This is a genomic window from Streptomyces sp. NBC_01591, from assembly GCF_035918155.1.
Lineage (GTDB): Bacteria > Actinomycetota > Actinomycetes > Streptomycetales > Streptomycetaceae > Streptomyces.
The window spans coordinates 1,727,787-2,643,266 of sequence record NZ_CP109327.1 but is presented as its reverse complement, the minus strand read 5'-3'; the positions used below and the strand labels follow the sequence as shown (position 1 = coordinate 2,643,266).

Here is a 915,480-nt window from a genome sequence, read left to right as displayed (position 1 = left end):
GCTCGGTGTACCGCGTGTACGCGTCCACTCCGAGCCGCCCGCCCAGCAGGTCGCCCATGAAGGTCGAGGTCTCCGCCTCGGTGTGCTGCTCGTGCGACGCGGTGCGGATGAGCATCGAGAAGGGCGTGGTGGCGGCGGTTGCGTCCAAGGCGGGCCTCCGGGGACCGAGGGGACGGGAAATCCAGGAAGGGACGGAAAGATCGGCAGCGACCGCGTGTTGCGGCGGTGGCTGTCGACAACTCCGATCTTCTTACTTAGGCTTACCTAAGTCAATAACTTCCCGACGCTCTGTCGGTAAAAACGATACGCCTGGTTCCGCATCTGCGCGGGGTACGCGAAAGCGGCCGGGTAAGCGGCCGGGTACGCGGAAGCGGCCGCCCGGGGGCGGCCGCTTCCGATGAGGAACTGTGCGGGAGGTTACGGGAGCGTCAGGATCTCGGCGCCCGTCTCCGTCACCACCAGCGTGTGCTCGAACTGCGCGGTGCGCTTGCGGTCCTTCGTCACCACGGTCCAGCCGTCGTCCCACGTGTCGTAGTCGTGGCTGCCCAGCGTCAGCATCGGCTCGATGGTGAAGGTCATTCCGGGCTTCATCACGGTGGTCGCGTGCGGGCTGTCGTAGTGCGGGATGATCAGGCCGGAGTGGAACGAGGAATTGATCCCGTGCCCGGTGAAGTCCCGCACCACCCCGTAGCCGAAGCGCTTGGCGTACGACTCGATGACCCGCCCGATCACATTGACCTGTCGGCCCGGCCGGACCGCCTTGATCGCCCGGTTCAGCGACTCCTCGGTGCGCTCCACCAGCAGCCGGGACTCCTCGTCCACGTCGCCGCAGAGATACGTGGCGTTGTTGTCGCCGTGCACCCCGTTGAGGTACGCCGTGACGTCGAGGTTCACGATGTCGCCGTCGCGCAGCACCGTGGAGTCCGGGATGCCGTGGCAGATCACCTCGTTGAGCGAGGTGCAGAGCGACTTGGGGAATCCGCGGTAGCCGAGCGTCGACGGGTAGGCGCCGTGGTCGCACATGAACTCATGGGCGACCCGGTCGAGTTCGTCCGTCGTGACGCCCGGGGTGATGTGCTTCGCCGCCTCCGCCATCGCCTGCGCGGCGATCCGGCCGGCGATGCGCATGCGCTCGATGGTGTCGGTGTCCTGGATCTCCGGACCGGTGTACGGGGTGGGGGCCGGCTTGCCCACGTATTCGGGGCGCCGGATGTTTCCGGGTACGGAGCGGATGGGAGTGATCTCCCCGGGTACGAGCAGCGACTGGCCAGACATGTCAGCGAGTCTAACCAGCGCGCTTGGGGCAGCATGGCTCCGAGGGAAGGAGCCGATGATGGCCCTGTTCAAGAAGCGCACGGTCGGCAAGCCGGGCGAGTGGTACTACTGCCTGGAGCATCAGAAGGTCGAGGAGGGCCCCGAGTGCCCGGCCAAGGACCGTTTCGGGCCGTACACCTCCCGTGAGGAGGCCCATCACGCCATGGACACCGCCCGGGAGCGGAACCTGGAGTGGGAGAACGACCCCAAGTGGCACGACGGGGGCACGCCGCCCGATCCGGAGGCATGACCGGGGGCGCCGCGCCGGGGCCCCCGCCCAGGGGGCCCGTTCCTCAGGCCGCGGACGGGCTGGATTCCCTGGCGTCCCGCCTGCGCAGCGCGTCCTCGTCCGTCTCGGAGTCGTAGGTGAGCAGCTTCGGGAGCGCTGCCGTGAGCAGCGCGACCGAGGCCACGCACGCCACACCGCCGCTCCAGATCGCCGACCGGGTCCCCGTCCAGCCCGCCATCGCACCGGCCCGCACCTGACCCAGCTGCGGGCCGACGCTGTACGAGAGCACCTCGATGCCCGCCAGCCGGCCCCGCAGCTCCTCCGGGATGGTCTGGTTCCAGATCGTGGAGCGGCCCAGACCGCTGAGCATGTCGCCCGCGCCCGCCACCGCCAGGCAGACCAGCACCAGCCACACATTGCCGAACCAGCCGGCCGCCGCGATCGCCAGCCCCCAGACCGCGGCGCCGAACACCACGAACAGCCCGTGCCGCCGCACCCGCGACGTCCAGCCGCTGGTCAGCCCCAGCACCAGCGATCCGACCGAGCCAGCGGCGTACATCAGGCCCAGCGACCAGTCGGCGTCCAGCTCGTCCGCGAGGAACGGGAAGATCGTGTTCGGGTAGGCGAAGAACATCGCCGCCAGGTCGACCGCGTACGTCCCCAGCAGTACCGGCCGGCTCCAGGCGTACCGCGCCCCCTCGGCGATCCCGCGCAGCGAGGGCTTCTGGCTGTCCCGGGCGGGCGGTGCAGGCGTCAGGCGCAGACACAGGAGCACGGAGACGGCGAACGTGGCCACTGTGACGGCGTACGCCGTGGCGTGCCCGGCGTACGCCACCACCAGGCCCGCCACCGCGGGACCGGTGATCGCGCCGAACTGCCAGCGCAACGAGTTCAGCGCGGCGGCCGCGGTCAACTGCTCGTGCGGCACGATCCGGGCCATCAGGGAGTCCAGCGCGGGCCGCTGGAGCCCGGCGAGCGCGGAGACCCCGGCCGCGACCAGGTAGAGCGGCCAGAGCATCGGGCCGGGCAGCGCCGCGTTCACCAGGAGCACGAGAGCGAGCAGCCCCAGCCCCGCCTCCGTGGCCAGGATCACCTTGCGGCGGTCCGCGGCGTCCGCGAGCGCCCCGCCGTACAGGCCGAAGACGACCAGCGGCACCAGTTCGACCGCGCCCATCACGCCGACGGCCAGCGGCGAACCCGTCAGCTCCTTGATCTGGAGCGGCAGCGCGATCATCGCCATGAAGCTGCCGAAGTACGTCACCAGACCCTGGATCCACAGCAGCCGGAAGTCGGCCGAGGAGCGCAGGGGCATGAGATCGGGCAGCAGGGCGGCCAGCCGGGCGGCCGGGGACGGGGCAGAGGTCACAGGAGGCCATGCTCCGGCGCCGCGGGTACCGCCGCAACGGAATTTCCGCCGACGGCCGGGGTGCCGGGCCCGGCACCCCGGCCGTCACCAGCGGGCCGGAGGCGGCGCCGTCAGCTGGTCGGCGAGCCGGGACAGCCGGTCCCGGAAACCGCGTCGGCCGCGCGGCGCGGGGGCGCTGTTCTCCCCGGCCGCCGCGCTCACCAGATGCTGCACGGTGTCCAGGTCGACATCGTCGGCGCCGGTCACCGCGAGCGTCTCGTGGGCGAGCCCGCGCACCTCCGGGTCGCCGTCGTTCAGCGAGAGCACCGTGGCCCCGGCGCGGCGCGCGTCGTGCACCCGCTCCAGCAGCCCCGCGCCGGGCCGCTCCGGGGCCACCAGGAGCAGCGTCTCGCCCCGCCCGGCCGCCTCGATCCGGCCCAGGCCGACGGCCAGATGCGCGGGGCTGCCCGGCTCCACCCGATGGCGTACCAGCGTGGGGGCCAGCTCCGGCAGCCCGGACCAGGTGGACTCGTCGACCAGATGGGCCGCCAGATGCCACGGCTCGTACGCCGCCGTCCCCACCAGCAGCAGACCGCCGCCGTGCGGCACGACGGACGACCTCAGCGCTCCGGCGAACCGCCGGGTCGCGGCGGGCCACTCGGTCCCGGCGAGCACTTCACGGAGCAGGGCGACGCGTACGGCATCCATGGCCCGGCATCATGCCCCAGGCCCTGTGCCCGGCACCGGAGAACGGCCGCGGACCAGCCGAACGGGGCGCTACGGCCGACACCGGGTCGCGCTCCGTGGCGGGCAGTAATGTCGGAGCCATGACTACGAATGACAGTGACAGCGCGGCCAAGCCCCCCGCCAAGGACCCCTGGGACCTTCCCGACGTCTCCGGGCTGACCGTCGGCGTGCTCGGTGGCACCGGACCCCAGGGGCGCGGCCTCGCCTACCGGTTCGCCCGCGCCGGGCAGAAGGTGATCATCGGCTCCCGGGCCGCCGACCGCGCGAAGAGCGCCGCCGACGAGCTGGGCCACGGCGTCGAGGGCGCGGACAACGCGGAGTGCGCGCGCCGCAGCGACGTCGTGATCGTCGCCGTGCCGTGGGACGGGCACGCCAAGACCCTGGAGTCGCTGCGGGACGAGCTCGCGGGCAAGCTCGTCATCGACTGCGTCAACCCGCTCGGCTTCGACAAGAAGGGCGCCTACGCGCTGAAGCCCGAGGAGGGCAGCGCCGCCGAGCAGGCCGCCGCCCTGCTGCCGGAGTCCCGGGTCACCGCCGCCTTCCACCATCTCTCGGCGGTCCTGTTGCAGGACGAGGCCATCGAGGAGATCGACACCGACGTGCTGGTGCTGGGCGAGGCCCGCGCCGACACCGACCTCGTACAGGCGCTGGCGGGCCGGATCCCCGGCATGCGCGGCATCTTCGCCGGGCGGCTGCGCAACGCGCACCAGGTCGAGTCGCTGGTCGCCAACCTGATCTCGGTCAACCGCCGCTACAAGGCGCACGCGGGGCTCCGTACCACCGACGTCTGAGCCGGGCCGGCCACCGCCGACGTCCGAGCCGGAGCCGCTCCCGGCCCCACCCTGCGGCGAGCGGAAAGGGGCATGGGGGACACTGGACGGGACCGTGCACCACCCCCGACAGGAGCCGCCCCCATGCCCCGACTCGCTCTCTACGCCATCACCGTCTGTGTCCTGGCTGTCGTCGCGGCCGTGATCTCGTTCGCCCAGGGCAACCTGCTCGGGATCGTCTGGGTGCTGCTGGCCGGGCTCTCGTCCAACATGGCGTGGTTCTACGTGCGCCGGCAGCGCGCCCAGAGCGCCGGCTGAGGGCCGGTTCCCCGGTCACGGGCCGACGGCGCAGACCGGATACTCCTCGTTCCAGTTCTCCCAGAACTGGTAGGCGGCACGGCCGCACTCCGTCCCCAGGCCGCTCACGCCCAGTGAATCCAGCACACCGTGGACCAGGTCGAAAAAGACGTGGTTGACCTCCGGGATCCACAGCACGCCGAACACCGCGAGCAGTCCGAACTGCGCGAACGGCTCCACCTTGCGCCGGATCCGGTACGACAGCCAGGGCTCGATCACCCCGTACCCGTCCAGCCCGGGGACCGGCAGGAAGTTCAGGATCGCCGCGGTGACCTGGAGCAGGGCCAGGAACGCCAGCGCGTACCGGAACTCCCTCGGGACGCCGTCCAGCGCGTGCAGCCAGAACGGCGCCGTGCACACCAGCGCGAACAGGACATTCGTCAGCGGGCCCGCCGCCGAGATCAGGCTGTGCTTCCAGCGCCCGTGGATCCGCCCCCGCTCGATGAAGACGGCGCCGCCGGGCAGACCGATGCCGCCCATGATCACGAACAGCACCGGCAGCACGATGCTGAGCAGAGCGTGCGTGTAGGCGAGCGGATTCAGGCTGAGATACCCCTTCGCGCCGACCGAGAGGTCCCCGCTGTGCAGCGCGGTGCGGGCGTGCGCGTACTCGTGCAGGCAGAGCGAGACCACCCACGCCGCCGTGACGAAGACGAAGACGGCGAGCCCGTACGGATATCCGGTGCCCGTCCACACCGCCCAGCCCGACACCGCCCCCACGGCGACGATCCCGAGGAAGACCGGGCTGATCCGCCGGTCGCTGCGGGCTGCTGCGGTGGTCATCGGCGAACTCCTGACGGGTGGCCGGAAGGGGAACGGTGCGGTGGGCGGCGAGCCCGACCGTACAGGCGACACGTCACGAACGTCTCGCGCCGGGGCGGTGGTTGTGGAAAGGGTGGGGGCATGACGAGCGATCCCGGAACACGGCGCACAGGGGCACGGCCGGACATGTGTGCCCATCCCGATCCCGGTCACGGAGAATAGGCCGGTGCGTTACTGCATCCTCGGCACGACCCGGGCACTCCGCGACGACGGCACGGCCGTCACCATCGGCGGGGCGCGGCTGCGCGCCCTGCTCACCGTCCTCGCGCTGCGTCCCGGCCGTGCCGTCCCGGCCGCCGTGCTCGTCGACGAGGTGTGGGACGGCGAGCCGCCCGCCGACGCGGTGGGGGCCCTGCAGGCGCTCGTCGGCCGGCTCCGGCGGGCCGTAGGCCACGACGAGATCGTCTCCGTGGAGAGCGGCTACCGGCTGGCCGCAGAGCCGGACGCCATCGACCTCCACCGCTTCGAACGGCTCGCGGGGGAGGGCACGCGGGCGCTGGAAGAGGGCGACGCGGCGAAGGCCGGGACCGTGCTCGACGACGCGCTCGGCCTGTGGAGCGGGCCGGCCCTGGCCGATCTGCCCGACCGCGACGCCGTCGCGGCCCGCTGGGAGGCCCGGCGCCTGGACGCCCGCCGCAACCGGCTCCGCGCGGCCCTCGCGCTCGGCCGCGCGGACGAGGCCCTGCCCGAACTGGTCGCCCTGTGCGCCGAGCACCCGATCGACGAACCCCTCCAGGCCCTGCGGCTGCGGGCCCTGCGCGACGCCGGGCGCACGGCCCAGGCACTGGCCGCCTACGACGAGGTACGTACCGAACTCGCCGACCGCCTCGGCACCGACCCCGGACCCGAACTGCGCTCGCTCCACGCCGAACTGCTCCGCCAGGACCCGGCGCGCCCGGCCGCCCCGCCCCCGCCCGCCCGCACCGGGGCCCCCGCCGCACCGCAGGGCAACCTCCGGGCCCGGCTCACCAGTTTCGTCGGGCGCGAGGGCGATATCGACGCCCTGCGCGAGGACCTCTCGCACGCCCGTCTCGTCACCCTCCTGGGCCCCGGCGGCGCGGGCAAGACCCGGCTCTCCCAGGAGGCCGCCGAATCCGTCGCAGCCACCTGGCCGGACGGTGTCTGGCTGGCCGAACTCGCCCCCGTCGACGACCCCGAGGCAGTGCCGGAGGCCATACTGACCGCGCTCGGCGCCCGCCAGACCGTGCTGCGCGGCGCCGGCGCCGAGGAGCTCAGGGCCGCCGAAGGCAACGCGAGCGACCCCCTCGCACGCCTCACCGAGCACTGCTCCCGGCGCCGCATGCTGCTGCTCCTGGACAACTGCGAACACCTCGTCGGGGCCGCCGCCGACCTCGCCGACCACCTGCTCGCCCACTGCCCGCACCTCACCGTGCTCGCGACCAGCCGTGAACCCCTCGGCGTGCCGGGCGAGTTCCTCCGCCCCGTCGAACCGCTGCCCGACCCGATGGCGCTGCGCCTGTTCGCCGAACGCGGCGCCGCCGCCCGGCCGGGCTTCCGGACCGACGCGGACGAGGAGACCGCGGCCGCCTCGGCGGAGATCTGCCGCCGCCTCGACGGACTGCCGCTCGCCATCGAACTCGCCGCCGCCCGGCTGCGGATGCTCACCCCGCGCCAGATCGCCGACCGGCTCGACGACCGGTTCCGCCTGCTCACCAGCGGAGCCCGCACCGTACTGCCCCGGCAGCAGACCCTGCGCGCCGTCGTCGACTGGTCCTGGGACCTCCTCGACGAACCCGAACGCGCCGTGCTGCGCCGGCTCTCCGTCTTCGCGGGCGGCTGCACCCTGACCGCGGCCGAGGCGGTCTGCGCGGACGGGCCCCGGGAGGCGCGCGAGGTCGCCGGGCTGCTCGGCTCCCTCGTCGACAAGTCGCTCGTCGTCGCCGCGCCCGCCGAGGACGGCGAGATGCGCTACCGGCTGCTGGAGACCGTCGGCGAGTACGCCGCCGCACGGCTCGACGAGGCGGCGGAACGCGGCCCCGTGGTCCGGCGCCACCTGGTGTTCTTCCGGGAGCTGGTCCGCACCACGGACCCCGAACTCCGCGGCGCCGGACAGCGGTCCGCCGTCGAACTCCTCCAGCGCGAGTACGAGAACATCCGCACCGCCCTGCGCAACGCCGTCGCCGCCCGCGACGAGCAGGAGGCGCTCTGCATGGTGCTCTCGCTGTGCTGGTACTGGCAGATGCGCGATCTGAGCAGCGACGCGCTGCACTGGGCCGACGCCGCCGCCGCACTGGGCCCCGACCCCTTCGCCCCGCCCGCCGAGCCCGCGCCCTCCATCCACGAACGCTGCACCGACGCGCCGCCGCCCATGGGGCCCGAGATGCTCCAGGAGGCACGCCGCCAGGCGGGCCTGATCCGGCTGGTCAGCATGGACCACGCCGCGGAGAGGTGGACCGACGAGGCGAGCATGTCCCGACTGCGGGTCATCGCGGACACCTACCGGGCCGGCCAGCCGCAGACCTGCCGGGTCCCGGCATCGCTCTGGTTCTTCGCGGTCATGCTCGTCGGGGAGACCGACAGCCTGCGCGAGCTGCTGGACGAGACGGTCCGCGCCTGCCGGGAGTTTGGCTACGAATGGGAGCTCGCCGCGGCCCTTCAGATGCGGGCCAACGTGCTGGCCAACCGGCCCGAGTGGGCGGGCGACGCGCGCACGGACGCCGACGAGAGCCTGGAGTTCTTCAACCGGCTCGGTGACGACTGGGGCGTCGCCGAATCGCTCTCGGCACGGGGCGAGGCCAACGAGCGCCGGGGCGAGTACGCGCGCGCGGCCGAGGACTTCGAGGTCGCCATCGGCTACGCGAAGAAGCTGGGCGCACCCTCCCAGGTGGCGGTCCTGCGTACCAGATACGCGGCCGTGCTCACCGAGATGGGCCGCGGCACCGAGGGCGAGGCGATCCTGCGCGAGGTGATCGCCGAGCGGCACGACGCGAGGTCCATCGCCCGGCTCCATCTGGCCATGTGGCTGGGGCGCAGTGACCGCACCGGCGAGGCACGCGAGCAACTGGCCGTGCTGCGCGAGGAGTTCCACTCCGAGACCATGGCGATCTTCGAAGGGGTCGTGCTGGGCGCGCTGTCCTGGCTGGACAACCAGGACGGGCTGTACGCGGAAGCCCTGCCCCGGGGCCTGGTGGCGCTGGAGCGGTCCCACGACCGGCTGTCGCAGTTGGTGGCCCCGCAGATGTCCGTCATCCAGCTCGTCTCCCTCGCCCGCTCGTTGGCCGGCATCGGCGGCGAGCGACGGGCCACGACCGCGGCCCGGCTGCTGGGGGCCGGCCAGGAGCTGCTGCCCCGGGGCCATGTGCGGACGTCGATGGAGCGCAACGAATGGGCCCGGGCGGAGGAACTGGCCGTCGCCGTGCTCGGCCGGGCCGCCTACGAGAGTGCGTACGCCGAGGGCGGCGGCCTCTCCCTGGAGGAGGCCACCGCCCTCGTGGACGCGTACCGGGAGTGACCCCGTCCGTCAGGACTTCTTGCGGAACTTGGCGACCGCGAGCGGGGCCATCACCGCGGTGATGACCACGGTCCAGCCGAGCGTCACCAGGACCGAGTGGGCGAGCGGGCCGCCCATCATCAGGGCGCGCGCGGCGTCCGCCAGGTTGGACAGCGGGTTGTAGTCGGTGAACGTCTGGAGCCAGCCGGGCATCGTCTTCGTCGGGGCGAAGATCGAGGAGCCGAACTGGAGCGGCATCAGCACGAGCATCCCCATTCCCTGAACCGCCTGGGCCGTCTTCATGGTCAGTCCGAGCAGGATGAAGATCCACATGATGGCGGCGCCGAACGCGGCCGACAGCGCGATCGCCCCGATCAGCCCGAGCACCGACTCCTGGAGCTCCATGCCGAGCGCGAAGCCCATGGCCAGCAGGATGAGGGTGGCGACCATCATCCGGCCTAGCTCGACCACGATCTTCGCGATGAGCACCGAGGAACGGGCGATCGGCATCGTCCGGAACCGGTCCATGACGCCCTTGCGGAAGTCGTCGTTGACACCGGAGCCGACCGCCATGGCGATGTTCATGCCCATCATCGCCATCAGCCCGGGGATCAGGTAGTTCAGATACTCCTGCCGGCCGCCGCCCATGCTGCCGCCGACCGATCCGCCGAAGACGTACACGAACAGCAGCGTGAAGATGACGGGCATCAGGAGCGCGTCGAACATCGACTCCGGATCCTTCTTGATCTGGAGCATGTTGCGCCGCACCAGCGCCCCGATGTGGCGCAGGTTGTTCCGCAGACCTATCCGGCCCTCGTCGTGGACCGTCTTCACCCGGGCGGACTCGGTGGGCGTGGGCGTGGGTGTCAGAGTCGCTGTGCTCATGCCGCGACCTCCTCGGGGATCGTGTCGGTGACGGAAGCGGACTTCTCGCCGGTGATGGCCAGGAACACCTCGTCCAGGCTGGGCAGCGCCGTGGCGACGTGCGCCAGCGAGAAGCCGCGGGCGCCGAGCAGGCCGATGACGGCGGTCAGCTGCTCGTCGCTGAGGATCGGTACGTACAGCAGTCCCTCGTCCGGGACGGCCTGCGTGCCCGAGACCCCGTCGAGGCCCGCCTCCCGGATCGCCTGCGCCATCGCGGGCAGCTGCGCCGGGTCCGAGGGCCGGATCTGCAGGGTGCGGCCGCCGACCTTCGCCTTCAGCTCGTCGACACCGCCGCGGGCGATGATCTTCCCCTTGTCGATGACGGTCAGCTCGTTGGCGAGCTGCTCGGCCTCTTCCATGTACTGGGTGGTGAGCAGCACGGTCGCCCCCTCCGCGACCATCCGCTGCACCTCGTCCCAGACCTCGTTACGGGTACGGGGGTCCAGCCCCGTCGTCGGCTCGTCCAGATACAGGACGGCCGGGTTGCCGATCATCGAGGCGGCCAGGTCGAGCCGGCGCCGCATGCCGCCGGAGTAGTCCATCGCGGCCTTCTTGGCGGCGTCGGTGAGCGAGAACCGCTCCAGCAGCTCGTCGGCCCGTGAACGGGCGGCCTTGCGGGGCAGATCGAGCAGCCGCCCGATCATGTAGAGGTTCTCCCAGCCGGAGAGCTTCTCGTCGACCGAGGCGTACTGCCCGGTCAGACCGATGGTGCGGCGCAGCTGCCGCGGCTGCTTCACCACGTCGTAGCCCGCCACGGTGGCGTGTCCGGCGTCGGGGAGGATCAGGGTGGAAAGGCAGCGTACGAGCGTGGTCTTGCCCGCGCCGTTGGGGCCGAGGACACCGAGCACGGTGCCTTCGCGGACATCGAGGTCCACGCCGTCCAGCGCCTTGGTCGAGCCGTAGTGCTTGACCAGCCCCCGGACCTCGACGGCGTTCGCGCCGCTCCTGGGGTTCTTGTCGATTCGCGTCATGTCCACCATGGGACCAGCCGTCACCGACAGCCCACCGACAGCAGGCCGACAGCCCGCCGATGGGGGATGTCGGCGGGCTGTCGGTGGTGCGGGCAGTGGTCCGGTGGGGACCAGTGGATCTTAATAGCGGAGCTATTCGGACGTTTCGGCAACGCCGCGAGGTGCCGTGCCAGACGCCGCGACCCCGGCCATGATCCGCCGGACAGGCCCTAGTGGAAGGTGTGCTCGGCGGCCGGGAAGGCGCCGCCCACGACCTCTTCCGCGAACTCCTTCGCCGCGTCACCCAGTACCTTGCGCAGGTTTGCGTACTGCTTGGTGAAGCGCGGCACCTTGCCGCCGGTCAGCCCGACCATGTCGGTGTAGACCAGCACCTGGGCGTCCGTGTCGGGACCGGCGCCGATGCCGACGGTCGGGATGTGCAGGGTGCGGGTGACCTCGGCGGCCAGCTCGGCCGGTACGAGCTCCAGGACGACGGCGAACGCGCCCGCGTCCTGCACGGCCTTGGCGTCGCGCAGCATCTGCTGGGCGGCCTCCTCGCCGCGGCCCTGCACCCGGTAGCCCATCGCGTTGACGGACTGCGGGGTCAGGCCGATGTGGGCCATGACCGGGATGCCCGCGTCGACGAGCAGCTTGATCTGTTCGTGGCTGCGCTCGCCGCCCTCCAGCTTGACCGCGCCGACGCCGGACTCCTTGATCAGCCGGGTGGCGTTGCGCAGGGCCTGGACGGGGCTCTCCTGGTACGCCCCGAAGGGCAGGTCCGCGACGATCAGGGCACGCTTGGTGCCCCGTACGACCGCCGCGGAGAGGATCGCGATCTCGTCCATCGTGACGGGCACGGTGGTCTCGTAACCGAGGTGACAGTTGCCCATGGAGTCGCCGACGAGCATGACCGGGATCCCGGCCTCGTCGAAGACGGACGCGGTCATCGCGTCGTAGGCGGTGAGCATGGGCCACTTCTCGCCGCGCTCGGTGGCGGCGGCGATGTCGTGGATGGAGATACGGCGGGTGCTCTTGCCTCCGTACAGCGCCTTGCTGCTGTCGGTGCGGGTACCCGCGGGGGGTGTTGCGGACTGATTCTGCGCAGCCTGAAGCGACATTGCCAACGGCTCCTTCGTCATCTCGAGGCGCCCTGACGGCGTCCCCGGACCGGTTCCATGGTGGCATCCCGCGGCGGTCCACGGGAAGTGGGCCCGCACACGCCGTCAAAGGGTTTCCCAAACACCTTTCCAATACGAGACGGTCTCGTATCGAAATCGGATAAGCTCCATGTCATGTCGATACCGTCCGGTGCTCGCGCTGCCGCGCCCCAGATTCCGGAGGCGGTCCACCGTCGCCGCTGGGCGACCCTCGTCGTCCTGATGTTCAGCCTGCTCATCGTCGTGCTGGACAACTCGATCCTGAACGTCGCGGTCAAGACCATCGCCAGCCCCGCACCCACCGGCCTGGGCGCCACCCAGAGCCAGCTGGAGTGGGCGATCAACGCCTACACGCTCGTCTTCGCCGGATTCCTCTTCACCGCCGGCCTGCTCGGCGACCGCATCGGCCGCAAGAAGGTGCTGCTCTTCGGCATCCTGCTCTTCGGTGTCGGCTCCGCGCTGGCCGCCATGTCCGGCTCGCCCGCCGAGCTGATCACTTGGCGTGCCCTGATGGGGTTCGGCGCCGCGTTCGTCATGCCGGCCACCCTCGCCGTCCTGATGAACGTCTTCGAGCGCGACGAACAGCCCAGGGCCATCGGCATCTGGGCCGGCAGCGTCGGCGTGGCCATCGCGATCGGCCCGATCACCGGCGGGCTGCTGCTCGAACACTTCTGGTGGGGTTCGATCTTCCTGGTCAATGTGCCCGTGGTGATCGTGGCGCTGATCGCGATGATGCTGCTGGTGCCGGACTCCAAGGACCCCGACCCGGGCCGGACCGACCCGCTCGGCGTGGTGCTCTCCATCGTCGGCCTGGTGCTGCTGGTGTACGGCATCATCCGCGGCGGCCAGATCGCCGACTTCACCGACCCCGTCGTGCTCCTGTCGAGCTTCGGCGGTCTGCTCGTCCTGGTCGGGTTCGTCTGGCACGAGAAGCGCAGCACCCACCCGGCCCTCGACATCTCGTACTTCAGGGAGCCGTCGTTCTCCGCGGCCGTCGCCGCCATAGCGCTGGTCTTCTTCGCGCTGTTGGGGGTGACCTTCTTCTCCGCCTTCTACATGCAGAGCGTGCGCGGCTGGACCGCGCTGCAGGCGGGCCTGATGCTCCTGCCGCTGGCCGCCACCCAGATGATCTTCGCGCCCCGGGCCCGGCTGCTCGTCGACCGCTTCGGCGCCCGCGCCACCTGCACCGCCGGCATGCTGCTGGTCGCGGTCGGACTGGCGGCGTTCGCGCTGTTCGACGACACCACGCCGGTCTGGGTGCTGTGCCTGCTCTTCTTCGTCCAGGGCACGGGCATGGCGCATGTGATGACGCCGGTCACCGTCTCCGTGATGCAGGCGCTGCCCCGGGAGAAAGCCGGTTCCGGATCGGCCGTCAATAACACCTTCCGGCAGGTCGGCGGGGCGCTCGGGGTCGCCGTGCTCGGCTCGGTGCTCTCCACCGTCTACCGGGGCAGCATCGAGGGGCACCTCGGCGCGGTCCCGGCCGGCGCCAGACAGGCGGCGGGGGAGTCGATCGAGGCGACGCTCGGCATCGCGGACAAGCTGGGCCCGGCGGGCGCCCCGCTGATTGCCTCGGCGAACGACGCGTTCCTGAGGGCCATGCATGTCACCGCCATCGGTTCGGCGACCATCGCCCTGGTGGGCGCCCTCGTGGTCGCGCTGTTCCTGCCGGGGAAGCCGCCCGCCGGAGAGGGGCCCGGCGGATCCGGCAGGGGCGACCGGTCGGTGCGTGCGGCGGGGGCGGGCCGATGAGACCGGCGGCCCGGAAGAGCTGACAGAGACGCCCCGGGACCCGGGCGACCCCCCGGTCCCGGGGGCGGCTCACGGAGCCACCGCCACCGTCGGCGAGAATCGTGACGGCGGTCGGACGGTGTGGCGAAAGGCGGACTGACGTGCGGGCACAGGCACAGGACCGGGAGCATCCGTTCCGGGCGGATCCGGAACCGCGACGGGGCCGGCCGCGCAGCGCGGCGGCCGAGCGGGCGATCCTGGACGCCGTCGTCGAGCTGCTGGAGGCCGGCGAGCCGCTGGCGGCCCTGTCCATCGAGCGGATAGCCCGGACCGCCGGGGTCGGCAAGGCGACGATCTACCGGCGGTGGAGCGGCAAGGAAGAACTCTTCGTCGACGTCCTGCGGGACATGGAGCCGCCGGAACCCGCGGTCTCCGGCACCGCCGGTCTCGACGATCTGCGGCTGCTGCTGGATTCGCTGCGCAGGCGCGGCCTGGCCCAGCGCTCCTCGGTGCTGCTGCACAACGTCTTCGCGCAGATGAAGAGCCACCCCAAGCTGTGGGCGGAGTACCAGAGCAACGTCATCGCGCCCCGCCGTGTCGCCATGCTGGCCGCCGTGCAGCGCGCGGTCGACGCCGGTGAACTCCGCGCGGACCTGGACGTGGGGCTGATGGACGACCTGTTCCTGGGGCCCATGCTCGTACGCACCATCCACCGGCCCGACGCGCCGCTGCCCGAGGATCTCGCCGACCGCATCGTCCAGGTCCTGGTCGAGGGCCTGGCGCCCCGCCCGGCCCCCGATGCCTGACACTCCCGGACGCCTGGCACTCCCGGAACCGGTTCCGGAACCGGACCCGCCCGAGTGTGATCGTTCTGTCACAAGCCCCGGCATACCCCGCCCGCCCGGAACCCGCCGGACCTCGCCCTTCGTCCTCGTGGCAGTACGGCCGTCGTCGACGGCAGGAAACACGCCGCCCATCGCCTAGGGTCGTGGGCGCGGCAACATGCACGGCAAGGCAGTGAGGACAGCGCGATGGTGCAGGCGTACGGAGCGGACACCGGGAACGACCGTGCGGAACCGGAACCGGAGCCGGAGCGCGTCGGGCCGGGATCCCGTTTCCGGGACCTGCGCGACAGGCTGACCCGCGACCGGGGCATCTGGCGGCGCGGCATCGTCCTCGCCCTCTGCTCGGTCCTCCTCACCCTCGTGATGGCCTTCCACGCCCAGATCCCGAACGCCATCGGCAACCTGGGCAGCCTCTCCGAGACGTTCCTGCCGTGGATCGGGGTGTTCGTCCCGCTGCTGCTGGTCCTGGGCCTGGTGCGCCGCTCGGCGACCGCGCTGATCGCCCTGCTGCTGCCGGTCGTGGTCTGGTTCGACATCTTCGGCGGCCTGCTCACCGACAAGTCCGGCAGCGGCGGCGACCTCACCGTGGCCACCCACAACGTCAACGCCGACAACCCCGACCCCAGGGGCACCGCCCGGAAGGTCGCGGCCTCCGGCGCCGACGTCATCGCCCTGGAGGAGCTGCCGAGCGGCAAGGTCGCGACGTACGAGGAGGCACTCGCCGGCCGCTACCCGTACCACTCGGTGCAGGGGACCGTCGGCCTGTGGAGCAAGTACCCCATGAGCGGCACCAGGCCGGTCGACATCAAGATGGGCTGGACCCGGGCGATGCGCTCCACGGTGACGACCCCGAAGGGCGAGGTCGCCGTCTACGTGGCCCATCTGCCGTCCGTACGGGTCAAGCTGCACGCCGGATTCACCGCCAACCAGCGCGACGACAGCGCGGACGCCCTGGGCGAGGCCATCGCCGACGAACGGCTCGACAAGGTGATCCTGCTCGGCGACCTCAACGGCACGATGAACGACCGCTCGCTGAACGCGGTCACCGCCCAGATGCGCTCCACCCAGGGCGCGGCCGGCGACGGCTTCGGCTTCAGCTGGCCGGCCTCGTTCCCGATGGCGCGGATCGATCAGATCCTGGTGAAGGGCGTCGAACCGATGTCCTCATGGACGCTCGCGGCGACGGACAGCGACCACCTGCCGATCGTGGCGCGCGTGGAACTGTGACGCGGTGAGCCGTTCCGCCACCGAGGGCGAACGCTGACGAAACGGTCCGTTCACCCGCGGGAACAAACCGTCTGAGAGAATTTGTTCCGTTCGGGAACCAAGGGCATCCGGCGATGGTGCCGGCCCGGCCGCGCGCCGGCCCGCCCGGTTCCCTCCTGTGCCTCCCGCCCACCGGTCAGCCATGCCCGGCGGGCGGGCCCGGCTTCCCTGCGGAAAGGTCTCTCCTCATGCCCCTGGCCCTGCTCGCACTCGCGGTGAGCGCCTTCGGCATCGGTACCACGGAGTTCGTGATGATGGGCCTGCTGCCCAATGTCGCGGACGACCTGGGCACGTCCGTACCCACCGCCGGATACCTCGTCTCGGCGTACGCGATCGGCGTCGTGGTGGGAGCCCCGCTGCTCACCGCCGTCGGCTCCCGGATCCCGCGCAAGCGGATGCTCCTGCTGCTGATGGTCCTCTTCACCGTCGGCAACCTCGCCTCCGCGTTCGCCCCCGGCTTCGGCTGGCTGCTCGGCGGCCGGTTCCTGGCCGGGCTGCCGCACGGGGCGTTCTTCGGCGTCGGCGCGGTCGTCGCGGCCCGGCTGGTGCCCGAGGGGCGCCGGGCGCGGGCCGTGGCCACCATGTTCCTCGGCCTCACCGTCGCCAATATCGTCGGTGTCCCGGCGGCCACCCTGCTCGGCCAGCACCTCGGCTGGCGGGCCACCTTCCTGGTCGTCGCTGCGATCGGGCTCTGCGCACTGGCTGCGCTCGCCCGGCTCGTACCGCAGGTGCCCGTCGACGCCCACCAGGGCCTCGGCCGGGAGCTGCGCGCCCTCGGCAACCGTCAGGTGCTGCTCGGACTGCTCACCGCCGTGTTCGGCTTCGCCGGAGTCTTCGCCGTGTACTCCTACCTCTCGGCCATGACGACCGAAGTGATGGGCTTCGGCGAGTCCGCGGTGACGCCGGTGCTCGCGCTCTTCGGCATCGGCATGACCCTCGGCGCACTCGCGGCGGGACCGCTCACCGACCGGGCGCTCCGGCCGACGCTGTACGGATCGCTCGGCGCGCTCGCCGTCATCCTCGCCGTCTTCCCGTTCGCCGTCCATGTGCGGTGGGCCGCGCTGGTGATGGTGGTGCTGCTCGGCGCAGTCGGCTTCATGACGACCACGCCGCTCCAGATGCTGGTCATGAACAAGGCCAAGGACGCCCCGACCCTGGCGTCCGCCTCCAACCACTCCGCGTTCAACCTCGCCAACGCGGGCGGCGCGTGGCTGGGCGGCGTTGCGATCGCGGCGGGCTGGGGGTGGACCTCCCCGGCCCTGGTCGGCGCGGCCCTCGCGGTCGCCGGCCTGGCCGTGGCGGTCAGGGCGGGCCTGCTGGACCGGGAGCGCACACCGGGGGCGTCGAGGGTGGTGGCCCGTGCGGACGCGCGGCCCGCGCGGGAGGGGACCCGCGTGGACGCGCGCTGAAACGCGAGGGCGCGGTGACCGGGCGGACCCGGTCACCGCGCCGCGCCCCGCTCAGCCCGACTCGCGCCACCGGTTGGTGATCGGCAGCCGCCGGTCCTTGCCGAAGCCCTTCGGGGAGATCTTCGTGCCCGGCGGGTACTGCCGCCGCTTGTACTCCGCCGTGTCCACCATCCGCAGCGTCTTCGCCACCAGCGCCTTGTCGAAGCCGGCCGCGACGATCTCGTCCAGACCCTGGTCCCGGTCGACGTACAGCTCCAGGATCCGGTCCAGTACGTCGTAGTCGGGCAGCGAGTCCGTGTCGACCTGTCCCGGGCGCAGCTCGGCGCTGGGCGGCTTGATGATGGACGCCTCCGGGATCGGCGGGATCTGCCCGCGCTCCTCGGCGGCCCGGTTGCGCCACTTCGCCAGGCGGAAGATCGACGTCTTGTAGACGTCCTTGATCGGGCCGTACGCCCCGACCGAGTCGCCGTACAGCGTCGAGTAGCCGACCGCCAGCTCGGACTTGTTGCCCGGTGCGAGGACGATCTGGCCCTCCTGGTTGGAGACGGCCATCAGCATCGTGCCGCGCAGCCGGGACTGCAGGTTCTCCTCGGCGAGACCGGAGAGTCCGAGCGAGCCCATGTACGCGTCGAACATCGGCTCGATCGGTACGGTGCGGAAGTTCAGCCCGGTACGGCGGGCCAGCTCGGCCGCGTCGCCCTTGGAGTGGTCCGAGGAGTACTTCGACGGCATCGAGATGCCGTACACGTTCTGCGCGCCCAGCGCGTCGCAGGCGATCGCCGCGACCAGCGCCGAGTCGATCCCGCCGGAGAGCCCGATCAGCACACTGCTGAAGCCGTTCTTGGCGGCGTACGCCCGCAGGCCCACGACCAGTGCCGAGTACAGCTCCTCGTCGTCGTCCAGCCGCTCGGCGTATCCGCCCGCCAGCTCCGCCGGGTACGCCGGGAGGGGCTCCTCCGAGAGCACCACGTGGTCGATCCGCAGCCCGTCGTTGACGACACCGGACGGCGGCTCGGCGGCGGCGGCCGGCAGCTCCAGGTCGAGTACGACGCTGCCCTCGGCGAACTGCGGGGCACGGGCGATCACTTCGCCGTCCCGGTCGACGACGATCGAGTCGCCGTCGAAGACCAGCTCGTCCTGGCCGCCGATCATCGCCAGGTACGCGGTGGTGCAGCCGGCCTCCTGGGCCCGCTTGCGGACCAGTTCCAGCCGGGTGTCGTCCTTGTCCCGCTCGTACGGCGAGGCGTTGATCGACAGCAGCAGCCCGGCACCGGCGGCCCGCGCGGCCGGCACCCGGCCGCCGTCCTGCCAGAGGTCCTCGCAGATCGCGAGCGCCACATCGACGCCGTGGACCCGCACGACCGGCATCGAGTCGCCCGGCACGAAGTACCGGAACTCGTCGAAGACGCCGTAGTTGGGGAGGTGGTGCTTGGCGAAGGTCAGCGCCACCTGCCCCCGGTGCAGCACCGCGGCGGCGTTCCGCGGGGAGCCCGCGGGCTGGCCGTAGCGGGGCTGGGCCGTCTCGGAGCGGTCGAGGTAACCGACGACGACCGGGAGCTCCCCGAAGCCCTCCGCGTCGAGCCGGGCGGCGAGCGCGCGCAGCGCCTGCCGCGAGGCCTCGACGAAGGACGGGCGCAGGGCCAGGTCCTCGACGGGGTAGCCGGTCAGCACCATCTCCGGGAACGCCACCAGGTGGGCGCCCTGTTCGGCGGAGTGCCGGGTCCAGTGGACGATCGCCTCGGAGTTGCCGGAGAGATCACCGACGGTCGAGTCGATCTGGTTCAGTGCGAGACGTAGTTGAGGCACGCGCACCAGTGTAATCGTCTGACTGACGCAATGTCCTGGCGGGCCGCGGAATCACGGCCGCGGCCCGCCGGAACCCGGCCGGGAAGAAGTCAGCGGCGGTAGCCGAGGACCGTCATCATGCCCACGTCCGAGTGGTAGATGTTGTGGCAGTGGAGCATCCACAGCCCCGGGTTGTCCGCCTCGAACTCGACGGCCAGGGAGCTGTTCGGCCGGATGATCGCGGTGTCCTTCCGCGCCCAGGCGGCCGGGCCCCGCCGGGTGGCCCGATGGCTCGGCCCCGCCGGTCCCACGAGGCCGAACGAGTGCCCGTGCAGATGGATGGGGTGCCACATCTCCGTGACGTTGAAGAACTCCAGCCTGACCTGCTCGCCCGCCTTCACCGGATGGCGCTGACTGGGCTCGTACGGCCGGTGGTCGAAGGCCCAGTCGTACGCCTTCATGCTGCCGGTCATCCTGAACCGGATGGTCCGGTCGGGTTTGTGCGAGGACAGCACCACGGACTCGTCCGGCATCAGTTCGTCCGCCTCCACCAGCCTTCCGTACAGCTCCTTGGGCCGCACGGACGCGGTGGGCGCCGCCCCCTTCCCGGTACGGAGCAGGGCCAGCGCCGAGGCCTTCTTGCCCTCCGCGAGCGCGGTCAGCGGGAACACCCCGTCCCCGGCGATGACCAGCACGTCGTACCGCTCGCCCATGCCCAGCAGCAGGGCGTCGGTCGTCGTGTGCCGGACCGGGTAGCCGTCGGTGTGGGTGATCGTCATCCGGTGGCCGCCGAGCGCCACCCGGAAGGCGGTGTCGCCGCCCGCGTTGATGATGCGCAGCCGGATCCGGTCGCCGGGCTTGGCGGCGAAGGACGTGGGGGACTTCGGGATGCGGCCGTTGATCAGGTAGTACGGGTAGGCGACATCGCCCCCGTGGCTGTCGAGCAGTTCGCTGAAGGAGTCCTTCGTCAGCCGCGAGGGACCGGTGCGGCCCTTGGTGGGCTTGACGGGCTTTCCGGGTTTCCCGGGGGCTCCGTGTGCGCCGACGCCGTGGTTCATGCCGCCCTTGCCCCGGCTGAGCTCGTACAGCACCGAGTCCGGCGTCGAACCGTCCACCCCGTCCACCCAGTCGTCCAGGACGACGACCCACTCCTTGTCGTACTTGAGGGGCTCCTTCGGGTCATCGACGATCAGCGGCGCGTACAGTCCGCGGTCCTGCTGGACGCCCGTGTGCGGGTGGAACCAGTACGTCCCCGCGTGCGGCACCGTGAACCGGTAGGAGTATTGCGCCCCGGGCTTGATGGGCGGCTGGGTCAGGTCGGGCACGCCGTCCATGTCGTTGCGCACATTGAGGCCGTGCCAGTGCAGAGACGTTTCCTCGGGAAGGTGATTGGCGAGGGTGAGCGCCAGGGTGTCACCCATCGTGACCCGGAGCTCCTTGCCGGGCAGCCGGGCCTCGTACGCCCAGGAGCCGACGGTGAGCCCGTCGCCCAGATCGAGCCGGGACGGAGTGGCGACGAGGTTGACCTTCCGCAGGGGGCCCAAGCCCCTTTTGGCCTCGGCCGCCGCGACCTCCTCCCCGTCGGGGGAGACGTACTCGCCCTTGGTCTTCCCGGGGGAGGCCCCGTGGTTCACGTTGCCGTGGCGGGTGCCACCGGCGTTCGCGCTACTGGTCTTCTTGCCGCCGCGGCCCGGGTCGGTTTCGTCGGAGCACGCGGCCAGTACCGCCGAACCGGCAGTGGCGACAGCGGCGCCGAGCACGGCGCGTCGGGTGGGTGGAGTGCGCATGACGGGGTGCACCTCGGGGTGTTGTCGGTATTTCGGTCTGCTGGGGGAGGGGGAGGCGCCCCTCCTATATGCGCAGTACCGACAACGGGACCGATCGGGTCACGCCCGGCAGGGGATCCGGCCCCGGCGGCGGCGCGTCCCGTGCCGCGACGCCCCTGAGAAGGCGGAGGATCCCGATGAGCAGCGAGACGAACAGCAACAACTGTCCGTATGTCGCACATCCACTCAGGGTCATGTCGAGCACCCTACCCCCGCCGGGTATACATCGCGCGCGGAAACGTATTGCCGCGGTGGCAGGGGCCCGGCGGGAGGGCGGCAGGGGCGGGCAGCACAATGGCCCGGTACCCCTCGGGCGAGGAACACCGGGCCATCGGCACCGGCCCGTCGGGCCGGGACCGCGCGGCCGGTCAGCCGCGCGCGTAGACCTTCTCCGCCCAGCCGGCGATCTGCTCCTCGGTGAGGTGCTGCGCCAGGTCGGCCTCGCTGATCATGCCGATCAGCATCTTGTTCTCGACCACCGGAAGCCGGCGGATCCGATGGGTCTGCATCTCCTCCAGAACCATCTCCACACCCGCCTCCGCGTCGATCCAGCGAGGGGTGCCCTGGGCGAGGTCGCCCGCCGTCATCTTCGACGGATCGTGGCCCATCGCCACACAGCCGACCACGATGTCGCGGTCCGTGAGGATGCCGATCATCCGGTCCCGCTCGCCTTTGGCCGAGATGGGCAACGCGCCGACCTTGTGGTCGCGCATCAGCTGCGCGGCCCGGTCGAGCGTCTCGTGGGCGGGGATCCATGTGGCCCCGGTGTGCATGATGTCCTTGGCGGTGGTCATGAGGGATTCCTCCTGCGTGCCGATGGGCATGCCGTACGACCCCGAGCGAACCCATCGTCATGGGCCCGTTCGGGGGGCGCGACCGCTATCACCCGTTCGGGTGCACCTGCGGCCCGGAGGGAATCTTTCAGGACCGGGGCCCGGCCCCTCGCGCCGCCAGCATCCGGGCCATCTCGTCCAGCTCCGACTGCTGGGCCTGGACCATCCCGCCGGCGAGCCGCTGCTCCGCCTTCACCGTGCACAGCCGGGCGCAGCCCCGGGCCATGTCGATGCCGCCTTTGTGGTGTTCGGTCATCAACCGGAGGTACCGGACCTCGGCCGCCCTGCCGCTCGCCGTACGGAGCCGGTTCAGCTCGGTCCTGGTGGCCATGCCGGGCATGAGGGAGCCGTCATGGGCCCGGTAGCCGGTCCCCATGCCCTCCATCCCGTCCATGTCCTCCATCGAGTGCCCCTCGTGCCCGGCCGCCATCCACCCCATCGGCTCCTGCCCGGCGGCCGCCTTCGGCAGCTCCCACAGGTCCAGCCAGCCGAGCAGCATGCCGCGCTGATTGGCCTGCGTATTGGCGATGTCGTACGCGAGACGGCGTACCTCCTCGTCCTGCGTACGGTCACGCACGATGAAGGACATCTCCACGGCCTGCTGGTGGTGGACCGCCATGTCGCGGGCGAAACCGGCGTCCGCCGAGTCGACCGCGGGCGTGCGCGGCGCGGCGGCGGCGCGGTCCGCCCCGTCCCCGTCGTCGCGCGCGGAGGCGACCGTCGCCACCCCCGCGAACAGCAGCGCGAGCACCACGGCGGAACCCGCCACCCACTCGACGCGCCGGACACGTTTCACAGCGGTCACTGCGCCCCCAGCCCGCCCGTGCACGTCGCACCGGGCTCGGGCGTCTGCGGCCCCTGCACGAACTTCGAGAAGAACTGGTCGACCCGCGGGTCATCGGCGCCGTCCACCGTCACCTGGTTGCCCCAGGCGCTCAGCATGATCGTCCCGGACTGGCCCTCGTACGGGCTCATCAGCGAGTACGGCGTCCGGCCGACCCGATCGGCGAGCTTCGCCACATCGGCGTCCGGGGCCTTGTCCGTGTACGTCACCCACACCGATCCGTGCTCCAGCGAGTGCACGGCGTTCACATCGGGGAGGGCCTTCTCGTACACCTCGCCGTCGCAGTTCATCCATACGGGGTTGTGATCACCGCCGACCGGTGGCTTCATCGGGTACGTGACGGTCCCGGCGACGTGGTTGCGGGTCAGCTTCGTCGCGTCCCACGTACGCAGCCCCTCGATCGACCCGTCGGCGGGCTTCTTCCGCTCCGCCGAGGGCGCCTTGGCGTCATCGGCCGGGGCCGCCTGCTTCTGCTCGGACGCCTCGGACTTCTCCAGCACCATGTACGAACCGAAACCGACCAGGCCCACGACGACGAGCACGCTCAGGCTTATGGCCAGGGCACGGTCGCGGCGCTGCCGCGCGCGGTGGGCGTCGTGCTGCTGGGCCATGGGGGTCCTGGGATCGAAACTCATGTCGTCAGGTCCTTCTGGGAAGGGGCGGGAACGGGTGGCCGGAGGCCAGGAGAACCGGCGCGCGCGGGGCCGTCGCGAAGCCGCTCCACCCCCTGCGCGCCATGGGCGCCGATCGTAGTGGGTGGCCGGGTGCTCCATCTCACTTCGTGTGCGTAATCTGGGTGAAATCCCGGGTCGTGATACTGGAGCTTCTCCCCTACCCCGGGCGGTGGTGCACGGACCGTCTGAACTGCAAGGATGTGGCTATGGACAAGCAGCAGGAATTCGTCCTCAGGACGCTTGAGGAGCGTGACATCCGCTTCGTACGGCTGTGGTTCACCGACGTCCTCGGCTACCTCAAATCCGTCGCCGTGGCCCCCGCCGAGCTGGAACAGGCGTTTGACGAGGGCATCGGCTTCGACGGCTCGGCCATCGAGGGCTTCGCCCGGGTGTACGAATCGGACATGATCGCCAAGCCGGACCCGGGCACGTTCCAGATCCTGCCGTGGCGGGCGGAGGCCCCCGGCACGGCCCGGATGTTCTGCGACATCCTGATGCCCGACGGCTCGCCGTCCTTCGCCGACCCGCGCTATGTCCTCAAGCGCATCCTCGCCAAGACCTCCGACCTGGGCTTCACCTTCTACACCCACCCGGAGATCGAGTTCTTCCTGCTGAAGGACAAGCCGGTCGACGGCAGCCGGCCCACCCCCGCCGACAGCTCCGGCTACTTCGACCACACCCCGCAGAACGTCGGCATGGACTTCCGCCGTCAGGCGATCACCATGCTCGAATCCATGGGCATCTCGGTCGAGTTCAGCCACCACGAGGGCGCCCCCGGCCAGCAGGAGATCGACCTGCGGTACGCGGACGCGCTCTCCACCGCCGACAACATCATGACCTTCCGCCTGGTGATGAAGCAGGTCGCGCTGGAACAGGGCGTGCAGGCGACGTTCATGCCGAAGCCGTTCTCCGAGTACCCCGGCTCGGGCATGCACACCCACCTCTCCCTCTTCGAGGGCGACCGCAACGCCTTCTACGAGTCGGGCGCCGAGTACCAGCTCTCCAAGGTCGGCCGCTCCTTCATCGCCGGCCTGCTCACCCACGCGGCGGAGATCTCCGCCGTCACGAACCAGTGGGTCAACTCCTACAAGCGCATCTGGGGCGGATCCTCCCGCGCCGCGGGCGCCGGCGGCGAGGCCCCCTCGTACATCTGCTGGGGCCACAACAACCGCTCCGCGCTCATCCGCGTCCCGATGTACAAGCCCGGCAAGACCGGCTCCGCCCGCGTGGAGGTCCGCTCCATCGACTCCGGCGCCAACCCCTACCTGACCTACGCGGTGCTCCTCGCCGCAGGCCTCAAGGGCGTAGAAGAGGGCTACGAACTCCCGGCCGGCGCCGACGACGACGTCTGGGCACTGTCCGACGCGGAGCGCCGCGCGATGGGCATCGAGCCGCTGCCGCAGAACCTGGGCGAGGCGATCTCGCTGATGGAGAAGAGCGAACTGGTCGCCGAGACGCTCGGCGAGCACGTCTTCGATTTCTTCCTCCGCAACAAGAAGCAGGAGTGGGAGGAGTACCGCAGCGAGGTCACCGCCTTCGAGCTGAAGAACCTGCTGCCGGTGCTGTAGTCACTTCGCGGCAACGCGACAACATCCGGGCCGGAGGCGGTACGCCTCCGGCCCGGATTCCGTTCAGCCGCTGCAGGGCGCCGAACGGGGCGCGGAACGAAGCGAGTTGGGGGACTGGTAGGAAAGTTTACTGTTCGCTAGCATTCCGGGCGGTGGCCTGGCGCGGTGCCCCGCTCCGCGGGCATGACGCGCTCAGTGAGAGCTCTGGCCCGGCCACCACGATCCCGCCTCCTGCCCGCAACTCGGGCCGGGTGCGGGGCCGCACGCACCGATGCCCAGCTCTCGCCACCCCCACAAGGCCAGGAGTCCAGGGATGCACCCGAACGGCTCAGCTTTGCTCCTCACGCCCACGCGGCGCCGTACGGTGGGCGTGGTCATTGCCGCCGTACTCGTCCTCGTCGGCGGCCTGTTGCTCGCCTACCCCGAACGGGCCGGCGCCGCCGCCGACCCCCTCATCTCGCGCGGCAGGACCGCCACCGCCTCCTCCGACGAAAGTTCCGAGTTCGGACCGCAGAACGCCTTCGACGGCGACCCGGCCACCCGCTGGGCGAGCGTCGAGGGCAAGGACCCGCAGTGGCTGGGCGTCGACCTCGGCGACGGTGCCGACGTCACGCGGGTGAAGCTCAGTTGGGAGGACGCGTACGCCAAGGCGTACCGGATCGAGATCTCAGCCGACGGCACCACCTGGACCCGGCTCGCCGACGAGACGGCCGGGGACGGCGGCACCGACGACTGGGCCTCCCTCTCCGGAAAGGGCCGCTACCTGCGCGTGTACGGCACCGCGCGCGGCACCGCCTACGGCTACTCGCTGTACGAGATGGAGGTGTACGGCACGCTCGGCAGCGAGCCCCCGCAGACCGGCGCCTTCACCGTGGTCGCCGCCGGTGACATCGCCGCCCAGTGCACCGCGTCCGACAGCGACTGCGCCCACCCCAAGACCGCGGCACTGGCCCAGAAGATCGACCCGAAGTTCTATCTGACGATGGGCGACAGCCAGTACGACGACGCCCGGATCGCCGACTTCCGCGCCTACTACGACAAGACCTGGGGCGCCTTCAAGGCCAAGACGCGCCCGGTGCCCGGCAACCACGAGACGTACGACCCCGCCGGGGCGCTGGCCGGCTACAAGGCGTACTTCGGGGCCATCGCGTACCCCCAGGGCAAGACCTACTACAGCTTCGACGAGGGCAACTGGCACTTCATCGCCCTCGACTCCAACTCCTTCGACAACAGCGCCCAGATCGACTGGCTCAAGGCCGACATCGCCAAGAACAGCAAGGCATGCATCGCCGCCTACTGGCACCACCCGCTCTACTCCTCGGGCGGACACGGCAACGACCCGGTCAGCAGGCCGGTCTGGAAGATCCTGTACGGGGCCAAGGCCGACCTCGTGCTCAACGGGCACGACCACCACTACGAGCGGTTCGCCCCGCAGAACCCCGACGGGAAGGCCGTCGCCGACGGGATCACCGAGATCGTCGGCGGCATGGGCGGCGCCGATCCCTACCCCATCGAGGAGGTCCAGCCCAACAGCCAGAAGCGGATCAGCGGTGAATACGGCGTCCTGAAGATGGACTTCACCGACTCCGGCTACAGCTGGAACTACGTCGGCACCGACGGCAAGACCAAGGACACCAGCCCGAAGTACACCTGCCACTGATGTACCTGGCGACCACAGGCCGCCGGGACGCGCCGGCCCCGCCCCGCACGGGCGGGGCGGGCCGGCACGTCCCCGGCACCGTCCTGGCACTCGGCACGGTCAGCCTCGTCACCGACATCTCCTCCGAGATGGTCACCGCGGTGCTGCCGCTCTACCTGGTCCTCGGACTCGGTCTCTCACCCCTCCAATTCGGCTTTCTGGACGGCCTGTTCAACGGCGCCGCCGCCGTCGTGCGACTGCTCGGCGGGTACGCCGCCGACCGCGGCCGCGGGCACAAACGGGTCGCCGGGCTCGGCTACGCCCTCTCCGCCCTCTCCCGGCTCGGCCTGCTGCTCGCGGGCGGCGCCACCGCCGGGATCGCGGCCGCCCTTGCCACCGACCGGGTCGGCAAGGGCATCCGTACGGCACCCCGCGACGCCCTGATCACCCTGAGCAGTCCGCCCGAGGCGCTCGGCCGGTCCTTCGGCGTGCACCGGGCGATGGACACCACGGGCGCGCTGCTCGGCCCGCTCGCCGCGTTCGCCCTGCTCTGGGCGACCGCCGACGCCTACGACGCGGTGTTCGTCGTCAGCTTCTGCGTCGGCCTGCTCGGGGTGCTGCTCCTCGTCCTGTACGTCCCCGGGCACCAGCCGGCACCGCTGCCCGTGATCCCGGCTCCCCGCAGGCGCAAGGCATTCGGGGCGCTCCGCGACCCCGCCTTCCGGCGGATTCTCGCAGCGGCCTCCCTGCTCGGCGCCGCCACCGTCGGCGACGCCTTCGTCTACCTCCTGCTCCAGCGCCGACTCGACCTCCCCGTCAGCTGGTTCCCGCTGCTGCCGCTCGGCGCCGCGGCCTGCTACCTGCTGCTGGCGATCCCGGCGGGCCGGATCGCGGACCGGGTCGGCCGACGGCTGCCGTTCCTGTACGGGCACCTCGCGCTGCTCGGCGTGTACGCCACGCTCCTCGCCCCGCTCGGCGGCCCGGCCCTGCTTCTCCTCGTACCTGTCCTCGTCCTGCTCGGCGTCTTCTACGCCACCACCGACGGGGTGCTGATGGCCCTCGCCGGACCCGTGCTGCCCGCCGACGGCAGGGCGGGCGGACTCGCCGTGCTCCAGACCGGCCAGGCGCTGGCCCGGATGCTCGCCGCGGCGGGCTTCGGCGCCGCCTGGACCCTGTGGGGACCGGGTCCCGCGCTGTGGGCGGCGATCACGGCCCTGCTCGTCGCCCTCGTGGGCGGCTGGACGCTGCTGCCGCGCAATCCCTCCGGCACCCCGGCCCCGGGAGCCCAGACCCCCGAAAGGCGGACCGCATGAGTGCCAGGTTCCCGAGTTCCGCGACCTCGCTCGGCCCCCGGGCCCGGATCGCCGTGGTGGTGGCCGCGGTGCTGCTCCTCGCGGGCGGCTCCGTCGGGTACGTGATGCACGCGCAGCAGCGGACGAAGGGCGAACGGACCGAGGCCGACGCCTCGTTCACTCTCGGCGGGCCCGCGCTCTACTTCCGGGACACGGCCACCGGGCGCGTCGCGCACCAGCCGCTCGCCGGCGCCCCCGGAGTCCGTACCGCGGGCGCCCGTACCTCCGGCGGCCCCGCCTGCGACCGGTTCTACGCCTCCGACGACGGCGCGCTCTGTCTGCGCGCCAAGCCCGGGGTGCTGCCGAAGACGTACGCGATCGTCCTCGACCGGCGGCTGCGCGAGAAGCGCCGGATCACCGTGCCGGGTGTTCCCACCCGCGCCCGGGTCTCCGTCTCCGGGCGGATGCTGTCCTGGACGGTGTTCGCGACCGGTGACTCGTACGCCACCACCTCCTTCTCCACCCGCACCGCCATCCTCGATCTGCGCACCGGCTACCTCATCAAGTCCATCGAGAACATTCCCCTCACCATCGACGGCGCCCGCTACCACGCCCCCGACGTCAACTACTGGGGCGTGACCTTCGCCCGCGACGACAACCGCTTCTACGCGACCGTCTCCACCAAGGGCCGCACCTACCTCGTCGAGGGGAACATGCGGGACTGGTCGGCGAAGGCGCTGCGGCAGAACGTCGAGTGCCCCTCCCTGTCGCCCGACAACACCCGGCTCGCCTTCAAGAAGAAGGTCTCCGACGACGCGGCCGCGCCCTGGCGGCTCTACGTCCTCGACCTGCGGACCATGCGCGAGACGCCGCTCGCGGAGGAGCACAGCGTCGACGACCAGGCGGCCTGGCTGGACGACGGCACGCTCGCCTACGCACTCCCGGGCGCGGGCGGCCGGGGAAGCGACATCTGGACCGTTCCGGCGGACGGGACGGGGGCGCCCCGCGTGGCCGTGAAGGGCGGGTCGTCACCGGTGGCGGTGGCGGCGGGCTGAGTGGGCCCCCGGGGCGAGGGCGAGGGGCGGCCGGTGTAGTGTGACGCATCCCCACCCGGGGACCGACCAAGGAGGTGAGACCCATTACCGCTGTATCAGGCTGGGTGCTCATCCCTCGCGAACGCGTGGTCGACCCGACATAGTCGACCGCGGAGCGCCCATCGGCTTTCCCGAAAGGCTCCGCACATGTCGGTTTCCGTCACACCGCTCGCCCTCTCCACCATCGTCACCGCTCTCCGCGCCGCCGGCTGCGTATTCGCCGAGGACGAGGCGGAGTTGATCGTCTCCACGGCCACCGGCCCCGCCGCGATCGCGGCCATGGTCGAACGGCGGGTCGCCGGACTTCCCCTGGAACATGTCCTCGGCTGGGCCGAGTTCAGCGGTCTGCGGATCGCCGTGGATCCCGGCGTCTTCGTACCCCGCCGCCGCACCGAGTTCCTGGTCCGGCAGGCCGCCGCCCTCGCCGGCCCCGGAGCGGTCGTCGTCGACCTGTGCTGCGGCTCGGGAGCCCTCGGCGCCGCGCTCGCCGCGACGCTGGGCCGGGCCGAACTCCACGCCGCGGACGTCGAACCCGCCGCCGTGCGATGCGCCCGCCGCAACATCGGCGACGCGGGCGAGGTGTACGAGGGCGACCTCTTCGAGCCGCTGCCCGGATCGCTGCGTGGCCGGGTGGAGATCCTGCTCGCCAATGTGCCGTACGTACCCACGGACGACGTCGAACTGCTCCCCCCGGAGGCCCGCATCCACGAACCGCGCGTGGCACTCGACGGGGGCATGGACGGCCTCGACGTCCTGCGCCGGGTCACCGCCGAGGCCCCGAGATGGCTGGCACCGGGCGGTCATCTGCTGGTCGAGACGAGCGAGCGGCAGGCGGCACGGGCCGAGGAGACCGTCGCCCGCAGCGGTCTGATCCCGCGTGTGGTCAGCTCCGACGAGCTGTACGCGACCGTCGTCATCGCGACCAGGCCCGGCCCGACGGATCCTTCGGACGGCTGAGACCCGGCGGCTGCCGGGCGCCGGGGCGCCGGGCCCGTGACGCGGTGGCGGTTCAGCTGAACCGCCACCGCGTCTGACTGAAACGGGCGCCCTTGCCGAAGCCGAAGGCCTTGCGGGGGCGCACCTGGAACACCAGCGCCGCATGTCCCGCGTTCACGAAGGTGCCGTCCCGGACGTCGAAGTGCCACTCCGGGCCGTACTTCGTCTCCCAGGCGGCGGCCAGCCGGTTCAGCCGGTCCGCGTCCGTCACCCGTACCGCCCGGCCCTCGACCACCACGTCGAGCCCCTCCGACATGGTGTTGCTGCCGGTCGTCAGCACCACCTCGGGGTTGGCGGCCAGATTCCGGGCCTTGCGCTCCTCGGCGCCGGTGGCGAAATGCAGCGCGGTGTCCGCCCACACCCCGATCAGCGGAGTGACGTGCGGGCGGCCGTCCGGGCGGACCGTGGACAGCCAGTACAGTTCCGCCCCGGTCAGCAGGTCCCTCGCGACCGACCAGGGGCAGGCCGTCGCGTTCTTGTCGCTGTAGTGGGCATCCAGCTCGGCGTATGGTTCGAATCCGGACATGAGGGCCTCCCGGTCTGGTCCTGGAAATGATCGTGCCCGCGAAGTGCGGACCGCGCACCCGCTCCGAATTCATCGGAGCGGGGCTAGGCTCGGAACGCTGGATGGTGTGTGAGCGGCGAGCGGGAGAGCACGGAATGACGACGGTGCCGGGGCGCAGGAGCAGCACGTTCACCCGACTGCTGCGGCACGGTTTCACCGACCCCTCAGCCGCCGAGCGCCTCCTCGACCTGCCCGAACTGTCGTCGGTGCGCTCCGACCCGGTGCTCCTCGAAGCCCTCGGCGCCACCGCCGACCCCGATCTGGCCCTGCGCGGGCTCGTCCGGCTGGTGGAGGCCGAGGAGGCGGACGAGCGGCAGATGCTGCTGGACACGCTCGTCACCGCGAAACCGCTGCGGGACCGGCTGCTCGGGGTGCTCGGCGCGTCCGAGGCGCTCGGTGACCACCTCGCCCGTCACCCCCGCGACTGGCAGGCCCTCGTCACCTACGAGGCCACCGATCTGCACCCCGGCGTGGCCGAATTCGAGCAGGGTCTCGCCGGGGCCGACGACCCCGACTCGCTGCGCGTCTCCTACCGCCGGTGCCTGCTGTCGATAGCGGCCCGTGACGTGTGCGGCACGACCGACGTCGCGGAGGCCGCCGCCGAACTGGCCGATCTGGCCACCGCGACCCTGCGGGCGGCGCTCGCCATCGCCCGTACGGCCGCACCCGCCGATGCCGCCCGGTGCCGGCTCGCCGTCATCGCGATGGGCAAGTGCGGCGGGCACGAGCTGAACTACGTCTCCGACGTCGACGTCATCTTCGTCGCCGAACCGGTCGACGGCTTCGAGGAGAGCGCGGCCGTGCAGGCCGCCGCCCGACTGGCCGCGCACATGATGCGGATCTGTTCCGACACGACCGTCGAGGGCACCATCTGGCCCGTCGACGCCAACCTCCGCCCCGAGGGCCGCAACGGCCCCCTGGTGCGGACGCTGTCCTCGCATCTCGCGTACTACCAGCGCTGGGCCAAGACCTGGGAGTTCCAGGCACTGCTCAAGGCCCGGCCGGTGGCCGGCGACCCCGAGCTCGGCGCGGAGTACGTCGACGCCGTCTCGCCGCTCGTATGGCAGGCCGCGGACCGCGAGAACTTCGTCCCCGACGTGCAGAAGATGCGCCGCCGCGTCGTCGACAACATCCCCGCCGACCGCGTCGACCGCGAGATCAAGCTCGGCCCCGGCGGGCTGCGGGACGTCGAGTTCGCCGTACAGCTGCTCCAGCTGGTGCACGGCCGCAGCGACGCCACCCTGCGCAGCGGCACCACGCTGGAGGCCCTGCGCGCGCTCGCCGAGGGCGGCTACGTGGGACGCGTGGACGCCGTGCAACTGGACGACGCCTACCGCTTCCTGCGCGCCATGGAACACCGCATCCAGCTCTACCGGCTGCGCCGCACCCATCTGGTCCCGGAGGACGCACCGGATCTGCGGCGGCTCGGCCGTTCCCTCGGGATGCGCACGGACCCGATCGCCGAGCTCAACCAGGCGTGGAAGCGGCACGCGTCCGTGGTACGGCGGCTGCACGAGAAGCTGTTCTACCGGCCGCTGCTCGACGCCGTCGCCCAGCTCGCGCCGGGTGAGTCCCGGCTCAGTGCGAAGGCGGCCGGGCACCGGCTCGAAGCGCTCGGCTACGCCGATCCGGCCGCCGCGCTCCGGCACCTGGAGGCGCTGTCCTCCGGGGTGTCCCGCAAGGCCGCCATCCAGCGCACCCTGCTGCCGGTGCTGCTCGGCTGGTTCGCGGACTCCGCGGACCCGGACGCCGGGCTGCTCGGCTTCCGCAAGGTGTCCGACGCACTCGGCAAGACCCCCTGGTACCTGCGGCTGCTGCGCGACGAGGGCGCCGCCGCGGAGAACCTCGCCCGGGTGCTGTCGGCCGGCCGGCTCGCCCCCGACCTGCTGCTGCGTGCCCCGGAGGCGGTGGCGATCCTCGGTGACCCGCAGGGGCTGCGGCCGCGCACCCGGGAGCACCTGGAGCAGGAGGTGCTGGCCGCGGTGGGGCGCTCGGAGGGCGCCGAGTCCGCCGTCGCGGTGGTGCGCGGAGTGCGCCGGCGCGAACTGTTCCGGACCACGGCCGCGGACCTCATCGGCTCGTACGGTACGGAGGAGAGCCCCGCAGAGGAGGACCCGGGGGCCCTGGTCGACCGGGTGGGCAACGCCGTCACCGACCTGAACGCCGTCACGATCGCGGGCGCCCTGCGCGCCGCCGTGCGCGAACAGTGGGGGGACATCCTCCCCACCCGGTTCGCGGTCATCGGCGTGGGCCGTTTCGGCGGCCACGAGCTCGGCTACGGCTCCGACGCCGATGTGCTGTTCGTCCACTCGCCGCGCGAGGGAGTCGACGAGCAGGAGGCGGGCCGGGCCGCGAACGCGGTGGTCGCCGAGATGCGCCGACTGCTGCAACTGCCCACCGCCGACCCGCCGTTGATCATCGACGCGGATCTCAGGCCGGAGGGCAAGAGCGGACCGCTGGTGCGTACGCTGGCGTCGTACAAGGCCTACTACCGGCGCTGGTCGCTGGTCTGGGAGAGCCAGGCGCTGCTGCGCGCCGAGCCGGTCGCGGGCGAGGCGGAACTCGGCCGTGAGTTCATCGAGTTGATCGATCCGCTGCGCTATCCCATGGAGGGCCTGGGGGAGGACGCGGTCCGCGAGATCCGGCGCCTGAAGGCCCGGATGGAGTCCGAGCGGCTGCCGCGCGGCGCGGATCCGACACTCCACACCAAGCTGGGGCGCGGCGGGCTGAGCGATGTCGAGTGGACGGTCCAGCTGATGCAGATGCAGCACGGCTGGGTGGAGCCGGGGTTGCGGACGACGCGCACCCGCGAGGCGCTGGCCGCGGCCTGCGCGGCGGAGCTGATCTCCGGCGAGGACGCGCAGACGCTGGACGAGGCGTGGGTACTGGCGACGCGGGTCCGCAACGCGGTGATGCTGGTACGCGGCCGGCCGGGCGACACGTTCCCATCGGGGCCGCGTGAACTCACCGCCGTCGGGCGGTACTTGGGGTATGAGCCGGGGCATGTCGGGGACATGCTGGACGACTACCGGCGGATCACCCGGCGGGCGCGGGCGGTGGTGGAGGAGCGGTTCTACGGGGCGTGATGCGGGCCGCGCACCGGCGTCACCGCGCTGCACAGACGCGCACCGGCGTCACCGCGCCGCGCACCAGGGCTGCCGGACAGGCCCTACGCCTCCGTCGCCTCCAACAGCGTGCGGCAGTGCCCGATGAACGCGCCCAGCGCCGGCTCGAACGCCGCGTCCGCCCGGCCCGTGCCCACCGCGGCCAGCGCCTCGGCGAGGCGCGGTGTCGTGTTGTCGTCCGGGAGCTCCCACATCGTCTCCGGGGCCGCCAGGTCCAGCGCCGAACCCAGGAGCAGGTTCTCCAGCGCGGTGATCACCGTCATCACCTCGGCCATCGCGAAGCCGACGCCCAGCAGCAGCCGGACCGCGTGCTCGTACTGCTCCAGGACCTTCGACGCGCACAGCCACCCCGTCCGGGGCCTGGAGATGGCCACCGGCACGGACCTCACCACCGTCCGCGACCTCGACCAGCTGCGCGCCGCCCTGGCAGCGGCCGAACGGACCGAGGGGTGGATCGTCGCCTGGGGCCTGGACCACAACGCCTTCGGCGGCCGGCCCGTCGACCGGGCCCTCATCGAGGACGCCATCGGCGGCGCCCCCGCCTTCATCCGGCTCTACGACGGGCACTCCGCCCTGGCCGGCGGCGCGGCCCTGGAACGCGCCGGGGTCACGGGCCCTCGCGGTCGAGGGCGGCACCGCGTGGCTGGAGCACGCCGACTGCCACGGGGAGGGCACCGAGGCGTTCTGGCCGGACCCCCAGGCGTACACCGCCGCCGTCCACCATCTGCACCACGCCGGGGTGCGCACCGCCACGCACGCCATCGGGGACGCCGCCGTGCGGCATGTGCTGGACACAGTGGAGGCGCTGGGGGAGAGAGGCCGGCTCCGCCACCGCATCGAGCACATCGAGACCGTGCCGAACGGCCTGGCCGCCCGGTTCGCCGCGCTCGGGGTGATCGCCTCGATGCAGCCCACGCACACCGCGTGCACCCGCGCCGACCACAGCGACGAGCGGGCCGGGCGGGCCTGGCGCTGCCGGGACCTGCGCGACGCCGGGGCGTACCTGGCGCTGGGCTCGGACCGGCCGATCGCCCACTACGACGTGCGGCAGGTGCTGGCCACGGCCCGGCTGCGGCGGCTGTCGCGGGCGGACGGGCGGAGGCGTCCTCAGCGGCGGCCGGCCGCCGCTGAGGACGCCTCCGGGCGCCGGGTCCGGATCGGCGCACCCGCGGACAGGCCCGCCAGCCGTGCCCTCCCGCGCGACAGCGGCACCCGCTTGGTGAGGTGGTGCGGCAGCGAGCCGTACCAGGCGTACGAGACGGCGTAACCGAAGGTCAGGCACGTCATGCCGCCCAGCGCGTCCAGCCAGAAGTGGTTGGCGGTCGACACGATGACGACCAGGGTGACCGTCGGGTAGAGCAGGCCCAGGATGCGCGCCCAGGGCGCGGAGGCCAGCGCGAAGACGGTCAGGCCGCACCAGAGCGACCAGCCGATGTGTATCGACGGCATCGCCGCGTACTGGTTCGACATGTTCTTGAAGTTGCCCGAGGCCATCGAACCCCAGGTCTGATGGACCAGTACGGTGTCGATGAAGTGGCCGCCGTTCATCAGACGGGGCGGCGCCAGCGGATACAGGTAGTAACCGAGCAGCGCCACGCCCGTGGTCGCGAACAGGGCCAGCCGGGCCGCCGCGTAACGGCCGGGGTGAAAGCGGAACAGCCACACCAGCACACAGACGGTGACGACGAAGTGCAGTGTCGCGTAGTAGTAGTTCATCGAGACGATCAGCCATGTCATGGAATTCACCGCGTGGTTGACCGCCTGCTCCACGGCGATGCCCAGGTACTTCTCCGCCGACCAGATCCAGTCGGCGTTGCGCAGGGCCTCGGTCCGCTGTTCCGGGACGGCGTTGCGCACCAGTGAGTACACCCAGTAACTGGCCGCGACGAGCAGGATTTCGAACCAGATGCGTGGCCGGCGGGGGGAGCGCAGGGAACGCAGTCTCGCCGGGCTGCTGTTGCGCCGTCCGGTGTTCCGCTTCGGGTTCGCCGCAGGGGCCGCCTCGTCCACGATGGGTGACGGGGTGGCCTCCGACCGGCCTTCCTTCGATGTCACGCTCAATTCACCCATAGGCACAGAGTCTGCCAGAAATTGCCCCTCCGCCCGATCATCCTCCGGTCGGGTCCGGGTTGCACATCAGTGCGTGGTGGAACTGCGCGTCAGGAGCGGTCGTGGGATCCTGGGTCGGTCAGGCGGTGGCGGCCCGAGCGGGCCCGGGGCCCGCGGCCGTTGAACCGCGAACGACCAGTTCGGGCATGAAGACGAACTCGCTGTGCGGGGCGGGTGTGCCGCCGATCTCCTCCAGGAGCGTGCGCACGGCGGCCTGGCCCATCGCCGTCACCGGCTGACGGATCGTGGTCAGCGGCGGATCGGTGAACGCTATGAGCGGCGAATCGTCGTAACCGACCACCGACAGATCGCGCGGCACCTGCATCGACAGCCGCCGTGCGGCCCGGATCGCGCCGAGCGCCATCATGTCGCTCGCGCACACCACCGCCGTACAGCCCCGCTCTATCAGCGCGGACGCCGCGGCCTGTCCACCCTCCAGGGTGAACAGCGAATGCTGGATCAGTTCCTCCACCGCGTCCGGCGCGAGGCCCAACTGGTCCTGCATCGTGGTGTGGAAGCCCTCGATCTTGCGCAGGACCGGCACGAACCGCTTCGGGCCGACCGCCAGGCCGATCCGCTGATGCCCCAGCGACACCAGGTGCGTCACCGCGAGCCGCATCGCCGCCCGGTCGTCCGGAGAGATGAACGGCGCCTGGACCTTGGGCGAGAAGCCGTTGACCAGGACGAACGGGACACCCTTGGCGCGCAGTTGCTCATAGCGCTGCATATCGGCCGAGGTGTCGGCGTGCAGCCCGGAGACGAAGATGATGCCCGAGACGCCGCGGTCGACCAGCATCTCGGTCAGCTCGTCCTCGGTGGAGCCGCCGGGGGTCTGGGTCGCCAGCACCGGCGTGTAGCCCTGCCGCGTCAGCGCCTGGCCGATGACCTGGGCCAGGGCGGGGAAGATGGGGTTCTCCAGCTCGGGCGTGATCAGGCCGACCAGTCCCGCGCTGCGCCTGCGCAGCCGTACGGGCCGTTCGTAGCCGAGAACGTCGAGCGCGGCGAGAACGGATTCGCGGGTGGCCGCTGCAACACCGGGCTTGCCGTTCAGTACACGGCTGACCGTCGCTTCGCTGACCCCCGCCTGAGTTGCGATATCGGCAAGCCGTGCGGTCATGGAAGTGGACTGTACCGGGCGTGTGTCGGATTGCCCACCATGCGCATGAATCGGCCGACCGCGCCCGTGCGGCGGCCCGGGATGGATTCCCGGCAAAATCTTGCAAGGTCTTGCGAACCGGTTCTGCGGACGGCGGTCGGATCGTCGCACCGCACGGGCCGAGGGCTGTGGCCTGCCGTTGCCAGCGTGCGACGTAGGCCGTCAAGAGGCTTGACGGCAACCGTGAGGACACGCGAATGTAACGATCGCCGGGACTTGCAGAAATCTTCCGCAAACTCTTTCGGCGTTCTTTCATCCTTGTTACGTTCACGTCGACCCGGCGCCGCGACGGAGCGGTACGGCAGTTGAAGGAGTTCAGATGCGACGTGGCATAACGGCCACCGCCCTGGTCGCGGCCCTGGCGCTCGCGGCGACCGCCTGCGGCAGCGACAGCGAGTCCGACGGCACGAGCAAGAGCTCGGGCGAGCTCTCCGGCACCGTGACGTGGTGGGACACCTCCACCGCGGGCAGCGAGGACAAGGTCTTCAAGAAGATCGCCGAGGACTTCACCAAGAAGCACCCGAAGGTCCAGGTCAAGTACGTCAACGTGCCCTTCGGTGACGCGCAGAACAAGTTCAAGAACGCGGCCCAGTCCGGCTCCGACGCCCCCGATGTCATCCGCTCCGAGGTCGCCTGGACCCCCGAGTTCGCCGACCTCGGCTACCTGGCCCCGCTCGACGGCACCGCCGCGCTGAAGAACTCGGACGACTTCCTCAAGCAGGCCGCCGCGTCCACCAAGTACAAGGACAAGACGTACGCGGTGCCGCAGGTCATCGACTCCATGGGCATCTTCTACAACAAGAAGATCTTCAAGGAGGCCGGTGTCGAGGTCCCCGAGACCGTCGACGAGCTGAAGACCGTCTCCAAGAAGATCAAGGACAAGACCGGCAAGACCGGTATGTACCTGCGCGGCGACGACGCGTACTGGTTCCTCTCCTTCCTGTACGGCGAGGGCGGCGACATGGTCGACGCCTCCACCAAGTCCGTCACCATCGACAACCCCGAGGGCGTCAAGGCGATGAAGGTCGTCAAGGACCTCGTCGACTCGGGCGCCGCCAAGACCGATGCCACGGACGGCTGGGAGAACATGCAGGCGTCCTTCAAGGACGGCAAGGTCGCCATGATGATCAACGGCCCGTGGGCCGTCGCCGACACCTACGCCGGCAAGGAGTTCAAGGACAAGGCCAACCTGGGCATCGCCCCGGTCCCGGCCGGCTCCGCCGCGCAGGGCGCCCCGCAGGGCGGTCACAACCTGGCCGTCTACGCCGGCTCCAAGAACCTCGACGCCTCCTACGCGTTCGTCGACTACATGACCTCCGCGGAGACCCAGGCCAAGGTCACCAAGGAGCTGAGCCTCCTGCCGACCCGCACCTCCGCCTACGCCAGGCAGGACGTCGTCGACAACGAGATCGTCGGCTTCTTCAAGCCCGTCGTCGAGACCGCCGTCGAGCGCCCCTGGATCCCGGAGACCGGCAGCCTCTTCGCCCCGCTCGTCACCGAGTACACCAAGGTCCTCACCGGCCAGACCACGCCGGAGAAGGCCACGAAGACGACCGGCGACTCCTACCGCAAGCTCCTTAAGGGCTGGAAGTAACAGGAAGGCAGGCCGGCTGATGGCTGTCCACACCAGCCAGTCGGTGGCGAAGGCCGCGGGCGACGTCGTCGCCCGCGGCCGGAGCCGCGGTACTGGAAACCCCCCGCCGCCGAGCAGGCTCCGACGGGCCCTGTCGACCCACTGGTACGCCTGGACCATGGTCGCCCCGGTCGTCGTCGTGATCGGCGTGATCATCGGCTATCCGCTGGTCCGCGGCATCTACCTGTCGCTGACCGACGCCAACGAGCGCAACGTCGAACGGTCCATCGGTGTCAACCACATTCCCGCCACGTACGAGTTCGTGGGTCTGGACAACTACACCGACGCCCTCACGGGCGATCAGTTCCTCGGCACGCTCGGCTGGACCCTGGTGTGGACGGTCTCCTGCGTGACCATCACCTTCTGCCTCGGGATGGCCCTCGCCAACATCCTCAACCGCCGCATCGCCGGCCGCTCCGCGTACCGGATGGCGCTCATCCTGCCCTGGGCCATCCCCGGCTTCGTCTCCGTCTTCGCCTGGCGCTTCCTCTACAACGAGGACCGCGGGCTGCTCAACAAGATCCTCTCCGGCGGCGGGATCGACGGCATACCGTGGCTGAACGACCCCACCTGGGCGAAGTTCTCCGTCATCGCCGTCAACGTCTGGCTCGGCGTGCCGTTCATGATGGTCGCCCTGCTCGGCGGACTGCAGTCGATCCCCAGCGAGCACTACGAGGCCGCCGAGATGGACGGCGCCACCGCCTGGCAGCGGTTCCGCCACATCACGCTGCCCGGACTGCGGCCGGTCTCCACCACGGTGATCCTGCTCTCCACCATCTGGACCTTCAACATGTTCCCGGTGATCTTCCTGCTGACCCGCGGCGGACCCGGTGAGGCCACCCAGATCCTGGTCACCCAGGCGTACAAGTTCTCCTTCGAGATCAGCCCGCGCGACTTCGCGCAGTCCTCCACCTGGGGCGTACTGATCCTCGTACTCCTGCTGATCTTCGCCGCCGTCTACCGGCGAGTCCTGCGCACCCAGGGAGACGACTGGTGACCACCGCCCCCGCAACCACCGCCCCGGCCACCGTCGCCGGGCCCGCCGCGCGCAAGGTCCGGCTGCGCGGCGAGCGTTCGCCGATCGCTTCCGTCGGGCTGCACCTGACGCTCATCGTGGCGTCCGTGATCGCCGTCTTCCCCGTGCTGTGGGTCCTGCTCACCTCGCTGAAGCCCGCCGCGTACGCGACCACCACGGACTTCTTCAAAGAGACGACGTTCGAGAACTACACGAACCTGATCCAGAACACGAAGTTCCTCACCTGGTTCGGCAACTCCCTGCTCGTCGCGGGGCTCACCACGCTTCTCGGCGTCATCATCTCCGCCTCCACCGGCTACGCCGTCAGCCGCTTCCGGTTCCCCGGCAAGCGTGGGCTGATGTGGACACTCCTGGTCACCCAGATGTTCCCGGTCGCCGTCCTCATCGTGCCGATCTACAACATCATGGCGGGCATGGGGCTGCTGAATCAGCCGGCCGGCCTCGTCATCACCTACCTCACCATCTCGGTGCCGTTCTGTGCCTGGATGATGAAGGGCTTCTTCGACACCATCCCGCGCGAGATCGACGAGTCGGGCCAGGTCGACGGCCTCACCCCGTTCGGCACGTTCTGGCGGCTCATCCTGCCGCTCGCCAAGCCCGGCCTCGCCGTCACCGCGTTCTACTCCTTCATCACCGCGTGGGGCGAAGTGGCGTACGCCTCCGCCTTCATGGTCGGCGAGGACAACCTCACCCTCGCGGGCGGACTGCAGCTCTTCGTCAACCAGTACGGGGCCCAGTGGGGGCCGATGACCGCCGCGTCCGTGCTGATCGCGATACCCGCGGCCCTGGTCTTCCTCTTCGCCCAGCGTCACCTGGTCACCGGCATGTCCGCCGGAGCCGTCAAGGGCTGAGGTCCACGACAGCAGCACGACCCGCACGCACCAAGTCACGGCGGCCGCCGGTGTTCCGACCCGGTCCCGGCGCCGCTTCCCACCCAGACACCTCAGGGATGACATGACCCAGCACCTCGCTGCCCCCTCCACCGGCACGTCCGGCGACGCTCCGGCCCACCAGACCGGCTGGTGGCAGGACGCGGTGATCTACCAGGTCTATCCACGGAGCTTCGCCGACGGCAACGGCGACGGCATGGGCGATCTCGCAGGCGTACGCGGCAGACTCCCGTACCTCAAGAACCTCGGTGTGGACGCGGTCTGGCTCAGCCCGTTCTACTCGTCCCCGCAGGCCGACGCGGGCTACGACGTCGCCGACTACCGTGCCATCGACCCGATGTTCGGCACCCTGCTGGACGCCGACGCGCTGATCCGGGACGCCCATGACCTGGGCCTGCGGATCATCGTGGACCTGGTGCCCAACCACTCCTCGGACCAGCACGAGTGGTTCAAGCGCGCCCTCGCCGAGGGTCCCGGCTCCGCGCTGCGCGAGCGTTACCACTTCCGCCCCGGCAAGGGTGCGGAAGGCGAACTGCCGCCCAACGACTGGGAGTCCATCTTCGGCGGCCCCGCCTGGACCCGGACCACCGACCCGGACGGCACCCCGGGCGACTGGTACCTCCACCTCTTCGCGCCCGAGCAGCCCGACTTCAACTGGGAACACCCGGCCGTCGCCGACGAGTTCCGCTCGATCCTGCGCTTCTGGCTCGACATGGGCGTCGACGGCTTCCGGGTCGACGTCGCCCACGGCCTCGTCAAGGCCGCCGGCCTGCCCGACCTCGGCAGCCACGACCAGCTCAAGCTGCTCGGCAACGACGTCATGCCGTTCTTCGACCAGGACGGGGTGCACGAGATCTACCGCTCGTGGCGCACCATCCTCGACGAGTACCCCGGCGACCGGATCGCCGTCGCCGAGGCATGGACCCCCACCGTCGAGCGCACCGCCAACTACGTCCGCCACGACGAGATGCACCAGGCGTTCAACTTCCAGTACCTCTCCACGGCCTGGGACGCGGCCGAGCTCCGCAAGGTCATCGACACCTCGCTCGACGCGATGCGTCCGGTCGGCGCCCCCACCACCTGGGTGCTCTCCAACCACGACGTGACCCGGCACACCACCCGGTTCGCCAACCCGCCCGGCCTCGGCACCCAGATCCGTGAGGCCGGCGACCGCGAGCTGGGCCTGCGCCGGGCCCGCGCCGCCACCGTGCTGATGCTGGCACTGCCCGGCTCCGCGTACGTCTACCAGGGCGAGGAGCTCGGCCTGCCCGACGTCACCGACCTGCCCGACGAGGCCCGTCAGGACCCGTCGTTCTTCCGCGCCGAGGGCCAGGACGGCTTCCGTGACGGCTGCCGGGTGCCGATCCCGTGGACCCGCGACGGCAGCTCGTACGGCTTCGGCGACGGCGGCAGCTGGCTGCCGCAGCCCACGGGCTGGGGCGAGCTCTCCGTGGAGGCGCAGACCGGCGTGGAGGGCTCGACCCTGGAGCTGTACCGGTCCGCGATCGCCGCCCGCCGGGCACACCCGGGGCTCGGCGCCGGAACCTCGGTGGAGTGGCTCCAGGCCCCCGAGGGGCTGCTGATCTTCGCCCGCCCCGGCTTCGTCTGCACCGTCAACACGACGGGCCGCCCGGTGCGCATCCCGGTACGCGGCACCGTCCTGCTGTCCAGCAGCCCGGTCGTCACCGACGGCGCCGAGATCGAGCTGCCCGCGGACACCACGGTGTGGTGGACGGTGTGACCGTCCCCCTGCCCAGGGCCGGCGCGCCGAGACTCTCGGACATCGCCGGCCAGGCAGCGGTCAGCGAGGCGACCGTCAGCCGGGTGCTCAACGGGAAACAGGGCGTCGCGGACCCCACGCGTCAGCGGGTGCTCGCCGCGCTGGACATCCTCGGCTACGAACGCCCCGTGCGGCTGCGCAGGCGCAGCGCCGGGCTGATCGGGCTGGTGACGCCCGAGCTCACCAACCCGATCTTCCCGGCGTTCGCGCAGTCCGTCGAGCAGGTGCTGGCCGGGCACGGCTACACCCCGGTGCTCTGCACCCAGCTGCCCGGCGGCGCCACCGAGGACGAACTCGTCGAGCAGCTCGTCGAGCGCGGCGTCGGCGGGATCGTCTTCATCTCCGGGCTGCACGCCGACATGTCGACCGACCCGGCCCGGTACGCCGCACTCACCGAACGCGGTGTGCCGTTCGTCCTGATCAACGGCTACAACGAACGGATCAGCGCCCCGTTCGTCTCGCCCGACGACTCCGCCGCCGTGCGGATGGCCGTCGGGCACCTCGCCGACCTCGGCCACAGCAGGGTCGGCCTGGCGATCGGGCCGCAGCGCTACGTGCCGTCCCGGCGGAAGCGCGAGGGGTTCCTCGACGCCGCCGTGAACCTGCTGGGCCTGGACCGCGCCGAGGCCGAACTCCTCGTCTGCCCCACGCTGTTCAGCGTCGAGGGCGGCCAGGTCGCGGCAGGTGCGCTGCTCGACCAGGGGTGCACGGGCATCGTCTGCGGCAGCGACCTGATGGCGCTGGGCGTGGTGCGTGCGGCCCGGGAGCGCGGGCTCGGCGTGCCGCGCGACGTGTCGGTGGTGGGCTTCGACGACTCGCAGCTGATCGCGTTCACCGATCCGCCGCTGACGACGGTGCGTCAGCCCGTACAGGCGATGGCGGCGGCAGCGGTGAGCGCCCTGCTGGAGGAGATCGCCGGCAGCCCGGTGCAGCGTACGGAGTACGTGTTCCAGCCGGAGCTGGTGGTACGGGGATCGACCGCGGCAGTCAGGCCCTGAGGCCCGCTGGGCTGTCCGGGCGTACAGGAGAGGCACCGGGAGCCGGCCCTGAATGGGCCTGCGGGGAGTGAGCGACTCCGGGTGCCTCTCTTGTCCGTGACCGGCCCGGCCGGCCGGGCGCGTGGGGTCCGGGGTCACCGGAACCCCCGGCCGACCGGACCGGAGTCTGGAGCAATTTAACAGTGCTGCAATGTCTTGCGTAAGTCCTTGCAGGAAGAAAACCGCCGTATTTCCTGGATGTGAGCGGGCGGTGTCCAAAGGGTTGACCGGAACCTGACGGGCTCGTACGGTCTCCACCACACCAAGGTTTGCATTCTTGCAGCAAGAACCTTCAGGAGCCTTGAAGGCAGGGCGCGTTGCCACGTGAGGCTGCACCGTCACCCGCATTTCCCCCCACCGCAGGAGGAAACATGGCACGCAGACCACTGTCCGCGGCGCTCGCCCTGGCAGCAGGCGCCGCCGCCCTCGTGGCCCCCACCACGACCGCCCAGGCAGCCACCCCCGGAGACAAGGACGTCACCGCCGTCCTCTTCGAGTGGAAGTTCGACTCCGTGGCCAGGGCCTGTACGGACTCCCTCGGCCCGGCCGGCTACGGCTACGTACAGGTCTCGCCGCCCCAGGAGCACATCCAGGGCAGCCAGTGGTGGACCTCGTACCAGCCCGTCAGCTACAAGATCGCCGGACGGCTCGGCGACCGCGCCTCCTTCGCCGCCATGGTCAGTACCTGCCACGCCGCCGGCGTCAAGGTCGTCGCGGACTCCGTCATCAACCACATGTCGGCCGGATCGGGCACCGGCACCGGCGGCTCCTCGTACACCAAGTACGACTACCCCGGGGTGTACTCCGCGGCCGACATGGACGACTGCACCGCGCAGATCAGCAACTACCAGGACCGTGCCAACGTCCAGAACTGCGAACTCGTCGGCCTCGCCGACCTGGACACCGGCGAGGACTACGTACGCGGCCGGATCGCCGCCTACCTCGACGACCTGCGCTCCCTGGGCGTGGACGGCTTCCGCATCGACGCCGCCAAGCACATGCCCGCCGCCGACCTGGCGAACATCAAGTCACGGCTGAGCGACCCGGGCGTCTACTGGAAGCAGGAGGCGATCCACGGCGCGGGCGAGGCCGTCTCGCCCGACGAGTACACCGGCACCGGGGACGTCCAGGAATTCCGCTACGGCCGCGGCCTCAAGCAGGTCTTCAACAACGAGAACCTCGCCTATCTGAAGAACTACGGCGAGGGCTGGGGCTTCATGCCGTCGTCGAAGGCCGCGGTCTTCGTCGACAACCACGACACCGAGCGCGGCGGCGACACACTGAACTACAAGGACGGCGCGAACTACACGCTCGCCAATGTCTTCATGCTGGCCTGGCCGTACGGCTCGCCCGACGTCCACTCCGGCTACGAGTGGTCCGACAAGGACGCCGGCCCGCCCAACGGCGGCACGGTGAACGCCTGTTACAGCGACGGCTGGAAGTGCCAGCACTCCTGGCGCGAGATCTCCTCCATGGTCGGCTTCCGCAACACCGCACGCGGCGAGGCCGTCACCGACTGGTGGGACGACGGCGGCGACCGGATCGCGTTCGGGCGCGGCTCCAAGGCGTACGTGGCGATCAACCACGAGGGCTCCTCGCTGACCCGTACGTTCCAGACCTCGCTGCCCGCCGGTGACTACTGCGACATCCAGTCCGGCAACGGCGTCACGGTGAACGGCTCGGGCCAGTTCACCGCGACCCTGGGCGCGAACACGGCGGTGGCGCTCCAGGTGAACGCCCGTAGCTGCGCGGCCACCGGCTGACCTCGGCGCCCGTCCCGCGCCCGTGCGGCGACCGGGGGCGGGGGCGTACCAGGGCGATCCCCGCAGGACGACGCAGTAATAGGACGGCTCACTCGCGGTGCCGGACGAGTCTGCGCCGTCCGAGGAGACGCCCAGATGGGCCCCCGCCCCCACCCCGCCACCCGACAGGCCCGCCCACCCCCGAGAACCCCCGCCCGCACACAAGGAGACCCAGCCCGTGTCCCGTTCCACCCTCAGACGTGGAGCCGTCGCCGCACTCTGCGCGGCGCTCCTCCCCGTCGTCCCGGCGGCATCCGCGTCGGCCGCGCCGAGACCCCCGGGCTCGCCCTCGGATGCCCGGCTGGCCGCCGAACCCGCACGTCACGACCTGACGCGCGAACAGTTCTACTTCGTCTTGCCGGACCGGTTCGCCAACGGCGACACCGCCAACGACCGTGGCGGACTGACCGGTTCGCGCTCGGAGACCGGCTTCGACCCCACGGACAAGGGCTTCTACCAGGGCGGCGACCTCAAGGGCCTGACCGACCGGCTCGACTACATCAAAGGCCTCGGCACCACCGCCATCTGGCTCGCCCCGATCTTCAAGAACCGCCCCGTCCAGGGCACCGGCAAGGACGCCTCGGCCGGCTACCACGGCTACTGGATCACCGACTTCACCCGGGTCGACCCGCACTTCGGGACCAACGCCGACCTGTCGAAGCTGATCGACAAGGCCCACGCCAAGGGCATGAAGGTCTTCTTCGACGTCATCACCAACCACACCGCGGACACCGTCGACTACGCCGAGAAGGCCTACGGCTACCGGCCGAAGGGCGCCTACCCGTACCTGGACAAGGACGGCCGCCCCTTCGACGACGGCAAGGGCCTGGCGAAGGTGGACGCGGACTCGTTCCCGTACACACCGAAGAACACCGGGAACAAGGTCCCGTCCTGGCTCAACGACCCGACGATGTACCACAACCGCGGCGACTCGACCTTCGCCGGTGAGTCCGCCGAGTACGGCGACTTCTCCGGGCTGGACGATCTGTGGACCGAACGGCCCGAGGTCGTCTCCGGCATGGCGAAGATCTACGAGAAGTGGGTCCGCGACTTCGACATCGACGGCTTTCGGATCGACACCGTCAAACACGTCGACCTGGACTTCTGGACCCAGTGGGCGACGGCCCTGGACACCTACGCGGCCAAGCGCGGCCGCAAGGACTTCTTCATGTTCGGCGAGGTCTACTCCGCCGACACCGCGATCACCTCGCCCTACGTCACCCGGGGCCGGCTCGACGCGACGCTCGACTTCCCGTTCCAGGAAGCGGCCAGGCAGTACGCCTCGCAGGGCGCCCCGGCCCCGAAGCTCGCCGCCGTCTTCGGCGACGACTACCGGTACACCACCGACAAGGCCAACGCCTACGAACAGGTGACCTTCCTCGGCAACCACGACATGGGCCGCATCGGCGCGTTCCTGAGGCAAGACAACCCGAAGGCCGACGACGCGGAACTCGTCAGGCGCGCGGAGCTCGCCAACGAGCTGATGTTCCTCGGCCGCGGCAACCCCGTCGTCTACTACGGCGACGAGCAGGGCTTCACCGGCGCGGGCGGCGACCGGGACGCCCGGCAGACCATGTTCGCCTCGAAGACCGCCGACTACCTCGACGACGACGAACTCGGCACCGACCGCACCCACGCCGCAGACGCGTACGACACGAAGCACCCCCTGTACCGGAACATCGCCGAGCTCTCCGAACTCACCGGGAAGAACCCGGCGCTGCGCGACGGCGTCCAGACCGAACGCTACGCGGAAGGCTCCGTCTACGCCTTCTCCCGCACGGACCCCGAGAAGCCCTACGAGTACCTCGTAGCCACCAACAACGGCACCGCCCCGAAGACCGTCGAGCTGCCCACCGCATCCGCCGACATGAACTTCCGTACCCTGTACGGAAGTTCTTCGACCCTCCGCAGCGGCGCCGACAAGAAGGTCATCGTCACCGTGCCGGCCCTCTCCAGCCTCGTGCTGCGCGCCGAGAAGCCGATGGGCGCCCCGGCCACCAAGCCGGCCATCACCCTGAAGGCCCCCGCCGCCGGGGCCACCGGCACCGTCGAGGTCTCCGCCGACGTCGACGGCGGACAGCTGAACCGCGTCGTGTTCGCCGCGCAGACCGGCAACGGGAAGTGGGTCACGCTCGGTTCCGCCGACCACGCCCCGTACAAGGTCACCCAGCACCTGGACGACAAGGTGGCCGCCGGAACACCGCTGCGCTACAAGGCGGTCGTCGTCGACCGCGCCGGACGCACCGCGAGCGCCCTCGCCTCGACGACCGCCGGACAGGCCCCCGCCGACGCGAAGCCCGTGGCCGTCCAGCGCGACTACGCCGTCGTCCACTACAAGCGCGCGGACGGCGACTACGAGGGCTGGACGCTCAAGTCCGGTGACCGTACGGCGCAGTTCACCGGCCGCGACGCCTACGGAGCCTTCGCCTGGCTGAAGCTCGACGAGGGCGCGTCCACCGTCCCGTACACCGTCGAGAAGGACGGCACCACCGACGGGCCGCAGCGCACCGTCGAACTCGCGAAGACCGGGCAGGTCTGGATCGAGCAGGGCAAGGACGGCCAGGCCGACACGGCCCCCGACGGCGCCTACCCGCCGCAGGACACCACGAAGGCCGTACTGCACTACTACCGGCCCGACGGCGACTACGAAGGCTGGGGGCTGCACACCTGGACCGGCGCCAAGGACCCCACCGACTGGGCCAAGCCACTCCAGCCGGTGAAGAAGGACGCCTCCGGCGTCACCTTCGAGGTGCCGCTCACCGACGGCGCCACCTCGCTCAGCTACATCCTGCACAAGGGCGACGAGAAGGACCTCCCCAGCGACCAGTCGCTCGACCTCGCCACCTACGGGCACGAGGTCTGGATGCTCGGCGGTACGCCGGGCTACCTGCTGCCCCAGGCCGGCGGCGTGCCCAAGCCCGACCTCAGCAAGGCCGAGGCGCAGTGGATCGACGCCGACACCGTCGTATGGAAGGTGAAGGCCACCGGCGCCACCAGCCAGCAGCTCGTCCACGCGAAGGACGGCCCCGTCTCCGTGGTCGACGGGGCGCTCTCCGACGAGGGCCAGTGGCTGCGGCTCACCCCGTCCGCGCTGACCGACGCGCAGAAGGCGAAGCACCCGAACCTCAAGGACTACCCGGCGTTCACCGTCGACGTCCGGGACCGGGACAGGGTCCGTGACGCGCTGCGCGGCCAGCTGATCGCCACCCAGCGCGCCGCCAACGGAGCCCTGCTCGCCGCCACCGGCGTACAGAGCGCGGGCGTGCTCGACGACCTGTACGGGAAGAACGCGGCCACCGCCTCGCTCGGCCCGGTCTTCGACCACCGCGGCCGCCCGACCCTGTCCGTGTGGGCGCCCACCGCCCGTACCGTGGCCCTGGAGCTCGAGGGCAGGAGCGTCCCGATGCGGCGCGACGACCGCACCGGCGTCTGGTCCGTCACGGGCACCAAGAACTGGACGGGCAAGCCCTACCGCTACACGGTGGACGTCTGGGCGCCCACCGTCCAGAAGTTCGTCACCAACAAGGTCACCGACCCGTACTCCACCGCCCTGACCACCGACTCCGCGCGCAGCCTCGTCGTCGACCTCGACGCCCCGGGCCTCGCGCCGAAGGGCTGGTCCGGGCTGACGAAGCCCGCCGCCGTCCCGCTGCGCGACGCCCAGATCCAGGAGCTGCACATCCGCGACTTCTCGATCGCGGACCGCACCTCGAAGCACCCCGGCGAGTACCTCGCCTTCACCGACACCGGCTCCGACGGGATGAAGCACCTCAAGCGGCTCGCGGACTCCGGCACGAGCTACGTCCATCTGCTGCCCGCCTTCGACATCGGCACCATCCCCGAGAAGAAGTCCGCACAGCAGAAGCCGGCCTGCGACCTGTCCGTGTACGCCCCCGACTCCGAGGAGCAGCAGGCCTGCGTGGCGAAGGCCGCCGCGAAGGACGGGTTCAACTGGGGCTACGACCCGCTGCACTACACCGTTCCCGAGGGCAGCTACGCCTCCGACCCGGACGGCACCCGGCGCACCGTCGAGTTCCGGCAGATGGTGCAGGGGCTGAACGGTGCGGGGCTGCGGACCGTCATGGACGTCGTCTACAACCACACCGTCGCCTCCGGCCAGGACGACAAGTCCGTGCTCGACCGGATCGTGCCCGGCTACTACCAGCGGCTGCTGGACGACGGCACCGTCGCCACCTCCACCTGCTGCGCCAACACCGCCCCCGAGAACACCATGATGGGCAAGCTGGTCGTCGACTCGGTCGTCACCTGGGCCAAGGAGTACAAGGTCGACGGCTTCCGCTTCGACCTGATGGGCCACCACCCCAGGGCCAACATCCTCGCCGTCCGCGAGGCGTTGGACGCGCTGACCGTGGCGAAGGACGGTGTCGACGGGAAGAAGATCATCCTGTACGGGGAGGGCTGGAACTTCGGCGAGATCGCCGACGACGCCCGCTTCGTCCAGGCCACGCAGAAGAACATGGCCGGCACCGGCATCGCGACCTTCTCCGACCGGTCCCGCGACGCCGTCCGCGGCGGCAGCCCCTTCGACGAGGACCCGGGCGTACAGGGCTTCGCCACCGGTCTCTACACCGACCCCAACACCTCTGCCGCCAACGGGACGGAGGCCGAACAGAAGGCCCGGCTGCTCCACTACCAGGACCTGATCAAGGTCGGCCTCACCGGCAACCTCGCCGACTTCACCTTCACCGACTCCGCCGGAAACACGGTCAAGGGGTCCGGCGTCGACTACAACGGCGCCCCCGCCGGATACGCCGCGGCCCCCGGCGACGCCCTCGCCTACGCGGACGCCCACGACAACGAGTCGCTGTACGACGCGCTCGCCTTCAAGCTCCCGGCGGGCACCTCGGCGGCCGACCGGGCCCGCATGCAGGTCCTGGCCATGGCGACGGCCACCCTCTCGCAGGGGCCCTCGCTCTCCCAGGCGGGCACCGACCTGCTGCGCTCCAAGTCCCTGGACCGCAACTCGTACGACAGCGGCGACTGGTTCAACGCCCTGCACTGGGACTGCCGCGACGGCAACGGCTTCGGCCGCGGACTGCCGCCGGCCGCCGACAATGAGTCCAAGTGGTCCTACGCGAAGCCGTTGCTGGCCGACGCCGCGCTCCGCCCCGGCTGCGCGCAGATCGACGCCGCGTCCGCCGCGTACCGGGACCTGCTCACCATCCGCTCCACGGAGCAGGACTTCGGGCTCGCCACCACCGAGCAGGTGCAGTCCGCCCTGTCCTTCCCGCTCTCCGGGAAGGACGAGACACCGGGCGTGATCACCATGCGGCTCGGGAAGCTGGTGGTCGTCCTCAACGCGGCCCCCGGCACCGAGACCCAGACGGTTCCCGGGCTGGCGGGGAAGGGGTACGCACTGCACCCGGTCCAGGCAGCGGGCGCGGATTCTACTGTCAAGAAGTCCACGTATGAGGGGAGTTCGGGAAGATTCACCGTCCCGGGACGTACGGTGGCGGTGTTCTCCCTGAGTTGAGCCAGGACAGGGCTAGGTTGGGAGGCAGCAGCCGTCGGGGAATGCCGCAGCACCGCACCCCCGGCGCGCCCTCCCACCCCCGGCCGGTCCCGGCCCCTTTCTCCGGCACGCCAGGCGTCCCCGCATGCCTGTGCCGCACCGGAACCAGGGTCCGGGACCGGCCGGTCCACCTGTTTCAGCGACGGTGACCATGGCGAGCAACATCCCCGAGGAGACAACGAGCTTTGTCGGACGGAAAGCGGAACTTGCCCGGCTCGAACACACCCTCGCCACGCACCGGCTGACCACGCTCACCGGCAGTGGCGGTGTCGGCAAGACCAGGCTCGCCGTCCGTGCCGCCCGGCAGGCGGCGGCCGGACACCGTGACGGTGCGTGGTGGGCCGACCTGTCACCGCTCCATGACGACGGACTGCTCATCGCGACCGTCTCCGACGCGGTCGGGCTCTCCGACCACACCCTGCGCATGCCCATCGACGCACTGTGCGAATGGCTCGTCGACAAGGAACTGCTGCTGGTTCTCGACTCGTGCGAGCACCTGCGCTCCGCATGCGCGCACCTGCTCGGCGAGATCCTCACGACATCCCCCGGCCTCACCGTGCTCGCCACCAGCCGCCAGCCCCTGGACATCAGGGGCGAGCAGGTCGTCGAGGTGGACCCGCTGCCCGTCGAGGGCGCGGCCGACGCGCTGACGCTCTTCCGGGACCGGGCGGCCGTGGCGGCCCCGGGGCCCGCCCTCGACGAGCCGGGGAACGCGGAGGCCGCCGCCGAGATCTGCCGCCGCCTCGAAGGGATTCCGCTCGCCATCGAACTCGCGGCGGGAGCCCTCGGAAGGGACACCGTCGAGCAGGTCGCCGCGCGGATCAGGTCCCGCTTCGACGTACCGGCCGACACGTCGCTCTGGCCGCTGCGCCACCGCACCCTGCGCACCGCCATCGGCTGGAGCCATGAGCTGTGCACCCCGCTGGAACGGCTGCTCTGGGCCCGGCTGACCGTCCTGCGCGGCGACTTCGACGAGGCCGCGGCCCGCGAGGTCTGCGCCGGGGGACCGCTCACCGCGGACGGCGTGACCCGGGCGCTGAACGGCCTGGTCGCCAAGTCCGTCGTCGGCCGGGACGGCGTACGGCACCGCATGCTCGACACCATCCGCGAGTACGGACGGATGTGGCTCGCCGAACTCGGTGAGGAACGGGCCGCCGCCGACCGGCACGCCGCCTGCTTCCTCGGCCTGGCCCGCAAGGCCCACGCCGGCTGGACCGGCGACGACCAGATCAGCTGGTACCACCGCATCGCCGAGGCGCACGCCGACCTCTGCGCCGCCCTCGACCACCTGCTGGCCCATGACACCGCGGCCGCCCAGGAGATGGCGGGACGGATCGGCTTCTTCTGGTGCTGCTGCGGCCATCTCCCGCAGACCCGCGAATACGCCCGGCGCGCCCTGGCCGCCGGACCGGCCGAAGGACCCCACCGCACCCGCGCCCTGTGGGTGCTGGGCATCACGGTCATGCTCCAGGGCGACTACCCGGCCGCCCGCCGCCTGGGCCGGGAGTGCACCAGGGAAGCGGCGCGCGACGGCACCGACGAGGGCATCCTCGCCGCCGCCTATCTGTGCGGGCTGACCCATCTGATGACCGGCCGCCCAGAGGCGGGCCTCCGCGAGGTCGACCGGGTCCTGCGCTCGACCGGCACCGCCACCCCGCTGGAGAAGGCCTACCGGCTGCGGTGCCGGCTCATCACGGTCTTCGCCCTGACCGGGCTCGGCCGGCTGGACGAGGCGGCGGAGGCGGCCGCGGTGCTGCGTGCGGTCTGCGAGGCCCAGGACGAGTGCTGGACCCGTAGCTACGTCGACTACCAGCTCGCCCTGATCGCCCTGCTCCAGGGCGACGCCGAGTCCTCCGCCGCCCACGCCCGCTCGATGCTCGCGGGCAAGCACCGCATGCGCGACAGCTTCGGCATCGCGCTCGGCCTGGACATCCTGGCCGCGGCGATCGCCGCCCAGGGCGCGGGCGCCCGCGCCGCCCGGGTCTACGGCACGGGCCAGGTGTACTGGCGCATGGTCGGCCAACCGCAACGCGGCACCCCGGAACTGGCCCCGCTGCGCGAGGCATGCGAACGCCAGGCCCGCGAGGCCGTCGGCGACGCCGCCTACCAGCGCGCCTTCGAACGGGGCCGGGCGGACAACGCGGAGGTGGGCCTGGCCGCCGCACTCCACGGCGAACTGCTCATGTAGGGCACTTCTGCCCCGTACCGCCGGACAGGCCCTACGGCAGCCGCTGCGGGGGAACGGCCGGTACGGCCGGCGCCAGGGCGGAGAGCCGGTTCAGCAGCTCGCCGAACGGCCCGTCCGCCGGTTCCTGGCCGAGCACCCGCAGCACGATGCCCGCCATCTCCGTGTTGTACGCGGCGCTCACCGAGGCCAGCGCGGCGAAGTCGTGCACCAGCTGCAACTCCAGCTCCTCGCGCGGAATCCGTCGCCCGTCCAGCCAGATCAGAGCCGTCGACTCGGCCAGCGACACCCATGACCGCACGACCAGCTCCAGCCGTGCCGGGGGATTCTCGACCCCCAGATGGGCCAGGATCTGCTCACAGGCGGCCTGCCGCACCCCGTCGATCATCGCGTTCGCGGTCGAGGACCCCACCGCGGGCCCGCCCCGCATCAGCGCCGAGAACCCGGGCCCGTGCTCGTCGACGAAGTCGAAGAACCGTCCCATCACCTTCAGCAGCCGCGTCCCGAGCGGGCCTTCGCGAGGTTCCACGAACCGGGCCGCCAACTCGTCGGCCGCCCGCCGCAGCGCGGCCTCGTACAGGCTCTGCTTCCCCGGGAAGTAGTGGTAGACCAACGGCCGCGAGATCCCCGCGGCGGCCGCGATCTCGTCGATCGACACCTCGTCCGGGGCGCGGTGACTGAACAACTCCAGCGCGACACCGATCAGTTGCTGTCTGCGCTCCTCGACGCCCATCCTGCGCCGCACCCCGGTCGTCATGGTGGACAGCGTACCGAGTGGGGTGGCGGGGGAGCGGCGGCGGGCGGCCCCGGTATCGCCGCTCCAGCTCCCTAAAGGTCCAGCACCAGGCGCTCGCCCCGGCACCGGGACACGCAGATCAGCATCGAGTCGTCCCGTTCGGAGTCCGTCAGGAGCTCGTCCCGGTGGTCGATCTCGCCCTCCAGGACACGTTGTTGGCACGTTCCGCAGAAGCCCTGCTCGCAGGAGTACGAGACGTGCGGCAGCTCGTCGCGCACCGCGGCCAGTACCGACCGGTCCGCCGGCACCTGGACCGTGCGGCCGGAGCGGCGCAGTTCGACCTCGAAGGGGCCGGAGCCGGCCGACGACCCGGTCGCCGCCGTGAAGCGCTCCAGATGGAGGGTGCGGCCGGGCGGGAGGGCGACGGTGACCGCGTCCATCAGGGGTTCGGGGCCGCAGCAGTAGACCGCCGTGCCCTCCGCCGTGTCCGCCAGGGCCGCGGCGGCGTCCGGGTGGCCCGCCTCGTCCGCGGGGACGACCGTCACCCGGCCGCCCTCCGCGCCCAGCTTCTCGATCTCGTCCAGGAACGGCATCGAGGCGCGGGTCCGTCCGCCGTACAGCAGCCGCCAGTCGGCGCCCGAGGCGGCGACGGACCGCAGCATCGGCAGGATCGGGGTGATGCCGATGCCGCCCGCGACGAACAGGTACGCGGGGGCCTCGGCGAGCGGGAAGCGGTTGCGCGGGTCGCGGATCTCCACCTCCTCGCCCTCGCGGAGCCGCTCGTGGACCTCGCGGGAGCCGCCGCGGCCGTCCTCGACCAGCCGCGTCGCGATGGTGTACGTGCCGGGGTCGGCCGGGTCCCCGCACAGGGAGTACTGGCGGACCAGGCCGGAGGGCAGCAGGAGGTCGAGGTGCGCGCCGGGCTGCCAGGCGGCCAGGCCGGAGCCCTTCAGCCGGAGCTGTACGACGCCCTCGGCCGGGGTGGTCCGCTCGGTGATCAGCAGCCGGCGGGTGGCCGTGGTGCGTCGCTCGGAGTGGCCCGAGATCGGTTCCTCCAGCGCAGGCAGCGGCCACAGCGGGGAGTTCTGGATCCGGCGGTGCAGGGCGCGCTTGGCCAGCAGTGCGGCGCCCGCGACCAGGACCACGGTGCGCAGGCGGGGCAGGGGGAGCGGCATGGTCAGCTGGTTCCCGTCATACGGGCCTCGGCGGCCGTGGCCGCGGGCGAGTGGGCGAGATAGTCGATGGCCTGGGCCGTACTGCCCTCCTGCGAGGGGTGGTAGCCGCGGCTCAGATAGCGGGGGACCGAACGCAGCAGATCACCGGTGGCGGGCAGGGTGCCGCGCTTGCCGCTGAGGTAGAAGTCCTTGAACGACCCCTTGCCGTCCAGCAGGCTCGGGTCGTTCTCCATGAAGAAGCGGATGCCGCGCTGCCAGAGGAAGACCAGCGCGCTGAACGCCGTCGCCCAGGTGCGCGCCCGCCGCCGGTAGCCGCCGTCGACATGCATGAACACTTCGAACGCGACCGAGCGGTGCTCGACCTCCTCCGCGCCGTGCCAGCGCAGCAGATCCAGCATCATCGGGTCGGCACCGCGCCGGTCCAGCTCGTCGGCGTTCAGCACCCAGTCGCCGAGGAAGGCGGTGTAGTGCTCGATCGCCGCGATCAGCGCCACCCGCTCCATCAACCACCACTTGCGCGCCCGGCCCGGCGGCAGCGTCCGGTCGTCGAGCAGCTTCTCGAAGAACCAGTCGACCTGCGCGGTGTACGGCGTCGGGTCGAGACCGAGCTCCTTCAGGCGGGGCAGGACGTCGTCGTGCGCCTGGGAGTGCACGGCCTCCTGGCCGATGAAGCCGATGACGTCCTGGCGCAGCTGCTCGTCGTGGATGTACGGCAGCACCTGCCGGTACACGTGGATGAACCACCGTTCCCCGGCGGGCAGCAGGAGGTGGAGCACATTGATGGTGTGCGTGGTGAACGGGTCACCCGGCACCCAGTGCAGAGGAGTCTTCTCCCAGGCGAAGGAGACCTTGCGGGCCTTGAGCGGTGTCCGCTCCGACGCGACCGGCGCTGGCTGCGTATTAGACATGCTGTCAATGTACTGAGAGGTAGGTCGAGGGAACAGAGGCGTGCGGCGAATTTCTGACGCCCGCGGGGGCGGGCCGTCAGCGCAGCGCGCCCGCCCGACTGCCGTCCGCCAGCGTCCCGTTCAGCCGCGCCCGGTCACCCGCCCTGGCCGGCACGGCGAGCAGACGGCTGTCGGAGCGCGCCTCCACCCCGCCCGACGCGGTCAGCGAGGCGAACTGCTCACTGCCCGCCGCCAGTACGTACCAGCGGCCGCCCTGCGACTTCCAGAGCACCCCGGCCAGCACCTGGGGATCGCGCACCCCGCAGGCCGGGGAGTCCTCGGCCCTGGCCGCGACCGCCCCGGGCGGGCCGCCCGTCGCGACGGCCGGCGCCGACGGGGCCTGGAACTGGGCGAGGACCCGGCTCCCGGTGCCCCGCCAGGTCTCCGCCCTGGTGCACAGCCAGCGCGCGGAACCGCCCCCCTCGGGCAGCAACTGCTCGGCGTACTGCCAGGAGTTCACCGACCGCACCCCGCGCGAACGCACCGCGGGCAGCAGGCAGGCGGTCCGCGCCCAGCTGTCCCGCTCCGCCCGCCCCGCGACATCGTGCGGTGCGGACGGACGGCCCGAGGTCAGCCGGGCCGGGGTCAGCTCGCCGAGGTCCGCCATCAGCCGGGTAGTCGAGCCGTCGCGGATCTCGATCGTCTCCCAGGCACGGCAGTTGCGGGCCGTCGCCGGGCTGGTCAGCGCGGCGGTCACCCCGTCGGGGCCGCGGCGCAGCGGCCGTGGGGTGCCGCCCGGCGCCAGCAGGTCCCGCACCGAAACCGCGGTCACCCAGGGCGCGGTGAGGTAGCGGATCCGGTCGCCGGTACGGGCCACGATCAGGGCGGCGGCCGACGCCATGTCCGCGCCGTCGACCCGGGCGAAGTCGAGCGTGACGCCCTCGTCCCGGCCGGCGTCACCGGGTTCCGCGTACCGCACGACACGCAGCCCGTCGTAGAGCAGCACCACCGTCACCCGGTCCACCTCGCCCGCGTACAGCAGCTGCGGCGCACCCATCGGAGGGCCGATGGGGGTCTCCGGGGTCGCCGAGATACGCACCTCTCCGCCCGGGTGCGCCCAGACGGTGAGCGCCCGGCGCAGCAGCCGGGTGTCCTCGGCGCGGTTGCCGCGGGTGGGCCAGGCGGTGAAGTCGGTACGCGGTGAGCGCCGCCAGAACGTCGCGGCCACCCGGCTCAATCTGCCCGGATCCAGGGCCTGTTCCACGGCGGCGTCATGGGTGTACGAGGACGCGGGCGGAGCGCCGCGCCCCCAGCCGTCGCCCGGCAGCCCCAGCAGCGCCCCGCACACCAGCAGCGCCGCGACGGCCGCCAGCGCCGCCTTCGCGTGCTGCCGGCGGCGCAGCAGATCCGGTGGCCGGGCCTGGAGCGAACAGGGGTCGAACTCCGGGGAGCCGAGGAGCGCGTACGGTGCCGGAACGTCCTCCGCCTCCGTGAGCGCCGCATGCGGGTCCGCGACTCCGGCATCCGCGAGCACCCGCCGCACCTCCGCGTCGGCCAGCCCCTCCAGGCCGCGCAGGGCATGGGCGGCGCGGCCCGGACCGGAGAGCGCCGACAGGGCGTTCTCCAGGGCGAGCCCGTCCGATCCGCCCGAGTGCGGGAACAGCCGCAGCCCCCACACGAGCGGGAGGAGCGACGGCAGCCGGGCACGGGCGAACCCGCGGCGCGGCCGCCCCGCCGCCAGGGCCGCACGCAGCACCCGCCGACGGGCACACGCATACGACGGATCGACCGCCGCCGCACCGCCGGGCCCGCGCGGCACCGGTACACCGGCCCCGCCCCCGTCCCCCGACCGGCGTCCGGACAGCAGGCACCGCTGGGCAAGCGCGTGCGCCCTCAGCACCCGGCGGTGGCTGCCGAGGGACGGCGGCAGCACGAGATAGCCGAGCCGGACCAGCCGCGGATAGTGCTCGACGAGCGCCGCCCCGGCCTGCTCCCCGTCGGCCGGGGCGGCTGCGGAAGGTACTTCTGGCAGTGGACGCACGTTCAGCAGAACGAGCGAATCGTGCGATGGTCACTCCGGACCGCTCGTGCGCGGCACAACGGGACGTCACCTCACCGCAGTTGCCACCTGCTGAACTCGACCGTGCCGCGCAGTCCGCTCCCGCCGTTCGTCGCGCTCATGAAGATCCCCACGTCCTGCGACGCCGCCGTTCCCGGCACGGCGACCGTGGCCACCGTCCGCCGGTTCGACCCGTGCGCCATACCCGCGGCAGTGCGGTCGGAGGGCACCAGTCTTTGGCCCCGATTAGGACAATTCGACATCTCTTGGCAGGTAGAGCAGCATGGCTTTGCGGGAGGTGTACAGATCGTTGGCCCCCAGCAATGGTGGCGGCCAGGCGACGGGCGCCGGGTAGACCGACCCCATACGCGATCACAAAGCCATGAGCTCATATGATCTCGCTTTCTTTCCGCCGCCCACCAGGTCCAGGCCGTCCGTGAGTATCTCTCTTCTCGGCGGTTTCGACATCGTAGTCGGCGACGAACCAGTGACCGTCCCGGTCGGCTCGAAGCGACTTCTGGCGTTTATCGCGCTACACTACCGGGCCGCTGTTCCTCGAACTCTGGTTGCCGGGAGCCTTTGGCCCGAAGCATCCGAGCAAGGTGCGAACACGAACCTGCGGTCGGCATTGTCACGCCTCCAGGGCCTCGGGAAGCAAGCACTGAACATCTGCCCCGCCGAGTTGCGCCTCGCGCGGGAGGCCGACGTCGACCTGTTCCGAGCTCGGTCGTTGGCCCAGCGAATACTTGATTCCCATGTCCCGGCCGAGGAGCTCGACCTCAACGCGGCGGCTGTCGACCAGCTGTCCGCCGATTTGCTGCCCGGCTGGTACGACGAGTGGATGTTGCCGGAGGCGGAGCAATGGCGGCAGCTTCGACTCCATGCCCTTGAGGCACTGACGGGAGCTTTCATCGACACGAAGGAGTTCGCGTGGGCTGTGACGGCTGCCCATGCGGCCGTCCAAGCGGATCCGCTGCGGGAGACCAGCCAGGCTTCTCTGATTCGCGCCCACTTGGCGGAGGACAATCGGTCCGAGGCGCTGAACGACTTCGACCGCTACGAGCAGCACCTCCGCGACGAGCTGGGACTCCGCCCCACACCGCGGCTGCGCCGGCTGGTGTCCGAACTGCAGCAGTCGCGCCCCGGTAACGGATCCCGGTAGCTATCGTCACGGCCGTGTCGGGTGTCGTGCTGCGACTACGCCGTGAGCGACCAGGACGCGAGCGAGTTCCCGGAGTTTGCAAACCCGCCACTGGGCAGTGGCGGGTTCGCGCTACCGAGTTTGGTCGGTAGGTTCGGCGTGGTCAGCACGCGACAGAGGTCACGTCTGGGCGCCTTGCTGGAGGACGTTGCCGCTGGCGGGTCCGGTCTGTGCGCCTTGCTGGAGGACGTTGCCGCTGGCGGGTCCGGTCTGTGCGCCTTGCTGGAGGACGTTGCCGGTGCCGCCGGTCTGTGCGCCCTGTTGCAGGACGTTGCCGCTGGCGGGTCCGGTCTGGGCGCCCTGTTGCAGGACGTTGCCGCGGCCCTGTCCGGTCTGTGCGCCTTGCTGGAGGACGTTGCCGCTGGCGGGTCCGGTCTGGGCGCCCTGTTGCAGGACGTTGCCGCGGCCCTGTCCGGTCTGTGCGCCTTGCTGGAGGACGTTGCCGCTGGCGGGTCCGGTCTGGGCGCCCTGCTGGAGGACGTTGCCGCGGCCCTGTCCGGTCTGTGCGCCTTGCTGGAGGACGTTGCCGCTGGCGGGTCCGGTCTGGGCGCCCTGTTGCAGGACGTTGCCGCGGCCCTGTCCGGTCTGTGCGCCTTGCTGGAGGACGTTGCCGCTGGCGGGTCCGGTCTGGGCGCCCTGTTGCAGGACGTTGCCGCGGCCCTGTCCGGTCTGTGCGCCTTGCTGGAGGACGTTGCCGCTGGCGGGTCCGGTCTGGGCGCCCTGCTGGAGGACGTTGCCGCGGCCCTGTCCGGTCTGTGCGCCTTGCTGGAGGACGTTGCCGCTGGCGGGTCCGGTCTGGGCGCCCTGTTGCAGGACGTTGCCGCGGCCCTGTCCGGTCTGTGCGCCTTGCTGGAGGACGTTGCCGCTGGCGGGTCCGGTCTGGGCGCCCTGTTGCAGGACGTTGCCGCGGCCCTGTCCGGTCTGTGCGCCTTGCTGGAGGACGTTGCCGCTGGCGGGTCCGGTCTGGGCGCCCTGCTGGAGGACGTTGCCGGTGGCGGTGTCGAAGCAGAACGGGGGGTTGGACTGAGTGCAGAGGATTTCGGACGGGGCCTGGGGTGCTGCCACGGCACTTGTCGCGCCAACCCCCCCAGCGAGCGCCGCGACCAAGCTCGACACGCCGATCAGGCGGGGAATTCCTTGGCGAATGCTTCTCATCATGGTGGATTCCTTGCGTGTGGAAGCGGGTTTGCGCTTGCCTGCACCAGCCATCGTCATGTGCCGGGCATCACCGCGGCGTGACGTCGGCGTGACCGGGCTCAGCTGACGGCAGCCGGTGGATGCTCTCCGAAGGCGGCTACTTGCGCCCCAGCCATGGCCAAGGGCTTCCTCGCGGACGGCTACGTTTCCCGGGACCTGAACCGATACCGGTCGGCGAAACCGGCCGCTGTGAAGAACCGCAGGAAGATCCAGGAGGCCCTGGAGGCATGCGACCTCGCCGAGGGTTGTCGAACGGCGGCCGAACTGGCTGCGGCCACCACGCGATGGCCCGATAAGCGCAGCTGAGGGCAAGAGTCCGACCGAGCTGTGTGCTCGGCCGGCTGCGTACGGTAACAGGCCTCAGGAAGGTGTACTGGTAGCCGACGCGTCGTGCCGTCGGGGTGCGCCCGGACAGCACGCGCGTTCAGCGGAACGGACGAATCGTGCGGGGGTCACCCCGGCCCGCTCGTGCGCGGCACAACGGCCCGCCACCTCACCGCAGTTGCCACCCGCTGAACTCGACCGTGCCGCGCAGTCCGCTCCCGCCGTTCGTCGCGCTCATGAAGATCCCCACGTCCTGCGTCCCTGCCGTTCTCGGCACGGCGACCGTCGCCACCGTCCGCCAGGTCATCCCGCCGTCGGTGGAACAGGAACCCGTGCACCCGCCCCCGGCCCGGGTCAGCCGGAGCAGCACCGGGGCCTTGATCCCGGTGATCCGCCGGTACGCGTCCAGGGTGCCGTCGCCATTCGTGTCGTACGAGAGCACCACACCGTTGGACGGCGTCACCGCCAGATTCAGGAACCCCGCGGAGCCCGGCGCCGCGAGGCTGTTGCGCACCACGAGCCCCGAACGCGCCCAGCCCCCGGTGTTCTCCTGCGCGTCGACCCGCACGGTCACCTCCGCCCCGTCGGACCACGCCCCCTCCCGGTACGCGGTGCCGAACTGGCTGGTGCCCTTCCACAGGTCCTGGCCCGCCCCGTTGATCGCGAACCGCCCGCCCAACTGTCCAAAGACCGCCGCGTTCGCCGTGTACGTACGCCAGCCCGGCTCCAGCGGTGCCGCCATGTACACCGCGCCGCGCCGCAGGTCGGTCACCCGGTCCTCGCCGCGCGGCCCGTACGCGGTGCTCAGTTCGTACGGCATCGGCCGCAGCGGAGCGGTCAGCGGCTCGGACGGGGCGGTGACCCGCCAGTCCACCGAACCGGACCCGCCGGCCGCGACCTCCTCCAGGGAGGTGCCGCCCGTCGCGGTGGCGTCGAGGCCGGTGAGCGCGAGGTCGATCCGGCCGGTGGACCGCAGGCCGTTCAGATTGCGGAAGGCGGCCGTCACCGTGCCGGTGCTGCCCGGGGTGAACGCCACCGGATCGGCCGAGACCGTGACGGTGCCCTGGTACGGGGCGGTGGACAGGGTCTCGAAGACCCGCTGCGCCGTGCGGTGGGCATCGCCCGTCGCCCGTACCGGATGGACGTCGGTCCGCCGGGTCCACTCCTCCTCGCCCGGGTACCAGTCGAACGGCTTCGCCGCCCGGCCCTCCGCGAGCGCGTCGGCCAGCTCGTCCAAGTACGCCTGCCACTGCGGGAGATGGACCTCGCCCATCAGCCCGTGCCAGTCGCGGTTGGCGTAGTTGCTGAGGTCGCCGGCGGCCGTCCGGTCCGCCCAGGTGGTGATCAGGGTGCGGGCCGTCCACTCCAGCCGCACCGCCTCCGCCGGGCTCGTCGCCAGCCGTTTGGCGTCCTCCAGCCACGGCCCCAGCAGGAAGGCCCGGTGGCAGCCCGACACCGCGTCCGTCAGCCGCATCAGCTTCAGCCAGAGCGCGGCGAGCGCGCGGAACCGGACCACGTCCTTGTCGGCCTGGGCGGCCCTCAGTTGCGGCAGCAGGATCCGGGAGCGGTCGGCGAGCGCCTGCCGGGCCAGATCGGTGAGGTCGTAGCGGTAGGTGTCCGAGTCGCGCAGGGACGGGCGTACGTCGAGGAGCGCCGCGAACGCCCGGTCGAAACCGGCCGGGTCGAAGGCGAAGCCGACCGAGGAAGTGATGCTGGGCCTGCGGGAGAAGAGCGAGTCGACGGGGCGGCCGTCCGTACTCGTCAGCCGGTACGCCGTGGCGGCCAGCGCGGCGAAGGCCGCCTCCGCCGAGCGGTCGCGGCCGCCGTAACGGGCTCTCGGGTACGCCCGGAACCACGCCTCCCGGTCCACCTTCCCGGTCCGCCAAGCCAGCTCACTGAACAGCTCGAACGCCGCCGGATCGCGCTCCGCCGCCTCCGGCATGTACGCCGTGCCGACCAGGGCGCTGCCCGGCTTGTCGCGCCAGGCCGTGAACTTCTCCGTCCAGCGGTCGGTGTTGGCCCCGATCGTCGTACGGCCGCCGAAGTTCGGGATGGTGCCGAAGGCGTACGGTGCTCCGCCCCAGTCCTTCTCCCGGTCGGTGACCGTGTCCAGGTCGGAGAGGCCGTCGACGATCAGTATCCGGTCGGTGTCGATCGCCTCCAGCAGGGCCGGCCGGGGGTTGGCCTGCCAGCCGAGGATCACCCAGGTCGCGCCGGGGTGCGCGGCATGCAGGGTGGATTCGACGGCACGGGCGGCGTCCGGCACCGGGACGTCACCGGCGTTGCCGCCCTCGTGCAGCAGATCCATCTTGAAATGGTCCGCCGGGCCGAACAGCTCCTCCTGGTGCCGGTAGAAGGCGGCGGCCACCTCGGCGAAGACGGGTGTGCGGGGGTCGAGCCAGTCGGGGCGGCGCAGCCCGTTCCAGGTGCCCTGCGGGACGACCCGGGCCCCCGGATTGCGGTCCACGAAGCCGTCCGGGACCGTTCCGAAGTAGCCGGGGAACACCGGCGCCATGCCCAGCTCCCGCATCCGGTCGGCGATGCGGCGCCCCAGGGCGGCACGCCGGCCGATCAGTTCGGGGCCGAGCGGACCGCCGTATCCGCTCATGTTCTGGAGCAGCCACCACGGCTGGTGGGAGGGCGCGGGCAGCCAGGCGCGGGCCTCGGCGTCGCTGTAGCCGAAGTCCTGGAGCAGCCGGTGGTAGACGGCCTCCTGCCCGGCGGTGACCAGGACCTCGTTGCAGCCGTGCAGGGCCAGGATGTCGAGCATCCGCTCCCAGCGCGGCCAGTCGGCGTACGGGGCGGTGTAGCCGTCGTGGGTGTCGTTCAGGGCGAACCGGTGGGCGACGGTCGCGGAGCGCTCGACGGGGGTACGGGGGGCGGGCAGCCGGCGGGGCAGCCCGGGACGGCTGCCGGTCCACGAAATGGCGGCGTCGCAGGTGTACTTGAGGTACCAGTGCGCCCCCGTCAGGGCGGCGGCCGGGGTGGTGGCGGCGATCTCGATCCGCCCGGTGGTGCCGGTGACGCGGAAGCGGTCGGGGGCCTGCGCGTCGTCGCTCCGGGGGAGGGGGCGGAGACGGAACTGGTCCGCGTGGTCCGGCAGCAGACGACGGAGCGCCTCGTGCGCGGGCGCGAGGTCCCGGGCCGGAGCGGCCGGAGCGGCGGTGGCGTGCGCGGGGGCGGCGGCACCGAGCGCGGCGGCGGCGCCGACGGCTCCGGCGGTGCCCAGCAGCGTACGTCTCGTCAGTCGGGAGGAGCTGAAGGGCAGGGAAGGTTCCGTCATGGTCCGCACTCCTCGGTGTTGTTCATGGTTCTGCATGTGACAACAGGTGTGTGCGGTGCGCACGTTAATGACGGGTGAGGGGGCGGGCAATGGTGCGGACGGCGGTTTGTGCCGAACCAACTGTTCGGCCGCATGCCTGGGTGGCCGGACGGCGGGGGTCAGGCGAAGGCGGCGAGCTGGGGATCGACCGGCGCCCCGGTCATCCGGTTGGCCAGCGTCGACATCGTGTACGCGCCGATGCCGAGGACGACCTCCAGCGCGTTGCGGGCGGTGTACCCGTGCGCCAGGAACGCCTGGAGCGTCGCGTCGTCCACGGCGCCGGACGTCGCGATCACGGCCCGGGTGAACTCCCGTACCGCCTCCAGCCGTTCGTCCGCGAGTGCCCGCCGCTCGCGCAGCGCCGTGATCAGCTCGGGGTCCGCGCCGAGTGCGGTGAGCTTCGCGGTGTGCATCGCCACGCAGACGTGGCAGTCGTTGCGGGTCGCCATCGTCATGATCAGGACCTCGCGGGACAGCGGGTCCAGGGTGGTGGATTCGAAGACGGCGCTCGCCTTCAGGAAGCCGTCGAGCAGCTCCGGTGATGTGGAGATCCGGGCGACGGCGGCGGGCAGATGGCCCTGCTTCCTCGTCACCGCCTCCATGGTGCGACGGGCGGCGGCGGGGGCGGATTCGAGGGTGTGGTCGGGGAACGCGGACGCGGGCATGGCTGACCTCTCCTGGTGGCTGCTCACGCTAAAATCGACAACGTGATTGACGAAAAGGTAAACCAGGTTGTCGAGTTTCGCAATGGCTGAGCGACGGGTGGAGGCGTCCGGGCGGGACGCGGCGGGCTTCGAGCTGCCCATGCTGCTGTTCGCCGGATTCCGGTCGATCATCGACGAGTTGCACTGCGAGCTGGCCGAGCACGGCCATGTCGATGTCCGCCCCGCGTACGGCTATGCGCTCCAGGCGGTCGGCCGCGACGGGGCGACGGCCAGCGAGATCGGCCGACGGCTCGGGGTCTCCAAGCAGGCCGCCGGCAAGACCGTGGAGAGGCTCGAAGTGCTCGGGTACGTGGAGCGCGTCGACGACCCCCGCGACGGCCGGCGCAAGCTGGTCCGGCTGACCGCGCGGGGCGTCGACGTCCTGGTCAGGTCGGCCGAGGGGTTCGAGCGGCTGCGTGCCCGGTGGGTCGAGGTGCTCGGCGTCGACCGGGTGCGCGCGATGGAGGCCGATCTGCGCACGATGGTGCCCGCGAGCGCGCTCCGGCTCGATGTGCCGGGCTGGTTCAACGACTGAGGCGGCCGTGGGGACGAGCTTGGACTTTGTGAACAAGAGATAGGACGTATCTCGTGCGCGCCCTTCCCGTGGTCCCACGTGTGCGGCAGCATGCCCACGTTGGCACCCAAGAGATCCGACCATTATTGGTCGGGAGTGGGAGGGAGCCATGGCACGACGCACCCGTGTGCTCAGTGCGCTCGCACTGGCGGCGGCCGCCGCGCTCGTCCCCGTACAGGCGATCGCGCAGCAGCCCGCGCACCAGCGGCCGACGCCACCGGGCACCCCGTGCAGCGCGCCGGTGAAGCCCGCCTCGCAGATGACGGTCGAGCCCTGCGACAGCCCGGACCGGATCATCGAGAAGGCCGCGAACAACAAGCCACTCAGCCTGCCCGAGCTGCGGCCCTCCGTCATTCAGCCCCGGTCGAGATAGGCGAGCACCGCGAGGACACGGCGGTTGTCGTCGTCGGACGGCGGCAGGGAGAGCTTCCCGAAGATGTTCGAGGTGTGCTTGGCCACCGCCCGCTCCGTGATCACCATCTGCGAGGCGATCGCCGCGTTCGAACGGCCCTGCGCCATCAGCTCCATGACCTCCAGCTCGCGCGGGGTGAGCATGCCCATCGGCTTGTCCTGCGACCGCCGCGACAGCAACTGCGAGATCACCTGTGGGTCCATCGCGGTGCCGCCCGCCGCGACCCTGCGCACCGCGTCGACGAACTGGTCGGCGTCGAAGACCCGGTCCTTGAGCAGATAACCGATCCCGCCGTTGCCGTCCGCCAGCAACTCGCGCGCGTACAGCTGCTCCACGTGCTGGGAGAGCACGAGCACCGGCAGCCCCGGCTTGGCCCGCCTGGCCGCCAGCGCACACTGCAGGCCCTCGTCCGTGTGGGACGGCGGAAGCCGGACGTCGACGACCGCGACGTCCGGCTCCGACTCGGCGAAGGCACGGGTCAGTTCGGGACCGCTCTCGACGGCTGCCGCGATCTCGAAGCCGTACGCCTCCAACAGGCGGACCAGGCCGTCGCGCAGCAGGAAGAGATCTTCGGCTAGGACAACTCGCAAGGGATCTCCATGGTCACCATGGTGGGACCGCCCGCGGGGCTGCTGACGGCCATGATGCCGTCGAATGTACCGAGTCGGCGTTCGATTCCGCTCAGTCCGGAGCCGCCGCCGACCGTCGCACCGCCCCGGCCGTTGTCGGTGACGGAGACCCGCAGCGTGGCGTTCTCGTGATGGATGTCCACCCAGACGCGGTCCGCCCCCGAGTGCTTGGCGGCGTTCGTCAGCGTCTCGCTCACCGCGAAGTACGCCGCCGACTCGACCGCGGCGTCCATGCGGCCGCCCAGCTCCGCGTCGACCGCCGACTCGAAGGGCAGCCGCAGCGCCAACGCCCGTACCGCGTCCCCGAGTCCGCGCTCGGCGAGGACCGGCGGGTGGATGCCCCGGACCAGGTCGCGCAGCTCGGTGAGCGCCTCGGCGGACGACTCCCGGGCCATGGCCAGGAGCTTCTTGGCCTGCGCCGGGTCCTTCTCGATCAGCGCCTCCACGGTCCCCAGACTCATGCCCATCGCGACCAGCCGGGCCTGCGCGCCGTCATGCAGATCCCGCTCGATGCGCCGCAGTTCGGAGGCTGCGGTGTCCACCGCCTCGTGCCGGGTCTCGGTCAGCCGGTCGATGCGCCGGGCCAGCTCCTCCTCCTGGGTGGGGGCCAGCATCGCGCGGGCGATCACGAAGTGCAGCCGCAGCAGCCGCTCGCTGACCAGCACGCCGGTCGCGAACAACGCCGCACCCAGCGCGGCGGCGGCGAGGCCCGTCTCCTGGCTGGAGACCCGGACGAAGCCGTACCAGTAGCCGTCGTCGGTGAAGACCCGCCACAGCCCGGCCGCCAGCACGAAACCCTCCACCGGGTAGATGAGCAGCGCGGCGGACAGCGTCGCCACCACATAGCCGGCCGTCATGTCGACCAGCAGCCACCGGATGTCGCGCCAGGTCGCCGGGTCCTTCAGCATCAGCGTGGTCCGCTCCACCTGTCCGGTGAACCCGGTACGCAGATCCTTCGGGAAGGGGCGGTACGGGACCGGTATGCGGATGTCGGACCAGGTGGCCGCGAGCAGCCGGCGCCGGTTGGCGTGCTTGCGGACCAGCTCCAGTACGTAGGGGGTGGTGAGCAGGCCGACGCCCAGCGGGATGAAGGCGATCGAGAGCACGGCCCATACGAAGAGCGTGATCGAAGCGACCAGGCTCGCGACCGACACCACGACTCCGCGTCCGGCGGCCAGCATCGCGGCCCTTATCCGTCCCTGCTTCGCGTTCATCCCGGTCCGTCTCCCCTCGTCGGGCTTGCCGGGCCCTCGTGTCAGCCCCGGTCCGCACACAGTCTGACCCGTCGGGCACAAGGGGCGTCAGCCGTTCAGCCACCCGGTGGAGGTGGTGCTGGGTACACCGGGGGCGAAGCGCCATGAGGCGCAACCTCGCGGCACGCATCGGTGTGTGGAGCACACCACCGCAGAACCGCCATTCGCGGCTGGCTGCTCTTCGTCGTGCTCACCACGGGCATCGGCGGCGCATCCGGCGGCCGAGGGCTTCGCTGATCGGCTCGGAGGGTGTCGTGCGATCGAGGCATGGATGCCGCCCCCGCACTGGTCGTCCTGTTCGGACTCTCCATGGACTACCGCGTGTTCGTGGTCGCCCGGGTCCGCGAGGCCCACGACCGGGGACTGCCTACCCGGGCCGCGATCGACGAGGTTGCACGGATGGTCCTGCTGCCCTCCGTGATGGCCCTGCTGGGCGAGCGGAACTGGCGCACCCCCCGCGCCCTGACCCGCCTGCCGAGCCCGGAGCACGAGGAGCCGGAGCGGGGGCCGGGCGACGCGGCTGACCGGCGCGGCCTGCCCTGCACATGGAGCGGCCCCGGTCCGGTACGTACCGGACCGGGGCCGCTCCACATGCCTTCCGGTGCGTCAGGGCGTGTACTTGTACCCGACGCGCCGCACCGTCTGGATCGAACGGCGGTGTTCGGCGCCCAGCTTGCGGCGCAGCCGGGCGATGTGGACATCCACGGTGCGCCCGTCGCCCACATGCCCGTAGCCCCAGACCGTGGTCACCAACTGGTCGCGGGTGTGCACCCGGTGCGGGTGCGCGACCAGATGGGCGAGCAGCTCGAACTCCAGGTAGGTGAGGTCGAGGGTGTTCCCGTCCACCGCGGCGGTGCGCTGTACGGGGTCGATGCGCACCGGACCCGCGGCCGGTTCGTCCACCGGTGTCGGCACCACGTACTGGGCGGCCGCGGCGGTGGCCGCGGTGACGGCGGGCTGCTGGTCGGCCGGTACGAGCACCAGGTAGCCGATCATCGGCGGCCGGCCCGGCAGCGCCGGAACGGTGTGCTGGGGTGCGGGCAGCCAGGTGGCACCCGGCGGCAGGAACTCGGCCACATCGGCCAGCTGGACGACCTCGTCGGGGTCGACGGCGCGCAGCCGGTGGCGGTTGGGCGAGAGGGAGCGGGCGGAGGTGGTGGCCGCAGCGGTCGCCGAAGGCGCTGAGGTGGCAGCGGCCGAGGCGGAGACGGTACGAGTGTTCGCCATGAGGGTCAGCTCTTTCGCGCGAAGGAGTCGTCGGTGGACGGACTTGCTTGCGCGCGGGCCGAAGGCCGGGGTGAGTCGGCTTTAGAGGGCCTGCGCGTTCAACGCGCGACAACACACCCGGTCGAAGTCATGGTGCTGACGGGAAGGCCAGAACGGTTCGAGGTCGCTGCGACCTGTCGAGGTGTGCTGGATGCTGGCCATGTCCCCATTGAACCAGAGAACCGGACGGCGGAGCAGACCTCTCTCGCCCGTCGATACGGACCCTTTGCGTTACCTCCCTCACCTCGGGTTTCTGTTCGGCCGCCGCAACCGATGGGCCGGTAACAGCATCGGCCCACGGCGCGGTGCCCCTCTCAACCCACCAGCCGCTTGCGCCAGTCCAGGCCGGTCAGCTCGATCGCCTTGTCCGGCGAACCGTCCCACTCCACCGTCAGCCCCGCCTCGCCGAGCGCCTGGACCACCTCCCGGCCCACGGCGGCGGTCGCGTCCTCCGCCCGGCCGAACCCGCCGTAGTACAGCGCGAGACCGTGCCCGGACGCCGCACGCTCGGTGCCCTGCGTATGGAAGAAGACGAAGCCGCGCGCATCCTCACGCCCGGCGCCCCGGATCTCGGCGAGACCGCACGACCGGCAACAGGTGAAATGCTCCATCGCCGTGATCCCGCCCCAGTCCAGCCGGGCGAAAGCCTGCGTCAGCCGGTCCGCGTCGGTCACGTCCGGCCACTGGCGCTGCTCCTCGACCCGCTCCAGCCACAGCCGCTCCACCAGCTGCCGCGCCTGCGCGTGGGTCACCGGATGCACGCCGTCCTTCACGAGGTAGTCCTCGGCCGTACGGGAGAGATCCTGGACCGTCCCGTATCCGCAGCGGAGCAGCTCCCGTATCCGCTTCTCCAGCTGCTCCCGGATCTCCGCCGGGAGCTCCGGCACCGGCTCATCCTCCGGCACGTCGGCGCGCTCCCACTCCACACCCGCGTCCCAACCGGGCTCCTGGCGCGCCCAGCGGGTCATCAGCTCGGCGACCCGCTCCGGCGCATCGACCATCGTCCGGTAATGCGTGGCGGCACTACCGGAGCGGCGCTCCAGCTGGTAGCCCTCACCGTGGTCGAACCAGACCTGCACGAAGGTCCCGGGGAGGTCGGGTATGCGCTGCACGACCAGGAAACGGTCACCCTTCATGCCGATCCGGTGCACCAGGTCGCTCAGCGTCCGGTCCGAAATCCTGGTGTGCGTCTCGGAGTTCTCGGTCTCCACCTTGATGTCGAGCATGCGCCAACCCTGACACAGGCCACTGACAACGGACCGGGCGCGGGGAGCGGGATCCGGATCAGACCTGGTCGGCCTTCTCCAGCGCGGTGCAGCAGGTGTCGACGATCAGCCGCGTGACGACGTACGGGTCGACGTTGGCGTTCGGGCGGCGGTCCTCGATGTAGCCCTTCTGGTCCTGCTCGACCTGCCACGGGATACGGACCGAGGCGCCGCGGTCGGAGACGCCGTAGCTGTACTCGTTCCACGGGGCGGTCTCGTGCAGACCGGTCAGCCGGTCGTCGATGCCCGCGCCGTAGTTCTTGACGTGGTCCATCGGCTTCGAGCCCTCGCCCAGCGACTCGCACGCCGTGATGATCGCGTCGTACCCCTCGCGCATCGCCTTGGTGGAGAAGTTGGTGTGCGCGCCCGCGCCGTTCCAGTCGCCCTTGACCGGCTTCGGGTCGAGGGTCGCGGAGACGTTGAAGTCCTCGGCGGTGCGGTACAGCAGCCAGCGGGCGACCCACAGCTGGTCGGAGACCTCCAGCGGGGACAGCGGGCCGACCTGGAACTCCCACTGGCCGGGCATGACCTCGGCGTTGATGCCGGAGATGCCGAGACCCGCCCGGAGACAGTTGTCGAGGTGCTTCTCGACGATCTCGCGGCCGAAGATCTCGTCGGCGCCGACCCCGCAGTAGTAGCCGCCCTGCGCGGCCGGGAAGCCGCCCTCGGGGAAGCCGAGCGGCCGGTGGCCGTCGAAGAAGGTGTACTCCTGCTCGATGCCGAAGATCGGCTCCTGCCCCGCGAACTGCTCGGCCACCGGGCGCAGCGCGGCACGGGTGTTGGACGCGTGCGGCGTCATGTCGATGTCGAAGACCTCGCACAGCACGAGGATGTCGTCGCCGCCGCGGATCGGGTCGGGGCAGGTGAAGGCCGGCTTCAGCACCCGGTCGGAGGCGTGGCCCTCGGCCTGGCTGGTGCTCGAACCGTCGAAGCCCCAGATCGGCAGCTCCGTCACGTCCTGCGAGGGGCTCCCGGTCATGATCTTCGTCTTGGAGCGGAGCTTGGCGGTCGGCTCGGTGCCGTCGATCCAGATGTACTCAGCCTTGAACGTCACGGAAGCCATCCTTTGCGGGTGCTGCGGTGCTGCGGTCCGGTCTACGCAGCGCAGCTTCGCAAGACGCGATTTCCCGTCCGTTGCCCGAATGTGAACCCCGTGTTACCGAGGTTTCCTGCGTTACGCGCGGGCCCTGAGCAGAGACTCGAAGCCGGCCGCGCGGATCCGGCGCACCACTTCCTCCTCGGTGGTGCCCAGCGCCTCGGCCGCCCCAGCGAGCCGCCAGTCCGCGTCGGCGAGCCGGTGCAGCAGATGGCCGCGCCTGATCTGGGCCTCGGACAGCCGGAACGTCTTCAGGTACGCGACCTGCCCCTTGTGATCGGTGATCGTCTCACCGATGTGCTGCCCCGCCCCGCCCGGCAGGAACGGCGGCAGGAACCGCCACAGCGTGAACGAACCCATCCGGTACACCCGGTCGAAGGCGTACGAGCTGTCCAGCAGCTCACCCGCGAACAGGGTGTCGTGCGCCTCGGCCCACTCCTGCTCCTGGGCCCGCGCCGCCGCCCGCAGACCGGCGAGCGTCCGCAGCTGCGGACCGTCGGGTATCCGCGCCGCGAACTCCGGCACCGGAGCGCCGTACATCGCGTACTGGTGGATCAGCTCACCGTACAGATCCTCGACGAGCGACGCGTGCAGCAGCCGGTAGTCGTCCGGGTGCGGCACCACGAACGCGGCGGCGAGCGCGTCGGCCGCGTACACCATCACTCCGCACTGGCCGGGATGGATCTCGAAGACCTGCAGCGCGTCGCCGAGCCCCCGCACCGTCCACCCCATGTACGCGTCCTCGGCACGCGGCGAGAGCCCGTCGCGCAGTGCCTGCCGCGACCACTCCTCCCAGGCGATGGCGGGGCCGCCGAAGTGCAGGGAGAGGTAGCCCTCCAACGCGAGGTGCAGCGGCAGGAAACGCAGCCGGTCGCCCGGCCGGCGCTTCGCCATCCGGTGGTGGCGGTGGCGCTGGAGCCGCGCCGTCCGGGGCGCCGGCCGGCTCCCGGTCGCGGAGCCCGCCGGGGCGCCGAGCTGCGTTCCGTACGCGGCGGACTGCTCGCCCTCGCCGGACCAGTCGGCGACGAAGCCGTGCGGGATGACCGAGGCGTAGTGTGCGCGCGGCCCGACGTCCACGACGCCGTACCCGTAATCCGTGTAGAGCTCCTCGTGCAGCCGAAGCCCCTCGACGGGCTGCTCGCGCACCAGCGGCACCAGCCGGATGCCGCCCCACACCTGGGCGGGGCGGGTGGCGAGCCCGGTCAGTTCGAGCCTGTTCACGATGCCGCTCCCGCCCCGTCGTCACTCACGAACCGCGCCACCTGCCGGTCCAGGTAGGCGTACAGCGCCGCCGCCCCCGTACGTCCCTCGGCGAAGCCCGCGATCTCCACCAGCGCCGGCAGGTCCTCCGCGTCCCGGACACCCGCCGTGGGCACGCCCGGCGAGAGGCGCCGCACATCGAAACCGTCCGCGTCGTATACGGGGTTCACATGGACCACCGCGGTGCGCCGGTCCGGGTCGAGCCGGGTCCGCCACACCCGCAGCACCTCGCCCGCGAGTCCGGGCGGCGCGTTGTCCCAGCCGTCCGAGACGATGACCAGCCGGTCGGGGCCGTGCTCCAGGGCGTCCAGTACGCGGATGCCGAGCGGGGTCGGCCCCCAGGGCCTGACCAGCAGCGGATCGGTACGGCCCGAAGTCCACAGCGGGGTGTACGCGCCCGGCGCGGCCAGCGCCTCCAGCAGGAAGTGGCAGGCCAGCGCCACGGCGAGCGGGCGGCGCCGCTTCTCGCCCGACCCGGACGAGGAGTAGCTGTCGTCCAGTACGGCGGCGACCCGGCCCCAGCTACCGGCATGCGGGCCCGCTGCGCGACGGGCCGCCGTACGCAGCGCGCGGGTCAGCTCCTCGCGGTGCAGCCGCCGCGCCTCGAAGCCGAGCGACAGGACGTACAGGGCGAGCCGGGTCAACGGCATCACGGTCAGGTCCACGCCCGCGGGCAGAGGCGCATCGTTTCCGCTGCTGCGCTGCCCCAGGGTCCGCAGCCGCTCCAGCCGGGTCATCCGCGGCACCATCCGCTCCAGGAACACCTCGCGCTTCACCCCGCGCCGGGCGGCGAAGCCCTCGGCGACCGTGAACGGCAGCTCCTCCACGGCCCCCTGCTCGTAGTGGGCGCGCCGCCAGGCGTCGAGCAGTTGGTGCCGGTAGCGCGGCCGGTGTCCCGGCCGGAACAGGAAGTCCCCGGTCTCGACGGACCCGCCCGGCTCCCCGGCCCCGCCGAACCGGAGGTGGACATGGCGGGCCGCGGTCTTCAGGCCGGAGCGGTACTTCACCGCGTCGTGCGCCGGGTCGGGCCGGGCGGCCAGCCAGTCCCGCATGATCGCGCGAGTGCGCCGGTTGTTCACCTTGGCCGCGCGCAGCTCCCGGAACAGCCGGTAGACGCGCTGCGGCGGCACCTTCGCCAGCCGGGCGGCGATCAGCCGGCCCTCGGTGCGCTTCTCCTCGGCGTCCGCGTCGGCGGCGTGCTCCAGCAGACCCCGGACGATGCGCACGGCGTTGTGGTCGTTGATGTCGAGGGCGAGCGCGGCGGCGTACACCCGGCGGTAGTTGACGCGTACGTACTCATGGAGGAAGTCCAGCGAGAGCTGCTGCTGATGCGCGGTCGAGCGGAACTCGCGCTGCCCGGTCGCGGTGATCGCCGCGTTGACGAAGAGCAGCACGTCCTCGGCCGCGACGAGACCGGCGTCGGTCCCGGTGCTTGTGGTCATGGTTTCCCCCGTGGTGTCACGCGCCGCCGTACGAGGAGGCGGGGCGCCGGCCGGGGAATGGGGGCGCGAACAGCGAAATCACTGCTTTAGAGGCAAGTCCCGGAAGTCGCAGCCGGAGTCCCGCGGCCGGCCCCGCAAACGTAGCCATCGGCAGCGCCTCGCGCCAACTCAATACGGGGCGGGCCCGGCCGACCCGGCAGACTTGCCCCATGACGACACTTCCCGCGACCCCCCTGCGCATCGGCCTCGTCGGTACGGGCCCCTGGGCCCGGAACACCCAGGCCCCCGCCCTCGCCGCCCACCCCGGCGTCGTACTGAGCGGTGTCTGGGGCCGCCGCCCCGAGGCCGCGCAGGAGCTGGCCGCCGCGCACGGCACCACGGCGTACAGCGGCGAGGCGGGCATCGACGAGCTCTTCGCCGCCAGCGACGCCGTCGCGTTCGCCGTGCCGCCGGACGTCCAGGCCCCGCTCGCCGCCCGCGCCGCGGCCACCGGCCGTCATCTGCTGCTGGACAAGCCGGTCGCGACCACCGTCGTGGGAGCCCGCGAGGTCGTCCGGGCCGCCGAGCAGACCGGGGTCGCCTCCGTTGTCTTCTGCACCCTGCGGTTCGCCGCCGAGACGTCCGCCTGGATCGCTGAACAGGCCGTCGCGGACGGCTGGTTCACCGCCCGCGGCGAGTGGATCGGAGCGCTGTTCGCCCCGGGCGCGACGCATGAGTACGCGGCCTCGCCGTGGCGCCGCGACAAGGGCGGCCTGTGGGACGTCGGCCCGCACGTCCTGTCGGTCCTGATCCCGGTGCTGGGCGATGTGACCGGGCTGACCGCGGCCCGCGGCCCGTCCGACACCACGCATCTCATCCTCCGCCACACCTCCGGCGCGTCCAGCACGGTGACGCTCGCCCTGGGGGCACCCGTGGGCGCGGTCGCCGCGGAGATCGAGCTCAGGGGCGAACAGGGAACGGCCACCCTGCCGAGGTGGGGCGAGGCGGTCGGCGCGTTCCGGGCGGCGGTCGACGCCCTGATCCATTCGGTGCGTACGGGGGAGCCGCACCCGTGCGACGTACGGTTCGGGCTGCGCCTGACGGAGCTGCTGGCGGAGGCGGAGAAGCAGACGGGCGCGTAGGGCGGCGACAGCTCCGCCGCCGCGCTCGCTGCGTCAGCGTCCGGCGGAGCCCCGGCCGGGCCCCGACCTCGGGGCCAAGTCATCGGGCCGGGGCGCCAGGTGTCCTCCCGTCGCGCCGGTGGTCAGGGAATCGAGGTGACCGCCTGATGCGCGGCGTACAGGAAGCGCCGGACGGCAGCCGTCTCGTTCTCGTCGAAGTCGCGCAGCACCGACACCGTGTTCTCGATCAGGGGCCCGAAGAACGCCCACCCCAGCTCCACCGCCCGCTCGTCCACCGCCAGCAGCACCCGCCGCCGGTCGCGCGGGTCGCGGGTGCGGGTGAGATGGCCGAGCCGTTCCAGGCGGTCGATGACGGCGGTGGTGCCCGCGGAGTTGAGCCCGAGCTGCGCGCCGAGCCACCCGGCGGTGGCGTCCGTCCCCGCCCGCTCGGCGTCCAGCAGGCAGATCAGGGCGCGGACATCGGTGCTGTGCATGTGATGGAGAGCCGCGAACTCGGCTTGGCGCAGCCCGAATTCGACGGTCACCTTGCGCAGCAGATGGACGATCTCCAGTTCGGGACCCTGCTCGCTCATCGACGCTCCTTCCGCCCCACCGAGTCTATTATCTCGCCGAGCGAGATAATATCCGGGAGCGGTTCCAGGAGTGGTTCACGGCAGGAGCAGTACGACCAGGGAGGCACCCATGACATCCACGTCGGCACCCATGTCGTTCCACGAGGCGTACGACGAGGTCCTGGCGGTCAACTGGCCCGCCGGAACGACCCACTCCCAGGTCACCACCCCGTACGGCACCACCCGTGTCAACAGCTGCGGCCCCGGCGGCGCCCCGCCCCTGGTGCTGCTGGCCGGCGGCGGCGCCACCTCCACCGTCTGGTACGCCCAGGCGGCCCACCTGGGCCGCGCCCACCGCGTCCACGCCGTCGACCTGATCGGCGACCCGGGCCGCAGCGTCGCGGGGGAGCGCCCGATCCGTACGGTGGCGGACCTCACGGCATGGCTCGACGGGGTACTGGACGGACTGGGCGCCGGCCGCGCCGCGCTGGGCGGGCATTCCTACGGGGCCTGGATCGCTCTCCACTACGCCCTGCACGCGCCCCACCGCGTCCGGAAGCTGGTCCTGGTGGACCCGACACAGTGCTTCGCCGGCTTCCGGCCCGGCTATCTGCTGCACGCGCTGCCGATGCTGATCCGGCCCGGCGCGAAGCGGACGCGGGCCTTCCTGGAATGGGAGACGGGCGGTGCCGCGCTCGACCCGGCCTGGCTGCGGCTGCGCGACACGGCCGCCCGATTCCCGTCCGCCCGCCCGGTCACCGGGCCCCGCCCCGCGCCCGAGGCCCTGGGCCGACTGGATGTACCGACCCTGATCCTGCTCGCCGGACGCGGCCGGGCCCATGACCCGGCCCGCGTCGCCGCCGCCGCTGCCCGGCTGCTCCCGCGGGCAACGACGGCGACGATTCCCGGCGCGACGCACCACACACTGCCGCTGCACGGGCCGACGGCCGGCGAACTGAACCGCAGGATCGAGGACTTCATCGGCTGACGGGCCGTCGCACGGGAGCCCGCACGGGCCACCCGAGGGCGCTCAGCGTTCCAACGCGTCGCGTACCGCCTCGTCGGTGCGCGCCACGACGGCGGTCCCGTCGTCCGCGGTGATGATCGGCCGCTGGATGAGCTTCGGGTGCTCGGCGAGGGCAGAGATCCACCGCTCACGCGAACCGGCCTCGCGCGGCCACTCCTTGAGCCCGAGCTCTTTCGCATCGGCTTCCTGAGTCCGAGTGATGTCCCACGGCTCCAGCCCGAGCCGGTCGAGCACGGCCCGGATCTCGTCCGGCGACGGCACATCCTCCAGGTATCGGCGGACGGTGTATTCGGCACCCTCCGCATCGAGCAGCTGTACCGCGCTGCGGCACTTCGAACAGGCGGGATTGATCCAGATCTCCATGGGGCCAAAGGTACGCGAGGGACACCCCGAAAGCCCTTCTGGCCAGCGGCGATTGTCAGTGCCGGGCAGTAAAATGAAGGCAGTTCGTGAGGGTTCCACGATCGTGCCAGGAGGTTGCCCATGGCCGTTGCCGCAGTCACGACCAAGCCGCTCCACAAGCCCCTGATGAAGAAGCCGCTCCCCGCGGGACGGCCCCGCGAGTGGTACATCACCCACAACCGCCGCCTGAAGGCCATGCGCCTGTCGATCGCCCTGCTCGACACAGGCGTCTACTACCCGTCGACCGCGACCAACGACAAGATACGGGCGACTGCCGAGCGCATCGGCATCCACCCGCCGTCCGACACGACCTGCCGCATGGTCCGTGCCCTGATCCGCTACGGCCGCTGACGGCCGGAGCACCCGATGGCCGTGTCCCCGAGCCCTCCGCGGCCCGGGGACACGGCCACGTACGGCACGGCCACGTACGGGCAGCGGGAGACCCGGCTCAGAACCCGCCGCAGGTCGCCGTGGCGAAGGCTCCGGAGGCCGTGGCCGTCCGGACGGTCCCGTTGTCCACCGTCACCGCGCAGGCGACCTCGCCGCCCGACGCCCCGAGGGTGACGGCGAAGGAGCCGCCGCTCATGAAGCCCCTGGTCCGCGTCTCCCCGGCCCACGGCAGCGTCCGCAGAGTCAGCCGCGCGGTCGAGAGGTCGCCGTTGCGCCAGGTGGGATAGGTGACGGTGACGTCCTTGGCGGTGCCGGTGACCTCGTACGTGATCCGAAGCGGCTTCGTCTCCTCCCGCGACAGCGCACCGGCGACCACCCCGACGGCGACGGCACCACCACTGGCCAGCGCGAGCACGACCACGAGCAGCACCCAGGGCCACCGCCGCCGACGCCGCACCGCCATCGGGGCACCGCCCGGCTTCTGGTCGCTCATGCCCCCAGCCTCGTCCGCCCCGTGCCGCACCGCGAATCGCCGCCACCCCTGCGCTCACCCGTCCGGCATACACCGCATGCGGCCCGCGCCGCCGCCCCTTTGACTGAAGCGATGGGCGAAGGAGGGGGGAGTGGCGAGTGCTGGGAGGCACGATGACGAGGAAAGCCGCGCGAGGTCTGTGGGCCGTACTGCTGACGGCGGCCGTGATGTCGACGGCCGCCGCCTGCTCCGACGACGGCGGCAGCGCCTCCAGTACGGCGTCCAAGGCCGCGTCCGCCGCAGCGTCGGCGGCGTCCCGGGGCGCCGATGTGGTGGCCTCGGCGACGGCCGCCGCGGGCGAGAAGCTGAAAAATTTCAAGAACGGCGTGAACGCCAAGGGCGACGTCGAGCTGGGCAAGCCGAGCACCGACGGCGACGGCCGTGTCACGGTGAAGGTCACCGTGAAGAACAGCTCCGACTCGGCGAAGTCGTACGCGGTGCAGGTCAACTTCGATGACGCGAGCGGCAATCTGCTCGACACGGTCGTGGTGACGGTCGACGGCGTCGGCCCCAAGGCGTCCAAGGACGCCATGGCCCGCAGCAACCGCAAGCTGTCCGGAGACGTCAAGGCGGACGTGGCAAACGCCCTGCGGCACTGATCGCTCCACGACGGCGCTCCTCGGCCCGCCATGGGCGCACGCCAAGGCGGTCTCGGTCTCAGCCAGTTGCGACTGGAGCGACTGTCGCGTGCCAGCGACTATCGCGTGCTGGTGAAGGGAACCCCTGGAGGCAGATCCGGCGGCAGAACATTCACGACGTCCGGAGCCGGGGGATTCGAAGGCGTGGGCACCTGGATAAGGAAGGGGAAGAACACGATCTGGCTACCCGTATTCAGAGCCCGCTGCGAAAGCTGATAGCAAACGATCTCGCTCGGATCGTCAATGAGTGTGTAGCACTTGAGCACCGACGGCGCGACCTGGGAATTCTGCTGCGAGGCAACGGAGGAACTCGCTGATGCGCCCAGGACGCCGGCCGTCAAGAAGGAAGCCGCTGCTGCGACACGGATGTTCCGCAAGGTTGTCTTCTTCATATTCATCAGCCCAAAGGCTCGAGGTGAACTGGAGTGCCCCATCTGCGTGCTGGGGTTTCAGCGGCCCCAGCGCCATGGCTCAACGGGGGGCGATTCTCGTAGAACCAGTACTGGGCGTTGACAACCATCGTATCGTTCGGCCCGGTCTGCTGCTGGCCCGTCTCGTTCGGCTGGGTCACGTTCCCCGAATTGCGTCTCGTACGGCACCTGCCTCAACTCCCCAGTCATGACTGGTTGAATCCGGAAAATCTTTCGGTGCGACATCCTCAAAGAGAACGCGCAAGCTAGATGAGGAGCGATTCCGGGATTCCACCCGGAGTTGCTGCTGTCAGTCCCGTCGTCACGTCAGCGTCACGCCGGAGTCACGCCGTGGCTGTGGCCCGTTGCTCACGATGGCACGTGACTGGAACAGCAAGAAAGCACAGTTCCGGAAAGGGGAAAACCGTGAGGGCAAAAATCGTCCTGAGTTCCGCCGCGACAGTGGCGCTTGTCGGGGGGCTGGCTGCGACCGCTGCCGTGCCTGCTTCCGCTGCCCCGACCCAGGCGTGTCGGGTAGTGGCAAACACCTTGACGGGGGAGAACTTCGACCCCAACGCGATCTTCACAGTCTCCCCCGGGGGGAAGACGCTGCGCCCTGGTGCTGACGGTCGTATAGGACCGTTCGCTGTAACGGGCACAGGCAGCTTCGCCGTAGGCTCTGTGGCCTGCGCAGGAGGGGAATCAGCGACATCGGCCGGAGGTACAGCCGCTGCTGCGGCTGCCGGAGCGAACGCGGCACAAGCGGCGATAAGCAGGGGTGCCTCCCCGCAACAGGCGGCGGCGCAGAGCGCGGCGGCGGTGCAAGCTACGGGGAGAAGTCTCGGTCTGTCGCAGACGGTGATAAACCAAGTCAGCAATCAGACAATCAACAACCTGAACCAAATCATTGGTTCCACCATCGGTGGCTCCGTCATCGCGGGGAGTGGTAACACAGTCGGCGGTGGCAACACGGTCGGTGGCGGGACGACCGACACGGGGACCGGCGGGACGACCGGCACGGGGACCGGCGGGACGACCGGCACGGGGACCGGCGGGACGACCGGCACGGGGACCGGCGGGACGACCGGCACGGGGACCGGCGGGACGACCGGCACGGGGACCGGTGGCACGACCGGCACGGGGACCGGCGGGACGACCGGCACGGGGACCGGCGGGACGACCGGCACGGGGACCGGTGGCACGACCGGCACGGGGACCGGTGGCACGACCGGCACGGGGACCGGTGGCACGACCGGCACGGGGACCGGCGGGACGACCGGCACGGGGACCGGCGGGACGACCGGCACGGGGACCGGCGGGACGACCGGCACAGGGACCGGTGGCGGCACGACTGCCCCCGGCACCACGACGGGGACCATGCAATCCGGTACCGGAACCGGCCAGCAACCAGTGATGGCGCCAGCCCAGTGATTCCCTCTCCCTGCAGGCGGCGAGCCCAGGCCGACGCAGGCGCGAGCCCCCCGCTGGTGTCCCGCGCCCGATAGCTGATCGTCAGCCTCGATCGTCCATGAGCCCTCATCGGTTTCTCGATGAGGGCTCATGAACCTGTGTGGTGCGTCCGATCCGGAGCGCGCCAGGTCGACAACCTGGCTATCGTGCCGGGTTCTGCATCCTCTGATGCCAGTCCCGGATCACCCGACCCCGCTCTTCAGAGGCTTAGAGGTCGAAGTACAGCTCGAACTCGTGCGGGTGCGGGCGCAGCTGGATCGGGGCGATCTCGTTGGTGCGCTTGTAGTCGATCCAGGTCTCGATCAGGTCCGACGTGAAGACGCCACCGGCCTGGAGGTACTCGTTGTCCGCCTCCAGCGCGTCCAGGACGGCCGGGAGGGAGGTCGGGACCTGCTGGACGTTCGCGTGCTCCTCGGGAGCCAGCTCGTAGAGGTCCTTGTCGATCGGCTCGGCGGGCTCGATCTTGTTCTTGATGCCGTCGAGGCCCGCCATCAGCAGAGCGGAGAAGGCCAGGTACGGGTTGGACGACGGGTCCGGGGCGCGGAACTCGACGCGCTTGGCCTTCGGGTTGGAGCCCGTGATCGGGATGCGCATCGCGGCCGAGCGGTTGCGCTGCGAGTACACCATGTTGACCGGGGCCTCGAAGCCGGGGACCAGACGGTGGTAGGAGTTCACCGTCGGGTTGGTGAACGCCAGCAGCGACGGGGCGTGCTTGAGGATGCCGCCGATGTAGTAGCGGGCCATGTCCGAGAGGCCCGCGTAGCCCTGCTCGTCGTAGAACAGCGGGTCGCCGCCGGCCCACAGGGACTGGTGGACGTGCATGCCCGAGCCGTTGTCGCCGAAGATCGGCTTCGGCATGAAGGTCGCGGTCTTGCCGTTGCGCCAGGCGACGTTCTTCACGATGTACTTGAAGAGCATCAGGTCGTCGGCCGCGGCGAGCAGCGTGTTGAACTTGTAGTTGATCTCGGCCTGGCCGGCGGTGCCGACCTCGTGGTGCTGGCGTTCGATCTGGAGACCGCTGTTCTCCAGCTCCAGGGACATCTCGGCACGCAGGTCGGCGAAGTGGTCGACCGGCGGGACCGGGAAGTAACCGCCCTTGTAGCGGACCTTGTAGCCGCGGTTGTTCTCGACCGCACCGGTGTTCCAGGCGCCGGCCTCGGAGTCGATGTGGTAGAAGCTCTCGTTCGCCGACGTCTGGAAACGGACGTTGTCGAAGACGTAGAACTCGGCCTCGGGACCGAAGTACGCGGTGTCGGCGATGCCGGTGGAGGCGAGGTACGCCTCGGCCTTCTTGGCCACGTTCCGCGGGTCACGGCTGTACTGCTCGCCGGTGATCGGGTCGTGGATGAAGAAGTTGATGTTGATGGTCTTGTCGCGGCGGAAGGGGTCGACACGGGCGGTCGACAGGTCCGCGCGCAGCGCCATGTCGGACTCGTGGATGGCCTGGAATCCGCGGATCGACGAGCCGTCGAAGGCAAGCTCGTCGGCCGGGTCGAAGGTCGCCGCCGGGACGGTGACGTGCTGCATCACACCGGGCAGGTCACAGAACCGGACATCGATGAACTTGACGTCATTGTCGGCGATGTACTTCTTCGCGTCGTCGGCGTTCTGGAACATCCAACTCCTCCTACTCCCGGCCCGGGAGGGACGGGGTTGTAGCTCGTGGTGCGGCCAGTGCGGTGGCACACGCTGGACCCGACCATAGGCAGACCGGATTTCTCAAGCATGACCCATTTGTTTCGCAGAAGTTAACCGAGCCGGGTGTGACCGGCACCTCGTGGCCGGTCAGGGGCCCGTCTCCCGGCCGTTCCGAGGGCCTGTAGCGGCACCCGCCCGGCAGGCTGCGCGGGCGGGCGCAGTACCGTGTTCGGGTGGACAACAGGCAAGCAATCGGATCGTGGCTCTCCGGGCCGCGCGCGGCCGCCGAGGAGATGGGGGCCGACTTCGGCTACCGGGGCAAGCGACTCGGCCTGCCCGAGCAGGGGCCGGGTTCCGTGGCGCCGCTCGGGCGGCGTTTCGGCGCGATCTTCATCGACTGGGCCCTGTGCCTGCTGATCGCATACGGGCTGTTCGCTCAGGGTGACCAGCAGGCGGCCGGAAACTGGGCACTGGGCATCTTCCTCGTGCTGAGCATGCTCACCGTCGGGACCATCGGCTGCACGCCGGGCAAGCGCATCATGGGCCTCAGGGTCGTCGCCGAGAGCGGTGGCCGGCTGCCGATCGGGTGGGTGATCGTCCGGAGCGTGCTGCTGTGTCTGGTGATCCCGGCCCTCGTCTGGGACCGCGACGGCCGCGGCCTGCACGACCGGCTGGCCCGCGCCGTCCAGGTCCGTATCTGAGGCGAAGCGGAACGTACGAAGAGCAAGACGTACGAAGAGGCAAGGCATACGAAGAGGCGGGGCCCGAACCGGATCGGTTCGGGCCCCGCCTCTTCGTACATCCGGCGTCAGCGCATCTTTCCGCCGCGCGGCATCCGCATGCCCTTCGGCATGGGGCCCTTGGGCAGCGGCATGTTGCTCATCAGGTCACCCATCGCGCGCAGCCGGTCGTTGGCGGCCGTCACCTGCGGGCCGGTGAGGACGCGCGGCAGCTTCAGCATCTTGGTGCGCACCTTCTTGAGCGGCACCTGGCCCTCGTCGTTGCCGACGATGATGTCGTGCACCGGTACGTCGACCAGGATGCGCGCCATCTTCTTCTTCTCGGCCGCGAGCAGCAGCTTCACCCGGTTCGCGTTGCCCTCGCCGACCAGCACGATGCCCGCCTTGCCCACGGCGCGGTGGACGACGTCCTGGCTGCGGTTCATCGCGACCGCGGGCGTCGTCGTCCAGCCGCGGCCCACACGGTCCAGCACCGCCGCCGCGGCGCCCGGCTGCCCCTCCATCTGCCCGAAGGCGGCACGCTCGGCACGCCGTCCGAAGACGATGGCCATCGCGAGGAGGGCCAGCACGAAGCCCAGGATGCCCAGATAGACCGGGTGGTCGATCAGGAAGCCGACCCCGAGGAGGACACCGAAGGTGACAATTCCCACGCCCGCGACGACAAGACCGACCTTCGGGTCGGACCGCCTGGCCATCTTGTAGGTCAGGGCGATCTGCTTGAGTCGCCCCGCGTTCTCGGCGCTGTCCGCGCCTTCAGTGTTTGACTTCCTCGCCATGTACAGAAGTTTACGTGGCCTAGGAATGGTGAACGGCCGCGGCCTCCAGTACGTACTCGGCCTCGACCCTGTCCTTGGCCCGGCGCCGGTCCTCCAGGACGGCGGTCCAGGCGTTGCGACGGGCGGTGCGCTGGCCGCTGCCCAGGAACAGCGACTCGACGGCACGGAGGGCGTCGGTGACGGAAGGAATGGCTGTGGCACGTACCGGCACGGCCTGCATCGTGGAAATCTCCTCGGAGCGGATGTGCGGACTGAGTTGCGTGGACTCAGCTGCCCGGGCCGAACTGCCCGGGACTGCGTTGCGCAAAGTGGGCGGCGGGCGCTGGGATGCGGGGCGCGGGGGCGGCAGCGGCCCGGACGGCTGCTGCCGGCCACCACGTCGTGTGCACCCAGCGTCACTGCTCGGTGTTACCAGCGCATGACCGGTCGGTCAAACACCAATGAAACCTTGATATGGGCGCCGCGCACGTCGAAGCGGCCCGTACGCGCCCCCGACCTGCGGGGAGCGTACGGGCCGCTTCGAAATCATCTATTACCGATCGGTAGCTTCTTGTGCTCGGATTCACACGGTGGGCGCCGCGGCGACCGCGCCGCGACGCTCGATCGCCTGCTGGAAAAGACGGCCCGCGCGGTACGAGGAACGGACCAGCGGCCCGGACATGACGCCGGAGTAGCCGATCTCGTCGGCCTCGTCCTTCAGCTCCACGAACTCCTGCGGCTTCACCCAGCGCTCGACCGGGTGGTGGCGCACGGACGGCCGCAGGTACTGCGTGATCGTGATGAGTTCGCAACCCGCGTCGTACAGGTCCTGGAGTGCCTCGCTGACTTCCTCACGGGTCTCGCCCATGCCGAGGATCAGGTTGGACTTGGTCACCAGACCGGCCTCGCGGGCCCGCGTGATGACCTCCAGGGAGCGCTCGTAACGGAAGCCGGGGCGGATCCGCTTGAAGATCCGCGGCACCGTCTCGACGTTGTGCGCCAGCACCTCGGGGCGCGAGGAGAAGACCTCGGCGAGCTGCTCGGGCTCCGCGTTGAAGTCGGGGATCAGCAGCTCGACCTTGGTGCGGCCGGCCTCCCGCTCCGCGGTCAGCGCGTGGATCTGGCGCACGGTCTCCGCGTACAGCCAGGCACCGCCGTCCTCCAGGTCGTCGCGTGCGACGCCGGTGATGGTGGCGTAGTTCAGGTCCATCGTGACGACGGACTCACCGACACGGCGGGGCTCGTCCAGGTCCAGCGCCTGCGGCTTGCCGGTGTCGATCTGGCAGAAGTCACAGCGCCGGGTGCATTGGTCACCACCGATGAGGAAGGTGGCCTCGCGGTCCTCCCAGCACTCGAAGATGTTGGGGCAGCCGGCCTCCTGGCACACCGTGTGCAGACCCTCGCTCTTCACGAGTTTCTGCAGCCGGTTGTACTCGGGGCCCATCTTCGCCCGGGTCTTGATCCACTCGGGCTTGCGCTCGATGGGGGTCTGGCTGTTCCGGACCTCAAGGCGCAGCATCTTGCGCCCGTCGGGTGCGACAGCGGACACTCCGGCACTCCCCTTTGCTTTCACTGCATTGGATTCTTCGGCGAACACCAGGGTACGCCCGTGGTTCAAACGGCTTTACGTGTGGCCAACCTGTGGCCGGCAGGGCCTATTCCCGGAGGGGTGCTCCGAGCGTCATGCCGTGGCCACGGCATCGTCCGTGCGCTCGATGGTGCGCGGGGCGAGCTCGGCGTTCTCCAGGACGTCCCTGAGGTGCTCCTCGATGACCGGGAGCACGTCCGCGATGGTGATGTCGCGGCCGAGCTCGTACGCCAGTGAGGTGACGCCCGCGTCCCGGATGCCGCACGGCACGATCCGGTCGAACCAGGTGTTGTCCGGGTTCACGTTGAAGGAGAAGCCGTGCATGGTCACGCCCTTGGCCACCCGGATGCCGATCGCCGCCAGCTTGCGGTCCTCGCGGCGCTGGCCGGCGTTGGACGGGGCGTACTCGGGGCCGTTCAGCCGGGCGTCGAACTCCTCGTCCTGCAGCCGCGGGTCGAAGTCCAGGGAGAGTCCGCCGATCGCCGGGCGGTCCTCGACCGGGTCACCCAGCACCCAGACGCCGCTGCGGCCCTCGACCCGGGAGGTCTCCACGCCGAACTCGGTGGCGGTACGGATCAGCGCGTCCTCCAGCCGGCGGACGTGCGCGACGACGTCCACCGGGCGGGGCAGCTTCTGGATCGGGTAGCCGACCAGCTGACCGGGACCGTGCCAGGTGATCTTGCCGCCGCGGTCCACGTCGATGACGGGAGTGCCGTCCAGTGGGCGCTCGCTGTCGGTCGTGCGCCGCCCGGCCGTGTAGACGGGCGGGTGTTCCAGCAGCAGACAGGTGTCCGGGACGGTGTCCTCGAATCTGGCCGCGTGCACCTCGCGCTGCTTCTGCCAGGCCTCCTGGTAGTCGACGGCTTCCCCGCCGAATCCCAGCCGGACGAACCGAAGCTCAGCCACGACAGATGCCTTCCTACTCGCGGTGCCGGGAGCCGGGGGTGCCCGGAGCCACGTCACCATGCACTGAAATCACGCCCCGGGCCACTGTACGACCGGCCCTCGGACGGTGGCCCGGCAGGTCTTCCCGTCAGCGCCAACCTCAATCCTCACACGATCGGATGAAAGCGAAGCGAACGTGGCTGTGACCGCTGCGGAGGCCGCTAAATTCACGCCGTTCCATAAGGGCTGCCCGCCCGGCCACGAAGGCAGGAGACCGTACAGCTGATGTCGGAACGACCTCCGCAGCGCACCCCCAACCGCCGACTCGCCTCTCTCATCACCGAGGCCGGCTTCTCCAACGCCGGCCTCGCCCGCAGAGTGGACCAACTCGGTCTGGAGCACGGCCTCGACCTGCGGTACGACAAGACGTCCGTGACCCGCTGGCTGCGCGGTCAGCAGCCCCGCGGGACCACCCCCGCGCTGATCGCCGAGGTCTTCACCCGGCGTCTCGGGCGCCGCCTCTCCGCGCAGGACCTGGGCCTCGACGCATGCGCCCCGGTCTACGCGGGCCTGGAGTTCGCGGCCACACCCGCGGAGGCGGTCGACATCGTCAGCGGGCTGTGGCGGAAGGACTCGGGCAGCCATGCGGAGCTGCGCAAGATCGCCTTCACTCCGGCCGGGCTCGTCGTCCCCAGCAGGGACTGGCTGATCGGACGGGCCGACGAGTGGGTGGGGCGGGGGAGCGAGCCCTCGCCCCAGGGGGCGCACGGCGTGACCGGAGGGGCCCACGCGGGCGGTGGGGCCGGCAGGTTAGCCGGGGCGACGGGAGTCGCCGAGGCCGGTGGTCCCGTGCGGCCCGGTGGCCCCGGCGGGGCGCGCGGAGTACCGGGAGCGCACGGCTCGTACGGGGCGCACAGCGGGGCGGGGGCAAACGGCACCGGCGGCCGCGGCGGCGCCCGTGGCCCCATGCCCTCCCGGCCCTCCGGCCCGTCCGTGCCACCAGGCTCTCTGGCCACCCCGGCCCCCGTGGGAACAGGGCTGCCGGGCGCCCCCGGCGTACCCCGGCAGCGGCAGTCCGACCGCAGCCCCGGCCAGCGGGTCAGCGGCGGCGATGTCGCCGCCCTGCGCTCGGTCGGCGAGCTCTTCCGCACCCTCGACAACGCCTACGGCGGCGGCCACGCCCGCCAGGCCCTCGTCCGGTACCTGGAGCACGAGACGGAACCCATGCTCCGCGGGACGTACGGGGAGGCCACCGGGCGCCGGCTCTTCTCCGCCGCCGCCGACCTGACCCGGCTGGCGGGCTGGACCTCGTACGACATCGCGGCCCACGGCCTGGCCCAGCGGTACTTCGTCCAGGCACTGCGGCTCGCCCAGGCAGCCGGGGACCGCGCGTACGGCAGCTACGTCCTGATCACCATGAGCCGGCAGGCGGTCTACCTCGGCCACGGCAGGGAAGCCGTACAGCTGGCCCGGGTGGCCCAGCAGGGCATCGGCCCGTCGGCGCCGCCCGTCGTCCAGGCCCTGCTGCATGCCGTCGAGGCACGCGGCCACGGGGTGCTCGGCGAGGCCAGGCCCTGCACCACCTCGCTGGCGCGGGCGGAACGCGCGCTGGAGATCGCCCGGCCCGGGGACGAGGTGCCGCACTGGGCGCGGTACTTCGACGAGGCCCAGCTCGCCGACGAGTTCGGGCACTGCCACCGGGACCTGCAGCAGTACCGGGCCGCGGCGCAGTACGCGGAGCGCTCCCTCCAGCTGCGCTCCCCGGCGTACGCCCGCAGCCGGCTGTTCTGCCGGGTGGTGCTGGCCTGCGCCCGGCTCGGGCTCGGCGAGCTCGACCAGGCGTGCGCGCTCGGCGCCGAGGCCGCCCAGCAGGCCGCGGAGATGCGATCGGTGCGGGCGACGGAGTACGTGCGCGACTTCGAGCGGCGCCTGGAGCCGTACCGGGACGCCGCCGCGGCACGGGGCTACCGCGACCGGGTCGCCGCGCTGGGCTGAGTCCGGGGCGGCCGACGGCGCGCCCCGGGCGTCGCGCCGCGACGGACATCGCAGCGGACAGCTCCTACGCCGCCTCGGGCAGCGCCGTCCCGTTTCCGCTCCCCGGCCGTACACCCAGGTCGGTGAGGATCGCCTCGGCCGCACGGCGGCCCGAGAACAGGGCGCCCTGGACCGTGCTGGTGTCGCGGTGGTCGCCGCACACGTACAGGCCGGCCAGCAGCCGCACCGGGCGGCACGGATCGTGCGGGGCCGGCATCGCGGGGACCGCCTCGGGGTCGTGGTGGGCGGCCAGCAGCTCCCAGTCGTCGGTGGAGGTGCCGTACAGCGCGGCCAGATGGGTGCGGACCGCGCGGTCCAGATCGGGCGGCGGGGTGCCGAGCACAGTCGAGCTGATCAGCGTACGGCCGTGCGGGGCGCGCGAGGGGTCGACCGCGCTCATCACCGCGGTGTGCGAGACCGGGCCCGAGCGGTCGGCGTCCAGCAGCAGCGCGGCGCCGGCCGGCGGGGGAGCGGGGGCGGTGTGGTGAAGGACCGTCACGGGGTGGAAGGACGGCACCCGCAGACCGGGCAGCAGTTCGGCGGCGGCACCTGCGCCGGTCGCCAACAGCAGGGAACGGCAGCCCAGTTCGCCGTGCTCCTTGGTGCGGACCGAGGTGATGTCGGCAGCCGTGACATGCACCCCCGTGCGCACGGTGCCGGGCGGCAGTGCGGCCGCGAGCAGTTCGGGCAGCGTCGCCGCGCCGCCCGCGGGCACGCACAGCCTGCCGCGCGCATAGCCGCGCAGGGCGAGGTCGGCGCATCGGCTGGACGTGCTGAGCCCGGGGTCGCTGAGCAGCGCGGAGAGCAGCGGGCGGAGGAAGCCGTTGACCGTACGGGAGGGCAGGCCGCGGTGGGACAGGGCGGCGAGCGCGGTCTGTTCGGGCCGGGCCAGGATGCGGGCGGACGGGGTGGCGGCGAGCCGGGACAGGGCGGCGGCCAGCCGGGCCTGGTCGATAGGCCCGCCCATCGGTGGCCGGGGGGCGCTTGCGAGGGCGCGCGCCGCCTTGAATGCGCCCCGCGCGCCCCGTACATCGCCGGTCCGGTACTGACGGCCCTCACTGTGGACGAGGACCCCCGGGGCGAAGTTGCGCAGCACCAGCCCTTCGAGACCCGGCGTCGTGCGCAGAGCCGGGTAGGAGGTGCTGAGGAGCGGGCCGAGGTGGTCGAGCCGGAAGCCGTCCAGGTCGGCGGTGGTCATCCGGCCGCCGACCCGGGGGCCGGCCTCCAGGACGCTGACACTTACCCCTGCGCTGGTCAATCGCTGGGCTGCTGACAGGCCGGCGATCCCGGCCCCGATGATGACGACGTCCGCGTGGTGTGCCGTGCTGAGCACGTGCCCCTCCCCGAGTCGGCGCAACTGCTGGGAGGGTTTTGCCCCCAACAGGCCCCCGGAATGCCCGAGTTCGCAAGGAGGCTAGGAGGGCGGCCGACGAAGACGCAGTCGCGCGCACCCGGGGCACCGTTGCACGGGGTCGCATGTCCGTCCGATTCCGCGGAGGGGGCGCCTTGCAGGCAGGGCGCCCCGGCCGGTGCAGGGCTCAGCGCAGTGCCGCGCGGATCGCCGCGTCGATTCCCGGGAAGGCGAACACGAAGCCCGAGTCCAGCAACTGACCCGGCAGCACCCGCTGGCTGGCCAGCACGTCCTCCGCGAAGTCCCCCAGGACGATCCGCAGGGCCGGTGCCGGAGCCGTGAAGAGCGTGGGGCGGTGCAGCACCCGCCCCATCGCGGCCGTCACCTCGCTGTTGGTGACGGGGTCGGGTCCGGTCAGGTTCACCGGGCCCGACAGCGACTCCGTGTCCAGGACGTGGCGCAGCGCCGCGACCTCGTCGTGCAGCGCGATGAAGCTCCAGTACTGGCGCCCGTTGCCCAGCCGGCCGCCCAGCCCCGCCCGGAACAGCGGGAAGAGCCGGCCCCAGGCGCCGCCCTCGCGGCCGACGACCAGACCGGTGCGCGCGTGCACCGTCCGTACGCCCGCCTCCTGGGCGGCGGCCGTGGCCGCCTCCCACTCCACGCAGACGGACGGCAGGAAGCCCTCACCGGCCGGGGCGCTCTCGTCGACGGCGCGGTCCCCGGTGTCGCCGTAGTAGCCGATCGCCGACCCGGACAGCAGCACCTTCGGCGGTACGTCCAGCGAGGCGATCGCCTCCGCGACTGCCGCGGTACCGAGCACCCGGCTGTCCCGGATCTCCTGCTTGTACGCGGCTGTCCAGCGGTGGTCGCCGACCCCGGCCCCGGCGAGATGGACGACGGCGTCGCAGCCCACCAGGCCCGCCACGTCGACGTACCCGCGCCTGGGGTCCCACTCCACCTCGTCGCCGGCCCGCGCCGGGTGCCGCACGAGGCGTACCACCTCGTGCCCGTCGGCCCGCAGCGAGCGCACCAGCGCCGCTCCGATGAGTCCGGATGCTCCGGTGACAGCGATACGGGAGTGCAGCATGGGGTCCATCCTGCCCCAGCGGCCCCGACGGGCCCACCTGCCGGGCCCGTTGGAGTTATCGGTGTGTGTGCCGGGTGGCGAAACGGGGCTGACCGGAGAAGGGGCGCCGTGGCACAGTGACGCGCATGCCCGAGATCCACGCGCACTCCATCCGCCCCGCCACCCCCTCCGACGAAGCCGCTCTCGGTGAACTCGACCGCGCCACCTGGTCGACGCTGCACGCCGTGATGCCCAGGCCGCAGCCGCCGTACGCGCCGTTCTTCGACGAACACCACCGGCCCGAGGACTTCCTGGTGGCCGAGGAGCGGGACGACACGGGCGAGCTGCGCCTGGCCGGGTACACCAGGCTGGTCCCGCCGACCCCGCTGGCCTGCAACACGCATGTCCGGCAGATACAGGGCCTCGCCGTGGCCGACTGGGCGCGCGGCCGCGGTGTCGCCAGGGCCCTGCTGCGGGCCGCCTTCGCGGCGGCGCGCGGCGACGGGGCGAACCGGATGACCCTGCGGGTGCTCGGGCCCAACGCGCCCGCGCGCGCCCTGTACGAGTCGGAGGGGTTCGTCGTCGAGGGAGTGCTGCCCGGTGAGTTCTTCCTGAACGGGCGTTACGTCGACGACGTGATGATGGGCCGCTCGCTCGCCCCGTGACCCCTGGGGCCTGCCCGGCGGATCAGGGGCGGACAGGTCCTCGTCCGTCGCTCAGTCCTTGAGCAGCCGCATGCCGCCCATGAGTTCGTGCAGGCAGCGCACCGCCAGATCGGCGGGTGAGCCGGGCCCGGCCGTCGGCGCGTCCGTCTCCGCCCAGGCCTCCAGCGCGACACGGACCGCGTCCGTGGCGGCGGCCGCGGCGAGCCGGACCTCCAGCGGGTCGGCCCCGTCGCCCGCCAGTCGGGTCAGCACCGGGAGCAGCCGCTCCTCCGAATCCTGATTGACCCGGTACCAGACGGCGCGCAGCGCCGGGTCGTCCGCCGCGGCCCGCAGCAGCCCGCGCGTCCAGCCGAGCTGCTCGGCGCCGTCCGCGCCCGGCACCCGGAGCGCCTCGGTGACCGCCTGCTCCAGGGCCCCGGCGAGCGGGGCCCCGGGCTCGGCCGCTTCCAGCAGCGCCCGCCAGCGCTCGGCGCCGCCGGAGAGCAGCGGGCCCACCGCGTCCTGCTTGGAGCGGAAGTAGCGGTAGAAGGTGCGCAGCGCCACGCCTGCCCGGCCGGCGATGTCCTCCGCCGTGGTGCCGTCGGGCCCCCGCTCGGCGAAGAGCGAGGCCGCGGCGCGCGCGATGTCCAGCTGAGTCGCGGCCTTGCGGCGCTCGGTGAGGGACGGCTGGGTCGGCTCGGTGCTCATTCCCGGGAGATTACCTCGGCAGGGGAGAGGTGTGCGCGAAATGCCTTCATGGCAAAACGTGCCATCCAGGCGTACGGTGGACATTGATCGGGACGTCATCGGGGCGCCGCCGAGACGCTTCGGGACAGCAGTCACCGGGCAGTCACCGGGATCGGGAGAGATACAGGCATGAACCGCTACGAAGGCCGCCGCGCACTTATCACCGGGGCCGGCTCCGGCATCGGACAGGCCACCGTCCACCGCCTCCTCGCCGAGGGCGGCCGCGTCGTCGCGGCCGACGTCAACGAGGCCGGGCTGAAGGCCACCCACGACACGGCCGTGGCGAACGGCACCGCCGGGCGCCTCACCACCCTCGTCCTGGACATCTCGGACGAGGCCGCGGTCCGGGCGGGCGTCGCCTCCGCCGTGGAGACCCTCGGCGGGCTCGACGTCCTGGTCAACGCGGCCGGAATCCTGCGCTCCGAGCACACCCACAAGACGACGCTGGAGTTCTTCAACAAGATCATCGCGGTCAACCTCACGGGTACGTTCCTGATGATCCGCGAGGCGATACCGGCCCTGCTGGCGGGCGACGAGCCGGTCGTGGTGAACTTCTCCTCCACCTCGGCGAGCTTCGCGCACCCCTACATGTCGGCGTACGCGGCGAGCAAGGGCGGCATCCAGTCGATGACGCACGCGCTGGCGAGCGAGTACAGCAAGCAGGGGCTGCGGGTCGTCGCCGTCGCGCCCGGCTCGATCTCCTCCGACATGACCAGCGGCAACGGTCCGGGGCTGCCCGCCGATGCCGACATGTCGCTCTTCATGAAGCTGGCCCCGGCGCTCGGGGCGGGCTTCGCCAGCCCGGACACCGTCGCCGGCGTCGTCGCGATGCTCGGCTCCCGGGACGGGGCCTTCATCACCGGTACGGAGATCCGGATCGACGGCGGAACCCACTTCTGAGGCGACGGCCCGGCAGCGCCCGTCAGCCGGGCCCGAACCGTGCCCAGAGCGAGGGGAAGCGCTCCGCCAGGGCCGCGTCGTCCTCGAAGCTCACGGGGGTGCCCTCGGGCTCGGCGGCCTGGGGCGGCAGGCCGAGGTCCGGGGCGACCACGCCGGTGAGCTGTTCGTACGCCTCGTCGGCGGCGTAGCCGAGATCCTCGGCGTCCCCGTCGATCTCCTCGTCGAAGTCGTCGAGGAGATCGGCGAGGCTGTCCGGGTCGTGCAGAGCACCCTCGAAGATCTCCCGGCCCTGGCCGATCAGCCAGCAGCGGAAGAAGTCGAAGGCGTCGTCGCTCGCCCCGCCGAGCAGCACGGCGGCGGCGCCCCACAGATCCCAGCGGTAGGCGCGGTTGAAACGGGCCTCGAAGTGCCTGGCGAAGTCCAGCACCGCGTCGGGATCGAGCCGCACCAGCCGTTCGACGAGCAGGTCGGCCTGGTCCTCGGGGTCGCCCTCGGCGGCCGCGCGGGTGCTGTCGACGATCTCCCAGAACTCCGTCTCGTCCATCACGGGTCAAGCATCGGCCCTGGCGCCGGGCCACGCACGCGGACGCGGGGAGAAGCAACCCTCAGTGATAGAGCTCGCGCAGGCGTTCGGCGGCCGCGGCGAAACGGTCCCGCAGGGCGGCCGGTTCCAGCACCTCCGACTCCGGCCCCAGGGCCAGCAGTTGGCTGTACGCGACCTCGTCGGACTCGACCCGCAGGGTGACCGTGAGCCACCCCTCGGCATCGGGCGGGCCGGCCGCTTCGAGGGCGTCGTGGACCGCCGAACGGTCCATGGTGTACGGCAGTCGGCGTACGCCCTCCGGCGACACCCGTACCGTCACCTCGGTCCGCAGGAGCGACCGGGCGAACTGGGCGGCCCGCTCGTCCCAGAAGCCCGGCAGATCGAACTCCTCGTCGCGCTCGAACCGCTCGTCGGACACCGCCACGGCCGAGAACCGGTCGATCCGGTACACCCGGAAATCGTCTCCCACCCGGGCGCAGACGTACCAGACCCCGGCCTTCAGGACGAGCCCGTACGGTGCCATCTCCCGCTCCACCTCGCCGTCCGGGCCGCCCCGGCGATAGCGGGCACGGACGATCCGGTCGTCCCACACGGCCTCGGCGACGGCCGGCAGCAGTTCGGGCGTGACCGGTTCCTGGTACCAGCCGGGAGCATCCAGGTGGAAGCGCCGGCCGGCACTGTCGGAGGCGTCCCGCAGCGAGGGCAGCAGGGCCGCCGACACCTTGAGCCGGGCGGCGGACGCGGCGTCCTCCAGGCCCATCTCGCGCAGGGCGGACGGCAGTCCGGAGAGGAAGAGCGCCTCGGCCTCGTCACGGGCGAGACCGGTGAGGCGGGTGCGGTAACCGCCGACCAGCCGGTAGCCCCCGGCCCGGCCCCGGTCCGCGTACACCGGGACGCCCGCTTCCGAGAGCGCCTGGGCGTCCCGGGTCACGGTCCGCTCGGACACCTCCAGCTCACGGGCGAGCTCGGCGGCGGTCATGGCGGGGCGGGACTGCAGGAGCAGCACCATTCTGATGAGACGGGCAGCACGCATGCGGCCATTGTGGCCGCATGCCACGCGGGGCGGCCGGGCGTACCCGGCCGCCCTCACGGTCAGAGCCCGTACCGCTCCCGGGCCTCCTTGACCGCGGACGCGGTCACCTCGCCGCGGCGGGCCAGCTGGGCCAGGGCCGCGACCGCGACCGACTGCGCGTCGACGCCGAAGTGGCGGCGGGCCGCGTCGCGGGTGTCGGAGAGGCCGAAGCCGTCCGTGCCGAGCGAGGACCAGTCCTGCTCCACCCACTGGCTGATCTGGTCCGGGACCTGACGCATCCAGTCGCTGACCGCGACGACCGGACCCGGTGCGCCCTCCAGCGCCTGGGTCACGTACGGCACCCGCTGCTCACCGCGGAGCAGCGCCTCGTCGCACTCCAGCGCCTCGCGGCGCAGCTCGCCCCAGGAGGTGGCGGACCAGACGTCGGCCGTGACACCCCAGTCCGCGGCCAGCAGCTCCTGCGCCCGAAGGGCCCAGTGGATGGCCGTACCGGAGGCCAGCAGCTGGACCCGCGGGGCGTCCGCCGAGGCAGGCGTGCCCTCCTTGAAGCGGTACAGGCCCTTGACGATGCCCTCCTCGACGCCTTCCGGCATCGCGGGCTGCGGCTTCGGCTCGTTGTAGACCGTCAGGTAGTAGAAGACGTTCTCGGCCTCGGGGCCGTACATCCGGCGCAGACCGTCCTTGACGATCACCGCGATCTCGTACGCGAACGCCGGGTCGTAGTTGAGCGACGCGGGGTTCGTGGCGGCGATCAGCTGCGAGTGGCCGTCCGCGTGCTGGAGGCCCTCACCGGTCAGCGTCGTACGGCCCGCGGTGGCGCCGACGATGAAGCCCTTGCCGAGCTGGTCGGCGAGCTGCCACATCTGGTCGCCGGTCCGCTGCCAGCCGAACATCGAGTAGAAGATGTAGAAGGGGATCATCGTCTCGCCGTGCGTCGCGTACGACGTCGAGGCGGCGATGAAGTCGGCCATGGCCCCGGCCTCGGTGATCCCCTCGTTGAGGATCTGGCCGTCCTTGGCCTCCTTGTAGTACATCAGCTGGTCGCGGTCGACCGGCTCGTACGTCTGGCCCAGCGGCGAGTAGATACCGGCCGACGGGAACAGCGACTCCATACCGAAGGTACGGGCCTCGTCCGGGACGATCGGAACCCAGCGCCTGCCGGTCTCCTTGTCCCGCATCAGGTCCTTGACCAGGCGCACGAAGGCCATGGTCGTGGCCATCTCCTGCTTGCCGGACCCCTTCTTGAGGGCGGCGAACGCGCGCTCCTCCGGCTGGGGCAGCGCCACGGCGTGCACCCGGCGGGCCGGAGCGGGACCGCCGAGGGCGGCGCGGCGCTCCTGGAGGTAACGGACCTCGGGGGAGTCGGCGCCCGGGTGGCCGTAGGGCACCAGGCCGTCGGCGAAGGCGCTGTCCGGGATCGGGAGTCCGAGCAGCTCGCGCATGTCCTTGAACTCGTCGACGGACAGCTTCTTCATCTGGTGGTTGGCGTTCTTGGACTCGAAGCCCTTGCCGAGCGTGAAGCCCTTCACCGTCTGGGCGAGGATCACGGTCGGCGCGCCCTTGTGCGCCAGGGCCGCCCGGTACGCCGCGTACACCTTGCGGGCCTCGTGGCCGCCGCGCGAGGTGTAGAAACACTCGGCGATCTTCGCGTCGGTGAGCAGCTTCGCCAGCTCGGCGAGGGCGGGCTCGGCGCCGAAGAAGTGCTCGCGGATGTACGCGACATCGCGGGTGGCGTACGTCTGGAACTGCGCGTCCGGGACCTCCCGGAGCCGGCGGACCAGCGCGCCCGTGGTGTCCAGCTGGAACAGCTCGTCCCAGGCGCTGCCCCAGAGCGTCTTGACGACGTTCCAGCCGGCGCCGCGGAACGCGCCCTCCAGCTCCTGGACCACGCGGAAGTTGGCGCGGACCGGGCCGTCGAGGCGCTGCAGGTTGCAGTTGATGACGAAGGTCAGGTTGTCGAGCCGCTCACGGGCCGCGAGGGCGAGGGCGGCGGTCGACTCGGGCTCGTCCATCTCGCCGTCGCCGAGGAAGGCCCATACGTGCGAGTTCGACGTGTCCTTGATGTTGCGGTTGGCGAGGTAGCGGTTGAAGCGCGCCTGGTAGATCGCCGAGAGCGGGCCGAGGCCCATCGACACGGTGGGGAACTCCCACAGCCAGGGCAGCCGCCGCGGATGCGGGTAGGAGGGCAGGCCGTCGCCGCCCGCCTCCTGGCGGAAGTTGTCGAGCTGCTGCTCGCTCAGCCGGCCGTCGAGGAAGGCGCGGGCGTAGATGCCGGGGGAGGCGTGGCCCTGGATGTAGAGCTGGTCGCCGGAGCCGTCCCCCTCCTTGCCGCGGAAGAAGTGGTTGAAGCCGGTCTCGTACAGCCAGGCCGCCGAGGCGAAGGTGGCGATGTGGCCGCCGACGCCGAAGCGCGCGCCACGGGTGACCATCGCGGCCGCGTTCCAGCGGTTCCAGGCGGTGATCCGGGACTCCATCTCCAGGTCGCCGTCGAAGGCGGGCTCCGCGGAGGTGGGGATGGTGTTGACGTAATCGGTCTCCAGCAGCTTGGGCAGCGCGATGCCGGCGCCCTCCGCGTGCTGGAGCGAGCGCCGCATCAGGTACGCGGCGCGGTGCGGGCCCGCGGCCGTGGTGACGGCGTCCAGGGAGGCCGCCCATTCGGCGGTCTCCTCGGGGTCACGGTCCGGGAGCTGGTCGAGCTCGCTCGGAAGCTTTCCTACGGGGTCGGTCATGATCGCCGCCTTCCGGAGTGGAGGGGGGTGGAGAAGGCCCTGACTGGCAGGACAGGGCGATGGGGCCGGTGGGCCCGCGAATGAACTGTAAGTCGCCGATCGATGATCGATCAAAGGCTGAAGCGCAAAACTTCTCGATATGAAGAAAGTGGCATGCGGTGCCTCGGAATGGGGCACGGAGTGACGGGATTTAACGCACAAAAGGGGCGTCCGCCTGCACAGGCGAGCACCCCTTGCGACGGATGTGTACGGTCCTCAGGCGCGCGGCGCGCAGCCGAGTACGTGCGCCTTGACCAGTACCCCGATGTCCGGGTCCTTGCGCAGGAACGCCTCGATGAGCGCCTCGTGCTCCTCCGCGTACGACTTCTGCACCGTGCCCAGCCACCGGATCGACAGGGCGGTGAACACCTCGATGCCCAGCCCCTCCCAGGTGTGCAGCAGCACCGCGTTCCCGGCGGCCCGCACCATCTCGCGGTGGAAGCCCACGGTGTGCCGTACCTGCGCCTCGCCGTCGGCCAGCCGGTCCGCCTCGTAGAGCGCCGTCACATGCGGGGTGAGGCGCGAGCAGTCCTCGCCGAGGACCGGGGCCGCCAGCTCCGCCGCGATCTGCTCCAGGCCGGCCCGTACCGGGTAGCTCTCCTCCAGGTCGGCGGCGGTGAGATTGCGGACCCGTACGCCCTTGTTGGGGGCCGACTCGATCAGCCGGAGCGTCTCCAGCTCCCGCAGCGCCTCGCGTACCGGCGTCTGGCTGACCTCCAGCTCGGTGGCGATCCGGCGCTCCACGATCCGCTCACCGGGCTTCCAGCGCCCGCTGACGATCCCGTCCACGATGTGCTCGCGGATCTGTTCGCGCAGCGAGTGGACGACGGGCGGGGTCATGAGGGGCTCCTTCGGGGCAAACCGGTGCTTCCGCACCATCACGATTGCCGGGGCGACCGATGGTGTCTAGGGCCTGTCCGGCGGATCAGGGTCGGACAGACCCTAGACAATACGGCGGCGCCCCCGTCCGGAAGTGTTCCGGACGGGGGCGCCGCTGGTGAGGCTGGTTACAGCCGTGGTGCTCAGAGGCCGAGCTCGACCTCGAACTCACCGGCCTCCAGGATCGCCTTGACCGAGGTCAGGTAACGGGCGGCGTCCGCGCCGTCCACCAGACGGTGGTCGTAGGAGAGCGAGAGGTACGTCATGTCGCGCACCGCGATCGTCTCGCCGAGGTCCGGGTGGTCGATGACCACCGGGCGGCGGACCGTGGCACCGATGCCCAGGATGGCTGCCTGGTTCGGGGGCACGATGACGGTGTCGAACAGCGCACCGCGCGAGCCGGTGTTGCTGATGGTGAAGGTGGCACCGGACATGTCGTCCGGCGTCAGGCCGCCACCGCGGGCCTTGCCGGCCAGCTCGGCGGTCTTCTTCGAGATACCGGCGATGTTCAGGTCGCCCGCACCCTTGATGACCGGGGTCATCAGACCCTTCTCGGCGTCCACGGCGATGCCGATGTTCTCCGAGTCGAAGTACGTGATGGTGCCCTCGTCCTCGTTGATCCGGGCGTTGATGACCGGGTGGGCCTTCAGCGCCTGGGCCGCCGCCTTCACGAAGAACGGCATCGGGGACAGCTTGACGCCCTCACGGGCGGCGAACGCGGCCTTCGCCTGGTTGCGCAGCTTCATCAGCTTGGTGATGTCGACCTCGACGACCGAGGTCAGCTGGGCCTGCGAGTGCAGCGCCTTCATCATGTTGTCGCCGATGACCTTGCGCATGCGGGTCATCTTGACCGTCTGACCGCGCAGCGGGGAGGCCTCCAGCTTCGGCGCCTTCGAGGCGGCCGGAGCAACGGCGGCCGGAGCCGGGGCAGCTGCGGCGGCCTTGGCGGCCTCCGCGGCGGCGACGACGTCCTGCTTGCGGATGCGGCCACCGACGCCGGTGCCCTTGACCGCGCCCAGGTCGACGCCGCTCTCGGCGGCGAGCTTGCGGACCAGCGGCGTGACGTACGCGCCGTCGTCACCGGAGGTCGCGGCGGGGGCGGCCGGGGTGACCGGAGCCGGAGCGGCGACGGGCGCCGGAGCGGCCGGGGCCACCGGAGCCGGAGCCGCGACCGGGGCGGCGGGCGCCACCGGGGCCGGAGCCGGCGCGGGAGCGGCCGGAGCGACCGGTGCCGGGGCGGCGACCGGGGCGGCCGGAGCCGGGGCGGCGACGGGTGCCGGAGCGGCCGGGGCCGGGGCAGCAGCCGGAGCGGCACCGGCGGCACCGATGACGGCGAGCTTGGCGCCGACCTCGGCGGTCTCGTCCTCGGCGACGACGATCTCCAGCAGCACACCGGAAACCGGGGCCGGGATCTCGGTGTCGACCTTGTCCGTGGAGACCTCCAGGAGGGGCTCGTCCTCCGTGACCTCCTCGCCGACCTCCTTCAGCCAGCGGGTGACGGTGCCCTCGGTGACGCTCTCGCCGAGCGCCGGAAGGGTGACGTCGGTACCGGCGGTGCCACCGGCCGGTGCGGCGGCGGCCGGGGCCTCGGCTGCGGGGGCCGGGGCTGCGGCGGGGGCCTCGGCGACCGGCGCCGGGGCCGGGGCGGCCGCGGGCTCGGCGGCCGGAGCCGCGGCGGCCACGGGTGCACCCGTGCCGTCGTCGATGATGGCCAGCTCGACGCCGACCTCGACGGTCTCGTCCTCGGCGACCTTGATGGCGGCCAGGATGCCGGCCGCGGGGGCCGGGATCTCGGTGTCGACCTTGTCGGTCGAAACCTCGAGCAACGGCTCGTCGGCCTCGACGCGCTCGCCCTCGGCCTTCAGCCAGCGGGTGACAGTTCCCTCGGTGACGCTCTCGCCGAGCGCCGGAAGGGTTACGGAAACCGACATGGTTTCAGTTGCTCCTTACGAAAGTGCGGAAGTGGGTCGGTCGTCGCGCCCGGTCGACTGGATCAGTCGTGGGAGTGCAGGGGCTTGCCGGCGAGGGCCAGGTGCGCCTCGCCCATCGCCTCGTTCTGCGTCGGGTGGGCGTGGATGAGCTGCGCGACCTCGGCGGGCAGCGCCTCCCAGTTGTAGATCAGCTGGGCTTCGCCGACCTGCTCGCCCATACGGTCACCGACCATGTGGACGCCGACCACGGCACCGTCCTTGACCTGGACGAGCTTGATCTCGCCCGCGGTCTTGAGGATCTTGCTCTTGCCGTTGCCCGCGAGGTTGTACTTCAGAGCGACGACCTTGTCCGCGCCGTAGAGCTCCTTGGCCTTGGCCTCGGTGATGCCCACGGAGGCGACCTCGGGGTGGCAGTACGTCACCCGCGGCACACCGTCGTAGTCGATCGGAACGGTCTTCAGACCGGCCAGCCGCTCCGCCACCAGGATGCCCTCGGCGAAGCCGACGTGCGCGAGCTGGAGCGTCGGGGCCAGGTCACCCACGGCCGAGATGGTCGGCACGTTGGTCTGCATGTACTCGTCGACGAGGACGTAACCGCGGTCCATCGCGACGCCGGCCTCCTCGTAGCCCAGGCCCTGCGAGACCGGGCCGCGGCCGATGGCGACCAGCAGCACCTCTGCCTCGAAGGTCTTGCCGTCGGCGAGGGTCACGCGGACGCCGTCCTGCGTGTACTCGGCGCTCTGGAAGAACGTACCGAGGTTGAACTTGATGCCGCGCTTGCGGAAGGCGCGCTCAAGAAGCTTCGAGCTGTTCTCGTCCTCGACCGGGACGAGGTGCTTCAGGCCCTCGATGATCGTCACGTCGGTGCCGAAGGACGTCCACGCCGAGGCGAACTCGACGCCGATGACGCCGCCGCCCAGCACGATCGCGGACTTCGGGACGCGGTCCAGCTTCAGCGCGTGGTCCGACGAGATGATGCGGTTGCCGTCGATCTCCAGGCCCGGCAGCGACTTCGGCACGGAGCCGGTCGCGAGCAGCACGTGGCGGCCCTGGACGCGCTGGCCGTTCACATCCACCGAGGTGGGGGAGGAGAGCCGTCCCTCACCCTCGATGTAGGTGACCTTGCGCGAGGCGATGAGACCCTGCAGACCCTTGTACAGGCCCGAGATCACGTCGTCCTTGTACTTGTGGACGGCGTCGATGTCGATGCCCTCGAAGGTGGCCTTGACACCGAACTGCTCGGACTCGCGCGCCTGGTCGGCGATCTCACCGGCGTGCAGCAGGGCCTTCGTGGGGATACAGCCGTTGTGCAGGCAGGTGCCGCCGACCTTGCCCTTCTCGATCAGAGCGACGTCCAGGCCCAGCTGCGCTCCGCGCAGGGCCGCGGCGTAACCGCCGCTACCACCGCCGAGGATCACTAGGTCGAAAACGGTGCTGGCGTCGTTCGCCACGTCACGTCCTCCATGCATGTGCGCCGTACGCCGGGCCCCGTCGCTGGGGTGTGACCGGCCGGTCGGCTGGTGTTCGGCCGCTTTTGTCATTCGGCCCTGTGGTGGGGGCCCTGTCCTGCCGAGAACCCATCTTCGCACTTGTTGACGGTGGGCGGGACGCGGGGCCCGGGTCTGAGACGGATGATCATCCGTCTCAGGGGGTTACCGCTGCGTAGACCCCTACTGATTTCGTCGAGAGCGAAACCTGCCGGATCCGTGCGGCGATGCCATGGGAGCAACACGTACGGCCCCGGACCTATGCCCGGGGCCGTACGTCACAGCTGCGGCCTCAGCCGAGGTCTCCGGCGGCGGTGCGCTCGGCCAGCTTGACGAGCGTACGGACCGCGGAGCCGGTGCCGCCCTTCGGCGTGTAGCCGTACGGTGCACCCTCGTGGAAGGCCGGACCGGCGATGTCCAGGTGCGCCCAGGCGATGCCCTCGCCCACGAACTCCTGCAGGAACAGACCGGCCACCAGGCCGCCGCCCATCCGCTCGCCCATGTTGGCGATGTCGGCGGTCGGGGAGTCCATGCCCTTGCGCAGGTCGGCGGGGAGCGGCATCGGCCAGGAGGCCTCGCCGACCTCCTCGGCGATCTCGTGGATGGAGGTACGGAAGGCGTCGTCGTTCGCCATGATGCCGAAGGTGCGGTTGCCCAGCGCCAGCACCATCGCGCCGGTCAGGGTCGCCACGTCGACGATCGCGTCCGGGTTCTCCTCGGAGGCGCGGGTCAGCGCGTCGGCGAGGACGAGCCGGCCCTCGGCGTCCGTGTTGAGCACCTCGACGGTCTTGCCGCTGTACATGCGGAGCACGTCACCGGGGCGGGTGGCGTTGCCCGACGGCATGTTCTCGGCGAGCGCCAGCCAGCCGGTGACGTTGACCCGGAGGCCGAGGCGGGCGGCCGCGACGACGGTCGCGAACACGGCGGCGGCGCCGCTCATGTCGCACTTCATCGTCTCGTTGTGGCCGGCCGGCTTCAGCGAGATGCCGCCCGAGTCGTAGGTGATGCCCTTGCCGACCAGGGCCAGGGTCTTCTCCGCCTTCGGGTGCGTGTAGGCGAGCTTCACCAGACGCGGGCCGTGGGACGAGCCCTGGCCGACGCCCAGCAGACCGCCGAAGCCGCCCTTGACGAGCGCCTTCTCGTCGAGGACCTGCACCTTGATGCCGTGCTCCTTGCCCGCGGCGGTGGCCACGGCGGCGAAGGACTCGGGGTACAGGTCGTTCGGCGGGGTGTTGATCAGGTCGCGGGCGCGGTTGATCTCCTCGGCCAGCGCGACGGCGCGCTCGGCGGCCGCCTTGAACGCCTTGTCGCGCGGCTTGGTGCCGAGCAGGGCGACCTCACCGAGCGGCAGCTTCGCGCCGTTGCCGTTCTTCTTGCCCTTGGGGGCGAGCTTGTTCTCGCCGCCCTGGTACGCGGTGAAGGCGTACGCGCCCAGGAGCGCGCCCTCGGCGATCGCCTCGGCGTCCTCGGTGGACGCGACGGGCAGCGCGAAGCCGGCCTTCTTCGAGCCGGTCAGGGCACGGGCGGCCGAGCCCGCGGCCTTGCGCAGCGCCTCGGCGTCGTACGCCTCGTCCTTCTCCGGGACGGCGCCGAGCCCGACCGCGATGACGACCGGGACCTTGAGGCCGTCGGGTGCGGGGAGCTTGGTCACCTCGCCCTCGGCACCTGCGGCGCCCAGGGCCTCCAGGACGGTGGCGAGCTTTCCGTCGAACGCCTTGTCCACGGCCTCGGCGCCCGGTGCGAGAACCGGCCCCTTGGCGCCCTTGGCGACGCCGACGACGAGTGCGTCGGCGCGCAGCGTCGCCGCACCGGCAGTGCTGAGAGTGAGAGCAGTCACGGTGGTGAAATCTCGCTTCCGTTGAGTTCGTTGTCGGTCGAGGGGTGGGCCGACCGTGCCCGGCGCATCGTAGACGCCGCCGCAATGTGCCGGTAATGAGCCTACGCGCGCCGTTGCCGCAGGATCACGGCGGCGGGCCGTCGGTGGCCTGTAGTGGAGGCACGGCTCCGGTCCCGGGTGTCCCGGCCGGGGTCCGTGCAGCCGGAACCGATCGTGGCCGTAGGGTCGTTGGCGGTGCCGGACCGACAAGGGGAGAACCATGCGCGCCCGTGGGGCTGCACGCGTGACGGGAGGGGACCGGGCGCTGCCCGTCGCCGTACTGATTCTGCTGGCCCTGCTGGCCGGCTGCACGTCGGCGCCAGAACCCTCCGGGAAGGGCCGCTGGCGGCCGGAGCCGGGCATCGGCTGGCAGTGGCAGCTCTCCGGCCGGCTGGACCCGACGGTGGACGTCCCGGTGTACGACATCGACGGCTTCGACCACAAGGCATCGGCGGTCGACGATCTGCACCGCCGGGGCCGCAAGGTGATCTGCTACCTCTCCACCGGCGCCTGGGAGGACTTCCGTCCGGACGCCGGGAAGTTCCCCGAGTCGGTACGGGGGAAGGGCAACGGCTGGGAGGGCGAGTACTGGCTCGACATCCGCCGTACGGACATCCTGGAGCCGCTGATGGAGCGGCGGATCGAGATGTGCGCCGAGAAGGGGTTCGACGCGGTGGAGCCCGACAACATGGACGGCTACCGCAACCGCACCGGCTTCCCGCTGACCGCCGCCGACCAGTTGCGCTACAACCGGCTCATCGCCCGGATCGCCCACCGCCACGGGCTCGCCGTCGGCCTGAAGAACGACCTGGGGCAGATCCCGGAGCTGGAGCCGGACTTCGACTTCGCGGTCAACGAGCAGTGCGCGCAGTACGAGGAGTGCGAGAAGCTCACCCCGTTCGTGAAGGCGGGCAAGGCCGTCTTCCACGTCGAGTACGAGCTGCCCGTCGCCCGGTTCTGCGCCGATTCGCGGCGGCTGGGGCTCAGCTCGCTGCTGAAGAAGTACGAACTGGGCGTGTGGCGCCAGGAGTGCCCGAAGGCCCGCGCCTGAGCCAGACGAGAGGCCCTAACCGAGCGTCAGGGCCACCAGGGCCGCCGTCGCCGCAGTCTCCGCCAGCGCGCCGAAGACATCGCCGGTCACCCCGCCGAAGCGCCGCACGCAGTGCCGCAGCAGGAGCTGGGCGACACCGAGCGCGGCCAGCGCGGCCAGCGCGTGGTGCAGCGCCCCGTACCCGCCGAGCAGCGCACCGGCACCCGCGCAGCCCGCGACCACCACCGCACCGACCGCCACCGCGCCCCGCCCCGTGACCGTGCCCGCCACCGCCGCACCCAGCCCCTCCGGACGGGCCGGCGGCACGCCCCGGCGGGAGGCCAGGGTGAGGGCGAGCCGGGCGGTGACCGCGGCGACGGCCGCCGCCACCGCACCGTGCGCCCAGCTCCGCCCGTACAGCTCGTGGAGCGCCGCGACCTGGGCCAGCAGCACGAACAGCAGGGTGATCACACCGAACGGCCCAATGTCGGACTGCTTCATGATCCGCAGGGCGTCGTCGGCGGGCTTGCCGCTGCCCAGGCCGTCGGCGGTGTCCGCGAGACCGTCCAGATGCAGACCCCGGGTCAGTACGGCGGGAACGGCGGCCGAGGCGACCGCGGCGAGCAGCGGCCCCGAGCCGAGCAGCAGCAACAGGCCGCCGGGCACCGCCGCGAGCAGCCCCACGACGAGGCCGGCGAGCGGCGCGCACAGCATCCCGGCGCGGGCGGCCTCGCGGTCCCAGCGGGTGACGCGGACGGGGAGCACGGTCAGGGTGCCGAAGGCGAAGCGGATGCCATGGCTGTTCAGGGAGGTCACGGCGCGCAGGCTAATCGGTGCGCCCGGCCGATAGATTGCCCATAACGCGACAGAAAATGACAGAAGCGGCTTATCGGGAGTGGGTGGCATGGGTCACTGGTTCGATCAGAACATCGTCGAGCCGGGAAAGCTGCCGCTGCTCCTCGCCCTGGCCGCCTTCGTGCTCACCTTCGCGATCACCCGGGTCATCACCCGGATGATCCGGGCGGAGAAGGGCCCGTTCCGCAACTTCACACCTGGCGGCATGCACATCCACCACGTGGTCCCCGGAGTGGTGCTGAGCGTCGTCGGCGGCTTCGGCGCGGTCGCCAGCGGGCGGCAGGGCGTCACCGCGGGGATCTGCGCCGTGGTCTTCGGTGTGGGCGCGGGGCTGGTACTGGACGAATTCGCCCTGATCCTCCATCTCGACGACGTGTACTGGACCGAGGAGGGCCGCCAGAGCGTGGAGGTGGTGGTCCTCACCGCGGCGCTGGTGCTGCTCGTCCTGGCCGGATTCTCACCGCTCGGCGTGAACGAGCTGAGCAGCGACGAGCAACAGAGCAGGCTCGGCGTCATCCTGACCCTGGTCGTCAACTTCTGCTTCGTGCTGATCGCCCTCTTCAAGGGCAAGGCGCGGCTCGCGGTCGTCGGCACGCTCGTCCCGTTCGTCGCGCTGATCGGGGCGATCCGGCTGGCCCGGCCGACGTCGAAGTGGGCGAAGCGCTTCTACCGCAACCGTCACCGGGCCCGCGCCCGGTCGGTGCTGCGCGCCTACCACCACGATGTGCGCTGGGTGGGCCCGCGACGCAGATTCGAGGATCTGATCGGCGGCGCACCGGACCGGGTGCCGCTCCCCGGACGCAAGTCCTGATCCCGGCGCCGGTCCCGGCGGGCCGTGCGGGCGCACAGTGCGAGGACCGCGGCGATCGCCACCAGGTGCTCCTTGCCCGCCAGATTGTTCTTCAGGACCACCTCGACCACCATCGCCGCGATCACCAGCGCCCCGGTGAAGCGGGCCCGGTAGACGTAACAGACATGGACGGCCAGGCCGACCACCGCCGCGGACGGCCCGGTGTCGACGACCCGGGCGTCCGAGGCCGGCAGTCCGAACAGCCCGTCGGGGCCGAGCGCGACACCGATCCGCGCGTACAGCGTCCCGGTCAGCGTCGCCAGGTACGCGATCAGAAGGGTGCGCCACCGGCCCAGACAGATCTCGGCGGTCCCGAACACCATCAGGATCTGCACCAGCGCCCCCCAGACCGGCAGATCCAGCGCCGGCACGAACAGCGACAACGGCGTACGCAGCAGGGACGCCCACAACGGATCCTCGGCCCGCACCGTCCCGAGGTCCTGCACCGCTCCGAAGCCCCACGACTGGTTCTGCACCACATGGAGCAGCGCCGTCAGGCAGACCGCGGCGATCGTCATCGGGATCGCCCGCAGCCGGTCGGCGGCGAGTGATCCGCGTACGGTCGTCAGCAGCGGACCCCACTCATGGCGAGCTGTCCCGCGCAGCGCGCGCACGGGTCTCATCCATCGGCCCCGAGGTGCGAGCGGTGCAGCCACTTGGGCAGCCCGGGCGCCTCCAGGAACCCTTCGGCGCGGCCCGCGGCGACGCCGATGCGCAGCAGGTCCGAGCTCTTCTCGAACAACATGAAGCGTGGCTCCCAGATCGGCCGGTACTTGGCGTTGGCGCGGTACAGCGACTCGATCTGCCACCAGCGCGAGAAGAAACTGAGCATCGAGCGCCACAGCCTCAGCACCGGTCCGGCGCCGAGCCGCGAACCCCGCTCGAAGACGGACCTGAACATCGCGAAGTTCAGCGAGACCTGGGTGATCCCGATCTCCTCGGCGCGCTGGAGGAGTTTGATGACCATGAACTCCATCAGCCCGTTCTCGGCGTCCCGGTCACGGCGCATCAGGTCCAGCGAGAGGCCGTTCGGCCCCCATGGCACGAAGCTCAGCACGGCGCGCAACTCGCCCGGCCCGCCGCCCTCCTCGGCGGGGGCGTCGCGGCATTCGAGCATCACGCACTGCCCGTCGGCCGGATCGCCGAGCCGGCCGAGCGCCATCGAGAAGCCGCGCTCGGTCGCCCCGTCGCGCCAGTCGTCGGCGCGCCGCACCAGTTCGGCCATCTCCTGTTCGGGGATGTCCGCGTGGCGGCGGACGGTCACGTCGTACCCGGCGCGCTCGACCCGGTTGTACGCCTGGCGGACGGTCCGCATCGCCCGCCCTTCGAGGGTGAACTCGGCGGTCTCCACGATCGCTTCGTCGCCCAGCTCCAGGGCGTCGAGGCCGTGCCGTGCGTAGATGGTGCCACCCTCCTCGCTCACCCCCATCACCGCCGGGATCCAGCCGTGCTCGCGCGCCTCGGCCAGCCACGGCTCGATCGCCCCCGGCCAGGCCTCCGGGTCGCCGATGGGGTCACCGGAGGCGAGCGATACCCCGCCCACCACCCGGTAGGTGACGGCGGCCTTCCCGGTCGGTGACCAGATGACGCTCTTCTCCCGGCGCAGCGAGAAGTAGCCGAGCGAATCGCGGTCGCCGTGCTTCTCGAGCAGCGCCCGGAGCCGGGCCTCGTCCTCGGGGGTGATCGGGTCGACGGCCCGGCGGGCCCGGAACGCCGCGTACACGACGGCGATCAGCAGCAGCGTGGAGAGCACGTTGATGGTGACATCGACCCAGCCGGGGGTGGTGATCCCGGGGAAGGCGGCGTCGTTGTCGGCGACCGAGACCAGCCGCAGCGCCCCGTAGCGCCAGCGGTCCAGGAAGGTCGCGCGGTAGTCGTCGGACGCGGTATTGGTGAGGGTGACCAGGCCTGCGGCGATCAGCGAGGTGACCAGCAGCCCGCCGACCGCGACGACGGCCGCGAGCTTCGGGTTGGACCGGTCGCCCTTCGCGTAGAACTCGCGCCGCCCGAGGATCAGCGCAAGGACGAAGGCGGCGGTCAGGCCCAGCGAGATCCAGTTCTGCGGATGCTGCCGCACCTCCGGGAACGCGATCACCAGGGCGAGGAGGAGCAGCAGCAAGCCGCTCACCACCATGTTCACGATCCAGGCGGCCCGCTTGCGGCGGCGCATGGTGACCGCCAGGAAGAGGGCGACGACCCCGGAGGAGAAGCCCGCGGTGAGCAGGTACGGGGTGAAGAAGTTCTCGGTGTTGTGGCGGCGCAGATCGTTGCCGAGAGTGACCCAGACGGCGCTCAGGAAATTGATGAACGACACGACGCGCAGGTACCAGATGGCGAATGCCGCGCTGCGCCGTGACCGGACGGTGCTCGGTGACCGGACGCTGTCCTGTCCGGATTCCTTGGTGGCCAATCGGACCTTACCCATGAAAAGCGATCATATGGTGCATCGCGCTGCATGAGGGACTGGCTGCGGCCGGTGTTCAACGGCCGCAGCACCGCCGGTCCGTGAGCCTCAGGTCGCGTCGCCGTACGCGTGGCCTGCCTCGGCTCCCTCGTCGGCACTGTCCTTCTCCTCGGCGACCAGGTCGCGTTCGGGCAGCTCCGCCGCCAGTGCGGCCGCCGCCCGGACAAGCGGGAGTGCGAGCAATGCCCCGCTTCCTTCCCCCACGATGACGCCGTGGTCCAGCAAGGGGTTGAGCGCCATCCGGTCCAGCGCCTTGGCCTGCGCCGGCTCACCGCTCGCCTGACCCGCCAGCCACCAGTCCGGCGCCCGGAAGGCCGCCCGCTGACCCACCAGCGCACAGGCCGCGGAGACCACACCGTCAAGGATCACCGGCAGCCTGCGCACCGCGCACTGCAGCAGGAACCCGGTCATCGCCGCCAGATCCGCACCGCCCACCGTGGCCAGCAGCTCCAGCTGATCACCGAGGACCGGCCGGGCCCGCCGCAGCGCGTCCCGGATCGCCGCACACTTGCGCATCCACGCCAGATCGTCGATACCCGCACCGCCGCGCCCGGTGACCACCGAGGCGTCCGTACCGCACAGCGCCGCGATCAGCGTGGCCGCGGCTGCCGTCCCGCCCACGCTCAGATCGCCGAGCACCACCAGATCGGTGCCCGAGTCGGCCTCCTCGTCGGCGATCGCCATGCCGAGCCGTACCGCCTGCTCGGCCTCCTCGGCCGTCAGCGCGTCCTCGATGTCGATCCGGCCGCTGCCGCGCCGCACCCGGTGGCGCACCACCGACTCGGGCAACAGCTCCGGATCGCAGTCCAGGCCGGCATCGACGATCCGTACAGGTACGGAGAACTGGCGGGCCAGCACCGCGAGCGGCGTCGCGCCGTCCAGCGTGGCCCGTACCAGCTCGTGCGCACTCCCGGCCGCGCGCCCGGAGACACCCAGCTCGGCCACCCCGTGATCACCGGCGAAGAGCACCACGCGCGGCTGCTCGATCGTCTTGACCGGTACGGACTGCTGCGCGGCCGAGAGCCATTCGCCCAGCTCGTCCAGGCGGCCGAGGGAGCCGACGGGAACGATCATGCGCTCCCGGCGTTCCTCGGCGTCACGCCGTACGCCGCCGTCGGGGCGTTCGATCAGGTCGGAGAAGTCGTCCAGATTCACGGGGGTCTGCCTCGCGGGTCGATGCGTCGAGTGGGCCGGTGAGCCCGGCGGCGGGCTCACTGCGGAACAGTACCCGTCACCTTTCTGACGCCCGGTCAGTGCGAGGTTCTTCCCCCGAACCACAGCTGCGTCATCGCGGGCGTCAGGGTCCGCAGCCCCGGGAGCAGCGACTGGAGCCGGATCAGCTCGCCCATCGCGCCCCGCCCCCGCGGCAGCCGCAGCGCGCGTACCCCGATGATCGCCGGATGCGCACCGCGCAGCTTGTGCCGCTCGCCGGGGTTCATGGCCCAGCGCATTGGCGGAACGGTCATCGTGCCGACCTTCGACGTGCCGGCCACGGTGCCCCTGGCGAGCCAGCGCGCCATCGTGTCCAGGACCAGGACGCCGCCGGGCAGCCGTTCGGCGCAGGCCGCCAGGATCTCCCGGACCTCCGCGGGGCGCAGATACATCAGCACCCCCTGTGCCGTGACGACGACGCCGCGGCCCTGCGGGTCCTCGATCTCGTCCAGCCACGAGAGGTCGGTCGCCGACCGCGACAGCGTGCGCAGCCGGTCCGAGGCGGGCAGCAGCGTCCTCCGCAGCTCGGCGACCTCCGGCAGATCCACGCTCAGCCAGTTCAGCAGGCCGTTGTCGACCCGCCAGAAGCCGGTCTCCAGACCGTCGCCGAGCGCGACCACGGTGGCCCGCGGCCGGTCGGCGAGATACTCCTGCACGGCCAGGTCGAAGCAGCGCGAGCGCAGCCCCTGGGCCTGCGAGTGGAACGGGTTCGGCCGCCCGAACCGCTCCTCGAAGGGGTAGTCCAGATCCTCCAGCAGCCGCAGCGCCATCGGGTCGTCCAGCACCGGGTAGCGCTGTCCCGCCTCGTAGGCCCGGTTGTAGAGCGTCCACAGCAGGGTCTCGGGAACCCCATTCAGCATCGGCCGTACACGCGCCATGTCCGCTCCTCCGTTTCCTGCCGTTTCCTGCCGTGTCTTTTTGTCCGTCCCGTGCTTCCGGTCAGCCGCGCAGGGTCAGTGCCTGCCCGGCCACCACCAGCAGCACCTGTTCGCACTCGTCGGCGAACGCGGCGTTCAGCCGGCCCAGCTCGTCCCGGAAGCGCCGCCCGGCAGCCGTCGCGGGCACCACGCCCGAGCCGGTCTCGTTGGTGACGGTGACGACCGTACGGCGCGTTCCGCGGACCGCCGCGACCAGCTCGGCGGTCCGCTCCCGCAGGGCACCCTCGCCGCCCTCCGTCCACGCCGCGTCGTCCCAGGCGTCCACCCGGTCCATCGCGTCGGTCAGCCACAGCGACAGGCAGTCGATCAGCAGCGGAGGCCCGTCCGACTCCAGCAGCTCCACCAGCTCACAGGTCTCCTCGGTGCGCCAGGCGGCCGGCCTGCGCTCCCGGTGCAGGCCGATCCGGGCCGCCCACTCGGCGTCCCCCTCCCTGCCGCCACCGGTCGCCACGTACACCACCTCGGGGAACGTCTCCAGACGCCGCTCGGCCTCCACCGACTTCCCCGACCTGGCTCCGCCCGTCACCAGCGTGCGCCGCGGCACCTCCGGAACCGCGTGGTACTCGCCCACCACCAGCGTCGTCCCGTCCGGGACGGCCCGCGCGCCGGCCGCCGCCAGCCGCCGGTCCAGCTCGGCGCCGGGCGGTGCGTCATGGTCCAGATGGACGGCCACGACCTCGGTGGCCGGGCCGATCGCCTCCACGGCCCGCAGCCGCGCCACCGCGTCCGGCCGCCCCACCACATCGCCGACCACCATGTCGTAAGGCTCCGCGACCCGGTCCGTGAGACCGGCGGGCGCGGCTCCCGGCGGCATGTACAGCAGCCGGGGGCCCGCCGGTCCCGTGACCTCGTAACCGGTCCCCGGCGCGTCCATCGGTACCGCCCGCACCCGGTGCCCGCTGATCAGCGTCAGCACCCGTCCGTCCGGGACCCGTCCCGCCGGGGGCAGCCCCGCGGGCAGCTCCACGGCGGGTCCGTCGTGCGGATGGGTGAGCAGCACCTGCCGTACTCCGGTGAGCGAGTGCCCCGCACGGGCCGCGGCGAACACGGCCCCCGGGGTGAGATCGAGCAGCAGCGCGTCGTCGACCAGCAGCGCGGTCGCGGCCCGCGAGCGCGCCCCGCGGGCGACGGCGCAGGCGGCGCAAGGACATTCGGGCTGCGGCAGCCCGTCGGGGGCTCCGGTGCCGAGCAGAGTCAGTTCCACGCTTCCGATCCTCCCGCGTCCGTGCAACCGGTGCGCGACTTGGGGGCGTCAGGACGGGTGCGGAGCCGGTCCCCGCACCGGGCTCAGGCACTAGGCTGCGGGACAGCAAAGTGACCCAGGAGGCGGACATGGCGTGGACGTGGCGGTTCGAGAAGTCCGACGGTACGGAGACGGAGCCGGCCCTGCAGCCGGAGGAATTCACCACCCAGGGCGACGCGGAGTCCTGGATCGGTGAGTACTGGAAGGAACTCCTCGACGGAGGGGCGGACCAGGTGACGCTCTTCGACGACTCGGCGAAGATCTACGGCCCCATGAGCCTCCAGGCGGACCAGGGCTGATCCGCTCCCTCGCGCGACCGGGGCCTGTCCGGCGGATCGGATCATGGCCGGACAGGCCCCAGGGGCTCCCGAGGGGCGTCCCTAGATCTCGCCCAGGGCGACCTGCGCCGTCTTCTGCGCCCCGTTGCGCAGATACGTCACCGTGACTTTCTGGCCCGGCTTGTCCGAGGCCAGTGCCTCCGACAGCGACGTGATCGTCGTGACCGGCAGATCGTCGATCTTCGTGATGATGTCGCCGGCCCGCAGCCCAGCCTCCTCCGCGGCGCCGCCCTTGGTCACGCTGACCAGTGCCACCCCGGCCGGCTGGTAGTTGTCGTCGACGACCGTGCGTCCGGTGATGTTCAGGGCCGCCCGGCCCGAATCGGTGACCTTGCCGCTCTGGATGATCTGATCGGCGACCGTCTTCACCATCGACACGGGGATCGCGAACCCGATCCCCGGCGCCGCGCTGCCGCCCAGCTCCGGGTCGGTCGCCGCCAGGGTCGGGATGCCGATCACCTCGCTGTCCAGGTTGACCAGTGCGCCCCCGCTGTTGCCCGGGTTGATCGCGGCCGAGGTCTGCACCATGTTCGCGATCGTCGCGCCGGTGCCGCCGCCCGCGCGGCTCTCGCTGACGGTCCGGCCGAGCGCCGAGACGATGCCCTGGGTGACGCTGGAGGACAGTCCGAGCGGCGAGCCCATCGCCAGCACTATCTGCCCCACCTCGACCTTCTCCGAGTCGCCGAACTTCGCGGGCTTCAGCCCGTCCGGCACGCTGTCGAGCTTGATGACGGCCAGATCCTGCTCCGGATAGGTGGCCACCAGCGAGGCGCTCTGCGCCTTCTCGCCGGTGGCGACGGCGACCTTGAACGTCTTCTCGTCGCCGACCACATGGGCGTTGGTGACGATATGGCCCTTGGTGTCGTAGACGACGCCGGAGCCCAGGACCTCGGAGGCGTCGATCTGCACGACCGACGGCAGCACGTTCTTGATCACGGCCTGGTAGTCGCTCTGCAGATCACCGGCGGTCCCGGAGGCGGAGGCGGATTTGCTGGGGTCGGTCTTCGGTGAATCGGAGTCAGCGTCCGAGCAGCCGCTCATCAGGGCGATCGCACAGACACCTGCGGTCAGAGGCAGCAGCAGCCGACGAGCACGGCGGCGAAAGTGAGATGCATCCATGTTCGAATCATTGCTTTTAACCCTATTGGCGGCCTCTCGGGTTCGGCCGAATGGGGGACGTCGCCGGGCAGCCCCGGCGACCCGCTCCCGCGTCCTCTCAGCCCCGGACCCCGCACAGATGCAGCAGCGCGGCCACCCTGCGGTACGGATCCGTCCGCCCGGCCCGGTCCTCGGCGGCGAGCACCTGCTCCAGCTCGGCCGCGGCCGGCAGCTCCACGTCGTTGCTCACGTTGTCCGTGAAGACCCGCACCCCGTACCAGGCGTGCAGGGGCGCCGCGATCCCGGCGAGCGTGGACGTCAGGGCGTCCAGCCGGTCGGCCCGGACCGTGAGGCCCAGCCGGTTGGTGTACGTGTCCGTGTCGAAGGCGGCCAGCGCCGCACTCCAGTCCCCGGCGGTCCCGGGGCGCATCGCCAGCGCGTCGGCGTTCCGTACGAGCAGCGACAGCAGCCCGCCCGGGGCCAGCATCCGGGCCAGGCCCGCCAGCATCGCGTCCGGCTCCCGGACATACATCAGCACGCCGTGGCAGAGCACCACGTCGAAACTGCCGGGCAGGAAGTGCACCCCGGTGTCCAGGCCGTTGCCCTCGATCAGCCGGACCCGCTCGCGGATGCCCGCGGGTTCGCTGCCGAGCGCCTCCCTGGCCACCAGCAGCATCTCGGCATCGGACTCCAGGCCGGTCACGGTGTGACCGGCCCTCGCCAGGCGCAGCGCCTGGGTGCCCTGGCCCATGCCCACGTCGAGCACGCGCAGCCGCTGTCCGACAGGGAAGCGCGCCGCTATCTGCTCGTCGAGCTGCCGGGCCACGAGTTCCTGGCGGACGGTATTGCGCAGTCCCCCGAGCCCCTTGAGCCACACCGAGGAGGCTCCGGAGAACCCGGTGACGGGGACGACATCGTCCTGCCGACCGGCGGACGGACCGCCGGTCGATCCGGAGATGTGCGTACTCAGGGCCGCTCTCCCCGCTTGACCTGCGGCTTCGGCAGCCGGAGGCGACGCATCTGAAGCGTGCGCATCAGGCCGTAGGCGACCGCGCCGCGCTTGGGCGTATCGGGGAAGCGCTGGTTGAGCTGCTTCTTGAGGCGGATCGAGAGACCGATCGAGTCGACGACGATCAGCACGATCACGACGAGCCAGAGCAGCAGCGAGATGTTCTGGATGTTCTGCACCTGGATCACGCTGAGAATCAGAATGATCACAGCGAGCGGCAGGAAGAACTCCGCGATGCAGAAACGCGAGTCCACGTAGTCGCGGACGAAGCGCCGCACCGGGCCCTTGTCGCGAGCCGGCAGATAGCGCTCGTCGCCACTGGCGAGCGCCTCGCGCTGCTTGGCCATGTCCACACGGCGAGCTTCGCGCTGCCGCTTCATGGCCTCCTTGCGGTCGAGCGGCGCGCCACTGGAGGCGCGACGGCGCTGCGACTGGGCATCGCTGCGCTTGGGGGTGGGGCGACCTTTGGGGGCCTGCGGGTCGCGGGGCTGCTTGGAGAGGTCCGCCGTCACCTTGCCGGTGGGCGCCTTCTCTTCCTTCGAACGGCTACGGAACACAAGGCCCAAGGGTACGGGTTGGATCGCCACGACCCCAGGCCGGTCGGGAACGATCCGGCAACGGCGTGCGTCCTCGCAGGTGTACCGACGTGTTCGGTACGGGTGACGGCACCGGGTCTCCCTGACCTCCGCCTACTCCTTGGGCCGGAGTGGTGACCTCGTGCAGTCGTCCTTGGGTAGGAGCACATCCTTGCTCGAACAGTGCGGTAATAGAGGCAGGGCCCGTACTGTGGGTTCTGTTGGAGTGCTGGAGCTCAGTCCGTCAGAAGGGGGCGCGCGAAGCCCATGAGCGGTGTCATGAAGCGTATGGGGATGATCTTCCGCGCGAAGGCAAACAAGGCCCTTGACCGGGCCGAGGATCCGCGCGAGACCCTCGATTACTCGTACCAGAAGCAGCTCGAACTGCTTCAGAAGGTACGTCGCGGTGTCGCCGACGTGGCGACCTCGCGCAAGCGGCTGGAGTTGCAGCTGAACCAGCTGCAGGGCCAGTCGTCCAAGCTGGAGGACCAGGGCCGCAAGGCGCTCGCGCTCGGCCGCGAGGACCTGGCCCGTGAGGCGCTGTCCCGGCGCGCCGCCCTCCAGCAGCAGGTCACCGACCTGGAGACGCAGCACACCACGCTGCAGGGCGAGGAGGAGAAGCTCACTCTCGCGGCGCAGCGGCTGCAGGCCAAGGTCGATGCCTTCCGTACCAAGAAGGAGACCATCAAGGCCACCTACACCGCCGCCCAGGCGCAGACCCGCATCGGCGAGGCCTTCTCCGGGATCTCCGAGGAGATGGGCGACGTCGGCCTGGCGATCCAGCGGGCCGAGGACAAGACCCAGCAGATGCAGGCCCGGGCCGGCGCGATCGACGAGCTGCTCGCATCCGGCGCCCTGGACGACCCGACCGGGACGGCGAAGGACGACATCGCCGCCGAGCTCGACCGGATCTCCGGTGGTACGGATGTGGAGCTGGAGCTGCAGCGCATGAAGGCCGAGCTGGCCGGCGGCTCCACCCAGCAGCAGGCGATCGAGGGCGGCCCGCAGGATGCCGCTCAGCAGCAGTCGTCGCAGTCCCCGCACAGGTTCGACAAGAGTTGAGGCGGCGTCATGATCGTACGGATCATGGGGGAGGGCCAGGTCGCACTGGCCGACAGTCATCTCGCCGAGCTCGACGGGCTCGACGACGAACTGCTCGCCGAAGTGGAGCGCGGTGACGGACCGGGCTTCCGCACCACCCTCCACGCGCTCCTGGCAAGGGTGCGCGAGCTCGGCACTGCGTTGCCGGACGACTCCCTGGAGCCGTCCGAGCTGATCCTGCCGTCGTCCGACGCGACCCTCGAAGAGGTGCGCGCCATGCTCCGCGACGACGGTCTGATTCCCGGCTGACGCCGTCCGCCCCTCTCCAGCACACGCATGAACCCGTGCCCCGGGTCCGGTCCGCCGGACCCGGGGCACGGTTGTGTCCGGGCCTTTCGCGCGGGACCGGTCCGGTTCCCGCGCGACACGCCGTAACGTAGCTTGACGTGACCACCCTCGGAACCGGGGTTCTGCGCGTCCGGCACTGGCTGCGCGACCATCCCCTCGCGCTGGACGCCGCGCTGGCCCTGGCCGTGCTGGTGGCGATGATCGTCGGGTCGTTCGTCCACCCGCGCCCGGGGGAGGGGCCCTCCCTCGGAACCCGCCCGCCCGCGGCGAGCGGCGTGCTGCTGATGGTGGCCGGTGCCGTGGCGCTCATCTGGCGGCGGCGCAATCCCATGGTGGTGCTCGCGGTCACCGCCGGGCTGACCGTCGTCGAGCTGGTGAAGTCCGACCCGCCCGCACCCGTGGTCATGAGCACCGTCATCGCGCTGTACACCGTCGCCGCCCGCACCGACCGGCCCACCACCTGGCGGGTCGGTCTGCTGACGGTGGCCGTGCTGACGGCCGCGGCGATGCTCTTCGGCGCGGCGCCCTGGTACAGCCAGCAGAACTTCGGCGTCCTCGCCTGGACCGGCATGGCCTGTGCGGCGGGGGACGCCGTGCGCTCCAGGCGCGCCTTCGTCGGCGCGATCAGGGAACGCGCCGAACGGGCCGAACGCACCCGCGACGAGGAGGCCCGGCGGCGGGTCGCCGAGGAACGGCTGCGGATCGCCCGCGATCTCCACGATGTCGTCGCCCACCACATCGCCCTGGTCAACGTCCAGGCCGGGGTGGCCGCCCACGTCATGGACAAGCGCCCCGACCAGGCCAAGGAGGCGCTGGCCCACGTCCGGGAGGCCAGCCGCTCCGCGCTCAACGAACTGCGGGCCACCGTCGGGCTGTTGCGTCAGTCCGGCGACCCGGAGGCGCCGACCGAACCCGCACCGGGGCTCGCCGTCCTCGACGAACTGGTCGACACCGTCCGCCGGGCCGGGCTCCCCGTCGAGGTGGCCTGCACCGACCGGCGGCCCCCGCTGCCCGCGGCCGTCGACCTGGCCGCGTACCGGGTCATCCAGGAGGCGCTGACCAACGTCCGCAAACATGCGGGCCCCGGGGCCAAGGCCGAGGTGAGCGTCGTACGGGTCGGGGCCACGGCCGAGATCACGGTGATCGACAACGGCTTCGGCGGGGGCGGCTGTGTCGGCGACGGCGACGGCGACGGCGGCGGTCACGGTCTGCTCGGCATGCGCGAACGCGTCACCGCGCTCGGCGGCACCCTCACCGCCGGGCCCCGCTACGGCGGCGGATTCCGGGTCCATGCGATCCTGCCCGTCGAGGCCCGCACGGCGGAGTCCGGGGAGCCGGGCGCGGCGGGCCGGACGGGGGAAGACGTATGACACCGCCCATCAAGGTGCTGCTCGTCGACGACCAGGCGCTGCTGCGCAGCGCGTTCCGGGTGCTGGTCGACTCGGAGGCCGACATGGAGGTGGTCGGCGAGGCGGCGGACGGCGCGCAGGCCGTGGAGCTCGCCCGCTCGACCCGCGCCGACGTGGTGCTGATGGACATCCGGATGCCCGGTACGGACGGACTCACCGCGACCCGGATGATCAGTGCCGATCCGGAACTGGCCGGGGTACGGGTCGTCATGCTCACCACCTTCGAGGTGGACGAGTACGTGGTGCAGTCGCTGCGGGCCGGGGCGTCCGGCTTCCTGGGCAAAGGGGCGGAACCGGAAGAACTGCTCAATGCCATCCGTATCGCCGCGGGAGGCGAGGCGCTGCTCTCACCCGCCGCGACCAAGGGCCTGATCGCCACCTTCCTCGCGCAGGGCGGCAGTTCGGAGGGGGACGGGCCGAGCGCCGCGGAGTACTCCGAGCGGCTGGCCGCGCTCACCGGCCGCGAGCGCGAGGTGCTCGTTCTGGTCGCGGGCGGCCACTCCAACGACGAGATCGCCGAGCGGCTCGTCGTCAGCCCGCTCACCGTCAAGACCCATGTGAACAGGGCGATGGCGAAACTGGGGGCCAGGGACCGGGCGCAATTGGTGGTAATTGCCTACGAATCCGGCCTGGTGCGCCCCAGGGTGGAGTGACAGGTGGAGATACGGCGTACTCCACCTGCGGTATGCGCGGCATAAGAAAGCAACCCGAGGGCCGACGCTTTCCTCCCTGCCGGTAGGCGATCGTGTAGCTGGGCCGGGTCTGTTCCCGAGTCACCCGCCCACCTGCCGCGTAAGCCACAGAAGAGGTACCCACCCATGTCCTGGCTGTCCAGATTCAGCCTCGCGCAACGGGCCCTGATCGGACTGATCTCGATCGTCGCGCTCGTATTCGGAGCGATCGCGATCCCGCAGCTCAAGCAGCAGCTGCTGCCCACCATCGAACTCCCGATGGTGTCGGTAATCGCCCCCTACCAGGGTGCGTCCCCCGATGTGGTCGAGAAGCAGGTCGTCGAGCCGCTCGAGAATTCCGTCAAGGCCGTCGACGGCGTCACCGGTATCACCTCGACCGCCAGCGAGGGCAGCGCCGTCATCATGGCGTCCTTCGACTTCGGCAGCGAGGGCACCAAGCAGCTCGTCGCCGACATCCAGCAGGCGGTGAACCGCGCCCGCGCCCAGCTGCCCGACGACGTCGACCCGCAGGTCATCGCCGGCTCGACGGACGACATCCCGGCCGTCGTCCTCGCCGTCACCTCCGACAAGGACCAGCAGGCGCTCGCCGACCAGCTGGACCGCACGGTCGTCCCCGCCCTGGAAGACATCAGCGGCGTCGGCCAGGTCTCCATCGACGGTGTGCAGGACCTCCAGGTCTCCATCACCCCCGACGACGAGAAGCTCGCCGCCGCCGGTCTGAACGCCATGACGCTCTCCCAGGCGCTCCAGGCGGGCGGCGCGACCGTCCCCGCCGGTTCCTTCTCCGAGTCGGGCAAGAGCCGCACCGTCCAGGTCGGTGGGGCCTTCACCTCCCTGAAGCAGATCGAGGACCTGCGGGTCACCGGTCAGGACCCGGCCACGGGCAAGCCCGGCGAGCCGGTCCGCGTCGGTGACGTCGCCAAGGTGAAGCAGGAGCCGTCCACCGCGGTCTCCATCACCCGCACCAACGGCAAGCCGAGCCTCGCCGTCATGGCCACGATGGACAAGGACGGCAGTGCCGTCGCCATCTCGGACGCGGTCAAGGACAAGCTCCCCGACCTCCGCAAGGACCTCGGCGCCGGTGCCGAACTGACCGTCGTCTCCGACCAGGGCCCCGCCGTCTCCAAGGCGATCTCCGGTCTGACCACCGAGGGCGCGCTCGGTCTGCTCTTCGCCGTCATCGTGATCCTGGTCTTCCTCGCGTCGCTGCGCTCGACCCTGGTCACCGCGGTCTCCATCCCGCTCTCCGTGGTCCTCGCGCTGATCGTGCTCTGGACCCGTGACCTCTCGCTCAACATGCTCACGCTGGGCGCGCTGACCATCGCGATCGGCCGCGTCGTCGACGACTCGATCGTGGTCCTGGAGAACATCAAGCGTCACCTCGGCTACGGCGAGGAGCGCCAGTCGGCTATCACCACCGCGGTGAAGGAAGTGGCCGGCGCGGTCACCTCCTCGACCCTCACCACGGTCGCCGTATTCCTGCCGATCGGTCTCGTCGGCGGCATGGTCGGCGAGCTCTTCGGCTCCTTCTCGCTGACCGTCACCGCGGCCCTGCTGGCATCCCTGCTGGTCTCGCTGACCGTCGTCCCCGTCCTGTCGTACTGGTTCCTGCGCGCCCCGAAGGGCGCCACGGAGAACCCGGACGAGGCCCGTCGCAAGGCCGAGGAGAAGGAGGCCCGCAGCCGGCTCCAGCGGCTGTACGTCCCGGTGCTGCGCTTCGCGACCCGGCGCCGTATCACCAGCATCGTCATCGCCGTCGCCGTGCTCTTCGGCACCTTCGGCATGGCCCCGCTGCTGAAGACCAACTTCTTCGACCAGGGCGAGCAGGAAGTCCTCTCCATCAAGCAGGAGCTGACCCCCGGCACCAGCCTGGCGGCCGCCGACAAGGCGGCCAAGAAGGTCGAGAAGGTCCTCGCCGCCGACAAGGGCGTCAAGGACTACCAGGTCACCGTCGGCTCGTCCGGCTTCATGGCGGCCTTCGGCGGCGGCACGGGCGCCAACCAGGCCTCGTACCAGGTCACCCTGAAGGACTCGGGCGACTTCGACGCCACGCAGAAGCGCATCGACACGGCGCTCGGCAAGCTCGACGGCATCGGTGACACCACCATCGCCGCGGGCGACGGCTTCGGCAGCCAGGACCTCAGCGTCGTGGTCAAGGCCGCCGACGCGGACGTGCTGAAGAAGGCGTCCGAAGAGGTACGGGCCGAGGTGGCCGAGCTCAAGGACGTCACCGACGTCCAGAGCGACCTCGCGCAGAGCGTCCCGCGGATCTCGGTCAAGGGCAACGCCAAGGCCGCGGAGGCCGGTTTCAACCAGACCACGCTCGGCGCGGCCGTCGCCGGAGCGGTGCGCGGCACCCCGTCCGGCAAGGCGATCATGGACGACACCGAGCGCGACGTCGTCATCAAGTCCGCCCACCCGGCCACCACGATGGCCGAGCTGAAGAACCTTCCCCTCGGCCCGGTGAAGCTCGGACAGATCGCCGACGTCGAGCTGGTCCCCGGCCCGGTCTCCATGACCCGGATCGACGGCCAGCGCGCCGCGACCATCACCGCCAAGCCCACCGGTGACGACACCGGCGCGGTCAGCTCCGCGCTTCAGAAGAAGATCGACGCCCTGAAGCTCCCGGACGGCGCCACCGCCACCATCGGCGGTGTCTCCGAGGACCAGAGCGACTCGTTCAAGAAGCTCGGCCTGGCCATGCTGGCGGCGATCGCGATCGTCTTCATGCTGCTGGTGGCGACCTTCCGGTCCCTCATCCAGCCGCTGATCCTGCTGGTCTCCGTCCCGTTCGCGGCAACCGGAGCGATCGGCCTGCTGGTCATCACCGGCACCCCGATGGGCATCCCCGCGATGATCGGCATGCTGATGCTGATCGGCATCGTGGTGACCAACGCGATCGTGCTGATCGACCTGATCAACCAGTACCGGGCCCAGGGCATGGGCGTCGTCGAAGCAGTCGTCGAGGGCGGCCGTCACCGGCTCCGCCCGATCCTGATGACCGCACTCGCGACGATCTTCGCCCTGCTCCCGATGGCGCTCGGCGTCACCGGCGAGGGCGGCTTCATCTCGCAGCCGCTCGCGGTGGTCGTGATCGGCGGCCTGGTCACCTCGACGCTGCTCACGCTGCTCCTGGTGCCGACCCTCTACTCGATGGTGGAGCTCCGCAAGGAGCGCCGCGCGAAGAAGAAGGCGCTGAAGCGGGCGAAGAAGGCGGGCGTTCCGGCCCCGTCCGAGTCCGCCGAGTCGGACGAGACGCGCACGGCGGAGCCGTCGGGCGTGTAGTCGGTCCGGCAAACCGGTAGAAGCCAGAACGGCCTGTCCCACGCGGGAGCGTGGGACAGGCCGTTCTGCTGTTTCCGCGCGCTACTTGAGGGAGGCGATGAAGTCGCTCCAGGCCGGGGCGGGGATGAGGAGTGCGGGGCCGGTGGGGTTCTTGCTGTCGCGCACGGGGATGATGCCGGGGAAGTCGTCGGCGATCTCGACGCACTCGCCCCCGTTGGTGTTGCTGTAGCTGCTCTTGCGCCAGCGGGCGGTGCTCAGCTCGGGGGTGTGTCGCATGGTGTGTAGCCCTCCATAACCGTCCGGATCATGTGCGCCGACTCGGGCAGCGAGAGTGCGTTGGCCCGCAGTACCTCGTACTGCCGCCGCCACTTTTTCACCACGTCCGGATCCTCGTAGAGGTGACCGGCCTGGATGCCTTCTTCGTACGCGACCGCGGTGCCGCCGGTGAGCGTCAGCAGAGTCAGCGCGCCGCCCATGAGCGGGTGCGGCCCCGCGCTGAACGGCATCACTTGAACTTTACTGCTCGGAGTATTCACCAGGCCTAACAGCGTGGCCAGTTGTTCGTACATGCATGCGCGATTGCCGATCTTCCGTCGCAGTACGGACTCGTCGATGATTGCCCACCGGAAGGGAGGCGAGTCCGGACTCTGCCTCGTCTGCCGCGACATGCGGGCCATGACGCGCTCCTCGACCTGGGCTTCGCTCAGGTCCTCCTGACAGCGCAGCAATTCGCGCGCGTACGCCTCGGTCTGGAAAAGACCGGGCAGGGCCTGCGCGCCGTACTGCTCTATGACTTCGGCTTTGGACTCGAAGTCCATGTACCGGCGGTACTGATCCGGATGGATTTCCTTCTTGGCCAGCTCGTACAGCCCGTGGAAGTGCTTGTCCGTGCCGAACGCCGCATCGAGCCGCCCTGGGATGTCCGGCGGCGGCATCAGCTCAGCCGTCTCGATCCGGGCGAGCGTGCTCTTGCTGGAGTTCAGGATGTTCGCCAGTTGTACGAGGGAAAGATCCGCGCGCTCGCGGTGGCGGCGCTGCTCGGAGCCGAAGTAGTGGCGGGCGGAGAGGTACGGGGTGAGGGGCTGAGGCTTGAACGTCATGGTGCGCGCCTTCCGTGCGTCCCGCTCTCAACGCCGGGACAGGACAACCCTGTTGCTGCCAACCGCCACAACGCGACGATTGCCTCACACACGGTAACCAGCGTGTACGGCCGGGAGCCATAGCGCCCCTCGAACGGAGGCAGTGACGACATGATGTTCGATGAGAAGGGACGGCTCATGCGGATGCTCCCCTGGGTCAACCAGAGCGGGGCGCCGTGCTACCTGAGCACCGACGACCCGTACAGCCGGATGTCGCGGTTGGCCGACGAGGTGGAAGCTGACCTGCTCGACTCGGCCGAGTACGTACTGACCGAGGCGCGGACGTTGCTGGCTGAAGCCACGGCGGGGGAGAGGGAGTTGCGTTTCGCCGGGGTAAGGCTCGCGGAGTCGCTGCGGGACACCTTGCGGATCGCCACGAGCCGGGGAGAGCGGCTGGAGGCCGGGCTCACGCTTGCGGAGGACGAGGAAACCGTGGCTTACGCAACCGAGCACTGCTCTTGTACCAGCGAGGCGTGAGCGGCCCAGACGCTGTGGGTACAGCAGCGTAGTTACGGGACGGACGCACGGATGCCGGTCGGGCGAAATCCGGCCCGACCGGCATCCGTCACGGGTAACGCGCTCATCCGTTGCGCCAGCGCCACCCCTACAGCAGCGCCACCGCTACGGCAGCGCCAGCATCCGCTCCAGCGCGCGCTTGGCGTACTTCTCCGTCTCCGGGGCGACCTCGATCCGGTTGACCAGGTTGCCCTCGGCCAGCGACTCCAGCGCCCACACCAGGTGCGGCAGGTCGATGCGGTTCATCGTCGAGCAGAAGCACACCGTCTTGTCGAGGAAGACGATCTCCTTGTCCTCGGCCGCGAAGCGGTTCGCCAGCCGGCGCACCAGGTTCAGCTCGGTGCCGATCGCCCACTTCGAGCCGGCCGGGGCCGCCTCCAGGGCCTTGATGATGTACTCCGTCGAGCCGACGTAGTCCGCCGCCGCCACGACCTCGTGCTTGCACTCGGGGTGCACCAGGACGTTGACGCCCGGTATCCGCTCGCGGACGTCATTGACGGACTCGACCGAGAAGCGGCCGTGCACCGAGCAGTGCCCGCGCCAAAGGATCATCTTCGCGTCGCGCAGCTCCTCGGCGGTCAGACCGCCGTTGGGCTTGTGCGGGTTGTAGAGGACGCAGTCCTCCAGCGACATCCCCATGTCCCGGACCGCGGTGTTCCGGCCCAGGTGCTGGTCGGGCAGGAAAAGGACCTTCTCGCCCTGCTCGAAGGCCCACTCCAGCGCCCGCTTCGCGTTGGACGAGGTACAGATCGTGCCGCCGTGCCGGCCGGTGAAGGCCTTGATGTCGGCGGAGGAGTTCATGTACGAGACGGGCACGACCTGCTCGGCGACGCCGGCCTCGGTCAGCACGTCCCAGCACTCGGCGACCTGCTCGGCGGTGGCCATGTCGGCCATGGAGCAGCCCGCCGCCAGGTCCGGCAGCACGACCTTCTGGTCGTCGGTGGTCAGGATGTCCGCGGACTCGGCCATGAAGTGCACGCCGCAGAAGACGATGTACTCGGCCTCCGGCCGCGCGGCCGCGTCCCGGGCGAGCTTGAACGAGTCGCCGGTGACGTCGGCGAACTGGATGACCTCGTCGCGCTGGTAGTGGTGGCCGAGGACGAACACTTTGTCCCCGAGCTTCTCCTTGGCCGCGCGGGCACGCTCCACCAGGTCCGGGTCGGACGGGGATGGCAGGTCGCCGGGGCACTCCACGCCGCGCTCGCTCCGCGGGTCGGCCTCACGGCCGAGCAGGAGCAGGGCGAGGGGCGTCGGCTGGACGTCGAGATCCTGGACGGGGTGGGCCGTGGTCACGTCACGCACCCTTTCTTCTCTGCTGAAAGCTTCTGCGAAAAGCTTCCGCGAAGCCTTTTCGTCTAATTGACGCTATCTATGATATCCGGTTCACGTCACTTTGACGACGGCCATAGTGTCGATGTGACGCATCCCCCCGGCGGACCGGTGTGCGAGCATGAATGGAACAGGCAAGCGCTCGGCCCGGAATGAATCCGCGGTCCCGACGGTTGCAACGTCGGCAAGCAGTCTCCGTACAACCCGGGAGAGAAGCAGATGTCCGTATCGGACGAGACCACCACCGTGAGCGACGGCATCCTCCTGTCCGACGCCGCCGCAGCCAAGGTCAAGGGCCTGCTGGAGCAGGAAGGCCGTGACGACCTGGCGCTGCGCGTCGCCGTCCAGCCCGGCGGCTGCTCGGGCCTGCGCTACCAGCTCTTCTTCGACGAGCGTTCGCTCGACGGCGATGTCGTGAAGGACTTCGACGGCGTCAAGGTCGTCACCGACCGGATGAGTGCTCCGTACCTGGGTGGCGCCTCCATCGACTTCGTCGACACCATCGAGAAGCAGGGCTTCACGATCGACAACCCCAACGCCACGGGCTCCTGCGCCTGCGGCGACTCCTTCAGCTAAGCCTGAAGGCAGCTGAGCCCTGAAGGCGGCGCGTACGCCTGAGTGCGACGCGGAACGGCACAACGGCGGCGGCCCCGGAATCCGGGACCGCCGCCGTCGTCGTACCCGAGGGATCGGTGCTCAGGCGCGGGGCACGGCGCCGCCCGACACCGCGTCGACCACCGTCCGGTCGCCGAGCGGCGCGTCCAGCGTCACCGTCCGGGTCAGCTCCTTGGCGATCAGGATGCAGACCTTCTTCCCGGCCTGCTTCGCCTCCGTGATCTTCACGGTCACCTTGTCCTGGCTCTCGGTCGCGCTCGCGGTGTACGTACTGCACACGCCGCCCCAGAACGTCACCGACAGGGTCCGCCCGTCGGCGCTGTACGAGATCAGCTGCCGCTGGGACTTGTCCGCGTTCCCCGGGGGAGGCGTCGGGGCCGGTGTGGGTACGGTCGTCGCCGGTGCGTTCTTCGCCAGGTACGAGGGGGCCACGGCGACCTGCGACACCGTGGTGCCCAGACCGCCGACGGCCTGGCGCACCGAGAAGAGCCAGGACGGTACGAGCGTCTGCTTGCCCGCCACGTACTGCGCCGCCAGGCCGAACACCGCCTTGTCGACCGTCACGGTCGTCGTCGGCCGCTCCGCCCCCGTCCGCGTCCCGCAGTGGGCCTTCGGCGATTTCTGGCCCTCGTCCAGCGGTACGGGGGTGGCGCAGCCGCCGATGTCCGCACGCGCATGCGCACCGGGCATCGAACCGTTCAGCTGCTTCAGCGCCTCGGCCGCGCCGATCACCGGATAGCTGTCGCCCTTCTCCAGGCCCTTCAACTGCCCGCTGCCGCCGACCACTTCACCGTCCGGCCCCACCTGGATCCCGGTCGACCAGCCGTACGTGGGGAGGCCGTCCACCTTCGGGTTCGCGTTCACCACCCGTACGGAGCCCATGAGTTGGCGGGAATCCAGCGCGGCATCGTCCTGCCCCGCCGCCTTCAGTACCGGCACCGCGGCGGCCCTGGCCACGCTCTCGCTCACCGGGGAGCCGCTGCCGCCCGGAGCCGGGTTCTCTCCCGAACAGACCGCCTTCTTCTGGCAGTTGTCCGTACCGCCGGAGCCGTACCGGGTGAAGCTCCAGGTGCCCGGAGCCTGCTTGTTCACCCGCAGGACCGGACCCGAGCCGTCCCCGTCGGACCCCACCTTCCAGTATGTGCCCTCGGCCTGCGGCGTGCCCGCCAGGTTCAGCGCCTTCGCCAGCCGGGTCACCTCGGCCGCGGAGACCGTGCCCTCCGCGCGCTGCACCGCGGCCGTGCCCGGCCCCTCGGGCAGCTTGCCGGACGCGCGGTAGACCACCCGGCCGCCGTTCGGGTCGGGCTCGCCCGGTGCGATGCCCCGCGAGGGCCCCTCGGGCGCCGTAGGGGTGCCCGCCTGCCCGCCCAGGGCCAGCGGGGGAGGGGTGCGCTGCCCGCCGTCGTCCGCGCTGCCGCCGGACCTGCCGCCGCCGTCGGCCGCGGTCGCGGCCCAGTACGCACCGCCGCCACCGGCCAGCAGTACGGCTGCCGCCACCGAGGCCACGGCGAGCGGCGAACGCCGCCGGGGGCCGGTCACGTCGTTGTCGGGTCGCTCGGTGCTCACCGGATCGCTCCTTCGCCTGCATTGCCGTCACATGCCGTCGCCCGGCCTGTCGTCCGCCCCCGAACGGGGACAACGGTGGGACGGGGCAGCGGCGCGCACGGTTCCCTCGCGGGGATGCGGGGGATCAGATGCGATCGGTTCCGGTCTCGCCGCCCCTCAGTCGCCGTAGTCGGACATGGCGTCGATCAGCCGGGCGGAGGCGGCGGGCACCGTGACCCCGTGAATCCGGGACGGCGCGACCGGAACGGGGGCAGACTTCGGGTGGGCCGCCCAGTGCGGAGCCATCCGCGCGCAGTCACCGCGCAGCTCGGCCAGGCTCATCTCGGACTCGCGCGTGGCGATGTGGTTCGACATAACCGCACCGTAGGCACCACACGCCTCAGGAAGAAAGCCCTACTATCGGGTAGTTTTCCCCCCTTCAGGCGGGTCCGGGGAACCGGTAGCGTGAACTGTCACGCCGCCCCGGGAACACGGTCACCCGTTCCCCCCGATCTCCGCAGGAGCAGTCTCCCCGTGCGAATCGCAGTCACCGGCTCCATCGCCACCGATCACCTCATGACCTTCCCCGGCCGTTTCGCCGACCAGCTGGTCGCGGATCAGCTGCACACGGTCTCGCTCTCCTTCCTGGTCGACAACCTCGACGTGCGCCGGGGCGGTGTCGCCGCCAACATCTGCTTCGGTATGGGTCTGCTGGGTACGAAGCCGATCCTGGTCGGTGCCGCCGGCTCCGACTTCGACGAGTACCGCGCCTGGCTCGACCGCCACGGTGTCGACACCGGTTCGGTCCGGATCTCCGAGGTCCTGCACACCGCCCGCTTCGTCTGCACGACGGATGCCGACCACAACCAGATCGGCTCCTTCTACACCGGAGCGATGAGCGAGGCCCGGCTCATCGAGCTGAAGGCCGTAGCGGACCGTGTCGGCGGCCTCGACCTGGTCTCGATCGGCGCCGACGACCCCGAGGGGATGCTCCGCCACACCGAGGAGTGCCGCTCCCGCGGCATCCCGTTCGCCGCGGACTTCTCGCAGCAGATCGCGCGGATGGACGGCGACGAGATCCGGATCCTCCTCGACGGCGCCACGTACCTCTTCTCCAACGAGTACGAGAAGGGGCTCATCGAGTCCAAGACCGGCTGGACCGACGAGGAGATCCTGGCCAAGGTCGGCCACCGGGTCACCACCCTCGGCGCCCGCGGCGTCCGCATCGACCGCGCCGGCCAGGAGCCGATCGAGGTCGGCTGCCCGGAGGAGGAGACCAAGGCCGACCCGACCGGCGTCGGCGACGCCTTCCGGGCCGGTTTCCTCTCCGGTCTCGCCTGGGGCGTCGGCCTGGAGCGTGCCGCCCAGGTCGGCTGCATGCTAGCCACCCTGGTCATCGAGACGGTCGGCACCCAGGAGTACACCCTGCGCCGCACCCACTTCATGGACCGCTTCACCAAGGCGTACGGCCACGACGCCGCCGCCGAGGTCCGCGTCCACCTGGGCTGATCCGGCAGACGGGCTCAGACGAGCCGGCGGACCACATAGGCCGAGCCACGGTCCGCCGGCTCCTCGCCCACGTACTCCTGCTCGCGCATCGCGCACCAGGCCGGGATGTCCAGGCGCGCCGCCTCGTCGTCGGAGAGCACGGTCACCGTCCCGCCCCGCGGCACCTTCCCGATCACCTTCGCGAGCTCGATCACCGGGATCGGGCAGCGCTTCCCGAGGGCGTCGACCACCAGGGACGCGGCCGGGGCGGCCTCCCGGGGCTCCGGTACCGGCGCGCCCAGCCTCTCCCGTACCTCCGCCACCACCCGGGGCAGCACGTCCAGGAAACGGTCGACGTCCTCCTCGGCGGTGCCGTTCGGCAGGGACACCCGTACGTTCCCCTCCGAGAGCACCCCCATGGCCCTGAGCACATGGCTCGGCGTCAGCGTGCTGCTGGTGCAGGACGAACCGGACGATACGGAGAACCCCACCCGGTCCAGCTCGTGCAGCAGTGTCTCCCCGTCGACATAGAGACAGGAGAAGGTCACCAGATGCGGCAGCCGCCGCACCGGATCGCCGACCACCTCCACATCGGGCACCAGTTCCGGCACGGTGGCCCTGATGCGGTCCACCAGGGCCCGCAGCCGCACGGACTCGGCCGCGGCCTCGGCCCGCACCGCACGCAGCGACGCCGCCGCGGCGACGATCGCCGGAATGTTCTCGAACCCCGCCGCCCGCCCGGACTCCCGCTCGTCGGCCGGTCCTTGAGCGGCGAACCGCACCCCCTTGCGCACCGCCAGCAGCCCGACGCCGGAGGGCCCGCCCCACTTGTGGGCGCTGCCCACCAGCAGCGACCAGCCGTCCGGCACCGGCTCCCGGCCCAGCGACTGCGCGGCGTCCACCAGCAGGGGCACCCCCGCCGCCCGGCAGACCTCCGCGACACCGGCCACCGGCTGCTCGGTGCCGACCTCGTGATTGGCGGACTGCAGACAGGCCAGCGCGGTGTCCTCGCGCAGTACCTCCGCGTACGCCGCCGCGCTCACCGCCCCCGACCGGTCCACCGGGACCTCGGAGACCGCCCCGCCCTGCGCCTCATGGATGGCCGCCGAATGGAGCACCGACGAGTGTTCGACCGAGGAGACGACCAGATGGCGGCCGACACGCCGACGCCCCGCGAGAGCCCCGGAAATTCCCGAGTGAACCGCCAGGGTCCCCGAAGGAGTGAATGTGAGCTCGTCCGGGCGGCATCCGACGGCCTCGGCGGCGGCCTCCCGGGCGGCGTCCAGTAGTAGCCGGGCCCGCCGTCCCTCGCGGTGGAGCCTGGCCGGGTCGGCCCAGCCCTCGTCCAGCGCGGCAAGCAGCGCCTGGCGTGCGACGGGGTGCAGGGGGGCGGAGGATGCGGTGTCGAAGTAGGGCACGCGGCCACGCTAGCCCGAGCCGGGCCCGGGCCCGGGGAGGGGCCACCCGCAGGGCCGGGAGAGGGGCCGTCAGATGGCGGCCGGAGGCCCGTATTCCACCCCTTCGGGGAGTCGGACGGCGCGTTGGGCACCCTCCCCGCGCGACCCCAAATAGCGTCCAGTAGGGTTTGGTCCGCATAAACATCCAAACCCCTGCCCGCGTCAGGGCGGCGACCGACCAGAAAGACGGCCGCGCCGACCGCGCGGGCGAGACTCTCGGGAAGGCGCTACGTGAGTCCCAACGGCTCCGACCGCTCGTCGCGGCGCCCGATGCGGCGGAAGCTGCCGCAGGTGCTGACTGCGGGCCTGATCCTGGCGACCGCAACCGGTTGCACATACAAGGACTTCCCCCGCCTTGGTATGCCCACGCCGGTAACAGAAGAGGCACCACGGATCCTTTCCCTCTGGCAGGGCTCGTGGGCGGCAGCGCTCGCCACGGGCGTGCTGGTCTGGGGCCTGATCCTGTGGAGCGTCATCTTCCACCGGCGCAGCCGCACCAAGGTCGAGGTTCCTCCGCAGACCAGGTACAACATGCCCATCGAGGCGCTGTACACAGTGGTCCCTCTGATCATCGTCTCGGTGTTGTTCTACTTCACCGCGCGCGATGAATCGAAGCTCCTCTCGCTCTCCCCGAAGCCTGCCCACACCATCAACGTGGTCGGCTACCAGTGGAGCTGGGGCTTCAACTACATCGAGAACGTGGACGGCTCGCCCGCCACGGGCAATGAGATCCCCAAGGAGCTCGACGCCATCCCCGACCGGTTCCGGAAGGACTTCCCCAAGGGTGCAGAAGGCGTCTACGACTTCGGCGTCCCGGGAACGCGGAACCCGCAGAACGGCAACCCGGGTCCGACCCTGTGGCTGCCGAAGGGCGAGAAGGTCCGTTTCGTTCTGACTTCGCGTGACGTCATCCACTCCTTCTGGGTGGTGCCGTTCCTCATGAAGCAGGACGTCATTCCGGGCCACACCAACGCCTTCGAGGTGACTCCCAACCAGGAGGGCACCTTCATGGGCAAGTGCGCCGAGCTCTGCGGCGCCGACCACTCCCGGATGCTCTTCAACGTCAAGGTCGTCTCCCCGGAGCGCTACCAGGCGCACCTCGAGGAGCTGGCGAAGAAGGGCCAGACGGGCTACGTGCCGGCCGGCATCGAGCAGACTGACCCGGCCAGGAATGCGGAGACGAACAAACTGTGAGCATCCTCAACGAACCTCAGGGTGCCGCGGCAGCAGACGACTCGTACGAGGACGAGCTGCCGGTCCGGCGCAAGCAGCCGGGAAACGTCGTCATCAAGTGGCTGACCACCACTGACCACAAGACGATCGGCACGATGTACCTGGTCACATCGTTCGCGTTCTTCTGCATCGGCGGTCTGATGGCGCTCTTCATGCGCGCCGAACTGGCCCGTCCCGGCACGCAGATCATGTCGAACGAGCAGTTCAACCAGGCGTTCACGATGCACGGCACGATCATGCTGCTGATGTTCGCGACGCCGCTGTTCGCCGGATTCGCGAACTGGATCATGCCGCTGCAGATCGGCGCGCCCGACGTGGCGTTCCCGCGGCTGAACATGTTCGCGTACTGGCTGTACCTCTTCGGTTCCCTCATCGCGGTGGCCGGCTTCCTCACCCCGCAGGGTGCGGCGGACTTCGGCTGGTTCGCCTACTCCCCGCTCTCGGACGCCGTCCGGTCGCCGGGTATCGGCGCCGACATGTGGATCATGGGTCTGGCCTTCTCCGGCTTCGGCACGATCCTCGGTTCGGTCAACTTCATCACCACGATCATCTGCATGCGCGCGCCCGGCATGACGATGTTCCGCATGCCGATCTTCGTCTGGAACGTCCTGCTGACCGGTGTGCTGGTCCTGCTGGCCTTCCCGGTCCTCGCCGCGGCGCTCTTCGCGCTGGAGGCGGACCGTAAATTCGGTGCGCATATCTTCGACGCGGCCAATGGCGGCGCATTGCTTTGGCAACACCTCTTCTGGTTCTTCGGCCATCCAGAGGTGTACATCATTGCCCTGCCATTCTTCGGAATCATTTCCGAAGTGATTCCGGTGTTCAGCCGGAAGCCGATGTTCGGCTACATCGGCCTGATCAGCGCGACGATCGCCATCGCCGGTCTCTCCGTGACCGTGTGGGCGCACCACATGTACGTCACGGGCGGTGTGCTGTTGCCGTTCTTCTCGTTCATGACATTCCTCATCGCGGTACCGACCGGTGTGAAGTTCTTCAACTGGATCGGCACGATGTGGAAGGGATCGTTGTCCTTCGAGACACCGATGCTCTGGGCCGTCGGCTTCCTGATCACCTTCACCTTCGGTGGTCTGACCGGCGTGATCCTGGCATCGCCTCCGATGGACTTCCACGTCTCGGACTCGTACTTCGTCGTCGCGCACTTCCACTACGTCATCTTCGGCACCGTGGTCTTCGCGATGTTCTCCGGATTCCACTTCTGGTGGCCGAAGTTCACCGGCAAGATGCTGGACGAGCGGCTCGGCAAGATCACGTTCTGGACGCTGTTCGTGGGCTTCCACGGCACGTTCCTGGTGCAGCACTGGCTCGGTGCCGAGGGCATGCCGCGTCGTTACGCGGACTACCTCGCCGCGGACGGCTTCACCGCGCTGAACACGATCTCGACGATCTCCTCGTTCCTGCTCGGCCTGTCGATGCTGCCGTTCTTCTACAACGTGTGGAAGACCGCCAAGTACGGCAAGAAGATCGAGGTCGACGACCCGTGGGGCTACGGCCGTTCGCTGGAGTGGGCGACCTCCTGCCCGCCGCCGCGGCACAACTTCCTCACCCTGCCGCGGATCCGTTCCGAATCCCCGGCCTTCGACCTGCATCACCCGGAGATCTCGGCGCTCGAGCAGTTGGAGCACCACTCCGAGGATGACAAGGCCCTCGCTGGTGGCAAGGAGGCCGGCAAGTGAAGATCCAGGGCAAGATGTTCATCTGGCTGAGCGTCTTCATGCTCGCCATGGCCGTCACGTACGGCGTGTGGTCGAAGGAGCCGGCCGGTACCACCGCGCTCGTCCTGGGCTTCGGTCTGAGCATGATGATCGGCTTCTACCTGGCCTTCACGGCCCGGCGGGTCGACGCCATGGCGCAGGACAACAAGGAAGCCGATGTCGCGGACGAGGCCGGCGAGGTGGGGTTCTTCTCCCCGCACAGCTGGCAGCCGCTCTCGCTGGCGGTCGGCGGTGCCCTCGCCTTCATGGGAGTCATCTTCGGCTGGTGGCTGCTCTACTTCTCGGCCCCGGTCATCCTGATCGGTCTGTTCGGCTGGGTCTTCGAGTACTACCGCGGCGAGAACCGCACCCAGTGACATAGCGTCACCGCTCCACCTGATGGGGGGCCCGCACTTCTCCACCTGGAGAAGCGCGGGTCCCCCGTTCGCAGTCACCCCGCGCGCTGAAACGGATGAATCTTCTTAGCGTGGGTGCATGAACCACACGCCGCGCATCCGCCCCGTAGTGAGCTCCACTCTGCTGGTCGTGACCCTGGTCGCAGGTGTGACCGCCTGTGGCGGGTCCGAGGGCCATCCGCTGGCGGAGAAGCCGTACGACGCCGCGGACGAGATCACCGCCAACGCATCCGACGGCGACGAGAAGGTCGACCCCGGCAAGCCGCTGGAGGTCACCGTCGACGGCGACGAAGGCCGGATCACGGACGTGTCGGCCGTCGACACGACCGGCCGCCATCTGGCGGGTGAGCTCGACGCCGACGGGAAGCGGTGGCACTCCACCGTCCCGCTCGCCGCCGGCACCCGGTACACCGTCCGGGTCGGCGTGGAGGACGACGACGGGGCTCCGGGCAGCCGTACGCTCTCCTTCGGGACCACCTCGGCCAAGAAGTTCCTTAAGGTCGCCTTCGGCCCTCAGGCGGGCACCTACGGCGTCGGACAGCCCATCACGGCGGAACTCAGCGCTCCGGTCAAGGACAAGGCGTCCAGGGCCAACGTCGAGCGCGCCCTGCGGGTCCGCTCGACACCCGCCGTGTCCGGTTCCTGGTACTGGGTCGACGACAAGACCCTGCACTACCGCCCCAGGGACTACTGGCCCGCCAGGGCCACCATCGACGTCACCAGCGGCCTGGCGGGCATCAAGGTCACCGACACCCTCTACGGCGCCCCCACGAAGGCGTTGCGGCTCACCACGGGCGACCGCATCGAGGCCATCACGAACGCCGCGGCGCACTCGATGACGGTCAAGCGCGACGGGAAAGTGATCAAGACCATTCCGGTGACCACCGGCAAGCCCGGCTTCTCCACCCGAAACGGCGTCAAGGTCGTGCTGGGCAAGGAATACCGCGTACGTATGCGCGGGGAGACGATCGGCATCGCGGAGGGCTCCTCCGACTCGTACGACCTGCAGGTCTACTACGCGACGCGCGTCACCTGGAGCGGCGAGTACGTGCACGCGGCCCCCTGGTCCACCGGCTCGCAGGGGTACGCGAACGTCAGTCACGGCTGTACGGGCATGAGCACCGGCCAGGCCCAGTGGTTCTTCAACACCGTGCGTCAGGGCGACATCGTCACGGTCGTGGGCAGCCAGGGCGAGACGATGACGCCGTTCGACAACGGCTTCGGCGACTGGAACCTGTCCTGGGCCAAATGGCTGAAGGGCAGCGCCCTGCAGAAGAACACCACCCCGGACCGTACGGACACGATCCAGGCGGCGCGACTGCGCCCCGAGGTCTGACCGGCCCGGGGAGTGCGCTGCCCCTCGAAGGGACCGCGGACGAATCCGCGGCGGGCCTCAGGCGCTCACGCAGTCCCTGCTGCGCAGCAGGGCGGCCAGGGCGTCCGCGAACTCGACCGGTTCGACCGGCAGGGTCACCGCGGCGTCCGCGCGGCTCCAGGTGGCCAGCCAGGCGTCCTGCGGGCGCCCGATCAGCAGCAGCACCGGCGGGCACCGGAAGACCTCGTCCTTGATCTGCCGGCAGACGCCCATGCCGCCCGCGGGCGCCGTCTCGCCGTCCAGCACGCAGACATCGACGCCGCCGCGGTCCAGCGCCTCCAGGACGGCGGGCAGGGTGGCGCATTCCAGGAATTCCACCGGTGGCACATCGGCCGCGGGCCTGCGCCCGGCTGCCAGCCTCACCTGCTCACGGGTGTTGGCGTCGTCGCTGTAGACCAGGACCGTGGCGGTCGGCTGCATTGTTCCTCCGTGACATCTGTGTCTTCGGGGCTTTCCGGGCATGAACCGATGCGCGGATCGTACTCCGCCCGACAGCCTGTCAGTACTGCTTGGGGCCGTCGTTCCATGGGCCGTTCGGGGAGGACACACCCGGCTGACACACCGAACGGCACCCCCCGGGGTGAGGGCGGGATAAGCGACCGACATAATGTCGGTCGTGGCGACAGCAACGACAGTAGAAACCGGGCACGCGCACCCGTCGGTCAATCGACCGAACCTCACCAGCGTCGGAACCATCATTTGGCTGAGTTCCGAGCTGATGTTCTTCGCGGCCCTCTTCGCGATGTACTTCACCCTGCGATCGGTGACGGGACCGGATCACTGGAAGGAGATGGCCGAGCACCTGAACTTCCCGTTCTCGGCGACGAACACCACGATCCTGGTGCTCTCCTCACTCACCTGCCAGCTCGGCGTCTTCGCCGCGGAGCGGGGTGATGTGAAGAAGCTCCGCACCTGGTTCATTATCACTTTCGTGATGGGCTCGATCTTCATCGGAGGCCAGGTCCTCGAGTACACCGAGCTGGTCAAGGAAGCGGGTCTCTCGCTGTCCTCCGACCCGTACGGCTCGGTGTTCTACCTGACCACCGGCTTCCACGGTCTGCACGTGACAGGCGGTCTCATCGCCTTCCTGCTCGTTCTGGGCAGGACGTACGCAGCCAAGAGGTTCACCCACGAACAGGCGACCGCCGCCATCGTCGTGTCCTATTACTGGCACTTCGTCGATGTCGTGTGGATCGGCCTCTTCGCCACGATCTACATGATCAAGTAACCGGGTTCGAACCCGAACCACATCCAGCATCGACGCAGAAGATCCTGACACCGGGGTAATCCGTGAAAAAGCTCTCCGCACGACGACGCCATCCGTTGGCGGCGGTCGTCGTACTACTCCTCGCGCTGGCGGCCACTGGGGGGCTGTACGCCGCGTTTGCGCCCGCGAGTAAGGCGCAGGCCGACGAAACCGCCCAGTCCCTCGCCATCGAAGAGGGCAAGAAGCTGTACTCCGTCGGTTGCGCCAGCTGCCACGGAACCGGCGGTCAGGGCACCACCGACGGGCCGAGCCTGGTCGGCGTGGGCTCCGCCGCCGTTGACTTCCAGGTCGGTACGGGCCGTATGCCGGCGCAGCAGCCGGGCGCCCAGGTACCGAAGAAGAAGGTCATCTACAACCAGGCGCAGATCGACCAGCTCGCGGCGTACGTCGCGTCGCTCGGCGCCGGTCCGGTCATTCCGACCAAGAAGCAGGTCGACCCCGCGGGTGCGGACATCGCCAGGGGTGGCGACCTGTTCCGTAACAACTGCGCGCAGTGCCACAACTTCACCGGTGAGGGCGGCGCGCTGTCGAACGGCAAGTACGCGCCCAGCCTTGAAGGCGTGGACCCGAAGCACGTCTACGAGGCCATGCAGACCGGCCCGCAGAGCATGCCGTCCTTCCCGGACACGACGATGCCCGAGCAGCAGAAGCGGGACATCATCGCGTACGTCCAGACCGTGAACAGCGCCCAGGCGGAGAACCCGGGTGGTCTGAAGCTGGGTGGCCTGGGGCCGGTCAGCGAGGGTCTGTTCGCCTGGATCTTCGGGCTCGGCGCACTGATCGCAGTTGCCATTTGGGTCGCGGCCCACACCGCTAAGGCCAAGAAGTCATGAGTAGCCAAGAGATTCCAGACGAGAACCTGCCCGCTGAGCAGGAACCCGCGCACGGCGCGGTAAAGGTCGCGGACGACCCGTTCGCCGACCCGGGGCTGCCGGCCCACAAGCCGCGCATCCAGGACATCGACGAACGGGCCGCGAAGCGCTCCGAGCGCGCCGTCGCGTTCATGTTCACGCTGTCCATGCTGGCGACGATCGGCTTCATCGCCTCGTACGTCATCTTCCCGGTCGACAAGATCGTGTACATCTGGCCCTTCGGCCACGTGAGCGCGCTCAACTTCTCCCTGGGTCTGACCCTGGGCGTGGCCCTCTTCACGATCGGCGCCGGCGCCGTCCACTGGGCGCGCACGCTGATGTCCGACGTGGAGGTCGCCGACGACCGGCACGCCATCGAGGCCGAGCCCGAGGTCAAGGCGAAGGTCATGGCGGACTTCGCGGCGGGTGCCGAGGAGTCCGCGTTCGGACGGCGCAAGCTGATCCGCAACACCATGTTCGGCGCGCTGGCCCTGGTGCCGCTCTCCGGCGTGGTGCTGCTGCGCGACCTCGGTCCGCTGCCGGAGAAGAAGCTCCGTACCACCCTGTGGGCCAGGGGCAAGCAGCTCATCAACATGAACACCATGGAGCCGCTGCGTCCCGAGGACGTCGCCGTCGGTTCGCTGACCTTCGCCATGCCCGAGGGCCTGGAGGAGGACGCTCACGACTTCCAGAACCAGATCGCCAAGGCCGCACTGATGATCATCCGCATCGAGCCGGACGACATCAAGGACAAGCGCGAGCGCGAGTGGGCCCACGAGGGAATCGTGGCCTTCTCCAAGATCTGCACCCACGTCGGCTGCCCGATCAGCCTGTACGAGCAGCAGACGCACCACGTGCTCTGCCCGTGCCACCAGTCCACCTTCGACCTCTCCGACGGCGCCCGCGTCATCTTCGGTCCGGCCGGTCACGCCCTTCCGCAGCTGCGGATCGGTGTGAACGCCGAGGGCAACCTCGAAGCGCTCGGTGACTTCGAAGAGCCCGTCGGTCCTGCATTCTGGGAGCGCGGATGAGTACTGCGACCACGAACACATCTGGTGCTGCCGCACCGGGCAATCGCAAGGCGCCCGCCGGTGAGCGGGTGGCCGACTGGGCGGACGGCCGGCTCGGGATCTACTCCCTGGCCAAGGCCAACATGCGCAAGATCTTCCCGGACCACTGGTCCTTCATGCTCGGGGAGATCGCGCTCTACAGCTTCATCATCATCATCCTCACGGGTGTGTATCTGACGCTGTTCTTCGAACCGAGCATGGGCGAGGTCGTGTACCACGGCTCGTACGAGCCGATGCAGGGCATCCGGATGTCGCAGGCCTACGCCTCGACGCTGGACATCAGCTTCGACGTCCGCGGTGGTCTGCTGGTTCGCCAGATCCACCACTGGGCCGCGCTGATCTTCCTGGCCGGCATGTTCGTGCACATGATGCGCGTCTTCTTCACGGGGGCGTTCCGCAAGCCGCGTGAGATCAACTGGCTGTTCGGCTTCCTGCTGTTCGTGCTGGGTATGTTCACCGGCTTCACCGGCTACTCGCTCCCGGACGACCTGCTGTCCGGTACGGGTGTCCGCTTCACCCAGGGCGCGATCCTGTCGACGCCGATCGTCGGCACGTACCTCTCGATGTTCCTGTTCGGCGGAGAGTTCCCCGGTCACGACTTCGTCGCCCGGTTCTACTCGATCCACATCCTGCTGCTGCCGGGCATCATGCTCGGTCTGCTGGTGGCGCACCTGATCCTGGTCTTCTACCACAAGCACACGCAGTTCGCGGGTCCCGGCCGCACCAACAAGAACGTCGTCGGCATGCCGCTGCTGCCGGTGTACATGGCGAAGGCCGGTGGCTTCTTCTTCCTGGTCTTCGGCATCATCGCCATCATCGCGGCGATCGCCACGATCAACCCGATCTGGAACATCGGCCCGTACCGCCCGGACCAGGTGTCCACCGGCGCCCAGCCCGACTGGTACATGGGCTTCGCCGAGGGTCTGATCCGAGTGATGCCCGGCTGGGAGATCAACCTCTGGGGTCACACGCTCGTCCTGGGTGTGTTCATCCCGCTGATGGCCTTCGGACTGGTGCTCGGGATCATCGCCGTCTACCCGTTCGTCGAGTCCTGGATCACCGGGGACAAGCGCGAGCACCACATCCTGGACCGCCCGCGCAACGCCCCGACCCGGACGGCCTTCGGCGTCGCCTGGATCACCGAGTACGTCGTCGTCTTCATCGGCGGTGCCAACGACCTGTGGGCCACGCACTTCCACCTGTCGCTGAACGCCATCTCCTGGTTCGTCCGGATCTTCATCTTCGTCGGCCCGGTCATCGCGTTCGTCGCCACCCGGCGGATCTGCCTCGGCCTCCAGCGCCGCGACAAGGAGAAGGTGCTGCACGGGCGCGAGTCCGGCATCATCAAGCGCCTGCCGCACGGTGAGTTCGTCGAGATCCACGAGCCGCTCGGCCCCGAGCAGCTGCACACGCTCACCGCGCACGAGCAGTACAAGCCGGTCGAGATCGGCCCGACGGTCGACGAGAACGGTGTCGAGCGCAAGGTGTCTCTCCTGCAGAAGCTGCGGGCCCGGCTCAGCAAGGGCTACTTCGGCGAGAACAACCAGATCGCCAAGCCCACCGTCGAGGAGTACAAGGAGATCACCAGCGGCCACGGTCACCACTGATCGCCTGAACTGATCGCCACAGCAGGAGCCCCGTCCATTCGATGGACGGGGCTCTTTGCTGCCCCTGGCGCTCGATAGGGTGGAGGTGATCCCTTTTACCGGCTGTGGACCCAGGAGCGGACCATGAACGTTGTGACCCCGATCGGCGGCGACAGCGTGGCGGACCGTTCCTGGCCCGGTGTGCTGAACCCCCTGATGCGCGGCGAGAACCTCACCGCCGACGACACCGCGTGGGCGATGGACCGCATCATGAGCGGTGACGCGTCCGATGTGCAGATCGCCGGATTCGCGGTGGCCCTGCGTGCCAAGGGCGAGACGATCGACGAGGTGTCCGGCCTGGTACGGGCGATGTACGAGCACGCCAACACCATCCACGTGCCCGGTCGTACGGTCGACATCGTCGGCACCGGCGGCGACCTCGCCAAGACGGTCAACATCTCCACCATGTCGGCGGTCGTCATCGCCGGCACCGGCGCCAAGGTCGTCAAGCACGGCAACCGCGCCTCCTCGTCGGCGAGCGGTTCCTCCGACGTGCTGGAGAAGCTCGGCGTCAACCTGGACCTCAGCGCGCAGCGGGTCGTCGAGGTCGCCGAGGAGGCGGGCATCACCTTCTGCTTCGCGGTGAAGTTCCACCCCGCACTGCGTTACGTCGCCAGGGCCCGCAAGGAGCTCGGCACGCCGACGACGTTCAACATTCTGGGGCCGCTCACCAACCCGGCCAGGGTGCGTTCCCAGGCCGTCGGTGTCGCCGACCTGAAGATGGCGCCGATCGTCGCCGGTGTCCTTGCCGAGCGCGGCAATTCGGCGCTGGTCTTCCGCGGCGACGACGGCCTGGACGAGCTGACGACGACCGCGACCTCGCGGGTCTGGGTGGTCCGGGACGGAACGGTGCGCGAGGAGGCGTTCGACCCGCGCGACGTCGGCCTGGAGCTGGTGCCCGTGCAGGCCCTGCGCGGTGCGGACGCCTCGTACAACGCCGACGTGGCCCGGCGCGTGCTGGCCGGTGAGCGGGGGCCCGCCCGGGAAGCCGTGCTGCTCAACTCGGCGGCGGCCCTGGCGGCTCTCGACCCGACGGACGACACGCTGAACGAGCAGCTCGCGGCCGGGATCGCGAAGGCCGCCGAGTCCATCGACTCGGGGGCGGCGGCACGCGCGCTGGAGCGCTGGGTGGCGGTCAGCAACGCCTGAACGGGCGGAAATGTGGCGCAGGGGCGCAGTCCGGATCCTGGACTGCGCCTTGCGCGTTTTCGTACGTATGGCAAGATGCTGGGCAGGTCATGAGTGACAGCGACTACGGCCCCGGCCCGCTGTCCGGCAACCCTCCGTCCGTGGCGGGGTGCCCCGGGTGAAGACCAGGCCGTAGGCAGCGAGGTCTGCGGCAAGCGCGGGCCCCTCGGCATCTGTGAATGCCAACCCCCGGGGTCCTGGTCCCTAGGGAGTCTCTTGTGAGCACGCGAATGCGATAGGGCCTTCGGCCCTCTTCCGCACACCCTCTTTCTCTTTCCGCTGCGCTGCCGCGTATCCGCCGGCGCATGCGTTTCGCCTGCCTCTTACGGGAGTTCGCCATGTCTGTCTTCACCGCTGCCGCCGACCAGTCGCTTTGTGCCCCTCTGTCGGTTCTGGGCAGGGATGTGACGGTTCCGCTGGTCACGGGTGGTGAGGTCACCTACGCCGCTCTCGACTACGCCGCCAGCGCCCCCGCGCTGCAGCGTGTCTGGGACGACGTCGCCGCGTACGCCCCGTACTACGGCAGCGTCCACCGCGGGGCCGGCTACCTCTCGCAGCTCTCCACGGACCTCTTCGAGAACAGCCGCGCGACCGTCGCGGAGTTCCTCGGCTGCCGCGCCGACGACCAGGTGATCTTCACCCGCTCGACCACCGACTCGCTGAACCTGCTGGCCGCGGTCGTCCCGGCCGACTGCCAGGTTTTCGTCTACGAGACCGAGCACCACGCCTCGCTGCTGCCGTGGCGCGACGCCCGGGTGACCTACCTGAACGCCCCGCGCACCCCCGCCCAGGCCGTCGAGACGCTGGAGCGGGCGCTCGCCGACCGCGAGCCCTACGGCCCCGCGCTGGTCTGCGTCACCGGCGCCTCCAACGTCACCGGCGAACTGTGGCCGGTGAAGGAGCTGGCCGCCGCCGCGCACGCGCACGGTGCCCGGATCGTGCTGGACGCCGCGCAGCTCGCCCCGCACCACCCCGTCGACATCGCCGAGCTGGACGTCGACTGGGTCGCCTTCTCCGGACACAAGCTGTACGCGCCCTTCGGCTCGGGCGTCCTCGCCGGCCGGGCCGACTGGCTGCAGCGGGCCGAGCCCTACCTCGCGGGCGGCGGCGCCTCGCGCAAGGTCGCCCGCCGCACCGACGGCGGCGTGGACGTCGAGTGGCACTCCACCGCTGCCCGCCACGAGGCCGGCTCCCCCAACGTCATCGGCGTGTACTCCATCGCCTCCGCCTGCAAGGCGCTCACCGAGGCGGGCTTCGACAACCTGGTCGCCCGGGAGCAGCACCTCGTGGGCGCGGTCCGGGCGGGCCTCGCCGAGGTTCCCGAGGTCAAGGTGCTCTCGCTGTTCGGCGACGACGCCCCGCGGGTCGGCGTCATCTCCTTCGTGGTGGAGGGCTGGAACAGCTCGCACTTCGCCGCCGCGCTCTCCGCCGAGTACGGCATCGGGGTCCGCGACGGACTCTTCTGCGCCCACCCGCTGGTCCGCACCCTGCTGGGCAGCGACCCGCAGGAGGTCGGCGAGTGCGGCGCGCCCGAGGCCGAGCCGGGCGAGTTCCCCCAGTCTCGAACAGGCTCGACCGGGGGGACCCCCCTGCTCAACGCGATCCGGGTGAGCTTCGGCGCCGGTACGCCGGACGAGCACATCGAGCGTTTCGTCCGTGCGGTCAAGGAGCTCGTGAGCAAGGGCGCCCAGTGGAAGTACCGCACCGAGGACGGCCGCTGCGTCCCGGACCGGGGTGCGGCGCAGCTCTGACGGCACACAGCACTTCGGCGGGGGACGGGCAGCCTGTGGGCCCGTCCCCCGCCGAAGTGCTGCGCGGTGGTGAAGTGCGTACTCAAGCGTCGAGGCCGATGGCGAAGGCGGCCTCCAGGTCGTGCTGCGAGTAGGTACGGAACGCCACATGCGTGTCGGTGGCCTCGACGCCCGGGATCTTGCTGATCCGGCCGGGGATGACATCGGCGAGATCGTCGTGCCTGGGCACCCGGACCATGGCGATCAGGTCGTACGTACCGGTGACCGAGAAGACCTCGCTGACACTGTCCAGCGCGGCGATGGCCTCGGCGATCTCGGGAATCCGGTCCACGCTGGTTTTGATGAGCACGATCGCGGTGATCAAGGCTGGCTTTCTCCCTCGGTGGCCGTGGCTGGTGCCTTCACTCTATCCGTACGCCGGTAACGCCCCCAGGCGTAGAGGAAGCCGAGGGCGAAGCCCACCACATGGGCCAGATAGGCGACGCCCGGCCCCCCGCTGCCCGCGCCCTGGACCGCCAGCCACTGCAGGACGAACCAGAAGACCAGCACGATCCAGGCGGGGAAGCGCAGCGGCAGGAAGAAGAGGAACGGGAACAGGCTGGTGACCCGGGCCCTGGGGAACAGGTACAGGAACGCCCCGAGCACCGCCGAGATCGCCCCGGACGCGCCCACCAGCGTCTGGTCGGACGTGGCGTGCGCGGCCGCGTAGGCGACCAGGGCGAGGTAGCCGGAGATCACGTAGAAGAAGGTGAACCCGACCCGGCCCATGCGCTCCTCGGTCATCGCCCCGAACACGTACAGGAAGAGCACGTTGCCGAGCAGATGCAGCCAGCTGCCGTGCACGAAGAGGGCGGTGAGCGGGGTGAGCAGGGCGTGTGCGGAGCCGTCCCACAGCTCACTCGGGATCACGCCCCAGCGCTCGAAGTACCCGGCCTGGGCGGCGAGCAGGGCGTCGGCGGTTCCGGGGACCGGGTTGAAGCCGGACAGCGGGCTGATCACGAAGACCAGGGAGCAGGCCGTGATCAGGGCGTGGGTCACCAGTGGCCCACCCGAGGTGACCGTCCGTAGCAGTCCGCCGGTCAGCCTGCCGGTCACAGCTCGCCGATCGATCATGAACAGAGCATGACGCAAGCGGAGGGAACGGGACAGACCGCCTCGCCGTGTCGGGCGGACGCGGTGAGGCCGTAGGGTTACGGAAGGACATCCGCAGTTCGACGGCGCACCGCGAGATCCTTGAAGCAAGGCAGCACGAGGCTCGACGAAAGAGGACGCAACGATGACGACGGTTCCCCAGCCGACCGACGGGACTCGCTGGCGCTGCACGCTCTGCGGAAATCTCACGCGCTTCGACGTGACGCGCTCCTCGAAGGTCGTCGAGTATGTCCATCTCGACCTGGCCGGTGAGTCCAGCGTCGAGGAACGCGAGGTGGTCAGTGAGACCATCGAGTCGGTGCGCTGCCGTTGGTGCAACGCGGTGGACCAGATCGAACTGGTGGACAGGCCGGGTGCCGACTCCTGACGGAGCCGCGCCCACAGACATTTGGGGTGACGGATGGTGGAGCAGCCCGATAGCGGCGCCGAGTCGGCCGAGGCGGCCGACGACGCCGTCGAGGCGCTCGACCGCCCCCTGCCCGAAGGCGTACGGCGGCGGGTCGTCGCGCTGGTGTCGGACGCCTTCGGCGGCCTGACGGTCACCGAACTCCCGGCCCAGCTGCGCCAGTACGCCCGTTTCACCCCGACCCGGCGTGCCAAGTTCGCCGGGAACGCGATGGCCGCCGCCCTGGAGGGCGACGCGCTGTTCCGGCAGCGCATCGGCGAGCGGCTCAAGGAGGGCCAGCCGGAGCTGGCCGACGCCCTGGAGGCCGGTGCGCCGCCTGCCGCCGCCGACCCCGTCGACGTGGCCGCGGCGGCCTATGTGCTGCGCCCGCCGGGCTGGGTGAAGCTGGTCGCCGCCGCCGGTGAGGAGGCCCAGCGCGCGGACGCCGAGCGCGCCGACGAGGAGAGCCGTCGCGAACTGGAGCGGCTGCGCGAGGAACTCGTCCGGGCCCGCTCGCAGACGAAGAGCGAGACGGAGCGGCTGCGCGGCGAGCTGGACGCGGCCCGCAAGGAAGCCGAATCCCTTCAGCGCAAGCTGCGCAGCGCCGTCAACGAGGTCAAGCGCGGCGAGGCGGCGTTGCGCCGCAGCCGGGCCGAGGCCGACGTCGCGCGGTCCGAGGCCGCCGCCCAGGTCTCCGCGGCCGAGAGCGAGAGCCGCCGGCTCAAGGCACGGCTCGGCGAGGCCGAGGCGTCCGTCGAGGCGGGCCGCCGGGCCGCCAGGGAGGGCCGCTCGGTCGAGGACATGCGGCTGCGGCTGCTGCTGGACACGGTGCTCGACGCGGCGAGCGGGCTCCGTCGCGAACTGGCCCTGCCGCCCTCCTCGATCCGCCCCGCGGACAGTGTCGACGCGGTCGAGCCGGGCCGGATGTCGCCCAAGGACATTGCCGCCAGGGCCCTTTCGGAGACCGACCCGGCCCTGCTCGACCAGTTGCTCGCGCTGCCGCAGGCCCATCTGATCGTCGACGGCTACAACGTCACCAAGACCGGCTATCCGCAACTGCCGCTGGAGAAGCAGCGGCTGCGGCTGCTGGGCGGGCTCTCGGTGCTCGCCGCGCAGACCGGTGCCGAGATGACCTGCGTCTTCGACGGGGCCGAACTGGCCGCCCCGGTGCTGCTCGCGCCACCGCGCGGGGTCCGGGTGCTGTTCAGCAAGCCCGGTGTGACCGCCGACGAGCTCATCCGTCAGCTGGCGCGCGCCGAACCTCCGGGCAGGCCCGTCGTGGTGGTCTCCACCGACCGTGAAGTCGCCGACGGAGTGGCGAAGGCGGGCGCCAGGCCCGTTGCGTCCGTCTTGCTCCTGAAGCGCCTTTCGCGCGTCTAGTGGTACTTGCCGGGTCTCGGTGGAAATCAGGGAACGGACTGTCAAGTCGCCGCTACACCCCGTGTGTCGTGGGTAAAGAAGTGCAGCCTGTGATGAGATTTTTCTGGTGAGGATTTGAACTGATCACAAGTTGGTCACTAGGGTCGGGCCTCGAACCTTCGCACGGTTGATCACCCATCCGGGGTGGCTGTGAAGGCACCGCCGAGTCCGTGACATGCACGGAGCCGGGGATTCGAATCCCCCACAGCCCGGTAGGCGGCTCGAGGAAGAAGGAGCTCGCCTCCGTGGCGTCCCACCGTCGTCCCAAGCAGCCGAGCCGCGCCCGTGTGACCGTGCTCACCGCGACCGCCGCCGCGGCCGTGGCCCTGACCTCCCAGGCGGCCCACGCCGACCCGAAGCCCTCCAAGGGCGAAGTCAAGTCCGAGGTCGAGAAGCTCAGTCACGAGGCCGGCGAGGCCAACGAGAAGTACTACGGCGCCAAGGAGAAGCAGCAGAAGCTGGAGAAGGAAGTCGGCGCGCTGCAGGACAAGGTGGCCCGCGGCCAGCAGGAGATCAACACGCTCCGCAACGGCCTCGGTTCGCTCGCCGCCGCTCAGTACCGCTCCGGTGGCATCGACCCGTCGGTGCAGCTCTTCCTCTCGTCCAACCCGGACACCTTCCTCGACGAGGCCTCGGCCCTCGACCAGTTGACGGCCAAGCAGACCGAGACCCTGGGGAAGATCCAGGAGAAGCAGCGGGTCCTCGCGCAGCAGCGCAAGGAGGCCCAGGACAAGCTCGGTGACCTCGCGGATGTACGCAAGACGCTCGGCGAGAAGAAGAAGGACCTCCAGGCCAAGCTGGGCAAGGCGCAGCGCCTGCTCAACTCGATGACCGAAGCCGAGCGCGCGAAGATGCGCGAGGACCAGCAGCGCGCCAGCCGCTCCGCGGGCGACCGGGTCGACCTGGGCAACGAGCTCCCCGCCTCCGCCTGGGGTGCCGCCGCCCTCAACGCCGCCAAGACCCAGGTGGGCAAGCCGTACGGCCGCGGCGGCACCGGCCCCGGATCCTTCGACTGCTCCGGGCTGACCCAGTGGGCCTACGCCCAGGCCAACGTCCAGATCTCCCGGGTCACGTACACCCAGATCAACGACGGTGTCCACATCGGGCGCAGCGCGCTGAAGCCGGGCGACCTGGTCTTCTTCAACAACACCTCGCACGTGGGGCTCTATGCGGGCAACAACACCCTCCTGCACGCCCCGTACCCGGGCACGTTCGTCCGCTTCGAGTCGATGGACACCATCGGCAGCTTCCAGTTCGGCGTGCGCGTCGGCTGACGGCGCCCGAACGGGCGAATTCCCACGCCCGCACGGACAGTCCGCCCCGCCGGAGACCACAGGTCACCGGCGGGGTGTCGTCGTTTCCGCCACCCTTCCGTCCGGCGCGGCCGCTGGTCGCTCCGTAACCGTCCGACTACTGTCTGCCTGCTGTGCAGCTCTCGGTCGTCGGTCCGCCCGCCCCGGGCGGCAGGGGCTGCGCGCGTCTGCGTACAGCGGAAGGGAGTGCGGCGTCCTGTGGTGTCCCATCGCCGTTCCACACAGTCCGGCCTCAACCTCGGCGTCCGGGCCACCGTTCTGTCGGCCGCCGCGGCGACCGCGGCCGCCACCCTCGGGGCGGCCACCGCGAACGCCGACCCGCAGGACGCGCCCCGGACCGCCAAGGCCCGCATCGACCGGTTGTACACCGAGGCCGAGCGGGCCACCGAGCAGTACAACAAGGCCGGGGAGAACGCCGGTCGGCTGCGCGGCGAGGTCGACCGGGCCCAGGACCGGGCGGCCCGCGGCCAGGAACGGGTCAACCGGATGCGTACGGAGCTCGGTTCGGCGGCGAGCGCGCAGTACCGCTCCGGCGGCATCGACCCCGCGCTCGCCCTGCTGCTCTCCTCCGACCCGGACAACTATCTCGACCGGGCGGCCGTACTGGAGCGCCTGACCGGCCTTCAGGCCACCGAGCTGCGGGAACTCCAGCAGGTCCAGCGCGGGCTCGTGCAGACCCGTGCGGAGGCGGCCCGCGCGCTGGCCGAACTGGAGCGCAACCGGGCGTCCGCCACCCGTCACAAACGGACCGTCGAGCGCAAGCTCGCCGAGGCCAGGAAGCTACTGGACGCGCTGCCCGGCGCCGACCGGGCGGAGTTCGAGCGGGCCTCGCGCTCCGGCCGCGACGGCGCGTACCCGGCCCTGGCCGATCTGCCGGCCGGCTCCGCACGCGCGGCGGCCGCCGTCATGGCGGTCCACCAGGCACTGGGCCGCCCGTACATCTGGGGGGCCAACGGGCCGGCCGGATTCGACTGCTCCGGGCTGATGCAGTGGGCGTACGCCCAGGCCGGGGTCAGCCTGCCGCGGACCTCGCAGGCCCAGCGGTACGCGGGACACATGGTGCCGCTCTCCGAGGCCCGCCCCGGCGACCTGGTCGCCTACCGCGCGGACGCCGGCCACATCGCGATGTACGTCGGTAACGGCCAGGTGATCCACGCCCCGTACCCCGGGGCTCCGGTGCGCTACGACCCCGTCGGCATGATGCCCGTCTCGTCGGTCACCCGCGTCTGACCGTACCCTCGATCGGGTGACCGACAGGCGGGGACGGAACGGAGGGCGGCGCGCGGCGGGAGCGCTGCTCGCCGGGCTGCTGCTCGCCTCCGGCTGCGCGGCCCCCGACGACGGTGCCGCCCCGGACGCGACCGCCCGCGCCGTCCGCGCCACGCTGGACCGCCGGGCCGCCGCCGTGCTGGACCACGACACGGACGCCTATCTGGCCACGACCGACCCCGGGGCCACCGGGCTGCGCACGGCCCAGCGCCGGGAACTCGCCAACCTCGCGGACATACCGCTGAGTTCATGGACGTACCGGCTGCACGAGGTGATCGCGCGGGGCTCCGACCGGGCCACCGCTGACGTCGAGCTGCGCTACCGGATCAAGGGCTACGACGCCGCCCCGGTCACCGCGGACCGGGTGCTCGACCTGAGACGGGACCGGACGGACGGCCGCTGGTACGTCGTCGGGGACCGGGCGGACGACGGGGACGCCGCCCGGCAGCTCTGGCAGCAGGGCGACGTGCGGGTGATGCACGGGAAGCACAGTCTCGTGCTCGGCGTCGGCCGCACGGACCAGGAGCTGCGCGCGATCGCCCGGACCGCCGACCGCGCGGTGCCCGCCGTGTCCGACGCCTGGCCGGAACGCTGGGCGGGGCGCGTGGTGGTGCTCGTGCCGCGGACGGTGCGGGACATGGCGGAGCTGCTGGGGTCCACGGCGGACTACCGGGGCATCGCCGCAGTCACCACAGGGCAGACGGGCGGCGCGGGCCGGACCCCCGCGGACCGGGTGATCGTCAACCCGCAGGCGTACGGCACGCTCGGCACCTTCGGGCAGCGGATCGTCCTCACCCACGAGACCACCCATGTCGCCACCCGTACCCGCACCTCCGCCGCGACCCCGACCTGGCTCTCCGAGGGCTTCGCGGACTGGGCGGCCTACCGCTCCGAGGACCGCACCCCCGCACGGATCGCGCCCGAACTCGCGGACGCCGTCCGGCGCGGCGACCTGCCGGCCGGTCTCCCCACGGACGAGGACTTCGGCTTCGCGGGCGACCCCGCACGCCTGGCAAGGGCGTACGAGGGCGGCTGGGCGGCCTGCGAGCTGATCGCCGACCACTGGGGCGAGAAGAAGCTGCTCGCCTTCTACCGGGCCGTCGGAGGGCACTCGGGACGCGACGGAGCGGTGGAGCAGGCCATGCACGAGGTGCTCGACACGACTCCGCAGGACTTCACCGTGCTCTGGCGGGAGCATCTGCGTTCCGTACTCGGCTGAGCACGCGCACGGCTCAGGAGCCGACCGGCTCCGCCTCCCGGCCGACACCGGACCGGGCGGAGATCCCGCCGGCGTCGCGCGCCGCCCCGGAGACCGTCTGCCGCCACAGTCGGCGGCAGGCGATCAGCGTCGCCGCGACCAGCAGGCCGTTGCGCAGGAACATCAGCGTCACGCCCGTCGCGTCGCTCGTCACCACATGCGTGAACCCGAACGGGAACTCCCACTGGGTGACGCCCGTCGCCAGCAGCACCAGACCGGCCGGCAGCACCATCCGGCTGTCGCGGAACACCAGGCAGACCGCCGCCAGGCCGACCAGCCACAGCATGTACTGGGGGCTGATCACCCGGCTCGTCGTCGTGAACAGCAGCACCGCAGCGAACGCCGCGTCCGCCGGGGTGCTCGCGCCGAACTCGCGGGCCCGCAGCCGCCACACCAGCAGCCAGCCGAACGCGAGGACGGACAGGCCGAGGGCGAGCGTGCTCACCAGCGGCACGTGCGGACCCAGGAACTCCATCGAGCCGTAGTGCAGCTCCACCCGGCCCTGCCAGCCGAACTGCCGCGCTACGTGGAAGACCAGCGCACCCAGCGACTCGACCTCGGTGCCCCGGTCGCGCTGGGAGCCGAGGAAGGCCAGCGCACCGGGCATCGCCACGGTGCACACCACCAGCAGCCCGGCCGCCGTCACCGCCGCGGCCGTCCACGCCAGCCGCGTCCGCCGGCCGCGCGCCGTACCGGCCAGGATCAGCGCCGGCCACACCTTCAGCAGCGCACCGACGGCGGCCAGCACCCCGAGCACCCGCGGATGCCGCAGCCCCGCCAGGAGCGCCGCCACCGCCACCGCCGTGACCATCACGTCGTAACGGGCGTACGCGGTCGTGCCGAGCAGCGGCACCCCCGCCACCCACACCCAGGCGCCCGCCACCGACCGGCCGCCGCCCCGGCCCGCGTACAGCAGCAGCCCCAGCACCAGCAGGTCGCACACGAACGCGAGGACGAAGAACGCCGAGGCGTAGTCCAGGAACGGCAGCAGCGCGGGGGAGAGGATGGCGAGCGCGGCCAGCGGCGGGTACTGCCAGGTGACGTCGGACTCCGGATACGTACCGGTCTTCAGGACCTCGGACCAGCCGTGGTAGATCACCGAGACATCACTGGTCACGTCCGGTCCGGACAGCGTGATCACCTTGGTGACGCAGAGCAGCAGCGCGACCCTGGTCAGGGCCCACACCGCGACCGCGAGCCGCGTGCCGGCAGATCCCGTCATGACCGCCTCATCCGTTTTCAGCAGGGGGTACCCGGTGGGTACTCGATGGGTACGAGGAGCCATGATGCCCGCACGGCCGGCGCGAGAGCCATCGGGCCGGGCTGCCGGTACTGTCGGCCGGGATGGACAAGACCCTGATCGTGACCAACGACTTCCCGCCCCGCCCCGGCGGCATCCAGGCGTTTCTGCACAACATGGCGCTGCGCCTGGACCCCGGACAGATCGTCGTGTACGCCTCCACCTGGAAGCGAACCTCCGAAGGCGTCGAGGCCACCGCCGCCTTCGACGCCGAACAGCCGTTCACCGTCGTGCGCGACCCCACGACGATGCTGCTGCCGACCCCGCGGGTCACCCGGCGCGCGGTGCGGCTGCTGCGCGAACACGGCTGCACCTCCGTCTGGTTCGGCGCCGCCGCCCCGCTCGGGCTGATGGCACCGGCACTGCGCAGGGCCGGCGCCCGCCGCCTGGTCGCCACCACCCACGGGCACGAGGCGGGCTGGGCCCAGCTGCCCGCGGCCCGGCAGTTGCTGCGACGGATCGGCGAGGGCACGGACACGATCACGTACCTGGGGGAGTACACCCGCTCCCGGATCGCCCCCGCGCTCACTCCCGAGGCCGCGGCGCGCATGGCCCAACTGCCGCCCGGCGTCGACGAGAAGACCTTCCACCCGGAGTCGGGCGGGGACCGGATCAGGGCCGGGCTCGGGCTCTCGGACCGGCCCGTCGTCGTCTGCGTGTCACGGCTCGTGCCGCGCAAGGGCCAGGACACGCTGATCCTGGCGATGCCCGCGATCCTGGCGCAGGTGCCGGACGCGGTGCTCCTGATCGTCGGCGGCGGACCGTACGACAAGGAGCTCAAGCGGCTCGTCGCGGAGACCGGGGTCGGCGATTCCGTGCGGTTCACCGGACCGGTGCCGTGGGAGGAGCTGCCCGCCCACTACGGCGCGGGCGACGTCTTCGCCATGCCCTGCCGCACCCGCCGCGGCGGCCTCGACGTGGAGGGCCTCGGCATCGTCTTCCTGGAGGCGTCCGCGACCGGGCTCCCGGTGGTGGCCGGCGACTCGGGCGGCGCGCCCGACGCGGTGCTCGACGGCGAGACCGGATGGGTGGTGCGCGGGGGCAGCGTGGAGGAGTCGGCCGACCGGATCGTCACCCTGCTCCGCGACCCGGAGCTGCGGCAGCGGATGGGGGAGCGGGGGCGGGCCTGGGTCGAGGAGAAGTGGCGCTGGGACCTGCTCGCCGAGCGGCTGCGGGTGCTGCTCTGAACCCACGTACGCGAGAGGGGGCCCGCACTTGCCGTGCGGGCCCCCTCTCGCGTGTGCGTCCCGGTCGTCAGCCCCGGTAGATCGACTCGATCTGGTCCGCGAAGTCTTTCGCCACCACGTTCCGCTTCAGCTTCAGCGACGGCGTGATGTGGCCCGCCTCCTCGGTGAACTGCGAGTCCAGGATGCGGAACTTGCGTACCGACTCCGCCTTGGACACGGCCGCGTTCCCGTCGTCCACCGCCCGCTGCACCTCGGCCAGCAGCTCCGGGTCCTCGCGCAGCGACACGGCCGTCGAGCCGGCCGGCTTGCCGTGCTCCTGGGCCCAGCGGCCCAGGAACTCCTCGTCCAGGGTGACCAGCGCGCCCACGAACGGCCGTCCGTCGCCGACCACCATGCACTCGGCGACCAGGGCGTGCCCGCGGATCCGGTCCTCGATCACCGCGGGAGCGACGTTCTTGCCGCCCGCCGTGACGATGATCTCCTTCTTGCGGCCGGTGATCGCGAGATAGCCGTCCTCGTCGAGCGTGCCGATGTCGCCCGTGTGGAACCAGCCGTCGGCCAGCGCGTCGACCGTCGCCGCCTCGTTGTTCCAGTAGCCGGTGAACAGGTGCTCGCCGTGCAGCAGCACCTCGCCGTCGTCGGCGATCCGTACGACCGAACCGGGCAGCGGCTGGCCGACCGTACCGATCTTCTGCCGGTCCCACGGGTTGAACGCGGTGGCCGCGCAGGTCTCGGTCAGGCCGTAGCCCTCCAGGACGGTGAAGCCGATCCCGCGGTAGAAGTGGCCGAGCCGCTCGCCCAGCGGCGCGCCGCCGGAGATCGCGTACTCGCCGCGCCCGCCGAGCACCGCCCGCAGCTTGCCGTAGACCAGCCGGTCGAAGAGCTTGTGCTTCAACTTCAGGCCCATGGACGGGCCCTGAGGGGTACCGAGCGCGCGGCTGTAGGCGATCGCCGTGTTCGCGGCCTTGTCGAAGATCTTTCCCTTGCCGTCGGCCTGCGCCCTGGCGCGCGCCGCGTTGTACACCTTCTCGAAGACCCGCGGCACACCGAGGATCAACGTCGGCCGGAACGAGGCCAGTTCATCGGTGAGGTGCTTGATGTCCGGTACGCAGCCGAGCTTGATCGGGGCCATCACCGAGGCCACCTCGACCAGCCGTCCGAAGACATGCGCGGCGGGCAGGAAGAGCAGCACCGAGCAGTCGCCGGTGCGGAAGAGCGGCTTCAGCCGCTCCACCACATTGCCGCACTCGGCGAAGAAGCTGCGATGCGTGAGCACACAGCCCTTGGGGCGGCCGGTGGTGCCCGAGGTGTAGACGATGGTGGCCGGGTCGTCCGCCTTGGCGCTCACCATCCGCAGGTCGAGCGTCTCGTCCGAGACGTCCTCCCCGATCGCCGTCAACCGGCGGATCGCGTCGTCCTCGATCCGCCAGATGCCCTTCAGGTCCGGCAGGTCCGCCTGGACGGAGACCACGGAGGCCTGGTGCTCCTCGGACTCCACGAGGCACAGCGCGGTGCCGGAGTCACCTAGGATCCACTGGATCTGCTCGGGCGAGCTGGTCTCGTACACCGGGACGGTGACCGCGCCCGCGCTCCAGATCGCGAAGTCGAGCAGTACCCACTCGTAGCGGGTGCGCGAGAGCAGGGCCACCCGGTCACCGGCTTCGACGCCCGCGGCGATCAGACCCTTGGCGACGCCTCTGACCTCGGCCAGGAACTGGGTGGCGTCGACGTCGGTCCACACGCCCCCCACCTTGCGGCTCATCACCGCGACATCGGGATGCTGAGCGGCATTGCGGCGGATGAGATCCGTCAGGTTGCCGTCCGAGGGGACCTCGTACAGGGCCGGAAGGCTGAACTCGCGCAAGACTGCTGCTCCTCATCGGGCTCCGGTGCCACGGCTCTGTGTGACGCACCGGCTGCGGTCCAAGATTGGCAGGTGCTCAGTGGGGTGAGCACGACTGGACTGCCCGGACGTTACCCACGAGTACTCGGTTCCCGATAGGGGGTCCCCGCCAGATGTCTTACGCGTCACACATCACGTTGATCCTTGGCCGCACAGTAGTCCACCCGTGTGACCGAGCGACGGTATTCGCAGGTCCGGCGGCCTCTACCCAGGTGACCGGCAACGTTTTAGGGTGATCGTCATGCGAGCCGGACCGGACAGCCCAGGCACATCGACCCGACAGCGCACACGCATCCACGTGGTCAGTGACGTGCATGGCAACACCGAGGCGCTGGCTCGCGCCGGGGACGGCGCCGACGCGCTGGTCTGCCTCGGTGACCTGGTGCTCTTCCTCGACTACGCCGACCACTCGCGCGGCATCTTCCCCGATCTGTTCGGCGTGGAGAACGCCGACCGGATCGTCGAGCTGCGCACCGCGCGCCGCTTCGAGGAGGCCCGCGAGTTCGGCCGGGGCCTGTGGGCGGGCAAGGACCGCAACGCCGCGATCGTCGCGGCGGTGCGCAAGCAGTACGCCGCGCTCTTCGCGGCCTTCCCCACACCGACGTACGCCACCTACGGCAACGTCGACATCCCCGGCCTGTGGTCCGAGTACGCACACCCCGGCACCACCGTCCTCGACGGCGAACGGGCCGAGATCGGCGGCCGCGTGTTCGGCTTCGTCGGCGGCGGCCTGAAGACCCCGATGAACACCCCGTACGAGATCGGCGACGAGGAGTACGCGGCGAAGATCGAGGCGATCGGCCCGGTCGACGTGCTCTGCACCCACATCCCGCCCGATGTGCCGGAGCTGACGTACGACACGGTGGCGCGCCGCTTCGAGCGCGGCAGCCGGGCCCTGCTGGACGCCATCCGCCGGACCCGCCCCCGGTACGCCCTGTTCGGCCATGTCCACCAGCCTCTGGTCGGCCGGATGCGGATCGGCGCCACCGAGTGCGTGAACGTCGGCCACTTCGCGTCCACCGGCAGGCCCTGGGCCCTGGAGTGGTGACAACACCGGCACCGGACCCTGGAACGAGGCGCCGCGCACACGCGATAGCCTTCTGACGGCAGGCCTCTGCCGACGCACCGGTTACACCGCACTGGAGGAGCCACGGCGATGGCTGAACACACCAGCTCGAGCATCACGATCGAGGCGGCACCGGCCGACGTCATGGGAGTGATCGCCGACTTCGCCCGCTATCCGGAGTGGACCGGCGAGGTCAAGGAGGCCGAGGTCCTCTCCGAGGACGACCACGGCCGCGCCGAGAAGGTCCGTCTCGTCCTCGACGCCGGAGCGATCAAGGACGACCACACACTCGCCTACACCTGGATCGGCGACTACGAGGTCAGCTGGACCCTCGTCAAGTCCCAGATGCTGCGCGCCATCGACGGCTCCTACGCACTGGCCCCGCTCGGCGACGGCGACCGCACCGAGGTCACCTACCGGCTGACCGTCGACGTCAAGATCCCGATGCTCGGCATGATCAAGCGCAAGGCGGAGAAGGTCATCATCGACCGGGCCCTGGCCGGCCTGAAGAAGCGCGTCGAGTCCGTCCCGAAGGTCTGACCCGATGCGTACGGTCCTCGTCACCGGCCCCGGCGGCGCCGGCCGTACCACCGTCGCGGCGGCGACCGCGCTGGCCGCCGCCCGCCGCGGCCGGCGCACCCTGCTGCTGACGGCCGACGGCATACCCGGATTTCCCGAAGACACCGAACCCACCGAGGTCACCGACGGGCTGTGGTCCGCCCGCATCGACTCCGGCGAGCACTTCCGCGGCGAACTCCTCGCCCTCCAGGACCAGGCCTCCGCCGTACTCGACCTGCTCGGCGGGAACCGGCTGGACGGCGAGGAGCTGACCGAACTCCCCGGCAGCGCCGAACTCGCCCTCCTGCACACCCTGCGCCGCGCCGCCGAGGGCGACTGGTCGCGCCGCGGCCACGACCTCCTCGTCGTCGACCTGCCACCGCTGCGCGAAGCACTCGCCCTGCTCGCCCTCCCTGAGCAGCTGCGCCGCTATCTGCGTCGGCTGCTTCCCCCGGAACGCCAGGCCGCCCGCGCCCTGCGCCCGATGCTCGCCCAGCTCGCCGGCGTGCCCATGCCCGCCCAGTGGCTGTACGAGGCAGCCGCCCGCAGGGATGCCGAGCTGGCCGCCGTCCAGGCCCTGATCGAGGACCGCAACACCACGCTCCGGCTGGTCGCGGAGCCCGGCCCCGCCGCCGAGGACGCCCTGCGCACCGCCCGCACCGGCCTCGCCCTGCACGGACTGCGGGTCGACACCCTCGCGGTGAACCGGGTCCTGCCCAGGCACTCCGCCGACCCCTGGTTCGCGGAGCTCGCCGCGCAGCAGGAGAAGACCGTCGACCGCTGGTACGAGGAGTGGGTGCCCGAGGCCGCGCTGTGCGAGGTGCCCCACCTCGGCCGCGATCCACGGGGCCTCGACGACCTCGCCCGCCTCGACACCACGGCCGCCTGCACCGTCTTCGAGACGGCCGGTACCGGCGGCGGCCTCTTCGAGGGCGACGGACTGGCCTCGGAACTGGACGAGCGGAGCCCCGGCCGGGCCGACGACCCCTGGTGGATCGAGAGCCCCGACGCCCCGGACGGCCTCGACGGGCTGCTGCCCGGCGGCCGGATCGTGACCGCCCCGCCGTCCGGCGACGGCGACCCGGTACTCGTCTGGTGCCTGCCGCTGCCCGGCGCCGTCAAGAAGGACCTCCAGCTGGTCCGCCGCGGCGACGAACTGCTGCTCACCGTGGGCCCGTTCCACCGGATCGTCCCGCTGGAGTCCGGACTGCGCCGCTGCACGGTCTCCGGCGCGGCCCTCACCGACGGGGTGCTCCGGGTCCGGTTCACGCCGGACCCCGGCCTGTGGCCGCGGACGGGCTGAACGGCGCGTCACGCTTCGGGTAACGTCGTTAGTACGTGCCCCGTATGCCGGGCCGCCGGCCCACCACGTCGCAGGAGTCCGCCATGAGCGATGCCACCGATCGTCCCGTCGACGACGACGCGTGGGCGAAGGCCTGCGCCGAGGACCTCGAAGCGGAGAAGGCCCGCCGCCGGGCCCAGTACGGCCCGCCGCCCGGCTCCGCCGCCGAGGAGCTGCGCAAGCTGGTCGACGCCGTGGCCGACAAGATCTCGTCCCTCCAGTCGCCGCTGCTCGGTTCGGCGGCCCAGGGCACCGTGCAGCAGATCATCAAGCAGGCGAAGTCCGCGGTCGAGCCCGTCATCGAGCGCAACCCGGACGTCTTCGACCACATCGCCGCGGCCGGCAGCGAACTCCTCGCCGCCTACCGCTCCGCCGTCGAGGGCCAGGAACGCCGCTGGACCCAGGGCGCCGGGGACCCCGCGGGCACCGAGAAGAAGGCCGACGACCCCTCCGACCCCCGTGACGAGGGCCCCGCGGCGGGCGAACACATCGACCTGGACTGACCGGCACCGATGGGCCGGGCCCACGGCTCGGGTACGGTTGGCCACAGCGGGGCTCGACCGGAACTGAGGGATTCATGGGACTCACCATCGGCGTCGATATCGGCGGCACGAAGATCGCGGCTGGAGTGGTCGACGAAGAGGGCCGGATCCTCTCGACGCACAAGGTGCCGACCCCGCCGACGGCCGAAGGCATCGTGGACGCGATCGCGACCGCCGTGTCCGGCGCGAGCGAGGGCCACCAGATCGAGGCCGTCGGCATCGGTGCCGCCGGATACGTCGACGACAAGCGCGCCACCGTGCTGTTCGCGCCGAACATCAATTGGCGGCACGAGCCGCTGAAGGACAAGGTCGAACAGCGCGTCGGCCTCCCCGTCGTCGTCGAGAACGACGCCAACGCCGCCGCCTGGGGCGAATACCGCTTCGGCGCCGGACAAGGCCACGACGACGTCATCTGCATCACGCTCGGCACCGGCCTCGGCGGCGGCATCATCATCGGCAACAAGCTGCGCCGCGGACGCTTCGGTGTGGCCGCCGAGTTCGGCCACATCCGGGTCGTCCCGGACGGTCTGCTCTGTGGCTGCGGCAGCCAGGGCTGCTGGGAGCAGTACGCGTCCGGGCGCGCACTCGTCCGGTACGCCAAGCAGCGCGCCAACGCCACCCCCGAGAACGCCACGATCCTGCTGTCGCTCGGCGACGGCACCGTGGACGGGATCGAGGGCAAGCACATCAGCCAGGCCGCCCGGCAGGGCGACCCGGTGGCGATCGACTCGTTCCGCGAGCTGGCCCGCTGGGCCGGCGCCGGACTCGCCGACCTCGCCTCGCTCTTCGACCCGTCCGCGTTCATCGTCGGCGGCGGCGTGTCGGACGAGGGCGAGCTGGTGCTCGACCCGATCCGCAAGTCGTTCCGGCGCTGGCTGATCGGCGGCGAATGGCGCCCGCACGCCCAGGTGCTCGCGGCCCAACTGGGCGGCAAGGCCGGGCTGGTGGGAGCGGCGGACCTCGCCCGCCAGGGCTGATCCGACCGGAACCGGACCGAGCCGGACGCCCGTCGCGCCCTTGTGGCAGCGGCGGGCGTCCGTCGTATCGTGAGACGCATGGTCCTGACGCCACTGCCCGACTCCCGTACCGAGCCGGATGGTTCGGCCGTCATCAGAGTGCTCAGCTACAACGTCCGGTCGATGCGCGACGACTGCGAGGCACTGGCCCGCGTCATCACCGCCTGCGCCCCCGACCTCGTCCTCGTCCAGGAAGCCCCGCGCTTCTTCCGCTGGCGCAAGCGCGCGGCCTGGCTCGCGGCCCGCACCGACCTGGTCGTCCTCAGTGGCGGCGCCACGGCGGCCGGCCCGCTGCTGCTCTGCTCGCTGCGGGCCACCGTGGAGCGGACACAGGACGTGCTGCTGCCGCTCACCCCGGGGCTCCACCGCAGGGGCTTCGCCACGTCGGTGGTACGGATCGCGGGCACCCGGATCGGTCTGCTGAGCTTCCATCTGAGCCTGCAGCGGGACGAACGCCTGGCCCAGGCCGAGATGCTGCTGGAACGGCTGGACGCGATGGGCGTCGAGCACGCGATCGCGGCCGGCGACCTCAACGACGTACCGACCGGGAGCGCCTTCCAGCGGCTGGCCGGGCGGCTCCAGGACTGCTGGGCGGTCCGGCCGTGGGGCGAGGAGAACACCTACGCCCCGGATCACCCGCGACGGCGCATCGACGCGGTCTTCGCGTCGGACGGGATCGAGGTGCTCGGCTGCGGCGTCCCCGCCGGGCTGCCCGGTGTCACCGACGCGGACCTGCGGGCGGCCACCGACCATCTGCCGGTGCTGGCGGCGCTACGGGTGCCCGCGATCAAGCCCTGAGCCTCTCCCGGAACGCCGCCCCGACAGGCTCTCAGACGACCGCCCCGCGCCCGGGGTCGTCGCCGTCCTCGTCGTCGTCGTTCATCCGCGCCACCAGCGTGACGAAACCGCCCAGGAAACCGCCGACGCAGACCGTCGTGAGCCACCAGGTCATGTCCCACCGCATCAGCACCGCGACCAGCATCAGCACCGGACCGCCGACAACCGCGAGCCAGGCGAACTTCGCCGTGACATCGGCCTCCGGCAGGGGCGGCGGCTCCGGGGGGACGAAATGCCCCTCGTCGCTGTCGTCGAGGTCGTCCTCCTTCGGCTCCTCGACCTCGTAGTCGCGCGGGCCCGCCACTCCGGGGGCGAACACGACCGAGCTGCCGAGCGGCTTCTCCGGCGGCTTCACGGACTTCTTCCCGAGTCCCTTGTCCGGATCCAGGACATCGGGCTGGTCGTCCTCCAGCAGCGCGAGATCCTCGATCGACCTGAACGGCTTGGCGCCCGGCGGGTCCGGCGGCTCCTCGCCGTACCCCGCGACGATCGCCTGCCACACGGCGTCCTCGTCGGCCGGCGGTTCGGACCGGCTGCCGTCGGCGCCCGGCGACGCCTCCCGGGCAGCGGCGTCCTGCGGGCCCGTGCTGTCGTCGGGCACGGACGCTCCCTCCGCGGGAAGGGGCTCGCGCTCCTCCTCGCTGCCCGCGCGCTCCGCGTCGTGCTCAGCCACCTGACGTGCTCCCCTTCTTTCCGACGCTTGGGGCGAGGCGGCCGATGAACCGGTAGCTCTCGTCGAAGATCCGCTCCGCATCGTGGTCCAACGTCGCCACGTGGTAGCTCTGTTCCAGCAGGATCTCCTCGACATCCGTCGACGACACCCGGCTGAGGATGCGGGCCGAGTCGGCGGGCGGCACCACATGGTCCTGCGGGCTGTGCAGCAGCACGATCGGCTGGGTGACCTGGGGCAGCTCGGCGTCGACCAGGCGGAAGAACTTCCGCAGCGAATGCGCCGCGTGCAACGGCACCCGGTCGTACCCCACCTCGTCGGAGCCCGCCAGGGCGATGTCGCTCGCCAGACCCTTCGTCGTCCGCACCAGATGGCGGGCGACCGGCAGCGCGTACGCCGACAGGCCGTGCACCTTGTTCGCCGGATTGACGAGCACCAGACCGCTGATCGCGTCCCCGTGCTTCGCCGCCAGCCGCAGCGTCAGCGCGCCCCCCATGGAGAGCCCGAAGACGAAGACCTGGCTGCACCGCTCCAGCAGGGCGCGCAGCTCCCGGTCCACCTCCGCGTACCAGTCCTGCCAGCCGGTGAGCTGCATGTCCTCCCAGCGGGTGCCGTGCCCCGGCAGCAGCGGCAGCGAGACGGTGAGCCCGCGCTCCGCCAGATGGTCGGCCCAGGGGCGCAGCGACTGCGGGGAACCGGTAAATCCGTGACAGAGGAGGACGCCGACCTCTCCGCCCTCGTGGCGGAACGGCTCGGCTCCAGGAAGGACCGGCACCGGGGTCTCCTGTTCGTGAGGCTCGCAGGGGAGCGAAAAGGGGGAGTGCAGAAGGATTACTTCACCGTACGCGACCGGACTGACACCGACCAGGGTCGTCACCGGCTCCGGCCGCCGCAGCGGCTCCGTGCCGGGCGGGAGCGCGGGCTGCCCACGGGTTAAGGTCTGTCGGACAGCACACAGGAGGCACCCGAGTTGATCTACGGCGCAATGAAGTTCTCCATCGGCGGCTCACTGAAGCTCGCCTTCCGGCCATGGGTGGAGGGCCTGGAGAACATTCCCGCGCAGGGACCGGCGATCCTCGCGAGCAACCATCTGTCGTTCTCCGACTCCTTCTTCCTGCCGGCCGTCCTGGACCGCAAGGTCACCTTCATCGCCAAGTCCGAGTACTTCACCGCGCCCGGTGTGAAGGGCAAGCTGACCGCGGCCTTCTTCAAGGGCGTCGGCCAGCTCCCGGTGGACCGCTCGGGCGCCCGCGGCGCCGGTGAGGCGGCCATCAAGGCGGGCATCGAGGTCATCGAGAGCGGCGGCCTCTTCGGCATCTACCCGGAGGGCACCCGCTCGCCCGACGGCCGTCTCTACCGCGGCAAGCCCGGCGGGCTCGCCAGGGTGGCGCTGGCCACCGGGGCGCCCGTCATCCCCGTCGCGATGATCGACACGGAGAAGATCCAGCCGCCCGGCCAGGTGGTGCCCAAGCTGATGCGCCCGGGGATCAGGATCGGCAAGCCGCTCGACTTCAGCCGCTACCACGGCATGGACGGGGACCGCTTCATCCTGCGCTCGGTCACCGACGAGGTGATGTACGAGATCATGAAGCTCTCCGGCCAGGAGTACGTCGACATCTACGCGACGGCGGCCAAGCGGCAGATCGCGGACGAGGCGAAGCGCCGTGCCGAGGCGGAGAAGCACAAGGGCACCGAGTCCGGAACGCAAGGCTGAGGGAACGGTTCGGCGCGTGAGCGCGCCGGTTCCGTCCGGGGGGTGGGGGAAGTGGCCAGGCGTGAGCGGGTCGTACGGATGTCGGTCGAGCAGCCGCTGTGGAGTGCGCTGAGGGCGTACCGCATTCTGACGATGCTGTACGCGGTCCTGCTCTCCGTCTTCGGCCGGGAGAAGTACGACCGGCCGTGGGTGGCCATCGCTTTCCTGGTGGTGATGGTCCTCTGGACGTTCGCCACCCTGCCGAAGGTCGCGGGCGCCGCCGCCTGCACCAAGCGATTCCTCGGCGCCGATCTGACCGTCGCCCTGGCCGGGATACTCCTCACCCCGCTCGCCGACTTCGAGGCCCAGCAGGTCGACGGCCCGACGCTGCCGTCCATCTGGACCGCGGGTTCCGTGCTGGCCTTCGCGATCAAGGGCGGCTGGCGCTGGGCGGCCTTCGCCTCCACCTTCGTCGCCGTCGCCAACATCGTCGAGCGCGGCCATCCCAGCCGGGACACCTTCCACAACGTGCTGCTGGTCTGGGTCGCCTCCATCGCCATCGGGTACGTCGTCGAGGTCGCCAGGGCCAGTGAGCGCACCCTCGCCCGCGCCCTGGAGATCGAGGCCGCCACCCGCGAGCGGGAACGGCTGGCCCGGGACATCCACGACAGCGTGCTCCAGGTCCTCGCGATGGTGCAGCGCCGCGGCACCGCGCTCGGCGGGGAGGCGGCCGAACTGGGCCGGATGGCCGGGGAACAGGAGGTCGCCCTGCGCACCCTGGTCTCCAGCGGTCTGGTGCCCACCACCCGGGTCTCCGAGGACGCAGCCGAGGGCGCCGTGGTCCGCAGCGTCGAGGTCGACGACGAACCGTCCGACCGGGCCGACTGCGATCTGCGCTCCCTGCTCGCCCCGCACGCCGGATCCCGGGTCAGCTTCGCGGAGCCGGGCGCTCCGGTGCTGCTGGCCCCAGCGGCCGCGATGGAGCTGGCGGCCGCTGTCAGTGCCGCCCTGGACAATGTCAGGGTCCACGCGGGGGAGAATGCCCAGGCATGGATCCTCGTCGAGGACTGGCCGGACGAGGTGATCGTGACGGTCCGGGACGACGGCCCCGGAATCCCGGACGGGCGGCTCGCCCAGGCCGAGGGGGAGGGGCGGATGGGGGTGGCCCTGTCGATCCGGGGGAGGCTGCGTGACCTGGGCGGCACGGCCGAGTTGATTTCGGTGCCCGGCCAGGGCACCGAGGTCGAGTTGAAAGTTCCGAAGGTTTCACGGGGGAAGGCGGGATCAGCGAGATGAGCACGGAGAACACCCAGGTTGCGGAGGAGCGGGCCATCAGGGTGATGGTGGTGGACGACCACCCGATGTGGCGCGACGCCGTCGCCCGCGACCTTTCCGAGTCGGGCTTCGACGTGGTGGCGACCGCCGGTGACGGGCCGCAGGCCGTCCGCCGGGCGAAGGCCGCCACCCCCGACGTCCTCGTGCTCGACCTCAACCTGCCCGGTATGCCCGGCGTCCAGGTCTGCAAGGAGCTCGTCGGCTCCCACCCGGGGCTGCGGGTGCTGGTGCTCTCCGCGAGCGGTGAGCACGCCGACGTGCTGGAAGCGGTGAAGTCCGGTGCCACCGGCTATCTGCTCAAGTCGGCCAGCACCCAGGAACTGACCGAGGCCGTGCGGTCCACCGCCGTCGGCGACCCTGTCTTCACACCGGGCCTGGCCGGACTGGTCCTCGGTGAGTACCGCAGGCTCGCCTCCGACCCCACGCCCGTCGCCTCCGACGAACCCAAGGCACCGCAGCTCACCGAGCGCGAGACCGAGGTGCTGCGGCTGGTCGCCAAGGGGCTCTCGTACAAGCAGATCGCCGAGCGGCTGGTCATCTCGCACCGCACCGTGCAGAACCACGTGCAGAACACCCTGGGCAAGCTCCAGTTGCACAACCGGGTGGAGCTCGTGCGGTACGCGATCGAGCGCGGTCTCGACGACGCCTGAGTACGCCGTCCCAGGCCGGGCGGCGCGCCACGGACATGGGCCGTATATTCGCGATGACCGGCCCATGCCCCCTGATCTGCTGATCCGCGCGATGAACGGGAGAAGTCGTGGAAATCCTGGCATTCGGTGTGCAGTCCGACGAGAAGCCGCTGATCGAGAAGGCCTTCGCCGGACAGCACGAGGTCCGCTGCCTGGACGTCTTCCTGAACAAGGACACCGCCCCCATCGCGGCGGGCTACGAGATCATCTCCACCAGCGTCAACGCCGACCTGGGCGCCGGCGTCCTGCAGACCCTGGCGGCGGGCGGCACGCAGATGATCGCCCAGCGCTCCACCGGCTTCAACAACATCGACCTCGACGTCGCCGAGCGCCTTGCCCTGCGGGTCGCCCGGGTCTCCTACTACTCGCCGTACTCGGTCGCCGAATTCGCCTGGACCCTCGCGATGGCCGTCAACCGTCGGATCATCCGGGCAGCGAGCCGCACCCGCGACTTCGACTTCCGGCTCGACGGACTCCTCGGCCGTGACATGCGCGGCCGCACCGTGGGCGTGATCGGCACCGGCAAGATCGGCGAGGCCTTCACCCGTATCGCCCACGGCTTCGGCATGGAACTGCTCGGCTGGGACGTCGCCGAGAACCCCGCCTGCGCCGCGCTCGGCATGAAGTACGTGGAGAAGGAGCAGCTGCTCGCCGAGTCCGACCTGATCAGCCTGCACGTCCCGCTGCTGCCCTCGACCCACCACATCATCGGCGCGGACGCCCTGGCCCGGATGAAGGACGACGCGATCCTGATCAACTCCAGCCGCGGCGGACTCATCGACACCACGGCGCTGGTCACCGAACTGCGCGCGGGCCGCTTCCTGGGCGTCGGACTCGATGTGTACGAGGCGGAGGCCGGACTCTTCTTCCTCGACAAGTCGCTGGAGGGCGTCGACGACGACACCCTGGCCCGGCTCGTCACCTTCCCGAACGTCATCGTCACCTCGCACCAGGCGTACTACACCGAGGACGCCGTGGGGCAGATCATCGACGCCACCGTGCAGAACGTCGCCGACTACCTGGCCCGCCGCCGCAGCGACAACGTCCTCGTCCCGGCGCTCCCGGCGAGCTGAGACCCCGGACCGCCCCCGGGGTCCCCGTCCGCCCCCTTCAGCCGGCCACCGGCAGCCCCGCCAGTAGCTCCGCCACGATCGCCGCGCCGCGCAGCGTCAGCACCGACTCCGGGTGGAACTGCACCGAGGCGAAGCCCGGCCCGCGCAGCGCGTGCAGCTCCCCGGTCGCCGCGTCCACGCTCGCCCCGATCCCGTGCGCCGCGAGCTCGGTCACCACCGCTTCCTCGCAGCGCGCGGTGAAACTGTTGTAGAAGCCGACCGTCTCCGGCCGCCCGAACAGCTCGATCCGGGTCTGCGCGCCCTGGTACGGCACGGTCTTGCGGACGATCTCCAGCCCCAGCTCCGCCGCGATCAGCTCATGGCCGAGGCAGACCCCCAGCAGGCCGTGCCGGTGATCACGGACCAGCTCCGCGGCGAACCCGCGCAGCAGCCGCATCTTCGGATCGGTGGTGTCGCCCGGATTCCCCGGCCCGGGACCCAGCACGACCGGACCCTCGTGCGCCCGCACCCGTTCGCGCAGCCCCGGCTCGTCGTAGCGGTGCACCGACACATCGAGGCCCGAGGAGCGCAGCAGATGCGCCAGCATCGCGGTGAAGGTGTCCTCCCCGTCGACCACCAGCGCCCGGCCGGACAGCTCGTGGGTACGCTCCTGCATCCGCAGCCAGAACGGCGCGAGACCGTCCCGCCGGGCATCCAGCGCCACCTGCACGCGCGGGTCGCCCGCCAGCCGAGGCCGGGCCGCCTCGTCCCGCGGCCGGCCGGGCCGAACCCCGAGCGCGGTGAGTACCCCGGCCGCCTTCGCATGGGTCTCGGCGACCTCGCCGTCCGGATCGGAGTGACGTACGAGCGTCGCCCCGACCGGCACCCGCAGCTGCCCGCCGGCCGAGATGTCGGCGGTACGGATCAGGATCGGCGAGTCCAGGGTCTGCGCCCCGCCCGGCTCCTGCCGCAGCAGCGCCAGGGCCCCCGCGTAGTAGCCGCGCCCGCCGGGCTCGTACCGCTCGATGACCCGGCAGGCGTTCTGCACCGGGGAGCCGGTGACCGTCGCCGCGAACATGGTCTCCTTCAGCACCTCCCGCACATCCAGCGAGGAACGCCCGCGCAGCTCGTACTCCGTATGGGCGAGATGGGCCATCTCCTTGAGCCGCGGACCGACCACCACGCCGCCCATGTCGCCGACGGTGCACATCATCTTGAGCTCCTCGTCGACCACCATGGAGAGCTCCTCGGTCTCCTTGCGGTCGGCGAGGAAGGCCAGCAGACTCTCCGCGGTCGGGCCCTCGGCGGGGTAGCGGTACGTTCCGCTGATCGGGTTCATCACGACCGTCCCGCCGGACATCCGCACATGGACCTCGGGACTGGCACCGACCAGCGTCCTGGCCCCGGTGTGCACGACGAAGGTCCAGTACGCGCCACGCTCACCGGCCAGCAACCGCCGGAAGAGGGCCAGCGCGTCGGCCCGGCCGAAGCCGGGGATCTCCCCTTGGAAGGTCCGCCGGATGACGAAGTTCGCGCCCTCGCCCTGCCCGATCTCGTCCTCGATGACCCGCCGGACGATCCCGGCGTACTCCTCGTCCCCGACGTCGAAGGCGCCGCCCTCGACCCGTACGTCCCGGACCGGCAGGCGGTCCAGCACCTCGGCGAGCGGCAGCTCGTACGTCTCGTCCGCGACCAGCACGGACAGCGGTGTCCCGTCGTCGCGCACGTCGAAACCGCGCTCGGCGATCTGCCGGAACGGCACCAGGGCGAGCGAGGGCAGCTCACCGACCGGGAGATCGGCGAGCCGGTCCGCTTCCCGCACCCGGCCGATCAGCACCTCGACGGTGTCCTGGTCGCGGCCGGGGGTGCGCCTGCGCAGCAGCGCGAACGGCGGGCAGTCGTCACTCAGGAGTCTGCCGATGACGACATCGGTGCGGTGAGCCATGGGGTGGTTCCTTCCGGATGGAGGAACGGCTCCCCAAAACGCGGAGAAGGCCGCCCCTCGGGCGGCCTTCGCGTGGTCTGTTGCGCGCGATTGTCAGTGGGCCGCCGGATGAGCGGTCCACCACCAGTTCTGGTTTGTCTGCGCGAACATGTTCCGAACCCTAGCGGACGCCGGTCTCGTCCGAGCGCGCGTCTCAACTATTGAGCTTGCGGATGGACCGATCGCCGGACCCCGTAATGTTGGGCTTGTGACCGTGAACGCCAATACCTCCGTCGCCGGTGGCAACACCTGGCGAGACCTTCCCGCGGCGCAGCAGCCCGAGTACCCCGATGCCGAGGCTCTGCGCGATGTACTCGCGGACCTCGCGTCGTATCCGCCCCTCGTGTTCGCGGGCGAGTGCGACCAGCTGCGCGCCCGCATGGGAGCCGTCGCCAAGGGCGAGGCGTTCCTGCTGCAGGGCGGTGACTGCGCCGAGGCCTTCGACGCCGTGTCGGCCGACCACATCCGGGCCAAGCTGAAGACGCTGCTCCAGATGAGCGCCGTCCTGACGTACGCGGCCTCCGTGCCCGTCGTCAAGGTGGGCCGGATCGCCGGGCAGTACTCCAAGCCGCGCTCCAAGCCCACCGAGACCCGCGACGGCGTCACCCTGCCGACCTACCGCGGCGACTCCGTCAACGGCTTCGCCTTCACCGAGAAGGAGCGCGTCCCGGACCCGGACCGGCTGAAGCAGATGTACCACGCATCCGCTTCCACGCTGAACCTGGTCCGCGCCTTCACCACCGGCGGTTACGCCGACCTGCGCCAGGTGCACGCCTGGAACCAGGACTTCGTGAAGTCGTCCCCGTCCGGCCAGCGCTACGAGGCGCTCGCCCGCGAGATCGACAACGCGCTGAACTTCATGAAGGCGTGCGGCACGGATCCGGCCGAGTTCAAGGCGGTCGAGTTCTACTCCTCGCACGAGGGCCTGCTGCTGGACTACGAGTCGGCGCTGACCCGTACCGACTCGCGCACCGGCGAGCTGTACGACACCTCCGGCCACATGGTCTGGATCGGTGAGCGCACCCGCCAGATGGACGGCGCGCACATCGAGTTCGCCTCGAGGATCCGTAACCCCATCGGCATCAAGCTCGGCCCGACGACCACGGTCGACGAGGCGCTCGGCTACGTCGAGCGTCTGGACCCCGAGCGCGAGCCCGGCCGGCTGACCTTCATCGTCCGCATGGGCGCCGACAAGGTCCGCGACAAGCTCCCGGCCCTGGTCGAGAAGGTCACCGCGTCCGGCGCCACCGTGGCGTGGGTGACCGACCCGATGCACGGCAACACCTTCGAGGCCGCCTCCGGCCACAAGACCCGTCGCTTCGACGACGTCCTGGACGAGGTCAAGGGCTTCTTCGAGGTGCACAAGGGCCTTGGTACGCACCCGGGCGGCATCCACGTCGAGCTCACCGGTGACGACGTCACCGAGTGCGTCGGTGGCGGACACGAGATCTTCGTGGACGATCTGCACCAGCGCTACGAGACGGCCTGCGACCCGCGGCTCAACCGCAGCCAGTCCCTCGACCTGGCGTTCCTGGTAGCCGAGATGTACCGGGACCAGTAGGCATCACCGCAGGCAGCGCGCGTACGACTGTGGGGCACGGATCGATGTGATCCGTGCCCCACAGGGCGTTCACAGGCTTTTAACGCCTTTCGGTGCCGGGTAAGGTTAGGTAAGCCTCACCGATCAACGGGGTGGCAGTGAACAACCAATCCCGCCGGGAGGTGAACCGCGTGTACGTCTGCTCTTGCTTCGGTATCACGGAGAAGCAGGTCAAGGAACATGCGGACGCCGGGGCCTGCACGCCCAGGCAGATAGCCTCCGCCTGCAAGGCGGGCACGGACTGCGGCGGCTGCGTCCGGGCGATCCAGGCCATGCTCGGCCGCGGCGCCTGCCCGCGCCGCGAACTGCTCGACCGTAAGCGGATGCCCGGCGCCGCCGACGACGACACCACCACGGGTGCCGGATCCGGGACCGACCCGGGCGTGGCGCCCGGTACCGCCCCGGGTATGGCTCCGGGGATTGCGCTCCCCGACGCGGCCTGACCGTTCCGGCCAGTGCCGGTCTAGCTGTCCGGCTGCTCGATCAGCTGGGCGATGTAGAGCGGCTCGCCGAGCTTCTCGACCAGTTCCAGCTGCGTGTCGAGGTAGTCGATGTGGTGCTCCTCGTCCGCCAGGATGGACTCGAAGATATTCGCGGACGTGATGTCGCCCTTGCCGCGCATCAGCTCGATCCCGCGCTTGAGGCGGTCGATCGCCTCCACCTCGACCTGGCGGTCGGCCTGGAACATCTCGGTGACGGTCTGGCCCACCCGCACATGGAACAGCCGCTGGTAGTTGGGCAGTCCGTCGAGGAAGAGGATGCGGTCCGTGAGGATCTCGGCGTGCTTCATCTCGTCGAACGACTCGGAGCGGGTGTACTTCGCGAGCTTCGTCCAGCCGAAGTTGTCCTGCATCTTCGCATGCAGGAAGTACTGATTGATGGCAGTCAATTCTGCGGTCAGCTGCTCGTTCAGGAACTCAAGGACCTCGGGGTCGCCCTGCATCGCAGAGGCTCCTTCCAACCGGTGAACTGGGCAAGTTGGCCGCATCCTTGCATCGCACCCGATGACCGTCCAGTAAGTGCAGGCTTACTATGAGTTGTCCGAATCGCCCATGCCCTGGTCAGGACCACCCCTGCCTGTCTGTCACCATGGAGTCATGGGTCAGCCGGAAAGCCGGGAACAACGCGCGTCAGAGCAGTCCGAGCTTCCGCCGGGACAGCGACTCCAGCGTGGTTGGCCGGTTACCCACTACGGGCCCGTACCCAAGTTCAAGCCCGACCGCTGGGAGTTCCGGGTCTTCGGGGCCACCGCGGACGGCGAGAAGCACTGCTGGAACCACCAGGAGTTCTCGGCGCTGCCGTTCACCTCGGTCGTCGCCGACCTGCATTGCGTCACGAAATTCAGCATGCTCGGCGCCGAATGGGGCGGGGTCCTGGCCCGTACGGTCCTGGAACTCGCGCCGCCCGCGCCGAACGTCACGCATGTGATGGTCTGGGCCGAGTACGGATTCAGCTCCAACCTGAGGCTCTCCGACTTCGCCTCGGACCGAACACTTTTCGCCACTCACAAGGGTGGGGAACTGCTCACCGCCGAGCACGGTTTTCCGCTCCGCCTCGTCGTGCCGCATCTCTACGCCTGGAAGGGCCCCAAATGGGTCCGGGGCGTCGAGTACATGACGGCCGACCGCCGCGGCTTCTGGGAGGAGCGCGGCTATCACAACATCGGTGACCCGTGGAGTGAGCAGCGGTACTCCTACCAGGAAGAGCCCGGGGACGGCCCCGAGCTCTGACCTGGCGGCTCCCGGGCCGGTCCGGCCCGGTCCTCAGTGGTGGTACTGGTGCACCACCGCGTGCCCCTTGCCCCGGCCGATCATCCACTTGTTGACCGGTGTGGTGGCGACGAAGGCGACGGCGAGCGAGAACGTGAGCGCGCCCCAGAACAGCGCGTCGGAGAGAGTGGCGTCCATGGCACCCGGCCACAGCGCGATCACGCCATTGTCGATCAGTTCCATCACGGCGATGGAAAGGGTGTCGGCGGCGAGGGCGACCCGCAGGGCCGTACGGAAGTCGACACCGGCCTTCAGGATGGAGCGCAGGGTCAGCGTGTAGCCGAAGAAGAAAGCCAGGACGATGGCGAGCACCATCGTCTCCATGTTGCCCCAGCCGAGCGCCGTACCGATCACCATGCCGAGGACCTCGCCGATGGCGCATCCGGTGAGGCAGTGCAGCGTAGCCCGGGCGGCCATGGCCCAGCCGGCCTTGCCGGGGCGATGGGCGGCGTGTCCGGTGTGGTCGGGGCGATGGTCCGCGTGGCCGCCGTGGCCCGAGTGGTCCGCATGACTCGTGTGGTCCGCGTGGTGGCTGTGCTGTGCGTGGTGTGTGTCGTGCTGCATGGCGATCCCCCAATGCCGAGTAGCGGTTCCTGCCGACAGCAAGAACCGTATACCCCCGTGGGGTATTCCTCAATGGGGAATCAGTTGTCGCGCAGCCCCTTCAGCCGGGCCACGTCCGCCGCGTGGCCTTCCTTGCCGCCCGGCGTCTCGATGATCAGCGGCACGCCGGCGGTCGCCGGATGCGCGAAGAGCTCACGGAACGGTTCCTCGCCGATGTGTCCGGCGCCGATGTTCTCGTGCCGGTCCTTGTGGGCTCCCACCACATCCTTGGAGTCATTGGCGTGGATCAGTTTCAGCCGGCCCACGCCGACCGTCTCCACCAGCAGGTCCAGGGTCTGCCGCATGCCCGCCGGGCCGGTCAGGTCGTGGCCCGCCGCGTAGATGTGGCAGGTGTCGAGGCAGATGCCGAGCTTGGGGTGGGCGTCGAGCGCGTCGAAGTACGGGCCGAAGTCCCAGGTCCGCGAGCAGAGCGAGAACCCCTGCCCGGCGGTCGACTCCAGCAGCAGGTACGGGTCGTCGTCGTGCGTCAGCTCGTCCAGGAGCGGCCGCATGTGCGTGCGTACCTGCGCGAGGGCCTGCTCGCGCGGCCGGCCGCCGGTCGCCGATCCGGTGTGCACCACGACGCCCAGGGCGCCGATCTCGCGGGCCCTGCGCAGCGAGTGGCGCAGCGACTCGACGGACTTCTCCACGGTCGCCTCGGTGTGCGAGCCGAAGTTGATCAGGTACGGGGCGTGGACGTACGCCGGTATGGACTGGGCGGCGCACTCGGCGCGGAACTGCTCGTCCTGGGCCGGGCTGCCGACGGGGGTCGCCCAGCCGCGCGGGTTGGCGACGAAGACCTGGACGGCCTCCGCCCCCATCTTGCGGGCGTAGGGGAGGCCGACCTTGGCGAGGCCGCCGGCCACCGGAACATGGCCGCCGACTGGGTTGCGCATATGGATCTAGAGCCCCTTGGTCTTGATGGTGATGGTGCCCCCCTCGGGGGCCTTCTCGCCGCCGTCGACGGACTGGCTCGCGATGGTGTCGCTGAAGGACAGGAACGGGCGGTCGACCTTGACCTCGAAGCCCGCGTTCTCCAGCTCGCTCGTGGCTTCGTCGACGTCCTTGCCGGTGACGTCGGGGACATCGATCATCCGCGGCCCGTCGGAGACCGTGAGCTCGATGGTGTCGCCCTCGGCGGCCTCGGTGCCCTCGCCCGGCGACTGCCGGGCGATGTCGCCCGCGTCCTCGGGGGAATTGACCCGGTCGGGCAGGGCCTCGGCCTTCAGTCCCTCCTCCTCCAGGGCGGCGGTGGCGTCCTCGACGGACAGCCCGGTGACGTCGGGGACGTCCACCGGAGCGCCCTTGCTGACGAAGAGGGCGATCGCCGAGTCCGGGTGGCGCTCGGTGCCCGCCACGGGGTCCGTACGGATCACCTCGCCCCGTGCCGTCTCCTCGCTGAACTCCTTGGTGACCATGCCCGGCACCAGGCCGGCCTTCTTCAGCTCGCGCCTGGCGTCGCCGAGCGAGAGGTCCTGGACGTCGGGCACCTTCACGATCTCGGGACCGCGCGAGACGACGAGCGTCACCGCGTCGTTGCCCCTGATGCGCTCGCCGGACCCCGGATCGCTGCTGATGACCTTGCCGCGCTCCACCGTGTCGCTGTAGGCCCGCTTGACACCCTTGAGCTCCAAGCCGACGTCCGAGAGCCGCTTCTCGGCGTTCTTCTCGGTCTGGCCGAGCAGCGAGGGGACCCGGGTGAACTGCCCGGAGTTGATGTACCAGACACCGGTGCCGATCCCCAGCGCCAGCAGCACGGCGACGACCACGGCGATCACGGAGCGCCGCGGCCCGCGGCCGCGCCGGTCCTGCGGCGCGGCCTGCGGCGGTACCGGCGGGGGCATTTCCAGCCGGCTGGTGTGGTGCGAGACGCCCTGGTCGGCCGGGAGCAGCCGCGGGATCACGCTGGTGCGGTCCTCGGCGGCGTCGTGCACCTCGGCGGTGGCCTGCGGCGGTACGGCGTCCAGCTGGGCGTCGGTGAGGCCGGAGCGGGCCTCGCGGGTCTCGGCGAGCAGTGCCACCGCGTCGAACGGGCGGACCTCGGGGTCACGGGCGGTGGCGCTCGCCACCAGGTCGTCGAGCTCGGCCGGCAACCCCGGGACGGTGGCCGACGGCGGTGGGACGGCCTCGTTGAGGTGCTGGTAGATGACCTGGGCGGGGGTGTCGCCGCCGTGCGGCTTGGACCCGGTCAGCATCTCGTACAGGACGACACCGCAGGCGTACACATCGGTGCGGGTGTCCGCGGTGCCGTGCTCTATCTGCTCGGGGGCGAGGTAGGAGACCGTGCCCAGGACGGAGCCGGTGGTGTTGGTGACGGTGCCCACCGCCCGTACGAGCCCGAAGTCGGCGACCTTGACCCGGCCGTCGTCCCCTATCAGGACGTTCTCCGGCTTCATGTCGCGGTGCACGAAGCCCGCCCGGTGCGCCGCGCCGAGGGCGGCCAGGACCGGCTCCAGGATGTCCAGGGCGGCTCTCGGCTGGAGGGCGCCGCGATCGCGCAGTACGTCGCGCAGGGTGCAGCCCGCGACGTACTCCATCGCCAGGTAGACGTACTGCCCCTGGGCGCCCTGATCGAAGACCGCGACCACGTTGGGGTGCGCGAGCCGGGCCACGGACTTGGCCTCGCGGATGAAGCGCTCGACGAACGAGGCGTCGGTCGCCAGCGCCGGGTGCATCACCTTGAGGGCGAGCACCCGGTCGAGCCGGGTGTCCACGGCCCGGTAGACCGTGGCCATGCCGCCCACGGCGATGCGGGCATCGACGCGGTAGCGGCCGTCGAGCAGCTGCCCGACAAGAGGGTCCTGGAGGGTCGTATCCACGCAGGCGAGTCTACGAGCCGCCACGGACACGGCCCACGGGCCGGGGCACTCCCGGGGCCGTACTGCAGCCGAGCCGTGACAGGGACATGCGCCCCAGGCCGTACCGGCGGCTCAGAAGGCCGGGCGCTCCGGGTCCAGCACCGCGCGCCCCTCCACCGGCGACGACGCCTCGGCGAAGTGCCGGCGCGGAATCCGGCCGGCCCGGTACGCCAGCCGCCCGCCCTCCACCGCATGGCGCATCGCCGCGGCCATCAGTTCGGGCTCCTGGGCCCGGGTCACCGCGGACGCCAGCATCACCGCCGCGCATCCCAGCTCCATCGCGAGCGCCGCGTCGGAGGCCGTCCCGGCGCCCGCGTCGAGGATCACCGGCACCCGGGCCTGCTCGACGATCAGCCGGAAGTTGTGCGGATTGCGGATGCCGAGCCCGGAGCCGATGGGGGAGCCGAGCGGCATGACCGCGGCACACCCCACGTCCTGGAGCCTGCGCGCCAGCACCGGGTCGTCATTGGTGTACGGCAGCACGGTGAAGCCGTCGTCCACCAGGATCTCCGCGGCGTCCAGCAGCTCGATCGGGTCGGGCAGCAGGGTCCGCTCGTCGGCCACCACCTCCAGCTTGATCCAGTCGGTGCCGAGCGCCTCGCGGGCCAGCCGGGCGGTCAGCACGGCCTCGCCCGCGGTGAAGCAGCCCGCCGTGTTCGGCAGCACGCGGATGGAGAGCCGCTGGAGGACGGAGAGCACCGAGCCCTGCACGGTCGGATCGAGGCGGCGCATCGCGACGGTGGTCAGCTCGGTGCCGGAGGCGGTCAGGGAGCGCTCCAGCACGTCGAGGCTGGGAGCCCCGCCCGTACCCATGATCAGCCGGGAGCCGAACGTGGCGTCGCCGAGGGTGAAGAGGTCGTCCGCCATGGTCAGCCTCCCTGGACCGCGGTCAGGACCTCGACGCGGTCACCGTCGCGGAGTGCGGCGGCGGACCACTGGCCGCGCGGTACGACGCTCTCGTTGACGGCGGCCGCGACGCCGGAGTGCGCGGTGGTCAGGGTGGCGACCAGGGCGTCCAGGGTGGTGCCCGCGGCGAGGAGCCGGACCTCGCCGTTCACGGACACGGAGAGGGGCTCGGGGCGGGACAGGGGTTCGGAGGGGGACACGGGCTCGGTCATGCGGGCTGCTCCTGACGTACGGAGACGGCGGCGGAAGGGAAACGGTGCGGGGTGAAGGAGCGGGCGAGCTCGGGCAGCTCGCCGTCGGTGAGGAGCTCCGCCATGACGTCACCGGTGACGGGAGTGAGCAGCACCCCGTTGCGGTGGTGGCCGGTGGCGAGGTGGAGGCCGGGCAGGGCGGTGGGGCCGAGCAGCGGGGCGTTGTCGGGGGAGGAGGGGCGCAGGCCGGCCAGGGTCTCGGTGAGCGGCAGCTCGGTGATGCCGGGGACCAGCTCGTGGGCGTCCCGCAGCAGCTCGTAGACGCCGCCCGCGGTGACGGTGGTGTCCCAGCCCATTTCCTCGCTGGTGGCGCCGACGACCAGCTCGCCGTTCTCGCGCGGTACGAGATAGACATGGCTGCCCCGGACCACGGCCCGTACCGTCCGGCTCAGGAACGGCGCGTACCCGGCGGGCACGGTCAGCCGCACCACCTGGCCCTTCACCGGCCGGACCGGCGGCACGACCTCGTCCGGCAGCCCCGGCAGCCGGCCACTGAGGCTGCCCGCGGCGAGCACGACCTGGTCGGCCGCGAGCTCCGTACCCCCGGCGAGCACCGCTCCGGCGGCCCGGTCGCCCACCACGCTCAGGCGCTCCACCCAGCCGCGGTGGAAGACCACCCCGGCCCGCTCGCAGGCGGTCAGCAGGGCGGCGGCCAGCCGACGGGGATCGATCTGGTGGTCGCCGTCGACCCGCAGACCACCGCGGACGCCCGGCGCGAGCATCGGCTCCAGGCGTCGGCACTCACGGCCGGTGAGCCACTCAGACTCCAGGCCCGAACGCTGCTGCAGGGCGTGCAGCTCCCGCAGATGGGCGCGGTCGTCGGAGTCCAGCGCGACGGCCAGCGTGCCGCAGGCGCGGAAGCCGGTCTCCTGCCCGCTCGCCGCCTCCAGCTCGGCCGCGAAGGCCGGATAGCGGGCGGCAGAGGCGACATTGAGCCCCAGCAGCATCTGTTCGCCGTAGTGGAGTTCGGTGACGGCGGCCAGCATGCCGGCCGCCACCCGGGCGGCACCGCCACCCGGTTCGGGGTCGGCGACCGCCGTGCGCAGTCCGCGCTGCGCGGCCCGCCAGGCGATCACCAGGCCGATGATCCCGCCCCCGATGATCAGGACATCGGATCCGTTTCCGTTCCGAGAAGAACGCATGGGCATCCAACCCCTCCCTTCGCCGGCATGACCCGGATCAGGTTCGTACGGTCGGAGGCCGCCCAGCCTCCCTCTCAGCCCGGTGCGTCCGGGCTCCCGCGAGTGTTTTACGTTGGCCACCCTAAACCCCGTCCCACCGGACCAGTAAGGGAGCAGCCACCGTGGCCCGTTCGCTCGACGGACTCGTCCTGTCCCCGCTCGCCGACCAGGCACCCGGCCAGGTCGGTACCCGTACCCGCTTCACGTACCACGAGGGCGACGGCCGGATCTGGGCCGAGTACGCGGGCGGCGACGTGGTGCGCGGCCACCTCGTCGGCACCCGGGCCGGTGACACCCTCGACTTCCGGTACGTCCAGCTGAAGCAGGACGGAACCACCTCTTCCGGCCACTGCGTCTCCACCGTCGTCGACCTCGCGGACGGCCGGGTCCGGCTGGACGAGCGGTGGGAGTGGGAGTCGCAGGAGGGCAGCGGGACGAGCACGGTCGAAGAACTCGCCCTTTCCTGACGATCTGTCAGGCGCTTAGGGTGTACGGGTGAGCGAGCAGCAGCAGTCAGAGCGGCCGGACCGGCGGGCAGGACGCCGCGTCGTCATCGTCGGTGCGGGCATGGCCGGGGTGCAGACCGCGGTGGCCCTGCGGGAACAGGGCTTCACCGGCCCCGTCACCCTGATCGGCGCCGAACCGCACCAGCCCTACGACCGGCCCCCACTGTCCAAGGCGGTGCTGCTCGGCAAGGCCGAGGACTCCGCCTTCGACATCGACTTCGAGGCGCTGGAGATCGATCTGCGACTGGGCCGCGATGTCACCGGCGTGCGGCCCGCGGCGCATGAGCTGGACACCCCGTCGGGCCCCGTTCCCTACGACGTCCTGGTGATCGCGACCGGTGCCGAACCCGTCGTCCTGCCCGGGGCCGAGGGCGTTCCCGGCGTCCATCTGCTGCGCACCCTCGACGACGCGGCACGACTGCGGCCGGTCCTCGACGAGCGGCACGGCGTCGTGGTCGTCGGCGCGGGCTGGATCGGCGCCGAGTTCGCCACCGCGGCCCGCGCCGCGGGCTGCGCGGTCACCGTCATCGAGGCCGCCGACCGGCCCCTGGCGGGCGCGATGCCCGCGGAGGTCGCCGCTCCGATGGCCGCCTGGTACGCGGAGAGCGGTGCCGAACTCCTCACCGGGGCCAGGGTCGCCCGCGTCGAGCCGGGCCGGGTGGTCCTCGCGGACGGCCGTACGGTCCCGGCCGGAGCGGTCGTCGTCGGAATCGGCGCCCGGCCCGCCACCGGCTGGCTGGCCGGCTCCGGCATCGCGCTCGGTCCCGACGGATCGGTGACCGCCGACGGGGCGCTGCGCACCTCGCTGCCCGATGTGTACGCGGTCGGCGACTGCGCCTCGTTCCCCTCCGCCCGGTACGGCGAACGCCTGCTCGTCCACCACTGGGACAACGCGCTCCAGGGCCCGCGCACCGCCGCCGCCAACATCATCGGGGCAGCCGCCGGTGACGGCCCGGCGCCGACGACCTACGACCCCGTGCCGTACTTCTGGTCCGAGCAGTTCGACCGGTTCGTGCAGTACGCGGGCCACCACGGGAGCGCCGACACCCTGCTGTGGCGCGGCGATCCGGCCGAACCCGCCTGGTCGGTGTGCTGGCTGCGCGACGGCGTCCTGGTCGCGGTTCTAGCCGTCGGCCGGCCGCGCGATCTGGCGCAGGGGCGCAAGCTCATCGAGGCGGGGGCGCGGCTCGATCCGGTACGGGCCGCCGACCCCTCCGTACCGCTGAAATCGGCGATCCGTCAGTAGAGCGCCCTCCGGGACGTGCCAGGGCACCGCCGACACCGGGGCCTGCTGCTCGCGCTCCCTGGCGGCCGCGCACGGCTGGGGCACCGGCGGCGGGACCGGCAGAGCCGCTCCCGGGTCGCCGACGTGGCCCACGAGGCCCTGAAGGGCCGAGTCCGGGTATCGGCTGTCAGTGCGGGATGGCAGGCTTGTCCCTGTGACCGAGATTGACGCAAAGATCGATGCTCTCGTCCCCGACTGGCTCCACCTGCCCGACATCGCAGAAATGCTCGATGTCGAGGTGACGCGCGTGCGGCAGCTGGTCAAGGAGGGCCAGCTGATCGCCGTACGGCGTGGTGAGAACCGGACGCTCCAGGTGCCTGCTGCCTTCATCGACGGCAACAAGGTGGTCAAGGGCCTCTCCGGCACCCTGACGCTCCTGAGGGACGACGGCTACAACGACGAAGAGATGCTGGAGTGGCTCTTCACCCCCGACCCGAGCCTGCCGGGCACCCCCGCCCAGGCACTGAGTGAGAATCGTGGCACGGAGGTGAAGCGCCGCGCCCAGGCGCTCGCCGTCTGACCGCCGGCCGTAGGTGAGGGACGGGCCGCGCGACACCGCGCGGCCCGCGCCGCCGCGCCGTCCGGCGACAACCGCTCCACGACGCTCTCCCAGGGGGAACCGCACCATGTCCACGCCTCGCGCGCTGCTGTCCGACGCCCGGCTCTATCTGTGCACGGACGCCCGCAGGCGCCAGGGCGACCTCCCCGCGTTCCTCGACGCCGTCCTCGCCTCCGGGGTGGACATCGTCCAGCTTCGCGACAAGGGCATGGAGGCGGGCGAGGAGCTCGACCACCTGGCCGTCTTCGCCGAGGCGTGCCGACGCCACGGCAAGCTGCTCGCGGTGAACGACCGGGCCGACGTCGCCCATGCCATCGGCTCCGATGTGCTGCACCTCGGCCAGGGGGACCTGCCGGTGCCCGCCGCCCGCGCCATCATCGGCGAGGACGTGGTGATCGGCCGCTCCACACACGCCGTGTCCGAGGTCGACGCGGCCGTCGCCGAGCCCGGCGTGGACTACTTCTGCACCGGCCCCTGCTGGCCCACCCCGACCAAGCCCGGACGGCACGCCCCGGGCCTGGACCTGGTGCGGTACGCCGCCTCGCTCGACCAGCCGCGCCCCTGGTTCGCCATCGGCGGGATCGACGCGGGCAATCTCGACGAGGTGCTGGACGCCGGAGCCCGCCGGGTGGTCGTCGTCCGGGCGATCACCGAGGCCGCCGACCCGGCCGCCGCCACCGCCGACCTGGCCAGGAGGATCCGGGCGCGCGCCGCGGCATGATCCGGTCGACCGCCCGGGGACGTGATCCGGCCGACTGTCCGAAGGATGGACAAACAACCAGTCAATTCGGGCAAATCGCGCTGGTCCGGTCCTTCGATCATCGCGCTCTGGTTAACCTGCCCGTATGGCCCTTGGCACACCATCCACCAGGACAGATCACGCACGCACGGTGCGTGAGTTCCTCGCGACCGGCAAGACCTCGTACTCGTTCGAGTTCTGGGCGCCCAAGACCGAGAAGGGCGAGCGCAACCTCTGGAACGCGCTGCGCCGGGTCGAGGCGGTGCGGCCGAGCTTCGTCTCCGTGACCTACGGGGCCGGAGGATCCACCCGGGCCGGGACGGTGAAGGCCACCGAGCAGATCGCGGCCGATTCCACGCTCACCCCGGTCGCTCACCTCACGGCGGTCAACCATTCCGTCGCCGAGCTGCGCAACATGATCGGGCAGTACGCGGACGCCGGAATCCGGAACATCCTCGCCGTGCGAGGAGATCCGCCGGGCGACCCGATGGGTGAGTGGATCGAGCACCCGCAGGGCGTGCGGTACGCGGCCGATCTCGTCCGGCTCATCAAGGAATCCGGCGATTTCTGTGTCGGCGTCGCGGCATTTCCCGAGATGCACCCGCGATCGACCGACTGGGACACCGACATCCGGCATTTCGTGGACAAGTGCCGCGCCGGTGCCGACTATGCGATCACCCAGATGTTCTTCAATCCGGAGGACTATTTGCGTATGCGTGACCGCGTGGTCGCTGCGGGTTGCGAAACCCCGATCATTCCCGAGGTCATGCCGCTGACCAGCGTCAAACAGCTGGACAGATTTGCCCAGCTCAGCAACGCGTCTTTCCCCTCTTCTCTGAAAGAACGCATCCTCGGCGCCAAGGACGATCCCGCCGCTGTACGCTCCATTGGCATCGACTTCGCAACGCAGTTCTGCGCGAAGCTGCGATCCGAGGGTGTGCCCGGACTGCACTTCATCACGCTCAACAACTCGACCGCGACGCTCGAAATCTACGAGAATCTCGGACTGCACAAGCAGTCGTGACCGGCCGTACCCGCCGCGACCCGGGGCGGTGGCCGTAGGAGGGGGCGGGCATGGGCTGGACGGTTCTCTACATCGCGTTCGGAATCGTCGCGCTGTGGCTGCTCGGCGAGGTGCTCCTGCAGTACAAGGCGCGCCTTCGCTGGCGTCTGCTCGCCTTCGCGGGCTTCGGCTGTGTGGTCGTCGGCGTGCTGATGCCGTCGGTGCTCGTCATAGTCCTCGGCACGATCGCCTTCGCGACCGGCCAGACGTACGTCACGCTCTCCTTCCGGCGCGGCTTCTCCACGGGCTGGGCCATAGGGGGCAACCCCGGCGCGAGCCGTCGTCGCCGGGGCGGCGGCGACCGGGAGGGCCGCGGGCCCGCGCTCCAGGTGTCGGACCTGGAGATGGCGTACGACGCGCAGGCCCCGCAGCGCCCGGACACCGACGTTCCGGCGGCCGCGGTCTACGAACCCGAGCCGATGCCGGACGACACCGGCCAGTACGGCGTGTACTCCGACCAGCACCGGTCGCAGCAGGGCCCGAGCCACGAGGGGCAGCCCCAGCAGCAGCCGCAGTACGCCGCGTACGACCCGCACGCCGCCCCCTCCGCGTACGGGGCGCCGGGCCAGGACACGTACGCCGGTCAGGACCCGCTCGCCGGACAGTACGACTACGGCACCGAACGGCAGCAGTACGCCGCCTACTCCGACCCGTACATCGGGACCAACACCACCGGCGGCTCCGCGCAGTACGACGCGTACGACAGCTACGGCAACGGCTACGACAGCTTCGGCGGACGGCAGGAGTACACCGCCGACCCGTACGCCCAGCAGCACGCTCCCGAGACCCCGCCGGGCGGTGTCTGGGTGCCTCAGCAGCGCGAGGGCGAGCAGTACCCGGTCATGCCCCCGGAACCGCCCGCACAGCCTGCCCCGTACCCCAACGGCTACAACAACGGCAACGGCTACGACGAGCAGCAGTACCGCTACTGACGACGGGCGGGCGGCCGACGGGTCCGGCAGGCGGCCCGCCGGATCACTGCGAGCCCCGGAAGCCGTCCCCCTCCACGATCAGCCCGGCGACCAGCGCTCCCGACATGCCCGCGTGGGCGAGCCCGCCGCCCGGGTGCGACCAGCCGCCCGCGGCGTAGAGCCCCGGCAGCCGGGTGCGATTGCCCGGATGCAGATACGCGCCGCCCGCCCCGGCCAGTGCGGGCGCGGGCACCGAACCGCCCTCGGCGCCGGTCTCGGCAGCCGTCTCGGCCGGCGTCCGCACCTCGGCGCGGAGCAGCCGCTCCCGTATCCCCGGCACGGCCGCGGACGCCGCCTCGATCAGCGAATCGGCACACCGATCGCGCAGCGCCGGGTCCGTCCAGTCCACCGCCCCGTGCGGGGCGACCGTCGCCATCAGCGTCACCGCCTCGTGCGCGTCGTCCGGGCGGGTCGACGGGTCGTCCGGGCGCAGCACCGTCACCGTGGGACGCTCGGCGAGCCGTCCGCCGAACACCGCCTCGCGCTCCGCCGCGCCGTCCTGCGGATGCACCAGCGTCCGGTGCACGGCGTCCGCGGGCCGGGCGCCGCGCAACGAGAGCAGAACCAGGAAGCGCCCCGGCACCACACCTTGTCCGGGCCGGGGCTGCACCGCCACGTCCCCGTCCTGCCACAGCTCCTGACCGGGCACCAGCCCCGGCCACGGCCGGGCCCCGAGCACCACATGGCCGGCCTCGGCGACCGTCCCGTCCACGAGCTCGACGCCCGCCGCCCGGCCGTCCTTCTCGACGACCCGGGCCACCTCGCCGCCGAAGACGAACTCCACCTTCCGGGCCAGGCACCGCTCGTACACCGCCTGTGCCAGGGCCCGCATCCCACCGGAGACGTACCAGCTGCCGAACGTCTCCTCCATGTACGGCAGCAGGGCGGCCGCCGCCGGGGCGCGCAGGGGGTCGAGCCCGTACGACAGGGCGTACCCGTCGAGGAGAGCGGCCAGCCGGGGGTCCGCGAGCTCCCACGCGCCGACCCCCGCGACCGTGCCCGCCTGCCGGGCGGAGCGCAGCAGGCGGCGCTGCCGGAGCGCCGGATACGGATCGCGGCCGAGCACCTGCCAGTCGGAGCGCAACGGCTCCTCCAGGAGCGGACGCCGGGACCGGTCCCAGGCATCGCGCGCCCGGTCCAGGAACCCGCCCCAGGCCGCGCCCGCACCGCCCCCGAGCGCGCCGTCCAGCGCGGCGACGACCCCGGCCCGTGAGGCATTCGGCAGCGAGACCGCCGTGCCGTCGGCGAACAGATGGCGGCTCGCCGGATCGACCTGCGTCATGGTGACGCACCGCTCCAGCGGCTCCTTGCCGGTCTTCACGAACAAGTCGCGGTAGACGGCGGGCAGATGCAGCAGCGCCGGACCGGTGTCGAAGGCGAAGCCCTCATGGGCATACCGGCCGACCGAACCGCCGAAGGTCTCCGACCGCTCGTACACCGTCACCCGGTGGCCTGCCACGGCGAGCCGGGCGGCCGCCGCCATCGCGCCCATCCCGGCGCCGATCACCGCAATACGTGCCATGTCAGTGACCTTAACGGCCACCACCGACAGTCAGTCCGGTGGCCAGCGCGAACCCGTCCCGGCCAGCCGTTTCTCCTCCCGCCGCTGAGCCCTGCGGCGCAGATACCGGCGGATTCTGGAGGCCAGGAAGGCGACTGTCACGATGCCCAGCACCAACAGCGTCCCCGCGATGGCCGCGGCCGCCACCGGATGGAATATCGCGAAGGTGACGATCCCGGCGACGCCCAGGTCCTCGGCGATGCTCACGGCGATATTGCTGAACGGCTCGGGGGAGGAGTTGACCGCCATCCTGGTGCCCGCCTTCACCAGATGGCTCATCAGCGCGGTGGAACCGCCGACCGCAGCGGCCGCGAGCTCCGGCAGCGAACCGCTCTCGCCGGCCATCAACGCGGCCACGACGGCACCGGCGACCGGCCTGATGACGGTGTGCGCCGTGTCCCAGACCGAGTCCACGTACGGGATCTTGTCCGCCACCACCTCGCACAGGAAGAGAACGCCGGCCACCACGAGGACATCGGTGCGCTGCAGCGACGCGGGCACCTCGTCGGCCAGACCGGTCGCGCCGAAGACACCGAGCAGCAGGACCACCGCGTAGGCGTTGATTCCGCTTGCCCAGCCGCTTGTGAACACCAGAGGAAGTACGGACACGGACGCGATCGTAACCAGATGGCGCAACGCCCGGGGTGGGGTTCGGTGCGCAGCTCTGAGTATCCGTACCTAGGTGAGGAGATGAGTAGGTGTGCGGATGGGCTCCCACCTGCGCGGACGGGAGAGTGGAACGCACGGAAGGGGCGTGGCTCCGGCACCGCCGACACGGGGCGGCGGAACGGTCGCGGCGCTCCCTCCGGAACGGGGGAGTACGACGGAGAGCCCGGGGACCACGGGGGAACGAAGGTCACGGGGGAAGGCTCTCCGGCAGCACGGAAGACGCCGGTCCGGCGCAGGCTCGGGGGGATCGAGCCTCACCGGACCGGCGTCTTTCGTTGCTGTCACGTACCCGGCAGGGCGGATCAGCGCCCGCTGACCCGCCCGTGCAGGAGCAGCGACAGCGCCGAGTGCACATCGTCGATCGAACGTTCCGGCTGGAACGCCTGCCAGTCCAGGGCGGCCACCAGCACCATGCCGACCAGCGCGGCGGCCGTCAGCGGGATGTCGATCTCCCCGCTCAGCTCACCGTTGCCCACACCCTCGCGCAGCACCCCCTCGACCACCGCGACGGCCTCCTGACGTACCACCAGGAGGGTTCCCTGCCAGGCTCGGTTGGTGCGCCACAGCTCCGCGACGTACAGCTGGGTGAAGGCCGGATACCGGTCGATGAAGACCAGGCCGGCCCGGATCATCGAGTCCAGGGCCTCGACCCGGGTGCCGCCGCGCTCCTCGGTCTCCTCGGCCGCGGAGCGCAGCGAAGCCGTGAGCAGCCCGACGCCGTGGCGCAGCAGCTCCTCGAAGAGTTCGGTCTTGCTCTTGAAGTTGTAGTAGACCGTGCCCTTGGCGACCCCGGCGCGCTCGGCGATCTCGTCCACCGTGGTCGCCGAGAAGCCCTTCTCGGCGATGAGAGTCACGGCCGCCTCGTAGAGCTTCTGCCGGGTGGCCCGGCGACGCGTGGTGCTACTGCTTTCCATGCCCCCGATTCTCACAGGTTCCGGCGCGCTCACAGGCTCAGCTCCGGGTGGAGCCGGTCCAGGGTCCACACCTGCTTGCGGCGGGCGGCGACCGCGGTCAGGGCGAGCGCCCCCGCCGTGAAGGCCAGCAGTACCGCACTGCCCTGCCAGACCGGCCCCAGACCGCCGCCCGTGATCAGCCGTCGCAGCCCCTCGACGATGTAACTCATCGGCAGGTAGGGGTGGATCGCGTTGAAGAATCCGGGGCTGGTCTGGACGGGATACGTTCCCCCGGCCGAGGTCAGCTGGAGCATCAGCACCGCCAGCACGAGAATCCGTCCGGCGGCTCCGAACCGGGCGTTCAGCCACTGCACGATCGCCGCGAAGCAGCAGGTCACCAGTGCCAGGAAGCCGACCGTCCCGGCGGCGCGGGCCATCTGCAGACCGAGCCCCCAGTGCAGTACCGACATCAGGGCGGCCACCTGCAGCAGACCGATCGCGGCCACCGGCAGCCAGCCCGCGAAGGCGATCCGCCAGGCGGAGGCCCCGGCGGCGAGCGCGCGCCGGTTGAGCGGCTGGATCAGCATGTAGGCCACCATCGCGCCGACCCAGAGGGAGAGCGGGATGAAGTACGGCGCGAAGCCGGTGCCGTAGTTGGGGGCCGCGTGCAGCGACTGGGAGGCCAGCTGCACCGGGTCGGCCATCACTCCCGTACGGGCGTCGCGGTCCTTCTTGTCGTAGTCGGGGATCTCGCCGACGCCGTCGTTGAGCCCCTCGGCGAGGGTGGTCGAGCCGTCGCCGAGCCGGATCAGCCCGCCGTCCAGGTTCGTCGCGCCCTTCTTGAGGTCGCTCACGCCGGAGTCCAGGTCGGCGGAGCCGGTCCTGGCCGTGGCCAGGCCGGTGTGCAGGTCGTCGGCGCCCTTCGCGACCTTGTGGGCGCCGGTGTTGAGCGCGTTGACCTTCTTGACGGCGGACTTCAGGTCCTCGTCCAGATGCGGCGCGCGCTCGGCCAGGTCGTCGGCCTGGCGCTGGAGCGTGGCGAGCTGGGTGCGCAGCTTCTTCAGGTCCCCGTTCTGGTTCGTGACCAGCACGTTCACGTCGTCGGCGACATCGGCGACGTCGGCCGCCGCGGTCTTGGCGCGCTTCAGCGGCGGGCAGACGGTGGAGTCGGGGACCGGCTCGTCCGTGCAACTGGTGCGGTAGATCTCGGCCAGGTTGTCGGAGGCGGTGTGGGCGGCGGTGGCCGCGGTGGGCGCCGCCTTCACCAGCAGGTCGAGGTTGTCCCGCACGGTCTTCGAGGAATCGGAGACCAGCCGGGCGGTGTCGCCGATCGACTTGCCGTTGTCCTTCAGGAACGGGCGGACGTCGGCCGCCACCCCGTTCACCTTGTCGGCGAGCTGCTGAGTGCCCTCGGCCACCTGCCGGGAGCCGGTTTCGAGGTCGCCCGCACCCTTGTTCAGCTTGACGATCCCGCCGGCCAGCCTGCCGCTGCCGGCCTTGGCGTCCTTCAGGCCGTCCGCGAGATCCTGCGATCCCTTCTTGGCCTTGCCGATACCGCCCTTGAGATCGTCGGCACCCTTGGCGGCCTTCGCCGTCGCGTCGTGGAGGTCGGAGAAGTTGATGAAGATCCGGTCGTAGAAGCCGCGCGAGGCGTTGGTCGACGCGGCGGTGCGCACCTCGGAGAACACCGTCCGGGAGATCTGCCCGACGATGTAGTTGTTGGCGTCGTTGGTCCGCACCTGGAGGGCGCCGGTCTCGGGGGAGTCACCCGAACTGGACGCGATCCGCTTGCTGAAGTCCGACGGCATGGTGAGCGAGAGGTAGTACGTGCCGTCCTCGACGCCCTTGTCGGCCTCGGCGGAACTCACCTCGTGCCAGTCGAAGACCTTGGAGTCGAGGAGCTTGCCGGTGATCTCGTCACCGGCCGCGACGCGCTCGCCGGCCGCGGTGGCGCCCTTGTCGTTGTTGACCAGCGCGACGGGGATCTTGTCGAGGCGGCCGTACGGATCCCAGAAGGACCACAGGTACAGGGCGCCGTAGAGCAGCGGCAGGAGCAGCAGCGCGACCAGTGCGGCGCGCGGCAGCTTTCCCCTGCCGAACCGCTTGAGCTCAAGCGCGGCCAGTCTCGGCGAACGCATCGGCCGTTCCTTCCTCGGTCGTGGTCTCCCCGGTCGTGCCGTCCGCGCTGCTCACGCCGGCTCCGTCGGTGCTGTCGGTGCGGAGCGTGATCGCGTCCTCGGGCGCCTGGCTGCAGACGGCGAGCACGGTCGTGCCGTTGTCCGCGACGGACCGCAGCAGATCCCAGGCCTCGGCGCGTTCGGCGTCGGAGAGCTTGAGATCGGTGTCGTCCACCGCGAGCAGCCGGGGGTTGCCGATCAGCGCGAGGGCGATGGAGAGCCGCAGCGCCTCCAGCCGCTCCAGATCCCGTACGGAGGTCCGCTCGGCCTTGGGCAGGGTGGCCGGGTCGAGTCCGGCGGCGTCCAGCGCCGCGTCGATCCGTCCCTGGGCGGTGGCGATCCGCTCGGCACGCGGGCGCAGCAGGGCGCGCAGCGAACTGTCGAAGCGGCGCTGCAGCAGGGCCCGCTCGCGCAGGTGCTCGGCGACGGTGAAGGCCGGGTCGAGCTCGTTGACCCCGGGAACCGGGCCCAGTGCGGCGATGCGGCGTACGGCGGCCATCTTGCGCGGCAGTCGCAGCCCGCCGACCTTCGCGTGGCCCTCGGTGGGGCGCATCCGGCCGGTGAGAGCGAGCAGCAGGCAGGTGCGGCCCGAGCCGGAGGGGCCCTCGATCGCCACCAGCGAGCCGGGCCCGGCATCGATCCCCATGCCTCGAAAGGCCCAGCCGCGCGGCCCCTTGAGGCCGAAATCCTCGGCGGTGACGGATGCCCCGTGCGGGCTGTCCACAGGCCCTCCCCCCTCGTTTTGAACTGACCGGTCAGTGCAAAAAGGTAGCCCGAACTTGCGAGCGAAGCAAAAGTGCAGGTCAGGGAGGGTCTGAGGTCGATTGTCAGTGGCGCCCCTCACGATGGATACATACGGCCACGGAGCCGTTACACGAGACAGGAGGTTTCGTCATGGCCCACTCGTCCGCAGCAGCCGCACCCCGGCGCCGCACAGACGGCCCTGCCCCCTCACTGACCGGCCCGGCAAGCGATGTCCACCCCGTTCTGCGCCGCACCACGGCGCCGCCCGCCGCCCTCGATCTGCTCGCCCAGGCCCGCGCCGGCCTTGACGAGGCCGCCGTTCTCGATGTGCCGAACGAGCGGTATGCCACCGCCCACCTCGCCGCGCTGCGCACCGCGGCCGCAGTGCTCGCCGCGCGGGGCCGCCCGGAGACGTCCAAGCGGCGCCGGGAGCGCATCCGCAGCGCCTGGGAGGTCCTGCCCGAAATAGCGCCCGAGCTGACCGAATGGAGTGCGCTGTTCGCCTCCGGTGCCCGCCGCAGGGCCCGCGCCGAAGCCGGGATACCGGATGCGGCCAGTCGGCGGGACGCCGACGACCTGCTGCGTGACGCGGCGATGTTCCTGCGTCTGGTCGAGCGGCTGCTGGTGCTCCAGCCGGTGCTTCCGCAGGCCAGGAGGGAGCGGCCGGACGCGGGATGACTGCAGCGGCGGCGCGAGGCAATAGGGTGGGCATCGCTTGTACCACCTGCACTGTTCACGCTCCGCCGTCAGAGGCGGCACCGTGCCGAGGAGTCATCTGCCGTGTCGGACCAGCTGCGCCCCCGCGCCTCCCTCCGTACCGCCGTGGTCTGGGAGGTCCTCAAGGACGCCCTCGACCGCCGGGTGAAGGCGACCGGCAGGGACGCCCTGGATGTCCTGGACACCGGCGGCGGCACCGGCAACTTCGCGGTGCCGGTCGCCCGTCTCGGCCACCGCGTCACCGTCGTCGACCCCAGCCCCAACGCGCTCTTCGCGCTGGAGCGCCGCGCGGCCGAGGCCGGGGTCGCCGACCGGGTCCGCGGTGTCCAGGGCGATATCCACGGCCTGTTCGAGGTGGTCGAGCGCGGGGGGTACGACGCGGTGCTGTGCCACGGCGTCCTGGAGTACGTGGACGACCCTGCCGAAGGCGTACGCAATGCCGTGGAGGCGCTCCGGCCGTCCGGTGCGCTCAGCCTGCTCGCCGCCGGGCTCGGCGGTGCCGTCCTGGCCCGCGCGCTCGCCGGTCACTTCACCGAGGCCCGGCAGGCGCTCAGCGACCCGGCGGGTCGCTGGGGCGAAGGGGACCCGGTGCCCCGGCGCTACACCGCGGAGCAGCTCACCGAACTGGTCTCGGGCGCCGACATCGAGGTCGGCGCGGTCCATGGCGTACGGGTCTTCTCGGATCTCGTGCCGGGTGTCCTGGTGGACACGGAGCCCGGTGCCATGGAGGCCCTGCTCAAGCTGGAGTCGGCCGCGGCCGAACTGCCCGCCTTCCACTCGGTCGCGACGCAGCTGCACGTTCTGGGCACGAAGCGCGCCTGAGCGCGGTCCGGTCCGGTGGTGGCTCGGCCGCAGCGCGGCTGATCAGCGACGCAGCGGCAGACGGAGTACGCACCAGGCCCCCCGATCGGGGGCTTCGCCCCGTATGATCGGGGGACACCATCCGGCATGACGGATCGGAGGTTGGGGAATCAACGCCTCAGCAGCTGAGCCGTTGTGGCGGCCCGGACTGGCTGATGGGCAAGAAGGCGGGTTTCACGGGGGCGATTCCCTGCCTATCCTGGAAGGGCCGCATACCGGCCGCCCCCCGCGGCCGACGACGAGGAGGACTCCGTGCCGCTCTCGGAGCACGAGCAGCGAATGCTCGAGCAAATGGAGCGAGCGCTGTACGCCGAAGATCCCAAGTTCGCGACAGCGCTCGAGGGAAGCGGGCTGCGTACGTACACCCGGCGACGGGTCTACCAGGCGGTCGCAGGCTTCCTGGTGGGTATCGCGCTCCTCATGGCCGGAATGGTCGCCCAGCAGATCTGGATCAGTGTGGTGGGATTCCTCGTCATGCTGGGCTGCGCGGTCCTTGCGGTCACTGGTTGGCGCAAGGCGCCCAAGCCGGGCGAGCGTCCGGCAGCCGGAGGCGGTGGCGAGCGCGGCCGGCCCAGGCAACGCCGGAGCGTGATGAACCGCATCGAGCAACGGTGGCAGCGCCGCCGCGACGAGCAGGGTCAGTAGGCCCTCGGACACACTTGGGTGAGGGGCGGCCGCGTCTTCGCGGCCGCCCCTCATGTATGACCGGGACCGGCCGCCGCGGGCGGCCGTCGGCCTGACTTCTCTGCGGGCGGGCCTTCACGCGGGCAGACGCCCCCGGAGCCGTCCGGCTCACCGGTGCGAGCCCTGCCGCTGCCGCTGCCGCAGCGACAGCAGCAGCCCAGGCGACCGGGACCGGTGGCGGGCCGCAGACCACGGCCCCGGCCGCCCCGGCCGCCCCGGGGCACCCCGGACGGTGCTTGGTCATCCCGGACGGTCCCCGGTCACCCCGACCAGCCCCCGGTCACCCCTGCTGGCGCGACGGCCGCCGCAGCCATCCCGCCCACCGGTCCCGGTCCCACAGCGCCGTCCACCTGCCGGTGAACGCCGTCCAGCGGTCCGAGGCCGCCCAGACCACCCGAACGGCCGAGCGCGGTGCCACGACTGCCCGGATCCGGGCGAGCCGGCCGGCCGACGCCCGCAGACCGGCTCGTACCGTCTCCACGTCCTCGGCGAGACCGGTGCTCACCCGGGGCTCCGGGGCGTAGAGGACCTGCTCCACCGCCCCGGCCACCCGGTGCACCGCGGCGGCCGCATCGGGTTCCAGCTGCCCCAGCCGCACCACCCGGGCCGCCGCCTTGCGCGGGGTACGGGAGTCGTCCGGTTCGATGCCGTGGTCCCAGGCGGTGTCGGTGATCTCCTGCCAGGCCGCGAGCGTTCCGGCCGTCGCGTACACCGGCCGGTCCGGTTCGATGCCGTGGTCCCGGTCGGTTCCGGTGGTGCCCTGCCCCGCCGGCGGTGCTGCGGCCTGCCCCCGGACCGGCGTACGCCCGGCGGAGAGACTCAGCCTGCGCCTGCGTGCCCGGAGCCGCCAGAGCAGCGGCAGCAGGGGCAGCGCGAGGATCACCGCAGCGAGCAGGACCGCCCCGACGACGGTGCTCGTCGGTGTCCCGGAATCCGTCGGAGGTGTCACGGCCGGTGCCGCCGAGCTGCCGCACTCGCCCTGCTTGCGCATCTGCGCCGGGCAGCTGTCCGGGACGGACGGTGCGATCGAGGGAGCCGCCGAGGAGCCCTTCTCGGGCTGGGCCGGGGCCTCCGTGTCGCCCGCGGGGACATCCTGCTGGGTGTACGGCGGCGTGCTGCCCCGCGTCGGAGTCGGCTCGAAGCGGGTCCACCCGACGCCCTCGAAGAACAGCTCGGGCCAGGCATGCGCATCGCGCAGCCCCACCGAGACCGAACCGTCCGACTGCTCGGTCCCGGGGGTGAAGCCCACCGCGACCCGGGCCGGAATACCCAGCGTCCGTGCCATCGCGGCCATCGTGAAGGAGAAGTGGACGCAGAAGCCCTGCTTGTCCTTCAGGAACCGGCTGATCGCCGCGCTTCCGGTGCCCGAGTTCACCGAGGTGTCGTAGCTGAAGCCGCCGTCCGAGGCGAAGTAGTTCTGCAGCTTCACCGCCCGCTCGTAATCGTTGGCGGCGCCCTTGGTCACCCTGTTCGCGGTCTCTTCGACCACCTTCGGCAGGGAGCCGGGAACGCGGGTGTACTCGCGCCGCAGCGCGGCCGGCGCGGGGCCCGCCGTGGCGAGCTGCTCGGCGGTCGGCTGGACCATCAGACTGGAGACCTGGTACTGCGCACCGCGGGTCGTCTCCCCGCGGTCACCCACGAGCGTCCGCCCATCCGGTTCGTACCGCCAGCGCCCGTCGATCCTGACCTCGGTCGCCGGGTAGGGGAGCGGCAGATAGGTCTGCCGGTAGGAGCCGGACGCGGAGATGTTCGACCTGACCTCCGTGACCTCCACGTCCGGGCCGAGGCCTTCCGGAGCAGGGAGCCGATCGGGCACATCTCTCAGACGGCGTGTGGAGGGTCGCCACTCGCTGCCGTTGAACTGGTCCAGGGACAGAATCCGCAGATAGAAGTCCTGCGGGGCGCCGGAATTGGTGCGGTAGGACATCACCTGCCGGTTCTCCGGCTGGTTCAGGTTGTCCTGCAGCGAGACCAGGGGGTTCACCGCGGAGATGGTGCCGCCGCCCCCCTTGCCGCTCCCGCTGCCGCCCGCACCGAACAGCATTCCGCCTTCGAGCGCCGGCAGCGCCGCCGGGACGACCAGCGAGACACCCAGCGCCAGCGCACCGATGCGGCGCCCGGTACGGACCGGGGCCGTGGGCCGGCCGCTCGAAATCGACGCACCGACCGCCGGACCGCCCATGGACCTGGCGGCCGCGCCGCTGAAGACCCGCCCCCACTGGGAGAGCCGGTCCCGGCCCTCGGCCAGCAGGAGCAGCAGATAGCCACCGGCCGCCAGCAGGAACCAGAGCCAGTCCGCTCCGCCCTCGGACAGCCCCGCGGCCACCGAGTAGAGCGCGAGGAGCGGCAGGCCGGCCGGGGCCGCGCTGCGGAACGTCACGGCGAGGGCGTCCACGGCCAGGCCGACCAGCAGCACACCGCCGATCAGCATCAGCCGGATGCCGTCCGTCACGGGAGCCGGAGGCGCGTACCTCCCGACGTCCTCGGCGCCCGACGACAGCAGGTGTGCGAGCCGCTGGACGGCCTCAGGGCCGGGCAGCACACCGGCCAGCGCCTGCTCCCTGGCGAACACCACCGTCAGCAGGACCAGCGTGACCAGCACCTGCGCCGCGACGACCAGCATGCGGGGCACGGGCGCCCGGCGGACGAGCGCCCCCATCCCGCTCTGGACCGCCAGCACGAACGCCGCCTGCAGGATCCACCCGGCCGGCTCGACCAGCGGCAGCATCGAGGCCGCCGCCATCAGCGTCGCCGCAAAGGCGCACAGCGCCAGCCGACCACGACCGCTCATGACCATCCCCCGGAGAATCCCGTCGTGCCGCCCGTGGCGGCGGACTGCGCCGCCACGCCCTGGTGCCCCGCCTGCTGCCAATACGGGGCGAGACCGGTCCCGGGCGCCACCGCCACCGCCGTCCAGCCCGATTCCCGCAGCAGCCGCAGCCGCCGCTCGGACGCCTCTTCCGCCCCCGCGGGCGGGACATCGCCCGGCACCCAGGCCGCGCTGTCCAGTACGAACGCGACGGCGCCGCCGCTGCGCTGCCGCATCCGCGCCGCCACCGCCGCCTGCTCCTTGTCCAGATTGCCGAAGAACGCGATCAGCAGCCCTTCGTTGCCGCCGCGCATCACGTCGTACGCGCGCGACAGACCGCTGCCGTCGGAGTGGTCGACCACCGCCAGGGTGTCCATCATCAGCCCCGCCGAGTCGGCGGACTCCTGCGTCGATCCGGCGAAACCGCCCGCGCCCTCGCCCGGCACCGCGTTCCCGCCGTCGGTCAGCAGCCGGACGGCGAAGCCACGCTCCAGCATGTGCATCAGCGCGGACGCGGCCCCGGACACCGCCCACTCGAAGGCGGAGTCGGGCCCCGTCCCCTGGTAGGCGATCCGCCGGGTGTCCAGCAGCACCGTGCACCTGGCCCGCTGGGGCTGCTCCTCGCGGCGCACCATCAGCTCGCCGTAGCGCGCGGTCGAGCGCCAGTGGACCCGGCGCAGATCGTCGCCGTGCCGGTAGCCGCGCGGGATCACGTCGTCGTCACCGGCCAGCGCCAGCGAACGCTGCCTTCCCTCGCCGTACCCCGGGGCCTCGCCGGCCAGCCGCACCGGCGGCAGCGGCTCGGTCCGCGGAATGACGACGAGGGTGTCGTACGCGCTGAACGAACGGGTCAGCTCGCACATCCCGAACGGATCGCTCAGCCGCAGCTGCAACGGCCCGAGCGGGTAGCGCCCGCGCAGATCCGACCGCACCCGGTAGGACACCTCGCGACGGCCGCCCGCCTCCACCCGGTCCAGCACGAACCGGGGCCGCGGGCCGAGCACATAGGGCACCCGGTCCTGCAGCATCAGCAGTCCGGTGGGCATCCGCGACACGTTCTCCATCCGCAGATGGACCCGCGCCTCCGTCCCCGCCGGGACCCGGGACGGCGCGAGCCGCCGGGTGCCCGCGACCCGGTAGCGGGTACGGACCAGCACCACGACACAGACCAGCGGCAGCGCGGCGAGCAGCAGCCCGACCCGCAGCAGATCCGCCTGCCCGAGCACATAGGCGCAGATCCCCGCGGCGATACCGGCCGCCAGAAAGGACCGCCCACGCGTGGTCAGCCCGCTCAGAGCGGCCCGCAGACCGCCCTTCCCGTCGCCGTCCTCCATCGCGGCCGGCCCCCCGGCGGCCATCACACCCGCCGTGCGCCGGGCTGCTGCCGGCCGTACGCCGGACGGCCCGGCTGATGCTGCGGCTGCACCTGGGCGGCGCCGCCACCGGCGGTCGGAACCGGTGTCTGCTGGAGGATCTCCTGCACGACCTGCTCGGCGGTACGACGGTTCAGCTGGGCCTGTGCCGTCGGCAGCAGCCGGTGCGCGAGCACCGCGACCGCCAGCGCCTGCACATCGTCCGGCAGGCAGTAGTCCCGGCCGCTCAGCGCCGCAGAGGCCTTCGCGGCGCGCAGCAGATGCAGGGTGGCCCGCGGCGAGGCGCCGAGCCGGAGATCGGGATGGCTGCGGGTGGCCCCGACGAGCTCCACCGCGTACCGCCGCACGGCGTCGGCCACATGGACCGTCCGTACCGCGTCGATCAGCTTCACGATGTCGTGTGCGTGCGCCACCGGCTGGAGGTCGTCGAGCGGCGAGAGGCCGCCGTGCACATCGAGCATCTGCAGCTCGGCCTCCGCGCTCGGATAGCCGATCGACACCCGCGCCATGAACCGGTCGCGCTGGGCCTCGGGCAGCGGATAGGTGCCTTCCATCTCCACCGGGTTCTGGGTGGCCACCACCATGAACGGATCGGGCAGCTCGTAGCTGTGCCCGTCGATGGTGACCTGGCGCTCCTCCATGGACTCCAGCAGCGCCGACTGGGTCTTCGGCGAGGCACGGTTGATCTCGTCGCCGATCACGATCTGGGCGAAGATCGCGCCCGGTTTGAATTCGAAGTCGCGCCGCTGCTGGTCGAAGATGGACACACCGGTGATGTCCGAAGGCAGCAGGTCCGGTGTGAACTGAATGCGCCGCACCGAGCAGTCGATGGACCGCGCCAGCGCCTTGGCCAGCATCGTCTTGCCGACCCCGGGGACATCCTCGATGAGGAGGTGCCCCTCAGCCAGCAGCACGGTCAGCGAAAGCCGTACGACCTCAGGCTTGCCCTCGATCACACTCTCCACCGACCTGCGCACCCGCTCCGCGGTCGTGGTCAGATCTGTGAGGCTCGCTCGATCGTCATAGGTCGTCACCCGGCCCTCCTCGGCCCTGCCCCACGCTCACCAGGAGCAGGGGATACCCCAATCACGGGCCGACGCGCATGCGCGGTACGGCCCGCCCCGAAACACGGACACCCCTTCGGAAACGTCCGCGGGATGTCACACGCGCATTCTTGTTGCCGTTACCGCTTCGTGTCACTCGCCTGTGGACAACTGGGGGCGATATGCCGGTTTCGGTGGGGTTTTCGCTTCCCGGTGGGTGGCGTCCGGGAGGTCAGGAGGTGGGGAGGATCTCCCGCAGCAGGCCGCTGGTCACATCGAAGACGAAGCCGCGGACGTCGTCGGTGTGCAGCAGGAACGGCGAGGTGCGCACGCGCTGCATCGACTGCCGTACGTCCTGGTCGGCGTCCTTGTACGCCTCGACCGCCCAGACCGGACGCTGGCCGACCTCCACCTCCAGCTCCTGGCGGAATTCCTCGGTGATCGATTCCAGGCCGCAGTTGGTGTGGTGGATCAGTATGACGCTGCGCGTGCCGAGGGCCCGCTGGCTGATGGTCAGCGAACGGATCACGTCGTCGGTGACCACGCCGCCCGCGTTGCGGATGGTGTGGCAGTCGCCGAGCGCCAGGCCGAGCGCGTCGTGCAGGTCGAGCCGGGCGTCCATGCAGGCGACCACGGCGACGCGCAGCACCGGCTTGGCGTCCATGCCCGGGTCTTCGAATTCGGCGGCGTACCGGACGTTCGCCTCGACCAGGCGATCGGTGACCGTGCACCCGGTGCGGGCCTGGTCGGCGGCGGTCGCGGAGGACCGGACGGGGGAGTGCGCGGAAGTCGACATGGCTATGACGTTAGCTCCCGCACCTGCCCCCGTCGTGCTGTGAGAAGGGACAAAGAACGTCAACGAGCCTTGTTGTGAGGTAACCCACAAGCTTCACATCCGTTCGTTCGGGCGGGTGAACAGGGGGCCGGGCGACGCGCTGCCGGGTTGATTGATCGGGAATCGATCGAATGGCAGGGTGGACTAAAGTGACGGGAAGTTACCGACACCCTGCACATTCCGTAGATTTCCCCTGTGTGTGCGGCGTACGTACGGGCCCGGCCCTCTCCCGCTCGCCGGTCGGCTGACGCCCCTTCCCCGGCGCCGGTCGACCTCCCCTTCTGAGCGGGCGGGGACCAGGCCGTACGTGCGGCCACACGGGACCTGAGCCTGAGAGGGCGCATGAGCCAGACCCGACACGTCCCGGTGATGCTCCAGCGGTGCCTGGACCTGTTGGCCCCGGCTCTGGAGGCGCCGGGCCCGCAGGCGCCCGTGGTCGTCGACTGCACCCTCGGCCTCGGCGGGCACAGTGAGGCGCTGCTCTCCGCCTTCCCGTCCGTACGGCTGATCGGACTGGACCGGGACAAGGAGGCGCTGCGGCTCTCCGGCGAGCGGCTCGCCCCGTACGGCGACCGGGCCACTCTGGTGCACGCGGTCTACGACGAACTGCCCGAGGTGCTCGACAGGCTCGGCATCCCGAAGGTCCAGGGCGTCCTCTTCGACCTCGGCGTCTCCTCCATGCAGCTGGACGAGGCCGACCGCGGATTCGCGTACGCCCAGGACGCCCCGCTCGACATGCGCATGGACCAGACGACCGGCATCGGCGCGGCCGAGGTGCTCAACACCTATCCGCCGGGTGAACTGGTCCGGATCCTGCGGGCGTACGGCGAGGAGAAGCAGGCCAAGCGGATCGTCTCCGCGATCGTGCGGGAGCGCGAGAAGGAGCCGTTCAGCAACAGCGCCCGTCTCGTCGAGCTGATCCGCGACTCGCTGCCCCAGGCCGCCAAGCGCACCGGTGGCAACCCCGCCAAGCGGACCTTCCAGGCGCTGCGCATCGAGGTCAACGGCGAGCTCACCGTACTGGAGCGGGCCATTCCGGCCGCCGTGCAGAGCCTCGCGGTCGGCGGCCGGATCGCCGTCCTCTCGTACCACTCGCTGGAGGACCGGCTGGTCAAGCAGGTGTTCGCGGCGGGCGCCGCCACCACGGCGCCGCCCGGACTGCCGGTCGTCCCGGAGCGCTACCAGCCCCGGCTGAAGCTGCTGACCCGCGGCGCGGAACTGCCCACGGAGGAGGAGGTCGCCGAGAACCGGCGCGCCGCCCCCGCCCGGCTGCGCGGCGCCCAGCGGATCCGCGAGGAGGAACGATGAGCGTCCGGCGTCCGGGAACCCGGAAACCGGTGACGCACGGGGCGGCGCGGTGAGCAAACCGGCCGGGCAGTTGAAAGGGCGCGCCGCGCGGCTCGCCCGGCTGATGCCGTCCGGGCCCAGCAACGCGGCCCGTACCCCCTTCGTCCTGCTGGTCGTGGTGCTGCTCGGCGGCGGCCTGATCACGCTCCTGGTGCTCAACTCGGCCCTCAACGAAGGATCGTTCAGGCTGAGCGAGCTGAAGAAACGGACCACCGAGCTCACCGACGAGCAGCAGGCCCTCCAGCACGACGTCGACAGCTACTCCAAGCCGGACGCCCTGGAACGGCGCGCCCGCGAGCTGGGCATGGTGCCCGGCGGCAGCCCCGCCTTCCTGAACCCGGACGGCACGGTCCGCGGCGTACCCGCCGAGACCACCGCCGAGCCCGTCCCCGCCCCGCCTCCGCCGAAGAGAAGTACGCCGGCGGCGCCCCCCGCGACCGCGCTCCCCACCACCGCCCCGGCCTCGCCCTCCCCGTCGGCACCGGCCGGCTCCCCGGGCACCGCCGCGCAGCCCAGCACCTTCGCGCGCCCGCCCGCCGGGCCGCGTACCCCGGCAGACCAGTCCTCGACGAGCCCCGGCAGGTGACGCAGTGCCGCCCAAGGAACCACCGCGCCGCCGGGTCCCCGGCCCCGCGCGCCCGCGCAGCGCCGCAGGCGGTCAGGGGCGCCCCCGGCCCGCCGCCCGCCGCCCGTCCTCCCCGGCACGACGCCCCCACCCGCCACGCGGCCGGACCGCGCGCCCGCTGCGGCTCGGCAACCCGCGCCCCCGGCTCCGTCTGGTCAGCCTCGCCCTGACGCTCGTCATGCTGGCGTTCGTCGTCCGGCTGCTCCAGGTCCAGGCCGTCGACGCCGCCGCGTACTCGGCCAAGGCCAAGGAGAACCGCTACCTCAGCTACACGATCTCCGCCGAGCGCGGCGAGATCACCGACCGCAGCGGGATCGCCCTGGCCACCAGCGTCGACGCGTACAACATCACCGCCGACCCCTCGATGTTCACGCCCGAGTTCAGCAAGGCCCCCGACGCGCCCCAGCAGGCGGCGGCGCTCCTCGCCCCGATCCTCGGCACCGACGCCACCGAGCTGACCCGGAAGCTGTCCCAGAAGGGCCGCTACGTCGTCCTGGCCCGCCGCCAGACCCCGCAGGTCTGGAACCAGATCAAGGACCTCAAGTCCGTCTTCGCCGAGAAGGCGGGCAAGGACCGGGCGAGCGGCGGCCCGGGAGCCAATGTGCTCGCCGGGGTCTTCCAGGAGGCGACCACCAAACGGGTCTACCCCAACGGGGGTCTCGCCGCCGGGATACTGGGTTACGTCAACGCCGACGGCAAGGGCGCGGGCGGCCTCGAATCGCAGCTGGACAAGGAGCTCGCGGGCGAGGACGGCAAGATCAGGTACGCCCAGGCCGGCGGCCGGCGGGTGCCCACCGCCGGCACCAAGGAGGTCCCGGCCGTCCCCGGCTCCGACATCGAGCTGACCATCGACCGCGACATTCAGTGGGCCGCGCAGCAGGCCATCAGCGACCAGGTGAAGAAGTCCAAGGCCGACCGCGGCTACGTGGTCGTCCAGAACACCAGGACCGGCGAGGTCCTCGCCATGGCCAACGCACCCGGCTTTGACCCCAACGACCTCTCGCAGGCCGACGCGGCGTCGCTGGGCAACGCGGCCCTCCAGGACGTCTACGAGCCCGGCTCCACCAGCAAGGTCATGTCCATGGCCGCAGTGCTGGAGGAGGGGGCCGCCACCCCGGGCACCCATGTCACCGTCCCCAACCGGCTGCACCGCGGCGACCGGCTCTTCAAGGACGACATCGACCACCCCACCTGGTACCTGACGCTCAACGGCGTACTCGCCAAGTCCAGCAACATCGGCACCATCCTGGCCACCGGCGAACTGGGCAAGACGCAGGCCGAGGCCAACAAGGTCCTCTACTCCTACCTGCGCAAGTTCGGGATCGGTTCGCCGACCGGTCTCGGCTACCCGGGCGAGACCCCCGGCATCCTCGCCAAGCCCCAGGACTGGTCGACCTCGCAGCAGTACACGATCCCGTTCGGCCAGGGCCTCTCGCTCAACGCCATGCAGGCCGCCTCCATCTATTCGACGATCGCCAACGACGGGGTCCGCGTCGCGCCCACGCTGGTACGCGGCACCAAGGGCGCCGACGGCCGGTTCACGGCCGCCGCCCCTCCCGAGCGGACCAGGGTGGTCAGCGCGAAGACCGCCAAGTCGCTCGCCACCATGCTGGAGTCGGTGGTCGGCGACGAGGAGGGCACCGGCACGAAGGCCAAGATCCCGGGCTACCGGGTGGCGGGCAAGACCGGTACGGCCAACCGGGTCGACCCGGTACGCGGCGGCTACCACGGCTACACCGCCTCCTTCGCGGGCTTCGCACCCGCCGACAACCCGCAGATCACCGTCTACTGCGCGATCCAGAACCCGACCAAGGGCAGCTACTTCGGCGGCCAGATCTGCGGACCGATCTACAAGCAGGTCATGGAGTTCGCACTCAAGACCCTCCAGACCCCACCGTCCGGCAGCGGGCCCGCCCGGCTGCCGGTGTCCTTCAAGCCCGGCGAGTGAACTCGGGGAAACCATCCAGTGACAACCATCACGCCCGATCCCGGGAACCGGAACGAGAACCACCGGAACCCCGGCCCCTCACTTCGCGAGAGGCCGGGTGCGCCCGGTACGCTCACCGCCGTGCCCCACGCTGATCAGTCCCAAACCACCCAGAAGGCCGCCCCTGTGAACTACTCGGGAGCGCCCCGCCCGGACCGGATCGGGCCGACCTCGCTCGGCGAACTGGCAGCCCGGCTGGGAGTCGAGCCGCCGGGAACCGGCGAAGTCACCGGCATCACCCACGACTCGCGGGCGGTACGCCCCGGCGACGTCTACGCGGCCTTGCCGGGCGCCCGCCTCCACGGCGCCGACTTCGTGGCCCAGGCGGCCGGTCTCGGCGCGGCGGCGATCCTCACCGACCCGGCGGGCGCCGAGCGCGCCGCCGCCACCGGACTCCCGGTGCTGGTCACCGAGGACCCGCGCGGCCGGATGGGCGAGCTCGCCGCCGAGATCTACGGACGGCCCGGCGCCGACCTCCTCCAGATCGGCATCACCGGAACATCCGGCAAGACCACCACCGCCTACCTGATCGAGGGCGGCTTCCGCGGCGCCGGGCGCGCCACCGGGCTCATCGGCACCGTGGAGATGCGGATCGGCGACGAACGCATCAAGTCCGAGCGCACCACCCCCGAAGCCACCGATCTGCAGGCCCTGTTCGCCGTCATGCGCGAGCGCGGCGTCGACTCGGTGACCATGGAGGTCTCCAGCCACGCCCTGGTGCTCGGCCGGGTCGACGGCTGCGTCTTCGATGTCGCGGTCTTCAACAACCTCAGCCCGGAACACATGGAGTTCCACTCCGGGATGGAGGACTACTTCCAGGCCAAGGCACAGCTCTTCACCCCCGGACGCAGCCGGCAGGGCGTCGTCAACTTCGACGACGAATACGGCCGCAGGCTGATCACCGAGGCGTCCGTCCCGATCGTCACCTTTTCCGCCGAGGGCCACCCGGACGCCGACTGGCGCGCCGAGGACGTCGAGAGCGGGCCGCTCGGCTCCACCTTCACCGTCGTCGGCCCCAAGGACGAGCGGATCGCCGCCAAGGCCCCGCTGCCCGGCCCGTTCAACGTCGCCAACACCCTCGCCGCGATCGTCACCCTCGCCGTCGCGGGCATCGACCCGCAGGCCGGGGCCGACGGCGTCGCGGCTGTCCCGGGCGTCCCCGGCCGGCTGGAGCGGGTCGACGCCGGACAGCCGTATCTCGCGGTCGTCGACTACGCGCACAAGACCGACGCCGTCGAGTCCGTGCTGCGCTCCCTGCGGAAGGTCACCGAGGGCAGGCTGCACATCGTCCTCGGCTGCGGCGGCGACCGCGACACGACCAAACGCGGCCCGATGGGTGCCGCCGCGGCCCGCCTCGCCGACACCGCCGTACTGACATCCGACAACCCCCGTTCCGAGGACCCCCTCAAGATCCTTGCCGCAATGCTCGCGGGCGCCGCCGAGGTGCCCGTCCACGAGCGGGGCGACGTCCTGGTCGACGCCGACCGGGCCGCCGCCATCGCCGCCGCGGTCGCCCGCGCCGAGCCCGGTGACACGGTGCTGATCGCCGGCAAGGGCCACGAGCAGGGCCAGGACATCCATGGCGTGGTACGCCCCTTCGACGACCGCGTGGTCCTGCGCGCGGCCATCGAACGGTCCCTGGGGCACGAGCGCACCGAGAGCGCCGGCCACCGCGCCCACACCCACGAGAACAACAGTCAGGGATGACCAAGTGATCCCCCTTTCCCTCGCCGAGATCGCCGAAATCGTCGGCGGGCAGTCGCACGACATACCCGATCCGGCAGCAACCGTCAGCGGGCCCGTTGTCATCGACTCCCGAGAGGTGAAGCAAGGCAGCCTGTTCGTCGCCTTCGCCGGTGAGCGGGTCGACGGCCACGACTATGCGCAGCGCGCCGTCGAGGCGGGCGCGGCAGCCGTGCTGGCCGCCCGCCCCGTCGGTGTTCCGGCGATCGTCGTCGACGACGTCGTGGCCGCACTCGGCGCGCTCGCCCGCGCCGTGGTGGGCCGCCTCGGCACCACGGTCGTCGCCCTCACCGGTTCCGCGGGCAAGACCTCCACCAAGGACCTCATCGCCCAGCTCCTCGAACGCAAGGGGCCCACCGTCTACCCGGCGGGCAACCTCAACAACGAGATCGGCCTGCCGCTCACCGCGCTGCGCGCCACCGAGGACACCCGCCACCTCGTCCTCGAAATGGGTGCACGCTACATCGGCGACATCCGCTACCTCACCGGCCTCGTCCCGCCCCGCGTCGGCCTCGTCCTCAACGTGGGCACCGCCCACATCGGCGAGTTCGGCGGCCGCGAGCAGATCGCACAGGCCAAGGGCGAGATGGTCGAGTCGCTGCCCGAGGACGGCCTCGCCGTACTCAACGCCGACGACCCGCTCGTACGCGCCATGTCCTCCCGTACGAAGGCCCGGGTGCTGCTCTTCGGCGAAGCCGCGGAAGCGGACGTACGGGGTGAGAACGTCCGTCTCACCGACGACGGACGCCCCGCATTCCGGCTCCACACACCCACCGGGTGCAGCGACGTGACCATGCGCCTGTACGGTGAGCACCACGTGTCGAACGCGCTCGCCGCGGCCGCCGTCGCCCATGAGTTGGGCCTGTCCGCAGACGAGATCGCCGAAGGGCTCTCAGAGGCGGGCACCCTCTCCCGCTGGCGCATGGAGGTCACCGAGCGTCCGGACGGCGTGACGTTCGTCAATGACGCCTACAACGCGAACCCCGAATCCATGAAAGCCGCGCTGCGCGCGCTGGCCGCCATGGGGAAGGGCCGGCGTACGTGGGCGGTGCTCGGCCAGATGGCCGAGCTCGGCGACGCCTCGCTCGCCGAGCACGACGCGGTCGGGCGGCTCGCCGTCCGGCTCAACGTCAGCAAGCTCGTCGCGGTCGGGGGCAGAGAGGCCTCCTGGCTGCAACTGGGCGCATACAACGAGGGTTCGTGGGGTGAGGAGTCGGTGCACGTGTCCGACGCACAGGCCGCGGTCGACCTGCTGCGCAGTGAACTGCGCCCGGGAGACGTCGTGCTGGTGAAGGCGTCCCGGTCGGTCGGCCTGGAGCAGGTCGCCATGGCACTGCTGGAGAACGCGTCCGAGGGCGAGGTCGCCGGCCGATGAGGCAGATCCTCTTCGCGGGGGCCATCGGGCTCTTCCTGACCCTGGTCGGGACTCCGCTGCTGATCAAGCTGCTGGCCCGCAAGGGATACGGGCAGTTCATCCGGGACGACGGCCCGCGTACCCACGGGTCCAAGAAGGGCACGCCCACCATGGGCGGCATTGCCTTCATCCTGGCGACGATCATCGCGTACATCGCGGCGAAGCTGATCACCGGCGAGGAGATGCGATTCTCCGGCGTGCTGGTGCTCTTCCTGATGGCCGGCATGGGCCTCGTCGGCTTCCTCGACGACTACATCAAGATCGTCAAGCAGCGTTCGCTGGGCCTGCGGGCCAAGGCGAAGATGGCGGGCCAGCTGATCGTGGGCATCGCCTTCGCGGTGCTCTCGCTCCAGTTCGCCGACGCCCGCGGCAACACCCCGGCCTCCGACCGGCTGTCGTTCGTCGCGGACTTCGGCTGGTCGATCGGCCCGGTGCTGTTCGTCGTCTGGGCGCTGTTCATGATCCTGGCCATGTCCAACGGTGTGAACCTGACGGACGGCCTGGACGGCCTGGCCACCGGTGCCTCGGTGATGGTCTTCGGCGCGTACACCTTCATCGGGCTGTGGCAGTTCCAGGAGTCCTGCGCCAACGCGGACACCCTGACCAACCCCAACGCCTGTTTCGAGGTACGCGATCCGCTCGACCTCGCGGTCGTCGCCTCCGCGCTGATGGGCGCCTGCTTCGGCTTCCTGTGGTGGAACACCTCGCCCGCCAAGATCTTCATGGGCGACACCGGCTCGCTCGCCCTCGGCGGCGCCCTCGCCGGTCTGGCGATCTGCTCCCGCACCGAGTTCCTGATGGCCGTCCTCGGCGGCCTCTTCGTGATGATCACCATGTCCGTGGTCATCCAGGTCGGTTCCTTCAAGATGACCGGTAAGCGAGTCTTCCGGATGGCGCCGCTCCAGCACCACTTCGAACTCAAGGGGTGGTCCGAAGTCCTTGTCGTGGTCCGCTTCTGGATCATCCAGGGCATGTGCGTGATCGTCGGACTCGGACTCTTCTACGCGGGATGGGCAGCCGATAAGTGAGCAACCAGGACTGGCAGGGCAAGCGCGTCACCGTCGCGGGACTCGGGGTCTCCGGAATCCCGGCGGCCAAGGTGCTGCACGGCCTCGGGGCCGTCGTCACGGTGGTCAACGACGGGGACGACGAGCGTTCCCGTACGCAGGCCGCGGAGCTGGAGGCGCAGGGCATCACCGTGCGCCTCGGTGACGGGGCCACCCTGCCCGAGTCCACCGAGCTCATCGTCACCACCCCGGGCTGGAAGCCCGACAAGCCGCTCTTCACCGCAGCCGCCGAGGCGGGCGTCCCCGTCTGGGGCGACGTCGAACTCGCCTGGCGGCTGCGGGGCCCCGGAGCGGCCCCCTGGCTCGCGGTCACCGGCACCAACGGCAAGACCACGACCGTGCGGATGCTCGCCTCGATCCTGGAGGCGGCCGGGCTGCGCACCGCCGCCGTCGGCAACATCGGCGTCTCCCTGCTGGACGCCGTCCTCGGCGACGAGGAGTACGACGTACTCGCCGTCGAGCTGTCCAGCTACCAGCTGCACTGGGCGCCCTCGGTGCGCGCCCACTCCGCCGCCGTCCTCAACCTGGCCCCGGACCACCTCGACTGGCACGGCTCCATGGCGGCGTACGTCGCGGACAAGGGCCGTATCTACGAGGGCAACCGCGTCGCCTGCGTCTACAACGCGGCCGACCCGGCGACCGAGGACCTGGTCCGCGGGGCCGACGTCGAGGAGGGCTGCCGGGCCATCGGCTTCACCCTGAACACACCGGGCCCGTCCCAACTGGGCGTCGTCGACGGCATTCTCGTCGACCGCGCCTTCGTGGCGAACCGGCAGAAGCAGGCCCAGGAGCTCGCCGAGGTCAAGGACATCGACCCGCCCGCCCCGCACAACATCGCCAACGCCCTCGCGGCCGCGGCACTGGCCCGCGCCTTCGGCGTCGAGCCCGCGGCCGTACGCGACGGGCTGCGGGCCTTCCGCCCCGACCCGCACCGCATCGAGCACGTCGCGGACATCGACCGGGTCGCGTACGTCGACGACTCCAAGGCCACCAACACCCATGCCGCCGAGGCCTCCCTGGCGGCCTACGACCCGATCGTCTGGATCGCCGGCGGCCTCGCGAAGGGGGCCACCTTCGACGAGCTGGTGACCGGGGCGGCCGGGCGGCTGCGGGGCGTCGTACTGATCGGCCGGGACCGGGAACTGATCCGCGAAGCCCTCACGCGACACGCCCCCGAGGTCCCGGTGGTCGACCTCGACCGGACCGACACTGGGGCGATGTCCGAGGCGGTCCGCGAGGCGGCACGGCTCGCCCGGCCGGGAGACACCGTACTGATGGCTCCGGCCTGCGCCTCGATGGACATGTTCGTCAATTACAACAAGCGGGGCGAGGCGTTCGCGGACGCGGTCCGCGCACTCGCTGCCGAGAGCGCCTGACCGGCCCGGCCTCCGCGCACGAGCAGTGGAGGGGACAGCGACAATGCCGGCCGAAGAGAGCTCCGTCGGGCCCCGTGGGCACCGCTCACGGGGCACCGCGGCGATCAGCCGGGCAATCGCCCCACCACTGCTCGCGGGAGCGGGTGCGGGCGCCACGGGGCCGTTCGGCCCCGTCCTCAGGGTCCGGTCGGCCGTCGGCGCCCGGCGCCCCTCGGTGCCCCGCTCCAAGGGACGCTCCGCCGGCAGTCCCCGTGCGCCCCGTTCCCCCCGCGGGGGCGTGCGGGGGATGTACGAGCGGGTGCGCCGGGCCTGGGACCGCCCGCTGACCGCGTACTACCTGATCCTGGGCGCAGGCCTGCTGATCACCGTGCTCGGCCTGGTGATGGTCTACTCCGCCTCGATGATCAAGGCCCTGGAACTGGACAAGCCGGGCACCTACTTCTTCCGCAAACAGTTCCTGGCCGCCGTCATCGGCGCCGGACTGATGGCACTCGCCGCCCGGATGCCCGCCCGACTGCACCGGGCGTTCGCCTACCCGCTGCTCATGGGAACCGTCTTCCTGATGGTGCTGGTCCAGGTGCCGGGGATAGGGATGTCGGTCAACGGCAACCAGAACTGGCTCTACCTGGGCGGCCCCTTCCAGCTCCAGCCCAGCGAGTTCGGCAAGCTCGCCCTGGTGCTGTGGGGCGCGGACCTGCTCGCCCGTAAACAGGACAAGCGGCTGCTGACCCAGTGGAAGCACCTGCTCGTCCCGCTCGTCCCGGTCGCTTTCATGCTCCTCGGGCTGATCATGCTCGGCGGCGACATGGGAACTGCGATCATTCTCACCGCGATCCTGTTCGGACTGCTCTGGCTGGCCGGGGCACCCACCCGGCTCTTCGGTGGGGTGCTCGGCTTCGCCGCACTGATCGCCTTCGTGCTGATCAAGACCAGCCCGAACCGGATGTCCAGGCTCGCCTGCATCGGCGCCAGCGAGCCCGGACCGGGGGACTCCTGCTGGCAGGCGGTGCACGGCATCTATGCTCTGGCGTCCGGCGGATGGTTCGGTTCCGGGCTCGGCGCGAGTGTGGAAAAATGGGGTCAACTACCTGAACCGCACACCGACTTCATCTTCGCCATCACCGGGGAGGAACTGGGGTTGGCGGGGACGCTGTCGGTACTCGCCCTCTTCGCGGCTCTAGGCTATGCGGGTATCCGCGTGGCCGGACGCACGGAGGACCCCTTCGTGAGGTACGCCGCGGGAGGCGTGACCACCTGGATCACGGTGCAGGCCGTGATCAACATCGGTGCGGTGCTCGGCCTGCTGCCGATCGCCGGTGTCCCGCTCCCGCTGTTCTCCTACGGAGGATCGGCCCTGCTGCCGACCATGTTCGCCGTCGGGCTGCTGATCGCGTTCGCGCGAGAGGATCCCGCAGCGAAGGCTGCCCTGGCCATGCGGAGGCCCGGGGTGAGATGGAAGACGATGAGACGGCGCGTCAAGAAGCGTCCGTCCGGAGAGCGGTGAATTTCGGTGCATGTCGTACTCGCCGGTGGGGGGACCGCCGGCCACATCGAGCCCGCGCTTGCCCTCGCGGACGCCCTGCGCAGGCAGGACCCGACCGTGGGAATCACTGCCCTCGGCACGGAGCGCGGACTCGAGACCAGGCTCGTACCCGAGCGGGGGTACGAACTCGCCCTGATCCCGGCCGTCCCGCTGCCGCGCAAGCCCACCCCGGAACTGATCACCGTCCCGGGACGGCTGCGCGGCACCATCAAGGCCGCCGAGCAGGTCCTGGAACGCACCAAGGCGGACTGCGTCGTCGGCTTCGGCGGCTACGTCGCCCTGCCCGGCTACCTCGCCGCCAAGCGGGCCGGGGTGCCGATCGTCGTCCATGAGGCCAACGCCCGTCCCGGCCTGGCCAACAAGATCGGTTCGCGGTACGCCCACGGCGTCGCCGTCTCCACCCCCGACAGCAAGCTGCGCGGTGCCCGCTACATCGGCATCCCGCTGCGCCGCACCATCGCCACCCTGGACCGGGCCCGGGTCCGCCCCGAGGCGCGTGCCGCGTTCGGCCTCGACCCCAACCTGCCGACGCTGCTGGTCTCCGGCGGCTCGCAGGGCGCCCGCCACCTCAACGAGGTGGTCCAGCGGGTCGCTCCGCTGCTGCAGCGCTCCGGCATCCAGATCCTGCACGTGGTCGGCCCGAAGAACGAATTGCCGCGCGTCGACAACATGCCCGGGATGCCGCCCTACATCCCGGTACCGTACGTGGACCGGATGGATCTCGCGTACGCCGCGGCCGACATGATGCTCTGCCGCGCCGGCGCGATGACCGTCGCCGAACTCTCCGCCGTCGGGCTCCCCGCCGCCTACGTCCCGTTGCCCATCGGCAACGGCGAACAGCGGCTCAACGCCCAGCCGGTGGTCAACGCCGGCGGCGGTCTGCTGGTGGACGACGCGGCGCTCACCCCCGAGTGGGTGCAGGGCAACGTCCTCCCGGTGCTCGCGGATCCGCACCGGCTGTACGAGATGTCCCGCGCCGCCGCCGAGTTCGGCCGGCGGGACGCCGACGACCTGCTCGTCGGCATGGTGTACGAGGCGATTGCCGCACGCCGAGGGGCGTGAGACGGACGGGTCCGGGGGCGGTGCTCCCGGACCCGGCATAAGGAGCGAGCGTGGCCGGACCGACGACCGCCCAGCGCGGAGCAGGGCAGCAGGAGGACTCCCCGGCCCGCCCGCCGCGCCCGCGCCCCGAAGGGCGCAGACTGCCCAGCCGCGCGGCGCTGATCGTGATCGGCGTGCTGGTGCTGCTGCTCGCCTCAGGCGTCGTCTGGGCGCTCTACGGCTCCTCCTGGCTCCGGGCCGAACAGGTCAGGACCACCGGTGTCGACGTACTGACACCGGCCGAGGTGGAGGCCGCCGCGGCGGTACCGATCGGAGCCCCGCTGATCTCCGTCGACACCGATGCCATCGCCGATCGGTTGCGCCAGAAGTTGCCTCGTATCGACTCCGTGGATGTCGTACGGTCATGGCCGCACGGAATCGGACTTAAGGTGACCGAACGACAGCCGGTCCTGTTGGTGAAAAAGGGCGCAAAATTCATTGAAGTGGACGCGAAAGGCGTGCGTTTCGCAACGGTGGACAAATCGCCCGGGCGCGTACCTCTGCTGGAACTGAAACCTGATCAGTCCGCGAGTCTGCGCCGTTTCGGCAGTGCCCGGCTGGTGCGGGAAGCGGTCCGGGTCGCGGGCGAACTCCCGGGCGGCGTCGCCAAGGACACCGAGGTCGTACGGGTCACCTCGTACGACTCGATCTCCCTGGAGCTCACCCGGGGGCGCACGGTGATCTGGGGCAGCGGCGAAGGGGGTCCGGTGAAGGCGAGAGTTCTCACCGCTCTCATGAAAGCCACGCCCAAAGCGGGACACTTCGACGTGAGTGCACCCACCGCCCCTTCCGTGTCGGGTAGTTGACGCACATTTGGCCTGGCCAGCACCCTGGTTGGTCAGCGCTACGGGTGATCACATAGGGTGAAAAGAAAAACGGGAGGTTCGGCGTGTTCGTTGAACGTGCGCCACTTGTCGACTTAGTGTCCTGTTCGGAAGAGTCCATGAAGCAGACACACTGGTAACCCTAAACTTCAACGTTAGGGTTTGGGTCGGCGTTTCGGACCGTCCCAATCGGCATCCGTCGTCGCGGCGGGACTACCGCGAAGCGACGACACGTAACTCGAGGCGAGAGGCCTTCGACGTGGCAGCACCGCAGAACTACCTCGCAGTCATCAAGGTCATCGGTGTCGGCGGCGGTGGTGTCAATGCCATCAACCGAATGATCGAGGTCGGTCTCAAGGGCGTCGAGTTCATCGCGATCAACACTGATGCGCAAGCCCTGTTGATGAGCGACGCCGACGTCAAGCTCGACGTCGGCCGCGAACTCACCCGCGGCCTTGGCGCCGGCGCCAACCCGGCAGTCGGTCGCAAGGCGGCAGAGGACCACCGTGAGGAGATCGAGGAGGTCCTCAAGGGGGCCGACATGGTCTTCGTAACCGCCGGAGAAGGCGGCGGCACCGGCACCGGCGGCGCACCCGTCGTCGCCAACATTGCGCGCTCGCTCGGCGCCCTGACGATCGGCGTGGTCACCCGCCCGTTCACCTTCGAGGGCCGGCGACGCGCGAACCAGGCGGAGGACGGCATCGCCGAACTCCGCGAAGAGGTCGACACCCTCATCGTCATTCCCAACGACCGGCTGCTGTCCATCTCGGACCGCCAGGTCAGCGTGCTCGACGCGTTCAAGTCGGCCGACCAGGTGCTGCTCTCGGGTGTCCAGGGCATCACCGACCTCATCACCACCCCGGGTCTGATCAACCTCGACTTCGCCGACGTCAAGTCGGTCATGTCCGAGGCCGGATCGGCACTCATGGGCATCGGATCGGCCCGTGGCGACGACCGCGCGGTGGCCGCCGCGGAGATGGCGATCTCCTCGCCGCTCCTGGAGGCGTCCATCGACGGCGCCCGCGGTGTCCTGCTCTCCATCTCCGGCGGCAGCGACCTCGGTCTCTTCGAGATCAACGAGGCCGCCCAGCTGGTGAGCGAGGCGGCGCACCCCGAGGCGAACATCATCTTCGGTGCGGTCATCGATGACGCGCTGGGCGACGAGGTACGCGTCACCGTGATCGCCGCGGGCTTCGACGGCGGACAGCCGCCGGCCCGCCGCGAGAACGTCCTGGGCGCGAACTCCGCCAAGCGCGACGAGCCCGTCGCGCCGGTCCGGACCCCCGAGCCGGTGCGTCAGACCGGTGGACTGGGCTCCGTGCCCACCCGTGAGGAGCCGCCGGTCCAGGCGGAGCCCGTATCGGTGGCGAGCGAGACTCACCTGCCGCCGGTCACTCCGCACGTCCCGCCGGCCCGTCCCTACCAGGACTCCCAGGCCGAAGAGCTGGATGTCCCGGACTTCTTGAAGTGATAGCTCGGCACCACGCACGGTCCTCGGCGGGCGGCGCCCACTTCGCCTTCACCGACAGGTGGGGCGGAGTGAGCGCCGCTCCGTACGAGGAGCTCAACCTCGGCGGCGCGGTCGGAGACGACCCCGCCGCCGTTCTGGCCAATCGCGACCGCGCCGCCCGGGATCTCGGTCTTGACCCGGTGCAGGTCGTCTGGATGAACCAGGTGCACGGGCGGGACGTCGCGGTCGTCGACGGGCCGTGGGGAGACGCTTCGGAAATCCCCGCGGTGGACGCGGTGGTGACCGCGCGGCGCGGGCTCCCGCTCGCCGTGCTCACCGCCGACTGCACCCCCGTACTGCTCGCCGACCCGGTCGCCGGGATCGCGGCGGCGGCGCACGCGGGCCGTCCCGGCCTGGTCGCCGGGGTCGTCCCCGCCGTGGTCGAGGCCATGGTCGGGCTCGGCGCCGACACTTCCCGGATCATCGCCCGCACCGGGCCGGCGGTCTGCGGACGGTGCTACGAGGTCCCGGCCGACATGCGCGCCGACGTCGCGCGGAGCGTTCCGGCCGCCTGGTCCGAGACCAGCTGGGGCACTCCGGCCGTGGATGTCACCGCCGGGGTCCATGCCCAGCTCGAAGCGCTCGGGGTCGAGGACCGGCAGGCATCGTCGGTCTGCACCCTCGAATCGAGTGACCACTTCTCGTACCGCCGCGACCGCACCACCGGGCGGCTCGCCGGATATGTCTGGTTGGACTGATAGGGCATGACGGACCGTAAGGCTCAACTCGCCGAAAATCTGGCGCGGGTGGAGGAACGCATTGTTTCCGCCTGTGTCGCCGCCGGTCGCAAGCGGGAAGAAGTGACCCTCATCGTGGTCACCAAGACCTATCCCGCGAGCGATGTGCGGATTCTGCACGAACTGGGTGTGCGTCATGTCGCGGAGAATCGTGACCAGGACGCCGCCCCCAAAGCAGCCGAATGTGCGGATCTGTCGCTCACATGGCACTTCGTCGGTCAATTGCAGACGAATAAGGTTCGTTCTGTGGCGAGTTATGCCGATGTCGTGCAGTCGGTGGACCGGGCCAGACTGGTCACGGCCCTCTCGGCGGCCGCCGAGCGCGAAGGGCGCGAACTCGGCTGTCTCATCCAGGTGGCGCTCGACGCGGAGAGCGGCGAGCGGGGCGACCGGGGCGGCGTCGCGCCGGACGGGATCGAGGAGTTGGCCGCCGCGGTCGATTCCGCGCCGGGGCTGCGGCTCGGCGGTCTGATGACCGTCGCACCGCTCGCCGGACCGTACGCGGGACGGCAACGGGCCGCCTTCGACCGGCTGATGGAATTCTCATCCCGCCTGCGCGGGAACCATCCGGCTGCGAACATGGTCTCTGCAGGGATGAGCGCGGACCTCGAGGACGCGGTCGCGGCCGGAGCGACACATGTGCGCGTCGGTACGGCGGTACTCGGAGTCCGACCCGGGCTCGGGTAACGTCGCCAAGCAGGTCGGACCACAGCAGAAAATATGGTCATTCCCGCCCATGGCGGGCAGGCCTCAGTGGATCGCGGGGCACTTGGTGACAGATGCCGATCCACCACAGAGCGGAGGACTCAGAGCATGGCCGGCGCGATGCGCAAGATGGCGGTCTACCTCGGCCTCGTGGAGGACGATGGGTACGACGGTCCGGGGTTCGACCCCGACGACGAATTCGAACCCGAGCCGGAGCCCGAGCGCGACCGGCGGCGGCACCAGCCCGCGCATCAGGTGGAGCGGGACCGGGAACGGGACGAACCGGTACGAGTGGTGCAGCCTCCCGCGCAACGGGAGCCGGTTCAGATCCCGGCGGAAAGAGAGCGACCCGCCCGGATCGCCCCCGTGGCATCCATCACACCTGAACGCCCGAACATGGAGAAGAACGCACCGGTGATCATGCCCAAGGTCGTGTCCGAGCGGGAGCCCTACCGCATCACCACGCTGCACCCCAGGACCTACAACGAGGCCCGTACCATCGGGGAACACTTCCGTGAGGGCACTCCGGTGATCATGAACCTCACGGAGATGGACGATACGGATGCAAAGCGACTTGTCGACTTTGCTGCAGGACTCGTCTTCGGTCTCCATGGCAGCATTGAGCGCGTGACGCAGAAGGTGTTCCTGTTGTCGCCTGCTAACGTCGATGTCACGGCGGAGGACAAGGCCCGTATCGCTGAGGGCGGATTCTTCAACCAGAGCTGAGAACACGACACCGGGAACAACCCGGCCGCGAGGCCGGAGCTACGAGAGCCAGGGGAGAGGGAAGCGCGAAATGGGCGTCGCACTGCAAGTTGTCTATGTCGCGCTGATGTGTTTCCTCATCGTGCTGATCTTCCGGCTGGTCATGGACTACGTCTTCCAGTTCGCGCGTTCATGGCAGCCCGGCAAGCCGATGGTGGTCATACTTGAGGCCACCTACACTGTCACCGATCCACCGCTCAAGCTTCTGCGGCGGTTCATCCCGCCGCTGCGTCTCGGGGGCGTGGCACTCGACCTGTCCTTCTTCGTTCTGATGATCATCGTCTCCATCCTGATCAGGATCGTGATCAGCCTGTGAGCGATACGGTCTTGCCGACTGCCGACGACTACGTAGAGGTGAAGAAGAGATGCCGCTGACTCCTGAGGACGTGCGGAACAAGCAGTTCACGACCGTCCGCCTCCGAGAAGGCTATGACGAGGACGAGGTCGATGCCTTCCTCGACGAGGTCGAGTCCGAGCTGACCCGCCTGCTCCGTGAGAACGAGGATCTGCGCGCGAAGCTGGCCGCTGCCACGCGTGCCGCCGCGCAGAACCAGCAGCAGGGCATGCGCAAGCCGGAGCCGCAGGACCGGCCCGGGGCACCTGTGCCCGCCGCCATATCGGGTCCGCCGGTCCAGCAGCAGCCCCCGCAGATGGGTCCGCCCCAGCTGCCCGGTGGTGCTCCGCAGCTGCCCGCCGGTCCCAGCGGTCACGGCCCCGGTCCCCAGGGCCAGCACGGCCCCGGTCCGCAGGGCCCGCACGGCCCCGGTCCGATGCAGGGCGGTCCCATGGGTGGCCCGATGGGCGGCCCCATGGGCGGTCACGCCCCGCAGCAGCAGATGCAGCAGATGCAGCAGCCGCAGATGCAGCAGCCCGTTCAGGGACCCGGTGGCGACAGCGCCGCCCGTGTCCTCTCGCTCGCGCAGCAGACCGCCGACCAGGCGATCGCGGAGGCCCGTTCCGAGGCCAACAAGATCGTCGGCGAGGCGCGCAGCCGTGCCGAGGGCCTGGAGCGGGACGCCCGTGCCAAGGCGGATGCCCTGGAGCGGGACGCGCAGGAGAAGCACCGCGTGGCGATGGGCTCGCTGGAGTCGGCCCGCGCGACGCTGGAGCGCAAGGTCGAGGACCTGCGCGGCTTCGAGCGTGAGTACCGGACCCGCCTGAAGTCCTACCTGGAGAGCCAGCTGCGTCAGCTGGAGACCCAGGCGGACGACTCGCTGGCCCCGCCGCGGACCCCGGCGACCGCTTCGCTGCCGCCGTCGCCTTCGCTGGCTCCGGCCGGTGCGGGTGCCATGGGCCACACCATGGGCGGCAACCACGGCAACCAGCAGATGGGCGGCAACCCGTCCATGGGCGGTGCGCCCTCGTACGGTGGCCAGCAGCAGATGTCGCCGGCGATGACCCAGCCGATGGCGCCGGTGCGGCCGCAGGCGCCGCAGCCGATGCAGCAGGCTCCTTCGCCGATGCGTGGATTCCTGATCGACGAGGACGACAACTGAGCCGGGTACGCGCGGTGAGCGCGTAGCCGTCGGCAGGCTGAGGGCCGGGCCCCGGGGTTTCCCCGGGGCCCGGCCCTTTTGTCGTGCGCGGTGCGGGCCGTTGTGTGGGTGTGGTGCTGTGGGTGGGGGTGCGGGGCCGCTGCGCGGGGCCTGTCCCCTCCCCGCCCCTTCCCGAAACCGGGGCTCTGCCCCGGACCCCGCTCCTCAATCGCCGGAGGGGCTGAGATTGCGGCGCAGGGGCTGGAGAGCAAAAGAAGGGGCCCGGCCGGACAACAGCTGTCCGGCCGGGCCCCTCTTCTTGTCGCGGGTTACTGCTCCGTCTTGCGGAGGCGGAACGTCAGCGACAGGCCCTCGTCCTCGAAGGGCTCGCCGTACGACGTGTCCGCCTCGCCCTGGGCGTAGTCCAGGGCCAGGACCTCGTCCGCGATCAGGGTGGCGTGTTCGGTCAGGGCTTCCACCGTGGCGGGGGAGGCCGACGTCCAGCGGACGGCGATGCGGTCGGCGACGTCCAGGCCGCTGTTCTTGCGGGCCTCCTGGATGAGGCGGATCGCGTCACGGGCGAGGCCCGCGCGCCGCAGCTCCGGGGTGATCTCCAGGTCCAGGGCGACCGTCGCGCCCGAGTCGGACGCGACCGACCAGCCCTCGCGCGGGGTCTCGGTGATGATCACCTCGTCGGGGGAGAGGGTGACGGTCTCGCCGTCCACCTCGACCGATGCCGTGCCCTCGCGCAGGGCCAGCGAGAGGGCCGCCGCATCGGCGTTCGCGACCGCCTTGGCCACCGCCTGGACGCCCTTGCCGAACCGCTTGCCGAGCGCCCGGAAGTTGGCCTTCGCGGTCGTGTCGACCAGTGAGCCGCCGACCTCCGAGAGCGAGGCCAGCGAGGAGACGTTCAGCTCCTCGGTGATCTGGGCGTGCAGCTCGGGGGAGAGCGCCTCGAAGCCGGCCGCCGCGACCAGGGCCCGGGACAGCGGCTGACGGGTCTTCACACCGGACTCGGCGCGGGTGGCCCGGCCCAGCTCGACCAGGCGGCGGACCAGCGCCATCTGCGTGGAGAGGGTGGGGTCGATCGCCGCCAGGTCCGCCTTCGGCCAGGTGGAGAGGTGGACAGACTCGGGGGCGTCCGGCGTGACCGGGACGACCAGGTCCTGCCAGACCCGCTCGGTGATGAACGGGGTGAGCGGGGCCATCAGCCGGGTCACCGTCTCGACGACCTCGTGCAGGGTGCGCAGCGCCGCCTTGTCGCCCTGCCAGAAGCGGCGGCGCGAGCGGCGTACGTACCAGTTGGACAGGTCGTCCACGAAGGCGGACAGCAGCTTGCCGGCGCGCTGGGTGTCGTAGCCCTCCAGGGCCTGCGTGACCTGGTCCACCAGCGCGTTCAGCTCGCTCAGCAGCCAGCGGTCCAGGACCGTGCGGTCCGCCGGGGCCGGGTCGGCCGCGGAGGGGGCCCAGTCCGACGTACGGGCGTACAGGGCCTGGAAGGCGACCGTGTTCCAGTACGTCAGGAGGGTCTTGCGGACGACCTCCTGGATCGTGTTGTGGCCGACGCGGCGCGCCGCCCACGGGGAGCCGCCCGCCGCCATGAACCAGCGCACCGCGTCCGCGCCGTGCTGGTCCATGAGGGGGATGGGTTGAAGGATGTTGCCGAGGTGCTTGGACATCTTGCGGCCGTCCTCGGCGAGGATGTGGCCCAGGCAGACCACGTTCTCGTAGGACGACTTGTCGAAGACCAGGGTGCCGACCGCCATCAGCGTGTAGAACCAGCCGCGGGTCTGGTCGATGGCCTCCGAGATGAACTGCGCCGGGTAACGGCTCTCGAAGAGTTCCTTGTTCTTGTACGGGTAGCCCCACTGCGCGAACGGCATCGAACCCGAGTCGTACCAGGCGTCGATGACCTCGGGGACGCGGTACGCCTCCAGCTGGCAGTTCTCGTGCGAGCAGGTGAACGTGATCTCGTCGATGAACGGGCGATGCGGGTCGAGGCCCGAGAGGTCGGTGCCGGTGAGCTCGCCGAGCTCGGCGCGGGAGCCCACGCAGGTGGGGTGGCCGTCCTCGCAGCGCCAGATCGGCAGCGGGGTGCCCCAGTAGCGGTTGCGGGAGAGCGCCCAGTCGACGTTGTTGTTCAGCCAGTCGCCGAAGCGGCCGTTCTTGACGGAGTCCGGGAACCAGTTGGTCTTCTCGTTCTCCTGGAGCAGCCGGTCCTTGATGGCGGTCGTACGGATGTACCAGGACGGCTGCGCGTAGTAGAGCAGCGCGGTGTGGCAGCGCCAGCAGTGCGGGTAGCTGTGCTCGTACGGGACGTGCCGGAAGAGCTTGCCGCGGGCGGCCAGGTCCTCGGTGAGCGCCTCGTCGGCCTTCTTGAAGAAGACACCGCCGACCAGCGGCAGGTCCTCCTCGAAGGTGCCGTCGGGGCGGACCGGGTTGACGACCGGGAGGCCGTAGGAGCGGCAGACGACGAGGTCGTCGGCGCCGAAGGCGGGGGACTGGTGGACCAGACCCGTACCGTCCTCGGTCGTCACGTACTCGGCGTTGACCACGTAGTGCGCCTCGGCCGGGAAGTCCACCAGGGTGAAGGGGCGCTCGTAGGTCCAGCGCTCCATCTCGCGGCCGGTGAAGGTCTCACCGGTGGTCTCCCAGCCCTCGCCCAGCGCCTTCTCGACGAGCGGCTGCGCGACGACGAGCTTCTCCTCGCCATCGGTCGCGACGACGTACGTGACGTCGGGGTGCGCGGCGACGGCGGTGTTGGAGACCAGGGTCCAGGGGGTGGTCGTCCAGACGAGGAGCGAGGCTTCGCCGGCCAGCGGGCCGGAGGTGAGGGGGAAGCGGACGAAGACCGAGGGGTCGACGACCGTCTCGTAACCCTGTGCCAGCTCGTGGTCGGAGAGACCGGTGCCGCAGCGGGGGCACCAGGGGGCGACGCGGTGGTCCTGGACCAGGAGGCCCTTGTTGAAGATCTCCTTCAGCGACCACCACACCGACTCGACGTACTCGGGGTCCATCGTGCGGTACGCGTCGTCGAGGTCGACCCAGTAGCCCATGCGGGTCGTGAGCTCGGTGAACGCGTCCGTGTGGCGGGTCACGGACTCGCGGCACTTGGCGTTGAACTCGGCGATGCCGTACGCCTCGATGTCCTTCTTGCCGTTGAAGCCCAGCTCCTTCTCGACCGCGAGCTCGACCGGCAGTCCGTGGCAGTCCCAGCCGGCCTTGCGGCCGACGTGGTAGCCCTGCATGGTCCGGAAGCGGGGGAAGACGTCCTTGAAGACGCGGGCCTCGATGTGGTGGGCGCCGGGCATACCGTTGGCGGTGGGCGGGCCCTCGTAGAAGACCCACTCGGGGCGGCCCTCGGACTGTTCGAGGCTCTTGGCGAAGACCTTGCTGTCGCGCCAGAAATCGAGCACGGCGTGCTCCAGCGCGGGCAGGTCGACCTGGGCGGGTACCTGGCGGTACTGCGGCGATGTCATGGGCGGACTTCCTCCGGCGGACGTTTTCCACTTCCGTCAGAGGGACGAGGGCCTCATCGGCTCCCGCGGTACCACCCTCCTTGGCCCCGGGTGTGCGCCCGTGGCCCCCTCATTGGGGTCGCGATGCCGGTTCTACTTGCCTTGCGGCGTTCTTCCGACGGCTCCGGGTGATCTTCACGACGCGCTCGCCCCCGGGCTTCCACCGTCCCCGGGTCGCTCCTGGCTGCGTACGACGCTACTCGTCCCATCCACGCCTCTCGCTGAGCCCAGTGTACGGGCCCGTACGGGGGGCGGCCGACCGGTTTTACCCGGGGGCGGGGCGTGACCCGAATGGGCAGACGGAGGGGTACGGAGTCCGGGCGGGGGACCGGGAGACGGATTACCCGGCGGTGAGCTGGGCACAACGGATGCAAGCAGGTCGGTGTCCGGACGCGGGGAGGAGCGATTCGGCGGCGTGCCCCGTTGCCGCGGCGCTGGGGTCGACTTATCGTCCCAGCACGATTCGCGTGCGAGATCACAATATGTGAAGGGGCCGCGGCCATGGTGGCGAAGAAGACCGCCGCAAAGAAGACGGCGTCGGCCGGATCCACGGGCGCGGCGGCCGTGGATCCGGGCGGCGACGCCGGCGTGGAGACCGTCCCGGAGGCCGGTGCGACGAAGGCCGCCGTGAAGGAGACTGTCGTGAAGAAGGCCGTGGCGAAGAAGACCGCGGCCAGGAAGACCGCGGCCGATATGAAGGCGGCGCCCGCCGAGCATGCGGATGCCGGGCACGAGGCGCCGCTCAAGAAGGCACCTGCGAAGAAGAGTGCGGCCAAGAAGGCCTCGAAGAAGGCCGCCGACGCGGCCAAGGGGGCGGCCGAGGCCGCCAGGAAGACGGGAGCCCACACGGTGGTAGCCAAGAAGAGCGCGGCCCGGACCCGCACGGCCGGCACGGGCGCGACGTCCGCGTCTCCCGCCGGTGGGGTCACCACGACAGCCCCCGGCGAACTGGCGGTCCGGCCGGGCGAGGACCCCTGGACCCCGGAGGAGGTCGCCGAGGCGCGGGCCGAGCTGAGCAGCGAGACCATGCGGCTGCGCAGTGAGCTGGAGGCCGCGAGTGCCGCGCTCGCCGGACTGATGCGCGACTCCGGCGACGGTGCGGGTGACGACGACGCGGACACCGGCACCAAGAACATCACCCGCGAGCACGAGATGTCGCTCGCCGCCAACGCCCAGGAGATGCTGGACCAGACCGAGCGGGCCCTGGCCCGGCTCGACGCCGGGACGTACGGACTGTGCGAGATCTGCGGCAATCCGATCGGCAAGGCGCGGATGCAGGCGTTCCCGCGTGCCACGCTCTGCGTCGAGGACAAACAGAAGCAGGAGCGACGCGGCTGATCCCCGGCGGTGTGTCGTACCCTCGTCCTCAGTCAGGAACCTAGGTTGAGGGATTCACGTGGCAGAGGCGGAGCGCATCATCGGTACGCCGGACATCCCCGATGCTGAGGGGACCGAAGGGGACGAAGCCGCGGACCGGGCCGAGGACCGGGGCGAGGAGACCGCCCCGGGCAGGGGCAAGCGGAAGATCATGGTGCTCTTCGCCGTGGCCGTGTTCGCCTACCTCATCGACCTGATCAGCAAGATGATCGTGGTCGCGAAGCTGGAGCACCACGAGCCGATCGAGATCATCGGCGACTGGCTGCAGCTCAGCGTGATCCGCAACGCCGGTGCCGCGTTCGGTTTCGGTGAGGCGTTCACCATCATCTTCACGTTCATCGCGGCGACCGTCATCGTCGTGATCGCCCGACTCGCGCGCAAGCTCTACAGCCTGCCGTGGGCCATCGCGCTCGGGCTGCTGCTCGGCGGTGCGCTCGGCAACCTCACCGACCGCATCTTCCGTGCCCCCGGCGTCTTCGAGGGCGCGGTGGTGGACTTCATCGCCCCCGCGCACTTCGCCGTTTTCAACCTCGCCGACTCCGCGATCGTCTGCGGTGGCTTCCTGATCGTGATCCTTTCCTTCAAGGGCCTGGACCCCGACGGCACCGTGCACAAGGACTGACGGGCGCAAGGCATACTCGACAGGTGAGTACGTATCCCGAGGTCCGCACCCTGCCCGTACCCGACGGTCTGGAGGGCGAGCGTGTCGACGCCGCCATTTCCCGGATGTTCGGTTTCTCCCGCACCAAGGCCGCCGAGCTGGCTGCCGCCGGGAAGGTGCAGGTGGACGGCTCGGTGGTCGGGAAGTCCGAGCGGGTCCGGGGCGGTGCCTGGCTGGAAGTGGAGATGCCGCAGGCTCCCGCCCCGGTGCAGATCGTCGCCGAGCCCGTCGAGGGCATGGAGATCGTGCACGACGACGACGACATCGTCGTGATCGCGAAGCCGGTCGGGGTCGCCGCCCACCCGAGCCCCGGCTGGACCGGCACGACCGTCATCGGGGGTCTCGCCGCCGCCGGGTACCGGATCTCGACGTCCGGTGCCGCCGAGCGACAGGGCATCGTCCACCGCCTCGACGTCGGCACCTCCGGCCTGATGGTCGTCGCCAAGTCCGAGCGGGCCTACACCTTGCTGAAGGCGCAGTTCCACGACCGGGTCGTCGAGAAGAAGTACAACGCGCTGGTGCAGGGCCATCCGGACCCGATGAGCGGCACCATCGACGCCCCCATCGGGCGCCACCCCAACCACGACTACAAGTGGGCCGTCACGGCCGAGGGCAAGCCCTCCGTGACGCACTACGACCTCATCGAGGCATACCGCTCCGCCAGCCTCCTGGATATCAAGCTGGAGACGGGCCGCACGCACCAGATCCGGGTGCACATGTCCGCCCACCGCCACCCCTGCGTCGGTGACCTCACCTACGGCGCCGACCCGACGATGGCCAAGCGCCTCGGCCTGACCCGGCAGTGGCTGCACGCCGTCCGGCTCGGCTTCGAGCACCCGTCCGACGGCAGCTGGGTGGAGTTCACCAGCAGCTACCCGGACGACCTCCAGCAGGCCCTGGACAGGATCGCGGCGGAGAGCGAATGACCGGCACGCCCGCCCCGTACACCACGCGTACCGCCGTCGACGAGCAGGACCTCGCGGCCTGCTTCCTGGTCCGCAAGGACGTCTTCGTCGGTGAGCAGGAGGTGCCCGAGGAGATCGAGTACGACGACTACGACGCGGTCGCCCTGCACGTCATCGCCGTCGCGGCGGACGGCTCGGCGCTGGGCACCGGGCGGCTGCTGCACGGCCCGGCCGCCGTCGCGAAGACCGGCGGCGACCCGGCCGTCGGTTCGCTCGGCAGGCTCGCGGTGACCAGGGCGGCACGCGGCCTCGGGGTCGGCGCGGCGCTGGTCCGGGCCATCGAGGACGCGGCCCGTGAGCTCGGTCTGGCCGCCGTCGATCTGCACGCCCAGACCCATGCGCTCGGCTTCTACGAACGCCTCGGCTATGTGGCGTACGGCCCCGAGTTCCCGGACGCGGGCATCCCCCACCGGGCGATGCGCCGCACCCTGCGGGACTGAGGCCGGAACAGCCCTACTCCGGCAGACCCCAGCGGGTCCATGTGCCGTTCGACGGCACATCGCGCGGAGCCGTCCGCGGGCGGCGTGAACCCTGCGGCCGGGACGGAGGCGGGGAGGTTGTGCTCGAAGCGGCGGAAGGCGCCCGTCACCGAGTCGAGTTCGGGGTGGTTGGAGCCGTGGATGGGTGCCATGCCGATCTGGACGTTGAGGTTCCACCAGACCGCGGTCCAGTTGTTGCCGACCTCGGGGAACCACGGGCCCCATTCGGAGATCAGTCGGTGGGGAGTGTGCCCCAGGCCATGGCGGCGTCGCGGACGGTCTTCTCGTGGATGTCCATGCCTGAGTACTCCGTCGGTACGGGGCCGGCCGCCGCCCACGCGGTACGGGAGCCGGCCAGCCAGAGCGCGGATGTTCCGGCAGCGGCCGTGCCGACGAAATGCCTTCGGGAGAACGCGGTCACGTGGTCTCTCCTGCCAGTCATGTATGTGGTGGGAGTTCTTGTCCTTGAATCGCGCACGCCGCATACTGCCCGCCCCGGAGGGGCAGCGGAAGAGGGCCGACGGTATAGACATCGGAGGAATGCCGGTCGGGGAGGCTGGAATGAGGGGGTGTTGTCTGGATTGCAGGCCTTGCGTGGCAGGCTTTGATCCCAGATCCGCCGATTACGGAGATCGGTGACCCGCGCTCCGGAAGGCACCTCGTGGACCAAATGGCACTGCTCCTCCTGCTGTTGCTCGGGGCTGTGGTCACGGTGCCACTGGGGGAGCGTCTCGGGCTGCCCGCGCCGGTGCTGATGACGCTCGCCGGGGCCGGCATGGCCTTCCTCAGCTTCGTACCGAATGTGGACATCCCACCCGAGATCATCCTTCCGGCGCTGCTGCCGCCACTGCTCTACGCCTCCGTGCAGCGAACCTCCTGGCGGCAGTTCGCCGCCAATAAACGACCGATCTTTCTGCTGGCCGTGGCGCTGGTCTTCGTCACGACGGCTGCCGTCGCCGCGGTCGCCAACGCGGTCGTCCCCGGGCTGCCCATCGCCGCGGCCGTGGCGCTCGGCGCGCTCGTCGCCCCGCCCGACCCGGTCGCGGCGACGGCCGTCGCCGGTTCGGTCGGGCTGCCGCGCCGGCTCGTCTCCATCCTGGAGGGCGAGGGGCTGTTCAACGACGTGACCGCGATCGTGCTGTACCACGTGGCGATCGCCGCCGCGGTGAGCGGGAGCTTCTCGCTGCCGGAGGCCTTCGGGCTGCTGATCCTCTCTGCGGTGGTGGCCGTGGCCGTGGGGCTGGTGCTCGGCTGGCTCACCATCAAGCTCATGGGTCTGCTCGGCGACGCCACGCTCCAGGTCGGCCTCACCCTGCTGGTGCCGTTCGTGAGTTACGTGCTCGCGGAGGAGCTGATGGGGTCGGGCGTCCTCGCCGTCCTCACCACCGCGCTCTTCCTCGCCGAGCACACCGCCGACGCCGACGACGTCCTCGGGCGGCTCACCGGCCGTACCTTCTGGGAGATCGTCGACACGCTCGTCACGGGGGTCGCCTTCGGGCTGATCGGCCTCGAACTGCACAACGTCTTCGGGACGGCCGACGGGCGCGGACTCCAGATGCTGGGCTGGGGACTTGCCGTGGTCGTGGTCGTCGTCGGCGTGCGGCTGCTGTATCTGCTGCCCGCCACCTGGCTCGCCAAGCGGCTGCACACCCGGCGCGACGTCAGCGAGGAGATCCCCACCAGCTGGCGGGAGACCGTCGTCATGTGGTGGGCCGGGATGCGCGGAGTGGCCTCGGTCGCGCTGGCACTCGCGATTCCGCTGGAGACCGACGACGGGAAGCCTTTCCCGGGCCGCGACGAGATCGTCTTCATCGCCTTCGCCGTGATCATGGCCACGCTCGTCGTCCAGGGGCTCACCCTGCCGTGGCTGGTACGCAAGCTCCACGTCAAGGCGGACACGGACGCCGAGGAGGCGCTGGAGAAGGACCTCGCGATCCGTGCCGCGAAGGCCGCGAAGCAGCGCCTCAAGGAGATCCAGGAGGTCGAGGAGTTCCCGGACGAGGTCACCGAGCGGCTGCAGCGGCTGGCGTACGACGTGGGGGCGCGGATCAGTCCCGACATGGTCGACGACGAACGCCGCGAGGCGTACGCGAAGCGGGCCGAGCGCTTCAAGGCGGTCAGCCGCGTCCAGCGCGAGATGATGTCGGCCGCCCGCCACGCGGTGCTTTCGGCCCGCAACGAGGCGGGGGCGGACCCGGAGATCGTCGACCGGGTGCTGCGCCAGCTGGACGTCCGCAGCCTGCGCTGAGGCGGGAGGGCGGTCAGGGCCCGGCCTGCGGGCGCAGTACGTCCGCCATCCCGTCGTTCTCCGTGCTCCCGACCGCAGCTGGCACCATGGGACTCATGAACATCATGCTTTTCCACTCGACGTACGGTCTGCGCCCCGCGGTGCACGCGGCGGCCGACCGGCTCCGCGCAGCCGGGCACGAGGTTCAGGTGCCCGATCTCTTCGAGGGGCGCACGTTCGACACCGTCGAGGAAGGCATGGCCTTCAAGGAGGAGGTGGGCAAGGACGAACTGCTCAGGCGGGCCGTGCTGGCCGCCGCCCCCTACTCCGACCGGGGCCTGGTGTACGCGGGTTTCTCGTTCGGTGCCTCCACCGCGCAGACCCTGGCGCTCGGCGACGAGAAGGCCCGCGGTCTGCTGATGTTCCACGGCACCTCGGACATCGCCGAGAACGCGTCCGTGGACGAGCTGCCCGTACAGCTGCACGTCGCCGACCCGGACCCGTTCGAGACGCACGACTGGCTGAACTCCTGGTATCTGCAGATGCAGCGGACCGGCGCCGATGTCGAGGTCTACCGCTACCCGGGCGCGGGCCATCTCTTCACGGACGCCGAACTGCCCGACTTCGACCAGGCGTCGGCCGAGCTGGCCTGGAAGGTCGCGCTCGGCTTCCTCGCCACGCTGTGACCGCGCGGAGGGCCCCGCGCCGCGCGGGGCCCTCCGTACGGACGGGGCGGATCAGCCCCGGTAGGCGATCCAGCTGTCGCTCATCCGCTGCACCTGGCCCGCGGTGAACTGGGTCATGCACGCGTCGTACGTGTAGTCCATGAAGTTGTGGATCGGGTCGACCCCGGTCTTGTTGGTGCAGGTGTCACGCCCGGTCGGGCACTCGTACGCGGGGCTCTTCTCGGCCGGGGTGTCGGCGACGTAGTCACCGTTGCCGTTGCAGCCGCCCTGGAAGGTGTGGTAAAGCCCCATCCAGTGGCCGACCTCGTGGGTGGCGGTGTCGCCCTCGTCGTAGTTGGTGGCGGAGCCGCCGGGCAGCGAGGCGTCGAGCATGACCACGCCGTCGTCCGAGGGGTTGGACTTGTACGAGCTGGGGAAGGTGGCCCAGCCCAGCAGACCGCCGCCGAGGTCGGCGGTGTAGATGTTGAGGGCGTTCGCGCCGCCCTTGCGCAGCGAGGACTTCATGGCCTTCTCGGCGGCGGAGCCCGGGGAGATGCCGTTGTACCAGGAGCTGTTGTCGGTGTAGTCCGTGCCGGCCAGCGTGAACTGGAAGCCGGAGTCCGTGTTGCCCGAGCCCTGTCCGCTGTAGGCGGCGTTCAGGACGCTCATCTGGCTGCTGATCGCGGACGCGCTGAGCTTGCCGGTCGTCCCGGAGTGCACGACGTGGAAGTACACCGGGATCGTCGCGCCCGCGGCGAGCGAGGAGCCGCTGAGCCGGCGGTCCGCGAGTCTCTGCTTCAACTGCGCGTCCATGGCCTTGGCCTGGGTCGCGGTCAGCTCATTGGGGTCGTCGGCGTGGGCGGCGCCCGAGGGGCGGGCCTCCCGTGCCGTTGCGCTGATGCCCGCGTCGTCCCCGCACTTCTGGGCGGACGAGGCGGAGACCCTGGAGGCGGCCGAAGCGGCGGAGCCGGAGGGAGCGGAGAGCGGTGCCAGGGCCAGGGTTCCGGCCAGAACGGCAGTGCCGATCGCACGGTTACGCATACGCGGCGATATACGGGCAAGAGTGCGCACGGGGACTCCTTGCGGATGTGTGGGAGAGGCATTTCCTCACCCGCCGCCGGGAGATTACGTGCGCATGTCAGCCTCCGAGGAGGAATGATCAGGCCCAATCAGGTATTCGCCAAAGGGGGGAAACCGGAAGAAATCTTTCTTCGTGTTCCAGAGTTTGAGACGGCGACGTAACCGTAGGCGTTACCCCGGCGGGTGGTGTGTCCCCATTCGAGCCATGGGATACGCCACCCGCCGTAGCGATGTAATGCACCGTCAACATATGAGGGAGTGGCTGAAAATGATCCCTCAGCGCACCGGCCGGTCCACCCGCTCGACCTTCTGCGTCCCGCTGAGCGTCCGGTACGAACGCGTCCAGGCGGAGGTCGCGTCCCGCTTCGTCCGGTCGGAGACCGCGTAGTAGTCCATCTGCGAGCGCTCGGCGGTCACATCGAGGACGCCGTAGCCGTGCGAGTCCATGTCCACCCACTTCACATGGCGGTTGGCGGCCTTCACCGCGGCCGCCGCGACCACCGAGACCGTCTGCGGTGCCACGTGCAGGATGTCGTCGATGTTGTCCGAGGTCACCGACGTCACCACGAACTCGGTGGCGGCCGAGCCGGAGAGCGGATACGTCGCCGCCTTCACCGGTACGTCATTGGCCCAGGCCATGTGGATGTCGCCGGTCAGGAAGACCGTGTTGGTGATCGACCGGTCCCGCAGGTGCGAGATCAGCTCCTTGCGGTCGTCCGTGTAGCCGTCCCACTGGTCGACGTTGACGGCGAGGCCCTCCTTGGGCAGCCCCAGCAACTCGGCCAGCGGTTCCAGCAGATGGGCGGGCACGGAGCCGAACGCGACCGGCGAGATCATCACCGATGTGCCGACCAGCTTCCAGGCGGCGTCCGAGCCGGCCAGTCCCGCCTTCAGCCAGTCCAGCTGCGCCCGGCCGGTGATGGTGCGCTCCGGGTCGTCGACCGCGCCGTTGCCGATCGACGCCTGCTGGGAGCGGAAGCTGCGCAGATCGAGGAGGTGGAGATCGGCCAGGTTGCCGAAGCGCAGCCGCCGGTAGACGGTGCCCTCGGTGGAGGCGCGGACCGGCATCCACTCGAAGTACGCCTGCTTGGCGCCCGCGACCCGGTCCGCCCAGGCGCCCTCCGTGCCCGGTGTGTGGTTCTCGGCCCCGCCCGACCAGGCGTCGTTGGCGAACTCGTGGTCGTCCCAGATCGCGATCAACGGGTGGGTGGCGTGCAGGGTCTGGAGGTCGGTGTCCGTCTTGTACGTGCCGTGCCGGGTGCGGTAGTCGGCGAGGGTGAGGATCTCGTGCTTCGGCTCGTGCGGGCGTACGACGTACTTCGCGTCCGGGTAACTGCCCGAGGCGTACTCGTAGATGTAGTCGCCGAGGTGGAGCACCGCGTCGAGGTCGGCGCGGGCGGCGAGGTGGCGGTACGGGGAGAAGTACCCGGCCTCCCAGTTGGCGCACGACACCACCCCGAACCGCACACCGGGCGTGGCCGCCCCCGCCGCGGGCGCCGTCCGGGTGCGGCCGGCCGGTGAGACGGTCTGTGTGCCGTCGCCCGCCGAGAAGCGGAACCAGTACGCGGTGGCGGGGGCCAGGCCCCGCACATCGGCCTTGACGGTGTGGTCGGACGCGGCCTTCGCGACGGTCGTGCCCCGGGCGACGACCCGGGCGAAGTCCTTGTCCTCGGCGACCTCCCAGCGCACCGCCGTATCGGCGCCGCGGCCCGAACCGGGCACCGCGTCGGGGGTCGGGGTGACGCGGGTCCAGAGAAGGATGCCGTCGGGGAGGGGGTCGCCGGAGGCGACGCCGTGCAGGAAGGCGGGCCCGTCCGCGGCGCGTGCGGTGGCGGCGGAGGCCAGCACGGGAGCGGCGACGGCGGTGGCGGCAGCGGCCTTGACGACCGTGCGGCGGCTGGGGGCGGCGAGCGGCGAGGAGAGATGTCGACTGGTCACGGAGCAGCACCCTACTGACCGGTAAGCCGAACGGGCAGGCGAACAAAGGAAGTTCGCCTGCCCGTCGGGGAGCCGCTGCCGGAATGTCGCCGGCCGGTCAGCCCTTCAGCGCGGCCGTGATCGCGGTGTTGAAGGCATCCACCGTCATCGGAGCGTTCTCGCTCTGGCCGTCGGTGAGCGCCTTGCCGTCCATCTTCAGCGTCGGGGTGCCCTTCACGCCGCTGTCCTCGAACGCCGCCGACATCTTCATCGCCCAGCTGTCGAACGTGCCGTCCTTGACGTTCTTCTGGAAGGCGGCGTTGCCCTTCAGCGCGTCCACCGAGTCGGCGATCTTGATCAGGTAGGAGTCGTCCTTGAACTTGTCGTCGGTCTCCTCCGGGTGGTACTTCGCGGAGTAGAGCGCGGCCTTGTAGTCGAGGAATGCCTCCGGGCTGACATCGAGCGCGGCGCCGAGCGCGCTCAGCGCGTTCTTCGAGCCCTCGCCGCCGGCCATGTCGTCGATGAACGTGGCACCGATGTACTTGATCTTGTACTTCCCGGCGTCGACGTCCTTGTGCACCGTCTCGCCGATGGACTGCTCGAACGTTCCGCAGATCGGGCAGCGCGAGTCCTCGTACAGCTCCAGGGTCTTCTTGGCGGTCGACTTGCCGATGACGACGTTGGTGCCGTTCTCGCCCGAGGTGTTCTTGGGCGCGGTCACCTTCGCGTCCTTGGCCGCCTCCCAGCCGGACGGCTTGTTCAGCTGCATGAAGCCCCAGGTGCCGAGGCCCACGACCGCCAGGACGCCGACGATCGAGACGCCGACGATGATCTGCCGGCGGGCCTTGTCCTTCTTGGCCTGGCGCTCGCGCTCGGCGCGCAGCCGCTCGCGGGCCGCCGACTTGTTGGCCTGGCTGTTGCGCTTGCTCATGTCTGTATCTCCATGGTGTGAGGGGTACGTCGTCGGGGATGTGCGTGCTCAGGCGATGGCGCAGGCCGAGCGCGGCGGTCCCCTCCGTCCCACGGAGTGCACGAGCAGACGGGCGTGTGCCAGCAGGTGCGGGCCGTGCCCGGCGGGCCGCACCCGGCGGCGTACCGAGCGGCGGGCCGTACCGACCACGGCGACCGCGATCAGCAGCGGCCGGAACGCCAGGGCGGCGGCCGCACCCAGCAGGGCGACCAGCGCGGTTTCGCCCCGCCGGAGCCAGGCCGCGGCGAGCAGGCCGACCGTCACATGGGCGGCGAGCAGCAGCCACGGCACCGCGGGGCCGGGCGAGGCCAGCAGCGCGACCGTGGTGTGTCCGGCGTCGGCCACCGAGGCGAGCGGGGTGACATCGGCACCGGCCCGCGCCGCACCGGTGCCGAACGCGCCGCCGCACAACACATCGACGCCGACCGAACGCAGCGGCCCCGCGATCGGGCCGCCGGCCGCGCCGTAACAGACGTGCTGACCGGTGGTGAAGACGGTGTCGGCGGCCAGCTCCAGCGGGACCAGCAGTCCGGCGATCGCCCCGAAGCCGCGCTCCCGGCCGGCCAGCGCGTACGCCACGGCGAAGACCGCGGCGGCCAGCAGGGCGACGGCGGTCAGCGGCAGCGGGACCTGGGAGAGCAGCACATGGGACGCAGCGGAGAGCGTCACGACCAGCGCTGTGAAAAGCGCCGCGCGAACGACTCTGAGCTGCGTCCCGGATATGTCCATCGCCGAGGAGTGTCGCATGCCAACCTGTAAGTGACCCCTAAAGGGCTGGGGCGCAGGGGCTAGAGCCCCGGAATGCGGCCGTTGCGGAAGAGATCCACGAAGATCTGGTGGTCGGCGCGGGCCCGGGCGCCGTAGCTGTGGGCGAAGTCCACCAGCAGATCGGCGAAGCCCTCCTCGTCGGCCGCGATCGCCGCGTCGATCGCCCGCTCGGTGGAGAACGGCACCAGCGAGTGGCCGCTCTCGTCGTCCGCCGCGGAGTGCATCGTCGCCGTCGCCCGGCCCAGATCGGCGACGACCGCCGCGATCTCCTCCGGCTCGTCGATGTCGGACCAGTCCAGATCGACGGCGTACGGAGAAACCTCGGCGACCAGCTGCCCCGCCCCGTCCAGCTCGGTCCAGCCGAGCCACGGGTCGGCGTGCGCCTGCAGGGCGCGCTGCGAGATCACGGTGCGGTGGCCCTCGTGCTGGAAGTAGTCGCGCACGGCCGCGTCGGTGATGTGCCGGGAGACCGCGGGCGTCTGCGCCTGCTTGAGATAGATCACCACATCGTTCTCCAGGGCGTCGCTGTTGCCCTCCAGAAGGATGTTGTACGAGGGCAGCCCGGCCGAACCGATGCCGATGCCGCGACGGCCGACGACATCCTTCACCCGGTACGAGTCGGGGCGGGTCAGGCTCGACTCCGGCAGCGTCTCCAGATAGCCGTCGAAGGCGGCCAGCACCTTGTAGCGCGTCGCCGCGTCCAGATCGATCGAGCCGCCGCCCGGCGCGAACCGGCGCTCGAAGTCCCGGATCTCCGTCATCGAGTCCAGCAGCGAGAACCGGGTCAGCGACCGGGCGTCGCGCAGCGCGTCCAGCAGCGGGCCCTGCGCCGTGTCCAGCGTGAACGGCGGCACCTCGTCGTTCTTCGCGCCCGTCGCCAGGGCGTGGATCCGCTCGCGGTAGGCCGCCGCGTAGACCCGGACCAGCTCGGTGATCTGGTCGTCGCTCAGCGCCTTCGCGTACCCGATCAGGGCGACGGAGGCGGCGAACCGCTTGAGGTCCCAGGTGAAGGGGGCTACGAAGGCCTCATCGAAGTCGTTCACATTGAAGACGAGGCGGCCGTTGGCATCCATGTAGGTGCCGAAGTTCTCGGCATGCAGATCGCCGTGCACCCATACCCTGCTGGTCCGCTCATCCAGATAGGGGTCCGGGGTCCTCATCGAGCTGAGGTCGCTGTAGTACAGGCAGGCCGTGCCCCGGTAGAAGGCGAACGCCGAGCCGGCCATCTTGCGGAACTTGACCCGGAAGGCTGCCGGATCGGCGGCCATCAGCTCCCCGAACGCGGTGTCGAAGACCTCAAGAATCTGCTCCCCGCGCTGCGCTGCGCCGGTCTGCGCTTCCGACATCTCTGGGTGCCTCCTGGTACCTGGCGTGCATGACAAACGTGCATGACAAATGGGACGGGCCGCTCAGCCCTTCAACGCGCGACCGTACCCGGGAGTGCCCGTCGTCCGTCACCTCGAAGACGTAGACTTCCACGCTGTCCCCCCAGCCCGTCATCGCCCGCCCGTCGCCCGACCGCCGCCCCTCACGGAGGCGCTCCGCGCCGCGCCAGCACACCGGAGGCACAGCGCCGTGACCAAGCCGCCCTTCACGCACCTTCACGTCCACACCCAGTACTCCCTGTTGGACGGTGCCGCGCGGCTCAAGGACATGTTCGCTGCCTGTAATGAAATGGGCATGTCGCACATCGCGATGACGGACCACGGCAACCTGCACGGGGCCTACGACTTCTTCCACTCGGCGCAGAAGGCGGGCGTCACGCCGATCATCGGCATCGAGGCGTACGTCGCCCCGGAGTCGCGCAAGCACAAGCGGAAGATCCAGTGGGGCCAGCCGCACCAGAAGCGCGACGACGTGTCGGGTTCGGGTGGTTACACCCACAAGACGATCTGGGCGTCGAACGCGAAGGGCCTGCACAACCTCTTCAAGCTGTCCTCGGACGCGTACGCCGAGGGCTGGCTGCAGAAGTGGCCGCGCATGGACAAGGAGACCATCGCCCAGTGGTCCGAGGGCCTGATCGCGTCCACCGGCTGCCCCTCGGGCGAGGTGCAGACCCGGCTGCGGCTCGGCCAGTTCGACGAGGCGGTCCAGGCCGCCTCCGACTACAAGGACATCTTCGGCGAGGGCAAGTACTTCCTGGAGCTGATGGACCACGGCATCGAGATCGAGCGCCGGGTCCGTGACGGGCTCCTCGAAATCGGCAAGAAGCTGAACATCCCGCCGCTGGTGACCAACGACTCGCACTACACCTACGCGCACGAGGCCACCGCGCACGACGCCCTGCTCTGCATCCAGACCGGGAAGAACCTCTCCGACCCGGACCGCTTCCGCTTCGACGGCACCGGCTACTACCTCAAGACGACCGACGAGATGTACGCCGTCGACTCCTCCGACGCCTGGCAGGAGGGCTGCGCCAACACCCTGCTGGTCGCGCAGCAGATCGACACCACCGGCATGTTCGAGAAGCGCGACCTGATGCCGAAGTTCGACATCCCGGACGGCTACACGGAGATCACCTGGTTCCAGGAAGAGGTCCGCGTCGGCATGGACCGGCGATTCCCGGGCGGCGTCCCCGAGGACCGGCAGAAGCAGGTCGAGTACGAGATGGACATCATCATCCAGATGGGGTTCCCGGGGTACTTCCTGGTCGTCGCCGACTTCATCATGTGGGCGAAGAACAATGGCATCGCGGTCGGCCCCGGCCGAGGCTCCGCCGCCGGTTCGATCGTGGCGTACGCGATGGGCATCACCGACCTCGACCCGATCGAGCACGGACTGATCTTCGAGCGGTTCCTCAACCCCGAGCGCGTCTCCATGCCCGATGTCGACATCGACTTCGACGAGCGCCGGCGCGTCGAAGTGATCAGGTACGTGACGGAGAAGTACGGCGCCGACAAGGTCGCCATGATCGGCACGTACGGAAAGATCAAGGCGAAGAACGCCATCAAGGACTCCGCCCGGGTCCTCGGCTACCCGTACGCGATGGGCGACCGGCTGACCAAGGCCATGCCCGCCGACGTCCTCGGCAAGGGCATCGACCTCAACGGCATCACCGACCCCAAGCACCCGCGCTACAGCGAGGCGGGCGAGATCCGGGGGATGTACGAGAACGAGCCGGACGTCAAGAAGGTCATCGACACCGCGAAGGGCGTCGAGGGCCTGGTCCGGCAGATGGGCGTGCACGCCGCCGGCGTCATCATGTCCAGCGAGCCGATCGTCGACCACGCCCCGATCTGGGTGCGGCACACCGACGGCGTCACCATCACGCAGTGGGACTACCCGCAGTGCGAGTCGCTCGGCCTGCTGAAGATGGACTTCCTGGGCCTTCGCAACCTCACCATCATGGACGACGCCGTGAAGATGGTGGAGTCCAACAAGGGCGTCAAGCTGGACCTGCTCGGCCTCCCGCTGAACGACCCCAAGACGTACGAGATGCTCTGCCGCGGTGACACGCTCGGCGTGTTCCAGTTCGACGGCGGGCCGATGCGCTCCCTGCTGCGCCAGATGCAGCCCGACAACTTCGAGGACATTTCCGCTGTCTCGGCCCTGTACCGGCCGGGCCCGATGGGCATGAACTCGCACACGAACTACGCCGAGCGCAAGAACGGCCGCCAGGAGATCACCCCGATCCACCCGGAGCTGGAGGAGCCCCTCAAGGAGGTCCTCGGCCTCACCTACGGCCTGATCGTGTACCAGGAGCAGGTGCAGAAGGCCGCCCAGATCGTCGCCGGCTACTCGCTCGGCGAGGCCGACATCCTGCGCCGCGTGATGGGCAAGAAGAAGCCCGAGGAGCTGGCGAAGAACTTCGTCCTCTTCGAGGCGGGGGCCAAGGAGAAGGGCTTCTCCGACGCCGCGATCAAGGCCCTGTGGGACGTGCTGGTCCCGTTCGCCGGCTACGCGTTCAACAAGGCGCACTCCTCCGCGTACGGCCTGGTCACCTACTGGACCGCGTACCTCAAGGCGAACTACCCCGCCGAGTACATGGCGGCGCTGCTGACCTCGGTCAAGGACGACAAGGACAAGTCGGCCGTCTACCTCAACGAGTGCCGTCGCATGGGCATCAAGGTGCTGCCGCCCAATGTGAACGAGTCCCTGTCGAACTTCGCCGCCCAGGGCGACGACGTGATCCTCTTCGGCCTCACCGCCGTGCGCAACGTCGGCCAGAACGTCGTCGACTCGATCATCCGGTGCCGCAAGGCGAAGGGGAAGTACAGCACCTTCCCCGACTTCCTGGACAAGGTCGAAGCGGTCGTCTGCAACAAGCGCACCGTCGAATCGCTGATCAAGGCCGGCGCCTTCGACGAGATGGGCCACACCCGCAAGGGCCTGGTCGCCCACCACGAACCGATGATCGACAACGTGGTGCAGGTCAAGCGCAAGGAGGCCGAAGGGCAGTTCGACCTCTTCGGAGGCATGGGCGAGGAGGAGAGCGACGAGCCGGGCTTCGGGCTCGACGTGGAGTTCTCCGACATCGAGTGGGAGAAGTCCTACCTGCTGGCCCAGGAGCGCGAGATGCTCGGGCTGTACGTCTCCGACCACCCGCTCTTCGGTCTGGAACACGTGCTGTCCGACAAGGCGGACTCCTCGATCTCCCAGCTGACCGGCGGCGAGCACGCCGACGGAGCCATCGTCACCGTCGGAGGCATCATCTCCGGCCTCCAGCGCAAGATGACCAAGCAGGGCAACGCCTGGGCCATCGCCACCGTCGAGGACCTGGCCGGTTCGATCGAGTGCATGTTCTTCCCGGCCACCTACCAGCTGGTCTCCACCCAGCTCGTCGAGGACACCGTCGTCTTCGTCAAGGGACGCCTCGACAAGCGGGAGGACGTGCCCCGGCTGGTCGCCATGGAGATGCAGGTACCCGACATCTCGTCGGCCGGCACCAACGCCCCCGTGGTCCTGACCATCCCCACCGTCAAGATCACCCCGCCGATGGTCAGCCGCCTCGGCGAGGTCCTCAGCAGCCACCGGGGCGACACCGAGGTACGGATCAGACTCCAGGGTCCCCGCAAGACCACGGTGCTCCGGCTCGACCGGCACCGGGTCAAGCCCGACCCGGCGCTCTTCGGTGACCTGAAGGTGCTGCTCGGCCCGTCCTGCCTGGCCGGCTGAGCAGGCTCTGCCACGCAGACGTACGAGAGGGGCGCCCCGCGAAAGCGGGAGCGCCCCTCTCGGTCATCAGGCCGGAGGCCGGACCGGAGAAGTCTCCGGTCAGTTGTGGCCGAAGCGCCGCTGGTGCTTACGGGCAACATCAGCAGGGCTGCCCTGGGCCTGCGACTGAGGCTGTATCTGCGACTCGTACGCGGTCGTCTTGGCCTCTTCCGCGCCGCGCTCCGGACCGGACGCGCGGTTCTGCTGGCTGCCCTGCTTGCGGTTCTTGTTCTTGGCCATGGTGTTCCTCCTATGGGGACTCTCGGGGCCAGGACCGCGTTCAGATTCACATAGCGGGGTAAACCGTGCATGTTGGATCATTACCGTGCGTAGTGAGGGGGCGGGATGCGTCGTTTTCCCGATCCGCCACGCCGATGATCGAGTTCCGGACGTCAACCCCCGCGCGGTCGGGCAGACTCGAAGGAAACCCTTGGCAAAGACCGCACCCGAACTTCCGGAAGAGGGTGGATCGCGTGGACCGTTGCGTCGTTCTGGTGGACGCCGGGTACTTGCTGGGCGCAGCCGCGAGTCTGCTGGCCGGGGAGCCCGCCCGTTCCCGCATCACGGTCGACCACGCGGCCCTCATCCGGGGCCTGCGCGAGCGGGCCGAGGCCGATACGCAGCAGCCACTGCTGCGGATCTACTGGTTCGACGGCGCCCCCGACCGCGTGCCGCAGCCCGAGCACCGCAGACTGCGCGTGATGCCCCGGGTGACCGTCCGGCTCGGCGCCCTCACCCGCAGCGACGGGCGCTGGGCGCAGAAGGGCGTCGACGCCGCGATGCACGCCGAGCTCACCGAACTGGCCAGGAACCGGGCCTGCTCCGACGTGGTGCTGGTGACCGGCGACGGCGATCTGCTGCCCGGCCTGATGTCCGCCAAGGAGCACGGCGTCGCCGTCCATCTGTGGGCCGTCCAGGCCGCCGACGGCGACTACAACCAGTCCGAGGACCTGGTGGCCGAGGCCGACGAACGAAGGGTGCTCGACCGGGCCTGGATCACCCAGGCCGTACGGCCCAAGGAGACCGGCGGCGTCTGCGCCCCGCCGCCCGCGCCCCGCCCGGAGATCGCCGCGATCCTCTCCGCGCCGCTGCCCGAGGCCGCCCTCGCCGCCTCCGTCGAGCGGGCCTCCGAAGCCCAGGCGGCAGCCGCCGCCAACGGCGCCGCGGCACCGCCCGAGGCGAGTGCCGCCACCGACCGGCCCGTGCACGGCGCCAGGGGCGTCCCCACCCCCAAGGACCTGGCGGGCAGCCTGCGCGGCCCCGGCGCCCAGCCCGACCGGCACCTCCCTCAGCCGTCGCCCGCCGGCGCGACCCTGCGCTGGTCCTCCGACAAGAGCTGGGCGGAGCGCGGCGGACCGCTGGGCGAGCCCGCAGAAACCGCCTCGCTGCCGACGCTGGCCCAGCTCACCAGCGCCGAGCAGCGCTGGGCGGACCGCGAGGAGGACATCACCACCGTCGGCGGTGACCCCTTCGAGGTGGGCCAGGTCTTCGCCCGTCGCTGGATGGAGCGACTGCCGGAGACCGTCCATCTGCAGAAGCTGTCGACCATGTATCCGCGCATCCCGCACCGCATCGACGGCGAGCTGCTGCGTTACGCGGCACGGTTCGGCCTGCTCGCCCACAAGGACGACCAGATCGACGAGCACGACCGCTACGCGATCCGGGCGGGATTCTGGCGGGAGATCGATGTACGGGCCGCGGCCGAGCACACCCCCGCGGCGGAGCGGACGACCCCGTCCGCGGGCTGACGGCACAGCGGGGCCGCGGGCGGGCGACCCGGTCGCCGAACGCCGCGTCGAGGCCCGGCCGGTGTGGCCCCGGGCGCAATCCGGGGCATCCGACCCCGTACCCTCATACCTCGTGAGTACGGGCACAGCACAGGCGCATCCGGCGACCGGGACCGTGTGCGCGGTGCGTGATCTGGTCAAGACCTATCCCGCAGCCCGCGGCCGCCGCGGTACACCCGCCACACCCGAGGTGCGCGCCACCGACGGGGTCAGCCTGGATGTGCGGCGCGGCGAGATCTTCGGCCTCCTCGGCCCCAACGGCGCCGGGAAGTCCACCCTGGTACGGCAGCTCACCGGGCTGATGCGCCCCGACGCAGGCAGCGTCACCGTGCTGGGCCACGATCTCGTACGGCATCCGGAGCGCGCCTCCCGGCTGATCGGCTACCTCGGGCAGGAGTCCACCGCCCTCGATGAGCTGACCGTGTCGCTCGCCGCCGAGACCACCGGACGACTGCGCGGCCTCGCGGCGGCGGACGCCCGCGCCGAGCGGGACGCCGTGCTCGACGAACTGGGCCTCGCCGAGATCGCGGGGCGCCCCCTGAAGAAGCTCTCCGGCGGACAGCGGCGGCTCGCCTGCTTCGCCGCCGTGCTGGTCGGCGAGCGGCCGGTGCTGGTGCTGGACGAGCCGACGACCGGCATGGACCCGGTCGCGCGGCGCGCCGTCTGGGCCGCCGTGGACCGGCGCCGGGCCGAGCGCGGCACGACGGTGCTGCTCGTCACCCACAACGTCATCGAGGCCGAGACGGTCCTCGACCGGGTCGCCGTGATCGAACGCGGCAAGGTCATCGCCTGTGACACGCCGACCGGGCTCAAGGAACGTGTCGCGGGCGAGGTCCGGGTCGAGCTGGTGTGGCGCGAACGGGCGCCCCTGGACGTACCCGAAGTGGCCGCGCTGCGCGGCTCGGCCCAGGAGTCCGGGCGGCGCTGGGTGCTGCGGCTCGGTCCCGACGAGGCGCGGGCGGCGGTCGCCGCGGTGACCGGCGGCGCGGCCTTCGCCGCACTCGACGACTTCACGCTGGCGACGCCCAGCCTGGAGGACGTCTATCTCGCGCTCGGCGGGGACGCGACCAAGGGACTGGTGAAGGCATGACCGGGCTGAGCGGGACGACCGGGTGCGGGTGCGCGGCCGGGCAGGGAACGAACAGGAGCAGCGCCAGGTGACGAGCATCGTTCCCGCGCAAGCGGTGACCGGACCCGTCCGGGCCGCGGAGGACGGCCGTGCCCTCGGCGAGGGCTCCGGCGATGAGGAGGCGGCGCTCGCGCCGCTCGCGCCGCGGGCCCGGTTGTTCCCCTCGCTCGCGGCCGTCTACCGGGCCCAGCTGTCCAGGGCCCGGGTCGCCCGTATCCCACTGCTCTTCGTCGCGACGTTCCAGTCCGTCGGAATCATGGTGCTGATGCGCGGGGTCGTCGACGGCGGATCCGAGGCGCGGGCCGTCGTCGCCGGCTCCAGCGTTCTCGTCGTGGCCTTCGTGGCACTCAATCTCCTCGCCCAGTACTTCGGGCAGCTGCGGGCCGGCGGCGGGCTCGACCACTACGCCACCCTGCCGGTGCCGCCCGCCGCGGTGGTGCTCGGCGCGGCCGGGGCGTACGCCTCCTTCACCGTGCCCGGCACGATCGTCACGGCCGTGACCGGCAGCGTGCTGTTCGGTCTGCCGCTGACGCACCTGTGGGTGCTCGTCGCCGTCATCCCGCTCTCCGGGGCAGCGCTCGCCGGGCTGGGCGCGGCGCTGGGGCTGCTGGCGCCCCGGCAGGAGCTGGCCACGCTGCTCGGGCAGCTGGGCATGTCGGCGGCGCTGCTGCTCGGTGTGCTCCCGGCCGACCGGCTGCCCGCGCCGGTGGGCTGGGCGCGCGATCTGCTGCCGTCGACCTATGGTGTCGAGGCGCTCTCGCGGTCCTTCGACGCACACCCGGACTGGGCGGTCGTCGCGCTGGACCTCGCCGTCTGCGCCGTTGTCGGGGTCCTCTCGCTGGCCGTGGCGACCTGGGCGTACCGCAGGGCAGCGGTCCGGTGAGGCGCGGTGCGGGGGCGCCTGGCACCATGGCACGGTGACCGCACCTCTGACGCCGCCTCACCAGCCCTCGTCCAACGATCCCTGGCAGACCCCGCCGAACTGGGGTGGTCCGGGGGGATCCGGCGGGCCTGGCGGGCCTGGCCGGCCCGGTGGGTCTGGTGGGCTCTGGGGGTCCGGTGGGGCCGGTGGGGCCGGTGGGTACTACCCGGGGACCCTGCTGGAGTCGCAGGGGGAGAAGGACCTCCGGTCGGATCTGCGGCGGGCCGTGATCGTCACCGTTCTCGTGACCCTCTCGGGCATCGTGCTCGGGCTCCTCTGGCTGTGGTTGGCGCCGAAGGTTCCGCTGATCTCCGACAGCACCGCGGTCTTCCTGAGCGACAGCGAGGGCGAGGAGGCGATCGGCGCCGACGGTACGTTCGTGCTGCTGGCCCTGGCCTTCGGGGCGCTCTCCGCGGCGCTGCTCTTCTGGTTCCAGCGGCGTGGCGGGATCGCCCTGGTGGTAGGGCTCGCGCTGGGTGGGCTGCTCGGTTCGCTGCTGGCCTGGCGGCTGGGGGTGTGGCTCGGGCCGACCCAGGACGTGGTCGCGCACGCGAGGGCGGTCGGCAAGGGCGTGGTCTTCGACGCGCCGCTCCAGCTGCGGGCGAAGGGGGCGCTGCTGGCTTGGCCGCTGGGGGCGATGGCGGTCCATCTCGGGCTGACCGCGCTGTTCGGGCCGCGGGATCCGGAGCCGGAGTGGGGGGCCTTTCCGGGTGCGCCGGGGGCGCCCGGGTCTGGTGCGCCGGGTGCGCCGGAGGCGCCGGTGCAGTCGTAGTTGTGCGGGTGCGGGTGGGTGGGCCGCTGCGCGGGGCTTGTCCCCTACCCGCCCCTTCCCGGAACCGGTCTCTGCCCCGGACCCCGGTCCTCAATCGCCGGACGGGCTGAAACGTGCCCGGGCAGGCTGAAACGTGCCCGGACGGATCTGAAACGTGCCAGGGCAGGTCGAGAGGTGCCGGACGGGCTGAGAGGTGCCGGAGGCCCCGTCTACCCCCGGCCGATCTCCGCGAACACCGCCCCCGTCAACGACGCCAGATCCGCCGGGGCGAGTTCGACCTCCAGGCCGCGGCGGCCCGCCGAGACGCAGATCGTCTCGTGGGAGCGCGCCGAGGCGTCCAGCACCGTACGCAGCCGCTTCCGCTGGCCCAGCGGGGAGATGCCGCCCCTCACGTAACCGGTGGTGCGTTCCGCGGCTGCCGGGTCGGCCATCGTGGCCCGCTTGCCGCTCACCGCGGAGGCCAGGGCCTTGAGGTCCAGCGTGCCCGCCACCGGGACGACCGCCACGGTCAGGGTGCCGTCGACGTCCGCGACCAGGGTCTTGAAGACCCGGTCGGGGGAGACGCCCAGCGCCTGGGCCGCCTCCTCGCCGTAGGAGGCCGACGCCGGGTTGTGGTCGTAGGAGTGGACGGTGAACGCCGTGCCGGACGCGGTCAGGGCGACCGTTGCCGGAGTGCCGCCGGACTGTTGCTGCTTCTTGGGCTTCTTCGCCACGGGGAGCGGTCCTCGGTCGGTCGGTCGGATCAGTTGGGGTGGGTCGGGGCGCGGGTCAGATCCACTGCGGGCAGGGACGGCAGATGGCGGATGACGGCGGTCTCGGAGCGCAGCAGCGTCAGTTCCTCGCGCAGCCGGGTCGCGGTGTCGGGGGCCTGGAGCAGCCGCTGCTTGGCCGGTACGTCGAGTACGGCCGCCGCCGCGACCAGGTAGGAGACGACGGAGGGGTCGTCGGGCAGGTCCGCACCGGTCGTGAGGGAGCGTTCGCTCGCCCCGGCCAGTCGCTTCTGGTAGCTGCGGAAGGCCCGCAGTACGCCCTCGGCGAGCGCCCCCGCCTCCTCGCCGATCTCCTCGTCCAGCTCTTCGAGTTCGGCCGTCAGGAAGGGGCCGCTCGCCTCGACGGAGAGCAGCTTGACCCGGGTGGTGCCGGTCGCCAGGACCTCGAAGCTGCCGTCCGGCCGTTCCCGGATCTTCGCCGCGTCGGCGATGCAGCCGACCCGGTGGAAGGTCTGGACCGGATCGGGGCCGAAGCCGTCCGCAGGACCGCGTTCGGCGGGGACGTTCACCGCGTCGGGCATTCCGGAGCCCGTCGGGGCGGTCTCGCGGCCGTCGCGGATCGCCACCACGGCGAAGCGGCGGGGTTCGTCCTCGTCGGTCTTCAGGAGCTCGCGCATCATGGCGCGATATCGCTCCTCGAAGACGTTCAGTGGCAGCACAAGGCCGGGGAACAGCACCGCGTTCAGCGGGAACAGAGGCAGGCGAGCGGTGGTCACAACGGTCAAGCGTAATGGCCGCCGGGCCGGCCCCGGTCGGCCCGTCCCGGGATCGGCGTCGCGCAGGCCACCCGGAGCCGCGTGTCGTCCCGCGCCTCCAGGAACCGGCCGAGCGGATCGTCGGAGACTGACGACCACGGGAACGACGCCGCATGGGGTCCGATCTGCCGGAACTGTTCCAGCGCCTCGTCCCAGCGGCCCCGGGTGACCAGCACGAACGCCAGCAGATTGCGAATCTCGGCGGGCCAGGGATCGCCCGGCCCGAACGAGGCGGACAGCGCGATGGCCAGATCCGCCGCCGCGTCGATCCGTTCCTCCTGCACCGAGGTGGTCCGCGCGCCGGGTCCCTCGATCAGCAGGGCGAAGGCGGCCCGCAGCGGCAGCGCCTGCACCAGCGAGCTGGGCAGCGAGTCCTCGGCGGCCCGCTCGGCGAAGTCGAAGCACTCGCGGTGCGAGCCGTACCAGGCCGCGGAGAGGTACCGCAGCGCCGCGACATGGCAGCCGTAGTGGTGCGAGGAGCGCTGGATCGCCTGCTCCCACAGTGCCTCGAACGTGGTGTGCGTGGCATGGGTGCCGCGTGCGTGGTCGAGCGCGAGGCGCCAGGGCACCGGGTCGCGCGGATCGCTCTCGGCCGCCGCCGTGATCAGCGGCCCCACCTCGCGCAGCTGCTCGGCGCGGGCGGGCGACTCCCAGGCCCGGCGGACCGCCAGCTCGGCCTTGACGAGCAGCGCGTCCGGGTCGTGCGGAGCGGCGGCGAGCCAGTCGGTCAGCCAGCCGTCGCGACTGCGGGCGAAGGTGACGAGCCGGCCGAGGTAGCGGTCGCGGTTCTCCCACTCGGCGCCGTCCCGGGTGGTGGCGAGGAGTTTCGCGGCCGGTTCGTACTCCCCGAGGGCGGCGGCGACGAGTGCCGGGGAGAGCCGCTCGTCGGGGGCGTCGAGCAGCACCTCGTTGTCCGCGGGCAGTCCGGCGAGTCCCTGCACGGGGCGCCGGATCGTGCACGCGGCACGGAGCAGAGCACGAAGGATTGGCATGGTGCAGACCATTGAAAAGCGCTGGTCGGGGCGGCGCCAGAGGCTCGCTGTGAAGCTTTGGTGCCGAGTGAATGGGTTGTGCTGGACCGGGTCAAGAAAAAGTAAAGGAAAATGCGGAATCTGGCTTGTTCCTGCTGTTCCGGCCGATGGTGTACGACACTTCGGCCGCAGCTCGGGCGGTCGTTCGACCACGGCCTACGGACTCCGCGCCGACCGCTCGGCGGAATGGGTTCCGAACGTTCGGACGGCCCGTTGTCCAGTCGGCCGTGGCCGGATTCGATTCCGGTCAGCCCCGGCGCAGCAACCGTGAGGCGCCCGCCGCGACGGTCGTGGCGAGTATCCAGCCCAGCAGGACCAGTACCGCCGCCGCCCACTGCCAGCCGCCCTCCATCCGCCAGTAACCGTCCTGGCCCAGATTGATCACCGGGATCAGCAGATCCAGTGCGTACAGCGCCGGGTTCCACTGCGGATGCTCATCCTGTTTGATCGCCGCCGGGACGTGCTGGGAGAAGGCCATCGCCCCCGCCGCCCACAGCAACGCCATCCACACCGCGGCCCGCCCCGGCCGGTAGCCGTACGCCACCGTCCAGTCCTGGAGGAAGCCCCAGAGCTTCCCGGCGAGCGGCAGCGTCTCGCGCCGCCGCCGCTGCTTGGCCAGCAGCACCTCCCGGGCGTCCGCGTCCTCCCCGCAGTTGCGCAGCACCGTCGCGAGGCGTTCGTACGGCTCCGGTACGTACTCCGGGGTCGCCGCCGCCACCCACTCCAGGCGCCGGGAGAGCGGGAAGTGCCCGTACGGGACGAGGTTCTCGTACACGAAACCGCCCATCGCCAGCCCGCCGGGCTCCGGCCAGCTGGTTGACACGTCGATCAGCGTGACGACCTTCGCGCCGTTCAGCACGACCCGGCCCTCCTCCGGCCGTTCCGCGTTGAACCGCAGCTCCGGGGTGACGATCCGGCGCAGCGACAGCTCCTCGTGCCGGGCCAGTACGAACCGTGCCTTGTGCAGATCGACCGCGTCGCCGAACCGCCCGTCGTCCAGGCGCACCCCGCCGCGGCACTCGAAGACCTGCGAACGCGTGCCGCTCGCCGGGGTCGACGCCATGACGATGCCGAACGGGGGAGTGGTGCCCTGGATCCCGGTGTCGACGCTCACCCACGCCTCGCTCATGTACAGCGTCCGCTCCACGGTCAGCTGAGGGGCGTTCAGCGCGCGCCGCCCCTCCCTGCCCCGCAGCCGGCTGCCGCGCAGGCTCAGCGAACCGCCGACCTTCGCCCCGCGCAGACTCAGCTCGCCGCGCGCCTCGATCAGCTCCGCCTGCAGATCCTGGGCGACCGCCAGCCCGTCACCGGCCAGTGCGCGCCCGCCCCGGTCCGGGCCGATCTCGATCTGGTTGATCAGCAGATCGGTGCCGATCTGGGCGTCGGTGAGCCGGATCCCGCGCGGGATCCGGCAGCGCGGCAGATGCAGATCGCCCTCGGTGCGCAGCCGGGCCGCCTCCAGCCGCGGCATCGCACAGCCGACGATCCGTAACGTCGTGAAGTGGCATTCCGGCAGCACCACCTCGTTCTCGAAGCGGCAGCCGGTCATCTCGACGTACGGCGCGACGCGCCCGCCCGCGAGATCGAGAGTTCCGGTGATCCGCACGCCCCGGAGCTTCAGCGCGGCCACCCGTCCCGGCCGCGGCGGCGGCCCGGACAGCAGCAGCCGGGCGACGACGCGCCCGTCCACACTGCGCTCCGGTCCCCAGACACGCGGCGCGAACGGATCGTCCCGCGCGGGGTCGCGGGCGCGCAGGTCGTAGGTGCTGCCGTTCCGGAAGGCCTGCCACATGCCCAGCTCGGCTGCGCTCAGGCCGTCCGGAAAATCGCCGTCGTGCGGCTCGGTCACGGGTGCCCCTTCCGCTCGGAGCTGTTCTTCCCTCTGGGTGACGCCGTGAACGCTATTGGTCAGCAGTGACGTCCGGGACATGTATCAGCCAGTGATACGGGCGACCGGACGCCTGAGGCGGTCTGCGAGAATTGCGGTGTGATCTCTCGAATCGATCTGCGCGGCAATGCCCTCCCCGAGGGTGGAGCCCTGCGCGACCTGCTGCCCCGTGCCGAGTTCGACGTGGAAGCCGCCCTGGAGACGGTGCGGCCCATCTGCGAGGACGTACGCCATCGTGGCTCCGCGGCAGTGATCGAGTGGGGGGAGAAATTCGACGGCGTACGGCTCGACTCGATCCGGGTCCCGGCCGCGGCGATCGCCGCGGCCGTCGAGCAGCTCGATCCGGCCGTGCGGGCCGCCCTGGAGGAGTCGATCCGCCGCGCCCGCCTCGTCCACCGCGAGCAGCGCCGCACCACGCACACCACCCAGGTCGTCCCCGGCGGCACCGTCACCGAGAAGTGGGTGCCGGTCGAGCGCGTCGGGCTGTATGTACCGGGCGGGCGCTCCGTCTACCCGTCGTCCGTGGTCATGAACGTCGTACCGGCCCAGGAGGCGGGCGTCGAGGGCATCGCCGTCGCCTCCCCGCCGCAGAAGGACTTCGGCGGTCTGCCGCACCCCACGATCCTCGCCGCCTGCGCCCTGCTCGGCGTCGACGAGGTGTACGCGGCCGGCGGCGCCCAGGCCATCGCGATGTTCGCGTACGGAACGGCCGAATGCCTTCCGGTGGACCTCGTCACCGGCCCCGGCAACATCTACGTCGCCGCCGCCAAGCGCCTCCTCAAGGGCCGCATCGGCATCGACGCGGAGGCGGGCCCCACCGAGATCGCGATCCTCGCCGACTCCACCGCCGACCCGGTGCACGTCGCCGCCGACCTGATCAGCCAGGCCGAGCACGACCCGATGGCCGCCGCGGTCCTGGTCACCGACTCCGAGGAACTGGCCGCGGCCACCGAGGCCGAGCTGAAGCCGCAGATCGCCGCGACCAAGCACGTCACCGACCGGATCGAGCCCGCGCTGGCCGGCCGCCAGTCCGCGATCGTCCTGGTCAACGACCTGGCGGACGGACTCAAGGTCGTCGACGCGTACGCCGCCGAGCACCTGGAGATCCAGACCGCCGACGCCGCCGCCGTCGCCGACCGGGTCCGCAACGCCGGCGCGATCTTCGTCGGCCCCTGGGCCCCGGTCTCGCTCGGCGACTACTGCGCCGGCTCCAACCACGTCCTGCCCACCGGCGGCTGCGCCTGCCACTCCTCGGGCCTCTCCGTGCAGTCCTTCCTGCGCGGCATCCACATCGTCGACTACACGCGCGACGCGCTCGCCGAGGTCACCCACCACGTCGTGACCCTCGCCGAGGCGGAGGACCTCCCGGCCCACGGCGCCGCGCTCAAGGCCAGGTTCGGCTGGAAGGTCCCGCAGCAGTGACGAACAGCGACACCCCTCGCAAGACCACCCGCATCGACGACCTCCCGATCCGGGACGAACTGCGCGGCAAGTCCCCCTACGGGGCGCCGCAGCTCGACGTACCCGTGCGGCTGAACACCAACGAGAACCCGTACCCGCTGCCCGAGGCGCTCGTCGACCGGATCGCCGAGCGCGTCCGCGAGGCTGCCCGCGACCTCAACCGCTACCCCGACCGGGACGCCGTCGAGCTCCGCACCGAACTGGCCCGTTACCTCACCCGCACCGCCGGGCACGAGGTCGCCCTCGCCAACGTCTGGGCGGCCAACGGCTCCAACGAGGTGCTCCAGCAGCTGCTCCAGACCTTCGGCGGCCCCGGCCGCACCGCGATCGGCTTCGAGCCCTCGTACTCCATGCACGCCCTCATCGCCCGAGGCACCGGCACCGGCTGGATCTCCGGACCGCGCAACGAGGACTTCACCATCGACGTCGAGGCCGCCGAGAAGGCCATCGCCGAACACCGGCCCGACGTCGTCTTCATCACCTCCCCCAACAACCCCACCGGCACCGCCGTCGAAGCCGAGACCGTGCTCGCGCTCTACGACGCCGCCCAGGCGGCCAGGCCGTCGATGGTCGTGGTCGACGAGGCGTACGGCGAGTTCAGCCACCACGCCTCGCTGCTCCCGCTGATCGAGGGCCGGCCGAACATGGTCCTCTCGCGCACCATGTCGAAGGCGTTCGGCGCCGCCGGACTGCGCCTGGGCTACCTCGCTGCCGACCCGGCCGTCGTGGACGCGGTCCAGCTGGTGCGGCTGCCGTACCACCTGTCCTCCGTCACCCAGGCCACCGCGCTCGCCGCCCTGGAGCACACCGATACGCTGCTCGGATACGTCGCGCAGCTCAAGAACGAGCGCGACCGGATCGTCACCGAGCTGCGCGCTCTCGGCTACGACGTCACCGACTCGGACGCCAACTTCGTCCAGTTCGGCCGCTTCGCCGACAGCCACACCGCCTGGCAGCGGATCCTCGACAGGGGCGTCCTGGTCCGGGACAACGGCGTACCGGGATGGCTGCGGGTGTCCGCGGGCACCCCGGCAGAGAACGACGCGTTCCTCGATGCGGTACGCGAACTGAAGAAGGAGCACGACGCATGAGCCCCCGCGTAGGCCGCGTGGAACGCACCACGAAGGAAACCTCGGTACTGGTCGAGATAAACCTCGACGGCACCGGCAAGGTCGATGTGTCGACAGGGGTCGGCTTCTACGACCACATGCTCGACCAGCTCGGCCGGCACGGGCTCTTCGACCTCACGGTCAAGACCGACGGCGATCTGCACATCGACTCGCACCACACCATCGAGGACACCGCCCTCGCCCTCGGCGCCGCGTTCAAGCAGGCCCTCGGCGACAAGGTCGGCATCTACCGCTTCGGCAACTGCACCGTCCCGCTGGACGAGTCGCTCGCCCAGGTCACCGTCGACCTGTCCGGCCGCCCCTACCTGGTGCACACCGAGCCGGAGAACATGGCGCCGATGATCGGCGCGTACGACACGACGATGACCCGGCACATCCTGGAGTCCTTCGTCGCGCAGGCGCAGATCGCCCTGCACGTCCACGTGCCGTACGGGCGCAACGCCCACCACATCGTCGAGTGCCAGTTCAAGGCGCTCGCCCGCGCCCTGCGCTACGCCAGCGAGCACGACCCGCGCGCCGCCGGGATCCTTCCCTCCACGAAGGGCGCGCTGTGACCGGCCTCAACACCATCCTGATCGTCGTCGGCCTCTTCCTGGCCGGCGGCGTCTATTCCTTCGCGAAGCAGGGGATGCCCAAGGGCGTCATCGTCCTGCTCTCGCTCGCCTCCGTGATGTGCCTGGTGGCAGGCATTCTGCGGATCCAGGGACTCTGGGACTGAGGAACGAGCTGTGAGCGACAACAAGAAGGTCGTCGTCTTCGACTACGGATTCGGTAACGTCCGTTCCGCCGAGCGGGCCCTCGCCCACGTCGGCGCGGACGTGGAGATCACCCGCGACTTCGAGAAGGCGATGAACGCCGACGGGCTGCTGGTGCCCGGTGTCGGCGCGTTCTCCGCCTGCATGGAGGGGCTGAAGAAGGCCCGCGGCGAATGGATCATCGGACGCAGGCTCTCCGGCGGCCGCCCCGTCATGGGCATCTGCGTCGGTATGCAGATCCTCTTCGAGCGCGGCATCGAGCACGGCGTGGAGACGGAGGGCCTGGACGAATGGCCCGGCACCGTCGCCCCGCTGAAGGCCCCGGTCGTCCCGCACATGGGCTGGAACACCGTGCGGGCCCCCGAGGACTCCCAGCTCTTCGCCGGTCTCGACCCCGAGGCCCGGTTCTACTTCGTGCACTCCTACGCGGTGCACGACTGGAGCCTGGAAGTCACCAATCCCAAGATCCGCGCCCCCCGGGTCACCTGGGCCACCCACGGCGAGCCGTTCGTCGCCGCCGTGGAGAACGGCGCCCTGTGGGCCACCCAGTTCCACCCCGAGAAGTCCGGCGATGCCGGCGCCCAGCTGCTGACCAACTGGATCGAGACACTCTGATGCCGAAGCTTGAACTGCTCCCCGCCGTCGACGTCCGCGACGGCCAGGCCGTCCGCCTCGTCCATGGCGAGTCCGGCTCCGAGACCTCCTACGGTTCCCCGCTGGAGGCCGCCCTCGCCTGGCAGCGTGCCGGGGCCGAGTGGCTGCACCTCGTCGACCTGGACGCCGCCTTCGGTACCGGGGACAACCGGGCGCTGATCGCCGAGGTGGCCGGCGCCATGGACATCAAGGTCGAGCTCTCCGGCGGCATCCGCGACGACGCCTCCCTCGCTGCGGCCCTCGCCACCGGCTGCCGCCGGGTCAACCTCGGCACCGCCGCCCTGGAGACCCCGGAGTGGGTCGCCAAGGTCATCGCCGAGCACGGCGACCAGATCGCCGTCGGCCTCGACGTCCGCGGCACGACGCTGCGCGGCCGCGGGTGGACCCGCGACGGCGGCGACCTCTACGAGACGCTCGCCCGCCTCGACTCCGAGGGCTGCGCCCGCTACGTCGTCACCGACATCGCCAAGGACGGCACGCTCCAGGGCCCCAACCTGGAGCTCCTGAAGAACGTCTGCGCCGCCACCGACAGGCCCGTCGTCGCCTCCGGCGGCGTCTCCTCGCTGGACGACCTGCGGGCCATCGCCTCGCTCGTCCCGGACGGCGTCGAGGGCGCGATCGTCGGCAAGGCGCTGTACGCGAAGGCGTTCACCCTCGAAGAAGCGCTGCAGGTGGTCTCCGGATGAGCGACTCCGTCAACCGTGTCTCCTCCGGCGGCCCGTGGGAGGAGAAGTTCGGCTACTCCCGCGCGGTGCAGCTGCCGAACGGGCTCGTCCTGGTGGCCGGCTGCACCTCGGTGGAGAACGGCCAGATCTCCGCGGGAGGCCCGTACGAGCAGGCCGTCACCTCCTTCAGGTTCGCCTTCGACGCGCTGAAGCAGTTCGGCCTGGGCCGCGAGGACGTCGTCCGTACCCGGATGTACATCACGCACGCCCGGGACGTGGACGAGGTCGGCCGCGCCCACAAGGAGCTCTTCGACGACGTACGCCCCGCCGCCTCGATGCTCATCGTGTCCGGTTTCGTGGACCCGAGCCTGGTCGTCGAGGTCGAGGTCGAGGCCTACCGGGCAGGTGCGCGATGAGCCTCGCGGTACGCGTCATCCCCTGCCTGGACGTCGACAACGGCCGGGTCGTCAAGGGCGTCAACTTCCAGAACCTGCGCGACGCGGGCGACCCCGTCGAGATGGCGAAGCTGTACGACGCCGAGGGCGCCGACGAGCTGACCTTCCTGGACATCACCGCGTCCAGCGGTGACCGGGAGACCACCTACGACGTGGTGCGCCGCACCGCCGAGCAGGTGTTCATCCCGCTCACGGTCGGCGGCGGCGTCCGCACCGCCGACGACGTCGACAAGCTGCTGCGGGCCGGCGCGGACAAGGTCGGCGTCAACACCGCCGCCATCGCCCGCCCCGACCTCATCCGGGAGATCGCCGAGCGCTTCGGCCGCCAGGTTCTGGTGCTCTCCGTGGACGCCCGGCGCACCCCCGCGGGCACCTTCGAGGTCACCACGCACGGCGGCCGCAAGGGCACCGGCATCGACGCCGTCGAATGGGCGCACCGGGCCGCCGAGCTGGGCGCGGGCGAGATCCTGCTCAACTCGATGGACGCGGACGGCACCAAGGACGGCTACGACACCGAGATGATCACGGCGGTACGCAAGCACGTGACCGTCCCCGTCATCGCCTCCGGCGGCGCCGGCCGGCTCGCGGACTTCGCGCCCGCCATCGAGGCGGGCGCCGACGCGGTGCTCGCCGCGTCCGTCTTCCACTTCGGCGATCTGCGGATCTCCGAGGTCAAGAACGCGCTCAGGGAGGCCGGACACCCGGTCCGCTGACCCGCAGCACTCACCGAGCCCGTCGCCGGGCGGAGCCGATCCATCGGCTCCGCCCGGCGACGGGCTTTTCCGCTGTCTATTCCGCTGTCCGGGTGTCTTTCCCACCGTCAGGGATCCCGCAGCTTTTATTGCGCAATAAAGATTGCGCAAGTTTTCTTTTCCATCTATGGTCTGGGACATGGCAAGCAAGGAATCACGCCGGGTCTCGGACCTGGAGACCCTGAAGGCGTTCGGACACCCCCTGCGGATGAAGCTCTACCGGGCGCTCTACATCGCCCGTAAGGCCACCGCGTCCCAACTGGCCGAGCAGGTCGACGAGGCGGTCTCGCTGGTCAGCTACCACCTGCGCAAGCTCGCCGACCACGGCCTGATCGAGGAGGCCGAGCAGCAGGGGACGGACGGCCGTGAACGCTGGTGGCAGCCCGCCTCGAAGGGATTGAGTTTCCGCGAAGAGGACTTCACCGACGCGCCCGAGACGGCCGCCACACACGCCGCCGTCGGCCGGCTCTCCTTCGACCAGCACATCGAGCTGTACCGCCGCTACCTCGACTCGGCCCCGAGCTGGCCGCTGGAGTGGCGCAGCGCCGCCTCCAGCTCCGAGTACCTGGCCCGGCTCACCGCCGAGGAGCTCTCCGCGCTCAGCCGCGAGATGCACGAGGCGGTCGACCGGTACGAGGAACTCGGCCGCGCCCGCGAAGAGGCCGGGGACACGGAAGGCCGCGAGAACGTCGCCGTGCACCTGTACACATTCCCGTTCCGCACCTGACCCGCCGTCCCGGGAGGCCGACCCCATGACCGTCACCGACACCGGAACGCCCGCCCCGGCCGCCGAACGCCCCGCCCACCGCGACGGCAACGTCCTGCGCTGGCTCGGCGCCCACACCGCCTCGATGATCGGCGACAGCGTCTACTACATGGCGCTCGCCTGGGCCGCCGCCCGCACCGGCAGCGACGCCCAGACCGGGATCGTCCTCGCCGTCGGCTCCATACCCCGGGCCGTGCTGATGCTCGGCGGGGGAGTGCTTGCCGACCGGATCGGACCGCGTCGCGTCGTCATCGGCAGCGACGCCGCCCGCTGCCTGGTCGTCCTCGGCCTGGCCGGCGCCCTGCTGCTCACCTCGCTCGCCCTGTGGATGCTGATCGCCGTCGCGCTCGTCTTCGGTGTGGTCGACGCCCTCTTCCTGCCCGCCGTCGGCGCCCTGCCGCCCCGGATCACCACCGACGGACAGCTGGCCCGCGTCCAGGGCCTGCGCGGGCTCTCCGTCCGTACCGCCAACGTCGTCGGCGCCCCGCTCGGCGGCGTCGCGGTGGCCCTCGGCGGACCCACACTCGCGTTCGCCGCGGCCGGAGTGCTCTTCGCCGTGTCGCTGCCGCTGCTCCTGTCGCTGCGGATCAGCCCGCTGCCCGCCCAGGAAGCCGCCGAACGGTCCGGCACCGCCTGGCACGACCTGGCCGACGGCCTGCGCCACATCCGCCGCCACCCGTTGCTCGGCCCAATGGTGCTCGTCGTCGCCGTCAGCGAGCTGGGCTTCGTCGGGCCGCTCAACCTCGGACTGATCCTGCTCGCCCGGCAGCGCGACTGGGGCGCCCCGGGCATGGGCTGGGTCGTCGCCGCGTTCGGGATCGGCGCCGGTGCGTCGGCTCTGCTGCTCGCCGTACGCGGCCGGGTGCCGCGCGCGGGGCTGGTGATGTGTCTGACGGTGCTGGCCGGCGCGGTCGCCATCGGCGCCCTGGCCTACGTTCCCTCGGTGGCCCTCGCCGCCGCCGTGGCGGTCTGTGTCGGGCTCTTCGCCGGCCTCGGCGGCTCCCTGTGCGGCGCCCTGATCCAGACCGTCACCGAGCCCGCCTACCTCGGCCGGGTCACCTCGGTCACGACGCTCTTCACCCACGCGATCGCCCCGCTCAGCTACCCGGTCACGGGAGCCGCCGTCGCCGCCTGGGGGACCGGCCCGGTCTTCGTCACCAGCGCCGCGGTGTGCGCGCTCGGGGCGGCGACGGGCCTGGCCTTCACCCGGCTGCGCCGCGCGGAACTCCCGCGCTGATTCCGCCCCGTACGCCCTACATCCCCAGCTCCGCCGTGTGCAGCCGGTCCACCGCCTCCTTGTCGCCCTCCAGGCCCACCGTCGCCGCGTCCTGCCGTCCGAACGCGAAGAGCAGCAGCTCGCCCGGCTCGCCGGTGACCGTCACCACCGGGGTGCCCTTGTGCGCCACCGCCGTCTGGCCGTCCGGACGGCGCAGCACCAGACCCACCGGGGACCTGCGGCCCAGCAGCCGGGCCGTCTTCTCGGCGCGCGACCACAGCAGATCGGCGAACACCGGGTCCAGCTCGCGCCGCGACCAGTCCGGCTGGGCCCGGCGGACATCCTCCGCGTGGATGTAGAACTCGACGGTGTTGGCGGCCTCGTCCACCTGCTTCACGGCGTACGGGGAGAACCTCGGCGGCCCGGTACGGATCAGCTGGATCAGCTCCTCGTAGGGCTTCGCGGCGAATTCGGCCTGCACCCGTTCGAGCCGGTTCTTCAGCGCGCCCAGCAGAATCCCGCCCGCCGCGTCGGGCCGGCGCTCCCGGACCACCACATGGGCGGCCAGGTCCCGGGTCGTCCAGCCGTGGCACAGGGTAGGGGCCTCCGGTCCCGCCGCCTCCAACAGGTCGGCGAGCAGAAGACGTTCACGCTTCGCATGGGTCGACATGGTCGCCAGCGTACGACCGCCGAACGCGGTCCGCCCAGTGGACGCCGCACGGAAACGCCCCCGCGACCACGGCACAATGGGCGCATGACCAGCGCGCCCACGCCCAGCACTCCGCCGCCGTCCGGCAACCTCGACCCGGCCATCGCGGCCCGACTCAAGCGAGGTGCCGACGGACTCGTCCCGGCCATCGCCCAGCAGTACGACACCGGCGAGGTGCTGATGCTCGGCTGGATGGACGACGAGGCCCTGCACCGCACCCTCATTACCGGCCGCTGCACCTACTGGTCCCGCAGCCGCCAGGAGTACTGGGTCAAGGGCGACACCTCGGGCCACATCCAGCAGGTCAAGTCCGTCGCCCTCGACTGTGACGCCGACACCGTCCTCGTCAGGGTCGACCAGACGGGTGCCGCCTGCCACACCGGCGACCGCACCTGCTTCGACGCCGACGTCCTCCCGCTCGCGCAGTAAAGGGCCAGCCGCCATGGATCTCGATACCTTCCGCAAACTTGCCGTCGACCGGCGCGTCATCCCCGTCAGCCGCAGGCTCCTCGCGGACGGCGACACCCCCGTCGGGCTCTACCGCAAACTCGCGGGCGAGCGCAGCGGCACCTTCCTCCTGGAATCCGCGGAGAACGGCCGCACCTGGTCGCGCTACTCCTTCATCGGGGTACGCAGCGCCGCCACCCTCACCGCACGCGACGGACAGGCCCACTGGCTGGGCGTCCCGCCCGTCGGCGTCCCCGTCGACGGCGACCCGCTGGACGCCCTGCGCGCCACCATCGAGACCCTGCACACCCCGCACGACCTGGTCGTCGACGACGGACTGCCCCCGTTCACCGGCGGCATGGTCGGCTACCTCGGCTACGACATCGTGCGCCGCCTGGAGAAGATCGGCGACAGCGCCGAGGACGACCTGCACGTCCCCGAGCTGACGATGCTGCTCACCTCGGACCTGGCCGTGCTCGACCACTGGGACGGCAGCGTCCTCCTGATCGCCAACGCGATCAACCACAACGACCTGACGACCGGCGTCGACGAGGCGTACGCGGACGCCGTCGCGCGTCTCGACGCCATGGAACGGGACCTCTCCCGCCCCGTCGAGAACGCCCCCGTCGCCCTCCCGCCGTCCGAGCTGCCCCCGTACACCGCGCTGTGGGGCGGCGAGGCGTACCAGGACGCCGTCGAGGACGTGAAGGAACGCATCAGGGCCGGCGAGGCCTTCCAGGTCGTCCCCTCCCAGCGCTTCGAAACCCCGTGCACGGCAAGCGCGTTGGACGTCTACCGGGTACTGCGCGCCACCAACCCGTCGCCGTACATGTACCTCTTCCGGTTCGACGGCTTCGACGTCGCCGGATCCAGCCCGGAGGCCCTCGTCAAGGTCGAGGACGGACGCGCCATGGTCCACCCGATCGCCGGCACCAGGCACCGCGGCGCCACCCCGCAGGAGGACCAGGCGCTCGCCGACGAACTCCTCGCCGACCCGAAGGAACGCGCCGAGCACCTGATGCTGGTCGACCTCGGCCGCAACGACCTGGGACGGGTCTGCGCACCCGGGACCGTCGAGGTCGTCGACTTCATGTCGATCGAGCGGTACTCGCACGTGATGCACATCGTCTCCACCGTCACCGGCCGCGTCGCCGAGGGCCGCACCGCCTTCGACGTCCTCACCGCGTGCTTCCCCGCGGGCACCCTCTCCGGCGCCCCCAAGCCCCGCGCGATGCAGATCATCGAGGAGCTCGAACCGACCCGCCGCGGACTGTACGGAGGCTGCGTCGGCTATCTCGACTTCGCCGGGGACTCCGACACCGCCATCGCCATCCGCACCGCCCTGCTCCGCGACGGCACGGCGTACGTCCAGGCCGGAGCGGGCGTCGTCGCCGACTCCGACCCGGTCGCCGAGGACACCGAATGCCGCAACAAGGCCGCGGCGGTGCTCCGCGCGGTGCATACGGCCAACCGGCTCCGCGGCGACTGAGACCGACCGGCAATCGGGGGGTGGGAGAGGGAGCGGGGCTGGGTGCGTGCAGCTGCAAGGCGGAGGATCGAGGCAACGCGGAGCGTTGTTGATTGACGACAACGCCGCAGATGCACGCACCCAGCCCCGTGACGCCGCCCCCCGATTGCCGGCCGGTCTGAGGCCGTAGGGGATAGTGGAGTACGTGAGTGCTGTCCCCGTACCCCAGCCCCGTGCCCGAGCCGCCGCCCCGTCCGACACCCCGGGAAGCCGCCGCAGCCTGGCCTCCGGACTGCTCCTCGGCGCGGCGGGTGCCACCGTCGTCCTGCTCGCCTCCACCCAGACCTGGGCCGAGGGCCGGGCGTCCGTCGGCGGCGGCTCGCTGCCGCTGACCGCCGACGGCCAGGACGTCACCGGCCTCCCGGCGGCCCTCGCCATAGTCGGCCTGGCCGCACTCGTCGCCGTCTTCGCGGTCCGCGGGGCCTCCCGGCTGATCGTCGCCGGGCTCCTCGCCCTCAGTGGCCTCGGCGCCGGACTGAGCGCCTGCCTCGGCGCCTCCGACAGCGCGGCGCTCGACGAGATGGCGGCCCGGTCGACCGGTGACACCTCGGCGACCATCGACGCGCTCGCCCACACCGCGTGGCCCTACGTCACCGCGGCCGGCGGCCTGCTGATCCTGCTCGCCGGGCTGCTCGCCCTGCGCTACGGAAAGCTCTGGCCCACCATGTCGGGACGGTACGAACGGGACGGCACCCCCCGCCCCCGCAAGGCCGCCCGCACCGCCCCCGACCCGGACCGGCCCGAGGACCTCTGGAAGGCCCTGGACCGCGGCGAGGACCCGACGCGCTAGGAGACCCCCAGGTCACGTCCGGCCGCGCACGTACGGGACAATGAAACCGAGCTTTCAGCACAGCGGCACCAACAGCGCCACCAGCTTTGCGTACAGCGATACCAACAGCGCATCACCAACAAGGAGCAACTCATGGCGGGCAGCAGCCACGGACACACCCCGGCCGCCTGGACCGGTGTCATCATCTCCTTCATCGGCTTCTGCGTCGCAGGCGTCTTCATGGTCGCGGCCAACGTCGTCGGCTTCTGGGCCGGAATCGCCATTGTCCTCCTCGGCGGCGTCGTCGGCCTCGGGATGAAGGCCGCGGGCCTCGGCATGCCGAAGGAGTCGGCGGAGATGGCTGCGGCCCGGGCCCGCGCCGCAGAGGCCCAGGTCTCCTGACGCCACGCGGCACCCGTACGAATGCGAGGCGCAGCCCGGCCCGGGCTGCGCCTTTCCGCGTCAGCGGGGACAATCACCGGGTGGACGCATCGCCTACCCCCGCCGCCGCAGTGCCGGCCCCGGCCTCCGGGCCCGGTCCCGGCCGCCCGTCCCCGCCGGTCTTCCCCCCGGCCCCCGTACCCCCCGTACCCGCCTCGCGCGTCCGGCGGCTGGCCACACCGGTGGGCGTCATGGCCGTCGTCGTCGGGACGTTCGGCTACGTCGGTGCCGTCGACCCCAACCAGCCCGGCCACTACCCGCTCTGCCCGCTGCTCCGGTTCACCGGGCTCTACTGCCCGGGCTGCGGCGGACTGCGCAGCGCCCACGCCGTCGCGCACGGCGACATCGCCGCCGCCCTCGGTTCCAACGCGCTCGCCGTCGTCGGCTACGCGGTCTTCGCCGTCCTCTGGACGGTCTGGACGGTCCGCGCCGCCCGGGGCAGGCCCATGAGCATCGCGGCGAAACCCGCCGTCTGGTGGGGGATCGGGGCCGTGCTGCTGATCTTCTCGGTGGTTCGGAATCTACCGATCGGTTCGGTTCTGGCGCCTTGAATGCCCAGGTAGTGGGACATTCATCAGCCGGATTCGAGCCAGTCGCCCTCCTGCGGATAGCATTGATATGGCTGAATGTCCGATCCTGTTGCCTCATCATCACCGTCCCGAAAGGGGGCCGCTCGCGTGAGTGTGCTCGACGAGATCATCGACGGCGTACGCGCCGACCTCGCAGAGCGGCAGGCGCGTGTCAGCCTCGACGAGCTGAAGGAACGCGCCGCGCGCGCTCCGGGGGCCAAGGACGGGGTCGCCGCCCTGCGCGGCGAGGGCGTCACCGTCATCTGCGAGGTCAAGCGTTCCAGCCCGTCCAAGGGTGCCCTGGCCGCGATCGCCGACCCGGCCGCGCTCGCCGCGGACTACGAGGCGGGCGGCGCGTCCGTCATCTCGGTCCTCACCGAGGAGCGCCGCTTCGGCGGTTCGCTCGCCGACCTGGAGGCCGTCCGCGCCAAGGTCGACATCCCGGTCCTGCGCAAGGACTTCATCGTCACCTCGTACCAGCTCTGGGAGGCCCGCGCCTACGGCGCCGACCTCGCCCTGCTGATCGTCGCCGCCCTCGACCAGGAGGCCCTGGTCTCCCTGATCGAGCGCGCCGAGTCCATCGGCCTGACGCCGCTGGTCGAGGTGCACGACGAGGAGGAGGCGGAGCGTGCCGTGGACGCCGGGGCGAAGGTCATCGGTGTCAACGCGCGCAACCTGAAGGACCTCAAGGTCGACCGCACCACCTTCGAGCGCGTCGCCCCCGAGATCCCCAACCACATCGTCAAGGTCGCCGAGTCCGGTGTCCGCGGCCCGCACGACCTGATCGCGTACGCCAACGCGGGCGCCGACGCGGTGCTCGTGGGCGAGTCCCTGGTCACCGGCCGCGACCCGCGGGTCGCCGTCGCCGACCTGGTCGCCGCCGGCGCCCACCCGGCCCTCCGGCACGGACGGAGCTGACCCGACCGGTGTCCGCCGAACGTCCCGCGTCCCGTCGCCGGCGAGGCCTGCGCCTCACCGGAATGACGGTCCGGGTCCCGCACGCCCCGCTGGCACGCGGCTGCCGCCCCCGCGGCTGCCGCGCCCCTGCGCGCCGTGTGCACGGCCGACGGGTGCGGTACGTGATCGGCGACGAGCCCGGCCAGGTCAACGGCATGCGATGGCGCACGGGGTCCGCGCTGTAGCGAGCCCCGGCCGACGTACCGCACCACTCCTGTCGTACGTACGACCGCACCGTCCGACCACCCCGGTCGGGCGGCGCTCCGCTCATGGCGCATACGGCGAACCCACCCATTGCGATGTCGAGGAGCACGTCGGATGTCATCTGACTTCTTCATTCCGGACCCGGAGGGTCTGATTCCCAGCGCCGAGGGGTACTTCGGTGCGTTCGGCGGCAAGTTCATCCCGGAGGCGCTCGTCGCCGCCGTGGACGAGGTCGCCGTCGAGTACGACAAGGCGAAGGCCGACCCGGCCTTCGCCGCCGAGCTCAACGAGCTCATGGTCAACTACACCGGCCGGCCCAGCGCCCTGACCGAGGTCCCGCGCTTCGCGGAGCACGCGGGCGGCGCCCGGATCTTCCTCAAGCGCGAGGACCTCAACCACACCGGCTCGCACAAGATCAACAACGTGCTGGGCCAGGCGCTGCTCACCAAGCGTATGGGCAAGACCCGGGTCATCGCCGAGACCGGCGCCGGCCAGCACGGCGTCGCCACCGCGACCGCCTGCGCGCTCTTCGGCCTCGAATGCACCATCTACATGGGCGAGATCGACACCGAGCGGCAGGCGCTGAACGTGGCGCGGATGCGGATGCTCGGCGCCGAGGTCATCGCCGTGAAGTCCGGCTCCAGGACCCTGAAGGACGCCATCAACGAGGCGTTCCGCGACTGGGTCGCCAATGTGGACCGCACGCACTACCTCTTCGGCACCGTCGCCGGACCGCACCCCTTCCCGGCCATGGTCCGCGACTTCCACCGGGTCATCGGTGTGGAGGCCCGCCGCCAGATCCTGGAGCGGACCGGCCGGCTGCCGGACGCCGCCATCGCCTGCGTCGGCGGCGGCTCCAACGCCATCGGGCTCTTCCACGCCTTCATCCCGGACGCGCGCGTCCGGCTGATCGGCTGCGAGCCCGCCGGACACGGTGTGGAGACCGGCGAGCACGCGGCGACCCTGACCGCGGGCGAGCCCGGCATCCTGCACGGCTCGCGCAGTTACGTCCTCCAGGACGACGAGGGCCAGATCACCGAGCCGTACTCCATCTCGGCCGGTCTCGACTACCCGGGCATCGGCCCGGAGCACTCGTACCTCAAGGACATCGGCCGCGGCGAGTACCGCGCGGTCACCGACGACGCCGCCATGCAGTCGCTGCGCCTCCTCTCCCGTACCGAAGGGATCATCCCGGCCATCGAGAGCGCCCATGCGCTGGCCGGAGCCCTGGAGGTCGGCAAGGAGCTCGGCAAGGACGGGCTGCTCGTGGTCAACCTGTCCGGCCGCGGCGACAAGGACATGGACACGGCAGCCCGCTACTTCGGGCTGTACGGCGCGACCGACGGGGTCGTCGAGGCCGACGTGGCCGACGGGGAAGAGGAGGTCACCAAGTGAGCGGCAATGTGGAGTTGTTGAGTTCCTCCCTCGCGAAGGCGAAGGCGGAGGACAGGGCCGCGCTCATCGCGTACCTCCCGGCCGGGTTCCCGACCGTCGACGGCGCGATCGAGGCCGTGAAGGCGGTCGTGGCGGGCGGTGCGGACGTCGTCGAGGTGGGGCTGCCGCACAGCGACCCGGTGCTCGACGGACCGGTCATCCAGACCGCCGACGACATCGCCCTGCGCGGCGGTGTGAAGATCGCCGACGTGATGCGCACGGTCCGTGAGGCGTACAAGGCGACCGGTGTCCCGATCCTCGTCATGACGTACTGGAACCCGATCGACCGGTACGGCGTCGAGCGCTTCACCGCCGAGCTCGCCGAGGCGGGCGGCGCCGGGTGCATCCTGCCGGACCTGCCGGTCCAGGAGTCCGCGCTGTGGCGCGAGCACGCCGACAAGCACGGTCTCGCGACCGTCTTCGTCGTCGCGCCGAGCAGCAAGGACGAGCGCCTCGCCACCATCACCGCGGTCGGCTCCGGCTTCGTCTACGCGGCCTCGCTGATGGGTGTCACCGGCACCCGTGAGTCGGTCGGCGAGCAGGCCCAGGACCTGGTCCGGCGCACCCGCGCCACGACCGACCTGCCGGTCTGCGTCGGCCTGGGCGTCTCCAACGCCCGGCAGGCCGCCGAGGTCGCCGGCTTCGCCGACGGGGTGATCGTCGGCTCAGCCTTCGTCAAGGCGATGCTGGACGCCCCCGACGAGGCGGCCGGCCTGGCCGCCGTCCGCTCCCTGGCGGGCGGACTCGCCGAAGGCGTTCGAAAGCGTTGAATCGGGTGTAACCCAAACGGGTGGACCTGGACCGGGGAGGCACGCACGTGCCTCCCCGGTTCGTTGCTGCGGGTGTGAGCGAGAAGAACGAACAGGGAAAAAGGGCCGCGCGAGACCGGCTCGTACAGCAGCGCGAGCGCCAGAGGGCGAGCGAGCGCCGCAGGCGCACGCTGATCGTCGCCAGTGCGGTGGTGGGTGTGCTGGCGCTGGCCGCCGTCGTCGGCCTGATCGCCGCGAATTCGGGCGGCAAGGGTGACAAGAGCGAGGCGGGGGGCCCAGTCGCCGCCCCGTCCGGCGCGACCGGGAAGGACAGCCTGGCCATCCAGGTCGGCGCGGACGACGCCCCGTCCACGCTCACCATCTGGGAGGACTTCCGCTGCCCGGTCTGCGCCCAGTTCGAGAACGCGTTTCGCGACGCGATCCACCAGTTGGAGAAGACCGGGCAGATCAAGGCCGAGTACCACCTCGCCACGATCATCGACGGCAATCTCGGCGGCAGCGGCTCGCTGCGGGCGGCCAACGCGGCGGCCTGCGCACAGGACGTCGGCAAGTTCCCCGCCTACCACGACGTGCTCTACCGCAACCAGCCGCAGGAGGCCGACGACGCCTTCGGTGACAACGCCAAGCTGATCGAGCTCTCGGGGAAGGTCCCGGGGCTCGACACCCCCGATTTCCGCAGCTGTGTGAACGACGGCAAGCACGACGCCTGGGTCCAGAAGTCCAATACGGCGTTCCAGAACGGCGGATTCCAGGGCACACCGACCGCCCTGCTCAACGGGGAATCGATCTTCCCGAAGAAGGGGAACGAGCCGATCACCGTGGCGAACCTCAAGAAGTGGGTGGCCGAGGCCAACAAGGGCAAGAAGCCGGGCATGGTCACCCCGGCCCCGTCGGGTTCCTGACCGGTCCCCGGGCGGAGTCCGGCAGGGGAATCGATGACCTGCCCGTTACCCAGACGTTGTCGGGTGGGTTGCCGTACGCCCCACCCGGCAAGGTAGCGTCGACCCTGCCATGGACCTTGCCTTCATTCCCAGCCCGTCGACCGGCGTGATCGATCTCGGCCCGATCCCGCTCCGCGGCTACGCGTTCTGCATCATCATCGGTGTCTTCGTCGCCGTCTGGTTCGGCAACAAGCGCTGGGTCGCCCGCGGAGGCAGATCCGGCACCGTTGCCGACATCGCCGTCTGGGCCGTGCCCTTCGGTCTCGTCGGTGGCCGGCTCTACCACGTCATCACCGACTACCAGCTGTACTTCAGCGAGGGTGAGAACTGGGTCGACGCCTTCAAGATCTGGGAGGGCGGCCTCGGCATCTGGGGCGCGATCGCGCTCGGTGCCGTCGGCGCCTGGATCGGCTGCCGCCGCCGCGGGATCCCGCTGCCCGCCTGGGCCGACGCGCTCGCCCCCGGCATCGCCCTGGCCCAGGCCTGCGGCCGCTGGGGAAACTGGTTCAACCAGGAGCTGTACGGCAAGCAGACCGATCTGCCGTGGGCGCTGGAGATCAGCGAGGGCCCCAACCGGGTCGCCGGCACCTACCACCCGACGTTCCTCTACGAGTCGCTGTGGTGCATCGGTGTAGCCGTGCTGGTGATCTGGGCGGACCGCCGCTTCAAGCTCGGACACGGCCGGGCGTTCGCCCTGTACGTCGCCGCGTACTGCGCAGGGCGGGGCTGGATCGAGTACATGCGGGTCGACGAGGCCCACCACATCCTGGGCCTGCGCCTGAACGTGTGGACCGCGCTGATCGTGTTCGTGCTGGCGGTGGCGTACATCGTGATCTCGGCGAAGGTACGGCCGGGGCGCGAGGAGATCGTGGAGCCGGGCGCCGCGGAGGAAGCGGCGGACGGCAAGGGCGCGAGCGACGCCGAGGGTGTCGAGGACGCCAAGGACGCCAAGGACGCCAAGGACGCCAAGGGCGGCGCGGACAAGGGTCCGAAGGCCGACGGTGACGCCGAGCGCGCCGACGACTCCGACGACAGCGCCACCCGGACACCGGAGAAGAACGGCACCACGGGAGTGGCGAAGAACGGCTGAGCCGTGTGAATCCGTGCGTGGGGCCCCGGACCGCTGGTCCGGGGCCCCACGTGTGCTCTCAGCCGCCCGCCAGGGCCAGCGTCCTGCGGGCCGAGGCCACCACCGCCGCGTCGACGAACCGGCCGTCCGGCAGGGCCAGCGCGCCCTCGTCCGCCACGGCCGCCGCAACGATCTCCGCCGCCGCCTCGATCTCCTGTGGCGTCGGGCGGAACGCCCGCTCGATGACCGGGAGCTGGCGGGGATGGATCGCCGCCCGGCCCAGAAAGCCCAGCGCACGGCCGTGTGCGCAGGACGCCCACAGGCCGTCCAGGTCCCGGACGTCCGGGAACACCGACTGGGTGGGCGGGGCGAGTCCGGCCGCGCGGGCGGCGACCACCACCCGGCTGCGCGACCAGTCGAGCCCGATGTCGTCCCGTACCCCCAGATCGGCCCGGAGGTCCGCCTCGCCCAGGGCGATGGAGCGCACCTGGGGATGGGAGGCGGCGACCGAGTACGCGTGCTCGATGCCGAGCGCCGACTCCAGCAGCGGACAGAGGGCGACGCCCGGAGCCACGGCCGCGATGTGGTGGACGGACGCCGCATGCGTGATCTTGGGCAGCCGGAGCTCGGCGAGCCCCGGCAGCCCGGCCAGGGCGAGGACGTCCGCCTCGGTGTGGACCCGGACATGGATCGGCACGGCCGCCTCCCCGGCCGCTTCGGACAGCAGCTCGGCGGTGGCGGAGCGCGCGTACTCCTTGCGGTCCGGCGCGACCGCGTCCTCCAGATCCACGATCACCACGTCCGCGCCCGAATCCCGCGCCTTGCGCACCACCTCCGGCCGGTCCCCGGGGACGTACAGCCAGGTGAGCGGGACCGCCGCCGTCACAGCACGTGCTCCGCCCGCAGTGCCGCGATCTCGGAGCCCGACAGACCCAGTCCGGTGAGGATCTCCTCGGTGTCCGCGCCGTGCGGCCGGCCCGCCCAGCGGATCGCGCCCGGTGTCGCCGAGAGACGGAACAGCACGTTCTGCATCCGTAGCGGCCCCAGCTCCGGGTCGTCGACCTCGGTGACGGAGTCCAGGGCCCGGTACTGCGGGTCCTCCATCACGTCCCGGACGTCGTGGATCGGCGCGATGGCCGCCTCCGCCTTCTCGAAGGCCGAGACCGCCTCCTCACGGGTGTGCCGGGCGATCCAGTTGCCGACCGCCTCGTCGAGCTCGTCGGCGTGCTCGGCGCGGGTGGTGCCGACGGCGAACCAGGGTTCGTCGATCAGCTCCGCCCGGCCGACCAGGCGCATCACCCGTTCGGCGATCGACTGCGCGGAGGTGGAGACCGCGACCCAGTGCCCGTCCGAGGTGCGGTAGGTGTTGCGCGGGGCGTTGTTCCGGGAGCGGTTGCCGGTGCGCGGCTGTACGTAGCCGAGCTGGTCGTACCAGATGGGCTGCGGTCCGAGCACGGTCAGGATCGGCTCGATGATCGCCATGTCGACGATCTGCCCCTGACCGGTGCGCTCGCGTCCGGCGAGCGCGGCCATCACGGCGTACGCGGTGGCCAGCGCCGCGATCGAGTCGGCGAGCCCGAACGGCGGCAGTGTGGGCGGCCCGTCCGGCTCCCCGGTGATCGCGGCGAACCCGCTCATCGCCTCGGCCAGGGTGCCGAAGCCGGGGCGGTGCGCGTACGGGCCGAACTGCCCGAATCCGGTGACCCTGACCAGGACCAGCCGGGGGTTGGCCGCGTGCAGCTCCGTCCAGCCGAGCCCCCAGCGCTCCAGCGTCCCGGGCCGGAAGTTCTCGATGATTACATCGGTTTCGGCGGCCAGCCGGAGCAGGAGGCCGCGGCCGCCGGGAGTGGACAGATCGAGGGTCAGATTGCGCTTGTTGCGGCCGAGCAGCTTCCACCACAGGCCGACACCGTCCTTCGTGGGGCCGTGCCCGCGCGAGGGGTCGGGCCTGCTCGGATGCTCGACCTTGATCACCTCGGCGCCGAAGTCGCCGAGCATGGTGGCGGAGAGCGGACCGGCGAAGAGCGTGGCGAGGTCGATGACCCGCAGCCCGGTCAGGGGGGCCTGCGCGGGCGCCTTCACGCTGCGTCGATCTCGGTGCGGTACGGCATGGAGGTCGAGGCGCCCGGCCGCTGTACGCAGAGCGCGGCGGCCGAGGACGCCCAGGCCAGCGACTCCGGTACGGGCCGTCGTTCGCCGAGCGCGACGGCGAGCGTGCCGACGAAGGTGTCACCCGCCCCCGTGGTGTCGACGGCGGTGACCTCGGGGGCGGGGAAGAGGACGGGGTCGCCGCCCCTGGCCGCGTACAGGCAGCCCTTCGAGCCGAGCGTGATGACGACCGCGGGGACCTGGCTGAGCAGGTACTGCGCCGCCGCATGGGGGTCGGTGAAGCCGGAGAGCGCGGCCGCCTCGTGTTCGTTGGGGATCAACAGGTCGACGCAGTCGAGGAGTTCGGCCGGCAGGGGCTGCACGGGGGACGGGGTGAGGATGGTCCGGACACCCTGGGCGTGGGCCACCCGTGCGCCCTCGATCACCGCGGACAGCGGCAGCTCCAGCTGCAGGAGCAGCAGATCGGCTCCGGCGATGGCGGCCATCTCGCCGGGGCCGAGGGCGGTGACGGTGCCGTTGGCGCCGGGGACCACCACGATGGAGTTGGCCCCCGTGTCGTCGACGACGACGTGCGCGGTACCGCTGGGGCCCTCGGCGGTGTGCAGCAGATCGGTGTCGACGCCCGCGTGCTCCAGGCCGGTCCGGAGCCGGGCGCCGTACTCGTCGTCGCCCACCGCGCCGATCATCATCACATCGCCGCCCGCGCGGGCGGCGGCGACTGCCTGGTTGGCGCCCTTGCCACCCGGGACGGTGCGGAACTCCCGCCCGGTGACGGTCTCTCCGCGCTCCGGGGCCCGTGCGACGTATGCGACGAGGTCCATATTGGTGCTGCCGAGCACCGCGATGCCGGTCATGGGCACAGTGCCTCCTTCTGGGTGAGCCGGTGGGTCTGTTCGGCGAGTTCGTCGAAGCCGATGGAGTCGAAACCGGGGACGGACGAGGCGAGGCGGTTCTTCAGCGGGGTGGTCCAGCGGTCGGGCAGCAGCGAAGGGGCCCCGGCCAGCAGCCCGGCGAGCGAACCGGCGGTCGCACCGTTGGAGTCGGTGTCCCAGCCGCCCGACACCGCACGGCAGATGGAGTGCGAGAAGTCGCCGTCGGCATGGGTGAGGGCGGCGGCGAGCAGAGCGGCGTTGGGCAGCACATGGACCCAGTGGTAATCGCCGTACTCGGCGTGCAGCCGGTCGGCCACCGCGTCGAAACCGGCGCCGCCGCGGGCCGCCGCGACACCGAAGAGCACCGCGTGCGCGAACCGTGAACGCGGCGGGACGACGCGCAGCCCGGCGGCCAGACACCCGTGCACATCGCTCCCGCCCCCGGCCGCCTCGGCGAGCGCCGCGGCGGTGAACATCGCCCCGTACACCCCGTTGGCGGTGTGGCTGAGGACGGCGTCCCGATGTGCCTGTTCCGCCGCGGCCGCCGGGTCGCCCGGATGGGTCCAGCCATGCACATCGGCCCGGATCTGCGCGCCGATCCACTCCCGGAACGGGTTGCGGTACCTGGCGGTGTGCGGGGGCTCGATGCCGTCCAGCAGATTGCGGTACGCGACCCGCTCGGCGGTGAACGTCCGGCCTGCCGGGAGCTCGTCGAGCCAGAGCCCGGCGAGATCGCCGGTGGTGAACGACGGACCGTACCGCTGGAGCAACACCACAGTGAGCAAGGGGTAGTTGAGGTCGTCGTCCTCGGGCATGCCGTCGATGTTCTCGGCCAGCGAATTGGGCGCGGAGCGACGGTTCCAGGGGTAGGTGGCGGCCAGTGGGGCGGGCAGGTTCTCGGCGGTGAACCACGTGTTGAGCGGCCAGTTGCCGGTGGCGCGGGCCAGGGCGCGGATGCCGTCCAGCGGCAGCTTCTCGACGGGCTTGCCGAGCAGGCAGCCGGCCGCCCGGCCCAGCCAGGCGGCGTGCAGCCGGTCCCGGCTCACCGACGGCGAACCGGTGCGGGGCGCCGGCCAGTCCGGGCACGCGGCCCGGATCGCGGCCAGCTCCGTCGGCTCGTCCACCTCCAACGGCGAGTCCTGCAGGGCGAGTTCATCGAGCAGCCGCTCGGCGAGCGCGCGCAGCTCCGGGGCCGGCGGGCTGGACGCGCCCGCGCGCTCCGGGGCGGGGGCGCCGCCCGCCTCGTACCACCGGCGTGCGATGGCACGTGCGTCCCGCCCGTCCTCGGCCGCCTGGCGCAGCTCGTGCCCGACGAGGTCCTCGGGCTGCACCCATGTCACCCGTACGGTCATGGCGTGCCCGCCAGTGCGGCGAACGCCGACTCGTGCGCGCGGCGCCGGGCCGTGTCCCGTACGAACACCTCGCGGGCGATGTCCGCCAGGGTCCGTGCGGGTGCGTGCAGATCGAGGCGGCTGGCCTCGGCGACCGTTTTCACCCAGGCGGCGGGGATCGCCTGTTCGCCGTGGAGCGCCCCCGCGACGGCGCCGCTCATCGTGGCGATCGAGTCGCAGTCCCGGCCGTAGTTGACCGAGCCGAGGACCGCGTGCCGGTAGTCGCCGTCCGCGACGAGCAGCATCCCGAGCGCGATCGGGAGCTCCTCGATGGCATGCAGCCGGGACGGCCTGCGCGCGCCGAGGGACGGGGCGCGGTAGTCGGGGCCGACCGTGTCGAAGGGGGCGACGGCGGTACGCAGCGGGGTCAGCGCCGACTCGAAGTCGCTGTACCGGGCGGCCACTTCGCAGACCGCCTCGATCGCCGACCGGGTGCCGTCCCTGGCGAGCGACAGACAGGTGTCGACGACGCCGGAGGGTGTCGCGCCCGGAGCGCAGGCGGCGGCGACGGCCGCCGCGAAGACCCCGGCCGCCTCCCTTCCGTAACTCGACTGGTGGGCACCGGCGACATCCAGCGCCTCGGCGTACGCGGCCTCCGGGTGGGCGGCGTTGACCAGGCCGACCGGGGCCATGTACATCGCCGCACCGCAGTTGACGATGTTCCCGGTGCCCGCCTCGCGCGGATCGACATGGCCGTAGTGCAGCCGGGCGACGATCCACTTCTCGGCGAGGAAGATCCGCTGGAGCGGCAGTGCCTCGGCCTCCAGCTCCGGGATCCAGCGGGGGGTGGCGATCAGCTCGGGCACGAGATGACCGGCGACCGCGTAGGCGTCGAGATGGTCGCGCACGGCGCCGTACACCCGCACCAGCGCATGGGTCATCAAGGTGTCGTCGGTGATGTGCCCGTCGCCCTTGTGATACGGGGCGATGGGGCGCGCGGTGCGCCAGTTCTGGCCGTCCCACGGGCCCACGATGCCGTCGATCCGCCCGCCGTGGCGGGCCACGATCTGCTCGGGGGACCGGCCCTCCACCGGACCGCCGAGGGCGTCGCCGACCGCGGCGCCGACGAGTGCGCCCGTGATCCGTTCATCGAGTGTGAGTGTCGTGGGTCCGGCCCCGGACAGCGTGGGCGTCATGGATGTCATGTCCGGATTGTCCACCCATGGGCTTCGGTTCCGTGTCTGCCAGCAGCCCGGCGAGTTCGATGAGATCGGTCCCCGCGAGGCGGGGCAGCGCACAGCCCGCGAGGGTGCGGCAGGCCTCGCGCCAGCCGTCCGGGACGGCGCCGATACCGCCGAGCGCACCGGTCAGCGCGCCGGCCAGGGCGGGCGCCGAGTCGGCCACCCGCGACAGGCACGCCGCCGCGGGTACGGCCTGGGCGATCTGCCCGCGGGCGGCGGTGGCCAGGGCGAGGGCGACCGGGACGGTCTCGGCGGCGGCGATCCCGTAGCTGTAGACATGGTCGACGATCTGATGCTCCAGCACCGGTACGAGGGCGAAGGCGCCCGCCGCCTCTCCGACGAAGTCACGGGCGATCCGGACGGCGTGGGCGGCGTTGCGGGCGATCTCCGTGCCGTCGGGGAGCTGTGCGAGCGCGGCGTTGACCGCGGTGTCCACGTCCGCGCCGCCCAGCGCCTCGGCGATCGCCGCCGCCATCGCGCGGGCACCGTGCACCCCGTCGCCGTCCTGCGTGTAGCGGGCGTCGAACTCGGCGAGGTCGGCGGCGGCGGCCGGGTCCGCGGGGTGTGCGACGGCGAGCACGGCGGCCCGTACGCAGGCCGCGTCGTCGAAGTAGTGCGGGTTGTCGTGGCCGGTGGCGGGCGGGCGCAGCCCGGCGGCGAGATTGCCGAGCCCGGCCCGTACCGAGATCCGGGCACGCAGCGGGAGCACCGCGGACTCGACCTCGGGGGCACGGGCGGCAGCCGCGGCGACCTCGGCGGCCAGGGCGTTCCAGGCGACGTCGACGGCGGCCCGCATCCGGCGTTCGGAGGAGAGCCCGTGCAGCGGACCGGCCGCCGATGTGAGTACGGTCCCGGCGGCGAAGGCCGCCCATTCGGCGTCGTCGGAGGGCCCCAGCCGCAACGGTTCGGGCGGCTGGTTGAGCGCGATGGGGACGGGCAGCGTGGTGGTGGCGTTCTGCTCGGCGAAGGTGTCGAGCTCCCGGGTGAGACGCCGGGTCCACTCGGGCATCCGGGCCGCCCGGTGCCGTGCGGCGGGCCATCCGGCGGCGTCCCCGGAGGCGAGTCCGAGCAACAGCCCCTCGATCCGGGCCCGGTGCCCGACGGCGGGACGGGTACGGAGACGGGCGGCGGGGGAGGCGGGGGTGCGGGGGGTGTCGCGCGGGGGCGTGTCGGCCTCCGTACGGGGATCGTTCCGGGTCTCGCCCGCGTCCGCGGGCGGTGCGTGTCGTGCGCCCGCGTCCGTAGGCGAAGGGCGCTGGGCCGCCGCGTCCGCGGGCGGCGTGTGCCGCGCGTCCGCATCTGTGTGCGAACGGTGCCGGGCCGGGCCCTCGTCGTCGCCGTCGCGCGTTGTGACGTCCGCGTGCGGCGTGTGCACCTTGCCCGCCCGGCCCGCGTCGTCCGTCTCGTCCGGAGTGAGCAACTCCGCGATGTCCAGGACGTGGTGTCCCCGCATCGTCGGCAGGCAGCTGCCCCGGACCGGGCCGATGGCGTCCCCCCAGCGCCGCGGAATCGCGGACGCCCCGTGCAGGGCGCCGGCCAGGGCCCCGGCCACCGCCGCCGTGGTGTCCGCGTCGCGGCCCATGTTGACCGCCGTCAGCACCGCCGTACGGAAGTCGCCGCGCGCCGCCGCGAACGCGCCGAAGGCCAGGCCCACCGCCTCGGGTGCCAGGTCCGTCCACGGGTAGCCGCCGACCACCACCGCGGAGCGCACCGCGCGCTCCATGGTGAGCCGGTCGGGGTAGCCGCGCTGCGCGGCCGCCACCGCGCGCCGCAGCGAACGCGCCGTCCAGGAGTCCATCGGGACGACCGACAGCGCGGCGGCGATCACCGACGCGACCCCGGCTCCTACCATCGCGGCGGCCACCCCGGCCGCCACCGCCTGGCCGCCGTAGATGCCTTCCCCGTCATGGCTGACCCGCCCGTCCACCGCGACCAGCCGCGCCGCCTCGTCCGGCCGGCCGGCCGCGAAGACACCGAACGGCGCCGCCCGCATCGCCAGGCCGTCGCTCCAGGCGTGCCGGTGCTGGGCGGAGATCGGGGCGGCGAGCCCCCGGCGCAGATTCTCCAGCGTTCCCCGCTCGCTGAACCCGGCACCGCGGAACGGCCCCTCGTCGAGATCGGCGATCCACAGATGCCAGGCCCGCTCCACATGGGTGACGGTCAGCGCGGAACCGTGCCGGGCGAGCAGCAGCCCGGAGAAGATCGCGTACTCGGTGTCGTCGGTGCCCGCGGGGTCGTCGCTCACGAAGCCCTCGATCCGGCCCCAGCGGCGCCGGATCTCGGACGGCCGCAGATTCTCCGCCGGTGCCCCCAGCGCGTCCCCGACGGCGAGACCGAGCAGGGAGCCGCGGGCCCGGTCGACCAGGCTTCCCCAGGGCACCTCGCCCCGGCCCGCGCCGCCAGGCACCCCGGTTTCCGCGCCGCCGGTCCGCGGCTCTGCCGGATTTCCTGCGATCAACTCCATCGCGCCGACCCTTCGCTCGCACCGAGCCAGTTCTCGTACTCCTCGATCTGTCCCACGCGGAGCCCCGACAAAGGCCGACAGTCGCAACAAAAGGGCCAGTCGGATGACGGGTCAGAAGCAGGAAGGCAGGCCGTACTTACTTCCTCACGGAGGGTGGTAAGTACGGCCTGCCTTGCTGGCGGGGACCGTTTTTCGTGCGTACTTTCGATGGTGTCGAGCGGGGGCGGAGCGAGTGGATTCCGCTGCCGGAGAAGGGGAGAGCTGTGTCCATCATCGAGACCGACGCCGTACTGCACGAGGCACACCGCGACAACCACACCCACCGTGATGTGAACGGCGGCTGGCTGCGTCCGGCGGTGTTCGGTGCCATGGACGGGCTGGTCTCCAACCTCGCGCTGATGACCGGTGTCGCGGGCGGTTCGGTCTCCCAGCAGACGATCGTGATCACCGGTCTGGCGGGTCTGGCCGCCGGTGCGTTCTCCATGGCGGCCGGCGAATACACCTCCGTGGCCTCGCAGCGGGAGCTCGTCGAGGCCGAACTCGACGTGGAGCGGCGGGAGTTGCGCAAGCACCCCAAGGACGAGGAGCGGGAGCTCGCCGAACTCTACGAGTCCCGCGGCGTCGAGCCCGGGCTCGCCCGTGAGGTGGCGCGGCAGCTCTCGCGCGACCCGGAGCAGGCCCTGGAGATACACGCCCGCGAGGAGCTGGGCATCGACCCGGGCGATCTGCCCTCGCCGCTCGTCGCCGCGGTCTCGTCGTTCGGCGCGTTCGCGCTGGGTGCCCTGCTGCCCGTGCTGCCGTATCTGCTCGGCGCGAGCGCGCTGTGGCCGGCCGTGCTGCTCGCGCTGGCCGGGCTGTTCGCCTGCGGTGCGGTGGTGGCCAGGGTGACGGCCCGCAGCTGGCTGTACAGCGGGCTGCGTCAGCTGGTGCTGGGCGGGGCCGCGGCGGCCATCACCTACGGTCTGGGCACGCTGTTCGGCGTGGCCGTCGGGAGCTGACCCCATTCGAGGGTCCGCAGGTTCGAAGGTCCGGGCAGGTGCACCCGCGGGCGGGGGCGCCTGCCCGTAACGTGTCCGCCATCCGTGTGACGTACGTCTTGGTGGCTGCCACTGGGCGGAACGGTTCCCGCGGGCGTAAAATGAGTCCCTATGCAGGGCTACACATAAGTAGCCGTTACCCGGCGGTTTCATTTCCTTTGCCACCGGGCAAGCCGTAGACACCGCAGGCAACGACGCCTGCTCTCTGCGGTCCCCCTCGGGCGCCGATCTCCGACTGCGACCCACCCCACCGCCTCGGGCGGTGTCCGTATGTTGGAACGAACTATCCGCTTCTTGAGAAGCGCCCCATCATGTAACCTGCACGAAATTTCGCAGAGGGCCAACGTCGTCCCTCGGCACTGCATATGCCACGACGACGACGGGAGAGCCAATGCGTTCCGACGCCTGGTCGCCCATGGACGGTCGCCCCGCCCAGCAGGGGATGTACGACCCCCGTAACGAGCACGACGCCTGCGGTGTCGGGTTCGTGGCCACTCTGACCGGTGTGGCCAGCCATGAGCTGGTCGAGCAGGCGCTGACCGTACTGCGCAATCTCGAACACCGCGGTGCCACCGGATCCGAGCCGGACTCCGGCGACGGCGCCGGGATCCTCCTCCAGGTTCCGGACGCCTTCCTGCGCGAAGAGGCCGCCTTCGACCTCCCCGAGGCCGGCGCCTACGCCGTCGGAATCGCCTTCCTGCCCGCCGACGACTCCACCGAGGCCGTCCGCAAGCTGGAGAAGATCTCCACGGAGGAGGGCCTCAAGGTCCTCGGCTGGCGCCAGGTCCCCGTCACCCCCGGCATCCTCGGCAACGGCGCCCGCACCACCATGCCCGAGTTCCGCCAGCTCTTCGTCGCGGACGGCGAGAACACCGGCATCGCCCTCGACCGCAAGGCCTTCGTGCTGCGCAAGCGCGCCGAGCGGGAGGCCGGGGTGTACTTCCCCTCGCTCTCCGCCCGCACGATCGTCTACAAGGGCATGCTCACCACCGGGCAGCTGGAGCCGTTCTTCCCGGACCTCTCCGACCGCCGCTGCGCCACCGCGGTCGCCCTGGTCCACTCGCGGTTCTCCACCAACACCTTCCCGAGCTGGCCGCTCGCCCACCCGTACCGCTTCGTCGCGCACAACGGCGAGATCAACACGGTCAAGGGCAACCGCAACTGGATGAAGGCCCGCGAGTCCCAGCTCGCGTCCACCCTCTTCGGTACGGAGCAGCTCGACCGGATCTTCCCCGTCTGCACCCCCGACGCCTCCGACTCCGCCTCCTTCGACGAGGTCCTGGAGCTACTCCACCTCGGCGGCCGCTCGCTGCCGCACTCGGTGCTGATGATGGTTCCCGAGGCGTGGGAGAACCACGACTCGATGGACCCGACCCGGCGCGCCTTCTACCAGTACCACTCCACGATGATGGAGCCCTGGGACGGCCCGGCCTGCGTCACCTTCACCGACGGCACCCAGGTCGGCGCGGTCCTGGACCGCAACGGTCTGCGCCCCGGCCGCTACTGGGTCACCGACGACGGTCTCGTCGTGCTCTCCTCCGAGGTGGGTGTCCTGGACATCGACCCCGCGAAGGTCGTCCGCAAGGGCCGCCTCCAGCCCGGCAAGATGTTCCTCGTCGACACCGCCGAGCACCGCATCATCGAGGACGACGAGATCAAGGCGTCCCTCGCCGCCGAGAACCCGTACCAGGAATGGCTGGAGACCGGCGAGATCGAGCTGGAGGACCTCCCAGAGCGGGAGCACATCGTGCACACGCACGCCTCCGTCACCCGCCGCCAGCAGACCTTCGGCTACACCGAGGAAGAGCTCCGCGTCATCCTCGCGCCGATGGCCCGCACCGCGGGCGAGCCGCTCGGCTCCATGGGTACGGACTCGCCGATCGCCGCACTGTCCGAGCGCCCCCGGCTGCTCTTCGACTACTTCACCCAGCTGTTCGCGCAGGTCACCAACCCGCCGCTGGACGCCATCCGCGAGGAGCTCGTCACCTCGCTGCGCTCCACGCTCGGCCCGCAGGGCAACCTGCTGGAGCCGACCGCCGCGTCGTGCCGCAGCGTCACGCTGCCGTTCCCGGTGATCGACAACGACGAGCTCGCCAAGCTGATACACATCAACGCCGACGGCGACATGCCGGGCATGAAGGCCGCCACGCTCTCCGGTCTCTACCGGGTCGGCGGCGGCGGCGAAGCCCTCGCCGCGCGGATCGAGCAGATCTGCGCCGAGGTCGACGCCGCCATAGAGGACGGCGCCCGTCTGGTCGTCCTGTCCGACCGGCACTCCGACGCCGAGCACGCGCCGATCCCGTCGCTGCTGCTCACCTCGGCCGTCCACCACCACCTCATCCGGACCAAGCAGCGCACCCAGGTGGGTCTGCTGGTCGAGGCCGGGGACGTCCGCGAGGTCCACCACGTCGCGCTGCTCATCGGCTACGGAGCCGCCGCGGTCAACCCGTACCTCGCGATGGAGTCCGTCGAGGACCTGGTCCGCGCCGGTACGTTCATCGAGGGCATCGAGCCCGAGAAGGCCATCCGGAACCTGATCTACGCGCTCGGCAAGGGCGTCCTGAAGGTCATGTCCAAGATGGGCATCTCGACGGTCGCCTCCTACCGGGGCGCCCAGGTCTTCGAGGCCGTCGGCCTGGACGAGGAATTCGTCGCCAAGTACTTCAACGGCACCGCCACCAAGATCGGCGGCGCCGGCCTCGAGGTCATCGCCAAGGAGGTCGCCGCCCGGCACGCCAAGGGCTACCCCGCCTCCGGCATCTCCGCCTCGCACCGCGCGCTGGAGATCGGCGGCGAGTACCAGTGGCGCCGCGAGGGCGAGCCGCACCTGTTCGACCCGGAGACGGTCTTCCGCCTCCAGCACGCCACACGCAACAAGCGCTACGACATCTTCAAGAAGTACACGGACCGGGTGAACGAGCAGTCCGAGCGGCTGATGACGCTCCGCGGCCTGTTCGGCTTCACGTCGGACCGCGAGCCGATCTCCATCGACGAGGTCGAGTCCGTCTCCGACATCGTCAAGCGCTTCTCCACCGGCGCCATGTCGTACGGCTCGATCTCCCGCGAGGCGCACGAGACCCTCGCCATCGCCATGAACCAGCTGGGCGGCAAGTCCAACACCGGTGAGGGCGGCGAGGACGCCGACCGGCTCTACGACCCGGCGCGCCGCTCGTCCATCAAGCAGGTCGCCTCCGGCCGCTTCGGTGTGACCAGCGAGTACCTGGTCAACGCGGACGACATCCAGATCAAGATGGCGCAGGGCGCCAAGCCCGGCGAGGGCGGCCAGCTGCCCGGCCACAAGGTCTACCCGTGGGTCGCGAAGACGCGGCACTCCACCCCGGGCGTCGGCCTGATCTCCCCGCCGCCGCACCACGACATCTACTCCATCGAGGACCTGGCTCAGCTGATCCACGACCTCAAGAACGCCAACCCGGCGGCCCGCATCCACGTGAAGCTGGTCTCCGAGGTCGGCGTCGGCACGGTCGCCGCCGGTGTCTCCAAGGCGCACGCGGACGTCGTCCTGATCTCCGGCCACGACGGCGGAACGGGCGCCTCCCCGCTCACCTCCCTGAAGCACGCGGGCGGCCCCTGGGAGCTCGGCCTCGCCGAGACCCAGCAGACCCTGCTGCTCAACGGCCTGCGCGACCGCATCGTCGTGCAGACCGACGGTCAGCTGAAGACCGGCCGCGACGTGATCATCGCCGCGCTGCTGGGCGCCGAGGAGTTCGGTTTCGCGACCGCGCCGCTCGTCGTCTCCGGCTGCGTCATGATGCGCGTCTGTCACCTGGACACCTGCCCGGTCGGCATCGCCACCCAGAACCCGGTCCTGCGCGACCGGTTCTCCGGCAAGGCCGAGTACGTCGTCAACTTCTTCGAGTTCATCGCCCAGGAAGTCCGCGAGATCCTCGCCGAACTCGGCTTCCGTACGATCGAAGAGGCCGTCGGCCACGCCGAGCTGCTCGACACCGACCGTGCGATCAAGCACTGGAAGGCACAGGGCCTCGACCTGAAGCCGCTGTTCCACGTCCCCGAGCTGCCCGAGGGCGCGGTCCGCCACCAGCGGACCGAGCAGGACCACGGTCTCGCCAAGGCCCTCGACAACGAGCTGATCAGGCTCGCCGCCGACGCCCTGAACGCGGACAGCGCCGAGACCGCCCAGCCGGTCCGGGCCCAGGTCGCGATCCGCAATATCAACCGGACCGTCGGCACCATGCTCGGCCACGAGGTGACGAAGAAGTTCGGCGGCACCGGTCTGCCGCAGGACACCATCGACATCACCTTCACCGGCTCCGCGGGCCAGTCCTTCGGCGCGTTCGTACCGAGCGGTGTGACGCTGCGCCTGGAGGGCGACGCCAACGACTACGTCGGCAAGGGCCTCTCCGGCGGCCGGGTCGTCGTCCGCCCGGACCGCGGCGCCGACCACCTCGCCGAGTACTCCACCATCGCGGGCAACACCATCGCCTACGGCGCCACCGGCGGCGAGCTGTTCCTGCGCGGCCGCACCGGTGAGCGGTTCTGCGTCCGCAACTCCGGCGCGACGGTCGTCTCGGAAGGCGTGGGCGACCACGGCTGCGAGTACATGACCGGCGGCCACGCCGTCGTCCTCGGCGAGACCGGACGCAACTTCGCCGCGGGCATGTCGGGCGGTGTCGCCTACGTCATCGACCTGAACCGCGACAACGTCAACGTCGGCAACCTCGGTGCCATCGAGGCCCCCTCCGACACCGACAAGCAGTGGCTGCACGACGTGGTGCGCCGCCACCAGGAGGAGACCGGATCCACGGTCGCCGAGAAGCTGCTTGCCGAGTGGGACACCGCGGTGGCCCGCTTCAGCAAGATCATCCCGTCCACCTACAAGGCAGTGCTCGCCGCCAAGGACGCCGCTGAGCTCGCCGGTCTCTCCGAGCAGGAGACCACCGAGAAGATGATGGAGGCGGCGACCAATGGCTGACCCCAAGGGCTTCCTGACCACCGGGCGCGAGGTCGCCGAGACCCGCCCCGTCGGCGAGCGCGTCAAGGACTGGAACGAGGTCTACGTTCCGGGCTCGCTGCTCCCGATCATCAGCAAGCAGGCCGGCCGCTGCATGGACTGCGGCATCCCGTTCTGCCACAACGGCTGTCCGCTCGGAAACCTCATCCCCGAGTGGAACGACTACGCCTACCGCGAGGACTGGTCGGCCGCGTCCGAGCGCCTGCACGCCACGAACAACTTCCCGGAGTTCACCGGGCGGCTCTGCCCGGCCCCGTGCGAGTCGGCGTGCGTGCTCGGCATCAACCAGCCGGCCGTCACCATCAAGAACGTCGAGGTCTCCATCATCGACAAGGCGTGGGGCAACGGTGACGTCACCCCGCAGCCGCCCGAGCGGCTCTCCGGCAAGACCGTCGCCGTGATCGGCTCGGGTCCGGCCGGTCTCGCCGCCGCCCAGCAGCTGACCCGGGCCGGCCACACCGTCGCCGTCTACGAGCGCGCCGACCGCATCGGAGGCCTTCTCCGGTACGGCATCCCCGAGTTCAAGATGGAGAAGTCGCACATCAACCGCCGCATCGAGCAGATGCGCGCGGAAGGCACCAAGTTCCGCACCGAGACGGAGATCGGCAAGGACATCGACGCCGCCAAGCTCCGCCGCCGGTACGACGCGGTCGTCATCGCCGCGGGTGCCACCGTCTCGCGCGATCTGCCCGTCCCGGGCCGTGAGCTGAACGGCGTGCACTTCGCCATGGAGTACCTGCCGCTGGCCAACAAGGTGCAGGAGGGCGACCTGACGGTCTCCCCGATCACCGCCGAGGGCAAGCACGTCGTCGTGATCGGCGGCGGCGACACCGGCGCCGACTGCGTCGGCACCGCCCACCGCCAGGGCGCGCTCTCCGTCACCCAGCTGGAGATCATGCCCAGGCCGGGCGAGGACCGGAACGCCAACCAGCCCTGGCCGACGTTCCCCATGCTCTACAAGGTCACCTCTGCGCACGAGGAGACCACGTACCTGGCTCAGAAGAGGAAGGGCGCCGATCCGGACGAGGGACCCTCCTGCCCGAAGGCGGGCGAGGAGGGACGGGTCTACTCCGTCTCCACCACCCACTTCGAAGGCGACGAGGACGGCAACGTCCAGGCACTGCACCTGGTCGAGGTGGAGTTCAAGGACGGCAAGCCGGCGCAGAAGCCCGGCACCGAGCGGAGGATCCCCGCACAGCTGGTCACCCTCGCCATGGGCTTCACCGGCACCGACCAGGCCAACGGTCTGGTCCAGCAGTTCGCCCTGGAGCTCGACGAGCGCGGCAACGTCGCGCGCGACGCGGAGTACGCCACCAACGTCGACGGAGTCTTCGTCGCCGGTGACGCCGGCCGCGGCCAGTCCCTCATCGTGTGGGCCATCGCCGAGGGCCGCTCCGCGGCACGCGGGGTGGACCGCTACCTGACCGGAGCCAGCGCCCTGCCGGCCCCGATCCGCCCGACGGACCGTTCACTGATGGTCTGATCACGGCACACAGATGTCCCGCACAACGGCGTGCGGAACTGAACGCGGCGCCTGCCCGTCCCCGACCGGACGATTCGGCAGGCGCCGCGGCGCGTCCGGGACCGGCCGGACCGGCCCCGGCTCAGCCCGTCAGCGCGGACGTCTTGAGCACCACCAGCAGCACCAGCACGGCGAACAGCACCACACCCGCGGCGGCCTGGACCGTCGTACGGCGCTTCGCCGGGGCGTAGGCGTACGCGACGGTGACGAGACCGCCCGTCAGGAGCCCGCCCAAGTGGCCCTGCCACGAGGCGAATCCGGCCGAGATCAGCATCCAGATCAGGAAACCGGCCATGAACCGGTTCACCGCCCGCATGTCGCGGCCCAGACGCCGGTTGATGACGTAGAACGCCGCCCCGAGACCGAAGATCGCACCCGAGGCGCCCACCGTGCCGTCGAACGGCGCGATCAGATAGACCAGCACCGAACTGCCCAGCGCGGACAGCAGATACAGCGCGAGATAACGGGCCCGGCCCAGCTGCTCCTCCACCACCCGGCCCAGGTTCCACAGTGCGTACATGTTGAAGAGGATGTGCAGCACCCCGAACGGCAGCGAACCGAAGGACGATCCGCCCGGCGGGAGATGCAGGAAGGCCCCGGTCAGCAGCCGGTACCACTCACCGCCCACCACACCGATCACATCGAAGCCGGGGAAGCCCCCGGCCTCGTAGACGTAATGGCCTCCGTCCGGGCCGTTCAGCCCCGCACCGAGCATCGCGAACCGGTCGACGATCCCCGGACGGACCAACTCGCCCAGATACGCCGCGATGTTGAGACCCATCAGCACATACGTGACGATCGGCACCGCGCTCCGCGGGACCGCACCGCCGAACACCGTGCGCGCCTGCCGGATCGAGCGCTGCCCCTCCTTCACGCACTCCACGCAGTGGTGGCCGACGGCGGCCTCGCGCATGCATTCGGGGCAGATGAAGCGTTCGCAGCGGGTGCAGCTCACATACGTCTCGTAGGACGGATGGCGATAACAGGTGGTGACCGCGGCCTCCACGGCAGGCTCCTTCACGGGTGAGCGGACACGAGCGGCCGGTGGGGACGGCGGCAGATCAACATAGCGAACACCGCCCGGCCGGGGCATGCCCGGGTGGCTTACGCTCAGGGTTCTGGCACGTCTGACACGCCGAGGATCGGAGAAACAGCATGGCCGGCTCGCCCGCCGCCGCACCAGGTCCGGCCATCAGCCTCCGCAAGATCGAGGAGAGCGCGCCCGCGCTGGTCAGCCTCTACAAGAGCGCCTCGGTCTCGTTGACGAAGCACCGTATGAGCGGCGAGCGTGCCGCGGTCTATCTGGTGCTCGACTACTCCGGCTCCATGCGGGAGTACTACAAGGACGGCAGCGTCCAGGCCCTGGCGGACCGGGTGCTGGGGCTCTCGGCCCATCTGGACGACGATGGCCGCATCCCCCTCGTCCTGTTCTCCACGGAGGTCGACGCCGTCACCGACATCGCCCTGGACGACCACCGCGGCCGGGTCGACGCGATCGTGGCCGGCCTCGGGCACATGGGGAAGACCAGCTACCACCTGGCCATGGACGCCGTCATCGACCACTACCTCGACAGCGGCTCCACCGCGCCCGCGCTGGTCGTCTTCCAGACCGACGGCGGCCCGATCAGCAAGCACGCGGCGGAACGCTATCTCTGCAAGGCGGCGAAACTGCCCCTGTTCTGGCAGTTCATCGGCTTCGGCAACAAGCGGAGCAGCCAGTTCGACTTCCTGCGCAAGCTCGACGAACTGGCCGTACCCGCCAAGCGGGCAGTCGACAACGCGGGCTTCTTCCACGCCGGACTCGACCCGCGCAAGGTCCCGGACGCCGAGCTGTACGACCGGCTCATCGCCGAATTCCCGCAGTGGCTGGCCGCGGCCAGGGCCCAGGGGATCGTCAAGTGACGGCCCGGGTGCTGCGGGCGGCGGACCGTACGGCCACGCCCTGGAAGAACGGTGGGGGAGTCACCCGGGAGATCGCGGCGTACCCCGAGGGCGCGCCGCTGGGCGCCTTCGACTGGCGGGTCAGCCTCGCCGAGGTGTCCGAGGACGGGCCGTTCTCCACGTTCCCCGGCGTCGACCGCACCCTGACCGTGGTCGAGGGCGCCGGCATGGACCTCATGGTGGGCGGTGAGCACCACATCGTCGACGAGCCGTACTGGCCGCACGACTTCCCCGGTGACCTGGAGACCGACGGCACACTGCTCGGCGGCCCGGTCGTGAACCTCAATGTGATGTGCCGCAGGGGGCGGACGAGCGCGGCGGTCGCGGTGGTGCGCGGCACCGTCAGGCTGTCGGCGCCCCCGGGCGGGGCGGTGCTGGCCATCGCGCTGGAGGACGGCGCGGTGCTCGACGGCTCGGACCTCGAACTCGACCGCTACGACGCGCTGTTGAAGCGGGGCGACTCGCCGGAAGTGCTCCGGACCCACGGATGGGCGCTGCTGGTCACCCTGTCGGAGGGATGAGGCGGACGGGCCGGATGAACCGAAGGGTGGACGAGTCGGCGCGGGCCGGGAAATCACGACAGAAGATGTCGGGTTTCCAGGGTTCCATGGACGCATGACATCGAGCTCCTGGGAAGATTTCCGGTCGGCGGAGCCGGCCTTCGCCGACACCGTCCGGACCCGCTTCCAGCTGTACAAGCACCACGTCCTGGCGACCCTGCGCAAGGACGGATCGCCTCGCGTGACCGGGCTGGAGGTGGACTTCCGCTTCGGTGAGATGTGGCTCGGCATGATGCCGAACTCGCGCAAGGCGCTGGACCTGATGCGCGATCCGCGGTTCGCGGTGCAGGCCAACCCCGGACCGGACGCCGAGATGGCCGACGGCGACGTCCGGATCTCCGGCCGCGCGGTGGAGGTGACCGACCCCGCCGTGCTGGCCCGCTTCATCGAGGAGGTGAAGCCGCCGGAACCCTTCCACCTCTTCCGGGCGGAGCTGACCGAGGTGGTACGCACCGGGCTCGAAGGCGGCGACACCATGGTCATCCAGGCATGGCGCCCCGGTCACCCGCTGCGCAGCTTCCGGAGGGGCAACGACGACAGCTCACTGAGCGAAACCACCTGACCCGGGGTGCCGGGCGGCGGGTGCGGCCGGCCCGTCGGCGAGCACCCGCGCCCGGCACGCCCCCGGCGTCCCCCACGCGTCCCGCAGCGGCCGTGCCTTCCGCAGCCACAGCGCCAGGTCCAGCTCCTGCGTGTACCCCACCGCACCGTGCAACTGCAACGCCGCCCCGGCCGCCGCGTACCCCGCCCCGCCCGCCGTCACCTTGGCCGCCGCCACCTGCGCACCGGCGTCCGGCGCGTCCCCGGCGAGCGCGAGCGCCGCTCCGTACAGCAGCGGACGGGCGAACTCCAGCCCGATCAGGGTGTCCGCCAGCCGGTGCTTCACCGCCTGGAAGGAGCCGATGGCCGTACCGAACTGGGTGCGCTGCTTCACGTATTCGACCGTGGTCCGCAGCAGCGCCTCGCCCGTGCCGAGAGCCTGTGCGGCCGTCGCGAACGCCGCCCACCGAGCGGCCCGTACCGCCGCCTCCGGCACCCGGGCCCCCGATGCGAGCAGTTCCCCGCCCGGCCCGGGGCGCCACAGCCGCCGGGCCGGGTCGGACGACACGCTGAGCGCGCCGGGCCCGGGCGCGAGCCGCAGCTCGTCACCGGTCACCGTGAACACCGCGTCCACGGCGTCCGCGTCCAGCGCGTACGGCCCGTACCCGTCCATCCGGAGCGTCGCCGACGCCGCGCCCGACGCCAGCCCGGGCAGCCACTCCTTGGCCACCGGGCCGCCCACGTCCGCCAGCAGCACCGCGGCCGCGACCGTCTCCACCACCGGCCCCGGCACCGCATGGCGCCCCAACTCGGTGAAGGCGACCGCGAGTTCGACCGGCAGCGGGCCGACACCCTCGTACACCTCCGGTACCGCGAGGGCGAAGACGCCCGCTCCCGCCAGCCGCGCCCACAGGTCCATGCCGGGTCCGTGGTCCCCGGCGGCCCAGGCCCGTACCACCGACGGCGTGTCCGAGGCGGTCAGCATCGCATCCAGCGAGCGGGCGAACTCCCGCTGCTCGTCGTCGAGGAGGAAACGCATCAGCGCCGTCCCTTCGGCAGGCCGAGCAGCCGCTCGGCGATGATGTCGCGCTGGATCTCGTTCGTGCCGGCGTAGATGGGGCCCGCGAGGGAGAAGACATACCCCTCGGCCCACTCGGATTCGGCGAGTTCCGCGTCCGGGCCCAGCAGATCGAGTGCGCTCTCGTGCAGCGCGATGTCGTACTCGGACCAGAACACCTTGTTCAGACTGGACTCCGCGCCGATGGTCGCCCCGGCGGCGAAGCGGGACGCGTTGGCGGCGGTGAAGAGCTGATACGCGCGCGCTCCGATCACCGCGTCCGCCACCCGGTCCCGCATCGCCGTGTCCGACGGGTCGCCGTGGGTCCGCCACAGCACGGCCAGCCGGTCGGCGGCGGCCAGGAAACGGCCGGGGGAGCGGAGCGTCAGCCCCCGCTCGTTGCCCGTTGTCGACATGGCGATACGCCAGCCCTGGCCGGGCTCCCCGATGACGTCCTCGTCCGGTACGAACACCTCGTCCAGGAACAGCTCGGCGAAGGCCGGCTTGCCGTCGAGCCGCCCGATGGGCCGGACCGAGACCCCCGGCGCCGACAGGTCGAACATCAGATACGTCAGCCCGTGGTGCGGCTTCGCCGCCCCGGGATCCGTGCGGAAGATGCCGAACGCCCGGTCCGCGAAGGCGGCCCGGGACGACCAGGTCTTCTGCCCCGAGAGCAGCCAGCCGCCGTCCGTGCGCACCGCCCGCGAACGCAGCGAGGCCAGGTCCGAACCCGACTCCGGCTCGGACCACGCCTGCGCCCAGATCACCTCACCGCTCGCCATCGACGGCAGGACCCGGGCCCGCTGCTCGTCCGTGGCGTGGTCGAAGAGCGTCGGGGCGAGGAGGTTGATGCCGTTCTGCGAGACCCGGCCGGGGCCGCCCGCCGCGTAGTACTCCTCCTCGAAGATCAGCCACCGGAAGATGTCGACGCCCCGGCCGCCGTACTCGGCCGGCCAGGAGACGACCGACCAGCGGTCCGCGTACAGCCTCGCCTCCCACTCCCGGTGCGCGGCGAAGCCCGCGGCGGTCTCCAGCGACGGCAGCGGAGCGGCGGGTACGTTGGCCCGCAGCCACCTGCGCGCCTCGGCCCGGAACGCCGCCTCCTGTTCCGTGCACGACAGATCCATCAGCCGTCCGCCTTCTTCTTCATCGCGGCGATGTCCATGCCGCCGAGCGGGTCCGCCGCCGTCTCGGCGTTGTGCGCATGGGCGAGGTGGTGCAGCCCGAAGACGGAGTCCATCCCGGTGTGCATCCCCTGGAGGTCCTCGGCCTGATTGACCGCGCGCTTGGTGAGGGCCAGCCCGAGCCGCGGCATCGCGGCGATCCGCAGCGCCAACTCATGTGTGGAATCGGCGAGTTCGCCGCGTTCCACCACCTTGTTCACCATGCCGACCTCGTACGCCCGGCGGGCGCTCATCCGGTCGCCGGTGTACAGGAACTCCTTCGCGATCCGGGGCGGCATCACCCACGGGTGGGCGAAGTACTCGACACCGGGGATGCCCATCCGCACCACCGGATCGGCGAAGAAGGCGTCCTCGCTCGCCACGATCAGGTCGCAGATCCAGGCGAGCATCAGCCCGCCGGCCACGCACGCGCCCTGGACGGAGGCGATGACCGGCTTCGGCAGCTCGCGCCACCGCCGGCACATGCCCAGATAGACCTCCGACTCGCGGGCGAAGCGGCTCTCCGCGCCGGTCTTGTCGGAGTGGTCCCACCACAGGCCCGCCCTGCGCTCGAAGGGCAGATGCGCGTCGCGCTCGGGCGTGCCGATGTCATGGCCCGCCGAGAAGTGCTCCCCGGCGCCCGCCAGCACGGCCACCTTGACTTCGGAGTCCTCGGCGGCCCGGTAGAACGCGTCGTCCAGGGCGTAGGTCATGGCCGAGTTCTGGGCGTTGCGGTAGCGCGGGCGGTTCAGGGTGATGTACGCGACCGGGCCGCGGCGCTCGTACAGCACCGGGCCGTCCCGGTGGCCGGCGGCGGAGGGGTCATGGGCAGAGGGCATCGGCTCATCCTTCCCTAACAAGTGTTTGGTAGGTTAACGTACGGGCACGAGCACCGTCGAGGATCCGAAGGGCCGGGACCGAGGAGGTACGGGCGTGAGCGCACCGCAGTACGTATCCGGGCACGGGCTGCTGGCCGGCCGCACCGCCGTCGTCACCGCGGCCGCGGGCGCCGGCATCGGCGGCGCCACCGCCCGCCGATTCCTGGAGGAGGGCGCCCGCATCGTCATCGGCGACGCGCACGCCCGCCGGCTGAAGGAGACCGAGCAGGCCTTCGCCGAGGAGTTCGGCGCGGACCGCGTCGCCGCACTGCCCTGCGACGTCACCGACGAGACCCAGGTCCGGGCCCTCTTCGAACTCGCCGAACGGACCCACGGCGGCCTCGACATCGTCGTCAACAACGCCGGACTCGGCGGCACCGCCGAACTCACCGAGATGACCGACGAACAGTGGACCAAGGTCCTCGACGTCACCCTGAACGGCACCTTCCGCTGCACCCGGGCCGCCCTGCGCTCCCTCAAGGCGGCGGGCCGCGGCGGCATCGTCGTCAACAACGCCTCCGTCGTCGGCTGGCGCGCCCAGAGCGGCCAGGCGCACTACGCCGCCGCGAAGGCGGGCGTCATGGCGCTCACCCGGTGCGCCGCGATAGAGGCCGCCGAGTACGGCGTACGCGTCAACGCCGTCGCGCCCAGCCTCGCCATGCACCCGCACCTGGTGAAGGTCACCTCCGCCGAACTGCTCGACGAACTGACCGCGAAGGAGGCCTTCGGCCGGTACGCCGAGCCGTGGGAGGTCGCCAACGTCATCGTCTTCCTCGCCAGCGACTACTCCTCGTACCTGACCGGCGAGGTCGTCTCCGTAAGCAGTCAGCGTGCCTGACCGTGCGACGGCCGGGGCATCCGCGACGGCGGCCGCCGGGCGGAGAATGGTCGGGTGCCTACCAAGAAGAAGCCCCAGGTGACCCCCTCGCCCGAGCGGCGCCGTGAACTGCTCGCCACCGCGGCCGAGGTCTTCGCCGCCCAGGGATACAACGCCACCACCGTCCGCAGGATCGCGGACGAGGCCGGGATGCTCGCGGGCAGCCTCTACTACCACTTCGATTCCAAGGAATCGATGATCGACGAGATCCTCTCGACCTTCCTCACCGAACTCTGGGCGGGGTACGACACGGTGCTCGCCGCCGGGCTGCCCCCCAGGCAGACCATCGAGGCGCTCGTCACCGAGTCCTTCCGGGAGATCGACCGGCACCGTGCCGCGGTCGCCATCTACCAGAAGGAGTCCAGGCATCTGGCCGCGCAGCCGCGCTTCCAGTACCTCGCCGACTCCCAGCAGAAGTTCGAGAAGGCCTGGCTCGGCACGCTGGAACGCGGCGTCGCCGACCACAGCTTCCGCGCCGACCTCGACATCCGCCTCACCTACCGCTTCGTCCGCGACACCGTCTGGGTCGCCGCGTCCTGGTACCGGCCGGGCGGACTGCACAGCCCCGAGGAGATCGCCCGCCAGTACCTCTCGATGGTCCTGGACGGCATCGCCCTCGACACCTGACCCCACCCGCGCTCACCAAGGAGCAGCAGTCATGGCCGAGGCATACATAGTCGAAGCGGTACGCACCCCGGTCGGCCGACGCGGGGGCGGCCTCGGCGCCGTCCACCCCGCCGACCTCGGCGCCCATGTCCTCAAGGCCCTCGTCGAACGGACCGGGATCGATCCGGCCGCCGTGGAGGACGTGGTCTTCGGCTGCCTCGACACCGTCGGACCGCAGGCCGGTGACATCGCCCGCACCTGCTGGCTGGCGGCCGGACTGCCCGAGGAGGTCCCCGGCGTGACCATCGACCGGCAGTGCGGCTCCTCCCAGCAGGCCCTGCACTTCGCCGCCCAGGGCGTCCTCTCCGGCACCCAGGACCTGGTCGTCGCGGGCGGCACCCAGTCCATGACGCAGATCCCCATCGCCTTCGCCTCCCGCCAGGCCGCCGAACCCCTCGGGCTGACGCAGGGCCCGTACGCGGGCAGCGAAGGCTGGCACGCCCGGTACGGCGACGCACCGGTCAACCAGTTCCACGGCGCCCAACTGATCGCCGAGAAGTGGGGCATCGGCCGCCTGGACATGGAGGAGTTCGCGCTCCGCTCCCACCGGCGCGCGATCCGCGCCATCGACGAGGGCCGCTTCGCCCGCGAGACCGTCGCCCTCGGCGACGTCACCACCGACGAGGGGCCGCGCCGCGACACCACCCTGGAGAAGATGGCGGCGCTGAAGCCGGTCCTGGACGGCGGCACGATCACCGCCGCGTGCTCCTCGCAGATCTCCGACGGCGCCGCCGCCGTGCTCATCGCCTCCGAGCGCGCCGTGGCCGAGCACGGCCTCACCCCGCGCGCCCGCGTCCACCACCTCTCGGTACGCGGCGAGGACCCGATCCGCATGCTGTCGGCACCCATCCCGGCCACCGTGTACGCGCTCGAGAAAGCCGGAATGACCATTGACGACATCGACCTGGTCGAGATCAACGAGGCATTCGCCCCCGTCGTCCTGGCCTGGCTGAAGGAGACCGGGGCCGACCCCGACCGGGTCAACGTCAACGGCGGCGGGATCGCCCTCGGTCACCCGCTCGGCGCAACCGGAGCGAAATTGATGACGACACTCCTGCACGAACTGGAACGCACCGGCGGCCGCTACGGGCTGCAGACCATGTGCGAGGGCGGCGGCCAGGCGAACGTGACGATCATCGAACGGCTCTGAGCGCCGATCCGTCCCGAACCACGGCCGCCGGGCCGCTCCGACACCCGTCGCGACAAGGATTCCGGCGGCCTTTCGAACCCCTCCCGGCCAGTTACCGCAAGGGCCCGGGCCAAAGACCGCCGACCGGCCGCGCGGCGTGTTCCCACCGCGGACCGACGGAACGTGCTACGGTTGCCGAGTTGCAGTTTTGGTACCCATGAACTTTATGTGCGCCTGACGGGAATGCTTCCTCAGGCGCATTATTGTTTTCCGGCTTTCTCCGGATGGGGCTCAATGCGGCGACTTGAAATTCGTAAAGTGCGGATTTCCGGCACTGCACCTCTTTTAGGAGAATGACATGGCTACTGGAACCGTGAAGTGGTTCAACTCGGAAAAGGGCTTCGGCTTCATCGAGCAGGACGGCGGCGGCGCCGACGTCTTCGCCCACTACTCCAACATCGCCACCTCGGGCTTCCGTGAGCTCCAGGAGGGCCAGAAGGTCTCCTTCGACGTCACGCAGGGCCAGAAGGGCCCGCAGGCGGAGAACATCGTCCCGGCCTAATTGCCGGACGCGTACCTCGCAGCCGGGGCCCGCACCGTGAAGGTGCGGGTCCCGGTTTGTGCTGTCCCCGGGACATGCCGGAACAAGCGCGCCCGCCCACGGCGCCCCGGCAGCCCACCGCAGTTCCCCGCAGTCCCACGCAGTTCTCAGGAATCCCCAGGACTCCTCAGGAATCCCCCAGGAGGGCAATTCCGTATGACCCGCTCCGAACGCCAGGACCGACCCGCCCGCAACCGCCCGTCGAGGGGGCGCGGCACGGCCCCGGCAAAGGCAACCGCTAAGGGTTCCGGCAAGGGATCCGGCAAGGCGTCGCCCCGTCGCAGGGCCACGCCGCCGCAGGGCGAATTCGCCCTGCCGGAAACCATGACCCCCGCACTGCCCGCCGTAGAGGCGTTCGCCGAGCTGGACATGCCCGCAGCCCTGCTGAAGACCCTTGCCGCGCAGGGCGTCACCGATCCGTTCCCGATCCAGGGCGCCACCCTGCCGAACTCGCTCGCCGGCCGGGACATCCTCGGCCGCGGCCGCACCGGCTCCGGCAAGACCCTCGCCTTCGGCCTCGCCCTGCTGGCCCGCACCGCCGGACGGCGCGCCGAGCCGAAGGCGCCGCTGGCGCTCGTCCTCGTCCCGACCCGCGAGCTCGCCCAGCAGGTCACCGACGCGCTGACGCCGTACGCGACGTCCGTGAACCTGCGCCTGGCCACCGTCGTCGGCGGCATGTCGATCACCAAGCAGTCCGGCACGCTCCGCCGCGGCGCCGAGGTGCTCGTCGCCACGCCCGGACGGCTGAAGGACCTCATCGAGCGCGGCGACTGCCGCCTCGACCAGGTCGCCATCACCGTCCTCGACGAGGCCGACCAGATGGCCGACATGGGCTTCATGCCGCAGGTCGTCGCCCTGCTCAAGCAGGTCGAGCCGGACGGCCAGCGGATGCTGTTCTCCGCGACGCTCGACAAGAACATCGACCGGCTGGTCAAGATGTTCCTGACCGACCCCGTCGTGCACTCGGTCGATCCGTCCGCCGGCGCCGTCACCACCATGGAGCACCACGTGCTCCATGTGATCGACGAGACCGACAAGAAGGCCGTCGCCACGAAGATCGCCGCCCGCGACGGCCGGGTGATCATGTTCGTCGACACCAAGCGTGCCGCCGACCGGTTCGCCAAGCGGCTGCTCGCCAGCGGCGTACGGGCCGCCGCCCTGCACGGCGGGCGCTCGCAGCCGCAGCGCAACCGGACCCTGGACCAGTTCAAGAACGGCCAGGTCACCGCGCTCGTGGCGACGAACGTGGCGGCTCGCGGCATCCACGTCGACGACCTCGACCTGGTCGTGAACGTGGACCCGCCGACCGACCACAAGGACTACCTCCACCGCGGCGGGCGCACCGCGCGCGCCGGGGAGTCCGGCAGCGTCGTCACCCTGGTGCTGCCCGAGGAGAAGCGGGACATGACCCGGCTGATGGCCGACGCGGGCATCGCCCCGAAGACCACCCGGATCAAGTCCAGCGACGAGGAGCTCACCCGGATCACCGGGGCCCGTGAGCCGTCCGGTGTCGCGATCGTCGTCGAGGTCCCGCAGCCGACCCCGCCGAAGCAGCGCACGCGGTCGGGCGGGGCCGCGGCGGGCGGCACCGGCTTCCGCTCGGGCAGCCGCGGCCGGGGCCGTCGCGGTGGTGCCGGACAGGGCGGCGGCGAGGCCCGCGGCACGGGCGGCGCCTCCCGCACCGCGGGTACGGGCGGCGCTGCCCGCAGCGCGGGCTCGGGCGGCGGCCGTGGCAACGGCGAGTCGCGCGGAGCCGGTGCCGGGCGCTCCGGAGCCGGACGCGGCGGCGCGGCGGTGGGACGCGGCCGCAGGGCCGCGTAGCCGTACGCACCGACACGCGGCGAGGGTCTTTCGTTTGGATCAGGCCTGATCCAAACGAGAGGCCCCGGGGGCGCCCGGAGAGATCAGGGCGCCCCTCGCCTGTCCGCACCCGCAGCTACACCTCCGCGCCCATGGCGCGCGTCACCGCGCCCAGCGCCTCATGGGCCTCGGCCATCACCCGTTCCACCAGCTCCGCGCAGCTGGGCAGATCCTCGATCAGGCCCGCCACCTGGCCCGATGCCATCACCCCCAGATCCGTCCGGCCGTCGACCATGGACGCCTTCAGGAGCATCGGTGTGTTGGCCGCCAGCAGGACCTGGCTCCACGACAGGTCCTTGCCGTGCTTCATCGCGAGACCGTCACGCACCATCCGGGACCAGCCCGTCCCGGAGATCCGCCGGAAGCCCGCCGCCCGGCGCACCGCCCGGGTCAACGCCCGGACCCGGCCCGCGTTCTCCAGCGCGGCGACCATCTCCGTACGCAGCATCCGGTGCGGGAGCCCGTCCACCGCCCTGGTGACCGTGATGTCCTTGACGCCCGCCGCCAGATACCGGGCCTTCACCGCGTCCGGCACGGTCGAGTCCGACGTCAGCAGGAACCGGGTACCCATCGCGATGCCCGCCGCCCCGTACGCCAGCGCCGCGACCAGGCCCCGGCCGTCGTGGAAGCCGCCCGCCGCGACCACCGGGATGTCCACGGCGTCGACCACCTGGGGCAGCAGCACGCTGGTCGCCACCTCGCCGGTGTGCCCGCCGCCTTCGCCGCCCTGCACGATCACCGCGTCCGCGCCCCATGCCGCGACCTTCTCGGCGTGACGCCTGGCGCCGACCGACGGGATCACGACCACACCCGCGTCCTTCAGCTCGGCGATGAGCTCCTTCGAGGGGGCCAGCGCGAAGGACGCGACCTTCACCCCCTCGTCGACGATGATCCGTACCCGCTCGCGCGCGTCGCCCGCGTCGGCGCGCAGATTGACGCCGAACGGCTCGTCCGTACGGGACCTGACCTCCCGCACCGCTGCCCGCAGCTGCTGGGTGGTCATCGTCGCGGAGGCCAGGATGCCGAGTGCGCCCGCCCGGGCCGTGGCGGAGACCAGACGGGGGCCCGCGACCCAGCCCATGCCGGTCTGGACGATGGGGTGGCGGATGCCGACGAGGTCCGTGAGCGCCGTCCGCATCAGACCCTGACCTCGCGGTTCAGGGTGCCCCGCGGGTCGATGACCTCGCGGATCAGGGACAGTTCCTCGGCGGTCGGCTCCCGGGTGCACGGGACGTCGTCCGCGACCGTGAGCGCGAAACCGGTGGCCTCGCGGACCTGGTCGACGGTGACGCCGGGGTGCAGCGAGGCCAGGCGCATCGAACGGTCCGGGGTCGCGAAGTCGAGGACGCAGAGATCGGTCACGACGCGCGGGATGCGGTGGTAGCGGGTCGCCGACGGACCGGCCGCCGCGGCACTGTCGTAACCGACCCCGCAGATCATGTCGACGCGCTCGACGAAGACCCGGGGGGAGTGCCTGGGAACCCAGTAACTGACCGGGTTGTTCAGGGTGTTGACCGGGGCGCCGCGCACGCCGAGCAGCTGGCGGGACGGCTGTTCCCAGTCACCGATGCAGGAGATGTTCTGGTTGCCGAACCGGTCGATCTGGCTCGCGCCCATCATCACGTGACGCCTGCCGCCGGTGACCATGGTGAGGTGATGACGGTAGGGCAGCCAGCCCTCCGTCGTACCGTCCGGGCCGACGAGCAGCGCCTCGCCGTCGGTGAGCAGCAGATCGGGCGAGAAGGTGCGCCTGGCGAGCCGGGCGCCGACGGACGGGACGATGCCCATGGGGCTGGCGAGCACCTCGCCGTTGTCGCGCCAGGCCTCGGCGCAGGCGATCACGCAGTACTCGGCCCGGGTGGCCGCGGTCGTGTTCACGGTCGGGTTCTCCGTGGTCATTTCTGCTCCTCGTGCCAGGTCCGGACGGCCGACTGGTAGCTCTTCTCGTCGCCCCCGGCGGGCAGGAAGCGCTCGCTGAAGGCGGCCCAGGCGTCGGGGTCGGCGGCGGCGGTCGCGTACGCCTTCTGGAACGCCTCGTCGCGCGGGTGGTCGGGCACGCAGGAGGTGAAGTGCGCGCCGTTCGGGGTCTCGACGACACCGGTGACGGAGTGCCGTTTGACGAGGAGGGTCTGCGGGGCGGCGTTCCCGGTCAGCTCGGCCGTCTCCACGAGGCGTTCGCAGGACACGTACGCGGTGTCCGCGGCCTCGCAGAAGAGGTCGTCGAAGTACGGGTCGGGGCCGAGGTACTGGCCGTTGCCGAACCGGTCGGCGCGGTTCATGTGGACCAGCGCGGCGTCCATCCGCAGTGCGGGCATCGCGACGAACTCCTCGCCGTCCGCGTACGGCGAAACGACCGTGCGCAGGCCCGGGTTGACCCGCATCACGTCGGAGCCGATCCCGGCGCGCACGGGGAGGAACGGCAGCCGGTTCGCGGCGGCGTGCAGCCCCCACATGAACATGGCCTCGTCGATCTCCATCAGTTCGAACGCGCCGCGCTGGCGGGCCGCCCTGAAGTGGGGTTCGAGCGGGATCGAGTCGAGGGTGGCGAACGCCGCGACCAGTTTCCGGATCCTGCCGGCTGCGGCGAGCAGACCCACGTCGGGGCCGCCGTACGAGACCACGGTGAGATCGGTGATCCCGGAGCGGAGCAGTGCCCGCACCAGCGCCATGGGTTTGCGGCGTGAGCCCCAGCCGCCGATGCCGATCGTCATCCCGCTGCTGAGCCGGGAGACGACGTCGTCGGCCGTCATGGTCTTGTCGGTCATGGTCATGCCTCAGGCCTCCTTGCCGAACGTTTCGCGGACGCGGCCGGCGACGCCGCTGAGGTTGGCCTCGAAGGTGAAGCCCTGCTCGAAGCGGTAGCTGCGGCGTACGTCCACCGGGTCGATGCCGTTGATGGCGGCCTTGGCCAGCCGGATCAGATACCCGTCCTTGCGGGCTATCTCGCCCGCCAGCTCCAGTGCCGCACCGAGGAGTTCATCGCGCGGTACGACCTTCCAGACCGAGCCGTGGGCGTGCAGTTCGGCGGCGGTGGCGGTGCGCGAGGTGTAGTAGAGCGCGCGCATCAGATGCTGGGGCACCAGCCGGGCCAGATGGGTCGCCGCGCCGAGCGCGCCCCGGTCCAGTTCGGGCAGGCCGAACGTGGCGTCGTCGCTCGCCACGATCGCGTCCGCGTTGCCGACGAGGCCGATGCCGCCGCCGAGGCAGAAGCCGTTCACCGCGGCGACGACCGGGACCTCGCACTCGTACACGGCGGCGAACGCCTCGTAGCAGCCGCGGTTGGCGCCGATCAGGGTGTCGTGCCCGGTGTCGCGCTGCATCTCCTTGATGTCGACGCCCGCGTTGAATCCGCGTCCGGCGGCGGCCAGCACCACACAGCGGACCTCGGGATCGCGGCCCGCCGCGCGGAGTGCGTCGGCGAGGTCGTACCAGCCCTGCACGGGCAGAGCGTTGACGGGTGGCTGGTCGACCGTGACGAGTCGGATGCCCTTGCCGGGACTTGCGGTGGAGACACCCATGAGCGAATCAGCTACCTTCCCACCAAACATTTGTTAGGTGTGGAAGGTAGCAGCCTGCCCCCGCATCGCCAACAAGGAGGCGAGTGATGACTGGTCTGTGCGACGGCCGCGTGGTGATCGTGACGGGTGCGGGGCGCGGGCTCGGCCGGGCCCATGCGCTCGCCTTCGCCGCCGAGGGTGCGAAGGTGGTCGTCAACGATCTGGGGGTCGGCCCCGGCGGCGACGGCGGCTCGTCCGGACCGGCCCGGCAGGTGGTCGACGAGATCGTGGCGGCGGGTGGCGAGGCGGTCGCCCACGGGGGCGACATCGCCACGACCGAAGGGGCGGTTTCACTGGTCGCGGCCGCGCTGGAGACCTTCGGACGGCTGGACACGCTGGTCAACAACGCGGGATTCCTGCGCGACCGGATGCTGGTGAATCTGGACGAGGACGACTGGGACGCCGTGATGCGGGTCCATCTCAAGGGCCACTTCCTGCCGTTGAAGCATGCGTCCGCGTACTGGCGGGCCGAGGTGAAGGCGGGCCGCGCTCCGGCGGCCCGGGTGATCAACACCGGTTCCGGCGCGGGGCTGCTCGGCAGCGTCGGCCAGGGCAACTACTCCGCCGCGAAGGCCGGGATCGTCGGCCTCACGCTGGTCGCCGCCGCGGAAATGGGCCGGTACGGGGTCCAGGTCAACGCGATCGCCCCGGCGGCCCGGACCCGGATGACCGAGCAGACGTTCGCGCAGGCGATGGCGGCACCGGGGGAGGGGGAGTTCGACGCGATGGCCCCCGAGAACGTGTCCCCGCTGGTGGTGTGGCTCGGCTCGGCCGCGAGCGACGGGGTGACCGGGCGGGTCTTCGAGGTGGAGGCCGGCCGGATCACGGTCATGGAGGGCTGGCGCCCGGGTCCTTCCGTGGACCGCAGGGCCCGGTGGGCGCCGGCGGAGGCGGGGGAGGCGGCACGGAAGCTGCTGTCGGAGGCGGAGCCGGCGCAGCCGGTGTACGGGGCGGAGTAGGGCCTGTCCGGCCCTGATCCGCCGGACGGGCCCCGGCGGTACGCCGAGTGGGGGCGGCTTCGCGGACTTCGGCCCGGCCGGTGTCACTCCGCCCGCGGGCCCGGGAGATGGCGCCGCACCTTGTTGCTGGGGTCGGCCCCCAGCCGGTCGGCTCTCCGGCCCACTTCCCGCGGGTCCAGAATGCTCAGGGCCCGCCAGGCCTCGGCGCGTACGCGGGCCTTGGGGTGGGCCGTGAAGTCCAGGATCCGAGGCACGTCGCACGCGCTGCCCAGGTCGGCCAGCCCGCCGAGCGCGCCGATGGCGGTCGCGGCCGGGACGGAAGCCGGTGCCAGGGCGTCGCGATACACCTGCGGCGCGAGATCCGTGTGCCCGCGGGCGTACAGCGTGGCGCGGGCGTGGTAGCGGATCCGGGCGTCCGGGTCGAGCACGGCCCGCCGCACCTGTGCCTCGCCCTGCGGGCTGCGGGCCCTGGCCCGCAGGGCCCGCAGGCGTATGCGGGGGCTGCTGCTGCCTTCGAGGAGCGGAAGCAGTGCGTCCTGCTCGGCCGGTGTCAGCCGCGAGGACGTGGCGGTGCGGGCTGCCCACTGCCACAGGGCGGGGTCCCGGGTCGTGAAGGCGGTCCCGACGGCCGTGACCGGATCGGTCCGGGCGAGCCACCGCAGACAACTCCCGCGCATCAGGGGGTCGTCCGACCGGGCACCCCGCCACAGCGCGTCCGTCCCGGCGCGGTGGAGAAGGTCCTCCACCGCGGTCAGTACCCGGCCGGGCCTGCGGCGTCCGCGCAGACCGTCGATGAGGGGGAGAAGCTGGACGAGGAGCTCCACGTGTTCGGGACCCAGCCGTGCGGCCACCGCGCCCTGCGCGAGAACCCGCACCTCCTCGACCGGATCGTTCAGCCGCAGCAGGAGGAAGGGCACCGCGAAGGGGTCCGCGGTGCCGGCGAGGCGTGCGACGCCCGCCTCCCGCAGATATCCCGACCGGTCGAACGACATCAGGGCCGCCACGGCCGTGCCGTGCCGCTCGGCCGTCGCGTCGTCGGGCGCCTGATCACCGGGCAGGGCACCGTGATCGACTGCGCCGAGACTGTAGTGCCGGCTTCGGTAGCCCGATTCGAGCCGGATCAGTTCGTGCGGAGTCACCCTTCGGAGCACATCGTCGAGACGACGCGCCGCCAGGGCGGGCTCCTCGTCCCACGAGAGGATCACGCGGACGACGTCGTCCAGAAGCCACGCCCAACCGACCCCGGAGACTGTCATCCCGTCCTCCCCCGCACGCCCGTGGCTGTTCCCGGTCCGCCCCGAAGGTTACGCGGCCGTCGGCACCGCCGGACGGGCCGTACGGCGGAGGAACCCGGGCCACGGGGCTGCCGCGGCGGCGCGGTTCAGGTGCTGCAGTCCAGGACGGTCCGGCACAGCCCGCACCGGGCCCGCACCCGGCCGCGTACCGGAACACGGATGCGCTGGTGGCAGGCCGGGCACGCGAAGGAGACCCGCAGTCCGTCCGGGCCGCCCTCGAAGGTGTACGGAACACCGGGGGCCGCGGGGGCGTCCGGATGGTCCTGGGCGTGCCGCCGGTCCTTCGCGTAACGGCGGCGGCCCGCCCAGCCCGCCGCCGTGAGCGGCGGCTGCCGGGTGTCCTGGAGGGCCTGTGCCCGTCCCTTCGTGTAGGCCGTGTAGGCCTGCGGGCTGGTGAACCACGGTGACGGGTCCTCGTCGAAGGCCAGCGCCCGCTTGGCGAGGACGTACCCGAACTCCTCCGGGGTGAGATAGCCGAGCTTCTGGCTGGAGACCCGGTCCTCGCGGAAGGCGTCGAGCAGCAGCCACCCCGCGCCCAGGTACGTGGTCACGGTGTCGGTGAGGATCTCGTTGTCGCGCGTACCGGGGAACTCCAGGCCGAGGCGGTGCAGCAGCACATGTGTGACCTCGTGCGAGAGCGCGGCGCCGATGTCCCTGCGGTGGGTGCGGAAACGGTCGTTGAGTTCGACGAAGTACTCGGGGCCCGCGGCCAGTTCGACACCGGCGGCGTGCTCCATCGGCCGGAAGCCGACGATCATGCGGGCGTCCGGCAGATGCAGGTGCTGGACCACCGCCCGCGCCACCCGCTGGGTGCCGAGATACAGGTCGTCCTGGTCGTCGAAGGCGGCGTCGACGGGGGCGAGGCTCGTGGCGTAGCCGCGGACACCGTCGTACGACAGCCGCCGGTACAGCGCCGTGATCGCGGACCGGACCGTTTCGAGGTGCGGGAATCCATGAACCACCGGACTGCCGGTGCTCCGGCCGTCGTCCGCCACGTCCCACCCCCATCCGCGAGGCCCGACCGGATTTCACTGTAGCCGGAACGCCGTGGGTGATCTTGGCCGGAAAGTGAACCTTGTGGGCGCCGTGATCATTTCCCGATAATCCGAACCACGCCTTTGTCGGGAGCATGACTATCGGTGCGGTGCTGTGCCGCACACGGTCGGCACCCGGCCCGGGCGCAGGCACTCCCCACAAGTACCCCCCACAAGCACCCCCCACGAAAGAAGGCAGTCTCTTGAAGCAGCTTCTGCGTGCCGTGAAGAGATGTTCCGTCATAGCCGCCGTCGTCCTCGCGGCTGTCAGCCTCCAGCCCGCCGGGGCCTCCGCGGCCCCCCAGCCGGTCGTCGGCGGAACCCGCGCCGCCCAGGGCGAATTCCCGTTCATGGTCCGGCTCTCGATGGGCTGCGGCGGCGCTCTCTACGCCAAGGACATCGTTCTCACCGCCGCGCACTGCGTGGACGGCTCGGGCAACAACACCTCCATCACCGCCACCGCGGGCGTCGTCGACCTGCAGTCCTCCAGCGCGATCAAGGTCAAGTCCACCGAGGTCCTCCAGGCCCCCGGCTACGACGGCGCGGGCAAGGACTGGGCGCTCATCAAGCTCGCCAAGCCCATCGACCTGCCGACCCTGAAGATCGCCACCAACACCTCGTACAACAACGGCGACTTCACCATCGCAGGCTGGGGCGCCGCCAGCGAGGGCGGCGCCCAGCAGCGCTACCTGCTCAAGGCCTCCGTGCCCTTCGTCTCCGACGCCGACTGCCAGGCCGCGTACGGCAGCAGCCTCATCCCCGGTGAGGAGATCTGCGCCGGACTGCTCGACACCGGCGGCGTCGACACCTGCCAGGGCGACTCCGGCGGCCCCATGTTCCGCAAGGACAACGCCGGAGCCTGGATCCAGGTGGGCATCGTCAGCTGGGGCCAGGGCTGCGCCGAGCCCGGCTACCCCGGCGTGTACAGCGAGGTCTCGACGTTCGCCACCGACATCGCGTCCGCGGCAGCCACGCTCTGACCCCGGCCCCGGCCGGTTCCTGAATCACACCTGAACATCCCCGGGGGTGCCCGTCCGGACAGGCACCCCCGGGCCCAGCTCCGCGTACGGCGCGCCCGCGCCCTCCAGCTCCAGCACCCACACCTCGTTGACACCCTCCCGCAGCACCGGCCCCGGCACGTACAGAGTCCGCTGCGCGCCCAACGACCAGTAGCGCCCCAGGCAGAAGCCGTTCACCCAGACGAACCCACGCGTCCAGCCCGGCAGTTCGAGCCCCGCATGCCCGGTGCCGGCCGCCCCGGAGACCTCGAACGTCCCCCGGAACAGCCCGGTGGGCCCGGCCCCCTCGGCACTGCCGAACGCCACCCCGGCCAGCGCGTCCGGCTCCTCGAACGCCTCCAGCCGCAGCGCCCGCGCCCGCACCCCGTGCAGGAACTGCCGCTCGTGCCGCACCCCGCCCGTGATCCCCTTGGGCTCACCGAGCCGCGGCCCGTAATTGACCCGGCCCAGCGACTCCACCCACAGCTCGACCTCCGCAGGCCCGGCCACCGGCTCGTCCAGGGTGCAGTTCTCCTCGGTCAGCACACCCTCCCGGACCCCGTCCACATACACCACGGCCCGGTCCCGGAGCCCCGCCACACTCAGCTCGTAGGGCCGGCGCGGACCGGGCACAGCCACCTGGTAGCGCACCAGACCCCGGTCGACACCCAGCTCCTCGAAGGTCGGCGGAACACCGGACGGCGCCGCCTCCTCGTCACCCAGCGCGTCCAGCACGGCATTCAGCGGCGCCCAGTCCGTCAGCTCGGCCCGCACCGGAACCGCAAGCCCGACCGGCTCGGGCGGCAACTCCGGAAGCGGCCCGTCCGCGTACTCGGCGAGCACCTCGCGGAACAGCCGGAACTTCTCCGTGGGACGGCCGTACTCGTCGATCGGCGCGTCGTAGTCGTACGACGTCACCGTCGGCAGGAAGTCCTGGTCCTGGATCGGACCGGACCGGTTCGCCCCCGCCCACCCGGCGAAGTTCGTCCCCCCGTGCGCCATGTAGATGTTCACCGACGCCCCGCACTCCAGGATCTCCCGCAGCGCCTCGGTGGCCTGCGCCGGCTTCCGCACGATCGGCTCGGCACCCCAGTGCTCGAACCACCCGCACCAGAACTCCATGCACATCAGCGGCCCCTTCGGCTGATGGCGGCGCAGCACCTCGAACGCCTCCCGCGCACCCGACCCGAAGTTCGCCGTGGCCAGCAGCCCCGGCACGGAACCGCCCGTGAGCATGTGGTCCTCCGGCCCGTCGGACGTGAACAGCGGCACGGTCACCCCGCGCTCACGCAGCATCCCGGCCACCCGCTGGAGGTAGACCTGATCGGAGCCGTAGCTCCCGTACTCGTTCTCCGCCTGGACCATGATCACCGGCCCGCCGCGCCCGATCTGCCGCTGCACCACCTGCGGCAGCAACGCCGTGAACCACCGCTCCACGGCACCCAGGTACTCCGCGTCACGGGACCGCACCCGCCGACCGAACCGCCCCGTCACCCAGACCGGCAGACCACCGTTCTCCCACTCGGCACAGATGTACGGCCCCGGCCGGACGATCGCCCACAGCCCGGCCCGCTGCGCCGCGTCCAGGAACCGGCCGAGCGCCGCCACATCCCGGAACCGGCCGGGCTGCGGCTCATGCAGATTCCACGGCACATACGTCTCGACACAATTGAGACCCATGGCGCGCAGCATCGACAGCCGGTGATCCCACTGCGCCTCATGAACCCGGAAGTAATGCAGGGCCCCCGACAGCAGCCGTACGGGCTTTCCGTCGAGCCGGAAGTGGTCGTCCCCCACGGTGAAGTCAGCCATCGTGCTCGTACTCTCCTGTGCGTGCGGTCCCCCGGAACCGCACGGCCCGGGCCCGTACGACAGCACGCACCACGGAGCGGGCGAACCCGGGAGGAATGTTGCCACCCACCTTCGCCCCCTGGCGCCCGGCCGGTCCATGGACAAAGATCACTGCTGTTTGGACACAATTGTTCGGACCAGCGAAAAGAAATCGGACCAGCGCAACGAAAGGGGAGGAAGGAAGGCCGATGTACCACACCTGGATGCGTTTCTTCACTCCCAGCCCGCTCCACCACCGGCTGGGCCTCGTCTGCCTGGGCGTGGGACTCCAGCACGGCGCACTGCCGACCGTCGGCCCCCGCACCCTGGACCACCACGTGGCCGTCGTCATCAACTCCGGCAGCGGCTGGTTCACCAACCCCGACGGCCGCCGGGTACGCGTCACCGCACCCAGCCTGATCTGGCTCACACCCGGCACCCCGCACCACTACGGCGCCGACCCGGGCACCGGCTGGGACGAGAGCTTCGTCGACTTCACCGGCCCCGCCACCGCCACCTACACCGAACTCGGCTACATCGAGCCCGACCGCCCGCTCGTCCCGCTCGCCGACACGGCGGGCCCACGCTCCGCGATCGGACGCATCGTACGCGCGGCACGGCGCGGCAACCCGCTGCTGGAGGTCGAGACCGGCGCCGCCGTCCATGAACTCCTCGTCGCCCTGCGCCGGGCCCGCGCCGATGTCAGCCCCGACGGCGACCCCGTACTCCAGGCCCTCGCCCGCGACGCCTTCCAGCCACTGTCCGTCGCCGAGCACGCGGCACGGCACAGCATGACCCCCGCCGAACTGCGCACGGCGGTACGCCGGGGCGCCGGGTGCAGCCCCAAGGACTACCTCCTCGGCATCCGGCTCGGCCGCGCCAAGGAGCTCCTCGCCGCCACTGACCTGCCGGTCGCCGCTGTCGCCCGACGCGTCGGCTACGACGACCCGGCGTACTTCTCCCGCCTCTTCGCCCGCCGGGTCGGCGCCGCCCCGGTCCGCTTCCGCGAACAGCAGGGCCGCAACGTGCCCGGCGGCTGGAGCGACCAGGTTCCGGACCCGGAGCACCCACCGACGATCACCCCGCTGGGCCCGGCCGTCTAAGCTCGCTGACCATGACCACCAGGGACATCGACGAGTCCGTGAGCGCGGAACTGAACCGGCTGCGCGAGAGCATCGACAACATTGACGCCGCTGTTGTCCATATGCTCGCCGAGCGCTTCAAGTGCACCCAGCAGGTCGGCCACCTCAAGGCCGCCCACCAGCTCCCCCCGGCCGACCCGGCCCGCGAGAGCAGGCAGATCGAACGGCTGAGGCAGCTCGCGGAGAGCGCGCACCTGGACCCGGCCTTCGCCGAGAAGCTGCTGAACTTCATCGTGGCGGAGGTCATCCGTCACCACGAACGGATCGCGGAGGAATCGGCGACGAACGCGAAGGCTACTGGCCGGGAGGTGTGAGCGCCGGAGGCCGAGGCCCCGCCGACCGACGCGGCCTGCGCCTCGACCACACCACCCACGCACTCACCAGCAGCCCGAGCCCCGTGGCCAGCACGACGAGCCCGGCCCCCGCCGACTCATTGACGTGATCACCATTGCCCACGGGTTCGGGCACCCCGGCAGCCGCCCGGTCGGGGAGGAACAGCAGACCCACCCCCACCAGGGCCGGCACCACCCAGCCGAACCGCTCACGGCGCGAGCACCGGACCGACACCAGAGCACCCACGGCCAGCAGCACCGCACAACCGAACGCCGGCAGCACCGTGAACGTCAGCCACTCGGACAGCAACGGCCGCCAGTACCACTCCGATTCCGGCCTCGGCCCGTCGAAGTAGTACAGGGTCCGCGGCTGCGGCTCACCCAAGAAATCCCGCACGGTCCCCGGAACCAGACCACCCACCAGCCCCCCGGCGAACACGAGCCCCGCGAACCGCCCCGCCGCCACCCCGACGCCCTCCCTCCACCAGGCCACCGGGACGACCCGAAGCACCACCACGGCACACCAACCCGCCAGCAAACCCAGGAACACCCCCTTGACCGCCCCGTAACCGATCGGCGTCCAGACGTTCCAGGGATAGTTCGCCATGTGAGCGGCCCGCCAACTCCCCGCGAGACACCAGGCGACCGCACCGGCGGCCACACCCCACGGCGCGACCCCCACAACCCACCGCCGCTCACCGCACGAGCCCCCGCCACCCCGACCGGCGACCCCCTGCACCCCGTGCGCCCCCTGCACCGCTTCGGACACTGCCCGCCCCATCCGCCATCGCTCCGACGCTCCCGCCCGGCACCGGGCTCAGCGCCCGTCGCAACGCGGGACGCGACAGCAACCCGTACGGTTGCACAGCCCTGCTACGGCTCGTCCACAGTCCCGGCCACCGGCACACCCGGCGGGCCGGGCACGACGGGGACGAGCACCACCGTCACGTTGTCGTGCCCGCCCGCCTCCAGGGCATACCCCACCAGCGACCGCGCCTCCTCCGGAACGCCACCACCGGCCGGACTGCGGTCGAGCACAGCCCGCAGCGCGGCGGCACCGGGCAGATAACGCCACAGCCCATCGGTACACAGCAGCAGTCGGCCGGGCACCGAGGGCCGGTAGCTCCGGACACGCGGTGCCGGATCACCGGCATCGGCCCCCAGCCACGCGGAGAGCGCCTCGTGCTCGCCCGTGTCGTCCTCGGTCAGTGCCATCCCCGGCCCCTCGTCGGGCAGCCAGTAGGCACGGCTGTCACCGATCCAGACACTCCAGACGCCCTCCGGACCTGCGATGCCCGCGACGAACGTACAGGCCGGCGCCGCATCCACCGACGCCGCCAGCCCGACGACGGCGCGCCCCGCACGCACGGCCGCATCGCCGAGCGCACTCTCCGGCAGCACACCCTCCCGCAACCGCGCCACCAGTACGTTCAGCCCGACCTCGGCCGCGACCCGGGCCGCCCGTTCCGACCGCGGCGACATGGACACCCCGTCGCACACGACAGCGGCCGTCCAGCCGCCGACCATGGTCAGCGCCATCGCGTCCGCGTTGACACCCCGGTGCCTGCCCCGGTCGCCGACCCCCGCCGCACCACTGCCCGTCGTGATCTCCACCCGCGAACGGAACGACGGCTGGGCGGCACCGCAGTCCCAGCAGTAGCCATCAGGAGCGACTGTTCCGCCGCACAAAACACAGTCCGTGGTCTCGCTCATCAGCCGCGCATTCTGCCAGAACCGTTGTCGGTGGCCTCTCGTACCGTTCAGCCATGCCGGACGACGTTCCCGACGAGGAGTACTTCGTCCATGGCGACGAGCAGCAGAGCTGGGCCATCCGGACCAAGTACCTGAGCGACATGCTCAAGATCAGCCACCCCGTTACCTTTTCTGTGGCCCCGAAATGGGGCGCCTGGCCCCCGGGTCCGGTATGGCTGTGTGCCCCCTGTCGAAGTCGATGACCTGGGGGGTGTTGCCGCCGGGCTTCGGGGCACCGCTTGACCGCTGATGAGGGGCCTGACGACTGCCTGGTCCGGTGCAACGCCGGACCTCTTCACGGGCGGGATGTCTGCGTAACGTGGTTGCCGGCGTGTGGTGCCGCAGGGACGGCCGGGACGGATGCGAAAGGCACGACCGAAGAGGGGCATCGCGCATGGCCGACACCGTCATCGATATCTCCGGCATAGGTCTGTTCCTCGGCCTGGACCTGGGCAAGGAGTTCCACCACGCCCGCGGCCTGACCGGGCAGGGCAAGACCGTCCACGACAAGAAGCTGCCCAACACCGAGGCCCGCCTGCGGGAGTTGTTCGACAAGCTCAGGGCCAAGTTCGGCACCGTCCTGGTGATCGTGGACCAGGTCGCCAACATCGGCGCGCTGCCACTGACCGTGGCCCGCGCGACCGGCTGCCGGGTCGCTTACCTGCCGGGACTCTCGATGCGCCGGGCCGCCGACCTCTACCCGGGCGAAGCCAAGACCGACGCCCGCGACGCCTTCGTCATCGCCGACACCGCCCGGACCATGCCGCACACCCTGCGCGCGGTGGACCGCGACGACGAGAAGCTGGCCGAGCTGACCATGCTCACCGGCTACGACAACGACCTGGCCGGCGAGGTCAACCGCACCTCCAACCGGCTGCGCGGCCTGCTCTCCCAGATCCATCCCACCCTGGAGCGGGTGGTCGGCCCCCGGCTGGGCTACCCCTACATCCTGGCCCTCCTTGAACGGCACGGCTCCCCGGCCAGGCTGAAGAAACTGGGCCACGCCCGCTGCGAGGCCCTGCTCAAGGCGCACGGCTCGCGCAAGGCCCACCACCTCACCGCGGAGATCTTCGACGCGCTTGCCGAGCAGACCGTCATCGTGCCCGGCACCGAGGCCAGCGCGCTGATCGTGCCCGGACTTGCCGCCCAGCTCGCCGCCGCCCACACCCAGCGCCGCCAGGCCGAGCAGGAGATCGCCGCCCTGCTGGAGGCCCTCCCTCTTTTCCACCTCCTGACCTCCATGCCCGGCATGGGCGTCAGGACCACCGCCGCCGTGATCGTCGCCATCGGCGACGGCACCACCTTCCCCACCGCAGGACACCTCGCCTCCTACGCCGGACTCGCCCCCGCCACCAAGTCCTCGGGCACCTCCATCCGTGGCGAGCACGCACCCCACCGCGGCAACCGACTCCTCAAACGCGCCCTCTTCCAGGCCGCGTTCGCCGCGATCGGCTGCAAATCCGACCGCTCCTCCCGCACCTACTACGACCGTCAACGCGCACGCGGCAAGACCCACACCCAAGCGATCCTCCGCCTGGCCCGCCAACGTGTGAACGTCATCCACGCAATGATCCGCACCGGGGCCCTCTACGAACCACGAACCCCCGGCGACATCGGCCTCGCGGCCTGACAGCACCACCGCCCCTCCCTTCCTGACCCCATCACGCGCGCACCGGCACGGCCACCCCCGCCGTGCCGGCCACCGGGCTGCCCATCAGGCACCCGATCCGCCGGGAACGTCCCGCTTCGCGGGACGTTCCCAAAAACCAGCACCAACTCCCACGAACCGACCCTGACAGGGTTGACGAAACAGATAGGGGCACCCCCCGGAGCAGGCGACGTCCACCTGCTCAACCCACGGGTCATCACACCCGACGGCGAATGGGAGGCCTGGTACCTCGCCCACTGGCTCCCCGGAGCCGTCCGGTACCGGACCTCCTGGGACCTCATGAAAGACGAATACCGAACCTTCCGCGGCGACCACGAGTGACAGCCCCCGCCCGCGGAGAACCCCGAACCCTCCCGCCCCACAACCGCTCAGCCGTGGGAGAACCCGCCTGCGGCCCGCCCACCGCGTACGGCAGCATGGACACATGTCCGTACTGACGCGCGACGAAGCGCAGACCCGAGCCCAGTTCCTCGACGTACACCGGTACACGATCGACCTCGATCTGACCGCGGGGGAGGATACCTTCGACTCCCGCACCGTCATCCAGTTCACCGCAACCGCGGCCGGAGACACCTTCGTCGAACTCAAGCCGGCCACCCTGCGCTCGATCAGCCTCGACGGACAACCCCTCGACCCCGCCGACCTCGTCGAGAACCGCTTCCCCCTCACCGCACTCACCGCCGGCAACCACGAACTGCGCATCGACGCCGCCATGCGCTACTCCCGCACCGGCGAAGGCATGCACCGCTTCACCGACCCCACCGACGGCGAGACATACGTCTACACCCAGCTCTTCATGGAAGACGTCCAGCGCGTCTTCGCCGCATTCGACCAGCCCGACCTCAAGTCCGTCTTCGAACTCACCGTCACCGCCCCCGAAGGCTGGACCGTCCTCGGCAACGCCGTCGCCGAACACCGCGGTGACGGCCACTGGGCCCTGGCCGCCACCCCGCTCATCTCCACCTACCTCGTCGCCGTCGCCGCCGGCCCCTGGCACTCCGTGACCACCGAACACGCCGGACTGCCCTTCGGCATCCACTGCCGCCGCTCCCTGGCCCCCTACCTCGACGCGGACGCCGACGAGATCCTCGACATCACCCGGTCCTGCTTCGACCGCTTCCACGAGAAGTTCGACGAGCCCTACCCCTTCGACTCCTACGACCAGGCATTCGTCCCCGAGTTCAACGCCGGCGCCATGGAGAACCCCGGACTCGTCACCTTCCGCGACGAATTCGTCTACCGCTCCGCCGTCACCGACACCGAACGCCAGACCCGCGGCATGGTCATCGCCCACGAAATGGCCCACATGTGGTTCGGTGACCTCGTCACCCTCGCCTGGTGGGACGACATCTGGCTCAACGAGTCCTTCGCCGAATACATGGGCTACCAGACCCTCGCCGAAGCCACCCGCTTCACCGACACCTGGGTCGACTTCGGCGTCGCCCGCAAGGGCTGGGGCTACGACGCCGACCAGCGCCCCTCCACCCACCCCGTCGCACCCGACCCGGCCGCCGTCCCCGACACCGCGTCCGCCATGCTCAACTTCGACGGCATCTCCTACGCCAAGGGCGCCTCCGCCCTGCGCCAACTCGTCGCCTGGCTCGGCGAGAAGGACTTCCTGGCCGGCATCAACACCCACTTCGCCCGCCACAAATTCGGCAACGCCACCCTCGCCGACTTCATCGACAACCTCGCATCGGCCACCGACCGCGACGTCCACGCCTGGGCCGACGCCTGGCTGCGCACCACCGGAGTCGACACCCTCACCACCCGCGTCGAGGAAACCGACAACACCTGGTCACTCACCGTCGACCACGACGGCAGCCGCCCCCACCGCATCGCCGTCGGCGCCTACGACCACGCCCCGGACACCCACACCGGCACCGACCGGCTCGTCCTGCGCGACCGGTTCGAGATCGACGTCCCCCACAACGGCACACCCGAAGCACGCCCCGGCAACCGCCCCGCACTCCTCGTCCTCAACGACGGCGACCTCAGCTACGCCAAGATCCGCCTCGACACCCAATCCTGGGAAACCGTCGCCGCCGGCCTCTCCGGCATCCCCGACGCACTGACCCGCGCCGTCATCTGGAACACCGCCCGCGACATGGTCCGCGACGGCGAACTCGCCCCCGCCACCTACCTCGAAGCGGCCCGCACCCACCTGCCGCACGAGACCGACCTGGCCCTGGCCCAAGGGGTACTCGCCTTCGCCGGCACCCACGTCGCCGATCGTTACGTGGGCCCCGAGAAGCGCCCCGCCGCCCTCGCCATCCTCACCGCCCTCTGCCGCGACCTCATCCGCCGCACCGAGGACGGCCACAACCCGGGCCTCCGCCTCATCGCCGTACGCCACCTCATCGACGCCGCCACCCAGCCCGACACCATCCACGACTGGCTCAGCAACGGCACCGTCCCCGGCGGACCCGAAATCGACCCCGAACTGCGCTGGCGCATCCTCACCCGCCTCGCCGTCCTCGGCGCCACCGACGAAACCACCATCGCCGCCGAACTCGAACAGGACCCCAGCGCCACCGGACAAGAAGGCGCCGCCCGCTGCCGCGCCGCCCTCCCCACCCCCGAGGCCAAAGCCACCGCCTGGCACGCCCTGTTCAACGACGACAGCCTCTCCAACTACCTCTTCACCGCCATAGCCCAGGGCTTCTGGCAACCAGAACAGGCCGACCTCGTACGCGAATACGTGCCCCGCTACTACCCCGAAGCGACCGCGCTCGCCGCCCGCCGGGGCCCCGCCATCGCGGACGCCGCAGGACGCTACGCCTTCCCGGCGTACGCCGTCGACGCCGAGAACCTCCACCTCGGCGAACAGGCCCTCGACGACCAGACCCTCATCCCCGCCCTGCACCGCAAACTCACCGACCAGATCGACGACCTGCGCCGCGCCCTCAACGTACGCAACACCCACTGACCCACTGACGGACAACCCCACACCCGCACCACCCGTGCCCGGCGCCCCCACCCCAGGGGGACGCCGGGCACACCCACATCCGGCGCCACACCCATACCACCGGAACCCCCAACAACACCCCACACCCCACCACCCATCCCCCTTTCGAGTTCACATCACCCGGCTCCACGGCCGCGCCCCCGGAAACCCGGACAAGCTGGCATGTCCACCCATGCCCCGCCACACGCGCATCCGAAGGACCCCACCACCATGCCCACCCCACCCCCACCCCTCGCCGGAACCACCACCGGCCCCGCCGCCCTGCGCCCCCTCATCGACACCGTCCTCACCGCACTCCACGACGGAGCCCACCGACGCGACGGCCCCCTCCCCGCAGGCGGCCCCGACGCCGTCACCCCACGGATGCGCACCGCCACCCACCCCGTCATCCCCGACCACGGCACCGGCCCCCACAACGCCCTGCGCACCCTCGTCACCGCCCTCACCGAAGGCGCCGCAGACCCCGCAGACCCCCTCTGCACAGCCCACCTCCACACCCCACCCCTCGCCCTCGCCACCGCAGCGGACCTCGCCGCCTCCGCCCTCAACCCCTCCATGGACTCCTGGGACCAGGCCCCCGCCGCCTCCGCCCTCGAAGCCGACACCACCGCAGCCCTCGCCGCCGAGATCTACCCCCACCAACCCACCCCCGACGCACTCATCACCACCGGCGGCACCGAATCCAACCAGCTCGCCCTCCTCCTCGCCCGCGAACGCAACGGCCCCGTACAGACCATCTGCGGAGCCAACGCCCACCACAGCATCACCCGCGCCGCCTGGCTTCTCGGACTCCCCCAACCCGTCGTCATCCCCGCCCCCACCGGCGTCATGGACCTCACCGCACTCGAAGAGGCCCTCACCCGGCACGACCGTCCCCTCCTCGTCACCGCCACCGCCGGCACCACCGACACCGGCCGGATCGACCCACTCACCGCCATCGCCGACCTCTGCACCACCCACGGCGCCGAACTCCACATCGACGCCGCCTACGGCGGACCCCTCCTCTTCAGCCCCACCCACCGAAACAAGATCCACGGCCTCGACCGCGCCCACAGCGTCACCCTCGACCTCCACAAACTCGGCTGGCAACCCGCACCCGCAGGCATCCTCGCCGTCCCCCACCGCCACCACCTCGACCCACTCCACCACCAAGCCCCCTACCTCAACGCCGACGACGACACCGAAGCCGGCCTCCCCGACCTCCTCGGCCGCTCACTACGCACCACCCGCCGCCCCGACGCCCTCAAAATCGCCGTCACCCTCCAAGCACTCGGCCGCACCGGACTCGCCGACCTCATCGACCGCACCCTCACCACCGCCCACCACCTCGCCGACCTCATCACCCAAACCCCCACCCTCGACCTCTACGACAGCCCCACCATCAGCACCGTCCTCTTCCGCCCCACCGACGCCGACGACAACACCGTCGCCACCATCCGCCGCACCCTCCTCACCCGAGGCCAAGCCGTACTCGGCCGCGCCCACACCGACAACCGCCTCTGGCTCAAAGCCACCCTCCTCAACCCCCACACCACCCCCCAACACCTCCGCACACTCCTCGACCTCGTCAACCAACTCACCAACGACCTCGCGGAAGGCAACACCTCCCGATGACCGACCTCCCCACCCCCCACACCGACCAGCCACACGACCTCATCGGCATCGGCATCGGCCCCTTCAACCTCTCCCTCGCCGCCCTCGCCCACGGCATCCCCGCCAACCCCCACCCCCTCAACGCCGCCTTCTACGAACAGCGCCCCGCCTTCCACTGGCACCCCGGCCTCCTCATCGACGGAGCCAGCCTCCAAGTCCCCTTCCTCGCCGACCTCGTCACCCTCGCCGACCCCGCCAGCCCCTGGACCTTCCTCAACTACCTACGCAGCCGCGACCGGCTCTTCCCCTTCTACTTCGCCGAACGCTTCCACATCCAACGCGCCGAATACGACGCCTACTGCCGCTGGGTCACCGACCAACTCCCCGGCCTCCACTTCAGCCACCAGGTCGACGCCGTCCGCTGGAACAACCAACGCAAGCTCTTCGAAATCGACTTCACCCAACTCGACAGCGAAGGCGAAGCCGAAGCACTCGGCCGCGCCCACACCCGCCACATCGCCCTCGGCATCGGCACCGAGCCCCACATCCCCGAGTTCTTCAAACCCCTCACCGAAGCCGAGAACGTCCCCGTCATCCACTCCGCCGACTACCTCCACCACCGGCAGGAACTCCTCGACGCCCCCCACATCACCGTCATCGGCTCCGGACAATCCGGCGCCGAGATCTTCCTCGACCTCCTCCGCGCCCGCCCCCAAGGCCACGAAAACCTCCACTGGCTCGCCCGCACCCAAGCCTTCGCACCCATGGAGTACTCAAAACTCGGCCTCGAACACTTCACCCCCGACTACAGCCGCTACTTCCACGCCCTCCCCGAAGCCGTACGCGACGAACTCGTCCCCCACCAATGGCAACTCCACAAAGGCATCGACGCCGACACCATCGCCGCCATCCACGACGAGCTCTACCGCCGCACCCTCCACGGCGGCTGGCCCGACACAACCCTCACCCCCGGCGTCTCCGTACGCACCGCAGGACGCGTCGCCAACACCCGCATCGAACTCCACCTCGAACACACCCAACAGAACACCCGCTCCCGCCTCACCACCGACGCCGTCGTCCTCGCCACCGGCTACCGCGAACGCTCCCTCGACCGCATCCTCACCGGCCTCGACCCCTACATGCGCCGCGACGCCTCCGAACGCCCCCACATCGACGACCGATTCCGCCTCGTCCTCGACCCCACCGTCACCGGCAACGTCTACGTACAGAACGCCGAACGCCACACCCACGGCGTCGGCGCCCCCGACCTCGGACTCGCAGCCTGGCGCAGCGCCACCATCCTCAACGACCTCACCGGCACCAACCCCTACCCCCTCCCCGAACGCACCGCCTTCACCACCTTCGGCCTCACCCCCCACAACCCCCGCGTCCCCACCCAGGGCCCCGACCTCATCCCCCTCGCCCGGAACCACTGACACCCACCACACACAGAAGGCGGCCGCCCCCTCCCGAAGGAGAAGACGGCCGCCCACCAGAACAACCGGCTAGAACACCGGCGCACCCTCACGCGTCAGACGCCAGTCCACCGAAGCGAACTGCGCACCGTCCACCGAACCCTTCGCCTGCACCCAGGAAATGATCGTGTTACGGATCTCCTCCGAATTCGCCCACAACTGCTTGGCACCCGCCACATGCGGGAAGTTCCCACCACCACTGGCCCGGTAATTATTCACCGCCAGCACGAACTCCGCCGCCGGATCGATCGGCTTCCCCTCGAACGAAAGATTCACGATCCGCGAACCATTCGGCTTCGCGATATCGATCTCATACGTCAGACCCGAAACCGCGTCATAATTGTAATCCGGAGTATTGTCCGCGTTCGTCAACTTCGCCGTATCCACCGGCGCACCCGCCGCCGTCTGTACGTAATACCGCGCCGAGAACTCCAAGTAATCCTTCAGCTGCGCACCGGTCAGCAACCGCGCCTCAAGCGTGTTCTCGAACGGATACAGACCCGCCGCATCCTTGATCGTCACATTCCCGGCCGGAATCTGCGCCGTACGCGAGAAACACGACGCCTGAGACAGCACCGGAAGCGCCGCATACGCGCCACCCGCCAGCGCCGCCTTCACCGTCTCCGCCTGGACCACATTGATCAGATCAATGATCGGCTCGTCCTTCCAAGCCGCCTCCGCCGTCGTCATCGCCGCCGTCGACGTACCGATGACCTGATTGACGTACGCCACAACCTTCTTGTGCTCGTCCGCCAACAGCCTCGTGATCTTCGGGTCCTCCGCCACGGTGTTGGAGTTCAGCACCTGCGAACCCGCCTTCTCCACCACCCAGCGACCCTTCTCCCACACCAGATCGAAGTCGAACAGCGTCAGCCGCTGCCCCCACTTCAACGGCTCCGAGAGCACCACCTTCTTGCCGGTCTGCTTGTTCTCCACGAAATACTCGGGGATCTCCTGGTGCGCGTGCCCGACCAGAATCGCGTCGATCCCCGGCACCTGCTCGGCCACCAGACCCGCCGCATTCTCGACGTACGGAATCTGATCACCGTACGACGACGTACCACTGCTGCCCGAGTGCGCCGAAACGATCACCACATCCGCACCCATCGAACGAAGCCGCGGCACGAACTTCGCCGCCTGCTCCTCCAGCCCCGGGAACACCATCTTCCCACCGACATTCGCCTTGTCCCAGATCGCGATACCCGGATTGGTCAGCCCCAGAATCGCGACTTTCACATCCCGACCGTGCGGCGTACGCAGCCGCTTGATCACATACGGGGCGAACGCCGGCCGCAACGTCTTCGCATCCAGCGCGTTCGCACCCAGCAGCGGGAAATCACACTGCTCCTCGAACTTCCGCAGCACCGGAATGCCGTAGTTGAACTCATGGTTGCCCAACGCCGCCGCGTCGTACCCGATCGCATTCATCGCCTGAGCCATCGGATGCACCGGACCACGCTTCGCCGTGATCGGATCGATCTTGGCGTAGTAGTACGACAACTGGGTGCCCTGGATCGTGTCGCCCGCATCGATCATCAACGTGTTACGACGACCCTTCTCCCGGCGCACCTGATCCACCAACGTGGAGATCTTCGCCAAGCCGACATCGTTGTGCGCCTTGTCGTCGAACTCCTTGTCGGTGAAGTAGTCCCAGTTGAAGACATTCCCATGCAGATCGGTGGTGCCCATCACCGTGAACGAGTACCGCTTCGGCGGACGCCCATGACCGTGCCCATGGCCATGACCATGAGCCGCGGCAGGCACCGCGGAACCCCCCGCGATCGCCACACCCGCACCGGCGGCCGCCGATGTGCCCAGGAACGTCCTACGGTTCAGCGGCATTTCGTCTCCCACATCTCAGTTCTCACGCAGCTCGGTTCTCGCACGGCCGGGGCCTCGAACAAACCGGACACCCACCGCACACAACGCGCGTAGATAATGACCCAGGAGCCACACCCGGCAACACCCCCTGCGGGTTTCGATCTGATGATCACCCGCTGTCAGACCCGGATGCGACAGTGGACCCATGACCAACACCCCACCGTCCTACGGCACCCCCGAATATCCCCGCGTCGCCGTCCGAGGCGAAGCCCGCCTCGAAGTCGACCCCGAGATCGCCCGCATCGGCATCACCGTCACCACCCGCGGCAAGGACCGCCGCAACGCCCTCGAAGACCTCACCCGCCGCAACAACCAAGTCCTCGAACTCGCACGCTCCTACGGACAAGCCATAGAAAAACTCGAAACCGGCGCATTCTCCATCACGCCCGAACTCACCCAGAAAGGCCGCAACGAACAAATCCACGCCTACCACGGCCGCGTCCACATCACCGCAGTCCTCAACGACTTCACCGCACTGGGCGAACTGACCACCCGAATCGCCGACCTCGAAATGACCCGCGTCAACGGCCCCTGGTGGGGCCTGCGCCCCGACTCACCCGCCCACGGAACCGCCCGCCGCCAAGCCGTCCACGAAGCCGTCCAACGCGCCCGCGAATACGCCGACGCCCTCGGCGCCCAGCTCACCGCCCTCGTCGAACTCGCCGACCTCGGCGCGGAGAACGCCGCCCCGGCCGCCCTCCCCGCACCCGGCGCCATGCGCGGCCGCGCCGCCTTCGGCGGAGCAGCACCCGAACCCGCCCCCGCCCTCGACCTCGAACCACAACGCCAGACCGTCTACGCCCAGGTCAACGCCCGCTTCATCATGTCGCCGCCAAAACTGTGAAAAGGAATGCTCATCCGAGCACCCCGCCGCACAATTCAACACTTGTCAAAAACCCTTCACCCAAAGGTCGTTGAGCAGTCACAGCAGGCCAAATAACTACCCGTAGGTAAGGTTTAGGGTCGAACCATGCGCCGAGCAAAAATCGTTTGTACCCTGGGCCCCGCCGTCGACACATACGACCAGATCACGGCATTGGTCGGGGCGGGAATGGACATCGCCCGCCTCAACCTCAGCCACGGCACCTACGCCGAACACGAAGAGCGATACCACCGCGTACGCAAGGCCTCCGACGAGAACGGACGCAGCGTCGGCATCCTCGCCGACCTTCAAGGCCCGAAGATCCGCCTCGGACGCTTCCACGAAGGCCCTGTACTCCTTGAACGCGGCGACACCTTCACCATCACCGTCGAAACCGTCGAAGGCGACCGCCACACCTGCGGCACCACCTACGACGGCCTCGCCGGCGACGTAACCCCCGGCGAACGCATCCTCGTCGACGACGGCCGCGTCACCCTCGAAGTCACCGAAGTCGACGGCCCCCGCGTCCACACCACCGTCATCGAAGGCGGCATGGTCTCCGACCACAAGGGCCTCAACCTCCCCGGCGTCGCCGTCTCCGTTCCCGCACTCTCCGAGAAGGACATCGAAGACCTCCGCTGGGCCCTGCGCACCGGCGCCGACATCATCGCCCTCTCCTTCGTACGCAGCGGACGCGACATCGAGGACGTCCACCGCATCATGGACGAGGAAGGCCGCCGCCTCCCCGTCATCGCCAAGGTGGAGAAGCCCCAGGCCGTCGAGAACATCGACGGAATCGTCGCCGCCTTCGACGGCATCATGGTCGCCCGCGGCGACCTCGGCGTCGAAATGCCGCTGGAGCAGGTCCCGATCGTCCAGAAGCGCGCGATCAAACTCGCCAAGCGCAACGCCAAGCCGGTCATCGTCGCCACGCAGATGCTCGACTCGATGATCGACAACTCCCGCCCCACGCGTGCCGAGGCCTCCGACGTCGCCAACGCCGTCATCGACGGCACGGACGCGGTGATGCTCTCCGGCGAGACCAGCGTGGGCAAGTACCCCGTCGAGACGGTCCGCACGATGTCCCGCATCGTCGAGGCCGCCGAGGAGGACATCCTCACCAAGGGCCTCCCGCCCCTGACCGACCGCAACAAGCCCCGCACCCAGGGCGGCGCGGTGGCCCGCGCGGCGGCCGAGATGGGCGATTTCCTCGGCGCGAAGTTCCTGGTCGCCTTCACCCAGAGCGGCGACACGGTCAGGCGCCTCTCCCGCTACCGCTCACCCATCCCGCTCCTCGCCTTCACCCCGGACCCGGCCACTCGCTCCCAACTGAACCTGACCTGGGGCGTCGAGACCTTCCTCGGCCCGCACGTGGACTCGACGGACGCGATGGTCGCCCAGGTCGACGAGGAGCTGCTGAAGATCGGCCGCTGCGAGAAGGGTGACGTCGTGGTTATCACGGCCGGCTCCCCGCCGGGCGTCCCGGGCTCGACGAACCTGGTGCGGGTGCACCACATCGGCGAGGACGACAGCCCGAAGTAGGCCGGTCGTCAGTACTTCGGCCCGACGTGGGCGTCCATCAGCGCGACGGACGCCCGTCGGGCGACGGAGATGTTGAACGGGTCGCTGCCGCGCGCGAGGGTCGTCCACTCGACTCCGACCTTGTCGAGGGTGTCGGAGAGGAGCTTGCGGATGTCGTCGGACTTGTTGGCGAAGAAATAGCGTGGGTACTCGTAGCGCTTTCGCTCCCCGCGGACGAGGCGAGTAGTCCAGTTGGTGATGCGACATCCGTCGGAGTGGATCAGACCACGGATGAACTCCCCGGGGTGTGCGTCCACGATCTCCCGTTGCCAGGCTGCGAGGATGATCCGGCGCTCGTGCTTCCTGCCGGGTCCGTGCTGGGGGAAAAGGCACCAGAGGTGCTTCGAGTACATCTTCACTTCGTGGCACCCTTTCCTGCGGACTCTGCATACGGAGTTCTCAGGGAAGACGGCGCGCATGGCGCTCTCGCACAGTTCCATCAGGCCGGGCCAGGAATCTGCACAGGCGATCGACAGGCTGGGCGTGTGCATGGCTTGGTTCTGGACGACGTGCCCGTCTCCGAGATAGAGGCCCAGGAGGTAGGCGTACGCCGACCGGTCCAGCTCCCCTTCGCATCGGGGGCAGAAGGAACGATGGGCTCCCGGGCACTCACCGCGTTTGGCGCGGTCCATGTGCTTCCAGTAGCTGATCGTGCCCGCGGGAACGTTCAGCTTCCGTGCCACGTCCGCGTTCTTTGCACCGCCGCGAAGGAGGGCGAGTGCCTTCTGTCGTAACTCGGGGCCGTGAAAGTTCATGTGAACACCATGAGTGACCATGCGCTACTGCGTGCAGCAAAAGCGGATGTTCACGAGAACGTGAACATCCGCTTTGTGAAATGGTGCCGGGTATGGGATTCGAACCCACATGTCCTTTCGGACAGAGGTGTTTGAGACCTCCGCGTCAACCAGTTGCGCCAACCCGGCTTGGTAGCCGGTCAGAAGTGTACCTGGTGACAGAAGTGTGCGGCAGGTAGGTAGGCTGCTTCGCAGCAGTACCTGCCCTGGAACGAGGAGTCCCCGTGACCGCCCCCGAGTCGCACCAGCCCGCCGACGACGACAAGTCGCACGTTCCGCCGCTGACGACCCGCGTCGTCATCGCCGAGGACGAGGCGCTCATCCGTCTCGACCTCAAAGAGATGCTGGAGGAAGAGGGCTACGCGGTCGTCGGCGAGGCCGGGGACGGGCAGCGGGCCGTCGAGCTGGCTCGGGAGCACCGGCCGGACCTGGTCATCCTCGATGTGAAGATGCCGGTCCTGGACGGGATCTCCGCCGCGGAGAAGATCGCCGAGGAGTCCATCGCGCCCGTCCTGATGCTCACTGCGTTCTCGCAGCGCGATCTCGTCGAGCGGGCCAGGGACGCCGGGGCGATGGCGTATCTGGTGAAGCCGTTCAGCAAGAGCGACGTGGTGCCGGCCATCGAGATGGCGGTGTCGCGGTTCGCGGAGCTGAAGGCGCTGGAGACCGAGGTCGCGGATCTCGCGCAGCGGCTGGAGACGCGGAAGCTGGTGGACCGGGCGAAGAGCATTCTGCAGACGGATTACGGGCTCTCCGAGCCTGCCGCGTTCCGGTGGATCCAGAAGACGTCGATGGATCGTCGGCTGTCGATGCAGCAGCTTGCCGAGGCGTTGATCGAGGATGCCGAGGAGAAGAAGAAGGCGGCCGAGTAGGCCGTACGCGAGTACGGAGAAGGCCCGCGTCCCGGATGTCCGGGGCGCGGGCCTTTCTCGTGTGTGTCAGTCCTCGCCGAGGTAGGCCTTGCGGACGGACTCGTCGTGGAGGAGGTCCGCACCGGTGCCGGAGAGGACGATCTTGCCGACCTCCATGACGTGGCCCTGGTCCGCGAGGGAGAGCGCGGCCTGGGCGTTCTGCTCGACGAGCAGGATGGTGGTGCCCTGGGCCTTGAGCTCGACGATGGTCTCCATGATCTTCTGCATCATGATCGGGGAGAGGCCCATGGAGGGTTCGTCGAGCATCAGGAGTTTGGGCTGGCACATGAGGGCCCTGCCCATGGCGAGCATCTGCTGTTCGCCGCCCGAGAGGGTTCCGGCGGCCTGCTTCCGGCGTTCCCCGAGGATGGGGAAGAGGTCGTAGGCGCGCTGGATGTCCTTCTCGATGCCTGCCTTGTCATTGCGGAGGTAGGCGCCGAGCTGGAGGTTCTCGGTGATGGTGAGCCGGGGGAAGATGTGGCGTCCCTCGGGGGAGTGGGCGAGGCCCAGGGCGACGACCTTGTGGGCGGGGACGTCGGTGAGTGGTTTGCCGTCGAAGACGATGCGGCCGCCGACCGGCTTGAGCAGGCCGGAGAGGGTGCGCAGGGTGGTGGTCTTGCCGGCGCCGTTGGTGCCGATGAGGGTGACGACCTGGCCGGCTTCGACGGTGAAGGAGATGCCCTTGACGGCTTCGATCTTGCCGTAGGCGACGCGGAGGTCCTCGACCTCTAGCAGTGCGGTCATCGGGTGTCCTCCTCCTCGGTGCTGGTGGTGGTGCTGGTGTCGGTGGTGGCCGCGGTCTTGGCGGTGCTCGCTCCGGCTCCGGCGGCTCCGGCTTCCGCGGCTTCGACCTCGGCGGCTTCTTCGGCGCCGGGGGCGCCTTCGAAGGGGGTGCCGAGGTAGGCGGCGACGACGCGTTCGTCGCTCTGGACGACGTCGGAGGTCCCTTCGACGAGCTTTTCGCCCTGGACGAGGACGGCGACGCGGTCGCAGAGGTTGAAGATGAACCGCATGTCGTGCTCGATGACGAGGACGGCGATGCCCTGGTCACGGATGGCGAAGATGAGTTCTTCGGTGACGCGGGTCTCTTGCGGGTTCATGCCGGCGGTGGGCTCGTCGAGGAGGAGGAGTCCGGGGTCGCTGGCGAGGGCGCGGGCGATTTCCAGCTTGCGCTGGTCTCCGTAGGGGAGGTTGCGCGCGAGGTGTTCGGCCTTGTCCGCCAGGCCGATGAACTCCAGGAGTTCCATGGCGCGTTCGCGGCTGGCGTTCTCGGCCTTGGTGAAGCCGGGGAGGCGCAGGAGGGCGGACCAGAGGCCTTCTTTGGTCCTGGTGTGGCGTCCGACGAGGACGTTTTCCAGGACGGTCATGTTGGCGAAGAGCCGGATGTTCTGGAAGGTGCGGGCGATGCCTGCCTGGGTGACGAGGTGGGGCTTGGGCGGCAGGACGGTGCCTTTGTAGCTGACCTTGCCCTCGGTGGGGACGTACAGGCCGGTGAGGCAGTTGAAGAAGGTGGTCTTGCCGGCGCCGTTGGGTCCGATGAGGCCGACGATCTCGCCTGTGTTGACGGTGAGGTCGACGTTGCGTACGGCGGTGAGGCCGCCGAAGCGCATGGTGACGCCGTTGGCGTCGAGGACGGTGGTGGCGGTTTTCGTGGTGGTCATGGTGGTCACGCCCCCGCCTTGGCGATGCCGGCGCCGGTTTCTTCGGACTGTCGAGGTTCCGGTACGTCGGGCTGGTCGTTCTCGTGGAATTCGAGCTGCTTCCTGCGGTCGGCGACCAGTCCTTCGGGGCGCAGGCGCATCAGGAGGATGAGTGCGATGCCGAAGAGGAAGAGCTGGTAGTCCTGCATGAATTGCAGTTTGGCCGGGATGAGGTAGAGCAGTGCGGCGCCGACGAGGGGTCCGCTGAGGGTTCCCATGCCGCCGAGGATGACGGCGGCGAGGAGGAAGGCGGAGTTGGGGGGTACGGAGCCGGCGAACTGGTACTGCTCGGGTGTCACGGTGTAGTTGACGTGTGCCTGGACGGTTCCGGCGAGTCCGGCGAGGGTGGCGCCGAGGGCGAAGGCGAGCAGTTTGAGCCGGAAGGCGTTGATGCCCATGGCGGTGGCTGCGGTTTCGTCTTCGCGGATGGCGACCCAGGCGCGGCCGATGCGGGATTCTCCGGAGCGGCGGAAGACGAGGACGACGACGGCGGTGAAGACGAGCATCAGCAGGTAGTAGTTGGCGGACCTGCCGAGGTCGAAGCCGAGGATGTTGTGCTTGAGTCCGAAGTCGAATCCGAAGAAGTTGAGGTCGGGGATGCTGGGGATGCCCTGGGAGCCGTTGGTGAGGTCGGGTCCGCTGTTGCCGTTGAGGTTGTTCACGGTGAGGCGGAAGATTTCACCGAAGCCGAGGGTGACGATGGCTAGGTAGTCGCCGCGTAGTCGCAGGGTGGGTGCGCCGATGAGTACGCCGAAGACGAGTGATGCTCCGGCGCCGGTGAGGACGGCGGCCCAGAAGGGGAATTCGACGCCGATGGCCGACATGGTGGAGCCGGAGACCAGGGCGGCGGCGTAGGCGCCGACGCCGAGGAAGGCGACGTATCCGAGGTCGAGCAGGCCGGCGAGGCCGACGACGACGTTGAGGCCGAGTGCGACGGTGCCGAAGATGAGGATGTTGGCGCCGATGAGCGCGTATTCCTCTTTCTGCTGGGTGAAGGGGAAGCAGACGGCTGCGACGAGGGCGGCGGCGAGGGTGATGTTGCGGTGCTTCGTGGTCAGCGCGGTGAGGCGGGAGACGAGTCCGGCCCGGTGGAGTGCGGTGAAGGCGAAGCCGACGGTGATGAGGAAGCCGATGAAGAGTTCGGTGTAGTCGGTGTCGATGCCGTAGGCGAAGACGTAGAGGCCGATGCCGAACGCGGCGACGATGATGAGGATTTCGGCCCAGGAGGAGAGGGCTTTGGGGCGGGGGGCCTGGGGGGCGCCGAGGCTGTTGCGGAAGCGCTGCCAGGCGGTGGTCCCGGTGTCGGCGAGTGGTTGGTCGCCGGGGAGTCCGAGTGCGGTGACGGCGGCGAGGAGCGCGCCGATACCGCTGACCCAGGCGCCGGGTTCCAGGTTGACGACGCCGCCGAGGTCGTAGGCGATGGCGCCGAGGGTGTAGCCGGTGGTGCCGAGGGTGCCGAGGGCGAGGAGACGGACGGGGCTGTTGGTGCCGCCGGGGGTGAGCCAGCGCAGGCCTCGGATGCCGTACCCGGACAGCGCGAGGAGCAGGGTGAGTGCGGCGCTGATGAGGGTGAGGACCTGGAGGCCGCCGGGGTAGCCGGTGACGGTGAGGTCGCCGGGGAATTGGTCGGTCCAGGTCCAGGCGAGGAAGGTGCCGGCGAGGGCGACGGTGGCGCCGGCGACGGTGCCGATGCGGGCCGCGGCCGCGGGGATCGGCAGGAATGCGGGGCCGGGTGCGGTGGTGTGGTTGGTGGTCATCCGTATCACGCCCGATCCGCGACGCGTTCGCCGAGCAGGCCCTGGGGGCGGAGCAGCAGGACGATGATGAGGAGGACGAAGGCCCATACGTCCTTCCAGGCGCCGCCGCCGAAGAGGTCCATGCCGGGGACGTTGCTCATGTAGCCGGTGGCGAGGGATTCGGCGATGCCGAGTACGACGCCGCCGAGCATGGCGCCGTAGATGTTGCCGATGCCGCCGAGTACGGCTGCGGTGAAGGCTTTGAGGCCCATGATGAAGCCCATTTTGAAGCCGATCTGGCCGTTCTTGAGCCCGTAGGCGACGGCGGCGACGGCGGCGAACGCGGCACCGATGGCGAAGGCCATGACGATGATGCGGTCGGTGTTGATGCCCATGAGCTTGGCGGTGTCGGGGTCCTGGCTGGTGGCTTGCATGCCGCGGCCGGATCGGGTCTTGGAGACGAAGAGTCCGAGGGCGAGCATGCAGATGGGGGCCGTGATGAGGACGAAGAGGTCACCGCGTTGGATGTGGGCGCCGAAGATGTCGATCGCTTCGCCCTTGAACTGGGGGAAGGAGCGGTCCTTCTTGGCGTCGGGGTACCACTTCCAGATGGCCTGCTGGAGTGCGAGGGAGAGTCCGATCGCGGTGATGAGTGGGGCCAGTCGTGGGGCGGTGCGCAGGGGCCGGTAGGCGAAGCGTTCGGCGGCTGCGCTGACGGCGACGGAGCATATGACGCCGCCGATGATCATGAGGGGGATGATCGCGAGGAGGGAGACACCGGCCGGCATCCAGAGGTACACGGTGAGAGCTCCGAAGCCTCCGATCATGAAGATCTCGCCGTGGGCGAAGTTGATGAGCTGGATGATTCCGTAGACCATCGTGTAGCCGATCGCGATGAGTCCGTACATCGCGCCGAGGATGAGTCCATTGGCCAGCTGTTGCGGCAGTTCGTTCACCGCAGGGCCTCCGTGGAGTGGTTCGGATATGGCACCGCGCGGGGGCGCTGGTAGCGCTCCCGCGCGGTCTGGTGTGGGTCAGGCGTGGCCTGGGGAGCTTGTTACGGCTTGTAGGCCTCGCTGAGCTTGGAGGTCCACTTGCCGCCGTCGACCTGGTAGGCGGTCATCATGGTGTTGGTGGTGTCGCCGTATTCGTCGAAGGAGACGGGGCCGGTGACGCCGTCGAACTTGACCTCGGCCATGGCTGCGAGGACCTTGGCGCGGGCGTCGTCGCCGCTGGGGAGCTTGCCGCCGTTGTCGGCGACGGCGATCTTGACGGCTTCGATGATCGACCAGGTGGCGTCGTAGGTGCCGCCGCCGTAGGCCTCGTAGGCGTCCTTGTATCCGGCGGTCTTGTAGTCCGCGATGAACTTCTTGGCGGAGTCGAGTTCCTCGACGGGCTTGCCGACGGAGGTGGCGATGTCGCCCTGGGCCTTCTTGTTGAGCTTGATGAAGTCGGCGCTGTACATGCCGTCGCCGCCCATGAGGGGGATCTGGACGCTGTCCTTGAGCTGCTGGCTCAGGGGTGCGCCGGCGGGGTATTCGCCGCCGTAGTAGACGGCCTTGGCGCCGGACTTCTTGACCTGGGTGACGACGGCGTTGAAGTCGCGGTCGTCGGGGTTGACGTGGTCGGAGCCGACGATCTTGCCGCCGAGGGTGGTGAAGGTGTTCTTGAAGGATGCTGCGAGACCGGCGCCGTACGGCTTCTGGTCGTCGATGAGGTAGACCTGCTTGATCTTCGCGTTGTTGTAGAGGTACTTCGCGGCGAAGGCGCCCTGGATCTGGTCCGTGGTGGCGGTGCGGAAGTAGGTCTTGAAGGGGCGCTTCTTGTCGCCGGTCTTCCAGTTTTCGCCCTGGGTGAGCTCGGTGCCGGTGTTGGCGGGGGAGACCTGGGTGAGGCCGGCGTCGTTGAGCGGCTTCTGCATCGACTGGGAGACGCCGGAGTTCAGGGGGCCGACGACGCCGAGGACGGTTTCGTCGTCGATGAACTTCTGGGCGTTCTGCTGGCCGACGGAGGGCTGTGCCTGGTCGTCGAGCGGCTTGACCTCGAATTTGATGCCGGGGACGGTCTTTTCCTTGTTGGCCGTCTGGGCGGCGAGGTCGGCGGAGTTCTTGATGCCGAGGCCGAGGGCGGACAGGTCGCCGGTGATGGGCGCGTCGACGCCGATGACGACGGTCTGGGTGCCGCCGTCGTCGCTGCTCTTCTTGCTGTCGTCGCGCGACCCGCAGGCGGTGAGGGTCAGTGCTCCGGTCGTGAGCACGGTGGTGAGTATGAGCAAAGAACGGTGTCGCACGAAAGGTCCTTTCCCTGGCGCGGCCTCCTCTGCTTGAGGTGCCGTGACGTTCGCCGGGCCGTACTGGGTGGTACAGGGCCGTGCTGCAGACGCGCCCGGCGGCGCGGTGACTGGCGGTGACTCTAGGCGCAGGTGTGGGGGTCGGGGATGGGTCCGCCGCAGGATGTGACTGTCTTGTTATGCCGTTGAGGAAGGCTTGAGGTGGCTGTGCGGACATGTACGGCTTTTTACCGGACGGTGAAGTGACCGCATTCTGAGAACGCGCAGCTCTGCTAAGGGGCTTGAGTCGATCATGCTGCTGTCGCGCGAGGTGGGAGGGGTGGGCGTGCGCGGGCATGGCGAGGTGCCCGGCGGCTGCGGGGCCTGGCTCGGGAGGCTGCGTGGGGGCGTCTGCGGATCGGGCCCTGGTTACGCAGTGTCACATCGGCGGTGATGTGGTCGACGCGGTGTTGTGTGCGTGGGGTGCCGAGTGGGCCACACAACGGGGTTCCGGGTCAAGGGAGTTGGCGTGTTCGGTTGCCAATTGTGGGCGGTGCGTGGGTGGTTGTGGGTGGGTATGGCGCTGCCCGGCCGGATTGTGTTCCGGCCGGGCAGTGGTGTCGTGGTGTGTTGTGCGGTGTGTTCCGGCCCGTCAGGCGGCGTCGGGGCGGGGGGCGTCGCGGAGCATGCAGGTGAGGCGTGCGGTGCAGACCCGCTTGTCCTGTTCGTCGGTGATCGCGATCTCGTACGTGGCGGTGGAGCGGCCGCGGTGTACGGGGGTGGCGACGCCGGTGACGAGGCCGCTTCGTACCCCTCGGTGATGGGTGCAGTTCAGGTCGACGCCGACGGCGAGTTTGGTGACGCCGCCGTGGAGCATGGAGCCGACGGAGCCGAGGGTTTCGGCGAGGACGGCGGAGGCACCGCCGTGGAGCAGTCCGTAGGGCTGGGTGTTGCCCTCGACGGGCATGGTGCCCACGACGCGGTCCGCGGAGGCTTCGACGATGGTGACGCCCATGCGCTCGCCGAGGTGGCCGGCGGAGAAGAGTGCGGGCAGGTCGACGCCGAGTGCGGCGTACTCGTCGATGATCTCCTGGGGGAACTTGGGTGCGGTGTGCTCGCCCATGGGGCCGGCTCCGATCGTCTGCGATGGTTCACTGCTTCATTGCTGTGTGCATCGTTCTTATCAGACGGCTGAGCGGACGCTTAGGGCTAGGGCCTCCCGGTTGTGGTGTTCTCGAAGCGGACGACGACGGACTTGCTGGCCGGGGTGTTGCTGGTGTCGGCGGTGGAGTCGAGGGGGACCAGCACATTGGTCTCCGGGTAGTAGGCGGCGGCGCAGCCCCGGGCGGTCGGGTAGTGCACGACGCGGAAGCCGGGGGCGCGGCGCTCCGCGCCGTCCTTCCATTCGCTGACGAGGTCGGTGTACGCGCCGTCGGCCAGGCCGAGGGTGCGGGCGTCGTCGGGGTTGACCAGGACGACGCGGCGGCCGCCCTTGATGCCGCGGTAGCGGTCGTCGAGGCCGTAGATGGTGGTGTTGTACTGGTCGTGGGAGCGCAGGGTCTGCAACAGCAGTCTGCCTTCGGGGAGTTGGGGGTATTCGACGGGTGCGGCGGTGAAGTTGGCCTTGCCGGTCGTGGTGGGGAAGCGGCGTTCGTCGCGCGGGGCGTGCGGGAGGGTGAAGCCGCCGGGGTGTGCGACGCGGGCGTTGAAGTTCTCGAAGCCGGGGACGACACGGGAGATGCGGTCGCGGATCGTCGCGTAGTCCTTCTCGAACTCTTCCCAGGGGGTGTTCGATCCGGGGCCGAGGACGGCGCGGGCGAGGCGGGCGACGATGGCGGGCTCGGAGAGCAGGTGGGGGCTTGCGGGGGTGAGGTTGCCGCGTGAGGAGTGGACCATGCTCATGGAGTCCTCGACGGTGACGAACTGTTTGCCGCTCGCCTGGATGTCCTTGTCGGTGCGCCCCAGTGTCGGCAGGATCAGTGCGCGGGTGCCGGTCACGGCGTGCGAGCGGTTGAGTTTGGTGGAGACGTGGACGGTGAGGCGGGCGCGGCGCATCGCGGCCTCGGTGACGTCCGTGTCGGGGGTGGCCGCGACGAAGTTGCCGCCCATGGCGAAGAAGACCTTGGCGTCGCCGTCGCGCAGGGCCTGGATGGAGCGGACGACGTCGTAGCCGTGGTGGCGCGGTGAGGTGATTCCGAATTCTTTGTCGAGGGCGTCGAGGAAGGCGGGGGCGGGGCGCTCGAAGATGCCCATGGTGCGGTCGCCCTGCACGTTGGAGTGGCCTCGGACGGGGCAGACTCCGGCGCCGGGGCGGCCGATGTTGCCGCGCAGCAGCAGGAAGTTGACGACTTCGCGGATGGTCGGCACGGAGTGCTTGTGCTGGGTGAGGCCCATGGCCCAGCAGACGATGGTGCGTTTCGAGGCGAGGACCATGGCCAGGGCCTCTTCGATGGTCTCGCGGTCGAGGCCGGTGGCGGCGAGGGTCTCTTCCCAGTCGGCCTCGCGGGCGGCGGCGGCGAACGCCTCGTAGCCGTGGGTGTGTTCCCGTACGAAGGTTTCGTCGACGGCGCCCTCGGTCTGCAGGATCATTTTGTTGAGGAGCCGGAAGAGGGCCTGGTCGCCGCCGATCCGGATCTGCAGGAAGAGGTCGTTGAGTGCGGCGCCCTTGATCATGCCGAGCGGGGTCTGCGGGTTCTTGAACCGTTCCAGGCCGGCCTCGGGGAGCGGATTCACCGAAATGATCTTCGCGCCTGCCGACTTGGCCTTCTCCAGGGCGGAGAGCATCCGGGGATGGTTCGTGCCAGGGTTCTGTCCGGCGACGATGATCAGGTCCGCCCGGTGGAGGTCCTCCAGGGAGACGCTGCCCTTGCCGATGCCGATGGTCTCCGTCAGCGCGGAGCCGGAGGACTCGTGGCACATGTTGGAGCAGTCGGGGAGGTTGTTGGTGCCGAATTCGCGGGCGAACAGCTGGAGCAGGAACGCGGCCTCGTTGCTGGTGCGGCCCGAGGTGTAGAAGAGGGCCTCGTCGGGGGAGGCGAGCGCGCCCAGCTCCTCGGCGATGACGGCGAAGGCGCGCTCCCAGGTCACCGCCTCGTACCGGTCGGCGCCCTCGGGGAGGTACATCGGCTGGGTGATCCGGCCCTGCTGGCCCAGCCAGTACCCGCTGCGGGTGGCGAGGTCGGCGACCGGGTGCGCGGCGAAGAAGTCGGGGGTGACCCGGCGCAGCGTCGCTTCTTCGGCGACGGCCTTGGCGCCGTTCTCGCAGAACTCCGCCGTGTGCCGCTTGTCGCCTTCGGGCCAGGCGCAGCCGGGGCAGTCGAAGCCGTTCTTCTGGTTGACCTTGAGGAGGGTCTGGGCGGTGCGCCGCACGCCCATCTGCTGCTGGGCGATGAGCAGGCTGTGGGCGACGGCCGACAGCCCGGCGGCGGCGTGCTGCGCCGGCTCGACCCGCGGTGCGTCCTGGACCGGGTCTCCTGTGGGTGGCTTGGTGGCCATTTCGCGCTCCCCTTTGAGCCGACTGCGGACCTGCGCGGTGCGCCATGCGCATCTGTGCTGTCCGTGTTCCTCTTCCGATCCTGTCACGCGGCGGCGACAGGGAGGGCGGCGAGCCGGGTCGGTCGGGAATGTCAGTGGTCCGTGGCAGGATCGGGGGCGTGGCTGAGACGGCATCGAAGAAGACGGCAGACAACCGACCGCGCCTGCTCCTGATGGACGGGCACTCCCTGGCGTACCGGGCGTTCTTTGCGCTGCCTGCGGAGAATTTCACGACAGGGTCGGGGCAGCCGACGAACGCGGTGTACGGCTTCGCGTCGATGCTCGCGAACACGCTGCGTGACGAGGCGCCGACGCATTTCGCGGTGGCGTTCGATGTCTCCCGCAAGACCTGGCGCTCGCAGGAGTTCCCGGAGTACAAGGCGAACCGCTCGAAGACCCCGGACGAGTTCAAGGGGCAGGTCGAGCTGATCGGTGAGCTGCTGGACGCGATGCACGCGGATCGTTTCGCGGTCGACGGCTTCGAGGCGGACGACGTCATCGCCACGCTGGCCACGCAGGCCGAGGCGGCCGGTTTCGAGGTGCTGATCGTCACCGGTGACCGGGATTCGTTCCAGCTGATCACGGACAACGTCACCGTGCTGTACCCGACCAAGGGCGTTTCGGAGCTGACGCGCTTCACCCCGGCGAAGGTCGAGGAGAAGTACGGGCTCACCCCGCAGCAGTACCCGGATTTCGCGGCGCTGCGCGGTGACCCGTCGGACAACCTCCCGGGTATCCCGGGTGTGGGTGAGAAGACCGCCGCGAAGTGGATCAATCAGTTCGGTTCGTTCGACGAGCTGGTCGAGCGGGCGGAGGAGGTCAAGGGCAAGGCCGGCCAGAATTTCCGGGATCATCTGGACGCGGTGCGGCTGAACCGCAGGCTGACCGAGATGGTCCGTGATGTGGAGCTGCCGAAGACCCCGCAGGACTTGGAGCGCGCCCCGTACGACCGGACGGCGGTGACGGGTGTGCTGGATGTCCTGGAGATCCGTAACCCGAGCCTGCGTGAGCGGTTGCTGGCCGTCGACCCGGGTGCGGCCGAGGACGAGGCCCCGGCGCCCGCCGCGGGCGTCGAGCTGGACGGTGCGGTGCTGGGCGCGGGCGAGCTCGCGCCGTGGCTCGCCGAGCACGGCGGGCAGCCGCTCGGCGTGGCCACGGTCGACACCTGGGCGGTGGGCAGCGGTGCGGTCACCGAGATCGCGCTGGCCGCGGCGGACGGCGCGGCGGCCTGGTTCGACCCGGCCACGCTCGACGAGGGCGACGAGCAGGCGTTCGCCGCGTGGATCGCCGATGCGGCCCGGCCCAAGGTCATGCACAACGCGAAGAGCGCCATGCGGGTCTTCCCCGAGCACGGCTGGCAGGTCGACGGCGTCACGATGGACACCGCGCTGGCCGCCTATCTGGTCAAGCCCGGCCGTCGTTCCTTCGCGCTGGACGCGCTGGCGGTGGAGTATCTGGGCCGTGAGCTGGCCCCTGCCGCGGCGTCCGACGGGCAGCTGGCCTTCGGTGCGGACGACCAGGCCGAGGCCGAGTCCCTGATGGCGCAGGCCCGTGCGGTCCTGGACCTGGGCGACGCGTTCACCTCGCGGCTGGCGGAGGTCGGTGCGGCCGAGCTGCTGCACGACATGGAGCTGCCGACGTCCGTGCTGCTGGCCCGTCTGGAGCGGCACGGCATCGCCGCCGACCGGGCCCATCTGGAAGGCATGGAGCAGCAGTTCGCCGGTGCGGTGCAGCAGGCGGTGAAGGAGGCGCACGCCGCGGTCGGCCGTGAGTTCAACCTCGGTTCGCCCAAGCAGCTCCAGGAGGTCCTCTTCGGTGAGCTGGGCCTGCCCAAGACGAAGAAGACGAAGACCGGGTACACGACGGACGCCGACGCGCTGGCCTGGCTCGCCGCGCAGACCGAGCACGAGCTGCCGGTGATCATGCTGCGCCACCGTGAGCAGGCCAAGCTGCGGGTCACGGTCGAGGGCCTGATCAAGACGATCGCGGCGGACGGCCGTATCCACACCACGTTCAACCAGACGGTGGCGGCGACGGGCCGGCTCTCCTCCACCGACCCCAACCTGCAGAACATCCCGGTCCGTACGGACGAGGGCCGGGCCATCCGCCGTGGCTTCGTCGTCGGCGAGGGCTTCGAAACGCTGATGACGGCCGACTACAGCCAGATCGAGCTGCGGGTGATGGCGCACCTCTCCGAGGACGCGGGCCTGATCGAGGCGTTCACCTCCGGCGAGGACCTGCACACCACGGTCGCCTCGCAGGTGTTCGGCGTCGACAAGTCGGCCGTCGACCCGGAGATGCGCCGCAAGATCAAGGCCATGAGCTACGGGCTCGCGTACGGGCTCTCCGCGTTCGGTCTCTCCCAGCAGCTGAACATCGAGGCGGGTGAGGCCCGGGGACTGATGGACACCTACTTCGAGCGGTTCGGCGGAGTGCGTGACTATCTGCACCGGGTGGTGGAGGAGGCCAGGGCCACGGGATACACGGAGACGGTCTTCGGCCGCCGCCGTTACCTCCCCGACCTCAACAGCGACAACCGCCAGCGCCGCGAGATGGCCGAGCGGATGGCGCTCAACGCACCGATCCAGGGCACGGCCGCGGACATCGTCAAGGTCGCCATGCTCCAGGTCGACCGGGCGCTGACCGAGGCGAAGCTGAAGTCCCGGATGCTGCTCCAGGTCCATGACGAAATCGTGCTGGAGATCGCCGAGGGCGAGCGGGCGCAGGTGGAGGAGATCCTCCGCCACGAGATGTCCACGGCCGTGCAGTTGCGTGCCCCGCTGGATGTCTCGGTGGGTGTCGGTACGGACTGGGAGTCCGCGGCGCACTGACCCGGCCGACGGCGCCGGACGGGCCGGGGTGCGGTATCCCCGTGCCCTATGCCCGTCCGGCGACCGCGGGTGCGGCTGCGCGCGGTCGCCGCAGCCGCATCCATGCCCCGTACAGCACCAGGCCCACCGCCAGCCCCGCCCCGGCGCCGAAGCAAGCGGTCGGGATGATGTCCAGCGGGGTGTCGATGTGCCCGAAGTACGCGTACCAGCGCGCGCACCGGTGAACGACGCCGAGCAGTACGCAGACGCTCAGCAGCACCCCCGCCGCCCACCGGCCCCGACGGTTCAGCACCGGCACGGACGGTGGGACCGGGCGCGCCCCGGTCCGCCGCAGCCCCGATGCCGTGAACCAGGCGAGCACGGCCAGGGCCACCGCCGAACTGCCGTACTGCACCAGCTGGAACACCGGGAGTCCGCCGACGCTCCCGTCGAGCACCGGCAGCAGGCGCACACCCCACCGGTCGTGATGGGTGAAGGCGTCCCAGACGACATGGGTGGCGGCCCCGACGACCGCCGACAGCACGAACCCCCCGGCCTCCCGGACACCCTTCGCGGCGCGCCGTCCCCGTACGAAGGCGTGCACCCGCCCCTGCCAGGCCCCCGGCAGCAGCGCCACCAGCGGTTCGCGCAGCAGCAGCCACAACGCCACCACGGCCGCGGTGATCAGCACATCGACGGTGAACACACCCCACACCGAGTGGGTGACCTGCCCGAACTCCATGGCGCCGGGGATCGCGGTGTCCGCGTAGTACGTCATGTCGGGGGCGAACGAACCCGCGACGAGGGCCGAGGCGAACAGGGGCCCACGCGCCGTCCCGTCCCGCCGCATCCCCGGCAGCACGGCGGCGGCATGACTGAGTGTGAACGGCATGGCGGCAAGTATGCGCGAGCCGCCCTGGCCCGCCCGGCCACCGCCGTACAACTTGCTGTCGGGAACGTGAGAAACAGGTAAGAACCGGCCAGTGCACGGTGTCCCGGCGGCACAAGTTGCCGTAGGGTCGCCTGAGTCCTGGCGCTGGGGAGCGCGGACGTCGTCGAAGGGGAGGGGCCAGAGGTTATGGCAGCGCAATTCGGTCGCCGACTTCGCAAGGGGGCGACCACCACCGCTGTGGCCGCCGTTGCCGTGGCGGCGCTCTCCGCCTCGGGGGCCCCTGGCGCATCGCTGGTCACCGAGAGCGGCGACCAGCAGGCCACCGGGACGACACCCCCGCCCGACGACAGCGCGGCCACCGGCAACTCGCCGTACTACACGGACCTGCCCCCGCTGAACACCCCCAACAAGCCGGGTACGTCCACGAATCTGCCTGTCACCGGCAGTACGGAATCCGGCATCCCGGCTTCGATCCTGGCCGCGTACAAGAAGGCCGAGGGGACCGTCGCCGGCAGTGACGCCGCCTGCCGGCTGCCCTGGCAGCTGCTCGCCGCGATCGGCAAGGTCGAATCCGGCCAGGCCCGCGGCGGCCGGGTCGACGCGAACGGCACCACGTTCTCGCCGATCCTCGGCCCTGTCCTCGACGGCCGGGGCTTCGCCATGATCAAGGACACCGACAACGGGGCGTACGACGGGGACTCGACCCACGACCGTGCCGTCGGCCCGATGCAGTTCATCCCGTCCACCTGGGCGACCTGGGGCCAGGACGGCAACGGCGACGGACGCAAGGACCCCAACAACATCTACGACGCGGCGCTCGCCGCCGGACGCTATCTCTGCGCCGGATCCCGCGATCTGTCCCTCGCCACGGACCTCGACCGGGCGGTCCTGAGCTACAACCACTCGGACGCCTACCTGCGTACTGTCCGCTCGTGGTTCGACTACTACAAGCGCGGCACCCACGAGATCCCCGACGGAACCGGCGCCGTCCCGCCCGGCCTCGGCGGAGGTGCGGACCGCGACTCCGGCAGCCCGAGCCCGTCGCCCTCGCCGTCCGCACCCGACAAGCCGAAGCCCTCGAAGCCGGGCGGCGGCGGCTCGACCAGCCCGACTCCGCCGACGACCCCGCCGACGACCCCGCCGTCCCGGACCCTCGCGGGCGTGGAGAACGCCGGTACCGGCACGCTGACCGCCACCGCGGGCGACGCCTTCGCCGAGCGGATCAAGGTGCGGGCCAAGAACAGCCTCGGCGGCCCGCTCGCCAAGGTGTCCGTGACCTTCACCATCGCCGGTGACACCGACGCCGCGTTCGACGGCGGGAAGAACGCGGTCACCCTCCTCACCGGAGCCGACGGCACGGTCACCGCCCCGGTGCTGAAGGCGGGCGAGAAGGCCGGGAAGTTCACGGTGCGGGCCGTCGCCACCGGACGCTCGCTGCCCCCCGTCACCTACACCGCGACCGTCACCGCCCGCCAGGCCGACGCGATCGCCAGGACCGAGGACAAGGCGCTGACCGCGGCGCCCGGAGCCGAGTTCGCCGACACCGTCGAGGTCAAGGCCACCTACAAGGGCAAGATCGCGGCCGGGGTCGCCGTCACCGCCACCATGATCACCGACGCCGAGAAGCCGGCCGAGAACGACAAGGGCCCCTACTTCAAGGACGCCGACGGCAAGACGGTCCGTACCCTCACGGAGCTGAAGACCGGCGCCGACGGCACCCTGAAGCTCCCCAAGATCTACGCCGACGACACCGCGGGCACCTACAAGCTGCGCCTCACCACCGAGGGCGGCGCCACGGTCGTCATCGAGCTGAAGATCGAGGCACCCGAGACCCCCGGGACCCCCGAAGCCTCCGAGACCCCCGGGACCCCCGAAGCCTCCGAGACCCCCGCGGCCTCCGAGACGCCCGCCGCCTGACCCCGCTCCACCGCACGTCAGAACAGCCCCTCCGCCACCATCCGGCAGAGGGGCTGTTCTACGTGTTCTCATCTCGCGCCCGCATTGCTACGGTGCCCCAACCCTGACGACCCATCAGATCCGTGCTCTCCGGGAGGACCGGCATGCGTGCTCTCGTCGCCGCCGCCATCGGGCTGGCCGCAGCCCTCGCGCTCGTCTTCACCATCACGGCGATCGGCGCCCCGCCCGGAGAGACCTCGCCCAAACCCCTGCTGACCACCGTCCCGGGCCCCAAGAACTAGTGCCCCTCTCCGGCACTGACCACCGGAAGCAACCGAAGCCGAGGGAGGGCACCCACATGCGCCGCCGAGCCAGTCTCGTACTCCTGGCATTCGCCGTCTTCTTCGCCGCCATGTCGCCACTGATGCGCTGGTACGCCTTCCCCAGGCTGGCGAAGATTCCGCCCAGTCAGTACCAGGAGACGGTGCTGGAGGCGAAGCCCGCCACCCTCCTCGACTACAACGACAACATGAAGGTGAAGCAGGTCCCCAAGGTCACCATCGTGCAGACCCTCAAGGGCAACGTCGAGGAGTCCGAGAAGATCGAGCGCAGCGCCGGCCGCGATGTCGTCGTCTGGGACGCCCTCAGCTTCGTGGCCGGCCCGGACGGCAAGATGGTCTCCCAGATCCCCGAGCGCTACATCTTCGACGCCCACACCCAGGCCCCCGTCCACGCCACCGGGGAATCCGTCGACGGCGACCCGGTCAGGCGCGAGGGCATCGAGTTCAAGTGGCCCTTCCTCACCCAGAGGCGCGACTACGAGTACTTCGACGCCCAGGCCCGCACCAGCTCGCCCATCCACTACAAGGGCACCCGCACCTTCCACGGCATGGACGTCTACTACTTCGAGCAGACCATTCCGTGGACCAAGGTCCCGATGCCGAAGAAGATGCCGATCAAGGGCGTCACCCCGGAACAGATCGCGAAGACGGGCATGACCCGCTGGTACACCACCAAGCGGATGTTCTGGGTGGACCCGGTCACCGGAGCGCCGGTCAACGGTGAGGAGATCCACAAGGAGGAGCTGCGCAACGCCAGGAAGATGGGAATGCCGCAGGACACCATGACCGTGTTCGCCGGGCACGTGAAGATGCGCCCGGACTACGTCGAATCGATCGTCGACCTGGTCAAGTCCCAGCGCCTGCTGGTCCTGCTCCTCACCTCGTACCTGCCCTGGGGCTTCCTGGTCCTCGGCACCGGACTGCTCGCCCTCGCCCTGTGGCTGGAGGCCCGCTCCCGCCGCCCCGGTGGGCCGGACCCCGGACCTACTCCCGCGCTGCCTACCGCCGGGCCCTCTTCGTGAACCGGGTCGCCTCCACCGTCGTCGGGTCCTCCGGCCACGGATGCTTCGGATAGCGGCCGCGCAGCTCCGCCCGCACGGCCCGGTAGCCGTCCCGCCAGAACGACGCCAGATCCGCGGTGACGGCCGCCGGCCGGCCGGCCGGGGAGAGGAGATGGACCAGGACCGGCACCCCGGCCACCCTCGGGGTCTCCTGCAGCCCGAACAACTCCTGGAGCTTCACCGCGAGTACGGGCTGCGCCCCGCCGTACTCCACCCGGATACGGGAACCGCTCGGCACCTCGATCCGCTCCGGTGCCAGCTCGTCGAGCCGCACCGCCTCGCCCGTCGCCCACGGCAGCAGCCGCCGCAACGCCTGCCCCGCGTCGATCCGTGCCAGATCGGAGCGCCGCCGGGCCCGTGACAGCTCGGGCTCCAGCCACTGCTCGGTACGCTCCAGCAGCGCACCCTCCGACACATCCGGCCAGGGTTCGCCCAGCTCACGGTGCAAAAACGCCAGCCGTTCCCGCAACTGCTCGCTCTCCCGCGTCCAGCGCAACAGCCCGAGCCCCTCGCGCCGCAGCCCCTCCACCAGCGCCCCACGCACCAGTTCGGGGGCAGGCTGCTTCAGCGGGCGCACCGACAGCTCGACGGCGCCCAGCCGCTCCACCCGGCGGGCCACCACGTCGCCGCCGGCCCAGTGGACCTCCTCGCCGCTGCGGAGCAGATGCCCGGCGGCCGCCCGTGCCGTGTCCTCGTCGACGGCGGCGGCCAGCCGCACCCGTGCGGACGCCGCGTGCGCGGGCCGGTCGGCGACCGCGACGGCCAGCCAGGGCGCACTGCGCAGGCCCGAGCCGTCGCGCACCTCCGCGCCCGTCCCCGATGCCATCAGGAATGCCCCCTCGCCCCGCGCCCGTGCCACCCGCTCCGGGAACGCCAGCGCGGCCACCAGACCGACGGCCCCGTCGTCCGGACCGGAACCTCCGCCCGCACCCCCGACGGAGGAGGACAGCCGCCGGACCTCCTGCCGCCAGCGCGCCGCATAGCCGTCCCCGCCCCGCCGTGCGGTACGCAGCGCGGCCGCCAGATCGTCCCCGTACTCCCGCGGCGGCTCCTCGCTCAGCAGCGCCACCACCTCGGCCGCCCGCCGCCCGCCCACCTCGGCGGCGCCGTCCAGCAGCGCCCGCGCCAGCCGCGGATGCAGGCCCAGCCGCGACATCCGCACGCCCCGGTCGGTCACCCGCCCGTCCGCGTCCACCGCACCGACCGCCGTCAGCACCTCGCGCGCCGCACTCATCGCACCCGCCGGCGGCGGGTCGAGCAGCGCCAGCCCCGACGCGTCCGGATCGCCCCAGCACGCCGCCTGCAACGCGAACGCCGCCAGATCCGCGACCTTGATCTCCGGGGACGGGAACCGGGCGAGCCGCCCGTCCTCCGCCTGCGCCCAGCACCGGTACACCGCCCCGGGCGCCTGACGCCCGGCCCGACCCGCCCGCTGCCTCCCCGCCGCCTGCGAGGCCCGCACCGTCGTCAGCGCGCTCAGCCCCCGCGCGTGATCGGTACGCGGCTCCCTGGCCAGCCCCGAGTCGACCACGACCCGCACCCCGGGCACCGTGAGGGACGACTCCGCCACCGAGGTCGCCAGCACCACCCGCCGCCCCTCGGAGGACCCGGCCAGCACCGCGTCCTGCACCGCCGCCGGAGCCCGCCCGTGCACCTGGAGCACCTCGGCGGCCACCCCGGCCAGCTGCCCCGCCACCCGGCCGATCTCGCCGACACCCGGCAGGAAACACAGCACGTCGCCGTCCCGCTCGGCGAGCGCCCGGCGCACCGTCGCGGCCACATGCGTCAGCAGCGCCGGATCGACGCGCATCCCGTGCGGCGGGCGCACCGGAGCGGCGGGCGGCGCCCAGACCACCTCCACCGGATGCGAGACACCCTGCGCCTCGACCACCGGGGCATCGCCCAGCAGCCGCGCCCAGCCCTGCGCGTCCGTCGTCGCGGACGCGGCGACCAGCCGCAGATCGGGCCGGATCGCCTCCCGTACATCGAGCAGGAACGCGGCGACCGTGTCCGCGTCCAGATGCCGCTCATGGCACTCGTCGATGATCACCGCATCGACCCCGGCCAGCTCCTGGTCACGCTGGAGCCGCTGGAGCAGCACACCGGTGGTCACCACCTCCACCAGCGTGTCGCGCCCCACCACCCGCTCCCCGCGGACCGTGAACCCCACCCGGCCCCCGGCCTGCTCCCCGATGAGCCATGCCATCCGCCGCGCCGCCGCCCGCGCGGCGATCCGCCGCGGCTCGGCGACCACCACCCTGCGCACCGGACCGCCCCCGGCCAGACCGGCCAGGACCAGCGGTACGAGAGTCGTCTTGCCGGTGCCGGGCGGCGCGCACAGCACCGCGACGCCGCGGTCGTCGAGCGCCCTCTCCAGGGCGGGCACAGCGGTGCGTACGGGCAACTGGTCCAGGGCGTCGGTACGGATCACGCCCCCAGTCTCGTACGGCGCGCCCCCGCTCCCGTACCCCGGTATCGGTACCGGATCAGTCCCGTTCGCAGACGAAGATCGCCGTGCCGGGGATCAGATTCCCGCGCAGCGGGGACCAGCCGCCCCACTCCTGGTCGTTCCAGGCGGGCCACTCCGGTTCGACGAGGTCGACCAGCCGGAAACCGCCGGCCACCACGTCCCGCACCCGGTCGCCCACCGTCCGGTGATGCTCGACGTACACGGCGTCGCCCCGCTCGTCCTGCTCGACATAGGGAGTGCGGTCGAAGTAGGAGGCCGCGACCGAGAGGCCCTCCGGCCCCGGCTCGTCCGGGAACGCCCAGCGGACCGGATGCGTCACCGAGAAGATCCAGCGGCCCCCGGGGCGCAGCACCCGGCGCACCTCGCGGAAGACCTGCACGGGGTCGGCGACGAACGGCACCGCGCCGTAGGCGGAACACGCCAGGTCGAAGGAGCCGTCCCGGAACGGCAGCACCCCGGCGTCCGCCTCCACCAGCGGCACCTCGTCGCCGATCCGCAGCGCGTGCTGCAACTGCCGGTGCGAGAGGTCCAGGGCCACCGGACGGGCGCCCTGCGCGGCGAGCCAGCGGGAGCACTGCGCGGCGCCCGCGCCGATCTCCAGGACGTCCAGGCCGCGCAGCGACCCGGCGGGGCCCAGCAGGCGGGCCTCCGCCTCGTCGAGCCCCTCCGGACCCCAGACGAACCGGTCGTCGCCGAGGAAGGCGCCGTGGTCGCTCTGGTACTCGTCGGCGTTCCGGTCCCACCAGCCGCGACTGGCCCGGCTGCTCTCGGCCTCCGACGCGTCGCGGCGCGTCGCCTCGGGTTCGGCCGGGTAGATCTCTTGGCTCATCGTGTCCGTCGTTGTAGTTTGCCTTCACCCCGCCGCACGCGGTACGTACCGGGGGCACCTGTGAGTACGGCTCCCGTGCCCATGGATTGTGTCCTGGGGCCGATGTGGCCTCGGGGAACACGAGTTGCGCCGGATATGAGCCGTTGCGCCCCCGGTGTGCGCCTTCGCGCATTGACCGTGCCCGGCTGCCCCCGTATGCTACAAGTTGCGCTGCGAGCCTGCGCGCCTCAGACCTAGCAGGCCGCGCTCGCATCTGTTGTATGTCCCCTCGGTTCACGAGGCGCCTCCCGGTCCAGCGGGTTCGGTGTTTCCCGAGCTGTCCGGCTTCTGCAGAGGTGATACGGGCTCCCGGCGTAGCAGTACCTACGACTCACTGTCCGTACCGGAGCCCTTTCCCACATGACGAGCAGCACCGAGACCACCGCCACCACTCCGCAGGTTGCGGTCAACGACATCGGCGACGCGGACGCGTTCCTCGCGGCGATCGACGAGACGATCAAGTACTTCAACGACGGCGATATCGTTGACGGTGTCATCGTCAAGGTTGACCGGGACGAGGTTCTCCTCGACATCGGTTACAAGACCGAAGGCGTCATCCCTTCCCGCGAGCTTTCGATCAAGCACGACGTCGACCCGAACGAGGTCGTCAAGGTCGGCGACGAGATCGAGGCCCTGGTTCTCCAGAAGGAGGACAAGGAAGGCCGCCTGATCCTCTCGAAGAAGCGCGCTCAGTACGAGCGTGCCTGGGGCACCATCGAGAAGATCAAGGAAGAGGACGGCATCGTCACCGGTACCGTCATCGAGGTCGTCAAGGGTGGTCTCATCCTCGACATCGGCCTCCGTGGCTTCCTGCCGGCGTCGCTCGTCGAGATGCGTCGTGTCCGCGACCTCCAGCCCTACGTGGGCAAGGAGCTCGAGGCCAAGATCATCGAGCTGGACAAGAACCGCAACAACGTGGTCCTGTCCCGCCGTGCCTGGCTGGAGCAGACCCAGAGCGAGGTCCGTCAGACCTTCCTCACGACCCTGCAGAAGGGCCAGGTCCGCTCCGGCGTCGTCTCCTCGATCGTCAACTTCGGTGCGTTCGTGGACCTCGGCGGCGTCGACGGTCTCGTGCACGTCTCCGAGCTGTCCTGGAAGCACATCGACCACCCCTCCGAGGTTGTCGAGGTCGGCCAGGAAGTCACCGTCGAGGTCCTCGACGTCGACATGGACCGCGAGCGCGTCTCGCTGTCGCTCAAGGCGACGCAGGAAGACCCGTGGCAGCAGTTCGCCCGTACGCACCAGATCGGGCAGGTCGTTCCCGGTAAGGTCACCAAGCTCGTTCCGTTCGGTGCGTTCGTGCGCGTCGACGAGGGCATCGAGGGTCTGGTCCACATCTCCGAGCTGGCCGAGCGCCACGTGGAGATCCCGGAGCAGGTCGTCCAGGTCAACGACGAGATCTTCGTCAAGGTCATCGACATCGACCTTGAGCGCCGTCGCATCAGCCTCTCGCTGAAGCAGGCCAACGAGGCCTTCGGTGCCGACCCGGCTTCGGTCGAGTTCGACCCGACCCTGTACGGCATGGCCGCGTCCTACGACGACCAGGGCAACTACATCTACCCCGAGGGCTTCGACCCCGAGACCAACGACTGGCTCGAGGGCTTCGAGGCTCAGCGCGAGGTGTGGGAGACGCAGTACGCCGAGGCGCAGGCGCGCTTCGAGCAGCACCAGGCCCAGGTCATCAAGTCCCGCGAGGCCGACGAGGCCGCTGCTGCCGAGGGCGCTGCCGCCCCGGCCGGTGGCGCCCCGGCTGCCTCGGGCGGCAGCGGTGGCGGCTCGTACTCCTCGGAGTCCGCGGACAACTCCGGCGCCCTGGCGTCGGACGAGGCCCTGGCTGCCCTGCGCGAGAAGCTGGCGGGCGGCCAGAGCTGACGCTCTGCACCCCCTCCGGTCGATGATCGACCGCAGTAGCTGAAAGTGAGGCCCGCTCCCCTCGGGGAGCGGGCCTCACTCGTTTTCGCGGTGCGGTTACGGCGTGACGGTGATGTTGGTCAGGCCCTTGCCGCCGGTCACCGTGTTGCTGCTGTGGACGGTGGTCGGGCAGCTCGCGCTGTAGTTGGTGACGTTGATCGCGAGTTGCTTGTCGCCCCTGGAGCCGGTCAGGTCAGAGGTGTTGTCGCGGAAGACGGTGCCGCAGCCCCAGCCGCTCTGCTGGGTGTGGGTCTCGTAGCCGTTGTTGGTCGTACGGGAGCCCTTGTTCCCCTCGACCAGGACGTCGTTGCCCTTCACGTCGACCCAGGAGTCGTCGTAGTTGGCACCGGTCAGCCCGCTGCCGTCGAAGGTGTTGCCGATGATCTTCGCCCCGGTGGTGCCCTCCTTGATGTCGACGTTCTCGCCGCCGACCCCCGGGCCGATCGTGTTGTGCAGGATCTGGACCCGGTCGCTCCGGTCGGAGAGATCGCCGGCCGTGCCGACGTAGACGCCCTCGCCCATGCCGCGGCCGTCGTGTCCGGTGTCGTAGATCCGTGAGTTCTTGACGACGCCGTCCTTGCTGGACTTGCGGAAGTGGACGCCCTCCATGTCCAGGTCGTGCACGGTCACCGAATCGATGACGACGCCGGTGGCGGTGTCGGCCATGATGCCCTTCTGGCCGCCGGTGACGGTGATGCCCTTGACGGTCCAGTACGAGGCGCCGTTGAGGTGCAGCCCGTAGCCCCCGCCGGCCGTGAGGATCGCCTTGGCCGAGCCCGTGAGCGTGATCCGGGCGGAAGCGGTTCCGGGGACGGTCGCCTTGAAGTTGCCGGTGTAGGTGCCGTCGGCGAGCCGGATCGTGTCGCCGGGGGCCGCGGCGGTGAGAGCGGACTTGAGCTGGGCGGCGGTACTCACGTCGATGACCGGTGCCGCACCCGCCGCGGTGGCGGAGGCGAGGGCGAGGCCGCCGGTGGCGAGCGCGGTGGCCAGCAGGGCCGGGAGCAGAGTGCGGGTGCGCATGGGGGTGCCTTCCCGTCGAAGGAGTTCGAGGTTCTCGTACATGAATGTGGGGCGAGTCTCTGAACTTGCTGCCCAGTGACGGTAGGGATGCGGTGCGGCCGTGTCAATGTCTGGACCATTGCTCCGCGGGGTGGGAGCGGCGGGCGGGGTGAACGGGGGAACACCTGTGGGATGCGCGGGAAGCTGACGGCCCGTGACGCGCCACAGTGCGGATCCCGGTGGCCCGGGGGTGTCCGTGAACTCGGCGCTTCCGCCGAGGTGTTCACCGACATGAACACCAACGCCTGTGTCTTCAAAGGGAAGGCGGGCGCCCGCCAACGTCGACGCGCCTCGGGTTCTCGCACGGGTTCCGGCATGAACCGGCGGGTGAAAGGGCACAGTCCGGGAATGCATGTGCCCTGCCGGGCGTTCTTCTCGACGAACACGAGGAGGAGCGGTAACCGTGCCTGATCCGCAGAGTTTGTACGAATGGGAGCCGAAGGGCCTGGCCGTCGTCGACATGGCGCTCGCGCAGGAGTCGGCCGGCCTGGTCATGCTCTACCACTTCGAGGGATACATCGACGCGGGCGAGACCGGCGAGCAGATCGTGGACGGCCTGCTCGAAACGCTGCCGCACCAGGTCGTGGCCAGCTTCGACCACGACCGTCTCGTCGACTACCGGGCACGGCGTCCGCTGCTGACCTTCCGGCGCGACCGCTGGGCCGCCTACGAGACCCCGACGCTCGACGTCAGGGTCGTGCAGGACGCCACCGGAGCGCCCTTCCTGCTGCTGTCCGGGCCCGAGCCCGATGTGGAGTGGGAGCGCTTCGCCGCCGCCGTCGAGCAGATCGTCGAGCGCCTCGGTGTCCGCCTCGCGGTGAATTTCCACGGGATCCCGATGGGTGTCCCGCACACCCGCCCCGTAGGCATCACCCCGCACGGCAACCGCACGGACCTCATGCCCGGCCACCGCAGCCCCTTCGACGAGGCCCAGGTGCCCGGCTCCGCGGAGGCCCTGGTGGAGTACCGGCTGATGGAGGCCGGACACGACGTCCTCGGTGTCGCCGCCCATGTGCCGCACTACGTCGCCCGCTCCGCGTACCCGGACGCGGCGCTCACCGCGCTGGAGTCGATCACGGCCGCGACCGGCCTGGTCCTGCCGACCGTCGCCCATGCGCTGCGCACGGAGGCGCATCGCACCCAGACCGAGATCGACCGGCAGATCGACCAGGGAGACGAGGAGCTCGTCTCGCTCGTCAAGGGCCTTGAGCACCAGTACGACGCGGTCGCCGGATCCGAGACCCGCGGCAACCTGGTCGCCGAGCCGGTGGACCTGCCGTCCGCCGACGAGATCGGCCTCGAATTCGAGCGGTTCCTCGCGGAGCGCGAGGGGGACGCCTGACCGCTCCCCGCCGCTCACCCCTCGTACTAGGCTGCCGGTCATGCTGAAAGTGGGCCTGACCGGTGGGATCGGCGCCGGCAAGAGTGAAGTGTCACGGCTGTTCGTCGGATACGGAGCCGTGCTGATCGACGCGGACCGGATCGCCCGTGAGGTCGTCGAGCCGGGTACGCCCGGGCTCGCGGCCGTCGTCGACGCGTTCGGCACCGGCATCCTCACCGCCGACGGCACCCTGGACCGGCCGAAGCTCGGCTCGATCGTCTTCTCCGACGCCGACCGGCTCGCCGCCCTCAACGCGATCGTCCACCCACTGGTCGGCGCCCGCTCCGCCGAGCTGGAGCGGGCCGCGGGCCCCGACTCGGTCGTCGTCCACGATGTCCCCCTCCTCACCGAGAACGGCCTGGCGCCGCTCTACGACCTGGTCGTCGTCGTGGACGCGAGCCCCGAGACCCAGCTCGACCGGCTCGTACGGCTGCGTGGCATGACCGAGTCCGAGGCCCGCGCCCGGATGGCCGCCCAGGCCACCCGGGAGCAGCGGCGGGCCGTGGCCGACCTGATCATCGACAACGACGGGCCGCTGGAGGACCTGGAGCCGCAGGTCCGCAAGGTCTGGTCGGAGCTGACCGAGCGGGCCGAGGCCGGCTGACCCCGGCACCGGGGAAGTCCGGAATACCGGACCCCGGCCGGACGTTGAGTCCCCGGTGAGGAAGGGAAGGATGAGACCGTGCCCGAGAGAACCCCGGAGACCGATGTCATCGACTTCCGCGCGGCCGAACACCTGCTGGCGGCGCGCGACCCCCGTGGCGCGGTGAAACTGCTGGATTCGGTGATCGCGGCCCATCCGGAGAACACCGCGGCCCGGCTGCTGCGTGCCCGCGCGTTCTTCGCCGCCGCCCAGCTGCGCCCCGCCGAGCTGGAATTCGAGCTCGTCCTGGAACGCGAGCCGGACAACGCCTTCGCGCACTTCGCGCTGGCCCGCACCTTCGAGCGTTCCGGCCGCACGGACCGGGCCGCCCGCCACTTCCGGCTGGCAGCCGCGCTCGACCCGAACCCGGAGTATCTGAGGGCGGCCCGCTTCCCGGCCCAGGACTGACGTCCGGCGCCGGGCGGGCGCGCCCCCGGCCCGCTTCAGTGCCCGTACCTGCCGCGCCCGCCGTGGTCGGGTTCGTACGGCGGGATATTGCGGCCGGGCTGGTAGTGCGGGCCCTGGTGGATGTGGTGGACGATCACAGCCAGGTCCACGAGGACCAGCAGGAGCAGCAGGCCGCAGGCGGCGGCCCAGCCCGGCCGGTCGGTCAGCGTGAAGGCGGCCAGGCCGAAGACGGCCCAGGCCAGCCCCCATAGACTCAGCCAGAGCCGCAGCCGCAATGGACTGCGGGCAGTCGTCGGTTCATTACCGGTACGCATGGCGATCGCCTCTCCTACCAGGATGGACCCGCGACGGCGTTTTGGGGCATCTCGACATCGGACTGAGGAGATCGTGCGTGAACGGCGCATCGTGGGAGGACCGCACAGGCCGCAGGGCGAGGGTCCGGGGCTGTCTGCTGGGCGGGGCGATCGGGGACGCGCTGGGAAATCCGGTGGAGTTCCTGTCCCTGGCCGGCATCCGCCGCGCGCACGGTGAGTACGGCGTACAGGGACTTCTCCCGGACGAGGAGGGGGTTGTCGGACGGGTCACGGACGATACGCAGATGACCCTGTTCACGGCCGAAGGGCTGATCAGGGCCCATGTCCGGGCGGCAGCGGAGGGCAGCGGCGGCACCGGGGACGGCGGCGGCGCCGAGACCGGGATCGTGCGGAACGCCTATCTGCGCTGGCTGGACACCCAGAACCACCCCGCTCCGCCGGCCCGTGGCGGCGACAACCCGGTGCGTACCGGCCGGCTCAGGCAGCAGCCCTGGCTCTACGCGCGCCGGGCCCCCGGCAACGCCTGCCTGACCGGGCTCGCCACCGGCCACGTTCCCGAACCGACGGCCCGGCTCGGCGAGCCGGGCCCCGTCAACACCGGCTCCAAGGGGTGCGGCACGGTGATGCGGTCCGCCCCCTTCGGGCTGGTGGGGGCGGACGCCGAGGCGAGCTTCCGGCTCGCCTACTGGTGCGCGCAGATCACCCACGGCCACCCGACCGGTGCGTACGCGGCCGGGGCCTTCGCCGCGATCGTCGCGCACCTCCTGGAGGGCGACTCGACGGCGGGCGCCGTACTGAGGGCCATGGAGCTGCTGCGCCGCCACCCGGGGCACGAGGAGACGACGGCGGCGCTGCGAGCCGCCGTAGACCTGGCCGCGGAGGGTGCCCCGACCGGGGAGAAGGTGGAGACGCTGGGCGCGGGCTGGGTCGCCGAGGAGGCCCTTGCCATCGCCGTGTACTGCGCGCTCGTGCTGCCCGGCGCCGATCAGGTGGCCCGGTCGCTGCTGCTCTCGGTCAACCACTCGGGCGACAGCGACTCCACGGGAGCGATCTGCGGCAACCTGCTCGGCGCACGCCACGGGGACGTACACCTTCCGCCGTCCTGGCTGGTGGCGACCGAGGGCCGAGCGGTGATCACCGAGGTGGCCGACGATCTGTGCGTGGAGTTCGAGCACGCGGTCGCCTGGCCGGACGGACGGTACCCGGCGTACTGACGGGCGGCCGCCCGCCGTTGAACGGCGGGGTCACCACTCGTCGGTACACCGGGTGTTGGCGGTGCGTCAGTCCGTCAGCAGCTTGTTGCGCAGCGCGGCCACCGTCGCGTCGTCGAGCTTCAGGCCCTCGCGTACGTAGGTGTCGAAGTCGCCGTACAAATGGTCCACCTCGTCGAACGCCGCGCGCAGCCAGCTCAGTTCGACGGCCTTCGGGTTGCCCAGGTAGTCGTTGCTGGCGAGGAAGTCCGCCTCGACGGTCTCGCGCGGGACACCGAGCAGGGTGAGCAGGACGGCCGTGCTCCAGCCGGTGCGGTCCTTGCCCGAGCTGCAGTGGAAGACCGTCGCGCCGGAGTCGTTCGTCGCGACGGCCGTGAGCAGGTCGCGGAAGGCGTAGTCGGCGCCCACGAAGTTGACCATGAACGGGTAGCCGATGGACTGGCCGAGGTCGGACGAGCCGGAGAACAGCCCGGCCGCGATGGCCTCGGCCAGTGTCATCAGGGCCGAGTCGTGGAAGCGGATGCCGTGGCTGAGCGACACCACGTCGGCGACCTGGTACTTCACCCCGGCGGGCAGCCGGTCCGGATCGTCGTGCCGCTCCACCGCGTTGCGCAGGTCCACGTCGAGGGTGAGGCGCTGGGAGAGCAGGCGCTGCTGCTCGGCGTCGGTGAGGCTGTTGATCTTGTTGGAGCGGTAGACCAGACCGGGGCGCACCCAGCGCCCGTCGGTGGTGCGGTAGCCGCCGATGTCCCGGAAGTTGCGGGCGGACTCGATCCCGAGCGAGCGTTCGGCGACGACGAGCGGGGAACCGCTGTCCGGCACCAGCCGGAAGTACCAGCGTCCCGCGTCGGCGAGGGCTCCGGCGGGGACGGTCAGCGAACCGGTGCCGGGGGCGGTGCCCACCGGGGTGCCGGTGGTGGCGTCGGGGGAGGTGACGGCGGTGACGGTCACCGATCCGGCGCCGGAGGACCAGGAGAGCGTGTAGCCGCCGTCGGCGGCGCGCTGGGCGGTGGCCGCGGTGAACGGCACGGCGGCGGCCCGCGCGGTGGCCCCGGCGCTCGCCGCGGGTGCGGCGGCGGGAGTGGCGGCGAGGGCGGGCGGGACGAGGACCGTTCCGGCGAGCAGGACGGCGGCGACGGCTGCCTGGGTGATGCGGTGCGTGCGCATGGTGCTCCTTGTCTGCATCCCTGTCGGGGAGTGGGGGGTGTCAGGAGGTGGGGGCGGCGGTGCACGGCGCGGTGCCGCAGACATTGATGACACGGCCGGTGGCCAGGAAGGTGGCCTTCTGCTGACGGGCGGCCGACGAGTTGCGGGGGTCCGAGTGCGGGTCGTGGCCGTACTGCGGCCCGGCGGGCGGGGTGTTGGTGAGCGGCGGGGTGGGCGTGCCGCTGTCCCACACCGTCATCGCGGAGCCCCGGTAAGGCAGTCGGTCGGGTGCGACGGTCCTGATGCCCCAGTACGGGACGGTGTCCGGGCTGCGGCCCGGTGCGAGCGCGGGGGAGATCAGCCGGGCGCCGATGGTGCGCGCCTCCACGTCGGCGGCCGCGTTCGCGACCTGGTGGTCCCCGTACGCGATGTGCATCAGCACCTGATGGCGATCGGTGAGGTGGTTCGCGTACGCGTCGGTCTCGCCGCGGTCCCACACCATCTGGAACAGCTGGAGGACGATCTGCTGACGCAGTTTGTCCGGGTAGGAGAGGTCCAGGACCTGCTGGAACGGGGCGAAGTCGACGCTGCGGTTGAGGAGCAGGCCGTAGTTCATGCCGGTGACGCCGAGGACCCCGCGCCGGATGTCGGGCGAGGCGGCCACCAGGGCACCGCCGAGGATTCCGCCCTGGCTGTTCCCGTCGTACCCGATGCCGTGCCGGATGTCGACGAGCGGGCGGCCGTTCGCGTCGCGGAAGGCCGCGTCGGTGGTGAGTCCGTGGGCGTGGATCAGGGCGCGGGCGAGGAAGAGGGCGTTCAGCATGCCCTGTTCGCTGCGCTCGGGAACGGCGGGGAAGAGGTTCGGGTCGGCGAGTGCGCCGAGCACCACGGGTATGTCCTCCTCGGCCATCCCGATCCAGTCCGTCGCGCAGAACGTGAAGTTGTGCTCCGCCGCCATCGCCTTGACGTTGCCCGCGCCGACCTCGGAGCGGCGGCCGAGGAGGCCGTGCCCGTAGAGGGCGGGGTGCGAGGGGCCACGGAAGGCGGAGCGCGGTATCTCGCAGCGGAACATGGCGAGTTGGGTGTTCAGCGGGAGCCGTCGGGGCAGGCCGTCCGGACCGCGGTGCAGTACGGAGCCGGGCGGGCCGCCGGGCAGGTTCAGATAGCTGGGCACCTCGATCCGGCCGGTCACTTCACGGGCGATCCGGGGGTCCTGCTCGGCCGTGAAGTCGGTGACACCGGTGACGGTGAACGCGGGCGAACGGCCGCCGAGACGGCGGAACGCATCGTCGCGGACGGTGAAGAGGTCGCCGGTGAGGCTGCGGGTGCTCGCGACGGTGAAGTCCCAGGCGAGGTACAGCTCCTCGGAGCGCACTCCGGCCCTGTGCAACGCCTTCAGGGCCGGGCGCAGCCGGTGCTGCCGGGTGCGCAGCGGGTGCCCGGCGGGCAACGCCTTCCCGGCGACGGTGGCGAACGGCGCGGCGGCCGGGATGGTGCGCCCCGCGCCGTCCTTGAGGTGCCTGAGCGCGACGGCGTAGTGGTGGCCGTCGCGGAAGTTGCGCGCGGGATGGATCAGCAGGGCCCGGCGTGCGGGGTCGGTGGCGTTGGAGTCCGGTTCGGCCCAGTACGGCCACCGCTCCCCGGTCCGGGTGTCCAGCAGCACGACGGGGGCGTCCGGGGCCAGGGAGCGGCCGATGTCGGTGATCGGGGCGGTGCCGGTCGCCGCCGGGTCGAGGCCGGGGACGTGCGCGATCAGCGTCGAGCCGGGGGAGAAGCCGTCGGACCGGTTCCAGGCCGTCGGGTCGACGGGCCGGCCAGCCGTGGCGCGCGGCAGCGTGGTGGCGCCGAAGGACACCCGGCGGCCGGTGTCGGTGGTCGGGTCGGGCCGGGTGTACCAGTCGTTCGGGAACGGCAGCAGGCACTCGACGGGCGCCAGCGGGTCGCAACCGGGCCCGGACGCCCCGGCGGCCCGTGCCGCGGGGGCGTCCGGGACGAGCAGGGCGGCGGCGCCGAGCGCCGCCGCCAGCAGCCCGCGCAGCAGGCGGCGTTGCAACGGGGTCAGCTCCCCTGGAGGTGCGCGCCGATGATGGCGGCGTAGTTCGCCTCACCGTTCCGGTTGGGGTGCAGCGGGGCGGCGGCCGCGGTCGGCACGTAGCCCTCGACCCACTTGTCCGACGGGGCCTGGCAGGAGTCGTGGCCCTTGCTGGGCGTGGCGAGATCGATGTACTCGGCGCCGTGCGCCGCGCTCTGCTCGGCGATCACCGCGTTCATCCGGTCGACGCTGCCCTGGAGGAAGTCGGCGTCCACCGGGAGGACCGGCTGCAGCGGCCAGCAGCCGCCGGGCTTGATGTACAGGCCGTACCCCGTGACGATCACCCGGGCCTGTGGCGAACGCTGGTGGATCGAATCCAGTACGACACCCAGCTTCGGCGCGAACTCCGCGATGCGCTGCCCCACCTGGTCCACGCCGCCCTCGTTGTACTTCTCCTTGCACGGGGTGGCGTTCGGGTCGAGGGTGGTGCACTTCTGCGCGATGCCGACGAGGCCGGCGTCGTTGCCGCCGATGGTCAGCGTCACCAGGTCGGTGTCCGGGCGCAGCGCGTCGAACTGGGGCGGCGCCGAGCCCATCGGGATGTCGAGCAGCGACAGCGACTGCTTCTCGGTCATGTGCTTGGAGGCGGCGCCGCTGCACGTGACGTCGCGCAGCGACGCACCGAGTCGATCGGCGAGTTCGTGGGGGTAGTTGTGCGTCGAACGGCCGCAGGCCACCGGCCCCGTGATGTCCGGGATGAGCGGTCCCGAGGCCATGGAGTCGCCGAGTGCGACGTAGGACATGGTGTCGTCCTCACCGGTGGCGGACGCCGGGACAGCGCCGGTCCCCACGGTCAGACCGGCCAGGGCGAGCACGCCCACGATTGTCCTGACGGAACGACAGAAACCCTTGTTCTGCGGCATGTTCACGGAATCCTCCGACGGTGGGGGGCGGAACGTGGCATGGCGTGTGACGCCGGTCATCATGCAGACTCAAGTGCCGTCGTTTAACTGGTGGGTAACGCAGACTTCTGCGGGGGAACTTGTGACGCGTGACAATCGGCCGCTCGTCATCACGGGGGAGCGCGGAGCCCCGGGAGGGCCGGAGAGCCGGCCGCTGTCCATCGCCGGACGCCCGGTGGCCGCACATCTGCGCGCCCGCGTCCCGGCCCTGACCGGTCGTGTCGTCGCCCGGCTCCTGGCCGATCTGCCGGTCTACGCCGATCTGCCGCACGAGGAGATCTCCGGCGACATCGCCGACATCGTCCAGCACAATCTGCGGCTCTTCGCCGACGTCGTCGAGCACCGCCGCCCCGCCACGGACGCCGAACTCGCCCAGCAGCGGGACTCCGCCGCCCAGCGCGCCGAGGAGGGCGTGCCGCTGGACGCGATCCTCACCGCGTACCAGGTCGGCACGGCGATGTGCTGGCAGGAGACGGCCAAGGGCGCGCTCCCCGGTGATCTCGCCACCGTCCTGGAGATCATGGACCGGATCATGGTCCTTCAGCAGCAGCTGACCTCCGCCGTCAGCAGCGCGTACCTGGAGGCCCGGCAGATCCTCGACAGCCAGGACCACGGCGGCCGGCACGCCCTGATGGCCGCCCTGCTGACCGGCGAACCCCTGGACCGCTTCACCCACCGCACCGGACTGCGCCCGGCCCCCCGCTACCTCGCGATGACGCTCGCGCTCGGCCCGCACCCCGACGAGCTGAACCAGTCACCGGGGCCGGGCGCGGGCGTCGCGGCCCGGCGCAAGATCCGCCGCGTCCGCACGGCCCTCGACCACTTCGCCGGTACGCCGGCGCTCACCGCCCTCGACACCTCCGGCGGCACGGTGTTGCTGCCCGCCGCCGAACCGCCGCCGTGGCACGGACCTGGCGGTCTGTGCGAGCTGATCGAGGAGGCGACCCGCGCGGCCGGTGTGCCCATCACCGCCGCCGCGGAGACTGCCGAACCGGAGGCGGTGCCGGCCGCCGTGGCCCGTAACACCGAGATCGCCGATCTGATCGCCCGTACGGGGCGGCCTCCCGGCCTGTACCGGCTGGCCGACGTCCTGCTCGAATACCAGCTCAGCCGGCCCAGCGAGGCCCTGCACGGGCTCGCGCAGCTGCTGAGGCCCCTGGAGGCGAAGCCGGAGCTGCTGCGCACCCTGGAGACGTATCTCGAACTGGGCCTGGACCGGCGGGCCACCGCGGCAGCCCTGCACATCCACCCCAACACCGTCGACTACCGCATCCGCCGCATCGACCGGCTGACCGGCCTCTCCCCGGCCCGCCCGGCCGACCTCCAGCACATCAGCGCGGCACTGGTCGCCCGCCGGTCGGTGTGAGCGGGAAGGGATCCGCGGCCGGAACCACCGTCAACGGCCGTACGTTCGTCCATACATGAGCGGACGACTGGTGCGTGAGGGTTATTCAGGGACGGGTCCCGGCGCGATCACCCCGGACGGGTGCGCGGTCGAGCTGTACAGACGCCTGTCCGTCGGCGACGAACCGGACGTGATCGCGGCGGCCGTGCCCGCCGGGGCGAGCATTCTGGAACTGGGCTGTGGCGCGGGCCGGGTGACCCATCCGCTGATCGGGCGCGGCTTCGAGGTCACCGCCGTGGACGAGTCGGCGCAGATGCTGGAGTACATCCGGGGCGCCCGCACGGTGCGGAGCCCCATCGAGTCGCTGGACCTCGGTGAGGAGAGGTTCGACGTGGTGATGCTGGCGTCGTTCCTGGTGCACACGAGCGAGCACCGGGTGCGTGACGGGATGCTGCGGACCTGCCGCAAGCACGTCAAGGACGGCGGCGTCGTGCTCATCCAGCGCGAGGGCGCCGACTACCACAGCAACCTGCCGCGGGAGAGAGTCGATCCTGGCGGATACACCGTACGGATCGTCTCGGCGGAGCCCGTGGGGGACGGGGTGGACTCGGTGCATGCCGAGTACGTATTCGACGACGCGCGATGGACCCAGACGTTCCGGTCGCGGGAGCTGTCGAAGGAACAGTTCGAGGGACATCTGGAGGCGGCGGGTCTGACCGTCGACCGGTATCTCACGGATGACGGGATCTGGGTGCGCGCCGTGCCCAAGTAGCTTCGGAGCAAAGGAGATCCGCGGTCCGGGCAGCGATGAGTTCCGGACCGCGGACGGGTCTACCTCTTCGCAGGCAACACGCTGCTCCACGAGCGACACGCTGCGAAGACTTTCCCGAGGAGATCCGGATGTCCGAGTCCACGCTTGCCAGGAACACTCCCGCTGCCGCCCGTTCGGGCACTCGGTCCGAGGGGCCCGGGCGCGGTGCCCTCGCGCTCACCGTCGCACGGGTCGTGCTCGCCCTGTTCCTGGGGTTCAGCGCGTTCGCGAAGCTGATCGCCCATGAATCGGCGGTCGAGAGCTTCGACCGGATGGGCTGGAACCGGTTCGCGATGTACACCATCGGAGGGCTGGAGATGGCGGGGGCGATCGCCCTGCTGATCCCGGTCCTGGCCGGAGTCGCGGCGATCGCGCTCTGCGGGCTGATGGCAGGTGCCTCCATCGTCCAGCTGACACTGCTGGACAGGGCGAACGCGATCATGCCGGCGCTGCTCATCGTGCTGTTCGTCCTGATCGCCCGGGAGCGACGGGACCGGACGGCCACCCTGGTCGCGCTCGTACGCAGACGCGCGTAGCGGGCAGTGGGGTGTGCCGCCCGGTGCCGTCGCCGCTCAGGTGGACGGTGCCGGCCGCGGCCTGTCAGTGGACCGTGCTGTAGCTGCGCCACGGCAGGGCGGAGGCCCCGTTGACATCGCTCGACAACGTCGCGAGGTACGTCGTGCCCGGGCCGGTGCAGTTGCGCGTGCGGTACAGAATGATGTCGACCAGGGTGCCGTTGTTCACCGCCTTGGCGCCCGAGAGGGCGAGCCGGTGGCAGCCCTTCACGGGCGGGCTGTTCACCGTGATCACGACGTCCCGCTTCGTCGTGTAGGTGACCGGTCCGACCGCGGTCCGGCCGAGGCCGGAACAGCCTGCGACGGTGAGGGTCAGGAGCGCGGTCCCGGCTGCGATGCCGAGGCGGCGGCGTCGGTGAGCGATCACGGGCATGGGCGGGTCCTCGTCTGTCTCGTCCGGCTCGTCGCACCGGCACCGGCGCTGCGGATGCCACCGAGTGCGTACGGATGCCACGGAGTACGTACGGATGCCACGGAGTACGTACGGAGTACGTGCTGACGCTGGTCACCCTGCCCCCTGGCCGGCGCCCCGGCATCCGGTGCGCGGCCGGGCGGGGTACGGCCGTGACGACGAGGGCCCGTTCCATGTTCATATTGATTGATATTGGGCATACCGTGGTAATAGCGACTGATTCATCTGATTCGGTCGGTTTTCTTCAGTTCCGGCTTTCAGGGGGCCGTCATGGTCCAGGAGCTCGTGATCGCGATAGTGGCGGCGGCCTCGGCGGGTGGGCTGTACATGGCTGCGGCGGCCAAGGTCGTCAAGCAGTACGAGCGGGGCGTCGTGCTGAGGCTCGGAAGGCTCCGTAAAGACATACGAGGACCCGGTTTCACCATGGTGATCCCCGGCATCGAGCGGCTGCGCAAGGTCAATATGCAGATCGTCACGATGCCGGTGCCGGCGCAGGACGGGATCACCCGGGACAACGTGACGGTGCGGGTGGACGCGGTCATCTACTTCAAGGTCGTCGACGCGGCGAGTGCCGTGATCCAGGTCGAGGACTACCGGTTCGCGGTGTCACAGATGGCACAGACCTCACTGCGGTCGATCATCGGCAAGAGCGATCTGGACGATCTGCTGTCCAACCGCGAAAAGCTGAATCAGGGCCTTGAGCTGATGATCGACAGTCCCGCGGTCGGATGGGGTGTGCAGATCGACCGGGTGGAGATCAAGGACGTTTCGCTTCCGGAGACGATGAAGCGCTCCATGGCCCGCCAGGCCGAGGCCGACCGTGAGCGGCGTGCCCGGGTCATCAACGCGGACGCCGAGCTGCAGGCGTCGAAGAAGCTCGCCGAGGCGGCGGGGGAGATGTCCGCCCAGCCGGCCGCGCTCCAACTGCGCCTGTTGCAGACGGTGGTGGCGGTCGCGGCGGAGAAGAACTCCACGCTGGTGCTGCCGTTCCCGGTGGAGCTCCTCCGCTTCCTGGAGCGGGCGCAGCAGCCCGCGCAGCAGCAGGAGTTGGCGCCACCGCAGACCGTTCAGCCGCCGCAGCAGCAGCCGGCGCAGCCGCAGCGCCATGCGCAGGCACCTCGTCCCGCGCAGGCACCGCGCCCCACTCAGGCACCTCGTCCCGCGCAGCCGCAGCGCCCCGCTCAGGCCCAGCGTCCCGCGCAGGCCCAGCCCCGGCCGCAGCCGCCGTCCTCCGCGGCGCCCGCGTCCGCACCTGCGCCCACACCCCCGGCCGCTGTTCCGGCGCGGTCCTCCCGTTCGAAGCCGTTGGCCAGGCACTGAGCCGGTCCGTCCGTCCCTCGTTCCCCGCCCCGGTCCCACCGGCTTGGACGGGGGCGGGGCAGATCGTGTCCTATATCGCGGCTGACCTGCTGGAACGCAGGTGAGCGACCGGTTGTCAGACCCCCCGCCTAGACTCGCAGGAGTCATGAGGATCAAGGCGATCAAGAGGATCAGGGCGGGAGGGGAGGGGACCGATGACCACGGCACAGCACCAGCAGGACGCCTCCGCTGTCCGTCTCCTGCGCTGCGCCGCCGTGTTCCTGCCCGCGCCGCTGCCGAGGGACGGACGCATCGCCTTCTGGGACCCTGACGGCGGTCCTCTCCCGCAGCCGGGCGACGTCTGCGTACACCCCGCGGACCCGGGGAGTCCGGCACCCGGTGCGAGCACGGCCGAGATCACCGTTGTCCGCCGGCACGGGCAGGGGGACGGCGTCCGTCGGCGTACGGTGCCCGCGGTCCTGCTGCCCGTCGCCGACGCGCTGCCGCTGCTGGCCCGGGCCCGGCACCAGGAGTCCGCCCACCCCGCCACGCGATGCTGGGGCGCGGCCGCGCTCCAGGCGCTCAACCTGGCGGCGCGCGGCAGGCTGCTCCCGGGTCTGACGGGCGACGACCGCGACGCCTGGCGGGCCGGGCCGCGCGACGCCGAGGACATCGCCCATCTCCGGGCGATCGCCGCCGCCATGCCCGCCGAGGGCTACGCGGTCCCGCTGCCGGATCCCGCACCGATCCGGGTCCCGGACCCCCAGTGGCTGCTCGGTTCGTTCCTCGACGCGGTCGCCGACACCCTGCCCCGTACGCCCGCCGCGGCGTACGCGATGGGCGCACCCTTCGCGTCCCGCGAGGCCCAGCACCTGCCGGGGGCCCGTGACTGGGCGGTCGAGGTCGCGGCCGGGCTCGATGCGGGTGTACGGGTATCGCTGCGCCTCGACCTGTCGGCGTACGAACTCTTCGACACGACCGATACGTACGACACCCCCGACAACACCTCCGACGCCATCGGTTCCGACGAGGCCGATGTCACCGGGCCCGGCGACCCCGAGGGCCACGGCACCTCCGGTTCCGCCGCGAGCGGCCGTTCCGGCACCGCGCGGCACGCCGCCGCGGCCATCACCCAGGTGCACAGCCTCGCCGACCCGACCTACGTCACCGACGCCGCAGCACTGTGGAACGGCGGGGCGGGCGAGCCGTTCGGCCCGCGGGCCAGGATCGACGCCGTGCTCGCCCTGCGCCGCGCCGCCCGCGTCTGGGCGCCGCTGGAGCGGCTGCTGGACCAGCCGGTGCCCGATGTGCTCGCCCTGGCGGAGGACGAGCTGTACGAGCTGTTCAGCGACGCGGGAGCCCGGCTGGCGGCGGCCGGGGTGAGCGTTCACTGGCCCAGGGAGCTCGTCCGTTCGCTCACCGCCTCCGCCGTCGTGCGGCCCGCGCCCGGCTCGGCCACCGACGGCACCTCGTTCTTCGACGCCGAGCAGCTCTTCGCCTTCGACTGGCAGTTGTCGCTGGGCGACGAGCAGCTCACCGAGGCGGAGATGGACATCCTCGCGGAGGCCCACCGGCCGGTGGTGCGCCTGCGGGACCAGTGGGTCGTCGTCGACCCCGCGCTCGTACGCAAGGCACGCAAGCGGGAGCTCGGCCTGCTCGATCCGGTCGACGCCCTCGCCGCCGCCCTGACCGGCAGCGCCGAGGTCGACGGCGAACAGGTCGAAGCGGTGCCCGTCGGCGCGCTGGCCGCACTCCGTGAGCGCATCACCGCCGACCACGCCACCATCGCCCCGCCGCCCGGTCTCGACGCCACCCTCCGCGACTACCAGCTGCGCGGCCTGGCCTGGCTGGACCGGATGACCTCGCTCGGCCTCGGCGGCTGCCTCGCCGACGACATGGGCCTGGGCAAGACGATCACCCTGATCGCCCTCCATCTGCACCGCGCCCGTCCCGCGCCCACCCTGGTGATCTGCCCCGCCTCCCTCCTGGGCAACTGGCACCGGGAGATCAACCGCTTCGCTCCCGGTGTCCCCGTGCGCCGCTTCCACGGCACCGACCGCTCACTCGCCGGGTCCGGCGGCGGCTTCGTCCTCACCACGTACGGCACGATGCGTTCCAGCGCCGCGCAACTGGCCGGCCACGGCTGGGGACTGATCGTCGCCGACGAGGCCCAGCACGTGAAGAACCCGCAGTCCTCCACGGCGAAGGCGCTGCGCACCATCCCGGCCCCGGCCAGAGTCGCCCTCACCGGCACCCCGGTGGAGAACAACCTCTCCGAGCTGTGGGCCCTGCTCGACTGGACCACTCCCGGACTGCTCGGCCCCCTCAAGGCGTTCCGGGCCCGGCACGCCCGTACCGTCGAGAACACCGGTACGGCCGCCGGGCTCGCCAACGACGAAGCGGTCGAACGGCTCTCCCGCCTGGTCCGGCCCTTTCTCCTGCGCCGCAAGAAGTCCGACCCGGGCATCGCCCCCGAACTGCCGCCCAAGACGGAGACCGACCACCCCGTCTTCCTCACCCGCGAGCAGGTCACGCTCTACGAGGCGGCGGTCCGCGAGACGATGGCGTTCATCGAGGCGTCGGAGGGCATCGCCCGGCGCGGCCTGATCATGAAGCTGCTGGCCTCGCTCAAGCAGATCTGCAACCACCCTGCGCAGTATCTGAAGGAGGAGCCGACCCGCCTCGTCGGCCGTTCCGGAAAGCTCGCCCTGCTCGACGAACTCCTCGACACGATCCTCGCCGAGGACGGCTCCGTCCTCATCTTCACCCAGTACGTGACCATGGCCAGGCTCCTCTCCGCCCACCTCGCCTCGCGCGCCATACCCTCCCAGCTCCTGCACGGCGGCACGCCGGTCGCAGAACGGGAACGGATGGTGGACCGCTTCCAGTCCGGCGAGGTCCCGGTCTTCCTGCTCTCCCTCAAGGCGGCGGGCACCGGACTCAATCTCACCAGGGCCGCCCATGTCATCCACTACGACCGCTGGTGGAACCCGGCCGTCGAGGAACAGGCCACCGACCGGGCGTACCGCATCGGCCAGACACAGCCCGTGCAGGTTCACCGGCTGATCGCCGAAGGCACTGTCGAGGACCGGATCGGCGAGCTGCTGGAGGCGAAGCGGGCCCTGGCCGACACGGTCCTCGGAACCGGCGAGGCCGCGCTGACCGAGCTCAGCGACCGCGACCTGGCCGATCTCGTCTCGCTCCGGAGGCCGGCATGAGCCCCCGCCCGCACACCGGCCACGACCCCCGTCCCGTCGCCCGCCCACGCCCCGGCCCCGACGACCTGCGGCGCACCTTCGAGGCCGTACCGCCCCGCACCGGTGACGGCGACGAACCCTTCGCGGACAGCTGGTGGGGCCGTGCCTGGGTGGCCGCCCTGGAATCCCTCTCGATGGACGAGGGCCGGCTCTCCCGCGGCCGTACGTACGCCGACAGCGGCAAGGTCGCCGCGATCACCGTCACCCCCGGCCGGGTCGTCGCCTACGTCCACGGCAGCCGCCCCCGCCCCTACCGCTGCGAACTGCGGCTGCGGACCCTCGCCGACCCCGACTGGGACGCCTTTCTCGATGCGGTCGCGGCCCGGCCCGGCCACTTTGCCGCGCTGCTCACCAAGGAGATGCCGCACTCGCTGGCCGACACGGCGACCGAGGCCGGCATCGGGCTGCTGCTCGCCGCGGGGGACCTCGACCCCGGCTGCTCCTGCCCGGACCACGGCTGGCCCTGCAAGCACGTGGCCGCGCTCTGCTACCAGATGGCGCGGCTCCTGGACACCGACCCGTTCGTCCTGCTGCTGCTGCGCGGCCGGGGGGAACGGGAGCTACTCGAAGAGCTGGGCCGACGCAACGCCGCCCACTCCGCCCGGGAACGCCCCACAGCCCCCGCCACCCCCTCCGTACCGGCCCGCGAAGCCCTCGCCGACCGCTATCTCCCACCGCTCCCCGCCCCGTTGCCGGTGCTGTCGCACCCCGCACAGCCGCCCTCGTACCCGAGCCTGCCCGGTGCACGCGACCCGCTCGCCCTCGACCACCTCGCCACGGACGCGGCGGCCCGCGCGCACGCGCTCCTCACCACCGGCCTCGACCCGCTCGCCGGGCTCACCCCCTGGCAGGACGCGGTACGGCTGGCAGCGTCCCGGCCCACCGCCGGGCTCACCGCCACCACCCGCGCCCTCTACCGCGAGCTGGCGTACGCCACCGGCCGCACCACCACCGACCTGGCCCGGGCGGTCGCGGCCTGGCGCCAGGGTGGCGCCGGAGGGCTGGCCGTCCTCGAAACCCCCTGGGACCCTCCGGCCGGCCCCTTCGACCGGGCCCGCCCGGCACTCTCGGCCGCCGGCTTCCCCCGCTTCCAGCCCTGGCGCAACCACCTCACACACCCCGGCGGTACACTCCAGCTCCGCTTCGGTCACGACGGCCGCTGGTACGGCTACGAATCCGAGCCGGGCGAGGACGACTGGTGGCCCCGCGCCACTCCGGACACCGACCCGGTGAGCGCGCTCATGGAGCTCAGCGGGGGCTGAAACCGGCCGGGCCGGTCCGGGCCTCAGTAGCTCTGCAGATAGACGAAGAGACCGATCAGGAACACGGCGACGATCGGCAGCACGATCAGCCGGGCTTTGCGGAACCCCTCGTTCTCCTGGTCGGACCGGCCCTGGTCGGCGCCGTGCACCGACGCCAGATGATCCCAGGCCATGTCGGTGATCTTCTTCATCGTCAGCAGCGAAGGCGACCAGTCGCAGTGCGCACAGACCACGAAGTCGCGGTAAGGGTCGTACCGGAAGTCACGCTCGATATTGACCGTGAACACCTGACCGTCCGGCGTCGTCGCTGCGAAGTGGCGTACTGGCGTGCCCATGTGGATCGTTCCCCGTTCCGTGCGTGTGCCCGGTCCCGTGCCCGGCCGCGGCACAGTACCCGACCGGACCGTTCCCGCCCCCGCCGCGGTCAGCGAGGCAGCACGGCATCGACGACATCCCGGGCGAAGCCGGGCGGCACCGGTTCGCGGCGGAGCAGCACCCGCATCCAGACCGCCCCCGCGATCAGGTCCAGCAGCAGCATCGGGTCGGCGTCCGCGGGGAGTTCGCCGCGGGCGGCGGCGCGGGCGAAGACCGGCTGTTCACGGGAGAAGCGATCGGCGAAGAAGTCGCGGGTGAGGGCGGCGAGTTCGTCGTCGGGCAGGCCGGTGCCCGAGGTCATGGCTCGGGCGACGGGTTCGGTGCGCCCGTCGGTGAGCAGTCGGGTGATCTGTTCGGTGAGGGCGATCAGATCACCGCGGAGGCTGCCCGTGTCGGGGATGTCGATGTCGAGGACCCGGGCGTGGATCAGGGCCGCCCGCAGGAGCACCGGTTTTGAGGGCCACCAGCGGTAGATCGTCGTCTTGTTGACCCCGGATTCCTGGGCGACGGCCTCGATGGTGAGCCGGGCGTAGCCGCGTTCCGCGAGGTGGCGCAGCGTGGTCTCGAAGATCGCCTCCGCGGCGCGGGGGCCCCGGCCCGGGCGGCGGTTCACGGTCGGGTCGGGCATGGGCACTCCAGAGAAGAGCAACGCAACGTTGCGTTGCAGTATAGGGTGCTGTCTTCGTACTTCGTACTGCGACACAGGGGGCCCGGCATGGCGGAGGCAGTGGTTTCCAAGGCGGTGACCTGGGGGCTGTTCGCCGCCTGGGTGGCCAACGATCTGGAGGAGCTGGCCACCATGGCCGGCTGGGCGCGGGCCGCCCGGCCCGCGTTCCAGGAGCGGTTCCCGCGCGTGCCCGAAGCGGTCTGGAAGCGGATGCAGCTCTCGCAGCGGGACGTCAACGTCGCGATCGGCCTCATGGGCGGGGTCATGGCGGCGGCGTCGGCGGACGGGGCGCGTACCGGTGGCCGCAGCCCGTTCTTCCGGACCGTGCTGGTCGGCTTCGGCGTGCACGGTGTCGCGCACCTGGCGCAGTCGCTGGCGTACCGGGGCTACACGCCGGGGGTGGTCACGGCGCCGACGGTCGTCATTCCGTACTCGGTCTGGGCCGTTCGGCGGCTGAAGGCGGCCGGTATCAAGAGCGGCGGCACCGGCGCGGCGGCGGCGACGCTGGCGCTCCTCCCGGTGACCGTGGCGGGAGCTCACGCGCTGGCGCACCGGATCAACCGGCCGCACGGGCGCAGGGCCCGCGCGGCGGAGTGACCGGGTGACGGTGTGGCCGGGCGACGTTGCGGCCGGGTGACGGCCGGGGGTCAGAAGTCGGCGGTCGTGCGCTCTTCGAGCCGCGCCACCGAGTCCTGGGCGTAGGCCTTCTCGTAGGCGTCGCGGATCCGCTCGATCTGGGCGCCGCGCACGCGGGCCTCGGACACGGGGTAGAGCAGGGTCAGTTCGTAGCTGCGCTCCCGTTCGATCACCCCGTTGGAGTCCCGCCACTGCCCCCGGCCGTCCTGGATGGTCAGTCCGTTCGGGAAGCGCGGTGTGACCTCCTCGTCGATGAACGCCAGGAACTGGCGGTCGGTCACATCGGGCCCGCCGTCGGGGCGTTCGGTGCCGAAGAAGAGCCGGGTCTCGATGTAGGCCTCCCCGCGCGTGGTGAGGGCCGACGCCGTGGACCGCGAGGCCGCGGGGGCTTCGTCGCCGAGTGTGGCGTACGCGACGGGAGTTCCCGCGGCCAGTACGGCCAGGGCGGCGGCCGCCGCGGTGAGCGCGGTGTGCTTCTTCGGGCCGGTGAGACCCTGCGGAACGGTGATGCGGGGGAGACGAGGCAAGGCGGGGCCCTTCGTTCGGCGCCTGGGGAGGCGGTGACGGGTGGTGTCCGTATACGGGGGGTGCCCGTATGCGGATGGGGGAGAGCCCGCGAGGACGGGGCCCGTGCGCGAGCGGGGGAGCCTGCGGGTCGGGTGGTGCGGACGCGCGGGCCTCACTGTGACAAGCGGCCCCCGTCGCACAGCGGTAAGGACATGGGCATCCGGTGGAAACCACCCGTACGGGTCGGTCCGGGGCGCCCGCCGAAATCCCGCTGCGCCCCGAGGCCCCGGCCCGTCAGAATCGCCCTCATGACCGCCGAGATCAGCCGGATCAATCCGGAGCAGCTGCACCCCACGCCCGGCTATCACCACATCACCGTCGTGGAGGCGGGCCGGACCGCCCATCTGGCCGGGCAGTGCCCGCTCGACCGCTCCGGCACGCTGGTGGGTCCGGGCGATCTCGACGCCCAGATCGACCAGGTCGCGGCCAACTCCCTTGTCGCGCTCACGGCTGTTGGGGTCGGACCGGCACAGGTCGTCCGGTCGGTGATCTACGTGGTCAGCGACGACGTCACGGTCCTCGGGGCCGCCTGGCGCCGGCTCGCCGGCTCGGTCATCGGGCCTGCGTTCACCACCGCGAGCACGCTCCTCGGCGTCGCGCGGCTCGGCTTTTCCGGGCAGCTGATCGAGGTCGACCTCACCGCGGCACTGCCCGCGTGAATCAATCCGAAGAACGGGTCATGCGAAAAGCGTTTGGCCGGCCGACTCGGCGCTGCTAACTTCCCCGATGTGGCGAAACTCAATCAGATCATCGCAGTGGAGAAGGGCGTCAAGTCCAAGGCTCACCAGGACCTGACGGCGGCGCATCACGGCCTCCAGAAGACCGGTCTGCTGGCCGGGATCTCCCGGACGTACCAGCCGAAGGACGAGGAGGGCGAGCAGCTGCCGCCCGAGTCGACGCTGGTGCAGATCAAGGCCGAGGACGTGCTGCGGGAGACCGCGGCGACCCTGACCCGGCTCTTCGATGTGACCGCCACGAAGGACTGGGCGAACTGCTCGGCCCGCGCCGATGTGAAGGTCGACGGTCGGGTGCTCGTGAGCGACGTGCCGGTCTCGTATCTGCTCTTCCTGGAGAAGCAGCTGACGGACCTGAACACCTTTGTCCGCAAGCTGCCGGTGCTCGACGCCGCGGAGGCCTGGACCCAGGACCCGTCGACGGACTCCTGGAAGACCGAGCCGGTACGGACCCTCCGCACGAAGAAGGTGCCCCGCAACCACGTGAAGGCGGAGGCCACCGAGAAGCACCCGGCACAGGTCGAGGTGTACTACGAGGACGTCCCGATCGGGTACTGGACGACGGTGAAGTTCTCCGGCGCCCTTCCCGCACGTCGCGTCAACGAGTTGCTGGACCGGGTGGAGAAGCTCCAGCAGGCCGTGAAGTACGCTCGCGAGGAAGCCAACGGCGCGGATGTCACCGACCAGCGGGTGGGTGATGCGGTATTCGGTTACCTCTTCGGGTGACCGACCATTGATTCCCCGGCCGACTCATTTCGGCCGGGGTGCGCGAGGAGCGCAAGCTGAAACTGAAGCTTGTCGTGACGACGTGGTTCCAGTGGAGGTTCGAGTCCTCCCCCCGGCATTCTGTGCGTCCCGCGCCTGAGCGGGCCGGGGTGGCCCAAATGGTAGAGGCAGACCGCGATCAATCTCAGACTCTTGCTCCAGACTCAGCATTCGCCACCGATCGCCGAATCAAACGGGCCCGTGCCCACGGGCGTCGAGATGCCGGTTCGACTCCGGCCCGCGGAGCTTCGATCTGCGGTCGTCTAAAGGCAGGACGCGGCGACATAAACCTGACACGGGTCCTTAAAAGTGTCGGCGTGCCGAACGGGTGGCACATCAGGGCTCGGGGGCCGGCTACGCCCCCGGGCCCGCTCCCGTTTACGGCGACGCGCCGCTCGAATCCCGTGCCGCGCCGCTCACACGCTCGCGGGCAGCGACACCCCGCGCCCCGCGAAGAAGCGCTCGAAGTCGGACAGCGCGAGCTCCGCGGCCCGCGTCCGCGCCGTCGTGCCCGACGGGTTGTGGAAGTGGACGCCCGTGCCGTCGGCCGTACGGGACGTCAGCAGCACCAGATGCCCGCCCCGCCCGGGAGCCGGCCGCCCGGGGTGCCGGATTCCGTAGTGCACCGAGGCCATGACCGTGCGGCCGCCGTCCAGCAGACCGAGGATCTCCTCCGGCGCGAGATGACGGTGCACCGTGGCGTCCACGCCGTGCACCTCGCGTGCGTACTCGGCGAAGGGGGCGTAGATCAGCCCCCGGATCTCCCCCTGCGCGTCCTCGGTGTACGCGCCGTACCGCAGCGCCCCGTCGCGCAGCGCGAACAGGGACGGGGCCCCGGCGCCGAGCGCCATGCGCAGGCAGGTCATACCGCACAGATGACCCGACCAGCGCGCGTACTCCGCCGGTGACGCCGCGCCCGACTCCGCCCAGGCCGGATCGGTGGCCGGATCGAGTCCCTCCTCCACGATCGGGCCGACGAGCCCGAACGAGGCGAACTGGGTATGGACGGGAAAGCGGCAGGTGGAGCAGGTCACCGGGGGCATCCGATCACTGGCGGTATCCGGTCAGGAAGCGGCCGATGCGGCTGATCGCCGCGTCGAGATCGTCAGCGTACGGGAGCGTGAGGATCCGGAAGTGGTCGGGCCGCGGCCAGTTGAAGCCGGTGCCCTGCACGACCTGGATCTTCTCCCGCAGCAGCAGGTCCAGTACGAACTTCTCGTCGTCGACGATGCGATGAACCTTCGGGTCGAGGCGCGGGAACGCGTACAGTGCGCCCTTCGGCTTCACGCACGACACCCCCGGGATCTCGTTCAGCTTCTCCCAGGCCCGGTTGCGCTGCTCGTACAGCCTGCCGCCCGGTGCGACCAGCTCCCCGATCGACTGCCGGCCGCCGAGCGCGGCCTGAATGGCGTACTGCGCGGGCGCGTTGGGGCACAGCCGCATGGAGGCGAGCATGGTCAGCCCCTCCAGATAGTTGCGGGCGTGCTGCTGCGGGCCGGAGACCACCATCCAGCCGGAGCGGAAACCCGCCACGCGGTACGTCTTCGACAGGCCGCTGAAGGTGAGGCAGACCAGGTCGGGGGCGAGGACCGCCACACTGTGGTGCTCGGCGTCGTCGTACAGGATCTGGTCGTAGATCTCGTCGGCGAACACCATCAGGCCGTGCCTGCGCGCCAGGTCGAGGATGCCTTCGAGGATCTCGCGCGGGTAGACGGCGCCGGTCGGATTGTTCGGGTTGATGATCACGACGGCCTTGGTGCGGTCGGTGATCTTCGAGGCCATGTCGGCGAGGTCGGGGTTCCAGTCCGACGCCTCGTCACAGGTGTAGTGCACGGACTTGCCGCCCGCCAGGGTCACCACTGCGGTCCACAGCGGGTAGTCGGGGGACGGGACGAGCACCTCGTCGCCGTCCTCCAGCAGCGCCTGGACGGCCATCGAGATCAGCTCGGAGACGCCGTTGCCGAGGAAGACGTCGTCGACCCCGACGTCCGCCAGCCCCATCGCCTGGTAGCGCTGCGCCACCGCCCGGCGGGCGGACAGGATGCCGCGCGAATCCGTGTAGCCATGGGCCTGCGGAAGCATCCGGATCATGTCCTGGACGACCTCCTCCGGCGCCTCGAAACCGAAGAGCGCGGGGTTGCCCGTGTTGAGCCGGAGCACGCTGTGGCCCGCCTCCTCCAGGGCGTTGGCGTGCTCGATGACCGGGCCCCGGATCTCGTAACAGACCTCGTTGAGCTTGCTGGACTGCCGGAATTCCATGCGGTGGCCTCCCCGACCTGATTGCGATACTTGGTTTTACCAAGCTCGGGCTTGGAAAGTCCAACAACATGTCTAGACTGCGTCGCATGCCACGTCAGCAACAGCCCGCAACGCGCCCGGTCCGCCGCCGGAGTTACGACCAGTTCTGCGCCACCGCACGCGCCCTCGACTCCGTGGGCGACCGGTGGACCCTGCTGATCGTCCGTGAACTGCTGGCGGGCCCCCGCCGCTACACCGACCTCCACGCCGACCTGCCGGGCGTCAGCACGGACGTGCTCGCCTCCCGGCTCAGGGACATGGAGCAGAGCGGCCTCGCCACCCGCCGCCGGCTTCCGCCGCCCGCCGCCGCCTCGGTCTACGAACTGACCGGGCGCGGCCACGGCCTGATGCCGGTGCTCGCCGCGCTCGCCGAGTGGGGTGCGCCCGCGCTCGCCGAACGACGGCCCACCGATGCGGTGCGGGCCCACTGGTTCGCCCTTCCGCTGCTGCGTGCGCTGGACGGGCTGACCCATGCGGGGATCGTCGAAGTGCACCTGGAGGAGGGCGAGTTCCATGTGCGTGCCGGTGGCGCGGAGGACGGAGCGGCTGTCTACGGGGACGGTCCCGCCGCCCGCGCCGATGCCCGCATCGCACTCGACGTCGAGGTCTTCCTGGCGCTCGCACAGGGCGGGCTGACCCTTGCCGAGGCCGTCAAGGACGGACGCGCCGAGGTGTCGGGGTACGGGCCGCTCGCCGCCGAGCTGCGCGGCGAGTGACCGCCCGGTCCGAGGGGCCACCGGCAGCGGTGCCGGTGGTCAGTTGGCGAGCGTCTCCCCGTACGCCCCGAAGCCGGAGATCACCAGGTCGTCGCGGAAGGTCAGTACCTCACTGACCCGGCCGCCGATCTGGTTGCGGTAGTCGATCACCAGGGCGTGGACGCTCACCCGGACGTCCACCAGATCGAACCGCAGCTCGGGGATGCGCCGGTGGCTCTCGCCGGGCGCGGCCGGGGACGCCCCGATCTCCAGGTCCACGCGCCAGAAGAGCGGCAGCCCGCGGAAGGCGGCGAAGAGCAGCCGCCGACAGCTGGTTCGACACGGGTGCGCTGTGGCGCGAGGTCTTCGGGCCGCTGGAGGCCGGCGGGAGCGGTCGGGTGCTTCCCGACCTCTGGGATCCGGTGACCGACCGGGCCACGCGCAGCCCGTACCGGCCGCTGCCCGGGGGCGGAGTGCTGGTGGTGCACGGCCCGTTGCTGCTGGGGCACTGGTTCCCGTTCGACCTGAGTGTCCATCTGCGGCTGTCGCCGGGCGCGCTGCGGCGACGTACCGAGGAGACGGAGCGCTGGACGCTGCCCGCTTTCGTACGGTACGAGGACGAGGCGGCGCCCGGCGACCGTGCGGACGCGGTCGTACGGGCCGACGATCCGCTGCACCCGGCGTGGACGGGATGGGGCGGGGCGGCTGCCTGAGGCGTGGCCCTGATGGCGTGGTCATGGGGTCGGGCCGGGGCGGCCGCCCACGGTGGTGACCGCCTCCGCCCCCGCCCGGCATCCCGCCGCCGCGGCCGAGGCGTCGTCCTCCCCCGCCAGGTACGCCGCGAGGAAGCCTCCGGTGAACGCGTCGCCCGCCCCGGTCGAGTCCACCGCTCCGCGCACCTGGACGGCCGGGATGCGCCGGGTCACCGCGCCCGCGGCGGCGAGCAGGGCTCCGTCCTCGCCGAGCGTGACGACCACCCGGCCCACCTGGAGGCTCAGCTTGGCCGCGGCGTCGGCCGGTTCGGGCACCCCGGTGAGCAGCCGGGCCTCGTCCGCGTTGGGCAGCAGCAGATCGGCGCCCTCCACAGCGGTCAGGAACCGGTCGGCGCCCAGCTCGGTGAGGAAGCCGGCCGAGGCCGGATCGACGCTCACCGGGATCCGTCGCCGCCGCGCCTCCCGGAGGGCCAGCAGGGCCGTCGCGCGGCTCGTCGCGGCGAAGAGAAGGTAGCCGGAGAGATGGAGATGGGCGATGCCGTCCAGCATCGACGGTGACCAGTCGTCCGGGGAGAGTCGGAGCACGGCGCCGCTGTCGGTGAGGAAGGTGCGCTCGGCGGCGGAGTCGACGAGCGCGACGACGGTGGCGGTCGGCACGTCGTTGTCCACGGCCAGCAGACAGCGCACCCCCGCCCGCCGCAGTGCGTCCCGGTGCCAGTCCGCGCTGTCGGCGCCGACCCTGGCCAGCAGTCGTACGTCGGCACATCCAGAACGGGCCGCCCAGCAGGCGACGTTGGCTCCCGCGCCGCCGGGGAGGGTGCGGATCCGGGCCGGGGTGTCCGTGCCGTGGGCCAGTGCCGTTCCGTGCCGGGCCACCACATCCGTGACCACGTCCCCGATGACGAGCAGGCCGCCGTCGGTCATCGTCCGGCCGACGGGTTCCGCTGTGACGCCGGGTCCTGGGACGTGGCGGCCCACGCGCCGGAGATCCGCGCGGCAAGCGATACGTTGCCGCGTACGGCCGACAGATTGGCCTCCAGCGAAGCGCCCCCGGTTCCCCGCACCAGCCGGTCCAGCAGGAACGGTGTGACGGCCTGGCCCACGAGGCCGCGCTCCCGGCTCTCCGCCAGGGCCTCGGCCAGCACGCGGTCGTGGAGCGCGGGATCCAACTGGTCCGCCACGGACACCGGGTTGGCGACGATCAGCGCGGAACCGGGACCGCCGAGCAGGTCCTGGGTCCGCATCACCTCCGCGACCTCCTCGGGCGTCCGCACCGTCCAGTCGACCGGCTCGCCCGAACTGGTCAGATAGAAGCCGGGGAAGCGGTCGGTGCCGTAACCGAGCACCGTGACGCCCAGCGTCTCCAGGCGCTGCAGCGTGGCCGGGACGTCGAGGATCGACTTCACCCCCGCGCACACCACGGTGATGCCGGTCCGCGCGAGGAGCCGGAGATCGGCGGACTCGTCCTGGGTCCGGGTCCATTCCCGGTGTACGCCCCCGAGGCCGCCGGTCGCGAAGACGCGCAGGCCGGCGCGGGCGGCCAGGAACGCCGTCGCGGACACCGTCGTCGCGCCGCTCACGCCCGTCGCCAGGGCCGGCGCGAGGTCCCGGTGCCCCAGCTTCCGCATCGCGGGGTCCGTGGCGACCCGCTCCAACTGGGCTTCGTCCAGGCCGATGCGGGCCTTTCCGTCGAGTACGGCGATCGTTGCGGGCACCGCGCCCGCGGACCGTACGAGCCCCTCGAGCTCCTCGGCGACCCGCAGATTGCGGGGGCGCGGCAGACCGTGGGCGATGATCGTCGACTCCAGGGCCACGACGGGGTGGTGCGTGGCGAGGGCCGCCCGTACCTCGGCGGAGAGGGCGGGGGCGCAGGGATGTGCGCTGTGCGACGCGTTGGATGACATGTCCACATCCCTGTCGCGGGCGTACCCGCCTCAAACGTGCGGCCGGGGCGGCGGCCCCATGCGGGACGCTCGGGCGGACCGGGATTCGGTCGACCGGTACTGACGCAACCTGCTACCGAGTCGTCTTCCGGCACTCGCTAAGGTGACCGGCCATGACCACATTTGATCAAGCTCCTGCCTCGTTCGTCGTACACATTCCGGACGCCGAACTCGAACCGGAACCGCTCGACCCCGCGCAGATCGTCTCGGGCGAGCCCGTGGTGACCGGCAAGGTGCTCTGGGAGTCGCCCGACGGCAAGCAAGTGCGCGGGATCTGGCAGATCACGCCCGGCGTGGTCACCGACACCGAGGCCGACGAACTCTTCGTGGTCGTCAGCGGGCGCGCGACCGTGGTGGTCGAGGGCGGTGCGACGCTGGAGCTCGGGCCGGGGGACGCCTGCGTGCTGCGCGAGGGCGACCGTACGACGTGGACCGTGCACGAGACGCTGCGCAAGGCGTACCACATCAGCCTCTGAGGCCTCAGGAACCCTCCGAAGCCTCATGGGCCCTCCGGAGTCTCAAGAGCCTTCCGGAATCTCAGGCGTCGCGTGGAGGCGTCGGTGCCGCGGGCCGGGCGAGTGCCCGGCGCAGTGCCAGCGCCGCCATCGGCAGCAGCAGACACGCTCCGACCACGTTCAGCCAGCCGTAGCTCGCCCGGGCGACGATGATCCCGGCGACGACTCCGCCGATGCCCGCCGCCGTGTTCATGGTCAGATCCGACAGACCCTGCACGGCGGCCCGGGCGGGCTGCGGCACGGAGTCGGTGAGCAGCGCCGAACCGGCGACCAGCCCTGCCGACCAGCCGAGACCGAGCACGAAGAGACCGGCCGCCGTCTGCCCGTGGCTGGGGCCCGCGGTTCCGGCCAGCAGCGCGGCGCAGGAGAGCAGCCCGACCGCCAGACCGATCACGGCGAGCCGGCCGAAGCGGTCCGACAGCCAGCCCATCACCGGGGAGAACGCGTACATCCCCGCGATGTGGCCGCTGATGACCAGGCCGATCAGCTGGAGCCCGGCGCCGTGATGGCCCAGATCGACCGGGGTCATCACCATGATCGAGACCATCGCGGTGTGCGAGACGGCCACCGTCACCAGCGCCAGCCGTGCCATCGGCGAGGCCCGGACCGCCGCGATCCCGGCACGCAGCGAACGGCCGGCCCGCGACTCGTCGCCCTGCGGCGCCAGCGCCCGGGCCGTGAGCAGGGGGTCCGGCCGCAGCAGCGCCCCGACCACCACGGCGGCCAGCAGGAAGATGCCGGCCGCGAAGACGAACGGGCCCGCCTTCTCGGATATCGCGGTGCCGCGGAAGAGACGGCCCACCGGAGCGGCGATGTTCGGCCCGAGAACGGAACCGATCGTGGTGGCCCAGATGACGGTGGAGATCGCCCGGCCGCGCCGGTCGGGCTCGGCCAGGTCCGCGGCGGCGAACCGGGCCTGCAGATTGGCCGAGGAACCCGCACCGAACCCGGCCATGCCGAGCAGCAGCAACGGGAAGCTGTCCACGAGGGTGGACAGGACCACGAGCCCCGCGCCGAGTGCACCGATCAGATACGCCAGTACGAGACCGGGGCGCCGGCCGCGCGAGGTCATCAGCGCGGCCAGCGGCAGCGAGAGCAGCGCGGTCCCGGTCACCGAAGCGGTCGGGGCCAGACCCGACAGCGCCTCGGAGCCGCTCACCTCCGTGGCCAGCACGGGGGCCAGGGCGATACCGATGGGCACGCCGAGGCCGCCGAGTATCTGGCTGCCTATGAGCACCGCGGACGTTCTGCGTCGCAGCGCGGGCAGTTCGGCCGCCGAGACCGGGGCGGCGGGGTGGCCGGGCCCGGTGGGGGTGTCAGGTGCATCAAGGGTGTTGGTCACTGGCGCAGTGTGCCAGTCCGTACACGGGTACGGAACCGGATTCGGGCCGTGCGTGGACAGCACACCCCGGCGCGTGGGGCCCGGGGCCGGGCGAGGGCTCGCGGCTCCGGTGACCGGCTCAGAACAGCGGCTCGGGCAGCACGCCCTCCAGAGCCAGCAGCTTCCGCTTGGTTTCGAGACCACCGCCGAACCCGCCGAGTCCGCCGTCGCTCTCCACCACCCGATGGCACGGCACCACCACCGGCAGCGGGTTGGACCCCATGGCCGCCCCGACCGCCTGCGCGGCACCCGGCTGTCCCACCCGCCCGGCGAGGTCCCCGTATCCGACGACCGTCCCGTACGGCACACCCGTCGCCAGCTCGCGGAGCACCTGGCGGTTGAAGCCGGACGTCAGCGACCAGTCCAGGGCGAGCGAGAACTTCCGCGACGTGCCCGCGAAATACGCCGCGAGCTGGCGTATCGGCTCGGCGAGCCGGGCGGAGCCGGGATTCTCCACCGGCTCCGCGCCGAGTCGCGTCCGCAGCTGCCCGACCGCCTTCTCCCGCACCTCGGGACGGGCGTGGAAGACCACGCTCACCAGCCCCGTGCCGGTCGCGGCGAGCAGCAGCGGGCCGATGTCGCTCCCGACGACGGCCCACTCGACGACCCCGTTGCTGTTCATGGGAACCACCGTACGACCGGCCACTGACAACGGGGCCGGGGAGACGGGTCCGGCCCGGCGGTCAGCCCGTGGCTTCGCGCACCACATCGGGGTTGTTGGTGATGATCCCGTCCACGCCGAAGCCCGCCACCTTCGTGGCGGTCGCCGCGTCGTTGACCGTCCAGGTGTTGACCCGGAGCTTCTTGCCGTGCGCGCCCTTCAGCGCGTGCACTGCGTTCACGTAGTCGGCCGAAACCGAGGTGTGGGAGGGGTTGATCTGGTCGGTGAAGGCCGCGTACGACGGCAGATCGGTCACGGCGGGAGTGCCGAGGAAGCCCGTCGTGACGTCCGGGCGCAGCTGGTGCACCTTCTTCACGCTGTCCGCGCCGAAGCTCTGGATGACGAGCCTGTTCTTCACGTGAGCGCGGTCGAGCCACCCCTTCTGGCGCAGCACCCGCAGGGTCTCCTTCTCGATGCCCGGGTAGGTCTCGGGGCTCTTGATCTCGAGGAGCAGCTTCTGCCGGTTGCGCTCGACCCGGTCCAGGTACTGCTTGAGCGTGGGCACCCGGGATCCGGCGAACTGCGGACCGAACCAGCTGCCCGCGTCCAGCCGGGCGATCTCCGCGGCCGTGAAGTCCTTGACCGCCCACGACGTCCGGTCCGGGAAGACCTCCTCGACATCGGTGGTCCGCTTCAGATCGGTGTCGTGCACGACCACCAGCACACCGTCCTTGGTGAACTGGACGTCGTTCTCCACCCAGTCGAAGCCGAGGGCGTCGGCCTTGTCGACGGCGGCCAGGGTGTTCTCCGGCGCGTAGGCCGAGGCGCCCCGGTGGGCGAAGACGAGGGGGGCCTTCCGCTTCGCGTCCGTGGTCCGGGCGCTCACGGTGCTGACGTCGGTGACCGCGGTCACGTGCCCGGCGCCGACCGTGGCCGTGCCCGCGCCCGTGGTCCGCGTATCGGTGGTCGACGTCAGAAAAGCGCCGGTGCCCATCACGGCGGCGGCAGCAAGAGCGGCGGTTGCGGTGCGTGCGTACACGTGTACTCCTTGCGTCATAAGTTGCGGACGGGCCGAGAGTGGCAGCCGCGTCCCAACGGGGGACAGGCGAAGGATGGCCACAACGTGAACGCGGCCGACGATGCCGTGTAACGGGCCGGATTCCCTCTCGATAAAATGCAGCTCTTCTGTTTGTTTGCCGGGACTCGCGCCTTAGGGTCACCCCGAACCCGGGCTTCCGCGAAGGGCGTACGAGCATGCAGGGCACGATCGACGGTTTCAGCTACGGAGCGGTGACGCCCGTCGCAGCCTTCCTCATGGCCTGCCTCGGCGCGGCCCTCGGCCTGCGCTGCACGAACCGTTCGCTGCGCACCGAGCGTTCCTTCAAGGCCGGCTGGCTGGCCCTCGGTGCGACGTCCATCGGCTCCGGCATCTGGACGATGCACTTCATCGCGATGATGGGCTTCTCCGTCGAAGGGGCGACCATCAGCTACGACAAGCCGATCACCTTCGCCAGTCTCGCGGTCGCCGTCGGCATGGTCGGCGTCGGCATCTTCATCGTCGGCTACCGCGGCGCCACGAGAATGGCCCTGATGACGGGCGGCACGATCACCGGGCTCGGCGTCGCCACCATGCACTACCTCGGCATGGCCGGAATGCATCTCGAAGGACGGTTCGAGTACGACACGGTCACCGTGGCCCTGTCCGTCGTCATCGCCGTGGTGGCCGCGACGACCGCACTCTGGGCGGCCGTCTCCATCAACGGATTCCTGCCCAGTCTCGGGGCCAGCGTCGTCATGGGCGTCGCGGTGAGCGGCATGCACTACACGGGCATGGCCGCGCTCAGCGTCCATCTGCACCCCGGCGCCCTCCCCGACGTCGCGGCGGCCGACGCGGCGACCGCACCGCTCGTGCCGCTGTTGATCGGCCCCGCCTGCTTCCTGATCCTCGCCGCCGTGGTCGTGATGTTCGATCCGCTGATGGTGATGGGCACCCCGGACTGGAACGACCCCGGGACCGCGAACGGGGCCGGCCGGCCGCCCGGAATCCCGGCCCAGCGACAGGTGCCGCGCTTCGGGACGCACGCCGACCCGGCGTCGTTCCACTCCCGGCCGCGCGACCCCGCGCCGCCGGGAGAGTGGTGACCCCGCCCTGGTACCTCGGCTGACCCGGCCCGGTTGTCAGTGGTGGGTCGTACGGTGGTTCCATGCGGCCCGTTTCGAAGATCGAACGTTCGGTGGCGCCTTTCGAGGTCGTCAGTCCCTACCAGCCCAGCGGCGACCAGCCGGCGGCCATCGCCGAGCTGGAGCGGCGCATCCGCGCCGACGAGAAGGACGTCGTCCTGCTCGGCGCGACCGGCACCGGTAAATCGGCGACCACCGCGTGGATGATCGAGAAGCTGCAGCGCCCCACGCTCGTGATGGCACCGAACAAGACGCTCGCCGCACAGCTGGCGAACGAGTTCCGTGAGCTGCTGCCCAACAACGCCGTCGAGTACTTCGTCTCGTACTACGACTACTACCAGCCCGAGGCGTACGTACCGCAGTCGGACACCTACATCGAGAAGGACTCCTCGATCAACGAGGAGGTCGAGCGGCTGCGCCATTCGGCGACGAATTCGCTGCTCACCCGGCGCGATGTCGTCGTCGTCGCCTCCGTCTCCTGCATCTACGGCCTCGGTACGCCCCAGGAGTACGTGGACCGGATGGTCCAGCTCAAGGTCGGCGACGAGATCGACCGGGACCAGTTGCTGCGCCGCTTCGTCGAGATCCAGTACAGCCGCAACGACCTCGCCTTCACCCGGGGCACCTTCCGGGTCCGCGGCGACACCATCGAGATCTTCCCGGTCTACGAGGAGCTCGCCGTCCGCATCGAGATGTTCGGCGACGAGATCGAGGCGCTCTCCACCCTCCACCCGCTCACCGGCGAAGTGATCAGCGAGGACCAGTCCCTCCACGTCTTCCCCGCCAGCCACTACGTCGCGGGCCCCGAGCGCATGGAGAAGGCGGTCAACGGCATCGAGCAGGAGCTGGAGCAGCGCCTCGCCGAGCTGGAGAAGCAGGGCAAGATGCTGGAGGCCCAGCGGCTGCGGATGCGCACCACGTACGACATCGAGATGCTCCGGCAGATCGGCACCTGCTCCGGCGTCGAGAACTACTCGATGCACTTCGACGGCCGCTCGCCCGGCACCGCCCCCAACACCCTCCTCGACTACTTTCCCGAGGACTTCCTCCTCGTCCTCGACGAGTCCCATGTCACCGTGCCGCAGATCGGCGCGATGTACGAGGGCGACGCCTCCCGCAAGCGCACTCTCGTCGACCACGGCTTCCGGCTCCCCTCCGCGCTCGACAACCGCCCGCTGAAGTGGGAGGAGTTCCTGAGCCGGATCGACCAGACCGTCTACCTCTCCGCCACCCCCGGGAAGTACGAGCTGTCCCGGGGCGACGGCTTCGTGGAACAGATCATCCGACCCACCGGCCTCGTCGACCCGGAGGTGGTCGTCAAGCCCACCGAGGGCCAGATCGACGACCTGGTGCACGAGATCCGCACCCGCGCCGAGAAGGACGAGCGGGTCCTGGTCACCACCCTCACCAAGAAGATGGCCGAGGACCTCACCGACTACTTCCTGGAGCTCGGCATCCAGGTCCGCTATCTGCACAGCGACGTCGACACGCTGCGCCGCATCGAGCTGCTGCGCGAGCTGCGCTCCGGCGAGTACGACGTACTGGTCGGCATCAACCTCCTGCGCGAGGGTCTCGACCTGCCCGAGGTGTCGCTCGTCGCCATCCTCGACGCGGACAAGCAGGGCTTCCTGCGCTCGGGGACGTCCCTGATCCAGACCATCGGGCGCGCCGCCCGAAACGTCTCGGGACAGGTCCATATGTACGCGGACAAGATCACCCCGGCGATGGCGCAGGCCATCGACGAGACCAATCGCCGCCGCGAGAAGCAGATCGCCTACAACACCGAGCGCGGCCTCGATCCGCAGCCGCTGCGGAAGAAGATCAACGACATCGTCGCGACGATCGCCCGCGAGGAGGTCGACACCGAACAGCTGCTCGGCACCGGCTACCGCCAGGCGAAGGGCGCCAAGGCCCCTGTTCCCGCGCTGGGCCTCAAGCCGACCGGATCCAAGAAGGCCAAGGGCGGCGAAGCGGTCACCGACCGGCCCGCCACCGAACTCGCCGGAATCATCGAGGAGATGACCGACCGGATGCGGGCGGCCGCCGCGGACCTCCAGTTCGAGGTGGCGGCGCGACTGCGCGACGAGATCGGGGAGTTGAAGAAGGAGTTGCGCCAGATGCGGGAAGCGGGTCTTGCCTGAGCCCGCAGCACCTGGTGTGTTGCAGGACCGACACAAAACGGCCCCGAGCGGCCGCGCCACCGGCGCGACTGCGTAGGGTGCTGGAAAACCGCGCACGGACGGTTGCGGGGAAAGCGGAGAGGGGACAGCGCGTGACGGTCAATATGACCAAGGGTCAGGCCATTAGCCTGCAGAAGAGCGACGGGGGGACCCTGACCGCGGTGCGGATGGGGCTCGGCTGGCAGGCGGCGCCGCGCCGGGGTCTGTTCGGTTCACGTACACGGGAAATCGACCTCGACGCATCGGCGGTGCTCTTCGCCGACAAGCAGCCGGTCGACGTGGTCTTCTTCCGCCACCTCGTCAGTGACGACGGCTCGGTCAAGCACACCGGGGACAACTTGGTCGGCGGCGCCGGTTCCGGCGGCGACGACGAGGCGATCCTCGTCGACCTGCAGCGGGTGCCGGTCCACATCGACCAGATCGTCTTCACGGTGAACTCCTTCACCGGTCAGACGTTCCAGGAGGTGCAGAACGCCTTCTGCCGCATCGTCGACGAGACCAACGGCCAGGAGCTCGCCCGCTACACGCTGGACGGCGGCGGACAGTACACCGCCCAGATCATGGCGAAGGTGCACCGCGCGGGGAACGGGTGGCAGATGACCGCCCTCGGCAACCCGGCCAACGGCCGCACCTTCCAGGACCTGATGCCGTCGATCCTGCCGCACCTGTAGGCAGGGACCGGCCCAGGAGGGCACTCCTGGCCGGTACGCATCGGTACCCGCAGCTCCCGGAGGCATCGGCCGCCGGGAGCTGCACCACATCGCGCCGCACCGCACGCGGCACACCGCACAGCAGTGAATCGTCGAGGGGACAGGGCAATGACGGCCGAGCTGGTCCGGGGGCAGAACCACACCTTGCCCCAGACCCGTCTGGAGATCCGGGTTTCGGCCGGCACGCCCGTGGTGGCCGGTGCCACGCTCGGTGACGAGAACGGCACGGTGCACGGCACCGAATGGATCGCCCACCCGGGATCACCCCAGCTCCCCGGGCTCGAAGTGTCCAGACAGGCTGCCGCCGACCACCGGCTCGCGGTGGACCTCGACGCCCTGCCCGCCTCGGTGCACCGGGTCACCGTGCTGCTGGCCCTGCCGACGGGAGTCGGCGGCCCGGTCCGGTTCGGCGCGGTCGCCTCCCCGTTCGTCGCCGTGACCGGGCTCGACGGCACCGAGATCGCCACCTTCACGCTCACCGGCCTGGACAGCGAATCCGCGGTCGCCGCCCTGGAGCTCTACCGCCGCCAGGCCGTCTGGAAGGTACGCGCCGTCGGTCAGGGCTACGCGGGCGGCCTCGACGCCATGCTCGCCGACCAGGGCCTGCCCCGGGCCGCCGAGCTGGCCCACTCGATCCAGGACGCGGTCACCCGGGCGATGGCCCGCTCGGTCACCCCGCCCCCGCCGCGCACCCCGGACGCCGGCCGGGTCGGAACGGGCACCGGCCCCGTGCCGCCCCAAGACGGCCACCGGCCCGCCGCCCAGCCGCCCGAACCGCTCACCGAGCCCACCACCCCGCCGCCCGCCACGACGGGCGGGCCCATCAACTACGCCCACCCGCGCCGCCAGGCCGCCGCACCCCCGCCGCCCCCTCCCACCGCGCCGCCCGTCGAGCCGGGCCGCCCCGCACAGCCCGTCGCCGGGGACGCGACCGGCTGGTCCATGGACGAGCGCCTCTACAACCAGATCTGGGGCATGTTCGAGGACCTGGCCCGCACCACCGCCGCCTATCGCAGCGCCGTCGACTTCGCCGAGTCCCGCATGGACCAGGAGCTCGAGCGCACCCTGTCCGACCCTCGCAGCCGGATCGGCGGCGCGGGGGACCGGGTCCGCGAGGAGGCCCGGGCCAAGCGCGACGAGCTGACCGGCCGGGCCCGCGAGGCCCTCGACCGCGACCTCGCCCAGCTGGTCGCCGAGGCCGCCGTGGTGGAACCCGCGCTGCCCGCCGCGTTCGCGGGCTGGGACAACCCCGTCTGGCACGCCTACCGCGTCCCGATGGAAATCCCCATGGCGCTGCGCATCGGTGACCTGCACCTGCCCGAGAAGCCCGGCCTGCACATCCCGCTGCTGGTCCGGCTGCCGCTGGAGCGCGGGATCTGGGTCGACTGCGGCCGCACGGCGTCCGATGCCGCGGCCCTGATCGACGGTGCCCGGCTGCGCACTCTCGCCATGGAGTGCGCGGTCGCGCACGCGGCCCGGCTGCTGGCCGTCTACCCGGCCGACGAGTTCTCGGTCCATGTCATCGACCCCGCGGGCTCGGCGGCCGGAGCGCTCGCCCCCCTGGTCCGGTCCGGGGTGCTCGCCGGGCCGCCCGCCTCCGGAGCCGGGGGAGTGGCCTCGGTCCTCGCTCATCTCACCCGGCGCGTAGACCTGGTGCAGATGGCGATCCGGGCCGGTGCCGCCGACTCGCTCCCGCCGGACCTGGACACGGGCGAGCAGCTGCTGATCGTCAACGACTTCCCGCACGGCTTCGACGACCGCGCTGTCACCCAGCTGCGCTACCTCGCCGACGAGGGGCCCTCGGTCGGCGTCCATCTGCTGATGGTCGCGGACCGGGAGGACGCCAGTGCGTACGGGCCGGTGCTCGACCCGCTGTGGCGCTCGCTGCTGCGGATCACCCCGGTCGCCGACGACCACCTGGCCGATCCCTGGGTGGGGCACGCCTGGACGTACGAGCCGCCGCGGACGCCGCCCGGCAGCCGGGTCCTGGAGCAGGTGCTCGCCAAGGTGGCGGCGGCCCGTCGCCCCCGGCGCCCCTGACGGGCCGGGCGCACCGGCCCGTACGTGAGCCGGGCGTACCGGCCGCACTGGGTGCCGGGCGTACCGGCCGCGCCGGGTTCCGGGCGTACCAGGCACCCACCTCACACCACTCCGACCAGCTCTTTTGAATGATCTTTACCCTCGCCTTTACCTTCCCTTGGTGTTCCCTGTACTGTTCTTTGGGCGGAGGGGAGTACTCCCATACGCGGCGTACCCGTCAATACGGACCGTGACCGGTCCCGGGGCGCCGGCCCGTGGTGCGCAGCCCGTGCGCCCGGGTGGAAGAGACCTCCGGCAGCGACGACGCTGATCAGTAGCCGTAGCGAACTGCCGGAGGCGCAGTGGACGTTTCATGGACCCTCTGGGTGCTGACCATTCTTGGTCTGTCAGCCCTTATCGCCGTCGATTTCTTCATCGGGCGCAAGCCTCATGACGTGACGACCAAGGAAGCCGGAATCTGGACGATCGTCTGGATCGCGCTGGCTGCCCTCTTCGGGCTCGGCCTGCTGGTCTTCGGCGAGAGCCAGGCCTCGGGCGAGTTCTTCGCCGGCTTCATCACCGAGAAGTCGCTCAGTGTCGACAACCTCTTCGTCTTCGTCCTGATCATGGCGAAGTTCTCGGTTCCCTCGCACCTCCAGCAGCGGGTGCTGCTGGTCGGTGTGCTGATCGCGCTGGTGCTGCGGGCGATCTTCATCGCCGCCGGTGCCGCCGTGATCGCCAACTTCTCGTGGGTCTTCTACATCTTCGGCGCGTTCCTGATCTACACCGCCTGGAAGCTCATCCAGGAGGCGCGGGCCGACGAGGAAGAGGAGGAGTTCGAGGAGAATCGCCTCCTCAAGACGATCGAGCGCCGCTTCGGGGTGGCCGACCGCTACCACGGCACCAAGCTCTTCATCCGGAACAACGGCAAGCGCGTCCTGACACCGCTGATGGTCGTCATGCTCGCCATCGGCACCACCGATGTGCTGTTCGCCCTGGACTCCATCCCCGCGATCTTCGGTCTGACCCAGGACCCGTACATCGTCTTCACCGCCAACGCCTTCGCCCTGATGGGGCTGCGGCAGCTGTACTTCCTGATCGGCGGGCTGCTGAAGAAGCTGGTCCACCTCAGCTACGGGCTCTCGGCCATCCTCGGCTTCATCGGGGTGAAGCTGGTGCTGCACGCACTGCACGAGTCCGGAGTGCACGTCCCCGAGATCTCCATCCCGGTGTCGCTCGGCGTCATCTGCGGCGTGCTGGTGATCACCACGATCACCAGCCTCATGGCCAACAAGAAGCAGACCCGGGCGGAGTCGGCCGAGAAGGCGGACGAGGTCGCCGACAAGGGCGCCGGTATCGACGCCTGACCGGGGCGGACGGCCCGGCCGTCCGGAAGGACAGGAACCGGCATCGGCCGGGGCGCGCAACGGTTCGTTGCCCGCCCCGGCCGACGCGTTTCCGGACGGTGGCTCCCCGGTCCGGGGGAAGCGTCGGCCGACCTGTCCGCGCTCACCTCACGCGCACGGGCCCGGTACGGCCGGAGTCACCAGCCGCGGGCGCGCCACTGCGGCAGCTGCGGACGCTCGTCGCCGAGCGTGGTGTCGTGGCCGTGGCCCGGATAGACCCATGTCTCGTCGGGCAGCCGGTCGAAGAGCTTGGTCTCCACGTCGTGGAGCAGGCTCGCGAAGGCCTCGGGGTCCTTGTGCGTATTGCCGACCCCGCCCGGGAAGAGGCAGTCCCCGGTGAACAGGTGCGGGGCGCCGTGCGGGTCGTCGTAGACCAGCGCGATGGAGCCCGGGGTGTGACCGACGAGGTGGCGGGCGGTCAGAGTGACCCTGCCCACCCGGACCGTGCCGTTGTCGTCGACGAGGACATCGGTCGGGACCGGGATGCCCTCGGCGTCGTACCGCCCGGCGTAGGTGCGCGCTCCGGTGGCCGCCACCACCTCGCCCAGCGCCTGCCAGTGGTCGCCGTGCCGATGGGTGGTGACGACGGACGCGATGCCGTCGTCACCGATCAGCTGCAGCAGCGTCCCGGCCTCGGCGGCCGCGTCGATCAGCAGCTGCTCGCCGGTGGCCCGGCAGCGCAGCAGATAGGCGTTGTTGTTCATCGGGCCGACGGCGACCTTGGAGATCATCAGATCCGTCAACTCGTGTACGTCTGCACGCCCGCCGACCCTGACCGCTCCGCTGTACGTCATACGTCTCAGCCTATAGCGGGGGCAGTACGGGAAGGGGGCCGCCTTCGACGGTCAGCGCCGCCCCGTCGCGGCGCCCGCAGAGCCAGCCGAGCAGATCCGGGGCCGTGCCGCGGACCGTGACGGGGCCGCCCTCCACGCCGCCGCCGGTCGTCCGGACCGGTCCCTTGCCGTCGGTCATCCTCGTGGGCACGACATCGGGGTGCCCGTCGAACCGCTCGGCGAGGAAGTCGATCTCCCGGGAGACGAACTCCTCCGGCAGGTCCTCCAGCTCGTAGCCGATCCCCAGGTCGACGTGGTGCAGCTCGACCTCGACGCGGCGGCGGAACGGGACCCGGGAGGCGGAGTCCGTCACGCCGTTGCGCAGGGTGACCGTGCGGGACCAGTCGGCCGGGGCGGAGGCGGCGGCTTCGAAGCGGGCCGCGCTCCCGGCCAGGTCGGCCAGCTGCTCGGCCTGCGGTCGCGGCGCGTCGCGCTCGATGTCGCGGTCGCGGGTTTCGCTGTCTGCGTACATGGGCCGGCCCTGGAGAACATTTACGAGCGCGTCGGCGTTACGAGAGAGGTGCGCAACGACATGGCCCCGGCTCCAGCCCGGCAGTCGCGACGGCTGAGCGAGTGCGGCACCGTCCAATTTTTCGGTGGCGCTGAGCAGTCGATCGGTTGCTTCACGTACGGCGTCCAGGTCGCGCGCATGATCAATCATGAGGCTGAGCCTAGCCTCGCCACTCATTCGGGTGAAGGAGTCCACAGCCGTCCGTAAATCGAATGTGCGTGCTATACGCTCGGAGTCGAAAGCTTCGTACATCGCTGTGGCGCCCCCCATACCCTGGGACAGGGGCTCAGTTCCCCCACTTCTCTCCAGAAAGGTGCGGACCGGCGTGGCCGACCGTCTCATCGTCCGTGGCGCTCGCGAGCACAACCTCAAGAACGTCTCGCTCGACCTCCCCCGCGACTCCCTCATCGTCTTCACCGGGCTTTCCGGGTCGGGCAAGTCGTCCCTCGCGTTCGACACGATTTTCGCCGAGGGCCAGCGACGCTACGTGGAGTCCCTCTCCTCGTACGCCCGCCAGTTCCTCGGCCAGATGGACAAGCCGGACGTCGACTTCATCGAGGGACTCTCGCCCGCTGTCTCCATCGACCAGAAGTCGACCTCGCGCAACCCGCGCTCGACGGTCGGCACCATCACCGAGGTCTACGACTACCTCAGGCTGCTCTTCGCCCGGATCGGCAAGCCGCACTGCCCGGAGTGCGGCCGGCCCATCTCGCGCCAGTCGCCGCAGGCGATCGTCGACAAGGTGCTCGGCCTGCCCGAGGGCAGCCGCTTCCAGGTGCTCTCGCCGCTGGTGCGCGAGCGCAAGGGCGAGTTCGTCGACCTCTTCGCCGATCTGCAGACCAAGGGCTACAGCAGGGCCCGGGTCGACGGCGAGACCATCCAGCTCTCCGAGCCGCCCAAGCTGAAGAAGCAGGAGAAGCACACCATCGAGGTGGTCATCGACCGTCTCACGGTGAAGGACAGCGCCAAGCGCCGGCTGACCGACTCGGTCGAGACCGCGCTCGGGCTCTCCGGAGGCATGGTCGTGCTCGACTTCGTCGACCTCCCCGAGGACGACCCCGAGCGCGAGCGGATGTACTCCGAGCACCTCTACTGCCCGTACGACGACCTCTCCTTCGAGGAGCTCGAACCGCGTTCCTTCTCCTTCAACTCGCCCTTCGGCGCCTGCCCCGACTGCACGGGTATCGGTACGCGGATGGAGGTCGACCCGGAGCTGATCGTCCCCGACGAGGAGAGGTCGCTCGACGAGGGCGCGATCCACCCCTGGTCGCACGGCCACACCAAGGAGTACTTCGGCCGGCAGATCAACGCGCTCGCCGACGCCCTCGGATTCCGTACGGACATCCCCTGGGCCGGGCTGCCGCAGCGGGCCAAGAAGGCCCTGCTCTTCGGCCACAAGATCCAGACCGAGGTCCGCTACCGCAACCGCTACGGACGGGAGCGCGCGTACACCACCCCCGCCTTCGAGGGCGCGGTGCAGTTCGTCAAGCGGCGGCACTCCGACGCCGAGAGCGACTCCAGCCGCGAGCGCTTCGAGGGCTACATGCGCGAGGTGCCCTGCCCGACCTGTGAGGGCACCAGGCTCAAGCCGATCGTCCTCGCGGTGACGGTGATGGAGAAGTCCATCGCCCAGGTCGCCGCGATGTCGATCAGCGAATGCGCCGAATTCCTCGGCCGGATGAAGCTCAACGCCCGCGACAAGAAGATCGCCGAACGGGTACTGAAGGAGGTCAACGAGCGGCTGAGGTTCCTCGTCGACGTCGGCCTCGACTACCTCTCGCTCAACCGCGCGGCCGGCACCCTGTCCGGCGGCGAGGCTCAGCGCATCCGGCTCGCCACCCAGATCGGCTCCGGCCTGGTAGGCGTGCTGTACGTGCTGGACGAACCGTCCATCGGCCTGCACCAGCGGGACAACCACCGGCTGATCGAGACCCTGGTCCGGCTCCGCGACATGGGCAACACGCTCATCGTCGTCGAGCACGACGAGGACACCATCAAGGTCGCCGACTGGGTCGTCGACATCGGCCCCGGCGCCGGTGAGCACGGCGGCAAGGTGGTCCACTCCGGATCGCTCAAGGAGCTGCTGGCCAACGGCGAGTCGATCACCGGCCAGTATCTGACCGGCGAGAAGTCGATCCCGATGCCCGACGTCCGGCGCCCCGTCGACCCGCAGCGCAGGCTCACGGTGCACGGCGCCCGGGAGAACAACCTCCAGGACATCGACGTCTCCTTCCCGCTCGGCCGGCTCACGGCCGTCACGGGCGTCTCGGGTTCCGGGAAGTCGACGCTGGTCAACGACATCCTCTACACCCACCTGGCGCGCGAGTTGAACGGCGCCAAGTCGGTCCCCGGCCGGCACACCCGGGTCGACGGCGACGACCTGGTCGACAAGGTGGTGCACGTCGACCAGTCGCCCATCGGCCGGACCCCCCGGTCCAACCCGGCGACGTACACCGGCGTCTTCGACCATGTCCGCAAGCTGTTCGCGGAGACGATGGAGGCAAAGGTGCGCGGCTATCTGCCGGGCCGCTTCTCCTTCAACGTCAAGGGTGGCCGCTGCGAGAACTGCTCCGGCGACGGCACCATCAAGATCGAGATGAACTTCCTGCCGGATGTGTACGTCCCGTGCGAGGTCTGCCACGGAGCGCGCTACAACCGGGAGACCCTGGAGGTCCACTACAAGGGCAAGTCCATCGCCGAGGTGCTGGACATGCCGATCGAGGAGGGCCTGGAGTTCTTCGAGGCCGTCCCGACGATCGCCCGCCACCTGCGCACGCTCAACGAGGTGGGCCTCGGATACGTGCGGCTCGGCCAGTCCGCGCCGACGCTCTCCGGCGGTGAGGCGCAGCGGGTGAAGCTCGCCAGCGAGCTGCAGAAGCGTTCCACCGGCCGTACGGTCTACGTTCTGGACGAGCCGACCACGGGTCTGCACTTCGAGGACATCAGCAAACTCATCAAGGTGCTCTCCGGTCTGGTCGACAAGGGCAACTCGGTGATCGTCATCGAGCACAACCTCGATGTGATCAAGACCGCGGACTGGGTCATCGACATGGGCCCCGAAGGCGGCAGCGGCGGCGGTCTGGTCATCGCCGAGGGGACTCCGGAGGAGGTGGCCTGCGTTCCGGCCAGCCACACCGGCAAGTTCCTCCAGGGCATCCTGGATCCGGACCGGGTGAACGAGGCCGCGGTGCCCGCGGCCCGCAAGCCGGTGCGGAAGGTGGCCGCGAAGAAGACGGTCGCCGCGAAGTCGGCCCCGGCGAGGAAGACGGCCACGGCCAGGACGAGCGCGGGCCAGACCGCGAAGTCCGCCACGGCCAAGACCGCCAAGACGGCTGCGGCGAAGAAGCCCGCGGCGAAGAAGGCGACCCGCGCGCGCAAGGCCTGACGCCTCCGCGTCGGGGCGGCGGCTCCCGGACCCCCGGGGGCCGCCGCCTCCCTCTGCCTGCGCTGAGCTACTGAAGCCGCTGACCAGGAACAACCGGTCTCGGGTGGCCCGGCCGCAGGGCCGTCGGTCTCCGCCGGTATCGTCGGTTGTGTCACCGATGGCACCGATGGCTCTGCGGACTCCGATGCCCGCGGTACTCCTGGTACCCGCGGCGCTTCGGTCGCGCCCGGTGCCCATCCACCCCTCCGACCAGTGGAGACCGCATGTCCGGCCAGCCCGCCGCCCGCCGTACCGTGCTGAAGGGTGCCGCTCTCGCCGGCGCCGCCGGGCTGGGAGTGGCCGCCTGCTCGACCGAATCGAAGCTCGGCCACGCCGAGACGCCGACGCCGACCGCTCCCGTCGAGCTCGGCGCGCCGGACGAGGTCCCGGTCGGCGGATCCAAGCTCTACCGCAATGAGCGGGTCATCGTGAACTGCCCGGCCAAGGGCCAGTACAAGGCGTTCAGCGCCCAGTGCACCCACGCGGGCTGCCTGCTGGACAAGGTCGAGGACAACGTGGGGCGGTGCCCCTGCCACGGCAGCCACTTCGACACGACGACCGGCAAGGCGATGCACGGTCCGGCGACCGCGCCGCTGCCCTCGGTCCCGGTCAGGGTCGAGGGTGGAAAGCTGGTCGCGGGCCCCGACGCCTGACACCGGCCGGGGACGGATTCACTCCCAGTCCCAGTCGATGCCGACCAGGCCGGGCCGTACCCCCTGCTCCACCAGGTGAACGGTCCGGTGCCTGCCGGCCAGCGTGAGGTCCGTGCGGGCGCCGCGCGGCGCCCCCGCCGAGACCTGGGCGAAGCGCCGGCACCGTACCGGCAGTGCGGCCTCGTCGAAGGCCACCTGCAGCACGTACTGCCCACCGCCGAAGCTGAACCCCCGCACGTACTTCCCGCTCGGACCTCCCGTGCCGTCGTCGAAGCCGTAGCCGAAGAGGTACGTGTCGCCCGCACTCAACCGGGTGTCGAAGAGCAGCTCGGCGACGAGCACCCCCGTGCCGCGGTCCCAGCGGACCCGCCCCGTCCGGCAGTTCTCCCGGGCCGTCACCGTCACCCGCGCCGGATCGCAGCCCGGATCGCCCCGGTGGACGGCGAGGTAGCGGTCGATGTCGTCGCGGTGGGCACGCACCACATGCTGCGACTCGCGCTGCCGCAACTCCCGGCCGGGACCGATCCGTACCCGCTCGTGATGGCCCACCGTGTGCAACCCGCCGTCCACCGGTGACCCCATCGCGGCGAGCAGCCGCTCCACCGCGCCGGACGCCTCCATCAGCGAACGGTACGAACGCGCGGCCGGACGGTCGGCGTCCGGGCGGCCGCTCCCCGTCCCCAGCAGCCGGAGCAGCGAGTTCCCGGGCAGCTCCAGCACCTCCTCCAGCGCCTTCACGGCCCGCAGGGACTCGGCGCGCTGCGGGCGCCTGGCCCCCTGCTGCCAGTAACTCAGGCTGGTCACCCCGACCTTGACCCCGCGGTGCGCGAGATGGTGCTGCACCCGTTGGAGCGGCAGCCCCCGCACCGAGAGCGCGGTGCGCAGCGCCAGATGGAACGGGCCGGTGTGCAGCACCTGCGCCAGTTCGGCCTCGGTGTGCTGCATGGGTCCTCCAGGTGAACGTCACGACACGGAGCGGGAAGACCGCGTCGGGTGGGGGCGGTGCCGCAGGTGGCCGGGGGAGGGCCGTTCACGTATCCGCCACGCCGTTCACACCGCGATGTTCCCCCGCATTGAAGCGTGTTGACCCGTCCCCGACAACGGTTGATGCTCCTCGAACAGCGTCCGGACGCGCTCCTCCGATCACACACCCCCTGCATTGGGAGGAACGCAATACGCAAGCCAGGAATCCGACCGGGACGACTCCCGGTCATGGCGGCTCTCGCCGCCGTACTCCTCGCCGTTCCTACGGCGACCGCCTCGGCAGCTCAGACCCCCACCACCGCTTCGGCGGCCCAGACCACGACCACGGCCGCCGCGCCGGGACAGAACCCCTCCGCCGTCGGTGGCATCGCCGCCACCCAGCGGCTGAACATCACCATGCAGGCCCAGCAGAAGACCAACTGGTGCTGGGCGGCATCCGGCAACACCATCGCCACCTGGTTCGGCCGCAACTCCTCGCAGAATCAGTTCTGCAACGCCGCCTTCGGCCGTGCCCAGGGCTACGAGTGCCCCAACTCGCAAGCCACGCTCGGCAATGTCCAGGACGGCCTGTCCTGGGCCGGCGTCAACCCCGGTTCGTATGTGAACGGCCGGCTGCGCTATCCCACCGTCCAGGCCGAGATCGCCGCGGGCCGCCCCGTCGAGACTCGCATCCAGTGGTCGTCGGGCGGTGGCCACATGCATGTCCTGTACGGATACGACGACTCGAACAGCTGGGTCTACTGGGGCGATCCCTGGCCCTCCAGCAACCGCTACAACTGGGCCTCGCACGCCTGGTACGTGAACAACGACGAGTTCTCCTGGACCCACTCGCTCTACCGGATCGGAGCGTGACGAAATGATCTCCAGGACTGCACGCACCGCACGGTCCGCGGCCGCCGCCCTGGCCGCCACCGGGGTTCTGGCCGGCGCCGCCCTGCTCTCCGCGGCTCCCGGGGCAGCGGCGGCCACCGGCCCCGCGGCCGGTCCGTCCGCGCCGGCCGCCGCCCGCCAGGCGGCCGGTGACCCCGCGACCCTGCACACGCTGTCCCGTTTCTTCGCCCGTGACGGGGCGATCGCCCGGTCGGCGGCCGCCCCGCGCATCGAGGGCGCCACCGTCCCCTTACACAGCCTCGATCCCGGCTTCGTCGCGGGGAAGCCCGGCGCGCCCGTCTCCAGGCTGGACTACTTCGCCACCACGGCCGTCTCCTCGGACGGACAGAAGGCGTCCCTGTGGACCCTTCCGAAGGAAGGGAAGGACGGCGGCCGGCAGGTGGTGAACATCGCCACCGGCGACGACGAGACCCGGTACGCCGCCGCGGGCGCCCGCAAGCTGCCCGGCGGCACGGTCTTCCGCGAGCCGCAGGTGGACGCCTGGTACGTCCAGAAGGGGACGAAGGTGCTTCCGCTGGACCAGGACGCGGTCCGCGCAGTCGGCGCCCGCGGCACCACGCTGGCCGCCTACCGGGCCCGGGTGCGGGCGGCCTACGGCGACAAGCTCCCCGGCTCCGCCTACGCCCGCTCCGGCAAGGCGGGCGGCTACGCACCGGCTGACGGGCCCCCCGGGTCCGGCAGCGGCAAACCCCGTACGGCCGCCGCGAGCACCGCCTCCGGCACGGCCCTGACCGCCACCTCGGCAGTCGCCGGAGCCGGCGCCCTCGCGGTGCTCGGCCTCGGCGGGCTCACCGCGGTGCGCAGCCGTCGCCGTCGGAACCCGGTGACCGGCGGCGGCACCCACTGACCCGTGCTCCGGGGCGTGCTCCCACGATCCGCGCCCCGGAGCACGGCAGCACTTCCGGTCCGGCGGTACTGTCACTGCCCGCAAGTAGGGTGGGACACATGGCAGACCCCTCCAGCTACCGCCCCAAGCCGGGACAGATCCCCGACTCCCCGGGGGTCTACAAATTCCGCGACGAACACCGCCGGGTGATCTACGTCGGAAAGGCCAAGAACCTGCGCCAGCGCCTGGCCAATTACTTCCAGGACCTGGCCGCGCTCCACCCGCGCACGCGCACGATGGTCACCACGGCCGCCTCGGTGGAATGGACGGTCGTCTCCACGGAGGTCGAGGCCCTCCAGCTGGAGTACTCCTGGATCAAGGAGTTCGACCCGCGGTTCAACGTCAAGTACCGCGACGACAAGAGCTATCCGTATCTCGCGGTCACGCTCAACGAGGAGTTCCCGCGCGTCCAGGTCATGCGCGGAGCCAAGAAGAAGGGCGTGCGCTACTTCGGTCCGTACGGGCACGCCTGGGCGATCCGCGAGACGGTCGACCTGATGCTCCGGGTCTTCCCGGTGCGTACGTGCTCCGCCGGAGTCTTCAAGAACGCCACCAGGACCGGCCGCCCGTGCCTCCTCGGCTACATCGGCAAGTGCTCGGCCCCCTGCGTCGGCCGCGTCACCCCCGAGGAACACCGCGAACTGGCCGACGACTTCTGCGACTTCATGGCCGGCCGGACCGGTACGTACATCCGCCGCCTGGAGAAGGACATGATGGCGGCGGCCGAGGAGATGGAGTACGAGCGGGCGGCCCGGCTCCGCGACGACGTGGAGGCCCTCAAGCGGGCCATGGAGAAGAGCGCCGTCGTCCTGGCCGACGCCACCGACGCCGACCTGATCGCGGTCGCCGAGGACGAGCTCGAAGCCGCCGTCCAGATCTTCCACGTACGCGGCGGCCGGGTGCGCGGCCAGCGCGGCTGGGTCACCGACAAGGTCGAGAACGTGGACACCTCGGGCCTGGTCGAGCACGCCCTGCAGCAGCTGTACGGCGAGGAGACGGGCGACTCCGTCCCCAAGGAGGTCCTCGTCCCGGCCCTGCCCGAGGACCCGGACGCGGTCTCCCAGTGGCTCGCCGGCCGCCGGGGCTCCCAGGTCAGCCTGCGCATCCCGCAGCGCGGCGACAAGAAGGACCTGATGACGACGGTCCAGCGCAACGCCCAGCAGGCCCTGGGGCTGCACAAGACCAAGCGCGCCTCCGACCTGACCACCCGCTCCCGCGCCCTGGAGGAGATCGCGGAGGCGCTCGGCCTCGACACCGCCCCGCTGCGCGTCGAGTGCTTCGACATCTCGCATCTCCAGGGCGACGACGTGGTCGCCTCCATGGTCGTCTTCGAGGACGGCCTCGCCCGCAAGAGCGAGTACCGCCGCTTCCAGATCAAGGGCTTCGAGGGCCAGGACGACGTCCGGTCGATGCACGAGGTGATCGGCCGCCGCTTCAAGCGGTATCTGCAGGACAAGGAGCGGACGGGGGAGTGGGAGGAGACCCCCGCGCCGACCGGACCGGTCCCGGACACCACCTCCGAGCCGGGCACCGTCCCCGATCCGGACGCCGAGCCCCGTGAGGACGACGGGCGTCCCAAGCGGTTCGCCTATCCGCCGCAGCTCGTCGTGGTCGACGGCGGCCAGCCGCAGGTCGCGGCGGCCAAGCGGGCCCTCGACGAACTGGGGATCGACGACATCGCCGTCTGCGGCCTCGCCAAGCGCCTCGAAGAGGTCTGGCTGCCCGATGACGACGACCCCGTCGTCCTGCCCCGCTCCAGCGAGGGCCTCTACCTCCTCCAGCGCGTCCGTGACGAGGCCCACCGCTTCGCGATCACGTATCAGCGCGCCAAGCGGGCCAAACGCATCCGTTCCAGCCCCCTGGATGCCGTCGCCGGTCTTGGTGAAACCCGGAAACAGGCGTTGATCAAGCATTTCGGCTCCGTGAAGAAGCTGAAGCAGGCGACAATCGACGAGATCTGCGAGGTTCCGGGGATAGGCCGCAGGACGGCGGAATCAGTGGCTGTCGCCCTCGCCTCGGCCGCCCCGGCCACGCCCGCCGTGAACACGGCGACAGGAGAGATCATTGAAGAGAACGACGGGGGCAGCACGACATGACCGAGCGTGAAAACGAACACGAAGTCGAGCGCGAGCAAGAAGTCGAGCACGACGGCACCGACCGAGCAGACGGAGCAGGACAAGTGAGTACGGGCACCACGAACGAGACGGGCGACGGGAGTGCGACCATCCCCGAGCTGGTGATCATCTCGGGGATGTCGGGCGCCGGGCGCAGCACAGCGGCCAAGTGTCTGGAGGACCTCGGCTGGTTCGTCGTCGACAACCTGCCGCCCGCCCTGATCCCCACCATGGTCGAGCTCGGCGCCCGCTCGCAGGGCAACGTGGCACGGATCGCCGTCGTCGTCGACGTCCGGGGGCGCCGCTTCTTCGACAACCTCCGCGAGTCCCTCGCCGACCTGGAGGCCAAGCACGTCACCCGGCGGATCGTCTTCCTGGAGTCCTCCGACGACGCCCTCGTCCGCCGCTTCGAATCGGTCCGCCGCCCGCACCCCCTCCAGGGCGACGGCCGGATCGTCGACGGCATCGCCGCCGAGCGCGACCTGCTGCGCGAGCTGCGCGGCGACGCCGACCTGGTGATCGACACGTCCAGCCTCAACGTGCACGAACTGCGCGCCAAGATGGACGCCCAGTTCGCCGGCGACGAGGAGCCGGAGCTGCGCGCCACGGTGATGTCGTTCGGCTTCAAGTACGGCCTGCCGGTCGACGCCGACCTGGTGGTCGACTGCCGCTTCCTGCCCAACCCGCACTGGGTCCCCGAGCTGCGCCCGTTCACCGGCCTCAACGAGGAGGTCTCCGCGTACGTCTTCGACCAGCCCGGCGCCAAGGAATTCCTCAACCAGTACACGGAGCTGCTCCAGCTCATCGCCGCCGGGTACCGCCGTGAGGGCAAGCGCTACGTGACGATCGCCGTCGGCTGCACGGGCGGCAAGCACCGTTCGGTCGCCATGTCCGAGAAGCTGGCGGCCCGGCTCGCGACCGAAGGCATCGAGACCGTCCTCGTCCACCGGGACATGGGGCGCGAGTGACCAGCCGCAATCTGCGCCTGCGGCGGCTGCGCAGAGCCACCTCTGCGCTGCCCGGCCGCAAGCGCGGCGCACAGCCCAAGGTCGTCGCCCTCGGCGGCGGCATGGGGCTGTCCGCGTCGCTCGCCTCGCTCCGCCGGATCACCGGCGATCTCACCGCCGTGGTCACCGTCGCCGACGACGGCGGCTCCAGCGGCCGGCTCCGCGAGGAGCTCGGCGTGCTGCCGCCCGGCGATCTGCGCAAGGCACTCGCCGCCCTGTGCGGTGACGACGACTGGGGCCAGACCTGGGCCCGGGTGATCCAGCACCGCTTCCAGTCCAAGGGCGATCTGCACGAGCACGCGGTCGGCAATCTGCTGATCGTCGCCCTCTGGGAGCAGCTCGGCGACCATGTCCAGGCTCTCGACCTGGTCGGCAAGCTCCTCGGGGCGCACGGCCGGGTGCTCCCCATGTCCGCCGTGCCGCTGGAGCTCCAGGCGCTCGTCCGGGGACACGACCCGGCCCGCCCGGACGACGTGGACACCGTGCGTGGACAGGCCACCGTGGCGCTCACCCCCGGCGAGGTGCAGTCCGTCCACCTTGTTCCGCACGACCCGCCGGCCGTCCCCGAGGCCGTCGCCGCGGTCCTCGACGCCGACTGGGTGGTGCTCGGCCCGGGGTCCTGGTTCTCCTCCGTGATCCCGCACCTGCTCGTCCCCGAACTGCTCGACGCACTCGTCGAAACCAAGGCCCGCAAGGTCCTCTCGCTCAACCTCGCACCGCAACCCGGTGAAACTGATGGCTTCTCCCCGCAGCGTCATTTGGAGGTTTTGGGACGACACGCCCCTAAACTCGCCCTGGACGTGGTGCTGGCCGACGAAGCCGCTGTGCCCGATCGTGAGTCCCTCGCCGATGCCGCCAAGCGGCTCGGCGCCGCGGTCGAGCTGGCGCCGGTGGCCTCACCCGACGGCGTTCCGATCCATGATCCGGAGCTGTTGGCCGCCGCGTACGACCGTATTTTTCGGATGCATGGAAGGATCGGCCCATGGCGATGACGCCGGCGGTGAAGGATGAAGTCTCTCGGCTTCCCGTGACCCGGACCTGCTGCAGGAAAGCAGAGGTCTCGGCGATTCTTCGGTTCGCGGGTGGGCTGCACCTGGTGAGCGGTCGGATTGTGATCGAGGCGGAGCTGGACACCGCGATGGCGGCGCGCCGGCTGAAGCGGGACATCCTCGAAATCTTCGGGCACAGCTCGGAGCTGATCGTGATGGCTCCCGGAGGCCTGCGGCGCGGCTCCCGCTACGTCGTACGGGTGGTGGCGGGCGGCGATCAGCTGGCCCGTCAGACCGGCCTGGTGGACGGCCGCGGCCGTCCCATCCGCGGGCTGCCCCCGCAGGTGGTCTCGGGGGCCACCTGCGATGCCGAGGCGGCCTGGCGCGGGGCCTTCCTGGCCCATGGCTCGCTCACCGAGCCCGGCCGCTCCTCCTCGCTGGAGGTGACCTGCCCGGGTCCGGAGGCGGCGCTCGCACTGGTCGGCGCGGCCCGCAGGCTCTCCATCGCGGCCAAGGCCCGCGAGGTGCGTGGGGTGGACCGGGTCGTCGTCCGCGACGGCGACGCGATCGGCGCGCTGCTCACCCGGCTCGGCGCCCATGAGTCGGTGCTGGCCTGGGAGGAGCGGCGGATGCGCCGCGAGGTCCGCGCCACGGCCAACCGGCTCGCCAACTTCGACGACGCCAACCTGCGCCGTTCCGCACGGGCCGCGGTCGCCGCGGGCGCCCGGGTGGGCCGCGCGCTGGAGATCCTGGGCGAGGAGGTGCCCGAGCACCTCGCGGCGGCCGGACGGCTGCGCATGGAGCACAAGCAGGCCTCCCTGGAGGAGTTGGGCGCGCTCGCCGACCCGCCGCTGACCAAGGACGCGGTCGCCGGCCGGATTCGCCGGCTGCTCGCGATGGCCGACAAGAGGGCCCAGGACCTGGGTATCCCGGGCACCGAATCCACCCTCAGCGAGGAGCTCGCCGACGGCTTGGTGGGCTGACCCGCGAAGGCCGCGGAGGCCGCGAAACGCTGACCCGCGACAGCCGCGAAACCGGTCGGATCCGGGCCTCGCGGGGCCCTCGGGGATGTTGACGCTCCGTAATTGTCGCTGCATGTGCGGCCGAGTATCGGCCAAGTATTCGGAGGCCCGTACTCCTACCGAGGAGTACGGGCCTCGGCGGTTCCTGCGGCCCTGCTCGATGTCACCCCGGCGCCGTCGGAGAGGTAGGGTCGGAGGCGGTCGGGGACATCTCATACAACTCGCCGGGGTGAAAACCCCGCGTACCTAACGAGGAGATCGGTTCGTGACGATCCGCGTAGGCATCAACGGCTTTGGTCGCATCGGTCGTAACTACTTCCGCGCGCTGCTGGAGCAGGGTGCGGACATCGAGATCGTGGCTGTCAACGACCTGGGTGACACCGCGACCACGGCCCACCTGCTGAAGTACGACACCATTCTGGGTCGTCTGAAGGCAGAGGTCAGCCACACCGCCGACACCATCACCGTCGATGGTCACACGATCAAGGTGCTCTCCGAGCGCAATCCGGCCGAAATCCCCTGGGGTGAGCTGGGCGTCGACATCGTCATCGAGTCGACCGGCATCTTCACGAAGAAGGCCGACGCCGAGAAGCACATCGCCGGCGGCGCCAAGAAGGTCCTCATCTCGGCTCCGGCCAAGAACGAAGACATCACCATCGTGATGGGCGTCAACCAGGACAAGTACGACGCGGCCAACCACCACGTCATCTCCAACGCGTCCTGCACGACCAACTGTGTCGCACCGATGGCGAAGGTTCTGGACGAGAACTTCGGCATCGTCAAGGGCCTCATGACGACGGTCCACGCGTACACCAACGACCAGCGCATCCTGGACTTCCCGCACTCGGACCTGCGCCGCGCCCGCGCCGCCGCCGAGAACATCATCCCGACCACCACCGGTGCCGCCAAGGCCACCGCACTGGTGCTCCCGCAGCTGAAGGGCAAGCTGGACGGCATCGCCATGCGCGTCCCGGTCCCGACCGGCTCGGCCACCGACCTGGTCGTGGAGCTGCAGCGCGAGGTCACCAAGGACGAGGTCAACGCCGCGTTCAAGAAGGCCGCGGACGACGGCGAGCTCAAGGGCATCCTGTACTACACCGAGGACCCGATCGTGTCCTCGGACATCGTCAGCGACCCGGCGTCCTGCACCTTCGACTCCTCCCTGACCATGGTTCAGGAGGGCAAGACGGTGAAGATCCTCGGCTGGTACGACAATGAGTGGGGTTACTCCAACCGCCTCGTCGACCTGACCGTCTTCGTCGGCAACCAGCTCTGACCGTCGAACCGGCAGGCACCCAGATGTGAGCACGGGGCTCGAACAGCGCAACGCCGCGCCGTTCGAGCCCCGTCGCATGCTCTCCCGCCCTCCAAGGAGTCCAGCAAGATGAAGACGATCGACGAACTGATCGCCGAAGGGGTCACCGGCAAGCGCGTATTCGTCCGCGCCGACCTCAACGTGCCGCTGAGCGGCACCACCATCACCGACGACGGCCGGATCCGCGCCGTCCAGCCGACCGTGGAGAAGCTAGTCGCGGCCGGTGCACGGGTCGTCGTCGCCTCGCACCTGGGCCGCCCCAAGGGCGCTCCGGATCCCGCCTTCTCCCTGGCGCCCGCCGCCGCCCGCCTCGGTGAACTCATCGGCGCCGACGTGGCCTTCGCGACCGACACGGTCGGCGAGTCCGCCCGCGCCACGGTCGCCGGGCTCACCGACGGCCGGGTCGCCGTCCTGGAGAACCTCCGCTTCAACCCCGGCGAGACGTCCAAGGACGACGCCGAGCGCGGCGCGTTCGCCGACCAGCTCGCCGAGCTCGCCGACCTGTACGTGGGCGACGGCTTCGGAGCCGTTCACCGCAAGCACGCCTCGGTCTTCGACCTCCCGGCCCGGCTGCCGCACGCCGCCGGTGACCTGATCGCCACCGAGGTCGGCGTCCTGAAGAAGCTCACCGAGAACGTCGAGCGTCCGTACGCCGTGGTTCTCGGCGGCTCCAAGGTCTCCGACAAGCTCGGCGTCATCGACCACCTCCTGGAGCGCGCCGACCGCATCCTGATCGGCGGCGGCATGGCGTACACCTTCCTCAAGGCCCAGGGCCACGAGGTCGGCAGCTCGCTGCTCCAGGAGGACCAGATCCCGGCGGTGCTGGAGTACCTCAAGCGTGCCGAGGACAAGGGCGTGGAGTTCGTGCTCCCCGTCGACGTCGTGGTCGCCCCGGCGTTCCCCGACCTCAAGACCAAGGCCCCGGCCCACCCCACCACCGTCGCCGCCGACGCCATGCCGGCCGGCCAGATGGGGCTGGACAACGGTCCGGAGACCAACAAGCTCTACGCATCGAAGCTCGCCGACGCCGCCACCGTCTTCTGGAACGGCCCGATGGGCGTCTTCGAGCACCCCGACTACGCCGAGGGCACCCGGGCCGTCGCCCAGGCCCTCGTCGACTCCTCGGGCTTCAGTGTCGTCGGCGGTGGCGACTCCGCCGCGGCCGTCCGCACCCTGGGCTTCGACGAGAACGCGTTCGGACACATCTCGACCGGTGGCGGTGCCAGTCTCGAATACCTCGAGGGCAAGACGCTTCCCGGCCTCGCCGCACTGGAGGACTGACCTTTCATGACCACTCGTACCCCGCTGATGGCGGGCAACTGGAAGATGAACCTCAACCACCTCGAGGCCATCGCACACACCCAGAAGCTCGGCTTCGCGCTCACCGACAAGGACTACGACGCCGTCGAGGTCGCCGTCCTGCCGCCCTTCACCGACCTGCGCTCCGTGCAGACCCTGGTCGAGGGCGACAAGCTGAAGATCAAGTACGGCGCCCAGGACGTCTCGGCGCACGACTCCGGCGCGTACACCGGTGAGATCTCCGGCCCCATGCTCGCCAAGCTGCGGTGCACCTATGTCGCCGTCGGCCACAGCGAGCGCCGCCAGTACCACGGCGAGACCGACGAGATCTGCAACGCCAAGGTGAAGGCCGCGTACAAGCACGGCCTGACCCCGATCCTCTGCGTCGGCGAGGGCCTGGAGGTCCGCAAGGCCGGTGACCAGGTCTCCTACACGCTCGCGCAGCTCGACGGCGGTCTGAAGGACGTCCCGGCCGAGCAGGCCGAGTCCATCGTGATCGCGTACGAGCCGGTCTGGGCCATCGGCACCGGCGAGGTCGCCACCCCCGAGGACGCCCAGGAGGTCTGCGGCGCGATCCGCGGCCGGCTGGCCGAGCTGTACTCGCAGGAGCTGGCCGACGCGGTCCGCATCCAGTACGGCGGCTCGGTGAAGGCCGGCAATGTCGCCGCGATCATGGCGCAGCCCGACGTGGACGGTGCGCTGATCGGTGGCGCCGCGCTGGACGCCGACGAGTTCGTCAAGATCGTCCGCTTCCGCGACCAGTGAGTATGCGGTAGCGCGGATCCGTCGTACCCTTGCGGGGGCCGTGGAGGGTGTAGCCTCCCGGCCCCCGTTGTTCGCATATGCAGTCCAGAGGAATTCCGGAAAGTAGGGACCAGCCGTGATTTTGGCGTTCGAGATCGCCCTGATCGTCTTCAGCCTGCTGCTGATGCTGCTGGTGCTGATGCACAAGGGAAAGGGCGGCGGCCTCTCCGACATGTTCGGTGGCGGCATGCAGTCGTCGGTCGGCGGCTCCTCGGTCGCCGAGCGGAACCTCGACCGGATCACCGTGGTCGTCGGTCTGGGATGGTTCGCATGCATTGTTGTGCTTGGTCTGCTGATCAAGCTGGACAACTGACCCGTCGTACGCGATTCCCGGTGACGGTGTAACTCCTTTCACTGGACGCGCGTTGGGCCTTACGTAGACTGGGGCATCTTCGAGCACCATCACGCAGGGAGTTACGACCGTGGCAAGTGGCAACGCGATCCGGGGAAGCCGGGTCGGAGCGGGGCCGATGGGGGAGGCCGAGCGCGGCGAGTCCGCGCCGCGTCTCCGCATCTCCTTCTGGTGCTCGAACGGGCACGAGACGCAGCCGAGCTTCGCCAGTGACGCGCAGGTACCGGAGACTTGGGACTGCCCGCGCTGCGGCTTCCCGGCCGGCCAGGACCGGGACAGCCCGCCGGACCCGCCGCGCACCGAGCCGTACAAGACGCACCTCGCGTACGTACGGGAGCGGCGCAGCGACGCGGACGGCGAGGCCATCCTCGCCGAGGCCCTGGCGAAACTCCGGGGCGAAATCTAGAAGTTCACCGGCCGGGCACCCACAGGGTGTCCGGCCGGACTGCTTCAGGGTCTGTCCGACGGATCAGGGTCGGCCAGACCCTGGCCGTGCCGCAGGTCTCCATTGCCTCGTCGGCCCTTCTGATCAATTAGGTTGGAGGTGCAGCGGGGCATCTGCAGGTACGAGAAGAATTGGGCTGATATCCGGGATGAATACACAAAGCCGAACCAGGCTCAACCAGACGCCCGAGTGGACCGCTCTGGGCAAGCACCGCGAGCAGTTCGGAGCGACACATCTGCGCCGGCTCTTCGCGGACGATCCGCAGCGCGGCACCGGATACACCCTCAGGGTCGGCGATCTGTACGTCGACTACTCCAAGCACCTGGTCACCGACGAGACGCTGCGGCTGCTGCGCGAGCTCGCCGCGGCCACCGGGGTGGCCGGGCTGCGGGACGCGATGTTCCGCGGCGAGAAGATCAACACCACCGAGGACCGCGCCGTCCTGCACACCGCGCTGCGTGCCCCGCGCGACGCGGTGATCGAGGTCGACGGCGAGAACGTGGTGCCGGGTGTGCACGCCGTGCTCGACCGGATGGCGGCGTTCTCCGACCGCATCAGGTCGGGGGAGTGGACCGGCCACACCGGCAGGCGCATCAAGAACGTCGTCAACATCGGCATCGGCGGTTCCGACCTCGGCCCCGCCATGGCGTACGAGGTGCTGCGTTCCTTCACGGACCGCGAACTGACCGTCCGCTTCGTGTCGAACGTCGACGGCGCCGACCTCCACGAGGCGGTGCGCGATCTCGACCCGGCCGAGACGCTCTTCGTCATCGCGTCGAAGACCTTCACCACGATCGAGACCATCACCAACGCCACCTCCGCCCGCAACTGGCTGCTGACCGGTCTGAACGCCGGTCAGGACGCGGTGGCCAAGCACTTCGTGGCGCTGTCCACGAACGCCGAGAAGGTCGCGGACTTCGGCATCGACACCGCGAACATGTTCGAGTTCTGGGACTGGGTCGGCGGCCGCTACTCGTACGACTCCGCCATCGGCCTCTCGCTGATGATCGCCATCGGCCCGGACCGGTTCCGCGAGATGCTCGACGGCTTCCACCTCGTCGACGAGCACTTCCGCACGGCCCCCGCCGAGGAGAACGTCCCGCTGCTGCTGGGCCTGTTGGGCGTCTGGTACGGCGCGTTCTTCGACGCCCAGTCGCACGCGGTACTGCCGTACAGCCACTATCTGTCCAAGTTCACCGCGTACTTGCAGCAGCTGGACATGGAGTCCAACGGCAAGTCCGTGGACCGGGACGGCAATCCGGTCGACTGGCAGACCGGACCGGTCGTCTGGGGCACCCCCGGCACCAACGGACAGCACGCCTACTACCAGCTGATCCACCAGGGCACCAAGGTCATCCCGGCCGACTTCATCGGCTTCGCCGAGCCGGTCGCCGACCTGCTGCCCGGCCTGGTCGCCCAGCACGATCTGCTGATGGCCAACTTCTTCGCCCAGACCCAGGCGCTGGCCTTCGGCAAGACGCCGGACGAGGTCCGTGCCGAGGGCGTCGCCGAGGAACTGGTGCCGCACAAGACCTTCCGGGGCAACCACCCGACCACGACGATCCTCGCCGACCGGCTGACTCCGTCCGTCCTCGGCCAGCTGATCGCGCTGTACGAGCACAAGGTCTTCGTCCAGGGCGCCGTCTGGAACATCGACTCATTCGACCAGTGGGGCGTCGAACTCGGCAAGGTCCTCGCCAAGAAGATCGAGCCGGTGCTCACCGAGGGCAAGGGGGGCGAGCAGCTGGACAGCTCGACCGCCGCGCTCGTCGAGGCGTACCGCGCCCGCCGGGGACGCTGAGCCGATGACCGCGGGGGAGGGGACGGTGCGGCTGCGGCCGCCGAACAACACGCTGGATCCGAGGGCCGTGGGGTGGTGGCGGGCCCAGTGGCTGCTGCTGACCGCCGCCCCCGTGGCCGTCCTGGCCGTGCTGGGCGTGCTCATCGGGCCCGCCCGGTTCTGGCTGCTGCTGCCCGCCGCGATCCTCGCGGTCCTCGGCATCGGCTGCGCCGTCCTCCTCCCCGCCTGGTGGTTCCGCACCCACCGCTGGGAGGTCACCGACGAAGCGGTGTACGTCAGGACCGGGGTCTTCCGGCAGGAGTGGCGGATCGCCCCGATGTCCCGGATCCAGACCGTGGACACCGTGCGCGGACCGCTCGAACAGCTCTACCGGCTCGCCACGGTCACGGTGACCACCGCGTCGGCCAGGGGCGCGGTACGGATCGAGGGCCTCGACCACGAAACGGCGGCCGGGCTGGCCGAGCGGCTGACCCGGATCACCCAGTCCACCCCCGGGGACGCCACATGAGCTCCGGGGCGGCGCTCTCCTCCTCCCCGGATGCCGGGGACGGCCGGAGCCGGGCCCCGGGCCCCGGCACGGCCACCGCCGTCGACTGGCGGCGGCTGGACCGGCGCACGGTCCTCGTCAGCGCCCTCGTCACGGCCGGGGTGGCGGCCGGTGCGGCCGTGCCCACCACGCTCGGCCTGTCCGGACGCTTCGGCTTCGGGTCCGCGGTCGCCTGGGTCCTCGCCGGCTCGATCCTGCTGATCGGCTCCGCGGCGGTCGGCGACCACGTACGGTGGCGCCGCACCCGCTACCGCATCGGCGCCGAACGGGTCGAGCTCCACACCGGGCTGTTCCTGGTCAAGAAGCGCTCACTGGCCCGGGAACGCATCCGCAGCGTCGACCTCACCGCCCATCCGCTGCAACGGGCACTCGGACTGGTCACCGTCCGCATCGGCACCGGCGAGCACTCCGGCAACGACTCCACGCTGGAACTCGACCCGGTCCCCAGGTCCGAGGGCGAACGGCTCCGCCGCGAACTGCTGGAGCGCACGGCCACCGGGACCCCGGGCACCCATTGCGAGGGCGAGCTCGCCGCCCTCGACCCGCGCTGGATCCGCTACGCACCGGTCTCCTTCGTCGCCCCCGCGCTCGGCGGTGCTGCGGCCGGCGCGGTGATGCAGGTCAGTGACTGGTTCGGGGCGCAGGGGCAGGTGATCGAGTGGATCGGCGACCGGTTCCGGGACACCTCGCTGCCCGCCATGATCGTGATCCTCGCCCTCGCCGCGGTGCTCGCCGGTGTCGTCGGCGCGCTCGGCCTGTGGGTCGAGATGTGGTGGAACTACCGGCTGGAGCGCGAACCCGGCGGGACGCTGCGCATCCGGCGCGGACTGCTGACCTCCCGGTCCGTCTCCATCGAGGAGCGGCGGCTGCGCGGGGTCGAGCTCGTCGAACCGCTCGGCATCCGTACCTTCGGCGCCGCCCGGGTCGACGCGATCACCACCGGACTCGCCAAGGACGACGAGGAACAGCACGGCGACCACAACACCCTGCTGCCCGCCGCGCCCAGGCCGGTCGCCGACGCGGTGGCCGCCGACGTCCTGCGCGAGATCACGTCCCCGACCGGCGCCCCGCTGACCGGGCACCCCCTCGCGGCCCGCGGCCGCAGGCTGCGCCGGGCGTTCTGGGCCGTCGTGGCCCCGGTGTCCGTCCTGGTGCTCCTGGGTGTGCTGCTGACACCCGTCCTGCTCTGGATCGCGCTCGCCTGGGCCGTCGTGGGGCTGCCGGCCGGGGTGCTCCTGGCCCTGGACGCGTACCGCGGCCTGGGACACGCCATCAGCGGCGACTACCTGGTGGTGAGGTCCGGCAGCGTCCGGCGCTCGACCGCCGCGCTGGAGCGGGCCGGAGTCATCGGCTGGACGGTCCGGCAGACGTACTTCCAGCGGCGGGCCGGGGTGCTGAGCGTCACCGCGACGACGGCCGCCGGAGCGGGCGCGTACACGGCGTACGACACGGACACGGGCGAGGGCCTCGACTTCGCCTCCGAGGCCGTGCCCGGCCTGCTGGAACCCTTCCTGGAGCGCGTCCCGCCCACCGCGTGACCCCGGTCAGCTGTGCGTCGTGTCGATGACGCAGAACCTGTTGCCCTCGGGGTCCGCCAGCACCACGAAGTCCGGGTCGTCCGGGTACAGCTCCCGGTCGACCCGCACCGCGCCGAGCGCGATCAGCCGGTCCACCTCGGCGTCCTGCTCCTCGGTGTACAGATCGAGGTGGACCCGGGGGACCTCCTGCACCGGCGTACCGCTGCGGCCCAGGGCCAGCCCGGCGCCGGTCCCCTCGGCCGGGACCAGTACCACCCAGTCGTCCTTCGGCGCCTCGCGCTCCACGTAGCCGAGCGCCGCCTTCCGGAACGCCGCCGCACGCCGTACGTCCGACGCACCCATCACCACGGTTCCGATACGCACCATGGCCCGAGTCACGCCTTCCACGCGACGGGCCCGGCCGCTCCGAGGAGCGAACCGGGCCCGTGCGCAACCGTACTGACGGCCCGTCAGGGAGATGCCGGCGGATACAGCGCGCGCGGCAGCCGGGAGGCCGCCGCCGCGTCCATCAGCCACAGGGTGCGGCTGCGTCCGTACGCACCGGCAGCCGGGGCCTGGATCTCCCCGGCGCCCGAGAGCGCGATCTCCGCGGCCTCCGCCTTGTCCTCGCCGGCGGCGAGCAGCCACACCTCGCGCGCCGCCCGGATCGCGGGCAGCGTGAGCGAGATGCGGGTGGGCGGCGGCTTGGGGGCGCCGTGCACACCGACGACCGTGCGCTCGGTCTCCCGTACCGCGGGCAGCTCCGGGAAGAGCGACGCGACATGCGTGTCCGGGCCGACGCCCAGCAACAGCACGTCGAAGGTCGGCACCGGACCGTGGTCCTCGGGACCGGCCGCGGCGGCCAGTTCCTCGGCGTACGAGGCCGCCGCCGCGTCGGCGTCGCCGCCGAACGGGCCGTCCGAAGCGGGCATCGCGTGCACCCGGGACGGGTCAAGCTCCACCGAGTCCAGCAGGGCCTCGCGGGCCTGCGTGACATTGCGCTCCGGATCGCCCTCCGGCAGGAACCGCTCGTCGCCCCACCACAGATCGAGCCGCGACCAGTCGATCGCGTCCCTGGCGGGCGCGCCGGCGAGCGCGGCCAGCAGGCCGTTGCCGTTGCGCCCGCCGGTGAGGACCACCGAGGCGTAGCCGCGCGCGGCCTGGGCGTCCACGATCCTCGTGATCAGCCGGGCCGCGGCGGCCTGCGCCATCAGCTCCTTGTCGCGGTGCACGACAAGTTGAGGGGCACTCACTTCGACGCCGCCTTCTTGGCCGCGGTCTTCTTCGCGGCGGCCGGGGCGGCGGCCGCCGCGGGCTCGGCCGGCTTCGGCTCCGCAGGTCCGCCGAGCTTCGCCACGCCGAACTTCACCGTCGCCTCGTAGGTGTTGTCCGGGTCCAGGCGGCGCAGCTCCTCGGCGAGCAGCTCGGCGGTGTCCCGCCGCTTGAGCGCCACCGCGCGGTCCGGCTGGCCCTGCATCGAGAGCGTGGCCAGCGAACCGTCGGGACGGTCCAGGACGATGACGCCGCTCTTGGTCTCCATCCGCACGGCCGTCAGACCGGGGCCGCCGGAGACGGTGCGCTCCACCGGCACCTTGAGCCGGTCCGCGAGCCACATGGCGAGCAGCTCGCAGCTCGGGTTCTCCGACTCGCCCTCGACCGTCGCCGAGACGACCTCGACGTGCTGCTGGTCGAGCGCGGCCGCCAGCATCGAGCGCCACGGCGTGATGCGGGCCCAGGCCAGATCGGTGTCGCCCGGGGTGTACGAGTCGGCTCGCGCCGCCAGCTCCTTGCTCGGGTCCTCCGCCGAGTACGCGTCCGTGATCCGGCGCTGGGCGAGCGCGCCCAGCGGGTCCTTCGCCGGGTCCGCGGGTGCGTCCTCGGGCCACCAGACCACGACCGGGGCGTCCGGCAGCAGCAGCGGCAGGACCACCGACTGGGCGTGGTTGACCAGCTCGCCGTGGAGACGCAGTACGACCGTCTCGCCGGTGCCCGCGTCGGAACCGACCCGCACCTCGGCGTCGAGCCGGGCGTCCCGGCGGCTGCGCGGCGAGCGGCTGACCCGCTTGATCACCGCGATGATCCGCGAGGGATGCTCGCGCGAGGCGTCACCGGCCGACTTGAGCGCGTCGTACGCGTTCTCCTCGTCGGTGACGATGACCAGGGTGAGCACCATGCCGATGGCCGGGGTGCCGATGGCACGGCGGGCCGAGATCAGCGCCTGGTTGATCTTGCTGGAAGTGGTCTCCGTGAGATCGATCTTCATGGCCGGCGCCAGCTCCGTCCGTCTCGTGCGAGCATCTCGTCGGCCTCGGCCGGACCCCAGGTGCCCGCCGGGTACTGTGCGGGCTTGCCGTGCTTGTCCCAGTACTCCTCGATCGGGTCGAGGATGTTCCAGGAGAGCTCGACCTCCTGGTGCCGGGGGAAGAGGTTGGCGTCGCCGAGCAGCACATCGAGGATGAGCCGCTCGTAGGCCTCCGGGCTGGACTCCGTGAAGGACTCGCCGTATGCGAAGTCCATCGTGACGTCCCGGACCTCCATCGAGGTGCCGGGCACCTTGGAGCCGAACCGCACGGTCACGCCCTCGTCCGGCTGGACCCGGATGACCAGGGCGTTGCCGCCCAGCTCCTCGGTGGCGCCGGACTCGAAGGGCAGATACGGGGCCCGCTTGAAGACGACCGCGATCTCCGTGACCCGGCGGCCGAGCCGCTTTCCGGTACGGAGGTAGAACGGCACGCCCGCCCAGCGGCGGTTGTTGATCGTCAGCTTGATCGCGGCGTAGGTGTCGGTCTTCGACTTGGGGTCGATGCCGTCCTCGTCGAGGTAGCCGGGGACCTCCTCGCCGCCCTGCCACGCGTGCACGTACTGGGCGCGCACGGTGTGCTTGCCCAGGTCATCCGGCAGTTCCACCGCCGTGAGCACCTTGAGCTTCTCGGCGACCAGGGCCTTCGGGTGGAAGGAGCCGGGCTCCTCCATCGCGGTCAGCGCCAGCAGCTGGAGCAGGTGGTTCTGGATGACGTCACGGGCGGCGCCGATGCCGTCGTAGTAGCCGGCCCGGCCACCGATGCCGATGTCCTCGGCCATCGTGATCTGGACGTGGTCGACGTACGACCTGTTCCAGATCGGCTCGAACATCGTGTTGGCGAACCGCAGCGCCAGGATGTTCTGGACCGTCTCCTTGCCCAGGTAGTGGTCGATCCGGAAGACCTCGTTGGGCGGGAACACGTCGTGCACGATCTGGTTGAGCTCCTGAGCGCTCTTCAGGTCGTGGCCGAAGGGCTTCTCGATGACGGCACGCCGCCAGGAGCCCTCCTTCTGGTCGGCGAGCCCGTGCTTCTTGAGCTGCTGGACGACCTTGGGGAAGAACTTCGGCGGCACGGACAGGTAGAAGGCGAAGTTGCCGCCCGTGCCCTGCGCCTTGTCGAGCTCCTGGATCGTGTTCTTCAGCTGCTCGAAGGCATCGTCGTCGTCGAAGTTGCCCTGGACGAAGCGCATCCCCTGGATGAGCTGCTGCCAGACCTCTTCGCGGAACGGCGTACGGGCGTGCTGCTTGACGGCGTCGTGGACCTCCTGTGCGAAGTCCTCGTCCTGCCACTCGCGGCGCGCGAAACCGATGAGGGAGAAGCCCGGCGGCAACAGGCCGCGGTTGGCCAGGTCGTAGACGGCGGGCATCAGCTTCTTACGGGACAAATCGCCCGTGACCCCGAAGATCACCAGACCCGACGGCCCCGCGATGCGCGGGAGCCGTCGGTCCTGGGGGTCACGAAGCGGGTTGGCTCCGGGAACACCAGACAAGGTGGTCAGCCCTCCGAAGGGGCGAGGCGCTTGAGCTCCGCCTCGGTCGAGTTGAGCAGGTCGATCCAGGCCGCCTCGAACTTCTCGACGCCCTCGTCCTCCAGGAGCTGGACGACGTCGTCGTAGGAGATCCCGAGCTTCGCCACGGCGTCGAGCTCGGCGCGGGACTGCTCGTAGGTGCCGGTGATGGTGTCGCCCGTGATCTGCCCGTGGTCGGCCGTGGCGTCCAGGGTGGCCTCGGGCATGGTGTTCACCGTGCCGGGGGCGACCAGGTCGTCCACGTACAGGGTGTCCTTGTACGCGGGGTCCTTGACGCCGGTCGAGGCCCACAGCGGACGCTGCTTGTTGGCCTGCGCCTTGTCGAGGGCGGTCCAGCGCTCCGAGGAGAAGACCTCCTCGTACGCCTGGTAGGCGAGCCGGGCGTTGGCGAGCGCCGCCTTGCCCTTGAGGGCCTTGGCCTCGTCGGTGCCGAGGGCGTCGAGCCGCTTGTCGATCTCGGTGTCCACACGGGACACGAAGAACGAGGCCACCGAGTGGATCTTGGAGAGGTCCAGGCCCGTGGCCTTCGCCTTCTCCAGGCCCGCCAGGTAGGCGTCCATGACCTCGCGGTAGCGCTCCAGCGAGAAGATCAGCGTGACGTTGACGCTGATGCCCTTGCCGATGACCTCGGTGATCGCCGGAAGACCGGCCTTCGTCGCCGGGATCTTGATGAGCGTGTTGGGCCGGTCCACCAGCCAGGCCAGCTGCTTGGCCTCGGCGACGGTGGCCGCGGTGTGATGGGCCAGACGCGGGTCGACCTCGATGGAGACCCGGCCGTCCTGGCCGTCCGTGGCGTCGAAGACCGGACGCAGGATGTCCGCCGCGTCCCGTACGTCGGCCGTCGTGATCATGCGGATGGCCTCGTCGACGGTGACCTTGCGGGTGGCGAGGTCGGTGAGCTGCTGCTCGTAACCGTCGCCGTGCGAGATCGCCTTCTGGAAGATCGACGGGTTGGTGGTGACGCCCACGACGTGCTGCTGGTCGATCAGCTCGGCGAGGTTGCCCGAGGTGATCCGCTTGCGCGACAGGTCATCGAGCCAGATCGCCACGCCCTCGTCGGAGAGGCGCTTGAGTGCGTCTGTCATGAGAAATGCATCTCCTACTAGTCGTATAACGGCGTCAGCGCGTGGCTGCGGCGAGAGATTCCCGCGCGGCGGCGGCGACGTGCTCGCCGGTGAAGCCGAACTCGCGGAAGAGGACCTTGGCGTCGGCCGAGGCACCGAAGTGCTCCAGCGAGACGATCCGGCCGGCGTCACCGACGTAGCGGTACCAGGTCAGACCGATGCCGGCCTCGACCGCGACGCGCGCCTTCACGGACGGCGGCAGAACGCTGTCCTTGTACGCCTGGTCCTGCTCCTCGAACCACTCGACCGACGGCATCGAGACCACCCGGGTCGGGATGCCGGCCGCCTGCAGCTCCTCGCGCGCCTCGACCGCGAGGTGCACCTCGGAGCCGGTGCCGATCAGCAGCACCTGCGGCTCTGCGCTCTGCCCGTCGGGCCTTTCGGCCTCGAAGAGCACGTAGCCGCCCTTGGCCGCGTCCTCGTTCGCCTCGTACGTCGGAACGCCCTGGCGGGTCAGCGCCAGACCGTGCGGGGCACCCTTGCCGAACACCTTGGTGTAGCGGCGCAGGATCTCGCGCCAGGCGATGGAGGTCTCGTTGGCGTCGGCCGGGCGGACGATGTTCAGGCCCGGGATGGCGCGCAGCGAGGCCAGGTGCTCCACCGGCTGGTGGGTCGGGCCGTCCTCGCCGAGACCGATCGAGTCGTGCGTCCACACGTACGTCACCGGCAGGTGCATCAGCGCGGACAGGCGCACGGCGTTGCGCATGTAGTCGGAGAACACCAGGAAGGTGCCGCCGTAGATACGGGTGTTGCCGTGCAGCGCGATGCCGTTCATGGCGGCGGCCATGGCGTGCTCGCGGATGCCGAAGTGGATCGTGCGGCCGTACGGGTCCGCGCCCGGCAGCGGGTTGCCGACCGGGAGGAACGACGACGTCTTGTCGATCGTGGTGTTGTTCGAGCCCGCGAGGTCGGCGGAGCCGCCCCACAGCTCGGGGATGATCTCGCCGAGTGCCTGGAGCACCTTGCCGGAGGCGGCACGGGTGGCGACACCCTTGCCCGGCTCGAAGATCGGAAGCTTGTCCTCCCAGCCCGCGGGCAGCTCGCCGGCGGAGATCCGGTCGAACTCGGCGGCGCGCTCCGGGTTGGCGGTGCGCCACGCGGCGAGGCTCTTCTCCCACTCGCCCTTGGCCTCGCGGCCGCGGTCCAGCGCCTCACGGGTGTGGGCGATGACCTCGTCGGCGACCTCGAAGGTCTTCTCCGGGTCGAAGCCGAGGACCTTCTTCGTGGCGGCGACCTCTTCGGCACCGAGCGCCGAGCCGTGCGAGGCCTCGGTGTTCTGGGCGTGCGGCGCGGGCCAGGCGATGATCGAGCGGGCCGCGATGAACGACGGGCGCTCGGTCTCGGCCTTGGCGGCCTGCAGCGCCCGGTACAGACCCGCCGGGTCCAGGTCGCCGCTCGGCAGCTGGTCGACGCGCTGGACGTGCCAGCCGTACGCCTCGTAACGCTTCAGGGTGTCCTCGGAGACCGCGGTCTCCGTGTCGCCCTCGATGGAGATGTGGTTGTCGTCCCACAGCAGGACCAGGTTGCCGAGCTTCTGGTGCCCGGCCAGCGAGGACGCCTCCGCGGAGATGCCCTCCTGGAGGCAGCCGTCACCGGCGACGACCCAGACCATGTGGTCGAAGGGGGAGGTGCCGGGGGCCGCCTCCGGGTCGAAGAGGCCGCGCTCGTAGCGGGCGGCCATCGCCATGCCCACGGCGTTGGCGACACCCTGGCCCAGCGGGCCCGTGGTCGTCTCGACGCCGGTGGTGTGGCCGTACTCCGGGTGACCAGGGGTCTTCGAGCCCCAGGTGCGGAAGGCCTTGAGGTCATCGAGCTCCAGGCCGTACCCGGCCAGGTAGAGCTGGATGTAGAGGGTCAGGCTGGTGTGACCGGCCGAGAGCACGAACCGGTCGCGCCCGGCCCAATCCGCGTCGGCGGGGTCGTGGCGCATCACCTTCTGGAAGAGGGTGTACGCGGCGGGAGCGAGGCTCATGGCCGTACCAGGGTGGCCGTTTCCGACCTTCTGTACGGCGTCCGCTGCGAGGACACGGACAGTGTCCACGGCCCGCTGGTCCAATTCGGTCCACTGGAGATCTGTGGTGGTCGGCTTGGTGCTCACCCTGAGTCAGGGCTCCTCTCCACTGTTGTAAACCGGTGACTGAGACCGCACCGGGCGTTGTCGAGCCTACCCCCGTCGGAACAAGCATTTTCCGCTGCTTTCCAGGGTGCAGGCGGCCCGCTGAGTTCGCCTCCCGTATGAGCGCGACGGCTCACTTCTGCGCCACTCCGATGAGCGCTTCTCCTTACTTATGGGCCCTCCTATGAGCGCGTCCTCATACTTCTGTGCCGCTCCCATGAGCGGGACACCCTGCTCATGGGCCGTACCACGACGGGCCGGACCCGCGCTTCCGCGCCGCTTCAACACGACCCACCCCCGCGAAGGGCGGCCTGTCCCCAACGTCTACAGTGGTCTGGTTCGCGCAAGTCTTTACCGGGCCTTCACGCCCGGAGCTTGCTGGGATTTCTCTGTCAGGGGTGTGCGTGACGGCCGTCGAGTCCCGACCCGCAGGGGTCGCCTTGACTCCCAGCCCAGGGGGCCATCGCCCGTTCGGGGCCCGTGTCAAGGCATTCGTGGCGCTGACCAAGCCGCGGATCATCGAGCTGTTGCTGATCACCACTGTTCCGGTGATGTTCCTCGCCGCTCAGGGTGTCCCCGACCTGTGGCTCGTTCTCACCACCACCATCGGCGGATATCTCTCCGCGGGCGGTGCCAACGCGCTGAACATGTACATCGACCGCGACATCGACGCCCTGATGGACCGTACGTCGCAGCGCCCGCTGGTCACCGGCATGGTGAGCCCGCGTGAGTGCCTGGTCTTCGGGTTCGCCCTCGCGGCGATCTCGACGGTCTGGTTCGGCCTGCTGGTGAACTGGCTCTCGGCCGCGCTGTCGCTCGGCGCGCTGCTGTTCTACGTCGTCGTCTACACGATGCTGCTCAAGCGCCGTACCTCGCAGAACATCGTCTGGGGCGGTATCGCGGGCTGCATGCCGGTTCTCATCGGCTGGTCGGCCGTGACGAATTCGATGTCCTGGGCCGCGGTGATTCTCTTCGCCGTCATCTTCTTCTGGACGCCGCCGCACTACTGGCCGCTCTCCATGAAGGTGAAGGAGGACTACGCCCGGGTCGGCGTCCCGATGCTTCCGGTCATCGCGTCCAACCAGGTGGTGGCCCGCCAGATCGTCATCTACAGCTGGGTGATGGTGGCCGTCTCGCTGCTGCTGACTCCGCTCGGCTACACCGGCTGGTTCTACACGGCGGTGGCGCTGGCGACCGGCGGGTTCTGGCTCTGGGAGGCGCACGGCCTGCAGAACCGGGCCAAGGCCGGTGTGACCGGCGCGAAGCTCAAGGAGATGCGGCTGTTCCACTGGTCCATCACCTATGTCTCGCTGCTCTTCGTCGCCGTGGCGGTCGACCCCTTCCTGAGGTAGTCCCGCTCCTCGATCCCTGCTGACGATTCCTGCCGACGGGCGGGGTACGTGGCCCATGCCACGTACCCCGCCCGTCGCACGTTGTTCTACCCGTCGGTAGCATCATGGACATGGCTGAGACGGCAGAGACCCAGGTGGAGAGCGGCAAGCAGGCGGCCCGCGCGGAGCGCAGGGCGGCGAAGCTCGCCAAGCAGATCGGCGCCTTCTCCAAGGCGCACGGCGGTGCGGAGGGGCAGCTCGCCTACCTCGGGCAGATGGGCACCCGCATCGTGCTCGTGGGCGAGGACGGCGACTGGGGCGATCTGGTCGCCCCTTCGTACGCGGTCGCCGAGAGTGCCACGCGGAAGGCCGGGATCACGATGCACGAGTCCTTCGACGGGGAGTTCGCCGCGAAGGTCCGCACCGGCCCGTACGAGTGGACGCGGATGGCCGGCATCCAGATCGGCGGCCCCGCCAACGCGGCCTGACCGAACAGTTCCCCCCATACGCCGATCGCCGGACGGTTCCGAGAAGGAACCCGTCCGGCGATCGGCGTACAGGGGGAGAGGCTGCTCGCGGTCAGCCCGCCACTGCGGGCTCCGGCTGCTCGGCCGAGGGGCCGGGCACCGCGGCCGCCGCCACGGGGCGCTCACGCAGCGACAGCAACACCCGCACGACCGCGATCCACACCAGGCACGAGCCCAGCATGTGCAGACCGACCAGGATCTCCGGCGTGTCGGTGAAATATTGCACGTACCCGATCACGCCCTGCGCCATCAGTACCAGGAAGAGATCACGGGCGCGGTGCAGCGGGCCGACCGGCGCGTCGACGGCCTTCAGCACGAACCAGAGCGCGACGGTCAGTGCCACCACGACCCAGGCCAGGTCGGCGTGCAGCTGCGCGATCATCTTCCAGTCGATCGGAATGCGGTGCACGTCGCTGGAGTCGCCCGCGTGCCGTCCGGCGCCCGTGACCACCGTGCCGACCGCGATCAGCAGCCCCGCGGCGACCGCGAGCAGCCAGGTCAGCTGGGACACCGCCTTGCCGACCAGTGGCCGGGGCGCCTCGTCGCCCTCGCTGACCCGTTGCCAGGTCACCATCGCGACGGTGAGCAGCGCCGTGGAGAGCAGGAAGTGCGCCGCGACGGTGTACGGGTTGAGGCCGACCAGCACCACGATCCCGCCGAGCACGGCATTGCCCATGACGATCCAGAACTGCACCCAGCCGAGCCGGGTGAGACTGCGCCGCCAGGGCTTGGCGGACCGGGCGGCGATGATCGCCCACCCGACGGCCGCGCACAGCACGTACGTCAGCATCCGGTTGCCGAACTCGATGGCGCCGTGGAAGCCCATCTCGCTCGTCGCCGTGAGGCTCTCGTCGGTGCACTTGGGCCAGGTCGGGCAGCCGAGGCCGGAGCCGGTCAGCCGCACCGCGCCGCCGGTCACGACGATGAGTACGGTCATGAGGACGGCCGACATGGCCGCACGGCGGACCGTACGGGGGGAGGGGGTCCATCGCTCGGCGATGTACAGGAGCGGGTTCCGCGCGGCTTGAGCGACTTCGGCTCGGGTCAGCTTGGGCACGCGCACCATCGTAGGCGGCGGCTTGTGCAAGCTTTCACGAGGGGGACGAGTTACCCCGAAACGTCGACGGAGCGCGTTCGCGCGCTCACGTGCGGCGGACGGCCGGACTCACTCCCAGCGGAAGAACTTCGCCGCCGCGCCCAGCCCGAGGACCGCCCACACCACCAGGACGCCGAGGTCGCCCCACGGCATCGACGCACCGTGCTGGAGCACCTCGCGCAGACCGTCCGACAGGGCCGCGATCGGCAGCAGCCCGAGCACCGACTGCACCGCGTCCGGGAACTTGTCCAGCGGCACGATGACCCCGCCGCCCACCAGCAGCAGCAGGAAGACCAGGTTGGCCGCGGCGAGCGTCGCCTCCGCCTTGAGCGTCCCGGCCATCAGCAGCCCGAGCCCGGAGAAGGCCGCCGTACCGAGCACGAGCAGCAGCAGGACGGCGAAGGGGTTGCCGTGCGGCGACCAGCCCAGCGCGAACGCGATCACCGTGAGCAGCACCACCTGCAGCACCTCGGTGACCAGCACCGCGAGGGTCTTGGCGGTCATCAGCGCCCAGCGCGGCAGCGGCGAGGCACCGAGCCGCTTGAGTACCCCGTACCGCCGCTCGAAACCGGTGGCGATGGCCTGGCCCGTGAAGGCCGTGGACATCACGGCCAGCGCGAGGATGCCGGGCGTCAGGAAGTCGACGGACTCGCCCGCGCCGGTGTCCACGATGTCGACCGCGCTGAACAGCACCAGCAGCAGCGTCGGGATGATCACGGTCAGCAGCAGCTGCTCGCCGTTGCGCAGCAGCATCCGCGTCTCCAGGGCGGTCTGCGCGGTGATCATGCGGCCCAGCGGGGCGGCACCCGGCTGCGGGGTGTACGTACCGGCGCTCATGCGCGCAGCTCCTTGCCGGTCAGTTCCAGGAAGACGTCCTCCAGCGTGTGCCGCTCCACGGAGATGCCGGAGGGCATCACTCCGTGCTGGGCGCACCAGGAGGTGACGGTGGCCAGCAGCTCCGGGTTGACGTCACCGCTGATGCGGTACGCGCCCGGGACGATCTCGGCCGCCTCGGAGCCGTCGGGCAGCGCCTTCAGCAGGGACCCGACGTCGAGACCGGGCCGGCCGGTGAAGCGCAGGGTGTTCTCGGCACCGCCGCGGCAGAGCGTCTCGGGACTGCCCTGGGCGATGACCTTGCCCGCGTCGATGACGGCGACGTCGTCGGCGAGCTCCTCGGCCTCGTCCATGAAGTGCGTGGTGAGGACGACCGACACCCCGTCGGTGCGCAGCTCGCGTACGAGATCCCAGGTGGAACGGCGGGCCTGCGGGTCGAGGCCGGCGGTCGGCTCGTCGAGGAAGACCAGTTCGGGGCGGCCGACGACGGCCATCGCCAGGGCGAGCCGCTGCTGCTGGCCGCCGGAGAGCCGCCGGTAGGTCGTACGGCCGCAGCTGCCGAGGCCGAGGCGCTCGATCAGGGTGTCGACGTCCAGCGGGTGGGCGTGGAGCTTCGCCATGTGGCGGAGCATCTCGTCGGCGCGTGCCCCGGAGTAGACACCGCCCGACTGGAGCATCACGCCGATCCGGGGGCGGAGCTTCTCGGCGCCGGCGACCGGGTCGAGTCCGAGGACCCGTACCGTCCCGGCGTCGGGGCGGCGGTAGCCCTCGCAGGTTTCGACGGTGGTGGTCTTGCCGGCGCCGTTGGGACCGAGGACGGCGGTGACCGCGCCGGTGCGTACACACAGGTCGAGGCCGTCCACAGCGGTCTTGGGGCCGTACCGCTTCACCAGGCCGCGGACCTGTACGGCGGACTCGCTCTTCATGGCCGGTAAGTCTAGGCAGGGGCGGAATGGGCCCGTCTCCCGGGGCCGAATTAGGTAACCCTAAGTGATGAATGGCACGATTGATCGTTTCGGACCGTGGTTGTCAGGGCCGGATGAATTACGCAACAATGGCGTTGTGAAATACGTTGGCGAGGCTCCGCAGGAGGAACTCGCGACCGGTGAGCGCTCGACGCGCAACCGGGTCGCGCGCTCCATCCTCGACCACGGCCCGTCCACCGTCGCCGAGCTGGCGAAGCGCCTCGGTCTCACCCAGGCCGCGGTGCGCCGCCATCTCGACGCCCTCACATCCGACAACGTCGTCGAGGCCCGTGAACAGCGGGTCTACGGGGCGCGGACCCGTGGCCGCCCGGCCAAGGTGTTCGCCCTCACCGACTGCGGCCGGGACGCCTTCGACCAGTCCTACGACAAGCTCGCGGCGGACGCCCTGCGCTGGATCGCCGAGACCTCGGGCGAGGAAGCGGTCACCACGTTCGCCCGCGCCAGGATCGCGGCCCAGTCCGAGGCGTACCGCACGGCGGTCGAGGCCGCGGCCCCCGAGGCCCGCACCGAAGCGCTGGCCAAGGCCTTGTCGGTCGACGGGTACGCTGCTACGGCGCGTAGCGCGCCCGGTCCGCAGCAGGGCGAGCAGTTGTGCCAGCACCACTGCCCGGTCGCCCATGTCGCCGAGCAGTACCCGCAGCTGTGCGAGGCGGAGACGGAGTTCTTCTCCAGCCTCCTCGGCACGCATGTGCAGCGTCTGGCCACCATCGCCCACGGCGACGGTGTGTGTACGACGTACATTCCGCGCAGCGGCCACCCCGCACCACAGACCACCAATTCAGCATCTGCAAGCACGGCCGGGAGGAACCCCGCATGACGCTCCCCATGGAGACTGCCCACCCTGAGCTCGAGGGTCTGGGCACGTACGAATTCGGCTGGGCCGACTCCGACGCGGCAGGCGCCGCGGCCAAGCGCGGGCTCTCCGAGAATGTCGTCCGCGACATCTCGGCGAAGAAGAACGAGCCCGAGTGGATGCTGAAGCTGCGCCTCAAGGGCCTGCGGCTCTTCGACAAGAAGCCCATGCCGAACTGGGGCTCCGACCTCTCGGGCATCGACTTCGACAACATCAAGTACTTCGTGCGGTCCACCGAGAAGCAGGCGGAGTCCTGGGAGGACCTGCCCGAGGACATCAAGAACACCTACGACAAGCTCGGCATCCCGGAGGCGGAGAAGCAGCGCCTGGTCGCCGGTGTCGCCGCGCAGTACGAGTCCGAGGTCGTCTACCACCAGATCCGTGAGGACCTGGAGGAGCAGGGCGTCATCTTCCTCGACACCGACACCGCGCTGAAGGAGCACCCGGAGCTCTTCAAGGAGTACTTCGGCACCGTCATCCCGGTCGGCGACAACAAGTTCGCCTCGCTGAACTCGGCCGTGTGGTCCGGTGGCTCGTTCATCTACGTGCCCAAGGGTGTCCACGTCGACATCCCGCTGCAGGCCTACTTCCGCATCAACACGGAGAACATGGGCCAGTTCGAGCGGACGCTGATCATCGTCGACGAGGACGCCTACGTCCACTACGTCGAGGGCTGCACCGCCCCGATCTACTCCTCCGACTCGCTGCACTCCGCGGTCGTCGAGATCATCGTGAAGAAGGGCGGCCGCTGCCGCTACACGACGATCCAGAACTGGTCGAACAACGTCTACAACCTGGTCACCAAGCGCGCCGTGGCCTACGAGGGCGCGACCATGGAGTGGGTCGACGGCAACATCGGCTCCAAGGTCACCATGAAGTACCCGGCCGTCTACCTGATGGGCGAGCACGCCAAGGGCGAGACCCTGTCCATCGCCTTCGCGGGCGAGGGCCAGCACCAGGACGCCGGCGCCAAGATGGTCCACATGGCGCCGAACACCTCCTCCAACATCGTCTCCAAGTCGGTGGCGCGAGGCGGCGGCCGCACCTCCTACCGCGGTCTGATCGAGATCGGCGAGGGCGCGCCGGGCGCGAAGTCCAACGTGCTCTGTGATGCGCTGCTGGTCGACACGATCTCGCGCTCCGACACCTACCCGTATGTCGACGTCCGCGAGGACGACGTGTCGATGGGCCACGAGGCGACCGTCTCCAAGGTCTCCGAGGACCAGCTCTTCTACCTGATGAGCCGCGGTCTGACGGAGTTCGAGGCGATGGCGATGATCGTGCGCGGCTTCGTCGAGCCGATCGCGAAGGAGCTGCCGATGGAGTACGCCCTCGAGCTCAACCGGCTGATCGAGCTGCAGATGGAGGGTTCGGTCGGCTAGCGCAGCCTGACGACCGAATTCCCCGACCACTGACAGAGAAAGCGAGCACTACGACAGCCATGGCTGAGGCTCAGAACATTCCGGCGGGGTCCACCACCACCGGTTCCATCGCGGTGGCCGCCGAGTCGACCGTCGCCACGCGCATGAGCGCGCCCCCGTCCTTCGACGTCGCGGACTTCCCGGTCCCGCTCGGCCGCGAGGAGGAGTGGCGGTTCACGCCGCTGGAGCGGCTGCGCGGGCTGCACGACGGCACGGCCACCGCCACCGGCGGCGCTGTGAAGGTCGCGATCGAGGCCCCCGAGGGCGTCACGGTCGAGACCGTCGGCCGTGACGACGCGAGGCTCGGCAAGGCCGGCATCCCGGTGGACCGCGTCGCCGCCCAGGCGTACAGCTCCTTCGAGCAGGCGTCCGTCGTCACGGTCGCCAAGGAGGCCGTGCTCACCGAGCCGATCCGCATCGCGGTGCACGGCGAGGGCGGCGTGGCCTACGGCCACCAGGTCGTCGAGCTGGGTGCCTTCGCCGAGGCCGTCGTCGTCATCGACCACACCGGTGACGCGGTGCTCGCCGCCAACGTGGACTACGTCCTCGGCGACGGAGCCAAGCTCACCGTCGTCTCCGTGCAGGACTGGGACGAGAACGCGGTCCACGTCGGCCAGCACAACGCGCTGGTCGGCCGGGACGCCTCGTTCAAGTCGATCGTCGTCACCTTCGGCGGCGACCTCGTCCGGCTCCACCCGCGCGTCAACTACGCGGGCACCGGCGGCGAGGCCGAGCTCTTCGGCCTGTACTTCACCGACAAGGGCCAGCACCAGGAGCACCGCCTCCTGGTCAACCACAACACCCCGCACTGCAAGTCCAACGCCGCCTACAAGGGCGCGCTCCAGGGCGACGGCGCACACGCGGTGTGGATCGGTGACGTCCTCATCCAGGCCAGTGCCGAGGGCACCGACACCTACGAGATGAACCGCAACCTCGTCCTCACGGACGGCGCGCGGGTCGACTCCGTGCCTAACCTGGAGATCGAGACCGGCGAGATCGTCGGCGCCGGCCACGCCTCCGCGACCGGCCGGTTCGACGACGAGCAGCTCTTCTACCTGATGTCCCGGGGCATCGGTGCCGAGGAGGCCCGCCGGCTCGTCGTGCGCGGCTTCTTCGCCGAGCTCGTCCAGCAGATCGGTCTGCCGGACGTCGAGGCGCGGCTGCTGGAGAAGATCGAGGCCGAGCTGAAGGCCTCCGTCTGATGGCCTTCGTCAAAGCCTGCGCGCTGAGTGAGCTGGAGGACGACACCCCGAAGCGGGTGGAGCTCGACGGCGTCCCGGTGTCCGTCGTCCGTACCGAGGGCGAGGTGTACGCGATCAACGACATCTGCTCGCACGCGAACGTCTCACTGTCCGAGGGAGAGGTCGAGGACTGCATGATCGAGTGCTGGCTGCACGGCTCCAGCTTCGACCTCCGCACCGGCAAGCCGTCCGGCCTTCCCGCGACGCGCCCCGTCCCCGTATACCCCGTCAAGATCGAAGGGGACGATGTGCTCGTCTCCGTCACCCAGGAGTCCTGAGTCACCCATGGCAACGCTTGAAATCCGCGACCTGCACGTCTCCGTCGAGGCCGACAACGCCACGAAGGAGATCCTCAAGGGCGTCGACCTGATCGTGAAGCAGGGCGAGACCCACGCCATCATGGGCCCCAACGGGTCCGGCAAGTCCACCCTCGCGTACTCCCTCGCGGGTCACCCCAAGTACACGATCACCAGCGGTTCGGTGACCCTGGACGGCGAGGACGTCCTGGAGATGACCGTCGACGAGCGCGCCCGCGCCGGTCTGTTCCTCGCGATGCAGTACCCCGTCGAGATCCCCGGTGTCTCGGTCTCCAACTTCCTCCGCACCTCCGCCACCTCCGTCCGCGGCGAGGCACCCAAGCTGCGCACCTGGGTGAAGGAGGTCAAGGAGACGATGGGCCGGCTCCAGATGGACCCGGCGTTCGCCGAGCGCAACGTCAACGAGGGCTTCTCCGGCGGCGAGAAGAAGCGCCACGAGATCCTTCAGCTGGAGCTCCTCAAGCCGAAGGTCGCGATCCTCGACGAGACCGACTCCGGCCTGGACGTCGACGCCCTGCGCATCGTCTCCGAGGGCGTCAACCGGGTCCGCGAGACCGGCGAGGTCGGCACCCTGCTGATCACGCACTACACGCGGATCCTCCGCTACATCAAGCCCGACTTCGTGCACGTCTTCGCCAACGGCCGCATTGCCGAGTCCGGCGGCGCCGAGCTCGCCGACAAGCTGGAGAACGAGGGCTACGAGGCATATGTGAAGGGTGGCGCTTCCGCGTGACACAGCTGCCGGGCCTCCTCGACACCGAGGCGATCCGCAAGGACTTCCCCCTGCTGGATCGTACGGTCCACGACGGGAAGAAGGTCGTCTACCTGGACAGCGCTGCGACCTCGCAGAAGCCGCGCCAGGTGCTCGACGCCCTCAACGAGTACTACGAGCGGCACAACGCCAACGTGCACCGCGGTGTGTACACGATCGCGGAGGAGGCCACGGCGCTGTACGAAGGCGCCCGTGACAAGGTCGCCGCGTTCATCAACGCGCCCAGCCGCGACGAGGTGATCTTCACCAAGAACGCCTCCGAGTCGCTCAACCTCGTGGCCAACATGCTCGGCTGGGCCGACGAGCCCTACCGGGTGGACCACGACACCGAGATCGTCACCACGGAGATGGAGCACCACTCCAACATCGTGCCGTGGCAGCTGCTCTCGCAGCGCACCGGTGCGAAGCTGAAGTGGTTCGGCATCACCGACGACGGCCGCCTCGACCTGTCCAACATCGACGAGATCATCACGGAGAAGACGAAGATCGTCACCTTCACCCTGGTCTCCAACATCATGGGCACGATCAACCCGGTCGAGAAGATTATCCGCCGGGCCCAGCAGGTCGGCGCGCTGGTCTGTATCGACGCCTCGCAGGCCGCCCCGCACATGGTGCTGGACGTGCAGGCGCTGCAGGCCGACTTCGTGGCCTTCACGGGGCACAAGATGGTCGGCCCGACCGGCATCGGCGTGCTCTGGGGACGGCAGGAGCTCCTGGAGGACCTGCCGCCGTTCCTCGGTGGCGGCGAGATGATCGAGACCGTGTCGATGCACTCGTCGACGTACGCCCCCGCGCCGCACAAGTTCGAGGCCGGTACGCCCCCGATCGCCCAGGCCGTCGGCCTCGGCGCGGCCGTGGACTACCTCTCGGCGATCGGCATGGAGAAGATCTACCGGCACGAGCACGCGATCACCGAGTACGCGGTGAAGCGGCTCCTGGAGGTCCCTGACCTGCGGATCATCGGTCCGGCGACGGCCGAGGACCGCGGCGCCACGATCTCCTTCACGCTCGGCGACATCCACCCGCACGATGTGGGCCAGGTGCTCGACGAGCAGGGCATCGCGGTCCGGGTCGGACACCACTGCGCACGGCCGGTCTGCCTGCGGTACGGAATTCCTGCGACCACGCGAGCGTCGTTCTATCTGTACTCCACGCCCGCCGAGGTCGATGCCCTGGTGGACGGTCTGGAGCACGTACGGAACTTTTTCGGATAATGGGCGAGCGGCTGAGGGTTGACTGGTGAAGCTTGATTCCATGTACCAGGAAGTGATCCTGGACCACTACAAGCACCCCCACGGGCGCGGCCTGCGGGACGGCGACGCCGAGGTGCACCACGTCAACCCGACGTGCGGCGACGAGATCACTCTCCGGGTGAAGTACGACGGCGAGACCATCGCCGATGTGTCGTACGAGGGTCAGGGCTGCTCCATCAGCCAGGCCAGCGCCTCCGTGCTGAACGACCTGCTGGTCGGCAAGGAGCTGGGCCAGGCGCAGAAGATCCAGGAGACCTTCCTGGAGCTGATGCAGTCGAAGGGCCAGCTGGAGCCGGACGACGCGATGGAGGAGGTGTTGGAGGACGCGGTCGCGTTCGCCGGCGTCTCGAAGTACCCGGCCCGGGTGAAGTGCGCGCTGCTGAGCTGGATGGCGTGGAAGGACGCGACGGCGAAAGCGCTGTCCGAAGGGAAGACGGCATGAGCGACAACGAGACTCTCACCACCAAGCCGGCCTCCGAGGAGGAGGTCCGCGAGGCGCTGTACGACGTGGTCGACCCCGAGCTGGGCATCGATGTCGTCAACCTGGGCCTGATCTACGGCATCCACATCGACGACGCCAACATCGCCACCCTCGACATGACGCTGACGTCCGCGGCCTGCCCGCTGACCGATGTCATCGAGGACCAGGCGAAGTCCGCGACCGACGGCATCGTCAGCGAGCTGCGGATCAACTGGGTCTGGATGCCGCCGTGGGGCCCGGACAAGATCACGGACGACGGGCGGGAGCAGCTGCGCGCTCTGGGCTTCAACGTCTGAGCCCAACCCGTACGACGAACGGCTCCCGGTTCTGTGCCGGGGGCCGTTTTTCGTCGTTGTTTCGCCTGCCGTACGCCTGATGTGTGTTCGTCGTTGGCACGGGTACCGGAACCTACCCGCGACACCACGCCGACGAGAGGCATGCCGTGCTGCATCAGTTTTCGCTCCCCGACCGCAGGGTGGCCGCCGCCGCGAGCGGCGTTCTCCTGCTGGCCGCCCTGGGGATCAACACCCCAGCGCACGCCGCGAGTTACGGAACGCCGACGATCGGGCTCTCGGCCTCCTACCTCTCCGGTGCCGTCGGCGCGAGCGGTGACCCCGTGGTGACCGTCACCGTCGCGCAGAGCGGGGCAGATGCGAGCGAGCTCGGCGTGGCGGCGTCCGCCAGCTCCGAGTCGTCCGTCGCCGGGACCGGAGATGTGACCGTGACGGGGACCGGGGGCACCCGGAAGCTCACGGTCGCCGCGCACGGGCGCGGCTACACCGACCTCACGATCAAGGTCACCGGACGCGGCGGCAAGACCGCCACCAAGAAGCTGCACTACGCCGCTTCCGGCGCCGCGCAGAATGCCGCCGACACGCGCTACCTCACCGGCTCCTCGGATGCATCGGCCGCCGTGGACATCGGCGGCGGATACATGGTCGTGGCCGACGACGAGTCCAACACGCTGCGCCTGTACGACCGTTCCGCATCCGGCGGGCCGGTGAAGAGCTGGGACGTCGGCTCGGAGCTCGGGGTGGACAAGGAGATCGACATCGAGGGCGCGGCCCGGGTCGGCAACACCATCTACTGGACCGGTTCGCTCGGCAACAACAAGGACGGCGAGTACAAGTCCGACCGCAACACCGTCTTCACCACGACGGTGACCGGTTCGGGCGCTGACACCCGGCTGACGGTGGGCGGCTCGTACGAGAAGCTCCGCGACGACCTCGTCGCGTGGGACGAGGCGAACGGCGACCGGCTCGGCTTCGCCGAGGGCACGGCCGACGGTGAGGCGCCCAAGCAGATCGACGGGTTCAACATCGAGGGCCTGGAGTTCGCACCCGGCTCGACGACCACCGCGTACCTCGGCTTTCGGGCGCCCCTGGTGCCGCCGAAGTCGGGAGGCAAGGCCCTGATCGTGCCCGTCACCAACTTCGACGAGGTGGCCGACAGCGGGGCGAAGGCGGTCATGGGCGCGCCGATCGAGCTGGACCTCGACGGGCTCAGCATCCGGGACATCCGGAAGAACGCCGCCGACCAGTATCTGATCGTGGCCGGTTCCTGGGCCGCCGACGACAACTCCGACCCGTACGCCCTCTACACCTGGGACGGTGTCGCCTCGCACGCGCCGGTCAAGCGGGCCGATCTGCCGACGGCGGACCCGGGCGGCTGGGAAGTCGTCGTGGAGGTTCCGGACCTGACGGTTCCGGGTACCCGGGCCCAGCTGATCACCGATGCCGGATCGGCCGATCTGTACGGGGACGGCACGGAGGCGAAGGACCTCGACCACGCCGAATGGAAGAAGTCCCGGGCCACCTGGTTCACCGTCGGCGGCTGACGGACCGGACGGCCTCGCGATGTACGGACTCGCGCATTGAGGATGCGAACGGCCATGTCCGCCGGGCAGACTGGCGGACATGGCCGTTTCCTTTTACAGCATCGTCGTCGACACCCACGATCTGCCGTCCCTCGCCCGCTTCTGGTGCCAAGTGCTCGACTGGCAGCTGCTCTTCGAGGGCGACGACGAGATCGTCATCGGTGCCGACAAGTCCGCCTGTCCCGGTATCACCTTCATCCCCGTACCGGAGGGGAAGACGGTCAAGAACCGGCTGCACATCGATCTCGCCCCCGATGACCTGACCGCCGAGGTCGAGCGCATCATCGGGCTCGGGGCGCGGCGGGCCGACATCGGGCAGCAGCCGGATGTGAACTGGGTGGTGCTGACGGACCCCGAGGGGAACGAGTTCTGTGTGCTGACGCCGAAGAACTCACTCATCGACTGAGCGGACCTGGGCGCGCCGCCCCCGATCCGGCCTGATCCGCCGAACGAAAGACCCTAGGGGCCGTACGGCGGGCCGTACTGCGGGGGTACGGCCGCCGCCTCGGCGAGGGCCGGGCCCAGGTTCTCCGTACGCATGCGCCGGTCGACGTAGAGCAGTCCGGTCACCAGCTGCGGGAACGTCGCCGAGATGAACTGACCGATCAGCTGCCCGAGCGCCATGATCACCAGGTAGCCGCTCATGGCGAAGGCGATCGCGGCCGGGTTCGGGTCCTCGTCCAGGGTCGATCCGCCGATGACGCCGGAGAACATGCCGAGGAACGAGAACGGGATCTGGATGATGTAGCTCGCCGCGGCGGCCAGGGCGAAGGCCAGCAGGGAGATCCCGAGGACCCGCCACCAGTCGCCGCGCACCAGCTGCGAGGAGCGGCGCAGGGCGGCCACCGGGGACTGCCCCTCGAACACCGCGGCCGAGGGCGCCAGGCAGAACTTCACCCAGAGCCAGATCGCGAGGGGGGCGGTGGCCAGGGCGCCCAGGAAGCCGAGCGCGGTCCACAACGCGACGTTGCCCCCGTGCGACAGAGTGATGGCGCCGATGATCAACGCGAAGAAGCCGACCACCATGAGCACCATCGGGATCATCGCGACCAGGAAGGTCAGGACCACCGTTCCGAACACCGCCGGCACGCGGGCCCAGGCCCGGCGCCAGATGTAGGAGAAGGTGGTCGGCCGGCCCAGCACCGCCTCCTGCAGAATCGCGGGCACGGTCGCGTACATCATGGCCGTGGCGACCGCGAAGGTGATCATGGCGACCAGCCAGACGACGCCGAAGGCGACCACGATCGGCACCACGTCGGAGGACGTCGGGTCCTCCTCGGCGCTGAGCGAGATGACCCTGCTCAGATGGCTGCTGACCGCGGAGTACCCGATCAGGGCCGTGGCGGCCATGATCGCCACCGCTCCGCCGTACACGGCCGCGCCGATGCCGAACAGCTGCTTCCAGTAGCGCCCCATCGTGCTGAAGGCGCCGCCGAATATGTCCCCGAGCCTCAGGGGCGCCAGCGGTATCACCCCGGGTTTCGGCGGTGGCGTCCAGCCGCCCCATCCCGGCGGTCCCGGGGGCCCTCCGTACGGTGCTCCGCCGCCCCACCCTGCGTCCTGCGCCACTGCTGCTCCGTCGTCTGTCGTTGTCCGGTGTGCTGGTCGGGACACCGTAGCGTCCCGGCCGGCGGGAAGCGCCCGTACCGTCGCACGCACGGCGATGCGTACACTCGTACACATGGGATACGGACTGCTGGCCGCGGCGATCGCGGCGGAGGTGGCCGGCACGACGGCCATGAAGTACAGCGAGGGCTTCACCCGGCTCTGGCCCTCGCTGATCACCGTTGCGGGATACCTTGTGGCCTTTGGGCTGCTCGCCCAGACGCTGAAGACGCTGTCGGTGGGCACGGCCTATGCCATCTGGGCCGGCATCGGCACCGCGGCGGTCGCCGCCATCGGCATCCTCTTCATGGGCGAGTCCGGCAGCCCGGTCAAACTGGCGGGCATAGCGCTGGTCATCGCCGGGGTGGTGGTGCTGAATCTGGGAGGGGCCCACTGATGGTGCGCCGCTACGACCCCGAGCGGCGCGACCGCATCATCGACGCCGCGATCAGGGTGGTCGGCGCCAAGGGCATCGCGGGGCTGAGCCACCGCTCCGTCGCCGCCGAGGCCGATGTGCCGCTGGGCTCGACGACGTATCACTTCGCGTCGCTGGACGAGCTGTTGATCGCGGCGCTGCGCCGGTCGAACGAGAATTTCGCCGAGGTCCTGCGGGAGAGCAAGGCGCTGGCCGACCCGGCGGCCGACCTCGCCGAGGAACTGGCCGGGCTGCTGGGGGAGTACTTCTCCGGCGGGCGCGGACGGGCCGAGCTGGAGTACGAGCTGTATCTCGCCGCGCTCCGCAGGCCCGCGCTGCGGCCCGTCGCCGCCGAGTGGACCGACTGCACCGCCGAGCTGCTGTCCCGGCGCACCGATCCGGCCACGGCGCGGGCGCTGATCGCGCTGATGGACGGGATCTGCCTGCAGGTACTGCTCACCGGCGGCGAGTACGACGAGGCGTACGCGCGGGAGATGCTGGGGCGGATCGCCGGGTGACGGCTCCGCACCGCGGCGCCCCTCATTCGCCGGACGGGCTCCCGTTCCGTACCGCCGTCAACGCCGCCTGGACACTCGCCTCGATGTCCGTGATCGGATACAGGGCCTCGCGAACCGTCCGGTCGTGGTCCACCACCAGCGTCAGCCGCTTCAGCCGGCTGGTTCCCCCCGCGCGGAAGGTCGGCAGGCGCAGCGCCGCCGTCAGCTCCAGCTCCGCGTCGGACAGCAGCGGGAACCGCAGCCGCTCCGCGTCGGCGAAGGCCCGCTGCTCGTCCGGGCGCTGGGTGGAGACCCCGTGCACGGTCGCGCCTGCCGCCGTGAACTCGGCCAACTGGTCGCGGTACGTGCAGGATTCGAGCCTGCAGCCGCCCGCGCCCGGGATCTCGGCCCAGCCCGGCGGATAGGCGTCCCTGCGGGCGTGGGCGCCGGGGAAGAAGTACAGGACGGTGCACGGGGTGTCGGCGACCGGGTCGCGCAACACTCCGTCGTGGTCCAGCAGTTGCAGCGCGGGCAGGCGGGTGCCCACCAGGGCGTGCACCCGGGCCGCCTCCTTCGAGGCCTCCGCGGCGGTCGCCGTCATTTCCCCTTCCCCCAGCACCCAGGTGTCGCCCCAGTCCTGGAGCGCGACCAGTACGGGCAGCAGTGCGCGGCCGCGCCGGGTGAGCCGGTACTCGTACCGGGGCGGTCTGTCCTGGTACGGCTCCCGGGAGAGCACCCCCGCGTCGACCAGCAGCCGCAGCCGTTCGGTCAGCACCTTGCGGGACACGCCCAGCTCTTCCTGGAGCGCGTCGAAGCGATGCACCCCGCGCGCCGTGTCCCGCACGATCAGCAGGGTCCACCAGTCACCCACGACATCGAGCGCCTGAGCGATCGCGCAGTCGGCGTCGGCCAGTCTGGTGCGCTGGGGCATGGGCTCCTCCGTCGGTCTCCCGTATCCGCCGCTTACCGGATTGACCTGCAGGAAACCACGATGCCATAGTCCATTCCCAAAGGGAACTCACTGGGAGGGTGCTGGGGATGAGCTTCTTCGGGGTCGTGCGGGACGTACCGCGCACGGTGCGGCTGCTGGCCTTCGGCTCCTTTCTCAACGGAGTCGTCAGCTTCACCTTCGTCTATCTCTTCGTCTATCTGACCGGCCCGCGCGGGCTGAGCGTCCCGCAGGCCGGAGTCGTCGCGGGCATCGGCGGCATCGGCCTCGTCGCGGGGAACTTCACCGGCGGCTGGTTCGGCGACCACTACGGCCATCGCCGGATGCTGCTGACCGGCGCGCTGGTCAGCGGGGTGGCCCTGGCAGCCCTGCCGGTCCTTCCGGTCGCGGCCATGTACGGCGTGCTGCCGCTCGCGCAGTACGCGGCAGGCGTCGTGCGCGCCGCCGACTCAGCACTCGTCGCGGTCTCCGTCCCCGAGGGCGGACGGCGCCAGAGCTTCGCCCTCGTACGGGCCGCGGGCAACGCCGCGTTCGCCGTCGGCCCGCCGCTCGGCGCGCTGATCGCCGCCCGCTTCTCGTACGACTGGCTGTTCGTCGCAGACGGCCTCGGGACGCTGCTCTTCGCCGGGTACGCCGCAATGGTGCTGCCAGCGCACGGCACCGCGCACACCCGGCCGGCCCACGACCCCGGCGCGCCCGGCCTCTGGCGGGAGCTGCGGGCCAGGCCCGCCGTGCTGGTCCTGCTCGCCGCGATCCTCTGCGTCGACCTCGTCTACCGGCAGCAGTACTCGACCCTGCCCGTCTTTCTCGCCGAGCACGGCCACGGCGCCCAGTTCTACGGCTGGCTGCTGGCCGTCAACGGCGGGCTCATCCTGCTGCTGGAACTCCCCGCGGCGCACGTGCTGCGCCGACGGGCGCCGCTGGCCATCGTCGGCACCGGGCTGCTGCTGGTGGGCCTGGGCTACGCGCTGCTGATCCCGGGCGCCGGGGCGCTGTTCGCCGTCACCATGATGGCGTCGCTGACCGCGGGCGAGATCCTCTACAAGACCACCGCGACGGCGTACGTCGCCGACCAGGCCCCCGCCCACGCGCAGGGCCGCTTCCAGAGCCTGTACGCGGGTGCCTCCATCAGCGGCCAGGTGCTGGCACCGCCGCTCGGCGGTGCGCTCTACGCCCACGCGCCCGGACTGCTCTGGCCCGTCTGCGCGGTCGTCGCCTGTGGCGCGGGGGCGGCGGTGCTGGCGGCGCGGCGGTTGCGGGGGGCCGGTACGCCGCCCGGGCCGGTGCGCGAGGAGGCCGCCGTACCGGTACCCGAACGGCAGACGCAGCCCGGCTGACCTGGCAGGTACGGGTTCCCGGGCCGTGCCGCGACCATCCGGCGAGACCGGTTGGCCCCGGTGGTGCCTCGCCGGTTAGGTTTCGTGTCATGACCGACACGACTCCTGCTCGCACCACCGGCGCCGTCGCCGCCGGCCTCGCCACCATCGCCGGCGACGGTTCCGTTCTCGACACCTGGTTCCCCGCCCCCGAGCTCACCGCCGAGCCGGGCCCGGCCGGAACCGAACGGCTCACCCCCGACCAGGCCGTCAACCTCCTCGGCGAGGGAGCCGCCAAGGCCATCGGCGTGGACGCCCGCCGCGGTGTCGAGATCGTCGCCGTACGTACGGTCATCGCCTCGCTCGACGACAAGCCGCTCGACGCGCACGACGCGTACCTGCGCCTGCACCTCCTCTCGCACCGTCTCGTCCAGCCGCACGGCCAGAACCTCGACGGACTCTTCGGCCTCCTCGCCAACGTCGCCTGGACCTCGCTCGGCCCGGTCGCCGTCGACGACGTGGAGAAGGTGCGGCTGAACGCCCGCGCCGAGGGCCTGCACCTCCAGGTCACCTCGGTCGACAAGTTCCCCCGGATGACGGACTACGTCGCGCCGAAGGGCGTCCGGATCGCCGACGCCGACCGGGTCAGGCTCGGCGCGCACCTCGCCGCCGGCACGACCGTCATGCACGAGGGCTTCGTCAACTTCAACGCGGGCACCCTCGGCACGTCGATGGTCGAGGGCCGCATCTCCGCGGGTGTCGTCGTCGGCAACGGCTCCGACATCGGCGGCGGCGCCTCCACCATGGGCACCCTCTCCGGCGGCGGCAAGGAGCGCATCGTCATCGGCGAGCGCTGCCTGATCGGCGCCGAGGCCGGTGTCGGGATCGCGCTCGGCGACGAGTGCGTCGTCGAGGCCGGGCTCTACGTCACGGCCGGCACCCGCGTCACGCTGCCGGACGGCCAGATCGTCAAGGCCCGTGAGCTCTCCGGCGCCTCGAACATCCTCTTCCGCCGCAACTCGGTCTCCGGCGCCGTTGAGGCCCGCCCGAACAACGCGGTCTGGGACGGCCTCAACGACGTCCTGCACAGCCACAACTAATCGGTGGCGCGCAGCAGTTCCTCGTAAGCCTTCCGCAGCCCGTCGGTCGCCTCGCGCCCGGCGGGCTGCAGCGGTTCGCGGACCGGTCCGGCACCGAGCAGCGCCTTGGCGGTGACCGTGCCGGGCAGCCCGGAGCCCATCATCGCCTCGGCGAGCGGGAGGACCAGGTGGTTGAGCCGGGCGGCCTGCGCGGTGTCCCCGGCGTCGAACGCGTCCAGGACCGCCCTCAGTGCGCGGGGCGCCACATTGGCGACCGTGCTGACATAGCCCGCCGCGCCCACCGCGTACAACGGCAGATTCAGCTCCTCGCAGCCCGAGTAGTACGCCAGCGAGGTCGCGCCGATCACCTTCGTGGACCCGAGCAGGTCGTACGCGCAGTCCTTCACGGCCGCGATGCGCGGGTGCTCCGCGAGCCGCAGCAGGGTCTCCGGTTCGATGCGGGTGCCGGTGCGGCCGGGGATGTCGTAGAGCATCAGCGGAAGGCCGGTCGCGTCGGCTACGCACCGGAAGTGCGCCTCGACGGCGGCCTGCGGCGGTCGGCTGTAGTACGGCGTCACCACCAACAGGCCGTCCGCGCCCGCCCGTTCGGCCTGCCGGGCGAGGTCCACGGTGTGCCGGGTGTCCGCGCTGCCGACCCCGGCGACGATCGGCACCCCGTCGCCGACCGCAGCCCGGACCGCCCGCAGCAGCGCGGTCTTCTCAGCGTCGGTGGTGGTCGGGGACTCGCCGGTGGTACCGCTCAGCACCAGGCCGTCGCAGCCGTCGGCGACCAGGGCGGCGGCATGCTCACCGGCGGCGTCCGGGTCCAGTTCGCCGGAGTCGGTGAATGGCGTGATCATGGCGCAGAGCGCGCGGCCGAAGGGAGTCACTGGTGCGGTCATCCCCGAAGTGTCGGTCGACCGGACCGTGAAGGTCCACTTAGATCTTCTTGGGGTGAGCGGCAAGAAGGACTGAACAGTCGCAGGCCGCGCTCACGGGTCTGGCATGATCGAACACCTATGCGGCAGGCCGAGATCGGGGTGGGCGCGTGAGCATGCGAGGACTGGCAGGGGCAGGAGCAGGGCGACGGGGGCCGCTGGCGGCCGGTCTGCTGGCCGGGGTGCTGGGCCTGACGCTCTCCGGATGCGCCGGGTTCCTCGTGCCGGCGGGCGAGGGCGAGCCGGAGCCGACGCCCAGCGATCCGTACCGGGTGCACGCCGACAAGCTGCCGACTCCGTTCCCCAGCGTCTCCACCGCGCTCCCCGACCGGCCGCCCGCCGCGCAGGGGCCCGCCTCCACCCCCACCGTCCCGGCCGGCTGCCCGTCCTCCGGCGTCGTCGTCGGCATGGGCGAGGTGGAGGCGGCGCTCGGCCACCGGGCTGTCGGACTCACCCTCACCAACTGCGGCAGCAAGCCGTACCGGGTCCACGGCTACCCGTCCGTCCGGGCCCTGGACGAGGCCGGCGACCCGCTGCCCGTCCCGGTGAACCCGGGCTCCTCCTACATGGGCACCGACCGCGGGCCGCAGGAGGTCATGCTGAAGCCGGGGAAGACGATGCGATCGCTCCTGGCCTGGGTCTCCACCCCGACCGGCGGCGACCTCATCGAGGGCGACGCCCTGGAGATCGCACCCGCCCCCGGCCTGGAAGCGCGCACCTTCCCGCTGGAGGGCAGCGACGTACGGCTGCTCGACGAGCTCAGCATGACCGCGTGGCGGGCCGATCCCGCCTAGGGCCTTTCGTTTGGATCAGGCCGGATCAGGGAGCGGGGTCCGGTGCCGTGCATCGCAAGGCGGAGCCGAGAGCTCGGGGAAGGAGCCCTGGCGACCGACGACAACGCGGCGAGGCGCGGTGCCGGGGCATGCGAGCCCGGCGTGATCCAAACGAGAGGCCCTAGGTGCATTGCCTGCTCAGCGGCGCGCCATGTAGAGGGTGAAGGCCTTGTGGAGCACCTTGTTGATCGGGTAGTCCCACTCGCCGATGTACTCGGCGGCCCGGCCGCCCGTGCCGACCTTGAAGCGCAGCAGGCCCACCAGATGGTCGCTCTCGTCGAGGGTGTCGGTGATGCCGCGCAAGTCGTAGACGGCCGCGCCCCGTTCGTGCGCGTCGCTCATCATCCGCCACTGGATGGCGTTGCTGGGCTGGACCTCGCGCTTGCGGCCGGTCGAGGCGCCGTAGGAGTACCAGACGTGGTTCCCGACGGTCAGCATCGTTGCGGCGGAGAGCGTCTCCCCGTCGTGCTGGGCGAGGTAGAGCCGCATCCGGTCGGGGTCCTCGGCCCGCAGCACGGTCCACATCCGCTGGAAGTAGGCGAGCGGGCGGGGGATGAAGCGGTCGCGTGCGGCCGTTTCGCGGTACAGCTCGTAGAAGGCCGGGAGGTCCTCGTGGTCGCCCTCGACGACCTTGACGCCCGCCTTCTCCGCCTTCTTGATGTTGCGCCGCCACTGCTGGTTCAGATTGCCCCGGATCTCCTCCAGCGACAGCCCGGCGAACGGTACCTGGAAGACGTAACGGGGCTGTCCCGCGCTGAACCCGTCCTCGCTCTCCTCCTCGCCCTGCCGCCAGCCCAGTCCACGCAGCTCCTCCGCGACCGCGGCGGCCCGCGGCTCCTCGGCGTCCGGCGGTACGTCGCGCAGGCGCCCCGAGGCCGGGTCGGCGATGGCGTCCTTCACGGTCCGGGCGTCCCAGCGCCGGGCGACCACCGGTGGGCCCATGCGCACCGAGAACGCGCCCTGTGCCTTCAGATGCGCCAGCATCGGATCCAGCCACTGCCTCAGCCCCGCGCCGTGCCAGTCGATGACCGGGCCCTCCGGCAGATAGGCCAGATAGCGCTTCACCCGGGGGATCGGCCGGTACAGGACGAGCCCGGCCCCGACGATCCGTTCCCGGCCCGCGCCGTCCCGGTCGAACCAGCCGATGCTCTCCGCACGCCAGTCGGGCTTCACATCGCCCCACGACGGAACCTGCATATGGCTCACGGCGGGACGGCTCGCGACGAACGCCAGATGCTCCTCGCGGCTGATCGTCCTGAGGTGCGGTGCCATGCGGTACTCCGTTCGTTGTGCCGTCGGCGGGTCCGACGGTGCCGACGGGGCGTGCTGTTGACCTCAAGCGCACTTGACATATCAGGGTGGTCGGCAGCGGTGCACCACCCGGGTGCCCCGGTCAGGAGGACCCATCATGAGCGTGCGATTCGAGTCCCGTCCCGATCTTGCCCGAAACGACGTCGGACTCGTCAAGGCGAGCACCTGGGATGTCGGCACCCCGGAGCGCCGGCGACAGGCGGTCGAGGCCATTCGCGAGGCGTGGGACAGCAGGGACTGGCCGCATCCCGGACTTCTTTCGTACACCGTCCATGCCGGTGAGGACGGGAAGACTCTGTTCCACTACAGCCAGTGGAGTGGTGAGCAGGCGTACCAGGACTTCTTCCGGCACGGCAGGGACGAGCGCAACGCGGACATCGACGCCGCGGTGCCGGGCATCCGTCGGCTCGGACTGCACACCTTTGAGCTCTACCGTTCCACGCCGCCGAGGGAGGGCGACGGACGGGAGCCGGGCTGCGTCGTGATCGTCGATGTCGAGTTCGAGGGCCCGGACAGGGCGCGGCAACGGGACTGGGTGGACACCGTGTTCGAGGCGCTGGGGACAGACCCGGCGCCCGCCCCCGGCGGCATCTCCGGGCACTTCCATGTGAGCACCGACGGGACGCGGGTGCTCAACTACGCCGAATGGGAGAGCGCCGGGGCCCACATCGACGCACTGGCCGCCCCCGGTGCCGGGATCGGGTCGAGCACGCCGCAGTGGGAACGGGTGCAGTCGTACCCGGGGGTGACCGGCGGTGGAGTGCACCGGTACACGCCCGCGCTCAGCATCCGGCCGAGCGCGGGCGCGTAGGGACGCCGCTACGGGCGGAAGCGGAGCACCTGCGGGTCGTGGTCGCTGTTCTGGTCGGCGAACTCGGCGTTGATGTGCACGCTGTCGTAGTGGAAGTCGTCGATCGACGGGCTGGTCAGGATCTGGTCGAGGACCTGGCTGTTGCCCTGGTAGACGTAGCTGTAACGCTCCGAGCGCGGCAGGGACTTGATCGCCGGGTACAGCGCGCCCCCGGCCGTCAGTGCCTCGGCCGTGCCGGAGAACTCGAAGTCGTTGATGTCACCGACGACCAGGACGTCCGCGTTCTTCTGGACGCTCAGCAGCTTCTTGACGAAGGTGTTGACCGCCTCGCCCTGCGCGTGCCGCTGGACCTCCGAGGAACGGGTCGGCGGCTGGTGCTCCGAGAAGATGGACTCGTCGCCGCCCTTGGACGCGAAGTGGTTGGCGACGACGAAGACCGTACGGCCCCGGAAGCTGAACTCCCCGACGAGCGGCTTGCGGCTTTTCTCCCAGGCCGTGTTCGCCGGGTCGATCCGGCCGGGGGAGAAGGTCAGGGCGGCGCGGCCCCCCTCCCGTACGACATCGGTCGCCGTCGTCGCGTCGCCGCCGGCCCGCTCGGTGAACGAGACCCGCTCCGGGTTGAAGAGGAACACCTGACGGATGTTGCCGCCGGGCTCGCCGCCGTCCTTCTTGTCCTGCGGGTCGATGGAGCGCCACTCGTACGCCGGACCGCCCGCTGCCACGATCGCGTCGGTGAACTTCTTCACCGTCAGGTCGGCGGCGACCGTGCCGTCGCTCTTCGCGCCGTTGTTGTCCTGGATCTCCTCCAGCGCCAGGATGTCGGGCGAGGCGAGGTTGTCGACGACCGCGGCGGCGAGCGCGTCGAACTTCTCCTGCGGGTCGCTCGGGTCGAGGTTCTCGACGTTGTACGTCGCCACGGCCAGCTCGCCGCCGCGCTGCTTGCGGGTGGTCTCCCGCCGCAGGCCCTTGGCGGTGACCGTGCCCATGGTGCGTGCGGTCAGCGTGTAGCCGCCGTACTGGTTGAAGTCGAGCGGGCCCTCGGTCGTACCGGACAGCACATCGCCCACGTCCGCCTTCGGGAAGGGCTGCTGGGCGAGCGGCACCAGCGACTGGATCTGCAGCCGTCCGGTGTTCTGGGAGCGGTACGAGCCGTAGACGGTGCCGCCGCGGCGGGCGTCGTTCTCGCGCGGCTTCACCGTCACCCACAGCTCGGCGTGCGCGTCGGTGGCGCCGACCACCCGCGAGGTGCCGACGCTGATGTTCATCCCTTCGATCGACTCGTAGTAGTCGAGGGCGTAGCGGGACGGCCGCAGGGTCAGCGCGTTGACGGAGCCGCCCGCCGCGGGGTCACCCTCAGGGGCGTACCGGGAGGGGACCGAGCGCTCCGAGACCCGCACCGGCTCGGGCAGGGCGTTGCCGGAGGACACCACGGCGACGGTGGGCTTGCTGATCTGGGTGAGCGACTGGTTGCCGGAGTCGAGGCCGCCCGGGACGTACTCGGTGACCGTGCCGGAGACGGTGACCGCGTCACCGACCGCGACGGTGGGCGCGGCGCCGGTGTAGACGAAGATGCCCTCGCTGGTGGCGGTGTCGGCGTCGGGGTTCGGGTCCTGGAACCAGAAGCCCTTCGAGCCGTACGTCCGCACTCCGGTGACGATGCCCGCCACGTCGCCGACCTGCTGACCGGCGAGCGGGGATATCCGGGTGGAGCCCTGGATGTCGTGGATCCGGACCTGGCCGTCCACGGGCTGGGCGGTGGAGGCGGACGCGGAGGTGGTCGCGGCGCCGGTGAGCAGACCGGCGGCGAGGGCGGCGGTGACTACGGCGGAGACGGCGGTCGTTCTGGACGATGCGGCAGGCATCACGGGCTCCGGGGGTATCGAGGGTCAGAGTGGAGGTCTACGCGCGTCAATCTCTTGTGTGCGCAAGGGGGTTGTCAAGGTCTGTCGGGTGGACTGCTGTTGTCCGTTGCATGAACCGGGCGGCATGGGGCGAAATGCGTCTACGCTTGGGCCGCCCGCTCCGTACGCCCCGTACGCCCCGAGGAGAACCACCTGATGTCCGCAGAGCGCCCCACCCTGCCGCCCGTACGGCTGCACACCGAGGCCGAGCTGGCACGGGACGCGCTCGCCGCGCCGCTGCTCGCCCGCGCCGTCCGGCTCGCCCGCTGGGCGGGCCCCGAAACCCGGGTCGGCGCCGGGGGTGAGCTCGTCGACGCACAACTGCCCGCGGCGGCCGAGCACCTCGGCCTGGCGGCCGACGAGGACGGTGCGGCGGAGGCGAGCGAGGCGTGGCGGCTCGCGGTCGACACGGGGATCGTCGATGTCGAGGACCCCGACGAGGACGCCGGGCCGGACGCGGAAGGGACCGCGACCGCCGGTGAGCACCTGGCGCTGATCACCGGCGGTTCACCGAAGGACGTCCTGACGATCTGGCTCGACGGCCTGGAGGCCGTCCACGCGGACGCCACCGCCCCCGTCTTCGACGACCTCGCCGATCTCGTCGGCGAGGACGGCTCGATCGACTTCGAGTCCCTGGACTGGGACCCGGAGGTCGAGGCGGAATTCCTCGACGGGGTCCTCGGCAATCTGTATCTGCTCACCGTCGGCGACGGCCACGGTGGCGCGGACCCGGCCGCCGTACCGCTGCCCGCCCTCGCCGCGTCGGTGATCGTGCCCGACGACATGGGCGAACCCACCGACGACATCCTTGAGCAGGTGTCCGAGGCGATGATGCGCCTCGACGACCAGTTCCGGGTCCTCGAACCCATCGGGATCGTCGAATACCGCCCGGTGGACGAGGCGTTGCTGGTCGAGGAGGGCGAGGACGCCACCCCGCCGGCCGACGACGAGGACGTCACCCGGTACGGCATGGTGAAGCTGACCCCCCTCGGCCTGTACGGCCTGCGGACCCGGATGCTGGAGGCCGGGGTGGAGGCCCCGGCGATCGGCGACTTCGCGGACAAGGGCGCCGACGTACTGCTCGGCGGCATCGCGTACTACCCCGAGGCGGCGGCCCGCAGCGAGGTCGAGCTGTGGCTCGCCCGGCGCGGTGGCGCGGACGGCGCGGCAGCCGAACTCCTGGCGGCGGCGCGCGGAACGGACCGGCAGGCGCCGCTGCGCAGGCTCCACTGCCAGCAGGCGCTCGCCCTGGTCGGCGCGGAGGCGGAGCCCGCGGTGCGCGCGGTGCTGGACGACCCCGAGCTGGGCGGCCTCGCCCGGGTCTGGCTCGCCGAGCTGGGCGCGGCCGGCGTACCCGCACCGCCGGAGTCGATGATCTTCTGGCTGGCCATCGACACGATCGCGGCCCAGCTGGAGACCGACGGCGATCTGGACGAGCTCCAGGACCTGGTCGAGGGCCTGTCGGGCCAGCACAGCGGCTTCTTCGACGAGGCATGGCGGGTGGTGCACCCGGCGACCGCGGACGTCCTCGAAGCGATGGGGCGGCTGCACAGCGACAAGAAGAAGGCCAAGGAGGCCCGCAAGGCGGCGTTCAAGGCCCGGTCGCGCAAGGGGGCCTGACCCTCCGGCACGGTATGCCGCGGGCGGCGCGAACGGGCGGTCCGCGGCCGACGGAGACTTCGGGACATTCCTTCCGGCCAACTGCACAGGAAGGATGCTCCCCGACGTCGCCCGCAGTTCAACTGATGTTGGCTCAGGGGCGCGACTGTGGGCGCGCCAACAACCCGCCCAGTTGCCCCAGGAGTACGTGATGCCCTTCACACGCAGGGAATTCACCAGAACGTCCGCCCTCACCGGTGCCGGCATCGCACTGACCGGAACCGTCGCGGCGCTGGCCACCGCGCCGGGCGCTCTGGCAGCCGGGGACCCGAAGCACGGCCACGACCATGACGACCACGACCACGGTCACGGGCACAACCGCGAGCCCGGCTACGGGCCGCTGATCGCCGACCCCGAGGGCATACTCGCGCTCCCCGCCGGCTTCTCGTACCGGGTCATCACCCACAGCGGTGTCACCAAGCTGGAGTCCGGCGAGTACACCCCCTCCAACCACGACGGCACGGCCACCTTCGAGGGCGCGCGCGGCGTCACCCTGCTCGTCAACAACCACGAGCTCAGCGGCACCAGGGCCGGCTGGGAGCACCCGGTTCCGCTCACCGAGGGCCTCGTCTACGACCCGGTCGCGGCCGGCGGCTGCACCGTCGTGGAGACCCGCCGCGACGGCCGTACCGCCGAGTGGGTCGGCATCGCCGGCACGTCCACCAACTGCGCCGGTGGCGCCACCTCGTGGGGCACCTGGCTCACCTGCGAGGAGACCGAGGACAAGGCCGGCAAGAACGGCCTGCTCAAGGACCACGGCTACGTCTTCGAGGTCGACCCGTACGACCGGAACGCCAACCGCGACCCGCACCCGATCAAGGCGTTCGGCCGGTACGCCCACGAGGCCGTCGTCATCGACCCCAAGCGCGGCCACGCCTACCTGACCGAGGACGCCTCGGGCCCCAACGGACTGCTCTACCGCTGGGTTCCGCCGCACGGCTTCCGGCACGGCCGCGGCCGGCTGCGCACGCTCGCCGACGACGCCGGTGTCCTCCAGGCCACCAAGTGCTTCGACAGCAACGGCAAGTTCGTCGACGACCTGTCCCGCGCCACGAAGACCGGCACGGTGTACGGCGTGGACTGGGTCGACGTACCCGACCGTGACGCCAAGTCCGTCTCGGTGCGCAAGCAGTTCGCCGACGGCGAGGTCACCCGCGCCCGCAAGCTCGAAGGCATGTGGTGGGGCGACGGCGGCGCCTACATCGTCTCCTCGTTCGCCCGCTCCGAGAGCCCCGTCCAGCACGACGGCCAGGTCTGGTTCTACGACCCCAAGCGCCGCACGCTGACGCTGAAGGTGCTCCTCGGCGTGAACGCCGACCCGTCGAAGGACGGCGCCTTCGACGGCCCGGACAACATCACCGTCTCGCCGTACGGCGGCCTGGTCATCTCCGAGGACGGCGACGGCATCCAGCACCTCTTCGGCGCGACCGAGAGCGGCCGCACCTACCCCATCGCGCGCAATGAGCTGAACATCGGCAGCGAGGAGGAGCCGGAGTACAGCGAGTTCACCGGTGTCACGTTCTCGCCCGACGGCCGGACGCTGTACGCCAACATCCAGACGCCGGGCATCATGCTCGCCATCACCGGTCCGTGGAAGCGTCAGCCGAACCGCCACTGACGTCCTGTCGCCCGGCGCGCGTAATTCCCTCGCGCGCCGCCCGGACATCCCTCTAGAGTCCTGTCCGTGCCCAGGTGCGCAGGCAGGACCTACTTCCACTCTTAATGGGGATGTCGCGGGTTCGAGTCCCGCCGCCGGATTTCGGTCCGGTGTAGCTCAGTCGGTAGAGCACCTTTGTCGGTTCCGCCGACCCTGATCTCTGGGCACCACAATTTCATCAGCAATGACTGCATTGCACCTCCCGGTGCGCAGGCTGCGGCTACTTCCTGTCAAGAAACTGCCGCCGCCGACTCTGATCTCGGGAGGCACAGACACCGGGGGGTGCCCGGTGCGCAGGCGACGGATACTTCCTTTGAACTGAGGGTTGCGGGTTCGAGTCCCGTCCGGCCACGGCCGGTAGCTCAAATGGGTAGAGCATCAGTAAGCCCGTCGCCGACTCCTGATCTCGGGCACCCCTTCCGGCTGTGCCTTCTCCCAAGGAATTCGGGGGAATTCGCATGGCACGCTTCAACACCCGCACCACCAGGCCCCGTGCCACCTCGCCCGTGAAGTCGACCGGGCGCACCGCGCCGACCCATCAGGGCGGCCGAGGATATCTGCGCGACAATCGCTCCGAGCTCTTTCTGCTCGCAGTCGCCAATTTCGTTTCGCAGCAGACCTTTTACGAGGACGGCGAGCAGCGCGACGACCGATTCAGCGAACTCGTGCGGGTACTCGCCGTCGGTGACCCCGAGTGGACCGCCGGCCTGCTCCACTGGCTGCGCCGCGACGGCCGGATGCGCACCGCCTCGATCGTCGGCGCCGCCGAGTACGTGAAGGCGCGACTGGACGCGGACGCCGAGGACGGACCGTCCAACCGCCAGGTCGTCGACTCCGTCCTGCTGCGCGCCGACGAGCCCGGTGAACTCCTCGGGTACTGGACCTCGCGCTACGGCCGCGCAGTGCCCAAGCCGGTCAAGCGCGGCATCGCCGATGCCGTGCGCCGCCTCTACAGCGGCAAGTCGCTGCTGAAGTACGACACCGCGTCCAAGGGCTACCGCTTCGGCGACATCCTGAACCTGGTGCACGCCTCGCCCGACCCGCAGAAGCCGTGGCAGGGCGAGCTGTTCCGGTACGCCCTCGACCGCCGCCACCACCCGGAGACGGCCGTGGTGCCGGTCTCCGACCGCACCCTGGCCGCCCACCGCGCGCTGATGGAGCTGCCGGCCGGGGAGCGGCGGGCCGTGGTCGAGAGCGCCGACGGGGCGGACCGGCTGGCCGCCGCGGGCATGACCTGGGAGGCCCTGGCGGGCTGGCTGCAGGGGCCGATGGACGCCGCGGCCTGGGAAGCGGTGATTCCGTCGATGGGCGCGATGGCCCTGGTGCGCAATCTGCGCAACTTCGACGAGGCGGGCGTCTCGGACGAGGTCGCCGCGCGGGTCGCCGCGAAGATCAGCGACCCGGCCGCGGTCGCCGCGTCCCAGCAGTTCCCGTTCCGCTACCTCGCCGCCTATCAGCACGCGCCCTCGCTGCGCTGGGCCCACCCGCTGGAGAAGGCGCTCGGCCACTCGCTGGGCAATGTGCCCGGACTGCCGGGGCGGACGCTGGTCCTGGTCGACCGCTCGGGCTCGATGTGGTCGCCGCTCTCGGACCGCTCGCAGCTCAACCGGGCGGACGCCGCCGCGATCTTCGGCACGGCGCTGGCGCTCCGGGCGGCCGATGCCGATCTGGTGCAGTTCGGTACGAACAGCGCGCCGGTGACATATCGCCGGAGCGAGTCCGTGCTGAAGGTCCTGGAGCGTTTCGGCGACCTCGGCGGCACCAACACCGCGGAGGCGGTGCGCCGGCACTACCGGGGCCATGACCGGGTGCTGATCGTCACCGACGAGCAGGCGTCGTTCTCGTACGCCGCAGACGCCACCGCGGCGGTGCCCGCCACCGTGCCCGTCTACACCTGGAACCTGGCCGGATACCGGGTCGGACACGCCCCGTCGGGAGACGGGATGCGCCACACCTTCGGGGGTCTTTCGGACGCCGCGTTCCGCATGGTGCCGCTGCTGGAAGCGGGCCGGGACGCGGACTGGCCCTGGATCCGCTGATCACGAATCCGGTATCAGTGCGCCCCTGGCGGTGAACGGGCATGGCGTCGGGCGTTCCCAGGGCGCATACTCAAGGTAATGAAACAGTCAGCCGGCTCCCGGCGCCACCTGCCTTCCAGTCCCTTCAACCGCCCGGCCCAGGCGGCCCCACCGGTCGAATTGTTCGATGTGGGCGACAGGGTGTCGCACGATCAGTTCGGACTCGGCCGCGTCCTCGCCGTCGAGGGCGACAACGACGCAGTGCTCATCGACTTCTCGGGGCGACAGGGGAGGATCCTGAGCCCCTACTCCAAGCTGACCAAGCTCTGAGAGAAGCGGCGAGCACGCGCGGCGTCCGCGTCGCGTCCCCGTCACGCTCTCCCGTTTCAGGGGTACCTGCACCCGCAGGTACCCCTGAAGCCGTATCGGGAGCCCGCTGCGGCGTTACAGCGCCTGGGCGGCGGGCTTCACCATGCCGCGGACGGTGCGCGACTTCACGAATTCGCCCATGCCCGTCATCTCCCACTCGCCGGAGAACTGCTTGATCAGCTTGGCCATCATCACGCCGGTCTGCGGCTCGGCGCCGGTCAGGTCGAAGCGGACCAGCTCCTCGCCGGTGGTCGCGTCGATCAGCCGGCAGTAGGCCTTGGCGACCTCGGTGAACTTCTGACCGGTGAACGAGTTGACCGTGAAGACCAGACCGGTCGCCTCCGCCGGGATCCGGCCCAGGTCCACGACGATCACCTCGTCGTCACCCGCGCCCTCGCCCGTGAGGTTGTCGCCGGAGTGCTTGATCGCGCCGTTCAGGATGGAGAGCTTGCCGAAGTAGCAGCTGTCCAGGTGGTTCCGGTTGGGGCCGTAGGCGATCACGGAGGCATCGAGGTCGATGTCCTTGCCCCGGAACGCGGGTTCCCAGCCGAGGCCCATCTTGACCTGGGAGAGCAGCGGCCGGCCGCCCTTGACCAGGGAGACCGTCTGGTTCTTCTGGAGGCTGACCCGGCCCTTGTCGAGGTTGATCTTGCCAGTGGCGGGCGCGGGCGCGGGCGCGGGCGCGGCAGCGGGCGGAGCCGGCGGGGCGGCGGGGGCCGGGGGCGCGGCGATCCGGGGGTCCACCGGGGCGGCGGCGGGCACCGGGGGCGCCACGGGCGCGGGGGCGGGCGTGGCGGCGGGCTCCTCCTCGACCGAGACGCCGAAGTCCGTGGCGATACCGGCCAGCCCGTTCGCGTAGCCCTGGCCGACCGCACGGGCCTTCCAGGCGCCGTTGCGGAGATAGACCTCGATGACCACGAGTGCCGTCTCGGCACCCAGCCGGGGCGGGGTGAACGTGGCGAGCACGCTGCCGTCGTCGGCGTTGCGCACGGTCGCGGTGGGCTCGATGCCCTGGAAGGTCTGGCCCGCCGCATCCGGGCTCGCCGTGACGACGATCTTCTCGATGCCGGGCGGGACCGCGGCGGTGTCCACCACGATCGCGTCCGGCGCGGTGCCGCCGCCGGAGCGGTAGGTCACACCGGGGCCGTTGGGCTGGTTGTAGAAGATGAAGTCGTCGTCGGAGCGCACCTTGCCGTCGACGGTGAGCAGCAGGCCCGAAACGTCGAGCCGCACCGGTGCGGAGACGTCCACTGCCACGCGGGCGGCGGAGAGAGGGATGTTCGAGCCGGGGGTCATAGCGGTCATGCTCGGGGTAACGAACGACTTCGCTTTGCCGTTCCCTTACCTTCGCGGACCTTCGCGGACCTTCGCGGACCTTCGTCCGTACGGGTGGGCGCCGGCCCGTACGCCCCGTCAGCGGTTGCGGGGGTGGTTGCGGGCGGTGCGCTCGTTGCCGTGCTTGTACGCCCCCGTCCAGCGGGCCATCACCAGTTGCTCGTCCCCCGACCCCACCTCGGCCAGGAACTTCTCCGCCCGGCCGCCGCGCAGGGGGCCCGCGGGACGGCCGTGGTGGGTGATGGTCACGCTCGCGTCGCCGTGCTGCTCGTACAGGAATCCGGAAGGTCTCGGCATGGCTCCGCATCCTGCCCGTGGCACGGGCGCTCTGTCGCGCGGATTTCCCCGGGCCCGAGCCGTGGTCAGCGCGGCCAGATCGGCGGATTGGTGCAGAAGTGACCGCCGAGGTGGGCGTGGTCGGGGTTGTCCGGGTCCAGTTCGCCCTGTTCGGCGATGAGCCGGGCCGCGTACGGCTCGGAGTCGTCCTTCGGCTCGTATCCCAGTGAGCGGGCCGTCGTCAGGTCCCACCACAGCCGGGTGTTGTCGGACGAGCCGTGCACGACGGTGTGCCGCACGTCCTCGGCGCTGAGCGCGGCGTGGAAGAGCCGGGCGCCGTCCTCGGGGCTCATCCAGACCGAGAGCATCCGTACCGATGTCGGCTCGGGGAAACAGGAGCCGATGCGCACCGAGACGGTCTCCATGCCGTGCCGGTCCCAGTACAGCTGGGCGAGGTCCTCCCCGAACGACTTGGACAGGCCGTAGAAGGTGTCGGGGCGGCGCGGGGCGCCGACCGGGATCAGCGGGTCGCCGGGCAGCGGGCGGGGGGTGTAGCCGAGGACATGGTTGGAGGAGGCGAACACGATGCGCCGCACGCCCTCCTCGCGCGCGGCCTCGTAGAGGTTGTACGTGCCCTCGATGTTCGCCCTGAGGATCTTGTCGAAGGAGGCTTCCAGGGAGATGCCCGCGAGGTGGATGATCGCGTCGACACCCCGCACCGCCTCGCGCAGCGCCTCCTTGTCGCCGAGGTCGGCGGCGATCGCGTCCGGCTCGCCCTCGACGGGGACGACGTCGAGGAGGCGGAGCCCGTAGCCGTACGCGGGCAGGAGCCCGCGCATCAGGGTGCCGAGGCCGCCTGCGGCGCCGGTGAGCAGGACGGTGCGGGGAGCGGGCATACGCGGATCTCCTCGGTACGTAGGTGCGCACGCGTGGTCCGGGCGCGCGGCACGGCCCCTGCGGCACCTGTTGAACCTGCCCGCGGGACCTCAAATCCATGGACGGCATTCATATGCATGGACAAGCTAAGAAGTCCTGGCGTACGGAGTCAAGTGTGGGGGCAGGGGCTGGGCGCCGCTCACGCGGAGGCAGTAAGTCCGTCCTCGGGGTCGGTCACCTCGGGCATTCCCCTCCTTGACCTGCGCCCGGCGGCTGCCTTAGCGTGTGGGCGTTCATAAATATGGACACCGATCAGAATTGTGCACGCCTGAATCCGCTCAGGGAGCGCCAGTGACCTCAGCCCCTCTTGCCGCCCGACTCGGCCGTGTCGCCGGGCCGCTCTTCTTCCCCGTCACCGCGTACGGACCGGACGGCGCCGTCGATCTCGACGCCTTCCGCGCGCATGTGCGGACCGGCATCGACGCCGGTGCGGCGGCGGTCTTCGCCTGCTGCGGCACCGGTGAGTTCCACGCGCTCACGCCTCAGGAGTTCCGCCGTGTCGTCGCCGCGGCCGTCGAGGAGACCGCCGGAGAGGTGCCCGTCGTCGCGGGGGCCGGATACGGCACGGCGCTCGCGGTCCAGTACGCGAAGCTCGCCGAGGAGGCGGGCGCGGACGGGCTCCTCGCCATGCCCCCGTATCTCGTCGTCGCCGACCAGGAAGGGCTGCTGGGCCACTACACCGCGCTCGCCGCGGCCACCTCCCTGGAGACGATCGTCTACCAGCGCGACAACGCCGTCTTCACCCCCGGCACCGTCGTCGCACTGGCCGGCACGCCCGGCATCATCGGCCTCAAGGACGGTTACGGCGACCTCGACCTGATGCAGCGCATCGTCAGCGCCGTCCGCACCGAACTGCCGGGCCGGGACTTCCTGTACTTCAACGGACTGCCCACCGCCGAACTCACCGGCCCGGCCTACCGGGGCATCGGCGTCACGCTCTACTCCTCCGCAGTCTTCGCCTTCGCGCCCGACATCGCGCTCGCCTTCTACCGTGCGATGGACTCCGGCGACGACGAACTGACGGGCGCGCTGCTCGACCACTTCTACCGGCCGCTCGTCGAGCTGCGCGCCAAGGGCCGCGGCTACGCCGTCTCGCTCGTCAAGGCCGGAGTCCGGCTGGGCGGCCTGGACGTCGGCGAGGTCCGCACCCCGCTGACCGAGCCGCCCGCCGCCCACATCGAGGAGCTCGCCGCGATCGTCGCGCGCGGCCGGGCCCTGCTGGAGAAGCACGGGCAGGAGCGGCGCGGGTGAAGACCTCGGCCTTCCTCTACCCCTGGGACGTCGTCGGCGACCCGGACGCGGCCGCCCGCGTCGCGGACCTGGGTGTCCAGCAGGTGACACTCGCCGCCGCCTACCACTCCACCCGGGCGCTGACCCCGCGTCACCCCGGCCGTCGCATCGTCACCGCCGAGCACGCCGCGGTGCTCTACCCGCCGGACGCCGCCCGGTGGGCGGGGCGTGCGCTTCGCCCCTACGAGCAGTCCTGGGTGGCCTCGGACGATCCGTTCGCCGAGGCCGCCGAGGCGCTCGCCGCCGCCGGTCTGGAGGTCCACACCTGGGTGGTCCTGGCCCACAACTCCCGGCTGGGCGCCGAACATCCGGACACCTCCGTGGTCAACGCGTACGGCGACCGCTACCCCTGGGCGCCGTGCATCGCCCGGCCCGCGGTCCGCGAGTACCTGGTCGGTCTGGCGGCGGAGGCGGCGGTGCGGGCCGGTGCGCGCGGCACCGAGCTGGAGTCCTGCGGCTGGTACGGCTTCGCGCATCTGCACGCCCACGACAAGATCACGGGCGTCGGTCTCGGGGACGCGGCGCAGTATCTGATGTCGCTCTGCTTCTGCCCCGACTGCCGGACCGGCTACGCCGAGCACGGCCTGGACGCCGACGGGCTGGCCACGGCCGTACGTGGTGCGCTGGAACCGGCCTGGGCAGGCTCCGGCTCCCGGGAGACCGGCCGGGCGGGCATCGAGAAGCTCCTCGGCGCCGACCTCGCCGCCGCCACCCTTCAGTGGCGCGGCAGGGTCGCCCGTACGCTCCAGGAGTCCGCGGTCGCCGCCGTGCGGGCGGCGGCGGAGCCGGGCTTCCAGGTGCTGCTGCACGCCGACCCGGCGCCCCACCGCACCGGCGCGAACGTCGGTGTCGACCCGGAGCACATCCTGTCCGTGGCGGACGGTGTGGTGCTGCCCTGCACCGGTGGCGACGCGGCGCGCGAGGCCGTGCTCGGCCCGTTCGCCGGCCGCGACGGGGTGCTCGCGGCCAACTTCTCCGTGGTCACGGGGATGGGCGGCAGCCCCGCCACGCTGGAGCGGGACGCCGCGCACGCCGCATCGCTCGGCGCGGACCAACTGAGGCTGTACCACGCCGGGCTGGCCTCCGGCCCGGACCTCCAGGCCGTCGCCGGAGCGCTCTCACGCCTCCGCCGATGAAGGAGCCGGGCCGGCGGGGGCGTCCGTCAGCCTCCCCCGCCGGCCCGTCACCAACAGGGTCGCGGTCAGCAGCGCCGCCGCACCGACCAGCGGCAGCAGCACCCGGATGTCCACCAGCGCGATCAGGCCCGCGCCGAGTGCCAGCGCCACCGCGTTCGGCACCATCATCAGCGTGTTGGCGGTCGCGGCGGTGCGGCCCAGCACCGATTCCGGAGTCTCCCGCTGCACCGCCGTCATCGCGGCGATCAGCACACACGGCAGCCCGATCCCGACGGCCGCGCTCGCCACCAGCGCCACCGCGTCGTACGGCAGCGCCCGCGCCCCCACCGCCACCGCGAACAGCGCGATCCCGGCCGCCGTGAACACCCGCTCCGGAAGCCGCCGCAGCAGCGGACCGGCCAGCAGCCCGACCACGACGGACCCGGCGCCCTGCACCGCGTACAGCACACCCGCGTACGTGGGGGAGTGCCCCAGACCGTCGTCGACGACGGCGTAGACCGCGGCCCCGTTGAGCCCCGCGCACAGCATCGTCACCGAGCCCGCCAGCACGAGCGGCCGCAGCACCGGCGAACCCCACACCTGCCGTACGCCCGCGGTGAGTTCGCCCCGCCGGCCCACCGGAGCGGCTGCTGCCGGCTCCCGGGCCGGCAGCAGCGCGCAGACCCCGGCCGCCAGTGCGAACGACGCCGCGTCCAGCAGCGCGACGGCCCCGCCCCCGAACCGCGCGTACAGCCCGGCGCCGGCCAGCGGTGCCAGCAGCTTCATGCCCTCGCCCGCCATCATCCGCAGCCCGTTGAAATCACCCAGCAGCCGGGTGTCGACGGCCCCGGCGACCAGCGCGGACTCGGCCGCGTCCATCAGCACGAAACTCGCTCCGTACAGGACGAGCACGGCGAAGAGGAGCCAGATCCGGCCCGCCGAATCGACCGTCGTCAGCGAGGTGAGCAGCCCCGCCATGACGAGATTCGACCCGACGAGAAGCTTCTTTCCCGGGATCCGGTCGGCGATCGTCCCGAGCGCCGGCCCGACCAGCACCGGCAGCCACATGGCGAACACGGCGAGCGCCGCCAGACTGTCCGACCCGGTCAGGGACTTGACCCAGACCCCGGCCGCGAGCCACATCGCGGACGTCCCGAAACCCGAGACGACGACCGCCGCCAGGAACAGCCCCGCCGTACGGTCCCGCAGCACCCGCACCGTCGCCGACCTCGCCACCGCGCCCACCGCACCCTTCGACCAGCGCCTTCGTCATGGGTCAAGGCTGCTGACCGAGGGGGCCCGGCGGCATCGGGAGGATGCCCTATTCCGCACCCGGCGCGAAGGGCCGGCCCCGCGCGGGGCGTAGGGCACATGCCGGACGGCCGCGAACGCGTCCGGCGCGGATGCGGGCCCGAGGCCACGCACCCGCGCCGGATCCGGCGTACGGCTCCCGTCCCTCAGTCCGCCAGTGCCGCCTTCATCATCTTCTGGGCGATCGGCGCCGCCAGGCCGTTGCCGCTGACCTCCGAGCGCGCCGCGCCCGAGTCCTCGATGACCACGGCGACCGCGACCTCCTTGCCGTCGGCCCCCTTCGCGTACGAGGTGAACCAGGCGTACGGGGTCTTGCTGTTGCCCACGCCGTTCTGCGCGGTACCCGTCTTTCCGCCCACCTCGGCCCCGGCGATCCGGGCGTTGGTGCCGGTGCCCTCTTCGACGACGGTCACCATGGCGCTGCGCAGCTGCTCCGCGGTGGTCTGCGAGACGACCCGCTCGGTGTCCCCGTCCGTGAACTCCTGCAGCGCGTTGCCCTTGGAGTCGGTCACCTCGGACACCATGTGCGGCGCGGCCAGTTCGCCGTCGTTGGCGAGGGTGGCCGAGACCATGGCGATCTGCAGCGGCGTCGCGGTGACCTCGAACTGACCGATGCCCGTGAGCGCCGTCTGCGGCTTGTCCATGCCGGACGGGTAGACGCTCTCGCTCGCCCGCACCGGCACATCGAGCTCGGCGTCGTTGAAGCCGAACTTCTCCGCCATGGCCCCGACCTTGTCCTGGCCGAGGTCGGCGGCGACCTTCGCGAAGACGTTGTTGCAGGAGTACTGGAGCGCGGTGCGCAGCGTGGCGTTCTCGCAGGGCGCCGAGGGGTTCTCGTTCTTCAGGACGGTGCTGGTGCCGGGCAGCGTGTACGGATTGGGGCTGTCGGTGGGCTCGTCGACCGAGCCGTACAGTCCGTTCTCCAGCGCCGCGGCCGCCACCACCAGCTTGAACGTCGAACCGGGTGCCAGCGGCTGCCGCAGCGCACGGTTGACCATCGGCTTGTCCTCGTCGTCGAGCAGCTTCTGCCAGGCTTCGCCGTCCGTCGTCCCGCTGATCGCCGACGGGTCGTACGAGGGGGTGGAGACCATGCCCAGGATCCGGCCGGTCTTCGGGTCGATCGCGACCGCCGCCCCCTTGTCGTCGCCGAGCGCCTCGTACCCGGCCTTCTGCACGTCCGGGTCGATCGTCGTCAGGACATTGCCCGGGGCCGCCTGCTTGCGGGTCACCGCGTCCAGCGGGTTCTTCAGCCGGTCGTCGGTGCCGTCCAGCACATGGCTGTAGATCCCTTCGAGCTGCGTGGCGCCGTACGCCTGCGAGCTGTAGCCGGTGACGGCCGAGTAGAGATCGCCCTGTGTGTAGGTGCGCTTGTACGCGAGGTCGCTGCCCACCGTCCTCTTCGATCCGGTGACCGGGTCTCCGGCCACGATGATGTCGCCGAGCGGCTGCGCGTACTGCGCGATGGTGTTCCGCCGGTTGCGGTCGTCGTCTGCGAGCGCCTTTGCCTGGTACGCCTGCACCCAGGTCGCCCGCCCCAGCAGGGCGAGAACCAGCAGCAGGCAGAAGACCGAAGCGTGCCTGATTGTTCTGTTCATCCCGCCCGAGTGACGAGCGGGGCGGAGCGCGCCGTTCCCGAATGCGGTGATTCTCACCGGTTTCTCATGACGGGCCGGGGCGCCCGGGGGCGATGAACCCCGACTCGTACGCCGCTATCACCGCCTGGGTGCGGTCCCGCGCGCCGGTCTTCGCCAGCACCGCCGCCACATGCGTCTTCGCCGTCGCGGGCCCCACGGAGAGCCGCCCGGCGATCTCCGCGTTGGTCAGCCCCGTCGCCATCAGCCGCAGCACCTCCGCCTCCCGGTCGGTGAGCCGGGACGCCCACCGCGGCGGTTCGGGCGCCCGCGTCCGGTACTCGGCCGCGAGCGCCCGCACCGCCGACGGGAACAGCAGTGTGTCGCTGCGGGCGACCAGCCGCACCGCCTGCACGAGATCCTCGGCCGCCACCCGCTTGAGCAGAAAGCCGGCCGCTCCGGCGACGAGCGCGTCGTACACGTAGGAGTCGTTCTCGAAGGTGGTGACGACGACGATCCTCGGGGGACCGTCGAGCGTGCCGAGGATCTGCTCGGTGGCCCGGATGCCGTCGATCTCCGGCATCCGTACGTCCATCAGCACCACATCGGGGCGCAGTTCCCGCACCACGGACACCGCCTCCGCGCCGGTCGCCGCCTCTCCGACGACCTCCAGATCGGGTTCGGCGTCCAGGATGACGCGCAGCGCCGTACGCACCATGCGCTCGTCGTCGGCGAGGACCAGCCGGACCGTCGTGCTCATCGGTTCTCCTGTTCGGTCGTACGCAGATGCTCGGTCATGCACAGGGGGAGGCGGGCGGTCAGCCGCCACTCGCCGCCTCCGTGCGGTCCGGCCTCCGTGCGGCCGCCCAGCAGCACGGCCCGCTCGGCGATGCCGCGCAGCCCGCGGCCGCCCCCGGGCCGCACCACCGCGGCCCGTTCCGGCAGCGGATTGTCCATGGTGATCTCCAGCTCCGCCGTGCGCACCGTGATCCGCAGCTCCACCGGCACCCCGTGCCCGCCGTGCCGCAGCGCGTTGCTCAGCCCCTCCTGAACGATCCGGTACGCCTCCCTCGACACGGCGGCCGGGACCGTGCCGGGGTCGCCCCGCACGTCGCAGGAGACGGGCACCCCGCAGTGCTCCAGCAGTCCGTCCAGCGCGTCGAGCGCCGGGCCGGTCGCCGCGGACGCCCCGTGCTCCTCGCCGCTGCGCAACAGGCCCAGTACGGAGTCGAGTTCACCGACCGTGCGCCGGGTGGTCTCCTCGATCGCGGTCAGTGCCTCGCGGACGAACTCCGGGTCGCTGTCCAGGACCCTGCGGGCCGCGCCCGCCTGGAGGGTGACGGCGCTCAGCGCATGGCCGACCGAGTCGTGCAGCTCCCGGGCGAGCCGGTTGCGCACCGCCAGATCGGCCGCCCGGCGTTCGGCCGCGGCCAGCCGGTCCTCCGGCGTCGGGCCCAGCAGCACCGGCGCCCGGCCGGCCAGCAGCGCCCCGGCCAGTGCCGCGCAGCCGGCCATCGCCACCAGGATCGCGAGCCCGACGAAGGGGAGCAGGGCGAGAATCCATGGCCGGTCCATCGACTCCGGCAGACCGATGGTCCGGGATTCGCGCATCGACGGGGAGAACGGCAGCACCGCGATGGTCCCGGCGAGCGGCGGCACGGTCAGCGTCGCGCCGCTGATGATGCCGCCGAGCGCGAGATGCAGGGTGTACCAGCCGGCGGTGCGCACCCGCGCCTGCCGGGTCCTGGCGGGCCCGTCGGCGAGCGGCCGGTCGCCGGGAACGCCGCACAGCGCACGGGCCGCGGCCACCGAGAGCTGCCGGGCCGGTGCGGAGAGCCCGGTGACCGCGGCGATGGGCAGGGCGCAGACGAACGCGGTGAGCTGGTGGTGGAGGGACGAGAAGAGGTCGGTGCGCGGGGCGAACGAGCCGACGATCACCAGCGCCGCCAGGAAGTACGGCATCAGCAGCGCGCCGCCGATGATCAGGTGCAGCCAGCGCAGCCGGGCCCGCCGCCCGAACAGCAGCGTCACGCGCGGGCGCCGGAGGGCCGTGCGGCCGGTGCCGTCGCGGGGGAGCCGGCCGACCGGACGGGCAGGGCGGCCGCGCGTTCCGAGAAGAAGTATCCGCCGAGGGTGACCACCAGCGCTCCGAGCAGCATCTGGACACCGTAGATCAACATCATTGCGGGCGTGGCCTGTTCGGAGAGGTCCTCGGCCGCGGTGAGCGAGGCGAGGCTCATCCATCCTCCCCAGCAGGCCGAGGCCGCGGAGCCGCCCCAGGCCAGGGCCAGCGGCACGGCGAGGGGAAGCGCGGAGCGGCGGCGGAAGGCGAGCAGCAGCACACCGGCGGCCGCGGCGACGGCGAAGAGGCTGCTGAGCGCTTCCATGAGGTAGAAGACATCGTTCCGGTCCGCGATCCCGCCCTCGCTGAGCCCCGCGGTCGAGCCGGTGGCCCACACCAGATGCATGACGGCCGGTGCGATCGCGAGCAGCGAGGCGACGACCGCAGTGGTCCGCAGGGCGGGCCCGGTCGGGCTCGGCGCGAGGTCCCTCAGCGCGCCCTTCCACAGATGGCCCCAGCGGTCCCGGGTGTACAGCGCGAAGAGGGCGCCGAGGGCGAGGCCCTGGAGGATGAAGCCGCCGTAGACGATGCCGAAGACCCACCCGTCCAGGAAGGGGGGTTCACCGCTCCCGGAGTCGCCCCCGCGGGCCAGACCGACCACCATCTGCAGCGGGTACCCGGTCATGATCGGCAGCAGCAGTCCGGACGCCACCCACATGGGCAGGACGAGCAGCCAGGCGGGCACCCGCCGTCCCCAGGCCTGGGTGAGCAGCAGGGTGATGACCACGACGGCGCTGTCCATCAGGATCGTGATGCCGTTGGCGACGATCATCGTGGTGCGGTGGTCGAGCAGCGGGCTGCCGTCCGGGATGCCGATGCGACTGCCGAGGACCCAGGCGACCTTGAGCGCGATGTACGGCAGGGTGGCGGCGATCGCGAGCGTACGGAGCGCGATGCGGGTGCCCGGCTGCCGTGCGGCGGCGGACGGAGCGAGTGGTGTCTGTGTCATGACGCCCACGCTTCCGTGCGGCCCGCGCCGGCACGTCATGCCCCGTGACGATCCGTCTCCGCCGCGCGGCGGAGACGGACCGCCGTCCGGTCATCCGGGCAGGGTGAACAGCAGCTCGTCGGTCTCCTCGCCGCGGGCGTGCGCGTACCCGTGGTCGTTGCCGGTGACGGCGAACCCGCACTTCTCGAGGACCCGGCGCGAGCCGGTGTTGTCGGCCGCGGCCCGTGCGTGGAGCGGGCGTTCGGGTACGGCGTCGAGCAGCGCCGACAGCGCGGCCGTCGCGAGCCCCCGGCCCCACTGCGCCCGGTCGATCCAGTAGGTGACCTGGCGGTCGCCCGGAGGCCCGTACACCCCGGCGTTGCCGACCACCGAGCCGTCCGCGACCACCGTGCGCATCACCACGGAGCCGTCGGCCAGGATGCGCCGCCAGTGGGCGTCGAACGCGTGCCGGTCAGTGGGATCCTCGCTGGTGAAGGCGGCCGTCCTGACCGATTCAGGGTCGGACATGAACGCGAAGAGCAGCGGCAGATCACCGTCCCGGACCTCGCGCAGGGAAATCCGCACGGTTCACAGCCTCCGGGTGGCGAGCGTCAGCCGGTCCCGGGCGTCGAACAGCGCGTCCTTCACCATCTGTTCGTGCGCGGGCGTGAGCCGGGCGACCGGCACCGAGCAGCTGATGGCGTCGCGGGCGGGGGTGCGGTACGGAACGGCGACGCCGAAGCAGCGCAGTCCGAGGGTGTTCTCCTCGCGGTCCACCGCGTACCCCTGTTCGCGGATGAGGTGCAGCTCCTCGATGAGCTTCTCGCGGTCGGTGATGGTGTGCTCGGTCAGCGCGGGCAGCGTCTCGGGGAGCAGCTTGCGGACCTGCTCGTCGCTGTGGGTGGCGAGCAACGCCTTGCCGAGCGAGGTGGAGTGGGCGGGCAGCCGGCGGCCGACGCGGGTGAAGGGGCGCAGATAGTGCTGGGACTGCCGGGTGGCGAGGTACACCACGTTCGTCCCGTCGAGACGGGCCAGGTGGATGGTCTCCGTCGTGTCGTCGGAGAGCCGGTCCAGGGTCGGCCGGGCGGCCGCGACGACCTCGTCGCCGTCGATGTACGAGGTGCCGACCAGCAGGGCCCGTACGCCGATCCCGTACCGCGTGCCCGTGGCATCGGTCTCCACCCAGCCCAGCTCCACCAAGGTGCGCAGCAGCATGTACAGGCTGGACTTGGGGTAGCCGACGGCCTCCTGCACCGCGGCGAGCGAGTGCATGCCGGGCCGCCCCGCGAAGTATTCGAGCAGCTCCACCGTCCGTACGGCGGACTTGACCTGTGCCCCACCTGATTCGGCAGCCGACATCGCCTGCGCCCCTTCCAGCCCACTTGCGAAACCCTGAGACCTGTTGAACCCGGCGACTTCTTGCCAACACTGAACGCCCGGAAATAGAGTCGCTTCATATTCACGATCGGGAACTATGTTCAGAATACCGAACAACTTCTGATGTGCGGCAGTGGAGCGGAAGGAATCACGGTGGCAGCAACACCAGTCTGGAGTGTCGACCCCCGCACCGGGAACCCGCGTGAGCAGGTTGCGGTGGAGGCTACAGCGGAGGAGGTCGACCGTGCGGTCCGGGCCGCCCACGCGGTACGTGAATCGCTCGCCGACCGCACCGTGCGCGCCGCCTTCCTGCGTATCGCGGCCGATCTGCTCACCGAGGCCGGGGAACACGTCATCGAGGCCGCCGACGCCGAGACCGCACTCGGCCCGGCCCGGCTGACCGGTGAACTCGCGCGCACCGCCGCCCAGTTGCGGGCCTTCGCGGAGGTCGTCGACGAGGGCGCCTTCCTCGACGTCCACATCGACCACGCGGATGCCACCCGGACCCCGCCCTGGCCCGACCTGCGCCGCTACAAGGTCCCGCTCGGCGTCGTCGCCGTCTACGCGGCCAGCAACTTCCCGCTCGCCTTCTCCGTCCCCGGCGGCGACACCGCGAGCGCGCTGGCGGCCGGCTGCCCCGTCGTCGTCAAGGCGCACCCCGACCACCCCGCCACCTCCGAACTGTGCGCCTCCGTACTGCGCAGGGCGGCGGCCAGGGCCGGCCTGCCCGAGGACGTACTGATCCTGGTGCACGGCTTCGACGCCGGCATCGAGCTGATCAGGCACCCGCTCGTCGCCGCCGCCGGGTTCACCGGCTCGGTCCGCGGCGGCCGCGCCCTGTTCGACGCCGCGGCGGCCCGCCCCCGCCCCATCCCCTTCCACGGCGAACTGGGCTCCCTCAACCCGGTCGTCGTCACCGAGGCGGCCGCCGCCGAGCGCGCCGAAGAGATCGGCGCCGGGCTCGCGGGCTCGATGACCATGGGCGCGGGCCAGTTCTGCACCAAGCCCGGCTTCGTCCTGGCCCCGGCCGGCGAGACGGGCGACCGGCTGCTGAAGTCCCTCACCGACGCGGTCAGCGACATCGAGGCCGCGGTCCTGCTCGACCACCGGATGCGCGACGCCTTCGTCGCGGGGGTACGCGAACGGGCCGAACTCCCCGATGTGGAGGCCCCGGTCACCCCCGGCGCGGGCGGCGACCACACCGTCGCGGCCGGCTTCCTCACCGTACCGGCGCACCTCCTCACCGCCGAGGGCCCGCACGACGCACTCCTGGAGGAGTGCTTCGGCCCTGTCACCGTCGTCGCCCGCTACACCTCCGACGACGAGATCACCGCCGTGCTCTCCCGGCTCCCCGGCAACCTCACCGCCACCCTCCAGACCGCCACGGACGGCGCCGACGACGACGCCCCCGGACTCCTCGCGGCCCTCACCCCGCTGGCCGGCCGGGTCCTCGTCAACGGCTGGCCGACCGGCGTCGCCGTCGCCCCCGCCCAGCACCACGGCGGCCCCTACCCGGCCACCACCTCCACCTCCACCTCGGTCGGCGCCACCGCGATCGAACGCTGGCTGCGCCCGGTCACCTACCAGACGACCCCCGAGGCCCTGCTCCCGCCGGAGCTCCGCGAGGACAACCCCCAGGGCCTTCCCCGCCGAGTGGACGGGCGCCGCGCATGACCCCGCAACTCCCCGAACTCCCCTTCGTGCTCAGCCCGTTCGGCCCCGAGGCCGACTGGACGTACGAGGGCGGCGTACTCACCGGCAGGGCGGGCGCCCGCCAGGACCGGTTCGTACCGCCGGGCGGCGGATCCCTCGACTCCGCGAGTGACGCCCCCCGCCTGCTCGGCCCCGCGCCCCGGGGCGACTTCCAGCTGCTCGCCCGGGTGAAGGTCGGCTTCGCGGCGGCCTTCGACGCCGGGGTGCTCTACCTCCACGTCGGGGAACGGGAATGGGCCAAGATCTGCCTGGAACTCTCCCCGGACCGCCCCACCGTCTGCACGGTCGTCACCCGCGGCCACTCCGACGACGTCAACTCCTTCGTCGTGGACGGCGACAGCTGCTGGCTGCGCCTCAGCCGTACGGGCGGTGCGTTCGCCTTCCACGCCTCGGCCGACGGGGAGAAGTGGACCTTCGTCCGCGTCTTCGCCCTCGGTGACCCGGAGCGCGCGGCCGAGGCGTCGATCGGCTTCCTGGTCCAGTCACCGACGGGCGAGGGCTGCGAGGCGTCCTTCGACCGGATCGCGTTCCGCGCGACGGGGCCGGGCGACCTGCGGGACGGGAGCTGAAGCGTCTCGCACATCAGCCGTGCCGACGAACGTATGAGCACGGGTACTCGGCGGAACCGAGTGCCGGCACCCAACCCTCCGGACCCGCCGGAGGGTTGGATGAGCCGCATGGACATCACCTCCACCCCCGCCGAGCACACGGACCGCGGCGTCCGCAGGGCCTCCTGGTTCGCCCTCGGAATGCTGGTGCCGGTATCCGTCGGCTCCGGCCTCCTCACGCTGAGCTCGACCCGGGCGTCCGGCTGTGTGACCTACGGCGTGCAGTGTGCCGACGTGCCCGACGGCTCGATCCCCGGCGCACCGGCCGGGGCGGTGGCGCTGTGACCGCCCGGATCGGGGAGACCTTCGGGACCGGCCGCGCGGTGTCCGACATCGAGGCGCTGCTCGCCGGGCCCGTACCGGCCACGGGACCGACGGTCTCCGAGGGGGAGCCGGACACCGGGGAGTGGAGCGCGACCGCGGGCGAGGGCTTCCGGATCGTGCCGCTCTGGGAGAGCGACGACCTCGTGGGCGTGTACGAACGCGAGTGGGAGGAGGCCGAGGAGGCCGCATCGGGTCATCTCGCCGATCTCGTGGGCGAGTTGGACCGGCGATGGGGCACCCACCGGATGGCGGGCATGCGGGTGCCGATCTTCCGCAACCTCGCGGGCGAGCCACTGCCGCCGCTGTACCGGGCGCTGTGCGACACGGACTGTCTCGGGGGCCTGGCGGTGTGGGGGCCGGTGGACGGCCGGTGGGTCGCGGTCTCCCTCAACCAGTGCGACGGCGACGCGCCGATGATCCTGGTGGCCGTGGTCGCCGACCGGCCGATCGTCGAGCTCGACGACGGGGAATGAGGGAGTCCGCTCCCGTGTTGTGCACGGGGGCGGAGGGCCGCTCCGCACCATTTGAGCTGTACGTACGAGGACACGGAGAGAAGAAGAGACATGCGCGTCGAGATCTGGAGCGACATAGCCTGCCCCTGGTGCTACATCGGGAAGGCCCGCTTCGAGAAGGGCCTGGCGGGGTTCGCCCACCGCGACCAGGTCGAGGTCGTGCACCGGTCCTTCGAGCTCGACCCCGGGCGCGCCAAGGGGGACACCGCGCAGGTGATCGACATGCTGGCGCAGAAGTACGGGCGCACCCGTGAAGAGGCGCAGGCCATGGAGGCGAACGTCGCGGCCAACGCGCAGGCCGAAGGGCTCGGCTACCTCACCGAGGGCCGTGACCACGGCAACACCTTCGACGTCCACCGGCTGCTCCACCTGGCCAAGGCCCGCGGCCGCCAGGACGAGCTGCTGAGCCTCGCCTACCGGGCGAACTTCGCCGAGGAGCGCTCCGTCTACGACGCCGGCGTACTGGTCGAGCTGGCCGTCGAGGCCGGGCTCGACGCCGACGAGGCGCGCGCCGTTCTCGCCGACCCGGAGGCGTACGCGGCCGAGGTGCGGGCCGATGAGCGGGAGGCGTCCGAGCTGGGCGCCAACGCGGTGCCGTTCTTCGTGTTCGACCGGCGTTACGGCATCTCCGGCGGCCAGCCCGCCGAGGTCTTCGCCCAGGCGCTGGAGCAGGCGTGGAAGGACCGCCCGCTCACCGCGATCGGTGGGGACGCCGCGGCGTGCGACGCCGACGGAGCCTGCGAGGTTCCGCAGGCCGGCGGCAGCGCCTGAGGTCCGCCTCCAGTAGCGTGCATAAGCAGCGCTTGGGTGTTCCCCTCAACATTGCGTGATTGACTACAGGTTGAGGGGACCCCAGGCTGGGCGCATGGAGACTACTTCGCTCAGCCGTGCGGTGGACGGCGAGTTCGCGCCGAGGGTGACCTACCTCAACACCTCCACCTGCGGGCTGCTGCCCCGGCGGACCGTGGCGGCCGTGACAGCGCTCGCCGAGACGGTCGCCTCGGGCAGCAGGGCCGGTTCCGGTGACTTCGAAGTGGTGGAAGCGGCCCGGTCCGGCTTCGCCCGCCTCGCCGGGGTCGACGCCGACCGGGTGGCCGTCGGCAGCTCCGTCTCCGTACACGTCGGGCTGATCGCCGCCTCGCTGGAGCCGGGGGCCGAAGTCGTGGCGCCCGAGGGCGAGTTCAGCTCCGTGGTCAGTCCCTTCGCGGTCCGCGGCGACCTCCGGATGCGTTACGTCCCGCTGGACCGGCTGGCCGATGCGGTGGGGCCGGACACCGCGCTCGTCGCCTTCTCCTCCGTGCAGTCGGCCAACGGCCGGATCGCCGACCTGAAGGCGGTGCGCGCGGCGGCCGGCGCCCACGGCGCCCGGACACTGCTCGACGCCACCCAGTCGGCCGGCTGGCTGCCGCTGGACGCCGGGGAGTACGACTACACCGTCACCGGCGGCTTCAAGTTCCTGCTGTGCCCGCGCGGTGCGTCGTTCCTCACCGTCACCGAGGAGGCGCAGCGGACCCTGCCGGTGCTCTTCGCCGGCATGTCCGCCGCCGACGACCCCTGGAGCAGCACGTACGGCCCGGTCGAGCAGCTCTCCCGGACCGCGCGTCGTTACGACGAACCGCCGGCCTTCCTCTCGTACCACGGCGCCGAGCGGTCCCTCGCGCTGCTGAACGAGGTCGGTGTGGACGCCATTCATGCCCATGCCACCGGGCTCGCGGCCCGCATGCGGGCGGGGCTGGCCGGGCTGGGGCACGAGGCGGTGCCGGGGGAGTCGGCGATCGTGGCCGTGCCCGGACTGGGTGAGTGGGAACCGGAACTCGCGCGGGCCGGGGTGGTGGTCTCGAACCGGGCGGGGAGTCTGCGCGCGGCCTTCCACCTGTACAACACGGAGGCCGATGTGGACCGGGCCCTGGACGTGCTCTCCGGCTGACGCCGCCTGCCGGGGGATCAGCGGAGCTCGGGGCAGTCCCCGGCCTCCCGGCAGAGATTCGCCTCGACCTTGGCGAGCAGCCGGGTCAGCTCGTCGCATTCGGCGGGTTCGAGACCGGCGAGGGTGTGATCCTCCAGGTTCGTCCAGGCCTGCTGGACGTCGGAGTGCAGCGCACAGCTGTCGTCGATGGCCTCGACCAGGACGGCCCGGCGGTCGTCCGGGTCGGAGCCGGGCCCGCCCCAACGATCCGGGTCGGCCGTATCGGTACCGTCCTGGCGCCGATCCGGTCCCACGGCTGCCGGATCGTCGTCGGGCCACCGTGCGGTCCCGCCCCCGAGCGAGCCCCGACCGCACGCACCTTCGACCTTGCGGTGTTACAAAGGGCAAGGGGATTAATCGTTTCGGCCGATTCCGGAGCGCACAGATGCGGTCACTCACGGGCAGGTATCCCCGGAGCCTCGCAGGCCAGGTCTTCGCTCTGCAGGTGGCTGTCGTCGTGCTCCTCGTGGCCGCTGCGGTGCTGGCGCTCGTAGTGGAATCCCGGTACGACAACAGCGCGGAGGCGAGAGACCGCTCCATCGCCGTCGCGCAGACATTCGCTCATTCACCGGGCCTCCTGACCGCGCTGAAAGCCCCTGATCCTTCCGCGGTGCTCCAGCCGCTCACCGAGGCGGGGCGGAAGGCGGCCGGCGTCGACTTCATCGTGGTGACGGACACGGAAGGGATCCGCTACACGCATCCCCGGCCGGAGCTGATCGGGAAGAGGATCGTCGCCACCATCGCGCCGGCGCTGGCCGGCCACGTGTACACCGAGACGGTCAACGGCCCGCTCGGCCGCGAGGCGCAGGCGATCGTCCCCGTCCACGATCACGCGCAGGTCGTGGCCCTGGTGGCTGCCGGCATGAAGGTCGAGAAGGTGACCGGAGCGGTGGCGCGGCAGATTCCGATCATCCTCGGTGCGGGAGCGATTGCGCTCGGATTGGCCACGAGCGGGACGGCGCTGGTGGCCAGGCGGCTACGGCGGCAGACCCACCGTCTGGCCCCTGCCGAGATGAATCGCATGTACGAGCATCACGATGCGGTGCTGCACGCCGTGCGCGAAGGCGTGCTCATCGTCAGCAAAGACGGTCGACTGCTGCTGGCCAACGACGAGGCCAGACGGCTGCTGGATCTGCCGCTCGACGCCGAGGGGCGACGCGTCTCGGACTTGTCCGGCCTTGATCCCGGCATGCTGGAGCTGCTGACGTCGGGGCGGGCGGCCACGGACGAAGTGCACCTCGCGGGGAGCCGACTGCTCGCGGTGAACCAGCGGCCCACGGACCGTCACGGTGGCCCCCAGGGGACGGTCGCGACCTTGCGTGACTCCACAGAACTGCGGACGCTGTCCGGCAGGGCGGAGAACGCCCGCGAGCGGCTGCGCCTGCTGTACGACGCAGGTCTCGGCATCGGTACCACGCTCGATGTGGTGCGCACGGCCGACGAACTGACCGAGATCGCGGTCCCCCGGCTCGCCGACTTCGCAACCGTCGATCTGGCCGAACCGGTCCTCCACGGTGACGAGCCGACCAGTACGGACACGGACATGCGCCGCACCGCTGTACGCGGCATCCGGGACGACCATCCCCTGTACGAACTCGGCCAGCTGATCAACTTTCTCCCTTCCACGCCACAGGCACAGGCCTTCGCCACCGGTCGGCCGGAGCTGGTGCCCGACCTGGCCGCCGCACCCGGCTGGCTCGCCCAGGATCCGGAGCGGACGCGGACGATCGTCGATTACGGCATCCATTCGCTCATCACGGTGCCTCTCCAGGCACGGGGCGTCATCCTGGGCATGGCCAACTTCTGGCGCTCCGAGAAGCCCCAGCCGTTCGAGGAGGACGACCTGTCCCTGGCCGAAGAACTGGTCGCACGGGCGGCCGTCAGCATTGACAACGCCCGCCGCTACACCCGTGAGCACGTCATGGCCGTGACTCTGCAACGCAGCCTGCTCCCGAGGGCCCTGCCCGAGCAGAGCGCGCTCGATGTCGCCTATCGCTACCTGCCCGCACTCTCCGGGGTGAGCGGCGACTGGTTCGACGTGATCCCGCTCCCGGGCGGCCGGGTGGCGCTGGTCGTCGGGGATGTCGTCGGCCACGGCCTGCACGCGGCCGCAACGATGGGACGGCTGCGTACGGCCGTGCACAACTTCTCCACACTCGACTTTCCGCCTGACGAGATCCTCCGCCACCTCGACGACCTGGTCGGGCGCATCGACCAGGAGGAGGCGGAAACCACCGCCGATGCGGGGATCACAGGAGCCACCTGCCTGTACGCGATCTACGATCCTGTCTCCCGCCACTGCGCCATGGCCCGGGCCGGGCACCCCCCGCCCGCACTGGTCCGGCCCGACGGCAGTGTGTCGTTCCCCGACCTGCCGGCCGGCCCGCCCCTGGGCCTGGGCGGCATGCCGTTCGAGACGGCCGAACTGGAGGTGGCGGAGGGCACGCAGTTCGTCCTCTACACCGATGGGCTCATCGAGGACCGCACCCGGGACATCGACGTGGGGATCGAACTGCTGCGTCAGGCCCTGGCGTGCCATCCCGACCGGTCGCCGGAGGAGAGCTGCCAGGCGGTCCTCGACGCGCTCCTGCCAGATCGGCCGAAGGACGATGTGGCGCTGCTCATCGCCCGGACGCGCGCGACCCGGCCCGACCATGTCGCCGACTGGGACGTGCCGTTCGATCCTGCCGCTGTGGCGGGAATGCGTGCTGCAGTGGCGGAGAAGGTCGACGACTGGGGTCTGTCCGAGCTTACGTTCGCCACGGAACTGCTGCTCAGCGAGTTGATCACCAATGCCATCCGCTACGGCTCCGCGCCGGTCACCGTACGACTGCTGCGCGACCGCACCCTGACCTGCGAGGTGGCCGACAGCAGCAGCACCTCGCCCCATCTGCGTGATGCCGCCGCGATGGACGAAGGAGGCCGCGGTCTGTTCCTCGTCGCACGGCTGGCCGAGCGCTGGGGCACCCGTTACACCCCCCAGGGAAAGGTCATCTGGGCGGAGATGTCGCTGCCCCGGCCCGACGGGAACGCGGAAGGCACGGCGTGGTCGGACGTCCTCGACGCGGAACTCTGACCGCGGATCGCGACAGCCCCCAGTCCCCCGGGAGGAGCAGTTCCCCGACCGTCCCGGGACAGCGGTCCGGCGGCCGCCCGCTACTCCTGACCGGCCCCGTCCAGCGGAGCGCCGTGCCACTTCCACGAGGTGACGCGCGGGCGGCCGGGCAGCTCGCCGCGGCCGGTGGCCCAGCACAGCACGGCCCACCGGTCGGCGTCCCTCGGGGCGTCCGGGAACAGCCGGGCCAGCACCCGGTCGCAGAGGCCGGCGGGCGGGGTCCAGTCGACATCCAGGCTCACGGCGAGATCGTGCGTGTGCACCAGGGTCTCCACGACCCCCATCGCCGCGAAGCCCTCCGGGTCGGACACCCCGTAGGAGTGGTACGAGCGGAGTTCGGGCGAGGCCGTCCGGACCATCGCGGCGAGCAGCGCGCCGCTCGCCTCCAGCGTCTGGAGCAGTCCGTCGGGTCCGGCCGACCGGTCCGCGAAGACCGCGTTCCACGGACCGCCCTCGCGTTCGGGGCTCCAGCGGTACGGGAGGTACGTGTCCAGCGCCGGCCGCTGCGGGCCCAGTTGGGCCGCGTAGGAGAAGAGGTCGTCGCTCAGATGCTCCGCGGTCTCCCAGCAGCTCCACTCCAACGACCCCGCCGGAACGTGCCAGTCGTCCACCGGGGACTTCTGGAGGGCGGCGACCGCGAGGCGTACGGCGGTGGTCACGTCGTCCGCCGTGACCGGCAGCCGGGTCCCGGTCAGGGCCGCCCGTTCCGCCGCACCGCACTCGACGCAGAACTCGTTGCCCTCGGGATCGGCGAGCGTCGCCCAGCCCCGCCCGTCGGGCTTTCGGTGGTCGGCGACGAGGGCGGCGCCGAGGCCGAGCAGCCGCTCGACCTCCTCGTCCCTGGTCCGGTCCTGCGGCTGGATGTCCAGGTGGACGCGGTTCTTGGCGCTCTTGGGCTCCGGCACCTGGATGAACAGCAGCGCGGCACCGGGGGACTCGACGAGCGCCTCGGGATCACCGGGGGCGTCGTCGTCCGAGAGCCGTGCGCCGAGCGCCCCGGCCCAGAAGCCGGCCAGTTTGTAGGCGTCGGCGCAGTCGATCGTGATGTGACGTACGAGTGAGGTCATGGGCTCCACTGTGGCCGTCAATGTCCGCCCGGGTACAGCAGTTTATGGCTGGGGGGACGGGTCTGCCCGCCGGCCGCCCGGATCGGGTTCGGGGACAGGGCCGGCCGTGCGCTGGCGCGGCACCCGTCCGGCCGGCCCGGCACCGAGGCGTCCCGGCGGAGGCTTCCGCAGACGACGGTCGGGGAGGAACACGGCGGCGATCCCCATGGCGGTCAGCCCGATCAGGCTGCTGACGACACCGACCCGTGGTGCCAGCGAGACGTCGGGCAGCAGGAACACCGCGACATCGAGGCTGAACGAGGCCGCCGCGACCATGGCGAGGGTGGAAGCGACGCGGTTGAGACGGGTGTCGAGTGCCTCGGTCCGCTGCGAAGCGGCGGCCAGCAGGGAATTGCCGACGTAACCGAGCAGCTTGTCGGCCCGCTCCTGGGTGTTGTCCAGGCCGATGGACTCACGGGCGGCGAGGTAGGTGGCCCTGGGGCCCTGCGTCGACTCTATGCGGTAGCCGTCGAGGTGGTGGTAGTCGGACCAGACGCCGTCGAGGAAGCGCCGGAACGCGTGGACGTCGGTCGTGGGGTGCTCGGCCTTGGCGAGGTCGACCAGAATCCGGCGGCCACCCAGCAGGGCGCCGACGAGCAGGGACTGCTGTGCCGTCGCGATGTCGGTGGGTTCCAGCATCGTCCGCAGCTCGTGCAGCGAGGTCGCCGGGTCCCGGTCCCAGGCGTAGGTGTACGGCAGGAGTATCCGGCAGTGCGGCCCCGGGCTGAGCTGCGGCAGCCGCGGGTCGGTTGCCCACGGCGGCTCCTCGGTGACGAAGTGGCAGTTGTACCGGGCCGATTGACGGTCCACCGGCGCATCCTCGCCGCTGGCCGCGAGGTCCGGTCGCAGAGCGAGACCCTGCACCAGGCCGCAGGCCGCCGCGGCTGCCAGCACCGCGGCGAGGATGGGGGCGTCCGCCTCGCGGAGCACGTTGTTCACCCGCGCGTCCAGCGCGTCGAGGTCGGCGAGGGGGAGCAGGCGCAGATCCGCCTCGTGCCTCAGCGCGTACGTCACCAGGATGCTGCCCGCGCTGAGGATCCGGGCGTGGCAGCCGACGATCTCCGTACCGGGGAGCGTGATCACCCCGGTGATGATCTCCTTCAGGTCCAGCTCGATCGTGTGATCCGGGTTGTACACGAGCGTCCCGAGCTCTCCGGCGGTCGGGCGTAACTCGCCGTGTCCCGGCACCTGGAAGGACTCCAGGGTCAGGGGAAGGGAATTGTGGTGCACCGGGTACGCCCTGCTCTGCAGGTGCAGCACCTCGCTCAACGCGCCACCTCGGTCTGCCCCGGAACGCCCTGCCCGGGAACGTTCTGCGCGGGAGCGCTCCAGGAAACGGCCACGTACTCGGGAATCAGGTCGGACTCGGGCACGTCCACCCGGTGGAGGTACCGCTGCTGCAGGTCCTCCGGACCGCAGTCCTCGATCTCCTTGCCGAGCAGCGATGTCAGGCCGTGGTGGGTCAGGTAGGAGGCCTCCTCCGGAACCGAACGGCTGCGGAACCACTGCCGCTGGTCGGCGAGGACCTTGCTCCCCGCGGCGGCGGCGGGCCAGTAGCTGACGGCGGTGACCACGCACGAGCCGAACTCGGCCCCGAGGCCGACGACCGCGCGTGCCGCGTCCGACGGCAGATAGAAGACCAGGCCCTCGGCCACATAGGCCACCGGGCGCCCGTCGGCCAATTTGCGTACCAGGGCGACGAGTTCTTCCCGTGCGGCAGGGCTGCTGAGGTCGGCCGCGTGATGGTGGACGTCCCGCTCCGGCAGGACTCCGGACGCCACCAGCTCTGCCGTCCGGGACCGCTTGGCCGCGGCCATGTCCGGCAGGTCCACTTCGAGAGCCGTCCGGAACGGCAGGAGCCACGGGTACGAGGAGAAGCCGGCCCCGCACACGACGAGCACCGTGTCCGGATTCTCGCGCAGTGAGCGCGCCAGGGTGTCCGCGATGTACCTGCCGCGCAGCGAGACGACCAGATCGTCGTGCGGGTAGACGGTGCCGGCGAACTCGTCCCACAGCTCGCGCACCGCGGGCCGGTCGCTGTCCGGAATCCAGGCGGCCGCCAAGGGGTCCTCGGCGAGCTCCGGCATCCGCGCACGCGACTCGTTGACGAGATAGGCGGTCAGTTCTACTCCACAGTGCATGGGCGAGTCTCCCGCTGTTCCTTGTGTGCTGTTGCCCGATCCGTGTTCCCTGATCTCTGATCGATCTCTGATCCCGAGATCACCAACGGTCGTGATCAGGTCTCACATAGTACGCATCGGCTCTCGGCACCCGCCAGGGGCCGAGGAGCCAACGCGCCTTCCGGAGCTGGCACTTCACCGAGTCAGGCCTCTTGCACACCCGAAGCGGAACGCGGGGCCTACGCGCTCGGCCAGGCCTCCGAAACGGCCTTGCGGGCAGCTTCGAGGTCGACCTGCCGGCCCGCGTCGGCCAGCGCCGCCCCCAGTGCCGCGAGCGAGGACTGCACCGCGCCCCGGGTCGCGTCCACGCCGTAGTGATTGACCCGGATCATCTCCTTGGACAGCGCGCCCCCGCCCGCGATCAGCGGCAGCGAAGGGTCGGCCGCGAGTGCCCGTGCGACCAGCTCGGCGGCGTCGATCCCCTCGGGGGCGCGCAGCGTCGTCGCGACCGGCGCCGCTTCCTTCGCCTCGTGCACGTACGGCGCAAGGCCGCCGCCGAGTGCCACCGCACCCGCACGCGTCGCCGCGGCGGCAGCGGCGTGCCGCGCCATCAGCGCATCCAGCCCCTCGGTCTCGATCCGCTCCACACAGGCCTCCAGCGCCAGCATCTCCAGCTGGGCGGGGGCATGCAGCAGGGCCCGGCGGCCGCCGTCGATCCAGCGTTCCTTCCAGTCCAGGAGCGAGAGGTACGAGCGGCGCGGCGCCTCGGGGTTGGCGGCGATCCGCTCCCAGGCGCGCTCGCTCACCGAAACCGCCGACACCCCGGCCGGGCCGCCCATCGCCTTCTGCGCGCCGATCACGCAGAGGTCGACGCCCCACACGTCCGGCAGCAGCGGCTCGGCACCCACCGAGGCGACGGCGTCCAGCATGAACAGCGCCCCGTGCGAACGGACCACCTCGCCGATCTCGGCGACCGGATTGGTGTTGCCGGTCGCCGCCTCCGCGTGGACCAGGGAGACGAAGTCGATCTCCGGGTGCTCGGCCAGCGCCCGCGCGACCTGGTCGGCGGTGACCGCCGTGTGGAAGGGGACCGCGAGATCGACCACATTGGCACCGCAGTCCCGCAGCCAGTTCCCGAAGGTCTGCCCGTAGGGCCCGGTGACGACGTTCAGCGCGGTCGAGCCGGGCCGGGCGCCGCCCCGGATGCAGCCTTCGAGGGGGAGCAGCGCCTCGCCCTGCATGATGACGACGTCCTGCTCGGTGGCGAGGAGGCCGGCCACCCGCTTCTCGATGGCCGAGAAGTGCGCGGCGGTGAGCGGGGCGAGGTCGAGGAAGGGGTGCGTCACGGTGGTGCTCTCTTCGGGTCGGGTCGGTCCGGTGCGCGCCGGCGCGTACGGGGCGGTGCTTCCGTCGAAGCGTACCCAGGGCCCCGCGCGCCGCCTCGTACAGTGCTGCCCATGAGTGATCACAAGGCATCGCAGGTGCTGCACGTGAAGGGGCGGGTGCTCGTCGGTCCCGAGGACGTCCGCGACGAGCTCTGGGCGGTCGACGGACGGATCTCGTACGGGAGGCCGGCCGGCGCGGACGGGGCGGTGACCGTCACCGGCTGGGTGCTGCCGGGCCTGGTGGACGCCCACTGCCACGTCGGGCTCGACCACCACGGCGCCGTGGACGCGGCGACCAGTGAGAAGCAGGCCCTCGCCGACCGGGAGGCGGGTGCGCTGCTGCTGCGGGACGCGGGTTCACCGGCCGACACCCGGTGGATCGACGACCGCGAGGACCTGCCGAAGATCATCAGGGCCGGCCGGCACATCGCCAGGCCCCGCAGGTACACCCGGAACTACGCCCACGAGATCGAGCCGGACGAGCTGGTCGCGTACGTCGCGCAGGAGGCGCGCCGCGGCGACGGCTGGGTGAAGCTGGTCGGCGACTGGATCGACCGGGAGGTGGGCGATCTGACCGCCCTCTGGCCGCGCGAGGCGGTCGGGGCGGCCATCGCCGAGGCGCACCGGCTCGGCGCCCGGGTCACCGCGCACTGCTTCGCCGAGGACTCGCTGCGCGATCTCGTCGAGGCCGGGATCGACTGCATCGAGCACGCCACCGGGCTCACCGAGGACACCATTCCGCTGTTCGCCGAGCGTGGTGTCGCGATCGTCCCCACCCTGGTCAACATCGCCACGTTCCCCTCGCTCGCGGCGGGCGGCGACGCCAAGTTCCCCCGCTGGTCGGCCCATATGCGGCGGCTGCACGAGCGGCGCTACGACACGGTGCGCGCGGCGTACGACGCCGGGGTCCCGGTCTTCGTCGGCACCGACGCGGGCGGTGTGCTCGCCCACGGACTGGTGGCGGACGAGGTCGCCGAGCTGGTGAAGGCGGGCATCCCGGCCCTGGAGGCGCTGTCCGCGACGACCTGGGGCGCGCGGCAGTGGCTGGGGCGGCCGGTGCTGGAGGAGGGCGCCCCGGCGGACCTGGTGGTGTACGACGAGGACCCGCGGGCGGACGTACGGGTGCTCGCGGCGCCGCGGCGGGTGGTGCTGAACGGGCGGGTGATCGGCTGAGTCCGGCGGCCCCGCGACCGGGGTGCGCCGTGCTGACAGGCAGTTGCCGTGTTGACAGGCAGTTACTGAACCCTCTGCTCTGTCGTTGGAACACCTTCACGCGCACCCCGGCGCAGTCGGCTCCGGCGCCGTTCGCGCTCAGTGGATCGGGTGGCCCGGAGGAACGAACGTACCGAGATATTCGAATACAGGCGCGGAAACCCCCCTTTGGGGTGAACTCACCTCAGGTGTCCGCCAGTTCACCCTCCGTGCGTAAAGATTTCGGGGTCGAGGCCACCGGAGCTCTCGATGTCCCCCATTGGACGGCACCGGTGGCTCCATGTCTCTTGTGGGGGTTCCACCACCTTGAACAGCAACACCTTCCGCCTGGCCGCCCTGGCGGTCGCCGCCGCTCCCGTCGCCCTGCTGGTCGCCGTCCCGGCGCAGGCCGCCACCGCGACTACCACGACCACCGGCGACGGGAAGGCGAGCGCGGTCGTGCTCCGTACCGCACTCGACGTCTCGCTCCTGAACAAGACGGTCGACGTGCCGCTCAAGGCCACGCTCAATGAGGTGCAGGCACCCGCCGACGCCAAGGAGACCGCGCTCAGCGTGCGGCTCGACGGCGTGGAGGGCGGCCGGCCGGTCAGCGTGCTCGCCGCCGATGTGGCCACCGCGAACGCGACCGTCGACAAGCACCGGGCCGAGGGCTACAGCAATGTGGCCAAGGCCCGCGTCCATGTGCCCGGACTGCCGCTGCTCTCGCTGATCGAGGTGGAGAAGGTCACGTCCAAGGCGGTCTGCGAGGTGGGCAGGAAGCCGGTCGCCGAGTCGAACGTGCTGGGACACGTGTCGGTCCTCGGCAAGCGCATCAACCTCACCGCGGGCGGTACCACGCAGGTCACGGTTCCGGGTGTCGGCGAGGTGACCCTCGACCTCTCGAAGACGCACACCACCTCGCGCACCGCCGCGGCGACCGCCCTGCAGCTGAAGGTCTCCGTCAATCCGCTCAAGCTGAACGTCGCCGATGTGCGCGGCGAGATCACGCTCGCCGAGGCGACCTGCGAGACACCGAAGCCGAGCGGACCGGGCGGCGGCGACAACGGTGGTTCGAGCAACGGTGGTTCGAGCAACGGTGGTTCGACCAACGGTGGTTCGACCAACGGGGGGTCGAGCAGCGGCGGGTCGAGTGACGGAGGTTCCGGCAACGGCGGTTCCAGCGGCGGTGGTTCCAGTGATGGAGGTACCTCAGGCAACGGCGGAAGCACGACCGGTTCCACCAGTGGTGGCGGGGTGAAGCCGCAGACCGGCACCGACCACGAACCGGCCGTCGACTCGAACCTCGCGGAGACGGGCGGCAGTTCCACCACGCCGTACATCGCGGGCGGCGCGGCCGTACTGCTGGCGGCGGGTGCCGGTGCGGTGGTCGTGGCCAGGCGCCGCGCCCAGGGCTGACCCTTTCCGGAGCCCGAGCGGGGCCGCCGGTGCCGGGTTTCTCACCGGCGGCCCCGTCAGCGCACGGCCGCGCCCAGTGTCTGCAGTGCCTGGTCGAACGCCTGCAGGAAGCGGTTGGTCGTGGCGCGGTCGCGCACGGCCAGCCGCAGCCACTCGGGGCCGAGCCCGGGGAACGTATCTCCTCGCCGCGCCGCGAACCCCAGCATCCGCAACCGCTCCCGCACCTCGGCGGCCCGGTCCAGCTGCACCAGGACGAACGGCGCCTCGGCCTGCTGGGCCACCCGCACCTCGGTGAACTCCATGAGCCCCGCCACGAGATGGGCCCGGTCCACCGCGATCCGCTCCGCGGCGGCGGCCGCCTCGGCCAGGGCCCGCGGCTCCATGCACGCCTCGGCAGCGGTCAGCGCCGGGGCCGACACCGGCCACAGCGGCTGGGTCTCCTCCAACGCGCGGACGGTCCCCGGGGCGGCCAGCACATAACCGATCCGCAGCCCCGCGAGCCCCCAGGTCTTGGTGAGGCTCCGCAGTACGACGAGCCCCGGGACGTCCGTACGCCCGCACAGTGTTTCGCGCTCACCCGGCACCGCGTCCATGAACGCCTCGTCGACCACCAGCGTCCGGCCGGGACGTGCCAGTTGCTCCAGCACCGCCGCCGGATGCAGCACCGATGTGGGGTTGGTCGGATTGCCGACCACCACCAGATCCGCGTCCTCGGGCACCGCCGACGGATCCAGCCGGAACCCGTCCTCGGCCCGCAGCAGCACCCGCCGCACCTCGTGCCCGGCCGCGCGCAGCGCCGCCTCCGGCTCGGTGAACTGCGGATGGACCACGACCGGACGGCAGACCCGCAGCGCCCGTGCGATCAGCACGAACGCCTCCGCCGCACCCGCCGTCAGCAGCACATGGTCCACCGGCAACCCGTGTCGGGCCGCGACCGCCGCCCGCGCCGGCCGGCCGTCCGGGTAGGCGGCCAGCGAGCCCAGCGACGCGGCTATCCGCTCCCTGAGCCAGGCCGGGGGAGTACCGGCCCGTACGTTGACGGCGAGATCGGTCAGATCCCGGTCCCGTCCCCGTACTTCCGCGTCACCGTGGTGCCGCAGATCGTGCGTGCCCGCGCCGGTCGCGTCGGGACTTTCAGTGGGAGTGTGCATGACCGCCGTGGGGGTGGTGGTGATGATGGCCGTTGTCGTCGGGGCGGGAGACCGGCTGCTGCGGTCGTCCCACCTCGTCGGCTAAGTCCGGCAGGGAGATCAGGTACACGCACGGGGCGCCGTTCATCCGCAGATCACCCCTGACGCCCTCCCCGTAGCGCTCCACGACCAGGCCGTACAGCTCCTCGGCGCCACCGATGGCATCGGCCCGGTGGACATCCGGCTCCTGGCGGAAGTACGGCAGAACGACTATGCGCCCGGCACCCGGCTCCACGCAACGGTCGAGACCCGACGGCACGTACGGTGCCGAGAGCACGAGGACCGCCCGCCCGCCCGGAGCGCGGCGCACCACCGCACAGGTCGCCATCGGCACCCGCCCCCGCGGGGCCGACTTCCGCTTGGGCACGAGGAGCTCACCCCCCGCCGCGAGCGCGGCGGCCTCCGCGACCGACGGCGTACCGACCGCGGCGAGCGGTGCGCCGGACGGCCCGGGCACCTCGATACGGGCCAGCTCCCCGGCCGTGTACGTCCGCAGCGGCACACCGAGCGTCGCGGCGGCGGCGACGATTCCGGGCTCGTCCGCCTTGGCGTCCACGGTCACCAGCTCCGCGATGCTCAGCGGTGAGAGGCCGGCCGCGCGCAGGGTGTCCCGGACCAGTCCGAGGATCTCGTCGACCGGTACGCCCCTGGACGCGCCGACCCCGACGGCGAGCGACGCCGGCCGCAACACGGCGGTCCCCGCCCCGAGTTCCACGATCCGGTCGCTGACGCGCAGCACCACCGGGCCGTCAGTGCCCGTCGGCACATCCGGAAGCACGTCCGTCGGCACGCCCGGAAGCATGTCCGGAAGCACGTCCGGTGTCAGCGGCCGCAACGGCCACACCGCGTCCGCCCGCAGCTCCACCGGCGCCCCGCCGAGAATCGCCCGCGACACCCCGGCCACATCGCCCTCCACGGGAAGGCGCAGCGTGTCCGGCCCCGGAACCCCCGAGGTGTCGATGGCTTCGGACATGCGCGGAGTCCTTTCGGAGGGCGGGGCGGGGTGGGGAGCAGGAGAGAGGGGAGGAACGGGGCGGGTGACAGGGCGCGCTGAGATGCGCGTACCGGGGTCGATCGGCTAGCAAGAGCCCATGGCGGTGTTCGTCGCGCTCGGCGCGTTCCTGATGACCCTGGCAGGCGGCTGGGTCGCCCAGCGCGTCACCGACCGCCGTCACCTGGTGCTCGGCTTCGCCGGCGGACTGATGCTCGGAGTGGTCGGCCTGGACCTGCTGCCGGAGGCGATCGATGCCGCGGGCGAACCCGTCTTCGGCGTCCCGGCCGCCCTGCTGCTGTTCGTGGGCGGCTTCCTCCTCGCCCACCTCGTGGAGCGGCTGCTCGCCGTACGCCAGGCGGCGCACGGCGCGGGCGAGGAGCGGGTGCCGCAGGTCGGGCTCACAGCAGCGGCGGCGATGGTCGGCCACAGCCTGATGGACGGCATCGCACTCGGCGCCGCCTTCCAGGTGGGCGCCGGCATGGGAGCCGCCGTCGCCCTCGCCGTCATCACGCACGACTTCGCCGACGGCTTCAACACGTACACGATCACCAGCCTGTACGGGAACGCCCGCCGCAAGGCCATGATCATGCTGTTCGCAGACGCCCTGGCGCCGATCGTGGGCGCCGCGACGACACTGCTGTTCACACTTCCGGAGCAACTCCTCGGCTGCTATCTCGGCTTCTTCAGCGGCGCGCTGCTCTACCTCGCCGCCGCCGAGATCCTTCCCGAGGCGCACCACGAACACCCGGCCCGCTCCACGCTGCTGTGCACCGTGGCCGGGGTGGGCTTCATCTGGCTCGTGGTGGGCATCGCGGACTGAGCACCGCACGCGGTTCACCCCGCGCACCGCTCGACGAACCGGCGGGCCATGCCGGGCGCCGAAGCCCAGTGCGTATGCAGATAGCTCGCGTGCACGCCCCGCTGCACGTACCCCTCGACCCGCCGTTCCGGCTGGTGCATGCCCCACGCCGGATCGGCCCCGGCACCCGGCTCCAGCACGGTCCGGTGGAATTCGTGCCCGCGCACCCGTGTGCCGGGCGCCGCCAGCACGCTGTCGGAGACCGCCACGGCCTCCCGGTAGCCGAGCGTCAGCCGCTTCGACATCCGTGCCTCGGCATCGAGGACCCCGCACATCGGCAGCCCGTCGAGCGAACGCGCCAGATACAGCAGCCCCGCACACTCTGCGGACACCGGAGCCCCGGACTCCGCCAGCTCGGCGACGGCCTTGCGCAGCGCCGCGTTGGCGGACAGCTCGGAGGCGTACACCTCCGGGAAACCCCCGCCGATGACCAGCCCCCGGGTGCCCTCCGGCAGCGCCTCGTCCCGCAGCGGATCGAACGGCGCGACCTCGGCCCCGGCGGCGGTGAGCAGCTCGGTGTGCTCGGCGTACGAGAAGGTGAACGCGGCGCCAGAAGCCACGGCGACGACCGGAGCGGCCGGGCCCCGGCCACGGGCGGCGGCGGGCAGCGGAACGGGCCCGCCGCAGGCGCCGATCGCCTCCGCCGCGTCCCACACCTCACCCGGCAACGCGGGCGCGGACCTGGCCAGCGCCATCAGCGCCTCCAGATCGCACCCCGCCACCACCTGCTCCCGCATCGCCTCGACCGCGCCCACCGCGTCGCCCCGCCGCTCGGCCACCGGCACCAGCCCCAGATGCCGCGACGGCACGGCCACCTGCTCGGCCCGCCTGAGCACTCCCAGCACCGGCAGACCGGACTCGTCCAGCGCATCCCGCAACAGCGCCTCGTGCCGCTGGGAGCCGACCTTGTTCAGGATCACCCCGCCGAGCCGCACCTGCGGATCCCACGATGCGAAACCGTGCACCAGCGCGGCCATGGAACGCGACTGCGACGACGCGTCGACGACCAGCACCACGGGCGCCCGCAGCAGCTTCGAGACCTGGGCGGTCGACGCCAGTTCGCCCTGCCCCGACGCACCGTCGTACAGCCCCATCACGCCCTCGACCACCGCCAGGTCGCACCCCCGCGCCCCGTGCGCGAACAGCGGGGCGACCCGGTCGGGGCCGCACATGTACGCATCGAGGTTGCGCCCCGGCCGGCCCGTGGCCAGCGTGTGGTAGCCGGGGTCGATGTAGTCGGGCCCGACCTTGTGCGGGGACACGGCGAGGCCCCGCCCCGCGAAGGCCGCCATCAGCCCCGTGGCGACGGTGGTCTTGCCGCTCCCCGACGAGGGCGCGGCGATCACCAGACGAGGAACGTTCACTGCCCGTCCCTCACCATTCGATGCCTCGCTGACCCTTCTGACCGGCATCCATCGGGTGCTTGACCTTCGACATCTCGGTCACCAGGTCGGCCGCGTCCAACAGCTTCTGAGGTGCGTTGCGCCCGGTGATGACCACGTGCTGCGCACCGGGACGGCCGCGCAGCACGTCGATCACCTCGTCGGTGTCGATCCACCCCCAGTGCATCGGGTACGCGAACTCGTCGAGGACGTACAGCCGGTACGTCTCGGCGGCCAGGTCGCGCTTGACCTGCTCCCAGCCCTCGCGCGCCGCCTCCTCGTTGTTCAGCTGGTCGTCGCGCTGCACCCACGACCAGCCCTCGCCCATCTTGTTCCAGACGACGGACCCGCCCTCGCCGCTCGCGCCGAGGACCTTCAGCGCGTTCTCCTCGCCGACCTTCCACTTCGCCGACTTGACGAACTGGAAGACGCCGATGGGCCACCCCTGATTCCAGGCGCGCAGCGCGAGCCCGAAGGCCGCCGTCGACTTCCCCTTGCCGATGCCGGTGTGCACCATCAGCAGCGGACGATTACGGCGCTGACGGGTGGTGAGCCCGTCGTCGGGCACGGTGGTCGGCTGTCCCTGCGGCATTACGCAGCCCTCCTGTTGGTTTCCTGAACGTCCTTGACGAGCCCGGCGATCGAGTCGGCCCGCAGTTCGTCGAGCGTGACGGCACTGCCCCCGAGATCGCGCGCGAGGCTTCCCGCGAGGCCGAGCCGTACCGGCCCCGACTCGCAGTCCACGACGACGGACGCGATGCCCTCCGCCTCGTGCAGCCGCGCCGCCCGGGTCGCCAGTGCCACCGGCTCGGGCCCCCCGGTCGCCCGCCCGTCGGTCACCACGACCAGCAGCGGCCGCCGCGACGGATCACGCAACCGCTCCACCCGCAGCACCTCATGGGCCTTCAGCAGCCCGGCCGCAACGGGGGTGCGCCCACCGGTCGGCAGCAACTCCAGCCGTGCCGCCGCGGCGTCCACCGACGACGTCGGCGGCAGCGCCACCTCGGCGTCCTTGCCCCGGAAGGTGATCAGCCCGACCTTGTCCCGCCGCTGGTACGCGTCCAGCAGCAGCGACAGGACCGCCCCCTTCACGGCGGCCATCCGCTGCCGGGCGGCCATCGACCCGGAGGCGTCCACCACGAAGAGCACGAGATTCCCCTCGCGCCCCTCCCGCGTCGCCTGTCGCAGATCGTCCCGCCGGACCACCAGTCCGCGCCCGGACCGCCCCCGCGCCCGCTGATGGGGGGCGGCGGCCTGCACGGTCGCCGCCAGATGCAGCTTGGTCAGGGCACCCCGCGGACGCACCGCACCGGTCGTGCGTCCGTGCTCGGTACGCGCCCGGGACCGCCGCCCCGCAGCGCCCTCGCCCAGACCGGGAACGCTCAGCATCTTCGTGCGGAACGGCTCGGCAGCGCGTACCGGCTGCTGCTCACCGCCTCCGGCGGACTGCCCCTGCCCCTGCCCGGGCACGGACGGCGCGGGCGTGTCGCCGTCCTCGCCCTCGGGCTGCGGCGGCGTGTCGGGGCCGTCGCCCCGCGGGGGCCGACCGCCGCCACCGGGGCCGTCCGGGTCCGGGTCGTCGTCCTCGCCGCCGTTCTGCTCCAGCGTGTCGTCGAGCTTGTCCTCGTCGAGGCCCGGCGCGTCGAACGGATTGCGCCGGCGGCGGTGGGGGAGCGCGAGCAGGGCCGCCTGCCGCACGTCCTCGGCGAGCACATCCGTACGCCCCGCCCAGGCGGCCAGCGCGGTGGCCGTCCGCGCCATCACGATGTCCGCCCGCATCCCGTCGACCTCGAAGGCCGCGCAGGTGGCCGCGATCTGCCGCAACGCCGCGTCCCCGAGCAGTACTTCGGGCAGCAGCGCACGCGCGGCGACGATCCTCGCCCGCAACGCGTCCTCCTCGTCGGCCCACTTGGCGGCGAAGGCCGCTGGGTCGTCGTCGAACGCGAGACGGCGCCGCACGACCTCGACCCGCTGATCGGTCTCCCGGGACGCGGCGACCTCGACGGTCAGCCCGAAACGGTCGAGCAACTGCGGCCGCAGCTCGCCCTCTTCGGGGTTCATCGTCCCGACGAGCAGGAAACGCGCCGCGTGCCGTACGGAGACGCCCTCGCGCTCGACGTACGAGGCACCCATCGCGGCCGCGTCCAGCAACAGGTCCACGAGGTGGTCGTGGAGCAGGTTGACCTCGTCGACGTAGAGGATCCCGCGATGCGCGTCGGCGAGCAGGCCCGGCTCGAATGCCTTCACGCCCTCCGCGAGCGCCCGCTCGATGTCGAGCGCCCCGACGAGCCGGTCCTCGGACGCGCCGACCGGCAGCTCCACCATGCGGGCGTCCCGCGACACACCGGTCCCGGCCTCATGGGGGCCGTCGGGACACGCCGGGTCGGGCGACTCGGGGGCGCAGGAGAAGCGGCACCCGGAGACGACGTCCACCTCCGGCAGCAGCGCCGAGAGCGCGCGCACGGCGGTGCTCTTCGCGGTGCCCTTCTCTCCCCGTACGAGCACGCCACCGATGTTCGGCGCGACGGAGTTGAGAAGCAGGGCGAGTTGCAGGTCCTGCTGCCCGACGACGGCGGTGAACGGGAAATGCGTGCTCACGGGGCGATCCCTCCTGCGGGTGAATGGGCATGAAAAAGGCGGTCTCGGGACACACCGTTCATCGGCGTCCTCCGGGTGCTCCAGGGGCTCCGGGTGCTCCAGGGGGGATGAAGGGAAGTCCCGACGGTGCGCCCGACTCGATGAGCCGCAGCAACGCGTCGGTGTCCGCGTACTCCTCGATGAGATCGCCGAGGCGGTCGAGCTGTTCCTCGCGCAGCGCCGCGAACCCGGTGTCGGGAGCGGGGACGAAACGCCGGCCGGCGGCCTGTGCGACCTCGGTCAGGAAGCGGCGGCGGAATTCGTCGCTCTCCAGCGAACCGTGCCAGTGGGTGCCCCACACGGCGCCGACCCGGCAGCCGTCCAGGCTGTGTCCCCGGCCATCGGAGATGAACCCCTCGCCACCGTGCACGTCCGCCACGCCGTGGTGGATCTCGTACCCCTCGACCGGGGCACCGAGCGCCTCGCCGACGGGCCGGGCCAGGGTCTTCTCGCGGTCGAAGCGGATGCGTACGGGCAGCAGCCCCAGGCCCTCGACCTGCCCGGCCCGGGACTCGACCTCGTCCTCGATGTGCTCGCCGAGGATCTGGTAGCCACCACAGATGCCGAGGACCGGCCGGCCCTCGGCCGCGCGCCGCACCAGCGCGTCGGCGAGGCCGCGCTCGCGCAGCCAGGCCAGCGCCTTCACGGTGCCGCGGGTGCCCGGCACGACGACGAGATCGGCGTCGGACAGTTCCTCGGCACGGTCCACGAACCTGACGACGACGCCGGGCTCGGCGGCCAGCGCGTCCACATCGGTGAAGTTCGACATCAGGGGCACCGCGCACACCGCGACGCGCAGCACGTCCTCGCCGTGCGGCGGCGCGACGACCGACTCGCGCACGGCGCCGCGCAACGAGACCCGCAGACCGTCCTCCTCGTCGATGCCGAGGCCGTGGGCGAACGGCAGCACCCCGTACGTCGGCCGCCCCGTGATGTCCCGCAGCATGTCCAGGCCCGGCTCCAGCAGCGACACGTCGCCGCGGAACTTGTTGACGAGATAGCCGGCGATCAGCGACTGGTCCTCGGCGGCGAGCAGCGCGGTCGTACCGAAGAACGAGGCGAAGACGCCACCGCGGTCGATGTCGCCGACGACCACCACCGGGAAGCGCGCCGCCCGTGCGATGCCCATGTTCACGATGTCCGTGCGCCGCAGATTGATCTCGGCCGGACTGCCCGCCCCCTCGCAGATCACCGCGTCGTACGTGCCCCGGAGCTCCTCCAGGCACTCCAGGACCGTGGAGAGCAGCGCCTCCTGCCTGCCCCCGTGGTAGCCGCGCGCACTCATCTCGCCGACCGGCTTCCCCATCAGGACGACCTGGCTGGAGCGGTCGCTGCCGGGCTTGAGCAGGACCGGGTTCATCAGCGCGGTCGGCTCGACGCGGGCGGCCTGGGCCTGCATGGCCTGGGCGCGCCCGATTTCGGCACCCTCGCGGGTGACGAACGAGTTCAGCGACATGTTCTGCGCCTTGAAGGGCGCCACCTTCACGCCCCGGCGCACGAGCCAGCGGCAGATACCTGCCGTGACGACGCTCTTGCCCGCGTCGGAAGTGGTTCCGGCGACCAGTAGCCCGCCGCTCATGTGCTTCTCCGTCCTGCGATACGAGGTCCCGCGATACGAGGTCCTGCCCCGTTCGTTGAGGTGATCCGGCGCCCCGCGATCCGTCGTGCGGCGAGGGCCGCGCCGAGCCGTCCCGCCACGCACACGCCGAGGGCCAGCGCACTCACCCGGCGCGACAGCCGCACCGCGCGCTCGATGTCCTCGGTCTCCACCGCCCGGCCCGTCGCCCCGTTGAGCACGGGGCGGTGCTCGACCCGGCCGCCGTACGCGAGGGTCCCGCCGAGCCGTACGCCGAGCGCACCCGCGAACGAGGCCTCCACCGGGCCCGCGTTGGGGCTCGGGTGCTTGGCGGCATCGGCCCGCCAGGCGCGGACCGCTCCACGCGGCCGCCCTCCGGCGGCCACGGCGAGCAGGGCCGTGAGCCGGGCGCCGGGCCAGCCCGCGAGGTCGTCGAGGCGGGCCGAGGCCCAGCCGTAGCGCCGGTGACGGGGCGACTTGTGGCCGACCATGGCGTCGAGGGTGTTGGCGGCCCGGAAGCCGGCCAGTCCGGGGACCCCGGCCAGCGCGCCCCACACCAGGGCGCCGACCACGGCGTCCGAGGTGTTCTCCGCCACGGACTCGACGACGGCGCGGGCGATCTGCGGTCCGTCCAGGGACTGCGGGTCGCGCCCGCACAGATGCGGCAGCCGCTCGCGGGCCAGGTCGATGTCACCGGCCGCCAGGGCGTCGCCGATGGCCCGCGCCTCACGCCCCAGGGACGTACCGCCGACGACAGACCAGGTGGTGGCCGCGGTCAGTGCCACGGAGGCGGCGGGGCTGCGGTGTACGGCACGGGTGATCAGCGCGGCACCACCCGCGGCGCCTCCGGCGCAGACGAGGGTGTGCAGCGCGCCCCAGCCGCGGTGGTCGCGCCACAGACGGCGCTCGACGCCCGCTGCGGCCCGCCCGAAGGCGGCGACCGGGTGCCCCCTGCGGGGGTCACCGAGCAGCAGATCGCCGATCAGACCGGCCGTGGCGCCGTACGCGAAGATGCGGTCGGCTCGCACGGCTCAGCCGGCCGTCGCGCCTCGGCGGACCTTCGTACAGGCGGCTCTCGTCGAGAGCGCCGAAACAGCGGACGCACGGCAGCCAGGCATGGCGATATGTCCTCACTCAGGGTCCGCGCCCTGGTTCGACGTGACCGGCGACGAGAGTCTCCTGGCTCCCGGATCCGCGATTCCCCCGGCCTTCCAGCCCGCTCGCGCGTGCCGTGACTTCCGGTGTGGGGGACCGCTCCCCGGTGACAGTGGCGGGACCGCGCCGGATTCGCACCGGCTTCCTCTGCTGTCGCCGTAATTGGCTCCGGCAGTCCACCACGCTCCGCGAACGCCCGTCAACCTGCCGTTGACCTGCGGCGGCGCAGTGTGCTGAGACGCACATCGGGCCGGACACATGTGGTGTCCGGCCCGACGGGGGAGCGTGCGCGGGAGTGGCTCAGGCGACGATCAGATAGATCCCGTACGCGACGGCCGCGGCGCACAGCGCGAAGCAGACGTACGCGCCGGCGCGGGCCAGCAGCAGCGAGCCGCCGGAGCCGCCCTGCGCCGCCGGTTCCGGCTGCTTGGAGAGGCCGACGATGCCCAGGGTGAAGAGGCCCACCAGCGCGACGGTGACAACGAGGGAGACGCCGAATACGGAGCCGAGGGCTGCCCAGTCGATGTTCATGCTGAATCCTTAGACGGCTGACCTGTCGGCCGGCTCAGACGGTGGCGGGTCGCGCCGGGTCCTGGGTGGTCCCGGCCGGGGCCGGAATCGTGGTCATGAGGTTCTGGGCCGGTGCCTGGACCGTGGCCGAGGCCGTGGTGGGCGGCGGGCTGACGGCGGCGATGGCCGTGGTGACGACGCCCGCGGGCTCGGCGTCGCCGTCCGTCGGCGCGACATCGCCGTGGCCGACCGGCTTGCGGCGCGACACCAGCCAGATCGCACCGGAGCCCGCGACCAGCAGCGCCGCGACGACGACGACGCCCCAGGTGCCCTGCTTGGTGAGGAGCTCCGCGCCCGCGCCGACCAGACCCGCGGCCGGCAGGGTCAGACCCCAGGCGACGAACATCCGGGTGGCGGTGGACCAGCGGACCACACCGCCCTGGCGGCCGAGGCCCGCGCCCATCACGGCGCCGGAGCAGGACTGGGTGGTGGAGAGGGAGAAACCGAGGTGCGAGGAGGCCAGGATGACCGTGGCCGCACTGGTCTGGGCGGCGAAGCCCTGCGGCGGCTTGAGGTCGGTGAGGCCGCTGCCCATGGTGCGGATGATGCGCCAGCCGCCCAGGTAGGTGCCGAGAGCGATGGCCGCACCGGCGCAGACGATGACCCAGACCGGCGGGTTGGCGCCCGGGTTCAGGACGCCGCCGGTGACCAGGGCCAGGGTGATGATGCCCATGGTCTTCTGTGCGTCGTTGGTGCCGTGGGCGAGGGAGACCAGCCCGGCCGAGGCGATCTGGCCGGCCCGGTAACCCTTGGCGGTGGCCTTCTCCTGGGCGTCGTTGCGGACCTTCCCGCCGATCCGGTACGTCAGCCTGGTGGCCAGCAGCGCGGCCAGACCGGCGACGATCGGGGCGGCGAGGGCGGGGAGCAGCACCTTGGTGACGACGGTGCCGCCGTTGACGGACGACCAGCCCGCCGACATCACGGCCGCGCCGATCAGGCCGCCGAACAGGGCGTGCGAGGAGCTGGACGGCAGTCCGACCAGCCAGGTCAGCAGATTCCACAGGATGGCGCCGACGAGTGCCGCGAAGATGACTTCTGTTCGCAGCCCGTCCTCGTTGATGATCCCGCCGGAGATCGTCTTGGCGACCTCCACCGACAGGAACGCGCCGACGAGATTGAGAACGGCGGACATGGCCACCGCTGTCTTTGGTCTGAGTGCACCGGTCGAGATGGTGGTCGCCATCGCGTTCGCGGTGTCGTGGAAACCGTTCGTGAAATCGAACACTAGAGCTGTCACGATCACAATCGCGAGTAGCAGCGTGATGTGTTCCATCTACCCAGGCAATCGTTCGACGTCATTGGCATGTGGACCGTAGGCAACCTGGGTGAACGGAAGATGAACTGAGCAGGGCGCTGTGGTGATCCAAAGCGGAGCGGAGTCGTTCCGCTTGTTCCCGAAGCCGTTCCCGCAGGGGCGCGGCCCGGCTCTCAGGCGGGTGCGGTCCGGCTTCCCGGCGAGGTGCGACTGTGGCCGATCGCATACCCGTTCGCCTCCGGGGCTGACAGGATCGGCGCATGAGCGATCAGCAGCGGGACGCGATCGGACGGGCCTGGGACGGTGTCGTCGCCACCGCCCGGAGAACGGCGGCCGAGGGCCTCGTCGTCGGGACCTCGGGAAACGTGTCGGCACGGGTCGGCGACACCATCCTGGTCACGCCGAGCGGAGTGCCGTACGACCGGCTGGGCCCCGAGGACGCCGTCGGCGTCGATCCGGAGGGCAACCGCGTACTCGGCGAACTGGCCCCGACCAGTGAACTTCCGCTCCACCTCGCCGTCTACCGGAACACCGACGCGGCCGCCGTCGTGCACACCCACGCGGTGCACGCCACGGCCGTCTCCACTCTGGTGCCCGAGGTCCCGTCGGTCCACTACGCCGCCGCCATGCTGGGCGGCCCCGTCCGCGTCGCCCCCTACACGCGCTACGGCACCGAGGAACTGGCCGAGAACATGCTCGCCGCCCTGCGGGGCCGCACGGGCTGCCTGCTCCAGAACCACGGAACCGTCACCTACGGAGCCACCCTGGACCAGGCGTACGACCGGACCGCCCAGCTGGAATGGCTCTGCCGGCTCTGGCTCGCCGCGAGCTCCGTCCCCGGACGCAGCCCGAACCTGCTCTCCCCGGAGCAGCTGCACGATGTGCAGGAGGCGCTCAAGGGCTACGGACAACCTGGCTGACCCGGCCCGGTCCACCGGACGGCCCAGGCCGTGCCCGTAAAGTCCCGTCTGGCTTACGGCGTCTGGCACGCACGCTCGCGGCGTTGTCGGAATCGCCCTCGTACACCCGGTACGAGGGCGATCCTCCGCCTTGCGATCGCACGCACCAGACGCCGCGAGCCACGCCCTCCAGGCGTACGACGGGACTTCACGGACACGGCCCAGGCCTGTCCCGTCCACTGGCAGGGTCCCGCACCCCCCGCGACACTGAAGCGGTGCGCCCGGCAACAGTTACGGCAGCAGCCGTCACCACGATCCTCGGCGTCGGTGCGGCAGCGGTCGCGGCCGGCCGGTACGCCAGCGACGCCGCCCTCAGGGCGCCGTCCGGACGACCGCTCCCCGCCGACCGCAGACTCACCGTGCACGCCACGGCGGCCGGGCAGGTCACCCTGACCCGCTCCTTCGCCGCCCTGCGACCCGGTATGTACGGACTGGTGGGCAAGGGCGTCCACGCGGTGGTCGGCCCGGTGATCGAGCACGCCCACCACGCCCCCGACACCGTCGTCCGCAGACTGGAACGCGTCGACCGCGGCAGCCTGGAGACCGGCGCCAAGGTCCGCGTCACCCCGCAGCTGTACAGCGGCGACCCGTCCTCGGCCCTCGGCCTGGGCCACCGGGAGGTCGAGATCCCCGGCGAACTCGGCGCCCTGCCCGCATGGTTCCTGCCCGGCCCCCGCGACACCTGGGTCATCACCGTGCACGGCCTCGGCACCACCAGGGAACACCCCATGAACGTCATGAGGTTCCTGCACGACCTGCGGCTGCCCGTGCTCGACCTGGCCTACCGCGGCGACGCCGGAGCCCCGCGTTCCCCCGACGGCCTCGCCCATCTCGGCGAATCCGAGTGGCGCGACCTGGACGCCGCGATCCGCTTCGCCGTGCGGTACGGGGCCGAGAAGGTCGTCCTGCACGGCTGGTCCACCGGCGCCTCGATGGCGCTGCACGCGGCCGTCAACTCCGCGTTGCGCGACCGGATCTGCGGTCTTGTCCTCGACTCCCCGGTGCTGGACTGGGCCGCCACGCTGCGCGCCCTGGCCGTCGCCCGCGGCGTCCCGGCCGCCCTGCTGCCGCTCGCCCTCCGGGCCGCCCAGGGGCAGACCGGACTGCACGGAGCCCGGCTGCTGGACGGCTCCCTCGCATCGGCGCTGCACGTCCCGACCCTGATCTTCCACGGGCCCGACGACAGACTCGCCCCCTGGCAGCCGTCCCGCGATCTCGCCGCCCGCCGCCCGGACCTGATCGCCCTGCACGCCGTACCGCAGGCTCCGCATGCGGCGATGTGGAATGCCGATCCGGCCCACTACGAGGAGACCCTGCGCCGCTTCCTGACGCCCCTGATGTGAGCCGATGCGAGGGATCGGCCGATTGGTCCCGGGCCCCGTCCCACCGGCCCCTACACCGGGAATTCGGGTTCCGTTTGGGCTTTCGGGCCGTCAGGGGCAAGACTGCTCCCGTGACGTCCCGTAACCCGCGCGACTCCAGGCTGCGACTTGTCCGCCCGCGACCCCTTGCCACCGCTCGCAAGGCCGTGACCACCCGGCGCACCAGGCCGGCACCCCGCCCACCGGAGGGCACTCCGCCCCGGTCGGAACTGGCCCGGCAGGCCAGGACGGCCCTCGCCGACGCCGTACGGATCGCCCGCTGGGCAGCCGACGGCGCGATCCCCGGCGCACCACCGCTCGCCGCCCAGGCACTCCAACGGGCCGCGACAGCTCTGGAATTGTCCCCGGCCCAGGTGCGCTCCGGCTGGGACCGGGCCAGGCTCGCCGGCCTCGTCGAACTGCACGGCGACACCGCACGCCCCGGCTGGCGGCTGCGCGCCTGGGACCGCGACGACTCCGCCGTGCTCCGCGGCTGGGTGGCGCTCTTCGACGCCTGGTCGCTCGTCCACCCGGCGCCCGCGGACATCGAGTCCACCGCGGTCGCCGAGGCCGTCGAGGCAGTGCCGCAGGTCCTCTCCCTCCTCCAGCTATCGGCGGGCCCGGTCACCGTGCCCGCCCTGCTGGACCTGCTCGGCCAGCGCGTCGCGGAACTCCGCGAGGAGCGCTGCGAGGTGCCCTACGGACCCCAGCCGCTGCCCGCACCGGCCGAATCCGCACCCGCCGCACACCCCGCCGCCCTGGTGGCGCTGCTGCTGGACTGGGCCCTGGAGGGGCTGGCCGCGGTCGGCGCGCTCACCCTCGGCACCGGACACGCCACCCTCACCCCGCTCGGCAACTGGGCGGTCTGGGTCAAGCTGGAACAGATCTGCGTCGCGGCCCAGAGCCCGGCCGGGAACATCGAGCAGTCCGCCGCCGACATGCTGCTCGGCTGCGCCCGGCTCACCCCCGGCCCGGCCCGCGACGAATACCGGGCCTGGCTGGCCGCCCGCCCCGTCGGCAGCGCCGTCGCCGAACTCCTCGCCGTCGCCCGCGGCGAGGACGCGCTCCTGCGGGGGCTCGCCTTCGAGGCGCTCCGGGTCGTCGGCGCCCCGGCCGAGCCCGAGGTCCGCTCCGTCGTCGCCGACCCCTCGCTGCGCCCCTACGCGCTGCTCTGGCTGGCCGAGTACGACGGAACCGACCCCGAGGACGCCCAGGACGTCCTCAGCCGGGAGGAGGCCACCTGGCTCTGGGTCGACACCGCGGCGGCCGTCGCCGACCACGGCGAGACCGGGCTGCTGGTCCGCCATCTCGACTCGGCCGTCCAGGGCACGGTGCCGGCCCTGCTGGACGAGGTACGGGCCGTCGGCCACCCGCGCACCGTGCAGGTGCTGGTGGCCCTGGCCGCCGCGCACCCGGACCCCGCGCTCGCCAAGGCGGTGCGACGGGCCGCGTTCCAGGTGCACACCGGCGGCGCCTGACACGCCGCGCCGGACGGGCCCCGCCCCGGGGCCCGTCCAGCCGTCAGTCCGCCGACCCCGGTGCGTACGTACCGAAGCTCCACACATTGCCCTCGGCGTCCCGCGCCATGTAGTCGCGCGAGCCGTAGTCCTGATCGGTGGGCGGCATCAGGATCTCCACCCCGTGCTCCACGGCCCTGGCATGATGCGCGTCCACCTCGTCCACCACGACGTAGACACCGGCGGGGCCCGCGCCCTGCATCGCCTTGGCGAAGACGCCCTCGCGGCCCTTGGAGCCCAGCATCACCCTGCCGTTGCCGCAGGACAGCTCGGCATGGAGCACCTGGCCGCCCTCGCCCTCGTACACCGCTTCCTCGGTGAAGCCGAGGCCCTCCGTCAGTGTCCTGATCGCGGCCTTCGCGTCGTCGTAGAGAATCGTCGGATAGATCGTCGGAACGCCGGCCGGTGCGCCTTCCATGACGCTCACCCCTTTTCGTACTCCCGTGACCCGCTTCTGTGATCTGCGTCTCAGTCTTCCATCCGTCACTGACAACGGCCTGGCGCGGCTTCCACAGCACGGCTCCGGGACTCAGCGGAAGGTGTTGCAGTCGGCCATGTCGCCGCTGCGGAAGCCGGTGGTGAACCACTGCCGGCGCTGCGCGGCCGAGCCGTGCGTCCAGGTCTCCGGCGTGACCCGGCCCTGGAACTTCTCCTGGATCCGGTCGTCGCCGACCGCGGCCGCCGCGTCGAGCCCGTCCCGGATGTCCGCCTGCGTCAGCGAGGTGATCAGCGGCCGCCCGGTCGATTCGTCGGGTGTGGTCGTCGCGTGATGCGCCCAGACCCCGGCATAGCAGTCCGCCTGCAGCTCCACCCGGACCGCGTTGCTGTTCTCGCCGGTCCGGCCGTCCTGGGACCGTTCCAGCGTCCCCATCAGGTCCTGCACATGGTGTCCGTTGACCACGGCCACGGTCCGGCAGTCGTCCCTGGTGTTCGCGTCCTGCCCGGTCCGGCAGGACTGTTCCACCTGTGCCGCCGTCGAGGCGGTCGGCGTCGTGTCCGGGCCGCCGGACGAGAGGCCGGGCTGATCGGGGCCGACACCGAAGAGCAGCCCCAGGATCAGCGCGATGATGCCGACGATGCCGCCGCCCACGGTGGCCCTGCCGCCCGGGATCCGGCTGCCGCGCACGTCCTGGACCTCGGGCGTGTCCAGGTCGGCGTCGTCGTCGAACTGCATGGGGCACCACCCTCCGCTCCGGCCGCGGTGATCCCACCGCCTCCGCACCTCCGCCGAGTATTGGATAGTTCACACCGCTATGCCCTTTTTCGTCGCGCGGTGGAGTGGAGCGGCGACGCCGGGCAACCACCCGGCAAGTGTCATGGATGCATGCGGAAAAGCAGTTGCACACCGCCAGTAGAATGGCCCGCATGGCAATTCTCCTTGTGCATTAGCGGCGTCGAGACACCTCCGCCCTCGTCCCGTAACCGCCGTCCAACCGCCCTGGAGTTTTACCGTGATCACCGCTTCCGGCATCGAGCTGCGTGCCGGCGCCCGCATCCTCATCGAGTCCGCCTCCTTCCGCATCGCCAAGGGCGACCGCATCGGCCTCGTCGGCCGCAACGGAGCGGGCAAGACCACGCTCACCAAGTGCCTCGCGGGCGAGGGCAACCCCGTCGGCGGCACCATCACCCGCTCCGGCGAGGTGGGCTACCTCCCGCAGGACCCCCGCACCGGCGACCTCGACGTGCTGGCCCGCGACCGCGTCCTCTCCGCCCGCGGCCTCGACGAGATCCTGCGCAAGATGCGGGAGAACGAGGAGCGGATGGCGACCGGCAAGGGCGCCACCCGCGAGAAGGCGATGAAGAAGTACGAGCGCCTGGAGACGGAGTTCCTCACCAAGGGCGGATACGCCGCCGAGGCCGAGGCCGCCACCATCGCCGCCGCGCTCAGCCTGCCCGACCGGGTGCTCGGACAGCCGCTCCATACGCTCTCCGGCGGTCAGCGCCGCCGCGTCGAGCTGGCCCGCATCCTCTTCTCGGACGCCGACATCCTGCTGCTCGACGAGCCGACCAACCACCTCGACGCCGACTCGATCGTCTGGCTGCGCGACTACCTCAAGACCTACCGCGGCGGCTTCATCGTGATCTCCCACGATGCCGAGCTCGTCGAGACGGTCGTCAACAAGGTCTTCTATCTCGACGCCAACCGCTCGCAGATCGACATCTACAACATGGGGTGGAAGCTCTACCAGCAGCAGCGCGAGGCCGACGAGAAGCGCCGCAAGCGCGAGCGGCAGAACGCCGAGAAGAAGGCCGCGGCCCTCAACTCGCAGGCCGACAAGATGCGTGCCAAGGCCACCAAGACCGTCGCCGCGCAGAACATGGCCAAGCGCGCCGAGCGACTGCTCTCCGGTCTGGAGGCCGTCCGGGTCTCCGACAAGGTCGCCAAGCTCCGCTTCCCCGAGCCCGCCCCCTGCGGCAAGACCCCCCTGATGGCGGAGGGCCTGTCCAAGTCGTACGGCTCTCTCGAGATCTTCACCGATGTGGACCTCGCCATCGACAAGGGCTCCCGGGTCGTCATCCTCGGCCTCAACGGCGCGGGCAAGACCACACTGCTGCGGCTCCTCGGCGGTGCCGAGAAGCCCGACACGGGCGACGTGATCGAGGGCCACGGCCTCAAGCTCGGCTACTACGCCCAGGAGCACGAGACGCTCGACCCGGACCGCTCCGTCCTGGAGAACATGCGCTCCGCGGCGCCCGACCTCGACCTCGTCGAGGTCCGCAAGACGCTGGGCTCCTTCCTCTTCTCCGGTGACGACGTCGACAAGCCCGCCGGCGTCCTCTCCGGCGGTGAGAAGACCCGTCTCGCGCTGGCGACCCTGGTGGTCTCCTCCGCCAATGTGCTGCTCCTGGACGAGCCGACGAACAACCTCGACCCGGCCAGCCGCGAGGAGATCCTCGGTGCGCTGCGCACGTACAAGGGCGCCGTCGTCCTCGTCACGCACGACGAGGGGGCGGTCGAGGCCCTCCAGCCGGAGCGCATCATCCTGCTGCCCGACGGTGTCGAGGACCTCTGGGGCGCGGACTACCAGGACCTGGTCGCACTGGCCTGATCCCGCCCCGCCGCCGTCTGATCCACTCCGTCTGGATCATTCGGCCTACGTGTGATCCATCATCTGCGTGAGTACGTCTCGTACCCCCGGGGTGCGCCCGGCAGATACCTGCCGGGCGCACCCATATGGGGGCCGCGCACCCCGTGTGGCCCTGACCTGCCGGTTCGTCCCGGACTCTGCCCCGCCTGCCGCCACAACCCCGCGGAATGCGGGATTCCGGTCGTGTCGGCCCGTTCCCTGGCCGGGAACCGGGTTGCACGGACCTTGCCGAATGGGTGGCCAGGAAGCTCTCGAGGGGTGATCATGAGAGTCCAGAGCGCACTTCCCATGAGGAGGCACGGGTGGCCGAGACTCTGAAGAAGGGCAGCCGGGTTACCGGCGCCGCGCGCGACAAGCTCGCGGCAGACCTGAAGAAGAAGTACGACTCCGGTGCGAGCATCCGGGCGTTGGCCGAAGAGACCGGCCGCTCCTACGGATTCGTCCACCGGATGCTCAGTGAGTCCGGAGTCACGCTGCGGGGACGTGGCGGAGCGACGCGGGGCAAGAAGGCCGCCACGGCCTGACGGCCCCGGGGGCAGGCCGTCCGGCCCGTCCCGGGGCTCACCGGTTTCGGCGGTGGCCACCCGGTCGGCAGTGATGCCGACCGGGTGGTTACTGTTCAGTCACTTAGCTCTGCATGCTGACTGAACCGATCCGGAGGCGCCCCATGACCTCGCTCGACTCTGTGCTCGACAAGGACGGCGTACGACTCACCGTCGACGACGCGGTCGCCACGGTGACCCTCACCAATCCGGCCAAGCGCAACGCTCAGTCCCCCGCTCTGTGGCGGGCGTTGACGGAGGCCGGACGGGCGCTGCCCGGAAGTGTGCGGGTCGTCGTGCTCCGCGGTGAGGGCAAGTCCTTCTCCGCGGGCCTCGACCGGCAGGCGTTCACCCCCGAGGGGTTCGACGGTGAGCCGTCCTTCCTCGACATGGCGCGCGGCCCGGAGGCCGAGCTCGACGCGACCATCGCCGAGTACCAGGAGGCGTTCACCTGGTGGCGCCGCAACGACATCGTGTCGATCGCGGCTGTCCAGGGGCATGCGATCGGTGCCGGCTTCCAGCTCGCCCTCGCCTGCGATCTGCGGATCGTCGCCGAGGACGTGCAGTTCGCCATGCGCGAGACCAGCCTCGGCCTGGTGCCCGACCTCACCGGCACGCACCCCCTGGTGAACCTGGTGGGGTACGCCCGCGCGCTCGAAATCTGCGCCACGGGCCGCTTTCTGCACGCCGAGGAGGCCGAGCGCACCGGCCTGGCCAACCTCGTCGTCCCCGCCGGTGAGCTGGACGCCGCGGCCCGCGATCTGGCGGGCGCGCTGCTGGCCGCCCCGCGCGACGCCGTCGTGGAGACCAAAGCGCTGCTGAGCGGTGCCGTCTCCCGTGGTTACGAGGAGCAGCGCGTCGCCGAACGCGCCGCGCAGGGCCGCCGGCTGCGCGATCTGGCAGGCATCACCGACTGAGACCGACCGGCAATTGGGGGGCGGGCCCGGCCCCCGGGTCCGCCCCACGCTCAGCTCTGCTCCACCACCGCGGTGACCAGCACCGCGACCGAGGGATTCCCCTCCACCGCGGCGGCCACGGCGCCCCGCACCGCACGGGCCACGTCCAGCGCCCGGTGGCCCGGGTCCGTCGCCAGCTCGACCCGCACATGGCCCGGACCCGTGTGCACCGCATGACCCAGCACCCGGGTCAGCGTCACCACACCCGGAACACCCGCCGCCGCGGTCCCCGCCACCCCCTCCGCCTGCGTCCCGCGCACCTCGGCCGGGGTGGGAGCCGGTCGTTCGGGCGGCGTGTCCAGCAGTTCCGTCACCCGGACGTCCACCGCGGCGACCACCAGGCCCAGCCGCTGCCCGGCCGCCGTCAGCAGCGCCGAGCGCAGCGCCTCGGCCGCGGCGGGCAGCGGCTGACCGGACACGGCCGACATGGTCGCCTCGATCCGCAGCGGCCCCGGCGGCAGCGCGCTCGGCGGCGGCTCCACCTCCGCGTCCGGCGCCCCGTCCGGATCGGCCACCGAGATCCTGAGATCCCGGAGCACGGGGCCGGGGCCCGGTCCCGCCACCGCGCCGCGCAGCACCGTGACCGCGGCCCGCTCGGAGATCCAGGACCCGTCCGCCGGACCGCCCAGCGGAAGCAGCCGGCCGAGGCCGAGCCGTTGCCGGACCGCCGCTGTCCATCCGTCGGTCCTGCGCGGACCGTCAGCCGTCGTCATTTCCCCAGCCTGCCGCATCCACGGCGCGGAACGGGGCAAGCGCACCTAATGTGTGCAAAGAGGTCCAATCTGCCCCGAAGGGAAATACGGCGATGACCGACACCACACAGCGGAACCGGCCCGAGAGCCCCGACAAGGAATCGAGTCCGCTCACCAAGCGCGGCGGGGGAGCCCCCGCCACTCGTGGCCGTACGACCATCGCCGACGGCGTGGTCGAGAAGATCGCGGGAATGGCGGCACGCGATGTGGTCGGCGTCCACGCGATGGGCAGCGGTTTCTCGCGCACCTTCGGAGCGGTGCGCGACCGGGTACCCGGTGGCGGCAAGTCCGTCACCCGCGGGGTGAAGGCGGAGGTCGGTGAGTCCCAGACCGCGCTCGACCTGGAGATCGTGGTCGACTACGGCGTTTCGATCGCCGATGTCGCCCGTGACGTACGGGAGAACGTGGTCGCGGCGGTCGAGCGGATGACCGGGTTGGAGGTCGTCGAGGTCAATATCGCGGTGAGCGACGTGAAACTGCCCGACGAGGCCGACGACGAGGACCAGCCCGAGCCACGTCTCCAGTAGGTTGCCGGGGCGAGGCAGTTGAGGAGCGCACGATGAGCATGGCTGTGGTCGGCATGGTGGCCGGCATGGCGCTCGCATTCGCCGGGTTCTTCGGCGGATTCGGGGCCTTCCTGATGGTGGCCGCCCTGGGAGCGGTCGGCTTCGTCGCCGGCCGCTTCCTGGAGGGCGACCTGGAGTTCGGCGACTTCTTCCGGAGTCGCGAGCGCGGCGACCGACGGCGGTGACGGCGTTGTCGGGGGTGAGCGGACGGATCGCGGCCGGCGAGCGCGGGGAGACCCGGATCGCCGACCGGGTGGTCGCGAAGATCGCCGCACAGGCCGCGAAGGAGGCGATCGACGAGCCTCCGGAGGGAGGCAACGCACCGCGCGCCACGGTCACGGTGCACCGTGACACCGCCCGGGTGCGGGTGAGCCTGGAGCTCGGATACCCCTCGGACATCGGTCGCCAGTGCGGCGGGGTGCGTCGGCACGTCGCCGAGCGGGTAAAGGCGTTGGCGGGGATGGAAGTGCCCGAGGTGGCCGTACAGGTCGAGCGCCTGCATCCGACGGGAGTGGGCATCGCGGCACAGGGGAGGATCCGATGACCGAACCCCACGAACCGGAGCACCGTACGCGACGACCGCCCACCACCGGTCCCGTCGAAGAGGCCGCGAAGGGGGATGTGCTCGAAGGAAAGGGGGACGGGCCCGAACTCGACCAGTCCGCCTCGTCCGCCGCGTACGACCCGGTGCCCGCGCAGCAGGACGGCGCGGTCAGGGCGGGCCGTTTCTGGTCCGCGCGCCGCGTCCCCGCGGCGCTCCTCGCCCTCGTGGTCCTCGGCGGCAGTGGCCTGCTGCTCTACGACGTGGCGGCGGTGCGGGCCGACCGCCCCGCGATGCACTGGCGCCGGTCGCTGGCCGACGAGCTCGCCGCGCGTCCGCTGGAGAGCGCCTGGCTGCTCGCCGCCGCCGCGGCAGCCGTGGCGATCGGCCTGTGGCTGCTCGCGCTCGCCGGCACCCCCGGACTCCGCGACCTGCTGCCGATGCGCCGCGACCGCCCCGGCGTACGGGCCGCCCTCGACCGGTCCGCGGCCGCCCTGGTCCTGCGCGACCGGGCCGTCGAGGTGTCCGGAGTGCAGTCGGTGCGGGTCCGGATGGGCCGGGGCAGGGCGGTGGTGCGCGCCGTGTCGCACTTCCGCGAACTCGACGACGTACGGGCCGATCTGGACACCGTGCTCGGGACCGGCATCAGGGAACTGGGGCTGGCCAGGCCGCCGAGCCTGTCCGTACATGTCCGCCGGCCGACGAAGAAGGGGTGAGCCCGTTGCTCAGGACCGTCAACCGGGTACTGCTCGGCCTCGCCGGGCTGGTACTGATCTGCGGCGGCGGCGCGGTGCTCGCCGCCGGTCTCGGCCTGGCCGTGCCGTCCTGGTGGCCCTGGTACGGCAAGCGCGATGTGCTCATCAGCGAGGCCGACCGGGACCGCTGGCGCGACCAGGGCTGGTGGTGGCCGACGGTCATCGCCGTCCTCGCCGTCGTGGTCGTCCTCGCCCTGTGGTGGCTGCTGGCCCAGCTGCGCCGCGCCCGCCTCGCCGAGGTGCTGGTGGACAGCGGCGACGGCGAGGGGGCGCTGCTGCGGGGCCGGGCCCTGGAGGGGGTGCTCGCCGACGAGGCGGGGACGCTGGACGGAGTGGCCCGCGCCCAGGTCGCGCTGACCGGCCGGCGCAGCTCGCCGCACGCCAGGATCCGCCTGCTGATGGAGCCGCACGCGGCGCCGGACGAGGCGCTCGGCCGCCTCACCGACGAGGCGCTGGCCCATGCGCGGGATTCGGCGGGGCTGGCCGAGCTGCCCGCCGAGGTGCGGCTGAGGGCGGTCAAGCATCGTGCGGAGAGGGTGAGCTGACGGCCGCTGCCGTGGTTCTCCCGGTCGCCGAACCGTTCCCGCCGCCGGGGCCGTTCGGGTCGGCGACCGGGGACGGGCTCCGGTTCAGAAACCGTGCCGGGAGCCGCCGTCGACCGGCACCATGATGCCCGTCAGATACGACGCCGCGGGCGAGAGCAGGAACGCCGCGGTCCGGCCGAACTCCTCCGGAGTGCCGTAGCGGCGCAGCGGAATCCGTGCCTCGTTGGCCGCCCGGGAGGCCTCCGCGTCGCCCGAGAGGGCATCCAGTTCACGGACCCGGTCCGTGTCGATCCGGGCCGGCAGCACGCCCACCACCCGGATGCCGCGGGGACCGAGCTCGTCGGCCAGGGACTTGGCGAAACCGGCCAGGCCGGGACGCAGACCGTTGGAGATGGTCAGCCCGGCGATCGGCTCGTGCACGGAGCCGGAGAGCACGAAGCCGATGACACCGCCCTCGCCGAGCACGGACGCCGCCGCCCTGGCGAGACGTACCGCGCCCAGGAACACCGACTCGAAGGCCGACTGCCACTGCTCGTCGGTGTTGTCGGCGAGGAAACCGGGCGCCGGCCCGCCGACGCTGATGAGAATGCCGTCGAGCCGCCCGAACCGCTCGTGCGCCGCGTCCACCAGACGCCGCGCGGACGTGGGGTCGGCGTTGTCGGCGGCGAGGCCGACCGCGTCCGGCCCCAGTTCGGCGGCGGCCGCCTCGGCCCGCTTCTCGTCCCGGCCGGTGATGATCACCCGCGCCCCGTCGTCGGCGAGCACCCGCGCCGTGGCGTTGCCCAGCCCCCGGGTCCCTCCGGTGACGATGTACACACGGTCCTTCAGTCCAAGATCCATGGCCCTTATCCTGCCGCGTCGGGCTCCAACGTGTCCTCCCCGGCCAGTGCCATGGCGGTGCCCACGAGGCCGATGTGGCTGAACGCCTGCGGGAAGTTGCCCAGCTGACGGTGCGCGACGGTGTCGTACTCCTCGGCGAGCAGCCCCACATCGTTACGGAGCGCCAGGAGCCGCTCGAAGAGATCTCTGGCCTCCTCGGCGCGCCCGGTCAGGCGCAGGGCGTCGGCCAGCCAGAACGAGCACGCCAGAAAGGCCCCCTCACTGCCGGGCAGCCCGTCGATCGAGGCGCCGTCCGTGCTGTAGCGGCGGACCAGGCAGTCTCTGCCCAGCTCGGCCCGGACCGCGTCGACCGTTCCGATCACCCGGGGATCGTCCGGCGGCAGAAAACCGGTCCGGGGGATCAGCAGCGTCGCGGCGTCCAGGTTCCGTGAGCCGTAGGACTGCGTGAAGGTGTTCCGTTCCGGGTCGTACCCCTTCTCGCACACCTCCCGGTGCACGGCGTCCCGCATCGCCCGCCACCGGTCGGCGTCGCCGGCCAGCGAGGGGTCCTTCTCCAGGGTGCGCACGGCACGGTCGGCGGCGACCCAGGCCATCACCTTGGAGTGCACGAAGTGACGGCGCTGGCCGCGGATCTCCCACAGCCCCTCGTCCGGCTCGCGCCAGGTGGACTCCAGGAAGCCGAGCAGGCTGAGCTGGAGACTCCAGGCGTGCGGCTTGTCGTCCAGACCCGCCTCACGCGCGAGGCGCAATGAGTCGATGACCTCCCCGTACACATCGAGCTGGCGCTGGCGGACCGCGGCGTTGCCGATCCGGACCGGGGCCGAGCTCTCGTATCCGCGCAGCCACGACAGCTCCGCCTCGGGCAGTCTGCGTTCGCCCGCGAGGCCGTACATGATCTGGAGGTCGGCCGGGTCCCCGGCGACCGCCCGCAGCAGCCAGTCCCGCCAGGCGGCGGCCTCCTCCAGGTAGCCGGCCGAGATGAGGGCGCCGAGGGTCAGTGTGGAGTCCCGCAGCCAGCAGAAGCGGTAGTCCCAGTTCCGTACGCCCCCGATCTCTTCCGGCAGCGAGGTGGTGGGCGCCGCCACGATGCCGCCGGTCGGGCCGAAGGTGAGCGCCTTCAGCGTGATCAGCGAGCGGATCACCGCTTCCCGGTAAGGGCCCCGGTACTTGCACCGCGCGGACCACTCCGCCCAGTCGGACAGGGTGCTCTCCAGCGCCTGGTACGGGTCGACCAGATCGGGACGGGGCGAGTGCGAGGGATGCCAGGTCAGTACGAACGCCACCTTCTCGCCCGCGGAGACGGTGAACGACGAGCAGGTGGAGAACTGCTGGCCCCATGTCTTGACCGGCGGTTCGCTGCGCAGCCAGGCCGAGTCCGGCCCCGCGACCGCCACCCGGTGCCCCTGCGAGCGGCGCACCCACGGCACGACCGAGCCGAAGTCGAAGCGCAGCCGGATCACGGAGCTCATCTCGACGGTGCCGCTGATGCCCTCGATGATCCGCATGACATCGGGTTCCCGGTCGCGCTGCGGCATGAAGTCGATGACCTTGACCGCGCCGGTGCGGGTCTCCCAGAACGTCTCCAGGACGAGGGACTCACCCGCGTAGCCGCGCCGGGTACAGGCCTCCGCGCCTTTCGGGGCGATCCGCCAGTGGCCGTTGTCCTCGTCGCCGAGCAGGGCGGCGAAGCAGGCACCCGAGTCGAAGCGCGGCAGACAGAGCCAATCGACAGAACCGTTTCTGCCGACCAGGGCGGCTGTCTGGAGATCGCCGATGAGGGCGTAGTCCTCGATGCGTGGGGTCACGTTCTGGCGTGTTCCCGAACCTGGGCCTCGTTAAGCAATCCCGGGCGGCGGGGGTCACCCGGCCGGTACGCCCCGGCCCGCATCCGGCGGACACGGCATCAGGCCGTGGCGGGTTCCGGCCTCTCCGGCTCGGCGGGCTGCTGCTCCCCGGCGGCGGCCTTGGCCGCAGCCTCCGCCCGGTCGCGTTTCTCCCTGCGGGCCAGGACCACGTACCCGACCGGGACACCGGCGGCGAAGAGCCACCACTGCACGGCGTACGCCATGTGCGGGCCGATCGAGCCGTCGTCCGGGGCCTCGATCAGTTCCGGGGAGTCGCCGACGGGCTCGGGCGCGGTCTGCTCGATGTAGCCGCCGAGCACCGGCCGGGAGAGCCTCTTGGCCTCCTGGGCGCTGCTGATCAGCATCACTTGGCGGTCCGGCAGGTCCGAGATGTCCTTGATGCCGCTGGCGCTCGTCGTCTCGTCGGCCTTGAGCCGTCCGGTGACGGTCACCTCGCCCCCGGGCACGGCCGGTACGTCGGGGAACGCCTGCTGGCTGGCCGCGGAGGGCACCCAGCCGCGGTTGACCAGGACCGTGCCGCCGCCCTTGAGGTCGAGCGGGATCAGCACATGGACGCCGATCCGGCCGTCGGTGGAGGTCCTGCGGCGTACGACGACCTGGTGTGCGGTGTCGTACGTTCCCGTGGCCGTCACCGTCCGCCAGTAGTCGGAGCGCGGGACCGTGTGGCCCGGAGCGGTGAGCGAAGCGACCGGAACCGGCTTCGCCTTGAGATTGCGGGAGATCAGAGAGTTCTGCGCGACCTTGTGCTCATGCCGGTGCAGCTGCCAGAAGCCCAGCTCGACCATCGTGGGAATCAGGACGAGGGCGAGGAGGGCGAGGATCAGCCACTGCCGGGTCAACAGGAAGCGGTACACCCCACGACGGTACAACTGTGCCGTGGGGTGCATCGCGCAGGGGTGGGGGAAGGGGGTGCGGCGGCCGCTGCTCAGACTTTGTCGATGATGCCCACCTTCCCCTCGGCGCGGGCGCAGTGACCGCCGCAGAACCAGTGCCCGTCGACCTCGACGCCCTGGCCGATGATCTGGACCCGGCAGTGCTCACAGATGGGCGCCATGCGGTGGATGGCGCAGGAGAAGCAGTCGAAGACGTGCACCGCGCCCTGCGCGTGCACCTCGAACGACATGCCGTAGTCGTTTCCGCAAACCTCACAACGTGCCATGCGCCACAGGGTGGGACGCGAGGGCGGCGGCGGGCGAGCGGCGGACGGGCGAGTCGCCGCCGGTTCACTCCGATGACGGCGCGGGCACCTGGGCGGACGCGGGTGCCACATCGCGCAGCAGGTGGGTGAAGGCGCTCTCGTCCAGGATCGGTGTGCCGAACGACTTGGCCTTGACCGTCTTCGACGTCGCCGCGTCCGGGTCATTGGTGACCAGCAGACTGGTCAGCCGGGAGACGCTGGTCGCCACGTGCAGACCCGCCTCCACGGCCCGGTCCTCCAGCAGTTCGCGGTCGACGGAGGTGTCCCCGGAGAACGCCACCCGCATGCCCTGCATGAGGGGCTTGTCCTTCTCGTACCGTCCGGGGTTCGGATACGGGCACGCCGGGCGCTTGCGCGAGGCGCGCCAGCTGTTCTGACCGTACGAAGGCTGGTAGCCGATCCGCGGCGTGACCGGGGAGTCCGACCACTCGGTCAGCGGCCGGCACTCCAGCAACGGCAGCCGCACCCCGCCCCGCGCCGCCGCATGCAGACTCGGCCGGAACGCCTCGGCCAGCACCCGGGCGTCGTCCAGGGCGTGGTGGGCGCGCTGCTGCACGACGCCGAAGTGCGCCGCCAGCGACGCCAGCTTGTGGTTGGGCAGCGGCAGCCGCAGCTCCTTGGAGAGCGCGATGGTGCACAGCCGCTGTTCCACGGGGGCGACGACCGAGGCCCGTGCGTACTCCCGGGCCAGCATCGACCAGTCGAAAGCCGCGTTGTGCGCGACGAGGACACGGTCCGCGAGCCGCTCGGAGAGCTGGGCGGCGACCTCCGGGAAGAGCGGGGCGCCTTCCAGCACGTCACTGGTCAGGCCGTGGATCCAGACCGGGCCGGGATCGCGCTCGGGGTTGACGAGGGTGTACCAGTGGTCCTCGACATTGCCCTGCGCGTCCAGGCGGTAGACGGCAGCGGACACTATCCGGTCGTCCCGTGCGAGTCCGGTGGTCTCCACGTCGACGACCGCGTACCCCTGCGGGTAGGCGGTCGGCCACGGTGCTGCGGTCTGGCGGTCGTCGAGCATGGTCACAGAGAATACGGGCCGCGACTGACAGTCTCCTATTCGGCGGCCTCCCGCCCCTGCCTGCCGGCTCCGCGGCGCGCCGCCTGTTGTGGGGTGCCTGTCAGCAGTCCTTCCACCAGGGCCCGTACGGAATCCGCGAACAGCCGGTCCGGGTCGGCGGGCCGAGCCAGTGCGCGGGCCAGCGCCGGGTCGTCGTCCGCGGTGGACGCGGTCCACAGATCGCCCTCGCCGGGTGACTGGACGGGGGACCGCTCCCGGTTGCGTTCGACGAGCAGAAAGCCGACGGTCTGGAACTGCACCGCCCGCACCGCTGCCGCCGCCCGCGCCCCGCGCAGCCCCGCGGCGTGCACCTCGTGGACGAGGGCCTGTTGCGCGGGGAGGAACATCCGCTCGGTGAGCCCTCGCTCGTGGACCATCGCGATCAGATGCGGCCTGGCCCGCAGTTGGCGGCGCAGGCCGCGGGCGACGGAGACGATGCGGGCCGCCGGGGTCCGGCCGGCCGGGCGGAGGGTGCCCATCTCCTGCACGGTGCGCTCGACGAGGGCGTCCAGCAGCGATTCACGATTGCCGACGTGCCAGTAGATCGATGTCACCGCGGTGCCCAGTTCCGCGGCGAGAGCGCGCATGGTGAGGGCCTGCGGACCGTGCCGCTTCACCAAAGCGGCGGCCGCGTCCAGGACCTCTTCGCGAGTCAGCGACGATCGTGCCACAGCGCTCCCCGATGCTCGAACTCCGTTTCATGCATGCCTATTTACCCTTCATCCGCGTCGGTGTAACAGTGTTATAGAACCCGGCGCGGAGAACCGATTAACGGACGACCGAGAAGGGTGGTAAGGCATGGCACGTGTACGGTACGGAGCACGCACCGAGGCCGAGATCGCGGCGGCCCGCGAGGCCCGCTCCACACTCCCCGACATCTGGTCCACCGGCGTGGTGGCCCTCTGGGAGAGCGACCCCGACGCGGTGGCGGCCGTCCTCCCGCCGCCCCTCGAACCCGCACAACGCCCGCTCGTCCGGGCCGGCATCAGTACGGTCGAACTCCCCGGCTACCCGCTCGGCGCGGGCTCCGTCGCCGTCGCCGCCGTCCACGACGGCCACGAGGGCTGGTATCCGCTCGTCATGCCGATGACTCATGAACGGGCGCTGATCGGCGGCCGTGAGGTGTTCGGTGAACCGAAGAAGCTCGGCGAGGTGACCGTCGAACGCGACGGCCTCCTCGTCCGGGCCGCGCTCGTCCGGCACGGCATCGCGTTCGTCGAGGTGCGCGGCGCGGTCAGCGGATCGCTGCCGCTGCCCCGACCGATGGCCAAGCTCGACTTCTACTTCAAATTCCTGCCCGCGGTGGACGGCGAGGGCTTCGACTCCGACCCCGTGCTGATCCACTGCACCCGCCACGAGAAGGTCCGCAGGCTGGAACGCATTTCGGGCGACGTGGTGCTGCGCGAGTCGGTGTACGACCCGGTCGCCGACCTCCCCGTACGACGGCTGGTCGACCTCACCATCGGCGAGAAGACCAGCGACCAGCGGGGCAGGGCCGTGGAGCGGGTGAGCGCGAAGGCCCTGCTGCCGTACATCCACCAGCGTTACGACGACCCGCAGCAGATCCACGACGGCCCGCCGGAAGGGAGCGTCCGATGAGACTGGAGGAGGGCCAGGTCGCCGTCGTCACCGGCGCCGCGAGCGGCATCGGCCTCGCGATGGCGCGCAGGTTCGCCGCCGAGGGGCTCAGCGTCGTCCTCGCCGATGTGGAGGAGGGCGCGCTCGACAAGGCGGCGGGCGAATTGCGCCAGGACGGTGCGCGGGTGCTGGCCCGCGCCGTCGACGTCAGTGAACGCGACTCCGTGCAGGCGCTGGCCGAAGCCGCGTACGACACCTTCGGCGCCGTGCACGTGCTGTGCAACAACGCCGGTGTCGGTTCCGGGGCCGAGGGCCGGATGTGGGAGCACGAGCCGAACGACTGGAAGTGGGCGTTCGCGGTCAACGTCTGGGGCGTCTTCCACGGCATCCAGGCGTTCGTGCCGCGCATGATCGCGGGCGGCGGCCCCGGCCATGTCGTCAACACCTCGTCCGGCGACGGCGGGATCGCCCCGCTGCCGACCGCCTCCGTGTACGCGGTCACCAAGTCCGCGGTCGTCACGATGACCGAGTCGCTGTACGCACATCTGAAGGCGGAGGGCGTGCCGGTCGGTGCCTCGGTGCTCTTCCCCGGCCCGCACATGCTCCGGACCGGACTGTGGGAGTCGCACCGCAACCGGCCGGATAGGTACGCCAAGGAGCGCCCGCGCAGGACCCCGTACCGCAGCCTCGAGCAGTGGGAGTCCGCCATGCGGGCGGCGGGCCACGAGGTGGAATTCACCCCGGTGGAGGACGTCGCGGGGACCGTCGTGGACGGGATACGCGCCGACCGTTTCTGGATGCTGCCGGACAGCGAGCACAGCGACCGGCAGATCCGCGCCAGGTCGCAGTCGATGCTGGAGCGGGCCAACCCGTCGTATCTGGAGAGTTTCGTACTCGACTGAGGAGCGAGCGATGACCGACGACCCGTACCTGATCATCTCCTCCGACTGCCATGCCGGGCTGCCCACGGAGGAGTACCGGCCCTATCTCGACCCCCGCTTCCACCGGGACTTCGATGACTTTCTTGCCGGGCGCGACCGCCGCCGCGAGGAGATGACCCGCCTCGGTGTACGTAACGAGGCCTTCGCCGACAAGTGGTTCCACGACAACGAGGAAGGCCTGAAGGGTGGTTGGGACGCCGCCCGGCGCCTGAAGGAACTGGACGGCGACGGGGTGGCGGCCGAGGTCGTCTTCCCCGACGCGGACGCCGTCGACAGCCGTACCGCCGCCCCGTTCGGCGTCGGACTCGGCCTCTCCGGCGACCAGGACCCCGAACTGGGCATGGCGGGCGCGCAGGCCCACAACCGCTGGCTCGCCGAATTCGTCTCGCAGAACCCCGAACGCCACTGTGGGGTCGCCCTGTTGCCCGTCACCGGCGAGGTCGACCGGGTCGTCGCGGAGATCCACCGGGCCAAGGAGTCCGGACTCGGTGCGCTCATGATCCCCTCCATGTGGGTGGACAAGGCCCCGTACCACGACCGCCGTTACGACCCCGTCTGGGCGGCCGCCGCCGAGACGGGCATGCCGGTCGTCACCCACTCCGGGGCGGCGCCGCGCCACGAGTACGGCGACCATCTCGGGATCTACGTCTCCGAGGTCACCTGGTGGCCGTCCCGCCCGCTCTGGTTCCTGCTCTGGTCGGGCGCCTTCGAACGCCATCCCGGGCTGAGGTTCGGCGTCGCCGAGTCCGGCTGCTGGTGGCTGCCGAACCTCCTCTGGTTCATGGACCGGCTCTACCTCGGCGCCCACGGCGGCAAGAAACTCTCCCCGTTCGCCGAACTGAAACGGCCCCCGCACGAGTACCTCGACCGCCAGGTCTTCATCTGCGCCACGAACACCAAGCGCCGCGAACTCGCCCAGCGGTACGAGATCGGCGTCGACAACATCCTGTGGGGCAGCGACTTCCCGCACCCCGAAGGCACCTGGCCGAACACCGCCCAGTGGCTGCGCGGCACCTTCCATGACATCCCCGTCGCCGAGACCCGCCGCATGCTGGGCCTCGCCGCAGCCGAGGTCTTCGGCTTCGACACGGACAAGCTCGCCCCGGTCGCCGAGCGCATCGGCCCCACACCCGAGGACCTCGGCCAGAGTGCCGACCAGGCGGCGGTCGAGGCGTCCTGGGCCAGGTCGCGCGAAGTGGGCCGGCACTGGCTGACCGACCACGACTTCCCGGTCCTGGGGGTTCGGTGATGGACCGGCACATGGACCGCTACACGGTCATCTCGGCCGACTGCCACGCCGGCGCCGACCTCCTCGACTACAAGCCGTACCTGGAGAAGAAGTACCACGACGACTTCGACGCCTGGGCGGCTGGCTATGTCAATCCGTACGAGGACCTGGTCGCCGACACCGCCGACCGCAACTGGAACTCGGAGCGCCGCCTCGCCGAGTTGGAGTCGGATGGTGTTGTGGCGGAAGTGGTGTTTCCGAATACCATCCCGCCCTTCTTCCCCGCCGCGTCGCTGATAGCCCCTGCACCGTCGAAGGTGGAGCACGAGCAGCGCTGGGCCGGCCTGCGCGCGCACAATCGCTGGCTCGTAGATTTCTGCGCGCAGGCGCCGGGCCGGCGGGCGGGCGTCGCACAGATCTTGCTCAACGACATCGACGAGGCGGTCCGCGAGATCCGCCGCACCAAGGAGGCGGGCCTCACCGGCGGCATCCTGCTGCCCGGCGCCCCGCCGGGCTCCGGCATCCCGGAGCTGTACTCCCCGGTGTACGACCCGCTGTGGGCGGTCTGCGCGGAACTCGACGTACCGGTCAACCACCACGGCGGCTCCGCCTCCCCGCCGCTCGGCGACGAACCGGCGGCGCGTGCCGTCTTTATGGTGGAGACCACCTGGTTCTCGCACCGCGCGCTGTGGCACCTGATCTTCGGCGGAGCGTTCCGCCGCCATCCCGGACTGAAACTGGTCCTCACCGAACAGGGCTCCGGCTGGATCCCCGGCGTCGTGGAGATGCTGGACTACTACCACGGCCGGCTGGTCGCGGCGGCGACCCGGGCATCCACCGCAGAGTCCAAATTCGGTGCGGGGCTCGCCGCTTCGATGGGCGCGAGCCCGAGTGAGGTCTGGCGCGAGAACTGCTACGTGGGCGCCAGCTTCATGCGCCCCCACGAGGTGCCGCTGCGCGACCGGATCGGCCTCGACAAGATCATGTGGGGCAGCGACTACCCGCACGACGAGGGCACCGCCCCGTACTCACGGGAGGGCCTGCGGATCGCGTACGCGGGCCTGCCGCCCGAGGAGATCGCGGCCATGGTCGGAGGGAACGCCGCCCGTGTCTACGGATTCGACCTGCCCACCCTCGACCGTGCCGCCGCCACCGTCGGCCCGACGGTCGAGGAGATCGCCGAGCCCCTGAAGGAGATCCCGGCGGACGCGACGAGCCCCGCCTTCGCACCGGGCGGGTCGGTACGCGTCTGGTGACGTCGAGGAGTGAGAACATCCCCGGGTGACGGATACCCAGGCGCACAGCGAACCGCACGGCAACGGGCTCGGCGCACGGCTGAACTGGCTGCGCGCCGCGGTCCTCGGCGCCAATGACGGGGTGGTCTCCACCGCGGGCCTGGTCGTCGGCGTGGCCGGTGCCACCGCCGACCGCGGCACCCTGCTCACCGCCGGCCTGGCGGGACTGCTGGCCGGATCCATGTCGATGGCGGCCGGCGAGTACGTGTCGGTCTCCACCCAGCGCGATTCGGAGAAGGCCGCGCTGGCGACGGAGAAACGGGAGCTGGCGGAGACCCCGGAGGCGGAACTCATCGAACTGACCGGCCTGTTGGAGGGCAAGGGGCTGAGCCGAGAGGTCGCCCGCGAGGCGGCCGTCCAGCTCACCGAACGCGATGCGCTGCGTGCCCACGCGGTGGTCGAGCTGGGCATCGACCCGGACGAGCTGACGAACCCGTGGCATGCGGCGGGCGCGAGTTTCCTGGCGTTCACGGTGGGCGCGCTGCTGCCGCTGCTGGCGATCGTGCTGCCGCCGTCGTCGCTGCGGCTCCTGGTGACCGTGCTGTCGGTACTGGCGGCGCTGGCACTCACGGGCTGGTGGAGCGCACGGCTGGGCGACGCGGTGGCGGGGCCCGCGGTGCTGCGGAACATGGGCGGGGGAGCGCTGGCGATGGCGGTCACCTACGGGGCGGGGCAACTGCTGGGCGCGGCGGGGGTCTGAGCCCGGCCGCGGATCACGGCCGGGCGGGGGCCCGTACCGCGGCGCCGTCACCACATCCGGTACTGGTTCGACGACGAGACCGTGAAGCTGGAGCTGTTCTCCGACGAACGTTCCGGCCGGTACGACTTCACCGAGGTGACCGCGTTGCTCGACCTGGTCCTGCGGATCGTCGTCCCGACCGCCGAGCCGTACGCCACCGCACTCGCGACGTTCGAAGGCCAGGCACGCGGCATCGTCGACACGACCAACGGGTACGACGGTGCGACCGAGCAGGTGCGACGGCTCTTCGCCGAACTGGTCACGGTCCTCGACCGATGGGAAGACGACAGGCCCGGCAACCCGCTGATCACCGGCCTGCGCCCGATCTTCCTGGGCACTGCTGAGCGGCCCGGTCCATGGGCCCGCCGAATCCCGCCCGCTTTGGCAGAAGTCACCAAAGACTGCTGACATCGTGTCTCGCATACTTGTTGGTAACAACGTCTAGTCCCCGGCCGACCTGCGGCTCTACGGTGCTTGCATGCCGACGAACCTGCCCGATGTAGTGCTCTGGTCCATACCGGCCTTCGTCCTGCTCACCGTTCTGGAAATGGCCCTCCACCACTTCCACCCCGACGAGGACGCCGCCGGATACGAGGCGAAGGACGCCGTCACCAGCATCACCATGGGGCTGGGCAGTCTGGTCTTCGACCTGCTGTGGAAAGTGCCCATCGTCGCGATCTACACCGCGGTCTACGATCTGACCCCGCTCCGCGTTCCCGTGCTGTGGTGGACTGTCCTGCTGATGCTGCTCGCGCAGGACTTCTTCTATTACTGGTCCCACCGCGGTCACCACGTCATCCGGATCCTCTGGGCCTGCCACGTGGTCCACCACTCCAGCCGGAAGTTCAACCTCTCCACCGCGCTGCGCCAGCCCTGGACCTCGCTGACCGTCTGGCCGTTCTACCTGCCGATGATCGCGTGCGGTGTCCATCCGGCCGCGCTCGCCTTCTGCTCCTCGGCGAACCTCGTCTACCAGTTCTGGGTGCACACGGAGCGCATCGACAAGCTGCCCAGGCCCTTCGAGTACGTACTGAACACGCCCTCGCACCACCGGGTGCACCACGCGTCGCAGGGCGGCTACCTGGACCGGAACTTCGGCGGCATCCTGATCCTGTGGGACCGGCTCTTCGGGTCCTTCACCGCCGAGACCGAGCGGCCCGTGTTCGGGCTCACCAAGAACATCGACACCTTCAATCCGCTCCGTGTCGCCACCCACGAGTACGCCGCCATCGCCCGCGACGTGCGGTCGGCGGGCAGCTGGAGCGATCGGGCCGGGCGGATCTTCCGCGGCCCGGGCTGGCAGCCGGCCGGCCGTACGGCCGCCCCCGCCCAGGAGCGCACCGGATGAGCGCGGACGCCGTCCCGGACCGGCGCGAGCGTCTCGTACGCCCGCTGTTCATCGCCTTCCTCGTGGCCTCGGCCGTCGACCTCGTCGGCCTGCTCGCCGACGTCCCGGTCGCCCATCTCGTCGCCAAGCCCCTGCTGATGCCGCTGCTGGCCGGGTACGCCGCCGCCCGGCGCGGCCCCCGGCTGCTCATCGCGGCGCTCCTGTTCGGCTGGGGCGGCGACACGCTCCTGCTGTTCGACGCCGATGCCGCCTTCCTCATCGGGATGGGCTCCTTCGCCGCAGGCCACGTCTGCTACCTGTGGCTCTTCGGACGGGCCCGCGGCTCGCTGCCCGCCGGGCTCGTGTACGCCGCCGTCCTGGCCACCTTCGTCGCACTGCTCTGGCCCGGTCTGCCCGCAGAGATGCGGATCCCGATTTCCGGCTACAGCCTGCTGCTCACGGCGATGGCGTACCGCGCCGGCACCCTCGGCCGGTACGCGGCCGCCGGCGGGGCGCTCTTCCTGCTCTCCGACGCGCTGATCGCCACCGGCATCGCCGACTGGCCGCAGCTGCCCGTCCCCGACTTCTGGGTCATGCTCACCTATATCGCGGCGCAGTTCCTGCTGACCGTCGGAGTGCTCGCACCGGGGCCGAAATGGGGCGGTGTCACTGCCGGGGCGTACCGTGAACGGAGTAACAGCAGCTGAGATCGGCAAGGAACACCACGCATGCGCGCCACCGTCATCCACGCCCCCCACGACATACGCGTGCAGGAGGTGCCCGACCCCTCCGTCCAGCAGCCCACCGATGTGGTGCTGCGGGTCCTGCGGGCCTGCATCTGCGGCAGCGACCTGTGGGCGTACCGCGGCGAGTCCGCCCGGCAGCCGGGACAGCGCATCGGGCACGAGTTCCTCGGGATCGTCGAGGAGGCGGGTTCCGAGGTGGCCGGCTTCGCCGTCGGTGACCTCGTCGTCGCCCCGTTCGTCTGGTCCGACGGCACCTGCGCCTACTGCGCCGAGGGGCTGACGACCTCCTGCCCGCAGGGCGGATTCTGGGGCTCGGTCGGCTCCGACGGCGGGCAGGGCGAGGCCGTGCGCGTCCCGTTCGCCGACGGCACGCTGATCAAGCTCCCCGCCGCCGCGGCCGCCGACGACCACCTGCTCACCGCGCTCCTCGCCCTGTCCGACGTACTGGGCACCGGACACCACGCAGCGGTCGGCGCGGGCGTGAAGCCCGGTTCCACGGTCGCGGTCGTCGGTGACGGAGCGGTCGGACTGTGCGGCGTCATGGCCGCCAAGCGGCTCGGCGCCGAGCGGATCATCGCGCTCGGCCGCCACCGGGCGCGCACGGACATCGCCCGCACCTTCGGCGCCACGGACGTCGTCGCCGAGCGCGGCGAGGCGGCCGTCGAAGCCGTACGGGAACTGCTCGGCGGCGAGGGCGCGCACGCCGTGATCGAGGCCGTCGGCACCGAGCAGTCGATGCGCACCGCCGTCGGGGTCACCCGCGACGGCGGCTCCATCGGCTACGTCGGCGTGCCGCACGGCAGCAGCACCGGCCTGGACCTCGGCGTCATGTTCGACCGGAACATCGCCCTGCGCGGCGGCGTCGCCCCCGTGCGCACCTACATTCCCGAGCTGCTCCCCGACATCCTGGCCGGCACGATCGACCCGTCGCCCGTCTTCGACCTGACCGTCGGCCTCGACGACGTCCCCGCCGGCTACAAGGCGATGGACGAGCGCACGGCCCTGAAGGTGCTCATCAAGCCGTGATCCAGGCGGCCGCGTCCGCCCCCAGCGGGCCGGGCGGGCGCGACCAGTCGGCGGGGGAGCCGTCGAAGGAGACCGGTGGCACCGCGTGCCGCAGCCGGCCCAGCCGGCTGTCCGTCTCCGTGAGCCACTTCTCCGGGTCGTACGAACACCCGGTCCCGGTTTCCCCAGGGGCCGGTGCGGGCAGCTCGTCGAGCAGCCAGGCGGCGGTACGGGCCAGCGAGAGCGTCGCCAGCCGGGAGCCGCCCTCGTCGTGCTGCTCGGTCAGCGCCCGCAGCACGGCGGCGGCCAGCAGACAGCCGGTTCCGTGGTCGAGAGCCTGGGCGGGCAGCGCACCCGGCGGGCTCCCGGGCCCGGCGGCCTCGACGGAGGCGATGCCGGTGGCCACCTGGACCAGACTGTCGAAGCCGCGCTGCCGCGCCCACGGACCGTGCCCCCAGGCCGAGAGCCGCCCGATCACCAGCCCCGGCCTGCGCGCGGCCAACGATTCCGGCGTCAGCCCGAACCGCTCGACCGCACCGGGCCGGTAGCCGATGACGACCACGTCCGCGTCGGCCAGCAGCCCGTCGAACGCGGCCGAACCGGAACGGCTGCCGAGATCCAGGTCCACCGACCGCTTCCCGAAACCGGTGTCGCTGTGCGCGTCCGGGCTCTCCGGGAGCTGCGGCGCGTCGATCCTCAGGACATCCGCGCCGAGCAGCGCGAGCGTACGGGTGGCGACCGGCCCCGCGATGACCCGGGTGAGGTCCAGTACGCGCAACCCGGCGGCGGGCAGCAGCGGTTCACCGGTGAGCGCCGCCGTCCTGCGCACCGGCGCGCTGTCGATACGTTCCCTGGCCACCAGCGGCGTGCCCGCGACCGCCGCACCCCGCGGGTCGGCCGCCCACTCCCCGGGCGTCCGGGCGGCCACGGCCAGGCCGCCCGCCGCGTACACCGTCTGCTCGATCTCCTCACCCCGGCGCCCGGCGAACGAGGCGGCGGCGGTGTCCACGGCGATGTTGTCCGGGGTGTCCGCGGGCAGCCCCAGCGTGGCGAGCAACCGGGCCCGGTGGTGCGGGTAGTTGGCGTGCGTGCGGACCCAGCCGTCGGCCGTGCGCCAGAACCGGGACAGCGGGGCGAAGGTGGTCGGCGCGCGTCCGTCGATCCTCAGATGGCGCTCGCTGGTGAAGGCCGTGGCCACCGCGCCGTCGTCGATCCGGACCCGCGGCACGGGGCGCGCGGTGCGGCGCGCGGCCAGTTCGGCGGCGGCCAGTGAGCAGACCGCGACGGCGGAGCGGGCCAGCTCCATGACGGGCAGCCGGGCGGGGAGCAGCCCGCCGGGACCGTCCGTCCCGATGTGCGCGAGAAGCGCGGGATCACCGCCGAGCGCCGCCCAGGCCTGCTCGGTGCCGGACTTTCGTGCGTGATTCATCCCCGCACTATGGCACTGAGTGCCACCGAGCGGGAAGGGCCCCCGGAAGCGGCCCGAACAGGTCCGGACAGGCCCGGGAAAGGCGGCGGGAGGGCCGGCCGAATACTCCGGACCGGCCCTCCCGCCGCGCCGCGTTCCGACTACCAGCGGACCGCGTTCAGCGCGTTCACCACACCGGCACCGTAGAAGCCGTTGCGGTTCTTGCCGCCCTCGCAGACGGCGTCGATCTTGCCGTCGCCGTCGATGTCGTACGGGGCACCGCACGCGGTGGCGTCGGCCTCGGCGCTCAGCAGCGCCTTCACCACGGCCGCCGAGGCGTGCGGGTGCGTCGACTTGATCAGGGCCGCGACACCCGCGACGTGCGGGGAGGCCATCGACGTACCGGCCTTGTAGCCGTACTTGCCGTCCGGCAGCGTGGACAGGATCAGGCCGCTCGTGGCCGGCGGGGCGGGCGTCTGGTAGGCCGTGGAGTCACCGCCCGGGGCCGCCACGTCGATGACACCGTTCCCGTAGTTCGAGTACGAGGCCTTCAGGCCCTTGGCGCCGGTCGCGGAGACCGTCACGACGCCCGGCAGCATCGCCGGGATGTCGAGGCACTCGCGCGGGTCGATCGTCCGGGTGACGGCCGTGGTGTCGTTCGGACTGGTCGTGTCCTCGATCGCGCCGGAGGCCAGGTCGAAGGCGCTGTTGCCGGACGAGGCGATGTTGACCGTGCCCCTGCGTTCCGCGTACCGCGTGGCACGCGCGACGGCCTCGACCAGGGCGCCCTGGTCCGCGTCGTTCTTGCAGTTGAACATCCACGGGTCGGTGTAATAGCTGTTGTTGGTGACATCGACACCGTGCTCGGCGGCCCAGACGAAGCCGCAGACGATCGACTCGGTGTAGAAGAACCCGTCCGGGTTCGCCACCTTGATGCCGGCGACCTTGACGCCCGGCGCGACACCCGTCACCCCGACGCCGTTCTTCGCGGCGGCGACGGTGCCCGCGACATGCGTGCCGTGGTTGCTCTCGGTGGGCTTCGGACGCCAGGCCCCGTCCGTGGTGTCCGGCGCTCCGGAGACACAACTCGCCGACGCCCCGCGGTCGAAGTTCGGTGCCAGGTCCGGGTGGGTGTCGTCGACCCCGGTGTCGATGACCGCGACCGTGACCTTGCTGCTGCCCAGCGTCTTCTTGTGCGCCTGGTCCGCCTTGATGGCAGGCAGATCCCACTGCAGGGGCTCCATCGGATCCTGGTCGCCCGTCGCCTCCGCCGACGCGGCCTTCGCCTGCGCGGCGGTGAGCGGCTGCTCGACCCCGGTGTCCGTGGTGGCCTGGGGAACGATGGGGTTGGTGCGGGTGGCCCCCGCCGAATCGACACCCCTGACCCGGCGGATCGACTTCGCGAAGTCCGGGTTCTGCGAGTGGACGACGAGGACGCCGATCTGCTCGTAGGCGACCACTATCGTGCCGCCGGCCGCGGCTATCGCCTTCTTCACCTGCTTGACGGTCCCGCGACCGCCCCGCGTGTTGACCACGTACGAGAGCTTCGGGCCGTCCGTCGACACCGCCGCCGTGGGCTGCGCGTCCATGGGTGCGGCAGAGGCGGCACCCGTCGGCAGGAAGCCGAGCGAGGCCGTGAGTGCCAATCCGACGGGCAACGTGAGTGCGCGCGTCCGTCTGGATCCCAGATGAGCCATGGGGTCTCCACATCATCCGTGCCGGGCGACCGGACACGGGCGTGCCCAGTCGCGTACATGACCAGTGAAGTTATCGCTGATCATCCCCGCTGATCAATGAGTTCGGGCGGTCGGGTTCGGCCGGACGGGCGCGAAACGGCGCGCGGGAGAAGTGCGGACCCGCGGTGAACCGCTTCGCCGCGCTCTCCGTGCCGTTGTCGGGGGAGGTGCACCGACACCCCCGGTACCGAGCTTTCCCAGTGAGATCCACCGTCACCGACACCACCGCACCCGCGTCGCGAGGAGATTCCGTGGCTACCGATGCACCGCCGCCCGAGGTCAGTACGGACACCCGCCCTGCCCCGCCCACGACCGAGGCGTTCACCGCGATGCAGGAGAGCGAGGAGTTCGGCGAACTGCGCCGCTCGTACCGCTCGTTCGCCTTTCCGCTGACCATCGCGTTCGTCCTCTGGTACCTGCTCTACGTGCTGCTGTCCAACTACGCGGGCGGCTTCATGGGCACCAAGGTCTACAGCAACATCAACGTGGCCTTCGTGTTCGGCCTCGCCCAGTTCGTCACCACCTTCCTCATCGCCTGGTTCTACTCGCGGCACGCGGCCGCGAAGCTCGACCCGAAGGCCGAGGCCATCAAGTCCCGTATGGAGGCCGACGCATGAGCGCCGCGTACCACTCGCACCCCGCCCTCCAGTTGGCCGCTTCCTCGACCACCGAGCACCGGCCGCTGATCATCACGCTCTTCGCCGTGTTCGTCGCCGCGACCCTGGGCATCACCGTCTGGGCCGGACGGCAGACCAAGAGCGCCTCCGACTTCTACGCGGGCGGCCGCCAGTTCACCGCCTTCCAGAACGGACTCGCGGTCTCCGGCGACTACATGTCCGCCGCGTCGTTCCTCGGGATCGCCGGGGCCATCGCCCTCTTCGGCTACGACGGCTTCCTGTACTCCATCGGCTTCCTCGTCGCCTGGCTCGTGGCCCTGCTGCTGGTCGCCGAGCCGCTGCGCAACTCGGGCCGCTACACGATGGGCGACGTCCTCGCCTACCGGATGCGCCAGCGCCCCGTCCGTACCGCCTCCGGCGTCTCCACCATCGTCGTCTCGATCTTCTACCTGCTGGCCCAGATGGCGGGCGCGGGCGTCCTGGTCTCCCTGCTGCTCGGCATCACCAGCGACGCGGGCAAGATCCTCATCGTCGCCCTCGTCGGCGTACTGATGATCGTGTACGTCACCATCGGCGGGATGAAGGGCACCACCTGGGTGCAGATGGTCAAGGCCGTCCTGCTGATCGCCGGTGCCCTCCTGATGACCTTCCTGGTGCTGCTGAAGTTCGACTTCAACATCTCCGACCTGCTGGGCACGGCCGCCTCGAAGAGCGGCCACGGGGCGGCGTTCCTGGAGCCCGGCCTCAAGTACGGTGCCACCGGCACCTCGAAGCTGGACTTCCTCTCCCTGGGCATCGCCCTGGTCCTCGGCACCGCCGGCCTGCCGCACATCCTGATCCGCTTCTACACGGTGCCGACCGCCAAGGCCGCCCGTAAGTCGGTCAACTGGGCCATCGGCATCATCGGCGCCTTCTACCTGATGACGATCGCCCTCGGCTTCGGTGCCGCCGCCCTCATCGGCCCGGACGAGATCAAGGCGAAGAACCCGGCCGGCAACGCGGCCGCCCCGCAGCTCGCCGAATACCTCGGCGGGGTCGGCACCACCGGCGGCGCCGTGCTGCTCGCGGTGATCTCGGCGGTCGCCTTCGCCACCATCCTCGCCGTCGTCGCGGGACTCACCCTCGCCTCCTCGTCCTCCTTCGCGCACGACATCTACGCCAACGTCATCCGCAAGGGGAAGGCCACCGAGAAGGAGGAGATGCGGGCAGCCCGCTGGGCCACCGTCCTCATCGGCGCGGTCGCGATCGTCCTGGGCGCCTTCGCCCGTGACATGAACGTTGCCGGACTGGTGGCGCTGGCGTTCGCCGTCGCCGCCTCCGCCAACCTGCCGACCATCCTCTACAGCCTCTTCTGGAAGCGGTTCACCACCCAGGGCGCGCTCTGGTCGATCTACGGCGGTCTGGCGAGCTCGGTGATCCTGGTGCTGTTCTCGCCGGTCGTCTCCGGCAACCCGAAGACGTCGATGTTCAAGGGCGTCGACTTCGCCTGGTTCCCGCTGGAGAACCCCGGCCTGATCTCCATTCCGCTGGGCTTCCTGCTCGGCTGGATCGGCTCTTTCCTCTCGAAGGAGGAGCCGGACAAGGGCAAGTACGCCGAACTGGAGGTCAAGTCCCTCACCGGTGTCGGAGCGCACTGAGCGAACAGCGCCCCGAGCTGCCCTCCCGCTCCGTGGCCGTGTCGTAGGGTCCTACGACACGGCCACGCCGCTCCTCGTGTCATACGGGCCCCGCCGATGTCACAGCTCTCGCGTAGTCTCGGAAGAGTCAGCCGGAAGGGCCGGAAGAGCGGACTCGGCACCCGGGAAGCAATTGGGGGAGGGGGCCCACATGCTCATCGACACCTACGACCGGGTGGCCACCGACCTGCGCGTCTCACTGACCGACCGGTGCAATCTGCGGTGCACGTACTGCATGCCGGAAGAGGGCCTGCAATGGCTGGCCAAGCCCGACCTGCTCAGTGACGACGAGATCGTCCGGCTGATCCGCATCGCCGTCACCCGGCTCGGCATCACCGAGGTCCGCTTCACCGGCGGCGAGCCGCTGCTGCGCCCCGGGCTCGTCTGCATCGTCGAGCGATGCGCGTCCCTCGGCCCACGCCCCAGGATGTCCCTCACCACCAACGGCATCGGTCTGGGGCGCACCGCCGCCGCACTCAAGGCCGCGGGGCTGGACCGGGTCAACGTCTCGCTGGACACCCTGCGCCCCGACGTCTTCAAGACCCTCACCCGCCGCGACCGCCACCACGACGTGCTGGCCGGCCTCGAAGCCGCGCGCGACGCCGGGCTCACCCCGGTCAAGGTCAACACCGTCCTGATGCCGGGGCTCAACGACGACGAGGCCCCCGAGCTGCTCGCCTGGGCCATCGAGCACGGGTACGAGCTCCGCTTCATCGAGCAGATGCCGCTCGACGCCCAGCACGGCTGGAAGCGCGACGGCATGATCACGGCAGGCGACATACTCCAGTCCTTGCGCACCCGCTTCACCCTCACCGAGGAGGACGCCGGAGAGCGCGGCTCCGCCCCCGCCGAGCGCTGGATCGTCGACGGCGGCCCCCACCGGGTCGGTGTCATCGCCTCCGTCACCCGCCCCTTCTGCCGGGCCTGCGACCGGACCAGGCTCACCGCCGACGGCCAGGTGCGCACCTGCCTCTTCGCCCGCGAGGAGACCGACCTGCGCGGCGCCCTGCGCTCGGACGCGCCGGACGAGGAGATCGCCCGTATCTGGACGCTCGCGATGTGGGGAAAGAAGGCCGGATCCGGTCTGGACGACCCGTCCTTCCTGCAGCCCGACCGGCCCATGTCGGCGATCGGCGGTTAGGGGCGGCCCCTACCGGTCGTCGGCGCGGGACTCCCACTCCGCCAGTGTCACGACGTCCTTGAGGAAACCCCGGACATCCAGGAACGAGGAGAGGTGCTCCCGGTGTTCCTCGCAGGCCAGCCAGGTCTTGCGACGCTCCGGGGTGTGCAGCTTCGGGTTGTTCCAGGCGAGCACCCATACGGCATCGGCCCGGCAGCCCTTGGCGGAACAGATGGGTGCGGCGGCAGCGCTCTCGGCCGCGGTTTCAGGGGAGTTCACGGACTCAACCCTAGGTCCTCCCGTTTGGGATCAGACCGTCGCCCGACCGCATCCCCGGCCGGAGAAAAAGCGACGCCGAGCAGCCACGGGGGGAGCTGCCCGGCGTCGGTCTGTCGCTCCGACGGGGGATGCGGAGCGCCTACGAAGTATGTCACGCAGACGGGGGTGCGGTGCACCGTAACTTCATGATTGATCTGAGGTTTTCCTGAGCCTCGGGTGCATGGCGCACCCAACCGGGCTCACACGGATTCCCCGCCGCGGCGGACCCCGTCACCCTCCGGACCGGATTCCGCGGCACCGGCCACCGGCGCGGCGTCGCGTACCGGCCGCATCGGTGCCGGTACGAAGGTGGAAGGAAGCGAAGGGGTGTTCTCCCGGCCCGCGTTGGCGATGACCACCGCCACGTACGGGAGCAGAACCCCGAGTGCGAGCGCCACGATCGCGACGTACCGCTCGACGTTCCACAGCACCGCGGCCAGGACCACCGACACCGTCCGTACGGACATCGAGATCACATAGCGCCGCTGCCTGCCGCGCACATCGTCCGCGAGTCCCTGCCGGGCCTCCGTGATCCGGAAGACCTCGCCGCCGCTCTGCTTCCGCATCACGTCTCCATCACCCTTCCCCCAGCGCCTGACGGGCCAGGGGTACCTCATTCCCGCGCCGGACGCACCCCGGACCGGACCGCAACCACGGTACGCCCGGCGCACGGCGGCTTCGAGACCGGGGCACGCCCTGTTCGTACATATCGGTATCCGCACCGCACGTACGGACCCTTCCGGCGTGCGGTGCACGGCCCGCGGGCCGAGACTGGGCGGCACATGCGCGACATCGCGTCGCACGAGGAGGCGACATGGGCTGGTTGTGGGCAATCATCGTGGGGCTGGTGCTCGGTCTGATCGCGAAGGCGATCCTGCCCGGCAAACAGAACATCCCGCTCTGGTTGACGATCATTTTCGGCATCATCGGCAGCGTCCTCGGCAACGCCGTCGCCACCTGGATCGGTGTCAACGACACCAAGGGCATCGACTGGATCCGCCATCTGCTCCAGCTGATCGGCGCGGTGGTGGTCGTCGGCGTCGGCGACATGCTGTGGGCCTCGATCCGCGGCACCAAACAGAAGACCTGAACCACCGGGGCACAACGCACTGAGGCCGGACACGCATCGCGCGTGTCCGGCCGCAGTGCCGATACGGGCCGGGATCAGCCGGTGACCTCGACGGCGGCGAGGTTCTTCTTGCCCCGGCGCAGCACCAGCCAGCGCCCGTGCAGCAACGCCTCGCGGGCCGGCGCGCTCTCGCCGTCCGCGACCTTGACGTTGTTCACGTACGCACCGCCCTCCTTCACCGTGCGACGGGCGCCCGACTTGCTCGGCGCCAGGCCGACCTCCACCAGGAGGTCCACCAGCGGGCCGAGCTCGGTGACCTGCGCGTGCGGCACCTCGGACAGTGCGGCGCTCAGCGTCGCCTCGTCCAGCTCGCCGAGCTCACCCTGACCGAAGAGCGCCTTCGACGCCGCGATGACCGCGGCGCACTGATCGGCACCGTGCACCAGCGTCGTCAGCTCCTCGGCCAGCGCGCGCTGCGCCGTCCGGGCCTGCGGACGCTCCTCGGTGACCTTCTCCAACTCCTCCAGCTCAGCGGGGCTGAGGAAGCTGAGGATGCGCATGTACCGGGAGATGTCCCGGTCGTCCACGTTCAGCCAGAACTGGTAGAACGCGTACGGCGTCGTCATCGTCGGGTCGAGCCAGACGGCCCCGCTCTCGGACTTGCCGAACTTGGTCCCGTCCGCCTTCGTCATCAGCGGCGTCGCCAGCGCGTGCACCTCGGCGCCCGGCTCCAGGCGGTGGATCAGGTCGAGACCGGCGGTGAGGTTGCCCCACTGGTCGCTGCCGCCCTGCTGGAGGGTGCAGCCGTAGCGCCGGTACAGCTCCAGGTAGTCCATGCTCTGGAGCAACTGGTAGCTGAACTCGGTGTAGCTGATGCCCTCGTCGGACTCCAGCCGCCGGGCGATGGATTCCTTGGTCAGCATCTTGTTGACGCGGAAGTGCTTGCCGATGTCCCGGAGGAACTCGATCGCGGACATGCCCGAGGTCCAGTCCAGGTTGTTCACCATGACCGCCGCGTTCTCGCCCTCGAAGGACAGGAACGGCTCGATCTGGGACCGCAGCCGCGTCACCCAGTTGGCGATCGTCTCCGGATCGTTCAGCGTGCGCTCCGCGGTCGGCCGCGGGTCACCGATCTGACCGGTGGCCCCGCCCACCAGGGCGAGCGGCCGCAGACCGGCCTGCTGGAGCCGGCGCATGGTGAGCACCTGCACCAGATGGCCGACGTGCAGACTCGCAGCGCTGGGGTCGTAGCCGCAATAGAAGGTGACGGGACCGTCCGCGAGAGCCTTGCGCAGTGCGTCCTCGTCAGTGGACTGGGCGAACAGCCCGCGCCACTTCAGCTCGTCGACGATGTCCGTCACGGTTCCGGTGCTCCTCTTGGTGCGTACGGGTAATGGCTTTCCTGCTCAGTCTAGGCGGGTCACACACCCGGGCTCACCGAGCTCATGTTGAAGTCCGGGATCCGCAGCGCGGGCATCGCGGCCCGGGTGAACCAGTCGCCCCACTCGCGCGGCAGCGTCTTCTCCGTACGGCCCGCTTCCGTGGCCCGCGACAGCAGGTCCACCGGCGACTCGTTGAACCGGAAGTTGTTCACCTCGCCGACGACCTCGCCGTCCTCGACGAGATACACCCCGTCGCGGGTCAGCCCGGTCAGCAGCAGCGTCGCCGGATCGACCTCCCGGATGTACCACATGCAGGTCAGCAGCAGTCCGCGCCCGGTCGTCGCGGCCACCATCTCCGCCAGGGACCGCTCACCGCCGCCCTCCAGCACCAGGTTGTCGATCGCCGGCGCGACCGGCTGCCCGGTCAGCCCCGCCGAGTGCCGGGTGGTCGTCAGATGCTCCAGCCGGCCGTCCCGGATCCAGTCGGTCGACGTCAGCGGCAGACCGTTGTCGAAGACGGAGGCGCCGTCCCCGGAGGCATGGGCGATCACGAACGGCGCCGCCTCCAGGCCCGGTGCGTGCGGGTCGCTGCGGAGCGTCAGCGGCAGCCCGGAGAGCTTCTCGCCGAGCCTGGTCCCGCCGCCCGGCTTGGAGAACACCGTCCGGCCCTCCGCGGCGTCCCGCGCGGTCGACGACCACAGCTGGTAGATCAGCAGATCCGCGACGGCGGTCGGCGGCAGCAGCGTCTCGTACCGCCCGGCGGGCAGCTCGATACGGCGCTCCGCCCAGCGCAGCCGCTGCGCCAGCTCCGCGTCGAGCCCGGCCGGGTCGACGTCCTTGAAGTCGCGCGTCGAGCGGCCCGCCCAGGACGAACGGGTGCGGTCGGGGGACTTGGCGTTGAGCTCCAGCGTCCCGGTCGGCTGGTCGTGGCGCAGCCGCAGCCCCGTCGACGTACCGAGGTAGGTCGAGGTCAGCTGGTGGTGGGCGAAGCCGTACAGCTCACGGCCGCCGGAGCGGGCGCGGGCGAAGGCGTCGCCGAGCGCCGGGGCGAACTCCGCGAAGACGTCCGAGCCCGTCTCGGCCGGTGCGCCCGTGAAATCGGGTGACGTGGGCACCCCGGCGACCAGCGGCTGCGCGTCCTCCGCCGGACCGGCCCCGCGCGCGGCGGCCTCGGCGGCCCGCACCAGCGGCTCCAGATCCTCCGCGGTCACCGCGGACCGCGACACCACGCCGGACGCGGTGCCCTGCGCACCGTCGACGGTCGCGACGACGGTCAGGGTCCGACCCCGCGTCACCCCGTTCGTCGTGAGCGCGTTGCCGGCCCAGCGCAGGTTCGCGGACGACTCCTCGTCGGCGATGACCACGCAGCCGTCGGCGGTGGACAGTTCGAGCGCCCGCTCGACGATCTCGTGCGGCTTGCTGACGCGGCTCATCGTCCGGCCTCCTGCGTCGTATTGAGACTGTGCTGTCCCGGGGGACGACCCCCGGACCCCCAGCCGGTTCCGTGGTGACCGCTCATCGTCCGGCCTCCTGCGTCGTATTGAGGATGTTCACGCCCCGGAAGAGGGCGGAGGGGCAGCCGTGCGAGACGGCCGCGACTTGGCCCGGCTGGGCCTTGCCGCAGTTGAAGGCGCCGCCCAGCACATACGTCTGCGGGCCGCCGACCTTCTCCATGGAGCCCCAGAAGTCCGTCGTCGTCGCCTGGTACGCGACGTCGCGCAGCTGCCCGGCCAGCCTGCCGTTCTCGATCCGGAAGAACCGCTGCCCGGTGAACTGGAAGTTGTAGCGCTGCATGTCGATCGACCAGGACCGGTCGCCGACCACGTAGATCCCGTGCTCCACCCCGCCGATCAAGTCCTCCGTGGAGAACCCGCCCGGATCCGGCCGCAACGACACGTTGGCCATGCGCTGCACGGGGACGTGGCCCGGCGAGTCCGCGTACGCGCAGCCGTTGGAACGGCCCAGCCCCGTCAGCTTCGCGATCCGCCGGTCCAGCTGGTAGCCCACCAGCGTCCCGTCCTTGACCAGGTCCCAGGACTGCGCCTCGACACCTTCGTCGTCGTACCCGATGGTCGCGAGCCCGTGCTCGGCGGTGCGGTCACCGGTCACATTCATCACGGGGGAGCCGTACGTCAGCTTCCCCAGCTGGTCGAAGGTGGCGAACGAGGTCCCGGCGTACGCCGCCTCGTATCCCAGCGCCCGGTCCAGCTCGGTGGCATGGCCGATCGACTCGTGGATGGTCAGCCAGAGGTTGGACGGGTCGACGACCAGGTCGTACGTTCCCGCCTCGACGCTCGGCGCCCGCATCTTCTCGGCCAGCAGCCCGGGGATCCGCGCCAGCTCGTCGTCCCAGTCCCAGCCGGTCCCGGTCAGGTACTCCCAGCCGCGGCCCACCGGCGGGGCGATCGTCCGCATCGAGTCGAACTCACCCGTCGTCCCGTCCACGGCGACCGCGGTGAACTCCGGATGCAGCCGCACCCGCTGCTGGGTGGTCACGGTGCCCGCCGTGTCCGCGTAGAACTTGTTCTCGTGAACGGTCATCAGCGAGGCGTCCACATGCGCGACGCCCTCGGCACCCAGGAGCCGGCCGCTCCATTCGGCGAGCAGCCCCGCCTTCTCCTCGGCCGGTACGTCGAAGGGGTCGATGTCGTACGCCGAGACCCAGGTCCGCTCGCCGTGCACCGGCTCGTCCGCCAACTCGACCCGCTCGTCGGAGCCGGCCGCCGCGATCACCTTGGCCGACAGCTTCGCCATGGCGACGGCCTGCGAGGCCACCTTTGCCGCGGCGTCCATCGTCAGGTCCACCCCGGACGCGAACCCCCACGCCCCGCCGTGCACCACCCGCACCGCGTAGCCGAGATCGGTGGTGTCCGAGGACCCGGAGGGCCGGGCGTCCCGCAGCCGCCAGGACGCGCTGCGCACCCGCTCCAGCCGGAAGTCGGCATGCACGGCGCCCAGCGCCCGCGCGCGGGCGAGCGCCGCGTCGGCGAGGGCCCGCAGCGGCAGGGCCAGGAATGACTGATCTACCTCATGAGGCATGTAGTACTCCGTCTTTTCGGCATGTGTCCGCAGTGAACCATGTCGTGCGTCGAGAGCGACCGGCCATAGGTTTCCCGGACGAACACGCCGGGCTCGTCACCCGGTTCGGCGTGTCACACGAGATGGGTCCGCGGACAAGCCGCCCCGACCGGTCACAGATCGTCATCGATCACGCCCGCCCTGAACGCGGCCCACCCCGAGGCCGTGAACCGCAGAGGGGTCGTGCGGGGATCACATGCCCGTGGTGGTGGAGGTGTACGCCGCGTAGGCCGAGGCCGGGTCCCCCGCCCGGCCGGGTGAGACGCCCGGCGGCCCGGCGATCGATCGATGAGTGCACGACTGTAGGAACCCCACAGTGCCCGAGGGAAGGCGCTGTCAGGGGCCGATTGCTCGCGGAGCGCCTGATACCGATAGGTTTTCGACGTACCAGACCGCTAGGGAAAGGGTGATCCGTTGAGCCGCTCGGTTCTCGTCACCGGAGGAAACCGGGGCATCGGCCTCGCCATCGCCCGCGCTTTCGTCGACAACGGCGACAAGGTCGCGATCACCTTCCGCTCCGGTGAGCCGCCCGCGGCGCTCACCGAGGCCGGTGTCCTCGCGGTCCGTTGCGACATCACCGACGCCGAACAGGTGGAGCAGGCCTACAAGGAGATCGAGGAGAAGCACGGTCCCGTGGAGGTGCTGGTCGCCAACGCCGGTATCACCAAGGACCAGTTGCTGATGCGGATGTCCGAGGACGACTTCACGTCCGTCGTCGACACCAACCTCACCGGCACCTTCCGGGTCGTCAAGCGCGCCAACCGCGGCATGCTGCGCGCCAAGAAGGGCCGCGTCGTCCTCATCTCCTCCGTGGTCGGCCTGCTCGGCTCGGCCGGGCAGGCGAACTACGCCGCGTCCAAGGCGGGTCTGGTCGGCTTCGCCCGGTCGCTGGCCCGTGAACTCGGTTCGCGGAACATCACTTTCAACGTCGTCGCGCCCGGTTTTGTCGACACCGACATGACGCAGGTGCTCACCGAGGAGCAGCGCAAGGGCATCGTGTCCCAGGTGCCGCTCGGCCGCTACGCGCAGCCCGAGGAGATCGCCGCCGCGGTGCGCTTCCTCGCCTCCGACGACGCGTCGTACATCACTGGAGCCGTCATCCCCGTTGACGGCGGATTGGGCATGGGTCACTGATCACCATGAGCGGAATTCTCGACGGCAAGCGCATCCTCATCACTGGGGTGCTGATGGAGTCGTCCATCGCGTTCCACACCGCCAAGGTGGCCCAGGAGCAGGGTGCCGAGATCATCCTGACCGCTTTCCCCCGGCCCACGCTGACGGAGCGCATCGCCAGGAAGCTGCCCAAGCCGGCCAAGGTCATCGAGCTGGACGTGACCAACGCCGAGCATCTTGACCGGCTCGCCGGTCTGGTGAAGGACGAGCTCGGTTCGCTCGACGGCGTCGTCCACTCCATCGGCTTCGCGCCGCAGGACGCGCTCGGCGGCAACTTCCTCAACACCCCGTTCGAGTCCGTCGCCACCGCGATGCACGTCTCGGCGTTCTCGCTGAAGTCGCTCGCCATGGCCTGCAAGCCGCTGATGAGCGAGGGCGGCTCGATCGTCGGCCTCACCTTCGACGCGCAGTTCGCCTGGCCGCAGTACGACTGGATGGGCCCGGCCAAGGCCGCGCTGGAGGCCACCTCCCGCTACCTCGCCCGCGACCTGGGCAAGGACGGGCTGCGCTGCAACCTGGTCTCCGCCGGACCGATCGGCTCGATGGCCGCCAAGTCCATCCCGGGCTTCGGTGAGCTCGCCGAGGTGTGGAACACCCGCTCCCCGCTGGCGTGGGACATGTCCGACCCGGAGCCGGCCGGCCGTGCCATCGTCGCGCTGCTCTCGGACTTCTTCCCGAAGACCACGGGCGAGATCATCCACGTCGACGGTGGCGTGCACATGATTGGCGCCTGATCTCGTACGACAGGCTCTGACACAGCCGCGTACCGCCTCCGAGCAGGTGGTACGCGGCTGTGTCGTGTCCGCGCCCGGCTTCGGCCCGCTCAAGTCGAAAATGCGGTCGATCCACCGCAGAATGTGATGAACCGGACTCGGGTCAGGCTACGGGGAGGAGGTCGCTGTGCGCTCCACACGTCGCCGGACCGGGGCCCTGCTGGCGGCCTGCACAGCCGTCGCCGGACTGCTCGCCGCCCCGGTGGGGATATCCATGGCGGGGCGGCTGGGAGCCGGGGCATCCGCCCCCGCCGCTCCCACCCCCGACCCCGCCGGAGCCGAATGCCGTACGTCGGTCCGGGGCTCCCGGGTCGTCGCCTACTGCCACAACCCGTACCCCTCCACCGACCGCGTACAACTGCACACCGAATGCCGCCGTTGGTGGGACATAGACGCCGACGCCGCCCCGGTCGACGTGGGCCCCGGGCGGACCGTGCGGATCGACGACCGCTGCTGGAAGGAAGTCGGCTCCGTCTGGGTCACGCACCGGGTGCAGGACACGGCCCAGGACCGCCCGGTCTAGACCAGATCTAGACCCGGTCCTGGTCTGGGTCACGCACCGGGTGCAGGACACGACCCAGGACCGCCCGGTCTAGACCAGATCTAGACCCGGTCCACCAGACAGCTCAGTGCATGACTCGCGGCCTCGGCCGCCGCCGTCTCCCCGTCCCCCGCCCGGATCGCCTCGACCAGCCTGCCGTGGTCCATGTGGTTCTCCGGCCGCAGCTCATGACCGATGTCGCCCCTGAGATAGTCGCGCAGCAGATCGCCCAGGTCGGCGTAGAGACCGGTCAGCACGTCGTTGTGCGAGGCGGCGACCACCGCCAGATGCAGCGTCGCGTCCGCCGCCACGAACGCCTCGGCGTCACCCGCGGCCCAGGTCTCCTCCCGGCGCGCCATGAGCGCGTCCAGCTGCTTCAGATCCCGCTCGGTCCGCCGGGCGGCGGCCAGCCTCGCCGCCGACGACTCCAGGGTGGAGCGCAGCTCGGCGACATGGCGCGGATCGGCGGACGCGAAACGGCGGTGCATCACCCCGGCCAGCTCGCTGGTGGCGACGACATAGGTGCCCGACCCCTGCCGGATGTCGAGCAGGCCGTTGTGCGCGAGCGCGCGCACGGCCTCCCGGACGGTGTTGCGTGCCACCCCCAGCTGCTCCACCAGTTCGGGCTCGGTGGGAATGCGTGAACCCACGGGCCACTCGCCCGAGGTGATCTGATTCCTGAGCTGGGCAATCACCTGGTCGGCGAGTGCCGAACGCCGCGGAGACGTCAGCGCCATGGTGCTCCTTGGTCGGGTTGCTGGGGTGATGAGGGGTGACGGGAGTCGCTGCAGTTGCTGTGCCTGAAGCGAATCGTCTCAGAGGGACTCCCGTCTGATTGGACAATCAATCATCCCATGATTCTATGATGGGCCTCATGCCCGACGACGAGACCCGGACCCTGACCCCCGCCACCACGGTGGACGCCCCCACGAAACCCCTGGCCACACAGACCTCGCAGGACCCGCGGGCGGCACAGGCCGCCGACGGGCCCTCTCCCTGGCTGCTCCGGCTGGTCGTCGTCGGGCTGGTCCTCACCGCGCTCAACCTCCGCCCCGCCATCACCAGCCTCGGCGCCCTCCTCGAAGAGGTACGGGACGGGCTGCACATGAGCGGCAGCGTCGCCGGCGTCCTCACCTCCGTACCGCCGCTCTGCTTCGCGATCTTCGGCATCATGGCGCCTCGCCTCGCCCGCCGCTTCGGCCCGGGCGCGGTCGTCTGCGCCGGCATGATCGCCATCACCGCCGGTCTGGTGATCCGGCCGCTCGTCGGTGGGACGGCCGGCTTCCTCGCCGCGAGCGCCCTCGCCCTCATGGGCATCGCCGTCAGCAACGTCCTGATGCCGGTGATCGTCAAGCGCTGGTTCCCGGACCGGGTCGGCTCCATGACCGGGCTCTACTCGATGGCCCTGGCCCTCGGCACCTCGCTCGCCGCCGCGGTGACCGTGCCGATGACCAGCGCGATGGGCGGCAGCTGGCGTCTGGGGCTCGGCGTCTGGGCCGTGCTCTCCGCCGCCGCGATCCTGCCCTGGATCCCGGTTGTACGGGACCGGCGCGGCGCCCCGGGGCAGTCCGCCGCCCAGCAGCCGGGCGCCCCGGCCCTCAGGATCACCCGCAGCCGTACCGCCTGGGGCCTCGCCTGCTTCTTCGGCCTCCAGGCCACCGCCGCGTACATCACCATGGGATGGATGCCGCAGATCTTCCGCGACGCCGGGGTCTCGGCCGGTACGGCGGGAGTGCTGCTCGCCGTGACCATGGCGATGGGCGTGCCGCTCGCCTTCGTCATCCCGAGGGTCGCGACCCGGATGAAGAACCAGGGCCCGATCGTCGTCTTCCTCGGCAGCTGCGGCCTCATCGGCTACGCGGGCCTCTACCTCGCGCCGGCCGACGGGGCCTGGGCCTGGGCGCTGCTCCTCGGCGTCTCGAACTGCTCCTTCCCGCTCGCCCTGACCATGATCGGCATGCGCTCGCGCACCGGCGCGGGAGTGGTCCGGCTGTCCGCGTTCGCCCAGTCCGTCGGCTATCTGATCTCGATCCCGGGACCGCTGCTGATCGGTGTGCTCTACCAGAACAGCGGCGGCTGGGAGCTGCCGATCGCGCTGATGGCGGGCCTCATGGTGCCGCAGATGGCGGTCGGAATCCTGGCCGGGCGGGACCGGACGATCGAGGACGAATGCTGAAGTGCGAGACTGGCCCCATGTCTCCTGTGCTCGACCCGAATCCCCAGAACGGTCAGAAGAAGTTCCTCGTCGTACTCGGCGCGATGCTGCTGATCACCGTGATCGTCGCGGTGATCGCCTCGATCGCGTCCCCCTGATCCGCACGGTCACCGGCCGTCGATGGTAGGGCTGGCACCACCATCCCCTAGGGGGCCAGGGTCAGGGTGAAGTGGGTGGGTCGCCGGATGGGTCCGGCGGCCCCGGATCCGTAGGTTTTCGGTATCAGTACCGATGACCCACGGAGGCGGACATGCCGGCCCGAACGCACACCCCGACCACTCACCCGGCCGCGGGCGGCGTCGAGGTCCGGCTGCCGTGGTGGGCCATCGCGCTGCCCGCGATCGCGTTCGCCGCACTGATGCTGCTGATCGTGGGATCCGGCGAGGCGCACGCCGCGACCACCGACCCGGCGATCAGCCGGTTGCTCGAGCGAATCATGGCCCGGGTGACCGCCTGACGCCGCCCGCGCACCCCGCACAAGCCCTTCAACACCCTGAGCCGGACGGCACATTTCATGCGAAGCTGAGGTGTATGAGCGTCGATACACCTCGCAGGATCGTCCTTCTCAGGCATGCAAAGGCGGAATGGTCGCAGGACTCCGACCACGAGCGGCCGCTCGCGGAGCGCGGCCGCAAGGATGCCCCCGTCGCAGGCCGCAAACTCGTCGACTCCGGGATCGACCTCGATCTGGCCCTCTGCTCCACCGCCGCCAGGACGCGCGAGACGTGGAAGCTGGCCGTCCACGAGATGCCGCACCGCCCCAGGACCGTGTACGAGGAGCGGCTGTACGAGGCGTCCCTCGGTGAGCTCATCGCCCTGATCAACGAGACCCCCGACGATGTGCACGACCTCCTGGTCATCGGCCACAACCCCGGCATGCACGCGGTCGCCGACGCTCTCTCGGAATCGGCCGAGGGCGACGCCCTGACCCGGATGACCCGCGGCGGCTTCCCCACCGCCGCGTTCGCAGTCGTCGAGTTCACCGGATCCTGGAAGGGCGTGGAGCACGGAGTGGGCAAGCTGGTCGAGTACTGGACGCCCAACGACTGACCTCGCTGTCGTACGAGCAGGGCCCCGGTGCGGAAAGCGCCGGGGCCCTGCTCGTACGCGCGAACGCGTCAGTGTCGTATACGCGCACGCGCCAGGGCTGTACGCGCGAAGATCTCAGTGCTCGTACGCGCGCACGTCTCAGTCGACGAGGCCGTCGGCGGCCTCGACCTCCTCGCGGGTGATGCCGAGCAGATACAGCACGGTGTCCAGGAACGGCACGTTCACCGCGGCGTGCGCGGCCTCGCGGACCACCGGCTTGGCATTGAAGGCCACCCCGAGCCCGGCGGTGTTCAGCATGTCCAGGTCGTTCGCACCGTCACCGATCGCGACGGTCTGCGCCAGCGGCACCCCGGCCTGCGCGGCGAAACTGCGCAGCAGCCGGGCCTTGCCGGCCCGGTCGACGATGTCGCCGACGACCCGTCCCGTGAGCTTTCCGTCGACCACTTCCAACGTGTTGGCAGAGGCGAAGTCGAGCCCGAGCCGTTCCTTCAGATCGTCGGTGACCTGGGTGAACCCGCCCGAGACCACACCCACTTGGTAGCCGAGCCGCTTCAGCGTACGGATCAGGGTGCGCGCGCCCGGCGTCAGCCGCACCTCGGCGCGCACCTTGTCCACCACCGACACATCGAGCCCGGCCAGCAGCGCCACCCGTGCGTGCAGCGACTGCTCGAAGTCGAGCTCGCCGCGCATCGCCTGCTCGGTCACCTCGGCCACCTTGTCCTCGCAGCCCGCGTGGGCGGCGAAGAGCTCGATGACCTCGTCCTGGATGAGCGTCGAGTCGACGTCCATGACGACCAGCCGCTGCGCCCGGCGGCTCAGCCCGGCCGACACCACCGCGACATCGACACCGATGCCGGCGGCCTCCGTCGCCAGTGCGGTCCGCAGCTCCCCGGTCCCGGTGCCGGACACCGCGAACTCGACTGCCGTGACCGGGTACTTCGCGAGCCGGAAGATCCGGTCGATGTTGCCGCCGGTGGAGGTGATCGTGGCCGCTATGGCGGCGGTCGACTCCGCGGTCAGCGGGTGCCCGAGCACCGTCACATGGGAACGCCCGTAACCACGCGGCCGGTTGTCACCGGTACCGGAGATGATCTCGGCCTGCAGCTTCAGCGAGTCGGCCCAGCTGTGCACGGTCGCCCGCAGATCGCCCTCGGTGGTGTCGCCCGCGGTCGGGGCGGTGACCAGGGCGCACAGGACGATGCGGCCACGGGTGACGACCTGCTCGATGTCGACGACATCGACCGAGTAGGCGGCGAGGGTGTCGAAGAGCCCGGCGGTGATGCCGGGGCGGTCCTTCCCGAAGATCTTCACGAGAAGGGTGGGTGTGTCGGTGCCCCGACGGGACTCAGGGGACTCAGGAGACGAGGAGGACCGAGGTGGCTGAGATGCGCTCATGGTGCTTCCACCGTATCGGTCCGCTCCGGGGCGCCGGAGGCCCGTCCCGCGGAGCGGACAGCGCGTCGGCCCCGTACCCCCGCCCGGAGCACCGGCGCGGTGACGGACCGCGCGCGTCCGGATCCATTCGGTGGTCGCGGGGGTCGGGGCGCGGCGAATCCCCGGAGCCCGGAATGCTCCGTTCAGCAATGGTTCGTACGTACTCGGGGTGCTTACCGCACCCTGCTCCCTTTATTCGTGTCGGCACCGTAACGATGCAGGTCTCGGCGGGGTCTTCACCCCGCCCGACTTTCGTATCCGGGACTGGTCCTGGAATAGTTCCTCACGATGTTCAGCATCCCTAGGCCCCCTGTGATGGGGGCAACACGGGGGACAACTAGTGGGGCGCGGAGTGCCGGAACTCGTACTGGAATTGAATGGAAGGACCTGGACGCTCGATCCGTCCAGGTCGTGCACCCTCGGGCGCGATCCGCAGGGCGACCTGACGATCGACGACGCCAGGGTGTCGTGGCGGCATGCCACGATCAGCTGGGGGGGCCGGAGTTGGTTCATCGAGGACCACGGCAGCACCAACGGCACCTATGTGCAGGGCAGCCGGATCCAGCAGCTGGAGATCGGCCCCGGCTCCGTCGTGCATCTGGGCAATGCCACTGACGGCCCGCGGCTGAATTTCACCGCCGCGGCGGGCGCCGATGTGTACAGCGGTCAGGGCGCGGGTGCCCAGCAGGCCCCCGCCCAGCCGCCCCAGCAGGGTGGCGCCGGCTGGCCCGGCCAGCAGGCACCCGCTCCGCAACAGCCGCAACAGGGCTGGCAGCACCAGGCCCCCCAGGGCCCGCCGCAGCAGCAGCCCGTACAGCCCCAGGTCCCGCAGCAGCAGGGCATGGCGAAGATGCCCGGCGCGGGCGGTCCCGGCGGTGCCGCGGGGGCTCCGCCGGTGTACGGCGACCGCAGCCCGACCACGTTCCACCAGCTGGACCTCGGCCGCGTCATGCGCATCGGTCGTGCGCTGGAGAACGAACTGGTCGTCTCCGACCTCCAGGTCTCGCGCCACCACGCCGAATTCCACGCGACCCCCGACGGCCGCTTCGAGATCCGTGACCTCGGTTCGCACAACGGCACGTACGTCAACGGTCAGCCGCTCTCCAAGTCCGGCTCCGCGCTCATCGGCCCCAACGACATCGTCGGCGTCGGTCACTCGACCTTCCGCCTGGTCGGCGACCGGCTCGAAGAGTTCGTCGACACCGGTGAGGTCTCCTTCTCCGCCCGCCACCTCACGGTGACGGTCGACGGCGGGAAGCAGATCCTCAAGGACGTCTCCTTCGGCGTCCCGGAGAAGTCGCTCGTCGCGGTCATCGGCCCGTCCGGCTCCGGAAAGTCCACCCTGCTCAAGGCGCTCACCGGCTACCGGCCCGCCAACCAGGGCGACGTCCTCTACGACAACCGGAACCTGTACAAGCAGTTCGCCGAGCTGCGCCAGCGCATCGGTCTGGTCCCGCAGGACGACATCCTGCACAAGGAACTCACCGTCACCAAGGCCCTCAAGTACGCGGCCAAGCTCCGCTTCCCCGCGGACACCACCGAGGCCGAGCGCCAGGCCCGGATCGTCGAAGTCCTCGCCGAGCTCAAGCTCGACATCCACAAGGACAAGAAGGTCACCTCGCTCTCCGGCGGTCAGCGCAAGCGCGTCTCCGTCGCCCTGGAGCTGCTCACCAAGCCGTCGCTGATCTTCCTGGACGAGCCGACCTCCGGCCTCGACCCGGGCATGGACCGCGATGTCATGCAGCTGCTGCGCGGCCTGGCCGACGACGGCCGCACCGTCCTGGTCGTCACGCACTCCGTCGCCGAGCTGGCGATCTGCGACAAGCTGCTCGTCATGGCGCCGGGCGGTTCCGTCGCCTACTTCGGCCCGCCGGAGGAAGCGCTCAACTTCTTCGGCTACACCACCTGGGCCGACGTTTTCTCCGCGTTCGAGAACTACCGCGACTACGACTGGGCGGGCCGCTGGCGCGGTTCGCAGCACTACCAGATGTACGCCGCGGACATCGACGCCGTCGCCGCGCAGTCCGTACACATGCCGCCCCCGCAGCAGATGCGCCCGCCGAAGCCGCAGAGCTGGTCGGCCCAGCTGTGGACGCTGATGCGCCGCTACATCTCGGTGATCGCGTCCGACAAGGGCTTCATGGGCCTGATGGTGATCCTGCCCGCCGTGCTCGGCGTGGTCAGTGTCGTCATCCCGGCCGACTTCGGCCTGGCCCCGCCGAAGCCGCCGTCCCGGTTCAACGGAGCCGCCGGAACGATCATGCTGATCCTCGCGGTCGGCATGTGCTTCTCCGGTGCGGCCAACTCCGTACGAGAACTGATCAAGGAACGCGTCATCTACGAACGGGAACGGGCCACCGGTCTGTCCCGCTCCGCCTATCTGATGTCCAAGGTGATCGTCCTCGGCGTGATCACCGCCTTCCAGGGCGTCATCATCTGCGGCATCGGTTTCGCCACCCGCGAGCTGCCCGAAGAGGGCCTGATCATGCCGCCGGCCGTCGAGCTCTGCCTGACGATCATCGCGCTCGGCTTCACCTCGATGATGTTCGGCCTGGTGATCTCCTCGCTGGTGAAGACCGCCGAGAAGACCATGCCGCTGCTGGTCATGTTCGCGATCGTCCAGGTCGTCTTCACCGGCATCCTCTTCCAGGTGTTCGGCTCGCCCGGCCTGGAGCAGTTCGCCTGGCTGATGCCGTCCCGCTGGGCCATCGCCGGCGCGGGCACGACGCTCGACCTCTCGCACCTCATGGCGCCGTGGGACCCGAAGAACCCGACCGATCTGGACCCGCTGTGGGAGCACTCGGCCGGCCAGTGGGGGATCAACATCTCGGTACTCCTGCTGCTCGGCATCATCTGCGGCGTCGTGGTCGCGCGACTGCTGCGCCGCCACGAGCCGGAGGTCATGCGCAAGTAGGCGCGGGCACCGGCACCGGAATCGAATGCCGAAGGGCGGCACCCCACGCGGGGGTGCCGCCCTTCGGCGTACGCAGACGCTGCCCGGCGATGCGCGGTGCCGGTCAGTACGCGCCGTTGACGTTGTCGATCGAGCCGTACTTGTCGGCCGCGTAGTTGGCCGCGGCCGTGATGTTGGCGACCGGGTCGTAGATGTTCGACGAGGTGCCGGGCACGTGGTACGCGTTGAACGTCGGCTGGATGACCTGGAGCAGGCCGCAGGACGGGGTGCCGTTCTGGGCGTTGATGTCCCAGCCGTTGACCGCGTTCGGGTTACCGGTCGACTCGCGCATGATGTTGCGGTGCAGGCCGTCGTACGAACCGGGGATGCCGTTGGCCCGCATGATGTCCAGGGCCTGGTTGATCCAGCCGTTCAGGTTGTTGGCGTAGACCGGGGTACGGGCCTCGGAGCGGCTGGCGGCCTGCGTCTCGGTGCGCTCGGAGGCGACGGCCTTCGCCTTCACCTTGGCGGCGGCCCGGGCCTTCGCCTCGGCCTCGGCCTTGGCCTTGGCGGCCTGGGCCTTGGCCTTCGCGGCGGCGGCCTTCTTGGCCCTGGCGAGGTCGGCTGCCTTCACCAGCTTCTCGGCGGTGGAGTGCTGCTCGATGATGCTGGCCTGCACGGCCTTGGCCTGCGGAGTACCGGCAGCCGACGCGAGGACCACGGGGGCGGCGGACACGGGGGTCGCGGCCTCGGGCTTGGGGTCTGCGTTGGCGGGGACGAGCGAGAACGAGAGCGCGGCGACGGCCATGGCGGAGATGCCCGCGACGGAGAGCTTCTGGGTCTTGTTCAGGCGACGACGACGGCCGGGGATGCTGGACACGGACATGCAGACATACCTCTTCGAATCGCGGGAGTCCTCACGGAGGACGAAGACGGGAAGCGGCGTTTTCGCATCTCCGTCGGGGACGAGTGCAATTCTTAGCGCCAGCAAAATCCGGTGGCAAAGGTGTGACGTACGAACCCAGGTAGTGGACCGGGTCCCCGCTCGAACGTGTGGGGCCGCGCTCATAACCACTGATGCGGCGCTTATGTGTCCACTAGCGGTCTTCGTAAGTGACGTGGGTCCTATGTGCGGCCTCACATCGGGTGCGTAACAACTTCACCAACCGTTGCTCAAGCAATTCGGAGTGTGAGATTCCGTCTCTGGGGCGGGCGCCCGGCGCGATCGCCACTCCTCTGTATCGGCCGCTCCCGTGCAGGGGCCGCTCCTCATGCATGGGCGGACGGACCTAGGGTCTTTCGTTTGGATCCGGCGTGATCCAAACGAGAGGACCTAGTCCCTGCGCCCTAATCCGCAGCCGTCCACAGGCCGATACGGCGTCCGAACCCCGCCGGTACGGTGAGGCCATGAGCCATCGCCCACCGTCGGGTCTCGCAGCTGTGAGCGCCGCGCTGCTCGCCATGAGCCGGCATCTCGAAGTGCGCGACGTCCTGAAGACGATCGTCGCCTCGGCCCGCGAACTGCTGGACGCCGAGTACGCCGCCCTGGGCGTCCCCGACGACCACGGCGGCTTCGCCCAGTTCGTCGTCGACGGAGTCAGCGACGAGCAGTGGAAGGCCATCGGCCCGCTGCCCAGACAGCACGGCATCCTCGCCTCGATGCTCCACGAGGCGAAGCCCGAGCGCCTCGCCGATGTCCGCAAGGACCCCCGCTTCGAGGGCTGGCCCTCCGCCCACCCCGACATGTCCGACTTCCTCGGCCTGCCCATCAGGGACGGCGAGGAGATCATCGGCGCGCTCTTCCTCGCCAACAAGCGCTGCCCCAAACCCGAGGGCAGCTGCGGCTTCACCGCCGAGGACGAGGAACTGCTGGCCATCCTCGCCCAGCACGCGGCGATCGCCCTCACCAACGCCCGGCTCTACGAACGCAGCCGGGAGCTCACCATCGCCGAGGAGCGCTCCCGGCTCGCCCACGAGCTGCACGACGCGGTGAGCCAGAAGCTCTTCTCACTGAGGCTGACGGCCCAGGCAGCCACCGCGCTGGTGGACCGCGACCCGGCCCGCGCCAAGGGCGAGCTCCAGCAGGTCGCCGCGCTCGCCGCGGAAGCCGTGGACGAACTGCGCGCCGCCGTCGTCGAGCTGCGCCCCGCCGCGCTCGACGAGGACGGTCTCGTCGCCACGCTCCGTACCCAGATCCAGGTCCTGGACCGGGCCCACACGGCCCGGGTCACCTTCGAGAGCCTGGGCATACGGGCCCTGCCCGCCGCCCAGGAGGAAGCGCTGCTGAGGGTCTCCCAGGAAGCCCTGCACAACGCGCTGCGCCACTCCGGGGCGGAGCACGTCGACGTCACGCTGGCCCGGCAAGGCAGCGGCACGCTGCTGCGGATCGCCGACGACGGCAACGGCTTCGAACCCACGGCGACCCGGCAGGCGGGCCGGCATCTGGGCCTGGTGTCGATGCGGGACCGCGCGAACGGCGTCGGCGGAAGGCTCACCGTTGAATCGGAGCCCGGCAAGGGCACCACGATCGAGATGGAGGTACCCGGTGGCTGACAAGATCATCAGGGTGCTGCTGGTCGACGACCACCAGGTGGTCCGCCGCGGTCTGCGCACGTTCCTGGAGATCCAGGACGACATAGAAGTGGTCGGCGAGGCGGCCGACGGCGCCGAGGGGGTGGCCAGGACCGAGGAGCTCCGCCCCGATGTCGTCCTGATGGACATCAAGATGCCCGGCACCGACGGCATCGAGGCGCTGCGCAGGCTGCGCGAGCTGGAGAACCCGGCCAAGGTCCTCATCGTCACCAGCTTCACCGAGCAGCGCACCGTGGTCCCCGCCCTGCGCGCCGGAGCCTCCGGCTATGTGTACAAGGACGTCGACCCGGACGCCCTGGCCGGTGCCATCCGCTCGGTGTACGCGGGCCACGTCCTGCTCCAGCCGGAGGTGGCGGGAGCCCTGCTCGCCCAGGAGGACTCGGGCAGCGGCACGGGCCGGGGGAGCACGCTCACCGAACGGGAACGGGAGGTGCTGGGCCTGATCGCCGACGGCCGCTCCAACCGCGAGATCGCGCGAGCCCTGGTCCTCTCCGAGAAGACCGTCAAGACACACGTCTCGAACATCCTGATGAAGCTGGATCTCTCGGACCGGACCCAGGCGGCCCTCTGGGCCGTCCGGCACGGGGCGGCGGGCTGACCGGGGGCGAAGCGGACCGTCTCCCTCCGGACTGAGATTCATACTGTCGGGTGTATGTCACCCGGATGGCGCAACCTGTTCGGCGGCGAGGCGTTCTCCAGGGTGCTGCGGCCGCTGGCCGCAGTCACGCTAGGAGGATCAAGAAGTGAAGAACCTGAAGAAGGCCGCTGCCGTCACCATGATCGCCGGTGGAATCATCGCCGCCGGCGCGGGCGCGGCCTCCGCCACCGGACACGGCGCGGGTGCCGACGGTGTCGCGGCCCACTCCCCGGGCGTGGTCAGCGGCAACGTCGTCCAGGTCCCGGTGGACGTCCCGGTGAACGTGGTCGGCAACACGATCAACGTGGTCGGCCTGCTCAACCCGGCCTTCGGCAACCTCGGCCTGAACGGCTGACCGACCCCATGGCCGGCTGACCGATTCCACGGTCATACGTCGCCGACTCCACGTTCACACCTCGCCGGACGGGTGCATCGAGCCCGTCCGGCGACACCCGCGGCCCACCCGGCCAAGGCCTACCGCTCCCGCTCGCGCTCCTCCACATACGCGTTGTACGCGGCAACCTGCGCCCGCCGGGCCACCCGCTCCACCGGCCGCAGCGCCTCGCCCCGGGCCGCGATCTCCGAAGCGCTCACCGCCCCGCCGTGCCCGTTCTCGTACGCCACCGAGATCAGCAGCCCCACCCGCTGTGCCAGCTCCAGCACCCGCATCGCCCGCGGCGGGTACCCCGGAGCCAGCACCTCGCGCCCCCGCTCCGCCCGCGCCCGGTACGCGTCCACCGCTGCCTCGGCCACCGGCCCCGAACCGGCCACGTCCATCCGCGCCAGCACCGCCGTCGCGTCCCGCAACGCCTCGGCGAGCTCCCGCTCCGCCTCGCTCAGCGACGGCACATCGGCCGGCGGCGCCTCCCGTACAGGCAGACAACGCCACACCACCTCGACGTGCAGATCCCCGTCCGGCCCCGCCTCACGCACCTCGGGGACCAGTCCGTACGGCGCACCGAAGGCCACCACCGCCTCCTCGGCCTCCAACGCCCGCGCGTTGAAGTCCGGCGGGCCGCTCAGCCCCAGCGGATGCCCGGGTGCCGGCAACGCCACCCGGAAACCCGTCACCCCCAGACCCCGCAACCGCCCGAGCGCCAGCGTGAGCCCGACCGGCCCCGCCTCGCCCGGCAGTCCCTCGACGCGGTGCACCGCGTCCTCCCCGACAATGGCGAGCGCCGCCTCGTCCGGCGACACCAGTCCCGCCAGAAGCGCGTTTCCCCAAGCGGCCAACAGCCCTGAGCGTGGTTCCGAAAGCATGGGAACAGCCTAGGGAACGGGCCCGGGGCCTGTCGCCACACGGGCCCAGCGCCGGGAGCACTCGCGCGGTGGCGTAGATTTCCCTGGGAGCTGTGCCCACAGGCACCGACGATCTCGACACTGCATGGGGAGACAACGCGCCATGAGCGATGTACTGGAGCTGGTGGACGTATCCGTGGTCCGCGACGGACGCGCTCTGGTGGACGACGTCTCCTGGTCGGTCAAGGAGGGGGAGCGCTGGGTCATCCTCGGCCCGAACGGCGCCGGCAAGACCACCCTCCTCAACATCGCCTCCAGCTACCTCTTCCCGAGCACCGGCACCGCCAAGATCCTCGGCGAGCAGCTCGGCGGCGTCGGCACCGATGTCTTCGAGCTCCGTCCCCGCATCGGCATCGCGGGCATCGCCATGGCCGAGAAGCTGCCCAGGCGCCAGACCGTGCTGCAGACGGTACTCACCGCCGCGTACGGCATGACCGCCACCTGGCACGAGAACTACGAGGCCGTCGACGAGGAGCGCGCCCGCGCCTTCCTCGACCGGCTCGGGATGACCGAGTACCTCGACCGCAAGTTCGGCACCCTGTCCGAGGGCGAGCGCAAGCGCACCCTGATCGCCCGCGCCATGATGACCGACCCCGAACTGCTGCTCCTCGACGAGCCGGCGGCGGGACTCGACCTCGGCGGCCGCGAGGACCTGGTCCGCCGCCTCGGCCGACTGGCCCGCGACCCGTACGCCCCCTCCATGATCATGGTCACCCACCATGTCGAGGAGATCGCCCCCGGGTTCACCCACGTCCTGATGATCCGCCAGGGCAAGGTGCTCGCCGCAGGCCCCATGGAGACCGAACTCAGCTCCCGCAACCTCTCTCTCTGCTTCGGACTGCCGCTCATCGTCGAGCACACCGGCGACCGCTACACGGCCCACGGACTCCCGCTCTCGTAGGCACGGCCGGCGACAACCTCCGGGCCCGGAGCGCCGGGCGGGCGCAGTGGCCCGCTTGCGCCCTGTCCGCGAGGGCGTTCGCGGTTCTACCATGACCACGTGGACATCGACGCGTGGGTGTGGTGGCTGATCGGCGCGGTGGGACTGGGCATCCCACTCGTCATGACTGCGATGCCCGAGTTCGGCATGTTCGCCGTCGGAGCGGTCGCCGCGGCAGTCGTCGCGGCACTCGGCGGCGGCATCGTGGCCCAGGTGCTGGTATTCGTCGTGGTCTCCGTGGCGCTCATCGCCGTGGTCCGCCCGATCGCCGCCAGACACCGCACCGACCGACCCCAACTCGCCACCGGCATCGATGCGCTGAAGGGCCGTCAGGCCGTCGTCCTGGAACGGGTCGACGGCAGCGGCGGCCGGATCAAACTGGCCGGGGAGATCTGGTCCGCCCGCGCACTCGACGAGGGCCAGAGCTTCGATCCCGGCCAACAGGTCGATGTCGTCGACATCGACGGAGCTACGGCAGTCGTCATGTGACCGAACCACCCACAAGGCAGAGCGCGTTCTGTCAGACTCGATGTCGATCATCATGAGATCGGGGCCGGTACAACATCCGGCTCCTCCCGCGATCTCGATCTCGACCTCGATCATCGCGATCCGTCGGCAACCGAAGGGCAACGAGGAACACGATGCAACCGATCATCATCGTTCTGATCATTCTGGTGGTGCTCGTCTTCATCGCCCTGATCAAGACGATCCAGGTCATTCCGCAGGCCAGCGCCGCCATCGTGGAGCGCTTCGGCCGCTACACCCGCACGCTCAACGCAGGCCTGAACATCGTCGTTCCATTCATCGACTCCATCCGAAACCGCATCGACCTCCGTGAACAGGTCGTGCCGTTCCCGCCCCAGCCGGTGATCACCCAGGACAACCTGGTCGTCAACATCGACACCGTCATCTACTACCAGGTGACCGACGCACGGGCCGCGACCTACGAAGTCGCAAGCTACATTCAGGCGATCGAGCAGCTCACCGTCACCACCCTCCGCAACATCATCGGTGGCATGGACCTGGAGCGGACCCTGACCTCCCGCGAGGAGATCAACGCGGCCCTGCGCGGAGTCCTCGACGAGGCCACCGGCAAGTGGGGCATCCGCGTCAACCGCGTCGAGCTCAAGGCGATCGAGCCGCCCACCTCCATCCAGGACTCGATGGAGAAGCAGATGCGCGCCGACCGTGACAAGCGCGCCGCGATCCTCCAGGCCGAAGGAACACGCCAGTCCGCGATCCTCACCGCGGAGGGCGAGAAGCAGTCCGCGATCCTGCGCGCCGAGGGTGAGGCCAAGGCATCGGCCCTGCGCGCCGAGGGCGAGGCCCAGGCGATCCGTACGGTCTTCGAGTCCATCCACGCCGGAGACCCGGACCAGAAGCTCCTCTCGTACCAGTACCTCCAGATGCTCCCGAAGATCGCCGAAGGCGACGCCAACAAGCTCTGGATCGTGCCCAGCGAGATCGGCGACGCCCTCAAGGGCCTCAGCGGCGCCTTCGGCAACCTCGGCAACGGCGCCCCCGGGTTCGACACGGGCAAGGAACGCCGGGAGCAACCCCCGGTCGACTGACGCGTACACGCCCCGTGCATGATCGGTGCACCAAGCACCGATCACGCACGGGGGATTCGCCATGAACATCTGGGAGATGCTCGCCGTCTTCGTCGCGGGCATCAGCGCCGGCACGATCAACACGATCGTCGGCTCGGGAACGCTGATCACCTTCCCCGTGCTGCTCGCCACCGGTCTGCCACCGGTCACGGCCACCGTCTCCAACGCCCTCGGCCTGATCCCCGGTTCCGTCAGCGGCGCCATCGGCTACCGCAAGGAACTCGAAGGACAGGGCCGCCGCGTACTCAGGCTCGCCGTAGGCGCCCTCATCGGCGGCCTCACCGGCGCCACCCTCCTGCTGGCCCTGCCCTCCACGGCCTTCGAGACCATCGTGCCGATCCTGGTGACCCTGGCCCTCGTCCTGGTCATCCTGCAACCACGCATCAGCAAAGCGGTCCAGCGCCGACGCGAACACAGCGGCACCCACACCCACCCCGACGGCGGACTGCTCCTGTTCGTCGGACTGATGCTCGCCAGCGTCTACGGCGGCTACTTCACCGCCGCCCAGGGGATCATCTACCTCTCCCTGATGGGCATGCTGCTCGACGACACCATGCAGCGCCTCAACGCCGTCAAGAACGTCCTGGCCGCCGTCGTCAACAGCATCGCCGCGCTCTTCTTCCTCTTCGTCGCGGACTTCGACTGGACGGCCGTCGTACTGATCGCGGTCGGCTCCGCGCTGGGCGGCCAGATCGGCGCCAAGATCGGCCGCCGCCTCAGCCCCACGGTCCTGCGCGTCCTTATCGTCGCGGTCGGCACGGTCGCCATCGTCCAGCTGCTGCTCCGCTGACACACGGAAGCCCGCCTCCCCCGGAGACGGGCTTCCACCACGACGAAATGCGTACGCCGATTACGCCGCGGCGCGGTCCAGCCACTCCGGCAGTTCCGACCGCTCACCGGCGCCCAGCGCCAGCAGCATCGCCTGCGCCGGAGACGGGACGAACGGCTGACGCAGCAGCGGCATCCCCGCCTGCTCCGGCGTCCGGGCAGCCTTGCGGTGATTGTCCTCGGCACAGGACGCCACCGTGTTCAGCCAGGTGTCCTGACCCCCCTGGGCACGCGGTACGACATGGTCGACGGTGCTCGCCCGCCGCCCGCAGTACGCGCACCGGTGCTGGTCCCGTATCAGCACACCCCTCCGGGACCACGGGGCATGTCTTCGGAACGGCACCCGTACGTACCGGCAGAGCCTGATCACCCGGGGCACCGGAATGTCCACGGCGGCGCCACGCATGCGGAGATCGGGATGCGACTGCTCGACGACGGCCTTGTCCTGCAGAATCAGCACCACCGCACGGTTCAGTGTCACCGTCGACAGCGGCTCGAAGCTCGCGTTCAGTACCAGCGTGTCCCGCATCTCGCCCACCTCCCGTGTGCCGCCCGCCCCCTGGCAGGCCCGGATCAACTCTGGCTGGGCAGGCCGTGATGGACAACGCAATAAAAAATGCCCTGCCCTGATCTCTCCAAGACCAGGGCAGGGCAAACAGCAGGGGAACTCTGGGCTCACCCGGTACTAGGCGGGACCGGTGTACTCACCGATCAGCTGAGCACGGCCCAGCGTGTGGAACCGAAGATTGAACCCGACGACCGCGGGCGACGCGTCGCTGTCGACGCCCAGCTTCTCGGTGTCCACCGCGTACACGGTGAACACGTAGCGGTGGTTCTCCCCGGCCGGCGGGGCGGCACCGCCGAACTTCTTCGACCCGTAGTCGTTACGGACCTGCACGGCACCGGCGGGCAGTCCTTCGAACTTCCCGCTGCCCGCACCGGCCGGCAGCTCCGTGACCGACGCCGGGATGTCGAAGAGCACCCAGTGCCAGAATCCGCTGCCCGTAGGAGCATCGGGGTCGAAGCAGGTCACGGCGAAACTCTTGGTCCGCGCCGGGAAACCCTCCCACCGCAGCTGCGGCGAGGTGTTCCCGGCCGCGAACACCTGAGCGTCCGCCAGCACGGCGCCGGGAGCGAGATCCTCGCTCACCACCGTGAACGACGGCACCTCCGGATGGAAGTCGTGCGGCAGCGGCGCCCTCTTCGGCTCGGTCACGTCAGCACCTCTCCTGATCGCTCTACTGCTGTCAGCAGGTCTCCCACCGACCCTAGAGCCAGTTGCGCTGACTGCCGACCTGCGCCAGCCACTGATTGAGGTACGCCGCCCAGTCGGTCCCCTGGAAGTCGTTAAGCCCGACCTTGAACGCGCGGTACGAGTCGCTGCCCTCGCTGAAGAGCCCCGGCTTCTTGTCCATCTCGAGGACGACATCCATCTCACGATCGTCCGCGACGAACGTCAGCTCCACCTGGTTCAGTCCGCGGTACTGCTGCGGCGGGAAGAACTCGATCTCCTGGTAGAAGGGCAGCCGCTGACGCGTACCGCGAATGTGACCGCGCTCCATGTCCGCACTGCGGAAGCCGAACCCGAGCTGCCCGAAGGCGTCGAGGATGGCCTGCTGCGCCGGCAGCGGGTGCACATTGATCGGGTCCAGGTCGCCCGAGTCCAGCGCCCGCGCGATCTCCAGCTCCGTGGTCACGCCGATGTTCATGCCGTGCAGATGCTGACCGGCGAACATCGTGATCGGCGTCTCCCACGGGATCTCGAGCCCGAAGGGTACGACGTGCACGGCACCGGCCCGCACCTCGAACGCGCCACCGAGCCGCAGCTTGGTGAACTCGATGTCCTGCTTGGTCTCCGTGTCCTGGCCCTCGACCTCGACCCGGGCCTGCAGACCCACGGAGAGTCCCTCGATCTGCTGATCCACGGAACCGCCCTGGATCCGCACCTCGCCCTGGACGACCCCGCCGGGTACGACGTTGAGCTCGGAAAGCTCGGTCTCCACCGAAGCGCCACCGGCACCCATGCTCGCGAGCAGCCGCTTGAAGCCCATGTTTACTCCTCCTTGGTCCTGACCCCTACATACGCGCCACGACCGTAATCGGTTCCCGGTAACCTCGACCGCCATGATCGAGGGCTTGGACCGTACGCCGCTGACTCGCGCCTTCTTCGACCGCCCCGTACTGGACGTGGCACCCGACCTCCTGGGCCGGACCCTGGTACGCGCCACACCGGACGGACCCATCGAGCTCCGGCTCACCGAGGTGGAGGCGTACGCCGGCGAGATCGACCCGGGATCGCATGCCTTCAGAGGCCGCACCGCACGCAACAGCGTCATGTTCGGACCGCCCGGCCACGCGTACGTCTACTTCACCTACGGCATGTGGCACTGCCTCAACCTGGTGTGCGGCCCCGAGGGCAGGGCGAGCGGGGTCCTGCTCCGCGCGGGCGACATCCAGGTCGGCGCCGAACTCACCCGCGAACGTCGAAACTCGGCCCACAACGACAAGGAACTGGCCAAAGGCCCGGCCCGCCTGGCCACCGCTCTCGATGTCGACCGAACACTGAACGGCACCGACGCCATCGCCCACCCCGGCGCCTCGCTGTCCGTACTGCACGGCACCCCGCCACCGCGTGACCAGGTACGCAACGGCCCACGCACCGGAGTGGGCGGCGACGGAGCCGCGCATCCCTGGCGTTTCTGGATCGACGGGGACCCCACGGTGAGCCCCTACAGAGCCCACGTGCCACGCCGCCGCGCAATTTGACTCGCCCTTGAGGGGCCGCCTAATGTAGTCCGAGCCGCTTGAAACGGGTACTGCTGTCGGAACGGTCCATCGGACCGCATCCGAACATCCCGGAGCGGCCAACCACTACCTACGAATCACCCTGGCGGGTGCGAATTCGGCATGCCGTAATTCAATCCCTCCGACTCGATTATGAGTCGCCAAGGAAATCGGCTAATGTAGTGGACACGCCGAAAGGCAAGGCCAATCCAAAGGTCACCGGAATTCAAATTCGGACCGGAAACGGAACGAAAAAGAGTCTGGTAAGGTTGGAGCCGCCGGAAAGGGAAACGCGAAAGCGAAGAACTGGAAAGCGAAGCAGGGCCCGCTTCGACCGGGAATCGGACACGAAAGAGTCTGATAGAGTCGGAAACGCAAGACCGAAGGGAAAAGCCCGGAGGAAAGCCCGAGAGGGTGAGTACAAAGGAAGCGTCCGTTCCTTGAGAACTCAACAGCGTGCCAAAAGTCAACGCCAGATATGTTGATACCCCGGCCTGCTTCGGCAGGTTGGAGGTTCCTTTGAAAGTCCTACGGGGTCACTGACCCGGTAGGCAATTTACACAGCGAGGACGCTGTGAACGACCGGTCTTATTCCGTCCGGTCGTTCCGCTCTCGTGTTGTGTTGTCCCGATCACGGGAAAACATTCACGGAGAGTTTGATCCTGGCTCAGGACGAACGCTGGCGGCGTGCTTAACACATGCAAGTCGAACGATGAAGCCCTTCGGGGTGGATTAGTGGCGAACGGGTGAGTAACACGTGGGCAATCTGCCCTTCACTCTGGGACAAGCCCTGGAAACGGGGTCTAATACCGGATAACACTCTGTCCCGCATGGGACGGGGTTGAAAGCTCCGGCGGTGAAGGATGAGCCCGCGGCCTATCAGCTTGTTGGTGGGGTGATGGCCTACCAAGGCGACGACGGGTAGCCGGCCTGAGAGGGCGACCGGCCACACTGGGACTGAGACACGGCCCAGACTCCTACGGGAGGCAGCAGTGGGGAATATTGCACAATGGGCGAAAGCCTGATGCAGCGACGCCGCGTGAGGGATGACGGCCTTCGGGTTGTAAACCTCTTTCAGCAGGGAAGAAGCGAGAGTGACGGTACCTGCAGAAGAAGCGCCGGCTAACTACGTGCCAGCAGCCGCGGTAATACGTAGGGCGCAAGCGTTGTCCGGAATTATTGGGCGTAAAGAGCTCGTAGGCGGCTTGTTGCGTCGGTTGTGAAAGCCCGGGGCTTAACCCCGGGTCTGCAGTCGATACGGGCAGGCTAGAGTGTGGTAGGGGAGATCGGAATTCCTGGTGTAGCGGTGAAATGCGCAGATATCAGGAGGAACACCGGTGGCGAAGGCGGATCTCTGGGCCATTACTGACGCTGAGGAGCGAAAGCGTGGGGAGCGAACAGGATTAGATACCCTGGTAGTCCACGCCGTAAACGTTGGGAACTAGGTGTTGGCGACATTCCACGTCGTCGGTGCCGCAGCTAACGCATTAAGTTCCCCGCCTGGGGAGTACGGCCGCAAGGCTAAAACTCAAAGGAATTGACGGGGGCCCGCACAAGCAGCGGAGCATGTGGCTTAATTCGACGCAACGCGAAGAACCTTACCAAGGCTTGACATACACCGGAAAGCATCAGAGATGGTGCCCCCCTTGTGGTCGGTGTACAGGTGGTGCATGGCTGTCGTCAGCTCGTGTCGTGAGATGTTGGGTTAAGTCCCGCAACGAGCGCAACCCTTGTTCTGTGTTGCCAGCATGCCCTTCGGGGTGATGGGGACTCACAGGAGACTGCCGGGGTCAACTCGGAGGAAGGTGGGGACGACGTCAAGTCATCATGCCCCTTATGTCTTGGGCTGCACACGTGCTACAATGGCCGGTACAATGAGCTGCGATGCCGCGAGGCGGAGCGAATCTCAAAAAGCCGGTCTCAGTTCGGATTGGGGTCTGCAACTCGACCCCATGAAGTCGGAGTTGCTAGTAATCGCAGATCAGCATTGCTGCGGTGAATACGTTCCCGGGCCTTGTACACACCGCCCGTCACGTCACGAAAGTCGGTAACACCCGAAGCCGGTGGCCCAACCCCTTGTGGGAGGGAGCTGTCGAAGGTGGGACTGGCGATTGGGACGAAGTCGTAACAAGGTAGCCGTACCGGAAGGTGCGGCTGGATCACCTCCTTTCTAAGGAGCATCTAGATTCCGCAAGGAATCCAGTGCCACTACGTCGGCAAATGTCCGACGGTGGTTGCTCATGGGTGGAACGTTGACTATTCAGTACCTGGTGGTTCAACCGGGTCGTGAGTACTGCTCCTCGGAGCGTGGAAAACGAACCGGATGAATTCCGGGTACTGGGCGCGCTGTTGGGTGTCTGAAGGTATGGCCGCAGGGCTGCCTTCAAACGCCGGCCCCAGTGAACTCGCCTACAAGGGTGAGGTGATGGGTGGCTGGTCGTTGCTTGAGAACTGCACAGTGGACGCGAGCATCTGTGGCCAAGTTTTTAAGGGCGCACGGTGGATGCCTTGGCACCAGGAACCGATGAAGGACGTGGGAGGCCACGATAGGCCCCGGGGAGCTGTCAACCGAGCTTTGATCCGGGGGTGTCCGAATGGGGAAACCCGGCAGTCGTCATGGGCTGTCACCCGCTGCTGAACACATAGGCAGTGTGGAGGGAACGAGGGGAAGTGAAACATCTCAGTACCCTCAGGAAGAGAAAACAACCGTGATTCCGGGAGTAGTGGCGAGCGAAACTGGATGAGGCCAAACCGTATGCGTGTGATACCCGGCAGGGGTTGCGCATGCGGGGTTGTGGGATCTCTCTTTCACGGTCTGCCGGCCGTGAGACGAGTCAGAAACCGTTGATGTAGGCGAAGGACATGCGAAAGGTCCGGCGTAGAGGGTAAGACCCCCGTAGCTGAAACATTGACGGCTCGTTTGAGAGACACCCAAGTAGCACGGGGCCCGAGAAATCCCGTGTGAATCTGGCGGGACCACCCGCTAAGCCTAAATATTCCCTGGTGACCGATAGCGGATAGTACCGTGAGGGAATGGTGAAAAGTACCGCGGGAGCGGAGTGAAATAGTACCTGAAACCGTGTGCCTACAAGCCGTGGGAGCGTCGCTGTATGTGCTTGCACATGCAGTCGTGACTGCGTGCCTTTTGAAGAATGAGCCTGCGAGTTTGCGGTGTGTTGCGAGGTTAACCCGTGTGGGGAAGCCGTAGCGAAAGCGAGTCCGAACAGGGCGTTTCAGTAGCACGCTCAAGACCCGAAGCGGAGTGATCTAGCCATGGGCAGGTTGAAGCGGAGGTAAGACTTCGTGGAGGACCGAACCCACCAGGGTTGAAAACCTGGGGGATGACCTGTGGTTAGGGGTGAAAGGCCAATCAAACTCCGTGATAGCTGGTTCTCCCCGAAATGCATTTAGGTGCAGCGTCGTGTGTTTCTTGCCGGAGGTAGAGCACTGGATAGGCGATGGGCCCTACCGGGTTACTGACCTTAGCCAAACTCCGAATGCCGGTAAGTGAGAGCACGGCAGTGAGACTGTGGGGGATAAGCTCCATGGTCGAGAGGGAAACAGCCCAGAGCATCGACTAAGGCCCCTAAGCGTACGCTAAGTGGGAAAGGATGTGGAGTCGCAGAGACAACCAGGAGGTTGGCTTAGAAGCAGCCACCCTTGAAAGAGTGCGTAATAGCTCACTGGTCAAGTGATTCCGCGCCGACAATGTAGCGGGGCTCAAGCGTACCGCCGAAGTCGTGTCATTCGTACATGTATCCCCAACGGGAGTACGGATGGGTAGGGGAGCGTCGTGTGCCGGGTGAAGCAGCCGCGGAAGCGAGTTGTGGACGGTTCACGAGTGAGAATGCAGGCATGAGTAGCGATACACACGTGAGAAACGTGTGCGCCGATTGACTAAGGGTTCCTGGGTCAAGCTGATCTGCCCAGGGTAAGTCGGGACCTAAGGCGAGGCCGACAGGCGTAGTCGATGGACAACCGGTTGATATTCCGGTACCCGCTTTGAAACGCCCAGTACTGAGCCCATTAATGCTAAGTCCGTGAAGCCGGCCCGATCTCTTCGGAGTTGAGGGTAGTGGTGGAGCCGATGAACCAAGGTGGTAGTAGGTAAGCGATGGGGTGACGCAGGAAGGTAGTCCAGCCCGGGCGGTGGTTGTCCCGGGGTAAGGGTGTAGGACGCACGGTAGGTAAATCCGTCGTGCACATAGTCTGAGACCTGATGCCGAGCCGATTGTGGTGAAGTGGATGATCCTATGCTGTCGAGAAAAGCCTCTAGCGAGTTTCATGGCGGCCCGTACCCTAAACCGACTCAGGTGGTCAGGTAGAGAATACCGAGGCGTTCGGGTGAACTATGGTTAAGGAACTCGGCAAAATGCCCCCGTAACTTCGGGAGAAGGGGGGCCATCACTGGTGAGGAGACTTGCTCTCCGAGCTGGGGGTGGCCGCAGAGACCAGCGAGAAGCGACTGTTTACTAAAAACACAGGTCCGTGCGAAGCCGTAAGGCGATGTATACGGACTGACGCCTGCCCGGTGCTGGAACGTTAAGGGGACCGGTTAGCTGACTTTCGGGTCGGCGAAGCTGAGAACTTAAGCGCCAGTAAACGGCGGTGGTAACTATAACCATCCTAAGGTAGCGAAATTCCTTGTCGGGTAAGTTCCGACCTGCACGAATGGCGTAACGACTTCTCGACTGTCTCAACCATAGGCCCGGTGAAATTGCACTACGAGTAAAGATGCTCGTTTCGCGCAGCAGGACGGAAAGACCCCGGGACCTTTACTACAGTTTGATATTGGTGTTCGGTTCGGCTTGTGTAGGATAGGTGGGAGACTTTGAAGCGGCCACGCCAGTGGTTGTGGAGTCGTCGTTGAAATACCACTCTGGTCGTGCTGGATGTCTAACCTGGGTCCGTGATCCGGATCAGGGACAGTGTCTGATGGGTAGTTTAACTGGGGCGGTTGCCTCCTAAAGAGTAACGGAGGCGCCCAAAGGTTCCCTCAGCCTGGTTGGCAATCAGGTGTTGAGTGTAAGTGCACAAGGGAGCTTGACTGTGAGACCGACGGGTCGAGCAGGGACGAAAGTCGGGACTAGTGATCCGGCAGTGGCTTGTGGAAGCGCTGTCGCTCAACGGATAAAAGGTACCCCGGGGATAACAGGCTGATCTTCCCCAAGAGTCCATATCGACGGGATGGTTTGGCACCTCGATGTCGGCTCGTCGCATCCTGGGGCTGGAGTCGGTCCCAAGGGTTGGGCTGTTCGCCCATTAAAGCGGTACGCGAGCTGGGTTTAGAACGTCGTGAGACAGTTCGGTCCCTATCCGCTGTGCGCGTAGGAATATTGAGAAGGGCTGTCCCTAGTACGAGAGGACCGGGACGGACGAACCTCTGGTGTGCCAGTTGTTCTGCCAAGGGCATGGCTGGTTGGCTACGTTCGGAAAGGATAACCGCTGAAAGCATCTAAGCGGGAAGCCTGCTTCGAGATGAGTATTCCCACCCCCTTCGAGGGGTTAAGGCTCCCAGTAGACGACTGGGTTGATAGGCCAGATGTGGAAGCCCGGTAACGGGTGGAGCTGACTGGTACTAATAGGCCGAGGGCTTGTCCTCAGTTGCTCGCGTCCACTGTGTTGTTCCCGGGTTGCGAACAGTCGCACCGGTTGAACAGCTTCACTACTTAATTGAAAAGTGTGCTTGTTCGCTAAGTGCCGATATCCCGCTCTGCGGGGTGGCCCGATAGTGTTTCGGTGGTCATTGCGTTAGGGAAACGCCCGGTTACATTCCGAACCCGGAAGCTAAGCCTTTCAGCGCCGATGGTACTGCAGGGGGGACCCTGTGGGAGAGTAGGACGCCGCCGAACAATCTTTCAAGGACCCTTGGTCCCAGCGTTCACGCTGGGACCAAGGGTCCTTTTGTTTTGTCGAAGCGCGTCGGATGTCCGGCTGCGCCAGAATGTCTTGTAGTACCCGATGACAGGAGTCACACCGATGTCCACCAACTCTCCCGACGATCGTTCGGAGCGCGAGCCGCGTCGCCGGGACGGTGGTGACCGGGGCGGCTTCAGCGGCCGTCGTGACGACCGTGACCGGGATCGTGGCCCGCGTCGTGACAACGACCGCGGTGGTTACCGGCGCGACGACAGCCGGCCCACTGGCGGAAGCGGTGGCGGTGGCTTCCGCCGCGATGATCGCGACAGTGACCGGGGACCGCGTCGCGATGACAACCGCGGCGGCGGTTCCGGTGGCGGTTTCCGTCGTGATGACAGCCGTGGCGGGGGCTCCGGTGGTGGCTTCCGTCGTGATGACAGCCGTGGCGGGGGCTCCGGTGGTGGCTTCCGGCGCGAGGACAGCCGTGGTGGTTCCGGTGGCGGGTTCCGTCGGGATGACCGTGACCGGGATCGTGGGCCGCGTCGGGACGACGAGCGTGGTGGGTTCCGTGGGCCGCGTCGTGATGATGACCGTGGTGGGCGTCCTTCGGGTGGGTTCGAGCGGCGTGATGACCGGCCGCGTGGGCCCCGTCGTGATGACGACAGCCGTGGTGGCGGTTTCCGTCGTGATGACAGCCGTGGCGGGGGCTCCGGTGGCGGGTTCCGTCGTGATGACAGCCGTGGCGGGGGCTCCGGTGGCGGGTTCCGTCGTGATGACAGCCGTGGCGGGGGCTCCGGTGGCGGGTTCCGTCGTGATGACAGCCGTGGCGGCGGTTCCGGTGGCGGGTTCCGTCGGGATGATCGTGGGCCGCGTCGTGATGACGAGCGTGGTGGGCGTCCTTCGGGTGGGTTCGAGCGGCGTGATGACCGGCCGCGTGGGCCCCGTCGTGATGACGACAGCCGTGGTGGCGGGTTCCGTCGTGACGACAGTCGTGGCGGGGGCTCCGGTGGTGGCTTCCGGCGCGAGGACAGCCGTGGTGGTTCCGGTGGCGGGTTCCGTCGGGATGATCGTGGGCCGCGTCGTGATGACGAGCGTGGTGGGCGTCCTTCGGGTGGGTTCGAGCGGCGTGATGACCGGCCGCGTGGGCCCCGTCGTGATGACGACAGCCGTGGTGGCGGTTTCCGTCGTGACGACAGTCGTGGCGGGGGCTCCGGTGGTGGCTTCCGGCGCGAGGACAGCCGTGGTGGTTCCGGTGGCGGGTTCCGTCGGGATGATCGTGGGCCGCGTCGTGATGATGACCGTGGTGGGCGTCCTTCGGGTGGGTTCGAGCGGCGTGATGACCGGCCGCGTGGGCCCCGTCGTGATGACGACAGCCGTGGCGGGGGATACCGCGGGCAGCGGGACGATCGTGGGGGCCGTGGTGGCTACCGCGGGCGCGACGACCGTGGTGGGTACGAGCGGCGGGACGACCGGGACCGCGAGCCCATCAAGCGGCTTCCGATTCCCGAGGACGTCACCGGTGACGAGATCGACAAGGATGTGCGGCAGGAGCTGATGAGCCTGCCGAAGACCCTGGCCGAGGATGTCTCACGCAACCTCGTCATGGTGGCGCGGCTGATCGACGAGGACCCGGAGCAGGCGTACGCGTATTCGCGGATCGCGCTTCGGCTGGCCTCGCGGGTCGCTGCGGTGCGCGAGGCGGCCGGCTTTGCCGCGTACGCCACGCAGAAGTACTCGGAGGCGCTGGCGGAGTTCCGGGCTGCCAAGCGGATGACCGGGTCCGTGGAGCTGTGGCCCGTCATGGCCGACTGCGAGCGCGGACTCGGGCGGCCCGAGCGGGCGATGGCCATGGCCGGCGAGCCCGAGGTGCAGAAGCTCGACAAGGCCGGGCAGGTCGAGATGCGTCTGGTGGCCGCCGGGGCTCGTAGGGACATGGGGCAGCTCGACGCGGCCATCGTCACGCTGCAGAGCTCCGAGCTCGCGTCGAACGCCGTGCACCCGTGGACGGCCCGGCTGCGCTACGCGTACGCCGACGCGCTGCTGGCGGCCGGGCGCGAGGATGAGGCGCGTGAGTGGTTCGGGAAGGCGCTGGAGGCCGACAAGGACGGCTCCACCGATGCGTCCGACCGGCTCGCCGAGCTCGACGGTGTCGAGTTCGTCGATGCCCTCGACGAGGATGAGGATGAGGGCGACAACGGCAAGGACGAGGACGGGGACAAGGACCGTACGTCCGAGGCGTAAGGCGTGAAGAAGGGCGGCATCCCGGGAGGGGTGCCGCCCTTTTTTTGTTGCCGAGGGTCAGTCGAGGTCGAGGCTGCGCAGGACCAGGCCGGTGGCCGGTTTGGGGCCGAAGGAGGTCGACTTGCGGGGCATGGTGACGCCCTGTCGGGCGAGGTCCCGGACGACTTCCTCGCGTACCGGATGCATCAGGACCGCCGTCGCGTCGTGGCGCTCGGCCTGTTCCACGGCGGCTGCGGTGTCGTGGATGTACGCGATGTGCTCCGGGGCGTCGGGGATCTTCCAGACGTGGTCGAGCAGGGCCGCGTGCAGGACCGTCGCGTCGAGGGTCTGCCAGGCGGCCGGCCGGTCGGCGGGAATCGTGCGGGACAGCAGACCGGGGTCGGGGCGGTCGATGAGATGGAAGCCGCCGTCGCCCGCGAGCAGGAACGCGTTGCCTTCGGCGGCCGCCTCGGCGAGTGCGTCCAGGGCTCGGGGGAGCGGTACGTCCAGGTCGCGGATGCGGAAGAGGCCGTTCAGCGCGGCGAGCGCGTCGGCGACCGGGAGACGGTGCAGCAGCCGGTGTATGGCCCGGACCCGGAGCGGGTAGCGGGCCGTGTCGACGAGGAGGACCAGGCCGAAGTCCCAGGGGCCGGGAGTGGTGTGCTCCTGCTGGAGGCGGAGATAGGTGGCCCAGCGGTGGTGGCCGTCGGCGATCAGGGCCTGGTGGCGGGCGAGATCGGTCTCGATCTCGGCGCGGTCGGCCGGGTCGGTGACCGCCCAGAGCCGGTGGCGGTAGCCGTCCTCGGTGGTGGTCGCCAGCAGTGGTGGGCGGTCCGTGGTCCGCTCGATGACGCCGGTCGCGCCCGAGCCGCCGTTGCCGTCGCTGCGGTAGGTGAGCAGCAGGGGTTCGAGGTGGGCGGCAGTGGTGCGCATCAGGTCGGCCCGGTCCTCGACGACATGGGCCATCACGTCCTCGTGCGGCAGGACGATGCCTTCGGCAGGGGCGGAGAGCGCCAGCGCCCCGACGACGCCGCGTTGCAGGATCTCGGCGTTGCGCTGCTCGTAGACGTACAGAGCGGGCTCGCTGTCCGGTGCGAGGACGCCCTCGGCCAGCCAGCGGTGCAGGGTCTGTGCCGCCTGCTCGTGGCGGGCCGCGGCCGTGTCCGCCTGCGGAAGTATCAGCCGGACGATGTTGTGCGGATCCGCCGACTCCAGGTGGTGCAGCCCGTCGGGCCGCACGACGACGTCGTACGGCGGCGAGGTCACCGCGGCAAGACTGCCGACCCGCTCGGGGACGTACCGCAGCCCACGGAACGGGATCAGACGCAGTCCCTGGCCGGCCGGACCTGATGTGTTCATTTCTGCATCGTATGTGCGTGGCCGCGATGCGCGATGATCGGGACAGAAGCATGGAGCGAGGAGCGCAAAGAATGAGTCAGGCGAGCAGGACCAGGCCCAGCGGCAGCAGCACCGCGTTGAACGAGGCCTACGACACGGCGCTGCTCGATCTCGACGGAGTGGTGTACGCGGGCGGTCACGCGATCGTCCATGCCGTGGACTCGCTGGGGGTGGCGCGGGACGGCGGGATGCACCTGGCGTACGTGACCAACAACGCCCTGCGGACGCCAGCCGCGGTGGCCGGGCACCTGACCGAACTCGGCGTTCCGGCGGAGCCCGCCGATGTGATCACCTCGGCGCAGGCGGTGGCCCGGTTGATGGCCGACCAGCTGCCCGCCGGGGCCCGGGTGCTGGTCGTGGGCGGTGAGGGGCTGCGGGTCGCGCTGCGGGAGCGCGGTCTGGTGCCGGTGGAATCGGCGGACGACGAGCCGGTCGCGGTGGCGCAGGGGTACGGCGGACCCGACATGGCCTGGGGGCGGTTCGCCGAGGCCGCGTACGCGATCGCGCGCGGGGTGCCGTGGTTCGCGTCCAACACGGACCTGACGATTCCGAGCGCCCGGGGAATCGCACCGGGGAACGGCGCGGCGGTGGAGGTCGTACGGATCGCCACCGGGGCCGAGCCACAGGTGGCCGGAAAGCCGCTGCCGCCGATGCACCGGGAGACGGTGCTGCGGACCGGGGCCGAGCGCCCGTTGGTGGTCGGCGACCGGCTGGACACGGACATCGAGGGCGCGTTCAACGGTGGTGTGGACTCCCTGCTGGTGCTCACCGGGGTGACGGACGCGGCGCAGTTGGTGGCCGCCGGGCCGAAGCACCGGCCGACGTATGTGGACGCGGATCTGCGGGGGCTGCTGACCGGGCAGCCCGAGGTGACGGCGAGCGGCGACGGCTTCGTCTGCGGGGGCTGGACGGCGTCGGTGCGCGGGGACGAGCTGGTGCTGGAGGGGGACGGGGACGTGCTCGACGGGCTGCGGGCGCTCTGCGGGGCGGCCTGGTCGTACGCCGGTGACGGTTCGTGCGGGCTGGACGCGGGCAAGGCGGTCGCCAGGCTCGGGCTGTAGCGGGAAGGCTCCCGGCGACACGAGCGTAGAGGAGGGTAGGCTAACCTAACTTTGTCTTGCTCGGTGTGTCGTCGTCCCGCACCCGATCACCTCCGACTCCGGGAGTACGACCATGCAGCGCCTCACCGCGGACTCGGTGACCCTCGGCTACGACCGGCGGATCATCGCGGAGAATCTCTCGGTCGAGATACCCGACAACTCGTTCACGGTGATCGTCGGCCCCAACGCCTGTGGCAAGTCGACCCTGTTGCGGGCGCTCTCGCGGATGCTGAAGCCGGACACCGGGCGAGTGCTCCTGGACGGGCAGACGATCCACGGGATGCCGGCGAAGAAGGTCGCCAAGACGCTGGGGCTGCTGCCGCAGTCCTCCATCGCGCCGGACGGCATCACCGTCGCCGATCTCGTCGGGCGCGGCCGGTATCCGCACCAGGGGCTGCTGCGCCAGTGGTCGCCGGACGACGAACGCATTGTCGAGGAATCGATGGCGGCGACCGGGGTCGGCGCGCTCGCCGATCGTTATGTCGATGAATTGTCCGGCGGGCAGCGGCAACGTGTCTGGATCGCGATGGCCCTCGCGCAGCAGACGCCGCTGCTGCTGCTCGACGAGCCGACGACGTATCTCGACATCCAGCACCAGATCGATGTCCTCGACCTCTGTGCGGAGCTGCACGAGGCGCAGGGGCGCACCCTGGTGGCCGTCCTGCACGATCTGAATCACGCCGCGCGGTACGCCACCCACCTCATCGCGATGCGGGAGGGCGAGGTGATCGCCGAGGGGGCACCGGGCGAGGTCGTCACCGCGGAACTTGTGGAGCGGGTCTTCGGGCTGCGCTGCCAGGTCATCGACGACCCGGAGACCGGGACCCCGCTGGTGGTACCGGCCGCGCGCAAGCCGCGCGGCGACGGGACGGGCGTGCGGGGCAAGGCGTCCGCAGGGGCGGCGGCCGGGGGCTGACGCGGCGGTCGGCGGAAGGCCGGCCCGGCCCGTCTACAGCAGCGACCGGAGTCTCAGCAGGTCGCGGAAGCCGGCCTCCAGCCGGACCCGGCCCGAGCCCCATGCCTTGGCGAAGTTCAGGTCGCCGTCCACCATGGCCACGAGGTCGTCGCCGGTCATCGCGAGCCGGATCTCGGCCTTCTCGCGGGGCGGTCCTTCGACCGTGTCCAGGACCTGGATCCGGCCATCGGTCAGCCGACCGGTGAAGGTGATGTCGAGGTCCTTGATGTGGCAGCTCAGCGAGCGGTCGAGGGCAGCCGCGCCGCGCACGTCGCCGTCGGCCCCCGCGAGGTTGTCGGAAAGTCTGTCGAGTGCGCTGCGGCACTCTGCCATGGTCGCCATTGTGATCGACGGTACCGCAGCCCTTCGCGGTAGCGTTTCCCGCATGTGCGACTCGATGCCGGAACCGGGGACGGCCGCCGGAACAGTGCCCGGGGGCGAGGCGGAGGACCCGTCCGGCGAGGGCACGGCCCCGGCCGCCGGGGCCCTGCTCGGCCCTGTCGCGCCCGCGCCCCTCGGCGTCGCACGCACCCCCACCGGCGACGCCGGGGTGGACGCGGAGCTGGAGCGTCTCGCCGATGCGGACCACCTCCCGGCGGACGGACACATCGAGGTGTACGAGGATGTACACCGTGGGCTGCGCGACACGCTGACCGCGCTGGACGCCAGGCCCGCACCCGCACCGGTACCCGCACCGATGCCCTCGTACGACAACAGGAGCTGAACCGAACGTGGCAGGAGTGGCACGTCGCCGCCTCGACGCCGAGCTGGTACGCCGTAAGCTCGCCCGCTCGCGCGAGCATGCGAGCCAGCTGATCGCCGCAGGGCGGGTGACCGTCGGCGGGAACACCGCGACCAAACCCGCCACCCAGGTCGAGACCAGCGCCGCCGTCGTCGTGATCAAGGACGACAGCGACCCCGAGTACGTCTCGCGCGGCGGGCACAAGCTCGCGGGCGCCCTCGCCGCCTTCGTACCCCTCGGGCTGAAGGTCGAGGGGAGGCGGGCGCTGGACGCCGGGGCGTCGACCGGTGGTTTCACCGATGTACTCCTGCGGGCCGGCGCCGGACATGTCGTCGCCGTCGACGTCGGCTACGGGCAGCTCGCCTGGTCGCTCCAGTCCGATGAGCGCGTCACCGTCAAGGACCGCACCAACGTGCGGGAGTTGACGCCGGAGGCGATCGACGGGCAGCCGGTGGACCTGGTGGTCGGCGATCTGTCCTTCATCCCGCTGGGTCTCGTCCTGCCCGCCCTGGCGGGCTGCGCCGCCCCCGACGCGGACCTGGTCCTCATGGTCAAGCCGCAGTTCGAGGTCGGCAAGGAGCGGCTGGGCAGCGGCGGTGTGGTGCGCAGCCCCGAGCTGCGGGCCGAAGCGGTACGGGAGGTGGCACGCCGGGCCTGGGCGCTGGGGCTCGGGGTGCGGGGGGTGACGGCGAGCCCGCTGCCGGGGCCCTCGGGAAATGTCGAGTACTTTCTCTGGCTGCGGGCAGGAGCACCTGAGCTGGATCCCGCGGATGTCGACCGTGCAGTGGCGGAGGGGCCCCGTTGACGACGAATGCGGCACGAACTGTCTTTCTTCTGGCGCACACCGGCCGCCCGGCCGCGATCCGCAGTGCCGAACTGGTCGTACAGGGGCTGCTGCGCAGCGGACTCGGCGTACGGGTGCTGGCCACCGAGGCGGCCGATCTGCCGCTGCCGCCGTCCGTCGAGACGGTCACGGACACCACGCCCAAGGCCGTGGACGGCTGTGAACTGCTGATCGTGCTCGGCGGGGACGGGACGCTGCTGCGCGGCGCGGAATTCTCCCGCGCCTCCGGGGTACCGATGCTCGGCGTCAACCTCGGCCGGGTCGGCTTCCTCGCCGAGGCCGAGCGGGACGACCTGGACAAGGTCGTCGACCGGGTCGTCACCCGGGCCTACCAGGTCGAGGAACGCATGACCCTCGACGTCCTGGTGCACAGCAACGGCGACGTCGTCCACACCGACTGGGCGCTCAACGAAGCGGCCGTGCAGAAGGTGTCGCCCGAGCGGATGCTGGAGGTCGTCCTGGAGATCGACGGCCGTCCCGTGACCGGGTTCGGCTGCGACGGGATCGTCTGCGCCACCCCGACCGGATCGACCGCCTACGCCTTCTCGGCGGGCGGTCCCGTCGTCTGGCCCGAGGTCGAGGCGCTGCTGATGGTGCCGATCAGCGCCCACGCGCTGTTCGCCAAGCCGCTGGTGACCTCCCCGACGTCCGTGCTCGCCGTCGAGGTCCAGCAGCACACCCCGCACGGCGTGCTGTGGTGCGACGGGCGCAGGACCGTGGAGCTGCCCGCGGGAGCGCGGGTCGAGGTGCGGCGCGGCGCGGTGCCCGTACGGCTGGCGCGGCTGCACCACGCCTCGTTCACGGACCGGCTGGTCGCGAAATTCGCCCTGCCGGTCTCGGGGTGGCGGGGCGCACCGCACTGACCGTCGGACATTCCCCCGGAGGTGCTGCGAATGCTTCGTGATACACGGGAGAGTGAGCCCCGGGAGGCGGGGTCCGTCGCACATCGGCGCCCGGACCTCGTAAGGTCGTGTCCGTGTTGGAGGAGATGCGGATACGGTCGCTCGGGGTCATCGACGACGCGGTGGTGGAGCTGTCACCCGGCTTCACCGCGGTGACGGGTGAGACCGGCGCGGGCAAGACCATGGTCGTCACCAGCCTGGGGCTGCTGCTCGGCGGGCGTGCCGACCCCGCCCTGGTACGGATCGGGGCCAAGGCCGCCGTCGTCGAGGGGCGGATCACGGTGTCCGACGGCGACACCGTCGCCCTGCGGGCCGAGGAGGCCGGGGCCGAGATCGAGGACGGCGCGCTGCTGATCAGCCGTACCGTCTCCGCGGAGGGGCGCTCCCGGGCGCATCTCGGCGGCCGGTCCGTGCCGGTCGGGGTGCTCGCCGAACTCGCCGCCGAACTCGTCGCCGTGCACGGCCAGACCGACCAGCAGGGACTGCTCAAGCCCGCCCGGCAGCGGCAGGCGCTCGACCGGTTCGCCGGCGACGGTGTCTCCGGGCCGCACGCCGAGTACGCGGCGGCGTACCGGCGGCTGCGGGCCGTCGTCACGGAGCTCGACGAGCTGACGACGCGGGCCCGTGAACGCGCCCAGGAAGCCGATCTGCTGCGCTTCGGGCTGGGCGAGATCGCCGCGGTCGAACCACTGGCCGGTGAGGACGTCGACCTCGCCGCCGAGGCCGAGCGGCTCGGCCACGCGGAAGCGCTCTCCTCCGCCGCGGCCCTCGCGCACACCGCGCTCGCGGGCAATCCGGAGGACCCGGAGGGCGTCGACGCGACGACCGTGGTCGCCGCCGCCGGACGGTCCCTGGACACCGTGCGCGCCCACGATCCGGCACTGGCGGCGCTCGCCGACCGGATCGGCGAGATCTCGATCCTGCTCTCCGATGTGGCGGGCGAACTGGCCGGGTACGCAGACCAGTTGGACGCCGATCCGCTGCGGCTGGCCGCGGTGGAGGAGCGGCGCGCCGCGCTCACCGCGCTCACCCGGAAGTACGGCGAGGACATCGGCGCCGTGCTCGCCTGGGCCCAGGAGGGCGCCGCCCGGCTCACCGAGCTGGAGGGCGACGACGACCGGATCGGCGAGCTGACCCTCGAACGCGATGCGCTGCGGGCCGAACTCTCCGGCCTCGGGCAGGCGTTGACCGATGCGCGCAACCGGGCGGCCGCGCTCTTCGCCGAAGCGGTGACCGCGGAGCTGGCCTCGCTGGCCATGCCGCACGCCCGGGTCTCCTTCGACATCCGGCAGACCGAGGCGGCCGACGAGGCGTCCGGCATCGAGATCGACGGGCGGAGCGTGGTCTACGGGCCGTCCGGCGCCGACGAGGTCGAGCTGCTGCTGGCCCCGCACCCCGGCGCCCAGCCGCGGCCGATCGCCAAGGGGGCGTCGGGCGGTGAGCTGTCCCGGGTGATGCTGGCCGTCGAGGTGGTCTTCGCGGGCGCCGACCCCGTACCCACGTACCTCTTCGACGAGGTCGACGCGGGCGTCGGCGGCAAGGCCGCGGTCGAGGTCGGACGCCGCCTCGCGAAGCTCGCCAGGTCCGCTCAGGTCGTCGTCGTCACACACCTGCCGCAGGTGGCGGCCTTCGCGGACCGGCAACTGCTGGTCGAGAAGACGGTGGACGGGTCGGTGACCAGCAGCGGGGTCACGGTCCTGGAGGGCGAGGACCGGGTGCGGGAGCTGTCCCGGATGCTCGCGGGCCAGGAGGACTCCCAGACGGCACGGGCCCATGCGGAGGAGCTGCTGGCCGCGGCGCGGGCGGACGGGTAGGCGGGCCCGGCTGCCGGACCGTTCGGCGCTCCGGCCCGCCGGGTGGCCCCGGCGGGCCGCTGCGTAGTGTGGCGCGCATGGGAGCAGCGTTCAGCAGGGCCGTGATGTCCGGTGCCGTCGCCGCCGCCGTCGCGGGGGGTGTGTACCGGGCGCTGCGGGCCCGGCCGCGCACGCTCCGGCAGCGGACCAACTACGCGGGCCGTACCGTCGATCTGTACGCGGGCCCGGCCGCCGCCCTCGGCGCCGCGGCCGGAGCGGCCGTCCTCCCGCTGCCGGCCCGTACCCGGTGCGCCGCCACGCTGGCCGTACTGGCGGCCGGTGGCTGCGGTGCGTACGACGACCTCGCCGGTGCGGACGATCCGCGCCGCGGGTTCCGCGCGCACCTGGGTGCGCTGCGGGACGGCGAGGTGACCAGCGGCGCGGTGAAGCTCTTCGGGATCGGGGCCGCAGGGCTGGCTGCCGGCGCGCTGCTCAAGGAGCGGCCCGTCGACCGGATGCTCGCCGGGGTCGTGATCGCCGGAACCGCGCATCTCGTCAATCTGACGGACGTGCGGCCCGCGACGGCCGCCGCCACGGTGCTCGCCCTCGGGGCCCCCGGCCTGCCGCAGGGCGGGCTCGCCGCCGCGCCGATGGGGGCCGTGGCCGCGCTCGTCGCCGACGATCTGGGGGAGCGGACCATGCTCGGGGACACCGGGGCCCACGCCCTGGGTGCCGCGCTCGGTGTCGCGATCGTCGCGGGCCGCGGCCGGGCCGGACTCGTTGCGCATGCCGCCGGGTTGGTCGCGGCGGCGGTGTACGGGGACCGGATCAGCCGACTCGTCCAGGTGCTGGCGGACCGCTGACGGAGGAAGCCGCAGGGACGGGCGAGTCAGTAGCGCGCCGGTTTCTCACCCGTGCGAGTGGTAGGGCGCGTCCGGTTGTTGCTGTGCGGGCCGGAACGGCGGCCTGATTGTGCCGGAACGTGCGTACGGACTGGCATCCTTGGCGGTGCAATCACCGCCGACTCGGGAGCCCCGGGAGCCATTCAACGTGTCACAGCTGCGTACGGTCCAAGTCCTGGGCGGCGGCAGCGCGGGCAGCAGTGCCCACGTCAGCTCGCTGGCCGCGGGACTCGTGGCGAGAGGCGTGCACGTCACCGTCTGCGCCCCGGCCGAACTGGACCACGCCTACGACTACTCCGGTACGGGAGCCCGTTTCGCCCCCGTGCCGCGGCGCAGTGACCCCGTCTCCGTCGCCGCCCTGCGCACCGCCTGCGCGACGGCGGACGTCGTCCACGCGCACGGACCGCACGCCGCCGTGCGCGCCGCCCTCGCGCTCGGCGGCCGGCGCGTTCCGCTGGTCGTCACCTGGCACGCCCGCGCCCACGCCGAAGGGACCCGCAGTCGGCTGATCCGGCTCATGGAGCGAAGGGCCGCCCGTGCGGCGGCCGTTGTGCTCGGCACGACATCGGACCTGGTCGACCGGGCACGGCGCCGAGGAGCGCGCGACGCGCGGCTCGCACCGGTCTCCGCCCCCGTACCCCGCTTGCCCGACGGCGCCCACGCGGGCAAGGCGCGGGCCGAACTCGGCGTGGTGGAGCGGCCGTTGATCGTCGCCTGCGGGAGTCTCGTACCGCATCACGGATACGGTGCGCTGCTCGACGCCGCGCGGCTGTGGCGCGAGCTCGACCCCGCGCCGCTCCTGGTCATCGTGGGCGAGGGGCGGGAACGGGCCGCTCTGCAGCGCCGGATCAGGAACGAGGAACTGCCCGTCCGGCTCATCGGCGGCCGCGACGACCGCGCCGAACTGCTCGCCGCGGCGGATCTGGCGGTGCTGTCCAGCAGTTGGGAGGCGCGTTCGGTGCAGGCCCAGGAAGCGCTGCGGCTCGGCGTCCCGCTGGTCGCCACCGCGGTCGGCGGGGTGCCTGAACTCGTGGGGGACGCGGCGGAACTCGTGCCGTACGGCAACGCGGAGGCGCTCGCGCGGGCGGTGGCCAGGCTGCTCGGGGACCCGCGGCGGCGCGAGGAGATGGCGGCCGCCGGGCTTGTCCAGGCCGCGAGTTGGCCGACCGAGGACGACACGATCGCCCAGGTGCTCAGTGTGTACGACGAGTTGACCCAGCCGTTGGCGGCACGGGCACGGTGAGCCGCTCGACCGCTCGCCTACGAGGTGTGGCGGCGGGCCCGGAGCGCCAGGCTGAGCGCCAGCACCGCCTGGGGGTCGTCCAGGTCGGTGCCGAGCAGTTCGCCGATGCGGGCCAGCCGGTTGTACAGCGTCTGCCGGTTCAGATGCAGCTCCCGCGCCGTCTCCGCCTTGCGGCCCGCGTGGGCCAGATACGTCTCCAGCGTCGGCAGCAGCGCCGGGCGCGAGGTGCGGTCGTGATCGCGCAGCGGGCCGATCGCCCGGTCCACGAACGCCGCCAGATCCGGGTGGTCCCGCAGCCGCCACAGCAGCAGATCGATGTCGAGGCGCCGGGCGTCGTACCAGGGCCGGTCACTGAGACCGCGCGCGGCCGTCGCCGTCTCGGCAGCGTGCCGCAACCCCGCGCCGGCCGCCGCCCAGCCGCCCGCCACGCCCACCACCACGACCGGCGGATGCGATCCGGCCCGCTCCAGCCCGGCCCGCTCCACACCCGCCCGCAGCGCCGCCGCGACCCGGTCCGCGACCGCCGTGCGCTCCGTCTCGGACCGCAGCCCGAGCAGCACCGGAACCCGGCCCTCCACGGGCCGCACGCCCAGCAGCACCGGCACACCCACCGACGAGAGCTCCTCCAGCACCGCCCGCGCCAGCAACGCCCAGTTCCCGGACACCGAGAGCTCGGGGGCCAGCCGCATCACGACCGGCAGCAGCGGCATCTCGGCGGGCCTGAAGCCCAGCACGCGGGCCTGCGCGGGCGCGTCCTCCGGCGTGATCCGGCCCTCGGCGAGATCCGTCAGGAAGTCGCCCCGGCCGCGGGCCGCGAGCTCCTCCTCCTGGCGGGCCTGCATCAGCACGACGGCGAGAATCCCCGCCGCCCGCTCCGCCGCCATCCGGTGCACGGTCACCAGCGGCCCGGACACGGCCAGCAGCACCAGCCTGGCCCGTACCGAACCCGTGCCCGGGCCGCCGCCCGGCACATCCACCAGCACCGAACCGGTGGGCGGTGCCTCCCGGGCCGCCCGGCCGCCGCGCATCCCGTCCCACACCTGGAGCGGATCGGCGGAGACCGGACCGGACGCGGGGCCCGCCGCGTACAGCAACTGGCCGTCCGCCGTCTCCAGGAAGACCGGGTTGGCCGCGAAGTCCGCCAGGATGCCGAGCACCTGGGGTACCCCGCCACCGCCGAGGAGCGCCTCCGTGCAGCGCCGGTGCACGTCCTCGGCCTGCCGCAGCAGCGCGTAGTGACCGTTGACGATCTCGGTGTGGATCTCCTCGGTCACCGTCACGAACGGCACCTCGCGGTGCAGCTGCACCAGGGGCAGACCCGCGGCGCGGGCGGCGTCCACTATCGACGCCGGCAGTCTGCTGAAGCGCGGCCCGAGCTCCACCACCAGGGCGGCGATCCGGCGGTCGGCGAGCCTGCGGACGAAGGCGCGCTGCTCGGCGGGGCGGGTGCCGAGCCCGAGACCGGTGGTGAGCAGCAGTTCACCGCCCTTGAGCAGCGAAGCGATGTTGGGCACCTCGCCCGCATGCACCCAGCGCACCGTACGGTTCAGCCGGTCCGCGCCGGCCACCACCTCCGGGAGCCCGCCGCGCAGCCCCGGCAGCTCAAGGGCTCGCTGCACGGTGATTCCGCCTTGGGTCTCCACTGGCTCTGGCCTCGCGCTTCCATTCGGGTCGGACGGGCGGTCGCCCTGATTCAGGAAGGTACCGGCCCCGGGCGTCCGAGGCGTCGTCGGGGAGCCACCAGGGAGCCACCGGGGAAGTCCACGCACCGCGCGCCCGGCGGTCCGGGGACCGCAAAACCGCTGTTGACACGGGACGAGCGCCGCTGCGATCTTGTGAGCGCCGCGCGGTTCGGGCCGAGTTGCCCTGAATGCCGAGTGGCCCTGAATGTGGACCCGGACCTGGAGCAGACGTGGGCGACGACGTAGCGGCGTACGCAGGCGGGCAGGAGCTTCCCGGCCCGCTGGTCGGGGTCGACTGGCTGGCGCGGCGGCTCGGCACGCCGGGACTGGTGGTCCTCGACGCCTCGGTCGGCGCGCACCGGGGCCGCGAGCGGCGGATCCCGGGAGCGCGGGCCTTCGACATCGACGGGGCGCTGTCCGACCACTCCGGACCGCTGCCCCACACGATGCCCGACGCCGGCCGGTTCACCGAGGAGCTGCGCTCCCTCGGCGTGAACGGCACCGACACCGTCGTCGTCCACGACGGCGCGGGCATCTACTCCAGCGCGCGGGCCTGGTGGATGCTACGGGCGATGGGCTTCGCCCGGGTCGCGGTGCTCGACGGCGGCCTGCCCGCCTGGGCCGACGCCGGGCTACCGCTGGAGAACGCCCTCCCCGAGCCCGCCGCGGCGCCCGGTGACTTCACCGCACGGCCGCGCGCGGGGCTGTTCGTCGGCAGCGAAGAAGTGGCGGCGGCCCTGGCCGACCCCGCCGCGGTGGTCCTCGACGCCCGGTCCAGGGACCGGTACACCGGCACCGTCGCCGAACCCCGGCCCGGGCTGCGCGCCGGACACATGCCGGGGGCGGTCAACCTGCCCTTCGGAGAGATCCAGCGCGACGGGCGGATGCGTCCGTCGGACGAGCTGCGTGCCGTGTTCGCCGCCCTCGCCGGGGAGCGCGAGCGACTGGTCCTCAGCTGCGGCTCGGGCGTCACCGCGTGCGTCCTGGCGCTGGGGGCCGAACTGGCGGGGTACCGCGGACAGGCCGTGTACGACGGGTCCTGGAGCGAGTGGGGGCTGCCGTCGCAGCGGCCCGTCGTGACCGGGGCGCAGTGAGACCTCACGGGGCGGGCGGGTCTCCGCCCGCCCCGTGACCCGGGGTCAGCCGACGTACGCCCCGCTCGCCGTCAGGCGCAGTGCCGTGTCGATCAGCGGCACATGGCTGAAGGCCTGCGGGAAGTTACCCACCTGGCGCTGCAGCCGGGGATCCCACTCCTCCGCGAGCAGACCCAGATCGTTGCGCAGGGACAGCAGCCGCTCGAAGAGCTGGCGTGCCTCGTCGACCCGGCCGATCATCGCCAGGTCGTCCGCCAGCCAGAACGAGCAGGCCAGGAACGCGCCCTCGTCGCCCTCCAGGCCGTCGACGCCCGTGTCCTCGCCCGAGGTGGGGTAGCGCAGCACGAAGCCGTCCTCGGTGGACAGCTCGCGCTGGATCGCCTCGATCGTGCCGATCACGCGCTTGTCGTCCGGCGGCAGGAAGCCCATCTGGGGGATGAGCAGGAGCGAGGCGTCCAGTTCCTTCGAGCCGTAGGACTGCGTGAAGGTGTTGCGTTCCTGGTCGTAGCCCCGCTCGCAGACATCGCGGTGGATGTCGTCGCGCAGTTCGCGCAGCTGCTCCAGCGGCCCCTCCGCGTCCCCGGACTCGATGAGCTTGATGGTGCGGTCGACGGCGACCCAGGCCATCACCTTCGAGTGGACGAAGTGGCGGCGCGGCCCGCGCACCTCCCAGATGCCCTCGTCCGGCTCGTCCCAGTGCTTCTCCAGGTACTCGATCAGCTTGAGCTGGAGGCCCGTCGCGTAGTCGTTGCGGGTCAGGCCCGTCATGTGGGCGAGGTGCAGCGCCTCGGTGACCTCGCCGTACACATCCAGCTGGAGCTGACCCGCGGCGCCGTTGCCGACCCGGACCGGGCCCGAGTTCTCGTAACCGGGCAGCCAGTCCAGCTCGGCCTCGCCCAGCTCGCGCTCACCCGCGATGCCGTACATGATCTGCAGGTTCTCCGGGTCGCCGGCGACCGCCCGCAGCAGCCACTCGCGCCAGGCGCGGGCCTCCTCGCGGTACCCGGTGCGCAGCAGCGAGGAGAGCGTGATCGCGGCGTCGCGCAGCCAGGTGTAGCGGTAGTCCCAGTTCCGGGAGCCGCCGATGTCCTCCGGCAGGGAGGTGGTCGGCGCGGCGACGATGCCGCCGGTCGGCGCGTACGTCAGGGCCTTGAGGGTGATCAGGGAGCGGACCACGGCCTCGCGGTAGGGCCCGTGGTACGTGCACTGCTCGACCCATTCGCGCCAGAAGTCGGCGGTCGCGTCCAGCGAACCCTCCGGGTCCGGCAGGCCCGGCGGCTCGTGGTGCGAGGGCTGCCAGCTGATCGTGAACGCGATCCGGTCACCCGGCGCGACCGTGAAGTCGGAGTACGTCGTGAGGTTCTCGCCGTACGTGTCGGCGGGGGTGTCCAGCCAGACGGAGTCCGGGCCCGCGACGGCGACCGTACGGCCGTCGACCTTGTGCACCCATGGGGTGACCCGGCCGTAGCTGAACCGCATGCGCAGCTCCGAGCGCATCGGCACCCGGCCGCTGATCCCTTCCACGATCCGGATCACCTGCGGTGCGCCGTCACGCGGCGGCATGAAATCGGTCACTCGGACCGTTCCGCGCGGTGTGTCCCACTCCGATTCCAGGATGAGGGAGTCCCCGCGGTAGCGGCGGCGGTCCGCGGACGGCGGCTCCGTCCCGTCCGCCCGCGCCGGACCCAGGCGCCAGAAGCCATGCTCCTCGGTGCCCAGCAGTCCCGCGAAGACGGCGTGCGAATCGAAGCGGGGAAGGCACAGCCAGTCCACTGTGCCGTCCCGGCAGACCAGGGCGGCGGTCTGCATGTCTCCGATGAGTGCGTAATCCTCGATGCGCCCGGCCACGTGCATCTCCAGTCGAACGGCCATGTCGCCCCGTAGGGCATTACTGCGGGTCAAGAGGTCGTCGCAAGGGGTTGTTGTGGGGAAACCTGCGAACGTGTCACCTCGCCCGGGGCGAGTGTCCGAGCAGGATACGACGCACCCAGGTGGTCCGCGCGACGGTCTTGACAACACATCTGTCCCGAACGGGTGTGTGTACGGGCACTCGTGGTGATCATGCGAGGTGGGCGTCCGGATTACGGCCGGAAGCGGGGTCCCCTCGGCGCTGATACCCTGGTAGCCCGTGGACCGGTGGTCGTCCGCAACCGCAGACGAGGCCCCCGAACCGCAGCGACGGCGCCTCCGGAGTCTCCGGACGAAAACGCCGGTACGCACCTCACGATCGCGACCACGGGAGCCCCCTTTGGCTATGCAGCCCACATCCACGACGACCAAGCACATCTTCGTCACCGGGGGTGTCGCCTCTTCCCTCGGCAAGGGTCTGACTGCCTCCAGCCTCGGTGCCCTGCTCAAGGCGCGCGGCCTTCGGGTCACCATGCAGAAGCTCGACCCGTACCTCAACGTCGACCCGGGCACGATGAACCCCTTCCAGCACGGTGAGGTGTTCGTCACCAACGACGGCGCCGAGACCGACCTGGACATCGGCCACTACGAGCGCTTCCTCGACGTCGACCTCGACGGCTCCGCCAACGTCACCACCGGCCAGGTCTACTCGCAGGTGATCGCCAAGGAGCGGCGCGGCGAGTACCTCGGTGACACCGTGCAGGTCATCCCGCACATCACCAACGAGATCAAGCACCGCATCCGCCGCATGGCCACCGACGACGTCGACGTCGTCATCACCGAGGTCGGCGGCACGGTCGGCGACATCGAGTCGCTGCCGTTCCTGGAGACCGTCCGCCAGGTCCGCCACGAGGTCGGCCGGGACAACGTCTTCGTCGTGCACATCTCGCTGCTGCCCTACATCGGCCCGTCCGGCGAGCTCAAGACCAAGCCGACCCAGCACTCCGTCGCCGCGCTGCGCAACATCGGTATCCAGCCCGACGCCATCGTGCTGCGCGCCGACCGCGACGTACCGACCGCCATCAAGCGCAAGATCTCGCTGATGTGCGACGTCGACGAGGCCGCCGTGGTGGCCTGCGTGGACGCCAAGTCGATCTACGACATCCCGAAGGTGCTGCACACCGAGGGCCTGGACGCCTACGTCGTGCGCAAGCTCGACCTGCCGTTCCGCGACGTCGACTGGACGACGTGGGACGACCTGCTGGACCGCGTCCACAACCCCGACCACGAGATCACCGTCGCGCTCGTCGGCAAGTACATCGATCTGCCCGACGCCTACCTCTCGGTCACCGAGGCCATCCGGGCCGGCGGCTTCGCCAACAAGGCGCGGGTCAAGGTCAAGTGGGTCGCCTCGGACGACTGCAAGACCCCGGCGGGTGCCGCGAAGCAGCTCGGTGACGTCGACGCGATCTGCGTCCCCGGCGGCTTCGGCGACCGCGGTGTCAACGGCAAGATCGGCGCCATCCAGTACGCCCGCGAGAACAAGGTGCCGCTGCTCGGCCTCTGCCTCGGCCTCCAGTGCATCGTGATCGAGGCCGCGCGCAACCTCGCCGAGATCCCCGACGCCAACTCCACCGAGTTCGACGCCGCCACCTCGCACCCCGTCATCTCGACGATGGAGGAGCAGCTGGCGTACGTCGAGGGCGCGGGCGACCTCGGTGGCACCATGCGGCTCGGCCTGTACCCGGCGAAGCTCGCCGAGGGCTCGCTGGTCCGCGAGGCGTACGACGGCCAGCCGTACGTGGAGGAGCGCCACCGCCACCGCTACGAGGTCAACAACGCCTACCGGGCCGAGCTGGAGAAGAAGGCCGGTCTGGTCTTCTCCGGCACCTCCCCGGACAACAAGCTCGTCGAGTACGTCGAGTACCCGCGCGAGATCCACCCCTACCTGGTCGCCACCCAGGCGCACCCGGAGCTCCGCTCCCGTCCGACCCGCCCGCACCCGCTCTTCGCGGGCCTGGTGAAGGCGGCCGTCGCGCGCAAGACGGGCGCCGCGGCCGGTGACGGCAAGGGCAAGCCGTCGGGCAAGTAGTCCGGCGCCGCACAGGCGTTAACGTTGACCGGGGTACGCGTCCTTCGAGGAAGCGTGCCCCGGTTTCTGTTTTTCGTGGGAGGACGTAGATGGGTTTCCAGGACACGCCCGAGGAGTGGCAGGTCACCGCGACCGAGACGCCCTTCACCGGCAACAAGACCAGCGTCCGCACCGACGAAGTGGTGATGCCGGACGGCACGGTCGTACGCCGCGACTACCAGGTCCACCCGGGCTCGGTCGCCGTGCTCGCGCTCGACGACGACAACCGGGTCGTCGTGCTGCGGCAGTACCGCCACCCGGTGCGCCACAAGCTCTGGGAGATCCCGGCCGGACTGCTCGACGTCCCCGGTGAGAATCCGCTGCGCGCGGCCCAGCGCGAGCTCTACGAGGAGGCGTACGTCAAGGCCGAGGACTGGCGGGTGCTGACCGACGTCTACACCACACCGGGTGGCTGCGACGAGGCCGTACGGATCTTCCTGGCCCGGAATCTCTCCGAGGCCGACGGGGAGCGCTTCGAGGTCTCCGAGGAGGAGGCCGACATGGAGCTGGCCCGGGTGCCGCTCCAGGAGCTGGTGCGGGGCGTGCTCGCGGGGGAGCTGCACAACAACTGCCTCGTGGTGGGCGTCCTCTCGCTCGCGGCGGTCCTCGCCGGTGACGGGATCGAGTCGCTGCGCCCGGCCGACGCGCCGTGGCCGGCCCGTCCGTTCGAGGCCTGACGGGCCGTAGGAACGGACCGGCCTCCGGCGGCCCGCCGGGACCGTGGGAGGCCACCGGCGGCTCGCGGGGCCGCTGAACGGTGCACCGAGGTCCCTCGATCGGAAAAGATGCTGATCCGATCGGGGGACCTCTGCGCCGTGCTCCAGGCAAAACGTCCGCACGCCTGAACTACGCTCGGAATGCCCTGACCGGAGTCCCGGCGGGCGACGCGTGCAGCGAAGTGGAGCGTGGCCCGTGACGGATCAGGCGGTGGACACCAGCGGCCCGGCCAAGGCAGCGGGAACCGAGGAGCCGTCCGGCACCGCCCCACCCCAATTCTTCGGCCGCGACCGCGAGTTGAAGGCGCTGCGGGCCGACATCGAAAGAGCCGGCCTCGACACCCTGGCCGGCCGCAAGGCCGCCCGCGCCCGGGTCCTGCTGATCGCCGGACGCCCCGGCTCCGGACGCACCGCACTCGCCGGTGAACTCACCCGAAGGCTGCTCGCCGACGGCGGTCACCCCGACGGACTGCTCCGTGCCCGGCTCACCGATCCCGGCGGCGCGCCGGTGCCCACCGAGCGCACCGCCCGCGAGCTGCTCGACCAGCTGGGTGTGACGGGGCCGCCCGGCGCGGACGGGGACGAACTCTCCGAGATGGTCCGCGAGGAGCTCGCCGGACGCCGTGCCCTGCTGCTCCTCGACGACGCGGCAGACGCGGAACAGGTCGACCCGCTGCTGCCGGACAGCCCGGACTGCCTGGTCGTCGCCACCTCCGAGGGCCCGCTGACCGGGATCCCGGGCGTCCGCCCCTGCACCATCGGCGGCCTGGACGCGGGCTCCGCCGTACGGCTGCTCGCCCGCACCATCGGAGACGTCAGGATCACCGTCGACCCGCGGACCGCCGAGACCCTCGCCGAGGAGTGCGGCGGGCTGCCGGCCGCCCTGGTCATGGTCGGCGGCCGGCTTGCCGCCCACCCCATGGCGTCGGTCGCCGATGTCACCAAACAGCTGCGCGAACTGCCGGACGACACGGAGCAGTCCACCAGCTCACGCCCGCTGGCCCGTGCCTTCCGGCTGGCCCACGACTCGCTGCCGCCGACCGCCGCCCGGATACTGCGACTGCTCGCCCTCGCCCCCGCCGGACTCGCCGACGCCCACACCGCGTCCGCGCTGGCAGGCTGCTCCGTCTCGGCCGCCCAGACGACCCTCGACGACTTCGTGGCGCTGGGGCTGCTGCACACCAATGGGGCGGATCAGCCGCAGTACGAGGTGCCCGGCTGCCTCGCACCGCTGCTGCGGGCGCTGCTGGAGGCCAGGGACCGGCCGACGGAGATCCAGCTCGCCAGGGCCAGGATGCTGGAGCGGACCGTACGGCTGCTGCAGTCCTGCCGGGCGGTCACCGAACCCGAGGGTTCCCCGGCCCGCCGCAAGCTCGCCGGGCTGCCGCGGTCACTGCGCTTCCCCAACCCCGAGGCGGCCGCCGAATGGCTGCGGATCCGCCGTCCCGCCCTGCTGGCCTCGGCCCGGATCGCCGTCGAGGACGGTGAACTCGACACCCTGGCAAGGCGGTTGGTGGCCGCCCTGGTGCGGGCGCTGGCCGTGCACCAGGGCACCGAGGCCGCCGCACCCGAGCTGTACGGACTGCACGGTCTGGTGCTGGCCGTCGCCGAGCGGCGCGAGCTGCCGCGCGAGCGGGCCGCCGCGCTGCTCAACCTCGCCGACCTCGACGCCAGGACCGGCCGTACCCGGGAGGCGCTGGCCCGCTACCGGGCCGCGCTGGACGCCGGGCGGGCCGCGAAGGACCCGTACGCCACCGGCCGCGCGATGGAATCCGTAGGCGGCGCCTATGCCGAGCTGGGGGACTTCCAGCGGGCCTCCGACTGGTACGGCCGCGCGCTGGCGCAGCGGCTCACCCAGGGGGAGCCGGCCGACGAGGCGCGGCTGTACGGGCGGCTCGGCGCCGTCCACACCTATGCCGGGCGGTACGGCGAGGCGCTGCGGAACTGGCGCGCCGCGGCGGCCGGGTACCGCAGGCTCGGCGACGTGCCGGCCCAGGCGCGGGCGCTCAGTGAGGCGGCACGGGTGCAGGAGTACGCGGGCCGGCCGCAGGAGTCCCTGCACACCTGCCAGGAGGCCGTCGAGTGGGCCAGGCGGGCCGGGGACGTACGGCTGCAGGCGGCGCTGGAGCTCCGGCTGGCCGACACGCTCGACAGGCTCGGTGACCCGGCCGCGGCCGGTCTGCACCGGGGTCTCGCCGACAGATTGCTGGGCCAGGAGGGCGTGACCTGCGAAATCCGTAGTGTGACGACTGAAAATTAATGCTTTGTAAGGCTAGACAGCACGAAACCCTTCATTAGACTGGCTCTGCCGCGTGTGTTCGCGGTGTCTCCATTTACGTAGTGTCTATCCGGGTATGTATAGCTATGCCCGGGTAACCCTCTGAGCCAAGGACCGTGATCGACGTGAAGGTCGGCATCCCCCGCGAAGTCAAGAACAACGAGTTCCGCGTGGCGATCACGCCTGCCGGTGTGCACGAGCTCGTCCGCCACGGCCACCAGGTCGTCGTCGAGGAGAACGCCGGTGCCGGCTCCTCCATCACGGACGAGGAGTACGTCGCCGCCGGGGCGCAGATCCTCCCCACCGCCGACGAGGTCTGGGCCACCGCCGACCTGCTGCTCAAGGTCAAGGAGCCGGTCGCCGAGGAGTACCACCGCCTCCGCAAGGACCAGACGCTCTTCACCTACCTCCACCTCGCGGCCTCCCGCGAGTGCACCGACGCGCTGATCGAGTCGGGCACCACGGCCATCGCCTACGAGACGGTCGAGGCCGCGAACCGTGCGCTCCCGCTGCTCGCCCCGATGTCCGAGGTCGCGGGCCGGCTGGCCCCGCAGGTCGGCGCCTACCACCTGATGCGCTCGGTCGGCGGCCGCGGCGTGCTCCCGGGCGGCGTCCCGGGTACGGCGCCCGCCGAGGCCGTTGTCATCGGCGGCGGTGTCTCCGGCTGGAACGCCACGCAGATCGCTGTCGGTCTCGGCTTCCACGTCACGCTGCTCGACAGGGACATCAACAAGCTCCGCGAGGCCGACAAGGTCTTCGGCACCAAGGTGAAGACCGTCGTCTCCAACGCCTTCGAGCTGGAGAAGGCCGTCATCGAGGCCGACCTCGTCGTGGGCGCCGTGCTGATCCCCGGCGCGAAGGCGCCGAAGCTGGTCACCAACGAGCTCGTCGCCAAGATGAAGCCCGGAAGTGTACTTGTCGACATCGCGATCGATCAGGGCGGCTGCTTCGAGGACTCGCACCCGACGACGCACGCCGAGCCGACCTTCATGGTCCACAACTCGGTGTTCTACTGCGTCGCGAACATGCCGGGCGCGGTTCCGAACACCTCGACGTACGCGCTCACCAACGCCACGCTGCCCTACATCCTGGAGCTCGCCAACCGCGGCTGGGTCGAGGCGCTGCGCCGTGACGCCGCGCTCGCCAAGGGGCTCAACACCCATGACGGGCAGGTCGTTTACCAGGAGGTGGCCGAAGCGCACGGCTTGGAGCACGTCGAGCTGAGCTCGCTTCTCGGCTGACGGGTCAACGCCTTCCGTCAACCTCATGCGTACGGCCGGACCTTGCCGAGCAAGGTCCGGCCGTACGCGTGTCGGGCCCCATCGGGGGCCTCGTTCAACTCGTCTCGAACGTAACCCTTTAACCGATTCGTACACCCGTTAAAACTGTGCCCCGGTGGCTGCGTGCCCTTGACAGGGACGTGTTCGATTGCCGACACATCGGGCCGGGTCCGGGGGATTGTGTTGCTGCGGAGCGGTGACACGCCATAGAGTCGCCAATCGTCGGCATGGTGCCACGCTGACCTATCGATAAGTTTCCTGGTCACGTCCAAGGAGGTAAGACGACTTGTGAATGAGTCGACATTTACTCCCGGGGGTGTTCATCCAGGGATGCCTGCACGGGGCCATAGCCCGAACGGGCTGGAGGCTGTCGGCTCCGTCGCTGTCCGCACCTTCGCCACCCAACAGCACATGACGACAGCCCCCCAGATGATGGACGGCCTACACGTGAACGCCATGGCCGGCAACGAGAGTGGCCGGGACACCGCCCACTTCGCCGACTTCGACGAAGCGCCCCAGGGGCACTTCTACGACCCCGACGCCGAGTACGAGCCCGATCCGGAGTACGCGGCCACCCTCGCGCCCGATGCTGCCCGCCAGCGCCGCGAGCGGATCGGCCCGACCGGCCGGCCTCTGCCCTACTTCCCGATCCCGGGCCCGCTGACCGATCACGGTCCCGCGAAGATCATCGCGATGTGCAACCAGAAGGGCGGCGTCGGCAAGACCACGTCGACCATCAACCTGGGTGCCGCGCTCGCGGAGTACGGGCGACGCGTCCTGCTCGTCGACTTCGACCCGCAGGGAGCCCTGTCGGTCGGGCTCGGCGTCAATCCGATGGAGCTCGACCTCACGGTCTACAACCTGCTCATGGAGCGGGGCATGTCGGCCGACGAGGTCCTGCTGAAGACCGCGGTCCCGAACATGGACCTGCTGCCCAGCAACATCGACCTGTCGGCTGCCGAGGTGCAGCTGGTGAGCGAGGTCGCCCGGGAGTCCACGCTGCAGCGCGCCCTGAAGCCGCTGATGGCCGATTACGACTACATCGTGATCGACTGCCAGCCGTCGCTGGGCCTGCTCACCGTGAACGCCCTGACGGCCGCCCACAAGGTCATAGTGCCGCTCGAGTGCGAATTCTTCGCGCTGCGTGGTGTGGCATTGCTCACCGAGACCATCGAGAAGGTCCAGGAGCGTCTCAACCCCGATCTGGAGCTCGACGGCATCCTCGCCACCATGTACGACTCCCGTACGGTGCACAGCCGTGAGGTCCTCGCGCGTGTCGTCGAGGCATTCGACGATCACGTCTACCACACGGTCATCGGGCGCACCGTGCGCTTCCCGGAGACCACGGTCGCCGGTGAGCCCATCACCACCTACGCCTCCAACTCGGTCGGTGCCGCCGCCTATCGCCAGCTCGCCAGGGAGGTGCTCGCCCGGTGTCACGCCGAGTGAGTCTGCCCGGGGCCGACGAACTGTTCCGTACCACCGGAGGAATGGGGCTGCAGGCCTCGTCCCCCGCCGACCGGCGGCGCAAGGCGAACGGTGAGGCCCGGGTGCCCGGTCCGGCCGGTGAGAGCGATTCCGGGGCGGACGGATCCGGGGCGGACCCGGCACCGGCCGGCGACGGCGCTTCGCGCGAGGAGCACTCCGCGGCGGACGCCGACGCGGGGGAGTCGCGCAGCCGGGGCGACGGCGACCGGGGCGCGGTGGCCGCACAGGCGGGGCGAAGGCCCCAGCAGTCCGCGCCGACGGCCGCGCCCTCGTCCGCGTCGTCGTCCACGCAGGAGGCGGTCCCCGCCCCTGCCGTTCAGCAGCAGCGCAGGCGTGGCGGCGGGCGCGGGGCGAACCGGCGGCCCAGCGGCCGCGAGCGCCACGACGAGAAGATCACCGTCTACGTCTCGGCCGAGGAACTGATGGACCTCGAACACGCCCGCCTCGTGCTGCGCGGGGAGCACGGGCTCGCCGTCGACCGCGGGCGGATCGTCCGTGAGGCGGTCGCGGTGGTGCTCGCGGATCTGGAGTCGCGGGGCGACGCGAGCATCCTCGTACGGCGGCTGCGCGGCCGCTGACCGGTGAGGCGCCGGTAGCCTGCCCGGTGGGCGGCCGCCGGACGAGCGGTCCGGCCCCTCTGTACGGGCCATGGCCCGCCGCCCGTATCCCGCTGCCCCTGGACCTTCATGCCGACGACCGACGAGCCCGCCCGCACCCCACGCCGCCCCCTGGGGCGCGGCCCGGGCGGCCGGAGCGTGCCGGAGCCGGTGGAGGACGGGAGCGCCGGCGTGGAGGCCCCCGCGCCCGAGGTGCCCGTTGCGTCCCCCGCTCCCGAGGTGCCCGTTGCGTCCCCCGCTCCCGAGGTATCTGTTGCGTCCCCCGGGCCCGCCGACGACGGGCGGTTCACCGTCCGGCTGGCGAACTTCGAGGGGCCGTTCGACCTGCTTCTCCAGCTCATCGCCAAGCACAAGCTCGATGTGACCGAAGTCGCGCTGTCGAAGGTCACCGACGAGTTCATGGCGCACATCCGTGCCATGGGGCCGGACTGGGACCTGGACCAGACCACCGAGTTCCTCGTCGTCGCCGCGACCCTGCTCGACCTGAAGGCGGCCCGGCTGCTGCCCGCCGCCGAGGTGGAGGACGAGGCGGATCTGGCGCTGCTCGAAGCGCGGGACCTGCTCTTCGCCCGGCTGCTCCAGTACCGCGCGTACAAACGCATCGCGGACATCCTCAGCGACCGGCTGGCGTCGGAGGGGCGGCGGTTCCCGCGGACCGTGGGGCTGGAGCCGCACCACGCCGAGCTGCTGCCCGAGGTCGTGATCAGCATCGGGGCGGAGGGGTTCGCCGCGCTGGCCGTGAAGGCGATGCAGCCGAAGCCCGAGCCGCAGGTGTACGTCGACCACATCCACGCGCCGCTGGTCAGCGTGCGGGAACAGGCCGAGATCGTGGTGGCGCGGCTGCGGGAGGCGGGGGAGGCCAGCTTCCGGACGCTCACCGAGGACGCCCCGGACACCCTCACCGTCGTCGCCCGGTTCCTCGCGCTGCTGGAGCTGTACCGGGAGAAGGCCGTCGCGCTCGACCAGGACGAGGCGCTCGGGGAGCTCCTGGTGCGCTGGGCCGGGGGAGACGGGGCCGGGCCCGTCGTCACGGACGAGTTCGACACCGAGACGCAGGACGTCCAGGAGGATGTGAAGGCATGAGTCAGCAGGGGACCACCGGCTCCACCGTCGCGGATCTCGACCTCAAGCCCGCGCTGGAGGCCGTCCTCATGGTCGTCGACGAGCCGGCCACCGAGGAGCACCTCGCCAAGGTGCTGGAACGGCCCCGCAGGGCCGTCGCCGACGCGCTGCGCGAGCTGGCCGACGAGTACACCGTGCAGCGCCGCGGTTTCGAGCTGCGTCTGGTGGCGGGCGGCTGGCGCTTCTACACCCGCCCCGAGTACGCGGAGGCCGTCGAGGGCTTCGTCCTGGACGGCCAGCAGGCCCGGCTGACCCAGGCGGCGCTGGAGACCCTCGCGGTGGTCGCGTACCGCCAGCCGGTCAGCCGTTCCAGGGTCTCCGCGGTCCGCGGCGTGAACTGCGACGGGGTCATGCGGACCCTGCTGCAGCGGGGTCTCGTAGGGGAAGCGGGCGCGGAACCCGAAACAGGTGCGATCCTGTACAGGACGACGAACTACTTTCTGGAGCGGATGGGCCTGCGTGGCCTGGATGAGCTCCCGGAGCTCGCGCCCTTCCTCCCCGAGGCGGACGCGATCGAGGCCGAGACGCTAGAGGGTGTGCCGTCGTTCGATCCGGACGCACCGGACACCCCGGATACTCACGCAGACGACAAGACGGAATTTTGATGCGAAGCAGTGGCAGGAACAGCGGAAGCGGCAGCAGCGGCGGCAAGAGCGGCGGCAGCCGGAATCCTCGCGGTGCCGGCGCCGGGCGCGACGGCAAGCAGGAGCAGCGTCCCCGCCGGCCCCGGCCCGAGGAGCGCCGCTACGACGTGGGCGCCACCGGGGAGAAGACCGGCGACGGCCCCCGCAAGGGACGCGGCGCGGCGGCCCGCGGCGGCGCCAAGGGTGGCCCGAAGCCCGCACAGGCGGGAAGCGGCAGGAGTGGCGGCCCGCGTCGCCAGGGCGCCCCGTCCCGTCCGCGTGAGCTCGATGCCAAGATCGAGCAGCGCAACCGGGACCGGTACGCCGGCAAGGCCGACATCAAGACGCCCAAGACCCACCCGGGCGCCGAGCAGGAGGGCGAGCGGCTGCAGAAGGTCCTCGCCCGGGCCGGCATGGGCTCGCGCCGGGCGTGCGAGGAGCTGATCGAGCAGGCCCGCGTCGAGGTCAACGGCGAGATCGTCGTCGAGCAGGGCATGCGCGTCGATGTGCACAGGGACGAGATCAAGGTCGACGGTCTGACCGTCGCCGCCCAGTCCTACCTCTTCTTCGCGCTGAACAAGCCCGCCGGTGTCGTCTCCTCGATGGAGGACCCGGACGGCCGCCAGTGCCTCGGCGACTACGTCACCAACCGTGAGACGCGGCTCTTCCACGTCGGCCGGCTGGACACCGAGACCGAGGGCATCATCATGCTCACCAACCACGGCGAGCTGGCCCACCGTCTGACCCACCCCAAGTACGGGGTGAAGAAGACCTACCTGGCCGCCATCCAGGGACCGCTCCCGCGCGACCTGGGCAAGCGGCTCAAGGACGGCATCCAGCTGGAGGACGGGTACGCCCGTGCCGACCACTTCCGGGTCGTCGAGAACACCGGCAAGAACTACCTGGTCGAGGTGACCCTCCACGAGGGCCGCAAGCACATCGTCCGCCGGATGCTGGCCGAGGCCGGCTTCCCGGTCGAGCGGCTCGTACGGACGTCCTTCGGGCCGATCCCCCTGGGCGACCAGAAGTCCGGCTGGCTGCGCCGCCTCACCAACACCGAGGTGGGCATGCTGATGCGCGAGGTCGGTCTGTAACCCTCCTCCGTCCGCTCCACGGCCCGCGGCCGGTTCCTGTTTTCGATTTTCGAACAGGAACCGGCCGCGGGTCTTTCGTTGTGCCCGTTCCATCTTTATAGTCAGAGTGACTATTAAGGAGGCGGGCGTGAGTCTCGCGGATGTACTCGATCCCCTGCAGCAACCCCTGGTGACGGTGCTCGACACCCCGGTCAGCTGGACCGAGGTGCTCGGCTTCGGCAGCGGAGCGCTGTGCGTATGGCTCGTGGCCCGCCAGCACCTCGCCAACTGGCCGATCGGCATCGCCAACAACCTCTTCTTCATCCTGCTGTTCGCCCAGTCCGGCCTGTATGCCGACGCCGGCCTCCAGATCGTCTTCATCGTCCTTGCCGCGTACGGTTGGTGGACCTGGACCCACGGGGGTGGACCGGGCTCACCGGACCTGCCGGTGCGGCGCACCACGCGCACCGAATGGACCTGGCTGCTCGCGGCGGGGGCGGTGGGGACCGTCGCCCTCACCGTCCTGCTCGACCACGCCACCGACTCGACCGTGCCCTTCTGGGACGCCCTGACGACCGCGCTGTCCCTGACGGCGACGTACGGACAGTGCCGCAAGCTCGTCGAGTCCTGGTGGCTCTGGATCGCCGCCGATGTGGTGTACATCCCGCTGTACGCGTACAAGGAGCTCTATCTGACCTCGCTGCTGTACATCGGCTTCCTGACGCTCTGCCTGATCGGCCTGCGCAACTGGAAGCGTGATCTCGCCGGGCAGCGGCGGCAGTTGGCGGAGGCGACGGCATGAAGCGCTTCGGACACGGGCTGGTCCTCGGCAAGTTCTACCCGCCGCACGCCGGCCACCACCACCTCGTCCGCACGGCGCAGGACCGCTGCGAGCGGCTGACCGTCCTGGTCTGCGCCGCCTCCGTCGAGTCGGTACCGCTCGCCGACCGGGTGGCCTGGATGCGGGAGGTGCACCCGGATGTACGGGTCGTCGGCGCCGTCGACGACATCCGCATGGACCTCCACGACCCGGTGATCTGGGACGCGCACATGGCCGTCTTCACCGGAGCCGTTCCCGAGCCGGTGGACGCCGTCTTCACCTCGGAGTCGTACGGGGACGAACTGGCCCGCCGGTTCGGCGCCGAATCCGTCTGCGTCGACCCCGACCGCACGGTCTTCCCGGTCTCCGGCACCGCCGTCCGCAAGGACCCGGTCGGCTGCTGGGACTTCCTGGAGCCGCCCGTACGGGCCGCCCTCACCCGCCGGATCGTCGTCCTCGGCGCGGAATCCACCGGCACCACGACGATGGCCCGCGCCCTCACCGACCACTACCGCGGGCGCGGCGGCGTCTGGGCGCGGACCGGTTACGTCGCCGAGTACGGGCGGGAGTTCAGCGAACAGAAACTGGCCGCCCTGCGCGACCGGTGGCCCGGGGCCCAGTGGGAGGACGTCGCCTTCACCACCGACGACTTCCCGCTGATCGCCGAGACCCAGAACGCCAGGGAGGAGGCTGCCGCGCGCACCGGGTCGCCGGTGCTCTTCTGCGACACCGACTCCTTCGCCACCACCGTCTGGCACGAGCGGTACGTCGGCGGACGCAACCCGCTCGTCGAGGAGAGGGCCGACCGGGTCGCCCACCACCTGTGGCTGCTCACCGACCACGAGGGCGTCGCCTTCGAGGACGACGGACTGCGCGACGGCGAAGAGCTGCGGCCCTGGATGACTGACCGCCTCCGGGCCGAACTCACCCGTACCGGAAGGGAGTTCATCGAGCTCACCGGAACCCACGAGAAGCGCCTGGCCACCGCGGTCGCCGCCGTCGACGCACTGCTCGCCGACAGCTGGAACTTCGCCGCGCCCCTGCCGGAGCACCGATGAGCAGCGCAGCCCCCGCGGGCTACGACCCGCACGCCTTCGAACCCTTCGCGGTCACCGTCGACCTCGCCGTCTTCACGGTCCGCGACAGCCGGCTGCACGTCCTGCTCGTCGAACGGGGCGAGGACCCGTACAAGGGGCACTGGGCGCTGCCCGGCGGCTTCGTGCTGCCCCGCGAGTCCGCCGAGTCCGCCGCCCGCCGGGAACTCGCCGAGGAGACCGGACTCACGGAGGGCACCGTCGGAGCCCTCCACCTGGAACAGCTGCGCACCTACAGCGATCCGGACCGCGACCCCAGGATGCGGGTCGTCTCGGTCGCGTACGCCGCACTCGTACCCGACCTGCCCGAACCGCGCGGCGGCGGCGACGCGGCCGGCGCCCAGTGGTGGGACGCCGGAGCGCTCGGCCCGCTCGCCTTCGACCACGACCGCATCCTTGCCGACGCACACGACCGGATCGGCGCCAAGCTCGAATACAGCTGTCTGGCCACCGCCTTCTGCCCGTCCGAATTCACCCTGGGAGAACTCCAGCAGGTGTACGAGACGGTCTGGGGCGTCGAGCTGGACCGTCCCAACTTCCGGCGCAAGGTCCTCACCACGCCCGGCTTCGTCCAGGCCGTGGAGGGATCACCGCGCCGCACCGGCGGGCGGGGAAAACCGGCCGCGCTCTACCGGGCGGGTGCCGCCACCGCCCTGCACCCTCCACTGCTGAGACCGGAAGGAAGAAGCACGTGATAGTGACGAGGACCATCACCAAGCAGGCCGCCACCGGCGCGCTGACCGGGCTCGCGCTCGGCGACGCCCTGGGCTTCCCGACCGAGTTCAACAACGTGCCGTCGATCCTCGCCAAGTGCGGGCCATGGCGTCAGATGCGGCTGCCGAAGCCGGCGATCGTCACCGACGACACCCAGATGACGCTGGCCCTGGGGCGGGGCATCCGCACCGCCATGGACCGCGGGCTGCTCACCCCGCTGCGGCTGACCCGCCCGGTGCGCGAGGAGTTCGTCGACTGGTACCACTCGCCCGACAACAACCGCGCCCCCGGCCGCACCTGCATGACCGCCTGCCGCCTGCTCGACAGCGACCGGCCCTGGCAGGAAGCCAGCCAGACCGGCTCCAAGGGCTGTGGCGCCAACATGCGGGTCGCGCCGATCGGACTCGTCCCCGGACTGAGTGACGAACAGCGCTCCGGCGCCGCCCAGTTGCAGGCGGCCCTCACCCACGGGCATCCGACCGCGCTCGCCGCGTCCGACCTGACGGCCCGCGCGGTCCACCTGCTGGCACAGGGGGCGGAGCCGATGGGACTGATCGGGCAGCTGCGTTCGTATGCGTACGAGAACAGCGGCCGGTACCTCACGCGCTGGCTCGGCGACCTCTGGCGGTTCGCGGGCGACGCCTCGCCCGAGCTGTACATCCAGCGCGGCTGGGAAGAATGCCTCGCCGCCCTGGCCCGCGTCCAGGACGCGCTGCGCGACCCGTCCCCGGAGACCGACCCCTGCGAACTGACGGGCGACGGCTGGATCGCCGAGGAGGCCCTGGCCACGGCCCTGCACTGCTTCCTCCTCTTCCCCGAGGAACCCGTCACCGCACTCCGCCGCGCCGCCTGCACCCGGGGCGACTCGGACTCCCTCGGCTGCCTGACCGGCGCGTTCGCCGGGGCGCACCTGGGGGCGGGGGCCTGGCCCAAGGAGTGGTCGGAACGGATCGAGTACCGCAGTGATCTGCTGTCGCTGGGGGCACTCTGGGATTCTTGATCCATGCGTACGGACACCAAGCACCTCGAGCAGGCCGGGCTGCCGGTCACGGACCTCGGCCCGGTCCTCACCGAAGAGCGCCACCCGCTGTTGTTCGCCACGGTCTCCGGGGCGCATCTGTACGGGTTCCCCTCCAAGGACTCGGACGTGGACCTTCGGGGGGTCCATCTCCTGCCCGCGGAGGACCTCGTGGGACTGCGCGAGGCCGAGGAGACGCGCTCGCGGATGTGGGACCGGGACGGGGTCGAGATGGATCTCGTCACGCACGACCTGCGGAAGTTCGTCCGGCTGATGCTGAAGCCGAACGGCTATGTGCTGGAGCAGCTGCTCTCACCGCTCGTCGTGCACACGAGCGAGCCGCACGCGGAACTGGTGGACCTGGCGCCGGGTGTGCTCACCCGTAACCACGCCCACCACTACCGGGGATTCGCCAACACCCAGTGGCGGCTCTTCGGCAGGACCGGCGAACTGAAGCCGCTGCTGTACACGTTCCGGGCGCTGCTCACCGGGATCCACCTGATGCGCAGCGGTGAGGTGCGGGCGCATCTGCCGACCCTCCTCGGGGAGGTGGCGGCGCCCGCGTATCTGCCCGAGCTGATCGACGCGAAGGCCGAGGCGGAGCACGGGGGAGCGGGGGACGTGGACGGTGCGGTGGTGGCCCGGGACGTCGAGGCGCTGCACGGGGTGCTGGACGAGGCCCAGGCGGCATCGGGGCTGCCCGGGACGGCCGGCGGGTTCGAGCGGCTGCACGATCTTGTGGTGCGGGCGCGGTTGACGGGTGTCTCCTAGGGCCAGTCCACAGACGCCCGGCGGGTGCGGACCAGGAAGTCCTCCACCCGGGCCCGGTCCGGCTCCCGTGGGAGCGGGGAGTGCTCCGCGGCCTCGTCGTTCTCCTCGGCGAGGCGGCTCATGCGGCGTTCGACCTCCTCCCACGGCACCTCGCCCCGCTTCACCGCCAGCAGCTCCTCCCGGGCCGCGCCCACCTCGATCGTGAGCTCCCCGGTGCGCAGCAGGTCCCGGCCGCTGCTCAGGAGCCGCAGCAGATGCATGGCGTGCTTCCAGCGCGGCGCCCCGTGCTGCCGTACGTCCGCCTCCAGCTTCCTGCGCTGGCCCAACGCGTAGCGGACGAAGGTCTGGTGGGCCAGTCGGGAGAGGAACGCGCCGCGCAGGGAGAGGAGTTCACGGCCCACGGCGTCGACGTGTTCCACCAGCGGTGAGTGCAGGCACTCCAGCACATTGGGATTGGCGCGCAGCGCCAGCTCGCAGAAGCGTTCCAGCTCCCACGAGAACTGCTCCTGCGCCGGGCCCTCGACATGCGTCGGCGGCTTCTCGAACCGCCAGAACAGCGGGGTCGGCGCGAGGAACACGCCCCGCCGGTCGGTGTCGCTCCCCTCCGTGGCGAGCCCGAAGGCGCGTGAGCCCATCACGCAGGAGTAGACCGTGTGGTCGCGTACGAGAGCCTCGGGATCAGGGGTGATCATGCCGGCGAGGGTACGTGAGCGAAAACGGGTTGCACCGGGGATTACGGGACAGCCCTCAGGCGCCCCGCTCAAGTGGCAGAAGCCTGGATTCTGATCGACATTGTCGATAAATCATCCCCTCCGGAAAGGCAGAACCATGTCAGGAAACGATCTCGGCAGCCTGCTCGGCGGCTTGCTGGGCGGCAGCGGCCGGAGCGGCGGCCCGGGCGGTGCGGGGAACATCCTCGGCGCGCTGCTGGGCGCGCTCGGCGGTGGCCAGGGCAGTACGGGCAGCGGTGGCAACGCGCTCGAAGGGCTGATCGGGATGCTCACCAGGTCCGGCCTCGTCGACCAGGCGCAGTCCTGGGTCGGCACCGGTGAGAACCAGGCGGTCAGCGGCGCCCAGATCACCGAGGCGCTGCCGGACGAAACCCTGCAGAAGGTCGCCCGGCAGGCCGGGGTCACTACGGAACAGGCGGCCGACGAGATCGCCCGGTCGCTGCCGACAGCGGTCGACAAGCTGACCCCGTTTGGGGAGGTGCCGGAGGGCCGCTCGATCGAGGACCTGGTCCGGGAACAGCAACTCTGACAGCGGAAGCGGCCCGGGGGCCTGTCCGGCGGATCACGCCGGGCAGGCCCCCGGCCGTGACCGTGCGCCCGCCCCGTCTCACGGACAGAGCACCCCGGACCGCCTGCACCGCCGCCCCTCTAGGCTGATCGGGCAGAGAGATCACGCAGGCGGACAGCAGGCGCGACACGTACGAAGAACCGAGGAGCACGACGTGGCGGTACGAGCGGTCCGTGGAGCCGTCCAGCTGGAGCAGGACGAGGCCGGACACATGGACGAGCAGGTCGGCGCCCTGCTCACCGCCGTCCTGGAGCGCAACAACCTCGTCGCGGACGATCTGATCAGCATCTGGTTCACGGCCACCCCCGACCTGCACAGCGATTTCCCGGCCGCCGCCGCACGCGGGCTCGGTATCGTCGACGTACCGCTGATCTGCGCCCAGGAGCTCGACATCGTGGGCGCCATGCCCCGTGTGGTGCGCATCCTCGCGCACGTCGAGACGTACCTGCCCAAGTCCGAGATCGCCCACGTGTACCTCGGTGCCACCGCCGCACTCCGCAAGGACATCGCCCAGTGAGAACCGCCGTCGTCATCGGAACGGGCCTCGTCGGCACTTCCGCAGCTCTCGCCCTCGCCGGGCGCGGCATCCATGTCCACCTCGTCGACCACGACCCCCAGTCGGCCCGCACCGCGGCCGCGCTGGGAGCCGGTACGGACGAGGCACCCGAGGAACGGGTGGACCTGGCGATCATCGCCGTGCCGCCCGCCCACGTGGCCACGGTGCTGGCCACCGCCATACGGGACGGCATCGCCCGTGGCTACCTCGACGTCGCCAGCGTGAAGGGCGGCCCGCGCCGCGAGCTGGAAGCCCTCGGCCTCGACCTCACGCCGTACATCGGTACGCACCCCATGGCCGGCAAGGAGCGATCGGGCCCCCTCGCCGCCACCGCGGATCTGTTCGAGGGCCGGCCCTGGGTCCTCACCCCGACCCGCGACACCGACACCGAGGTCCTCAACCTCGCCCTGGAACTGGTCGCGCTCTGCCGCGCCGTCCCGGTCGTGATGGACGCCGATGCGCACGACCGGGCCGTCGCCCTGGTCTCGCACACCCCGCAGCTGATCTCGTCGATGGTCGCAGCCCGACTTGAGGAGGCCGACGAGACCGCCGTACGCCTCTGCGGCCAAGGCATCAGGGACGTCACCCGGATCGCCGCCTCCGACCCCCGGATGTGGGTGGAGATCCTCTCCGCCAACCCCGGCCCGGTCGCCGACGTGCTGGCCGGGGTCGCCGCCGACCTGGACGAGACGGTACGGGCGCTGCGCGGCCTGCAGTCCGGTGACGACGACAAGCGCCGCGAGGGCACCGAGGGCATCGAGGACGTCCTGCGCCGCGGCAACGCGGGCCGGGTCAGGGTGCCCGGCAAGCACGGGACCGCCCCCACCGCGTACGAGATGGTCTCCGTGCTGATCAGCGACCAGCCGGGCGAACTGGCGCGGATCTTCGCCGACGCCGGACGGGCCGGGGTCAACGTCGAGGACGTGCGCATCGAGCACGCCACCGGGCAGCAGGCCGGCCTGGTCCAGCTGATGGTCGAGCCGAGCGCGGCCCCCGCACTGAGCGCGGCACTGCGCGAGCGGGGCTGGTCGATACGCCAGTAGGCCCGGGGCGGCGGGGCGGTTCCCGGGGGCCGGAAGGCCGTTGTCCACAGGGGTGCAGAGACCCGCTCCGACACTCGGTAACCTTGTGCGGGGCGGATTCGCACGCGCCCCGTCCCGCCCACCCCGTGTACCAGGAAGGTGTCCACCACCGTGGAACCCCGTACGGCCCCGGCCGCAGTGATCGTCGCCATAGACGGGCCCTCCGGCACCGGCAAGTCGAGCACGTCCAAGGCCGTCGCCGCGCAGCTCGGCCTGAGCTACCTGGACACCGGTGCCCAGTACCGGGCGATCACCTGGTGGATGCTGAACAACGGCATCGACGTCCAGGACGCGGTGGAGGTGGCGACCGCGGCCGCCAAGCCGGTCATCGTCTCCGGTACGGACCCGGCCGCCCCGACGATCACCGTCGACGGCGAGGACGCCTCGGGCCCGATCCGTACCCAGGAGGTCACCTCCAGGGTCAGCGCCGTCAGCGCGGTCCCCGAGGTGCGCACCCGGATCACCGAGCTGCAGCGCACCATCGCCGCCGCGGCCGACCGGGGCATAGTGGTCGAGGGCCGTGACATCGGCACCACCGTGCTGCCCGATGCCGACCTGAAGATCTTCCTCACCGCTTCCCCGGAGGCACGCGCCGCCCGTCGTAGCGGAGAGGTCAAGGGCTCCGACCTCGCCGCCACCAAGGAGGCACTGGTCAAGCGGGACGCGGCCGACTCCGGCCGCAAGACCTCCCCGCTGGCCAAGGCGGACGACGCCGTCGAGGTGGACACCACCGAGCTGACCCTTCAGCAGGTCATCGAGTGTGTCGTCACCCTCGTCGAGGAGAAGCGGGCCACGAAGTGACCCAGGCCACGGGCACGCCCTCGCCGCGCGGTGCGGCGGTCGGGCGCGGGATCGGCATCGGGCTGATGTACGGGCTGTGGAAGCCCCGCGTCCTCGGTGTATGGCGGGTTCCCGCCTACGGACCCGTCATACTCGCGGTGAACCACTCGCACAACATCGACGGTCCGATGCTGATGGGCACCGCGCCCCGGCCCGTCCACTTCCTGATCAAGAAGGAAGCGTTCGTCGGCCCGCTCGACCCGTTCCTGCGCGGAATCGGTCAGCTGAAGGTGGACCGTACGACCGTCGACCGCACCGCCATCACCGACGCCCTCGGCGTGCTGGAGAACGGCGGGGCGCTCGGGATCTTTCCCGAGGGCACCAGGGGCGAGGGCGACTTCGCCTCCCTGCGTGCCGGGCTCGCGTACTTCGCGGTACGCAGCGGGGCGCCGATCGTGCCCGTGGCCGTCCTGGGAAGCACCGAGCGTCGCGGACGGTTGATATCGACACTGCCGCCGTTGCGCAGCCGGGTGGACGTCGTCTTCGGCGATGCCTTCGAGGCGGGCGACGGGAGCGGGCGTCGTACGCGCAAGGCGCTGGACGAGGCGACGGTACGGATCCAGGCGCGGCTGAGCGCCCATCTGGACGAGGCCAGGCGTTTCACCGGGCGCTAGGTAAGACTTGAGTAGTGGGCCGCGTGTTCGTGGCCCATCGATGATGATGCAAAGAGGAACGGACTTCATGAACGACCAGATTCACTCCGACGGCTCGGACCACGAGCACGGAGCACTTGGCGACGCCGAGTACGCGGAGTTCATGGAGCTCGCCGCGGAGGAGGGCTTCGACCTCGAAGAGGTCGAGGGTGCCATCGACGAGGCCGGTCACGGACCGCTGCCCGTGCTCGCCGTCGTCGGCCGCCCCAACGTCGGCAAGTCGACGCTGGTGAACCGGATCATCGGCCGCCGCGAGGCCGTCGTCGAGGACAAGCCCGGCGTCACGCGCGACCGCGTCACCTACGAGGCCGAGTGGGCGGGCCGCCGCTTCAAGGTCGTCGACACCGGCGGCTGGGAGCAGGACGTGCTGGGCATCGACGCCTCCGTCGCCGCCCAGGCCGAGTACGCGATCGAGGCGTCCGACGCCGTCGTCTTCGTGGTCGACTCGACCGTCGGCGCGACCGACACCGACGAGGCCGTCGTCAAGCTGCTGCGCCGGGCCGGCAAGCCCGTCGTGCTGTGCGCCAACAAGGTCGACGGACAGAGCGGCGAGGCGGACGCCACCGCGCTGTGGTCGCTGGGTCTCGGCGAGCCGCACCCGGTCTCCTCACTGCACGGCCGTGGCACCGGCGACCTGCTCGACGCCGTGCTCGAAGCGCTCCCCGAGGCCCCGGCGCAGCGTTTCGGCACCGCGATCGGCGGCCCCCGCCGGATCGCGCTCATCGGCCGTCCGAACGTCGGCAAGTCCTCGCTGCTGAACAAGGTGGCGAACGAGGACCGCGTGGTCGTCAACGAGCTCGCCGGCACCACCCGCGACCCGGTCGACGAGTTGATCGAGCTCGGCGGCATCACCTGGAAGTTCATCGACACGGCCGGCATCCGCCGCCGCGTCCACCTCCAGGAAGGTGCGGACTACTACGCCTCGCTGCGTACCGCCGCCGCCGTGGAGAAGGCCGAGGTCGCCGTCGTCCTGATCGACGCGGGCGAGTCCATCAGCGTCCAGGACCAGCGCATCATCACCATGGCCGTGGACGCCGGGCGGGCCCTGGTCATCGCGTACAACAAGTGGGACACGCTCGACGAGGAGCGCCGCTACTACCTGGAGCGCGAGATCGAGACGGAGCTCGCGCAGATCGCGTGGGCACCGCGGGTCAACGTCTCGGCCGTCACCGGCCGGCACATGGAGAAGCTTGTCCCGGCGATCGAGACCGCCCTCGCCAGCTGGGAGACCCGCGTCCCCACCGGCCGGCTGAACGCCTTCCTCGGCGAGATCGTCGCCTCCCACCCGCACCCCGTCCGCGGTGGCAAGCAGCCCCGGATCCTCTTCGGCACCCAGGCCGGCACCAAGCCGCCGCGCTTCGTGCTGTTCGCCTCGGGCTTCCTGGAGCACGGCTACCGACGGTTCGTCGAGCGCCGGCTGCGTGAGGAGTTCGGCTTCGAGGGCACCCCGATCCACATCTCGGTGCGGGTCCGCGAGAAGCGCGGCCGCAACAAGTAGCACGCACGGTCGTACGACTGAGCCCCGGACCGTCTCGCATCCGAGACGGTCCGGGGCTCAGTCGTACGCTCAGGCCCCTCGCGTACCCGGGGGCAGGGCCGCCGGCTGGGTGCGCCCGGAGTGCCGGCCCACCCGCTGCCAGGAACCGAGTCCGCCGGTGTGCGTGCCGGTGCCGCTGTTGTGTCCGGTGGCCCCGCCGGTCACGGCGAGACCGGTGGAGAAACCGGAGTGGCCGGAGTGGCCGCTCAGCGGGAGGCGGCTGCCGGAGAGCCCGGTGCCGAAGGCCATGAAGCCGAGATTCTCCTCGCCGCTCCGATCACCCGGCAGCGCCCGGAACGAACGGCGGTACTCGGAGTACAGCGCGTCGTAGATCGGGGTGTGGGACTGACCGCCCGATGGGTCCTGCGAGGGGCGCATGGCAGGGATCGGGCTCGGGCGCTGGTGGGAGGAGTCGTATGAGTGCACGTATGTGCCAACGACACCGGTGTCAGTCGGATGCGGGCGCGGCGGAGAAATAGCTGTTCGCCGCTGGTGCGAGGCGCCGGCGGCCATGATCAGGTACCGGCCAGCGGCATCGCGGCGGCGACCAGGAGCCCTTCGGCGGCGGCCTTGTCCAGGGCGTCGCGCAGCAGGTCCTCGCGGGGCTGCTGGCCGATCGACCCGGCCGGGGCGGCGAAGACGAGGACGGTCTGCGACTTGTTGGCCGCGGTCCGCCAGCCCTCGGTGACCTGGAGCGGTGCGTGCGCCTGCCACCAGGCGACCGGTGCGCCGCCGCCGGTGCCCGGCTGGAGCACGGCGTGCAGCTGGCCCACGGCGAGCAGGATCGACCAGCCGTGCAGCACGGTGGGCACCTGGTCCATCCGGCGGACCGGGTGGAAGCCCTGCTCCAGCAGCAGCTGGAGGAACTCGTCGCCCCGGCTGCCGTCCGTGCCCGGACGGGCGATCGCACCGGTCGGCTCGACGACGAGGGCCGGGTGGAGCTCGTCGTTGATCAGGACGAGGCCGCTGGTGATCCCGAGGACGGCCTGTTCGGTCTGCGGTTGGCCCGCGTCGGTGCCGGAGCCGTCGTCGCCGGTGATGCTGCGTACGGCGCCCTGCAGCTGCTCCTCGGCGACCTGGACGACCTGCGAGGGGATGCACGTCGCGTGGGCGAAGGCGAGGACGGCGGTCTCGTCGCCGACGAAGAGCACCGTGCTGGTGCGTTCCTGCTCGGAGTCGCCGGGGGTGCGGCAGGAAGTGCAGTCGTAACTGCCCGGGGCGTTGTCGCCGACGAGCAGCCGGTCGGCTTCGGCGTCGCCGATCTCGGCGCGTACGTCCTCGCTGACATCGAGCATGCGCGGCACGGGTGGCTCCTCGAACTCGGTACGTGTGCCGGGCGGTTCCCGGCTCATGGAAATGACAACGGGCGAGCCGCGGCCGGGGTCACGCGAGAAAGGGAACGTAATCGAACCAACCGGCTCAGAGGGTGAATCCCAGGGTCCTGGAGACTGGTTGGTACCCATTTGTTCCGATCTGGCGGGGTGTGATGTGGTCGACTCGATCGTGGGCCGGTGCGCCGATACGTCGACAAAGCGGGAAAGCGGGCGAGTTTACGGCTGACTGAAATTCGCCCCTACTCGGAGTGAACCGTCGACCGGCCTGTGCCGTCATGGCAAGTGCAGCCTGCCGCTGATCAGCCGAACCGGGAGATATGGCGTTTCATGCACATTTCTTTCCTGCTCCACAATGCCTATGGAGTCGGGGGCACGATCCGCACGACGTTCAATCTCGCCGGGGAGCTGGCCGGCCACCATGACGTCGAGATCGTGTCGGTCTTCCGGCACCGCGACGTTCCCGCGCTGGGCGCCCCCGAAGGTGTGCGCATGAGCCACCTCGTCGATCTGCGGAAGAAGAGCCCGACGTACGACGGCGACGCCGCCGACTACGCCCGGCCCGCGGCCGTGTTCCCGCGCGGCGACAGCAGGTACCGGCAGTACAGCAGGCTGACCGACGCACGGGTGGCGGACCATCTGCGGTCCCTGGAGGCGGACGTCGTGGTCGGAACCCGGCCGGGGCTCAACGTGCACATCAGCAGGCAGGCCCGCCGCGGCCCGGTCCGGATCGGGCAGGAGCACCTCACCCTCGACAGCCACGGCTACCGGCTCCGCCGCGAGATCGAGCACCGCTACGCCCTGCTCGACGCGATCACCACCGTCACCGAGGCCGACGCGCAGGCCTACCGGGCCGGGTTCAAGCTGCCCGGCGTACGGATCGAGGCCATTCCCAACAGCGTGCCCGAGCCGACGGTCGCCTCCGCCGACGGCGACCGCAAGTGGGTGATCGCCGCAGGCCGGCTGCACAAGGTCAAGCGGTACGACCTGCTCGTCCGGGCGTTCGCCGACGTGGTCGCGGTCCGCCCGGACTGGCGGCTGCGCATCTACGGCGGCGGCGACGCGACCGGGAACGAACGGGAGGCGCTGCTCACGCTCATCGGCCAACTCGGGCTGCACAACCACGTGTTCCTGATGGGATCGGTCAATCCGCTGGAGGCCGAGTGGCCCAAGGGGTCGATCGCCGCGGTCACTTCGGACCGCGAGTCCTTCGGCATGACCATCGTCGAGGCGATGCGCTGCGGCCTGCCGGTCGTCGCCACCGACTGCCCGCACGGCCCCCGCGAGATCATCGACGACGGCACCGACGGACGGCTGGTGCCCGTCGGTGACTCGGCGGCGGTGGCCGACGCCCTGCTCGGTCTGATCGACGACGACGAGGCACGGCACCGCGCGGGACGCGCCGCGCTGGCCGCGTCGCAGCGGTTCGACCCGTCGCGGATCGCCGAACGCCATGAACGGCTCTTCACCGAACTCGCCTCGCGGGGCCCGCGCGACCGCTCGCACGGCGCGGTGGGCACCACACTGCACCGCGCCCGGGGCACCGTGCTGGACGGGGCGTACGCCCTGCGCTACAAGGCAGCCGCCGTGATCCGCAAGGGGAAGACCACATGACCGTCACCGCAGGGCGAAGGACACCACGGGCCGACTGCACCGTGGGACCCGACGGCGGGATCACCTTCGATCTCGACCTCGGCCGCCGCGAGGACGAGGAGGCGCCCGAACTGCTTCTCCGGCTGCGCGGCGCCAAGGGCAACGGCGACGGCAGCACCGTACGGCTGTCGTTGAGCCCGCTGCGCGACGGCCGGCTGCGGGCGGTCCTGCCGGGATCCATGGAACCCGCCGAGGGCCGCTGGGACGTCCATCTGCGGGAGCCGTGCGCGGACGACGACGGGGCGGTGGCCGTCGAGCCCGGGATCAGGGACCTGCGGCTGCTCGTCGACCGCACACCGGGGAACGGGCGGATCGCGGTCCGCATCCCGTACCCGACCCTCGACGGCCGGCTCGCCGTGCGCTGCTGGCTCCGCGCACCGCACGCCGAGGCCGGACCGGTGACCTTCGACGGGGGCGGGATGACCGTCGAGGGCACGCTGTACGGGACCGGCCTCGGCACCGATGCCCGGGTCGAGGCACGACTGCCCGGCGCCGACGGCCGGGTCCTGCGGGTGCCGGTCACCGGGGAGGAAGGAACCTTCGCCTTCACGCTTCCCCTGGACCGGCTGGCCGCCGGGGCCGTCACCGCGCAGCAGCTGTGGACGCTCTGGCTGATCCCCGGGACGGCGGAGGGCGAGCCGGCCGGCGGCGTACGGATCTCCCGCATCCTCGACGATGTCTGGGACCGCAAGAAGATCTTCGTCTACCCGGGCCTCAGTACCGGGGAGGGCGGCCGGGCCACCCCTTGCTACTCCACCGACAACGACCTCTGCGTACGGCTCGAACCGGAACCGGCGCCCGCGTCCTGACGGCTGCCCCGGGGATTGCGGACTCGGGCTGTCCGCAACCCCTGACAGACTCGCCCCATGTTGGAGACCTCGGCACGACTGCTGCGTCTGCTCTCACTGCTCCAGGCACACCGCGACTGGTCCGGCGCCGATCTCGCCGACCGGCTCGGGGTCACCCCGCGAACCGTCCGGCGTGACGTCGACAAGCTGCGCGAACTGGGCTACCCGGTCAACGCCAGCCCCGGCACCGGCGGCGGGTACCAGCTGGGCGCCGGTGCCCAGCTGCCGCCACTGCTCCTGGACGACGAGGAGGCCGTCGCCGTCGCCGTCGGCCTGCGCACCGCGGCGGGCAACGGTGTCGAGGGCATCGGCGAGACCTCCGTACGCGCCCTGACCAAGCTCGAACAGGTGCTGCCGGACCGGCTCCGGCGCCGGGTGAACGCGCTGAACACCTTCACCGTGCCGTTGTTCCGCGGCCCTGGCGCGTCGGTCGCCGACGCGGGTGTACTGACCGAACTCGCGGGGGCCTGCCGGGACGGTGAGCGGCTGCGCTTCGAGTACCGGGACCACTCCGGCTCCGTCTCGCGGCGGACCGTCGAACCGCACCGGCTGGTGTGCACCGAGCGCCGCTGGTATCTCGTCGCCTGGGACCTGGACCGCGCGGACTGGCGTACGTTCCGGGCGGACCGGATCACCCCCACGCCGCCGCACGGCCCGAGGTTCGTCCCCCGTGACCCGCCTGCCGAGGATCTGGCCGCCTACGTCTCGAAGGGGATCTCCACGGCCGTGTACCCGACGCGGGCGGTGATCCGGCTGAAGGCGGGGATCGAGCGCGCGGCCGAGCGGATCTCGCCTTCGGCAGGGGTGCTGGAAGCGGTCGACGCCGACACCTGTCTGCTGCGCACCGGGGCGGCCGGTGTCGATGTGCTGGTCATCCACGTGATGATGCTGGGGTTCGACTTCGAGGTCGTCGAACCACTGGCGCTCAAGGACGCGATCAGGGTGGCCAGGGACCGGCTCTCCAGGGCCCTGGACTGAGCGCTGCCTGCGGCAACGCCATACGGACGGTCGGGGTTGCCCGCTATACCGGCGGCAGTCGACGACCGTCCCCGCACTCGGTGTGAATATTGTGACCAAAGGATAAGGCTGCCATAAGGAAGCGTGAATTCCCGGCGACATGCTCATTTACGCACGCTATTCGGCACGGAAATTACACCCGCTCGATACGGGATATTCCGCTTCGATTCCGGGCCTTCCGTCCGATCGTTTTCCGGCCTGTGTGATTACTGTGTGTCCGGTCCCGGGCCGCCTGTTCGGGTGGCGTGATTCATACGGCGCGCGTGTCGTGATCCTGTGACACAAGTGTGACCGGCAAGGAACGTGGGGATGCCCGCCGGCGGCAGGCGCCCCGGCTTCCGTCGCCGCCCGCGGCCGCCTACGGTGAGGGGTATGGCACCCATACCGACCCCTCCCGTCCAGCCCGACGACGCGCCCGGTGAGTACGTCGGCCTCGCCGCCGACGCCGCCGAACGGCGGGCCCGCAGCCATGGCTGGACCACCGTCAGATCCCTGCCGCCGGGCGCGATCATCACCATGGAGTTCCGGAGCGGACGGATCAACTTCGAGGTCGACGCCGCCGTCGTCACCCGCTGCTGGCTGGGCTGAGGCTTCATGAGTGAAGGCCCCGACATCGGTCGGGGCCTTCACTCATGTCCGGGGGGCGGCTGTGCGTACCGGCCCCGTGATCGCCGGGGCTCAGCCGCCGGTCACCGGGCGGGCCGGGGTCGTGCCGCCGCGCGGCGTGCGGTCGGCGTGCGGCGGGCGCCGGCTGCCGGCCGGGGTGACCGGGGTCCGCTCCGAGCGCACCAGATGCGCCGGATGTGCCGGATGCGACGAGTGCGCGCGCGAGCGGGAGCCGGTGCCGCCCGCAGCCGCCGCGACGACCGGCTCCAGCGCCGGGGCGTCGACGCCGTCCGCCTGCGGCACGGTCCTGGGGCCTCCGGCCGCGACGGGTACGGAGGGAACGGGGCGGCCGAATCCCCGCAGGTTCTCGCGCTGGGCGAAGATCCATGCCTCGGCCCGGGTGATCAGCGGCTCGGCCCAGGGCAGCCCCAGCATGATCAGCAGCCCCGCGGCCCAGCCCAGCAGGACATCGCTGAGCCAGTGCGTACCGAGATAGACGGTGGTGAGGCCGACGCCCAGCGAGACGATCGCCGACATGGCCGACAGATAGCGCCGGGCTCGTGGGGTGGTGGCCAGGTAGGCCAGGATCCCCCAGGTCACGACCGCGTTGGCGGTGTGGCCGGAGGGGAATATATCGCCGCCGGCGAAGAGCTCCGCGGAGCCGATCTGGGTCGCGTAGTGCGGGCCGAGGCGCCCCAGGCCGATCTTGACCGCGCCGACCGTCACATTGAGCAGCAGCAGCGCCGCGCCCAGCGTCAGCAGCGGTCGCAGTGTGTGCTGCCGCCAGGAGCGCCAGCCGAGCCAGCAGGCGACCATGGTGGCGGTGGGTCCGCGCTGGCCGAGCACGATGTAGTAGTCGAGGAAGGCGTGGATTTCCGGCCACTGCTGGTACGGCCGGAAGAGCATGACCTTCCAGTCCAGGGTCACCAGCCAGGACGAGACCAGCACGGCAATGACGATGGCGAGATAGAACGCCAACGTCCCGCCGAAGAGTGCGATGCGGTGACGGCTCATCCGCGGTGGCTCTATCTTCGGCGGCTCCGGCTCCCGGTCCAGCCGGGCAAAGATGTCGGTACGCACCCAATCGACGTTACAGCGAGTTAGTGCGCGACCAGGTCGATCCGGTCTCTTTGTGATGACGATGTGATGTGGACTATGTCTCAACAGGACCTTAATTGCTGACCCGCGTAAGCATCTCGGCGAGCCTTCGCGCTATTGATTTCGCACGCATTTCGGAAGGGTGTTTGGGTGCGGACAGAAAAGCGCAGGAGGTGCCGGTATGAATTTATCCGGGCTCGGAAGGGGTGGAACGGACGGTGCCGGTCCGGTCACCGGCCGCTTTCGACGCGGGCCCGGCGGGTGCTCCGCGGTGGCGGCCGAGTACCGTCCTGTGCCAGATGCGGAGGGTGTCCCCGCAGGTCCGGACGGCGGGTCGGCGTGGCGTACGCCACACCCCGTGGCTCAACCGGGTATGAGGTGGACCACGTGTGAGGGCTCCGAACTCGCGTACGCTGACGGATCACTCGCCCGTCGATGCCGGGCCATGAGGAGCGGCGAACCGCCGCATCCACGGTTGGCCCGCCGAGCGCGAGGGACCTTTGGGAGGTACATGCATGTCCGGGACGACCACAGCCCGAATCCGGCTGCGCCCAGCGGCCGACGGTGCCAATCGATGGGTCGTCCTCGTCGTCCTCTGCCTCAGCCTCCTGCTCGTGGCACTCGATGCGACCGTGCTCCACGTCGCCGTACCCGCCGTCACCGAGGACCTGCGGCCCAGCGCGGTCGGTCTGCTCTGGATCGTCGATGCCTACCCGCTGGTCTGCGCCTCGCTGCTGATCCTCTTCGGCACCCTCGGGGACCGGGTCGGCCGCCGTCGCGTCCTGCTGCTCGGCTACGCCCTCTTCGGAGTCGCCTCCGCGATCGCCGCGATGGCCGACAGCCCCGCCGTACTCATCGTGGCGCGCGCCCTGCTCGGGGTCGGCGGCGCGATGATCATGCCGGCGACGCTGTCGATCCTCCGGCAGGTCTTCCCCGACCGGCGTGAACGGGCCGTGGCGATCGGCGTCTGGACCGCGGTCGCCGCCGTGGGTGCCGCCACCGGTCCGGTCATCGGCGGCTTCCTCGTCGAGCACTTCTGGTGGGGCTCGGTCTTTCTGATCAACGTCCCGCTGATGGCGCTGGTCCTGCCGGTCGGACGGCTGCTCCTGCCCGAGTCGCGCGGCAGCCACGACGGCCCGTGGGATGTGCTGGGCGCGCTGATGGCCGCGGCTGCAGTGCTCGGGGTGGTCCTCGGGGTGAAGCGGGCGGGCACCGGTGAGGGGGTGCTGAGCCCGGCCACGCTCGCCCCGCTGCTGATCGGGGCGGTACTGCTCATCGTGTTCGTGCGCCGTCAGAAGCGGCGTGCGCATCCGCTGGTCGACATCGGACTGTTCGCCAGGCCCGCCTTCTCCGCCGCGGTGGGCTGCATCGTCCTCGCCATGCTGGCCCTGGTCGGTCTTGAGCTCATAGCCGTGCAGTACCTCCAGCTCGTCCTCGGCCTGAGTCCGCTGCAGACCGGTCTGCGGCTGCTGCCGCTCACCTTCGCCGCCATGGCCGCGGGCGCCACCGGCTCGTACACCCTGCGTCGCGTCGGTCCACGCCGGATGGTCGGCTGGGGCTTCGTGCTCACGGCGATCTCGGTGCTGACCCTGACCGCGATGGGGCAGCACGACCGGCCCGCGCTGCTGACGGCGGCCTTCGTCGCCCTCGGCTTCGGGCTCCAGACCACGCTCTTCGGGGCGTACGAATCCATGCTCAGCGAGGCCCCCGCCGACCGCGCGGGCGGGGCGGCGGCGATCGGCGAGACCTCGTACCAGCTGGGCGCGGGCATGGGGATCGCCCTGCTCGGCAGTGTCATGAACGCCGCCTACGCCCCCGGGCTCTCGAAGCTCTCCGAAGCGGGGGTCCCGGCCGGGGCCCGCGCGGCCGCCGCCCACTCGCTGGGCGAGGCCTACCAGGTGGCGGACCGGCTGGGCGGTCCGCTGGGCGCGGTGCTGCGTTCCACGGCACGCCATTCCTTCATCACCGGGCTGCATGTCACGCTGCTGGTCAGCGCTGCTCTGCTGCTGCTCGGGGCGCTCGCCGCGCTGCGGCTGCCGCGGCTGATGGACTGTCCGGCGTCGGCGCTCGACGAACCGGAGCCGGCCGAAACAAGCGAGGTGCGGGAACACCGCACACCGCACGAGGTGCCCGCTCCGGGCCGTACGCAGTTGCCCCTCCCGCGGCCCGCCCGGCGCCGACCCGCCGAGGCGACCGGCTCTGGACGGGCGGCACACTGAGCCGTAACGTCGGTGCGACGCCATAACTAACACTGCTAGTTTTAGCATCGCGCGAGCCGCCGGAGGCACCCTCATGTCCACCACCGAGTCCTCGAAGCTCCCACCCTTCGACCCCGCCGACCCGATCGGCATCGACGACCTGCTCGGCGCCGAGGACCTCGCGATCCGCGAGACCGTCCGCGACTGGGCCACCGACCGCGTCCTGCCGCACATCGCCGAGTGGTACGAGAACGGCGAACTGCCCGGCATCCGCGAGCTGGCCCGCGAGCTCGGTTCGCTGGGCGCGCTCGGCATGTCCCTCCAGGGATACGGCTGTGCGGGCGCCACCGCCGTCCAGTACGGGCTGGCCTGCCTGGAGCTCGAAGCGGCCGACTCGGGGATCCGCTCCCTGGTCTCCGTACAGGGATCGCTCGCCATGTACGCCATCCACCGCTTCGGCTCCGAGGAGCAGCGGCAGCGCTGGCTGCCGGGCATGGCGGCCGGCGAGATCATCGGCTGCTTCGGCCTCACCGAACCGGACCACGGCTCCGACCCGGCCGGGATGCGCACCTTCGCCAAGCGCGACGGCGGGGACTGGGTGCTCACCGGCCGCAAGATGTGGATCACCAACGGCTCGGTCGCCGGGGTCGCCGTCGTCTGGGCGCAGACCGACGACGGAATCCGCGGATTCGCCGTGCCGACCGACACTCCGGGCTTCTCGGCGCCCGAGATCAAGCACAAGTGGTCGCTGCGCGCCTCGGTCACCAGCGAGCTGGTCCTCGACGAGGTGCGGCTGCCCGCCGATGCCGTGCTCCCGGGTGTCACCGGACTGCGCGGCCCGCTCAGCTGTCTCAGCCATGCCCGCTACGGCATCGTCTGGGGAGCCATGGGCGCGGCCCGCGCCAGCTTCGAGGCGGCCGTGGACTACGCGAAGACCAGGGAACAGTTCGACCGGCCGATCGGCGGCTTCCAGCTCACCCAGGCCAAGCTCGCGGACATGGCGGTGGAGCTGCACAAGGGCATCCTGCTCGCCCACCATCTGGGCCGGCGGATGGATGCGGGCAGGCTCCGTCCGGAGCAGGTCAGTTTCGGAAAGCTCAACAATGTGCGGGAGGCGATCGACATCTGCCGCACCTCGCGCACGATCCTCGGCGCCAACGGGATCTCGCTGGAGTACCCGGTGATGCGCCATGCGACGAATCTGGAGTCGGTGCTCACCTACGAAGGAACCGTGGAGATGCACCAGCTGGTGCTGGGCAAGGCGCTCACCGGTCTCGACGCGTTCCGCTAGGAACGCCCGGCGAGCACCCTGCTCAGCTCTGGTTGAAGAAGCCGTCGGCCGGCCGGCCGGCGGCTTCGGTGACCACCTGGGTATCGGCCGGGGTCAGCAGGAAGACCCGGGTGGCCACGCGCTCGATCGAACCGCGCAGTCCGAAGATCAGTCCAGCGGCGAAATCCACGACACGCTTCGCGTCGGTGGGGTCCATGGTCGTGAGGTTGACGATCACCGGGACACCGTCCCGGAAGAGCTCTCCGATGGCCCGCGCGTCCCGGAAGCTGTCCGGAGTGACGGTGGCGATCCGGCGGCCCGTCTCCTCGGCCGCCTCGGACGCGACCTGCACCCGGGGGTCGGTCACCCAGGCCTGGCCGCCGGTCCCGGTCTGCGTGCCCTCGGCGTACTCGTCGTCGTAGTACCGCTCGTCGTTGTCCTCTACGAGGCCCAGCCAGGCACTCGCCTTGCGCACCGATCCCATGGACGCCTCCTCTCACCGCGGTTCCGTGGTGTTCCGCATCTCTTTCGTATCCCTATGGTCGTCCATGATGCGGATCGTGCGCCAAGTGGATAGTCGGCGCGCAGGGGATTCGTGACGGTACTGGTGCAGAAGATATGGCGATTCGTCAGGGTTTCTCCCGCATAAGGGGTCTGAAAGAAAGAAAATATGATGCCCCGGGCCGTACGGGTGACATGGGGGACGTACGGGTGAACGGGCCGCTCGATACGATGCACGTCGCGCGGTCGCACGGGCTCGGCGCGAAGGTGAACGACTCTCGGGGGATCGTCGTGTTCGGAATAGTCAGGCCCTGTACCCATCGGTTGTCCGAGGGGCTCAGGACCGAGTGGATGGCCCATCTCTGCGGGCTCTGTCTCGCACTTCGCTCCGATCACGGGCAATTCGCCCGGATCGTAACGAACTATGACGGTCTGATTGTTTCTGTCCTGACGGAGGCTCAGGCCGAGCGCGCCACCGGATGGCGGCGCACGGCGGGGCCCTGTCCGCTGCGCGCCATGCGGACCGCCCCGGTCGCCCGCGGCGAGGGAGCAAGGCTGGCCGCCGCGGTCTCCTTGGTGCTGGCATCGGCGAAGGTCCGGGACCACGTCGCGGACGGGGACGGCCTGTTGAAGCGCCGCCCGGTCGCCGCCGCCGCGCGCCGGGTCGCCGCGGGCTGGGACCGGGCAGGCGCGCGCACCGGCGCACAGCTCGGCTTCGACACGGCGCTGCTCGTGGACGCCGTCGACCGGCAGACCGGCATCGAGCTGATCGCCGGGCCCGGCACCCCGCTGCTCACGGTCACCGAGCCCACCGAGACCGCCACCGCGGCCGCCTTCGCCCATACCGCGGTGCTCGCGGGCAAGCCGCAGAACGCGGAACCGCTCGCCGAGGCCGGCCGCCTCTTCGGGCGCCTGGCACATCTGCTGGACGCCGTGGAGGACCAGGAAACTGACGCCGCGTCGGGCGCCTGGAACCCGCTCACCGCGACCGGCACCTCGCGGGCGGAGGCCCGGCGGCTCTGCGACGACGCGCTGCACGGCGTACGGCTGGCGCTGCGCGACGCCGAATTCACCAATGGCAAGCTGGCCCATGTGCTGCTGGCGCACGAACTGCGGCAGTCGGTGGACCGGGCTTTCGGAACCACGGCGTGCTCGCACCAGGCGGGCGGTGTGCTCCTGGACGGAGCCGGCGCCCCGTCAGGCGTACCGCAGACCGGGGCCTTCGGGCCGGTGCCGGGCAATCCGTACGCACCGGGCCCGGGCGGCCCCGCCGGTCCGCCGCAGCCGCCGCCCGAGCCCCCGCGCGACCGCCGCGGTCTGATCATGGGCTGCCTGGTGTGGGCGGGGCTGGCCTGCACCTGCCAGATGTGCTGCGGCACGTTCAACGACCCGTGGAGCCATCAGCGCCGCGACGGACTCTGCAGTCAGTGCGACTGCGGCAACTGCAGCGACGGCTGTGAGTGCTGCAGCAACTGCGGGGACTGCTGCGACTGCTGTGGTTGCGACTGCGACTGCAGCTGCTGAGCCGGGCGGGGATCCCCGCAGCAGACCGGTCTTCCTGCCGCACGGGATCGCCCGGCCCGGTCCGGATCAGTTGATCTCGGGCGGCGAGATCTGCGAGGTCTCGATCGCCGATGCGCCGATGCCCCACTTCTTCAGGATCCGGTCGTAGGTGCCGTCCGCCTTGAGACCGTTCACCGCGGCCTGGAAGGCGGGCGCCAGCGGGGTGCCCTTCTTGAAGGCGAAGCCGACGTCGAGGCGCTTGAACTCATTGAGGAAGCGCACGCCCTCCTGCTGCCCCACCGCGTAGCGCAGCCCGTTGATGGTGGACATCACCACATCGCTGCGGCCCTGCTGGAGCGAGGCCCAGGTGGCGCCCTGGTCGTTGTACGTCTTCACGTCGTACGGCTTCCTGCCCGCGTCGGAGCACAGCTGCCGGTTCTCCTCCAGGGTCACCTCGAAGGTGGTGCCCGCGCCGGTGCCCACGGTCAGGCCGCAGAGCTGGGTGAGCTCGGTGACGTTCTTCAGCTTGCTGTCGTCGCGGACCGCGAAGCCCTGGCCGTCATTGATGTACGTGACGAAGTCGATCGTCCTGCGGCGCTCCTCGGTCACCCCGAAGTTGCCGGTGCCCACGTCGTACTTCCCGCTGCCCAGCGCCGGCAGGATCGCCTCGAAGGAGGCCACTTCGCGCGTGAATCTCAGCCCGAGCTTCCTGGCCACTGCGTCCGCGAAGTCGATGTCCGTACCGGCCACCGTCCTCCCGTCCGCGAGGTAGGTGGCGCCCGGCGGGTTGCTGACGCTGGTGGCGATGGTCAGGGTCCCGGCGGCGCGGACATCGGAGGGCAGCAGCTTCGCCGCGGCCTCGTCCTTGCGCACCGACGAGACGACATCGGTCGTCGGCACCTTCCCCTTGGCGGTCGCGGCCCCGGCGGCGCCGGCCGGTGCGGCCGCCGGATCGCCGGACCCGCACGCGGTGAGGGCGAGAGCGGCGACGGTGATCAGCGCGAAGGCAGCGGTGTGCCGGGTTCGGGGCATGAGGCGTGGTTCTCCTGAGTCGTCGGCCGTGAGCGGGCGCGGCGGCAGCGGGGCAGCGCGCGGCGGCCCCACGGTCGGGGCGGGGAAGGACGGCGGAGCGAGGGGAGGGGAGGAGCAGCGATGTTGTGTACGTGAGGGCACGCGGGGAAAAGTGCTCAGGCGCCGCACACGGCGCGAGGCAGAGACACGGGGAACCGCAGGGGGTCAGCTCAACAGGAGGAGGACCACACGCGACCGAAGTCGATGTGGGAGCGCTTGACCAGCCACTGCTGCGAATGCATGGCCCCAGTGGAACAGGCATCCGTTTGTCCGTCAACTGAGCCGAGACGCACGGCTCACAGTGTGGACAAGCTTGACAACGCGCGGTGAACAGCGCTTACCTCGGAAACGGACCGGCGCTGAGGGGCCCGGTCCACGTTGTGTTCCGGCTGAAGGCACGCCCCGTGTTCGATCTCTGCATCCACGGAGCCTTCGCATGTCCGCGCAGACAGATGTCCTCCCTCACTCTTCCCCCGCCCCGCTCGCCAAGAGCGACACGACCGACCGGCTCCGGATCGTCCCGGTGCGCCGAACAGGCCAGTGGGCGGCGGCCGTTGTCGCCCTGGCCCTCCTCGCCCTGGTGCTGAACTCCGTCATCCGCAACGACGCCTTCCAGTGGGATGTCGTCGGCGACTACTTCACCACCACCGCGGTCCTGCGCGGCCTCGGCCTCACCCTCTGGCTCACGGCACTGGTCATGGTGCTCGGCTTCGCCCTCGGCACCCTGCTCGCCGTCCTCAGGCTCTCCGCCAACCGCGTTCTGCAGGCGGTCAGTTGGGGGTACGTCTGGCTGTTCCGGTCCACCCCGATCCTGGTCCAGCTGCTGTTCTGGTTCAACATCGGCGCGCTCTACCCGGAGATCCTCGGCGTCCGTACGGTGAACCTCCTCGGCCCCGTCACGGTCGCCGTCATCGGGCTCACCCTGCACGAGGCCGCGTACGCCGCCGAAGTCGTCCGCGGCGGCATCCTCTCCGTCGAACGCGGACAGATCGAGGCCGCGCAGTCGCTCGGCCTCGGACCCTGGCGCCGGTTCCGCAGGATCGTCCTTCCGCAGGCGATGCGCTCCATCGTCCCGCCCGCCGGGAACATGCTGATCGGCACCCTCAAGGGCACCTCGATCGTCAGCATCATCGCCGTACAGGACCTGCTGTACTCCGTACAGCTCGTCTACCACCGCACCTACCAGGTCATCCCGCTGCTGCTGGTCGCCACCATCTGGTACGCCGTGGTCACCTCGCTGCTCGGCATCGGCCAGCACTACGTCGAGCGGCACTACGCGCGCGGCACGGCGGGTGCCCGGTGAGCGGGGCACCGACGCTCGTCGTCATAGGCGGCGGACCGCGCGGCACCGGACTGATCGAGCGCATCGCCGCCAACGCACCGGCCCTGTACGGCAACCGCCCGCTGGCCATCCATCTCGTCGACCCGTACCCGCCCGGCGGCGGACGGATCTGGCGGCACGACCAGTCGCCGCTGCTCTGGATGAACTCCATGGCCGAGGACGTCACGATGTTCACCGACGACACCGTCCAGCAGGAGGGGCCGATCCGTCCGGGCCCCGCGCTGCACACCTGGGCGGCGGACATCCGGGACGGGCGTGCGACACTCCCGGACGAGGCCGGCATCGAGCCCGAACTCCTCGATGAGATCAAGGCGTTGGAGGGCGAGGACTTCCCGAGCAGGCGGCTGCAGAGCGTCTATCTGCGCTGGGTGTACGAGCAGGCCGTCGCCGCCCTTCCGGAAGGCATCACCGTTCACTGGCACCGAGGCAGCGCCATGCGTGTCACCGGGCCGCGCGAAGGCCGACAGCGCGTCTGGCTGGAGGGGCGCGACACCCCGCTGCTCGCCGACGCCGTCGCCGTCACCATCGGCCACCTCGACGCCGAACCCGAGCCGGAACAGGTCGAGTTGGCCGACTTCGCGGACCGGCACGGGCTCGTCCACCTGCCGCCGGACTTCACCGCCGACACCGACCTGACCGAGGTGCCCGCGGGCGAGCCGGTCATCGTACGGGGCTTCGGGCTCGCCTTCGTCGACCTGATGGTGCTGCTCACCGAGGGGCGCGGCGGACGGTACGAGGACGGCGAGTACGTGCCGTCCGGCCGGGAGCCCGTGCTCCACATCGGATCGCGCCGGGGCGTCCCGTACCACTCCAAGATCGGCTACGCCTGGGAGGGCGAACGGCCGCCGCTGCCGCGCTTCCTCGGCCCGGACCGGACCGAGGCGCTGCTGAAGGCGGACCGGCCGGTCGACTTCCGGCGCGACGTGTGGCCACATATCGACAAAGAGCTCGGCTATGCCCACTACCACCGGCTCTTCACCGCCCACCCCGAGCGCACCACGGGCGACTGGGCCGGCTTCGAGGCGGAGTACGCCGCCGCGGACCCGGCAGGACCCGAACTGGCCGCTCTCGTCGCCGCCGCCGTCCCCGACCCCGCGGACCGGCTCGACCTCGAAGCGCTCGACCACCCCCTGGACGGGGTGCGCTACCCCTCGTACGAAGCACTGCAGGAGGGGTTGCGCGGCTACATCACCGCCGACCTGGAACGCCGCCACGACCCCGCACGCAGCCCGGACCTCGCCGTCTTCCTCGGACTGTTGTCCGCCTACGGGCAGTTGATCCGGCTCGGCGACATCGGAGGCTGGTGGCACGGCTTCTTCAGCTATCTCGCCTCCGGCCCGCCCGGCCCCCGGCTGCACCAGCTCCTCGCGCTCTCCCGGGCCGGTATTGTCCGCTTCCTCGGTGCCGGGATGACCGTCGAGGCCGACGAGCGACGGGGCCTCTTCCTGGCAGGCAGCGCCACCGTCCCGGGCCAGTGGATAGCGGCCCGCACCCTGGTCGAGGCCCGGCTGCCCGACCCCACGCTGGAACGCACCCGCAGCCCGCTGCTCCAGGAGCTGTACGAGGACGGGGCCGCCGCCACCGCCACCGGGCTGCTCTCGGTCGCTTCCGACAGCGGCCGGATCCTGGGCCGCGACGGCCGGCCGCACTCGCGCCGCTTCGCGCTCGGCCCGTTCACCACCGCCCGCGCCGGCGGAGCGTTCACCCGGCCGCGCACCGGCGGCCCGGCCTTCCGGCAGAACGACGCCACCGCCCGCACGGCGCTCGCGTTCCTCCGGGACCTCGCCTGTAGCGACGGCTGACCGCTCCCCGGAAGGGTACGGCCCCCACCCCCACCCTCGTACACCGCAGCCCAAGGACCCCTCATGTCCCTCACCAGTGATCCACCCATGGACAAGGCGACAGGACCACATGTCGCCCCGCCCACCGCCGACGACCACGACGCGCTCACCGTCGTCCCCGTACGCCACCCCTGGCGCTGGGTCGCCGTCGCCGCCACCGCCGTCGTACTCGCCCAGTTCCTGCACGGCCTGGTCACCAACCCGGGCTGGGAGTGGGGCGTCTTCGTCCAGTTCTTCACCGCCGAGACCATCCTCAAGGCCGTCTGGGTCACCCTCCGGTTGACCCTGTACGGCACGGTCCTCGGCTTCGCGCTGGGCATCGTGCTCGCCTTCATGCGGCTGTCGGCCAGCCCGTTCCTCAGGGCGGTCGCCTACGCGTACATCTGGGCGTTCCGCTCGATCCCGCTCATCGTCCAGCTGCTCTTCTGGTTCAACCTCGCCTATCTCTACAAGGAGTTGCAGTTCGGCATCCCGTTCGGGCCCGGCTTCTTCTCCTTCGACACGATGAACCTCGTCGGTGCGATGAGCGCGGCCGTACTCGGGCTCGCGCTGCACCAGGCCGCCTACGCGGCGGAGATCGTCCGCGGCGGTGTACTGGCCGTGGACGGCGGCCAGTTGGAGGCCGCCGCGGCGCTCGGGATACCCCGGCACCGGCAGCTGCGGCGGATCGTGCTCCCGCAGGCGATGCGCTCCGTACTGCCGAACGCCGCCAACGAGATCATCTCGCTCTTCAAGGGCACCTCGATCGTCTCCGTGATGGCGATCGGCGAACTCTTCTACCAGGTCCAGGTCGTCTACGGACGCAACGGCAGGGTCGTGCCCCTGCTGATGGTCGCGACGGTCTGGTACATCCTCCTGACCACCGTGCTCTCCGTCCTCCAGCACTACGTCGAACGTCACTACGCCAAGGGGGCCGCGCGATGAGCAGCACCACCGAAGACACCACCCCGACCCCGGACGCCATGGTCGAGATCCGCTCCGTGCACAAGAGTTTCAGCAGCCTCGAAGTGCTGCGCGGCATCGACCTGTCCGTACGCACCGGAGAGGTCACCGTCGTCCTCGGCCCGTCCGGCTCCGGCAAGTCCACGCTCCTGCGCACCATCAACCACCTGGAGAAGGTCGACAACGGCTGGATCAGCGTCGACGGCACCCTGGTCGGCTACCGCAGGGACGGCAACAAGCTGTACGAGCTCCGCGAACGCGAGGTCCTGCGCCGACGCACCCGGATCGGCTTCGTCTTCCAGAACTTCAATCTCTTCCCACACCTCACCGTGCTGGAGAACGTCATCGAGGCCCCGGTCGCCGCCCTCGGCCGCCCGAAGAAGGAAGCCGTCGCCGCCGCGGAGAGGCTGCTCGCCCGGGTCGGGCTCGCCGACAAGGCGGGGTCCTACCCCAAGCAGCTCTCCGGCGGGCAGCAGCAGCGGGTCGCCATCGCCCGCGCGCTGGCCCTCGAACCGAAGCTGCTGCTCTTCGACGAGCCGACCTCGGCGCTCGACCCCGAACTGGTCGGTGAAGTCCTCGACGTCATCAAGGACTTGGCGCGTCAGGGCACCACGATGATCGTCGTCACGCACGAGATCGGCTTCGCCCGGGAGGTCGCCGACACCGTCGTCTTCATGGACGAGGGACGGATCGTCGAGCAGGGCGCCCCCGGCGACGTACTCGACCGTCCGAGGCACGAGCGCACCCGCGCCTTCCTGTCCAAGGTTCTGTGATCCCACCCATGTTCTCTCCGAGGAGTGCACCCGTGTCCGTCCGCCGCACCCTGTCCGCCGCGCTCGCCACCCTCACCGCCGCAGGGCTGCTCACCGCCTGCGGTACCGGTGACGCCGCGACCGATGAGGTGAAGCCGAAGGGGCAACGGGGCACCGGCATCAACATCGGCCCCGACCAGCACCGGATCAGAGGCAAGAAGGACGAGGCCATCGCGGCGAAGGTGCCCGCGGCCATCCGCGAGCGGGGCACGCTGCGGCTGGGCGCGAGCGCCGATGCCTCACCACCGCTCGGCTTCTACGCGACCGACGACAGGACCCGGATCGGCTCCGAGATCGACATAGCGACCCTGATCGCCGACACACTCGGCCTGAAGCCGCAGTTCGAACAGGTCTCCTGGGAGAACCTCTTCGTCGGACTCGACAGCTCCAAGTTCGACGGAGTGCTCTCCAACGTCACGGTCACCGAGGAACGCAAAGAGAAGTACGACTTCGCGACCTACCGGCTCGACAACATCGCCTTCGAGGCCAAGAAGGGCTCCGGCTGGAAGGTGAAGCGACCGAAGGACGTGGCGGGGCGGACGATCGCCGTCGCGTCCGGCACCAACCAGGAGAAGATCCTCGTCGACTGGAGCGAGGAGAACGTCCGGGCCGGGCGCGAGCCGGTCGACATCAAGTACTTCCAGAAGGACACCGACTACTACCTGGCTCTCCAGTCCGGCCGGATCGACGCCTATCTCGGCCCCAGCCCGTCCGCCAACTACCACGTCGTGTCGGCCGGCCAGTCCGAGATCGTCGGCACGCTGTCGGGCGCGGGCGACGGGCTCCAGGGCAAGATCGCCGCCACCACGAAGAAGGGCAGCGGCCTGGTCGGGGCGTACGCGGCCGCCATCGACCACATCGTGCGGGACGGCTCGTACGCCAAGGTGCTGAAGCGCTGGGGGCTCACCGACGAGGCCGTCACGAAGTCGGAGATCAACCCGCCCGGCCTGCCCAGGCCCAAGAGCTGAGCCCCGCGGGATCCCCGAGAGAACACCTGAGAGAGCCCTGGAGAGGTACCACCCATGCCTGCAACCGCCCCCCTTCATCTGGCCGCCGAGATCGGCGGTCCGCCCCGCTACGACCCCGGGCACTACACCGGCCTCGCCCGGCTCGCCGAGCGCGGCGCCCTCGACTTCGTCACGCTCGGCGACTCCTTCGCCCGGCCCGGCCTCGACGCGCTCGCGGTGCTCTCCCGGCTCGCCCCCGCCACCGCCCGGATCGGCCTGGTGCCCACCGTCACCACCACCCACACCGAGCCGTTCCATGTGTCGTCCGCCGTGGCCACCCTGGACTGGGTGAGCCGTGGCCGGGCGGGCTGGAACGTCGATGTGTCGACGACCGGGGCCGAGGCCCGGCTGTTCGGCCGGCGTCCGGCGGCGCCCGCCGACGAGCTGTGGCGCGAGGCCGGTGAGAGCGCCGACGTGGGTTCCCGCCTGTGGGACAGCTGGGAGGACGACGCCGAGATCAGGGACGTCGCCACCGGACGCTTCATCGACCGCGACAAGCTGCACTACGTCGACTTCGAGGGCGCCTCCTTCTCCGTCCGGGGCCCGGCGATCGTGCCCAGGCCCCCGCAGGGGCACCCGGTCACCGTCGTCGACGGGACGAGCGGCCCGGCCCGGGAGACCGCGGCCCGCCACGCGGATGTCGTCCTGGTACGGGCCACCGCCCCCGAGCAGGCCGCCGCGGTCCGTACCGATCTGCGCCGGCGCGCGGCGGCGTACGGACGCGACCCCGACACGCTCCGGGTCCTGGTCGCGCTCACCGTCGACCTCGGCGACGCCGAGACCGCCCCCGAACCGGGACTGGAGAGCGGACCGCTGCTCGCCGCCGACGGCTCGCACTACCGGGGCGGCCCGGTGGACCTCGCCGACCTGATCACCCGGTGGCACCGCGGCGGAGCGGCGGACGGCTTCCACCTCACGCCCATCACCCCCGGGCGCGACCTCGAACGGATCGTCAACGGCACCGTGGCCCTGCTCCAGCACCGCAGCCTGTTCCGCACCTTCTACCCCGGCGGCACCCTGCGCGAGCACCTGGGACTGGCCCGCCCCGCCAACCGGTACGCCCCCGAAGGAGGACGGGCATGAGCACCGCAACGAGGCAGATGCATCTCGCCGCCCACTTCCCGGGCGTCAACAACACCACCGTCTGGGCGGACCCCCGCTCCAGGAGCCAGATCGACTTCTCCTCCTTCGAGCACCTCGCCCGCGCCGCGGAACGCGGCAAGTTCGACTTCTTCTTCCTCGCCGAGGGGCTGCGGCTGCGCGAGCACAACGGCCGCATCCACGATCTGGACGTGGTCGGCCGTCCCGAATCCCTCACCGTGCTGGCCGCGCTGGCCGCCGTCACCGACCGGCTCGGCCTCGCCGCCACCGTCAACGCCACCTTCAACGAGCCGTACGAACTGGCCCGCCGCCTCGCCAGCCTCGACCACCTCAGTGAAGGCCGGGCAGCCTGGAACGTCGTCACCTCCTTCGACGCCTTCACCGGGGAGAACTTCCGGCGCGGCGGCTACCTCGACCGGGCCGACCGGTACACCAGGGCCACCGAGTTCGTCGCCACCGCACGCGAATTGTGGGACAGCTGGACCCCGGACGGCACCCCGCGACCGTTCACGCACCGGGGGCAGCACTTCGCCATCGAGGGCGAGTTCACCGTTCCGCGTTCCCCGCAGGGCCATCCGGTCGTCATCCAGGCCGGTGATTCCCCGGAGGGCCGCGAGTTCGCCGCGTCCGCCGCCGATGTCGTCTTCACCCGGCACGGCACCCTGGAGTCGGGCCGCACCTTCTACGCCGACGTCAAGGCGCGGCTGGCGAAGTACGGCCGGGCCCCCGGCGAGCTGAAGATCATGCCCGGGGTCACCTTCGTACTCGGCGACAGCGACGCCGAGGCGCAGGAGCGGGCGGCCGAGATCCGCCTCCAGCAGGTCTCCCCGCAGAACGCGCTGCTGGCCCTGGAACAGATCTGGGGCCGCGACCTCTCCTCCTACGACCCCGACGGGCCACTGCCCGACATCGATCCGGACCCCGGATCCTCGCTGGTCCAGGGCCGGGTCAAGCACGGCGATCCCCTCGCCGTCGCGGCGCGCTGGCGTGCGCTGTCCGAGGAGAAGGGGCTGTCCATCCGGCAGACCGTCATCGAGACGACCGGCCGGCAGTCCTTCATCGGCAGCCCGCGGACGGTCGCGGCGCGGCTCACCGAGTTCGTCGAGGCCGATGCCGCCGACGGGTTCATCCTCGTACCGCATCTCACCCCGGGCGGTCTGGACGACTTCGTCGACCGCGTCGTCCCGCTCCTCCAGGAGCGCGGGGTGTTCCGCTCCGAATACACCGGTCCCACGCTGCGGTCGCATCTCGGGCTCGCCGAGCCGGTATGGAAAGGTTGATCGCATGAGCACGGACGCACAGCAGCCGCACGGTTCCGAGCAGGCGGCGCAGGACTGGAAGCACTGGCACGAGGAGCGCACCGCCATGGTCGCCGGCCCCTACGGACCGCTCTCCCTCACCGGCACCCACTGGCTCTCCGACTACCCGGAGGGCCACATCCCCGAGGTCCCCGGGCAGTGGCGGGAGGACGGCGACGAGCTGGTGCTCAGCGCCTCCGCCGCGGACGGGCTGACCGTCGACGGCGAGCCCTTCACCGGCCAGGTCCGTCTCACCGCCGACCGCGGCCCGATCGACGAGTCCCGCGTCGCGCACGGTGAGCGGCGGCTGGTCGTGCTGAGCCGCGAAGGGCTCTGGGCGGTACGGGACTTCGACCCGGACTCCCCGGCGCGGCGCGCCTTCCGGGCCATCGAAGCCACCCCGTACGACGCCCGCTGGGTGCTCCCGGGCATCTTCCGCCCGTACGACAGCGCCCGTACGGTCCGGGTCGAGAACGCCGACGGGGTCGAGCGCGGTCTCGGACTCGCCGGTGAGATCGCCTTCGAGGCCGACGGCGCGGAGCACACGCTGCATGTCGCGGTCGAGCCCGACGGCTCGCTCTGGGCGGTCTTCGCCGATGCCACCAGCGGAACCAGCAGCTACCGCTTCCGGTTCCTGCGGCCCGCGGCGCCCGCCGAGGACGGCAGCGTGACGGTCGACCTCAACCGCGCGCTGCTGCCGCCGTGCGCCTTCGCGGACCACTTCATCTGCCCCTTCCCGCCGCCCGGCAACACCCTTCCCGTCGCCGTCGAGGCGGGGGAGCGCAACCGCGTCGACAACTGACACGCCGACATATTCGTCCGGGGCAGCGGTCCCGGCAGCCCGCGTGCTGCCGGGGCCGCTCCCGCGCTGTGCGACAAGTTCAGGCCAGTAGGCCCTCTTGCGCCACGAGTTGACGCCTTGAATACTCCCGAACAGCGCTTGTCAGGAACACGGCATGTCTGTACTGCAGGCATATGGCCGTGCGAAAGACTGCGCCTCACGGGTCCGACCACCCCACAGGCGGGCCCCCGACTTCCCCTCGGGAGGAATGAAAAGTGAGGATGAAGCGCACTACCCCCCTCGGCGGCACCGCGAGACGCGCCAGGACCATCGCCATCGCCGCGGGTCTCGTCGCCGTCGCCGCACTGGCCGTCCCCAGCGCCCAGGCCGACACCAACACCACCTTCAGTGCCGAGCAGCTCTCCGCCGCGAGCGACGCCGTGCTCGGCGCCGACGTCGCGGGCACCGCGTGGAACGTCGACCCGGTGTCCAAGAGACTCGTGGTCGCCGTCGACAGTACGGTCTCGCAGGCCGAGATCGAGCAGATCAAGCAGTCCGCCGGAGCCAACGCCGCCGCCCTGAAGATCGAGCGCACCCCCGGTAAGCTCAGCAAGCTGCTCTCCGGCGGCGACGCGATCTACGCCCCCGGCTGGCGCTGCTCCCTCGGCTTCAACGTCCGCAGCGGCAGTACCTATTACTTCCTGACCGCCGGTCACTGCACCGACGGTAACCCGCCCTGGTACACCAACTCGTCGAAGACGACCAGCATCGGACCGACGGTCGGCTCCAGCTTCCCGACCAACGACTACGGCCTGGTGCGGTACGACAACGCCTCGGTCGCCCCCGCGGGCACCGTCGGCAGCGTCGACATCACCAGCGCGGCCAACGCCACGGCCGGCATGTCCGTCACCCGCCGCGGCTCCACCACCGGCATCCACAGCGGCTCCGTCACGGGTCTCAACGCCACGGTCAACTACGGCAACGGCGACATCGTCTACGGCATGATCAAGACCAACGTCTGTGCGGAGCCCGGCGACTCCGGCGGCTCCCTCTACTCCGGCTCCAAGGCGATCGGCCTGACCTCGGGCGGCAGCGGCAACTGCTCCTCCGGCGGCACCACGTACTTCCAGCCGGTCGCCGAGGCGCTCAGCGCGTACGGAGTCAGCGTCTACTGATACGCGCACACCCGTTGCACAACCCCGAACAGGCAGTCGACCGAGACGGAGTCCCCGCCCGAATGCCGGGCGGGGGCTCCCGCTCACCCCGCGGCTTTTGAGAGGATGTGGGGCAGGTCGGTCACGCAGGAGCAACGGGGGCGGGCGCTGCACCAACCGGAGGGATGCCCTCCGGAACCCCCGGCAGACACCTCAGGGGGTTCCAGGTCCGTGAAACGCATCGGAGTGACCGGTCATCGCACCATCCCGCAGGAGGCCCACGCCCATGTGCTCGCAGGGTTACGGGCGGCGCTCTGCGGCCACGAAGGCTCCTTGGAGGCCCTCTCCAGCCTGGCGGTGGGAGCGGACCAGCTCTTCGCCGACCTCGCCCTGGCCCGGGGCGCGGACCTGACCGTGGTCATCCCGAGCGGCGACTACGAATCCTGCTTCGCCGACGCGGCCGAACTCGCCCGCTACCGGGCCCTCAAGGACCGGGCGGCCCGGGAGGTCCGGCTCGGCTACCCGCACTCCACCGACGAGGCGTACTACGCGGCGGGTGCGTACATCGCCGACCACTGCGACCGGCTGCTCGCGGTGTGGGACGGCCGGCCGGCCCGCGGCCTCGGCGGTACGGGCGACATCGTGACGTACGCCCGGAGCCTGGGCCGCCCGGTCACGGTGATCTGGCGCGAGGGCGTGGAGCGCGGCTGACCGCCTGCGCGGCCGCCCCGCGCCACCGGCATCACGTCACATCTGGTGCCGGGCCAGCCAGTCGGTGTGCTGGGGGGAGACGATGCGCTCGGTCTCGAACACCGCACCCGGCCACTGACGCTCGGTCAGCGTGGTCTCCATCGCCACCTGCATCGCCTCCAGGTCCTGCTCCACCAGCGAGTGGGCCGAGATCAGCGGGTGGTGGCGGCGCATCTCGCTCCACGCCAGACAGGCGGCCGCCGCCGCCGACAGCACCCCCGTCAGGGCGAAGGACTGGGCGACGGAGAACGTCCGCAACAGGGCGAACACCAGGGCGAGCGCGGTCAGCACGGCAATGGTGGTCGACCAGACCAGGGTGGCCCGCCGGGAGACCTCCTGGCGCCTGCGGTACCAACTTCTCTGCTCAATCAGGCGGTCCCGCACATACGTCTCCTTGCGTACGGTGAACGCCTTCTCCCGTAACTCACGCATCGAGTCGGTGATCAGTCCCCCCGAATCCGCCATCAGGTCGCGGGGGTCGGCCCATCCCACTTTGCAGAGTTCCTGAAGACCTTCTTCGAGGCGGTTCGCGAACACCGCCTCCGGGTGCTGGGTACTGCTGTCGAACGGTGATCCGTGCACCGAGTAGCGCCAGCACATCGACTTGATGAACTCTGCCGCCGAGCGGTTGAGTTGCCAATGCGACTTTGCTTTGCGCCGGGCGGAGAGGTACGTCGTGATCAGGACACCCAGGTAGGCCAACGCGCCGACGGCGTCGACGAGTTGAAACGTGTCACCCACTTCGGCATGCCAGGGGACCGCGGCCGGCAAGGCCCCCGTGACCAGGAGAATCAGTTGAATGCGGGTGGTGTTCACGGCCTCCCGCTGCCTTGCGATGGCTATCTCGTCCGTGTGGTGAAAGAGCGCCGGCAGATCGGCGTTCCTGAAGACCATGCTCTGGAGCGGCCCGGGAAGCGCCGTCATGTTCACTCCCGTCTGCGGTTATGTCGTCACTTCAATGGCGGAATCAGTGGTTCCGTTCGATTCGGGACGGCCTCATGTGACGCTCTCGTTCCAAGTGGCTGTCCTCAGTTGCCAACCGAGGCCATGAGAGTAAAGTCGTGCCGCCGGACACTGCAATGGTGCAGATACTGTTGCTGCATTCCTGTCCGGAACCAATCCATCGGAACAAATCCCCTCAAGGACGGCCGTGAAGACCTCTGAATCCTCCCCCTCCTTCGCCGTTGCGAAGAAGAACCGTGTGCCGCTCGCCGAGATCGATGTCCGCGGCACTGCTGCTGCCCGGAAGCTCGGTCGCGTGCATGCCGCGTCGGCCGGTCGCCCCACTCAGGCATCGACCTTCAACTCGGCGCTCTGAAAACAACGCGCCGAACACCCCTTGAACCGAAGCCCCGAGCACCCCTTCGGGCTGGCTAGACTGGTGGAATGACAGGACCCCTGGTCCCTTTCCGCGAAGTCGTTCTCAAGGTTCACAGCAGGTGCGATCTTGCCTGTGACCATTGCTATGTCTATGAACATGCAGATCAGAGCTGGCGTACCCGGCCCAGGACAATCTCTGATGATGTCATCTTCCGGACTGCTCAACGTTTGGCCGAGCATGCCAAGGCACATGCACTGCCCTCCGTGTCAGTGATCCTGCACGGAGGGGAGCCTCTACTGGCGGGGCCCGCCCGATTGCGGCGAGTCTGCGAAGTGCTCACTTCCGCCTTCGACGGCGTCGCGGAACTCGACCTCCGTATCCACACCAACGGACTCCAGCTCAGTCCCCGGTATCTCGACCTCTTCGACGAGTTCGGTGTAAGGGTCGGCATCTCCCTCGACGGCGACCAGGCCGCCAACGACCGGCACCGCCGCTACGCCGACGGACGCAGCAGTCACTCCCGGGTCCTCAAGGCCGTGGAGCTGCTCCGGCAGGAGCGCTACCGCCACCTCGATCTCGGGCTCCTGTGCACCGTCGACATCGAGAACGACCCGCACGCGGTCCTCGACGCGCTCACCGAGCTCGACCCGCCGCTCATCGACTTCCTGCTTCCGCACGCCACCTGGGACGATCCGCCGCCCCGCCCGGACGGGTCGCCCACCGCCTACGCCGACTGGCTCCTCGCGATCTTCGACCGCTGGCAGGAGCAGGGGCGTCCGGTGCCGGTGCGGCTCTTCTCCTCGGTGCTGTCCACGCTGGGCGGCGGCCCCAGCCTCACCGAGTCCCTGGGGCTCGCCCCGACCGACCTCGTCGTCGTCGAGACCGACGGCCAGCTGGAGCAGGTCGACTCGCTCAAGAGCGCCTACGAGGGCGCGGCGGCCACCGGTTTCGATGTCTTCACCCACACCTTCGACGAGGTGGCGGCCCATCCCGGGGTACGGGCCCGTCAGCTCGGACTGGCCGGCGTCAGCGAGACCTGCCGCAGCTGCCCCGTCGTGCGCTCCTGCGGCGGCGGCCTCTACACCCATCGGTACCGCTCCACCGGGCCGTCCGGCGCGTTCGACAACCCGTCCGTGTACTGCGCCGACCTGGCCGCCCTGGTGCGCGGTATCGAGGCGCGCACGGCGGCGTCCCTCGTCGCGCCCGAGGTGGCCGAGCCGCTCGAACTGGCCGCCTCCCAGCGAGACCTCACCCGCATGCTGCTGGCCCGGCTGAACGCCGACATCGAAGGGCGCGGCGGTGAGCGGTGGGCGGAGGCCTGGGAGCTGGCCGCCACCGTCGAGGCCTCCGAGGAGGGGGCCCGCGGCCTGGACGAGGTGCTGGCCCACCCGTACACCCGCACCTGGCTGCTCCATGCGCTGGAGCAGCTCCACGAACGGCCGGGGGGCGTGGCAGCCGCGCGGCGGCTGCCGGCGTATCTCGCGGCCGCCGCCGTACGGGTCGGCCTCGACCTCTCGGTGGGCGTTGCCTACTCGGACGGCAGGCTGGTCCTGCCGGGTCTCGGCGAGTTGCGGATCGGGGAAGCGGGGGAGCACGGCACGGCGCGGGTGCACGCCGTCGAGGACGGCTTCCTGGTCCGGCGGTACGAGGGCGACCCGGCCGAACGGCTGGTCGTGCGCACGGGGGCGGCCGGTCCCGGCTGGCGTCCGGTGCGTCGGCTCGAGGTGCCCGGTGCCGCGCCCGGCCCGGCGCTCGATCTGGTGCTCGACGACCTCGACCCGTACCGCGACTGCTTCACCGCGCCGGCCGCGGCTGCGCTCGACGACCGGGCCGCCGCGGATCTGATGGCCAGGCTCGGCGACGCCTGGACGCTGATCGAGATGAAGGCGCCCGTGCGGGCCCGGGAGATGGCGGGCCGCCTCACCACCCTGACACCGCTGACCGGCCTGGCCCCGGCGGAGCCGTCCGTGGGGCGGCACGGCTACGGCGCGCTGGGCATCGCCGCGGACGGCAGTGCCCAGGAGTTGGCGTCCGCGCTGCTTCGGGGCTTTCGGCGGGCCGAATTGCAGGCGCTTGCCGATGTCACGGATCTTTACGCGGCGGACGGCTCCTGGGAACATCGGATGCCCTGGCAGGAAGAACCAGTTCCGTTTTCCCGGTTGCTGGCAGACACCTATGAGCGGATGGCGTTGGGTGAATTCGAGCCGCACCGTCTGGAGGGCGTACCACAGGCCCTCGACACGCTGGAGGGTGCCGCCGAGCTCACCGTCAGTGGAAAGCGGCTGCTGGATCTGATGCGAAAAGAGATCTGAGGGGCGAATTCCGGTTCGGCCGCGGGCATCAGCACACACGGGACAACTGGGAGGAACAGCCGCAGACCGAATTCGATCAAGGAAATGATCGGCTGAACCCGGGAACGTATGACTGAAAACCGGCGTTGAATGACCGAACGCCATGGGGGTGGAGCAACGTCCGCTCCGGAATGATGAATTCGCTCGCATTCACTTCACTCCTCGGATGCGGGTGCTCACACAGGACGGGGGTCGTGTGCACGCAACAACGGAGCAGCGAGCGGCGGACCATCGGCCGTACTTCTTCTTGAGTTATGCCCATACACCGGGCTACGGCCGTGGAACCGACCCAGATATGTGGGTCGAACGCCTCTTCAAGGATCTCTGTGACCACGTGATGGCCATGACGGATCTGCCCGCGGGCGCGCCCGCGGGGTTCATCGACCGCGAGATACGCTCCGGCGAGGGCTGGTCGGAGCGGCTCGGTGAGGTGCTCGCCACCTGCCGGGTGTTCGTTCCCCTGTTCTCGCCGCGCTACTTCGCGAGCGAGATGTGCGGCAAGGAGTGGTACGCCTTCGCTCAGCGCGCCATCCATCACCGGGCCCGTTCCAACCAACGGGCCGAAGCGATCGTCCCGGCCCTCTGGGTACCGGTCCCACCGAGCCAGCTCCCCGGCCCCGCCGAGCGATTACAGTTCAACCACCGTGATTTCGGGGACCGTTACGTCAGTGACGGACTCTACGGACTGATCAAACTCCGGCTCTTCGCCGAAGAGTATGAGCGCGCGGTGTACGAACTCGCCAAGCGCATCGTCAACGTCGCCGACACGATAAGGATCGGCACCGGCCGCCCCGTCGACTACCGGCTGGCCCCCAGCGCCTTCGGCCCGCCCAACAGTTCGGTCGGCGGCCCCCGTCCCATGCAGGTCACCATCGCCGCCGCCACCCGGCACGACCTGCCCGCGGGACGCAACGCCGACTACTACGGCGACAGTCCGCAGGACTGGAACCCCTACCACCCGGCCGCCGCCCGCCCCCTGGCCTATGTCGCCGAGGACCTGGTGCGCTCCCTCAACTACCAGGCGACCATCTCCTCCTTCGACGAGGAGACCGGACACGGGGAGGGCAAACAACCGCCCAGCAGACCGGAGATCCTGCTCGTCGACCGCTGGGCCCTCCAGGACGAGGACCGCCGCCGCAGGCTCGCCGCCTTCGACGCCGAGAACCGCCCCTGGGTGACGATGGTCGTGCCGTGGAACCGCGAGGACCACGAGAGCATGGCGGCCGAGGCCGAACTGACCGAGAAGCTCGAACAGACCATGCCGACCAAGATGCGCCAGGGGCGTGCCTACTGCCGAGCCGCCGCCAAGGGCGTACCCAGCATGGAGGCATTCGGGCAGATCCTGCCGCAGGTGGTCGAGGTGGCGGCGCAGCAGTATCTGAGACACGCAGCGGTGTATCCACCCGCCACCGGCGGGGGACACACCGAACGGACACGGTTGATGGGGCCGATGGCTCAGACGAACTACATCCCCGAGACACACGACCCTGCGACGGATGCGGAGGACACGGATGACGGCCGGTCGTGACGGGCGCATCGTCACCTTCTACTCGTACAAGGGCGGCACCGGGCGCACGATGGCCCTGGCCAACACCGCCTGGATACTCGCCGCCAACGGAAAACGGGTACTGGCCGTCGACTGGGACCTGGAGGCACCGGGGCTCCACCGGTTCTTCCACCCGTTCCTCGACCCGTCGACACTCGGTGCCACCACCGGCGTCATCGATCTGATCACCGAGTACGCGTGGGCCGCGACCAGCCCCGTCCAGCGCGCCGACGACTGGCACCGCGACTACGCCCGGATCCAGCCGCACGCCGTCTCCCTCACACCCGAGGCGCTCGGCTGGGAGTTCCCGCAGGGCGGCACGCTCGACTTCGTCTCCGCCGGACGGCAGAACCGCGAATACTCCGCGACCGTCTCCACCTTCGACTGGGACAACTTCTACGACCGGCTCGGCGGCGGCCACTTCTTCGACGCCCTGCGCGACGACATGAAGGCCAACTACGACTACGTCCTCATCGACAGCCGGACCGGCCTCAGCGACATCGCCGACATCTGCACCGTCCACCTCCCCGACGTCCTCGTCGACTGCTTCACCCTCAGCGACCAGTCCATCGACGGCGCCGCCTCCGTGGCCCGGCAGATCTCCGAGCGCTACACCGGCCGCCCCATCTCCATCTTCCCCGTCCCGATGCGCATCGACGAGGGCGAGAAGGAGAAGGCCGACGCCGGACGGGCGCTGGCCCGGCTGAAGTTCGACCGGCTGCCGCGCGACCTGTCCGGGGACGAACTCACCGCCTACTGGGGCGCGGTGGAGATTCCGTACCGCCCCTACTACGCGTACGAGGAGACCCTCGCGACCTTCGGCGACGAGGCGGGCCTCACCAACTCCCTGCTTTCCGCCTTCGAACGGCTCACCTCCGTCATCACCGACCAGCAGATCACCTCGATGCCACCGGTCGGCGAAGAGGTACGGCTGCGCATCCGTGACGCGTTCACCAGGCGCAGGCCCGCGCTGCCCGCCGATCTCTTCCTCAGCTATGTGGCGGAGAACCGGATGTGGGCCGACTGGATCGAATCCGTGCTCACCCGGGCCGGGTTCCGCGTCGTACCGCGCGACGTGTCCGCCGAGCGGGAGGCCCCGGAACCGGCGGCGGCCGCCGCCGAGAACGCCGCCCGTACCGTCGTGCTGCTCTCCAGCGCCTACCTCAAGTCCCAGCGTGCGGTGAACCTCTGGGACCGGGCCGTCGCGGAGGACCCCGGCGGCGGCCGGCGCCATCTGCTGCCGCTCAGGGTCGGTGATGTACGGCTCTCCGCGCCCTACATCGACCGCAATCCCGTCGACCTCTTCCGGCTCGACGAGGTGCACGCCACCGCCGCGCTGCTGCGTGCCCTGGACCGGCCCGTACAGCTCACCGATGCCGTGTCGCCCGGACCGCGCTTCCCGGGCACCGTCCCCAGGATCTGGAACGCCCCGCCGCGCAACCCCGGTTTCACCGGCCGCTCCCTGGTCCTGGAACGGATGCGCGACCAGCTCGGCGGCGGCATGGCCGTCGTGCTGCCGCAGCCGCAGACCCTGTACGGACTCGGCGGCGTCGGCAAGACCCAGGTCGCCCTGGAGTACGTGCACCGCTTCATGGCCGACTACGACCTGGTCTGGTGGATATCGTCCGAGCAGACCGACGACGTGGTGGCCGCGCTCGCCGAGCTCGCGGTCCGGCTGGGCGCCCAGGGCGGCGACGACATGGCGGCAGCCTCCCAGGAGGCCGTGGACCTGCTGCGGCGAGGCGTGCCCTCGGACCGCTGGCTGCTGGTCTTCGACAACGCCGACGACCCCGAACGCCTCCGGCGCTACTTCCCGCAGGGCGGCTCGGGCCACATCCTGGTCACCTCCCGCAACCAGGCCTGGTCCCAGCACGGCGACGCGCTGCCCGTCGACGTCTTCCTGCGCGAGGAGTCCGTCGAACACCTTCAGCGCCGGGCCCCGGGGCTGAGCGACGAGGACGCCGCCCAGGTGGCCACTGCGGTCGGTGACCTGCCGCTGGCCGTCGAGCAGGCGGCGGCCTGGATCGCGGAGACCGCCACCCCGATCGACACCTATCTGGAACAGCTGGCCCAGCAGGCCCCCGAGGTCCTGGCGCTCAACCAGCCGGCCGGTTACCCGGAGCCGGTCGCCGCGACCTGGAACATCTCCATCCAACGGCTCAAGGAGCGCTCGCCCGCCGCGGTGCGGCTGCTCCAGCTCTGCGCCTTCTTCGCACCCGAGCCCATCTCGGGGAACCTCCTGTACAGCAAGGAGATGATCGAGGCGCTGAAGCCGTACGACGCCTCGCTCCAGGAGAAGCTGGTGCTGGGCCGGGTCATCCGGGAGATCGGCCGGTTCGCCCTCGCCAAGGTCGACCAGGTGTCCAACTCCATCCAGGTGCACCGGCTCGTCCAGGCCGTCATCCGGGCGCAGCTCACCGAGGAGGAGCAGCAGGATGCCCGGCACGCCGTCCACCGCATCCTGGCGGGCGCCCGGCCCGACGACGACGAGCCGATCGACAACCCCTCGACCTGGCCGCAGTTCGCCTCCATCTGGCCGCACCTCGGCCCGTCCGACGCGCGCAACTGCAAGGAGCCCGAGGCCCGCAGGCTGCTGATCGACCGGGTCCGCTACCTCTGGAAGCGCGGTGACTTCCGGACCGCCACCACCCTCTGCGAGGACCTGCGCGAGATCTGGCGGGAGACGCTGGGGGAGCGGGACATCCAGTACCTCTACCTCTGCTTCCACCTCTCCAACATCTACCGCTCGCGCGGCCGTTACGTGGAGGCCAGGGAACTCGACGAGATCACCCTGTCGACACAGCGGGAAGTCCTGGGCCCGGAGCACCCGCACACGTACATGAGCACCAGCAGCCTGGCGACCGACCTCGGCACGCTCGGGGAGTACACCAGGGCGATCGAGCTGGCGACCGAAGCCACCGACGGGTTCAACCAGATCTTCCACGAAGCGCACCCGAGGACGCTGGCGGCGGCCAACAACCTGGCGTTCACCCTGCGGTCCATCGGCCAGTACGCCAAGGCCCGCGAGATCGACCAGGACGTCTTCGACCGGCGTCGGGAGGTGCTCGGCGAGGAACACCCGTACAGCCTCTCCTCGGCCATGAACCTGGCCCGTGACCTGCGGGACGTCGGGCGGTACGAGGACTCGGTCGGCATCCTCAGCCGTACGTACGACAGCTACAAGGGCACGCTCGGCCGGGCCTTCCCGGGCACGCTGAGCGCGGCGAAGAGCCTCGCGGTGTCGCTGCGCCGCGCGGGCAGACTGGAGGACGCCCGCAGGCTCACGGTGGCCACCCGCTCCAGGTACCGGGCCAAGTACACCTCCGCCAACCCGGAGTCGCTGGCCTGCGATCTCAATCTGGCGGCCGACCTGTACGCGGCCGGCGAGACGGCCGAGGCCAGGGACACCGCACAGGAGGTCGTCGACCAGTACATGAAGGTGCCGGGGGAGAAACACCCGTACACCCTGGCCGCCCTGAACAACCTGGGCGTCTACCAGTCGGGGACCGGCGCCTCGGACGAGTCGGTGCGGGTGCTGACCCGGGTGGTCGCCGCGATGCGGGAGGTGTACGGGCCGGAGCACCCCAACACCCTGTTCTGCGTGATGAATCTGGCGAACGCGACAGCGGAGCGGGGCGATCTCGAACTGGTCCTGGAGACCGAGGAGAAGGTGTCCGGGCAGCTCAGGAGGGTACTGGGGGCGCATCACCCGGAGACCCTGGCCATGACGTCGAACATGGCGGTCACGCTCGACGCGCTGGGGCGCAAGGACGAGGCGCTGCGCCTGAGGACCGAGACGGTCGAGGAGCTGGCCCGTCAGCTCGGCGACGACCACCCGATGACCCGGATCGCCCGGGACGAGCGCCGGTTCGAGCGCGAACTGGAACCGACGGCGGTGTGAACCCCGGGGGAGCGTCCGGCACCGGCCGGACGCTCCCCCGGTTTCCCGGCCCGCTGCTCAGCGGGCGGGCGGGTCCAGCAGCCAGTTGAGGATCTCGGGCAACACATGCAGCGCGTCGAAGTGCGCGGCCGCCGGTTCCACCACGACGGTGGAGTTCGGGATGCGTTCGGCCAGCCAGCGAGAGTGGCCCACCGGCGAGAACACGTCCTTCTCGCCGTGCCACAGCATCACCGGACCTGTGATGTCCGCAGGGTCGAACCCCCACGGATTGCTGAACGCGATCGCGTCGTCGATCCAGCCCCAGGCGGAAGTGCGCAGCCCCTCACGGTAGTTGCGCAGCAGCATGGTGCGGACCCCGGCGTCGTTGACCACCATCCGGTCGGAGTCGGTCAGATCCTGGCGCAGGTCGTCGATGAGCCGGACGGGGTTCTTCCTGATCACCGCGGACCGGGAGATGAACGACTCCGCGAGCCCGTCCGGATCGGCCGCCGCCGTGGAGTAGGCCAGCACGTTGGAGGCGGCCATCCCGTCGAACCAGTCGAGCCCGTCGGCGCCCCGGGGGGCCAGCCCGACCAGCGCGGCGGCACGGGTCACCCGCTCGGGCATCAGCGCCGCGCAGGCCAGGGCATGCGGGGCGCCACCGGACCGGCCCACCACGGCGAACCGGTCGAGACCGAGGTGGTCCGCGATGGCCCGTACGTCCTGAGCGGCGTCGGCGACACAGCGGCCCGGCAGCCGGTCGGAGTCGCCGTAGCCCGGCCGGTCGTAGGTGATCAGCTGGGTCTTGCGCTGGTACAGCACCATGCCGCGCGGAGCCGGACCGAGCCTGCTGCCGGGCATCCCGTGCAGCAGGAAGACCGGTCTGCCGCGGGGATCCCCGAGACGCTCCACCACCAGATGCCGCCCGTCCGCCGCGCGCACCCGACTACGCACTTGGCGCCTCCTCCGTATGGTGCAGGCACCACGTGCCCGACTTTTCCACCCGATTCGATGATGGCTCATCAGAGCTCTTACCAGGTTGGGGTGTTGGAAACCCATGCGAGGCCGGCGGATGGCGCGGGAGGTGTCGGACTCGGCCGTCGCGGGCGGTCGTGGGACCGCCCGCGGCGATCCGGTCGCTGTTGGCGATGGTCAGGCGGCTCGGGCAAGTCCGTCGGAGCTCGCCTTCGCCGGTGCCACGCCGAAGATGTCCACGGCGTGGTAGTACGTCCATGCGGTGCTGTTGCACGCGGTGAGCTTCGCTCCGGAGTAGGCGGCGCACACGCGCTTGAGGTCCGCGTAGAACGCGGAGTCGATGCGCGACTTGTTGGCGGAGAAGCTGCCGGCGGCCTTGTAGTTGCGGTAGCCGAAGTCGTGGCGGGCGCAGGCCTTTTCGAAGGGGAAGCCGAACGGGTTGTCGGGCGAGCTGCTGCAGTAGTCCGTCGACCAGTCGAAGCCGTACGCGGCCCAGGCGCCCTGGTTGTTGCGGGCGGAGTTCCAGGCGTTGTAGCTGGACAGGCTCGTCTGGGTCCAGGAGCTGAGGACCTGGGGCTTGTCGGCGGGGGCGGCCGAAGCGGACGCGACAGGGAGCAGGGCGATCGGGAGCGACAGAGCGACTGCGGCGAGCGGGACGGTGAATCGGCGACGCATGAGCAACCTCCGGTAAATGACAGGGAGTTGAGCTGATCGTGCTTCTCGTGCCCTCGCGGGATCGCTCAGCATGATGCCATGCACCTGTCATGGGCGTGGTCTGTCCGGCGGATCAGGCCCGGAAACGCCCTGGCTGTTGTGTCGTTGGCCGCCAGGAATTCGGCCGCAGACCGGGCAGCGGTCATGGGAGGACCGCCGCCCGGCACGACGGCCGGTGGATCAGAGGGCCTTCGACTCCAGGTGGTAGGTCGTGTCGACCCAGAAACCGTTCGTGGCCGCGGCCTTGATCTCCAGCACGTACTGGCCGGGAGTCAGCGGTGCGAAGCCGCCCCAGATGCCCCAGGCGTAGCGCTGGGTCAGCCCGGTCCTGAACGGCGCGGTGAACTCCTGCAACGGCAGCGGGACGCTGTTGAGCGAGGCCGTGGCCTCCGCGGCCGTCATGCGCTGGGGCACCCTTGAGTACGACCGGGGGTGCTGCATGTTGAGGACGGGGAAGAAGACCGGTCGGTCCGAGGGGATCGCACAGCGCCGCACCACCCGCCCGCCGTACGTGCCGGCCAGGAACCAGAGGTCGTCCGGCTGGTTCCAGGCGGCGTGCTCACCCGTGGTGTCCCTGACCGGGCTCCGGTCGTCGGGCGCGGACAGGGCCCACTGCCACCACCGGCCCGCGAGCGCCCCGCCCTCTTCGTTGCTCGGCTTCCACGTACGCTCCGCCGGTCCCGCACCACTCATGACGCCCCTCCCACGTGCAGCCCCTGATCCGGCCTGACCCAAACGAAAGACCCTGGGGCTCGATTCGAACAAGCGGAATGTACCCGGGGTGGGTGCCGGGGCGGACGGAGGGCTCGGCGGCGATCCCGGAGAGCCCTACCGCGCAGCGGTGGCCGTACCGATGACCACCGTTCGCGCCCACTCGGGCGGGGAGCCCGGGACGTAGTAGGGATCGTCCTCGTCCCACGACCGGGGAAACAGACCCACCACCGTCCGGCACGCCGGCTGCGCGCTCGGCCAGGGCGTCTGGCCGTCGGTCAGGACCACCACGACATCGGGCCGCGGCTGCATCCGCAGGGCCCGGGCGAAGCCCGAGCGCAGATCCGTACCCCCGCCGCCCACCAGCGGGATTCCCTCGGCACGGCACAGCGGGTGCGCGACCCGGGCCGCCGCGTCGCACGGGAGGACGGTGATCAGGTCGCGACGGCCGCCGACGGCGCGGGAGATCGCGGCAACCTCCAGGAGCGCGCTGCCCAGTTCGGTGTCACTGACCGACGCGGACGTGTCGATGACCACGCAGACCCGGGGCGGTCTGCGCCTCAGGCTCGGCAGAACGGCGCCGGGCACACCGGCCGAGCGCCGCGACGGGCGGCCGTACGTGTAGTCCTCGCCCGCGCCGGATCCGGAGGCGGCCGAACGTACCGCCGCACCCAGCAACTCCCGCCACGGCTGCGGCGGATGGAACGCCTCCTCCGCCCACCGCTGCCAGCCCTTCGAGGCGTTCCCCGGACGGCCGGTGATGCCCTGCGCCACCCTGAACCGGACCGCGTCCCGTTCCTGCTCGCTGAGGCCGTGCGCCCCGTCCGGCCCCAGGTCCCACTCCCGCTCCAGCCCGTCGGCGCCGCTGCCGCAGTCCAGCCAGGCCAGGTCCTGCGTATGCGGCCCGAGCCGGAACTGGCGCAGGTAGTCCTCCATGAGCTGTCCCTCGGGGAGCCCCAGGAAGTCCGGATCGACGGCGCCTTCCGGCCGGACCAGCCCCTCGCCGAACACGTCGTCGTTGATCTCGCAGTCGGCGGCGATGTTCATCCGCAGCCGTTCCGCGGGGCCGGTCAGCCCGCGCTGCCGCGCCACCCGGTCGCTGCGCCCGTGATGGTCGCGCAGCAGGTGCGACACCTCGTGCACCCAGACTCCGGCCAGTTCCTCCACCGGGGTCCGGTCCACGAAACCGGGCGAGACGTAGCACCGCCAGTGCCGGTCGACGGCCATCGTCGGCACCCGCCGCGACTCCACGACGCACAGGGCGAACAGGGCCGTCGCCAAGTAGGGGCGGGCCCGGACGGCTTGCAGCCGGGCGGCGAAGAGCTTGTCGAAGTCCAGCGCCCCCGATGCGCCCGGTGCCCTCGATGCGTCCCGCGCTCCCGATGCGTCCAGCGCCCCCGGCGCGTCCGGTGTCATCGGCCGGCCGCCGCGGCGACCGCGGCCCGGTCCGCGGTCCGGGCCGCCGCCCGGTCCGCCCGCCGGGACAGGGACACCGCTCCGGCGAGCTGCTCGATCGATGCCGGAACGTCCCAGTCCTCCCGGCGCAGCGAGGCGAGCGTGGTCGCCGGAACGACCACCACGTCCGGGGCTCCGGTCTCCAGGGCCCGGACCAGGAGCGCCCAGGCCGCGTCCCAGCGGGGCTTCTCCGGGCGATTGCGGACCGCCGCCACCACACCGTCGAGCACCGCCTGACGCAGATCACCCCGCTCGGGCAGGACTGCGCCCGCCGGGTCGGCGAGCAGCGTTTCGGGGTCCGGCAGGTCCATCCGGTCCAGGCTCGCCAGCAGCTCCAGCCCCGGACCGTCTCCCACGGTGCCCCTGACCAGCAAGGAGAGTACGTCCCTGGAGGAGCCGGCCGCGGTCGCGAACGCGATCAGGCACAGCGTCATGTCCCAGCTCCGGGGTGACGGCCAGGGACCACCCCGGCGCGTTTCGCCACTGGGCAGCCGGTGTACGAGCGCCGGGCGGGCGGTGAGGAGCCCGCACACCGCGCGGCGGGCGAAGTCCACGGCCTCCGGCAGCCGTTCGGGGGCGAGCCGCGGCAGTGTCGCCCTGGGCCAGGTCCCGCCGAGGCCGCGCACCACCACCTCGTGGTCATGGGTCCACTGGAGATGCACGAACCGGTTGGCCAGCGGCGGACTCAGCTCCCAGCCGTCGGCCGCCGAGGACCGCGGATTGGCGGCCGCCACGATCCGGACCCCGGGCGGCAGTTGCAGGGCGCCGATCCGTCGCTCCAGCACGAGACGGAGCAGGGCGGCCTGAACGGCAGGCGGCGCGGTGGACAGCTCGTCCAGGAACAGCAGCCCCCGGCCCGCCCTCACCAGGCGCACCGCCCAGTCCGGCGGGGCCATCGGGACGCCCTGTTCCGCGGGATCGTCGCCGACGATGGGCAGCCCCGAGAAGTCGGACGGCTCATGGACGCTGGCGATGACCGTGGTCAGCGGAAGGTCCAGGGAGGCAGCGAGTTGGGTGAGGGCGGCGGTCTTGCCGATGCCGGGCTCGCCCCACAGGAGTACGGGCAGGTCGGCGGCCACGGCCAGGGTCAGGGCCTCCAGCTGGATGTCGGGGCGGGGTTCGGTGGTGGTGTCGCGCAGCAGGGCCGTCAGCTCGCCGGCGATGTCGAGCTGCGAGGCGCTGTCCCGGCCGGAGGGCGCGTCGGGCATGGCGAAAGGGGTGCGTACAGGCATGGCTGATCACCTTTTGGGTCGTGGTGAGCGTGTGGTGTCGGGGGCTCCGGGTCAGCGGAGGGCGGCGTGGCGCGGGTGCGAGCGGCGGTGACGGGGACGGTTGCGGTACGGGTGGAGGCGGTCGGGTCCTTCGGCCAGGCCCGCCCTGAACAGCCCGTAGGTGATCCGCCGCCGCGCGGCCGCTTCCAGCTCGTCCCGCAGGTCGCCGCTGCGCAGCAGTGCGCCGGGGCCCAGCAGACCCTCGACGACGGCCAGCGCACCGGCGATGTCGCCGTGGTCCAGGCGTTCGCGTACACCGGTGAGGCAGTCCGGACGGCGGTGCGCCTCGTCGATGGCCTGGAGGCAGGGCAGCGGAGTGCCGGTAAGCGCGACCAGCAGTTCCTCGCGGCGGATCTCGGCCGGGTCGTGGTCGAGCGGGGCCAGTACCCCGTCGACCAGGCCGATCCGGTGCTGGGCGCCCCGGCATTCCACGAGGCGTGGTTGACCTGCCCGGTCCGGAGGCCGTGCCGGACCGGCCGGCGGGTGATCCGGTGCCAGAGCCGCGGCGACCAGCGGATGCAGCCGGCCGGCCTCGATCGAACCGGTACGGAGCAGATCGAGGTCGGGCAGCACCCAGGTCGCCGCGTCGGGCAGGACCGGCAGCGCGGAGGCGCCACCGTCCGCAGCCGTGGTCGCGGCCGCGATCCGCAGTGCGGGTGGCCCGGAGCCGCCCCCCTCGGCGACCAGGTCCAGGAGCAGCCGGTGCCTGGCCCCGAACCGCACCGCGACCGTACCGGCGGACCGCCCCTCGGCGCGGAACAGGATCCCCGCCTCGGCCACCCACCGGTCGACGGCGCAGCGGCGTCCCCGCGGCACCTCCTCCAGTACCTCCGGAGGCACCGGAGGAGGGCCGTCGGAGGTACGCCGATCGGCCCCGGACCGGATCCGCAGCTCACCGGCCCTGCGCGCATCCCACAGATGGCGGTGCAGGTCGAGGCGGAACCGAGGGTTCGGGCGGTGGTGCGGATATCGGCGGGCGTCGGCCCCGGAGTCGGATCCGTCCCACAGTGCGAGACCGATCCGCTGACCGGCATCCGCCCAGGCGGGCGGGGTCCGCACCACCAGGTGCACCGGGCGCACGCCGTCGGGCCCCTCGGTGTCGTACCGGGCCAGGGGGACCGTCAGGCCCGGACGCAGCAGCCCGCGAGGAGCGATCCTCGGCAGGTGCCAGCGCAACAGGTCAGGAGCCAGATGGCGCAGATCGTCCCGGATCCGGGACGCGAGTTCCCGGCCGTGGGTGTGTGCCACGGACCGTGGGTTGAGATCGACGTCGATGCCTGCGGCGGCGCACGCCCCTGCCCAGTCGCCGACATGACGGCGGGCGGTCGCGGTCTCGATCATGGAGGGCGGCACGGCGAACTCTCGCACGCGCAGCCAGAAGGAAAGGCGGGAATCCCTGTTCGCGTCTTGAGTGAGCATCAGCACTCACCTTGCGCGGACGGGTCCCCCAATCTGTTAACAGAGTGAGTTGTCATCGCGGGCAGCGTAGTTTCTTCTCCCCCGATCCGCCAGGTGCTTTTGCCGGGGCGTATGGGTGCGAATCGACATTTGCCGTGAACTATGTGAACGAAGTGCGTGCTTCAATGTGTCTGCTGGTGGGGTGGATCGTGTGAACCGTTCGGGGAGGGGCCTCATGGCCGAATCGGATCGACGGCTGGTGCAGACCGCGGTCATAGGGAGCGCCGCATCGGGTCTGGGCATCGTCCTGCCGCAAGAGCCCGACGAGCTCCGGCGCCTGCGGCGGCGGCATCCGACGTACACCTACTGGTGCGGCACCCAGCTCGGCGGTTGCGGCAACAGGTTGTCCGACCGGCTCTACGTGGACAAGGTCTGCCACTTCGCCCACGCGGCGAATGCCTCCTGCCACCGCAAGGCCAACGGCGCGAACAGCGCGGATCACCTCTTCATCAAGCAGGACCTCGCCCGCTGGGCCCGCGGGAGCGGTGCCGACGCGCGGGCCGTGCTGCGTGATCTGGGTTCGGGTCCGGGTGATGCCGTCGACTTCCGGGTCCGTGGCAGCCGGCAGCGGGTGCGCTTCCAGTTCCGGAGGCTGACGCATCCCGAATGGAGTTCCGCGCGCGACGAGTTGGAACGCGATGCGGCAAGCCTGGACTGGGTCTTCGGGCCGGGTTCCGCTCACCCGGAAACCGTGGCGGAGATGTACGGGACGTTCGGCCACGTACTCCGCTTCCGTTTCGAGACCCAGGGCGTGGCGCGGCGTATCCGGATCAGGGCGGAGGCGGCGCGGAGCAGCACCGACTGGGTGCCGCTCGACGCCTGCGCGATGACGCCTGAGGGGTTGCGGGTTCCGGGCGTGGAAGGGCGAAGGCGTACGAGCCGCCGCCCTGCCGTGGGGACGGCTCGGGGCTCTTCGGCGGGCCGGCCGGTTCCGCAGCCCCTGCGGGGCGGTACGGCCCCTGCTCAAGGGTCTGTCGCTCCCGGTGCTCAAGCGTCCGTTGCTCCCGGGCGGGGCTCCTCGGCGGACGCTCCCGATCGGCGGACCGCCGCCGGTGCGGACCGTGGGTCCGGTCCGCGTACCAGTCCGCTCGTGCGGAAGGTTCAACGCCTGGTGGAGGAGCTGAACGTGCTCGCGGCACCGGCGGAGGCCGACATACGGACGAAGGCCGAGCGGCTGGACCGCGAGGCGGCGGCGTGGGTCGTGCGGTACGGGCGGCTGACGAGCTCGGACTTCTGGTCCGGCAAGGCCACGAAGGTCGCAGCCCAGGGGGATTCGCTCGCCGGTCGGCTGGAGAAGCTGGCGCAGCACCTGAAATGACGCGCCTGCGAGGCCTGATCAGGCGGGATTCGAGCCGAACGGTGGCCGCTCGCCGGTGAGTTCCTCCGGTTTGCGGCGCATGGCGGTCAGGAGCGTGACGGCCGTGCCCGCCACCGCCCACGCGGACAGCACCAGCAGGGGGCCGGTGACCGCGTTGCCCTTGAAGTAGGCGATCGAGCGCGCGACCCAGGTACCCGCCCCGGGCGGCAGAGCGGGGCCGATCGCCCGCCAGAAGTCCGGGAGCATCGGCAGCGGGTAGGCGCCGCCGGCGCTCGGGTTGCCCGCGATCACCACGATCAGGACGGCCAGGCCGATGCCGACGATGCCGGTGAGGGCCTGGAGGGCGAGGGTGATCATGCCGACCGCGAAGACGGTCAGCGCGCCCAGGCCAGACAGGCCCCAGAAGCTTCCGGGCAGGGCGCCGAGGATCGGGCCGATGATGATGGCGCCGCCGATTCCGCCCACGATCGAGTACAGCGCCATGACGCCGGTCCGGATCACCGCGCGCTGACGGTTGGCGGGCTTGGTGCCCGCGCTGATCGCCAGGATCGAGGCGCAGAGGTAGCCGCCGACGCACCAGCCCACGACCAGGTAGAACGACGAGATCCCGTTGAAGTCCTGGTCGGAGGCCGGGGCCAGGTCCACGGGCCGTACCGTGCGCTGCTGGGTCCGGTCGACCTCTGTGATGATCTTTGTCAGGGCGGTGGCCATCGAGGTGCCGCCGCCGGAGGCGACCAGCACGGTGTCGGTCGTGCCCTTGGGGTTGACGATCAGGGCGCCGTCGATCTTGCGGTCGAGGATCTGCTCGCGGGCCGTGGCCGCGTCGGTGACCGCGCGGGGGTCCAGCGGGCCGCCGGGGAGATTCTTCAGCTCGGTGAGGAGCTGTGCGGAAATCCGCTGGGGCGCGACGACGCCGAAGGGCACGTCCGTCGGCTTCGGTTTGTGCAGCGCCCCGACGTAGGACGCGATGAACAGCAGCTGTAGTCCGAGCACACCGATGACGAGCAGTGCGGCCCGTGGAGTGACGGCGTTCTTCACCTCGTCGACGAAAGTCATGCCCCCACGCTCCGGGGCGCCGGTTGTTCGTGCAGGCGGGGCTGGGCCGAATGGCTGACCGGGGCCCTTGCCGGTCTCCGGTCCGGAGACCGGGGACGGTTCCGCAACTCCGGGTATCGTACGAATGTTCGAAACTTGGTCTATGGTGGAGGACGAGGGGGTGGTGAGTACGGATCGGTCCAGGAGGTGCAGGTGCCCGGGTTCACGCATCTGCATACGGTTTCCGGGTTCTCCCTGCGGTACGGGGCCTCGCACCCGGAGCGGCTGGCGGAGCGCGCCGCCCAGCGGGGGATGGATGCTCTCGCGCTGACCGATCGCGACACGCTCGCGGGCACGGTCCGTTTCGCCAGGGCCTGCGAGAGGGCCGGGGTGCGGCCGCTCTTCGGGGGGGAGCTCGCGGTGGGTCCCGCGGCGGCGGAGCATACGAGACCGGGCGGGCGTACGCATCGGCTGCGGACCCCGGTCCGCGGCGGCGCCTTCGTCGACGAATCCGCACCCCGGGCCACCTTCCTCGCCCGGGACGGCGCCCGGGGCTGGGCGGAGCTGTGCCGTCTCGTCACCGCCGCCCACGCCCCCGCGCCCGACGGTGCGAGGCAGCCCCTGGTCGGCCGGTCCGAACTGCCCGCCGAAGGGCTCACCGTGCTGCTCGGCCCCGCCTCCGACGTCGGCAGGGCGCTGGCCGCCGGCCGCCCGGACCGGGCCGCCGCACTGCTCGCCGACTGGCGGGAGATCTACGGCGACGACCTGCGCCTCGAAGTCGTCCATCACGGCCGCGAGGGCACCGGGCCCGGATCGCTGCGGCTCGCCGCCCGTACCGTCGGCCTCGCCGCCGAGCAGGGGGTGCGGGCCGTGCTGACCAACGCCGTCCGGTACGCCGACACCGGGCAGGGTCCGGTCGCCGATGTGCTCGACGCGGCCCGCGGGCTGGTCCCCGTCGACCCCCGCCGCGCCCCGCTCGACAGCGGAGAGCGCTGGCTGAAGGACGCCCGCGCTATGGCGGAGACCGCCGGACGGATCGCTTCGGCCGCCGGTCTCGACAAGGGCGCCGGGGCACGGCTGCTCGCGGAGACCCGGCGCACCGCCGACGCCTGCGTCGTCGACCCCGAGGGCGACCTCGGTCTCGGTGCCGTCCACTTCCCCGAGCCGGAGCTCGTCGGCGCCGGGCGGCGCACCGCCCAGCGGGTGCTGGCCTCCCGCGCCGCCGCCGGCATGGTGCTGCGCGGCTACGACCGCAGGCGCGACTACTGGGAGCGGATGCACCAGGAGCTGGACATCATCGCCTACCACGGCTTCGCCTCCTACTTCCTGACGGTCGCTCAAGTCGTGGACGACGTAAGGGGGATGAAGGTCCGGGTCGCCGCCCGGGGCTCCGGCGCGGGCTCCCTGGTCAACCACCTCCTCGGGATCGCGCACGCCGACCCGGTCGAGCACGGGCTGCTGATGGAGCGCTTCCTCTCCAGGCGCCGCTTCGTGCTGCCCGACATCGACATCGACGTGGAGTCCGCCCGCAGGCTCGACGTCTACCGCGCGATCATCGGACGCTTCGGCACCGAGCGGGTCGCGACCGTCGCCATGCCCGAGACCTACCGGGTGCGCCACGCCATCCGGGACGTGGGCGCCGCGCTCTCCATGAACCCGGCCGAGACCGACCGGCTCGCCAAGGCCTTCCCGCACATCCGGGCCCGCGATGCCCGCGCGGCCATGGAGGAACTGCCCGAACTGCATGAAGTGGCACGGGAGAAGGACCGGTACGGGCGGCTCTGGGAGCTGGTGGAGGCGCTGGACGCACTGCCGCGTGGCATCGCCATGCACCCGTGCGGGGTACTCCTCTCGGACGCCTCCCTGCTGCGCCGGGTGCCCACCGTGCCCACCAGCGGCGACGGCTTCCCGATGGTGCAGTTCGACAAGGAGGACGTGGAGGACCTGGGGCTGCTCAAGCTCGATGTGCTGGGCGTGCGGATGCAGTCGGCGATGGCGCACGCGGTCGCGGAGATCGGGCGGGCCTCGGGGCAGGCCGTGGACCTGGACGCCGTGCCGCCGGACGACCCGGAGACGTACCGGATGATCAGGAGCGCCGAGACGCTGGGCTGCTTCCAGATCGAGTCGCCGGGCCAGCGCGATCTGGTCGGCAGGCTCCAGCCGGCCGGTTTCCACGACCTGGTGGTCGACATCTCGCTGTTCCGCCCCGGGCCGGTCGCCGCCGACATGGTGCGGCCGTTCATCGAGGCCCGGCACGGCCGGGCCCCCGTGCGCTATCCGCACCCCGATCTGAAAGGGCCGCTGCGCGAGACGTACGGGGTGGTCGTCTTCCACGAGCAGATCATCGAGATGGTCGACATCATGACCGGCTGCGGCCGGGACGAGGCCGACCGGGTGCGGCGCGGGCTCTCCGACCCCGAATCGCAGGGCCGGATCAAGGTGTGGTTCGCGCAGCGGGCGGCGGAGAGGAAGTACGGCGCCGAAGCGATCGCCCGGACCTGGGAGATCATCGAGGCGTTCGGCAGCTACGGCTTCTGCAAGGCGCACGCGGTCGCCTTCGCCGTGCCGACGTACCAGTCGGCGTGGCTCAAGGCGCACCATCCGGCGGCCTTCTACGCCGGGCTGCTCACCCATGACCCCGGGATGTACCCGAAGCGGCTGCTGCTCGCGGACGCGCGGCGGCGCGGGGTGCCGGTGCTGGGGCTGGATGTGAACCGGTCGGCGGCCGCCCATCGAATCGAACTGGTGTCCGATGATGAGGGAAGGGAGGGTGTCTGGGGGGTGCGGCTCGCGCTCTCGGACGTCCATGGCATCGGCGAGGCCGAGGTCGCCCGGATCGAGGCCGGGCAGCCCTACACCTCGCTGCTGGACTTCTGGCAGCGTGCCAGGCCGGGCAGGCCGGCCGCCGAACGGCTGGCCCGGGTGGGCGCGTTGGACGCGTTCGGCGCCAACCGGCGCGATCTGCTGCTGCACCTGTCCGAACTGCACCGCGCCCAGCGGGGCGCGGGCTCCGGCACCGGACCGGGCGCGCAGCTGCCGCTCGGCGGCGGGCACCGGACCGGCTCCATCGGCCTGCCCGACCTCGACGACGCGGAACGGCTCAGCGCCGAGCTGGGCGTCCTGAGCATGGATGTCTCCCGCCATCTGATGGACGATCACCACGCCTTCCTGCAGGAGCTCGGCGCGGTCTCCGCCAAGCGGCTGCGCGAGGCGCGGCACGGGGACACCGTGCTGGTCGCGGGCGCCAAGGCGGCCACCCAGACCCCGCCGGTCCGCTCCGGCCGCCGGGTCGTCTTCACCACCCTGGACGACGGTACGGGCCTGGTCGACCTGGCCTTCTTCGACGACAGCCATGCCGCCTGCGCCCACACCGTCTTCCACTCCTGGCTGCTGCTGGTACGCGGAGTGGTGCAGCGACGCGGACCGCGGAGCCTGAGCGTGGTCGGCGCGGCCGCCTGGAATCTGGCGGAGCTGGCCGAGCTGCGGCGTACCGGCGGACTCGACGCGGTCGCGGACCGGCTGGCGGCGGAACCCCCGTCCGAGGAGGCCGATCCCGTCGGCAACGGCCGTCGCATCCAGCTGCCCACCGGATACGAGATGAACCCCTGGTCCGACCTCCAGCCACCCGGCGAAGGCGTCGCCACCGGCAGGAAGCTGTGGCACCAGAGCCCGGGGAGCGCGGGATGAGCACCGCACCCGATGTGCCGGGAATCCTGTACCTGCGGTTCCGCAAGGTCGGCGGCGGCCTCCCGGACAGCGCCGGATACGCGGGGCTGCTCGCCCTGCTCGGCGCGCTCACCCCGGTGGTCGAGGCGGTTCCGCCCGACGGGGCGCTCGCCGATGTGCGCGGCGCGCTGCGCTACTTCGGGCGGGACGTGAAGGGGCTGGCCTCGGTGATCCGGATCCGCGCGCTCGCCCTGCACGGCGTGGACTGCGCGATCGGGGCGGCGGAGAACCCGATGCTGGCCCGGATGGCGGCACGGCAGGCCGCGCCCGGAACGACCTTCGTGGTGCCCCGGGGCGGGGGAGCGGAGTTCCTCGCGGACCGGCCGGCCGCGGCGCTGGACGGCGTCGGCGCGGCGACGGCCCGCACCCTGTGCGGGTACGGGCTCGACTCCGTCGGCCGGATCGCGGCGGCCCCGCTCGGCACCCTGCAGCGGATCACCGGCGTGCGGACCGGACGCGAACTGTGGGAGCGGGCGCGCGGCATCGACCGTACGGCGGTCGTGCCGGGCGCCGCGGCCCGGTCGATCGCCGCCGAACGGTCCTTCCCGCGCGACGAGCTGGACCGGGAACGGCAGCGCCGCGCACTCATGTCGCTCACCGAGGAGCTGGGGGCCAGGATGCGCGGGGACGGGCAGGTCTGCCGCGGCCTCGCGGTCTCTGTGCGCTACGCCGACCGGACCGGATACTCGACGCTGACCCGCAGCCGTACGCTCCGGGAACCCACCGCCCACTCCGCGGCGCTCACCGCACTCGCGTACCGGATCCATGACTCGTTCGCCCTGCAGCGGGCCCGGGTGCGGGGGATCGGGCTGCGCGCGGAGGGGCTGATGGACGGCGAGCGGGCCGCGCACCAGCTGTCGTTCGACCCGGTGGACGAGCGGGCGCGCCGGATCGAGGCGGTGGCGGACCGGCTGCGGGCCAGGTACGGCCCACGGGCCGTGATGCCGGGACGGCTCGCGGCCTGATCCCTTCTTCGGGCTCACCCGATGGGGCTTCGGGCTCGTCCGATTGAGGGATCGTCACTTTTTACCGACGCGTAACTTCCCACGCCACCTTACTCACGCGTAATTTGGCACGGGAACACGGAAGAACCAGCAGTCAGTACTTGTGGTCCGGGCCGCAGGGTTTACAGACATCGCAACTCCCTTGAGCCGCAAGGAGACCACACGATGCTGCCCTGGACACGTGCGTCGCGCACCCCACGTGCGCGGAGAACCCTCGCCGCACTGCTCCTCGCCGTCGCCGCAGTCGCCACCCCCACGGCCACTGCCGCTGCAGCCACTCCCACTCCCACTGCCGCCACGCCCACCTCCCGTGGCTGGAACGACTACTCCTGCAAGCCCTCCGCAGCCCACCCCCGCCCCGTCGTCCTGGTCCACGGAACCTTCGGGAACTCGATCGACAACTGGCTGGTCCTCGCCCCCTATCTCGTCAACCGGGGCTACTGCGTCTACTCGCTCGACTACGGGCAGCTGCCCGGTGTGCCGGTCTTCAACGGCCTCGGCCCGGTCGACGAGTCGGCCGGACAGCTCGCCTCGTTCGTCGACAAGGTGCTCGCCGCCACCGGCGCGGCCGAGGCCGACCTCGTGGGCCACTCCCAGGGCGGCATGATGCCGAACTACTACCTGAAGTTCCTCGGCGGGGCCGCCAAGGTGAACGCCCTGATCGGGCTCGCCCCCGACAACCACGGCACCACCCTGCTCGGTCTGACGAAGCTGCTGCCGTACTTCCCGGGAGCGGAGGACCTGCTGAACGCCAACACACCCGGTCTCGCCGACCAGGTGGCGGGCTCCCCGTTCCTCACCAAGCTCAACTCGGTCCCCGACACCGTGCCCGGAGTGCACTACACCGTCATCGCGACCAGGTACGACGAGGTCGTGACCCCGTACCGCACGCAGTTCCTGGACGGGCCGGACGTGCACAACGTCCTGCTCCAGGACCTGTGCCCGGTCGACCTCTCCGAGCACGTGGCGATCGGCACCGTCGACCGGATCGCCTACCACGAGGTGGCCAACGCCCTGGACCCGGCGCACGCCACCCCCACCACCTGCGCCTCGGTCATCGGCTAGAACGGCCGCGCGGGAAGCCGGGAAGCAGCGGTACGAGGGGCCTCGGGTGTTCACCCGGACGGTCCCTCGTACCGTGTGGTCCATGACAGCCGACCGGACCGCCGGGATCCGCGCAGCCACGCCCGCCGACGTGGCTGCCGTGCGGGCCGTCACCGATGCCGCCTACCGCCCCTGCATCGCCGCGCTACGGCTACGAGCCGGTGGAGCGCCGCGTGGACGGCCCGTACGACCGGATTCACTACCGCAGGCCGATCACGATCTGACCGGTCGGGCGCCGCTGTCGGTGGCGGCTGGCACGATCTACCCATGACGACGATCGACTGGGATTCCGCAGCCGACTCCTTCGACGAGGAACCCGACCACGGGCTGCTCGACCCGGTGGTCCGGCAGGCCTGGGCGCAGCGGCTGGAGAGCTGGCTGCCCGTCGAGCGCTCCGAGGTGCTCGACCTGGGATGCGGCACCGGGAGCCTGGCCCTGCTCGTCGCCGGGCAGGGCCACCGGGTCACCGCCGTCGACCGCTCCCCGCGCATGGTGGAACAGGCACGGGCCAAGCTCGCCGGGACGGGCACGGGGGTCTTTCTCGGGGACGCGGCCCTGCCGCCGGTCGGCAATCAGCAGTTCGACGTGATCATGGCCAGACACGTGGTGTGGCTGCTGCCCGACCCGGCGGCGGCCCTGCGCCACTGGTTCACCCTGCTGCGGCCCGGTGGCCGGCTGGTCCTGATCGAAGGCGTCTGGGGCGGCGTCGGCCTCTCCGCCGGGCAACTGACCGGACTGCTCTCGGAGTTCACCGAACGCATCCACCACGAGCGGCTCTCCGACGATCCCGACCTGTGGGGCAAGCAGGTAGACGACGAGCGCTACGCCCTGGTGGCCCGCGCCCAGCCGCCGCACCGGCACACCGAGGTCGTCGATGTGCATCTGATCCTCCGCCGCGGCCCCGAGGTCCTGCTCGCCCGCCGGGCCGGCACGGGATACGCGGACGGGCTGTTCAACGGCCCGTCCGGACATGTCGAGGACGGCGAGGACGTCCGTGAGGCGATGATCCGGGAGGCCGCCGAGGAGATCGGTGTCGAACTCGGCCCGGACGAGCTGCGGGTCGCCCTGGTCATGCAGCACCGAGGCCCCGGTGGCAGCCCCAGGACGGGGTGGTTCTTCGAGGCGGAGTACGACCCCGACCGCCCGCCGTGCAACCGCGAGCCGGACAAGTGCTCCGAGCTGGCGTGGTTCCCGCTGGACGCCCTCCCGGACGACATCGTCGCCTACTGCCGGGCGGGGCTCGAAGGCTACCGCGCGGGGGAGCACTTCCTGATCCACTGGCACGAGGACGGCGACACCGTGGCGTACCAGCCGCACCACATCCGCCGCGCCGTTCCGCTGCCCGCAGCCCGGTCCGGTTCCGGCGGGGTGCACCACATCGAGCTGTGGGTGCCCGATCTGGCGGTGGCCGAGCAGGGGTGGGGCTGGCTGCTCGGCGAACTGGGCCATGTCCCGTACCAGCGCTGGGAGCGCGGGCGGAGCTGGCGGCGCGGCGACAGCTATGTCGTGGCCGAGCAGTCGCCCGATCTGACCCCGGGGCCGCACGACCGGCGCCGCCCCGGGCTCAACCACCTCGCGTTCCACGTCCGTGACCGGGCCACGCTCGACGCACTGGTGGCAAGGGCCCCGGACCACGGCTGGCGGCAGCTCTTCCCGGACCGCTACCCGCACGCGGGCGGCGACGGACACATCGCCGCCTATCTGGAGGACGCCGCGGGGTACGAGGTGGAGCTGGTCGCCGGAGTCATGCAGGCCCGCCCCGTGCCGGAGGAACCGGCGCCGTACACCGATGTGTGGGCGCGGCGCCGGGACTAGGCCGTGTCCGTGAAGTCCCGTCGTACGCCCGGAGGGCGTGCCAGGCGCCGCGAGCCAGGCGGGACTTCACGGACACGGCGTAGGGCCGCTTGGGCCTGTCCGGCCTGTCAGTCCAGCAACGGCGCGAGACCCTCCGTGCGGGACAGGTGCTCCAGTTCGTCCAGCGCCCGGCGCGCCGCGTCGGCCGCCGCCGGATCGCGTGCGGTGAGACCGCTCTCCTCGAACTCGTCCTCGTCCAGCCGCAGTACGGACGAGCCGTCCGCCGACACCCACAGATCGAGGTCCAGGTCCTCCACCAGGAGCTCCCCGTCCCGAAGCACCGCGGGGCGGGTGATGTCGCAGTACCAGCCCTTGAGCCCGCCCGTGCCGGTACGGACCTCCTTCACGGCGAACCAGCGGTCGCGCCAGTAGTGTTCGGTGAACACATCGCCCGGCTCGAACCGTACGAAGCCGAAGTCGCGGACCCCCGGCGCCGCCCACGGCGCACGCACCGCCACCCGGACCCCGTCGTCGCGGATCACATCCGCCGGATACCGGATCTTGGTCCGCCCTGCCTTCACCAGGGCGACCACCAGAGCGGTCTCAGCCGAGCTTGCGGACATGGCGCACCTCCGTGGCACAGATCTCGTAGCCGAACCATCGATTGATGGCCAGCATCGGGCCGTTGTCCGCGTCATTGCCGGTGTACGCGTCCGTGTACCCGGCGGCGCGCGCCCGGTGCAGCGAGTCGTTCTTGGCGAGCTTGGCCAGGCCCCGGTTGCGGTACGCGCGGCGGGTGCCGGTCATCCCGGACATGTACCGGGTCAGACCATCGGTCTCCGCGGCGCTGAACGCCGCGACTTCCCCGTCCACCACCGCGACCGAGGTGAGCTCGTGGTCGAGCGCGGGGGTGCGCCAGGTGTGATTCAGCCAGTCCTCGTAGTCGGACAGCTCCATCGGGGTGTCGCTCGGCTCGTCGGCCGTGGTCTCGGCGTCCGCCTCGAAGAGCGGGCGCGGGTCGTCCGCGAAGTCCGCGCCGGTACGCAGCTCTACGCCCGGCGGGAGTTCCTGACGGAGCGGCAGCGGCCCGGTCAGATCGAGGTGGAGGAAGTGCGCCGGTCGGCTCGGCGCATAGCCGCGCTTCTCGGCGAAGGCCAGGTTCGACGGGGTGGCGAGCACCCAGGTGTAGATCGCGGTCGCGCCCTCCCGCGCCAGGTACTCCTCGGCCGTGCTCAGCAGCAGCGCACCCGCCCCGCGCCCGGTACGGTCCGGATGCGTGTACGTGTTGCAGAACCCCAGCCCGGGTTCGGGGCTGTCGTGGACGAGGCCGACCTGCGCGGTCCCGATGAGTTCCCCGTCCTCCTCGGCGACCAGCAGCCGGGAGCGCTTGTCCGGGTGGGCCGTGGCCAGTTCGAAGGTGACGCACTCGGGCGTCGTCACCATGAAGGGCAGCGCGGCACGCCGGACCCGCACCCAGTCCTCCGCGTCGGCGGGGAGGAAGTCGCGAACGATGACAGTCATGGGCCGGACGTTACGCGTGGGCCACCACCGGCCGCCCCTGAATTTCCGGCGGTGGGGCGGACGTGGGGGAGAATCGGGGCGTGACCCTGAAGATCGCTCTTGATCCGGATGCCGGTACCGCCCCGTACGAGCAACTGCGCACGCAGATCTCCGAACTGGCCCGCTCCGGCGCGCTGCCCGTCGGTTTCAGACTTCCGACGGTACGCGGCTTCGCCGAGGAGCTCGGCCTCGCCGCGAACACCGTCGCGAAGGCGTACCGCGCGCTGGAGGCCGACGGGGTGATCGAGACCCGTGGGCGCAACGGCACGTTCATCGCCGCCGCCGGTGACGCGGCGGACCGTCATGCGGCGGCCGCGGCACAGGAGTACGCGGAGCAGGCGCGGCGGCTGGGCCTGTCCCGGGACGAGGCACTGTCCCTGGCGCAGGACGCGGTGCGGGCGGCGTACGGGACGGGGTGAGCCGGGAGCGGGGCGGCGAGCCGCCGGGCTCAGAGGTACAGGCCTGCGTCCGCCCCGGAGTCCTGCTTCGGCACCGACGCGGGGCCGCTTCCGCGCCGCAGTGCGTACAGCTCGGCGAGTGTCGTGGCCTCGCGGCCCAGTCCTTCCTCCGTACCCAGCCAGGCCACCGCCTCCTTGCGGGTCAGTGAGCCCACCTCGATCCTGGCGAGGCAGCGGCCGGGCCTGACCACGGCCGGATGGAGCCGCTCCAGGTCCTCGTTGGTGGTGACGCCCACCAGCACATTGCGGCCCTGTCCGAGCAGCCCGTCGGTGAGGTTCAGCAGCCGGGACAGCGCCTGGCCGGCGGTGTGCTTGGCCTCGCCGCGGATCAGCTCGTCGCAGTCCTCCAGCAGCAGCAGCCGCCACCGGCCCTTGGACGTGCCGTCGTCCTCGCCGATCGCGATGTCCATCAGATAGCCGACGTCGTTGAAGAGCCGCTCGGGGTCGAGCACGCAGTCGACCTGGCACCAGTCCCGCCACGAGCGCGCGAGCGTGCGCAGCGCGGACGTCTTGCCGGTGCCCGGTGGGCCGTGCAGCAGGAGCAGCCGGCCGGCGATGTCGTCGGGCGTGACGTTCATCAGCCGGTCCATGGCATCGGCCACCGGCGCCGTGTAGTTGCCGCGGACCTCGTCCCAGGTGCCGGCGGCGATCTGCCGGGTGGTGCGGTGCGGGCCGCGGCGCGGAGAGACGTACCAGAAGCCCATCGTCACGTTCTCGGGCTGGGGTTCGGGCTCGTCCAGGGCACCGTCCGTCGCCTGGTCGAGGATGCGCCGGGCCAGTTCCGGGCCGGTCGCGGTGACCGTGACATCGGCGCCGCGGTTCCACCGCGAGATGAGCAGCGTCCAGCCGTCGCCCTCGGCGAGCGTGGCGCTGCGGTCGTCGTCGCGGGCGGCGCGCAGCACCTTGGCGGCCGGGGGCAGCAGGGTCGCCCCGGCCTTGACGCGTTCCAGGGAGGAGCTGTGCGAGTACGGCTGCTCGCCCGTCGCGAAACGGCCGAGGAACAGCGCGTCGACGACATCCGACGGGGAATCGCTGTCGTCGACGGTGAGCCGGATCGGCAGAGCGGACTCGGGATTGGCGGACATGGCGCCCATGATCCGGCAAGGGGGTACCCGGCGCACCCGGGTTTCACTGCCTTGTTCCCCTTTCCCGGCAGTGTTCACGGAACTGACGCGGGCTCAAGGGGGCGCGGAGGGGAGCTCGAGTCACGGGAGCAACTTGGCATGCACACTTCCGATGAGGGTGCCGGTACTGCTACCACGGACTCGGCAGACCGGGCGGAGATCCCGTCGGTCGGTCCAAGGGAGGTTCCATGAAGATGTCCAGACTCGCGGCGCTCTCGTCCTCGCTCCTGCTCGGTGCCGTACTCGCTCTGACCGGAGCGGCCACCGCCAACGCCGCAACGTCTGTTCAGGCCGTCGACTACGTCGCCCTCGGCGATTCGTACTCCTCGGGTGTCGGGTCCGGCAGTTACGACAGTGCCAGTGGTGCCTGCAAGCGCAGCACCAAGGCGTATCCCGCCCTCTGGGCCGCCGCCAACTCGCCCGCCTCGTTCGCCTTCACCGCTTGCTCGGGCGCTCGTACGGGTGATGTGAAGGCCAATCAGCTCGGCCCCCTCAGCTCCTCGACCGACCTCGTCTCGATCTCCATCGGCGGCAATGACGCGGGCTTCGCCGACGTCATGACCACCTGTGTCCTCCAGTCCGAGGCCACCTGCCTCAACCGGATCGCCACGGCCCGCAGCTATGTCGACTCCACCCTGCCCGGCAACCTCGACTCGGTGTACTCGGCGATCCAGGCCAAGGCGCCGGCCGCCCGTGTCGTCGTTCTCGGATACCCGCGCTTCTACGAGATCGGCGGCACCTGCGCCGTCGGTCTGAGCGACAAGGTGCGCACCGCGATCAACGGGGCGGCCGACTACCTCAATGCGGCGACCGCCAAGCGCGCGGCCGACCACGGCTTCGCCTACGCCGACGTCGCGGGGACGTTCACCGGTCACGAGATCTGCTCCGGAAGTGCCTGGCTGCACAGCCTCAACTGGCTCAACATCGGCGAGTCCTACCACCCCACCGCCGCCGGACAGTCGGGCGGCTACCTGCCCGTCCTCGACTCGGCGGCCTGACGCCACCCACGCATGTGCCGGGCCCGTTCAGCCGTCTGACGGGCAGGAGACCCCTGTTCGCCGGGGTCTCCGTCCGGCGGGGCGCCAGGGCGGCCCGTGACGCCCGTGGCGGGACCATGGCCGGAGCGACGCCGTCCGTTTCCGTTCTGTCCAACTCGCCCTGAAATCAGGCAGATTCATAAGTGAGGTGTCAGCCCCCATACGTGTGTGCGCAATCCTGCGACCGGGATACACGAGTGTCGTCGCGGGGCGATAGGGTTAACCTGCCCGGGCCGGGTGCCCTCGTACGGGTGGGGAGTGACATGGAACAGATAGCGATGCGGAGCAGGCCGCGTGTGCCTGCCATCACATGCGGGAGCGGTGCGACGAGTTCGCGCCTCGACCGCCATCTCGCGGTGCTCGGCGGACCTGCCGTGCCGCAGCGGGAGGCCGCGGAGGCGACGTTGCTGATGCGCGAGCTCACCTCGCGCGATGCCGCCCACCGTCGTCGGAGCAAGAGCGCGCGGGTCTCGCTCTTCGCGCCGCTGCGACGGCTCCGGCGTTCGCTCTTCGGCAGCCGCCGCTGACCCGACGGCCCGTCACGACCGCTCATCCGGTCCTCCGCCCGGGCTCCCCGGCCAGGGGCCGTCGCCCGGCCCCCCGCTCGGGGCCGTGGGCGACCGCACCGTCCCGGCGCTGCGCTGCTGTCCGCCCTCCCGTCATCCCCAGGGCCCACAGCAGCGCTTCGGTGTGTTCGCGGGGCGCCGGAGGGTGACGGCCAGGGCCTTCGAAAGTACTTCGGCGCAGAACCACTTCTAGACTGTACGTATGTCCGAAAAGCGAGCCGCGCGCCTGAGCCCCGACGAACGAAGGGCCCAGCTGGTCGCCATCGGCCTGGACATGCTCGCCGACCGGTCGCTGGACGAACTCTCCACGGACGACGTGGCCCGGCGGGCCGGCATCTCGCGAGGGCTGCTCTTCCACTATTTCGACTCCAAGCGCGACTTCTACCGCGCCGTGGTGCAGCAGGAGTGCGACGACTTCGTCGCAGCCACGGAACCGGACCCCTCGCTGGGGCCCGTCCCCTGGCTGCGGTCGTTCATCGCCGGCTTCGTGCTGTACGTGCTGGAGCACCGCAAGGTCTATCTCGCCCTGGTCCGCGGTGCCGCGGGCAGTCACCCCGTGGTGGAGGACATCGTCGACGGAACCAGGGCCACCCTCGCCCGGCGGGTGGCGGAGGGGCAGCGGCGGCTCGGGATGCCGGACTCGCCGCGGCTGGCCGTCGCAGCCCGGGCCTGGACGGCGTTCGCGGAGGAGGCCGTGACCAGCTGGCCGCGCGGCGGACCGGACGCGTCGGCGGAGCTCGGAGCCTTCCTGGAGTCGAGCTTCATCAGCCTGCTCGGTGCCCTGGACCGGCCCTGTGTGCTGCCCCGGTGAGCGCCCGGTGCCCGGCGGTCATTCGCCGCCGCGCGCGTAACGCCGTACGGACAGCGGCACGAACACCGTGAGGAGCACCGCCGACCAGGCGAGCGTCCCGGCCACCGGGTGGGTGACCGGCCAGGCGGCGTCGGCCGCCGGGGGCGCGTTGCCGAACAGGTCGCGGGTGGCCGAGGCCATCGCGCTGATCGGGTTCCACTCCGCGACCGTCCGCAGCCAGTGCGGCAGATTGTCGGTCGGGATGTACGCGCTCGACAGCAGCGGCAGGACGAAGGTGGCACTGCCCAGCTGGCCCGCCGCCTCCTCGTTGCGGATCAGCAGGCCCAGCCAGCAGCCCACCCAGGACGTGGCGAAGCGGAACAGCAGCAGCAGCCCGAAGGCGCCCAGGGCGGCGAGCGGTCCGCCCTCGATCCGCCAGCCGACCGCGAGCCCGACCAGGGCCAGCGGGACCATGCCGACGGCCGTGGTCAGCAGGTCGGCGGCGGTCTGGCCGAACGGCACGGCGGGCCGGCTCATCGGCAGTGCGCGGAAGCGGTCCATCACCCCGCGGTGGCAGTCCTGCGCGGACTGGAACATCCCGGTCATGATGCCGCCCGCGGCTGTCGCGGCCAGCAGACCCGGCACCAGGAACGCGCGGTACTCCTGACCGGGCATGGCCAGTGCGCTGCCGAACACGTACCCGAAGAACAGCAGCATGGTGATCGGCATGGTCTGGGTCAGGATCACCACGCCCGGGGCCGCCTTGATCCGCTGCAGATGGCGGCCCAGCATGGCCAGGCCGTCGGCGACGGGGGTGCTTGTGGCGGGTGTGGCGGGCCGCTCGTGGACCAGTGTCGTGCTGCTCATGCTGCCGTCTCCTTCAGGGGCGGGGAGGTGCGGCCGTCGCCGCGGTCGGTCAGGCGGAGGAAGACCTCGTCGAGCGTGGGCGGGCGCAGGCTCGCGTCGACCAGCGGTACGCCCGCCGCGTCGAGTTCGCGGACGATACGGGGCAGGGTGAGCGTGGCGTCGGTCGCGACGGCGCCCACGGTGCGGCGCTCGTGGTCGAGCACCGGTTCGGTGCCGGTGAGCTGGTCGAGCACGCCGGCCGCCGGGACCAGTGCCGACTCATGGGCGACGACCACTTCGGCGTAACTGCCGATGCGGGACTTCAGCTCGGCGGGGGTGCCGCGGTGGGCGGCCCGGCCCCGGTCGATCAGCACGATGTCGTCGGCCAGCTGATCGGCCTCCTCCAGGTACTGCGTGGTGAGCAGCACGGTCGTGCCCCGGTCGGCCAGCTCCCGTACCGCCGCCCAGACCTGGTTGCGGCTGTGCGGGTCGAGACCGGTGGTCGGTTCGTCCAGGAAGAGCACCCGCGGGCGGGTCAGCAGGCTGGCGGCGAGGTCGAGGCGGCGGCGCATGCCGCCCGAGTAGGTGCGGGCCGGGCGGTCGGCCGCCTCGGTCAGCTCGAAGCGGTCCAGGAGCTCGTCGGCGCGGGCGCGTGCCGTCTCGCCGCGGAACCGCTGCAGCTTGGCGAAGAGCCGCAGGTTCTGCCGGCCGGACAGTTCGCCGTCGACCGAGGTGTCCTGCCCGGTGACGCCGATCGCCGCGCGCACCGCGCCCGCCTCGCGCATCACGTCGTGGCCCGCGACCAGGGCGCTGCCGCCGTCCGGCGCCGTCAACGTGGTGAGCACCCGGACGGCGGTGGTCTTGCCCGCGCCGTTCTGCCCCAGCACTCCGCAGACGGTGCCCTCGGCGACCACGAGATCGAGCCCGCGCAGCGCGTGGACATCGCCGTAGCGCTTCTCCAGACCTTCACTAAGTACAGCGTACGTAGTTGTCATACGGCCCACCGTATCGCACTACGTACGGTGTACGTAACTACGATGGTGGGCGAGGTGATGATCGATGGTGGGGCGACCCGCTGTACCCGAAGTGATCTGGGCGCGCCCCGAGCGCGCGGGCCGGGGCCCCAGGCCCGCGTTCAGCCGAGCGGACATCGCGGCGGCCGCCGTCCGTATCGCCGATGCGGAGGGCTTCGACGCGGTGTCCATGCGCAAGGTCGCGGCGGAGCTCGGCTGCGGCACGATGTCGCTCTACAACTACGTGCCGCGCAAGGAGGACCTGCACGAGCTGATGCTCGACGCGGTCAGCGGCGGGTACGAGTTTCCCGAGCCGTCCGGCGACTGGCGCGCCGACCTCGTCGCGCTCGCCCATCAGGCCCGCGCGATGATGCACCGCCACACCTGGGTGCCCCGGCTGATGTCACCCGTGTACGGCTTCAGTCCGAACGCCCTGCGGTACCTGGAGTACGCGCTCAGCTGTCTGGACGGGGTCGACGCGCGGTTCGGCGAGAAGATGGAACTGATCGCGATGGTCAACGGTGTAGTCACCACCTATGTGTCCAGCGAGATCGCGATGGCGGAGCGCAGCCGGTCGCTGCCCTGGTCCGAGGAGCAGGAGAACGCCGTGCGCACCGGCTATCTGATCAGCCAGATCGCGACCGGGAAGTATCCGCGGATGGCGGCCGGATTCGCCGAGGACCCCGGACCGATCGACATGGACGGGGTCTTCGACCGGGCGCTCGGCCGGGTGCTTGACTCCTTCGACCGGTAGCAGCCGGGTCCGGGCGCCCCGTCACAGCAGCGCGAACTGCCCGTCCGGGCCCTCCTCCTGATGACCGAGCACCGACGCGGGCCGCCGGGCCGTGGCCGCGACGGGCAGGACGCCCGCCGCCCGGAGGTCGGCGGCCGTGATCTGCGGGCCGTCGGCAAGGCCCTCCTGCCGGGGCCGGAGTCCATCCAACAGGGCGAGCAGGGTGATCAGTTCCAGCAGCTCCGAGGTCCACTCCTGGGGCCAGGCCCGGGGTCGGACCGCCTCCAGGCCGTCCACGCCCTCCGCGCCGGCCGCCGACCGCCGCTCGAACCAGAGCTCCAGCATCCGGACCCCGCCCACCCGGAACTCCCACGCCCCGGCCGGCACCGGCGAGATGCGACCCGTCCCCAGCGTGAGCGTCTCGCCGTCCGGGTCGTACGCCAGCCCGGCCGGTACGGGCGGAACCGCGGCCCGCACATAGGGCCGCCGCCCACCCGGCAGCCGCGGGCGCTCCCCGCCGCGGGCACCCCGCAGCTGCAACCGCAGCAGCTCCTGGCCCAGCTCCACCCCCGTCGACCAGCGCGCGGTGTCGGCGGGCAGGGGGACCACGCATCCGGCGGGGGAGTGGCGGGCCGCCGCGAGCGTCCACGCCAGCACCGAACGGGCGGTCACCGAGTCCCCGTGGCGGGCGCGCAGCAGGGCGAGCAGCCCGGGGGCCAGATTGGGCTCGTGGCCGTCGGGGCGTCGGTACAGCGGCCGGATCCGGCCGGGCCGGCCCGCGGGGGAGTGGCCGTCCGGCAACAGCGCCGTCACGGACAGGGCGGGGCCGGTCTCCTGGGGTACGTACCCGTGCTCCACGGCGAAGAGCTGGTGCCCGTCGGCGACCCGCCACAGCTCGGGGCGGGCGGCGTCGATCAGCCGGTGGTCGGGGAGCAGCCACTGCTCGTCGAACGGGCCGTGCGCGATCCGTACGGGCTCGGGGCACGGTCCCTCCTCGCGGGCGAACCGGCCGGTGCCGGTGGCCTGGCCGGGCAGTGCCGCCACCGCGGTCCGCGGGGTACGGGAACGGGTCGCCCGGAACAGCCGCTCGCGTTCGCCGGCCGGGGCCCGCACCAGCCGCTCCCAGCGCGCTCTGAGGGAGGCGGCATCGGGGGCGATCACCCAGGGGCGGCCGGTGCGCAGCGGCCGTACGGACCAGGGCATGAGGTCGTCGAGGAGCGGGGCGCCCGCGTCCTGGCCGTCACCGGAGCCGCCCGCCGCCCGTGCTGCCACCGTGTCGTCCTCCCCGTCGCCACGTCCGCCCGCCTTCCCGGGCATCGTAGCCGCGCCCGTGCGGCGCGAGGCAGGGCGTCAGCGCGCTCCCAAGGTGCGCCAGTGCGCTTCCAGCGGTGGTCAGTGCGCTTCCACGGTGACCGAGAAGGAGAACCGGTCGCCCCGGTAACGGATCTGCGCCACGTCGACCACCTGACCGCTCTCGTCGTACGTGACGCCCGTGTAGAACAGGATCGGGCTCAGCAGCGGGACCTGGAGGAGCTTGGCGGTGGCCGGGTCGGCCAGGCGCGCCTCGACCGTGTCGGTGATGCGCGCGATACGGACGCCGACCCGGTCGCGCAGCACCTTGGTCATCGGCCAGCGTTCGAGATCGGCGACGTCCAGGCGGGCCGCGATCTCGGGACGCACCACGTTCTCCGCCCAGTTGGTGGGCTCGTCGCTGTCCCCGTCGCGGCGCAGCCGGCGGTAGCTGACCACCTCCGCGCAGTCGGGGAAGTACTCGGTGAGTTCACCCGGCACGGCGACCGGGCCGTGGCCGAGCACCGCGGTCCGCTCGCCCGACTGCTGGGCCACGATCGCGTCGATCGAACCCAGCAGCCGGACCGGTGACACCCGGCGGGCGCGCGGCTCGATGAAGGTGCCGCGCCGCCGGTGCCTGCTGATCAGCCCTTCCGTCTCCAGCTCCTTGAGCGCCTGGCGCATCGTCAGGACGCTGACGCCGTAGTGCGCGGCGAGCTGCTCCTCGGTCGGCAGCCGCGCCGATGCGTCCTTGGCGCGGCCCAGTATCGAGGCGCGCAACGACTGCGAGACCTGGTACCACAGCGGCAGCTTGCGGTTCAGGACCAGCGAGTCGGGGGCGAAGGCCGGCCCCGGGGAGATCTTGGGCGTCTGAGGCACCTGGGGCCTTTCGTTCGGATCGGGCCGGATCGGGGAGCGGCGTCGTCGCCTACGGCCTGAAGTTGCGGCTCAGACCCTGCCACACGTCGTCGTAGCCGTGCTGCAGATGTCCGGCGGTCGCCGCCTGCCCGGTCGCCGTCACCGGCCAGCGGGTCTCGAACATGAAGGCGAGGCCGTCGTCGATCTTCTGCGGCTTCAGCTCCGCCTCGCTGGCCCGGTCGAAGGTCTCCCGGTCCGGGCCGTGCGCCGACATCATGTTGTGCAGCGAGCCGCCGCCCGGGACGAAACCGCCCTTGCCGGCCGTCTTCGCGTCGTACGCGCCCTCGATCAGGCCCATGTACTCGCTCATCACATTGCGGTGGAAGTACGGCGGCCGGAAGGTGTCCTCGCCGACCAGCCAGCGCGGCGCGAAGACGACGAAGTCGACACCCGCCAGACCGGGGGTGTCGGACGGCGACGTCAGCACCGTGAAGATCGACGGGTCGGGGTGGTCGTAGCTGATCGAGCCGATGACATTGAAGCGGTGCAGGTCGTAGACGTAAGGGGTGTGGTTGCCGTGCCAGGCGACCACATCGAGCGGCGAGTGGTCGTAGGTCGCCGACCAGAGGTTCCCGCAGAACTTGTTGACCACCTCCACCGGGCGGTCGTCGTCCTCGTACGCGGCGACGGGGGCGAGGAAGTCCCGGGCGTTCGCCAGGCCGTTGGCGCCGATCGGGCCGAGGTCGGGGAGGGCGAACGGCTGGCCGTAGTTCTCGCAGACATAGCCGCGGGCGGTGGCGTCGAGCAGCTCCACCCGGAAACGGATGCCGCGCGGGATCAGCGCGATGTGCCCCGGCTCGGCACGCAGCAGGCCCAGTTCGGTACGGAGCAGCAAACCGCCGCGCTCCGGGACGATCAGCAGCTCGCCGTCCGAATCGCTGAACACCCGGTCCGTCATGGACGAATCGGCGTGGTAGAGATGCACGGCCATGCCGGTGCGCTGCGTCGCGTCGCCGTTGCCGCCGAGGGTCCACAGGCCCGCCAGGAAGTCCGTCCCGGGCGCGGGCTCGGGGAGCGGATCCCAGCGCAGCCGGTTGGGGTCGGGCACGGATTCGGTGAACGGGGCGGTCCGGATCGCCCCGTTGCCGATCCGGACGAACGGGGGATGAGCAGCCGACGGACGGATCCGGTAGAGCCAGGAACGGCGGTTGTGGGCGCGCGGTTCGGTGAACGCCGAGCCGCTCAGCTGCTCCGCGTAGAGCCCGAGGGGCGCGCGCTGGGGGGAGTTGCGGCCGTGCGGCAGTGCCCCCGCAACCGCCTCCGAGCTGTGCTGATTGCCAAAACCGGCGGAATGCTCAAGCGCTTCCGCCGTCTTCCTCGCCTGCTCGATGCCGCTCATGTGCGCTCCCGGTGCCGAAGAAATCCTATGGGTAACCGTAGGAATCGGATCGGGGTGAGTCAACGGCATTCGTGACGCACGGGGGCTCCATGGGGTTCCCCGGGGGTTCCAAATGTGTGATGCACGGGGGGTTCAAAAAGTTGAACAATGCTCTACTCTCCCGCACATGTCGTGGACACGAAGACTTCTGGTGGTACTGGCGGCGCTCGCCGCCGCCCTGCTCGCGGCCCCGGCCGCCCAGGCGCACGAGGAACGTCCGGTCACCCTGCCCGACGGCACCGGCAGCGTCCCCGTGTACCGCACCGGCGAGCCCGATCTGCTGGTCTGCAAGAGCGACCGGGCGGACTTCGAGCGCCGCGTGTCCCGCTTCCCCGAGGGGCTGCGGACCCGGAACCTGAAGCTCTTCGAACGGTGCCGGAAGTCCGGCTACCGCCACCTGCAACAGGCGGTCGACGCGGTCGACCGGCCCGGCATGAACATCGCCGTCCTGCCCGGCCTGTACGAGGAGGAGCCCTCGCTGCCCAAGCCGACGGGGGAGTGCGCCCGGCTGAAGGCGCCCAAATCCCAGCTCGGCTACCAGATCCTGTCGTACGCCCAGCAGGCGCGGTGCCCGCACAACCAGAACCTGGTGGCGATCCTCGGCAAGAAGAACCTCCAGATCGAGGGCACGGGCGCCGAGCGCACGGACGTGGTCGTCGACGCCAAGTACCAGAAACTCAACGCGATCCGCGCGGACGGCTCCGACGGCATCTACTTCCGGAACTTCACCGCCCAGCGCACCACCTTCAACTCCCTGTACGTCCTGGCCCAGGACGGCTTCATCATCGACTCCGTCCTCACCCGGTGGAACGACGAGTACGGCTTCCTGACCTTCGCCAGCGACCACGGGCTGTACAAGAACTGCGAGTCGTACGGGAACGGCGACTCCGGCATCTACCCCGGCAGCGCCTCGAACATCAACGACGCGTACGGCTACGACGTGCCGCGCTACTCCATCGAGATCACCGGCTGCCGCAGCCACCACAACATGGTCGGCTACTCCGGCACCGCGGGCGACTCCGTCTATGTCCACGACAACGAGTTCGACCACAACATGGGCGGCGCCTCGATGGACAGCGCCTTCCCCGGTCACCCCGGACTGCCGCAGAACCACGCCCGCTTCGAACGCAACCTGATCCACGACAACAACGCCGACTACTACCCCTACGTCGCCGACGGCACCTGCGCCAAGCCGCCCGTGGACCGCGGCTACGAGGAGGGCGTCGTCTGCCCGCAGATCTCCATGCCGCCCGGCTCCGGCATCATCACCGCGGGCGGCAACTGGAACCTGTACGAGAACAACTGGATCTACGGGCAGCAGCGCGCCGCCTTCGTCCTGACCGCCGTCCCCGCCTTCATCCGCGGTGAGGACGCGCTGTCCAAGCAGGCCGACACCTCGCACCACAACCGGTACGCGGGCAACCACCTCGGCAAGGACAAGGCGGGCAACTCCCGGCCCAACCGCACCGATGTGTGGTGGGACGGCCAGGGCGAGGGCAACTGCTGGCAGTCGGACGCCGGGGCGTCCTCCCCGCGCGCCCTGCCCACCTGCGGTTCCGAACGCGGCGCCGTGTCCGGGTCCACCGACCGGCTCGTCGGTGAACCGGTCAAGCTCGCCCAACTGCTGGTCTGCGCCGACTACAACGTGCAGGCGCGCCGGCTGCCGGCCGGCTGCGACTGGTACGGGGCGCGGGGCATCGAGCGCATCGAGGTGCAGGTGGCGCTGGCGGTCGCGGTGGTGCTCGCGCTGGTCGGCGGGGTGCTGTGGTGGCGCAGGCTGCGCGGCAGCCGGCTCGCCACGGTGGTCACGGGGCTCGGCGCGATCGGCCTCGGGCTCGACGTGGCCGGATCGACGATGGGGCTGGCCGCCTCCTATGTGCCCGCGCTGGCGCTGCTGCTGACGGGGGTGTGGTGGACCGGGATCGGCCTCGTGCTCCGGAGGGAACGGCCATGGCTGGGCTGGACCACGGTGGTGCTGGGCGCGCTCACGCTGCTGGACGCCGTGGACAAGGCCGTGTTCATGATCCCGTGGATTCCGCTCAGCCCGGCCTGGGTGCGTGGACTGCTCGGCGTGGTCTGGGTGGTGTGGGCCGTGGTCGCCGCGGCCCGCCATGGCGAGCGGGACACCACTGACGCCTCGGGTTCCCCGGACGCGTCCGATGCCCCGGGTTCCCAGGATGCGCCGGCCGAAGGGCCGGTCCCGCGTTCCGCGCAGGCCACTGCTCCTGCCCCTGCGCCCGCCTCGGAAGGAGACGCGTCGTGAAGCGTTCCCACAGGCCCCTGCGGGCCGCTCGGCCGAACCCGGCCAGTCGGCCGAACCCGGCCGCTCGGCCGCGCCGGGCCGCCCGGCCGGTCGTGGCCGCCGTCACCCTGCTCACCGCGGGCGCCCTCGTCTTCGGGGCGAGCGCCTGTGGCGGGCGGGCCACCACCCATCACAAACCCGGCACCAGCCATGAGCAGGCCGGCGGCAGCGTCGGCAGGCTGCTCGCCGCCGACGACGGCTCCGGCAGCCGGCTGCGCCAGGTCGACGCCGAGGGCGCCCCCGCGGTGACGGTCGCCGTACGGCCGGACTCCGAGGACGGGTGGAACGTCCACCTCTCCGTACGGAACTTCAGGTTCACCCCGGACAGCGTGGGCGGCGCCGCCCTCCTCGGGCGCGGCCACGCCCGGCTGTTTCTCGACGGCCACCCCCTCGCCCGCGTCTACGGCTCCTGGTACCACCTCCCCGCCTCCCTCGTCCGCGGTGCCGGTGGCGGCACCCGCCTCACCGCGCGGCTCTACGCCGACGACCACACCGCCTGGGCCGTGAACTCCGCCCCCGTCCAGGCCACCACCTCCCTCTCCCCGGCCACCCCTTCCGGAGCGGCCACCGCCCCGGAAGAGGGCGGCTCCGCAACACCCCGCCCCGACACGACACTTGAGATCGCCGTCTCCCACGGCAAGGTCAGCCCCGACCCCGGCCGCACCGAGATCAAGAAGGGCCGGACCGTCGAGCTCCGGGTCCGCAGCGACCGTGCCGACACCCTCCATGTCCACGGCTACGACAAGGAGGCCCGGCTGCCCGCGGGTAAGACCGTCACCCTGACCTTCACCGCCGACCGCAGCGGGCTCTTCGAGGTCGAGACCCATGAGTCCGACCTGCTCCTGACCCAACTCGTCGTACGGTGAGCGTCCTCGCCCATGGCATCGGCGCCCAGCACGACCTGCCGCTGTCCCCCTTCTACGCCTTCGCCGGTGCCTTCGCCGCGCTCTTCGTCTCCTTCCTCGCGCTCGGCCTGCTCTGGTCCGCCTCCCGGTTCCGCGGCGACCGGGCGGGCCGACCGCTCCCGTCCGCCGTCCAGCGCCTCGCCGACGCCCGCCCCACCCGTATCGCCCTGCGGGCACTCGGCCTCGCCGCCGCCCTGTACGTCACGCTCCAACTCCTCCTCGGCCCGGACGACCCGGACCGCAACCCGGGCCCCGGCGCCGTATACGTACTCCTCTGGGTCGGGCTGGTCCCGGCCTCGCTCCTCCTCGGTCCCGTCTGGCGGCTGATCAACCCGCTGCGCACCGTCCACCTCCTCGTCTGCCGTGCCCTGGGCCGCGACCCCACCGGGGGCCGTCCCCTTCCCGTACGGCTCGGTCTGTGGCCCGCCGCTGCCGGGCTCCTCGCCTTCACCTGGCTCGAACTCGTCGCCCCCGATCCCGCGTCGACCACCGCCCTCCTGCTCTTCCTCTCCCTCTACGCCGCCGTCCACCTCGCGGGCGCCACCCGCCACGGCGCCGGATGGTTCGACCGGGCGGACGCCTTCGAGGTCTACTCGGGGCTGCTCGCCCGGCTCTCCCCGCTGGGCCGCCGCCCCGCCGACCGCCGCCTCGTGTTCCGCTCCCCGTTCAACGGACTCGACGCCACCCCGCAGGCCCCCGGACTCGTCGCCACCGTCTGCGTCATGCTCGGCTCCACCGCCTACGACGGCTTCTCCGACTCCCCTTCCTGGATCACCACCGTCCAGACCTCACCCCTGGGCCGCACCACCGCGGCCACGCTCGGACTCCTGGGCGCCGTCGTCCTCGTCGCCACCCTCTATGCCCTCTGTGCCGGTGCCGTCCGGCTGATCTCGGGTCGACTGCGCCACCCCCTCACCGCCTTCGCCCACTCGCTCGTCCCGATCGCCCTCGGCTATCTGATCGCCCACTACTTCACACTCTTCGTCACCGAAGGTCCACGTACAGTCATGGTGGCATTCGGCACTGACAATCCGTCCCCGCCCGAGCCGCCCCTGGGCCCCGGCGGTGTCGCCACGCTCCAGGTCGCCGCGATCGTCCTCGGTCACGTACTCGGCGTCATCGCCGCCCACGACCGCTCCGTACGCCTCTTCCCGTCCGGCCGTGCCGTCGCGGGACAACTCCCGCTGCTGGTCCTGATGATCACGTACACCATCGGCGGGCTGTCACTGCTCATCGCGTGAGAACCGCGCCGGGGGCCAGTGGTCACCCGCCCGCCGACGGCACCGGAACCCACCGGCCGCCCGCCGTCGACCCACCGGCCGTCCCCCGCAGAGGAGACCCACGGCATCATGGAGCCCGTGCCCCATGCGAACACGAACCTCCGCCGCGCCCCTGTGCAGCAGCGCAGCGCCGAGCGCCTCGCCCGGATACTCGACGCCTGCGCCGAACTCCTCGACGAGACCGGCTACGAGCAGTTGTCCACCCGGGCCGTGGCCATCCGTGCCGGGGTCCCCATCGGCTCCGTGTACCGGTTCTTCTCCAACAAGCGCGCATTGACCGATGCGCTGGCTCGGCGCAATCTGGACAGCTATGCCGAACGCATCACCGCCCGCCTGGCCGTCATCCCGACCACGGACTGGCGCAGCGCCATCGATGCCGTGCTGGACGAATACCTGGCGATGAAGCGCTCCGTGGCCGGATTCGCTCTCGTCGACTTCGGTGCGGCGGCCCCCGAGGAGGACCCCGCCAACGACGCCAACCGGCGGGTCGCCGGCCGGCTCGCCGAACTCCTCTCCGGGCACCTGGGCGGCGCCGTGGACGAGGATCTGTCGCGCACCGTCCTGGTCTGCGTCGAGGCCGCCGACGCCCTCCTCCAACTCGCCTTCCGCGCCGACCCGTCGGGTGACCGGGCCATCGTCGCCGAGACCCGCATCCTGCTCCGGGCCTACCTGGCACGCGTCCTGGACTGACCGCGCGGCGCCGTCCGGCCTCCCCCGGCAACCTTGTCGCGACAATGCCTCCCCGCCGTGCGTACCGGTCGGTATGCTCGCCGTGCTTGCCCACGTACGCGCGCCACCGCTGTCGCCGCCCCGGGGAGGGCCCATGTCGCACGACCCCAGCAGCCCCCGTACCGCCCTGCGCATCTGCCCCCTCTGCGAGGCCACCTGCGGGCTCAGCCTCACCCTCGAGGGGACCAGGGTCACCGGCGCCCGGGGCGACCGGGAGGACGTCTTCAGCCGTGGCTTCATCTGCCCCAAGGGCGCATCCATCGGAGGTCTGGACGCCGACCCCGACCGGCTGCGCACCCCCCTCGCCCGCCGGGACGGCGTTCTGACGGAGGCGACCTGGAGCGAGGCGTTCGACGCGATCGCCCGCGCTCTGCCCGCCCTGACCGAGGAGCACGGGCAGCAGGCGGTCGGCGTCGTCCTCGGCAACCCGAACGTGCACACCGTGGCCGGTGCGCTGTACCCGTCCGCGCTGCTCTCCGCCCTGCGCACCCGGGCCCTGTTCACCGCGAGCACCCTCGACCAGATGCCCAAGCACGTCTCCAGCGGACTGCTCTTCGGGGATCCGAACGCCATCCCGGTGCCCGACCTCGACCGCACCGGCCATCTGCTGCTCCTCGGCGCCAACCCGCTCGAATCCAACGGCAGCCTCTGCACCGCCCCCGACTTCCCCGGCAGGCTCAAGGCGCTGCGCCGCCGCGGCGGCACCCTCACCGTCGTCGACCCGCGCCGCACCCGCACCGCCCGCCTCGCCGACCGGCACGTCGCCGTCCGCCCCGGCACCGACGCCCTCCTCCTTGCCGCGCTCGCCCATGTCCTGTTCGACGAGAAGCTCACCGACGCCGACGCCGACGCCGACGCCGACGCGCTCGCCCGGCATGTCGAAGGGCTCGACGAAGTGGCGGATGCCCTGGCGGAGTTCACGCCCGAGGCGGTCGCCGCGGCCTGTGGCGTGGACCCCGCCACCATCCGCACGATGGCCCGCGAACTGGCCGCGGCCCCCACCGCCGCCGTCTACGGACGCATCGGCAGTTGCACCGTCGAGCACGGCACCCTCGCCAGCTGGCTCGTCGACGTACTCAACATCCTCACCGGCAATCTCGACCGCCCCGGCGGCGCGCTCTTCCCGCTCTCCGCCACCGCCCGCGCCCCCCGCCCCGCCGCACCCGGCAAGGGCTTCGCACTCGGGCGCTGGACAAGCAGGGTCTCCGGCCACCCCGAGGCCAAGGGCGAACTGCCCGTCGCCGCGCTCGCCGAGGAGATCGAGACGCCGGGGGAGGGCCGAATCCGCGCCCTGATCGTCCTCGCCGCCAACCCCGTGCTCTCCGCACCCGACGGCGACCGGCTCGACCGGGCCCTCGCCGGACTCGACTTCATGGTCAGCGTCGACCCGTATCTCAACGAGACCTCGCTCCACGCACATGTGGTGCTGCCCCCGCCGCCGCCCTCGCAGAGCGCCCACTTCGACTTCGCGTTCAATGCCCTCGCCGTGCGCAACCAGGTCCGCTACACCCGGCCCGCCGTACCCCTGGAGGACGGCCTGCTCGACGAGAGCGAGATCCTGGCCCGGCTGGTCCTCGCCGTCTCCGGGATGCACGGGGCCGACCCGTCCGCGGTGGACGCCATGGTCATCGACCGGATGCTGACCAGGGCCGTGGCCGACCCGCACTCGCCCGTGCACGGCAGGAGCCCCGCCCCGCTCGCCGCCGCCCTCACCGGCCGTACCGGACCCGAACGCCGCCTCGACCTGATGCTCCGCCTCGGCCCGTACGGCGAAGGCTTCGGTGCCGACCCCGACGGCCTCACCCTGGAGCGCCTGCTCGACCATCTGCACGGCATCGACCTCGGACCGCTCCGGCCCCGGATCCCGGAGGTCCTGACCACCCGCAGCGGGCGCATCAAAATCCTCCCCGAACCGATCGCCGCCGATCTGCCGAGACTCCGCCACGCGCTGACCGGCCGGGGCGGACCGGACACGCTCGTCCTCGTCGGTCGCCGCCATCTGCGTTCCAACAACAGCTGGATGCACAACATCGCCGAGCTGAGCGGCGGCTCGAACGTCTGCACCCTGCAGATGCACCCCACCGACGCGGCCCGGCTGGGACTGGTGGACGGCGCCCCGGCCACCATCGCGTCGGACGGCGGCGCGGTGACCGCCCCGGTCGAGATCACCGACGGCGTACGGCCCGGAGTGGTGAGCCTCCCGCACGGGTGGGGCCACCATCGCCCCGGCACCCGGCACCCGGCACCCGGCACCCGGCTCTCCGTCGCCGCGGCCCGACCCGGTGTCAACGTCAATCAGCTGCTCGACGGCACCCGGCTCGACCCGCTCTCCGGCACCGCCGTGCTCAACGGGTTCCCGGTGACGGTGACACCCGCCACGACGCCCGAGCCCGTGGCGACAGCAGGTCCGTCGACAGGTCCATCGACAGGGGCGCCGGTGGGGGCGCCGGTTGTGCCCAAGCCATGACCCCTGTGTTGACCTGGGGTTTTGCTCGTATTGCTCGCATGTCAACATCTTGTTAACGCTGCGAGACGCGCCCTAACGTCATCCGCACCGCCGAGTCCGGTGGGAGTTCAAGGGTGAGCGATAGGTATCCACATGCTGACAATCCTCGGCTTCGCCATGATTGCGACCTTCCTGGTCCTGATCATGATGAAGAAGATGTCGCCGATCGCGGCGTTGGTCCTGATTCCCGCGCTGTTCTGCGTCGCCGTCGGGCAGGGCGCGAAGCTCGGTGACTACGTCATCGAAGGCGTCGGCAATCTGGCCCCGACCGCCGCGATGCTGATGTTCGCCATCGTCTACTTCGGCGTGATGATCGACGTCGGCCTCTTCGACCCGATCGTGCGGGGCATCCTGCGCTTCTGCAAGGCCGACCCGATGCGGATCGTGGTCGGTACCGCGGTGCTCGCCGCCATCGTCTCCCTCGACGGTGACGGCTCCACCACCTTCATGATCACCGTCTCGGCGATGTATCCGCTCTACAAGCGCCTCAAGATGAGCCTGGTCGTGATGACCGGTGTCGCCGCCACGGCGAACGGCGTCATGAACACCCTTCCCTGGGGCGGCCCCACCGCCCGCGCCGCCACCGCGCTCAAGCTCGACGCGGGCGACATCTTCGTCCCGATGATCCCGGCGCTCGGCATCGGACTGGTCGCGGTTCTGCTCCTCGCCGTCGTGCTGGGCCGGCGCGAGCGCAAGCGGCTCGGCATGCTCACCCTGGACGAGGTGCTGGCCACCGAGCCGGCCACGGAGTCGGAGACCGTTCTCGTCGGGGCGGGCGGCGGCAGCGACCGTACCCGCAAGAACTCCGGCGGAGCCGGTACGGGTACGGGTACGGGCACGGGTGCGGACCGCGACGCGGCGGAGAACGCGGGAGCGAACGAGAACGAGGGCTTCAAGGGCCTGGACCCGAACCGGGCCACCCTGCGCCCCAAGCTCTACTGGTTCAACGCGGGCCTCACCATCGCCCTGCTCACCGCGATGATCATGGAACTGATGCCGATCCCGGTGCTCTTCCTGCTCGGCGCGGCCCTCGCCCTCACCGTCAACTTCCCCCACATGCCCGACCAGCGGGCCCGGATCGCCGCCCACGCCGACAACGTCCTCAATGTCTCCGGCATGGTCTTCGCGGCTGCCGTCTTCACCGGCGTCCTCACCGGCACGGGCATGGTCGAGCACATGGCCGACTGGCTCGTCGGCGCGATCCCCGGCGGCATGGGTCCGCACATGGCGATCGTCACCGGCATCCTCAGCATCCCGCTGACGTACTTCATGTCGAACGACGGCTTCTACTTCGGCGTCGTCCCGGTGCTCGCCGAGGCGGGTGCCGCCCACGGTGTCTCCCCGCTGGAGATCGCCCGCGCCTCCCTGGTCGGCCAGCCCCTGCACATGTCGTCCCCGCTCGTCCCGGCCGTCTATGTGCTCGTCGGCATGGCGAAGGTCGAATTCGGCGACCACACCAGGTTCACCGTCAAGTGGGCCGCGCTCACCTCGCTGGTGGTCCTCTGCGCCGGCCTCCTGTTCGGCATCATCTGACCGTGCGCACCGTCCAGGAACCCGGCAGGAGCTGGCTGCTGCGCCTCGTCATCGTCTTCGCCTTCGCGCAGGGGGCGGTGTCGATGGCACGGCCCGCCGTCTCCTGCCGGGCTCTTTCGCTCGGCGAATGGGGTCTCCCCTGCTCGAACGGAGTTGAGAGCTTGGGGAAGAGCGCGCCATCGGTGTGATCGCCGGGGTGTACGCGCTCTTCCCGCTCTTCGCCGCCGCCCCGCCCGGGCGCCGGACCGACCACGGTCGCTGCGCGCCCCTGCTGCCCTTCGGTGTCGTCCTGATCGCGGGCGGCTGCGCCTGAGCGGCCGGGCGGGCCGCTGACCGCGATGGCCGCCTGGAGCGGGGTGATGGGGCTCGGCCACCTCTGCTTCGTCATCGGCACCCAGTCGATCGTCGCCCGCCAGTCCGCCCCGGCCGAACAGGACCGCAACTTCGGGCACTTCACCATCGGCGCCTCCCTCGGCCGGCTCATCGGCCCGATCGCCGCGGGGTACCTGATCTCCGAGCGGGACGGCGCCATGGCCCGTACGAGCGCACTCGCCCAGGCCGCCCCGCCGGAGGCCCGGTCCACCGCGCTCGCACTCCGGCTGACCGGAAACCGTCTGGGGCAGGTCGCGGCCCCCGCGTCCGCCGGGCCGATCGCCGGGGTGGCGGGCACCGCGGCGCCGTTCGTCATGCTCGGCGCCCTCCTGATCGCGGCGGCGGGGCTGGGCGTACGCGGCGGGCGGGCCCGGAAGGCCGGTGGAGCCCCGGCCGTACCGGCACCCAGGCCCCGGCCGCGCTCCACCGACCTGAACCGCAGCTGACGCCGACCGCGCCCGCCACCTGACGCCGACCGCGCCCGCCACCTGGCACCGACCGCGCCCGCCACCTGGCACCGACCGCGCCCGCCACCTGGCACCGACCGCGCCCGCCGCCCGGCACCTGCCGCGCCTGACACCTTGCTGCCGCTGGAACCCGGCCGTTGACCTCAAGTCCACTGGAGGTCGTACGTTCCTCCCATGAGCATGGAAACCACGGCGTGGACACAGCTCCACAACGTCATGAACGCGCAAGCGGACCGACGCCCCTTCGACCGGACCACCCTGCGGCGCATCGCCGCGTTCGCCCGCCCGCACCGGCGCCGGGTCGCCCTCTTCCTGATCCTGAGCGTGGCGACGGCGCTGCTCGCGGTCGCCACCCCCGTCCTCGCCGGCCGCGTCGTGAACGCCATCGTGGCCGGCAAGGAGTCGGGCACCGTCACCCGGCTGTCCCTCCTCATCGCCGTGATCGCCGTCGCGGAGGCCACGCTCGGCCTGGTCAGCCGCTGGCTCTCGGCCAATCTCGGCGAGGGCCTGATCCTCGATCTGCGCACCGCCGTCTTCGACCATGTGCAGCGCATGCCGGTCGCCTTCTTCACCCGGACCCGCACCGGCGCGCTCGTCAGCCGCCTCAACAACGACGTCATCGGAGCCCAGCGCGCCTTCAGCAACACGCTCTCAGGGGTCGTCAGCAACGTCGTGACGCTGCTGCTCACCCTCGGCGTCATGCTCTCCATCTCCTGGCAGATCACCGTCCTCGCCCTGGTGCTGCTGCCGGTGTTCGTGCTGCCGGCCCGGCGGATGGGCACCCGGATGGCGAGGCTCCAGCGGGAGGCCGCGGCCCACAACGCCGCCATGGGAACCCGGATGACCGAGCGCTTCTCCGCACCCGGCGCCACCCTGATCAAACTCTTCGGCCGCCCCGCCGACGAGTCCGACGAATTCGCCGTCAGGGCCGGCCGGGTGCGCGACATCGGCGTACGCACGGCCATGGCCCAGTCCGCGTTCATCACCGCCCTCACCCTCGTCTCCGCGCTGGCGCTCGCCCTGGTCTACGGGCTCGGCGGGTTCTACGCACTGCGCGGGCAGCTCGACGCGGGCGCGGTCGTGGCCCTGGCCCTCCTGCTGACCCGGCTGTACGCACCGCTCACCGCACTCGCCGGGGCGCGGGTCGAGGTGATGAGCGCGCTCGTCAGCTTCGAGCGGGTCTTCGAGGTCCTCGACCTCAAGCCGCTCATCGACCAGAAGCCGGACGCCCGCGCGGTCCCGGACGGACCGGTGTCCGTCGAGTTCGACCAGGTGCGGTTCGGCTACCCCTCCGCCGACAAGGTCTCGCTCGCCTCGCTGGAGGACGTCGCGAGCCTCGACACCCGCGGCGGCGACGAAGTCCTGCGCGGGGTCTCCTTCCGCGCCGAACCCGGCCAGACGGTGGCACTCGTCGGCTCGTCCGGCGCGGGCAAGTCGACCATCGCCCAACTGCTGCCGCGGCTGTACGACACGGACGAGGGCGCGGTACGCATCGGCGGCGTCGACGTACGCGACCTGACCGCCGACACCCTGCGCGACACCCTCGGCATGGTCACCCAGGACGGCCACCTCTTCCATGAGTCGGTGCGCGCCAACCTGCTGCTCGCCCGCCCCGGAGCCACCGAGGAGGACCTCTGGGACGCGCTGCGCCGGGCCCGCCTGGACGGTCTCGTCGCCTCGCTGCCCGACGGGCTCGACACCGTCGTCGGCGAACGCGGCTACCGGCTCTCCGGCGGCGAACGCCAGCGGCTGACCATCGCCCGGCTGCTGCTGGCCCGCCAGCGCGTCGTCATCCTCGACGAGGCCACCGCCCACCTGGACAACACCTCCGAGGCGGCCGTCCAGGAGGCACTCACCGAGGCGCTCGCCGGACGCACCGCGGTCGTGATCGCCCACCGGCTCTCCACAGTACGGACGGCCGACCTCATCCTGGTCGTGGAGAACGGGCAGATCGTGGAGCGGGGCACGCACGAGGAACTCCTTGCGGCGGGCGGCCGGTACGAGGAGCTGTACCGCACCCAGTTCGAGAATCCCGGCGCGGAGCACGCGGAACTCGGCTGACGGCCCCTGGCGTGACGGGCGTCCATGAAGAAAGTTTGTATGGCGCCCGAAAACTAACAGCGCTAGTTTGGGTTCCGGACGATCTCGTCCGCAACCGTGTCCGGGAGGAACAGCGATGAAGGCCCACGACGGCATGTACATCGACGGGGCCTGGCGGCCCGCCGCCGGCCGGGACACGATCCCGGTCGTGAACCCGGCGGACGAACAGGTCATCGCCGAGGTCCCGGCCGGCGGGGCCGAGGACGTCGACGCCGCGGTACGGGCCGCCCGCGCCGCGCTCCCCGCCTGGGCGGCCACCCCGCCCGCCGAGCGAGCCGCGCGGATCGCCGCCCTGCGTGACGTGCTCGTCGCCCGCAAGGACGAGATCGCCGAGACCGTCACCGCCGAACTCGGCGCGCCGCTGCCCTTCTCGCAGGCTGTGCACGCGGGCGTGCCGGTCCTGGTGGCCGGCTCGTACGCCGAGCTCGCCGCCTCGTACGCCTTCGAGGAGAAGGTCGGCAACTCCACCGTCTACGCCGAGCCGGTCGGCGTCGTCGGTGCGATCACCCCGTGGAACTACCCGCTGCACCAGATCGTCGCCAAGGTCGCCCCCGCGCTCGCGGCGGGCTGCACGGTCGTCCTCAAGCCCGCCGAGGACACCCCGCTTACCGCCCAGCTCTTCGCCGAGGCCGTCCATGAGGCGGGCATTCCCGCAGGTGTGTTCAACCTGGTCACCGGTCTCGGCCCGGTCGCCGGCCAGGCCCTGGCCGAGCACGACGGCGTCGACCTGGTCTCGTTCACCGGCTCCACCGCCGTCGGCAGGCAGATCGGCGCCACGGCCGGCGCGGCCGTCAAGCGCGTCGCCCTCGAACTGGGCGGCAAGTCCGCCAATGTCATCCTGCCGAGCGCGGACCTGGCCAAGGCCGTCGGCGTCGGCATCGCGAACGTCATGGGCAACTCCGGCCAGACGTGCAGCGCCTGGACCCGCATGCTGGTGCACACCTCGCAGTACGACGAGGCGGTCGCGCTCGCCGCGGAAGCCGCCGCCAAGTACGGCGACCGCATCGGCCCCCTCGTCAACGCCAAGCAGCACGCGCGGGTGCGCGGCTACATCGAGCAGGGCGTGGCGGAGGGGGCCCGGCTCGTCGCGGGCGGCCCCGAAGCCCCGCGCGAACAGGGCTACTTCGTCAGCCCCACCGTGTTCGCCGATGTCACCCCGGAGATGACCATCGCCCAGGAGGAGATCTTCGGCCCCGTCGTCTCGCTCATCCGTTACGAGGACGAGGACGACGCCCTGCGCATCGCCAACGGCACCGTGTACGGTCTCGCGGGCGCGGTCTGGGCGGGCGACGACGCGGAGGCGGTGGCGTTCGCCCGGCGGATGGACACCGGGCAGGTCGACATCAACGGCGGCCGGTTCAACCCGCTCGCCCCGTTCGGCGGCTACAAGCAGTCCGGCGTCGGCCGCGAACTCGGTTCCCACGGGCTCGCGGAGTACCTCCAGACCAAGTCCCTGCAGTTCTGACCGTTCCGCCCCGAACCGCCGCGTTTCCCCGTTGCCGACCCTCAAGGAGCCTGTTCGTGGTCCGCGCCGCCGTACTGCCCGCCGTCGGAGCTCCCCTGGAGATCACCGACATCGAACTCCCGGAGCCCGGCCCCGGCCGGGTGAGGGTCGCTCTCGCCGCCGCCGGCGTCTGCCACTCCGACCTCTCGCTGTCCAACGGCACCATGCGGGTGCCCGTCCCCGCCGTCCTCGGCCATGAGGGCGCGGGCACCGTCGTCGCGGTCGGCGAGGGCGTCACCCATGTGGCGCCGGGCGACGGCGTCGTGCTCAACTGGGCGCCCTCCTGCGGAAGTTGCCATGCCTGTGCGCTGGGCGAGGTCTGGCTGTGCGCGAATGCCCTGAACGGTGCGGGTGCCGTGCACGCCCGGCGTACGGACGACGGCAGCGAGCTGCACCCCGGTCTCAACGTCGCCGCGTTCGCCGAGGAGACGGTGGTTCCCGCAGGCTGCGTCCTGCCCGTCCCGGACGGTATCCCGCTCACCGACGCCGCCCTCCTGGGCTGTGCGGTCCTCACCGGATACGGCGCCGTCCACCACTCGGCGCGGCTGCGCGAGGGCGAGACGGTGGCCGTGTTCGGCGCCGGGGGAGTGGGTCTGGCCGCGCTCCAGGCGGCCCGCATCGCCGGCGCCTCGCGCATCGTCGCGGTCGACGTCTCCCCGCAGAAGGAGGAGCTGGCCCGCCGGGCGGGCGCCACCGACTACGTGGTCGCCTCGGAGAACACCGCCCGTGAGATCCGGGCCCTCACGGACAAGCAGGGGGTGGACGCCGCCATCGAGTGCGTGGGCCGCGCCGCCACCATCCGTACCGCCTGGGAGTCGACCCGCCGCGGCGGCCGGACCACGGTCGTCGGCATCGGCGGCAAGGACCAGCAGGTCACCTTCAACGCCCTGGAGCTCTTCCACTGGGGACGCACCCTCTCCGGCTGCGTCTACGGCAACGCCGACCCCGCGCGGGACCTGCCCGTCCTGGCCGCCCATGTCCGGGAGGGACGGCTCGACCTGGGCGCCCTGGTGACGGAGCGCATCACCCTCGACGGCATCCCGGCGGCGTTCGACAACATGATCGCGGGCAAGGGGGGAAGGGCCCTGGTGGTCTTCTAGCCGGCACCTTCGTCACCAGCTGCTTCCCGACCATCATGTACGGGCCGCAGGCGGCGCTGTTCGCCGAGCTGTTCACCGGCGGGTTCGCGCTGATCACCGCTGGAAGTACCACTGGGTGCGTTCGCGTTCGGTGGGCTTCCCCAACGCCACGACCCGTGCGCCGCGGGGGTTGAGGTGCTCGGTGAAACGGTTGATCGTGCCGCCCTTGCCGGCCGCGTCCCGCTCCTCGAAGAGGATGACGATGCGCTGGTCGCGCTCCTTCACCCAGTGCTGCAGCTTGAGCAGTTCGATCTGCAGGGCGCGCCTGGACTTCTCGTACGCCTTCCGGCCGAGCTTGTGGTCGTACGGATAGTTCTCGCGCCAGGCGTCCCGGGCCCGGTCCTCGGCGTCACCAGGACCGGATCGTCGTCGCCGCTCTCGGCCACCCGGAAGCCGTCGAGCCCGGAGCCGCCGTAACGGGCCGCCTCGGTGAGGGCGTCCAGCATGGCCTCCCGGGCTCCGGCCGACTTCTTCTTCCGTTTCTTCTTCCCCGCCCGCTCAGCGGCGCCCGCTTTCCCGGTGTTGCGCGTCATGTCGGCGTCCCTCCACCGGCCGTGCCGGGTTCTTCCGCGTCAGGCCAGTCTGCGGACGCATCCGGGAGACCGCCACCCCGGTCGAGCACCTACCGAATCGCCGCCGGCTCGATGCCGAGGCGCTCGTACAGCGCCTGCTCCCCGTCCGGGGTGGCCTTCACCGCACGCCCGGAACCGATCCGTACGCACCACCCGGTGTCCAGCGCATGGCGGCACAGCGCGGCGCCCGCGACCCCGGCCAGGTGGGGCCTGCGCTCCGTCCAGTCCAGGCAGCTCCGTACGAGGGGACGCCGCGAACCCGTCTCCAGGCCGATGCCCAGCTCGTCGAACCAGCGCAGGCCCTCGTCGGTGAGCGCGAAGCCGGTGTCCTGCACCAGCAGTCCCCGTACGGTCATGGCGTCGGCGATCGCGATGCCGATCCGCCCCGCGAGATGGTCGTAACAAGTGCGGCCGCGGGCCATCGCGCTGCCCGCGCTCACCGCGCTCAGGGTGCGCGGCCGCTCGGGCACGGAGCCGGGGGCGACCTGGGCCGCCAGGTCCTCCACGAGATGCGCGATCCGCTCGTCGGCCAGCCGCAGATAGCGGTGGCGGCCCTGCCGCTCCTCGGCCAGCAGCCCGCCCGCGACGAGCTTGCCGAGGTGTTCGCTGGCGGTCGACGGCGCCACGGAGGCGTATCGGGCCAGTTCGCCGGCGGTCCAGGCGCGGCCGTCGAGCAGGGCCAGGCAGAAGGCCGCGCGGGTCTCGTCGGCGAGGAGCGCGGCCAGGGCTGCGAGCCGGGGCGCGGCTGGATCGGGGTGTGCCATGCGTGCCATGTGAACCAGGATGCGTCAGGAACGCTTCGGTGCCGGCCGAACCGTCCCGGCCGGCGCCGGCATCCCGTACTGGAGCGAGAGGCCGTCGACCAGGGCTCGCAGCCCGGTCTCGAAGGCCCCCTCGTCGACCTTCTGGCGGCGCTCGGCCAGCAGGTGGGCCTGGCCGAGGTGCGGGTAGTCGGCGGGGTCGTACGCCGTCTCGTCGTCGACGAAGCCGCGGGCGAAGGAGCCCAGTGCCGAACCGGTGACGAAGTAACGCATCAGGGCCCCGATGTACGTCGCCTGGGCAGGCGGCCAGCCGGCCCTGACCATCGCGCCGAACACCGCGTCGGCGACCCGGAGACCGGCCGGCCGACGGCCGGGGCCCTGGGCGAGCACCGGAACGATGTGCGGGTGCTCGGCGAGCGCCGCACGGTAGGAGACGGCCCAGTCGTGCAGGGCGGCGCGCCAGTCGCGTGTGTCCGACTCGTCGAACATCGACAGATCGACCTGCGCGGACACGGCATCCGCGACCGCGTCCAGGATCTCGTCCTTGTTGCGGAAGTGGTTGTAGAGCGAGGGCCCGCTGACCCCGAGTTCGGCCGCGAGCCGACGGGTGGACACGGCGTCGAGCCCCTCGGAGTCCACGAGTGCGCTCGCCGTCTCGACGATGCGGTCTCTGCTGAGGAGGGGCTTGCGCGGTCGGGCCATGCGGCACATAGTAGGGCCTGCAAGCGAAAAACTAGCAGTGCTAATTAAAATGGAGAGTCGAAGGATGAACCTGGAGCTCAGCGAGGAGCAGGAAGCCGTCCGGCAGCTCGCCAAGGACTTCGTCGCCCGTGAGATCGCCCCGCACGTCGTGGAGTGGGACCGGGCCGAGAACGTCGACAAGTCCATCGTGAAGAAGCTGGGCTCCGTCGGCTTCCTCGGGCTGACGGTCCCCGAGGAGTACGGCGGCTCGGGCGGCGACCACCTCGCCTACTGCCTGGTCACCGAAGAGCTCGGCCGCGGCGACTCCTCGGTCCGCGGCATCGTCTCCGTCTCCCTCGGCCTCGTCACCAAGACCATCGCCGCCTGGGGCGACGAGGAGCAGAAGCGGCACTGGCTGCCCAGGCTCACCGCGGGCGAGGCGATCGGCTGCTTCGGCCTCACCGAGCCCGGCACCGGCTCCGACGCCGGAAACCTGACCACGAAGGCCGTCCGCGACGGAGGGGGCACCTCCCGCTCGAGCGGAGCCGAGAGTGGGGGAGAGTACGTCATCAACGGCAGCAAGATGTTCATCACCAACGGCACCTGGGCCGACGTCGTGCTGCTCTTCGCCCGCACCAACGACACCCCGGGCCACAAGGGCATATCCGCCTTCCTGGTCCCCACCGACACCCCCGGCCTCAGCCGCCGCACCATCCACGGCAAGCTCGGCCTGCGCGGCCAGGCCACCGCCGAGGTGGTCCTGGAGGATGTCCGGGTGCCCGCGTCGGCGCTCCTGGGGCCGGAGGGCAAGGGCTTCTCCATCGCCATGTCCGCCCTGGCCAAGGGGCGGATGTCGGTCGCGGCCGGCTGTGTCGGCATCGCCCAGGCGGCTCTCGACGCCGCCGTGGGCTACGCGGGCGAGCGCGAGCAGTTCGGCAAGTCCATCGCGAGCTACCAGCTCGTCCAGGAACTCATCAGCGACATCTCCGTGGACGTCGACGCCGCCCGGCTGCTGACCTGGCGGGTGGCGGACCTCATCGACCGCGGCGAGGACTTCGCCACCGCCGCCTCCAAGGCGAAGCTCTTCGCGTCCGAGGCCGCCGTCCGCGCCGCCAACAACGCGCTCCAGGTCTTCGGCGGCTACGGCTACATCGACGAGTACCCGGTCGGCAAGCTGCTGCGCGACGCCCGGGTGATGACCCTGTACGAGGGCACCAGTCAGATCCAGAAGCTGATCATCGGCCGCGCGCTCACGGGGGTCTCCGCCTTCTGAACCCCGCGTCGCGGCTCGAACGGACGTCTGAGTACCTGGCTGAGTACGGGAACGGATGTGGCGCACGCCATGTCGGCCGATGCTGGGCGCCATGAGTGAGACAACATCGGTCAAGCAGCAGAGCACCGCGGCCTTCTACGGTCAGGCCGTCGCCTCCTTCGGGGTGGCGATCGGCGCGGTGAGTCTCGGTATCTACTTCCTGGACGCCGACGCCTGGGTCCGCGGATTTCTTGCGATCGGCGTCCTCTATCTCGTCACTTCCTGCTTCACCCTGGCCAAGGTCATCCGTGACCGACAGGAAGCGGGACAGATCGTCAGCCGGGTCGACCAGGCCCGGCTGGAGAAGATCCTTGCCGAGCACGACCCCTTCCAGAAGCTCTGACGATCCCGCCGGACGAACCCTAAGCGCTTGCTCAGGTTCGGGGTATGGTGTTCGTCCTGCTGATGAGAGGGGCGAGTGACGATGAGCACGGCGGAGGAGACCGACGGCGACAGTGCGCCGTGGGCCGAGGTGACGCCCGAGGCGGCCAGGCGGCTGCTCGTCGCCGCCGTCGACGCCTTCGCCGAGCGCGGGTACCACGCCACCACCACCCGCGACATCGCGGGCCGGGCGGGGATGAGTCCCGCCGCGCTCTACATCCACTACAAGACGAAGGAAGAGCTGCTCCACCGGATCAGCAGGATCGGCCACGACCGCGCCCTGTTCGTCCTGGAGGCGGCCGCCGACGGCGGGGGCACGGCGGCCGACCGGCTGGCCGAGGCCGTACGGTCCTTCGTCCGCTGGCACGCCGAGCGGCACACCACCGCCCGCGTGGTCCAGTACGAACTCGACGCCCTCGGTGAGGAGCACCGTACCGAGATCGTCGAGCTGCGCCGCAGGAGCGACGCGGTGGTGCGCCGGATCATCAGCGAGGGCGTGCAGGCGGGGGAGTTCGACGTCCCCGACGTCCCGGGCACCACGCTCGCGGTGCTCTCGCTCTGCATCGACGTGGCGCGCTGGTTCAACGCGCAGGGCAGCCGGACGCCGGACGAGGTCGGCGAACTCTACGCCGACCTCGTGCTGCGCATGGTCGCGGCCAAGCGGTAGCGACGGCGGGCCGCGCCGCCAGAAGCAGCCGCGCCGTCAGAAGTAGTAGCGCGACACCGACTCGGCCACGCACACGGGCTTGTCGCCGCCCTCGCGCTCGACCGTGACGAGGGCGGTGACCTGCACCCCGCCCCCGGCCTCCTCGACGCTCTTCAGGACGGCCGACGCACGCAGTCGCGAGCCCACCGGCACGGTGGACGGGAAACGGACCTTGTTCGTCCCGTAGTTGATGCCCATCTTCATGCCCTCGACCCGCATGATCTGCGGTACGAGCGTCGGCAGCAGCGACAACGTGAGATAGCCGTGCGCGATCGTCGTGCCGAACGGCCCGGCGGCGGCCCGCTCCGGGTCCACGTGGATCCACTGGTGGTCACCGGTGGCCTCGGCGAAGAGGTCGATCCGCTTCTGCTCGATCTCCAGCCAGTCGCTGTGCCCCAGCTGCTCGCCCACCCCGTCGCGCAGCTCCTGCGCGGACGTGAAGATCCTCGGCTCTGCCATGTCCCTGGTCCCTGCCCTTCCAGCTCCAGTCCATCCCTGATCGCACTGTCTAAGCGCTTGCTCAGCATGGTTGGCGGGTGCGTTCCTGTCAACGACGGACCGGGCCGCAGGAGGCCAAGTAGGGTTGGAGGGGTGCCCCAGATCCCACAGACACTCCATGAACTCACGGTCGGGCAGCTCTCCGCGCGCAGCGGCGCCGCAGTTTCGGCCCTGCACTTCTACGAGGCCAAGGGCCTGATCAGCAGCCGCCGCACCAGCGGCAACCAGCGCCGCTACACCAGGGACGCGCTGCGCAGGGTGGCGTTCGTCCGTGCGGCGCAGCGGGTCGGCATCCCGCTCGCCACCATCCGGGACGCCCTCGCCGAACTCCCCGAGGAGCGCACCCCGAACCGCGAGGACTGGGCGCGGCTCTCCGCGGCCTGGCGCTCCGAACTGGACGACCGCATCGCGCGGTTGGGCAGGCTGCGGGACCACCTCACCGACTGCATCGGCTGCGGCTGTCTGTCACTGGAGAACTGCGTGCTCTCCAACCCGGACGATGTCTCCGGTCAGCGGATCAGCGGCTCGCGTCTGATGCCGGAGCGCCTGTCGGCCGAGCGCCCGTAGCTCCGGTCGGAAGCATGTTCGTGCCGGTCCCAACTATGTTGCTCGTGTGCACTCGGGCAGGTAACCAAGGGGGCAGCGACGGTGGGCGTGGGCGACGGATATGACGAGCGGGCCGGAGCCGGGGCCGTGGGCGTCGGTGAGGGCCGGACGGTCGGCGGCCGGTACCGGCTCGTCGAGCGGCTGGGGCATGGCGGGATGGGTACCGTCTGGCTGGCCTGGGACGAGATGGTGCACCGGGACGTCGCGATCAAGGAGCCGCGGGTCCCCGACGAGTACGCCGAGGCCCAGCGGCAGCGGACCTTCGAGCGGATGCTCCGGGAGGCGCGGTCCGTCGCCAGCGTCGTCCACCCCAACGTCGTGACGCTGCACGACGTCGTCACGGAGAGCGGACAGCCCTGGCTCGTCATGGAGTTGGTGCAGGGCCGTTCACTGGCGGACCTCCTGGAGGAGGGCACGCTCACCTCGCCGGAGGCGGCGAGGATCGGCCTCGCGGTGGTCGACGCGCTGGCCGCGGTGCATGCGGCCGGGGTGCTGCACCGGGACGTCAAGCCCGGCAACGTGCTGCTCGCCGAGAACGGCCGGGTGGTGCTCACCGATTTCGGCATCGCCCAGATCGAGGGCACCACGCCGCTGACGGAGGCCGGCGCGCTCATCGGGTCCTCCGAGTACATGGCGCCGGAGCGCGTGATGGGCTTACGCCCGGACGCCGCCTCGGACATGTGGTCATTGGGTGTGCTGCTGTACGTGGCGGCGGAGGGCTGGTCACCGTTCCGGCGCTCGAACTCGATCACGACGATGCTTGCCGTACGGGACGAATCCCCGCCGCCCCCGACGCGAGCCGGGGCGCTGTCGCCCCTGATCACCGCGCTGCTGCACAAGGACCCGGCAGCGCGCCCGGACGCCGCCCGGGTCCGGGAGGCGCTGCACGCGGTGGCGCATCCGCAGCCGTCGATCCCGACGCAGACCGGAGACCGGCCGTCGGGGAGGAGCGCTGCCGCCCCGGCTATGACCAGTCATGAGGTGGCCGAACCGCGCCCGTGGTACCGCACGGTGCGCGGGCGGGTGATCACTGTCGTGGCAGCGGCCGCGGTGCTCGCGGGAGTGGTTCTGGCGATCGGCATTCCGTCGCCCGGCACCCCGGAGGGGCTGCCCTCGCAGTGGCAGACGGTCGACGCGAAAACGGTGCGGCTCAGCCTGTCCGTACCGACCGGGTACCAGAGCGGTACGCCCGGTGATGCCATCAGCCCGGCGGTCCAGTACCAGTCCTCGCACTTCGACAGCACGGTCGTCGGGGGGAAGCCGCCGGACGGGCTCCAGTTCCGGATCCAGGTCTACCGGAATCCGGACACCGCCGACTCGGTGCCCGGCGAAGGCTCGGACAACGACCTGGCCGGCTTCTACCGTGCCGACGGCCGCGAAGTCCGCCGCTACGCGCTCGATTACCACGCCGCACTCGGCGGGCGACCGGCCTCGACGCTCGACGTCCAGTACTACGAACGGGGCGACAAGGCCGCGGGAGTCCTCAGCCGCGGTCTCCAGCTCAAGGTCATCACCAAGGACTCCAAGGTCGAGTACTCGGTCCATGTCTGGGTGCGAGGCCCTGCGGAGGAGGTCTCGGGGGACACGCCCAGCGCCTTCTACGAGAAGGTCGTCGCCGGGCTACGGATTCCGGACATCCCGGAGACCCGGTCCTGACGCGCGAGGTGCCGGGCGGCCGCGGGCATGCCGGGCGGCCGCGGGCATGCCGGATGGCTCGTCGCCCGTCACGCCACCGATGCCAGGTCCCGCCGCAGCGCGCCCCGGGCCTTCGCCAGCGCCCCCGGGGTGAGCACCGGCTGCGGCACCACGATCCCGCACCCCGCGCAGACCGGCCCCGACCACGGCTCGCACCGCAGATCCTGCCGCCAGCGGATCTCGGCGCCCGCGCACACCGGGCAGGCCGTGCCGGGCTCCGACTCCAGCGCCGCGATCAGCCGGCGCAGGACCTCGGCCAGCGGCGCCGACGGATGCACCGCCGGGTCCTCGCAGCGGGCGACCCCGTAGCCGCCCCAGGTGCGCCGGTGCCAGTCGTCGAACGCGCCGGGCCGGCGCAGCCCGTCGTGCTTCTCCCGCCTGCGGCGTTCGGCGAAGCCCGCCTCGTAACCGAGCCAGACCGCCCGCGCCGCCTCCAGTTCGTCCAGCGCGCGCATCAGCCGCGCCGGATCGGGGGACCGGTCCTCCGGCCCGATACCGTGCAGGGTGCACAGATGGTCCCAGGTCGCCCGATGTCCGTAAGGGGCGAACCTCTCCAGGCACTTGCGCAGCGAATACCGCCGCAGTGCCAAGTCGCTCCGCGGATCGCGCACCTGTCTCGCAAGACTCCGGAATCCCGCCACCGCACCGTCACCTCCGTCGCTCGTACTTCGGCGTCAAGGAATGGACGTACAGCTGCCCCATTAGGATCCCTCGAATACTGACGTTGTCCGGAATTCGATACGGTCCGTCACCACGCCGCTGTGGGCGGCGTCATGTGACGATTCAGAAAAGGTGACGGTTGTTCACCCTACCGACGGGTCATACCGCCAGTAACCTCCGGCGCACAGCCTCTCGGAGGAGCGCGCATGCCCCCACGCACCGTCAAGTTCAGAGCCGCCACCGTCGCGGCGGTTCTCGCACTCGGTACGACCCTGCTGGCGGCCTCGCCGCAGGCCGGCGCCACGGCAGCGGAACCCGCCCCCGTCACCGACTACTGCCAGGGGCAGTGCGACGACATCCTGCCGCCCGGCGAGAACGGCAACGCCACCCTCGTCGACATCCTCGGCAACAAGGCGTTCGGTACGCACCCCAAGCACAGCGACGACCAACTCGACCGCTACAACGGCCTGGTGGCCGGACACACCGGTCTCACCGACCAGAAGCTGACCGATTTCTTCAACGACGCCTCGTTCGGTGTGCCCGAGGACCAGGTCGAGTCCGTCACCTCGCCCCGCGACGACGTCACCATCACCCGCGACAAGGCGTCCGGTGTCCCGCACATCAAGGGCACCACCCGGTACGGCACCGAGTTCGGCGCCGGATTCGCCGCCGGGCAGGACCGGCTCTGGCTGATGGACCTCTTCCGGCACATAGGACGCGGCGAACTGACCTCGTTCGCCGGTGGCGCCCTCGCCAACCAGGGCCTGGAGCAGCAGTTCTGGCCGCAGGCCCCGTACACGGAGGCGGATCTCGAAGCCCAGGTCGAGTACATCAGGACCCATGAGGGCGCCCGCGGCGAACAGGCCATGGCGGACGCCCAGGCGTATGTCGACGGCATCAACGCCTACCGCGAGAAGTCCAAGAAGGGCCGCTACTTCCCGGGCGAGTACGTCCTCACCGGCAAGATCGACGCCATCACCAACATCGGCGAGATCCAGCCCTTCAAACTGACCGACCTGATCTCCATCGCCTCGGTCGTCGGCGGCCAGTTCGGCGGCGGCGGTGGCGGGGAGGTGCAGGCGGCGCTCTCGTTGCTGGCCGCCCAGCAGAAGTACGGCGTCGCCGAAGGCACCAAGGTCTGGGAGTCGTTCCGCCAGCGCGAGGACCCCGAGGCCGTGCTGACGATCCACGACGGCACCTCGTTCCCGTACGCCGGCAAGCCCGCCGAGGCCCGGGGCGCCGCACTGCCCGACGCCGGGTCCGTCACCGCCGAACCCCTGATCCACGACCGCACCGGCTCCGCGGGCACCGACAGGAAGGCCCCGGTCAAGGCACCCGCCGCGCTCAAGAAGGCCCAGGGCATCTACGACGACGGCGTCATCCCCGAGGGCTCGCTGCCCGGTTCCGGCTCCGGCGCCCAGAAGCGCGGCATGTCCAACGCCCTGCTGGTCTCCGGCAAGCACACCGCGAGCGGAAACCCCATCGCCGTATTCGGGCCGCAGACCGGCTACTTCGCCCCGCAGCTGATGATGCTCCAGGAACTCCAGGGGCCGGGCATCAGCGCCCGGGGTGTCTCCTTCGCCGGTGTCGGCATGTACATCCAGATGGGCCGCGGCCAGGACTACGCCTGGAGCGCCACCTCGGCCGGCCAGGACATCACCGACACCTACGCCATCGAGCTGTGCGAGCCCGACGGCACCAAGCCCACCAAGGACTCCACGCACTACCTCTACCGCGGCACCTGCACCGCCATGGAGACGCTGGAGCACACCAACTCCTGGAAGCCGACCGTCGCCGACTCCACGGCGAAGGGCTCCTACCGGATGCAGGTCCGGCGCACCGACTACGGCATCGTCACCCACCGCGCCACCGTGGGCGGCAAGCCCGTCGCGTACACCTCGCTGCGCACCACCTACCGCCACGAGGCCGACTCGATCATCGGCTTCCAGATGCTCAACGATCCGTCGTACGTCAAGGACGCCGCCTCCTTCCAGCGGGCGGCGAGCAATATCGACTACGCCTTCAACTGGTTCTACGCCGACTCCCGCGCCGCCGCCTACTACAACAGCGGCATGAACCCGGTGCGCGCGGCGGGCGTCGACCCGGCGCTGCCGGTGCGGGCCGAGCGGGCCTACGAGTGGCAGGGGTACGACCCGGCCGCCAACACCGCCGCGTACACCCCGTTCGCCGAGCACCCGCACTCCAGCGGGCAGGACTACTACATCTCCTGGAACAACAGGCAGGCCAAGGGGTACGCCGCCGCGGGCTTCGGCCTCAGTGCCGTGCACCGGGGCGATCTGCTGGACGACCGGGTGGCGGCGCTGGTCGAGGAGGGCGGGGTGACCCGCGCGTCCCTCACCCGGGCCATGGCCCAGGCCGCGGTCACCGATCTGCGCGGCGAGCAGCTGCTGCCCGAACTGCTGAAGGTGATCCGCTCCAAGCCGGTGACCGATCCCGAACTGAACGGCGCCGTCCAGCAGTTGGAGTCATGGCAGGCGGCCGGGTCGCAGCGCAGGGAGAGCAGCCCCGGATCGCACACGTACACCCATGCCGACGCGGTACGGATCATGGACGCGTGGTGGCCGAAGCTGGTCGAGGCCGAGTTCAAGCCGGGGCTCGGCGACGGCCTGTACGGAGCGCTGACCGCCAACCTCGCCACGGACGAGTCCCCGGCGGCGAGCCACGGGCCGAGCGGGGCGCACAGCGGATCCGCGTTCCAGTACGGCTGGTGGGGCTTCGTGGACAAGGATCTGCGCCAGGTCCTGGGGCAGTCGGTCAAGGGGCCGCTGGCCAGGACGTACTGCGGCAACGGTGATGCGGGCAGCTGCCGTGACGCGCTGCTCGCGTCCCTGAAGCAGGCCGTGGCCCAGCCGGCCGCTGAGGTCTACCCCGGGGACGACAGCTGCAAGGCGGGCGAGCAGTGGTGCTCGGACTCGATCGTCCACCGCCCGCTGGGCGGGATCGCCCAGAAGTCCATCCACTGGCAGAACCGCCCGACGTACCAGCAGGTGGTGGAGTTCCCCGCCCACCGGTAGGGGGTTGAACCGCTGTGCCGGGCGGGTCCGAACTCCTCGGGCCCGCCCGGCGCCGTCTCACCGGTACTGGAGATACCGCTTCCGCACGGCCCGGAACGCGGCGAGATCCTCCGCCCAGGCCCCCACCACCTCGTCCGTGTCCGCCCCCGCGTCGATCATCGTGCGGACCCGGGTGTTGCCGGTGAGCTTGTCGATCCAGTTGTCCGAGCGCCAGGCGAACCCGCTCCACGTCCGCTTCGCCGTCACCAGCAGCGCGATCCCCGTGCGTACCGGATCGAAGACCTCGCGGTCCTGGACGTGCAGTTGCACACCGCCGACCGTCTTGCCCTGGAACTTGGAGAACGTCGGCGCGAAGTACGCCTCGCGGAACGCGACCCCGGGCAGGTCGAGCGCGTTCGCGGCCGCCGCCCAGCGGTGGTCGATGCCCTCCGCTCCGAGCAGTTCGAACGGCCGGGTCGTACCGCGCCCCTCGGAGAGGTTCGTGCCCTCGAACAGACAGGTCCCCGAGTAGACCAGTGCCGTGTCGGGCGTCGGCATGTTGGGGCTCGGCGGCACCCACGGCAGCCCGGTCGAGTCGAAGAAGTCCGACCGCTTCCACCCCGACATCTTCACGATGCGCAGGTCCACCGGCCGCTCGGCCAGGAACCGGGCGTTGAAGAGCAGCGCCAGCTCGGTGACCGTCATGCCGTGCGCCTGCGCGATCTCCCGGCGGCCCACGAACGTACCGAACGCCGGATCGAGCACCGGGCCGAGCGCCGCCCGCCCGGTCACCGGGTTCGGCCGGTCCAGGACGACGAACCGCTTCCCTGCGAGAGCCGCCGCCTCCATGCAGTCGTACAGCGTCCAGATGTACGTGTAGAAGCGGGCACCCGCGTCCTGGATGTCGAAGACGACCGTGTCCACGCCGGACGCGGTGAAGACATCGGCGAGCGGCTGCCCGCTCTTCAAGTACGTGTCGTAGACCGGGAGTCCGGTCGCCGGGTCGTCGTACCGTCCTTCCGAGCCGCCCGCCTGTGCGGTGCCGCGGAAACCGTGCTCGGGCCCGAAGACGGCGATCAGGTCCACCCGCTCGTCCGGGTGCATCACATCGACGATGTGGCGCACATCGGAGGTGATCCCGGTCGGGTTGGTGACGACCCCGACCTTCTCGCCCTTCAGCAGCGCGTAGCCGTCCGCCGCCAGCCGGTCGAAACCGGTGCGGACTCGGCCGTGCCCCTTGCCCGGAGCGGGGGCGGCGGTCGCTGCCCCGGTCCCGGCGGCCGTCGCCGCGAGGGCACCCACCGCACCACCGGCGGCCAGCAAACCACGTCTGGACAGGCTCATTCGGCTACCTCCATGATCGCGACCTCTGTCATGGTCACGCACGCTAGCGCGCGTTCAGGCCATACGGAACGAGCCGGACGGGACAGTTGTGACGGGAGCGTCGCCAGAGCCGTGTCCGCCTCTTCCGTTCCGACATACCGACTGGTTAGTCTGCCGGTGCAGTCGGCTGAGAGAGGCGGGACCGATGAGTACGGTGCAGGGCGCGGGCGTGGTGGTCACAGGCGCTGGAGGCGGCATCGGAGCCGCACTGGCCCGCCGGTTCGCCGCGGAGGGCGCGCGGGTCGTGGTCAACGACCTCGACGAGGCGAGGATCAAGCCGCTGGCCGAGGAGATCGGCGGCATTGCCGTCGCCGGTGACGCCTCGCGGATCGTGGACGCGGCCAGGGACGCGCTCGACGGCACCGTCGACATCTACTGCGCCAACGCCGGCCTCGCCTCGCCCGGCGACGTCTTCGCGGACGAGGAGGTCTGGGCCGCCGCCTGGGACGTCAACGTGATGGCCCACGTCCGTGCGGCCAAGGCGCTGCTGCCCCAGTGGCTGGAGCGCGGCAGCGGACGCTTCGTCTCGACCGCCTCCGCCGCCGGACTGCTGACGATGATCGGCGCCGCGCCGTACAGCGTCACCAAGCACGGTGTCGTCGCCTTCGCCGAATGGCTCTCGCTCACCTACCGCCACCGCGGCATCAAGGTCCACGCGATCTGCCCGCAGGGCGTGCGTACGGACATGCTCACCGCCGCCGGATCGGCCGGGGAGCTCGTCCTCGCCCCCGGCGCCATCGAGCCCGCGGCGGTCGCCGACGCGCTCCTCGACGCCATGGCCGAGGACCGCTTCCTGGTCCTGCCGCACCCCGAGGTCGCCGGGTACTACCGGGCCCGCGCCAAGGACACCGACCACTGGCTCGGCGGTATGAACCACCTTCAGCGGAAGTGGGAGGAGACCGGCGCATGACCGAGTCGATCTACGCGGCCAAGCCCTGGATCCCGCTGCTCAGCGAGGCCCAGCGGGCCCCTGTCAGCCCCGCCGCCACCCTCGTCCACGCCTTCCGGGACTCCGCCGCCCGCAGCCCCGGGCACCCGGCGCTCGCCTACTTCGACGGACGCCTGAGCTACCGCGAGACCGACGAGCTCTCCGACTCGGTGGCCGGCCATCTCGCCGCCCGGGGCCTGGAGCGCGGCGACCGGGTCGCGATCATGCTGCAGAACACCCCGCAGTTCGTGCTCGCGCTGCTCGGCGCCTGGAAGGCCGGCGCCACGGTCGTTCCGCTCAATCCGATGTACAAGTCCGGCGAGGTCGGCCACGTACTGAAGGATGCCGAGGTCACCGCGCTGATCTGCGCGGACCGGGCCTGGGAGGCGTATCTGCGGGACACCGCGGCCGGCGCCCCGACGGTACGGATCGCTCTCACCACCAGTGAGCTCGACCTCCAGACACAGAACGACGAACGGGTACTCGGCTTCGAGCGGCTCCCCGTGCCCGCGGACACCGACGACCTGGTCGCCGTCGCCCGGCAGGGCGTCAAGGCACCCGAGGGGCGCGAACCGGCCGCCGCCGACGTGGCGCTGATCAGCTACACCTCCGGGACCAGCGGCACGCCCAAGGGCGCCATGAACTCCCACGGCAACATCATGATCAACGCCGAGCGTCAGCGGACCGGGCACCCCGTGGCCGAGGGCTCCTCCTACTTCGCGCTCGCCCCGCTCTTCCACATCACCGGCATGGTGTGCCAGCTGGCCGCCTGTCTCACCAACGCGGGCACCCTCGTCCTCGCGTACCGCTTCCACCCGGGCGTCGTCCTCGAAGCCTTCGCCGAACACCGCCCCGCCTACACCGTGGGCCCGTCCACCGCCTTCATGGCGCTCGCCGCCCACCCGGACGTCACTCCCGAGCACTTCGCCTCCTTCCGGGTGATCTCCTCGGGCGGCGCACCGCTGCCGCCCGCACTGGTCGAGAAGTTCCGGGCGGGCTTCGGCCCGTACATCCGCAACGGCTACGGCCTCACCGAGTGCACCGCCCCCTGCGCCTCCGTACCGCCGGAGCGCGAAGCCCCCGTCGACCCGGTCTCCGGGACCCTGTCCGTCGGCGTCCCCGGCCCCGACACGGTGGTCAGGATCCTGGACGAGAACGGCGAGGAGGTGCCCTTCGGCGAGCAGGGCGAGATCGCGGTCTGCGGACCGCAGGTCGTCTCCGGCTACTGGCGGCTGCCCGAGGCCACCGCCGCCGCCTTCCCGGACGGCGAGCTGCGTACCGGCGACATCGGATTCATGGACAGCGCGGGCTGGCTCTATGTCGTCGACCGCAAGAAGGACATGATCAACGCCTCCGGCTTCAAGGTCTGGCCGCGTGAGGTGGAGGACGTCCTGTACACCCACCCGGCGGTCCGGGAGGCGGCCGTCGTCGGTGTCCCCGACACCTACCGCGGCGAGACCGTCCGCGCCTACGTCAGCCTCCGGCCCGGCGCCTCGGCCGAACCGGAAGAGCTCAGTGCGTACTGCAAGGAACGGCTTGCCGCGTACAAGTACCCGCGCGAGGTCGAGATCCTGACCGAACTCCCGAAGACGGCGAGTGGGAAGATCCTCAGGCGGGAACTGTGTTCCCCTCGATGACCGAATCACGCGGAAGGAAGGTGGCGGCAATGGCCAAGGCGACGGACGGGGACACGGCTCCCGTTCCTCAGCGGCTGCTGGCCGCCGCCACCCGGCTCTTCGCCGAGCAGGGCTACGACCGCACCTCGGTCCAGGAGATCGTCGAAGCGGCGGGCGTCACCAAGGGTGCGCTCTACCACTACTTCGGCTCCAAGGAGGACCTCCTCCAGGAGGTCTACGCCCGGGTGCTCCGCCTCCAGCAGGAGCGCCTCGACGCCTTCGCCGACGCCGACGCCCCCGTCGAACAGCGGCTGCGCGACGCCGCCGCGGACGTGGTCGTCACGACCATCGAGAACCTCGACGACGCCTCGATCTTCTTCCGGTCCATGCACCACCTGAGCCCGGAGAAGAACAAGCAGGTCCGGGTGGAACGGCGCCGCTACCACGAGCGGTTCCGGGCCCTGGTGGAGGAGGGCCAGCGGAGCGGCGTGTTCTCCACCGCCACCCCCGCCGACCTGATCGTCGACTACCACTTCGGTTCGGTCCACCACCTGTCCACCTGGTACCGGCCCGACGGCCCGCTCAGCCAGCAGCAGGTCGCCGACCACCTGGCCGACCTGCTGCTGCGCGCGCTGCGTCCCTGAAGCCTGCCGGATCTGTCAGACGGTCCAGGAGCGCCTCCGCCGCCGGATTGCGGGGCCGGGGTGCCCGCCCGGCGAGGACCACGGTCCGGCCGGGCTCCGGCTGGCGGATGCTCACACACGGCAGCCCCGCGTCCTCGCCGATCCGCCGCGGGACGATCGCCACGCCGATCCCCGCCCGCACGAGATCGACGAGCAGCCGGATCTGCGTGACGTCACAGGTGATCCGGCGCTCCAGCCCGCAGTGCGCGGCCAGCCTCCGCACCGCGGTCTCCAGACCGGTGCCCGCGCGGAAGTCCACGAACGGCTCGTCGGCGAGGTCCTTGATCAGGGTGCGCCCGGCGGTCGCCAGCCGATGGCCCGGCGCGGTGATCAGCACCAGGTCCTCGTGCCAGGTCGCGAACCCGACGATGCCGTCGGGCAGTTCGGTGGAGTCCGGCGCGAGGTAGGCGAGATCCAGCTCACCGGCCCGCAGTCCCGTGACCAGCTCCGGCGTCGTCGCCTCGCGCAGCGAGATCTGCACCCCGGCCGGTGGTACGCGGCCAGCTCGGCCGCCAGATCCACGCAGGTCAGCGTCTGGATCGTGCCGACCCTGACCCGGCCGGTCACCAGCCCCGCCACGGCCGCCACCGCCTCCCGTGCCGCCTCGGTCCCGGCGAGCACCGACCGGGCCGACGGCAGCAGTGCCCGGCCCGCCTCGGTGAGGACCACCCGCCGGCCGGTCCGGTCGAACAGCTCGGCCCCCAGCTCCCGTTCGAGGTTGCGCACGGAGGTGCTCAGCGCGGACTGCACGATCAGCTCGGCACGGGCGGCGGCGGTGAAACCGCCGTGCGTGACCACCGCCATGAAGTGGCGGAGTTGGCGTAGCTCCATCCATCCACGTTATCGATCGCAGCCAGCTGAACCATCTGTTGGACCGATCACGGATGCGGGCCGAAGCTGGATGTATGACTCACATCCAGCCGTCCACGCATGTCCCCGCACTCTGGACCGCGGCGTACGGACCGCACCACGCGCCGGCCGTACGCTTCGCCGCCCGGTGCCTGCTGCGTGTGAGGGCCTTCGTCCGCGACCTGGCGCTGGCGGACCACGTGGGGTTCGGCGGCTACTGAGAGCGAGGACGGGGCCAAACCCGTTGGTGGGGCCGGAGCGTGCGCGGTTAGCATCCGACGATGCAGACACCGGCGGACGAACAGTTCCACGACGCCGCGGGCCGGGCCGGAGCAGCCCTGCCGGGCGGGCTCCCGGACGCGCGGGACTGCACACCGGAGGTCCTGCGGCGGCTGATCCGGCACGAGGATCCCGGGCAGCGTCATCTGGGGCTGGTCCTGCTCACCGAGCGTGTCGCCGAGTGCCGCCCGTCCGACGATGCGGAGTCGGCCGAACTCGCCGGGCTGCTGCCCCGATCGCTGACGGGACTGCCGGAGGCGGATCTCCTTCTGGCCGGGCTGTACGAGGAACTCGGCCACCACCTGAGGGGCCGTTTCCGGCCGGCTTGGCGCACGGCCGGGCCACTGCCGGTGCGGGTACGGATCGCCTGGCTGCGCGCCGATGTGCACCACGACCCCACGGTGCTCCGCGACGAGGCCCCGGATGAACTCCTGTACCAGGCCGTGCGGGAGACGAGTATCACCGCTACGCACCGGCCGGCGCGGCTCGTGGACGAGCTGGCGGGCAGCGGCGACCCGGTGCTCCAGGCCGAGGCGGTACGGCTGGCCCGGCAGGGGCTGCACGCCGGGCTGCTGGCCCCGGCGCTGGTCCGGGAGGGCCTGATCGGCCTGCTGGGAGCCGACAGCGCCCCGGTGGTCGCCGGCGCGCTGGGCGAACTCGCCGAACCGTGGGCGGCGACGGATCCGCTGCCGCCCGGCCTCCTCGCCCCGTTCCTCGCCGCCGGTCCGGTGCGGGAGTCGGCCGGGGCACGGGCGGAGGATGCGGCGCGGGAGCCGGCCGGGGAACCGGTGGAAGGTGCGGTGCGGGAGTGGCCCGCGGTGGCCGACGCCGCCCTCGCGGCCGCCGCGCGCCACGGCCACCGGGAGCTGCTGCGCCAGGTCGTCGACGACCCCGGACTGCCGCCGGGTCCTCGCCGACGTGGGATGGAACTGCTCGGCGACCTGGCGGACCGCGACGACATCGGTGAGCTGACGGCCGTCGCCGCACGCGATCCCCTGCTGTTCGGCGGTCCGGTCGTGACCTGCCTGCGCGGTCTCCACCGGCGCGGGCACTTCCCGGACGATCCGGACGTCCCCGCCGTCATCGGCCTGGCCCTGTCCGACCACTCGATTCCGCCCCGCGACGTGGCGACCATCCTCTTCACCTCCCGGAAGGAGACGCTCCGCGTACTGACGGAGGCGCCGGCCGACGATCCCGGCTGGCCGCGACGGCTCGCCCTGCTGGTCGCCCTGGCCGGGCAGGGGGCCGGCGAGCTCCCGATCGGGGACGCGATCGCACACATGCTTCCCTCCGCCCCCGCACCCGGGCCGTTCCTCGACGCGATCCGCGAACTGCGCCACGAGGACGCCGAAGAGGCCGTGATCGCCCTGCTGCCCTCGGCGCCGGCCGCGGCCCTGGACACGCTGGAGGCGATCGGCGGGGACCGGACGGTACTGGCCCTGCGCGAAGGGCTGGGCCTCACCACGGACGAGACGGCGCCCCATCTGCGCCCCGTACGGAACCGCGCCCTCGAACTGCTGTGGCTGCTGAACCGCGATCCGGCGCTCCGCCACGAGCTCCTCGTACGGCTCGACCCCGTCGACCTGCCGCCGCGCATCGCGGCCGACCTCGGCGGCCCGGACGAGCGGGAACTGGCCCTGTTGCGCTCCCACCTGGACCCGGACGAGCCGGTGGCGGCGCTGTGCCGGCTGGCGGCCCACGGCAACGCCGGCACCTTCCCGGCCATCGCCGACCTGCTGCTGCGCATCGTGGCGGAGCAGGCCGCGTCGGGGGAGCCGGGAGCGGCCACCCGGACCGGGGAACACGGAAAGCCGGCCGGTGAGCCCGTGGTGCCGCAGGAGGTCCTGGACGCGGTGAGCGCCCTGGGCCGCCGGCTCCACGAGCGGGGTGCGATCCGGCCGGTCTGTCTGCTCGGTACCGCGGACGCGCGGGAGGCGGGGCACGCACTCGTCGCGACGATGGCGCTGGACCTGCTGGACCGGCCAGGGGTGTCCGACGGTGAGCAGACGATCCTGCTCGAACTGCTGCTCAGGGCCCCCTGGACGGGCACCCGTGCGCGGGTGCACCGGCTGCTGCGCCACCGCGACCGGCACGTACGCAAGCACGTCATCGCCCTGCTCGCCCGTGACGCCTCGGGGGAGGACGCCAGGGCCCTGTCGGCGACGCTGATCGCGCTGACCACCGCGCAGGACATCCAGACCGTCCGGCAGGCGCTGCTCGCCCTCGGCCACGCCCGCGCCCACTGGGCGAGCGCCGCGATCTCCGCATGCCTCGACCATCCGAACATGAACATCAGGAAGACGGCGGCCGAGGTGCTGGTCCGCGCGGGCACACCGGCGGCGCTACCGAAGCTCCTCTCCCGACTCGGACACGACGGCAACCCCGGTCTGCGCGACAGCCTCGTCGAGGCCCTGTACGCAGTCCTCGGCGACGCCTACGCGGCCACGATCGTCGCCGCCGCCGAGCACAGCCGGGACGACGGCACCCGCGAGCTGCTGCTGGAGGGCCTCCACGGCACCCTCACCGCACGCTCGGCCCTCGCGCTGGACGACCAGGCGTCACCGGTGGCGGTCACGCTGCTCTCGCTGGTGGCGTCCCGCCGGATCGGACTGGCCTCCGGCACCGTGAAGGACCTGGCGGCGGCCATGGCCAGGCACGGGATCACCGCATCGGCCGCCGAGCAGCCGTCATCGGTGGCCGGCGAGACGGACCGCGACATCAGGGCGCTGGTGGCCGGGGGCTGGAACCCGGCGGTCGCGCTGCGCGTCGTCGAACGGGACGAGCCGCTCGGCCCCGACCGGACGGCACAGCTGCGGCCGATGCTGGCCGACTGGCTCCGGCTCGCCGCCTCCCGGCCGGCGCTCCGGGGCGGGGAGCTCCGGAACAAGGCGGTGCCGAACAAGGCGCTCCGCAACAAGGCGCTCCGGATCAAGGTGGTGCGGTTCGCGCTGCGGATCTGCGCCGAGCCCCGGGACGCCGCGGAGCTCACGGTGTTCGCCCGGTCCGCCCCGGTCCTGCTGGACGCGCTCGCCGACGCCCGGGACGGGGACCGGCACGACCTGATCGCCGTACTCGAAGCGGTCGCGCCGATGCTGACGGCCACCGAAAGGCCCGCCGCCGTCGCCGCGGTACGGGCACTGCGCCCCGCACCCGCGACGCCGAGCCGGTCCGTGCTGACGCTGCTGCGCCGCCTCGGTGCGGTGCCGGTCCGCGCCGACCTCGACCGGGCCCTCGCGGGCGCCCGGCTCGGCGCCGACCCCTGGCAGGCCGAGACCGCCGTGCTGCGGGAGGCCTTCGCCGTACCGGAGACGGCCGCCGCCGTGCCCGTGTCGGCCGGGACCCGGGCATGGCGGGCCGCGCTGGACGATGCGGTCCGTACACCGGGCGCATTGGAGGAGTTCCGCCGGCGGAACGACGGCGCGGTCCCCTCGCGGGACCGGCTGACCGCCCTGATCGAGGTCCACCGGGGTGCTGACCCCGGGGTCCGGGCCGTACTGCTCGACTGGATGACGCTGCTCCAGCCCATCGACGCGCCGCCCTGGACCATCGCCGAGACCGCCCACGCGCCGACTCCGTCGTCACCACGACGGGTGCGCGTCGACGACCTCGACCAGCCCCGTTCGGCGGCCCTGCGGGAGCGGCTGCTGGCGATGCTGAGGTCGGCCGCCGCGGACCGCAGGGAGACCGCCGCCCTGGCGCTGGCGCGGTGGCCCGAACCGGAGGCCCGGCTGCCGGTGCTGCGTGCGTACCTCCGTGGCCGGGTCGACCTGCGCGTCGGCGCCGACCTGGCCCGCGCACTGGGCGCTCTCGACGAGACGGAGCTCCGGGACGACGACATCCGGCCCGACAGGGTGGCGCGAGCGGCCGCCCAACTCGACCCGTGGGAACTGGAACGGCTGGTCCCGTTGCTGCTGGAGTGGTGGGAACACGCTCCGCCCGCCGTGGCCCCGGCGGTCGCCGACGCGTTGCGCGCGTACCCCGCCGACGCGCTGGCCGGGGCCCTGGACAACCGCCTCGCCGCCGGGGCCTGGGGCTTCCTGGACCTGCTCGTCGGCCGCCCGCTCCTGCGCACCCCCGCACTGACGCGGACCTGCCGACGCCTGCGTACCGAAGGGCGCGACGAACTCGCGGACCGGCTCCTGCTCGTCGAGGGGCCACTGCGCGGGCCGGACGCCGTGCGGCAGGACGCGGCGGCTCTGGCAGCGCTCCGTGACCGTGGCGCGGCGGTACCCGCCGGAACCGGGCAGCGCCCGACCCGGCGGGAACTGCTGGACCTGGCCGCAACAGGCACACCGGAGCAGATCTGCCGGGCGCTCACCGAACTGGCCGAGACGCACACCGGCCCGGAGCCGGACAAGGACCGGCAACTCCTCGACCTCCTGGGCGAGTTGCTCACGCATCCCCGGTCCAAGGTCCGCCTGCGCGCCCACCGCACCTCACGGGTGATGCTCGGCCGGCCGACCCACCTGCGCCACACCGAGCTCCTGCTGGACGACCCCCGGTCCGACGTGGTGCGCATGGCCATCCGTACGCTCACCCGGGCAGGTTGGGACCCCGCGGTCCCCGCCGTGACGGGACTGCTCGGGCACCCGCATCCCGTCGTGCGCGAGACGGCGGCCGACGGGCTCGTCGAGATGGGCGGGCCGGCGGTCCCCGCCCTCCGCAAGGCCGCCGCCCGCGCCCGGCCCGACCGGCGCACCCTGTACACGGATGTACTGGACCGGATCAGGGCCGGTGGGGAATAGGGCCTGTCCGCAGAGTCCGGCCCTACACGTACCGCTTGATCTCCCGCCGGGCCAACGACCGCTGATGCACCTCGTCCGGGCCGTCCGCCAGCCGCAACGTCCGTGCCGACGCCCACAGTTCGGCCAGCGGGAAGTCCTGGCTCACCCCGCCCGCGCCGTGCAGCTGCACCGCCTGGTCGAGGATGTCGACCACCGCGCGCGGGGTGGCGATCTTGATGGCCTGGATCTCCGTGTGCGCGCCCCGGTTGCCCACCGTGTCCATCAGCCACGCCGTCTTCAGCACCAGCAGTCGCAGCTGCTCCACCGTGACCCGCGCGTCCGCGATCCAGTTCTGCACGACGCCCTGCTGGGCGAGCGGCTTGCCGAAGGCCGTACGGGACACCGCCCGCCTGCACATCAGCTCGATGGCCCGCTCGGCCATGCCGATCAGCCGCATGCAGTGGTGGATCCGGCCCGGTCCCAGCCGCGCCTGGGCGATGGCGAAGCCGCCGCCCTCCTCGCCGATCAGATTCTCGGCCGGCACCCGCACATCGGTGAAGACGACTTCCGCGTGACCGCCGTGGTAGTGGTCCTCGTACCCGTACACCTGCATGGCGCGGCGCACTTCGAGGCCGGGGGTGTCGCGGGGGACCAGGATCATCGACTGCTGGCGGCGGATGTCGGAGCCGTCGGGGCCATCGGCAGTCGCTGTCTTGCCCATCACGATGAAGATCTTGCAGTCCGGGTTCATCGCCCCGGAGATGTACCACTTGCGGCCGTTGATGACGTAGTCACCGCCGTCGCGCACGATCCGGGTCTCGATGTTCGTCGCGTCCGACGAGGCGACCCCGGGCTCCGTCATCGCGAACGCCGAGCGGATCTCACCGGCGAGCAGCGGCTCCAGCCACTGCTTCTTCTGCTCGTCCGTGGCGAACTGGAAGAGCACCTCCATGTTGCCAGTGTCCGGGGCCGCGCAGTTGAGTGCGGTCGGCGCCAACTGCGGGGAACGGCCGGTGATTTCGGCGAGCGGGGCGTACTGGAGGTTGGTCAGCCCGGCCCCGTACTCGGCATCGGGCAGGAAGAGGTTCCACAGGCCCTGCCTGCGCGCCTCGGCCTTCAGGTCCTCGACGATCCGCGGGGTGTCCCACGGGGAGGCCAGCAGCGCGCGCTGCTCGTCCGCGGTCTTCTCGGCCGGGTACACGTGCTCGTCCATGAAGGCGAGCAGCCTGCCGCGCAGCTCTTCGGTGCGGGCGTCGAATGCGAAGTCCATGGGGGTGATCAGCCTTCCTGGAGGGTGGTGAGGCCGTGCTCGATGAAGACGGGGACGAGGTCGCCGATGCGGTCGAAGCCTGCGCCGACGGTCTGGCCCAGCGTGTAGCGGTAGTGGATGCCCTCCAGGATCACGGCGAGCTTGAACCAGGCGAACGCCGTGTACCAGGAGATGGCGGAGGTGTCCCGGCCGGAGCGGGCGGCATAGCGCTCGATCAGTTCGGCGGGGGAGGGGTGGCCCGCCGCGCCGCTGGTGGTGGAGACCGGTGAATCGGCCAGGCCGAGATCGGAGCTGTACATCACCAGCAGGCCGAGGTCGGTCAGCGGGTCGCCGAGCGTCGACATCTCCCAGTCGAGGACGGCCTTGATCCGGTCGTCGGAGCCGATCAGGACGTTGTCCAGCCGGTAGTCGCCGTGCACGACGGTGGGCGCGGGTGAGACGGGCAGCTCCCGCCCGAGCGCGGCGTGCAGTTCGTCGATGCCGGGCAGATCGCGGTTGCGCGACGCGTCCAGCTGCTTGCCCCAGCGGAGCAGCTGCCGGTCGAGGAAGCCCTCGGGGCGCCCGAAGTCGCCGAGCCCGACGGACTGGGGGTCCACGGCGTGCAGTGCGACAAGGGTGTCGACGAGCCCGAGGACCGCCTCCCGGGTGCGCTCGGCGCCCAGCGGGGCGAGCTGTTCGGCGGTGCGGTACGGGGTGCCCTCGACGTACTCCATGACGTAGAACGGCGACCCGATCACCGAGTCGTCCTCGCAGAGCAGCACCGGTTCGGGCACCGGAACGGCCGTCGGGTGCAGGGCGCTGATCACCCGGTGCTCGCGCTTCATGTCGTGCGCGGTGGCCAGCACATGGCCCAGCGGGGGCCTGCGGACGACCCAGCGGCCGGTTCCGTCCGTGACGATGTACGTCAGGTTCGACCGGCCGCCCTCGACGATCCGGGCTTCGAGCGGTCCGCTCACCAGGCCCGGCCGCTTGCGGTCGAGGTGTCCGCGCAGCCGGTCGAGGTCGAGGCCTGGCGGGTGGACTGAGCTCATCGTGTGCACCTCCGGGGGGTGAAAGACGGTCGGAGACCATCATGCCGACCAGTCGGTATGTCGTCCAGTACGCGCCCGGCATCCATTGGGTGGACTCGCGCCCGAATCCTTCGGGTGGGCTCGCGTCCTACTTGGCCCGGAGTCTGGCGTTCAGTCGTATCCCTGAATAGAGTTCACGTATGAATACAGAGCTGCTGATCGACGAAGTCCGGCTGACCCCGATCCTGATAGCCGACCCGCCGCTGCTCAACACCCAGGGCGTACACCAGCCCTACACCCCGCGGCTCATCGTGGAGGTCGTCACACGCGGCGGTGTCACCGGCATCGGCGAGACGTACGGGGACGGCAAGTACCTCGAACTCGCCCGGCCGCTCGCCACCGCGCTCGCCGGACGCCCGGTCAGCGATCTGAACGGCCTGTTCGCTCTCGCCGATGAGGTGTGCGGTGATTCACGCGCCGCCGACGACCGGGTCGAGGCGGGCGGACTGCGCGGCGTCCAGACCGCCGGCAAGCTCCGGCTCTCCGTCGTCTCCGGCTTCGAGGTCGCCTGCCTGGACGCGCTGGGCAAGTCCCTCGGCCTCCCCGTGCACGCCCTGCTCGGCGGGAAGGTCCGCGACAGCGTCGAGTACAGCGCCTATCTCTTCTACCGCTGGGCCGCCCACCCCGAGGGCGGCGAACGGGACGACTGGGGCGCCGCCCTCGACCCGGCCGGCGTCGTCGCCCAGGCCCGGCGCTTCACCCGCGAGCACGGCTTCGCCTCGTTCAAGCTCAAGGGCGGCGTTTTCGAACCCGACCAGGAGATCGCCGCGATCCGCGCCCTGGCCGAGGAGTTCCCCGGGCAGCCGCTGCGCCTGGACCCCAACGGCGCCTGGTCCGTGGAGACCTCGCTGTACGTCGCCGAGCAGCTGAAGGACGTACTCGAATACCTGGAGGACCCGGCGAGCGGCACGGACCTGATGGCCTCGGTCGCCGCCGGCACCGACGTACCGCTGGCCACCAACATGTGCGTGACCACCCTCGCCGAGGTGCCGGAGGCCTTCGCCCGTGGCGCCGTGCAGGTGGTCCTCTCCGACCACCACTACTGGGGCGGGCTGCACCGTACCCGCGAACTGGCCGGGATCTGCCGCACCTTCGGCGTCGGACTCTCCATGCACTCCAACACCCACCTCGGCATCAGCCTCGCCGCGATGACCCATGTCGCGGCCACCGTTCCCAACCTCGACTACGCCTGCGACAGCCACTACCCCTGGCAGACCGAGGACGTCATCACCGCCCGCCATGTCTTCCGGGACGGCCGGCTCACCGTCTCCGACGCACCCGGGCTCGGCGTCGAACTCGACCGCGAGCGCCTGGCCGTACTGCACCGTCGCTGGCTCGACGACGACGGCACGATGCGCGAGCGCGACGACGCGGCCGCGATGCGCAAGGCGGAGCCGGGGTGGGAGACACCGACGATCCCGCGCTGGTGACGGCGCCCGTCGCCCGGGGCGCGACGGCCTGACTTGCGGGGGCCCCGACCCGCACCGATGGTCGGTGCATGAAGGCGATCAGCTACAGCGGATACGGCGGGGCCGAGGTCCTGGAGTACGGGGAGCGGCCCGACCCCAAGGTCGGCCCGGACACCGTCCTGGTGAAGGTGCGGGCCGCGGCCGTCAACCCGGTCGACTGGAAGGCCCGCGAGGGCTACCTCGACGCCGCTCTGGAGGCCGTGTTCCCGGTGATCCCGGGCTGGGACGTGTCCGGCGTCGTCGTGCAGCCCGGCATGGCCGTCGACGAGTTCACGGTCGGCGACGAGGTCATCGGCTATGTGCGGGAGGACTTCCTCTGCCGCGGCACGTTCGCCGAATACGTCGCCGCACCCGTGCGCACCCTCGCCCGCAAGCCGTTGAGCCTGAGCTTCGAGGAGGCGGCCGGCCTGCCGCTGGCCGGTCTCACCGCCTACCAGGTCCTGCACCGCACCCTCAGGATCCGGGAGGGCGAGACGGTCCTCGTCCATGCGGCGGCCGGCGGGGTGGGCTCGTTCGCCGTCCAGCTCGCCCGGCACGCCGGCGCCCGCGTCATCGGTACCGCGAGCGAGCGCAATCACGAGCACGTCCGGCAGCTCGGCGGGGAACCGGTGGCCTACGGGGACGGCCTCGCCGACCGGCTGCGGGCCCTGGCCCCGGACGGCATCGACGCCGCGTTCGACACCGTCGGCGAGGAGGCGCTCCGGGTCTCCGCCGAAGTGCTGAAGCCCGGGGGCCGGCTGGCCTCAATCGCGGACGGCGAGGTCCTCGCGTACGGCGGCCACTACGCCTACGTACGCCCGGACGCCAAGGACCTCACCCATCTGGCCGAACTGGCCGAACAGGGCATCGTCTCGGTCCATGTGGAACGGGTCTTCCCGCTGGAACAGGCGGCGGACGCCTACCGGCTGAACGAGCAGGGGCGCACCCGCGGAAAGATCGTCGTCACCGTCCCCTGGGAGATCCCGGACATCCCGCCGGACGCCTGACAGCCCCTTATCCGGCGCTCAGAACACCATGGCCGCGGCGAACACCGCGAGCGCGATCGTGCACGCCGTCGCCGTCAGCGCGCCGCGTGCCGACAGCGGGCGCGGCCGCGCGGTCCCCACCCCGACCACGCGCAGATGCGCCACCCGCAGGAAACCCAGCCAGGCCAGCGCGCTCAGCGAAACCGCCACGATCGCGACCGGGCCCGCCCCGCCGTGCAGCGCCTGCTTGACCGCCAGCAGCGCCACCACCGTGCACGACAGTGTCGTACGCCGCCAGGCCAGCCGCGTCCGTTCGGGCTGCAGCCCGGGGTCGCGCTCCGCGGTGGTCACCGTCCCTCCCAGCCGAAGAGGACCACCACCACCATCACCACGGCGACCACCGCGACGGCCAGACCGAGCAGCGTCGGGAACCGCGAGACCGGAAGGTCCTCGCCGCGCCGCATCGCCCGCTCGCACCGCACCCAGTGGTTGACCGCCCGCAGCGCGCACAGCACACCGGCCGCCAGCAGCGCGAGCGCCAGACCGGCGCGGACGCCCCACGCCAGCTCCGGCAGGAACTGGTCGACGGCGAACCCGCCGCCGATCAGTGCCAGAGCCGTCCGGATCCAGGCGAGGAAGGTGCGCTCGTTGGCGAGCGAGAACCGGTAGTCGGGGGTGTCGCCCTCTTCGCGGATGCGCTGCGGTGCGAACCAAAGCCGCAGGCTCTGTACGAATTCGTTCACGCGTGAACCTTATCTGCCGCTTTGTGGACGCCCGTCGGCCGGGCTCAGGAGGCCGTCCCGCCCGCCCGGAAGGCACGCAGCCGGTGGTACGCCTCCAGGCCGTCCGGCACCCACTCCCAGTCGTCGATCCGCCGTGCCAGCTCGGCATCGGTGAGGAAGGTGTGCCAGGCGACCTCCTCCACCTGCGGGTTCACCGGCAGCTCGCACCGTACCTGGTAGATGTAGGACCACCAGGAGTGCCCGGCGCTCTCGTAGAGGAACTTGAAGAGCGGTTCCGGCCGGGGGAGCCCGGACACCCCCAGCTCCTCCTCGGCCTCCCGCAGCGCCGCCTTGTCGTACGACTCACCGGCGCCGACCACTCCGCCGACGAACATGTCGTAGTGCGACGGGAAGACCAGCTTGCCCGGAGTCCTGCGGTGGACGAAGAGCCGGCCCTCCGCGTCCCGGACCTCGATGAAGGCACAGCGATGGCGAAGGCCCCGCGCGGTCGCCTCACCGCGCGGGGCCCGCCCCACGACCACGTCGTTCTCGTCGACGATGTCCAGGATCTCGTCAGAAGGAGTCATGTCCCTCATCCAACAGCAGACCTGCCGCGGATGATCACTGGCCCATGACGTACTTGACGGTCGGGCCCGTGGTCCAGCCGCCGTCCACGGCCAGCTCGGCACCAGTGATGTACGAGGCGGCGTCCGAGAGCAGGAAGGTGACCGCCTCCGCGATCTCCAGGGCCTCGCCGACCCGGCCCATCGGGGTGTTCGGGTAGTTGCCCTCGCCCTGCTGGATGCCGACGGACGCGGTCATCGGCGTGTAGACCATGCCGGGGTGCACCGAGTTCACCCGGATCCTCGCCGTGCCCAGCTCCACCGCGCCGACCTTCGTCAGACCGCGCACGCCCCACTTCGAGGCGCCGTAGCTGGAGGTCAGGGCGAGGCCCATCAGGCCGGCGGCCGAGGAGATGTTGACGATCGAACCGCCACCGTTCTCCTTCATCACCGGGATCACCGTCTTCATGCCGATGAAGACGGCCGTCAGGTTGATGTCGATGACCTTGCGGAAGTGCTCGACGCTCTCGCTCTCCAGCGGCTGGCCGGTGGATACGCCGGCGTTGTTGACCAGCCCGTCGATCCGTCCGAACTCGGCGACGGCGAACTCCGCGACGCGCTGCCAGTCCTCCTCGGAGGTCACGTCGTGGTGCATGAAGCGGGCCTTCGCCCCCAGCTCCGCGGCGGTGGCGGCGCCTTCCTCGTCGAGCACATCGGTGATCACCACGTTGGCGCCACCCGCCACCGCGAGACGGGCGGCCTCGGCGCCCAGGCCCCGGGCACCGCCGGTGATGATGACGGTCTTGTCGCTGAGCTTGCTCTTGTCGGTCATGTCGCTTCCTTCATGTGGTGCAGATGGCATGTGGTGCGGATGGCATGTGGTGCGGTGGTACGTGGTGCGGGTGGTCACGCGCTGCCCGGCACGGGGGCGTGCAGGAACGCGGTGGTGGTCCCGACGAGATCGGCGAGGAAGAGCTCGTCGCCGGTCAGTGGTTCGGTGCCGTCGAGACGCTGGCGGGCGCGGTCGGCCAGCGCCGCGCCGATCAGCGTGAGCGCCAGATCCAGGCGCTCCAGGCGCACGGGACCGGGCAGCTCGCCCAGGCAGTCCCCCATGCGGCCGATCAGGTGCCCGTAGGCGGTGCCGTCCAGGACGGGGTGCAGCCGGCCGGTCCGCAGCCCGGTCTCATGAGTGAGCCGGGCCGAGATCCGCAGACAGCGGCGACCGCGGTCGTCGGCGAGCAGGCTCGCCTCGGCCGTCACCAGCGCGGTGAGCAGCTCCCGTACGGAGCAGTCCGCGCCCAGCTCGGCGAGCAGGGGCGCCAGCACCCGTTCGGTACGCGTCTGGCGGCCCGCCATCACCGCGTCCAGCAACCCGGCCCGGGAGCCGAAGTGGTACTGGACCGCGGAAGGGTTGCTCTGCCCGGCCAGCCGGACGATGTCCCGCAGCTGGGCGCCGTCGGGGCCCTGCGCCGCGAAGACCTCCTCGGCCGCGCGGATCAGCTTGTCCCTGGTCTCTTGTCCGGACGTTCGCGCCATGCGGCCATTCTAATGCTGGCCATTATTAAAATCCAGTGCGGACGCCTCCCGTGACGGGCGGGCCCCGCTCAGTTCGGCTGGAGGCTCTTCGCGCGGCGCCCGCCCACCGGCCCCTCCGGCATCGCCGGATGCAGCCCGAGCAGCACGATCCCGACGACGATCGCCGCGAGGCCGACCGCCTGCCAGGCCAGCGCGGCGGTGTCGGTACGCAGCTGGTCACCGAGGAAGCCGACCCCGCAGGCGATCCCGGCCAGCGGCTGGGCGGCGGTGAGCGGGGGCAGCGAGACCCGGAGCGGGCCCGTCTCGAAGGCGCTCTGCACCAGCACCAGCCCCGTCACCCCCAGCGCCACCACCGCATACGGCTGCCACCCCGTCACCAGCGCCGCCCACCCGTCGTCGGACAGCCGCTGGCCGCTGACCCGGGTGAGCGCGTCCTGCAGCCCGTACAGCAGCCCGGCCGCCACCGCGAGCAGCGCGGGGGCGACCCCGGACCCGTAGCGTTTGGCGAAGGCGGTGAGCAGCAGTGCGGTGCCCACGACCACGCCGATCACCAGCCAGTGCCGCAGCGGGCTGGTCACCGCCTCGCCGCCCTGCGGCCGGCCCGCCAGCAGAAAGGCGGTGACCCCGCCGGCCAGCAGCCAGAGACCGGCCCAGCCCTGATGGCCGAGGCGCTGGCCGGTGCGGTGGCGGGACAGGGCCATCGCGAAGAGCAGATTGGTCGCGAGGAGGGGTTCGACGACGGACACCTCACCCTTGCCCAGGGCCAGGGCGCCCAGCACCATGCCGCAGACCATCAGCCCGATCCCGGCCAGCCAGCTCGGCACCCGCATCAGGTCCAGCAGCAGCCGGGGCGAGAGGTAGTCGCTCCTCGGGGCGTGCGAGGCGGCGGCCTGCTGCAGGACGAAGCCGAATCCCAGACAGCAGGCGGCACTCACGGCGAGCACGAGGACCAGCACCGACACGCTTCTACCTCAAGTCAGGCCAGAAGTGGGTGATTTGTATCGACGATAGCGCCTGTGCCCCGGGGGTGCGGCCGGAGCGCCGCCGACCGGGCGGTTGACGCCGCAGCGGCCGGTGCAGAAGATCTGACGCACGAGTAACTTCCGGCGCCGGGGACGGTGCCGGAGCCGCACCGTGGCCGTGACCGGATCGCCCCGACAAGGATGGAACCCATGGCGTACGACGCTGATGTGATCGTTATCGGGGCAGGGCTCGCCGGACTGGTGGCCACCGCCGAACTGGTCGACGCGGGCCGCTCGGTGATCCTGCTCGACCAGGAGCCCGAGCAGTCCATCGGCGGCCAGGCGCACTGGTCCTTCGGCGGTCTCTTCCTCGTCGACTCGCCCGAACAGCGCCGGATGCGGGTCAAGGACAGCCATGAACTGGCCCTCCAGGACTGGCTCGGCACGGCGGGCTTCGACCGCGAGGAGGACCACTGGCCGCGGAAGTGGGCCGAGGCGTACGTCGACTTCGCGGCCGGTGAGAAGCGCTCCTGGCTGCACGCCCAGGGGCTGCGGATCTTCCCCGTCGTCGGCTGGGCCGAGCGCGGCGGCTACGACGCGAACGGCCACGGCAACTCCGTACCCCGCTTCCACATCACCTGGGGCACCGGCCCCGGCGTCGTCGCGCCCTTCGAGCGCCGGGTCCGCGAGGGCGTCGCCAAGGGGCTCGTACGGTTCCGGTTCCGTCACCGGGTCACCGGCCTCGGCCGCACCGCGGGCGCCGTCGACACGGTGACCGGCGAGGTGCTGGAGCCGAGCTCCGCCGCCCGGGGCACCGCGAGCAGCCGGGTGGCGACCGGCACGTTCGAGCTGAGGGCCCAGGCGGTGATCGTCACCTCGGGCGGCATCGGCGGCAACCACGACCTGGTGCGCAAGCAGTGGCCCGCACGGCTGGGCACCCCGCCCGCGAAGATGCTCTCCGGTGTCCCCGCCCATGTCGACGGGCTGATGCTCGGCATCGCCGAGGAGGCGGGCGCCCACCACATCAACCGCGACCGGATGTGGCACTACACCGAGGGCATCGAGAACTGGAACCCGATCTGGGCCAAGCACGGCATCCGGATCCTGCCCGGACCGTCCTCGCTCTGGCTGGACGCCACCGGCAAGCGCCTCCCGGTCCCGCTGTTCCCGGGCTTCGACACCCTCGGCACCCTCGAACACATCATGAGGTCCGGCCACGACCACACCTGGTTCGTCCTCGACCAGAGGATCATCGGCAAGGAGTTCGCGCTCTCCGGCTCCGAGCAGAACCCGGACCTGACCGGAAAGTCGATCCGCGACGTGATCGGCCGGGCCCGTGCCGACGTACCGGCCCCGGTGAAGGCGTTCATGGACAACGGAGCGGACTTCGTCGTCGAGAAGGACCTCGCCGCACTCGTCCGGGGCATGAACGCGCTCACCGAGGAACCGTTGATCGACGAGGCCGAACTGCGCCGCGAGATCACCGCGCGCGACCGCGAGATCGCCAACCCCTTCACCAAGGACCTCCAGATCACCGCGATCCGCGGAGCCCGCGCCTATCTCGGCGACAAACTGATCCGCACGGCCGCGCCGCACCGCATCCTCGACCCCAAGGCCGGCCCGCTGATCGCCGTACGGCTGAACATCCTGACCCGCAAGTCGCTCGGCGGCCTGGAGACGGACCTGTCCTCCCGGGTGCTGACCGAGGACGGCACCCCCCTGGACGGTGTGTACGCGGCGGGCGAGGCAGCCGGCTTCGGCGGCGGCGGGGTGCACGGCTACCGCTCGCTGGAAGGGACCTTCCTCGGCGGCTGCATCTTCTCCGGCCGCGCGGCCGGCCGCGCGGCGGCGCAGGCGGTCGGCTAGGGCGGTCGGCCGGGGCGGCCCCTACGGCACCGGTACCGGCCCGCACCGGCCCGCAGCCCGTTCCGTACGGTCCGGGGTGGCCGGACCCGCCCCCGGCGGACGTGGATAGAGTCGTGGCGTGAAGATCCCGCGTCTCCTCGACGGCCGGCTGAAGCTCCGCCACCTGGTTCTCGTCGACGCGCTCTCCCGGCAGGGAAGCGTCGTCGGCGCCGCCGCGGAGCTGCATGTGACCCAGCCCGCCGCCACCCGCAGTCTGCACGAGCTGGAGGACATCCTCGGCGTCCCGCTCTACGAACGCGGGCCCCGGGGCGTCACCGCCACCGTGTTCGGAGAGGCCTTCACCGAGCACGCCCGGTCCGTGCTCGCCCAGCTCGCGCAGGCGGGCCGCCATGTGGTGGAACTGGCCGACGCCGACCGCGGCACGGTCATCGTCGGCACCCATCTGGCCGGTTCCAATGTGCTCCTGCCGCGGGCCATCGCCGACATCAAGAAGGAGCGCCCCTATCTGACAGTGATCGTCCGGGAGGCGTCGCCGGAGGCTCTGCTCCTGGAGCTGGAGGCCGGCCGCATCGACTTCGTCGTCGGTCGGCTCACGGTCCCCTCCGACGAGCGGACGGTGCGCCGCAAGCTCTACGACGAGTCGGTCGAACTCGTGGTCAGGGCCTCGCACCCGCTTGCCGGGCAGAGCGCGGTGGAGCTTGCGGATCTGCCGGACTATCCCTGGATCCTGCCGGGCGCGGAGACCGCGTTGCGACGGGAGATCGAGGAGTTCTTCGCCCGACACGGCATGCCGCTGCCGATGAACCGGGTCGAGACGACCTCGTTCCTGACCGTGCGCCAGCTTCTGCTGGAGACCGATGTCGTCGCGGCGCTGCCCGGTCTGATCATCCGGGACGACACCCGTATCGTCCGGCTGGCGGTGCCGCTGGACCCGATCGGGCACAGCGTCGGGCTGACCCTGTCGGCCGCCCGGGCGCTGGGCCCGTCCGCGCAGGCGCTGATCCGGAGCCTGGAGGACATCGCCGCCGGCATGGCGTCGCAGGGCGCGGCCGGCGATGACGGTCCGCTGTAGGTCGTGCCGTCGAACCGCCGCCGTCCGAAGGCGACCGTTCGGCGTACGGCGCGTGTGCGACGGACGCCGAACGGCGTACGACAATCTCGACGACGGGTCCAGGGCCTGTCCGACCCTGATCCGTCGGACAGGCCCTAGGGACCGGTGAGTCCCAGGAAACGCTCGGCGTTGCCGTGCGTGATCAGCTCCCGGCTGCGGTCGTCCAGGAAGGAACTCTTGCGGACCACCTCGCCGACCGGCCGTTCCCCCAGCGGGTACGGATAGTCACTGCCCACCATCACCCGGTCCGCACCGACCGTGTCGACCAGCAGCCGCAGGGCACGGTCGTCGAATACCACCGAATCGACGTAGAACCGGCCCAGATAATGCGAGGGAGGGCGCTCGGAGGTGCCGATGACATCGTGCCGGCCGTGCCAGGCGTTCTCCATCCGGCCGAGCCAGAACGCGAACGAGCCGCCGCCGTGCGCGAAACAGATCTTCAGCCGGTCGTCGATCCGGTCGAAGACCCCGCCCAGGATCAGGGCGAGGATCGACAGATGCGTCTCGGCGGGCATGGCCGTGAGCCACTGCGCCATCCACCGGTCCAGCCGCGGCGAACTCGCCATGTCCCAGGGGTGCACGAACACCGGCACATCGAGCGAGGCGCAGTGCTGGAGGAAGGTGACGACCCCTTCGCTGTCCAGGTCGCGATCCCCGACATGATTGCCGATCTCCACGCCCCGGTGCCCGTTGGCGATGCTCCGTTCCAGCTCGCGGCAGGCCGCGTCGGGATCCTGCAACGGCACCTGGCAGAACGGGATCAGCCGGTCCGGTGCCGGAGCGGTGATCTCCAGCGCGAGATCGTTGAAGATCCGCGAGACCTTGGCGGCCTCGGCCCCGCTGCGCCCGTACGTGAAGAACGCCGGTGTGGGGGAGACCACTTGACGGTGCACCCCGTCCGCGTCCATGTCCCGCAGCCGGGTCTCGGCGTCCCAGGCATCGGCCTGGATCCGCCGGAACTCTCTGGAACCCATCATGATCATGGCGTCGGACTCGGACTCGATCCGCAGCCAGGGAGCGTCCGGACCGGCCTCGGCCGTCAGATCCGGCCAGCCGCGCGGAACGTAATGCGTGTGTACGTCGATCGTGCGGTCCACGCTCAGCCCTTCCCGGGATGCAGAGCACCGCACTCGGGGCACGTACGCGCCTTCTCGTCGCCGTAGAACTCGGCGAAGACCGGCGGCAGATCCGCGACGATGTCCCGCACCTGGAGCTCGACCTCATGGATCTTCGTGGCGCACTCGGGGCAGTACCACTGGAACTGCTCCAGGGTGCCCTCCTCCCGGACCCGCTCGATGACCAGCCCGATCGAACCGGCGTCCGGCCGCTGCGGGGAGTGCGGCACATTGCCGGGCAGCAGCCAGACCTCGCCCTGCCGGATGTGTACGGTCCGCGGTCCGTCCTCGGTCATGAGGTTGACGTGCATATCGCCCTTGACCTGGTAGAACCACTCCTCGTACGGGTCGAGGTGGAAATCGGTCCGCTGGTTGGGCCCGCCGACGACCTGGACGATGAAGTCCTGGCCCAGGGACATGGTGCGGTTGTTCACCGGCGGCTTGAGCAGGTGCTCGTGCTCGGTGATCCAGCCCTGGAAATCGATGACCGGGGGAATGGCGGTCATGAGGACACCTCCGTGCTGTGCGCTCTGTGTGACTGGCGGGGCCGCGGCAGATGGGCGACCGCCTGGATCTCGATCAGCAGATGGGGATGCGGCAACTGGTGCACCGCGACGGTCGTCCGGGTCGGTCCCCGCTCGTCGAAGAACTCGCCGTAGACCTCGTTGTATCCGCCGAAGTCGTTCATGGACACCAGATAGGCGGTGATCTGGGCGATGTCGGAGAGCTCCGCGCCCACCTCGGCCAGGATGTCCCGGATGTTCTCGATCACCGCCCGGGTCTGGGCCCGGATGTCCAGCTCCGTGGTGCCGAACTCATCGGCCTCGACACCCACGAACGTGTTGTCCGGCCGGCGCGAACTGGTGCCGGAGACGAACACCAGGTCCCCGACGACCTTCACATGAGGGAACCGCCCACGCGGAGTGGCCTTGCCCTCGATCACCCGTGAACCGCTCATCAGAACCCCTTCACCGTGACGGACCCGATGCCCGCTACATCGCACTCGGTGACCCCCGCCACCAGCGGCACGGCCGCCGTGGCAGCGCCCGCGAGCACCACCTGACCCGCCTTCAGCGAAATGCCGCGGCGGCGGCACATGTCCAGCAGGGCGTGCAGCGCGTGCACCGGGTCGCCGAGAATGGCGGCGGTCGATCCCACCGTCTCCGTCGCCGCGGTACGCAGCCGCACCGCGCGGTTGGCGACGTCCGCCAGGGGCCGCCACGGCCCGATCGCGTAGCCGGCCGCGGAGGTGTTGTCCGCGACGACATCGGTGTACGTGAACCGGAAGTCCCGGTAACGCGAGTCGATGATCTCGATGGCCGGGGCCACGGCGTCCACGCACGACTCGATGTCCGTCGGCGGATCCTCCGGATCCACGTCCCGGCAGAGCCGGAAGGCGACCTCGGGCTCGACCTTCGGGTGGATGAAGCGCGACAGATCGACCTCGTCGCCGTCCGTGATCCGCATGGCGTCCGTGAGCCAGCCCACGATCACGTCGGAGACACCCATCTGAGCCATCTTGGCCTTGCTGGTGAACCCCAGCTTCACCCCCACGACCCGCTCGCCGCGGCCCACCCGCAGCTCCAGCAGCGCCGCCTGCACCGTGTACGCGTCATCGATGTCGAACTCATGGCTGTCGGCGAGGCTCGGGGTGTCCCTGCGGGACGTCTGTGCCGTGTCCAGCCGCTGCGCCAGTACGTCGGTCAGCTCTGCCGAGATCATTTGCCGCTCCCTTCCGTGCCGGCCGCGCGCCCCGCGGCCAGGTCCAGCGCGATGTCCACGATCAGGTCCTCCTGGCCGCCCACCATCTGCCGCCGGCCGACCTCCAGGAGGATCTCCCGGGTGTCGACCCCGTAGCGCCGCCCCGCACGTTCGGCGTGCAGCAGGAAGCTGGAGTAGACACCGGCGTAGCCGAGCGTCAGGGTCTCCCGGTCCACCTGGACCGGCCGGTTGCGCAGCGGGCGGATGATGTCGTCGGCGGCGTCCTGGAGCGCAAACAGATCGCAGCCGTGCTCCCAGCCCAGCAGGTCCGCGACGGCGACGAACGGCTCCGCCGGGCAGTTCCCGGCCCCGGCGCCCTGCCCGGCCAGTGCCACGTCGACGCGGTACGCGCCGTGCTCCACGGCGGTCACGCTGTTGGCGACCGACAGCGAGAGGTTCTCGTGGGCGTGGATGCCGATCTCGGTCGCCTCGTCGAGCACCTCGCGGTACGCGTCGACCCGGGCGGCGACCTCACGCATCGTCAGACGGCCGCCGGAGTCGGTGACATAGACGCAGTGCGCCCCGTACGACTCCATCAGCGCGGCCTGACGAGCCAGGCCCTCGGGGGAGTTGAGATGGCTCATCATCAGGAACCCGGACACATCCATCCCGTTCTCCCGGGCCCAGGAGATGTGCTGCGCGCTGACGTCGGCCTCGGTGCAGTGCGTCGCGACGCGCACGCTGCGCACCCCGAGCGCATGGGCCCGGCGCAGATGGTCGATGGTGCCGATGCCGGGCAGCAACAGGGTGGTCAGCTTCGCGTGTTCGAGGACGTCCGCCGCGGCTTCGATCCACTCTTCGTCGCTGTGCGCGCCGAACCCGTAGTTCGCGCTCGAACCGCCGAGACCGTCGCCGTGCGCGACCTCGATGGCCGCGACCCCGGACCGGTCGAGCGCGGCGACGATCCGGCGCACCTGGTCGACGGTGTACATGTGCCCCATCGCGTGCATGCCGTCGCGCAGGGTCACGTCCTGGACGTACAGCTTCATGAGGTCACCCATCCTCGGAGTGCGGCGATCTTCTCCGCGGTGCGGACCGCGGCGGAGGTCATGATGTCGAGATTGCCCGCGTAGTCGGGCAGGTAGTGGCCGGCGCCGAGCACCTCCAGGAACACCGAGACCCTGACCCCGGTGACCCGTCGGCCCAGGGCCGGGACGACGGTGTCCTCGACCGGGTCGAACTGAACGTCCTGCTTGAGCCGGTAGCCGGGCACGTACTCCCGTACCGACTGCGCCATCTGCTCGACGGAGGCCACGATCCGGTCCCGGTCGGCGTCGGACAGCCCGCCCTCGACGAGGCAGAAGACCGTGTCGCGCATGGCGAGCGGGGGCTCGGCCGGGTTGAGCACGATGATGGCCTTGCCGACCTCGGCGCCGCCGACCAGGCGGATCGCCTCACCGGTGGTCTCGGTGAACTCGTCGATATTGGCCCGCGTTCCGGGACCGGCCGACTTCGAGGCGATGGAGGCGACGATCTCCCCGTACGCGACCGGCGCGATCCGGGAGATCGCGGCGACGACCGGAATGGTTGCCTGACCGCCGCAGGTGACCATGTTGACGTCCCCGGCGGCGAGATGCTCGTCCAGATTGACCGACGGCACCACGAACGGTCCGAGAGCCGCCGGAGTGAGGTCGATCATCAGCTTCCCGTGCTCCGCGGCGATCCGGGCGTTGCGCACGTGGGCCTTGGCCGAGGTGGCGTCGAAGATGACCTTGATGTCGGCGAATCCGGGCAGCTCCACCAACCCGTCGATACCGCGGTGCGTGATGGTCACCTTGAGCCGGGTGGCGCGGGCCAGGCCGTCGGAGTCCGGGTCGATGCCCACCATCGCGCCCATGCGCAGCGTCTTCGAGAGCCGCAGCACCTTGATCATGAGGTCGGTTCCGATATTGCCGGACCCGATGACGGCCACCGGGACGGTGCCGGATGCGGTGGAACTCACTTGGTCTCCTCCTCGATGACTGCCTCGACCTCGCCGAGCCCGTCCAGCGCCAGCCGGTACCGGCCGGGACCATCGATCGGCACCATCGGGCCCAGCGCCCCGGACATGACGACGTCTCCGGCGCGCAACGGCTGGTCCCGGGCGGCCAGTTCGCGTGCCAGCCAGGCCACGGCGACGACCGGTGAGCCGAGGCAGGCGTGTCCCGCGCCGAAGGAGACCGGTTCGCCGTCCCGCTGGAGCACCATGCCGACCCGGGACAGGTCGAGCCCGCTCAGCGGATGCGGAGTGGTGCCGAGCACGAACGCGCCGCTGGAGGCGTTGTCGGCGACCGTGTCGGTGATGGCCAGATCCCAGCCGGTGATCCGGGAATCGACGATCTCGATGGCGGGCAGCACGAACTCGGTGGCCCGCAGCACATCGGCGACGCCGGCCCCGGGCCGGTCGATGTCCCGGCCGAGCACGAAAGCGATCTCGCCCTCCGCACGCGGCTGGAGGAAGCGGTTCAGCGGCAGCGGTTCGGTGTGGGCGTACATCATGTCGTCGAAGAGCACCCCGAAGTCGGGGCGGAACACGCCGAACTGCTGCTGTACGGCGGGCGCGGTGAGGCCGATCTTGGCGCCCACCACCCGGGCTCCGGCGGCGCTCCGGCCGGCCGCGATCCGGCGTTGCACCTCATAGGCGGCGTCGATGTCCTCGCGGCCCAGGAACTCCCGGACGGGAGCGCACGGGGTGCGCGAGTCGGCGGCGGCAGTGAGGCGTGCCGCGGCCGCCTCGATCCGTGCGGGCAGGTCGGGGGTGTCGTGATCGGTCACAGCTGTACGCACACATTCGTCGGCTCGGTGTAGAAGTGCAGGGAGGACTCGCCGCCCTCGCGGCCGATGCCGGAGAGCCCGACACCGCCGAAGGGGGAGCGCAGATCGCGCAGGAACCAGGTGTTGACCCAGGCCATGCCGACGTTCATGGACTGCGCCACCCGGTGGCCGCGGCGCAGGTCGTTGGTCCACACGGAAGCCGCGAGACCGTACTCGGTGTCATTGGCCAGGGCGATGGCCTCCTCCTCGGTGTCGAAGGGGATCAGGGCGGCCACCGGGCCGAAGATCTCCTCGCGCACGGGCCGGTCGGCGTTGGTCAGGCCCGTCCACAGCGTCGGCTCGATCCATGAGCCGCCCGCGAGTCCGGGACCGAGCTGCGGCACGCCGCCGCCGGTGAGCACCTTCGCCCCGGCCTGTTCGGCCAGTTCGAAGTAGCTCAGCACCTTGTTCCGGTGGGTCCGGGAGATCAGCGGTCCGGTGGTGGTCCGCTCGTCCAGTGGGTCGCCCAGCCGCAGGCCCCGGGCCCGCTCGGCGAGCCCCTCGGCGATATCGGCGAAGACCGAGCGCTGTACGTAGACCCGCTCGGTGCACAGACAGACCTGGCCGGTGTTGGTGAAGACCGACTTGCTCAGCCCGGTCAGCGCCTCGTCGATGTCGACATCGTCGAAGACGACGGCGGCGTTCTTGCCGCCGAGTTCGAAGGACACCGGACGGACGCGGGGCGCGACGGTCTTCATGACGTGCGAGCCGGTGGCCGACGAGCCGGTGAAGGTCACCCCGTCGATCCCCGGGTGCGAGGTCACGTACTCACCGGCGGAGTCGCCGCCGAAGCCGTGGACGACGTTGTACACCCCGGCGGGCAGCCCGACCTCGGCGAGTACGCCGGCCAGCAGCGTGGCGGTGGCCGGGGTCTCTTCGCTGGGCTTGACGACCAGGGCGTTGCCGCAGGCCAGGGCAGGGGCGACCTTCCAGGTCAGCAGCAGGAGGGGCAGATTCCACGGGACGACGACCGCGACGACGCCGAGCGGCTTGCGTACCGCGTAGTTGAGCGCCTGCCGGCCGCCCGCGAGGTCGGTGAGGAAGGACTCCTGGCCGGCGGCGGCCACCACGTCGGCGAAGGTGCGGAAGTTCGTCAGCGCGCGTGCGACATCGAGCTCCCGAGCCTGGGTGACCGGCTTGCCGGTGTCGGCGACCTCCGCCGCGACGAACTCCTCGAAGCGCTCCTCGATCCGGTCCGCGGCCCGGCGCAGCAGCGCGGCCCGCTCCCGTACCGGCGTCGTCGCCCACCCGTCGTGCAGGGCGCGCCTGGCCGCGTTCACCGCGCGGTCCACCAGGTCCCTGTCCGCCTCGTGCACCCGGGCGAACACCCGGCCGGTCGCCGGATCGGTCTTGTCGAAGCTGCGGTTCTCGTCGGGCTCCACGAACTGCCCGGCCACGAAGTTGCGGATCCACCGCCCAGTCTCTGCCGTCATGCGTCCCACTGTGATTCGCATAGCCATGCCGGACAAATGCGATTCTTGTGTCAAGCCATACCTGAAATGGCATACCGGGTTGCCTGGGCCGGATGTGTGCGCGGGATCATCGCTGAACGGTCATCCGTATGCTCGCGTGGGTGTTCGGCCATACCCGAACAGGTATGGCAGGTCCCGGATTCGGTATTTGTGTGTCATTTCTCAGACCATCAGGATCCACGGTTAACGACGGGTGAAGCCCGGCCGTCGTAGCGGCTGTCCGGGGCGAACCGCCCACAGCCCGTCATCCAAGTGATAGGTCACCCCGTGAACACTTCACCTCACGAAGAACACTCGGGCGGCGCCCGAGCCACTGCCGGCAGAACCGCCCTCGCCACGCTCGCGGGCACCACGCTGGAGTGGTACGACTTCTTCCTCTACGGAACAGCCGCGGCCCTCATCTTCAACGAGCAGTTCTTCCCCGCGCTCAGCCCCGCCGCCGGCACCCTGGCCGCCTTCAGTACCTTCGCCGTCGGCTTCATCGCCCGCCCCCTCGGCGGTCTGGTCTTCGGCCACTACGGAGACCGCATCGGCCGCAAGGCGACGCTGGTGGTCTCCCTCGTCCTGATGGGGATCGGCTCCACCCTCATCGGTGCCATCCCGAGCTATGAATCCATCGGCTTCTGGGCCCCGGTCCTCCTGGTCACGCTGCGCATCGTCCAGGGCATCGGGCTCGGCGGCGAAGGGGCCGGAGCGACGCTCATGTCGATGGAGCACGCGCCACCGGGCAAGAAGAACCTCTATGCGGGCTTCCCGCAGATGGGCACACCGGGCGGCCTGGTCCTGGCCAATGTGATCTTCCTGGTCACCAACGCGGTCATGGGCGACCACGCGTTCACCTCGTGGGGCTGGCGCGTCCCGTTCCTGCTCAGTTTCGTCCTGGTGGCCGTGGGGCTGGTGATCCGGCTGCGGGTGACCGAGTCGCCGTCCTTCGACCGCGTCCGGGCCCAGGACCAGGTGGTCAGGTTCCCGCTGGCCGAATCGATGAAGGTCGGCTTCCCCCGGCTCGCGCTGACCCTGCTCGCCGTCGTGGCCAACTCGGCCGTCGCCTATGTGTTCATGGTCTTCACGCTGTCCTACGGCTCCCAGCACCTCGACTACGACAAGCAGTTCCTCATCGTGAGCGTCACGGTCGCGGCGGCCCTGTGGTTCGTGACCATTCCGGTGTGGACGAAGATCGCCGACCGGCACGGCCGCCGGACCATGTTCATCGCCGGATCCGCCGCCATCCTCGTCTGGTGCGTCGCCTTCTTCCCGCTCCTCAACACCGGCAACTCCGCCCTCGCCGTGGTGGCGCTGCTCGGCATGGGCCTCATCATCCCGGTCACCCACTGCGTGCAGGGCAGCATCATCGTCGACACCTTCCCCGTCAACGTCCGGTACTCCGGCTCCTCGGTGATCCTGCAGGGCGGCGCCATCCTGGGCGGCGGACTCGCCCCCATGATCTCCACGGCACTGCTCAACTCGGGGGGCTCGTCGACCGGGGTGACGTGGTACCTCGTCGGGATCTGCGCGGTCAGCCTGGCCGGCGCGGTCGCCCTGTTCCGGCTGGTACCCGAAGGGGCGCCGGAGCCGGTGCGGGCCGCCCCGGCGGAGTCGCTCTCCGGGCGCGGCGCATGACCGGCCCCGCCGTGGTCCGGTCCGGCCCGGTCCGTTACGCCGTGGCCGAGCGCTTCGCGCGGCCCCGCCCGGTGCGTGACGACGGCCGCCCGCCCACCGGCGAGATCTGCCCGCAACTGCCGTCCAGGCTCGACGCGGTGATGGGACCGCCGCTCGACCGGCACCCGCAGGGCGAGGACTGTCTGAACCTGACCGTCACCACACCCGCCCGCGACAGCGCGGCGCGGCCGGTGATGGTCTGGTTCCACGGCGGCGGGTTCAGCAGCGGCGCGGGCCTCATGGACTGGTACGACGGCGGGGCACTCGCCACCGAGGGCGATGTCGTCGTGGTGGCCGTCAACTACCGCGTCGGCGCACTCGGATACCTCTGCCTCGACGGGGTGTCCGAGGGCAATCTCGGCCTGTACGACCAGCTCGAAGCGCTCCGCTGGGTGCGGACGCACATCGCCGCGTACGGCGGCGACCCCGCCGATGTCACAGTATTCGGGCAGTCCGCCGGGGCGCTCTCCATCCGGCTGCTGATGGAGCTGCCCGAGGCCCGGGGGCTGTTCCGCCGCGCGATCCTGCAGAGCGCGCCGCTGGCGATCGCCACCCGGTCGCGGGCCGATGCCGAAGTCCTCGGCCGGATCTTCAGTGAGCGGCTCGCGGTACACGCCCCCGGAGCCGGCCCGCGTGTCGCCGCCCAGGCAGCCGTACTCGCGGCGCAACGGGACACCGGGCTCGCCCACCGGGAACGCTCCGCCTCCACCCTGGAGCCGCCGTTCGGCCCCGTCGGCACGGCCGGCGCCGCCCCCGGACCGCACGTCCGCGGCCTGGACATCATGTACGGCTGGAACGCGGACGACATGTCGGCCTTCCCCGGAGAGAAGGGCGGGAACGGTGACCCGGCGGAGCCGACCCGGCGGATGTACACCGAACCGCTGACCGCCCTCGGGCAACAGCTCGTCCGGGCCGGAGCCCGGGTGCACGCCTACCGGCTGGACTGGCGCCCGGCCGGATCGGAGTACGGCGCCACCCACTGCGTGGAACTGCCGCTGCTCCTCGGCTCCCGGGCCGCCTGGCGGGACTCCCCGATGCTGGGGGATACCCCCTGGGAGGAGGTGGACGAGCTGGGCAGGGCCGTGCGCGCCACCTGGATCGCCTTTGTCCGCACCGGCCGTCCCGGTGCCGTCGCGCCCCCGCTGACCTGCTGCGAGATCCTCGCCCGACGTCCGTAGCGCCCCGTAGCCGGCCCTGCCGCCCGCCCGGTCTACCGGCTGTCCGTGCCCGTGGCGGGGTCCAGCAGCTCGACGACCCGGAACCGTTCGGCGACGACCATGGTGTCGTCGTCGACGGTGAACCCCGGATCGCCGAGCGCCTCCCGCATCTCCTCGCCGTGCCAGAACTTCTCGTGCCCCGCACGCCACTCGGCCACCGACGTGTCGCCCTCGCCCTCGTCGATCGCATGCTGGAGGTCGACGTCACCGAGGCGCAGCACCCGCACCTCCGTCACCTCCAGCACCGCGATCTCCCGGCCGGCCGAGTCGATCAGCGCGGAGCGCTCACCCACCGGAGGCAGCTCCTCCTTCTCCGCCTCGTACTCCGCGAGCAGCCCGGTCGTCGACACCTTCGCGCCGGTGAGCACCGCCCCCACCAGCTGATCGCGCAGTGGCCCGGGGAAGGCGAGCAGAAAGGGCTTGAGGGGTTCACGGTTCGACATGGCGCCAAGTCTGGCATGCCCGCCGGGGCGCGGCGCCGGGCCGCCGGCACCCGGCAGGGGTCTTCAACTGCACGCCGGACGGGCCGAGTTGTGAACCGATACGGGCGGCCGGCCTCCCGACCCTGGTGACCGGCGGCCGCAGCTGGTCGAATAGCCGGGTGAACAGTCGCCCTCCCGACGCCGAAGGCACCCCCGTGGGCCGCCGTCTCGTCCTGGCCATGCTCGGACTGGGCGCCGCCGGAGTCGTCGCGGCGCCCGTGCTGCAACGCACGCTGGAATCCGGCCTGGGCGCGGTCGCCGACAAGGACCCCACCGGCCTGACCGGCCTGCTCCCCAACGGCGGCGGCTTCCGCTACTACTCCGTCGCCTCCTCCGTACCGAAGAAGAGCGCCGACGACTACCGGCTGACCGTCGACGGTCTGGTCGACCACCCGGCCACGTACACCCTGGACGACCTGAAGGGCCTGCCGCAGACCCGCATGGTCCGTGATGTCCAGTGCGTCACCGGCTGGCGGGTGCCCGGGACGCCCTTCGAAGGGGTACGGCTCTCCGCGCTGCTGGACGCGGCGGGCGTACGGCCCGGGGCGAAGGCCGTCCGCTTCACCTGCTTCGACGGCGCCTACAGCGAGAGCCTCACCCTCGCGCAGGCCCGCCGCGCCGACGTCCTGGTCGCGCTGCGCCTGCAGGACCGGCCGCTGACCCACTCCCACGGCGGGCCGGTCCGGCTCTACGTGGCCCCGATGTACTTCTACAAGTCGGCGAAATGGCTCTCCGGGATCACCGTCACCGACTCCGTGCGCCCCGGCTACTGGGAGGAGTTCGGCTATGACGTCGACGCCTGGGTCGGCCGGTCCAACGGCCGCGACGACGCCCCCACCGTCTGAGCGCGTCCAGCGCTTCAGCGCCGCGGAGCGCTGGGTGCACCGGACCACCGCGACACTGATGCTGGTGTGCGTGGCGGGTGCGGCCTGTCTGTACGTACCCCAGCTCGCCGAGCTCGTCGGCCGCCGCCGTCTCGTGGTCACCGTGCACGAGTGGTCCGGGCTGCTGACCCCGGTGCCGTTCCTGGCCGGTCTGTTGTCCCGGGCCTTCCGGGCCGACCTGTCCCGGCTCAACCGCTTCGGGCTGCACGACCGGCAGTGGCTGCGGGCCGTGCGCCGCCGCGACCACCGGCCGGGGGCCCGGCCGGCCGGGAAGTTCAACGCCGGGCAGAAGCTCTACGCGGCATGGATCGCGGGCGCGACCTTGGTGATGACGGGCACCGGGCTGCTGATGTGGTTCACCGGCCTCGCGCCGCTGCTGTGGCGCACGAGCGCGACCTTCGTCCACGACTGGCTGGCGCTCGCGATCGGGATCGTATTGGCCGGGCACATGGCAATGGCGCTCGCCGACCCGGAGGCACGCCGTGGCATGCGCACCGGGTCGGTCGAGCGCCATTGGGCACGGTCACAGCATGCGCTGTGGGGGGAGGATCGTGCGGGCGGCCGCGCGCTAGATGACTAGCGACAGCAGCAGGATGAAGGCCAGCGAGACCACGGAGATGATGGTCTCCATCACCGACCAGGTCTTCACCGTCTGGCCGACGCTCATGCCGAAGTACTCCTTCACCAGCCAGAACCCGGCGTCATTGACATGGCTGAAGAAGAGCGAGCCCGCGCCGACGGCGAGGACCAGCAGAGCGGCGTGGGACGTCGACATGTCGGCGGCCAGCGGGGCGACCAGACCGGCCGCCGAGATGGTGGCCACGGTCGCCGAACCGGTCGCGAGCCGGATCGCGACGGCGATCAGCCAGCCCAGCAGCAGCGCCGGGATCGACCAGTCCTCGGAGAAGTCCAGGATCATCTGGCCCACACCGGCGTCGATCAGGGTCTGCTTGAAACCGCCGCCCGCGCCCACGATCAGCAGCACACCGGCGATCGGGGCCAGGGACTTCTCGACGGTGGTGGAGAGCCGGCCCTTGGAGAAACCGGCCGCCCGGCCCAGCGTGAACATGCCGACTATGACGGCCGCGAGGAGCGCGATCAGCGGCGAGCCGATCACGTCGGTGACCTTCTGGAGGCTCTGCTCCGGGTCGTCCACGACGATGTCGACCAGAGCCTTGATCAGCATCAGCACGACCGGCAGCAGAATCGTCGCCAGGGTGGCGCCGAAGCTGGGACGACGGTCGAGGTCCTCCGAGGGACGCTGCGGAATCATCTTCTCCGGAGCCTTGACGTCCACCCAGCGCGCCGCGTAGCGGGAGAAGACCGGCCCCGCGATGATCACGGTCGGGATCGCGACCAGCACACCCAGCGCCAGCGTGACACCGAGGTTGGCGCCGAGGGCGTCGATCGCCACCAGCGGGCCGGGGTGCGGCGGGATCAGACCGTGCATCACGGAGAGACCGGCCAGCGCCGGGATGCCGATCCGCATCAGGGAGAAGTTGCCGCGCTTGGCGACGAGCAGCACCACCGGGATCAGCAGCACGATGCCGACCTCGAAGAAGAGCGGCAGACCGATGATCGAGGCGATCAGGACCATCGCCCACGGCATGGAGCGCCGGCTCGCCTTGGCGAGGATGGTGTCGACGATCTGGTCCGCGCCGCCGGAGTCGGCCAGCAGCTTGCCGAGGATCGCGCCGAGTGCGATGAGCACACCGACACCCGCGACGGTCGAGCCGAGGCCGGCGGTGAAGCTGGCGATCGTCTTGGCCGGAGCGGCGCCGGCGAACGAGCCGAGCGCCAGCGAACCGATGGTCAGCGCGAGGAACGCGTGCATCTTGAACTTGGTGATGAGCAGAACGATGACGGCGATGCCCGCCAGAACGGCGATACCCAACTGCGCGTTGCCTGCCGAAGTGATCGGTTCGACGGCGTCCGCTGCCAACATCTCGACGCTGAGACTGGTCACGGTGGTGATCCTTAGATATCGAGCCGGCGCAACGCGGCGACGGCTCGCTGGGTGATTTCTTCGGGGGTGCCGGACACGTCGACCGAGACACCGGCCTCGTCCTCCTGCAGCGGCTGCAGGGTGGCGAACTGCGAGTCGAGCAGCGCGGTGGGCATGAAGTGCCCCTTGCGCTCCGCCATGCGCTGCTCGATCAGAGCCCGGTCGCCGGTCAGGTGGAGGAAGACCGCGCCGGGTGCCTCGGCGCGCAGCCGGTCCCGGTAGACGCGCTTGAGCGCCGAGCTGCTCACCACTCCGCCGAGCCCCGCCCGGCCGTGCGCCCACCGGCCGATCGCATCGAGCCAGGGCCACCGGTCCGAGTCGTCCAGCGGGGTGCCGGCCGACATCTTGGCGATGTTCGCCGCGGGATGGAAGTCATCGCCCTCTGCGTACGGAACGCCGAGTTCGGCGGCGAGCAGAGGGCCGATCGTGGTCTTGCCGGTCCCTGCTACGCCCATCACCACGACGACGTGGGGGGTGCTCATTGGTGGTGCCTCGCAGTCTTCTTCGACGTCTTCCTCGACATCGGTCCGTCGCGTTACTGAAACCTATACGTACGACTTATTCAAGATGTTGTGACATAAACGTCGTACTTTTTGTTCCGGAAGGGTGCCCCGTAGGCTGTGCTCATGACCACACGGGGCCCTGGGCTGCATACACATGTGCTGGACACCCTGGGTCTGGAGATCGCCGCCGGGGTGCACCCGCCGGGACAGGTCCTGCGCACCGATGAGCTGGCCCAGCGCTTCGACGTCTCGCGCACCGTCGTCCGCGAGGTGATCCGCGTCCTGGAGTCCATGCACCTGGTCGAGTCCCGGCGCCGGGTCGGCGTGACGGTGCGGCCGACCGAGGCGTGGAACGTCTACGATCCGCAGGTCATCCGGTGGCGGCTGGCCGGCGCCGACCGCCCGCGCCAGCTGCGCTCCCTGACCGTGCTGCGTTCGGCGATCGAACCGGTCGCGGCCGGCCTCGCCGCCCGCAACGCCACCCCGGAGCAGTGCGCGGCCCTCACCGAGTGCGCGCTCGGCATGGTCGCCACCTCGCGGGGCCAGCAGCTGGAGGGCTATCTGGAGCACGACATCGCGTTCCACCGGATCGTGCTCAACGCCTCCGGCAACGAGATGTTCGCGCGGCTCGGCGATGTCGTCGCCGAGGTCCTGGCGGGCCGTACCCACCACCAGGTGATGTTCGAGGACCCGGACCCGGCCGCGGTCACCCTCCACGTCCGGCTCGCCGAGGCGGTGCGCGAGGGCGACGCCGTGGAGGCGGAGCGGCTGACGAAGGAGATCGCGGTGGGCGCGCTGCACGAGCTGGACGTGCTCGCTCCCTGAGATCCGTACCGCGACACGCGACGGCCCCCGCGGAACGATCCCGCGGGGGCCGCCGGTTCAGCAGGTCCGGCCGGTCAGCCGCCGTGCCCGTGGTGGCCGCCGTGCCCGGCGCCGTGGTCGAACTTCACCGCCTCGGGCGGCATCACGACGAACGGCCGCATCATGCCCATGTCCTCGTGCTCCAGCAGATGGCAGTGGTACATGAACCTCCCGTACGCCCCGTCGAACTTCCCGAGCACCTTCACCAGTTGCCCCGGGGGCACCCGGAAGACGTCCTTCCAGCCCTCTTCGTTCGGTGCCGTCGGAATCGTGGTGCCGTGGTCGAACGCCACGGGCGAGCGGGTTCCGCCGACCGCCGGATCGAAGCCGTCGAGCTTGTACGCCTCCCGGCCCATCACCTGGAAGTCCGTCAGATGGATGTGCATCGGATGCGTCGGACCGCCCAGGTTGAGGAACGACCACTGCTCGTAGGTGCCTTCACCCACCGTGAAGCCGAGGCCGTCGTTGAAGGTCCGCGCGATCCTGCGGTACGTGCGCACCGTGCCGTCCTCGCCCTGAACCTGGATGACACCGTCCGAGGGCACCCGCACCTCACCGGCGTCCTCGACCTCCGCCATCTCCCAGATCTCCGGGTGACCGCCGCCGCCGACCGTGCCCGGCACCGTCAGCACCACGAGCCGGTGCCCGTGCTCCACCTGGCCGTGCTCGTAACGCCGGAAGGAACCGGACAGCACCTCCGGCAGCTCGAAACCGTCCCGCTGCCCCGTCTCCCGTACCCGGAACTCCATCACCTGCGGGAACGGTACGTTTGCCGCAGGGTCCGGCACCCCCGGCGCGAGCTTGCCGCGGTTGACCAGCCGGACGCGTCGGCCGCCCAGCGCCGAGAAGTCGATCAGCAGGTCCATCCGCTCCGCCGGGGCGATCGTCAGCTGCGGCAGCACGTCGTCGAAGTCGCCCGGCACCGGGCGCGGCAACAGCCCGCCGTCGCTGCCGATCTGCCGGATCACGCCCGGGACCGGGTTGTTCTCCTCGTCGACCAGCACCAGATCGTAGATCCGGGCGTTGGATGCGTTGACCAGCCGGAAGCGGTACCACGCGTCGTCCACGTCCAGATGGGGCCAGATACGGCCGTTGACCGTTGTGTACGGACCGAAGAACGGCAGCGACACCGGCTTCCCGGTCTCCGGATCGGCCTCGACGAGCACCGTCGTCTTGTGCAGCAGCCGCCCGTTGAGCCGGCCGTCCCCGTCGGTGTCCAGATTGCGGTCGGCGAGGATCAGCGGCAACTCCCGGTCGCCGGACGGCAGACCGAGCGCGTCCTCCTCGTCGTCCCTGATCAGATAGGTGCCGACCAGTCCGGCGTACACGTTCCACCGGGTGATGTTCATGGCGTGGTCGTGGTACCACCACTGGGCCGCCTGGTGGTCGTTCGGGTACTCCGACAGCTGCGCGTCGCCGAAACCGACCGCGTTGTCCGCCCAGCCGTCGTTGCCGCCACCGGTCTGCGCACCGTGCAGGTGCGTCACCGTCCAGGCGGGCAGCGCGGCGACATCCGCATTCGGCTCGACGCCGTCGCGTCCGGGGCGGTTGTGCGGGGCCGGTTCGCCCTGCTTGACCGGACCGACCTCCACCGCCGTGACCGGGTACTCGCTGCCCTTGGGGATCCGGTTGGTCCAGGCGATCCTGATCCGCTCCCCGCGCCGCACCTCGATGGTCGGTCCCGGCACCGTACCGTTGTACCCCCACATCAGCGTCGGCGGCAGCTGCGCGTGCAGCCGCACCCAGGTGGGTGACAGGGCGATCTCGGTCTCGTGGAGCACGTCTCCGCTCTGCGGGCGGAGCACCGGCGGGACGGGCAACGCGTCGGTGTACGGCAAGAGTCCGCCGACCGGCGTCCCGAGCGCGGCCGCTTCGGGCCCCGGTCCCGGCTCGTCGGTCCGCTGACTGATCTTCTCCGTGGTCTCGGCGATCTCGGTCAAGGTACTTCCCCCATGATCCGTAATTCCACTGCTGGTGGACCACGCGACCCCTGCCCCCGCAGGTACTGATTCGGTGGCCCCTGTGTATCGAAGGACCGCCTGGAAACCGCCGGAGTTCAGCGGTGTGCATCATCTGACCGAAACCGGTACAACCCACCGGGTGGACGGCGGTAGTTTTCCGCCAACGCGGCGCGCCGCCGTGACACCCTCACGGGGCGTACGGTTGTTCGCGTTCGATCATCGCAAAAAGACGGAAACAGGAGACCACGGTATGTCGCAGCAGGTGCAAGGGGTCATCGCACCGGGGAAGAACGAGCCGGTACGGATCGAGACGATCGTGATCCCGGACCCGGGCCCCGGCGAGGCCGTGGTGAAGATCCAGGCGTGCGGCGTCTGCCACACCGATCTGCATTACAAGCAGGGCGGTATCAACGACGAATTCCCCTTCCTGCTCGGCCACGAGGCCTCGGGCGTGGTGGAGTCCGTCGGCGAGGGCGTCACGGACGTCGAGCCCGGCGACTTCGTCATCCTCAACTGGCGTGCCGTGTGCGGGCAGTGCCGCGCGTGTCTGCGCGGCCGCCCCTGGTACTGCTTCAACACCCACAACGCCAAGCAGAAGATGACGCTGCTCGACGGCACGGAACTGTCGCCGGCCCTCGGCATCGGCGCGTTCGCCGAGAAGACCCTGGTCGCCGCCGGTCAGTGCACCAAGGTCGACCCGGAGGTCTCCCCGGCCGTCGCCGGTCTGCTCGGCTGCGGTGTGATGGCGGGCATCGGCGCCGCCATCAACACCGGACAGGTCGGCCGCGGCGACTCGGTCGCCGTGATCGGCTGCGGCGGTGTCGGTGACGCGGCGATCGCCGGAGCCCGGCTGGCCGGCGCGGCGAAGATCATCGCCGTGGACATCGACGACCGCAAGCTGGAGACGGCAAAGACGATGGGCGCCACGCACACCGTCAACTCCCGCTCCACCGACCCGGTCGAGGCGATCCGCTCCCTGACCGACGGCAACGGCGCGGATGTCGTCATCGAGGCGGTCGGCCGCCCGGAGACGTACAAGCAGGCCTTCTACGCCCGCGACCTCGCCGGCACCGTCGTCCTGGTCGGCGTCCCCACCCCGGAGATGCAGCTGGAGCTGCCGCTCATCGACGTCTTCGGGCGCGGCGGTTCGCTCAAGTCCTCGTGGTACGGCGACTGCCTGCCCTCGCGCGACTTCCCGATGCTGATCGACCTGCACCAGCAGGGCCGGATCGACCTCGGCGCGTTCGTCACCGAGACCATCGGACTCGGCGACGTCGAGCAGGCCTTCGCCCGGATGCACGACGGCGACGTGCTGCGCTCGGTGGTGGTCTTCTGATGGCCGCCCGCATCGACCACCTCGTCACCTCCGGCACCTTCGCCCTCGACGGCGGGGAGTGGGACGTCGACAACAACGTCTGGATCGTCGGCGACGACACCGAGGCGATCGTCATCGACGCCGCCCATGACGCCGCCGCCATCGAGGCCGCGCTGAACGGCCGTACGCTGCGCGCCATCGTCTGCACGCACGCGCACAACGACCACATCGACGCCGCCCCGGCCCTCGCCGACGCGACCGGCGCACCGATCCTGCTGCACCCCGACGACCTGCCGCTGTGGAAGCAGACCCACCCGGACCGCCTCCCGGACGGCGAACTGGCCGACGGCCAGGAGCTGGAGATCGCCGGAACGACGCTCAAGGTCCTGCACACCCCCGGTCACGCCCCGGGCGCCGTCTGCCTCCACGCCCCCGAGCAGGCCGCCGTCTTCACCGGGGACACGCTCTTCCAGGGCGGGCCCGGCGCCACCGGACGGTCCTTCTCCCACTTCCCGACCATCGTCGCGTCGATCAGGGACCGGCTGCTCGCGCTCCCGCCGGAGACCACCGTCCGTACCGGACACGGCGATTCCACCACCATCGGCGCGGAGGCCCCGCACCTGGACGAGTGGATCGCCCGCGGTCACTGAGAACCGCGGACACTCACCGGTCCGGCCACGCGGAGAGCCGCAGCCCGCTCTCGAAGCGGCGCGGCTCGCCCGTGACCGGATCGGTGAACTCCAGGACCCGGGCGAGGAGTTGGAGCGGGCGCGAGAAGTCGTCCGGCGCCCCTTCCGCCTCGACCACCGGATAGACCGGGTCGTGGACGAGCGGCAGCCCCAGGCCGTTCATATGGACCCGCAGCTGATGGGTCCGCCCGGTGGCGGGCAGCAGCCGGTAGCGGCCGAGCCCCTCCCGGTGCTCCAGCAGCTCGATCCGGCTCTCGCTGTTCGGCTCGCCCGGCTCCTTACGGGCGGCGATCACCCCACGCTCCTTCACGATCCGGCTGCGTACGGTCCGCGGGAGGACCAGCGCCGGATCGTACGGTGCCACCGCCTCGTACGCCTTGTGCACCAGCCGGTCCCGGAACATCGTCTGGTACGCGCCCCGCTCCCCGGGCCGTACGACGAACAGGACGAGGCCCGCGGTCAGCCGGTCCAGCCGGTGCGCCGGCTGCAACTCCGGCAGATCCAGCTCGCGGCGCAGCCGGGCCACCGCGGTCTCGGTGATGTGCCGGCCGCGCGGCGTCGTCGCCAGGAAATGCGGCTTGTCGGCGATGACGAGATGCTCGTCGCGGTGGACGACACCGACCGGGAACGGCACCGGGTCCTCGGGCGCGAAATCCCGGTGGAACCAGATGTACCGGCCCGCGGCGTACGGTTCGTCGGCGGACACCGGGCCCCGCACGGAGACGAACCGCCCCTCGGCGAACATGGCGTCCACCCGCCGCGCCCCGATCGCGCCCGCGAACCGTGCCAGCAGATGATCACGCACCGTCGGCCACGCCCCGTCCGGATCCTCGGGGAGCCGCAGCCGGACCGGATCGATCCCGTCCCGCTGCGGCAGCGGTGACGCCGGGGGCTTCGCGCGCCCCCTCACCGGGGAACGCCGGCCGCTACGGCGGTGCTCATGGTGCCGGCTCCTCGTCTCGTTGCCCGGGGTGTCCGCACATTATCGCCGGTCACCGGCCCGGCGCCCTCAGACGGTGGGCAGCGTCACCTTCTCCGGACCGCAGCCGATGCGCTCGGCCTCGGCGGCGACATAGCCGGGCAGCAGCTCATGGGCGAGGCCGGCGACCGAGTGCTCCGTGTGGTCCAGCTGCTCCACCACGAAGGCCACCGGACCGGTCTGGCACTTCGCCCGGTAGACGGCCCTGGTTCCGTCGATGGAGCCGGACCCCTTGGAACCCTTGAGGGGCAGACCGGTCCTGAGTGTGCCCGAGGAGAAGATCTCGGACAGCGCCGGGTCCGTCACCGTCGTCAGCCGCACGGCGGGGTTGTAGGAGCCACCGGCCTCGCAGACCCGGGCGGGCCCACCGTCGCCACCGACGCGCGTGCGGGCCAGATCCTTGCGGTGCGCCTCGGGAAGCGTGAAGCCCTTGATGCCGCAGAAGGCATCGGCGTCCGTCTTCTTCCGCTCCACCGGGGCGGGCAGGGCGCGCGGTACCCGGTACGTGCCGGAGCAGCCGAAGTCGCGGATGACCCCGTTGGTGGCCTCCACCACCGCACGGGTCAGCGCCGCGCGGTCCTCCTGCTCGTAGTCCGAGGAGAGGTCGAGTCCGGTCGGCCCCATGCCGATGTCCACCACGGTGGGGCCGGTGAACTCGTCCCGCCCGGTGCAGCTCTGCGGCAGCGCCAGCCAGGCGCGCGACGACGAGGCCAGCCCAGGCAGCCCGTCGCCGAGCGACACCATGTCGGCCGCGAGGAACTCCGCGGGCCAGTCGCGCCCGTCCGTGCCCATCAGACCGTCCAGCCGGGGCCCCAACCCTTCAGCCCGGAACCGAGGTTCGCGTAGAACACCGTCCGCCGCCCGTCGCACTCGGTGCGTACGAGCCCGCTGCCGACGCCCTCGGGAAGGCCGTCGAACAGTGCGACGAGGCGCGGCTCGGCCGCCATCACGTACTGCGCCGCAGGCTCGTCGGGCATGCCTCGCGCGCGCCACACCACCGAACACGTCTGGAGCCGTTCGTCGACCACACCCACCTGCTCCCGGTAGCCGGAGCCCTTGCCGAAGTCGAGCGTCACACCGGGGATCCGGCACAGCGGGCTCCGGGCGGACCCGGCGTCCTCGGGGACCGTCACGAAGGGCGAGGTCGTGCGCAGCACCCCCCTCGACCCGCACCCCCGCACCGTCGGCGTCCGTCAGCTCCGCCCACCGGACGTCGGCCCGTGCGCCGTTCTCCTGGGGCCGCACGTACGGAGTCTGCATCTCGTCCACGGACATCCGCCACCGGCCGAGCACCGCAGCGGCCCGGGTGTCCGGGTACGCCTCACCGGGCCCGCCGCCGAACCACCGCGCCCCGCCGTACATGGCGGGCAGCCCGAACCGGATGCCCAGCCGGGGCAGCGGCACCCGCCACTCGGCGTGTGTGTGCGGTTCATGGGACTTCTCGCTCGGGGTAAAAGCCCTCCGTGCTGCCGGCGCTCCGGACGCCAGCGAGTGATGAACCGATTCAACAAGGGCGGCCGATTGCACGGCCGATACGTGCCCGCGCAGGGCGCAACACAAAGTGCCGATCAGGATTTCTCCTGATCGGCACTTGCTCTGGCTCTGTGTCCGAGGGGGGACTTGAACCCCCACGCCCGATAAAGGGCACTAGCACCTCAAGCTAGCGCGTCTGCCATTCCGCCACCCGGACAAGGTGTCTGTCTCGCGGGCTCCGGCCCGTTCCGACGTGGAAAACAATAGCAAACATTCGGGGGTGCTCGATCACGGCCGGACTGTGTGAAGGGCGCATGACGGGGGGTGGATGCCCTTGGGCGTGCGGGCCCGGCGCGGGAGGATGAGGGGGAGCACCACAGCGACAGTGGAAGGAAGCAGCGTGAGCGAGACCAACACGGCTTGGACCGGCTCGGGCGAGGACGAGGTCGTGGACCTCTGTCGCGAGCTGATCCGGATCGACACCAGCAACTACGGGGACCATTCGGGACCGGGGGAGCGGGGCGCGGCCGAGTACGTCGCGGAGAAGCTCGCCGAGGTCGGGCTGGAGCCGCAGATCTTCGAGTCCCACAAGGGCCGCGCCTCGACCGTGGCGCGGATCGAGGGAGAGGACCCGTCCAGGCCCGCGCTGCTGATCCACGGCCACACCGACGTGGTTCCGGCCAATGCCCACGACTGGACGCACCACCCGTTCTCGGGCGAGGTCGCGGACGGCTGCGTGTGGGGCCGCGGCGCGGTCGACATGAAGGACATGGACGCGATGACCCTCGCGGTCGTCCGTGACCGGATGCGCAGCGGCCGCAAGCCCCCGCGCGACATCGTGCTGGCCTTCCTCGCGGACGAGGAGGCGGGCGGTACGTACGGCGCGAGGTACCTCGTGGACAAGCACCCCGGCCTCTTCGAGGGAGTCACCGAGGCGATCGGCGAGGTCGGCGGCTTCTCCTTCACGGTGAACGAGAAGCTGCGGCTCTACCTCGTCGAGACGGCCCAGAAGGGCATGCACTGGATGCGCCTCACCGTGGACGGCACCGCCGGCCACGGCTCGATGACCAATGACGACAACGCGATCACCGAACTCTGCGAGGCGGTCGGTCGGCTCGGGCGGCACAAGTGGCCGGTCCGGGTGACCAAGACCGTACGGTCCTTCCTGGACGAGCTGTCCGACGCGCTCGGCACCCCGCTCGACCCGGAGGACATGGAGGCCACGCTCGCCAAGCTGGGCGGCATCGCCAAGATGGTCGGCGCCACGCTCCGCAACTCCGCCGCTCCCACCATGCTGGGTGCCGGTTACAAGGTGAACGTCATCCCCGGCCAGGCCATCGCCCATGTCGACGGCCGTTTCCTGCCCGGCTTCGAGGACGAGTTCCTGGCCGATCTGGACCGGATCCTAGGCCCGCGCGTGAAGCGCGAGGACGTGCACGGCGACAAGGCGCTGGAGACCAGCTTCGACGGCTCGCTCGTCGACGCGATGCAGGTCGCCCTGAAGGCGGAGGACCCGATCGCCCGTGCCGTTCCCTACATGCTCTCCGGCGGCACCGACGCCAAGTCCTTCGACGACCTGGGTATCCGCTGCTTCGGATTCGCCCCGCTGAAGCTGCCGCCGGAGCTCGACTTCGCGGGCATGTTCCACGGTGTGGACGAGCGTGTGCCGGTGGACGGTCTGAAGTTCGGCGTGCGGGTGCTCGACCGCTTCATTGACAACTCCTGACGCCTTGCCGGATTTCCGCCGACTTCCCGCACCAACAATCGTCAGCGTGTGCGTATTTGACCGGAACGAGTGAAAGGGGACAAGCGCTCGTAGCCCGATTACCTCTTCCTCGTTACAGGTGATGCGGTCCGCGGCTGGGACCGCATTGCCAACTAGGAGGAACAATGATCAAGAAGGTCGTCGCTGCTGCGGCTGTCACTGGTGGTCTGGTGCTCGCGGGTGCGGGCATGGCCGTCGCGGACTCCGGTGCCCAGGGTGCCGCTGTCGGCAGTCCCGGCGTGCTCTCGGGCAACAACATTCAGGTGCCCGTGCACGTGCCGGTGAACGTGTGCGGTAACACGATCTCCGTGATCGGGCTGCTGAACCCCGCCTTCGGCAACACCTGCGTCAACGCCTGACGTTGTGCGTCAACCCGTAAGGGTTTGAATCCGGTCGGCCCCGGAGTGCACGCCATGCACTCCGGGGCCGCTGGGTACTCCGCCCCCGCACGGTCAAGTCCGGGGGTTTTCCGGAAGGTAGAAGGCAGGAAACAACCTATGCGACAGGTCACGCGTAAAGGCCTGATCACCATGGCGGCCGCGGGCGGCGTGCTCGCGCTGAGTGGCGGTTATGCGCATGCCGACGCGGGAGCGGCCGGCGACGCATCGAATTCCCCGGGGGTGCTTTCCGGGAATTCGGTACAGATCCCGGTGGACGTACCGGTCAACGTATGCGGCAACCCCGTGAGCGTCGTGGGGCTGCTGAACCCGGCTGCGGGAAACACCTGCGGAAACGGTTCACAGAGCACCGCCTCGGGTCGGCACGCCTCGGGCAGTCAGGTCTCCGGCGACCGGACCCAGGCCCACCGTGCGGGCACCGGCAAGCACCGCGCCGCCACGAGCGACAACGGGAGCCGGGCGACGGCCGAGGGGACCGCGACGGGTTCGCCCGGCGTGCTCTCGGGCAACAACATCGCGGTGCCCATCGACATCCCCGTGAACGTCTGCGGGAACAGCTTCACCATCGGTGGACTGCTCAACCCGGCCTCCGGCAACGACTGCGGGAACGGGACGGATGTCGTCACGCCGCCCGTCGGCACCCCGGTCACCCCGGTCACCGAGACCGAACCTCCGGCTCCCGGGCCGCGGACCGTACCGAACGTGCCCGAGACACAGAACGTCGCGCAGCTCGCACACACCGGAGCGGGCGGCCTCGACCTGCTGATCCCGGCGGGCGCGGGCCTGCTGCTGGCGGGTGCGGGCACGGTGCTCTACCGCCGCGCCCGGACGTCCGCGTAGCGGACCGGGGCGGCGAAGCAAGCGCCACGAAGGGAGCGGGTCCCGCGGCTGCGGGGCCCGCTCCGTGTCACCAGGTGGCCCGGAGCTGGCGGATGATCCGCCGCCGCAGGCGTACCCTGCGGCTGCCGTCGCGGCGCAGCGTCAGCCGGTCCAACTCCCAGTGACCGTACTCGGCATGGTCGGTCAGCAGGCGGGCCGTCTCCTTCCGGGACACCCCGCGCGGCACGTACACATCGACAAATTCGTATTCCGGCATCGCATCTATTGTGCGGGCAGAGCCCGTGTACGGATAGCGTCTGCACTATGTCTGATGCTGCGCAGCCCACCGCTGCCGAGGTACGCGCCGCCGCCGAGGCGATCAAAGCCGCGCTCGACCACCACCTCGCGGCCGTCGAACGCCGGACCGGGGACGACGACGTGGCCGTCTATGACGCGTTCAACGCACTGGCCGCTGCCGCCGAGTTCTACGACGAACTGCTCTACGACCGGTACGACGAAGTCACCCCCTTCGAGATCCCGGGTGCGGAGGATTCGCTGCCGCCGTACACCGGCCCCGAGGAGCCGAACGCACTCAGTGTGCTCATCCGGCGCGACTACGCGGTGGTGGAGCCGCCGAGGCTGCTCGCACAGGCCCAGCGGATCGCCGACCTCGACCAGGACGACCACGGCGGGAGCGCCGCGGTGGTCGGCTCCAGCGTCCATGCGGCGCTCGGAGTGCTCTTCGGGGAGTACGAACCCGACGAGATCGCTTCCCGGCACACGGAGTTCGGCCTGGAAGAGGGCGACTCCACGCTCTGGGTCACGGCCGCGGAGGAGCTCCCCGAGCCGGGGGAGTGGCTCGGCGCGCCCTTCGACGACGCCGATCCGCAACTTGTGGTCTGCCGCTTCGACGTCAGCGCCGTCTTCGACGAGGACGAATCGGACGAGGAACCGGCCCGGCTCGACCCCGTCTGACCCACACCGCTGCGGCGGACAGCTCCTGATCCGCCGGCCGGACGGGCTCGCGACCGAGCCCGTCCGGTCAGGGCGTCCCCGCCGGGACCCGATCAGCGGGCCGGGGTCTCCAGCAGGGTGCGCAGCCGCGTCGTGCGGTCCTGGGCCGGGGACTGGGCGACCGCGCGCTGGAGTGCCTGATCCACCCCGTGCACCACGGACAGATGCCGCTCCCCGCGGCTGAAGGCGGTGTACACCCAGGAGCGGCTCAGCCCCTGCACCGCGTCGCCCGGCAGCACGACGACCACTGCGGGCCACCGCATCCCGGCCGCCTGGTGGGCGCTGAGGGCCCAGCCATGGCGCACGGAGGACTCCACCCGCTCCTGGGCCACGACGACCTCCGTGCCCGCGCAGTCCAGATGCAGGCCGTCGGCGTCCGCCGAGACGACCACCGCGGGCACGGCCCTGCCGGGCGCCGGGACGTGGACGACGCGGTCGCCCGGGTCGAAGCCGCCGAACCTGCCAGGACCGGGGTTGAGCCGCTGCTTCAGTGCCGCGTTCAGCGCCCGGGTGCCTGCCGAGCCGCCGTGGCCGACGGTGATCACCTGGGTGTCGGACGACGGTACGCCGATGGCGCGCGGCACCGAGTCGGCCACCAGCTGCACGGTGCGGTGCACCGCCTCGCCCGCATCGCGTACGGGGACGATCACCACCTCCTTGCCGGGCGCCTCGACCTGGTTCAGCTCGCCGATGCCGATGCCGGAGACCAGCTCGCCGATCGGTCCCGGATCCGGTGTGCGGGAGACGATCTGCGGGCACGCGCGGGCCGCGAGCACATCAGCGAACACCCTTCCCGCACCGGCCGATCCCAGCACACCGGGATCGCCGCTGAGCACCAGGCGGGTGCCGTCGGCCAGCGACTCGACCAGGATCGCGGCGGTCTCGACGTCCAGCTGCGGGGCGTCCAGCACGACGAGCAGGTCGACGGCGATCGCCCCTTCCTCGTCGCGCCCCGGGCCCTGCTCGCCCGAGAGCAGACCGGCGAGGGTGACAGCCGTTTCGGGATCGCCGGTCGCCTCGGCCAGCCGGCGCCTGCCGTCGGCGCTGTGCGCGGCGCCCAGGGCGCGCAGCCCGAGGCCGCGGGCCGCGGTGATCAGGGCGGCGGGCTCGGCCCTGGCGGCCTCGCCCCCGGTGTGTGCCACGAGGCCGTGGGCCGCGACCGCGCGGATCAGCTCGGCTGCCGACGGGGAGCTCGCGGCCGCGGTCGCCTGCGTCCAGTCGGCGTCCTTCTCGCAGGCGTTGACCAGCCGGGCCAGGCCGTCGGCGAGGCTCTCCTCGGCGAGTGCGTAGCGGTCGAGGCCGAGCAGCACCTGTACCGGTTCCTGTCCGGCCTGCCCGGTGCTCGCGTCGGCGTCCTCGCCGGGTTCCGCGGGTGCCTCGGACCCCTGGTCGTCGTGGTCCTCCTGGCCGTCCTGGAAGACCAGGACGACTCCCTCGGCGATGGCGTGCTGCACGGCCGCGTCGGGGTCGGTCACCGAACGCCCGGCGAGCGCGGCCCGTACCTCCGAGGCGTCCAGCGCCGTGTGGCCCCGGAGCGCGGCCCGTTCCAGCAGCCAGCCGACCAGGGCGGCGGTCCGCCGCTCGTCGTCCGGGCCGCACTCGTCACCGAGCAGGGCCCGCGCGAATCCGTCCGCCTGCTCGGGCCCGACTCCCGGCACGGCCAGCAACTGCCAAGGGTCCGCGCGCAGGGCGTCGGCCGCCTGCGCCCCGAGAGCCTCCGCTGCCGGTCCCGCCAGCGCCGCCGGAGCCCCGCCCTCGGCCAGGACGGCGGCGGTCGCGGCGACGGCCTCCGGCGGGGCGCCCTGGGGCGCTCGGGACGGTTCGGGGGCGCGTGGGCGGGCCGGAGCGGGCGCGGGCGCGGTGCGGCGGGGGGCGGCGGGCGCGGGGGAGTCGAAGAACGAGGTGGCGTGCTGCTCGCCGCTCTCCACCGCACGCACGGCCGCCAGCAGGTCGGCCGCCTTGCCGCTCAGCTTCCCCCCGGCGGCGATGGGGCCTTCCTTCTCGGCCTTGCGCTTCTCGATCCGCTCCCTGAGCTCACGCTGGGCAGCGAGCTCGGCCTCGGCCTCGGAGAGCGGTGCGGGGGCGGCATCCGCCCCTTCCCCGGCCGCGTCCCCGGCGCCGTCATCGTCGGCCGCGTCCGTCTCCACGTCCGTCGCGTCGTCGGCCGGTTCGCCGGTCCCGGGGGTCGGCTCCGCGTCGCCCGCCCCGGTGGTCCCGGAGTCTCCCCCGTCCGTCTCCGCCCCGTCCCCGGCGGACGGGGCGGGCGCGGCGGCGGAGGGGGGCGCGACGACGCCGTCGTCGTCGGCGGCCGGGGAGCCGGGGGTTTCCCCCCGGGGAAGCGCAGTCACAGCGTGCTCCAGTCCTGGTCGGGATAGCGGTGCACGGGCGCCGACACATCGTCGAGCGCCTGGCAGATCTCGTCAGGAAGACTAAGCGCCTCCACTGACAATGCCTCCGTGAGCTGCTGCGCGTTGCGCGCGCCGACGATCGGGGCCACCACTCCGGGCCGGTCCCGCACCCAGGCGAGAGCCACCTGGAGGGGCGTCGTGGCCAGGCCGTCCGCCGCTGTCGTCACCCCGTCCACGATGCGGCTCGCCGCATCGTCGAGATACGGCTCGACGAACGGAGCCAGCAGCTCCGAGGCGCCGCGCGAGTCCGCCGGAGTGCCCGACCGGTACTTCCCGGTGAGGACGCCACGGCCCAGCGGGGAGGAGGGCAGCAGCCCGACGCCGAGATCGAGGGCGGCGGGCAGCACCTCGCGTTCCACCCCCCGCTGCAACAGCGAGTACTCCATCTGTGTGCTCGCCAGCCGGGTGCGCACCCCGGGCGAGGCGAGCTGCCAGGTCGCCGCCTTGGCCAGCTGCCAGCCGCAGAAGCTCGACACCCCCGCGTACCGGGCGCGCCCGGTGGACACCGCCAGATCCAGCGCCTGAAGGGTCTCGTCCAGCGGAGTCACCGGGTCGAAGGCGTGGATCTGCCACAGATCCACGTGGTCCGTGCCCAGCCGTTCCAGGGAGGCGTCCAGCGCGTCCAGCAGATGCCCGCGCGATCCGTCGAACCGGCGGTACGGGTCGGCCACGCTGCCGGCCTTCGTCGCGATGACCAGATCGCGCCGTGGCACCAGGCCGCCGACGAGCTGCCCGAGCAGATATTCGGCCTCCCCGCCGCCGTACACATCAGCCGTGTCGACCAGCGTGCCGCCCGCCTCCCAGAAGGCTTTCAGCTGTTCGGCAGCGTCGTGCTCATCGGTGTCCCGGCCCCAGGTGAGGGTGCCGAGTCCGATCCGGGACACTCGAAGGCCGGTGCGGCCGAGATGCCTCTGCTCCATGGGCGCTGAGATTACTGGCCAAAACCCCACTCGGCGGAAGCCTGTGGACAACCCGGGGTCAAGTCGCCCCTGCCGGATCCCGTTGCCGCGCGCTAGAGTCCGGAGCTCAGGGACGTTACTGATCGGTAAGGGGAGCGGCTATGCGGCTCGGCATCAATCTCGGTTACTGGGGCGCGGGAATGGACGGCGACAATCTCGCCGTCGCCCAGGAGGCCGACCGGCTCGGATACGACGTCTGCTGGGCGGCAGAGGCGTACGGCTCCGACGCGCCGACCGTGCTCGCCTGGGTCGCCGCCCGGACCGAGTCCATCGACGTCGGCTCCGCGATCATGCAGATCCCGGCCCGCCAGCCGGCCATGACGGCGATGACCGCCGCCACCCTCGACTCGCTCTCCGGCGGCCGGTTCCGGCTCGGCCTCGGCGTGTCGGGACCGCAGGTCTCCGAGGGCTGGTACGGCGTCAAGTTCGACAAGCCGCTGGCCCGCACCCGGGAGTACGTCGAGATCGTCCGCAGGGCGATGTCCCGCGAGCGGCTCTCGTACGAGGGGCAGCACTGGACGCTGCCGCTGCCGGACGGTCCGGGCAAGCCCATCAAGCTGACCGTCCACCCGCAGCGCGAGCACATCCCGCTCTACATCGCTGCGATCGGCCCGAAGAACCTGGAGCAGACCGGCGAGATCGCCGACGGCGCGCTGCTGATCTTCCCCTCCGCCGAGCACCTGGAGGACACCGCCGTGAAGTATCTGCGGGCGGGCCGCGAGAAGGCCGGCCTGACCATGGACGGCTTCGACGTCTGCCCCACCCTGCCGCTCGCCGTCGGTGACGACGTCAACGGTCTCGCGGACATGTTCCGTCCGTACACCGCCCTGTACGTGGGCGGCATGGGCAGCCGCAAGCAGAACTTCTACAACCAGCTCGCGCAGCGCATGGGCTACGAGAAGGAAGCCGCCGAGGTCCAGGACAAGTACCTGTCCGGTGACAAGAGCGGTGCCGCCGCCGCAGTGCCGCACCAGCTGATCGACCAGACCACGCTGCTCGGCCCGGTCGAGCGGATCGCCGAGCGGATGCAGGCCTACGCGGCCGCGGGTGTCACGACGCTGACCCTCGCCCCGGCCGGGTTCACGCTCGAAGAGCGGCTCACGGCCTTGAGGGCCGGCACGGCCGCGCTGGAGCGCTCCGGGCTCGCATAGCGGGGTTTGCTGCCCCCGGGAGCAGCACTACGGCCGTGGTGGGGGCTCGGGGCCTCCCCGCCACGGCCGTCACGCATATCAACGCGCGCGTGGTCGGGCGGTTACGCAAGCACGCGCGCGGTCCGGCGGGAACGGGGCGACCCATCCGGCGTAGCCGGGGCCCGTTCCTGTTGCCCGGGTGGGTGTGCCGCACTTGACTGTCGCTCGGTGGATGCGGCACGGAGGTGGCAGTGATGCTCTCGGCAAGGAACCTGTTCCAGGAGATTCTGGACGACGACGATACGTTCCGGCTGTTCTGTTCCATCGCGGCCGGCGGGGAGGCCCAGGGCGGCTGGGAGAACGGCCGTATCGCGGCCCTGGTGCCCGAGAGCCAGCGCGCCCTGGCACCCAAGATCGCCCGGCACGGCGCCGACGAGGACAAGCACGGCAGGATCTTCAACGTGCTGCTGAGGAAGCGCGGGCTCCAGCCGGTGGAGATCCCGCACGAGACCGACTACACGATGCTGCTGGAGAAGCACGGCATCGGCCTCGCCCATGAGCAGCTGCGGGGTGAGGAACGGCTCTCCGAGCGCGACATCATCACCTACCTCGCCCACAGCCGGGTCACCGAGCAGCGTGCCTCCGAGCAGATGGCCCTGCTGCGCAAGCACTTCGGCGACCACCCCGGCCTCGGCCGCGCCGTGAAAATGATCTCGAACGACGAGGACAACCACCTGGCGTACTGCCACGAGGAGCTGCTCCGCTTCGCCCGGGCCGGACACGGCCGCACCATCCAGCGCACCCTGCGCGAGTGCGCGCTCGCCGAGATCCGGGTGTACCGCGACGTCAGCCTCGCCGTGATGGACCACATGGGCCGGATCCTGGGCTGGTCCCGGGCCAGATCGGCGGTGCTCGCCGCCGGGATCCACGGCGTCTACGCGTACGAACGGCTCGTGGGGTGGCGGCGCATGGTGAGCCTGGAGCAGCCCGAGCGGCGCGACGCGCTGGGCGGTCCCGCCACGCCGGAGCCCGAGTTCGCCTGAACCGGGCCGGGCGCCCGCCCGTCCGTCAGAGCCAGCCGCGGCGCTTGAACTGCCGGTACAGCGCGAAGACCGCGGCGGCCATCAGTGCGATCAGCACCGGATAGGCCCACACATAGCCGAGCTCCGGCATGTGCTCGAAGTTCATGCCGTAGACCCCCGCCACCATGGTCGGCACGGCGGCCATCGCCGCCCAGGCCGAGATCTTGCGCATGTCGTCGTTCTGCCGCACCCCCACCTGGGCCAGATGGGCCGAGAGGATGTCGGAGAGCAGCCGGTCCAGCCCCTCCACGTACTCGTTGGCACGCGTCAGATGGTCGCTGACGTCGCGGAAGAACGGCTGCGAGTGCTCGTGGACGAACGGCACGTCCGCGCTCGCCAGCCGGGCCATGGGGGCGCTCAGCGGCCCCGTGGCCCGGCGGAACTCCAGGATCTGCCGCTTGAAGGTGTAGATGCGGGACGCGGTGCTCTTGGTGTCACCGACCCCGGCCGGCGCGAACACCTCGGCCTCCAGCTCCTCCAGGTCGACCTGGAGCTCGCCCGCGACCTCGATGTAGTGGTCGACGACGGCATCGCTGATCGCGTACAGCACCGCGGTCGGCCCGTGCTTGAGCACCTCCGGCTCGGCCTCCAGCCGGCGGCGCACCGCGGCGAGCGGCGCGCCCTCCCCGTGCCGGACCGTCACGACGAACGAGTCGCCTATGAAGGCCATCAGCTCGTCGGTGGTGACCGTGTCGCTCGCCTGCTCGTACACCACCGGTTTGATGACCGCGAAGAGCGAGTCGTCGTACACCTCCAGCTTGGGGCGCTGGTGCGCGCTCAGGGCGTCCTCCACCGCCAGCGGATGCAGTCCGAACTCGCTGCTGACGAGCTCGAACTCCTTCTCCGTCGGCTCGTGCAGCCCGATCCAGAGAAACGCGTCCCCGGTGGCCCGTGCCTCGTCGAGGGCATCGGACAAGTCGGCGGGGCCGTCGGTGCGGCGCCCGTCCCGGTAGATGGCACAGTCCACGATCACGGCGCGCATTCTTCCCTGCCGCGGTCCCCGGCGCACCTCATCGGCGTCGGCGGCCTACGCTGGCCCGTATGCCCACCCTGATCCTCGTACGCCACGGACGCTCCACCGCCAACACGGCCGGGGTGCTCGCGGGCCGCACCCCCGGTGTCGCGCTCGACGAGCGCGGTGCCGAACAGGCCGCGGCACTGCCCGGACGGCTCGCCGGGCTGCCCCTGGCCGCCGCCGTCAGCAGTCCGCTGCAGCGCTGCCGGGAGACCCTGCGACCGCTGCTCGCCGCCCGGCCGGAGCTGGAACTGCACACCGAGGAGCGGATCAGCGAGTGCGACTACGGTGACTGGTCGGGGCGAAAGCTCGCGGAGCTCGCCGACGAACCGCTGATGGGCGTCGTGCAGCAGCACCCGTCGGCCGCGGCGTTCCCCGGCGGCGAGTCGATGCGCGGCATGCAGGCGCGCGCCGTCGACGCGGTACGGGACTGGAACGCCCGCGTCGAGGCGGGGCACGGCGACGACGCCGTCTACGTGATGTGCTCGCACGGCGACATCATCAAGGCCCTCGTCGCCGATGCGCTCGGCATGCATCTCGACCTCTTCCAGCGGATCCACGCCGACCCCTGCTCGGTCACCGCGATCCGCTACACCAGGCTGCGGCCCTTCCTGCTGCGGCTCGGCGACACCGGGGACCTCGCGTCGCTGGCGCCGCGCGAGCACACCGGCGGGGCGGAGCCGGGCCCGCACCCGGCGACGGACGCGGACGCGGCTGTCGGGGGCGGCGCTGGGGCGCCGTGATCGCTTCGCGCAGTAGGGTGGACGCTCCGTAGGCGCCTTGCCCCGGGGAACTCCCGGGCCCCGGCCGCCCCTCATCCACCGTCAATTTCAAGGGAGACAGGACGTGTCCCGTCAGGTGTTCCTCTACGACCCCCCGGACCGTTTCGTGGCCGGTACGGTCGGGTTGCCTGGACGTCGTACGTTCTTCCTGCAGGCATCCTCAGGCGGACGTGTCACCAGCGTGGCCCTGGAGAAGACCCAGGTCGCCGCGCTCGCCGAGCGGATCGACGAACTGCTCGACGAGGTGGTGCGGCGGACCGGCGGAAACTCCCCGGTGCCCGCCGTGGCGCCGATGGACGTCACCGACACCGCGCCCCTGGACGTTCCCGTCGAGGAGGAGTTCCGGGTCGGCACGATGGCGCTCGCCTGGGACGGCGAGGAACAGCGCATGATCGTCGAGGCGCAGGCGCTGGTCGAGCTGGACGTGGACTCCGACGAGGATCTCGCCGAGGCCGAGGAACGGCTGCTGCAGGACGAGGAGAACGGTCCGCCGATGCTCCGGGTCCGCCTCAGCGGCGCGCAGGCCCGGGCCTTCGCCAAGCGCGCCCTGGACGTGGTGAACGCCGGACGTCCGCCGTGCCCGCTGTGCAGCCTGCCGCTCGACCCGGAAGGACATGTATGCCCGCGCCAGAACGGATACCGTCGCGGAGCCTGACCGGCACCGAGCTGGTCGCTCTGCTCACCGAGGGCGAGCTCACCGTCCTCGGACAGATCCGCGGGGCGTCCAACGCGGTGCTGTACTGCTCGGTCGCGCGCGACGGCGAGCAGGCGACCTGCGTCTACAAGCCCGTGGCCGGCGAACAGCCCCTGTGGGACTTCCCGGACGGCACGCTCGCCCGGCGCGAGGTGGCCGCGTACGAGATCTCCGAGGCGACCGGCTGGGGCCTCGTACCGCCCACCGTGCTGCGGGACGGTCCGTACGGCGAGGGCATGTGCCAGCTGTGGATCGACGCGGTCCCCCGTGACGAAGCGGCCGGCGAGGACGACGAGGCCGGTGAGGCGGGCGAGCCCCCGCTGCTCGCGCTCGTCGAGGACGAGGAGCCCGGGGAGGGCTGGAAGGCCGTCGCCCACGCCGAGGTCGGCGAGGGGAGGACGGCCCTGCTGGTCCACGCGGACGACGCGCGGCTGCGGCGGCTGGCCGTCCTCGACGCCGTGATCAACAACGGGGACCGCAAGGGCGGCCATCTGCTGCCCGCACCCGACGGCAGGCTCTACGGCATCGACCACGGTGTGACGTTCAACTCCGACGACAAGCTGCGCACGCTGCTCTGGGGGTGGGCGGGGGAGCCGCTGACGGCCGAGGCCGTCGAGGTCGTCGAACGGCTGGGGGCGGAACTCGCGCCGGGGACCCCGCTCGTCACCCGGCTGGGCGAGCTGATCACCGAGGTCGAGATCGAGGCGTTGCGGGGCCGCGTGGCGGGGCTGAGGGCGACCGGTAGGCACCCGGAGCCGAGCGGGGAGTGGCCGTCGATCCCCTGGCCGCCGGTCTGAGCGGAGCAGGGGATACGGGTTGGGCGAGGGGGCGGACCGCGTTGCCGGTACCGCGCCCCGAAGCAGATGAGGCCACACGGCGCAAGACCGCCTCTTCGGCCAAGATCCGGCATCCGGTTCGTATCCGGAACATGCATCCGGTTACGCTCGTGGCATGCATGCCTGGCCCGCTTCTGAGGTCCCCGCCCTGCCTGGCAAGGGCCGCGACCTTCGGATCCACGACACCGCGACCGGCGGACGGATCACTCTTGACCCCGGTCCCGTCGCCCGCATCTACGTCTGCGGCATCACGCCGTACGACGCGACCCACATGGGTCATGCGGCGACCTACAACGCGTTCGACCTCGTTCAGCGCGTGTGGCTCGACACCAAGCGGCAGGTCCACTATGTCCAGAACGTGACCGACGTGGACGACCCGCTGCTGGAGCGGGCCGTGCGCGACGGTCAGGACTGGACCGAGCTCGCCGAGCGCGAGACGGCCCTGTTCCGCGAGGACATGACTGCCCTGCGCATGCTTCCGCCGAAGCACTACATCGGTGCCGTGGAGGCGATACCCGGCATCGTCCCGCTCGTGGAACGGCTCCGCGACGCCGGCGCCGCCTACGAACTCGACGGCGACGTCTACTTTTCCGTCGAGACCGACCCGCACTTCGGCGAGGTCTCCAACCTCGACGCCGAGGCGATGCGGCTGCTCTCCGCCGAGCGCGGCGGCGACCCGGAGCGCCCCGGCAAGAAGAACCCCCTCGACCCGATGCTCTGGATGGCCGCCCGCGAGGGCGAGCCGAGCTGGGACGGCGCCTCGCTCGGCCCCGGCCGGCCCGGCTGGCACATCGAATGCGTCGCCATCGCCCTGGACCACCTCGGCATGGGCTTCGACGTCCAGGGCGGCGGGTCCGACCTCGCCTTCCCGCACCACGAGATGGGCGCCTCGCACGCCCAGGTGCTGACTGGCGAACACCCCTTCGCCCAGGCCTACGTGCACGCCGGAATGGTCGGCCTGGACGGCGAGAAGATGTCCAAGTCCAGGGGCAACCTGGTCTTCGTCTCGAAGCTGCGCCGCGACGGCGTGGATCCGGCGGCGATCCGGCTGGCACTGCTGTCGCACCACTACCGGACCGACTGGGAGTGGACGGACCAGGTGCTCGCCGACGCGGTGGAGCGGCTCGCCCGGTGGCGGTCCGCCGTCTCCCGGCCCGACGGGCTGCCCGCCGAGGCCCTGGTCGAGGAGGTCCGCGAGGCCCTCGCCGACGACCTGGACGCGCCGGCCGCGCTGGCCGCCGTGGACCGCTGGGCCGAGCGCCAGAACGCGGAGGGCGGTACGGACGAGGGCGCACCCGGCCTCGTCTCGCGCACCGTCGACGCACTGCTGGGTGTCGCCCTGTAGCGCCGCGCATGGTGGCAACCCGCTGATCTCCACCGGACGTTCCCGATGAACCGGCCTTGGACTTCTCGACGAAGTTCAGGGCCGGTTCCGTTTTGTCCGTGGTCAAGTGCTCGATGCTGCGCTAAAAGCGCTCTATGCAATCATCAACGCGCATCAGAGCGGCGGCAGTTGCAGCCTTGCTGGGGCTGCTCGCCGTCCTCTCGGGCCCCGGCGCGGCCCAGGCCGGCGCCGCCGAGCCGGACACCACGGTCGGCGACCTCACCGGATTCTCCGCCGACGGATCCGTCTACCACCTGAAGGCCGGTGCCGCCGAGGCGCGGGTCAGCTTCGTCTCCGCCGAGACCTTCCGTATCGAACTCGCCCCGGACGGCACGTTCTCGGACCCGGCCGGCGACGACATAGTGCTGCCGCAGGGCACCCCGCCGCACACCCGGTGGAAGGAGCGGAGCGACCGCTACGAACTCTCCACCGGGCGCGTCACCCTGCGCGCCTACAAATCGCCCCTGCGCTTCGCCCTGTACCGGGCGGACGGCAGCCAGGTCTGGTCCGAGGCCAAGGGGCTGAGCTGGAACGGCGAGAAGACCACCCAGACGCTGGCCCGCGGCGCGGACGAGCAGTTCTACGGCGCCGGCATGCAGAACGGACGGGGCAACACCTCGCACCGCGACAAGACCGTAGAGGTCGGCGTCGACTACAACTGGGACGACGGCGGCCACCCCAACTCGGTGCCGTTCTACCTCTCCTCGGCCGGCTACGGCGTCTTCCGCAACACCTACGCGCCGAACACCTACGCCTTCACCGACCCGGTGACCACCAGCGCGAAGGAGAAGCGTTTCGACGCCTACTACTTCGCGGGCGACAGCGCCAAGGACGTCATCGGGCAGTACACGAAGCTCACCGGCAAGCCCTTCCTGCCGCCCGTGTACGGAATGGAGATCGGCGACGCCGACTGCTATCTCCACAACGCCAACCGCGGTGAGCGCCACACCCTGGACGCCCTGAAGGTCGCCGACGGTTACGTGGAGCACGACATGCCGAACGGCTGGATGCTCGTCAACGACGGCTACGGCTGCGGCCACGAGGACCTCGCCGAGACCGCCAAGGGCCTCCAGGACCGCGACATGCAGCTCGGCCTGTGGACCCAGGACGGCATCGACAAGATCGCCGAGCAGGTCAAGGCCGGTCAGCGGGTCGCCAAGCTGGACGTCGCCTGGATCGGCGCCGGCTACAAGTTCGCCCTGGACGGCTGCAAGGACGCGTACAAGGGCATCGAGGACAACAGTGACGCCCGCGGCTTCACCTACGCCCCCGAGAGCTGGTCGGGCGCCCAGCGCTGCGGTGTGCAGTGGTCCGGCGACCAGTACGGCACCTGGGACTACATCCGCTGGCAGATCCCGACCTACGCGGGCGCCACGATGTCCGGCCTCGCCTACACCACCGGCGACGTCGACGGAATCTTCGGCGGCAGCGCCAAGACCTACACCCGTGACCTCCAGTGGAAGATGTTCCTGGGGACCACGATGACGATGGACGGCTGGGCGGCCAGCGACAAGCAGCCCTTCCGGTACGGGGAGCCGTACACCACCATCAACCGCGACTACCTCAAGCTCAAGGAGTCGCTGCTTCCCTACCAGTACTCCTACGCGCACGAGGCGACGAAGACCGGCGTCGGCATGGTCCGCCCGCTCGTCCTCGAATACCCGGACGACCCGAAGGCGGCGACGGACGCGGCGAAGTACGAGTTCATGTCAGGCGAGGACTTCCTCGTCGCGCCGGTCTACCAGGACAGCACCGAGCGCGACGGCATCTACCTGCCGAAGGGCACCTGGACCGACTACTGGAGCGGCCGGACGTACCAGGGCCCGGTCACCCTCGACGACTACAGCGCCCCGCTCGACACCCTGCCGCTGTTCGTCAAGGGCGGTGCCAGTGTGCCGATGTGGCCGGGCATCCGCTCGTACAAGGACCGCACCGCCGGCTCCCCGCTCGCCTGGGACATCTACCCGCAGGGCAAGTCGTCCTTCACGCTGTACGAGGACGACGGCGTCACCCGGCAGCACCGCGACGGCAAGTACGCCACCCAGCGGGCCGATGTGGACGGACCGGCCCGGGGCGCGGGCGACGTGACCGTGCGGGTAGGCGCGAGCAAGGGGGAGTTCACGGGCAAGCAGAGCAAGCGCCCGTACGAGTTCACCGTGCACACCGGGTCCGCCCCGAGCGCGGTCGAGCTCGGCGGGAAGCTGCCCCGGCTGGGCTCCGCCGCCGCGTACAAGGCCGCGAAGCAGGGCTGGTGGTACGACCGGGACGACCGTGGCGGCGTCGTGAAGATCAAGACCGCGCCGCTGTCCACCGGCAAGAAGTTCTCCGTGGAGCTGAAGAACACCAGCGCGGTCGGCGGGCGGGCCGCCGCGGCGAGCGCCGTGGTCTCCGCGCCGGCCGGGCAGGAGGTCGGCGCCGGGGCCGAGGGCACCGTCGCCGTCGATGTCACCGCGGGCAGCGCCGATGTGACGGACGCCCAGGTCGGCCTGGACGTTCCCGAGGGCTGGCAGGTCGCACGGGCCGCGACGGTGGACCGGATCCCGGCGGGCACCACCCGACGGGTCGAGGTGTCCGTCACCCCCGCGAAGGACGCCACGGCGGGAGAGGCACGGATCACCGCACTCGTCCGCTACCGGTCGGCCGGTGAATCCCGGACCGCCACGCAGCGGTTCGCCGCCGGAGTGATGCCACCGCCGCCCACCGGCGAGGCCTGGGCGAGCGATCTGGTGTGGCTGAAGTCCGCCAACGGCTACGGACCGGCCGAACGGGACCGCAGCAACGGCGAGTCGGGCGCCACCGACGGGCACCCGCTGACCCTCGCCGGGAAGACGTACGAGAAGGGGATCGGCACCCATGCCGACTCCGACATCGAGGTCTATCTCGGCGGGCGCTGCACCGCGTTTACCGCGGACGCCGGGATCGACGACGAGATCAACGGCTACGGCGAAGTGGCCTTCTCGGTCGAGGCGGACGGCAAGGTGCTGTGGACCTCCCCGAAGGTGACCGGGGCCTCGGCGACCGTACCGGTCGACGTGAAGCTCGACGGTGCGCGCCATGTGCACCTGAAGGTCACGGACACCAACGGCTCCAGGACCGGTGACCACGGGGACTGGGCCGCCGCCCGGTTCACCTGTTCCTGAACGTCCCGGACAGCACGGGAGCGCCGGGCGGTGACGTACCCGCCCGGTGCTCCACCGGTCCCGTCCGTCCTCCTCGGAGCGTCAGTCCTCCGGGGAGTCCTCCGACGAATCCTGCGGACCCTCGCCGTCCCCGTCGTCGTCGCCCTCCCGGTCGGCCGGTGGCTGCCGGCCGGGTCCGCCCGCGGGCGGCGCGCCGGGGCCCGTGTCGCCCCCGGTCTCGGGGCGGACCGGCTTCGGCGGACGGGTGCGGCCGCTGGAGGTGTCGCGCAGGTACGAGGTGTCGCCGCTCTCCGTCGCGTGCCCGCCCGGCGTCTGACCCGGACCGATGTCCCTGCGGCGCAGATAGCGCTCGAACTCCCGGGCGATGGCCTCGCCGCTCGCCTCGGGAAGCTCGGCGGTGTCCCGGGCCTCCTCCAGCGTCTGGACGTACTCGGCCACCTCGCTGTCCTCGGCGGCCAGTTGGTCGACGCCGAGCTGCCAGGCGCGCGCGTCCTCGGGCAGTTCGCCCAGCGGGATGCGCAGACCGATGAGGTCCTCCAGGCGGTTCAGCAGCGCGAGTGTGGCCTTCGGGTTGGGCGGCTGCGACACGTAGTGCGGCACCGCCGCCCACAGGCTCACCGCGGGCACGCCCGCGTGCGTGCAGGCCTCCTGGAGGATGCCGACGATGCCCGTCGGTCCCTCGTACCTGGTCTCCTCCAGGTCCATGGTCCGCGCCAGGTCCGGATCGGAGGTGACTCCGCTGACCGGCACCGGCCGGGTGTGCGGGGTGTCACCGAGCAGGGCGCCCAGGACCACCACCATCTCCACCCCCAACTCATGGGCGAAACCCAGGATCTCGTTGCAGAACGAGCGCCAGCGCATGGATGGCTCGATACCGCGGACCAGGACGAGATCGCGGGGCTTGTCCCCGCCGACGCGGACCACGGAGAGCCGGGTGGTCGGCCAGGTGATCTTGCGCACCCCGCCGTCCAGCCAGAGCGTCGGCCGGTTGACCTGGAAGTCGTAGTAGTCCTCGGCGTCCAGCGCCGCGAACACCTCGCCCTTCCACTCCCGGTCCAGGTGTGCGACCGCCGTGGAGGCGGCGTCCCCTGCGTCGTTCCATCCCTCGAACGCGGCCACCATGACCGGGTCGATCAGCTCGGGAACCCCCTCGAGCTCGATCACCCAGGCCTCCTTCCGAAGTTCCCTTGTGTACCCATCAACCTTACGGCTTCCGGTCACTCGCGCCGCAGCCTCCGTGCACAGCCGGGTGAACCGGGTCCACGAAGACGCATCACCGGTCGAATCAAGGCATCGGACTCCGGATACATCCGAGCTGTGCCGGTCAATTTCGATCAATCCCTGGACTTTGGTGCCTTGATGGCGCTATACATCGGATGACCAGAACAGAGGTCCGATGTTATTCCCCTGGGGGCGCACATGAGTCAGACCGTCACGGATTTCGAGGTCCACGACATCCGTTTTCCGACCTCGGAACAACTGGACGGCTCGGACGCCATGAACCCCGATCCCGACTACTCGGCTGCCTACGTCGTACTGCGTACCGAAGTCCCCGACCGCACGGACGGCCCGGACAGCGGCGGTGGAGGCATCGAGGGACATGGCTTCTGTTTCACCATCGGGCGGGGCAACGAGGTGATGGCCGCCGCCATCGAGGCGTTGCGCCCCTACCTGGTGGGGCGCCCGGCGCCCCGCACCGCGGCCGATCTCGCCGCACTGCACCGTGAGCTCACCCATGACTCGCAACTGCGCTGGCTCGGCCCGGAGAAGGGCGTGATGCACATGGCGGCCGGCGCGGTCGTCAACGCCGCCTGGGACCTGGCGGCCAAGCTGGCGGGCAGGCCGGTCTGGGAGTTCCTCGCCGGGATGACGCCCGAGGAGCTCGTCTCCCTCGTCGACTTCCGCTACCTCACCGACGCCCTCACCCCCGACGAGGCCCTGGCGATCCTGCGGGCCGCCGAACCGGGCCGGGCCGAGCGCGCCGAGCGGCTGCGCGCCGAGGGATACCCGGCGTACACCACCTCGCCCGGCTGGCTGGGCTACACCGACGACAAGCTCGTCAGGCTCGCGAAGGAGGCCGTCGCCGACGGCTTCACCCAGATCAAGCTGAAGGTCGGCGGCAGCCTCCGCGACGACGTCCGCAGACTCGCCCTGGCCCGCGACGCCGTCGGGCCCGACATCCGGATCGCCGTCGACGCCAACCAGCGCTGGGACGTCTCGGACGCGGTCGAATGGATGACCGCGCTCGCGCCGTACGACCCGCACTGGATCGAGGAGCCGACCAGCCCCGACGACATCCTCGGCCACGCCGCCGTCCGGGCCGGTCAGCCGGTCAAGGTCGCCACCGGCGAACACGTCGCCAACCGGGTCGTGTTCAAGCAGCTGCTGCAGGCCGGCGCCGTCGACTTCGTCCAGATCGACGCGGCACGGGTCGCGGGCGTCAACGAGAACCTCGCGATCCTGCTGCTCGCCGCGAAGTACGGCGTACCGGTCTGCCCGCACGCGGGCGGGGTAGGACTCTGCGAGCTGGTGCAGCACCTCTCGATGTTCGACTACGTGGCGGTCTCCGGCAGTTGGGACAACCGAGTGATCGAGTACGTCGACCATCTCCACGAACACTTCGCCGACCCCACCGTGATCGAGTCCGGCCGCTACACCGCGCCGAGCTCCCCGGGCTTCTCCGCCCGGATGCTCCCCGATTCGATCGCCGCACACCGCTACCCGGAGGGCGCCGTATGGCAGGCCCGCCAAACCACCGAGGAGGCCGGCCGATGACCGGAACGAGCGACTTCGAAGGAATGAACGCCCTGGTCACGGGCGGCGCCTCCGGCATCGGCGCCGCTGTCGCGACCATGCTGCTGGCGCGCGGCGCGCAGGTGGCCGTACTGGACCGGGAGACCGCGGGCGCCCCCGCCGGCGTCCTGGCCCTCAAGGCCGACGTCACCGACGACGACGCCGTGCGCGAGGCGGTCGACCGGGCCGCCGCCGAACTGGGCGCACTGCACACCGTCGTGTCCAACGCCGGCATCGGATCCATCGGCACCGTCGAGGACAACGCCGACAACGAGTGGACCCGGGTCCTGGACATCAACGTCCTCGGTATGGTCCGCACCGCCCGGCACGCCCTGCCCCATCTGCGGCGCGCGGCGGCCGACCGTCCCGGCGCCGTGTCGATCACCCAGACCTGCTCCATCGCCGCGACCGCCGGGCTGCCGCAGCGCGCCCTGTACAGCGCGAGCAAGGGCGCGGTCCGCTCGCTGACCCTGGCGATGGCCGCCGACCACGTCCGTGAGGGCATCCGGGTCAACTGCGTCAACCCCGGCACCGCGGACACCCCGTGGATCGGCCGGCTCCTCGGCCAGGCCGACGACCCGGCCGCCGAACGGGCCGCGCTCAACGCCCGCCAGCCGCTGGGACGGCTCGTCTCCGCCGACGAGGTCGCCGCCGCGATCGTCTACCTCGCGAGCCCCGCCGCCGCCTCGGTCACCGGCACGGCACTGGCCGTCGACGGCGGCATGCAGGGGCTGCGCCTGCGCCCCGCCGAGAGCTGACCGGGGGAGGCCCGAGCCGCGCCACCCGCCGCACCCCCGCGCATGCACCTCCGCTTTGCCGACAGAAATCCGAGCCGGTACTCACAAAGGACGGGACACCAATGAGAGTGCGTACGACGAGTGCGGCAGCCTGCGCCGTACTGCTGGCCGTCACTGCCCTCGCGGGCTGCAACCGCGAGTCCACCGCGGACGGCGCGGGCGGCGGGAAGGTCGGTATCGACCTGCCGCGCAGCGACAGCGACTTCTGGAACTCGTACCAGAACTACGTGGAGAAGGGCGTCGAGGCGGGCGAGGTCGAGGCGCTGCCGCTGACCAACTCGCAGAACGACATCGGCAAGCTGGTCGCCAACGTCCAGACCTTCACCGACCAGGGCGCCAAGGCCGTGGTGATGGCGCCGCAGGACACCGGCGCGATCGCGGAGTCGCTCAACACGCTGAACGAGAAGAAGATCCCGGTCGTCAGCGTCGACACCCGCCCCGACAAGGGCAACATCTACATGGTGGTGCGCGCCGACAACAAGGCGTACGGGACCAACGCCTGCAAGTACCTCGGCGAGCAGCTGGGGGGCAAGGGCAAGGTCGTCGAATTCCAGGGCGACCTCTCCTCGATCAACGGCCGCGACCGGTCCGAGGCGTTCAAGGCCTGCATGGACAAGGACTTCCCCGGCATCAAGGTCTTCGAGCTGGCCACCGACTGGAAGGGCGACGTCGCCTCCGCCAAGCTCCAGGCCACCCTGGCCGCCAACCCCGACATCAACGGCATCTACATGCAGGCCGGCGGTGTCTTCCTGCAGCCCACCCTCGCACTCCTGGAGCAGAAGAAGCTGCTGAAGCCGGCCGGTACGCCGGGGCACATCACGATCATCTCCAACGACGGCATCCCGGAGGAGTTCGACGCCATCAAGGCCGGGAAGATCGATGCGACGATCTCCCAGCCCGCCGACCTGTACGCGAAGTACGCGCTCTACTACGCCAAGGCGGCCCTGGACGGAAAGACCTTCAAGGAAGGCCCCACCGACCACGACTCCAACATCATCAAGATCCCGAACGGCTTCGAGGACCAGCTCCCCGCGCCGCTGGTGACCAAGGACAACGTCGACGACCCGAAGCTGTGGGCCAACCAGCTGGAGAAGAAGAGCTAGCCATGGACCAGGCACCACCTGCCGTACAGGCGGAAGGCGTTGTCAAACGCTTCGGGCCCACCGTGGCGCTCGACGGGGTGAGGCTCACCGTGCAGCCCGGTGAGTCGCACGCCCTGGTCGGCCGCAACGGCGCGGGCAAGTCGACGCTGGTCAGCGTTCTGACCGGGCTCCACAAGGCGGACGCGGGCACGGTCACGTTCTCGGGGGAGCCCGCGCCGGCCTTCGGGGACACCGCGGCCTGGCAGTCGAAGATCGCCTGCGTCTACCAGAAATCCATGGTCGTCCCGGATCTGACCGTCGCGGAGAACCTCTTCCTCAACCGCTTCGACGACAACGCCCGCTGGATCAGCTGGGGCAGGCTCCGCAGGCGCGCCGAGCGGCTGCTGGCCGAGTACGGGGTCCAGGTCGACCCCAGCACCCGGGCGCGCGATCTCGCCGTCGAGCAGCGGCAGTTCGTCGAGATCGCCAGGGCGCTGTCCTTCGGCGCCCGGCTGATCGTCCTGGACGAGCCGACCGCCCAGCTCGACGCCCGGGGCATCGGGCGGCTCTTCGACAAGCTGCGGGAACTGCAGAGCCAGGGAGTGGCCTTCCTCTTCATCTCCCACCACCTCCAGGAGGTGTACGAACTGTGCACGGCGGTCACCGTCTACCGCGACGCCCGCCATGTGCTGACCGCCCCGGTCGCCGGCATCGCCAAGGCGGAGCTGGTGGCGGCGATGACCGGCGAGCAGTCCGCAGGTGCCACCGCCTGGCACGCGGGCGGTACCGGGGCCGCGGCGCGGGACGAGTCGGCCGCCCCCGTACTGCGTACCGAAGGGCTCAACGTCCCGGGCCAGTTCGAACCACTGGACCTGGAGGTCCGCCCCGGCGAGGTGCTCGGCCTCGCCGGCTCCGCGGCCAGCGGCAACACGGCCCTGGGGGAGACCCTGGCCGGCATGCGGAAGGCGGGCGGCGGCACGGTCCGCGTACACGGCAGGTCCGTGCGCTCCGGCAGCGTGCCGCACGCGCTGGACGCCGGGATCGGCTACATCCCCGAGGACCGGCACGACCAGGGCCTCGTCCTGGAACGCAGCGTCGCCGAGAACGCCACGCTCACGGTCACCGACCAGCTCGGCCCGTGGGGGACCGTACTGCCCTCCCGTACCAGGGAGTTCGCGCGCACCATGATCGCCTCGCTGGACATCAAGACACAGGGGCCCGAGCAGCCCGTCTCCGGACTCTCCGGCGGCAACCAGCAGAAGGTGGTGGTGGCCAGGGCGCTGGCCCGTGAACCCAGCGTGCTGGTGGCGGTGCGGCCCACCGCGGGGGTGGACATCAAGTCCAAGGACTCCCTGCTCGGAGTCGTACGACGGGTCGCCGACGAGGGGAACGCCGCAGTGATCATCTCGGACGAGCTGGACGATCTGCGGGTCTGCGACCGGGTGCTCGCCCTGTTCCACGGACGCGTGGTCGCGACATTCGCAAGCGGGTGGAACGACGGGGAGCTCGTCGCCGCCATGGAAGGTGTGGGGGAAAGGGAATGACCGGCACGGTACGGCCCCTGGCGGCCGACGGCATCGACAGCGGGACGAAGGGCTCCCCGACCGGCGAGAGGCCGCTGGACCGGCTGAAGCTGATCAGGTGGAGCGACTTCTCCCTGGTACCGGTGATCCTGGTGCTGATGGTGATCGGGTTCATCGTCTCGCCGGTGTTCCTGACCTCCGAGAACCTGATCAGCGTCGTCCAGCAGTCCTCCGAACTGAGCCTGCTGGTGCTGGGCCAGGCGCTGATCCTGATCTGCGGGCGGATGGACCTGTCGCTGGAGTCGACGATCGGCATCGCGCCGGTCGTCGCGATGTGGCTGGTCCTGCCCACCGAGGGCGGCCGCTTCGCGGGCCTCGGGCTGCTGCCCACCTGGTCGGCGATCCCGCTCTGTCTGCTGGTGGGTCTGGCCATCGGCGCGGTCAACGGCTTCCTGATGCTGAAGCTGAGGGTCAACGGCTTCATCGCCACGCTCGGCATGCTCACCATGCTGCGCGGCCTCCACATCGGGATCACCGAGGGCAAGTCCATCACCGACGTCCCGGAGTCCTTCCGCTACCTCGGCAAGAGCGAGTGGCTCGGCGCACCGGCCGCCGTCTGGATCTGCCTCGCGCTGTTCGCCGTCGGCGGCGCCGCACTGGCCTGGCTGCGCCACGGACGCTCGCTGTACGCCATCGGCGGCAACCCGGAGGCGGCGCGCGCCGCGGGCATCCGGGTGGACCGGGTCACCTGGATCGTGCTGGCCGTCGGCGGGCTGCTGGCGGCCTTCGCGGGCATCCTCTACACCGGCCACTACGGATCGGTCGCGGCGACCCAGGGCAACGGCTGGATCTTCCAGGTGTTCGCCGCCGCGGTCATCGGCGGCATCAGCCTCAAGGGCGGCCGCGGCACCCTGTTCGGCGCGCTGACCGGTGTGCTGACGCTCCAGCTGGTGGTCAATGTGATGACCCTCGGCGGTGTCCCGGCACTGTGGAACCAGTTCCTCAACGGCGCGATCATCATCGTCGCCCTGGTCATCTCCCGCTTCGCGAGCGGCGAGAAGCAGGACTGAGCGTTTTCAGCCCCGCCGGCGTTCGAGACGCGAGGTCCGGGGCGGAGCCCCGGTTACGGGAAGGGGCGGGTCGGGGAACACCCCACCCGCCCCACCTTTGTCACAGCGACGACCGCAACCACTGCTCCACACTCGCCACATGCACCGTCGCCCAGGCCCGCGCAGCCTCCGCGTCCCGGTCCCGCAGCGCCGAGACGATCGCCCGGTGCTCATGGAGCGTGCGGCTGACCGCGTCCTCCTGCGTCAGACCGCGCCAGACCCGCGCCCGGGTCGTCGGCCCCGACAGCCCGTCGAGCAGCGAGCAGAGCACCGAGTTCCCGGACGACTGCACGATGCCGCGGTGGAACTCCAGGTCGCAGGCGACCAGCTCCTCCACCGAGGGCTGTGCCCCCAGCGCGTCCAACTGCGAGCTGAGTATGTCCAGTTGGGCCTCGCTGATCCGGGTGGCCGCCATCGCCGTCGCCGCAGGTTCCAGGATCCTGCGGACCGCGAGGAACTCCAGCACCGTGTCGTCGCGGTGGAAGTCCACCACGAAGCTCAGCGCCTCCAGGAGCAACTGCGGATCGAGGCTGGTCACATACGTGCCGTCGCCCTGGCGCACATCGAGAATGCGGATCAGCGAAAGGGCCCGCACCGCCTCCCGGAGCGAGTTGCGGGAGAGCCCGAGCTCCGCCGCGAGTTCGCTCTCCTTGGGGAGCCGGTCGCCGGGGCGCAGCGCACCCGAGACGATCATTCCCTTGATCTTCTCGATCGCCTCGTCGGTGACAGCCATGACGGTCCTCCTGGATCCGGACTGGAATCAGAACTGGGTTCAGACATCCGATGTATCTCTTCATTATGCGGGTCGGAAGAGGCGGATGAACCAGGTCTGCCGCAGGTCGTCCAGGGTCCGGGCGGCCGGACGCCCGCCGGGGTCAGTCCCAGAGCGCGGACGGTGCCTCGCGCCGCACCACCGGAGCGATCTCCTCCGCGAACCGCTGGAGCGTCTCGGTCTGCTCGCCGGCGCTCAGCCCGAAGCCGTCCACGGTGACCGACTGGAGGTCGTGCCCGTACACCTCGTGCCAGCCGAGGATCTTGTCGATGATCTGCTGCGGGCTGCCGATCAGCTGGGGCCCGTCCGCGATGGCCTCCTCGATCGTCCGGAACGGTGTGTTGTACCCGGCCTTCCCCTCCAGGTGCGGCCGGAAGGACTGCGCCACCTTCGCCTCGTACAGCTCCTTGTAGCGCTCCACGGCCTGCTGCGAACTGTCGGCGATCAGCAGCCCGCCCGAGCCCGCGGCCACATGCGCGCGGGCCGGATCGTGGCCGTACGCCTCGAAGCGCTCCCGGTAGTGGTCGATCAGCCGGGCGTACGCCGCACGGGGCTGGACGGCATTGGCGGTGAACAGCGGATCGCCGTGGCGCGCCGCAAGTTCGGGGGATTCGAGGCTGGTCGCCGATCCGTGCCAGACGCGCGGCGGCCCCGCGTACGGGCGCGGCAGGGTCGTGGCGTTCTTCAGTGCGGGCCGGAACTCGCCCTCCCAGTCGACGCCCTCCTCGCTCCAGAGCCGCCGCAGCAGTTCGTACTTCTCCTTCTGGAGGTCCCACTGCCGCTCCTCGTCGAGCCCGAAGAGGTCGAAGTGACCGGCCTCCGCCCCCTTCCCGACGACCAGCTCGATCCGACCCCCGGAGATCTGGTCGAGCGTCGCGAAGTCCTCGGCCACCCGCACCGGATCGAGGATGGCGACGACCGTGACGCCGGTCAGCAGCCGGATCGTGGAGGTACGGGCCGCCAGCGCGCCGAGCACCACGCTCGGGCTGGACGAGAGGAACGGACCTGCGTGCCGTTCACCGATCGCGTACGCGTCGAAACCCAGCCGTTCTGCGACGACGCCGGTCCCGATCACTTCCTCGAACCGTTCGGCGGGGGAGGGGAATCGATGGTTCAGCGGGTGCGGGGCGTGGCCGATGAGGGAGAGCACGGAGAACTTCATGGCTCAACTGTCCCCGCGCCGTATTGCACCCGTGTGGCGGCCGTGTGGCGCGTCCACCGACCGTGCCGTTCCGGACATGCGGCGAGGGGCGGCCTCTCCCGCGGGAGCCACCCCTCGCCGTATGTCCGTATATCCGTACGTCCGGCCCGGTCAGCCCCGGTCGCCGAGCATGGAATCGACGCCGGCCCGGATCTCGTCCGTCGCCAGGCCCCGGATCGTCAGCGTCGTCCGGCGGCGCAGCACGTCGTCCGCCGTCTCGGCCCACTCGTGGTCACGGGCGTAGGCGACCTGCGCCCAGATCTCCGGCGCGTCCGGGTGGATGCGCTCGGCCAGCGCCGGGTTCTCGTTCGCCATCCGGGCGATGTCGAAGGAGAGCGAGCCGTAGTGCGTGGCGAGGTGCCGGGCGGTGTCGGCCGCCATCCGGGGGCCGGGCGTGCCGCCGTCGACCAGCAGCCGGTGCGCCACCGCGTTCGGGTTGGCGATACCGGGCAGCGGGAGCTTCTTCGGCAGGTGCGAGATCGGCTCCATGTCCTCCGCGAGCGGGTGCCCGGGGAGTGCGGCCAGCTTGTTCATCACCGTACGGCCGATGTGACGGAACGTCGTCCACTTGCCGCCCGCGATCGACAGCATCCCGCCGCGGCCCTCCGTCACGACCGTCTCGCGCTTGGCCTTGGACGTGTCGCCGGGGCCGCCGGGCAGCACCCGCAGACCGGCGAAGGAGTAGGTGATCAGATCGCGCGACAACTGCTGGTCCCTGATGGAGAACGCCGCCTCGTCGAGGATCTGCGCGGTGTCCTTCTCGTTGACCGCGACGTCCGCGGGATCGCCCTCGTACTCCTCGTCCGTCGTGCCGAGCAGCAGCATGTCCTCCCACGGCAGGGCGAACGTGATGCGGTACTTGTCGATCGGGGTGGCCAGCGCGGCCTTCCACGGGCGGGTGCGCTTCAGCACGAGGTGCGCGCCCTTGGACAGGCGTATGGAAGGTGCCGCGTCCGGGTTCTCCATCCTGCGCAGGTGGTCGACCCACGGTCCGGTGGCGTTCAGCACGAGACGGGCGTTGACGCCGAACTCCGTACCGTCCAGGCGGTCCTGGAGCTCGGCACCGGTCACCCGGCCCTTGGTGAACCGCAGCCCGGTCACCGCCGCGTGGTTGAGGACGACCGCACCCGCGTCGACGGCCGCGCGGACGGTCATCAGCGCCATCCGGGCATCGTTCATCTGGTCGTCGCCGTAGACCGCGACAGCCTTCAGGTTGTCCGTACGCAGCTCGGGCACGTCGCGCTGCGCCTTCGCCGGGCTGATCACATGCCCGACCCCGTCACCGAACGCGGAGAGCGCCGAGTACGCGAACACACCCGCGCCGAGCTTGGCCGCGCCGTGCGGTCCGCCCTTGTAGACCGGCAGGTAGAAGGTGAGCGGATTGGCGAGGTGCGGGGCCACCTGACGGGACACCGCACGGCGCTCGAAGTGGTTCTCCGCGACCAGCTTCACCGCGCCGGTCTGCAGGTAGCGCAGACCGCCGTGGAGCAGCTTGGACGAGGCGGAGGAGGTGGCGCCGGCGAAGTCGCCGGCGTCCACCAGGGCCACCCGCAGCCCGGACTGCGCGGCGTGCCAGGCGGTGGAGATGCCCAGGATGCCGCCACCGATCACCAGGAGGTCGTACGCCGCCTTGGACAGCTGCTCCCGGGTTTCGGCACGGCTCGGGAGGGAGCCGGAGGCCGGGTGGGTCCCGAGGGCCGGGACGCTCTGCAGGGTGGTCATGTCGATTACTCCTCGGCAGTGTTCTCGTCGAGCCAGCCCATGGAGCGTTCCACGGCCTTGAGCCAGCTCTTGTACTCGCGGTCGCGGGTGTCCGCGTCCATGCGGGGGGTCCACTCGGCGGCCCGGCGCCAGTTGGCGCGCAGCGCGTCGGTGTCCGGCCAGAAGCCGACGGCGAGACCGGCGGCGTAGGCGGCGCCGAGGCAGGTCGTCTCGGCGACCATCGGCCGCACCACGGGTGCGTCCAGGAAGTCGGCGAGCGTCTGCATCAGCAGGTTGTTGGAAGTCATACCGCCGTCGACCTTCAGGGCGGTGAGCTCGACACCGGAGTCCTTCGTCATGGCGTCGGTGATCTCGCGGGTCTGCCAGGCGGTGGCCTCCAGGACGGCACGGGCGATGTGCGCCTTGGTGACGTACCTGGTCAGACCGGCGATGATGCCGCGGGCGTCGGAGCGCCAGTACGGGGCGAACAGACCCGAGAACGCGGGCACGAAGTACGCGCCGCCGTTGTCCTCGACCGACGAGGCCAGGGTCTCGATCTCGGCCGCGGACTTGATCAGGCCCATCTGGTCGCGCATCCACTGCACCAGCGAACCGGTGACGGCGATGGAGCCCTCCAGGGCGTAGACCGGCTTCCGATCGCCGATCCGGTACCCGACGGTCGTCAGCAGTCCGTTGTACGAGTTGACGGGCGTCTCACCGGTGTTCATCAGCATGAAGGTGCCGGTGCCGTACGTGGACTTGGCCTCGCCCTCGGAGAAGCAGGTCTGGCCGAAGAGGGCCGCCTGCTGGTCGCCGAGCGCGGACGCCACCGGGACCCCGTCGAGCACGCCGCCCTTGGCGTTGCCGTACACCTCGGCGGAGGAACGGATCTCGGGGAGCACCGCGGCCGGGATCTCCATCGACTGGAGGATCCGCTCGTCCCACTGCATCTCGTGCAGGTTCATCAGCAGCGTGCGCGAGGCGTTGGTGACGTCGGTGACGTGGACGCCGCCGTCGGTGCCGCCGGTCAGGTTCCAGATGACCCAGGAGTCCATGGTGCCGAAGAGGATGTCGCCGCGCTCGGCGCGCTCGCGCAGCCCCTCGACGTTGTCGAGCAGCCAGCGGACCTTGGGGCCGGCGAAGTACGAGGCGAGCGGCAGCCCGGTCTCGCGGCGGAAGCGGTCCTGGCCGACGTTGCGGCCGAGCTCCTTGCAGAGCGCGTCCGTCCGGGTGTCCTGCCAGACGAGGGCGTTGTGGACGGGCTCACCGGTGTTCTTGTCCCAGAGCAGCGTGGTCTCGCGCTGGTTGGTGATGCCGATCGCCTTCACGTCGGCGGCCGTGATGCCCGCCTTGACGATGGCGCCGGCCACGACCTCCTGGACGTTCTCCCAGATCTCGGTCGCGTTGTGCTCGACCCAGCCCGGCTTCGGGAAGATCTGCTCGTGCTCCTTCTGGTCGACGGAGACGATCCGGCCGTCCTTGTCGAAGACGATGCAGCGGCTGGAGGTGGTGCCCTGGTCGATGGCCGCGATGAACGGGCCGGTGGTGTGTGCGTCGGTCACGGTGTGCTCCCGGAAGTCTGTGGTCGTGAGGGTTACGGCTCTGGGCGTCACGGCTCAGGCGAAGGCGACGTTGTAGAGCCCGCCCGCGATCGCGCCGCCGATGAGCGGTCCGGCGACCGGGATCCACGCGTAGCCCCAGTCGGAACCGCCCTTGTTCGGCAACGGCAGCAGCGCGTGCACGATACGCGGACCGAGGTCGCGAACCGGGTTGATCGCGTAGCCCGTCGGGCCGCCGAGCGAGAGACCGATACCGACGACCACCAGGGCGGTGACCATCGCGCCGAGCGTGCCCAGACCGTTGCCCTCGTTGTTCAGGCCCTGGGTGAGGATCGCCAGGACGAGCACGACGGTGGCGATGATCTCCGTGACCAGGTTCTGCACGGCGTGGCGGATCTCGGGGCCGGTGGAGAAGATGCCCAGGACCGGGCCCGCCTTCGGGGCGGCGGCCTTGTCGACCATGCCTTCCTCACCCGTGTGGGCGCTCAGGATCTCCGGATCGGTCAGATGCGCCCGGAACTGCCCGTAGTACGTGAGCCAGACCAGCACCGCGCCGATCATCGCGCCGAACAGCTGGGAGCCGAGGTACAGCGGTACGTCGCTCCACTCGGTGCCGCCCTCGATCGCGAGGCCGATCGTGACCGCCGGGTTGAGGTGCGCGCCGGAAACGCCGCCGGCCAGATACGCGCCGGTCAGCACGGCGAAACCCCACCCGAAGGTGATGGCCGGCCAGCCGGCGTTCTGCGCCTTGGAGCGCTTGAGCGTGACAGCGGCACAGACACCGCCGCCGAGCAGGATGAGAACGGCGGTACCTATGGTCTCGCCGATGAAGATGTCGGAGCTGGACACCCGCGACTCCTTTGTCCTTCGTCCAGGGAAGCCGAACCCCGGGTCCCTCCGGTGGTCCGCGCCCTCGTGGGAGGGCGTTTTCCGGCCCTTCGCGCTGTCACACCCTAACGCTTGTTTCCGTTAGGTGTTCGACAATGCCGACCGATGAACGGCAATGCTTCCCCCAGGTGAATCAGGCGTCAAGGGTTGTGTGGCCTATAACTCGATCGTTACCGGCGGCTGTCCGCCGCGGCGGTCAGAAGCGCCCGGCGCCCAGGTCCCTGGAGACCGCACGGGCGCAGTCGCGCACTGCGGCGATCAGCTCGGGGCGCAGGTCCCCGTCCGCGCAGACCCGCTCCACGGCGCCGGTCACGGCCACCGCGCCGACCGGCATCCGCCGCCGGTCGTGGATCGGGGCGGCCACCGCGGCCACGCCCTCCCAGGTCTCCTCCACGTCGGCCGCCCAGCCGCGCGCCCGGATCAGGTCGAGCATCGCCTCGAACTCCTCCGGATCGGTGACCGTGCGCGGCGTGAAGGGCTGCCGCTCGGCCTCCATGGCCTCGGTGTGCGCCACCGGGTCGTATGCCGAGAGCACCTTGCCCAGGGCCGTGGAGTGCAGCGGCTGCATGGCCCCGACCTCCAGGACCTGCCGGCTGTCGTCGGGGCGGAAGACGTGGTGGACGATGAGGACGCCCTGCTGGTGCAGTACGCCCAGATGGGTGCTCTCGCCGCTGGAGCGGGCCAGGTCGTCCGTCCAGACCAGCGCGCGGGCCCGCAGCTCATGGACGTCCAGATAGCTGTTGCCCAGACGCAGCAGCTCGGCGCCCAGCTGATAGCGGCCGGACGCCGCGTCCTGCTCGACGAAGCCCTCGTGCTGGAGCGTGCGCAGGATGCCGTGTGCGGTGCCCTTGGCCAGGCCCAGTGACGAGGCGATGTCGGACAGCCCCAGCCGACGCTCGCCGCCTGCCAGCAGGCGCAGCATCGCCGCCGCCCGCTCCAGCGACTGGATGTTCTTGGCCATCGCGCCGTACTCCTCCACCTTGGTTCGACAATGCTGAACACTATCGGTCGATGCCGACCCTTGCTCGATCGCGCAGCAAAACCGCGACACCGCTCCGAACCGGACATCCCCCCGCACAGCATGCAGTCCGTTCCGTGGGACGGAGTGACGGCCCCGGGCGCCGCCCGGCTAGGCTGGCCTGGTGCGCCTTCCACCGAAGACGCAAAGCCGACAGCCGTCGCATCCCAGGGAGTACATCCATGGCCTCGTCGCCGACCCCTTCCGCCGACAGCCGGAACCGAGCCGAAGCCCTCCGCGAGGCGCTCGCCACCCGTGTAGTGGTGGCCGACGGTGCCATGGGCACCATGCTCCAGGCACAGGACCCCACGCTTGAGGACTTCGAGAACCTCGAAGGCTGCAACGAGATCCTGAACGTCACCCGCCCCGACATCGTGCGTTCGGTGCACGAGGAGTACTTCGCCGTCGGCGTGGACTGCGTCGAGACGAACACCTTCGGCGCCAACCTGGCGGCCCTGGGCGAGTACGACATCCCCGAGCGGGTCTTCGAGCTCTCCGAGTCCGGCGCGCGCATCGCCCGCGAGGTCGCCGACGAGTTCACCGCCTCCACCGGGCAGCAGCGCTGGGTGCTCGGCTCGATGGGCCCGGGTACGAAGCTGCCGACGCTGGGCCACGCCCCGTACACCAAGCTCCGTGACGCCTACCAGCAGAACGCCGAGGGCATGATCGCCGGCGGCGCCGACGCCCTGCTGGTCGAGACGACCCAGGACCTGCTCCAGACCAAGGCCTCTGTCATCGGCGCCCGGCGCGCCCTGGAGGCCACCGGGGCCAACCTCCCGGTGATCTGCTCCGTCACCGTCGAGACGACCGGCACCATGCTGCTCGGCTCCGAGATCGGCGCGGCGCTCACCGCCCTGGAACCGCTCGGCATCGACCTCATCGGCCTGAACTGCGCCACGGGCCCCGCCGAGATGAGCGAGCACCTGCGCTACCTCGCCCGGCACTCCCGCATCCCGCTCTCCTGCATGCCCAACGCCGGCCTCCCCGTGCTCGGCAAGGACGGTGCGCACTACCCGCTGTCCCCGGCCGAGCTCGCCGACGCGCAGGAGACCTTCGTCCAGGAGTACGGCCTCTCGCTGGTCGGCGGCTGCTGCGGCACGACCCCGGAACACCTGCGCCAGGTCGTCGAGCGGGTCCGCGGCGTGGCCGTCACCCCCCGCACCCCGCACCCCGAGCCGGGCGCCGCCTCCCTCTACCAGACCGTCCCGTTCCGCCAGGACACCTCGTACCTGGCTATCGGTGAGCGCACGAACGCCAACGGGTCGAAGAAGTTCCGCGAGGCCATGCTCGAAGCCCGCTGGGACGACTGCGTGGAGATGGCCCGCGACCAGATCCGCGAGGGCGCGCACATGCTCGACCTCTGCGTCGACTACGTGGGCCGCGACGGTGTGGCGGACATGGAGGAGCTGGCCGGCCGTTTCGCCACCGCGTCCACCCTCCCGATCGTGCTGGACTCGACGGAGCTGCCCGTGCTGCGGGCCGGTCTGGAGAAACTGGGCGGCCGTGCCGTCCTGAACTCGGTCAACTACGAGGACGGCGACGGGCCCGAGTCCCGTTTCGCCAAGGTCACCGCGCTGGCCGTGGAGCACGGCGCCGCGCTGATCGCGCTGACCATCGACGAGGAGGGCCAGGCCCGGACCGTCGAGCACAAGGTCGCCGTCGCCGAGCGGCTGATCACGGACCTGACCGGCAACTGGGGCATCCAGGAGTCGGACATCCTCATCGACGCCCTGACCTTCACTATCTGCACCGGTCAGGAGGAGTCCCGCGGCGACGGCATCGCCACGATCGGGGCGATCCGTGAGCTGAAGAAGCGCCACCCCGACGTGCAGACCACGCTGGGCCTGTCCAACATCTCCTTCGGCCTCAACCCGGCCGCCCGAGTCGTGCTGAACTCCGTCTTCCTCGACGAGTGCGTCAAGGCCGGACTCGACTCCGCGATCGTGCACGCCTCCAAGATCCTGCCGATCGCCCGCCTGGAGGAGGAGCAGGTCAAGGTCGCCCTCGACCTCATTTACGACCGCCGAGCCGAGGGCTACGACCCCCTCCAGAAGCTCATGGAGCTCTTCGAGGGCGTCAGCACGAAGTCGATGAAGGCGGGCAAGGCCGAGGAGCTCCTGGCCCTGCCGCTCGACGAGCGACTCCAGCGCCGCATCATCGACGGTGAGAAGAACGGCCTGGAGACCGACCTCGACGAGGCGCTGCGGACCCGCCCGGCCCTCGACATCGTCAACGACACCCTCCTGGAGGGCATGAAGGTCGTCGGCGAGCTCTTCGGCTCCGGCCAGATGCAGCTGCCCTTCGTCCTCCAGTCCGCCGAGGTCATGAAGACCGCGGTGGCGTACCTCGAACCGCACATGGAGAAGTCCGACGCCGAGGGCAAGGGCACCATCGTCCTGGCCACCGTCCGCGGGGACGTCCACGACATCGGCAAGAACCTCGTCGACATCATCCTGTCCAACAACGGCTACAACGTCGTGAACCTCGGCATCAAGCAGCCCGTCTCCGCGATCCTGGAAGCCGCCGAGGAACACCGGGCCGATGTCATCGGCATGTCCGGCCTCCTGGTGAAGTCCACCGTGATCATGAAGGAGAACCTGGAGGAGCTGAACCAGCGCAAGCTGGCCGCCGACTTCCCCGTCATCCTCGGCGGCGCGGCCCTCACCCGGGCCTACGTCGAGCAGGACCTCCACGAGATCTACGAGGGCGAGGTCCGCTACGCCCGCGACGCGTTCGAGGGTCTGCGCCTGATGGACGCGCTGATCGCGGTCAAGCGCGGTGTCCCGGGTGCGGTGCTGCCCGAGCTCAAGCAGCGCCGGGTGCCCAAGCGGGACACGGCGGTCCTGGAGGTCGACGAGCCGGAGGAGGGCGTGCGCTCCGACGTCGCCGTCGACAACCCGGTCCCCGAGCCCCCCTTCTGGGGCACCCGGGTCGTCAAGGGCATCCAGCTCAAGGAGTACGCGTCCTGGCTCGACGAGGGCGCCCTCTTCAAGGGCCAGTGGGGACTCAAGCAGGCCCGTGCCGGCGACGGACCGACGTACGAGGAGCTGGTGGAGACCGAGGGCCGCCCGCACCTGCGCGGCTGGCTCGACAAGCTCCACACCGAGAACCTCCTGGAAGCCGCCGTCGTCTACGGCTACTTCCCGTGCGTGTCCAAGGGCGACGACCTGATCCTGCTCCACGAGGACGGCTCCGAGCGGACCCGCTTCACCTTCCCCCGCCAGCGCCGCGGCCGCCGCCTCTGCCTCGCGGACTTCTTCCGCCCCGAGGAATCCGGCGAGAAGGACGTGATCGGTCTCCAGGTCGTCACCGTCGGCTCGAAGATCGGCGGCGAGACCGCGAAGCTCTTCGAGGCCAACTCCTACCGCGACTACCTGGAGCTGCACGGCCTGTCCGTACAGCTGGCCGAGGCCCTCGCCGAGTACTGGCACGCCCGGGTCCGCTCGGAGCTGGGCTTCGGCGGCGAGGACCCGTCCGATGTCGAGGACATGTTCGCGCTGAAATACCGGGGCGCGCGCTTCTCCCTCGGCTACGGTGCCTGCCCCGAGCTGGAGGACCGGGCGAAGATCGCCGAGCTGCTCCGGCCGGAGCGGATCGGGGTGCATCTCTCGGAGGAATTCCAGCTGCACCCGGAGCAGTCCACCGACGCGATCGTCATCCACCACCCGGAGGCGAAGTACTTCAACGCGCGGTAAGACGATGTTCAACGCGTGGTAGCAGGACAAGTCGTACACTTGTCGGTCCAGTGCAGGCCGGTCGCCTTTCCCGCGGGAAATGGCGGCCGGCCTTCTCGTCCCTTACGGAAGGTGTGCCGGATGACCAGCACGGTCCCCGTGTCCTTGACCCGCATGGCCGAAGGCGCCGCGCTCCAGGCCGTCCTCCTCGACATGGACGGCACCCTCGTCGACACCGAGGGGTTCTGGTGGGACGCGGAGGTGGAGGTCTTCGCCGAGCTCGGGCACCAGCTCGACGAGGCCTGGCGGGACGTGGTGGTCGGCGGGCCGATGACCCGGAGCGCCGGCTATCTCATGGACGTCACCGGCGCGGACATCACCCTCGACGAGCTCACCGTGCTGCTCAACGACCGTTTCGAGAAGCGCATCGGCCGCGGTGTGCCGCTGATGCCGGGCGCGGCCCGGCTGCTGGCCGAACTGGCCAGGCACGAGGTTCCCACCGCCCTGGTCTCCGCCTCGCACCGGCGGATCATCGACCGGGTGCTGGAATCGATGGGCCGTCACTACTTCGCCCTCACCGTGGCGGGCGACGAGGTCTCCCGTACGAAGCCGCATCCGGAGCCCTATCTCACCGCCGCTTCCGGCTTCGGCGCGGATCCCGAGCGCTGTGCGGTCATCGAGGACACCGCGACCGGTGTCGCGGCCGCGGAGGCGGCGGGCTGCCGGGTGGTCGCCGTACCGTCCGTCGCTCCCATCGCCCCCGCGTCCGGCCGGGTGGTCGTCGGTTCGCTCGAAGAAGTCGATCTCGCTTTTCTCCGTGGCCTGGTCACGGGAATGCGTTGATCCGCGTACCGAGAGTGTTTCTGTGAATGAATGGAAAAGCTCTCGGTGGTGGATGGTGTATTTTCTGTCGCGTGTGAGTGTGGGCCAGCCGGGTGTGCGATAAAGGATTCGAACGGTCCAAAGCGTGAGCTTTCTCACCCGAATGCGCCTCGGAAGGTTTTCAAGATCCACCGACGTGTCCGTTTTGGGGCGTTGAAATGTCCCGGTTCATTCATGTATCTGCGAAACCCTTCCGGCGCGGGAAAGCGGCTCGCCGTCAATTCCCATCACCATCTGATTACGCGCCGGTAGTTCTCCGGTCCGGCATTGCCGACGACGCCTACTAATGTCGCTTTCTCCATGTCCGGATGAGGGAGAGCGTCCAAGATGAACCGCAAGACTCTGGTGCTGCCGGCCGTCGTCGGCCTGCTCGCACCCGTACTCGCCGCCTGCGGCGCGTCGGGTGACGGGGACGATGGCAAGGACGCCATCGTTGTCGGCACCACGGACCAGTTCGTCGCCTCGAAGGACAACCCCGCGCCGCTCGATCCCGCCATCGGCTACGAAGCCGGAGTGTGGAACGTGCTCCGGCAGACCGTGCAGACCCTGGTGCATGTGCCGCGCGGCGGCGGCGAGCCGGTGCCCGAAGCCGCGGAGAGCTGCACCTTCACGGACACGCAGAACGAGAGCTACCGCTGCAAGCTCCGCAGCGGTCTGAAGTTCGCCGACGGCAAGGCCATAACCGCCGACGACGTGAAGTACTCCATCGACCGCGTCATCCGCATCGATGCCGCCAACGGGCCCGTCGCCCTGCTCGACAACATCGACACGGTCGAGACCCGGGGCGAGCGGGAGGTCATCTTCCACCTGCGCGCGCCGGACGCCACGTTTCCGTACAAGCTCGCCACCCCGGTCGCCGGGATCGTGCCGCGGAGCCAGTACGCGGCGAAGTCCGCGCGTACCGGATTCCAGGTGAACGGTTCCGGCCCGTACACCATGAAGCCGGAGGTCGAGCACAATCAGGTCGTCAAGGTGCTCTTCACCAGGAACCCTCACTACAAGGGGGATCTGAAGGTACGGAACGAGACGGTCGAGCTGGAGGTCTACCCTGACCCGACGGCCATGGGCAAGGCCCTCGACAACCAGAAGATCGACATGATGGCCCGCACCATGTCGCCCGAGCAGTCCCAGCAGATGCTCGAAAAGCCCAGGGACGGCATCGAGCTCACCGAGATGCCCGGCCTCGCCATCCATTTCCTGGGCTTCAACACCAAGGACCCGGCCGTGAAGAACAAGGCCGTCCGCCAGGCCATGGCCCAGGTCGTCGACCGCGGTGAAATCGCGGGCAAGGTGTACGGGACCACGGCCGAGCCGCTGTACTCGCTGATCCCGTCCGGCATCACCGCGCACGCCAACTCGTTCTACAACAGGTACAGCGAACCCAGCACCACGAAGGCTGCGGCGATCCTGAACGCCGCAGGCGTCGACACCCCGGTGAAGCTCACGCTCCACTACCCGACCGACCGTGTCGGCGCCGGCACCGCCGCCGAGTTCGGAACCTTGCAGAAGCAGTTCAACGACACCGGACTGTTCGACGTCACCGTCCAGGGAGCCCCCTGGGCGAAGTACCGCCCGGCGCAGCTGCGCGGCGACTATGCCGTCTACGGCATGGGCTGGTTCCCCGACTTCCCGGACCCCGACAACTTCATGGCGCCGTTCCTCGACAGGAACAACTTCCTCAACTCGCCCTACAAGTCGGCCCTGGCCCAGAAGACGCTCATTCCGCAGTCCCGCCGCGAGACCGACCGCAGCGCCTCGGCCAAGGCCTTCCAGCAGCTCCAGGACATCGTCGCCAACGACGTCCCGGTACTACCGATCTGGCAGGGCAAGCAGTACGTCGCCTCTCGCGAGGACCTCACCGGTGTCGAGTGGGCGGTCAACTCCTCCGCGGAACTCCAGCTCTGGGAACTGGGCGACGGACGCGTCTGAGTGCGGACGGCGCCTCCCGGCCGCACCTGGCCGGGAGGCGCCGCTCTCCCCACTCCGCTCACTGGGCGCCGGGGCGCACCAGACCGCTCTCGTACGCGTACACGGCGGCCTGCACGCGGTCGCGCAGTCCGAGCTTGGTCAGCACATGGCCGACATGCGTCTTGACCGTCGTCTCGCTGACGAACAGATCTGCGGCGATCTCCGCATTCGACAGACCGCGCGCCACCAGCTTCAGCACCTCGACCTCGCGGTCGGTCAGCGTGTGCAGTGTGTCGGGCACCGGCTCCTCGCCGGACGGCAGATGGTCCGCGTACTTGTCGAGGAGCCTGCGGGTGATGCTCGGCGCGAGCATCGCCTCGCCCGCCGCGACCACCCGGATGGCCTGCACCAGCTCATTGGCCGGAGCGTCCTTCAGCAGGAAGCCGCTGGCGCCGGCGCGCAGCGCCTCCACCACGTACTCGTCGAGATCGAAGGTGGTGAGCACCAGCACCTTCGCCGGGCCGTCGCGGCCCGGCCCGGTGATCTGGCGCGTCGCCTCGACGCCGTCCATCCGCGGCATGCGGATGTCCATCAGCACCACATCGGGCTGCAGTGCCCGCACCTGGTCGAGAGCCTGGAGACCGTCACCGGCCTCACCCACCACCGCGAGATCGCCTTCCGCCTCCAGAATCATCCGGAAGCCGGTGCGCAGCAGCGGTTGGTCGTCGACCAGTAGGACGCGGATAGCCACAGGGTCTCCTTCAAGGTCCTTCGAGGGCCACAGGCCGGCCGGCCTCAGCGCGGACCGGATCCATTCTGCCCTGCACATCCTGCTCCGACTCGGCCGGGCGGACCGTCAACGGATATACCGGGGGAGTGCCGCCGAATTCGGGACAGACCGACTGGTGGTCGCACCAGCCACAGAGCTTCGTCGGCCGGGGCCGCCACTCACCCGTCTCCGTGGCCAGCCGGATCGCGTCCCACAGCGCCAGCAGCTTGCGCTCCACCCGCTCCAGATCCGCCACCACCGGGTCGTACGTCAGGATGTCCCCGCTGCCGAGGTAGACGAGCTGGAGCCGGCGCGGCACCACATTCTTCAGCCGCCAGATCACCAGGGCGTAGAACTTCATCTGGAAGAGCGCGCCCTCCGCGTACTCCGGACGCGGCGCCTTCCCCGTCTTGTAGTCGACGATCCGGACCTCGCCCGTCGGCGCCACGTCGACCCGGTCGATCACCCCGCGCAGCCGCAGCCCCGACTCCAGCTCCGTCTCGACGAACAGCTCCCGCTCGGCGGGCTCCAGACGCGTCGGATCCTCCAGCGAGAACCACCGCTCCACCAGGCCCTCCGCCTCCGAGAGCCAGCGCGAGAGCCGCTCGCCCCCGGCATCCTCGGCGAACAGCTCCGACAGCTCCGGCTTCGACTCCAGCAACCGGTCCCACTGGGCGGGGATCAGCGCCGTGGCCCGGCCCGCCGTGCGCTCGACCGCGGGGTTGTCGAAGAGCCGCTCCAGCACCGCATGGACCAGGGTGCCCCGGGTGGCCGCCTCGCTGGGCTTCTCCGGCAACTTGTCGATGACCCGGAAGCGGTACAGCAGCGGACACTGCATGAAATCGCTCGCCCGCGACGGCGACAGGGACGAAGGCGGCTGAGCGGGCCGCGGCAGGGAGGTCATGTCGAAGACCCTACGGCCCGCCACTGACAGCGGGCGCATACCATCGACCACACACCCTCGAACACTGCATGATCGTGCCGTAGGCACCGACCGAAGGGACCCCGTGGACGAGAGCGGCGACAGCGGGCGGCCGCAGCCCGGCGCAGGGGGTACGACCCCAGGCGCCGGCCCCGACAAGGGCGAACCGCAGCGGCCCGAAGAGCCCGGAGGCGGCCTTCTCATGGGCCGTCCCTTCGGCGTGCCGGTGTACGTCGCGCCCAGCTGGTTCCTCGTGGCCGCACTGATCACCTGGGTCTTCGGCGGCCAGCTGGACCGGGTGCTGCCCGAGCTCGGTGCGGCGCGCTACCTGGTCTCCCTCTTCTTCGCGATCGCGTTCTACGCCTCCGTGCTCGTCCACGAACTCGCCCACACCGTCGTGGCGCTGCGCTACAAGCTGCCGGTGCGCCGCATCCAGCTCCAGTTCTTCGGCGGTGTCTCCGAGATCGAGAAGGAGTCCGAGACCCCGGGCCGCGAATTCCTGCTCGCCTTCGTCGGACCGCTGCTCTCCCTGGTGCTCGCGGGCGTGTTCTACATCGGGATGATGTTCGTCGCGCCCGGCACCGTGCCCGGTGTCCTGCTCGCCGGCCTGATGATCTCCAACCTCCTGGTGGCCGCCTTCAACCTCCTCCCGGGCCTCCCGCTGGACGGCGGACGCATGCTCCGCGCCGTCGTCTGGAAGATCACCGGAAAGCCGATGAGCGGCACCGTCGCCGCCGCCTGGGTCGGCCGCGCCCTCGCCGTCGTCACTCTGATCGGCCTGCCGCTGCTCACCCACACCGGGACCTTCGGCAACGACCCCGGCGAGCTCAGTGGCATGGACACCATCACCGACGCGCTGCTCGCCGCCATCCTCGCCGCGATCATCTGGACCGGAGCGGGCAACAGCCTGCGCATGGCCCGGCTGCGCGAACACCTCCCCGAGCTGCGCGCCCGCACCCTCACCCGGCGCGCCGTCCCGGTGGAGGCCGCCACCCCGCTCTCCGAGGGCCTGCGCCGGGCCAACGAGGCGGGCGCCCGCGCCCTCGTCGTCGTCGACGGACACGGCGAACCGAAGGGCATCGTCCGGGAAACGGCCATCGTCGCCGTGCCGGAACACCGCCGCCCCTGGGTCGCCGTCAGCGGCCTGGCCCAGGACCTCACCGAAGGCATGAAGATCTCCGCCGAGCTGTCCGGCGAAGCACTCCTGGACCGGCTCAAGGCCAGCCCGGCCACCGAGTACCTGGTCCTGGAGGAGACCGGTGAGATCTACGGCGTCCTCTCGACCGCCGACGTCGAACGCGCGTTCGTCGCCGCCCTGGCCAGGCCGGCCGCCTGATCCGGACGGAAGGCCCCGGGTCCCGCCCCGGGCTCGCGGTCGGAGCCCGGGGAATCACCGGTACGCTGGTCACATGTCTGAACCGACCGGTGCCGCCCGCCGACGCGGGCCCTTCAAGGTCGGGGACCAGGTCCAGCTCACCGATCCCAAGGGACGCCACTACACCTTCACGCTCGAAGCCGGAAAGAACTTCCACACCCACAAGGGTTCTTTCCCGCACGACGAGCTGATCGGTGCCCCCGAGGGCAGTGTTGTCCGAACCACGGGAAACGTCGCCTATCTCGCGCTGCGCCCCCTGCTCCCCGACTACGTCCTGTCCATGCCCCGCGGCGCCGCCGTGGTCTACCCCAAGGACGCGGGGCAGATCCTGGCCTTCGCCGACATCTTCCCCGGCGCCCGCGTCGTGGAAGCCGGCGTCGGCTCCGGCTCGCTCTCCACCTTCCTGCTGCGCGCCATCGGCGACCAGGGCATGCTGCACTCCTACGAGCGCCGCGAGGACTTCGCCGAGATCGCCCAGCAGAACGTGGAACGCTACTTCGGCGAACCGCACCCGGCCTGGCAGCTCACCGTCGGCGACCTCCAGGACAACCTCTCGGACACCGACGTCGACCGGGTCGTCCTCGACATGCTCGCCCCCTGGGAGTGCCTGGAGGCCGTCTCCAAGGCGCTGGTGCCCGGCGGCATCCTCTGCGCGTACGTCGCCACCACCACCCAGCTCGCGCGGACCGTCGAGTCCATCCGCGAGATCGGCTGCTTCGCCGAGCCGCAGCCCTGGGAATCGATGATCCGCAACTGGCACGTCGAGGGCCTGGCCGTTCGCCCGGACCACCGCATGATCGGCCACACCGGCTTCCTCGTCACCGCCCGCCGCCTGGCCGACGGTGTGGAGGCCCCGCTGCGCCGCCGCCGCCCCGCCAAGGGCGCCTACGGCGAGGACTACGACGGCCCCGGCAGCCAGAGCGGCTCCTCCCGCGGCTGACCCGCGCAACGCACCGGCGCCGCCGCCGAGTTCCCGGACCGACCCGGGAACTCGGCGGCGGCGCCCTTTCGTTGCCGGTACGAGGACACCGTCCTCACCGGCCCGGCAATCCGTACCGACCCCACCGTTCCGCTGTTCTGTGAGGTGTGGCACGATGCTGGCCACCCCGCGCCGTCGCGGCAGTCCCGCCGACCGCACCGCCCACCCCGGCATCCTCGAACCACAGGAACCACAGGAGACATCCCGCGTGCAGACCTCCGAGCTCCCGGACCTCGCGCACACCGACACCAAGCCGCTGCACTGGTTCGCCACCGCGGCAGCCATGGCCGCCGTCATCGCGGCCGCCGGCCTGCTCCAGCCGGACCCCACGGCCTCGGCCTCCACTCCCCACCGCACCACGGCGGAGCACGGCACCACGGCCGTCACCGCCCCCGATCCGGCGCGGGCGGACTTCCCCCTGGAATGCGGCGGAAACGAGGACACGGTGGCCAAGCAGGCCACCGGAGACCTCGACGGCGACGGCCGCCCCGAGACCGTCGCGGTGGTCCACTGCGCGGCCGGCTCCGGCACCCCGCCCAGCGGCGTCTATGTCCTCACGAGCGGAAGCGGGGCCGCACCGCGAGTCGTGGCGACCCTGGTGGACCCCGCCCAGGAGATGAGCATCGGCGATTTCGCGGTGCGTGACGGAATCATTTCGGCCACTCTGCTCGGCTACTCCTCGGACGCGGTGGCGCGCTGCTGCCCCGACCAGCAGGAGCGAGTCACCTGGCAGTGGAAGGGCGGCGCATTCGTCCGCGCCACCCAGGCCGCCCCGAGCAGCGCCTGACCGGTCACCGAGGGTGACGCAAGGCCCGCGGTGGCCGGATCAGGCGGCCTCGGGGCCGTACACCTCGACGCTGTCCGAAACGCGACGGACGTGGATGCAGTCGCCCGGGCACTCCTTGGCCGAATCGACGACGTCCTGGAGGAGCGGCAGCGGGACGGGTGTCGTCGCGCCCTTGTCCTGCAGCAGTTCGTCGTCCGCGCTCTTCACATACGCCAGACCGTCGATGTCCAGCTCGAACACCTCGGGCGCGTACTGGACGCAGATGCCGTCTCCCGTGCAGAGGTCCTGGTCGATCCAGACCTCCAGGTCCTGCGCGTCGCCACCGTTGGGAGCGTCCTGCTGCACGGTCATTTTCTCCTGCCGTTCCCTGCGTATCCGAACCAAAAGAAGCCAGCCCTGGCGGGTGTTGACCGGTTCGACGATACAACCGGCCGCTTTCCGATGTTGAAGGGTGGGTATTCCCCTGACACGAGGGGGAACGCAAGGGTGAAGATCGGACACACCCCGCAGTCTTTGTGATCTAGGGGTTTCAATCATCACCCACCCAGGTAGGGTCAGGAAGCGTCCAGCTCCCCTTGGAGGAGGTGAGGACCGTGGCAGCCCACGACGACGACATCAACCGCGGCATCCGGCCCGGGCGGGGGTCCGAAGACCCAGCCGGCCAGGTCGCCTATCTTGAGCAGGAAATCGCCGTCCTGCGACGTAAGCTCGCCGACTCTCCGCGCCATACGAGGATTCTCGAAGAGCGGATCGTCGAGTTGCAGACCAACCTGGCAGGCGTGTCCGCACAGAATGAGCGGCTCGCCAACACATTGCGCGAGGCCCGCGACCAGATCGTGGCCCTCAAGGAAGAAGTCGACCGGCTCGCACAGCCGCCGGCCGGTTTCGGTGTGTTTCTGCAGGGCAATGAGGACGACACCTGCGACATCTTCACCGGGGGCCGAAAGCTCCGGGTGAACGTCAGCCCCAGTGTTGAGCTCGACGACCTCCGGCGCGGCCAGGAAGTCATGCTCAACGAAGCGCTCAACGTGGTCGACGCCATGGAATTCGAGCGGGCCGGGGACATCGTCACCCTCAAGGAAATCCTTGAGGACGGCGAGCGAGCCCTGGTCATCGGGCACACCGACGAGGAACGGGTGGTAAGGCTCGCCGAGCCGCTGCTGGACATCACCATCCGCCCCGGCGACGCCCTCCTGCTCGAACCCAGGTCCGGCTACGTCTACGAAGTGGTCCCCAAGAGCGAGGTCGAAGAGCTCGTCCTCGAAGAGGTACCGGACATCGACTACGACAAGATCGGCGGCCTGGGCGACCAGATCGAACTGATCCGGGACGCGGTCGAGCTCCCCTACCTCCACCCCGACCTCTTCAAGGAACACGAACTGCGTCCGCCGAAGGGCATCCTGCTCTACGGCCCGCCCGGCTGCGGCAAGACACTCATCGCCAAGGCCGTCGCCAACTCCCTTGCCAAGAAGGTCGCCGAAGTCACCGGCCAGCCGACGGGCAAGAGCTACTTCCTCAACATCAAGGGTCCGGAGCTTCTCAACAAGTACGTCGGCGAGACCGAGCGGCACATCCGCCTGGTCTTCCAGCGCGCCCGTGAGAAGGCGAGCGAGGGCACCCCCGTCATCGTCTTCTTCGACGAGATGGAGTCCCTCTTCCGTACCCGGGGATCCGGCGTCAGCTCGGACGTGGAGAACACCATCGTCCCCCAGCTGCTCGCCGAGATCGACGGCGTCGAGGGCCTGGAGAACGTGATCGTCATCGGCGCCTCCAACCGCGAGGACATGATCGACCCCGCGATCCTGCGACCCGGCCGCCTCGATGTGAAGATCAAGATCGAGCGCCCCGACGCGGAGGCCGCGAAGGACATCTTCGCGAAGTACCTCACGCCTTCGCTGCCCCTGCACGCGGACGACCTCGCGGAGCACACCGGCTCCAAGGAAGCCGCCGCACACGCCATGATCCAGTCCGTCGTCGAGCGGATGTACACCGAGTCCGAGGAGAACCGCTTCCTCGAGGTCACGTACGCCAACGGCGACAAGGAAGTCCTGTACTTCAAGGACTTCAACTCCGGCGCGATGATCCAGAACATCGTCGACCGGGCCAAGAAGATGGCCATCAAGGCCTTCCTCGACCAGGGCCAGAAGGGCCTTCGCGTCTCTCATCTCCTCCAGGCATGCGTGGACGAGTTCAAGGAGAACGAGGACCTGCCGAACACCACCAACCCGGACGACTGGGCCAGGATCTCCGGCAAGAAGGGCGAGCGGATCGTCTTCATCCGCACGCTCGTCACCGGAAAGCAGGGCGCGGACACCGGTCGCTCCATCGACACGGTGGCGAACACCGGGCAGTACCTGTAGAACGCGGACAGGCTGCGGATGCCCGGCCGGGCATCCGCAGCCGGTTGCTTTCGGTACAGCTCACGCGACACCGCAGCAATGACGTAATTGATCTCCCCACCAGCACAGAGGCGCTCTAGGCTCTTGCGTACCGCCCGGTCGCGCAGTGCGTGGACGGGCAGTGCACGCGCACCGACAAGCAGCGGTACTTGAGCGCCGCCCCTCAAGGGAGCGCCGCCGGGCAAGGAGGGCCGCATGACCGTACGGCGAGTAATGGGCATCGAGACGGAGTACGGGATCTCCGTCCCCGGCCACCCCAACGCCAATGCCATGCTCACCTCGTCCCAGATCGTCAACGCCTACGCAGCGGCGATGCACCGGGCGCGCCGCGCCCGCTGGGACTTCGAGGAGGAGAACCCGCTGCGGGACGCGCGAGGTTTCGACCTCGCCCGCGAGACCGCGGACTCCAGCCAGCTCACCGACGAGGACATCGGCCTCGCCAATGTCATCCTCACCAATGGGGCCCGCCTCTACGTCGACCACGCGCACCCGGAATACAGCTCCCCGGAAGTCACCAATCCGCGGGACGCGGTCCTCTGGGACAAGGCCGGCGAACGCATCATGGCCGAGGCCGCCGAGCGCGCGGCCCAGCTTCCCGGCGCCCAGCCGATCCATCTCTACAAGAACAACACCGACAACAAGGGCGCCTCGTACGGCACGCACGAGAACTATCTGATGAAGCGGGAAACCCCGTTCTCCGACATCGTGCGCCATCTGACCCCGTTCTTCGTCTCCCGCCAGGTGGTCACCGGGGCAGGACGCGTGGGAATCGGCCAGGACGGCCACGAGCACGGCTTCCAGATCAGCCAGCGCGCCGACTATTTCGAGGTCGAGGTCGGGCTGGAGACCACTCTCAAGCGCCCCATCATCAACACCCGCGACGAACCCCACTCCGACGCCGAGAAGTACCGCCGCCTCCACGTGATCATCGGGGACGCGAACCTCTCGGAGATCTCCACCTATCTCAAGCTCGGCACCACCGCCCTGGTCCTCTCCATGATCGAGGACGGCTTCATCAACGTCGATCTCGCGGTCGACCAGCCGGTGCGCACCCTGCACCACGTCTCCCACGACCCGACCCTGAAGCACCTCATCACGCTGCGCAGCGGCCGCACCCTCACCGCCGTACAACTACAGATGGAGTACTTCGAGCTGGGCCGCAAGTACGTCGAGGAGCGGTACGGGGCGGACGCCGACGAGCAGACCAAGGACGTCCTGACCCGCTGGGAGGACACCCTCAACCGGCTGGAGAACGATCCGATGAGCCTGTCCGGCGAGCTCGACTGGATCGCCAAGCGGGAGCTCATGGAGGGCTACCGCCGCCGCGACAGCCTGGACTGGGACGCGGCACGCCTGCACCTGGTGGATCTCCAGTACGCCGACGTGCGGGCCGAGAAGGGCCTGTACAACCGTCTGGCGGCCCGCGGGAAGGTGAAGCGGCTGCTGGACGAGAGCGAGGTCGAGCAGGCCCGTACGAAGCCTCCGGAGGACACCAGGGCCTACTTCCGCGGCCGCTGCCTGGAGCAGTACGCCGACGACGTGGCGGCGGCCTCCTGGGACTCGGTCATCTTCGACCTACCGGGTCATGACTCACTGCAACGGGTACCCACCCTGGAACCGCTGCGTGGCACCCGCAATCACGTCAAGGAGCTCCTGGACCGCTGCCGCACGGCGGAGGAGCTGGTCCAGGTCCTCTCGGGCGGCTGAAAGGGCCGGGATCGGGGAATCATCGGGGTGACCCCCGGACGTTGAGGGAAAGTACCGGGCCGATGTCGGAGCCCGTGGGTAGGGTCTGATCAAGTGCTTCGAACCGAGCGGGGTGAGCTATATGGCGACCAAGGACACCGGCGGCGGACAGCAGAAGGCGACGCGTTCCACCGAGGAGGTCGAGGAGCAGGCGCAGGACGCGCAGGTCTCCGAGGACCTCAAGGACCGCCAGGAGAAGCTGAGCGACGACGTCGACTCGGTTCTGGACGAGATCGATGACGTGCTCGAGGAGAACGCAGAGGATTTCGTGAGGTCATTTGTGCAAAAAGGCGGACAGTAGCGGACATGCTGGGCCCTTTAGGGGAAGGATTGCTCGCGGTGCAGGCGCGTGCTGCCGCGAGCGTCCTTCGCCGGTGACAAGGCCATGCGTGACGGCCTTCAGGCGTATTGCCGGGATTGCTCCGCCGAGTATTACCGGGAGCGCCAGGAGGCCAAAGGCAGGACTGTCCGCCTCAAGGTGCCGGTGCCGCGCGGGAGCAAGCGTTGTCCGCGGTGCGGAGAGGTCAAACCGCACAGTCAATGGGAACGGAACAAGACTTCCTCGGACGGCTGGGCCAGTTACTGCCGTGCGGAGCGGAACCGGATCAGCTACTTCAAGCGGAAATATGGCCTTACCCCTGTCGAGCGCGACGCATTGATCGCTGATCAAGCGGGCGTCTGTTGCATCTGCCCGGACGCCCTGCCGGAGCATGTGGGCCACTGTCACGAGACGGGTAGGGTCCGTGGCGTACTGTGCTTCAGCTGCAACACAGCCCTGGGGCAGTTCAAGGATCGGCCCGACGCCATAAGGTGGGCCGCCGCATACGTGGAGGGAAACGCGTGGAAGCCAACACTCGTAGCACCGGGCGTCTACCAGCTGCCTTCCTGACGCCGGGATCCTCTTCGTTCATGGATTTCCTGTCCGACCAGTCGCCCGGGATGCTCCCGGGCAACCGGAGCCTGCCTCCCCTGCAGGGGGCCATCGAGGCGCCGCACGGGACGACCATCGTCGCGACGACGTTCGCCGGCGGTGTGGTGCTGGCCGGTGACCGGCGCGCGACCATGGGCAATGTGATCGCACAGCGCGACATCGAGAAGGTCTTCCCGGCCGACGAGTACTCGGCGGTGGGCATCGCCGGCACGGCCGGACTGGCCGTGGAGATGGTCAAGCTCTTCCAGCTGGAGCTGGAGCACTTCGAGAAGGTCGAGGGTGCCCAGCTCTCCCTGGAGGGCAAGGCGAACCGGCTCTCCACGATGATCCGCAGCAATCTGGCGATGGCCATGCAGGGCCTCGCCGTCGTGCCGCTCTTCGCCGGCTTCGACGTCGACCGCGAGAAGGGCCGCATCTTCTCGTACGACGTCACCGGAGGCCGTTCCGAGGAGCACGGATACGCGGCCACCGGCTCCGGGTCGGTCTTCGCGCGGAGCTCGATGAAGAAGCTCTACCACGGGGACCTGACGGAGCAGGAGGCCCTCACCCTGGTCGTGCAGGCGCTGTACGACGCCGCGGACGACGATTCGGCGACCGGCGGACCGGATGTGGGCCGTCGGATCTATCCGATCGTCACCGTCATCACCGACGAGGGCTTCCGGAAGCTGGACGAGGCGGAATCCGCCGAGATCGCCCGCGCGGTCCTGGAACGCCGGCTGGAGCAGCCCGACGGCCCGCGCGCCGCGCTGCTCTGACCTCCGTTCCGCTGCTTCTTCGATGCTCTCGTCACTGACAGAAAGGGACGGATAACCGGTGTCGACGCCGTTCTATGTCTCACCTCAGCAGGCCATGGCCGACCGGGCGGAATACGCCCGGAAGGGCATCGCCCGTGGTCGCAGCCTGGTTGTGCTGCAGTATGCCGACGGCATTGTGTTCGTCGGCGAGAACCCGTCCCGCGCGCTGCACAAGTTCAGCGAGATCTACGACCGGATCGGCTTCGCCGCCGCCGGCAAGTACAACGAGTACGAGAATCTCCGCATCGGCGGCGTGCGCTATGCCGATCTGCGGGGATACACCTACGACCGTGACGATGTGACGGCCCGTGGGCTGGCCAACGTCTATGCGCAGACACTGGGCACCATCTTCTCCAGTGCGGCCGAGAAGCCGTACGAGGTGGAGCTGGTGGTCGCCGAGGTGGGCGCCGAGCCGGAGGGCGACCAGATCTACCGGCTGCCGCACGACGGCTCGATCGTCGACGAGCACGGCTCGGTCGCGGTCGGCGGCAACGCCGAGCAGATCAGCACCTTCCTGGACCAGCGGCACCGCGACGGGATGACGCTCGCCGAGGCGCTCAAGCTGGCGGTGCAGGCGTTGTCGCGCGATCCCAACGGCAGTGAGCGGGAGATCCCCGCGGAGCGGCTGGAGGTCGCGGTCCTGGACCGTACGCGGCCGCAGCAGCGGAAGTTCAAGCGGATCGTCGGCAGGCAGCTGGCACGGCTGCTGGAGGCGGACGGCGGCTCCGCGCCGACGAATGCCCCGTCCGACGCCGAAGAGAGCGAGGGCGGCGAGTCCGCCGCCACGACGGATGTTCCCAAGTCCACCGACTCCGGTGGGGACGTGGAGTAGCCCCGAGGGGCAGTTTCACCGCTGTGCCCGTGCCCCGGTCCGCCGTTCCCGGCGGGCCGGGGCACGGTCATGCGTGCGCGGCGTCCGCGGGCGGGGGCGCCGAGGAGCCGCGGGCCACCAGATGCACGGGGAGGCTCCCGGGCTCGGCCGGCCGGTCGTCCAGGACCGCCAGCAGGGCGGCCATGCCGCGCTCTCCGACCTGCTCGGCGGGCAGCTGCACGGTGGTGAGCTCCGGCTCGACGGCCGTGGCCAGGGCCAGATCGTCGAACCCGGTGACGGACAGGTCGTCGGGCACACGCAGGCCGAGTCTGCGGGCGGCCTTGCAGGCACCCGCGGCGAGGATGTCGTCGTCGCAGACGAGCGCGGTGGGCCGGGGGCCCGGGGCGGCGAGCGTGTGCTCTGCCGCGATGCGGCCCGCGTGGACGTCGAGCGCCGCCGTGACGGTCCGTACCGAGGTGCCGGGCACCGTCCGCAGGGCGTCGTGGAGAGCCCGGCCGCGCACCGCGAAGGTCCAGGAGTCGACCGCCGACGCCAGGTGGACGAAGCGGCGGTGGCCGAGGGCGAGGAGATGGTCCGCGACCTGCCGCATCCCGTCGGCGATGTCCAGATTGACGCGGGCCGCGACACCGGTGTCCGCCGGGTCGCTGTCGAGCATGACCAGCGGCAGCCCCGCGCCGCGCAGCGCGTCGAGCGCCCCGGCGGCCATGGAGGAGGCGATCACGCCGTCCAGGGAGGCGCTCGCCGAGGCGAAGGGGTCCCTGGCCGGACCGGTGCCGTCGGGGGACGGGTAGAGGACGACGCCGAAGCCGTGTTCGGCGGCGACCGCGGCGGCGCCGGTGTAGACGCGTGCGAAGAACTCGTTGGTCAGGGCCGGGACGACCAGCAGCGCGGTCCTGGTGCGGCCGAGGCGCAGATTGCGGGCGGCGAGATTGGGCCGGTAGCCGAGGCCGTGGGCGGCGTGCCGTACGCGTTCGGCGGTGGCCTCGGAGACCCTGCCCCGCCATTTGCCGCCGAGCACGAGGGAGACGGTGGCCTGCGAGACGCCTGCGGCCCGCGCGACATCGCGGCTGGTGGGCCGGGTCGGGGCGGGCTGTGGTGCGCTGGTCACTCGGGCCTCCGGGCCGGTCGGGGCAGGCGCCGTGAGGTGGACCTGCGGACTGGGCACATGGTACGTATGAACTTCGACGTTATACGTAAAACCTCGGGGTCGTCGGACCGCCGGGGGAGAGGGGCGACGGGACATGGCCGCGGGATATCTGGACATCCTCCGGGCGCGGCATGCCGCGCGGCTGCTGGCGGGAACCCTGGTGGGACGGCTGCCGAACGGCACCGCCCCTGTCGCGATCGTGCTGTTCACCCGCGCCGAGGGCGGCAGCTACGCCCTCGCCGGCGCGCTCGCGGCCGTGTACGGGCTGGCCACCGCGGTCGGGCAGCCGCTGCTGGGCCGCGCCGTGGACCTGTACGGCCAGCCACGTGTCCAGTTCCCGGCCGCCGTGGTGTCGGCGCTGGGCATGGCTCTGCTGGCCCTGGTGGGCCTGGGATCGCTGCCGCTGGCCTACGGGGCGGTGGCGGTGGCCGGAGTCTTCACGCCGCCGCTGGAGGGCGGCCTGCGGGCCCTGTGGCCGAGTGTCCTGGGCGGTGAGGACCGGGTGCACCGGGCGTACGCCATGGACGCCGTCGCCCAGGAAGTCATGTTCACCGTGGGCCCGCTGCTGGTGACGGTGCTGGTCTCCCTCTGGTCGCCCGCCGCCGCTCTGCTCGTCATCAACGCGATAGGGGTCCTGGGGGCGCTCTCCGTCGTCCTCTCCGAGCCCTCCAGGGCCTGGCGTTCCGCACCCCGCGAGGCGCACTGGCTGGGCGCCCTGCGCTCTCCGGGGCTGCTGGCGCTGCTCGGATCGTTCTTCTTCGTCGGACTCGCGCTGGGCTCGATCACGGTGGCCGGTGTGGCCTACGCCGACGACCACGGCCGGGAGTCGGTGTACGGCTGGCTGATGGCCGCGCTCGGGCTGGGCGCGCTGATCGGCGGCGCGGTCTACGGGGCGCGGCAGTGGGCCGGGGCGCCGGAGCGCCGGCTGCGGGTCATCGTCGCGCTGCTGGCACTGGGCTATCTGCCGCTGATGCTGACCCCCGGAGTGGTCGCCATGACCGCACTGGCGGCAGTGGCCGGAGTCTTTCTGGCGCCCGCGATCGCGTGCTCGTTCATCGTGGTCGACCGGCATGCTCCGCGGGGCACCGTGACCGAGGCGTTCTCCTGGCTGGTGACGACGTTCGGGGTGGGCGCGGCAGCGGGAACGGCCGTGGCGGGCCCGGCCGTCGAGCTGGGCGGCACGTCGTGGAGCTTCGCCGTCGCGGGGGCCGGTGGGGTGGCGGCGCTGCTCGTCCTGTTGGCGACGGGAAGGGTACTGGCAGTTCCCGGGCGTACGGCCGTTGCAGTACGGGGATCGGAAAATGATCGAAACGGTGCTGTCGAACCCGGTTTCAGCTCAGGCCATCAGGCGTAATGTTCAGTCATGGACCGCCGCATTTTCGGGCTGGAGAACGAGTACGGCGTCACGTGCACGTTCAGGGGACAGCGCCGACTGTCCCCTGATGAAGTGGCGCGCTACCTCTTCCGCCGTGTTGTGTCATGGGGCCGCAGCAGCAACGTCTTTCTGCGGAACGGCGCCCGCCTCTACCTCGACGTGGGATCGCATCCGGAATATGCAACCCCCGAATGCGACAACCTGACCGAGCTGGTCACCCACGACAAGGCCGGCGAGCGCATTCTCGAAGGCCTGCTCGTCGACGCCGAACGCCGCCTGCACGAGGAGGGAATCGCGGGCGACGTCTATCTCTTCAAGAACAACACCGACTCGGCGGGAAACTCCTACGGATGCCATGAGAACTACCTCGTGGCACGGCACGGAGAATTCTCCCGGCTTGCGGACATCCTCATTCCCTTCCTCGTCACGAGGCAACTGATCTGCGGCGCGGGAAAAGTGCTGCAGACCCCCCGGGGCGCGGTCTACTGCGTCAGCCAGCGTGCCGAGCACATCTGGGAGGGCGTCAGTTCCGCAACCACGCGTTCCCGCCCGATCATCAATACGCGTGACGAACCGCACGCGGACGCGGAGCGGTACCGCCGCCTCCACGTCATCGTCGGTGACTCCAACATGTCCGAGACGACCATGCTGCTCAAGGTCGGCGCGACCGATCTGGTGCTCCGCATGATCGAAGCGGGCACCGTGATGCGGGACCTGACGCTGGAGAACCCGATCCGGGCGATCCGGGAGGTCAGCCACGACACCACGGGGCAGCGCAAGGTGCGCCTGGCCAGTGGCCGTGAGGCGTCCGCCATCGAGGTGCAGCGCGAGTACTACGAGAAGGCCGTCGACTTCGTCGACCGCCGTGGCATCCGCACCGGAACCGTCGCACAGGTCCTGGAGCTCTGGGGCCGTACGCTCGACGCGATCGAGGCCGAGGACCTCGACCGGATCGAGACCGAGATCGACTGGGTGATGAAGTACAAGCTCATCGAGCGGTACCGGGCCAAGCACAACATGACCATGTCGCATCCGCGGGTCGCCCAGATAGACCTCGCGTACCACGACATCCACCGCCGTCGCGGCCTGTACTACCTGTTGGAGCGCAAGGGACAGGCCGCCCGCGTCTGCAACGACCTGAAGATCTTCGAGGGCAAGTCCGTGCCCCCGCAGACGACCAGGGCGCGGCTGCGCGGCGACTTCATCCGCAGGGCGCAGGAGCAGCGGCGGGACTTCACCGTCGACTGGGTGCACCTCAAGCTCAACGACCAGGCGCAGCGCACCGTGTTGTGCAAGGACCCGTTCCGTTCGGTGGACGACCGTGTGGAGAAATTGATCGCGGGTATGTGAGCCGGCACAGCACGATCCCGGCCGCCGACGCGACGCGGGCCCCGTACGTTCCTCGTACGGGGCCCTGCGTACGCCCTAGAGTGTCGGGGACTCAACCAACTGTGCCGTCTGAGATCTGAGGAACAAGTGCGCCGACTTGCCGGCCTTCTCGTCGTCCCCCTGTTGCTGCTGACAGCGGCCTGCGGCGACGAAAAGGGCTCCGATTCCGTTTCCGCTTCCGCCGCGTCGAAGGACGGGTTCCCCGCGATTACCGCGGGCGAGAAATTCGGTGAGAAGCCGACCCTGGCCAAGGGCACGGGCAACCCGCCCAAGGAGCTGAAGACCAGAGTCGTCAGCCAGGGAGACGGCGCCACGCTCAAGAACGGCGACGCGATCCAGGTCAACTACCTCGGTCAGTCCTGGGACTCCGACAAGCCCTTCGACAACAGCTTCGACCGCAAGCAGCCGTTCGACCTGACGCTCGGCGCCGGCATGGTCATCCAGGGCTGGGACAAGGGCCTCGTCGGCCAGAAGGTCGGCAGCAGGGTCCAGCTGGTCATTCCGCCGGACCTCGCATACGGCGACCAGGGCCAGGGTGACATCAAGCCCAAGGCCACGCTCGTCTTCGTCGTCGACGTCCTGAAGGCGACGCAGATCCCGGCCTCGGCCAAGGGCACCGAGGTCGCCCAGGACAACATCGACCTGCCGAAGGTCGGCACCAACACGGACGGCAAGGCCCCCAAGGTCACCATCCCGACCAAGACCGATCCGCCGACGAAGCTCGTCTCCAACTACATCCTGGAGTCCAAGGGCGACGTCGTGAAGGACACCGACAGCGTCGTCGTGAACTACGTCGGACTGACGTGGAAGGACGGCAAGACCTTCGACAGCACCTACGCCGCGGGCAAGACGCAGACCTTCCCGCTCGCCCAGGTGACCCTGAAGGGGCTGAAGAACGGCCTGGTCGGCAAGAAGATCGGCAGCCGGGTGCTGCTCGTCATCCCGCCGGACCAGGGCTTCGGTGACAAGGCGCAGCAGACCATCCCCGCCAAGTCCACGCTGGTCTTCGCCGTGGACCTCCTGGCGAAGATGTAAGACTGTCCCGGTTGCCCAGCAGTTCATCAGTAAGAGGAGCAAGTCAGTGAGCATCGAGAAGCCCGAGATCGACTTCCCGGGTGGCGAGCCGCCGGCCGATCTGGAGATCAAGGACATCTGGGAGGGCGACGGCGCGGTCGCCAAGGCGGGCGCCACCGTCTCCGTCCACTACGTGGGCGTGGCCTTCTCCACCGGCGAGGAGTTCGACGCCTCCTGGAACCGCGGCACCCCGCTGCAGTTCCAGCTCGGCGCCGGCCAGGTCATCGCCGGCTGGGACAAGGGCGTCCAGGGCATGAAGGTCGGCGGCCGTCGCCAGCTGACCATTCCCGCGCACCTCGCGTACGGCGACCGCGGCGCCGGTGGCGGCCGCATCGCGCCCGGCGAGACGCTGATCTTCGTCTGCGACCTGGTCGCCGTCTGATCTGCATCCGTGCGATACGAGGGCCCGTGCCGCCAGGCACGGGCCCTCGCTTTTGTCCCGACACCGCGTAGCGGTACGGTCGAGCGTCGTAGAGCGAAACAGAAAGGGCGTCGATGGCGATTGCCAAGGCCGAGCGGCTGATGAACCTGGCGCTGTGTCTGCTGGGGACCCGCCGCCCGCTCAGCAAGCGCGAGCTGCGCGGCTCCATCGAGGCCTATCTGGAGGCGGGCTCCGACGACGCCTTCAACCGGATGTTCGAGCGCGACAAGGACGATCTGCGCGAGCTCGGTCTGATCATCGAGACCGTGGAGAACCTGGACGGCGACACGGGATATCTCGCCCGCCGCGACAGCAACCGGCTGCCCCCGATCACGCTGGACGCCGAGGAGGCCGCGGCGCTCGGGCTGGCCGCCAAGGTCTGGCAGCAGGCGCGGCTGGCCGGTGCGGCCAGCGGTGCGCTCCAGAAGCTGCGGGCCGCCGGCATGCCGGAGGCCGAGGACGCGTATGAGGTGCACAGCGCCCTCGAACCGCGCATCCCCGTCCACGAGGCGGCGTTCGAACCGCTGATGCTGGCCTGCCGCGACCGCCGCCCGGTCACCTTCGACTACCGCAAGGGCAACGCCGCCAAGCCCGAACAGCGCCAGGTCGAGCCGTGGACCCTGGAGTGCTGGCGCGGACACTGGTATCTGGCCGGCTGGGACCGGGACCGCGGCGCCGAGCGGGTGTTCCGGCTCTCCCGGATCACCGGCCGGGTCCGCTCCCGGGCCGGGGCGTTCACCACCGAGGTGCCCGACGTCGTGACCGTCCGCGAGACCGTTGAGAGCTGGGCGGGGGAGACGGCCACCCGGACCGCGCTGATCAGGCTGCGCACCGGGGCCGGCTACCCGCTGCGCTCGCGTGCCGTGTCGGTCCGGGAACTCGGGAACGGGTGGGACGAGTTGGAGATTCCGTACGGACACGGTCTGGACGCCTGGCTCGTCGAGTTCGGTCCGGACGTCGTCGTACAGGAACCCGCCGATCTGCGGGCCGATGTGGTGGACCGGCTGCGCGCCGTGGCCAAGGACTGAGAGAGGGACGGCACTCATGGCCACGAACGCGATCGACCAGACCCGCCGGATGCTTTCTCTGGTGACGTATCTGCGCGAGCGCCCCGGCGCCCATGTCCAGGACGTCGCCCGCGCCTTCGGGATCACCGAGGACGAACTGATCTCGGACCTCGACGTGCTGCCCATGTGCGGTACGAGCTTCCGCGGCGGGGACCTGCTGGACATCGACACCGACGGCGACCGCATCTGGTGGCACAACCCGGACGACGTCGCCGAGCCGCTGCGGCTGGCGGCCGACGAGGCGACGGCCCTCCTGGTCGCCGCCCGTGCCGTGGCCACGCTGCCGGGGCTGCGCGAAAGTGACCGGCAGGCGCTGTTGCGGGCCACCGCGAAGCTGGAGACCGCGGCCGGTGAGATCGGGGCGGCGAGCTCCAGGCTCTCGGTCACCTTCGAGTCCGAGGGCGGCGTCTTCGCCGACGTCGACCGGGCGATCTCCGAGCGCCGCCGGCTCTGGCTGCGCTACTACTCGCCCGCGCGCGACGAACTCACCGAGCGCGAGGTGGACCCGATCCGGCTCTTTGCCGTGGGGCACACCTACATGGAGGCCTGGTGCAGGTCGTCCGAGGACCGGCGTACGTTCCGGCTCGACCGGGTCGCCGAGATCCGGCTGCTGGACGAGCCTGCCGCACCGCCCGAGCTGGAACTGCGGGATCTGTCCGAGGGGCTGGTCCAGCCGGCCGCCGAGGACCCGGAAGTCGTCGTCGAGGTGGGGCCAGGCGGACGCTGGGTCGCCGAGTACTACCCGCACGACAGCGCGCAGGAGCTGCCCGACGGCGGGCTGCGGATCGCCCTGCGCACCCCCGACCCGGCCTCGCTGCGCAGGCTCGCGCTGCGGCTGGGCGGCGAAGGCCGCATCGTCTCCCCGCCGGAGCTGGCGCAGAGCGCACAGCAGGCGGCCCGTGCGGCGCTCGCCGCGTACGACGAACCGGTCTGAGCGGAAACCTGAGGGAGATATGACCAATATGTCTGTGGTGTCAGGTGTTCCGACCGTAGTGGTGCCCGAGTCCGTACGGTTCAAGGCCGCTTGCCCGGACTGCCGTGAGGGGTTCGAACTGGCCGCGTCCGCCATTCGGCTCGCCGTGGGGGCGAGCCGCCGGACGACGTTCTACTCCTTCACCTGCCCGCGGTGCGGTGCGGCCGTCCGTAAGCCCGCGGGGGAGCGGATAGTTGAGCTCCTCAGCAGGGGCGGGGTGCGGACGCTGCGCCTCCATACCAGCCTGTAGAGCTCTTCCCTACCGTCGGACACCTAGACAGATCGAGGCTCTGCGCATGTTCTGGCCCATGCTCGCCATCGCCCTGGGATTTCTCGGGATCGCCGTTCTCGGCGTGCTGGCCGTCAAGGTCTTCATCGAGGCCCAGCGGCTCGGGCAGCAGGTGACGAGGACCACCCAGCGCATCAACCGGGCGGCGGAGGACCTCGAAAGGGCGGCGACGGACCTTGCCGCGACCGGCGAGGCCCTGCGCTAGATGTTGCCGTCCCATCTGCCCGTACACGCCTGTGAGCAGGGCCGATCGATCAGGGCGGGCGCGGCCTCCTGTTTCGCGGTTTCGGAGGGTACGCTGCTGAAGGCGGCCCTGAGAGCGAGGCGTGGGCCGTAATCGCAAGGATGCATGGGTATTGCCCTGCGTTTACTCCTGCGGGATACGATCGCTGACGGTAAGAAGATCGGACGTCTGTCCGAGGTTCCATCCGCCCCACCCCTGCTGCCTCGGTGAGAAGGTACACGCATATGTTCGGAAGGCTCGGAGCTCCCGAGATCATCCTGATCCTCGTCGTCATTGTTCTGCTGTTCGGCGCGAAGAAGCTTCCTGACATGGCTCGCTCGCTCGGCAAGTCGGCCCGCATCCTCAAGAGCGAGGCCAAGGCCATGAAGTCCGAGGGCGGCCCGTCGGCGACCCCGGCCGAGCCTGCGACGAACGACGCGGCCCAGGACCAGGCCGCCCAGCGCACGATCAAGGCGGCCCCCGGCGACGTGACCAGCTCGCGTCCGGTCGCCGAGCCGACCGACTCGACCAAGCGCTGACAAGAAACGGGCCGACGCAGGCGCCCTGATCGGTGAGGGCCTGCTGCACGAGATGAGGACGTGGGTTGCTCAAGTCTGCCCGCAAGCAGGAGACGGACCCAGAGGGCCGCATGCCCCTGGTGGAGCACCTGCGTGAGCTGCGTAACCGGTTGGCCAAGGGCCTGTTGGGAATCGTCGTCGTCACGATTGTGGCCGCGTTCTTCTACAAGGAGATCATCGAGTTCTTCACCGACCCGGTGCTGAAGTCGGTCGGGTGTGCGTCCAGCTTCGCCGAACTCGCCAACCAGAAGGACGGTACCTGCGCGCGTATCGTCCTGAACGGTCTCCTCACGCCGTTCACCCTCGCCCTCAAGGTCTCCTTGATGGCAGGTGTCGTCTTTTCGTCGCCGGTCTGGCTCTACCAGTTGTGGGCCTTCGTCGCCCCGGGCCTGCACAAACACGAGAAGAAGTACTCGCTCGCCTTCGTCGGCGCGGGATTCCCTCTCTTCCTCGCCGGTGGCTTCTTCGCCTACATAACGCTGCCCACGATGGCGCGGGTGCTTCTGGAGTTCTCGCCGGCCGACCTCGACAACCAGTTGCCGCTGGACGAGCTCCTCGATCTGATCACACGCATGGTGGTGGTCTTCGGGCTCTCCTTCGAACTGCCGCTGTTGCTCGTCATGCTGAACTTCGGCGGGATCATCACCGGCAAGCGGATGCTCGGCTGGTGGCGGGGCATGATCATGGGGATCACGCTCTTTGCGGCGGTGGCGACGCCCAGCACCGACCCGGTGAGCATGCTGGGGCTGGCCGGGCCGATCTGGGTGCTCTACTTCGTGGCCACGGGGATCTCGCTCCTCAACGACCGCCGCAAGGCACAGATCGCGGCGGCTGGGCCCGACGACGACGAGGCATCGGAGCTGGACCTCACCCCCGAGGACGTCGGTGAGATCGAATCGGTCTCGTCCGCCCGGGCGTTGCCCGCACAGGCGAGTTCGGACCGGGACCGGGCCAACGGTTACGACGACATCACCTGACCTTGTAGGGTCCCCGGGTGACCAGCGAGATCACTCTCTTCGTCAATCCCACCGCAGGACGCGGCCGGGGCGCGCACGCCGCGCAGCCGGCCGCTTCCGCGTTGCGGGACGCCGGATTCTCCGTGCGCACGGTTCTCGGTGAGGATGCCGATGACGCCCTGCGGCGGGCCCGGGAGGCCGTCGCGGGCGGGACCGGTGCGCTGATAGCCGTGGGCGGGGACGGGATGATGTCCCTCGCCCTGCAGGCGGTCGCGGGAACGATGACCCCGCTCGGGGTCGTGGCCGTCGGCACCGGGAACGACTTCGCCCGCGCGCTCGGGCTGCCGATACGGGACCCGGCCGCCGCCGGACGGCTCGCCGCCGAGGCGCTCAAGGGCGGCGGCGTCCGCGAGATCGACCTCGGCCGGGTCGGTGAGCGGTGGTTCGGGTCGGTGCTCGCCTCCGGCTTCGACTCCCGGGTCAACGACCGCGGCAACCGGATGCGCTGGGTCGGCGGACGGTTCAAGTACGACCTCGCGATCCTCGCCGAACTCGCCGCGTTCAAGCCCATTCCGTACCGCGTCAGGCTGGATGACGGACCGGTCAGGGAGATCGAGGCGACGCTCATCGCGGTCGGCAACGGATCGACGTACGGCGGGGGAATGCGGATCTGCGCGGACGCCGTCATGGACGACGGGCTGTTCGACGTGACCGTCGTCGGCGATTGCAGCCGCACCACCCTGCTCAAGGTCTTCCCCCGGGTCTACAAGGGAACGCACCTCAGCCACCCCAAGGTCACCGTGCACCGGGTTTCCTCGATCGAGCTGGTCGCAGCGGGTGTCACCGCGTACGCGGACGGTGAACAACTCGGGGCGCTGCCGCTGACCGCGCACTGTGTGCCGGGCGCGGTGAGAGTGCTCGTACCCGGTTCTCCCACCGGGATTTAAAGATCGCGCCTGCTGTCAGAGGTGGCGGGTAGGCTCGTAAGCAAGATGACAGAGGACCTCTCACCAGCTGAGCGATACCAGGCTTCTCGGATCCGCGCCACCGAGCTGGCCACCGCACTCGCGCCCTTCCGTGAGCTGTACGAATTCGATCTGGACCCCTACCAGATCGAGGCCTGCGAGGCCCTGGAAGCCGGCAAGGGGGTGCTCGTCGCGGCCCCGACCGGCTCGGGCAAGACGATCGTCGGCGAGTTCGCCGTGCACCTCGCCCTGGAACAGGGCCGCAAGTGCTTCTACACCACGCCCATCAAGGCGCTGTCCAACCAGAAGTTCGCCGATCTGGTCAAGCGTTACGGGCCGGAGAAGGTCGGTCTGCTGACCGGCGACAACAGCGTCAACGCCGATGCCCCGGTGGTCGTCATGACCACAGAGGTGCTGCGGAACATGCTGTACGCGGGCTCGCAGGCGCTGCGGGGCCTCGGCTACGTGGTGATGGACGAGGTGCATTACCTCTCCGACCGCTTCCGGGGTGCCGTCTGGGAGGAAGTGATCATTCACCTCCCGGACTCCGTGACCCTGGTGTCACTGTCGGCGACCGTGTCCAACGCGGAGGAGTTCGGCGACTGGCTGGACACCGTCCGCGGTGACACCGAGGTGATCGTCTCCGAGAGCCGGCCCGTGCCGCTCTGGCAGCACGTCCTGGCCGGGCGCCGGATGTACGACCTCTTCGAGGAGGAGACCGACCACGGCGGCCGCGGCGCCGGACGCCGCGAGGTCAACCCCGATCTCGTCCGGCTCGCCCGGATGGAGAACCAGCGGGGGTACAACCCGCGTGAGCGCCGCCGCGGCAAGATGGTCCGCGAGGCGGACCGCGAGCGCGAGCGGCGCCAGCGCAGCCGGATCTGGACCCCGGCGAGGCCCGAGGTCATCGACCGGCTGGATGCCGAAGGACTCCTCCCTGCCATCACGTTCATCTTCAGCCGGGCCGGCTGCGAGGCCGCCGTGCAGCAGTGTCTGCACGCCGGACTGAGGCTCAACGACGAGGAGAAGCGACGCCTGGTCCGCGAGATCGTCGAGAAGCGGACCGCGTCCATCCCCGGCGAGGACCTCCATGTCCTGGGCTACTACGAGTGGCTCGAAGGGCTGGAGCGGGGCATCGCCGCGCACCACGCGGGCATGCTGCCGACGTTCAAGGAAGTCGTCGAGGAGCTGTTCGTACGCGGGCTCGTCAAGGCCGTCTTCGCCACGGAGACGCTCGCCCTCGGCATCAACATGCCCGCACGCTCGGTGGTGTTGGAGAAGCTCGTCAAGTGGAACGGCGAGCAGCACGCCGACATCACCCCCGGCGAGTACACCCAGCTGACCGGGCGGGCCGGGCGGCGCGGCATCGACGTCGAGGGCCACGCGGTGGTGCTGTGGCAGCGCGGCATGGATCCGGGGGCACTGGCCGGACTCGCGGGCACGCGTACGTATCCGTTGCGGTCCAGCTTCCGGCCCTCGTACAACATGGCCGTCAACCTGGTGCAGCAGTTCGGGCGTCACCGTTCGCGCGAGCTGCTGGAGACCTCCTTCGCGCAGTTCCAGGCGGACCGGTCGGTGGTCGGCATCTCCCGGCAGGTCCAGAAGAACGAAGAGGGACTGGATGGCTACCGGGAGGGCATGACCTGCCACCTCGGTGACTTCGAGGAGTACGCGCGGCTGCGCCGCGACCTCAAGGACCGGGAGACCGAACTCGCCAAGCAGGGCGCGACGCAGCGACGGGCCGAGGCCGCGGCGTCCCTGGAGAAGCTCAAGCCCGGCGATGTCATCCATGTGCCCACCGGCAAGTTCGCCGGACTGGCCCTGGTCCTCGACCCCGGTCTGCCCGCCGGGCGGACCAACGGGCACGGGCACCGCGGGCTCGAATACCACGACGGGCCGCGGCCGTTGGTGCTCACGGCCGAGCGGCAGGTCAAGCGGCTCGCCTCGATCGACTTCCCGGTTCCGGTGGAGGCGCTGGAGCGGATGCGGGTGCCGAAGTCGTTCAACCCGCGCTCGCCCCAGTCGCGCCGCGACCTGGCCTCCGCGCTGCGGACCAAGGCCGGGCACATAGTTCCCGAGCGGCACCGCAAGGGGCGGTCCGTCGCGGCCGACGACCGGGCGATCGCCCGCTACCGGGCGGAGCTGCGCGCGCACCCCTGCCACGGGTGCGACGAGCGTGAGGACCACGCGCGTTGGGCCGAGCGGTATCACCGGTTGCAGCGTGACACCAGGCAGCTGGAGCGGCGGATCGAGGGGCGGACGAATACGATCGCCCGCACCTTCGACCGGATCGTCGCGCTGCTCACCGAGCTCGACTATCTGCGGGGCAACGAGGTCACCGAGCACGGGCGCCGTCTGGCGCGGCTCTACGGCGAGCTCGATCTGCTGGCGAGCGAATGCCTGCGGGCCGGGGTGTGGGAGGGGCTGAACCCTGCCGAACTCGCGGCGTGCGTCTCGGCGTTGGTGTACGAGGCGCGGCAGGCCGATGACGCGGTGGCGCCGAAGCTGCCGTCGGGACCCGCGAAGACCGCGATGGGCGAGATGGTCCGGATCTGGGGCCGGCTCGACGCCCTGGAAGAGGACTTCAAGATCAACCAGGCGGAGGGTGTCGGGCAGCGCGAACCCGATCTGGGCTTTGCCTGGGCGGTTTACATGTGGGCGTCAGGGCGGACGCTGGACGAGGTGCTGGGCGAGGCGGAGATGCCGGCCGGGGACTTCGTGCGGTGGTGCAAGCAGGTGATCGACGTGCTGGGGCAGATCGCGGCTGCGGCGCCGCGGGACGGGAGTTCTGTGGCGCGGAATGCGCACAAGGCGGTGGATGCGGTGTTGCGGGGGGTTGTGGCGTACAGCTCTGTGGGGTGAGGGGGGCTGCTGGGTGCGGGTTCCGGGGCGGGTGCGGTCTGCCGTGGTGCGGGTGCGGTGGGGTGCGCCTGCGGCGGGGCTGTTCCCCTACCCGCCCCTTCCCGTAACCGGGGGCTCTGCCCCCGGACCCCCGCTCCTCAACCGCCGGAGGGGCTGGGGGTGCGCGGGGTTCTGCCCCCGGGCCCCTGCTCCTCAATCGCCGGAGGTTACGCGGCCGGGTTGGCCGCGTCTCGTTTGGCTACTTCCTCGCGGACTATCGGGATGACGTGCCGGCCGAAGTCGATCGCGTCGTCCAGGAGGTCGTAGCCGCGGGCCGACAGGATTTCTACGCCCAGGTCGTAGTAGTCCACTCGACGGGCATGGCGAAGCCTCATCTCGTGCTGCGGAGAAGTGGAAACCGGTCGTGGGAAGCGCTGACGTGGGAACGGTCAGCGGCAACACGAGGCGGACCACACTCGACCGAAGTCGATGTGGTCACGGGTGACCAGCCGCAGCTGAGGGCGCATCTGCCCAGGGGAACAGGTGTGTTGGTGACCAGTCAACCGCTTCGGGGATCAGTGGCCGGGACCTGGCCCAGCAGAGCCGCGATCCGGGCCGGCCGTTCGTCGGTGTGTGCCGGGCCGATCAGCATCACGCCGAACGGCAGGCCGTCCACCTCACCGGCGGGGGCCGCCACCGCGCACTGGTCGAGCAGGTTGGTGGAGTCGGTGAACCGGCCGAGGCGGGCATTGGCGCCCAGCGGGTCCGCGGCGACCTCGGCGAGCGTGGGGTGCCCCGGCGTAGTGGGCAGCAGGAGGGCGTCCGCGTCGCCGAGTGCGGCCGTCGCGGCGGTACGGAGGCCGGCCAGCCGGGTCTGATCGGCGAAGAGTTGGTGCGCCGGGATGTCGCGGGCCTCGGTGATGATCCGGGCCACCGTGGGGTCGAGGCCGGGCGCGGTGGGCGCGTTGTCGATGAACGCGCCGACCGCGGTGTAGCGCTCGGCGACGAACGCACCGCCGTACAGCATCGCACCGGCCTCGGTGAACGGCGTCAGGTCGATCGGCCGGAGCAGCGCGCCCGCTGCGCGGAGCCGGGTGGCCGTCGACTCGTACGCCGCCGCCCAGCCCGGGTCGAGTTCGCCGAGTTGCGTGGTGGACGGGACCGCGATGCGCCAAGGGCCCGGAACACGGGAGCGGTTGGGCCGAGGGGCCGGGTCGGCCATCAGGGCCATCGCCTGTTCGGCCTCGGGGAGCGTACGGGCGAAAACGGTGACGCAGTCCAGGCTCGCGCAGGCGGGGACCACCCCGTCCGTCGGGACGAGACCGCGGGTCGGCTTCAGGCCGAAGACGCCGTTGAACGCGGCGGGGACACGGCCGGAGCCCGCGGTGTCGGTGCCCAGCGCGAGATCCACGATGCCCAGGGCCACGGCGACCGCCGAACCGGAGCTGGAGCCGCCGCCGACCCGGTCCGGATCGTGTGCGGCGGCCACCGCGCCGTACGGGGAACGGGTGCCGGTCAGGCCCGTGGCGAACTGGTCCAGATTGGTTGTGCCGAGAACCACGGCTCCGGCGGCCCGTAGCCGGGCCACCGCCGGGGCGTCGCAGCCCGGCTCGTACGCGTACGAGGGGCAGCCCGCGGTGGTGGGGAGGCCGGCCACGTCGATGTTGCCCTTGACGGCCAGCAGGCGGCCCGCGAGGGGGAGGAGCTCGCCTGCGGCCAGGCGGGCTTCGAGCTGCTCGGCCTCCGCTTCCACCTCGTGCCGGGGCCGTAGACCGATCCAGAGTTCGGGGCGCCCGGCCGCTTCGATACGGGCGTGAGCGGCCCGGACGCGGGTGAGGATGAGGGACGTTGTCCGCGGCATGGTCGCTCCTCAGGGCCGGTTCACCGGGGGCGGGGGAGGGGGCGTGCGTGGTGCGGCCGGATCGTTCGGGGCAGCGGACAGGCCCGCGCGGCAGGCCAGTTGGAGGGCGAGGCGGACGTCCGGCTCGTTCAGGTCGGCGGCCGTCCCGGTCGAGGAGGTCCGCTACGGCCTGCGCGTCCACCTCGTCACGCTCCCCTCCGACCCCGCCTGGTACACGCCCGAGGGCCTGCGGCTCGCGGGCCCGGCCGCCTTCGGCCTCGCCGGGCTTCCGGCCGCCGCGGGCGAACGCCGGGCACCGGGAGGCACCCCGTGATCCTCGGAGTGGACGTCGGGCCCACCAATACCGATGCCGTGCTCCTCGACGGCGACCGGGCGGTGCGGCCACGCCCCGGCCGGGGCGCGCGACACCCATGGAGCAGCGTCACATGCGTGAGATCAACCTCGACAACCTGGACGACATCGCGCGCGGCGCGGGCATCCTCGGTACCGGCGGGGGCGGCGACCCGTACATCGGCAAGCTGCTGGCCCGCGAGGCCATCCGCAAGTACGGCCCGGTCCGGCTCGTCGCCTTCGACGAGGTGCCGGCCGACGCGACCGTGGTCCCCGTCTCGGGGATGGGGGCGCCGACGGTGCTGCTGGAACGTGTCCCCGCCGGTGGCGAGGAAGTGGCCGCCCTGCGCGCCCTGGAGAAGCACATCGGCCGCGCCGCCACCCACATCGCGCCGATCGAGGTGGGCGGCGTCAACTCCATGCTGCCCATCGCCTGCGCCGCCGAGGCGGGGCTGCCGCTGGTCGAAGGCGACGCCATGGGCCGCGCCTTTCCCGAGGCGCAGATGGTGCTGCCCGGTCTGATCGGAGTGGCCAACACCCCGATGGCGCTCGCCGACGACAAGGGCAACAGCATCATCGTCGACGCCGTCTCCAACCACGCCGCCGAGCGCATCGCGCGGGCCGTCTGCGTGGAGCTCGGCTGCCAGATCTCCAGCGCCGACACCGTGATGCGCGGCGACCAGCTCGTCGACGGACTCGTCCCCGACACGCTGACACTCGCCGAGCGACTCGGCGCCGCCGTGCGCGAGGCGCGCGCCGCGCACACCGACCCGGTGCTCGCGGCCCGCACCATGCTCTCCGGCACCCATCTGCTGACCGGCAAGGTGATCGACGTCAGCCGCCGCACCCAGGGCGGCTTCGCCCGGGGCAACGCCCGGATCGAGGGCATTGGTGACGACGCGGGCCGGGTGCTCGAACTCGGCTTCCAGAACGAGCATCTGCTGGCCACCCTCGACGGCGAGACGGTCGCCACCACGCCCGACCTCATCTGCGTGCTGGACACCGACACCGGCGACCCGGTGACCACGGAAGGCCTGCGCGTCAGCGTCCTCGCGGCCCCCTGCGACCCGCGCTGGACCACCCCGGGCGGCCTGGCGCTCGCCGGGCCGCGGTACTTCGGCTACGGCGTGGACTATCCGCCGTTCCGGGAGATCCGACCCCCGGGCCGCACCACACCGGCGCCCGGCCGGTCCGCTCCACGCGGACCGGCCGGGCATTGCCTTTCGCCGAGTGGTCCCTTCCTCAGGCCGCGCGCGTGCCGCTCTTCATGGACACGACGGCGCAGGCCAGTCCCAGCAGCACGGTCAGACCGCCGATGATGATGTTGTTGAGGACGACGCCGAGGTCGGGGCTGCTGCCGACGATCCACGTCGAGATGATCGTCCAGGCCCCCATGGCGCAGATGGCCCAGCTCAGGCCGTACATGCGCTCCGGCATGACGGTGAACCCGAGGCCCAGCGCGGCGATCGCGACACCCATGATCAGGTTGTGCGTCGCGAGTGTGGGCTGACTTGCCGTGAAGTGCAGCACCCACGGCGAGATGGCGCAGTAGAGACCGACGAGGAACACCGGTGCGTCCACCAGGGCCACATCGCGGCCACCGAGCATGCGGGCATAGCGATCGCGCATTTCGGAGACATCGGGGTGACTGGCCATGTCACGGCCGGTGTGCGAGATGTTTGACATGGGGTTCGTCTCCTTCGCTCCTGCAGACCAACTCGCCACTTCTGTGCGATAAACGGCCTGCCATGTCATTCTGCGCTTATACCGCCCTTATATGTATATTCAGGGCTCGCGAAAATCCGAGGGAAGCGCACGAGGCTCCGCGGGGACCACGTGAGGCTCCGTGGAGGATTCATCCGGTCAGCGTACGGAGACGTCGACCACCACCGAGTGCCAGCCGGTCGCGCCGTCGGGCAGGGTGCCGGTCCGCTTCCCGGTCTGGGTGGCGCCGGTGCCGTCCGTCGCGCGGACTTCGAGGGTGTGGCGGCCCGGCGTGGCCGGCCACTCCCAGACCCACTGGCGCCAGGTGTCCCGGCTGTCCTCGGCCGCCAGCCGGGCCGGGTGCCACGGACCGCCGTCCACCCGGACCTCCACCCGCGAGATGCCGCGGTGCTGCGCCCAGGCGACCCCGGCCACCGGCACGGTGCCGGGCTGCGGGGACGCCGAGGCGCGGGGGGTGTCGATGCGGGACTCGGTCTTGACCGGTGCCTGCTGGGCCCAGCTCCGTCTGACCCAGTAGGCGTCGTACGCGTCGAACGTCGTCAGCTCGATGTCCTCGACCCATTTGCAGGCCGACACGTATCCGTACAGGCCGGGTACGACCATCCGGACCGGGAAGCCGTGCGCGAAGGGCAGTGGCTCGCCGTTCATGCCGAAGGTCAGCATCGCGTCGCGCCCGTCCATGACGGCCTCTACCGGTGTGCCGATCGTCATGCCGTCGACGGATCGCGCCACGATCTGGTCGGCGGGCCCGCCCGCCGACGGCGGGCGCACCCCGGCCTCGCGCAGCAGATCGGCCAGCCGTACGCCGATCCACCTGGCATTGCCGACGTACGGGCCGCCGACCTCGTTGGAGACGCAGGCCAGCGTGATGTCCCGCTCGATGGTCTCCCGGCGCAGCAGGTCGTGGAGGCCGACCGTGACGGGCCGGGCGACGCCCTCGCCATGGATCCTCAGCCGCCAGGCGCCCGCATCGAGACGGGGCACGACCAAGGCCGTGTCCACCCGGTAGAAGTCCTTGTTCGGGGTGATGAAGGGGCTCAGCCCCCGGATCCGCAGATCGGCACCGGCCGGGATCGCCGGGGCGGCGGAATCGGGTACGGGCAGGACCAGGTCATGACGTGAGGCGGTGGCCCCGGCCTGGACGGAGGAGGTGAGCCGCCGCCCCAGGAGTCCCGCGCCGGCCGAGGCCGCCGTCGCCACGGTCGCCGTGATGACGAAGCCGCGGCGGTCGAAAGCGCCTTGCGCCCCGTCGGCCGTGCGCGGCGCAGGGGGAGCTGTCGCGAGCCGTCCGGCCAGGAGGAAGAGCACCCCGGCGCCCACCGCGGCACCCACCACCGACGGCAGCGCGTCGGGCGGGCTGCCCTCCGGCCGCCCCACGGCGGCCGCTGCCCCGACCGCGCCGAAGACCAGGACGGCCGCAGATCCGGTCCGCCGGTGGTGCAGCGCCAGCACCCCGATCGCCATGGCGAAGACCGCCAGCAGCGCCACGATGCCCAGCTGCAGCACCAGCTTGTCGCCGGTACCGAAATGCCGTACGGCGAAGTCCTTCAGGGCCGGGGGAGAGCGGTCGATGACCGCCCCGCCCACGGCCGTGACGGGACCTGCCTCGGGACGTACGAGGGCCGAGACCAGCGTGGCCACGGCCAGGGCGCAGAACCCGGCGATCAGTCCGCCGAGCGCGGCGAGGGCGGTACGGGCCCAGCCCGCCCCCTCGGCCGGGGAGGTGTCGTGGCGTTGCACATCGGCTTCTTTCACGCGGACTGCCTCCCTGGCGGCACCTCGGCTCTCCGGCGGCGCCCCGGAGGCTGTAACGGTGCAAAACGGTCAGTGCGCGAGATCCTTCCATGCGGCCGGGAATTCGCGATACATCGTGGCGCTCGGATCGAGCATGTGGGCCGGGATGGGCACCCTGGAGGAGATCGAGCGGGGCACGCTCAACCGTTTCCTGGCGACGCCGGTCAGCCGCAACGCTCTGATGAACGCCAACGTCGTGCAGAACGGCATCAGCACCGCCGTGCAGTCCGTCATCATCGTGCTGCTCGGCCGGGCCGCCGGGGCCTCGTACCCGGGCGGCGCGGGTGGCCTGCTGATCCTGGTCGTCGCCTCGGTCCTGCTCGGTACGGTCTTCGGCGCGCTCTCCAACGCCCTGGGCATGCTGTTCCGCCGGCGCGAGTCGGTCATCGGCATCGACACCTTTCTGCTGCTGCCGCTGACCTTCCTCTCCTCCTCCTTCACGGCCCCGATCCGGATGCCGTCCTGGATGCGGTACGTCGCCGACTTCAACCCGGTCAACTGGGCGATGATGGCAGGCCGTTCGGCGCTGACGGCGGAGCCGGGCCGGGGTGTGGTGCTGAGTCGCGGGGGTGCCCTTCTGGTCCTTGCGGTGGTGGCGGTCGGGCTGTCGACCCGCACGTTCCGCTCGCACCGGAAGTCCGTCTGACGGGCGCCCCTATCGCAGCGTCGCACCACCGACCCGGTCCGGGTCCGCATTCCCGGGCCGGGTCCTCGGCTTCAGCACCGCCCGCAGCGCGAGGAAGATCAGCAGCCCGAACGGCGACAGCAGGATCGTCAGCACCAGCAACGGCCCCATCACCAGCGGAGAGATCCCCAGCCGACGCCCTTCCAGGAACATCCACTGGCCCAGCAGCAGATCCCAGGCGATCACCTGCGCCCAGATCGCCCCGGCCCCGTTCGCCAGCGCCATCAGATCGCGGAAGGTGTCTATGTCGGGGCTGCGCACCGCGTCCCAGAGCTCGGGAAAGACGGGCACGGCCATGATCAGGTAGAGGGCCAGCACCGGCAGGACGGTGAGCGGCGAGGCGGCGATGCGTGACGTGGGGCGCCAGTTGGGCGCCAGGATCATGAGCAGCCAGAACGGAGCTGCCAGGAAGAACGAGATCTCGAAGAGCGCACCGGTCATGACGCGAACTCCTTCTGGGCGGAAGTGGATTCGGAGTCGGAGTCGGATTCGGAGTCGGAGTCGGAGTCGGAGTCGGAACCCGGACCTGTTCGCTGTCGTACAAGGGACGGCCTCAGCGCCCCCAACGCGCCGACGGCGCTTGCGACCACGATCAGCGCGGCGGCACCGAGCGTCGCACCGTCCGGGTGGATCAGCGGCCGGCCGCGCAGCGCCTGCCAGGTGACCAGTGCGACGACCGCCGCGTACGCCCCGGAGGCCACCAGTACCAGCCGCAGCCGGACCCGCGGGTCGCGCAGCCGCGGGAAGCGCGGGGCCAGGGAGATCAGCGCGAGCAGGAAGAGCGGCAGCAGTTGGAGCGCGTGCATTCCGATGAAGTGCGGGATGCGTAGATCGCCGCCGGTCGTGGACCAGCCGGTGAGCGGCATCGACGGGCCGCCGTCCGGTACGCCGACGGAGTGCGCGCCGATCACATCGGCGGTGTCCAGGTTCCCGGCCGCCCGCTGCTCGGGGGTCGGCTGAGTCATCAGGAAACCGAATCCGGCGCCCACCAGGGCGAGCAGTACGCCGGAGCGGATCGCCCAGGCGGAGGCGCGGTCGGCGATACGGGCGCGCAGCAGCAGGATCGCGATGACCAGTGTGCTGGTCCACAGGATGACGACGGTGACGGCCATCGCGCTGAACAGCGTCTCGTCGAACGGGGTGGCGTGGTTGAAGTGGCTCCGCTTCCCGCGGATCACCTGTCCGGTGATGATCGCCATCTCGACCAGGCTGGACAGCGCGACCAGGGTCCCGGCCCACCAGCCGACCCGTCGGCCACGGGTGACCAGCGTCAGCATCCAGGCGAGGGCGAGTGCGTACACGACGAACGAGACCGCGAACTTGAACGGTTTGAACCATATTGCCGCGCCTGCCAGGACCCGGTCGTCGGCTATGAGGCCGATGGCCGAGACGACCGTCATGACGGCCATCACCGCGGCGAAGAGGACTAACGGTCGATGCCAGGAACGCCAGGAAGACATGAGGACTCCTCAGAGATTATGGATAGCAGCACTTCCCGCTATCCGATAGTGGAACTATCTATGATGGGTCGGGGGATTGGCAAGCGTGGAAGGAGGAACACTCGGTGCGCATCGGCGAGTTGAGCAGCAGGTCCGGGGTCCCGGTACCGACGATCAAGTTCTACGTACGTGAAGGTCTGCTACCGGCAGGGCAGTTGACCAGCCCGAACCAGGCGAGTTACGACTCCGGGCACGAGCGCAGGCTGCGCCTGATCCGCGCCCTGCTGGATGTCGGCGGGCTCTCGCTTGCCGCCATCGGCGATGTGCTGCGGGTGGTCGAGGACCCGGCGCAGCCGGTGCACAAGGTGCTGAGTGCCGCGGCGAAGCGCCTTACTCCGCTGCACGAGGACGAGGCGGAGCCCGAACTGGAGGACGCCCGCGACGAGGTGGCGGAGCTGGTGGAGCGGCGGGGCTGGCGGGTCGAGGCACACGGTCCGGCGGGCGAGTCCCTGGCCGGGGTGATCGTCGCGCTGCGGCGGGCCGGGCACGGAGGCTTCGTCGAACTGCTCGACGACTACGCGGCCGCCGCCGAACCGGTCGCGCGGGCCGACCTCGACTACGTGGGGCGGCGGGTGGCGCGCGAGGACCTGGTGGAGAGCGTGGTGGTGGGCACCGTACTGGGCGAGGCGATGTTCAGCGCGCTGCGACGGCTCGCACATGTGGACGCGTCCGCGCGCGCTTACAACGGCGACGGCGGGGCGGGCGGTCGGGGCGGCGAGGGGGCAGTCGGCCCGGACGGCGAGGGCGCAGAAAGCGCGGAGGTGTCGGGCGCCGGTGGGTGAGCCGGTGGTCCGGACGCAGGTACGCCCCGGCCGGGGGCCGGGGCGTACCTGTGCGATCCGGTGTTACGCGGCGTCCTCCTGCTCGCGCTCCACCTGCGCGTTCCACTCGCGCTTGACCGAGCGCCAGGCGTCGTCGTTCTGGCCGAGCCGCCAGTAGCCCGAGATCGACAGCTGGGGGAGCGGGATCCCGCGCTCCAGGCGCAGATGGCGGCGGATCTCCTTCACGAAGCCCGCCTCGCCGTGGACGAACGCCTGGACCTCGCCCGCGGGGAACTCCAGCTCCTTCACAGCGGCGGTCAGTGCCTCGCCGACCGGGCGCTCCCCGCGGTGCAGCCAGGTCACCCCGACCCCGTCCGGCGTCACGATCTTCTGCTCCTCCGCGGCGTCCGCCACCTCGACGAACGCGTGCACCGGCGCGCCCGCCGGTATCCGCTCCAGGGCCGCCGCGATGGCCGGCAGCGCGCTCTCGTCGCCCACCAGGAGGTGCCAGTCCGCCGAGGCGTCCGGGCTGTAACCCCCGCCCGGACCCAGGAAGGTCACCTGGTCGCCCGGGGCCGCCCGCATCGCCCAGGGCCCGGCGAGGCCCTCGTCGCCGTGGACCACGAAATCGATCGCCAGCTCGCGGGCGACCGGATCCCAGGAACGCACCGTGTACGTACGGGTCGTGGGCCACAGCTCGCGCGGCCGCTCCTCGCGGATGCGGGCCATGTCGAAGGGGTGCGCGTAGTCGGCGCCCTCGGGGGCGAAGCAGAGTTTGACGTAGTGGTCGGTGAACCCGGCGAGCTCGAACCCGGCGAGGCCCTCGCCGCCGAGCACCACGCGCACCATGTGGGGGGTGATCCGCTCGGTGCGCAGCACCTCGGCCCCCTGTGCCTTGGGTGCCTGCCGTGCCGGTCGTTCTGCCACGAGGTACTCCCTGCTCCGATTGCTTAGGCTTACCTAAGCTAGCACCTCAGTCGTGCAGAGTGGAGAGCAGGCGCTGCAGCGCACCGCCCAGTCCCCACCGCTTCGCGAGGGCTTCCAGGGCGGCGGGATCGCGCGGCCCGGTGGGCAGCGCGGGGTCGAATTCCGGCAGCGGTACGTCACCGGCGACCCGGACCACCTTCGGTGCGACGGCCACGTAGTCCCGCGCCTCGTCGAGCCGCTTGCGCTGCGACGGCGTGAGCTTGGCCTTCGGGTCGTCGACGGCGGCCATGATCCCGGCCAGATCGCCGAAGGCGTCCAGCAGCTTCGCCGCGGTCTTCTCACCGATGCCGGGGACGCCCGGCAGCCCGTCGCTCGGGTCGCCGCGCAACAGGGCCAGATCGACATAGCCGGAGCCGTTCACCCCGTACTTCTCCCGCAGCCAGGCCTCGTCCGTCAGCTGGAGCGAGCCGACGCCCTTCAGCGGGTAGAGCACCCGCACCCCGCGTGCGTCGTCGACCAGCTGGTAGAGGTCCCGGTCGCCGGTGACGATGTCCACCGGGCCGGTGGACAGGCCGGTGAGCGTGCCGATCACATCGTCCGCCTCGTAGCCCGTGACGCCGACCCGGGCGATGCCCAGCGCGTCGAGCACGTCCTCGATGACCGGCACCTGCGGGGCCAGGGTGTCGGGGGTCTCCTCCTCGTCGGGCAGCCCCTCGGCGGTCTCCACCGCGACCCGGTGCGCCTTGTACGAGGGGATCAGCTCGACCCGCCAGTGGGGCCGCCAGTCCGCGTCCATGCAGGCGACCAGATCGTCCGGCCGGTGGTCCTGCACCAGGCGCCCGATGAAGTCGAGCAGCCCGCGCACGGCATTGACCGGTGTGCCGTCCGGCGCGCGCACCGAGTCGGGGACCCCGAAGTAGGCGCGGTAGTAGAGGGAGGCGGTATCGAGGAGCATCAGGCGTCGCGTCACACCCCGATGATGCCGCACACCACCGACACCGGCCGTCGGTGACGTCCGGGCAACGGGATGGGAAACGGAACGGGTGACGGCAACCATCGCTCACATGTGACCTGGGTCACTCTTGCGTTTGGGTTGTGTAAGCGGGGGCAGGCGCGCAGCCGGAGCGGATCACGTACCAGTTTCAACCAGTGCACGTGCCATGCGGGCCGAATCCGCGCCGCTCCACGGTCTGCCGGAGGGGGTGGCAGACCGTTTTTCGGTTCAACCCGCGAGGTGTATGTGTCAAGGCTGCAAGCTGAACGCTTGTACAAAGTGTTCGGCAGACGACCCGATCAAGCCGTGCAAAAACTCGAAGGCGGCGCCGACCGCGACGAGCTGCGCGCCGACGGAACGACCGCAGCGGTGATCGACGCCTCGTTCACCGTCGAACCGGGACAGATCTTCGTCGTGATGGGTCTGTCCGGGTCCGGAAAGTCCACGTTGCTGCGCATGCTCAACGGACTTCTGGATCCCACCGCCGGACGCGTGCTCTTCGACGGCCAGGACCTGACCGCCCTGAGCCCTGCCGAGCTGCGCCATGTCCGGTCCTCCAAGATCAGCATGGTGTTCCAGCACTTCGCGCTCTTCCCCCACCGCAGTGTGCTGGAGAACGCCGCGTACGGCCTGGAAGTGCAGGGCATACCGCGCGCCGAGCGCGAGAAGCGCGCCGCCGAGGCGCTGGAGCTGACCGGCCTCGCCGGCTGGGAGAAGTCCTGGCCCGACGAGCTGTCCGGCGGCATGCAGCAGCGTGTCGGGCTGGCCCGCGCCCTGGCCACCGACGCAGACCTGCTGCTGATGGACGAGTCCTTCAGCGCACTCGACCCGCTGATCCGCCGCGACATGCAGGACCAGCTGCTCGAACTGCAGAAGCGGCTGAAGAAGACCATCGTCTTCATCACCCACGACCTCAACGAGGCCATGCGCCTCGGCGACCGTATCGCCGTGATGCGCGACGGGAAGATCGTCCAGCTCGGCACCGCCGAGGACATCCTGGTCACCCCGGCCAACGACTACGTCGCCTCCTTCACCCAGGACGTCGACCGCACCCGGGTGCTGACCGCGGGCGCCATCATGGCCGAGCCGCACACCGTCATGGGCACCAGCACGGAGGACGGCAAGGAACTGCGCGCCGCCGCCGATGTGCTCGCGGCCGCCCCGGCCACCGTCACCGAGTCCACGCCGATCATCGAGCTCTTCACGCCCTGCTCGCAGAGCGGAGTACCGGTCGCCGTGACCGACACCGAGGGCAAGCTCGTCGGTGTCGTACCGCGCGCCCGGCTGCTCGCCGTCCTCGGTGAACCGATGACCCCCGCCGAGGCTCCGCAGGACGTCGAGCCCGGCACGGTCGGCACGAAGAAGGTGGCCAGTGTTTAGGCTCCCTCTCGGCGAATGGGTCGACTCCGCCGTCGACTGGCTGCAGACCCATCTCGCCTGGCTGTTCGACGCGATCAGCTCGATCGTCAGCAACATGTTCGACGGCATAGCCGCCGTCCTCTCCGCCCCCGCCCCGCTGCTCTTCGCGGGCATCGTCGCGGTCATCGCCTGGTGGCTGCGCGGTCTGCTCGCCGGTGTGCTCGCCTTCGTGGGCTTCGCCGTCATCGACTCCGTCGAGCTGTGGGACGAAGCGATGGACACCCTCACCCTGGTGCTCGTCGCCACCATCATCGCGTTGGTGCTGGCCGTACCGCTGGGCATCTGGGCGTCCCGCTCCAAGACCGTCAGCGCGGTGACGCGGCCGGTCCTGGACTTCATGCAGACCATGCCCGCCATGGTCTATCTGATCCCCGGCGTCATCTTCTTCGGCGTCGGCGTGGTGCCCGGCATCATCGCCACCATCATCTTCTCGCTGCCCCCGGGCGTCCGGATGACCGAGCTCGGCATCCGCCAGGTCGACGGCGAGCTCGTCGAGGCGGCCGAGGCCTTCGGTACCACCAAGCGCAACACCCTGCTGCGGGTCCAGCTGCCGCTCGCCCTGCCCACGATCATGGCGGGCATCAACCAGGTCATCATGCTGGGCCTGTCCATGGTGGTCATCGCCGGCATGGTCGGCGGCGGCGGCCTCGGCGGCGCCGTCTACCGCGCCATCGGCAACGTGGACGTCGGTCTCGGCTTCGAGGCGGGCATCTCCATCGTCATCGTGGCGATGTACCTGGACCGGATGACCGGCGCGCTCGGCCGCGAGGTCTCCCCGCTCGCCCGCCGCGCGCTCGCCAGGGCGCAGGCGATGGCCGGCGGACTCAAGATCTGGAACCACCGCCCGCAGCCCGTCGTCGCGATCTCCGGCGTGGTCGTCCTCGCGCTCGTCGCGGGCGCCCTGGGCATCTTCGGCTCGTCCGGCTCGGACGACACCAAGAGCACCGCCGACGGTTCGGACATCGGCGCGGGCAAGAAGATCAGCATGGGTTACATCCCGTGGGACGAGGGCATCGCCTCCACCTTCCTCTGGAAGGAGATGCTGGAGCGGCGCGGCTTCGAGGTCGACGTCGAGCAGTACGAGGCCGGCGCGCTCTACACCGGTATGGCCAACGGCCAGATCGACTTCGAGACCGACTCCTGGCTCCCGGTCACCCACGCCAGCTACTGGGAGAAGTACCAGGACCGCCTGGAGGACATGGGCTCCTGGTACGGCCCCACCTCGCTGGAGCTGGCCGTCCCGTCGTACATGAAGGACGTCCAGTCGCTGGACGACCTCAAGGGCAAGGGCTCGCAGTTCAAGGGCCGGATCGTCGGCATCGAGCCGAGCGCCGGCGAGACGGGCCTGCTCAAGGACAAGATCCTGCCGGGCTACGGCCTGGACGAGGAGTACAAGGTCGTCGACGGCTCCACGCCGTCGATGCTGGCCGAGCTGAAGCGCGCGTACGCGAAGAAGGAACCGATCGTCGTTCCGCTCTGGTCGCCGCACTGGGCGTACAACCAGTTCGAGCTCACCAAGCTCAAGGACCCCAAGAACCTCTGGGGCAAGGGCGACGGCATCCACACCCTGGCCCGCAAGGGCTTCTCCGCCGACAACCCCGAGGTCGGCAGCTGGCTCAAGAACTTCAAGATGACCGAGGACCAGCTCACCAGTCTTGAGGCGCAGATCCAGAAGTCCGGCGCCGGCAAGGAGCAGGAGGCGGTTCGCACCTGGCTGAAGGCCAACCCGGGCGTCGCCGACAAGTGGACCCCGGTCGCCAAGGCCGGCACGAGGAAGAGGCCGTGAAGGCCTGGATGGAGAAGAATCCGGGCATCGTGGACAAGATGGCTCCGCAGTAGGGTTTCCCGCAGGACCTGAAGCACCGGAAAGGGTGGGCACCGCCGTCGGCGGGCCCGCCCTTTCCGGGTTTCCGGACGTTCACCGGCCGGCCGACCTTGCGCAACCGTATGCGTAATGTGCCGGCAGCCGGAAGGATGGCGAGTCGGGAGGGAGCCGGACATGGACGAGAAGGAAGCACTCCGCGTGGGCGCCGCGATCCGCCGCAGGCGCAGAACCCTGGGGCTCACACTGGCCGCGGTCGCCGGCCGCAGTGGCCTGTCCGTGCCGTTCCTCAGCCAGATCGAGAACGAGCGGGCCCGGCCCAGTGCCCGGTCCCTGGGCCGGGTCGCCGAAGCTCTGGAGACCACCACGGCACGGCTGCGCGCGGCCGCGGACTCGGCGCGCGCCGTCGACGTCGTACGGGCGGGCGAGGGCGACGGGGTACGCAGAGTGGTGCGCGGACGCCATCAGCTCAGCGCCCTGGAGTTCACCGGGGAACTCGACCTCGGGCGCGAGTTCCAGCACCGCAACGACGAGGTGATGTACGTGGCGCAGGGCGCCGCCGAGGTGGAGGCCGAAGGACAGGCGTACCGGCTGGAGCAGGGCGACACCCTCTTCCTGTCCGGCGGGGTGCGGCACCGCTGGCGGGCCACGGTGCCCGGCACACGGCTGCTGGTCGTCGCGGTCGCCGAGCACATCGACGCCACCTACGACCCGCGCCGCTGAGCGGGGCCCGCCGTGCGAATCGTCTCCCTGGTCCCCTCGCTCACCGAGGCCGTCGCCGTCACCGCGCCCGGTCTGCTGGTCGGCGCCACCGACTGGTGCACCCACCCGGCCGGGCTGGCCGCCGCCCGGATCGGCGGGACCAAGAATCCCGACGTGGCCGCGGTTCTCGCGCTCCGGCCCGATCTCGTCGTCGCCAACGAGGAGGAGAACCGCGAACCCGACCTCGCGGCGCTCCGGGCCGCCGGGACCGAGGTGCTGGTCACCGAGGTCCGCACCCTCGACCAGGCCGTCGCGGAGCTCGAACGCGTCCTGGCCGCCTGCGGCCGGTCCAGGCCGCGCTGGCTGGACGAGGCCGAGGCCGCCTGGGCCGCACTCCCGCCGCCACGCGCCCCGCGCCGTGCCGTCGTACCCGTCTGGCGCAGGCCCTGGATGGTGCTGGGCCGTGAAACCTTCGCCGGGGACCTGCTCGCCAGGCTCGGCGTCGAGAACGTCTACGCGGACCACGCCGAGCGCTATCCCCGTATCCCGCTCGACGCACTCAACGCGGTGGGCGCCGACCTGGTGGTGCTGCCCGACGAGCCGTACCGCTTCACCGCGGACGACGGGCCCGAGGCCTTCCCCGCACTGCCCGCCGCGCTCGTCGACGGGCGGTACCTCACGTGGTACGGGCCGTCACTGGTGCGGGCGCCTGCGGTGCTGCGAGCAGCGCTCCGCTGAACAGCCCGCGCAGCGTCCGTACCCCGGCCACCGCCCAGGCCGCCACCAGCAGGACGTACAGCGCGACCGCCAGCCAGGTGTACGCCGTGAGCCCGGTGTGCCGGGCCAGACCGCCGGCGCCCGTGACACACGTACCGACGGGGAAGGTGAAGCCCCACCACGTCATGCCGAAGGTCATGCCGTTCCGTGCGGCCCGCACCACCATCGCGACGGCCAGCGCCAGCCACAGCAGCGCGAACCCCATCACCGGCACCCCGTACAGCACGGCGAACACCCCGAGCCCCGAGGCGTACGGTGCCCCGATCGCACCCTGCGCCACATCGGCGAGCTGATTGACCGCGGTCGTCGACTGCCCCAGCGGGCCGAGGACCAGGAACAGCGTGGGCGTCAGCGCGAGCGGCAGCGGCCCCTGGTGGACGAGCCGGGCGAAGATCAACGGCAGCATCACCAGCGTGGCCAGCAGACTCAGACCGAACATCGCGTAGCAGGCCAGCAGCATCGCCTCCCGCCACTGCCCGGCCGGCAGCTCCGGCACCAGCAGCGGACCGAGAGCCGCGGAGACCATCGGCGCCACCACCGGCAGCAGCCACACCGGCGACGCGGTGCCGGGCTCGATCCGGTGGCGTACGACCATCAGATACGGGATCGCGACCGCGGCGGCCAGCCCGATCAGCGTGCCCGCCGTGTACAGCACCACGTCCAGGGCGAGCGCCGCCCGATGCCCGATGACGTCCTGCCCGACCACCATCGTCGAACCGCCGACCGCGAGCAGTGCCATCGACAGACAGCCGTAGAACGGGGCGACGGCCGGGTCGAGCAGATGGCTGCGAGCCTGGTCGCGATGGGCGATCCAGTGCCCGGTACGGGCCGCGAGCACCGCGGCGAGCGCGAGCACCGCGAGCACCCACACCACCGTGCAGGCGGCCCGCAGCCCCGGCACGTGGACGGGCAGCGCGACACCCGCGCTCGCGACGATCGAGGTGCCCATGACGACCGCGTACCAGTTGGGGCCGATGTACCGCAGGGAAGACAGCCGCTCGGCGGTCGGAATCGGGACTGCGGACTGCTGCGTCTGCGGAAAGATGGCCATGCCACGATTTTCCTGGGGAGGGCCGAGCCCCACCAGGGAGTCCGCGTCTATGAGGCCATAAGCTGGTTTTATGACCGGCGAAGCACATGTCCCTCTCTCCCACCGGATCCCCGACCTCGGAGCGCTGGAACTCCTGCTCGCCGTCGCCCGGCACGGCAGCCTGGGGCGCGCGGCCCGGGACGTCGGCGTCACCCAGCCCGCCGCGAGCAGCCGCATCCGGTCCATGGAACGGCAGCTCGGCGTGGCCCTGCTGGACCGTTCACCGCGCGGCTCCCGGCTCACCGACGCGGGCGCGCTGGTCACCGACTGGGCGCGCAGGATCGTCGAGGCGGCCGAGGCGTTCGACGCGGGCGCGCAGGCGCTGCGCGACCGGCGGGACTCCCGGCTGCGGGTCGCCGCGTCCATGACCATCGCCGAGTACCTGCTGCCCGGCTGGCTGATAGCGCTGCGCGCCGAACGGCCGGACACCGCGGTCTCGCTGCTCGCGGGAAACTCGTCGGCCGTCGCGGGCCGGCTGCTGGTCGGCGAGGCCGACCTCGGATTCGTGGAGGGCCTGTCCGTGCCGGAAGGGCTCGACGGCACGGTCATCGCCCATGACCGCCTCGTCGTCGTGGTCGCCCCGTCGCACGCCTGGGCCCGCCGCCTCACGCCCCTCACCCCGCAGGAACTGGCCGCGACCCCGCTGATCCTGCGCGAACACGGCTCCGGCACCCGCCAGGTCCTGGACGCGGCCCTCGCCGTGCACGGCGGCCTCGCCCAGCCGCTGCTCGAACTCTCCTCCACGACCGCGGTGAAGGGAGCGGCGGAGAGCGGTGCCGGGCCGTGCGTCCTGAGCGAACTGGCGCTCGGCGAGGAGCTGTCCTCGCGGCGCCTGGTCAAGGTCCCGGTCGCCGGAGTACGCCTGCGGCGCCAGCTGCGCGCGGTCTGGCCCTCGGGCCACCGCCCGACGGGGCCCGCCCGCGACCTGCTGTCACTGACGGGGCGGGACGGCCGCTAGGCCCTGTCGTCCGTGCCGCCAATGGTGACGAGGCGGACCTTTATGCCCCCGGTGCCGGCGACGCGCCCCCGCTCAGGCCAGGAACCCGCGCAACAGCGCGGCCGTGCCCGCGCAGTGCTCGCGCATCACCGCGCGCGCTGCCTCCCCGTCTCCGTCGAGGACCGCCTCGACGAGGCTGGTGTGCTGATGCTGCGAATGCTCCAGGTTCCGCACGAGCAGCGGTATGCAGTCCAGCAGGTCGTTCAGGGTGGCCCGGACGGCCGCGTACTGCGTGGTCAGCGACGCGGACCCGGAGAGTTCGGCCAGGGTCAGATGGAACAGGGTGTCGCGCCTGCGGTAGTCCTGCAAGGGCGCTTCGTGAGTCGCCGTCAGGGCTGCGCGCAGCCGGTCCGCGCCCTCGCCGTCGAGCCCCTGCGCGGCGCACAGCTCGGCCGCCCCGGCCTCCAGCACCTCGCGGAAGCGCAGTACGTCCTCGATGTCGACGGACGTGATCCTCCGGCGCAGCTCGTCCTCGCCGGGGCTGCCGGTGCGCGGCAGCACGAACGTGCCGCCGTACCGGCCGCGCCTGCTCTCCACCAGGCCCTGGTCCTGCAGGACCTTCAGCACCTCGCGCAGGGTGACCCGGCTGATCCCCAGCAGCTCGGCGAGATCACGCTCGGCCGGCAGCCGCCCGCCGCCCGGCACCAGTCCGAGCCTGATCACCTGGAGGATCTGCTCCAGCGCCTCCTCGAAGCCGTTCCCCGCCCGGACGGGCCGCAGTACGGGCATCAGGCGGTCGATGAACTCGCTTTCCCCGGCCACGCCCCGTTCCTTTCCCGGTCGATGGCCGACCGTCAGAATCAATGGCCGACCATCAATGGTTGACCTTGACACCTTAGGTCTTCCGGCCGGCCCGGCGCGGAGCGTCCCCCGGCGAACCGGGCACCGCCCGCGGACGATACGGACAGACAGGCAATCGGCGGGCCCGTGCCGGTGGTCGAACCCTAGAGTGGGGAGATGAGCAACGCGACACCGCCCGGCTGGTATCCGGACGCCGCGACACCCGGCACCGACCGTTGGTGGGACGGCACGGCGTGGACGCCGCACACCCGCCCCGCCGCCACCGCACCGCAGGGGTTCGGGCCGCCCGAGCCGGTCGCCACGTCCGCCAACGGCACCACTGCCACCGGCCGGGGCGGCACCCGGATCGTCGCGCTCGCCGTGGCCGGGCTGGTCGTCGTGGGCGCGGCCGTCACCGGAGCCGTCCTGCTGGGCAGGGACGGGGGCGGTACGCGGCCCGAGGCCGGACCGGGCGGCTCCGCACCGGAGCCCATCGCCGCGACGGACACCCCGTCGCCCAGCGGTTCACCGGCCGAGGACGACCCGACGGCCCTCGTCGACCAGCTCAACGGCATCACCCTGCCGATCCCCGACGGCTGGGAGAAACCCGGCAGGACCGTCGAACAAGTCCTCACCATGCGCACCGTCGACTCCTACGACTGCCCCGGCAGTTCCTCCGACTTCTGCTACCACGGCACGGTGACCAGTCGCATCGCGAGCGCCACGGACATCACCTCTCCCGAGGAGCTCGCCAAGCAGGACATCACCACCGCCGCCGACAGCGCCTACGAGAAGAACATCGTCGGCGACCGGATCCACGGCGGCATCACGTCCCACAAGCAACTCGACTCCGCGTCCGTGAGTGTCGCCGGACGCGCCGGATACCAGGTGCGCTGGCGCGTCGACACGGCCAAGGGGCCCGGCGGTTACGTGCAGTCGCTCGTCTTCCCGTCCACGATCGGCAGCGAGTCGCTGATCATCGTGCGCTACGCCTTCGACGCGGGCCCCGACGGACCGCCGATCTCGCTCATGGACACCATCACCAAGGGGATCCGGCCGATCGGCGACAGCGCGACGAGCGGTGGCGCGGGCAGCTCGATCGCGCCCTGAGCACGGGCCGTCCGGCTCAGAGGAACGTACGGCCCTCGCCCCGGTACGTCGGCACGGTCGCGGTCACCCGGTCGCCCTCGATCAGCTGCAACTCGTCGAAGCGCTCGCACAGTTCACCGGCCTTCGCGTGCCGGAACCACACCTTGTCGCCGATCAGCAGATCGTCGGCCGGGGCGCCGAGCAGCGGCGTCTGCACCTCGCCGGGCCCCTCCTGCGGGTCGTAGCGCAGCCCCTCCGGCAGATACGGGACGGGCAGCCGGTCCGGGCCCGCGGGCCCGGACGCCGGATAGCCGCCACCGAGCACCGTCACCACCCCCACACCCGGCCGGCGCACCACGGGATGGGCGAACAGTGCCGCCGGACGGGCCGTGAACGACGTGTAGTTGTCGAACAGCCTCGGTACGTAGAGCCCCGACCCGGCCGCGATCTCGGTCACCGCACGCTCGGCCGCCGTGTGCTGCACACTGCCCGTGCCGCCGCCGTTCACGAACTCCAGGTCCGGCGCCACCGCCCGTACCGCGCGGACCACCTCGGCCCGCCGGACGGCCAGTTCCCTGCGGCCCGCGGCCTGCATCAGCCGGACCGCCCGGGAGCGCAGCGGCCGGCCCGCGACCGAATCCCCGACCCCGGCGATATGACCCTCGTACGCCATCAGGCCCACCAGCCGGAAACCCGGCCGCCGCGCCACCGAGCGTGCCAGCTCCGCCAGTTGGGCGGGGGAGCGCAGCGGTGAACGCAGGGCGCCGATCCTGACCCGGCCGCCGAGCAACTGGAGCGAGGTGTCCAGCTCCAGGCAGACCCGGATCTCCTCGCGGCCACCCGCCCGCGCCGCGTCGATCAGCTCCAGCTGCGCGTGGTCGTCGACCATCACCGTCACCGCGGCGGCCAGCTTCGGATCGGCGGCCAGCTCGGCGAGGGCGGCCCGGTCGGCCGACGGATAGGCCAGCAGCACGTCCTCGAACCCGGCCCGTGCCAGCCACAGCGACTCCGCCAGCGTGAACGACATGATCCCGGCGAAGCCGGGCCGCGCGAGCACCCGCTCCAGCAGGGTCCGGCAGCGCACCGACTTGCTCGCCACCCGGATCGGCTTCCCGGCCGCCCGGCGGACGAGACCGTCGGCATTGGCGTCGAACGCGTCGAGATCGACAACGGCGATCGGGGCGTCCAGATGGGCGGTGGCCCGGTTGTAACGGGTCCGGTCAGCGGCGCGGGCAGTCATGGCCGCAGCTTGCCAGACGTCCGTACCGCTGGGTAGGGGGATGATCTGCGCAGATCGTCCAGGGCGCGGCGGCCCGCTCCCGCCGGGGCCGTCCCACCCCGTAGAGTGACGGCACGCGGCAACCAACGGGCCTGCCTGTGACGTCGATCCGCGCGCGGTACGGAATGGGACCAGGGGGGCGGATGAGTACCGAGGCGCAGCGCGCTCCTGTTCCGCCACGCCCCACGACCCCGCCTCCGGTGCCTCCAGCGAAGAACCTTGCGGCGAATTCTGCGGGCACACCCGCTCCGACTCCGATGCGCCCGAGCACACCACCGCCCACGGCGGCCGTTCCACCCGTGGAGACCACGGCCCGGACGCCCGCGGCAGCAGTCCCGCCGGTGGAGACCACGGCCCGGCTGAGGCCCGTGCCCCCGGCCGCTGCCCCCGACGCCCCTGCCCCTGGCGCACCCGCCACCGCCCCGGCCGTCCCTGCCCCGCCGCGCCCCGAGCGGCCGCCCGTCGCGACCCGCCGGCGGCCCGTCGGCGCCGTGGACCTCACCCCGCGCCCGGGAACGGCCCCGCCCCACGTCCCGGTCCCGTACACGTACCAGCAGCCGCCGCAGCCGTACCGCGTTCCCCACCCCGAGACACCCGCCGAGACGACCACCCGGCTGCGCCCGATCCGTACCCGTCACCCCGCCAGGACCGCGACCGCCGCCGCCTGTGTCGTGCTCGGGCTCGGACTGATCGGCGGCGCGGCCACCGGCGCCTGGCTCACCAGCGACTCCTCGGCCGACGCCGCCGCCCACAGCAGCTACACCGTGGGCCGCTCGGCCTGGCACAGCGTCCCCGTGGACACCCTCTTCCCCCGCACGCTGACCGGTGACGGAGCGGGCCCCGGCGGCGCCGACCGGGTCTGGACCCGGATCGCCGTCGCCCCGGACGGCGGCTGCCGGGCGGCCCTGGACCCGCTGCTGGCCCGGACACTCGGCCCGGTCGGCTGCGAACGCCTGCTCCGCGCCACCTACACCGACGCCACCAGCAGCAGTGTCACCACGGTCGGATTGATCTTCACCGAGGGCGACGCGGCGGCGATGAAGGCGCTGAGCACCCGCTTCACCGGCCAGCACCTCGGCCGGCGCACCGACCTGATGCCTCGCACCTACCCCGTCAAGGGCACCGTCGCCGCCGGATTCGGCGACCGGCAGCGCGCCAGCTGGACCGTCCACGTACTGACCGAGGTGCCCGTCGTCGTGTTCGCCGTGTCCGGCTTCGCCGACGGGCGGACCGTCACCGACCCGCAGCCCGCCGACAAGGCCATGGTCGCCGACGCCACGACGGCTGCCGCCCAGGCCGGGCTCGGCCACGAGGCCAAGGGCCTGGCCGACCGGATCGAGCGCGGCCTGCGCCGGACCGTCACCGACCTCACGGAGAAGCCGGAATGAGCCGCCGCAGTCGCCGCCACCGCGCCCTCGGCGCGGTCTGCGCCGCCACCGCGTTCGCGCTCCTGCCCGCGGTACCGGCCAGGGCCGACGCCATCCGGGACCAGCAGTGGGGCCTCCGGGCGCTCCACACCGACAAGGCCTGGCAGACCACCAAGGGCAAGGGAATCACCGTCGCCGTCGTCGACACCGGGGTCGACGGCAGCCTTCCCGATCTGGCCGGCCAAGTACTGCCCGGCAAGGACATGATCGGCTTCGGCGCCCGCCGCGGCGACCGCTCCTGGGCCCGGCACGGCACCGCGATGGCGGGAATCATCGCAGGTCACGGCCATGGAGCGGGGCGCGACGACGGCGTGCTCGGCATCGCGCCCGAGGTGAAGATCCTCCCGGTCCGGGTGATCCTCGAAGCCTCCGACCCGGCCCGCGCCAAGGCCCGGGAGTCACGCGGTACAGCCCTCGCCGACGGCATCCGCTGGGCCGCCGACCACGGCGCCGACGTCATCAACCTCTCGCTCGGCGACGACAGCAAGTCCGCGCACCCCGAGCCGGGCGAGGACGCCGCCATCCAGTACGCGCTGAAGAAGGGGGCCGTCGTCGTCGCCTCCGCGGGCAACGGGGGCGAGAAGGGCGACCACATCTCGTACCCCGCCGCCTACCCCGGCGTGATCGCGGTCGCCGCCGTCGACCGGTACGGCACCCACGCCGCGTTCTCCACCCGCCGCTGGTACGCCACCGTCAGCGCACCCGGGGTCGACATCGTCGTCGCCGCGCCCGACCTCCAGTACTACGTGGAGTGGGGCACCTCCGCCGCCTCCGCGTTCGTCTCCGGCGCGGTCGCACTGGTCCGCGCCGCGCACCCGGGACTGACACCCGCCCAGATCAAGAAGCTCCTCACCGACACGGCCCGCAGCGCCCCGTCCTCCGGCCGTGACGACGCCCGCGGGTACGGCATCGTCGACCCCGCCGCGGCGATCGAGGCGGGAGCCGCGCTCCGCCCCGCCGGTCTGCGCGCCGAAACCGCCGAGACCGGCTACCGGAAGCGGTACTTCGGCCCCGGCCCCGCCCCCGAGCATCACGAAAGCAGCCCCGCGGGCTGGCTCGCGGCCGGCGCGGGCGGTCTCGGAGCGGTTCTGCTGGCCCTGGCCGTGGTGCTCTGGCGCGGCAGGGGCCGCGGTCCGGCCGCCGTACGGGGCTGAGAGCCGGCCCCGCTCACCGCGCGGCGCCGAGCACGGACACCGCCGCCTTCGCCACCCCCTCGACCAGCGCGATCCCCGACTCCTTCGTCCGCTGCCCGTCCGAGAGCACCGCCACCAGACAGGTACGCCCGCCGGACCGGACCCGGCCCATGCTGTTGATGTCCCACAGCCCGGTCGTCGTCCGTGGCATCCAGCCGTTCTTCAGGGCCCAGCCGTCGCCCGCCGCCGACACACCCCACCGCTGACCGGCCTCGACCCGCCCCATCAGCCCGCGCAGATACGCACGGGACTCCTCGCTCAACGCCGACTCCGTACCGAACACCGCCCGCAGCAGCGTCAGCCGGTCCGCCGCCGTGGTCCGTGTCAGTCCCCATGCGTGCGCCGCCGTCGTCCCGGTCAGGCCCAGGCGCTCATAGGCCGCGTCGAGCGCCTCCGGGCCACCGATCGCCCGCAGCAGGGCGGTGGCGGAGGCGTTGTCGCTCCGCTCGATCATCGCGGCGGCGCGGCCGCGTTCGACGGCGGTGAGCGCGCGCCCCTCGTCCTGGGCGATGAGCAGCAGTGCCGCGACCATGTCGACCTTGACGACGCTGGCGGTGTCGAACGCGCCGCCCCCGTAGACCGCCCGTGCCCCGCTCCCGGTGTCCAGCACGGCGGCCGACACCCTCACCGCACCCGCATCGGCCAGCAGCGGCTCCACCGCCGCGGCCAGTGCCGCGTCGAGATCCACCGTCGGCTCCTCACCCGTCGTCACCGGGGCCCGAGCGGTCCCGGCGGCCGGGTACGGACGATACGGACCCGGCCGGGCCCGGCCGAGGAGACCCGGCCGGTCCCGACCTGTCGGCAGGTCGGAAAAGCCCAGGCACTAGGCTCGCCCCGTGGCGCAGAAGAACATTCCGGACCCCGGATACTCCGACGACGACGGCACTGCCGACCCGGCACTCACCGCGGCACTGGCCGCCTGGGCCGAGGACCGGAAGGCCATCGGCCCGGTACTCGAAGCCCTGAAGGGCGCCCGGCTCCTCGTCCCGGTCGTCGCCGTGCTCGGGGAGGTGGAGGAGGACGAGAAAGGGCTGCGTCGCGAGAAGACCAGTGACATGGCGGTCCCCACCCTCCAGGCGGGGGACCGCCGGGCCCTGCCCGCCTTCACCTCGACCGCCTCGCTGGCCCGCTGGGATCCGCAGGCACGCCCCGTCGCCGTACCCCTGCACCAGGCGCTGCAGGCCGCCGCGCACGAGAAGGCGGACACCGTCGTCCTCGATCTCGCCGGCCCGGTCGCGTTCGAGCTGACCGGCTCCGCACTGCTCGCCCTCGCCGAGGGCCGCACCAGCGCCGACCCGCTGGACGACCCCGCCGTCACCTCGGCGGTACGGAACGCCGTCGCCGCCGAGCCCGCGGTCCTCCGGGCCCACCTCGGCCCCGGCCGGGCCGACGGCACCCTCGCCCTCGTCCTCGCACCCGGCGCCGACCCCGCCGAAGCGGCCCGCCGGGTCGCGGAAGTGCTGGCCGCCGACGAGGTCCTGCGCGCCCGCCTGGTGCGCGGCCTGGACCTGGCGCTGCTGCCGGCCGACGCCGCCGCGCCGGGTGAGCCCCTGTTCACCCGCTGAGCGCGAGAGCCCCCGCCCGGAAGGAATGGGCGGGGGCTCTCATGCTCGTGGAACCTCGGGGGACAGCGGGGCGGGGCTCAGCCGAAGACGGGGCCGGTGTACTTCTCGCCGGGGCCCTGGCCGGGCTCGTCCGGTACGAGCGATGCCTCGCGGAACGCGAGCTGCAGCGACTTCAGGCCGTCCCGCAGCGGGGCCGCGTGGAAGGAGCTGATCTCGGTGGCGCTGGCGTCCAGCAGGCCGGCCAGCGCGTGCACCAGCTTGCGGGCCTCGTCGAGGTCCTTGTGCTCGTCGCCGTCCTCGGTCAGCCCGAGCTTCACGGCGGCGGCGCTCATCAGATTGACCGCGACCGTCACGATCACCTCGACCGCGGGCACCTCCGCGATGTCGCGGGCCATGTCGTCGAAGCCGGGGGAATCACTGGTGGGGGTCGCGTCACTCATGCGCCATACGATAGGCGCACGCCCATGCCGTCCCGCCCGCGGGAGCGGTGGGCGAGAGCTGGTTAGCGTACGCCCGGGGGAGCTGCTAACCTTGTGTAACGACCGGCTGGGCAGCTATGTGCCCGGCCCACAAGTGGAGGCTCCGATCTCCCACCTGGCTGTCCTTGCAGGACGGCGGGTCATCCGGTCAGGCGGTGACCATCGTTCCGTACGGACGATGGGACCGCCCGATGTGCCCCGCGGTTGACCGCGGTGGTTCCGGTTGTTCCAGGAGCCCCGCCTGTGTCCCGTCCGGGGCATTTTTATTGCACTGGTGCGGTTGGTCTCACGAAACAGACGTTACGTGGCTGTCCGCCAGGCGGCCGCGTGGTGCTACCGAGGAGGATCCATCAGCGCCGAGCCCCGCATCAACGACCGGATTCGCGTTCCCGAGGTGCGACTTGTCGGTCCCAGCGGCGAGCAGGTCGGGATTGTTCCGCTTGCCAAGGCCCTGGAACTCGCACAGGAGTACGACCTCGACCTGGTCGAGGTGGCGGCGACCGCCCGTCCGCCCGTGTGCAAGCTCATGGACTACGGGAAGTTCAAGTACGAGTCGGCCATGAAGGCCCGTGAGGCGCGCAAGAACCAGGCGCACACGGTCATCAAGGAGATGAAGCTCCGGCCGAAGATCGACCCGCACGACTATGACACCAAGAAGGGTCACGTCGTCCGGTTCCTCAAGCAGGGCGACAAGGTCAAGATCACGATCATGTTCCGTGGTCGTGAGCAGTCCCGCCCTGAGCTGGGCTTCCGACTGCTCCAGCGTCTGGCTTCGGACGTGGAGGAACTCGGCTTCATCGAGTCCAACCCGAAGCAGGACGGCCGGAACATGATCATGGTTCTGGGCCCGCACAAGAAGAAGACCGAAGCCATGGCCGAGGCCCGCGAGGCCCAGGCCGCCCGCAAGGCGGGGCGTCAGGGTTCCACCCCCGACGCCGAGGCCGCGGACGAGGCTGCCGAAGCGCAGCCCGAGGCTCCGGCCGAGACACCTTCCGAGGCCTGACCTCAGGGGCCGCCATCCAGGCGGCCCCGGGTCTCCCCGGAATTCCCACCAAGATCTGACGCCCCTGCTGCCCGGTGCCCGCACCGCGAGGGGCGCCACTGACGAGGAGAGAACGGCGCGATGCCGAAGAACAAGACGCACAGCGGTGCCAGCAAGCGCTTCAAGATCACCGGCTCCGGCAAGGTGCTCCGTGAGCGCGCCGGCAAGCGCCACCTTCTTGAGCACAAGTCGTCCAAGAAGACCCGCTCGCTGACCGGCACGGTCGTAGTGGCTCCGTCCGACGCCAAGAAGATCAAGAAGCTTCTCGGCAAGTGAGTTCACGGCCCGCGGTGAACCCGTGGGCGGCGAGCTCGACTCAGACCGGGACCAATTCGTTTCCGGGCCGTGTGAGTCCAACCACGGCCCCGCTACAAGGAGTTAAAAAGTGGCACGCGTCAAGCGGGCAGTAAACGCTCACAAGAAGCGTCGGGCAATCCTCGAGCAGGCCAGCGGTTACCGGGGCCAGCGCTCCCGCCTGTACCGCAAGGCGAAGGAGCAGGTCACCCACTCCCTCGTCTACAACTACAACGACCGCAAGAAGCGCAAGGGCGACTTCCGTCAGCTGTGGATCCAGCGCATCAACGCCGCTGCCCGCCAGAACGGCATGACGTACAACCGCCTCATCCAGGGTCTGAAGGCCGCCAACATCGAGGTGGACCGCAAGATCCTGGCCGAGCTCGCGGTCAACGACAGCAACGCGTTCGCCGCCCTCGTCGAGGTTGCCCAGAAGGCCCTCCCGAGCGACGTCAACGCCCCGAAGGCCGCCTGATCCAGGTCGCACTTCCTGTCTTCTGAGCCGGACCCGCAGGCGCTCGCCGTCTGCGGGTCCGGTGCGTTGCACGACACGTTCCGTACGTCCGTCCCCTCCGTACGCAGAGAGGCTCGCCGCCGACCATGGGCACCCCCGAACTGATCTCCCCGCGATCGCCGCGTGTCACCGCCGCCCGGCGGCTGGCCAAGCGCAACTTCCGCGGCAAGGAGCGCAGGTTCATCGCCGAGGGGCCGCAGGCCGTGCGCGAGGCCGCCGAGCACCGCGGCAGCGACGGCGAGCCGACGCTGATCGAGCTGTTCGCCACCGTCGAGGCGGCCGAGCGGTACGCCGACATCGTCGCCGCCGCCCACGAGGCCGGCGCCCGGGTGCACCTCGCCGACGGCGATGTGCTCGCCGATGTGTCGCAGACCGTCACCCCGCAGGGCCTGATCGGCGTCTGCCGCTTCCTCGACTCCCCGTTCGACGCGATCCTCGCCGCGAAGCCGAAACTGGTCGCCGTCCTCGCCCATGTGCGCGACCCCGGGAACGCCGGTACGGTGCTGCGCTGCGCCGACGCGGCGGGCGCCGACGCCGTCGTGCTCACCGACGCCTCGGTGGACCTCTACAACCCCAAGTCCGTCCGGGCCTCGGTCGGTTCGCTCTTCCATCTGCCGGTCGCCGTCGGTGTCCCGGTCGAGCAGGCCGTGCAGGGGCTGAGGGCGGCGGGCGTACGGATCCTCGCCGCCGACGGCGCGGGCGAGGACGACCTCGACGACGAGCTGGACGCGGGCACCATGGGCGGCCCGACCGCCTGGGTCTTCGGCAACGAGGCCTGGGGCCTGCCGGAGGAGACCCGGGCGCTGGCCGACGCCGTCGTACGGGTGCCCATCCACGGCAAGGCAGAAAGCCTCAACCTCGCGACGGCGGCGGCCGTCTGCCTGTACGCCTCCGCGAGGGCCCAGCGCCCGCGGTGACACCACAGGGTGTCGCTGCGTCACCGACGACTAGTAGGGTGGCGAACTCGGGGGCCCACTGCACCGGTTCGAGAGGTGGGGTACGGGATATGGCTGTCGGCATGAGCAGGCCGCGCGAGACACATGCGGCCGTCGTGCGCGCCGAATCCGCCGGCGAGGCGGACGACGCGGCCGAGAGCCCCGAGCCCGGATTCGTCGACCTGGGGATCGATCCCGACGACCTGCCCGACGGCCTGGTCGTCGCCGACGAGACCGGCCGGGTCATCTGCTTCAACTCCGCCGCCGCCCGGATCACCGCGGTGCCCCGGGCCGCCGCCCTCGGCCGCTGCCTGGAGCACGCACTGCCGCTGGAGGACCTCAAGGGCCGCCGCTGGTGGGCCCTGACCGATCCCTACAACGGCCTCGCCACCCGGGTCGGCCAGCCCGAACGCAATCTGCTGCTGCCCGGCGGCCGCGAGGTCCTGGTCTCCGCCCGCTACGTGCGCGAGCGCCCGACCGGCCCGGTGCGCCGGGTGGTGATCTCGCTGCGCGGCACCGAGGCCCGCCGCCGCAACGAACGCAGCCACGCCGAGCTGATCGCGACGGTCGCCCATGAGCTGCGCTCCCCGCTGACCTCCGTCAAGGGGTTCACCGCGACCCTACTCGCCAAGTGGGAGCGGTTCACCGACGACCAGAAGCGCCTGATGCTGGAGACGGTCGACGCCGACGCGGGCCGGGTCACCCGGCTCATCGCCGAGCTGCTCGACATCTCCCGGATCGACTCCGGACGCCTGGAGCTGCGACGCCAGCCCGTGGACCTCTCCGCCGCCGTCGAACGCCACATCCAGGCCCTCACTGCGAGCGGCCAGACCCCCGACCGTTTCCTCGTCCGCACCTGCCAGCCGCTGCCCGCCGTCTGGGCCGACCCGGACAAAGTCGACCAGGTGCTCGGCAACCTGCTGGAAAACGCGGTGCGCCACGGCGAGGGAACCGTCACCATTGAAGTCGCACCCGCACCCGCGAAGAGCGACGAGAAGGGAACGGCCGTCACCGTGAGCGACGAAGGCCCCGGCATCCCCGAGGAGTCGATGGGCCGTGTCTTCACCCGCTTCTGGCGGGGAAGCAAGCGCGGTGGTACGGGCCTGGGCCTCTACATCGTCAAGGGCATCGTCGAGGCGCACGGCGGCACGATCACGGTCGGCCGCGGCCCCGGCGGCGGCGCGGAGTTCCGATTTATTCTGCCCGTGAGCACGCCGGCCTACCTGGTCTGAGCGGCCCACGGGCCTCCCATACATCCTGTGGCCCTTAGACTCGACCTTTGGCACCTTTGCGTCCTCCAGTCGTCGATCGGGGCCATGGGGGTCCGGGGACATCCCCCGGTAAGCGCAGTATCAGCCAATCGGAAGCACGGGAAGAGATGTCGGCACCGAACAAGTCGTACGACCCAGTCGAGGTCGAGGCACTGAAACCGGAAGAGATCGAGCGCATGCGGGACGAGGCGTTCGCCGCCTTTGCCGCCGCCGGTGACCTCGACGCGCTCGCCCAGGCGAAGACCGCGCACACCGGAGGTACCTCGCCGCTGTCGCTCGCCAACCGCGAGATCGGCGCACTGCCGCCGCAGGCCAAGGCCGAGGCGGGCAAGCGCGTGGGCCAGGCCCGCGGCGCCGTCTCCAAGGCCCTCGCCGCCCGTCAGGCGGAGCTGGAGGCCGAGCGGGACGCCCGCGTGCTGGTCGAGGAGGCGGTGGACGTCACACTGCCCTACGACCGCACCCCGGCCGGCGCCCGCCACCCGCTGACGACCATCATGGAGCGCGTCGCGGACGTCTTCGTGGCCATGGGCTACGAGGTCGCCGAGGGCCCCGAGGTCGAGGCGGAGTGGTTCAACTTCGACGCCCTGAACTTCGTGCCCGACCACCCGGCCCGGCAGATGCAGGACACCTTCTTCGTCCAGGGCCCCGACGGCGCCAGGAACGACGAGTCCGGTGTCGTGCTGCGTACCCACACCTCGCCGGTCCAGGCCCGCTCCCTGCTCGACCGGGAGCCGCCCGTCTACGTCGTCTGCCCCGGCCGGGTCTACCGGACCGACGAGCTCGACGCGACGCACACCCCGGTCTTCCACCAGATCGAGCTGCTGGCCGTCGACGAGGGCCTCACCATGGCCGACCTCAAGGGCACCCTCGACCACATGGTCCAGGCGCTCTTCGGCCCGGACATGAAGACCCGGCTCCGGCCGAACTTCTTCCCGTTCACCGAGCCGTCCGCCGAGATGGACATGGTCTGCTACGTCTGCCGCGGCGCGTCCGTCGGCAACCCGGACCGTCCCTGCCGCACCTGCGGCAGCGAGGGCTGGATCGAGCTCGGCGGCTGCGGCATGGTCAACCCCAAGGTGCTCATCGCCTGCGGCGTCGACCCCCAGAAGTACAGCGGATTCGCCTTCGGGTTCGGCATCGAACGGATGCTGATGTTCCGCCACAACGTAGAAGACATGCGAGACATGGTCGAGGGTGACGTCCGGTTCACCCGGCCGTTCGGGATGGAGATCTGATGCGCGTCCCGCTTTCCTGGCTGCGGGAGTACGTCGACCTGCCGGCGACGGAGACCGGCCGTGACGTACAGGCCAAGCTCGTCGCCGTGGGTCTGGAGGTCGAGACCGTCGAGCAGATCGGCGCCGGCCTCAAGGGCCCGCTGGTCGTCGGACAGGTACTGACCATCGAGGAGCTGGAGGGCTTCAAGAAGCCCATCCGCTTCTGCACGGTCGACGTCGGCAGCGCCAACGGCACCGGCGAGCCGCAGGAGATCGTCTGCGGCGCCCGCAACTTCGCCGTCGGCGACAAGGTCGTCGTGGTCCTCCCGGGCGCCGTGCTGCCCGGTGACTTCGCGATCGCCGCGCGCAAGACGTACGGCAAGACCTCGCACGGCATGATCTGCTCCACCGACGAGCTCGGCATGGGCGACGACGGCACGCACGGCATCATCGTGCTGCCGCCGGAGCACGAGGTGGGCACCGACGCGATCGAGCTGCTCCAGCTCGTCGACGAGGTCCTGGACATCGCCGTCACGCCCGACCGCGGCTACTGCCTCTCCATGCGCGGCGTCGCCCGCGAGACCGCCATCGCGTACGGGCTGCCGCTGCGCGACCCGGCGCTGCTGGACGTGCCCGCGCCGAACGCGTACGGCTACCCGGTCAAGGTCGCCGACCCGATCGGCTGCGACCGGTTCACCGCGCGCACCGTCGTCGGCCTGCAGCCCGAGGCCCGCTCCCCGATCTGGCTGCAGCGCCGGCTGCAGAAGGCCGGGATGCGCCCGATCTCGCTCGCCGTCGACATCACCAACTACGTGATGCTGGAACTCGGCCAGCCGCTGCACGCCTACGACCGCACCCGCGTCGACGGGCCGATCGGGGTGCGCCGCGCCCAGCAGGGCGAGAAGCTCACCACCCTCGACGGCACGGTCCGCGTGCTGGACGCCGAGGACCTGGTCATCACCGACAACCGCGGGCCGATCGGCCTCGCGGGCGTCATGGGCGGTGCCAACACCGAGATCGCGGACGTCCAGGACGGTGAGCACCAAAGCACCGAGGTCGTCATCGAGGCCGCGCACTTCGACGCGATCTCGATCGCCCGGACCGCGCGCCGCCACAAGCTGTCCTCCGAGGCGTCCAAGCGCTTCGAGCGCGGCTCCGACCCGCAGGCCGCGGCAGCCGCCGCGCAGCGCACCGTCGACCTGCTGGTGCTGCTCGCCGGCGGCACCGCCGAGGCCGGGGTCACCGAGGTCAGCGCACCGTCCGTGCCCCGCACCATCGCGATGCCCGCGAACCACCCCGACCGGGTGGCCGGCGTCGACTACGGCCGCGAGACCGTCGTACGCCGCCTCCAGGAGGTCGGCTGTGACGTCTACGGGCAGGACGAGCTGATCGTCACCGTGCCGTCCTGGCGCCCCGACCTCAGCGAGCCGAACGACCTCGCCGAAGAGGTCATCAGGCTTGAGGGTTACGAGAACCTCCCGTCCACCCTCCCGACCCCGCCGTCCGGCCGCGGTCTCACCGACCGCCAGCGGCTCCACCGCAGGATCGGCCGGGCGCTCGCCGGGGCCGGCTACGTCGAGGCGCTGAACTACCCGTTCATCGGCGACGCCGCCCTCGACCAGCTCGGGCTCGACGCCGACGACGCCCGCCGCCGTACCGTCAAGCTGGTCAACCCGCTCTCCGACGAGGAGCCGGCTCTGCGCACCACGCTGCTGCCGGGCCTGCTCGGCGCACTGCGGCGCAACGACGGCCGCGGCAGTCACGACCTCGCGCTCTTCGAGACCGGCCTGGTCTTCCGGCCGACCGGTACCGAGACGAAGGCCGTACGGCTGCCCGTCGACCGCCGTCCCACCGACGAGGAGATCGCCGGACTCGATGCCGCGCTGCCGCGTCAGCCGCGCCGGGCCGCGGTCGTCCTCGCGGGCGCCCGTGAGCAGGCCGGCTGGTGGGGCAAGGGCCGCCCGGCCGACTGGGCGGACTCCATCGAGGCCGCCCGTACGATCGCCCGCGAGGCCGGTGTCGAGGTGACCGTCCGGAGCGACCGGCACGCGCCGTGGCACCCGGGCCGCTGCGCCGCGCTGTACGTCACGGTGAACGGCGAGGAGACCTTGTTCGGACACGCCGGTGAGCTGCACCCGCGGGTCGTCAAGGACCTCCACCTGCCCGAGCGCACCTGCGCCATGGAGGTCGAGCTCGACGTCCTGGAGCAGGCCGTCGACGGCGCGCTCCAGGCGCCCCGGATCTCCACCTTCCCGGTGGCGACCCAGGATGTCGCGCTGATCGTCGCGGAGAACGTCCCGGCCGCCGACGTGGAGCGGGCGCTGCGCGAGGGTGCGGGCGAACTGCTCGAATCGGTGCGGCTGTTCGACGTCTTCACCGGTGAGCAGATCGGTGCGGGCCGCAAGTCCCTGGCGTACGCGCTGCGCTTCCGCGCGGCGGACCGCACGCTGACCGTGGACGAGGCCTCGGCCGCGCGCGACGCGGCGGTGGCTCTGGCCGCCGAGCGGACGGGCGCGGTGCTGCGGGGCGCGTAGCGTTTCGCGGGAACACAGCCAGGAGGGGCGCATCCGGTGACCGGATGCGCCCCTCCCGCATGCTCGCCGAGCGGCGAGGACCGCACGCGGGCCCCGGCGCGGCCCGGGGGAACCCGGCTCCGAGCCGACCCCGCAGCCACCCTCCGATCCATGGGCAGTGGGTCGTGCGGTCCGGCACCGTCCGCGCTGCCACGGAGTGTCGGGCAGGTCGGCAGAACGGACGGCGCGGGTGCGGGTCGTCGTACTGTACGAGGGGGAGCAGACGACCCGTCCGCCCCTTGCGAGACGACTGATTCAACCGATCCGCGCACCGGCGCAACAGGGTGCGCAGCGGGACGGTTCGGGCATTGCGTTCACACCCCGTGTGAATCGTGCTCCACTGGTGCGACACGCCTCGGCGTGCCGAACCACCGGAGGGGCACATGGGGGCAACGGAACCCAACATTCTGCTGGCTGCCCTGATCGAGGAGGCGGGCGTCTCCCGGGCGGGTCTTGCCGCGCACATCAACCGGGCCGGCCGCTCCCGCGGACTGCGCCTGCGGTACGAACACACCGCGGTGGCCCGCTGGTTGAAGGGCCAGCGCCCGCGCGGCCAGGTGCCCGACCTGATCTGCGAAGTGCTCGGGAACCGGCTGAGCAGGCCCGTCTCACTGGACGACATCGGCATGGCGACCCCGGGCACCGGCTCGCCGGTGCCCGCCTCCTCGCTCACCGGCTTCGTCGAGCGGGCCACCGCGCTGTGGCGCTCCGACGAAGCACAGCGCCCGCACGGCCTCGTCCCGCCCGCCGTCACCGGAACCTCGGCGGTGATGCCCGTCTGGGAGTGGGAGAACCCGCCGGAGGACACCGATGTCTCGCGCGGCGGACCGACGCGCGTCTGCATGGCCGACATAGTGACCCTGCGCGCGGCCCGTACCCACTACGAACTGATGTACCGCCGGGCAGGCGGAATCGCGACCCGATCCCGCATCGTCGGCTTCCTCAACGCCGAGACCGCCCCGTTGCTGCGCGGCGGCTACAGCGACGCGATGGGCCGCCGACTGCACCGGGCGGCGGGCGGTCTGGTGGCGGTCGCGGGGATCTGCGCCTACGACTCCGACGCGCACGGGCTCGCCCAGCGCTACTTCCACCAGGCGCTGCGGCTGGCGAAGGCGAGCGGGGACCGGGGGCTCGGCGGCTATGTGATCGCCCTGCTGGTCAACCAGTCGCTCCATCTCGCCGACTACCGGCAGTCCGTGGCCTTCGCCCAGGCGGCGCTCCGGGCCGCCAAGGGACACATCAGCCCGGCGCTCGCCGCCGACCTGTACGCGATGCAGGCCAAGGCGTACGCCCGTCTCGGCGACGCGGGCGGCGCCCGGGAGTGCATCCGGCGCGCCGAGGCGGAGGCCGAGCGCATCACGCCGGACCATGAACCGGACGAGACGGGGTACGTCCAGCCGGGCCTGGTCGATGTGCAGGTGGCCGAGGCCCTGCTCGGCATCGGCGATCTGCCGGGGGCCCGGGAACACGCGGCGAAGGCCGTACGGATCCCGGCGCACGACCGGGGACGGGTGCACCGGCTCGCCATGCTGACCCATATCGAGCTGCGCCAGGGCGAGCCGGACCGGGCGGCGGCCACGGCCGCGGAGATGGCGGAGCGGGCCAGGGGCATGGAGTCGCGGCGGCTGCGCGACCGGCTGCGTGCCGTGCGCGAGGACCTGGTCGCGAGCGGCTGCGCCGACGCGGGGCGGGCCGCCGAACTGATCGACGGAGCGTTGCGCGTACCGCTGTGAGTGCGTACTCGGCTCGTAGTGAGTGCGTATTCGGCTCGTACTCGCGGGGACCGGTACGTTCCGTTCAGGTGCCGCTCCTGCTGCGATGTTGCCACCTACTTGTCGAAGGGTGGCAAAACCGTGCAATGGGCGAACCTGAACGAACAAACTGTGTATGAGAACCGATGGTTCCGGGTCAATCTGGCAGATGTGGTCATCCCCGACGGCCGCCATCTCGACCACTTCGTCATCCGGCTCCGCCCCGTCGCGGCGGCCACCGTCGTCAACGAGGCCGATGAGGTGCTCCTGCTGTGGCGGCACCGGTTCATCACGGACAGCTGGGGCTGGGAGCTCGCCGCGGGCGTCGTCGAGGACGGTGAGGACATCGAGGCCGCCGCCGCCCGGGAGATGGAGGAGGAGACCGGCTGGCGTCCCGGGTCGCTGCGCCCGCTGCTGACCGTGGAGCCGTCGAACGGCCTCACCGACGCCCGGCACCACCTCTACTGGTCCGAGGAGGCCGACTGGACCGGCCCGCCCAGCGATGCCTTCGAGTCCTCACGCCGCGAGTGGATACCGCTCAAGCTGGTGCCCGACATGATCGCCCGCGGCGAGGTCCCGGCCGCCGGTATGGCCGCCGGACTGATGGTGCTCCATCACTTGCGGCTGGGGTGAGGCGTCCACTCACGGCCGGGGTGAGGCACCGCGGAACCGCGTACGGGGCCGGCCCGGGGATCGCCCGGACCGGCCCCGTACGGGCACGGCGGAAGGGTCAGGAGTACGGGTAGAAGCCCGAGCCCGTCTTGCGGCCGAGCCTGCCCGCGTCCACCATGCGCTGGAGCAGCGGGGGAGCGGCGTACAGCGGCTCCTTGAACTCCGCGTACATCGAGTCGGCGACCGAGGCCACCGTGTCGAGACCGATCAGATCGGAGAGCTTGAGCGGGCCCATGGGGTGGGCGCAGCCGAGCTCCATGCCGTTGTCGATGTCCTCACGGCTGGCGATCCCCGACTCGAACATCCGGATCGCGGAGAGCAGATACGGAATCAGCAGCGCGTTGACGACGAAACCGGAGCGGTCCTGGGCGCGGATCGGGTGCTTGCCGAGCACGTCCTGCACCAGGGCCTCGGCGCGCTTCACCGTCTCGTCGGACGTCGTCAGCGCGGGGATCAGCTCGACGAGCTTCTGCACCGGGGCCGGGTTGAAGAAGTGGATGCCGATGACCTGGTCCGGGCGGGAGGTCGCCACGGCCAGCTTCACCAGCGGGATGGAGGAGGTGTTCGAGGCGAGGATCGCGTCCTGCCGGGTCACGACCTGGTCGAGCACCTGGAAGATCTCGGTCTTGACCTGCTCGTTCTCCACGACGGCCTCGATGACGAGATCGCGGTCGGCGAACTCGCCCAGGTCCGTGGTGAAGCTCAGCCGAGCGAGTGTCTCGTCGCGCTCCTCGGCAGTGATCTTGCCGCGCTCGGCGGCCTTCGAGAGGGAGTTGTGCAGCCGGGTACGGCCGATCTCCAGCGCCTCACCGGTGGTCTCGGCCACCATGACCTCGAGACCGCTGCGCGCGCACACCTCCGCGATACCCGCGCCCATCTGGCCACAGCCCACCACTCCGACGCGTGCAATGTCGGCCATAGAGTCCGTCACCTCGTGCCTTTCGCTGTTCTGCGTGTCGCAGGTTCCCGTCTGATTCCGGTGCCCGCCCCGACCCCCCGACGTTACTCCGCGACCTGAGGGTCATCGTGGGCCGGGGCGGGCATGCTCTGCGTTACGCCCGGATACCGGGGCGGCGGACGCGAACAGAGAGACGGCAGGTGCAGCAAAATGCGGCAATGGGGCCGAAGAGGCTTTGTGGCGGGTGCGGCGGGAGTGGTCGCGGGGGTGGTGAGCACCGTCACCACGGCCGGTGACGCCGTCGCGGTTCCGCCCCGGCGGACCGGTGCCGAGCGGACCGGCGCACCGGCGCGCACGGGTGGCCGCCATGTCGCACGGCGCGAGCTGCGCGGCATGTGGGTTGCCACCGTCGCCAATCTCGACTGGCCCTCGGCGCCCGGCCTGACGGCGGCCGCGCAGCGGGCCGAGCTGATCGCGTACCTCGACGAGGCGGTGGCCCGGCGGCTGAACACGGTCATTCTCCAGGTCCGGCCGACCGCCGACGCGCTGTGGCCCTCGCCCTACGAACCGTGGGCCCAGTACCTCACCGGCGTCCAGGGCAAGGACCCCGGCTGGGATCCGCTGGGCACCGCCGTCAGCGAGGCGCACCGCCGCGGCCTGGAGCTGCACGCCTGGTTCAACCCGTACCGGGTCGCCAACCACACCGACCCGTCCCGGCTGGCCGCCACCCACCCCGCCAGACTGCACCCCGACTGGGTCCTGCCGTACGGCGGGAAGCTCTACTACAACCCCGGAATTCCGGAGGTCCGCCGCTTCGTCCAGGACGCGATGCTCGACGCGGTCCGCCGCTACGACATCGACGCCGTGCACTGGGACGACTACTTCTATCCGTACCCGGTGGCGGGGCAGGTCTTCGACGACGACGCCACGTACGCCAAGTACGGCGCGGGCTTCCGGGACAAGGCCGCCTGGCGGCGCGACAACACCGACAGACTGGTGCGCGAGACCGCCGAGCGGATCAAGAAGATCAAGAAGAACGTCCAGTTCGGGATCAGCCCGTTCGGTGTGTGGCGCAACGCCGCGACCGACCCGCTCGGCTCCGACACCAGGGCGGGGGTGCAGACCTACGACGATCTGTACGCCGACACCCGCGGCTGGGTCCGGAAGGGCTGGATCGACTACATCTGCCCGCAGATCTACTGGAACATCGGCTTCGCCGCCGCCGACTACGCCAAGCTGCTGCCCTGGTGGAGCGAGGTGGTACGCGGCACGGAAGTCGACCTGTTCGTGGGGGAGGCGCTCTACAAGGCCGGTGACCCCGCACAGCCCGCCGCCTGGCAGGACCCGGCCGAACTCTCCCGGCACATCGACTTCGCCGCCGGGTACGACCAAGTGCGCGGCCACGTCTACTTCTCCGGGAAGGACGTGGTCAGGGACCGGATCGGGGCGATGGACCGGGTGGTGGGCGACCACTATCGCAACCGGGTGCGCCCACCCCGCTGACAGGAGGAGCGGAGCAGGCGCAACGGGTGTTCGGGCGGGCTGCCGGTAACGGCTCGGCCCGCCCGGGGCCCGGGGCGAAGAGCAGTGCCGACCGCCGGAGGCCGCTACGGAGTCTCCGGGGCCTGCTTCCGGGTGTCGGTGTGCTGTACGACGCTGTCGGGACCGGGTGAAATCAGGTGCTCGTGTCCGTCGGCGAAGCGGACGCGGTACGGGGGAGTGCCCCCGGCCCCGAGCACTTCGACGATCTCTGCGACCTTGTCGTGCTGCCCCACGGTCCTGCCGTGTATCAGCAGCCGGTCGCCCGTGTGTGCCTCCATCGGGACTGACCTCCTCACGGGTGGCGGTCCATGTCGACAAGTCTATGACCGAATGCCGACTTCGCCCGGCGGGAGGGAGCGCGGGCCGCTCAGCGCGGACTCCGGGCGCGCCCCGCCCGCTGGGTGACCGCGATGCAGACGAGCACCGCGAGCGCGGCCACCGGCGCCGCCGCCGAGGCCGTCTCGCCGAGCAGGAAGAACGACCACACCAGGGTCAGCAAGGGCTGCGCGAGCTGGAGTTGGCTGGCCCGCGGCACCCCGATCTCCGCCATCCCGCGGTACCAGACGTACAGACCGAGGAACGTCGAAACGGCTGCCACCCAGACCAGACCGATCACCCCGTGTGCCGTCAGCCGCACCGGCTCGGCCGGCAACGCGACCGCCGCCCCCACCACCGCGAGCGGCAGGCAGAGGACCAGCGCCCAGCCGACCACCTGCCAGCCCGGCATGACCCGGGCCAGCCTGCCGCCCTCCGTGTACCCCGCCGCGCACACCAGCAGCGCGCCGAACAGACAGAGATCGCCACCGGACAGCTCACCCCCGCTCTGCTGCACGGTGAACACGATCACCACGGCCGCGCCGGCCAGCGCCGCGGCCCAGAAGGCGCGTGGCGGCCGCGCGCCCGTCCGCAGCGAGGAGAACACCGCCCGAGCCTGCGGGTGGGGGCGCTCGCCGCCCGCGGCCCGGTACTGGGCCGGCTGCGGGCCATCCAGGTCGTCGACAGCTTCTTCGTTCCCCGGCCGCTCCAGGAGGCCGCGCTCGAACTCGTCGGATCCCCGGCCTGGGGCCACCACCTGCGTTCCGTGTCGACCGCGCTGAGGAACCGCCGCACCGCCATGACGACGGCCCTGAGCCCGGAACTGCCCGCCCTCACGCTCCAGCACATCCCCGCCGGCGGCGGCAGCCTGTGGCTGCGCCTGCCCGAAGCGGAGGCCGGTACGGACGAATCCGCGGTGGTCTCGGCGGCCCTGCGCGCGGGCGTCGCCATCGCACCCGGCCGCCCGTACTTCTGCGCGGAACCCCCGTCCCCGCAGATCCGGCTGAGCTACGCCGCGGTCGCCGGGGCGGCCGAGATCGCCGAAGGGATCCGCCGGCTGCGCACCGCCTGCGACGAGGTCCTGACCGGTTCCGGGGGCGGCCCCCGGTCCTGATCGGTGCTGCCCGCACGGTCCCTGAGAAGGCCGGTTCAAGCCAATCGAGGGCAGGTGCCGCGGGATCCGCCCCGGGCCGGGCCGGGACGGAAGAACTCGTGAAGGCCCTCTTGACCGGAAGGGTGTTCGGATCCACGATCACCGCCATGACTTCCAGAGTCTCGTTGGTCGCAGCGGCGCGCAGCTCCGGCCTGCTCGCCGAGCGCTTCGACGACGACCGGCCGCTCGACCACACCGGTCTGTACGAAATACGGCTTGCCGCGCCCGCCCTCGTGCCGCTGGGCGCCGCCGAGCTGCGCTACTGCTCACCGACCCCGCGCAGTCGCGCGACCGGCGACGCGCTCGGCTTCGCCCCGCTCGTCCAGCCGGCCCTGCGCGACTGCGACATGGGCCGCTGGCGCGGCTGCACCCTCGCCGACGTCACAGCGTGCGAACCCGCGGCGGTCGACGCCTGGCTCGCGGACCCGCGCTCCGCCCCGCACGGCGGTGAACCGCTGCTCGCGTTCATCTCGCGGATCGGGGGCTGGCTGGACACCCGCCCCGCGTGCGACGGCGCCATCGTCGCGGTCGCCGAACCGGCGGTCGTCCGGGCCGCGCTCGTGTACGCGCTCAAGGCCCCGCCGTCGACGTACTGGAACGTGGACGTCGGGCCGCTCTCCACGGTCACGCTCACCGGCGCGCCCGGCCGCTGGAGCCTCAGGCTCGAAGCGGGAGTCCGCTGAAATTTCCTGGAGACCCTCACGGCGAATTTCCGGGAGCACGGGGAATCGGGCGCGGCGGTCGCCGTACCGATCGGCGGACCCTTGGTCTGCCTCCGGGGCGGCCGGGCGGACGGCGCCCGCATCCGGCCCCGGGAGCGGGAGACGCTGGTCAGCGTCCGATACGCGAACAAGGGCGACCGCTCGGTGCGCCCTGGTCCTCGCCGACCGGGGCCTCGCAGGCCTCGGCCCCCCCGGTCGCCGCGCACTGGCCGGAATTCACCGCGGCGGGGGCCGGTGCGCCGGACACACCGACGCCGGGGCCGCCGGTGTGTCCGGCGGCCCCGGCGGCTCGCTCAGCCGTCCTCCAGCGAGGCGGCGATCAGGCTGAGGGCCTCGGCGATGCCCCTCTCGGCGGCTGCCTTGTCGATGCCGAGCCCCGTCAGCACACCGGTACCGTCCTCCTGCTCCAGCAGCGCGAGCAGGATGTGCTCGGTCCCGATGTAGTTGTGGCCCATCCGGAGGGCCTCCCGGAACGTCAGCTCCAGTGCCTTGCGGGCCCCGGCGTCGTACGGGATGAGCTCGGGCAGCTCGCCGGACACGGCCGGGCGCAGCGCCTCGGTGGCGGCCTGGCGGACGGCCTCCAGTGTGATGCCCTGGGCCCTGATGAACGCTGCGCCGATCCCTTCCGGCTCGCTGAGCAGGCCCAGCACCAGGTGCTCGGTGCCCACCTCGTCGTTGTGTGCCGCGCGGGCCTCGTTCTGCGCGGCCATCACGACGTTCCTGGCCCGCTCGGTGAAGCGGCTGAACCCCTGGCTGGGGTCGAGATCCGACACCTCGCCGGGGTCCTTGGCCACGAACCGCTTCTGGGCCGCCTGCCTGGTCACCCCCATGCTCTTGCCGATATCGGTCCAGGAGGCGCCCGAGCGCCGGGCCTGGTCCACGAAGTGTCCGATCAGATGGTCGGCCACGTCACCGAGGTGGTCCGCGGCGATCACCGCGTCGGAGAGCTGGTCGAGGGCGTCGGTGTGCACCTTTTTGATGGCCTCGATCAGGTCGTCGAGGCGCACGGGATTGGTCGGGCGTACGGGATTCACCATGCGTCAACCGTAGGTTGACAGTCCTGAGGTGTCAACCATCAGTTGACAGTGGGTCGGCGGGGCGATGCATTGCAGAAGACGCATGCCTCCCAGTACGCCGGCGCGCACAGCACGCGGTGCCGTACGCACGAGGCCATGGCGGCCTCCTCCGGGCCGGGAAAGGGGGGATCGCCGCATTGCCGCCCGGCGCCGGCGGGGTCGAAAGCCTCGACCATCTCCCGGTACTGCCGCAGATATCCCTCGGCGAAGGGCGGTTCGTAGCCCAGCTCGTCCCACCGATGTCTGCGCAGGGCCAGATCGAGCACCCGCAGGACGAAGTCCTTCGCCGCGGCCCGCTCGCGCGGGGAGCGGCCCCAGTCGATGTCCTCCAGGTCGAATCCGACCACCCCGCGCCCCAGGACGCACTGGTCCTGCAAGGTCAGCAGGGTGGCGAAGCGGTACTCCCAGGTGCTGTCGGCGAGATCGGACACGGCCAGCATGAGCACGTCGACGAAGACGTCCGTGCCCCCGTTGGACAGGTCCAGGCTGCGGCCCCCGCCGTGGAAAATGTTCCCCATCCCGACACCGTAGCGAGCGGAGCGGGAGCCGTCCGGCCGCCGGTACGACGGAGCGCGCCGCCCGGCGGGACTGCCGGGCGGCGCGCTCGTTCAGCGGTTGCGTGTGCGGGTCAGAGAGTGCCGCTGTCCGCGATGGTGATCTTCGCCTGCGTGCGGCCGCTCTGCGAGCCGAGGGACTCGATCTTCTTGACCAGCTTCATGCTGTCCTCGTCGTCGACCTCGCCGAACACCACGTGCTTGCCGTCCAGCCACGACGTCACGATCGTCGTGATGAAGAACTGCGAGCCGTTGGAGTGGGGGCCGCTGTTGGCCATGGACAGCTGGCCCGGCTTGGTGTGCGCCAGCTTGAAGTTCTCGTCCGGGAACTTGGCGCCGTAGATGCTCTTGCCGCCCGTGCCGTCGCCCCGGGTGAAGTCGCCGCCCTGGAGCATGAAGTCGGGGATGACCCGGTGGAAGGACGACCCCTTGTAACCGAAACCGTTCTCGCCGGTCGCCAGCTGGCGGAAGTTCTCCGCCGTCTTGGGAACGACGTCGTCGAACAGCTTGAACGTGATTCGCCCGGCGGGCTCGTCGTTGATGGTGATGTCGAAGTAAACCTTGCTCGTCATGGAACCATCCTGACATCGACGCGTTCGGCGCGTACGGGCGGGCACGGCGAGAACCCGGCGGAGGGGCGGCGCCGCGGTCCGATGGAGCGGACCGAACCGTTTTCAGCGGGTGTGCCGCAGATGGGCACCGATCTGCAGGAACGCCGGGACGAGAGGGGCCACGGGGGCGACCGGGGACATCACCTGGGACCCGTAGTGGACGATGACGGTCTCCGACTCCGGTGAGATGAAGAGACGTTGGCCGTGAATGCCGCTGGCCATGAAGGAGCCGCAGGGGTCGTTCAGGATCCACCAGAAGTCGTGGTACGAGAGGGTGGCGGGGGTGCTGGGAGGCGCGGCGGGGAAGCGGACGCGCTTGGCGTAGCCGTCCGGGGCGTCGGGGATGGCGGCGACCACGGCGTCCGGAATGATCTGCCGGTCCCCGACGGCGCCGCCGCAGCGGATCAGCTCGCCGAGCCGGGCCACGTCGCGGGCGGTGGCGCTGAATCCGCCGCAGGCGGCCTCGGTGCCTTCGCCGTCGAGGACGTAGTAGGCGTCCTCGTCGGCGCCGAGGTGGGACCAGATCATGTCGCTCAGCAGGGCCGAGGTGGTGGTGCCGGTGACGCGGCGGAGGATTTCGGCGAGTGCTTCGACGTTGCCGTTCTCGTAGCGGAACTCGGTCCCCGGCGCGGCCGTCGCGCGTGCGGTGGCGAGGTGTTCGCGGATGCTGGTGGGGCCGCTGTAGCCGTAGGGGCGCAGGGGCGGTGCGACGACCGCGAAGTAGCGCTGGGCCTCGACGGGTTTGTCGAAGGGGCGCCCGCCGTAGGAGACATGGGTTCCCATGTGCAGCAGGTGGTCGACGGTGCTGTCCCCGAAGGCGGTGCCGGCGAGTTCGGGGACGTACTCGGAGGCTGTCGCGTCGCGGTCGAGGGTCCCCCGGTGGGCCAGGGTGGCCGCCAGCAGACCTATGTACGACTTGGCCGCCGAGGCGTTGAAGTGGGCGTCGTGGGGCCGGAGTCCGTGCAGGTAGGTCTCGTAGACGACGGTGCCGCGGTGCATCACCAGGAGGGCGTCGGTCTGGGCGGCCGCGAAGAGGTCCGGGAGGGTCAGGGTGCGGTCGTCGGGCGTGGTGATCGTGAGCCCGTCGATGCCGGCGGTGTCCGTCGGCAGGCTGCGGGCGGGGCCCGGTCCGCGCCACACCCGCCGGCTGGGCAGAAGTTCCCGGCCCGCCGTGGTGTAACGGCGCACCCATGCCGGGTCGGTGTAGCCGCGGGACCAGTGGAGATTCGCCAGCGGTGCGTCGGTCATACGCGCTCCTCGATATTGAGTGACGTCCTGATCACTACCATACACATCGTCTATTTTTGCGAGTGCCTCTGCGTTCTGGTCCGGTTTCCCTGGCAGCAGGTAACGCCATGCGACGTCCTGCTTGCCCTAGAACCATTGACCGGAAGTGGCCAGCACGTTACGTTGCCGAATCAGCAGCCCGTTAATGGACATTGAGTCCAATTGCTTTTGTCGTCGCACCCCGACAGGGCGTGCCCGGACGGGAGCGGCGCCGCTGCCCGCGTGTGCCCGATGCCGAACCTCCCGCCACCAGAGCATCGCCCCCTGCTTCTCCCGAACCGCAGGAGTCTCCCTATGCCCTCTCAGCCATCACCGCCGCTGGTTCTCGACGCTTCCGGTGAACTCGGGGCGCCGGCGTTCGACCGGCGCCGCGCCTGGGTCGTCACCGCGCTGATCGTCACGTTCATGATCGTCAATTTCGCGGACAAGTCGGTGCTCGGACTGGCGGCCGACCCGATCATGGAAGAGCTGGACATCAGCCACAGCACCTACGGCCTGATCTCCAGCTCCTACTCGATCCTGTTCAGCCTCTCCGGGCTGGTCGTCGGCTTCTTCTCCTCGCGCATCTCCAGCCGCGTGCTGCTGTTCGTGATGTGCCTGGTGTGGGGCCTGGCCCAGTTGCCCGTCCTGATCGTGGCGGCCGTACCGGCGCTGGTCGCCGGCCGGGTGCTGCTCGGCGCGGCGGAGGGGCCGGCCACGCCGATGTCGATGCACGCCCTCTACAAGTGGTTTCCGGTGGGCCGCCGCGGTCTGCCCTCGGCCCTGCAGATCAGTGGCGCCGCCCTCGGCACCCTCATGGCAGCGCCCGTGGTGACCTGGCTGATCACGCAGTTCGGGTGGCGTTCGGCCTTTGCCGCACTGGCCGTGACGAGTCTGGTGTGGAGTGCGGTGTGGTGGTTCGTCGGGCGCGACGGACCCTACGACCAGCCCCCCGTGCGCGTACGGGCCGAGGCCGGCGGGTCCGCCCGCGTCCCCTACCGCCGCCTGTTGCTGTGCGGCACGGTGATCGGGAGTGTGGCCAGCGCCTTCGGGGCGTCGTGGGCGATGGCCCTCAGTCAGGCCTGGCTGCCGTCATATCTCAAGAACGAACTCACCATGAGCCCGGGAACGGCGGCGGCGGTGCTCAGCGCCGTGTCCGCCTTCAGTTTCGTGCTGCTGCTGGCGCTGTCCCCCGTGATCGACCGGCTGGCCCGGCGCGGCGTGTCGATGCGCCTTTCCAGCGGTGTGCCGCAGGGCCTCGCGGTGGCGTGTGCGGGGACGGCGATGGCGGTGTTCCCCTTCGTCGGCCCGCTGCCGGTGCGGCTCGTCCTGATCGCGGTCGCCTTCGCGGTGCACTCCATCGCTTTTCCGCTGCACTACATGACGGCCGCGGCGGTCGTGCCCGCCTCCCAGCGCGGCGCGCTCTTCGGGATCGTGGCCGCGACGGGGACGCTGCCGGGGCTGCTGGCTCCGTCCTTGACGGGCCATCTGCTGGATACGGCGCCCTCGGCGAGCGCGGGCTACACGCAGTCGTTCGCCCTGGCGGCGGTCGTCATGATCGCCTGCGGGGTCGTGGCCGCCTGCTGCATCCGCCCGGCACGGGACGCCGCACGACTCGGCGCGCTCCAGGGCCTGTCCGGCGGATCGGGGTCGGACAGGCCCTAGGGTGGGTCAGCCCTGGTCCGGTGCGGTGAATCCGCTGGCCCAGTACCGGCCGTGCAGGGCCAGGTCCAGAAGCATGCGCACGGCCTCCTCGGCGGGCATCGGCGGGGTGTCCTGCTCGGCCCACCAGCGCAGTACGGCGATCTGTTCGCCCACCCAGACACGGGCCAGGAGGTCGGCGTCGATGCGCGGCTGGACGTTGTTGCGTTCGGCGCGGGCCTTGAACTCCTGCGCCGTCGCGGCGGCGCAGGAGTCGACGAACATCTGCAGGGGCTTGCCGTCCCCCTCGCCGCGCAGGACGACCCGGTACGCGTCCCGCTCGTCACTGACGTGCCGCAACATCTCCAGCAGCGGCTTGCCGGTGAACCCGATGGCGCTGCCGGAGACCGCCGGTTCCAGGCGCTGCGTGAGTTGCTCCAGCAGGTCGGTGGTCACGCGCGCGAACAGGTCGTCCTTGCCCTTGAAGTGTGCGTAGAACGTGGCGCGTGCGACATCGGCCTGCTCGGTGATGTCTTCGACGGTGAGCGCACTGAAGCCGCGTTCCAGCACCAACTCCACCAGTGCGGTGCCCAGCGCCCTGCGGGTACGCCTGGTGCGCCTGTCCTCGGCCATGCGGCCCCCTTCGGTCCTGTCGTGGTCGGCGCACAGTCTAGATGGCTCTTGACAGCCCACAAGATACAAAACATTCTGTCTGTAAACGTTCTTTCTGTATTCAATTGGTCAGACCGCAAGGCTGGAGATCGTTGATGAACCTCGGCACGTACCTCACCCGCAGCGCCCGCTACTGGCCCGACGCGACCGCTCTGGTCAGCGGCGAGCGTTCCTGGACGTACGCGGAGCTGGACAGTGCGACCGACCGGCTCGCCTCGGCCCTGGTCGCCCGGGGGCTGCGCCCCGGCGACGCGGTCGCCTCCCTGGCCTGGAACCGCGGGGAACTGGTCGAGGTCGAATTCGCCCTTTACAAGGCCGGACTGGTGCGCGCGCCGATCAACGCCCGGCTGGGGCGCAGCGAGATCGAGCACATCCTGCGCTACGCGCCGGTGCGCGTCCTCCTGTTCGACGCGGCGCACCGTGAGGACGCGCTGGCCGCCATCGAGGCTTCGGGCACCGGCTGTCTTCCCGTGCTCCTGGAGGACGAGCCGGCCTCGGCCGCGATACCGGGTGCCGCCGCGGTCCTCGGCTACCGGACCCTGCTCGGCGAGGTGGAGGCCGCCCCGGTCGCCACCGACGTGGACGGGGACGCCCCGTGCGTCCTGAACTTCACCTCCGGATCCACCGGAGCGCTCAAGGCGGCCGTCCAGACCTTCGGCAACCGCCTCGCGAACATGCGCAAACTCCTGATGAGCGACGAATCCCGCCCCCGGCCGGGCACCCGCTACCTCGCCTGCGGCCCCATCACCCACGCCACCGGCATGACCCTGCTGGCCAACGTGTTCGCCGGGGCAACCACCTACGTGCTGCCGACCTGGAGCGCCGAGGCGTTCATGGACACGGTGGAGAAGGAACGCATCACCGCGACGTTCCTCGTCCCCGCCATGGTCAACATGGTGCTGGCCCACCCGGATGCGACCGCGCGGGACCTCTCCAGCCTGACCGGCGTGCGTGTGGGAGGTGCGCCCATCTCACCCCAACGCCTGCGGGACGCCGTGCAGTTGTTCGGCCCGGTCGTGGCGCAGGGCTACGGCCTCGGCGAGACCACCAGTGTGGTGGCGGGACTGAGCAGCCAGGAGATCGCCCGCGCCGTCGCGGACGACCCCGAACTGCTGCAGTCCTGCGGACGGGCGATGTACGACACCGAGATCCGGATCGTCGACGAGGCCGGCCGGCCGCTGCCGCCCCGTGAGGTCGGTGAACTCATCGTCCGCGGCCCCGACTGCGTACGCGAGTACTGGCAGGAGCCCGAACTGTCGGCGCAGACGTTCCGCGACGGCTGGGTCCACACCGGCGACCTCGCCTGGATGCGCGAGGACGGCTACCTGTTCCTCGTCGACCGCAAGAAGGACATGATCATCTCCGGGGGGTTCAACATCTACTCCACCGAGGTCGAGGCCGCCCTCTACGAACACCCCGGTGTCCAGGAAGTCTGCGTCGTCGGCGTGCCCGACGAGACGTGGGGCGAAGCGGTCAAGGCCGTCATCGTGCCCCGCCCCGGCCACGCGCCGAGCGCCGACGAGATCACCGCGTTCTGCGCCGAGCGACTCGACCGCTTCAAGAAGCCCAGGAGCGTCGACTTCGTCGGAGAACTGCCCCACAACCGCAACGGAAAGCTCGACCGCAAGGCCGTGCGTGAACCGTTCTGGGCCGGCGCCGACCGCCGCGTGAACTGACCCCGCCCCCTCCGACCGGCAAGGACCACCCCACCATGACCTTCTCCCTGCGCCCCGCCTACGACGACCCCCGGCTCGCCGGCCTCGTCGACCGGCTCCGCACGTACCTCGACGGCGAACTCGCCGACTACGAACGCGACCGCGGCATCACCCACGAGAGCCGCCTCACCCGCTCCGACCTCGAACCCGTCTGGCGGCGCAGCCGCGAGCTGGGCTTCTACGGCATCCATCTGCCCGAGCAGTACGGCGGCCAGAACCTCTCCTACACCGCGCTGGCCGCCCTGAAGGAGGAGGTCGGGGCCTGCGGACGCGTCCTGGGCCACAGCGTGCTCGGCGACATGGGCGGCCCGCTCCGTGCCGGTGACATCCTCGACCACGCCACCGAGTACCAACTGGACACATACCTGCTGCCCCTGGTGCGCGGCGAGCGCGCCTGCTGCTTCTCGCTGACCGAGACCGACGCCGGCTCCGACGTACGGTCCATGCGCACCACTGCCGTCCGGGACGGCGACGGCTACCGTCTGAGCGGCCACAAGGTCTTCAGCTCCGCGGGCCCGTTCGCCGACTTCGCCATCGTGGTGGCCCGGATGGCGGAGACCGGCGAACAGGAAGGGGACAAGCCGTCCTTCTCCGCCTTCCTCGTCGACCTCGACAGCCCCGGCTGCCGGGTGGCCGACGGTGCCACGCCCATGTCCGGCGAGCACATCGAGAGCGACATCGTCCTGGACGACTGCTACGTACCCGCCCGGAACCTCCTCGGCGAGGAGGGCAAGGGCATGCGGATCGCGCTCGGTCGCGTCACCACCAACCGGCTCCTGCACTGCCCCACCGTCATCGGCGCCACCCGCCGGGCACTCGACCTCACCCTGGAGCGCACCCGCACCCGCAAGGTCGCCGGCGGTCAGCCCCTGCTGGCCCTGCAGTCCATCCAGCACAAGGTCGCGGACATGGCCACCGAGCTGTACGCGGCCCGCTCCATGACCTACGCCGCGCTCGCCGCCCTCGACCAGGGCAAGGACGTACGCACCGAGGCGTTCATGAGCAAGCTGTTCGTCGCCGAGTCCGCCTTCCGCATCCTCGACCAGGCCGTCCAGATCCACGGCAAGGAAGGTCTCACCCAGGGCAACGAGATCGAGTTCCTGTTCCGCAAGATCCGCATGTTCCGCATCCTGACCGGCACCTCCGAGATCCAGCGCAACGGCATCGCGCACGGCCTCGCCTTCATGGCCTGACCCCGTCTGCCCGCCCTCACACCGCAAGACCCGCCCCTCACGCCGCAAGACAGGTGAACCCGGTGACAACACCCACTCCATCCGCAGCCCCCGCCTGGTCGTCGCTGACGGGCAAGCGCATCCTCGACCTCTCCCGGCTCCTGCCCGGCCCCTACGCCACGTCCCTGCTCGCCGACCTCGGCGCCGACGTCATCAAGGTCGAATCCCCCCACTCCGGCGACCCCCTGCGGATCGCCCCCGACCTGTTCGACGCGCTCAACCGCAACAAGCGATCGGTCGTCCTCGACCTGCGCGGCGAGGACGGCCGGAACACCTTCCTGGACCTGGTGCGTACCGCCGACGCCGTGGTGGAGAGCTTCCGCCCCGGCGTCCTCGACGGGATGGGTTTGGGCTACGCCGCTCTCCACGAGGCCAATCCGCGCCTGGTGCTGTGCTCGCTCAGCGGCTACGGGCAGAGCGGACCCTACGCACAGAAACCCGGCCACGAGCTCAACTTCCTCGGCCTGTCCGGCTTCTTCACCGTCCCCGGACGACTCGACGGCGAGATCACCCGCCCCGGCGTCCGGATCGGCGACATGGCCGGAGCCATGCACGCGGCCCTCGCCCTGACCGCCGCCCTCGGCACCGGGGCCGAAGGCCAGCACATCGACGTGTCCCTCAGCGAATCCATCACCGCCTGGTGCTCCCTCTTCGCGTTGCCGCTGCGCGACATCCCCGACCCCCTCGACGCGGGCCTGGTCCAGGGCGACAACGACACCTTCACCACCGCCGACGGGCGCCGCCTCTCCCTCGCCACGTTCGAGGACAAGTTCTGGCACCGCTTCCGCACCGGACTGGCAGGAGACTTCCCCGCACTGGACACCCCCGCCTACGACCGGCGCGCCGACCGCACCGCCGCCAGGCAGGCCGTGAGCGGCCTGCTGCGCGGAGTCTTCCGGGCCCGCGACTACGCCTGGTGGCAAGAACGCCTGAACGACCTCGACGCTCCCTGGGCCCCCGTCCTCACCACCCCCGGCGAACTCCTGGCCGACCCCCACGCCGTTGCCCGGCAGCTGTTCAGTACCCCCGCCGACCCCGCCACCTGCCCGCAGGCCCGTTTCCCCGTGACCTTCGGAGCCGGCCTCGACACCTTCCGTAACCCGGCCCCCGCCCTGGGCAGGCACACCCGGGAAATACTCGATCGACTCCCCACCCGCCGGCCTTCCGACCCGCTGTGACGGTCCGGATGGGTGTCTTCCGGAGAAGCTTTGCATAAAAGTGCACCGCTGCGTATAGTCATGCCATCGATGAGGAGGTTTCGATGGTGGTACGCGCAGCAGTGGCAGGGGCGAGCGGATACGCCGGTGGGGAGCTGCTCCGTCTCCTGCTGGTTCACCCCCAGGTCGAGATCGGGGCGCTCACGGCCAACTCCAACGCGGGGCAGAAGCTCGGTGCGCTGCAGCCGCACCTGCGGCCGCTCGCCGACCGGGTGCTCCAGCCGACCACCCCCGAGGTGCTCGCCGGGCACGACGTCGTCTTCCTGGCCCTCCCGCACGGGCAGTCCGCCGCCGTCGCCGAGCAGCTCGGTGACGAGGTGCTGATCGTCGACATGGGGGCCGACTTCCGGCTCAAGGACGCCGCGGACTGGGAGAAGTTCTACGGTTCTCCGCACGCCGGTACCTGGCCCTACGGTCTGCCCGAACTGCCGGGCGGGCGCTCGGCGCTGGCGGGCTCCAAGCGTATCGCGGTGCCCGGCTGCTACCCGACCGCCGTCTCTCTCGCGCTCTTCCCGGCGTACGCGGCCCAGCTGGCCGAGCCCGAGGCCGTGATCGTCGCCGCGTCCGGTACCTCCGGGGCGGGCAAGGCGGCCAAGCCGCATCTGCTCGGCTCCGAGGTGATGGGCAACATGTCCCCGTACGGCGTCGGCGGCGCCCACCGGCACACCCCCGAGATGATCCAGAACCTCAGCGCGGCAGCCGGTGAACCGGTCACGGTCTCCTTCACGCCGACCCTGGCGCCGATGCCCCGCGGCATCCTCGCCACCTGCAGCGCGAAGGCGAAGCCCGGTGTGACCGCCGAGTCCGTCCGTGACGTGTACGAGAAGGCGTTCGCCGACGAACCCTTCGTCGGCCTGCTCCCCGAGGGGCAGTGGCCCGCCACGGCGTCCGTCTACGGTTCCAACGCCGTACAGATCCAGGTCGCCCATGACGAAACAGCGGGCCGGATCATCGTGATCAGCGCCATCGACAACCTCGCCAAGGGCACCGCCGGCGGTGCCCTGCAGAGCATGAACATCGCCCTCGGACTTCCCGAGGACACAGGTCTTTCCACGATCGGAGTCGCACCGTGAGTGTCACGGCAGCACAGGGGTTCTCCGCGGCGGGCATCGCCGCGGGAATCAAGGAGAGCGGTAACCCGGACCTGGCCCTCGTGGTCAACCACGGTCCGCGTCGCGCCGCCGCGGGCGTCTTCACCTCCAACCGCGTCAAGGCCGCCCCCGTCCTCTGGTCGGAGCAGGTGCTGAAGGGCGGCGAGGTCACCGCCGTCGTGCTCAACTCCGGCGGTGCCAACGCCTGCACGGGCCCGAAGGGCTTCCAGGACACCCACGCCACCGCCGAGAAGGCCGCCGAGGTGCTCACCGGCCACAACGCGGGCGAGATCGCGGTCGCGTCGACCGGGCTGATCGGCACGCTGCTCCCGATGGACAAGCTGCTGCCCGGCATCGAGCAGGCCGCCGCCGCCCTCAGCGAGCACGGCGGCGAGAAGGCCGCCATCGCCATCAAGACCACCGACACCGTCCACAAGACCGCCGTCGCGGGCGGCGAGGGCTGGACCGTCGGCGGCATGGCCAAGGGCGCGGGCATGCTCGCCCCGGGCCTCGCCACCATGCTGGTCGTCCTCACCACCGACGCCGACATCGACGCCGCCGGACTCGACTCCGCGCTGCGCGCCGCCACCCGCACCACCTTCGACCGGGTCGACTCCGACGGCTGCATGTCGACCAACGACACCGTGCTGCTGCTGGCCTCCGGAGCGAGCGGAATCGCCCCGGAGCAGGCAGAGTTCGCCGAGGCCGTACGGAAGGTCTGCGCGGACCTCGCCCGGCAGCTCATCGGTGACGCCGAGGGCGCCTCCAAGGACATCCGGATCGAGGTCATCAACGCCGCGACCGAGGACGACGCCGTCGAGGTGGGCCGCTCCATCGCCCGTAACAACCTCCTCAAGTGCGCCATCCACGGCGAGGACCCCAACTGGGGCCGGGTCCTCTCCGCGATCGGTACGACGAAGGCCGCCTTCGAGCCCGACCAGCTGAACGTCGCCATCAACGGCGTCTGGGTCTGCAAGAACGGCGGCGTCGGCGAGGACCGCGACCTCGTCGACATGCGCTACCGGGAGGTCAAGATCACCGCCGACCTCGCCGCCGGCACCGAGTCCGCCGTCATCTGGGCCAACGACCTCACCGCGGACTACGTCCACGAGAACAGCGCGTACAGCTCATGACCCCGGCGCGGAAACACACCGCACTCCCGAAGGCGCAGATCCTCATCGAGGCACTGCCCTGGCTGACCCGGCACAACGGCAAGACCGTCGTCATCAAGTTCGGCGGCAACGCCATGATCGACGACGATCTGAAGGCGGCCTTCGCCCAGGACGTCGTCTTCCTGCGCCAGGCCGGCCTCAAGCCCGTCGTCGTGCACGGCGGCGGCCCGCAGATCAGCGCCCAGCTCGACAAGCAGGGCCTGGTCAGCGAGTTCAAGGCGGGCCTGCGCGTCACCACGCCCGAGGCGATGGACGTCGTACGGATGGTGCTGGCCGGCCAGGTCCAGCGCGAACTCGTCGGCCTGCTCAACCAGCACGGCCCGCTCGCCGTCGGCATGACCGGCGAGGACGCCCACACGATCACCGCCACCCAGCACCGGCCGACCATCGACGGCGAGATCGTCGACATCGGGCGGGTCGGCGAGATCACCGCCATCGACACCGGGGCTATCCGGGCGCTGCTGGACGACGGCCGGATCCCGGTCATCTCCTCCATCGCCCGCTCCGCCGACGACAACCACGTCTACAACGTCAACGCCGACACGGCGGCCGCCGCGCTCGCCGCCGCGCTGAACGCCGAGACGCTGATGGTCCTCACCGATGTCGAGGGCCTCTACGAGGACTGGCCCAACAGCGACGACGTGATCAGCCGGCTCACCGCGGCCGAGCTGGAGAAGCTGCTGCCGGAACTCTCCAGCGGCATGGTGCCGAAGATGCAGGGCTGCCTGCACGCCGTGCGCAACGGCGTCGAGACCGCCCGCGTGATCGACGGCCGGGTCCAGCACTCGATCCTGCTGGAGATCTTCACCGACGAAGGAATCGGCACGATGGTCGTTCCCGATGCACAGGGGGAGTCATGAGCAACCAGGAGCTCGCACAGCGCTGGAGCCACGCGCTGATGGACAACTACGGGACTCCGCAGCTGTCCCTGGTCCGCGGCGAGGGCGCCCGGGTGTGGGACGCCGACGGCACCGAGTACCTCGACTTCGTCGGCGGTATCGCGGTGAACGCGCTGGGGCACGCCCACCCCGCCGTCGTCGAGGCCGTCTCCACCCAGATCGCTTCCCTCGGCCATGTCTCCAACCTCTTCATCGCCGAACCGCCCGTCGCGCTCGCCGAACGGCTGCTCCAGCTCTTCGGCCGGAGTGGCCGCGTCTACTTCTCCAACTCGGGCGCCGAGGCCAACGAGGCCGCCTTCAAGATCGGCCGGCTGACCGGACGGACCCACATGGTCGCCACCGACGGCGGCTTCCACGGCCGGACCATGGGCGCGCTCGCACTGACCGGCCAGCCCAAGAAGCGCGAGCCGTTCCTCCCGCTGCCCGGCGACGTCACGCACGTCCCGTACGGCGACGCGGACGCCCTGCGGGCCGCCGTCACCACCGACACCGCGCTGGTGATCATCGAGCCCGTCCAGGGCGAGAACGGCGTGGTCGTTCCGCCCGCCGGATATCTGGAGGCCGCCCGGGAGATCACCCGGGCCACCGGCACCCTGCTCGTCCTCGACGAGGTGCAGACCGGCATCGGCCGCTGCGGCCAGTGGTTCGAGCACCAGGCCCACCAGGGCATCGAGCCCGATGTCGTCACCCTCGCCAAGGGCCTCGGCGGCGGACTGCCGATCGGCGCGACCGTGGCCTTCGGCCCGGCGGCCGATCTGCTGCAACCGGGCCAGCACGGCACGACGTTCGGCGGCAACCCGATCGCCTGCGCCGCCGGTCTCGCCGTCCTGGACACCCTGGCCGCCGACGGCGTCCTGGACCGGGTGAAGCGGCTCGGCGAGAAGATCCGGGACGGCGTGGAGGGCCTGGGTCACCCGCTGGTCTCCCATGTCCGCGGCTCCGGGCTGCTGCTGGGTATCGTGCTCACCGAGCCCCTCGCACCTCAGGTGCAACAGGCGGCTCAGAGAGCCGGAATCCTGGTGAACGCACCCGCCCCCGATGTCCTGCGGCTGATGCCGCCACTGATCATCGGCGACGCGGAGGTCGACGCGCTGCTCCAGGCACTGCCCGGCGCTCTCGACGCGGCAAAAGGGGACGGACGATCCGGAGAATGAGGCGACGACGATGACCGAGGCGCAGGAAACCGAGTACGGCGGGCCGTCCGTGCCGCAGACCCGCACCGCACGCCACCGCCGGATCGTGGACATCCTGAACCGGCAGCCGGTGCGCTCGCAGAGCCAGTTGGCCAAGCTCCTCGCCGACGACGGGCTGAGCGTCACCCAGGCGACGCTCTCCCGCGATCTGGACGAGCTGGGCGCGGTGAAGATCCGCAACACCGGCGGTGAGCTGATCTACGCGGTGCCCAGCGAGGGCGGATTCCGCACCCCGCAGGCGCCGTTGGGCGGGTCCGCGAAGGAGGAGCGGATGCGGCGGCTCTCCGCCGAACTGCTCATCTCCGCGGAGGCGTCGGCCAACCTCGTGGTGCTGCGCACTCCTCCGGGCGCGGCCCAGTTCCTCGCCTCGGCCATCGACCAGGCAGAACTGCACGACATCCTCGGCACCATCGCGGGTGACGACACCCTGATGCTGATCAGCCGTGACCCGGCGGGCGGCCAGGCGCTCGCCGACCATCTGCTGCGACTGGCCCAGAACGAGCGCTGAGCGGGCCGGTGTTGCCGGGGTGTGTCAGTAGCGCGTGATCGCGGTCGGGCCCGACCGGGTCCCGATCGCGATGTGCGGACGGCGGGCCGGGTTCACCCAGTCGAGGATCCGGTCCATCGCGGCCGCCGGTACGGAGACACAACCGGCGGTCGCGCCACGCCCGTTGACGTGCAGGAAGATCCCGGCGCCGCGTCCGCGCACCGGCCGTTCGTAGTTGAACCCGATGACGAGCGCGCGGGCGTACTGCGTCGGATAGGCGATCAGGTGCTCCGCCTCGCCCGCCCGGCAGTCCTCGGGCCGCGGTTCCACCCAGCGGTTGTAGGCCCGCGCCGCGTTGTCCTGGCACCACCACGACCGGTCGTTGACCCGGCGGTACGGGTGGACGGTGCCGGCCGGTGCGGGCTTGATCCCGAAGGCGTACGGCAGGTCGTACAGACCGGTGGGGGTGGTGTTCGTGCCCTGCTTGCGCGACGCCCCCTCGGCCAGGCCGTTCGCACCGAAGCGGGCGGGGGTGGACCCGCCCTTCACCCAGGTGCCCCGCCGCAGGTTCCACCAGGTGACGGTGCCCGTGGTGGAGCCCTTGGCCGGGGCCTCGGCGGTGATCAGCTGGGTGCCGCCGCCGGTGTCGGCCATCCGTGCCGGGAGCGGTGGGGCGGCGGGCCGGGCCGCGACCGAGCCCGCCAGCGCGAGCAGTACCGAAAAGGTCACCAGAGATCTGCGCATGTCCGGACGGTAGACCCTCCGGCCGGGCGCCACCCGCGGATCTGCTCCGTACGGCTCAATACCGGTCCGCCGAATCCCGGTCCGCCGATTCGCCGTCCGCCCGGGGCATGGCCGGCAGCGGGAGCGGCAGCCCCGGAAGTCCGTCGATACTCGTCGCGATGTGTTCCTTCTTCTCGAAGTAGGCACTCAGCGAGACGTCGTCCTCGCGGGCGAAGCGCCGGGCGTGCAGCGTCCGGTCCTCGTCGTACGACATGAACGGCACCCCGTAGCCGCAGGTGTCCCGGATCAGCTCGGCCCTCACCACGATGACGGCGCGCAGCCCGTGGAGGCCGGGGTCCACGCCCGGGAAGTGTTCGAGCAGTGCGCCGAACCGCGGATCGTCACGGAAGACCGGCTCGCCGCGACCGTGCACCCGCACGATGTTCGGCGGCCCCTGGAAGGCACACCACATCAGCGTGATCCGGCCGTTCTCGCGGAGGTGGGCGACGGTCTCCGCATTGCTGCCCGCGAAGTCCAGGTAGGCCACGGTCAGCTCGTCGACGACGGCGAACGAACCGCTGACGCCCTTGGGGGAGAGGTTGACCGTGCCCTCGCCGTCCAGGGGCGCCGTCGCCGTGAAGAAGATGTGCTGCTCTTCGATGAAGGCCCTGATCCGTCCGTCTATGCGTTCGTATGTTTTCCCCATGGCGGCCATTGTCGTCGCCAAATCCGGTGGTGGCGAGGTGATTTCACCTGGCAGGACGCTTCTTCGGGGGCGCGGGGCGGCGATCACGCCTTTGACAAAACATGCATTGGTCTGCATAGTTATGCCCATCAGTGATCGCGCCATCAAAAAGAGACCCGTGACCGGGCGGGAGTCCGAGAAGCGTGACCTCGCCTGACCCCCAGTAGTTACGTGACCACCTCCCCGGCCCTCCGTGCGGGGAGGCGGTCGCACACCCACCACCCTGTTCTTCCGAGGAGCACGCAGTGAGCAACGGCAACGGCAACAGCGACGTACGCCTCTGGGGCGCCCGCTTCGCCGACGGTCCGGCCGAGGCGCTGGCCAAGCTGTCCGCCTCCGTCCACTTCGACTGGCGGCTCGCGCCCTACGACATCGCCGGTTCCCGAGCCCACGCGCGCGTCCTGAACAAGGCGGGCCTGCTCACCGAGGACGAGCTGAACCGCATGATCGCCGGTCTCGACCAGCTCGAAGCCGATGTCGCCGACGGCTCGTTCACCGGCACCATCGCCGACGAGGACGTCCACACCGCACTGGAGCGCGGACTGCTGGAACGCCTCGGCCCGGACCTCGGCGGCAAGCTGCGGGCCGGCCGGTCCCGCAACGACCAGATCGCCACGCTCTTCCGGATGTACCTGCGCGACCACGCCCGGATCATCGGCGGTCTGATCGCCGAACTGCAGGGCGCGCTGGTCGGCCTCGCCGAGGCGCACCCGGATGTCGCGATGCCCGGCCGTACGCATCTGCAGCACGCCCAGCCGGTGCTCTTCGCCCACCACGTCCTGGCCCATGCACAGTCCCTGTCCAGGGACGCCGAGCGGCTGCGCCAGTGGGACGAGCGGACCGCCGTCTCCCCGTACGGCTCCGGCGCGCTGGCCGGGTCGTCGCTCGGGCTCGACCCGGAGGCGGTCGCCGCCGACCTCGGCTTCGAGCACGGGTCCGTCGGCAACTCCATCGACGGAACGGCCTCCCGCGACTTCGTCGCCGAGTTCGCCTTCATCGCCGCGATGATCGGCGTGAACCTCTCCCGGATCGCGGAGGAGGTCATCATCTGGAACACGAAGGAGTTCTCCTTCGTCACCCTGCACGACGCCTTCTCCACCGGCTCCTCGATCATGCCGCAGAAGAAGAACCCGGACATCGCCGAGCTGGCCCGCGGCAAGTCCGGCCGGCTGATCGGCAACCTGACCGGCCTGATGGCCACGCTGAAGGCCCTCCCGCTCGCGTACAACCGCGACCTTCAGGAGGACAAGGAGCCGGTCTTCGACTCCTGCGACCAGCTGGAAGTCCTGCTGCCCGCCTTCACCGGCATGATGGCCACCCTCACCGTCAACCGCGAGCGCATGGAGGAGCTGGCCCCGGCCGGTTTCTCGCTCGCCACCGACATCGCCGAGTGGCTGGTCAAGCAGGGCGTGCCGTTCCGCGTCGCCCACGAGGTCGCCGGTGAGTGCGTCAAGGAGTGCGAGCAGCACGGCATCGAGCTCGACGAGCTGACCGACGAGCAGTTCGCCAAGATCTCCGAGCACCTCACCCCCGAGGTCCGCACGGTCCTCAACGTGGCCGGTGCGCTCGCGTCCCGCAGCGGCCGCGGCGGTACGGCCCCGTCGGCCGTGGCCGTCCAGCTTGCCGAGGTGAAGGCCGACCTCGCCGTCCAGCAGGCGTGGGCCGACGCCAAGAACTGACCGCGAGGAGAGCGGTAACGGGGCGGGGAGCGGTCGTACGCTCCCCGCCTTCCGGTTTCCGTGAGCTGGGTTACGTTGACGGGGAGCGCACCGATCGACGAGGAGCCCCACGATGCCTTTCGCCCGGCTGGCCACAGCGACGACTCCGACCGCCCACATCGGGCTCGGCCTGGCGGCGGTCGGCAGGCCCGGCTACATCAACCTCCACCGCGACCGCGATCTGCCTGCCGACCGCAGCGTCGAGGCGATGCGCGAACGCACCCACGAGCTGCTCGACGCCGCCTACGCACAGGGCGTCCGCTACTTCGACGCCGCCCGCTCCTACGGCCGCTCGGAGGAGTTCCTGGCCGACTGGCTGACGGCACGGCCCGAGGTGGACGATGCCGTCATCGGCAGCAAGTGGGGCTACACCTACACGGCCGACTGGAGCGTCGAGGCCGACGCGCACGAGGTCAAGGACCACAGCCTCGCCGCGTTCGTGCGCCAGCGTGCCGAGACCGACGCGCTGCTCGGTGACCGCCTCGACCTCTACCAGATCCACTCGGTCACCGCCGACAGCCCGGCCCTCACGGACAAGGAACTGCACGAACGGCTGGCCGCGCTCGCCGCGGAAGGGGTCAGTGTCGGCCTCTCCACCAGCGGGCCCGCCCAGGCCGACGCGATCCGGGCCGCCCTGACCGTCACCGTGGACGGCGAACCGCTCTTCCGTACGGTCCAGGCCACCTACAACGCCCTGGAGACCTCGGCCGGGACGGCGCTAGCCGAGGCCCATGCCGCCGGCCTCACCGTGATCGTCAAGGAAGCCCTGGCCAACGGGCGGCTCGCCGGGACGGAAGCCCCCGCCGTGGTCCAGGAGGTCGCCGCGGATGCCGGTCTCGGCAGCGACGCGGTCGCGCTGGCGCTCGTGCTGTACCAGCCCTGGGCCGGGGTGGTGCTCTCCGGCGCGGCGACCGTCGACCAGCTCGCCGGTAACCTGCACGCGGCCGTCGTCGACCTCGACGAGGAGCGGCGCGCCCGGCTCGACGCGCTGGTGGAGGAGCCGGAGGCGTACTGGCGGCACCGCGCCGGGCTGCGCTGGAGCTGACCGGACACCGCCGCGGAGCGGCGCGGGCCGTCCGTCACATCGACGGGGTTCCGTCCGTCAGTGCTGTGACGGAAACACGACGGAGGAATGTGACTGTGGACGGACATGAGTTCCTGGCGGAGCGCTTCGAGGAGAACCGGGCACAGCTGAAGGCCGTGGCCTACCGGATGCTCGGCTCGGCGAGCGAGGCGGAGGACGCCGTCCAGGAGGCCTGGATCCGGCTCAGCCGTTCCGACGACCGGGCGATCGAGAACCTGGGCGGCTGGCTGACGACGGTCGTCGGGCGGGTGTGCCTGGACATGCTCCGCTCCCGCCGCTCCCGCCGCGAGGAGCCACTCGACACCGGGGCGCCCGAGGAGCACGGCCCCGGCCCGGACCTCGGCGAACGGTCGGAGGCCGACCCCGAGCAGCAGGCGCTGATGGCCGACTCGGTCGGTCTCGCGATGCTCGTCGTGCTCGAGACTCTCGACCCCGCCGAGCGGCTCGCCTTCGTGCTGCACGACATGTTCGCCGTGCCCTTCGACGAGATCGCCGGCGTCGTGGACCGTACCCCGGCCGCGACCCGGCAGCTCGCCAGCCGGGCCCGGCGCCGGGTGCAGGGCGTGGACCCGGTGCCGGATCCCGGCCTCGCCCGCAAGCGCGAGGTCGTCGCCGCCTTCCTGGCCGCCGCCCGCGACGGTGACTTCGAGGCCCTGGTGGCCGTGCTCGATCCGGACGTGGTGGTGCGGTCCGACGTCGGTGCCGGCGGTGTCGGCGCCCCGGTCCTGGTGCGGGGCGCCGCGGCCGTGGCCCGTCGGGCGATGATGTTCGCGCCGTTCGCACGGTCGTCGCAGCCCGCACTGGTCGACGGGGAGCCGGCCGTCATCGCGGCGCACGAGGGCCGCCGGTTCGCGGTCATGATCTTCACGGTCGCCGGGGGGAAGGTCGTCGAGATGGACGTGATCAATGACCCGGACCGTCTCCCCGGCCTCGATCTGACGGTTCTCAACGACTGACGGTTCTCAACGACTGGACGGGACCGGTCGGCGACGGCCGCCGGGGTGCCCGCCGCGCGGGCGCCCACGTGTGGCGGTCGTACGGCGGGTTCAGCGCCCGTCCCGCGGGCCGCCGTCCGCCCACGCCGCGAGCGCCGCGAAATCGGACGGCAGCAGCCCGATCCCCGGATCGATCCACCGGAGCAGCGTCTCGGTGACCCCCTGGCCGAGGACCCACGCCCGGTCCTGCTCGGCGATCTCGTCGTCGACCCAGGCGAACGGCCGGCCGGCCGCGTACTCCACGACGTACCGCGTCTTCCAGTACGTGCCGTCCGGCCCGCTGTCATGCATCGACGGCCAGTCGATGTACGGCAGCGGGGGCAGCCCGAGGTGCGGTCCGACCCAGGTGTTGGCCTCGTCCTTCCAGGTCGTCGCCCAGACCAGCTCGTAGCGGCCGGCCAGCGCCCGCAGCGCCTTCCCGTGCTCCGGGTTGAGCAGGACGGGCAGGGGCGGCCCGTAGTTCCACCCCGTCGGCCGCATCAGATGCTTCGCGTAACCATCCGGTACCCCGTGGTGTGCCAGTGCCGCGTAGGGATTGAGGGGACCGTCGATGTCGATCAGCAGCAGCGGCTTCATGGCGCCATGGTCCTCCCTTCCTTCCGGAGAGGGCACACCTTCTCGGTGAGACATTTTTGTCTCATATGGCCTATGGTTGTCTCATGAGTATTGACCGTGAGCAGGTGCTGCGCAGCGCCGCCGCTCTGCTGACCCGCAAATCGACCGCCACCATGGACGAGGTCGCCAGAGCCGCAGGCATCGGACGCGCCACCCTGCACCGGCACTTCGCCGGACGGGACGCCCTGGTCAAAGCGTTGGAGAACCTGGGCATCCAGGAGTTCGAAGCGGCTCTGGATGCCGCCGCCCTCGACGAGGGCCCCGCGCAGGAGGCGCTGCGCCGCCTCGTCGCGGCCGTCGAGCCGAGCGCCGGACTGCTCTCCTTCCTCGTCACCGAGAACCAGCTCTTCGAGGGCGAAGAGGTGAACGAGGGCTGGAACCGCCTCGATGCCCGGGTCTCCGCCTTCTTCAGACGCGGCCAGGAGCGCGGCGAATTCCGGATCGACCTCACCCCCGCCTGGCTGACCGAGGCCCTCTACGGACTCATCTCGTCCGGCGCCTGGGCCGTCCAGGACGGCCGGGTCGCGAGCCAGGACTTCCAATACATGATCGTCGAGTTGCTGCTCGGCGGTGCACGCCGGAGCGTGGAGCAATGAGCCGTGTCGAACAGCGGGTGGAAGCCCCGGAAGAGCTGCACCGTCCCGGGCGGTGGATCGCCCTGGCCGTGCTCGTCCTCGCCGTGCTGCTCGTGGCGATCGACGCCACCGTCCTCGGCCTGGCGACCCCGTTCCTCACCGAGGACCTCGAACCGACCGGCACCCAGCTCCTGTGGATCGGCGACGTCTACTCCTTCGTCATCGCCGGACTCCTGGTCTCGATGGGCAGCCTCGGCGACCGCATCGGCCGCAAGAAGCTGCTGCTGTGCGGTGCGACGGCGTTCGGTGCGGTCTCCGTGCTCAACGCCTACGCGCACACCCCCGAGATGATGATCCTGGCGCGGGCGCTGCTCGGGGTCGCGGGCGCCACCCTGATGCCGTCCACGCTCGCCCTGATCCGGAACCTCTTCCACGACCCGCGCGAACGCAGCTTCGCCATCGGGATCTGGGGAGCGATGGCCTCCGCCGGAGCGGCCGTCGGCCCCGTGGTCGGCGGACTTCTGCTGGAGCACTTCTGGTGGGGCTCGGTCTTCCTGATCAACCTGCCGGTCATGGCGGTCCTCGTGGTCGTCGGCGCGAAGATGATCCCCGAGTCCCGGAACCCGGCCCCGGGCCCCTGGGACCTGGTCAGCGTCGCGCTCTCCTTCATCGGCATGATCGGCGTCGTGTATGCCGTCAAGGAGCTGGCGGCGCACGGCCCGAGCGGGGGGACCGTCGCCGCGGGCATCGGTGGCGTGGCAGCGCTCAGCTGGTTCGTACGCAGGCAACTCACGCTTCCCGCACCCCTGCTGGACATGCGGCTCTTCCATCACCGGGGCTTCTCGGGTGCCGTCCTCGCCGACCTGCTGACCATCCTCGGCCTGTCCGGACTGGTCTTCTTCCTCTCCCAGTTCCTCCAACTGGTTCAGGGACGCGGGCCGTTGGAGGCCGGTCTCGCCGAACTGCCCGCGGCCGTCGGTGCGGTGGTTGCCGGTCTGATCGCCGGCCGGGCGGCCCGTCGCTTCTCGGTGCGCACGGTGGTGACCGGCGGACTCGGGGCGATCGGTCTGGCGCTCGCCGCGGTCACCCTGATCCACAAGGAGACCGCCTACCCGCTGATCGGGGCGGTGCTGCTCATCGTCGGCGTGGGTGCGGGCTTCGCCTTCACCGTCACCTCCGACGTGATCCTCTCCAGCGTCCCGAAGGAGCAGGCGGGCTCCGCCGGCGCTGTCTCCGAGACGGCGTACGAACTCGGCGCGGCCCTCGGCATCGCCCTGCTCGGCTCCATCGTCACCGGCGTCTACCAGACGTTCGAATCGCCCGAGGGCACCCCGTCGGCCGATGCCGCCGCGGCCCATGAATCGCTGGGCGGCGCGGTCGAGGCGGCCCACGGTCTGCCGGCCCAGCAGGGACAGGCGCTGGTCTCCGCGGCGCAGGACGCGTTCGTCGAGGGGCTGCGGCTCGCCGCGGGTGTCGGCGCGGCGGTCCTGCTGGCGACGGCCGTCGCCGCGTGGTTCCTGCTGCGCGGTCAGAAGCTGGAGGACGGCATCGTGCACCAGTAGCCGCCCGGGTCACGACGACATGCGGAAGGGCCCGTACCACCCAAACCGGGGTACGGGCCCTTCCGTCTGCTTGTTGCTTGCGTCCCGCGTCAGCTCACGCGGCCTTGGCCTTCGTGGCGTACATGTCGACGTACTCCTGACCGGACAGCCGCATCACCTCGGCCATCACGGAGTCGGTCACCGCCCGCAGCACATAGCGGTCGCGGTCCATGCCCTCGTAACGGGAGAACTCCATCGGCTCGCCGAAGCGGACCGTCACCTTGCCGGGACGCGGCAGGCCGGCTCCGCCGGGCTGCAGCTTGTCCGTGCCGATCATCGCGAACGGCACCACCGGCGCGCCGGTCATCAGCGTCAGCCGGGCGATGCCCGTGCGGCCCCGGTACAGGCGGCCGTCGGGGGAGCGGGTGCCCTCGGGGTAGATGGCGAACGCCTTGCCCTCCTCCAGCACCCGACGGCCCGTCATCAGCGCCGCGACACCGCCGCGGCCACCGTCCCGGTCGACCGGGATCATGCCGCAGCCGGTGAAGAACCAGGCCATCGCCCGGCCCTTGAGCCCCTTGCCCGTCACGTACTCGTCCTTGCCGATGTAGAACACCGGCCGGTCGCAGCAGATGGGCATGATCATCGAGTCGATGAACGTCAGATGGTTGCCCGCGAGGATCACCGGACCGTCTCCGGGAATGTTCTCCACACCCTCCACCTGGGGGCGGAACATGAGGCGCAAGATCGGTCCGAGCACTGCCTTGATGAGTGCGTGTCGGGACAACGGTTCCTCCGGTGTAGTGGCCGGGCCGGCCGAGGTGCGGGATCGTGACGGTCCATGCAGGTGAGGACGATACTCGCGGCTACTGGCTGATCGCACATCGGGTTCACGGAGCGGATACGTGGTGTTGACGTGAGTTTCCGCCATGTTCGTCCAGGAGCTGCCCCCACGACGGTACTGCTGCCTACGCTCGGGCCTCGCCCGACAGGTGCCAGACATCACACGCGAGGAGCATTCATGACTGAGCGCGCGCAGGCCGGTCCCGGCCGCAGAACCATGCTGGGAGCGGGAGCCGCCGTACTGGGCACGGCCGCCCTCGGACTGGCCGGCGGCCCGGCCGCCGCCGACACCGCGGGGAACACCTCCGAACGCCACGGCGGCCACGGCTTCCGCCTCGACCTGCCGGTGCCCACCGTCATCGGACACCGCGGCGCCAGCGGCTACCGGCCCGAGCACACCCTCGGCTCCTACCAGCTGGCCCTCGACATGGGCGCGCACATCGTCGAGCAGGACCTGGTGCCGACCAGGGACGGCCACCTCGTATGCCGTCACGAGAACGACATCACCGCCACCACCGATGTCTCCGCCCACCCCGAGTTCGCGAGCCGCAGGACCACGAAGAAGGTCGACGGCGTCTCCCTCACCGGCTGGTTCACCGAGGACTTCACCCTCGCCGAACTGAAGACGCTGCGGGCCAAGGAGCGCATCCCCGGTACCCGTCAGGAGAACACGCTCTACGACGGCCGCTGGGAGATCCCCACCTTCGAGGAGGTGCTGCGCTGGGCCGACCGCGAGGGCCGCAGGCGCGGAAAGCCCGTCTGGCTGTACGTCGAGACCAAGCACCCCACCTACTTCCGCGGCCTCGGCCTCGGACTCGAGGAGCCGCTCGCCAAGCTGCTGCGCCGCTACAACCGGCACCGCAAGCAGTCGCCGCTCATCCTCCAGTCCTTCGAGCCCGGCAGCATCCAGCGGCTCGCGCGGCTCGTCACGACCCCGCGCGTCGTGCTGCTCTCCGGCGCGGGCGAGCGCCCCTGGGACTTCGTGACGTCCGGTGATCCGCGCACCGTGGCGGACCTGGTGAAGCCCGAGGGGCTGAAGTGGATGGCCTCCTTCGCGCAGGGCATCGGCCCCACCCTGGACCTGATCATCCCCAAGGACGCCTCGGGGCGGCTCACCGCACCGACCACCCTGGTGACGGACGCGCACGCCCAGGGCCTGGTCCTGCACCCCTACACCATGCGCAACGAGAACAACTTCCTGCCCGCCGACTTCCGGCGAGGCACGGACCCCACTGCCTACGGTGACGCGTTCGGCGCGTTCCAGGCGTACTTCGCGACGGGTATCGACGGCGTCTTCTCCGACAACCCGGACACGGCCCTGCTCGCCGCGGCGGACTTCGCCGCGAAGTGACACCCGCGTCAGCACCCGGCCGGGGCGTGCCCCGGTCGGGTGGTGCTCGCCCGGCGCGGCAACCGGCCGCCGGTGCCAGCGCGTCGGCCGGGGCATGACGCTTATCGATCTTGCTCCCGCGGGGCCCGCCCCCGCCACTTCGTCCGTCGTCCGTGCCCTGCGTCCGCTGGTGAGCGCCGAGGCCATGGCCGAGGCGGCCGCCTCGGTGACGGGCGCGGCAATCGAACCGGCCGATCTCGAACAGGCCGTCTGGCTGCGGCTGCTGGAGCGGCTCGCGGGGGAGGGGCCGCCGGCGGACCCGGCCCGCTGGGTCCGGGACGCCGTACGTGCAGAGGCCCGCAGGGCCCGCCGCACCGCCCGGCACGAACGTCCCTACCGCGACGACGCCGCCGCGGATCCGGCCGGCTGCCCGGAGCGGCTCGCCGTCGGTGCCGAGGAACGCCGCGAGCTGCGCGCGGCGGTGGACCGGCTGCCCGGCAGGTGCGCCCGGCTGCTGACGGCGATGCTCGCGCCGGGCGATCCCACCTACCGGGAAATCGCAGGGAAGTTGGGTATGTCACAGGGGAGTTTGGGTCCGATCCGTTCCCGTTGCCTTGGATGTCTGCGCAGAATGCTCGCGGCGGAGGTTGCGGCTCCTGAACTGCGGGGAAAGGAGCGTTAGACAACCGGTGGATCAGGTGGGCGGAGGCATGCGCACATGGGCATGAGCGTGATCATCTCGGCGGCGACGGCACAGGACGCCGAAGAGATCTTGAAACTCCAGTACCTCTGCTTCCAGAGCGAGGCGGAGCTGTACGGGAACTACCGGATCGACCCGCTCGTCCAGACCCTCGACTCGTTGCTCGCCGAGATCGCCACGAACCTGGTGTTCGTGGCGCGGCTGGGTGACGAAGTCGTCGGCTCGGTCCGGGGAACCATCGGCCAGGACGGTGCGGGGGAGATCGGCAGGCTCTGCGTCCACCCCCGGCTCCAGGGCCACGGCCTCGGTGCCCGGCTGCTGCGGGCGGCGGAGGCGGGACTCGCCGACGAGCGGTCGGCCACCTTGTTCCGGCTGCACACCGGTCATCGCAGCGAGGGCAATCTGCGGCTCTACCGGCGGGCGGGATACGCCCCCGTGGGCAACGAGACCGGCCGGGACGGCGTCCTGATGATCCTGCTGGAGAAGGACGCCACGAAACCGGCGTACGTGGCCAGCGCCTGAGCGGCTACGCCGTCCTCGCCCGGCGCAGCCACATCATTCCGGTGATCGGCAGGATCACCGGAATGAACAGGTAGCCCATGCCGAAGTCGGACCAGACGGTGGCGTCCGCGAACGCCGAGGGCTCCGCCATCGTCCAGGTCCCGACGACCAGCACGCCCAGCAGCTCGGCGGCGCAGCACACCAGCGCCGTCCTGCGCGCCTTCTCGCCCCCACGCACCAGCGAGTACGTGATGAACCCGTACACGAGCGCGGCGACGGCCGACAGCACATAGGCGAGGGGGGCCCTGCCGAAGTCCAGGATCATCTGGACGATCGAGCGGGAGGCGGCCGCGACGGTGAACACCCCGTAGAACCAGACCAGTACCCGGCCGGGGCCTGTACCCAGGTCGAAGGGCTGCTTCTCGCCGGTGGCCGCCGCGGGGGTGCGATGGGTGTCGGTCACGGTCAGTTTCCCCAGATGTCGTAGAGCCGTACTTCGAGGACGGCCAGCACGACCGCGCCCGCCGCCACCGTCACCGAACCCCACCGGGTCCGCTCGGTCAGCGACAGGAAACCGGCCGCGGGCACCGCGAGGAAGGACCCGATCAGATACGCGATGAAGATCGTCATGCCCTGCTCGGGCCGTTCGCCCCGGGACAGCTGCACGATGCCCACCACCAGTTGGGCCAGCGCCAGCAGCGAGACCACGGCCATCCCGATGAAGTGCCAGTCCTTGGTCGGCTGGTCCCGGTACGCGGCGAATCCGCACCAGGCGGCGAGGGCGAGCGCGGCCACGGCGACCGCGACCGTCAGGGCGACAAGCATGAGCTGAGGGTATTACGGGCCAAACGACCCCCTGCGTGCGCCCCCGCCCCCGGTACGCGCCCCCGGTACGCGCCCCGGCCCCCGGCGGTACGCGCCCCGGCCCCCGCCGGGGGCCGACCCCCGGCGGGCTGCGGGCCGGACGGGCGGTCGGGGCGGCGACCGTGGCCTTGGCCACAACCCATGAGCGTTCCGAGCCGGTGGCGGATGCGGCCGTCGATGCCCTCTCCGCCGTATCGGTGCAGGTCACAGCCGTGGGAGCGGAAACCGCGACAACCGGCCGAACTGTCTCACGGCACCATCCACGCCTGTCCGCTATTCGGACAGGGCGGCGTCTGTTTTACTTGGGACATGACCACGACGAGCAACCGCATCCTTGCGACCGAGGCGATCACGACGCCCGGTGCTCGTTGTATGTGTCGAATGCGCACCTTCTGAGGGCCCCAGCCCGCTCCTCGCGCCCCGAAGCGAGACCGAGCCCGAGCCGTCCGCATCCAGCGGAACGAGCCTGCCCCAGCACCGCTGCCCGGCCAACCGCCGCCCCGAGCCGTGCCGAGACCCCCGCTTGGAACGTCCGATCGAAACGTCCCAACAGTCTCATCAGACGAATGCCCCGTGCCCGGCGGACATCGCGCCGCGCACTCGACAGTGACGGAAACCCCTGTGATCACCACTTCGGGCCTCACGAAGGTCTACCAGTCGCGCGGCCGCGAGGTCACCGCCCTGGACGGCGTCGACCTGCACGTCCGCGAAGGCGAGGTGTACGGCGTCATCGGACAGAGCGGCGCCGGCAAATCCTCCCTGATCCGTTGCATCAACCTCCTGGAGCGCCCCACCTCCGGCACCGTGACGGTGGCCGGCCAGGACCTCACCGCACTCGCCGGACGCGGCCGCCGGGCCGGCAAGGAACTGCGTGAGGCGCGCAGCCGCATCGGCATGGTCTTCCAGCACTTCAACCTGCTGGCCTCCCGCACCGTCCAGGACAACGTCGAACTCCCGCTGGAGATCCTCGGCGTCTCCGGCAGGGACCGCTCCCGCAAGGCCCTCGAACTCCTCGACCTGGTCGGCCTCGCCGACAAGGCCAAGGCCTACCCCGGCCAGCTCTCCGGCGGCCAGAAGCAGCGCGTCGGCATCGCCCGCGCCCTCGCCGGGGACCCCAAGGTCCTGCTCTCCGACGAGGCGACCTCGGCCCTCGACCCCGAGACCACCCGCTCCATCCTCCAGCTGCTGCGCGACCTCAACCAGCAGCTCGGCCTGACCGTCCTGCTCATCACGCACGAGATGGACGTCGTCAAGACGATCTGCGACTCCGCCGCGCTGATGCAGAAGGGGCGCATCGTCGAGTCCGGTACCGTCGGCGAACTGCTCGCCACCCCCGGCTCCGAACTGGCCGGCGAACTGTTCCCCGTCGGCGGTACGGCCTCCGGCCCCGAGTGCACGGTCGTCGACGTCACCTTCCACGGTGACGCCGCCGGCCGGCCGGTGATCTCCCAGCTCTCCCGCACGTACAACATCGACATCTCGATCCTGGGCGCCGCGATGGACACCGTCGGCGGCAAGCAGATCGGCCGGATGCGCATCGAGCTGCCCGGCCGCTTCGAGGAGAACGTCGTCCCGATCGGCTTCCTGCGCGAGCAGGGCCTCCAGGCCGAGGTCGTGGAGAACGACGGCCCCGCCATCCCTGTACAGACCCCCGCCCCGCTCACCAAGGAGGTGGCGAAGTGACCTGGTCCGAAATGCAGCCGCTGCTCACCCAGGGGACCATCGACACCCTCTACATGGTGCTCTGGTCCACGGTCGTCACCGTGCTCGTGGGACTGCCGCTCGGCGTCCTGCTGGTCCTCACCGACAAGGGCGGACTGCTCCAGAACACCCCGGTGAACAAGGTCATCGGCGTGATCGTGAACATCGGCCGCTCGCTGCCGTTCATCATCCTGCTGATCGCCCTGATCCCCTTCACCACCTGGGTCGTCGGCACCTTCATCGGCCCGTCCGCGATGATCGTGCCGCTCTCCGTCGGCGCCATCCCGTTCTTCGCCCGGCTCGTCGAGACCGCCGTCCGCGAGGTCGATCACGGGCTCGTCGAGGCCGTCCAGTCGATGGGCGGATCCATCCCGACGATCGTCCGCAAGGTCCTCCTGCCGCAGGCGCTGCCCTCGCTGATCTCGGGCGTCACCACCACCGTCATCGTGCTCATCGGCTACTCCGCGATGGCCGGCGCGGTCGGCGGCGAAGGGCTCGGCTCCAAGGCCGTCACCTACGGATTCCAGCGCTTCGACAACCAGTTCATGCTCATCACCGTCGCGCTGCTGATCGTCATCGTGACCGTGATCCAGCTGATCGGCGACGGAGCCGTACGCCTGCTGGCCCGCCGGGGCCGCACCGCCTCCTGAGACTTCCTCTCCGCTCACAAGCCCGAACTCCTTGTCCGGGCGCACCACCATCACCACCAGAAAGAGGCACTTTTCGTGCGTAAGAACATCAAGATCACCGCAGCTGCCGCCGCCACCGCCGCCCTCGCCTTCGGCCTCACCGCCTGCGGCACGTCGTCCGACCCGGGCGCCAAGAGCGAGACCGGTGCCAAGGCCGACACCTCCAAGGCGCTCGTCGTCGCCGCGTCCCCGACGCCGCACGCCGACATCCTGGACTTCGTCAAGAAGAACCTTGCCGAGAAGGCGGGCCTCAAGCTGGAGGTCAAGGAGTTCACGGACTACGTCCTGCCGAACACCGCCACCGAGACCGGCCAGGTCGACGCCAACTTCTTCCAGCACCAGCCGTACCTCGACGACTTCAACAAGAAGAAGAACACCCACCTCGTCTCGGTCGGCACCGTCCACCTGGAGCCCCTCGGCCTGTACTCCAAGAAGGTCAAGGACCTGAAGGACATCAAGGCCGGCCAGACCGTCGCCGTCCCCAACGACACCACCAACGAGGGCCGCGCCCTCCAGCTCCTCGCCGAGAACGGCCTCATCACCCTCAAGGACGGCGTCGGCACCGGCGCCAAGCTGAGCGACATCACCGACAAGAAGGGCCTGGAGTTCAAGGAACTGGAGGCCGCCACCGTGCCCCGCGCCCTGAACGACGTCGACGCCGCCGTCATCAACGGCAACTACGCGATCGAGGCCGACCTGAAGCCCGCCAAGGACTCCCTGGTGCTCGAAAAGGCCGACGGCAACCCCTACGCCAACATCATCGCGGTGAAGGAGGGCAACGAGAAGGACGCCCGCGTCCAGAAGCTCGTGGAGCTCCTGCACTCCGACGAGGTCAAGAAGTTCATCGAGGACACCTACCAGGGCTCCATCGTCCCGGCCTTCGGCACCGCCGCCAAGTCCTGACACCCGCACGGCATTTGTCCGACGAGCCCCGCGCACCCCACCGAGGGGGCGCGGGGCTCCGCCGTGCGGACCCGCCCATGCACAGCACCGGCCCGATGCTGCATGCTGTGCCTTTAACGGTCTTCGGCATGGAGCTGCGCATGACTTCCACCTTTCCGGACATCTCCATCAGCACGGATCGGTTGGTGCTGCGCCCCTTCGACATGGCGGACGTCCCCGCGTACATCGAGATGATGAACGACGAACTCGTCATCGCCTGGACCGAAGCCCCGCACCCCTACACCCAGGTCGACGCCGAACGCTGGATCCGCAGGATCGCACCCGCCCAGCGCACCACCGGTGACGGCATCGTCCTCGCCGTCACCGAATTCCTCACCCAGCGGCTCGTCGGCTCGGTCCGGCTCCGCAACACCGACTGGCGCACCCGCGCCACCGAGGCCGCCTACATCACCGCCCCCTGGGCCCGCGGCGAGGGATACGCCACCGAGTCCGTGCTGGCAGTGGCCCAGTGGCTCTTCCGCGACCAGGGCTTCGAGCGCATCGAACTGCGCACCGCCGCCGACAACACCGCCTCTCAGCAGGTCGCCCAGAAGCTCGGCTGCATCAGCGAGGGAGTCCTGCGCAACGCCCGGATAGCGCGGACCCGGACCGAGAACGGCACGGACGGAGGCTGGACCGACATCAGGACCGACCTGATCGTCTGGGGCCTGCTTCCCGAGGACCTCGAAGGTGTTGCCGAGCAGCTCGCCGACGCGGGCGGCTACGGCGCCTACAACGACTGGAACTGACCCCTCGAAGGGGCCCTGACACCCTGTTGGTACGGACCGGGTACTCTCACCCTGCTCACCCCTCACCAACATCCCCACCTGCGACGACTCCAGGAGACTGACGACAGATGGCCGATCGGGTCACCGTGATCGGCTGGGACGGCTCGCCACTGACCGGAGCGGCCACGGCTGCCCTCTCGGCCGCCACGCTCGTCGCCGGAGCCGCCCACCACCTCGCACTTCCCGAAGTCCCGGCGAACGCCGAACGCATCCGCCTGGGCTCCATCGACCTGGCCGCCCGTCGGATCGCCGGCCACCGCGGCAGCGCCGTGGTCCTCGCCGACGGCGACCCCGGCTTCTTCGGCGTCGTACGCAACCTCCGCGCACCAGAACACGGACTGGAGGTCGAGGTCGTCCCGGCCGTTTCCTCCGTCGCCGCCGCGTTCGCCCGCGCGGGAATGCCGTGGGAGGACGCCCGGACGGTCGTCGCCCACCCCCGCACCCTGCGCCGCGCCGTCAACGTCTGCCGCGCCCACCACAAGGTCGCCGTTCTCACCTCGCCCGGCGCGGGCCCCGCCGAACTCGCCCTGCTCCTCGAAGGCGTCCACCGCACCTTCGTCATCTGCGAGGAACTCGGCACCGCCCGCGAACAGGTCACCGTCGTCACCTCCGACAAGGCCGCCGACCACGTCTGGCGCGATCCCAACGTGGTCATCGTCATCGGCGGCGGACCCGAACCACAGGCCACCGGCGCCTGGATCGCCGGCCGCCGCCCCTCCTACCCCGGTGGCGTGCGCGGCTGGGCACTGCCCACGGAGGCATACGCGGGCGGTGCCACCGAGACCGGCGCGGAGAGCGGCGAAGGCGAGTCCCCGGGGCTGCGCGCCGCCCAACTGGCCCGCCTGGGCCCCCGGACCGGCGACCTCCTCTGGGACATCGGCTCCGGCAGCGGGGCCCTGGCCGTGGAGGCCGCCCGCTTCGGGGCGGCGGTCCTGGCGGTCGACAGCGACCCGGTTGCCTGCGCCCGTACCGCGGCGGCGGCGCGGGCGTTCGGAGTCCAACTCCAGGTCGTCGAGGGCCGGGCCCCCCATGTGCTGGAACGACTGCCGGAACCCGACGTCGTACGGATCGGCGGCGGCGGAGTCCCTGTCGTCACCGCCGTCACCGAACGGCGGCCGGAGCGCATCGTGACCCATGCGTCGACGCGGGACGAGGCCGAGGCGCTCGGCGCCGCCCTGGGCGGGAACGGGTACACCGTCCGGTGCTCGCTCCTCCAGTCCGTCGAACTCGACACGGCCGCATGGTCGGAGCGCGAACGCTCGGTCGTGTTTCTCCTCTCGGCGCTGCGTTCCGACCTCGCCCCGTGACCCGGTCGGCGTACAGCGGGAGGTAGGCTGGCCGATCGTTGCACCGCGCCCGGACGTTCGTCGCTTCGTTCGTCAATGTCCGGAAAAGGGGACCGTTTTGGCCCCCGTTGTGGTACGGCAGAACCGGGGGACGCGCGACGTGGCGCAGTCCACAGCGGGCCGTGGCGAAATGAGCTGCCGCGGCGGCGAACGGCCGCGAGAATGCAGTATGCCCGCGACCGATTCGTGCCGCGCGGCGTGCCCGCTCGTTCTTGTTGACGAGCACCGGCGTGCCGTGTTCGGGCGTCCCGGGCGAAGGGCCGAAGGAGCACTGACGATGGGCGAGGGGTACGCATGAGTGACACCGGCCAGATCCCGGGTGAGGGACTGCCGGAGAACGCAGGCACGGTGGAGCAGCCGGGCATCGCCGCCCCGGATGCCTACACCTACCTCGCTCCCTCCGAGCATGTCTCCGAGGACGACGACCTCCTCCTGATGCCGAGCCCCCAGGGTGCCTGGAGTGACCCGCAGGCCGTTCCGGCCCCCGGCCAGTACCCCGAGGGCGCCGTCGCTCAGGCGCCGCTGCCCGGACAGGGTGCCTACCAGGCGCAGCCCGTGGCACAGCCCTATGCCCAGTCGGCCGGCGAGGCCCCCGCGCAGCCCCAGGGCCCCGTCCAGGTCCAGGTAGAGGAGCCCGTCGAGGTACAGACCGTGGACGCGTACGCCGCTCAGCAGGCGGTGGCGGAGCCGCTGCCCGGGACCGGCCAGGGGACGCACGAGTCCGGTGGCCGCGACTCCGGTTCGGTCGACCTGACGGGCGTACGCATTCCGTCGCCCACCCCGGCACCCGCTCCGGCGGCCCAGGCCCAGGGCCAGCCCCAGACGCCGGTGCGCCGACCGCTGCACCGCGGCCCGGTCGCGGCCGACGGCACGCCGTCCTACGGCGGGACGCCGACCGGCGGAGTGGTGCGTTCGCTCGCCGACCGCGGACCCGCGGGCGCGCCCCAGGCGCAGGCCCGGACCCAGGTCCCCGCCAGGCATGCCGGGCCGCCGACCACCGGCCCGGAGTACTTCGAGATGCCGGGTGACGACGCGTCCGCACTGCCGGGCCCGCAGCTCGGCGAGATCCTGCCGCAGGGCGGCAGCCCGTGGGCGGCCCAGGCCCCGGCGCCGCAGCCGGAGGCCGCACCGGTGGCAGCAGAATCGGGCGTTCCTGAGCCGGTCGCCGAGCCCGTCGCCGAGCCGGTACCGGCGGCGCAGCCGGTTCAGGCGGCTACGGTCGTGGTGCCGGAGGCCGTGGTCGCTCCCGCCGCCGAGCCGGTACCGGCCGCGGTCGGGACGCCCGCCGGGATCCACGCCGAGGCCGAGGTCGCGGCAGCGGTCGAGGCTCCGGCCGAAGTTCCCGTCGATGCCGGGGCGCCCGCCGAAGCGATCGCTCCGCAGGACACCGCGGAAGCCGTTCCCATGGGCCAGTTCGTGCCCGTGGAGGGTTCGGTGCCGACAACTCCGCACCTGGCTCCGACACCCGTGGTCGAGCAGACCGTCGAGGCGGAGCCCGCAGCCGAGGCCGAGGTCGCGCCCGTGGCTGAGCCCGAGCCCGTGGCTGAGCCCGTGGCGATCGCCGTGGAGCCCGCACAGACCTCCCAGCCGGACGCCGCAGAGGCCGTGGAGCCCGTGGTGGCCGGGGGAGTCGTCGAGCCTTCCGGGCCCGCCGTGAACGCTGAGCCGGTCGTGCCTGTTGAGCCGGTCGAGCCCACAGCGAACGCCGAGGTCGTCGAGCCCGTGACGGACGTCGCGCCCGCCGAAGCACCCGAGCCGGTTCCTGCTTCCGTATCCACTCCCGTCCCCGCGCCCGCGCCCGAGGCCGAGGCCGAGGTCCTGACGGTGCCCGAGCCGGAGCCCGAACAGGGCCCGGAGGTCATCGAGACCCCGGACATCACGGCCCCCGCGGACATCGTGGAAGCCGTCGCTCCCGCAGAGCCCGCAGCGGCGGCGACGGAGACCAAGGAGGCCACGGAGACCACGGAGGCCGGGCACGTGGAATCCGTACAGCCCGAAGCCCGGACGCAGGAGCCCGGCGAGGCGGCCCCGGCCCCGGAGCCGGAAGCCCCTGAAGCGGAGGCCCCCGAGGCGTCCGAGGCGTCCGAGTCCGACGAGGCCGCGGCTCCCGCCGGCCCGCCGGCCCCCGGCTACGACGACGCCGAGCGCGAGGCGGTGCTCCGCGTCATGCGGGAGCGCCGCGACGTCCGTAACGGCTTCCGCAGCGACCCCATCCCGCACGAGGTTCTGCTCCGGGTCCTCGAAGCCGCGCACACGGCGCCCAGCGTCGGCCACTCGCAGCCCTGGGACTTCGTCGTCATCCGCTCGGCGGAGACCCGTCGCTCCATGCACGAACTGGCACAGCGTCAGCGGGACGCGTACGCCAAGTCGCTGCCCAAGGGCCGGGCCAAGCAGTTCAAGGAACTGAAGATCGAGGCCATCCTCGACACCCCGGTGAACATCGTCGTCACCGCCGACCCCACCCGCGGCGGCCGCCACACCCTCGGCCGGCACACCCAGCCGCAGATGGCCCCGTACTCCTCCGCGCTCGCCGTCGAGAACCTGTGGCTCGCCGCGCGCGCCGAGGGACTCGGCGTCGGCTGGGTCAGCTTCTTCGACGAGCGCGAGATGGTCCGGGCCCTGGGTCTGCCCGAGCATCTCGAAGTCGTCGCCTACCTGTGCGTCGGATACGTCGACGAGTTCCCCGAGGAGCCCGAGCTGATGCAGGCGGGCTGGTCCAAGCGCCGCCCGCTGTCCTGGGTCGTCCACGAGGAGACCTACGGCCGCCGTGCCCTGCCCGGCGAGGAGCCGCACGACCTGCTGCAGGAGACCATCTCCAACATCCGTCCGCTGGATGCCAAGGCGCTCGGCGAGGCGTGGGAACGCCAGAAGCGGATGACCAAGCCCGCCGGCGCGCTCGGCATGCTGGAGATCATCTCGGCACAGCTGTCCGGGCTCTCCCGGATGTGCCCGCCGCCGATTCCGGAGCCCGCGGCCGTCGCGATCTTCGCGGGCGACCACGGGGTGCACGCCCAGGGCGTCACGGCCTGGCCGCAGGAGGTCACCGGCCAGATGGTCGCCAACTTCCTCGGCGGCGGCGCGGTCTGCAACGCCTTCGCGGCCCAGGTGGGCGCCGAGGTGTGCGTGGTCGACGTCGGCGTGGCCATGGAACTGCCCGCGACGCCCGGCCTCCTGCCCCGCAAGGTGCGCGCCGGAACGGCCGACTTCACGACCGGCCCCGCGCTCACCCGCGAAGAGGTGCTCGCGGCGATCGAGGTCGGCATCGAGACCGCCCGCGATCTGGTCGCGGCAGGCAACAAGGGCCTGCTCACCGGTGAGATGGGGATCGCCAACACCACGGCGTCGGCCGCGTTGATCTGCGTGTACACGGGCATGGACCCGGCCGAGGTGACCGGTCGCGGCACCGGCATCAACGACGAGATGCACGCCCGCAAGGTGGACGTGGTCCGCCGGGCCCTCGAACTCCACCAGCCCGACCCGGCCGACCCGATCGGTGTACTCGCCGCGGTCGGCGGCCTGGAGCACGCCGCGATGGCGGGCTTCCTGCTGGGCGGCGCCTCGCTCCGTACGCCGGTCATCCTGGACGGCGTCAGCGCGGGTGCCGCGGCCCTGGTCGCCCGGGCGATCGCCCCCGAGGCCCTCGCCGCCTGCATCGCGGGCCACCGCAGCGCCGAGCCCGGCCATGTCGCCGCGCTCAACAAGCTGGGCCTGCGCCCGCTGGTCGACCTCGACCTCCGCCTCGGCGAAGGCACCGGGGCGCTGCTGGCGCTCCCGATCGTGCAGAGCGCGGCGCGCGCGATGCACGAGGTCGCGACGTTCGACTCGGCAGGCGTGACGGAGAAGTAGGCCGGAGCCCGGGATTCGGGGGCCCTGCCCCCGGACCCCCGCTCCTCAATCGCCAAAGGGGCTTGAAAACCGCAGCCCGCCACACCCCCGGCGCACCCCGTATCGTGGACCCACGCCCCACAAAACCGCACGTCACAGCCGCTCCACCGCCGCAGCGGCCCGCACCCGCATTGCACGAGGAGTCCGCACCGCCATGGCCGAGCACGCCGATCACCCCGCGTACCCCGTCGGACTGCGCCTGAGCGGGCGCCGCGTCGTCGTCGTAGGCGGCGGCCAGGTCGCGCAGCGCCGCCTCCCCGCGCTCATCGCCGCAGGCGCCGACATCACCCTCGTATCGCCGTCCGCGACCCCGTCCGTCGAGGCGATGGCCGACGCCGGTGAGATCCGCTGGGAGCGCCGCCGGTACGAGGACGGGGACCTGGCCGACACCTGGTACGCGCTCATCGCCTCCGACGACGACGCCGCGAACGACGCCGCGTCCGCCGAGGCCGAGCGCACCCGTACCTGGTGCGTGCGCAGCGACAACGCCGACGTGGCCACCGCCTGGACCCCGGCCACCGGCCGCAGCGAGGGCGTGACCGTCGCCGTCCTCTCCACCGACGCCCAGGGCCGCGACCCGCGCCACTCCGCCGCCGTCCGCGACGCCATCGTCGAGGGACTGCGCGACGGCACGCTCGCCGCCCCGCACCACCGCACCCGGCCCACCCCCGGTGTCTCCCTGGTCGGCGGCGGTCCCGGCGACCCCGACCTGATCACCGTGCGCGGCCGTCGCCTCCTCGCCGAGGCCGACGTGGTCATCGCCGACCGGCTCGGCCCGCGCGACCTGCTCGACGAACTGCCGCCGCACGTCGAGGTGATCGACGCGGCGAAGATCCCGTACGGCCGCTTCATGGCGCAGGAGGCGATCAACCAGGCGCTCATCGAGCACGCCAAGGCGGGCAAGGCCGTCGTACGGCTCAAGGGCGGCGACCCGTTCGTCTTCGGCCGGGGCATGGAGGAGGCGCAGGCGCTCGCCGCCGAAGGTATCCCGTGCACCGTCGTCCCCGGCATCTCCAGCTCGATCTCCGTACCGGGCGCGGCCGGAATCCCCGTCACCCACCGCGGGGTCGCCCATGAGTTCACCGTCGTCAGCGGTCATGTCGCCCCCGACGACGAGCGCTCGCTGGTCGACTGGGCGGCGCTCGCCCGGCTGCGCGGCACCCTCGTGCTGCTGATGGCCGTCGACAAGATCGGCGCCATCGCCAAGGCCCTCGTCGCCCACGGCAAGTCCCCCGACACTCCGGTCGCCCTGGTCCAGGAAGGCACCACGGCATCCCAGCGCCGCGTCGACGCGACCCTGGCGACCGTCGCCGAACGGGCCGCCGCCGAGGACGTACGTCCCCCCGCGGTCATCGTCATCGGCGACGTCGTCGCGGTCGGCACGGGCGCCGCACCGCTCCCCGCCGACTAGCCGGCCAGGACGCCGCCCCGCACCCCCGCCGAGTAACCAGCGGTAACGGATCTTCTCCCGAGCCGTTGGCACCACACACCGGACAAGGCAGTATCGAACCCGTGGCTGATCTCATCACCGTCGACGACCCCGACGACCCCCGACTGCGCGACTACACCGGACTGACCGATGTCGAACTCCGGCGCAGGCGGGAGCCCGCCGAGGGCCTCTTCATCGCCGAGGGCGAGAAGGTCATCAGACGTGCCAGGCAAGCCGGGTACGAGATGCGGTCGATGCTGCTCTCGGCGAAGTGGGTCGACCTGATGCGGGACGTCATCGACGAGGTCCCGGCCCCGGTGTACGCGGTCAGCCCCGAGCTCGCCGAGCGCGTCACCGGCTACCACGTCCACCGCGGCGCCCTCGCCTCGATGCAGCGCAAGCCGCTGCCGACGGCCGAGGAACTGCTGACGACGGCCCGCAGGGTGGTCGTCATGGAGGCCGTCAACGACCACACCAACATCGGGGCGATCTTCCGCAGCGCCGCCGCCCTCGGCATGGACGCCGTGCTGCTCTCCCCGGACTGCGCCGACCCGCTCTACCGGCGCTCCGTCAAGGTCTCGATGGGCGCGGTCTTCTCCGTCCCCTACGCCCGTCTCGGCACCTGGCCCAAGGACCTGGAGACCGTACGGGAAGCGGGCTTCAGGCTTCTCGCGCTGACCCCGGACGAAAAGGCCGGCAGCATCGACGAGGCGGCACCGCACCGGATGGACAGGGTGGCGCTGATGCTGGGCGCCGAAGGCGACGGGCTGTCCACCCGGGCCCTGGTCGCCGCCGACGAATGGGTACGCATCCCGATGGCGCACGGCGTCGACTCGCTCAACGTGGGAGCGGCCGCGGCGGTCGCGTTCTACGCGGTGGCATCGGGACGCCCGCAGAACTGACCGGCTACTGGAGCTGCCGGCCCTGGGACGGGGTCTCGTTCTGGGTCTGCGTCTGGCTGCGGCCCGGATCCGTACCCAGACCGCGGGAAGGCCCCTGGCAGCCCTGGGCCGCCGCGATGCCGAGCGCCACCAGCAGCGTCACCACGACGAAGACGACGAGCCGCTGCCGCAGCAGCCGCGGATTGGCGGGCCGCAGCCCCGACGAAGTCGTACGGGCCCCGGGCCGCGTACCCGGCCGGCCGTTCGTCCCGTTCGTACCCTGCGGTCGCTTGCCGGAGCGGGTGGTGTTGCGCGGCGGCTGATGCTGCTGGGGGCGCGAACCACCGGTCCGGGGCGACCCGGCCCGCGACGACGTGGACGGCCTGCTGCCGTGCGGTTGCTTCTGCTTCTGCTGACGGGGCGCGGGAGGAGCCGCACGCCGCGTCTGCTGCTCGGTGTACGGGCCGCCGAGACGACCGGTCGGCCGGTCCAGCTCCTGTGCCGAGCGCTGCACGGGCGGCCGGCTCTCGTGCAGCCCCTGTGCCTCCCGCGCCGCGATCTCCTTGAGCCGCATGGAGAGTTGGAGCGTGCTCGGTCGGTCCTCGGGATCCTTCGCCAGGCAGGCGCTCACCAGCGGTGCAAGCGCGTCGTGCACGTCGTGCAACTGAGGCTCCTCGTGCACCACGCGGTACAGCATCACCTCGGAACTGCCGTGCCCGAAGGGCGAGTCGGCCATGGCCGCGTACGCGAGCGTGGCACCGAGCGAGAACACATCGGTCGCGGGCGTCACGGCCGCGCCGCGCACCTGCTCGGGTGCGAGGAATCCCGGCGAGCCCACCGCCGTACCGACATGGGTGAGGGTGGAGGCCCCGGTCGCCCAGGCGATCCCGAAGTCGATGATCCGGGGGCCCTTGGGGGAGAGAAGGATGTTCGACGGCTTCAGGTCACGGTGGACGACACCGGCCTCGTGCACCGCGACCAGGCCCTCGGAGAGCGCGGCCCCGATCGAGGCCACCTCGGCCGCCGACAGCGGACCCTCCCCGGCCACCTTGTCGTGCAGCGAGGGTCCGGGAACATACTGCGTGGCGAACCACGGACGGTCCGCCTCCAGATCGGCGGCGACCAGACGCGCCGTGCAGCCGCCGCGGATCCGCCGCGCGGCGGACACCTCGCGCGCGAAGCGGGAGCGGAACTCCTGGTCCTCCGCCAGGTCCGGGCGGATCACCTTCAGCGCCACCCGCTGGCCCCGCCGGTCCGAACCCAGGTAGACGACCCCCATGCCGCCCGCCCCGAGCCGCCGGTGCAGCCTGAACGAGCCGACGACACGCGGGTCCTCGCGCCGGAGCCGCATCATCGCCATGTCTGCCCATCCCCGCTGCCTGGTCCGCCTGACGAGGCACAGCTTACGTACCCGGCGCCCGGGGTGCTCAGAGGCCGCGCCCTCACCGGTCGATCGATTGTCGGTGCGCGGCGCGCTCCATGACGGGTCATGAGGCCGGGGCGGGTCCCGTGCCGGACGGGTCCGGACCCCAAGGCGGTTGTGGCGACGGGGGGTTGGGGCCGCACCCGGCATCCGGCCGTGCGGGTGCGGACTCCGGCCCGGACGGGCACCCGCGGCCCCCGTCGGCACACCGGGGCCGACTGCCGGGAACCGGGGGAGGGAAGGGTGAGTGAAGTCACGGTGGCCGCGGCCGGGCGCACCGGTGGGCCGCGCACTCCGACGACCCCGGCGCCGCGCGAAGTCAGCTGCCCACGCGGCCACCCCCTCCGGGATGTCCCCGGGATCACGCGCCCGGTCTCCACCCAGGGGAGTACGCCGACGGCCCGGGGCTCATCCTTCGGGAGGCCCGGCAATCGGTACGCGGGCATGACGACCCCCGCCCCGCGCATCCCTAATGTTGAAGTCAAGCGGCGGGCGCAAAACTCGTCCCCCGAGGTCACACGCCCGCCGCCCCAATTCGAGTCAGGAGAGGAACCATGGCGGACACGGCAACGCGGACCACGATCCGCACGGGACGCAGGGGCCATGCCTCGTTCGGCGGCCGCCCGTCGTCCGGCAGGCGCCACCCACTCGTGGCGACAGCAATGGTTCTTCCTCTGGCGGCCCTGCTCGTAGTCGTCTTCGGCGGCTGGGAAGCAGTGGTCACACAGGCGTCGTCCGTGGGCATGATGCTGGGGCGCTGAGCGGCGCCCCGGGTCCGGAAGAGCGGTCCGGACCGGGACATCCGGCCAACAACCCCGTGGGGACGGGGGTGCGGCGGACGGCAGCGTTTGTCCGGTCAGCTGGGGAGCTGACCGGACATCGCGCTTTCCGGGGTCCTTCGCGGCGCAGTGACGATCTCGCCGTCCGCGACTCTTCCCGGCGCGCGTACGCTCATCGGCGGGCCCGGTGCGGATCGGGCCGCCGCACCTGTTCGCCACCGGGGGAGACCGTGACCACCGCAGTCGTAAGCGCGCTGGGCGATCTCGCCCACCGGGCCGCCCATGAACACCCCGAGGACCCCTGCGCCTGTCCGCCCCCGACGGTGCTCGCGGACCGGGCGGACGGCACGGTGGTCCGCAGCGGGGCCGTCGTCGCCAAGGCCCACGCCCCCGGCACGGACACCCCTGGCCTGCTCAGCCGCCTGACCCTCGCGAACGACCCGCACCTCACCGGCATCCTGCTCGCCCCGCTGAAACCCTGTCCCGCCACCCTCTGCGACCGCCCCGTCACCCTCTGGCCCCACGGCCGGCCCGTAGACCCCGGCGACCCCGACGCCGCCCCCTGGGAAGAGGCCGCCGTTCTGCTGGCCGGGCTGCACCGCACCCCGGCCCCCCACTCCCTCGCGCTCCCGCCCATGCGGGGCCCCGCGAAGGCCGCGCTCGCCGTTGCCCGGATGCACGCCGCCCGGCCGGGCGACCCGGCCACCGTCCCCGTACTCGAAGCCTGGCACCGCCTGCCGGCCTGGGCCCGTGACGAGGCCGCCGCACCCCCGCACCGTTCGCACTTCCTCTGCCACGGCGATCTGCACCTCGGCCAACTCGTCCGCCACCCGGCACCGCACGGACCCTGGCTGCTCATCGACGTCGACGACGCCGGCCTCGGCGACCCGGCCTGGGACCTCGCCCGCCCCGCCGCCTGGTACGCGGCCGGGATCCTGCCCCCCGAGGTCTGGCTCCGCTTCCTCGACGCCTACCGCGCGGCGGGCGGTCCCGCCGTGCGCGCCGAGGGCGATCCCTGGCCCGAACTGGATGTCCCGGCCCGCGCCCTGACCATCCAGGTAGCCGCGCTGGCGATCGCCAAGTCCGCGGCGGAAGACCGGACTCCGGATGAGGTGGAACAGGCGATGATCGACGCCTGTGCCCGAATTGCATCCCTCCCACCCGAGTTGGGCGCCGAACACTCGTCGTAGGCTGAACCGACCGTCGACGGGCATGCATTCCGGCGACGGCGACCCGACGGCGAGGAGTGAGCCGAACCATGCAGTGTCCCAAGTGCCACGCACAGATGCACACGTACAACCGCAACGGCATACAGATCGAGCAGTGCAGCGGCTGCCGGGGAATCTTCCTCGACTACGGCGAGCTGGAGTCCCTCACCCGCATCGAGGCGCAGTGGTCGCAGCAGGCCCCGCCCGCGCCGCCGGCCCCGCAGCAGGCCTACCCGGCCGCCCAGGCGCCCGCCTGGGGTGCCCCGCAGCACCAGGGTGGCCACGGCGGTCACTACCGGCACAAGAGCTTCGGCCGCATGCTCTTCTCGTCCTGAACGGGCTGCCACCGATGAGCGCCTGACCGCGGGCCCGGACGCGTTCCGTCCGGGCCCGCAGTGCGTCGGCGCCCGTACGCCGGAAACGACGAAGCCCCGGTCGTCGGAACGACCGGGGCTTCGGCTGGTGCGCGATACTGGGATTGAACCAGTGACCTCTTCCGTGTCAGGGAAGCGCTCTCCCGCTGAGCTAATCGCGCAGGGTGAACCTGCGTGTACTGCGTGCGCGATACTGGGATTGAACCAGTGACCTCTTCCGTGTCAGGGAAGCGCTCTCCCGCTGAGCTAATCGCGCGGGGATCCTTGCGGACCAGTGGACGATACTGGGATTGAACCAGTGACCTCTTCCGTGTCAGGGAAGCGCTCTCCCGCTGAGCTAATCGTCCTTGGAGGTGGAGACGGGATTTGAACCCGTGTATACGGCTTTGCAGGCCGTTGCCTCGCCTCTCGGCCACTCCACCACGAGCGGGGGTTCGGGAAGATTCCCCGCTTTCTGCGAGCGGACGACCAGGTTCGAACTGGCGACCTCAACCTTGGCAAGGTTGCGCTCTACCAACTGAGCTACGTCCGCTTGTCTTTCCCGGTCCGTTTGCGCGTCCCGGCGACGTGTTGAACTCTAGCGGATTCCCGGGCCAGTACAAAAACGCGTTTGTGCAGCGTGCTGAGGTGCGCTTGCCCCGGCGCAGGTCATCGCGCGCCGCCCTAGACTCGACGGCGTGCACGACCTCGCTCCGATAGCCCGCTTCGGCGGCCTCGTCGCGTCCGATCTGCAGGACGTGACCAGTGATCCCGCAGCCCTCGAATCGTCCGGCTTCTGGGCCGTATCCGCCGATTTCGAGGGCCGCCTCGTCTGCGCCCGCTTCGGCTCCGTACGTACCCGGGCGGTGCCCGCCCCCGTGCGGGGCGCCTGGCGCGGGCCCTCAGCCGGTGACTGGAACTCGTCACTGGACCGCGCCGCGTACATCGAGGGCGTACGGCGGATCCGCGAGTACATCGCGGCGGGCGAGGTGTACCAGGCCAACCTCTGCCGGGTGCTGACCGCGCCACTGCCCGATCCGGGCGCCGCGGACGTGGACGAGCTGACCGCGCTGCTGGCCCGCGGCAACCCCGCCCCGTACGCAGGAACGATCCGGCTGCCCGCGCACGGCGTGGAGATCGCCACCGCGTCCCCCGAACTCTTCCTGAAGCGGGACGGCCGGACCATCGAGTCGGGGCCGATCAAGGGCACCGGACGGACCGAGGACGACCTGCTGGAGAAGGACCACGCGGAGAACGTGATGATCGTCGACCTGGTCCGCAACGACCTGGGCCGGGTCTGCGCCACCGGATCGGTCACCGTTCCCGACCTCTGCGTGGTCGAGAAGCACCCGGGGCTGGTCCACCTCGTCTCGACCGTGCGCGGAGAGCTTGCCGAGGGCGCCGGCTGGCCCGAGCTCCTCGACGCCGCGTTTCCGCCGGGCTCCGTCACGGGGGCACCCAAGTCCAGCGCGCTCAGGATCATCGAGGAGCTGGAGACCGCACCGCGCGGGCCCTACTGCGGAGGCATCGGCTGGGTCGACGCCGACCGCCGCACCGCATCGCTCGCCGTCGGCATACGCACCTTCTGGATCGACCGGACCGGTACCGCCCCGGTCCTCCGCTTCGGTACCGGGGCCGGCATCACCTGGGGCTCCGACCCGGAACGCGAGTGGGACGAGACCGAACTCAAGGCGTCCAGACTGCTCGCTGTAGCGTCGGGCGCTCACGAAGCAACCGGAAGGACCGCGTGATGAGGATTTGGGTCAACGGCGAACTGCATGACGCCGAAGACGCCAGGGTGTCCGTGCTCGACCACGGACTCACCGTGGGGGACGGCATCTTCGAGACGGTCAGGACCGTCGACGGCAGGCCCTTCGCCCTCACCCGCCACCTCGACCGGCTGACCCGCTCGGCCCGCGGCCTCGGACTCCCCGACCCCGACCTCGACGAGGTCCGCCGCGCCTGCGCCGACGTCATCGACGCCAACCCGATGGCACTCGGCAGGCTGCGCATCACCTACACCGGAGGACTCTCCCCGCTCGGCTCCGACCGCGGCGACGCCGGCCCCGGCCTCGTCGTCGCCCTCGGCGAGGCCGCCCGCCGTCCCGACACCACCGCCGTGATCACCGTCCCCTGGACGCGCAACGAACGCGGTGCGCTCACCGGGCTCAAGACCACTTCGTACGCCGAGAACGTCGTCGCCCTCGCGCGGGCCCATGAGCACGGTGCTTCGGAGGCGCTCTTCGCCAACACGGCCGGGCAGCTCTGCGAAGGCACCGGGTCCAACGTCTTCGTCGTCCTCGACGGGCAGCTGCACACCCCGCCGGTCGCTTCCGGCTGCCTCGCCGGGATCACCCGCGCGCTGGCCGTGGAGTGGACGGGCGCGCAGGAGACCGACCTGCCGTTCGACATCCTGGAGCGGGCCGAGGAGATCTTCCTCACCTCCACCCTGCGCAATGTGCAGGCCGTCCACCGGGTGGACGACCGGGAGCTGCCCGGCGCGCCCGGACCCGTGACCGCCAAGGCCATGCGGATCTTCGACGAGCGGGCCGGCGACGACCTCGACCCGTAGAGCGCGCACCCAGGACAAGTAGAGCCCCGGATAAAGCCCCGACATGTAAATCGGGGTGACGGGCCGGGCCCCAGTGGATAGAACATCTCCGATGACCACGACCCTCCGGCCGACCGGGCCGCTTCAGCAAGGCACCGACGGTGCGAAGAACCGCGCGTACGACGTGTGCGACAACGGGCGGCCCGTCGGTTCCGTCGAGATCGGCACCGATGCGGCGTTCGGTGCGTCCGCTGGTGTGCTGCTTTCCCTGAACATCGACGAACCGAGCCGGCGGCGGGGCCGCGGCACCATTGCCGCGCTCGCCGCCGAGGAGGTGCTGCGCGGATGGGGCTGCGGCCAGGTGCGCCTGTCGGTCCCGGAGGGCAACGAGGGGGCCCGACGCCTGGCGGCCGCACTCGGCTACACCGAACGCAGCCGCAACATGCTCAAGGACCTCGGCCCGACGGCTCCCGCGCTTCCGGACGGTGTCGTGGCCAGGGAGATGACCGCCGAGGAGTTCGCGGCCTGGCGGCGCACCAGCGTCGACACGTACGCGCAGTCCTGGATCGACGAGGGCGTCCCGGCCGAGCAGGCCATGCACAAGTCCCGGGCCGACCACGCCCGCAACCTGCCGGACGGCCTGGACACCGCGGGCATGTACTTCCACGTCCTCGTCGCCGGGGACACGGTCGCCGGCCATGTGTGGGTGTCGGTGAGCGAGGACGGCGACGGCGAGGCGACCGGCTTCGTCTTCGACGTCGAGGTGAACGAGGAGTACCGGGGGCGCGGCCACGGGCGTGCCCTGATGCAGGAGGCGGAGCACATCACGCTGGCCGCGGGCGCCCGCCGGCTCGGTCTGCATGTGTTCGCCGCCAACACGCCCGCCCTGCGGCTGTACGAGTCGCTCGGATACCGGACGACTCGGTACAACCTGGCCAAGGCCCTCTGAGGGCCGAGCCGCTCAGCCCCGCTCGGCGAGCAGCCGGTCGGCGATCTCCTCGATCCGTTCGCGCAGCCCGTCCTGGCTCTTGCCGCCGTCCAGCCGCTCGTCGGCGATCACGTACGTCGGGGTGCCGGTGACCCCGATCGCCTTGCCCTCGGCCTGGTCGGCGTCGACGATCAGCATGTGGCGTCCGTCGATCAGGGCGGTGTCCATCTCCTCGGCGTCCAGGCCGAGTTCCCGTGCCACCTCGATGAGCAGCGGCTCGCCGGTGCGGGCGAGATCGGCGGTACGGGCGAGCACCGCCTCGATGTACGGCCAGTCCTTCCCCTGGGCCGCGGCCTCCTCGGCGGCCTGCGCGGCGGCGTGGGCGTGCTTGTGTTTCTCCAGCGGGAAGTGCCGCAGCCGCACATCCAGCCGGTCGCCGTACTTGGCCCGCAGGGCGTGCACATCGGTGAGGGCCTGGTGACAGTCGGGGCACTGGAGCTCGCACCAGACGTCGAGGACGACGGGGGCCGCAGGGGTGGAATCGCTCATGCGACCAGTCTCCCAGGGCTCGCGCGAGCCTCCCAATCGGCACCCTGCCCGCCGGGGCTCCCGTACGGCCGGTGTGCCGCCGATCGGCACCTGGGGAGGATCCCGGCCCTGAAATGTCCCTGATGCGGTCCCGGATCGTGGCCACCGGGCCGGTCACCGGTGCAGGATGGAAGGGACGTTTCCCCTTGCGCCTGGAGGCACCGATGCTTGCCGAGACCATCTGCTCCGCGGTGTCCGCGGCGGGCCTGGGCATCGCCGCCGTCACCGCTTGGCGAAAGCGCTTCCTCGCCGCGACCCGGATCGCCGCCTACTCCCTGGTCCCGATCGCACTGGTACTGACCGGGATCGTGGACTGGGTCGCCGGAATCGCCTTCAAGCCGAGTGTCTGGCTCGGTTTCGGGCTGCTCGCGGTGGCCTGGCTGCTGTTCACGACCACTCGGGCGATCGAGCGCCGCGGGGGCGGCACCCGCAAGGAGCGCAGGGCCGCCGCGCGCGCGGCGCAGGGCGAAGCAGTCGCCCCCGCGGCCTCGGCACCCTCTCTGGGAGCAGGAGCCCCGGGGTCCCAGGCGCGTCCGAAGGCGAAGTCCCGCCAGCAGTCCGCCGCGCCGGGCGAGGACTTCAGCGACATCGAGGCCATCCTGAAGAAGCACGGCATCTGACACCTGCCCCGGCCCCCGGTGGCCGGGCATCCATGGCTGATGAATCGATTCATGGTGATTCTTGACGGTGTACAGGCATGCGGCTAGCTTGTCCCGATCGGATTGAAACAGTTCATTCCGCGGTGGACGGCCCGGGAACCGGCCCGCGATGCCGGGCCTTCCGGTGCGGGACGGGGTGTCCCGCGGTGCCGTCCGTACGATGCGGTGCCGTCCGTACGATGGGGACAGGCCGCGGACCGGTGCGGCCGAAGGCATCAGTGGGGCAGGGCAAGTGGCACGTGTGGCAGGGATCAAGGATGTGGCCCGGCGGGCCGGCGTCTCCGTGGGCACTGTGTCCAACGTGATCAACCGGCCCGAGGCGGTGCTGCCGGAGACCCGCGCCCGGGTGCTCGCCGCCATCGAGGAACTCGGGTATGTGCGCAGCGAGTCGGCGCGCCAGCTCCGGGCGGGCCGCAGCCGGATCATGGCCCTGCTCGTCCTCGACATGGGCAACCCGTTCTTCGTGGACGTGGCCCGCGGCGCCGAGCGCGCCGCCCGGGCGGCCGGTCTCGGTGTCATGGTCTGCAACAGCGACCAGAGCCCGGCGGAGGAGGCCGAGTACCTCGGGCTCTTCGCCGAGCAGCGGGTCTGCGGAGTCCTGGTCACCCCGGCCGACGCGACCGGCCGGAACCTGGAGGCGTTCAGCCGCCACCGGATCCCCTTCGTGCTGGTGGACCGGGTGGCGCCCGGCGCGGGGACCTGTGCGGTCTCCGTGGACGACGTCCGCGGCGGCGCCCTCGCCGTCGGCCATCTGGTCTCGGCCGGTCACCGCTCGGTGGCGTACGTCAGCGGCCCGGGCGACCTCCATCAGATCAGGGACCGGCGCGAGGGCGCCCTGTCGGCCCTCGCCGACGCCGGGCTGCCGCCCGAGGCGCTCGTCGAGATCCCTTCCGACCGTCTGGACGTGGCGGCGGGCCGCGATGCGGGGGCCCGGCTGCTCGGCCTCGTGCCCCGGCCGACCGCGGTGTTCTGCGCCAACGACCTGCTCGCCCTGGGTGTGCTCCAGGCGCTGTACGCGGCGGGCGTCGGGGTGCCGCACGACATCGCCATCGTCGGCTACGACGACATCGAATTCGCCTCCGCCGCTGCCGTACCGCTCACCTCGGTCCGCCAGCCCGCGGTCGTCATGGGCCGGATGGCTGCGGAGCTCCTGCTGGAGGAGTCGGACGACGAGGACGGCAGCCACGAGCACCGCAGTGTGGTGCTCCAGCCGGAGCTCGTGGTGCGGGCCTCCAGCTCGACGCCGCGCTGAGGCCGCGGAGCCGTACCCGGTGGGGCGGCTGCCCGGCGGATCCCGAACTCGCCGCGTACGAGGCGGCTTTGGCCGATCGGGTGGTTCGCGGGCCGGCGTATCGGCGTTCCTTTCGGCGGAGTTGCGACACGGGAGTGCCCCGGGCACGGTGCCGAATGTGTGGCGGCCGATCGGACACCGGAGCGAATCCTGACCGGTCCTGGGGTGGGTGAACTCCCGGTACGAAAAGGCGTGTTGATCGCCAACGGGGCCCGGAGTGAGTCATGATCGTCCCGAGATGGTGGACACCTCCCGGGGCGATGCCCCCGCACCCCCTGCCGAAGAGCCGCGCGGCTGCCTCTTCGCGCTTTCCCAGCCCCCCTTGATGATCTTCCTCGCGGTGGTCGGCAGTCTGCTGCTGATGGCCGCGTTGCATGATCTCTTCATGCTGTGAACGGTCAGCCGGCCGCTTCCTTGCGGCGTGCCCGGTACGCGGCCACGTGCAGACGGTTGCCGCAGGTGCGGCTGGAGCAGTAGCGGCGGGACCGGTTTCGGGACAGGTCGACGAAGGCGTGCCGGCAGTCCGGTGCCTCGCACCGCCGCAGCCGTTCCTGCTCGCCCGCCACCACGATGAAGGCCAGCGCCATGCCGCAGTCGGCGGCGAGGTGGTCGGCGATCGACGCGTCGGGTGCGAAGTAGTGCACATGCCAGTCGTAGCCGTCGTGATTGCTGAGCTGCGGCGTCGTGCCGGCGGCGGCGACGAGCGCGTTGACGAGCGAGGCGGCGGTCTGTGCGTCGTCCGTCGCGAAGATCTCGGCGAAGCGCGCCCGCACGTCCCGTACGGCCCGCAGGTCCTTCTCGTGGAGCTCGCCCACGCCGCTGATGCGATGGCGGCGCGCGAAGTCGTGCAGCGCTTCGATGTCGGCGAGGCCGTCGCTCCGCTCGCCTTCCGTCTGCCCGCTCGCCGGCGGTTCGCTCTCCGGTGCGGTGTTGACCAGGTCGACCACCGTGTCGAGGGCGATCCGGGTGTCGTGGGGAATCAGCACGCTTTCGCTCCCTGCCTCCGGCGGGCGGGTGTCCGCCGATGCGGGCCGACTCTACTGGCTCGGTCGCGGCGCACAGCGGCCCGAGAGGGCCCGTGGGGGGTGCGGAGAGCGGATACCGGCCACGGGTGGGTACCCATTGGCCGGTGGGCCTCTACCCGGGGCGTGAGTAGGCACTGCGGGCTCCGGGGGCGTGCGCTGGTGCGTGGAGCGGGTGGGCTGCTGCGGGAGAGGCGCGCACCGGCGCCGTCACCACGGTGGATTCCGTGATGACGGCGCCGGTGTCAGCCATATGAGGTTTTCCGCGCGGCGCCGTCTCCCCGAGTCGGACGGCGCCGTGCAGTTCTCGGCCTGGCTCAGCTCTCGGCCAGGATGTGTGAGAGCTCCGTATCGAGGTCGAAGTGACGATGCTCGGTGCCTGGCGGAACCGCGGTGTCGGTCCGTTTCAGGAACGACTCCAGGGCCCTCGCCGGGGCTTCGAGCAGGGCTTCGCCCTCTGGGGAGCTCAGCGCGATGCAGACGACGCCCTGGCCGTGACTACGGGATGGCCAGACGCGGACGTCTCCGGTGCCGGTGGGCCGGTGCAGCCCCTCGGCAAGGAGGTCGCGGGCGAATACCCATTCGACCGTCTCCTCCGCTCCGGTGTGGAAGGTGGCGTGCACGGCATACGGATCGGCCGTGTCATACCGCAGGCCCGCGGGTACAGGCAGTGAGGACTCGCTCGACACAACGAGGCGCAGGTGCAGCTCGCAGCTGACCGTGGTGTTCATAAGCGCCAGGGCCTTTCGCTCAGTGTGCGCTCGGGGATTCGCACGTCGGCGAAATCGACATGCCACCTACGGTGGTGTTGTAAACCCCTCTGACCTTTTTGTGTTCCTTCAGGTAGCTCGTACGGCGGTGTGTAACTTTCGGTTATGCGGCCATTCCGGTGATGAAGACCGTTCCGGTAGGTTGGCTTCCATGAATGCGGAGCGTGACGTGCGGGACGGGGGCGCCGAATCGGCGACTCCGGGGTCCGCCGCGGGGGACAGGACGGGCAGCGTGACGGGTGAAGTCACGGAGGGTGTGACCAAGGAGCGGGATCTCGGCTCCCGGGCGCCCGGTTTCATCAAGGCGTCCAGGGCACTGCACCTGAGCTGGCAGGTCGGCGTCTTCGTGGTCGGCCTCGCCGTGGTCGTGGCGGGCATCATCATGCTGCCGCTGCCCGGGCCCGGCTGGCTGGTGATCTTCGGCGGCATGGCGATCTGGGCGACCGAATTCGTCTGGGCGCAGCTGGTGCTCCGCTGGACCAGGCGGAAGGTCACCGAGGCCGCCCAGCGGGCGCTCGACCCCAAGGTCCGGCGGCGCAACATCATCCTCACGTCGATCGGCCTGGTGATCATCGCGGTGCTGGTGGGGATCTACGTCTGGAAGTTCGGCATCACCATGCCGTGGAAGATCGACGAGTGACCCTGGGGTGGTCATGGGGCGCCGCTGACATGGGGTAATGTTTGGCCTGCGCCCGGGCGATTAGCTCAGTGGGAGAGCGCTTCGTTCACACCGAAGAGGTCACTGGTTCGAACCCAGTATCGCCCACCCCGGACAGAGGGCCCGTGAGACCGCAGAGTCTCACGGGCCCTCTGCGTTTTCCGCGTCCGGCCGGCCCGTCGGGTCCCCGCCGGTGTCCTCGAAGAAGATTCACAAGCGCTTTCGTGAACGATTCAATCCGTGCTGCGGCGGACGCGCGGGATCCGCTAATCGAGGAGCGGTATCCGGATATCGCGGCCGGACGGACTTCTGCGACCACGAGAATTCCGGAAAGGGTTCGACCATCGGTATCCGCGGGCAATGCCCCGGACGATTCGAGAACTCCGCCGGAAATTACGGCGGGAGCGACGACGGGCGCGAACTGCTCGATTCCACGGGCGAGTTCGCCGTAGGTCCGGTACGCCTTCGGGGCCGACCCACCGGCCGACCCACCGGCCCGGAGCCTGTCAGGGCGTTCCGGGCCGGCCGTGCGACACACCGTCAGCGCATCCGGCCCACGGTCTCCTTCAGCCGCCGCGCATCGCGCAGCCGCTGTTCGTACGTCGCCCCGACCACGAGCAACAGCAGCCCGGCCAGGGCGGGCGGCAGCCAGCGCGGCAGCGCGCCGACGACCTGGACCACGTACGGCGCCAGTTCGTGCACGGCGTCCATGGCCAGCACCGCGCCACCGAGCAGCAGCAGCGCCTGCAGCCGCAGCCGGGCGCCCGCCAGGGTGATCACCAGCGCCGCCACACCGAGCAGCAACGGCCGCAGCCAGTACGGGTCGACCCAGGCCGCGAAGAGGCTCGGTACCAGCGTCGCCGCGAGGCCCGCCCCGTACGCCGTCCACGACGACGCCTCCGGGTCGCGACGCCGCCGCAGCACACCGACCACCAGGGCGGGCACCGTCACCGGCAGCGTGTACGCCTCCGGGGCCGACACCCCGGAGGCCGAGAGCCGCACCCAGGTCGCCAGGACGAACAGCGCCACCGCCAGGTACCCGGCCACCGGCCGCCGCTCGGCCCGCACGGCCGTGCCCGCCGCCAGCACCCCGCTCAGCGCCAGCACCAGCGCCAGGAACGGCCGGTCCGGCACCGCCATGACCACCGCCACCGCAGCCGACACGGCCCCGGTCAGCTCGACCGGAAGAGCCGACGGGCGGTCCCGCAGCCGGGCCCCGAGCAGCACCGTCACCGCGGGGACGGCCAGCATGAGCGGCGCCACCTGATATCCGGCGAGCCCCAGCGACGCCCCGGCCGCGCGGGCGAGCACCATCCCGCACACCACGGCCCCGCACGCCGGCACCGCCTGAGCGATCCGCAGCGCCCGTACCGCACGCACCGCCCGAGCGTCCGGCAGCGCCCGGGCAGCCCGCGTCGCGGCGCCGTCGAGCAACACCGCGGCCGCCCCGAGCACAAGCAGCAGCCCCGCGAACACCGCGTACGTCGCAGCCTCCGCCGCGAGCGAGAGGAACCCCGCACTTACCGCGCCGACCAGCCCGCACACCAGCGCGGTCGTCCCCACGGCGCTCGTCCCACGGAGCAGACCCCGTACCGCCACCGCGAACATCCCGGCGACCAGCACCGACTGCGCCGACACAGCCGCCGCGTACGACAGCCCGATCACCGCGGGCAACGCGGTCGTCCCCGCCCAGCAGAGAGCCGTCGCGGTGGCCCCCGTCGCACTCCGCCAGGCCGCCCCCGGCGAGAGCACCGGCCCGGCCGCCCGCACCAGCCGGGCCCACGATCGGTGCGCCAGCCCCAGCAGACCGGCCACCATCAGCAACACCACCGGGGCCGCGGCCATGTGGGACCACGCCAGACCCTCCGTACCCAGAGCGCCCCGGACGCCACCGTCGGGCGCGCCGGACCACACGCGGGCCAGCTGCGACACCGTACCCATCAGCGACATGCCGACCGGCGGCGCCGCGGCCAGCACCGCGGCCGCGGTCACCGCCGACGAGGCCCACACCAGACCCTGCCGGACCGGACGCGGCAGCGGTGCGCGCACCGCCACCAGCAGCACCACACCGCACAGCAGATACACCGGCACCGACCAGTCCCAGTCCATCCCGGCGCGCAGCACACCACCCACCGCGGCCACCCCGCACAACCCGGCCAGCACGCCGCCGGCCACCGCAAGGCCCGAGGGCGCACGCCATGCCCCGAACAGCGCGACCGCCGCACCCGCGAGCAACAGCACGGCCGGCGCCACTGCGCCCGACGCCGAGCCGGCGGACACCGACTCCGCCAGGGCCACCAGCAGTCCCAGCAGGCCCGTCGTCCAGCAACCGACACAGGCCGTCACCCGTACCGCAACGCCCGGCCCCCGCACCGCGATCGCGCAGTCCAGCGCCGCCGTCAGCAGCAGCGCCCAGCCGAACACCGAGGCGCCCGCACCCGCCGACCAGGCCCACAGCAGCAGCGGCAGCTGAGCGCTCACCACCGCCAGGGGCAGTGGCAGCCGCAGCCGGCCGAGCAGCAGTCCGTACGCGCCCCACAGCACCGCCAGCACCGCCGAGGCGGCCGCGGCGAAACCGGGACCATCCGTCTCCGGCACCGCCACCCGGTGCAGGGCGTAGGCGTCGAGGATCATCAGCACGGACGCCAGGGCGCCGAGCGACTCGGCCGTCGCGGACAGCCCACGGCGCAGCAGCACGGCGGGAGCGGCGAGCGCCGCGAGCGTCACCACTGCGAGCACCGCCGAGCGGCCGCCGATCCCCATGTGGCCCCAGCTGACCAGGGTGAACGCGATCGCCGCGATCGTCAGCAGCAGACCGCCCAGGGTGAGCAGAACGTTCTGCGCACTGCGCGGTCCGGCCTGCGCGGCAGGCGGCCCGAAAGGCGCCGCGAACGGAGCCGCCGGCCGGGCCGTCCCAGGCGGCCCGAACGGGGCGGCGAACTGCGGCGCCGGCGGCCCGGCAGGAGGCCCGGCGGGTGGCGTCAGCACACTCAGCAGCCAGGCACGGCGAACCAGCAACTGGGACCGGCGGGCGTCCAGCCGGGCCAGTTCGCGATCGAGGAGCGCCAATTCCTCGGCAGGTGGCGGCACATGTTCCATGAACGTGAGTGTGGCGCGGGCCACAGGATCGGACATGCGCTCGGATACTCAGTTCCCCGCCTGAGTACGCGCAGACTGGGGTCATGGACTGGAGCCGCTACCGATTCGTGAGTATCTGGGACCTTCCCGCCCCACCCGACGCCGTGTACGAGATCCTCGAACGCGCCGACGACTACCCGCGATGGTGGCCGCAGGTCCGCGAGGTCACCTCGGTCGACGGGACCACCGGCACCACCCGCATCCGCTCCCTCCTCCCGTACGACCTCGTCATGACGGTCCGCGAACGCCGTCGCGACCCCCGGGCCAGGGTCATCGAGGCGACCCTCAGCGGCGACCTCGACGGCTGGGTCCGGTGGACGGTCACCCCGCACGGCGGCGGCAGCCGGGCCGTCTACGAGCAGGAGGTCGAGGTGCACAGGCGGCTGATGCGGCTCCTGGCGGTGCCCGGACGCCCCGTGTTCCGGGCCAATCACGCCCTGATGATGCGTGCCGGACGTAGGGGTCTCGCGGCCAGGCTGGAAGGAGTTTGAACCGGACCCGCCGAGCCCTGTATGGTTCAACCCGTTCCCGGGCGATTAGCTCAGTGGGAGAGCGCTTCGTTCACACCGAAGAGGTCACTGGTTCGAACCCAGTATCGCCCACCCGGGAGAAGCCGGTCCGTCAGCAGAATCGACGGACCGGCTTTCTGCGTTCACGGGACGCGTGCGGAACGTGCACGGACGCGGCAGCGGACGCCGGGTCCGTCGGCTCCGGGCACCCGGTCATGCCGCGGCGGGAAGCTCCGGGCGCAGCGGCCAGGCCGGATCCACCTCCTCCGCCGTGCCGTTCTTCGCGAACCACGCCTGCAGTCCACGCGCCTGCGCCGCATGCCACACGGCCTGCAGGGTGTGCAGCTCCGGCGGGGTCAGTCGTTCCAGGCGGGACGAGAACCGCCGCCCCACCGCCCGCACCAGCTCCAGCGAGGCCGCCGCGTCGGCCGCCGCGTCATGGGCGCCGTCGAGCACCACGCCGTACAGCTCGCAGAGATCGGTGAGGGTCCGCCGCCCCTTGCGGTAGCGGTCCAGATGCTTGTCGAGCACCCGCGGATCCAGCACGCACAGCGGTGAGTTCTGCAGATACGTCCCGAGCGACGACGCGCGATGACGCTTCAGCTCGCGGTCCAGCAGCGTCAGGTCGAACGGCGCGTTCATCACGACCAGCGGGCGCCCGGCCGCGCACTGCTCGGCCAGCGCACGGGCTATCTCCTCCACCACCGGCGCCGGCCAGCGCCCGTTGCGCTGAAGGTGATCGTCGGTCAGGCCGTGGATCTCGGTCGCCCCAACGGGCACCGGTATCCCCGGATTCACCAGCCAGCGGGTGATGCGCAGTCGCCCGCCCGCCGTGTCCTGGACGACCAGGGCGGCCGAGACGATCCGGTCCCCCTCGACGTCGACTCCTGTTGTCTCGGTGTCAAAAGCGGCCAGCGGCCCCTCGTACCAGTGAGTCATCCCCGAACTCCTCGTGCCCGAACGGCAGATGGTGTGATTCCTCTGCCCGGTTCGGTGATACCCGCGCACTTTGCCTGGTACGCCGTTTGCGGGCGGCCCTGTGTGGTGACAACACAGGTGAGGGGAGCGGAAGTTGTCCGTCACCCCCGCACCGGAGAACCGATCGGCACAGCCCGGAAGGCACACGCAGCCATGGCGCTCGCGCAGCCCGAACCGAGCGGGCTGCTGTCCCAGCGGATCGAACCGCTGCGCGGCACACTCGCAACCACCGCCTGCATGGAGACCCTCCAGGTGGGCTATCTGCACGCGGTCGCGGCCGCGGCGGGGTGCTCCCTGTCGCAGCCCTTCCCCGACAACGGCATCGACTGGCACGTCAGCCACGGCGCCCCCGACCATGCTCTGGACGACGAAGTGACCATAAAGGTGCAGCTCAAATGCACCTACCAGATCCCGCCGCACCCGCCGGGACCGACGTTCGCCTTCACGCTCGACAACGCCCACCTCGTGAAGCTCGCCCGGACCCCCGTGTCGGTGCACAAGATCCTCGTCGTGATGATCGTGCCGCGCAGTCAGGACGACTGGCTGCGCGCCGGACACGACCGGCTCGACCTGCGGCACTGCTGCTACTGGGTCAATTTGGCCGGGCACGCGGTGACGGGCCGGCACCGGACCACCGTACGGATCCCGACCTCGCGCATCTTCGACGACCGGGCGCTCTGCGAGATCATGACCCGCGTAGGGGCGGGAGGGAGACCCTGATGCACCGGCCGATGGACGAGTACGTCAATGAAGCGATCCCGTCAGCCACCCGACCGCACCCCGCCGAATCCGCGGGGCCGTGGCCCGACGCTCCCCGGCCGCCCGGGGACATTCCCGATCCCGCCCGCGTCGACCCCGCGGTCCTCGGCGCCCTGCTCGGCCGGCACGGCTGGCGGCGCCGCGGCGGGGCGGCCGGGCGCTACAGCCGCTGGACCCCGCCGGGACCACCGGCCTCGCCCGGGGGCGGGACGAGCCTCCTGGTCCCCGACACCACCGCCTTCCCCGACAGCGAGGACCTCCTCGGCGAGGCGCTGACCGCGCTCGCCCGCAGTGCCGCACCCTCCGCCCGAGAGGTGCTGGTCTCCCTCGCCATACCCAGCGACGAGATCCGCTGGTGGCGCGAGGTCCCCGAACCGGTCGCGGGCGCGGCCGGCTGGGCGGGGGCGGAGCGGCTGCACACCGCCGCCCGGCAGATACTGCTCGCCGGGGCCCTCGCCGTACGCGGAAGCACGGGCTACCACGGCGCACGCCACCGCCGCAGGGCCCGGGCGGCGCTCGAAGGCATCCTCGTCGGTCCCGCTCCCGGTGGCCGGGAGCTCGCCGCGTTCGTGCCGGTCGAACCGGGCCGCGCCGTCGCTGTACGGCTCTACCAGGCCCTGCACGCCACCCGCGAGGCCGTGGACTACCAGCGGGCCACCGGCGGCTACGAAGCCTTCGACACGGCCGTCGAGGCAGGCGTCAGCCGGGAACTGACCGAGGCCGTGGTCGCACTCGTCCGGGGCTCGGAGGGGGCGCGGATCGCCCTGGAGTGGGCGCCCGCCGCCGGGACCCCCGAGGGCTGCCCGGCCCGCCCCGAGCCGGTGGAATTCTCACCGGGCGACCTGCCCGCCCTGCGCCGGGCGGGCGCCCGCTACCTCCGGGACGAGCCCGCCGTGACGGTACGGATCACCGGCGCCGTCGTCCGGATGCGCCGCCCGGCACCGCGCGGCGCCGGGATCGTGCGGCTGCGGGTGCTGGCGGGCGCCGAGGTGCCGCACGTACGGCTGGAGCTGGACGAGGAGGCGTACCGGATCGCCGGCCACGCCCACCTGGTGGGGCTGCCGATCCGGGTGGAGGGCAGGCTGGAGAGCCGCGGCGGCTTCCGGCGGCTGACCCGGACCTCGCACGTCGTGCCCGTGCAGGTCGACGAGGCGGAGCGGGACCGGATGATGAAGTCGCTCCAGGAGAACGTCGACCATTTCGAGGAGGCGTGCACCGGCGAGTAGCGGGGCGGAGGCCGCCGGGACCCGGCCCTTTCGCTAAGGGGGCCGTCGGCTCGGTACGATTCCCGTTGTGCCCACTATAGGGATGTGGGTACGCCCCCCTGAGTCAGGAGAGACCGGTGTCAGACGTCCGTGTGATCATCCAACGCGATTCCGAGCGGGAAGAGCGCGTGGTGACGACGGGCACTACGGCAGCCGAGCTCTTCCCCGGCGAGCGCACCGTCGTCGCCGCCCGGGTCGCCGGTGAGCTGAAGGACCTCGCGTACGTCGTCGCCGACGGCGAGGTCGTCGAGCCCGTCGAGGTCTCCTCCGAGGACGGCCTGAACATCCTGCGGCACTCCACCGCGCACGTGATGGCGCAGGCCGTGCAGCAGCTCTTCCCCGAGGCCAAGCTGGGCATCGGCCCGCCGGTCAAGGACGGCTTCTACTACGACTTCGACGTCGAGAAGCCGTTCACTCCCGAGGACCTCAAGGCCATCGAGAAGAAGATGCAGGAGATCCAGAAGCGGGGGCAGAAGTTCTCCCGCCGGGTCGTCACGGACGAGGCCGCCCGCGAGGAGCTGGCCGACGAGCCGTACAAGCTGGAGCTCATCGGCATCAAGGGCTCCGCGTCCACGGACGACGGCGCGGATGTCGAGGTGGGCGGCGGCGAGCTGACCATCTACGACAACCTCGACCCGAAGACCGGCGACCTGTGCTGGAAGGACCTCTGCCGGGGTCCGCACCTGCCGACCACCCGGTTCATCCCGGCGTTCAAGCTGATGCGCAACGCCGCGGCGTACTGGCGGGGCAGCGAGAGGAACCCGATGCTCCAGCGCATCTACGGCACCGCGTGGCCCACCAAGGACGAGCTGAAGGCCCACCTGGAGTTCCTGGAGGAGGCCGCCAAGCGCGACCACCGCAAGCTCGGCAATGAGCTGGACCTCTTCTCCTTCCCGGACGAGATCGGCCCCGGTCTTGCGGTCTTCCACCCCAAGGGCGGCATCATCCGCCGGGCCATGGAGGACTACTCGCGCCGGCGTCACGAGGAGGAGGGCTACGAGTTCGTCTACTCCCCGCACGCCACCAAGGGCAAGCTCTTCGAGAAGTCCGGCCACCTGGACTGGTACGCCGACGGCATGTACCCGCCCATGCAGCTCGACGACGGGGTGGACTACTACCTCAAGCCGATGAACTGCCCGATGCACAACCTGATCTTCGACGCGCGCGGGCGTTCCTACCGTGAACTGCCGCTGCGTCTCTTCGAGTTCGGCACGGTGTACCGGTACGAGAAGTCCGGCGTGGTGCACGGTCTGACCCGCTCGCGCGGCTTCACGCAGGACGACGCGCACATCTACTGCACCAAGGAGCAGATGGCGGAGGAGCTCGACCGTACGCTCACCTTCGTCCTGAACCTGCTCCGTGACTACGGTCTGACCGACTTCTACCTGGAGCTCTCCACCAAGGACCCGGAGAAGTTCGTCGGCTCCGACGAGATCTGGGAAGAGGCCACCGAGACGCTGCGCCAGGTCGCCGAGAAGCAGGGCCTGCCGCTGGTCCCGGACCCGGGCGGCGCCGCGTTCTACGGCCCGAAGATCTCGGTGCAGTGCAAGGACGCCATCGGCCGTACCTGGCAGATGTCGACCGTGCAGCTCGACTTCAACCTGCCGGAGCGCTTCGACCTGGAGTACACCGGCCCGGACGGAACCAAGCAGCGCCCGGTCATGATCCACCGTGCCCTGTTCGGCTCCATCGAGCGCTTCTTCGCGGTGCTCCTGGAGCACTACGCGGGTGCGTTCCCGGTGTGGCTGGCCCCGGTCCAGGCGGTCGGCATCCCGATCGGCGACGCGCACATCCCGTACCTCCAGGAGTTCGCGGCCAAGGCCAGGAAGAAGGGGCTGCGGGTCGAGGTGGACGCCTCCTCGGACCGGATGCAGAAGAAGATCCGGAACCAGCAGAAGGCCAAGGTGCCCTTCATGATCATCGCGGGCGACGAGGACATGGCCAACGGCGCCGTCTCCTTCCGCTACCGCGACGGATCGCAGGAGAACGGCATCCCGGTCGAGGACGCCATCGCCAAGATCCAGAAGGCCGTCGAGGACCGCGTCCAGGTCTGACAGGCACGTGACGAGAGGCCCCCGGAGAGCTACCTGCCCTCCGGGGGCCTCTTCTCGTCCTCCCGGGTGAACACCTGCAACAGCCACGACGAGAACGACCCCGTCACGGCCCCCAGCAGCGCCAGCCCGCAGGCCATCAGGCCCGACGCCACGACCCTGCCGCCCGTCGTGACCGGAACCGTGTCCCCGTACCCCACGGTCGTGAGTGTCTCGCACGCCCACCACACCGCGTCACCGAAGGTACGGATCGAAGCCCCCGGCGCCGTGTGTTCCTGGTTGTAGACGGCCAGCGCGGCGGAGAAGCCGAGCAGCAGGGCGGTCGCTCCGGCGTAGGCGATCACGCGCGCGTACAGGTTCAGCCGCGGCCGCTCCCGGCGACGCTGGACCGCGGTGTAGACCCGGATCAGGCGCAGCGGCCGCAGCAGCGGAAGCAGCAGCACCACCGTGTCCAGCCAGTGCACCCGGACGAAGCGGCGGCCGAGGCCGCTGAGCCGGAGCCGTACGGCGTAGTCCGCGACGAAGACCAGCCAGGTGGCGCCGACCAGGGTGAGGGCGAGCTCCCGCCAGGGCTCCGCGTCCTCGGGGGCGAGGACGCGGACCGCGTAGCCGAGCAGGAAGAGCAGCGAGGCGCCGAAGAGTGGCACTTCCGTACGTTGCTCCCAGCGCCGGAAGCGAAGAGGGGCGGAGTCGGCGGACTGGTCGCTCATCGCCTCAGCATCGCCGTACGCCGACGGGTGTGGCCCCGGCGACACGCACCCCGGGAGTGAAGCAATATGCTGATCGCCATGACGAGTGAGCCGGAGCAGCAGATCGGAGTGGGGACGCCCGACGCGTTCCAGCGCCTGTGGACGCCCCACCGGATGGCGTACATCCAGGGCGAGAACAAGCCGACCGGTCCGGAGGCCGGCGACGGCTGTCCGTTCTGCGGGATCCCGTCGAATTCGGACGAGGACGGGCTCGTCGTCGCGCGTGGCAAGCATGTCTATGCCGTACTGAATCTCTATCCGTACAACGGCGGGCATCTGATGGTGGTGCCGTACCGGCACGTCGCCGACTACACGGAGCTGGACGGCCCGGAGACCATGGAGCTGGCCGATTTCACCAAGCGGGCGATGGTGGCTCTGCGGACGGCCTCGGGGGCGCACGGTTTCAACATCGGTATGAACCAGGGTTCGGTGGCGGGGGCCGGCATCGCGGCCCATCTGCACCAGCATCTGGTGCCGCGCTGGGGTGGCGACACCAACTTCATGCCGGTGGTCGGGCACACCAAGGTGCTGCCGCAGCTGCTCGCCGACACGCGCAAGATGCTGGCCGACGCCTGGCCGGTCGGCTGATCCCGGCAGTCGCTTCCGCGTGGGCCGCCCCGGCTTCTGCTTCCTGCCGGGGCGGCCTTCGCCTGTCCGGGCGGCCGCCTGCGCGTCGCGCGGATCGGCCTACGCGTCGTACAGGTCGGCCTTGCGCGGGGTCGGGTCCTGTACCAGGCCGCTCAGTACCATCGAGCGGTTGTCGAAGCGCTCGGTGTCGACGCCGTTCTCCTGGAGGACGCGCAGTGCGGCGCTGTGGACGGCGCGCAGGACGGGCGTCGCGGCGCGCATCGCGTCGTCCGCCATGAAGCGGTGGCGCCACGGCTTCTCGGCCCAGGCATGCCGCAGGCCGAACGGCTCGGGCAGGGCGATCTTGCCGCCCAGGTAGTCCAGGAGCGGCGGGTACCAGGTGAACGGGGCGCGCAGGGCGAGGCGAACGACCTCGCTGGATTCGACCAGCGGGAGGGTGATGTCGCGGGTCTCCCAGAACCGGACGGTCTTGTTGACCGTCTTGGTCTTGGCCGCGGGCTTGCTGGTGAAGAGAGAGTGGACCGGGCCGAGGGCGTGTCCGGTGACTTCGATGCGCAGCGTCTCGTGGAGCACCGTGACCGTGATCATCATCGTGATGACCAACTGGCCGTCCCAGAGGGTGAACTGGACGCCCAGATAGTGCCGGTCACCGCTGCCGAACTGCTGGTGGTTGCAGATCCGCTGTATCTCGTGCGGCTTGACCTGGAAGGTGGCGACGTCCTCGCCCTCGGGGCGGGAGACCGAGTCGGCGTTCTCCCCGACGGGGGACACGATCCAGTGGGTGACCGACGGGGTGGGGAACCCCCCGGTGTTCAGCGGGCCGCGCTCCAGCACCTTGAGCTGGTCGTGGATGGCCCGTATCAGGTCCCAGCTGCGGAACTGGTGGAACTCCTTGCCGGGATCCTTGGGGACGAGCTCTTCGGCGAGCTGCCAGCTGCCCCAGCGGGTGCCCATGCCGAGGATTCCCTTGGGGCCCGCGTAGAAGACCGAGTTGGACTGCTGCTCGGCGGAGAGCTTCTCCAGGCCCTGGCGGAGCGCCTCGCGGGAGGTCTCGTTGGGGTTCTTCGGCACGGCCTCGGGGATCTTGGCGATGACGCCGCCGCCGGAGAGCAGCCCTTCCCAACGGGCGCGCATGTCCTTGGCGGAGGACTCGGCGATCCGTTTGGCGACGTACCAGCCGATGACGGGGGCGATGATCATCACGCGGACGTAGAGCGCCAGGAACCCGCTGAGCGGCAGCTTGACCAGGAAGATCAGCGCCACGATGCCGATGATCGGGAGCAGGGCGCTGCCCAGGGCGGAGAGGGCCTTGTCCTTGGTGCCGCCGAGGGAGTCGCGCAGGCGGAACGCGAGGACCCACAGGATCATGCCCGGCAGGAAGAGGAAGCCGAACAGGGCGGTGACCGCGGTGAGTTTGGCGTCGCGGCTCTTGCGGAGACGGGTCGCGGACAGGCAGTGCTCGACGACGGTCTGCGGGTCGGTCCCGAAGGACTGGATGAGGGCCTTGCGGGCGCCCCCCAGCATGCGTTCCTGGACGGCGCGGGAGAATGCCTCGCCGAGATTGGGCTTGAAGTAGTCGGACTTGAAGAGCTTGGAACGGCCCACCTTGACTTCGGACTTGTGCCACTCGCTGTTGGCGTCAAGGATCTTCTCCACCGGGCTGTCGCGGTACGCGGCAGAGGCGAGGGCGTTCGTCGCCACCGCCTGCCCGCCCGAACCCTGGAGCGGGATCTGCGCTCCGGGAGAGAAATCGAATCCGTCGCTGGCCACTGTCGCCCCCACTCGCCGCCGAGGAACTGCTCCTGCGGCTGTTTCCCAACTGCCGTGCCCGGCACACCTTCTGAGCTGGGACCAAAGCGTATCGTCCGGATCGCTACGCCGCCCGCCCCTGTGGACAAAGGCGGGCGGCATGGCTGATCAGGAGTCGTTCGGGTTGTTCTCCCGCTGCCCCCGGACGCGTTCGGCGAGCTGCGGGGGCATGGCTTCGTGCCGGGCGTACGCCCGGTCGAACCGCCCGGCGCCATGGGAGAGGGAGCGCAGGTCGACCGCGTACCTGCCGATCTCCAGTTCGGGGACCTCGGCCCGTACGAGGGTGCGGCCGGAGCCGGACTGTTCGGTTCCGATCACTCGGCCGCGCCGCCCGGACAGATCGCTCATCACCGGCCCGACATAGTCGTCGGGGACCAGGACCTGGATCTCGGCGACGGGTTCGAGCAGCTGGATGCGGGTGTCCTCGGCGGCCTCGCGCAGGGCCAGCGCGCCCGCGGTCTGGAACGCCGCGTCGGAGGAGTCCACCGAGTGCGACTTGCCGTCCCGCAGAGTGATGCGTACATCGACGAGCGGATGTCCGGCCGCGACTCCGCGGGCGGCCTGGGCGCGCACGCCCTTCTCGACGGACGGGATGAACTGACGGGGCACCGCTCCGCCGACCACCTTGTCGACGAATTCGATGCCCGACCCCGGAGGCAGTGGCTCCACGTCGATCTCGCAGATGGCGTACTGGCCGTGGCCGCCGGACTGTTTCACATGCCGGCCGCGCCCGGTCGACGGGGCGGCGAAGGTCTCGCGGAGCGACACCTTGTGCGGTACGGCGTCCACCTGGACGCCGTAGCGGCTGCGCAGCCGGTCCAGTGCCACGTCCTGGTGGGCCTCGCCGAGGCACCACAGGACCACCTGGTGGGTGTCCTGATTCTGTTCGAGGCGCATGGTCGGGTCCTCGGCGACCAGCCGGGAGAGCCCCTGGGAGAGCTTGTCCTCGTCCGCCTTGCTGTGTGCCTCGATGGCGAGCGGCAGCAGCGGGTCCGGCGTGGTCCAGGGGTCCATCAGCAGTGGTAGGTCCCGGTCGGACAGGGTGTCCCCGGTCTCGGCGCTGCCCAGTTTGGCGACGCAGGCCAGATCTCCCGCCCCGCATTCGGTGAGCGGGCGCTGGTGCTTGCCGAAGGGGGAGGAGAGCGCGCCGATCCGTACCTCGGCCTCGTGGAAGGGGCGGGTCTCGTGGCCGGGGTCGGTGAGGCCGTGGCCGAACACATGGATGGTCTCGTCGGGACGCAGGGTGCCCGAGAAGACACGTACGAGCGAGACCCGGCCGACGTACGGGTCGGAAGCCGTCTTGACCACCTCGGCGACGAGCGGGCCGTCCGGGTCGCAGGTCAGGACCGGTCGCGACGCCCCGTGCAGAGGGGTGACCTCGGGGAGCGGGCGCTCCAGCGGGGTCGGGAAGCCGCCGGTGATCAGGTCCAGGAGCTCGACGGTGCCGATGCCCTGGCGGGCACCCGCGGCGGCGGGGGCCGCAGTGAGGACGGGGTGGAAGGCCCCGCGGGCCACGGCGCGCTCCAGGTCGTCGATGAGTGTCTTGATATCGATCTCGGCCCCGCCGAGGTAGCGGTCCATCAGGGTCTCGTCCTCGCTCTCGGCGATGATCCCCTCGATGAGCCGGTTGCGGGCCTCCTGGAGCGTCGGCCGCTGGGCCTCCCCGGGCGGGTTCTCCTGCCGTTCGCCCGAGGAGTAGTCGAAGACCCGCTGGGTGAGGAGTCCGGTGAGCCCGGTGAGCGGGGCGTGTCCGTCGGCGCCCTCGGGGCCGAGGACGGGCAGATAGAGCGGAAGTACGGCGTCGGGGTCGTCGCCGCCGAAGATCTCGCCGCAGATCCGGGTCATCTCGTCGAACGAGGTGCGTGCCGTGTCCAGGTGGGTGACGACGATGGCGCGCGGCATGCCGACGGCCGCGCATTCCTCCCACACGGCGCGGGTGGCGCCCGCCACCGCGTCGGCCTCCTGGGCCGCGGACACGATGAACAGGGCCGCGTCCGCTGCCCGCAGACCGGCCCTGAGCTCCCCGACGAAATCGGCGTAGCCGGGGGTGTCCAGCAGATTGATCCGGTACCCGCCCCATTCGACGGGGACCAGGGAGAGCTGTACGGAACGCTGCTGGCGGTGTTCGATCTCGTCGTAGTCGGAGACGGTGGCACCGTCCTCGACCCGGCCGGCCCGGTTGACGGCGCCCGCGGTGAGGGCGAGGGCCTCGACGAGCGTGGTCTTTCCGGAGCCGCTGTGGCCGACCAGCACCACATTCCGTACGGATGAGGGCCGGCCGGCCGTCGTTGCCCTGCCGGCGGCCCCGGTGTGTGCGTGTGCCTTGTCGCCCATGATGCGTGCCTCCCAGGTAGTGGCGCGGAGCGGAAGAAAGCCGACGCGATGTGGGGAGAGAGGTGTACGGGCACTGAAGAGCCGCCGCGGCGGCTACGGCGACGCCCGCGGTAATTCGAGCTTTCCACTCGGGCCAGGTCGCGTCCATACATGGCACGGCGCCGCGCGAGGCCGGGTGCCCGGACGGTGGAGTCCGGCGGGCGTGACTACGATGGGCCAGCCGGTGGCCGAAGGGGCCGCTCGGCCCACCGACCCTCGGGAAGGCCATGCTGAACAAGTACGCGCGTGCATTTTTTACGCGTGTCCTCACACCGTTCGCCGCGCTGCTGCTCCGTCTCGGCGTGAGCCCTGACGCGGTCACTCTGATCGGTACGGCCGGGGTGGTGGCAGGTGCGCTGGTCTTCTTCCCGATGGGGGAGTTCTTCTGGGGCACGATCGTCATCACGATCTTCGTCTTCTCCGACCTCGTCGACGGCAACATGGCCCGGCAGGCCGGTATCTCCAGCCGCTGGGGCGCGTTCCTGGACTCGACCCTGGACCGGGTCGCCGACGGCGCGATCTTCGGCGGATTCGCGCTCTGGTATGCGGGCAGCGGCGACGACAACGTGCTCTGTGCGGTCGCGATCTTCTGCCTGGCCAGCGGCCAGGTGGTCTCGTACACGAAGGCGCGCGGCGAGTCGATCGGGCTGCCGGTCGCGGTCAACGGTCTCGTGGAGCGTGCCGAGCGGCTGGTGATCTCGCTGGTCGCGGCCGGATTCGCAGGTCTCCACAAGTTCGGTGTCCCCGGGATCCAGGTCCTGCTGCCGATCGCGCTGTGGATCGTCGCCGTGGGCAGCCTGGTGACGCTCGTGCAGCGGGTCGTGACCGTGCGCCGCGAGTCCGCGGAGGCCGATGCGGCCGAGGCCGCCGCCGCGGGCCCGGGGAGCGGGACCGCACAGTGAGCGACGACCCGGGGGACACGCGCACCGGTCTGCAGGACCGGCTGACCGACGGGCTGTACGGGCTCGGCTGGACCGCCGTCAAGAAACTCCCCGAACCGGTCGCCCGGGCGCTCTTCCGTACCATCGCCGACCAGGTCTGGAAGCGGCGCGGCAAGAGCGTGCTGCGGCTGGAGTCGAATCTGGCACGGGTCGTCCCCGAGGCGTCACCGGCCCGGCTCGCCGAGCTCTCCAAGGCCGGGATGCGCTCGTACATGCGCTACTGGATGGAGTCGTTCCGGCTGCCCACCTGGAGCCCGGCGCGGATCAAGGCCTCCATAGAGGTGACCGACGCGCACCGGCTGACCGATGGTCTCGGCGCCGGCCGCGGTGTCGTCCTCGCCCTGCCGCACCTGGGGAACTGGGACCTGGCGGGAGCCTGGGTCACCACCGATCTCAAGGTGCCCTTCACCACGGTCGCCGAGCGGCTCAAGCCCGAGACGCTGTACGACCGGTTCGTGGCCTACCGCGAGGGGCTCGGCATGGAGGTGCTGCCGCACAGCGGCGGCGCGGCCTTCGGCACCCTGGCGAGGCGGCTGCGCGCGGGCGGGCTGGTCTGTCTGGTCGCCGACCGAGATCTGTCCGCCTCCGGTGTCGAGGTGACGTTCTTCGGCGACACCGCGCGGATGCCCGCCGGGCCCGCGCTGCTGGCCCAGCAGACCGGGGCACTGCTGCTGCCGGTCACGCTCAGCTATGACGAGACGCCCGTGATGAAGGCGCGCATCCACCCACCGGTCGAGATGCCCGAGTCAGGCGACCGCACGGAGAAGACGTCCTCCATGACACAGGCGCTGGCCGATGCCTTCGCCGTCGGAATCGCCGACCATCCGGAGGACTGGCACATGCTGCAACGGCTCTGGCTCGCCGATCTGGAGACCCGGGAGGACCGGACGTGAAGATCGGCATCGTCTGCCCCTACTCCTGGGACGTACCGGGCGGTGTGCAGTTCCACATCCGTGACCTGGCCGAACATCTGATCCGGCTGGGACACCAGGTGTCGGTACTGGCGCCCGCCGACGACGAGACACCGCTGCCGCCGTACGTGGTGTCGGCGGGCCGTGCCGTGCCCGTCCCGTACAACGGCTCCGTCGCCCGGCTGAACTTCGGCTTCCTCTCGGCCGCCCGGGTGCGCCGCTGGCTGCACGACGGCACCTTCGACGTGATCCACATCCATGAGCCGACCTCGCCCTCGCTGGGGCTGCTCGCCTGCTGGGCCGCGCAGGGGCCTATCGTCGCCACGTTCCACACGTCCAACCCGCGCTCCCGGGCCATGATCGCGGCGTACCCGATCCTGCAGCCGGCACTGGAGAAGATCAGTGCGCGCATCGCGGTGAGCGAGTACGCGCGACGCACCCTGGTCGAGCACCTGGGCGGCGACGCGGTCGTCATCCCGAACGGGGTCGATGTCGGCTTCTTCGCCGCCGCCGAGCCCAAGGCCGAGTGGCAGGGGGGAACGATCGGCTTCATCGGGCGCATCGACGAGCCCCGCAAGGGCCTGCCGGTCCTGATGAGGGCGTTGCCCGCGATCCTCGCCGCCCGCCCGGACACCCGGCTGCTGGTGGCCGGCCGGGGCGACGAGGAGGAGGCCGTCGCCTCGCTGCCCGAGGCGATGCGCGAGCGGGTCGAGTTCCTCGGCATGGTGAGCGACGAGGACAAGGCCCGGCTGCTTCGCAGCGTCGATGTGTACGTCGCGCCCAACACGGGCGGCGAGAGCTTCGGGATCATCCTGGTCGAGGCCATGTCGGCCGGCGCTCCGGTCCTCGCCAGCGATCTGGACGCGTTCGCGCAGGTGCTGGACCTGGGCGCGGCGGGCGAACTCTTCGTCAACGAGGACGCGGACGCGCTGGCCGCCGCGGCGATCCGGCTGCTCGGCGACCCGGAGCGGCGTACGGAGCTGCGCGAGCGGGGCGCCGCGCATGTGCGCCGGTTCGACTGGTCGACGGTCGGGGCGGACATCCTCGCGGTGTACGAGACGGTGACGGACGGCGCGGCCTCGGTGGCGGCCGACGAACGCACGGGCCTGCGCGCACGGTTCGGGCTGGCGCGGGAGTAGCCGGTCCGGTCACGGGGCCCGGGGCCGGACGGCGACGCCGTCCGCGCCTCGACGGTAGCCTTGCCGCCCGTGATCGAAACCCTCATCTGGATCGCCGTCGCGATCGTCGCGATCGGTATGTACCTCAGCTGGACCGCCGGACGGCTGGACCGGCTGCACACCCGCATCGACGCCGCACGGGCCGCCCTCGACGCGCAACTTCTGCGCCGTGCGTCGGTCACCCAGGAACTGGCCACGTCCGGGGTCCTCGACCCGGCCGCTTCCATCGTCCTGTACGAGGCCGCGCACGCCGCCCGCCAGGCCGAGGGCGAGCACCGCGAGGTCGCGGAGAGCGAACTGAGCGCCGCGCTGCGGGCGGTCTTCGGCGAGACGGCGCAGGTGGAGACCGTGAAGGAGATCCCCGGCGGTGAGGAGGCGGCGTCCGAGCTCGCCGCCGCCGTGCGCCGCGTCCCGATGGCCCGGCGGTTCCACAACGACTCGGTGCGAGCGGCGCGCGCACTGCGCCGGCACCGCAAGGTGCGGTGGTTCCGGCTGGCCGGCCACGCCCCGTTCCCGCTGGCCTTCGAGATGGACGACGAACCCCCGGTGGCCCTCGCGGACCGCCCCGTCAGCTGACCGGACGGCTCCATTAGCGCGTGACGGGGGCCACATCTTCTTCCGTGCGCGTTCAGAACGATCCACCGGCCTTCCATTGGCCCTTGCAGTGGACTGTTCCCGGAGAGTTTGCTCAGCACTGCACCAACCAGCGCTTTTCGGCAACTTTTTCTCCGAGTGAGGTCGATCCATGTCCACGCTTCCCACCACCCCGCAGTCCGCAGACTCCCCGGCCACCGGCACCGCGCGCGTCAAGCGCGGCATGGCCGAGCAGCTCAAGGGCGGCGTGATCATGGACGTCGTCGACGCAGAGCAGGCGAAGATCGCCGAGGATGCGGGCGCGGTGGCCGTCATGGCCCTGGAGCGGGTGCCGGCCGACATCCGCAAGGACGGCGGCGTGGCCCGGATGTCGGACCCGAACATGATCGAGGAGATCATCGAGGCCGTCTCCATCCCGGTGATGGCGAAGTCCCGTATCGGCCACTTCGTCGAGGCCCAGGTCCTGCAGTCCCTCGGAGTCGACTACATCGACGAGTCCGAGGTCCTCACCCCGGCCGACGAGGTCAACCACAGCGACAAGTTCGCCTTCACCACCCCATTCGTCTGCGGCGCCACCAACCTGGGCGAGGCCCTGCGCCGGATCGCCGAGGGCGCGGCCATGATCCGCTCGAAGGGCGAGGCCGGCACCGGGAACGTCGTCGAGGCGGTCCGTCACCTGCGCCAGATCAAGAACGAGATCGCCCGCCTGCGTGGCTACGACAACAACGAGCTGTACGCCGCCGCCAAGGAGCTCCGCGCCCCGTACGAGCTGGTCAAGGAGGTCGCAGAGCTCGGCAAGCTGCCCGTCGTGCTCTTCTCCGCGGGCGGTGTCGCCACCCCCGCCGACGCCGCGCTGATGCGCCAGCTCGGCGCCGAGGGCGTCTTCGTCGGCTCCGGCATCTTCAAGTCCGGCGACCCGGCCAAGCGCGCCGCCGCGATCGTGAAGGCCACCACCTTCTACGACGACCCGAAGATCATCGCGGACGCTTCCCGGAACCTGGGCGAGGCCATGGTCGGCATCAACTGCGACACCCTGCCCGAGGCCGAGCGCTACGCCAACCGTGGCTGGTAATCACCGATGAGCGACACCCCTGTGATCGGAGTCCTGGCTCTCCAGGGCGACGTACGGGAACACCTGATCGCCCTGGCCTCGGCTGACGCCCTGGCCAGGCCGGTCCGGCGTCCCGAGGAACTCGCCGAGGTCGACGGCCTGGTCATTCCCGGTGGCGAGTCCACCACGATGTCCAAGCTGGCTTCCCTGTTCGGCATGCTGGAACCGCTGCGCGAGCGGGTACGGGACGGAATGCCGGTCTACGGCACCTGCGCCGGAATGATTCTGCTCGCCGACAAGATCCTCGACCCGCGCTCGGGCCAGGAGACGGTCGGCGGGATCGACATGATCGTGCGCCGCAACGCCTTCGGGCGGCAGAACGAGTCCTTCGAGGCGGCCGTCGAGGTCGCCGGCATCGAGGACGGTCCCGTGGAGGGCGTGTTCATCCGCGCCCCCTGGGTGGAATCGGTCGGCGCGCAGGCCAAGGTCGTGGCGGAACACGGAGGCCACATCGTCGCCGTACGTCAGGGAAACGCCCTGGCTACGTCATTCCACCCGGAATTGACCGGAGACCATCGCGTTCACGCGCTGTTCGTGGACATGGTGCGCGCAGTCGGCTGACTCGATCCCGGTAGGATCTCTCGGGTTCGAATCGTTTTTGGTGACGCGAAGGAGAAGGCAGATGTCCGGCCACTCTAAATGGGCTACGACGAAGCACAAGAAGGCCGTGATTGATGCCAAGCGCGGCAAGCTCTTCGCGAAGCTGATCAAGAACATCGAGGTCGCGGCCCGCACCGGCGGTGTGGACCCCGAGGGAAACCCCACCCTCGTGGACGCGATCCAGAAGGCGAAGAAAAGCTCCGTTCCGAACAAGAACATCGACTCCGCGGTCAAGCGCGGTGGCGGTCTCGAAGCGGGCGGCGTCGACTACCAGACGATCATGTACGAGGGTTACGGCCCGAACGGTGTCGCGGTGCTCATCGAGTGCCTCACCGACAACCGCAACCGTGCCGCGTCCGACGTGCGTGTCGCGATGACCCGCAACGGGGGTTCGATGGCCGACCCGGGTTCGGTCTCGTACCTCTTCAACCGCAAGGGCGTCGTCATCGTCCCCAAGGGCGAGCTGACCGAGGACGACGTCCTGGGTGCCGTGCTCGACGCGGGCGCCGAGGAGGTCAACGACCTCGGTGACACGTACGAGGTCGTCAGCGAGGCCACCGACATGGTCGCGGTCCGCACCGCGCTCCAGGAGGCCGGCATCGACTACGACTCCGCCGAGGCCAACTTCCTGCCCACCATGCAGGTCGAGCTGGACGAGGAAGGCGCGCGCAAGATCTTCAAGCTGATCGACGCGCTGGAGGACAGCGACGACGTGCAGAACGTCTTCGCCAACTTCGACGTCTCGGACGAGGTCATGGAGAAGGTCGACGCCTGAGCCGCGCTCAGCACAGCCTTCACGGACGGGCCGACGGGGACACACCCCGTCGGCCCGTCGCATTGTCAGTGCGAGCCGATAGCCTGCGGGAACAGTTGACCGATAGGTACGGAAGGGGCGTCCCATGCGGGTGCTGGGCGTGGACCCGGGGCTGACCCGGTGCGGTGTCGGCGTCGTCGAAGGCGTCGCCGGCCGCCCCTTGACGATGCTCGGCGTCGGCGTCGTCCGCACCCCGGCCGTTGCGGAGCTCGGTCACCGGCTGGTCGCCATCGAGCGCGGCATCGAGGAATGGCTCGACGAGCACCGGCCCGAATTCGTCGCCGTGGAGCGGGTGTTCAGCCAGCACAACGTCCGTACGGTCATGGGCACCGCCCAGGCCAGTGCCGTCGCCATGCTCTGCGCGTCGCGCCGCGGCATCCCCGTCGCCCTGCACACCCCCAGCGAGGTCAAGGCGGCGGTCACGGGCAGCGGCCGCGCCGACAAGGCACAGATCGGTGCGATGGTCACCCGGCTGCTGCGGCTCGACGCCCCGCCGAAACCGGCCGACGCGGCCGACGCCCTCGCCCTCGCCATCTGCCACATCTGGCGCGCCCCCGCCGTCAACCGCCTCCAGCAGGCGCACGCGGCAGCCGCCGCGGCCCGCACCCCGCGGGTTCCCCGTACACCCGCAGTTCCCGTCCGGAAGGTCCCCCGATGATCGCCTTCGTCAGCGGCCCCGTGGCCGCACTCGCCCCGACCACGGCCGTGATCGAGGTCGGCGGCATCGGCATGGCCGTCCAGTGCACGCCGAACACCCTCGCCGGCCTCCGGATCGGCAAGGAGGCCAGGCTCGCCACCTCCCTCGTCGTACGGGAGGACTCGCTCACCCTCTACGGCTTCGCCGACGACGACGAGCGGCAGGTCTTCGAGCTGCTCCAGACCGCCAGCGGGGTCGGGCCCCGGCTCGCCCAGGCCATGCTCGCCACCCACAGCCCGGACGCCCTGCGTACCGCGGTCGCCATGGGTGACGAGAAGGCGCTCACCGCTGTCTCCGGCATCGGCAAGAAGGGCGCGCAGAAACTCCTCCTCGAACTGAAGGACAGACTCGGCGAGCCCGTCGGCGCCCACATCGGCCGCCAGGGCATCGGCACCGCCGTCACCACCTCCTGGCGCGATCAGCTGCAGGCCGCCCTGATCGGCCTCGGCTACGCCACCCGCGAGGCCGACGAGGCGGTCACCGCCGTCGCCCCCCAGGCCGAGGCGGCCATCGCGGAGGGCGGGCAGGCGCCCGTGCCGCAGCTGCTGCGTGCCGCACTCCAGACCCTCAACCGCGCGCGCTGACCGGAGCGCGACACCCCGGGGACACCCCCGACGCCGGGCCGGGCACCGCACGGCACCGAAACACCCGAGGCGGGACAGACTGAATGAACTGGGACGAGACCGGACCCGACACCGACGAGCGGCTCGACGAGCGCCTCGTCCAGGCAGACGCGGACGGTGAGGACACCGCGGTCGAAGCGGCGCTGCGGCCGAAGGACCTCGACGAGTTCGTCGGCCAGGAGAAGGTGCGCGAACAGCTCGACCTGGTCCTCAAGGCGGCCCGGGCCCGCGGCGCCACCGCCGACCACGTCCTGCTCTCCGGCGCCCCCGGCCTCGGCAAGACCACCCTCTCCATGATCATCGCGGCCGAGATGGGCGCGCCGATCCGGATCACCTCCGGTCCCGCCATCCAGCATGCGGGTGATCTTGCCGCGATCCTCTCCTCCCTCCAGGAGGGCGAGGTCCTCTTCCTCGACGAGATCCACCGCATGTCGCGGCCGGCCGAGGAGATGCTCTACATGGCGATGGAGGACTTCCGGGTCGACGTCATCGTCGGCAAGGGCCCCGGCGCCACCGCCATCCCGCTGGAACTGCCGCCCTTCACCCTGGTCGGCGCGACCACCAGGGCCGGACTGCTGCCGCCGCCGCTGCGCGACCGCTTCGGCTTCACCGGCCACATGGAGTTCTACGCCCCCACCGAGCTGGAACGCGTCATCCACCGCTCCGCCCGCCTCCTCGACGTGGAGATAGACGCGGACGGCGCCGCCGAGATCGCCGGCCGCTCCCGAGGCACCCCCCGTATCTCCAACCGGCTGCTGCGCCGCGTCCGGGACTACGCCCAGGTCAAGGCCGACGGACGGATCGACCGCCCGGTCGCCGCGGCGGCCCTCGGGGTGTACGAGGTCGACGCCCGCGGCCTCGACCGGCTCGACCGCGCGGTGCTCGGCGCCCTGCTGAAGCTCTTCGGCGGCGGCCCCGTGGGGCTGTCCACCCTCGCGGTCGCCGTGGGGGAGGAGCGCGAGACCGTCGAGGAGGTCGCGGAGCCCTTCCTGGTCCGGGAAGGGCTGCTGGCCAGGACCCCGCGGGGGCGGGTCGCGACCCCCGCGGCCTGGGCCCACCTGGGTCTCGTACCTCCGCAGCAAGGCGGAAAGGGACAACAGGGCCTGTTCGGGGCGTGATGTGTCACAGGTTGACCGGGGCAGGAACCACAGGGCGGCGTTGGGCGTTGTTCCATCGATGCGGACTCGCTTAGACTCCGCCGATGCCGCCCTTAAAGGTCGGTGTACCCACCCCCGTAGATACAGGCCGCCTTCCAACGCGGTCGTGCGAAGGAAACTCGTCCCGTGAATCCCGTGACTCTCCTCCCCTTCATCGTGCTCATCGGGGCCATGTTCCTGATGACGCGGTCCGCCAAGAAGAAGCAGGCGGCCGCCGCCCAGATGCGCAACGAGATGCAGCCCGGCACCGGCGTCCGGACGATCGGGGGCATGTACGCCACCGTCAAGGAGCTGCACGACGACACGGTTCTCCTTGAGATCGCGCCCGGCGTCCACGCCATCTACGCCAAGAACGCCATCGGCGCCGTCCTCGACGACGCGGAGTACAACCGCATCGTCCACGGCGACGACGAGACCGGCCTCGACCTCGACGGCACGGTCGTCCCGGACGACGCCTCCTCGCTGACCGAGGCCGACGCCGACGAGGACGTCTCGGACGACGCCCGGATCGACCTGGGCAAGAAGGCCGAGGACGCCGAGCCGAAGGACGCCGAGTCCGCCAAGAAGTCCGAGGGCAAGGACGACGGCGAGGCCGACGCGAAGTAACCCACGCCCGGGGATGCCGTGAGCCCACCGGCATCCGGCATTCCCCGGAACGTGCGATCTTCTGCGGGGCGGGTCCCCACTACACTTCGTGGCCGCTCGGGCGCGTACCCGGCGCGGGGCGGTTGGACAGGGAGAAACGAGAAGGTGGCAGCACCGAAGAAGAGCCGAGGGCCGGCCGGCGGTCAGGGCAGGCCGGGGCGTTCCCTGGCTCTGATCCTGATCGCCATGGTCGCGCTCACCGGCGGGATGTTCCTGGCCGATCAGCCGACCCCACGGCTGGGCATCGACCTGGCGGGTGGCACCTCGATCACGCTCGAGGCGAAGAGCGAGCCGGGCCAGGAATCGGCGGTCAACAAGACCAACATGGACACGGCGGTCCAGATCATGGAACGCCGTGTCAATGGTCTTGGTGTCTCCGAGGCCGAGGTCCAGACACAGGGCGATCGCAACATCATCGTCAATATCCCCAAGGGCACGAACTCCGCCCAGGCCCGGGAGCAGGTCGGCACCACGGCCAAGCTCTACTTCCGGCCGGTGCTGACCGTCGCCCAGGGCACGCCCACTCCGATGCCCAGCGCCTCGCCGTCCGGCAAGCCCACCCCGTCCGGCAGCCCCAGCGCCCCCACCGCCGACAAGGGGAAGACGTCGGCGAAGCCGAGCGCGAGCGCCACCACCCAGGGCCGCGCGGTCACCGGCGCCCTCAAGGCCGACTCCACGCCGACCCCCAAGGCGAGCACCACGCCGAAGGCCGACACCACGCCGTCGGCATCCGCCGCCGACGAGGCCGCCGCGGCCAAGCTGCAGAAGCAGTTCGCGGCGCTCGACTGCTCCAGCAAGGCTTCCCGCGCCGAGGCCGCACGGGGCGCCAAGCCCACTGACACGGTCGTCGCATGCAGCTCCGAGGGTGACGCGAAGTACGTCCTCGGCCCGTCCGAGGTGTCCGGCACCGAGGTCGACAACGCCAAGGCCGGCTTCGACCAGCAGCGCGGCATGTGGATCGTCAACATGGAGTTCACCAAGCAGGGCTCCAAGCAGTTCCAGACGATCACCAAGAAGCTCTCCGCGCAGCCGTCCCCGCAGAACCAGTTCGCCATCGCCCTGGACGGCGAAGTCGTCTCCGCGCCCCAGGTGAACACCACGCTCAGCGGCAGCGCCGAGATCTCCGGCAGCTTCACTCAGCAGTCCGCCGAGGACCTGGCCAACGTGCTCTCCTACGGTGCGCTCCCGCTTTCCTTCAAAGAGGCGAGCGTCACCACCGTCACCGCCGCGCTCGGCGGCGAGCAGCTCCAGGCGGGTCTGATCGCCGGTGCCATCGGTCTGGCCCTCGTGGTCATCTACCTGGTGGCCTACTACCGGGGCCTCGCGCTCATCGCGCTCCTGAGCCTCTTGGTCTCCGGCATCCTGACCTACACGATCATGTCGCTGCTCGGCCCGGCCATCGGCTTCGCGCTGAACCTGCCGGCGGTCTGTGGCGCCATCGTGGCCATCGGTATCACCGCGGACTCCTTCATCGTGTACTTCGAGAGAGTCCGCGACGAGATCCGCGACGGCCGCACGCTCCGCCCGGCCGTCGAGCGGGCCTGGCCGCGCGCCCGGCGCACCATCCTGGTCTCCGACTTCGTGTCGTTCCTCGCCGCCGCGGTGCTCTTCGTCGTCACCGTCGGAAAGGTCCAGGGCTTCGCGTTCACGCTGGGTCTCACCACCCTGCTCGACGTGGTCGTGGTGTTCCTCTTCACCAAGCCCGTCATGACGCTGATGGCCCGTACGAAGTTCTTCGCCAGCGGTCACCCGTGGTCCGGCCTGGACCCGAAGCGGCTCGGCGCCAAGCCGCCGCTGCGCCGCTCGCGCCGTGTCAACGCCCCCACTGACCCGAAGGAGGCGTGAGATGTCGCGACTCGGCACTCTCGGCGCCCGTCTCTACCGAGGCGAGGTCGGCTACGACTTCATCGGCAAGCGCAAGATCTGGTACGGGGTCTCGATCCTGATCACCATCACGGCCATCGTCGGCCTGGCGGTCAGCGGCCTGAACATGGGCATCGAGTTCAAGGGCGGCGCGGTCTTCACCACCCCGAAGACGAGCGTCACCGTCGCCCAGGCCGAGGACCTGGCCACGGAGGCGTCCGGCCACCAGGCGATCGTCCAGAAGCTCGGCAACGGCGGTCTGCGCATCCAGATCACCGAGGTCGACACCGCGAAGTCCGACGAGATCAAGGACAAGCTCTCCAAGGACCTCAGCGTCCCGGCGGAGAAGATCGCCGCCGACCTGGTCGGCCCCAGCTGGGGTGAGCAGATCGCCAACAAGGCCTGGACCGGCCTCGGTATCTTCATGGTCCTCGTCGTGATCTACCTGGCCATCGCCTTCGAGTGGCGCATGGCCATCGCGGCCCTGGTCGCGCTGATCCACGACATCACCATCACGGTCGGTGTCTACGCCCTGGTCGGCTTCGAGGTCACCCCGGGCACCGTGATCGGTCTGCTGACCATCCTCGGTTACTCCCTCTACGACACGGTCGTCGTCTTCGACAGCCTCAAGGAGGGCACGCAGGGGATCACCAAGCAGACCCGGTGGACGTACAGCGAGATCGCCAACCGCTCCATCAACGGCACGCTGGTCCGCTCCATCAACACCACCGTCGTGGCCCTGCTGCCGGTCGCCGGTCTGCTGTTCATCGGTGGCGGTGTCCTCGGCGCCGGCATGCTGAACGACATCTCCCTGGCGCTCTTCGTCGGCCTCGCCGCCGGTGCGTACTCCTCGATCTTCATCGCCACCCCGCTCGTCGCCGACCTCAAGGAACGCGACCCGCAGATGAAGGCCCTGAAGAAGCGGATCCTCGCCAAGCGGGCGGCAGCCGCCGCCAAGGGCGAGTCCGCCGAGGACGAGCCGTCGGACGACGACTTCCCGCGGGACGCCGCACCCGCCACCGCGGTCATCGGCCAGCGCCAGCAGCCCCCCAGGGGCCACGGCCGGACCCCGGGGAAGCGTCGATGACCAGCACCACCGAGAGCACCCGCGACCTCCTGCTCAGCCGGATCCGCGACGTCCCGGACTACCCGAAGCCGGGTGTGCTGTTCAAGGACATCACCCCGCTGCTCGCGGACCCGACGGCGTTCGCGGCCCTCACCGACACCCTCGCGGAGCTGTGCGTACGGCACGGCGCCACGAAGGTCGTCGGCCTGGAGGCACGCGGCTTCATCCTGGCCGCCCCGGTCGCGGTCCGGGCCGGGCTCGGCTTCGTACCCGTCCGCAAGGCGGGGAAGCTGCCCGGAGCCACGCTCAGCCAGGCGTACGAGCTGGAGTACGGCACCGCCGAGATCGAGATCCACGCGGAGGACCTGTCCGCCGACGACCGGATCATGGTCATCGACGACATCCTCGCCACGGGCGGCACCGCCGAGGCCTCGCTGGAGCTGATCCGGCGGGCCGGTGCCGAGGTCGCCGGTGTCGCGGTCCTCATGGAGCTCGGTTTCCTCCCCGGGCGTGCCCGGCTGGAGCAGGGCCTGCGCGGCGCGCCGCTGGAGGTTCTGATCACGGTCTGAGCAGCACCGGCCGTACGCGGCAACGGATCGTGAGACCAGGACGGGCGCCCGGGAACAACCGGGTGCCCGTCCCGCGTTGTCAGGAGTCTCCATGGTCCCCGGGGGAGGACCGGCCGCAGGGTGGATACGATGGCCTCTCCGGGTACCCGGATCCGCACGAGGAGCGCTCTTGCCAGACGAGGCCCAGCCAGTCGCCGCCCCGCAGCCCGACAAGCCCGCGGCGGCCTCAGCCACGCCCGGGAAGAAGCAGCCCGCGGACAAGCCGAAGCCTCCCGCCCCCGAGCCCGGTTCGGGCCCGGACCGGGCGAGCACCCCGGCGCTCGGGGCCGCGCCCGCTTCCCCCGCACAGCCGGTCGCACCCGTCCCCCCGGCCGCGTCCGCCCCGAAGCCCCCCGCGAAGCCCGCGACCAGGCCGGTGCCGCCGACTGCCGCCACGACCCGCTCCGGCGGCTCGTCCAACCGGGTGAGGGCCAGGCTGGCCCGCCTCGGCGTGCAGCGCTCCAGTCCGTACAACCCGGTGCTCGAACCGCTGCTGCGCATCGTCCGCAGCAACGACCCCAAGATCGAGACGGCCACGCTGCGCCAGATCGAGCGTGCCTACCAGGTCGCCGAGCGCTGGCACCGCGGCCAGAAGCGCAAGAGCGGCGACCCGTACATCACGCATCCGCTCGCCGTCACGACGATCCTCGCCGAGCTGGGCATGGACCCGGCGACGCTGATGGCCGGACTGCTGCACGACACGGTCGAGGACACCGAGTACGGCCTGGACACCCTGCGCCGCGACTTCGGCGACCAGGTCGCCCTGCTCGTCGACGGCGTCACCAAGCTGGACAAGGTCAAGTTCGGCGAGGCCGCCCAGGCCGAGACCGTACGCAAGATGGTCGTCGCCATGGCCAAGGACCCCCGGGTCCTCGTCATCAAGCTCGCCGACCGGCTGCACAACATGCGCACCATGCGCTACCTCAAGCGGGAGAAGCAGGAGAAGAAGGCCCGCGAGACCCTTGAGATCTATGCCCCGCTGGCGCACCGCCTGGGCATGAACACCATCAAGTGGGAGCTGGAGGACCTCGCCTTCGCGATCCTCTACCCCAAGATGTACGACGAGATCGTGCGTCTGGTCGCCGAGCGGGCCCCCAAGCGCGACGAATACCTCGCCATAGTGACCGACGAGGTCCAGGCCGACCTGCGCGCCGCCCGGATCAAGGCCACCGTCACGGGGCGGCCGAAGCACTACTACAGCGTCTACCAGAAGATGATCGTGCGGGGCAGGGACTTCGCCGAGATCTACGACCTGGTGGGCATCCGCGTCCTCGTCGACACCGTCCGCGACTGCTACGCGGCGCTCGGCACCGTCCACGCGCGATGGAATCCGGTCCCCGGCCGGTTCAAGGACTACATCGCGATGCCCAAGTTCAACATGTACCAGTCGCTGCACACCACGGTGATCGGCCCCAGCGGCAAGCCCGTCGAGCTGCAGATCCGCACCTTCGACATGCACCGCCGCGCGGAGTACGGCATCGCCGCGCACTGGAAGTACAAGCAGGAGGCAGTCGCCGGCGCCTCCAAGGTCCGCACCGACGTCCCCAAGAACACGGGCGGCGGCCGGAGCCAGGACACCGTCAACGACATGGCGTGGCTGCGCCAGCTCCTGGACTGGCAGAAGGAGACCGAGGACCCCAGCGAGTTCCTGGAGTCGCTGCGCTTCGACCTCTCCCGCAACGAGGTCTTCGTCTTCACGCCCAAGGGCGACGTCATAGCGCTGCCCGCGGGTGCGACCCCGGTCGACTTCGCGTACGCGGTGCACACGGAGGTCGGCCACCGGACCATAGGAGCACGGGTCAACGGGCGGCTCGTGCCGCTCGAATCGACGCTCGACAACGGCGACCTGGTGGAGGTCTTCACCTCCAAGGCGGCCGGCGCCGGACCCTCCCGGGACTGGCTGGGCTTCGTCAAGTCGCCCCGCGCCCGCAACAAGATCCGTGCCTGGTTCTCCAAGGAGCGCCGCGACGAGGCGATCGAGCAGGGCAAGGACGCCATCGCGCGTGCCATGCGCAAGCAGAACCTGCCGATCCAGCGCATCCTGACCGGCGACTCCCTGGTCACCCTCGCCCACGAGATGCGCTACCCCGACATCTCGTCGCTGTACGCGGCGATCGGCGAGGGACATGTCGCGGCCGCCGGTGTCGTACAGAAGCTGGTCCAGGCGCTCGGCGGCGAGGACGCCGCCAACGAGGACATCGCCGAGAGCTCGCCACCCTCGCGCAGCCGCGGCAAGCGCCGCTCCAACGCCGATCCGGGCGTGGTCGTCAAGGGCGTCGAGGACGTCTGGGTCAAACTGGCCCGTTGTTGCACGCCCGTCCCCGGCGACCCGATCATCGGCTTCGTCACCCGGGGCAGCGGCGTCTCCGTGCACCGTGCCGACTGCGTCAACGTCGACTCGCTGTCGCAGCAGCCGGAACGGATCCTGGAGGTCGAGTGGGCGCCGACCCAGTCCTCGGTCTTCCTGGTCGCCATCCAGGTCGAGGCCCTCGACCGGTCCCGGCTGCTCTCGGACGTCACCCGTGTCCTGTCCGACCAGCACGTCAACATCCTGTCGGCGGCCGTCCAGACCTCCCGGGACCGGGTCGCCACCTCACGCTTCACCTTCGAGATGGGCGACCCGAAGCACCTCGGCCACGTACTGAAGGCGGTGCGGGGCGTGGAGGGCGTCTACGACGTCTACCGGGTGACCTCGGCCCGCAGGCCGTAGAACGGCCCGGCACCCGTCGGCGGCGAGGCTCCGGCCCTCCGCCGCCGGCGGACGGTGCCCGGCTACGCGTCGATCTCGTACTGGCCGTACTCCAGGAAGTACCGCATCTCCTCCGGCGTGCCGTCGATCGCCTCGCCGACCGCCGCGCGCATCGCCTCGCTGATGTCCGGGCGGGCCAGGATGCGGAAGAGGGCGACGCGGTCGTCCTCGGCCTGGGCGAGGCGGTAGCCGGTCTCCAGCCACTGCCGTACGTCCTGCGGGGTGCCGCTGTCGAGGAGCTGGTTGACTTCCTTGGTGACCCGCTTGCCCGAGTCCGGGTCGCCGAGGATACGGAAGAGGGCGACCTGGTCGTCCTCGGCCTGGGCCAGGGGATAGCCGGTCTCCAGGAAGTACCGCATGGCTTCCGTGGTGCCGTTGTCCAGGGCTTCGTTGGCCTCCCGGACGACCCTCTTGCCGCTGTCCTCGTCCACCAGGATGCGCAGGATCGCGACCCGGAGGTCGTCGTCGGACATCTCACCCACCGGTGTGCCGGAGCCGTCGGCCGCCGGTGCCGTGGACACGGCGGCGGACGGGGAAGCCTCCCCGACGGCGAAGGCCGGGCCGGTCAGCAGAAGCGCCGGGGCCAGAGCGGTGGCCGCGACGGTCAGGGCGGCGAGGGTCAGTCTCATCTGTGGACCTGCCTCAAGGACGTGGTGATCTCGGCGGATCCGGCAGCCGCACGAAGCGCGCCGGTGCGCAGATCATCGCTCCTGTCCCGGCCGCGGATCACTGCCCGGTTCCGGCAGTCGTCACGACTCTTCGCTGCCGACTGCGCACAGCCGGTCGGCGCCGGGGCCATGCCGTGCGGCAGTCGCACTGTGACGACACCACGGAGAGACCGGTAAGCGCTTCATACGGCCGGGCACGCGAGAGGGGCTTCCCTGCGCGAACGCGGGGAAGCCCCTCAGGCGGAGTCAGGAGGCGTCAGCCACCGAACTCCTCCAGGCCCTTGAGTGCCTGGTCCAGCAGTGCCTGCCGGCCCTCGAGCTCCCTGGCCAGCTTGTCGGCCCGGGCGTTGTTGCCCGAGGCGCGGGCCGTGTCGATCTGCGTACGCAGCTTGTCCACGGCCGCCTGCAGCTGACCGGTCAGACCCGCGGCGCGCGCACGCGCCTCCGGGTTCGTCCGCCGCCACTCCGACTCCTCGGCCTCCTGGAGCGCCCGCTCCACCGCGTGCATCCGCCCCTCGACCTTCGGGCGGGCGTCACGCGGTACGTGGCCGATGGCCTCCCAGCGCTCGTTGATGGCCCGGAACGCGGCCCTGGCCGCCTTCAGGTCCTTCACCGGCACCAGCTTCTCGGCCTCGACCGCGAGCTCCTCCTTGAGCTTGAGGTTCTCGCCCTGCTCCGCGTCCCGCTCGGCGAAGACCCCGCTGCGGGCGGCGAAGAAGACGTCCTGAGCACCGCGGAAGCGGTTCCACAGATCGTCCTCGGCCTCGCGCTGGGCGCGGCCCGCCGCCTTCCACTCCGTCATCAGGTCGCGGTAGCGGGCGGCGGTGGCCCCCCAGTCGGTGGAGCCGGAGAGCGACTCCGCCTCGACGACCAGCTTCTCCTTGGCCTTGCGGGCCTCCTCGCGCTGGGCGTCCAGCGATGCGAAGTGGGCCTTGCGGCGCTTGGAGAACGCCGAGCGGGCATGCGAGAAGCGGTGCCACAGCTCGTCGTCGGACTTGCGGTCGAGCCGCGGCAGGCCCTTCCACGTGTCGACGAGCGCACGGAGCCGCTCGCCCGCGGAGCGCCACTGCTCGCTCTGCGCCAGCTCCTCGGCCTCGGCGACCAGAGCCTCCTTGGCGTGCTTCGCCTCGTCGGTCTGCTTCGCCTTCTGGGCCTTGCGCTCCTCGCGCCGCGAGTCGACCGTCGAGACGAGCGCGTCGAGCCGCTTGCGCAGCGCGTCGAGGTCACCGACGGCGTGATGCTCGTCCACCTGCAGACGCAGATGCTCGATGGCGGTCGTCGCGTCCTTCGCCGACAGATCGGTGGTCTTCACCCGCCGTTCGAGGAGGCCGATCTCGACCACAATGCCCTCGTACTTGCGCTCGAAGTAGGCCAGAGCCTCCTCGGGGGAACCCGCCTGCCACGATCCGACGACCTGCTCGCCGTCGGCTGTCCGCACGTACACGGTGCCGGTCTCATCGACACGGCCCCACGGGTCGCTGCTCACAGCGCCTCCTCCACCTGATGCCCGCGAGGGGGTTCGCCCCCCTGGCATCGTCCACAGTTTCCTGGGGCGGGCAGCGCCCGCCCTGCACAACGCCAATCTAGGCGACCGGCCGCCCGGCTGTCCGCACTCAGCGCGGCCGAAAAAAATCCGTCCCGCGCCCGTCGTCACCGACCGGCCCGGTCCGGCCGCCCCGAGCCGGTCACGACTTGTCGACGGCGGCCCTCGAGATCTTCACGGCCTTCTTCGGCGCACCGTCGGGGGCGCCGCCCTCCGCGCCCGCCGCACCGATGTCCTTGACGGCCTTCAGCGAGGCGTCGTCCATCGTGCCGAACGGGGTGTAGTTGGGCGGAAGCTTGCTGTCCTTGTACACCAGGAAGAACTGGCTGCCGCCGGTCTGGGGGCCGGCGTTGGCCATCGCCACCGTGCCCGCCGGGTAGGTCACCATGCCGTCCGCGCCGGCCTTGCCCAGCCCCGTCAGGTTCTCGTCCGGGATCGTGTAGCCGGGGCCGCCCGTGCCGTCGCCCTTGGGGTCGCCGCACTGCAGGACGAAGATGCCCTGCGTGGTCAGCCGGTGGCACTTGGTCCCGTCGAAGAAGCCCTTGTCGGCCAGCGACTTGAAGGAGTTCGTGGTGTGCGGGGTCTTCGCCGCGTCCATCGTGAACGCGATGTCGCCCTGGCTCGTCTTGAGCGACATCGCGTACTCGGCCTTCTTGTCGATCTTCATCGCGGGCTCGGGCGCCTTGCTCTCGCTCGGCGACGGCGACGCGTCGGCCGACGGGCTCGAACTCGCGGCGGCATCCGCCTTGTCCTTCTTGTCGTCGTCGCCGCCGAGGGCGAGGTACGAGCCCGCACCTATGACCGCCACCACGGCCACCGCGGACGCGATGACGACCGTCAGCCGCCTCGTCCTGCGACGGGCCTCCTCCCGGCGCTGCTGCTGCCGCTCGAACTTCTCCCGGGCGAGCTGCCGCCGCCGCTGATCGCTGCTGACCACCGGGTGATCTCCTTGTAGGTCGTGTGATGGGGCCTTGGCTGCCCCGTACCGTATATGGGTTAGCTGTGGAATGAGGAGCGCCGGTAGGCTCTGAACTGCCGCGACCTTCTCAGTCGCAATCCGCCGTCGGACGACCATTAAGGACGATCGTGCTCATTGCCGGGTTCCCCGCAGGGGCCTGGGGGACCAACTGTTATCTGGTCGCCCCGGCCGCAGGCGAGGAGTGCGTGATCATCGACCCGGGCCACCAGGCCGCGGCCGGAGTCGAGGAAGCGCTGAAGAAGCATCGGCTGAAGCCCGTCGCCGTCGTACTGACACACGGCCACATCGACCATGTCGCCTCGGTCGTCCCGGTGTGCGGCGCGCACGACGTTCCCGCCTGGATCCACCCGGAGGACCGGTACATGATGAGCGACCCGGAGAAGGCCCTCGGCCGCTCCATCGGGATGCCGCTCATGGGCGAGCTGACGATCGGGGAGCCGGACGACGTCAAGGAGCTGAGCGACGGCGCCCGGCTGAAGCTGGCCGGTCTGGAGTTCGGTGTCGCGCATGCGCCCGGCCATACCAAGGGGTCGGTGACGTTCAGGATGCCCGAGGCCGCGGATGTTCCGCAGATCCTCTTCTCGGGAGACCTGCTCTTCGCCGGCTCCGTCGGACGCACCGACCTGCCCGGCGGCGACCACGCCGAGCTGCTCGAGTCGCTGGCCCGCGTGTGCCTGCCGCTCGACGACTCGACCGTGGTGCTGTCCGGTCACGGACCCCAGACGACCATCGGCCGCGAGCGCGCCTCGAACCCGTTCCTGAACGGCATGGACGCGCCCCGACGAGGAATGTGACGAGAGAAATCCCGTGAGCACTTTCAAGGCCCCCAAGGGCACGTACGACCTGACCCCGCCCGAATCCGCCAAGTATCTGGCGGTGCGCGAGGCGATCGCCGCACCCCTGAAGAACTCCGGCTACGGCTACATCGAGACACCCGGCTTCGAGGACGTCGCGCTCTTCTCCCGCGGTGTCGGTGAGTCCACCGACATCGTGACCAAGGAGATGTACACCCTCACCACCAAGGGCGGCTCCCAGCTGGCCCTGCGCCCCGAGGGCACCGCCTCCGTGCTCCGAGCCGCGCTGGAGGCCAACCTCCACAAGCTCGGCAACCTGCCCGTGAAGCTCTGGTACTCCGGCTCGTACTACCGCTACGAGCGCCCGCAGAAGGGCCGCTACCGGCACTTCTCGCAGGTCGGTGCCGAGGCGATCGGTGCCGAGGACCCGGCGCTGGACGCCGAGCTGATCATCCTGGCCGACCAGGCGTACCGCGCGCTCGGTCTGCGGAACTTCCGCATCCTGCTCAACTCGCTGGGCGACAAGGAGTGCCGCCCCGTCTACCGGGACGCGCTCCAGGGCTTCCTGCGCGAGCTCGACCTGGACGAGGAGACCCGCCGCCGCATCGAGATCAACCCGCTCCGGGTCCTCGACGACAAGCGGCCCGAGGTGCAGAAGCAGCTGGTCGGCGCCCCGGTGCTGCGCGACTACCTCTGCGACGCCTGCAAGGCGTACCACGAGGAGGTGCGCGACCTGCTCTCGGCGGCAGGCGTGGTGTACGAGGACGACGAGAAGCTCGTCCGCGGCCTCGACTACTACACCCGTACCACCTTCGAGTTCGTCCACGACGGGCTCGGCTCGCAGTCCGCGGTGGGCGGCGGCGGCCGTTACGACGGTCTGTCCGAGATGATCGGCGGACCGGCGCTCCCGTCGGTCGGCTGGGCGCTCGGCGTCGACCGTACGGTGCTCGCGCTGGAGGCGGAGGGCATCGAGCTCGAACTGCCCGCGTCCACCAGCGTCTTCGCGGTGCCGCTCGGCGAGGAGGCCCGCCGGGTGCTCTTCGGCGTCGTCACGCAGCTGCGTCGCGAGGGTGTGGCGGCGGACTTCGCGTACGGGAACCGGGGCCTCAAGGGTGCGATGAAGAGCGCGAACCGGTCGGGAGCCCGCTTCACGATCGTCGCGGGCGAGCGGGACCTGGCCGAGGGCGTCGTCCAGCTCAAGGACATGGAGTCCGGCGAGCAGACGGCCGTGCCCCTGTCCGACGTGGCCGAGGCGGTCCGCGAGCGCCTGGCCTGAGGCGTCGTCGGGGTGGCCGACGGGATTCTCCCGTCGGCCACCCCGAAGTCACGCCCGGCCCGTCGGCCGCCCGGGGCCGTGCACCTCCCGGTCAGCCGTCGCGCCGGTCCTTCCACCGGAAGGTCAGCAGGCACAGCACCAGACCGCCGACGCACCAGGCGCCGAGGACCAGCGCGACCTTCCCGTACTCCCAGCTTCCGGCCTGCTCGACGACGGCTGCCGACTCGGGCAGGAACACGCCGCGGAAGCCCTGGCACATCCACTTCAGCGGGAACAGCGCCCCGAGGTTCAGCATCCAGCCGGGCAGCGCGTCGACCGATATGTAGACACCGGAGATGAACTGCAGGGAAGGGCAGGACGACCACCGAGGTCGCACTCCGCCCGGACCTCGGCACACTGCTGATCGCGCTCGCCGCGGGCATGCCGGTGGTCGGCTCGTCCAGCAGCAGAAGTTCGGGGGAGCCGATCACGCCGAGCGCCACATCGAGACGGCGCCGCTGGCCGCCGGAGAGCTCCTTGATACGGGCGCCGGCCTTCTGCTCCAGACCCACGAGCGCGATGACGTCCTCGCAGTCGTGCGGCCTCGGGTAGTAGCGGGCGAAATGCGCCACCGTCTCGCGAACCGTCAACTCGGCGGGTGCGGATTCATCCTGCCAGACGATGCCGACCCGGGAGCGCCAGCGGCGGTCGGCGCGGGCCGGGTCGACGCCGAGCACCGACACGGTCCCTTCGTCACGGCTGCGACGACCCTGCAGGATTTCCACGGTCGTGCTCTTCCCGGCCCCGTTCGGCCCGAGGATCCCGAACACCTCGCCCCGCCGGATCCCCAGGTCCAGGCCGTCGACCGCGGTCAGTTCGCCGTAGCGTTTCCTCAGGCCGAGTACCTCCACCGCGAGTTCAGTCATGGTGCAGAGCTTCTCGCGGACCCTTGAGTTCCAAGCCGGCCGTGCACAGACCCTTGGGTACACCTTTATGTCCATCGAACAGAAGACCAGTGTCGTGGTACGGCACAATGACCGTGCCCAGCAGGCCACTCACTGATGGAACGGCGATATGACGACTGCAGCGGTTGACCATCCCTCCTCCGAACAGGACGAGGACGGCGGGAAAAGGACCATCGGCGGCAGTCGGGCGCTCGCACTGCTGCTGGTGATCACGGGCGCTGCCGGACTCCTCGCCGCCTGGGTCATCACGATCGACAAGTTCAAGTTGCTGGAGGACCCCGACTTCACACCGGGCTGCAGCCTCAACCCGGTTGTCGCGTGCGGCAACATCATGAAGAGCGATCAGGCGGCCGCCTTCGGCTTCCCGAACCCGATGCTCGGCATGGCCACCTACCCCGTGATCATCGGCATCGGGCTGGCGCTGCTCGCGGGCGCCCGCTTCCGCAGCTGGTACTGGCTCGGGATGAACGCCGGCACGCTGTTCGGTGTCGGCTTCTGCACCTGGCTCCAGTACCAGTCGCTCTACGACATCAACTCGCTCTGCCTCTGGTGCTGCCTGGCCTGGGTCGCCACGATCTTCATGTTCTGCTACGTCACCACGCACAACATCAAGCACCGGATCATTCCCGCGCCGAACTGGCTGCGCAACGGTCTGACGGAGTTCCACTGGGTGCCGCCGGTCCTGTGGGTCGGCATCATCGGCATGCTGATCCTGACCCGCTGGTGGGACTTCTGGACCAGCTGACCGGCCCTCCTGTCCCTCCGGGCGACCGGCCCGGCAGGGATGTCAGTGCCGTGGCATAGGCTTCAAAACGTGGAGCCCGACCTCTTTACCGCAGCCGCCGAAGACCGCCAGGAGAAGGACCCGTCCAGCAGCCCACTGGCTGTCCGGATGCGCCCCCGCACCCTCGACGAGGTCGTCGGCCAGCAGCATCTGCTCAAGCCGGGCTCGCCGCTGCGCCGCCTTGTGGGCGAGGGGAACGGCGGGCCGGCGGGCCCGTCGTCGGTGATCCTCTGGGGCCCGCCCGGCATCGGGAAGACGACTCTGGCATACGTGGTCAGCAAGGCCACCAACAAGCGCTTCGTCGAGCTCTCCGCGATCACCGCGGGCGTCAAGGAGGTGCGCGCCGTCATCGAGGGCGCCCGCCGTGCCACCGGCGGCTACGGCAAGGAGACCGTCCTCTTCCTCGACGAGATCCACCGCTTCTCCAAGGCGCAGCAGGACTCCCTGCTGCCGGCCGTGGAGAACCGCTGGGTGACGCTGATCGCGGCGACCACCGAGAATCCGTATTTCTCGATCATCTCGCCGTTGCTGTCCCGCTCGCTGCTGCTCACCCTGGAATCGCTCACCGACGACGATCTGCGCGGACTGCTCAGGCGTGCCCTGGCCGACGAGCGCGGGCTCGGCGGCGCGGTGACGCTGCCGGAGGAGGCCGAGGCACATCTGCTGCGGATCGCGGGCGGCGACGCCCGCCGGGCGCTGACGGCGCTGGAGGCCGCGGCCGGTGCCGCGCTGTCCAAACAGGAGAAGGAGATCAGCCTCCTGACCCTGGAGGAGACCGTCGACCGCGCGGCCGTCAAGTACGACCGGGACGGCGACCAGCACTACGACGTGGCGAGCGCGCTCATCAAGTCGATCCGCGGCTCCGACGTGGACGCCGCGCTGCACTACCTGGCCCGGATGATCGAGGCGGGGGAGGACCCCCGGTTCATCGGCCGACGGCTGATGATCTCGGCCAGCGAGGACATCGGCCTCGCCGACCCCACGGCGCTGCCCACCGCCGTTGCGGCCGCCCAGGCGGTCGCCATGATCGGCTTCCCGGAGGCGGCGCTCATCCTGAGCCATGCCACGATCGCCCTGGCCCTCGCCCCCAAGTCCAACGCGGCGACGCTGGCGATCTCCGCCGCCCAGGAGGACGTACGCAACGGCCTCGCGGGCCCCGTCCCGGCCCATCTGCGCGACGGTCACTACAAGGGCGCCGCCAAGCTGGGCCACGCCCAGGGCTACGTGTATCCGCACGACGTCCCCGGCGGAATCGCCGCCCAGCAGTACGCACCGGACGCGGTCCGCGACAAGCACTACTACCGGCCCACGCGCTACGGCGCGGAGGCGCGCTACGCGGATGTGGTGGAGCGGGTCCGCGAGCGGCTCGGCCGCACGGCCGGCGACGGGGCCGGCCCGTCCGCGGGCTGAGGCCGCGACGCGGCCGCGCCGCTGCTCAGAGCGCCGCCGCCTCGAAGAGCGTGTGCATCGCATGGCGCAGTTCGGTGACGTCCCGCACCGGAGCGGGGAATTCGAAGCGGGCGTCGTAGCACCGTCCCTGGTCCTCGCACAGCCGTAGCCGCAGCCCGTGCCGGTCCAGCGCGAGCGGCACCACGGAAGGCTGGTGGTCCGGGCAGCGCCCGTCCGCCCGTCCACCCAGCAGCCCGCACAGCGTCGCCAGCTGCTCGCCGTGCGCCGCGTGCAGATGCTGCAGCAGCTCCGCCTCGTACTCGATCAGCGGATCGGGTGCCGCGTCCCGGAATTCCTCCGGCTCGACCTCCTCGGCGCCCCACAGATCGTCGACGTACGCCTCGCCCGTCTCCAGCCGGAGCGTCATCCGGCCGGGCCCCGACATGCCGGGTACGGTGGTGAGCCGGCCCGAGACCCACGTGCGGCCGCGGATGCGGTGCGGGACGGAGACCGGGGCGACGTCCGTGATCTCCAGCACAGCGGTCAGCTCGTCGTCCTCGGCGTGCGTGGCGGCCCGTACGGCCGGGGAATCAGCGGGGAGTTCGAGGAACAGATCCCCGTCGGGACCCACGCTTCTGGTCAGCGGCATCAGCTGATCCGGGGCGGCCGTGTTCAGCCCGGGGACGAGCAGTACCGCCGAGCAGGTACTCTGTACGAGAGTTCGTGTGCGCTCGGCTGCTGACGGCATCCGAGTGTTTTCAAGCCCGCCGGGACGCGGCTGACCACGATCTGATCGGTCCTCCGTCGTATTGGCACCCTGAGGGGTGTCGACGCTGTCAGTGCTGTCCGTGATGTGACTGGTGTTCCCCGGGCGAGACATGCGATCTCCTCAAGTAAGGTGAGCCTAACCTAACCTACAACGGAGGTCTGGAGAACGTGCCTAACCAGTCGCGTCCCAAGGTCAAGAAGAGCCGCGCGCTCGGCATCGCGCTGACGCCGAAGGCCGTCAAGTACTTCGAGGCCCGCCCCTACCCGCCGGGCGAGCACGGCCGTGGCCGCAAGCAGAACTCGGACTACAAGGTCCGTCTGCTGGAGAAGCAGCGTCTGCGCGCCCAGTACGACATCAGCGAGCGCCAGATGGCGCGCGCCTACGACCGCGCCAAGAAGGCCGAGGGCAAGACGGGCGAGGCGCTCGTCGTCGAGCTCGAGCGCCGCCTCGACGCGCTGGTCCTGCGTTCGGGTATCGCCAAGACGATCTACCAGGCCCGCCAGATGGTCGTCCACGGCCACATCGAGGTCAACGGTGGCAAGGTCGACAAGCCGTCGTTCCGTGTCCGTCCTGACGACATCGTGATGGTCCGCGAGCGCAGCCGCGACAAGCACCCCTTCCAGGTTGCCCGCGAGGGTGGTTACGACACCGACGGTGAGACCCCGCGCTACCTGCAGGTGAACCTGAAGGCCCTGGCCTTCCGCCTTGACCGGGACCCGAACCGCAAGGAAATCCCCGTGATCTGCGACGAGCAGCTCGTCGTCGAGTACTACGCCCGCTGATCCAGGCGTAGTCGCTCTCACCAGCGCTCAGGCCCGCCCCTCCCGGATGTACGGGAGGCGGCGGGCCTGAGCGTTTTCCTGGGACCCGGCAGTGTTCCGGGCAGCCGCCCCGGGGTCTCCCGGCGGTCCGCGGGGCCGCTCGCCAGAGCCCTGGCCACCGCCGCGTCGGCATCCAGCTGTCCGCCCGCGTGCAGCCCTGCTTCGTAGCGGCTGTCGCCCAGCTCCCGGCGGGCCAGCTCCTCGCAGCGGACCCGGGGCTGCCCGTAGTGCGCCGATCCGAACAGGGGCAGTCCCACCGACGGCCAGATCCGGTCGGCGGCCCCCTGGAGCACCGCCGCCTCCGCCGCATCGCCCTCGATGGCCGTGACCAGCGCCAGCAGTTCCAGGGCGAGCACCGAGCCGAGCAGGTCGTGGAAGGTGTGGCTGATCGCCAGCGACTCCCCGAGCAGTTCCCGGGCCCGCTCCGGCCAGCCGCGCTGCAGCGCCGCGAAGGCCAGCACATACAGCGCGTACGACAGGGCCCACCGCTCCCCGTGGTCCTCGCAGATCTCCCTGACCTCTTCGCAGATGGCGGCGGCCCCGTCCAGATCCCCGTGGAATCCGACCGCCATCGCGAGCTCGATCTGGGCCATCAGCACATTGCTGTTCAGCTCGCCGAGCTCCCGGTAGCGGCGCAGCGCGTCATCCAGCAGCTCCTGGGCCCTGGCCATGTCGTCCGTGACGAGGGCCAGGCACCCCATCCGGTGCACCGCGTAAGCGAGCGCCGTGGAATCGTCGGCCCGGTCCGCTTCGTCCCGGCACTCCTGCAGCGCCGAGACCGCGCCGATCGGGTCGCCCTGCAGCACGGCCACGTACCCGAGCACCCACAACGCCTTCAGCCGCGAGGAGTCGTACGGGGTGTTCTCCTCCAGTACATGTTCCAGCCAGTGCCGGCCCTCCGAGAGCCGCCCGCAGCCCACCCAGAGGAACCACAGGGTGCCCGCCAGATACTGCGCGAGATGGGCCTCGCCCGGACTCTCCAGCGAACACTCGATCGCCCGCCGCAGATTCGGCAGCTCGCTCTCGGCCCGGGCAGCCACCTCGCCCTGCCGGGGGCTGAACCAGTCGAGCTCGCACCAGGTCGCGAGCCCCAGGTACCAGTCCCGGTGACGGCGCCGCAGCCGTTCCGTGTCGTCGGTGGCCGCCAGCCATTCGGCGCCGTACTCCCGCACCGTGTCCAGCATCCGGTAGCGGGTGCCGAGTGCCGAGTCCTCGCGCAGGACGACGGACTGCGCCAGCAGCCCGGAGAGCACATCGAGGACCGACTCGGCCGGCAGATCGGCGCCGCTGCAGATGTACTCGACGGCCTCCAGGTCGAACTGCCCGGCGAACACCGAGAGCCGCGCCCAGAGCAGCCGCTGCTCCGGAGCACAGAGTTCATGGCTCCAGCCGATGGCCGTACGGAGTGTCTGGTGGCGCGCCAGTGCGCTGCGGCTCGAACCGGTCAGCAGCCGGAAGCGGTCGTCCAGACGCTGCAGCACCTGGACGGTGGACAGGGCGCGCAGCCGTCCGGCGGCCAGTTCCAGCGCCAGCGGGATCCCGTCCAGGCGGCGGCACAGCTCCCGGGTGGTCGAGCGGTTGTCGTCGGTCAGCCGGAAATCCGGCTGCACGGCCGCGGCCCGCTCGGCGAAGAGCTGCATCGCGTCCTCGTCCGTCATCGGCGCGAGCGGGAAGGTGAGTTCCCCATCCAGCTCCAGCGGCAGCCGTCCGGCGGCCAGCACCCGCAGGTGCGGGGCCCGGCGCAGCATTTCCCGTACCAGCTCGGCGCAGGCGTCCACGAGGTGTTCGAAGCCGTCGATCACCAGGAGGAGCCGACGGTCCGCCAGATGCTCGATGAGGGTCGTGCGGGCCGGTCTGCTGGTGTGATCGGTGAGTCCCAGGGCGTCGACCAGGGCGTGTTCCAGCAGCTCGGGGTCGTGGATGTCGGAGAGCTCGGCCATCCGGACGCCATCGCAGTACCGTTTCTCCAGAAGTGCGGCGATCCTGGCGGCGCAGCGGGTCTTGCCCACGCCGCCCACTCCGACCATGGTGACGAGCCTGGACTCGTCCAGGAGCTGAGCGAGACGGACGAGTTCGTTCTCGCGTCCCACGAATCTGTTCAGTTCCGCCGGGAGGTTTCCGGGCGCAGTGGGGGCGCTCGGATCGTGGGGGGACGGAAAGGGGCGCTGGGGGCGTCGCATGAAACACGCAGAGTACTGGCAAGGAAGCTCTCCGTACAATCTCCTTATGGCAACGGCCGCACTCGCCGCCGGTAATGCGGTACGGGGTGAGACCACCGGCGCGATAGGCTCGGGGGACGACGATCGGCTGTTGTGACGGCCGTCGCCGGACCGAGCAGAGACAGTACAGAGACAGCGACAAGCTAGAGAGCGGTGCACTGTGTCCGGTGGAGAGGTGGCCGGGATCCTGGTGGCCGTCTTCTGGGCGATCCTGGTTTCGTTCCTCGCCGTCGTGCTGGTGAGGCTGGCCCAGACGCTCAGGGCGACCACCAAGCTGGTGGCGGACGTGACCGAGCAGGCGGTCCCGTTGCTTGCCGACGCCTCCGCGACCGTGCGTTCCGCGCAGACCCAGCTCGACAAGGTCGACGCGATCGCGACGGACGTCCAGGAAGTCACCTCGAACGCCTCCGCGCTCTCCACCACCGTCGCCTCGACCTTCGGCGGCCCGCTCGTCAAGGTCGCCGCGTTCGGCTACGGGGTGCGGCGGGCCATCGGCCGCAAGGCCGCCCCCGAACCGGAACCCGCCCGCCGATCGGTGCTCGTCGGCCGCACCGTGCCGTCCGCGCGCGGCAGGAAGCGCAGCAGTAGAAACTCCCGCGGATCGAAGGACTGACACAGCCATGTTCCGCCGTACGTTCTGGTTCACCGCCGGTGCCGCCGCCGGTGTGTGGGCCACCGCCAAGGTCAACCGGAAGCTCAAGCAGCTGACCCCCGAGAGCCTGGCGGCGCAGGCCGCGGACAAGGCGATCGAGACGGGGCACAAGCTCAAGGACTTCGCCCTGGACGTCCGCGAGTCGATGGCCCGGCGCGAAGCCGAACTGGGCGAGGCGCTGGGCCTGGAGGCGCCGGTCGACCAGGACCTCCCGGTCCGGCCGCACTTCGTCGTCGAGGCGTCCGAGCCCGTCGGACCCGACAGGTCTCTCGGGGCCACCAAGTACCGCAAGCTCCCCTACACGTCGTACAACCGGAATGAGGACCACTGATGGAGTCGGCTGAAATTCGTCGCCGCTGGCTGAGCTTCTTCGAGGAGCGCGGTCACACCGTCGTCCCTTCGGCGTCGCTCATCGCGGACGACCCGACTCTGCTGCTGGTCCCCGCGGGCATGGTCCCCTTCAAGCCGTACTTCCTCGGCGAGGTCAAGCCGCCCGCCCCGCGCGTCACCAGCGTGCAGAAGTGTGTCCGTACGCCGGACATCGAAGAGGTCGGCAAGACCACCAGGCACGGCACGTTCTTCCAGATGTGCGGCAACTTCTCCTTCGGCGACTACTTCAAGGAAGGCGCCATCTCCTACGCCTGGGAGGCTCTGACGAGCTCCGTGGCGGACGGCGGCTTCGGTCTCGACCCCGAGCGGCTGTGGATCACGGTCTACCTCGACGACGACGAGGCCGAGGCCATCTGGCGCGACAAGATCGGTGTGCCGGCCGAGCGCATCCAGCGGCTGGGCAAGAAGGACAACTTTTGGTCCATGGGCGTCCCCGGCCCCTGCGGCCCCTGCTCCGAGATCAACTACGACCGCGGCCCCGAGTTCGGTGTCGAGGGCGGCCCGGCCGTCAACGACGAGCGGTACGTGGAGATCTGGAACCTGGTCTTCATGCAGTACGAGCGGGGCGCCGGTGACGGCAAGGAGGACTTCCCGATCCTCGGCGACCTGCCGTCGAAGAACATCGACACGGGTCTGGGCCTGGAACGCCTCGCCATGATCCTGCAGGGCGTACAGAACATGTACGAGACCGACACCCTGCGCGTCGTCATGGACCGGGCCACCGAGCTGACCGGCGTCCGGTACGGCGCCGACCACGGTTCGGACGTCTCGCTCCGCGTGGTCGCCGACCACATCCGTACCTCCGTGATGCTCATCGGCGACGGCGTCACGCCGGGCAACGAGGGCCGCGGCTACGTGCTGCGCCGGATCATGCGCCGGGCCATCCGCAACATGCGGCTGCTGGGTGCCACCGGGCCGGTCGTCAAGGACCTGGTCGATGTCGTGGTCGAGACGATGGGGCAGCAGTACCCGGAGCTGATCACCGACCGGAAGCGCATCGAGACCGTCGCCCTCGCCGAGGAGGCCGCCTTCCTCAAGGCGCTCAAGGGCGGCACCAACATCCTCGACACCGCCGTCACCGAGACCAAGGCCGCCGGCGGCAAGGTCCTCGCCGGTGACAAGGCGTTCCTGCTCCACGACACCTGGGGCTTCCCGATCGACCTCACCCTGGAGATGGCCGCGGAACAGGGCCTCTCGGTGGACGAGGACGGCTTCCGCCGCCTGATGAAGGAGCAGCGGGAGCGCGCCAAGGCTGACGCCCGCGCCAAGAAGACCGGTCACGCCGACCTGTCCGCCTACCGCGAGGTCGCCGACAACTCCGGCGCCACCGACTTCACCGGCTACACCGCCACCGAGGGGGAGTCGACCATCGTCGGGCTCCTCGTCGACGGTGTGTCCTCCCCGGCCGCGTCCGAGGGCGACGAGGTCGAGGTCGTCCTCGACCGCACCCCGTTCTACGCCGAGGGCGGCGGCCAGATCGCCGACCAGGGCCGGATCAGGCTCGACACCGGCGCCGTCATCGAGGTCCGCGACGTCCAGAAGCCGGTCCCCGGCGTCCACGTCCACAAGGGTGTCGTCCAGGTCGGCGAGGTCACCGTCGGCGCTCCGGTCCTCGCCTCGATCGACGTGAAGCGCCGCCGCGCCATCGCCCGCGCCCACTCCGCCACGCACCTCACGCACCAGGCTCTGCGCGACGCACTCGGCCCGACGGCCGCCCAGGCCGGTTCCGAGAACCAGCCCGGCCGCTTCCGCTTCGACTTCGGCTCGCCGAACGCCGTCCCCGGCTCGGTCATGACCGACGTCGAGCAGAAGATCAACGACGTGCTCTCGCGTGAACTCGACGTCCAGGCCGAGGTCATGTCGATCGACGAGGCCAAGAAGCAGGGCGCCATCGCCGAGTTCGGCGAGAAGTACGGGGAGCGGGTCCGGGTCGTCACCATCGGCGACTTCTCCAAGGAGCTCTGCGGCGGTACGCACGTTCACAACACCGCCCAGCTGGGTCTGGTGAAGCTGCTCGGCGAGTCGTCCATCGGTTCCGGTGTGCGGCGTATCGAGGCCCTCGTCGGCGTCGACGCGTACAACTTCCTCGCCAAGGAGCACACGGTCGTCGCCCAGCTCCAGGAGCTGGTCAAGGGCCGTCCCGAGGAGCTCCCGGAGAAGATCGCCGGAATGCTCGGCAAGCTGAAGGACGCCGAGAAGGAGATCGAGAAGTTCCGCGCGGAGAAGGTCCTCCAGGCCGCCGCCGGACTGGCCGAGTCCGCCAAGGACGTACGCGGCGTCGCCCTGGTTACCGGCCAGGTCCCCGACGGCACGTCGGCCGACGACCTGCGCAAGCTCGTCCTCGACGTCCGCGGCCGCATCCAGGGCGGCCGGCCGGTCGTCGTGGCCCTGTTCACCACCGCCAACGGCCGCCCGCTGACCGTCATCGCCACCAACGAGGCCGCCCGCGAGCGCGGTCTCAAGGCCGGTGACCTGGTCCGCACCGCGGCCAAGACCCTCGGCGGCGGTGGCGGCGGCAAGCCGGACGTCGCCCAGGGCGGCGGCCAGGACCCCGAGGCCATCGGCGCCGCCGTGTCCGCCGTCGAACGCCTCGTCACCGAGACGGCGTGACGACGGGAATGACGCAGATGCGCCGCGGTCGTCGTCTCGCGATCGATGTCGGGGACGCCCGGATCGGGGTCGCCTCGTGCGACCCCGACGGGATCCTCGCCACGCCGGTGGAGACCGTCCCGGGACGTGATGTCCCGGCGGCCCACCGGCGGCTCGGGCAGATCGTCGAGGAGTACGAGCCGATCGAGATCATCATCGGCCTGCCGCGGTCCCTCGGCGGCGGTGAGGGACCCGCCGCCGCCAAGATCCGGGTCTTCGCCCAGGAGGTCGCCCGCTCGGTCGCACCCATCCCGGTGCGCTTGGTGGACGAGAGGATGACCACAGTGACGGCCAGTCAGGGGCTGCGCGCTTCGGGCGTGAAGTCCAAGAAAGGCCGATCCGTCATCGACCAAGCTGCCGCTGTGGTGATCCTTCAGAACGCTCTGGAGTCTGAACGGGCGTCGGGCAAGGCCCCCGGCGAAGGCGTCGAAGTGGTTGTCTGATCGCGATACGGTAACGTTCCGCGCGATGCGGCGGTGCTTCGAACAAACACCGCACAGCAAGAGACGGAACGTCGTCTCGCGGCTCTAGGGGATCGATGACTGAGTATGGCCGGGGCCCCGGCTCCGAACCGTGGCATCCCGAGGACCCCTTGTACGGGGACCAGGGATGGGGAGGACAGCAGTCTGCCCACGGCCAGAGCCAGTACGGCGGCCAGCAGCAGCCCTACCCCCACGACCCGTACGCGCAGCAGCAACCGCAGCAACCGCAGCAACCGCAGCAGCCGCAGCAGCCGCAGGACCCCTACGCCCAGCAGCACTATCAGCAGCAGCCCGGCTACGGAGTCCCGCAGGACCCGTACGCGCAGCAGCCACAGCAACCCCAGCAGCCGCAGTACGACAACGGTGGTTGGGGCACTGGGCAGCAGCCCGCCGCGATGCCGTACGACGCCCAGCCGGCTGCTGACGCGTACGGCGGGGGACAGGGCGGCTACGGCGAGACGCAGGACTTCTACGGCACGCAGGAGGCCTACCCGCCGCCGCAGCCCCCGGGCCGTCGCGAGGCCGCTCCCCAGCAGGCCCCGGCGGAGAGCCCGGACTGGGACCCGGAGACCCAGCCCGAGGAGACCCACCCCTTCTTCACGGGCGCCGACGACCGTGACGACAACGACCCCGACGACGAGGGCGAGGACGACTCGCGTGCGTCACGCCGCAGTGGCCGGGGCGGGAGCGAACGCCGGGGCAAGGGCAAGAAGAAGAGCCGCAGCGGCTGCGCCTGCCTGGTCGTCTCGCTGGTCCTGGTCGGCGGCCTCGGCGGGGTGGGCTACTTCGGTTACTCGTACTGGAAGGACAAGTTCGGCGCGGCGCCCGACTACGCCGGCAAGGGCACCGGCGAGGTCGAGGTCGAGATCGAGAAGGGCGCCCTCGGCTACGCCATCGGCAACATCCTGAAGGAGAAGGGTGTCGTCAAGAGCGTCGACGCGTTCGTCTCCGCGCAGAACGAGAACCCCAAGGGGAATTCGATCCAGGCGGGCGTCTATCTGCTCCGCGAGAAGATGTCTGCGGCCGAGGCCGTGAAGATGATGGTCGACCCGAACAGCCAGAATCTTCTGGTGATTCCCGAGGGTTTCCGCAATGTCGCCGTCTACGAGATGGTCGACAAGAAGCTGGGCCTCAAGAAGGGCACGACCAAGGACATCGCCAAGTCCGACGCGTCCGAGCTCGGTCTGCCCGACTGGGCGAGCAAGAACAAGGACATCAAGGACCCGTTGGAAGGCTTCCTTTTCCCGGCCGCCTACCCGGTCACCAAGGAAACCAAGCCGGAGTCGCTCCTCAAGAAGATGGTCTCGCGGTCCAACGAGGAGTACGAAAAGCTCGACCTCGAAGGAACCGCCAAGAAGTACAAGCTGGACGGCCCGTGGGAGGTGCTCACCGTCGCCAGCCTGGTCCAGGCGGAAGGCCTCACGCATGACGACTTCCGCAAGATGGCCGAAGTCGCCTACAACCGCTTGAAGGCGGACAACGTGGCCACGAACCGCAAGCTTCAATTCGACTCCGCATTCAATTACCTCAAGAACCAGAGCAAGATCAAGATCGGTTCGGGTGAGATCCTGAGCAACCCGGATCCTTACAACACCTATTACCATGCGGGACTTCCGCCGGGTCCGATCAGCAATCCGGGCGACGAAGCCCTGCGAGCCACGCTCAGCCCCACCAGCGACGGGTGGATGTTCTTCATCTCGCTCGACGGCAAGAAGACCGATTTCACCAAGACGGCCGCCGAGCACGAGAAGCTCAACGACAAATTCAAGGAACAGCATGGCCTCGGCTGACGGGCCCCGCCGGGCGGCCGTCCTCGGTTCGCCCATCGCGCACTCGCTCTCTCCGGTGCTGCACCGGGCCGCGTACGCCGAACTCGGCCTCACCCACTGGACGTACGACCGGTTCGAGGTCGACGAGGCAGCGCTCCCCGGCTTCGTCCAGGGGCTCGACTCCACCTGGGCCGGGCTCTCGCTGACCATGCCGCTGAAGCGGGCGGTCATTCCGCTGCTGGACTCCATCAGCGGGACCGCGTCGTCGGTGGAGGCCGTCAACACGGTCGTCCGCACCGAGGACGGCCGGCTGACCGGCGACAACACCGACATCCCCGGGATGATCGCCGCACTGCGCGAACGCGGGGTCGAGAAGACCGAGTCCGCCGCCGTGCTCGGTGCCGGGGCGACCGCGTCGTCGGCGCTCGCCGCGCTGTTCGAGATCTGCACGGGACCGGTCACGGCATACGTCCGCAGCCGGGAGCGGGGCCAGGAGATGCGCGGCTGGGGCGAACGCCTCGGTGTGGACGTCCGGGTCGCCGACTGGGCGGAGGCCGAGCAGGCACTGAGCGCCCCGCTGGTCATCGCGACCACGCCGGCCGGTGCCACGGACGCCCTGACCGCTGCCGTCCCGGAGCGGCCCGGCACCCTCTTCGATGTGCTGTACGAGCCCTGGCCCACCCGGCTCGCTGCCGCCTGGACGGCCCGCAGCGGCGCAGTCGTCGGAGGTCTCGACCTCCTGGTGCACCAGGCCGTCCTTCAGGTCGAGCAGATGACGGGCCGTGCGCCCGCCCCGCTCGCGGCCATGCGGCAGGCCGGGGAAGCCGCGCTCGCCGCCCGCTGAGCCCTCGCGCCCACCGGGACTGTCCGTCCGTCTGCTGGACCGGCGGCCGGTTCGGGCGCCCGGTCGTGGGAGGATCAAAGGCGGCGGGCCAGGGCCGCGCACCCGGTCGCGCCGTTGCAGTTCCAGGCGCGAGCATGAGGAGCACCGTTGAGCAGGTTGCGCTGGCTGACCGCGGGGGAGTCGCACGGCCCCGCACTCGTGGCGACGCTGGAGGGTCTTCCCGCCGGCGTCCCGATCACCACGGAGATGGTGGCGGACGCACTCGCCCGGCGGCGGCTCGGTTATGGCCGCGGTGCGCGGATGAAGTTCGAGAAGGACGAGGTCACCTTCCTCGGCGGGGTGCGCCACGGTCTCACCATGGGCTCCCCGGTCGCCGTGATGGTGGGCAACACCGAGTGGCCCAAGTGGGAGCAGGTCATGTCGGCCGACCCGGTCGACCCCGACGAGCTGGCCGCGCTGGCCCGCAACGCCCCGCTGACCCGCCCGAGGCCCGGCCACGCCGACCTCGCGGGCATGCAGAAGTACGGCTTCGACGAGGCCCGGCCGATCCTGGAGCGCGCCAGCGCCCGGGAGACGGCGGCCCGCGTCGCGCTCGGTGCCGTCGCCCGGTCGTACCTCAAGGAGACCGCCGGCATCGAGATCGTCAGCCATGTCGTCGAGCTGGCCGCGGCCAAGGCGCCCTACGGCGTCTACCCGACGCCCGCCGATGTCGAGAAGCTCGACGCCGACCCGGTGCGCTGCCTGGACGCCGACGCGAGCAAGGAGATGGTCGCCGAGATCGACCAGGCCCACAAGGACGGCGACACCCTCGGTGGCGTCGTCGAGGTGCTGGCGTACGGGGTGCCCGTCGGCCTCGGCTCGCACGTCCACTGGGACCGCCGTCTCGACGCCCGGCTCGCCGCCGCCCTCATGGGCATCCAGGCCATCAAGGGGGTCGAGGTCGGCGACGGCTTCGACCTGGCCCGGGTCCCCGGCTCCAAGGCGCACGACGAGATCCTGGTCACCGAGGACGGCATCAAGCGCGCCTCCGGCCGCGCCGGCGGCACCGAGGGCGGTCTGACCACCGGCGAGCTGCTGCGGGTCCGTGCCGCGATGAAGCCCATCGCGACCGTGCCGCGCGCGCTCGCCACCGTCGACGTCGTCACCGGAGAGCCCGCCAAGGCCCACCACCAGCGCTCCGATGTCTGTGCCGTTCCGGCCGCGGGCATCGTCGCCGAGGCGATGGTCGCCCTGGTCCTGGCCGACGCCGTCGCGGAGAAGTTCGGCGGCGACAGCGTCACCGAGACCCACCGCAATGTGCAGTCGTACCTCGACCACCTCCAGATCCGATGAGCGGCCCGCTGATCGTCCTCGTCGGCCCGATGGGCGTCGGCAAGTCCACGGTCGGTGAGCTGCTCGCCGACCGGCTCGGCACCACCTACCGGGACACCGACGCGGACGTCGTGGCCACGGCCGGCAAGCCGATCCCGGAGATCTTCTACGACGAGGGCGAGGAGTACTTCCGCGAGCTGGAGCGACAGGCGGTGCACGCCGCGGTCGCCGAGCACACGGGCGTCCTCTCCCTCGGCGGCGGCGCCGTGCTCGACGGGACGACCCGCGCCCTGCTCGCCGACCACCCGGTCGTCTATCTCTCGATGGACGTGGAGGAGGCCGTCAGGCGGGTCGGGCTGAACACCGCGCGCCCGCTGCTCGCCGTCAACCCGCGTCGTCAGTGGCGCGAGCTGATGGACGCCCGCCGCCACCTGTACATCGAGGTGGCCCGGGCGACCGTCGCCACCGACGAGCGAACCCCCGAAGAGGTCGCCCAGGCGGTCCTCGACGCACTGGAACTGCCGGAGCGCACGGACGACCCCGTCACCCCCGGCCGGGAGAACACACGTATGACCGAGCAGGGCCTCACCCGTATCCCGATCGCAGGCAGCGCGGGCACCGACCCGTACGAGGTGCTGGTCGGCCGGCAGCTGCTGGGCGAACTGCCCGTGCTCATCGGCGACCGTGCCAAGCGCGTCGCGGTGCTGCACCCCGAGGCGCTCGCCGAGACCGGCGAGGCGGTCCGCCAGGACCTCGCCGAGCAGGGCTACGAGGCCATCGCGATCCAGCTGCCGAACGCCGAGGAGGCCAAGACCGTCGAGGTCGCGGCGTACTGCTGGAAGGCGCTCGGACAGACCGGCTTCACCCGCACCGACGTGATCGTCGGCGTCGGCGGCGGAGCCACCACCGACGTGGCCGGATTCGTCGCGGCGACCTGGCTGCGCGGGGTGCGCTGGATCGCCGTGCCCACGACCGTGCTCGCCATGGTCGACGCGGCCGTCGGCGGCAAGACCGGCATCAACACCGCCGAGGGCAAGAACCTCGTCGGCGCCTTCCACCCGCCGGCCGGGGTCCTCTGCGACCTCGCGGCGCTGGACTCGCTGCCCGTGAACGACTACGTCAGCGGCATGGCCGAGATCATCAAGGCCGGCTTCATCGCCGACCCGGCGATCCTCGACCTGGTCGAGGCGGACCCGGAGGGCGCCCGCAGGCCCACCGGACCGCACACCGCCGAGCTGATCGAACGGGCCATCCGGGTCAAGGCCGAGGTCGTCTCCAGCGACCTGAAGGAATCCGGACTGCGCGAGATCCTCAACTACGGCCACACCCTGGCCCACGCCATCGAGAAGAACGAACGCTACAAGTGGCGGCACGGCGCGGCCGTCTCGGTCGGCATGGTCTTCGCCGCCGAGCTGGGCCGGCTGGCCGGACGGCTCGACGACGCCACCGCCGACCGGCACCGCGCCGTCCTGGAGTCCGTCGGACTGCCGCTCACCTACCGCGGCGACCAGTGGCCCAAGCTGCTGGAGAACATGAAGGTCGACAAGAAGTCCCGCGGCGACCTGCTGCGCTTCATCGTCCTCGACGGCCTCGGCAAGCCCACCGTCCTGGAGGGCCCCGACCCGGCCGTGCTGCTGGCCGCCTACGGGGAGGTGTCGGCGTGACCCGCCGGGTGTTCGTCCTCAACGGCCCGAACCTCGGCCGTCTCGGCTCCCGCGAGCCGGATGTGTACGGTGCCACGTCCTACGCCGGACTCGTCGACACCTGCCAGGCGCTCGGCAAGGAGCTCGGCTTCGATGTCGACGTCCGTGAGACCAACGACGAGGGCGAGCTGATCCGCTGGCTCCACGAGGCCGCGGACGGTTCAATTCCGGTCGTTCTCAACCCGGGGGCCTTCACCCACTATTCGTACGGGATGCGGGATGCGGCGGCCCAGCGCACCGCCCCGCTGATCGAGGTGCACATCTCGAACCCGTACGCACGGGAGGAATTCCGCCACAACTCCGTGGTCGCGCCGGTGGCCACGGGGACCGTGGCCGGATTCGGCATCGGCTCCTATCGGCTCGCCCTGCGCGCCCTCGCGGACGAGCTGACCGACTGACCGACCGGATTCCCGGCCGACCGGGCACTGTGGCGCGTCCCCGACCGTTGTCTCTGCGGCGGCCGGGGACGGTACGGTTGCCGTTCCACCAGCGCCAGTTGCCTGTACGAGACGGAGTGGCACCGGATGCAGCACGCAGTGGGGGCCCCGCTGCCGCCGCCCCAAGGCCCCGGAAGCGGACCTGTCGGCTGGATGCACCAGGCCCAGCACCCCGGTCCGCCGGGGCCGCCGCCGCCCACCACCCCTCCCACGACCAGTGGGTGGAGCGGGCCGGCCCCGCACCATGCCCCGGGTCCTCCCGCCAGGGAGACCACGGGACACGTCCAGCTGCCGCCCGGCGGCCCCGTCCCGCTGCCCGCACCACCCGCCGAGCCCGGCACGGGCAGCGCGACCCTCGCCGTCCTCCTGATCGGCCCCGCGGGCGCCGGCAAGACCACCGTGGCCAAGCTCTGGGCCAGCCGCCGCCGGGTGCCCACCGCCCACGTCAGCCTCGACGACGTCCGTGAATGGGTCTGCTCCGGTTTCGCCGACCCGCAGGCCGGGTGGAACGACCACTCCGAGGCCCAGTACCGCCTGGCCCGTCGCACCTGCGGCTTCGCCGCCCGTAACTTCCTCGCCAACGGCATCTCCTGCATCCTCGACGACGCCGTCTTCCCCGACCGGCCGGTCGTCGGCCTCGGCGGCTGGAAGCGCCATGTCGGCCCCGGACTCCTGCCCGTCGTCCTGCTGCCCGGCCTGGAGATCGTGCTGGAGCGCAACGCCGCCCGCAGCGGCAACCGCCGCCTCTCGGACGAGGAGGTCGCCAGGATCCACGGCAGGATGGCCGGCTGGTACGGCTCCGGGCTGCCGATCATCGACAACTCGACGTACGACGTGGAGACCACCGCCCGCGTCCTGGACGACATACTCGCCCGCTCCATAGCCAGCCCGCCGACCTGGTGAACCATCACCTGGCGGGCGCCCGGCCCGGCGATCCGGCCGGCGGTCGCCCCCCGGTCGGATGCGCTGACCGAGCAGGCCCGGGCCACCACTCGTAGGCTCGTGACATGTCAGAGGTGTACGCCGTCCGCCGCGGGCTGCTTCGCGACCGGTGCGCCGCCGTCGGATCCGCGGCCGCTCTGGTCTCCCGCCCCGCCAACGTCCGCTATCTCGCGGGCGGGGCGCCCCCGGGCGCCGTGCTGCTGCTCGGGCCCGGCGGGGACGTCCTGCTCTCCCCCCGCGCCCCGAGCGGCGATCCCGCCGACGGGCGCACCGACGATCAGCTGCGGGTTTCCCTGCTGCCGGCCTCCGACGGCGATCCGGTGGTCGCGGCCGCCGATCTGGCCGGCTCCTCGGGCGCGGAGTCCCTGGCCGTCGAGGAGCACCATCTGACGGTCTCCCGCCACCGGGCCATGGGCTCGGTCGCCCCGCGGCTCAGGCTGGCCGATCTCGGTGCCACCGTCGAACAGCTGCGGGTGGTCAAGGACGAGGAGGAGATCGCCTGCCTGCGGATCGCCGCCGAGATCACCGACCAGGCCCTGGGCGAACTCCTCGAATCCATCCTGGTGGGCCGCACCGAACGGCACCTCGCCCTGGAGCTGGAGCGCCGCCTGGTGGACCACGGCGCCGACGGCCCCGCCTTCGCCACCTCCGTCGCCACCGGCCCGAACTCCGGCCAGGGCCGCCACCGCCCCTCGGACCGCCGGGTGGAGGAGGGAGATTTCCTCTCCGTCTGCCTGGGCGCGAACTATCGCGGCTACCGTTGCGAGATCGGCCGCACGTTCGTCATCGGGACCACGCCGGCCGACTGGCAGATCGAGCTCTACGACCTCGTCTTCGCCGCTCAGCGGGCCGGGCGCGAGGCCCTCGTCCCCGGCGCCGCCTACCGCGACGTGGACCGCGCGGCCCGGTATCTCCTGGACTCCGCGGGGCACGGCGGGGGCCTGGCACCCTGGACCGGGCACGGGGTGGGACTCGAAATCGACGAGGACCCGCAGTTGGCACCTGCGGCCATGGGTAAACTGGACGCTTGTGTGCCGGTCACCGTCGAACCGGGGGTCCACCTCCCGGGCCGGGGCGGGGTCCGGATCGATGACACGCTCGTCGTGCGCCCCGAGGCGGACGGCGGACCCGAGCTACTCACCATTACGACCAAGGAGCTGCTCGCGCTCTAGCGCGCATCCTCGGTCGTTCCACCAGCTTCAGTCCAGGAGATTCCGCAACCGTGGCTTCCACGAACGACCTCAAGAACGGCCTGGTGCTCAAGCTCGACGGAGGCCAGCTCTGGTCCGTCGTCGAGTTCCAGCACGTCAAGCCCGGCAAGGGCCCGGCCTTCGTGCGCACCAAGCTCAAGAACGTGCTCTCCGGCAAGGTCGTCGACAAGACGTTCAACGCCGGCGTGAAGGTCGAAACGGCCACCATCGACCGTCGCGACATGCAGTTCTCGTACATGGACGGCGAGTACTTCGTCTTCATGGACATGGACACCTACGACCAGCTCATGGTCGACCGCAAGGCCGTCGGCAGCGCCGCCAACTTCCTGATCGAGGGCTTCACCGCCTCCGTCGCCCAGCACGAGGGCGAGGTGCTCTACGTCGAGCTGCCCGCCGCCGTCGAGCTGACCGTCAAGCACACCGACCCGGGCGTCCAGGGCGACCGCTCCACCGGTGGCACCAAGCCCGCCACGCTGGAGACCGACTACGAGATCGGCGTCCCGCTCTTCATCACCACCGGTGAGAAGATCAAGGTCGACACTCGCACGGGCGACTACCTCGGCCGGGTGAACAGCTAACCGTGGCTGCTCGGAACACGGCCCGCAAGCGTGCCTTCCAGATCCTTTTCGAGGCCGACCAGCGCGGTGAGTCCGTGCAGACGGTCCTCGCGGACTGGGTGCGGCACTCGCGGACCGACAGCCGTCAGCCGCCGGTCACCGAGTACACGATGGAGCTCGTCGAGGGGTACGCGCAGTACGCGGACCGGATCGACGACCTCATCGTGACCTACGCGGTGGACTGGGAGATCGACCGCATGCCGGTCGTCGACCGGAACATCCTGCGGCTCGGTGCCTACGAGCTGATCTGGGTGGACGGCACCCCGGACGCGGTGGTGATCGACGAGGCGGTCCAGCTCGCCAAGGAGTTCTCCACCGACGACTCCCCGTCCTTCGTGAACGGGCTGCTGGCCCGCTTCAAGGACCTCAAGCCGAACCTCCGCCGGGAGCAGTAGCTCCGGCGGCGTTCAGCCAACGAAGGGCCCACGGTCGGGTGACCGTGGGCCCTTCGGCGTGTGTCGGACCGTCGCGCGGGGATCGTCGTGCATGAGCCGTCACGCACGACAAACGCACGAGCCGTCACGCACGAAAAAGCCGTGCCGGAGCGGGCACCCGAAGGGGTGAACCCGCACCGACACGGCGGCACGTTTCTTCAGAGGGGCGTCAGCCCTCTTCGTGGGCCACGGCGCGACGCGCGTCCGCGTCCAGCACGCCCCAGCTGATCAGCTGCTCCGTGAGCACGGACGGCGACTGGTCGTAGATCACGGCCAGTGTGCGCAGGTCGTCCTGGCGGATCGAGAGCACCTTGCCGTTGTAATCACCGCGCTGGCTCTGGATCGTCGCCGCGTAGCGCTGCAGCGGACCGGCCTTCTCCGGCGGGACGTGGGCGAGACGCTCCAGGTCCAGGACGAGCTTCGGCGGCGGCTCGGCGGCACCGCCGGGCGTCGTACCGGGCAGGAGCTCCTGCACCGGGACCCCGTAGAAGTCCGCGAGCTCAGCGAGGCGCTGCACGGTCACGGCACGGTCGCCGCGCTCGTACGAACCGACCACGACGGCCTTCCAGCGGCCCTGGGACTTCTCCTCCACGCCATGGAGGGAGAGACCCTGCTGGGTGCGGATGGCACGGAGTTTGGCCCCGAGCTGTTTTGCGTATTCGCTGGACATAAGGCTCCCCGGACGCTGGGACATTTCGCGGCTCCGCCGCGTTGCTGGTAACTCACTGTGAGGTTACGCAGCGTTACTTGGATGCGTCAAGCCGAATGGTCCGGACCGCCACCTCCCGGGGGTGTGAGCAGGGGCCGGTGCAAGCCCTGGTATCGTGGATGACGCAATTTCGACGTCCTTTAACGTCCGTCCCGTGAGGCGGAGAAGGAGGTCCGTTTCTTATGGACGCACAGCACGAAGCCACCGGCAATGCGGCACGCCCCGTTCTGGAGGCTCCCGACATCGCCCGGGTACTGACCCGGATCGCCCACGAGATCGTCGAGCGCGCCAAGGGCGCCGACGACGTGGTGCTCCTCGGCATCCCGACGCGGGGCGTATTCCTCGCCCGCCGTCTGGCCGGAAAACTCGAAGAGATCACCGGCGGGAAGATGCCGGTCGGCTCCCTCGACATCACCATGTACCGCGACGACCTGCGGCTGCGCCCGACGCGCGCCCTGGCCCGCACCGAGATCCCCGGCGAGGGCATCGAGGGCCGCCTGGTCGTACTCGTCGACGACGTCCTCTTCTCGGGGCGCACGATCCGTGCCGCGCTCGACGCCCTGGGCGACATCGGCCGGCCCCGTGCGGTGCAGCTCGCGGTCCTCGTCGACCGCGGTCACCGCGAACTCCCGATCCGTGCCGACTACGTCGGCAAGAACCTCCCCACGTCGCTGCGGGAGACGGTCAAGGTCCAGCTCGCCGAGGAGGACGGCCGGGACGCCGTGCTGCTCGGTGTCGAGCCGACCGCCCCGGCGGGCGAGCAGTAGCCGCACCACACCCGTACGGCCAGCACGAGCCCGTCCGGCTGCTTCCGCACGCCCGCATGCCTGAACCCTCCAGCCACCCGGAGAACACCCAGATGAAGCGCCACCTCATCTCGGCCGCCGATCTCACCCGCGACGACGCCGTCCTGATCCTCGACACCGCCGAGGAGATGGCCAGGGTCGCGGACCGGCCGATCAAGAAGCTCCCGACCCTGCGCGGCCGTACCGTCGTCAACCTCTTCT

At 70.9% G+C, this 915,480-nt stretch carries 822 protein-coding genes, 9 tRNA genes, 3 rRNA genes, 20 pseudogenes and 3 riboswitches (2 of these 857 running past the window's edge); of the genes and pseudogenes, 515 read left to right on the top strand and 339 right to left on the bottom strand.

What is annotated here, in order from left to right; genetic code table 11:
* Positions 1-148, bottom strand: the beginning of a protein-coding gene (locus OG978_RS12285) for a biliverdin-producing heme oxygenase (protein WP_326765253.1). 518 nt of this gene lie to the left of the window's left edge; only the first 148 of its 666 coding nucleotides appear in the window; it begins with the start codon at positions 146-148; its stop codon lies beyond the left edge, outside the window.
* A 269-nt stretch (positions 149-417) separates the two neighbouring features.
* Complete coding sequence (gene map / locus OG978_RS12280) at positions 418-1,275, bottom strand: type I methionyl aminopeptidase (RefSeq protein WP_326765252.1); 858 nt, start codon at positions 1,273-1,275, stop codon at positions 418-420.
* Between the two features lie 58 nt (positions 1,276-1,333).
* On the opposite strand from map, the gene OG978_RS12275 reads away from it, so the two are divergent.
* Entirely contained in the window at positions 1,334-1,564 is a 231-nt protein-coding gene (locus tag OG978_RS12275; RefSeq protein ID WP_326770003.1) for a hypothetical protein, read from the top strand.
* Between the two features lie 43 nt (positions 1,565-1,607).
* Here OG978_RS12275 and OG978_RS12270 read toward each other — a convergent pair whose 3' ends face one another.
* Both OG978_RS12270 and OG978_RS12265 read right to left on the bottom strand, forming a co-directional pair.
* Positions 1,608-2,855 carry an MFS transporter gene (locus OG978_RS12270; protein ID WP_326770002.1) on the bottom strand — a complete coding sequence of 416 codons (1,248 nt, stop codon included), beginning with the start codon at positions 2,853-2,855 and terminating at the stop codon, positions 1,608-1,610.
* 138 nt (positions 2,856-2,993) lie between these two features.
* Positions 2,994-3,596 carry a hypothetical protein gene (locus OG978_RS12265; protein ID WP_326765251.1) on the bottom strand — a complete coding sequence of 201 codons (603 nt, stop codon included), beginning with the start codon at positions 3,594-3,596 and terminating at the stop codon, positions 2,994-2,996.
* Between the two features lie 119 nt (positions 3,597-3,715).
* Between OG978_RS12265 and npdG the strand changes: the two genes are divergently transcribed.
* Together npdG and OG978_RS12255 are read left to right on the top strand one after the other, a co-directional pair.
* On the top strand, positions 3,716-4,426 hold the full coding sequence (gene npdG / locus OG978_RS12260) for an NADPH-dependent F420 reductase (protein WP_326765250.1): 711 nt from the start codon (positions 3,716-3,718) through the stop codon (positions 4,424-4,426).
* Positions 4,427-4,549: 123 nt separating this feature from the next.
* On the top strand, positions 4,550-4,723 hold the full coding sequence (locus tag OG978_RS12255; protein ID WP_326765249.1) for a hypothetical protein: 174 nt from the start codon (positions 4,550-4,552) through the stop codon (positions 4,721-4,723).
* Positions 4,724-4,738: 15 nt separating this feature from the next.
* Here OG978_RS12255 and OG978_RS12250 read toward each other — a convergent pair whose 3' ends face one another.
* Positions 4,739-5,545: a site-2 protease family protein gene (locus OG978_RS12250; RefSeq protein WP_326765248.1), complete on the bottom strand. Its 807-nt coding sequence runs from the start codon at positions 5,543-5,545 to the stop codon at positions 4,739-4,741.
* Between the two features lie 205 nt (positions 5,546-5,750).
* Here OG978_RS12250 and OG978_RS12245 point away from each other — a divergent pair, with 205 nt between their 5' ends.
* Positions 5,751-9,056 carry a BTAD domain-containing putative transcriptional regulator gene (locus OG978_RS12245; RefSeq protein ID WP_326765247.1) on the top strand — a complete coding sequence of 1,102 codons (3,306 nt, stop codon included), beginning with the start codon at positions 5,751-5,753 and terminating at the stop codon, positions 9,054-9,056.
* Between the two features lie 9 nt (positions 9,057-9,065).
* On the opposite strand, the gene OG978_RS12240 is transcribed toward OG978_RS12245, so the two are convergent.
* The 3 genes from OG978_RS12240 to panB all read right to left on the bottom strand — a co-directional run bounded on the left by OG978_RS12240 (position 9,066) and on the right by panB (position 12,027).
* Entirely contained in the window at positions 9,066-9,920 is an 855-nt protein-coding gene (locus OG978_RS12240; protein WP_326765246.1) for an ABC transporter permease, read from the bottom strand.
* A complete protein-coding gene (locus OG978_RS12235) occupies positions 9,917-10,939 on the bottom strand; it encodes an ATP-binding cassette domain-containing protein (protein WP_326765245.1) in 1,023 nt (340 codons plus the stop codon). Before OG978_RS12235 ends, OG978_RS12240 begins: the two co-directional genes overlap by 4 nt.
* A 200-nt stretch (positions 10,940-11,139) precedes the next feature.
* Positions 11,140-12,027 carry a 3-methyl-2-oxobutanoate hydroxymethyltransferase gene (gene panB, locus OG978_RS12230; protein ID WP_326765244.1) on the bottom strand — a complete coding sequence of 296 codons (888 nt, stop codon included), beginning with the start codon at positions 12,025-12,027 and terminating at the stop codon, positions 11,140-11,142.
* A 174-nt stretch (positions 12,028-12,201) separates the two neighbouring features.
* On the opposite strand from panB, the gene OG978_RS12225 reads away from it, so the two are divergent.
* From OG978_RS12225 to OG978_RS12210, 4 genes are all read left to right on the top strand, one after another.
* Entirely contained in the window at positions 12,202-13,818 is a 1,617-nt protein-coding gene (locus OG978_RS12225) for an MFS transporter (protein WP_326765243.1), read from the top strand.
* 140 nt (positions 13,819-13,958) lie between these two features.
* Complete coding sequence (locus tag OG978_RS12220; protein WP_326765242.1) at positions 13,959-14,603, top strand: TetR/AcrR family transcriptional regulator; 645 nt, start codon at positions 13,959-13,961, stop codon at positions 14,601-14,603.
* A 225-nt stretch (positions 14,604-14,828) separates the two neighbouring features.
* Positions 14,829-15,869, top strand: a complete 1,041-nt coding sequence (locus tag OG978_RS12215) for an endonuclease/exonuclease/phosphatase family protein (protein WP_326765241.1) — start codon at positions 14,829-14,831, stop codon at positions 15,867-15,869.
* A 227-nt stretch (positions 15,870-16,096) separates the two neighbouring features.
* A complete protein-coding gene (locus tag OG978_RS12210) occupies positions 16,097-17,317 on the top strand; it encodes an MFS transporter (RefSeq protein WP_326765240.1) in 1,221 nt (406 codons plus the stop codon).
* A gap of 51 nt (positions 17,318-17,368) precedes the next feature.
* Here OG978_RS12210 and OG978_RS12205 read toward each other — a convergent pair whose 3' ends face one another.
* The 5 genes from OG978_RS12205 to OG978_RS12185 all read right to left on the bottom strand — a co-directional run bounded on the left by OG978_RS12205 (position 17,369) and on the right by OG978_RS12185 (position 23,240).
* Positions 17,369-19,123 carry an NAD+ synthase gene (locus OG978_RS12205; RefSeq protein WP_326765239.1) on the bottom strand — a complete coding sequence of 585 codons (1,755 nt, stop codon included), beginning with the start codon at positions 19,121-19,123 and terminating at the stop codon, positions 17,369-17,371.
* A gap of 89 nt (positions 19,124-19,212) precedes the next feature.
* Positions 19,213-20,889: a multicopper oxidase family protein gene (locus OG978_RS12200; RefSeq protein WP_326765238.1), complete on the bottom strand. Its 1,677-nt coding sequence runs from the start codon at positions 20,887-20,889 to the stop codon at positions 19,213-19,215.
* Between the two features lie 407 nt (positions 20,890-21,296).
* The gene (locus OG978_RS12195; protein ID WP_326765237.1) at positions 21,297-21,722 is read right to left on the bottom strand and encodes a CBS domain-containing protein; all 426 of its coding nucleotides are present in this window, start codon (positions 21,720-21,722) and stop codon (positions 21,297-21,299) included.
* Between the two features lie 127 nt (positions 21,723-21,849).
* On the bottom strand, positions 21,850-22,557 hold the full coding sequence (locus OG978_RS12190; protein WP_326765236.1) for a DUF305 domain-containing protein: 708 nt from the start codon (positions 22,555-22,557) through the stop codon (positions 21,850-21,852).
* Between the two features lie 5 nt (positions 22,558-22,562).
* Positions 22,563-23,240: a DUF3105 domain-containing protein gene (locus tag OG978_RS12185; RefSeq protein WP_326765235.1), complete on the bottom strand. Its 678-nt coding sequence runs from the start codon at positions 23,238-23,240 to the stop codon at positions 22,563-22,565.
* A 245-nt stretch (positions 23,241-23,485) separates the two neighbouring features.
* Here OG978_RS12185 and glnA (OG978_RS12180) point away from each other — a divergent pair, with 245 nt between their 5' ends.
* The 5 genes from glnA (OG978_RS12180) to OG978_RS12160 all read left to right on the top strand — a co-directional run bounded on the left by glnA (OG978_RS12180) (position 23,486) and on the right by OG978_RS12160 (position 29,829).
* Positions 23,486-24,847, top strand: coding sequence for a type I glutamate--ammonia ligase (gene glnA / locus OG978_RS12180; RefSeq protein ID WP_123470305.1), 1,362 nt, complete (start codon positions 23,486-23,488; stop codon positions 24,845-24,847).
* Positions 24,848-25,160: 313 nt separating this feature from the next.
* Positions 25,161-26,507, top strand: a complete 1,347-nt coding sequence (locus OG978_RS12175) for a discoidin domain-containing protein (protein WP_326765234.1) — start codon at positions 25,161-25,163, stop codon at positions 26,505-26,507.
* Complete coding sequence (locus OG978_RS12170; protein ID WP_326765233.1) at positions 26,507-27,799, top strand: MFS transporter; 1,293 nt, start codon at positions 26,507-26,509, stop codon at positions 27,797-27,799. The genes OG978_RS12175 and OG978_RS12170 overlap by 1 nt, the downstream gene beginning before the upstream one ends.
* Positions 27,796-28,833, top strand: a complete 1,038-nt coding sequence (locus OG978_RS12165) for a TolB family protein (protein WP_326765232.1) — start codon at positions 27,796-27,798, stop codon at positions 28,831-28,833. The genes OG978_RS12170 and OG978_RS12165 overlap by 4 nt, the downstream gene beginning before the upstream one ends.
* Positions 28,834-29,019: 186 nt before the next feature.
* Complete coding sequence (locus OG978_RS12160) at positions 29,020-29,829, top strand: putative protein N(5)-glutamine methyltransferase (protein ID WP_326765231.1); 810 nt, start codon at positions 29,020-29,022, stop codon at positions 29,827-29,829.
* 52 nt (positions 29,830-29,881) lie between these two features.
* Here OG978_RS12160 and OG978_RS12155 read toward each other — a convergent pair whose 3' ends face one another.
* Positions 29,882-30,394 carry a pyridoxamine 5'-phosphate oxidase family protein gene (locus tag OG978_RS12155; protein WP_326765230.1) on the bottom strand — a complete coding sequence of 171 codons (513 nt, stop codon included), beginning with the start codon at positions 30,392-30,394 and terminating at the stop codon, positions 29,882-29,884.
* Positions 30,395-30,528: 134 nt separating this feature from the next.
* On the opposite strand from OG978_RS12155, the gene OG978_RS12150 reads away from it, so the two are divergent.
* Positions 30,529-33,519, top strand: coding sequence for a bifunctional [glutamine synthetase] adenylyltransferase/[glutamine synthetase]-adenylyl-L-tyrosine phosphorylase (locus OG978_RS12150; RefSeq protein ID WP_326765229.1), 2,991 nt, complete (start codon positions 30,529-30,531; stop codon positions 33,517-33,519).
* A gap of 123 nt (positions 33,520-33,642) precedes the next feature.
* Positions 33,643-34,627, top strand: a pseudogene (locus tag OG978_RS12140) (amidohydrolase family protein); the annotation flags it as partial.
* Between the two features lie 38 nt (positions 34,628-34,665).
* On the opposite strand, the gene OG978_RS12135 reads toward OG978_RS12140, so the two are convergent.
* Positions 34,666-35,568, bottom strand: a complete 903-nt coding sequence (locus OG978_RS12135) for a phosphatase PAP2 family protein (RefSeq protein WP_442817830.1) — start codon at positions 35,566-35,568, stop codon at positions 34,666-34,668.
* A 178-nt stretch (positions 35,569-35,746) separates the two neighbouring features.
* Positions 35,747-36,784: a LacI family DNA-binding transcriptional regulator gene (locus tag OG978_RS12130; RefSeq protein WP_326765227.1), complete on the bottom strand. Its 1,038-nt coding sequence runs from the start codon at positions 36,782-36,784 to the stop codon at positions 35,747-35,749.
* A gap of 358 nt (positions 36,785-37,142) precedes the next feature.
* Here OG978_RS12130 and OG978_RS12125 point away from each other — a divergent pair, with 358 nt between their 5' ends.
* From OG978_RS12125 to OG978_RS12090, 8 genes and pseudogenes are all read left to right on the top strand, one after another.
* Positions 37,143-38,417 carry an extracellular solute-binding protein gene (locus OG978_RS12125; protein ID WP_326765226.1) on the top strand — a complete coding sequence of 425 codons (1,275 nt, stop codon included), beginning with the start codon at positions 37,143-37,145 and terminating at the stop codon, positions 38,415-38,417.
* Positions 38,418-38,436: 19 nt separating this feature from the next.
* Entirely contained in the window at positions 38,437-39,453 is a 1,017-nt protein-coding gene (locus OG978_RS12120) for a carbohydrate ABC transporter permease (RefSeq protein WP_326765225.1), read from the top strand.
* Positions 39,447-40,343, top strand: coding sequence for a sugar ABC transporter permease (locus OG978_RS12115; RefSeq protein ID WP_442817829.1), 897 nt, complete (start codon positions 39,447-39,449; stop codon positions 40,341-40,343). The genes OG978_RS12120 and OG978_RS12115 overlap by 7 nt, the downstream gene beginning before the upstream one ends.
* 103 nt (positions 40,344-40,446) lie before the next feature.
* Positions 40,447-42,123 carry a glycoside hydrolase family 13 protein gene (locus tag OG978_RS12110; protein WP_326765223.1) on the top strand — a complete coding sequence of 559 codons (1,677 nt, stop codon included), beginning with the start codon at positions 40,447-40,449 and terminating at the stop codon, positions 42,121-42,123.
* Positions 42,108-43,160, top strand: a complete 1,053-nt coding sequence (locus OG978_RS12105; protein ID WP_326765222.1) for a LacI family DNA-binding transcriptional regulator — start codon at positions 42,108-42,110, stop codon at positions 43,158-43,160. The genes OG978_RS12110 and OG978_RS12105 overlap by 16 nt, the downstream gene beginning before the upstream one ends.
* Positions 43,161-43,570: 410 nt before the next feature.
* Positions 43,571-44,959: pseudogene (locus OG978_RS12100) on the top strand (alpha-amylase); the annotation flags it as partial.
* A 220-nt stretch (positions 44,960-45,179) separates the two neighbouring features.
* The gene (pulA, locus tag OG978_RS12095) at positions 45,180-50,495 is read left to right on the top strand and encodes a pullulanase-type alpha-1,6-glucosidase (RefSeq protein ID WP_326765221.1); all 5,316 of its coding nucleotides are present in this window, start codon (positions 45,180-45,182) and stop codon (positions 50,493-50,495) included.
* 190 nt (positions 50,496-50,685) lie between these two features.
* Positions 50,686-52,722, top strand: a complete 2,037-nt coding sequence (locus OG978_RS12090) for an ATP-binding protein (RefSeq protein WP_326765220.1) — start codon at positions 50,686-50,688, stop codon at positions 52,720-52,722.
* A gap of 31 nt (positions 52,723-52,753) precedes the next feature.
* Here OG978_RS12090 and OG978_RS12085 read toward each other — a convergent pair whose 3' ends face one another.
* The 5 genes from OG978_RS12085 to OG978_RS12065 all read right to left on the bottom strand — a co-directional run bounded on the left by OG978_RS12085 (position 52,754) and on the right by OG978_RS12065 (position 57,779).
* The gene (locus tag OG978_RS12085) at positions 52,754-53,476 is read right to left on the bottom strand and encodes a TetR/AcrR family transcriptional regulator (RefSeq protein WP_326765219.1); all 723 of its coding nucleotides are present in this window, start codon (positions 53,474-53,476) and stop codon (positions 52,754-52,756) included.
* 71 nt (positions 53,477-53,547) lie between these two features.
* Complete coding sequence (locus OG978_RS12080) at positions 53,548-54,630, bottom strand: PDR/VanB family oxidoreductase (RefSeq protein ID WP_326765218.1); 1,083 nt, start codon at positions 54,628-54,630, stop codon at positions 53,548-53,550.
* Positions 54,631-54,632: 2 nt separating this feature from the next.
* Entirely contained in the window at positions 54,633-55,538 is a 906-nt protein-coding gene (locus OG978_RS12075; RefSeq protein ID WP_326765217.1) for a metal-dependent hydrolase, read from the bottom strand.
* 76 nt (positions 55,539-55,614) lie between these two features.
* Positions 55,615-57,558 carry a hypothetical protein gene (locus tag OG978_RS12070; RefSeq protein WP_326765216.1) on the bottom strand — a complete coding sequence of 648 codons (1,944 nt, stop codon included), beginning with the start codon at positions 57,556-57,558 and terminating at the stop codon, positions 55,615-55,617.
* A gap of 71 nt (positions 57,559-57,629) precedes the next feature.
* A complete protein-coding gene (locus OG978_RS12065) occupies positions 57,630-57,779 on the bottom strand; it encodes a hypothetical protein (protein WP_326765215.1) in 150 nt (49 codons plus the stop codon).
* Between the two features lie 233 nt (positions 57,780-58,012).
* Here OG978_RS12065 and OG978_RS12060 point away from each other — a divergent pair, with 233 nt between their 5' ends.
* Positions 58,013-58,738 (top strand): AfsR/SARP family transcriptional regulator, encoded by a 726-nt coding sequence (locus OG978_RS12060; RefSeq protein ID WP_326765214.1) that lies wholly within the window; start codon positions 58,013-58,015, stop codon positions 58,736-58,738.
* A gap of 159 nt (positions 58,739-58,897) precedes the next feature.
* On the opposite strand, the gene OG978_RS12055 is transcribed toward OG978_RS12060, so the two are convergent.
* Entirely contained in the window at positions 58,898-59,842 is a 945-nt protein-coding gene (locus OG978_RS12055; RefSeq protein ID WP_326765213.1) for a hypothetical protein, read from the bottom strand.
* Positions 59,843-60,088: 246 nt separating this feature from the next.
* On the opposite strand from OG978_RS12055, the gene OG978_RS12050 reads away from it, so the two are divergent.
* Positions 60,089-60,280, top strand: a complete 192-nt coding sequence (locus tag OG978_RS12050) for a hypothetical protein (protein WP_326765212.1) — start codon at positions 60,089-60,091, stop codon at positions 60,278-60,280.
* A gap of 187 nt (positions 60,281-60,467) precedes the next feature.
* Here OG978_RS12050 and OG978_RS12045 read toward each other — a convergent pair whose 3' ends face one another.
* Together OG978_RS12045 and OG978_RS12040 are read right to left on the bottom strand one after the other, a co-directional pair.
* The gene (locus OG978_RS12045; RefSeq protein WP_326765211.1) at positions 60,468-63,581 is read right to left on the bottom strand and encodes an alpha-N-acetylglucosaminidase; all 3,114 of its coding nucleotides are present in this window, start codon (positions 63,579-63,581) and stop codon (positions 60,468-60,470) included.
* A gap of 158 nt (positions 63,582-63,739) precedes the next feature.
* Entirely contained in the window at positions 63,740-64,285 is a 546-nt protein-coding gene (locus tag OG978_RS12040; protein ID WP_326765210.1) for a carboxymuconolactone decarboxylase family protein, read from the bottom strand.
* A gap of 82 nt (positions 64,286-64,367) precedes the next feature.
* Between OG978_RS12040 and OG978_RS12035 the strand changes: the two genes are divergently transcribed.
* A complete protein-coding gene (locus tag OG978_RS12035; RefSeq protein ID WP_326765209.1) occupies positions 64,368-64,859 on the top strand; it encodes a MarR family winged helix-turn-helix transcriptional regulator in 492 nt (163 codons plus the stop codon).
* Positions 64,860-65,007: 148 nt separating this feature from the next.
* A complete protein-coding gene (locus OG978_RS12030; protein ID WP_326765208.1) occupies positions 65,008-65,271 on the top strand; it encodes a hypothetical protein in 264 nt (87 codons plus the stop codon).
* Here the strand turns inward: OG978_RS12030 and OG978_RS12025 are convergent.
* Complete coding sequence (locus OG978_RS12025) at positions 65,253-65,900, bottom strand: response regulator transcription factor (protein ID WP_326765207.1); 648 nt, start codon at positions 65,898-65,900, stop codon at positions 65,253-65,255. The genes OG978_RS12030 and OG978_RS12025 overlap by 19 nt on opposite strands.
* On the bottom strand, positions 65,885-67,153 hold the full coding sequence (locus tag OG978_RS12020) for a sensor histidine kinase (RefSeq protein WP_326765206.1): 1,269 nt from the start codon (positions 67,151-67,153) through the stop codon (positions 65,885-65,887). The genes OG978_RS12025 and OG978_RS12020 overlap by 16 nt, the downstream gene beginning before the upstream one ends.
* A gap of 266 nt (positions 67,154-67,419) precedes the next feature.
* Between OG978_RS12020 and OG978_RS12015 the strand changes: the two are divergent.
* Positions 67,420-67,690 (top strand): annotated as a pseudogene (locus OG978_RS12015) (MMPL family transporter); the annotation flags it as partial.
* Between the two features lie 108 nt (positions 67,691-67,798).
* On the opposite strand, the gene OG978_RS12010 reads toward OG978_RS12015, so the two are convergent.
* The 5 genes from OG978_RS12010 to OG978_RS11990 form a co-directional block, all read right to left on the bottom strand.
* Positions 67,799-68,419 (bottom strand): winged helix-turn-helix domain-containing protein, encoded by a 621-nt coding sequence (locus tag OG978_RS12010; protein WP_326765205.1) that lies wholly within the window; start codon positions 68,417-68,419, stop codon positions 67,799-67,801.
* A gap of 353 nt (positions 68,420-68,772) precedes the next feature.
* Positions 68,773-69,684 (bottom strand): DUF6891 domain-containing protein, encoded by a 912-nt coding sequence (locus OG978_RS12005; protein ID WP_326765204.1) that lies wholly within the window; start codon positions 69,682-69,684, stop codon positions 68,773-68,775.
* Positions 69,685-69,742: 58 nt separating this feature from the next.
* Positions 69,743-70,777 carry a glutamine synthetase gene (gene glnII / locus OG978_RS12000; RefSeq protein WP_326765203.1) on the bottom strand — a complete coding sequence of 345 codons (1,035 nt, stop codon included), beginning with the start codon at positions 70,775-70,777 and terminating at the stop codon, positions 69,743-69,745.
* Positions 70,778-70,897: 120 nt separating this feature from the next.
* The gene (locus tag OG978_RS11995) at positions 70,898-72,040 is read right to left on the bottom strand and encodes an ARPP-2 domain-containing protein (RefSeq protein WP_326765202.1); all 1,143 of its coding nucleotides are present in this window, start codon (positions 72,038-72,040) and stop codon (positions 70,898-70,900) included.
* Positions 72,037-73,521 carry a hypothetical protein gene (locus OG978_RS11990; RefSeq protein WP_326765201.1) on the bottom strand — a complete coding sequence of 495 codons (1,485 nt, stop codon included), beginning with the start codon at positions 73,519-73,521 and terminating at the stop codon, positions 72,037-72,039. Before OG978_RS11990 ends, OG978_RS11995 begins: the two co-directional genes overlap by 4 nt.
* A 209-nt stretch (positions 73,522-73,730) precedes the next feature.
* Here OG978_RS11990 and OG978_RS11985 point away from each other — a divergent pair, with 209 nt between their 5' ends.
* Positions 73,731-74,642 (top strand): Gfo/Idh/MocA family protein, encoded by a 912-nt coding sequence (locus OG978_RS11985; RefSeq protein WP_326765200.1) that lies wholly within the window; start codon positions 73,731-73,733, stop codon positions 74,640-74,642.
* 122 nt (positions 74,643-74,764) lie between these two features.
* Here OG978_RS11985 and OG978_RS11980 read toward each other — a convergent pair whose 3' ends face one another.
* A complete protein-coding gene (locus OG978_RS11980) occupies positions 74,765-75,214 on the bottom strand; it encodes a MarR family transcriptional regulator (protein WP_326765199.1) in 450 nt (149 codons plus the stop codon).
* Positions 75,215-75,323: 109 nt separating this feature from the next.
* Between OG978_RS11980 and OG978_RS11975 the strand changes: the two genes are divergently transcribed.
* Positions 75,324-76,181, top strand: coding sequence for an alpha/beta fold hydrolase (locus OG978_RS11975; RefSeq protein WP_326765198.1), 858 nt, complete (start codon positions 75,324-75,326; stop codon positions 76,179-76,181).
* A 42-nt stretch (positions 76,182-76,223) separates the two neighbouring features.
* Here the strand turns inward: OG978_RS11975 and OG978_RS11970 are convergent, their stop codons facing one another.
* Entirely contained in the window at positions 76,224-76,583 is a 360-nt protein-coding gene (locus OG978_RS11970; protein WP_326765197.1) for an arsenate reductase family protein, read from the bottom strand.
* A 120-nt stretch (positions 76,584-76,703) separates the two neighbouring features.
* On the opposite strand from OG978_RS11970, the gene OG978_RS11965 reads away from it, so the two are divergent.
* Positions 76,704-76,973 carry a hypothetical protein gene (locus OG978_RS11965; RefSeq protein WP_326765196.1) on the top strand — a complete coding sequence of 90 codons (270 nt, stop codon included), beginning with the start codon at positions 76,704-76,706 and terminating at the stop codon, positions 76,971-76,973.
* A 97-nt stretch (positions 76,974-77,070) separates the two neighbouring features.
* On the opposite strand, the gene OG978_RS11960 is transcribed toward OG978_RS11965, so the two are convergent.
* Complete coding sequence (locus OG978_RS11960; RefSeq protein ID WP_326765195.1) at positions 77,071-77,505, bottom strand: hypothetical protein; 435 nt, start codon at positions 77,503-77,505, stop codon at positions 77,071-77,073.
* A 152-nt stretch (positions 77,506-77,657) separates the two neighbouring features.
* On the opposite strand from OG978_RS11960, the gene OG978_RS11955 reads away from it, so the two are divergent.
* Positions 77,658-78,143 carry an FxLYD domain-containing protein gene (locus tag OG978_RS11955; RefSeq protein WP_326765194.1) on the top strand — a complete coding sequence of 162 codons (486 nt, stop codon included), beginning with the start codon at positions 77,658-77,660 and terminating at the stop codon, positions 78,141-78,143.
* A gap of 98 nt (positions 78,144-78,241) precedes the next feature.
* On the opposite strand, the gene OG978_RS11950 is transcribed toward OG978_RS11955, so the two are convergent.
* Entirely contained in the window at positions 78,242-78,574 is a 333-nt protein-coding gene (locus tag OG978_RS11950) for a hypothetical protein (RefSeq protein ID WP_326765193.1), read from the bottom strand.
* A gap of 1,695 nt (positions 78,575-80,269) precedes the next feature.
* A complete protein-coding gene (gene glnA / locus OG978_RS11945) occupies positions 80,270-81,679 on the bottom strand; it encodes a type I glutamate--ammonia ligase (RefSeq protein ID WP_326765192.1) in 1,410 nt (469 codons plus the stop codon).
* A gap of 254 nt (positions 81,680-81,933) precedes the next feature.
* Here glnA (OG978_RS11945) and OG978_RS11940 point away from each other — a divergent pair, with 254 nt between their 5' ends.
* On the top strand, positions 81,934-82,401 hold the full coding sequence (locus tag OG978_RS11940; RefSeq protein ID WP_326765191.1) for an RDD family protein: 468 nt from the start codon (positions 81,934-81,936) through the stop codon (positions 82,399-82,401).
* A 107-nt stretch (positions 82,402-82,508) separates the two neighbouring features.
* On the opposite strand, the gene OG978_RS11935 is transcribed toward OG978_RS11940, so the two are convergent.
* The 4 genes from OG978_RS11935 to lipB all read right to left on the bottom strand — a co-directional run bounded on the left by OG978_RS11935 (position 82,509) and on the right by lipB (position 85,689).
* Positions 82,509-83,216, bottom strand: a complete 708-nt coding sequence (locus OG978_RS11935; RefSeq protein ID WP_326765190.1) for a DUF4191 domain-containing protein — start codon at positions 83,214-83,216, stop codon at positions 82,509-82,511.
* A 19-nt stretch (positions 83,217-83,235) separates the two neighbouring features.
* On the bottom strand, positions 83,236-83,436 hold the full coding sequence (locus OG978_RS11930; RefSeq protein WP_326765189.1) for an SCO2195 family GlnR-regulated protein: 201 nt from the start codon (positions 83,434-83,436) through the stop codon (positions 83,236-83,238).
* 342 nt (positions 83,437-83,778) lie between these two features.
* Positions 83,779-84,744, bottom strand: a complete 966-nt coding sequence (gene lipA / locus OG978_RS11925) for a lipoyl synthase (protein WP_326765188.1) — start codon at positions 84,742-84,744, stop codon at positions 83,779-83,781.
* Between the two features lie 132 nt (positions 84,745-84,876).
* A complete protein-coding gene (lipB, locus tag OG978_RS11920; protein ID WP_326765187.1) occupies positions 84,877-85,689 on the bottom strand; it encodes a lipoyl(octanoyl) transferase LipB in 813 nt (270 codons plus the stop codon).
* Between the two features lie 264 nt (positions 85,690-85,953).
* On the opposite strand from lipB, the gene OG978_RS11915 reads away from it, so the two are divergent.
* Complete coding sequence (locus OG978_RS11915; protein WP_326765186.1) at positions 85,954-87,663, top strand: regulator; 1,710 nt, start codon at positions 85,954-85,956, stop codon at positions 87,661-87,663.
* 64 nt (positions 87,664-87,727) lie between these two features.
* On the opposite strand, the gene OG978_RS11910 is transcribed toward OG978_RS11915, so the two are convergent.
* Positions 87,728-89,035 (bottom strand): NAD(P)/FAD-dependent oxidoreductase, encoded by a 1,308-nt coding sequence (locus OG978_RS11910; protein WP_326765185.1) that lies wholly within the window; start codon positions 89,033-89,035, stop codon positions 87,728-87,730.
* 205 nt (positions 89,036-89,240) lie between these two features.
* A complete protein-coding gene (locus OG978_RS11905) occupies positions 89,241-90,140 on the bottom strand; it encodes a TIGR01777 family oxidoreductase (RefSeq protein WP_326765184.1) in 900 nt (299 codons plus the stop codon).
* 125 nt (positions 90,141-90,265) lie between these two features.
* On the opposite strand from OG978_RS11905, the gene OG978_RS11900 reads away from it, so the two are divergent.
* Positions 90,266-90,784 (top strand): GNAT family N-acetyltransferase, encoded by a 519-nt coding sequence (locus tag OG978_RS11900; RefSeq protein WP_326765183.1) that lies wholly within the window; start codon positions 90,266-90,268, stop codon positions 90,782-90,784.
* A gap of 51 nt (positions 90,785-90,835) precedes the next feature.
* On the opposite strand, the gene OG978_RS11895 is transcribed toward OG978_RS11900, so the two are convergent.
* Positions 90,836-91,471, bottom strand: a complete 636-nt coding sequence (locus OG978_RS11895; protein ID WP_326765182.1) for a TetR family transcriptional regulator — start codon at positions 91,469-91,471, stop codon at positions 90,836-90,838.
* Positions 91,472-91,639: 168 nt separating this feature from the next.
* Here OG978_RS11895 and OG978_RS11890 point away from each other — a divergent pair, with 168 nt between their 5' ends.
* Positions 91,640-92,410, top strand: a complete 771-nt coding sequence (locus OG978_RS11890; protein ID WP_326765181.1) for an SDR family NAD(P)-dependent oxidoreductase — start codon at positions 91,640-91,642, stop codon at positions 92,408-92,410.
* Positions 92,411-92,432: 22 nt separating this feature from the next.
* Here the strand turns inward: OG978_RS11890 and OG978_RS11885 are convergent, their stop codons facing one another.
* From OG978_RS11885 to OG978_RS11855, 7 genes are all read right to left on the bottom strand, one after another.
* Complete coding sequence (locus OG978_RS11885; RefSeq protein WP_326770001.1) at positions 92,433-92,954, bottom strand: DUF4240 domain-containing protein; 522 nt, start codon at positions 92,952-92,954, stop codon at positions 92,433-92,435.
* Between the two features lie 61 nt (positions 92,955-93,015).
* Positions 93,016-93,987 (bottom strand): helix-turn-helix transcriptional regulator, encoded by a 972-nt coding sequence (locus tag OG978_RS11880; RefSeq protein ID WP_326765180.1) that lies wholly within the window; start codon positions 93,985-93,987, stop codon positions 93,016-93,018.
* Between the two features lie 59 nt (positions 93,988-94,046).
* Positions 94,047-96,716, bottom strand: a complete 2,670-nt coding sequence (gene aceE / locus OG978_RS11875) for a pyruvate dehydrogenase (acetyl-transferring), homodimeric type (protein WP_326765179.1) — start codon at positions 96,714-96,716, stop codon at positions 94,047-94,049.
* A gap of 255 nt (positions 96,717-96,971) precedes the next feature.
* A complete protein-coding gene (locus OG978_RS11870) occupies positions 96,972-97,595 on the bottom strand; it encodes a GntR family transcriptional regulator (RefSeq protein ID WP_326765178.1) in 624 nt (207 codons plus the stop codon).
* A gap of 182 nt (positions 97,596-97,777) precedes the next feature.
* A complete protein-coding gene (gene sucB / locus OG978_RS11865; RefSeq protein ID WP_326765177.1) occupies positions 97,778-99,565 on the bottom strand; it encodes a 2-oxoglutarate dehydrogenase, E2 component, dihydrolipoamide succinyltransferase in 1,788 nt (595 codons plus the stop codon).
* Positions 99,566-99,627: 62 nt separating this feature from the next.
* A complete protein-coding gene (lpdA, locus tag OG978_RS11860) occupies positions 99,628-101,016 on the bottom strand; it encodes a dihydrolipoyl dehydrogenase (protein ID WP_093544964.1) in 1,389 nt (462 codons plus the stop codon).
* Between the two features lie 328 nt (positions 101,017-101,344).
* Complete coding sequence (locus tag OG978_RS11855; protein ID WP_326765176.1) at positions 101,345-102,889, bottom strand: leucyl aminopeptidase; 1,545 nt, start codon at positions 102,887-102,889, stop codon at positions 101,345-101,347.
* A 259-nt stretch (positions 102,890-103,148) separates the two neighbouring features.
* Between OG978_RS11855 and OG978_RS11850 the strand changes: the two genes are divergently transcribed.
* Entirely contained in the window at positions 103,149-103,979 is an 831-nt protein-coding gene (locus tag OG978_RS11850; RefSeq protein ID WP_326765175.1) for an endo alpha-1,4 polygalactosaminidase, read from the top strand.
* 15 nt (positions 103,980-103,994) lie between these two features.
* Here OG978_RS11850 and cobS read toward each other — a convergent pair whose 3' ends face one another.
* Positions 103,995-104,774: an adenosylcobinamide-GDP ribazoletransferase gene (gene cobS / locus OG978_RS11845; protein ID WP_326765174.1), complete on the bottom strand. Its 780-nt coding sequence runs from the start codon at positions 104,772-104,774 to the stop codon at positions 103,995-103,997.
* Between the two features lie 88 nt (positions 104,775-104,862).
* Here cobS and OG978_RS11840 point away from each other — a divergent pair, with 88 nt between their 5' ends.
* Positions 104,863-105,624 (top strand): hypothetical protein, encoded by a 762-nt coding sequence (locus OG978_RS11840; RefSeq protein ID WP_326765173.1) that lies wholly within the window; start codon positions 104,863-104,865, stop codon positions 105,622-105,624.
* On the opposite strand, the gene OG978_RS11835 is transcribed toward OG978_RS11840, so the two are convergent.
* The 5 genes from OG978_RS11835 to OG978_RS11815 form a co-directional block, all read right to left on the bottom strand.
* Entirely contained in the window at positions 105,525-106,286 is a 762-nt protein-coding gene (locus OG978_RS11835; protein ID WP_326765172.1) for a hypothetical protein, read from the bottom strand. The two genes, OG978_RS11840 and OG978_RS11835, sit on opposite strands and share 100 nt — an antisense overlap.
* A complete protein-coding gene (locus tag OG978_RS11830; protein WP_326765171.1) occupies positions 106,283-108,088 on the bottom strand; it encodes a phosphatidylglycerol lysyltransferase domain-containing protein in 1,806 nt (601 codons plus the stop codon). The genes OG978_RS11835 and OG978_RS11830 overlap by 4 nt, the downstream gene beginning before the upstream one ends.
* An 87-nt stretch (positions 108,089-108,175) precedes the next feature.
* On the bottom strand, positions 108,176-109,282 hold the full coding sequence (gene cobT, locus OG978_RS11825; RefSeq protein WP_326765170.1) for a nicotinate-nucleotide--dimethylbenzimidazole phosphoribosyltransferase: 1,107 nt from the start codon (positions 109,280-109,282) through the stop codon (positions 108,176-108,178).
* A gap of 95 nt (positions 109,283-109,377) precedes the next feature.
* Complete coding sequence (locus tag OG978_RS11820) at positions 109,378-110,217, bottom strand: class I SAM-dependent methyltransferase (protein WP_326765169.1); 840 nt, start codon at positions 110,215-110,217, stop codon at positions 109,378-109,380.
* A 61-nt stretch (positions 110,218-110,278) separates the two neighbouring features.
* A complete protein-coding gene (locus OG978_RS11815; RefSeq protein ID WP_326765168.1) occupies positions 110,279-111,481 on the bottom strand; it encodes a bifunctional adenosylcobinamide kinase/adenosylcobinamide-phosphate guanylyltransferase in 1,203 nt (400 codons plus the stop codon).
* A 128-nt stretch (positions 111,482-111,609) separates the two neighbouring features.
* Here OG978_RS11815 and OG978_RS11810 point away from each other — a divergent pair, with 128 nt between their 5' ends.
* Positions 111,610-111,819, top strand: a complete 210-nt coding sequence (locus OG978_RS11810) for a hypothetical protein (protein ID WP_326765167.1) — start codon at positions 111,610-111,612, stop codon at positions 111,817-111,819.
* A gap of 81 nt (positions 111,820-111,900) precedes the next feature.
* Here the strand turns inward: OG978_RS11810 and OG978_RS11805 are convergent, their stop codons facing one another.
* From OG978_RS11805 to OG978_RS11795, 3 genes are all read right to left on the bottom strand, one after another.
* Positions 111,901-112,977, bottom strand: coding sequence for a S1C family serine protease (locus OG978_RS11805; RefSeq protein WP_326765166.1), 1,077 nt, complete (start codon positions 112,975-112,977; stop codon positions 111,901-111,903).
* A 97-nt stretch (positions 112,978-113,074) separates the two neighbouring features.
* Positions 113,075-113,833, bottom strand: coding sequence for a class I SAM-dependent methyltransferase (locus tag OG978_RS11800; protein ID WP_326765165.1), 759 nt, complete (start codon positions 113,831-113,833; stop codon positions 113,075-113,077).
* 89 nt (positions 113,834-113,922) lie between these two features.
* Positions 113,923-114,522, bottom strand: a complete 600-nt coding sequence (locus OG978_RS11795; protein ID WP_326765164.1) for a DUF3043 domain-containing protein — start codon at positions 114,520-114,522, stop codon at positions 113,923-113,925.
* Between the two features lie 297 nt (positions 114,523-114,819).
* On the opposite strand from OG978_RS11795, the gene OG978_RS11790 reads away from it, so the two are divergent.
* The 5 genes from OG978_RS11790 to OG978_RS11770 all read left to right on the top strand — a co-directional run bounded on the left by OG978_RS11790 (position 114,820) and on the right by OG978_RS11770 (position 121,315).
* The gene (locus OG978_RS11790) at positions 114,820-115,602 is read left to right on the top strand and encodes a PspA/IM30 family protein (protein WP_266736832.1); all 783 of its coding nucleotides are present in this window, start codon (positions 114,820-114,822) and stop codon (positions 115,600-115,602) included.
* Between the two features lie 9 nt (positions 115,603-115,611).
* Positions 115,612-115,890 carry a PspA-associated protein PspAA gene (pspAA, locus tag OG978_RS11785; protein WP_326765163.1) on the top strand — a complete coding sequence of 93 codons (279 nt, stop codon included), beginning with the start codon at positions 115,612-115,614 and terminating at the stop codon, positions 115,888-115,890.
* Between the two features lie 137 nt (positions 115,891-116,027).
* Complete coding sequence (locus tag OG978_RS11780; RefSeq protein ID WP_326765162.1) at positions 116,028-117,299, top strand: sensor histidine kinase; 1,272 nt, start codon at positions 116,028-116,030, stop codon at positions 117,297-117,299.
* On the top strand, positions 117,296-117,991 hold the full coding sequence (locus OG978_RS11775) for a response regulator transcription factor (protein WP_326765161.1): 696 nt from the start codon (positions 117,296-117,298) through the stop codon (positions 117,989-117,991). Before OG978_RS11780 ends, OG978_RS11775 begins: the two co-directional genes overlap by 4 nt.
* A 165-nt stretch (positions 117,992-118,156) precedes the next feature.
* Entirely contained in the window at positions 118,157-121,315 is a 3,159-nt protein-coding gene (locus OG978_RS11770) for an efflux RND transporter permease subunit (protein ID WP_326765160.1), read from the top strand.
* Between the two features lie 81 nt (positions 121,316-121,396).
* Here the strand turns inward: OG978_RS11770 and OG978_RS11765 are convergent, their stop codons facing one another.
* Complete coding sequence (locus OG978_RS11765) at positions 121,397-121,591, bottom strand: DUF397 domain-containing protein (RefSeq protein WP_326765159.1); 195 nt, start codon at positions 121,589-121,591, stop codon at positions 121,397-121,399.
* A complete protein-coding gene (locus OG978_RS11760; RefSeq protein ID WP_326765158.1) occupies positions 121,570-122,415 on the bottom strand; it encodes a helix-turn-helix domain-containing protein in 846 nt (281 codons plus the stop codon). The genes OG978_RS11765 and OG978_RS11760 overlap by 22 nt, the downstream gene beginning before the upstream one ends.
* A 150-nt stretch (positions 122,416-122,565) precedes the next feature.
* On the opposite strand from OG978_RS11760, the gene OG978_RS11755 reads away from it, so the two are divergent.
* On the top strand, positions 122,566-122,931 hold the full coding sequence (locus OG978_RS11755; RefSeq protein WP_326765157.1) for a hypothetical protein: 366 nt from the start codon (positions 122,566-122,568) through the stop codon (positions 122,929-122,931).
* A gap of 144 nt (positions 122,932-123,075) precedes the next feature.
* Here the strand turns inward: OG978_RS11755 and nadA are convergent, their stop codons facing one another.
* Positions 123,076-124,272, bottom strand: coding sequence for a quinolinate synthase NadA (gene nadA / locus OG978_RS11750; RefSeq protein ID WP_326765156.1), 1,197 nt, complete (start codon positions 124,270-124,272; stop codon positions 123,076-123,078).
* A 246-nt stretch (positions 124,273-124,518) separates the two neighbouring features.
* On the opposite strand from nadA, the gene OG978_RS11745 reads away from it, so the two are divergent.
* Positions 124,519-124,875: a HesB/IscA family protein gene (locus OG978_RS11745; protein ID WP_030933606.1), complete on the top strand. Its 357-nt coding sequence runs from the start codon at positions 124,519-124,521 to the stop codon at positions 124,873-124,875.
* Between the two features lie 120 nt (positions 124,876-124,995).
* On the opposite strand, the gene OG978_RS11740 is transcribed toward OG978_RS11745, so the two are convergent.
* A complete protein-coding gene (locus tag OG978_RS11740) occupies positions 124,996-126,480 on the bottom strand; it encodes a hypothetical protein (protein WP_326765155.1) in 1,485 nt (494 codons plus the stop codon).
* Between the two features lie 156 nt (positions 126,481-126,636).
* Positions 126,637-126,834 (bottom strand): hypothetical protein, encoded by a 198-nt coding sequence (locus OG978_RS11735; RefSeq protein ID WP_326765154.1) that lies wholly within the window; start codon positions 126,832-126,834, stop codon positions 126,637-126,639.
* Between the two features lie 159 nt (positions 126,835-126,993).
* Between OG978_RS11735 and OG978_RS11730 the strand changes: the two genes are divergently transcribed.
* Positions 126,994-127,968 carry a carbohydrate kinase family protein gene (locus OG978_RS11730; protein WP_326765153.1) on the top strand — a complete coding sequence of 325 codons (975 nt, stop codon included), beginning with the start codon at positions 126,994-126,996 and terminating at the stop codon, positions 127,966-127,968.
* Between the two features lie 14 nt (positions 127,969-127,982).
* Here the strand turns inward: OG978_RS11730 and OG978_RS11725 are convergent, their stop codons facing one another.
* Entirely contained in the window at positions 127,983-129,365 is a 1,383-nt protein-coding gene (locus tag OG978_RS11725; RefSeq protein WP_326765152.1) for a cysteine desulfurase/sulfurtransferase TusA family protein, read from the bottom strand.
* 270 nt (positions 129,366-129,635) lie between these two features.
* On the opposite strand from OG978_RS11725, the gene ctaC reads away from it, so the two are divergent.
* From ctaC to OG978_RS11705, 4 genes are all read left to right on the top strand, one after another.
* Positions 129,636-130,598 (top strand): aa3-type cytochrome oxidase subunit II, encoded by a 963-nt coding sequence (ctaC, locus tag OG978_RS11720; protein WP_326765151.1) that lies wholly within the window; start codon positions 129,636-129,638, stop codon positions 130,596-130,598.
* Positions 130,595-132,331, top strand: coding sequence for an aa3-type cytochrome oxidase subunit I (gene ctaD, locus OG978_RS11715; protein ID WP_326765150.1), 1,737 nt, complete (start codon positions 130,595-130,597; stop codon positions 132,329-132,331). Before ctaC ends, ctaD begins: the two co-directional genes overlap by 4 nt.
* A complete protein-coding gene (locus OG978_RS11710) occupies positions 132,328-132,726 on the top strand; it encodes a cytochrome c oxidase subunit 4 (protein WP_326765149.1) in 399 nt (132 codons plus the stop codon). Before ctaD ends, OG978_RS11710 begins: the two co-directional genes overlap by 4 nt.
* A 118-nt stretch (positions 132,727-132,844) precedes the next feature.
* Entirely contained in the window at positions 132,845-134,101 is a 1,257-nt protein-coding gene (locus OG978_RS11705; protein ID WP_326765148.1) for a L,D-transpeptidase, read from the top strand.
* A 57-nt stretch (positions 134,102-134,158) separates the two neighbouring features.
* Here OG978_RS11705 and OG978_RS11700 read toward each other — a convergent pair whose 3' ends face one another.
* Complete coding sequence (locus OG978_RS11700) at positions 134,159-134,560, bottom strand: hypothetical protein (RefSeq protein ID WP_326765147.1); 402 nt, start codon at positions 134,558-134,560, stop codon at positions 134,159-134,161.
* A 187-nt stretch (positions 134,561-134,747) separates the two neighbouring features.
* Between OG978_RS11700 and ctaE the strand changes: the two genes are divergently transcribed.
* The 6 genes from ctaE to OG978_RS11670 all read left to right on the top strand — a co-directional run bounded on the left by ctaE (position 134,748) and on the right by OG978_RS11670 (position 141,913).
* Positions 134,748-135,368 carry an aa3-type cytochrome oxidase subunit III gene (ctaE, locus tag OG978_RS11695; RefSeq protein WP_072483270.1) on the top strand — a complete coding sequence of 207 codons (621 nt, stop codon included), beginning with the start codon at positions 134,748-134,750 and terminating at the stop codon, positions 135,366-135,368.
* Positions 135,369-135,430: 62 nt separating this feature from the next.
* Positions 135,431-136,240: a cytochrome bc1 complex diheme cytochrome c subunit gene (qcrC, locus tag OG978_RS11690; RefSeq protein ID WP_326765146.1), complete on the top strand. Its 810-nt coding sequence runs from the start codon at positions 135,431-135,433 to the stop codon at positions 136,238-136,240.
* The gene (gene qcrA / locus OG978_RS11685; RefSeq protein ID WP_326765145.1) at positions 136,237-137,289 is read left to right on the top strand and encodes a cytochrome bc1 complex Rieske iron-sulfur subunit; all 1,053 of its coding nucleotides are present in this window, start codon (positions 136,237-136,239) and stop codon (positions 137,287-137,289) included. Before qcrC ends, qcrA begins: the two co-directional genes overlap by 4 nt.
* Positions 137,286-138,935 (top strand): cytochrome bc1 complex cytochrome b subunit, encoded by a 1,650-nt coding sequence (gene qcrB, locus OG978_RS11680; protein WP_326765144.1) that lies wholly within the window; start codon positions 137,286-137,288, stop codon positions 138,933-138,935. Before qcrA ends, qcrB begins: the two co-directional genes overlap by 4 nt.
* 123 nt (positions 138,936-139,058) lie before the next feature.
* A complete protein-coding gene (gene trpD / locus OG978_RS11675) occupies positions 139,059-140,123 on the top strand; it encodes an anthranilate phosphoribosyltransferase (protein ID WP_326765143.1) in 1,065 nt (354 codons plus the stop codon).
* A gap of 85 nt (positions 140,124-140,208) precedes the next feature.
* Positions 140,209-140,326: riboswitch (SAM riboswitch) on the top strand.
* Between the two features lie 174 nt (positions 140,327-140,500).
* Positions 140,501-141,913, top strand: coding sequence for an aminotransferase class V-fold PLP-dependent enzyme (locus tag OG978_RS11670; protein WP_326765142.1), 1,413 nt, complete (start codon positions 140,501-140,503; stop codon positions 141,911-141,913).
* A gap of 82 nt (positions 141,914-141,995) precedes the next feature.
* Here OG978_RS11670 and OG978_RS11665 read toward each other — a convergent pair whose 3' ends face one another.
* Together OG978_RS11665 and OG978_RS11660 are read right to left on the bottom strand one after the other, a co-directional pair.
* On the bottom strand, positions 141,996-142,277 hold the full coding sequence (locus OG978_RS11665) for an Lrp/AsnC family transcriptional regulator (RefSeq protein WP_326765141.1): 282 nt from the start codon (positions 142,275-142,277) through the stop codon (positions 141,996-141,998).
* Positions 142,274-143,026 carry a rhomboid family intramembrane serine protease gene (locus OG978_RS11660; protein WP_326765140.1) on the bottom strand — a complete coding sequence of 251 codons (753 nt, stop codon included), beginning with the start codon at positions 143,024-143,026 and terminating at the stop codon, positions 142,274-142,276. The genes OG978_RS11665 and OG978_RS11660 overlap by 4 nt, the downstream gene beginning before the upstream one ends.
* A 163-nt stretch (positions 143,027-143,189) precedes the next feature.
* On the opposite strand from OG978_RS11660, the gene OG978_RS11655 reads away from it, so the two are divergent.
* From OG978_RS11655 to OG978_RS11635, 5 genes are all read left to right on the top strand, one after another.
* Positions 143,190-143,432, top strand: coding sequence for a hypothetical protein (locus OG978_RS11655; protein WP_014156692.1), 243 nt, complete (start codon positions 143,190-143,192; stop codon positions 143,430-143,432).
* Between the two features lie 36 nt (positions 143,433-143,468).
* The gene (locus tag OG978_RS11650) at positions 143,469-144,830 is read left to right on the top strand and encodes an NYN domain-containing protein (protein ID WP_326770000.1); all 1,362 of its coding nucleotides are present in this window, start codon (positions 143,469-143,471) and stop codon (positions 144,828-144,830) included.
* 284 nt (positions 144,831-145,114) lie between these two features.
* Entirely contained in the window at positions 145,115-146,143 is a 1,029-nt protein-coding gene (locus tag OG978_RS11645; protein ID WP_326765139.1) for a C40 family peptidase, read from the top strand.
* Positions 146,144-146,380: 237 nt separating this feature from the next.
* Positions 146,381-147,412: a C40 family peptidase gene (locus tag OG978_RS11640; protein ID WP_326765138.1), complete on the top strand. Its 1,032-nt coding sequence runs from the start codon at positions 146,381-146,383 to the stop codon at positions 147,410-147,412.
* Between the two features lie 16 nt (positions 147,413-147,428).
* On the top strand, positions 147,429-148,670 hold the full coding sequence (locus OG978_RS11635) for a hypothetical protein (RefSeq protein WP_326765137.1): 1,242 nt from the start codon (positions 147,429-147,431) through the stop codon (positions 148,668-148,670).
* A 13-nt stretch (positions 148,671-148,683) separates the two neighbouring features.
* Here the strand turns inward: OG978_RS11635 and OG978_RS11630 are convergent, their stop codons facing one another.
* Positions 148,684-149,931: a glycosyltransferase family 87 protein gene (locus OG978_RS11630; RefSeq protein WP_326765136.1), complete on the bottom strand. Its 1,248-nt coding sequence runs from the start codon at positions 149,929-149,931 to the stop codon at positions 148,684-148,686.
* Positions 149,932-150,053: 122 nt separating this feature from the next.
* Here OG978_RS11630 and OG978_RS11625 point away from each other — a divergent pair, with 122 nt between their 5' ends.
* Positions 150,054-151,196: a glycosyltransferase family 4 protein gene (locus OG978_RS11625; RefSeq protein WP_326765135.1), complete on the top strand. Its 1,143-nt coding sequence runs from the start codon at positions 150,054-150,056 to the stop codon at positions 151,194-151,196.
* Between the two features lie 67 nt (positions 151,197-151,263).
* On the opposite strand, the gene OG978_RS11620 is transcribed toward OG978_RS11625, so the two are convergent.
* Positions 151,264-153,060 carry an AMP-dependent synthetase/ligase gene (locus tag OG978_RS11620; protein ID WP_326765134.1) on the bottom strand — a complete coding sequence of 599 codons (1,797 nt, stop codon included), beginning with the start codon at positions 153,058-153,060 and terminating at the stop codon, positions 151,264-151,266.
* 280 nt (positions 153,061-153,340) lie between these two features.
* Here OG978_RS11620 and OG978_RS11615 point away from each other — a divergent pair, with 280 nt between their 5' ends.
* From OG978_RS11615 to OG978_RS11590, 6 genes are all read left to right on the top strand, one after another.
* The gene (locus OG978_RS11615) at positions 153,341-154,147 is read left to right on the top strand and encodes a metallophosphoesterase family protein (RefSeq protein WP_326765133.1); all 807 of its coding nucleotides are present in this window, start codon (positions 153,341-153,343) and stop codon (positions 154,145-154,147) included.
* A gap of 108 nt (positions 154,148-154,255) precedes the next feature.
* Positions 154,256-154,705, top strand: coding sequence for an SRPBCC family protein (locus tag OG978_RS11610; RefSeq protein ID WP_326765132.1), 450 nt, complete (start codon positions 154,256-154,258; stop codon positions 154,703-154,705).
* A 4-nt stretch (positions 154,706-154,709) separates the two neighbouring features.
* A complete protein-coding gene (locus OG978_RS11605) occupies positions 154,710-156,026 on the top strand; it encodes an ArsA family ATPase (RefSeq protein ID WP_326765131.1) in 1,317 nt (438 codons plus the stop codon).
* An 83-nt stretch (positions 156,027-156,109) separates the two neighbouring features.
* Complete coding sequence (locus OG978_RS11600) at positions 156,110-156,568, top strand: DUF5304 domain-containing protein (RefSeq protein ID WP_326765130.1); 459 nt, start codon at positions 156,110-156,112, stop codon at positions 156,566-156,568.
* Positions 156,569-156,642: 74 nt separating this feature from the next.
* Entirely contained in the window at positions 156,643-157,584 is a 942-nt protein-coding gene (locus OG978_RS11595; RefSeq protein WP_326765129.1) for an ROK family glucokinase, read from the top strand.
* A gap of 78 nt (positions 157,585-157,662) precedes the next feature.
* Positions 157,663-158,421 carry an endonuclease/exonuclease/phosphatase family protein gene (locus OG978_RS11590; RefSeq protein ID WP_326765128.1) on the top strand — a complete coding sequence of 253 codons (759 nt, stop codon included), beginning with the start codon at positions 157,663-157,665 and terminating at the stop codon, positions 158,419-158,421.
* Positions 158,422-158,452: 31 nt separating this feature from the next.
* Here the strand turns inward: OG978_RS11590 and OG978_RS11585 are convergent, their stop codons facing one another.
* Both OG978_RS11585 and OG978_RS11580 read right to left on the bottom strand, forming a co-directional pair.
* Positions 158,453-159,133 (bottom strand): hypothetical protein, encoded by a 681-nt coding sequence (locus OG978_RS11585; protein WP_326765127.1) that lies wholly within the window; start codon positions 159,131-159,133, stop codon positions 158,453-158,455.
* Entirely contained in the window at positions 159,126-159,905 is a 780-nt protein-coding gene (locus OG978_RS11580) for an alpha/beta hydrolase (RefSeq protein ID WP_326765126.1), read from the bottom strand. Before OG978_RS11580 ends, OG978_RS11585 begins: the two co-directional genes overlap by 8 nt.
* Before the next feature lie 195 nt (positions 159,906-160,100).
* On the opposite strand from OG978_RS11580, the gene OG978_RS11575 reads away from it, so the two are divergent.
* The 4 genes from OG978_RS11575 to OG978_RS11560 all read left to right on the top strand — a co-directional run bounded on the left by OG978_RS11575 (position 160,101) and on the right by OG978_RS11560 (position 163,920).
* Positions 160,101-160,844, top strand: a complete 744-nt coding sequence (locus tag OG978_RS11575) for a lysophospholipid acyltransferase family protein (protein WP_326765125.1) — start codon at positions 160,101-160,103, stop codon at positions 160,842-160,844.
* Between the two features lie 51 nt (positions 160,845-160,895).
* Positions 160,896-162,119: a MacS family sensor histidine kinase gene (gene macS, locus OG978_RS11570; protein ID WP_326765124.1), complete on the top strand. Its 1,224-nt coding sequence runs from the start codon at positions 160,896-160,898 to the stop codon at positions 162,117-162,119.
* Entirely contained in the window at positions 162,116-162,808 is a 693-nt protein-coding gene (locus OG978_RS11565) for a response regulator transcription factor (RefSeq protein ID WP_326765123.1), read from the top strand. The genes macS and OG978_RS11565 overlap by 4 nt, the downstream gene beginning before the upstream one ends.
* 107 nt (positions 162,809-162,915) lie before the next feature.
* On the top strand, positions 162,916-163,920 hold the full coding sequence (locus OG978_RS11560) for a 2-hydroxyacid dehydrogenase (RefSeq protein ID WP_326765122.1): 1,005 nt from the start codon (positions 162,916-162,918) through the stop codon (positions 163,918-163,920).
* A gap of 37 nt (positions 163,921-163,957) precedes the next feature.
* Here OG978_RS11560 and OG978_RS11555 read toward each other — a convergent pair whose 3' ends face one another.
* Together OG978_RS11555 and OG978_RS48265 are read right to left on the bottom strand one after the other, a co-directional pair.
* Positions 163,958-165,844 (bottom strand): anthranilate synthase family protein, encoded by a 1,887-nt coding sequence (locus tag OG978_RS11555; RefSeq protein ID WP_326765121.1) that lies wholly within the window; start codon positions 165,842-165,844, stop codon positions 163,958-163,960.
* Between the two features lie 93 nt (positions 165,845-165,937).
* Positions 165,938-165,994: a trp operon leader peptide gene (locus OG978_RS48265; RefSeq protein ID WP_107408160.1), complete on the bottom strand. Its 57-nt coding sequence runs from the start codon at positions 165,992-165,994 to the stop codon at positions 165,938-165,940.
* 103 nt (positions 165,995-166,097) lie between these two features.
* Here OG978_RS48265 and OG978_RS11550 point away from each other — a divergent pair, with 103 nt between their 5' ends.
* Both OG978_RS11550 and OG978_RS11545 read left to right on the top strand, forming a co-directional pair.
* Positions 166,098-167,444: a class II 3-deoxy-7-phosphoheptulonate synthase gene (locus OG978_RS11550; protein ID WP_326765120.1), complete on the top strand. Its 1,347-nt coding sequence runs from the start codon at positions 166,098-166,100 to the stop codon at positions 167,442-167,444.
* Positions 167,445-167,614: 170 nt separating this feature from the next.
* Positions 167,615-167,926, top strand: coding sequence for a (2Fe-2S)-binding protein (locus OG978_RS11545; RefSeq protein WP_326765119.1), 312 nt, complete (start codon positions 167,615-167,617; stop codon positions 167,924-167,926).
* 20 nt (positions 167,927-167,946) lie between these two features.
* Here OG978_RS11545 and bfr read toward each other — a convergent pair whose 3' ends face one another.
* Positions 167,947-168,426, bottom strand: a complete 480-nt coding sequence (gene bfr, locus OG978_RS11540; protein WP_124718145.1) for a bacterioferritin — start codon at positions 168,424-168,426, stop codon at positions 167,947-167,949.
* 154 nt (positions 168,427-168,580) lie between these two features.
* Here bfr and OG978_RS11535 point away from each other — a divergent pair, with 154 nt between their 5' ends.
* The gene (locus tag OG978_RS11535; RefSeq protein ID WP_326765118.1) at positions 168,581-169,213 is read left to right on the top strand and encodes a sulfite oxidase-like oxidoreductase; all 633 of its coding nucleotides are present in this window, start codon (positions 168,581-168,583) and stop codon (positions 169,211-169,213) included.
* Between the two features lie 33 nt (positions 169,214-169,246).
* On the opposite strand, the gene OG978_RS11530 is transcribed toward OG978_RS11535, so the two are convergent.
* From OG978_RS11530 to thiO, 6 genes are all read right to left on the bottom strand, one after another.
* Positions 169,247-169,816 carry a DUF4396 domain-containing protein gene (locus OG978_RS11530; RefSeq protein ID WP_326765117.1) on the bottom strand — a complete coding sequence of 190 codons (570 nt, stop codon included), beginning with the start codon at positions 169,814-169,816 and terminating at the stop codon, positions 169,247-169,249.
* Positions 169,817-169,896: 80 nt separating this feature from the next.
* The gene (locus OG978_RS11525) at positions 169,897-170,751 is read right to left on the bottom strand and encodes a deoxyribonuclease IV (RefSeq protein WP_326765116.1); all 855 of its coding nucleotides are present in this window, start codon (positions 170,749-170,751) and stop codon (positions 169,897-169,899) included.
* Between the two features lie 6 nt (positions 170,752-170,757).
* Positions 170,758-172,674, bottom strand: a complete 1,917-nt coding sequence (pknB, locus tag OG978_RS11520; RefSeq protein WP_326765115.1) for a Stk1 family PASTA domain-containing Ser/Thr kinase — start codon at positions 172,672-172,674, stop codon at positions 170,758-170,760.
* A 111-nt stretch (positions 172,675-172,785) separates the two neighbouring features.
* Positions 172,786-173,580 carry a thiazole synthase gene (locus tag OG978_RS11515; RefSeq protein ID WP_326765114.1) on the bottom strand — a complete coding sequence of 265 codons (795 nt, stop codon included), beginning with the start codon at positions 173,578-173,580 and terminating at the stop codon, positions 172,786-172,788.
* Positions 173,581-173,582: 2 nt separating this feature from the next.
* A complete protein-coding gene (gene thiS, locus OG978_RS11510) occupies positions 173,583-173,831 on the bottom strand; it encodes a sulfur carrier protein ThiS (RefSeq protein ID WP_326765113.1) in 249 nt (82 codons plus the stop codon).
* The gene (gene thiO, locus OG978_RS11505; protein ID WP_326765112.1) at positions 173,828-175,012 is read right to left on the bottom strand and encodes a glycine oxidase ThiO; all 1,185 of its coding nucleotides are present in this window, start codon (positions 175,010-175,012) and stop codon (positions 173,828-173,830) included. Before thiO ends, thiS begins: the two co-directional genes overlap by 4 nt.
* Positions 175,009-175,122, bottom strand: a riboswitch (TPP riboswitch). (Overlaps the previous gene by 4 nt.)
* Before the next feature lie 51 nt (positions 175,123-175,173).
* On the opposite strand from thiO, the gene OG978_RS11500 reads away from it, so the two are divergent.
* The 6 genes from OG978_RS11500 to OG978_RS11475 all read left to right on the top strand — a co-directional run bounded on the left by OG978_RS11500 (position 175,174) and on the right by OG978_RS11475 (position 180,135).
* A complete protein-coding gene (locus tag OG978_RS11500) occupies positions 175,174-175,518 on the top strand; it encodes a hypothetical protein (protein ID WP_326765111.1) in 345 nt (114 codons plus the stop codon).
* Between the two features lie 28 nt (positions 175,519-175,546).
* The gene (locus OG978_RS11495; protein ID WP_442817675.1) at positions 175,547-176,803 is read left to right on the top strand and encodes an NAD(P)/FAD-dependent oxidoreductase; all 1,257 of its coding nucleotides are present in this window, start codon (positions 175,547-175,549) and stop codon (positions 176,801-176,803) included.
* Positions 176,804-176,996: 193 nt separating this feature from the next.
* Complete coding sequence (locus tag OG978_RS11490) at positions 176,997-177,362, top strand: Rv2175c family DNA-binding protein (protein ID WP_326765110.1); 366 nt, start codon at positions 176,997-176,999, stop codon at positions 177,360-177,362.
* Positions 177,363-177,468: 106 nt separating this feature from the next.
* Entirely contained in the window at positions 177,469-178,122 is a 654-nt protein-coding gene (gene thiE, locus OG978_RS11485) for a thiamine phosphate synthase (RefSeq protein ID WP_326765109.1), read from the top strand.
* A gap of 124 nt (positions 178,123-178,246) precedes the next feature.
* The gene (gene metF / locus OG978_RS11480; RefSeq protein ID WP_326765108.1) at positions 178,247-179,164 is read left to right on the top strand and encodes a methylenetetrahydrofolate reductase [NAD(P)H]; all 918 of its coding nucleotides are present in this window, start codon (positions 178,247-178,249) and stop codon (positions 179,162-179,164) included.
* Positions 179,165-179,214: 50 nt separating this feature from the next.
* Positions 179,215-180,135, top strand: a complete 921-nt coding sequence (locus tag OG978_RS11475; RefSeq protein ID WP_326765107.1) for a hypothetical protein — start codon at positions 179,215-179,217, stop codon at positions 180,133-180,135.
* A 43-nt stretch (positions 180,136-180,178) separates the two neighbouring features.
* Here the strand turns inward: OG978_RS11475 and OG978_RS11470 are convergent, their stop codons facing one another.
* The 5 genes from OG978_RS11470 to OG978_RS11450 all read right to left on the bottom strand — a co-directional run bounded on the left by OG978_RS11470 (position 180,179) and on the right by OG978_RS11450 (position 186,198).
* Positions 180,179-181,696 carry a phytoene desaturase family protein gene (locus OG978_RS11470; protein ID WP_326765106.1) on the bottom strand — a complete coding sequence of 506 codons (1,518 nt, stop codon included), beginning with the start codon at positions 181,694-181,696 and terminating at the stop codon, positions 180,179-180,181.
* A 30-nt stretch (positions 181,697-181,726) separates the two neighbouring features.
* A complete protein-coding gene (locus OG978_RS11465; protein ID WP_326765105.1) occupies positions 181,727-182,344 on the bottom strand; it encodes a DUF4126 domain-containing protein in 618 nt (205 codons plus the stop codon).
* A 362-nt stretch (positions 182,345-182,706) separates the two neighbouring features.
* Positions 182,707-183,318: a TetR/AcrR family transcriptional regulator gene (locus OG978_RS11460; protein ID WP_326765104.1), complete on the bottom strand. Its 612-nt coding sequence runs from the start codon at positions 183,316-183,318 to the stop codon at positions 182,707-182,709.
* A gap of 29 nt (positions 183,319-183,347) precedes the next feature.
* On the bottom strand, positions 183,348-185,435 hold the full coding sequence (locus tag OG978_RS11455) for a YhgE/Pip domain-containing protein (protein ID WP_326765103.1): 2,088 nt from the start codon (positions 185,433-185,435) through the stop codon (positions 183,348-183,350).
* On the bottom strand, positions 185,407-186,198 hold the full coding sequence (locus tag OG978_RS11450) for an ATP-binding cassette domain-containing protein (RefSeq protein ID WP_326765102.1): 792 nt from the start codon (positions 186,196-186,198) through the stop codon (positions 185,407-185,409). Before OG978_RS11450 ends, OG978_RS11455 begins: the two co-directional genes overlap by 29 nt.
* Positions 186,199-186,368: 170 nt before the next feature.
* On the opposite strand from OG978_RS11450, the gene OG978_RS11445 reads away from it, so the two are divergent.
* From OG978_RS11445 to OG978_RS11435, 3 genes are all read left to right on the top strand, one after another.
* Positions 186,369-186,896 (top strand): SAV_6107 family HEPN domain-containing protein, encoded by a 528-nt coding sequence (locus OG978_RS11445; RefSeq protein ID WP_326765101.1) that lies wholly within the window; start codon positions 186,369-186,371, stop codon positions 186,894-186,896.
* A 102-nt stretch (positions 186,897-186,998) separates the two neighbouring features.
* Entirely contained in the window at positions 186,999-187,757 is a 759-nt protein-coding gene (locus OG978_RS11440) for a class I SAM-dependent methyltransferase (RefSeq protein ID WP_326765100.1), read from the top strand.
* Positions 187,758-188,048: 291 nt separating this feature from the next.
* A complete protein-coding gene (locus OG978_RS11435; protein WP_326765099.1) occupies positions 188,049-188,441 on the top strand; it encodes a DUF3040 domain-containing protein in 393 nt (130 codons plus the stop codon).
* A gap of 319 nt (positions 188,442-188,760) precedes the next feature.
* On the opposite strand, the gene OG978_RS11430 is transcribed toward OG978_RS11435, so the two are convergent.
* From OG978_RS11430 to OG978_RS11415, 4 genes are all read right to left on the bottom strand, one after another.
* On the bottom strand, positions 188,761-191,271 hold the full coding sequence (locus OG978_RS11430) for a DUF3488 and transglutaminase-like domain-containing protein (RefSeq protein ID WP_326765098.1): 2,511 nt from the start codon (positions 191,269-191,271) through the stop codon (positions 188,761-188,763).
* The gene (locus OG978_RS11425; RefSeq protein ID WP_326765097.1) at positions 191,268-192,647 is read right to left on the bottom strand and encodes a DUF58 domain-containing protein; all 1,380 of its coding nucleotides are present in this window, start codon (positions 192,645-192,647) and stop codon (positions 191,268-191,270) included. The genes OG978_RS11430 and OG978_RS11425 overlap by 4 nt, the downstream gene beginning before the upstream one ends.
* Positions 192,647-193,696 (bottom strand): AAA family ATPase, encoded by a 1,050-nt coding sequence (locus tag OG978_RS11420; protein ID WP_326765096.1) that lies wholly within the window; start codon positions 193,694-193,696, stop codon positions 192,647-192,649. Before OG978_RS11420 ends, OG978_RS11425 begins: the two co-directional genes overlap by 1 nt.
* Before the next feature lie 241 nt (positions 193,697-193,937).
* Positions 193,938-194,501 (bottom strand): beta-class carbonic anhydrase, encoded by a 564-nt coding sequence (locus OG978_RS11415; protein WP_326765095.1) that lies wholly within the window; start codon positions 194,499-194,501, stop codon positions 193,938-193,940.
* A 381-nt stretch (positions 194,502-194,882) separates the two neighbouring features.
* Here OG978_RS11415 and rsmH point away from each other — a divergent pair, with 381 nt between their 5' ends.
* The 16 genes from rsmH (at position 194,883) to OG978_RS11335 (ending at position 212,780) form a co-directional block, all read left to right on the top strand.
* Positions 194,883-195,848, top strand: coding sequence for a 16S rRNA (cytosine(1402)-N(4))-methyltransferase RsmH (gene rsmH, locus OG978_RS11410; RefSeq protein ID WP_189540817.1), 966 nt, complete (start codon positions 194,883-194,885; stop codon positions 195,846-195,848).
* 49 nt (positions 195,849-195,897) lie between these two features.
* Positions 195,898-196,473 carry an FtsB family cell division protein gene (locus OG978_RS11405; protein ID WP_326765094.1) on the top strand — a complete coding sequence of 192 codons (576 nt, stop codon included), beginning with the start codon at positions 195,898-195,900 and terminating at the stop codon, positions 196,471-196,473.
* Between the two features lie 4 nt (positions 196,474-196,477).
* Positions 196,478-198,460 (top strand): peptidoglycan D,D-transpeptidase FtsI family protein, encoded by a 1,983-nt coding sequence (locus OG978_RS11400; RefSeq protein ID WP_326765093.1) that lies wholly within the window; start codon positions 196,478-196,480, stop codon positions 198,458-198,460.
* Between the two features lie 18 nt (positions 198,461-198,478).
* A complete protein-coding gene (locus OG978_RS11395; RefSeq protein ID WP_442817674.1) occupies positions 198,479-200,206 on the top strand; it encodes a UDP-N-acetylmuramoyl-L-alanyl-D-glutamate--2,6-diaminopimelate ligase in 1,728 nt (575 codons plus the stop codon).
* 4 nt (positions 200,207-200,210) lie between these two features.
* Positions 200,211-201,617, top strand: a complete 1,407-nt coding sequence (locus tag OG978_RS11390; protein WP_326765092.1) for a UDP-N-acetylmuramoyl-tripeptide--D-alanyl-D-alanine ligase — start codon at positions 200,211-200,213, stop codon at positions 201,615-201,617.
* Positions 201,614-202,684 carry a phospho-N-acetylmuramoyl-pentapeptide-transferase gene (mraY, locus tag OG978_RS11385; protein WP_326765091.1) on the top strand — a complete coding sequence of 357 codons (1,071 nt, stop codon included), beginning with the start codon at positions 201,614-201,616 and terminating at the stop codon, positions 202,682-202,684. The genes OG978_RS11390 and mraY overlap by 4 nt, the downstream gene beginning before the upstream one ends.
* Positions 202,681-204,099 (top strand): UDP-N-acetylmuramoyl-L-alanine--D-glutamate ligase, encoded by a 1,419-nt coding sequence (murD, locus tag OG978_RS11380; protein WP_326765090.1) that lies wholly within the window; start codon positions 202,681-202,683, stop codon positions 204,097-204,099. The genes mraY and murD overlap by 4 nt, the downstream gene beginning before the upstream one ends.
* A gap of 43 nt (positions 204,100-204,142) precedes the next feature.
* Positions 204,143-205,603 (top strand): putative lipid II flippase FtsW, encoded by a 1,461-nt coding sequence (gene ftsW, locus OG978_RS11375; protein ID WP_326765089.1) that lies wholly within the window; start codon positions 204,143-204,145, stop codon positions 205,601-205,603.
* A 6-nt stretch (positions 205,604-205,609) separates the two neighbouring features.
* A complete protein-coding gene (gene murG, locus OG978_RS11370) occupies positions 205,610-206,704 on the top strand; it encodes an undecaprenyldiphospho-muramoylpentapeptide beta-N-acetylglucosaminyltransferase (protein WP_326765088.1) in 1,095 nt (364 codons plus the stop codon).
* 50 nt (positions 206,705-206,754) lie between these two features.
* Positions 206,755-207,549, top strand: coding sequence for a cell division protein FtsQ/DivIB (locus OG978_RS11365; RefSeq protein ID WP_326765087.1), 795 nt, complete (start codon positions 206,755-206,757; stop codon positions 207,547-207,549).
* Between the two features lie 277 nt (positions 207,550-207,826).
* Positions 207,827-209,038 carry a cell division protein FtsZ gene (gene ftsZ, locus OG978_RS11360; RefSeq protein ID WP_326765086.1) on the top strand — a complete coding sequence of 404 codons (1,212 nt, stop codon included), beginning with the start codon at positions 207,827-207,829 and terminating at the stop codon, positions 209,036-209,038.
* Positions 209,035-209,775, top strand: coding sequence for a peptidoglycan editing factor PgeF (pgeF, locus tag OG978_RS11355; RefSeq protein WP_326765085.1), 741 nt, complete (start codon positions 209,035-209,037; stop codon positions 209,773-209,775). Before ftsZ ends, pgeF begins: the two co-directional genes overlap by 4 nt.
* A 6-nt stretch (positions 209,776-209,781) precedes the next feature.
* Complete coding sequence (locus tag OG978_RS11350) at positions 209,782-210,501, top strand: YggS family pyridoxal phosphate-dependent enzyme (RefSeq protein ID WP_326765084.1); 720 nt, start codon at positions 209,782-209,784, stop codon at positions 210,499-210,501.
* A gap of 126 nt (positions 210,502-210,627) precedes the next feature.
* A complete protein-coding gene (locus OG978_RS11345; RefSeq protein WP_114244064.1) occupies positions 210,628-211,245 on the top strand; it encodes a cell division protein SepF in 618 nt (205 codons plus the stop codon).
* 70 nt (positions 211,246-211,315) lie between these two features.
* Complete coding sequence (locus OG978_RS11340) at positions 211,316-211,600, top strand: YggT family protein (RefSeq protein WP_326765083.1); 285 nt, start codon at positions 211,316-211,318, stop codon at positions 211,598-211,600.
* 49 nt (positions 211,601-211,649) lie between these two features.
* Positions 211,650-212,780, top strand: a complete 1,131-nt coding sequence (locus OG978_RS11335; protein WP_326765082.1) for a DivIVA domain-containing protein — start codon at positions 211,650-211,652, stop codon at positions 212,778-212,780.
* A 308-nt stretch (positions 212,781-213,088) separates the two neighbouring features.
* Here OG978_RS11335 and ileS read toward each other — a convergent pair whose 3' ends face one another.
* The gene (gene ileS / locus OG978_RS11330; RefSeq protein ID WP_326765081.1) at positions 213,089-216,238 is read right to left on the bottom strand and encodes an isoleucine--tRNA ligase; all 3,150 of its coding nucleotides are present in this window, start codon (positions 216,236-216,238) and stop codon (positions 213,089-213,091) included.
* 540 nt (positions 216,239-216,778) lie between these two features.
* On the opposite strand from ileS, the gene OG978_RS11325 reads away from it, so the two are divergent.
* Genes OG978_RS11325 through OG978_RS11310 form a run of 4 tightly spaced genes read left to right on the top strand, consistent with a single transcriptional unit; the run spans position 216,779 to position 219,720 of the window.
* Positions 216,779-217,615 (top strand): TraR/DksA family transcriptional regulator, encoded by an 837-nt coding sequence (locus OG978_RS11325; protein ID WP_326765080.1) that lies wholly within the window; start codon positions 216,779-216,781, stop codon positions 217,613-217,615.
* A 58-nt stretch (positions 217,616-217,673) separates the two neighbouring features.
* Positions 217,674-218,276: a signal peptidase II gene (gene lspA / locus OG978_RS11320; RefSeq protein ID WP_326765079.1), complete on the top strand. Its 603-nt coding sequence runs from the start codon at positions 217,674-217,676 to the stop codon at positions 218,274-218,276.
* 23 nt (positions 218,277-218,299) lie between these two features.
* A complete protein-coding gene (locus tag OG978_RS11315; RefSeq protein WP_326765078.1) occupies positions 218,300-219,241 on the top strand; it encodes an RluA family pseudouridine synthase in 942 nt (313 codons plus the stop codon).
* Complete coding sequence (locus OG978_RS11310) at positions 219,238-219,720, top strand: GNAT family N-acetyltransferase (protein WP_326765077.1); 483 nt, start codon at positions 219,238-219,240, stop codon at positions 219,718-219,720. The genes OG978_RS11315 and OG978_RS11310 overlap by 4 nt, the downstream gene beginning before the upstream one ends.
* Before the next feature lie 271 nt (positions 219,721-219,991).
* Here the strand turns inward: OG978_RS11310 and OG978_RS11305 are convergent, their stop codons facing one another.
* On the bottom strand, positions 219,992-220,180 hold the full coding sequence (locus OG978_RS11305; protein WP_326765076.1) for a hypothetical protein: 189 nt from the start codon (positions 220,178-220,180) through the stop codon (positions 219,992-219,994).
* A 240-nt stretch (positions 220,181-220,420) separates the two neighbouring features.
* On the opposite strand from OG978_RS11305, the gene OG978_RS11300 reads away from it, so the two are divergent.
* A complete protein-coding gene (locus tag OG978_RS11300; protein WP_326765075.1) occupies positions 220,421-222,007 on the top strand; it encodes a Na+/H+ antiporter in 1,587 nt (528 codons plus the stop codon).
* Between the two features lie 86 nt (positions 222,008-222,093).
* Positions 222,094-222,672, top strand: a complete 579-nt coding sequence (locus OG978_RS11295; protein ID WP_326765074.1) for a dienelactone hydrolase family protein — start codon at positions 222,094-222,096, stop codon at positions 222,670-222,672.
* Between the two features lie 51 nt (positions 222,673-222,723).
* Here the strand turns inward: OG978_RS11295 and OG978_RS11290 are convergent, their stop codons facing one another.
* The 5 genes from OG978_RS11290 to OG978_RS11270 all read right to left on the bottom strand — a co-directional run bounded on the left by OG978_RS11290 (position 222,724) and on the right by OG978_RS11270 (position 228,732).
* Positions 222,724-223,692 (bottom strand): zinc metalloprotease, encoded by a 969-nt coding sequence (locus tag OG978_RS11290; RefSeq protein ID WP_326765073.1) that lies wholly within the window; start codon positions 223,690-223,692, stop codon positions 222,724-222,726.
* A 315-nt stretch (positions 223,693-224,007) separates the two neighbouring features.
* Positions 224,008-225,669: an alkaline phosphatase D family protein gene (locus OG978_RS11285; protein WP_326765072.1), complete on the bottom strand. Its 1,662-nt coding sequence runs from the start codon at positions 225,667-225,669 to the stop codon at positions 224,008-224,010.
* A 97-nt stretch (positions 225,670-225,766) separates the two neighbouring features.
* Positions 225,767-226,579, bottom strand: a complete 813-nt coding sequence (locus tag OG978_RS11280; RefSeq protein WP_326765071.1) for a DsbA family protein — start codon at positions 226,577-226,579, stop codon at positions 225,767-225,769.
* Positions 226,580-226,627: 48 nt separating this feature from the next.
* Positions 226,628-227,347: a hypothetical protein gene (locus tag OG978_RS11275; RefSeq protein ID WP_326765070.1), complete on the bottom strand. Its 720-nt coding sequence runs from the start codon at positions 227,345-227,347 to the stop codon at positions 226,628-226,630.
* 59 nt (positions 227,348-227,406) lie between these two features.
* Entirely contained in the window at positions 227,407-228,732 is a 1,326-nt protein-coding gene (locus tag OG978_RS11270; RefSeq protein ID WP_326765069.1) for a DUF2252 domain-containing protein, read from the bottom strand.
* A gap of 229 nt (positions 228,733-228,961) precedes the next feature.
* Here OG978_RS11270 and dnaE point away from each other — a divergent pair, with 229 nt between their 5' ends.
* Complete coding sequence (gene dnaE / locus OG978_RS11265) at positions 228,962-232,501, top strand: DNA polymerase III subunit alpha (protein ID WP_326765068.1); 3,540 nt, start codon at positions 228,962-228,964, stop codon at positions 232,499-232,501.
* A gap of 99 nt (positions 232,502-232,600) precedes the next feature.
* Here dnaE and OG978_RS11260 read toward each other — a convergent pair whose 3' ends face one another.
* Positions 232,601-232,780: a hypothetical protein gene (locus tag OG978_RS11260; RefSeq protein WP_072483193.1), complete on the bottom strand. Its 180-nt coding sequence runs from the start codon at positions 232,778-232,780 to the stop codon at positions 232,601-232,603.
* Between the two features lie 224 nt (positions 232,781-233,004).
* Here OG978_RS11260 and OG978_RS11255 point away from each other — a divergent pair, with 224 nt between their 5' ends.
* The 4 genes from OG978_RS11255 (at position 233,005) to OG978_RS11240 (ending at position 237,150) form a co-directional block, all read left to right on the top strand.
* On the top strand, positions 233,005-234,288 hold the full coding sequence (locus OG978_RS11255) for an NYN domain-containing protein (protein WP_326765067.1): 1,284 nt from the start codon (positions 233,005-233,007) through the stop codon (positions 234,286-234,288).
* Positions 234,289-234,442: 154 nt separating this feature from the next.
* Positions 234,443-235,417 carry an ABC transporter ATP-binding protein gene (locus tag OG978_RS11250; RefSeq protein ID WP_326769997.1) on the top strand — a complete coding sequence of 325 codons (975 nt, stop codon included), beginning with the start codon at positions 234,443-234,445 and terminating at the stop codon, positions 235,415-235,417.
* Positions 235,418-235,610: 193 nt separating this feature from the next.
* A complete protein-coding gene (locus OG978_RS11245) occupies positions 235,611-236,339 on the top strand; it encodes an ABC transporter permease (protein WP_326769996.1) in 729 nt (242 codons plus the stop codon).
* Positions 236,340-236,373: 34 nt separating this feature from the next.
* Positions 236,374-237,150: an ABC transporter permease gene (locus OG978_RS11240; RefSeq protein WP_326765066.1), complete on the top strand. Its 777-nt coding sequence runs from the start codon at positions 236,374-236,376 to the stop codon at positions 237,148-237,150.
* Positions 237,151-237,359: 209 nt separating this feature from the next.
* On the opposite strand, the gene ybaK is transcribed toward OG978_RS11240, so the two are convergent.
* From ybaK to OG978_RS11220, 4 genes are all read right to left on the bottom strand, one after another.
* Positions 237,360-237,863: a Cys-tRNA(Pro) deacylase gene (gene ybaK, locus OG978_RS11235; protein ID WP_326765065.1), complete on the bottom strand. Its 504-nt coding sequence runs from the start codon at positions 237,861-237,863 to the stop codon at positions 237,360-237,362.
* A 29-nt stretch (positions 237,864-237,892) separates the two neighbouring features.
* Complete coding sequence (locus OG978_RS11230; protein ID WP_326765064.1) at positions 237,893-238,636, bottom strand: LON peptidase substrate-binding domain-containing protein; 744 nt, start codon at positions 238,634-238,636, stop codon at positions 237,893-237,895.
* Positions 238,637-238,641: 5 nt separating this feature from the next.
* Positions 238,642-239,679 carry a hypothetical protein gene (locus tag OG978_RS11225; RefSeq protein WP_326765063.1) on the bottom strand — a complete coding sequence of 346 codons (1,038 nt, stop codon included), beginning with the start codon at positions 239,677-239,679 and terminating at the stop codon, positions 238,642-238,644.
* Positions 239,680-239,953: 274 nt separating this feature from the next.
* Positions 239,954-241,555: an oxidoreductase gene (locus OG978_RS11220; RefSeq protein ID WP_326765062.1), complete on the bottom strand. Its 1,602-nt coding sequence runs from the start codon at positions 241,553-241,555 to the stop codon at positions 239,954-239,956.
* 138 nt (positions 241,556-241,693) lie between these two features.
* Here OG978_RS11220 and hisD point away from each other — a divergent pair, with 138 nt between their 5' ends.
* From hisD to OG978_RS11170, 10 genes are all read left to right on the top strand, one after another.
* Positions 241,694-243,016, top strand: coding sequence for a histidinol dehydrogenase (hisD, locus tag OG978_RS11215; protein WP_326765061.1), 1,323 nt, complete (start codon positions 241,694-241,696; stop codon positions 243,014-243,016).
* Entirely contained in the window at positions 243,013-244,146 is a 1,134-nt protein-coding gene (locus OG978_RS11210; protein ID WP_326765060.1) for a histidinol-phosphate transaminase, read from the top strand. The genes hisD and OG978_RS11210 overlap by 4 nt, the downstream gene beginning before the upstream one ends.
* The gene (gene hisB, locus OG978_RS11205) at positions 244,143-244,739 is read left to right on the top strand and encodes an imidazoleglycerol-phosphate dehydratase HisB (RefSeq protein WP_072483182.1); all 597 of its coding nucleotides are present in this window, start codon (positions 244,143-244,145) and stop codon (positions 244,737-244,739) included. Before OG978_RS11210 ends, hisB begins: the two co-directional genes overlap by 4 nt.
* Positions 244,736-244,903, top strand: coding sequence for a hypothetical protein (locus OG978_RS11200; protein WP_164493121.1), 168 nt, complete (start codon positions 244,736-244,738; stop codon positions 244,901-244,903). The genes hisB and OG978_RS11200 overlap by 4 nt, the downstream gene beginning before the upstream one ends.
* 10 nt (positions 244,904-244,913) lie before the next feature.
* Positions 244,914-245,555, top strand: coding sequence for an imidazole glycerol phosphate synthase subunit HisH (gene hisH / locus OG978_RS11195; protein ID WP_326765059.1), 642 nt, complete (start codon positions 244,914-244,916; stop codon positions 245,553-245,555).
* Positions 245,555-246,280, top strand: coding sequence for a bifunctional 1-(5-phosphoribosyl)-5-((5-phosphoribosylamino)methylideneamino)imidazole-4-carboxamide isomerase/phosphoribosylanthranilate isomerase PriA (priA, locus tag OG978_RS11190; protein ID WP_326765058.1), 726 nt, complete (start codon positions 245,555-245,557; stop codon positions 246,278-246,280). Before hisH ends, priA begins: the two co-directional genes overlap by 1 nt.
* Complete coding sequence (locus OG978_RS11185; protein WP_326765057.1) at positions 246,277-246,675, top strand: RidA family protein; 399 nt, start codon at positions 246,277-246,279, stop codon at positions 246,673-246,675. Before priA ends, OG978_RS11185 begins: the two co-directional genes overlap by 4 nt.
* On the top strand, positions 246,672-247,427 hold the full coding sequence (hisF, locus tag OG978_RS11180; RefSeq protein ID WP_326765056.1) for an imidazole glycerol phosphate synthase subunit HisF: 756 nt from the start codon (positions 246,672-246,674) through the stop codon (positions 247,425-247,427). The genes OG978_RS11185 and hisF overlap by 4 nt, the downstream gene beginning before the upstream one ends.
* Positions 247,428-247,605: 178 nt before the next feature.
* Complete coding sequence (locus OG978_RS11175) at positions 247,606-248,193, top strand: ArsR/SmtB family transcription factor (protein ID WP_326765055.1); 588 nt, start codon at positions 247,606-247,608, stop codon at positions 248,191-248,193.
* A 25-nt stretch (positions 248,194-248,218) separates the two neighbouring features.
* Positions 248,219-249,469, top strand: coding sequence for an MFS transporter (locus tag OG978_RS11170; protein ID WP_326765054.1), 1,251 nt, complete (start codon positions 248,219-248,221; stop codon positions 249,467-249,469).
* Positions 249,470-249,485: 16 nt separating this feature from the next.
* Here the strand turns inward: OG978_RS11170 and OG978_RS11165 are convergent, their stop codons facing one another.
* On the bottom strand, positions 249,486-250,118 hold the full coding sequence (locus OG978_RS11165) for a TIGR03085 family metal-binding protein (RefSeq protein ID WP_326765053.1): 633 nt from the start codon (positions 250,116-250,118) through the stop codon (positions 249,486-249,488).
* 84 nt (positions 250,119-250,202) lie between these two features.
* On the opposite strand from OG978_RS11165, the gene hisI reads away from it, so the two are divergent.
* The 11 genes from hisI to lgt all read left to right on the top strand — a co-directional run bounded on the left by hisI (position 250,203) and on the right by lgt (position 259,307).
* The gene (hisI, locus tag OG978_RS11160; protein WP_326765052.1) at positions 250,203-250,586 is read left to right on the top strand and encodes a phosphoribosyl-AMP cyclohydrolase; all 384 of its coding nucleotides are present in this window, start codon (positions 250,203-250,205) and stop codon (positions 250,584-250,586) included.
* Complete coding sequence (locus OG978_RS11155) at positions 250,483-252,093, top strand: anthranilate synthase component I (RefSeq protein ID WP_326765051.1); 1,611 nt, start codon at positions 250,483-250,485, stop codon at positions 252,091-252,093. The genes hisI and OG978_RS11155 overlap by 104 nt, the downstream gene beginning before the upstream one ends.
* Before the next feature lie 175 nt (positions 252,094-252,268).
* Positions 252,269-252,922 (top strand): TIGR02234 family membrane protein, encoded by a 654-nt coding sequence (locus tag OG978_RS11150; RefSeq protein WP_326765050.1) that lies wholly within the window; start codon positions 252,269-252,271, stop codon positions 252,920-252,922.
* A gap of 132 nt (positions 252,923-253,054) precedes the next feature.
* Positions 253,055-253,303, top strand: coding sequence for an HGxxPAAW family protein (locus OG978_RS11145; RefSeq protein WP_326765049.1), 249 nt, complete (start codon positions 253,055-253,057; stop codon positions 253,301-253,303).
* An 80-nt stretch (positions 253,304-253,383) separates the two neighbouring features.
* A complete protein-coding gene (locus OG978_RS11140) occupies positions 253,384-253,893 on the top strand; it encodes a DUF2752 domain-containing protein (protein ID WP_326765048.1) in 510 nt (169 codons plus the stop codon).
* A gap of 126 nt (positions 253,894-254,019) precedes the next feature.
* Complete coding sequence (gene trpC / locus OG978_RS11135; RefSeq protein ID WP_326765047.1) at positions 254,020-254,829, top strand: indole-3-glycerol phosphate synthase TrpC; 810 nt, start codon at positions 254,020-254,022, stop codon at positions 254,827-254,829.
* A gap of 62 nt (positions 254,830-254,891) precedes the next feature.
* Complete coding sequence (gene trpM, locus OG978_RS11130) at positions 254,892-255,053, top strand: tryptophan biosynthesis modulator TrpM (RefSeq protein ID WP_326769995.1); 162 nt, start codon at positions 254,892-254,894, stop codon at positions 255,051-255,053.
* 133 nt (positions 255,054-255,186) lie between these two features.
* On the top strand, positions 255,187-256,467 hold the full coding sequence (gene trpB, locus OG978_RS11125) for a tryptophan synthase subunit beta (RefSeq protein WP_326765046.1): 1,281 nt from the start codon (positions 255,187-255,189) through the stop codon (positions 256,465-256,467).
* Positions 256,464-257,276 carry a tryptophan synthase subunit alpha gene (gene trpA / locus OG978_RS11120; RefSeq protein WP_326765045.1) on the top strand — a complete coding sequence of 271 codons (813 nt, stop codon included), beginning with the start codon at positions 256,464-256,466 and terminating at the stop codon, positions 257,274-257,276. Before trpB ends, trpA begins: the two co-directional genes overlap by 4 nt.
* Before the next feature lie 74 nt (positions 257,277-257,350).
* The gene (locus tag OG978_RS11115; protein WP_326765044.1) at positions 257,351-258,178 is read left to right on the top strand and encodes a DsbA family protein; all 828 of its coding nucleotides are present in this window, start codon (positions 257,351-257,353) and stop codon (positions 258,176-258,178) included.
* A 109-nt stretch (positions 258,179-258,287) separates the two neighbouring features.
* Positions 258,288-259,307: a prolipoprotein diacylglyceryl transferase gene (lgt, locus tag OG978_RS11110; protein ID WP_326765043.1), complete on the top strand. Its 1,020-nt coding sequence runs from the start codon at positions 258,288-258,290 to the stop codon at positions 259,305-259,307.
* Positions 259,308-259,365: 58 nt separating this feature from the next.
* On the opposite strand, the gene OG978_RS11105 is transcribed toward lgt, so the two are convergent.
* From OG978_RS11105 to OG978_RS11075, 7 genes and pseudogenes are all read right to left on the bottom strand, one after another.
* Positions 259,366-260,172: an HpcH/HpaI aldolase/citrate lyase family protein gene (locus OG978_RS11105; protein ID WP_326765042.1), complete on the bottom strand. Its 807-nt coding sequence runs from the start codon at positions 260,170-260,172 to the stop codon at positions 259,366-259,368.
* Entirely contained in the window at positions 260,169-261,368 is a 1,200-nt protein-coding gene (locus OG978_RS11100; RefSeq protein ID WP_326765041.1) for a CaiB/BaiF CoA transferase family protein, read from the bottom strand. Before OG978_RS11100 ends, OG978_RS11105 begins: the two co-directional genes overlap by 4 nt.
* Positions 261,365-262,249, bottom strand: coding sequence for a ribokinase (gene rbsK, locus OG978_RS11095; protein ID WP_326765040.1), 885 nt, complete (start codon positions 262,247-262,249; stop codon positions 261,365-261,367). The genes OG978_RS11100 and rbsK overlap by 4 nt, the downstream gene beginning before the upstream one ends.
* Positions 262,246-263,619 carry an ADP-ribosylglycohydrolase family protein gene (locus OG978_RS11090; RefSeq protein WP_326765039.1) on the bottom strand — a complete coding sequence of 458 codons (1,374 nt, stop codon included), beginning with the start codon at positions 263,617-263,619 and terminating at the stop codon, positions 262,246-262,248. The genes rbsK and OG978_RS11090 overlap by 4 nt, the downstream gene beginning before the upstream one ends.
* Positions 263,616-264,803 (bottom strand): ADP-ribosylglycohydrolase family protein, encoded by a 1,188-nt coding sequence (locus tag OG978_RS11085; RefSeq protein WP_326765038.1) that lies wholly within the window; start codon positions 264,801-264,803, stop codon positions 263,616-263,618. The genes OG978_RS11090 and OG978_RS11085 overlap by 4 nt, the downstream gene beginning before the upstream one ends.
* Positions 264,745-265,923, bottom strand: coding sequence for an ADP-ribosylglycohydrolase family protein (locus OG978_RS11080; protein WP_326769994.1), 1,179 nt, complete (start codon positions 265,921-265,923; stop codon positions 264,745-264,747). The genes OG978_RS11085 and OG978_RS11080 overlap by 59 nt, the downstream gene beginning before the upstream one ends.
* A gap of 474 nt (positions 265,924-266,397) precedes the next feature.
* Positions 266,398-267,303: pseudogene (locus tag OG978_RS11075) on the bottom strand (ADP-ribosylglycohydrolase family protein); the annotation flags it as partial.
* Positions 267,304-267,566: 263 nt separating this feature from the next.
* Here OG978_RS11075 and OG978_RS11070 point away from each other — a divergent pair.
* The 3 genes from OG978_RS11070 (at position 267,567) to OG978_RS11060 (ending at position 274,813) form a co-directional block, all read left to right on the top strand.
* On the top strand, positions 267,567-268,301 hold the full coding sequence (locus tag OG978_RS11070) for a VIT1/CCC1 transporter family protein (protein WP_326769993.1): 735 nt from the start codon (positions 267,567-267,569) through the stop codon (positions 268,299-268,301).
* Between the two features lie 430 nt (positions 268,302-268,731).
* A complete protein-coding gene (gene gltB / locus OG978_RS11065) occupies positions 268,732-273,291 on the top strand; it encodes a glutamate synthase large subunit (RefSeq protein ID WP_326765037.1) in 4,560 nt (1,519 codons plus the stop codon).
* A complete protein-coding gene (locus OG978_RS11060) occupies positions 273,284-274,813 on the top strand; it encodes a glutamate synthase subunit beta (RefSeq protein WP_326765036.1) in 1,530 nt (509 codons plus the stop codon). The genes gltB and OG978_RS11060 overlap by 8 nt, the downstream gene beginning before the upstream one ends.
* Before the next feature lie 121 nt (positions 274,814-274,934).
* Here the strand turns inward: OG978_RS11060 and OG978_RS11055 are convergent, their stop codons facing one another.
* A complete protein-coding gene (locus OG978_RS11055) occupies positions 274,935-275,858 on the bottom strand; it encodes a rhomboid family intramembrane serine protease (RefSeq protein WP_326765035.1) in 924 nt (307 codons plus the stop codon).
* A 149-nt stretch (positions 275,859-276,007) separates the two neighbouring features.
* Here OG978_RS11055 and OG978_RS11050 point away from each other — a divergent pair, with 149 nt between their 5' ends.
* The 3 genes from OG978_RS11050 to OG978_RS11040 all read left to right on the top strand — a co-directional run bounded on the left by OG978_RS11050 (position 276,008) and on the right by OG978_RS11040 (position 277,915).
* The gene (locus OG978_RS11050; protein WP_326765034.1) at positions 276,008-276,754 is read left to right on the top strand and encodes a vWA domain-containing protein; all 747 of its coding nucleotides are present in this window, start codon (positions 276,008-276,010) and stop codon (positions 276,752-276,754) included.
* On the top strand, positions 276,751-277,314 hold the full coding sequence (locus OG978_RS11045; protein ID WP_326765033.1) for a HutD/Ves family protein: 564 nt from the start codon (positions 276,751-276,753) through the stop codon (positions 277,312-277,314). The genes OG978_RS11050 and OG978_RS11045 overlap by 4 nt, the downstream gene beginning before the upstream one ends.
* Before the next feature lie 94 nt (positions 277,315-277,408).
* A complete protein-coding gene (locus OG978_RS11040) occupies positions 277,409-277,915 on the top strand; it encodes a pyridoxamine 5'-phosphate oxidase family protein (RefSeq protein ID WP_326765032.1) in 507 nt (168 codons plus the stop codon).
* Here the strand turns inward: OG978_RS11040 and OG978_RS11035 are convergent.
* From OG978_RS11035 to OG978_RS11025, 3 genes are read right to left on the bottom strand one after another with little or no spacing between them, the layout of a single operon-like run.
* Entirely contained in the window at positions 277,895-278,932 is a 1,038-nt protein-coding gene (locus OG978_RS11035; RefSeq protein ID WP_326765031.1) for an acyl-CoA dehydrogenase family protein, read from the bottom strand. The two genes, OG978_RS11040 and OG978_RS11035, sit on opposite strands and share 21 nt — an antisense overlap.
* Entirely contained in the window at positions 278,932-280,077 is a 1,146-nt protein-coding gene (locus tag OG978_RS11030) for an acyl-CoA dehydrogenase family protein (protein WP_326765030.1), read from the bottom strand. The genes OG978_RS11035 and OG978_RS11030 overlap by 1 nt, the downstream gene beginning before the upstream one ends.
* On the bottom strand, positions 280,077-280,952 hold the full coding sequence (locus tag OG978_RS11025) for an enoyl-CoA hydratase (protein WP_326765029.1): 876 nt from the start codon (positions 280,950-280,952) through the stop codon (positions 280,077-280,079). The genes OG978_RS11030 and OG978_RS11025 overlap by 1 nt, the downstream gene beginning before the upstream one ends.
* A gap of 94 nt (positions 280,953-281,046) precedes the next feature.
* Here OG978_RS11025 and OG978_RS11020 point away from each other — a divergent pair, with 94 nt between their 5' ends.
* The 5 genes from OG978_RS11020 (at position 281,047) to OG978_RS11000 (ending at position 286,085) form a co-directional block, all read left to right on the top strand.
* Positions 281,047-281,829: an SDR family oxidoreductase gene (locus OG978_RS11020; protein ID WP_326765028.1), complete on the top strand. Its 783-nt coding sequence runs from the start codon at positions 281,047-281,049 to the stop codon at positions 281,827-281,829.
* Positions 281,830-281,883: 54 nt separating this feature from the next.
* Positions 281,884-282,495 (top strand): TetR/AcrR family transcriptional regulator, encoded by a 612-nt coding sequence (locus OG978_RS11015; protein WP_326765027.1) that lies wholly within the window; start codon positions 281,884-281,886, stop codon positions 282,493-282,495.
* A 31-nt stretch (positions 282,496-282,526) separates the two neighbouring features.
* A complete protein-coding gene (locus OG978_RS11010; RefSeq protein ID WP_326765026.1) occupies positions 282,527-283,684 on the top strand; it encodes an acetyl-CoA C-acetyltransferase in 1,158 nt (385 codons plus the stop codon).
* Between the two features lie 337 nt (positions 283,685-284,021).
* The gene (locus OG978_RS11005) at positions 284,022-284,225 is read left to right on the top strand and encodes a cold-shock protein (RefSeq protein WP_003969786.1); all 204 of its coding nucleotides are present in this window, start codon (positions 284,022-284,024) and stop codon (positions 284,223-284,225) included.
* Positions 284,226-284,420: 195 nt separating this feature from the next.
* Positions 284,421-286,085, top strand: coding sequence for a DEAD/DEAH box helicase (locus OG978_RS11000; protein ID WP_326765025.1), 1,665 nt, complete (start codon positions 284,421-284,423; stop codon positions 286,083-286,085).
* A gap of 115 nt (positions 286,086-286,200) precedes the next feature.
* Here OG978_RS11000 and OG978_RS10995 read toward each other — a convergent pair whose 3' ends face one another.
* Genes OG978_RS10995 through OG978_RS10980 form a run of 4 tightly spaced genes read right to left on the bottom strand, consistent with a single transcriptional unit; the run spans position 286,201 to position 289,642 of the window.
* Entirely contained in the window at positions 286,201-287,262 is a 1,062-nt protein-coding gene (locus OG978_RS10995; protein WP_326765024.1) for an NAD(P)H-dependent flavin oxidoreductase, read from the bottom strand.
* Positions 287,262-288,023: a CoA-transferase subunit beta gene (locus OG978_RS10990; protein ID WP_326765023.1), complete on the bottom strand. Its 762-nt coding sequence runs from the start codon at positions 288,021-288,023 to the stop codon at positions 287,262-287,264. Before OG978_RS10990 ends, OG978_RS10995 begins: the two co-directional genes overlap by 1 nt.
* Complete coding sequence (locus OG978_RS10985) at positions 288,020-288,889, bottom strand: CoA transferase subunit A (RefSeq protein WP_326769992.1); 870 nt, start codon at positions 288,887-288,889, stop codon at positions 288,020-288,022. Before OG978_RS10985 ends, OG978_RS10990 begins: the two co-directional genes overlap by 4 nt.
* Positions 288,890-288,898: 9 nt before the next feature.
* A complete protein-coding gene (locus tag OG978_RS10980; RefSeq protein WP_326765022.1) occupies positions 288,899-289,642 on the bottom strand; it encodes an enoyl-CoA hydratase family protein in 744 nt (247 codons plus the stop codon).
* A gap of 86 nt (positions 289,643-289,728) precedes the next feature.
* Here OG978_RS10980 and OG978_RS10975 point away from each other — a divergent pair, with 86 nt between their 5' ends.
* On the top strand, positions 289,729-290,640 hold the full coding sequence (locus tag OG978_RS10975; protein ID WP_326765021.1) for an SDR family oxidoreductase: 912 nt from the start codon (positions 289,729-289,731) through the stop codon (positions 290,638-290,640).
* A gap of 83 nt (positions 290,641-290,723) precedes the next feature.
* Here OG978_RS10975 and OG978_RS10970 read toward each other — a convergent pair whose 3' ends face one another.
* Positions 290,724-291,896, bottom strand: coding sequence for a hypothetical protein (locus OG978_RS10970; protein WP_326765020.1), 1,173 nt, complete (start codon positions 291,894-291,896; stop codon positions 290,724-290,726).
* A 125-nt stretch (positions 291,897-292,021) separates the two neighbouring features.
* Positions 292,022-292,930 (bottom strand): hypothetical protein, encoded by a 909-nt coding sequence (locus OG978_RS10965; RefSeq protein WP_326765019.1) that lies wholly within the window; start codon positions 292,928-292,930, stop codon positions 292,022-292,024.
* Positions 292,931-293,172: 242 nt separating this feature from the next.
* Here OG978_RS10965 and OG978_RS10960 point away from each other — a divergent pair, with 242 nt between their 5' ends.
* Positions 293,173-293,949: a S1 family peptidase gene (locus tag OG978_RS10960; RefSeq protein ID WP_326765018.1), complete on the top strand. Its 777-nt coding sequence runs from the start codon at positions 293,173-293,175 to the stop codon at positions 293,947-293,949.
* Between the two features lie 24 nt (positions 293,950-293,973).
* On the opposite strand, the gene OG978_RS10955 is transcribed toward OG978_RS10960, so the two are convergent.
* The gene (locus tag OG978_RS10955) at positions 293,974-295,779 is read right to left on the bottom strand and encodes a glycoside hydrolase family 35 protein (protein ID WP_326765017.1); all 1,806 of its coding nucleotides are present in this window, start codon (positions 295,777-295,779) and stop codon (positions 293,974-293,976) included.
* Between the two features lie 227 nt (positions 295,780-296,006).
* Here OG978_RS10955 and OG978_RS10950 point away from each other — a divergent pair, with 227 nt between their 5' ends.
* Together OG978_RS10950 and OG978_RS10945 are read left to right on the top strand one after the other, a co-directional pair.
* Positions 296,007-296,900, top strand: coding sequence for a helix-turn-helix domain-containing protein (locus OG978_RS10950; protein WP_326765016.1), 894 nt, complete (start codon positions 296,007-296,009; stop codon positions 296,898-296,900).
* A gap of 11 nt (positions 296,901-296,911) precedes the next feature.
* Positions 296,912-297,253, top strand: a complete 342-nt coding sequence (locus OG978_RS10945; RefSeq protein ID WP_326765015.1) for a chorismate mutase — start codon at positions 296,912-296,914, stop codon at positions 297,251-297,253.
* Here OG978_RS10945 and OG978_RS10940 read toward each other — a convergent pair.
* Complete coding sequence (locus OG978_RS10940) at positions 297,234-297,878, bottom strand: hypothetical protein (protein WP_326765014.1); 645 nt, start codon at positions 297,876-297,878, stop codon at positions 297,234-297,236. The two genes, OG978_RS10945 and OG978_RS10940, sit on opposite strands and share 20 nt — an antisense overlap.
* Before the next feature lie 266 nt (positions 297,879-298,144).
* The gene (locus tag OG978_RS10935) at positions 298,145-298,984 is read right to left on the bottom strand and encodes a PP2C family protein-serine/threonine phosphatase (protein WP_326765013.1); all 840 of its coding nucleotides are present in this window, start codon (positions 298,982-298,984) and stop codon (positions 298,145-298,147) included.
* A 53-nt stretch (positions 298,985-299,037) separates the two neighbouring features.
* Between OG978_RS10935 and OG978_RS10930 the strand changes: the two genes are divergently transcribed.
* The 6 genes from OG978_RS10930 (at position 299,038) to OG978_RS10905 (ending at position 306,689) form a co-directional block, all read left to right on the top strand.
* Complete coding sequence (locus OG978_RS10930; RefSeq protein ID WP_326765012.1) at positions 299,038-299,226, top strand: hypothetical protein; 189 nt, start codon at positions 299,038-299,040, stop codon at positions 299,224-299,226.
* Between the two features lie 191 nt (positions 299,227-299,417).
* Positions 299,418-300,653 (top strand): IS110 family transposase, encoded by a 1,236-nt coding sequence (locus tag OG978_RS10925; RefSeq protein WP_326763311.1) that lies wholly within the window; start codon positions 299,418-299,420, stop codon positions 300,651-300,653.
* Positions 300,654-300,824: 171 nt separating this feature from the next.
* Positions 300,825-301,013, top strand: coding sequence for a hypothetical protein (locus tag OG978_RS10920; protein WP_326765011.1), 189 nt, complete (start codon positions 300,825-300,827; stop codon positions 301,011-301,013).
* 103 nt (positions 301,014-301,116) lie between these two features.
* A complete protein-coding gene (pepN, locus tag OG978_RS10915) occupies positions 301,117-303,621 on the top strand; it encodes an aminopeptidase N (RefSeq protein WP_326765010.1) in 2,505 nt (834 codons plus the stop codon).
* Positions 303,622-303,870: 249 nt separating this feature from the next.
* Entirely contained in the window at positions 303,871-305,274 is a 1,404-nt protein-coding gene (locus OG978_RS10910) for a pyridoxal phosphate-dependent decarboxylase family protein (RefSeq protein ID WP_326765009.1), read from the top strand.
* Positions 305,271-306,689, top strand: a complete 1,419-nt coding sequence (locus OG978_RS10905; protein ID WP_326765008.1) for a lysine N(6)-hydroxylase/L-ornithine N(5)-oxygenase family protein — start codon at positions 305,271-305,273, stop codon at positions 306,687-306,689. Before OG978_RS10910 ends, OG978_RS10905 begins: the two co-directional genes overlap by 4 nt.
* Positions 306,690-306,758: 69 nt before the next feature.
* On the opposite strand, the gene OG978_RS10900 is transcribed toward OG978_RS10905, so the two are convergent.
* The gene (locus tag OG978_RS10900; RefSeq protein WP_326765007.1) at positions 306,759-308,570 is read right to left on the bottom strand and encodes a bifunctional metallophosphatase/5'-nucleotidase; all 1,812 of its coding nucleotides are present in this window, start codon (positions 308,568-308,570) and stop codon (positions 306,759-306,761) included.
* 184 nt (positions 308,571-308,754) lie between these two features.
* Between OG978_RS10900 and OG978_RS10895 the strand changes: the two genes are divergently transcribed.
* Positions 308,755-309,453 carry an SIMPL domain-containing protein gene (locus OG978_RS10895; RefSeq protein ID WP_326765006.1) on the top strand — a complete coding sequence of 233 codons (699 nt, stop codon included), beginning with the start codon at positions 308,755-308,757 and terminating at the stop codon, positions 309,451-309,453.
* A gap of 126 nt (positions 309,454-309,579) precedes the next feature.
* Positions 309,580-311,013 (top strand): pyruvate kinase, encoded by a 1,434-nt coding sequence (pyk, locus tag OG978_RS10890; protein ID WP_326765005.1) that lies wholly within the window; start codon positions 309,580-309,582, stop codon positions 311,011-311,013.
* 8 nt (positions 311,014-311,021) lie between these two features.
* On the opposite strand, the gene OG978_RS10885 is transcribed toward pyk, so the two are convergent.
* Positions 311,022-311,807, bottom strand: a complete 786-nt coding sequence (locus OG978_RS10885) for a helix-turn-helix domain-containing protein (RefSeq protein ID WP_326765004.1) — start codon at positions 311,805-311,807, stop codon at positions 311,022-311,024.
* 81 nt (positions 311,808-311,888) lie between these two features.
* Positions 311,889-311,975, bottom strand: a tRNA-Leu gene (locus OG978_RS10880).
* Between the two features lie 95 nt (positions 311,976-312,070).
* On the opposite strand from OG978_RS10880, the gene OG978_RS10875 reads away from it, so the two are divergent.
* On the top strand, positions 312,071-312,718 hold the full coding sequence (locus OG978_RS10875) for an ANTAR domain-containing response regulator (protein ID WP_326765003.1): 648 nt from the start codon (positions 312,071-312,073) through the stop codon (positions 312,716-312,718).
* 66 nt (positions 312,719-312,784) lie between these two features.
* Here the strand turns inward: OG978_RS10875 and OG978_RS10870 are convergent, their stop codons facing one another.
* From OG978_RS10870 to OG978_RS10840, 7 genes are all read right to left on the bottom strand, one after another.
* Positions 312,785-313,501, bottom strand: coding sequence for an ABC transporter ATP-binding protein (locus OG978_RS10870; RefSeq protein ID WP_326765002.1), 717 nt, complete (start codon positions 313,499-313,501; stop codon positions 312,785-312,787).
* Positions 313,498-314,427, bottom strand: coding sequence for an ABC transporter ATP-binding protein (locus tag OG978_RS10865; protein ID WP_326765001.1), 930 nt, complete (start codon positions 314,425-314,427; stop codon positions 313,498-313,500). The genes OG978_RS10870 and OG978_RS10865 overlap by 4 nt, the downstream gene beginning before the upstream one ends.
* Positions 314,424-316,214, bottom strand: coding sequence for a branched-chain amino acid ABC transporter permease (locus tag OG978_RS10860; protein WP_326765000.1), 1,791 nt, complete (start codon positions 316,212-316,214; stop codon positions 314,424-314,426). The genes OG978_RS10865 and OG978_RS10860 overlap by 4 nt, the downstream gene beginning before the upstream one ends.
* 5 nt (positions 316,215-316,219) lie before the next feature.
* Entirely contained in the window at positions 316,220-317,149 is a 930-nt protein-coding gene (locus OG978_RS10855) for a branched-chain amino acid ABC transporter permease (protein WP_326764999.1), read from the bottom strand.
* 101 nt (positions 317,150-317,250) lie between these two features.
* Positions 317,251-318,468: a branched-chain amino acid ABC transporter substrate-binding protein gene (locus OG978_RS10850; RefSeq protein WP_326769991.1), complete on the bottom strand. Its 1,218-nt coding sequence runs from the start codon at positions 318,466-318,468 to the stop codon at positions 317,251-317,253.
* A gap of 646 nt (positions 318,469-319,114) precedes the next feature.
* Positions 319,115-319,585, bottom strand: a complete 471-nt coding sequence (locus OG978_RS10845) for a PaaI family thioesterase (protein ID WP_326764998.1) — start codon at positions 319,583-319,585, stop codon at positions 319,115-319,117.
* Positions 319,586-319,671: 86 nt separating this feature from the next.
* The gene (locus tag OG978_RS10840; protein ID WP_326764997.1) at positions 319,672-321,957 is read right to left on the bottom strand and encodes an FdhF/YdeP family oxidoreductase; all 2,286 of its coding nucleotides are present in this window, start codon (positions 321,955-321,957) and stop codon (positions 319,672-319,674) included.
* Between the two features lie 158 nt (positions 321,958-322,115).
* Here OG978_RS10840 and polA point away from each other — a divergent pair, with 158 nt between their 5' ends.
* Positions 322,116-324,827, top strand: coding sequence for a DNA polymerase I (gene polA / locus OG978_RS10835; protein ID WP_326764996.1), 2,712 nt, complete (start codon positions 322,116-322,118; stop codon positions 324,825-324,827).
* Positions 324,828-324,873: 46 nt separating this feature from the next.
* Here polA and OG978_RS10830 read toward each other — a convergent pair whose 3' ends face one another.
* Positions 324,874-325,698, bottom strand: coding sequence for a DUF4184 family protein (locus OG978_RS10830; protein WP_326764995.1), 825 nt, complete (start codon positions 325,696-325,698; stop codon positions 324,874-324,876).
* A 186-nt stretch (positions 325,699-325,884) separates the two neighbouring features.
* Between OG978_RS10830 and OG978_RS10825 the strand changes: the two genes are divergently transcribed.
* From OG978_RS10825 to OG978_RS10815, 3 genes are all read left to right on the top strand, one after another.
* Positions 325,885-327,615 carry a lytic transglycosylase domain-containing protein gene (locus OG978_RS10825; RefSeq protein ID WP_326764994.1) on the top strand — a complete coding sequence of 577 codons (1,731 nt, stop codon included), beginning with the start codon at positions 325,885-325,887 and terminating at the stop codon, positions 327,613-327,615.
* A gap of 143 nt (positions 327,616-327,758) precedes the next feature.
* Positions 327,759-327,896 (top strand): SPW_0924 family protein, encoded by a 138-nt coding sequence (locus tag OG978_RS10820; protein ID WP_107405773.1) that lies wholly within the window; start codon positions 327,759-327,761, stop codon positions 327,894-327,896.
* A gap of 56 nt (positions 327,897-327,952) precedes the next feature.
* Positions 327,953-328,957, top strand: a complete 1,005-nt coding sequence (locus tag OG978_RS10815) for a DUF3068 domain-containing protein (RefSeq protein WP_326764993.1) — start codon at positions 327,953-327,955, stop codon at positions 328,955-328,957.
* On the opposite strand, the gene hrpB is transcribed toward OG978_RS10815, so the two are convergent.
* Both hrpB and OG978_RS10805 read right to left on the bottom strand, forming a co-directional pair.
* Positions 328,935-331,427 (bottom strand): ATP-dependent helicase HrpB, encoded by a 2,493-nt coding sequence (gene hrpB, locus OG978_RS10810; protein ID WP_326764992.1) that lies wholly within the window; start codon positions 331,425-331,427, stop codon positions 328,935-328,937. The two genes, OG978_RS10815 and hrpB, sit on opposite strands and share 23 nt — an antisense overlap.
* Positions 331,428-331,482: 55 nt before the next feature.
* Positions 331,483-332,295, bottom strand: coding sequence for a class I SAM-dependent methyltransferase (locus OG978_RS10805; protein WP_326764991.1), 813 nt, complete (start codon positions 332,293-332,295; stop codon positions 331,483-331,485).
* Positions 332,296-332,694: 399 nt separating this feature from the next.
* Between OG978_RS10805 and rpsA the strand changes: the two genes are divergently transcribed.
* Positions 332,695-334,206 carry a 30S ribosomal protein S1 gene (rpsA, locus tag OG978_RS10800; protein ID WP_114243973.1) on the top strand — a complete coding sequence of 504 codons (1,512 nt, stop codon included), beginning with the start codon at positions 332,695-332,697 and terminating at the stop codon, positions 334,204-334,206.
* Positions 334,207-334,302: 96 nt separating this feature from the next.
* Here rpsA and OG978_RS10795 read toward each other — a convergent pair whose 3' ends face one another.
* Complete coding sequence (locus tag OG978_RS10795) at positions 334,303-335,265, bottom strand: right-handed parallel beta-helix repeat-containing protein (RefSeq protein ID WP_326764990.1); 963 nt, start codon at positions 335,263-335,265, stop codon at positions 334,303-334,305.
* A gap of 442 nt (positions 335,266-335,707) precedes the next feature.
* Between OG978_RS10795 and OG978_RS10790 the strand changes: the two genes are divergently transcribed.
* The 3 genes from OG978_RS10790 (at position 335,708) to OG978_RS10780 (ending at position 337,736) form a co-directional block, all read left to right on the top strand.
* Entirely contained in the window at positions 335,708-336,646 is a 939-nt protein-coding gene (locus tag OG978_RS10790; protein WP_326764989.1) for a PAC2 family protein, read from the top strand.
* A 40-nt stretch (positions 336,647-336,686) separates the two neighbouring features.
* A complete protein-coding gene (gene coaE, locus OG978_RS10785) occupies positions 336,687-337,289 on the top strand; it encodes a dephospho-CoA kinase (RefSeq protein WP_326764988.1) in 603 nt (200 codons plus the stop codon).
* Between the two features lie 78 nt (positions 337,290-337,367).
* Positions 337,368-337,736, top strand: a complete 369-nt coding sequence (locus tag OG978_RS10780) for a tetratricopeptide repeat protein (RefSeq protein WP_259929358.1) — start codon at positions 337,368-337,370, stop codon at positions 337,734-337,736.
* Between the two features lie 35 nt (positions 337,737-337,771).
* Here the strand turns inward: OG978_RS10780 and OG978_RS10775 are convergent, their stop codons facing one another.
* Complete coding sequence (locus tag OG978_RS10775; RefSeq protein WP_326764987.1) at positions 337,772-338,050, bottom strand: DUF6343 family protein; 279 nt, start codon at positions 338,048-338,050, stop codon at positions 337,772-337,774.
* Positions 338,051-338,127: 77 nt separating this feature from the next.
* Between OG978_RS10775 and OG978_RS10770 the strand changes: the two genes are divergently transcribed.
* On the top strand, positions 338,128-339,264 hold the full coding sequence (locus tag OG978_RS10770) for an ADP-ribosylglycohydrolase family protein (protein WP_326764986.1): 1,137 nt from the start codon (positions 338,128-338,130) through the stop codon (positions 339,262-339,264).
* Positions 339,265-339,330: 66 nt separating this feature from the next.
* Here the strand turns inward: OG978_RS10770 and OG978_RS10765 are convergent, their stop codons facing one another.
* The 3 genes from OG978_RS10765 to OG978_RS10755 are packed head-to-tail and all read right to left on the bottom strand — an operon-like array spanning position 339,331 to position 343,368.
* Positions 339,331-340,428, bottom strand: a complete 1,098-nt coding sequence (locus OG978_RS10765; protein ID WP_326764985.1) for a tyrosine-protein phosphatase — start codon at positions 340,426-340,428, stop codon at positions 339,331-339,333.
* Positions 340,429-340,468: 40 nt separating this feature from the next.
* Entirely contained in the window at positions 340,469-342,460 is a 1,992-nt protein-coding gene (locus OG978_RS10760; RefSeq protein WP_326764984.1) for a hypothetical protein, read from the bottom strand.
* 5 nt (positions 342,461-342,465) lie between these two features.
* A complete protein-coding gene (locus OG978_RS10755; RefSeq protein WP_326764983.1) occupies positions 342,466-343,368 on the bottom strand; it encodes an SGNH/GDSL hydrolase family protein in 903 nt (300 codons plus the stop codon).
* 187 nt (positions 343,369-343,555) lie between these two features.
* Here OG978_RS10755 and OG978_RS10750 point away from each other — a divergent pair, with 187 nt between their 5' ends.
* The 3 genes from OG978_RS10750 to OG978_RS10740 all read left to right on the top strand — a co-directional run bounded on the left by OG978_RS10750 (position 343,556) and on the right by OG978_RS10740 (position 346,093).
* Positions 343,556-344,767, top strand: a complete 1,212-nt coding sequence (locus tag OG978_RS10750; protein WP_326769990.1) for a PucR family transcriptional regulator — start codon at positions 343,556-343,558, stop codon at positions 344,765-344,767.
* A 55-nt stretch (positions 344,768-344,822) separates the two neighbouring features.
* Complete coding sequence (locus OG978_RS10745) at positions 344,823-345,518, top strand: class I SAM-dependent methyltransferase (protein ID WP_326764982.1); 696 nt, start codon at positions 344,823-344,825, stop codon at positions 345,516-345,518.
* A 128-nt stretch (positions 345,519-345,646) separates the two neighbouring features.
* Positions 345,647-346,093 (top strand): DoxX family protein, encoded by a 447-nt coding sequence (locus OG978_RS10740; protein ID WP_326764981.1) that lies wholly within the window; start codon positions 345,647-345,649, stop codon positions 346,091-346,093.
* Positions 346,094-346,157: 64 nt separating this feature from the next.
* On the opposite strand, the gene OG978_RS10735 is transcribed toward OG978_RS10740, so the two are convergent.
* Positions 346,158-346,505: a hypothetical protein gene (locus tag OG978_RS10735; RefSeq protein WP_326764980.1), complete on the bottom strand. Its 348-nt coding sequence runs from the start codon at positions 346,503-346,505 to the stop codon at positions 346,158-346,160.
* 309 nt (positions 346,506-346,814) lie between these two features.
* On the opposite strand from OG978_RS10735, the gene OG978_RS10730 reads away from it, so the two are divergent.
* The 3 genes from OG978_RS10730 (at position 346,815) to OG978_RS10720 (ending at position 352,362) form a co-directional block, all read left to right on the top strand.
* Entirely contained in the window at positions 346,815-347,864 is a 1,050-nt protein-coding gene (locus tag OG978_RS10730) for a slipin family protein (RefSeq protein ID WP_326764979.1), read from the top strand.
* A gap of 194 nt (positions 347,865-348,058) precedes the next feature.
* Complete coding sequence (locus OG978_RS10725) at positions 348,059-351,061, top strand: DEAD/DEAH box helicase (RefSeq protein WP_326764978.1); 3,003 nt, start codon at positions 348,059-348,061, stop codon at positions 351,059-351,061.
* Positions 351,058-352,362: an SWIM zinc finger family protein gene (locus OG978_RS10720; protein WP_326764977.1), complete on the top strand. Its 1,305-nt coding sequence runs from the start codon at positions 351,058-351,060 to the stop codon at positions 352,360-352,362. The genes OG978_RS10725 and OG978_RS10720 overlap by 4 nt, the downstream gene beginning before the upstream one ends.
* Before the next feature lie 23 nt (positions 352,363-352,385).
* Here the strand turns inward: OG978_RS10720 and OG978_RS10715 are convergent, their stop codons facing one another.
* Together OG978_RS10715 and OG978_RS10710 are read right to left on the bottom strand one after the other, a co-directional pair.
* Positions 352,386-352,697 (bottom strand): hypothetical protein, encoded by a 312-nt coding sequence (locus OG978_RS10715; RefSeq protein WP_326764976.1) that lies wholly within the window; start codon positions 352,695-352,697, stop codon positions 352,386-352,388.
* An 89-nt stretch (positions 352,698-352,786) separates the two neighbouring features.
* Positions 352,787-353,365, bottom strand: a complete 579-nt coding sequence (locus OG978_RS10710; RefSeq protein WP_326764975.1) for a TetR/AcrR family transcriptional regulator — start codon at positions 353,363-353,365, stop codon at positions 352,787-352,789.
* 87 nt (positions 353,366-353,452) lie between these two features.
* On the opposite strand from OG978_RS10710, the gene OG978_RS10705 reads away from it, so the two are divergent.
* On the top strand, positions 353,453-354,001 hold the full coding sequence (locus OG978_RS10705; RefSeq protein ID WP_326764974.1) for an HXXEE domain-containing protein: 549 nt from the start codon (positions 353,453-353,455) through the stop codon (positions 353,999-354,001).
* A 50-nt stretch (positions 354,002-354,051) separates the two neighbouring features.
* Here the strand turns inward: OG978_RS10705 and OG978_RS10700 are convergent, their stop codons facing one another.
* Positions 354,052-354,567 (bottom strand): DUF3574 domain-containing protein, encoded by a 516-nt coding sequence (locus OG978_RS10700; RefSeq protein ID WP_442817673.1) that lies wholly within the window; start codon positions 354,565-354,567, stop codon positions 354,052-354,054.
* Between the two features lie 288 nt (positions 354,568-354,855).
* Between OG978_RS10700 and OG978_RS10695 the strand changes: the two genes are divergently transcribed.
* From OG978_RS10695 to OG978_RS10685, 3 genes and pseudogenes are all read left to right on the top strand, one after another.
* On the top strand, positions 354,856-355,266 hold the full coding sequence (locus OG978_RS10695) for a RidA family protein (protein ID WP_326764973.1): 411 nt from the start codon (positions 354,856-354,858) through the stop codon (positions 355,264-355,266).
* Positions 355,267-355,335: 69 nt separating this feature from the next.
* The gene (locus tag OG978_RS10690) at positions 355,336-356,067 is read left to right on the top strand and encodes a DUF7873 family protein (protein ID WP_326764972.1); all 732 of its coding nucleotides are present in this window, start codon (positions 355,336-355,338) and stop codon (positions 356,065-356,067) included.
* A 32-nt stretch (positions 356,068-356,099) separates the two neighbouring features.
* Positions 356,100-356,185: pseudogene (locus OG978_RS10685) on the top strand.
* 337 nt (positions 356,186-356,522) lie between these two features.
* Here OG978_RS10685 and OG978_RS10680 read toward each other — a convergent pair.
* Positions 356,523-357,140, bottom strand: coding sequence for a peptidase (locus OG978_RS10680; protein ID WP_326764971.1), 618 nt, complete (start codon positions 357,138-357,140; stop codon positions 356,523-356,525).
* 13 nt (positions 357,141-357,153) lie between these two features.
* The gene (locus OG978_RS10675; RefSeq protein WP_326764970.1) at positions 357,154-358,365 is read right to left on the bottom strand and encodes a pyridoxal phosphate-dependent aminotransferase; all 1,212 of its coding nucleotides are present in this window, start codon (positions 358,363-358,365) and stop codon (positions 357,154-357,156) included.
* A gap of 86 nt (positions 358,366-358,451) precedes the next feature.
* Here OG978_RS10675 and OG978_RS10670 point away from each other — a divergent pair, with 86 nt between their 5' ends.
* Complete coding sequence (locus OG978_RS10670) at positions 358,452-359,120, top strand: winged helix-turn-helix transcriptional regulator (RefSeq protein ID WP_326764969.1); 669 nt, start codon at positions 358,452-358,454, stop codon at positions 359,118-359,120.
* A gap of 39 nt (positions 359,121-359,159) precedes the next feature.
* Here the strand turns inward: OG978_RS10670 and OG978_RS10665 are convergent, their stop codons facing one another.
* Positions 359,160-359,378, bottom strand: coding sequence for a hypothetical protein (locus OG978_RS10665; protein WP_326764968.1), 219 nt, complete (start codon positions 359,376-359,378; stop codon positions 359,160-359,162).
* A 44-nt stretch (positions 359,379-359,422) separates the two neighbouring features.
* On the opposite strand from OG978_RS10665, the pseudogene OG978_RS10660 reads away from it, so the two are divergent.
* A pseudogene (locus tag OG978_RS10660) lies at positions 359,423-359,812 on the top strand (uridine kinase); the annotation flags it as partial.
* A gap of 21 nt (positions 359,813-359,833) precedes the next feature.
* On the opposite strand, the gene OG978_RS10655 reads toward OG978_RS10660, so the two are convergent.
* Positions 359,834-360,736, bottom strand: coding sequence for a carbohydrate kinase family protein (locus tag OG978_RS10655; RefSeq protein WP_326764967.1), 903 nt, complete (start codon positions 360,734-360,736; stop codon positions 359,834-359,836).
* Complete coding sequence (locus OG978_RS10650) at positions 360,733-361,716, bottom strand: pseudouridine-5'-phosphate glycosidase (RefSeq protein ID WP_326764966.1); 984 nt, start codon at positions 361,714-361,716, stop codon at positions 360,733-360,735. Before OG978_RS10650 ends, OG978_RS10655 begins: the two co-directional genes overlap by 4 nt.
* Positions 361,717-361,868: 152 nt before the next feature.
* Here OG978_RS10650 and OG978_RS10645 point away from each other — a divergent pair, with 152 nt between their 5' ends.
* Positions 361,869-362,231 (top strand): cupin domain-containing protein, encoded by a 363-nt coding sequence (locus OG978_RS10645; protein ID WP_326764965.1) that lies wholly within the window; start codon positions 361,869-361,871, stop codon positions 362,229-362,231.
* Between the two features lie 61 nt (positions 362,232-362,292).
* Here OG978_RS10645 and OG978_RS10640 read toward each other — a convergent pair whose 3' ends face one another.
* From OG978_RS10640 to OG978_RS10630, 3 genes are all read right to left on the bottom strand, one after another.
* Complete coding sequence (locus tag OG978_RS10640; RefSeq protein WP_326764964.1) at positions 362,293-363,612, bottom strand: MFS transporter; 1,320 nt, start codon at positions 363,610-363,612, stop codon at positions 362,293-362,295.
* Positions 363,613-363,730: 118 nt separating this feature from the next.
* Positions 363,731-364,273 carry a methylated-DNA--[protein]-cysteine S-methyltransferase gene (locus OG978_RS10635; protein ID WP_326764963.1) on the bottom strand — a complete coding sequence of 181 codons (543 nt, stop codon included), beginning with the start codon at positions 364,271-364,273 and terminating at the stop codon, positions 363,731-363,733.
* 61 nt (positions 364,274-364,334) lie between these two features.
* Positions 364,335-365,291, bottom strand: a complete 957-nt coding sequence (locus OG978_RS10630; protein WP_326764962.1) for a glycerophosphodiester phosphodiesterase — start codon at positions 365,289-365,291, stop codon at positions 364,335-364,337.
* A 215-nt stretch (positions 365,292-365,506) separates the two neighbouring features.
* On the opposite strand from OG978_RS10630, the gene OG978_RS10625 reads away from it, so the two are divergent.
* From OG978_RS10625 to OG978_RS10605, 5 genes are all read left to right on the top strand, one after another.
* Positions 365,507-366,394, top strand: a complete 888-nt coding sequence (locus tag OG978_RS10625) for an MHYT domain-containing protein (RefSeq protein ID WP_326764961.1) — start codon at positions 365,507-365,509, stop codon at positions 366,392-366,394.
* 62 nt (positions 366,395-366,456) lie between these two features.
* Entirely contained in the window at positions 366,457-368,574 is a 2,118-nt protein-coding gene (gene uvrB / locus OG978_RS10620) for an excinuclease ABC subunit UvrB (RefSeq protein ID WP_326764960.1), read from the top strand.
* A gap of 131 nt (positions 368,575-368,705) precedes the next feature.
* Entirely contained in the window at positions 368,706-369,284 is a 579-nt protein-coding gene (locus OG978_RS10615; protein WP_307127581.1) for a TerD family protein, read from the top strand.
* A gap of 147 nt (positions 369,285-369,431) precedes the next feature.
* The gene (locus OG978_RS10610; RefSeq protein ID WP_326764959.1) at positions 369,432-371,363 is read left to right on the top strand and encodes a TerD family protein; all 1,932 of its coding nucleotides are present in this window, start codon (positions 369,432-369,434) and stop codon (positions 371,361-371,363) included.
* Positions 371,364-371,704: 341 nt separating this feature from the next.
* The gene (locus OG978_RS10605; RefSeq protein ID WP_326764958.1) at positions 371,705-372,709 is read left to right on the top strand and encodes a TerC family protein; all 1,005 of its coding nucleotides are present in this window, start codon (positions 371,705-371,707) and stop codon (positions 372,707-372,709) included.
* Between the two features lie 176 nt (positions 372,710-372,885).
* Here the strand turns inward: OG978_RS10605 and OG978_RS10600 are convergent, their stop codons facing one another.
* Complete coding sequence (locus tag OG978_RS10600) at positions 372,886-373,542, bottom strand: MBL fold metallo-hydrolase (RefSeq protein ID WP_326764957.1); 657 nt, start codon at positions 373,540-373,542, stop codon at positions 372,886-372,888.
* A gap of 10 nt (positions 373,543-373,552) precedes the next feature.
* On the bottom strand, positions 373,553-374,242 hold the full coding sequence (locus tag OG978_RS10595) for a maleylpyruvate isomerase family mycothiol-dependent enzyme (protein WP_326764956.1): 690 nt from the start codon (positions 374,240-374,242) through the stop codon (positions 373,553-373,555).
* A 175-nt stretch (positions 374,243-374,417) separates the two neighbouring features.
* On the opposite strand from OG978_RS10595, the gene uvrA reads away from it, so the two are divergent.
* Together uvrA and OG978_RS10585 are read left to right on the top strand one after the other, a co-directional pair.
* Positions 374,418-377,477, top strand: coding sequence for an excinuclease ABC subunit UvrA (uvrA, locus tag OG978_RS10590; protein WP_326764955.1), 3,060 nt, complete (start codon positions 374,418-374,420; stop codon positions 377,475-377,477).
* Positions 377,478-377,740: 263 nt separating this feature from the next.
* Complete coding sequence (locus OG978_RS10585; RefSeq protein WP_326764954.1) at positions 377,741-378,169, top strand: Rieske (2Fe-2S) protein; 429 nt, start codon at positions 377,741-377,743, stop codon at positions 378,167-378,169.
* Positions 378,170-378,187: 18 nt separating this feature from the next.
* Here OG978_RS10585 and OG978_RS10580 read toward each other — a convergent pair whose 3' ends face one another.
* On the bottom strand, positions 378,188-379,114 hold the full coding sequence (locus OG978_RS10580) for a hypothetical protein (protein WP_326764953.1): 927 nt from the start codon (positions 379,112-379,114) through the stop codon (positions 378,188-378,190).
* Positions 379,115-379,342: 228 nt separating this feature from the next.
* On the opposite strand from OG978_RS10580, the gene OG978_RS10575 reads away from it, so the two are divergent.
* The 14 genes from OG978_RS10575 to OG978_RS10510 all read left to right on the top strand — a co-directional run bounded on the left by OG978_RS10575 (position 379,343) and on the right by OG978_RS10510 (position 394,163).
* Positions 379,343-380,005 (top strand): papain-like cysteine protease family protein, encoded by a 663-nt coding sequence (locus OG978_RS10575; protein ID WP_326769988.1) that lies wholly within the window; start codon positions 379,343-379,345, stop codon positions 380,003-380,005.
* Between the two features lie 4 nt (positions 380,006-380,009).
* Positions 380,010-380,891 (top strand): hypothetical protein, encoded by an 882-nt coding sequence (locus OG978_RS10570; RefSeq protein WP_326764952.1) that lies wholly within the window; start codon positions 380,010-380,012, stop codon positions 380,889-380,891.
* 98 nt (positions 380,892-380,989) lie between these two features.
* Positions 380,990-383,026 (top strand): excinuclease ABC subunit UvrC, encoded by a 2,037-nt coding sequence (gene uvrC, locus OG978_RS10565; RefSeq protein ID WP_326764951.1) that lies wholly within the window; start codon positions 380,990-380,992, stop codon positions 383,024-383,026.
* Positions 383,023-384,012 carry an RNase adapter RapZ gene (gene rapZ, locus OG978_RS10560; RefSeq protein ID WP_326764950.1) on the top strand — a complete coding sequence of 330 codons (990 nt, stop codon included), beginning with the start codon at positions 383,023-383,025 and terminating at the stop codon, positions 384,010-384,012. Before uvrC ends, rapZ begins: the two co-directional genes overlap by 4 nt.
* On the top strand, positions 384,009-385,043 hold the full coding sequence (locus tag OG978_RS10555) for a gluconeogenesis factor YvcK family protein (RefSeq protein WP_189541127.1): 1,035 nt from the start codon (positions 384,009-384,011) through the stop codon (positions 385,041-385,043). The genes rapZ and OG978_RS10555 overlap by 4 nt, the downstream gene beginning before the upstream one ends.
* Complete coding sequence (gene whiA, locus OG978_RS10550; RefSeq protein WP_018104603.1) at positions 385,034-386,023, top strand: DNA-binding protein WhiA; 990 nt, start codon at positions 385,034-385,036, stop codon at positions 386,021-386,023. The genes OG978_RS10555 and whiA overlap by 10 nt, the downstream gene beginning before the upstream one ends.
* Positions 386,024-386,327: 304 nt before the next feature.
* Positions 386,328-387,338 carry a type I glyceraldehyde-3-phosphate dehydrogenase gene (gene gap / locus OG978_RS10545; protein WP_326764949.1) on the top strand — a complete coding sequence of 337 codons (1,011 nt, stop codon included), beginning with the start codon at positions 386,328-386,330 and terminating at the stop codon, positions 387,336-387,338.
* Between the two features lie 108 nt (positions 387,339-387,446).
* A complete protein-coding gene (locus OG978_RS10540; protein ID WP_326764948.1) occupies positions 387,447-388,658 on the top strand; it encodes a phosphoglycerate kinase in 1,212 nt (403 codons plus the stop codon).
* 6 nt (positions 388,659-388,664) lie between these two features.
* Positions 388,665-389,441 carry a triose-phosphate isomerase gene (gene tpiA, locus OG978_RS10535; RefSeq protein WP_326764947.1) on the top strand — a complete coding sequence of 259 codons (777 nt, stop codon included), beginning with the start codon at positions 388,665-388,667 and terminating at the stop codon, positions 389,439-389,441.
* A 115-nt stretch (positions 389,442-389,556) separates the two neighbouring features.
* On the top strand, positions 389,557-389,793 hold the full coding sequence (gene secG, locus OG978_RS10530) for a preprotein translocase subunit SecG (protein WP_072483071.1): 237 nt from the start codon (positions 389,557-389,559) through the stop codon (positions 389,791-389,793).
* Between the two features lie 109 nt (positions 389,794-389,902).
* Complete coding sequence (locus OG978_RS10525) at positions 389,903-390,238, top strand: RNA polymerase-binding protein RbpA (protein ID WP_072483070.1); 336 nt, start codon at positions 389,903-389,905, stop codon at positions 390,236-390,238.
* Positions 390,239-390,425: 187 nt separating this feature from the next.
* On the top strand, positions 390,426-392,078 hold the full coding sequence (gene pgi / locus OG978_RS10520; protein ID WP_326764946.1) for a glucose-6-phosphate isomerase: 1,653 nt from the start codon (positions 390,426-390,428) through the stop codon (positions 392,076-392,078).
* A gap of 4 nt (positions 392,079-392,082) precedes the next feature.
* Entirely contained in the window at positions 392,083-392,586 is a 504-nt protein-coding gene (locus OG978_RS10515) for a PH domain-containing protein (protein WP_326764945.1), read from the top strand.
* Positions 392,583-394,163: a PH domain-containing protein gene (locus OG978_RS10510; protein WP_326764944.1), complete on the top strand. Its 1,581-nt coding sequence runs from the start codon at positions 392,583-392,585 to the stop codon at positions 394,161-394,163. The genes OG978_RS10515 and OG978_RS10510 overlap by 4 nt, the downstream gene beginning before the upstream one ends.
* A 6-nt stretch (positions 394,164-394,169) precedes the next feature.
* Here the strand turns inward: OG978_RS10510 and OG978_RS10505 are convergent, their stop codons facing one another.
* From OG978_RS10505 to tkt, 6 genes are all read right to left on the bottom strand, one after another.
* Positions 394,170-394,529, bottom strand: coding sequence for a VOC family protein (locus OG978_RS10505; RefSeq protein WP_326764943.1), 360 nt, complete (start codon positions 394,527-394,529; stop codon positions 394,170-394,172).
* A gap of 83 nt (positions 394,530-394,612) precedes the next feature.
* Positions 394,613-395,395: a 6-phosphogluconolactonase gene (pgl, locus tag OG978_RS10500; protein WP_326764942.1), complete on the bottom strand. Its 783-nt coding sequence runs from the start codon at positions 395,393-395,395 to the stop codon at positions 394,613-394,615.
* Positions 395,392-396,405: a glucose-6-phosphate dehydrogenase assembly protein OpcA gene (gene opcA / locus OG978_RS10495; protein ID WP_326764941.1), complete on the bottom strand. Its 1,014-nt coding sequence runs from the start codon at positions 396,403-396,405 to the stop codon at positions 395,392-395,394. The genes pgl and opcA overlap by 4 nt, the downstream gene beginning before the upstream one ends.
* Positions 396,402-397,934 (bottom strand): glucose-6-phosphate dehydrogenase, encoded by a 1,533-nt coding sequence (zwf, locus tag OG978_RS10490; RefSeq protein ID WP_326764940.1) that lies wholly within the window; start codon positions 397,932-397,934, stop codon positions 396,402-396,404. The genes opcA and zwf overlap by 4 nt, the downstream gene beginning before the upstream one ends.
* A gap of 5 nt (positions 397,935-397,939) precedes the next feature.
* Positions 397,940-399,058, bottom strand: coding sequence for a transaldolase (tal, locus tag OG978_RS10485; protein WP_326764939.1), 1,119 nt, complete (start codon positions 399,056-399,058; stop codon positions 397,940-397,942).
* 34 nt (positions 399,059-399,092) lie between these two features.
* Positions 399,093-401,195, bottom strand: a complete 2,103-nt coding sequence (gene tkt, locus OG978_RS10480) for a transketolase (protein ID WP_326764938.1) — start codon at positions 401,193-401,195, stop codon at positions 399,093-399,095.
* A 416-nt stretch (positions 401,196-401,611) separates the two neighbouring features.
* On the opposite strand from tkt, the gene OG978_RS10475 reads away from it, so the two are divergent.
* Positions 401,612-402,565, top strand: a complete 954-nt coding sequence (locus OG978_RS10475) for a heme o synthase (protein WP_326764937.1) — start codon at positions 401,612-401,614, stop codon at positions 402,563-402,565.
* A gap of 110 nt (positions 402,566-402,675) precedes the next feature.
* The gene (locus OG978_RS10470; protein ID WP_326764936.1) at positions 402,676-403,032 is read left to right on the top strand and encodes a hypothetical protein; all 357 of its coding nucleotides are present in this window, start codon (positions 402,676-402,678) and stop codon (positions 403,030-403,032) included.
* A gap of 91 nt (positions 403,033-403,123) precedes the next feature.
* Here the strand turns inward: OG978_RS10470 and OG978_RS10465 are convergent, their stop codons facing one another.
* The 3 genes from OG978_RS10465 to OG978_RS10455 all read right to left on the bottom strand — a co-directional run bounded on the left by OG978_RS10465 (position 403,124) and on the right by OG978_RS10455 (position 405,927).
* Positions 403,124-404,137, bottom strand: a complete 1,014-nt coding sequence (locus tag OG978_RS10465; protein WP_326764935.1) for a COX15/CtaA family protein — start codon at positions 404,135-404,137, stop codon at positions 403,124-403,126.
* Positions 404,138-404,236: 99 nt separating this feature from the next.
* Positions 404,237-405,004 carry an ABC transporter permease gene (locus tag OG978_RS10460; protein ID WP_326764934.1) on the bottom strand — a complete coding sequence of 256 codons (768 nt, stop codon included), beginning with the start codon at positions 405,002-405,004 and terminating at the stop codon, positions 404,237-404,239.
* Positions 405,001-405,927: an ABC transporter ATP-binding protein gene (locus tag OG978_RS10455; RefSeq protein WP_326764933.1), complete on the bottom strand. Its 927-nt coding sequence runs from the start codon at positions 405,925-405,927 to the stop codon at positions 405,001-405,003. Before OG978_RS10455 ends, OG978_RS10460 begins: the two co-directional genes overlap by 4 nt.
* Before the next feature lie 136 nt (positions 405,928-406,063).
* On the opposite strand from OG978_RS10455, the gene OG978_RS10450 reads away from it, so the two are divergent.
* From OG978_RS10450 to OG978_RS10405, 10 genes are all read left to right on the top strand, one after another.
* Positions 406,064-406,804 (top strand): helix-turn-helix transcriptional regulator, encoded by a 741-nt coding sequence (locus OG978_RS10450; protein ID WP_326764932.1) that lies wholly within the window; start codon positions 406,064-406,066, stop codon positions 406,802-406,804.
* Positions 406,801-408,222 (top strand): Fe-S cluster assembly protein SufB, encoded by a 1,422-nt coding sequence (gene sufB / locus OG978_RS10445; protein ID WP_326764931.1) that lies wholly within the window; start codon positions 406,801-406,803, stop codon positions 408,220-408,222. The genes OG978_RS10450 and sufB overlap by 4 nt, the downstream gene beginning before the upstream one ends.
* A gap of 59 nt (positions 408,223-408,281) precedes the next feature.
* Positions 408,282-409,463, top strand: a complete 1,182-nt coding sequence (sufD, locus tag OG978_RS10440; RefSeq protein ID WP_326764930.1) for a Fe-S cluster assembly protein SufD — start codon at positions 408,282-408,284, stop codon at positions 409,461-409,463.
* The gene (locus tag OG978_RS10435) at positions 409,463-409,780 is read left to right on the top strand and encodes a bifunctional 3-phenylpropionate/cinnamic acid dioxygenase ferredoxin subunit (RefSeq protein ID WP_072483053.1); all 318 of its coding nucleotides are present in this window, start codon (positions 409,463-409,465) and stop codon (positions 409,778-409,780) included. The genes sufD and OG978_RS10435 overlap by 1 nt, the downstream gene beginning before the upstream one ends.
* A gap of 7 nt (positions 409,781-409,787) precedes the next feature.
* The gene (sufC, locus tag OG978_RS10430) at positions 409,788-410,552 is read left to right on the top strand and encodes a Fe-S cluster assembly ATPase SufC (protein ID WP_326764929.1); all 765 of its coding nucleotides are present in this window, start codon (positions 409,788-409,790) and stop codon (positions 410,550-410,552) included.
* Positions 410,549-411,805 (top strand): cysteine desulfurase, encoded by a 1,257-nt coding sequence (locus tag OG978_RS10425; protein ID WP_326764928.1) that lies wholly within the window; start codon positions 410,549-410,551, stop codon positions 411,803-411,805. Before sufC ends, OG978_RS10425 begins: the two co-directional genes overlap by 4 nt.
* Before the next feature lie 25 nt (positions 411,806-411,830).
* Positions 411,831-412,286 carry a Fe-S cluster assembly sulfur transfer protein SufU gene (gene sufU / locus OG978_RS10420; protein ID WP_072483050.1) on the top strand — a complete coding sequence of 152 codons (456 nt, stop codon included), beginning with the start codon at positions 411,831-411,833 and terminating at the stop codon, positions 412,284-412,286.
* Positions 412,283-412,621, top strand: coding sequence for a metal-sulfur cluster assembly factor (locus OG978_RS10415; RefSeq protein WP_030974666.1), 339 nt, complete (start codon positions 412,283-412,285; stop codon positions 412,619-412,621). The genes sufU and OG978_RS10415 overlap by 4 nt, the downstream gene beginning before the upstream one ends.
* 146 nt (positions 412,622-412,767) lie before the next feature.
* Positions 412,768-414,162, top strand: a complete 1,395-nt coding sequence (locus OG978_RS10410; protein WP_326764927.1) for a DUF3616 domain-containing protein — start codon at positions 412,768-412,770, stop codon at positions 414,160-414,162.
* Positions 414,163-414,241: 79 nt separating this feature from the next.
* Positions 414,242-414,607, top strand: a complete 366-nt coding sequence (locus OG978_RS10405; RefSeq protein ID WP_326764926.1) for a VOC family protein — start codon at positions 414,242-414,244, stop codon at positions 414,605-414,607.
* Between the two features lie 53 nt (positions 414,608-414,660).
* Here the strand turns inward: OG978_RS10405 and OG978_RS10400 are convergent, their stop codons facing one another.
* Positions 414,661-415,674: a hypothetical protein gene (locus tag OG978_RS10400; RefSeq protein ID WP_326764925.1), complete on the bottom strand. Its 1,014-nt coding sequence runs from the start codon at positions 415,672-415,674 to the stop codon at positions 414,661-414,663.
* 208 nt (positions 415,675-415,882) lie between these two features.
* On the opposite strand from OG978_RS10400, the gene OG978_RS10395 reads away from it, so the two are divergent.
* Entirely contained in the window at positions 415,883-416,203 is a 321-nt protein-coding gene (locus OG978_RS10395) for a DMT family transporter (protein WP_124718537.1), read from the top strand.
* Positions 416,203-416,739 carry a TetR/AcrR family transcriptional regulator gene (locus tag OG978_RS10390; RefSeq protein WP_326764924.1) on the top strand — a complete coding sequence of 179 codons (537 nt, stop codon included), beginning with the start codon at positions 416,203-416,205 and terminating at the stop codon, positions 416,737-416,739. The genes OG978_RS10395 and OG978_RS10390 overlap by 1 nt, the downstream gene beginning before the upstream one ends.
* Positions 416,740-416,761: 22 nt before the next feature.
* On the opposite strand, the gene OG978_RS10385 is transcribed toward OG978_RS10390, so the two are convergent.
* Positions 416,762-417,649 carry a winged helix-turn-helix transcriptional regulator gene (locus tag OG978_RS10385; protein ID WP_326764923.1) on the bottom strand — a complete coding sequence of 296 codons (888 nt, stop codon included), beginning with the start codon at positions 417,647-417,649 and terminating at the stop codon, positions 416,762-416,764.
* A 107-nt stretch (positions 417,650-417,756) separates the two neighbouring features.
* Here OG978_RS10385 and OG978_RS10380 point away from each other — a divergent pair, with 107 nt between their 5' ends.
* Both OG978_RS10380 and dapD read left to right on the top strand, forming a co-directional pair.
* A complete protein-coding gene (locus OG978_RS10380) occupies positions 417,757-419,004 on the top strand; it encodes an MFS transporter (RefSeq protein ID WP_326764922.1) in 1,248 nt (415 codons plus the stop codon).
* Between the two features lie 89 nt (positions 419,005-419,093).
* Entirely contained in the window at positions 419,094-420,083 is a 990-nt protein-coding gene (gene dapD / locus OG978_RS10375; RefSeq protein ID WP_326764921.1) for a 2,3,4,5-tetrahydropyridine-2,6-dicarboxylate N-succinyltransferase, read from the top strand.
* Here dapD and dapA read toward each other — a convergent pair.
* The gene (gene dapA, locus OG978_RS10370) at positions 420,080-420,964 is read right to left on the bottom strand and encodes a 4-hydroxy-tetrahydrodipicolinate synthase (protein WP_326764920.1); all 885 of its coding nucleotides are present in this window, start codon (positions 420,962-420,964) and stop codon (positions 420,080-420,082) included. The genes dapD and dapA overlap by 4 nt on opposite strands.
* A 152-nt stretch (positions 420,965-421,116) precedes the next feature.
* Between dapA and OG978_RS10365 the strand changes: the two genes are divergently transcribed.
* Positions 421,117-421,794, top strand: coding sequence for a DUF4232 domain-containing protein (locus OG978_RS10365; RefSeq protein ID WP_326764919.1), 678 nt, complete (start codon positions 421,117-421,119; stop codon positions 421,792-421,794).
* Positions 421,795-421,971: 177 nt separating this feature from the next.
* On the opposite strand, the gene OG978_RS10360 is transcribed toward OG978_RS10365, so the two are convergent.
* Entirely contained in the window at positions 421,972-423,105 is a 1,134-nt protein-coding gene (locus tag OG978_RS10360; protein WP_326764918.1) for a lipid II:glycine glycyltransferase FemX, read from the bottom strand.
* A 136-nt stretch (positions 423,106-423,241) separates the two neighbouring features.
* On the opposite strand from OG978_RS10360, the gene OG978_RS10355 reads away from it, so the two are divergent.
* Positions 423,242-423,955, top strand: coding sequence for an antibiotic biosynthesis monooxygenase (locus tag OG978_RS10355; protein ID WP_326764917.1), 714 nt, complete (start codon positions 423,242-423,244; stop codon positions 423,953-423,955).
* A gap of 8 nt (positions 423,956-423,963) precedes the next feature.
* Here the strand turns inward: OG978_RS10355 and OG978_RS10350 are convergent, their stop codons facing one another.
* On the bottom strand, positions 423,964-425,817 hold the full coding sequence (locus OG978_RS10350; RefSeq protein WP_326764916.1) for an endonuclease/exonuclease/phosphatase family protein: 1,854 nt from the start codon (positions 425,815-425,817) through the stop codon (positions 423,964-423,966).
* Between the two features lie 195 nt (positions 425,818-426,012).
* Here OG978_RS10350 and OG978_RS10345 point away from each other — a divergent pair, with 195 nt between their 5' ends.
* From OG978_RS10345 to OG978_RS10330, 4 genes are all read left to right on the top strand, one after another.
* Positions 426,013-427,476, top strand: coding sequence for a hypothetical protein (locus OG978_RS10345; protein WP_326764915.1), 1,464 nt, complete (start codon positions 426,013-426,015; stop codon positions 427,474-427,476).
* A 190-nt stretch (positions 427,477-427,666) separates the two neighbouring features.
* The gene (locus OG978_RS10340) at positions 427,667-429,133 is read left to right on the top strand and encodes an alkaline phosphatase PhoX (protein ID WP_326764914.1); all 1,467 of its coding nucleotides are present in this window, start codon (positions 427,667-427,669) and stop codon (positions 429,131-429,133) included.
* A gap of 497 nt (positions 429,134-429,630) precedes the next feature.
* Positions 429,631-431,211: a TROVE domain-containing protein gene (locus OG978_RS10335; protein WP_326764913.1), complete on the top strand. Its 1,581-nt coding sequence runs from the start codon at positions 429,631-429,633 to the stop codon at positions 431,209-431,211.
* A gap of 78 nt (positions 431,212-431,289) precedes the next feature.
* The gene (locus OG978_RS10330; protein WP_037711258.1) at positions 431,290-431,520 is read left to right on the top strand and encodes a hypothetical protein; all 231 of its coding nucleotides are present in this window, start codon (positions 431,290-431,292) and stop codon (positions 431,518-431,520) included.
* Positions 431,521-431,634: 114 nt separating this feature from the next.
* Here OG978_RS10330 and OG978_RS10325 read toward each other — a convergent pair whose 3' ends face one another.
* From OG978_RS10325 to OG978_RS10315, 3 genes are all read right to left on the bottom strand, one after another.
* On the bottom strand, positions 431,635-432,864 hold the full coding sequence (locus OG978_RS10325; protein WP_326764912.1) for a TerD family protein: 1,230 nt from the start codon (positions 432,862-432,864) through the stop codon (positions 431,635-431,637).
* A 108-nt stretch (positions 432,865-432,972) separates the two neighbouring features.
* Entirely contained in the window at positions 432,973-433,191 is a 219-nt protein-coding gene (locus tag OG978_RS10320) for a hypothetical protein (protein ID WP_326764911.1), read from the bottom strand.
* A gap of 65 nt (positions 433,192-433,256) precedes the next feature.
* On the bottom strand, positions 433,257-434,066 hold the full coding sequence (locus tag OG978_RS10315) for an NAD-dependent epimerase/dehydratase family protein (RefSeq protein ID WP_326764910.1): 810 nt from the start codon (positions 434,064-434,066) through the stop codon (positions 433,257-433,259).
* Between the two features lie 331 nt (positions 434,067-434,397).
* On the opposite strand from OG978_RS10315, the gene OG978_RS10310 reads away from it, so the two are divergent.
* Together OG978_RS10310 and OG978_RS10305 are read left to right on the top strand one after the other, a co-directional pair.
* Positions 434,398-435,357, top strand: a complete 960-nt coding sequence (locus tag OG978_RS10310; RefSeq protein ID WP_326764909.1) for a 5-dehydro-4-deoxyglucarate dehydratase — start codon at positions 434,398-434,400, stop codon at positions 435,355-435,357.
* The gene (locus OG978_RS10305) at positions 435,354-436,532 is read left to right on the top strand and encodes a hypothetical protein (RefSeq protein ID WP_326764908.1); all 1,179 of its coding nucleotides are present in this window, start codon (positions 435,354-435,356) and stop codon (positions 436,530-436,532) included. The genes OG978_RS10310 and OG978_RS10305 overlap by 4 nt, the downstream gene beginning before the upstream one ends.
* Here OG978_RS10305 and OG978_RS10300 read toward each other — a convergent pair.
* The 7 genes from OG978_RS10300 to OG978_RS10270 form a co-directional block, all read right to left on the bottom strand.
* Positions 436,515-437,747: an MFS transporter gene (locus tag OG978_RS10300; protein ID WP_326764907.1), complete on the bottom strand. Its 1,233-nt coding sequence runs from the start codon at positions 437,745-437,747 to the stop codon at positions 436,515-436,517. The two genes, OG978_RS10305 and OG978_RS10300, sit on opposite strands and share 18 nt — an antisense overlap.
* Positions 437,748-437,968: 221 nt before the next feature.
* Complete coding sequence (locus OG978_RS10295; protein ID WP_326769987.1) at positions 437,969-439,417, bottom strand: peptidoglycan D,D-transpeptidase FtsI family protein; 1,449 nt, start codon at positions 439,415-439,417, stop codon at positions 437,969-437,971.
* Positions 439,418-439,481: 64 nt separating this feature from the next.
* Positions 439,482-440,153, bottom strand: coding sequence for a response regulator transcription factor (locus OG978_RS10290; RefSeq protein WP_326764906.1), 672 nt, complete (start codon positions 440,151-440,153; stop codon positions 439,482-439,484).
* Entirely contained in the window at positions 440,150-441,424 is a 1,275-nt protein-coding gene (locus OG978_RS10285; protein ID WP_326764905.1) for a sensor histidine kinase, read from the bottom strand. Before OG978_RS10285 ends, OG978_RS10290 begins: the two co-directional genes overlap by 4 nt.
* Positions 441,421-442,464, bottom strand: a complete 1,044-nt coding sequence (locus OG978_RS10280) for a hypothetical protein (RefSeq protein ID WP_326764904.1) — start codon at positions 442,462-442,464, stop codon at positions 441,421-441,423. The genes OG978_RS10285 and OG978_RS10280 overlap by 4 nt, the downstream gene beginning before the upstream one ends.
* Positions 442,465-442,554: 90 nt before the next feature.
* The gene (locus OG978_RS10275; protein WP_326764903.1) at positions 442,555-443,028 is read right to left on the bottom strand and encodes a GNAT family N-acetyltransferase; all 474 of its coding nucleotides are present in this window, start codon (positions 443,026-443,028) and stop codon (positions 442,555-442,557) included.
* Positions 443,029-443,031: 3 nt separating this feature from the next.
* Positions 443,032-443,802 carry an IclR family transcriptional regulator gene (locus OG978_RS10270; protein WP_326764902.1) on the bottom strand — a complete coding sequence of 257 codons (771 nt, stop codon included), beginning with the start codon at positions 443,800-443,802 and terminating at the stop codon, positions 443,032-443,034.
* 171 nt (positions 443,803-443,973) lie between these two features.
* On the opposite strand from OG978_RS10270, the gene OG978_RS10265 reads away from it, so the two are divergent.
* The 6 genes from OG978_RS10265 (at position 443,974) to OG978_RS10240 (ending at position 448,904) form a co-directional block, all read left to right on the top strand.
* Complete coding sequence (locus OG978_RS10265; RefSeq protein WP_326764901.1) at positions 443,974-445,494, top strand: aldehyde dehydrogenase (NADP(+)); 1,521 nt, start codon at positions 443,974-443,976, stop codon at positions 445,492-445,494.
* Positions 445,491-446,102, top strand: coding sequence for a DUF1349 domain-containing protein (locus tag OG978_RS10260; protein ID WP_326764900.1), 612 nt, complete (start codon positions 445,491-445,493; stop codon positions 446,100-446,102). The genes OG978_RS10265 and OG978_RS10260 overlap by 4 nt, the downstream gene beginning before the upstream one ends.
* Before the next feature lie 99 nt (positions 446,103-446,201).
* Positions 446,202-446,426, top strand: a complete 225-nt coding sequence (locus OG978_RS10255; protein WP_326764899.1) for a hypothetical protein — start codon at positions 446,202-446,204, stop codon at positions 446,424-446,426.
* On the top strand, positions 446,423-446,938 hold the full coding sequence (locus OG978_RS10250) for a hypothetical protein (RefSeq protein WP_326764898.1): 516 nt from the start codon (positions 446,423-446,425) through the stop codon (positions 446,936-446,938). The genes OG978_RS10255 and OG978_RS10250 overlap by 4 nt, the downstream gene beginning before the upstream one ends.
* Positions 446,939-447,028: 90 nt before the next feature.
* Positions 447,029-447,748 (top strand): DsbA family oxidoreductase, encoded by a 720-nt coding sequence (locus OG978_RS10245; RefSeq protein WP_326764897.1) that lies wholly within the window; start codon positions 447,029-447,031, stop codon positions 447,746-447,748.
* Between the two features lie 94 nt (positions 447,749-447,842).
* Entirely contained in the window at positions 447,843-448,904 is a 1,062-nt protein-coding gene (locus tag OG978_RS10240) for an aminotransferase class V-fold PLP-dependent enzyme (protein ID WP_326764896.1), read from the top strand.
* Positions 448,905-448,921: 17 nt separating this feature from the next.
* On the opposite strand, the pseudogene OG978_RS10235 reads toward OG978_RS10240, so the two are convergent.
* Positions 448,922-449,128, bottom strand: a pseudogene (locus tag OG978_RS10235) (MarR family winged helix-turn-helix transcriptional regulator); the annotation flags it as partial.
* A gap of 200 nt (positions 449,129-449,328) precedes the next feature.
* Between OG978_RS10235 and OG978_RS10230 the strand changes: the two are divergent.
* Complete coding sequence (locus tag OG978_RS10230) at positions 449,329-452,019, top strand: SpoIIE family protein phosphatase (RefSeq protein ID WP_326764895.1); 2,691 nt, start codon at positions 449,329-449,331, stop codon at positions 452,017-452,019.
* 80 nt (positions 452,020-452,099) lie between these two features.
* Here the strand turns inward: OG978_RS10230 and OG978_RS10225 are convergent, their stop codons facing one another.
* The 4 genes from OG978_RS10225 to OG978_RS10210 form a co-directional block, all read right to left on the bottom strand.
* On the bottom strand, positions 452,100-453,125 hold the full coding sequence (locus OG978_RS10225) for a VOC family protein (protein ID WP_326764894.1): 1,026 nt from the start codon (positions 453,123-453,125) through the stop codon (positions 452,100-452,102).
* 42 nt (positions 453,126-453,167) lie between these two features.
* Complete coding sequence (locus tag OG978_RS10220; protein WP_326764893.1) at positions 453,168-454,433, bottom strand: hypothetical protein; 1,266 nt, start codon at positions 454,431-454,433, stop codon at positions 453,168-453,170.
* Positions 454,430-455,305: a class I SAM-dependent methyltransferase gene (locus OG978_RS10215; protein WP_326764892.1), complete on the bottom strand. Its 876-nt coding sequence runs from the start codon at positions 455,303-455,305 to the stop codon at positions 454,430-454,432. Before OG978_RS10215 ends, OG978_RS10220 begins: the two co-directional genes overlap by 4 nt.
* Before the next feature lie 218 nt (positions 455,306-455,523).
* Positions 455,524-456,630 carry a pyridoxal-phosphate-dependent aminotransferase family protein gene (locus OG978_RS10210; RefSeq protein ID WP_326764891.1) on the bottom strand — a complete coding sequence of 369 codons (1,107 nt, stop codon included), beginning with the start codon at positions 456,628-456,630 and terminating at the stop codon, positions 455,524-455,526.
* A 135-nt stretch (positions 456,631-456,765) separates the two neighbouring features.
* Here OG978_RS10210 and OG978_RS10205 point away from each other — a divergent pair, with 135 nt between their 5' ends.
* Together OG978_RS10205 and OG978_RS10200 are read left to right on the top strand one after the other, a co-directional pair.
* Entirely contained in the window at positions 456,766-457,842 is a 1,077-nt protein-coding gene (locus OG978_RS10205) for an amidohydrolase family protein (protein ID WP_442817828.1), read from the top strand.
* Positions 457,843-458,187: 345 nt separating this feature from the next.
* Positions 458,188-459,276 carry an SCO1860 family LAETG-anchored protein gene (locus tag OG978_RS10200; protein ID WP_326764889.1) on the top strand — a complete coding sequence of 363 codons (1,089 nt, stop codon included), beginning with the start codon at positions 458,188-458,190 and terminating at the stop codon, positions 459,274-459,276.
* A 56-nt stretch (positions 459,277-459,332) separates the two neighbouring features.
* Here OG978_RS10200 and cobC read toward each other — a convergent pair.
* Both cobC and OG978_RS10190 read right to left on the bottom strand, forming a co-directional pair.
* Positions 459,333-460,427: pseudogene (cobC, locus tag OG978_RS10195) on the bottom strand (Rv2231c family pyridoxal phosphate-dependent protein CobC); the annotation flags it as partial.
* Positions 460,428-460,728: 301 nt separating this feature from the next.
* Positions 460,729-461,445: pseudogene (locus OG978_RS10190) on the bottom strand (cobalamin biosynthesis protein); the annotation flags it as partial.
* Between the two features lie 112 nt (positions 461,446-461,557).
* Here OG978_RS10190 and OG978_RS10185 point away from each other — a divergent pair.
* Positions 461,558-462,280, top strand: a complete 723-nt coding sequence (locus OG978_RS10185) for a ZIP family metal transporter (RefSeq protein ID WP_326764888.1) — start codon at positions 461,558-461,560, stop codon at positions 462,278-462,280.
* 14 nt (positions 462,281-462,294) lie between these two features.
* On the opposite strand, the gene OG978_RS10180 is transcribed toward OG978_RS10185, so the two are convergent.
* From OG978_RS10180 to OG978_RS10150, 7 genes are all read right to left on the bottom strand, one after another.
* Positions 462,295-463,731, bottom strand: a complete 1,437-nt coding sequence (locus tag OG978_RS10180) for a cobyrinate a,c-diamide synthase (RefSeq protein ID WP_326764887.1) — start codon at positions 463,729-463,731, stop codon at positions 462,295-462,297.
* A complete protein-coding gene (gene cobO / locus OG978_RS10175; RefSeq protein WP_326764886.1) occupies positions 463,694-464,293 on the bottom strand; it encodes a cob(I)yrinic acid a,c-diamide adenosyltransferase in 600 nt (199 codons plus the stop codon). Before cobO ends, OG978_RS10180 begins: the two co-directional genes overlap by 38 nt.
* A complete protein-coding gene (locus OG978_RS10170) occupies positions 464,293-466,299 on the bottom strand; it encodes a putative cobaltochelatase (protein ID WP_326764885.1) in 2,007 nt (668 codons plus the stop codon). Before OG978_RS10170 ends, cobO begins: the two co-directional genes overlap by 1 nt.
* Positions 466,300-466,357: 58 nt before the next feature.
* Entirely contained in the window at positions 466,358-467,917 is a 1,560-nt protein-coding gene (locus tag OG978_RS10165) for a cobyric acid synthase (protein WP_326764884.1), read from the bottom strand.
* Positions 467,914-468,942, bottom strand: a complete 1,029-nt coding sequence (locus OG978_RS10160) for a cobalamin biosynthesis protein (protein WP_326764883.1) — start codon at positions 468,940-468,942, stop codon at positions 467,914-467,916. The genes OG978_RS10165 and OG978_RS10160 overlap by 4 nt, the downstream gene beginning before the upstream one ends.
* A 145-nt stretch (positions 468,943-469,087) precedes the next feature.
* Positions 469,088-469,216: riboswitch (cobalamin riboswitch) on the bottom strand.
* A 153-nt stretch (positions 469,217-469,369) separates the two neighbouring features.
* Positions 469,370-469,600, bottom strand: coding sequence for a hypothetical protein (locus OG978_RS10155; RefSeq protein ID WP_093895733.1), 231 nt, complete (start codon positions 469,598-469,600; stop codon positions 469,370-469,372).
* A 34-nt stretch (positions 469,601-469,634) separates the two neighbouring features.
* Positions 469,635-470,912, bottom strand: a complete 1,278-nt coding sequence (locus OG978_RS10150; protein WP_326764882.1) for an inorganic phosphate transporter — start codon at positions 470,910-470,912, stop codon at positions 469,635-469,637.
* A 242-nt stretch (positions 470,913-471,154) separates the two neighbouring features.
* On the opposite strand from OG978_RS10150, the gene OG978_RS10145 reads away from it, so the two are divergent.
* From OG978_RS10145 to OG978_RS10135, 3 genes are all read left to right on the top strand, one after another.
* On the top strand, positions 471,155-471,814 hold the full coding sequence (locus OG978_RS10145) for a class II aldolase/adducin family protein (protein ID WP_326764881.1): 660 nt from the start codon (positions 471,155-471,157) through the stop codon (positions 471,812-471,814).
* Between the two features lie 254 nt (positions 471,815-472,068).
* Positions 472,069-473,196, top strand: coding sequence for an alpha/beta hydrolase (locus OG978_RS10140; RefSeq protein WP_326764880.1), 1,128 nt, complete (start codon positions 472,069-472,071; stop codon positions 473,194-473,196).
* A gap of 185 nt (positions 473,197-473,381) precedes the next feature.
* A complete protein-coding gene (locus OG978_RS10135) occupies positions 473,382-474,692 on the top strand; it encodes a hypothetical protein (RefSeq protein ID WP_326769986.1) in 1,311 nt (436 codons plus the stop codon).
* A 43-nt stretch (positions 474,693-474,735) separates the two neighbouring features.
* On the opposite strand, the gene OG978_RS10130 is transcribed toward OG978_RS10135, so the two are convergent.
* Positions 474,736-475,149 (bottom strand): VOC family protein, encoded by a 414-nt coding sequence (locus OG978_RS10130; protein ID WP_326764879.1) that lies wholly within the window; start codon positions 475,147-475,149, stop codon positions 474,736-474,738.
* A gap of 111 nt (positions 475,150-475,260) precedes the next feature.
* Positions 475,261-475,905, bottom strand: coding sequence for a neutral zinc metallopeptidase (locus OG978_RS10125; RefSeq protein WP_326764878.1), 645 nt, complete (start codon positions 475,903-475,905; stop codon positions 475,261-475,263).
* Positions 475,906-476,182: 277 nt separating this feature from the next.
* Here OG978_RS10125 and OG978_RS10120 point away from each other — a divergent pair, with 277 nt between their 5' ends.
* The 3 genes from OG978_RS10120 (at position 476,183) to OG978_RS10110 (ending at position 479,279) form a co-directional block, all read left to right on the top strand.
* Positions 476,183-477,781, top strand: coding sequence for an ABC-F family ATP-binding cassette domain-containing protein (locus OG978_RS10120; RefSeq protein WP_326764877.1), 1,599 nt, complete (start codon positions 476,183-476,185; stop codon positions 477,779-477,781).
* A gap of 341 nt (positions 477,782-478,122) precedes the next feature.
* Positions 478,123-478,344, top strand: coding sequence for a helix-turn-helix domain-containing protein (locus OG978_RS10115; RefSeq protein WP_018518904.1), 222 nt, complete (start codon positions 478,123-478,125; stop codon positions 478,342-478,344).
* Positions 478,345-478,487: 143 nt separating this feature from the next.
* Positions 478,488-479,279: an enoyl-CoA hydratase/isomerase family protein gene (locus tag OG978_RS10110; protein ID WP_326764876.1), complete on the top strand. Its 792-nt coding sequence runs from the start codon at positions 478,488-478,490 to the stop codon at positions 479,277-479,279.
* A 50-nt stretch (positions 479,280-479,329) separates the two neighbouring features.
* Here the strand turns inward: OG978_RS10110 and OG978_RS10105 are convergent, their stop codons facing one another.
* Entirely contained in the window at positions 479,330-480,031 is a 702-nt protein-coding gene (locus OG978_RS10105) for a hypothetical protein (RefSeq protein ID WP_326764875.1), read from the bottom strand.
* Positions 480,032-480,123: 92 nt separating this feature from the next.
* On the opposite strand from OG978_RS10105, the gene OG978_RS10100 reads away from it, so the two are divergent.
* From OG978_RS10100 to amaP, 5 genes are read left to right on the top strand one after another with little or no spacing between them, the layout of a single operon-like run.
* On the top strand, positions 480,124-480,597 hold the full coding sequence (locus OG978_RS10100) for an Asp23/Gls24 family envelope stress response protein (protein WP_326764874.1): 474 nt from the start codon (positions 480,124-480,126) through the stop codon (positions 480,595-480,597).
* Between the two features lie 32 nt (positions 480,598-480,629).
* Positions 480,630-480,821, top strand: a complete 192-nt coding sequence (locus tag OG978_RS10095) for a hypothetical protein (RefSeq protein WP_326764873.1) — start codon at positions 480,630-480,632, stop codon at positions 480,819-480,821.
* A 5-nt stretch (positions 480,822-480,826) separates the two neighbouring features.
* Positions 480,827-481,180 (top strand): hypothetical protein, encoded by a 354-nt coding sequence (locus tag OG978_RS10090; RefSeq protein ID WP_326769985.1) that lies wholly within the window; start codon positions 480,827-480,829, stop codon positions 481,178-481,180.
* Complete coding sequence (locus OG978_RS10085) at positions 481,177-481,893, top strand: DUF6286 domain-containing protein (RefSeq protein WP_326764872.1); 717 nt, start codon at positions 481,177-481,179, stop codon at positions 481,891-481,893. The genes OG978_RS10090 and OG978_RS10085 overlap by 4 nt, the downstream gene beginning before the upstream one ends.
* Positions 481,894-481,898: 5 nt before the next feature.
* Positions 481,899-482,477: an alkaline shock response membrane anchor protein AmaP gene (gene amaP / locus OG978_RS10080; protein WP_442817827.1), complete on the top strand. Its 579-nt coding sequence runs from the start codon at positions 481,899-481,901 to the stop codon at positions 482,475-482,477.
* Between the two features lie 84 nt (positions 482,478-482,561).
* On the opposite strand, the gene OG978_RS10075 is transcribed toward amaP, so the two are convergent.
* The 6 genes from OG978_RS10075 to OG978_RS10050 all read right to left on the bottom strand — a co-directional run bounded on the left by OG978_RS10075 (position 482,562) and on the right by OG978_RS10050 (position 488,108).
* Entirely contained in the window at positions 482,562-483,317 is a 756-nt protein-coding gene (locus tag OG978_RS10075; protein WP_326764870.1) for an SDR family oxidoreductase, read from the bottom strand.
* 5 nt (positions 483,318-483,322) lie between these two features.
* Complete coding sequence (locus OG978_RS10070; protein WP_326764869.1) at positions 483,323-485,122, bottom strand: glycoside hydrolase family 15 protein; 1,800 nt, start codon at positions 485,120-485,122, stop codon at positions 483,323-483,325.
* Positions 485,123-485,220: 98 nt separating this feature from the next.
* A complete protein-coding gene (locus OG978_RS10065) occupies positions 485,221-486,036 on the bottom strand; it encodes an SURF1 family cytochrome oxidase biogenesis protein (RefSeq protein ID WP_326764868.1) in 816 nt (271 codons plus the stop codon).
* A 71-nt stretch (positions 486,037-486,107) separates the two neighbouring features.
* Positions 486,108-486,341: a hypothetical protein gene (locus OG978_RS10060; RefSeq protein WP_072482991.1), complete on the bottom strand. Its 234-nt coding sequence runs from the start codon at positions 486,339-486,341 to the stop codon at positions 486,108-486,110.
* Between the two features lie 64 nt (positions 486,342-486,405).
* Positions 486,406-487,404 carry a DEDDh family exonuclease gene (locus OG978_RS10055; RefSeq protein WP_326764867.1) on the bottom strand — a complete coding sequence of 333 codons (999 nt, stop codon included), beginning with the start codon at positions 487,402-487,404 and terminating at the stop codon, positions 486,406-486,408.
* Positions 487,405-487,433: 29 nt separating this feature from the next.
* Entirely contained in the window at positions 487,434-488,108 is a 675-nt protein-coding gene (locus tag OG978_RS10050) for a TetR/AcrR family transcriptional regulator (protein WP_326764866.1), read from the bottom strand.
* Between the two features lie 127 nt (positions 488,109-488,235).
* Between OG978_RS10050 and OG978_RS10045 the strand changes: the two genes are divergently transcribed.
* From OG978_RS10045 to OG978_RS10005, 9 genes are all read left to right on the top strand, one after another.
* A complete protein-coding gene (locus OG978_RS10045; RefSeq protein WP_326764865.1) occupies positions 488,236-489,036 on the top strand; it encodes an acetoacetate decarboxylase family protein in 801 nt (266 codons plus the stop codon).
* Positions 489,033-489,917 (top strand): SDR family NAD(P)-dependent oxidoreductase, encoded by an 885-nt coding sequence (locus OG978_RS10040; RefSeq protein WP_326764864.1) that lies wholly within the window; start codon positions 489,033-489,035, stop codon positions 489,915-489,917. Before OG978_RS10045 ends, OG978_RS10040 begins: the two co-directional genes overlap by 4 nt.
* Before the next feature lie 10 nt (positions 489,918-489,927).
* Positions 489,928-491,205: an amidohydrolase family protein gene (locus OG978_RS10035; protein WP_326764863.1), complete on the top strand. Its 1,278-nt coding sequence runs from the start codon at positions 489,928-489,930 to the stop codon at positions 491,203-491,205.
* An 11-nt stretch (positions 491,206-491,216) separates the two neighbouring features.
* Complete coding sequence (locus OG978_RS10030) at positions 491,217-492,440, top strand: amidohydrolase family protein (protein ID WP_326764862.1); 1,224 nt, start codon at positions 491,217-491,219, stop codon at positions 492,438-492,440.
* 25 nt (positions 492,441-492,465) lie between these two features.
* Entirely contained in the window at positions 492,466-493,179 is a 714-nt protein-coding gene (locus OG978_RS10025) for a VIT1/CCC1 transporter family protein (RefSeq protein WP_326764861.1), read from the top strand.
* Between the two features lie 81 nt (positions 493,180-493,260).
* Positions 493,261-493,626 carry a hypothetical protein gene (locus OG978_RS10020; protein ID WP_326764860.1) on the top strand — a complete coding sequence of 122 codons (366 nt, stop codon included), beginning with the start codon at positions 493,261-493,263 and terminating at the stop codon, positions 493,624-493,626.
* Between the two features lie 70 nt (positions 493,627-493,696).
* A complete protein-coding gene (locus OG978_RS10015; RefSeq protein ID WP_326764859.1) occupies positions 493,697-494,566 on the top strand; it encodes a sterol desaturase family protein in 870 nt (289 codons plus the stop codon).
* Positions 494,563-495,252: a lysoplasmalogenase gene (locus OG978_RS10010; RefSeq protein WP_326764858.1), complete on the top strand. Its 690-nt coding sequence runs from the start codon at positions 494,563-494,565 to the stop codon at positions 495,250-495,252. Before OG978_RS10015 ends, OG978_RS10010 begins: the two co-directional genes overlap by 4 nt.
* A gap of 21 nt (positions 495,253-495,273) precedes the next feature.
* A complete protein-coding gene (locus OG978_RS10005) occupies positions 495,274-496,317 on the top strand; it encodes a zinc-dependent alcohol dehydrogenase family protein (protein ID WP_326764857.1) in 1,044 nt (347 codons plus the stop codon).
* Here OG978_RS10005 and OG978_RS10000 read toward each other — a convergent pair.
* Entirely contained in the window at positions 496,307-497,725 is a 1,419-nt protein-coding gene (locus tag OG978_RS10000; RefSeq protein WP_326764856.1) for a CoA transferase, read from the bottom strand. The genes OG978_RS10005 and OG978_RS10000 overlap by 11 nt on opposite strands.
* A gap of 140 nt (positions 497,726-497,865) precedes the next feature.
* On the bottom strand, positions 497,866-499,401 hold the full coding sequence (locus OG978_RS09995; protein ID WP_326764855.1) for a S8 family peptidase: 1,536 nt from the start codon (positions 499,399-499,401) through the stop codon (positions 497,866-497,868).
* A 290-nt stretch (positions 499,402-499,691) separates the two neighbouring features.
* Here OG978_RS09995 and OG978_RS09990 point away from each other — a divergent pair, with 290 nt between their 5' ends.
* From OG978_RS09990 to moaA, 3 genes are all read left to right on the top strand, one after another.
* Positions 499,692-500,057: a DUF485 domain-containing protein gene (locus OG978_RS09990; protein WP_326764854.1), complete on the top strand. Its 366-nt coding sequence runs from the start codon at positions 499,692-499,694 to the stop codon at positions 500,055-500,057.
* Positions 500,054-501,694: a solute symporter family protein gene (locus OG978_RS09985; protein WP_326764853.1), complete on the top strand. Its 1,641-nt coding sequence runs from the start codon at positions 500,054-500,056 to the stop codon at positions 501,692-501,694. Before OG978_RS09990 ends, OG978_RS09985 begins: the two co-directional genes overlap by 4 nt.
* A 190-nt stretch (positions 501,695-501,884) precedes the next feature.
* Positions 501,885-502,874, top strand: a complete 990-nt coding sequence (gene moaA / locus OG978_RS09980; RefSeq protein WP_326764852.1) for a GTP 3',8-cyclase MoaA — start codon at positions 501,885-501,887, stop codon at positions 502,872-502,874.
* A gap of 9 nt (positions 502,875-502,883) precedes the next feature.
* Here moaA and OG978_RS09975 read toward each other — a convergent pair whose 3' ends face one another.
* Positions 502,884-503,132 carry a hypothetical protein gene (locus tag OG978_RS09975; protein ID WP_326764851.1) on the bottom strand — a complete coding sequence of 83 codons (249 nt, stop codon included), beginning with the start codon at positions 503,130-503,132 and terminating at the stop codon, positions 502,884-502,886.
* 239 nt (positions 503,133-503,371) lie between these two features.
* Positions 503,372-503,737: a DUF3099 domain-containing protein gene (locus OG978_RS09970; RefSeq protein ID WP_326764850.1), complete on the bottom strand. Its 366-nt coding sequence runs from the start codon at positions 503,735-503,737 to the stop codon at positions 503,372-503,374.
* 248 nt (positions 503,738-503,985) lie between these two features.
* Here OG978_RS09970 and OG978_RS09965 point away from each other — a divergent pair, with 248 nt between their 5' ends.
* Entirely contained in the window at positions 503,986-504,261 is a 276-nt protein-coding gene (locus OG978_RS09965; protein WP_317861297.1) for a GlsB/YeaQ/YmgE family stress response membrane protein, read from the top strand.
* 74 nt (positions 504,262-504,335) lie between these two features.
* Here OG978_RS09965 and tyrS read toward each other — a convergent pair whose 3' ends face one another.
* From tyrS to OG978_RS09950, 3 genes are all read right to left on the bottom strand, one after another.
* Positions 504,336-505,601, bottom strand: a complete 1,266-nt coding sequence (gene tyrS, locus OG978_RS09960) for a tyrosine--tRNA ligase (protein WP_326764849.1) — start codon at positions 505,599-505,601, stop codon at positions 504,336-504,338.
* Between the two features lie 59 nt (positions 505,602-505,660).
* Entirely contained in the window at positions 505,661-507,055 is a 1,395-nt protein-coding gene (locus OG978_RS09955) for a metallopeptidase TldD-related protein (protein ID WP_326764847.1), read from the bottom strand.
* A gap of 82 nt (positions 507,056-507,137) precedes the next feature.
* Entirely contained in the window at positions 507,138-508,661 is a 1,524-nt protein-coding gene (locus OG978_RS09950; RefSeq protein WP_326764845.1) for a TldD/PmbA family protein, read from the bottom strand.
* A gap of 453 nt (positions 508,662-509,114) precedes the next feature.
* Here OG978_RS09950 and fabG point away from each other — a divergent pair, with 453 nt between their 5' ends.
* From fabG to OG978_RS09935, 3 genes are all read left to right on the top strand, one after another.
* Positions 509,115-509,834, top strand: a complete 720-nt coding sequence (gene fabG / locus OG978_RS09945) for a 3-oxoacyl-[acyl-carrier-protein] reductase (RefSeq protein WP_326764844.1) — start codon at positions 509,115-509,117, stop codon at positions 509,832-509,834.
* Between the two features lie 5 nt (positions 509,835-509,839).
* Positions 509,840-510,607, top strand: coding sequence for an enoyl-ACP reductase FabI (gene fabI / locus OG978_RS09940; protein WP_326764843.1), 768 nt, complete (start codon positions 509,840-509,842; stop codon positions 510,605-510,607).
* Positions 510,608-510,773: 166 nt separating this feature from the next.
* Complete coding sequence (locus tag OG978_RS09935; RefSeq protein WP_326764842.1) at positions 510,774-511,169, top strand: hypothetical protein; 396 nt, start codon at positions 510,774-510,776, stop codon at positions 511,167-511,169.
* Between the two features lie 80 nt (positions 511,170-511,249).
* Here OG978_RS09935 and OG978_RS09930 read toward each other — a convergent pair whose 3' ends face one another.
* On the bottom strand, positions 511,250-511,924 hold the full coding sequence (locus tag OG978_RS09930; RefSeq protein WP_326764841.1) for a FadR/GntR family transcriptional regulator: 675 nt from the start codon (positions 511,922-511,924) through the stop codon (positions 511,250-511,252).
* Between the two features lie 137 nt (positions 511,925-512,061).
* Here OG978_RS09930 and OG978_RS09925 point away from each other — a divergent pair, with 137 nt between their 5' ends.
* From OG978_RS09925 to OG978_RS09910, 4 genes are all read left to right on the top strand, one after another.
* A complete protein-coding gene (locus OG978_RS09925; protein ID WP_326764840.1) occupies positions 512,062-513,363 on the top strand; it encodes a CynX/NimT family MFS transporter in 1,302 nt (433 codons plus the stop codon).
* Positions 513,364-513,389: 26 nt separating this feature from the next.
* On the top strand, positions 513,390-513,500 hold the full coding sequence (locus tag OG978_RS09920) for an SGM_5486 family transporter-associated protein (protein WP_326769984.1): 111 nt from the start codon (positions 513,390-513,392) through the stop codon (positions 513,498-513,500).
* 152 nt (positions 513,501-513,652) lie between these two features.
* The gene (locus OG978_RS09915) at positions 513,653-513,859 is read left to right on the top strand and encodes a hypothetical protein (protein ID WP_326764839.1); all 207 of its coding nucleotides are present in this window, start codon (positions 513,653-513,655) and stop codon (positions 513,857-513,859) included.
* A gap of 74 nt (positions 513,860-513,933) precedes the next feature.
* Positions 513,934-514,452 (top strand): SixA phosphatase family protein, encoded by a 519-nt coding sequence (locus tag OG978_RS09910; protein WP_326764838.1) that lies wholly within the window; start codon positions 513,934-513,936, stop codon positions 514,450-514,452.
* A gap of 138 nt (positions 514,453-514,590) precedes the next feature.
* Here the strand turns inward: OG978_RS09910 and serB are convergent, their stop codons facing one another.
* The gene (gene serB / locus OG978_RS09905) at positions 514,591-515,847 is read right to left on the bottom strand and encodes a phosphoserine phosphatase SerB (protein ID WP_326764837.1); all 1,257 of its coding nucleotides are present in this window, start codon (positions 515,845-515,847) and stop codon (positions 514,591-514,593) included.
* A gap of 379 nt (positions 515,848-516,226) precedes the next feature.
* Between serB and OG978_RS09900 the strand changes: the two genes are divergently transcribed.
* Positions 516,227-518,800 (top strand): ABC transporter ATP-binding protein/permease, encoded by a 2,574-nt coding sequence (locus OG978_RS09900; protein ID WP_326764836.1) that lies wholly within the window; start codon positions 516,227-516,229, stop codon positions 518,798-518,800.
* Between the two features lie 103 nt (positions 518,801-518,903).
* Here OG978_RS09900 and OG978_RS09895 read toward each other — a convergent pair whose 3' ends face one another.
* Positions 518,904-519,665 (bottom strand): transglycosylase SLT domain-containing protein, encoded by a 762-nt coding sequence (locus OG978_RS09895; protein WP_326764835.1) that lies wholly within the window; start codon positions 519,663-519,665, stop codon positions 518,904-518,906.
* A 521-nt stretch (positions 519,666-520,186) separates the two neighbouring features.
* On the opposite strand from OG978_RS09895, the gene OG978_RS09890 reads away from it, so the two are divergent.
* The 3 genes from OG978_RS09890 to OG978_RS09880 all read left to right on the top strand — a co-directional run bounded on the left by OG978_RS09890 (position 520,187) and on the right by OG978_RS09880 (position 522,363).
* A complete protein-coding gene (locus OG978_RS09890; protein ID WP_326764834.1) occupies positions 520,187-521,332 on the top strand; it encodes a GAF domain-containing sensor histidine kinase in 1,146 nt (381 codons plus the stop codon).
* Positions 521,325-521,969, top strand: coding sequence for a response regulator (locus OG978_RS09885; RefSeq protein WP_124718426.1), 645 nt, complete (start codon positions 521,325-521,327; stop codon positions 521,967-521,969). Before OG978_RS09890 ends, OG978_RS09885 begins: the two co-directional genes overlap by 8 nt.
* A gap of 145 nt (positions 521,970-522,114) precedes the next feature.
* Positions 522,115-522,363, top strand: coding sequence for a chaplin (locus OG978_RS09880; protein WP_326764833.1), 249 nt, complete (start codon positions 522,115-522,117; stop codon positions 522,361-522,363).
* A gap of 119 nt (positions 522,364-522,482) precedes the next feature.
* On the opposite strand, the gene OG978_RS09875 is transcribed toward OG978_RS09880, so the two are convergent.
* Positions 522,483-523,268 carry a hypothetical protein gene (locus tag OG978_RS09875; RefSeq protein ID WP_326764832.1) on the bottom strand — a complete coding sequence of 262 codons (786 nt, stop codon included), beginning with the start codon at positions 523,266-523,268 and terminating at the stop codon, positions 522,483-522,485.
* A gap of 142 nt (positions 523,269-523,410) precedes the next feature.
* Here OG978_RS09875 and OG978_RS09870 point away from each other — a divergent pair, with 142 nt between their 5' ends.
* From OG978_RS09870 to OG978_RS09855, 4 genes are all read left to right on the top strand, one after another.
* Complete coding sequence (locus tag OG978_RS09870; protein ID WP_326764831.1) at positions 523,411-524,208, top strand: ABC transporter ATP-binding protein; 798 nt, start codon at positions 523,411-523,413, stop codon at positions 524,206-524,208.
* A 99-nt stretch (positions 524,209-524,307) separates the two neighbouring features.
* Entirely contained in the window at positions 524,308-524,736 is a 429-nt protein-coding gene (locus OG978_RS09865; RefSeq protein WP_189541351.1) for an NfeD family protein, read from the top strand.
* A 152-nt stretch (positions 524,737-524,888) separates the two neighbouring features.
* Positions 524,889-525,818: an SPFH domain-containing protein gene (locus OG978_RS09860; protein WP_093895790.1), complete on the top strand. Its 930-nt coding sequence runs from the start codon at positions 524,889-524,891 to the stop codon at positions 525,816-525,818.
* Between the two features lie 61 nt (positions 525,819-525,879).
* Positions 525,880-526,647 (top strand): sulfite exporter TauE/SafE family protein, encoded by a 768-nt coding sequence (locus OG978_RS09855; protein ID WP_326764830.1) that lies wholly within the window; start codon positions 525,880-525,882, stop codon positions 526,645-526,647.
* Between the two features lie 60 nt (positions 526,648-526,707).
* Here OG978_RS09855 and OG978_RS09850 read toward each other — a convergent pair whose 3' ends face one another.
* The 3 genes from OG978_RS09850 to OG978_RS09840 form a co-directional block, all read right to left on the bottom strand.
* The gene (locus tag OG978_RS09850) at positions 526,708-527,214 is read right to left on the bottom strand and encodes an HNH endonuclease (protein WP_266421215.1); all 507 of its coding nucleotides are present in this window, start codon (positions 527,212-527,214) and stop codon (positions 526,708-526,710) included.
* 156 nt (positions 527,215-527,370) lie between these two features.
* A complete protein-coding gene (locus tag OG978_RS09845) occupies positions 527,371-527,901 on the bottom strand; it encodes a YbhB/YbcL family Raf kinase inhibitor-like protein (protein WP_326764829.1) in 531 nt (176 codons plus the stop codon).
* A 52-nt stretch (positions 527,902-527,953) separates the two neighbouring features.
* Positions 527,954-528,736 carry a sporulation protein gene (locus OG978_RS09840; RefSeq protein WP_326764828.1) on the bottom strand — a complete coding sequence of 261 codons (783 nt, stop codon included), beginning with the start codon at positions 528,734-528,736 and terminating at the stop codon, positions 527,954-527,956.
* Positions 528,737-528,809: 73 nt separating this feature from the next.
* On the opposite strand from OG978_RS09840, the gene OG978_RS09835 reads away from it, so the two are divergent.
* The 6 genes from OG978_RS09835 to OG978_RS09810 all read left to right on the top strand — a co-directional run bounded on the left by OG978_RS09835 (position 528,810) and on the right by OG978_RS09810 (position 537,569).
* Positions 528,810-529,451, top strand: coding sequence for a DNA-3-methyladenine glycosylase (locus tag OG978_RS09835; protein ID WP_326764827.1), 642 nt, complete (start codon positions 528,810-528,812; stop codon positions 529,449-529,451).
* A gap of 662 nt (positions 529,452-530,113) precedes the next feature.
* A 16S ribosomal RNA gene (locus OG978_RS09830) occupies positions 530,114-531,639 on the top strand.
* Between the two features lie 306 nt (positions 531,640-531,945).
* Positions 531,946-535,071 (top strand): 23S ribosomal RNA (locus tag OG978_RS09825).
* A 133-nt stretch (positions 535,072-535,204) separates the two neighbouring features.
* Positions 535,205-535,321: ribosomal RNA gene (rrf, locus tag OG978_RS09820) — 5S ribosomal RNA — on the top strand.
* The 16S, 23S and 5S rRNA genes sit together here, the layout of an rRNA operon.
* Before the next feature lie 212 nt (positions 535,322-535,533).
* On the top strand, positions 535,534-536,883 hold the full coding sequence (locus tag OG978_RS09815; RefSeq protein ID WP_326764826.1) for a hypothetical protein: 1,350 nt from the start codon (positions 535,534-535,536) through the stop codon (positions 536,881-536,883).
* The gene (locus OG978_RS09810; protein WP_326764825.1) at positions 536,883-537,569 is read left to right on the top strand and encodes a tetratricopeptide repeat protein; all 687 of its coding nucleotides are present in this window, start codon (positions 536,883-536,885) and stop codon (positions 537,567-537,569) included. Before OG978_RS09815 ends, OG978_RS09810 begins: the two co-directional genes overlap by 1 nt.
* Before the next feature lie 57 nt (positions 537,570-537,626).
* Here the strand turns inward: OG978_RS09810 and OG978_RS09805 are convergent, their stop codons facing one another.
* Positions 537,627-538,907: a DUF1015 domain-containing protein gene (locus tag OG978_RS09805; protein ID WP_326764824.1), complete on the bottom strand. Its 1,281-nt coding sequence runs from the start codon at positions 538,905-538,907 to the stop codon at positions 537,627-537,629.
* A 71-nt stretch (positions 538,908-538,978) separates the two neighbouring features.
* Between OG978_RS09805 and OG978_RS09800 the strand changes: the two genes are divergently transcribed.
* Positions 538,979-540,007 (top strand): HAD hydrolase-like protein, encoded by a 1,029-nt coding sequence (locus OG978_RS09800; RefSeq protein ID WP_326764823.1) that lies wholly within the window; start codon positions 538,979-538,981, stop codon positions 540,005-540,007.
* Between the two features lie 112 nt (positions 540,008-540,119).
* Positions 540,120-540,962 carry an ABC transporter ATP-binding protein gene (locus OG978_RS09795; RefSeq protein ID WP_326764822.1) on the top strand — a complete coding sequence of 281 codons (843 nt, stop codon included), beginning with the start codon at positions 540,120-540,122 and terminating at the stop codon, positions 540,960-540,962.
* A gap of 33 nt (positions 540,963-540,995) precedes the next feature.
* Here the strand turns inward: OG978_RS09795 and OG978_RS09790 are convergent, their stop codons facing one another.
* Entirely contained in the window at positions 540,996-541,343 is a 348-nt protein-coding gene (locus OG978_RS09790) for an SCP2 sterol-binding domain-containing protein (RefSeq protein WP_326764821.1), read from the bottom strand.
* 43 nt (positions 541,344-541,386) lie between these two features.
* On the opposite strand from OG978_RS09790, the gene OG978_RS09785 reads away from it, so the two are divergent.
* The 6 genes from OG978_RS09785 to OG978_RS09760 all read left to right on the top strand — a co-directional run bounded on the left by OG978_RS09785 (position 541,387) and on the right by OG978_RS09760 (position 547,427).
* Positions 541,387-541,725 carry a hypothetical protein gene (locus OG978_RS09785; RefSeq protein WP_326764820.1) on the top strand — a complete coding sequence of 113 codons (339 nt, stop codon included), beginning with the start codon at positions 541,387-541,389 and terminating at the stop codon, positions 541,723-541,725.
* 7 nt (positions 541,726-541,732) lie between these two features.
* Positions 541,733-542,548 carry a TlyA family RNA methyltransferase gene (locus OG978_RS09780; RefSeq protein ID WP_326764819.1) on the top strand — a complete coding sequence of 272 codons (816 nt, stop codon included), beginning with the start codon at positions 541,733-541,735 and terminating at the stop codon, positions 542,546-542,548.
* Positions 542,545-543,450 carry an NAD kinase gene (locus OG978_RS09775; RefSeq protein WP_326764818.1) on the top strand — a complete coding sequence of 302 codons (906 nt, stop codon included), beginning with the start codon at positions 542,545-542,547 and terminating at the stop codon, positions 543,448-543,450. Before OG978_RS09780 ends, OG978_RS09775 begins: the two co-directional genes overlap by 4 nt.
* Before the next feature lie 107 nt (positions 543,451-543,557).
* Positions 543,558-545,303, top strand: coding sequence for a DNA repair protein RecN (recN, locus tag OG978_RS09770; RefSeq protein ID WP_326764817.1), 1,746 nt, complete (start codon positions 543,558-543,560; stop codon positions 545,301-545,303).
* 77 nt (positions 545,304-545,380) lie between these two features.
* Positions 545,381-546,145: a hypothetical protein gene (locus tag OG978_RS09765; RefSeq protein ID WP_326764816.1), complete on the top strand. Its 765-nt coding sequence runs from the start codon at positions 545,381-545,383 to the stop codon at positions 546,143-546,145.
* A gap of 187 nt (positions 546,146-546,332) precedes the next feature.
* Complete coding sequence (locus OG978_RS09760) at positions 546,333-547,427, top strand: glycosyltransferase family 4 protein (RefSeq protein ID WP_326764815.1); 1,095 nt, start codon at positions 546,333-546,335, stop codon at positions 547,425-547,427.
* A 17-nt stretch (positions 547,428-547,444) separates the two neighbouring features.
* On the opposite strand, the gene OG978_RS09755 is transcribed toward OG978_RS09760, so the two are convergent.
* Complete coding sequence (locus tag OG978_RS09755) at positions 547,445-549,070, bottom strand: PucR family transcriptional regulator (protein WP_326764814.1); 1,626 nt, start codon at positions 549,068-549,070, stop codon at positions 547,445-547,447.
* Positions 549,071-549,339: 269 nt separating this feature from the next.
* Between OG978_RS09755 and OG978_RS09750 the strand changes: the two genes are divergently transcribed.
* Positions 549,340-550,203 (top strand): sulfurtransferase, encoded by an 864-nt coding sequence (locus OG978_RS09750; RefSeq protein WP_326764813.1) that lies wholly within the window; start codon positions 549,340-549,342, stop codon positions 550,201-550,203.
* Positions 550,204-550,248: 45 nt separating this feature from the next.
* Here the strand turns inward: OG978_RS09750 and OG978_RS09745 are convergent, their stop codons facing one another.
* Positions 550,249-552,075: a glycoside hydrolase family 15 protein gene (locus OG978_RS09745; protein WP_326764812.1), complete on the bottom strand. Its 1,827-nt coding sequence runs from the start codon at positions 552,073-552,075 to the stop codon at positions 550,249-550,251.
* 382 nt (positions 552,076-552,457) lie between these two features.
* Here OG978_RS09745 and OG978_RS09740 point away from each other — a divergent pair, with 382 nt between their 5' ends.
* From OG978_RS09740 to OG978_RS09675, 14 genes are all read left to right on the top strand, one after another.
* Positions 552,458-554,143: a CTP synthase gene (locus OG978_RS09740; RefSeq protein ID WP_326764811.1), complete on the top strand. Its 1,686-nt coding sequence runs from the start codon at positions 552,458-552,460 to the stop codon at positions 554,141-554,143.
* Positions 554,144-554,232: 89 nt separating this feature from the next.
* Entirely contained in the window at positions 554,233-554,859 is a 627-nt protein-coding gene (locus tag OG978_RS09735; protein WP_326764810.1) for an NUDIX hydrolase, read from the top strand.
* A 235-nt stretch (positions 554,860-555,094) separates the two neighbouring features.
* Positions 555,095-557,158 (top strand): tetratricopeptide repeat protein, encoded by a 2,064-nt coding sequence (locus OG978_RS09730; RefSeq protein WP_326764809.1) that lies wholly within the window; start codon positions 555,095-555,097, stop codon positions 557,156-557,158.
* 143 nt (positions 557,159-557,301) lie between these two features.
* Positions 557,302-558,417: an alanine dehydrogenase gene (gene ald / locus OG978_RS09725; RefSeq protein WP_326769983.1), complete on the top strand. Its 1,116-nt coding sequence runs from the start codon at positions 557,302-557,304 to the stop codon at positions 558,415-558,417.
* A gap of 369 nt (positions 558,418-558,786) precedes the next feature.
* Positions 558,787-559,905 carry a ParA family protein gene (locus OG978_RS09720; protein ID WP_326764808.1) on the top strand — a complete coding sequence of 373 codons (1,119 nt, stop codon included), beginning with the start codon at positions 558,787-558,789 and terminating at the stop codon, positions 559,903-559,905.
* Positions 559,902-560,522, top strand: a complete 621-nt coding sequence (locus tag OG978_RS09715) for a hypothetical protein (RefSeq protein ID WP_326769982.1) — start codon at positions 559,902-559,904, stop codon at positions 560,520-560,522. Before OG978_RS09720 ends, OG978_RS09715 begins: the two co-directional genes overlap by 4 nt.
* Before the next feature lie 108 nt (positions 560,523-560,630).
* The gene (locus tag OG978_RS09710) at positions 560,631-561,644 is read left to right on the top strand and encodes a segregation and condensation protein A (RefSeq protein WP_326764807.1); all 1,014 of its coding nucleotides are present in this window, start codon (positions 560,631-560,633) and stop codon (positions 561,642-561,644) included.
* Positions 561,641-562,288 carry an SMC-Scp complex subunit ScpB gene (gene scpB / locus OG978_RS09705; protein WP_326764806.1) on the top strand — a complete coding sequence of 216 codons (648 nt, stop codon included), beginning with the start codon at positions 561,641-561,643 and terminating at the stop codon, positions 562,286-562,288. Before OG978_RS09710 ends, scpB begins: the two co-directional genes overlap by 4 nt.
* The gene (locus OG978_RS09700; RefSeq protein WP_326764805.1) at positions 562,288-563,400 is read left to right on the top strand and encodes a pseudouridine synthase; all 1,113 of its coding nucleotides are present in this window, start codon (positions 562,288-562,290) and stop codon (positions 563,398-563,400) included. The genes scpB and OG978_RS09700 overlap by 1 nt, the downstream gene beginning before the upstream one ends.
* 127 nt (positions 563,401-563,527) lie before the next feature.
* A complete protein-coding gene (gene pnuC, locus OG978_RS09695) occupies positions 563,528-564,181 on the top strand; it encodes a nicotinamide riboside transporter PnuC (protein WP_326764804.1) in 654 nt (217 codons plus the stop codon).
* Positions 564,178-565,257 carry an AAA family ATPase gene (locus OG978_RS09690; RefSeq protein ID WP_326764803.1) on the top strand — a complete coding sequence of 360 codons (1,080 nt, stop codon included), beginning with the start codon at positions 564,178-564,180 and terminating at the stop codon, positions 565,255-565,257. Before pnuC ends, OG978_RS09690 begins: the two co-directional genes overlap by 4 nt.
* On the top strand, positions 565,254-565,988 hold the full coding sequence (locus OG978_RS09685; RefSeq protein WP_326764802.1) for an NUDIX hydrolase: 735 nt from the start codon (positions 565,254-565,256) through the stop codon (positions 565,986-565,988). Before OG978_RS09690 ends, OG978_RS09685 begins: the two co-directional genes overlap by 4 nt.
* On the top strand, positions 565,985-567,007 hold the full coding sequence (locus OG978_RS09680; protein ID WP_326764801.1) for an ADP-ribosylglycohydrolase family protein: 1,023 nt from the start codon (positions 565,985-565,987) through the stop codon (positions 567,005-567,007). The genes OG978_RS09685 and OG978_RS09680 overlap by 4 nt, the downstream gene beginning before the upstream one ends.
* A 3-nt stretch (positions 567,008-567,010) precedes the next feature.
* Positions 567,011-567,796, top strand: a complete 786-nt coding sequence (locus OG978_RS09675; protein WP_326764800.1) for a nucleotidyltransferase domain-containing protein — start codon at positions 567,011-567,013, stop codon at positions 567,794-567,796.
* Here OG978_RS09675 and OG978_RS09670 read toward each other — a convergent pair.
* Positions 567,793-568,488, bottom strand: a complete 696-nt coding sequence (locus OG978_RS09670; RefSeq protein WP_326764799.1) for a nucleotidyltransferase domain-containing protein — start codon at positions 568,486-568,488, stop codon at positions 567,793-567,795. The two genes, OG978_RS09675 and OG978_RS09670, sit on opposite strands and share 4 nt — an antisense overlap.
* Positions 568,489-568,624: 136 nt before the next feature.
* Between OG978_RS09670 and OG978_RS09665 the strand changes: the two genes are divergently transcribed.
* The 6 genes from OG978_RS09665 to der all read left to right on the top strand — a co-directional run bounded on the left by OG978_RS09665 (position 568,625) and on the right by der (position 573,724).
* Positions 568,625-569,056 carry a YidB family protein gene (locus OG978_RS09665; protein WP_326764798.1) on the top strand — a complete coding sequence of 144 codons (432 nt, stop codon included), beginning with the start codon at positions 568,625-568,627 and terminating at the stop codon, positions 569,054-569,056.
* A 193-nt stretch (positions 569,057-569,249) separates the two neighbouring features.
* Positions 569,250-569,612, top strand: a complete 363-nt coding sequence (gene aroH, locus OG978_RS09660; RefSeq protein ID WP_326764797.1) for a chorismate mutase — start codon at positions 569,250-569,252, stop codon at positions 569,610-569,612.
* Entirely contained in the window at positions 569,609-570,694 is a 1,086-nt protein-coding gene (locus tag OG978_RS09655) for a prephenate dehydrogenase (protein WP_326764796.1), read from the top strand. Before aroH ends, OG978_RS09655 begins: the two co-directional genes overlap by 4 nt.
* A gap of 138 nt (positions 570,695-570,832) precedes the next feature.
* Complete coding sequence (gene cmk, locus OG978_RS09650) at positions 570,833-571,534, top strand: (d)CMP kinase (RefSeq protein ID WP_326764795.1); 702 nt, start codon at positions 570,833-570,835, stop codon at positions 571,532-571,534.
* The gene (locus tag OG978_RS09645) at positions 571,531-572,187 is read left to right on the top strand and encodes a lysophospholipid acyltransferase family protein (RefSeq protein WP_326764794.1); all 657 of its coding nucleotides are present in this window, start codon (positions 571,531-571,533) and stop codon (positions 572,185-572,187) included. Before cmk ends, OG978_RS09645 begins: the two co-directional genes overlap by 4 nt.
* 67 nt (positions 572,188-572,254) lie before the next feature.
* On the top strand, positions 572,255-573,724 hold the full coding sequence (gene der, locus OG978_RS09640) for a ribosome biogenesis GTPase Der (RefSeq protein WP_326764793.1): 1,470 nt from the start codon (positions 572,255-572,257) through the stop codon (positions 573,722-573,724).
* Between the two features lie 69 nt (positions 573,725-573,793).
* Here der and OG978_RS09635 read toward each other — a convergent pair whose 3' ends face one another.
* Positions 573,794-574,141, bottom strand: a complete 348-nt coding sequence (locus tag OG978_RS09635) for a hypothetical protein (protein WP_326764792.1) — start codon at positions 574,139-574,141, stop codon at positions 573,794-573,796.
* A 137-nt stretch (positions 574,142-574,278) separates the two neighbouring features.
* Positions 574,279-575,067, bottom strand: a complete 789-nt coding sequence (locus OG978_RS09630; RefSeq protein ID WP_326764791.1) for a hypothetical protein — start codon at positions 575,065-575,067, stop codon at positions 574,279-574,281.
* A gap of 357 nt (positions 575,068-575,424) precedes the next feature.
* Here OG978_RS09630 and OG978_RS09625 point away from each other — a divergent pair, with 357 nt between their 5' ends.
* The 4 genes from OG978_RS09625 (at position 575,425) to OG978_RS09610 (ending at position 579,200) form a co-directional block, all read left to right on the top strand.
* On the top strand, positions 575,425-576,708 hold the full coding sequence (locus OG978_RS09625; protein WP_326764790.1) for a glycosyltransferase family 4 protein: 1,284 nt from the start codon (positions 575,425-575,427) through the stop codon (positions 576,706-576,708).
* The gene (locus OG978_RS09620) at positions 576,705-577,556 is read left to right on the top strand and encodes a transferase (RefSeq protein WP_326764789.1); all 852 of its coding nucleotides are present in this window, start codon (positions 576,705-576,707) and stop codon (positions 577,554-577,556) included. The genes OG978_RS09625 and OG978_RS09620 overlap by 4 nt, the downstream gene beginning before the upstream one ends.
* 57 nt (positions 577,557-577,613) lie before the next feature.
* The gene (locus OG978_RS09615) at positions 577,614-578,573 is read left to right on the top strand and encodes a helix-turn-helix transcriptional regulator (RefSeq protein WP_326764788.1); all 960 of its coding nucleotides are present in this window, start codon (positions 577,614-577,616) and stop codon (positions 578,571-578,573) included.
* 411 nt (positions 578,574-578,984) lie between these two features.
* Complete coding sequence (locus tag OG978_RS09610) at positions 578,985-579,200, top strand: I78 family peptidase inhibitor (protein ID WP_326764787.1); 216 nt, start codon at positions 578,985-578,987, stop codon at positions 579,198-579,200.
* A 90-nt stretch (positions 579,201-579,290) separates the two neighbouring features.
* Here OG978_RS09610 and OG978_RS09605 read toward each other — a convergent pair whose 3' ends face one another.
* The gene (locus tag OG978_RS09605; protein WP_326764786.1) at positions 579,291-580,298 is read right to left on the bottom strand and encodes a phosphatase PAP2 family protein; all 1,008 of its coding nucleotides are present in this window, start codon (positions 580,296-580,298) and stop codon (positions 579,291-579,293) included.
* A gap of 533 nt (positions 580,299-580,831) precedes the next feature.
* On the opposite strand from OG978_RS09605, the gene OG978_RS09600 reads away from it, so the two are divergent.
* A complete protein-coding gene (locus tag OG978_RS09600) occupies positions 580,832-582,535 on the top strand; it encodes an MFS transporter (protein ID WP_326764785.1) in 1,704 nt (567 codons plus the stop codon).
* Positions 582,536-582,608: 73 nt separating this feature from the next.
* Positions 582,609-583,805, top strand: a complete 1,197-nt coding sequence (locus OG978_RS09595) for an acyl-CoA dehydrogenase family protein (protein WP_326764784.1) — start codon at positions 582,609-582,611, stop codon at positions 583,803-583,805.
* A 22-nt stretch (positions 583,806-583,827) separates the two neighbouring features.
* On the opposite strand, the gene OG978_RS09590 is transcribed toward OG978_RS09595, so the two are convergent.
* A complete protein-coding gene (locus tag OG978_RS09590; protein WP_326764783.1) occupies positions 583,828-584,268 on the bottom strand; it encodes a cell division protein SepF in 441 nt (146 codons plus the stop codon).
* Between the two features lie 308 nt (positions 584,269-584,576).
* On the opposite strand from OG978_RS09590, the gene OG978_RS09585 reads away from it, so the two are divergent.
* The gene (locus OG978_RS09585; protein WP_326764782.1) at positions 584,577-585,809 is read left to right on the top strand and encodes a DUF5685 family protein; all 1,233 of its coding nucleotides are present in this window, start codon (positions 584,577-584,579) and stop codon (positions 585,807-585,809) included.
* Between the two features lie 66 nt (positions 585,810-585,875).
* Here the strand turns inward: OG978_RS09585 and OG978_RS09580 are convergent, their stop codons facing one another.
* Entirely contained in the window at positions 585,876-586,820 is a 945-nt protein-coding gene (locus OG978_RS09580) for an ABC transporter substrate-binding protein (RefSeq protein WP_326764781.1), read from the bottom strand.
* A 475-nt stretch (positions 586,821-587,295) separates the two neighbouring features.
* Between OG978_RS09580 and OG978_RS09575 the strand changes: the two genes are divergently transcribed.
* The 10 genes from OG978_RS09575 to OG978_RS09530 all read left to right on the top strand — a co-directional run bounded on the left by OG978_RS09575 (position 587,296) and on the right by OG978_RS09530 (position 597,848).
* A complete protein-coding gene (locus tag OG978_RS09575; RefSeq protein WP_326764780.1) occupies positions 587,296-588,162 on the top strand; it encodes an amino acid ABC transporter permease in 867 nt (288 codons plus the stop codon).
* A complete protein-coding gene (locus tag OG978_RS09570; RefSeq protein ID WP_326764779.1) occupies positions 588,159-590,003 on the top strand; it encodes an FAD/NAD(P)-binding protein in 1,845 nt (614 codons plus the stop codon). The genes OG978_RS09575 and OG978_RS09570 overlap by 4 nt, the downstream gene beginning before the upstream one ends.
* 63 nt (positions 590,004-590,066) lie before the next feature.
* Positions 590,067-590,966, top strand: coding sequence for an amino acid ABC transporter permease (locus tag OG978_RS09565; protein ID WP_326764778.1), 900 nt, complete (start codon positions 590,067-590,069; stop codon positions 590,964-590,966).
* Between the two features lie 38 nt (positions 590,967-591,004).
* Positions 591,005-591,757, top strand: a complete 753-nt coding sequence (locus tag OG978_RS09560; RefSeq protein WP_326769981.1) for an amino acid ABC transporter ATP-binding protein — start codon at positions 591,005-591,007, stop codon at positions 591,755-591,757.
* Positions 591,758-591,789: 32 nt separating this feature from the next.
* Positions 591,790-592,764 carry an ABC transporter substrate-binding protein gene (locus OG978_RS09555; RefSeq protein ID WP_326764777.1) on the top strand — a complete coding sequence of 325 codons (975 nt, stop codon included), beginning with the start codon at positions 591,790-591,792 and terminating at the stop codon, positions 592,762-592,764.
* A 54-nt stretch (positions 592,765-592,818) separates the two neighbouring features.
* Complete coding sequence (locus OG978_RS09550) at positions 592,819-593,886, top strand: LLM class flavin-dependent oxidoreductase (RefSeq protein ID WP_326764776.1); 1,068 nt, start codon at positions 592,819-592,821, stop codon at positions 593,884-593,886.
* Positions 593,887-593,903: 17 nt separating this feature from the next.
* A complete protein-coding gene (locus OG978_RS09545; protein ID WP_326769980.1) occupies positions 593,904-595,184 on the top strand; it encodes an NtaA/DmoA family FMN-dependent monooxygenase in 1,281 nt (426 codons plus the stop codon).
* Positions 595,185-595,188: 4 nt separating this feature from the next.
* Positions 595,189-596,004 carry a DUF1684 domain-containing protein gene (locus tag OG978_RS09540; protein ID WP_326764775.1) on the top strand — a complete coding sequence of 272 codons (816 nt, stop codon included), beginning with the start codon at positions 595,189-595,191 and terminating at the stop codon, positions 596,002-596,004.
* Positions 596,005-596,258: 254 nt separating this feature from the next.
* On the top strand, positions 596,259-597,158 hold the full coding sequence (locus OG978_RS09535; RefSeq protein ID WP_326764774.1) for a S1 family peptidase: 900 nt from the start codon (positions 596,259-596,261) through the stop codon (positions 597,156-597,158).
* 210 nt (positions 597,159-597,368) lie between these two features.
* Positions 597,369-597,848: a hypothetical protein gene (locus tag OG978_RS09530; RefSeq protein WP_326764773.1), complete on the top strand. Its 480-nt coding sequence runs from the start codon at positions 597,369-597,371 to the stop codon at positions 597,846-597,848.
* Positions 597,849-597,884: 36 nt separating this feature from the next.
* Here the strand turns inward: OG978_RS09530 and OG978_RS09525 are convergent, their stop codons facing one another.
* The gene (locus tag OG978_RS09525) at positions 597,885-598,781 is read right to left on the bottom strand and encodes a DUF4231 domain-containing protein (protein ID WP_326769979.1); all 897 of its coding nucleotides are present in this window, start codon (positions 598,779-598,781) and stop codon (positions 597,885-597,887) included.
* Positions 598,782-599,037: 256 nt separating this feature from the next.
* On the opposite strand from OG978_RS09525, the gene fxsA reads away from it, so the two are divergent.
* The 4 genes from fxsA (at position 599,038) to fxsT (ending at position 607,006) form a co-directional block, all read left to right on the top strand.
* Positions 599,038-599,205, top strand: a complete 168-nt coding sequence (gene fxsA, locus OG978_RS09520; RefSeq protein WP_326764772.1) for an FxSxx-COOH cyclophane-containing RiPP peptide — start codon at positions 599,038-599,040, stop codon at positions 599,203-599,205.
* A gap of 68 nt (positions 599,206-599,273) precedes the next feature.
* On the top strand, positions 599,274-601,520 hold the full coding sequence (gene fxsBH, locus OG978_RS09515) for a radical SAM/SPASM protein FxsBH, inactivated beta-hydroxylase extension form (protein ID WP_326764771.1): 2,247 nt from the start codon (positions 599,274-599,276) through the stop codon (positions 601,518-601,520).
* 205 nt (positions 601,521-601,725) lie between these two features.
* A complete protein-coding gene (gene fsxC, locus OG978_RS09510) occupies positions 601,726-603,087 on the top strand; it encodes an FxsC protein (RefSeq protein WP_326764770.1) in 1,362 nt (453 codons plus the stop codon).
* A complete protein-coding gene (gene fxsT, locus OG978_RS09505) occupies positions 603,071-607,006 on the top strand; it encodes an FxSxx-COOH system tetratricopeptide repeat protein (RefSeq protein WP_326764769.1) in 3,936 nt (1,311 codons plus the stop codon). The genes fsxC and fxsT overlap by 17 nt, the downstream gene beginning before the upstream one ends.
* A 57-nt stretch (positions 607,007-607,063) precedes the next feature.
* Here fxsT and OG978_RS09500 read toward each other — a convergent pair whose 3' ends face one another.
* From OG978_RS09500 to OG978_RS09475, 6 genes are all read right to left on the bottom strand, one after another.
* On the bottom strand, positions 607,064-607,939 hold the full coding sequence (locus OG978_RS09500; protein ID WP_326764768.1) for an alpha/beta fold hydrolase: 876 nt from the start codon (positions 607,937-607,939) through the stop codon (positions 607,064-607,066).
* A 198-nt stretch (positions 607,940-608,137) separates the two neighbouring features.
* Positions 608,138-608,635: a phospholipase gene (locus OG978_RS09495; protein WP_326764767.1), complete on the bottom strand. Its 498-nt coding sequence runs from the start codon at positions 608,633-608,635 to the stop codon at positions 608,138-608,140.
* Positions 608,636-608,854: 219 nt separating this feature from the next.
* Positions 608,855-609,367, bottom strand: coding sequence for a hypothetical protein (locus OG978_RS09490; RefSeq protein ID WP_326764766.1), 513 nt, complete (start codon positions 609,365-609,367; stop codon positions 608,855-608,857).
* Positions 609,368-609,502: 135 nt separating this feature from the next.
* Positions 609,503-610,801, bottom strand: a complete 1,299-nt coding sequence (locus OG978_RS09485) for a vWA domain-containing protein (RefSeq protein WP_326764765.1) — start codon at positions 610,799-610,801, stop codon at positions 609,503-609,505.
* A complete protein-coding gene (locus tag OG978_RS09480; protein WP_326764764.1) occupies positions 610,798-612,072 on the bottom strand; it encodes an AAA family ATPase in 1,275 nt (424 codons plus the stop codon). The genes OG978_RS09485 and OG978_RS09480 overlap by 4 nt, the downstream gene beginning before the upstream one ends.
* Before the next feature lie 51 nt (positions 612,073-612,123).
* A complete protein-coding gene (locus OG978_RS09475) occupies positions 612,124-613,530 on the bottom strand; it encodes a hypothetical protein (RefSeq protein WP_326764763.1) in 1,407 nt (468 codons plus the stop codon).
* Between the two features lie 214 nt (positions 613,531-613,744).
* On the opposite strand from OG978_RS09475, the gene OG978_RS09470 reads away from it, so the two are divergent.
* Complete coding sequence (locus OG978_RS09470; protein WP_326764762.1) at positions 613,745-614,887, top strand: hypothetical protein; 1,143 nt, start codon at positions 613,745-613,747, stop codon at positions 614,885-614,887.
* A gap of 18 nt (positions 614,888-614,905) precedes the next feature.
* Here OG978_RS09470 and OG978_RS09465 read toward each other — a convergent pair whose 3' ends face one another.
* A complete protein-coding gene (locus OG978_RS09465) occupies positions 614,906-615,943 on the bottom strand; it encodes an ABC transporter permease (protein WP_326764761.1) in 1,038 nt (345 codons plus the stop codon).
* 192 nt (positions 615,944-616,135) lie between these two features.
* Between OG978_RS09465 and OG978_RS09460 the strand changes: the two genes are divergently transcribed.
* From OG978_RS09460 to OG978_RS09440, 5 genes are all read left to right on the top strand, one after another.
* A complete protein-coding gene (locus OG978_RS09460; RefSeq protein ID WP_326764760.1) occupies positions 616,136-619,609 on the top strand; it encodes a DNA polymerase III subunit alpha in 3,474 nt (1,157 codons plus the stop codon).
* Positions 619,606-620,613, top strand: coding sequence for a DNA polymerase Y family protein (locus OG978_RS09455; RefSeq protein ID WP_326764759.1), 1,008 nt, complete (start codon positions 619,606-619,608; stop codon positions 620,611-620,613). Before OG978_RS09460 ends, OG978_RS09455 begins: the two co-directional genes overlap by 4 nt.
* Before the next feature lie 204 nt (positions 620,614-620,817).
* On the top strand, positions 620,818-621,717 hold the full coding sequence (locus tag OG978_RS09450) for an esterase/lipase family protein (RefSeq protein ID WP_326764758.1): 900 nt from the start codon (positions 620,818-620,820) through the stop codon (positions 621,715-621,717).
* An 82-nt stretch (positions 621,718-621,799) separates the two neighbouring features.
* On the top strand, positions 621,800-622,027 hold the full coding sequence (locus tag OG978_RS09445; RefSeq protein WP_326764757.1) for a hypothetical protein: 228 nt from the start codon (positions 621,800-621,802) through the stop codon (positions 622,025-622,027).
* Complete coding sequence (locus OG978_RS09440) at positions 622,024-623,571, top strand: trifunctional class I SAM-dependent methyltransferase/NUDIX hydrolase/VOC family protein (RefSeq protein WP_326764756.1); 1,548 nt, start codon at positions 622,024-622,026, stop codon at positions 623,569-623,571. The genes OG978_RS09445 and OG978_RS09440 overlap by 4 nt, the downstream gene beginning before the upstream one ends.
* Before the next feature lie 107 nt (positions 623,572-623,678).
* Here OG978_RS09440 and OG978_RS09435 read toward each other — a convergent pair whose 3' ends face one another.
* Complete coding sequence (locus OG978_RS09435) at positions 623,679-624,173, bottom strand: DUF402 domain-containing protein (protein WP_326764755.1); 495 nt, start codon at positions 624,171-624,173, stop codon at positions 623,679-623,681.
* Complete coding sequence (locus OG978_RS09430; protein ID WP_326764754.1) at positions 624,154-625,071, bottom strand: GNAT family N-acetyltransferase; 918 nt, start codon at positions 625,069-625,071, stop codon at positions 624,154-624,156. Before OG978_RS09430 ends, OG978_RS09435 begins: the two co-directional genes overlap by 20 nt.
* 80 nt (positions 625,072-625,151) lie before the next feature.
* On the opposite strand from OG978_RS09430, the gene OG978_RS09425 reads away from it, so the two are divergent.
* Positions 625,152-625,529: a GntR family transcriptional regulator gene (locus OG978_RS09425; RefSeq protein ID WP_326764753.1), complete on the top strand. Its 378-nt coding sequence runs from the start codon at positions 625,152-625,154 to the stop codon at positions 625,527-625,529.
* 29 nt (positions 625,530-625,558) lie between these two features.
* Here the strand turns inward: OG978_RS09425 and OG978_RS09420 are convergent, their stop codons facing one another.
* Entirely contained in the window at positions 625,559-626,662 is a 1,104-nt protein-coding gene (locus tag OG978_RS09420; protein WP_326764752.1) for a DUF5925 domain-containing protein, read from the bottom strand.
* A gap of 218 nt (positions 626,663-626,880) precedes the next feature.
* Here OG978_RS09420 and OG978_RS09415 point away from each other — a divergent pair, with 218 nt between their 5' ends.
* The 3 genes from OG978_RS09415 to OG978_RS09405 all read left to right on the top strand — a co-directional run bounded on the left by OG978_RS09415 (position 626,881) and on the right by OG978_RS09405 (position 629,106).
* Entirely contained in the window at positions 626,881-627,690 is an 810-nt protein-coding gene (locus tag OG978_RS09415; RefSeq protein ID WP_326764751.1) for an SGNH/GDSL hydrolase family protein, read from the top strand.
* A 302-nt stretch (positions 627,691-627,992) separates the two neighbouring features.
* Positions 627,993-628,256: a hypothetical protein gene (locus OG978_RS09410; protein ID WP_206433474.1), complete on the top strand. Its 264-nt coding sequence runs from the start codon at positions 627,993-627,995 to the stop codon at positions 628,254-628,256.
* Between the two features lie 241 nt (positions 628,257-628,497).
* Positions 628,498-629,106, top strand: a complete 609-nt coding sequence (locus OG978_RS09405; protein ID WP_326764750.1) for a TetR/AcrR family transcriptional regulator — start codon at positions 628,498-628,500, stop codon at positions 629,104-629,106.
* Between the two features lie 18 nt (positions 629,107-629,124).
* On the opposite strand, the gene OG978_RS09400 is transcribed toward OG978_RS09405, so the two are convergent.
* Both OG978_RS09400 and OG978_RS09395 read right to left on the bottom strand, forming a co-directional pair.
* The gene (locus tag OG978_RS09400; RefSeq protein ID WP_326769978.1) at positions 629,125-629,877 is read right to left on the bottom strand and encodes an ABC transporter permease; all 753 of its coding nucleotides are present in this window, start codon (positions 629,875-629,877) and stop codon (positions 629,125-629,127) included.
* Positions 629,878-629,948: 71 nt separating this feature from the next.
* Positions 629,949-630,926 (bottom strand): ATP-binding cassette domain-containing protein, encoded by a 978-nt coding sequence (locus tag OG978_RS09395; protein ID WP_326764749.1) that lies wholly within the window; start codon positions 630,924-630,926, stop codon positions 629,949-629,951.
* Between the two features lie 64 nt (positions 630,927-630,990).
* On the opposite strand from OG978_RS09395, the gene OG978_RS09390 reads away from it, so the two are divergent.
* Positions 630,991-631,698: a TetR/AcrR family transcriptional regulator gene (locus OG978_RS09390; protein WP_326764748.1), complete on the top strand. Its 708-nt coding sequence runs from the start codon at positions 630,991-630,993 to the stop codon at positions 631,696-631,698.
* Between the two features lie 21 nt (positions 631,699-631,719).
* On the opposite strand, the gene OG978_RS09385 is transcribed toward OG978_RS09390, so the two are convergent.
* From OG978_RS09385 to hmgA, 3 genes are all read right to left on the bottom strand, one after another.
* The gene (locus OG978_RS09385) at positions 631,720-632,949 is read right to left on the bottom strand and encodes a type ISP restriction/modification enzyme (RefSeq protein ID WP_326764747.1); all 1,230 of its coding nucleotides are present in this window, start codon (positions 632,947-632,949) and stop codon (positions 631,720-631,722) included.
* A gap of 120 nt (positions 632,950-633,069) precedes the next feature.
* On the bottom strand, positions 633,070-633,846 hold the full coding sequence (locus OG978_RS09380; protein WP_326764746.1) for a GntR family transcriptional regulator: 777 nt from the start codon (positions 633,844-633,846) through the stop codon (positions 633,070-633,072).
* A 49-nt stretch (positions 633,847-633,895) separates the two neighbouring features.
* Positions 633,896-635,224, bottom strand: a complete 1,329-nt coding sequence (gene hmgA / locus OG978_RS09375; RefSeq protein WP_326764745.1) for a homogentisate 1,2-dioxygenase — start codon at positions 635,222-635,224, stop codon at positions 633,896-633,898.
* A 166-nt stretch (positions 635,225-635,390) separates the two neighbouring features.
* Here hmgA and OG978_RS09370 point away from each other — a divergent pair, with 166 nt between their 5' ends.
* The 10 genes and pseudogenes from OG978_RS09370 to OG978_RS09325 all read left to right on the top strand — a co-directional run bounded on the left by OG978_RS09370 (position 635,391) and on the right by OG978_RS09325 (position 650,061).
* Entirely contained in the window at positions 635,391-637,526 is a 2,136-nt protein-coding gene (locus OG978_RS09370; RefSeq protein WP_326764744.1) for a right-handed parallel beta-helix repeat-containing protein, read from the top strand.
* 92 nt (positions 637,527-637,618) lie between these two features.
* The gene (locus OG978_RS09365) at positions 637,619-638,431 is read left to right on the top strand and encodes a hypothetical protein (RefSeq protein WP_326769977.1); all 813 of its coding nucleotides are present in this window, start codon (positions 637,619-637,621) and stop codon (positions 638,429-638,431) included.
* On the top strand, positions 638,428-639,711 hold the full coding sequence (locus OG978_RS09360; protein ID WP_326764743.1) for a hypothetical protein: 1,284 nt from the start codon (positions 638,428-638,430) through the stop codon (positions 639,709-639,711). The genes OG978_RS09365 and OG978_RS09360 overlap by 4 nt, the downstream gene beginning before the upstream one ends.
* A 108-nt stretch (positions 639,712-639,819) precedes the next feature.
* The gene (locus OG978_RS09355; RefSeq protein WP_326764742.1) at positions 639,820-640,440 is read left to right on the top strand and encodes a TetR/AcrR family transcriptional regulator; all 621 of its coding nucleotides are present in this window, start codon (positions 639,820-639,822) and stop codon (positions 640,438-640,440) included.
* A gap of 133 nt (positions 640,441-640,573) precedes the next feature.
* Positions 640,574-642,946 (top strand): molybdopterin-dependent oxidoreductase, encoded by a 2,373-nt coding sequence (locus OG978_RS09350; RefSeq protein ID WP_326764741.1) that lies wholly within the window; start codon positions 640,574-640,576, stop codon positions 642,944-642,946.
* 132 nt (positions 642,947-643,078) lie between these two features.
* Positions 643,079-644,518, top strand: coding sequence for a CitMHS family transporter (locus OG978_RS09345; RefSeq protein ID WP_326764740.1), 1,440 nt, complete (start codon positions 643,079-643,081; stop codon positions 644,516-644,518).
* Positions 644,519-644,601: 83 nt separating this feature from the next.
* A pseudogene (locus OG978_RS09340) lies at positions 644,602-645,336 on the top strand (MFS transporter).
* A 195-nt stretch (positions 645,337-645,531) separates the two neighbouring features.
* Positions 645,532-647,418 (top strand): ABC transporter ATP-binding protein, encoded by a 1,887-nt coding sequence (locus tag OG978_RS09335; RefSeq protein ID WP_326764739.1) that lies wholly within the window; start codon positions 645,532-645,534, stop codon positions 647,416-647,418.
* A 115-nt stretch (positions 647,419-647,533) separates the two neighbouring features.
* Positions 647,534-648,922 (top strand): aldehyde dehydrogenase family protein, encoded by a 1,389-nt coding sequence (locus OG978_RS09330; protein WP_326764738.1) that lies wholly within the window; start codon positions 647,534-647,536, stop codon positions 648,920-648,922.
* A 56-nt stretch (positions 648,923-648,978) separates the two neighbouring features.
* The gene (locus tag OG978_RS09325) at positions 648,979-650,061 is read left to right on the top strand and encodes a Zn-dependent alcohol dehydrogenase (RefSeq protein WP_326764737.1); all 1,083 of its coding nucleotides are present in this window, start codon (positions 648,979-648,981) and stop codon (positions 650,059-650,061) included.
* Positions 650,062-650,157: 96 nt separating this feature from the next.
* Here the strand turns inward: OG978_RS09325 and OG978_RS09320 are convergent.
* From OG978_RS09320 to OG978_RS09310, 3 genes and pseudogenes are all read right to left on the bottom strand, one after another.
* Positions 650,158-650,546: pseudogene (locus OG978_RS09320) on the bottom strand (polyphosphate kinase 2); the annotation flags it as partial.
* Between the two features lie 176 nt (positions 650,547-650,722).
* Positions 650,723-651,445, bottom strand: coding sequence for an ArsR/SmtB family transcription factor (locus OG978_RS09315; RefSeq protein ID WP_442817672.1), 723 nt, complete (start codon positions 651,443-651,445; stop codon positions 650,723-650,725).
* A gap of 15 nt (positions 651,446-651,460) precedes the next feature.
* Positions 651,461-652,135, bottom strand: a complete 675-nt coding sequence (locus tag OG978_RS09310) for a TetR/AcrR family transcriptional regulator (RefSeq protein ID WP_326764736.1) — start codon at positions 652,133-652,135, stop codon at positions 651,461-651,463.
* Between the two features lie 64 nt (positions 652,136-652,199).
* Here OG978_RS09310 and OG978_RS09305 point away from each other — a divergent pair, with 64 nt between their 5' ends.
* The 3 genes from OG978_RS09305 (at position 652,200) to OG978_RS09295 (ending at position 654,474) form a co-directional block, all read left to right on the top strand.
* Positions 652,200-653,387, top strand: coding sequence for an acyl-CoA dehydrogenase family protein (locus OG978_RS09305; RefSeq protein WP_326764735.1), 1,188 nt, complete (start codon positions 652,200-652,202; stop codon positions 653,385-653,387).
* A 91-nt stretch (positions 653,388-653,478) separates the two neighbouring features.
* On the top strand, positions 653,479-653,769 hold the full coding sequence (locus OG978_RS09300; RefSeq protein ID WP_326764734.1) for a YiaA/YiaB family inner membrane protein: 291 nt from the start codon (positions 653,479-653,481) through the stop codon (positions 653,767-653,769).
* Between the two features lie 81 nt (positions 653,770-653,850).
* Positions 653,851-654,474, top strand: coding sequence for a TetR/AcrR family transcriptional regulator (locus tag OG978_RS09295; RefSeq protein WP_326764733.1), 624 nt, complete (start codon positions 653,851-653,853; stop codon positions 654,472-654,474).
* 36 nt (positions 654,475-654,510) lie between these two features.
* Here OG978_RS09295 and OG978_RS09290 read toward each other — a convergent pair whose 3' ends face one another.
* Positions 654,511-654,972 (bottom strand): MaoC family dehydratase, encoded by a 462-nt coding sequence (locus OG978_RS09290; protein WP_326764732.1) that lies wholly within the window; start codon positions 654,970-654,972, stop codon positions 654,511-654,513.
* Positions 654,973-655,104: 132 nt separating this feature from the next.
* Here OG978_RS09290 and soxR point away from each other — a divergent pair, with 132 nt between their 5' ends.
* Entirely contained in the window at positions 655,105-655,578 is a 474-nt protein-coding gene (gene soxR, locus OG978_RS09285; protein ID WP_326764731.1) for a redox-sensitive transcriptional activator SoxR, read from the top strand.
* Between the two features lie 87 nt (positions 655,579-655,665).
* Positions 655,666-657,273, top strand: coding sequence for a serine/threonine-protein kinase (locus OG978_RS09280; protein ID WP_326764730.1), 1,608 nt, complete (start codon positions 655,666-655,668; stop codon positions 657,271-657,273).
* Between the two features lie 68 nt (positions 657,274-657,341).
* Here OG978_RS09280 and OG978_RS09275 read toward each other — a convergent pair whose 3' ends face one another.
* The gene (locus tag OG978_RS09275; RefSeq protein ID WP_326764729.1) at positions 657,342-657,953 is read right to left on the bottom strand and encodes a hypothetical protein; all 612 of its coding nucleotides are present in this window, start codon (positions 657,951-657,953) and stop codon (positions 657,342-657,344) included.
* 225 nt (positions 657,954-658,178) lie between these two features.
* On the opposite strand from OG978_RS09275, the gene OG978_RS09270 reads away from it, so the two are divergent.
* Positions 658,179-661,007, top strand: coding sequence for a penicillin acylase family protein (locus OG978_RS09270; RefSeq protein ID WP_326764728.1), 2,829 nt, complete (start codon positions 658,179-658,181; stop codon positions 661,005-661,007).
* A 57-nt stretch (positions 661,008-661,064) separates the two neighbouring features.
* Here the strand turns inward: OG978_RS09270 and OG978_RS09265 are convergent, their stop codons facing one another.
* Positions 661,065-662,330 (bottom strand): exo-beta-N-acetylmuramidase NamZ family protein, encoded by a 1,266-nt coding sequence (locus tag OG978_RS09265; RefSeq protein WP_326764727.1) that lies wholly within the window; start codon positions 662,328-662,330, stop codon positions 661,065-661,067.
* Between the two features lie 184 nt (positions 662,331-662,514).
* Here OG978_RS09265 and OG978_RS09260 point away from each other — a divergent pair, with 184 nt between their 5' ends.
* The 3 genes from OG978_RS09260 to OG978_RS09250 are packed head-to-tail and all read left to right on the top strand — an operon-like array spanning position 662,515 to position 665,557.
* Positions 662,515-663,279 carry an SDR family oxidoreductase gene (locus tag OG978_RS09260; RefSeq protein WP_326764726.1) on the top strand — a complete coding sequence of 255 codons (765 nt, stop codon included), beginning with the start codon at positions 662,515-662,517 and terminating at the stop codon, positions 663,277-663,279.
* Complete coding sequence (locus OG978_RS09255; protein WP_326764725.1) at positions 663,276-664,934, top strand: class I adenylate-forming enzyme family protein; 1,659 nt, start codon at positions 663,276-663,278, stop codon at positions 664,932-664,934. The genes OG978_RS09260 and OG978_RS09255 overlap by 4 nt, the downstream gene beginning before the upstream one ends.
* A 29-nt stretch (positions 664,935-664,963) precedes the next feature.
* Positions 664,964-665,557 (top strand): TetR/AcrR family transcriptional regulator, encoded by a 594-nt coding sequence (locus OG978_RS09250; protein WP_326764724.1) that lies wholly within the window; start codon positions 664,964-664,966, stop codon positions 665,555-665,557.
* On the opposite strand, the pseudogene OG978_RS09245 reads toward OG978_RS09250, so the two are convergent.
* Positions 665,496-666,427: pseudogene (locus OG978_RS09245) on the bottom strand (LysR family transcriptional regulator). The gene OG978_RS09250 and the pseudogene OG978_RS09245 sit on opposite strands and share 62 nt — an antisense overlap.
* 74 nt (positions 666,428-666,501) lie before the next feature.
* Here OG978_RS09245 and OG978_RS09240 point away from each other — a divergent pair.
* Both OG978_RS09240 and OG978_RS09235 read left to right on the top strand, forming a co-directional pair.
* Positions 666,502-666,666: a hypothetical protein gene (locus tag OG978_RS09240; RefSeq protein ID WP_326764723.1), complete on the top strand. Its 165-nt coding sequence runs from the start codon at positions 666,502-666,504 to the stop codon at positions 666,664-666,666.
* A 60-nt stretch (positions 666,667-666,726) separates the two neighbouring features.
* Entirely contained in the window at positions 666,727-671,469 is a 4,743-nt protein-coding gene (locus tag OG978_RS09235) for a HEAT repeat domain-containing protein (protein ID WP_326764722.1), read from the top strand.
* A 22-nt stretch (positions 671,470-671,491) separates the two neighbouring features.
* On the opposite strand, the gene OG978_RS09230 is transcribed toward OG978_RS09235, so the two are convergent.
* Together OG978_RS09230 and OG978_RS09225 are read right to left on the bottom strand one after the other, a co-directional pair.
* Entirely contained in the window at positions 671,492-672,718 is a 1,227-nt protein-coding gene (locus tag OG978_RS09230; protein WP_326764721.1) for an acyl-CoA dehydrogenase family protein, read from the bottom strand.
* A gap of 8 nt (positions 672,719-672,726) precedes the next feature.
* A complete protein-coding gene (locus OG978_RS09225; RefSeq protein WP_326764720.1) occupies positions 672,727-673,749 on the bottom strand; it encodes a phosphotransferase family protein in 1,023 nt (340 codons plus the stop codon).
* 179 nt (positions 673,750-673,928) lie between these two features.
* Here OG978_RS09225 and OG978_RS09220 point away from each other — a divergent pair, with 179 nt between their 5' ends.
* Positions 673,929-675,218, top strand: a complete 1,290-nt coding sequence (locus tag OG978_RS09220; protein ID WP_326764719.1) for a glucarate dehydratase family protein — start codon at positions 673,929-673,931, stop codon at positions 675,216-675,218.
* A gap of 68 nt (positions 675,219-675,286) precedes the next feature.
* A complete protein-coding gene (locus tag OG978_RS09215; protein WP_326764718.1) occupies positions 675,287-676,243 on the top strand; it encodes an NADP-dependent oxidoreductase in 957 nt (318 codons plus the stop codon).
* 18 nt (positions 676,244-676,261) lie between these two features.
* Here OG978_RS09215 and OG978_RS09210 read toward each other — a convergent pair whose 3' ends face one another.
* The 6 genes from OG978_RS09210 to OG978_RS09185 all read right to left on the bottom strand — a co-directional run bounded on the left by OG978_RS09210 (position 676,262) and on the right by OG978_RS09185 (position 680,005).
* Positions 676,262-676,573: a DUF202 domain-containing protein gene (locus OG978_RS09210; RefSeq protein WP_326764717.1), complete on the bottom strand. Its 312-nt coding sequence runs from the start codon at positions 676,571-676,573 to the stop codon at positions 676,262-676,264.
* A complete protein-coding gene (locus tag OG978_RS09205; RefSeq protein WP_326764716.1) occupies positions 676,570-676,965 on the bottom strand; it encodes a YidH family protein in 396 nt (131 codons plus the stop codon). The genes OG978_RS09210 and OG978_RS09205 overlap by 4 nt, the downstream gene beginning before the upstream one ends.
* Before the next feature lie 44 nt (positions 676,966-677,009).
* The gene (locus OG978_RS09200) at positions 677,010-677,531 is read right to left on the bottom strand and encodes an NUDIX hydrolase (RefSeq protein ID WP_326764715.1); all 522 of its coding nucleotides are present in this window, start codon (positions 677,529-677,531) and stop codon (positions 677,010-677,012) included.
* Between the two features lie 34 nt (positions 677,532-677,565).
* The gene (locus OG978_RS09195; protein ID WP_326764714.1) at positions 677,566-678,339 is read right to left on the bottom strand and encodes a glucose 1-dehydrogenase; all 774 of its coding nucleotides are present in this window, start codon (positions 678,337-678,339) and stop codon (positions 677,566-677,568) included.
* A 74-nt stretch (positions 678,340-678,413) separates the two neighbouring features.
* Complete coding sequence (locus OG978_RS09190; RefSeq protein ID WP_326764713.1) at positions 678,414-679,043, bottom strand: TetR/AcrR family transcriptional regulator; 630 nt, start codon at positions 679,041-679,043, stop codon at positions 678,414-678,416.
* Positions 679,044-679,111: 68 nt separating this feature from the next.
* Positions 679,112-680,005 (bottom strand): DMT family transporter, encoded by an 894-nt coding sequence (locus tag OG978_RS09185; protein WP_326764712.1) that lies wholly within the window; start codon positions 680,003-680,005, stop codon positions 679,112-679,114.
* Positions 680,006-680,215: 210 nt separating this feature from the next.
* Between OG978_RS09185 and OG978_RS09180 the strand changes: the two genes are divergently transcribed.
* Positions 680,216-681,871 carry an FAD-binding dehydrogenase gene (locus OG978_RS09180; protein ID WP_326764711.1) on the top strand — a complete coding sequence of 552 codons (1,656 nt, stop codon included), beginning with the start codon at positions 680,216-680,218 and terminating at the stop codon, positions 681,869-681,871.
* 118 nt (positions 681,872-681,989) lie between these two features.
* Positions 681,990-682,943: a LysR substrate-binding domain-containing protein gene (locus OG978_RS09175; protein WP_326764710.1), complete on the top strand. Its 954-nt coding sequence runs from the start codon at positions 681,990-681,992 to the stop codon at positions 682,941-682,943.
* A 134-nt stretch (positions 682,944-683,077) separates the two neighbouring features.
* Here OG978_RS09175 and OG978_RS09170 read toward each other — a convergent pair whose 3' ends face one another.
* The 8 genes from OG978_RS09170 to OG978_RS09135 are packed head-to-tail and all read right to left on the bottom strand — an operon-like array spanning position 683,078 to position 690,084.
* The gene (locus OG978_RS09170) at positions 683,078-684,079 is read right to left on the bottom strand and encodes an amidohydrolase family protein (RefSeq protein WP_326764709.1); all 1,002 of its coding nucleotides are present in this window, start codon (positions 684,077-684,079) and stop codon (positions 683,078-683,080) included.
* Between the two features lie 2 nt (positions 684,080-684,081).
* Positions 684,082-684,603: a 3-hydroxyanthranilate 3,4-dioxygenase gene (locus OG978_RS09165; protein WP_072484323.1), complete on the bottom strand. Its 522-nt coding sequence runs from the start codon at positions 684,601-684,603 to the stop codon at positions 684,082-684,084.
* Complete coding sequence (locus OG978_RS09160; protein ID WP_072484324.1) at positions 684,600-685,055, bottom strand: RidA family protein; 456 nt, start codon at positions 685,053-685,055, stop codon at positions 684,600-684,602. The genes OG978_RS09165 and OG978_RS09160 overlap by 4 nt, the downstream gene beginning before the upstream one ends.
* Entirely contained in the window at positions 685,055-685,819 is a 765-nt protein-coding gene (locus tag OG978_RS09155; protein WP_326764708.1) for a 2-keto-4-pentenoate hydratase, read from the bottom strand. Before OG978_RS09155 ends, OG978_RS09160 begins: the two co-directional genes overlap by 1 nt.
* On the bottom strand, positions 685,816-686,847 hold the full coding sequence (gene dmpG, locus OG978_RS09150) for a 4-hydroxy-2-oxovalerate aldolase (protein WP_326764707.1): 1,032 nt from the start codon (positions 686,845-686,847) through the stop codon (positions 685,816-685,818). Before dmpG ends, OG978_RS09155 begins: the two co-directional genes overlap by 4 nt.
* On the bottom strand, positions 686,844-687,800 hold the full coding sequence (locus OG978_RS09145) for an acetaldehyde dehydrogenase (acetylating) (RefSeq protein ID WP_326764706.1): 957 nt from the start codon (positions 687,798-687,800) through the stop codon (positions 686,844-686,846). Before OG978_RS09145 ends, dmpG begins: the two co-directional genes overlap by 4 nt.
* The gene (locus tag OG978_RS09140; protein ID WP_326764705.1) at positions 687,797-688,612 is read right to left on the bottom strand and encodes a 2-keto-4-pentenoate hydratase; all 816 of its coding nucleotides are present in this window, start codon (positions 688,610-688,612) and stop codon (positions 687,797-687,799) included. Before OG978_RS09140 ends, OG978_RS09145 begins: the two co-directional genes overlap by 4 nt.
* A complete protein-coding gene (locus OG978_RS09135) occupies positions 688,609-690,084 on the bottom strand; it encodes a 2-hydroxymuconic semialdehyde dehydrogenase (protein ID WP_326764704.1) in 1,476 nt (491 codons plus the stop codon). The genes OG978_RS09140 and OG978_RS09135 overlap by 4 nt, the downstream gene beginning before the upstream one ends.
* A 306-nt stretch (positions 690,085-690,390) precedes the next feature.
* Here OG978_RS09135 and OG978_RS09130 point away from each other — a divergent pair, with 306 nt between their 5' ends.
* Both OG978_RS09130 and OG978_RS09125 read left to right on the top strand, forming a co-directional pair.
* Positions 690,391-691,743 carry an MFS transporter gene (locus tag OG978_RS09130; protein WP_326764703.1) on the top strand — a complete coding sequence of 451 codons (1,353 nt, stop codon included), beginning with the start codon at positions 690,391-690,393 and terminating at the stop codon, positions 691,741-691,743.
* Positions 691,740-692,960, top strand: a complete 1,221-nt coding sequence (locus OG978_RS09125; protein WP_326764702.1) for a carboxylesterase family protein — start codon at positions 691,740-691,742, stop codon at positions 692,958-692,960. The genes OG978_RS09130 and OG978_RS09125 overlap by 4 nt, the downstream gene beginning before the upstream one ends.
* Before the next feature lie 32 nt (positions 692,961-692,992).
* Here OG978_RS09125 and OG978_RS09120 read toward each other — a convergent pair whose 3' ends face one another.
* Complete coding sequence (locus tag OG978_RS09120; RefSeq protein ID WP_326764701.1) at positions 692,993-693,442, bottom strand: ASCH domain-containing protein; 450 nt, start codon at positions 693,440-693,442, stop codon at positions 692,993-692,995.
* Positions 693,443-693,660: 218 nt separating this feature from the next.
* Here OG978_RS09120 and OG978_RS09115 point away from each other — a divergent pair, with 218 nt between their 5' ends.
* Positions 693,661-694,326, top strand: a complete 666-nt coding sequence (locus OG978_RS09115; RefSeq protein WP_326769975.1) for a molybdopterin-dependent oxidoreductase — start codon at positions 693,661-693,663, stop codon at positions 694,324-694,326.
* Positions 694,268-694,945 carry a cytochrome b/b6 domain-containing protein gene (locus OG978_RS09110; protein ID WP_326764700.1) on the top strand — a complete coding sequence of 226 codons (678 nt, stop codon included), beginning with the start codon at positions 694,268-694,270 and terminating at the stop codon, positions 694,943-694,945. The genes OG978_RS09115 and OG978_RS09110 overlap by 59 nt, the downstream gene beginning before the upstream one ends.
* Here the strand turns inward: OG978_RS09110 and OG978_RS09105 are convergent.
* Both OG978_RS09105 and OG978_RS09100 read right to left on the bottom strand, forming a co-directional pair.
* Positions 694,934-696,331, bottom strand: coding sequence for a GntP family permease (locus OG978_RS09105; RefSeq protein WP_326764699.1), 1,398 nt, complete (start codon positions 696,329-696,331; stop codon positions 694,934-694,936). The genes OG978_RS09110 and OG978_RS09105 overlap by 12 nt on opposite strands.
* Before the next feature lie 11 nt (positions 696,332-696,342).
* Complete coding sequence (locus OG978_RS09100; RefSeq protein ID WP_326764698.1) at positions 696,343-696,852, bottom strand: gluconokinase; 510 nt, start codon at positions 696,850-696,852, stop codon at positions 696,343-696,345.
* Between the two features lie 144 nt (positions 696,853-696,996).
* On the opposite strand from OG978_RS09100, the gene OG978_RS09095 reads away from it, so the two are divergent.
* The gene (locus OG978_RS09095; protein WP_326764697.1) at positions 696,997-697,698 is read left to right on the top strand and encodes a FadR/GntR family transcriptional regulator; all 702 of its coding nucleotides are present in this window, start codon (positions 696,997-696,999) and stop codon (positions 697,696-697,698) included.
* A 74-nt stretch (positions 697,699-697,772) separates the two neighbouring features.
* Here OG978_RS09095 and phsA read toward each other — a convergent pair whose 3' ends face one another.
* Positions 697,773-699,677: an O-aminophenol oxidase PhsA gene (phsA, locus tag OG978_RS09090; RefSeq protein WP_442817671.1), complete on the bottom strand. Its 1,905-nt coding sequence runs from the start codon at positions 699,675-699,677 to the stop codon at positions 697,773-697,775.
* A gap of 271 nt (positions 699,678-699,948) precedes the next feature.
* On the opposite strand from phsA, the gene OG978_RS09085 reads away from it, so the two are divergent.
* Together OG978_RS09085 and OG978_RS09080 are read left to right on the top strand one after the other, a co-directional pair.
* On the top strand, positions 699,949-701,034 hold the full coding sequence (locus tag OG978_RS09085; protein WP_326764696.1) for an S-(hydroxymethyl)mycothiol dehydrogenase: 1,086 nt from the start codon (positions 699,949-699,951) through the stop codon (positions 701,032-701,034).
* Complete coding sequence (locus tag OG978_RS09080; RefSeq protein WP_326764695.1) at positions 701,034-701,663, top strand: MBL fold metallo-hydrolase; 630 nt, start codon at positions 701,034-701,036, stop codon at positions 701,661-701,663. Before OG978_RS09085 ends, OG978_RS09080 begins: the two co-directional genes overlap by 1 nt.
* Positions 701,664-701,676: 13 nt before the next feature.
* Here OG978_RS09080 and OG978_RS09075 read toward each other — a convergent pair whose 3' ends face one another.
* The 5 genes and pseudogenes from OG978_RS09075 to OG978_RS09055 all read right to left on the bottom strand — a co-directional run bounded on the left by OG978_RS09075 (position 701,677) and on the right by OG978_RS09055 (position 704,371).
* Positions 701,677-702,612 carry a pseudouridine synthase gene (locus OG978_RS09075; RefSeq protein ID WP_326764694.1) on the bottom strand — a complete coding sequence of 312 codons (936 nt, stop codon included), beginning with the start codon at positions 702,610-702,612 and terminating at the stop codon, positions 701,677-701,679.
* Positions 702,613-702,711: 99 nt separating this feature from the next.
* The gene (locus tag OG978_RS09070; protein WP_326770317.1) at positions 702,712-703,473 is read right to left on the bottom strand and encodes a hypothetical protein; all 762 of its coding nucleotides are present in this window, start codon (positions 703,471-703,473) and stop codon (positions 702,712-702,714) included.
* Positions 703,473-703,838 (bottom strand): hypothetical protein, encoded by a 366-nt coding sequence (locus OG978_RS09065; protein ID WP_326770316.1) that lies wholly within the window; start codon positions 703,836-703,838, stop codon positions 703,473-703,475. The genes OG978_RS09070 and OG978_RS09065 overlap by 1 nt, the downstream gene beginning before the upstream one ends.
* Before the next feature lie 82 nt (positions 703,839-703,920).
* Positions 703,921-704,043: pseudogene (locus tag OG978_RS48260) on the bottom strand (hypothetical protein); the annotation flags it as partial.
* Positions 704,044-704,286: 243 nt separating this feature from the next.
* A tRNA-Leu gene (locus tag OG978_RS09055) sits at positions 704,287-704,371 on the bottom strand.
* Positions 704,372-704,554: 183 nt separating this feature from the next.
* Between OG978_RS09055 and OG978_RS09050 the strand changes: the two genes are divergently transcribed.
* From OG978_RS09050 to OG978_RS09040, 3 genes are all read left to right on the top strand, one after another.
* Entirely contained in the window at positions 704,555-705,880 is a 1,326-nt protein-coding gene (locus tag OG978_RS09050; RefSeq protein ID WP_326764693.1) for a M20/M25/M40 family metallo-hydrolase, read from the top strand.
* A 164-nt stretch (positions 705,881-706,044) separates the two neighbouring features.
* The gene (chpH, locus tag OG978_RS09045) at positions 706,045-706,278 is read left to right on the top strand and encodes a chaplin ChpH (protein WP_326764692.1); all 234 of its coding nucleotides are present in this window, start codon (positions 706,045-706,047) and stop codon (positions 706,276-706,278) included.
* Positions 706,279-706,416: 138 nt separating this feature from the next.
* Positions 706,417-707,157: a chaplin gene (locus tag OG978_RS09040; protein ID WP_326764691.1), complete on the top strand. Its 741-nt coding sequence runs from the start codon at positions 706,417-706,419 to the stop codon at positions 707,155-707,157.
* A gap of 67 nt (positions 707,158-707,224) precedes the next feature.
* On the opposite strand, the gene OG978_RS09035 is transcribed toward OG978_RS09040, so the two are convergent.
* Complete coding sequence (locus OG978_RS09035; RefSeq protein WP_030918345.1) at positions 707,225-707,413, bottom strand: DUF5703 family protein; 189 nt, start codon at positions 707,411-707,413, stop codon at positions 707,225-707,227.
* Between the two features lie 47 nt (positions 707,414-707,460).
* Between OG978_RS09035 and OG978_RS09030 the strand changes: the two genes are divergently transcribed.
* Complete coding sequence (locus OG978_RS09030; protein WP_326764690.1) at positions 707,461-708,111, top strand: hypothetical protein; 651 nt, start codon at positions 707,461-707,463, stop codon at positions 708,109-708,111.
* Between the two features lie 92 nt (positions 708,112-708,203).
* Here OG978_RS09030 and OG978_RS09025 read toward each other — a convergent pair whose 3' ends face one another.
* A complete protein-coding gene (locus OG978_RS09025) occupies positions 708,204-710,498 on the bottom strand; it encodes an ATP-dependent DNA helicase (protein ID WP_326764689.1) in 2,295 nt (764 codons plus the stop codon).
* Positions 710,495-711,478 (bottom strand): aldo/keto reductase, encoded by a 984-nt coding sequence (locus tag OG978_RS09020; RefSeq protein WP_326764688.1) that lies wholly within the window; start codon positions 711,476-711,478, stop codon positions 710,495-710,497. The genes OG978_RS09025 and OG978_RS09020 overlap by 4 nt, the downstream gene beginning before the upstream one ends.
* Positions 711,479-711,618: 140 nt before the next feature.
* Here OG978_RS09020 and OG978_RS09015 point away from each other — a divergent pair, with 140 nt between their 5' ends.
* Positions 711,619-712,668 (top strand): LLM class F420-dependent oxidoreductase, encoded by a 1,050-nt coding sequence (locus tag OG978_RS09015; protein ID WP_326764687.1) that lies wholly within the window; start codon positions 711,619-711,621, stop codon positions 712,666-712,668.
* 233 nt (positions 712,669-712,901) lie between these two features.
* The gene (locus OG978_RS09010; RefSeq protein ID WP_326764686.1) at positions 712,902-713,690 is read left to right on the top strand and encodes a ferritin-like domain-containing protein; all 789 of its coding nucleotides are present in this window, start codon (positions 712,902-712,904) and stop codon (positions 713,688-713,690) included.
* A 25-nt stretch (positions 713,691-713,715) separates the two neighbouring features.
* Here the strand turns inward: OG978_RS09010 and corA are convergent, their stop codons facing one another.
* The gene (gene corA / locus OG978_RS09005; RefSeq protein ID WP_326764685.1) at positions 713,716-714,711 is read right to left on the bottom strand and encodes a magnesium/cobalt transporter CorA; all 996 of its coding nucleotides are present in this window, start codon (positions 714,709-714,711) and stop codon (positions 713,716-713,718) included.
* Between the two features lie 59 nt (positions 714,712-714,770).
* Between corA and OG978_RS09000 the strand changes: the two genes are divergently transcribed.
* From OG978_RS09000 to OG978_RS08980, 5 genes are all read left to right on the top strand, one after another.
* On the top strand, positions 714,771-715,487 hold the full coding sequence (locus tag OG978_RS09000; RefSeq protein ID WP_326764684.1) for a histidine phosphatase family protein: 717 nt from the start codon (positions 714,771-714,773) through the stop codon (positions 715,485-715,487).
* Between the two features lie 103 nt (positions 715,488-715,590).
* Entirely contained in the window at positions 715,591-716,181 is a 591-nt protein-coding gene (locus OG978_RS08995; protein WP_072484378.1) for a DUF3090 domain-containing protein, read from the top strand.
* Complete coding sequence (locus tag OG978_RS08990; protein ID WP_326764683.1) at positions 716,145-717,017, top strand: SCO1664 family protein; 873 nt, start codon at positions 716,145-716,147, stop codon at positions 717,015-717,017. The genes OG978_RS08995 and OG978_RS08990 overlap by 37 nt, the downstream gene beginning before the upstream one ends.
* A gap of 154 nt (positions 717,018-717,171) precedes the next feature.
* Positions 717,172-718,401 (top strand): cysteine--1-D-myo-inosityl 2-amino-2-deoxy-alpha-D-glucopyranoside ligase, encoded by a 1,230-nt coding sequence (gene mshC, locus OG978_RS08985; RefSeq protein WP_326764682.1) that lies wholly within the window; start codon positions 717,172-717,174, stop codon positions 718,399-718,401.
* 134 nt (positions 718,402-718,535) lie between these two features.
* Positions 718,536-721,580: an NPCBM/NEW2 domain-containing protein gene (locus OG978_RS08980; protein ID WP_326764681.1), complete on the top strand. Its 3,045-nt coding sequence runs from the start codon at positions 718,536-718,538 to the stop codon at positions 721,578-721,580.
* A gap of 81 nt (positions 721,581-721,661) precedes the next feature.
* Here the strand turns inward: OG978_RS08980 and OG978_RS08975 are convergent, their stop codons facing one another.
* A complete protein-coding gene (locus tag OG978_RS08975) occupies positions 721,662-722,744 on the bottom strand; it encodes a PAC2 family protein (RefSeq protein ID WP_326764680.1) in 1,083 nt (360 codons plus the stop codon).
* A gap of 255 nt (positions 722,745-722,999) precedes the next feature.
* Between OG978_RS08975 and OG978_RS08970 the strand changes: the two genes are divergently transcribed.
* The 5 genes from OG978_RS08970 (at position 723,000) to OG978_RS08950 (ending at position 728,845) form a co-directional block, all read left to right on the top strand.
* The gene (locus OG978_RS08970) at positions 723,000-724,355 is read left to right on the top strand and encodes an enolase C-terminal domain-like protein (protein ID WP_326764679.1); all 1,356 of its coding nucleotides are present in this window, start codon (positions 723,000-723,002) and stop codon (positions 724,353-724,355) included.
* Positions 724,352-725,131 carry an SDR family NAD(P)-dependent oxidoreductase gene (locus OG978_RS08965; protein ID WP_326764678.1) on the top strand — a complete coding sequence of 260 codons (780 nt, stop codon included), beginning with the start codon at positions 724,352-724,354 and terminating at the stop codon, positions 725,129-725,131. Before OG978_RS08970 ends, OG978_RS08965 begins: the two co-directional genes overlap by 4 nt.
* Before the next feature lie 101 nt (positions 725,132-725,232).
* The gene (locus OG978_RS08960; protein ID WP_326764677.1) at positions 725,233-726,273 is read left to right on the top strand and encodes a sugar ABC transporter substrate-binding protein; all 1,041 of its coding nucleotides are present in this window, start codon (positions 725,233-725,235) and stop codon (positions 726,271-726,273) included.
* A gap of 2 nt (positions 726,274-726,275) precedes the next feature.
* On the top strand, positions 726,276-727,796 hold the full coding sequence (locus OG978_RS08955; protein ID WP_326764676.1) for a sugar ABC transporter ATP-binding protein: 1,521 nt from the start codon (positions 726,276-726,278) through the stop codon (positions 727,794-727,796).
* Positions 727,793-728,845, top strand: coding sequence for an ABC transporter permease (locus tag OG978_RS08950; protein WP_326764675.1), 1,053 nt, complete (start codon positions 727,793-727,795; stop codon positions 728,843-728,845). Before OG978_RS08955 ends, OG978_RS08950 begins: the two co-directional genes overlap by 4 nt.
* A 100-nt stretch (positions 728,846-728,945) precedes the next feature.
* Here the strand turns inward: OG978_RS08950 and OG978_RS08945 are convergent, their stop codons facing one another.
* From OG978_RS08945 to OG978_RS08920, 6 genes are all read right to left on the bottom strand, one after another.
* Positions 728,946-729,617: a FadR/GntR family transcriptional regulator gene (locus OG978_RS08945; RefSeq protein ID WP_326764674.1), complete on the bottom strand. Its 672-nt coding sequence runs from the start codon at positions 729,615-729,617 to the stop codon at positions 728,946-728,948.
* Between the two features lie 142 nt (positions 729,618-729,759).
* Positions 729,760-730,818, bottom strand: a complete 1,059-nt coding sequence (locus tag OG978_RS08940) for an LLM class flavin-dependent oxidoreductase (RefSeq protein ID WP_326764673.1) — start codon at positions 730,816-730,818, stop codon at positions 729,760-729,762.
* Between the two features lie 150 nt (positions 730,819-730,968).
* Entirely contained in the window at positions 730,969-732,579 is a 1,611-nt protein-coding gene (locus tag OG978_RS08935) for a glycerol-3-phosphate dehydrogenase/oxidase (RefSeq protein ID WP_326764672.1), read from the bottom strand.
* Between the two features lie 5 nt (positions 732,580-732,584).
* On the bottom strand, positions 732,585-734,120 hold the full coding sequence (gene glpK, locus OG978_RS08930) for a glycerol kinase GlpK (RefSeq protein ID WP_326764671.1): 1,536 nt from the start codon (positions 734,118-734,120) through the stop codon (positions 732,585-732,587).
* A gap of 54 nt (positions 734,121-734,174) precedes the next feature.
* Positions 734,175-734,966 carry an MIP/aquaporin family protein gene (locus tag OG978_RS08925; protein WP_326764670.1) on the bottom strand — a complete coding sequence of 264 codons (792 nt, stop codon included), beginning with the start codon at positions 734,964-734,966 and terminating at the stop codon, positions 734,175-734,177.
* 235 nt (positions 734,967-735,201) lie between these two features.
* Positions 735,202-735,966 (bottom strand): IclR family transcriptional regulator, encoded by a 765-nt coding sequence (locus OG978_RS08920; RefSeq protein ID WP_326764669.1) that lies wholly within the window; start codon positions 735,964-735,966, stop codon positions 735,202-735,204.
* 239 nt (positions 735,967-736,205) lie between these two features.
* On the opposite strand from OG978_RS08920, the gene metH reads away from it, so the two are divergent.
* From metH to OG978_RS08905, 3 genes are all read left to right on the top strand, one after another.
* A complete protein-coding gene (gene metH / locus OG978_RS08915; RefSeq protein ID WP_326764668.1) occupies positions 736,206-739,718 on the top strand; it encodes a methionine synthase in 3,513 nt (1,170 codons plus the stop codon).
* A gap of 120 nt (positions 739,719-739,838) precedes the next feature.
* Positions 739,839-740,540, top strand: coding sequence for an HAD family hydrolase (locus OG978_RS08910; protein WP_326764667.1), 702 nt, complete (start codon positions 739,839-739,841; stop codon positions 740,538-740,540).
* 366 nt (positions 740,541-740,906) lie between these two features.
* Entirely contained in the window at positions 740,907-742,508 is a 1,602-nt protein-coding gene (locus tag OG978_RS08905) for an ABC transporter substrate-binding protein (protein ID WP_326764666.1), read from the top strand.
* Positions 742,509-742,566: 58 nt separating this feature from the next.
* Here the strand turns inward: OG978_RS08905 and OG978_RS08900 are convergent, their stop codons facing one another.
* Together OG978_RS08900 and OG978_RS08895 are read right to left on the bottom strand one after the other, a co-directional pair.
* The gene (locus OG978_RS08900; RefSeq protein ID WP_093541287.1) at positions 742,567-743,238 is read right to left on the bottom strand and encodes a response regulator; all 672 of its coding nucleotides are present in this window, start codon (positions 743,236-743,238) and stop codon (positions 742,567-742,569) included.
* 10 nt (positions 743,239-743,248) lie between these two features.
* Positions 743,249-744,094, bottom strand: coding sequence for a RecB family exonuclease (locus tag OG978_RS08895; RefSeq protein WP_326769973.1), 846 nt, complete (start codon positions 744,092-744,094; stop codon positions 743,249-743,251).
* Between the two features lie 169 nt (positions 744,095-744,263).
* On the opposite strand from OG978_RS08895, the gene OG978_RS08890 reads away from it, so the two are divergent.
* From OG978_RS08890 to OG978_RS08880, 3 genes are all read left to right on the top strand, one after another.
* Positions 744,264-745,514, top strand: coding sequence for a site-2 protease family protein (locus tag OG978_RS08890; protein ID WP_326764665.1), 1,251 nt, complete (start codon positions 744,264-744,266; stop codon positions 745,512-745,514).
* A 73-nt stretch (positions 745,515-745,587) separates the two neighbouring features.
* The gene (locus OG978_RS08885; protein ID WP_124718703.1) at positions 745,588-746,493 is read left to right on the top strand and encodes a tRNA (adenine-N1)-methyltransferase; all 906 of its coding nucleotides are present in this window, start codon (positions 745,588-745,590) and stop codon (positions 746,491-746,493) included.
* Between the two features lie 247 nt (positions 746,494-746,740).
* Positions 746,741-747,319 carry a hypothetical protein gene (locus OG978_RS08880; RefSeq protein WP_326769972.1) on the top strand — a complete coding sequence of 193 codons (579 nt, stop codon included), beginning with the start codon at positions 746,741-746,743 and terminating at the stop codon, positions 747,317-747,319.
* 39 nt (positions 747,320-747,358) lie between these two features.
* Here OG978_RS08880 and OG978_RS08875 read toward each other — a convergent pair whose 3' ends face one another.
* On the bottom strand, positions 747,359-747,670 hold the full coding sequence (locus tag OG978_RS08875; RefSeq protein ID WP_326764664.1) for a ferredoxin: 312 nt from the start codon (positions 747,668-747,670) through the stop codon (positions 747,359-747,361).
* A gap of 242 nt (positions 747,671-747,912) precedes the next feature.
* Here OG978_RS08875 and arc point away from each other — a divergent pair, with 242 nt between their 5' ends.
* The 6 genes from arc (at position 747,913) to prcA (ending at position 754,021) form a co-directional block, all read left to right on the top strand.
* Positions 747,913-749,679, top strand: a complete 1,767-nt coding sequence (gene arc, locus OG978_RS08870) for a proteasome ATPase (protein ID WP_326764663.1) — start codon at positions 747,913-747,915, stop codon at positions 749,677-749,679.
* A 234-nt stretch (positions 749,680-749,913) separates the two neighbouring features.
* Positions 749,914-751,425, top strand: coding sequence for a depupylase/deamidase Dop (gene dop, locus OG978_RS08865; RefSeq protein ID WP_442817670.1), 1,512 nt, complete (start codon positions 749,914-749,916; stop codon positions 751,423-751,425).
* 121 nt (positions 751,426-751,546) lie between these two features.
* Positions 751,547-751,765 (top strand): ubiquitin-like protein Pup, encoded by a 219-nt coding sequence (locus OG978_RS08860; protein ID WP_124718707.1) that lies wholly within the window; start codon positions 751,547-751,549, stop codon positions 751,763-751,765.
* A gap of 84 nt (positions 751,766-751,849) precedes the next feature.
* Positions 751,850-752,353: an endonuclease VII domain-containing protein gene (locus OG978_RS08855; RefSeq protein ID WP_326769970.1), complete on the top strand. Its 504-nt coding sequence runs from the start codon at positions 751,850-751,852 to the stop codon at positions 752,351-752,353.
* Positions 752,305-753,150: a proteasome subunit beta gene (prcB, locus tag OG978_RS08850; RefSeq protein ID WP_326764662.1), complete on the top strand. Its 846-nt coding sequence runs from the start codon at positions 752,305-752,307 to the stop codon at positions 753,148-753,150. The genes OG978_RS08855 and prcB overlap by 49 nt, the downstream gene beginning before the upstream one ends.
* A 58-nt stretch (positions 753,151-753,208) precedes the next feature.
* On the top strand, positions 753,209-754,021 hold the full coding sequence (gene prcA, locus OG978_RS08845) for a proteasome subunit alpha (protein ID WP_326764661.1): 813 nt from the start codon (positions 753,209-753,211) through the stop codon (positions 754,019-754,021).
* Between the two features lie 67 nt (positions 754,022-754,088).
* On the opposite strand, the gene OG978_RS08840 is transcribed toward prcA, so the two are convergent.
* Positions 754,089-755,129, bottom strand: a complete 1,041-nt coding sequence (locus tag OG978_RS08840; protein ID WP_326764660.1) for a LacI family DNA-binding transcriptional regulator — start codon at positions 755,127-755,129, stop codon at positions 754,089-754,091.
* Positions 755,130-755,262: 133 nt separating this feature from the next.
* On the opposite strand from OG978_RS08840, the gene OG978_RS08835 reads away from it, so the two are divergent.
* The 12 genes from OG978_RS08835 to OG978_RS08780 all read left to right on the top strand — a co-directional run bounded on the left by OG978_RS08835 (position 755,263) and on the right by OG978_RS08780 (position 767,340).
* Positions 755,263-756,522, top strand: a complete 1,260-nt coding sequence (locus tag OG978_RS08835) for an MFS transporter (RefSeq protein ID WP_326764659.1) — start codon at positions 755,263-755,265, stop codon at positions 756,520-756,522.
* 9 nt (positions 756,523-756,531) lie between these two features.
* Positions 756,532-757,893: a Pup--protein ligase gene (gene pafA, locus OG978_RS08830; protein ID WP_093541264.1), complete on the top strand. Its 1,362-nt coding sequence runs from the start codon at positions 756,532-756,534 to the stop codon at positions 757,891-757,893.
* 126 nt (positions 757,894-758,019) lie between these two features.
* Entirely contained in the window at positions 758,020-758,967 is a 948-nt protein-coding gene (locus tag OG978_RS08825) for an FKBP-type peptidyl-prolyl cis-trans isomerase (RefSeq protein ID WP_326764658.1), read from the top strand.
* 46 nt (positions 758,968-759,013) lie between these two features.
* Positions 759,014-759,388: an FKBP-type peptidyl-prolyl cis-trans isomerase gene (locus OG978_RS08820; protein WP_326764657.1), complete on the top strand. Its 375-nt coding sequence runs from the start codon at positions 759,014-759,016 to the stop codon at positions 759,386-759,388.
* 113 nt (positions 759,389-759,501) lie between these two features.
* Positions 759,502-760,455 (top strand): helix-turn-helix transcriptional regulator, encoded by a 954-nt coding sequence (locus OG978_RS08815; RefSeq protein ID WP_326764656.1) that lies wholly within the window; start codon positions 759,502-759,504, stop codon positions 760,453-760,455.
* A gap of 16 nt (positions 760,456-760,471) precedes the next feature.
* Positions 760,472-761,428, top strand: coding sequence for a helix-turn-helix transcriptional regulator (locus OG978_RS08810; protein ID WP_326764655.1), 957 nt, complete (start codon positions 760,472-760,474; stop codon positions 761,426-761,428).
* Between the two features lie 19 nt (positions 761,429-761,447).
* Entirely contained in the window at positions 761,448-761,717 is a 270-nt protein-coding gene (locus OG978_RS08805) for a hypothetical protein (RefSeq protein WP_326764654.1), read from the top strand.
* Between the two features lie 46 nt (positions 761,718-761,763).
* The gene (locus OG978_RS08800; protein WP_326764653.1) at positions 761,764-761,961 is read left to right on the top strand and encodes a hypothetical protein; all 198 of its coding nucleotides are present in this window, start codon (positions 761,764-761,766) and stop codon (positions 761,959-761,961) included.
* Positions 761,962-762,224: 263 nt separating this feature from the next.
* Entirely contained in the window at positions 762,225-762,518 is a 294-nt protein-coding gene (gene tatA, locus OG978_RS08795) for a Sec-independent protein translocase subunit TatA (protein WP_326764652.1), read from the top strand.
* Between the two features lie 65 nt (positions 762,519-762,583).
* The gene (tatC, locus tag OG978_RS08790) at positions 762,584-763,534 is read left to right on the top strand and encodes a twin-arginine translocase subunit TatC (protein WP_326764651.1); all 951 of its coding nucleotides are present in this window, start codon (positions 762,584-762,586) and stop codon (positions 763,532-763,534) included.
* Between the two features lie 17 nt (positions 763,535-763,551).
* Positions 763,552-764,460 carry a diacylglycerol kinase gene (locus tag OG978_RS08785; protein WP_326764650.1) on the top strand — a complete coding sequence of 303 codons (909 nt, stop codon included), beginning with the start codon at positions 763,552-763,554 and terminating at the stop codon, positions 764,458-764,460.
* A gap of 45 nt (positions 764,461-764,505) precedes the next feature.
* Entirely contained in the window at positions 764,506-767,340 is a 2,835-nt protein-coding gene (locus OG978_RS08780; RefSeq protein ID WP_326764649.1) for a DEAD/DEAH box helicase, read from the top strand.
* A 206-nt stretch (positions 767,341-767,546) separates the two neighbouring features.
* Here the strand turns inward: OG978_RS08780 and OG978_RS08775 are convergent.
* Positions 767,547-767,690 (bottom strand): annotated as a pseudogene (locus OG978_RS08775) (LLM class flavin-dependent oxidoreductase); the annotation flags it as partial.
* Positions 767,691-767,914: 224 nt separating this feature from the next.
* Positions 767,915-769,180, bottom strand: a pseudogene (locus tag OG978_RS08770) (allophanate hydrolase); the annotation flags it as partial.
* A 43-nt stretch (positions 769,181-769,223) separates the two neighbouring features.
* Between OG978_RS08770 and OG978_RS08765 the strand changes: the two are divergent.
* The gene (locus tag OG978_RS08765; RefSeq protein WP_326764648.1) at positions 769,224-769,493 is read left to right on the top strand and encodes an S-methyl thiohydantoin desulfurase domain-containing protein; all 270 of its coding nucleotides are present in this window, start codon (positions 769,224-769,226) and stop codon (positions 769,491-769,493) included.
* Positions 769,494-769,605: 112 nt separating this feature from the next.
* Positions 769,606-770,829 carry a DUF917 domain-containing protein gene (locus OG978_RS08760; protein WP_326764647.1) on the top strand — a complete coding sequence of 408 codons (1,224 nt, stop codon included), beginning with the start codon at positions 769,606-769,608 and terminating at the stop codon, positions 770,827-770,829.
* Here the strand turns inward: OG978_RS08760 and OG978_RS08755 are convergent.
* Both OG978_RS08755 and OG978_RS08750 read right to left on the bottom strand, forming a co-directional pair.
* Positions 770,753-771,196: an SPW repeat protein gene (locus tag OG978_RS08755; protein ID WP_326764646.1), complete on the bottom strand. Its 444-nt coding sequence runs from the start codon at positions 771,194-771,196 to the stop codon at positions 770,753-770,755. The genes OG978_RS08760 and OG978_RS08755 overlap by 77 nt on opposite strands.
* A 177-nt stretch (positions 771,197-771,373) precedes the next feature.
* The gene (locus OG978_RS08750) at positions 771,374-772,990 is read right to left on the bottom strand and encodes a molybdopterin-dependent oxidoreductase (RefSeq protein WP_442817669.1); all 1,617 of its coding nucleotides are present in this window, start codon (positions 772,988-772,990) and stop codon (positions 771,374-771,376) included.
* A 118-nt stretch (positions 772,991-773,108) separates the two neighbouring features.
* On the opposite strand from OG978_RS08750, the pseudogene OG978_RS08745 reads away from it, so the two are divergent.
* Positions 773,109-773,675 (top strand): annotated as a pseudogene (locus tag OG978_RS08745) (ABC transporter permease); the annotation flags it as partial.
* A gap of 9 nt (positions 773,676-773,684) precedes the next feature.
* Here the strand turns inward: OG978_RS08745 and OG978_RS08740 are convergent.
* Together OG978_RS08740 and OG978_RS08735 are read right to left on the bottom strand one after the other, a co-directional pair.
* Positions 773,685-774,155: an ABA4-like family protein gene (locus tag OG978_RS08740; RefSeq protein WP_326764645.1), complete on the bottom strand. Its 471-nt coding sequence runs from the start codon at positions 774,153-774,155 to the stop codon at positions 773,685-773,687.
* Positions 774,152-775,174, bottom strand: coding sequence for a hypothetical protein (locus tag OG978_RS08735; protein WP_442817668.1), 1,023 nt, complete (start codon positions 775,172-775,174; stop codon positions 774,152-774,154). Before OG978_RS08735 ends, OG978_RS08740 begins: the two co-directional genes overlap by 4 nt.
* Before the next feature lie 104 nt (positions 775,175-775,278).
* On the opposite strand from OG978_RS08735, the gene OG978_RS08730 reads away from it, so the two are divergent.
* A complete protein-coding gene (locus OG978_RS08730; protein WP_326764644.1) occupies positions 775,279-775,995 on the top strand; it encodes a MerR family transcriptional regulator in 717 nt (238 codons plus the stop codon).
* 63 nt (positions 775,996-776,058) lie between these two features.
* Here OG978_RS08730 and OG978_RS08725 read toward each other — a convergent pair whose 3' ends face one another.
* Both OG978_RS08725 and OG978_RS08720 read right to left on the bottom strand, forming a co-directional pair.
* Positions 776,059-776,901 carry a siderophore-interacting protein gene (locus OG978_RS08725; RefSeq protein WP_326764643.1) on the bottom strand — a complete coding sequence of 281 codons (843 nt, stop codon included), beginning with the start codon at positions 776,899-776,901 and terminating at the stop codon, positions 776,059-776,061.
* A 46-nt stretch (positions 776,902-776,947) separates the two neighbouring features.
* Positions 776,948-777,856 (bottom strand): 5'-3' exonuclease, encoded by a 909-nt coding sequence (locus OG978_RS08720; protein WP_326769967.1) that lies wholly within the window; start codon positions 777,854-777,856, stop codon positions 776,948-776,950.
* Positions 777,857-778,201: 345 nt separating this feature from the next.
* Here OG978_RS08720 and OG978_RS08715 point away from each other — a divergent pair, with 345 nt between their 5' ends.
* The 4 genes from OG978_RS08715 (at position 778,202) to OG978_RS08700 (ending at position 782,576) form a co-directional block, all read left to right on the top strand.
* Positions 778,202-779,275: a quaternary amine ABC transporter ATP-binding protein gene (locus OG978_RS08715; protein WP_326764642.1), complete on the top strand. Its 1,074-nt coding sequence runs from the start codon at positions 778,202-778,204 to the stop codon at positions 779,273-779,275.
* Positions 779,268-781,100 (top strand): ABC transporter permease/substrate binding protein, encoded by a 1,833-nt coding sequence (locus tag OG978_RS08710; protein ID WP_442817667.1) that lies wholly within the window; start codon positions 779,268-779,270, stop codon positions 781,098-781,100. Before OG978_RS08715 ends, OG978_RS08710 begins: the two co-directional genes overlap by 8 nt.
* 213 nt (positions 781,101-781,313) lie before the next feature.
* The gene (locus tag OG978_RS08705) at positions 781,314-781,859 is read left to right on the top strand and encodes a helix-turn-helix domain-containing protein (RefSeq protein WP_326764641.1); all 546 of its coding nucleotides are present in this window, start codon (positions 781,314-781,316) and stop codon (positions 781,857-781,859) included.
* A gap of 12 nt (positions 781,860-781,871) precedes the next feature.
* Positions 781,872-782,576, top strand: a complete 705-nt coding sequence (locus OG978_RS08700; RefSeq protein ID WP_326764640.1) for a helical backbone metal receptor — start codon at positions 781,872-781,874, stop codon at positions 782,574-782,576.
* Here the strand turns inward: OG978_RS08700 and OG978_RS08695 are convergent.
* Complete coding sequence (locus OG978_RS08695) at positions 782,515-783,666, bottom strand: TDT family transporter (RefSeq protein ID WP_326764639.1); 1,152 nt, start codon at positions 783,664-783,666, stop codon at positions 782,515-782,517. The two genes, OG978_RS08700 and OG978_RS08695, sit on opposite strands and share 62 nt — an antisense overlap.
* Before the next feature lie 70 nt (positions 783,667-783,736).
* On the opposite strand from OG978_RS08695, the gene OG978_RS08690 reads away from it, so the two are divergent.
* Complete coding sequence (locus OG978_RS08690) at positions 783,737-784,663, top strand: LysR family transcriptional regulator (RefSeq protein WP_326764638.1); 927 nt, start codon at positions 783,737-783,739, stop codon at positions 784,661-784,663.
* 72 nt (positions 784,664-784,735) lie between these two features.
* Here OG978_RS08690 and OG978_RS08685 read toward each other — a convergent pair whose 3' ends face one another.
* Positions 784,736-785,431, bottom strand: a complete 696-nt coding sequence (locus tag OG978_RS08685) for a FadR/GntR family transcriptional regulator (RefSeq protein ID WP_326769966.1) — start codon at positions 785,429-785,431, stop codon at positions 784,736-784,738.
* A 228-nt stretch (positions 785,432-785,659) separates the two neighbouring features.
* Between OG978_RS08685 and OG978_RS08680 the strand changes: the two genes are divergently transcribed.
* Complete coding sequence (locus OG978_RS08680) at positions 785,660-786,592, top strand: DUF2510 domain-containing protein (protein WP_326764637.1); 933 nt, start codon at positions 785,660-785,662, stop codon at positions 786,590-786,592.
* 16 nt (positions 786,593-786,608) lie between these two features.
* Here OG978_RS08680 and OG978_RS08675 read toward each other — a convergent pair whose 3' ends face one another.
* The gene (locus tag OG978_RS08675) at positions 786,609-787,811 is read right to left on the bottom strand and encodes an amino acid deaminase/aldolase (protein ID WP_326764636.1); all 1,203 of its coding nucleotides are present in this window, start codon (positions 787,809-787,811) and stop codon (positions 786,609-786,611) included.
* Between the two features lie 530 nt (positions 787,812-788,341).
* Between OG978_RS08675 and OG978_RS08670 the strand changes: the two genes are divergently transcribed.
* On the top strand, positions 788,342-789,238 hold the full coding sequence (locus OG978_RS08670; RefSeq protein ID WP_326769965.1) for a hypothetical protein: 897 nt from the start codon (positions 788,342-788,344) through the stop codon (positions 789,236-789,238).
* Positions 789,235-790,431 carry a type VII secretion-associated serine protease mycosin gene (gene mycP, locus OG978_RS08665; RefSeq protein ID WP_326764635.1) on the top strand — a complete coding sequence of 399 codons (1,197 nt, stop codon included), beginning with the start codon at positions 789,235-789,237 and terminating at the stop codon, positions 790,429-790,431. The genes OG978_RS08670 and mycP overlap by 4 nt, the downstream gene beginning before the upstream one ends.
* A gap of 13 nt (positions 790,432-790,444) precedes the next feature.
* Here the strand turns inward: mycP and OG978_RS08660 are convergent, their stop codons facing one another.
* Entirely contained in the window at positions 790,445-791,158 is a 714-nt protein-coding gene (locus tag OG978_RS08660; protein ID WP_326764634.1) for a serine hydrolase, read from the bottom strand.
* Between the two features lie 148 nt (positions 791,159-791,306).
* Here OG978_RS08660 and OG978_RS08655 point away from each other — a divergent pair, with 148 nt between their 5' ends.
* A complete protein-coding gene (locus OG978_RS08655) occupies positions 791,307-792,035 on the top strand; it encodes an SseB family protein (protein WP_326764633.1) in 729 nt (242 codons plus the stop codon).
* 77 nt (positions 792,036-792,112) lie between these two features.
* Here OG978_RS08655 and OG978_RS08650 read toward each other — a convergent pair whose 3' ends face one another.
* Positions 792,113-792,475, bottom strand: coding sequence for a DUF1844 domain-containing protein (locus OG978_RS08650; protein WP_326764632.1), 363 nt, complete (start codon positions 792,473-792,475; stop codon positions 792,113-792,115).
* Positions 792,476-792,818: 343 nt separating this feature from the next.
* On the opposite strand from OG978_RS08650, the gene infC reads away from it, so the two are divergent.
* The 9 genes from infC to OG978_RS08605 all read left to right on the top strand — a co-directional run bounded on the left by infC (position 792,819) and on the right by OG978_RS08605 (position 802,741).
* On the top strand, positions 792,819-793,517 hold the full coding sequence (gene infC / locus OG978_RS08645; RefSeq protein ID WP_266421725.1) for a translation initiation factor IF-3: 699 nt from the start codon (positions 792,819-792,821) through the stop codon (positions 793,515-793,517).
* A gap of 120 nt (positions 793,518-793,637) precedes the next feature.
* Positions 793,638-793,832: a 50S ribosomal protein L35 gene (gene rpmI, locus OG978_RS08640; protein WP_072484441.1), complete on the top strand. Its 195-nt coding sequence runs from the start codon at positions 793,638-793,640 to the stop codon at positions 793,830-793,832.
* A gap of 109 nt (positions 793,833-793,941) precedes the next feature.
* Positions 793,942-794,325, top strand: coding sequence for a 50S ribosomal protein L20 (gene rplT, locus OG978_RS08635; RefSeq protein ID WP_072484442.1), 384 nt, complete (start codon positions 793,942-793,944; stop codon positions 794,323-794,325).
* Between the two features lie 125 nt (positions 794,326-794,450).
* A complete protein-coding gene (locus OG978_RS08630) occupies positions 794,451-795,281 on the top strand; it encodes a TrmH family RNA methyltransferase (protein WP_326764631.1) in 831 nt (276 codons plus the stop codon).
* 89 nt (positions 795,282-795,370) lie between these two features.
* A complete protein-coding gene (locus tag OG978_RS08625; RefSeq protein ID WP_326764630.1) occupies positions 795,371-796,531 on the top strand; it encodes a sensor histidine kinase in 1,161 nt (386 codons plus the stop codon).
* A 146-nt stretch (positions 796,532-796,677) separates the two neighbouring features.
* The gene (gene pheS / locus OG978_RS08620; RefSeq protein ID WP_326764629.1) at positions 796,678-797,805 is read left to right on the top strand and encodes a phenylalanine--tRNA ligase subunit alpha; all 1,128 of its coding nucleotides are present in this window, start codon (positions 796,678-796,680) and stop codon (positions 797,803-797,805) included.
* The gene (gene pheT, locus OG978_RS08615; RefSeq protein ID WP_326764628.1) at positions 797,805-800,318 is read left to right on the top strand and encodes a phenylalanine--tRNA ligase subunit beta; all 2,514 of its coding nucleotides are present in this window, start codon (positions 797,805-797,807) and stop codon (positions 800,316-800,318) included. The genes pheS and pheT overlap by 1 nt, the downstream gene beginning before the upstream one ends.
* Positions 800,319-800,740: 422 nt before the next feature.
* On the top strand, positions 800,741-802,090 hold the full coding sequence (locus OG978_RS08610) for a transcriptional regulator (protein ID WP_326764627.1): 1,350 nt from the start codon (positions 800,741-800,743) through the stop codon (positions 802,088-802,090).
* Positions 802,091-802,210: 120 nt separating this feature from the next.
* Complete coding sequence (locus OG978_RS08605) at positions 802,211-802,741, top strand: NUDIX domain-containing protein (protein ID WP_326764626.1); 531 nt, start codon at positions 802,211-802,213, stop codon at positions 802,739-802,741.
* A 97-nt stretch (positions 802,742-802,838) separates the two neighbouring features.
* Here the strand turns inward: OG978_RS08605 and OG978_RS08600 are convergent, their stop codons facing one another.
* Positions 802,839-803,699, bottom strand: coding sequence for a 3-hydroxybutyryl-CoA dehydrogenase (locus tag OG978_RS08600; RefSeq protein ID WP_326764625.1), 861 nt, complete (start codon positions 803,697-803,699; stop codon positions 802,839-802,841).
* A 189-nt stretch (positions 803,700-803,888) separates the two neighbouring features.
* Here OG978_RS08600 and OG978_RS08595 point away from each other — a divergent pair, with 189 nt between their 5' ends.
* Positions 803,889-805,181 carry a glycoside hydrolase family 10 protein gene (locus OG978_RS08595; RefSeq protein WP_326764624.1) on the top strand — a complete coding sequence of 431 codons (1,293 nt, stop codon included), beginning with the start codon at positions 803,889-803,891 and terminating at the stop codon, positions 805,179-805,181.
* Positions 805,182-805,285: 104 nt separating this feature from the next.
* Here OG978_RS08595 and OG978_RS08590 read toward each other — a convergent pair whose 3' ends face one another.
* Positions 805,286-805,498 carry a DUF1918 domain-containing protein gene (locus tag OG978_RS08590; RefSeq protein WP_326764623.1) on the bottom strand — a complete coding sequence of 71 codons (213 nt, stop codon included), beginning with the start codon at positions 805,496-805,498 and terminating at the stop codon, positions 805,286-805,288.
* Positions 805,499-805,587: 89 nt separating this feature from the next.
* Positions 805,588-806,145 (bottom strand): annotated as a pseudogene (locus tag OG978_RS08585) (DMT family transporter); the annotation flags it as partial.
* On the opposite strand from OG978_RS08585, the pseudogene OG978_RS08580 reads away from it, so the two are divergent.
* Together OG978_RS08580 and OG978_RS08575 are read left to right on the top strand one after the other, a co-directional pair.
* A pseudogene (locus tag OG978_RS08580) lies at positions 806,146-806,649 on the top strand (PLP-dependent aminotransferase family protein); the annotation flags it as partial.
* Between the two features lie 146 nt (positions 806,650-806,795).
* Positions 806,796-807,371 (top strand): histidine phosphatase family protein, encoded by a 576-nt coding sequence (locus tag OG978_RS08575; RefSeq protein WP_326764622.1) that lies wholly within the window; start codon positions 806,796-806,798, stop codon positions 807,369-807,371.
* A gap of 332 nt (positions 807,372-807,703) precedes the next feature.
* On the opposite strand, the gene OG978_RS08570 is transcribed toward OG978_RS08575, so the two are convergent.
* The 4 genes from OG978_RS08570 to OG978_RS08555 all read right to left on the bottom strand — a co-directional run bounded on the left by OG978_RS08570 (position 807,704) and on the right by OG978_RS08555 (position 810,899).
* Positions 807,704-808,447 (bottom strand): Clp protease N-terminal domain-containing protein, encoded by a 744-nt coding sequence (locus tag OG978_RS08570; RefSeq protein ID WP_326764621.1) that lies wholly within the window; start codon positions 808,445-808,447, stop codon positions 807,704-807,706.
* Positions 808,448-808,485: 38 nt separating this feature from the next.
* Complete coding sequence (locus OG978_RS08565) at positions 808,486-809,004, bottom strand: hypothetical protein (protein WP_326764620.1); 519 nt, start codon at positions 809,002-809,004, stop codon at positions 808,486-808,488.
* Positions 809,005-809,114: 110 nt separating this feature from the next.
* Positions 809,115-809,612 carry a peptidylprolyl isomerase gene (locus OG978_RS08560; RefSeq protein ID WP_326764619.1) on the bottom strand — a complete coding sequence of 166 codons (498 nt, stop codon included), beginning with the start codon at positions 809,610-809,612 and terminating at the stop codon, positions 809,115-809,117.
* 102 nt (positions 809,613-809,714) lie between these two features.
* Positions 809,715-810,899: a serine hydrolase domain-containing protein gene (locus tag OG978_RS08555; protein WP_326764618.1), complete on the bottom strand. Its 1,185-nt coding sequence runs from the start codon at positions 810,897-810,899 to the stop codon at positions 809,715-809,717.
* Positions 810,900-811,232: 333 nt separating this feature from the next.
* Between OG978_RS08555 and OG978_RS08550 the strand changes: the two genes are divergently transcribed.
* Positions 811,233-812,582, top strand: a complete 1,350-nt coding sequence (locus OG978_RS08550) for an MFS transporter (RefSeq protein ID WP_326764617.1) — start codon at positions 811,233-811,235, stop codon at positions 812,580-812,582.
* Positions 812,583-812,588: 6 nt separating this feature from the next.
* Here the strand turns inward: OG978_RS08550 and OG978_RS08545 are convergent, their stop codons facing one another.
* A complete protein-coding gene (locus OG978_RS08545) occupies positions 812,589-813,191 on the bottom strand; it encodes a TetR/AcrR family transcriptional regulator (RefSeq protein WP_326764616.1) in 603 nt (200 codons plus the stop codon).
* Positions 813,192-813,325: 134 nt separating this feature from the next.
* Between OG978_RS08545 and OG978_RS08540 the strand changes: the two genes are divergently transcribed.
* The 8 genes from OG978_RS08540 to OG978_RS08505 all read left to right on the top strand — a co-directional run bounded on the left by OG978_RS08540 (position 813,326) and on the right by OG978_RS08505 (position 822,257).
* Positions 813,326-814,906 (top strand): class I adenylate-forming enzyme family protein, encoded by a 1,581-nt coding sequence (locus OG978_RS08540; RefSeq protein WP_326764615.1) that lies wholly within the window; start codon positions 813,326-813,328, stop codon positions 814,904-814,906.
* Between the two features lie 35 nt (positions 814,907-814,941).
* The gene (locus OG978_RS08535; protein WP_326764614.1) at positions 814,942-816,138 is read left to right on the top strand and encodes an acyl-CoA dehydrogenase family protein; all 1,197 of its coding nucleotides are present in this window, start codon (positions 814,942-814,944) and stop codon (positions 816,136-816,138) included.
* Between the two features lie 62 nt (positions 816,139-816,200).
* Positions 816,201-817,355 carry a CaiB/BaiF CoA transferase family protein gene (locus OG978_RS08530; RefSeq protein ID WP_326764613.1) on the top strand — a complete coding sequence of 385 codons (1,155 nt, stop codon included), beginning with the start codon at positions 816,201-816,203 and terminating at the stop codon, positions 817,353-817,355.
* 83 nt (positions 817,356-817,438) lie between these two features.
* Positions 817,439-818,467 (top strand): N-acetyl-gamma-glutamyl-phosphate reductase, encoded by a 1,029-nt coding sequence (gene argC / locus OG978_RS08525; RefSeq protein WP_326764612.1) that lies wholly within the window; start codon positions 817,439-817,441, stop codon positions 818,465-818,467.
* Positions 818,464-819,618, top strand: coding sequence for a bifunctional glutamate N-acetyltransferase/amino-acid acetyltransferase ArgJ (gene argJ / locus OG978_RS08520; protein ID WP_326764611.1), 1,155 nt, complete (start codon positions 818,464-818,466; stop codon positions 819,616-819,618). The genes argC and argJ overlap by 4 nt, the downstream gene beginning before the upstream one ends.
* The gene (argB, locus tag OG978_RS08515; protein ID WP_326764610.1) at positions 819,615-820,517 is read left to right on the top strand and encodes an acetylglutamate kinase; all 903 of its coding nucleotides are present in this window, start codon (positions 819,615-819,617) and stop codon (positions 820,515-820,517) included. Before argJ ends, argB begins: the two co-directional genes overlap by 4 nt.
* Positions 820,514-821,710, top strand: a complete 1,197-nt coding sequence (locus OG978_RS08510; RefSeq protein WP_326764609.1) for an acetylornithine transaminase — start codon at positions 820,514-820,516, stop codon at positions 821,708-821,710. Before argB ends, OG978_RS08510 begins: the two co-directional genes overlap by 4 nt.
* 10 nt (positions 821,711-821,720) lie before the next feature.
* The gene (locus OG978_RS08505) at positions 821,721-822,257 is read left to right on the top strand and encodes an arginine repressor (RefSeq protein ID WP_072484461.1); all 537 of its coding nucleotides are present in this window, start codon (positions 821,721-821,723) and stop codon (positions 822,255-822,257) included.
* Positions 822,258-822,281: 24 nt separating this feature from the next.
* Here the strand turns inward: OG978_RS08505 and OG978_RS08500 are convergent, their stop codons facing one another.
* Both OG978_RS08500 and OG978_RS08495 read right to left on the bottom strand, forming a co-directional pair.
* The gene (locus OG978_RS08500) at positions 822,282-822,980 is read right to left on the bottom strand and encodes a L,D-transpeptidase family protein (protein WP_326764608.1); all 699 of its coding nucleotides are present in this window, start codon (positions 822,978-822,980) and stop codon (positions 822,282-822,284) included.
* 55 nt (positions 822,981-823,035) lie between these two features.
* Positions 823,036-823,665 carry a pyridoxamine 5'-phosphate oxidase family protein gene (locus tag OG978_RS08495; protein WP_326764607.1) on the bottom strand — a complete coding sequence of 210 codons (630 nt, stop codon included), beginning with the start codon at positions 823,663-823,665 and terminating at the stop codon, positions 823,036-823,038.
* Between OG978_RS08495 and OG978_RS08490 the strand changes: the two genes are divergently transcribed.
* From OG978_RS08490 to OG978_RS08475, 4 genes are all read left to right on the top strand, one after another.
* Positions 823,664-823,861, top strand: coding sequence for a hypothetical protein (locus OG978_RS08490; RefSeq protein WP_326764606.1), 198 nt, complete (start codon positions 823,664-823,666; stop codon positions 823,859-823,861). The two genes, OG978_RS08495 and OG978_RS08490, sit on opposite strands and share 2 nt — an antisense overlap.
* Positions 823,862-823,949: 88 nt before the next feature.
* Positions 823,950-825,383, top strand: coding sequence for an argininosuccinate lyase (gene argH / locus OG978_RS08485; RefSeq protein WP_326764605.1), 1,434 nt, complete (start codon positions 823,950-823,952; stop codon positions 825,381-825,383).
* 112 nt (positions 825,384-825,495) lie between these two features.
* Positions 825,496-826,467: an aldo/keto reductase gene (locus OG978_RS08480; protein WP_326764604.1), complete on the top strand. Its 972-nt coding sequence runs from the start codon at positions 825,496-825,498 to the stop codon at positions 826,465-826,467.
* Between the two features lie 95 nt (positions 826,468-826,562).
* Entirely contained in the window at positions 826,563-827,462 is a 900-nt protein-coding gene (locus tag OG978_RS08475) for a sigma-70 family RNA polymerase sigma factor (RefSeq protein ID WP_326764603.1), read from the top strand.
* A gap of 90 nt (positions 827,463-827,552) precedes the next feature.
* On the opposite strand, the gene OG978_RS08470 is transcribed toward OG978_RS08475, so the two are convergent.
* Positions 827,553-828,077: a hypothetical protein gene (locus tag OG978_RS08470; RefSeq protein ID WP_326764602.1), complete on the bottom strand. Its 525-nt coding sequence runs from the start codon at positions 828,075-828,077 to the stop codon at positions 827,553-827,555.
* 83 nt (positions 828,078-828,160) lie between these two features.
* Here OG978_RS08470 and OG978_RS08465 point away from each other — a divergent pair, with 83 nt between their 5' ends.
* Entirely contained in the window at positions 828,161-828,712 is a 552-nt protein-coding gene (locus tag OG978_RS08465; RefSeq protein ID WP_326764601.1) for a TetR/AcrR family transcriptional regulator, read from the top strand.
* Positions 828,709-830,253 (top strand): MFS transporter, encoded by a 1,545-nt coding sequence (locus OG978_RS08460; RefSeq protein WP_326764600.1) that lies wholly within the window; start codon positions 828,709-828,711, stop codon positions 830,251-830,253. The genes OG978_RS08465 and OG978_RS08460 overlap by 4 nt, the downstream gene beginning before the upstream one ends.
* A gap of 94 nt (positions 830,254-830,347) precedes the next feature.
* Here OG978_RS08460 and OG978_RS08455 read toward each other — a convergent pair whose 3' ends face one another.
* Positions 830,348-831,019 carry a lysophospholipid acyltransferase family protein gene (locus OG978_RS08455; RefSeq protein ID WP_124718788.1) on the bottom strand — a complete coding sequence of 224 codons (672 nt, stop codon included), beginning with the start codon at positions 831,017-831,019 and terminating at the stop codon, positions 830,348-830,350.
* 234 nt (positions 831,020-831,253) lie between these two features.
* Here OG978_RS08455 and OG978_RS08450 point away from each other — a divergent pair, with 234 nt between their 5' ends.
* The 3 genes from OG978_RS08450 (at position 831,254) to OG978_RS08440 (ending at position 833,627) form a co-directional block, all read left to right on the top strand.
* Entirely contained in the window at positions 831,254-832,426 is a 1,173-nt protein-coding gene (locus tag OG978_RS08450) for a glycerophosphodiester phosphodiesterase (protein ID WP_326764599.1), read from the top strand.
* Positions 832,427-832,520: 94 nt separating this feature from the next.
* Complete coding sequence (locus OG978_RS08445) at positions 832,521-833,087, top strand: sigma-70 family RNA polymerase sigma factor (RefSeq protein ID WP_326764598.1); 567 nt, start codon at positions 832,521-832,523, stop codon at positions 833,085-833,087.
* Between the two features lie 36 nt (positions 833,088-833,123).
* Positions 833,124-833,627 (top strand): GNAT family N-acetyltransferase, encoded by a 504-nt coding sequence (locus tag OG978_RS08440; RefSeq protein ID WP_326764597.1) that lies wholly within the window; start codon positions 833,124-833,126, stop codon positions 833,625-833,627.
* A 4-nt stretch (positions 833,628-833,631) separates the two neighbouring features.
* On the opposite strand, the gene OG978_RS08435 is transcribed toward OG978_RS08440, so the two are convergent.
* Positions 833,632-834,069, bottom strand: coding sequence for a hypothetical protein (locus OG978_RS08435; protein ID WP_326764596.1), 438 nt, complete (start codon positions 834,067-834,069; stop codon positions 833,632-833,634).
* Positions 834,070-834,071: 2 nt separating this feature from the next.
* Positions 834,072-834,431 (bottom strand): hypothetical protein, encoded by a 360-nt coding sequence (locus tag OG978_RS08430; RefSeq protein WP_326764595.1) that lies wholly within the window; start codon positions 834,429-834,431, stop codon positions 834,072-834,074.
* A gap of 660 nt (positions 834,432-835,091) precedes the next feature.
* On the opposite strand from OG978_RS08430, the gene OG978_RS08425 reads away from it, so the two are divergent.
* The 8 genes from OG978_RS08425 (at position 835,092) to OG978_RS08390 (ending at position 846,152) form a co-directional block, all read left to right on the top strand.
* A complete protein-coding gene (locus OG978_RS08425) occupies positions 835,092-836,153 on the top strand; it encodes a methionine ABC transporter ATP-binding protein (protein ID WP_326764594.1) in 1,062 nt (353 codons plus the stop codon).
* On the top strand, positions 836,150-836,821 hold the full coding sequence (locus tag OG978_RS08420; protein ID WP_326764593.1) for a methionine ABC transporter permease: 672 nt from the start codon (positions 836,150-836,152) through the stop codon (positions 836,819-836,821). Before OG978_RS08425 ends, OG978_RS08420 begins: the two co-directional genes overlap by 4 nt.
* A 75-nt stretch (positions 836,822-836,896) precedes the next feature.
* Positions 836,897-837,763 (top strand): MetQ/NlpA family ABC transporter substrate-binding protein, encoded by an 867-nt coding sequence (locus tag OG978_RS08415; RefSeq protein WP_326764592.1) that lies wholly within the window; start codon positions 836,897-836,899, stop codon positions 837,761-837,763.
* A 140-nt stretch (positions 837,764-837,903) separates the two neighbouring features.
* Complete coding sequence (locus tag OG978_RS08410) at positions 837,904-838,551, top strand: GNAT family N-acetyltransferase (protein ID WP_326764591.1); 648 nt, start codon at positions 837,904-837,906, stop codon at positions 838,549-838,551.
* Positions 838,552-838,658: 107 nt separating this feature from the next.
* Entirely contained in the window at positions 838,659-839,897 is a 1,239-nt protein-coding gene (gene cbiE / locus OG978_RS08405) for a precorrin-6y C5,15-methyltransferase (decarboxylating) subunit CbiE (RefSeq protein ID WP_326764590.1), read from the top strand.
* A gap of 333 nt (positions 839,898-840,230) precedes the next feature.
* Positions 840,231-843,782, top strand: coding sequence for a nicotinate-nucleotide--dimethylbenzimidazole phosphoribosyltransferase (gene cobT / locus OG978_RS08400; protein WP_326764589.1), 3,552 nt, complete (start codon positions 840,231-840,233; stop codon positions 843,780-843,782).
* 193 nt (positions 843,783-843,975) lie between these two features.
* Positions 843,976-845,232 carry a uroporphyrinogen-III C-methyltransferase gene (gene cobA / locus OG978_RS08395; protein WP_326764588.1) on the top strand — a complete coding sequence of 419 codons (1,257 nt, stop codon included), beginning with the start codon at positions 843,976-843,978 and terminating at the stop codon, positions 845,230-845,232.
* Positions 845,233-845,333: 101 nt separating this feature from the next.
* Positions 845,334-846,152: a TrmH family RNA methyltransferase gene (locus OG978_RS08390; protein ID WP_326764587.1), complete on the top strand. Its 819-nt coding sequence runs from the start codon at positions 845,334-845,336 to the stop codon at positions 846,150-846,152.
* Between the two features lie 4 nt (positions 846,153-846,156).
* Here OG978_RS08390 and OG978_RS08385 read toward each other — a convergent pair whose 3' ends face one another.
* On the bottom strand, positions 846,157-847,491 hold the full coding sequence (locus OG978_RS08385) for a serine/threonine-protein kinase (protein WP_326764586.1): 1,335 nt from the start codon (positions 847,489-847,491) through the stop codon (positions 846,157-846,159).
* A gap of 617 nt (positions 847,492-848,108) precedes the next feature.
* On the opposite strand from OG978_RS08385, the gene OG978_RS08380 reads away from it, so the two are divergent.
* The 3 genes from OG978_RS08380 (at position 848,109) to OG978_RS08370 (ending at position 849,876) form a co-directional block, all read left to right on the top strand.
* On the top strand, positions 848,109-848,315 hold the full coding sequence (locus OG978_RS08380) for a hypothetical protein (protein ID WP_326764585.1): 207 nt from the start codon (positions 848,109-848,111) through the stop codon (positions 848,313-848,315).
* 248 nt (positions 848,316-848,563) lie between these two features.
* The gene (locus OG978_RS08375; protein WP_326764584.1) at positions 848,564-849,523 is read left to right on the top strand and encodes a phosphotransferase family protein; all 960 of its coding nucleotides are present in this window, start codon (positions 848,564-848,566) and stop codon (positions 849,521-849,523) included.
* A gap of 68 nt (positions 849,524-849,591) precedes the next feature.
* Complete coding sequence (locus tag OG978_RS08370) at positions 849,592-849,876, top strand: TFIIB-type zinc ribbon-containing protein (RefSeq protein ID WP_326764583.1); 285 nt, start codon at positions 849,592-849,594, stop codon at positions 849,874-849,876.
* Between the two features lie 125 nt (positions 849,877-850,001).
* On the opposite strand, the gene OG978_RS08365 is transcribed toward OG978_RS08370, so the two are convergent.
* The 5 genes from OG978_RS08365 to OG978_RS08345 all read right to left on the bottom strand — a co-directional run bounded on the left by OG978_RS08365 (position 850,002) and on the right by OG978_RS08345 (position 850,447).
* Positions 850,002-850,076 (bottom strand) — tRNA-Val (locus tag OG978_RS08365).
* A 23-nt stretch (positions 850,077-850,099) separates the two neighbouring features.
* A tRNA-Val gene (locus tag OG978_RS08360) sits at positions 850,100-850,171 on the bottom strand.
* Positions 850,172-850,190: 19 nt separating this feature from the next.
* A tRNA-Val gene (locus tag OG978_RS08355) sits at positions 850,191-850,262 on the bottom strand.
* A gap of 1 nt (position 850,263) precedes the next feature.
* Positions 850,264-850,337, bottom strand: a tRNA-Cys gene (locus OG978_RS08350).
* 37 nt (positions 850,338-850,374) lie between these two features.
* Positions 850,375-850,447 (bottom strand) — tRNA-Gly (locus OG978_RS08345).
* A 145-nt stretch (positions 850,448-850,592) separates the two neighbouring features.
* Here OG978_RS08345 and OG978_RS08340 point away from each other — a divergent pair.
* The 3 genes from OG978_RS08340 (at position 850,593) to OG978_RS08330 (ending at position 853,394) form a co-directional block, all read left to right on the top strand.
* A complete protein-coding gene (locus tag OG978_RS08340; protein WP_326764582.1) occupies positions 850,593-851,645 on the top strand; it encodes a chorismate-binding protein in 1,053 nt (350 codons plus the stop codon).
* Positions 851,645-852,466 (top strand): aminotransferase class IV, encoded by an 822-nt coding sequence (locus tag OG978_RS08335; RefSeq protein WP_326764581.1) that lies wholly within the window; start codon positions 851,645-851,647, stop codon positions 852,464-852,466. The genes OG978_RS08340 and OG978_RS08335 overlap by 1 nt, the downstream gene beginning before the upstream one ends.
* Positions 852,467-852,557: 91 nt before the next feature.
* The gene (locus OG978_RS08330) at positions 852,558-853,394 is read left to right on the top strand and encodes a GNAT family N-acetyltransferase (RefSeq protein ID WP_326764580.1); all 837 of its coding nucleotides are present in this window, start codon (positions 852,558-852,560) and stop codon (positions 853,392-853,394) included.
* A gap of 12 nt (positions 853,395-853,406) precedes the next feature.
* On the opposite strand, the gene OG978_RS08325 is transcribed toward OG978_RS08330, so the two are convergent.
* Complete coding sequence (locus OG978_RS08325) at positions 853,407-853,922, bottom strand: DsbA family protein (RefSeq protein WP_326764579.1); 516 nt, start codon at positions 853,920-853,922, stop codon at positions 853,407-853,409.
* Between the two features lie 203 nt (positions 853,923-854,125).
* On the opposite strand from OG978_RS08325, the gene OG978_RS08320 reads away from it, so the two are divergent.
* The 3 genes from OG978_RS08320 to OG978_RS08310 all read left to right on the top strand — a co-directional run bounded on the left by OG978_RS08320 (position 854,126) and on the right by OG978_RS08310 (position 856,305).
* Positions 854,126-854,581 (top strand): hypothetical protein, encoded by a 456-nt coding sequence (locus tag OG978_RS08320; protein ID WP_326764578.1) that lies wholly within the window; start codon positions 854,126-854,128, stop codon positions 854,579-854,581.
* 271 nt (positions 854,582-854,852) lie between these two features.
* Entirely contained in the window at positions 854,853-855,872 is a 1,020-nt protein-coding gene (locus OG978_RS08315) for a LacI family DNA-binding transcriptional regulator (protein ID WP_326764577.1), read from the top strand.
* Positions 855,873-856,149: 277 nt separating this feature from the next.
* Complete coding sequence (locus OG978_RS08310) at positions 856,150-856,305, top strand: hypothetical protein (protein ID WP_189543698.1); 156 nt, start codon at positions 856,150-856,152, stop codon at positions 856,303-856,305.
* 4 nt (positions 856,306-856,309) lie between these two features.
* Here OG978_RS08310 and OG978_RS08305 read toward each other — a convergent pair whose 3' ends face one another.
* Both OG978_RS08305 and OG978_RS08300 read right to left on the bottom strand, forming a co-directional pair.
* On the bottom strand, positions 856,310-856,897 hold the full coding sequence (locus OG978_RS08305; RefSeq protein ID WP_326764576.1) for a CGNR zinc finger domain-containing protein: 588 nt from the start codon (positions 856,895-856,897) through the stop codon (positions 856,310-856,312).
* Between the two features lie 353 nt (positions 856,898-857,250).
* Positions 857,251-857,664: an SsgA family sporulation/cell division regulator gene (locus OG978_RS08300; RefSeq protein WP_311672937.1), complete on the bottom strand. Its 414-nt coding sequence runs from the start codon at positions 857,662-857,664 to the stop codon at positions 857,251-857,253.
* Between the two features lie 190 nt (positions 857,665-857,854).
* Between OG978_RS08300 and OG978_RS08295 the strand changes: the two genes are divergently transcribed.
* On the top strand, positions 857,855-858,343 hold the full coding sequence (locus OG978_RS08295) for a TIGR02611 family protein (RefSeq protein WP_326764575.1): 489 nt from the start codon (positions 857,855-857,857) through the stop codon (positions 858,341-858,343).
* A 54-nt stretch (positions 858,344-858,397) separates the two neighbouring features.
* Positions 858,398-858,469, top strand: a tRNA-Val gene (locus OG978_RS08290).
* A gap of 432 nt (positions 858,470-858,901) precedes the next feature.
* Here OG978_RS08290 and OG978_RS08285 read toward each other — a convergent pair.
* Positions 858,902-861,496: an SCO7613 C-terminal domain-containing membrane protein gene (locus OG978_RS08285; RefSeq protein ID WP_326764574.1), complete on the bottom strand. Its 2,595-nt coding sequence runs from the start codon at positions 861,494-861,496 to the stop codon at positions 858,902-858,904.
* Positions 861,497-861,543: 47 nt separating this feature from the next.
* Between OG978_RS08285 and OG978_RS08280 the strand changes: the two genes are divergently transcribed.
* Entirely contained in the window at positions 861,544-861,990 is a 447-nt protein-coding gene (locus tag OG978_RS08280; protein ID WP_326764573.1) for an SRPBCC family protein, read from the top strand.
* A gap of 39 nt (positions 861,991-862,029) precedes the next feature.
* Positions 862,030-862,101: transfer RNA gene (locus OG978_RS08275), tRNA-Val, on the top strand.
* A 120-nt stretch (positions 862,102-862,221) separates the two neighbouring features.
* Here OG978_RS08275 and OG978_RS08270 read toward each other — a convergent pair.
* Complete coding sequence (locus tag OG978_RS08270; RefSeq protein WP_326764572.1) at positions 862,222-862,947, bottom strand: 3'-5' exonuclease; 726 nt, start codon at positions 862,945-862,947, stop codon at positions 862,222-862,224.
* 192 nt (positions 862,948-863,139) lie between these two features.
* Between OG978_RS08270 and OG978_RS08265 the strand changes: the two genes are divergently transcribed.
* The 3 genes from OG978_RS08265 (at position 863,140) to thrS (ending at position 867,064) form a co-directional block, all read left to right on the top strand.
* Complete coding sequence (locus OG978_RS08265; protein WP_326764571.1) at positions 863,140-863,706, top strand: DUF4365 domain-containing protein; 567 nt, start codon at positions 863,140-863,142, stop codon at positions 863,704-863,706.
* Positions 863,706-864,971, top strand: a complete 1,266-nt coding sequence (locus OG978_RS08260; RefSeq protein ID WP_326764570.1) for a hypothetical protein — start codon at positions 863,706-863,708, stop codon at positions 864,969-864,971. The genes OG978_RS08265 and OG978_RS08260 overlap by 1 nt, the downstream gene beginning before the upstream one ends.
* A gap of 116 nt (positions 864,972-865,087) precedes the next feature.
* Positions 865,088-867,064, top strand: coding sequence for a threonine--tRNA ligase (thrS, locus tag OG978_RS08255; RefSeq protein ID WP_326764569.1), 1,977 nt, complete (start codon positions 865,088-865,090; stop codon positions 867,062-867,064).
* 29 nt (positions 867,065-867,093) lie between these two features.
* On the opposite strand, the gene OG978_RS08250 is transcribed toward thrS, so the two are convergent.
* Positions 867,094-867,771: a potassium channel family protein gene (locus tag OG978_RS08250; RefSeq protein ID WP_326764568.1), complete on the bottom strand. Its 678-nt coding sequence runs from the start codon at positions 867,769-867,771 to the stop codon at positions 867,094-867,096.
* 66 nt (positions 867,772-867,837) lie between these two features.
* Between OG978_RS08250 and OG978_RS08245 the strand changes: the two genes are divergently transcribed.
* Positions 867,838-868,398, top strand: a complete 561-nt coding sequence (locus OG978_RS08245; RefSeq protein ID WP_326764567.1) for an HIT family protein — start codon at positions 867,838-867,840, stop codon at positions 868,396-868,398.
* A 99-nt stretch (positions 868,399-868,497) separates the two neighbouring features.
* Here the strand turns inward: OG978_RS08245 and OG978_RS08240 are convergent, their stop codons facing one another.
* Together OG978_RS08240 and OG978_RS08235 are read right to left on the bottom strand one after the other, a co-directional pair.
* The gene (locus OG978_RS08240; protein WP_326764566.1) at positions 868,498-870,168 is read right to left on the bottom strand and encodes a hypothetical protein; all 1,671 of its coding nucleotides are present in this window, start codon (positions 870,166-870,168) and stop codon (positions 868,498-868,500) included.
* 147 nt (positions 870,169-870,315) lie between these two features.
* Positions 870,316-872,541, bottom strand: coding sequence for an elongation factor G-like protein EF-G2 (locus tag OG978_RS08235; protein WP_326764565.1), 2,226 nt, complete (start codon positions 872,539-872,541; stop codon positions 870,316-870,318).
* A gap of 266 nt (positions 872,542-872,807) precedes the next feature.
* On the opposite strand from OG978_RS08235, the gene pgsA reads away from it, so the two are divergent.
* The 15 genes from pgsA to OG978_RS08160 all read left to right on the top strand — a co-directional run bounded on the left by pgsA (position 872,808) and on the right by OG978_RS08160 (position 888,098).
* Positions 872,808-873,482, top strand: coding sequence for a phosphatidylinositol phosphate synthase (gene pgsA / locus OG978_RS08230; protein ID WP_326764564.1), 675 nt, complete (start codon positions 872,808-872,810; stop codon positions 873,480-873,482).
* The gene (locus OG978_RS08225; RefSeq protein ID WP_326764563.1) at positions 873,479-874,414 is read left to right on the top strand and encodes a phosphatidylinositol mannoside acyltransferase; all 936 of its coding nucleotides are present in this window, start codon (positions 873,479-873,481) and stop codon (positions 874,412-874,414) included. Before pgsA ends, OG978_RS08225 begins: the two co-directional genes overlap by 4 nt.
* Positions 874,411-875,571: a glycosyltransferase family 4 protein gene (locus OG978_RS08220; protein WP_326764562.1), complete on the top strand. Its 1,161-nt coding sequence runs from the start codon at positions 874,411-874,413 to the stop codon at positions 875,569-875,571. The genes OG978_RS08225 and OG978_RS08220 overlap by 4 nt, the downstream gene beginning before the upstream one ends.
* A 69-nt stretch (positions 875,572-875,640) precedes the next feature.
* Positions 875,641-876,186, top strand: a complete 546-nt coding sequence (locus OG978_RS08215; RefSeq protein WP_326764561.1) for a hypothetical protein — start codon at positions 875,641-875,643, stop codon at positions 876,184-876,186.
* Between the two features lie 169 nt (positions 876,187-876,355).
* Positions 876,356-877,276 carry a pyridoxal 5'-phosphate synthase lyase subunit PdxS gene (gene pdxS / locus OG978_RS08210; protein ID WP_266421896.1) on the top strand — a complete coding sequence of 307 codons (921 nt, stop codon included), beginning with the start codon at positions 876,356-876,358 and terminating at the stop codon, positions 877,274-877,276.
* A gap of 6 nt (positions 877,277-877,282) precedes the next feature.
* Positions 877,283-877,876, top strand: a complete 594-nt coding sequence (gene pdxT / locus OG978_RS08205) for a pyridoxal 5'-phosphate synthase glutaminase subunit PdxT (RefSeq protein WP_326764560.1) — start codon at positions 877,283-877,285, stop codon at positions 877,874-877,876.
* A 61-nt stretch (positions 877,877-877,937) separates the two neighbouring features.
* Positions 877,938-878,690 carry a YebC/PmpR family DNA-binding transcriptional regulator gene (locus OG978_RS08200; RefSeq protein ID WP_072484508.1) on the top strand — a complete coding sequence of 251 codons (753 nt, stop codon included), beginning with the start codon at positions 877,938-877,940 and terminating at the stop codon, positions 878,688-878,690.
* A gap of 124 nt (positions 878,691-878,814) precedes the next feature.
* Positions 878,815-879,387 carry a crossover junction endodeoxyribonuclease RuvC gene (ruvC, locus tag OG978_RS08195; protein ID WP_326764559.1) on the top strand — a complete coding sequence of 191 codons (573 nt, stop codon included), beginning with the start codon at positions 878,815-878,817 and terminating at the stop codon, positions 879,385-879,387.
* Positions 879,384-880,010: a Holliday junction branch migration protein RuvA gene (gene ruvA, locus OG978_RS08190; protein WP_326764558.1), complete on the top strand. Its 627-nt coding sequence runs from the start codon at positions 879,384-879,386 to the stop codon at positions 880,008-880,010. The genes ruvC and ruvA overlap by 4 nt, the downstream gene beginning before the upstream one ends.
* A gap of 83 nt (positions 880,011-880,093) precedes the next feature.
* Positions 880,094-881,167 (top strand): Holliday junction branch migration DNA helicase RuvB, encoded by a 1,074-nt coding sequence (gene ruvB, locus OG978_RS08185; protein ID WP_326764557.1) that lies wholly within the window; start codon positions 880,094-880,096, stop codon positions 881,165-881,167.
* Between the two features lie 165 nt (positions 881,168-881,332).
* Positions 881,333-881,812: a preprotein translocase subunit YajC gene (gene yajC, locus OG978_RS08180; RefSeq protein WP_326764556.1), complete on the top strand. Its 480-nt coding sequence runs from the start codon at positions 881,333-881,335 to the stop codon at positions 881,810-881,812.
* A gap of 144 nt (positions 881,813-881,956) precedes the next feature.
* Entirely contained in the window at positions 881,957-883,696 is a 1,740-nt protein-coding gene (secD, locus tag OG978_RS08175; protein ID WP_326764555.1) for a protein translocase subunit SecD, read from the top strand.
* Between the two features lies 1 nt (position 883,697).
* Positions 883,698-884,801, top strand: coding sequence for a protein translocase subunit SecF (gene secF, locus OG978_RS08170; protein ID WP_326764554.1), 1,104 nt, complete (start codon positions 883,698-883,700; stop codon positions 884,799-884,801).
* Entirely contained in the window at positions 884,798-885,349 is a 552-nt protein-coding gene (locus tag OG978_RS08165) for an adenine phosphoribosyltransferase (RefSeq protein WP_326764553.1), read from the top strand. Before secF ends, OG978_RS08165 begins: the two co-directional genes overlap by 4 nt.
* Positions 885,350-885,518: 169 nt before the next feature.
* A complete protein-coding gene (locus OG978_RS08160) occupies positions 885,519-888,098 on the top strand; it encodes a RelA/SpoT family protein (RefSeq protein ID WP_326764552.1) in 2,580 nt (859 codons plus the stop codon).
* 62 nt (positions 888,099-888,160) lie between these two features.
* Here the strand turns inward: OG978_RS08160 and OG978_RS08155 are convergent, their stop codons facing one another.
* The 3 genes from OG978_RS08155 to OG978_RS08145 all read right to left on the bottom strand — a co-directional run bounded on the left by OG978_RS08155 (position 888,161) and on the right by OG978_RS08145 (position 891,285).
* On the bottom strand, positions 888,161-888,766 hold the full coding sequence (locus tag OG978_RS08155; RefSeq protein WP_326764551.1) for an ALF repeat-containing protein: 606 nt from the start codon (positions 888,764-888,766) through the stop codon (positions 888,161-888,163).
* A 295-nt stretch (positions 888,767-889,061) separates the two neighbouring features.
* Positions 889,062-890,291: a DUF349 domain-containing protein gene (locus tag OG978_RS08150; protein WP_326764550.1), complete on the bottom strand. Its 1,230-nt coding sequence runs from the start codon at positions 890,289-890,291 to the stop codon at positions 889,062-889,064.
* A gap of 199 nt (positions 890,292-890,490) precedes the next feature.
* Positions 890,491-891,285, bottom strand: a complete 795-nt coding sequence (locus OG978_RS08145) for a peptidylprolyl isomerase (protein WP_326764549.1) — start codon at positions 891,283-891,285, stop codon at positions 890,491-890,493.
* Positions 891,286-891,434: 149 nt separating this feature from the next.
* Here OG978_RS08145 and OG978_RS08140 point away from each other — a divergent pair, with 149 nt between their 5' ends.
* Entirely contained in the window at positions 891,435-892,121 is a 687-nt protein-coding gene (locus tag OG978_RS08140) for an MBL fold metallo-hydrolase (protein ID WP_326764548.1), read from the top strand.
* A gap of 13 nt (positions 892,122-892,134) precedes the next feature.
* The gene (gene hisS / locus OG978_RS08135; protein WP_326764547.1) at positions 892,135-893,397 is read left to right on the top strand and encodes a histidine--tRNA ligase; all 1,263 of its coding nucleotides are present in this window, start codon (positions 892,135-892,137) and stop codon (positions 893,395-893,397) included.
* Positions 893,398-893,488: 91 nt separating this feature from the next.
* Here the strand turns inward: hisS and OG978_RS08130 are convergent.
* Both OG978_RS08130 and OG978_RS08125 read right to left on the bottom strand, forming a co-directional pair.
* Positions 893,489-893,804 (bottom strand): annotated as a pseudogene (locus tag OG978_RS08130) (ABC transporter permease); the annotation flags it as partial.
* Positions 893,805-893,807: 3 nt separating this feature from the next.
* Positions 893,808-894,302: pseudogene (locus tag OG978_RS08125) on the bottom strand (ABC transporter ATP-binding protein); the annotation flags it as partial.
* Positions 894,303-894,450: 148 nt separating this feature from the next.
* Here OG978_RS08125 and OG978_RS08120 point away from each other — a divergent pair.
* Together OG978_RS08120 and OG978_RS08115 are read left to right on the top strand one after the other, a co-directional pair.
* Positions 894,451-895,086, top strand: a complete 636-nt coding sequence (locus OG978_RS08120; RefSeq protein WP_326764546.1) for a vitamin K epoxide reductase family protein — start codon at positions 894,451-894,453, stop codon at positions 895,084-895,086.
* A gap of 69 nt (positions 895,087-895,155) precedes the next feature.
* Positions 895,156-896,535 (top strand): replication-associated recombination protein A, encoded by a 1,380-nt coding sequence (locus tag OG978_RS08115; RefSeq protein WP_326764545.1) that lies wholly within the window; start codon positions 895,156-895,158, stop codon positions 896,533-896,535.
* A 25-nt stretch (positions 896,536-896,560) separates the two neighbouring features.
* Here OG978_RS08115 and OG978_RS08110 read toward each other — a convergent pair whose 3' ends face one another.
* Positions 896,561-897,262, bottom strand: a complete 702-nt coding sequence (locus OG978_RS08110; RefSeq protein WP_326764544.1) for a DUF2470 domain-containing protein — start codon at positions 897,260-897,262, stop codon at positions 896,561-896,563.
* A 188-nt stretch (positions 897,263-897,450) separates the two neighbouring features.
* Here OG978_RS08110 and rpsD point away from each other — a divergent pair, with 188 nt between their 5' ends.
* Positions 897,451-898,065: a 30S ribosomal protein S4 gene (gene rpsD, locus OG978_RS08105; RefSeq protein WP_018103888.1), complete on the top strand. Its 615-nt coding sequence runs from the start codon at positions 897,451-897,453 to the stop codon at positions 898,063-898,065.
* Positions 898,066-898,082: 17 nt separating this feature from the next.
* On the opposite strand, the gene OG978_RS08100 is transcribed toward rpsD, so the two are convergent.
* Positions 898,083-900,284 (bottom strand): ATP-binding protein, encoded by a 2,202-nt coding sequence (locus OG978_RS08100; protein ID WP_326764543.1) that lies wholly within the window; start codon positions 900,282-900,284, stop codon positions 898,083-898,085.
* A 214-nt stretch (positions 900,285-900,498) separates the two neighbouring features.
* Here OG978_RS08100 and OG978_RS08095 point away from each other — a divergent pair, with 214 nt between their 5' ends.
* The 13 genes from OG978_RS08095 (at position 900,499) to nusB (ending at position 913,725) form a co-directional block, all read left to right on the top strand.
* Positions 900,499-900,936 carry a DUF948 domain-containing protein gene (locus OG978_RS08095; RefSeq protein ID WP_326764542.1) on the top strand — a complete coding sequence of 146 codons (438 nt, stop codon included), beginning with the start codon at positions 900,499-900,501 and terminating at the stop codon, positions 900,934-900,936.
* Between the two features lie 7 nt (positions 900,937-900,943).
* Positions 900,944-901,306: a DUF6167 family protein gene (locus OG978_RS08090; protein WP_326764541.1), complete on the top strand. Its 363-nt coding sequence runs from the start codon at positions 900,944-900,946 to the stop codon at positions 901,304-901,306.
* Positions 901,306-903,975, top strand: a complete 2,670-nt coding sequence (gene alaS, locus OG978_RS08085; RefSeq protein ID WP_326764540.1) for an alanine--tRNA ligase — start codon at positions 901,306-901,308, stop codon at positions 903,973-903,975. Before OG978_RS08090 ends, alaS begins: the two co-directional genes overlap by 1 nt.
* Positions 903,976-903,983: 8 nt before the next feature.
* Positions 903,984-904,457: a Holliday junction resolvase RuvX gene (gene ruvX / locus OG978_RS08080; RefSeq protein ID WP_326769964.1), complete on the top strand. Its 474-nt coding sequence runs from the start codon at positions 903,984-903,986 to the stop codon at positions 904,455-904,457.
* A gap of 95 nt (positions 904,458-904,552) precedes the next feature.
* A complete protein-coding gene (gene mltG, locus OG978_RS08075; RefSeq protein WP_326764539.1) occupies positions 904,553-906,286 on the top strand; it encodes an endolytic transglycosylase MltG in 1,734 nt (577 codons plus the stop codon).
* The gene (locus OG978_RS08070; protein ID WP_326764538.1) at positions 906,273-907,109 is read left to right on the top strand and encodes a shikimate dehydrogenase; all 837 of its coding nucleotides are present in this window, start codon (positions 906,273-906,275) and stop codon (positions 907,107-907,109) included. Before mltG ends, OG978_RS08070 begins: the two co-directional genes overlap by 14 nt.
* A gap of 147 nt (positions 907,110-907,256) precedes the next feature.
* Positions 907,257-908,441, top strand: a complete 1,185-nt coding sequence (gene aroC, locus OG978_RS08065; protein ID WP_326764537.1) for a chorismate synthase — start codon at positions 907,257-907,259, stop codon at positions 908,439-908,441.
* Entirely contained in the window at positions 908,438-910,084 is a 1,647-nt protein-coding gene (gene aroB / locus OG978_RS08060; RefSeq protein WP_326764536.1) for a 3-dehydroquinate synthase, read from the top strand. The genes aroC and aroB overlap by 4 nt, the downstream gene beginning before the upstream one ends.
* Positions 910,081-910,521: a type II 3-dehydroquinate dehydratase gene (gene aroQ / locus OG978_RS08055; RefSeq protein ID WP_326764535.1), complete on the top strand. Its 441-nt coding sequence runs from the start codon at positions 910,081-910,083 to the stop codon at positions 910,519-910,521. Before aroB ends, aroQ begins: the two co-directional genes overlap by 4 nt.
* Positions 910,522-910,647: 126 nt before the next feature.
* Entirely contained in the window at positions 910,648-911,463 is an 816-nt protein-coding gene (locus OG978_RS08050) for a Pro-rich N-terminal domain-containing protein (RefSeq protein WP_326764534.1), read from the top strand.
* Between the two features lie 104 nt (positions 911,464-911,567).
* Positions 911,568-912,674: an aminopeptidase P family protein gene (locus OG978_RS08045; RefSeq protein ID WP_326764533.1), complete on the top strand. Its 1,107-nt coding sequence runs from the start codon at positions 911,568-911,570 to the stop codon at positions 912,672-912,674.
* Positions 912,675-912,724: 50 nt separating this feature from the next.
* Complete coding sequence (gene efp, locus OG978_RS08040) at positions 912,725-913,291, top strand: elongation factor P (RefSeq protein ID WP_266917247.1); 567 nt, start codon at positions 912,725-912,727, stop codon at positions 913,289-913,291.
* Positions 913,292-913,293: 2 nt separating this feature from the next.
* Positions 913,294-913,725, top strand: a complete 432-nt coding sequence (gene nusB, locus OG978_RS08035) for a transcription antitermination factor NusB (protein ID WP_326764531.1) — start codon at positions 913,294-913,296, stop codon at positions 913,723-913,725.
* A gap of 208 nt (positions 913,726-913,933) precedes the next feature.
* On the opposite strand, the gene bldD is transcribed toward nusB, so the two are convergent.
* Complete coding sequence (bldD, locus tag OG978_RS08030; RefSeq protein WP_014044812.1) at positions 913,934-914,434, bottom strand: transcriptional regulator BldD; 501 nt, start codon at positions 914,432-914,434, stop codon at positions 913,934-913,936.
* A gap of 221 nt (positions 914,435-914,655) precedes the next feature.
* Here bldD and pyrR point away from each other — a divergent pair, with 221 nt between their 5' ends.
* The gene (pyrR, locus tag OG978_RS08025; RefSeq protein WP_326764530.1) at positions 914,656-915,240 is read left to right on the top strand and encodes a bifunctional pyr operon transcriptional regulator/uracil phosphoribosyltransferase PyrR; all 585 of its coding nucleotides are present in this window, start codon (positions 914,656-914,658) and stop codon (positions 915,238-915,240) included.
* 92 nt (positions 915,241-915,332) lie between these two features.
* Positions 915,333-915,480, top strand: the 5' end (the start) of a protein-coding gene (locus OG978_RS08020) for an aspartate carbamoyltransferase catalytic subunit (protein WP_326769963.1). Its footprint extends 839 nt past the window's final position; the window shows 148 of its 987 coding nt (coding positions 1-148); its start codon is at positions 915,333-915,335; the stop codon falls past the right edge of the window.

What these genes read in the sequence shown, in the direction of transcription:
- OG978_RS10635 (WP_326764963.1), bottom strand. Translation starts at nt 364,273, where the DNA reads ATGAACAGCAACGGGGTCGTCGAGTGGGCCGTCGTCGGGAGCGACATC.
- corA (WP_326764685.1), bottom strand. Translation starts at nt 714,711, where the DNA reads ATGCGCGCCGTGATCGTGGACTGTGCCATCTACCGGGACGGGCGCCGC.
- OG978_RS11850 (WP_326765175.1), top strand. Translation starts at nt 103,149, where the DNA reads ATGCGCGCCCGTGGGGCTGCACGCGTGACGGGAGGGGACCGGGCGCTG.
- OG978_RS08235 (WP_326764565.1), bottom strand. Translation starts at nt 872,541, where the DNA reads ATGGGCGACAAGGCACACGCACACACCGGGGCCGCCGGCAGGGCAACG.
- OG978_RS10180 (WP_326764887.1), bottom strand. Translation starts at nt 463,731, where the DNA reads ATGCCGGTCAGAAGGGTCAGCGAGGCATCGAATGGTGAGGGACGGGCA.
- OG978_RS08500 (WP_326764608.1), bottom strand. Translation starts at nt 822,980, where the DNA reads ATGCGCAGATCTCTGGTGACCTTTTCGGTACTGCTCGCGCTGGCGGGC.
- OG978_RS12040 (WP_326765210.1), bottom strand. Translation starts at nt 64,285, where the DNA reads ATGCCCGCGTCCGCGTTCCCCGACCACACCCTCGAATCCGCCCCCGCC.
- OG978_RS10270 (WP_326764902.1), bottom strand. Translation starts at nt 443,802, where the DNA reads ATGTCGGCTGCCGAATCAGGTGGGGCACAGGTCAAGTCCGCCGTACGG.
- OG978_RS11040 (WP_326765032.1), top strand. Translation starts at nt 277,409, where the DNA reads ATGACATCGAGCTCCTGGGAAGATTTCCGGTCGGCGGAGCCGGCCTTC.
- OG978_RS10455 (WP_326764933.1), bottom strand. Translation starts at nt 405,927, where the DNA reads ATGAAGAGCGAGTCCGCCGTACAGGTCCGCGGCCTGGTGAAGCGGTAC.
- OG978_RS11660 (WP_326765140.1), bottom strand. Translation starts at nt 143,026, where the DNA reads ATGATCGATCGGCGAGCTGTGACCGGCAGGCTGACCGGCGGACTGCTA.
- OG978_RS11000 (WP_326765025.1), top strand. Translation starts at nt 284,421, where the DNA reads ATGACCCGCTCCGAACGCCAGGACCGACCCGCCCGCAACCGCCCGTCG.
- OG978_RS10860 (WP_326765000.1), bottom strand. Translation starts at nt 316,214, where the DNA reads ATGACCACCAACCACACCACCGCACCCGGCCCCGCATTCCTGCCGATC.
- OG978_RS10905 (WP_326765008.1), top strand. Translation starts at nt 305,271, where the DNA reads ATGACCGACCTCCCCACCCCCCACACCGACCAGCCACACGACCTCATC.
- lgt (WP_326765043.1), top strand. Translation starts at nt 258,288, where the DNA reads ATGGACCTTGCCTTCATTCCCAGCCCGTCGACCGGCGTGATCGATCTC.
- OG978_RS10515 (WP_326764945.1), top strand. Translation starts at nt 392,083, where the DNA reads ATGACCGCGGGGGAGGGGACGGTGCGGCTGCGGCCGCCGAACAACACG.
- OG978_RS11005 (WP_003969786.1), top strand. Translation starts at nt 284,022, where the DNA reads ATGGCTACTGGAACCGTGAAGTGGTTCAACTCGGAAAAGGGCTTCGGC.
- OG978_RS09495 (WP_326764767.1), bottom strand. Translation starts at nt 608,635, where the DNA reads ATGCGTCGCCGATTCACCGTCCCGCTCGCCGCAGTCGCTCTGTCGCTC.
- OG978_RS10585 (WP_326764954.1), top strand. Translation starts at nt 377,741, where the DNA reads ATGTCCGGCCAGCCCGCCGCCCGCCGTACCGTGCTGAAGGGTGCCGCT.
- OG978_RS10945 (WP_326765015.1), top strand. Translation starts at nt 296,912, where the DNA reads ATGACCACCAGGGACATCGACGAGTCCGTGAGCGCGGAACTGAACCGG.
- OG978_RS09220 (WP_326764719.1), top strand. Translation starts at nt 673,929, where the DNA reads ATGAATACAGAGCTGCTGATCGACGAAGTCCGGCTGACCCCGATCCTG.
- OG978_RS10015 (WP_326764859.1), top strand. Translation starts at nt 493,697, where the DNA reads ATGCCGACGAACCTGCCCGATGTAGTGCTCTGGTCCATACCGGCCTTC.
- OG978_RS09465 (WP_326764761.1), bottom strand. Translation starts at nt 615,943, where the DNA reads ATGACTTTCGTCGACGAGGTGAAGAACGCCGTCACTCCACGGGCCGCA.
- OG978_RS08165 (WP_326764553.1), top strand. Translation starts at nt 884,798, where the DNA reads ATGACCAGCACCACCGAGAGCACCCGCGACCTCCTGCTCAGCCGGATC.
- OG978_RS10230 (WP_326764895.1), top strand. Translation starts at nt 449,329, where the DNA reads ATGCGGTCACTCACGGGCAGGTATCCCCGGAGCCTCGCAGGCCAGGTC.
- OG978_RS08740 (WP_326764645.1), bottom strand. Translation starts at nt 774,155, where the DNA reads ATGACCGGTGCGCTCTTCGAGATCTCGTTCTTCCTGGCAGCTCCGTTC.
- OG978_RS09875 (WP_326764832.1), bottom strand. Translation starts at nt 523,268, where the DNA reads ATGCTTTCGGAACCACGCTCAGGGCTGTTGGCCGCTTGGGGAAACGCG.
- rpmI (WP_072484441.1), top strand. Translation starts at nt 793,638, where the DNA reads ATGCCGAAGAACAAGACGCACAGCGGTGCCAGCAAGCGCTTCAAGATC.
- pgsA (WP_326764564.1), top strand. Translation starts at nt 872,808, where the DNA reads ATGCTGAACAAGTACGCGCGTGCATTTTTTACGCGTGTCCTCACACCG.
- pepN (WP_326765010.1), top strand. Translation starts at nt 301,117, where the DNA reads ATGTCCGTACTGACGCGCGACGAAGCGCAGACCCGAGCCCAGTTCCTC.
- OG978_RS08535 (WP_326764614.1), top strand. Translation starts at nt 814,942, where the DNA reads ATGACCTTCTCCCTGCGCCCCGCCTACGACGACCCCCGGCTCGCCGGC.
- OG978_RS12165 (WP_326765232.1), top strand. Translation starts at nt 27,796, where the DNA reads ATGAGTGCCAGGTTCCCGAGTTCCGCGACCTCGCTCGGCCCCCGGGCC.
- OG978_RS08545 (WP_326764616.1), bottom strand. Translation starts at nt 813,191, where the DNA reads ATGGCCGAGGACAGGCGCACCAGGCGTACCCGCAGGGCGCTGGGCACC.
- OG978_RS08990 (WP_326764683.1), top strand. Translation starts at nt 716,145, where the DNA reads ATGCCCGCGCCAGAACGGATACCGTCGCGGAGCCTGACCGGCACCGAG.
- OG978_RS10815 (WP_326764993.1), top strand. Translation starts at nt 327,953, where the DNA reads ATGCGCCGCCGAGCCAGTCTCGTACTCCTGGCATTCGCCGTCTTCTTC.
- OG978_RS09195 (WP_326764714.1), bottom strand. Translation starts at nt 678,339, where the DNA reads ATGACCGACAAGAGCAAGCTCAGCGACAAGACCGTCATCATCACCGGC.
- OG978_RS10730 (WP_326764979.1), top strand. Translation starts at nt 346,815, where the DNA reads ATGGTCCAGGAGCTCGTGATCGCGATAGTGGCGGCGGCCTCGGCGGGT.
- OG978_RS10045 (WP_326764865.1), top strand. Translation starts at nt 488,236, where the DNA reads ATGGCACGTGTACGGTACGGAGCACGCACCGAGGCCGAGATCGCGGCG.
- OG978_RS12020 (WP_326765206.1), bottom strand. Translation starts at nt 67,153, where the DNA reads ATGAACGCGAAGCAGGGACGGATAAGGGCCGCGATGCTGGCCGCCGGA.
- OG978_RS09015 (WP_326764687.1), top strand. Translation starts at nt 711,619, where the DNA reads ATGCGGCTCGGCATCAATCTCGGTTACTGGGGCGCGGGAATGGACGGC.
- OG978_RS12030 (WP_326765208.1), top strand. Translation starts at nt 65,008, where the DNA reads ATGGCACGACGCACCCGTGTGCTCAGTGCGCTCGCACTGGCGGCGGCC.
- OG978_RS08970 (WP_326764679.1), top strand. Translation starts at nt 723,000, where the DNA reads ATGAGTCAGACCGTCACGGATTTCGAGGTCCACGACATCCGTTTTCCG.
- OG978_RS09030 (WP_326764690.1), top strand. Translation starts at nt 707,461, where the DNA reads ATGTCTGATGCTGCGCAGCCCACCGCTGCCGAGGTACGCGCCGCCGCC.
- OG978_RS08630 (WP_326764631.1), top strand. Translation starts at nt 794,451, where the DNA reads ATGGGCACCCCCGAACTGATCTCCCCGCGATCGCCGCGTGTCACCGCC.
- trpB (WP_326765046.1), top strand. Translation starts at nt 255,187, where the DNA reads ATGTCATCTGACTTCTTCATTCCGGACCCGGAGGGTCTGATTCCCAGC.
- OG978_RS10980 (WP_326765022.1), bottom strand. Translation starts at nt 289,642, where the DNA reads ATGGGTGTCTCCACCGCAAGTCCCGGCAAGGGCATCCGACTCGTCACG.
- OG978_RS10010 (WP_326764858.1), top strand. Translation starts at nt 494,563, where the DNA reads ATGAGCGCGGACGCCGTCCCGGACCGGCGCGAGCGTCTCGTACGCCCG.
- OG978_RS09215 (WP_326764718.1), top strand. Translation starts at nt 675,287, where the DNA reads ATGAAGGCGATCAGCTACAGCGGATACGGCGGGGCCGAGGTCCTGGAG.
- ruvX (WP_326769964.1), top strand. Translation starts at nt 903,984, where the DNA reads ATGACGCAGATGCGCCGCGGTCGTCGTCTCGCGATCGATGTCGGGGAC.
- OG978_RS10925 (WP_326763311.1), top strand. Translation starts at nt 299,418, where the DNA reads ATGGCCGACACCGTCATCGATATCTCCGGCATAGGTCTGTTCCTCGGC.
- OG978_RS10805 (WP_326764991.1), bottom strand. Translation starts at nt 332,295, where the DNA reads ATGAGCCAAGAGATCTACCCGGCCGAACCCGAGGCGACGCGCCGCGAC.
- OG978_RS09135 (WP_326764704.1), bottom strand. Translation starts at nt 690,084, where the DNA reads ATGACGGCAGAGACTGGGCGGTGGATCCGCAACTTCGTGGCCGGGCAG.
- OG978_RS08575 (WP_326764622.1), top strand. Translation starts at nt 806,796, where the DNA reads ATGACTTCCAGAGTCTCGTTGGTCGCAGCGGCGCGCAGCTCCGGCCTG.
- OG978_RS08950 (WP_326764675.1), top strand. Translation starts at nt 727,793, where the DNA reads ATGACCGGCACGGTACGGCCCCTGGCGGCCGACGGCATCGACAGCGGG.
- OG978_RS08250 (WP_326764568.1), bottom strand. Translation starts at nt 867,771, where the DNA reads ATGAGCGACCAGTCCGCCGACTCCGCCCCTCTTCGCTTCCGGCGCTGG.
- OG978_RS10775 (WP_326764987.1), bottom strand. Translation starts at nt 338,050, where the DNA reads ATGCGTACCGGTAATGAACCGACGACTGCCCGCAGTCCATTGCGGCTG.
- OG978_RS09860 (WP_093895790.1), top strand. Translation starts at nt 524,889, where the DNA reads ATGCAACCGATCATCATCGTTCTGATCATTCTGGTGGTGCTCGTCTTC.
- OG978_RS11700 (WP_326765147.1), bottom strand. Translation starts at nt 134,560, where the DNA reads ATGCAGCCGACCGCCACGGTCCTGGTCTACAGCGACGACGCCAACACC.
- OG978_RS10845 (WP_326764998.1), bottom strand. Translation starts at nt 319,585, where the DNA reads ATGGGCGAGCACACCGCACCCAAGTTCCCCCAGGAGATCATCGACGAG.
- coaE (WP_326764988.1), top strand. Translation starts at nt 336,687, where the DNA reads ATGCTGAAAGTGGGCCTGACCGGTGGGATCGGCGCCGGCAAGAGTGAA.
- OG978_RS09265 (WP_326764727.1), bottom strand. Translation starts at nt 662,330, where the DNA reads ATGAGCCTGTCCAGACGTGGTTTGCTGGCCGCCGGTGGTGCGGTGGGT.
- OG978_RS09080 (WP_326764695.1), top strand. Translation starts at nt 701,034, where the DNA reads ATGGCCGCCCGCATCGACCACCTCGTCACCTCCGGCACCTTCGCCCTC.
- OG978_RS09395 (WP_326764749.1), bottom strand. Translation starts at nt 630,926, where the DNA reads ATGACAACTACGTACGCTGTACTTAGTGAAGGTCTGGAGAAGCGCTAC.
- OG978_RS09575 (WP_326764780.1), top strand. Translation starts at nt 587,296, where the DNA reads ATGTCCGCGCAGACAGATGTCCTCCCTCACTCTTCCCCCGCCCCGCTC.
- OG978_RS08690 (WP_326764638.1), top strand. Translation starts at nt 783,737, where the DNA reads ATGACCGGCGAAGCACATGTCCCTCTCTCCCACCGGATCCCCGACCTC.
- OG978_RS09160 (WP_072484324.1), bottom strand. Translation starts at nt 685,055, where the DNA reads ATGAGCGGTTCACGGGTGATCGAGGGCAAGGCCACTCCGCGTGGGCGG.
- OG978_RS09685 (WP_326764802.1), top strand. Translation starts at nt 565,254, where the DNA reads ATGAGCAGCGCAGCCCCCGCGGGCTACGACCCGCACGCCTTCGAACCC.
- OG978_RS11430 (WP_326765098.1), bottom strand. Translation starts at nt 191,271, where the DNA reads ATGAGCGGTCGTGGTCGGCTGGCGCTGTGCGCCTTTGCGGCGACGCTG.
- OG978_RS08570 (WP_326764621.1), bottom strand. Translation starts at nt 808,447, where the DNA reads ATGGTGAATCCCGTACGCCCGACCAATCCCGTGCGCCTCGACGACCTG.
- OG978_RS09260 (WP_326764726.1), top strand. Translation starts at nt 662,515, where the DNA reads ATGAGTACGGTGCAGGGCGCGGGCGTGGTGGTCACAGGCGCTGGAGGC.
- dmpG (WP_326764707.1), bottom strand. Translation starts at nt 686,847, where the DNA reads ATGAAGCTGTACGTCCAGGACGTGACCCTGCGCGACGGCATGCACGCG.
- OG978_RS10075 (WP_326764870.1), bottom strand. Translation starts at nt 483,317, where the DNA reads ATGGATCTTGGACTGAAGGACCGTGTGTACATCGTCACCGGAGGGACC.
- OG978_RS11455 (WP_326765103.1), bottom strand. Translation starts at nt 185,435, where the DNA reads ATGCGTTCGCCGAGACTGGCCGCGCTTGAGCTCAAGCGGTTCGGCAGG.
- OG978_RS09330 (WP_326764738.1), top strand. Translation starts at nt 647,534, where the DNA reads ATGAAGGCCCACGACGGCATGTACATCGACGGGGCCTGGCGGCCCGCC.
- mycP (WP_326764635.1), top strand. Translation starts at nt 789,235, where the DNA reads ATGAGCCGCCGCAGTCGCCGCCACCGCGCCCTCGGCGCGGTCTGCGCC.
- OG978_RS11475 (WP_326765107.1), top strand. Translation starts at nt 179,215, where the DNA reads ATGGGCTGGACGGTTCTCTACATCGCGTTCGGAATCGTCGCGCTGTGG.
- OG978_RS11810 (WP_326765167.1), top strand. Translation starts at nt 111,610, where the DNA reads ATGGCGTGGACGTGGCGGTTCGAGAAGTCCGACGGTACGGAGACGGAG.
- OG978_RS12110 (WP_326765223.1), top strand. Translation starts at nt 40,447, where the DNA reads ATGACCCAGCACCTCGCTGCCCCCTCCACCGGCACGTCCGGCGACGCT.
- OG978_RS09985 (WP_326764853.1), top strand. Translation starts at nt 500,054, where the DNA reads ATGAGCGCCGCGTACCACTCGCACCCCGCCCTCCAGTTGGCCGCTTCC.
- pdxT (WP_326764560.1), top strand. Translation starts at nt 877,283, where the DNA reads ATGAGCGACACCCCTGTGATCGGAGTCCTGGCTCTCCAGGGCGACGTA.
- OG978_RS11755 (WP_326765157.1), top strand. Translation starts at nt 122,566, where the DNA reads ATGATGTTCGATGAGAAGGGACGGCTCATGCGGATGCTCCCCTGGGTC.
- OG978_RS11555 (WP_326765121.1), bottom strand. Translation starts at nt 165,844, where the DNA reads ATGGCTCACCGCACCGATGTCGTCATCGGCAGACTCCTGAGTGACGAC.
- bldD (WP_014044812.1), bottom strand. Translation starts at nt 914,434, where the DNA reads ATGTCCAGCGAATACGCAAAACAGCTCGGGGCCAAACTCCGTGCCATC.
- OG978_RS09855 (WP_326764830.1), top strand. Translation starts at nt 525,880, where the DNA reads ATGAACATCTGGGAGATGCTCGCCGTCTTCGTCGCGGGCATCAGCGCC.
- OG978_RS09370 (WP_326764744.1), top strand. Translation starts at nt 635,391, where the DNA reads ATGTCGTGGACACGAAGACTTCTGGTGGTACTGGCGGCGCTCGCCGCC.
- OG978_RS10215 (WP_326764892.1), bottom strand. Translation starts at nt 455,305, where the DNA reads ATGCACTGTGGAGTAGAACTGACCGCCTATCTCGTCAACGAGTCGCGT.
- OG978_RS09070 (WP_326770317.1), bottom strand. Translation starts at nt 703,473, where the DNA reads ATGGGCACGGACGGGCGCGACTGGCCCGCGGAGTTCCTCGCGGCCGAC.
- OG978_RS11970 (WP_326765197.1), bottom strand. Translation starts at nt 76,583, where the DNA reads ATGGAGATCTGGATCAATCCCGCCTGTTCGAAGTGCCGCAGCGCGGTA.
- OG978_RS11350 (WP_326765084.1), top strand. Translation starts at nt 209,782, where the DNA reads ATGACGGACCGTAAGGCTCAACTCGCCGAAAATCTGGCGCGGGTGGAG.
- OG978_RS12170 (WP_326765233.1), top strand. Translation starts at nt 26,507, where the DNA reads ATGTACCTGGCGACCACAGGCCGCCGGGACGCGCCGGCCCCGCCCCGC.
- OG978_RS11170 (WP_326765054.1), top strand. Translation starts at nt 248,219, where the DNA reads ATGACCGTCACCGACACCGGAACGCCCGCCCCGGCCGCCGAACGCCCC.
- OG978_RS10870 (WP_326765002.1), bottom strand. Translation starts at nt 313,501, where the DNA reads ATGACCGCACTGCTAGAGGTCGAGGACCTCCGCGTCGCCTACGGCAAG.
- OG978_RS11610 (WP_326765132.1), top strand. Translation starts at nt 154,256, where the DNA reads ATGGCTGAACACACCAGCTCGAGCATCACGATCGAGGCGGCACCGGCC.
- OG978_RS09235 (WP_326764722.1), top strand. Translation starts at nt 666,727, where the DNA reads ATGCAGACACCGGCGGACGAACAGTTCCACGACGCCGCGGGCCGGGCC.
- OG978_RS09595 (WP_326764784.1), top strand. Translation starts at nt 582,609, where the DNA reads ATGTCCACCACCGAGTCCTCGAAGCTCCCACCCTTCGACCCCGCCGAC.
- OG978_RS09295 (WP_326764733.1), top strand. Translation starts at nt 653,851, where the DNA reads ATGAGCACGGCGGAGGAGACCGACGGCGACAGTGCGCCGTGGGCCGAG.
- OG978_RS12275 (WP_326770003.1), top strand. Translation starts at nt 1,334, where the DNA reads ATGGCCCTGTTCAAGAAGCGCACGGTCGGCAAGCCGGGCGAGTGGTAC.
- OG978_RS10570 (WP_326764952.1), top strand. Translation starts at nt 380,010, where the DNA reads ATGATCTCCAGGACTGCACGCACCGCACGGTCCGCGGCCGCCGCCCTG.
- OG978_RS11535 (WP_326765118.1), top strand. Translation starts at nt 168,581, where the DNA reads ATGGGTCAGCCGGAAAGCCGGGAACAACGCGCGTCAGAGCAGTCCGAG.
- OG978_RS10820 (WP_107405773.1), top strand. Translation starts at nt 327,759, where the DNA reads ATGCGTGCTCTCGTCGCCGCCGCCATCGGGCTGGCCGCAGCCCTCGCG.
- OG978_RS09440 (WP_326764756.1), top strand. Translation starts at nt 622,024, where the DNA reads ATGACGACGATCGACTGGGATTCCGCAGCCGACTCCTTCGACGAGGAA.
- OG978_RS09490 (WP_326764766.1), bottom strand. Translation starts at nt 609,367, where the DNA reads ATGAGTGGTGCGGGACCGGCGGAGCGTACGTGGAAGCCGAGCAACGAA.
- ruvC (WP_326764559.1), top strand. Translation starts at nt 878,815, where the DNA reads ATGCGGGTGCTGGGCGTGGACCCGGGGCTGACCCGGTGCGGTGTCGGC.
- OG978_RS08310 (WP_189543698.1), top strand. Translation starts at nt 856,150, where the DNA reads ATGGTGGACACCTCCCGGGGCGATGCCCCCGCACCCCCTGCCGAAGAG.
- OG978_RS10260 (WP_326764900.1), top strand. Translation starts at nt 445,491, where the DNA reads ATGACCCCGCAACTCCCCGAACTCCCCTTCGTGCTCAGCCCGTTCGGC.
- OG978_RS11670 (WP_326765142.1), top strand. Translation starts at nt 140,501, where the DNA reads ATGTCTGTCTTCACCGCTGCCGCCGACCAGTCGCTTTGTGCCCCTCTG.
- OG978_RS12090 (WP_326765220.1), top strand. Translation starts at nt 50,686, where the DNA reads ATGGCGAGCAACATCCCCGAGGAGACAACGAGCTTTGTCGGACGGAAA.
- OG978_RS11985 (WP_326765200.1), top strand. Translation starts at nt 73,731, where the DNA reads ATGACGACACTTCCCGCGACCCCCCTGCGCATCGGCCTCGTCGGTACG.
- OG978_RS12200 (WP_326765238.1), bottom strand. Translation starts at nt 20,889, where the DNA reads ATGCGCACTCCACCCACCCGACGCGCCGTGCTCGGCGCCGCTGTCGCC.
- OG978_RS11770 (WP_326765160.1), top strand. Translation starts at nt 118,157, where the DNA reads ATGTCCTGGCTGTCCAGATTCAGCCTCGCGCAACGGGCCCTGATCGGA.
- OG978_RS09225 (WP_326764720.1), bottom strand. Translation starts at nt 673,749, where the DNA reads ATGAGCTCAGTCCACCCGCCAGGCCTCGACCTCGACCGGCTGCGCGGA.
- OG978_RS08810 (WP_326764655.1), top strand. Translation starts at nt 760,472, where the DNA reads ATGGCCACGAACGCGATCGACCAGACCCGCCGGATGCTTTCTCTGGTG.
- OG978_RS09190 (WP_326764713.1), bottom strand. Translation starts at nt 679,043, where the DNA reads ATGGCGCGAACGTCCGGACAAGAGACCAGGGACAAGCTGATCCGCGCG.
- OG978_RS10295 (WP_326769987.1), bottom strand. Translation starts at nt 439,417, where the DNA reads ATGAACAGAACAATCAGGCACGCTTCGGTCTTCTGCCTGCTGCTGGTT.
- OG978_RS08935 (WP_326764672.1), bottom strand. Translation starts at nt 732,579, where the DNA reads ATGACCACCCTGCAGAGCGTCCCGGCCCTCGGGACCCACCCGGCCTCC.
- OG978_RS08070 (WP_326764538.1), top strand. Translation starts at nt 906,273, where the DNA reads ATGGCCTCGGCTGACGGGCCCCGCCGGGCGGCCGTCCTCGGTTCGCCC.
- cobT (WP_326764589.1), top strand. Translation starts at nt 840,231, where the DNA reads ATGAGTGACACCGGCCAGATCCCGGGTGAGGGACTGCCGGAGAACGCA.
- OG978_RS08265 (WP_326764571.1), top strand. Translation starts at nt 863,140, where the DNA reads ATGGCGCTCGCGCAGCCCGAACCGAGCGGGCTGCTGTCCCAGCGGATC.
- argB (WP_326764610.1), top strand. Translation starts at nt 819,615, where the DNA reads ATGACCCCGGCGCGGAAACACACCGCACTCCCGAAGGCGCAGATCCTC.
- trpM (WP_326769995.1), top strand. Translation starts at nt 254,892, where the DNA reads ATGACGGTCCGGGTCCCGCACGCCCCGCTGGCACGCGGCTGCCGCCCC.
- OG978_RS08815 (WP_326764656.1), top strand. Translation starts at nt 759,502, where the DNA reads ATGGCGATTGCCAAGGCCGAGCGGCTGATGAACCTGGCGCTGTGTCTG.
- OG978_RS10005 (WP_326764857.1), top strand. Translation starts at nt 495,274, where the DNA reads ATGCGCGCCACCGTCATCCACGCCCCCCACGACATACGCGTGCAGGAG.
- hmgA (WP_326764745.1), bottom strand. Translation starts at nt 635,224, where the DNA reads ATGAGCGGCATCGAGCAGGCGAGGAAGACGGCGGAAGCGCTTGAGCAT.
- OG978_RS08560 (WP_326764619.1), bottom strand. Translation starts at nt 809,612, where the DNA reads ATGACGAGCAAGGTTTACTTCGACATCACCATCAACGACGAGCCCGCC.
- OG978_RS10675 (WP_326764970.1), bottom strand. Translation starts at nt 358,365, where the DNA reads ATGGAATTCCGGCAGTCCAGCAAGCTCAACGAGGTCTGTTACGAGATC.
- OG978_RS09970 (WP_326764850.1), bottom strand. Translation starts at nt 503,737, where the DNA reads ATGCGGAAGCAGAGCGGCGGCGAGGTCTTCCGGATCACGGAGGCCCGG.
- OG978_RS12120 (WP_326765225.1), top strand. Translation starts at nt 38,437, where the DNA reads ATGGCTGTCCACACCAGCCAGTCGGTGGCGAAGGCCGCGGGCGACGTC.
- OG978_RS09310 (WP_326764736.1), bottom strand. Translation starts at nt 652,135, where the DNA reads ATGGCCCGACCGCGCAAGCCCCTCCTCAGCAGAGACCGCATCGTCGAG.
- ftsW (WP_326765089.1), top strand. Translation starts at nt 204,143, where the DNA reads ATGCCGGCCGAAGAGAGCTCCGTCGGGCCCCGTGGGCACCGCTCACGG.
- OG978_RS09115 (WP_326769975.1), top strand. Translation starts at nt 693,661, where the DNA reads ATGCTCGGACTGGGCGCCGCCGGAGTCGTCGCGGCGCCCGTGCTGCAA.
- OG978_RS11295 (WP_326765074.1), top strand. Translation starts at nt 222,094, where the DNA reads ATGGGACTCATGAACATCATGCTTTTCCACTCGACGTACGGTCTGCGC.
- OG978_RS09410 (WP_206433474.1), top strand. Translation starts at nt 627,993, where the DNA reads ATGGAACAGATAGCGATGCGGAGCAGGCCGCGTGTGCCTGCCATCACA.
- uvrB (WP_326764960.1), top strand. Translation starts at nt 366,457, where the DNA reads ATGCGGCCCGTTTCGAAGATCGAACGTTCGGTGGCGCCTTTCGAGGTC.
- OG978_RS09435 (WP_326764755.1), bottom strand. Translation starts at nt 624,173, where the DNA reads ATGTCCGCAAGCTCGGCTGAGACCGCTCTGGTGGTCGCCCTGGTGAAG.
- OG978_RS11895 (WP_326765182.1), bottom strand. Translation starts at nt 91,471, where the DNA reads ATGAGCACCGAGCCGACCCAGCCGTCCCTCACCGAGCGCCGCAAGGCC.
- OG978_RS08855 (WP_326769970.1), top strand. Translation starts at nt 751,850, where the DNA reads ATGCGTGACGGCCTTCAGGCGTATTGCCGGGATTGCTCCGCCGAGTAT.
- OG978_RS10095 (WP_326764873.1), top strand. Translation starts at nt 480,630, where the DNA reads ATGAGCATGGCTGTGGTCGGCATGGTGGCCGGCATGGCGCTCGCATTC.
- OG978_RS09020 (WP_326764688.1), bottom strand. Translation starts at nt 711,478, where the DNA reads ATGGAGCAGAGGCATCTCGGCCGCACCGGCCTTCGAGTGTCCCGGATC.
- der (WP_326764793.1), top strand. Translation starts at nt 572,255, where the DNA reads ATGAACGACCAGATTCACTCCGACGGCTCGGACCACGAGCACGGAGCA.
- OG978_RS10505 (WP_326764943.1), bottom strand. Translation starts at nt 394,529, where the DNA reads ATGGTGCGTATCGGAACCGTGGTGATGGGTGCGTCGGACGTACGGCGT.
- OG978_RS08600 (WP_326764625.1), bottom strand. Translation starts at nt 803,699, where the DNA reads ATGGCCGACATTGCACGCGTCGGAGTGGTGGGCTGTGGCCAGATGGGC.
- OG978_RS09000 (WP_326764684.1), top strand. Translation starts at nt 714,771, where the DNA reads ATGCCCACCCTGATCCTCGTACGCCACGGACGCTCCACCGCCAACACG.
- OG978_RS11900 (WP_326765183.1), top strand. Translation starts at nt 90,266, where the DNA reads ATGCCCGAGATCCACGCGCACTCCATCCGCCCCGCCACCCCCTCCGAC.
- OG978_RS10355 (WP_326764917.1), top strand. Translation starts at nt 423,242, where the DNA reads ATGAGCGTGCGATTCGAGTCCCGTCCCGATCTTGCCCGAAACGACGTC.
- OG978_RS09445 (WP_326764757.1), top strand. Translation starts at nt 621,800, where the DNA reads ATGACAGCCGACCGGACCGCCGGGATCCGCGCAGCCACGCCCGCCGAC.
- OG978_RS12150 (WP_326765229.1), top strand. Translation starts at nt 30,529, where the DNA reads ATGACGACGGTGCCGGGGCGCAGGAGCAGCACGTTCACCCGACTGCTG.
- OG978_RS08120 (WP_326764546.1), top strand. Translation starts at nt 894,451, where the DNA reads ATGACGACTGCAGCGGTTGACCATCCCTCCTCCGAACAGGACGAGGAC.
- qcrA (WP_326765145.1), top strand. Translation starts at nt 136,237, where the DNA reads ATGAGTAGCCAAGAGATTCCAGACGAGAACCTGCCCGCTGAGCAGGAA.
- OG978_RS09155 (WP_326764708.1), bottom strand. Translation starts at nt 685,819, where the DNA reads ATGATCTCGGCAGAGCTGACCGACGTACTGGCGCAGCGGCTGGACACG.
- whiA (WP_018104603.1), top strand. Translation starts at nt 385,034, where the DNA reads ATGGCGATGACGCCGGCGGTGAAGGATGAAGTCTCTCGGCTTCCCGTG.
- OG978_RS10040 (WP_326764864.1), top strand. Translation starts at nt 489,033, where the DNA reads ATGAGACTGGAGGAGGGCCAGGTCGCCGTCGTCACCGGCGCCGCGAGC.
- OG978_RS10240 (WP_326764896.1), top strand. Translation starts at nt 447,843, where the DNA reads ATGGAGACTACTTCGCTCAGCCGTGCGGTGGACGGCGAGTTCGCGCCG.
- OG978_RS09675 (WP_326764800.1), top strand. Translation starts at nt 567,011, where the DNA reads ATGCGTACGGACACCAAGCACCTCGAGCAGGCCGGGCTGCCGGTCACG.
- OG978_RS09615 (WP_326764788.1), top strand. Translation starts at nt 577,614, where the DNA reads ATGTTGGAGACCTCGGCACGACTGCTGCGTCTGCTCTCACTGCTCCAG.
- OG978_RS09790 (WP_326764821.1), bottom strand. Translation starts at nt 541,343, where the DNA reads ATGGCGACCATGGCAGAGTGCCGCAGCGCACTCGACAGACTTTCCGAC.
- OG978_RS10705 (WP_326764974.1), top strand. Translation starts at nt 353,453, where the DNA reads ATGGCGGAGGCAGTGGTTTCCAAGGCGGTGACCTGGGGGCTGTTCGCC.
- fxsBH (WP_326764771.1), top strand. Translation starts at nt 599,274, where the DNA reads ATGACAGGACCCCTGGTCCCTTTCCGCGAAGTCGTTCTCAAGGTTCAC.
- hisB (WP_072483182.1), top strand. Translation starts at nt 244,143, where the DNA reads ATGAGCCCCCGCGTAGGCCGCGTGGAACGCACCACGAAGGAAACCTCG.
- OG978_RS10465 (WP_326764935.1), bottom strand. Translation starts at nt 404,137, where the DNA reads ATGGTGCGCGTGCCCAAGCTGACCCGAGCCGAAGTCGCTCAAGCCGCG.
- trpD (WP_326765143.1), top strand. Translation starts at nt 139,059, where the DNA reads ATGAACGTTGTGACCCCGATCGGCGGCGACAGCGTGGCGGACCGTTCC.
- rapZ (WP_326764950.1), top strand. Translation starts at nt 383,023, where the DNA reads ATGACCGAGCGTGAAAACGAACACGAAGTCGAGCGCGAGCAAGAAGTC.
- sufC (WP_326764929.1), top strand. Translation starts at nt 409,788, where the DNA reads ATGGCAACGCTTGAAATCCGCGACCTGCACGTCTCCGTCGAGGCCGAC.
- OG978_RS11705 (WP_326765148.1), top strand. Translation starts at nt 132,845, where the DNA reads ATGAACCACACGCCGCGCATCCGCCCCGTAGTGAGCTCCACTCTGCTG.
- OG978_RS11165 (WP_326765053.1), bottom strand. Translation starts at nt 250,118, where the DNA reads ATGTCGACCCATGCGAAGCGTGAACGTCTTCTGCTCGCCGACCTGTTG.
- OG978_RS11335 (WP_326765082.1), top strand. Translation starts at nt 211,650, where the DNA reads ATGCCGCTGACTCCTGAGGACGTGCGGAACAAGCAGTTCACGACCGTC.
- scpB (WP_326764806.1), top strand. Translation starts at nt 561,641, where the DNA reads ATGAGTCAGCAGGGGACCACCGGCTCCACCGTCGCGGATCTCGACCTC.
- OG978_RS08625 (WP_326764630.1), top strand. Translation starts at nt 795,371, where the DNA reads ATGGCTGTCGGCATGAGCAGGCCGCGCGAGACACATGCGGCCGTCGTG.
- OG978_RS12255 (WP_326765249.1), top strand. Translation starts at nt 4,550, where the DNA reads ATGCCCCGACTCGCTCTCTACGCCATCACCGTCTGTGTCCTGGCTGTC.
- OG978_RS11470 (WP_326765106.1), bottom strand. Translation starts at nt 181,696, where the DNA reads ATGGCACGTATTGCGGTGATCGGCGCCGGGATGGGCGCGATGGCGGCG.
- OG978_RS10365 (WP_326764919.1), top strand. Translation starts at nt 421,117, where the DNA reads ATGCGAGGACTGGCAGGGGCAGGAGCAGGGCGACGGGGGCCGCTGGCG.
- OG978_RS09805 (WP_326764824.1), bottom strand. Translation starts at nt 538,907, where the DNA reads ATGAACACATCAGGTCCGGCCGGCCAGGGACTGCGTCTGATCCCGTTC.
- OG978_RS09720 (WP_326764808.1), top strand. Translation starts at nt 558,787, where the DNA reads ATGCCTGCACGGGGCCATAGCCCGAACGGGCTGGAGGCTGTCGGCTCC.
- OG978_RS12005 (WP_326765204.1), bottom strand. Translation starts at nt 69,684, where the DNA reads ATGCTCGACATCAAGGTGGAGACCGAGAACTCCGAGACGCACACCAGG.
- OG978_RS11445 (WP_326765101.1), top strand. Translation starts at nt 186,369, where the DNA reads ATGGCCCACTCGTCCGCAGCAGCCGCACCCCGGCGCCGCACAGACGGC.
- OG978_RS08835 (WP_326764659.1), top strand. Translation starts at nt 755,263, where the DNA reads ATGGCCGCGGGATATCTGGACATCCTCCGGGCGCGGCATGCCGCGCGG.
- OG978_RS08430 (WP_326764595.1), bottom strand. Translation starts at nt 834,431, where the DNA reads ATGCTTGTCGCCCTGACGGTCGCGGTCGCCGTGGCCGCGCTCGCCCTC.
- OG978_RS11835 (WP_326765172.1), bottom strand. Translation starts at nt 106,286, where the DNA reads ATGAGACCCGTGCGCGCGCTGCGCGGGACAGCTCGCCATGAGTGGGGT.
- argC (WP_326764612.1), top strand. Translation starts at nt 817,439, where the DNA reads ATGGTGGTACGCGCAGCAGTGGCAGGGGCGAGCGGATACGCCGGTGGG.
- OG978_RS11280 (WP_326765071.1), bottom strand. Translation starts at nt 226,579, where the DNA reads ATGAGCAAGCGCAACAGCCAGGCCAACAAGTCGGCGGCCCGCGAGCGG.
- OG978_RS09810 (WP_326764825.1), top strand. Translation starts at nt 536,883, where the DNA reads ATGAGCCTGCCGAAGACCCTGGCCGAGGATGTCTCACGCAACCTCGTC.
- OG978_RS11415 (WP_326765095.1), bottom strand. Translation starts at nt 194,501, where the DNA reads ATGTCGACTTCCGCGCACTCCCCCGTCCGGTCCTCCGCGACCGCCGCC.
- OG978_RS10000 (WP_326764856.1), bottom strand. Translation starts at nt 497,725, where the DNA reads ATGAATCACGCACGAAAGTCCGGCACCGAGCAGGCCTGGGCGGCGCTC.
- OG978_RS09455 (WP_326764759.1), top strand. Translation starts at nt 619,606, where the DNA reads ATGAGCACCGCACCCGATGTGCCGGGAATCCTGTACCTGCGGTTCCGC.
- OG978_RS09335 (WP_326764739.1), top strand. Translation starts at nt 645,532, where the DNA reads ATGAGCATGGAAACCACGGCGTGGACACAGCTCCACAACGTCATGAAC.
- OG978_RS09010 (WP_326764686.1), top strand. Translation starts at nt 712,902, where the DNA reads ATGCTCTCGGCAAGGAACCTGTTCCAGGAGATTCTGGACGACGACGAT.
- OG978_RS08510 (WP_326764609.1), top strand. Translation starts at nt 820,514, where the DNA reads ATGAGCAACCAGGAGCTCGCACAGCGCTGGAGCCACGCGCTGATGGAC.
- OG978_RS11605 (WP_326765131.1), top strand. Translation starts at nt 154,710, where the DNA reads ATGCGTACGGTCCTCGTCACCGGCCCCGGCGGCGCCGGCCGTACCACC.
- OG978_RS09345 (WP_326764740.1), top strand. Translation starts at nt 643,079, where the DNA reads ATGCTGACAATCCTCGGCTTCGCCATGATTGCGACCTTCCTGGTCCTG.
- OG978_RS12210 (WP_326765240.1), top strand. Translation starts at nt 16,097, where the DNA reads ATGCCCCTGGCCCTGCTCGCACTCGCGGTGAGCGCCTTCGGCATCGGT.
- OG978_RS11760 (WP_326765158.1), bottom strand. Translation starts at nt 122,415, where the DNA reads ATGACGTTCAAGCCTCAGCCCCTCACCCCGTACCTCTCCGCCCGCCAC.
- qcrB (WP_326765144.1), top strand. Translation starts at nt 137,286, where the DNA reads ATGAGTACTGCGACCACGAACACATCTGGTGCTGCCGCACCGGGCAAT.
- OG978_RS10085 (WP_326764872.1), top strand. Translation starts at nt 481,177, where the DNA reads ATGACCGAACCCCACGAACCGGAGCACCGTACGCGACGACCGCCCACC.
- OG978_RS09915 (WP_326764839.1), top strand. Translation starts at nt 513,653, where the DNA reads ATGCCGGCCCGAACGCACACCCCGACCACTCACCCGGCCGCGGGCGGC.
- OG978_RS10130 (WP_326764879.1), bottom strand. Translation starts at nt 475,149, where the DNA reads ATGGAAGGCGCACCGGCCGGCGTTCCGACGATCTATCCGACGATTCTC.
- OG978_RS09350 (WP_326764741.1), top strand. Translation starts at nt 640,574, where the DNA reads ATGTCGCACGACCCCAGCAGCCCCCGTACCGCCCTGCGCATCTGCCCC.
- OG978_RS12050 (WP_326765212.1), top strand. Translation starts at nt 60,089, where the DNA reads ATGGCCAAGGGCTTCCTCGCGGACGGCTACGTTTCCCGGGACCTGAAC.
- uvrC (WP_326764951.1), top strand. Translation starts at nt 380,990, where the DNA reads ATGGCAGACCCCTCCAGCTACCGCCCCAAGCCGGGACAGATCCCCGAC.
- OG978_RS08720 (WP_326769967.1), bottom strand. Translation starts at nt 777,856, where the DNA reads ATGCTCCTCGATACCGCCTCCCTCTACTACCGCGCCTACTTCGGGGTC.
- OG978_RS12265 (WP_326765251.1), bottom strand. Translation starts at nt 3,596, where the DNA reads ATGGATGCCGTACGCGTCGCCCTGCTCCGTGAAGTGCTCGCCGGGACC.
- OG978_RS08370 (WP_326764583.1), top strand. Translation starts at nt 849,592, where the DNA reads ATGCAGTGTCCCAAGTGCCACGCACAGATGCACACGTACAACCGCAAC.
- OG978_RS08980 (WP_326764681.1), top strand. Translation starts at nt 718,536, where the DNA reads ATGCAATCATCAACGCGCATCAGAGCGGCGGCAGTTGCAGCCTTGCTG.
- OG978_RS10460 (WP_326764934.1), bottom strand. Translation starts at nt 405,004, where the DNA reads ATGAGCGCCGGTACGTACACCCCGCAGCCGGGTGCCGCCCCGCTGGGC.
- priA (WP_326765058.1), top strand. Translation starts at nt 245,555, where the DNA reads ATGCCGAAGCTTGAACTGCTCCCCGCCGTCGACGTCCGCGACGGCCAG.
- OG978_RS10735 (WP_326764980.1), bottom strand. Translation starts at nt 346,505, where the DNA reads ATGCCCGTGATCGCTCACCGACGCCGCCGCCTCGGCATCGCAGCCGGG.
- OG978_RS09670 (WP_326764799.1), bottom strand. Translation starts at nt 568,488, where the DNA reads ATGATCACCCCTGATCCCGAGGCTCTCGTACGCGACCACACGGTCTAC.
- mraY (WP_326765091.1), top strand. Translation starts at nt 201,614, where the DNA reads ATGAGGCAGATCCTCTTCGCGGGGGCCATCGGGCTCTTCCTGACCCTG.
- OG978_RS10060 (WP_072482991.1), bottom strand. Translation starts at nt 486,341, where the DNA reads ATGGCACGTTGTGAGGTTTGCGGAAACGACTACGGCATGTCGTTCGAG.
- OG978_RS10335 (WP_326764913.1), top strand. Translation starts at nt 429,631, where the DNA reads ATGGCACGCTTCAACACCCGCACCACCAGGCCCCGTGCCACCTCGCCC.
- gltB (WP_326765037.1), top strand. Translation starts at nt 268,732, where the DNA reads ATGCGTTCCGACGCCTGGTCGCCCATGGACGGTCGCCCCGCCCAGCAG.
- moaA (WP_326764852.1), top strand. Translation starts at nt 501,885, where the DNA reads ATGCTCATCGACACCTACGACCGGGTGGCCACCGACCTGCGCGTCTCA.
- OG978_RS09665 (WP_326764798.1), top strand. Translation starts at nt 568,625, where the DNA reads ATGTCAGGAAACGATCTCGGCAGCCTGCTCGGCGGCTTGCTGGGCGGC.
- OG978_RS12045 (WP_326765211.1), bottom strand. Translation starts at nt 63,581, where the DNA reads ATGACGGAACCTTCCCTGCCCTTCAGCTCCTCCCGACTGACGAGACGT.
- OG978_RS09995 (WP_326764855.1), bottom strand. Translation starts at nt 499,401, where the DNA reads ATGGCTCATCTGGGATCCAGACGGACGCGCGCACTCACGTTGCCCGTC.
- OG978_RS08805 (WP_326764654.1), top strand. Translation starts at nt 761,448, where the DNA reads ATGACCAATATGTCTGTGGTGTCAGGTGTTCCGACCGTAGTGGTGCCC.
- OG978_RS09400 (WP_326769978.1), bottom strand. Translation starts at nt 629,877, where the DNA reads ATGCTGGGCCGCCATCTGCAGCGGATCAAGGCGGCCCCGGGCGTGGTG.
- OG978_RS09580 (WP_326764781.1), bottom strand. Translation starts at nt 586,820, where the DNA reads ATGCCCCGAACCCGGCACACCGCTGCCTTCGCGCTGATCACCGTCGCC.
- thiS (WP_326765113.1), bottom strand. Translation starts at nt 173,831, where the DNA reads ATGACCGAGCCCGTGTCCCCCTCCGAACCCCTGTCCCGCCCCGAGCCC.
- OG978_RS09890 (WP_326764834.1), top strand. Translation starts at nt 520,187, where the DNA reads ATGAGCCATCGCCCACCGTCGGGTCTCGCAGCTGTGAGCGCCGCGCTG.
- OG978_RS11260 (WP_072483193.1), bottom strand. Translation starts at nt 232,780, where the DNA reads ATGGCCAAGAACAAGAACCGCAAGCAGGGCAGCCAGCAGAACCGCGCG.
- OG978_RS10340 (WP_326764914.1), top strand. Translation starts at nt 427,667, where the DNA reads ATGCCCTTCACACGCAGGGAATTCACCAGAACGTCCGCCCTCACCGGT.
- OG978_RS09120 (WP_326764701.1), bottom strand. Translation starts at nt 693,442, where the DNA reads ATGTCGAACCGTGAACCCCTCAAGCCCTTTCTGCTCGCCTTCCCCGGG.
- OG978_RS08595 (WP_326764624.1), top strand. Translation starts at nt 803,889, where the DNA reads ATGCGGCAATGGGGCCGAAGAGGCTTTGTGGCGGGTGCGGCGGGAGTG.
- OG978_RS09625 (WP_326764790.1), top strand. Translation starts at nt 575,425, where the DNA reads ATGCACATTTCTTTCCTGCTCCACAATGCCTATGGAGTCGGGGGCACG.
- pspAA (WP_326765163.1), top strand. Translation starts at nt 115,612, where the DNA reads ATGATCGTACGGATCATGGGGGAGGGCCAGGTCGCACTGGCCGACAGT.
- OG978_RS10740 (WP_326764981.1), top strand. Translation starts at nt 345,647, where the DNA reads ATGTCCGAGTCCACGCTTGCCAGGAACACTCCCGCTGCCGCCCGTTCG.
- OG978_RS08800 (WP_326764653.1), top strand. Translation starts at nt 761,764, where the DNA reads ATGTTCTGGCCCATGCTCGCCATCGCCCTGGGATTTCTCGGGATCGCC.
- OG978_RS09620 (WP_326764789.1), top strand. Translation starts at nt 576,705, where the DNA reads ATGACCGTCACCGCAGGGCGAAGGACACCACGGGCCGACTGCACCGTG.
- OG978_RS10105 (WP_326764875.1), bottom strand. Translation starts at nt 480,031, where the DNA reads ATGACGACGGCTGACGGTCCGCGCAGGACCGACGGATGGACAGCGGCG.
- OG978_RS10325 (WP_326764912.1), bottom strand. Translation starts at nt 432,864, where the DNA reads ATGACCGCTATGACCCCCGGCTCGAACATCCCTCTCTCCGCCGCCCGC.
- OG978_RS08680 (WP_326764637.1), top strand. Translation starts at nt 785,660, where the DNA reads ATGAGCAACGCGACACCGCCCGGCTGGTATCCGGACGCCGCGACACCC.
- rbsK (WP_326765040.1), bottom strand. Translation starts at nt 262,249, where the DNA reads ATGACCGGCATCGCGGTGCTCGGCAGCACCAATATGGACCTCGTCGCA.
- OG978_RS11820 (WP_326765169.1), bottom strand. Translation starts at nt 110,217, where the DNA reads ATGGCGCGTGTACGGCCGATGCTGAATGGGGTTCCCGAGACCCTGCTG.
- OG978_RS08465 (WP_326764601.1), top strand. Translation starts at nt 828,161, where the DNA reads ATGAGTATTGACCGTGAGCAGGTGCTGCGCAGCGCCGCCGCTCTGCTG.
- opcA (WP_326764941.1), bottom strand. Translation starts at nt 396,405, where the DNA reads ATGAAGATCGATCTCACGGAGACCACTTCCAGCAAGATCAACCAGGCG.
- OG978_RS12155 (WP_326765230.1), bottom strand. Translation starts at nt 30,394, where the DNA reads ATGTCCGGATTCGAACCATACGCCGAGCTGGATGCCCACTACAGCGAC.
- bfr (WP_124718145.1), bottom strand. Translation starts at nt 168,426, where the DNA reads ATGCAGGGCGACCCCGAGGTCCTTGAGTTCCTGAACGAGCAGCTGACC.
- mshC (WP_326764682.1), top strand. Translation starts at nt 717,172, where the DNA reads ATGCATGCCTGGCCCGCTTCTGAGGTCCCCGCCCTGCCTGGCAAGGGC.
- OG978_RS12215 (WP_326765241.1), top strand. Translation starts at nt 14,829, where the DNA reads ATGGTGCAGGCGTACGGAGCGGACACCGGGAACGACCGTGCGGAACCG.
- OG978_RS11310 (WP_326765077.1), top strand. Translation starts at nt 219,238, where the DNA reads ATGACCGGCACGCCCGCCCCGTACACCACGCGTACCGCCGTCGACGAG.
- OG978_RS12065 (WP_326765215.1), bottom strand. Translation starts at nt 57,779, where the DNA reads ATGGCGCACGGGTCGAACCGGCGGACGGTGGCCACGGTCGCCGTGCCG.
- OG978_RS11525 (WP_326765116.1), bottom strand. Translation starts at nt 170,751, where the DNA reads ATGCGCAACCCAGTCGGCGGCCATGTTCCGGTGGCCGGCGGCCTCGCC.
- OG978_RS09545 (WP_326769980.1), top strand. Translation starts at nt 593,904, where the DNA reads ATGCATCTCGCCGCCCACTTCCCGGGCGTCAACAACACCACCGTCTGG.
- OG978_RS09200 (WP_326764715.1), bottom strand. Translation starts at nt 677,531, where the DNA reads ATGACTCCTTCTGACGAGATCCTGGACATCGTCGACGAGAACGACGTG.
- OG978_RS10600 (WP_326764957.1), bottom strand. Translation starts at nt 373,542, where the DNA reads ATGACGTACAGCGGAGCGGTCAGGGTCGGCGGGCGTGCAGACGTACAC.
- OG978_RS09955 (WP_326764847.1), bottom strand. Translation starts at nt 507,055, where the DNA reads ATGAGCCGCGTCAGCAAGCCGCACGAGATCGTCGAGCGGGCGCTCGAA.
- OG978_RS08675 (WP_326764636.1), bottom strand. Translation starts at nt 787,811, where the DNA reads ATGACTGCCCGCGCCGCTGACCGGACCCGTTACAACCGGGCCACCGCC.
- OG978_RS10165 (WP_326764884.1), bottom strand. Translation starts at nt 467,917, where the DNA reads ATGAGCGGCGGGCTACTGGTCGCCGGAACCACTTCCGACGCGGGCAAG.
- OG978_RS12080 (WP_326765218.1), bottom strand. Translation starts at nt 54,630, where the DNA reads ATGCCGCTCCCCCTGCCCCGCCTGCGCACCGTGGTCCTGGTCGCGGGC.
- OG978_RS10885 (WP_326765004.1), bottom strand. Translation starts at nt 311,807, where the DNA reads ATGAACTTTCACGGCCCCGAGTTACGACAGAAGGCACTCGCCCTCCTT.
- aceE (WP_326765179.1), bottom strand. Translation starts at nt 96,716, where the DNA reads ATGACCGACCCCGTAGGAAAGCTTCCGAGCGAGCTCGACCAGCTCCCG.
- OG978_RS08705 (WP_326764641.1), top strand. Translation starts at nt 781,314, where the DNA reads ATGGACGAGAAGGAAGCACTCCGCGTGGGCGCCGCGATCCGCCGCAGG.
- OG978_RS08110 (WP_326764544.1), bottom strand. Translation starts at nt 897,262, where the DNA reads ATGCCGTCAGCAGCCGAGCGCACACGAACTCTCGTACAGAGTACCTGC.
- pyrR (WP_326764530.1), top strand. Translation starts at nt 914,656, where the DNA reads ATGGACGCACAGCACGAAGCCACCGGCAATGCGGCACGCCCCGTTCTG.
- serB (WP_326764837.1), bottom strand. Translation starts at nt 515,847, where the DNA reads ATGAGCGCATCTCAGCCACCTCGGTCCTCCTCGTCTCCTGAGTCCCCT.
- OG978_RS08760 (WP_326764647.1), top strand. Translation starts at nt 769,606, where the DNA reads ATGCGTGAGATCAACCTCGACAACCTGGACGACATCGCGCGCGGCGCG.
- OG978_RS12010 (WP_326765205.1), bottom strand. Translation starts at nt 68,419, where the DNA reads ATGGCGAACACTCGTACCGTCTCCGCCTCGGCCGCTGCCACCTCAGCG.
- OG978_RS08470 (WP_326764602.1), bottom strand. Translation starts at nt 828,077, where the DNA reads ATGAAGCCGCTGCTGCTGATCGACATCGACGGTCCCCTCAATCCCTAC.
- hisI (WP_326765052.1), top strand. Translation starts at nt 250,203, where the DNA reads ATGACCAGCGCGCCCACGCCCAGCACTCCGCCGCCGTCCGGCAACCTC.
- OG978_RS09125 (WP_326764702.1), top strand. Translation starts at nt 691,740, where the DNA reads ATGACCGGCCCCGCCGTGGTCCGGTCCGGCCCGGTCCGTTACGCCGTG.
- OG978_RS11930 (WP_326765189.1), bottom strand. Translation starts at nt 83,436, where the DNA reads ATGCAGGCCGTGCCGGTACGTGCCACAGCCATTCCTTCCGTCACCGAC.
- OG978_RS11880 (WP_326765180.1), bottom strand. Translation starts at nt 93,987, where the DNA reads ATGCGTGCTGCCCGTCTCATCAGAATGGTGCTGCTCCTGCAGTCCCGC.
- pafA (WP_093541264.1), top strand. Translation starts at nt 756,532, where the DNA reads ATGGACCGCCGCATTTTCGGGCTGGAGAACGAGTACGGCGTCACGTGC.
- OG978_RS11275 (WP_326765070.1), bottom strand. Translation starts at nt 227,347, where the DNA reads ATGGACATATCCGGGACGCAGCTCAGAGTCGTTCGCGCGGCGCTTTTC.
- OG978_RS09420 (WP_326764752.1), bottom strand. Translation starts at nt 626,662, where the DNA reads ATGGGCGCCATGTCCGCCAATCCCGAGTCCGCTCTGCCGATCCGGCTC.
- OG978_RS11050 (WP_326765034.1), top strand. Translation starts at nt 276,008, where the DNA reads ATGGCCGGCTCGCCCGCCGCCGCACCAGGTCCGGCCATCAGCCTCCGC.
- OG978_RS08410 (WP_326764591.1), top strand. Translation starts at nt 837,904, where the DNA reads ATGACTTCCACCTTTCCGGACATCTCCATCAGCACGGATCGGTTGGTG.
- OG978_RS11775 (WP_326765161.1), top strand. Translation starts at nt 117,296, where the DNA reads ATGACACCGCCCATCAAGGTGCTGCTCGTCGACGACCAGGCGCTGCTG.
- OG978_RS11735 (WP_326765154.1), bottom strand. Translation starts at nt 126,834, where the DNA reads ATGTCGAACCACATCGCCACGCGCGAGTCCGAGATGAGCCTGGCCGAG.
- OG978_RS11345 (WP_114244064.1), top strand. Translation starts at nt 210,628, where the DNA reads ATGGCCGGCGCGATGCGCAAGATGGCGGTCTACCTCGGCCTCGTGGAG.
- OG978_RS08495 (WP_326764607.1), bottom strand. Translation starts at nt 823,665, where the DNA reads ATGGGGAAAACATACGAACGCATAGACGGACGGATCAGGGCCTTCATC.
- OG978_RS11870 (WP_326765178.1), bottom strand. Translation starts at nt 97,595, where the DNA reads ATGACCCCGCCCGTCGTCCACTCGCTGCGCGAACAGATCCGCGAGCAC.
- OG978_RS08245 (WP_326764567.1), top strand. Translation starts at nt 867,838, where the DNA reads ATGCTGATCGCCATGACGAGTGAGCCGGAGCAGCAGATCGGAGTGGGG.
- OG978_RS08450 (WP_326764599.1), top strand. Translation starts at nt 831,254, where the DNA reads ATGACTGAGCGCGCGCAGGCCGGTCCCGGCCGCAGAACCATGCTGGGA.
- OG978_RS11615 (WP_326765133.1), top strand. Translation starts at nt 153,341, where the DNA reads ATGCGAGCCGGACCGGACAGCCCAGGCACATCGACCCGACAGCGCACA.
- sucB (WP_326765177.1), bottom strand. Translation starts at nt 99,565, where the DNA reads ATGTCGGTTTCCGTAACCCTTCCGGCGCTCGGCGAGAGCGTCACCGAG.
- OG978_RS08440 (WP_326764597.1), top strand. Translation starts at nt 833,124, where the DNA reads ATGGGCATGAGCGTGATCATCTCGGCGGCGACGGCACAGGACGCCGAA.
- OG978_RS12035 (WP_326765209.1), top strand. Translation starts at nt 64,368, where the DNA reads ATGGCTGAGCGACGGGTGGAGGCGTCCGGGCGGGACGCGGCGGGCTTC.
- sufD (WP_326764930.1), top strand. Translation starts at nt 408,282, where the DNA reads ATGGCTGAGGCTCAGAACATTCCGGCGGGGTCCACCACCACCGGTTCC.
- OG978_RS08905 (WP_326764666.1), top strand. Translation starts at nt 740,907, where the DNA reads ATGAACCGCAAGACTCTGGTGCTGCCGGCCGTCGTCGGCCTGCTCGCA.
- OG978_RS08860 (WP_124718707.1), top strand. Translation starts at nt 751,547, where the DNA reads ATGGCGACCAAGGACACCGGCGGCGGACAGCAGAAGGCGACGCGTTCC.
- cbiE (WP_326764590.1), top strand. Translation starts at nt 838,659, where the DNA reads ATGGCCGATCGGGTCACCGTGATCGGCTGGGACGGCTCGCCACTGACC.
- OG978_RS10670 (WP_326764969.1), top strand. Translation starts at nt 358,452, where the DNA reads ATGCCACGTCAGCAACAGCCCGCAACGCGCCCGGTCCGCCGCCGGAGT.
- aroB (WP_326764536.1), top strand. Translation starts at nt 908,438, where the DNA reads ATGAGCGGCCCGCTGATCGTCCTCGTCGGCCCGATGGGCGTCGGCAAG.
- OG978_RS09250 (WP_326764724.1), top strand. Translation starts at nt 664,964, where the DNA reads ATGGCCAAGGCGACGGACGGGGACACGGCTCCCGTTCCTCAGCGGCTG.
- OG978_RS09800 (WP_326764823.1), top strand. Translation starts at nt 538,979, where the DNA reads ATGAGTCAGGCGAGCAGGACCAGGCCCAGCGGCAGCAGCACCGCGTTG.
- OG978_RS10610 (WP_326764959.1), top strand. Translation starts at nt 369,432, where the DNA reads ATGACGGCCGAGCTGGTCCGGGGGCAGAACCACACCTTGCCCCAGACC.
- OG978_RS09610 (WP_326764787.1), top strand. Translation starts at nt 578,985, where the DNA reads ATGGCACCCATACCGACCCCTCCCGTCCAGCCCGACGACGCGCCCGGT.
- OG978_RS10290 (WP_326764906.1), bottom strand. Translation starts at nt 440,153, where the DNA reads ATGAGCACGACGGTCCGGCTGGTCCTCGCCGACGACGAGCGCATGGTG.
- OG978_RS10030 (WP_326764862.1), top strand. Translation starts at nt 491,217, where the DNA reads ATGGACCGCTACACGGTCATCTCGGCCGACTGCCACGCCGGCGCCGAC.
- chpH (WP_326764692.1), top strand. Translation starts at nt 706,045, where the DNA reads ATGATCAAGAAGGTCGTCGCTGCTGCGGCTGTCACTGGTGGTCTGGTG.
- OG978_RS09430 (WP_326764754.1), bottom strand. Translation starts at nt 625,071, where the DNA reads ATGACTGTCATCGTTCGCGACTTCCTCCCCGCCGACGCGGAGGACTGG.
- OG978_RS09305 (WP_326764735.1), top strand. Translation starts at nt 652,200, where the DNA reads ATGAACCTGGAGCTCAGCGAGGAGCAGGAAGCCGTCCGGCAGCTCGCC.
- OG978_RS09390 (WP_326764748.1), top strand. Translation starts at nt 630,991, where the DNA reads ATGGTGGGGCGACCCGCTGTACCCGAAGTGATCTGGGCGCGCCCCGAG.
- OG978_RS10435 (WP_072483053.1), top strand. Translation starts at nt 409,463, where the DNA reads ATGGCCTTCGTCAAAGCCTGCGCGCTGAGTGAGCTGGAGGACGACACC.
- OG978_RS11030 (WP_326765030.1), bottom strand. Translation starts at nt 280,077, where the DNA reads ATGGATCTGTCGTGCACGGAACAGGAGGCGGCGTTCCGGGCCGAGGCG.
- OG978_RS09255 (WP_326764725.1), top strand. Translation starts at nt 663,276, where the DNA reads ATGACCGAGTCGATCTACGCGGCCAAGCCCTGGATCCCGCTGCTCAGC.
- OG978_RS09840 (WP_326764828.1), bottom strand. Translation starts at nt 528,736, where the DNA reads ATGGGCTTCAAGCGGCTGCTCGCGAGCATGGGTGCCGGTGGCGCTTCG.
- tatA (WP_326764652.1), top strand. Translation starts at nt 762,225, where the DNA reads ATGTTCGGAAGGCTCGGAGCTCCCGAGATCATCCTGATCCTCGTCGTC.
- OG978_RS10580 (WP_326764953.1), bottom strand. Translation starts at nt 379,114, where the DNA reads ATGCAGCACACCGAGGCCGAACTGGCGCAGGTGCTGCACACCGGCCCG.
- OG978_RS08940 (WP_326764673.1), bottom strand. Translation starts at nt 730,818, where the DNA reads ATGAAGTTCTCCGTGCTCTCCCTCATCGGCCACGCCCCGCACCCGCTG.
- dapA (WP_326764920.1), bottom strand. Translation starts at nt 420,964, where the DNA reads ATGACCGCACCAGTGACTCCCTTCGGCCGCGCGCTCTGCGCCATGATC.
- OG978_RS09910 (WP_326764838.1), top strand. Translation starts at nt 513,934, where the DNA reads ATGAGCGTCGATACACCTCGCAGGATCGTCCTTCTCAGGCATGCAAAG.
- OG978_RS10935 (WP_326765013.1), bottom strand. Translation starts at nt 298,984, where the DNA reads ATGAGCGAGACCACGGACTGTGTTTTGTGCGGCGGAACAGTCGCTCCT.
- OG978_RS10345 (WP_326764915.1), top strand. Translation starts at nt 426,013, where the DNA reads ATGTCCGCAGAGCGCCCCACCCTGCCGCCCGTACGGCTGCACACCGAG.
- OG978_RS10725 (WP_326764978.1), top strand. Translation starts at nt 348,059, where the DNA reads ATGACCACGGCACAGCACCAGCAGGACGCCTCCGCTGTCCGTCTCCTG.
- OG978_RS09895 (WP_326764835.1), bottom strand. Translation starts at nt 519,665, where the DNA reads ATGTCCGTGTCCAGCATCCCCGGCCGTCGTCGTCGCCTGAACAAGACC.
- OG978_RS11625 (WP_326765135.1), top strand. Translation starts at nt 150,054, where the DNA reads ATGGACAAGACCCTGATCGTGACCAACGACTTCCCGCCCCGCCCCGGC.
- OG978_RS08895 (WP_326769973.1), bottom strand. Translation starts at nt 744,094, where the DNA reads ATGCAGTGTCCGCTGCTGTACCGCTTCCGGGTCATCGACAAGTTGCCG.
- OG978_RS10185 (WP_326764888.1), top strand. Translation starts at nt 461,558, where the DNA reads ATGGCGGTGTTCGTCGCGCTCGGCGCGTTCCTGATGACCCTGGCAGGC.
- OG978_RS09740 (WP_326764811.1), top strand. Translation starts at nt 552,458, where the DNA reads ATGCAGCCCACATCCACGACGACCAAGCACATCTTCGTCACCGGGGGT.
- OG978_RS08685 (WP_326769966.1), bottom strand. Translation starts at nt 785,431, where the DNA reads ATGCCCGTACTGCGGCCCGTCCGGGCGGGGAACGGCTTCGAGGAGGCG.
- OG978_RS10035 (WP_326764863.1), top strand. Translation starts at nt 489,928, where the DNA reads ATGACCGACGACCCGTACCTGATCATCTCCTCCGACTGCCATGCCGGG.
- OG978_RS11745 (WP_030933606.1), top strand. Translation starts at nt 124,519, where the DNA reads ATGTCCGTATCGGACGAGACCACCACCGTGAGCGACGGCATCCTCCTG.
- OG978_RS11425 (WP_326765097.1), bottom strand. Translation starts at nt 192,647, where the DNA reads ATGGCCGCCGGGGGGCCGGCCGCGATGGAGGACGGCGACGGGAAGGGC.
- rpsA (WP_114243973.1), top strand. Translation starts at nt 332,695, where the DNA reads ATGACGAGCAGCACCGAGACCACCGCCACCACTCCGCAGGTTGCGGTC.
- OG978_RS08320 (WP_326764578.1), top strand. Translation starts at nt 854,126, where the DNA reads ATGCTTGCCGAGACCATCTGCTCCGCGGTGTCCGCGGCGGGCCTGGGC.
- OG978_RS11565 (WP_326765123.1), top strand. Translation starts at nt 162,116, where the DNA reads ATGAGCACGGAGAACACCCAGGTTGCGGAGGAGCGGGCCATCAGGGTG.
- OG978_RS09925 (WP_326764840.1), top strand. Translation starts at nt 512,062, where the DNA reads ATGCCCGACGACGAGACCCGGACCCTGACCCCCGCCACCACGGTGGAC.
- OG978_RS11185 (WP_326765057.1), top strand. Translation starts at nt 246,277, where the DNA reads ATGAGCGACTCCGTCAACCGTGTCTCCTCCGGCGGCCCGTGGGAGGAG.
- OG978_RS10415 (WP_030974666.1), top strand. Translation starts at nt 412,283, where the DNA reads ATGAGCGACAACGAGACTCTCACCACCAAGCCGGCCTCCGAGGAGGAG.
- OG978_RS08050 (WP_326764534.1), top strand. Translation starts at nt 910,648, where the DNA reads ATGCAGCACGCAGTGGGGGCCCCGCTGCCGCCGCCCCAAGGCCCCGGA.
- OG978_RS09850 (WP_266421215.1), bottom strand. Translation starts at nt 527,214, where the DNA reads ATGCGGGACACGCTGGTACTGAACGCGAGCTTCGAGCCGCTGTCGACG.
- OG978_RS09785 (WP_326764820.1), top strand. Translation starts at nt 541,387, where the DNA reads ATGTGCGACTCGATGCCGGAACCGGGGACGGCCGCCGGAACAGTGCCC.
- OG978_RS08505 (WP_072484461.1), top strand. Translation starts at nt 821,721, where the DNA reads ATGACCGAGGCGCAGGAAACCGAGTACGGCGGGCCGTCCGTGCCGCAG.
- OG978_RS08260 (WP_326764570.1), top strand. Translation starts at nt 863,706, where the DNA reads ATGCACCGGCCGATGGACGAGTACGTCAATGAAGCGATCCCGTCAGCC.
- OG978_RS08540 (WP_326764615.1), top strand. Translation starts at nt 813,326, where the DNA reads ATGAACCTCGGCACGTACCTCACCCGCAGCGCCCGCTACTGGCCCGAC.
- OG978_RS11060 (WP_326765036.1), top strand. Translation starts at nt 273,284, where the DNA reads ATGGCTGACCCCAAGGGCTTCCTGACCACCGGGCGCGAGGTCGCCGAG.
- OG978_RS10225 (WP_326764894.1), bottom strand. Translation starts at nt 453,125, where the DNA reads ATGACCTCACTCGTACGTCACATCACGATCGACTGCGCCGACGCCTAC.
- OG978_RS09560 (WP_326769981.1), top strand. Translation starts at nt 591,005, where the DNA reads ATGGTCGAGATCCGCTCCGTGCACAAGAGTTTCAGCAGCCTCGAAGTG.
- OG978_RS09085 (WP_326764696.1), top strand. Translation starts at nt 699,949, where the DNA reads ATGTCGCAGCAGGTGCAAGGGGTCATCGCACCGGGGAAGAACGAGCCG.
- OG978_RS09745 (WP_326764812.1), bottom strand. Translation starts at nt 552,075, where the DNA reads ATGGCCGTTCGACTGGAGATGCACGTGGCCGGGCGCATCGAGGATTAC.
- OG978_RS08200 (WP_072484508.1), top strand. Translation starts at nt 877,938, where the DNA reads ATGTCCGGCCACTCTAAATGGGCTACGACGAAGCACAAGAAGGCCGTG.
- OG978_RS09470 (WP_326764762.1), top strand. Translation starts at nt 613,745, where the DNA reads ATGGCCGAATCGGATCGACGGCTGGTGCAGACCGCGGTCATAGGGAGC.
- pheT (WP_326764628.1), top strand. Translation starts at nt 797,805, where the DNA reads ATGCGCGTCCCGCTTTCCTGGCTGCGGGAGTACGTCGACCTGCCGGCG.
- npdG (WP_326765250.1), top strand. Translation starts at nt 3,716, where the DNA reads ATGACTACGAATGACAGTGACAGCGCGGCCAAGCCCCCCGCCAAGGAC.
- OG978_RS10155 (WP_093895733.1), bottom strand. Translation starts at nt 469,600, where the DNA reads ATGAACATCGACTGGGCAGCCCTCGGCTCCGTATTCGGCGTCTCCCTC.
- OG978_RS10645 (WP_326764965.1), top strand. Translation starts at nt 361,869, where the DNA reads ATGACCACATTTGATCAAGCTCCTGCCTCGTTCGTCGTACACATTCCG.
- OG978_RS12130 (WP_326765227.1), bottom strand. Translation starts at nt 36,784, where the DNA reads ATGACCGCACGGCTTGCCGATATCGCAACTCAGGCGGGGGTCAGCGAA.
- alaS (WP_326764540.1), top strand. Translation starts at nt 901,306, where the DNA reads ATGGAGTCGGCTGAAATTCGTCGCCGCTGGCTGAGCTTCTTCGAGGAG.
- OG978_RS11325 (WP_326765080.1), top strand. Translation starts at nt 216,779, where the DNA reads ATGGTGGCGAAGAAGACCGCCGCAAAGAAGACGGCGTCGGCCGGATCC.
- thiE (WP_326765109.1), top strand. Translation starts at nt 177,469, where the DNA reads ATGTCCACGCCTCGCGCGCTGCTGTCCGACGCCCGGCTCTATCTGTGC.
- OG978_RS12185 (WP_326765235.1), bottom strand. Translation starts at nt 23,240, where the DNA reads ATGAGTTTCGATCCCAGGACCCCCATGGCCCAGCAGCACGACGCCCAC.
- OG978_RS09405 (WP_326764750.1), top strand. Translation starts at nt 628,498, where the DNA reads ATGTCCGAAAAGCGAGCCGCGCGCCTGAGCCCCGACGAACGAAGGGCC.
- OG978_RS10940 (WP_326765014.1), bottom strand. Translation starts at nt 297,878, where the DNA reads ATGGCGAACTATCCCTGGAACGTCTGGACGCCGATCGGTTACGGGGCG.
- OG978_RS10405 (WP_326764926.1), top strand. Translation starts at nt 414,242, where the DNA reads ATGGCCGTTTCCTTTTACAGCATCGTCGTCGACACCCACGATCTGCCG.
- OG978_RS11590 (WP_326765128.1), top strand. Translation starts at nt 157,663, where the DNA reads ATGGTCCTGACGCCACTGCCCGACTCCCGTACCGAGCCGGATGGTTCG.
- OG978_RS08380 (WP_326764585.1), top strand. Translation starts at nt 848,109, where the DNA reads ATGGCGGACACGGCAACGCGGACCACGATCCGCACGGGACGCAGGGGC.
- OG978_RS09290 (WP_326764732.1), bottom strand. Translation starts at nt 654,972, where the DNA reads ATGGCAGAGCCGAGGATCTTCACGTCCGCGCAGGAGCTGCGCGACGGG.
- OG978_RS10910 (WP_326765009.1), top strand. Translation starts at nt 303,871, where the DNA reads ATGCCCACCCCACCCCCACCCCTCGCCGGAACCACCACCGGCCCCGCC.
- OG978_RS09710 (WP_326764807.1), top strand. Translation starts at nt 560,631, where the DNA reads ATGCCGACGACCGACGAGCCCGCCCGCACCCCACGCCGCCCCCTGGGG.
- OG978_RS09450 (WP_326764758.1), top strand. Translation starts at nt 620,818, where the DNA reads ATGCTGCCCTGGACACGTGCGTCGCGCACCCCACGTGCGCGGAGAACC.
- OG978_RS09475 (WP_326764763.1), bottom strand. Translation starts at nt 613,530, where the DNA reads ATGCTCACTCAAGACGCGAACAGGGATTCCCGCCTTTCCTTCTGGCTG.
- pyk (WP_326765005.1), top strand. Translation starts at nt 309,580, where the DNA reads ATGCGCCGAGCAAAAATCGTTTGTACCCTGGGCCCCGCCGTCGACACA.
- OG978_RS09355 (WP_326764742.1), top strand. Translation starts at nt 639,820, where the DNA reads ATGGAGCCCGTGCCCCATGCGAACACGAACCTCCGCCGCGCCCCTGTG.
- OG978_RS11175 (WP_326765055.1), top strand. Translation starts at nt 247,606, where the DNA reads ATGGCAAGCAAGGAATCACGCCGGGTCTCGGACCTGGAGACCCTGAAG.
- pgi (WP_326764946.1), top strand. Translation starts at nt 390,426, where the DNA reads ATGAATACACAAAGCCGAACCAGGCTCAACCAGACGCCCGAGTGGACC.
- cobA (WP_326764588.1), top strand. Translation starts at nt 843,976, where the DNA reads ATGGCCGAGCACGCCGATCACCCCGCGTACCCCGTCGGACTGCGCCTG.
- OG978_RS10895 (WP_326765006.1), top strand. Translation starts at nt 308,755, where the DNA reads ATGACCAACACCCCACCGTCCTACGGCACCCCCGAATATCCCCGCGTC.
- OG978_RS10330 (WP_037711258.1), top strand. Translation starts at nt 431,290, where the DNA reads ATGAAACAGTCAGCCGGCTCCCGGCGCCACCTGCCTTCCAGTCCCTTC.
- OG978_RS08920 (WP_326764669.1), bottom strand. Translation starts at nt 735,966, where the DNA reads ATGGCCAAGAACATCCAGTCGCTGGAGCGGGCGGCGGCGATGCTGCGC.
- OG978_RS10720 (WP_326764977.1), top strand. Translation starts at nt 351,058, where the DNA reads ATGAGCCCCCGCCCGCACACCGGCCACGACCCCCGTCCCGTCGCCCGC.
- OG978_RS11655 (WP_014156692.1), top strand. Translation starts at nt 143,190, where the DNA reads ATGACGACGGTTCCCCAGCCGACCGACGGGACTCGCTGGCGCTGCACG.
- OG978_RS10150 (WP_326764882.1), bottom strand. Translation starts at nt 470,912, where the DNA reads ATGGAACACATCACGCTGCTACTCGCGATTGTGATCGTGACAGCTCTA.
- hisF (WP_326765056.1), top strand. Translation starts at nt 246,672, where the DNA reads ATGAGCCTCGCGGTACGCGTCATCCCCTGCCTGGACGTCGACAACGGC.
- OG978_RS09110 (WP_326764700.1), top strand. Translation starts at nt 694,268, where the DNA reads ATGACGTCGACGCCTGGGTCGGCCGGTCCAACGGCCGCGACGACGCCC.
- OG978_RS10900 (WP_326765007.1), bottom strand. Translation starts at nt 308,570, where the DNA reads ATGCCGCTGAACCGTAGGACGTTCCTGGGCACATCGGCGGCCGCCGGT.
- OG978_RS09300 (WP_326764734.1), top strand. Translation starts at nt 653,479, where the DNA reads ATGAGTGAGACAACATCGGTCAAGCAGCAGAGCACCGCGGCCTTCTAC.
- OG978_RS09700 (WP_326764805.1), top strand. Translation starts at nt 562,288, where the DNA reads ATGCGAAGCAGTGGCAGGAACAGCGGAAGCGGCAGCAGCGGCGGCAAG.
- OG978_RS11885 (WP_326770001.1), bottom strand. Translation starts at nt 92,954, where the DNA reads ATGGACGAGACGGAGTTCTGGGAGATCGTCGACAGCACCCGCGCGGCC.
- OG978_RS11960 (WP_326765195.1), bottom strand. Translation starts at nt 77,505, where the DNA reads ATGAGCGACCAGAAGCCGGGCGGTGCCCCGATGGCGGTGCGGCGTCGG.
- OG978_RS08735 (WP_442817668.1), bottom strand. Translation starts at nt 775,174, where the DNA reads ATGTCTTCCTGGCGTTCCTGGCATCGACCGTTAGTCCTCTTCGCCGCG.
- OG978_RS12085 (WP_326765219.1), bottom strand. Translation starts at nt 53,476, where the DNA reads ATGACGACCGGGGTGCGGCGCAGGATGGGCGTCGAGGAGCGCAGACAG.
- OG978_RS12270 (WP_326770002.1), bottom strand. Translation starts at nt 2,855, where the DNA reads ATGCCCCTGCGCTCCTCGGCCGACTTCCGGCTGCTGTGGATCCAGGGT.
- OG978_RS08875 (WP_326764664.1), bottom strand. Translation starts at nt 747,670, where the DNA reads ATGACCGTGCAGCAGGACGCTCCCAACGGTGGCGACGCGCAGGACCTG.
- OG978_RS12235 (WP_326765245.1), bottom strand. Translation starts at nt 10,939, where the DNA reads ATGGTGGACATGACGCGAATCGACAAGAACCCCAGGAGCGGCGCGAAC.
- OG978_RS10650 (WP_326764966.1), bottom strand. Translation starts at nt 361,716, where the DNA reads ATGTCATCCAACGCGTCGCACAGCGCACATCCCTGCGCCCCCGCCCTC.
- OG978_RS10950 (WP_326765016.1), top strand. Translation starts at nt 296,007, where the DNA reads ATGTACCACACCTGGATGCGTTTCTTCACTCCCAGCCCGCTCCACCAC.
- OG978_RS09835 (WP_326764827.1), top strand. Translation starts at nt 528,810, where the DNA reads ATGATCGAGGGCTTGGACCGTACGCCGCTGACTCGCGCCTTCTTCGAC.
- OG978_RS11765 (WP_326765159.1), bottom strand. Translation starts at nt 121,591, where the DNA reads ATGCGACACACCCCCGAGCTGAGCACCGCCCGCTGGCGCAAGAGCAGC.
- OG978_RS08610 (WP_326764627.1), top strand. Translation starts at nt 800,741, where the DNA reads ATGGGGGCAACGGAACCCAACATTCTGCTGGCTGCCCTGATCGAGGAG.
- OG978_RS08590 (WP_326764623.1), bottom strand. Translation starts at nt 805,498, where the DNA reads ATGGAGGCACACACGGGCGACCGGCTGCTGATACACGGCAGGACCGTG.
- OG978_RS10390 (WP_326764924.1), top strand. Translation starts at nt 416,203, where the DNA reads ATGGTGCGCCGCTACGACCCCGAGCGGCGCGACCGCATCATCGACGCC.
- sufB (WP_326764931.1), top strand. Translation starts at nt 406,801, where the DNA reads ATGACGCTCCCCATGGAGACTGCCCACCCTGAGCTCGAGGGTCTGGGC.
- glnA (WP_123470305.1), top strand. Translation starts at nt 23,486, where the DNA reads ATGGACAAGCAGCAGGAATTCGTCCTCAGGACGCTTGAGGAGCGTGAC.
- rsmH (WP_189540817.1), top strand. Translation starts at nt 194,883, where the DNA reads ATGAGCCAGACCCGACACGTCCCGGTGATGCTCCAGCGGTGCCTGGAC.
- pdxS (WP_266421896.1), top strand. Translation starts at nt 876,356, where the DNA reads ATGTCCACGCTTCCCACCACCCCGCAGTCCGCAGACTCCCCGGCCACC.
- OG978_RS10825 (WP_326764994.1), top strand. Translation starts at nt 325,885, where the DNA reads ATGGCAGCGCAATTCGGTCGCCGACTTCGCAAGGGGGCGACCACCACC.
- OG978_RS10970 (WP_326765020.1), bottom strand. Translation starts at nt 291,896, where the DNA reads ATGACAGTCTCCGGGGTCGGTTGGGCGTGGCTTCTGGACGACGTCGTC.
- OG978_RS09600 (WP_326764785.1), top strand. Translation starts at nt 580,832, where the DNA reads ATGTCCGGGACGACCACAGCCCGAATCCGGCTGCGCCCAGCGGCCGAC.
- OG978_RS11955 (WP_326765194.1), top strand. Translation starts at nt 77,658, where the DNA reads ATGACGAGGAAAGCCGCGCGAGGTCTGTGGGCCGTACTGCTGACGGCG.
- OG978_RS09035 (WP_030918345.1), bottom strand. Translation starts at nt 707,413, where the DNA reads ATGCCGGAATACGAATTTGTCGATGTGTACGTGCCGCGCGGGGTGTCC.
- OG978_RS12175 (WP_326765234.1), top strand. Translation starts at nt 25,161, where the DNA reads ATGCACCCGAACGGCTCAGCTTTGCTCCTCACGCCCACGCGGCGCCGT.
- glnA (WP_326765192.1), bottom strand. Translation starts at nt 81,679, where the DNA reads ATGTTCCAGAACGCCGACGACGCGAAGAAGTACATCGCCGACAATGAC.
- OG978_RS10695 (WP_326764973.1), top strand. Translation starts at nt 354,856, where the DNA reads ATGACCGCCGAGATCAGCCGGATCAATCCGGAGCAGCTGCACCCCACG.
- OG978_RS10985 (WP_326769992.1), bottom strand. Translation starts at nt 288,889, where the DNA reads ATGACCGACAAGACCATGACGGCCGACGACGTCGTCTCCCGGCTCAGC.
- OG978_RS12160 (WP_326765231.1), top strand. Translation starts at nt 29,020, where the DNA reads ATGTCGGTTTCCGTCACACCGCTCGCCCTCTCCACCATCGTCACCGCT.
- OG978_RS09270 (WP_326764728.1), top strand. Translation starts at nt 658,179, where the DNA reads ATGCCCCCACGCACCGTCAAGTTCAGAGCCGCCACCGTCGCGGCGGTT.
- fxsT (WP_326764769.1), top strand. Translation starts at nt 603,071, where the DNA reads ATGACGGCCGGTCGTGACGGGCGCATCGTCACCTTCTACTCGTACAAG.
- OG978_RS09485 (WP_326764765.1), bottom strand. Translation starts at nt 610,801, where the DNA reads ATGACACCGGACGCGCCGGGGGCGCTGGACGCATCGGGAGCGCGGGAC.
- OG978_RS11950 (WP_326765193.1), bottom strand. Translation starts at nt 78,574, where the DNA reads ATGAAGAAGACAACCTTGCGGAACATCCGTGTCGCAGCAGCGGCTTCC.
- OG978_RS08045 (WP_326764533.1), top strand. Translation starts at nt 911,568, where the DNA reads ATGTCAGAGGTGTACGCCGTCCGCCGCGGGCTGCTTCGCGACCGGTGC.
- dop (WP_442817670.1), top strand. Translation starts at nt 749,914, where the DNA reads ATGACCGTACGGCGAGTAATGGGCATCGAGACGGAGTACGGGATCTCC.
- OG978_RS11890 (WP_326765181.1), top strand. Translation starts at nt 91,640, where the DNA reads ATGAACCGCTACGAAGGCCGCCGCGCACTTATCACCGGGGCCGGCTCC.
- OG978_RS08285 (WP_326764574.1), bottom strand. Translation starts at nt 861,496, where the DNA reads ATGTCCGATCCTGTGGCCCGCGCCACACTCACGTTCATGGAACATGTG.
- OG978_RS08325 (WP_326764579.1), bottom strand. Translation starts at nt 853,922, where the DNA reads ATGAGCGATTCCACCCCTGCGGCCCCCGTCGTCCTCGACGTCTGGTGC.
- OG978_RS09180 (WP_326764711.1), top strand. Translation starts at nt 680,216, where the DNA reads ATGGCGTACGACGCTGATGTGATCGTTATCGGGGCAGGGCTCGCCGGA.
- OG978_RS11600 (WP_326765130.1), top strand. Translation starts at nt 156,110, where the DNA reads ATGAGCGATGCCACCGATCGTCCCGTCGACGACGACGCGTGGGCGAAG.
- OG978_RS11025 (WP_326765029.1), bottom strand. Translation starts at nt 280,952, where the DNA reads ATGCCCTCTGCCCATGACCCCTCCGCCGCCGGCCACCGGGACGGCCCG.
- OG978_RS08565 (WP_326764620.1), bottom strand. Translation starts at nt 809,004, where the DNA reads ATGGGGAACATTTTCCACGGCGGGGGCCGCAGCCTGGACCTGTCCAAC.
- OG978_RS12250 (WP_326765248.1), bottom strand. Translation starts at nt 5,545, where the DNA reads ATGACCACCGCAGCAGCCCGCAGCGACCGGCGGATCAGCCCGGTCTTC.
- OG978_RS10840 (WP_326764997.1), bottom strand. Translation starts at nt 321,957, where the DNA reads ATGGCCACCAAGCCACCCACAGGAGACCCGGTCCAGGACGCACCGCGG.
- OG978_RS09100 (WP_326764698.1), bottom strand. Translation starts at nt 696,852, where the DNA reads ATGAGCACCCCCCACGTCGTCGTGGTGATGGGCGTAGCAGGGACCGGC.
- ctaE (WP_072483270.1), top strand. Translation starts at nt 134,748, where the DNA reads ATGTCGGTCGTGGCGACAGCAACGACAGTAGAAACCGGGCACGCGCAC.
- OG978_RS08885 (WP_124718703.1), top strand. Translation starts at nt 745,588, where the DNA reads ATGTCTGAACCGACCGGTGCCGCCCGCCGACGCGGGCCCTTCAAGGTC.
- OG978_RS10510 (WP_326764944.1), top strand. Translation starts at nt 392,583, where the DNA reads ATGAGCTCCGGGGCGGCGCTCTCCTCCTCCCCGGATGCCGGGGACGGC.
- OG978_RS08295 (WP_326764575.1), top strand. Translation starts at nt 857,855, where the DNA reads ATGAATGCGGAGCGTGACGTGCGGGACGGGGGCGCCGAATCGGCGACT.
- OG978_RS08480 (WP_326764604.1), top strand. Translation starts at nt 825,496, where the DNA reads ATGCCTTTCGCCCGGCTGGCCACAGCGACGACTCCGACCGCCCACATC.
- OG978_RS10110 (WP_326764876.1), top strand. Translation starts at nt 478,488, where the DNA reads ATGACCTCGCTCGACTCTGTGCTCGACAAGGACGGCGTACGACTCACC.
- OG978_RS08650 (WP_326764632.1), bottom strand. Translation starts at nt 792,475, where the DNA reads ATGAGTGACGCGACCCCCACCAGTGATTCCCCCGGCTTCGACGACATG.
- metF (WP_326765108.1), top strand. Translation starts at nt 178,247, where the DNA reads ATGGCCCTTGGCACACCATCCACCAGGACAGATCACGCACGCACGGTG.
- OG978_RS10315 (WP_326764910.1), bottom strand. Translation starts at nt 434,066, where the DNA reads ATGCCCGCTCCCCGCACCGTCCTGCTCACCGGCGCCGCAGGCGGCCTC.
- metH (WP_326764668.1), top strand. Translation starts at nt 736,206, where the DNA reads ATGGCCTCGTCGCCGACCCCTTCCGCCGACAGCCGGAACCGAGCCGAA.
- OG978_RS08385 (WP_326764586.1), bottom strand. Translation starts at nt 847,491, where the DNA reads ATGGCGATGATGCGGCTCCGGCGCGAGGACCCGCGTGTCGTCGGCTCG.
- ileS (WP_326765081.1), bottom strand. Translation starts at nt 216,238, where the DNA reads ATGACATCGCCGCAGTACCGCCAGGTACCCGCCCAGGTCGACCTGCCC.
- OG978_RS11035 (WP_326765031.1), bottom strand. Translation starts at nt 278,932, where the DNA reads ATGCGTTTCCTCCTCGACGACGAGCAGCGGGAGTTCGCCCGCTCGCTG.
- OG978_RS10625 (WP_326764961.1), top strand. Translation starts at nt 365,507, where the DNA reads ATGCAGGGCACGATCGACGGTTTCAGCTACGGAGCGGTGACGCCCGTC.
- OG978_RS10395 (WP_124718537.1), top strand. Translation starts at nt 415,883, where the DNA reads ATGGGATACGGACTGCTGGCCGCGGCGATCGCGGCGGAGGTGGCCGGC.
- OG978_RS11530 (WP_326765117.1), bottom strand. Translation starts at nt 169,816, where the DNA reads ATGCAGCACGACACACACCACGCACAGCACAGCCACCACGCGGACCAC.
- ruvA (WP_326764558.1), top strand. Translation starts at nt 879,384, where the DNA reads ATGATCGCCTTCGTCAGCGGCCCCGTGGCCGCACTCGCCCCGACCACG.
- OG978_RS08270 (WP_326764572.1), bottom strand. Translation starts at nt 862,947, where the DNA reads ATGACTCACTGGTACGAGGGGCCGCTGGCCGCTTTTGACACCGAGACA.
- OG978_RS11805 (WP_326765166.1), bottom strand. Translation starts at nt 112,977, where the DNA reads ATGGATGCATCTCACTTTCGCCGCCGTGCTCGTCGGCTGCTGCTGCCT.
- OG978_RS09525 (WP_326769979.1), bottom strand. Translation starts at nt 598,781, where the DNA reads ATGGTCTTCAGGAACGCCGATCTGCCGGCGCTCTTTCACCACACGGAC.
- OG978_RS08490 (WP_326764606.1), top strand. Translation starts at nt 823,664, where the DNA reads ATGGCGGCCATTGTCGTCGCCAAATCCGGTGGTGGCGAGGTGATTTCA.
- OG978_RS09795 (WP_326764822.1), top strand. Translation starts at nt 540,120, where the DNA reads ATGCAGCGCCTCACCGCGGACTCGGTGACCCTCGGCTACGACCGGCGG.
- cobO (WP_326764886.1), bottom strand. Translation starts at nt 464,293, where the DNA reads ATGCCGCAGGGACAGCCGACCACCGTGCCCGACGACGGGCTCACCACC.
- dapD (WP_326764921.1), top strand. Translation starts at nt 419,094, where the DNA reads ATGACCGACACGACTCCTGCTCGCACCACCGGCGCCGTCGCCGCCGGC.
- tal (WP_326764939.1), bottom strand. Translation starts at nt 399,058, where the DNA reads ATGACAGACGCACTCAAGCGCCTCTCCGACGAGGGCGTGGCGATCTGG.
- ruvB (WP_326764557.1), top strand. Translation starts at nt 880,094, where the DNA reads ATGAACTGGGACGAGACCGGACCCGACACCGACGAGCGGCTCGACGAG.
- OG978_RS09095 (WP_326764697.1), top strand. Translation starts at nt 696,997, where the DNA reads ATGACCACACGGGGCCCTGGGCTGCATACACATGTGCTGGACACCCTG.
- OG978_RS08965 (WP_326764678.1), top strand. Translation starts at nt 724,352, where the DNA reads ATGACCGGAACGAGCGACTTCGAAGGAATGAACGCCCTGGTCACGGGC.
- OG978_RS11340 (WP_326765083.1), top strand. Translation starts at nt 211,316, where the DNA reads ATGGGCGTCGCACTGCAAGTTGTCTATGTCGCGCTGATGTGTTTCCTC.
- OG978_RS12125 (WP_326765226.1), top strand. Translation starts at nt 37,143, where the DNA reads ATGCGACGTGGCATAACGGCCACCGCCCTGGTCGCGGCCCTGGCGCTC.
- OG978_RS10255 (WP_326764899.1), top strand. Translation starts at nt 446,202, where the DNA reads ATGAGCCGCATGGACATCACCTCCACCCCCGCCGAGCACACGGACCGC.
- OG978_RS11010 (WP_326765026.1), top strand. Translation starts at nt 282,527, where the DNA reads ATGGCCGAGGCATACATAGTCGAAGCGGTACGCACCCCGGTCGGCCGA.
- fabI (WP_326764843.1), top strand. Translation starts at nt 509,840, where the DNA reads ATGAGCGGAATTCTCGACGGCAAGCGCATCCTCATCACTGGGGTGCTG.
- OG978_RS09315 (WP_442817672.1), bottom strand. Translation starts at nt 651,445, where the DNA reads ATGGCACGCATGGCACACCCCGATCCAGCCGCGCCCCGGCTCGCAGCC.
- OG978_RS10360 (WP_326764918.1), bottom strand. Translation starts at nt 423,105, where the DNA reads ATGGCACCGCACCTCAGGACGATCAGCCGCGAGGAGCATCTGGCGTTC.
- OG978_RS08300 (WP_311672937.1), bottom strand. Translation starts at nt 857,664, where the DNA reads ATGAACACCACGGTCAGCTGCGAGCTGCACCTGCGCCTCGTTGTGTCG.
- OG978_RS09965 (WP_317861297.1), top strand. Translation starts at nt 503,986, where the DNA reads ATGGGCTGGTTGTGGGCAATCATCGTGGGGCTGGTGCTCGGTCTGATC.
- OG978_RS11090 (WP_326765039.1), bottom strand. Translation starts at nt 263,619, where the DNA reads ATGACCGTACGGGTGACATGGGTGCAGCCCGAGGACCTCGTCGGGCAC.
- OG978_RS11225 (WP_326765063.1), bottom strand. Translation starts at nt 239,679, where the DNA reads ATGGTCTGCACCATGCCAATCCTTCGTGCTCTGCTCCGTGCCGCGTGC.
- OG978_RS10990 (WP_326765023.1), bottom strand. Translation starts at nt 288,023, where the DNA reads ATGACCACGGAGAACCCGACCGTGAACACGACCGCGGCCACCCGGGCC.
- OG978_RS08960 (WP_326764677.1), top strand. Translation starts at nt 725,233, where the DNA reads ATGAGAGTGCGTACGACGAGTGCGGCAGCCTGCGCCGTACTGCTGGCC.
- OG978_RS08090 (WP_326764541.1), top strand. Translation starts at nt 900,944, where the DNA reads ATGTTCCGCCGTACGTTCTGGTTCACCGCCGGTGCCGCCGCCGGTGTG.
- map (WP_326765252.1), bottom strand. Translation starts at nt 1,275, where the DNA reads ATGTCTGGCCAGTCGCTGCTCGTACCCGGGGAGATCACTCCCATCCGC.
- OG978_RS10540 (WP_326764948.1), top strand. Translation starts at nt 387,447, where the DNA reads ATGAAGACGATCGACGAACTGATCGCCGAAGGGGTCACCGGCAAGCGC.
- OG978_RS08945 (WP_326764674.1), bottom strand. Translation starts at nt 729,617, where the DNA reads ATGGCTGTCACCGACGAGGCGATCGAGAAGATCAAGGGAATGATCGTC.
- OG978_RS09870 (WP_326764831.1), top strand. Translation starts at nt 523,411, where the DNA reads ATGAGCGATGTACTGGAGCTGGTGGACGTATCCGTGGTCCGCGACGGA.
- OG978_RS10145 (WP_326764881.1), top strand. Translation starts at nt 471,155, where the DNA reads ATGAGCGATCAGCAGCGGGACGCGATCGGACGGGCCTGGGACGGTGTC.
- OG978_RS11595 (WP_326765129.1), top strand. Translation starts at nt 156,643, where the DNA reads ATGGGACTCACCATCGGCGTCGATATCGGCGGCACGAAGATCGCGGCT.
- OG978_RS08155 (WP_326764551.1), bottom strand. Translation starts at nt 888,766, where the DNA reads ATGAGACTGACCCTCGCCGCCCTGACCGTCGCGGCCACCGCTCTGGCC.
- OG978_RS09565 (WP_326764778.1), top strand. Translation starts at nt 590,067, where the DNA reads ATGTCCCTCACCAGTGATCCACCCATGGACAAGGCGACAGGACCACAT.
- OG978_RS10320 (WP_326764911.1), bottom strand. Translation starts at nt 433,191, where the DNA reads ATGCCGAGACCTTCCGGATTCCTGTACGAGCAGCACGGCGACGCGAGC.
- mltG (WP_326764539.1), top strand. Translation starts at nt 904,553, where the DNA reads ATGACTGAGTATGGCCGGGGCCCCGGCTCCGAACCGTGGCATCCCGAG.
- OG978_RS10595 (WP_326764956.1), bottom strand. Translation starts at nt 374,242, where the DNA reads ATGATTGATCATGCGCGCGACCTGGACGCCGTACGTGAAGCAACCGAT.
- OG978_RS10715 (WP_326764976.1), bottom strand. Translation starts at nt 352,697, where the DNA reads ATGGGCACGCCAGTACGCCACTTCGCAGCGACGACGCCGGACGGTCAG.
- secF (WP_326764554.1), top strand. Translation starts at nt 883,698, where the DNA reads ATGTCGCGACTCGGCACTCTCGGCGCCCGTCTCTACCGAGGCGAGGTC.
- OG978_RS08460 (WP_326764600.1), top strand. Translation starts at nt 828,709, where the DNA reads ATGAGCCGTGTCGAACAGCGGGTGGAAGCCCCGGAAGAGCTGCACCGT.
- OG978_RS08280 (WP_326764573.1), top strand. Translation starts at nt 861,544, where the DNA reads ATGGACTGGAGCCGCTACCGATTCGTGAGTATCTGGGACCTTCCCGCC.
- tpiA (WP_326764947.1), top strand. Translation starts at nt 388,665, where the DNA reads ATGACCACTCGTACCCCGCTGATGGCGGGCAACTGGAAGATGAACCTC.
- OG978_RS11990 (WP_326765201.1), bottom strand. Translation starts at nt 73,521, where the DNA reads ATGACCACAAGCACCGGGACCGACGCCGGTCTCGTCGCGGCCGAGGAC.
- OG978_RS11975 (WP_326765198.1), top strand. Translation starts at nt 75,324, where the DNA reads ATGACATCCACGTCGGCACCCATGTCGTTCCACGAGGCGTACGACGAG.
- OG978_RS11270 (WP_326765069.1), bottom strand. Translation starts at nt 228,732, where the DNA reads ATGTCGGAAGCGCAGACCGGCGCAGCGCAGCGCGGGGAGCAGATTCTT.
- OG978_RS09930 (WP_326764841.1), bottom strand. Translation starts at nt 511,924, where the DNA reads ATGGCGCTGACGTCTCCGCGGCGTTCGGCACTCGCCGACCAGGTGATT.
- OG978_RS10765 (WP_326764985.1), bottom strand. Translation starts at nt 340,428, where the DNA reads ATGCGCACGCACCGCATCACCCAGGCAGCCGTCGCCGCCGTCCTGCTC.
- OG978_RS09480 (WP_326764764.1), bottom strand. Translation starts at nt 612,072, where the DNA reads ATGCCTGTACGCACCCCTTTCGCCATGCCCGACGCGCCCTCCGGCCGG.
- OG978_RS12225 (WP_326765243.1), top strand. Translation starts at nt 12,202, where the DNA reads ATGTCGATACCGTCCGGTGCTCGCGCTGCCGCGCCCCAGATTCCGGAG.
- OG978_RS10350 (WP_326764916.1), bottom strand. Translation starts at nt 425,817, where the DNA reads ATGCCTGCCGCATCGTCCAGAACGACCGCCGTCTCCGCCGTAGTCACC.
- OG978_RS09590 (WP_326764783.1), bottom strand. Translation starts at nt 584,268, where the DNA reads ATGGGATCGGTGCGCAAGGCGAGTGCCTGGCTGGGCCTCGTAGAGGAC.
- OG978_RS08335 (WP_326764581.1), top strand. Translation starts at nt 851,645, where the DNA reads ATGAGGATTTGGGTCAACGGCGAACTGCATGACGCCGAAGACGCCAGG.
- OG978_RS10470 (WP_326764936.1), top strand. Translation starts at nt 402,676, where the DNA reads ATGGCTGAGACGGCAGAGACCCAGGTGGAGAGCGGCAAGCAGGCGGCC.
- OG978_RS09765 (WP_326764816.1), top strand. Translation starts at nt 545,381, where the DNA reads ATGGGAGCAGCGTTCAGCAGGGCCGTGATGTCCGGTGCCGTCGCCGCC.
- OG978_RS09550 (WP_326764776.1), top strand. Translation starts at nt 592,819, where the DNA reads ATGCCTGCAACCGCCCCCCTTCATCTGGCCGCCGAGATCGGCGGTCCG.
- OG978_RS11790 (WP_266736832.1), top strand. Translation starts at nt 114,820, where the DNA reads ATGAAGCGTATGGGGATGATCTTCCGCGCGAAGGCAAACAAGGCCCTT.
- OG978_RS11840 (WP_326765173.1), top strand. Translation starts at nt 104,863, where the DNA reads ATGGGTCACTGGTTCGATCAGAACATCGTCGAGCCGGGAAAGCTGCCG.
- OG978_RS10125 (WP_326764878.1), bottom strand. Translation starts at nt 475,905, where the DNA reads ATGCAGTTCGACGACGACGCCGACCTGGACACGCCCGAGGTCCAGGAC.
- OG978_RS10710 (WP_326764975.1), bottom strand. Translation starts at nt 353,365, where the DNA reads ATGCCCGACCCGACCGTGAACCGCCGCCCGGGCCGGGGCCCCCGCGCC.
- OG978_RS11085 (WP_326765038.1), bottom strand. Translation starts at nt 264,803, where the DNA reads ATGACATCCATGACGCCCACGCTGTCCGGGGCCGGACCCACGACACTC.
- OG978_RS10830 (WP_326764995.1), bottom strand. Translation starts at nt 325,698, where the DNA reads ATGCCGTTCACACTCAGTCATGCCGCCGCCGTGCTGCCGGGGATGCGG.
- OG978_RS08955 (WP_326764676.1), top strand. Translation starts at nt 726,276, where the DNA reads ATGGACCAGGCACCACCTGCCGTACAGGCGGAAGGCGTTGTCAAACGC.
- OG978_RS10930 (WP_326765012.1), top strand. Translation starts at nt 299,038, where the DNA reads ATGCCGGACGACGTTCCCGACGAGGAGTACTTCGTCCATGGCGACGAG.
- OG978_RS09415 (WP_326764751.1), top strand. Translation starts at nt 626,881, where the DNA reads ATGAAGATGTCCAGACTCGCGGCGCTCTCGTCCTCGCTCCTGCTCGGT.
- OG978_RS11935 (WP_326765190.1), bottom strand. Translation starts at nt 83,216, where the DNA reads ATGGCGAGGAAGTCAAACACTGAAGGCGCGGACAGCGCCGAGAACGCG.
- OG978_RS08695 (WP_326764639.1), bottom strand. Translation starts at nt 783,666, where the DNA reads ATGGCCATCTTTCCGCAGACGCAGCAGTCCGCAGTCCCGATTCCGACC.
- OG978_RS11460 (WP_326765104.1), bottom strand. Translation starts at nt 183,318, where the DNA reads ATGGAAAGCAGTAGCACCACGCGTCGCCGGGCCACCCGGCAGAAGCTC.
- OG978_RS09540 (WP_326764775.1), top strand. Translation starts at nt 595,189, where the DNA reads ATGAGCACGGACGCACAGCAGCCGCACGGTTCCGAGCAGGCGGCGCAG.
- OG978_RS11915 (WP_326765186.1), top strand. Translation starts at nt 85,954, where the DNA reads ATGTCGGAACGACCTCCGCAGCGCACCCCCAACCGCCGACTCGCCTCT.
- OG978_RS10995 (WP_326765024.1), bottom strand. Translation starts at nt 287,262, where the DNA reads ATGCGGACGGCGCTCACGGACCTCGTCGGCATCCGCCACCCCATCGTC.
- OG978_RS10380 (WP_326764922.1), top strand. Translation starts at nt 417,757, where the DNA reads ATGAGCTTCTTCGGGGTCGTGCGGGACGTACCGCGCACGGTGCGGCTG.
- OG978_RS08780 (WP_326764649.1), top strand. Translation starts at nt 764,506, where the DNA reads ATGACAGAGGACCTCTCACCAGCTGAGCGATACCAGGCTTCTCGGATC.
- OG978_RS08755 (WP_326764646.1), bottom strand. Translation starts at nt 771,196, where the DNA reads ATGTCAAACATCTCGCACACCGGCCGTGACATGGCCAGTCACCCCGAT.
- panB (WP_326765244.1), bottom strand. Translation starts at nt 12,027, where the DNA reads ATGTCGCTTCAGGCTGCGCAGAATCAGTCCGCAACACCCCCCGCGGGT.
- OG978_RS10975 (WP_326765021.1), top strand. Translation starts at nt 289,729, where the DNA reads ATGACTGGTCTGTGCGACGGCCGCGTGGTGATCGTGACGGGTGCGGGG.
- OG978_RS10955 (WP_326765017.1), bottom strand. Translation starts at nt 295,779, where the DNA reads ATGGCTGACTTCACCGTGGGGGACGACCACTTCCGGCTCGACGGAAAG.
- OG978_RS08550 (WP_326764617.1), top strand. Translation starts at nt 811,233, where the DNA reads ATGCCCTCTCAGCCATCACCGCCGCTGGTTCTCGACGCTTCCGGTGAA.
- OG978_RS10655 (WP_326764967.1), bottom strand. Translation starts at nt 360,736, where the DNA reads ATGACCGACGGCGGCCTGCTCGTCATCGGGGACGTGGTCACGGATGTG.
- OG978_RS11965 (WP_326765196.1), top strand. Translation starts at nt 76,704, where the DNA reads ATGGCCGTTGCCGCAGTCACGACCAAGCCGCTCCACAAGCCCCTGATG.
- OG978_RS08910 (WP_326764667.1), top strand. Translation starts at nt 739,839, where the DNA reads ATGACCAGCACGGTCCCCGTGTCCTTGACCCGCATGGCCGAAGGCGCC.
- OG978_RS08100 (WP_326764543.1), bottom strand. Translation starts at nt 900,284, where the DNA reads ATGCGACGCCCCCAGCGCCCCTTTCCGTCCCCCCACGATCCGAGCGCC.
- OG978_RS08330 (WP_326764580.1), top strand. Translation starts at nt 852,558, where the DNA reads ATGACCACGACCCTCCGGCCGACCGGGCCGCTTCAGCAAGGCACCGAC.
- OG978_RS09165 (WP_072484323.1), bottom strand. Translation starts at nt 684,603, where the DNA reads ATGACCGCCATTCCCCCGGTCATCGATTTCCAGGGCTGGATCACCGAG.
- OG978_RS12075 (WP_326765217.1), bottom strand. Translation starts at nt 55,538, where the DNA reads ATGTCTAATACGCAGCCAGCGCCGGTCGCGTCGGAGCGGACACCGCTC.
- OG978_RS09950 (WP_326764845.1), bottom strand. Translation starts at nt 508,661, where the DNA reads ATGCCTCATGAGGTAGATCAGTCATTCCTGGCCCTGCCGCTGCGGGCC.
- OG978_RS11980 (WP_326765199.1), bottom strand. Translation starts at nt 75,214, where the DNA reads ATGAGCGAGCAGGGTCCCGAACTGGAGATCGTCCATCTGCTGCGCAAG.
- OG978_RS12240 (WP_326765246.1), bottom strand. Translation starts at nt 9,920, where the DNA reads ATGAGCACAGCGACTCTGACACCCACGCCCACGCCCACCGAGTCCGCC.
- OG978_RS10385 (WP_326764923.1), bottom strand. Translation starts at nt 417,649, where the DNA reads ATGCCCCAGCGCACCAGACTGGCCGACGCCGACTGCGCGATCGCTCAG.
- OG978_RS08555 (WP_326764618.1), bottom strand. Translation starts at nt 810,899, where the DNA reads ATGACCGACGCACCGCTGGCGAATCTCCACTGGTCCCGCGGCTACACC.
- OG978_RS10245 (WP_326764897.1), top strand. Translation starts at nt 447,029, where the DNA reads ATGCGCGTCGAGATCTGGAGCGACATAGCCTGCCCCTGGTGCTACATC.
- thiO (WP_326765112.1), bottom strand. Translation starts at nt 175,012, where the DNA reads ATGCGTTCTTCTCGGAACGGAAACGGATCCGATGTCCTGATCATCGGG.
- OG978_RS10100 (WP_326764874.1), top strand. Translation starts at nt 480,124, where the DNA reads ATGACCGACACCACACAGCGGAACCGGCCCGAGAGCCCCGACAAGGAA.
- OG978_RS11145 (WP_326765049.1), top strand. Translation starts at nt 253,055, where the DNA reads ATGGCGGGCAGCAGCCACGGACACACCCCGGCCGCCTGGACCGGTGTC.
- OG978_RS08445 (WP_326764598.1), top strand. Translation starts at nt 832,521, where the DNA reads ATGACGCTTATCGATCTTGCTCCCGCGGGGCCCGCCCCCGCCACTTCG.
- OG978_RS11290 (WP_326765073.1), bottom strand. Translation starts at nt 223,692, where the DNA reads ATGCGTAACCGTGCGATCGGCACTGCCGTTCTGGCCGGAACCCTGGCC.
- OG978_RS11630 (WP_326765136.1), bottom strand. Translation starts at nt 149,931, where the DNA reads ATGACGGGATCTGCCGGCACGCGGCTCGCGGTCGCGGTGTGGGCCCTG.
- OG978_RS10795 (WP_326764990.1), bottom strand. Translation starts at nt 335,265, where the DNA reads ATGCGCACCCGCACTCTGCTCCCGGCCCTGCTGGCCACCGCGCTCGCC.
- OG978_RS09040 (WP_326764691.1), top strand. Translation starts at nt 706,417, where the DNA reads ATGCGACAGGTCACGCGTAAAGGCCTGATCACCATGGCGGCCGCGGGC.
- OG978_RS09690 (WP_326764803.1), top strand. Translation starts at nt 564,178, where the DNA reads ATGAAGCGCTTCGGACACGGGCTGGTCCTCGGCAAGTTCTACCCGCCG.
- OG978_RS09240 (WP_326764723.1), top strand. Translation starts at nt 666,502, where the DNA reads ATGACTCACATCCAGCCGTCCACGCATGTCCCCGCACTCTGGACCGCG.
- OG978_RS09735 (WP_326764810.1), top strand. Translation starts at nt 554,233, where the DNA reads ATGGGTTTCCAGGACACGCCCGAGGAGTGGCAGGTCACCGCGACCGAG.
- OG978_RS10280 (WP_326764904.1), bottom strand. Translation starts at nt 442,464, where the DNA reads ATGACACAGACACCACTCGCTCCGTCCGCCGCCGCACGGCAGCCGGGC.
- OG978_RS11905 (WP_326765184.1), bottom strand. Translation starts at nt 90,140, where the DNA reads ATGCTGCACTCCCGTATCGCTGTCACCGGAGCATCCGGACTCATCGGA.
- OG978_RS12195 (WP_326765237.1), bottom strand. Translation starts at nt 21,722, where the DNA reads ATGACCACCGCCAAGGACATCATGCACACCGGGGCCACATGGATCCCC.
- OG978_RS10745 (WP_326764982.1), top strand. Translation starts at nt 344,823, where the DNA reads ATGAGCGGACGACTGGTGCGTGAGGGTTATTCAGGGACGGGTCCCGGC.
- OG978_RS11515 (WP_326765114.1), bottom strand. Translation starts at nt 173,580, where the DNA reads ATGGCGGACGACCTCTTCACCCTCGGCGACGCCACGTTCGGCTCCCGG.
- OG978_RS09635 (WP_326764792.1), bottom strand. Translation starts at nt 574,141, where the DNA reads ATGCGCCCCTCGCAGGACCCATCGGGCGGTCAGTCCCACACCCCGATC.
- fsxC (WP_326764770.1), top strand. Translation starts at nt 601,726, where the DNA reads ATGCGGGTGCTCACACAGGACGGGGGTCGTGTGCACGCAACAACGGAG.
- OG978_RS09230 (WP_326764721.1), bottom strand. Translation starts at nt 672,718, where the DNA reads ATGGACTTCGCATTCGACGCCCGCACCGAAGAGCTGCGCGGCAGGCTG.
- OG978_RS11830 (WP_326765171.1), bottom strand. Translation starts at nt 108,088, where the DNA reads ATGGGTAAGGTCCGATTGGCCACCAAGGAATCCGGACAGGACAGCGTC.
- pheS (WP_326764629.1), top strand. Translation starts at nt 796,678, where the DNA reads ATGTCGGCACCGAACAAGTCGTACGACCCAGTCGAGGTCGAGGCACTG.